This window comes from Sanguibacter sp. Leaf3 (assembly GCF_001425965.1).
Taxonomy (GTDB): domain Bacteria; phylum Actinomycetota; class Actinomycetes; order Actinomycetales; family Cellulomonadaceae; genus Sanguibacter; species Sanguibacter inulinus.
Genome location: NZ_LMRH01000001.1, coordinates 913425 through 1699778, shown reverse-complemented (window position 1 = coordinate 1699778; position 786354 = coordinate 913425). Strand labels below are relative to the sequence as shown.

The 786354-nt window shown below is 70.9% G+C and carries 680 protein-coding genes, 9 tRNA genes, 3 rRNA genes, 1 other RNA gene, 2 pseudogenes and 2 riboswitches (1 of these 697 cut by a window edge); of the genes and pseudogenes, 240 read left to right on the top strand and 455 right to left on the bottom strand.

Annotated elements, in window-relative coordinates; genetic code table 11:
- Positions 1 to 11: 11 nt before the first annotated feature.
- The 14 genes from rrf to argC all read right to left on the bottom strand — a co-directional run bounded on the left by rrf (position 12) and on the right by argC (position 17722).
- A 5S ribosomal RNA gene (gene rrf / locus ASG53_RS07355) occupies positions 12 to 128 on the bottom strand.
- A gap of 78 nt (positions 129 to 206) precedes the next feature.
- Positions 207 to 3318, bottom strand: a 23S ribosomal RNA gene (locus tag ASG53_RS07350).
- 404 nt (positions 3319 to 3722) lie between these two features.
- Positions 3723 to 5246, bottom strand: a 16S ribosomal RNA gene (locus ASG53_RS07345).
- Together the 16S, 23S and 5S rRNA genes form the textbook arrangement of a ribosomal RNA operon.
- Before the next feature lie 874 nt (positions 5247 to 6120).
- A complete protein-coding gene (tyrS, locus tag ASG53_RS07340) occupies positions 6121 to 7383 on the bottom strand; it encodes a tyrosine--tRNA ligase (RefSeq protein ID WP_056130345.1) in 1263 nt (420 codons plus the stop codon).
- A gap of 43 nt (positions 7384 to 7426) precedes the next feature.
- The gene (locus ASG53_RS07335) at positions 7427 to 8116 is read right to left on the bottom strand and encodes a DNA-3-methyladenine glycosylase (RefSeq protein WP_056130343.1); all 690 of its coding nucleotides are present in this window, start codon (positions 8114 to 8116) and stop codon (positions 7427 to 7429) included.
- Positions 8113 to 8700 (bottom strand): (d)CMP kinase, encoded by a 588-nt coding sequence (locus ASG53_RS07330; RefSeq protein ID WP_056130340.1) that lies wholly within the window; start codon positions 8698 to 8700, stop codon positions 8113 to 8115. The genes ASG53_RS07335 and ASG53_RS07330 overlap by 4 nt, the downstream gene beginning before the upstream one ends.
- 108 nt (positions 8701 to 8808) lie before the next feature.
- On the bottom strand, positions 8809 to 10308 hold the full coding sequence (argH, locus tag ASG53_RS07325; RefSeq protein ID WP_082543845.1) for an argininosuccinate lyase: 1500 nt from the start codon (positions 10306 to 10308) through the stop codon (positions 8809 to 8811).
- 1 nt (position 10309) lies between these two features.
- Positions 10310 to 11554 carry an argininosuccinate synthase gene (locus tag ASG53_RS07320; protein ID WP_056130337.1) on the bottom strand — a complete coding sequence of 415 codons (1245 nt, stop codon included), beginning with the start codon at positions 11552 to 11554 and terminating at the stop codon, positions 10310 to 10312.
- A 125-nt stretch (positions 11555 to 11679) separates the two neighbouring features.
- The gene (locus tag ASG53_RS07315; protein ID WP_056130335.1) at positions 11680 to 12207 is read right to left on the bottom strand and encodes an arginine repressor; all 528 of its coding nucleotides are present in this window, start codon (positions 12205 to 12207) and stop codon (positions 11680 to 11682) included.
- Entirely contained in the window at positions 12204 to 13148 is a 945-nt protein-coding gene (gene argF, locus ASG53_RS07310) for an ornithine carbamoyltransferase (RefSeq protein WP_056130332.1), read from the bottom strand. The genes ASG53_RS07315 and argF overlap by 4 nt, the downstream gene beginning before the upstream one ends.
- A 2-nt stretch (positions 13149 to 13150) precedes the next feature.
- Positions 13151 to 14446, bottom strand: a complete 1296-nt coding sequence (locus tag ASG53_RS07305) for an acetylornithine transaminase (protein ID WP_056130330.1) — start codon at positions 14444 to 14446, stop codon at positions 13151 to 13153.
- The gene (gene argB / locus ASG53_RS07300; protein ID WP_056130327.1) at positions 14443 to 15471 is read right to left on the bottom strand and encodes an acetylglutamate kinase; all 1029 of its coding nucleotides are present in this window, start codon (positions 15469 to 15471) and stop codon (positions 14443 to 14445) included. Before argB ends, ASG53_RS07305 begins: the two co-directional genes overlap by 4 nt.
- Positions 15468 to 16643, bottom strand: a complete 1176-nt coding sequence (gene argJ / locus ASG53_RS07295) for a bifunctional glutamate N-acetyltransferase/amino-acid acetyltransferase ArgJ (protein ID WP_056130324.1) — start codon at positions 16641 to 16643, stop codon at positions 15468 to 15470. Before argJ ends, argB begins: the two co-directional genes overlap by 4 nt.
- Entirely contained in the window at positions 16640 to 17722 is a 1083-nt protein-coding gene (gene argC, locus ASG53_RS07290) for an N-acetyl-gamma-glutamyl-phosphate reductase (protein WP_056130321.1), read from the bottom strand. The genes argJ and argC overlap by 4 nt, the downstream gene beginning before the upstream one ends.
- Positions 17723 to 17784: 62 nt before the next feature.
- Here argC and ASG53_RS07285 point away from each other — a divergent pair, with 62 nt between their 5' ends.
- The 3 genes from ASG53_RS07285 (at position 17785) to ASG53_RS07275 (ending at position 19958) form a co-directional block, all read left to right on the top strand.
- The gene (locus ASG53_RS07285) at positions 17785 to 18540 is read left to right on the top strand and encodes an alpha/beta hydrolase (RefSeq protein WP_056130318.1); all 756 of its coding nucleotides are present in this window, start codon (positions 17785 to 17787) and stop codon (positions 18538 to 18540) included.
- A 67-nt stretch (positions 18541 to 18607) separates the two neighbouring features.
- Positions 18608 to 19591, top strand: coding sequence for a quinone oxidoreductase family protein (locus tag ASG53_RS07280; RefSeq protein WP_056130931.1), 984 nt, complete (start codon positions 18608 to 18610; stop codon positions 19589 to 19591).
- A gap of 106 nt (positions 19592 to 19697) precedes the next feature.
- Positions 19698 to 19958, top strand: coding sequence for a hypothetical protein (locus ASG53_RS07275; RefSeq protein ID WP_056130316.1), 261 nt, complete (start codon positions 19698 to 19700; stop codon positions 19956 to 19958).
- A gap of 212 nt (positions 19959 to 20170) precedes the next feature.
- Here ASG53_RS07275 and pheT read toward each other — a convergent pair whose 3' ends face one another.
- From pheT to infC, 7 genes are all read right to left on the bottom strand, one after another.
- Complete coding sequence (gene pheT / locus ASG53_RS07270; protein WP_056130313.1) at positions 20171 to 22738, bottom strand: phenylalanine--tRNA ligase subunit beta; 2568 nt, start codon at positions 22736 to 22738, stop codon at positions 20171 to 20173.
- On the bottom strand, positions 22738 to 23838 hold the full coding sequence (gene pheS, locus ASG53_RS07265) for a phenylalanine--tRNA ligase subunit alpha (RefSeq protein ID WP_056130305.1): 1101 nt from the start codon (positions 23836 to 23838) through the stop codon (positions 22738 to 22740). Before pheS ends, pheT begins: the two co-directional genes overlap by 1 nt.
- Before the next feature lie 63 nt (positions 23839 to 23901).
- Positions 23902 to 25269: an amino acid permease gene (locus tag ASG53_RS07260; protein ID WP_056130303.1), complete on the bottom strand. Its 1368-nt coding sequence runs from the start codon at positions 25267 to 25269 to the stop codon at positions 23902 to 23904.
- 27 nt (positions 25270 to 25296) lie between these two features.
- Entirely contained in the window at positions 25297 to 26139 is an 843-nt protein-coding gene (locus ASG53_RS07255; RefSeq protein WP_056130300.1) for a TrmH family RNA methyltransferase, read from the bottom strand.
- Between the two features lie 64 nt (positions 26140 to 26203).
- Positions 26204 to 26590 carry a 50S ribosomal protein L20 gene (rplT, locus tag ASG53_RS07250; RefSeq protein ID WP_056130297.1) on the bottom strand — a complete coding sequence of 129 codons (387 nt, stop codon included), beginning with the start codon at positions 26588 to 26590 and terminating at the stop codon, positions 26204 to 26206.
- A 64-nt stretch (positions 26591 to 26654) separates the two neighbouring features.
- A complete protein-coding gene (gene rpmI / locus ASG53_RS07245) occupies positions 26655 to 26849 on the bottom strand; it encodes a 50S ribosomal protein L35 (protein ID WP_012867226.1) in 195 nt (64 codons plus the stop codon).
- A 132-nt stretch (positions 26850 to 26981) separates the two neighbouring features.
- Complete coding sequence (gene infC / locus ASG53_RS07240; RefSeq protein WP_056130293.1) at positions 26982 to 27968, bottom strand: translation initiation factor IF-3; 987 nt, start codon at positions 27966 to 27968, stop codon at positions 26982 to 26984.
- Positions 27969 to 28380: 412 nt separating this feature from the next.
- Here infC and ASG53_RS07235 point away from each other — a divergent pair, with 412 nt between their 5' ends.
- The 5 genes from ASG53_RS07235 (at position 28381) to ASG53_RS07215 (ending at position 32459) form a co-directional block, all read left to right on the top strand.
- On the top strand, positions 28381 to 28827 hold the full coding sequence (locus ASG53_RS07235; protein ID WP_056130927.1) for a Fur family transcriptional regulator: 447 nt from the start codon (positions 28381 to 28383) through the stop codon (positions 28825 to 28827).
- A 91-nt stretch (positions 28828 to 28918) separates the two neighbouring features.
- Complete coding sequence (locus ASG53_RS07230) at positions 28919 to 30418, top strand: catalase (protein ID WP_056130289.1); 1500 nt, start codon at positions 28919 to 28921, stop codon at positions 30416 to 30418.
- A 141-nt stretch (positions 30419 to 30559) separates the two neighbouring features.
- A complete protein-coding gene (locus tag ASG53_RS07225; RefSeq protein WP_056130286.1) occupies positions 30560 to 30934 on the top strand; it encodes a DUF1844 domain-containing protein in 375 nt (124 codons plus the stop codon).
- Positions 30931 to 31719, top strand: a complete 789-nt coding sequence (locus ASG53_RS07220) for a hypothetical protein (protein ID WP_056130283.1) — start codon at positions 30931 to 30933, stop codon at positions 31717 to 31719. Before ASG53_RS07225 ends, ASG53_RS07220 begins: the two co-directional genes overlap by 4 nt.
- Positions 31716 to 32459, top strand: coding sequence for a S1C family serine protease (locus ASG53_RS07215; protein ID WP_056130281.1), 744 nt, complete (start codon positions 31716 to 31718; stop codon positions 32457 to 32459). Before ASG53_RS07220 ends, ASG53_RS07215 begins: the two co-directional genes overlap by 4 nt.
- A gap of 49 nt (positions 32460 to 32508) precedes the next feature.
- Here ASG53_RS07215 and ASG53_RS07210 read toward each other — a convergent pair whose 3' ends face one another.
- The 6 genes from ASG53_RS07210 to ASG53_RS07185 all read right to left on the bottom strand — a co-directional run bounded on the left by ASG53_RS07210 (position 32509) and on the right by ASG53_RS07185 (position 37111).
- Positions 32509 to 33378 (bottom strand): SseB family protein, encoded by an 870-nt coding sequence (locus ASG53_RS07210; RefSeq protein WP_442983369.1) that lies wholly within the window; start codon positions 33376 to 33378, stop codon positions 32509 to 32511.
- The gene (gene priA, locus ASG53_RS07205; RefSeq protein ID WP_056130278.1) at positions 33375 to 34106 is read right to left on the bottom strand and encodes a bifunctional 1-(5-phosphoribosyl)-5-((5-phosphoribosylamino)methylideneamino)imidazole-4-carboxamide isomerase/phosphoribosylanthranilate isomerase PriA; all 732 of its coding nucleotides are present in this window, start codon (positions 34104 to 34106) and stop codon (positions 33375 to 33377) included. The genes ASG53_RS07210 and priA overlap by 4 nt, the downstream gene beginning before the upstream one ends.
- A gap of 153 nt (positions 34107 to 34259) precedes the next feature.
- Positions 34260 to 34907 (bottom strand): imidazole glycerol phosphate synthase subunit HisH, encoded by a 648-nt coding sequence (hisH, locus tag ASG53_RS07200; RefSeq protein ID WP_056130276.1) that lies wholly within the window; start codon positions 34905 to 34907, stop codon positions 34260 to 34262.
- Between the two features lies 1 nt (position 34908).
- Entirely contained in the window at positions 34909 to 35361 is a 453-nt protein-coding gene (locus ASG53_RS07195) for a hypothetical protein (protein WP_056130273.1), read from the bottom strand.
- Positions 35358 to 35972 (bottom strand): imidazoleglycerol-phosphate dehydratase HisB, encoded by a 615-nt coding sequence (gene hisB / locus ASG53_RS07190; protein ID WP_056130270.1) that lies wholly within the window; start codon positions 35970 to 35972, stop codon positions 35358 to 35360. The genes ASG53_RS07195 and hisB overlap by 4 nt, the downstream gene beginning before the upstream one ends.
- On the bottom strand, positions 35969 to 37111 hold the full coding sequence (locus ASG53_RS07185) for a histidinol-phosphate transaminase (RefSeq protein ID WP_056130267.1): 1143 nt from the start codon (positions 37109 to 37111) through the stop codon (positions 35969 to 35971). The genes hisB and ASG53_RS07185 overlap by 4 nt, the downstream gene beginning before the upstream one ends.
- Before the next feature lie 955 nt (positions 37112 to 38066).
- Here ASG53_RS07185 and ASG53_RS07180 point away from each other — a divergent pair.
- Positions 38067 to 40322, top strand: coding sequence for a RecQ family ATP-dependent DNA helicase (locus tag ASG53_RS07180; protein WP_082543899.1), 2256 nt, complete (start codon positions 38067 to 38069; stop codon positions 40320 to 40322).
- Between the two features lie 289 nt (positions 40323 to 40611).
- Positions 40612 to 41205: an acetate uptake transporter gene (locus ASG53_RS07175; RefSeq protein ID WP_056130263.1), complete on the top strand. Its 594-nt coding sequence runs from the start codon at positions 40612 to 40614 to the stop codon at positions 41203 to 41205.
- Between the two features lie 212 nt (positions 41206 to 41417).
- Here ASG53_RS07175 and ASG53_RS07170 read toward each other — a convergent pair whose 3' ends face one another.
- From ASG53_RS07170 to hisD, 9 genes are all read right to left on the bottom strand, one after another.
- Positions 41418 to 42434, bottom strand: a complete 1017-nt coding sequence (locus tag ASG53_RS07170) for a zinc-dependent alcohol dehydrogenase (RefSeq protein ID WP_200945475.1) — start codon at positions 42432 to 42434, stop codon at positions 41418 to 41420.
- Between the two features lie 177 nt (positions 42435 to 42611).
- On the bottom strand, positions 42612 to 44342 hold the full coding sequence (locus tag ASG53_RS07165) for a sensor histidine kinase (protein ID WP_056130256.1): 1731 nt from the start codon (positions 44340 to 44342) through the stop codon (positions 42612 to 42614).
- On the bottom strand, positions 44332 to 44721 hold the full coding sequence (locus ASG53_RS07160; RefSeq protein ID WP_056130254.1) for a response regulator: 390 nt from the start codon (positions 44719 to 44721) through the stop codon (positions 44332 to 44334). Before ASG53_RS07160 ends, ASG53_RS07165 begins: the two co-directional genes overlap by 11 nt.
- On the bottom strand, positions 44718 to 44858 hold the full coding sequence (locus ASG53_RS20095; protein WP_179913232.1) for a hypothetical protein: 141 nt from the start codon (positions 44856 to 44858) through the stop codon (positions 44718 to 44720). Before ASG53_RS20095 ends, ASG53_RS07160 begins: the two co-directional genes overlap by 4 nt.
- The gene (locus ASG53_RS07155; protein ID WP_056130251.1) at positions 44855 to 46330 is read right to left on the bottom strand and encodes a glycosyltransferase family 2 protein; all 1476 of its coding nucleotides are present in this window, start codon (positions 46328 to 46330) and stop codon (positions 44855 to 44857) included. Before ASG53_RS07155 ends, ASG53_RS20095 begins: the two co-directional genes overlap by 4 nt.
- Before the next feature lie 10 nt (positions 46331 to 46340).
- Complete coding sequence (locus ASG53_RS07150; RefSeq protein ID WP_200945474.1) at positions 46341 to 47165, bottom strand: PHP domain-containing protein; 825 nt, start codon at positions 47163 to 47165, stop codon at positions 46341 to 46343.
- A complete protein-coding gene (locus tag ASG53_RS07145; protein WP_056130248.1) occupies positions 47162 to 48163 on the bottom strand; it encodes an ATP-grasp domain-containing protein in 1002 nt (333 codons plus the stop codon). The genes ASG53_RS07150 and ASG53_RS07145 overlap by 4 nt, the downstream gene beginning before the upstream one ends.
- Complete coding sequence (locus ASG53_RS07140) at positions 48160 to 49233, bottom strand: response regulator (protein WP_056130246.1); 1074 nt, start codon at positions 49231 to 49233, stop codon at positions 48160 to 48162. The genes ASG53_RS07145 and ASG53_RS07140 overlap by 4 nt, the downstream gene beginning before the upstream one ends.
- Positions 49234 to 49447: 214 nt before the next feature.
- Complete coding sequence (gene hisD / locus ASG53_RS07135) at positions 49448 to 50770, bottom strand: histidinol dehydrogenase (protein ID WP_056130243.1); 1323 nt, start codon at positions 50768 to 50770, stop codon at positions 49448 to 49450.
- A 90-nt stretch (positions 50771 to 50860) separates the two neighbouring features.
- Here hisD and ASG53_RS07130 point away from each other — a divergent pair, with 90 nt between their 5' ends.
- Positions 50861 to 51079, top strand: coding sequence for an RNA-binding S4 domain-containing protein (locus ASG53_RS07130; RefSeq protein WP_056130241.1), 219 nt, complete (start codon positions 50861 to 50863; stop codon positions 51077 to 51079).
- 66 nt (positions 51080 to 51145) lie between these two features.
- Here ASG53_RS07130 and ASG53_RS07125 read toward each other — a convergent pair whose 3' ends face one another.
- From ASG53_RS07125 to ASG53_RS06995, 26 genes are all read right to left on the bottom strand, one after another.
- Positions 51146 to 51553 (bottom strand): PPOX class F420-dependent oxidoreductase, encoded by a 408-nt coding sequence (locus tag ASG53_RS07125; RefSeq protein ID WP_056130238.1) that lies wholly within the window; start codon positions 51551 to 51553, stop codon positions 51146 to 51148.
- Between the two features lie 138 nt (positions 51554 to 51691).
- Entirely contained in the window at positions 51692 to 55237 is a 3546-nt protein-coding gene (gene dnaE / locus ASG53_RS07120) for a DNA polymerase III subunit alpha (RefSeq protein WP_056130235.1), read from the bottom strand.
- 81 nt (positions 55238 to 55318) lie between these two features.
- Complete coding sequence (locus ASG53_RS07115) at positions 55319 to 55924, bottom strand: GNAT family N-acetyltransferase (RefSeq protein ID WP_082543843.1); 606 nt, start codon at positions 55922 to 55924, stop codon at positions 55319 to 55321.
- Positions 55921 to 56856: an RluA family pseudouridine synthase gene (locus ASG53_RS07110; protein WP_056130232.1), complete on the bottom strand. Its 936-nt coding sequence runs from the start codon at positions 56854 to 56856 to the stop codon at positions 55921 to 55923. Before ASG53_RS07110 ends, ASG53_RS07115 begins: the two co-directional genes overlap by 4 nt.
- The gene (locus ASG53_RS07105) at positions 56853 to 57488 is read right to left on the bottom strand and encodes a signal peptidase II (protein WP_056130229.1); all 636 of its coding nucleotides are present in this window, start codon (positions 57486 to 57488) and stop codon (positions 56853 to 56855) included. The genes ASG53_RS07110 and ASG53_RS07105 overlap by 4 nt, the downstream gene beginning before the upstream one ends.
- 46 nt (positions 57489 to 57534) lie before the next feature.
- A complete protein-coding gene (locus ASG53_RS07100; protein ID WP_056130226.1) occupies positions 57535 to 57996 on the bottom strand; it encodes a TraR/DksA family transcriptional regulator in 462 nt (153 codons plus the stop codon).
- 141 nt (positions 57997 to 58137) lie between these two features.
- Positions 58138 to 58791, bottom strand: a complete 654-nt coding sequence (locus tag ASG53_RS07095; protein ID WP_179913249.1) for a DivIVA domain-containing protein — start codon at positions 58789 to 58791, stop codon at positions 58138 to 58140.
- Positions 58792 to 58949: 158 nt separating this feature from the next.
- A complete protein-coding gene (locus tag ASG53_RS07090) occupies positions 58950 to 59237 on the bottom strand; it encodes a YggT family protein (RefSeq protein ID WP_056130220.1) in 288 nt (95 codons plus the stop codon).
- A gap of 3 nt (positions 59238 to 59240) precedes the next feature.
- On the bottom strand, positions 59241 to 59732 hold the full coding sequence (locus tag ASG53_RS07085; RefSeq protein WP_042439101.1) for a cell division protein SepF: 492 nt from the start codon (positions 59730 to 59732) through the stop codon (positions 59241 to 59243).
- A gap of 126 nt (positions 59733 to 59858) precedes the next feature.
- Positions 59859 to 60647 (bottom strand): peptidoglycan editing factor PgeF, encoded by a 789-nt coding sequence (pgeF, locus tag ASG53_RS07080; protein WP_056130217.1) that lies wholly within the window; start codon positions 60645 to 60647, stop codon positions 59859 to 59861.
- A 13-nt stretch (positions 60648 to 60660) separates the two neighbouring features.
- On the bottom strand, positions 60661 to 61992 hold the full coding sequence (gene ftsZ / locus ASG53_RS07075) for a cell division protein FtsZ (protein ID WP_056130213.1): 1332 nt from the start codon (positions 61990 to 61992) through the stop codon (positions 60661 to 60663).
- A gap of 231 nt (positions 61993 to 62223) precedes the next feature.
- Positions 62224 to 63075 carry a cell division protein FtsQ/DivIB gene (locus ASG53_RS07070; protein WP_056130212.1) on the bottom strand — a complete coding sequence of 284 codons (852 nt, stop codon included), beginning with the start codon at positions 63073 to 63075 and terminating at the stop codon, positions 62224 to 62226.
- 554 nt (positions 63076 to 63629) lie between these two features.
- Positions 63630 to 65138 (bottom strand): UDP-N-acetylmuramate--L-alanine ligase, encoded by a 1509-nt coding sequence (gene murC, locus ASG53_RS07060; protein WP_056130205.1) that lies wholly within the window; start codon positions 65136 to 65138, stop codon positions 63630 to 63632.
- Entirely contained in the window at positions 65135 to 66265 is a 1131-nt protein-coding gene (murG, locus tag ASG53_RS07055) for an undecaprenyldiphospho-muramoylpentapeptide beta-N-acetylglucosaminyltransferase (RefSeq protein WP_056130201.1), read from the bottom strand. Before murG ends, murC begins: the two co-directional genes overlap by 4 nt.
- 7 nt (positions 66266 to 66272) lie before the next feature.
- The gene (gene ftsW / locus ASG53_RS07050; protein ID WP_082543842.1) at positions 66273 to 67562 is read right to left on the bottom strand and encodes a putative lipid II flippase FtsW; all 1290 of its coding nucleotides are present in this window, start codon (positions 67560 to 67562) and stop codon (positions 66273 to 66275) included.
- Positions 67559 to 69013 carry a UDP-N-acetylmuramoyl-L-alanine--D-glutamate ligase gene (gene murD, locus ASG53_RS07045; RefSeq protein WP_056130198.1) on the bottom strand — a complete coding sequence of 485 codons (1455 nt, stop codon included), beginning with the start codon at positions 69011 to 69013 and terminating at the stop codon, positions 67559 to 67561. Before murD ends, ftsW begins: the two co-directional genes overlap by 4 nt.
- Entirely contained in the window at positions 69001 to 70092 is a 1092-nt protein-coding gene (gene mraY / locus ASG53_RS07040; protein ID WP_056130196.1) for a phospho-N-acetylmuramoyl-pentapeptide-transferase, read from the bottom strand. Before mraY ends, murD begins: the two co-directional genes overlap by 13 nt.
- Complete coding sequence (locus ASG53_RS07035; RefSeq protein WP_056130193.1) at positions 70089 to 71483, bottom strand: UDP-N-acetylmuramoyl-tripeptide--D-alanyl-D-alanine ligase; 1395 nt, start codon at positions 71481 to 71483, stop codon at positions 70089 to 70091. Before ASG53_RS07035 ends, mraY begins: the two co-directional genes overlap by 4 nt.
- Positions 71480 to 73102: a UDP-N-acetylmuramoyl-L-alanyl-D-glutamate--2,6-diaminopimelate ligase gene (locus ASG53_RS07030; protein ID WP_056130191.1), complete on the bottom strand. Its 1623-nt coding sequence runs from the start codon at positions 73100 to 73102 to the stop codon at positions 71480 to 71482. Before ASG53_RS07030 ends, ASG53_RS07035 begins: the two co-directional genes overlap by 4 nt.
- A gap of 62 nt (positions 73103 to 73164) precedes the next feature.
- Complete coding sequence (locus tag ASG53_RS07025; protein WP_156382688.1) at positions 73165 to 75084, bottom strand: peptidoglycan D,D-transpeptidase FtsI family protein; 1920 nt, start codon at positions 75082 to 75084, stop codon at positions 73165 to 73167.
- A 503-nt stretch (positions 75085 to 75587) separates the two neighbouring features.
- The gene (locus ASG53_RS07020; protein ID WP_056130188.1) at positions 75588 to 76007 is read right to left on the bottom strand and encodes a hypothetical protein; all 420 of its coding nucleotides are present in this window, start codon (positions 76005 to 76007) and stop codon (positions 75588 to 75590) included.
- A gap of 2 nt (positions 76008 to 76009) precedes the next feature.
- Positions 76010 to 77017: a 16S rRNA (cytosine(1402)-N(4))-methyltransferase RsmH gene (gene rsmH, locus ASG53_RS07015; RefSeq protein ID WP_056130904.1), complete on the bottom strand. Its 1008-nt coding sequence runs from the start codon at positions 77015 to 77017 to the stop codon at positions 76010 to 76012.
- A 274-nt stretch (positions 77018 to 77291) separates the two neighbouring features.
- Complete coding sequence (gene mraZ / locus ASG53_RS07010; protein WP_056130901.1) at positions 77292 to 77726, bottom strand: division/cell wall cluster transcriptional repressor MraZ; 435 nt, start codon at positions 77724 to 77726, stop codon at positions 77292 to 77294.
- A 542-nt stretch (positions 77727 to 78268) separates the two neighbouring features.
- Positions 78269 to 78676 carry a DUF3040 domain-containing protein gene (locus ASG53_RS07005; RefSeq protein WP_056130186.1) on the bottom strand — a complete coding sequence of 136 codons (408 nt, stop codon included), beginning with the start codon at positions 78674 to 78676 and terminating at the stop codon, positions 78269 to 78271.
- A gap of 38 nt (positions 78677 to 78714) precedes the next feature.
- On the bottom strand, positions 78715 to 79986 hold the full coding sequence (gene dinB / locus ASG53_RS07000; protein WP_056130181.1) for a DNA polymerase IV: 1272 nt from the start codon (positions 79984 to 79986) through the stop codon (positions 78715 to 78717).
- Positions 79983 to 80564 carry an SAV_6107 family HEPN domain-containing protein gene (locus ASG53_RS06995; protein WP_235533853.1) on the bottom strand — a complete coding sequence of 194 codons (582 nt, stop codon included), beginning with the start codon at positions 80562 to 80564 and terminating at the stop codon, positions 79983 to 79985. The genes dinB and ASG53_RS06995 overlap by 4 nt, the downstream gene beginning before the upstream one ends.
- Before the next feature lie 105 nt (positions 80565 to 80669).
- Here ASG53_RS06995 and ASG53_RS06990 point away from each other — a divergent pair, with 105 nt between their 5' ends.
- Positions 80670 to 81590 carry a spermidine synthase gene (locus ASG53_RS06990; RefSeq protein WP_056130178.1) on the top strand — a complete coding sequence of 307 codons (921 nt, stop codon included), beginning with the start codon at positions 80670 to 80672 and terminating at the stop codon, positions 81588 to 81590.
- A gap of 73 nt (positions 81591 to 81663) precedes the next feature.
- On the opposite strand, the gene ASG53_RS06985 is transcribed toward ASG53_RS06990, so the two are convergent.
- From ASG53_RS06985 to ASG53_RS06970, 4 genes are all read right to left on the bottom strand, one after another.
- Positions 81664 to 82602, bottom strand: coding sequence for a PAC2 family protein (locus ASG53_RS06985; protein ID WP_056130174.1), 939 nt, complete (start codon positions 82600 to 82602; stop codon positions 81664 to 81666).
- 164 nt (positions 82603 to 82766) lie between these two features.
- Positions 82767 to 83207, bottom strand: a complete 441-nt coding sequence (locus ASG53_RS06980) for a response regulator (RefSeq protein WP_012867279.1) — start codon at positions 83205 to 83207, stop codon at positions 82767 to 82769.
- Complete coding sequence (locus ASG53_RS06975) at positions 83204 to 84895, bottom strand: sensor histidine kinase (RefSeq protein WP_442983368.1); 1692 nt, start codon at positions 84893 to 84895, stop codon at positions 83204 to 83206. The genes ASG53_RS06980 and ASG53_RS06975 overlap by 4 nt, the downstream gene beginning before the upstream one ends.
- On the bottom strand, positions 84886 to 86157 hold the full coding sequence (locus ASG53_RS06970; RefSeq protein WP_056130168.1) for a PP2C family protein-serine/threonine phosphatase: 1272 nt from the start codon (positions 86155 to 86157) through the stop codon (positions 84886 to 84888). The genes ASG53_RS06975 and ASG53_RS06970 overlap by 10 nt, the downstream gene beginning before the upstream one ends.
- Positions 86158 to 86338: 181 nt before the next feature.
- Between ASG53_RS06970 and ASG53_RS06965 the strand changes: the two genes are divergently transcribed.
- Both ASG53_RS06965 and serA read left to right on the top strand, forming a co-directional pair.
- On the top strand, positions 86339 to 88549 hold the full coding sequence (locus ASG53_RS06965; protein WP_056130165.1) for a HelD family protein: 2211 nt from the start codon (positions 86339 to 86341) through the stop codon (positions 88547 to 88549).
- Between the two features lie 95 nt (positions 88550 to 88644).
- Complete coding sequence (gene serA, locus ASG53_RS06960; protein ID WP_056130162.1) at positions 88645 to 89856, top strand: phosphoglycerate dehydrogenase; 1212 nt, start codon at positions 88645 to 88647, stop codon at positions 89854 to 89856.
- A 206-nt stretch (positions 89857 to 90062) separates the two neighbouring features.
- Here serA and ASG53_RS06955 read toward each other — a convergent pair whose 3' ends face one another.
- Positions 90063 to 90251, bottom strand: coding sequence for a DUF5302 domain-containing protein (locus ASG53_RS06955; RefSeq protein ID WP_056130160.1), 189 nt, complete (start codon positions 90249 to 90251; stop codon positions 90063 to 90065).
- A 148-nt stretch (positions 90252 to 90399) separates the two neighbouring features.
- Between ASG53_RS06955 and ASG53_RS06950 the strand changes: the two genes are divergently transcribed.
- Positions 90400 to 91443: an aldo/keto reductase gene (locus ASG53_RS06950; protein ID WP_056130154.1), complete on the top strand. Its 1044-nt coding sequence runs from the start codon at positions 90400 to 90402 to the stop codon at positions 91441 to 91443.
- Positions 91444 to 91493: 50 nt separating this feature from the next.
- On the opposite strand, the gene nrdR is transcribed toward ASG53_RS06950, so the two are convergent.
- Positions 91494 to 91976: a transcriptional regulator NrdR gene (gene nrdR, locus ASG53_RS06945; protein ID WP_056130896.1), complete on the bottom strand. Its 483-nt coding sequence runs from the start codon at positions 91974 to 91976 to the stop codon at positions 91494 to 91496.
- Positions 91977 to 92327: 351 nt separating this feature from the next.
- The gene (locus ASG53_RS06940) at positions 92328 to 92726 is read right to left on the bottom strand and encodes a LysM peptidoglycan-binding domain-containing protein (RefSeq protein WP_056130151.1); all 399 of its coding nucleotides are present in this window, start codon (positions 92724 to 92726) and stop codon (positions 92328 to 92330) included.
- A gap of 302 nt (positions 92727 to 93028) precedes the next feature.
- Here ASG53_RS06940 and lexA point away from each other — a divergent pair, with 302 nt between their 5' ends.
- Positions 93029 to 93829, top strand: a complete 801-nt coding sequence (gene lexA / locus ASG53_RS06935) for a transcriptional repressor LexA (protein ID WP_082543840.1) — start codon at positions 93029 to 93031, stop codon at positions 93827 to 93829.
- Positions 93830 to 93937: 108 nt separating this feature from the next.
- On the opposite strand, the gene ASG53_RS06930 is transcribed toward lexA, so the two are convergent.
- From ASG53_RS06930 to hflX, 3 genes are read right to left on the bottom strand one after another with little or no spacing between them, the layout of a single operon-like run.
- Positions 93938 to 94933, bottom strand: coding sequence for an L-lactate dehydrogenase (locus ASG53_RS06930; RefSeq protein WP_056130148.1), 996 nt, complete (start codon positions 94931 to 94933; stop codon positions 93938 to 93940).
- Positions 94934 to 94976: 43 nt separating this feature from the next.
- Positions 94977 to 97055 (bottom strand): ATP-dependent DNA helicase, encoded by a 2079-nt coding sequence (locus tag ASG53_RS06925; RefSeq protein WP_056130145.1) that lies wholly within the window; start codon positions 97053 to 97055, stop codon positions 94977 to 94979.
- 58 nt (positions 97056 to 97113) lie between these two features.
- Complete coding sequence (hflX, locus tag ASG53_RS06920) at positions 97114 to 98661, bottom strand: GTPase HflX (RefSeq protein WP_056130142.1); 1548 nt, start codon at positions 98659 to 98661, stop codon at positions 97114 to 97116.
- 122 nt (positions 98662 to 98783) lie between these two features.
- Here hflX and ASG53_RS06915 point away from each other — a divergent pair, with 122 nt between their 5' ends.
- Positions 98784 to 99437: a class I SAM-dependent methyltransferase gene (locus ASG53_RS06915; RefSeq protein ID WP_056130140.1), complete on the top strand. Its 654-nt coding sequence runs from the start codon at positions 98784 to 98786 to the stop codon at positions 99435 to 99437.
- 21 nt (positions 99438 to 99458) lie between these two features.
- Here ASG53_RS06915 and dapF read toward each other — a convergent pair whose 3' ends face one another.
- A complete protein-coding gene (dapF, locus tag ASG53_RS06910) occupies positions 99459 to 100400 on the bottom strand; it encodes a diaminopimelate epimerase (RefSeq protein WP_056130137.1) in 942 nt (313 codons plus the stop codon).
- On the bottom strand, positions 100397 to 101371 hold the full coding sequence (gene miaA, locus ASG53_RS06905; RefSeq protein ID WP_056130135.1) for a tRNA (adenosine(37)-N6)-dimethylallyltransferase MiaA: 975 nt from the start codon (positions 101369 to 101371) through the stop codon (positions 100397 to 100399). The genes dapF and miaA overlap by 4 nt, the downstream gene beginning before the upstream one ends.
- Before the next feature lie 68 nt (positions 101372 to 101439).
- Here miaA and ASG53_RS06900 point away from each other — a divergent pair, with 68 nt between their 5' ends.
- Genes ASG53_RS06900 through ASG53_RS06890 form a run of 3 tightly spaced genes read left to right on the top strand, consistent with a single transcriptional unit; the run spans position 101440 to position 106188 of the window.
- Positions 101440 to 102099: a YbjN domain-containing protein gene (locus ASG53_RS06900; RefSeq protein WP_156382687.1), complete on the top strand. Its 660-nt coding sequence runs from the start codon at positions 101440 to 101442 to the stop codon at positions 102097 to 102099.
- A gap of 10 nt (positions 102100 to 102109) precedes the next feature.
- Positions 102110 to 104017, top strand: a complete 1908-nt coding sequence (locus ASG53_RS06895) for an HSP90 family protein (RefSeq protein WP_056130129.1) — start codon at positions 102110 to 102112, stop codon at positions 104015 to 104017.
- On the top strand, positions 104017 to 106188 hold the full coding sequence (locus ASG53_RS06890; protein WP_056130126.1) for a hypothetical protein: 2172 nt from the start codon (positions 104017 to 104019) through the stop codon (positions 106186 to 106188). The genes ASG53_RS06895 and ASG53_RS06890 overlap by 1 nt, the downstream gene beginning before the upstream one ends.
- Positions 106189 to 106286: 98 nt before the next feature.
- On the opposite strand, the gene ASG53_RS06885 is transcribed toward ASG53_RS06890, so the two are convergent.
- Positions 106287 to 106931, bottom strand: coding sequence for a hypothetical protein (locus ASG53_RS06885; RefSeq protein WP_156382686.1), 645 nt, complete (start codon positions 106929 to 106931; stop codon positions 106287 to 106289).
- Positions 106932 to 107009: 78 nt separating this feature from the next.
- On the opposite strand from ASG53_RS06885, the gene ASG53_RS06880 reads away from it, so the two are divergent.
- Both ASG53_RS06880 and ASG53_RS06875 read left to right on the top strand, forming a co-directional pair.
- Positions 107010 to 107621, top strand: a complete 612-nt coding sequence (locus ASG53_RS06880; protein WP_056130120.1) for a YbjN domain-containing protein — start codon at positions 107010 to 107012, stop codon at positions 107619 to 107621.
- Positions 107618 to 108208 (top strand): YbjN domain-containing protein, encoded by a 591-nt coding sequence (locus tag ASG53_RS06875; protein ID WP_056130118.1) that lies wholly within the window; start codon positions 107618 to 107620, stop codon positions 108206 to 108208. The genes ASG53_RS06880 and ASG53_RS06875 overlap by 4 nt, the downstream gene beginning before the upstream one ends.
- A 97-nt stretch (positions 108209 to 108305) precedes the next feature.
- On the opposite strand, the gene miaB is transcribed toward ASG53_RS06875, so the two are convergent.
- From miaB to ASG53_RS06850, 5 genes are all read right to left on the bottom strand, one after another.
- Positions 108306 to 109991 (bottom strand): tRNA (N6-isopentenyl adenosine(37)-C2)-methylthiotransferase MiaB, encoded by a 1686-nt coding sequence (miaB, locus tag ASG53_RS06870; protein ID WP_056130116.1) that lies wholly within the window; start codon positions 109989 to 109991, stop codon positions 108306 to 108308.
- An 85-nt stretch (positions 109992 to 110076) separates the two neighbouring features.
- Positions 110077 to 111543 carry an Rnase Y domain-containing protein gene (locus ASG53_RS06865; RefSeq protein ID WP_056130113.1) on the bottom strand — a complete coding sequence of 489 codons (1467 nt, stop codon included), beginning with the start codon at positions 111541 to 111543 and terminating at the stop codon, positions 110077 to 110079.
- Positions 111544 to 111612: 69 nt separating this feature from the next.
- Positions 111613 to 112140, bottom strand: a complete 528-nt coding sequence (locus ASG53_RS20090) for a regulatory protein RecX (protein ID WP_373367334.1) — start codon at positions 112138 to 112140, stop codon at positions 111613 to 111615.
- Positions 112141 to 112226: 86 nt separating this feature from the next.
- Positions 112227 to 113306, bottom strand: a complete 1080-nt coding sequence (gene recA, locus ASG53_RS06855; protein WP_056130109.1) for a recombinase RecA — start codon at positions 113304 to 113306, stop codon at positions 112227 to 112229.
- A 286-nt stretch (positions 113307 to 113592) separates the two neighbouring features.
- Positions 113593 to 113826 (bottom strand): DUF3046 domain-containing protein, encoded by a 234-nt coding sequence (locus ASG53_RS06850; RefSeq protein WP_056130105.1) that lies wholly within the window; start codon positions 113824 to 113826, stop codon positions 113593 to 113595.
- A 126-nt stretch (positions 113827 to 113952) separates the two neighbouring features.
- On the opposite strand from ASG53_RS06850, the gene ASG53_RS06845 reads away from it, so the two are divergent.
- Both ASG53_RS06845 and ASG53_RS06840 read left to right on the top strand, forming a co-directional pair.
- On the top strand, positions 113953 to 118926 hold the full coding sequence (locus tag ASG53_RS06845) for an Lhr family helicase (protein WP_056130890.1): 4974 nt from the start codon (positions 113953 to 113955) through the stop codon (positions 118924 to 118926).
- Positions 118919 to 119707 carry a DNA-formamidopyrimidine glycosylase family protein gene (locus ASG53_RS06840; RefSeq protein ID WP_056130102.1) on the top strand — a complete coding sequence of 263 codons (789 nt, stop codon included), beginning with the start codon at positions 118919 to 118921 and terminating at the stop codon, positions 119705 to 119707. The genes ASG53_RS06845 and ASG53_RS06840 overlap by 8 nt, the downstream gene beginning before the upstream one ends.
- A 131-nt stretch (positions 119708 to 119838) precedes the next feature.
- Here the strand turns inward: ASG53_RS06840 and ASG53_RS06835 are convergent, their stop codons facing one another.
- The 6 genes from ASG53_RS06835 to dapA form a co-directional block, all read right to left on the bottom strand.
- Positions 119839 to 120168 (bottom strand): helix-turn-helix domain-containing protein, encoded by a 330-nt coding sequence (locus ASG53_RS06835; protein ID WP_056130100.1) that lies wholly within the window; start codon positions 120166 to 120168, stop codon positions 119839 to 119841.
- A gap of 261 nt (positions 120169 to 120429) precedes the next feature.
- Positions 120430 to 120915: a CinA family protein gene (locus ASG53_RS06830; RefSeq protein WP_056130096.1), complete on the bottom strand. Its 486-nt coding sequence runs from the start codon at positions 120913 to 120915 to the stop codon at positions 120430 to 120432.
- Positions 120912 to 121547 (bottom strand): CDP-diacylglycerol--glycerol-3-phosphate 3-phosphatidyltransferase, encoded by a 636-nt coding sequence (gene pgsA / locus ASG53_RS06825; protein WP_082543837.1) that lies wholly within the window; start codon positions 121545 to 121547, stop codon positions 120912 to 120914. The genes ASG53_RS06830 and pgsA overlap by 4 nt, the downstream gene beginning before the upstream one ends.
- Positions 121548 to 121715: 168 nt before the next feature.
- Positions 121716 to 124541 carry an FtsK/SpoIIIE family DNA translocase gene (locus tag ASG53_RS06820; RefSeq protein ID WP_082543836.1) on the bottom strand — a complete coding sequence of 942 codons (2826 nt, stop codon included), beginning with the start codon at positions 124539 to 124541 and terminating at the stop codon, positions 121716 to 121718.
- A 113-nt stretch (positions 124542 to 124654) separates the two neighbouring features.
- On the bottom strand, positions 124655 to 125767 hold the full coding sequence (locus ASG53_RS06815; protein ID WP_056130091.1) for a hypothetical protein: 1113 nt from the start codon (positions 125765 to 125767) through the stop codon (positions 124655 to 124657).
- Positions 125768 to 125996: 229 nt separating this feature from the next.
- Positions 125997 to 126917, bottom strand: a complete 921-nt coding sequence (gene dapA, locus ASG53_RS06810; RefSeq protein ID WP_056130882.1) for a 4-hydroxy-tetrahydrodipicolinate synthase — start codon at positions 126915 to 126917, stop codon at positions 125997 to 125999.
- A gap of 139 nt (positions 126918 to 127056) precedes the next feature.
- On the opposite strand from dapA, the gene ASG53_RS06805 reads away from it, so the two are divergent.
- Positions 127057 to 127842 carry a polysaccharide deacetylase family protein gene (locus ASG53_RS06805; protein WP_082543834.1) on the top strand — a complete coding sequence of 262 codons (786 nt, stop codon included), beginning with the start codon at positions 127057 to 127059 and terminating at the stop codon, positions 127840 to 127842.
- A gap of 15 nt (positions 127843 to 127857) precedes the next feature.
- On the opposite strand, the gene ASG53_RS06800 is transcribed toward ASG53_RS06805, so the two are convergent.
- Positions 127858 to 128397 (bottom strand): dihydrofolate reductase, encoded by a 540-nt coding sequence (locus ASG53_RS06800; RefSeq protein WP_056130084.1) that lies wholly within the window; start codon positions 128395 to 128397, stop codon positions 127858 to 127860.
- Positions 128394 to 129224, bottom strand: a complete 831-nt coding sequence (locus tag ASG53_RS06795; protein ID WP_056130082.1) for a thymidylate synthase — start codon at positions 129222 to 129224, stop codon at positions 128394 to 128396. The genes ASG53_RS06800 and ASG53_RS06795 overlap by 4 nt, the downstream gene beginning before the upstream one ends.
- A 125-nt stretch (positions 129225 to 129349) precedes the next feature.
- Between ASG53_RS06795 and ASG53_RS06790 the strand changes: the two genes are divergently transcribed.
- Together ASG53_RS06790 and ASG53_RS06785 are read left to right on the top strand one after the other, a co-directional pair.
- Positions 129350 to 130822 carry an NAD-dependent succinate-semialdehyde dehydrogenase gene (locus ASG53_RS06790; protein ID WP_056130079.1) on the top strand — a complete coding sequence of 491 codons (1473 nt, stop codon included), beginning with the start codon at positions 129350 to 129352 and terminating at the stop codon, positions 130820 to 130822.
- Between the two features lie 58 nt (positions 130823 to 130880).
- Positions 130881 to 131396 carry a GNAT family N-acetyltransferase gene (locus ASG53_RS06785; RefSeq protein WP_056130075.1) on the top strand — a complete coding sequence of 172 codons (516 nt, stop codon included), beginning with the start codon at positions 130881 to 130883 and terminating at the stop codon, positions 131394 to 131396.
- 77 nt (positions 131397 to 131473) lie between these two features.
- On the opposite strand, the gene ASG53_RS06780 is transcribed toward ASG53_RS06785, so the two are convergent.
- Together ASG53_RS06780 and dapB are read right to left on the bottom strand one after the other, a co-directional pair.
- Positions 131474 to 131932, bottom strand: coding sequence for a hypothetical protein (locus tag ASG53_RS06780; protein ID WP_056130073.1), 459 nt, complete (start codon positions 131930 to 131932; stop codon positions 131474 to 131476).
- Positions 131929 to 132702: a 4-hydroxy-tetrahydrodipicolinate reductase gene (gene dapB, locus ASG53_RS06775; RefSeq protein ID WP_268793412.1), complete on the bottom strand. Its 774-nt coding sequence runs from the start codon at positions 132700 to 132702 to the stop codon at positions 131929 to 131931. The genes ASG53_RS06780 and dapB overlap by 4 nt, the downstream gene beginning before the upstream one ends.
- 172 nt (positions 132703 to 132874) lie before the next feature.
- On the opposite strand from dapB, the gene ASG53_RS06770 reads away from it, so the two are divergent.
- Positions 132875 to 133987 carry a hypothetical protein gene (locus tag ASG53_RS06770; RefSeq protein ID WP_156382685.1) on the top strand — a complete coding sequence of 371 codons (1113 nt, stop codon included), beginning with the start codon at positions 132875 to 132877 and terminating at the stop codon, positions 133985 to 133987.
- A gap of 96 nt (positions 133988 to 134083) precedes the next feature.
- On the opposite strand, the gene ASG53_RS06765 is transcribed toward ASG53_RS06770, so the two are convergent.
- From ASG53_RS06765 to rimP, 12 genes are all read right to left on the bottom strand, one after another.
- Complete coding sequence (locus ASG53_RS06765) at positions 134084 to 135409, bottom strand: M16 family metallopeptidase (RefSeq protein WP_056130067.1); 1326 nt, start codon at positions 135407 to 135409, stop codon at positions 134084 to 134086.
- A 1-nt stretch (position 135410) separates the two neighbouring features.
- Complete coding sequence (locus ASG53_RS06760; protein WP_056130064.1) at positions 135411 to 137624, bottom strand: polyribonucleotide nucleotidyltransferase; 2214 nt, start codon at positions 137622 to 137624, stop codon at positions 135411 to 135413.
- 221 nt (positions 137625 to 137845) lie between these two features.
- Positions 137846 to 138115 carry a 30S ribosomal protein S15 gene (rpsO, locus tag ASG53_RS06755; protein WP_056130060.1) on the bottom strand — a complete coding sequence of 90 codons (270 nt, stop codon included), beginning with the start codon at positions 138113 to 138115 and terminating at the stop codon, positions 137846 to 137848.
- A 224-nt stretch (positions 138116 to 138339) separates the two neighbouring features.
- Positions 138340 to 139917 carry a DUF6297 family protein gene (locus ASG53_RS06750; protein ID WP_156382684.1) on the bottom strand — a complete coding sequence of 526 codons (1578 nt, stop codon included), beginning with the start codon at positions 139915 to 139917 and terminating at the stop codon, positions 138340 to 138342.
- A 1-nt stretch (position 139918) separates the two neighbouring features.
- Positions 139919 to 140608 carry an ABC transporter ATP-binding protein gene (locus ASG53_RS06745; RefSeq protein ID WP_056130877.1) on the bottom strand — a complete coding sequence of 230 codons (690 nt, stop codon included), beginning with the start codon at positions 140606 to 140608 and terminating at the stop codon, positions 139919 to 139921.
- A gap of 36 nt (positions 140609 to 140644) precedes the next feature.
- Complete coding sequence (locus tag ASG53_RS06740) at positions 140645 to 141655, bottom strand: bifunctional riboflavin kinase/FAD synthetase (protein ID WP_056130055.1); 1011 nt, start codon at positions 141653 to 141655, stop codon at positions 140645 to 140647.
- Between the two features lie 157 nt (positions 141656 to 141812).
- On the bottom strand, positions 141813 to 142907 hold the full coding sequence (truB, locus tag ASG53_RS06735; RefSeq protein WP_056130873.1) for a tRNA pseudouridine(55) synthase TruB: 1095 nt from the start codon (positions 142905 to 142907) through the stop codon (positions 141813 to 141815).
- Between the two features lie 208 nt (positions 142908 to 143115).
- A complete protein-coding gene (gene rbfA, locus ASG53_RS06730) occupies positions 143116 to 143574 on the bottom strand; it encodes a 30S ribosome-binding factor RbfA (RefSeq protein ID WP_056130052.1) in 459 nt (152 codons plus the stop codon).
- A gap of 121 nt (positions 143575 to 143695) precedes the next feature.
- On the bottom strand, positions 143696 to 146569 hold the full coding sequence (infB, locus tag ASG53_RS06725) for a translation initiation factor IF-2 (protein WP_056130048.1): 2874 nt from the start codon (positions 146567 to 146569) through the stop codon (positions 143696 to 143698).
- 56 nt (positions 146570 to 146625) lie between these two features.
- On the bottom strand, positions 146626 to 146958 hold the full coding sequence (locus ASG53_RS20300) for a YlxR family protein (RefSeq protein WP_268793411.1): 333 nt from the start codon (positions 146956 to 146958) through the stop codon (positions 146626 to 146628).
- 121 nt (positions 146959 to 147079) lie between these two features.
- Positions 147080 to 148162 carry a transcription termination factor NusA gene (nusA, locus tag ASG53_RS06720; RefSeq protein ID WP_056130047.1) on the bottom strand — a complete coding sequence of 361 codons (1083 nt, stop codon included), beginning with the start codon at positions 148160 to 148162 and terminating at the stop codon, positions 147080 to 147082.
- 1 nt (position 148163) lies between these two features.
- Complete coding sequence (rimP, locus tag ASG53_RS06715) at positions 148164 to 148709, bottom strand: ribosome maturation factor RimP (protein WP_056130044.1); 546 nt, start codon at positions 148707 to 148709, stop codon at positions 148164 to 148166.
- 211 nt (positions 148710 to 148920) lie between these two features.
- Between rimP and ASG53_RS06710 the strand changes: the two genes are divergently transcribed.
- Positions 148921 to 150189 (top strand): ferritin-like domain-containing protein, encoded by a 1269-nt coding sequence (locus tag ASG53_RS06710; RefSeq protein WP_056130042.1) that lies wholly within the window; start codon positions 148921 to 148923, stop codon positions 150187 to 150189.
- Positions 150190 to 150417: 228 nt separating this feature from the next.
- On the opposite strand, the gene ASG53_RS06705 is transcribed toward ASG53_RS06710, so the two are convergent.
- From ASG53_RS06705 to rpsB, 12 genes are all read right to left on the bottom strand, one after another.
- Positions 150418 to 152193 carry a proline--tRNA ligase gene (locus ASG53_RS06705; protein ID WP_056130039.1) on the bottom strand — a complete coding sequence of 592 codons (1776 nt, stop codon included), beginning with the start codon at positions 152191 to 152193 and terminating at the stop codon, positions 150418 to 150420.
- 88 nt (positions 152194 to 152281) lie between these two features.
- Complete coding sequence (locus tag ASG53_RS06700) at positions 152282 to 153157, bottom strand: GNAT family N-acetyltransferase (protein WP_327286677.1); 876 nt, start codon at positions 153155 to 153157, stop codon at positions 152282 to 152284.
- Between the two features lie 68 nt (positions 153158 to 153225).
- A complete protein-coding gene (ispG, locus tag ASG53_RS06695; RefSeq protein WP_179912922.1) occupies positions 153226 to 154359 on the bottom strand; it encodes a flavodoxin-dependent (E)-4-hydroxy-3-methylbut-2-enyl-diphosphate synthase in 1134 nt (377 codons plus the stop codon).
- Between the two features lie 106 nt (positions 154360 to 154465).
- Complete coding sequence (locus tag ASG53_RS06690) at positions 154466 to 155782, bottom strand: M50 family metallopeptidase (protein ID WP_056130029.1); 1317 nt, start codon at positions 155780 to 155782, stop codon at positions 154466 to 154468.
- Between the two features lie 302 nt (positions 155783 to 156084).
- On the bottom strand, positions 156085 to 157278 hold the full coding sequence (gene dxr / locus ASG53_RS06685; RefSeq protein ID WP_056130026.1) for a 1-deoxy-D-xylulose-5-phosphate reductoisomerase: 1194 nt from the start codon (positions 157276 to 157278) through the stop codon (positions 156085 to 156087).
- Positions 157268 to 157819 (bottom strand): DivIVA domain-containing protein, encoded by a 552-nt coding sequence (locus tag ASG53_RS06680; RefSeq protein ID WP_056130022.1) that lies wholly within the window; start codon positions 157817 to 157819, stop codon positions 157268 to 157270. Before ASG53_RS06680 ends, dxr begins: the two co-directional genes overlap by 11 nt.
- Complete coding sequence (gene rlmN / locus ASG53_RS06675; protein ID WP_056130870.1) at positions 157816 to 158910, bottom strand: 23S rRNA (adenine(2503)-C(2))-methyltransferase RlmN; 1095 nt, start codon at positions 158908 to 158910, stop codon at positions 157816 to 157818. Before rlmN ends, ASG53_RS06680 begins: the two co-directional genes overlap by 4 nt.
- Before the next feature lie 266 nt (positions 158911 to 159176).
- Positions 159177 to 160031: a phosphatidate cytidylyltransferase gene (locus tag ASG53_RS06670; protein WP_056130020.1), complete on the bottom strand. Its 855-nt coding sequence runs from the start codon at positions 160029 to 160031 to the stop codon at positions 159177 to 159179.
- Positions 160031 to 160588 (bottom strand): ribosome recycling factor, encoded by a 558-nt coding sequence (frr, locus tag ASG53_RS06665; RefSeq protein WP_056130017.1) that lies wholly within the window; start codon positions 160586 to 160588, stop codon positions 160031 to 160033. The genes ASG53_RS06670 and frr overlap by 1 nt, the downstream gene beginning before the upstream one ends.
- 73 nt (positions 160589 to 160661) lie before the next feature.
- Complete coding sequence (gene pyrH, locus ASG53_RS06660) at positions 160662 to 161438, bottom strand: UMP kinase (RefSeq protein WP_156382683.1); 777 nt, start codon at positions 161436 to 161438, stop codon at positions 160662 to 160664.
- A gap of 79 nt (positions 161439 to 161517) precedes the next feature.
- The gene (gene tsf / locus ASG53_RS06655) at positions 161518 to 162357 is read right to left on the bottom strand and encodes a translation elongation factor Ts (protein WP_056130011.1); all 840 of its coding nucleotides are present in this window, start codon (positions 162355 to 162357) and stop codon (positions 161518 to 161520) included.
- 87 nt (positions 162358 to 162444) lie between these two features.
- Entirely contained in the window at positions 162445 to 163401 is a 957-nt protein-coding gene (rpsB, locus tag ASG53_RS06650) for a 30S ribosomal protein S2 (RefSeq protein WP_056130009.1), read from the bottom strand.
- 410 nt (positions 163402 to 163811) lie between these two features.
- Here rpsB and ASG53_RS20580 point away from each other — a divergent pair.
- Positions 163812 to 164483: pseudogene (locus ASG53_RS20580) on the top strand (M23 family metallopeptidase); the annotation flags it as partial.
- 63 nt (positions 164484 to 164546) lie between these two features.
- Here ASG53_RS20580 and ASG53_RS06640 read toward each other — a convergent pair.
- The 5 genes from ASG53_RS06640 to ASG53_RS06620 all read right to left on the bottom strand — a co-directional run bounded on the left by ASG53_RS06640 (position 164547) and on the right by ASG53_RS06620 (position 170436).
- A complete protein-coding gene (locus ASG53_RS06640) occupies positions 164547 to 165620 on the bottom strand; it encodes a FliA/WhiG family RNA polymerase sigma factor (RefSeq protein ID WP_228087201.1) in 1074 nt (357 codons plus the stop codon).
- Entirely contained in the window at positions 165617 to 166549 is a 933-nt protein-coding gene (locus tag ASG53_RS06635; RefSeq protein ID WP_056130002.1) for a tyrosine recombinase XerC, read from the bottom strand. Before ASG53_RS06635 ends, ASG53_RS06640 begins: the two co-directional genes overlap by 4 nt.
- Before the next feature lie 472 nt (positions 166550 to 167021).
- The gene (dprA, locus tag ASG53_RS06630) at positions 167022 to 168086 is read right to left on the bottom strand and encodes a DNA-processing protein DprA (protein WP_235533852.1); all 1065 of its coding nucleotides are present in this window, start codon (positions 168084 to 168086) and stop codon (positions 167022 to 167024) included.
- 428 nt (positions 168087 to 168514) lie between these two features.
- A complete protein-coding gene (locus tag ASG53_RS06625; protein ID WP_056129995.1) occupies positions 168515 to 170053 on the bottom strand; it encodes a YifB family Mg chelatase-like AAA ATPase in 1539 nt (512 codons plus the stop codon).
- Positions 170053 to 170436, bottom strand: a complete 384-nt coding sequence (locus ASG53_RS06620) for a YraN family protein (protein WP_056129992.1) — start codon at positions 170434 to 170436, stop codon at positions 170053 to 170055. Before ASG53_RS06620 ends, ASG53_RS06625 begins: the two co-directional genes overlap by 1 nt.
- 277 nt (positions 170437 to 170713) lie before the next feature.
- Between ASG53_RS06620 and ASG53_RS06615 the strand changes: the two genes are divergently transcribed.
- From ASG53_RS06615 to ASG53_RS06600, 4 genes are all read left to right on the top strand, one after another.
- Positions 170714 to 171466, top strand: coding sequence for a Crp/Fnr family transcriptional regulator (locus ASG53_RS06615; protein WP_056129989.1), 753 nt, complete (start codon positions 170714 to 170716; stop codon positions 171464 to 171466).
- Between the two features lie 74 nt (positions 171467 to 171540).
- On the top strand, positions 171541 to 171993 hold the full coding sequence (locus tag ASG53_RS06610) for an RpiB/LacA/LacB family sugar-phosphate isomerase (RefSeq protein WP_056129986.1): 453 nt from the start codon (positions 171541 to 171543) through the stop codon (positions 171991 to 171993).
- Between the two features lie 392 nt (positions 171994 to 172385).
- The gene (locus ASG53_RS06605) at positions 172386 to 173906 is read left to right on the top strand and encodes a molybdopterin-dependent oxidoreductase (RefSeq protein ID WP_056129974.1); all 1521 of its coding nucleotides are present in this window, start codon (positions 172386 to 172388) and stop codon (positions 173904 to 173906) included.
- A 19-nt stretch (positions 173907 to 173925) separates the two neighbouring features.
- Positions 173926 to 174150 (top strand): hypothetical protein, encoded by a 225-nt coding sequence (locus tag ASG53_RS06600; protein ID WP_056129972.1) that lies wholly within the window; start codon positions 173926 to 173928, stop codon positions 174148 to 174150.
- A 177-nt stretch (positions 174151 to 174327) separates the two neighbouring features.
- Here ASG53_RS06600 and fdxA (ASG53_RS06595) read toward each other — a convergent pair whose 3' ends face one another.
- From fdxA (ASG53_RS06595) to ASG53_RS19810, 3 genes are all read right to left on the bottom strand, one after another.
- On the bottom strand, positions 174328 to 174693 hold the full coding sequence (fdxA, locus tag ASG53_RS06595; protein WP_056129969.1) for a ferredoxin: 366 nt from the start codon (positions 174691 to 174693) through the stop codon (positions 174328 to 174330).
- A gap of 230 nt (positions 174694 to 174923) precedes the next feature.
- Positions 174924 to 176732, bottom strand: a complete 1809-nt coding sequence (locus ASG53_RS06590; RefSeq protein ID WP_056129964.1) for a cupredoxin domain-containing protein — start codon at positions 176730 to 176732, stop codon at positions 174924 to 174926.
- Positions 176733 to 176771: 39 nt separating this feature from the next.
- Positions 176772 to 176930 (bottom strand): hypothetical protein, encoded by a 159-nt coding sequence (locus ASG53_RS19810; protein WP_156382681.1) that lies wholly within the window; start codon positions 176928 to 176930, stop codon positions 176772 to 176774.
- A gap of 88 nt (positions 176931 to 177018) precedes the next feature.
- Between ASG53_RS19810 and ASG53_RS06585 the strand changes: the two genes are divergently transcribed.
- Complete coding sequence (locus ASG53_RS06585; RefSeq protein ID WP_200945452.1) at positions 177019 to 177747, top strand: helix-turn-helix transcriptional regulator; 729 nt, start codon at positions 177019 to 177021, stop codon at positions 177745 to 177747.
- A gap of 153 nt (positions 177748 to 177900) precedes the next feature.
- Here the strand turns inward: ASG53_RS06585 and ASG53_RS06580 are convergent, their stop codons facing one another.
- The 28 genes from ASG53_RS06580 to ASG53_RS06445 form a co-directional block, all read right to left on the bottom strand.
- Positions 177901 to 178248, bottom strand: a complete 348-nt coding sequence (locus ASG53_RS06580; protein ID WP_056130864.1) for a hypothetical protein — start codon at positions 178246 to 178248, stop codon at positions 177901 to 177903.
- Positions 178249 to 178539: 291 nt separating this feature from the next.
- Positions 178540 to 178839 (bottom strand): DUF2469 domain-containing protein, encoded by a 300-nt coding sequence (locus ASG53_RS06575; RefSeq protein ID WP_056129958.1) that lies wholly within the window; start codon positions 178837 to 178839, stop codon positions 178540 to 178542.
- Positions 178840 to 178846: 7 nt separating this feature from the next.
- A complete protein-coding gene (locus ASG53_RS06570; RefSeq protein WP_056129955.1) occupies positions 178847 to 179587 on the bottom strand; it encodes a ribonuclease HII in 741 nt (246 codons plus the stop codon).
- Entirely contained in the window at positions 179584 to 180318 is a 735-nt protein-coding gene (gene lepB / locus ASG53_RS06565) for a signal peptidase I (RefSeq protein ID WP_056129952.1), read from the bottom strand. Before lepB ends, ASG53_RS06570 begins: the two co-directional genes overlap by 4 nt.
- 165 nt (positions 180319 to 180483) lie before the next feature.
- Complete coding sequence (gene rplS / locus ASG53_RS06560; protein ID WP_056129949.1) at positions 180484 to 180840, bottom strand: 50S ribosomal protein L19; 357 nt, start codon at positions 180838 to 180840, stop codon at positions 180484 to 180486.
- Between the two features lie 276 nt (positions 180841 to 181116).
- Positions 181117 to 181893 (bottom strand): tRNA (guanosine(37)-N1)-methyltransferase TrmD, encoded by a 777-nt coding sequence (gene trmD / locus ASG53_RS06555; RefSeq protein ID WP_056130861.1) that lies wholly within the window; start codon positions 181891 to 181893, stop codon positions 181117 to 181119.
- 1 nt (position 181894) lies between these two features.
- A complete protein-coding gene (gene rimM / locus ASG53_RS06550) occupies positions 181895 to 182545 on the bottom strand; it encodes a ribosome maturation factor RimM (RefSeq protein WP_056129946.1) in 651 nt (216 codons plus the stop codon).
- A 109-nt stretch (positions 182546 to 182654) separates the two neighbouring features.
- The gene (locus ASG53_RS06545; protein ID WP_056129943.1) at positions 182655 to 182894 is read right to left on the bottom strand and encodes an RNA-binding protein; all 240 of its coding nucleotides are present in this window, start codon (positions 182892 to 182894) and stop codon (positions 182655 to 182657) included.
- Positions 182894 to 183343 carry a 30S ribosomal protein S16 gene (rpsP, locus tag ASG53_RS06540; RefSeq protein ID WP_056129940.1) on the bottom strand — a complete coding sequence of 150 codons (450 nt, stop codon included), beginning with the start codon at positions 183341 to 183343 and terminating at the stop codon, positions 182894 to 182896. The genes ASG53_RS06545 and rpsP overlap by 1 nt, the downstream gene beginning before the upstream one ends.
- Positions 183344 to 183554: 211 nt before the next feature.
- Complete coding sequence (locus tag ASG53_RS06535) at positions 183555 to 184700, bottom strand: amidohydrolase family protein (RefSeq protein ID WP_056129937.1); 1146 nt, start codon at positions 184698 to 184700, stop codon at positions 183555 to 183557.
- A 13-nt stretch (positions 184701 to 184713) separates the two neighbouring features.
- Positions 184714 to 186297 (bottom strand): signal recognition particle protein, encoded by a 1584-nt coding sequence (gene ffh, locus ASG53_RS06530; RefSeq protein ID WP_056129934.1) that lies wholly within the window; start codon positions 186295 to 186297, stop codon positions 184714 to 184716.
- 39 nt (positions 186298 to 186336) lie between these two features.
- Positions 186337 to 188259 (bottom strand): [protein-PII] uridylyltransferase, encoded by a 1923-nt coding sequence (locus ASG53_RS06525; RefSeq protein WP_056129932.1) that lies wholly within the window; start codon positions 188257 to 188259, stop codon positions 186337 to 186339.
- A 171-nt stretch (positions 188260 to 188430) separates the two neighbouring features.
- Positions 188431 to 188769, bottom strand: a complete 339-nt coding sequence (locus tag ASG53_RS06520) for a P-II family nitrogen regulator (RefSeq protein ID WP_012867362.1) — start codon at positions 188767 to 188769, stop codon at positions 188431 to 188433.
- Entirely contained in the window at positions 188766 to 190076 is a 1311-nt protein-coding gene (locus tag ASG53_RS06515) for an ammonium transporter (protein ID WP_056129929.1), read from the bottom strand. The genes ASG53_RS06520 and ASG53_RS06515 overlap by 4 nt, the downstream gene beginning before the upstream one ends.
- Before the next feature lie 179 nt (positions 190077 to 190255).
- Positions 190256 to 191470, bottom strand: a complete 1215-nt coding sequence (gene ftsY, locus ASG53_RS06510) for a signal recognition particle-docking protein FtsY (protein WP_056129927.1) — start codon at positions 191468 to 191470, stop codon at positions 190256 to 190258.
- Positions 191471 to 191553: 83 nt separating this feature from the next.
- Positions 191554 to 191982 (bottom strand): hypothetical protein, encoded by a 429-nt coding sequence (locus tag ASG53_RS06505; protein WP_156382680.1) that lies wholly within the window; start codon positions 191980 to 191982, stop codon positions 191554 to 191556.
- A 171-nt stretch (positions 191983 to 192153) separates the two neighbouring features.
- The gene (gene smc, locus ASG53_RS06500; RefSeq protein ID WP_056129922.1) at positions 192154 to 195891 is read right to left on the bottom strand and encodes a chromosome segregation protein SMC; all 3738 of its coding nucleotides are present in this window, start codon (positions 195889 to 195891) and stop codon (positions 192154 to 192156) included.
- Positions 195892 to 195956: 65 nt separating this feature from the next.
- On the bottom strand, positions 195957 to 196394 hold the full coding sequence (ndk, locus tag ASG53_RS06495) for a nucleoside-diphosphate kinase (protein WP_056129919.1): 438 nt from the start codon (positions 196392 to 196394) through the stop codon (positions 195957 to 195959).
- Between the two features lie 132 nt (positions 196395 to 196526).
- Entirely contained in the window at positions 196527 to 196988 is a 462-nt protein-coding gene (locus tag ASG53_RS06490) for a DUF4233 domain-containing protein (protein ID WP_308507510.1), read from the bottom strand.
- Between the two features lie 4 nt (positions 196989 to 196992).
- Entirely contained in the window at positions 196993 to 198744 is a 1752-nt protein-coding gene (locus tag ASG53_RS06485) for an MDR family MFS transporter (RefSeq protein WP_235533851.1), read from the bottom strand.
- Between the two features lie 32 nt (positions 198745 to 198776).
- Complete coding sequence (locus ASG53_RS06480; protein ID WP_056129917.1) at positions 198777 to 199403, bottom strand: TetR/AcrR family transcriptional regulator; 627 nt, start codon at positions 199401 to 199403, stop codon at positions 198777 to 198779.
- A gap of 75 nt (positions 199404 to 199478) precedes the next feature.
- Positions 199479 to 200174 carry a dihydroxyacetone kinase phosphoryl donor subunit DhaM gene (gene dhaM / locus ASG53_RS06475; RefSeq protein WP_056129914.1) on the bottom strand — a complete coding sequence of 232 codons (696 nt, stop codon included), beginning with the start codon at positions 200172 to 200174 and terminating at the stop codon, positions 199479 to 199481.
- Positions 200171 to 200845, bottom strand: coding sequence for a dihydroxyacetone kinase subunit DhaL (dhaL, locus tag ASG53_RS06470; RefSeq protein WP_056129911.1), 675 nt, complete (start codon positions 200843 to 200845; stop codon positions 200171 to 200173). Before dhaL ends, dhaM begins: the two co-directional genes overlap by 4 nt.
- 149 nt (positions 200846 to 200994) lie before the next feature.
- Positions 200995 to 201990 carry a dihydroxyacetone kinase subunit DhaK gene (gene dhaK, locus ASG53_RS06465; RefSeq protein WP_056129907.1) on the bottom strand — a complete coding sequence of 332 codons (996 nt, stop codon included), beginning with the start codon at positions 201988 to 201990 and terminating at the stop codon, positions 200995 to 200997.
- A gap of 220 nt (positions 201991 to 202210) precedes the next feature.
- Positions 202211 to 203611 carry a bifunctional folylpolyglutamate synthase/dihydrofolate synthase gene (locus tag ASG53_RS06460; RefSeq protein ID WP_056129904.1) on the bottom strand — a complete coding sequence of 467 codons (1401 nt, stop codon included), beginning with the start codon at positions 203609 to 203611 and terminating at the stop codon, positions 202211 to 202213.
- On the bottom strand, positions 203608 to 206994 hold the full coding sequence (gene ileS / locus ASG53_RS06455) for an isoleucine--tRNA ligase (protein ID WP_056129901.1): 3387 nt from the start codon (positions 206992 to 206994) through the stop codon (positions 203608 to 203610). The genes ASG53_RS06460 and ileS overlap by 4 nt, the downstream gene beginning before the upstream one ends.
- Before the next feature lie 286 nt (positions 206995 to 207280).
- Positions 207281 to 207565 (bottom strand): hypothetical protein, encoded by a 285-nt coding sequence (locus tag ASG53_RS06450; protein WP_056129897.1) that lies wholly within the window; start codon positions 207563 to 207565, stop codon positions 207281 to 207283.
- A 369-nt stretch (positions 207566 to 207934) separates the two neighbouring features.
- Positions 207935 to 208756: an SDR family oxidoreductase gene (locus ASG53_RS06445; protein WP_082543831.1), complete on the bottom strand. Its 822-nt coding sequence runs from the start codon at positions 208754 to 208756 to the stop codon at positions 207935 to 207937.
- A gap of 197 nt (positions 208757 to 208953) precedes the next feature.
- On the opposite strand from ASG53_RS06445, the gene proC reads away from it, so the two are divergent.
- From proC to ASG53_RS06420, 5 genes are all read left to right on the top strand, one after another.
- Positions 208954 to 209781, top strand: coding sequence for a pyrroline-5-carboxylate reductase (gene proC, locus ASG53_RS06440; RefSeq protein WP_056129894.1), 828 nt, complete (start codon positions 208954 to 208956; stop codon positions 209779 to 209781).
- 226 nt (positions 209782 to 210007) lie between these two features.
- A complete protein-coding gene (locus ASG53_RS06435) occupies positions 210008 to 211045 on the top strand; it encodes a putative F420-0 ABC transporter substrate-binding protein (protein WP_156382679.1) in 1038 nt (345 codons plus the stop codon).
- A gap of 238 nt (positions 211046 to 211283) precedes the next feature.
- Positions 211284 to 212291, top strand: a complete 1008-nt coding sequence (locus tag ASG53_RS06430; protein ID WP_056130849.1) for a putative F420-0 ABC transporter permease subunit — start codon at positions 211284 to 211286, stop codon at positions 212289 to 212291.
- A 155-nt stretch (positions 212292 to 212446) separates the two neighbouring features.
- Positions 212447 to 213301: a putative F420-0 ABC transporter ATP-binding protein gene (locus ASG53_RS06425; RefSeq protein ID WP_268793410.1), complete on the top strand. Its 855-nt coding sequence runs from the start codon at positions 212447 to 212449 to the stop codon at positions 213299 to 213301.
- A gap of 265 nt (positions 213302 to 213566) precedes the next feature.
- Positions 213567 to 215339 (top strand): HNH endonuclease signature motif containing protein, encoded by a 1773-nt coding sequence (locus ASG53_RS06420; RefSeq protein ID WP_082543891.1) that lies wholly within the window; start codon positions 213567 to 213569, stop codon positions 215337 to 215339.
- Between the two features lie 243 nt (positions 215340 to 215582).
- Here the strand turns inward: ASG53_RS06420 and ASG53_RS06415 are convergent, their stop codons facing one another.
- Positions 215583 to 216647 (bottom strand): glutathione S-transferase family protein, encoded by a 1065-nt coding sequence (locus tag ASG53_RS06415; RefSeq protein ID WP_056129885.1) that lies wholly within the window; start codon positions 216645 to 216647, stop codon positions 215583 to 215585.
- A 251-nt stretch (positions 216648 to 216898) separates the two neighbouring features.
- Between ASG53_RS06415 and ASG53_RS06410 the strand changes: the two genes are divergently transcribed.
- From ASG53_RS06410 to cofD, 3 genes are all read left to right on the top strand, one after another.
- A complete protein-coding gene (locus ASG53_RS06410; RefSeq protein WP_056129883.1) occupies positions 216899 to 217426 on the top strand; it encodes a hypothetical protein in 528 nt (175 codons plus the stop codon).
- A 171-nt stretch (positions 217427 to 217597) separates the two neighbouring features.
- Complete coding sequence (locus ASG53_RS06405) at positions 217598 to 218176, top strand: HhH-GPD-type base excision DNA repair protein (RefSeq protein WP_056129882.1); 579 nt, start codon at positions 217598 to 217600, stop codon at positions 218174 to 218176.
- 51 nt (positions 218177 to 218227) lie between these two features.
- Positions 218228 to 219286: a 2-phospho-L-lactate transferase gene (cofD, locus tag ASG53_RS06400; protein WP_056129880.1), complete on the top strand. Its 1059-nt coding sequence runs from the start codon at positions 218228 to 218230 to the stop codon at positions 219284 to 219286.
- 171 nt (positions 219287 to 219457) lie between these two features.
- On the opposite strand, the gene ASG53_RS06395 is transcribed toward cofD, so the two are convergent.
- Positions 219458 to 219913 (bottom strand): MerR family transcriptional regulator, encoded by a 456-nt coding sequence (locus ASG53_RS06395; protein ID WP_235533850.1) that lies wholly within the window; start codon positions 219911 to 219913, stop codon positions 219458 to 219460.
- 170 nt (positions 219914 to 220083) lie between these two features.
- Here ASG53_RS06395 and ASG53_RS06390 point away from each other — a divergent pair, with 170 nt between their 5' ends.
- Complete coding sequence (locus ASG53_RS06390; RefSeq protein ID WP_056129876.1) at positions 220084 to 221343, top strand: MFS transporter; 1260 nt, start codon at positions 220084 to 220086, stop codon at positions 221341 to 221343.
- Positions 221344 to 221352: 9 nt separating this feature from the next.
- Here the strand turns inward: ASG53_RS06390 and ASG53_RS06385 are convergent, their stop codons facing one another.
- The 12 genes from ASG53_RS06385 to ASG53_RS06330 all read right to left on the bottom strand — a co-directional run bounded on the left by ASG53_RS06385 (position 221353) and on the right by ASG53_RS06330 (position 234455).
- Positions 221353 to 222249 carry an NTP transferase domain-containing protein gene (locus ASG53_RS06385; RefSeq protein ID WP_056129874.1) on the bottom strand — a complete coding sequence of 299 codons (897 nt, stop codon included), beginning with the start codon at positions 222247 to 222249 and terminating at the stop codon, positions 221353 to 221355.
- Positions 222246 to 223082: a coenzyme F420-0:L-glutamate ligase gene (locus ASG53_RS06380; RefSeq protein ID WP_056129872.1), complete on the bottom strand. Its 837-nt coding sequence runs from the start codon at positions 223080 to 223082 to the stop codon at positions 222246 to 222248. Before ASG53_RS06380 ends, ASG53_RS06385 begins: the two co-directional genes overlap by 4 nt.
- Positions 223079 to 224077 (bottom strand): TIGR03557 family F420-dependent LLM class oxidoreductase, encoded by a 999-nt coding sequence (locus ASG53_RS06375; protein ID WP_056129870.1) that lies wholly within the window; start codon positions 224075 to 224077, stop codon positions 223079 to 223081. The genes ASG53_RS06380 and ASG53_RS06375 overlap by 4 nt, the downstream gene beginning before the upstream one ends.
- A gap of 9 nt (positions 224078 to 224086) precedes the next feature.
- Positions 224087 to 224887: an SDR family oxidoreductase gene (locus ASG53_RS06370; protein WP_056129867.1), complete on the bottom strand. Its 801-nt coding sequence runs from the start codon at positions 224885 to 224887 to the stop codon at positions 224087 to 224089.
- 172 nt (positions 224888 to 225059) lie between these two features.
- Positions 225060 to 226424, bottom strand: coding sequence for an aspartate aminotransferase family protein (locus tag ASG53_RS06365; RefSeq protein WP_056129864.1), 1365 nt, complete (start codon positions 226422 to 226424; stop codon positions 225060 to 225062).
- Positions 226425 to 226637: 213 nt separating this feature from the next.
- The gene (locus ASG53_RS06360) at positions 226638 to 227786 is read right to left on the bottom strand and encodes an ABC transporter substrate-binding protein (protein ID WP_056129861.1); all 1149 of its coding nucleotides are present in this window, start codon (positions 227784 to 227786) and stop codon (positions 226638 to 226640) included.
- A 145-nt stretch (positions 227787 to 227931) separates the two neighbouring features.
- Positions 227932 to 228813 (bottom strand): ABC transporter permease, encoded by an 882-nt coding sequence (locus ASG53_RS06355; protein ID WP_082543829.1) that lies wholly within the window; start codon positions 228811 to 228813, stop codon positions 227932 to 227934.
- Positions 228810 to 229799, bottom strand: coding sequence for an ABC transporter ATP-binding protein (locus ASG53_RS06350; RefSeq protein ID WP_056129860.1), 990 nt, complete (start codon positions 229797 to 229799; stop codon positions 228810 to 228812). Before ASG53_RS06350 ends, ASG53_RS06355 begins: the two co-directional genes overlap by 4 nt.
- Before the next feature lie 127 nt (positions 229800 to 229926).
- A complete protein-coding gene (locus tag ASG53_RS06345) occupies positions 229927 to 230916 on the bottom strand; it encodes an ABC transporter permease (RefSeq protein WP_235533849.1) in 990 nt (329 codons plus the stop codon).
- Positions 230913 to 231944 (bottom strand): TIGR03842 family LLM class F420-dependent oxidoreductase, encoded by a 1032-nt coding sequence (locus ASG53_RS06340; protein ID WP_056129855.1) that lies wholly within the window; start codon positions 231942 to 231944, stop codon positions 230913 to 230915. The genes ASG53_RS06345 and ASG53_RS06340 overlap by 4 nt, the downstream gene beginning before the upstream one ends.
- A gap of 64 nt (positions 231945 to 232008) precedes the next feature.
- Entirely contained in the window at positions 232009 to 233424 is a 1416-nt protein-coding gene (gene hydA, locus ASG53_RS06335; RefSeq protein WP_056129852.1) for a dihydropyrimidinase, read from the bottom strand.
- A gap of 182 nt (positions 233425 to 233606) precedes the next feature.
- Entirely contained in the window at positions 233607 to 234455 is an 849-nt protein-coding gene (locus ASG53_RS06330; RefSeq protein ID WP_056129849.1) for a nitrilase-related carbon-nitrogen hydrolase, read from the bottom strand.
- Positions 234456 to 234635: 180 nt separating this feature from the next.
- Between ASG53_RS06330 and ASG53_RS06325 the strand changes: the two genes are divergently transcribed.
- Positions 234636 to 236000, top strand: a complete 1365-nt coding sequence (locus ASG53_RS06325; protein WP_056129846.1) for an aminotransferase class I/II-fold pyridoxal phosphate-dependent enzyme — start codon at positions 234636 to 234638, stop codon at positions 235998 to 236000.
- Positions 236001 to 236178: 178 nt separating this feature from the next.
- Here the strand turns inward: ASG53_RS06325 and ASG53_RS06320 are convergent, their stop codons facing one another.
- The 4 genes from ASG53_RS06320 to ASG53_RS06305 form a co-directional block, all read right to left on the bottom strand.
- Positions 236179 to 237981: a dipeptide ABC transporter ATP-binding protein gene (locus ASG53_RS06320; protein WP_056129844.1), complete on the bottom strand. Its 1803-nt coding sequence runs from the start codon at positions 237979 to 237981 to the stop codon at positions 236179 to 236181.
- Complete coding sequence (locus tag ASG53_RS06315; RefSeq protein WP_056129842.1) at positions 237978 to 239702, bottom strand: ABC transporter substrate-binding protein; 1725 nt, start codon at positions 239700 to 239702, stop codon at positions 237978 to 237980. The genes ASG53_RS06320 and ASG53_RS06315 overlap by 4 nt, the downstream gene beginning before the upstream one ends.
- A 191-nt stretch (positions 239703 to 239893) precedes the next feature.
- The gene (locus ASG53_RS06310) at positions 239894 to 240976 is read right to left on the bottom strand and encodes an ABC transporter permease (RefSeq protein ID WP_200945451.1); all 1083 of its coding nucleotides are present in this window, start codon (positions 240974 to 240976) and stop codon (positions 239894 to 239896) included.
- A complete protein-coding gene (locus ASG53_RS06305; RefSeq protein ID WP_056129838.1) occupies positions 240973 to 241914 on the bottom strand; it encodes an ABC transporter permease in 942 nt (313 codons plus the stop codon). The genes ASG53_RS06310 and ASG53_RS06305 overlap by 4 nt, the downstream gene beginning before the upstream one ends.
- Before the next feature lie 415 nt (positions 241915 to 242329).
- On the opposite strand from ASG53_RS06305, the gene valS reads away from it, so the two are divergent.
- The 6 genes from valS (at position 242330) to ASG53_RS06275 (ending at position 250001) form a co-directional block, all read left to right on the top strand.
- Positions 242330 to 245053: a valine--tRNA ligase gene (gene valS, locus ASG53_RS06300; RefSeq protein ID WP_056130832.1), complete on the top strand. Its 2724-nt coding sequence runs from the start codon at positions 242330 to 242332 to the stop codon at positions 245051 to 245053.
- Positions 245054 to 245159: 106 nt separating this feature from the next.
- Positions 245160 to 246959 (top strand): AMP-dependent synthetase/ligase, encoded by a 1800-nt coding sequence (locus ASG53_RS06295; protein ID WP_056129835.1) that lies wholly within the window; start codon positions 245160 to 245162, stop codon positions 246957 to 246959.
- Positions 246960 to 247003: 44 nt separating this feature from the next.
- On the top strand, positions 247004 to 247459 hold the full coding sequence (locus ASG53_RS06290) for a hypothetical protein (RefSeq protein WP_056129833.1): 456 nt from the start codon (positions 247004 to 247006) through the stop codon (positions 247457 to 247459).
- A 75-nt stretch (positions 247460 to 247534) separates the two neighbouring features.
- A complete protein-coding gene (locus tag ASG53_RS06285) occupies positions 247535 to 248329 on the top strand; it encodes a transporter substrate-binding domain-containing protein (protein ID WP_056129830.1) in 795 nt (264 codons plus the stop codon).
- Positions 248330 to 248334: 5 nt separating this feature from the next.
- Positions 248335 to 249192 (top strand): amino acid ABC transporter permease, encoded by an 858-nt coding sequence (locus tag ASG53_RS06280; protein ID WP_200945450.1) that lies wholly within the window; start codon positions 248335 to 248337, stop codon positions 249190 to 249192.
- Complete coding sequence (locus ASG53_RS06275; protein WP_056129822.1) at positions 249189 to 250001, top strand: amino acid ABC transporter ATP-binding protein; 813 nt, start codon at positions 249189 to 249191, stop codon at positions 249999 to 250001. Before ASG53_RS06280 ends, ASG53_RS06275 begins: the two co-directional genes overlap by 4 nt.
- 187 nt (positions 250002 to 250188) lie before the next feature.
- Here ASG53_RS06275 and ASG53_RS06270 read toward each other — a convergent pair whose 3' ends face one another.
- The 7 genes from ASG53_RS06270 to ASG53_RS06240 all read right to left on the bottom strand — a co-directional run bounded on the left by ASG53_RS06270 (position 250189) and on the right by ASG53_RS06240 (position 256979).
- Positions 250189 to 251385: a baeRF2 domain-containing protein gene (locus tag ASG53_RS06270; RefSeq protein WP_056129820.1), complete on the bottom strand. Its 1197-nt coding sequence runs from the start codon at positions 251383 to 251385 to the stop codon at positions 250189 to 250191.
- Between the two features lie 354 nt (positions 251386 to 251739).
- Entirely contained in the window at positions 251740 to 252090 is a 351-nt protein-coding gene (locus ASG53_RS06265) for a chorismate mutase (protein WP_082543828.1), read from the bottom strand.
- Complete coding sequence (gene clpX / locus ASG53_RS06260; RefSeq protein ID WP_056129816.1) at positions 252087 to 253367, bottom strand: ATP-dependent Clp protease ATP-binding subunit ClpX; 1281 nt, start codon at positions 253365 to 253367, stop codon at positions 252087 to 252089. The genes ASG53_RS06265 and clpX overlap by 4 nt, the downstream gene beginning before the upstream one ends.
- A gap of 207 nt (positions 253368 to 253574) precedes the next feature.
- The gene (locus tag ASG53_RS06255) at positions 253575 to 254273 is read right to left on the bottom strand and encodes an ATP-dependent Clp protease proteolytic subunit (RefSeq protein ID WP_056129813.1); all 699 of its coding nucleotides are present in this window, start codon (positions 254271 to 254273) and stop codon (positions 253575 to 253577) included.
- Between the two features lie 45 nt (positions 254274 to 254318).
- Positions 254319 to 254942 (bottom strand): ATP-dependent Clp protease proteolytic subunit, encoded by a 624-nt coding sequence (locus tag ASG53_RS06250; protein WP_056129811.1) that lies wholly within the window; start codon positions 254940 to 254942, stop codon positions 254319 to 254321.
- 227 nt (positions 254943 to 255169) lie between these two features.
- Positions 255170 to 256570, bottom strand: a complete 1401-nt coding sequence (gene tig, locus ASG53_RS06245) for a trigger factor (RefSeq protein WP_056130826.1) — start codon at positions 256568 to 256570, stop codon at positions 255170 to 255172.
- 335 nt (positions 256571 to 256905) lie between these two features.
- Positions 256906 to 256979: transfer RNA gene (locus tag ASG53_RS06240), tRNA-Pro, on the bottom strand.
- 408 nt (positions 256980 to 257387) lie between these two features.
- On the opposite strand from ASG53_RS06240, the gene ASG53_RS06235 reads away from it, so the two are divergent.
- The 6 genes from ASG53_RS06235 to ASG53_RS06210 all read left to right on the top strand — a co-directional run bounded on the left by ASG53_RS06235 (position 257388) and on the right by ASG53_RS06210 (position 262510).
- Positions 257388 to 257458, top strand: a tRNA-Gly gene (locus tag ASG53_RS06235).
- A gap of 722 nt (positions 257459 to 258180) precedes the next feature.
- Positions 258181 to 259116: a cysteine synthase A gene (cysK, locus tag ASG53_RS06230; RefSeq protein ID WP_056129808.1), complete on the top strand. Its 936-nt coding sequence runs from the start codon at positions 258181 to 258183 to the stop codon at positions 259114 to 259116.
- A gap of 120 nt (positions 259117 to 259236) precedes the next feature.
- Positions 259237 to 259821 (top strand): serine O-acetyltransferase EpsC, encoded by a 585-nt coding sequence (gene epsC, locus ASG53_RS06225; RefSeq protein WP_056129807.1) that lies wholly within the window; start codon positions 259237 to 259239, stop codon positions 259819 to 259821.
- A 222-nt stretch (positions 259822 to 260043) separates the two neighbouring features.
- Positions 260044 to 260397 carry a GntR family transcriptional regulator gene (locus ASG53_RS06220; RefSeq protein ID WP_056129804.1) on the top strand — a complete coding sequence of 118 codons (354 nt, stop codon included), beginning with the start codon at positions 260044 to 260046 and terminating at the stop codon, positions 260395 to 260397.
- Positions 260394 to 261425, top strand: coding sequence for a DUF1648 domain-containing protein (locus tag ASG53_RS06215; RefSeq protein ID WP_056129802.1), 1032 nt, complete (start codon positions 260394 to 260396; stop codon positions 261423 to 261425). Before ASG53_RS06220 ends, ASG53_RS06215 begins: the two co-directional genes overlap by 4 nt.
- A 38-nt stretch (positions 261426 to 261463) precedes the next feature.
- Positions 261464 to 262510 carry an LLM class F420-dependent oxidoreductase gene (locus tag ASG53_RS06210; protein ID WP_056129798.1) on the top strand — a complete coding sequence of 349 codons (1047 nt, stop codon included), beginning with the start codon at positions 261464 to 261466 and terminating at the stop codon, positions 262508 to 262510.
- A 134-nt stretch (positions 262511 to 262644) separates the two neighbouring features.
- Here ASG53_RS06210 and ASG53_RS06205 read toward each other — a convergent pair whose 3' ends face one another.
- Positions 262645 to 262995 carry an MGMT family protein gene (locus tag ASG53_RS06205; RefSeq protein ID WP_235533848.1) on the bottom strand — a complete coding sequence of 117 codons (351 nt, stop codon included), beginning with the start codon at positions 262993 to 262995 and terminating at the stop codon, positions 262645 to 262647.
- A 62-nt stretch (positions 262996 to 263057) separates the two neighbouring features.
- On the opposite strand from ASG53_RS06205, the gene ASG53_RS06200 reads away from it, so the two are divergent.
- Positions 263058 to 264377 (top strand): GNAT family N-acetyltransferase, encoded by a 1320-nt coding sequence (locus tag ASG53_RS06200; RefSeq protein WP_056129792.1) that lies wholly within the window; start codon positions 263058 to 263060, stop codon positions 264375 to 264377.
- A gap of 136 nt (positions 264378 to 264513) precedes the next feature.
- Here the strand turns inward: ASG53_RS06200 and ASG53_RS06195 are convergent, their stop codons facing one another.
- The 3 genes from ASG53_RS06195 to ASG53_RS06185 all read right to left on the bottom strand — a co-directional run bounded on the left by ASG53_RS06195 (position 264514) and on the right by ASG53_RS06185 (position 266831).
- Positions 264514 to 265524, bottom strand: coding sequence for an Fpg/Nei family DNA glycosylase (locus ASG53_RS06195; protein ID WP_056129788.1), 1011 nt, complete (start codon positions 265522 to 265524; stop codon positions 264514 to 264516).
- 87 nt (positions 265525 to 265611) lie between these two features.
- On the bottom strand, positions 265612 to 266061 hold the full coding sequence (locus ASG53_RS06190; RefSeq protein ID WP_056130824.1) for a ribose-5-phosphate isomerase: 450 nt from the start codon (positions 266059 to 266061) through the stop codon (positions 265612 to 265614).
- Positions 266062 to 266081: 20 nt separating this feature from the next.
- Positions 266082 to 266831 (bottom strand): hypothetical protein, encoded by a 750-nt coding sequence (locus ASG53_RS06185; RefSeq protein WP_056129785.1) that lies wholly within the window; start codon positions 266829 to 266831, stop codon positions 266082 to 266084.
- Positions 266832 to 267063: 232 nt separating this feature from the next.
- Between ASG53_RS06185 and ASG53_RS06180 the strand changes: the two genes are divergently transcribed.
- Positions 267064 to 269085 (top strand): M13 family metallopeptidase, encoded by a 2022-nt coding sequence (locus ASG53_RS06180; RefSeq protein ID WP_056129782.1) that lies wholly within the window; start codon positions 267064 to 267066, stop codon positions 269083 to 269085.
- Positions 269086 to 269327: 242 nt separating this feature from the next.
- Here the strand turns inward: ASG53_RS06180 and ASG53_RS06175 are convergent, their stop codons facing one another.
- The 4 genes from ASG53_RS06175 to ASG53_RS06160 form a co-directional block, all read right to left on the bottom strand.
- The gene (locus tag ASG53_RS06175; RefSeq protein ID WP_056129780.1) at positions 269328 to 269936 is read right to left on the bottom strand and encodes a hypothetical protein; all 609 of its coding nucleotides are present in this window, start codon (positions 269934 to 269936) and stop codon (positions 269328 to 269330) included.
- Between the two features lie 137 nt (positions 269937 to 270073).
- Positions 270074 to 271411, bottom strand: a complete 1338-nt coding sequence (locus ASG53_RS06170; protein ID WP_056129778.1) for an alpha-amylase family protein — start codon at positions 271409 to 271411, stop codon at positions 270074 to 270076.
- Positions 271408 to 271992: a hypothetical protein gene (locus ASG53_RS06165; protein WP_056129775.1), complete on the bottom strand. Its 585-nt coding sequence runs from the start codon at positions 271990 to 271992 to the stop codon at positions 271408 to 271410. The genes ASG53_RS06170 and ASG53_RS06165 overlap by 4 nt, the downstream gene beginning before the upstream one ends.
- On the bottom strand, positions 271989 to 272606 hold the full coding sequence (locus ASG53_RS06160) for a mycothiol-dependent nitroreductase Rv2466c family protein (RefSeq protein ID WP_056130820.1): 618 nt from the start codon (positions 272604 to 272606) through the stop codon (positions 271989 to 271991). Before ASG53_RS06160 ends, ASG53_RS06165 begins: the two co-directional genes overlap by 4 nt.
- A gap of 406 nt (positions 272607 to 273012) precedes the next feature.
- Between ASG53_RS06160 and pepN the strand changes: the two genes are divergently transcribed.
- A complete protein-coding gene (gene pepN, locus ASG53_RS06155; protein ID WP_056129772.1) occupies positions 273013 to 275565 on the top strand; it encodes an aminopeptidase N in 2553 nt (850 codons plus the stop codon).
- A gap of 241 nt (positions 275566 to 275806) precedes the next feature.
- Here pepN and malQ read toward each other — a convergent pair whose 3' ends face one another.
- The gene (gene malQ, locus ASG53_RS06150; RefSeq protein ID WP_056129769.1) at positions 275807 to 277984 is read right to left on the bottom strand and encodes a 4-alpha-glucanotransferase; all 2178 of its coding nucleotides are present in this window, start codon (positions 277982 to 277984) and stop codon (positions 275807 to 275809) included.
- Positions 277985 to 278124: 140 nt separating this feature from the next.
- On the opposite strand from malQ, the gene ASG53_RS06145 reads away from it, so the two are divergent.
- A complete protein-coding gene (locus ASG53_RS06145; RefSeq protein ID WP_056129768.1) occupies positions 278125 to 279066 on the top strand; it encodes a mechanosensitive ion channel family protein in 942 nt (313 codons plus the stop codon).
- Positions 279067 to 279176: 110 nt separating this feature from the next.
- On the opposite strand, the gene ASG53_RS06140 is transcribed toward ASG53_RS06145, so the two are convergent.
- Together ASG53_RS06140 and ASG53_RS06135 are read right to left on the bottom strand one after the other, a co-directional pair.
- On the bottom strand, positions 279177 to 279689 hold the full coding sequence (locus ASG53_RS06140) for a PTS sugar transporter subunit IIA (RefSeq protein WP_082543827.1): 513 nt from the start codon (positions 279687 to 279689) through the stop codon (positions 279177 to 279179).
- 14 nt (positions 279690 to 279703) lie between these two features.
- Positions 279704 to 279934 (bottom strand): glucose PTS transporter subunit EIIB, encoded by a 231-nt coding sequence (locus ASG53_RS06135; protein ID WP_056129765.1) that lies wholly within the window; start codon positions 279932 to 279934, stop codon positions 279704 to 279706.
- Between the two features lie 132 nt (positions 279935 to 280066).
- Here ASG53_RS06135 and ptsP (ASG53_RS06130) point away from each other — a divergent pair, with 132 nt between their 5' ends.
- Together ptsP (ASG53_RS06130) and ASG53_RS06125 are read left to right on the top strand one after the other, a co-directional pair.
- Positions 280067 to 281770 carry a phosphoenolpyruvate--protein phosphotransferase gene (gene ptsP, locus ASG53_RS06130; RefSeq protein ID WP_056129761.1) on the top strand — a complete coding sequence of 568 codons (1704 nt, stop codon included), beginning with the start codon at positions 280067 to 280069 and terminating at the stop codon, positions 281768 to 281770.
- Positions 281771 to 281946: 176 nt separating this feature from the next.
- Positions 281947 to 282519: a GNAT family N-acetyltransferase gene (locus ASG53_RS06125; protein WP_056129758.1), complete on the top strand. Its 573-nt coding sequence runs from the start codon at positions 281947 to 281949 to the stop codon at positions 282517 to 282519.
- 26 nt (positions 282520 to 282545) lie between these two features.
- On the opposite strand, the gene ASG53_RS06120 is transcribed toward ASG53_RS06125, so the two are convergent.
- Positions 282546 to 284222 (bottom strand): MFS transporter, encoded by a 1677-nt coding sequence (locus ASG53_RS06120; RefSeq protein WP_056130813.1) that lies wholly within the window; start codon positions 284220 to 284222, stop codon positions 282546 to 282548.
- Positions 284223 to 284416: 194 nt separating this feature from the next.
- On the opposite strand from ASG53_RS06120, the gene ASG53_RS06115 reads away from it, so the two are divergent.
- The 3 genes from ASG53_RS06115 (at position 284417) to ASG53_RS06105 (ending at position 286935) form a co-directional block, all read left to right on the top strand.
- Positions 284417 to 284818: a globin gene (locus ASG53_RS06115; RefSeq protein WP_056129749.1), complete on the top strand. Its 402-nt coding sequence runs from the start codon at positions 284417 to 284419 to the stop codon at positions 284816 to 284818.
- Positions 284819 to 284827: 9 nt separating this feature from the next.
- Positions 284828 to 285742, top strand: coding sequence for an acyl-CoA thioesterase (locus ASG53_RS06110; protein WP_082543826.1), 915 nt, complete (start codon positions 284828 to 284830; stop codon positions 285740 to 285742).
- Positions 285743 to 285939: 197 nt separating this feature from the next.
- Positions 285940 to 286935 (top strand): DNA topoisomerase IB, encoded by a 996-nt coding sequence (locus ASG53_RS06105; RefSeq protein ID WP_056129744.1) that lies wholly within the window; start codon positions 285940 to 285942, stop codon positions 286933 to 286935.
- Here ASG53_RS06105 and ASG53_RS06100 read toward each other — a convergent pair.
- The 9 genes from ASG53_RS06100 to ASG53_RS06060 form a co-directional block, all read right to left on the bottom strand.
- On the bottom strand, positions 286910 to 287428 hold the full coding sequence (locus tag ASG53_RS06100; protein WP_056129741.1) for an acyl-CoA thioesterase: 519 nt from the start codon (positions 287426 to 287428) through the stop codon (positions 286910 to 286912). The two genes, ASG53_RS06105 and ASG53_RS06100, sit on opposite strands and share 26 nt — an antisense overlap.
- 80 nt (positions 287429 to 287508) lie before the next feature.
- Entirely contained in the window at positions 287509 to 289128 is a 1620-nt protein-coding gene (locus ASG53_RS06095) for a GTPase (RefSeq protein WP_056129739.1), read from the bottom strand.
- Complete coding sequence (locus ASG53_RS06090; RefSeq protein WP_082543825.1) at positions 289128 to 291599, bottom strand: dynamin family protein; 2472 nt, start codon at positions 291597 to 291599, stop codon at positions 289128 to 289130. The genes ASG53_RS06095 and ASG53_RS06090 overlap by 1 nt, the downstream gene beginning before the upstream one ends.
- A 49-nt stretch (positions 291600 to 291648) precedes the next feature.
- A complete protein-coding gene (ettA, locus tag ASG53_RS06085; protein WP_056129736.1) occupies positions 291649 to 293331 on the bottom strand; it encodes an energy-dependent translational throttle protein EttA in 1683 nt (560 codons plus the stop codon).
- Positions 293332 to 293508: 177 nt separating this feature from the next.
- On the bottom strand, positions 293509 to 294111 hold the full coding sequence (locus ASG53_RS06080) for a single-stranded DNA-binding protein (protein WP_056129731.1): 603 nt from the start codon (positions 294109 to 294111) through the stop codon (positions 293509 to 293511).
- Between the two features lie 233 nt (positions 294112 to 294344).
- A complete protein-coding gene (locus tag ASG53_RS06075; protein ID WP_156382678.1) occupies positions 294345 to 295934 on the bottom strand; it encodes a GTP-binding protein in 1590 nt (529 codons plus the stop codon).
- 1 nt (position 295935) lies between these two features.
- A complete protein-coding gene (locus tag ASG53_RS06070) occupies positions 295936 to 297591 on the bottom strand; it encodes a GTPase domain-containing protein (protein ID WP_235533847.1) in 1656 nt (551 codons plus the stop codon).
- 64 nt (positions 297592 to 297655) lie between these two features.
- Positions 297656 to 298573 (bottom strand): tyrosine-protein phosphatase, encoded by a 918-nt coding sequence (locus ASG53_RS06065; RefSeq protein WP_056129724.1) that lies wholly within the window; start codon positions 298571 to 298573, stop codon positions 297656 to 297658.
- Positions 298574 to 298902: 329 nt separating this feature from the next.
- The gene (locus tag ASG53_RS06060; RefSeq protein ID WP_156382677.1) at positions 298903 to 303444 is read right to left on the bottom strand and encodes a DUF7927 domain-containing protein; all 4542 of its coding nucleotides are present in this window, start codon (positions 303442 to 303444) and stop codon (positions 298903 to 298905) included.
- Positions 303445 to 303875: 431 nt separating this feature from the next.
- Here ASG53_RS06060 and ASG53_RS06055 point away from each other — a divergent pair, with 431 nt between their 5' ends.
- The 8 genes from ASG53_RS06055 to ASG53_RS06020 all read left to right on the top strand — a co-directional run bounded on the left by ASG53_RS06055 (position 303876) and on the right by ASG53_RS06020 (position 310860).
- Entirely contained in the window at positions 303876 to 304637 is a 762-nt protein-coding gene (locus ASG53_RS06055) for an AfsA-related hotdog domain-containing protein (protein WP_056129719.1), read from the top strand.
- Entirely contained in the window at positions 304630 to 305298 is a 669-nt protein-coding gene (locus tag ASG53_RS06050; protein WP_056129716.1) for an HAD family hydrolase, read from the top strand. Before ASG53_RS06055 ends, ASG53_RS06050 begins: the two co-directional genes overlap by 8 nt.
- A gap of 66 nt (positions 305299 to 305364) precedes the next feature.
- Complete coding sequence (locus ASG53_RS06045) at positions 305365 to 305985, top strand: hypothetical protein (protein WP_056129713.1); 621 nt, start codon at positions 305365 to 305367, stop codon at positions 305983 to 305985.
- Position 305986: 1 nt separating this feature from the next.
- Positions 305987 to 306769 carry an SDR family oxidoreductase gene (locus ASG53_RS06040; protein WP_056129710.1) on the top strand — a complete coding sequence of 261 codons (783 nt, stop codon included), beginning with the start codon at positions 305987 to 305989 and terminating at the stop codon, positions 306767 to 306769.
- A gap of 44 nt (positions 306770 to 306813) precedes the next feature.
- Positions 306814 to 307923 carry an MFS transporter gene (locus ASG53_RS06035; protein ID WP_162246134.1) on the top strand — a complete coding sequence of 370 codons (1110 nt, stop codon included), beginning with the start codon at positions 306814 to 306816 and terminating at the stop codon, positions 307921 to 307923.
- Complete coding sequence (locus tag ASG53_RS06030) at positions 307920 to 308741, top strand: hypothetical protein (protein WP_056129706.1); 822 nt, start codon at positions 307920 to 307922, stop codon at positions 308739 to 308741. The genes ASG53_RS06035 and ASG53_RS06030 overlap by 4 nt, the downstream gene beginning before the upstream one ends.
- 241 nt (positions 308742 to 308982) lie before the next feature.
- Positions 308983 to 309783: a carboxymuconolactone decarboxylase family protein gene (locus tag ASG53_RS06025; RefSeq protein WP_056129703.1), complete on the top strand. Its 801-nt coding sequence runs from the start codon at positions 308983 to 308985 to the stop codon at positions 309781 to 309783.
- 18 nt (positions 309784 to 309801) lie between these two features.
- The gene (locus ASG53_RS06020; RefSeq protein WP_082543822.1) at positions 309802 to 310860 is read left to right on the top strand and encodes a 3-oxoacyl-ACP synthase III family protein; all 1059 of its coding nucleotides are present in this window, start codon (positions 309802 to 309804) and stop codon (positions 310858 to 310860) included.
- A gap of 303 nt (positions 310861 to 311163) precedes the next feature.
- Here the strand turns inward: ASG53_RS06020 and ASG53_RS06015 are convergent, their stop codons facing one another.
- Both ASG53_RS06015 and ASG53_RS06010 read right to left on the bottom strand, forming a co-directional pair.
- The gene (locus ASG53_RS06015; RefSeq protein ID WP_056129700.1) at positions 311164 to 311616 is read right to left on the bottom strand and encodes an ATP-binding protein; all 453 of its coding nucleotides are present in this window, start codon (positions 311614 to 311616) and stop codon (positions 311164 to 311166) included.
- A gap of 385 nt (positions 311617 to 312001) precedes the next feature.
- A tRNA-Arg gene (locus tag ASG53_RS06010) sits at positions 312002 to 312077 on the bottom strand.
- A 143-nt stretch (positions 312078 to 312220) separates the two neighbouring features.
- On the opposite strand from ASG53_RS06010, the gene rnhA reads away from it, so the two are divergent.
- The gene (gene rnhA / locus ASG53_RS06005) at positions 312221 to 312709 is read left to right on the top strand and encodes a ribonuclease HI (protein ID WP_056129696.1); all 489 of its coding nucleotides are present in this window, start codon (positions 312221 to 312223) and stop codon (positions 312707 to 312709) included.
- A 36-nt stretch (positions 312710 to 312745) separates the two neighbouring features.
- On the top strand, positions 312746 to 313513 hold the full coding sequence (map, locus tag ASG53_RS06000) for a type I methionyl aminopeptidase (protein ID WP_056129693.1): 768 nt from the start codon (positions 312746 to 312748) through the stop codon (positions 313511 to 313513).
- Positions 313514 to 313659: 146 nt separating this feature from the next.
- Here map and ASG53_RS05995 read toward each other — a convergent pair whose 3' ends face one another.
- Entirely contained in the window at positions 313660 to 314478 is an 819-nt protein-coding gene (locus tag ASG53_RS05995) for a phosphatase PAP2 family protein (protein WP_082543821.1), read from the bottom strand.
- Positions 314479 to 314922: 444 nt separating this feature from the next.
- On the opposite strand from ASG53_RS05995, the gene orn reads away from it, so the two are divergent.
- Positions 314923 to 315591 carry an oligoribonuclease gene (gene orn / locus ASG53_RS05985; protein WP_156382676.1) on the top strand — a complete coding sequence of 223 codons (669 nt, stop codon included), beginning with the start codon at positions 314923 to 314925 and terminating at the stop codon, positions 315589 to 315591.
- Between the two features lie 295 nt (positions 315592 to 315886).
- A tRNA-His gene (locus tag ASG53_RS05980) sits at positions 315887 to 315962 on the top strand.
- Between the two features lie 139 nt (positions 315963 to 316101).
- On the opposite strand, the gene ASG53_RS05975 is transcribed toward ASG53_RS05980, so the two are convergent.
- The 3 genes from ASG53_RS05975 to ASG53_RS05965 form a co-directional block, all read right to left on the bottom strand.
- A complete protein-coding gene (locus ASG53_RS05975; protein ID WP_056129687.1) occupies positions 316102 to 317013 on the bottom strand; it encodes an ATP-grasp domain-containing protein in 912 nt (303 codons plus the stop codon).
- Between the two features lie 183 nt (positions 317014 to 317196).
- Positions 317197 to 317272: transfer RNA gene (locus ASG53_RS05970), tRNA-Lys, on the bottom strand.
- A 124-nt stretch (positions 317273 to 317396) separates the two neighbouring features.
- Positions 317397 to 317744: a hypothetical protein gene (locus tag ASG53_RS05965; protein ID WP_056129686.1), complete on the bottom strand. Its 348-nt coding sequence runs from the start codon at positions 317742 to 317744 to the stop codon at positions 317397 to 317399.
- A gap of 372 nt (positions 317745 to 318116) precedes the next feature.
- Here ASG53_RS05965 and bcp point away from each other — a divergent pair, with 372 nt between their 5' ends.
- The 3 genes from bcp (at position 318117) to trmB (ending at position 319679) form a co-directional block, all read left to right on the top strand.
- Positions 318117 to 318593 carry a thioredoxin-dependent thiol peroxidase gene (gene bcp / locus ASG53_RS05960; protein WP_056129683.1) on the top strand — a complete coding sequence of 159 codons (477 nt, stop codon included), beginning with the start codon at positions 318117 to 318119 and terminating at the stop codon, positions 318591 to 318593.
- Positions 318594 to 318696: 103 nt separating this feature from the next.
- Positions 318697 to 318778 (top strand) — tRNA-Leu (locus tag ASG53_RS05955).
- A gap of 16 nt (positions 318779 to 318794) precedes the next feature.
- The gene (gene trmB / locus ASG53_RS05950) at positions 318795 to 319679 is read left to right on the top strand and encodes a tRNA (guanosine(46)-N7)-methyltransferase TrmB (protein WP_235533846.1); all 885 of its coding nucleotides are present in this window, start codon (positions 318795 to 318797) and stop codon (positions 319677 to 319679) included.
- Positions 319680 to 319891: 212 nt separating this feature from the next.
- On the opposite strand, the gene trxA is transcribed toward trmB, so the two are convergent.
- Positions 319892 to 320272, bottom strand: a complete 381-nt coding sequence (gene trxA / locus ASG53_RS05945; RefSeq protein WP_056129681.1) for a thioredoxin — start codon at positions 320270 to 320272, stop codon at positions 319892 to 319894.
- A 179-nt stretch (positions 320273 to 320451) separates the two neighbouring features.
- Between trxA and ASG53_RS05940 the strand changes: the two genes are divergently transcribed.
- The 4 genes from ASG53_RS05940 (at position 320452) to ASG53_RS05925 (ending at position 322860) form a co-directional block, all read left to right on the top strand.
- Positions 320452 to 321021 (top strand): NUDIX hydrolase family protein, encoded by a 570-nt coding sequence (locus ASG53_RS05940; protein ID WP_056129678.1) that lies wholly within the window; start codon positions 320452 to 320454, stop codon positions 321019 to 321021.
- A gap of 233 nt (positions 321022 to 321254) precedes the next feature.
- Positions 321255 to 321497 (top strand): hypothetical protein, encoded by a 243-nt coding sequence (locus ASG53_RS05935; RefSeq protein WP_056129676.1) that lies wholly within the window; start codon positions 321255 to 321257, stop codon positions 321495 to 321497.
- On the top strand, positions 321497 to 321946 hold the full coding sequence (locus ASG53_RS05930; RefSeq protein WP_056129674.1) for a hypothetical protein: 450 nt from the start codon (positions 321497 to 321499) through the stop codon (positions 321944 to 321946). The genes ASG53_RS05935 and ASG53_RS05930 overlap by 1 nt, the downstream gene beginning before the upstream one ends.
- A complete protein-coding gene (locus tag ASG53_RS05925) occupies positions 321943 to 322860 on the top strand; it encodes a hypothetical protein (RefSeq protein ID WP_056129673.1) in 918 nt (305 codons plus the stop codon). Before ASG53_RS05930 ends, ASG53_RS05925 begins: the two co-directional genes overlap by 4 nt.
- A gap of 15 nt (positions 322861 to 322875) precedes the next feature.
- Here the strand turns inward: ASG53_RS05925 and ASG53_RS05920 are convergent, their stop codons facing one another.
- Positions 322876 to 324522: an ABC-F family ATP-binding cassette domain-containing protein gene (locus ASG53_RS05920; protein WP_056129669.1), complete on the bottom strand. Its 1647-nt coding sequence runs from the start codon at positions 324520 to 324522 to the stop codon at positions 322876 to 322878.
- A 33-nt stretch (positions 324523 to 324555) separates the two neighbouring features.
- Between ASG53_RS05920 and ASG53_RS05915 the strand changes: the two genes are divergently transcribed.
- The gene (locus ASG53_RS05915) at positions 324556 to 325038 is read left to right on the top strand and encodes a DUF3054 domain-containing protein (RefSeq protein WP_235533845.1); all 483 of its coding nucleotides are present in this window, start codon (positions 324556 to 324558) and stop codon (positions 325036 to 325038) included.
- Here ASG53_RS05915 and rdgB read toward each other — a convergent pair.
- From rdgB to clpS, 5 genes are all read right to left on the bottom strand, one after another.
- Entirely contained in the window at positions 324995 to 325618 is a 624-nt protein-coding gene (gene rdgB / locus ASG53_RS05910) for an RdgB/HAM1 family non-canonical purine NTP pyrophosphatase (RefSeq protein WP_056129650.1), read from the bottom strand. The genes ASG53_RS05915 and rdgB overlap by 44 nt on opposite strands.
- An 85-nt stretch (positions 325619 to 325703) precedes the next feature.
- On the bottom strand, positions 325704 to 326507 hold the full coding sequence (locus ASG53_RS05905) for an MBL fold metallo-hydrolase (protein ID WP_056129648.1): 804 nt from the start codon (positions 326505 to 326507) through the stop codon (positions 325704 to 325706).
- Complete coding sequence (gene murI, locus ASG53_RS05900) at positions 326504 to 327310, bottom strand: glutamate racemase (protein ID WP_056129646.1); 807 nt, start codon at positions 327308 to 327310, stop codon at positions 326504 to 326506. Before murI ends, ASG53_RS05905 begins: the two co-directional genes overlap by 4 nt.
- Positions 327311 to 327327: 17 nt before the next feature.
- The gene (locus ASG53_RS05895) at positions 327328 to 328260 is read right to left on the bottom strand and encodes a DUF2017 family protein (RefSeq protein ID WP_056129644.1); all 933 of its coding nucleotides are present in this window, start codon (positions 328258 to 328260) and stop codon (positions 327328 to 327330) included.
- A gap of 2 nt (positions 328261 to 328262) precedes the next feature.
- On the bottom strand, positions 328263 to 328556 hold the full coding sequence (gene clpS, locus ASG53_RS05890) for an ATP-dependent Clp protease adapter ClpS (RefSeq protein ID WP_056129637.1): 294 nt from the start codon (positions 328554 to 328556) through the stop codon (positions 328263 to 328265).
- Between the two features lie 73 nt (positions 328557 to 328629).
- Here clpS and ASG53_RS05885 point away from each other — a divergent pair, with 73 nt between their 5' ends.
- Positions 328630 to 329952, top strand: a complete 1323-nt coding sequence (locus ASG53_RS05885; protein WP_056130795.1) for a nicotinate phosphoribosyltransferase — start codon at positions 328630 to 328632, stop codon at positions 329950 to 329952.
- A gap of 146 nt (positions 329953 to 330098) precedes the next feature.
- On the opposite strand, the gene ASG53_RS05880 is transcribed toward ASG53_RS05885, so the two are convergent.
- Both ASG53_RS05880 and ASG53_RS05875 read right to left on the bottom strand, forming a co-directional pair.
- Positions 330099 to 331895, bottom strand: a complete 1797-nt coding sequence (locus ASG53_RS05880) for a DEAD/DEAH box helicase (RefSeq protein WP_056130793.1) — start codon at positions 331893 to 331895, stop codon at positions 330099 to 330101.
- 146 nt (positions 331896 to 332041) lie between these two features.
- Positions 332042 to 332359 (bottom strand): DUF3039 domain-containing protein, encoded by a 318-nt coding sequence (locus tag ASG53_RS05875; RefSeq protein ID WP_056130788.1) that lies wholly within the window; start codon positions 332357 to 332359, stop codon positions 332042 to 332044.
- Positions 332360 to 332868: 509 nt separating this feature from the next.
- On the opposite strand from ASG53_RS05875, the gene ASG53_RS05870 reads away from it, so the two are divergent.
- Together ASG53_RS05870 and ASG53_RS05865 are read left to right on the top strand one after the other, a co-directional pair.
- Positions 332869 to 336507: a S8 family serine peptidase gene (locus ASG53_RS05870; protein WP_056129635.1), complete on the top strand. Its 3639-nt coding sequence runs from the start codon at positions 332869 to 332871 to the stop codon at positions 336505 to 336507.
- Between the two features lie 214 nt (positions 336508 to 336721).
- The gene (locus tag ASG53_RS05865) at positions 336722 to 337084 is read left to right on the top strand and encodes a VOC family protein (RefSeq protein WP_056129632.1); all 363 of its coding nucleotides are present in this window, start codon (positions 336722 to 336724) and stop codon (positions 337082 to 337084) included.
- A gap of 184 nt (positions 337085 to 337268) precedes the next feature.
- On the opposite strand, the gene ssrA is transcribed toward ASG53_RS05865, so the two are convergent.
- From ssrA to prfB, 6 genes are all read right to left on the bottom strand, one after another.
- Positions 337269 to 337636: a transfer-messenger RNA gene (ssrA, locus tag ASG53_RS19425) on the bottom strand.
- A gap of 273 nt (positions 337637 to 337909) precedes the next feature.
- Positions 337910 to 338440 (bottom strand): SsrA-binding protein SmpB, encoded by a 531-nt coding sequence (gene smpB / locus ASG53_RS05860; protein ID WP_218928841.1) that lies wholly within the window; start codon positions 338438 to 338440, stop codon positions 337910 to 337912.
- 83 nt (positions 338441 to 338523) lie between these two features.
- On the bottom strand, positions 338524 to 339894 hold the full coding sequence (locus ASG53_RS05855; RefSeq protein ID WP_056129628.1) for a M23 family metallopeptidase: 1371 nt from the start codon (positions 339892 to 339894) through the stop codon (positions 338524 to 338526).
- Between the two features lie 3 nt (positions 339895 to 339897).
- Positions 339898 to 340812 (bottom strand): permease-like cell division protein FtsX, encoded by a 915-nt coding sequence (gene ftsX, locus ASG53_RS05850; RefSeq protein WP_056129625.1) that lies wholly within the window; start codon positions 340810 to 340812, stop codon positions 339898 to 339900.
- Positions 340813 to 340822: 10 nt separating this feature from the next.
- Complete coding sequence (gene ftsE, locus ASG53_RS05845) at positions 340823 to 341512, bottom strand: cell division ATP-binding protein FtsE (protein WP_056129621.1); 690 nt, start codon at positions 341510 to 341512, stop codon at positions 340823 to 340825.
- A 202-nt stretch (positions 341513 to 341714) separates the two neighbouring features.
- Positions 341715 to 342833 carry a peptide chain release factor 2 gene (gene prfB / locus ASG53_RS05840; RefSeq protein ID WP_056129618.1) on the bottom strand — a complete coding sequence of 373 codons (1119 nt, stop codon included), beginning with the start codon at positions 342831 to 342833 and terminating at the stop codon, positions 341715 to 341717.
- A gap of 243 nt (positions 342834 to 343076) precedes the next feature.
- On the opposite strand from prfB, the gene ASG53_RS20575 reads away from it, so the two are divergent.
- A complete protein-coding gene (locus tag ASG53_RS20575) occupies positions 343077 to 343478 on the top strand; it encodes a helix-turn-helix domain-containing protein (RefSeq protein WP_327286513.1) in 402 nt (133 codons plus the stop codon).
- A 96-nt stretch (positions 343479 to 343574) separates the two neighbouring features.
- Here the strand turns inward: ASG53_RS20575 and ASG53_RS05830 are convergent, their stop codons facing one another.
- The 3 genes from ASG53_RS05830 to ASG53_RS05820 all read right to left on the bottom strand — a co-directional run bounded on the left by ASG53_RS05830 (position 343575) and on the right by ASG53_RS05820 (position 345423).
- Entirely contained in the window at positions 343575 to 344189 is a 615-nt protein-coding gene (locus ASG53_RS05830) for a ClpP family protease (protein WP_056129617.1), read from the bottom strand.
- A complete protein-coding gene (locus ASG53_RS05825) occupies positions 344186 to 344824 on the bottom strand; it encodes a ClpP family protease (protein ID WP_056130781.1) in 639 nt (212 codons plus the stop codon). The genes ASG53_RS05830 and ASG53_RS05825 overlap by 4 nt, the downstream gene beginning before the upstream one ends.
- Positions 344825 to 344928: 104 nt before the next feature.
- Positions 344929 to 345423, bottom strand: a complete 495-nt coding sequence (locus ASG53_RS05820) for a MarR family winged helix-turn-helix transcriptional regulator (protein ID WP_056129614.1) — start codon at positions 345421 to 345423, stop codon at positions 344929 to 344931.
- Positions 345424 to 345500: 77 nt separating this feature from the next.
- Here ASG53_RS05820 and ASG53_RS05815 point away from each other — a divergent pair, with 77 nt between their 5' ends.
- Positions 345501 to 346472, top strand: a complete 972-nt coding sequence (locus ASG53_RS05815) for an EamA family transporter (protein ID WP_082543817.1) — start codon at positions 345501 to 345503, stop codon at positions 346470 to 346472.
- Between the two features lie 83 nt (positions 346473 to 346555).
- Here ASG53_RS05815 and ASG53_RS05810 read toward each other — a convergent pair whose 3' ends face one another.
- Both ASG53_RS05810 and ASG53_RS05805 read right to left on the bottom strand, forming a co-directional pair.
- Positions 346556 to 347254, bottom strand: coding sequence for a type 1 glutamine amidotransferase domain-containing protein (locus ASG53_RS05810; protein WP_056129612.1), 699 nt, complete (start codon positions 347252 to 347254; stop codon positions 346556 to 346558).
- Positions 347255 to 347310: 56 nt separating this feature from the next.
- Positions 347311 to 348330 carry an NADP-dependent oxidoreductase gene (locus ASG53_RS05805; protein ID WP_056129611.1) on the bottom strand — a complete coding sequence of 340 codons (1020 nt, stop codon included), beginning with the start codon at positions 348328 to 348330 and terminating at the stop codon, positions 347311 to 347313.
- A 164-nt stretch (positions 348331 to 348494) separates the two neighbouring features.
- Here ASG53_RS05805 and ASG53_RS05800 point away from each other — a divergent pair, with 164 nt between their 5' ends.
- Positions 348495 to 349079: a TetR/AcrR family transcriptional regulator gene (locus ASG53_RS05800; protein WP_056129608.1), complete on the top strand. Its 585-nt coding sequence runs from the start codon at positions 348495 to 348497 to the stop codon at positions 349077 to 349079.
- Between the two features lie 27 nt (positions 349080 to 349106).
- Entirely contained in the window at positions 349107 to 349541 is a 435-nt protein-coding gene (locus ASG53_RS05795) for a VOC family protein (RefSeq protein ID WP_056129605.1), read from the top strand.
- 66 nt (positions 349542 to 349607) lie between these two features.
- Here the strand turns inward: ASG53_RS05795 and ASG53_RS05790 are convergent, their stop codons facing one another.
- The gene (locus tag ASG53_RS05790) at positions 349608 to 350840 is read right to left on the bottom strand and encodes a multidrug effflux MFS transporter (RefSeq protein WP_056129602.1); all 1233 of its coding nucleotides are present in this window, start codon (positions 350838 to 350840) and stop codon (positions 349608 to 349610) included.
- Between the two features lie 126 nt (positions 350841 to 350966).
- On the bottom strand, positions 350967 to 351503 hold the full coding sequence (locus ASG53_RS05785; RefSeq protein WP_156382674.1) for a hypothetical protein: 537 nt from the start codon (positions 351501 to 351503) through the stop codon (positions 350967 to 350969).
- Positions 351504 to 351806: 303 nt separating this feature from the next.
- Between ASG53_RS05785 and ASG53_RS05780 the strand changes: the two genes are divergently transcribed.
- Complete coding sequence (locus tag ASG53_RS05780; RefSeq protein ID WP_082543816.1) at positions 351807 to 352688, top strand: SOS response-associated peptidase; 882 nt, start codon at positions 351807 to 351809, stop codon at positions 352686 to 352688.
- 95 nt (positions 352689 to 352783) lie between these two features.
- On the opposite strand, the gene ASG53_RS05775 is transcribed toward ASG53_RS05780, so the two are convergent.
- Entirely contained in the window at positions 352784 to 353863 is a 1080-nt protein-coding gene (locus ASG53_RS05775) for an adenylate/guanylate cyclase domain-containing protein (RefSeq protein WP_056129597.1), read from the bottom strand.
- 4 nt (positions 353864 to 353867) lie between these two features.
- Entirely contained in the window at positions 353868 to 354716 is an 849-nt protein-coding gene (locus tag ASG53_RS05770) for a biotin--[acetyl-CoA-carboxylase] ligase (RefSeq protein ID WP_056129595.1), read from the bottom strand.
- A gap of 157 nt (positions 354717 to 354873) precedes the next feature.
- On the opposite strand from ASG53_RS05770, the gene ASG53_RS05765 reads away from it, so the two are divergent.
- Genes ASG53_RS05765 through ASG53_RS05755 form a run of 3 tightly spaced genes read left to right on the top strand, consistent with a single transcriptional unit; the run spans position 354874 to position 357309 of the window.
- Positions 354874 to 356472, top strand: coding sequence for an acyl-CoA carboxylase subunit beta (locus tag ASG53_RS05765; protein WP_056129593.1), 1599 nt, complete (start codon positions 354874 to 354876; stop codon positions 356470 to 356472).
- Positions 356469 to 357059 carry a hypothetical protein gene (locus tag ASG53_RS05760; protein ID WP_056129591.1) on the top strand — a complete coding sequence of 197 codons (591 nt, stop codon included), beginning with the start codon at positions 356469 to 356471 and terminating at the stop codon, positions 357057 to 357059. Before ASG53_RS05765 ends, ASG53_RS05760 begins: the two co-directional genes overlap by 4 nt.
- A 13-nt stretch (positions 357060 to 357072) precedes the next feature.
- Positions 357073 to 357309 carry an acyl-CoA carboxylase epsilon subunit gene (locus ASG53_RS05755; RefSeq protein WP_235533844.1) on the top strand — a complete coding sequence of 79 codons (237 nt, stop codon included), beginning with the start codon at positions 357073 to 357075 and terminating at the stop codon, positions 357307 to 357309.
- A gap of 6 nt (positions 357310 to 357315) precedes the next feature.
- Here the strand turns inward: ASG53_RS05755 and ASG53_RS05750 are convergent, their stop codons facing one another.
- A complete protein-coding gene (locus ASG53_RS05750; RefSeq protein WP_082543815.1) occupies positions 357316 to 358095 on the bottom strand; it encodes a vitamin K epoxide reductase family protein in 780 nt (259 codons plus the stop codon).
- 129 nt (positions 358096 to 358224) lie between these two features.
- On the opposite strand from ASG53_RS05750, the gene ASG53_RS05745 reads away from it, so the two are divergent.
- The 9 genes from ASG53_RS05745 to ASG53_RS05705 all read left to right on the top strand — a co-directional run bounded on the left by ASG53_RS05745 (position 358225) and on the right by ASG53_RS05705 (position 370010).
- On the top strand, positions 358225 to 359949 hold the full coding sequence (locus tag ASG53_RS05745; RefSeq protein ID WP_056129588.1) for a DUF885 domain-containing protein: 1725 nt from the start codon (positions 358225 to 358227) through the stop codon (positions 359947 to 359949).
- Positions 359950 to 360234: 285 nt separating this feature from the next.
- Positions 360235 to 360927 carry a Maf family protein gene (locus ASG53_RS05740; RefSeq protein WP_056130772.1) on the top strand — a complete coding sequence of 231 codons (693 nt, stop codon included), beginning with the start codon at positions 360235 to 360237 and terminating at the stop codon, positions 360925 to 360927.
- A 164-nt stretch (positions 360928 to 361091) separates the two neighbouring features.
- Positions 361092 to 362873 (top strand): acetyl/propionyl/methylcrotonyl-CoA carboxylase subunit alpha, encoded by a 1782-nt coding sequence (locus ASG53_RS05735; RefSeq protein ID WP_056129586.1) that lies wholly within the window; start codon positions 361092 to 361094, stop codon positions 362871 to 362873.
- 15 nt (positions 362874 to 362888) lie between these two features.
- Positions 362889 to 363416 carry an NUDIX hydrolase gene (locus ASG53_RS05730; protein ID WP_056129582.1) on the top strand — a complete coding sequence of 176 codons (528 nt, stop codon included), beginning with the start codon at positions 362889 to 362891 and terminating at the stop codon, positions 363414 to 363416.
- Positions 363417 to 363652: 236 nt separating this feature from the next.
- On the top strand, positions 363653 to 364537 hold the full coding sequence (efeU, locus tag ASG53_RS05725) for an iron uptake transporter permease EfeU (RefSeq protein ID WP_056129580.1): 885 nt from the start codon (positions 363653 to 363655) through the stop codon (positions 364535 to 364537).
- Positions 364534 to 365760, top strand: coding sequence for an iron uptake system protein EfeO (efeO, locus tag ASG53_RS05720; protein WP_056129579.1), 1227 nt, complete (start codon positions 364534 to 364536; stop codon positions 365758 to 365760). Before efeU ends, efeO begins: the two co-directional genes overlap by 4 nt.
- Before the next feature lie 121 nt (positions 365761 to 365881).
- Positions 365882 to 367306, top strand: a complete 1425-nt coding sequence (efeB, locus tag ASG53_RS05715; protein WP_082543814.1) for an iron uptake transporter deferrochelatase/peroxidase subunit — start codon at positions 365882 to 365884, stop codon at positions 367304 to 367306.
- A gap of 56 nt (positions 367307 to 367362) precedes the next feature.
- Entirely contained in the window at positions 367363 to 369363 is a 2001-nt protein-coding gene (locus ASG53_RS05710) for an endonuclease/exonuclease/phosphatase family protein (protein ID WP_056129577.1), read from the top strand.
- Between the two features lie 149 nt (positions 369364 to 369512).
- Positions 369513 to 370010, top strand: a complete 498-nt coding sequence (locus tag ASG53_RS05705) for a hypothetical protein (RefSeq protein ID WP_056129575.1) — start codon at positions 369513 to 369515, stop codon at positions 370008 to 370010.
- A 91-nt stretch (positions 370011 to 370101) separates the two neighbouring features.
- Here ASG53_RS05705 and ASG53_RS05700 read toward each other — a convergent pair whose 3' ends face one another.
- A complete protein-coding gene (locus tag ASG53_RS05700; protein WP_442983367.1) occupies positions 370102 to 371589 on the bottom strand; it encodes an NAD(P)H-quinone dehydrogenase in 1488 nt (495 codons plus the stop codon).
- Positions 371590 to 371684: 95 nt separating this feature from the next.
- Here ASG53_RS05700 and ASG53_RS05695 point away from each other — a divergent pair, with 95 nt between their 5' ends.
- A complete protein-coding gene (locus tag ASG53_RS05695) occupies positions 371685 to 372521 on the top strand; it encodes a purine-nucleoside phosphorylase (RefSeq protein ID WP_056129571.1) in 837 nt (278 codons plus the stop codon).
- A 1-nt stretch (position 372522) separates the two neighbouring features.
- Positions 372523 to 374421, top strand: coding sequence for a phospho-sugar mutase (locus tag ASG53_RS05690; RefSeq protein ID WP_082543813.1), 1899 nt, complete (start codon positions 372523 to 372525; stop codon positions 374419 to 374421).
- Between the two features lie 173 nt (positions 374422 to 374594).
- Here the strand turns inward: ASG53_RS05690 and ASG53_RS05685 are convergent, their stop codons facing one another.
- The 19 genes and pseudogenes from ASG53_RS05685 to ASG53_RS05600 form a co-directional block, all read right to left on the bottom strand.
- Positions 374595 to 375506 (bottom strand): siderophore-interacting protein, encoded by a 912-nt coding sequence (locus tag ASG53_RS05685; protein ID WP_327286503.1) that lies wholly within the window; start codon positions 375504 to 375506, stop codon positions 374595 to 374597.
- A 148-nt stretch (positions 375507 to 375654) separates the two neighbouring features.
- Positions 375655 to 376491 (bottom strand): Ig-like domain-containing protein, encoded by an 837-nt coding sequence (locus ASG53_RS20290; RefSeq protein WP_327286668.1) that lies wholly within the window; start codon positions 376489 to 376491, stop codon positions 375655 to 375657.
- A 27-nt stretch (positions 376492 to 376518) separates the two neighbouring features.
- A pseudogene (locus ASG53_RS20570) lies at positions 376519 to 378888 on the bottom strand (rhamnogalacturonan lyase); the annotation flags it as partial.
- Positions 378889 to 379184: 296 nt separating this feature from the next.
- Positions 379185 to 379898, bottom strand: coding sequence for a deoxyribose-phosphate aldolase (gene deoC, locus ASG53_RS05675; RefSeq protein ID WP_056129568.1), 714 nt, complete (start codon positions 379896 to 379898; stop codon positions 379185 to 379187).
- A 127-nt stretch (positions 379899 to 380025) separates the two neighbouring features.
- A complete protein-coding gene (locus tag ASG53_RS05670; RefSeq protein WP_056130760.1) occupies positions 380026 to 381102 on the bottom strand; it encodes an adenosine deaminase in 1077 nt (358 codons plus the stop codon).
- A gap of 137 nt (positions 381103 to 381239) precedes the next feature.
- On the bottom strand, positions 381240 to 381965 hold the full coding sequence (locus tag ASG53_RS05665) for a hypothetical protein (RefSeq protein WP_056129566.1): 726 nt from the start codon (positions 381963 to 381965) through the stop codon (positions 381240 to 381242).
- Complete coding sequence (locus tag ASG53_RS05660; protein WP_056129564.1) at positions 381962 to 382321, bottom strand: hypothetical protein; 360 nt, start codon at positions 382319 to 382321, stop codon at positions 381962 to 381964. The genes ASG53_RS05665 and ASG53_RS05660 overlap by 4 nt, the downstream gene beginning before the upstream one ends.
- Entirely contained in the window at positions 382321 to 382875 is a 555-nt protein-coding gene (locus tag ASG53_RS20565) for a YidH family protein (RefSeq protein ID WP_327286500.1), read from the bottom strand. Before ASG53_RS20565 ends, ASG53_RS05660 begins: the two co-directional genes overlap by 1 nt.
- Positions 382876 to 382878: 3 nt before the next feature.
- Positions 382879 to 384219, bottom strand: coding sequence for a thymidine phosphorylase (locus ASG53_RS05650; RefSeq protein ID WP_056129562.1), 1341 nt, complete (start codon positions 384217 to 384219; stop codon positions 382879 to 382881).
- 182 nt (positions 384220 to 384401) lie between these two features.
- Complete coding sequence (locus tag ASG53_RS05645; RefSeq protein ID WP_056129561.1) at positions 384402 to 384839, bottom strand: cytidine deaminase; 438 nt, start codon at positions 384837 to 384839, stop codon at positions 384402 to 384404.
- 3 nt (positions 384840 to 384842) lie between these two features.
- Positions 384843 to 386120 carry an ABC transporter permease gene (locus tag ASG53_RS05640; RefSeq protein ID WP_056129559.1) on the bottom strand — a complete coding sequence of 426 codons (1278 nt, stop codon included), beginning with the start codon at positions 386118 to 386120 and terminating at the stop codon, positions 384843 to 384845.
- Positions 386117 to 387376, bottom strand: coding sequence for an ABC transporter permease (locus ASG53_RS05635; protein WP_056129558.1), 1260 nt, complete (start codon positions 387374 to 387376; stop codon positions 386117 to 386119). Before ASG53_RS05635 ends, ASG53_RS05640 begins: the two co-directional genes overlap by 4 nt.
- Entirely contained in the window at positions 387373 to 388938 is a 1566-nt protein-coding gene (locus tag ASG53_RS05630) for an ABC transporter ATP-binding protein (protein ID WP_056129556.1), read from the bottom strand. Before ASG53_RS05630 ends, ASG53_RS05635 begins: the two co-directional genes overlap by 4 nt.
- Positions 388939 to 389047: 109 nt before the next feature.
- A complete protein-coding gene (locus tag ASG53_RS05625) occupies positions 389048 to 390139 on the bottom strand; it encodes a BMP family lipoprotein (RefSeq protein ID WP_056129553.1) in 1092 nt (363 codons plus the stop codon).
- A 195-nt stretch (positions 390140 to 390334) separates the two neighbouring features.
- Positions 390335 to 391540 (bottom strand): amidohydrolase, encoded by a 1206-nt coding sequence (locus tag ASG53_RS05620; RefSeq protein ID WP_056129551.1) that lies wholly within the window; start codon positions 391538 to 391540, stop codon positions 390335 to 390337.
- 142 nt (positions 391541 to 391682) lie between these two features.
- On the bottom strand, positions 391683 to 392285 hold the full coding sequence (locus ASG53_RS05615) for an LppA family lipoprotein (protein ID WP_082543811.1): 603 nt from the start codon (positions 392283 to 392285) through the stop codon (positions 391683 to 391685).
- Positions 392282 to 393892, bottom strand: coding sequence for an alpha/beta hydrolase (locus ASG53_RS05610; RefSeq protein ID WP_056129546.1), 1611 nt, complete (start codon positions 393890 to 393892; stop codon positions 392282 to 392284). The genes ASG53_RS05615 and ASG53_RS05610 overlap by 4 nt, the downstream gene beginning before the upstream one ends.
- The gene (locus ASG53_RS05605) at positions 393889 to 394236 is read right to left on the bottom strand and encodes a DUF6507 family protein (protein ID WP_056129544.1); all 348 of its coding nucleotides are present in this window, start codon (positions 394234 to 394236) and stop codon (positions 393889 to 393891) included. Before ASG53_RS05605 ends, ASG53_RS05610 begins: the two co-directional genes overlap by 4 nt.
- A 106-nt stretch (positions 394237 to 394342) precedes the next feature.
- On the bottom strand, positions 394343 to 395467 hold the full coding sequence (locus tag ASG53_RS05600) for a mannose-1-phosphate guanylyltransferase (RefSeq protein WP_056129541.1): 1125 nt from the start codon (positions 395465 to 395467) through the stop codon (positions 394343 to 394345).
- A 285-nt stretch (positions 395468 to 395752) separates the two neighbouring features.
- On the opposite strand from ASG53_RS05600, the gene sdhC reads away from it, so the two are divergent.
- From sdhC to ASG53_RS05580, 4 genes are read left to right on the top strand one after another with little or no spacing between them, the layout of a single operon-like run.
- Entirely contained in the window at positions 395753 to 396133 is a 381-nt protein-coding gene (gene sdhC, locus ASG53_RS05595; RefSeq protein WP_082543810.1) for a succinate dehydrogenase, cytochrome b556 subunit, read from the top strand.
- Positions 396133 to 396585 carry a succinate dehydrogenase hydrophobic membrane anchor subunit gene (locus ASG53_RS05590; RefSeq protein WP_056129537.1) on the top strand — a complete coding sequence of 151 codons (453 nt, stop codon included), beginning with the start codon at positions 396133 to 396135 and terminating at the stop codon, positions 396583 to 396585. Before sdhC ends, ASG53_RS05590 begins: the two co-directional genes overlap by 1 nt.
- Before the next feature lie 40 nt (positions 396586 to 396625).
- Positions 396626 to 398464 (top strand): succinate dehydrogenase flavoprotein subunit, encoded by a 1839-nt coding sequence (gene sdhA, locus ASG53_RS05585; protein WP_056129535.1) that lies wholly within the window; start codon positions 396626 to 396628, stop codon positions 398462 to 398464.
- Positions 398464 to 399228: a succinate dehydrogenase iron-sulfur subunit gene (locus tag ASG53_RS05580; protein ID WP_056129534.1), complete on the top strand. Its 765-nt coding sequence runs from the start codon at positions 398464 to 398466 to the stop codon at positions 399226 to 399228. The genes sdhA and ASG53_RS05580 overlap by 1 nt, the downstream gene beginning before the upstream one ends.
- Positions 399229 to 399409: 181 nt before the next feature.
- Here the strand turns inward: ASG53_RS05580 and ASG53_RS05575 are convergent, their stop codons facing one another.
- The 7 genes from ASG53_RS05575 to sigE form a co-directional block, all read right to left on the bottom strand.
- Entirely contained in the window at positions 399410 to 400618 is a 1209-nt protein-coding gene (locus ASG53_RS05575) for a YihY/virulence factor BrkB family protein (protein WP_235533843.1), read from the bottom strand.
- 78 nt (positions 400619 to 400696) lie between these two features.
- Positions 400697 to 401239 carry a 2'-5' RNA ligase family protein gene (locus tag ASG53_RS05570; protein WP_056129532.1) on the bottom strand — a complete coding sequence of 181 codons (543 nt, stop codon included), beginning with the start codon at positions 401237 to 401239 and terminating at the stop codon, positions 400697 to 400699.
- Positions 401236 to 402264, bottom strand: coding sequence for a tryptophan--tRNA ligase (trpS, locus tag ASG53_RS05565; RefSeq protein WP_056129529.1), 1029 nt, complete (start codon positions 402262 to 402264; stop codon positions 401236 to 401238). The genes ASG53_RS05570 and trpS overlap by 4 nt, the downstream gene beginning before the upstream one ends.
- 42 nt (positions 402265 to 402306) lie before the next feature.
- Positions 402307 to 402849, bottom strand: coding sequence for a twin-arginine translocase TatA/TatE family subunit (locus tag ASG53_RS19805; protein WP_156382673.1), 543 nt, complete (start codon positions 402847 to 402849; stop codon positions 402307 to 402309).
- Position 402850: 1 nt separating this feature from the next.
- Entirely contained in the window at positions 402851 to 404512 is a 1662-nt protein-coding gene (locus ASG53_RS05555) for a S1C family serine protease (protein ID WP_082543809.1), read from the bottom strand.
- Positions 404509 to 405504 carry an anti-sigma factor gene (locus tag ASG53_RS05550; protein ID WP_056129526.1) on the bottom strand — a complete coding sequence of 332 codons (996 nt, stop codon included), beginning with the start codon at positions 405502 to 405504 and terminating at the stop codon, positions 404509 to 404511. Before ASG53_RS05550 ends, ASG53_RS05555 begins: the two co-directional genes overlap by 4 nt.
- Positions 405501 to 406163 carry an RNA polymerase sigma factor SigE gene (gene sigE / locus ASG53_RS05545; RefSeq protein ID WP_082543808.1) on the bottom strand — a complete coding sequence of 221 codons (663 nt, stop codon included), beginning with the start codon at positions 406161 to 406163 and terminating at the stop codon, positions 405501 to 405503. The genes ASG53_RS05550 and sigE overlap by 4 nt, the downstream gene beginning before the upstream one ends.
- 155 nt (positions 406164 to 406318) lie before the next feature.
- On the opposite strand from sigE, the gene ASG53_RS05540 reads away from it, so the two are divergent.
- Positions 406319 to 406963: an O-methyltransferase gene (locus ASG53_RS05540; RefSeq protein WP_056129521.1), complete on the top strand. Its 645-nt coding sequence runs from the start codon at positions 406319 to 406321 to the stop codon at positions 406961 to 406963.
- A gap of 172 nt (positions 406964 to 407135) precedes the next feature.
- Here ASG53_RS05540 and ASG53_RS05535 read toward each other — a convergent pair whose 3' ends face one another.
- The 5 genes from ASG53_RS05535 to dapE form a co-directional block, all read right to left on the bottom strand.
- Positions 407136 to 408659: a leucyl aminopeptidase family protein gene (locus ASG53_RS05535; protein ID WP_235533842.1), complete on the bottom strand. Its 1524-nt coding sequence runs from the start codon at positions 408657 to 408659 to the stop codon at positions 407136 to 407138.
- A 63-nt stretch (positions 408660 to 408722) separates the two neighbouring features.
- Positions 408723 to 408890, bottom strand: a complete 168-nt coding sequence (locus tag ASG53_RS19420; RefSeq protein WP_082543807.1) for a DUF3117 domain-containing protein — start codon at positions 408888 to 408890, stop codon at positions 408723 to 408725.
- 163 nt (positions 408891 to 409053) lie between these two features.
- Complete coding sequence (gene folP / locus ASG53_RS05530; RefSeq protein ID WP_056129514.1) at positions 409054 to 409986, bottom strand: dihydropteroate synthase; 933 nt, start codon at positions 409984 to 409986, stop codon at positions 409054 to 409056.
- Entirely contained in the window at positions 409983 to 410825 is an 843-nt protein-coding gene (locus ASG53_RS05525; protein ID WP_056129512.1) for a TIGR00730 family Rossman fold protein, read from the bottom strand. The genes folP and ASG53_RS05525 overlap by 4 nt, the downstream gene beginning before the upstream one ends.
- 125 nt (positions 410826 to 410950) lie before the next feature.
- Positions 410951 to 412063, bottom strand: coding sequence for a succinyl-diaminopimelate desuccinylase (dapE, locus tag ASG53_RS05520; protein WP_056129508.1), 1113 nt, complete (start codon positions 412061 to 412063; stop codon positions 410951 to 410953).
- 205 nt (positions 412064 to 412268) lie between these two features.
- On the opposite strand from dapE, the gene dapD reads away from it, so the two are divergent.
- Together dapD and ASG53_RS05510 are read left to right on the top strand one after the other, a co-directional pair.
- Positions 412269 to 413228 carry a 2,3,4,5-tetrahydropyridine-2,6-dicarboxylate N-succinyltransferase gene (dapD, locus tag ASG53_RS05515; protein ID WP_056129505.1) on the top strand — a complete coding sequence of 320 codons (960 nt, stop codon included), beginning with the start codon at positions 412269 to 412271 and terminating at the stop codon, positions 413226 to 413228.
- A 78-nt stretch (positions 413229 to 413306) separates the two neighbouring features.
- Positions 413307 to 414200, top strand: coding sequence for a hypothetical protein (locus tag ASG53_RS05510; RefSeq protein WP_235533841.1), 894 nt, complete (start codon positions 413307 to 413309; stop codon positions 414198 to 414200).
- Between the two features lie 84 nt (positions 414201 to 414284).
- Here ASG53_RS05510 and ASG53_RS05505 read toward each other — a convergent pair whose 3' ends face one another.
- From ASG53_RS05505 to fdxA (ASG53_RS05495), 3 genes are all read right to left on the bottom strand, one after another.
- Complete coding sequence (locus ASG53_RS05505) at positions 414285 to 415583, bottom strand: citrate synthase (protein ID WP_056129497.1); 1299 nt, start codon at positions 415581 to 415583, stop codon at positions 414285 to 414287.
- 310 nt (positions 415584 to 415893) lie between these two features.
- Positions 415894 to 417030: a succinyldiaminopimelate transaminase gene (gene dapC / locus ASG53_RS05500; RefSeq protein ID WP_056129495.1), complete on the bottom strand. Its 1137-nt coding sequence runs from the start codon at positions 417028 to 417030 to the stop codon at positions 415894 to 415896.
- Positions 417031 to 417039: 9 nt separating this feature from the next.
- Complete coding sequence (gene fdxA, locus ASG53_RS05495; RefSeq protein ID WP_056129490.1) at positions 417040 to 417357, bottom strand: ferredoxin; 318 nt, start codon at positions 417355 to 417357, stop codon at positions 417040 to 417042.
- Positions 417358 to 417476: 119 nt separating this feature from the next.
- Between fdxA (ASG53_RS05495) and ASG53_RS20280 the strand changes: the two genes are divergently transcribed.
- Entirely contained in the window at positions 417477 to 417968 is a 492-nt protein-coding gene (locus tag ASG53_RS20280; RefSeq protein ID WP_056129484.1) for a putative acetyltransferase, read from the top strand.
- A 67-nt stretch (positions 417969 to 418035) separates the two neighbouring features.
- On the opposite strand, the gene ASG53_RS05485 is transcribed toward ASG53_RS20280, so the two are convergent.
- The 19 genes from ASG53_RS05485 to ASG53_RS05395 form a co-directional block, all read right to left on the bottom strand.
- Positions 418036 to 419022 (bottom strand): prephenate dehydrogenase, encoded by a 987-nt coding sequence (locus tag ASG53_RS05485; RefSeq protein ID WP_056129483.1) that lies wholly within the window; start codon positions 419020 to 419022, stop codon positions 418036 to 418038.
- On the bottom strand, positions 419019 to 420116 hold the full coding sequence (locus ASG53_RS05480) for a prephenate dehydratase (protein ID WP_235533840.1): 1098 nt from the start codon (positions 420114 to 420116) through the stop codon (positions 419019 to 419021). Before ASG53_RS05480 ends, ASG53_RS05485 begins: the two co-directional genes overlap by 4 nt.
- Positions 420113 to 420979: a hypothetical protein gene (locus ASG53_RS05475; RefSeq protein ID WP_056129481.1), complete on the bottom strand. Its 867-nt coding sequence runs from the start codon at positions 420977 to 420979 to the stop codon at positions 420113 to 420115. The genes ASG53_RS05480 and ASG53_RS05475 overlap by 4 nt, the downstream gene beginning before the upstream one ends.
- A gap of 119 nt (positions 420980 to 421098) precedes the next feature.
- A complete protein-coding gene (locus ASG53_RS05470) occupies positions 421099 to 423531 on the bottom strand; it encodes a VanW family protein (RefSeq protein ID WP_056129479.1) in 2433 nt (810 codons plus the stop codon).
- A gap of 112 nt (positions 423532 to 423643) precedes the next feature.
- Complete coding sequence (locus ASG53_RS05465; RefSeq protein ID WP_056130748.1) at positions 423644 to 424021, bottom strand: DUF6113 family protein; 378 nt, start codon at positions 424019 to 424021, stop codon at positions 423644 to 423646.
- A gap of 10 nt (positions 424022 to 424031) precedes the next feature.
- The gene (locus ASG53_RS05460; protein ID WP_056129477.1) at positions 424032 to 425081 is read right to left on the bottom strand and encodes a PIG-L family deacetylase; all 1050 of its coding nucleotides are present in this window, start codon (positions 425079 to 425081) and stop codon (positions 424032 to 424034) included.
- Between the two features lie 157 nt (positions 425082 to 425238).
- Entirely contained in the window at positions 425239 to 427149 is a 1911-nt protein-coding gene (gene typA, locus ASG53_RS05455; protein ID WP_056129475.1) for a translational GTPase TypA, read from the bottom strand.
- Positions 427150 to 427348: 199 nt separating this feature from the next.
- A complete protein-coding gene (locus tag ASG53_RS05450) occupies positions 427349 to 428038 on the bottom strand; it encodes an ABC transporter ATP-binding protein (RefSeq protein WP_056129472.1) in 690 nt (229 codons plus the stop codon).
- A complete protein-coding gene (locus ASG53_RS05445; RefSeq protein WP_082543805.1) occupies positions 428035 to 429105 on the bottom strand; it encodes an ABC transporter ATP-binding protein in 1071 nt (356 codons plus the stop codon). Before ASG53_RS05445 ends, ASG53_RS05450 begins: the two co-directional genes overlap by 4 nt.
- A 5-nt stretch (positions 429106 to 429110) precedes the next feature.
- Positions 429111 to 431930: an FtsX-like permease family protein gene (locus ASG53_RS19800; protein WP_156382672.1), complete on the bottom strand. Its 2820-nt coding sequence runs from the start codon at positions 431928 to 431930 to the stop codon at positions 429111 to 429113.
- A complete protein-coding gene (locus tag ASG53_RS05435; RefSeq protein WP_056129464.1) occupies positions 431927 to 435238 on the bottom strand; it encodes a hypothetical protein in 3312 nt (1103 codons plus the stop codon). The genes ASG53_RS19800 and ASG53_RS05435 overlap by 4 nt, the downstream gene beginning before the upstream one ends.
- Positions 435239 to 435436: 198 nt before the next feature.
- Positions 435437 to 437434, bottom strand: coding sequence for a dipeptide ABC transporter ATP-binding protein (locus ASG53_RS05430; protein ID WP_056129462.1), 1998 nt, complete (start codon positions 437432 to 437434; stop codon positions 435437 to 435439).
- Positions 437431 to 438426, bottom strand: coding sequence for an ABC transporter permease (locus ASG53_RS05425; protein ID WP_056129459.1), 996 nt, complete (start codon positions 438424 to 438426; stop codon positions 437431 to 437433). Before ASG53_RS05425 ends, ASG53_RS05430 begins: the two co-directional genes overlap by 4 nt.
- Positions 438419 to 439345, bottom strand: a complete 927-nt coding sequence (locus ASG53_RS05420; protein ID WP_056129458.1) for an ABC transporter permease — start codon at positions 439343 to 439345, stop codon at positions 438419 to 438421. The genes ASG53_RS05425 and ASG53_RS05420 overlap by 8 nt, the downstream gene beginning before the upstream one ends.
- A gap of 172 nt (positions 439346 to 439517) precedes the next feature.
- Positions 439518 to 441134, bottom strand: a complete 1617-nt coding sequence (locus ASG53_RS05415; RefSeq protein WP_056129453.1) for an ABC transporter substrate-binding protein — start codon at positions 441132 to 441134, stop codon at positions 439518 to 439520.
- Between the two features lie 493 nt (positions 441135 to 441627).
- Positions 441628 to 443349: an ABC transporter ATP-binding protein gene (locus ASG53_RS05410; RefSeq protein ID WP_056129450.1), complete on the bottom strand. Its 1722-nt coding sequence runs from the start codon at positions 443347 to 443349 to the stop codon at positions 441628 to 441630.
- A complete protein-coding gene (locus ASG53_RS05405; protein ID WP_056129447.1) occupies positions 443349 to 444362 on the bottom strand; it encodes an ABC transporter permease in 1014 nt (337 codons plus the stop codon). The genes ASG53_RS05410 and ASG53_RS05405 overlap by 1 nt, the downstream gene beginning before the upstream one ends.
- A 66-nt stretch (positions 444363 to 444428) precedes the next feature.
- The gene (locus ASG53_RS05400; RefSeq protein WP_056129445.1) at positions 444429 to 445946 is read right to left on the bottom strand and encodes an ABC transporter permease; all 1518 of its coding nucleotides are present in this window, start codon (positions 445944 to 445946) and stop codon (positions 444429 to 444431) included.
- A 223-nt stretch (positions 445947 to 446169) separates the two neighbouring features.
- Positions 446170 to 447984, bottom strand: coding sequence for an ABC transporter family substrate-binding protein (locus ASG53_RS05395; RefSeq protein WP_056129441.1), 1815 nt, complete (start codon positions 447982 to 447984; stop codon positions 446170 to 446172).
- 556 nt (positions 447985 to 448540) lie between these two features.
- Between ASG53_RS05395 and ASG53_RS05390 the strand changes: the two genes are divergently transcribed.
- The gene (locus ASG53_RS05390) at positions 448541 to 449386 is read left to right on the top strand and encodes a GTP pyrophosphokinase (RefSeq protein ID WP_082543804.1); all 846 of its coding nucleotides are present in this window, start codon (positions 448541 to 448543) and stop codon (positions 449384 to 449386) included.
- Between the two features lie 64 nt (positions 449387 to 449450).
- Here ASG53_RS05390 and ASG53_RS05385 read toward each other — a convergent pair whose 3' ends face one another.
- The 6 genes from ASG53_RS05385 to ASG53_RS05360 form a co-directional block, all read right to left on the bottom strand.
- Complete coding sequence (locus ASG53_RS05385) at positions 449451 to 451238, bottom strand: cryptochrome/photolyase family protein (RefSeq protein ID WP_235533839.1); 1788 nt, start codon at positions 451236 to 451238, stop codon at positions 449451 to 449453.
- 5 nt (positions 451239 to 451243) lie between these two features.
- Positions 451244 to 452500 (bottom strand): flavin monoamine oxidase family protein, encoded by a 1257-nt coding sequence (locus tag ASG53_RS05380; RefSeq protein ID WP_056129438.1) that lies wholly within the window; start codon positions 452498 to 452500, stop codon positions 451244 to 451246.
- A gap of 147 nt (positions 452501 to 452647) precedes the next feature.
- The gene (locus tag ASG53_RS05375; RefSeq protein ID WP_056129436.1) at positions 452648 to 453739 is read right to left on the bottom strand and encodes a hypothetical protein; all 1092 of its coding nucleotides are present in this window, start codon (positions 453737 to 453739) and stop codon (positions 452648 to 452650) included.
- Positions 453740 to 453796: 57 nt separating this feature from the next.
- On the bottom strand, positions 453797 to 454420 hold the full coding sequence (locus ASG53_RS05370) for a hypothetical protein (protein ID WP_056129434.1): 624 nt from the start codon (positions 454418 to 454420) through the stop codon (positions 453797 to 453799).
- Positions 454421 to 454566: 146 nt separating this feature from the next.
- The gene (locus ASG53_RS05365; protein ID WP_082543803.1) at positions 454567 to 458514 is read right to left on the bottom strand and encodes a PQQ-dependent sugar dehydrogenase; all 3948 of its coding nucleotides are present in this window, start codon (positions 458512 to 458514) and stop codon (positions 454567 to 454569) included.
- Between the two features lie 214 nt (positions 458515 to 458728).
- Entirely contained in the window at positions 458729 to 459766 is a 1038-nt protein-coding gene (locus ASG53_RS05360; protein ID WP_056129432.1) for a LacI family DNA-binding transcriptional regulator, read from the bottom strand.
- A 184-nt stretch (positions 459767 to 459950) separates the two neighbouring features.
- Here ASG53_RS05360 and ASG53_RS05355 point away from each other — a divergent pair, with 184 nt between their 5' ends.
- From ASG53_RS05355 to ASG53_RS05335, 5 genes are read left to right on the top strand one after another with little or no spacing between them, the layout of a single operon-like run.
- Positions 459951 to 461192: an amino acid ABC transporter substrate-binding protein gene (locus ASG53_RS05355; protein WP_082543802.1), complete on the top strand. Its 1242-nt coding sequence runs from the start codon at positions 459951 to 459953 to the stop codon at positions 461190 to 461192.
- 7 nt (positions 461193 to 461199) lie between these two features.
- Complete coding sequence (locus tag ASG53_RS05350; protein ID WP_056129430.1) at positions 461200 to 462084, top strand: branched-chain amino acid ABC transporter permease; 885 nt, start codon at positions 461200 to 461202, stop codon at positions 462082 to 462084.
- Positions 462068 to 463264 (top strand): branched-chain amino acid ABC transporter permease, encoded by a 1197-nt coding sequence (locus ASG53_RS05345; RefSeq protein ID WP_235533838.1) that lies wholly within the window; start codon positions 462068 to 462070, stop codon positions 463262 to 463264. Before ASG53_RS05350 ends, ASG53_RS05345 begins: the two co-directional genes overlap by 17 nt.
- Positions 463261 to 464007 carry an ABC transporter ATP-binding protein gene (locus ASG53_RS05340; protein ID WP_056129429.1) on the top strand — a complete coding sequence of 249 codons (747 nt, stop codon included), beginning with the start codon at positions 463261 to 463263 and terminating at the stop codon, positions 464005 to 464007. The genes ASG53_RS05345 and ASG53_RS05340 overlap by 4 nt, the downstream gene beginning before the upstream one ends.
- Positions 463997 to 464779 (top strand): ABC transporter ATP-binding protein, encoded by a 783-nt coding sequence (locus ASG53_RS05335; RefSeq protein WP_056129427.1) that lies wholly within the window; start codon positions 463997 to 463999, stop codon positions 464777 to 464779. Before ASG53_RS05340 ends, ASG53_RS05335 begins: the two co-directional genes overlap by 11 nt.
- A gap of 72 nt (positions 464780 to 464851) precedes the next feature.
- On the opposite strand, the gene ASG53_RS05330 is transcribed toward ASG53_RS05335, so the two are convergent.
- From ASG53_RS05330 to ASG53_RS19795, 5 genes are all read right to left on the bottom strand, one after another.
- Positions 464852 to 465853, bottom strand: coding sequence for a D-glucuronyl C5-epimerase family protein (locus ASG53_RS05330; protein ID WP_162246133.1), 1002 nt, complete (start codon positions 465851 to 465853; stop codon positions 464852 to 464854).
- A 468-nt stretch (positions 465854 to 466321) separates the two neighbouring features.
- The gene (locus tag ASG53_RS05325; protein WP_056129423.1) at positions 466322 to 466723 is read right to left on the bottom strand and encodes a type II toxin-antitoxin system VapC family toxin; all 402 of its coding nucleotides are present in this window, start codon (positions 466721 to 466723) and stop codon (positions 466322 to 466324) included.
- Positions 466724 to 466726: 3 nt separating this feature from the next.
- Positions 466727 to 467005, bottom strand: a complete 279-nt coding sequence (locus tag ASG53_RS05320) for a type II toxin-antitoxin system Phd/YefM family antitoxin (RefSeq protein WP_056129418.1) — start codon at positions 467003 to 467005, stop codon at positions 466727 to 466729.
- A 117-nt stretch (positions 467006 to 467122) separates the two neighbouring features.
- Entirely contained in the window at positions 467123 to 467566 is a 444-nt protein-coding gene (locus ASG53_RS05315; RefSeq protein WP_056129414.1) for a PIN domain-containing protein, read from the bottom strand.
- A gap of 5 nt (positions 467567 to 467571) precedes the next feature.
- On the bottom strand, positions 467572 to 467724 hold the full coding sequence (locus ASG53_RS19795) for a hypothetical protein (protein WP_200945449.1): 153 nt from the start codon (positions 467722 to 467724) through the stop codon (positions 467572 to 467574).
- 15 nt (positions 467725 to 467739) lie between these two features.
- Here ASG53_RS19795 and ASG53_RS05310 point away from each other — a divergent pair, with 15 nt between their 5' ends.
- The 4 genes from ASG53_RS05310 to ASG53_RS05295 all read left to right on the top strand — a co-directional run bounded on the left by ASG53_RS05310 (position 467740) and on the right by ASG53_RS05295 (position 470446).
- On the top strand, positions 467740 to 468447 hold the full coding sequence (locus ASG53_RS05310) for a histidine phosphatase family protein (protein ID WP_056129411.1): 708 nt from the start codon (positions 467740 to 467742) through the stop codon (positions 468445 to 468447).
- A 9-nt stretch (positions 468448 to 468456) separates the two neighbouring features.
- A complete protein-coding gene (locus ASG53_RS05305) occupies positions 468457 to 469017 on the top strand; it encodes a DUF3090 domain-containing protein (RefSeq protein WP_056129407.1) in 561 nt (186 codons plus the stop codon).
- Positions 469017 to 469784, top strand: a complete 768-nt coding sequence (locus ASG53_RS05300; RefSeq protein WP_056129404.1) for an SCO1664 family protein — start codon at positions 469017 to 469019, stop codon at positions 469782 to 469784. Before ASG53_RS05305 ends, ASG53_RS05300 begins: the two co-directional genes overlap by 1 nt.
- Before the next feature lie 131 nt (positions 469785 to 469915).
- On the top strand, positions 469916 to 470446 hold the full coding sequence (locus tag ASG53_RS05295) for a hypothetical protein (protein ID WP_056129399.1): 531 nt from the start codon (positions 469916 to 469918) through the stop codon (positions 470444 to 470446).
- 9 nt (positions 470447 to 470455) lie between these two features.
- Here the strand turns inward: ASG53_RS05295 and ASG53_RS05290 are convergent, their stop codons facing one another.
- From ASG53_RS05290 to ychF, 4 genes are read right to left on the bottom strand one after another with little or no spacing between them, the layout of a single operon-like run.
- A complete protein-coding gene (locus tag ASG53_RS05290; protein WP_056129390.1) occupies positions 470456 to 471373 on the bottom strand; it encodes a hypothetical protein in 918 nt (305 codons plus the stop codon).
- 60 nt (positions 471374 to 471433) lie between these two features.
- Positions 471434 to 471754, bottom strand: a complete 321-nt coding sequence (locus tag ASG53_RS05285; RefSeq protein WP_056129388.1) for a HigA family addiction module antitoxin — start codon at positions 471752 to 471754, stop codon at positions 471434 to 471436.
- On the bottom strand, positions 471729 to 472010 hold the full coding sequence (locus ASG53_RS05280; RefSeq protein ID WP_056129386.1) for a type II toxin-antitoxin system RelE/ParE family toxin: 282 nt from the start codon (positions 472008 to 472010) through the stop codon (positions 471729 to 471731). The genes ASG53_RS05285 and ASG53_RS05280 overlap by 26 nt, the downstream gene beginning before the upstream one ends.
- 33 nt (positions 472011 to 472043) lie before the next feature.
- Entirely contained in the window at positions 472044 to 473129 is a 1086-nt protein-coding gene (gene ychF, locus ASG53_RS05275; protein WP_056129384.1) for a redox-regulated ATPase YchF, read from the bottom strand.
- Between the two features lie 239 nt (positions 473130 to 473368).
- On the opposite strand from ychF, the gene ASG53_RS05270 reads away from it, so the two are divergent.
- A complete protein-coding gene (locus tag ASG53_RS05270) occupies positions 473369 to 474922 on the top strand; it encodes an MFS transporter (RefSeq protein ID WP_056129382.1) in 1554 nt (517 codons plus the stop codon).
- 16 nt (positions 474923 to 474938) lie between these two features.
- Here ASG53_RS05270 and ASG53_RS05265 read toward each other — a convergent pair whose 3' ends face one another.
- Positions 474939 to 476687 (bottom strand): hypothetical protein, encoded by a 1749-nt coding sequence (locus tag ASG53_RS05265; protein WP_156382671.1) that lies wholly within the window; start codon positions 476685 to 476687, stop codon positions 474939 to 474941.
- A 125-nt stretch (positions 476688 to 476812) separates the two neighbouring features.
- Here ASG53_RS05265 and ASG53_RS05260 point away from each other — a divergent pair, with 125 nt between their 5' ends.
- Positions 476813 to 478120: a DNA recombination protein RmuC gene (locus tag ASG53_RS05260; protein WP_056129377.1), complete on the top strand. Its 1308-nt coding sequence runs from the start codon at positions 476813 to 476815 to the stop codon at positions 478118 to 478120.
- Here ASG53_RS05260 and ASG53_RS05255 read toward each other — a convergent pair.
- From ASG53_RS05255 to ASG53_RS19790, 7 genes are all read right to left on the bottom strand, one after another.
- Complete coding sequence (locus tag ASG53_RS05255) at positions 478107 to 479096, bottom strand: 4-hydroxy-3-methylbut-2-enyl diphosphate reductase (RefSeq protein WP_056130737.1); 990 nt, start codon at positions 479094 to 479096, stop codon at positions 478107 to 478109. The two genes, ASG53_RS05260 and ASG53_RS05255, sit on opposite strands and share 14 nt — an antisense overlap.
- A gap of 184 nt (positions 479097 to 479280) precedes the next feature.
- Positions 479281 to 479889 (bottom strand): LppA family lipoprotein, encoded by a 609-nt coding sequence (locus tag ASG53_RS05250; RefSeq protein WP_156382670.1) that lies wholly within the window; start codon positions 479887 to 479889, stop codon positions 479281 to 479283.
- 56 nt (positions 479890 to 479945) lie between these two features.
- Positions 479946 to 480650 (bottom strand): LppA family lipoprotein, encoded by a 705-nt coding sequence (locus tag ASG53_RS05245; RefSeq protein ID WP_082543799.1) that lies wholly within the window; start codon positions 480648 to 480650, stop codon positions 479946 to 479948.
- A 68-nt stretch (positions 480651 to 480718) separates the two neighbouring features.
- The gene (locus ASG53_RS05240; RefSeq protein WP_056129369.1) at positions 480719 to 481354 is read right to left on the bottom strand and encodes an LppA family lipoprotein; all 636 of its coding nucleotides are present in this window, start codon (positions 481352 to 481354) and stop codon (positions 480719 to 480721) included.
- A gap of 149 nt (positions 481355 to 481503) precedes the next feature.
- Complete coding sequence (locus ASG53_RS05235; protein ID WP_056129367.1) at positions 481504 to 482091, bottom strand: LppA family lipoprotein; 588 nt, start codon at positions 482089 to 482091, stop codon at positions 481504 to 481506.
- A gap of 128 nt (positions 482092 to 482219) precedes the next feature.
- Positions 482220 to 483977 (bottom strand): alpha/beta hydrolase, encoded by a 1758-nt coding sequence (locus ASG53_RS05230; RefSeq protein WP_056129364.1) that lies wholly within the window; start codon positions 483975 to 483977, stop codon positions 482220 to 482222.
- Positions 483974 to 484309: a DUF6507 family protein gene (locus tag ASG53_RS19790; RefSeq protein WP_156382668.1), complete on the bottom strand. Its 336-nt coding sequence runs from the start codon at positions 484307 to 484309 to the stop codon at positions 483974 to 483976. Before ASG53_RS19790 ends, ASG53_RS05230 begins: the two co-directional genes overlap by 4 nt.
- Positions 484310 to 484377: 68 nt before the next feature.
- On the opposite strand from ASG53_RS19790, the gene xseA reads away from it, so the two are divergent.
- From xseA to ASG53_RS05190, 7 genes are all read left to right on the top strand, one after another.
- Positions 484378 to 485658, top strand: coding sequence for an exodeoxyribonuclease VII large subunit (gene xseA, locus ASG53_RS05220; RefSeq protein WP_056129358.1), 1281 nt, complete (start codon positions 484378 to 484380; stop codon positions 485656 to 485658).
- 20 nt (positions 485659 to 485678) lie between these two features.
- A complete protein-coding gene (locus ASG53_RS05215) occupies positions 485679 to 485939 on the top strand; it encodes an exodeoxyribonuclease VII small subunit (protein WP_056129356.1) in 261 nt (86 codons plus the stop codon).
- Between the two features lie 9 nt (positions 485940 to 485948).
- Positions 485949 to 486899 carry a carbohydrate kinase family protein gene (locus ASG53_RS05210; RefSeq protein ID WP_056129353.1) on the top strand — a complete coding sequence of 317 codons (951 nt, stop codon included), beginning with the start codon at positions 485949 to 485951 and terminating at the stop codon, positions 486897 to 486899.
- Positions 486900 to 487000: 101 nt separating this feature from the next.
- Positions 487001 to 487651 (top strand): carbonic anhydrase, encoded by a 651-nt coding sequence (locus ASG53_RS05205; RefSeq protein ID WP_056129351.1) that lies wholly within the window; start codon positions 487001 to 487003, stop codon positions 487649 to 487651.
- Positions 487652 to 487725: 74 nt separating this feature from the next.
- On the top strand, positions 487726 to 489147 hold the full coding sequence (locus ASG53_RS05200) for a class II fumarate hydratase (RefSeq protein ID WP_056129348.1): 1422 nt from the start codon (positions 487726 to 487728) through the stop codon (positions 489145 to 489147).
- A 136-nt stretch (positions 489148 to 489283) separates the two neighbouring features.
- Positions 489284 to 489667, top strand: coding sequence for an RNA-binding S4 domain-containing protein (locus tag ASG53_RS05195; RefSeq protein WP_056129346.1), 384 nt, complete (start codon positions 489284 to 489286; stop codon positions 489665 to 489667).
- Between the two features lie 34 nt (positions 489668 to 489701).
- The gene (locus tag ASG53_RS05190; protein WP_056129343.1) at positions 489702 to 490664 is read left to right on the top strand and encodes a DUF4031 domain-containing protein; all 963 of its coding nucleotides are present in this window, start codon (positions 489702 to 489704) and stop codon (positions 490662 to 490664) included.
- Between the two features lie 216 nt (positions 490665 to 490880).
- On the opposite strand, the gene ASG53_RS05185 is transcribed toward ASG53_RS05190, so the two are convergent.
- On the bottom strand, positions 490881 to 493592 hold the full coding sequence (locus tag ASG53_RS05185) for a helix-turn-helix transcriptional regulator (RefSeq protein WP_056129341.1): 2712 nt from the start codon (positions 493590 to 493592) through the stop codon (positions 490881 to 490883).
- A gap of 332 nt (positions 493593 to 493924) precedes the next feature.
- Here ASG53_RS05185 and ASG53_RS05180 point away from each other — a divergent pair, with 332 nt between their 5' ends.
- From ASG53_RS05180 to ASG53_RS05130, 12 genes are all read left to right on the top strand, one after another.
- Positions 493925 to 495493 (top strand): phage tail sheath family protein, encoded by a 1569-nt coding sequence (locus tag ASG53_RS05180; RefSeq protein WP_056130734.1) that lies wholly within the window; start codon positions 493925 to 493927, stop codon positions 495491 to 495493.
- Positions 495494 to 495681: 188 nt separating this feature from the next.
- Positions 495682 to 496161: a phage tail protein gene (locus tag ASG53_RS05175; RefSeq protein ID WP_056129337.1), complete on the top strand. Its 480-nt coding sequence runs from the start codon at positions 495682 to 495684 to the stop codon at positions 496159 to 496161.
- Positions 496158 to 496688 carry a hypothetical protein gene (locus tag ASG53_RS05170; protein WP_056129334.1) on the top strand — a complete coding sequence of 177 codons (531 nt, stop codon included), beginning with the start codon at positions 496158 to 496160 and terminating at the stop codon, positions 496686 to 496688. The genes ASG53_RS05175 and ASG53_RS05170 overlap by 4 nt, the downstream gene beginning before the upstream one ends.
- Positions 496689 to 496693: 5 nt before the next feature.
- A complete protein-coding gene (locus ASG53_RS20080; RefSeq protein WP_012867628.1) occupies positions 496694 to 496867 on the top strand; it encodes a DUF6760 family protein in 174 nt (57 codons plus the stop codon).
- Positions 496854 to 497330, top strand: a complete 477-nt coding sequence (locus ASG53_RS05165; RefSeq protein WP_235533837.1) for a phage tail protein — start codon at positions 496854 to 496856, stop codon at positions 497328 to 497330. The genes ASG53_RS20080 and ASG53_RS05165 overlap by 14 nt, the downstream gene beginning before the upstream one ends.
- The gene (locus ASG53_RS19785; RefSeq protein WP_056129330.1) at positions 497327 to 500794 is read left to right on the top strand and encodes a hypothetical protein; all 3468 of its coding nucleotides are present in this window, start codon (positions 497327 to 497329) and stop codon (positions 500792 to 500794) included. The genes ASG53_RS05165 and ASG53_RS19785 overlap by 4 nt, the downstream gene beginning before the upstream one ends.
- Entirely contained in the window at positions 500794 to 501456 is a 663-nt protein-coding gene (locus ASG53_RS05155; RefSeq protein WP_056129329.1) for a CIS tube protein, read from the top strand. Before ASG53_RS19785 ends, ASG53_RS05155 begins: the two co-directional genes overlap by 1 nt.
- Positions 501453 to 503252 (top strand): phage baseplate assembly protein V, encoded by a 1800-nt coding sequence (locus ASG53_RS05150; RefSeq protein ID WP_056129326.1) that lies wholly within the window; start codon positions 501453 to 501455, stop codon positions 503250 to 503252. Before ASG53_RS05155 ends, ASG53_RS05150 begins: the two co-directional genes overlap by 4 nt.
- Before the next feature lie 8 nt (positions 503253 to 503260).
- Positions 503261 to 503677 (top strand): GPW/gp25 family protein, encoded by a 417-nt coding sequence (locus ASG53_RS05145; protein WP_056129323.1) that lies wholly within the window; start codon positions 503261 to 503263, stop codon positions 503675 to 503677.
- A complete protein-coding gene (locus ASG53_RS05140) occupies positions 503677 to 505626 on the top strand; it encodes a putative baseplate assembly protein (protein WP_056129320.1) in 1950 nt (649 codons plus the stop codon). The genes ASG53_RS05145 and ASG53_RS05140 overlap by 1 nt, the downstream gene beginning before the upstream one ends.
- A gap of 7 nt (positions 505627 to 505633) precedes the next feature.
- Entirely contained in the window at positions 505634 to 506203 is a 570-nt protein-coding gene (locus ASG53_RS05135; RefSeq protein ID WP_056129317.1) for a phage tail protein, read from the top strand.
- A gap of 6 nt (positions 506204 to 506209) precedes the next feature.
- A complete protein-coding gene (locus tag ASG53_RS05130; protein WP_056129315.1) occupies positions 506210 to 506650 on the top strand; it encodes a hypothetical protein in 441 nt (146 codons plus the stop codon).
- A gap of 82 nt (positions 506651 to 506732) precedes the next feature.
- Here ASG53_RS05130 and ASG53_RS05125 read toward each other — a convergent pair whose 3' ends face one another.
- From ASG53_RS05125 to ASG53_RS05095, 7 genes are all read right to left on the bottom strand, one after another.
- Positions 506733 to 513266, bottom strand: a complete 6534-nt coding sequence (locus tag ASG53_RS05125) for a carboxypeptidase regulatory-like domain-containing protein (protein ID WP_056129311.1) — start codon at positions 513264 to 513266, stop codon at positions 506733 to 506735.
- Positions 513263 to 515950 carry a carboxypeptidase-like regulatory domain-containing protein gene (locus tag ASG53_RS05120; RefSeq protein ID WP_056129308.1) on the bottom strand — a complete coding sequence of 896 codons (2688 nt, stop codon included), beginning with the start codon at positions 515948 to 515950 and terminating at the stop codon, positions 513263 to 513265. Before ASG53_RS05120 ends, ASG53_RS05125 begins: the two co-directional genes overlap by 4 nt.
- Positions 515951 to 518167 carry a carboxypeptidase-like regulatory domain-containing protein gene (locus tag ASG53_RS05115; RefSeq protein WP_056129305.1) on the bottom strand — a complete coding sequence of 739 codons (2217 nt, stop codon included), beginning with the start codon at positions 518165 to 518167 and terminating at the stop codon, positions 515951 to 515953. It abuts the gene before it with no gap.
- On the bottom strand, positions 518164 to 518769 hold the full coding sequence (locus ASG53_RS05110; RefSeq protein WP_056129302.1) for a DUF4255 domain-containing protein: 606 nt from the start codon (positions 518767 to 518769) through the stop codon (positions 518164 to 518166). The genes ASG53_RS05115 and ASG53_RS05110 overlap by 4 nt, the downstream gene beginning before the upstream one ends.
- Positions 518770 to 518935: 166 nt before the next feature.
- Positions 518936 to 519328 (bottom strand): DUF4280 domain-containing protein, encoded by a 393-nt coding sequence (locus tag ASG53_RS05105; protein ID WP_056129299.1) that lies wholly within the window; start codon positions 519326 to 519328, stop codon positions 518936 to 518938.
- 75 nt (positions 519329 to 519403) lie between these two features.
- A complete protein-coding gene (locus ASG53_RS05100; RefSeq protein WP_056129297.1) occupies positions 519404 to 519919 on the bottom strand; it encodes a septum formation family protein in 516 nt (171 codons plus the stop codon).
- A gap of 141 nt (positions 519920 to 520060) precedes the next feature.
- On the bottom strand, positions 520061 to 520549 hold the full coding sequence (locus tag ASG53_RS05095) for a MarR family winged helix-turn-helix transcriptional regulator (protein ID WP_056129294.1): 489 nt from the start codon (positions 520547 to 520549) through the stop codon (positions 520061 to 520063).
- 93 nt (positions 520550 to 520642) lie between these two features.
- On the opposite strand from ASG53_RS05095, the gene ASG53_RS05090 reads away from it, so the two are divergent.
- A complete protein-coding gene (locus ASG53_RS05090) occupies positions 520643 to 521929 on the top strand; it encodes an FUSC family protein (protein ID WP_056129291.1) in 1287 nt (428 codons plus the stop codon).
- Positions 521930 to 521988: 59 nt separating this feature from the next.
- Here the strand turns inward: ASG53_RS05090 and ASG53_RS05085 are convergent, their stop codons facing one another.
- The 6 genes from ASG53_RS05085 to ASG53_RS05060 all read right to left on the bottom strand — a co-directional run bounded on the left by ASG53_RS05085 (position 521989) and on the right by ASG53_RS05060 (position 528098).
- Positions 521989 to 522837: an RNA polymerase sigma factor gene (locus ASG53_RS05085; protein WP_156382667.1), complete on the bottom strand. Its 849-nt coding sequence runs from the start codon at positions 522835 to 522837 to the stop codon at positions 521989 to 521991.
- Between the two features lie 222 nt (positions 522838 to 523059).
- Positions 523060 to 525060, bottom strand: a complete 2001-nt coding sequence (locus ASG53_RS05080) for a sigma-70 family RNA polymerase sigma factor (RefSeq protein ID WP_056129284.1) — start codon at positions 525058 to 525060, stop codon at positions 523060 to 523062.
- 168 nt (positions 525061 to 525228) lie between these two features.
- Positions 525229 to 525426 carry a hypothetical protein gene (locus ASG53_RS05075; RefSeq protein ID WP_056129280.1) on the bottom strand — a complete coding sequence of 66 codons (198 nt, stop codon included), beginning with the start codon at positions 525424 to 525426 and terminating at the stop codon, positions 525229 to 525231.
- Positions 525423 to 525821 carry a hypothetical protein gene (locus tag ASG53_RS05070; RefSeq protein ID WP_156382666.1) on the bottom strand — a complete coding sequence of 133 codons (399 nt, stop codon included), beginning with the start codon at positions 525819 to 525821 and terminating at the stop codon, positions 525423 to 525425. Before ASG53_RS05070 ends, ASG53_RS05075 begins: the two co-directional genes overlap by 4 nt.
- Before the next feature lie 121 nt (positions 525822 to 525942).
- Positions 525943 to 527106: a GNAT family N-acetyltransferase gene (locus ASG53_RS05065; protein ID WP_082543880.1), complete on the bottom strand. Its 1164-nt coding sequence runs from the start codon at positions 527104 to 527106 to the stop codon at positions 525943 to 525945.
- Between the two features lie 164 nt (positions 527107 to 527270).
- Positions 527271 to 528098, bottom strand: coding sequence for a DUF4184 family protein (locus ASG53_RS05060; RefSeq protein ID WP_235533836.1), 828 nt, complete (start codon positions 528096 to 528098; stop codon positions 527271 to 527273).
- Between the two features lie 120 nt (positions 528099 to 528218).
- Here ASG53_RS05060 and ASG53_RS05055 point away from each other — a divergent pair, with 120 nt between their 5' ends.
- Positions 528219 to 528803: a siderophore-interacting protein gene (locus ASG53_RS05055; RefSeq protein WP_082543790.1), complete on the top strand. Its 585-nt coding sequence runs from the start codon at positions 528219 to 528221 to the stop codon at positions 528801 to 528803.
- 27 nt (positions 528804 to 528830) lie between these two features.
- Here the strand turns inward: ASG53_RS05055 and ASG53_RS05050 are convergent, their stop codons facing one another.
- Positions 528831 to 529421 (bottom strand): hypothetical protein, encoded by a 591-nt coding sequence (locus ASG53_RS05050; RefSeq protein WP_056129267.1) that lies wholly within the window; start codon positions 529419 to 529421, stop codon positions 528831 to 528833.
- Positions 529422 to 530163: 742 nt separating this feature from the next.
- On the opposite strand from ASG53_RS05050, the gene ASG53_RS05045 reads away from it, so the two are divergent.
- Positions 530164 to 530790 carry a GntR family transcriptional regulator gene (locus ASG53_RS05045; RefSeq protein WP_235533835.1) on the top strand — a complete coding sequence of 209 codons (627 nt, stop codon included), beginning with the start codon at positions 530164 to 530166 and terminating at the stop codon, positions 530788 to 530790.
- 13 nt (positions 530791 to 530803) lie between these two features.
- Here the strand turns inward: ASG53_RS05045 and ASG53_RS05040 are convergent, their stop codons facing one another.
- Positions 530804 to 531676 carry an alpha/beta fold hydrolase gene (locus tag ASG53_RS05040; RefSeq protein ID WP_056129261.1) on the bottom strand — a complete coding sequence of 291 codons (873 nt, stop codon included), beginning with the start codon at positions 531674 to 531676 and terminating at the stop codon, positions 530804 to 530806.
- A gap of 93 nt (positions 531677 to 531769) precedes the next feature.
- Between ASG53_RS05040 and ASG53_RS05035 the strand changes: the two genes are divergently transcribed.
- Entirely contained in the window at positions 531770 to 532303 is a 534-nt protein-coding gene (locus ASG53_RS05035) for a CGNR zinc finger domain-containing protein (RefSeq protein WP_056129258.1), read from the top strand.
- A gap of 112 nt (positions 532304 to 532415) precedes the next feature.
- A complete protein-coding gene (locus tag ASG53_RS05030) occupies positions 532416 to 533306 on the top strand; it encodes a MerR family transcriptional regulator (RefSeq protein WP_056130731.1) in 891 nt (296 codons plus the stop codon).
- A gap of 81 nt (positions 533307 to 533387) precedes the next feature.
- Here ASG53_RS05030 and ASG53_RS05025 read toward each other — a convergent pair whose 3' ends face one another.
- Positions 533388 to 533963, bottom strand: coding sequence for a TetR/AcrR family transcriptional regulator (locus ASG53_RS05025; protein ID WP_235533834.1), 576 nt, complete (start codon positions 533961 to 533963; stop codon positions 533388 to 533390).
- Between the two features lie 107 nt (positions 533964 to 534070).
- Between ASG53_RS05025 and ASG53_RS05020 the strand changes: the two genes are divergently transcribed.
- Entirely contained in the window at positions 534071 to 534736 is a 666-nt protein-coding gene (locus ASG53_RS05020; protein WP_056129252.1) for an SDR family NAD(P)-dependent oxidoreductase, read from the top strand.
- An 80-nt stretch (positions 534737 to 534816) separates the two neighbouring features.
- On the opposite strand, the gene ASG53_RS05015 is transcribed toward ASG53_RS05020, so the two are convergent.
- The 4 genes from ASG53_RS05015 to ASG53_RS04995 form a co-directional block, all read right to left on the bottom strand.
- On the bottom strand, positions 534817 to 536520 hold the full coding sequence (locus tag ASG53_RS05015) for an endo-1,4-beta-xylanase (RefSeq protein WP_056129249.1): 1704 nt from the start codon (positions 536518 to 536520) through the stop codon (positions 534817 to 534819).
- A gap of 184 nt (positions 536521 to 536704) precedes the next feature.
- Positions 536705 to 537781 (bottom strand): endonuclease/exonuclease/phosphatase family protein, encoded by a 1077-nt coding sequence (locus ASG53_RS05005; RefSeq protein ID WP_056129243.1) that lies wholly within the window; start codon positions 537779 to 537781, stop codon positions 536705 to 536707.
- A 15-nt stretch (positions 537782 to 537796) separates the two neighbouring features.
- A complete protein-coding gene (locus ASG53_RS05000; protein ID WP_056129241.1) occupies positions 537797 to 538903 on the bottom strand; it encodes a sensor histidine kinase in 1107 nt (368 codons plus the stop codon).
- Positions 538896 to 539579 carry a response regulator transcription factor gene (locus tag ASG53_RS04995; RefSeq protein ID WP_056129237.1) on the bottom strand — a complete coding sequence of 228 codons (684 nt, stop codon included), beginning with the start codon at positions 539577 to 539579 and terminating at the stop codon, positions 538896 to 538898. Before ASG53_RS04995 ends, ASG53_RS05000 begins: the two co-directional genes overlap by 8 nt.
- A gap of 87 nt (positions 539580 to 539666) precedes the next feature.
- Between ASG53_RS04995 and ASG53_RS04990 the strand changes: the two genes are divergently transcribed.
- Together ASG53_RS04990 and ASG53_RS04985 are read left to right on the top strand one after the other, a co-directional pair.
- A complete protein-coding gene (locus ASG53_RS04990; RefSeq protein WP_082543878.1) occupies positions 539667 to 540344 on the top strand; it encodes a M15 family metallopeptidase in 678 nt (225 codons plus the stop codon).
- A gap of 158 nt (positions 540345 to 540502) precedes the next feature.
- Complete coding sequence (locus ASG53_RS04985; RefSeq protein WP_056129231.1) at positions 540503 to 541108, top strand: class I SAM-dependent methyltransferase; 606 nt, start codon at positions 540503 to 540505, stop codon at positions 541106 to 541108.
- A gap of 63 nt (positions 541109 to 541171) precedes the next feature.
- Here ASG53_RS04985 and ASG53_RS04980 read toward each other — a convergent pair whose 3' ends face one another.
- Together ASG53_RS04980 and ASG53_RS04975 are read right to left on the bottom strand one after the other, a co-directional pair.
- Positions 541172 to 542467 (bottom strand): PhoH family protein, encoded by a 1296-nt coding sequence (locus tag ASG53_RS04980; protein ID WP_156382707.1) that lies wholly within the window; start codon positions 542465 to 542467, stop codon positions 541172 to 541174.
- A 397-nt stretch (positions 542468 to 542864) separates the two neighbouring features.
- Positions 542865 to 544469 carry an MFS transporter gene (locus ASG53_RS04975; RefSeq protein WP_082543787.1) on the bottom strand — a complete coding sequence of 535 codons (1605 nt, stop codon included), beginning with the start codon at positions 544467 to 544469 and terminating at the stop codon, positions 542865 to 542867.
- A gap of 151 nt (positions 544470 to 544620) precedes the next feature.
- Here ASG53_RS04975 and ASG53_RS04970 point away from each other — a divergent pair, with 151 nt between their 5' ends.
- Positions 544621 to 545193 carry a DUF1697 domain-containing protein gene (locus ASG53_RS04970; RefSeq protein ID WP_056129225.1) on the top strand — a complete coding sequence of 191 codons (573 nt, stop codon included), beginning with the start codon at positions 544621 to 544623 and terminating at the stop codon, positions 545191 to 545193.
- Positions 545194 to 545276: 83 nt separating this feature from the next.
- On the opposite strand, the gene ASG53_RS04965 is transcribed toward ASG53_RS04970, so the two are convergent.
- On the bottom strand, positions 545277 to 546077 hold the full coding sequence (locus ASG53_RS04965; RefSeq protein WP_082543786.1) for an RES domain-containing protein: 801 nt from the start codon (positions 546075 to 546077) through the stop codon (positions 545277 to 545279).
- Positions 546074 to 546448 carry a hypothetical protein gene (locus tag ASG53_RS04960; RefSeq protein ID WP_156382665.1) on the bottom strand — a complete coding sequence of 125 codons (375 nt, stop codon included), beginning with the start codon at positions 546446 to 546448 and terminating at the stop codon, positions 546074 to 546076. Before ASG53_RS04960 ends, ASG53_RS04965 begins: the two co-directional genes overlap by 4 nt.
- 225 nt (positions 546449 to 546673) lie before the next feature.
- Between ASG53_RS04960 and ASG53_RS04955 the strand changes: the two genes are divergently transcribed.
- Both ASG53_RS04955 and ASG53_RS04950 read left to right on the top strand, forming a co-directional pair.
- The gene (locus ASG53_RS04955; RefSeq protein ID WP_056129215.1) at positions 546674 to 547987 is read left to right on the top strand and encodes a sensor histidine kinase; all 1314 of its coding nucleotides are present in this window, start codon (positions 546674 to 546676) and stop codon (positions 547985 to 547987) included.
- Positions 547984 to 548727, top strand: coding sequence for a response regulator transcription factor (locus tag ASG53_RS04950; protein WP_056130725.1), 744 nt, complete (start codon positions 547984 to 547986; stop codon positions 548725 to 548727). The genes ASG53_RS04955 and ASG53_RS04950 overlap by 4 nt, the downstream gene beginning before the upstream one ends.
- A gap of 34 nt (positions 548728 to 548761) precedes the next feature.
- Here ASG53_RS04950 and ASG53_RS04945 read toward each other — a convergent pair whose 3' ends face one another.
- Positions 548762 to 549352 (bottom strand): GNAT family N-acetyltransferase, encoded by a 591-nt coding sequence (locus ASG53_RS04945; protein ID WP_056129213.1) that lies wholly within the window; start codon positions 549350 to 549352, stop codon positions 548762 to 548764.
- Positions 549353 to 549473: 121 nt separating this feature from the next.
- On the opposite strand from ASG53_RS04945, the gene ASG53_RS20505 reads away from it, so the two are divergent.
- The 10 genes from ASG53_RS20505 (at position 549474) to ASG53_RS04900 (ending at position 559615) form a co-directional block, all read left to right on the top strand.
- A complete protein-coding gene (locus tag ASG53_RS20505; RefSeq protein WP_268793409.1) occupies positions 549474 to 549608 on the top strand; it encodes a hypothetical protein in 135 nt (44 codons plus the stop codon).
- Between the two features lie 134 nt (positions 549609 to 549742).
- Positions 549743 to 552568: a DUF4040 family protein gene (locus tag ASG53_RS04940; protein WP_235533833.1), complete on the top strand. Its 2826-nt coding sequence runs from the start codon at positions 549743 to 549745 to the stop codon at positions 552566 to 552568.
- Positions 552565 to 552939: a cation:proton antiporter subunit C gene (locus ASG53_RS04935; RefSeq protein ID WP_056129207.1), complete on the top strand. Its 375-nt coding sequence runs from the start codon at positions 552565 to 552567 to the stop codon at positions 552937 to 552939. Before ASG53_RS04940 ends, ASG53_RS04935 begins: the two co-directional genes overlap by 4 nt.
- Positions 552936 to 554534, top strand: a complete 1599-nt coding sequence (locus ASG53_RS04930) for a monovalent cation/H+ antiporter subunit D family protein (protein WP_056129203.1) — start codon at positions 552936 to 552938, stop codon at positions 554532 to 554534. Before ASG53_RS04935 ends, ASG53_RS04930 begins: the two co-directional genes overlap by 4 nt.
- Entirely contained in the window at positions 554531 to 554896 is a 366-nt protein-coding gene (locus ASG53_RS04925; RefSeq protein ID WP_056129200.1) for a Na+/H+ antiporter subunit E, read from the top strand. The genes ASG53_RS04930 and ASG53_RS04925 overlap by 4 nt, the downstream gene beginning before the upstream one ends.
- Positions 554893 to 555150 (top strand): monovalent cation/H+ antiporter complex subunit F, encoded by a 258-nt coding sequence (locus ASG53_RS04920; RefSeq protein ID WP_056129197.1) that lies wholly within the window; start codon positions 554893 to 554895, stop codon positions 555148 to 555150. The genes ASG53_RS04925 and ASG53_RS04920 overlap by 4 nt, the downstream gene beginning before the upstream one ends.
- Positions 555147 to 555482, top strand: a complete 336-nt coding sequence (locus tag ASG53_RS04915; RefSeq protein WP_156382664.1) for a cation:proton antiporter — start codon at positions 555147 to 555149, stop codon at positions 555480 to 555482. The genes ASG53_RS04920 and ASG53_RS04915 overlap by 4 nt, the downstream gene beginning before the upstream one ends.
- Positions 555479 to 556234 carry a hypothetical protein gene (locus ASG53_RS04910; protein ID WP_056129195.1) on the top strand — a complete coding sequence of 252 codons (756 nt, stop codon included), beginning with the start codon at positions 555479 to 555481 and terminating at the stop codon, positions 556232 to 556234. The genes ASG53_RS04915 and ASG53_RS04910 overlap by 4 nt, the downstream gene beginning before the upstream one ends.
- A gap of 199 nt (positions 556235 to 556433) precedes the next feature.
- A complete protein-coding gene (gene nhaA / locus ASG53_RS04905) occupies positions 556434 to 557726 on the top strand; it encodes a Na+/H+ antiporter NhaA (RefSeq protein WP_056129192.1) in 1293 nt (430 codons plus the stop codon).
- A 71-nt stretch (positions 557727 to 557797) separates the two neighbouring features.
- Positions 557798 to 559615, top strand: coding sequence for an alpha/beta hydrolase (locus ASG53_RS04900; RefSeq protein WP_082543785.1), 1818 nt, complete (start codon positions 557798 to 557800; stop codon positions 559613 to 559615).
- Between the two features lie 9 nt (positions 559616 to 559624).
- On the opposite strand, the gene ASG53_RS04895 is transcribed toward ASG53_RS04900, so the two are convergent.
- Genes ASG53_RS04895 through ASG53_RS19780 form a run of 6 tightly spaced genes read right to left on the bottom strand, consistent with a single transcriptional unit; the run spans position 559625 to position 567692 of the window.
- The gene (locus tag ASG53_RS04895) at positions 559625 to 560347 is read right to left on the bottom strand and encodes a response regulator (RefSeq protein WP_056129189.1); all 723 of its coding nucleotides are present in this window, start codon (positions 560345 to 560347) and stop codon (positions 559625 to 559627) included.
- On the bottom strand, positions 560344 to 563001 hold the full coding sequence (locus tag ASG53_RS04890; protein WP_056129186.1) for a DUF4118 domain-containing protein: 2658 nt from the start codon (positions 562999 to 563001) through the stop codon (positions 560344 to 560346). Before ASG53_RS04890 ends, ASG53_RS04895 begins: the two co-directional genes overlap by 4 nt.
- 9 nt (positions 563002 to 563010) lie before the next feature.
- Entirely contained in the window at positions 563011 to 563679 is a 669-nt protein-coding gene (gene kdpC / locus ASG53_RS04885) for a potassium-transporting ATPase subunit KdpC (RefSeq protein WP_235533832.1), read from the bottom strand.
- Position 563680: 1 nt separating this feature from the next.
- Positions 563681 to 565936, bottom strand: a complete 2256-nt coding sequence (kdpB, locus tag ASG53_RS04880) for a potassium-transporting ATPase subunit KdpB (RefSeq protein WP_235533831.1) — start codon at positions 565934 to 565936, stop codon at positions 563681 to 563683.
- Entirely contained in the window at positions 565933 to 567603 is a 1671-nt protein-coding gene (kdpA, locus tag ASG53_RS04875) for a potassium-transporting ATPase subunit KdpA (protein WP_082543784.1), read from the bottom strand. Before kdpA ends, kdpB begins: the two co-directional genes overlap by 4 nt.
- On the bottom strand, positions 567600 to 567692 hold the full coding sequence (locus tag ASG53_RS19780; RefSeq protein WP_156382663.1) for a potassium-transporting ATPase subunit F: 93 nt from the start codon (positions 567690 to 567692) through the stop codon (positions 567600 to 567602). The genes kdpA and ASG53_RS19780 overlap by 4 nt, the downstream gene beginning before the upstream one ends.
- Before the next feature lie 508 nt (positions 567693 to 568200).
- Here ASG53_RS19780 and ASG53_RS04870 point away from each other — a divergent pair.
- Complete coding sequence (locus tag ASG53_RS04870) at positions 568201 to 569592, top strand: Ig-like domain-containing protein (RefSeq protein WP_056129180.1); 1392 nt, start codon at positions 568201 to 568203, stop codon at positions 569590 to 569592.
- A 22-nt stretch (positions 569593 to 569614) separates the two neighbouring features.
- On the opposite strand, the gene ASG53_RS04865 is transcribed toward ASG53_RS04870, so the two are convergent.
- The 9 genes from ASG53_RS04865 to ASG53_RS04830 form a co-directional block, all read right to left on the bottom strand.
- A complete protein-coding gene (locus ASG53_RS04865) occupies positions 569615 to 569956 on the bottom strand; it encodes a hypothetical protein (protein WP_156382662.1) in 342 nt (113 codons plus the stop codon).
- 127 nt (positions 569957 to 570083) lie between these two features.
- Positions 570084 to 570734: a hypothetical protein gene (locus ASG53_RS04860; protein WP_056129174.1), complete on the bottom strand. Its 651-nt coding sequence runs from the start codon at positions 570732 to 570734 to the stop codon at positions 570084 to 570086.
- The gene (locus tag ASG53_RS04855; RefSeq protein WP_056129169.1) at positions 570725 to 571369 is read right to left on the bottom strand and encodes an RNA polymerase sigma factor; all 645 of its coding nucleotides are present in this window, start codon (positions 571367 to 571369) and stop codon (positions 570725 to 570727) included. Before ASG53_RS04855 ends, ASG53_RS04860 begins: the two co-directional genes overlap by 10 nt.
- A gap of 84 nt (positions 571370 to 571453) precedes the next feature.
- On the bottom strand, positions 571454 to 571591 hold the full coding sequence (locus tag ASG53_RS19775) for a hypothetical protein (RefSeq protein WP_156382661.1): 138 nt from the start codon (positions 571589 to 571591) through the stop codon (positions 571454 to 571456).
- Between the two features lie 51 nt (positions 571592 to 571642).
- Positions 571643 to 572251, bottom strand: a complete 609-nt coding sequence (locus ASG53_RS04850; protein WP_056129167.1) for a hypothetical protein — start codon at positions 572249 to 572251, stop codon at positions 571643 to 571645.
- Positions 572251 to 572808, bottom strand: coding sequence for a DUF6286 domain-containing protein (locus ASG53_RS04845; protein ID WP_056129163.1), 558 nt, complete (start codon positions 572806 to 572808; stop codon positions 572251 to 572253). The genes ASG53_RS04850 and ASG53_RS04845 overlap by 1 nt, the downstream gene beginning before the upstream one ends.
- Positions 572805 to 573221 carry an Asp23/Gls24 family envelope stress response protein gene (locus tag ASG53_RS04840; protein ID WP_056129160.1) on the bottom strand — a complete coding sequence of 139 codons (417 nt, stop codon included), beginning with the start codon at positions 573219 to 573221 and terminating at the stop codon, positions 572805 to 572807. The genes ASG53_RS04845 and ASG53_RS04840 overlap by 4 nt, the downstream gene beginning before the upstream one ends.
- Positions 573218 to 573400 carry a hypothetical protein gene (locus ASG53_RS04835; RefSeq protein WP_056129157.1) on the bottom strand — a complete coding sequence of 61 codons (183 nt, stop codon included), beginning with the start codon at positions 573398 to 573400 and terminating at the stop codon, positions 573218 to 573220. The genes ASG53_RS04840 and ASG53_RS04835 overlap by 4 nt, the downstream gene beginning before the upstream one ends.
- 165 nt (positions 573401 to 573565) lie before the next feature.
- Positions 573566 to 574060, bottom strand: a complete 495-nt coding sequence (locus ASG53_RS04830; RefSeq protein WP_056129155.1) for an Asp23/Gls24 family envelope stress response protein — start codon at positions 574058 to 574060, stop codon at positions 573566 to 573568.
- Between the two features lie 210 nt (positions 574061 to 574270).
- On the opposite strand from ASG53_RS04830, the gene ASG53_RS20500 reads away from it, so the two are divergent.
- A complete protein-coding gene (locus tag ASG53_RS20500; protein ID WP_056129152.1) occupies positions 574271 to 575794 on the top strand; it encodes an Ig-like domain-containing protein in 1524 nt (507 codons plus the stop codon).
- A gap of 139 nt (positions 575795 to 575933) precedes the next feature.
- On the opposite strand, the gene ASG53_RS04820 is transcribed toward ASG53_RS20500, so the two are convergent.
- Together ASG53_RS04820 and eda are read right to left on the bottom strand one after the other, a co-directional pair.
- A complete protein-coding gene (locus tag ASG53_RS04820; protein WP_056129149.1) occupies positions 575934 to 577052 on the bottom strand; it encodes a sugar kinase in 1119 nt (372 codons plus the stop codon).
- A 1-nt stretch (position 577053) separates the two neighbouring features.
- Entirely contained in the window at positions 577054 to 577707 is a 654-nt protein-coding gene (gene eda / locus ASG53_RS04815; RefSeq protein ID WP_056129145.1) for a bifunctional 4-hydroxy-2-oxoglutarate aldolase/2-dehydro-3-deoxy-phosphogluconate aldolase, read from the bottom strand.
- 83 nt (positions 577708 to 577790) lie between these two features.
- Here eda and ASG53_RS04810 point away from each other — a divergent pair, with 83 nt between their 5' ends.
- The 3 genes from ASG53_RS04810 to ASG53_RS04800 all read left to right on the top strand — a co-directional run bounded on the left by ASG53_RS04810 (position 577791) and on the right by ASG53_RS04800 (position 581638).
- Complete coding sequence (locus ASG53_RS04810; RefSeq protein WP_056129142.1) at positions 577791 to 578591, top strand: IclR family transcriptional regulator; 801 nt, start codon at positions 577791 to 577793, stop codon at positions 578589 to 578591.
- 188 nt (positions 578592 to 578779) lie between these two features.
- The gene (locus tag ASG53_RS04805) at positions 578780 to 579157 is read left to right on the top strand and encodes a universal stress protein (protein ID WP_056129138.1); all 378 of its coding nucleotides are present in this window, start codon (positions 578780 to 578782) and stop codon (positions 579155 to 579157) included.
- 417 nt (positions 579158 to 579574) lie between these two features.
- On the top strand, positions 579575 to 581638 hold the full coding sequence (locus tag ASG53_RS04800) for a S8 family serine peptidase (RefSeq protein ID WP_056129135.1): 2064 nt from the start codon (positions 579575 to 579577) through the stop codon (positions 581636 to 581638).
- A 186-nt stretch (positions 581639 to 581824) separates the two neighbouring features.
- Here ASG53_RS04800 and ASG53_RS04795 read toward each other — a convergent pair whose 3' ends face one another.
- Together ASG53_RS04795 and ASG53_RS04790 are read right to left on the bottom strand one after the other, a co-directional pair.
- Positions 581825 to 582334, bottom strand: coding sequence for a DinB family protein (locus ASG53_RS04795; protein WP_056129133.1), 510 nt, complete (start codon positions 582332 to 582334; stop codon positions 581825 to 581827).
- A 192-nt stretch (positions 582335 to 582526) separates the two neighbouring features.
- The gene (locus ASG53_RS04790; RefSeq protein WP_056129130.1) at positions 582527 to 583378 is read right to left on the bottom strand and encodes an SDR family oxidoreductase; all 852 of its coding nucleotides are present in this window, start codon (positions 583376 to 583378) and stop codon (positions 582527 to 582529) included.
- A 142-nt stretch (positions 583379 to 583520) separates the two neighbouring features.
- Here ASG53_RS04790 and ASG53_RS04785 point away from each other — a divergent pair, with 142 nt between their 5' ends.
- Entirely contained in the window at positions 583521 to 583967 is a 447-nt protein-coding gene (locus ASG53_RS04785; RefSeq protein ID WP_056129125.1) for a winged helix-turn-helix transcriptional regulator, read from the top strand.
- Between the two features lie 22 nt (positions 583968 to 583989).
- On the opposite strand, the gene ASG53_RS04780 is transcribed toward ASG53_RS04785, so the two are convergent.
- The 4 genes from ASG53_RS04780 to ASG53_RS04765 form a co-directional block, all read right to left on the bottom strand.
- Positions 583990 to 585324 carry a carboxylesterase family protein gene (locus ASG53_RS04780; RefSeq protein ID WP_056129121.1) on the bottom strand — a complete coding sequence of 445 codons (1335 nt, stop codon included), beginning with the start codon at positions 585322 to 585324 and terminating at the stop codon, positions 583990 to 583992.
- A gap of 173 nt (positions 585325 to 585497) precedes the next feature.
- Positions 585498 to 586748: a N(5)-(carboxyethyl)ornithine synthase gene (locus ASG53_RS04775; RefSeq protein WP_082543781.1), complete on the bottom strand. Its 1251-nt coding sequence runs from the start codon at positions 586746 to 586748 to the stop codon at positions 585498 to 585500.
- A 208-nt stretch (positions 586749 to 586956) separates the two neighbouring features.
- Complete coding sequence (locus ASG53_RS04770; RefSeq protein WP_056129119.1) at positions 586957 to 587946, bottom strand: SDR family oxidoreductase; 990 nt, start codon at positions 587944 to 587946, stop codon at positions 586957 to 586959.
- A gap of 43 nt (positions 587947 to 587989) precedes the next feature.
- A complete protein-coding gene (locus ASG53_RS04765) occupies positions 587990 to 588748 on the bottom strand; it encodes a sensor domain-containing protein (RefSeq protein WP_056129114.1) in 759 nt (252 codons plus the stop codon).
- Between the two features lie 214 nt (positions 588749 to 588962).
- Between ASG53_RS04765 and ASG53_RS04760 the strand changes: the two genes are divergently transcribed.
- The 3 genes from ASG53_RS04760 (at position 588963) to ASG53_RS04750 (ending at position 590273) form a co-directional block, all read left to right on the top strand.
- Positions 588963 to 589667 (top strand): DUF429 domain-containing protein, encoded by a 705-nt coding sequence (locus tag ASG53_RS04760; RefSeq protein WP_056129111.1) that lies wholly within the window; start codon positions 588963 to 588965, stop codon positions 589665 to 589667.
- 79 nt (positions 589668 to 589746) lie between these two features.
- Complete coding sequence (locus ASG53_RS04755) at positions 589747 to 590013, top strand: type II toxin-antitoxin system Phd/YefM family antitoxin (protein ID WP_056130706.1); 267 nt, start codon at positions 589747 to 589749, stop codon at positions 590011 to 590013.
- The gene (locus ASG53_RS04750) at positions 590010 to 590273 is read left to right on the top strand and encodes a type II toxin-antitoxin system RelE family toxin (RefSeq protein ID WP_056129107.1); all 264 of its coding nucleotides are present in this window, start codon (positions 590010 to 590012) and stop codon (positions 590271 to 590273) included. The genes ASG53_RS04755 and ASG53_RS04750 overlap by 4 nt, the downstream gene beginning before the upstream one ends.
- A gap of 78 nt (positions 590274 to 590351) precedes the next feature.
- Here ASG53_RS04750 and ASG53_RS04745 read toward each other — a convergent pair.
- Positions 590352 to 590425 (bottom strand) — tRNA-Met (locus ASG53_RS04745).
- A 306-nt stretch (positions 590426 to 590731) separates the two neighbouring features.
- Here ASG53_RS04745 and ASG53_RS04740 point away from each other — a divergent pair.
- Both ASG53_RS04740 and ASG53_RS04735 read left to right on the top strand, forming a co-directional pair.
- Entirely contained in the window at positions 590732 to 592957 is a 2226-nt protein-coding gene (locus tag ASG53_RS04740) for an MMPL family transporter (RefSeq protein WP_056129105.1), read from the top strand.
- Between the two features lie 214 nt (positions 592958 to 593171).
- A complete protein-coding gene (locus tag ASG53_RS04735; protein WP_056129102.1) occupies positions 593172 to 594158 on the top strand; it encodes an aldo/keto reductase in 987 nt (328 codons plus the stop codon).
- Positions 594159 to 594224: 66 nt separating this feature from the next.
- Here ASG53_RS04735 and ASG53_RS04730 read toward each other — a convergent pair whose 3' ends face one another.
- The 4 genes from ASG53_RS04730 to ASG53_RS04715 all read right to left on the bottom strand — a co-directional run bounded on the left by ASG53_RS04730 (position 594225) and on the right by ASG53_RS04715 (position 597354).
- Positions 594225 to 596336 carry a S9 family peptidase gene (locus ASG53_RS04730; RefSeq protein WP_056129099.1) on the bottom strand — a complete coding sequence of 704 codons (2112 nt, stop codon included), beginning with the start codon at positions 596334 to 596336 and terminating at the stop codon, positions 594225 to 594227.
- A gap of 123 nt (positions 596337 to 596459) precedes the next feature.
- Positions 596460 to 596533: transfer RNA gene (locus ASG53_RS04725), tRNA-Met, on the bottom strand.
- Positions 596534 to 596594: 61 nt separating this feature from the next.
- Complete coding sequence (locus tag ASG53_RS20270) at positions 596595 to 597095, bottom strand: DUF2249 domain-containing protein (protein ID WP_235533830.1); 501 nt, start codon at positions 597093 to 597095, stop codon at positions 596595 to 596597.
- Positions 597085 to 597354 (bottom strand): DUF2249 domain-containing protein, encoded by a 270-nt coding sequence (locus tag ASG53_RS04715; protein ID WP_056129097.1) that lies wholly within the window; start codon positions 597352 to 597354, stop codon positions 597085 to 597087. The genes ASG53_RS20270 and ASG53_RS04715 overlap by 11 nt, the downstream gene beginning before the upstream one ends.
- Positions 597355 to 597535: 181 nt before the next feature.
- Here ASG53_RS04715 and ASG53_RS04710 point away from each other — a divergent pair, with 181 nt between their 5' ends.
- From ASG53_RS04710 to ASG53_RS04695, 4 genes are read left to right on the top strand one after another with little or no spacing between them, the layout of a single operon-like run.
- Positions 597536 to 597874, top strand: a complete 339-nt coding sequence (locus tag ASG53_RS04710; protein WP_235533829.1) for a metal-sulfur cluster assembly factor — start codon at positions 597536 to 597538, stop codon at positions 597872 to 597874.
- Positions 597868 to 599001 (top strand): hypothetical protein, encoded by a 1134-nt coding sequence (locus ASG53_RS04705; protein WP_056129094.1) that lies wholly within the window; start codon positions 597868 to 597870, stop codon positions 598999 to 599001. Before ASG53_RS04710 ends, ASG53_RS04705 begins: the two co-directional genes overlap by 7 nt.
- Positions 598998 to 600413: a multicopper oxidase domain-containing protein gene (locus ASG53_RS04700; RefSeq protein WP_200945448.1), complete on the top strand. Its 1416-nt coding sequence runs from the start codon at positions 598998 to 599000 to the stop codon at positions 600411 to 600413. Before ASG53_RS04705 ends, ASG53_RS04700 begins: the two co-directional genes overlap by 4 nt.
- Positions 600414 to 600854, top strand: coding sequence for a hypothetical protein (locus ASG53_RS04695; RefSeq protein ID WP_056129090.1), 441 nt, complete (start codon positions 600414 to 600416; stop codon positions 600852 to 600854).
- A gap of 2 nt (positions 600855 to 600856) precedes the next feature.
- Here the strand turns inward: ASG53_RS04695 and ASG53_RS04690 are convergent, their stop codons facing one another.
- The 4 genes from ASG53_RS04690 to ASG53_RS04675 form a co-directional block, all read right to left on the bottom strand.
- Positions 600857 to 601573 (bottom strand): helix-turn-helix transcriptional regulator, encoded by a 717-nt coding sequence (locus ASG53_RS04690; protein ID WP_056129088.1) that lies wholly within the window; start codon positions 601571 to 601573, stop codon positions 600857 to 600859.
- A gap of 144 nt (positions 601574 to 601717) precedes the next feature.
- Positions 601718 to 601791 (bottom strand) — tRNA-Met (locus ASG53_RS04685).
- A gap of 173 nt (positions 601792 to 601964) precedes the next feature.
- Positions 601965 to 602978 carry an aldose 1-epimerase gene (locus tag ASG53_RS04680; RefSeq protein WP_235533828.1) on the bottom strand — a complete coding sequence of 338 codons (1014 nt, stop codon included), beginning with the start codon at positions 602976 to 602978 and terminating at the stop codon, positions 601965 to 601967.
- Positions 602979 to 603194: 216 nt separating this feature from the next.
- On the bottom strand, positions 603195 to 606239 hold the full coding sequence (locus ASG53_RS04675) for a UPF0182 family membrane protein (RefSeq protein WP_056129081.1): 3045 nt from the start codon (positions 606237 to 606239) through the stop codon (positions 603195 to 603197).
- 229 nt (positions 606240 to 606468) lie between these two features.
- Here ASG53_RS04675 and ASG53_RS04670 point away from each other — a divergent pair, with 229 nt between their 5' ends.
- Complete coding sequence (locus ASG53_RS04670; protein ID WP_235533827.1) at positions 606469 to 607113, top strand: PPA1309 family protein; 645 nt, start codon at positions 606469 to 606471, stop codon at positions 607111 to 607113.
- Between the two features lie 93 nt (positions 607114 to 607206).
- On the opposite strand, the gene ASG53_RS04665 is transcribed toward ASG53_RS04670, so the two are convergent.
- Entirely contained in the window at positions 607207 to 608397 is a 1191-nt protein-coding gene (locus ASG53_RS04665) for a YlbL family protein (RefSeq protein ID WP_056129078.1), read from the bottom strand.
- Positions 608398 to 608498: 101 nt separating this feature from the next.
- Entirely contained in the window at positions 608499 to 609617 is a 1119-nt protein-coding gene (locus ASG53_RS04660) for a hypothetical protein (protein WP_056129075.1), read from the bottom strand.
- An 86-nt stretch (positions 609618 to 609703) separates the two neighbouring features.
- On the opposite strand from ASG53_RS04660, the gene ASG53_RS04655 reads away from it, so the two are divergent.
- A complete protein-coding gene (locus tag ASG53_RS04655) occupies positions 609704 to 611269 on the top strand; it encodes a zinc-dependent metalloprotease (RefSeq protein ID WP_082543779.1) in 1566 nt (521 codons plus the stop codon).
- A gap of 26 nt (positions 611270 to 611295) precedes the next feature.
- Here ASG53_RS04655 and ASG53_RS04650 read toward each other — a convergent pair whose 3' ends face one another.
- Positions 611296 to 611865, bottom strand: a complete 570-nt coding sequence (locus ASG53_RS04650) for a M48 family metallopeptidase (protein ID WP_056129072.1) — start codon at positions 611863 to 611865, stop codon at positions 611296 to 611298.
- 258 nt (positions 611866 to 612123) lie between these two features.
- Between ASG53_RS04650 and ASG53_RS04645 the strand changes: the two genes are divergently transcribed.
- The gene (locus ASG53_RS04645) at positions 612124 to 612963 is read left to right on the top strand and encodes a ThiF family adenylyltransferase (RefSeq protein WP_056129069.1); all 840 of its coding nucleotides are present in this window, start codon (positions 612124 to 612126) and stop codon (positions 612961 to 612963) included.
- 18 nt (positions 612964 to 612981) lie between these two features.
- Here the strand turns inward: ASG53_RS04645 and ASG53_RS20560 are convergent, their stop codons facing one another.
- The 3 genes from ASG53_RS20560 to ASG53_RS04635 all read right to left on the bottom strand — a co-directional run bounded on the left by ASG53_RS20560 (position 612982) and on the right by ASG53_RS04635 (position 615915).
- On the bottom strand, positions 612982 to 613386 hold the full coding sequence (locus ASG53_RS20560; RefSeq protein ID WP_056129067.1) for a WhiB family transcriptional regulator: 405 nt from the start codon (positions 613384 to 613386) through the stop codon (positions 612982 to 612984).
- 166 nt (positions 613387 to 613552) lie between these two features.
- Complete coding sequence (locus ASG53_RS19770; protein ID WP_156382660.1) at positions 613553 to 613711, bottom strand: hypothetical protein; 159 nt, start codon at positions 613709 to 613711, stop codon at positions 613553 to 613555.
- Between the two features lie 101 nt (positions 613712 to 613812).
- A complete protein-coding gene (locus ASG53_RS04635) occupies positions 613813 to 615915 on the bottom strand; it encodes an ATP-dependent DNA helicase UvrD2 (protein ID WP_082543777.1) in 2103 nt (700 codons plus the stop codon).
- 141 nt (positions 615916 to 616056) lie between these two features.
- On the opposite strand from ASG53_RS04635, the gene ASG53_RS04630 reads away from it, so the two are divergent.
- Positions 616057 to 616335, top strand: coding sequence for a mycoredoxin (locus tag ASG53_RS04630; RefSeq protein WP_056129062.1), 279 nt, complete (start codon positions 616057 to 616059; stop codon positions 616333 to 616335).
- A 151-nt stretch (positions 616336 to 616486) separates the two neighbouring features.
- Here ASG53_RS04630 and nudC read toward each other — a convergent pair whose 3' ends face one another.
- Positions 616487 to 617482, bottom strand: a complete 996-nt coding sequence (nudC, locus tag ASG53_RS04625; RefSeq protein ID WP_056129059.1) for an NAD(+) diphosphatase — start codon at positions 617480 to 617482, stop codon at positions 616487 to 616489.
- 127 nt (positions 617483 to 617609) lie between these two features.
- Between nudC and ASG53_RS19765 the strand changes: the two genes are divergently transcribed.
- Positions 617610 to 619232 (top strand): phosphotransferase, encoded by a 1623-nt coding sequence (locus ASG53_RS19765; protein WP_156382659.1) that lies wholly within the window; start codon positions 617610 to 617612, stop codon positions 619230 to 619232.
- Here ASG53_RS19765 and ASG53_RS04615 read toward each other — a convergent pair.
- From ASG53_RS04615 to ASG53_RS04605, 3 genes are all read right to left on the bottom strand, one after another.
- Complete coding sequence (locus tag ASG53_RS04615; protein ID WP_082543776.1) at positions 619168 to 622671, bottom strand: ATP-dependent DNA helicase; 3504 nt, start codon at positions 622669 to 622671, stop codon at positions 619168 to 619170. The genes ASG53_RS19765 and ASG53_RS04615 overlap by 65 nt on opposite strands.
- Positions 622668 to 626015 carry an ATP-dependent helicase gene (locus ASG53_RS04610; protein ID WP_056129056.1) on the bottom strand — a complete coding sequence of 1116 codons (3348 nt, stop codon included), beginning with the start codon at positions 626013 to 626015 and terminating at the stop codon, positions 622668 to 622670. Before ASG53_RS04610 ends, ASG53_RS04615 begins: the two co-directional genes overlap by 4 nt.
- 63 nt (positions 626016 to 626078) lie before the next feature.
- The gene (locus ASG53_RS04605) at positions 626079 to 627110 is read right to left on the bottom strand and encodes a DUF3152 domain-containing protein (protein ID WP_056129054.1); all 1032 of its coding nucleotides are present in this window, start codon (positions 627108 to 627110) and stop codon (positions 626079 to 626081) included.
- Positions 627111 to 627357: 247 nt separating this feature from the next.
- Here ASG53_RS04605 and ASG53_RS04600 point away from each other — a divergent pair, with 247 nt between their 5' ends.
- The 7 genes from ASG53_RS04600 (at position 627358) to ASG53_RS04570 (ending at position 635887) form a co-directional block, all read left to right on the top strand.
- A complete protein-coding gene (locus ASG53_RS04600; RefSeq protein WP_056129050.1) occupies positions 627358 to 628032 on the top strand; it encodes a TetR/AcrR family transcriptional regulator in 675 nt (224 codons plus the stop codon).
- Between the two features lie 65 nt (positions 628033 to 628097).
- On the top strand, positions 628098 to 628322 hold the full coding sequence (locus ASG53_RS04595) for a DUF3107 domain-containing protein (protein WP_056129045.1): 225 nt from the start codon (positions 628098 to 628100) through the stop codon (positions 628320 to 628322).
- Between the two features lie 220 nt (positions 628323 to 628542).
- Positions 628543 to 629838, top strand: a complete 1296-nt coding sequence (locus ASG53_RS04590) for an ABC transporter substrate-binding protein (RefSeq protein WP_056129042.1) — start codon at positions 628543 to 628545, stop codon at positions 629836 to 629838.
- An 8-nt stretch (positions 629839 to 629846) separates the two neighbouring features.
- Positions 629847 to 630806, top strand: a complete 960-nt coding sequence (locus ASG53_RS04585) for a carbohydrate ABC transporter permease (protein ID WP_082543774.1) — start codon at positions 629847 to 629849, stop codon at positions 630804 to 630806.
- Positions 630806 to 631735 (top strand): carbohydrate ABC transporter permease, encoded by a 930-nt coding sequence (locus ASG53_RS20070; protein ID WP_082543773.1) that lies wholly within the window; start codon positions 630806 to 630808, stop codon positions 631733 to 631735. The genes ASG53_RS04585 and ASG53_RS20070 overlap by 1 nt, the downstream gene beginning before the upstream one ends.
- A gap of 83 nt (positions 631736 to 631818) precedes the next feature.
- Positions 631819 to 634626: a beta-galactosidase gene (locus tag ASG53_RS04575; RefSeq protein WP_056129039.1), complete on the top strand. Its 2808-nt coding sequence runs from the start codon at positions 631819 to 631821 to the stop codon at positions 634624 to 634626.
- A gap of 22 nt (positions 634627 to 634648) precedes the next feature.
- Complete coding sequence (locus tag ASG53_RS04570; protein ID WP_056129036.1) at positions 634649 to 635887, top strand: ROK family transcriptional regulator; 1239 nt, start codon at positions 634649 to 634651, stop codon at positions 635885 to 635887.
- A 123-nt stretch (positions 635888 to 636010) separates the two neighbouring features.
- Here ASG53_RS04570 and ASG53_RS04565 read toward each other — a convergent pair whose 3' ends face one another.
- Entirely contained in the window at positions 636011 to 636745 is a 735-nt protein-coding gene (locus tag ASG53_RS04565) for a ferritin-like fold-containing protein (protein ID WP_056129033.1), read from the bottom strand.
- A gap of 309 nt (positions 636746 to 637054) precedes the next feature.
- Here ASG53_RS04565 and ASG53_RS04560 point away from each other — a divergent pair, with 309 nt between their 5' ends.
- Positions 637055 to 638836: a DEAD/DEAH box helicase gene (locus ASG53_RS04560; protein WP_056129030.1), complete on the top strand. Its 1782-nt coding sequence runs from the start codon at positions 637055 to 637057 to the stop codon at positions 638834 to 638836.
- Positions 638837 to 639040: 204 nt separating this feature from the next.
- Here ASG53_RS04560 and ASG53_RS04555 read toward each other — a convergent pair whose 3' ends face one another.
- Together ASG53_RS04555 and ASG53_RS04550 are read right to left on the bottom strand one after the other, a co-directional pair.
- On the bottom strand, positions 639041 to 639661 hold the full coding sequence (locus ASG53_RS04555; RefSeq protein ID WP_179912267.1) for a MarC family protein: 621 nt from the start codon (positions 639659 to 639661) through the stop codon (positions 639041 to 639043).
- A gap of 5 nt (positions 639662 to 639666) precedes the next feature.
- Complete coding sequence (locus ASG53_RS04550) at positions 639667 to 640521, bottom strand: PHP domain-containing protein (protein ID WP_082543771.1); 855 nt, start codon at positions 640519 to 640521, stop codon at positions 639667 to 639669.
- 131 nt (positions 640522 to 640652) lie between these two features.
- Between ASG53_RS04550 and ASG53_RS04545 the strand changes: the two genes are divergently transcribed.
- Complete coding sequence (locus ASG53_RS04545; RefSeq protein ID WP_056129027.1) at positions 640653 to 641537, top strand: alpha/beta fold hydrolase; 885 nt, start codon at positions 640653 to 640655, stop codon at positions 641535 to 641537.
- Between the two features lie 10 nt (positions 641538 to 641547).
- Positions 641548 to 643107, top strand: coding sequence for an aminopeptidase P family protein (locus ASG53_RS04540; protein WP_056129024.1), 1560 nt, complete (start codon positions 641548 to 641550; stop codon positions 643105 to 643107).
- Between the two features lie 149 nt (positions 643108 to 643256).
- On the opposite strand, the gene ASG53_RS04535 is transcribed toward ASG53_RS04540, so the two are convergent.
- On the bottom strand, positions 643257 to 644102 hold the full coding sequence (locus ASG53_RS04535) for a general stress protein (RefSeq protein WP_235533826.1): 846 nt from the start codon (positions 644100 to 644102) through the stop codon (positions 643257 to 643259).
- 146 nt (positions 644103 to 644248) lie between these two features.
- Here ASG53_RS04535 and ASG53_RS04530 point away from each other — a divergent pair, with 146 nt between their 5' ends.
- The 3 genes from ASG53_RS04530 (at position 644249) to ASG53_RS04520 (ending at position 647417) form a co-directional block, all read left to right on the top strand.
- Positions 644249 to 645532, top strand: a complete 1284-nt coding sequence (locus ASG53_RS04530) for a magnesium transporter MgtE N-terminal domain-containing protein (protein ID WP_056129021.1) — start codon at positions 644249 to 644251, stop codon at positions 645530 to 645532.
- The gene (locus ASG53_RS04525; RefSeq protein WP_056129018.1) at positions 645525 to 646100 is read left to right on the top strand and encodes a DUF1003 domain-containing protein; all 576 of its coding nucleotides are present in this window, start codon (positions 645525 to 645527) and stop codon (positions 646098 to 646100) included. Before ASG53_RS04530 ends, ASG53_RS04525 begins: the two co-directional genes overlap by 8 nt.
- Before the next feature lie 153 nt (positions 646101 to 646253).
- Positions 646254 to 647417 carry an Mrp/NBP35 family ATP-binding protein gene (locus ASG53_RS04520; protein WP_056129016.1) on the top strand — a complete coding sequence of 388 codons (1164 nt, stop codon included), beginning with the start codon at positions 646254 to 646256 and terminating at the stop codon, positions 647415 to 647417.
- 13 nt (positions 647418 to 647430) lie between these two features.
- On the opposite strand, the gene ASG53_RS04515 is transcribed toward ASG53_RS04520, so the two are convergent.
- From ASG53_RS04515 to ASG53_RS04500, 4 genes are all read right to left on the bottom strand, one after another.
- On the bottom strand, positions 647431 to 647733 hold the full coding sequence (locus tag ASG53_RS04515; protein ID WP_162246132.1) for a PTS transporter subunit EIIB: 303 nt from the start codon (positions 647731 to 647733) through the stop codon (positions 647431 to 647433).
- Between the two features lie 104 nt (positions 647734 to 647837).
- The gene (locus tag ASG53_RS04510) at positions 647838 to 648734 is read right to left on the bottom strand and encodes a PRD domain-containing protein (protein ID WP_082543769.1); all 897 of its coding nucleotides are present in this window, start codon (positions 648732 to 648734) and stop codon (positions 647838 to 647840) included.
- Positions 648735 to 648864: 130 nt separating this feature from the next.
- Positions 648865 to 650277, bottom strand: a complete 1413-nt coding sequence (locus tag ASG53_RS04505) for a glycoside hydrolase family 1 protein (protein ID WP_056129007.1) — start codon at positions 650275 to 650277, stop codon at positions 648865 to 648867.
- Positions 650278 to 650294: 17 nt separating this feature from the next.
- Positions 650295 to 652250 (bottom strand): beta-glucoside-specific PTS transporter subunit IIABC, encoded by a 1956-nt coding sequence (locus ASG53_RS04500; RefSeq protein ID WP_200945447.1) that lies wholly within the window; start codon positions 652248 to 652250, stop codon positions 650295 to 650297.
- Positions 652251 to 652560: 310 nt separating this feature from the next.
- Between ASG53_RS04500 and ASG53_RS04495 the strand changes: the two genes are divergently transcribed.
- The 6 genes from ASG53_RS04495 to ASG53_RS04470 all read left to right on the top strand — a co-directional run bounded on the left by ASG53_RS04495 (position 652561) and on the right by ASG53_RS04470 (position 658970).
- Positions 652561 to 653223: a histidine phosphatase family protein gene (locus tag ASG53_RS04495; RefSeq protein WP_056129000.1), complete on the top strand. Its 663-nt coding sequence runs from the start codon at positions 652561 to 652563 to the stop codon at positions 653221 to 653223.
- 270 nt (positions 653224 to 653493) lie between these two features.
- Positions 653494 to 653763 (top strand): HPr family phosphocarrier protein, encoded by a 270-nt coding sequence (locus ASG53_RS04490; RefSeq protein WP_056128997.1) that lies wholly within the window; start codon positions 653494 to 653496, stop codon positions 653761 to 653763.
- 284 nt (positions 653764 to 654047) lie between these two features.
- The gene (locus tag ASG53_RS04485; protein ID WP_056128994.1) at positions 654048 to 655073 is read left to right on the top strand and encodes a hypothetical protein; all 1026 of its coding nucleotides are present in this window, start codon (positions 654048 to 654050) and stop codon (positions 655071 to 655073) included.
- A gap of 74 nt (positions 655074 to 655147) precedes the next feature.
- On the top strand, positions 655148 to 656737 hold the full coding sequence (locus ASG53_RS04480; protein ID WP_056128992.1) for a hypothetical protein: 1590 nt from the start codon (positions 655148 to 655150) through the stop codon (positions 656735 to 656737).
- The gene (locus tag ASG53_RS04475; RefSeq protein ID WP_056128989.1) at positions 656734 to 657441 is read left to right on the top strand and encodes an ABC transporter ATP-binding protein; all 708 of its coding nucleotides are present in this window, start codon (positions 656734 to 656736) and stop codon (positions 657439 to 657441) included. The genes ASG53_RS04480 and ASG53_RS04475 overlap by 4 nt, the downstream gene beginning before the upstream one ends.
- A gap of 80 nt (positions 657442 to 657521) precedes the next feature.
- Positions 657522 to 658970 (top strand): ABC transporter permease, encoded by a 1449-nt coding sequence (locus tag ASG53_RS04470; protein WP_442983366.1) that lies wholly within the window; start codon positions 657522 to 657524, stop codon positions 658968 to 658970.
- Positions 658971 to 659065: 95 nt separating this feature from the next.
- Here the strand turns inward: ASG53_RS04470 and ASG53_RS04465 are convergent, their stop codons facing one another.
- On the bottom strand, positions 659066 to 659866 hold the full coding sequence (locus tag ASG53_RS04465; protein ID WP_056128986.1) for an exodeoxyribonuclease III: 801 nt from the start codon (positions 659864 to 659866) through the stop codon (positions 659066 to 659068).
- Between the two features lie 166 nt (positions 659867 to 660032).
- On the bottom strand, positions 660033 to 660620 hold the full coding sequence (locus tag ASG53_RS04460; protein ID WP_056128984.1) for a TetR/AcrR family transcriptional regulator: 588 nt from the start codon (positions 660618 to 660620) through the stop codon (positions 660033 to 660035).
- Between the two features lie 95 nt (positions 660621 to 660715).
- Here ASG53_RS04460 and ASG53_RS04455 point away from each other — a divergent pair, with 95 nt between their 5' ends.
- Positions 660716 to 661675: a zinc-dependent alcohol dehydrogenase family protein gene (locus ASG53_RS04455; RefSeq protein ID WP_056128980.1), complete on the top strand. Its 960-nt coding sequence runs from the start codon at positions 660716 to 660718 to the stop codon at positions 661673 to 661675.
- Positions 661676 to 661875: 200 nt separating this feature from the next.
- Here ASG53_RS04455 and ASG53_RS04450 read toward each other — a convergent pair whose 3' ends face one another.
- On the bottom strand, positions 661876 to 662763 hold the full coding sequence (locus ASG53_RS04450) for a bifunctional methylenetetrahydrofolate dehydrogenase/methenyltetrahydrofolate cyclohydrolase (protein ID WP_056128976.1): 888 nt from the start codon (positions 662761 to 662763) through the stop codon (positions 661876 to 661878).
- Positions 662764 to 662914: 151 nt separating this feature from the next.
- The gene (gene glyA / locus ASG53_RS04445) at positions 662915 to 664207 is read right to left on the bottom strand and encodes a serine hydroxymethyltransferase (RefSeq protein WP_056128973.1); all 1293 of its coding nucleotides are present in this window, start codon (positions 664205 to 664207) and stop codon (positions 662915 to 662917) included.
- 121 nt (positions 664208 to 664328) lie between these two features.
- Positions 664329 to 664468, bottom strand: a riboswitch (ZMP/ZTP riboswitch).
- Positions 664469 to 664833: 365 nt separating this feature from the next.
- On the opposite strand from glyA, the gene chvE reads away from it, so the two are divergent.
- From chvE to ASG53_RS04420, 5 genes are all read left to right on the top strand, one after another.
- Complete coding sequence (gene chvE / locus ASG53_RS04440) at positions 664834 to 665976, top strand: multiple monosaccharide ABC transporter substrate-binding protein (RefSeq protein WP_056128970.1); 1143 nt, start codon at positions 664834 to 664836, stop codon at positions 665974 to 665976.
- A 93-nt stretch (positions 665977 to 666069) separates the two neighbouring features.
- Complete coding sequence (gene mmsA / locus ASG53_RS04435) at positions 666070 to 667608, top strand: multiple monosaccharide ABC transporter ATP-binding protein (protein ID WP_056128966.1); 1539 nt, start codon at positions 666070 to 666072, stop codon at positions 667606 to 667608.
- Positions 667605 to 668786: a multiple monosaccharide ABC transporter permease gene (gene mmsB, locus ASG53_RS04430; protein WP_056128963.1), complete on the top strand. Its 1182-nt coding sequence runs from the start codon at positions 667605 to 667607 to the stop codon at positions 668784 to 668786. Before mmsA ends, mmsB begins: the two co-directional genes overlap by 4 nt.
- Positions 668787 to 668916: 130 nt before the next feature.
- Complete coding sequence (locus ASG53_RS04425) at positions 668917 to 670179, top strand: ROK family transcriptional regulator (RefSeq protein ID WP_235533825.1); 1263 nt, start codon at positions 668917 to 668919, stop codon at positions 670177 to 670179.
- The gene (locus tag ASG53_RS04420; protein WP_056128953.1) at positions 670176 to 670934 is read left to right on the top strand and encodes an ATP-binding cassette domain-containing protein; all 759 of its coding nucleotides are present in this window, start codon (positions 670176 to 670178) and stop codon (positions 670932 to 670934) included. Before ASG53_RS04425 ends, ASG53_RS04420 begins: the two co-directional genes overlap by 4 nt.
- Positions 670935 to 671052: 118 nt before the next feature.
- Here ASG53_RS04420 and ASG53_RS04415 read toward each other — a convergent pair whose 3' ends face one another.
- Positions 671053 to 671580 (bottom strand): GNAT family N-acetyltransferase, encoded by a 528-nt coding sequence (locus tag ASG53_RS04415; protein ID WP_056128952.1) that lies wholly within the window; start codon positions 671578 to 671580, stop codon positions 671053 to 671055.
- An 86-nt stretch (positions 671581 to 671666) separates the two neighbouring features.
- Positions 671667 to 672371: a GntR family transcriptional regulator gene (locus ASG53_RS04410; protein ID WP_235533824.1), complete on the bottom strand. Its 705-nt coding sequence runs from the start codon at positions 672369 to 672371 to the stop codon at positions 671667 to 671669.
- 132 nt (positions 672372 to 672503) lie between these two features.
- Here ASG53_RS04410 and ASG53_RS04405 point away from each other — a divergent pair, with 132 nt between their 5' ends.
- Together ASG53_RS04405 and purU are read left to right on the top strand one after the other, a co-directional pair.
- Positions 672504 to 673817, top strand: coding sequence for an amidohydrolase (locus ASG53_RS04405; RefSeq protein ID WP_056128950.1), 1314 nt, complete (start codon positions 672504 to 672506; stop codon positions 673815 to 673817).
- A gap of 83 nt (positions 673818 to 673900) precedes the next feature.
- Positions 673901 to 674794: a formyltetrahydrofolate deformylase gene (gene purU, locus ASG53_RS04400; protein WP_056128948.1), complete on the top strand. Its 894-nt coding sequence runs from the start codon at positions 673901 to 673903 to the stop codon at positions 674792 to 674794.
- Between the two features lie 70 nt (positions 674795 to 674864).
- Here the strand turns inward: purU and pulA are convergent, their stop codons facing one another.
- Both pulA and ASG53_RS04390 read right to left on the bottom strand, forming a co-directional pair.
- Positions 674865 to 681746 (bottom strand): pullulanase-type alpha-1,6-glucosidase, encoded by a 6882-nt coding sequence (pulA, locus tag ASG53_RS19380; RefSeq protein ID WP_082543765.1) that lies wholly within the window; start codon positions 681744 to 681746, stop codon positions 674865 to 674867.
- 420 nt (positions 681747 to 682166) lie between these two features.
- On the bottom strand, positions 682167 to 683156 hold the full coding sequence (locus ASG53_RS04390; RefSeq protein WP_056128946.1) for a malate dehydrogenase: 990 nt from the start codon (positions 683154 to 683156) through the stop codon (positions 682167 to 682169).
- Positions 683157 to 683559: 403 nt separating this feature from the next.
- Here ASG53_RS04390 and ASG53_RS04385 point away from each other — a divergent pair, with 403 nt between their 5' ends.
- Positions 683560 to 684849: an MIP/aquaporin family protein gene (locus tag ASG53_RS04385; protein ID WP_056128944.1), complete on the top strand. Its 1290-nt coding sequence runs from the start codon at positions 683560 to 683562 to the stop codon at positions 684847 to 684849.
- Positions 684850 to 684986: 137 nt separating this feature from the next.
- Here the strand turns inward: ASG53_RS04385 and ASG53_RS04380 are convergent, their stop codons facing one another.
- Entirely contained in the window at positions 684987 to 685454 is a 468-nt protein-coding gene (locus tag ASG53_RS04380; RefSeq protein WP_056128941.1) for a DUF3017 domain-containing protein, read from the bottom strand.
- 71 nt (positions 685455 to 685525) lie between these two features.
- Here ASG53_RS04380 and ASG53_RS04375 point away from each other — a divergent pair, with 71 nt between their 5' ends.
- Positions 685526 to 686926 carry an NAD(P)/FAD-dependent oxidoreductase gene (locus ASG53_RS04375; protein ID WP_082543764.1) on the top strand — a complete coding sequence of 467 codons (1401 nt, stop codon included), beginning with the start codon at positions 685526 to 685528 and terminating at the stop codon, positions 686924 to 686926.
- Between the two features lie 76 nt (positions 686927 to 687002).
- On the opposite strand, the gene purH is transcribed toward ASG53_RS04375, so the two are convergent.
- Positions 687003 to 688664, bottom strand: coding sequence for a bifunctional phosphoribosylaminoimidazolecarboxamide formyltransferase/IMP cyclohydrolase (purH, locus tag ASG53_RS04370; protein ID WP_056128939.1), 1662 nt, complete (start codon positions 688662 to 688664; stop codon positions 687003 to 687005).
- A gap of 68 nt (positions 688665 to 688732) precedes the next feature.
- Positions 688733 to 688822, bottom strand: a riboswitch (ZMP/ZTP riboswitch).
- A gap of 75 nt (positions 688823 to 688897) precedes the next feature.
- Complete coding sequence (gene purN, locus ASG53_RS04365; protein WP_082543763.1) at positions 688898 to 689584, bottom strand: phosphoribosylglycinamide formyltransferase; 687 nt, start codon at positions 689582 to 689584, stop codon at positions 688898 to 688900.
- 98 nt (positions 689585 to 689682) lie between these two features.
- Between purN and ASG53_RS04360 the strand changes: the two genes are divergently transcribed.
- Complete coding sequence (locus ASG53_RS04360) at positions 689683 to 690300, top strand: hypothetical protein (protein ID WP_056128934.1); 618 nt, start codon at positions 689683 to 689685, stop codon at positions 690298 to 690300.
- Here the strand turns inward: ASG53_RS04360 and ASG53_RS04355 are convergent.
- The 8 genes from ASG53_RS04355 to ASG53_RS04320 form a co-directional block, all read right to left on the bottom strand.
- Complete coding sequence (locus ASG53_RS04355) at positions 690276 to 691748, bottom strand: cell division protein PerM (protein WP_156382656.1); 1473 nt, start codon at positions 691746 to 691748, stop codon at positions 690276 to 690278. The two genes, ASG53_RS04360 and ASG53_RS04355, sit on opposite strands and share 25 nt — an antisense overlap.
- 255 nt (positions 691749 to 692003) lie before the next feature.
- A complete protein-coding gene (gene sucD / locus ASG53_RS04350) occupies positions 692004 to 692894 on the bottom strand; it encodes a succinate--CoA ligase subunit alpha (protein ID WP_056128929.1) in 891 nt (296 codons plus the stop codon).
- 33 nt (positions 692895 to 692927) lie between these two features.
- Positions 692928 to 694100 carry an ADP-forming succinate--CoA ligase subunit beta gene (gene sucC / locus ASG53_RS04345; RefSeq protein WP_056128925.1) on the bottom strand — a complete coding sequence of 391 codons (1173 nt, stop codon included), beginning with the start codon at positions 694098 to 694100 and terminating at the stop codon, positions 692928 to 692930.
- A 205-nt stretch (positions 694101 to 694305) separates the two neighbouring features.
- Positions 694306 to 695325 carry a magnesium and cobalt transport protein CorA gene (locus ASG53_RS04340; RefSeq protein WP_442983365.1) on the bottom strand — a complete coding sequence of 340 codons (1020 nt, stop codon included), beginning with the start codon at positions 695323 to 695325 and terminating at the stop codon, positions 694306 to 694308.
- 343 nt (positions 695326 to 695668) lie between these two features.
- Positions 695669 to 696178: a GNAT family N-acetyltransferase gene (locus tag ASG53_RS04335; protein WP_235533823.1), complete on the bottom strand. Its 510-nt coding sequence runs from the start codon at positions 696176 to 696178 to the stop codon at positions 695669 to 695671.
- 110 nt (positions 696179 to 696288) lie between these two features.
- Entirely contained in the window at positions 696289 to 696939 is a 651-nt protein-coding gene (locus ASG53_RS04330) for an AIM24 family protein (protein ID WP_056128922.1), read from the bottom strand.
- A 131-nt stretch (positions 696940 to 697070) separates the two neighbouring features.
- Positions 697071 to 699875 (bottom strand): DNA helicase PcrA, encoded by a 2805-nt coding sequence (pcrA, locus tag ASG53_RS04325; protein ID WP_056128920.1) that lies wholly within the window; start codon positions 699873 to 699875, stop codon positions 697071 to 697073.
- A 58-nt stretch (positions 699876 to 699933) separates the two neighbouring features.
- Positions 699934 to 700416, bottom strand: a complete 483-nt coding sequence (locus ASG53_RS04320) for a DUF456 domain-containing protein (protein ID WP_056130657.1) — start codon at positions 700414 to 700416, stop codon at positions 699934 to 699936.
- 46 nt (positions 700417 to 700462) lie between these two features.
- Between ASG53_RS04320 and ASG53_RS04315 the strand changes: the two genes are divergently transcribed.
- Together ASG53_RS04315 and ASG53_RS20265 are read left to right on the top strand one after the other, a co-directional pair.
- On the top strand, positions 700463 to 701680 hold the full coding sequence (locus ASG53_RS04315; protein WP_056128917.1) for a S66 family peptidase: 1218 nt from the start codon (positions 700463 to 700465) through the stop codon (positions 701678 to 701680).
- A 362-nt stretch (positions 701681 to 702042) separates the two neighbouring features.
- Positions 702043 to 704076 (top strand): HNH endonuclease signature motif containing protein, encoded by a 2034-nt coding sequence (locus ASG53_RS20265; protein WP_235533822.1) that lies wholly within the window; start codon positions 702043 to 702045, stop codon positions 704074 to 704076.
- A gap of 84 nt (positions 704077 to 704160) precedes the next feature.
- On the opposite strand, the gene ASG53_RS04305 is transcribed toward ASG53_RS20265, so the two are convergent.
- From ASG53_RS04305 to ASG53_RS04280, 6 genes are all read right to left on the bottom strand, one after another.
- Positions 704161 to 704709: an AAA family ATPase gene (locus tag ASG53_RS04305; RefSeq protein WP_056128911.1), complete on the bottom strand. Its 549-nt coding sequence runs from the start codon at positions 704707 to 704709 to the stop codon at positions 704161 to 704163.
- 144 nt (positions 704710 to 704853) lie between these two features.
- A complete protein-coding gene (locus ASG53_RS04300) occupies positions 704854 to 705201 on the bottom strand; it encodes a hypothetical protein (RefSeq protein WP_056128908.1) in 348 nt (115 codons plus the stop codon).
- 208 nt (positions 705202 to 705409) lie between these two features.
- Entirely contained in the window at positions 705410 to 705850 is a 441-nt protein-coding gene (gene arfB, locus ASG53_RS04295) for an alternative ribosome rescue aminoacyl-tRNA hydrolase ArfB (RefSeq protein ID WP_056128906.1), read from the bottom strand.
- Between the two features lie 240 nt (positions 705851 to 706090).
- Positions 706091 to 706891: a sirohydrochlorin chelatase gene (locus ASG53_RS04290; RefSeq protein ID WP_082543762.1), complete on the bottom strand. Its 801-nt coding sequence runs from the start codon at positions 706889 to 706891 to the stop codon at positions 706091 to 706093.
- A gap of 334 nt (positions 706892 to 707225) precedes the next feature.
- Complete coding sequence (locus ASG53_RS04285; protein WP_056128902.1) at positions 707226 to 707888, bottom strand: LuxR C-terminal-related transcriptional regulator; 663 nt, start codon at positions 707886 to 707888, stop codon at positions 707226 to 707228.
- Positions 707885 to 709336, bottom strand: coding sequence for an ATP-binding protein (locus tag ASG53_RS04280; protein WP_056130653.1), 1452 nt, complete (start codon positions 709334 to 709336; stop codon positions 707885 to 707887). The genes ASG53_RS04285 and ASG53_RS04280 overlap by 4 nt, the downstream gene beginning before the upstream one ends.
- Positions 709337 to 709667: 331 nt before the next feature.
- Here ASG53_RS04280 and ASG53_RS20495 point away from each other — a divergent pair, with 331 nt between their 5' ends.
- Positions 709668 to 711362, top strand: a complete 1695-nt coding sequence (locus ASG53_RS20495) for a PspC domain-containing protein (RefSeq protein ID WP_056128899.1) — start codon at positions 709668 to 709670, stop codon at positions 711360 to 711362.
- Entirely contained in the window at positions 711359 to 712285 is a 927-nt protein-coding gene (locus ASG53_RS04270) for a hypothetical protein (protein ID WP_056128897.1), read from the top strand. The genes ASG53_RS20495 and ASG53_RS04270 overlap by 4 nt, the downstream gene beginning before the upstream one ends.
- A 257-nt stretch (positions 712286 to 712542) precedes the next feature.
- Here ASG53_RS04270 and ASG53_RS20555 read toward each other — a convergent pair whose 3' ends face one another.
- From ASG53_RS20555 to ASG53_RS04250, 4 genes are all read right to left on the bottom strand, one after another.
- Positions 712543 to 713415, bottom strand: a complete 873-nt coding sequence (locus tag ASG53_RS20555; protein ID WP_327286390.1) for a hypothetical protein — start codon at positions 713413 to 713415, stop codon at positions 712543 to 712545.
- 195 nt (positions 713416 to 713610) lie between these two features.
- The gene (guaA, locus tag ASG53_RS04260) at positions 713611 to 715191 is read right to left on the bottom strand and encodes a glutamine-hydrolyzing GMP synthase (RefSeq protein ID WP_056128894.1); all 1581 of its coding nucleotides are present in this window, start codon (positions 715189 to 715191) and stop codon (positions 713611 to 713613) included.
- Positions 715192 to 715383: 192 nt separating this feature from the next.
- Complete coding sequence (locus ASG53_RS04255; protein WP_056128891.1) at positions 715384 to 716076, bottom strand: pyridoxine/pyridoxamine 5'-phosphate oxidase; 693 nt, start codon at positions 716074 to 716076, stop codon at positions 715384 to 715386.
- Positions 716077 to 716141: 65 nt separating this feature from the next.
- Positions 716142 to 716720, bottom strand: coding sequence for a TetR/AcrR family transcriptional regulator (locus tag ASG53_RS04250; protein WP_056128888.1), 579 nt, complete (start codon positions 716718 to 716720; stop codon positions 716142 to 716144).
- A gap of 95 nt (positions 716721 to 716815) precedes the next feature.
- On the opposite strand from ASG53_RS04250, the gene ASG53_RS04245 reads away from it, so the two are divergent.
- Positions 716816 to 717061: a hypothetical protein gene (locus ASG53_RS04245; RefSeq protein WP_056128885.1), complete on the top strand. Its 246-nt coding sequence runs from the start codon at positions 716816 to 716818 to the stop codon at positions 717059 to 717061.
- Positions 717058 to 718086 carry an SRPBCC family protein gene (locus ASG53_RS04240; protein ID WP_056128879.1) on the top strand — a complete coding sequence of 343 codons (1029 nt, stop codon included), beginning with the start codon at positions 717058 to 717060 and terminating at the stop codon, positions 718084 to 718086. Before ASG53_RS04245 ends, ASG53_RS04240 begins: the two co-directional genes overlap by 4 nt.
- Here ASG53_RS04240 and ASG53_RS04235 read toward each other — a convergent pair.
- Together ASG53_RS04235 and ASG53_RS04230 are read right to left on the bottom strand one after the other, a co-directional pair.
- Positions 718071 to 718676, bottom strand: a complete 606-nt coding sequence (locus tag ASG53_RS04235; RefSeq protein WP_056128876.1) for a hypothetical protein — start codon at positions 718674 to 718676, stop codon at positions 718071 to 718073. The two genes, ASG53_RS04240 and ASG53_RS04235, sit on opposite strands and share 16 nt — an antisense overlap.
- Before the next feature lie 85 nt (positions 718677 to 718761).
- Positions 718762 to 719172 carry a DUF3817 domain-containing protein gene (locus ASG53_RS04230; protein WP_056128872.1) on the bottom strand — a complete coding sequence of 137 codons (411 nt, stop codon included), beginning with the start codon at positions 719170 to 719172 and terminating at the stop codon, positions 718762 to 718764.
- A 54-nt stretch (positions 719173 to 719226) separates the two neighbouring features.
- Between ASG53_RS04230 and ASG53_RS04225 the strand changes: the two genes are divergently transcribed.
- The 3 genes from ASG53_RS04225 to ASG53_RS04215 all read left to right on the top strand — a co-directional run bounded on the left by ASG53_RS04225 (position 719227) and on the right by ASG53_RS04215 (position 723711).
- Entirely contained in the window at positions 719227 to 721065 is a 1839-nt protein-coding gene (locus tag ASG53_RS04225) for an ABC transporter ATP-binding protein (RefSeq protein WP_056128869.1), read from the top strand.
- On the top strand, positions 721062 to 722804 hold the full coding sequence (locus tag ASG53_RS04220; RefSeq protein WP_056128866.1) for an ABC transporter ATP-binding protein: 1743 nt from the start codon (positions 721062 to 721064) through the stop codon (positions 722802 to 722804). The genes ASG53_RS04225 and ASG53_RS04220 overlap by 4 nt, the downstream gene beginning before the upstream one ends.
- Positions 722805 to 723027: 223 nt before the next feature.
- Positions 723028 to 723711, top strand: a complete 684-nt coding sequence (locus tag ASG53_RS04215; RefSeq protein ID WP_056128864.1) for a YceI family protein — start codon at positions 723028 to 723030, stop codon at positions 723709 to 723711.
- A gap of 203 nt (positions 723712 to 723914) precedes the next feature.
- Here the strand turns inward: ASG53_RS04215 and ASG53_RS04210 are convergent, their stop codons facing one another.
- From ASG53_RS04210 to ASG53_RS04200, 3 genes are all read right to left on the bottom strand, one after another.
- Positions 723915 to 724796 (bottom strand): SURF1 family protein, encoded by an 882-nt coding sequence (locus tag ASG53_RS04210; RefSeq protein ID WP_235533821.1) that lies wholly within the window; start codon positions 724794 to 724796, stop codon positions 723915 to 723917.
- Between the two features lie 93 nt (positions 724797 to 724889).
- On the bottom strand, positions 724890 to 725627 hold the full coding sequence (locus ASG53_RS04205) for an ABC transporter permease (protein ID WP_056128862.1): 738 nt from the start codon (positions 725625 to 725627) through the stop codon (positions 724890 to 724892).
- On the bottom strand, positions 725624 to 726655 hold the full coding sequence (locus ASG53_RS04200) for an ABC transporter ATP-binding protein (protein WP_082543761.1): 1032 nt from the start codon (positions 726653 to 726655) through the stop codon (positions 725624 to 725626). The genes ASG53_RS04205 and ASG53_RS04200 overlap by 4 nt, the downstream gene beginning before the upstream one ends.
- 118 nt (positions 726656 to 726773) lie before the next feature.
- Here ASG53_RS04200 and ASG53_RS04195 point away from each other — a divergent pair, with 118 nt between their 5' ends.
- The 4 genes from ASG53_RS04195 to ASG53_RS04180 all read left to right on the top strand — a co-directional run bounded on the left by ASG53_RS04195 (position 726774) and on the right by ASG53_RS04180 (position 733796).
- Positions 726774 to 727754 (top strand): TetR/AcrR family transcriptional regulator, encoded by a 981-nt coding sequence (locus tag ASG53_RS04195; RefSeq protein WP_056128859.1) that lies wholly within the window; start codon positions 726774 to 726776, stop codon positions 727752 to 727754.
- Between the two features lie 101 nt (positions 727755 to 727855).
- Positions 727856 to 730372 carry a phosphoketolase family protein gene (locus ASG53_RS04190; protein WP_056130647.1) on the top strand — a complete coding sequence of 839 codons (2517 nt, stop codon included), beginning with the start codon at positions 727856 to 727858 and terminating at the stop codon, positions 730370 to 730372.
- The gene (gene pta / locus ASG53_RS04185) at positions 730369 to 732570 is read left to right on the top strand and encodes a phosphate acetyltransferase (RefSeq protein WP_056128857.1); all 2202 of its coding nucleotides are present in this window, start codon (positions 730369 to 730371) and stop codon (positions 732568 to 732570) included. The genes ASG53_RS04190 and pta overlap by 4 nt, the downstream gene beginning before the upstream one ends.
- Complete coding sequence (locus ASG53_RS04180; RefSeq protein WP_056128854.1) at positions 732567 to 733796, top strand: acetate/propionate family kinase; 1230 nt, start codon at positions 732567 to 732569, stop codon at positions 733794 to 733796. Before pta ends, ASG53_RS04180 begins: the two co-directional genes overlap by 4 nt.
- Before the next feature lie 197 nt (positions 733797 to 733993).
- Here the strand turns inward: ASG53_RS04180 and ASG53_RS04175 are convergent, their stop codons facing one another.
- From ASG53_RS04175 to ASG53_RS04115, 13 genes are all read right to left on the bottom strand, one after another.
- Entirely contained in the window at positions 733994 to 735439 is a 1446-nt protein-coding gene (locus ASG53_RS04175) for a UDP-glucose dehydrogenase family protein (RefSeq protein WP_056128850.1), read from the bottom strand.
- Positions 735440 to 735774: 335 nt separating this feature from the next.
- A complete protein-coding gene (locus tag ASG53_RS04170) occupies positions 735775 to 736875 on the bottom strand; it encodes a right-handed parallel beta-helix repeat-containing protein (RefSeq protein WP_056128847.1) in 1101 nt (366 codons plus the stop codon).
- Positions 736863 to 739277, bottom strand: coding sequence for a right-handed parallel beta-helix repeat-containing protein (locus ASG53_RS04165; RefSeq protein ID WP_056128845.1), 2415 nt, complete (start codon positions 739275 to 739277; stop codon positions 736863 to 736865). The genes ASG53_RS04170 and ASG53_RS04165 overlap by 13 nt, the downstream gene beginning before the upstream one ends.
- Positions 739274 to 740629, bottom strand: coding sequence for a glycosyltransferase (locus ASG53_RS04160; RefSeq protein WP_082543760.1), 1356 nt, complete (start codon positions 740627 to 740629; stop codon positions 739274 to 739276). The genes ASG53_RS04165 and ASG53_RS04160 overlap by 4 nt, the downstream gene beginning before the upstream one ends.
- A gap of 550 nt (positions 740630 to 741179) precedes the next feature.
- Positions 741180 to 742928 carry a succinic semialdehyde dehydrogenase gene (locus ASG53_RS04155; RefSeq protein WP_156382654.1) on the bottom strand — a complete coding sequence of 583 codons (1749 nt, stop codon included), beginning with the start codon at positions 742926 to 742928 and terminating at the stop codon, positions 741180 to 741182.
- Positions 742929 to 743035: 107 nt separating this feature from the next.
- Complete coding sequence (gene ptsP, locus ASG53_RS04150) at positions 743036 to 744706, bottom strand: phosphoenolpyruvate--protein phosphotransferase (protein ID WP_056128842.1); 1671 nt, start codon at positions 744704 to 744706, stop codon at positions 743036 to 743038.
- Complete coding sequence (locus tag ASG53_RS04145; RefSeq protein ID WP_056128838.1) at positions 744706 to 744978, bottom strand: HPr family phosphocarrier protein; 273 nt, start codon at positions 744976 to 744978, stop codon at positions 744706 to 744708. The genes ptsP (ASG53_RS04150) and ASG53_RS04145 overlap by 1 nt, the downstream gene beginning before the upstream one ends.
- A 126-nt stretch (positions 744979 to 745104) precedes the next feature.
- Positions 745105 to 746622 (bottom strand): PTS fructose transporter subunit IIC, encoded by a 1518-nt coding sequence (locus ASG53_RS04140; RefSeq protein ID WP_056128835.1) that lies wholly within the window; start codon positions 746620 to 746622, stop codon positions 745105 to 745107.
- Positions 746619 to 747083 (bottom strand): PTS sugar transporter subunit IIA, encoded by a 465-nt coding sequence (locus ASG53_RS04135; RefSeq protein ID WP_056128832.1) that lies wholly within the window; start codon positions 747081 to 747083, stop codon positions 746619 to 746621. Before ASG53_RS04135 ends, ASG53_RS04140 begins: the two co-directional genes overlap by 4 nt.
- 1 nt (position 747084) lies before the next feature.
- Complete coding sequence (locus ASG53_RS04130) at positions 747085 to 748083, bottom strand: 1-phosphofructokinase family hexose kinase (RefSeq protein ID WP_056128829.1); 999 nt, start codon at positions 748081 to 748083, stop codon at positions 747085 to 747087.
- Complete coding sequence (locus ASG53_RS04125; RefSeq protein WP_056128826.1) at positions 748080 to 748841, bottom strand: DeoR/GlpR family DNA-binding transcription regulator; 762 nt, start codon at positions 748839 to 748841, stop codon at positions 748080 to 748082. The genes ASG53_RS04130 and ASG53_RS04125 overlap by 4 nt, the downstream gene beginning before the upstream one ends.
- A gap of 376 nt (positions 748842 to 749217) precedes the next feature.
- A complete protein-coding gene (locus ASG53_RS04120; RefSeq protein ID WP_056128823.1) occupies positions 749218 to 749778 on the bottom strand; it encodes a GNAT family N-acetyltransferase in 561 nt (186 codons plus the stop codon).
- Positions 749779 to 749802: 24 nt separating this feature from the next.
- On the bottom strand, positions 749803 to 750927 hold the full coding sequence (locus ASG53_RS04115; RefSeq protein ID WP_056128819.1) for a GuaB3 family IMP dehydrogenase-related protein: 1125 nt from the start codon (positions 750925 to 750927) through the stop codon (positions 749803 to 749805).
- Positions 750928 to 751033: 106 nt separating this feature from the next.
- On the opposite strand from ASG53_RS04115, the gene ASG53_RS04110 reads away from it, so the two are divergent.
- On the top strand, positions 751034 to 751759 hold the full coding sequence (locus tag ASG53_RS04110) for an exonuclease domain-containing protein (protein WP_056128816.1): 726 nt from the start codon (positions 751034 to 751036) through the stop codon (positions 751757 to 751759).
- 21 nt (positions 751760 to 751780) lie between these two features.
- Here ASG53_RS04110 and ASG53_RS04105 read toward each other — a convergent pair whose 3' ends face one another.
- The 3 genes from ASG53_RS04105 to ASG53_RS20250 all read right to left on the bottom strand — a co-directional run bounded on the left by ASG53_RS04105 (position 751781) and on the right by ASG53_RS20250 (position 755706).
- Positions 751781 to 752668 (bottom strand): RluA family pseudouridine synthase, encoded by an 888-nt coding sequence (locus tag ASG53_RS04105; RefSeq protein ID WP_235533820.1) that lies wholly within the window; start codon positions 752666 to 752668, stop codon positions 751781 to 751783.
- A gap of 110 nt (positions 752669 to 752778) precedes the next feature.
- Positions 752779 to 754302 carry an IMP dehydrogenase gene (guaB, locus tag ASG53_RS04100; protein ID WP_056128814.1) on the bottom strand — a complete coding sequence of 508 codons (1524 nt, stop codon included), beginning with the start codon at positions 754300 to 754302 and terminating at the stop codon, positions 752779 to 752781.
- A 108-nt stretch (positions 754303 to 754410) separates the two neighbouring features.
- A complete protein-coding gene (locus ASG53_RS20250) occupies positions 754411 to 755706 on the bottom strand; it encodes a MerR family transcriptional regulator (RefSeq protein ID WP_082543759.1) in 1296 nt (431 codons plus the stop codon).
- A gap of 348 nt (positions 755707 to 756054) precedes the next feature.
- Here ASG53_RS20250 and ASG53_RS04090 point away from each other — a divergent pair, with 348 nt between their 5' ends.
- Complete coding sequence (locus ASG53_RS04090; protein WP_012867840.1) at positions 756055 to 756360, top strand: WhiB family transcriptional regulator; 306 nt, start codon at positions 756055 to 756057, stop codon at positions 756358 to 756360.
- 240 nt (positions 756361 to 756600) lie between these two features.
- On the opposite strand, the gene groES is transcribed toward ASG53_RS04090, so the two are convergent.
- Positions 756601 to 756894 (bottom strand): co-chaperone GroES, encoded by a 294-nt coding sequence (groES, locus tag ASG53_RS04085; RefSeq protein WP_056128811.1) that lies wholly within the window; start codon positions 756892 to 756894, stop codon positions 756601 to 756603.
- A gap of 365 nt (positions 756895 to 757259) precedes the next feature.
- On the opposite strand from groES, the gene ASG53_RS04080 reads away from it, so the two are divergent.
- The gene (locus ASG53_RS04080) at positions 757260 to 757646 is read left to right on the top strand and encodes a hypothetical protein (protein WP_056128809.1); all 387 of its coding nucleotides are present in this window, start codon (positions 757260 to 757262) and stop codon (positions 757644 to 757646) included.
- On the top strand, positions 757639 to 757803 hold the full coding sequence (locus ASG53_RS19750; RefSeq protein WP_156382653.1) for a hypothetical protein: 165 nt from the start codon (positions 757639 to 757641) through the stop codon (positions 757801 to 757803). Before ASG53_RS04080 ends, ASG53_RS19750 begins: the two co-directional genes overlap by 8 nt.
- A gap of 130 nt (positions 757804 to 757933) precedes the next feature.
- On the opposite strand, the gene ASG53_RS04075 is transcribed toward ASG53_RS19750, so the two are convergent.
- The 7 genes from ASG53_RS04075 to ASG53_RS04045 form a co-directional block, all read right to left on the bottom strand.
- Positions 757934 to 758581 (bottom strand): DUF1684 domain-containing protein, encoded by a 648-nt coding sequence (locus tag ASG53_RS04075; protein ID WP_082543758.1) that lies wholly within the window; start codon positions 758579 to 758581, stop codon positions 757934 to 757936.
- A 72-nt stretch (positions 758582 to 758653) separates the two neighbouring features.
- On the bottom strand, positions 758654 to 759637 hold the full coding sequence (locus tag ASG53_RS04070) for a MurR/RpiR family transcriptional regulator (protein ID WP_235533819.1): 984 nt from the start codon (positions 759635 to 759637) through the stop codon (positions 758654 to 758656).
- Positions 759634 to 760464 (bottom strand): phosphonate ABC transporter, permease protein PhnE, encoded by an 831-nt coding sequence (gene phnE, locus ASG53_RS04065; RefSeq protein ID WP_056128805.1) that lies wholly within the window; start codon positions 760462 to 760464, stop codon positions 759634 to 759636. The genes ASG53_RS04070 and phnE (ASG53_RS04065) overlap by 4 nt, the downstream gene beginning before the upstream one ends.
- Positions 760461 to 761342 (bottom strand): phosphonate ABC transporter, permease protein PhnE, encoded by an 882-nt coding sequence (phnE, locus tag ASG53_RS04060; RefSeq protein WP_235533818.1) that lies wholly within the window; start codon positions 761340 to 761342, stop codon positions 760461 to 760463. Before phnE (ASG53_RS04060) ends, phnE (ASG53_RS04065) begins: the two co-directional genes overlap by 4 nt.
- Positions 761339 to 762142, bottom strand: a complete 804-nt coding sequence (phnC, locus tag ASG53_RS04055; protein WP_056128803.1) for a phosphonate ABC transporter ATP-binding protein — start codon at positions 762140 to 762142, stop codon at positions 761339 to 761341. The genes phnE (ASG53_RS04060) and phnC overlap by 4 nt, the downstream gene beginning before the upstream one ends.
- On the bottom strand, positions 762139 to 763110 hold the full coding sequence (gene phnD, locus ASG53_RS04050) for a phosphate/phosphite/phosphonate ABC transporter substrate-binding protein (RefSeq protein ID WP_056128799.1): 972 nt from the start codon (positions 763108 to 763110) through the stop codon (positions 762139 to 762141). Before phnD ends, phnC begins: the two co-directional genes overlap by 4 nt.
- Positions 763107 to 763919: an HAD family hydrolase gene (locus ASG53_RS04045; RefSeq protein ID WP_200945446.1), complete on the bottom strand. Its 813-nt coding sequence runs from the start codon at positions 763917 to 763919 to the stop codon at positions 763107 to 763109. Before ASG53_RS04045 ends, phnD begins: the two co-directional genes overlap by 4 nt.
- Positions 763920 to 764111: 192 nt before the next feature.
- Between ASG53_RS04045 and ASG53_RS04040 the strand changes: the two genes are divergently transcribed.
- Together ASG53_RS04040 and ASG53_RS04035 are read left to right on the top strand one after the other, a co-directional pair.
- Complete coding sequence (locus tag ASG53_RS04040; RefSeq protein WP_056128793.1) at positions 764112 to 765419, top strand: class I SAM-dependent methyltransferase; 1308 nt, start codon at positions 764112 to 764114, stop codon at positions 765417 to 765419.
- A gap of 2 nt (positions 765420 to 765421) precedes the next feature.
- On the top strand, positions 765422 to 766558 hold the full coding sequence (locus ASG53_RS04035) for a glutamate--cysteine ligase (protein ID WP_056128790.1): 1137 nt from the start codon (positions 765422 to 765424) through the stop codon (positions 766556 to 766558).
- Positions 766559 to 766645: 87 nt separating this feature from the next.
- Here ASG53_RS04035 and tsaD read toward each other — a convergent pair whose 3' ends face one another.
- The 8 genes from tsaD to ASG53_RS03995 form a co-directional block, all read right to left on the bottom strand.
- On the bottom strand, positions 766646 to 767689 hold the full coding sequence (gene tsaD, locus ASG53_RS04030; RefSeq protein ID WP_056128787.1) for a tRNA (adenosine(37)-N6)-threonylcarbamoyltransferase complex transferase subunit TsaD: 1044 nt from the start codon (positions 767687 to 767689) through the stop codon (positions 766646 to 766648).
- A 98-nt stretch (positions 767690 to 767787) separates the two neighbouring features.
- On the bottom strand, positions 767788 to 768681 hold the full coding sequence (locus tag ASG53_RS04025) for a sulfurtransferase (RefSeq protein WP_056128784.1): 894 nt from the start codon (positions 768679 to 768681) through the stop codon (positions 767788 to 767790).
- Positions 768678 to 769322: a GNAT family N-acetyltransferase gene (locus ASG53_RS04020; RefSeq protein ID WP_056128779.1), complete on the bottom strand. Its 645-nt coding sequence runs from the start codon at positions 769320 to 769322 to the stop codon at positions 768678 to 768680. The genes ASG53_RS04025 and ASG53_RS04020 overlap by 4 nt, the downstream gene beginning before the upstream one ends.
- Positions 769322 to 770029 carry a tRNA (adenosine(37)-N6)-threonylcarbamoyltransferase complex dimerization subunit type 1 TsaB gene (gene tsaB / locus ASG53_RS04015; RefSeq protein ID WP_056128777.1) on the bottom strand — a complete coding sequence of 236 codons (708 nt, stop codon included), beginning with the start codon at positions 770027 to 770029 and terminating at the stop codon, positions 769322 to 769324. The genes ASG53_RS04020 and tsaB overlap by 1 nt, the downstream gene beginning before the upstream one ends.
- Positions 770030 to 770033: 4 nt before the next feature.
- Positions 770034 to 770624 carry a tRNA (adenosine(37)-N6)-threonylcarbamoyltransferase complex ATPase subunit type 1 TsaE gene (gene tsaE / locus ASG53_RS04010; protein ID WP_056128774.1) on the bottom strand — a complete coding sequence of 197 codons (591 nt, stop codon included), beginning with the start codon at positions 770622 to 770624 and terminating at the stop codon, positions 770034 to 770036.
- A gap of 19 nt (positions 770625 to 770643) precedes the next feature.
- Positions 770644 to 771864, bottom strand: coding sequence for an alanine racemase (alr, locus tag ASG53_RS04005; RefSeq protein WP_056128772.1), 1221 nt, complete (start codon positions 771862 to 771864; stop codon positions 770644 to 770646).
- Between the two features lie 45 nt (positions 771865 to 771909).
- Complete coding sequence (locus ASG53_RS04000) at positions 771910 to 772521, bottom strand: nucleoside/nucleotide kinase family protein (RefSeq protein WP_156382704.1); 612 nt, start codon at positions 772519 to 772521, stop codon at positions 771910 to 771912.
- Between the two features lie 47 nt (positions 772522 to 772568).
- Positions 772569 to 774221 carry a bifunctional ADP-dependent NAD(P)H-hydrate dehydratase/NAD(P)H-hydrate epimerase gene (locus ASG53_RS03995; RefSeq protein ID WP_056128766.1) on the bottom strand — a complete coding sequence of 551 codons (1653 nt, stop codon included), beginning with the start codon at positions 774219 to 774221 and terminating at the stop codon, positions 772569 to 772571.
- 84 nt (positions 774222 to 774305) lie between these two features.
- Between ASG53_RS03995 and ASG53_RS03990 the strand changes: the two genes are divergently transcribed.
- Positions 774306 to 775292, top strand: a complete 987-nt coding sequence (locus ASG53_RS03990) for an LLM class F420-dependent oxidoreductase (RefSeq protein ID WP_056128764.1) — start codon at positions 774306 to 774308, stop codon at positions 775290 to 775292.
- 307 nt (positions 775293 to 775599) lie between these two features.
- Here the strand turns inward: ASG53_RS03990 and ASG53_RS03985 are convergent, their stop codons facing one another.
- Together ASG53_RS03985 and glmS are read right to left on the bottom strand one after the other, a co-directional pair.
- Positions 775600 to 775950, bottom strand: a complete 351-nt coding sequence (locus ASG53_RS03985) for a holo-ACP synthase (protein ID WP_056128760.1) — start codon at positions 775948 to 775950, stop codon at positions 775600 to 775602.
- A 103-nt stretch (positions 775951 to 776053) separates the two neighbouring features.
- Positions 776054 to 777919, bottom strand: coding sequence for a glutamine--fructose-6-phosphate transaminase (isomerizing) (gene glmS, locus ASG53_RS03980; protein WP_056128758.1), 1866 nt, complete (start codon positions 777917 to 777919; stop codon positions 776054 to 776056).
- A 53-nt stretch (positions 777920 to 777972) separates the two neighbouring features.
- On the opposite strand from glmS, the gene coaA reads away from it, so the two are divergent.
- Entirely contained in the window at positions 777973 to 778923 is a 951-nt protein-coding gene (gene coaA / locus ASG53_RS03975; RefSeq protein ID WP_156382652.1) for a type I pantothenate kinase, read from the top strand.
- Between the two features lie 23 nt (positions 778924 to 778946).
- On the opposite strand, the gene ASG53_RS03970 is transcribed toward coaA, so the two are convergent.
- The 7 genes from ASG53_RS03970 to ASG53_RS03940 form a co-directional block, all read right to left on the bottom strand.
- Positions 778947 to 779702, bottom strand: a complete 756-nt coding sequence (locus ASG53_RS03970) for a DedA family protein (RefSeq protein ID WP_235533817.1) — start codon at positions 779700 to 779702, stop codon at positions 778947 to 778949.
- 218 nt (positions 779703 to 779920) lie between these two features.
- The gene (locus ASG53_RS03965; protein ID WP_056128752.1) at positions 779921 to 780556 is read right to left on the bottom strand and encodes a peptide deformylase; all 636 of its coding nucleotides are present in this window, start codon (positions 780554 to 780556) and stop codon (positions 779921 to 779923) included.
- 54 nt (positions 780557 to 780610) lie between these two features.
- Complete coding sequence (gene glmM, locus ASG53_RS03960) at positions 780611 to 781957, bottom strand: phosphoglucosamine mutase (RefSeq protein ID WP_056128748.1); 1347 nt, start codon at positions 781955 to 781957, stop codon at positions 780611 to 780613.
- Between the two features lie 120 nt (positions 781958 to 782077).
- Positions 782078 to 782566: a 30S ribosomal protein S9 gene (gene rpsI / locus ASG53_RS03955; protein WP_012867906.1), complete on the bottom strand. Its 489-nt coding sequence runs from the start codon at positions 782564 to 782566 to the stop codon at positions 782078 to 782080.
- 45 nt (positions 782567 to 782611) lie between these two features.
- Positions 782612 to 783055 (bottom strand): 50S ribosomal protein L13, encoded by a 444-nt coding sequence (gene rplM, locus ASG53_RS03950; protein ID WP_012867907.1) that lies wholly within the window; start codon positions 783053 to 783055, stop codon positions 782612 to 782614.
- A gap of 416 nt (positions 783056 to 783471) precedes the next feature.
- On the bottom strand, positions 783472 to 784401 hold the full coding sequence (gene trhO, locus ASG53_RS03945) for an oxygen-dependent tRNA uridine(34) hydroxylase TrhO (protein ID WP_056128744.1): 930 nt from the start codon (positions 784399 to 784401) through the stop codon (positions 783472 to 783474).
- 31 nt (positions 784402 to 784432) lie between these two features.
- Entirely contained in the window at positions 784433 to 786121 is a 1689-nt protein-coding gene (locus ASG53_RS03940) for an ABC-F family ATP-binding cassette domain-containing protein (RefSeq protein ID WP_056128740.1), read from the bottom strand.
- A gap of 145 nt (positions 786122 to 786266) precedes the next feature.
- Between ASG53_RS03940 and ASG53_RS03935 the strand changes: the two genes are divergently transcribed.
- Positions 786267 to 786354: the beginning of a DUF5709 domain-containing protein gene (locus ASG53_RS03935; protein WP_056128737.1), read on the top strand. It continues 314 nt past the right edge of the window; 88 of the gene's 402 nt are visible here — the first part of the coding sequence; the start codon lies at positions 786267 to 786269; its stop codon lies beyond the right edge, outside the window.

Here is a 786354-nt window from a genome sequence, read left to right as displayed (position 1 = left end):
GTTGAATGGTTGTCCGGCGGCGACCTACTCTCCCACACAGTCTCCCGTGCAGTACCATCGGCGCAGAGGGGCTTAGCTTCCGGGTTCGGAATGGGACCGGGCGTTTCCCCCTCGCTATGACCGCCGTAACTCTATTGGGTTGTCAACCGGTTCTCGGCCGTTACCCGAGAACCGCACAGTGGACGCGTAGCACACAAAATTTGAGTGTTATCAAGTTGTCGGCTTATTAGTACCGGTCAGCTCCGAGAGTCGTTAGTCCTCTCTTCCACATCCGGCCTATCTACCCAGTGGTCTGCTGGGAGCCTCTCGARGGTCAAGCCCTCATGGAAACCTCATCTTGAAGCAGGCTTCCCGCTTAGATGCTTTCAGCGGTTATCCCTTCCGAACGTAGCCAACCAGCCGTGCTCCTGGCGGAACAACTGGCACACCAGAGGTTCGTCCGTCCCGGTCCTCTCGTACTAGGGACAGCCCTTCTCAAGTTTCCTGCGCGCGCAGCGGATAGGGACCGAACTGTCTCACGACGTTCTAAACCCAGCTCGCGTACCGCTTTAATGGGCGAACAGCCCAACCCTTGGGACCTACTCCAGCCCCAGGATGCGACGAGCCGACATCGAGGTGCCAAACCATGCCGTCGATATGGACTCTTGGGCAAGATCAGCCTGTTATCCCCGGGGTACCTTTTATCCGTTGAGCGACGGCGCTTCCACAAGCCACCGCCGGATCACTAGTTCCGACTTTCGTCCCTGCTCGACCTGTCAGTCTCACAGTCAAGCTCCCTTGTGCACTTGCACTCGACACCTGATTGCCAACCAGGCTGAGGGAACCTTTGAGCGCCTCCGTTACATTTTAGGAGGCAACCGCCCCAGTTAAACTACCCATCAGGCACTGTCCCTGATCCGGATTACGGACCGAGGTTAGATGTCCAGAGCGACCAGAGTGGTATTTCAACGTTGACTCCACGAACACTGGCGTGCCCGCTTCACAGTCTCCCACCTATCCTACACAAGCCGCACCGAACACCAATACCAAACTATAGTAAAGGTCCCGGGGTCTTTCCGTCCTGCTGCGCGTAACGAGCATCTTTACTCGTAGTGCAATTTCGCCGAGTTCACGGTTGAGACAGCGGAGAAGTCGTTACGCCATTCGTGCAGGTCGGAACTTACCCGACAAGGAATTTCGCTACCTTAGGATGGTTATAGTTACCACCGCCGTTTACTGGGGCTTAAATTCTGAGCTTCGCCTTGCGGCTAACCCGTCCTCTTAACCTTCCAGCACCGGGCAGGCGTCAGTCCGTATACATCGTCTTGCGACTTCGCACGGACCTGTGTTTTTAGTAAACAGTCGCTTCTCCCTGGTCTCTGCGGCCCTTGCACGCTCCCCCAGCAAGTGGGWTCACGCTCCGGGCCCCCCTTCTCCCGAAGTTACGGGGGCATTTTGCCGAGTTCCTTAACCATGATTCTCTCGATCGCCTTAGTATTCTCTACCTGATCACCTGAGTCGGTTTAGGGTACGGGCGGCTTGAACCTCGCGTCGAAGCTTTTCTYGGCAGCATAGGATCACCAAATCCCCACCTAGGGTGGGTCCCGTCAGATCTCAGGCTATATGAACAGCGGATTTGCCTACTGTTCGCCCTACGTCCTTAGACCGAGACAACCGTCGCTCGGCTTGGCTACCTTCCTGCGTCACTCCTGTTAATACGCTTACCTACTACAAGTTCGGGTCCCGCGCTCCCCTGAGTCCTCAGCCCCGAAGGGCCTGTGGACCAGGCTTGGGCGGTTAGCATCACCTGGCTCGGTATGGGCGGTTCTTCGCCGGTAGGAGAATATCAACTCCTTGTCCATCGACTACGCCTGTCGGCCTCGCCTTAGGTCCCGACTTACCCAGGGCGGATTAGCCTGGCCCTGGAACCCTTGATCATTCGGCGGACGGGTTTCTCACCCGTCTTTCGCTACTCATGCCTGCATTCTCACTCGTGTAGGCTCCACCACTGGGTTACCCCGCAGCTTCACTGCCCACACGACGCTCCCCTACCCATCCACACACCTGGACCACGAAGGCCTGGTTATYATGTGAATGCCACAGCTTCGGCGGTGTACTTGAGCCCCGCTACATTGTCGGCGCGGAATCACTTGACCAGTGAGCTATTACGCACTCTTTCAAGGGTGGCTGCTTCTAAGCCAACCTCCTGGTTGTCTGTGCAACTCCACATCCTTTCCCACTTAGCACACGCTTAGGGGCCTTAGCTGGTGGTCTGGGCTGTTTCCCTCTCGACTATGGAGCTTATCCCCCACAGTCTCACTCCCGCGCTCTCACTTACCGGCATTCGGAGTTTGGCTAACGTCAGTAACCTTGTAGGGCCCATCGGCTATCCAGTAGCTCTACCTCCGGCAAGAAACACGCGAGGCTGCACCTAAATGCATTTCGGGGAGAACCAGCTATCACGAAGTTTGATTGGCCTTTCACCCCTACCCACAGGTCATCCCCCCAGTTTTCAACCTAGGTGGGTTCGGTCCTCCACGCGGTCTTACCCGCGCTTCAACCTGCCCATGGGTAGATCACTTCGCTTCGGGTCTAGACCCAGCGACTCATTCGCCCTATTAAGACTCGCTTTCGCTACGGCTTCCCCACACGGGTTAACCTCGCCACTGAGCACTAACTCGCAGGCTCATTCTTCAAAAGGCACGCTGTCACCCCTGCTAAGGAGGCTCCAACGGATTGTAGGCACACGGTTTCAGGTACTATTTCACTCCCCTCCCGGGGTACTTTTCACCTTTCCCTCACGGTACTTGTCCGCTATCGGTCACTAGGTAGTATTTAGGCTTATGAAGTGGTCTTCACGGATTCACACGGGATTTCTCGGGCCCCGTGCTACTTGGGATCCCCTTCGGGAGGTCACGTCATTTCGTCTACGGGGGTCACACCCTCTACGCCGGGCCTTTCAATGCCCTTCGACTATAACGAGACTTTCTGACTCCCTGACAAGCCGGCAGACTCATCTGAAAGGTCCCACAACCCCGCCCATGCAACCCCTGCCGGGTATCACACATGAACGGTTTGGCCTGTTCCGCTTTCGCTCGCCACTACTCACGGAATATCTCTTCCTGTCGGTACTGAGATGTTTCACTTCCCGACGTTCCCTCCACACACCCTATATATTCAGGTGCGGGTAACACGACATAACTCGTGCTGGGTTTCCCCATTCGGAAATCCTCGGATCACAGTTCGTTTGCCAACTCCCCGAGGCTTATCGCAGGCTACTACGTCCTTCATCGGCTCCTAGTGCCAAGGCATCCACCCTGTGCCCTTAAAAACTTGACAACAAAAAATTGCAAAGAACCAAAGATAAATCTTTGATCTTACAAAGATGCTCGCGTCCACTGTGCAGTTCTCAAGCTACGGACGATCCCACCCAACACCACCGCCTACCCCCGAGCAAAGCTCAAGAGCGGTTCAACTGGTTCAGGGTGACCCGTGTCGTGGCAACACACCATGCTGACAAGACGCCCGTGCCTTCAGGACCCAACAGTGTGCTCATGTCCCCASCCCTTGAACCGATCCGTTCCAACCAGACGAAGCTGGTGTACTTGCATCGACCCTCAAGCTGAGTCCTAGTCAATGTTCCACCCGTGAGCAACCACCCACACCCTCATTCGGAGTGTGGAAGTGGCCACCTGAACCCKRCCGGGGTAGTCCCCGRMWCRAGCCAGTGTGTAGCTCCTTAGAAAGGAGGTGATCCAGCCGCACCTTCCGGTACGGCTACCTTGTTACGACTTAGTCCCAATCGCCAATCCCACCTTCGACGGCTCCATCCCACAAGGGGTTAGGCCACCGGCTTCGGGTGTTACCGACTTTCGTGACTTGACGGGCGGTGTGTACAAGGCCCGGGAACGTATTCACCGCAGCGTTGCTGATCTGCGATTACTAGCGACTCCGACTTCATGGGGTCGAGTTGCAGACCCCAATCCGAACTGAGACCGGCTTTTTGGGATTCGCTCCACCTCGCGGTATCGCAGCCCTTTGTACCGGCCATTGTAGCATGCGTGAAGCCCAAGACATAAGGGGCATGATGATTTGACGTCATCCCCACCTTCCTCCGAGTTGACCCCGGCAGTCTCCTATGAGTCCCCACCATAACGTGCTGGCAACATAGGACGAGGGTTGCGCTCGTTGCGGGACTTAACCCAACATCTCACGACACGAGCTGACGACAACCATGCACCACCTGTACACCAGTCCGAAGACGCACACATCTCTGCATGATTCCGGTGTATGTCAAGCCTTGGTAAGGTTCTTCGCGTTGCATCGAATTAATCCGCATGCTCCGCCGCTTGTGCGGGCCCCCGTCAATTCCTTTGAGTTTTAGCCTTGCGGCCGTACTCCCCAGGCGGGGCACTTAATGCGTTAGCTGCGGCGCGGAACTCGTGGAATGAGCCCCACACCTAGTGCCCAACGTTTACGGCATGGACTACCAGGGTATCTAATCCTGTTCGCTCCCCATGCTTTCGCTCCTCAGCGTCAGTAGTGGCCCAGTGACCTGCCTTCGCCATCGGTGTTCCTCCTGATATCTGCGCATTCCACCGCTACACCAGGAATTCCAGTCACCCCTACCACACTCTAGTCTGCCCGTACCCGATGCAAGCTCAAGGTTGAGCCTTGAGTTTTCACACCAGACGCGACAAACCGCCTACGAGCTCTTTACGCCCAATAATTCCGGACAACGCTTGCGCCCTACGTATTACCGCGGCTGCTGGCACGTAGTTAGCCGGCGCTTCTTCTGCAGGTACCGTCACTTTCGCTTCTTCCCTACTGAAAGAGGTTTACAACCCGAAGGCCTTCATCCCTCACGCGGCGTCGCTGCATCAGGCTTTCGCCCATTGTGCAATATTCCCCACTGCTGCCTCCCGTAGGAGTCTGGGCCGTGTCTCAGTCCCAGTGTGGCCGGTCGCCCTCTCAGGCCGGCTACCCGTCGACGCCTTGGTGAGCCATTACCTCACCAACAAGCTGATAGGCCGCGAGTCCATCCTTGACCGAAAAACTTTCCAGACGCCGACCATGCGGTCGCGTCTCGTATCCGGTATTAGCCCCGGTTTCCCGGAGTTATCCCAGAGTCAAGGGCAGGTTACTCACGTGTTACTCACCCGTTCGCCACTGATCAACCAGAGCAAGCTCTGATGTCACCGTTCGACTTGCATGTGTTAAGCACGCCGCCAGCGTTCGTCCTGAGCCAGGATCAAACTCTCCGTAAATGTTTGCTATCAACCCGAAACCAGTTAACAACCATACGAAGCAAGCCTCCCTGCAAAGAGAGAACTTGATTAATCAAGGCTACAAACCGAAAACTTGCGTTTTCAATTCATACCAAATAAACCTTGCCACCAGACCAGCCCCGACCGAAAAGCCGAGCACCAATCCAAGACAAGGGGTCTTGGCATTGACTATTAAGCACACTGTTGAGTTCTCAAGGAGCGGACGCGCATCACCCGTTCACTCATTACTGAGCGTCTGGCGTGAGGTGAGTTCTCAAGGAGCGGACGCGCATCACCCGTTCACTCATTACTGAGCGTCTGGCGTGAGGCAACCGTTCAAACTTACCCGACTCGCTTCCCTGCGTCAACTCGCCGTTTCCAGCGCGYTAACCCGGTCAAGCGGGCCTGGTGAAGACTACCTGATCTTCGCGGCCCCTCGAACCACTCTTCCGAGCTGTCCGAACCGCAGCCAGACAGTGTCACCACCGTCCGAACCAGGCCCTCCACACTACCAGGCGCAGGCGAACCTGCGAAGCCTTCATGCAGAGGATGCCGAACCCCGGGACCAGCCACTTCGCGCCGGCTCCGAAGAGCTTCGCAGTGGTGTCTGTGTCTCCCAGTCGGGCTGACGTCNGCCTTCATGCAGAGGATGCCGAACCCCGGGACCAGCCACTTCGCGCCGGCTCCGAAGAGCTTCGCAGTGGTGTCTGTGTCTCCCAGTCGGGCTGACGTCCAGAACATTACGGTGGTGTGAACACGAGCGTCAAGCCCGCTCCCGGTGACCGCAGTCACTCTCCGGTCTGCCGCACACTACCTAGACGCAGATCGGCCCCCGTCCGGGCAGGACGGGGGCCGACGGCACGACATGGTCAGGTCAGGCGCGCGCCTTGACGACCCCGAGCGTCTTCTTCCCGCGGCGCAGCACAGCGGCGCGACCGTGCAGGAGGTCCGACCCGGACAGCACGGCGTCGTCTCCGACGACCTTCGTGTTGTTGACGTAGACCCCGCCCTCCGCGACGGCCCGACGAGCGGCGCCCTTCGAGGCGACCAGACCAGCCGCGACCACCAGGTCGACGATCAGGTCCCCGGGCGCCCCGTCGGTCTCGGGCAGCTCGGCGACCGCCGCCACGAGGGTCTGCTCGTCGAGGCTCGACAGCTCCCCACGTCCGAAGAGCGCCTGGCTCGCCGCGATCGCAGCCTCGGTCGCGCCAGCACCGTGGACCAGTGTGGTGACGTCGCCGGCCAGTGCACGCTGAGCCTCACGGGCCGCAGGCCGCTCGGCGACGGCGGCCGCGAGCTCGTCGATCTCCTCAGCCGTACGGAACGTGAAGATCTTCAAGAACCGCACCACGTCGGCGTCGTCCGAGTTGAGCCAGAACTGGTAGAAGGCGTACGGGCTCATCATCTCCGGGTCGAGCCACACGGCCCCGCCCTCGGACTTGCCGAACTTCGTGCCGTCGGCCTTGGTGATGAGCGGCGTCGTGAGCGCGTGGACCGAGCGCTGCTCGGACTTGCGGATGAGCTCGACCCCCGACAGCAGGTTGCCCCACTGGTCGTTGCCGCCGGTCTGCAGCGTGCAGCCGTGACGACGGTTGAGCTCGAGGTAGTCGATCCCCTGGAGGATCTGGTAGCTGAACTCCGTGAAGGACAGACCCTCGCTGCTCTCGAGCCGGCGCGCGACGGTGTCCTTGGCCAGCATCGTGCCCAGCCTGTAGTGCTTGCCGATGTCCCGCAGGAAGTCGATCGCTGTCAGCTCACCCGTCCAGTCGAGGTTGTTGACCATCTGCGCGGGGTTGTCACCGTCGAAGTCGAGGAATCGCGAGATCTGCGAGCGCAGACGCTCGACCCACTCGGCGACGATCTCCCGGGAGTTGAGGACCCGCTCCCCCGACATCCGCGGGTCGCCGATCAGTCCGGTCGCCCCGCCCACGAGCGCGATGGGGCTGTGCCCGGCGAGCTGCAGGTGGCGGAGCAGGAGGAGCTGGACGAGGTGTCCGTGGTGCAGGCTCGGTGCTGTCGGGTCGAAGCCGCAGTAATACGTGACCGGGCCGCCGTCGAGCGCTTCGCGGAGCGCGTCCATGTCGGTGGTCTGGCTGATCAGCCCACGCCAGGTGAGCTCATCGAGAACGTTGGTCACTGCTGCTCCTCGTCTAGGGGTTGGCCCGACCATTCTGCCCTCTTCAGCGTCGGCGCGGGGACACGGCCCTGTAGGCGGAGACCGTCGGCTCCCCGGCGAGCCAGAGCCTCCAGGGGAAGAGCTCTCCGTCTCCCCCCGGACCGCTGACGCCGACCCGGGGACCTCGCACGACAGCACCAGGCTGGACAGCGGATGTGCCGACCGATGCCACAGTCGGCTGCGACGTAGAGACAGAGAGCGTGAGACACCCTCCGGGCTCGAGCAGGTCCGCCCCGTCATGGTCGACCCCGACCCCCAGCGCGACCGCGAGCCGGGCCGGACCGCGGGCCAGGTCGCGCGCAGTCTTGGCGACTCCGCGCTCTGTCCGTCGGGCCAGTGCGAGCGGCTCCCCGTCGATCACCTCGGCTCCCCGCAGGAGCACCGCAGACGGAGAGCCCTCAGGTCCCGCGACGACGTTGAGGCAGGTGTGCAGCCCCAGGTGCCTGTAGGCGTAGAGGTGCCCGCCCGGCAGGGCCATCGACCGGTTCCGCAGGGTCACACCACGCGCCGCGTGCGAGCCCGGGTCGTCGAGGCCGCCGTACGCCTCGACCTCGGTCAGCCGGAGCGTCACAGACCCCTCGGGCGTGCTGTGCGTGAGGTGTGCGCCGAGCAGGCCTGCTGCGACGTCGAGGACAGGTCGTGCGAACCACGCGCGACCTGGATCGTGCTGTGCCGGGGAGACCGCGGCGCTCACGCAGTCTCCGTCGGTCCGAGCCCGGTGATGTTCCCGGAACCGTCGAGCCGGACGTGGCTCCGCTCGGCCGTCCGGTGCTCCGCGTAGAGACGGCGTTCTTCGACCATCCAGGTGGTCCACTGGTCCCGCGCGCCGTCACCGTCGCGGAGCATGCCGCGCTCGAGCCGCACGTCGTCCTCCGCCTCGACCCAGATGATCACCGGCGAGTAGGGCGCGGTCGTGAGTGCTGCCGAGTTGCAGCCCTCGACCACGAGGGTGTCCGCGAGCGGCACGGTGTGCCGCTCGGCATAGAGGCCCAGCGGCCAGTCGTACCTGCGGTACCGACCCGGGACCCCGTGGGCCAGCGGCTCGAGGACCCACTCGTGCAGCTTCTGGGCGCCCTCGGCGAGCCCGGTCCACCCTGGGTAGAGGTCGTCCATGTGGATGACCTGGGCGGGCAGCGCCCGGCCGAGCTGGTCCGCGAGGGTCGTCTTGCCGGAGCCTGCAGGCCCGTCGACGCAGACCAGGCGCATGCCGCCCAGACCTGCCGGGGCCTCGGCGACGACCTCGAGGATCAGGTCCAGGACGTCGGCGGGGACGGTCATGAGCCGTGTCCGTCGTTCGTGCTCATGCCGTCCCCGTCCATCGTGCCTGTCGTGCTCTTCGTGCGTGCCGTGCTGGTGCTGCTCGCTGCGTCCTCCCAGGAGGACTGCTCAGCCGTTGACCCAGAACCTGTACTCGGCGATCTGGACCTTCGCCGCCTCGAGCTGCTCCGCCACGCGGACCGGAGCGGTCCCGCCCGCGGCGTCGCGCGAGCGCAAGGAGCCCTCGACCGTCAGCACCTCGCGGACACCTGGCGTCAGGTGCTCGGAGATCTCCGCCAGGTTGGCGTCGCTGAGGTCCCACAGCTCGATCCCGCGGTCTTCGCACACCCGGACGCAGGCACCCGCGACCTCGTGGGCCACCCGGAACGGGACACCCTGGCGGACGAGCCACTCGGCGATGTCTGTCGCGAGCGAGAAGCCCTGCGGGGCGAGCTCGGCCATGCGACCGGTGTCGAAGGTGAGCGTCGAGACCATCCCGGCGAAGGCCGGCAGGAGCACCGTGAGGGTGTCGACCTGGTCGAACACCGGCTCCTTGTCCTCCTGCAGGTCGCGGTTGTACGCGAGCGGCAGGCCCTTGAGGGTCGTCAGCAGCCCCGTGAGGTCACCGACCAGACGCCCGGCCTTGCCGCGCGCGAGCTCGGCGATGTCCGGGTTCTTCTTCTGCGGCATGATGCTGGACCCGGTCGAGTAGGCGTCGTCCAGACGGACGAAGCCGAACTCCTTGGTGTTCCAGACGATGATCTCCTCGGCGAACCTCGAGAGGTCGATGCCGAGCATCGCCGAGACGAAGGCGAACTCGGCGACGACGTCGCGGCTCGCGGTCCCGTCGATCGAGTTCTCGACCGCTCCGTCGAAGCCGAGGTCGGCGGCGACGGCCTCGGGGTCGAGCCCGAGGGACGACCCGGCCAGGGCACCCGACCCGTAGGGCGAGCGCGCAGCACGGACGTCCCAGTCGATGAACCTGTCGACGTCGCGCAGCAAGGGCCACACGTGCGCGAGCAGGTGGTGCGCGAGCAGCACAGGCTGAGCGTGCTGGAGGTGCGTGCGACCGGGCATCGCGGCGTCCGGGTGCGCAGCAGCCTGCTCGACGAGGGCGTCGGCGACGTCGAGCACCAGCCCGCCGATGACCTTGCCCTCCTCGCGCAGGTACATGCGCACGAGCGTCGCGATCTGGTCGTTGCGCGACCGGCCGGCGCGCAGCTTGCCCCCGAGCTCGCTGCCGGCTCGCTCGATGAGACCGCGCTCGAGCGCGGTGTGCACGTCTTCGTCGGCGAGCAGCGGGAGGAAGTCCCCCGACGCCACGTCGGCCGAGAGGACGTCGAGCGCCTCGAGCATCGCCGTGAGCTCGTCCTCGGACAGCAGACCTGCCGAGTGCAGGACCCGCGCGTGAGCCCTCGAGCCCTCGATGTCGTGCTGGGCGAGCCGCCAGTCGAAGTGCGTCGACTGCGAGAGCGCGGCGAGGGCCTGGGAGGGGCCGCCGGCGAACCGGCCGCCCCACAGGCTCACGGGTGCCGCACCGGTCGCACCGACCTGCGTGCCCGCAGCCGCCTCGACGGCTGCGGGCTCAGTCGGGGTCGACGAGGGGTCCGACGGAGTGAGGTCCGTCATCTCAGGCCTTCGACCCGGGGAGGTCGGCACCGGTGAGGTCCACGCCGTTGCCGAACTTCACGTCGCGGGCTGCCGAGAGCTTGGCGGTGAGGCCGAAGATCTCGATGAAGCCACGAGCCTGCGACTGGTCGAAGGAGTCGCCCTCGTCGTAGGTGGCGAGGTTGAAGTCGTAGAGGCTCGCCTCGGAGCGGCGGCCGGTGACCGTCGCGCGGCCACCGTGCAGGACCATGCGGATGTCGCCCGACACGTAGCGCTGGGTGTCGTCGATGAAGGTCTCGAGGGACTTCTTGAGCGGCGAGAACCACATGCCGTCGTAGACCAGCTCGGTCCAGCGCTGCTCGACGGTCCGCTTGAAGCGGGCCTGCTCGCGCTCGACGGTGACGTTCTCGAGCTCCTGGTGCGCGGCGATGAGGGCCATCGCGCCGGGGGCCTCGTAGATCTCACGAGACTTGATGCCCACGAGACGGTCTTCGACGATGTCGATGCGGCCCACGCCCTGGGCGCCGGCGCGACGGTTCATCTCCTGGATCGCCTGGAGCGGCGTCACGGCGACACCGTCGAGGGCCACGGGGATGCCCTGGTCGAAGGTGATGACGACCTCGTCGGCGACCGGCGGGAAGGTCGGGTCGTCCGTGTAGCTGTAGACGTCCTTGGTCGGACCGTTCCAGATGTCCTCGAGGAACCCGGTCTCGACGGCGCGGCCCCACACGTTCTGGTCGATCGAGAAGGGGTTGTGCTTGGTCGTCGCGATCGGGAGCTTGTGCTGCTCCGCGTAGGCGATGGCCTTCTCGCGGGTCAGCGCGAGGTCACGGACCGGTGCGAGGCACTTGAGGTCCGGGGCGAGCGAGGTGATGCCGACCTCGAAGCGGACCTGGTCGTTGCCCTTGCCCGTGCAGCCGTGGGCGACGGTCTGCGCGTCGAACTGACGGGCGGCACGCACGAGGTGCTTGACGATGATCGGGCGGGAGATCGCCGAGACCAGCGGGTAGCGGTCGAGGTACAGGCCGTTGGCGCGCAGCGCCGGCATGCAGTACTCCTCGGCGAACTCGTCACGGGCGTCCGCGACGTACGCCTCGACGGCGCCGCAGTCGAGGGCTCGCTGACGGATGACCTCGAGGTCTTCACCGCCCTGGCCGACGTCGACGGCCACCGCGATGACCTCGGCTCCTGTGCGCTCGGCGATCCAGCCGATGGCGACGGAGGTGTCCAGGCCGCCGGAATAGGCGAGCACGACGCGTTCTGTCATGGCACTTCACTTTCTCAAGATGGTGAGGGACAAAGTCTGTCATCCGTCGAGGCCACCGCTGGTCGGGTGGTCGTCTGGCGGACGGCGGGCTCGGCCGGAGGTCCGGTCGAGCCGTGGTCTCGGGGTCAGGTGCTGTCGCTCGCGAGCCCGACGAAGCGGGCGGCGAGCTCGTCGCCGCCGCTCACGTCACGGGCGATCACGAGGACCGTGTCGTCTCCGGCGATCGTGCCGAGCACACCTGTGAACACCGAGTGGTCGATCGCCGAGGCGAGGTACTGGGCGGCGCCGGGCGGGGTGCGCAGCACCACGAGGTTCCCGGACGCCTCGGCCGAGACGAGGAGCTCTCCGCAGAGCCTGGAGAGCCTGGCGGCGAGGAACTCGGCGTCGGCCGTGGTCTGCACGGTACGGTCGCCACCCTCGCCGGGGATCGCGTAGACGAGCACCCCGGACGAGGTGCGCACCTTCTCGGCCCGCAGCTCGATGAGGTCGCGCGAGAGCGTCGCCTGCGTCACGTGCAGGCCGTCGGCGGCGAGCGCCTTGGCGAGCTCCGCCTGGGAGTGGATCTGCTCGCGGGCGAGCAGGTGCACGATGCGCGCGTGCCGTGCCGCCTTGGTGGCCGGCACGCTCCCGACCGGGACGGCGGCGAAGGTCATGACTGCCCCAGGAGCCACGTCATGAGCGCCTTCTGCGCGTGCAGCCGGTTCTCCGCCTCGTCCCAGACGACCGACTGCGGCCCGTCGATCACCTCGGCGGTGATCTCCTTGCCGCGGTAGGCCGGGAGGCAGTGCAGGACGAGCGCGTCGGGCGCCGCGTGGGCGAGCAGCGCGGCGTCGAGCCTGTAGGGCACGAAGGGCTCGGCGCGCTCGGCGGCAGTGGCCTCGTCGCCCATCGAGACCCAGGTGTCGGTCGCCACGGCGTCAGCGCCGGCGACGGCTGCGGCCGCGTCGGAGGTGACGGTGACGGACCCGCCTGTCTGCTCGGCGATCGCCGCCGCGGCCGCGAGGATCTCGGCGTCAGGCAGGTACCCCTCGGGTGTGCCGACCCGCACGTGCATGCCGGCTGTGACTCCTCCGAGGAGGTAGGAGTGCGCCATGTTGTTCGCGCCGTCGCCGACGTAGGCGAGGGTCTGACCGGCCAGGGCCGCGACCCCGCCGCGATGCTGGGCGATCGTCACGAGGTCGGCGAGGATCTGGCACGGGTGGAAGTCGTCGGTGAGCGCATTGACCACGGGGACCCCGGCGACCGCTGCCATCTCGTCGATGCGCGACTGCGCGTGGGTGCGCCACACGATCATCGAGACCTGGCGTCCTAGGACGCGGGCGGTGTCGGAGATCGACTCCCGCACACCGATCTGCGCGAGGTTGCCGTCGAGGACGAGAGGGTAGCCCCCGAGCTCGGCGATGCCTGTCGCGAAGGAGACCTGGGTGCGCAGCGTGGGCTTGTCGAAGATCACCGCGACGGCCTGCGGGCCCGCGAGGGGCTTCTCGAGGTGCCTGTCGGCGCGCAGCCGCAGCGCGAGCTCGAGGACCTCGGCCTGCTCGGCAGGGCTGAGGTCGTCGTCGCGCAGCATGTGGCGGATCGTCTGGGCGGTCATCGTCAGGCCTCCGTGGTGAGGTCGGCGGGGTCGGTGGGCAGGGCGAGCTCAGCAGGCAGCCCTTCGAGGAAGGCGACGAAGTCGTCCACCTGCTCGCGGGTGAGGATCAGCGGGGGCGCCAGGCGCAGCGCCGTCGGCGTGACAGGGTTGACGATGAAGCCCGCGTCGAGGGCGCGGGAGGCCACGTCGGCCGACACCGGCGCCGCGAGCTCGATGCCGACGAGCAGGCCTTCGCCGCGCGTCCCGACCACGAGCGGGTGCCCGGTCTCGGCGAGCCGGCTCCGCAGGTGGTCGCCGACAGCCGTGACCGAGGCGAGCAGGCCGTCACGCTCGATCACGCCGATGGTCGCGAGTGCCGCGGCGGACGCGACAGGGTTGCCGCCGAAGGTCGTCCCGTGCTGGCCGCGTCCGAGCAGCGCCGCTGGTCCGTGACCGTAGGCGACGACGGCACCGATCGGGAACCCTCCGCCGAGACCCTTGGCGAGCGTGACGACGTCGGGGACGATCCCGCCGCCGAGCTGCGGGAGCTGGTGGGCGAGCCACGAGCCTGTCCGGCCCATGCCGGTCTGCACCTCGTCGAGGATCATCAGCGCTCCGTGCTCACGGGTGAGCTCGCGGGCGCGCTGCAGGTAGGACGCGGAGACCGGCCGGACACCGGCCTCGCCCTGGATCGGCTCGAGGAACAGCGCGGCGACGTCGCTCGTGGCGGGGTCGCCGGCGAAGGCCGCCTCGAGGGCGTCGAGGTCACCGAAGGGCAAGAACTCGACCCCGCCGGGCAAGGGCTCGAAGGGCTCGCGGTACGCGGCCTTCGACGTGAGGGCGAGCGCCCCCATGCTGCGACCGTGGAAAGACCCCTCGAGCGCGAGGATCCGCGGGCGCCCCGTGCGGCGGGCCATCTTGAAGGCCGCCTCGTTCGCCTCCGTCCCCGAGTTGGAGAAGAAGACGCGCGAGCCTTCGGGCGCCGCAGCGAGCTCGAGCAGCCGTTCCGCGAGCGCGATCTGGGTCGGGGTCCCGAAGAAGTTCGAGACGTGGCCGATCGTGCCGAGCTGTGCGCTGATCGCCGCGGTGAGCGTCGGGTGCGCGTGGCCGAGGGAGTTCACGGCGATCCCGCCGAGGAGGTCGAGGTACCGGCGACCGTCGGCGTCCCACACGTAGGCGCCCTCACCACGGACCAGCACGCGCTGGGGCGGGCCGAAGGTGTCCATGACGGCCCCCGAGTAGCGAGACGTCCACTCGGCACCGCTGCCGGGACCTGCGAGGTCTGCGGTCGTGTCGCTGCGGGGGTCGAGGGCGCTCACTGCGGGTCTCCGTCGGTCGTGGGGGTGGTGGTGCCGGAGCTGATGGCCGGCGCCGAGATGGTCGGCGGGTTGAGCCTGCCGTCGCTGTCGGGGACGACCATGGTGCCGATCCCGCGGGTGGTGAAGACCTCCATGAGGACCGAGTGCGCGACCCGCCCGTCGATCACGTGGGCCTCGCGCACTCCCCCGCGGACGGCACGCAGGCAGGCTTCCATCTTCGGCACCATGCCCGACTCGAGAGACGGCAGCAGGGTGTCGAGCGCGGAGGCCGTGATCTGGCTGACGAGGGACGTGCGGTCAGGCCACGAGGTGTAGAGGCCCTCGACGTCGGTCAGCACGATGAGCTTGCGGGCGCGCAGTGCGACCGCGAGCGCGGCGGCGGCCGTGTCCGCGTTGACGTTGAGCACCTGGGTGGGGTCGAGGATGTCGGGGGCGACCGTCGAGACCACCGGGATGCGCCCGGCGTCGAGGAGGTCCTGGACGGCGCGCGGGTCCACGTCGACGACGTCCCCGACGAGCCCGACGTCGACGGCCTCGCCGTCGACTGTCGCGTGGCGGCGGCGGGCACGGAGCAGTCCGCCGTCTTCACCGGAGAGCCCGACGGCGTGCGGGCCGTGGGCGTTGAGCAGCCCGACGAGCTCGCGGGAGACCTTGCCGGTGAGCACCATGCGGACGACGTCCATGGCCTCGGGCGTGGTGACGCGCAGCCCGCCGCGGAACTCGCTCTCGATGCCCAGGCGTCCGAGCATCTCGGAGATCTGCGGTCCGCCGCCGTGGACGATGACCGGCCGCAGGCCGACCTGGCGCAGGAAGACCATGTCTTCGGCGAAGGCCGCCTTGAGCGTGTCGTCGATCATGGCGTTGCCGCCGTACTTGACCACGACGAGGGCGCCGTGGAACTGGCGGAGCCACGGGAGGGCCTCGAGGAGGACCTCGGCCTTCTGGGAGGGGCTGAGGTCTTCGCCGACGTCGATCCCGCTGAGGTCGAGCGGGGCGTCGGGTGCGCTGGGGGTCTGGTCGCTCATGAGGAGTACGCGCTGTTCTCGTGGACGTAGTCGTGCGTGAGGTCGTTGGTCCAGACCGTGGCCGTGGCGTCGCCTGCGTGCAGGTCGACGAGCACCCGGACCTCGCGCTGGGCGGCGAGGTCGACGAGGTCGCGGTCCTCGCCCACTCCCCCGGCGCGGCACACCTGGACGCCGTTGATCGACACGTCGAGGGTCGTGGCGTCGAAGCTGGCGACAGACTCGGGGACGGTGCCGACGGCCGAGAGGACGCGGCCCCAGTTGGGGTCGTTGCCGAAGACAGCTGCCTTGAAGAGGTTGGAGCGGGTCACGGCCCGGGCCACCGCGACGGCGGCGTCCTCGGAGTGCGCGCCGACGACCTCGACGGCGATGTCGTGGCTGGCGCCCTCGGCGTCGGCGACGAGCTGGCGGGACAGCGAGGCGCTCACCTCGGTGACGGCTGCGGCGAGCTCGTCGAGGGTCGGCGTCTGCCCGCTGGCACCCGAGGCGAGCAGCACGACGGTGTCGTTGGTCGACATGCAGCCGTCGGAGTCGACGCGGTCGAAGGTCGCCGTGGTCGCGGCGCGCAGGGCGGCGTCGGCCGTCGCGGCGTCGACGACGGCGTCGGTCGTGATGACCGAGAGCATGGTCGCCAGGCCGGGTGCGAGCATCCCGGCCCCCTTGGCCATCCCGCCGACGGTCCAGGTCCCTGTCGTGGTCTCGACGGTGACGACGGCGGTCTTGGCGACGGTGTCTGTCGTCATGATCGCGTGCGCGGCGTCGGTCCCGCCGTCGGTGCTGAGCGCGGTGACTGCGGCGTCGACGCCCGGGAGCAGCTTGTCCATGGGCAGGCGGACACCGATGAGTCCTGTCGAGCAGACGATCGTGTCCCCCGCGGAGACGCCGAGGGCGTCAGCGGTGTGCTCGGCGGTGCGGTGCGTGTCGAGGAAGCCCTCGGGTCCTGTGCACGCGTTCGCGCCGCCCGAGTTGAGGACGACGGCGCTCGCGCGGCCGTCGGCGACGACCTGGCGGGACCAGGTGACAGGGGCGGCGACCACGCGGTTGGAGGTGAAGACCGCGGCCGCGACGTCGAGTGGGCCGTCGTTGACGACGAGGGCGACGTCGGGCTTGCCCGTCGACTTGAGGCCGGCGGCGGTCCCTGCGGCCCGGAAGCCCTGTGCTGCGGTGACGCTCACGGTGCGACTCCTTCGGTGGTCAGGCCCAGGACCTGCGGGAGGCCGAGCGCTGTGTTGATCGACTGGACGGCGCCGCCTGCGGTGCCCTTGACGAGGTTGTCGATCGAGGTCACGGTCACGACGCGGCCGGCGCGCCGGTCGAGGGCCACCTGCACGAGGGCTGTGTTCGACCCGGCCGTCATGGCTGTCGTGGGCCACTGCCCCTCGGGGAGCAGCTCGACGAAGGGCTCACCCTCGTAGGCGTCGGACCACGCGGACCGCAGCTGCTCGAGGGTGGTGCCCTCGGCGCCGCCGGCGAGGCGGGCGGTGGCTGTCGCGAGGATGCCACGGGACATGGGCACGAGGACCGGCGTGAAGGAGATCGTCACGTCGCCGGCCCCGGCGACCTGGAGGTTCTGCACGATCTCCGGGATGTGCCGGTGCGTGCCGCCGACGGCGTAGGGCTGCGCAGACCCGAGGGCCTCGGAGGCGAGCAGGTGCGTCTTGAGGCTCTTCCCGGCGCCCGAGTACCCGACCGCGAGGACGGCGACGAGGTCGTCGGTGCTCAGCAGGCCTGCGGCGACCCCAGGCTGGAGGCCGAGCGTCACGGCGGTGACGTTGCACCCCGGGACGGCGATCCGCCGGGTGGAGGCGAGCAGCTCTCGCTGCTTGGTGTACTCGACCTGGCTGTCCACGGTCGAGACGCGCAGCAGCTCGGGGAGCCCGTAGGTCCACGTGCCTGCGTGCTCGGAGCCGTAGAACTCCTGCCAGGCGGCGGGGTCCACGAGGCGGTGGTCTGCGCCGAGGTCGACGACGAGCACGTCGTCAGGCAGCTGGGCGGCGATCGCGCCGGAGGCGCCGTGCGGGAGGGCGAGGACGACGACGTCGTGGCCCAGCAGGTGCTCGACGGCCGTCGGCAGCAGCTCGCGGTGCGCGAGGGAGCGCAGGTGCGGGTGGTGGGCACCGAGCAGGGTGCCCGCGTTGGAGTGGGCGGTGACCGCCCCGACGGTGAGCTCAGGGTGCCCGGCGAGGAGACGGAGCGTCTCGCCTCCGGCATACCCGCTGGCTCCGGCAACTGCCACGGTGAACGTCATGTGCATAACAATACACAAGACTGTGAGTTGATACAGCCGCCCTCGGTACAGACCTCTACGCTGGGACGATGACTGCCGCACCCCTCACCCTCGCACCCCGCCCCGACGTCGACCACCGAGGTTTTGTCCTCGTCCTGGCCGGGGGCGGCTACGCCCACCGCGCCGAGCACGAGTCCGTCGACGTCGTCGCGTGGCTCTCCAGCCACGGAGTCGCGAGCGGCTATCTCGACTACGCGATCGCCCCCGAGCGCTATCCGACAGCCCTCGACCAGGTGCTCACCGCCCTCGCCGAGCTCCGCGCCGGCGTGCACGGCGAGATCACCGGTCCTGTCGCCGTCCTCGGCTTCAGCGCCGGCGGGCACCTCGCAGGCACCGTGCTCACCGCGACCGACGACGACGTCGCCCGCGTCCAGGCTGCCGCCGCACCAGGACTGACCGTCTCCCGCCCCGACGCCGCGGTCCTGTGCTACCCGGTGACCTCGCTCGTGCGGACCCCGCACGTCGGCTCCCGCGAGAACCTGCTGGGCGAGCACGCCGACGACGCCGGGCTCGCGAGCGCCCTGAGCACCGAAGAGCGCGTCGACGCCTCGACGGGGCCAGCATTCCTGTGGCACACCGCGGACGACGAGACCGTGCCGGTCAGCCACAGCCTCGGCCTCGCCGCAGCCCTCGGCGAGCACGGCGTGCCGTACGAGCTGCACGTCTACCCGACAGGTCGTCACGGCCTCGGCCTCGCGCCGGGCAGCGGTACGGTCGAAGAGTGGACCACCGCCGCGCTGCGCTGGCTCCACGAGCAGGGCATCGGCCCGGTCCAGGACGCCTGACGCGCAGCCACACCCGATCCGAGCGAGGAGCACCATGACGCCCGAGCAGCACCCCGAGAACCAGACCATGCACGCCGTCGTCGCGACCGCCGCCGGCGGGCCCGAGGTCCTGCGTCACGACACCGTGGACGTCCCGTCCCCGGGACCTCACGACGTCCTCGTCCGGGTGGCCGCTGCGGGCGTGAACTTCATCGACACCTACAGGCGCTCGGGCGTCTACAGCATCGACTACCCGAGCATCCTCGGGTCCGAGGGGTCCGGCGTCGTCGAGGCCGTCGGGTCAGAGGTCTCCGACGTCGCCGTGGGCGACCACGTCGCCTGGTCCGACGCGCCCTCGTCCTACGCCGAGCTGGTCGTCGTCCCGGCGGCCCGGACGCTGCACGTCCCCGGCGACGTCGACCTCCAGGTCGCCGCAGCCCTCCCCCTGCAGGGCATGACCGCCCACTACCTGGCGACCTCGACGTACCCGCTCGGCCCGGGCGACACCGCCCTCGTCCATGCCGGAGCCGGCGGGGTCGGCCTGCTCCTCACCCAGCTCGCGGCAGCCCGCGGGGCGCGTGTCCTCACGACGGTCTCGACCGAGGAGAAGGCTGCGCTGTCACGGGCCGCCGGGGCGAGCGAGGTCGTCAACTACCGCGAGATGACCGACCTCACGACCGAGCTGCCGGCCCGTGTCCGCGAGCTCACAGGCGGTGCGGGCGTCCACGTCGTCTACGACTCCGTCGGCAAGGACACCTTCGACGCCTCGCTCGCCTCGCTGCGCCGACGCGGCATGCTCGTGCTCTTCGGCGGGTCCTCGGGCCAGGTGCCGCCCGTCGACCTCCAGCGGCTCAACGCAGGCGGCTCGCTCTTCGTCACCCGCCCGACCCTCGGCGACTACGTCGCGACCCGTGAGGAGCTCGTGCTCCGTGCCGGCGAGCTCTTCGACGCCGTGCGGGCCGGGACCCTCGACGTGCGGGTCGAGCACACGTACCCGCTCGCCGAGGCGGCCGAGGCACACCGTGCGCTCGAGGGCCGACGCACGACGGGGAAGGTGCTGCTGGTCCCGTGACCAGCGCGAGCCGTCTCCACGGCAGCCACCGCGACCCCGACACCCACGGACGAGCGACAGCCGGGTCGGGCCGAGCGTGCTCCGAGCGCCCGGCTAGGCTCGTCGCATGAACCATTCCTGGGCCGACGGCGGCTACGAGAGATCCGAGCCCGGTCCGTCGCGCGGAGCACGGATCGCCCTCACAGTCCTCGTCGTCCTGAGCACGGCGGTCGGCGCCGCGTGGTACGCCAAGGTCGGCATGGACCAGTCGAAGCAGGAGTGCTACGCGCAGCGCCCCGCGGGCATCAGCATCTCCGAGGTGACGACCACCTTCCGCTGGCTCCCGCCGGGCTACGACTGCAGCTACGTGCAGGACGGGACAGTCTGAGCCTGCTGTAGCCAGTCACGGACCGAGGTCTCGCCCGCGACTGAGCCACCCACACCTGGCGCACGACTCACGCCCCAGCCTTGTCAGACCACGCACGAGGGCCGGTACCCCAGGATCGCTCCTGAGGTACCGGCCCTCGTGTCGTCACCGGCCGCGTGCGGGGTCAGCCCTCGTACATGGTCGGCTCTCGTGCGTGGTGGGCAGAGCCGCTGTCAGGCGCGCAGCTCGGCCCCGACCCGTGCGGCGGCCGACGCGACAGCCGCCTCACGGACGGCGACGGCGTCCTGCGCCGTGAGCGTGCGGTCCTGCGCACGCAGCCGCAGCGAGAAGGCGAGGGACTTCTTGCCCTCCCCGAGCTGGTCACCTGTGAACACGTCGAAGAGACGCAGGTCTTCGAGGAGCTCTCCAGCACCGTCGCGCACGGCGTCGAAGACGTCCTGCGCCGGCACCTTGGCGTCGACCACGAGCGCGAGGTCTTCCTTGGCGAGCGGGAAGGTCGAGACCGGGGCCGCCTGGCGGGGCTCGGTCGGCGCTGCCGCGACGAGCGCGTCGAGGTCGAGCTCGAAGGCGACGGTCCTGGCGGGCAGCGACAGCTGCTCGAGGACCTTCGGGTGCAGCTCACCGGCATAGCCGACGACTGCCCCGTCCGCGAGGGTCACCGCTGCGCACCGACCCGGATGCCAGGGTGCCCGGTCGTTCGTCGAGACGAGGTCGACGTGGGCGCCCACCCGGTCCGCGACGAGCCGGACCGCCGCGACGGCGTCGGTCCAGTCGGCTGCCCGGCCTGCACCCCACCAGCCCGAGAGCTCGATGGAGCCGGCCAGCACACCGGCGACGAACCGGGGCTGGGCGGGGACGGCCGCAGCGACCGCTGCCAGCTCCTCGTCGCTCGGACGCTGCCCGACGGGGAGCGCCGGAGCAGCCGGGGCCCCGACCACGGGGAGCGTGACGAGCCCGAGCTCGAAGAGCGCGAGGTCGGTGCGCCCGCGGGCGACGTTCCGTCGCGCGGTGTCGAGCAGGGTCACCAGCAGCGACGACCGCATCTGCCCCTTCTCGGCCGACATCGGGTTGACCAGGGTCAGCATGGTGCGACGCTCGTCGTCAGCGGCGAGACCGAGCTCGTCGAGCTGGTTCTGCCCGACGAAGGGATAGCTGAGCACCTCGACGAGACCGCTCTCGGCGAGCCCGCGCGCCACCGAGCGGCGCGCGCGCTGACCGCGGGTGAGACCACGACCGGCCGGGGCGACGGGGAGGATCGACGGGATCTGGTCGTAGCCGACCAGGCGCGCGACCTCTTCGACGAGCTCGGCGGCACCGACGAGGTCGGGCCGCCAGGACGGCACCTCGACGGAGAGCAGACCTGCCGCTGCGTCGACCTCGGTCACCGTGCACCCGATCTGCTCGAGGGTGCCGACCACCTGGTCACGCGTGTAGGGCACGCCGACGAGGCGCTCAGGCTCTGACAGGAGCATCTGGAGCGCCGGACGGGGGGCCACGACGTCGAGGTCGCTGACGGCCGGGTCGGCCGTGCCACCCCCGTGCTCGACGAGGAGGTCGACGACCCGCTGGGCCGCCACGTCCGCGAGCCTCGGGTCCACGCCGCGCTCGAAACGCTTCGCGGCCTCGCTCGGCAGCCTGTGCCGACGTGCTGTGCGGGCGACCGAGACCTGGTCGAAGTGCGCAGCCTCGACGAGCACGTCGGTCGTCGTGTCGGAGACCTCGGTCTCCGCCCCGCCCATGACACCCGCGAGACCGAGGACGCGCGCCCCACGACCCCCGGCGCTGTCGGTGATGAGGAGGTCTTCGACGTCGAGCACGCGGTCCGTGCCGTCGAGGGTCACAAGCCGCTCCCCCGCGGTAGCCCTGCGCACCACGACGGGCGCGACCAGGGTCGAGAGGTCGTAGGCGTGCAGGGGCTGGCCGAGGTCGAGCATGACGTAGTTGGTCACGTCGACAGCGAGCGAGATGGGTCGCATGCCCGCCTGCGTGAGCCGGCGCTGCATCCAGGCCGGAGACGGCGCCGTCGGGTCGATCCCGCGCACGACGCGCGTGACGAAACGGTCGCAGCCCGGGACACCGTGGACCGGGGCGTCGTCCTCGACGACCACCTCGAACCCGTCGGCGGTCGCGGCGGGCAGCTCTGCGGTCGCCAGACCCGGGTCGCTGAAGGCGGCTCCCGTCGAGTGCGCGTACTCCCGGGCGACACCGCGCATCGAGAAGCAGTAGCCGCGGTCGGGGGTCACGTTGATCTCGAGGACCTCGTCCCCGAGACCGAGCAGCGCGACGGCGTCGGTCCCCGGCTCGACGTCAGGGTGCACGGCCGGGTCGAGGACGATGATCCCGTCACCGCCCTCCCCGAGACCGAGCTCGCTCGTCGAGCAGATCATGCCGTCGGACACATGGCCGTAGGTCTTGCGGGCCGCGATCGGGAACGGGCCAGGAAGGACGGTCCCGGGCAGCGCAGCGACGACGAGGTCACCCTCGACGAAGTTGTGCGCACCGCAGATGATCCCGCGCGGGACCGTGGGCTGACCGTCGTCGTCGAGGGTGTTGTGCGCCCCGACGTCGACCTGGCACCAGTTGATCACCTTGCCGTTCTTCTGAGGCTCCTTGACGAGCGAGAGCACCCGTCCGACGACCAGGGGCCCGGTCACCGCCGCGCCGTGGACCTCTTCTTCTTCGAGCCCGACGCGCACGAGGTCGGCCGCGAGCTGCTCAGCCGTCAGACCGGCGGGCAGCTCGACGTGCTCACCGAGCCAGGACAGGGGGATCAGGGGCATCAGAGGTCCATTCCGAAGTGCTGGGAGAAGCGGACGTCGCCCTCCACCATGTCGTGCATGTCGGCGATGCCGTGACGGAGCATGAGCGTGCGCTCGATGCCCATGCCGAAGGCGAAGCCTGTGTACTCCTGCGGGTCGATGCCCGCCGCGAGGAGCACGTTGGGGTTGACCATGCCGCAGCCGCCCCACTCAATCCAGCCTGCGCCGCCCTTCTTCTGCGGGAACCACAGGTCCATCTCGGCGCTCGGCTCGGTGAAGGGGAAGAACGAAGGACGCAGACGCGTCTTGGCGTCAGGTCCGAACATCGCCTTCGCGAAGTGGTCGAGCGTGCCGAGCAGGTGCGCCATCGTCAGGCCCTTGTCGACGGCAAGCCCCTCGACCTGGTGGAAGACCGGCGTGTGCGTCGCGTCGAGCTCGTCGGTGCGGAACACCTTCCCGGGGCACGCGATGTACAGCGGGAGCTCGCGCTCGAGCAGCGTGCGGGCCTGGACCGGCGAGGTGTGGGTGCGCAGCACGAGACCAGAGTCGCCGTCCTCGACCCCGGGGGTCCGGGCGAAGAAGGTGTCCTGCATCTGGCGGGCCGGGTGGTCCGGGCCGAAGTTGAGGGCGTCGAAGTTGAACCACTCGGCCTCGACCTCGGGCCCCTCGGCGATCTCCCACCCCATGGAGACGAAGAAGTCGGCGACGCGCTCCTGGATGAGCTCGAGGGGGTGGCGAGCACCCTCCAGACGACGGTCGACGGGGAGCGTCACGTCGACGGCCTCCTCGACGAGCACCCGGGCGTCACGCTCGGCCTCGAGCTCGACCTGGCGGGCGGACAGCGCCTGGTTGATCCGGCCGCGGGCCGGGCCGAGGATCTTGCCGGCGGTCGCCTTGTCGGGGCCCTGGAGGCCGCCGATCTCACGGTTGGCCAGGGCGATCGGGCTGCGGTCGCCGGTCACGGCTGTGCGCACGGCGCGCAACGCGTCGAGGCTGTCCGCGCCGGCCACGGCCTGCAGGGCTGCGTCGACGGCAGCCGAGACGGCGTCGGCGTCGAGCGGTGAGATGGCCGTGGTGCTCGCCGTGGGTGCAGCCTGCGCTGCGGGGTCAGGGGTGGACATACGTGCCTTCCGGGCTCGGTCGTACGGTCGTCGCGGTCGGGTGGACCCGCGTCGATCTTAGTCTCAGGCGTCTGCGCCGCGGCGGCGGCGGACCTGCTCACGGACGAGGTACACGCCCACGACGAGCAGGAACAGCCCAGAGGTGGCCAGGAGCTGCTGGCGGGCGGTGTCGTCGAAGAGCATGAGCACCACGATCGCGGCCAGCGCAGCGAGGGTCACCCAGGTGAGGAACGGGAAGGCCCACATCTTCAGGGTCAGGGTGCCCTCGCGCTCGAGCCGTGGCCGCAGCCGCAGCTGGGAGACGGCGATGAAGGCCCAGATCCCGAGCAGGGTCGCGCCGACGGCGTTGAGCAGGATGCCGAGGATCTGGTCGGGCAGCCACGCGTTGAGGCCGACCGAGACGAGACCGAAGACGATCGAGGTCCAGACGGCGCGGTTCGGCACACCCCGTCGGCTGACGCCCGTGAAGTACCGAGGGCCGTCGCCGCGCTGCGACAGCGAGAAGACCATGCGAGACGTGCCGTAGACGTTGGCGTTGAAGGCCGAGAGCAGCGCGATGACCACGACCGCCTCCATCACCCTGCCCGCGCCGGGCACGCCGGCGATGTCGAGGACCGAGACGAAGGGACCGGCGACGAGCTCGGGCGAGCTCCACGGCATGACGAGGATCATCACCGTGACGGAGCCGATGTAGAAGAAGAGGATGCGCCACACGACGCTCGCGGCTGCGCGGGCGATCGACCGGGCCGGGTCCTCGGACTCCGCGGCGGCGATCGTGACGATCTCGATCCCGCCGAAGGCGAAGAGCACCGCGAGCAGACCTGCCGCGATGCCTGCGACGCCGTTGGGCGCGAAGCCGCCGTCGCTGAGCATCGCCTGGATTCCCACGGGCTGACCGACGTCGATCACGCCGGTGAGGACGAGCGCCCCCACGACGAGGAAGCCGATGATCGCGACGACCTTGATGGTCGCGAACCAGAACTCGAACTCTCCGAAGCGCCGGACCCCCGAGAGGTTCACGACCGCGAAGAAGGTCACGAAGACGAGCGCCACGACCCACTGCGGGATGCCCGGGAACCACCCGGAGACGATCTGGGACGCACCGGTGATCTCGACACCCAGGACCATGACGAGCATGAACCAGTACACCCAGCCGACGGTGAAGCCGGCCCACCGGCCGATGCCGACCTCCGCGTACGTCGAGAACGCCCCGCTCGACGGGACGGCCGAGGCCATCTCCGCGAGCATGCGCATGAGCAGCACGACGAGCGCACCGGCCACGACGTACGACACCAGGACCGCGGGCCCGGCAGCGGCGATCCCGACGCCCGTCCCGAGGAACAGCCCGGCACCGATCGCCGAGCCGAGGCCCATCATGGTGAGGTGGCGGACACGGAGACCGTGCCCGAGGGGAGCCTGGACGGCCGGCATGGGATTCCTAGCGTTGGGACGCGAGGGCTAGCGCTGGGCGCGCGAGCTCGCGTACAGACAGACGGTCGCGGCGGTCGCCAGGTTGAGCGACTCGGCGCGACCCCGGATGGGGACACGCACCACGGCGTCGGCGAGGCCACGCTCGGCCTCGGTCAGACCCCAGGCCTCGTTGCCGAAGATCCAGGCAGAGGGTGCGCGCAGGTCGGGGACACCCTCGGGGGCGTCCCCTGCGACGTCGAGCAGGTCGTCGAGGTCGTGGGTGCCGACGCCGTCGGCGGCGAGGGTCTGCAGACCCCCGAGGCCGAGCGCCGCGACGGCCTCGTCGAGCGGGACGCCCGTGACGACGGGGAGGTGGAAGAGCGACCCGGCGGTCGAGCGGACCACCTTGGGGCTGTGGATGTCGACGCTGTTCGTGGTGAGGACCACGAGGTCGGCTCCGGCAGCGTCGGCCGCGCGGATGACCGCTCCGGCGTTGCCGGGGTCACGCACGTTCGAGAGCACGGCGACCAGCCGCGGGCTCTGCGCGAGCGCCAGCTCGAGCGCGGCCGCAGGGCCGTCACCCGGGTCGGGGAGGTCGAGGACCGCCAGGACGCCCTGGGCGTCCGGGCTCATGGCCTCGAGCACCTCGGGCGTCGTGACGTGGAAGTACACGCGCGCCGCCTCGGCGTCGGCCACGATCTCGCGGTACCTGTCGCGCGACTCTGCCGTGAGGTAGACGTCGCGGACGGACTGCGGGCTGTAGCGGACGGCCTCGCGGACACCCTGCGGTCCCTCGACCAGGAACCGTCCGGTGCGTGAACGCGCAGAACGCCCAGACAAGGACCGGACCATCTTCACCCGATCGCTGCGGGTGCTGGAGATCTCGGTCATCGTCTGGGCGTCTGAGGTGTCTGTGAGGCGCCGTGCAGCAGCACGGCGCCAATCACGACAGGCGTCAGGCCGCGACCTTGGGCGCGTTGACGTCGGCCGGCAGAGCGGCCTTGGCGAGCTTGACGAGCGCGTTGAACGCGGCGACGTCGGAGACGGCGAGCTCAGCGAGGACGCGACGGTCCACGAGGATCTCAGCAGCCTTGAGGCCCTGGATGAAACGGTTGTACGTCATGCCCTCGGCGCGGGCCGCAGCGTTGATGCGCTGGATCCAGAGACGACGGAAGTCGCCCTTGCGCTTCTTGCGGTCGCGGTAGGAGTAGGTGAGGGAGTGGGTGACCTGCTCCTTCGCCTTCCTGTAGAGACGTGAGCGCTGGCCGCGGTAACCGCTGGCGCGCTCGAGAATTGTCCGACGCTTCTTGTGGGCGTTGACCGCCCGCTTCACGCGTGCCACGTGATGCTCCTTGCAGTTGGGTGCTGGAAATGAGGTCTGTCAGCGAGCCTGGGCCCGCCGGAGGTCACTTGCCGAGCAGCTTCTTGATCTTCTTGACGTCGGCGGCGCTGACGACCAGGTCGCCAGACAGGCGGCGCTTGCGTCGGCTCGACTTGTGCTCGAGCAGGTGGCGCTTGTTGGCCTGCTCGCGCATGACCTTTCCACTACCGGTGATGCGGAACCGCTTCTTCGCGCCGGAGTGCGTCTTGTTCTTCGGCATGGCTGCCGTTTCTCCTCGGGTCTGGTCAGGTGTCAGGTTCAACACTCGACGTCGGTCTGGTCAGAGCCGGTGGGCTCCGCCTCGGTCAGGTCCTGGACAGCGTCCGGGACCAGGCCAGGTGGTCGTGCAGCGTCACTCGCTCTTCTGAGGAGCAGGCTTGGCGCTCGGCCTGGGTGCTGCCGGCCGAGCCGCAGGCGGCTTCGGCGTGGCGGGCTTGGCCACAGGCTTCGGGGTGGCTGCAGGCTTGGGGGCTGCAGCAGGCTTGGCGGCCGCGGCGGGCTTCGGGGCTGCGGCAGGCTTGGACTCCGCTGCAGGCTTCGCAGCCGGAGCAGCCTTGGCCGGAGCCGGTGCTGCGGCGGCGGGAGCCTGTGCAGGAGCCGGGGCCTGGACCGGAGCAGCCTTCGGTGCGGCGGCGACAGCCTCGGTGGCTGCTGCGACCTGCGCCTCGAAGTCTTCGGAGGCCGACGGGTCGGCAGGCTCCTCGACGCGGGCAGGACGGGCCGCACGAGGCGACTCTTCCTCGGCGCGCCGACGCTGCTCGTTCTTGGCCTCGGCCTTCTTCTTGGTCGGCCCGAGCACCATGATCATGTTGCGACCATCCTGCTTGGGCATGCTCTCGATGAAGCCGAGCTCCTGGACGTCTTCTGCCAGGCGCTGGAGCAGACGGACACCCATCTCAGGGCGAGACTGCTCACGACCGCGGAACATGATCATGACCTTGACCTTGTCGCCCGCAGAGAGGAAGCGCTCGACGTGGCCCTTCTTGGTGCCGTAGTCGTGCGGGTCGATCTTCAGGCGGAAACGGATCTCCTTGAGAACCGTGTTGGCCTGGTTCCGGCGAGCCTCACGAGCCTTCATGTCCGACTCGTACTTGAACTTGCCGTAGTCCATGAGCTTGCACACCGGCGGGCGTGCGTCGGGGGCGACCTCGACGAGGTCCAGGTCAGCGTCCTGTGCAAGGCTCAGGGCGACCTCAATGCGTACGACCCCGACCTGCTCTCCACCTGGGCCGACGAGTCGGACCTCGGGGACGCGGATCCGGTCGTTGATGCGAGGCTCGCTGATGTGATGCTCCTTGAAACTTGTCGGAAGCTCGTCAGGAACGGGAAAGGCCCCCATCCCTGAGCACAGGGTGGAGGCCTGGACGTCCGGGTCGCACGGTCCGTCGAGAGACGGTCGGGCGACGCTACGGCGTGCTGCACCGAGGTGCTGCTCGCCGTTCGGACCAGAACCCGGAATCTGTCGCTGCGATCGTGCTGGGCACGATCCGGTCTGTCGAGACTCAGGTGGGAGTGGCTCCACTTGTGCACCGGGCGCCCGTCGTGCGGATCTCTGAGTGCTCTGAGCGAGACTCTGAGACCGTTCGACACTCGTCCGGTCGGTCAGCGGCCAACACTACCACCAGGTCGCCCGTCATGGAACCACCGCGGGAAACCTCTGCGCAGGGTCACGCAGAGCCGATCTGCACCGAGCGAACCTGGAGACGATCCAGTACTGGAATCATTCCAGAAAACCTGCTTTCATGGAACCCATGACGATCTCCGAGCTCACGACCGAGGGTGACCAGCTGCTGCGCAGCCACGGTCTGCGTGTCACGGCGACACGTCTCGCGGTGCTCGACGCCGTCGCGCAGGCACCTCACTCGACCACCGACGCGATCTTGGCCCGGGTCCGCGCGACCCTCGGCACAGCCTCCACGCAGGCCGTGTACGACGTCCTCGCGGCGCTCACCTCAGCCGGTCTGCTCCACAGGATCGAGCCGGCAGGCCACCCCGCGCGCTACGAGCGGCGGGTTGGTGACAACCACCACCACGTGGTCTGCCGCAGCTGCGGCAGCGTGGCGGACGTCGACTGCTCGGTCGGCCACGCGCCGTGCCTGGTGCCCTCGAACGACCACGGCTTCGTCATCGACGAGGCAGAGGTCGTGTTCTGGGGCACCTGCGGAGACTGCCTGCGCAGCCCCGCGTCTCCCGCCTGACCCCGTCTGACCCGCTGGTCGACGATCCCCAGCCGGTCCCCCACACCTCCTGACGCACGACTCGCCGCACCCCGAAGAGAAGGAAGCCCCCATGACAGACCGCTTCACCACCTCCCAGACCGGAACCCCGATCGCCAGCGACGAGCACTCGCTCACCGCAGGGCCCGACGGCGCAGCCGTCCTGCACGACCGCTACCTCGTCGAGAAGCTCGCGCAGTTCAACCGCGAGCGCATCCCGGAGCGCATCGTCCACGCCAAGGGCGGCGGCGCCTTCGGCACCTTCGAGGTCACCGGTGACGTGTCGGCGTACACCTCGGCTGCCGTGTTCCAGCCCGGCACCGTGACCGAGACGCTCCAGCGCTTCTCGAGCGTGGCCGGCGAGCAGGGCAGCCCCGACACGTGGCGCGACGTCCGCGGGTTCTCGGTGAAGTTCTACACCTCCGAGGGCAACTACGACATCGTCGGCAACAACACCCCGGTGTTCTTCATCCGCGACGGCATCAAGTTCCCGGACTTCATCCACTCGCAGAAGCGCCTCCCCGGCTCTGGCCTGCGCGACGGCGACATGCAGTGGGACTTCTGGACCCTCTCCCCCGAGTCTGCGCACCAGGTCACCTACCTCATGGGCGACCGCGGCCTCCCCCGCTCCTGGCGCGAGATGCCCGGCTTCGGCTCGCACACCTACCAGTGGATCAACGCCGCCGGTGAGCGGTTCTGGGTCAAGTACCACTTCACCTCGAACCAGGGGAACATCGAGATGGAGAGCGCGGAGGCCGAGCAGATCGCCGGGGCCGACGCCGACTACTACCGCCGCGACCTCTACGAGGCCATCGAGGCCGGGAACCACCCGTCCTGGGACGTCCACGTCCAGGTCATGCCGTACGAGGACGCCAAGACGTACCGCTTCAACCCCTTCGACCTCACGAAGGTCTGGCCGCACGCGGACTACCCGCTCATCAAGGTCGGGACCCACACGCTGAACCGCAACCCGGAGAACTTCTTCGCGGAGATCGAGCAAGCGGCATTCTCCCCCGCGAACACTGTCCCCGGCATCGACATCAGCCCGGACAAGATGCTCATGGCCCGCGTGTTCTCCTACCCGGACGCCCAGCGGTACAGGGTCGGGACGAACTACAACCAGATCCCGGTCAACGCCCCGAAGGCTCCTGTGCACAACTACTCGCAGGACGGGTCGCAGCGCCACGGCTTCAAGGCCGCGTCCGACCCGGTCTACGCGCCGAACTCCTTCGGCGGCCCTGTGGCCGACCCCGCCCGCGCCGCGACAGGGTCGTGGGAGAGCGACGGCGAGCTCGTCCGCTCCGCAGCCACCCTGCACAGCGAGGACGACGACTTCGGTCAGGCCGGGACGCTCTACCGCCACGTCTTCGACGACGCGGCGAAGGCTCGCTTCGTCGAGACCCTCGTCGGGCAGGGTTCTGGCATCACTGTCGACCGCGTCCGTGAGCGCTTCTTCTGGTACTGGACCAACGTCGACGCCGCCCTCGGCGCCACGCTCCGTGAGAAGGTCGGCTCGATCGAGTCGGCCAACGAGTCGGCCGAGCCGATCGGCATCGGCGCCGACCACGCCTGACGCCGTCCCGGTGGCAGCACGCTGACACCGGCCCCGACGGCTCGACCACGGGCCCAGGACCTCACGGTCCTGGGCCCGTGGTGCGTCTCGTGGCGACCAGGCAGGTCGCCAGCCGGGCCCGACCTCGTGGACACTAGTCACATGACCGACGAGCACACCCACGAAGCACACTCCGTCGACGACCTCGCGCCTCAGGCCACGAGAGACATCGCCGACGTCGCCGCCGTCGAGGTGATCACCACCGCCGCCGTCCACCTCATGAGCGCTGCCGCCGTGAAGTGCGGGCTCGCCGCCGAGCCTGGTGCCGCCGACCACCTCGACCTCGACGAGGCCCGCAAGCTCATCAACGCCCTGGCCGCGCTCGTCACCACAGCCGCCCCCGACATCGGGAACCAGCACGCCAGATCGCTGCGCGACGGGCTCCGCAGCCTCCAGCTCGCCTTCCGCGAGGCCTCCGTCTACCCGGACGCCCCGGGCGAGGGACCGGGTGAGAGCTTCACCGGGGCGGTCAGTTGACCGGCAGCCCGGGCGGACCCGAGGACGGCGCCGTCCCGCCGTCCTTCCCGCCCGCCGTCCGGTGGCCCTCCCCCACGGCACCGACCAGCACCGGCGACGCCGACCATGACGACACGGACGCCACGGACGACACCCCGACCCCCCTCGCGAGCACCGCAGGCGCGAGCCGTGGTGGGGCGGACGCCGGTGATCCGACCTCTCCCGAGGACAAGACCGCAGAGCGCAAGGATCCCGGGCACGAGCACGGCCACCACCTCGACCGCAGAGACCGCCGACGCCGCCGAGGCCGCGTCGCGATCGTGCTGCTCTCGGTCGCGCTCGTCGCCGCGCTCGCCGGTGGCGGATATCTCGCCGTGCTGTCGAACCAGTGGAGCGAACGCTCCGGTGAGTGGGAGGCGCAGTCGCGCGACCTCGGCCAGCAGGTCGCAGACCTCACGACAGACCTCGAGGGCATCACCAGCGACCTCACGAGCACTCGCGACCAGCTGACGACGGCGCAGCAGCGCATCACCGAGCTCGCCGACGAGAAGGCACAGGTCGGCGACGACCGCGAGACGCAGCGCATCATCGCCTCCGACATCCAGGCCGTGGCCGAGGCCGCCGTCGACGTGTCGTCGAAGATGGGCGACTGCGTAACAGCGCAGAGCACCCTGCTCGGCTATCTCGCCGCGCCAGACTCGACGACGCCGGAGATCCTGCAGCAGGCGACCGACGACACCAACAGCATCTGCACGACCGCCGTCGACAGCTACACGGCGCTCCAGCAGGACCTGTCACAGCCGTGACGCGCCGATCAGCGACGCGCCGTGCGCTCGTGACAGGGGTCCTCTGCGGCTTCTTGGTGGCCGGCTGCGGGACCGTGCCCGAGCTCCCCGGCCCCATGCCCGAGTCTGTCGTCCCGACGCGCGGCGCCGGCAGCCTCCCGGACGAGACAGGCTTCTTGTCCCCCGACGGGTTCGACGCCGCTCAGCGCATGGCGGTCCGGGTCCGCAACGTCGGGTGCGAGGGCGTGATCCGCGGGACAGGGTTCGCGATCGACGAGCGTGTGCTCATCACGAACAAGCACGTGGTGGAGGGCAACCAGGACCTCCAGCTGAGCACCTACGACGGACGAGACGTCAGCGTCACGGCGTCGCAGAGCGCGGCGCTGGCCGACCTCGCGGTCATCAGGACCGCCGAAGACCTCGCGACCTACCCGGCCCTCGCGCCGACAGACCCCGAGCCTGGGGACGCCGTGACAGTGGTCGGCTACCCCAACGGCGGCGCGCTCACCGTCACCAAGGGCACGGTGATCGAGTACACCTCCGACCCGCTCAACGTCACGCTCGGGCAGGTGCTCCTGACCGACGCGAGCGTCGAGCCGGGCAGCTCCGGGTCGGCCGCCCTCGACTCCGAGGGCAAGGTGATCGGCATCGTCTACGCCAAGAGCAGCGACGGCCTGAGCTACCTGGTACCCGTCAGCACCCTGCAGGACCTCCTCGCTGACGACAGCGGCTTCGAGGCCCAAGAACCGCTGGCCTGCTGACCTCGAACGCTGCAGGCCCGTGAGCTGCTGGTCTGCTGCGCACACAGGTTCAGGAGGCGCGACCGATCCGCAGCTCGAGGGAGTCGACCCGCTCTCCGACGGTCTCGTCGGCCCCGAGCGCGGCGTTGACCTGCGCGAGCACGGCGTCGAGCTGAGCACGGGTCAGGCCTGGGTCGATCGCGAGGACGACAGCCACCTCCTTGGACCGGCCCGGCTCTGCCCGGACCCGGACGACCGAGGGAATCCCTTCGAGGGCACCCGTGATCGCCTGCGCCACGAGCGGGTCGACGACCCCGTCGACGACGGCGGGCTCCCAGACCTGCCCCCGCGCGACGGCCCAGACGGCCGGGCGTGGGACGAGGGCGCTCGCCGGGCCTGCGGGGTCGACCACGAGGAGAGCCCACTCCTCGCTGACAGCCGAGAGCGCGGCACGGACGGCGTCGGCGGGCACGGGGCGGGCACGCGGGTGCCAGGCGGCCATCGCCGCGACCGAGGAGAACACGGGGAGCGCGCGACGCCCGTCGGGCGACTGGAGCGCGACGACACCTGCCGAGGCTTCTTTGTCGACCTTCAGACCGTCGGCCGTGGTGCCCTCGGCGTCGACCTCGGCCATGATCGGGATGAGCACCCGGACCTGGGCGAGGCGAGCCACGACTGCGGTCAGCGGAGCCCGTCCCTCAGTGTGCTCGACGAGCAGCCTCGCGAGCTCGGGGTCGGCTGTGCCGTCGTCCCCGGCGAAGGGCGAGGCACCGGGCAGCGCCCGCCCTGCGCCCTCGGATGCTCCGTGCTGCTCGGTCGCTCCGTGGCCCTCGTGGGCAGTCGCACCGTGGCCCTCGTGGGCAGTCGTGGCGTCGTGCTCGTGGCGCGCGTGCCCGTCACGGCCCCCGTCGTGGGCCGGTCCGGGGACGGGAGTGGTCACGGACGGCCTGCGACGTCGAGCGCCTGCGGCAGCGTGAACGCACCCGCGTACAGTGCCTTGCCGACGATCGTGCCCTCGACGCCCGAGCCGACGAGCTCGCGGAGCGCGACCAGGTCGTCGAGGCTCGAGATGCCGCCGGAGGCGACGACGGGGGCCGACGTCCGGGCGGCGACGTCGCGCAGCAGCTCGAGGTTCGGTCCGCGCAGCGTCCCGTCCTTGGTCACGTCGGTCACCACGTAGCGTGCGCAGCCAGCCTCGTCGAGGCGGGCCAGGACCTCCCAGAGGTCGCCGCCCTCCTGCGTCCAGCCACGCGCGGCGAGCGTGGTGCCGCGCACGTCGAGACCGACAGCGATCGCGTCGCCGTGCTCGGCGATCACCCGGGCGGTCCACTCGGGGTTCTCGAGCGCAGCCGTCCCGAGGTTGACGCGGGAGCAGCCTGTCGCGAGTGCGCGCTCGAGCGAGGCGTCGTCGCGGATGCCTCCCGAGAGCTCGACCTTGATGTCGAGGCGCCCCACGACGTCGGCGAGGAGCTCGGCGTTCGAGCCGCGCCCGAAGGCCGCGTCGAGGTCGACGAGGTGCACCCACTCGGCGCCACCGGACTGCCAGTCGAGCGCAGCCGTCAGCGGGTCGCCGTAGGACGTCTCCGACCCGGCCTCCCCCTGGACGAGCCTGACGGCCTGCCCCTCGGCGACGTCGACGGCGGGCAGGAGTACGAGACGGTCAGTCATGGTTGAGATCCTCTCGGGACCGGTGGTCGTGGATGCTTCAGGGGTGTGCAGGGCGCGGTACCACCGCACAGACGGTGTTGGCGCCAGGTTGACGCGGCGACCGCCCCGCGGGTGCAGAGACCGTCGAGCGACGTCTGCGGGCGGCCGAGCAGGTCAGAGCGAGCCGAGCCAGTTGCGCAGCAGCTGCGCCCCGGCGTCGCCCGACTTCTCGGGGTGGAACTGGGTGGCCGAGAGCGGTCCGTTCTCGACCGCGGCGACGAACCTGCCACCGTGGTCGGACCAGGTGACCTGCGGCGGCTTGAAGCGGGCGTCGACGGGCTCGCCTGCACCGAGGTCGAAGCTCCGGGCGGCGTAGGAGTGGACGAAGTAGAAGCGTTCGTCCTCGATACCGTCGAAGAGCACCGAGCCTGCGGGGGGCTCGACGGTGTCCCACCCCATGTGCGGGACCACGGGCGCCTCGAGCCTGTCGACGACGCCGGGCCACTGCGCGAGGCCCTCGGTGTGCTCACCGTGCTCGTCGCCCGCGTCGAACATGATCTGCATCCCGACGCAGATGCCCAGCACCGGGCGCCCTCCAGAGAGACGACGCTCGACGATCTGCCCTCCGCGGACCTTGGCGAGGCCGTCCATGACAGCTGCGAAGGCACCGACCCCGGGGACGACGAGGCCGTCGGCGACCGAGGCGACCTTCGGGTCGGCGGTGAGCTCGACGGCTGCGCCGACCCGCTCGAGGGCGCGGACGGCCGAACGGACGTTGCCGAAGCCGTAGTCGAGGACGACGACCGTAGGTCTGCCAGCCATCTCAGCGCCTCCCGCGGGCTCGGCCCGTCGCGGCGAGGCTGCGGGCAGCCTTCCACCGCGAGATGCCCTTGCTGGACACCGCGCCCTCCACGTCTGCGGCCGCGACCGCCCCGAGGAGGACGTCTTCGAACTCGTGGGGTGCACCGTCGAGCACGAGGGCTGCCGGGAGGTCTTCTCCACGGACGCCGGCCTGCCACTGGCTCGCGGCGATGTGCCCGTCGGTGACCTCGAAGAGGATGAGCGGGACTGTCTTGACGAGACCTGAGACCGAGCGCGCGAGCTCTGCCGGACGGTCGCCCGACGGGTCGCGCAGGACCGCGTAGGCGCCGATGGGCGACGGGACGGCGTCGACGACGTGCTTGCCCATCGCGCAGGCCGCAGCGAGCGCGTCGGCTGTCGCGACCTGCGTGAGGATGGCGGCGACGCTCACGGCGCGCTGGTCGGGGCTGCTCACAGTGCTCCCTTGGTCGACGGGATGCCCTCGACGCGCGGGTCCGGCTCGACGGCTGCGCGCAGGGCTCGGGCGAGTGCCTTGAACTGCGCCTCGACGATGTGGTGCGGGTCGCGGCCGGCGAGGACCCGCATGTGGATGCAGATCCCGGCGTGGTGCGCGATCGACTCGAGCACGTGACGGGTCAGCGAGCCCGTGAAGTGCCCGCCGATGAGGTGGTACTCCTGCCCTGCAGGCTCCCCCGTGTGCACGAGGTACGGGCGACCGGAGACGTCGACGACAGCCTGGGCGAGCGCCTCGTCGAGCGGCACGAGGGCGTCGCCGAAGCGGCCGATGCCGGACTTGTCACCGAGGGCGATCCGGAGCGCCTCACCGAAGGCGATCGCGGTGTCTTCGACGGTGTGGTGGGCGTCGATGTGGGTGTCACCGGTCGCCTTGACCGTGAGGTCGATGAGCGAGTGCTTGCCGAGCGCCGTGAGCATGTGGTCGTAGAAGGGCACCGACGTCGAGATGTCGGTGCGGCCCGTACCGTCGAGGTCGATCTCGACGAGGACGCTCGACTCGCTCGTGGTCCGTTCGACGCGTCCACGACGCGTCCCCTGTGCAGCGTTCACAGCCCTGCCACCTCCACCAGTGCGTCCTTGAACGCGATCATGTCCTGCGGTGTGCCGATCGACACCCGGAGCCAGCCCTCGGGCCCGGTCTCCCGGATGAGGACGCCTCGGTCGAGAAGACCCTGCCACACGGCGTGCCGGTCGTCGAACGTGCCGAAGAGCACGAAGTTCGAGTCCGACTCGGCGGCCTGGAGAGGCCGCCCGTCGAGGGTCTGAGCACGCAACCACGCGACCGTGGCGTCACGCTCGGTCCTGAGCGAATCTACCTGGGCGAGCAGCGCTGGCGCGTGCGCGAGGGCGGCGCGGGCCGTGGCCTGCGTCACTGCTGACAGGTGGTAGGGCAGCCGGACGATGCGCAGGGCGTCGACGAGGTCGGTCGAGCCGGCCAGGTATCCGACCCGTGCCCCTGCCAGGGCGAAGGCCTTGGACATGGTGCGGCTCACGGCGAGGTTGGGGTAGCGCTCGAGCAGCTCGAGGGCCGAGGGCACACCGGCCCGGCGGAACTCCGCGTACGCCTCGTCGACCACGACCACGGCGGGCGAGCCGTCCACGTCGAGCTCGAGCGCAGCCTCGCAGACCGCCTCGATGGTCGAGAAGGGCATCGCGGTGCCCGTCGGGTTGTTCGGGCTGGTGAGGATCACGATCGAGGGCGTGTGCTCGCGCAGTGTGGCGACCGCGACCTCGGGGTCGAGCGTGAAGTCTTCTTCTCGACGTCCGGCGACCCAGCGGGTGTGGGTGTCGCGCGCGTACTCGGGGTACATGGAATAGGTGGGCGCGAAGGACAGCGCGGTGCGCCCTGGACCGCCGAAGGCCTGCATGAGGTGCAGCATGACCTCGTTCGAGCCGTTCGCGGCCCAGACCTGCTCGGGGGCGACGCGCACGCCGGACTCCTGCGCCAGGTAGTCCGCGAGGTCGGACCGCAGCGCCGGGAAGTCCCGGTCCGGGTAGCGGTTGAGCGTCGACGCCGCAGCAGACACGTACTCCGCGAGCGTCGCGACGACCTGCGGACCGGGCGGGTAGGGGTTCTCGTTGACGTTGAGCAGGTGCGGGACGTCGATCTGGGGCGCGCCGTAGGGCACCTCGCCGGCGAGGTCGGGGCGCAGAGGCAACGTGATCGGGGTGTCGGCTCGTGGAGTCACAGGACCATTCTAGGAAGGATCACGGGACTCAGACGCCGGTGTCCACAGGGGGCACCTCTTCCGTCTCCGACGCACCGGGTCGTCCACAGGACCACGCGAGGTCGACCTGTCCACAGCGCCGCTCTCGGCTGTCACACGCTCGCGCAGAAGTCCTTAGGCTTGCTGCATGACCTCCGACGGCGACACCACCCCGGCCGACGACAGCCCGGACCTCGTCTCGATGCCCGAGAGCGGCATCCCGGCGTCGTCTCCCCTGCCCTTCAAGCCCAAGGGCCCCAAGCGCTGGGGGGTCGAGCCCGACTGGTCCAAGCTGCCGTCGACGCCCCGCCGCCGTGTCGTCGTCGACGACGGCCCGGCGTGGGGCACGTCCTCGATGGACGCCCGCCGTCTGGTCTCGGGCACCCCGGACGACGTCGCGCCGGCAGCACAGCCGACCACGACGGCAGAGCCGGCCCCGGCGTGGCAGACGCCGGGGTTCGCCCCCGAGCCCGACGAGGACGAGACCTTCACCGGACAGCCCGCGGAGCCGGACGCAGTGCCGCTCCTCGAGGACGACGAAGGCGACGAGATGTTCGACGAGGACGAGGACGACGAGGAGATGCAGCCTGCTCCCGAGACGGTCACCGCCCCCGAACCGGAGACCGACACAGCGCCCGTCACCGCACCCGTCACCGAGCCGGCACCCGTGCACGGCTCGCCGTCCGAGCCTGGGCTCGCACAGACCCGGTCCGCAGAGCAGCGCTCGACCGAAGAGCACAGCCCGCACACCCCGACCGACGCGAGAGAGACGACAGACCACCCCATGGCCGACCGCAGGACCTTAGGCACCGACGAGGCGACGGCCACCACGCAGGCTGCACCCGCGGCACGCACGAACCACGACCCCTACGGCGAGGACCCTTACAAGGACGTCCCCTTCTTCGACGAGCCTGTCGACGACGCCTGGGGCGAAGAGATGGCCGCGGCCGCGGCCGGACGTGTCGACCCGGTGGACGGACGCCGGACGTCGGGGGCGCGTGGCGAGCGCGTGGCGGCCCCGGCAGCACCAGCCCGCCCCGCCGCAGTCCGGGTCCGCCCGGGGGCCGACGAGGACCTGCGCCCCGAGGCCGAGGCTGCGCTGCGCCGCCTCGTGGGCCGCGACGACGCTGTCCTGCGCGACGACCAGTGGACGGCGATCCACGCTCTCGTAGCCGAGCAGCGCCGAGCCCTCGTGGTGCAGCGCACCGGGTGGGGAAAGTCCGCGGTGTACTTCGTCGCGACGTCCCTGCTCCGCGCACGAGGTTCAGGGCCGACCATCATCATCTCGCCGCTGCTGGCACTCATGCGTGACCAGATTGCCGCGGCCGGGCGCGCCGGTGTCCGTGCGGCGACCATCAACTCGGCCAACGTCACCGAGTGGGACCAGATCCACGAGCAGATCAGCAACGGAGACATCGACGTCCTTCTCTGCTCGCCCGAGCGGCTCAACAACCCGGGCTTCCGTGACGAGGTGCTCCCCCGCCTTGCTGCGGACGCAGGTCTCGTGGTCATCGACGAGGCTCACTGCGTCTCCGACTGGGGTCACGACTTCCGACCTGACTACCGCCGCATCCGGACACTGCTCGCCGAGCTCCCCGAGGGCATCCCCGTGCTCGCCACGACGGCCACGGCCAACGCACGCGTGACCCAGGACGTCGCCGAACAGCTCGAGATCACCGGAGAGGGTGCGGGCCGCAGCGAGGTCCTCGTGCTCCGCGGCGGTCTGGACCGCGAGTCCCTGCACCTCAACGTGCTCCGCCTCGGCGACCAGCCGACCCGTGTCGCGTGGCTCCTCGAGGCCCTGCGCTCGACCGAGGGCTCCGGCATCGTCTACTGCCTCACCGTGTCGGTCGCCGAGCAGGTCGCCGCACAGCTCAAGGCTGCGGGCCTGCCCGTCGCGGCCTACACGGGACGCACCGACCCGACCGAGCGGGAGTCCCTCGAGGCGGACCTCAAGGCCAACCGCGTCAAGGCCCTCGTCGCGACCTCAGCCCTGGGCATGGGCTTCGACAAGCCCGACCTCGGCTTCGTCGTGCACCTCGGCGCCCCCAGCTCGCCGATCGCCTACTACCAGCAGGTCGGTCGAGCCGGCCGTGGGGTCGACAGCGCGCTCGTCGTGCTCCTGCCCGGTGAAGAAGACCAGCGGATCTGGGAGTACTTCGGCTCGCTGGCCTTCCCCCGCGAAGACCAGGTCCGTGCAACGCTCGACGCCCTGTCCCACGGGGGCACCCAGTCGGCGCAGGCCCTCGAGACACAGGTCGACCTCACACGGTCGCGTCTGGAGATGATGCTCAAGGTCCTCGACGTCGACGGAGCAGTCAAGCGGGTCAAGGGTGGGTGGGAGTCCACGGGCCAGGGCTGGACCTACGAGGCTGACCGCTACGCCCGCGTCGAGCAGGCCCGCCTCGCCGAGCAGCGCACCATGCTCGACTACGAGTCGACCGACGGCTGCCGGATGGCCTTCCTGCGCCGCACCCTCGACGACCCAGACCTCCGCCCCGACGAGCGGTGCGGTCGCTGCGACAACTGCGGTGGCTCGACGCTGCCCGCCGCACCGACGACCGAGCACGTGGCACAGGCCCGCAAGGCCATGGACGTCCCTGGGGTCGTCGTCGAGCCCCGCAGCATGTGGCCCACAGGGATGGCGACCCTCGGCATAGACCTCAAGGGCAAGATCTCCCCCGCCGAGAAGACCGAGCCTGGCCGGGCGGTGGCGCGCCTCGACGGGCTCGGCTGGTCGCAGCCCCTCCGGGAGCTCTTCGCGTCCACGACCCCGGACGGCGAGGTCCCCGTCCACCTCCGACGCGCCGCGGCGCAGGTCCTCGACGCGTGGGACGGGCTCCGGGTCGACGGGGTCGTCTGCGTGCGGTCGACGACGCGACCCGTGCTCGTCGAGCACCTCGCCCGCGGGCTCGCGAAGTACCTGGACAAGCCCTTCGTCGGATTCGTGGGACCTCTCGGCGGCCACGAAGCCCCACCCCGCCACGACGTGAACTCCGCCATGCGCCTCGCCGGGGTGGCGCAGCGCCTCGGCCTCGACCTGACACCCGCAGCGAGCGCAGGCCTGGCAGGACGGTCGATCCTGCTCGTCGACGACCGTGTCGCCTCCGGGTGGACGCTGGCCGTGGCTGGCCGTCTGCTGCGCCAGGCCGGCGCAGGTGCGGTCCTGCCCTTCGTCCTCGCCCAGCAGTAGCCCGGCGACGACCAGCCCCGCCCGCACCCACCCGACCGGGCAGGTGCGGGCGGGATGGATGCGTGCACGAATCTCGTCCAGGCGGGGTTCGACCGGCCAGGCCCACCGAGTGCGTCGTCCGTCACGAACAGCCCTCCGAGGACCGATCCTGTGACCTTAGTCCTAGGTCCGTGCGGCACCTGACCTGGAAACTTGCGACGCCCTGTCTCGGACAGGCCGTCCCTCCGGTCCGTCCCGACCGCGCCACCACCACACCCGGTCTCCGCGACCGGGCCTGGAGAAGATCTTCATGACGTCCTCGACGCCCACCCCTGCCCTGCGTCTGATCGCCGACCCGGGGCCGCTCGGTCTCGCCGGCTTCGCGCTCACCACCTTCGTGCTCTCGATCTTCAACGCCGGGCTCCTCGACTCGAGCCTCGAGCCTGTCGTCCTGCCTCTCGCGCTCTTCTACGGCGGGCTCGTCCAGCTGCTCGCCGGCATGTGGGAGCTCGTCAAGAACAACACCTTCGGCGCCCTGGCGTTCTCCTCCTACGGAGCGTTCTGGATGTCCTTCGCGGCCTACGTGAAGTTCGTCGTCCCGGGCCTCCCGGCAGACACGGCCCACCAGGCCACAGGAGTGTTCCTCCTCGCCTGGACGATCTTTACCCTCTACATGACCGTCGTGACGCTGAAGATCTCGGTCGGGCTCATGAGCGTGTTCGTGCCCCTGTCGATCACCTTCGCGCTGCTCACGGTCGGCGCCTTCGCCCAGGCCGAGAGCGTGACGCACGTCGCCGGCTTCTTCGGTCTGCTGACCGCCGGGACGGCCTGGTACAACTCCTTCGCCGGGGTCCTCAACCAGACGTGGAAGCGGGACGTGCTCCCGCTCGGCGTCCGCAGCTGAACCACCCACGTGCGGCTGGACCACCCGCTCGTCCCTGAACCAACCGCTCGCCTGGCCCCGGACGCTGTCGCCGGCCCCTGAGAGGGCAGTCTGGCCGCTGCTCGAGCGGCTGCCAGAGGAGCACCGTCAGAAGAGCACCGTGAGACGAGCACCGAGACGCCCGGCCAGGATCTGCTGGCCGGGCGTCTCTGCGTCGTACCCGAGCGACCAGGTCACAGACTCATGTCCAGCACGACGCGCCCGTCGATCGCGCCCGTCGTCATCCTGGCGAAGATGTCGTTGATCGCGTCCATCGGCTGACGCTCGAAGGTCGTCGAGACGACGCCCCGGCTGAAGAAGTCGACGGCCTCGAGCATGTCGAGCCGCGTGCCGACGATCGAGCCGCGGACCGTCAGACCGCGCAGGACGGTGTCGAAGATCGACAGCGGGAAGTCGCCCGGCGGGAGCCCGACCAGCGACACCGTGCCACCGCGCCGCAGCATGGACAGCGCCTGCGGGAAGGTCCTCTCGCTCACGGCCGTGACCAGAGCCGCCTGAGCACCGCCGACGAGGTCCTGCACAGCCTCCCCAGGGTCGCCGTCGCGGTAGTTGACGACCAGCTCGGCCCCGTACGCGAGAGCGCGCTGGCGCTTCGCCTCGGTCCCGGTCACCGCGATCACGCGGAACCCCATGGCGGCCGCGTACTGGATCGCCATGTGCCCGAGCCCGCCGATGCCCGACACCACCACCCAGTCCCCCGGCCGCGCGCCGGTGACCTTGAGACCCTTGTACACGGTGACACCGGCACAGAGCACCGCGGTGATGCCTGCGGCGTCCGCGCCCTCAGGGATGCGCGGCGCGTAGCGCGTGTCGACGATCATGTACTCCGCGAAGGACCCGTCGACGGAGTAGCCCGAGTTCTGCTGGCTGGCGCAGAGCGACTCCCAGCCCCCCAGGCAGTCCCGGCAGACGCCGCAGGCTGTCGCCAGCCAGGCGTTGCCGATGCGGTCACCGACACGGACACCCGCCGCCGACGGCCCCAGCTCGACCACGCGGCCCGAACCCTCGTGACCCGGGATGAAGGGCGGTACCGGCTTCACAGGCCAGTCGCCACGGGCTGCGTGCAGGTCGGTGTGGCACACCCCGCTGTAGTCGACCTGGACGAGGGCCTCGAAGGGCCCGGGGACCGGGATGGGCACCTCCTCCACGACGAGCGGTGCTCCCAGCTGACGGACCACAGCTGCCTTCATCGTCTCGGGCACGTCCAGGCTCCTTCGGTGAGGTGCCCGACGTGGCTCCAGGCAAGCCCACGAGCGGCGTCCCGACCTGCACCCCGAAGCACGGTGTGACTCAGACCACGAGCCTAGGTGGACTCGTCGCCCTCCGGTCGGGACCTTCATCCCGTCACCGAGAGCCGGGCCGGGTGCCTACTCGTCGACCGTGGGCAGGTCGACCGTGAACGCCGTCCCGATGCCGACCTCGCTCGTCACGTCGAGCCGCCCGCGGTGCGCGACGACGATCGCCTTGGTGATCGCGAGCCCGAGACCGATCCCAGGGACCGAGGCCGACGTCGCCGTCGAGGCTCGGAAGAACCGCGTCGAGAGCTGGTCCAGCTCGGTGTCGGGGATGCCGATGCCCGTGTCGCGCACGGTGATGGTCGCCCGCTGGTCGTGGACGACGAGCGAGAGCGTCACCAGACCGCCCGCCGGGGAGAACTTCACGGCGTTCGAGAGCAGGTTGTCGACGGCCTGCCCGAGCCTGGTCGCGTCTCCGCGGACCACCGTGCTCGCCGACTCGTCCATCACCACCCGCATCTGCACCGAGGCAGCCGCGGCGACAGGCTCGAAGGTCTGGGCCGCGGCTCGCAGCACAGCCTCGAGCTCGGTGCTCTGGTTGATGATCGGGAACCGGCCAGCCTCGACCTGAGCCGTGAACAGCAGGTCTCCGACCAGGCGCAGGAGCCGCTGCGCGTTGCGCTCGGCGACGTCCAGGTACTGCGTCTGCTCGGGGGTGAGCGGACCGTCTTCTTCGTCGCGCAGCAGCTCGAGGTACCCCAAGATCGAGCTGAGCGGGGTGCGCAGCTCGTGCGAGATCATGCCGACGAACTCGTCCTTGAGACGCTCGAACTCACGAGCCTTGGTCATGTCGGTCGCCACGAAGAGATAGCCGACGACGTCGTCGTCGTCCCCGATCCGTTGCGTCGCCGCGACCTGGACGGGCAGCTGAGACCCGTCGGGCCTGACGTAGGTCCACTCCCGCACGTCGGCTGACCCCGTCCCCACGTCGCGGACGAGGACCGCGAAGGCAGCCTCGTCCTCGAGAGGCGTCGCGTCCCCGACCGTGGCGACCTGCTCGCGGAGCTCGTCTGCGACGTGCACGTCGGTGATGACCAGACCGGCCTCGAGGGCCTCGTGCTGCGCGACCCCGAGCATCTTGCAGGCTCCGGGATTCCACGAGTCGATGCGGCCGGTCAGGTCGGTCCCGATGATCGCCTGCTCGGTGACGGCGTCCCAGAGCCCGGAGAGCTGGCGGCTGACCGCGTTGGCTCGGGTCTCGTTCGTGCGGGCCTCCTGCGAGGCGCGCACGGCGTCGACGAGCAGAGAGTCCCGTTGCGCCACGGTCGCCCGCGCGTCGTCGAGCTGGAGCCGCAACCTGCGGGCGACCTCGTTGATGACGAGGGCGACCAGGCCGTAGACGACGGGCGAGAAGAGCACCCGGACGACGTCGGCGCTCTGCTGGAAGTCGGTCAGCAGCAGGGCCGGCCCCTGAGAGGTGGCGACGAGGGTGAGGGCCGCGAGGATCGCACTGCCCCGCCCGGCCGCCAGCGCGATCCACACGAAGGGCACGAAGAGCATCGCCGAGTACGGCGAGCCGACCCCACCTGTCCCGTACCGCACGAGGCCGAGGCCCACGAGCGAGACGATGGGGATGAGGACGGCGAGACGGTCGTCGTAGGTCTTCCACGGCAGCACCACGGCCGCCACGGAGATGGCCACGACCACGAGGACCCCGGAGACCACCATGGTGGTGTCGGAGAGGGCTCCCGAGAGCGGGAGCGTCACCAGTGCGAGCGCGAGCGCCGCCAACGTCGGGAGCTGGTAGAGGAGCAGACCTGATCGACCAGCCGAGGCCCGTCCGAAGAGCGGGTCAAGCGTCACCTGGTGCTCCGATCATGGACCGGATGATCTCGGACAGCGTCCGCGGGCTGAAGGGCTTGCGCACGAAGGTGTCGGCGCCGGTCAGGACCGCGGACTGGCGTTCGAGCAGGTACACGGAGGCCGAGACCATGATGATCCGGACCTGGGACAAGGAGGCGTCGGCGCGGATGCGCTCGGCCACCTCGACCCCGGTCAGCCCCGGCATCGAGATGTCGAGGACGGCCAGGTCGACGTCACCCTGCGCGATCCGCTGCCAGGCGTCGTCGCCGTTGTCGAAGGACCCGACGATCTCGACGCCCGCGCGCCGAGCGGCGATGGACACCAGACCGAGGATGTCGGCGTCGTCGTCGGCGATCACCACACGTGCTGGAGCACTCATACGAAGAACACCTCTCGGACGACCATGATCACGGCGATCACCGCGACGGCGAGCAGGGCGTACGGGACCATCATGCGCTCTGCGCGGCGGTCCCGGTCGATCTCTCGCTGGAGCTCTTCTCGGGTCGAGCGGTTCATGCGAGGATCCGTCCTGTCTTCTCGGTCTTGTCCCACGACGCGTCGGCGTGCCGGAGCTCCTTGACGTACGAGTCGACGGTGATCGCGCACAAGATCGGACCATACCCCACCAGGTAGACCAGGACGGGCGACACGAACCGCCCGGCCCGGGTCCCGTCGACGACCTTGATCAGCCAGGCCCCGAGCATCGACAGCGTGATCCACGAGTAGACGAACAGCGTCCAGGCCCGCAGGCTCCCCTCGCTCACCTCGACACCGAAGAGCGCCGGGACGTCGTCTTCGAGGAGTCCCGGGAAGAAGGTCGCGACGGTGATGACCACCGAGACCAGACCTGGGAAGAAGATCGCCTCACGCAGGGTCTTGCGGCCTGTCACCGGGTCGAGCGCGATGGTCACCACCATCGTGAAGATGTAGGTGCACGCCGCCAGCGCCCAGAAGGTGCGGAACACCTGCGCGGACACGGGGCTCTCGAGGAAGTACAGACCGACGAGCCCGACCGAGGACAGCACCATGGCGACGGGCTGGAAGGCCACGCCGAACCAGACGAGACCGAAGTCGAGGCTGCCGAGGCGGTTGCCCTCCTGCTTGCGGAACCAGAGCTTGCGGTACATGCGGGTGATGTGGACGTTGCCCCTGCCCCAGCGCAGACGCTGCTTCCAGAGCGCGGCGACAGCCTGCGGCTCCTCGGCGAGCACGACGGCGTGCGGCTCGAAGACCACCGTGCGACCGGCCAGCTGGGTCTTGAAGGTCGTCACGGTGTCCTCGGCGAGGGAGCTCGTGTCGATACGACCACCGAGCTCCTCGAGGTTCGCCCGCGAGTGCAGCTGGGCGCCGCCCGCGAGGCAGGCCACGGCCCCCATGACGTTCTGGGCGCGACGGGAGGCAGCCTGCGAGAGCGCGTACTCGAGGGCGATGAACCGGGTGAGGTAGTTCTTCTTCAGGCTGCCCTCGCGGATGTACGCCGTCACGGCGCCGACCTTCTCGTCGGCGAGGTGACGGGTCATCTTGCGCAGGGAGTCCGGGAGGTAGACGACGTCGGCGTCCATGATGAGCAACGCCTCCATCCAGTCGTCCTCGAGGATGATCGCGATGCCATGGTTGAGCGTGTGGGCCTTGCCCTCGCCGCCCTTCGCACGGCGCAGGTGGAACACCTGACCGGGGTACTGCCTGGCCTTGGCCAGGACGACGTCGGGGGTGTCGTCGGTGCTCGCGTCGTCGACCACGTAGACGCGGAGCGCGTCGGCGGGGTACTCGAGGGCCATGAGGTTGTCGATCGACGTGCCCACGACAGCGCCCTCGTTCCAGGCGGGGATGACCACCGCGACGCGCGGCAGGTACGGCGCGGCCTTCGCGTAGTGGTTGCGGAAGGCGTGGAAGGGGATGAGCACGAACTGGTACCCCATCGCGATGATGGGCAGGGCGCCGAGGGCGACGAGGACGAGCAGCACGTAGGTCAGGGTCGTCCCTGCCACGCTCGAAGAGTCAAGCACGAGGGCCTGCCGTCCCGGGGGTCTGGTGCGACGGCACAGCCGACGGCTCGGTGGCAGGCAGGGTCTCGCCCGAGACCGCGGCCTCGAGGATCGACGGGACACGGACGTACCGTCCGACGTCGCGGGCGTCGTGGCTGTCGGTCGCGACGACCAGCCGGGCTCCGGCGTCGAGGGCGGCACGCACCGCGCGCGGGCCCGGGCAGGCCCACTTCTCGTTGACCTCGATCGTGCTGCCCGTCTCGCGCGCGGCGGCGGCCCAGGCGCGCAGGTGCTCGTCGCTGAGGTCGGACTCGTCGAGCCCCACCTTCGGCAGGATCGAGAACCAGTGCGCGAGCTGGATGCCTGGCTGGGCCGTCATCGCGGCGATGCTCGCCTCGACGAGCAGGGAGACGGCGTCGGCGGGGCTCAGGCCGTCCGCGATCCGCTCTCGGGTCTGGGTGGGCGACCACGGGCCGTCGGTCCCGGGGAACTGGTGGTCGCCGACCAGCACGACGTCGAGAGCCCCGCGGCCCACGACGGCGTCGGTGGGAAGGTCGAGCCGGCCTGTCACGTCGAGCAGCTTGGTCTCGACCCCGCACCGGACCACGAGGCCGTCAGGCACGTCGAGGGCGCGGACGGCTGCGACCATCTCGGGGACCCAGCCGGTCGACGACCTCACGTGGTCGACGAAGGTCACCTCGGTGAGCCCGACCGTCAGCGCGGCCGCGAGGTTCTCGTGGACCGTGCTCACGGCGTCGTCGGAGAAGGTCGAGTGGACGTGCCCGTCGACAGTGGTCGAGGGCAGGGGGCTGCGTGCTGCTGCGGGGCCGTCGGTCACTGCTCCGCCCACGCCTCGTCACGCCCGGTGACGGCGGAGGAGACGATCTCGTCGACGGGGAGGAACACGTCCTCGAGGAAGCGCACGTTGGCGAGCTCGACGAAGTCGACGTGCTCGGGCACAGGGTTGCCGAGCAGCAGGTCGAGGTACAGCGAGGGCATGTCGACGCCAGCCGCGATGGTCAGCGGCATCGCCCCGGGGAACCGAGGGTTGATCTCGAGCAGGGCGGGCACGCCGTCCTTGTCCCGACGCAGCTGGACGTTGGCGACGCCGACGAGACCGACGGCGCGTGCGGCGGCCGAGGCTGCCTCGACGAGCTCGGGGTCGCGGACGGTCCGCCCGGCGATCGAGACACCGGAGTCCACCCGCTCACGGGTGCGCGGGACCGCGGCGACCACGTGGCCGTCGGGCGCGGCCAGCACGTCGACCGAGTACTCGGCTCCGGGCAGGTGCTCCTGGATGATGAGGTCGGAGCCTGTGCCGATGTCCTCGAGCTCGTCGCGGTCGTCGACGAGGCGCACCCCGCGGGAGCCAGCACCACGACGGGGCTTGACGATGACCGGGAAGTCCCAGGGTGCTGCGACGCCGTCGGCGTCGAGGAGCTCGGTCGCCGGGACGCGCAGGGCACCCTCGCAGGCGATCGCCAAGGCGTGCTTGTCGAGAGTGCTGGCGAGCGTCTCGGAGCTCGGCGCAGCGATCTGGATCCCGTGCGCCGCGAACTCGGTGCGGCGGGCGGCGAGGCCCTCGAGCTCGACGTCGACTGTCGGGAACAGCACGGTGATGCCGTCGTCACGGCACATCCCCAGGACGGTGTCGACGAAGTCCGCCGCCGCTCCGCGCGGCACGATGCGGCGGTGGTCGGCGTCGACGAGGTACAGACCGCTCGCCCACCCGTCCATGTCGGCCGAGAAGACCTCGACGTCGCTGCGGCGCAGCAGAGAGCGCACGACGGCGACCCCTGCGGGCCCGCCGGTTCCGGTGACGAGTACTCGGGTCATGTGTCGGTCCGTCCTGCGTGAGAGTCGGACAGCCGCGTCGCAGCGGTCCTGGAGAGCGGGGAGATGTCGGCCGTGTCGTGCACGACCTCGAGGGGCTCGCAGTAGTCGCCGCCGCCGAACCTCGACCAGTAGCGCGCCGTCGCGATGACGAAGCCCGGCTCGAGGTAGCCGCGGATGTCGACCTGGGAGCCGTAGCTGGCGAGCAGCGCGAGCTTTGCGTCGGTGAAGCCGTCGATCGGCACGAAGCGGGTCGGTCTGAAGTCGATGGTCGCCGACGGCGACTGGAAGCAGCAGACCGTGCGCACGCTTCGGGTGGCGACGACGGCCGCCGAGTGCACGGCACGGTGGTCTTGATGCCTGTCGTTGATGCTGTGCGTGTAGACGATGTCCGGTCTGACCTCGGCGACGACCCTCTCGATGATCCCCACCGTCGGGTCGGCTGCGCTGATCCGGGTGTCTTCGAGGTCTTCGAGGAAGAGGCGGGCTCCGAGCCGCTCGGCTGCCAGGAGCGACTCGTCCTGGCGGTCGCTGACCTCGCCGCCACGAGACCCGCGGGACAGCGTCAGCACCACGACGGTGTCGCCGGCTGCCCGGTGCGCCGAGAGGATGCCTCCTACCCCGATCTCGACGTCGTCCGGGTGGGCCCCGATCGCGAGCACGACGGTGGGCCGCTGAGCGGCACGTCGGACCCGGCTCGCCTCGACGATGCGGGTGACGACCTCGACGAGGTGCGCGGCCGAGATCGGCTTGGTGAGGAACTCGTCGGCGTCGTTGCGCAGCGCTGTCACCGCGTAGTCGACCGAGGCGTGGGCCGTCATGACGACGACGGGGACGTCCGGGGACTCGGCACGGAACCTGGCGAGCAGCTCGAGACCGCTCACCCCGGGCAGCTCGATGTCGGTCAGGACGAGGTCGGGGTCGAAGTCGTCGAGCCTGGCAGGGAGGTCGCGAGGGTCGGCGATCGCGAGCACCGTCGCACCGGCGCGCTTCTCGAGGACCGTGGTGAGGAAGAGGAGGACGTCGGGGTCGTCCTCGATCACGCAGACCCTGTACTGGCCTGTTGTGCCCATGTCAGGACAGCCCTTCGTTCGTCGTACCTGCCTGCAGGACGTCCTGCCTGGCCGTTCGGTCGGCAAGGTCGTGCACGTCAGGGTACGGAACGCCCCACGCCGGACTGTGCACGGCGCACGACATTGTCCACGGTACGTCCCAGACCGCGCGACGGAGCGTCGCCTCGCGGATGAAATCACCCGGTCCAGATGTGACGTCCGCCCCTCTGGTCTTTCAGAACCTCACCTGGACGGCCTCACCGTGGGCCGGGAGGTCTTCGGCGTTGGCGAAGGCGACGATCTTCGAGGAGATCTGCCCGAGCGCCTGCTCGGTGTACTCGACCACCTGGACGGCCTTGACGAAGCTGTGCACCCCGAGCCCGCTCGCGAAGTGGGCGCACCCACCCGTGGGGAGGACGTGGTTCGAGCCCGCCATGTAGTCGCCGAGGGCGACCGGGGAGTACGCACCGACGAAGATCGCGCCGGCGTTCGAGATGCGCTCCGCGACAGCAGCCGCGTCGGCCGTCTGGATCTCGAGGTGCTCGGCCCCGTAGGCGTCGACCACCTCGATCCCCTGCTCGACCGAGTCGACGAGGACGATGGCGGACTGCGGACCGGCGAGGGCCTGCAGGACACGGTCGGAGTGCCGGGTGCCCTCAGCGCGGTCCTTGAGGCGGGCCTCGACAGCGCCCGCGAGCTCGACCGAGGACGTGACGAGGACCGAGGCGGCGGCGGGGTCGTGCTCGGCCTGGCTGATGAGGTCGGCCGCGACGTGGTCCGGGTGCGCCGTGCTGTCGGCGAGGATCGCGATCTCGGTCGTGCCGGCCTCGGCGTCGATCCCGACGACCCCGCGGACGAGCCGCTTGGCGGCCGCGACGTAGACGTTGCCGGGCCCGGTGACCACGTTGACGGGCTCGCAGAGGGTCGCGCCGTCCTGCTCCTCGGTGCCACGCGCGCCGTAGGCGAACATCGCGACAGCCTGCGCGCCACCCACGGCGTAGACCTCGTCGACGCCGAGCAGCGCGCAGGCCGCGAGGATCGTGGGGTGGGGCAGTCCGTCGTTCTCGCGCTGGGGCGGGCTCGCGACGGCGAGCGACGGGACACCGGCCTCCTGCGCGGCCACGACGTTCATGATGACCGACGACGGGTACACGGCGAGCCCACCGGGGACGTAGAGGCCCACCCGGCCCACGGGCACCCAGCGCTGGCGGACCTGTGCGCCGGGCGCGAGGTCGACGACGAAGCCCTGGGGGCGCTGGGCGCGGTGGACCGTGCGCACGCGCGAGATCGTCTCTTCGATCGCCTCGCGGACCAGCGGGTCGAGCCCGGCGAGCGCGCTCTCGAAGGCTGCGGCCGGGACACGCAGGTGGTGCGGGCGCACGCCGTCGAAGCGCTCGGCGAGGTCGCGGAGCTCGTCGGCGCCGCGGCTGCGCACAGCAGCGATGATCGGGGCCACACGCTCTGCGGCGTCTTCGACCCGGACCTCGGCACGGGGCAGAGCCTCGACGAGCTCACGGGCGGAGAGGGAACGACCACGCAGGTCGAGTCTGTTGATCACCCGACCATCCTAGGCTGGTCTGCTGCGCGCTGACAGACGCGGTCACCGGCTGTGGTGCGCCGCCCGGCCTGGTCGCGAGAAGATGGACCCATGGACCACGTAGAGATCAGCGACGACGTCATCCGCCTCGGGCAGTTCCTCAAGCTGGCGAACCTCGCCGAGTCGGGCGCGCAGGCGCGCGAGCTCGTCGCCGACGGAGAGGTCTCGGTCAACGGCGAGGTCGACACCCGCCGAGGACGCCAGCTGCACAAGGGCGACGTCGTGGTCGTCGACTCCCCCACAGGCCGTGCGAGCGCGACCGTCGCCTGAGGCGACCGGGCGCTCGAGGCCGCGTGAGGCGACCGGCGCTCGGGCTGCAGCCGGTCTCCGGTGCGCTCAGCGCGCCATGTAGCTCGAGCTCATGACCCGGTCCGGCGTGATGACGACGACCACGCGGGCCGGGTTCTCCCGCGGGACCTTGTAACGGCGGGCGTAGCGCTGCTCGGCCTCGAGGACCTCCTCGGGCTCGGTGAGCACGGAGGCTGGGCCCTCGAGGGTGATCCACCGGCCACCCTCGACCTGGCAGACCACGGCGCGTGACGGTCGGCCGTCGGCGGCGGGCCGCCCGGCGTTCTTCGCCTTGACGGTGGTCCCGCTCGTGATGATCCGGACCACGCCGGCATCGGGGTCCCAGGTGAAGCCCACAGGGACGACGTGGGGCGAGCCGTCGGCCCGCAGGGTGGTCAGGGTGGCGAGGTGCCGCTCGGTCACGAACACGTGCTGCTCAGGAGTCAGGTGGATCACCTGGCGAGTCTAGGCACGCCCGGGGCCCAGCGCCCGGTCGGCGACCGACGTCACACCGACCTCACACCGCAGGGCCGACGTCGTCGCCGACCCCTGGCCTCGCGGCCGCCCTCTCTCGCTCGGGGCGGCCGCCTCCACCTACACCGTGAGGCAGGCCGGCCCGAGCAGCGCCTTCAGCTCACCCGACAGCGCCGAGGACTTCGCGACCCTGTACTGGTCGTGCGCCTGGACCACGGTCGTCTTGCCGGGCTCGGTCACGTGGATCCGCACCTGGGCGTCACCCGGGTGCGTCTTGAGGGCGTCGCGCAGCTTGACCACGATCTGCTCGAGGCAGCGGTTGCGCGGGATCGTGATGATCAGCGGAGAGTCTGACCCCGTCGAGATGTCCGGCAGCGAGACCTCCATGGCCTGGAGCTGCATCGTGTCGTCCCGGCGGCGCACCCGGCCGCGGAGCACCACGACCTGGTCCTCGGCCAAGATCGTCGAGTAGGCCATGTAGGTCTCGCCGAAGAACATCACCTCGACACCACCGTCGAGGTCTTCGATCGTCACGGCGGCCCACGGGTTGCCCTGCTTGGACATCTTGCGCTGGAGCGAGGTGATGAGCCCGGCGATGACGACGGTCGACCCGTCCGGGCGGTCTTCGTCGGTCAGCAGCTTGGCGATCGACACCTCGGCCGCCTGCTGGAGCACGTGCTCGAGCCCGGACAGCGGGTGGTCCGAGACGTAGAGACCGAGCATCTCGCGCTCGAAGGCGAGCAGCTGCTTCTTCTCCCAGTCGGGCAGGTCGGGGATGTCGACGCTGAACGACATCCCGTCGTCGCCCTCGTCGCCGAAGCCTGCGAAGAGGTCGAACTGTCCCTCGGCCTCCTTGCGCTTGACCCCGATCACGGAGTCGACGGCCTGCTCGTGGACCACCTGGAGCGCCCGGCGGGGGTGGTTGAGGGAGTCGAAGGCCCCGGCCTTGATGAGCGACTCGATGGTCCGCTTGTTGCAGACGACCGCAGGCACCTTGTCGAGGAAGTCGGTGAAGGAGGTGAAGGCCTCCTTCTGCTCCCGGGTGGCCACGATCGCGTCGACGACGTTCGCGCCGACGTTGCGCACAGCGGTCAGCCCGAAGCGGATGTCCTTGCCGACGGCTGTGAAGTTGGCGGACGACGAGTTGACGTCCGGCGGCAGCACGGTGATCCCCATGCGACGGCACTCGTTGAGGTACAGCGCCGACTTGTCCTTGTCGTCGCGGACGCTGGTCAGCAGGGCGGCCATGTACTCGGTCGGGTAGTTGGCCTTGAGGTAGGCCGTCCAGTAGGAGACCACGCCGTAGGCGGCCGAGTGGGCCTTGTTGAAGGCGTAGTCGGAGAACGGCAGCAGGATGTCCCACAGCGCCTTGACTGCGGCCATCGAGTAGCCGCGCTCGATCATGCCGCCCGAGAAGCCCTCGAACTGCTTGTCCAGCTCGGACTTCTTCTTCTTGCCCATCGCACGACGCAGGATGTCTGCCTGGCCGAGCGAGAAGCCTGCGACGATCTGCGCGATCGACATGACCTGCTCCTGGTACACGATGAGCCCGTGCGTGGTCCCGAGGACCTCGGCGAGCGGCTCTTCGAGCTCAGGGTGGATCGGCACGACCTCTTGCAGGCCGTTCTTGCGCAGGGCGTAGTTGGTGTGCGAGTTCGCACCCATCGGACCCGGGCGGTAGAGCGCACCGACAGCCGAGATGTCCTCGAAGTTGTCAGGACGCATGAGCTTGAGCAGCGTGCGCATGCCGCCGCCGTCGAGCTGGAACACCCCGAGCGTGTCACCGCGGGACAGCAGCGCGTAGGTGTTCGGGTCGTCGAGGGTCAGCGCCTCGAGGTCGACGGGGTCCTTGCCGTTCATCACGATGTTCTCGAGCGCGTCGTCGAGGATCGTGAGGTTGCGCAGACCCAGGAAGTCCATCTTGATGAGCCCGAGCTCTTCGCACTTCGGGTAGTCGAACTGCGTGATCACGGCGCCGTCCTGCAGGCGCCGCATGATCGGGATGATGTCGATGAGCGGCTCGCTCGACATGATGACACCGGCTGCGTGGACGCCCCACTGGCGCTTCAGGCCCTCGATGCCCTTGGCCAGCTCGACCACGCGCTGGGCCTCGGGGTCGGCGGCGTGCACCTGGCGGAACTCTTCGGCCTCGTTGTACCGCTTGTCGGCCGGGTCGAAGATCCCGGTGAGGCTGATGTCCTTGCCCATGATCGCGGGCGGCATCGCCTTGGTGAGCTTGTCGCCCATGGCGTAGGGCAGACCGAGCAGACGGCTCGAGTCCTTGAGCGCCTGCTTGGCCTTGATGGTGCCGTAGGTGACGATCTGCGCGACGCGGTCTTCGCCGTACTTCTCCGTGACGTACCGGATGACCTCACCGCGACGACGCTCGTCGAAGTCGACGTCGAAGTCGGGCATGGACACACGGTCCGGGTTGAGGAAGCGCTCGAAGATCAGCCCGTGCACGAGGGGGTCGAGGTCGGTGATGCGCATGGCGTAGGCGACCATCGAACCCGCACCCGAACCACGACCGGGTCCGACACGGATGTTGTTGTTCTTGGACCAGTTGATGAAGTCGGCGACCACGAGGAAGTACCCCGGGAAGCCCATCTGGGTGATGACTTTGGTCTCGAAGTCAGCACGCTCGCGCACCTCGGTCGGGATGCCGTCCGGGTAGCGGTACTGCAGCCCGGTCTCGACCTCCTTGATGAACCACGAGGTCTCGTCCTCGCCCTCGGGGGCGGGGAAGTTCGGCATGTAGTTCGCCGCGGTGTTGAAGGAGACCTCGCACTGCTCGGCGATGACGAGGGTGTTGTCGCAGGCCTCGGGCAGCTCTTTCCAGAGTCTGCGCATCTCGGCAGCAGACTTGACGTAGTAGCCGTCGCCGTCGAACTTGAAGCGGTCCGGGTCTGTCAGGGTCGAGCCCGAGTTGATGGCGAGCAGCGCCTCCTGGGAGCCGCTGTCCTCCTGGCGGACGTAGTGCAGGTCGTTCGTCGCGACGATCGGCGCCCCGATGTCCTTGGCGAGGCGCAGCAGGTCCTTGAACACACGGGTCTCGATGTCGAGCCCGTGGTCCATGAGCTCGACGTAGAAGTACTCCTTGCCGAAGATGTCCTGGAGCTCGCCTGCGGCCTTGACGGCCTCGTCGTAGTGCCCCAGGCGCAGACGCGTCTGGACCTCGCCCGAGGGGCAGCCTGTCGACGCGATCATCCCGGCGCTGTAGCGCTCGAGGAGGTCGCGGTCCATGCGGGGCCACTTGCCCATCTGGCCCTCGAGCGAGGCGAGGGAGCTCGCCCTGAAGAGGTTGTGCATGCCCTCGTTGTTCCGGGCCCACATCGTCAGGTGGGTGTACGCACCGCGAGCCGACACGTCGTCGCTCGCCTGGCTCGCGTCGCCCCACCGCACACGGGTGTTGTCGAAGCGCGAGGTGCCGGGAGTCACGTAGGCCTCGACGCCGATGATGGGCTTCACGCCGGCGTCGGTCGCCTGCTTCCAGAAGTCGTAGGCCCCGAAGAGGTATCCGTGGTCTGTCGTCGCGATCGCGCTCTGCCCGACCCGCTTGGTCTCCTCGAAGAGGTCTCCGAGGCGGGCTGCCCCGTCGAGCATCGAGTACTCGGTGTGCACGTGGAGGTGGACGAAGTCCTCAGAACGAGGTGGCGCAGACGACATGCGACGAGTCTAGATCGCCTCGGCGGACGACTCGCCGGAGGCCGGTGTGGGACTTCTCCCACGTCCGGGGGCTGGACAGGATCAGGCTGTGCCGTCGACGGTCTTGACGGCGTCGCGGTGCCAGATGTTCTCGTCGAGATAGCGGTGCGAGTCGTCGACGACGTAGCCCTGCCGCTGGTAGAAGCCGATGGCCTGCTCCTGCGCGCTGAGCTCGACCCGCACCTGCGAACCCCGAGGGGTCCGCTCGGCGGCGAGGGTCTCGAGGGCACGCATGAGCACAGCACCGACCCCCGAGGAGCGCCACGGTGCACGCACCGCGAGACGGCCGATGTGGAGGGCGTCAGGGTGCTCGGCGTCGGTCAGGAGCCGGCCGGTGCCCACGGGCTCGGGCGGCTCGACGCTCGTGTCCACGACGATCACGTGCTGGGTGGTCGGCGCGCGGTCGGCCACGTCGAGCTCGGAGTCGGCTGACACGCCCTGCTCCTCCACGAAGACCTCGAAGCGGATCGAGAAGGCGGCCTGGAGCTGCTCCTCGGACGACACCGTGAGCACGCGCAGCGCGCTGCGGTCTCGCGTCGCTCCGCCGCCGGCGGTCTGCCTGGCTGCGGACCTGTCGCTCTGCACCTGGTCGCCGGCGGGCCGGTCGGCAGGAGTCTGGGCGTCGGGGGTCTGGTCGGCGGCGGTCATCGGTACGCCCCGCGGACGACCTCGAGGGCTGCGGCCAGGTCGTCCGGGTACTCGCTGACGACCTCGACCCACTCCCCCGTCGACGGGTGCTCGAAGCCCAGCCGCTTCGCGTGCAGCCACTGGCGTGTCAACGAGACCTTCTCCGCGAGGCGCGGGTCGGCGCCGTAGGTGAGGTCGCCGACGCAGGGGTGGCGCAACGCAGAGAAGTGCACCCGGATCTGGTGGGTGCGGCCGGTCTCGAGGTGCACCTCGACGAGGGAGGCGGCCGAGAGCATCTCGAGCACCTCGTAGTGGGTCACCGAGGGCTTGCCGTCGGCGACGACCGCGAACTTGTAGTCGTGGTTCGGGTGGCGCCCGATCGGGGCGTCGATGGTCCCTGTGGTCGGCTCGGGGTGTCCCTGGACCAGCGCGTGGTAGACCTTCTCGACGGTGCGCTCCTTGAAGGCGCGCTTCATCACCGAGTACGCGTGCTCGCTCTTCGCGACGACCATGAGACCTGAGGTCCCCACGTCCAGGCGGTGGACGATGCCCTGGCGCTCCGCGGCACCTGACGTGGCGATCGTGTATCCGGCCGCTATCAGCGCACCCACCACGGTGGGCCCTGTCCAGCCGACCGACGGGTGCGCGGCGACACCGACGGGCTTGTCAATGACCACCACGTCGTCGTCGTCGTACATGATCTTCATGCCGGGGACCGGCTCGGCGACGACCACGGGACCGGCCTGAGCCGGCGTGTCCGGGAGGTCCACCTCGATCCACGCGTCCGGGGTGAGCCTGTCGGACTTGCCGACCTGACGACCGTCGACGCGGACGCCGCCGTCTGCGGCGATCTGGGCAGCGACGGTCCTCGACAGACCGAGCATCCGCGCGAGGGCGGCGTCGACCCGCTCGCCGACCAGACCGTCCGGGACGGGCAGGGTGCGCGTGGTCATCGTTCGTCCCCCGGCTCTGTCGGGGTCACCGGCGTGTCCGTCTTCTCGGCGACCACGTCCTCGTCCCCGCGCCGTCCGTCCGGGCCGATGCCGCGCAGCGCCAGGTAGCCGATGAGGACCGCAGCGACGACGATCGCGATGTCTGCGACGTTCCCGATGAAGGGCCCGTAGTCGATGAAGTCGACGACGTGCCCCGTGAGGAAGCCGGGCTCGCGGAACAAGCGGTCCCCGAGGTTGCCGAGCGCGCCTCCCAGGACCAGCCCGAGCGCGAGGGCCCAGGCTGTCGAGCGGATCTTGCGGGCCGTGACGATCACGAACACGACCACGCCTGCGGAGAGCAGGCTGAGGATCCACGTCTGACCGCTCGCGATCGAGAGCGCTGCGCCGGGGTTGTAGATCAACCTCAGCTGGATCAGCTCGCCGATGAGCGGCTTCGGCATGGCGCCGACCTCGAGGGCCGACTGCGCCCACATCTTGGTGAGCTGGTCGACGAGCAGCACGACCGCGGCGAGACCGAGGATCCCTGCGAGGACCCTGCCTGTCCGGTGGGTCGCGGGCGCTGGTGCGGCCTCAGCCGCACCCCCCGACGAGATGCTGTCGTCTGGTCCGGTGTTGTCGTCCTGATCGATCACCCGTGAAGTCTCCCACGGGCACAGACCGTGCGAAGAGCCGTCCCGCTCAACGGCGCTCTTCGCGCTGCTTGCAGGTGACGCAGAGGGTGGCACGGGGGAAGGCCTGCAGACGAGCCTTGCCGATCGCCTCGCCGCACGACTCGCAGGCACCGTAGGTCCCCGCGCCGATACGGGCGAGCGCACGGGCGTTCTGCGCGAGCAGGTCGCGGGTGTTGTTGACGAGGGTGAGCTCCTGCTCACGCTCGAGGGCCGACGAGCCAGAGTCGGCCTGGTCGTCCCCGGCACCGTCACCGGAGTTGCGCAGCAGCTCGGAGAGCTCCTGGTCCGCTGCCGTGAGCTCGGCGCTCAGGCGCACGTTCTCGGCGATGAGGTCGTCAGCGAGCGTCTCGACCTCGGCGCCGGTCCAGGGCTCCTCACCCTCACGGACAGGGAAGGACTTGACGTCCTCGGAGAGGGTCGGGAACTGGTCCTTGGCGGGGGCGTTGCTGATTGCGTCTCGGATCGACATCACGGCCTCTTTCGTAGAAGTGAGCCGAGGTTAATCGGCACAGCCGGTGCACGCAATCCACCACGCCGCATTGCGCGGAGAGGTGAATCGCGGGCACCGGCTGGGGGCCGTGCGGTCGTGCAGGCGCGGAGCGCAGGGGCGTCAGATGCCCTGCTTGTCCTGACCAGAGGGGCCGCCGCTCGGGAGCGCGCTGCCACGGTTGTCGAGGTCGCCGAGCAGGTTCTGCAAGTAACTCTTGAGACGGGTGCGGTAGTCGCGCTCGAAGATCCGCAGCTCGTCGATCTTGCGCTCGAGGAGCGAACGCTCCTGCTCGAGCTGGGACAGCGTGCGAGAGGAGGTCTCCTCGGCCTCGCGGACGATGCGGTTGCCCTCGCTCTTCGCCTCGGCGATGAGTCGGTCACCCTCCTCCTGGCCGGCACGGACGTGGTCGTCGTGCAGCTTCTGGGCCATCTGGATGATCCCGGTGGCCATCTCGGGCTCGCGGGGCGCCAGGGCCGGGGCGGCGACAGGGGCGGGCTCGGCCGCCGGTGCCGGCTTGGGCTCCTCGGGAACCTTCTCGACCGAGACCGGGCGAGGCTCGGAGGCCTGCTGCGCGTTCGCGCGGCTGAGCTCCGCGACGCGCCGCTCGGACGCCTCGAGCTTGGCCTTGAGGTCGTCGTTCTCTGCGTACAGCTCGCGGAGCGTCGTGAGGACCTCGTCGAGGAAGTCGTCGACCTCGACGACGTCGTACCCCTCTCGGAACTTCGTCGCCGGGAACTTCTTCGTCAGGACGTCATCTGCAGTGAGCAGTGCCACCATCGTCATCACCTCTAGTACTCGCGCTGGTCTTTTCGGTCAATCCACCGACCGCCACAGGTCACGCTAGCGGACGATTGCTCGTGCGCGCGCCCTGCGACCCTCTCCGGTGGGGTGGAGCAGTTACGAAGTCGTCGTCCTCCTCGGGGCAGATCCCCTCATCTCGCCCCCAGGACGAGCAAGAGCTGCAAGAGGAAGGAGACCCCGAAGAAGAGGATCAGCATGCCGACGTCGAGCCGGATCTGGCCGATCGTGAGCGGCGGGATGTACCGTCGCAAGAAGCGCAGGGGCGGGTCGGTGAGGCTGAACACCACCTCCGCCAGGACCAGCACGACCCCTCGGGGGCGCCAGTCACGGGAGAACACCTGCACCCACGAGAAGATGACCCGTCCGAAGAGGGTCAGCAGGTACAGGAAGCACACGAGCGCCAGCAGGTTGAAGATCACGTGCTAGCTCTGGTTGTAGAAGGCTGGGCCGGAGGTCTTCTCCTGCGCCTGCTCCTGGCCAGCCGACACCTCGACGTGCTCGGGCGAGAGCAGGAAGACCTTGCTGGTCACCCGCTCGATCGCGCCGCGCAGCCCGAAGATCAGACCTGCCGAGAAGTCCACGAGGCGCTTGGCGTCCGCGTCGTCCATGTCGGAGAGGTTGATGATCACCGGGGTGCCGGAGCGGAAGGCCTCGCCGATCACGCGCGCGTCGTTGTAGGAGCGGGGGTGCACGGTCGTGATGCGACGGAGCTCGGACGAGGCGACGGCCTGCACGTGGCTCTCCCGTCGTGCGACGGAACGGTTGATCGGGGTCACCTGGGCCTCGTACTCCTCAGCCACGTCCGCACCTACCTCGTCGTAGTCGTCGTACTCGTCGTAGTGCTCCTGCTCGACCTCGCCTCGATCGTCTGCGAGGCCTAGGTACAGCATCGTCTTGCGCAGCGCTCCAGCCATCGCCATCTCTCCGTTCCGCGTCAGTCCGATCAGCCCTTCTCCGGGACTCCCGGATGCTGACGGTGGAATCACGCTATCCCAGCGCTCGGGAGCCGCGTCCGCGACACGCCCGACGACAGACCACATTCAGGTCTGTGACCTGCGGGCTCCGACGACACCTGCGAAGCGGCCTGTCACCAGGCCGTCTGCGCTCGCCCGGCGGTGCGAGAAGAACGCGTCGTCCGTGCGGGTGCAACGTTCCACGTGCACCACCTGCGTGACACCGGCGTCGGCGAGCTGGGCCAGGACCCCGCGCGGCAGGTCGAGCCCCGGGGTGCCCCAGCTCGTGGTCGCCCCCGTGGCGGGCACCGCCGCCGCGACGCGCTCCCGCAGGTCGGCAGGCACCTCGTAGCAGCGGCCGCACACCGACGGACCGACCGCCGCACAGATCGAGGCGATGTCGGCCCCGGTGGCGACCATCGCCCGGACAGCCTCACCGACCACACCGAGCTCGACCCCCGGCCGGCCCGCGTGGACCGCCGCCACGACGCCCGACGAGGGGTCTGCCAGCAGGACGGGCACACAGTCGGCGACGTAGACGCCGACAGGGGCGTCGACGGCCCTCGACACGAGGGCGTCGGCCTCGGTCGACGCTCCGAGGGCCGGAGCAGACGGGACGCCTGGGCTGCCGCTCCCTGGCAGGACGGCGACAGCCCGCCCGTGGACCTGCGAGACGAAGGTCACGCGGGCTCCCGCGGCCTGGTCGACCAGCTCCCTGTTGCGGCTCACGTGCGCAGGGTCGTCCCCCACAGACGTGCCGACGTTGAGGGACGCCCAGGGTGCTCTCGACACTCCCCCGGCCCGTGTGGTGAAGAACGCACGGATCCCGGGCCCGAGGTCGACCTCGAGCACCGGGATCTGTGGTGCGTGCTGCATGGGGTGCGGTGTGCTACTTGAGGAAGTCCGGCACGTCGAGGTCGTCGACGCGGCGACGCGGCGGCTCCTCCTCGAAGATCCGGGGGACCTCGAGCTGACCGGTGCGCTGCACGGCGTCAGGGTCGGTCGACATGTAGGCCGGGACCGGTCCCGTCGCCCCGGGCTCGGGCTGCCAGGCCGGGGCCGCAGCGGCGGGGCGCTGCTGCTGCGAGGGGTCCACGGGCGCAGCGTCCGAGGAGTCGAAGCCGGAGTCGAGCGGCACCACGGGGCGCGCGAGCGCGTGCACACCCGTCGTCGTGGGCACGGGCTCGGCAGCCGCGGGCGCAGCCTGCGACGGAGCGTGCTGCTGGGCAGCAGGCTGGCCCTGGGCCTGACGCACGTCCTTGCGGGCGTGCGGCGAGCCGCCGTCGAAGCCTGCGGCGATCACCGTGACGCGGACCTCGTCACCGAGGGCGTCGTCGATGACCGTACCGAAGATGATGTTCGCCTCGGGGTGCGCGGCCTCGTGCACCAGTCGGGCGGCCTCGTTGATCTCGAAGAGGCCGAGGTCGGAACCACCCTGGATGCTCAGCAGCACGCCGTGCGCACCGTCGATGCTGGCCTCGAGGAGCGGCGAGGAGATCGCGAGCTCCGCAGCCTGGACCGCGCGGTCGTCGCCGCGTGCCGAGCCGATGCCCATGAGAGCGCTGCCCGCGCCCTGCATGACCGACTTCACGTCGGCGAAGTCGAGGTTGATCAGACCCGGTGTGGTGATGAGGTCGGTGATGCCCTGGACACCCGAGAGCAAGACCTGGTCGGCCGAGTGGAAGGCGTCGAGCGCCGACACGTTGCGGTCCGACATGGAGAGCAGGCGGTCGTTCGGGATGACGATGAGCGTGTCGACCTCGGCGCGGAGCGCGTCGATGCCGGACTCCGCCTGGGTCGCGCGGCGGCGTCCCTCGAAGGTGAACGGGCGCGTCACGACACCGACGGTCAGCGCGCCGAGCGAGCGGGCGATCCGGGCGACGACGGGTGCGCCACCCGTCCCGGTGCCACCACCCTCGCCCGCCGTCACGAACACCATGTCGGCGCCGCGCAGGACGTCCTCGATCTCTTCTTCGTGGTCTTCGGCAGCCTTCTTGCCGACCTCGGGGTCGGCTCCGGCGCCGAGCCCACGGGTGAGCTCGCGGCCGACGTCGAGCTTGACGTCCGCGTCGGACATCAGCAGCGCCTGTGCGTCGGTGTTGATGGCGATGAACTCGACACCCTTGAGCCCGACCTCGATCATCCGGTTCACGGCGTTCACTCCGCCGCCGCCGATGCCGACCACCTTGATCACTGCTAGGTAGTTTTGCGGAGTTGTCACGTCCGTGCCTCTCGATCTGTGAACCCTAAACCTTCACCCTCAAGTAGAGGGTTATAGTTATGTCAGGTTGTGCTAGGCGTGACGCTATGCGGGCGGCACGCTCGGAATCAACGACCCACCCCGCGTGTCGGGCAGATACTTTCTCTCTTCGGCCGCGGCGACCCGTTCATGAGCAGCCGCGGTCCTGTCCTGCGCTGTCCTGGCACGGCTCGCCTCGCGTGCGGACCCACCTCACCGGGTGATCGGGAAGGTCGGTGCCGACACGTCGAACACCTGGGACCCCGCGCTCACCTCGTTGCCGCGCAGCGTCGCGAGCACCTGCACCTTGAGCGCCGAGTCCGACGACGCACCCCACTCCACGACCACGCCGCTGCGCAGCGTGAGCGTCACGGCGTCCTGGGTCTGGGCGGCGATCGAGCCGACCTCGGCCGAGAGCTCGGGCGGCAAGGACTCGAGGACGGCCAGCGCGGCGTCGAGGGTGCGCGTGTCGTCACCCGTGAGCGGGATGGTGATGACGGGCAGCTCGGCAGGCGCCTCGGGCACCGTCGAGACCGTCACCGCGTCACGGTCCAGCAGCGCGAACCCGCCCTCGACGGGCACCGACGCGACAGGCTCACGAGCCACCACCCGGACCGACAGGCCGCTCGGCCACTGGCGCACGACGGATACGTCACGGATGTTCTGGACGCCCATGACCTCGTCGTGCACGTCGGAGGTGCTCAGCAGCGCGAGCGAGGTGCCCTCGTGCTGGGCGACCACGGCCACGACAGCCGCCATGTCCACTGTCGTGCCGCTCCCCTCGACCACGAGATGGTCCGGGTCGAAGGCGAACAACGACGACGCGAAGAGGACCCAGGACCCACCGAGGAGCAGCGCGACACCGACGGTCCACGCGGCGACCTTGCGGACGAGCCTGTGCCGTCGCATCGACTTCTGCTCGGCGAGGCGCTCGGCCATCCCGGTCGAGAGGACGGCGACCTTGGGGGCGCCGACGACCGGTGAGGGGCGGGAGACCGGTGCGGCGATCTGAGAGCCGGTCTCCGGGCGTGCGCCCCGGGAACCTGCCCGGCGGCCCGTGGGCACCAGGGTGCGTCCGGTCGACGGTCCTCCGCCGGTCGAGGGCGGAGGGGGTACAGGGCCCGGGCGCGTCGTCGAGCCGTCTGTCGACGGTCGCGGGCGGGGAGTCGACGAGACCGAACGGCCTGTGGGCTGCGGTGCGGGCTGGCGCGACGTACCCGCACCTGACGCCGGTGCCGAGGTCCGAGGGGTCCGGCCTGTCGCCGGTCGAGCAGACGACGGTCGACCAGAGGTCGGCTGACCTGATGCCGCCCGCACCGACCCTGTCCGGGCCTGGGTCTGGGAGCCTGTGCCGGAGGCACCGGGAGCCGCGGGGCGCCGTCGCGGAGCGCGCCCCTGCGCCGGGCCGTCGTGACTCTGCCCGCGCTGCTGGGACTGCGCCTCGGGTCCGCCAGCCTTCGGGGGACGCTTCTCGCTCCCCTGCGCCGCGCGGCCGGAGGTCGGGCGGCTGGTCACGGGGCGGCCCTGTGCTCCCCGGTCTCCCACGCTGCCGGCCGGTGCGCCGCGGTCGGGCTCCTCACCGGCTGCCCGGGGACGCGGACGCGGTGCCGACGGTGGTCTCACACCGCTCCCTCGGCCGGGCGCGCGCCCTGCGCGGGGCCCTCCGCCGGGAGCGAGCCCTGCTCGACCCGGGTCCGCAGCACGTCGAGCACCACGGCACCCATCTCCGTGACGTCACCGGCACCGACCGTCAGCACGAGGTCCCCCGGCTGCGCCCGTCCGGCGAGCGTCGCGGCGCCCTCGGTGCGGTCGGCGACGACAGAACCGGTCCCGGTCATCCGCTCGACGAGCAGCCCGGGCCCGACGGCGGGGTCAGGGTCTTCCCGGGCGGCATAGATGTCGCAGACGACCACGTCGTCGGCGAGGTCGAGGGCCTCGGCGAACTCCTGGGCGAAGATCCGTGTCCGGGAGAACAGGTGCGGCTGGAACAGCACGCGCAGCCGTCCGTCCCCCACGAGGGCGCGAGCAGCGCGGAGCAGCGCGGCGACCTCTGTCGGGTGGTGCGCGTAGTCGTCTACCACGTGGACGCCGCCGACGGTGCCACGGGACTCGTAGCGGCGGCCTGTGCCACGGAAGGCCCACAGCCCGGCAGCAGCTGCCGCCGGGTCGACACCCAGGCGGACCGCGACGAGCAGCGCCGCCGTGGCGTTGAGCGCGTTGTGAAGACCCGGCGCGCGGAGGCGGACCGTGAGCGAGGCAGCCCCGGTCGCGGCGGCGGCGTCGGCCGCCCTCCCGGCGAGCGTCACCTCGAAGGAGCTCGTCCCGTCGTCTTCGACCCTGTACCCGGAGACGAGGGCGTCCGAGCCTGCAGAGGTCCCGTACGTGACGACGGCTCCGCCTGCGGCGCCGTGGCGTCGCGCGAGCTCGGCAGCGCCGGCGTCGTCGGCGCAGGCCACGAGGACACCACCGGGCACGACGTGCGCGGCGAACTCGACGAAGGCCTGCTCGAAGGCCTCGCGCGTCCCGTAGTGGTCGAGGTGGTCGGGCTCGACGTTGGTCACCACGGCGACCGTGGGCCTGTAGGCCAAGAAGGAGCCGTCGGACTCGTCGGCCTCGGCGACGAGGACGTCCCCGGAACCCGAGTGCCCACCCGGGACAGCGCCGGTCTCGGTCAGCACCGAGCCGCCGATCGCGAAGGAGGGGTCGAGACCAGCCTCCCGCAGGACGACGGCGGTCATCGCGGAGGTGGTCGTCTTGCCGTGCGCCCCTGCGACCGCGACGGCGCGGGACCCTGACATGAGGATCGCGAGGGCCTGCGACCTGTGCAGCACCCTCAGGCCTGCAGCGTGTGCAGCGACCAGCTCGGGGTTCTCGGGGCGGACCGCGCTCGAGAGCACCAGGGTCTGCGCCCCTGCGACGTGCGCTGCGTCGTGGCCGACCCACACCTGGATGCCTGAGGCCACGAGGGCGTCGGTGACAGCGCTGCGGCGGGCGTCGGTCCCCTGCACGCGCGCGCCGCGGGCGGCGAGGAGCTGCGCGACGACCGACATGCCGGCCCCGCCGATCCCGACGAGGTGCACTGTCCCGAGGTCGGCGACGGTCAGACCCTCTGTGCTCGACGTACTCATCGTCCACCCTCCTCGGCAGCGCGCTCGACGAGGGCGACGACGGCCGCCGCGGCATCCGGGACGCCCACACCGGCCGCGGCTGCGGCCATCCGCGACAGGGCGGCGGGATCGGCCACGAGCGGCAGCACCTCGGCGCGGACCCACGGCGCCGTGAGGTCGGCGTCGGCGACCAGCAGCCCTCCTCCGGCCTCGACGACGGCGGCTGCGTTGAGCCGCTGCTCCCCGTTGCCGACGGGGAGCGGGACATAGACGGCCGGCAGACCGAGCGCGGCGAGCTCGCAGACGGTCCCGGCGCCCGAGCGGCAGACCACGAGGTCCGCGACGGCATAGGCCAGGTGCATCTCGTCGAGGTACTCCCGGACCAGGTAGCGGGGCACCCCGTCGACGGCGAGGCCGGCGACCGCCGCCTCGACGGGCTCGGACTTGCCTCGCCCCGTCAGGTGGAGCACCTGGACACCGGCCGACGTGATCTCGGCCGCGAGGGCAGAGATGGTCTCGTTGAGGCGCTGCGCGCCGAGGGACCCGCCCGTGACCACCAGGACCGGCATGCTCGGGTCGAGGCCGAGTCGCTCGGCCGCGGAGCGGCGCGAGGCTGCGGCGTCGGCCGCCCGCTCCTCGACCAGGGCGGCGATCTCGCGGCGCAGCGGCAGCCCGGTGACGACGGCGCCCTGGAGCGCAGTCGAGGGGAAGGTCACAGCCACCGCGCGTGCCCAGCGAGCACCGAGGCGGTTCGCGAGGCCGGGACGGGCGTTCTGCTCGTGGATCACCACGGGCACGCCACGACGCCGAGCAGCCAGGTAGGCCGGGGTCGAGACGTAGCCCCCGAAGCCGACGACCACCTGCGCGCCGCTCGAGTCGATCGCGTCGCCAGCAGCCTTGACGGCCGCGCGCAGACGTCCGGGCAGCCGGAACCATGCCGCGCTCGGGCGGCGGGGCAGCGGGACCTTCGGGACGACCGCGAGCGGGTAGCCGCGGCTCGGGACCAGCTCGGCCTCGAGGCCCTCACGGGTGCCGAGCACGGTGATGGAGACCCCGGGGCTCGTGCGCGCGACCTCGTCGGCCACGGCGAGCAACGGGTTGACATGGCCGGCGGTTCCGCCGCCGGCCAGCAGGACAGACTTCAGCACGTGCTTCTCACTTGTCGTCAGAGGTGGTCGGTCGTCCGCCGCGGCGCCAGGTGGCTCCGCCCACGACGGCGATCGAGCGGCGGACGACGCTCGACCTGGCGGCGAGAGCCTCACGGGCACCGGGCTCGTCGCGCGCGAAGGAGATGACGATGCCGAGGGCCAGCATCGTGGCGATCAGGGCCGAACCACCGGCCGAGACCAGCGGCAGCGGGACCCCGATCACCGGGACGAGCCCGATGACCACGCCGATGTTGATGAGGGCCTGGCCGATGATCCAGCAGCCGATGGCAGCGGTGGTGATCTTGACCATCGGTTCGGGGTGGCGACGGATGATGCGCACCATCGCGATCCCGAGGATCGCGAAGAGCAGCAGCACCAGCAGGGTCCCGAGCAGACCGAGCTCTTCGCCGATCACCGCGAAGATGAAGTCGTTGTGCGCCTCAGGCAGGTACGACCACTTCTCGCGGCTCGCGCCGAGGCCGACCCCGGCGAAGCCGCCCGAGCCGAGCGCCTCGAGGCCGCGCTGGGTCTGGTAGCCGATGCCCGAGGGGTCGGCCGTCTCCCCGCCGAAGATCGCGAAGATGCGCCCCGCGCGGTTGCTCGTGCTCGCCGCGATCGCGACCAGGCCAGCCGTGGCGACGGCGAGGACTGTGAAGATCCGCATCGGCACGCCCGCGACGAACAGGGCTCCCGCGACGAGCAGGACGAAGATGAGGGCTGTCCCGAGGTCCTTGCCGACCATCACGAGACCGACGACGACACCCACGGCCGGTCCGGCCGGGATCGCCACGTGCTTCCAGTCGTGCAGCAGGTCCTGCTTGCGTGCCAGCACCACACCGAGCCACACGGCGAGGGCCACCTTGGAGAACTCTGAGGGCTGGATGGTCAGGCCCGGGCCGAGGCTGATCCAGTTGAGGTTTCCCTTGGTGCCGACCGCGAGCGGCGTGAAGATCAGCAGCTGGAGGAAGATCGCCACAGCCAGCGCCGGCCACGCGATCCGGCGGTAGCCGCCGGGACGGATCCGCGAGGCGACGATCATCAGCGGCAGGCCCATGAGCGCGAACTGCGCCTGGTTGAGGAACACCTTGTACGGGGAGTCCCCGGCCGCGAGCGAGTCGACGGACGAGCTCGAGAGCACCATGACCAGACCGAGCACGAGCAGCAGGGCGCTCGCGCCGACCATGAGGTAATAGCTCGTGACCGCGCTGTCCCAGTGGGAGGCCCACGAGTCTCGCAGGGTCTGACGAGGGACCGCCGAGGCGGTCTGGCCCTTGCGCTCGATGCTCGGGCTGGTCATCGCCCGTCTCCGACCCGCCCGAGGAGGAGCCGGGTCTGCTCGGCGAAGGCGTCGCCGCGCGCGGCGTAGGACGCGAACTGGTCCATCGAGGCGCAGGCAGGGGCGAGCAGCACCGTGTCACCCGGCCGGGCCAGTCCGTGAGCGGTCTCTACCGCGCGCTGCATCACCGTCCCAGTGTCACCAGGATCGACCTCGACCACGGGGACGTCGCCCGCGTGTCGACCGAGCGCGTCGAGGAGGGCGCTCCTGTCGGCGCCGATGAGCACGACAGCACGGAGCCTGTCGGCACGTGTGCGGACGAGCTCGTCGAAGGTCGCCCCCTTGGCCAGACCACCGGCGACCCACACGACGGTCCCGGGCGCGAAGCCGCCGAGGGAGGCCGAGGCGGCGTGGGCGTTGGTGGCCTTGGAGTCGTCCACGAAGGCCACGGTCCCGGCGCCGCCCGCGGCGGGGACCTGCGCGACCGTCGCGATGCGGTGCGCGCCCGGCCTGAAGCCTCGCAGCCCCTCCCGGACCGAGCCCGCGTCGACACCGTAGGCGCGTGCCAGCGCCGCGGCGGCGAGGGCGTCGAAGACGACGTGGGAGGGCACAGCCCCGTCGGGACCGGCCAGGTGCGCGAGGTCGTCGAGCGACCCGAGCTCGGCGGCGCTGTCGTGGCGACGCGGGTCGTCCGCGGGGACGTGGAAGGCCCTGTCGCACAGCACGCCCTCGACGAGACCGACCCCGGAGCGCCCCGGGGCGCCGACGGTCACACCGACGGCGCGCGCTCCCTCGACGACGTCGGCGTCGCGCACGAGCTGCTCGGTGAGGGGGTCCTCGACGTTGTAGACGCAGGCGACCTGGGCCTGGTGGTAGACCTTGCCCTTCGCCGCGGCATACTCCTCGAAGGTCCCGTGCCAGTCCAGGTGGTCGGGTGCGACGTTGAGCACCGCGCCGGCCAGCGGCGACATGGACGTGGTGAAGTGGAGCTGGAAGCTCGAGAGCTCGATCGCGAGGACCTCGAGCGACGGGTCGACCACGGCCTCGACGAGCGGGCGTCCGACGTTGCCGACGGCTGCCGCCGCGCGGCCGTCGGCCTCGAGGATCGAGAGCAGCATCTCGACGGTGGTCGTCTTGCCGTTGGTGCCGGTGAGGGCGAGCCACGGCGCGGGCTCGCCGGTCGCCGCGGACGGCACGCGCAGGCGCCAGGCCAGCTCGACCTCGCTCCAGACCGGGACACCCGCCGCAGCGGCGTCGACGAAGACCTGCGAGGTCGGGCGCCACCCGGGCGACGCGACGACGACGTCGAAGGTCGCGACCTCCTCGGCACCGATGGATGCGAGGTCGGCCTCGGGGTCCCCTGCGTCGAGCGTGACCACCCGCGCGGCGCGCGTGCGCAGCACCGAGGCCACGGCCCGGCCGGTGACGCCGTGCCCGGCGACGAGGACCGCGAGCTCGGTCAGCGGACCCAACCCACGACCCACTCTGCGTAGAAGATCCCGAGGCCGAGGGCGGTGAAGAGCGCGGCGATGATCCAGAACCTGATGACGATCGTCACCTCACCCCACCCCGACAGCTCGAAGTGGTGATGGAGCGGAGCCATCTTGAAGACCCGCTTCCCGGTCATCTTGAAGAACCCGATCTGGATCACGTCCGAGAGGACGACGAGCACGAAGAGGCCACCCATGATGATCGCGAGCAGCTCGGTGCGCGAGAGGATCGACAGACCGGCGAGCGCACCACCGAGGGCGAGTGAGCCCGTGTCGCCCATGAAGATCTGGGCTGGCGACGCGTTCCACCAGAGGAAGCCGAAGCACGCACCCATGATCGCGGCCGCGACGATCGCGAGGTCGAGGGGGTCACGGACCTCGTAGCAGCGTGGGCCGACCGAGCCCGCGAACTGGCAGTTCTGGTTGAGCTGCCAGATCGAGACGATGACGTAGCCGCCGAAGACGATGAGCGAGACGCCCGTCGCGAGGCCGTCGAGACCGTCGGTGAGGTTCACGGCGTTGGACCACGCGGTGATGATGAGGTTGGCCCAGAGCACGAAGAGGATGAGGCCGAGGGTCACCCCCGCGAAGGCGAGGTCGATGTTCGTGTCACGGATGAACGACACGCTCGTGGACGCCGGGGTCCGCAGGTTCGCGTTGGGGAACTGCAGGGCCAGCACGGCGAAGGTGATCCCGACGATCCCCTGACCGACGATCTTCCACCGCGCGGACAGACCGAGGCTGCGCTGACGGGAGATCTTGATGTAGTCGTCGAGGAAGCCGACGAGCCCAAGGCCCGTCATGAGGAAGATCACCAGGACCGAGGAGACCGAGGGCAGACGTCCTGAGACGATCGACGCCGCGGCCCAGCCGGCGAGCGTCGCGCCGATGATCACGACACCGCCCATGGTGGGCGTCCCGCGCTTGGTGAAGTGGGCTGTGGGCCCGTCCTGACGGATGAACTGGCCGTAGTTGCGCTTGACGAGCAGCTTGATGAACAGTGGGGTCCCGAGCAGCGCGACGAGCAGCGAGACGGAGACGGAGGCGAGGACGGCGATCATGCTGTCACCGCCGTGAGGGAGTCACCCAGGCGCCACAGACCAGAGCCGTTGGACGACTTCACGAGGACCACGTCACCGGAGCGGAGCTCGTCGGCAAGGAAGCGCTCGGCGGCGGCGACGTCCTCGACCTCGACGACCTCCTTGCCCCACGAGCCTTCCTGGGTCGCTCCGTCGGCGAGGCCCGAGGCGCCGGCTCCGACGACCACGAGCAGCTTGATGTTGAGGCGGACGACGAGGCGCCCGATCTCGTCGTGCTGGTCACGCGAGTCAGGTCCGAGCTCGAGCATCTCGCCGAGCACGGCGACCGAACGACGGTCGCGCCCGGCCACGACGGCGAGGGCCTTGAGAGCCGCGCGCATCGAGTCCGGGTTCGCGTTGTAGGAGTCGTCGATGATCGTCACGCCGTCGGCGCGGTCGGTCACGGCCATCCGGTGCGGGCTCGCCGGGTCGGACGAGCCGACCAGCGCGGCGGCCTCGGTGAGGTCGACCCCGAGCTCGACGGCCGCGGCGAGGGTCGCGAGGGCGTTGGTGAGGTGGTGCTCGCCGACCAGGCGCAGGGAGAGATGCTCGGTCCGCTCCCCCGCGGCGACTGTGCACGAGACACGGCCGAGCCTGTCGATGGTCACGTCGGTCGCGCGCAGGTCGGCGTCGCGGACGGTGCCGAAGGTGACGACCCGCCCTGGGGCGAGGTCGCGCATGGCGACCACGCGCAGGTCGTCGGCGTTGAGCACGGCGACGCCTCCGGGGGCGAGCCCGGTGACGATCTCGGACTTCGCCCTCGCGACGCCCTCGATCCCGCCGAAGCCGCCGAGGTGCGCCGAGCCGACCGCGAGCACGATCGAGACGTCGGGCGGTGCGATGCCGGTGAGGTAGGTGAGGTCCCCGGGGGCGGAGGCGCCCATCTCGAGGACCAGGTAGCGGGTCTGCGCGTCGGCCTGGAGGACCGTCAGCGGCAGGCCGATCTCGTTGTTGAACGAGGCGCGGGGCATGACCGTCGGCCCGCTCGCCGACAGGACGTGCCCGAGGAGGTCTTTGGTGGTCGTCTTGCCGACCGAGCCTGTCACGGCGACGACCTGGAGCGCCCCGTCCGCCCGCAGGCGACGCAGGTGCTCCGCAGCCAGCAGACCGAGTGCCCGTGGCACGTCGTCGACGACGACGGACGGCACGCCGTCGAGCTCACGGCTGGCGAGGACCAGCGCGGCACCGTCGGCGACCGCCCCGGCGGCGTGGTCGTGCCCGTCGGAGGTGTCTCCGGCGAGAGCGACGAAGAGCGCACCTGCGGACACCGTGCGCGAGTCGATGACGGTAGGGCCGTCGACCCGCGTCGTGGGCGGGGCGGCGAGCCTCCCTCCCGTGAGGTCCGCGACCTCTGCGGCAGTCAGATCGATCACTCGCTGTGCTCCTTCGTCGTTCGCTGCGCGCGGTCGGCGACCGCTGCGCGTGCTTCCACCCTGTCGTCGAGCGGGTGGTCCACCCCGTCGATCTCCTGCCACACCTCGTGGCCTCGCCCGGCGACCAGGACCGTGTCCTCGTCGTCAGCAGCCAGGACTGCGGCACGGATCGCGAGGGCGCGCGGGGCCGCCTCGAGGACGTCGACGTCGCGGCCCGGGAGGGCAGCGGCGGCGGCCTCGCGGGCACCGTCGAGCACCTGCGTCCGGATCCCGGCGGGCTCTTCGGCGTGAGGATCGTCGTCGGTCACGACGACCACGTCAGCACCCTCGACCGCGATCCGTCCCATGACGGGACGCTTGGTCGTGTCCCGCTCCCCCGTGGCTCCGAACACGACCACCAGACGGCCGGCCGTCGTGGGCCGGAGCGCCTCGAGGGCGAGCGCGAGAGCATCAGGGTTGTGGGCGAAGTCGACGACCACACGGGGGCGGTCGGCAACCTGCTCCATCCTGCCAGGGACGGCCGGGGACATCCCCCCGGCGGCCTCCAGGGCGGCTGTGACAGTGCCCACGTCGACGCCGGACTCGACCACCATGACGAGGGCGAGAGCGGCGTTGGCGATGTTGAAGGACCCGGGCAGCGTCGTGCGCACGCGCATGCTGCGTCCGTCGCTGTGGGCGACGGTGAAGGTCGTACCCGCAGGGCCCTCCTGGACGTCCCGGACCGACCAGTCCCCCACGGGGGTCCCGCGCCGTCCGACGCTCAGGGTCACCACGGGGATGTCTGCGGTGGCAGCCAGCCGCTGGCCCCACTCGTCGTCGACCACCACGACACCACGACGCGCGCGCTCGGCCGTGAAGAGCTCGGCCTTCGCCGCGAAGTACCTGTCGAGGTCGCCGTGGAAGTCGAGGTGGTCCTGGCTGAGGTTGGTGAAGCCGACGACGTCGAAGTGCAGGCCGTCGACCCGGCGCTGGCTGATCGAGTGCGAGGAGACCTCCATCGCGAGGACGTCGACCCCGTCTTCGCGCATGGTCGCGAGCACAGCCTGCAGGCTCGCGGCGTCGGGTGTGGTCAGGCGGCTGGGGAGCACCCGAGAACCGGAGCGGGTCTCGACGGTCCCGACCAGCCCGACGGTGCGCCCGAGCGCCGTCAGGAGGTGGTCGAGCAGGTAGGTCGTGGTGGTCTTCCCGTTCGTCCCGGTCACGCCGAAGCTCGTGAGCGCCGTGGAGGGGTGGTCGTAGAAGAAGGCCGCCGCCGCTCCCGCTGCCCGCTGCGGGTCGCTGCCCGCCGGGAGGAGGACGACAGGCACGGGGCGCTGGTGCGAGGGCTCCCCGACGGCGGTCTGCTCGGCGCGGAGGATGTCCAGGCCTGCTGCGTCGGTCAGCACCGCGACGGCACCGGCGTCGAGCGCCGCCTGCGCGTACCGGGCACCGTGCGACCGGGCTCCGGGGACCGCGACGAAGAGGTCGCCAGGCTGGGCCTCGACGCTGCCGAGGACCACGCCGGTGACGGGGAGGTCGCGGTCGGCCGGGTCGACCGAGCCCGAGACGGCGACGGCGAGGTCGCCGAGAGTTCGCGGCTGCACGGAGGCAGGCCGCAGCGATCCGGGGGCGGAAGTCATGGGGGCCAATCTATCGCGGGAACCTTCCGGGCACCGGGGCGGTCTGCCTCGGTGCCCACGGTTCACCAGGTGGTGGGGTAGAGCTCGGGCGTCGAGCCCGAGGGCACCACGCCGAGCTGCTGCAGCGCGAAGGACGTGACGTCGGAGAACACCGGGGCGGCGGACACCCCGCCGAACTTCGCGTACTCCGTGGCCGTCGGGTTCTCGATGAACACCCCGACGGCGAGGCGTGGGTCGTCGACGGGCGCGACGCCGACGAAGGAGGCGAGGTAGGCGTCGAGCTTTCCGTCGGCGCCGGGGATCTGGGCTGTCCCGGTCTTCCCGGCCACCCTGTAGCCGGCGATCTCTGCGTTCTCGCCCGTGCCCTCGAGGACAGCGGACTCCATCATCTTCAGCACGGTGCCGGCAGTCTCGGGCGAGACGGCCTGGACCGGGTCGGCCAGCGGGCTCGGCGTGTAGACGCCGTCGGCGCCCGTGGTCCCTGCCACCAGGTGCGGGGTGTTGCGGACCCCGCCGTTGGCCATGGTCGCGAAGACGTTGGTGGCCTGCAGGGCTGTCGCTGCCATGCCCTGCCCGAAGAGGACGGTGTACTGCGTCCTCCCGTCCCACGCGTCGGCGTCGGCGAGCAGCCCGCGCTCTTCGCCGGCGAGCTCGATGCCGGTCTTCTCTCCGAAGCCGAACTTGGTGAGGTAGTCGTGGCGGACCTGCTTCGGGATCTGCTCGCCCACCATCACGGTGCCGGTGTTCGACGACTCCGCGAGGATGCCCGTGAGGGTCCAGGGCTCGTCGCCGTGCTCGTGGGAGTCCTTGAAGGTCTGCCCGTTGGAGGTCGTGTAGTTGTACGGCACGGTGTACTGGCTGGTCGGCGTGGCGACCCCCGTCTCGAGGGCCGCAGCCATCGTGACGATCTTGGCCGTCGAGCCCGGGTCGAAGATCGTCGAGATCGCCTTGCTGCCACCGAAGCCCGTCGGCTTGTTGGGGTCCATCGCGCCCGAGTCTGCGAGGGCGTAGATCTCTCCGGTCTTGACGTCCATCACGACGACGAAGCCACCGCTCGCGCCCATCTTGGCGACCTGCGCGTCGATCGCGGCCTGGGCCTTCCACTGGAGGTCCATCCGCAGGGTCGTCCGCACGTCGGTCCCGGGGACAGCAGCCTTGGAGGACTGGACCCCTGTCGGGATCGCGTGCCCACCGAGCCCACGCTCGTAGGTCCGGCTGCCCGCGACGCCGGCGAGCTGCTCGTCGAGCGCGTACTCCAGGCCAGCCATGCCTGTGCCCTCGGCACCGACAAAACCGATGAGGTTGCCACCCGTCGTGCCCGCCGGGTAGGACCGGCGCGGAGCCTGCTCTGCGAACATGCCCGAGATGCCGAGCTCTTTGATGGCGTCCCAGGTCTCGGGAGCCATGTCACGCTCGAGCATCTTGTACTTGCTCGTGCCTGAGAGCTTGGCGGCGAGCTCGGCCTCGGGCTCTCCGAAGATCGGTGCGAGCAGCCGGGCAGCCTCGACGGGTCCGCCGACCCTCGCGCCGTCGACGGTGTGGGTCCAGTCGGCGATGAGGACCTGGTCGGCGAACACGTCGTAGCGCGTGACCGAGGTGGCGAGCACGTTGCCGTCGGCGTCCGTGATCTCACCACGGACGGCCGGGATGGTCGTCGTGTTCATGCGCCCCTCGAGGGCCTGCGCCGCAAGAGTCTCCCCCTGGTACGCCTGGACGTAGACGAGACGACCGGAGAAGAGCGCGAGCGTCGCGATCACGGCGATCGACAGCACCCGCACCCGCGTCAGCGGGTTGCCGACACGCGCCTGGCTGAGCCTGCGCTGCGTGACGGCGTCGAGCCTGCCGCCGACCCGAGGTCGGGCAGGGCTGCGGTCGGCGCCGATCCGAGCGCGGGCACCGCGTGGGGTGCGTGCGGGTGCTGCAGCACGAGCCGGGCGACCGGCGGACGCAGAGGTCCGGGCCGCAGGCGCAGCGGCGCGCACCGGGCGGCTCGCTCCTGCGCTGCGCGGAGCGCTGTCGGACGACCTCGCCGGGCGCGGCGTGCCCGAGCCAGCCGCCTGAGCGGCCGGGCGGGCACCGCGGACGGGTCGTGCGGCGGGACGGTCAGCGGAGGTGGCCTTGGCCGAACCGTCAGCCTGACCTGAGTCCTTGGCACTGCGGCTGGCACCGGGAGAGGTGGGGCGTGCGGTCGGACGGCCTGCTGCGCCCTGCGGACGGCCCGCGCCTGCTGGCGTGCGACCCGTGCCTGCCTGCGTCCGGCCGGTCGTGGCGTCCCGACCGGTGCGCGCCGCCCCGCGGGAGGTCGCCCCCGCGGCACGCGGAGTCTTCTCGGTGTCTGCGCCGGACCGGGGAGACCTCGGTGCTGACGAGCGTGGTGCCGACGAGCGTGGCGAAGCCGAGCGTGGTGCAGCACCAGACCTGGAGGTCGGTCGGGCGGCGCGAGAGCCCTGCGGCTCGTCGCGCCCGTCAGAGTCCTTCGACCGCGTCACTGCGCTGCTCCTGCGCCGCTCGCACCACCGAAGATCATGAGGTCGGAGAGCCGCAGCACACCCGGGTTGGGGCTCTGGACCATGCCCAGCTCGGTCGCACGGGCGGCCAGGGCCTGGGGCGAGGACAGCGCGTCGATCTGCTCGCCGAGCTGGTCGGCGATCTCCGCCTCCCGGGCGATCTCGATCTGGATGTCCCGGGCTGCGTAGGCCTCGTTGTTCATGACGGTGTTCATCACGAGGGTGCCCAGCAGCGCCGCCGCGAGGAGCCCGATGCAGAGCAGGACGAAGGGTGCGCGGCTGCGCGTCTGGGCAGGTGCCTGGACGAGCCTCAGACGCTCGGAGGGCCTCGGCAGAGACGGTGCCGGGAGATCCCGTGCCGGGAGGGCGCGTGCCGCCCCAGACTGTGCAGTGCTCATGGTCAGCGCTCCGTCCTGGTCTTCATGTGAGGGGGTGTCGGCCGGAGCCGTTCTGCGGCGCGCAGCCGCACCGAGGCAGACCGCGGGTTGCGCTCGAGCTCGGCCTCGTCGGCCTCCTCGGCGCCACGGGTGAGCAGCGAGAGGTAAGGCTTGTGAGACTCAGGCTCGACCGGGAGGTCGTGTGGCGCGCTCGAGACAGCGCCACGGCCGAGCTCCCGCTTCGTCAGCCGGTCTTCGAGCGAGTGGTAGGACTCGACGACGATCCGTCCGCCGACGGCAAGAGCCTCGACAGCGGCCGGCAGAGCGCGCTCGAGGACCTCTAGCTCGCCGTTCACCTCGATGCGCAGCGCCTGGAACGTGCGCTTGGCCGGGTTGCCCTGGCCCTTGCGCGTCGCCGCCGGGATGCACGCGCGGACGAGGTCGACCAGGTCCGCCGAGCGCTCCCACGGCTTCGCGTCACGCTTGGCGACGATCGACCGGGCGATCTTCGAGGCGAACCGCTCTTCGCCGTACTCCCGCAAGATCCGGGTGAGGTCACGCTCGCTGTAGGTGTTGAGGACGTCGGCTGCCGTGAGCGAGGCCGTCGAGTCCATCCGCATGTCGAGCGGGGCGTCCTGGGCGTAGGAGAAGCCGCGCTCCCGCTCGTCGATCTGCAGGGAGGAGACACCCAGGTCCATGAGGATCCCCTGCACCCCGGTGAGCCCCTGGGCGGCGATCACCTCGCCGATCTCGTCGTACACCGCGTGGACCCCGGTGAACCTGTCACCGAAGCGAGCGAGCCGCGCACCGGCGAGCTCGAGCGCCTGCGGGTCGCGGTCGATGCCGATGATCCGGACCTCGGGGAGCCTCTCGAGGATCGCCTCGGTGTGACCGCCCATCCCGAGCGTGCAGTCGACATAGACGGCCCCCGGGGCCGACAGTGCCGGAGCGAGGAGCTCCACGCACCTGTCGAGCAGGACCGGGAGGTGACGGTCCGAGGTCTCACGCGCCTCAGCTCCCCCGGCAGCCAGGTCGGAGGGGGAGGTCTCGATGTCGGTGGTCTCTGAGAGAGTCGTCTCGTCGCGGTCGACGGGGTCGCCCGGAGCGGGGGCGTCGGTGTCGTGATCGCTCACCCTGCGACCTCCTGTCCTGAGTCGTGCTCGACCTGTCCGGCGCGCCCGGCGTCCGCCGGTCGTGATGTGCTGCTGTGCCCACCTGCTGGATCAGGTCTCCCTCCGCGACCGTCTGACACCGGGGAAGTGCGTCAGACCGGGCGGGAGGAGGCCTCATCCAGCGGTGGTGCGTCTAGAACCTCAGGCCTGGCACGACCTCTTCGGCCGTGTCGGAGTACCCGGCGACCTGCTCTGCCAGATACGTGTCCCACGCGGCTGCGTCCCAGATCTCGACGCGAGTACCTGCGCCGATCACCGCGACCTCCCGGTCGAGCCCTGCATACTCGCGCAGCGCCGCCGGGATCGAGATCCTGCCCTGCTTGTCCGGCATCTCGTCGCTGGCTCCGGAGAGGAAGACACGCAGGTAGTCGCGCGCCTGCTTGCTCGTCACCGGGGCCTGTCGGATCTGCTCGTACATGCGACGGAACTCGTCCATCGGCAAGAGGAACAGGCAACGCTCCTGTCCACGCGTCATGACCAGCCCTGGGGCGAGCTGACCGCGGAACTTCGCGGGGAGGAGCAACCGTCCCTTGTCGTCCAGACGAGGGGTGTACGTCCCGAGGAGCAGTGTGGACGACGCGCCGAACAGTTCAGTCACTGCGACGCCTCCCCCGGCTGCTCCAAGTGGCTCCACCGTACTCCACTTCCCTCCACCACGCGGCGGCAATCACAGAAAATTCACCCTTGACGCGGCATCAGCACAGGTCACAGCGGTGGAGGGATGTGGAGGGCGCGGCGCGCGCGGGTGCGCCGGTGGCGCGTCCAGCGGCATTCAAGCGCCGCGACCACCGAGCAAAGTAGTGCAGAGCGGGCGAATCGACCTGGATCAGGGGGCGAGAAGGCATCGGCGGCGTCGCCGAGGCCATCTGGGCGTCAGGGTGGAGCGAAGTGGGGGGCCGCTGGGGAGCGAGGTGGAGGAGCGCCCGGCGATGATCACCGACGCGTGTCGCTCGACACCCCAGTGCGCTCCGGGAGCACGACAGCGCGGGCTGGGCGTATGAACGCCCAGCCCGCGCTGGAGAAGATCTCTAGGTACTGACTGTGGAGAGCTAGATCATCGGAGCGAAGAGATCTGCCGACCTACGATCTAGGCCGCGGTGCCTTTGAGCGTCACTGCTCGTCGCGGCGCTTGTCCCATCGCTCTTCCATGCGCTGCATGAAGGGCGCCTTGCCGGCCTTGCCTCCGCGCTTGGTCTTCTGCTGCTTCGCGGCCGGTCTCACGGTCCCGTCGGGCGAGACCACGCCGACCGGGCCGTTGGACTTCGACGGCTGGGCGAAGGCGTAGGCGACGGCGGCGAACATCACCGCGAAGCCGACCACTCCCACGACGGGCACAGACTGTGCCACACCGATCACCAGCGCGAGGAGACCGAGGATCAGCCCTACCCCCGCGATCACATAGCGGACCGAAGACCGCTGGGACGTCGTCTTCATACTTGTCGCAAGGCGCGGATCATCAGACGTGAGCTCTCGCTCCATCTGCTCCAGAACACGCTGCTCGTATTCGGACAGAGGCATCGCAACCCCCGCACTGTTCGATCGGACCTTGTCAGAGTTCAGGATAGTTCGACATCCGGCACAACGGTAGTCGAGCGCTGTGAGGAAGTCGTGGCGACCGCCGCCTGCCGGATGGCCGAACGGCCGAAGCGCAGACGCACCTGGTCGATCGCGGCGTCAGCCAGTCGCTGCTGCTCGGTGTCACCCGCGACGGCGTCTTCGAGGGTGAGCTGCAGAGCGGCGCTCCCCCGCGCCTCGAGACCTTCGCCCCGGACCCCCACGAGCCGGACCGGCAGGCCCTTGAGGTCGACCGAGGAGACGAGCTCGCGGGCGACCGCGTAGATCTCACGGACGCTGTCCGTCGGCGAGACGAGAGACCTCGAACGGCTCAGGGTGCGGAAGTCGCTCGAGCGCACCTTCACGCTTATGGTCCGCGCGAGGTACCCCTGGGCCCGCAGCCTGTCTGCACACCGGTCAGAGAGCTCGAGGAGCTTGGACTCGACGACGCTGAGGTCGGTCACGTCGTGCCCGAAGGTCGTCTCGGCCCCGATGCTCCGCTCGCGACGCGTCGGCTCGACAGGCCTCGGGTCACGTCCCCACGACAGGTCGAACAGGTGGGCGGCAGCAGCAGTGCCGACGGCCTGACGCAGCACGAGCGGATCAGTCCTGGCGAGCTGCTCGACCGTCGTGATGCCCCACGCGGCGAGGTTCTTCTCGGTCTTCTCCCCCACGCCCCACAGCGCACCCACGGGCAGGGAGTGCAAGAACCGGACCGTCGACTCGCGCGGGACGAGCATCATGCCGTCAGGCTTCGCGTGGGTCGACGCCAGCTTCGCGACGAACTTGGTCGAGGCCACGCCGACGGAGCAGGTCAGACCCAGCTCGCGGTAGACCCTCGCTCTGATCTTCCGGGCGATCTCGCTCGACGAGCCCAGTCGACGTCGGGCACCCTCGACGTCGAGGAAGGCCTCGTCGATGCTGACGGGCTCGACGAGGGTCGTGACCTCGCCGAGGATCTCCATGACAGCCGTCGAGGCGTCGTGGTACGCCGTCCTGTCGGGCTGGATGAAGACAGCCTGCGGGCAGAGGCGACGTGCTGTGGCCGCGGGCATGGCCGAGTGCACGCCGAAGGCTCGCGCCTCGTAGGTCGCAGCCAGGACTACGGACCGGTCCGAGCCACCGACGATCACCGGGCGCCCCTTGAGCTCAGGCCGACGAGCCACCTCGACCGAGGCGAAGAACGCATCCATGTCGACGTGGAGGATCGAGCAGTCCGAGTCTTTCTCGCCGAGGTCACGCGGGACTGTCGTCGACCGCGGACCCTTGCTCATGCGCTCACCGGACCGTCGACGAGCATGCCGCTGCGCGCGAGCGGGACCTCGGCGTCGTCGACCCAGGCGCCGACCTCGTCGCGGAAGTCCTCCGCGGCGGCGACCCAGCGAGCAGCCCCCTCTTCGTCGACGGCGTCGAACCGGCCGGCGTCGATCGAGGAGCGCAGGTGCGCCCCGGAGGCGAAGAACGACGCCCACGGGACGAAGTCGTCGGAGGCCGCCGAGAGACGCTCCCACGCGCTGCGCGTGCGTCCGCGCGGCGGCCGGGTGCCGAGGACCGCGAGGACGGCACCCGAGACCCTCAGCGCCGCCATGTGCGCGTGGGTGAACCGCTCAGCGGCATCGGTGGCCAGCTGTGCGGCCACGAGCTCGGCGTCAGCACGGTCCAAGAGGTCGCTGGCAGCCTGGCGACGCAGAGCCGAGGTCAGACCCGCAGCCTCAGCGGAGACAGGTGCTGCCGAGACGGCGTGCGGAGCTCGGGTGGGCCGACCGTGGCGTGCTGATCGCGACGCGCCCGCTGAAGCCGTCCCCAGAGCGCGTGCTCCTGATGTCGCTGCGGTCATCCGTGTCGCTGCCATGTCGAACCTCCTTGCTCAAGTATCGAACACCTGTTCGAACGAAGTCAAGAGGTGGTCGCCTCTCGGTGCTCCGCCGGTCCCCTCCCGCCCGCCTAGGCTTGCGGGATGGCACGCCGAACCTCACGCCGCTCATCCTCCTCCGGACCACTGACACAGACCGGGCAGCCTGACCTGCCCGCAGGGCCCGTCGAGACGTCCTCGGGAACCGTCGAGCTCGTCCTCGACCGCGACGACCACAGGTCCATCACCGTCATGCTCAACGGCGTCCCGAGCTCCTTCATCGATCTCGACGACCCGACCAACGTGGGCTTCGAGTACATGGAGATCATGTCGGCGGTCCTCGACGACAGGACCGAGGGGCCGCTCGACGTGGTCCACCTCGGGGCCGCAGGCTGCGCGATGGCCCGGTCGGTCGACGCCCGCCGGCCCGGTTCACGCCAGATCGGCATCGACATCGACGCCCGGCTGCTGGAGCTCGCGCGGTCGTGGTTCGACCTCCCCCGCTCACCCCGTCTGCGCCTGCGCGCCGGCGACGCCCGGGAGCAGCTGGCCACGCTCGCGACCTCGAGCGTCGACGTCGTCGTCCGAGACGTGTTCGCCGGCGACAGCACGCCGGGTCACCTGCTGACCGTCGAGTTCGTCGTCGACGTGCTGCGCGTCCTGCGTCCAGGAGGCCTGTACCTCGTGAACTGCGCCGACAAGCCTCCGCTGTCCACAGCCCGTGCCGAGGTCGCCACGATCCGTGCGGCGCTGGACAGCGTCGCGACGGACAGCGTCCCCCGCACCGACGACGACCTCGCCCTGATCACCGAGCCCGCGGTGCTCAAGGCGCGCCGGTACGGCAACATCGTGCTCGCCGCGACGGCTCCGGGCGGCCCTCGCGACGGGGACGGCCTCGCCAGCGCGGGCCTTGCGCGTGCACTGCGCAGTCTTGCGGTCCCGGCGCACATCCTCTGCGGCCCGGACGAGGTGTCACGCTTCGCGGGGACAGCGGTCCCTCTCATCGACCCCGCACCGCCCGCCTGACGCAGCACGGCCCGGTCGCCATCCCCTCCAGAGGTGATGGCGACCGGGCCGTGCTGGTGGTGCCGGGCTCAGGTCAGGACGACTGCCCGTCGGGACCCTGCTGGGCGAGGAAGCGCTCTAGCTCTTCGCCGATCTCGTCGGCGGTCGGGATCTCTGCGGTGTCGGCGAGCAGGCTCTGGCGCTCGGCCGAGATGGTGAAGGCGTCGTACTGCTCCTCGAGCCCTCGGACGACCTCCGCGATCTCGGGGGACTCGGCGACCTGACGCACGACCTCGGCACGAGCCTCGGTCGCCGCCTCCTCGAGGGTCTCGAGGTCCAGGTCCAGCCCGGTCGCGGACTCGAGCTTGTCGAGGGCCACCAGGGCTGCGGGCGGGTAGGTGGACTGGGCCAGGTAGTGCGGCACGTGGACGGCGTAGCCCACGGTGTCGTGGCCGCGCTCCGAGAGCCTGAGCTCGAGCAGGTTCGCCGCGGTCGCCGGGACTGTGACGCGCCCGAACCACGGCGAGGCGTCGGGGATCAGCTCGTCGCGCGAGGCGTGCGGTGTCGCGGACAGCAGACGGGTGTGCGGGATGCCCATCGGGATGCCGTACGTGCCCACGGTCAGCGAGACCCGGAACCTGTCGACGAGGGACAGGACGGCCTCGACGAAGCGTTCCCACTGGACGTCGGGCTCGTTGCCGTGGAGCACGAGGAAGGTCGTCCCCTCGCGGTCTCGTGCGACGTCGATCGCGATGCTCGGGCCCGAGTACTCGGTCCAGCGCTGGGTGTCGAAGACGATGGTGGGCCGCTTCGACCTGTAGTCGACCAGCTGGTCCGCGTCGAAGGTGACCAGGCGGGTCGTCTCGCCGAGGTCGAGGATGTGCTCGAGCGTGATCTGCCCGACGTGCCCGGCGTCGACGAACCCGCGCAGCGCGTTGACGAGCACGGGCCCGGTCCCCGCCTCGTCCGGCGAGAGCCGGAGGGCGGACTCGACTGTGGCGTCGACCGTGTAGAGCTCCTGCGGATCGAGCATGGTGGGCCTCCTGTCAGCCTCGACGCACCACCAGGCTCAGGCCTGACCGGTGACGTCACGAACGTCGTCTGAGGACCAGAACACCGCCGCGCCGGAGTTTCTTCCCGCAGGCCAGACCACGACCTCCGGTCGTCGGTGCAGCTCTCCGCAGGGTCCGGGACCGATCAGCGCGAGGGCAGCCTGACGACGGTCACGAAGAAGTCGTCGATCTGCCGGACGACCTCGATGAACCTCTCGAAGTCGACGGGCTTGGTGACGAAGGCGTTGGCGTAGAGCGAATAGCTGCGCGCGACGTCTTCCTCGGCCTCGGAGGTCGTGAGCACGACGACGGGGATGCGGCGGAGCTCGGGGTCTTCCTTGAGCTCGGCGAGGACCTCTCGGCCGTCCATGCGCGGCAGGTTGAGGTCGAGCAGGATGAGGTCGGGCGTCACGGCGTCCGCGTACTCACCGCGCTTGCGCAAGAAGTCCATCGCGGTGACGCCGTCGTTGACGACTGAGAGCCGGTTGGCCACCTTGTTGTGCTCGAAGGCCTCGCGCGTCATGAGGACGTCGCCCGGGTCGTCTTCGACCAGCAGGACCTCGATCACTCCGGGTGCCACGGTCATGAGCTCTCCTCGTCGTGCTGTCCTGGTCCGGGCAGGTCGCCCGTCCCTGCGGTCGTCGTCGCGGGCGTGGTGCCGTCAGCACCCTCGGCCTGGGACTGGTCCTCGGGCCCCGCAGAGCCTACCTCGCGGGGGTCTGGCAGCGTCCAGCGGATCGTCGTGCCCTGCGAGACGTCGGTGTCGAGCCAGATCTCACCGCCGTGGAACTCGACGATCTTCTTGCACAGCGCGAGGCCGATGCCCGTGCCCTCGTAGGCGTCCTTGGCGTGCAGCCGCTGGAAGATCACGAAGACCCTGTCGGCATACTGCTGGTCGATCCCGATGCCGTTGTCGGAGCACCACAGCTCCCAGGCGTCCTCGCGGCGCACAGCCCCGAGGATGACGTGGGGCGTCCTGTCGGGGTGCCTGAACTTCAGCGCGTTGCCGACGAGGTTCTGGAAGAGCTGGACGAGGAGCGTCTGCTGCCCGAGGACCACGGGGAGGTCGCCGACCTCGACCTGGCCGCCCGACTCCTCGACGGCGGCGTCCAAGGTCGTGACCGCCGTCGCGCAGGCCTCGACGAGGTCGACCTCGACGGCCTCGCCCGCCGACCGCCCGACGCGCGAGAAGCCGAGCAGGTCCTGGATGAGTCGTTGCATCCGCTTGGCACCGTCGACCGCGAACTCGATGTACTGGTCTGCGCGCTCGTCGAGCTCACCGCCGTAGCGCTTCTGCAGCAGCTGGGTGAAGCTCGCGACCTTGCGCAGCGGCTCCTGGAGGTCGTGCGAGGCGACGTAGGCGAACTGCTCGAGGTCCCGGTTCGAGCGTCGGAGCTCTTCGGCCTGCTCGAGCACCTGCTCGTGCGCCTCGGCGATCTCGGCCCGGGAGCGGGCCTCGGAGGCCATCCGTGCCACGAGCTCGACCCGCATCGCGTCGACGGCGTGCGCGAGGGAGGCGATCTCGCCAGGCCCTTCGGTCCGCACCGGCAGGTCGAGCTCGCCGGTGCTCACCGCCTCCGCCTTGGCCGCGAGGTCGGCGAGAGGCTCGAGGACCCGTCGGCGCAGCGTCCGCCACGTCCCGACAGCCACGACCACGGCTGCACCCGCGAGCACGACGACGGCGAGGAAGAGGTTGCGCGTCCAGGCAGCGAGGGCGTCGGAGGCCTCCTCGCGGCCCGTCTCGAGGACGGTCTCGAGGTCGAGGGCCGCGTCGCGGGCGTCGGCGAGCAGCCGCTCGCCGCGTTCGACCGTCGCGTCGCTGACGGCGCCGGGTCCTTCGACCGAGACCTCGGCGACGGCAGGGTCCGCGAACTGAGAGCGCCAGGTCGCGACGAGGCCGAGCGTCCTGTCGAGCGCGACGACCACCTCAGAGTCGGGGCCGTAGTCCTCGAGGAACGCCGTCCGGATGGCTCGGGCAGCCTCGGTGTCGGCGGTCCTGTAGGAGCCGAGCGCCGAGTCGACACCCGACTGCAGGTAGGCGTCGACGGCCGAGCCGATGTCACCGATCCGTGAGGTGAGCCCGTCGGAGTAGGAGATCGCGCTCGCGTAGATGTCGGTGACCCTGTTCTGGTAGTGGACCACCTGGAGCAGGGAGTAGACGGCGTACAGCAGGATCACCAGCAAGACCGCGCCGGCACTGACGACGGTCACGCCGAGCTGACGGCGCAGCGTCGATCCTGCCCGCCGCTCAGGGGTGCGACGCCTCAACTCCACTCCTCCGAGTCGGCCAGGGTCGCGGACCGCTGCCCGTGCCCGGCGTCGCAGCCGGGCCAGCCGAGGATCAGCACGGCCGCGTCGTCGACGAGGCGTCCACCGTGCACGGCATGGACGGTGCGCAAGATGCGCTCGACGAGCTCCTCTGTGCCGTCGCGGAACTCGGCGCTCACGGCGGCGAGGAGCCCGTCGATGCCGATCCGCGAGCGCCCGCCGCGGTCTCGGCGGTCGGCGTCGTGGGGACGGTCCTGGTCGTCGCCGGGGTCGCGGACCGTGGCCTCGAGCAGACCGTCGGTGTAGAGCATGAGCCACCAGCTGCCGGCGAGCTCGAGCCGCTGGGACTTCCAGGGCGAGTCGACAGGGATGCCGAGGGCACGGCCGCGGTGGGTCGGCTCGATGGCACGGGACTGCTCGGAGACGAGGATGGGCGCGTGGTGACCGGCGAGGTAGAGCTCGGCCGACGACCTGTCGGCCGAGATGACCAGCTGGCAGAGCGTCGTGAAGGTCTCGGGCCGCGAGCGCTCGTCGAGCATGACGCGCTCGAGCAGCGGGAGGATGCGCTCGGGGTCGATCTCGGCCAGGACGAGGGTCCGCCAGGCGGTGCGCAGGGTGGCTCCGAGGGCAGCCTCGTCGGGTCCGTGGCCGGCGACGTCGCCGATGATGCAGGCGAGCGTGCCGTCGGCGCGCTCGACGACGTCGTAGAAGTCACCTCCGAGCAGGCCGTCTCCCCCGGGCAGGTAGCCGACGAGGACGGAGAGCCGTGGGTCGACGATCGAGGGTGTGGGCAGCAGCGCACGCTCGAGGCGGGCGGTCTCGCGGGCCCGGACCGAGCTCTTGTAGATCGTCCGTGCCTGCTCGTCGGAGAGCCGGCGCTGGACGGCGTAGCGGACCGACCTGGCGAGGAGGTCGGGGTCGACCTCGTGCTTGACGAGGTAGTCCTGGGCCCCTGCTGCGACGGCGTCGACACCGAGGTCAGAGCTGGTCATGCCGGTGAGGACCACGAGCGCTGCGCTGGTCCCCGTCGCGTTGATGCGCTCGACGCCCGAGAGGCCTGTCGCGTCGGGGAGGCCCAGGTCGAGGAGGACGCAGTCGACGTCGAGCCGACCGAGGGCCTCGTCGATCGATCGCGCGCGGTCGAGGGTCACCTCGAGGGCGCTGTCGGCGAAGAGCTCTTCGACCAGCATCGCGTCGCCGTCGTCGTCGTCGACGATGAGCACCCGGACCGGGGCGGTCTCGCCGGTCGACCCGTCTCTCACGCTCACCGCACTCCTCCCCCCAGACGAATATCCGCTGATCTTAGTCGCCACGGCCCTCCCGGCCCATCTGCGCGGCGCGTCGGGGTGCCACGATCAGCAATAATGGACGGTCGCGAACGTGGGACTGCGGCACCAGCAGCCTCCAGTCGCCATCTCATCTCCGTACCCCCGCGAGGGAAGGACCAGCGTGACCGAGCAGCCCGACGAGATCAGGGTCGAGCAGGACACCCTCGACGTCCTCTACGCACGGCTGGACGAGCTGCGCGCCGTCACGCGCGAGCGCCTCGCCGAGGTGCGCCGGTCCGGACCGAGCGGGTCCCCCCAGAACCGCAGCGAGCGCGACGCCTTCGCGACGCTCTACGAAGACCGGGCCGCGCTGCTGGACGCCGTCGAGGACAGGCTGTGCTTCGGCCGGCTCGACTTCGACGACGAGACCACCCGGTACATCGGGCGCATCGGGCTGACCGACGAGCAGCACTCCTCGATCCTCACGGACTGGCGTGCCCCTGCGGCCCAGGCCTTCTACAGGGCGACGGCGGCCCAGCGCGACGGTGTGCTGCGCCGCCGGCACCTCGTGACGTCGGGTCGTCGCGTCACGGGTCTCGAGGACGAGGTCCTCGACCTCTCGGGTGACGCCGCCTCGGACCTCAACCTCTCGGGCGAGGGCGCGCTGCTCGCGGCACTGTCTGCGGGGCGCACAGGGCGCATGGGCGACATCGTCGCGACCATCCAGGCCGAGCAGGACACCATCATCCGCTCCGACCTGCAGGGTGCCCTCGTGGTCCAGGGTGGCCCCGGCACGGGGAAGACCGCTGTCGCCCTGCACCGCGCGGCCTACCTGCTCTACGCCCACCGTCGTCTGCTCGAGCGCTCGGGTGTGCTGCTCGTCGGCCCGAGCCAGTCGTTCTTGCGGTACATCGACCAGGTGCTCCCCTCGCTCGGCGAGACCGGGGTCGTGAGCACGACGATCGCCGACATCCTGCCCGGGATCGAGGCGCGCGGGACCGAGGACCCGAAGGTCGCCGAGATCAAGGGACGCTCGGTCTTCGGCGCGATCGTCAGGCGCGCGGTGAGCGCACGCGAGCGCGTCCCCGCGCAGGACACCAGGGTGCGCGTCGACGGATACGACCTCGTGATCCGGCGGCGCGACATCCGTGACGCCATCGCGAAGGCGCGGCGTCACCGCAAGCCGCACAACCTCGCGCGGGTGACCTTCGTCCGCGAGATGCTCAACCGTCTCGCGGCGCAGTACACCGAGCAGCTGAGCTATTCGGTCGAGTCGGACGAGCGCGGCGAGATCCTGGAAGAGCTGCGCAGCACGAAGGAGATCCGGGTCGCGCTCAACCTCGCGTGGATGCCGATGTCGCCCCAGAAGCTGGTCGAGGACCTCTACGCCAAGCCGCACAGGCTCGCCGAGGCCGCCCCCGAGCTCTCAGCAGCCGACAGGGCCGCACTCGTGCGGGCCCCGGGCTCGCCGTGGACCGAGGCCGACGTGCCGATCCTCGACGAGGCTGCCGAGCTGCTCGGCGAGGACGACCAGGTGGCCCGGGCGCAGGCGCGCCAGGACGCGGAGCAGCGTGAGGAGCGGCTCGAGTACGCCCGTCAGGTGCTCGAGGGCTCGGGCGGGAACGGCATGGTGAGCGCCGAGGCTCTCGCCGACAGGTTCGCGACCTCTGGTCCCTACCTGACGACCGCAGAGCGTGCGGAGAAGGACCGCAGCTGGACCTTCGCGCACCTGGTCGTCGACGAGGCCCAAGAGCTGTCTGCGATGGCCTGGCGGATGCTGGTGCGCCGCTGCCCGACGCGGTCGATGACCATCGTCGGAGACGTGGCCCAGACGTCCTCGCCCGCTGGGGCCCGCTCGTGGGACGCGACGCTCACGCCGCTGCTGCGCGACTCCTGGCGCCTGACCGAGCTCACCGTCAACTACCGCACGCCCGAGGAGATCGCGTCGGCCGCGCAGCGCATGGCCGTCGAGGCCGGGCTGCCCGTCTCGAGGCTCACGTCCGCGCGCGAGGTCCCGGCCGCCCTCACGGTCCACAGGCTCGCGGCAGACGAGGTGCGTGCGCACACCGTGGAGATCGCTGTCGGGCTGCTCGCCGACATCCGCTCGGGCGGCGCGGGACAGGTCGCGGTCGTCGTGCCGGCCGCGGAGGTGGCCGACGTCGAGAAGATGCTCCGGGAGATCCCCGCGGCTGAGTCCGCAGGTGACGGTCTGGTGGTCGCCTCCGCCCGCGAGGTCAAGGGGCTCGAGTTCGACGCCGTCGTGCTCGAAGAACCGGCTGCCCTCGTCGACGGGCCCGGCGGCGCGTCAGACCTGTACGTCGCGATGACCCGGCCGACCCGCTATCTGCACGTCACGCACTCCCGGGACCTCCCTGCGGGCCTCGTCGGCTGACCCCCGTGGGCGGCCTCGCCCCGGGGCGCCAGAGCCATCCGTCCACGTGCCAAGACCGTTTTGGTCGCAGCGCGCGGGGGGAGGACGATGGCTGCGTGCTGAAGGCCCTCCTCCTTGAAAATGTCCACCCGCTCACCGTCGAGATCTTGGCCGCCCACGGCGTCGAGGTCGAGGTCCGGTCTGGCGCCCTGGACGAGTCCGAGCTGATCCACGCCCTCGAGGGCGTCCACATCCTCGGTATCCGTTCCAAGACGCAGGTGACCGACGCGGTGATCGCAGCCTCTCCGGAGCTCCTGACGATCGGTGCGTTCTGCATCGGGACCAACCAGATCGACCTCAGGTCGGCTGCGAGCCACGGGGTCGCGGTCTTCAACGCGCCGTTCTCGAACACCCGGTCCGTCGTCGAGATCGCGCTCGCCGAGATCATCTCGCTCACCCGTCGCCTCACGGAGCGCGACAAAGCGCTCCACGCCGGGGTGTGGGACAAGTCGGCCGAAGGCTCGCACGAGGTCCGTGGGCGCACGCTCGGCATCATCGGCTACGGCAACATCGGCACCCAGCTGTCGGTGCTCGCCGAGAACCTCGGCATGTCCGTCGTCTTCTACGACACCTCGGAGAAGCTGGCGCTCGGCAACGCGCGTCGCCTCGGGTCTCTCGACGAGCTGCTCGCCGTCGCCGACGTCGTCACGCTCCACGTCGACGGCCGCAGCGGCAACGCGGGTCTCTTCGGCGCCCAGCAGTTCTCGCAGATGAAGCCCGGTGCGATCTTCCTCAACCTCTCGCGTGGCTTCGTGGTGGACACCCACGCCCTGCGCGAGGCGATCTTGTCCCACCACCTCGCGGGTGCGGCGATCGACGTGTTCCCCGAAGAGCCGAAGAAGCGCGGCGACGCCTTCGAGTCTGAGCTCCGTGGCCTGCCCAACGTCATCCTCACCCCGCACATCGGTGGTTCGACGCTCGAGGCGCAGGAGGCGATCGGCGTCTTCGTGGCGAACAAGATCCGCGACTACGTCCGCTCGGGCTCGACGACCCTGAGCGTCAACCTGCCGAACCTGGCTCTCGAGAGCTCGACAGGTGTCGCTCGCGTGGCTCACCTGCACCGCAACACACCGGGCGTCCTCGCCGAGGTCAACCGCACGCTCGCCGAGCACGGCACCAACATCGAGGGTCAGCTGCTCGCGACCCGCGGTGAGGTCGGCTACGTGGTGACCGACGCCGGCTCGAGCGTCGAGGCTGCTGTCGTCGAGGCGCTGCGGGCGATGGGCCAGACGATCAAGCTGCGGGTGCTCACCGACATCAAGGGCTGAGCCGCTCCGGCCGGGCCGCATCCCCCGGAGGGACGCCCGCAGGGGGCCCGCTCAGCACGGTGGCGTCGCCGCTCCGCGGGGCGGACGCCGCCCAGTATCCGGCAGACAGCAGACAGCAGACAGCAGACAGCGAGGGTGGTACGGGAAGATCCCGTACCACCCTCGCTGTCTGCTCTAGGCCCGGCTGCTGCCGGGCGCACGCCTGGTCACCCAGACTTGCGGCGGAAGGTGCGCTGCGTCTTGCCGATCGGCTCGGAGCCGTGGACGCTGCCGGTGTTCGTGTCACCCTCGGAGGTCAGGTGCCGAGCCGCGTTCTTGCGGTCGAGCGCCTCTTTGAACTTCGCCTTCGTGTCCGCGCTGATCGCGGTCTCGGGAACTTCTCGGTCCTGAGTCATCTGCTCCGGCCTCCTCGTCTCGATGTCTGCCGATGCAGACCAACCCTCCCGCAGCCCGGCGTAGGACGCCAGGCATTTCTCTCGCCGACGTGGTCGCCACGAGAGACAGGGACGGCAGCCTCGAGTATCGCAGCGGTACCGTACAGTCATGCGCTCCCCCGCCGACGACCGTCACGACAGCCTCCCCGTCCGCCGTGTCGGTCGCTCTGGTCTCGGCGTCTCCGCGCTGAGCCTGGGGCTCTGGCAGAACTTCGGCGACGCCGCACCCGCCGACGACCAGCGGTCCCTCGTGCTGCACGCCGTCGACTCAGGGGTCGTGCACTTCGACCTCGCGAACAACTACGGCCCACCACCGGGGTCGGCCGAGACGGGCTTCGGCCGGATCCTGAGGCGCGACCTCGCCGCGCACCGGCACGAGCTGAGCATCAGCACCAAGGCCGGGTACAGGCAGTGGCCCGGCCCACGCGGTGAGGGCGGCTCCCGCGGATATCTGCTCGCCTCGCTCGACCAGTCGCTGCGCAGGCTCGGCATCGACGAGGTCGACATCTTCTACAGCCACAGGTTCGACCCGAGCACCCCGCTCGAGGAGACGATCGGTGCGCTCGACACTGCCGTGCGGTCCGGCCGAGCCCTCTACGCGGGCATCTCCTCGTACTCGGCGACCCGGACGCTCCAGGCGCTCGAGATCGCCGACGCCCTCGGGCTGCGGCTCACCGTGCACCAGCCGTCGTACTCGCTCCTCAACCGGTGGATCGAGGTCCCGGACGACTCAGGTCGCTCGCTCGTCGAGGTCGCGGCCGCGGCGGGCACGGGCCTCGTGACCTTCTCTCCCCTGGCCCAAGGACTCCTGACCGACCGGTACCTGGACGGCGTGCCGGCAGACTCGCGCGCCGCGAAGGGGACGTCCTTCCAGCGGCAGTACCTGTCGGAGCAGAACCTCGCCTCGGTGCGCAGCCTGCGGGACATCGCCCTGCGACGTGGTCAGACCCTCGCGCAGATGGCCCTCGCGTGGTGCCTGCGGGACGAGCGGGTGAGCGCGGTCCTCGTCGGCGCCCGCACGACCGCGCAGCTCGACGAGAACCTGGCAGCGCTCGAGGCACCCCCGTTCTCGGCCGAGGAGCTCGACGCCATCGACGCGGCTGCGGTCGAGGGCGGGCTCAACCTGTGGGCGTCCCGCTCGAGCGAGCTCTGAACGGTCCAGCCCTCAGGCCACGCTGCAGGTGAGACCGGGTCGACCGACGATCAGTCCTGCGAGGACGCTGCGTCGCGGTCGTTCTGCTCGTGCTCGGCACGCAGCAGGTTGATCGCCGCCTCGAAGTCTTCGAGGGAGTCGAAGGCCTGGTACACGGAGGCGAACCGCAGATAGGCGACCTCGTCGAGCTCACGGAGCGGCCCGAGGATCGTCAGACCGATCTCGTAGGCGTCGAGCTCGGCGATGCCGGTGGCCCGCACGCTCTCCTCGACACGCTGGGCGAGCAGAGCGAGGTCGTCTTCGCTCACGGGTCGACCCTGGCACGCCTTGCGCACCCCGTTGACGACCTTCTCGCGGCTGAACGGCTCTGTGACACCAGAACGCTTGACGACAGAGAGGCTCGCGGTCTCGAGCGTGGTGAAGCGCCGAGAGCACGCAGGGCACTGCCGGCGGCGACGGATCGACGCGCCGTCGTCCGAGGTTCGCGAGTCGACGACCCGGGAGTCCGCGTGGCGGCAGAACGGGCAGTGCACAGTGGCCTCCATCTGGACGTGCTCGGATGCCACGGCTCCGCGGCACTCGCAAGGGTACGCGCGTCTCCGAGACCTGCGCACATACCCCACCAGCCGGCGCCTGGAGACAGAGACGGAGGTGGTCGTGGTCGACCACCTCCGTCCGGGACGCCCCCGTCCCCACAGTGCCTGGACGACTCGCCTCGTCATGACACCGGCGTGCTGTCGGAGTACCTGGTGATGACCACCCGTGCACCCCGCCTCACAACCCGGCCCCCAGCCGGTTGATGAGGTAGTCCTAACTTAGGGCGACCTAAGAGGGCGAGCAACTCTCCTCAGCTGCCTTCTCACATGTCGAGACGATGTCGCGGGTCACCGAGCCGGGACCAGGATGCGCTCGCCCACCTCGAGGGAGGCCGTCGACCGACCGTTGAGCTCGACGAGCATGTCGACCACGTCGCGGCGGTCTTCGCCAGGGAGCGCGACGGCGCCGGCGATCTGCCACAGCGTCTCCCCCGGGGCCACGAAATGGTCAGCCACGGCGACGGGCTCGGCCGGGGCGCTCGCGAAGGCGCGGTCGCCGAGGAACATGCCGACAGCGACGAGCGCGACAGCGAGAGCCGACAGCACCCACCACCCGCGCCGGGTCAGGCGGAGGTCGCGGAGCGAACCCTCGCGAGAGGCCGTCGCGGCGGACGAGCGCCGCCCGTCACCGTCTCGCACCAGGCGCAGCTCTGGCCGGGGTGTCAGCACCTGTGCGGTGTGGGCCATGTCGACTCCTCTCCTGATCGTCGTCGGTCGGGGTGACCGGGCGACGCGTTCGAACATGTGTACGTCGTACAACTGTACGAAGGATCGAGAATATTGCAAGGGGTCTGGCGCGACACGCTCGAACAGGTGTTTGAAGTCGTGGGGGCCGGGCCCTACTGTTGAACCACCAGCAAGGACACTCGACCACGGGCCACCGACATTGCTGCCGCTGCTGCTGGCTCCGCCTCAGCGCCGGCGCGACGACGACCACCCGGGGCAGGGACGACCAGACCGCAGCACGCAGCACCGACCGGAGGCCCGACGTGAAGACGCAGGACAGCACGCCGTCAGGAGCGACCACGACCGAGGGCGACGGCGTGAGCGCTGCTGCCACGGACCCTGTGTCGGTGATCGGCGCGGCGGACGGTCTGACCCCGCGGCAGCGCGGCGTGCTGGACACGATCCGCACGTCGGTCGAGACGCGCGGCTACGCGCCGAGCATGCGCGAGATCGGTGAGGCCGTCGGGCTGACCAGCCCGTCGAGCGTCAAGCACCAGCTGACCACCCTCGAGCGCAAGGGCTACCTGCGTCGCGACCCGAACCGGCCGCGCGCGATGGAGCTCGTCACCCAGGGGCCCGCCGCCGACTCCAGCACGACCGAGCTGACCGGGCGCACCACCGGACGCACGCTGCGCTCGGTCCCCCTGCCAGTGCGTGCGTCGACCGACGAGGACCAGGACAACCACCCGTCGCCGTCCTACGTGCCTGTCGTCGGCCGCATCGCCGCGGGTGGTCCGATCCTCGCGGAGCAGATGGTCGAAGACGTCTTCCCCCTCCCCCGTCAGCTGGTGGGAGACGGCGAGCTGTTCCTGCTCAAGGTCTCCGGCGAGTCGATGATCGACGCCGCGATCTGCGACGGCGACTGGGTCGTGGTGCGCCGTCAGCCCGTGGCGGAGAACGGTGAGATCGTCGCCGCGATGATCGACGGCGAGGCGACCGTGAAGACCTTCAAGCGCATCGACGGGCACGTGTGGCTCATGCCTCACAACGACGCGTTCTCACCCATCCTCGGCGACGAGGCGACCATCCTCGGCCGCATCGTCACGGTCCTGCGCAGCCTCTGACAGGGACGCGCGGGCCGTGGCCCGGCTGGCCAGCCAGCTCCCCAGCACGCAGCAGAGCGCCGCACCCCACGAGGGGTGCGGCGCTCTGCTGCGTGCTGGGGGTGCGGGTCAGACGCCGAAGCGGCGAGCGACCTCCTTGAGGGAGGTCGCCGAATGCTGGAGCCCACGGATCTCGACCGGGGAGAGCGGGACCTGCAGCTTGTCGGTCACGCCGTGCCGTCCGACGATCGAGGGGACCGAGAGGCAGATGTCGCTGATGCCGTAGTAGTCGTCGAGCAGCGTCGAGACGGGCAGCACGCGGTGCTCGTCGTTGAGGACGGCCTCGATGATCCTGGACCCGGCGAGCGCGACGGCGTAGTTGGTCGCCCCCTTGCCCTCGATGATGCGGTAGGCGGAGTTGATGACCTCGTGGGCGATCTCGTCGCGGACCTGGGCAGTGAGGGGCTCGCGGCCGTCGATCGCGTCCCACTCGAGCAGGGGCACCCCACCGATGGTGGCCGAGCTCCACAGCGGGATCTCGCTGTCCCCGTGCTCGCCGGCCATGTACGCGTGGACGTTCTGGACGGCGACCCCGCAGTGCTGGGCGATGAGGAACCGCAGGCGGGACGAGTCGAGCACGGTGCCCGAGCCGAAGAGCTGCGTGGGGGGCAGGCCTGAGATCTTGAGCGCCGCGTAGGTGACGATGTCGACGGGGTTGGTCACCATGACGTAGGTGGCGTCGGGGGCGACCGCGAGGAGCTCGGGGAGGATCTTCGACACCAGGCTGATGGTCGCCTCGGCGAGGTCGAGCCGGGTCTGGCCAGGCTTCTGCTTGGCACCGGCCGTCACCATGATGATGTCGGCGTCGGCGCAGACCGCGACGTCGTCAGAGCCCACGACCTCGGCCATCGGCATGAACTGGATGCCGTGGGACAGGTCGAGCGCCTCTGCCTCGACCTTGGCCCGGTTGATGTCGTAGAGGGCGATGTGACGGGCGGAGCCGCGCATGAGCGCGGCGTAGGCCATCGTCGAGCCGACGGCGCCGGCTCCGACGACCGCCACCTTCGTGGTCTTGCGCGTGCGGGGCGTCTCGTCGGGTGCTCGGTGGGTCTCAGGCTGGCTCATCGGTCCTCCATGAAGTCGGGCGCTGGTGAGAGGCGCGCTGGGATCAGCCTAGAGCCGAGAGGCGCTCGAGCGCAGAAGTGGCGACCTGTCGGTCGGTCGTCCGCCAGAAGTCGGGCAGCGAGCTGACCAGGAACTTCCCGTAGCGAGCCGTGACTAGGCGGGGGTCCAAGATCGCCACCACCCCCTTGTCCTCGACAGTGCGCACGAGCCGCCCCGCGCCCTGGGCGAGCAGGAGCGCCGCGTGGGTGGCCGCGACCTGCATGAACCCGTTGCCGCCGTGGCTCTCGACGTAGCGGGCGCGTGCCGCCTTGACGGGGTCGTCGGGCCGAGGGAACGGGATCCGGTCGATCATCACCAGGCGGCAGGACGGACCCGGGACGTCGACCCCCTGCCAGAGCGAGAGGGTGCCGAACAGGCACGTGGCCTCGTCAGCAGCGAACTGCTTGACGAGGGTGGGCAGCTGGTCGTCACCCTGGCAGAGGATCGGCACGTCCAGGCGCTCCCGCAACAGCTCGGCCGCGCGCTCCGCGGCCCGGCGCGAGGAGAACAGCCCGAGCGTCCGCCCGCCGGCCGCGGTGATGAGCGCAGCCATCTCGTCGACCTGGTCGTCGGTCGTGCTCTGCTGCCCCGGGGTCGGCAGGCTCTTCGCGACGTAGAGGATGCCCTGGCGCGGGTAGTCGAAGGGGCTGCCGACGTCGAGCCCGCGCCACCGCGGCGCAGGCCCGCTCGACTCCGTGCCGTCAGCCTCGGTCGCCGCACGCTCGAGGCCGACCGAGCGGGCGACGGGGTCGAAGGAGTCCCCGAGCGCGAGAGTCGCGGAGGTCAGCACGCCGACTTTCTCGCTCCACAGGTTCGTCCGGAGCAGCCCGGACACCCCGAGCGGGGCGGCGTGCAGCTTGGACATCCCGGCACCGAAGCCGCCCTCGGCACCTCGTGAGCACCAGAGCACGTCGAAGCCCGTGGCCTCACCGGTCATCCGCTCGGCGATCTCGAAGATCTGCAGCATGCTCGACTGGGCCATCTTGAGGCCCGAGTCGGCTCCGCCCTCACCGCCCCCAGCCCGCGGTTCGGGCTTGAGCTCGCTCAGCACGCCGCGGGCGGCGTCGCGGACGCCCGCGACCGCGAGACGGGCCCCCTCGGGGAGCCCGTCGGGGAAACGCTCCGCGGGCAGCCCGGCGACGAGAGAGCCGAAGTCCGAGGTGGCCGCGTCCAGGTCGGTGGTCAGCACACCGCCGTGGCGGCGAGCCTGGCGCGCTGCGTGCTCGATCGAGGCGACCGAGAGCTCGACTGTCGCCGCGGCGGTGACCCTGTCGGCCAGCTCGTGCGCCTCGTCGGCCACGACGACCGAGTGCTCGGGCAGGACGTTGGGCGAGCCCGTCGCCGCGATGCCGAGCATCGCGTGGTTGGTCACCACGACGTCGGCCTCGCGGGCCAGGGCCCTGGCCTGCTCCGGGAAGCACTCCTCGATGAGCGGGCAGCGCTGGCCCAGGCACTCGAGCGAGGTCACCGAGACCTGGCGCCACGCACGGTCCGGGACGCCGGGGACGAGGTCGTCCCGGTCACCGGTGTCGGTCGTCCGTGCCCACTCGCGGAGCCTGACGACCTGCTGCCCGAGGCTCGCGGCCTCCGCCGCCGGGACGGCCTCGCCGCCGGTGAGCGGCTCTGCAGGGCCCTCGGAGCGGGGCATGTCGAAGAGCGTGCCCGCGTCGTCGGCCGGGTAGCCGCCGTCGATCTTGTGCAGGCAGGCGTAGTTGTGCCAGCCCTTGAGCAGGGCGAGCGTGGGACGGCGGGGCAGGTGGTCCGCGAGAGCCTCGGCGACCAGGGGGAGGTCGCGGGACATGATCTGGCGCTGGAGCGCGAGGGTCGCGGTCGAGACGATCACGCGCTCGCCGGCGTTGACGGCGTGGTGGACGGCCGGCACGAGATAGCCGAGCGACTTGCCGGTGCCGGTCCCGGCCTGGACCAGCAGGTGCTCGCCCGAGGTCATGGCGGTCGACACGGCCTCGGCCATGTCGTGCTGCCCGTCGCGGCGGCCGCCGCCGAGTGCGCCGACGGCGAGGTCGAGCAGCGTGTGCACCTCGTCGGCCGAGCCTGTGGTCGTGGCGTGCGGGGTGTCCTTCACCCGAGGAGTCTACGGTCCGGGGAAGGCCTCATCGAGACCGGCCCCGGACCGTGGGTGCTCAGGAGCGGACGGCCACGGCGGCGAGCTCTGCTGCGAGCTCGTCGTCCACCCGACCACGCAGCAGGGTGCCCTCGCCGACGTGCTCGAGGTGGTCGATCTCACCCTCGAGGTGCACGCGGTTGACGAGGTCTCCCCGGCTGTACGGGACGATCAGGTCGACCGTCACCCCGGGGTGCGGGAGCGCCGCCGAGATGAAGTCGAGCAGCTCGGTGATGCCCTCCCCCGTGTGCGCAGACACCACGAGGGTCGTGCGCTCCCGGCTGCGCAGCCGGGCGATGGTGTCGGGGTCGGCGAGGTCGGCCTTGTTGAGCACGATGACCTCGGGGACGTCGAGCGCCCCGGGGATCCCCTCGAGCACGTGCCTCACGGCAGCGATCTGACCTTCGGGGTCGGGGTGCGAGGCGTCGACCACGTGCAGCAGGAGGTCGGAGTCGGCGACCTCTTCGAGGGTCGACCTGAAGGCCTCGACGAGCTGGTGCGGCAGCGACCTGACAAACCCGACGGTGTCCGCGAGCGTGTACACCCGCCCGTCAGGGGTCTTGGTGCGTCGCACCGTCGGGTCGAGGGTCGCGAAGAGCGCGTTCTCGACGAGCACACCGGCACCCGTCAGGGCGTTGAGCAGGCTCGACTTGCCGGCGTTGGTGTAGCCGGCGATCGCGACCGACGGGATCGCGTTGCGCTTGCGCGAGGACCGCTTGGTCTCGCGGGAGGGCGCCATCGCGGCGATCTCCCGGCGCAGCTTGGCCATGCGGTTGCGGATGCGACGACGGTCGAGCTCGATCTTCGTCTCACCCGGTCCGCGCGAGCCCATGCCTGCCCCGGCGCCACCGACCTGGCCACCGGCCTGGCGGGACATCGACTCTCCCCAGCCTCGCAGGCGCGGGAGGAGGTACTCGAGCTGGGCGAGCTCGACCTGGGCCTTGCCCTCTCGGGACTTCGCGTGCTGGGCGAAGATGTCGAGGATCAGCGCTGTCCGGTCGACGACCTTGACCTTGATGATGTCCTCGAGCGCACGACGCTGGGACGGGGCGAGGTCGCCGTCGACGATCACGGTGTCGGCGGCGGTCCCGGCGACGACGGCCGCGAGCTCGGCGGCCTTGCCCGAGCCGAGGTAGGTCCCCGGGTCGGGGGTCTGGCGGCGCTGCAGGAGGCCGTCGAGCACCTGGGACCCTGCGGTCTCGGCGAGCGCCGCGAGCTCGCGGAGCGAGACCTCGGCGTCGGCCGCGTCGCGGGCCCAGAGCCCGACGAGGACGACCTTCTCGAGGCGCAGCTGGCGGTACTCGACCTCGGTGACGTCCTCGAGCTCGGTCGAGAGGTTCGCGACACGTCGCAGCGCAGACCGCTCGGCGAGGTCGAGCTGGTCGCCGTCGTGGGCGGAGTGCTGGGTCCCGCCGTCTGCTCGTGCCGTCCCCGCCCGCGCGAGGACACGGGCGACGACGTCGCTCGCGATGTCCCGCGCCGACGGTGCCGCGACGCCGACGTGCTGGTCTGTCGTCGGCGACGGACCCTGAGCAGGTTCGGGGCGCGGTTCGTGGCTGTTCGTCATGCACGTCCTTCGTGGATGGTGGTGTTCGTGTCCCTCTAGGTTCCCACGAGGGCCGCCTGCGCCGAAGACTTTTTGCGCACAGATGAACTGCTGCGGCCCGGCTGGGCCTACGATGACGCGTTGTGAGCGATCAGACCCAAGACCACTACTTCACCGCTGAGCCGGCCTCCTCTGCCGAGCGCCGGGCACTCACCGTCGTCCTCGACGGCACGAGCGTGGACGTCGAGACCGCAGGGGGCATCTTCTCGCCCGGCCGGCTGGACCTCGGCACCCAGGTGCTCCTGCGCACGGTGTCCGGCCCGCCGACGGGCGACGTGCTCGACCTCGGGTGCGGCTGGGGGCCCGTGGCGCTGACCATGGCGATGCAGAACCCGCAGGCGCGGGTGTGGGCCGTCGACGTCAACGAGCGCTCGCTCGACCTCACGCGCCGCAACGCGTCACGGCTCGGCCTCGACGGGATCACGGCGTGCACGCCCGACGACGTCCCGGCGGACGTCCGTCTCGCCCAGATCTGGTCCAACCCGCCGATCCGGGTCGGCAAGGAGATGCTGCACTCGATGCTCGACAGGTGGCTGCCGCGCCTCGTGCCCGGCGGGTCCGCCTACCTGGTGGTGCAGCGCAACCTCGGCGCGGACTCGCTCATGGGGTGGATGAACGACCGCTACGACGGGACGACCGAGGAGGTCCGGACGCCCGAGGGCGCTCCCTTCGAGGCCGTGGCGACCAAGCTCGCGTCGGCCAAGGGCTTCCGGGTGATCGAGGTCGTCGCGGGCTGAGGCCCGCTGCTGCGCGGGCGGTCAGTCCCGGCGCACCGTGCCCTCGGCCACGAGCACCGCGGGTCCGGCGAGCTCGACGTGCCCGTCGTCGAGCAGGGTGACCCGCACGGTCCCGCCGGGCACGTCGACGAGCCAGACGTCGGGTGCCTGCGGTCCGGCCCACGCGCGGACCGCGAGCGCCGCCGCGCAGGCACCGGTCCCGCACGAGCGGGTCTCCCCCACGCCGCGCTCGTGGACGCGCATGCGGACCCTGCCGACGACGGTGCCGTCGACGCTGGTCTCCTCGCCGAGAGGGACCACGAGCTCGACGTTGGTCCCATCGGCGGGCAGCGGGAGCACGTCGGGCGCTGTCGTGAGGTCGGCGCGCTCGAGGTCGTCGAGGCTCGCGAGCGCGACGACGGTGTGCGGGTTGCCGAGGTCGACGCTCAGTGCGGGTCTGGGGACCTGGGCGTCGGCAGGCTCGAGCCCGGCGACGGTCACCTCGGCGTCGAAGCCGTCGCTGACCGCGGAGTCTCCCCCGGGGAAGGACCAGACGCCCATGTCGACCGCGTACCAGCCGCTGTCTTCCTTGCGGACCCGCCGAGCTCCGGCGCGCGTGCCCAGGACGAGGTCGCGCCCGTCGGCGAAGGTCGCCAGGCCGAGCTCTTCGAGGTAGGCGGCGAAGACGCGGACGCCGTTCCCGCACATCTGGGCGACGGACCCGTCGGCGTTGCGGTAGTCCATGAACCAGTGGGCTGCGGGCTCGTGGGCGAGCACAGCCTGTCCCTCGGGCAGGGCCGACGAGGGGACCACCCGGATGACGCCGTCTGCGCCGATCCCGGCGCGGCGGTCTGCGAGCGCCCGCACGAGCGCCGGCGTGAGGTCGAGGAGCGCCTCGCGGTCGTCGAGCAGCACGAAGTCGTTCTCGGTGCCGTGGCCCTTGGTGAAGGGCAGGGGCGTCGTGGGGATCGTTCCTGGCGTCATGAGCCCAGACTACGGCGCACGGGTCCGTCCGCGGGCGGGGGCGGTGTCCCGCGGTCGGCCGACGCGACGACGGCGAGGGCCTCCTCGACGAGGGTGGGCGACTCGGCCCGCAGCCAGTGCACGCGCGGGTCGCGGCCGAACCACCCCATCTGCTTGCGGGCGAGCCGTCGGGTGTTCGCGACGATGTCCGCCCTGGCCTGGTCGAGCGTGGTCTCCCCCGCGAGGTGGCGCAGGATCTCGGCGTAGCCGACGGCGCGCGACGCCGTAGTGCCCAGGCCGCGGTCCGCGAGCGCGACGACCTCGTCGACGAGGCCGCGCTCCCACATGGCGTCCACGCGTGCCTGCGCGCGGTCGTCGAGGAGACCGCGGTCGATGTCGAGGCCGATCTGCACGGCAGGCCTGACGTACTCCTGGCGTGGGAGGTTCGCGGAGTACGGGGCCCCGGTCAGCTCGATGACCTCGAGAGCGCGGACGATCCGGCGGGTGTTGCGGGGCTCGACGGCCGCAGCGGCAGCGGGGTCGCGCTCGGCGAGCTCGTCGTAGAGACGGCGGGTGCCCTCGGCCTCCGCACGTGCCTCGAGAGCAGCACGGACCTGCGGGTCGGTCCCCGGGAAGCGCATGTCGTCGAGGAGGGCTCGGAGGTAGAGGCCCGAACCTCCCACGACGAGGGGACGTGCGCCCCGGGACTCGATCGCGGCGAGGTCTGCGCGCGCCTGGGTCTGGTACGTGGCCACGGACGCGTCGTCCTGGACGTCAAGGACGTCGAGCTGGTGGTGGACCACGCCGCGGCGCTCGTCGACGGGCACCTTCGCCGTCCCTACGTCCATGCCGCGGTAGAGCTGGTAGGCGTCGGCGTTGACGATCTCCGGTGGGGAGAAGTCCCCGCCCGCGCCTTGGAGAGCCTCGGCGAGATCGAGGGCGAGGTCCGATTTTCCGGTGGCCGTGGGGCCTACCACTGCGACGATCAGCACACCGAGACGGTACAGGCTCGCCGGGCCGGGCCCGAAGCCCTTGGTGCTTGTCGCCGTGTGGACCTAGGGTGAACGGGAATCAGCAGACGGCCGCGGCGTCCTCGACCGCGGCACCCTCGCCAGCACCGCCCGACCCCGCTCCCGGGGCCGACAGCGGCGCCCGCCCCGCCGAGGGGCCGACGGCACCGCCTGGCACCACCAGGAGCACGGCGCCGTGGCACCAGCACGCACCGACACCACCCCAGGAGAACGACACGATGGGCTTCTTCAACAAGCCGGAGACTGCTCCGGCACTCGCCGCCTCCGGCGACAACGCACCGCTCACCCGGGCGCGCATCGAGTCCTTCCTCACCGAGCAGGGCTGGAACTTCGGGATCGACCCTGACGGCGACGTCGGGGGCCAGTGGGACGACAACGTCTTCTACTTCTTCCTCATGGGCGAGTCCCAGGAGGTGCTGCAGGTGCGCGGGCGGTGGAAGCACTCCTTCCCGGTCGCCCGCGAGGCGGAGTTCGCCCTCCTGCTCAACGAGTACAACCGCGACCTCATCTGGCCCAAGCTCTACGTCAGGGCCGAGGACGACGAGATCGGCGTGTACGCCGAGGTCTCGACGGACCTCGAGCACGGTGTGAGCGACGCGCAGCTGGGCCAGCTCATCTCCTGCGGCCTCTTCACGGGTCTGCGCTCCTTCGAGCGGCTGGCCGAGCGCCTCGGCATCCCCGAGGAGTGACGGCCCGCGCATGAGCCAGACCTTCCAGGTCGACCTCGGCGGGATCGTCGACCTCCTCGCCCGCCACCTCTACAGCAGCCCTCGGGTGTACCTCAGGGAGCTCTTGCAGAACGGGACCGACGCCATCACGGCGCTGGCCGAGGTGGGTGCCTCGTCCCCCGGCGTCTCGTCCCCTGGAGACCCGTCGTCGGCGGGTCCGGGGGCGACCACCCCCCGGGTCACCCTGCGCTGCCGTCCCGACGGCAGCCTCGAGGTGACCGACACCGGTGTGGGGCTGACCTTGGCCGAGGCCGAAGAGCTCCTCGCGACCATCGGGCGCAGCTCCAAGCGCGACCTGGAGATGGGCACGGGCCGCGAGCAGTTCTTGGGGCAGTTCGGCATCGGGCTGCTGTCGGCCTTCATGGTCGCCGACGAGATCGAGCTCGTCTCGCACTCGGCCCGTCACCCCCAGGCCCCGGCCGTGCGGTGGACAGGTCACGCGGACGGGCGGTACACGCTGGTCGAGCTCTCCGACGACGACCCGAGGAGACCTGAGCAGCCGGGCAGCACGGTGCGTCTCGCGCCGCGCCGAGACCTCGAGCACTGGCTCGAGCCCGAGACCGTGGCGGCCCTCGCCGCCGACTACGGCTCGCTCCTGCCCGTCGAGCTGCTGCTCGAGGTCGAGGGCGCTGACGGCTCGGTCCGGTCCCGCTCCCTCAGCGAGCCCGTGCTCCCGTGGGAGCAGACCTACGAGACCCCCCGAGCGCGGGAGCTCGCCCTGAGGTCGTACTGCGAGTCGGCCCTCGGGTTCACGCCGCTCGCCTCGATCGACCTCGACCTGCCGCTCGCCGGGCTGAGCGGCGTGGCCTTCGTGCTGCCGACGGCGGTGTCCCCCACGACGAGCAGCGCCCACAGGGTCTACCTCAAGCGGATGCTGCTGGGCACCAAGGTCGACGAGCTGCTGCCGCCGTGGGCCTTCTTCGTGCGCTGCGTCGTCAACACCACCGCGGTGCGCCCGACAGCCTCGCGGGAGGGCCTGTACGAGGACGACGTGCTGCTCGCCACCCGTGACGCTCTCGGCGCCCGGATCCGCCGGTGGACCCTCGAGACCCTCGCGCTGCGCGACGCGGGCTCGGCCCAGCTCCTCGCCGTGCACCACCTCGCGGTGCGCGCCCTGGCCCTCGTCGACGACGACATGCTCGACCTGGCCGTCGAGGTGCTGCCCTTCGAGTGCACGACGGGCCAGGCGACCCTCGCCGAGATCCACGAGCGCTACGGCCAGATCCACTTCACACCGACGGTCGAGGGATACCGGCGGATCGCGCCTGTCGCGCACGCCCAGGACCTCCCCGTCGTCAACGCCGGGTACGTCTACGACGCCGACCTCCTCGAGCGCGTGCGCACCCGCAGGCCGTCGTGGACCGTCATGCCGGTCTCGGCCTCGGACGTCTCCCAGGTGCTGCTCCCCCTCGAGCCGCTGCGTGCCCTCGAGACGACCGACGCTCTCGTGAGCATCCGTGAGGTCCTCGCAGCAGGCGGGTGCGACGTGGACCTGCGGACCTTCGAGCCTGCGCAGATCCCGTCGATGCTCCTCGACGACCGCGACGCAGACCACGAGCAGGAGGTCACCTCGACGGTGTCCGAGGCTGCCGACCTGTGGGGCGGCGTCCTCGGGCAGTTCTCCAAGCCGCAGCACCGACGCCGGCTCGTGCTCAACGACGCCAACCCTGCCGTGCGCGACGTGCTCGACGTCGCTGACCGGGTGGTCCGCGAGGCTGGTGCCCAGGCGCTGTACGTCACGGCGCTGCTGCAGTCCGGCCGCCCGCTGCCCGCCCACGAGGCGAACCTCATGACCGATGCGCTCTCGACCCTGATGCGCAGCGCCGCCGCGCCGCGAGACCCGGAGCGCCACGACCACCTGGACGGGGGCGCAGCCTGATGGCACGCCAGCTCGACGACATGAACCGCGCGATCATGAAGGCCCGTGACCTGCCCTTCGGCTCGGCTCGCAACGAGGTGGCCGCGGCGCTCGTCCGCGAGGTCACCACCGAGGGCCCGCAGGAGGCACGCGCCTTCGCGCTGTTCGCCCTCACCGAGTCCTACGCCTTCTCCGACGAGGTCGAGAAGGCGTACCTCCCGTTCACCCAGTCCGTGAGGCTGTGGGACGAGCACCCCGAGCTGTTCGACCAGCACGACGTGCACTCCCTGTTCTGGTCGTTCAAGTGGATGGTCGGCAACCTCATGGAGTTCCCGGCCATCCCGGCCGCGCAGATCACCTCGACGCTCGACGACATGCGTCGCCGCTACCAGCTGGCGGGCAACGGGATGAGCGCCGTCAACCACCTCACCTTCCAGTGGCACCACCTGCTCGGCGACGACGAGCTGCCGGCCGCCTACGAGCGGTGGATCACGACCGAGCGTGACGACTTCTCGCAGTGCCCGGCCTGCGAGCCGGGCGACCGCACCGCCTACCTCTTCGAGGCTGGCCGCTACGAGGAGGGCATCCGCCTGCTGGAGTCCGCCGAGGCCACGTCGGCCTCGTGCCACTCCGAGCCGGCGGACAGGCTCTCCCAGCTCCAGCTCGCCTATCTCGAGGTCGGGGACGCCGAGGGCGCGGCCAGGGCGCACCGGCACGGCCTGCAGAGCCTGCCGACGAGCGGTGAGCTTGCGGGGGCGCAGGGGCGACACGTCCAGCTCCTCGCACGGTCGGGCAACCACTCTGCGGCCTGGAGATTCCTCGACAGGTCCGCCGGGCTGCTCACGAAGGCCGAGACCCCAGCCGACAGGCTCTCGTTCTTGCTGCACGCCGGGACCGGGGTCAGCGTCCTGCGACGGCACCACCCGCTGCGGGCCGTCTCGTACCCAGGGGTCCCGGCGACGACAGTCGCCGAGCTCGACGACTGGATGCACGGAGAAGCCCTCGCGCTCGCCGCCGCCTTCGACAGGCGGGGTGGCACCAGCGCCTCGACCGAGCGTGTGCTGCGCGCCTGGTCGGGTGAGCACAGCGAGCTCCGCGTCGACCTCAGCGTGCTCACAGGCCACGGCGCGGACCTGCCCGCGGGACGGGGCGGCGACCTGCCTGCTGGACGGGACGAGGTCGCAGGCTCCGGTGCGCCTGACACGCCCGCGGGCTCCGCGGCCGCTGCCGCACCGACGGGGTCGACAGGGTCGCCCGTGGGCGCAGACCATGGCACAGGTGCGGGCGACGTGCCCGGATACCTGCTGGACGAGACCGAGCACGACGGAGCGCCTGCAGGCGCTCCGTCCACCGTGCCATCGGCTGAGCCGTCGCGAGACCAGACCGCTGGCCGCGCCGGTGTCGGACCCGACGCGCTGGTCTCGGCCGCCGAGAGCTCGACAGCGCGGGGCGAGACCGTCAGCGCCGCGCGGCTGTACGCGCAGGCGGCTGAGATGTTCGAGGCGATCGACGAGCCGGAGGCTGCCGGGTTCGCCCTGGCCGAGGCAGCAGCCCTGGCCAGCTCGCTCGGAGACGACGAGGGGGCCGAGTCCTCGTTCCGCGAGGCCCTCGCGCTGCTCGCCCGCGCCGAGACGGGCATCGAGTACACAGGACCTGTCGCCAGGGCCTACGCACGGGTCTGCGTGTCTGTCGGCGCCGTGCCGACGGCCGTGTCCGTCCTCGGGCCGCTCGTGGCTGCCGCAGAGATCGAGACGGCTGCGGCGCGCGGAGCGGTCCAGGCCGTCGCGGGGGCCGCGGAGGCCGAGATGGCCGACGAGGCCACGACCCGAGCGCGTCGCGCGACGGTCCTCGCGGCGGAGCACGCCCAGCTGCTCGACACCCTCGCTCGTGCGCAGGCCTCCGCAGGCCAGACCGACGAGGCCACGGCAGCAGCCAGGACCGCTGCCGAGGCCTTCGCCGAGCTCGGGATGGTCGAGGACGCCGCCCACGCCTTCTGGCTCGCCGGTCGGCTCGACCGCGCCGAGGGCCGCCTCGAGGACGCCGTCTGGCTCCTCGAGTCAGCAGCGGAGGGCTTCGCCATGGTGCGGTCGACAGCGCCCCGTGCTGAGGTCACGGGCGAGCTGGTCGAGGTGCTGACAGCACTGGGCCGGACGTCCGAGGCCGAGGACCTGGTCCGACGCCTGTCGCTCTGAGCAGCCGCTCAGAGACTCGAGGGAAGCCTGCGTGCCGCTGGGCGCAGGGGCGCTGGGCGCTGGGCGCTGGGCGCTGGGCGCTGGGCGCTGGAACAGGCTCAGTCGACCAGAGCGTCCGTGCTGACCCGCGCGACACCCAGCCGGTCGCCCAGCGTGCGGACCCTCGCGTGCGCTGCGGCGAGCGCGGGTCGCGCACCGGCGGGCAGCTCGGCCTCGTCCGACCCCGTCGCGAGCAGCACCAGCCTGCGCCCTGGGAGCCTTGCCGACACCACGGCCTCGAGAGCGTCGAGGGCACCGTCCGCACCGTCGTCGGCGGACCCGGCGACCTCGATGGTCTCGACGGCCCCGTGCCAGCCCGCCAGCCTCAGCAGCGTGACGGCGACGGTCGCGGTCACGTCGAGGGTCGGCCTCACGTCGACGGTCGGCCTCACGTCGAGGGCCGGCGAACCACCGCCGACGCCGGAGCCTGGCCCGCCGGGAGCGCTGGAGGTCTCGAGCCCGAGAGCGCCGAAGTCGGGCTGTGCGTCGACAGCGATCATCGGCCGACGGGCAGGCGCGACGACGAGCACGTGGGGGTGGTCGGCCTCCGCGCCCGCCCCGAGCCTGCTGAGTCCTGCCTCCTCGAGCAGCGAGGTGATCCGGGCGACGACGACCGCGCGAGCCCGCGCGGACACGTCCGTGCGTCCTGACGCACCGGGGAGCAGCACCGGAGACAGCGTGAGACGAGCGAGGATGGCGTGCATCGTGTCACCGTACGTCAACCACCTGACCGTAGGCCGCCGAGCGGACGCGGGTCCCAGGACCGGCTGTAGGCTGGACCGATGGGGCTCTTCAAGGACCGGCGTCACCGCAGGACGGGTGGCCTCTCCGGCACGCACGCCTCTCACGAGGCCCAGGCCGCCGTCGGCGGGGCTGACAGGGACGACGAGCAGCTGCGTCTCGACGTCGAAGCGGTCATCGCCCGCGAGCTCGGTGCAGCGACAGGTCTCGACCAGGTCCACGGCGTCCGCCCTGTCACACGGGCACGCGTCATCGAGTGGATCAGCGACTACGGCTATTCGTACTTCATCGACTCGGACGGGGACGTCGGAGGGCTGTGGCACTCTCGGCTCTTCTACTTCCTCATCTTCGGGTCCCGCTCCGAGATCCTCCAGGTCCGTGGCCAGTGGAACCGTGAGATCAGCATCGAGCGGATCGAAGAGGTCCTCGACCTCTGCAACGAGTGGAACACCGACCGCATCTGGCCCAAGGCGTACTTCCGGGTGCGCGACAACGGCATGATCCAGGTCTACGCCGAGATGTCGGTCGACCTCGAGCACGGTGCGACCGACGAACAGCTCGACAGGCTGCTCAGCTGCGGGCTCAGCACGGCCGCGATGCTCTTCGACTCCCTCGACGCCCACTACCCCGACCCTGCGAAGGCGGCCCCATGAGCACCCCTGCGCCGCGTCGCGCGTGGCTGTCGAGGCTGCTGTCCGTGCTGCCCGACGCCGTCCCGCGCCAACGGACCGGCCCGCTCCCCGCCGAAGAGACCAGCGCGAACCTGCTCGACGTCCCGACGACGGTCACCCGCGACAGGCTGGCGTCGTACCTCGGGTCGCGCGGGTACACCTTCCGGCTCGACGAAGACGGTGACATCACCGGGACGTGGGACGGCAACCGCTTCTGGTTCATGCTCCTGGGCGTCGACAAGGACATCATCCAGGTGCGCGGCCGCTGGCACCGCCCTCTCGCCGAGTCGAACCGGGTGGCCACGCTGCAGATCGTCAACGACTGGAACAGGGACAGGATCTGGCCGAAGGCCTACGTGCGCCGTGAGAACGGAGCCCTGTCGCTGTACACCGAGCACTCGGTCGACTTCGGCCCTGGAGCGACGCAGGACCAGATCGACGAGACCCTCGCAGGTGGCCTCGGGAACTCTCTCCAGCTGTTCGCCTCGGTCGCCGCATCGCTCAGGCCGCAGGTCTACGAGGACGACGGCGACATGGACGACAACGACGGCCCCGTCGACGACGACTGAGCACGACGACGGCTGAGCACGTCAACCACCGAGCTCGCGAACGACGGAGCATGACAGCGGTCGACCCGCTGACGTGCACGGTGCCGGTCGGACCGCGTCAGCTGCGGCGCAGGACGGGCATCCCGAGGACCACGGGCCCACCTGCCGGTGCGGCCGCGTCGCCGTGCGAGTGCGCGTCGTCTCCGAGCCCGGCCCTGGCTCGCTCGCGAGCCGCCCACGCGTCGCCAGACCGGGTGCGACGGACCGCGTAGACCCGGCCACCGGCCGAGGTCACCCCGTCGTGCCCGACGGGCTGCTCTCCAGCGAGGACCGAGTCGGCGACCAGGTGGTAGGGCGCAGACCCCGTGACCTGGACGGTGACGACGTCGCCGGGACGAGGAAGCTCCGGATCGATGCTCTCGCTCAGGCGCGGGTCGTCGACCGGCGCTGTCGGTCCGTCCCGCAGGGCGTGGGTCAGGTGAGCGGGGACGGCGAGGTGCACGAGGCGGTTGTCCTGGGCACGCCCGGTGAGCCTGTGCGTCGCGCCGTCCTTGCGTCCCGCACCCTCGGCGACCAGGACCTCGACGGTGCGGCCCACCTGCCGCGCGCTCTCGCTCGCGGAGACCGAGTCCTGGAGCGCCATGAGCCTCTCGTAGCGCTCCTGGACGACCTCCTTCGGCACCTGGTCCTCGAGCGTCGCGGCGGGGGTACCGGGGCGCGGTGAGTACTGGAAGGTGAAGGCCGAGGCAAAACGGCTCGCCTCGACCACACGCAGCGTCTCGCGGAAGTCCTCTTCGGTCTCCCCCGGGAAGCCGACGATGAGGTCTGTCGTGATCGCCGCCTCAGGCATCGCGGCACGGACGCGGTCCAAGATCCCGAGGAACTTGTCGGACCTGTACGAACGGCGCATGGCGCGCAAGATCCTGTCGGACCCGGCCTGGAGGGGCATGTGCAGCTGCGGCATGACGTTCGGCGTCTGCGCCATCGCCTCGATGACGTCGTCGGTGAAGGCCGCGGGGTGCGGGGAGGTGAAGCGCACCCGCTCGAGACCGTCGATCTGCCCGCACGCCCGCAGCAGGTGCGCGAACGCGCCGCGGTCTCCGAACTCGACGCCGTAGCTGTTGACGTTCTGGCCCAGCAGCGTCACCTCGATGGCGCCCTGCGCGACGAGCGCCTCGACCTCGGCGAGCACCTGGCCCGGACGCCTGTCCCGCTCCTTGCCCCGCAGGTGGGGCACGATGCAGAAGGTGCAGGTGTTGTTGCAGCCGACGGAGATCGACACCCATCCCGCGTACACGGACTCTCGGCGGGTGGGCAGCGTGGACGGGAACACCTGGAGCGACTCGGCGATCTCGACCTGCGCGGCCTCGTTGTGCCGAGCCCTCTCGAGGAGCACCGGCAACGCATCGAGGTTGTGGGTGCCGAAGACGACGTCGACCCACGGAGCACGCTCGACGATCGTGGACCGGTCTTTCTGCGCGAGGCAGCCGCCCACGGCGATCTGCATCCCAGGACGCCTGCTCTTGACCCCTGCCAGCTGGCCGAGGTTGCCGTAGAGGCGGGTCGCGGCGTTCTCGCGGACCGCGCAGGTGTTGATGACGACGACGTCGGCCTCGTCCCGGGACGCCGCCTCGGGGGTCGCGCGGCTGTAGCCGGCCTGCTCGAGCATGCCGGACATGTGCTCGGAGTCGTGGACGTTCATCTGGCACCCGAGGGTACGGACGACGTAGGTCCGGGGGGTCTCGTGGCCGGTGTCCGACGGGGTCTGGGTCAGCGCGTCGAGCGGCAGGGTGTTCGATGACATCGGCCCCAGTTTACGACCCGCGCGAGGCATCGGCTGACGACTCTGGAGCCCCTGACAGGCCGTGCCCAAGGTCGGCGGGCTGGGATCAGCCGGCGGTCGCGTGCGCGCGGAGCTCACGGACCACGGTGATCGAGATCTCCCCGGGGAAGCTCAGCGCAGCCTCGATGTCTCGGGCGATCTCGCGGGCCAGGCCGGGCAGGTCGGCGTCGGGGACGGCTGCCGGCTCGACGACCACCCTGAGCTCGTGGCCGCTCGCCAGGGCGAGGGCGCGCACGACCCCGTGGTGCGCTGCGGCGAGACCCTCGAGCCGCTCCATCCGTTCGACGTACCGTTCGAGCTCGTCACGGCGTGCACCGGGCCGCGCCGCCGAGCTCGCGTCGGCCGCCTGGACCAGGACGGCCTCGACGGTCTCGGCAGCGACCTCGCCGTGGTGGGCGGCGACAGCGTTGACCACCTCGGCGGACTCCCCCGCATCACGCAGCAGGTCCGCACCCGCAGCCGCGTGGGTACCGCCAGCCGTGAGGCTGCGGGCCTTGCCGATGTCGTGGAGGAACGCGGCGCGCCGCGCGACCTCGACGTCCGCCCCGAGCTCGGCCGCCAGGGCAGCCGCGACGAGAGCAGCCTCGACGCTGTGCTCGAGGACGTCCTGGCCGTAGGAGGTCCGGAGCCGGAGCGCACCGACGACGACCACGAGGTCGTGGGGCAGGCGTAGCACCCCGGCGCGCTCGGCGGCGTCGTGCCCGGCCGCGACAGCGCGGTCGTCGCTCCCGGCGAGGGCGAGGGCGTAGGCGGACTCGATGCGCTGCGGGTGGATCCGCCCGTCGTCGAAGAGCATCTGGAGGGTCGCGTGCGCGACCTCTCTGCGCTCGGGGTCGAAGGACGAGAGCTGGACTGTGGACGAGTCGTCGTCGACGAGGAGGTTGACCCCGGTGACAGCCTCGAAGGTCCGGATGTTGCGTCCTTCCCGTCCGATGATCCGACCGCGGAGGTCGTCCGAGGGCAGCGGGACGAGGGTCACCGCGACTGCCGAGCTGGTGGGGACGCTCAGGCGTTGCACGGCAGCGGCGACGATGCGTCGCGCGGTCTGGTCCGCCGTGCGCCGCGCCGAGGCCTCCGCCGTGCGGACGGTCGCCTCCGCCTGGCGGGTGGCCTGCGTCCGGAGTACGTCGGTGAGCCTGGCGAGCGCGTCCTCCCGGCTCAGGCCAGCAGCGCTCTCGAGCTCTCGCTCGACCTCGGCCTGACGACCGGCGAGCTCCTCCGAGGCGAGCCGGGCCGCTCCGGCGGCGGAGAGGACCTGGTCCTGGTGCCGCGCCTCGGCAGCCTCGAGCCGTGCACGGCGAGCAACGAGGTCCTTCTCGAGTGCTCGGACCTCGTCGACCCGCGCCCTGGACTCTTCGTCCCTGCGGCGGCTGTCGGCACGCAGGTCCGCGACGTCGTCAGCTGCCCGGGCACGGACCGCCGCTGCCTCGCGACGGGCGGTCTGGACGAGCAGGAGCGCGACCAGGCAGGTGAGGAGCAGCGCGAGGACGACTCCGAGCTCTGCACCGGTCACGGCGGGGCACTCCTTCGAGGTTGGGCGGGCACCTCGGACGGGCGCGGGTCCCATCATCACCGACCGCCGCTAGATCCAGTCGTCTCCAGGGCCCGTGTCGCCGAGATCGTCCTCCGTCGACCCGCCGTCGTCCGGGATCGCCGGCTCCTCGGCGAGCACGCTCTGGATCGCCTGCATCGCGACACCTGAGGAGTAGCCCTTGCGTCCGAGGGCTCCGAGAGCCCGACGGATACGCACAGGGCGGTCGAGCGACGCGGTCTGCCGGAGCTTCTTGCGGGCGACCTCGACGGCTGCACCGGCCTCGTCGGCGTCGTCCACCTGCGCGAGAGCCTCCTCGGCGACCTCCCCGTCGATCCCCTTGCGGCGGAGCTCCTGGGCGATAGCACGCCGCGTCTGGCCACGCTCGGAGAACCGCGTCCGGACGATCATGGCCGCCAGCTGGGCGTCGTCGAGGAGCCCGACGTTCTCGAGCCTGTCGAGCAGCTCGGTGACGATCTCAGGTTCTTCCCCGGCCTTCAGCAGCCGCTCTTCGAGCTGGTGCCTGCTCTTGGCCGTGGCGGTGAGGATCTTGAGCGCACGGTTGCGAGCGCTCTCGATCTTCTCGGCGTGGGACAGCGCAGAGACCGCAGCCCTCTCCTCTTCCCCAGGAGCGGTCTGCGGCCTCTGCGAGCCTGTCGAGCGACTCAGGAGTCGCTCTTCTTCCCCTTGGCAGCAGCCTTGGCGGGCGCTGCGTCGATCGGCGCTGGGACGGCCGGGGCGTCGACCTGAGCGCCCACGCCGAGCTTCTCCTTGATGCGCTTCTCGAGCTCGTTGGCGAGGTCGGGGTTGTCCTTGAGGAAGGTGCGGGCGTTCTCCTTGCCCTGCCCGAGCTGGTCGCCGTCGTAGGTGAACCACGAGCCGGACTTGCGGACGAAGCCGTGCTCGACACCCATGTCGATCAGCCCACCCTCGCGGGAGATGCCGTGACCGTAGAGGATGTCGAACTCAGCCTGCTTGAACGGCGGGGCCATCTTGTTCTTGACGACCTTGACGCGGGTCCTGTTGCCGACGGGCTCGGTGCCCTCCTTGAGGGTCTCGATGCGTCGGATGTCCAGGCGGACCGAGGCGTAGAACTTCAGCGCCTTTCCACCTGTGGTCGTCTCGGGCGAGCCGAACATCACGCCGATCTTCTCGCGCAGCTGGTTGATGAACACCGCGGTGGTCCCTGAGGAGCTGAGCGCACCGGTGATCTTGCGGAGCGCCTGCGACATGAGGCGAGCCTGCAGACCGACGTGGCTGTCACCCATCTCGCCCTCGATCTCAGCCTTGGGCACGAGGGCCGCGACAGAGTCGATGACGATGATGTCGATCGCACCGGAGCGGATCAGCATGTCGGCGATCTCGAGGGCCTGCTCTCCGGTGTCCGGCTGCGAGACCAGCAGCGCGTCGGTGTCGACGCCGAGCTTCTTCGCGTAGTCGGGGTCAAGAGCGTGCTCGGCGTCGATGAAGGCGGCGATGCCACCGTTGCGCTGGGCGCTCGCGACGGCGTGGAGGGCGACCGTCGTCTTACCGCTCGACTCGGGGCCGTAGATCTCCACGACGCGGCCGCGCGGGAGCCCACCGATGCCGAGTGCGATGTCCAGCGCGATCGAGCCGGTCGGGATGACCTCGACGGGGGCGCGGCCTTCTTCGCCGAGCCGCATGATCGAGCCCTTGCCGAAGTTCCGGTCGATCTGTGCGAGCGCCGCCTCGAGGGCCTTCTCGCGGTCTGCTGGTGCGGGCATGTCTGCCGCCTCTCCGTCTGTGAGCGGTAGCCCGCTCGGTGTGGTGCCTGTCGTTGGTGAGGACGCTACGTCCACCCACTGACAACGACCTCTCGGCCGTGCGGACCTGTGGACGACGCATCAGAAGAGGCGCCCTGCGGACAACGATAACCGAACATCTGTTCGAAGATCCAGTGCGGCCCCGGCGTGTCTGCGGATGCTGACCGACGGCGCCCGTCAGCGCCCGTCAGCGCGGCGGCGGTGCCGTCAGCGCCCGTCGGCGACCGTCAGCGCCCGTCGGGACCTGTCAGCGCGGCGGCGGTGCCTGCCGGAACCTGTCGTGCCCCCAGCGGCGCTCGTCGGGCACGTCCATGGCGTCGCACAGCGCGTGCCACACCACCCGCGGCTCGACACCGGCCTCGATCGCCTGGGCCGCTGTGCGGTCTCCGAGGGCGGTGAGCATCTGGTCGTCAGCCAGCGTCCGCCCGTACCCACGGCCGAACACCTCGTCCACCAGGTCCCAGAACTCTCTGTTTCGCACACCAGTAGGGTGCCACGTCCGTCGTGTGTCGGCGGGACCAGACACAATGTCAGGGTGGCCACACCAGAGCAGGACGAGACGTCGAGCGGCACCCGCCCTCCCGCAGGGAGCGCCCGCACGACCCCTCTGAGCGGCTTGCGTCGCTTCAGCCCCGCCACGCAGGACTGGTTCGACGGCGCCTTCCACGCGCCGACCGCCGCACAGACCGGCACCTGGGACGCCGTCGCGGTCGGCCACCACGCCCTCGTCGTCGCACCGACAGGCTCGGGCAAGACGCTGGCCGCCTTCTTGTGGGCGCTCGACGGGCTCCTGGACGCCTCAGGTCCCGAGCCCGACCCTGCTGCTCGGTGCCGCGTGCTCTACGTCTCACCCCTCAAGGCCCTGGCCGCCGACGTCGAGCGGAACCTGCGGTCTCCGCTCGCCGGGGTCCGGCAGGCCGCAGCGCGCCGCGGCGAGAGCATCCGTGAGGTCCGTGTCGGCACCCGCACCGGGGACACCCCGGCGAGCGAGCGCCGCGCCTTCGCGACCACTCCCCCCGACATCCTCATCACGACACCGGAGTCGTTGTTCCTCATCCTCACCTCAGGGGCCAGAGAAGGCCTCCGAGGTGTCACCACGGTGATCCTCGACGAGATCCACGCCGTCGCCGGCACCAAGCGCGGTGCCCACCTCGCCGTCTCGCTCGAGCGGCTGGACGCCCTCGTCGAGGCTCCGGTCCAGCGGATCGGGCTCTCGGCGACAGTCACCCCGGTGGCGGCCGTGGCAGCGTTCCTCGCAGGGGGCAGGACTCCGTCCGAGGGTGGTCGACCTGTCGACGTGGTCCAGCCGCCGGCGTCGAAGACGATCGAGGTCGACGTCGTGGTGCCGGTCCCCGACCTCGCCGACCTGCGGTCGGCGCCGACGGTCGGAGGTGGACCTGAGCAGACCGGCCCGGTCGCCTCTGCAGTGAAGCCAGACCCGCAGGGCCTCGACGCCTCAGGCACCTCACCCGCAGCCGGAGCACCCGCCGCGAGCACCGACAGGTCGGGCACGTCCCATCCTGCCCCGGGCGTGCCGGACCTCTCCGGCGCTGCCGCAGGGCCTCGGGCCCGACCCTCGGTCTGGCCCCACATCGAAGAACGCGTGGTCGACCTCGTCGCGGCTCACCGTTCGACGCTCGTGTTCACCAACTCCCGGCGCGGCGCCGAGCGGCTCACCTCTCGCATGAACGAGGTGTGGGCCGAGCGTCAGGGTGAGGGAACCGTCGACCACGGCGAGGTGCACCCAGCGCTCGTCTCAGGTCAGTCTGGTGCCTCGACCGGGGCACCGGGCGTCCTCGCCCGCGCCCACCACGGCTCGATGAGCCGCGCCGAGCGCACCCACACCGAGACCGAGCTCAAAGAAGGGCGGCTGCCCGCTGTCGTCTCGACCTCGTCTCTCGAGCTCGGCATCGACATGGGTGCCATCGACCTCGTCGTCCAGATCGGCTCGCCCCCGTCCGTCGCGAGCGGGCTCCAGCGGATCGGGCGCGCAGGGCACCAGGTGGGCGCTGTCTCGCACGGCGTCGTCTTCCCGATGCACCGAGGTGACCTCGTCCCGTCGACAGTCATCGCCGGGCGCATGCGGACCGGGAGCATCGAACCCGTGCACGTGCTGCGCAACCCCCTCGACGTCCTGGCGCAGCAGATCGTCGCGATGGTGGCGACCGAAGACTGGCACCTCGACGAGCTCGCGACGGTCCTGCGCCGCTCGGACCCGTACACCACCCTGGGCGACCGCACGCTGCGGGCCGTCCTCGACATGCTCGCCGGCCGGTACCCGAGCGAAGACTTCGGCGAGCTCCGCGCGCGCATCGTGTGGGACCGCGTGACGGACACCCTCTCTGCGCGGCCCGGCGCGCTACGGCTCGCTGTCACGAGCGGCGGGACGATCCCCGACCGCGGGCTCTACGGGGTGTTCCTCGCCTCCGGCGCGACCGACGCGACAGGCGACTCCGGGGCACCACGAGGTGGCAAACGGGTCGGCGAGCTCGACGAGGAGATGGTCTACGAGTCACGCGTCGGGGACACCTTCACCCTCGGCTCGAGCACGTGGCGGATCGAGGACATCACTCCCGACCAGGTGCTCGTCAGCCCGGCGCCCGGTGTGCCGGGCCGGTTGCCGTTCTGGAAGGGCGACTCCCCTGGACGGCCTGCCGAGCTCGGCCGCGCCATCGGCGCCTGGGTCCGCGAGGCGACAGGACCCGCCGGAGCCGCCGGACCCGCCCGAGGGCCCGGAGCTTCCGCGGGGGCCGAGGCGTCACGTGCGGACGACAGCCCCTGGGCAGGGCTCGACCCCTGGGCGACCGACAACCTCCGCGCCTACCTCGACGAGCAGCGCGAGGCCACGGGTGTCGTCCCCGACGACAAGACGCTGCTGGTCGAGAGGTTCCGCGACGAGCTCGGAGACTGGCGTGTGGTCATCCACTCCCCCTACGGCGCGAAGGTCCATGCCCCCTGGGCGCTGGTGCTCGCCGCGCGGATCAGGGAACGCTTCGGCATCGACGCCGCGGCCATGCACTCCGACGACGGCATCGTGCTGCGCATGCCGGACGTCTCCGACCCCTTCGCCGAGCTCCCCGACGGCACGAGCACCGACGGGTCGCGGGACCAGGTCGACCTCGCCGAGCTGTTGCTCGACCCCGAGGCCGTCGAGACGGCTGTGCGCACCGAGCTCAGCGGCTCCAACCTGTTCGGCGCACGGTTCCGCGAGGCCGCCGCACGAGCCCTCCTGCTCCCCCGGCGCCGGCCCGACAGACGCCAGCCGCTCTGGCAGCAACGCCACAGGTCGGCCCAGCTGCTGAGCGTCGCCTCGGGGTTCCCTGACTTCCCGATCGTCCTCGAGGCGATCCGCGAGTGCCTGCAGGACGACTTCGACGTCGCGTCCCTCGTCTCCCTCATGCGAGACGTCGAGAACGGCACCGTGCGCGTCGTCGAGGTGACCACGCGGACACCGTCGCCCTTCGCCCAGTCCTTGCTGTTCGGGTACACGGCTCAGTTCCTCTACGACGGAGACGCCCCGCTCGCCGAGCGCCGCGCGGCCGCGCTGACCCTCGACCCGGACCTGCTCGCCGAGCTGCTCGGCAGCGACGGCAGCTCGCAGATCGCCGACCTGCTCGACCCCGACGCCGTGGTCCGCACCGAGCAAGAGCTCAGCGGGCTCGCGCCCGAGCGGCACGCCCGCCACGGCGAAGACGTGTGGGACCTGCTCCGTCGCACCGGACCGCTGACCACCGCCGAGGTGGTCGAGCGCACCCGCGAGGACGTCAGGTCCGAGGCGCCGGCGTGGCTCGACGCGCTGGCCGCGAGCCGGCGGGTCATCCAGGTGAGGATCGCAGGGGTCGACCCCGCAGAGCGGTGGGCCGTCGCCGAGGACGCCGGACGTCTGCGCGACGCCCTCGGTGTCGCGCTGCCCGTCGGGCTGCCCGAGAGCGTCACGGAGCTCGTGCCCGACCCGCTCGGTGACCTCGTGAGGCGGTACTCCCGCACGCACGGCCCCTTCGCAGCACGCGACCTCGCGGCACGGTACGGGCTCGGGGTGGCTGTCGTCGCAGACGTCCTGCGACGCCACGTGCAGGCGGGGCAGCTCGTCACGGGACGCCTCCGGCCCGACGTCCTCGGCGGGACGGGCGAGGAGTACTGCGACGCCGACGTCCTGCGCACCCTGCGCCGCAGGTCTCTCGCTGCCCTGCGCGCCGAGGTCGAGCCCGTCCAGCACCCGGCCCTCGGTGTCTTCTTGCCCCGCTGGCAGTCTGTCGGCGGCCTGCGAGGCGTCGACGGGCTCTACAGGGTCGTCGAACAGCTCTCAGGTGCACCCGTGCCGGTCTCCGCCCTCGAGTCCCAGATCCTCCCCGCCCGTGTCGTCGACTACAGACCCTCGATGCTCGACGAGCTCACCACCTCGGGCGAGGTCGTCTGGTGCGGCCACCACGAGCTCCCGGGCGGTCGGGGTACGGCGGACGCCATGGTCAGCCTGCACCTCGCCGAGTCGGCCCACCTGACGCTGCGCCCCGTGGAGACCGACGACGCACCTCTGACCGAGCTGCAGGCGGCTGTCCTCGGGCTCCTCGAGGCAGCGGGCGGGTTCTTCTACCCTCGGCTCGCCTCGTCGCTCGAGCACCCCGGCCCCGACGTGCTCGCGGCGCTCTGGGAGCTCGTCTGGTCCGGCCAGGTCACCAACGACACCCTCGGCCCCCTGCGCGGCCGGCTGAGCGGTCGCCGAGCGGCGAGCAGGTCCACCCCGGCGGCCAGGCCGCGACCGCTGAGCCGTCGTCCGCGCTTCTCCTCGCTCGGAGCCACCGCCTCGTCGCTCCGAGAGGCAGCCGCCGACCCGTCAGGTGGCGGGAGATGGTCTGCCCTCCCGGTGCGCGACGTCGACACGACCCGTCGCGCCCATGCGCTCGCGACGGTCCTGCTGGACCGGCACGGTGTGCTCACCCGGGCCGTCACCGGCGCCGAGCAGGTGACCTCGGAGTACAGGGGGGTCTACAAGGTGCTCGGCGCCCTCGAGTCGGCCGGTCAGGTCCGTCGCGGGTACTTCGTCGAGCATCTCGGGGGGTCGCAGTTCGCGCTCCCCGGCGCTGTCGACCGGCTCCGCACGGCCGAGAACGACAGGCTCCGAGAGGCCGAGCGGACCGATCCGCCGACAGCCCTGTGCCTGGCCGCGACCGACCCCGCGCAGCCCTACGGCGCGGCGCTCGCCTGGCCTGCCTCGCCGGGGGCTGACGAGGCAGGGCGTTCGGGGCACCGACCGGGACGCAAGGCTGGGGCGCACGTCGTCGTGGTCCGCGGTGAGCTCGCCCTGTACCTCGAGCGCGGGGGGCGCAGCCTCCTGACCTTCAGCGACGACCCTGTCGTGCTCGACGCGGCCGCCCGAGCGCTCGCACGCGCCGTCTCCGACGGCAGGCTCGGCAAGGTGACGCTCCGCAGGGTCGACGGCGACGAGTCGCTGACTGTCGGCGGTTCGAGCCGCACCGCTGGCGTGGCTGCCCTCGTCGGAGCGGGCTTCGGCCCAACGCCCTCCGGCCTGCGGCTCTCCGGTCTGCCAGCAGGCCGTCCTGCGTCAGGAGCGGCCCGTGCCTGAGGGGGACACCGTCTACCTGACGGCCCGCCGGCTGGACGAGGCGCTCAGCGGCACGGTCCTCACCTGGGCCGAGCTCCGGTGGCCGAACCTGGACCCGACCGCTCTGTCCGGAGCCACGGTGCTGCGCTCTCGCGCCTACGGCAAGCACGTCCTGACGACCGTCGACACCGGGTGGACGCTCCACACCCACCTGCGGATGGACGGCACGTGGCGGGTGCACAGGACAGACCCCGCCGCGCGCCTGGCCCGGAGCCCGACGGTCCGCGCCGTGCTCGCCAACGAGACCTGGACCTGCGTCGGCGACAGGCTCGGCATGCTCGACCTGGTGAGGACCCGAGACGAGCACACGCTGCTCGACCATCTCGGCCCGGACATCCTCGCGCCAGACTTCGCCAGCTCGCCCGACGGGCTCACCGCGGTGATCCGCAGCTATCAGGAGCAGGGGGCCCGACCCGTCGGAGACTGCCTGCTCGACCAGACGCTCATGGTCGGTGTCGGCACCCTCTTCGCGGCCGAAGGCCTCTTCGACCAGAAGATCTGGCCGTGGACCCCTGCGGCCGAGGTCGACCTGCGCCCGCTCCTGGGCAGCATCCGGCGCAACCTCGGACGAGGGATCGCTCGACCTGTCGACGGTCGGATCGTGCACGTGCACTCGAGGTCAGGCTCTCCGTGCCACCGCTGCGGCACCACGATCGTCCGCGGTCTCGCGGGGGTCGCCCCGATGGAGCGCCCGATGTTCTACTGCCCGACGTGCCAGCCTCCGCCGCCCGGCCGGGCCTGAACGAGCGCGGGCTCCCGCGGACCTGAGCAGGGACTCGAGACAGAAGACGATCAGGCCGCGCACCCTGGGGTACGCGGCCTGATCGAGGTCGTGCGTGCGGTCTGACCGCGGGGCCCCGGAGGGCCGAGCCGTCAACCGATCGGCTGGAGGTCCTTCACGGGACGCCCGAGCTGGTCCCGACCCATGGCGGCAAGGTCTGCCGGGACGGTGTCGGGGATGAGCAGACCCTCGGCGACCGCGATGCGGTCGCTGACCTCTCGCAGGATCGAGGAGAGGGGGATGTCGAGAGCCTCGCAGATCGAACCGAGGAGCTCCGACGATGCTTCCTTCTGGCCTCGCTCGACCTCGCTGAGGTACCCGAGCGACACCCGTGCTGCCGAGGACACCTCGCGGAGCGTGCGTCCTTGAAGCTGGCGAGCATCTCGCAGTACGTCACCGATCTCGCGGCGTAGTACGACCATCTGACGTCCTCCTCTCGTGTCCGGTGCTGGCTGTGGTCTCATGATGACGCTCCGTCGTCCGTCCGGTCGTGCGGACGTCGACGCTGCGTCTGTTCTACCGTACCCTGATCGACCGACAGGCTGCCCTGCGAGGGGAACACCGACGCCAGATCTCGACGGTCTCGTCACATCGGTCCGGCGGTCACCACGATTTGTCATCACGCCCTGTCCAACGCGACGGGCTGCCCCGTTGTTCCCGCGCTGCACCAGGTGGGACAGGGTTCACCCCGCAGACAGCACCTCGTCGAGCAGACCGAGCGCAGCCTCCACGCTCGCGGCCCGGACCACATCGCGCGGTCCCTCGACCTGGAGCCGGCGGACGCGAGGTTCACCCGTCCCGTCGTCGACGGCGACGTACACGGTGCCCGGGGCGACGCCGTCCTGGGGGTCGGGGCCCGCGACACCTGTCGTCGACACGCCGACGTCAGCGCCCAGACGCGCGCGGACCCCGGCCGCCATCGCGAGAGCCACGTCGGGGTCGACAGCGCCGCGGCGCGCGAGCAGGTCCGGGTCGACGTCGAGAAGCCGTGCCTTGAGCTCGGTCGCGTAGGCGACCACGCCACCTCGGAAGACCGCCGACGCCCCAGGGACGTCGACCACGCGCGCGGCGAGCGCCCCTCCGGTCAGCGACTCAGCCGTGGCGAGCGTCCGCCCGGACGCCGCCAGCAGACCGACCAGCCGGGTGGGGCTGGCCGCAGGGATGCTCACGGCTGCTGCGAGCCGTGCCGCACGGTCTCGGTGCCGTCGGCACCCGAGAGCCGCTGCTCTGCCCTGTGCTCGCGGACGACGCGCCATCCCTGGAGGGCGTAGTCGACACCCGTCGCGATCGTGACGACGAAGGCAGCCCCCATCGCCAGGTTGCCGACCCACCCGACGAAGGCGGGGAGGTGGTCGAGCGGGAGCAGCAAGATGGGGATCGCCACGGACTGCAGGACGGTCTTGAGCTTGCCCCCGCGCGAGGCCGGCATGACGACGTAGCGCAGGATGACCATCCGCATGAGGGTGATGCCCAGCTCACGGACCAAGATCGCGATCGTAACCCACCACCAGAGCTCTCCGAGGACGGAGAGCAGGACGAGCGCCGTCCCGATGAGGACCTTGTCGGCGATCGGGTCGAGGATCTTGCCGAGGTCTGTCACCAGGTCGTTCTTGCGGGCGAGGTAGCCGTCGAGCCTGTCGGTGATCGCCGCGACCCCGAAGATCACGACGGCCACGAGCCGCCAGGTGACGTCGTCGCCGCCCTCCTGCATCAACGCCCACCCGAAGACGGGGACGAGGGCGATGCGCACCATCGTGATGATGTTCGCGATGTTCCACGGCGACGCTGTCTGGGTACTCACCCGACCAGCGTAGGCGCTCGTGAGTCAGCCTGCGCCACCCCACGGCGACAGCCAGTCCGCGGCTCCTCCGTCAGGCCGCACGATCGGGCGCGTCCCTCGCGACGCCAGACCCGCCGTAGAGGACCTCCCCGCGCGGGCCTCGCCCGGCCAGCACTGAGCACACCGACCTCACCGGACCGGGCCGCTCCAGCCGTCGTCCTCGGTGTCGGCGCTGTCGTGGTAGTCCACGGCCGTCGGTGGCATGTTCGCGCTGAGGTCTTCGTAGTGCGAGGCCGGCGGCTCGTCGGCCTGGGCGTCGAAGGGTGCACCTGGCCCCTGGGACGCGCCGCCAGCGGCCCCGCCGTCTCCGCGGAGCATCGCGAGGGTGGCCGGGAGGTCGTCGGGCTGGACCATGACGTCGCGCGCCTTGGACCCCTCCGACGGGCCGACGATCTCACGGGACTCGAGCAGGTCCATGAGGCGCCCAGCCTTGGCGAAGCCGACCCGCAGCTTGCGCTGCAGCATCGACGTCGACCCGAACTGGGTGGTCACGACGAGCTCGGCGGCCTGCAGCAGCAGGTCGAGGTCGTCGCCGATGTCTTCGTCGACCTGCTTCTTGGTCGCCGTGACGGCGACGTCGGCCCTGTAGACGGGCTTGAGCTGGGCCTTGACGTGCTCGACGACGGCGTGGACCTCGCTCTCCCCCACCCACGCGCCCTGGACACGGATCGGCTTGGACGCACCCATCGGCAGGAACAGGGCGTCACCCTGTCCGACGAGCTTCTCCGCCCCGGGCTGGTCGAGCACGACGCGCGAGTCGGCGAGCGACGACGTCGCGAAGGCGAGCCGCGACGGGACGTTGGCCTTGATGAGCCCGGTGACCACGTCGACGCTCGGACGCTGCGTGGCGAGCACGAGGTGGATGCCTGCCGCGCGGGCGAGCTGGGTGATCCGCTGGATCGACGCCTCGACGTCGCGGGGGGCGACCATCATGAGGTCGGCGAGCTCGTCGACGACGATCAGCAGGTAGGGGTACGGCGCGATCTTGCGCTCGGAGCCGGGCAGCGGCTTGACCTTGCCGGAGCGGACCGCGGCGTTGAAGTCGTCGATGTGCTTGTACCCGAACATCGCGAGGTCGTCGTAGCGGGCGTCCATCTCGCGGACGACCCACTCGAGGGCCTCGGCAGCCTTCTTCGGGTTGGTGATGATCGGGGTGATGAGGTGCGGGATGCCCTCGTAGATCGTCAGCTCGACACGCTTGGGGTCGACGAGCACCATGCGCACCTCGTCAGGGGTCGCGCGCATGAGGATCGAGGTGATCATCGAGTTGACGAAGCTGGACTTACCGGCTCCGGTCGCCCCGGCCACGAGGATGTGCGGCATCTTGGCGAGGTTCGCGACGACGTAGCCACCCTCGACGTCTTTGCCGACACCCATGATCATCGGGTGCTCGGACCGCCGCGCGACGGCTGAGCGCAGCACGTCTCCGAGCACGACGGTCTCACGGTCGGTGTTCGGGATCTCGATGCCGATCGCGGACTTGCCGGGGATCGGGGAGAGGATGCGGACGTCGGCCGAGGCGACCGCGTAGGCGATGTTCTTGCTGAGCGCGGTGACGCGCTCGACCTTGAGGCCAGGACCGACCTCGACCTCGTACCGGGTGACCGTCGGGCCGCGCGTGAAGCCGGTGACCTTCGCGGCGATGTCGAACTGCTCGAAGACCGTCGTGAGGGCCTCGACGACCCTGTCGTTCGCCGCGGAGCGGACCTTGTGCGGCGCGCCCTTGACCAGGGTGTCCTCGTCGGGGAGCACGTACACGGTGTCGCCGTCGAGCATGGGCTGCTCGCCGGGGGGCACGGCGGTCGTCGGAGGTGCGTCGAAGACCCGGGCGGTGCGGTCTTCGACGACCGTCGCGATCGCCGCGGTCGGGGCGTCCGAGGGTGCCGCCGGGCGTGAGGCGTCGGAGGGGTCGTCCTCCCCGTACACGACGGCGGCCGCGAGCATCTCGGTCTCGGGGTCGGCGTACACGTCTCCCCCGTCGGCGGCGGCGTTCTCCAGCAGCTCGCGCTCGAGGGCTGCGGCGCGCTCGAAGGCCTCGTCGCCCACGTAGCCCCCGGGGAGCACCGTCGTGGAGTCGTCGGCGGTCTGCTCGCGCGACTTTCGCGAGCCGCGGACCCGTCGCGGCTTCGCAGCCGGCGCGGGCTCGGGGTCGGTGCCGTCGTGGCGCGAGACGCCCTCGGCGAGGTGGAGGTCGTCGTCGTCGTGCTCGACGTCGGCTGCGTCGCGGCCGAGGCCGTGCTGGTCGTTGCCGGTGAGCCTGTCGTACACGCCGCGCAGCCGCGTCGGGATGGCGTGCACGGGTGTCGCGGTGACCACGAGGACGCCGAAGAAGGCGAGCAGCAGCAGGATCGGCACGGCGACCCAGGTGCTCAGCCCTGCGGAGAGGGGGTGCCCGACCGCGTAGCCGACGATCCCGCCGGCCTCGCGCAGCTGCTCGAAGCCTTCTGCGGGGACGGGCCGTCCAGATCCGATGTGCACCACGCCGCAGACCGCGACGGTGATGGCGCACAGCCCGATGGTCATGCGGGAGTTGGCCTGCTCGCGGTCCGGGTGGCGCATGATGCGCACAGCCATGCCGAGCAGCACGACGGGCAGCGCGATGGCCACGACGCCGAGCGTGCCGGCGACCAGGACGTGCAGACCCTCGGCGACCGACCCTTCGACGCCCCACCACTCACGGGCGGCGACGACGAGGGCGAAGGCCAGGAGGACGAAGGCCAGCCCGTCGCGCCTGTGGGCCGGGTCGAGGTCACGTGCTCCGCGGCCGACCCTGCGGGCCGTGCCTCCGAAGAGGTGGGCGATGCCCATGAAGAAACCACGCACCGCCCGGACGAACCACGGGGGGCGGGTCTCGACGACGGGTGCCTTCTTGGCAGCGGTCCGGGGGGCGGCTGTCTTGCCGCCCCTCGCGCCACCCGAGGTCGAGCGAGGGGTGGGGGTAGTCCGCGTAGCCATAGGCGCCAATCTATCCGTGCTCAGGCCGCGAACGACGGAGCCAGGCGGTGCGTGTCCACCACCTGGCTCCGTCAGGGCACGGGACCGTCGGCGCGAGCCGAGGTCCCGTCAGGTCACTTGAGGCCGAAGTACGCCTCGGTGTCCTTGTTGACACGGTCCCAGCCGCTCATGCGCCAGACACCGCCGTCGATCTTGTCGGTCGGGACGGTGATGCAGACGTTGCCCGTCACCGACGCGTCGGTGTAGAGCTCCTGGCCGGTGTCGAGCTCGTTCGGGAGCGGTGCGTAGCCGCACTTGTCCTTGTAGGTGACGCCGTCGGCCGAGACGAAGACGTACTCCAGCATGTACAGCGGCTCGCTGCCCTCACCCAGGAAGGTGACGGTCACGGGCGCCATGAGGAAGCTGTTCCCGTCGGTCGGCGCGTAGTAGTCCGACACGTCGCCCGACGCAGAGATCTCGGTCCAGGCATCGGTGTTCGTCGCCGCGAAGGAGGTGGTCCACTCGCCGAGCGGGGCGGTCTCGCCGGGAGCGAGCGGAGAGGTGCGCGAGCCACCGTCTCCGGTCACCGGGGCGGACGCCTCGTCGGTCGGCTCGACCGTCGGCTCGTCGGTGGCGTCGTCGGTCGTCGGCTCGTCGGTCGGCTCGTCCGTCGCGTCGTCGGTCGTCGGCTCGTCGGTGGGGTCCTCGGTCTCGGCGGCCGTGGAGGACGTGGTCGGCTTGGGCTCCGGGTCGTCGCTCCCGCCGAGCACGCCCGTCGCGAAGAGGACGGCGATGATGGCACCGATCGCGACGATCGCGATGATCACGGGGATGAGCCACTGCTTACCGCCCGATCGCGACGGTCCGGAGCCGTCAGGACCACCGGCGCCGGGGCCGCCGGGACCTGCCGGACCCTGCTGCCACGACGGAGCCGAGCCCTGCGCCGACCACGGCGCCGGAGGCGCCGTGGGGACAGAGCCGCTCGGCGGGACAGCGCCCGGCTGAGGGGCTCCGGGGGCCTGGTAGGTCGGCATGACCGACGTCGCGGCGGACTGGGCGTCAGGCTTGGAGAACCGTGACACGTCGTCGGAGGCCCCGGCCGGGCCACCGTCGGCGCCGTCCTCGACCCAGAGCTGCCAGCCCGGGGGCGGCGACGGCCACGAGGGGTCCGGGCTCCAGCCGGGCGGGGGCGTCCAGCCTGCAGGGGCAGGGGGCCAACCCGGAGGGGGGTTGAAGCGTGAGGTCATGGGGGGTCCTCCCAGGTGGTGGAGCTCGGCATGCTTCGCGGAATCGCTGTCAGGGTATACGCGCGACAGCGCCGCGTCAGGTCAGCGGGGAGAGGTCCCCACCTCCCGCGACGACAACGCGTCGAACATCACCCGCGAAACAGGCCCCGGTGGCGGTGCACGCCCACCCCGGTCAGCCCGTCACAAGGCCTCCCGCAGGGATGGAAGACCCCCCGCTGCCAGAAGCCGTCTACAGCGAGGCAGAGCCGTCGAGCAGCCCGACGGCGCGCAGCGCAGCGCGCACGGCCTCAGCCTCGGCCTGCGTCGCCCCGACCTGCGGGAGCCTGAGGTGCCCGTCAGGGATGAGTCCGAGGTCGACGAGCGCCGACTTGATCATCACCACGCCGAAGCCGCCGCCCATCACCGCATCGATGACCGGCACGATGCTGACGAACAGCGACGTGGCCCGCGCGTGGTCCCCCGCCTGGAAGGCCTGCCCGATCTCGACGAGCTCGCGACCCACGACGTGCCCCACGACGCTCACGAGACCCACGGCGCCGTGGGCCAGGAAGGGCAGGTAGAGGGCGTCGTCGCCGCTGTACCAGGCGAGACCCGTGCGGGCGATGTTCTGCGCGGCGGCGTAGACGTCACCGGTCGCGTCCTTCACGGCCACGATCTTGTCGTGCCCCGCGAGCCGCTCGTAGGTCTCAGACGTGAGGCGCACACCGGAGCGGCCCGGGATGTCGTAGACCATGACGGGCAGGTCGGTCGAGTCGGCGATCGCCGTGGTGTGCTGGACGATGCCCTCCTGCGAGGGGCGGGAGTAGTAGGGCGAGACGACGAGCAGCCCGTGCGCGCCGGCGGCCGCCGACTGCTCGGCCATGCGGATCGAGTGGTCGGTGTCGTTCGAGCCGGCCCCCGCGACGACCACAGCGCGGTCTCCGACGGCGTCGACGACGGCGCGGACCAGGTCGGCCTTCTCGGGAGCGTGGGTCGTCGGGGACTCTCCGGTCGTCCCGTTGAGCACCAGGCCGTCGTGCCCACCGTCGACCAGGTGCCTCGCGAGAGCGACGGCGGCGTCGAGGTCGACAGCACCGTCGGGACTGAAGGGGGTCACCATCGCGGTGAGCATCGTGCCGAAGGGACGGGTGCTGGAGGTCGGGAGCGCCATGGTCATAACCTACCCGTCGCGGCCCCCGTGCCGGGACCCGGAGACCCGCTGCTCGCGGCTACGCCGAGGCTCCTCGCTGGTCCGGTAGGGTCTTGGCGCGCGGCCGAGGGCCGCATCACGTCCAGCAGGGGGCCACCGTATGAGCACGACCATGTCCAGACGCCGCATGATGGGCGCGTCCGCGCTGACGATGGCGGGGACCGTCGGCGCCGTCCTCACAGCTGAGGCCCTGACGGGGATCGCGCCGCACCGCGGCCTGTCCCCCACCGACCGTGTCGCGCCGCGCCCCCAAGACTCGACGGTCGCGTGCCGCACCGAGGTCTTCTGGCGGGCCCACCCTGCCGAGAGGCTCGTCTCGCTCACCTTCGACGACGGACCCGACCCGCGCTGGACCCCGCAGGTCCTCGACGCGCTCGCCGTGCACGACGCCCGGGCGACGTTCTTCCAGATGGGCGACGCCGTCGTCGAGCACCCCGAGATCACCCGGGACGTCCACGACGCCGGTCACGAGATCGCCAGCCACGGGTCTGGGCACCTCGACCTCAGCACGATGAGCGTCGACGCGATCCGCGAGAACCTCGGCTCGACGCACGACGCGATCGCCGAGACGACCGGGACCGCACCCACGCTCGTGCGGCCGCCCTGGGGACGGATCGACGCACCGGGCCTGCTCGTAGCCTCAGAGCTCGGGTACGACGTGGCGCTGTGGTCGCACCACCTGCCGACCGAGAAGGCGGAGAAGGTGGTCGACACCGACGTCGCGACGGCGAGCCCGGGCATGGTCGTGCTCTGCCACGACGGCCGCGGGACCCCCGCCGACTCGTTGTACGTCGCAGTGCGCAGGCTGCTCGCCGAGCTGACCGACGAGGGCTACACCTTCGTCTCCGTGTCCGAGCTGCGCTCGGCGGAGCAGGTCGCGGCCTGAGGGAGGTCGGGCGCCTCAGCCGAGCGGCGCTGCCCGGCGGTGCTCGACGAACCTGAACCGGAGCCCTGTGCGGGACTGCGTCCAGCCGTCAGGACCGCTCTCGTCTCCGACGACAGGCTCGGCCACCCAGCCGTCACCGATCTCTGGCGCGTACGTGTCCCCGTCGACCTGCGTGTCGATCTCGGTCACCACGAGGAGGTCGGCGACAGCGAGCGCCTGCCTGTAGACCTCGCCGCCGCCCATCACCCAGACCCGAGCTGGCGAGCGGTCGGCCGCGACGGCGAGCGCCTCCTCGAGCGACCCGACGACCTCGGCCCCTTCGAGGGCGAGCCCTGGTGCGCGGGTGAGCACGATGTTCGTACGGCCGGGCAGCGGGCGGAACCGGCTCGGGAGCGAGTCCCACGTGGCGCGCCCCATGACGACGACCGACCCCGCGGTCGTCCGGCGGAAGTGTGCGCCGTCCTCGGGCAGGTGCCAGGGCATCGTCCCCCCGGCGCCGATGACCCCGCCGCGCGCCTGGGCCCAGACGAGGCCCACCTGCTGCGCCGGGCTCATACCGCGACCGGGGCCGAGATCGTCGGGTGGTGCTGATAGCCCTCGACGACCACGTCGTCGAAGGTGTAGTCGAAGAGCGACGACGCCTTGCGCAGGGCGAGGGTCGGGAAGGCGTAGGGGGTCCGGGTCAGCTGCTCGGTGACCTGCTCGACGTGGTTGTCGTAGACGTGGCAGTCCCCGCCGGTCCAGACGAAGTCACCGACCTCGAGCCCGACCTGCTGGGCGACCATGTGCGTGAGGAGCGCGTAGCTCGCGACGTTGAAGGGCACCCCGAGGAACAGGTCGGCCGAGCGCTGGTACAGCTGGCACGAGAGCCTGCCGTCCGCGACGTAGAACTGGAAGAAGGCGTGGCACGGCATGAGCGCCATCTCGTCGAGGTCTGCGACGTTCCAGGCCGAGACGATCATCCGTCGGGAGTCGGGGTTCGTACGCAGGGTCTCGAGGACCTGGGAGACCTGGTCGACGTGCCGGCCGTCGGGTGTGGGCCACGAGCGCCACTGGACGCCGTAGACCGGGCCGAGCTCGCCGTCCTCGTCAGCCCACTCGTTCCAGATCCGCACGCCGTTGTCCTGGAGCCAGCGGACGTTGGAGTCGCCACGCAAGAACCACAGGAGCTCGCCGACGATCGATCGCAGGTGGACGCGCTTGGTCGTCACGAGCGGGAAGCCCTCGGAGAGGTCGAAGCGCATCTGGTGCCCGAACACGCTGCGGGTCCCCGTCCCTGTGCGGTCTGCCTTGCGGGTCCCGTGCTCCATGACGTGGCGCAGCAGGTCTTCGTACTGCGTCGGGACAGCGGGCGAAGGGAGCTGCAGAGGCGAAGACGTCATGGCGTCCAGTCTAGGCCCGGGCTGGTGGGTGACCTGGGGCACGTCGCTCCCGCGCAGCCCGGGCAGACGACGTCTCCTCTGCGTCTCCTCGGGCGACCGTGGCACCCCCGTGCCCATACTGAGGGATGAGCACCTCACCCCTGTCCCCCTCCGTCGCAGCCCACCTCCCCACGTCGATGCTCGTCGACGGCCGCTGGCAGCCCTCGAGCACCGGCGCGACCTTCGAGGTCTGGGACCCGGCGACCGAAGAGTCGCTCTTCGACGTGGCCGACGGCTCGCCCGACGACGGCCTGCGGGCCCTCGACGCCGCGCACGAGCACGCCGAGGTCTGGCGTCGCACGTCACCGAGGACCCGTTCCGACGTGCTCCGCGACGTGTTCGACGCCCTGACCCGCAACGCCGACGACGTCGCCGCGCTCATCACCGCCGAGTGCGGCAAGCCACTCGCCGAGTCGCGGGCCGAGGTCACCTACGGTGCTGAGTTCGTCAGGTGGTACTCCGAGCAGGCGGTCCGGGTACCCGGCCTCGTGCGCACCTCCCCCGCCGGCGGTGGCACGCAGATGATCCACCGCAGGCCCGTCGGCCCGGCGCTCCTCATCACGCCCTGGAACTTCCCGCTGGCCATGCTCACCCGCAAGATCGCACCTGCGCTCGCCGCGGGCTGCTCGGTCGTCGTCAAGCCTGCCCGGCTGACTCCTCTCACCACGCTCTACGTGGCCGAGCTCGTGCGCGCCGCGCTCGTGGCGCACGGGCTGCCCGGCGGGATCCTCAACGTCGTCCCGACGTCGTCCTCGCGGGACGTCACAGGTCCGCTGCTCGCCGACCCTCGCCTGCGCAAGCTCTCCTTCACTGGGTCGACCCCTGTCGGACGCTCGCTGCTCGAGAGCGCCGCGGGCGGCATCCTCAAGACGTCGATGGAGCTCGGCGGGAACGCCCCGTTCCTCGTCTTCGCCGACGCTGACCTCGACGCTGCGGTCGAGGGCGCCATGATCGCGAAGATGCGCAACTCCGGGCAGACCTGCGTCGCAGCCAACAGGTTCCTCGTGCAGGAGTCTGTGGCTGCCGAGTTCACGGACAGGCTCACCGCGGCCTTCGACGACCTGGTGGTCGGCCCCGGGAGCCGGGACGGCGTCACCGTCGGCCCGCTCATCGAGGCCGCAGCCGTGGAGTCTGTCGGCTCGGTCGTCCAGTCGGCGGTCGACGCCGGAGCCCGCGTGCGCACAGGCGGGTCAGCGCCCTCGGGGCGCGGGCACTTCTACCTGCCCACGGTCCTCGACCGTGTCCCCCGTGACCACGCCGTCGTCACGGAGGAGACCTTCGGCCCCGTCGCCCCCGTCGTCACCTTCGGCTCGGACGACGACGGGATCGAGCTCGCGAACGGCACCGAGTACGGCCTGGTGGCCTATGCGTACACCCGTGACCTCGGCCGCGCCCTGCACCTGTCCGACTCGCTCGAGGCCGGGATGATCGGCATCAACCGTGGTCTCGTCTCCGACGCGAGCGCCCCCTTCGGAGGGCTCAAGCAGTCGGGGCTCGGCCGAGAGGGCGGGGAGGCTGGCCTCGACGAGTACCTCGAGACCGTCTACGTCGCGATGTGAGCACCTCGGGTCCGGCTCCGGGCGGTCGCTGACGAGACGCAGCCGGTAGGGTCGCGCCATGGCACTGTTCACCGAGTCCGCAGACGTCTCCGTCCGCCCGTCCCTGCCCGAGGACGCCGACCACGTCGTCCGCATCCAGGTCGAGGCCTGGCGGGCCGCGCACGGGAGCGCTCTCGGCGACGAGGCGCTCGCGGACCTGGACGTCGCCCAGATGCGAGAGCGCTGGGAGACGGCGATCACCTCTCCGCCCGGCCGGGACTTCGCTGTCCTCGTGGCCTGCGAGCGGGCTGACGTCGTCGGCTTCGTGGCGGTCGCGCCAGGTCAGGTCGTCGCGCTCGAGGTGCTGCCGACCGCCCAGCGCTCCGGGCACGGATCTCGGCTGCTGTCTGCTGCCGTGGACAGGCTCCGTGCCGACGGGGCCGAGGACCTGAGCACCTGGGTGCTCGAGGGCGACACGGCGCGCGAGGCCTTCTTCGCAGGGGCTGGGCTGGCCGAGGACGGCCGGACCCGCGTCCTCGACGTGGCGGGGCGTCCCGTCGCAGAACGACGGTGGTCGGCGTCCCTCGACCGCTAGCCTGACGCGTCCCTCGCCTGTCCGCCGCCGCTGCGCCGAGCAGGTGGCGCGCGCATGCTCCGGCTCAGGGTCGCATGTCAGCGGGTGCGCTGCTCCGCGCGGAAGAACCCTGCCGCCGTGCGCAGCGACGACCTGGCGCGCTTACGGTCCCCCGAGGCGTCGTAGGCGAAGGCCAGCAGGTACCACGCACGCCAGCTCTCCGGCTCGGCCTCGACCCGCGCCCTGTACGCGCCGAACTGCTCGTCGGCCGCGGACCTGTCGATCCGGCCGCCTGGGGAGCGCGGGAGCGTGTCGACAGGCAGCTCGCCGTCCGCGGCGAGACGGTCCGCCATGCGCTGGACGACCACGCCGGTCCACCACTCGCGGGCCACGAGCGCGACCACGAGCACCGGGACCACGGCCACACCGAGGCCGAAGACCACCGCGACGGGCTCACCCGTCTGCACGAGGGCCACAACCCTGCCGAAGACCGCGACGACGTACAGGGCCAAGAGCGCCGTGACGGCGACGGCGCCGAGGAGCGGGCGGATCTTCACGAGAGGTCGAGGACGTTCTCCAGGCCGACCGTGAGGCCGGGCCGGCTGACGACCTCGCGGATCGCGAGGAGCACGCCGGGCATGAAGGACTTCCTGTCGAAGGAGTCTTGGCGGATGACGAGCTGCTCCCCCTCGTTGCCGAGCAGGATCTCCTCGTGCGCGACGAGACCGCGCAGCCGGACGGCGTGCACGCGGACGCCGTCGACGTCGGCGCCACGCGCGTCGAAGCCTGTCTCGGTCGCGTCGGGGCTCGGCGCGACTCCGGCTTCCCGGCGTGCTGCGGCGATCGCGGCGGCGGTGTGCCGGGCGGTGCCGCTCGGCGCGTCGATCTTGTCCGGGTGGTGGAGCTCGACGACCTCGACCGACTCGAAGAACCTGGCGGCCTTCGCGGCGAAGGTCATGGCGAGCACAGCACTGAGCCCGAAGTTCGGAGCGATGAGCACCCCGACCTCGGACCCGTGGTCGGCCCGCGCAGCCAGCTGGTCGCTGATGCGCCCACGGCTCTCGTCGGTCCAGCCTGTCGTCCCGACGACGGCATGCACACCAGCATCGACGAGGGTGCGCACGTTGGCCTCGGTCACCGAGGGCACCGTGAAGTCGACCGCGACGTCGACGCCGTCGAGGCTCGCCGCCAGGTCGTCACCGGCGCGCACCTGCGCCACGAGCTCGAGGTCGGGTGCTGCGTCGACGGCGGCGCAGACCGCACGTCCCATGCGGCCGTCGGCGCCGAGCACCGCGACCCTGATCGTCTGAGAGGGCTGTCCAGTCACGGGCGTCAGCCTATAGGCCCTGGCTCAAGCCCGACGTCCCGGGTGTCGATGCTCCGGTGTGAGATCTCTCAGAAGTCTTCTGTGGTCCGCGTGCGCTGCGGCAGCCACTGTCTGCGCAGCAGCAGCAACGCAGTCGCTCGCCTCGTGGTCCGTGTTCTTCGCGGAGCCTGTCGTGGACACGCTCGTCCGCGCCGGGTCAGATGCTCTGCTCACCCCGTACACCGGATGGACGACCAGCACGTCGCTCGTCGTGACCGTGCTGTCGTGGGCCGTCTCGAACCGCGACGGCGCTCGGTGGTGGTGGCCGAGCGCGACGGGTTCCGGGCTCCTCGCCGTCTGGACCGCGGCGGCCTGGCTGGACGGGGTCCACAGCACCCGCGCCCTGCGCGACGGGCTGCCGTCGCAGACCTGGTTCGCCTGGCCCGGGGACGGCACCCCGCTCCACCAGGGAGACCTCATCGCCACACCCACGTGGTCGCTCGACCTGCTCTCCGCGACCGGACCTGCCATCGTCGCGGTTGCGCTCTGGGTCGGTCCTCTGCTGCTCCGCACCTTCGAGTCGCCTGCGTGGGCAGGTCGTCCCCGGGTGGGCCTGCGGGAACCGTCTCACGACGGTCGCCTCGGCGCGGACGCGATCGGAGTCCACCCTCGAGCCGTTCTCTCTGGCTCAGCCGTCGTCCCGACCGCACAGTGGACGAGCACACCCTCTCCGCGCTCGGTCCTCGCCCGCGAGGTCGACCGGGCGACGCACGTGGCGGCTGCTGTCGTCGTGCTCCTCTGCGGTGGAGCGGTGCTGCTCCAGGCGGCAGGCGGGATCTTCTTCGTCTCCTCCTCCCTCGGAGCGACGGGGTGGCCTGTGCTCCTCGACCCCGGGTTCCTCGTGGTCGCCGCCACCCTGGTCGCTGCCTGGGTCCTCGGCTCACCCCCGGCGCTCTCGAGCGGCGTCTCGTCGGCCTGGAAGGGCGCGGTCGCGGTCCTCCTGCTCGCCGTCGCCGTCGCCTCTCTCCTGGTGCGCCTCGACGCCGACCTGCTCGTCCTGGTCGCCGGAGCGTGCGGGGTGCTCGTGGCCTCGACACGGACCATCGGCTCGGCGCGCGCGCTCCACCTCCTGGTAGGAGGCGACATCGGTTCAGCGGACTTCTGCGGAGACCAAGACCAGCACCTCGCCCTCGGAGACAGCCCCGCTGCCGGCCCGCTGATCAGCGAGACCGGCGTCGCGCACGTCGCCGCGCCAGACTCTGCGACCCCCACGACGAAGCCGCCGTCAGAGAGCGTCGCTCCCTGAGGAGCGAGGCTGCCTGACGGCGGCTTCGTCGTGCTGCTGCTGCTGTGCGGTGACGTGTCGTGACGTCGTCTCGGGCCAGATGACGGGCCCCGAGAGTCAGTCCCCGAAGGGCCCCACGCGCACGGTGGACCGCGGTCGTGCCGCGAGGTCCTTGGCGAGCGCCTGGACGTCTTCGGCGGTCACGGTGCGGATCCGCTCGAGCGACTCGGCGACGCTCAGCAGCTCCCCGGTGACGAGGTCTGCCTTGCCGAGCCTGCTCATACGTGAACCCGTGTCCTCGAGCCCGAGGACCAGACCGCCCGAGAGCTGCCCGATGCTCCGCGCGAGCTCGGAGGCGGTGATCCCGGAGTCGGCGAGCTTCTCGAGCTCGAGGACCATGAGCTCGCTCACCTCGTCGATCTTCGCCGGGGCACAGCCGGCGTAGAGACCGAAGGTCCCGATGCCGCCGTGCCCTGAGGCGAAGGAGTAGGTCGAGTACGCGAGGCCGCGCTTCTCACGGATCTCCTGGAAGAGCCGCGACGACATCCCGCCGCCGAGGACCGCGGAGAGCACCGACATGATGAACCGGCGGTCGTCGGTCGCAGAGATCCCTGTCGAGCCGATGATCACGTTCCCCTGCTCGACCGCCCGACGGACGGTGAGCTCGGTGCCGACCTCGCCGACACCTGTGAGGTCGGCGCTGTCGCGCCGCGCACGCGGTGTGGCACCTGCAGCCAGGTCCCAGCCACCGTCGGTCAGCGCCTGCGACACCTGGTCGCAGAGCGCGTCGTGGTCGACGCCGCCAGCAGCCGAGACCACGAGGGTCTCGGGCCTGTAGTGCCACTGGTAGTGCTCCCACACGGCAGCGCGCGGGACGGCGCGGATCGTGTCGGGGGTCCCGCCGATCGGCCGACCGAGCGGGTGCCCGGCGAGCACCGCGGCGGCGAACTCTTCGTGGACGACGTCCGACGGGTCGTCGTCGTTCATGGCGAGCTCTTCGAGGATCACGCCGCGCTCGGTCTCGAGCTCGTCCTCGTCGAGGCGGGCCGAGGTGACCATGTCGGTGATGACGTCGACAGCCATCGGCAGGTCGGAGTCGAGCACCCGGGCGTAGTAGACCGTGTGCTCTTTGCCGGTGCCGGCGTTGGCCTCGCCGCCGACGGCGTCGAAGGCCTCGGCGATGTCCATCGCCGTGCGGCGCTGGGTCCCCTTGAACAGCAGGTGCTCGAGGAAGTGTGTCGAGCCGAAGTGGCCGCTCGTCTCGTCGCGCGAGCCGACGCCCACCCAGGCACCGATGGTGGCTGACCGCAGGCCCGGCATGTGCTCGGTGAGCACCCGGACCCCGCCGGGCAGGACAGAGCGACGGATCGTCGCCCCGTCCTGCCCGGCGGTCAGCTCGTTCGCCGGCGAGCCGGCGGGGTCGAGCGGAAGGTTCCAGGGCACGTCAGGCGTCTGCCTGACCAGCCTCGGCCTCGGTCTCGTCGACCACGGCGTGGAGCGAGAGCTTCCCGCGGGGGTCGACCTCACCGATCTCGACCTGGACCTTCTGGCCGATGCTCAGCACGTCCTCGACGTTCTCGACGCGCTTGCCACCGACGAGCTTGCGGATCTGGCTGATGTGGAGCAGCCCGTCCTTGCCCGGCGAGAGCGAGATGAACGCACCGAAGGGAGCGATCTTGACGACAGTCCCGACGAAACGCTCGCCGATCTCGGGCACGTGCGGGTTGGCGATCGCGTTGATCGCCGCGCGGGCGGCCTCTGCGGAGGGGCCGTCGGTGGCACCGATGTAGACGGTGCCGTCGTCCTCGATGGAGATGTCCGCGCCCGTCTCCTCCTGGATCTGGTTGATCATCTTGCCCTTCGGGCCGATGACCTCGCCGATCTTGTCCACGGGGACCTTGACCGCGATGACGCGAGGAGCGTGCGGGCTCATCTCGTCGGGCACGTCGATGGCCTCGGCGAGCACGTCGAGGATCGCGAAGCGCGCGTCACGGGCCTGGGTCAGCGCACCGCCGAGGACCGAGGCGGGGATGCCGTCGAGCTTCGTGTCGAGCTGGATGGCCGTGACGAACTCACGGGTACCGGCGACCTTGAAGTCCATGTCGCCGAAGGCGTCTTCGGCTCCGAGGATGTCGGTGAGCGCCGCGTAGCGGGGCTGGCCGTCCACGGTGTCGGAGATGAGACCCATCGCGATGCCCGCGACGGCTGCGCGCAGCGGCACACCGGCGTTGAGCAGCGAGAGGGTCGAGGCGCAGACGGAACCCATCGAGGTGGACCCGTTGGAGCTGAGCGCCTCGGAGACCTGGCGGATCGCGTAGGGGAACTCTTCGCGGGTCGGCAGGACGGGGACGAGGGCGCGCTCGGCGAGTGCACCGTGCCCGATCTCACGACGCTTGGGGCTTCCCACACGGCCGGTCTCACCGGTCGAGTACGGCGGGAAGTTGTAGTTGTGCATGTAGCGCTTGCGCGTCTCCGGACCGAGCGAGTCGATCTGCTGCTCCATGCGGAGCATGTTGAGGGTGGTGATGCCCATGATCTGGGTCTCGCCACGCTCGAAGATCGCGGAACCGTGCACGCGGGGGACGACCTCGACCTCGGCCGAGAGCGTGCGGATGTCGGCGAGCCCACGACCGTCGATGCGGACACCGTCGGTGAGGACGCGCTGGCGGATGAGCTTCTTGGTCACGGAGCGGACGGCTGCGGACAGCTCCTTCTCGCGTCCCTCGAACTGGTCGGCGAGGGCTGTGAGCGCCTCGGCCTTGACCTCGTCGAGGCGGGCCTCGCGGTCCTGCTTGTCCGCGATGGTGAGCGCCTGGCCGAGCGGCGTGGCGACCTGCGCCTCGATCGCGGCGTAGGCGTCGTCCTGGTAGTCCAGGAAGAGCGGGAACTCACGGACCGGCTTCGCAGCGCGGGCGGCGAGCGCGGCCTGGGCCTCGCAGAGCTGGCGGATGAAGACCTTCGAGGCCTCGAGGCCCTCGGCCACGACCTCTTCGGTCGGGGCAGCGACGCCCTCGTCCTTGATGAGGTTCCAGGAGTTGTCGGTGGCCTCGGCCTCGACCATCATGATCGCGACGTCGTCCCCGGCGACACGACCGGCGACGACCATGTCGAAGACGGCCTTCTCCTTGTCGGAGTACTTCGGGAAGGCGACCCACTGGCCGTCGACGAGCGCGATGCGGACAGCACCGACCGGGCCGGAGAACGGCAGGCCGGAGAGCTGGGTGGACAGCGACGCGACGTTGATCGCGAGGGTGTCGTAGGCGTCGTCGGGGTGGGCGGCGAGGACGGTCACGACGACCTGGACCTCGTTGCGCAGGCCCTTGACGAAGGTCGGGCGGAGCGGGCGGTCGATGAGACGGCACGTGAGGATGGCCTCGGTGCTGGGGCGTCCCTCGCGACGGAAGAACGAGCCGGGGATGCGGCCCGCGGCGTACATGCGCTCTTCGACGTCGACCGTCAGCGGGAAGAAGTCGAACTGGTCCTTGGGGTGCTTGCCGACCGTGGTGGCCGACAGCAGCATCGTCTCGCCGTCGAGGTACGCGACTGCCGACCCGGCAGCCTGGCGGGCCAGGCGGCCCGTCTCGAAACGGACGGTGCGGGTGCCGAAGCGCCCGTTGTCGATGACTGTTTCTTCGAACTCGATCTCGGGACCCTCCACGGGTGCCCTCCTGTTCTGCGAGTGTCCGCGGCGCACACCGCACGGCGGTCTTCGATCGAGGCCTACGGACGTCTCGCGCGCGTGCGCGGGTCCGGGGGCCACTACCGAGGACCGGACGATGCGGTCGGAAGCGGACGGTGGGTGATGAGTGTGCAGCGATTCCTCAGTGATACCGAACTAGCCCGGCCCCAGAGAATGGGACCGGGCTAGATATCACGCTATCAGCGACGGAGGCCGAGGCGCTCGATGAGGCTGCGGTAGCGGTTGATGTCGACCTTCTGGAGGTATCCGAGGAGGCGACGACGCTTTCCGACGAGGAGGAGCAGACCACGACGGCTGTGGTGGTCGTGCTTGTGCTCCTTGAGGTGGTCGGTGAGGTCGAGGATGCGCTGCGTGAGCATCGCGACCTGGACCTCGGGGGAACCGGTGTCGCCCTCGGTGGTGGCGTACTCGGTCATGATGCGCTGCTTCGTGGCGTTGTCGAGGGGCACGGCTCTCCTAGTGTGTTCTCGTTGCGCGGTGCTCCGGGGCATGTCCACCCGAGCTCTCTGGTTCCGCGGCCGATCTAACGGCTGTGCAAGTCTAGCAGGGCCGGGAGGGAGGGCCTGACACCCCTCCCCCGCCCCCCGTGCGCCCCGCGCGACCTCCTGCGCGTGGATGCAGCCCTGTCGAGATGCCCCGCCGAGAGCACCACGTACCGGGGACCCTGGACCGGTCATCCGTGGTCCGGCGCCGGCACCCACGAGGCGACGACCACGGCACCGACGGCCACGACAGCCTGCGCGACGACGAGTCCCCACGACGCAGCCCCCACGACGACCGCCACGGCGAGCGGCACGACGACGACCAGAGCGAGATCGGGTCCGCGCAGCGCCGACGACACCGCCCCCGTCGGCAGGGCGCCGGCCGGGGTCGCGAGCAGCGGGGCGGACCAGTCGGGCGGCCTGCGGTACGCACCCCGGACAGCAGCAGCCCCGAAGCCCGCACCCGCGAACAGGAGGAGCAGCACCCACGGACCGAGCGGTGCGCCGGCCTCGACGACAACGGGCGCGAGGGCAGCGAGCAGCACCACGCCCGAGACCACAGCGGGGAAGACCGTCCGCAGCACCCGGGTGGTCCGTGACCCGAGGGGCAGCATCGCGTCGAGCGCGGGTGACACGTCAGCCTCGCTGGCCCCGCGCGCACCCGTCTGCGCGGCGCGGAGCCCGACGACAGCCGTCACCACGACGAGACCGGCCCCGTCCCGCAGGGCGGGGACCTGCTGCGCGACGACCGCAGAGCAGGCCAGGGCAGGTACCGCGAGCAGCAGACCCGGGGTGCGGGTCAGCGCGAGGGCCTCGGCGACGAGCAGAGCTGTGCGAGGCCCACGGACGACGCGCAGCCGCCGAGACGGTCGGCGGGTGCGTCCGGCCCGGCCCCGACCGAGAGCACGCGCCAGCTCGCGGGTGTCGAGGGAGAGCGTCGCGGCTCCGGCGTGCTGCGCGGTCCCAGCACGCTCGGCGAGCACCGACGCGCTCAGCCGACCGAGCGACCGTCGCCAGACGAGCACGACGACCAGCGCTGCGGCGGCGAGCACGACGGCGACGAGCCACAGACCCGAGGTCGGCGCCGGACCGGCGACGCCTCCGTCGTCCGACCCCGACCACGGGCCGCTGCCGACGAGGATCCACAGGACACCGAGCACGGGGACCAGGGCGACCACGCCATCAGCGGCACGCCGGGCGGACCCGGCGATCCCGCGAGCCTGCAGGAGCCCGACCGCGGCGACGAGGAGCGCGCCGGCCCCCGCGCCGACCAGCGCGACGCCCCCGAGCGCAGCTGCCGTCACCGGGACGCCTGTGACACCGGCGACTGTCGTCGCCGCGACCGACGTGCCGACGGTCCAGGTCGCGAGAGTGCTCCACCAGCTGCCGACGAGCAGGCCAGACCTGTCGACCCCCGTCGGCACCCACCACCGCACACCGGCGTCCGAGACGCCGACGGGTCCGAGCCGGGCTGCCAGGCTGACAGAGAGCGCACCGACGACGGTCCAGAGCATCGCCCGGACGGCGTCGAGGGAGAGCACCATGTCAGGATCCTGCGCATCCGACGAGAGCGTCACGACGCCGCGCACGGCGTCGGCGATCCCGACGACCAGCCCGACGGTGACCGCGACGCACACGACCGCGTAGGCGACAGAGCTGAGGACCTCGACGGCACCGCGGCCCGAGCGGGCAGCGGCGGCGCGAGCTGTGAGCCTGCGGATCTCTCGCCCGGTGAGCTGCTCCTCGGGGTCTGCCGTGAGGGTGCGCATCTCAGAGCCCGGCGGCGAGGAGGTCGGCCGCCTCACCGGGCGCGACCAGCCGGCTCACGCCGTCTCCGACGAGCAGCGCCGGGCTCCCTGTCTCCCGGAGCAGCGTCTCGTCGTGCGTGGCGTAGAGGACGGCCCCGCCCCGGGCGGTCTCCTCACGCAGCAGGCCGGCGAGGTCTCGCCGCATCCGGACGTCCAGGCGCTGCTCGGGCTCGTCGAGGACGAGCAGCTCTCGCGGTCTGACGAACCCGGCTGCGAGCAGCAGGCGCCTGCGCTGCCCGGACGACAGCGCCTCGGGCACGGTGTCGGACTGGTGGGAGATCCCGAAGACCTCGAGCACCTCGTCGACCACGCGACCTGCCTCCGGGACCCCGAACCCGCGCGCCGTGAGCACCAGGTGCTCACGCGTGGTCAGACCGGGGAAGTAGGCGTCCGCGTCGAGGACCCCCGCCACTCCTGCCCGGAAGCGTCGGTCGCGCTCGTCGACAGCGCGACCGAGCACCTCGACCCGCCCTGACACGGGCGCGAGCAGACCCAGGACCGTCCGCAGGACAGTGGACTTGCCGGACCCGTTGGACCCGATGACGGCGAGGCTCTGCCCGGGCCGCAGCGAGAGGTCGACGGGCGCGCAGACCTGGACGTCCCCGTAGCCGACGACCAGAGAGGTCGCCGCGACGACCGCCGGGCCCGCCACGCTCCCCTGCGGCTGGGTGCCCTCACCCGCCACCCTCTACAGCCCCGAGGCGCCAGGCTGGTCTGCGGCGTCGGCACCGTCCGCGGTCTGTCCGCGACGAGGCTCTGCGCCCAAGATGTCGCGCGCCTGCACGACGTCGGCGGCCATCTGCTCGACGAGCGCGTCGAGGGAGTCGAACTTCAGGGTCGGCCGGAGCCTCTCGACGAGCTCGACGAGGATCTCCTCGCCGTAGAGGTCGAGGTCTGTCCGGTCGAGCACGTAGGCCTCGACACGGCGCTGGAGCCCGTCGAAAGTCGGGTTGGTGCCGATCGACACGGCTGCGGGCAGCGGGGTCTGGTCGCCGGAGGACGGGCGGACGACCCAGCCGGCGTACACGCCGTCGGCAGGGACGATGCCCTGCGCGTCCTGGCTCAGGTTGGCCGTCGGGTACCCGAGGTCCCGTCCGCGCGCGTCACCGTGCACGACCTCGCCGCGGAGCCTGTGCGGGCGCCCGAGCATCTGACCGGCGGCCCGGACGTCTCCGGCGAGCAAGAGCTCGCGCACGGCGCTCGAGGACCAGCGCGGCGCCGGGCCGTCGCCGACGTCGTCGATCACGTCGACGACGAAGCCGAGCCTCTCGCCGATCTCGACCATCGTGTCCAACGAACCAGAGTTGCCGAGCCCGAAGCGGACGTCACGGCCCACGGCCACGCAGACGGCTCCGAGCGCGTCGACGATGTAGCGCGACACGAACTCTTCGGGCGTCAGCCCGGCCAGCGACAGCGAGTACGGCAGGACGAGGACGGCGTCGATGCCGGTCTCCTCGAGGAGCAGCAGCCTGTCCTGGAGACCGGTGATGAGCGGTGGCGCCTCGTCAGGCCTGTGCACCTGGGCCGGGTGCGGGTCGAAGGTGATGGCCACGGAGATCGCGTCGAGCTCGGCGGCGCGCTGGACCAGACGGCCGAGGACCTGCACGTGCCCCGCGTGGACGCCGTCGAAGTTGCCGATCGTCACGACGGACGGTCCGACCCCTGCGGGGATCTGGTCCAGGTCGGTCCACAGCTGCACTGAAGGCTCCTCGGGCGATGTCCGGGTCAGGTCGCCTGAGCCGGTGACGGGCTGGTCGACGTGCGTGGCACGACTGGACAAGGGTGCCACGCCCGACGGGGCAGGACGCAATCCGGTGACGGTCCGGGGACCAGGTGGCGGTGCGCAGGGCAGTGTCCTAGGTGGTCGTGCCCTTCGAGGTCTCACCCTGGGAGGGCGCGAAGACGATCACCGGCTTGGCCTTCTCGTGGCCGCTGCGGGTCACGTCCTCGACGAGGGCTACGAGCTCCCCCGAGGGTGCGACCGCCGCGGTGGTCCCCGCTGTCCCCGAGGCCTCGAGCCACTGGCCGTAGGACAGCGCGACGACCTCCTCGGCCGTGAGGTCACGGACCGGGAAGGTGGCGCGCGCTGCGTCGGCGAGCGGGATCGTCGCGAGGACCCCGTCCGCGTCCGTCTGCGACTCGAGGGCTTCGAAGGAGCGGGCTGCCTCGATGGTGTAGCCGCCGACGCGCGTACGTCGCAGCGCCGTGAGGTGCCCGCCGCAGCCGAGGTCGGCGCCGAGGTCGCGTGCCAGCGCACGGATGTACGTGCCCGAGGAGCAGACGACGGTCACGTCCACGTCTACGACGGTCACGCCGGTCCCCCCGACCGGTGCGTCCGCGCCGTCCACGAACTCCGAGGCGTCCGAGACCTCCGAGGCGCCCTGCCCCTGCGCGAGGTCCACCTCGACCTCGCGCAGCGCGTGGACGTCGAAGCGGCTGATCGTCACGGCCCGTGCGTCGAGCGTGACCTCTTCGCCCGACCGCACGAGAGCGTAGGCCCGCTTGCCGTCGACCTTGATCGCGCTCACCGAGCTGGGGATCTGCTGGATCTCCCCCGTGAGCCGCGCGACCCCCGCCGCGACAGACTCCGCCGTGACGCCTGCCGCGCCGGGCGTGGAGGTCACCTCCCCCTCGGCGTCGTCCGTCGAGGTCGTCTGGCCGAGCCGGATGGTCGCCGTGTACTCCTTGTCCGCACCGACCACGTAGGTGAGCAGCCGGGTCGCACGGCCGATGCCGAGGACCAGGACGCCTGTCGCCATCGGGTCGAGGGTCCCGGCGTGACCGACCTTGCGGGTGCCGGCGAGACCGCGGGTCCGTGCCACGACGTCGTGGCTGGTCCAGCCGGCGGGCTTGTCGACCAGCACGAGGCCGTCAGGAGCCGTCGGGCGGCGAGGACGGGCAGGGCGGTCGGCGCGGGTGCGTCGCGCGCCAGGCGTGGGTTCTTCAGACATCGCGTCGTTCCTCTCGCGCGCCACGGGCGGTCTCGCTCCGGGGTCGTGCCACCCGCGCAGGCCCGGGGGCCGGCGGGTGGCGGGGCGTCTCACCGCACGACGGTGGCAGCCGGGCGGATCTCGTCCGCCCGGCTGCCAGCCACGTCGCCCGGTCTTCGCTGACCTCGGTCAGCGGCGGTCTCTGGGCGTCCCGCCCAGGGAGACCACGTCAGGCCGTCGGGGTGGGCGTGCTCTCGTCGTCGTCTTCGTCGTCCCCGTGCTTGTACGGGTCTTCGTCCCCCGCGTACGTCGCGTTGGCGCGCAGGGCGGCGAGCTCGGCGTCGCGGCGACGGGCCTCGAGGAGGGCCTCGCCGAACTTCTCGGCGATCTCGGGGACCGAGTCGAGGTGGAACTCGAGCGTGGGGGTCAGCCGGATCCCGGTCTGCTTGCCGACCTCGGAGCGGATCATGCCCTTGGCGCTCTCGAGGGCTGCGGCCGTGCCGGTCCGTGCCTCTTCGTCGCCCATGACTGTGTAGAACACCGCGGCGTTCTGGAGGTCACCGGTCACGCGGACGTCCGTCACCGTCACGAAGCCCAGACGCGGGTCCTTGATCCGGGTGTCGAGCATCTGGGCGACGATGACCTGGATGCGGTCGGCGAGCTTGCGTGCCCTGGGGTGGTCGACCATGACAGTTCCTTTCGTCCTGCAGCCGCGCGGGGCGCTGCATCGTGCACTGCTGGTGAGATGAAGATGCCGGTCCCGCCGCCGCACCACGAGGGCGCGACGGCGGGACCGGCAGGGTGAGGCCTTACGAGCGCGGCTTCTCGCGCATCTCGAAGGTCTCGATGACGTCGTCCACGCGCAGGTCGTTGAAGGACCCGAGGCCGATACCGCACTCGTAGCCCTCGCGGACCTCGGTGGCGTCGTCCTTGAAGCGCTTGAGCGACTCGACCGAGAGGTTGTCCTCGACGACGGTCCCACCACGGAGCACGCGCGCCTTGGTGTTGCGTCGGATCGTGCCGGAGCGGACGAGGCAACCCGCGATGTTCCCGAACTTGGAAGAACGGAAGATCTCGCGGACCTCGGCGGTGCCGAGCTGAGCCTCTTCGTACTCGGGCTTGAGCATGCCCTTGAGCGCTGCCTCGACGTCGTCGATCGCCTGGTAGATGACGGAGTAGAACTTGATGTCCACTCCCTCACGGTCGGCGAGCTCGGCCACGCGCTCACCGGTCTTCACGTTGAAGCCGATGATGACGGCGTTGTCGACCGTCGCGAGGTTGACGTCGTTTTGCGTGATCGCACCGACACCGCGGTGGATGACGCGCAGGTCGACCTCGTCACCGACGTCGATCTTGAGCAGAGCGTCCTCGAGCGCCTCGACGGCACCGGAGACGTCACCCTTGAGGACCAGGTTGAGGGTCTCGACCTTGCCCTGCTGGAGCGCCTGCGTGAAGTCCTCGAGGCTGATGCGCTTGCGACGCTTGGCCAGGAGGGCTGCACGCTCGGCTGCCTCACGCTTCTCGGCGATCTGACGAGCCGTGCGGTCGTCCGGAGCCACGAGGAACGTGTCACCGGCGCGGGGCACCGAGGTCAGACCGAGGACCATGACCGGACGTGCCGGCGTGGCTGCCTCGACGGGCACACCGTGCTCGTCGAACATCGCACGGACGCGGCCGTAAGCCGTACCGGCGACGATCGAGTCGCCGACGTGCAGCGTCCCCGACTGGACGAGGACCGTCGCGACGGCTCCGCGGCCCTTGTCGAGGTTGGCCTCGATCGCGACACCGCGTGCGTCCTTGTCCGGGTTGGCCCGGAGGTCGAGCGCAGCGTCGGCGGTGAGGATGACGGCGTCGAGCAGGTCGTCGATGTGCAGACCCTCGCGGGCAGACACGTTGACGAACATGGTGTCGCCGCCGTACTCCTCAGCCACGAGGTTGTACTCGGTGAGCTGCTGGCGGATCTTGTCGGGGTTGGCCGACTCCTTGTCGATCTTGTTGACCGCGACCACGATCGGCACACCGGCGGCCTGGGCGTGGTTGAGCGCCTCGACCGTCTGGGGCATGACGCCGTCGTCGGCTGCGACCACGAGGATCGCGATGTCGGTCACCTGGGCACCACGAGCACGCATGGCGGTGAACGCCTCGTGACCCGGGGTGTCGATGAAGGTGAGCGCGCGGTCGACGCCCTCGTGCTCGTGGTGGACCTGGTAGGCACCGATGTGCTGGGTGATGCCACCGGCCTCGCCCGAGACGACGTCCGTCTTGCGGATGGCGTCGAGGAGGCGGGTCTTACCGTGGTCGACGTGACCCATGACGGTCACGACGGGCGGACGAGCCTCGAGCTCGTCGTCGCCCTCGGCGTCCAGCTCGGCGTCGAGGTCGATGTCGAAGCCGCCGAGCAGCTCGCGGTCCTCTTCCTCGGCCGAGACCATCTCGATGACGTAGCCGAGCTCCGCGGCGAGAGACCCGAAGGTGTCCTCGTCGAGGGACTGCGTCGCCGTGGCCATCTCACCGAGGTGGAACAGCACGGTGACGAGGCTGGCCGGGTTGGCGTCGATCTTGTCGGCGAAGTCGTTGAGCGACGAGCCGTGACGCAGACGGACGACGGTGCTGCCGTTCCCGCGAGGGACCTGCACACCACCGAGCGACGGAGCCTGCATCTGCTCGAACTCTTGACGCTTCGCGCGCTTCGACTTCCGCCCACGGACGGGACGACCACCGGCACGGCCGAAGGCACCCTGGGTGCTGCCGCGACCGGCACCACCAGGACGACCGCCACCACCGGGACGACCTGCAAACCCACCGGGTGCTCCACCCGGAGCGCCGCCGGGACCACCGGTGCCGCCACCGGGACGACCCTGGTAGCCACCACGGGCACCGCCCGGAGCGCCACCGGGACGGCCACCGCCGCCGCCGGCACGCTCGCCGGGACGACCCACGGCCGCGCTGCGGCCGGGCATCATGCCCGGGTTCGGTCGCGGTGCGCCGGGGCGAGGCGCGGGGGGACGAGGTCCGCCCGAGCGCTCACCGGTGTTCGCGGCCGGGGCCGACGGGTTGACGTTCTCCGTGCGCTCTGTGCGCTCGGGACGCTGTCCGGGCCGGGGCATGCCCTGGCTCGTCGCGAAGGGGTTGTTCCCCGGGCGCGGCGTGCCGGAACGCGGCTTGTCAGAGCGCGGCATCCCCTGGCTCGTCGCGAAGGGGTTGTTGCCGGGACGGGGCGTACCGGGACGCGGGGCGGGCGTGCCGCTCTGCGCCGCCGGGCGCGGGGTCTCCGACGGAGCCGGGGCGGCAGGCTTCTCAGCCGCTGCGGCGGGGGCTGCAGGCTTCTCGGCTGCCGGGGCAGCAGGAGCCGCCGGGGCGGGCGTCGGGGCCGGAGCCGGGACGGGTGCCGACGGTGCTGCGGGCGCAGCAGCAGCGGGGGCCTGCTCGGCCGGTGCGCTCGGGGCGGGCGCGGCCGGAGCCGGCTTGCCGGGGCGCGGGCCGGACGGCTTGCTCGCCGCTGGCTTCGCTGCACCGTCCTGCTGCTGCGCCGGGAAGGCGTCGCGCAGCTTGCGAACCACGGGGGGTTCGATGGTCGATGACGCTGAACGGACGAACTCACCGAGCTCGGTGAGCTTCGTCATGATGGTCTTGCTCTCCACCCCGAGCTCTTTTGCGAGCTCGTAGACGCGGACCTTAGCCACAACTCTCCTGTCTTGGTCCACCCAAGGCAGGGAGGACCGTCGTTAGTGCTGGGAACTCATCGCTGAGTACTCATCGGGTGCCCATCGGCTTCTAACCCGCTTCCTTGTCGACGTGTCGTGCTCGCGGAGGACAGGGGCCCTGCCGCGATGGTCAAGCCGTTGATGGTGATGTCGTGCGGGACGCGAAGTGCACGCTGGAACGCCTTCCGGGCGATCGCTCGCTCGGCGCACCCGGCATCGTCGTGCAGCCAGGCACCGCGTCCAGGTCGTACCTGCCGGGGGTCTGCGACCACGCCAGGGCTGGCGCCGTCCTCGTCTCCTCGGCTCATCACGAACCGGATCATCTGCGACTGGGCATCTCGCTGCCGGCAACCGACGCACGTACGCACCGGTCCGACGGGCTCCGAACCGAGGTTCTGGGGCTCAGCAGACCGAGCAGGTACACGCGAGGAGGCCGGGCGGGGTGACCCAGACCTGTCCAGTCTAGCGTGCTGTCCCACGTCTGCTGACCTACCGGGCGTCCGGAGCCTGCGCCGGGGCCTCGTCTGCGCCGCCGCCGTCGGACCGGATGTCGATGCGCCAGCCCGTGAGCTTGGCGGCGAGACGGGCGTTCTGCCCCTCCTTGCCGATCGCGAGCGAGAGCTGGAAGTCCGGGACGATCACACGAGCAGCACGAGCGTCTGCGTCGACGACAGTCACCGAGATCACAGTCGCCGGCGACAGCGCGCTGGCCACGAAGGCAGCAGGGTCGTCGTTCCAGTCGACGATGTCGATCTTCTCGTCGTGGAGCTCGGCCATCACGGCGCGCACGCGCGAGCCCATCGGGCCGATGCACGCACCCTTGGCGTTGAGGCCGGAGACGCGGGCACGCACGGCCATCTTGGTGCGGTGACCGGCCTCGCGGGCGATCGCGACGATCTCGACGGAGCCGTCGGCGACCTCGGGGACCTCCATCTCGAAGAGCTTGCGCACGAGGTTGGGGTGCGTGCGGCTCAGCGAGATCTGCGGGCCCTTCATGCCGCGCGACACGTCGAGGACGTAGGAGCGCAGACGCTCGCCGTGGACGTACTTCTCGGTCGGCACCTGCTCGTGCGCGCCGAGGATCGCCTCGGTGCCGCCGACGTCCACGAGCACGACGCGCGGGTCACGGCCCTGCTGGATGATGCCCGAGACGAGCTCGCCCTCCTTGTCGCGGAACTGCCCGAGCACCTGGTCGTCCTCGGCGTCGCGCAGGCGCTGCATGATCACCTGGCGGGCCGTCGAGGTCGCGATGCGGCCGAAGTCGGACGGTGTGTCGTCGAACTCGGGGCCGAGCGTGCGGACGATCCGCGTCGTGGGCTGAGCCTCGTCGCTGTCGTCGTCCTCGTCGAGGTCGTCGCGCAGCGCGACGGGCTCTTCGGTCTCGATGTCCTCACGCGCCCAGACGGTCACGTGACCTGACTTCCGGTCGATCTCGACCCGCGCGGTGCGCTGAGCGCCCGGGGTCCGCTGGTACGCCAGCGCCAGCGCCTGCTCGATCGCGGAGACCAGCACGTCGAGGCTGATCTCCCGCTCGCGCTCGAGGAGGCGCAGCGCGCTCATGTCGATGTCCATCTCAACCCTCACCATCTGTGCGGTCGGTGTCTTCCGAACCGTCGAAGTCTTCGAAGTCGCTCTCGTCGACGGCCGCTGCCCGCTTGAGCTCGACCTCGACCTGCCCGCTGCGCACGTCCGCGAACGGCACCTCGTGCGCGGCGCCGTCGGCGGCCTCGAACACGAGGACCTCGCCCTCGACGGCGGTGAGGCGCTCGGTGAACGACTCCCCCTCGACGAGGTCGACGGCGACGAGGCGGGTGCGTGCGCGCTTGAAGTGGCGCAGCTCGGTCAGCGGGCGGCTCGTGCCGGGGGACGTCACCTCGAGCGTGAACTTGCCGGGGAGCGCAGGAAGGGTGTCGAGCGTGTCGGAGATGACCCGCGAGACCTCGGCGACCTGGTCGAGCCCGAGGGCTCCGGTCTGGTCTTCCGTGAGGTCCAGGACCACCCTGACAACTGTGCGCGCGCCCGCGGGCGCGACCTGCACGTCTTCGAGGACGAGGCCTGCGCTCTCGACTCCTGGTCGGACCGCGTCCGCCACCTGCTCAGCGATCGGCGATGCTGCCATGTCTTCACTCCCTGTCGGCTCCACAGCCCACCAGGCATGGATCAGACCGGTGTGCTGTTGTTCTCAGGGCAAGCGTACCGAGTCCGTCGGCGGGTACCGGACGACGGCACCGGCTCGCGCGCCGACAGGCCCTCCCTGGCGGCGGACGGACGGCAGGACGGACGGCAGGGCAGACCGGTGGTCTGCGACGGTCGTGGCATCATCAGGGGCGATGAACACCGCCGCAGAGCCCCAGTCCTCGCCCGTCTGCGGCGCGCCGTCCGCGCACCGACGGCCGGCCCAGCCCCGCCCGGAGCGCCAGCGCCGCCAGACCCGCCAGGGGCGGTGGTCCGCAGCGACCGTGATGATCAGCACAGTCCTCGCGCTCGTCACGATCACGGGCTGCGGCATCCGCCTCGAGTCCGCGGCGCCGCAGGCGCTGGTCCCCGACTCCGACGAGATCTCCCGGCAGGCTGCGGTCGCCGATGCGCTCCTCGTCCAGGAGGAGGCCGGGGCGACGCTCACGACGGTCGAGCAGGGCTCCCCCGTCGCCGTGGTGCTCACCGACATCGAGCTGCTCGCCGGCGAGCACGTCGAGGCCCTGGGCGGGGAGTACGTGTCCGGTCTCGGCGACGAGCCGACCGACGCCGCCACGGCCGTGCCGCAGGACCCGACCGACGGGCAGACCGAGCTGCCCCCGGAGTCCGTGACCGACGACCAGGGCACGATCGACCCCTCGATCGCCGCGAGCCCTGCAGAGACCGACGGTACCGACGGCCCTGAGGGCACTGACGGCACTGACGGCACCGACCCTGGAGGAGCGCCCGCCGACGGGAGCACGACAGAGCCCCCGTCCGTCGAGCGACTCGTGCTGCTGCTGACCCAGTCCGCCGACAGGTCGCGGGCCGCTCTCGGCACGCCGAAGGACCCGGCGCTCGCCAGGCTCTTCGCGTCGGTCGCGGCAGCCCACCTCGACCAGGCCCGCACTCTCGCAGCCACCGCCGGCATCGAGGTGCCCGCGACCGAGTCCTTCACCACCGTGATGCCCTCGGCGCTCCCGAAGAACCTCGCAGCGGCCGACCTCTCCACGCTCGTCCAGGCTGAGGACTCGGCGGGCTTCGCCTACGAGGCGATGGCCGCGCGGCTGACCGCGGACGACCGGGCGACCGCGCGCAGCCGTGCCGCTGTGCACCGTGCCCGGGCGCAGACCTGGGCCGAGCTCGCATCCCTCGACGCCACGGCCACAGACCCACGTGCTGTCGCCTACGACCTCCCCGATGCGGCCGACGGCAGCCCTGCCCTGACGAGCCGGGAGACCATGGCCGCGCTCGCCGCGACCATGGAGTCCTCGCTCGCCGACTCCTACGGGACCTTCGTGGGGCAGGTGGACGCCGAGGCACGGGCGTCGATGCTCGACCTCCTGGTGGACTCCCACACTGCCGCGAGGGCCTGGGGAGCACCTGCGGTCGCGTTCCCCGGGATGCCCGAGCTCGCAGGCTGAAGCGGCCGCAGGTCACCGGAGGGCACTCCGGTGCCACGCACGACAGGGAACGCGCTGCAAGGCCACGCACGAGAGCGAACGCACCTCAGTCCCGAGAGCGAAGGCACTTCGATCCACCCGCGAGAGCGGACGCACCGCGAGGACCACGCGCGAGAGGCCGGCCATGTCGTCACGACATGACCGGCCTCTCGTGTGCTCAGGCGTGTGGGAGCGGAGCCCTCCGACTGGTCAGAGCGCCTCGACCATCGCGATGATGCGCTCGGGCGCCTCGGCGACCGGCACGGAGACGGCCTCGCCGCCGACGCGCGGACGGACCTCGACGACACCGTCGGCCAGCCCGCGGCCCACGACCACGACGAGCGGGACACCCAAGAGCTCGGCGTCGGCGAACTTCACACCGGGCGACACCTTGGGACGATCGTCGTAGAGCACCTCGACACGCTGCGCGGACAGGGCCTGGGCGATGGTCTCGGCGGCCTCGAAGACCGCCGGGTCCTTGCCTGTCGCGACGACGTGCACGTGCGCCGGTGCCACGTGAGCGGGCCAGGCGAGGCCCTTCTCGTCGTGGTTCGCCTCGGCCAGCGCGGCGAGGGCGCGCGTGACGCCGATGCCGTAGGAGCCCATCGTCACGGTGACCTGCTTGCCGTTGACGTCGAGGACCTTGAGGCCGAGCGCGTCGGCGTACTTGCGGCCGAGCTGGAAGATGTGACCGATCTCGATGCCGCGGGCGAGCTCGAGCGGACCCGAGCCGTCCGGTGCGGGGTCGCCGGCCTTGACCTCGGCGCACTCGATGGTGCCGTCGGCGACGAAGTCGCGCCCGGCGACGAGGTCGAAGACGTGCTTGCCCTGCTCGTTCGCGCCAGTGATCCAGCTCGAGCCCGTGACGACCCGCGGGTCGACGAGATAGCGGATCGCGGTGTCGTCGCCCGTGTGGGCGCGACCGAGGACCTGCGGGCCGATGTAGCCCTTGACGAGCACAGGGTTCTTGGCGAAGTCGCCGTCACCGGCGGGCTCGGCCTCGGCCGGGGCGAGCGCGGCCTCGAGACGCTTGAGGTCGACCTCGCGGTCGCCGGGGAGACCGACGACGAGGAGCTCACGGGTCCCGTCCGGGTGGACGACCGAGAGCACCACGTTCTTCAGGGTGTCCGCGGCGGTCCACTCGCGCCCGTCGGCACGCGGGTGCTCGGCGTTGGCGAGCGCGACGAGAGACTCGATGGTCGGGGTGTCGGGGGTCGCCTCGACGTGGGCCGCCGGGGCTCCGGTGGCGTCGATCTCGGCGGGGGCTGTCGTGGTGACGGCCTCGACGTTGGCTGCGTAGCCTCCGGGCGAGCGGACGAAGGTGTCTTCACCGATCGCTGTGGGGTGCAGGAACTCTTCGCTGCGCGAGCCGCCCATGGCGCCCGACGTGGCGGCGACGATGACGTACTCGAGACCCAGACGCGTGAAGATGCGCTCGTAGGCACCACGCTGGGCGAGGTAGGACGCCTCGAGGCCCGCGTCGTCGATGTCGAAGGAGTACGCGTCCTTCATGACGAACTCGCGACCGCGGATGAGACCCGCGCGGGGGCGAGCCTCGTCGCGGTACTTGGTCTGGACCTGGAACAGCGTGACCGGGAGGTCCTTGTACGAGGAGTACAGGTCCTTGACGAGGAGCGTGAACATCTCTTCGTGGGTGGGGGCCAGCAGGTAGTCGTTGTCGCGACGGTCCTTGAGACGGAAGAGGTTGGGTCCGTACTCGGTCCACCGGTTCGTCGCCTCGTAGGGCTCGCGCGGCAGCAGCGCCGGGAAGTGCACCTCCTGGGCGCCGACGGCCTGCATCTCCTCACGGACCACGGCCTCGACCTTCGCCAGGACGCGCAGCCCGAGCGGCAGCCAGGTGTAGATGCCTGGCGCGGCACGGCGGATGTAGCCAGCGCGCACGAGCAGGCGGTGGCTGGCGACCTCGGCGTCAGCCGGGTCCTCGCGGAGGGTACGGACGAACAGGTTCGACAGGCGGAGCAGCATGCCACGAGCCTAGTGCGTGCACGCGACAGGTCTGAACATCTTTCTCGGCCCTGTGGGCGGTGCCGCGTCCAGCCTGTCTGGTGACGGGCTAGAACAGCACCGTCGCGTAGGTGCCGACCTGCTCGAAGCCGACGCGGCGGTACGTGGCGAGGGCGCGCTCGTTGAAGCTGTTGACGTAGAGCGACACCAGCCGCGCAGAGTCGGCGAGCGTCGACTGGACCACGGCAGCCATCCCGGGCGCCGCCCGGCCGGTACCACGGTCGAGAGGGTCGACCCACACGCCCTGGATCTGCGCGACGTCACGGGTCAGCGCACCGATCTCGGCCTTGAAGACGATCCGGCCGTCAGGCTCTGCGGTCCGCGAGAGGAAAGAGCGGCGCTCGGCGACGAGCATCGAGACGCGCTCTTCGTAGGCGCGCCCGGAATAGGTCATGGGCGAGTAGCCGACCTCTTCCTCGAACATCCGCACGCAGGCTGGCAGGAGGTCGGGGAGGTCCGCCGCGACGGACCTGCGGACGTCGGGGTCTGGCTCGACGAGCGGAGGGCCCTGGATCACCATGGACGGCTGCTCGGTGCGCACCGACCGGGCGGGACCCCAGTAGTCCTCGAGACGCCGCCACAGGCCGAGGGCCGCGACGGCTGGCCCGACGATCGAGGAGCAGCGGCGGCCCTGGGCGCGGGCCTGCGCGGCGAAGGCGTCCAGCACCTCGGCGCTCGGTTCGGGGACCACGGGGACGAGGTTCGCCCCGGACCAGCAGGCCGCCGTGATCGGGCCCTCGGCCGGGAACCCCCACGCCTTGCCCCCTGTCCGGGCGAGCCCGCTGACTAGCGCGGTCTCGACCCGGGTCGCCGCCAGGACGGAGGCGACAGGGTCGACGGCGCAGAGCGCCGCGAGCTCGGGGAGGTCGCCGTCGCCGAGCTCACGGACGAGCGGGAGGCCCGGAGCAGGTCGGTGAGTCCTCACAGCTGTCAACGCGACCTCCTCCGGGCCGGGCCGCGCGCGGCGCGCGTCCCCGGGCTTCGTGCTGGGTGTCAGCCGACCGAGACCACCGGGGCGCCGCCCTCGGCGGGACGCTCCATGGTCTCGGCGATCCGCATGGCCTCTTCGATGAGGGTCTCGACGATCAGCGCCTCGGGGACGGTCTTGACGACCTCTCCCTTGACGAAGATCTGGCCCTTGCCGTTGCCCGAGGCGACACCGAGGTCGGCCTCACGGGCCTCACCGGGTCCGTTGACGACGCAGCCCATGACCGCGACGCGGAGCGGGACCTCCATGCCCTCGAGGCCGGCGGTCACCTTCTCGGCGAGCGTGTAGACGTCGACCTGAGCGCGACCGCACGACGGGCACGAGACGATCTCGAGCTTGCGGGGGCGCAGGTTGAGGGACTGGAGGATCTGGATCCCGACCTTGACCTCTTCGACAGGCGGTGCGGAGAGAGAGACACGGATCGTGTCGCCGATCCCCTGCGAGAGCAGCGCACCGAAGGCCGTCGCGGACTTGATGGTGCCCTGGAACGCCGGGCCGGCCTCGGTGACGCCGAGGTGCAGCGGCCAGTCGCCAGCCTGCGAGAGCAGCTCGTAGGCACGCACCATGACGACGGGGTCGTTGTGCTTGACCGAGATCTTGAAGTCGTGGAAGTCGTGCTCCTCGAAGAGCGACGCCTCCCACATGGCCGACTCGACGAGCGCCTCGGGCGTCGCCTTGCCGTACTTGGCCATGATGCGGGGGTCGAGCGACCCGGCGTTGACGCCGATGCGGATCGAGACGCCCGCGTCGCGCGCCGCGTTCGCGATCTGCTTGACCTGGTCGTCGAACTTTCGGATGTTGCCCGGGTTCACGCGGACGGCCGCGCACCCGGCGTCGATCGCCGCGTAGACGTACTTCGGCTGGAAGTGGATGTCGGCGATCACGGGGATCTGCGACTTCTTCGCGATCGCCGGGAGGGCGAGCGCGTCGTCCTGGCTCGGCACGGCGACACGGACGATGTCGCAGCCCGACGCTGTCAGCTCGGCGATCTGCTGGAGGGTCGCGTTGATGTCTGTCGTCGGCGTGGTGCACATGGACTGGACGCTCACCGGGGCGTCGCCCCCGACGTCAACCTTGCCCACCTTGATCTTGCGGGTGGGTCGTCGCGGAGCGAGGACGGGTGGAGGCGCTTCTGGCATACCAAGGCTGATCGGGAGGCTCACCTCCTCAGTATCCCCCGTCGCGCCCGTCCAGGACACCCGGGCGACGGATGTTCGTCCGATATCACACGGTCGTACGAACACCTCACATGAGCTGGACGGGCCTGACGATGTCGACGTACGCGATGATCGCGCCCATCGCCGCCATGACGACGAAGACGCCGTAGGCGAGGGGCATCATTCGGGCGGTGTCTGCAGGCGCGGGGCGAGGCCTCCCGCGCACCCTGGCCACCTGCCGTCTCGCACCCTCGTAGAGCGCGCCGACGACGTGACCGCCGTCGAGGGGCAGCAGCGGGACGAGGTTGAAGGCGAAGAGCGCGATGTTGAGCCCGGCGACCATCATCAGCAGGTCGGCCGTGCGCAGCGCCGTGTCGTAGCCGTCGATCTGGGCCGAGGCGATCTCGCCCGCAAAACGCCCCACGCCGACAGGGCCGACGACCGAGGTCGGGTCGCGTTCCTCGAGACCGAGAGCGACCTGGGCGATGTCGACCATCCGCGCTGGCAGCGTGACGATCACCTGGGCGGTCTGCGCGAGCCTGTCGGCCAGCATCCCCGGGACCACGGTGACCGACTCGGGCTGCAGGCCCTGCGTCGGGCCGATCCCCAGGAACCCGACGCTGCGCGTCTGCGGCTCGCCGTCGCTGCCGAGCACCGGGGCTCCCGACTCGTCGAGCACGGGACGGTCCGCGACCACGGGGGTCACGACGGACTCGACACGCTGGCCGTCACGCTCGACCACGACGTCGGTCGGGGTGCCTCCTGCGGCGCTGATGAGCGCGGCGAGCTCGTCCCAGTCTGTCGTGGCCTGCCCGCCGAACTCGACGATCGTGTCACCCGGGAGCAGGCCTGCTGCGGCAGCGGGGGCGAGCTCGGAGCCTTCTGTGCACTCTGCGTCGCTCGGGGCCCCGACGGGCAGCACGCACTGCGAGACCGAGGCGAGGGTGGTGGTCGGCCCGAAGGTGCCGAAGCCGACGACCACGGCCGTGAAGAGCACGGCGGCGATCACGAGGTTCATGAAGGGGCCGCCGAGCATGACGACCAGCTTCTTGGGAGCCGAGAGGTTGTAGAAGGCGCGGTGCTCCTCCCCCGGCACGATCTCCTCGGTGCTCGCGTCGCGGGCAGACTGGATCAGCTCGGCGATGCGCCCGGTCTTGCGCTCGGCCCGCGGGTCTCCCGGCGGGTACATGCCGACGAGCCTGACGTAGCCGCCGAGCGGGATGGCCTTGAGGCCGTACTCGGTCTCCCCCCGGGTCCGTGACCACAGCGTCGGACCGAAGCCGACCATGTACTGGCTGACCCTGACGCCGAACTTCTTGGCCGGGACCATGTGCCCGACCTCGTGCAGGGCGATCGAGACGAGCAGCCCGCCGAGGATGACGAGCACGCCCACGAGGTAGGACATCTGGACTCCTGACGGATCGGCTCTGTGCTGTACATGCGGCGCGGTCACGCAGTGCTGCGTGCGTGCGGCGCTCGTGGAAGGGTACCGCGCACAAGGTCGCGGTCTCGGTGCGGCATGCGTGGCCCGGCCGCCATGATCACCCGGTCACCTGGGAGCGGCCTGCACGTCGAGAGCCAGGCCTAGACCCGGTGCCGCCCGGGCGTGCGCGCAGGCCACCGGTTCCCGTCCGATCAAGGACAGGGGCTGAGCGCCCAGACATCTGCGACCACCTACTGGCGGCCCGGCACGGAGCTCTCGGTCGCTCAACGTTCCGCGAGGACCTCGCGTGCGCGGCCGCGTGCCCACGCCTCGGCCGACAGGACGTCGTCGAGGGAGAGCTCACCCCCGTCGGCCTGGTGCTCGCCGACCACACGCTCGACGGTCTCGACGATCTCGAGGAAGCCGATGCGACCACCGAGGAAGGCAGCGACGCACTCCTCGTTCGCAGCGTTGAAGACCGCGGGGTGCGTCGCTCCAGCAGCAGCCACCTGGCGGGCGAGCCGGACAGCACCGAAGAGCGTCTCGTCGAGCGGCTCGAAGGTCCACGCGACAGGGCTCGACCAGTCGCAGGGTGTCGCGACGTCGTCGAGGCGCTCGGGCCAGCTGAGGCCCAGGGCGATCGGCAGGCGCATGTCGGGCGGGGAGGCCTGCGCGATGGTCGATCCGTCGCGGAACTCGACCATCGAGTGCACGACAGACTGCGGGTGGACGACCACGGTGATGTCCTCGACGGCGACGTCGAAGAGCAGGTGGGCCTCGATGAGCTCGAGCCCCTTGTTCATGAGCGTCGCCGAGTTGATCGTGACGACGGGGCCCATCGACCACGTCGGGTGCGCGAGCGCCTGGTCGACCGAGACCGCCTTGACGTCGTCCCGGTGCCACCCGCGGAAGGGTCCGCCGGAGGCCGTGAGGATCAGCCTGCGGACCTCGTGGTGGGAGCCGGAGCGCAGGCTCTGGGCCATCGCCGAGTGCTCGGAGTCCACAGGGACGATCTGGTCGGGACGCACCCGTGCGGCACGGACCAGCGGACCACCCACGACGAGGGACTCCTTGTTCGCCAGCGCCAGGGTCGAGCCGGAGCTCAGCGCGGCGAGCGTCGGACCGAGGCCGACAGAGCCGGTGATGCCGTTGAGCACGACGTCGGCTCCCGAGCCGGCCACGGTCGAGGCCGCGTCGGGGCCGGAGAGGATCTCGACCTGCGAGGCACCGCCGGGCCGACCGGCGGACAGCCGGTCCAGGTGCTCGCGGAGCGCAGGCACCGCTCCCTCGTCGGAGACGGCGACGACCTCGACACCGAGGTCGAGAGCCTGCTGGGCGAGCAGCTCCGGCTGTCCTCCCCCGGCTGTCAGCGCCGTGACGCGGTACCTGTCGCGGTGCCGTGAGATGACGTCGACGGCCTGCGTGCCGATCGAGCCTGTCGACCCGAGGAGGGCGACGGTGCGCACGTCACTCGACACCGAGCAGCACCTCGACAGCGCGAGAGAAGAAGGCGTCGACGGGGGCCTCGGCGTAACCGCGCCTGCCGGTGCGGCGGCGGAACCTGGCGCGGCGGATCTCGTCGGCCGTGATCGGCTCCGTCTTGTCGAAGTACTCGACGAGGCGGTCGCAGAGCTCGTCGACGTCGTCGCGGTCGTAGGCGGGCTCGCCCCGGCGGGCAGGCTCGAAGCGCTCGCCGTCCGGACGCCCGAGACGGCCGTAGAGCGACCTGGCGCTCTCGGCGAGGTCCTCCATCCAGCCGGCTGACCCGCGGGTCACCAGGACCTCCTGGCGCGCCCGGGCGACGAAGGCGCTCTCGAGCCTGTCGAGGGCAGCATCGACCTCGTCGGTGTCGTAGCCGCCGCGTGCCAGGTCAAAACCAGCCGACCGGATCTCGCGGCTGGTGAGGTCCTCGTCGCTCTCGCCCTCGTAGACGGCACGGGCGTGGTCGAAGAACTCGTCGACGTCCTCCTGCTCGTAGCCGAGCTTGAACCGAGAGACCGTCGAGAACATCTTCGTCATGCTGACTCCTCCGCTGCGAGCTGCCCGCAGGCGCCGTCGATGTCACTTCCCCGGGTGTCACGGATGGTGGTCGGGATGCCGTGACCGCGCAGGCGCGCGACGAACTCGTCCTCGACGTGCTGCTCGCTCGCGGTCCAGATCGAGCCCGGGGTCGGGTTGAGCGGGATCGGGTTGACGTGCACCCAGCCCTGGCCGCGGGCCGTGAGCTTCTCGCCGAGCAGGTCGGCGCGCCAGGCGTGGTCGTTCATGTCCTTGATGAGCGCGTACTCGATGCTCACGCGGCGACCTGTCGCGTCGAAGTAGCCGCGTGCGGCGTCGAGGACCTCGTCGACGGACCAGCGGGTGTTGATCGGGACGAGGTCGCTGCGGAGCTCGTCGTCCGGTGCGTGCAGCGACAGCGCGAGCGTGACCGGGATGCCCTCCTTGGCGAGCTTGTTCATCGCCGGGACCAGGCCCACAGTCGAGACGGTGATGTTGCGCGCGGACATGCCGAGACCGTCAGGGGCAGGAGCCACAGCCTGGCGGACTGTGCCGATGACAGCCTTGTAGTTCGCGAGCGGCTCACCCATCCCCATGAACACGAGGTTGTTCAGGCGGGTCGGGCCACCGGGGATCTCGCCGTCGGCGAGCGACTTGGCGGCCTGACGGATCTGCTCGACGATCTCGGCTGTCGAGAGGTTGCGGGTCAGTCCGAGCTGGCCTGTCGCGCAGAACGGGCAGGCCATGCCGCAGCCCGCCTGGCTCGACACGCACAGCGTGGTGCGGCTCGTGTACCGCATGAGCACCGACTCGACCTTGACCTGGTCGTAGAGGTGCCACAGGGTCTTGACGGTCGTGCCGCCGTCGGCCTCCATCGTGCGGACCTTGGTCAGCAGCGGCGGGAACAGCGCGTCGGTGAGGACGTCACGGCTCCCGGCCGGCAGGTCGGTCATGTCCTGGGGGTCGGCCGTGAGGTGCGAGAAGTAGTGCGTCGCGAGCTGCTTGGCGCGGAACGGCTTCTCGCCGAGCTCGGTCACGGCGGCGACGCGCTCCTCGGGCGAGAGGTCGGCGAAGTGGCGCGGGGGCTTCCCGCGGCGGGGCGGGGCGGCCATCTGGAGCGTCAGCGGGGTCTTGAGGCCAGCCTGCTGGGCTGCGCTCAGTCCGGTCGGGCGCTCGGTGGTTGAGCGTTGAACAGCCATGGTCACAGATCCAGTCGGTTGGTGATGAGTGGTGCGGTCGTGCAGGTGGTGCTGCAGTGCAGGTCGTGCGTGTGCGGGTCGTGCGGTCGTGCGGGTGCTGCTGCCGTGCCGGTGGTGCGGAGCCACGGCAGGAGCGCCACGTCCAGTCTGCCGTGGTTCCGGCAGGCCGTCACCTGTCGTCAGGCGGCGAGCTCAGGCCCTACGGAGAGCAGCAGGTAGACGAAGGGCGCCGTGAGGAGCATCGAGTCGAGCCTGTCGAGCACTCCCCCGTGCCCTGGGAGCAGCGAACCCATGTCCTTCAATTCTAGGTCGCGCTTGATCATCGACTCGGCGAGGTCTCCGAGCGTCGCGGTCAGAGGTGTCAGCAGACCGAGCGCCAGACCGATGACGGGGTTGTGGTCGAGCAGCAGCACCGCACCCACGAGACCGACCGCCATCGCGAGGACGAAGGACCCCGCGAGCCCTTCCCAGCTCTTCTTGGGACTGACCGACGGCGCCAACGGGTGCTTGCCGAAGAGCACACCCGCCACGAAGCCGCCCACGTCGTTCGCGACCGCGAGCAAGATGAACACGAGCACCTGCCAGTGCCCGTCGTCCGCTGCGAGCATGAGCATGACGAAGCCGCCCATGAGCGGGAGGTAGGTCGCTGCGAAGATCCCCGCAGCCGCGTCCCGCACGGCTCCGGTCCCCCCACCGTCGACCACGCGCCACACGACCAGGCCCGCCGCCGTGAGGACGAACGAGACCATGAGGGCCTCGGACCCCGCCCTGTAGGTCGAGACGAGCATCCCCGCAGACCCGACCCACAGCGGGAGCAGCGGGATGTGGATCCCGCGGCGTCCGAAGGCGTGCGAGAGCTCCCAGAGCGCTGCGCCGATCGCGACCAGCGCGAAGACGATGAAGACCTCTTTGCGGATGAACAGCGACCCGAAGACGACGAGGAGCAGGCCGACGCCGACTCCGATCGCGACCGGGAGGTTGCGACCTGTGCGAGGTGCTCGCACGACGGCGTCGGAGAGTGGAGAGTCGACCATCAGACTTCGAGCAGCTCAGCTTCCTTGGAGGCGAGGAGCGCGTCGACGATGTCGACGTGACGCTTGGTGATCGCCTCGAGCTCCTTCTCCGCGCGCACGCCCTCGTCCTCGCCCGCGTCGCCGTCCTTGACGAGCTTGTCGAGCGTGTCCTTGGCCTTGCGACGGACAGCGCGCACCGAGACGCGGGCATCTTCTGCCTGGGTCTTGGCAAGCTTGACGTACTCCTTGCGACGCTCGGCCGTCAGGACCGGGAGGACGATCCGGATGACGTTGCCGTCGTTGCTCGGGTTGACGCCGAGGTCGGAGTCGCGGAGCGCGCGCTCGATGGCCGGAAGCGCCGTCTTGTCGAAGGGCACCACGAGGATGGTGCGCGCCTCAGGGGTGTTGAAGGACGCGAGCTGCTGGAGCGGAGTCTGGGCGCCGTAGTACTCGACGGTGATCCGCGAGAACATCGCGGAGTTCGCGCGCCCCGTCCGGATGCTCGCGAAGCCGTTCTTGGCGACCTCGATCGCCTTGTCCATCTTGTCCTCAGCCTCGAGGAGGGTGTCGTCGATCACCGGTACTCCTTCATCACGATCTCGGCGCCACGCTCACCGCATGGCAGGGCTCTGTGCACAGGTCGGCAGGCTCTCAGCCTGCGGTGACCAGCGTGCCGATCTTCTCACCCAGCAGCGCGCGGGTGACGTTTCCGGGCTCGTCCATGCCGAACACCCGCATGTGCACGTCGTTGTCGCGGCACAGGCTCAGGGCCGTGGCGTCCATGACGGCGAGGTCGTTGACGAGCGCATCGGTGTAGGTCAGGGAGTCGAGCTTGACCGCGTCGGGGTCCTTGCGCGGGTCGGCAGAGTAGACGCCGTCGACGCCGTTCTTGCCCATGAGGACCTCGTGGCAGTGCGTCTCGAGGGCCCGCTGGGCTGCGACGGTGTCGGTCGAGAAGTAGGGCATGCCCGCGCCGGCGCCGAAGATCACGACGCGGCCCTTCTCGAGGTGGCGGATGGCGCGCAGCGGGATGTACGGCTCGGCGACCTGACCCATCGCGATGGCGGTCTGCACGCGCGTGCTCACCCCGGCCTGCTCGAGGAAGTCCTGGAGGGCGAGGCAGTTCATGACGGTGCCGAGCATGCCCATGTAGTCGGCCCGCGAGCGGTCGAGACCCTGCTGCGAGAGCTCGGCGCCGCGGAAGAAGTTCCCGCCGCCGACCACGATCGCGACCTGGACGCCCTCGGCGACAGCGTCGGCGATCTCTGCGGCGACCCTGCGGACGACCGCGGACGCGAGCCCGATCTGGCCACCGCCGAAGGCTTCGCCCGAGAGCTTGAGGAGGACCCTGCGAGCTCCGCCGGTGCCCGTCCTGGGGTCGTGGCTGCCGTGGTAGTCCGTCGAGGCGTTCGTCACTTCTGTTCCCATCGTCAGGTCACTTCTCCCACCGTGTGCGCGATGCCCGGCCCGCGAGGTCGCGGGCCGGGCATCGGCGTCGTTCAGTCGATCAGGAGCCGACGCGGAAGCGCACGAACGCCGTCGCGGTGCCGCCGACCTCTTCGAGGGTCTTCGCGACCGACTTCTTCGGGTCCTTGGCAAGGGGCTGGTCCAGGAGGACGACGTCCTTGAAGAACCCGCCGAGGCGGCCTTCGATGATCTTCGGCAGAGCAGCCTCGGGCTTGCCCTCGTTGCGCGAGGTCTCCTCGGCGATACGACGCTCGTTGGCGACGGTCTCGGCGGGGACGTCCTCGCGGCTGAGGAAGCTCGGGGCGATCGCGGCGATGTGCTGCGCGATGTCCTTGCCCACGACAGCCCCGGCCTCGTCGGTGCCGACGAGGACACCGATCGACGGGGGGAGGTCCTTGCTCGTGCGGTGCAGGTAGCTGGTCACCTTGGGAGCAGAGACGCGAGCGACGCGGCGCAGCACGATCTTCTCTCCGAGGGTCGCAGCGGTCGACGCGACGAGCTCGGCGACGGTCTCGCCATCGACGTCGGCGGCCAGGGCGGCCTCGACGTCGGTGGCACCCGACGCGGCGACGGCCGCGAGGACGCGGTCGGCCAGCGCGATGAACGCGTCGGACTTCGCGACGAAGTCGGTCTCGGAGTTGAGCTCGACGACGGTGCCGACCTCTCCACCGTCGGTGGGCTCGACGACCAGGGCGACGAGGCCCTCGGACGTGGCGTTGCCCTCACGCTTCGAGACGCCCTTGAGCCCCTTGATGCGGATGATCTCGAGAGCCTTCTCGGCGTTGCCGTCAGCCTCGTCGAGCGCCTTCTTGACGTCGAGCATGCCTGCACCTGTGCGCTCGCGGAGCGCCTTGATGTCAGCGGCGGTGTAGTTCGCCATAAGTTGTGTCCTTCGGGTCTAGGAGCTGGATCAGGGTGCGGGTGGACGGCCGGGACGAGCCCGGCCGTCCACCCGGGACGCTGTCTACTACTTGGACTCTGCCTCGGCGGCCGGGGCCTCGACCTCGGCAGCAGCCTCGGCGGCGGGCGCCTCAGCAGCAGGTGCCTCGGCGGCGGGCGCCTCAGCAGCGGGAGCCTCGGCGGCCGGGGTCTCGGCTGCAGCGTCGGCCGCGGGGGCCTCGGCGGCCGGAGCCTCGGTCGCGGCAGCGTCCTTGGACGCACCCTCGAGGAGCTCGCGCTCCCAGGCGGCGAGAGGCTCGGCCTCGGTCGCCTCGGCGCCACCGGACTTGCCGGCGTGACGGGCGATGAGGCCCTCGGCGACGGCGTCGGCGATGACTCGCGTCAGCAGCGCGACGGCGCGGATGGCGTCGTCGTTGCCCGGGATCTTGTAGTCGACGACGTCGGGGTCGCAGTTGGTGTCGAGGATCGCGACGATCGGGATGTGCAGCTTGCGCGCCTCGTCGACAGCGAGGTGCTCCTTGTTGGTGTCCACGATCCACACGGCGGAGGGGATCTTCGCCATGTCGCGGATGCCGCCGAGGGTGCGGGCGAGCTTGTCACGCTCGCGGCGCATGATGAGCAGCTCCTTCTTGGTGAAGGCGCTCCCTGCGACGTCGTCGAAGTCGACCTGCTCGAGCTCCTTGAGGCGCTGCAGACGCTTGTTGACGGTCTGGAAGTTGGTGAGCATGCCACCGAGCCAGCGGTGGTTCACGTAGGGCATGCCGACACGAGCAGCCTGCTCGGCGACGGGCTCCTGCGCCTGCTTCTTGGTGCCGACGAAGAGGATCGACCCACCGTGGGCGACCGTCTCCTTGACGAACTCGTAGGCGCGGTCGATGTACGACAGCGACTGCTGGAGGTCGACGATGTAGATGCCGTTGCGCTCCGTGAAGATGAAACGCTTCATCTTCGGGTTCCAACGACGGGTCTGGTGTCCGAAGTGGACACCGCTCTCGAGGAGCTGGCGCATGGTCACGACGGCCATGGCACTTCCTTTCGGCACGACCGGGATCATCCCAGCATCGTGCACAGTCTTCTGCGGCACGAGGCCGCGTTCCGGTTGTCGGCGAGCACCCCGGTGGGTGACGCCCCTAGCACCTCAGACCTGGGCACCGGGTTCTCCCCGGACCGCGCCCACGTCTGGCGACCGGCGGGGCCGGTCGGTCAGGTGCGTGAAGTCGATCTCCGGCTCGTCCGGCTCTGCACGGTCCGTCGTGCCTCGGTGCGGGTCCTCTCAGACCAGCGTCCCGGGCCACGACGGCTACCTGCAGGCAGCACGAACACGGCGGTCGCACCGTGAAGTCTACCGGACATCCACCCTGTGGAGGGCCACGCTCGTCCACCGCTCCCCTGACGGGCCTGGCCCGCCGGGGACGGGTCCAGCACCCTCGACGCATGACACGAACTCGCACCACCGCACCGGAGCGCTCGAGACGTGCACGGATCGCCAGGGCCATCGTGCTCGTCCTCGTCTGCGCCAGTGCCAGTGCCAGTGCCAGTGCACCGTCATCGGCCGCAGCGGCCTCAAGTGCGTCAGTTTCGTCAGTTGCGTCAGGCAAGTCAGTTGCGTCAGGCGCGTCAGGCGCGTCAGGCGCGTCAGGCGCGTCAGGCGCGTCAGGTGCGTCAGGTGCGTCATCGTCTGGCACGACCCCGGCTGACAGCGAGCCCACGTCGTCCGGAATGGTCCTGCCGGTCGGGACCATGCCCCCGGGCCCGGTCGACCGGGCCGCTCTCGTGTCGTCAGGTCTCCTCGTCTCCGACGTCGACCTGCCCGACGCACCGTGGGAGGCCGGGCACCGCGGCGTCGACCTCGCTGCCGCCTCTGGGGCGACTGTCGTGGCCCCAGCCGCCGGTGTGGTCACCTTCGCGGGGGTCGTGGTCAGCAGGCCTCTGGTGGTCGTGACACACCCAGACGGTCTGCGGTCCACGCTCGAGCCGGTCGACCCGAGACTCGCTGTCGGCACCTCGGTCACCGCGGGAGAGCCTGTCGGCACTCTCGGCGACGGGGCGTCGTCGCACTGCGCACCTGCGGCGTGCCTGCACTGGGGCGTGCGACGCGGAGACGTCTACCTCGACCCGCTGGTCCTGCTGGGAATCGTCGAGCCGGTGGTCCTGCTCCCTGTCAGGGACTCAGGCCCCCTCGCTGCGGGACAGCTTCTCCCGCAGCCTGCCCATCGCGGCGGTGTGCATCTGCGAGATGCGCGACTCGGTCACACCGAGGACCTTGCCGATCTCGGCGAGGGTCATGCCCTCGTAGTAGTAGAGGACGAGCATGATCTTCTCGCGCTCGCCGAGCTGGTCCATCGCCTGGGAGAGCAGGAACTTCGTCTCCTTGGACTCGAAGGACCGGGCCGGGTCTGTGGCGCGCGAACCCTGGGCGACGTCCAGGTGCCCGACGGGCTCGAGCTGCTCGCTGGCCCCGAACACCTCGTCGAGCGCGACGAGGTTCACCGTCGAGACGAGGTGGCGGATCGACCGGAGCTCGCTCGCCGGGATCTGCATGTGCTCGGCGATCTCGGTGTCGGTCGGCGCCCTGTGCAGCGTCCCCTCGAGCTCCGCGTGGGCGCGGTCGACAGCGCGCGCCTTGGAGCGGACAGAACGCGGGACCCAGTCGGAGGCACGGAGCTCGTCGAGGATCGCGCCCCGGATGCGAGACGTGGCGTAGGTCTCGAACTTGATCTCGCGGTCGAGCTCGAACTTCTCGATCGCGTCGATCAGCCCGAACATCCCGTAGGAGACGAGATCTGCGTGCTCCACGGTGCTCGGGAGCTTCATCCCGACGCGGGACGCGACCGAGGTCACGAGCGGAGCGTAGTGGAGGATCAGCTGCTCACGGAGCATCGCGTCGGCGCAGCCCTTGTACCGCTGCCAGACCCCGGCGATCTCGCGAGCGGCTGCTGACGCGGCAGCGGTGGCGGCATCGACGGCGACGCTGGACGCGACGACCACGGTCCGGCGGGCGTCCCTGTCGAGACGCTCGTGGAGCATGCCGGACCGCGCGGGTCGTGAGGACGTGTCATGGCTGGGTTCAGCAGCACGAGCGAGGACGGACACCTGAGCGGCGGTGTCGACGGCGTCGGAGACGGCCGTGGTGGAGCTGTCGCGCGAGGTCGGCTCCGCGAGCAGCGTCGCACCCTGGGGCGAGACGTGCTCGTCGAGCGTGACAGGGCTCGGTGCGGTCATGAGGTTCTCTGCTTCGATCATGCGCGAGGGTGCGCCAGCTGGTAGGACGACCTGAGACGTTCGGCCGAGACGTGCGTGTAGCGCTGCGTGGTCGAGAGGGTCGAGTGACCGAGGACCTCTTGGACGGTCCTGAGGTCAGAACCACCGTGCAGCAGATGAGTGGCAGCGCTGTGGCGCAGGTCGTGAGGCGCGACGTCGTCGACGGCCGCAAGAGCCGCGAGCCTGTGGACAGCCTCACGGATCTGCCGTTGGCCCCAGCGCTGGCCCCGCTGACCGAGGAAGACCGCCGTGGCACCGCTCCCACCAGCGAGGGTGGGGCGCCCGTCCTCCAGCCACGACCGCAGAGCATCTGCTGCAGGGACACCGAAGGGTACGACGCGCTCGCGGTCTCCCTTGCCGATCACCCGGAGCGAGCGCGCATCGAGGTCGACGTCCTGGAGGTCGAGAGAGACGAGCTCTCCGACACGGGCCCCGGTGGCGTAGAGCAGCTCGACGCAGGCCCAGGCCCGAAGATCGGCAGGGCTGCCGTCGACGGCGAGCTCACGGGCGGTCTCCATGAGCGTGGCGGCTCCGGTGACTGCGAGGACGGTCGGCAACGACCGGGCGACCTTCGGGCTGCCCAGACGCACGGAGGGGTCTGTACCGACGCGGCCGGTGCGCTCGGCCCAGGCGTAGAACGACCTGACGGCAGCACCACGACGAGCCACCGTCGACCGTGACAGGCTCCGCCCAGCCATCTGCGCCAGCCAGCCACGCAGCGTCGCGAGGTCGACGCCTGCGAGGCCTTCGGCCCCTGACTCCTGCGCGAAGGTCGAGAGCTGTGCGACGTCCGAGAGATAGGCCCGGACCGTGTGGTCGGACAGGCCCCGCTGAGACGTCAGGTGTGCGGCGAAGTCCTCGAGGACACTGTCGTCGTCGAGGCTCGGTGCTCCGCCGGCGCTCTGCTGCATGGGCAATACGGTGGACTGTCCGGGCGTCGCGTTCAAGGACCCACACGGATGGAGTTTGAGACGGCTGTCACCATTCCTTGGAAAACCGAGGAAATCAGACGCCGGTCGTGGTGCGGCCGGAGGAACTTCACCCTGCCCGCATCCCTTACCATGCGGTCGGTCCACCCGCGCCGGTCGACACCTCAGGCTCTGAGGGCGTCGCTGCACTCCCCTGACCAGGGCGAGGACCGCGCCGGGCCAGGCGCCGAAGAGTCAGCTCGTCTCACACCCCCTGACCAGTTCGAGGACCACCCTCGGGCCGAGCGCCAGGGCGGCGGCGCTCCTCCTCGTCGGGGCGCCTCCGAGCCGTGATCCGACTGGCGGGATGCTGCGGACGCGTCGTCACGGCGACCAGGCGACCAGGCGTCCACGCCCACGCCCACGCCCACGGTGGTCACAGCAGACCGCCCGGTCGCTCCTGGTCGCCGCGCAGTCATCGACCACGGCCCGCGCGCCTCCAGCCCGCCTCGCTCCGGGCAGCCTGCCCTCTGAGCTCGAGGACCCCCAGGGCAGACATGACCTCGTGGGGTGCCAGCCCCGAGGACCGCGCCAGCGCCTCGACCGTCGCGGGCCTGCGGACAGGGAGGGCGTCGAGCGTCGCGATGGCACCGTCGTCGAGACCGTCGTCGGGACGAGCACCGCTCTCGTCCCGACGCGCCTCCTGCTCTGCGAGCTCGGCTACCCCGTCACCCGCCGCACCTGTGAGCTCGAGGACCTCTGCGACGTCCGTCACGCACACGGCGACACCCTCCCGCATCAGGCGGTGGGACCCAGCCGAGGCAGCCGAGGTGACGGGGCCAGGGACGGCTCCGACGGGTCGACCGAGCCCGGCGGCGAGCCGAGCCGTCACCAGCGACCCTGACCGCCACGCCGCCTCGACGACGACGGTCGAGCGCCCGGCCGCTGCGATCAGCCGGTTACGCCTGAGGAACCTCACCCGGCTCGGGACCGCGCCGGGCGGCACCTCGCTCAGCAGCAGACCGCCCCGGTCGACGACTGCCCGCAAGAGGGCTGTGTTCCCCGCTGGGTAGAGGCGGTCGACACCGCCTGCCAGGACGGCGACGGTCACCCCGCCCACGGCGAGCGTCGCCCTGTGCACCGCTGCATCGATCCCGTACGCACCTCCGGAGACCGTGCCGCGGCGAGCGTCGACAAGACCCGCAGCCATCTCTGCCGCGATCCGCTCGCCGTAGTCGGTGCTGGCCCGCGCGCCGACGATCGAGACCGCCTCCGCGAGCGCCTCGTCGACCCTGACCGTTCCCCGTACCCAGAGGCAGAAGGGCGTCTCGTCACCCAGGTCGTCGATCTGCACCGGCCACTCGCGGTCACCCGGGACGACCAGACGTCCACCGAGCCGTCCGAGGTTCGTGAGGTCGACCTCCGGGTGGACCCGGCCCACGCGCAGCGCCCACCGCCCGGCTGCCGACAACAGCCGTCGCTGCGCGGCCGGGTCGTCGACGCCGAGGACCTCGCACAGACCGACGACCCCGCGTCGCACCGATGCTGGGGACCCGAGCACGTCGTCCCGCGACGGCTGACCAGTCGCTCCACCCTGCTGATGACGAGTGCCGGTCGGAGCTGGTGCTGCTGACCCTGCCGGTCCCGCGAGGGCGGCACCCACTCTCACGGTCGGGCCGACCTCGCCCCGTCCGGCCGGCGTCACCGGGGCCGCGGACGGGGGTGGCTGGCCCTGGGCCACAGTCGCCCTGGTCAGCGAGGCCCGAGTGGTCGAGACCTCTCCAGCAGGCGACCAGGTCGGCCCGCCGACTGCCAGGCTCTCCACCCACCGGAGGGCGTCGACGGGCCCCACCGCACGCACCAGCGCCCCGGCGGTGCTGTCCGCCGGCTCGGCGATCCGGCTCCAGGCCGCCCGCGCCAGCCGCTCCTCGTCGTCGGCACTCCCCACCCCCGCGCTGCTCCCCGCGCTCACAGCCCGTGCCCCCGCGTCCGGAGCATCAGGGCACGTCCGATGTCGTCAGGCTCGGGGCTCAGACGGCCGGCGAGGTCAGCCAGCGTCCACGCGACCCGCAGCACCCTGTCGGCGCCCCGCAGGCTCAGCGTCCCCCTGTCGAGCGCCGCGTCGAGATCCCGGAGGAGCACGCGCCCGTTCCCGATCTTGTCTCGCAACCAGGTACCCGGCACCTCGCTGTTCGTGGTCCACCCCGCGGGGCGCAGCCGCTCACGAGCAGCCTCACGCGCCTGGAGCACCCGCCGCGCCACGACGTCCGTCCCCTCGCGGACCGTCTCGTCCATCGCATCGAGCCGGGTCACGGGGTGCACCTCCACCTGCAGGTCGACCCTGTCGAGCAAGGGGCCGGACAGCCTCGCGAAATACCGCCGCCGGGCCATCGGCGTGCAGGAGCACTCGAGCCCCTTCCCGATGGACAGCCCGCACGGGCAGGGGTTCGCGGCGAGGACGAGCTGGAACCTGGCGGGATACCGTGCGCTCCCAGCCGCCCGCTGGATCACGAGCTCACCGTGCTCGAGAGGCTGCCGGAGCGTCTGCAGGACCCGTGGGGAGAACTCAGGTGCCTCGTCCATGAACAAGATGCCGCGGTGCGCCCTCGAGGCTGCACCTGGTCTGGGTGTGCCGCTGCCACCGCCCACCACGGCTGCCGGCGTCGCGGTGTGGTGGGGGTCTTCGAAGGGCGGCCTGTCCAGCAGGCCTCGGGACGCGTCGAAGGTCCCCGCCACAGAGTGCACAGAGGTCACCTCGATCGCCTCCGACTCCGTGAGCGCCGGGAGCAGGCCCGGCAGCCGCTGAGCCAGCATCGTCTTGCCGGTGCCCGGCGGTCCGACCATGAGGAGGTGGTGCCCACCGGCGGCGGCGACCTCGAGCGCGGCACGGGCGGACGCCTGCCCCACCACGTCGCTCAGGTCGCCGAGGTCGGTCCTGACCTGAGCCGTGACGAGACCTCCCGGCCGGACCCCGACGTCGGGCGGGACGACGACGTCCGCCCCGTAGCGTGCGACGACCTCTGCGAGCCTGTGCGCACCGTAGACCTCCATGCCCGGCACCAGACCTGCCTCGGCGGCGTTCGCCGCTGGGACGACCACCCGGGTGACACCCGCCGCCGCTGCCGCCGCGACTGCGGGCAGGACCCCACGGACCGGGTGGACCCGTCCGTCGAGCCCGAGCTCACCGAGGTGGACGGTCCGGGCCAGGCCCTCGTGGCGGACGAGACCCGCCCCCGCGAGCATCGCCACGGCGATCGCGAGGTCGTAGCCCGACCCGGACTTCGGCAGCGAGGCAGGTGACAGGTTGACCGTCACCTTCCGCTGGGGCAGCACAAGACCCGTCGAGGCGACGGCGGCGCGCACGCGGTCACGCGACTCGGCCAAGGAGGTGTCGGGCAGGCCGACGAGCGTGAAGCCCGGCACCGACGCTGCGAGATGGGCCTCGACCTCGACGAGATGCCCCGTCATCCCGACGAGGCAGACTGCGAGCGTCACCCCGAGCCCCATCAGACGACCCCGACCAGGTGCTCGAGCCGCGCGGGCTCGTCACGCACCAGCAGGACCGCGACGACGTCGATCCGCACCGAGAGCGGCCGCTCGGCGAGGGTCTGGACGACCCGCCCGGCCAGCCACTCCCCCGCCAGACGACGCAGCCTGGCGAGCTTGACTGGCGTCACCGCCTCGGCTGGATGGCCGTACCCGAGACCCGTGCGGGTCTTCACCTCGACGACCACCAGCTCACGCCCCTCGAGGGCCACGATGTCGATCTCGCCACGGGTGCCTCGCCAGTTGCGCTCGACGACCACCCATCCCGCAGCGACGAGCATCTGCGCCGCGAGATCTTCGCCGTAGCGGCCCACTGCAGCCCGGTCTGTCCTGTCCACGTCCATGTCGTACCTCCGAGACAGACCATGCGCCGGAGACCGTCACCCAGGCGACGAGACACTGTCGACCTGTGGACGACGGGTCACGATCACCATCTGTGGACGGACGGCGGAGGAGGACGCAGATGTGGAGCACTGTCATAAGCCTACAGAAAGCCCTATAGTCACTTTTGACTCAAAGATGAGATGGCTGGCATTCGCGCTGGGCCCAGAGCCCTGGCTCGGGCTGGCCGCGCGCAGTGGCTCTGAGGCTCTAGACGCGCGCCGAGACACGGAGGGCACGATGACCACCCGGGAGACACTCCTTCTCACCCCACCTGCAGCACCAGGGTCAGGCCGTGACCGCTCGCTCGGCAGGCGTCTGGAGATCCTGAGCCGCATGCCGTGGCTCGCGAAGGCAGCACCTGGAGACATCCGGGCCGTCGAACCGTTCGTCCGATCGCGCCGATACCGGCCCGGAGAGCTCGTCTACGGTGTCGGCATCCCGGCAGACCACCTCTTCTGCGTGGTCTCGGGTGCCGTGAGGTTGGTCCGGACCTCGACCCACGGGCGGGATGTGGTCACAGACATCCTCGGCCCCGGAGACAGCTTCGGAGGACCGGGTCTGCTGGGCCACCTCCTGTACCCAGACAGTGCCCAGGCGATGGCCAGGACACAGGTCTTGACTATCCCTGCCGACAGGCTCGTCGAGATGATGGACCGGCGGCCCGGGCTCGCACGGGCCGCCCTCGAGGAAGCCCTCCACCGCGTGGAGCAGACGCGTCAGACGATCCGCCGGCTGTCTGCGGACAACCCTCAGCAGCGCGTCGCGGCGGTCCTGATGCTGCTCGCCGACAAGTTCGGGACCGAGCAGGACGGTGCGCTCGTCCTCGCGCCCTCCCTCACCCGGGTCGAGATGGCGGCATCGACGGGGCTGAGCGCGGAGACCGTGAGCCGGGTGATGAGCCTGCTCCGCGACGACGGGATCATCGGCACGGGCCGCCACTGGACGTCCGTCCTCGACAGGGGCCGGCTCGCCGAGATCGCAGAGGGGTGAGAGCCGGTCACGCGGCACCGCAGGACGAAGCCCAGCACTCGACGCAGGAACACCGACGACAGGAGACGACAGACATGCGCATCGTGATCGGAGCCCCAGCCAACGGGGCAGCACTGCGAGACACCCTGAAGGCCTACCTCGGAGCAGACCACCGGGTCGGCGAGGTCGTCGACGTGTCCCGGGCGGACTCAACCTATCCAGCCGTGTCCTTCGCCGCAGGGAAGGCGATCGCCGAGGGGCGCGCCGACCGCGGGATCCTGGTCTGCGGGACCGGGGTAGGGACCGCGATCGCCGCGAGCAAGGTACCGGGTGTCCGCGCGGCGACAGCCCACGACCTGACGACGGTACGAGGTTCTGTCGAGAACTACGACGCCCAGGTGCTGTGCATGGGGCAGGACGTCATCGCCGCAGCCGCAGCCGTCTCGCTCGTCGACCTCTGGCTCGACCTGAGGCACGACCCAGCGAGCAGCTACGCCACGAGACTCGTCGAGATCACGGACTTCGAGGCGTCGACGACGCAGTCCTGACCAGCGCAGCAGGGACGACCAGGATCTCCGGCCTCGCGAACCTGGTCGTCCCCGCCTCCTCCGACCACCATCGAGCAGTACGTGATCTGGATCATGTACCGCAGGCAGACGCCTCGATACGTTCATCTGGTTGACGAGCATTCTTGGCCGGTCTGCCTCGAGGACGAGACGGACGGGGCAGCGGGACGATCCCCCGGCTGAGGGGTCCGTGACGGCACAGGCGCCGGACGGCATCCTCGGCCACCTCAGAGCACGCAGCGCCACGACGCGGTCGACATCCTGAAGATCACCGGCTCCATCGCGGGCGCGGGGGTCTCACGAGCATCGCTGGACGTCGGCCCAGGCGCATCATCTGCCGGGTCGCCGAGCAGCCCTGAGCAACGGAGAGAGCAGTGGACGACCCGAACTTTCCCCTGTGGCTGCAAGCCACTCACCTGATCAACTTCGTGCTGATCGGCATCCTTCTGCGCAGCGGGTGGGAGATGCTCACCTCGCTGCCTAGGCTGTGGTGGCGCAACGACAGCAAGCCCGGCACCGAGTGGCTGAAGTTCACCCGCCGTGAGCTGCCTCAAGAAGAAGGCGTGTACACCTCGCTGATGGACGAGCGGAGCGCGAGCCCGGTCTTCACGCTCCCCGGTCGCAAGAACATCGGACTGGCACGCCACTTCCACGGGCTCGGCGTGATGCTGTGGATGCTCAACGGGATCGTCTACGTCGCCCTGCTCTTCGGCACAGGCCTCTGGCGACGGATCGTCCCGACCGAATGGTCGGTCTTCCCCGAGGCCTGGGCCTCCCTGAAGATCTACGCGGGGCTCGGCACGCCGGGCATCGAGCACTTCCAGCCCTACGACGCGCTCCAGATGCTCGCGTACACGGGCGTCCTCTTCGTGCTGGCTCCTCTGCTCATCGTCACGGGGCTGGCGATGGCACCAGCGGTCAGGTCGAGGTTCCCGCGGTTCGTGAAGCTCCTCGGCGGGCACCAGGGCGCACGGTCGCTGCACTTCATCGCGATGGTCCTCATGACGCTGTTCATCGTCATGCACGTCGGCCTGGTCTTCCTCGTCCACGCCGAGTACAACCTGCCGCACATGATCTTCGGGGTCACAGACACCGCCAGGTACGCCCAGGCCTTCACGATCGCGATCCTCACGATCGTGGTGGTCTTCGCCTTCTGGATCGGGCTGAGCTACGCGTCGCTCCTCGATCGCCCGCGCACCCAGAAGATCCTCGTCGCACTGACCGAGCCGGCACGCAGGTTCGGGCTCGGATGGATGCGGCCACGGATGCAGGACCAGACCGTGTACACCGAGAAGGACCTGTCCGAGTTCCACTGGACGAACGGGCTGCCACCCACGCAGGACGAGTCGCCCGAGTGGCTGGCGCTCCGGGACGGCGGATGGTCGGACTGGCGCCTCGAGATCGGCAGCACCCTCGACGGCAGCTCCGTCACGGTGTCGCTCGACGACCTCAAGGCGATGCCGAAGACGGAGTACATCGCGGTCCACACGTGCATGCAGGGCTGGTCGGCGACCTCCCGATGGACGGGGGTGCGACTGGCGGAGGTCCTCGACCTCCTCGGCCCACGCCCTGAGGGTGCGAGGTACGTGATGATCACCTCGCACGGCCTCGCCCAGGAGATGTGGGACCACCGACCGCGGGAGCCGTTCTACACCGTCCTCGACCTCAAGATGGTCGCAGAGGCCGACACGATCCTTGCCTACGAGCGCAACGACCGTCCCCTGGACATCCACCTCGGCGCACCGCTTCGACTGCGGGTGGAGTCGAACCACGGCTACAAGATGGTCAAGTGGGTCAGGTCCGTCGAGTGGATCCGCGACTACGCCGACTACGGTGACGGCCGCGGAGGCACTCGTGAAGATGGCGCCATGCAGGCCTTCAACGGCGTGATCTGAACCAGGAGGCGACGAGGTGATGAGCACGATCTTCCCCGTCGCGGGGATGACGACCCACCGCGACGTGCTCAGGGTCCGTGCCGCGATGTACGCACTTGCCGGCGTCGGGGGCTTCTCCGCTGAGCTCACAGGCACCGGTGCTCGCATCATCCTCAAGCACACGGACGACGTCGTGCTCGACGCTGACGTGGTCGACCGAGCGCTGCGCACGGCGGGCAGGTACTCGGTCGCCGCTCCGGCATGACCTGTGGACCGAGACGGTCTCGCCCCCGCCGCGCGGGGGCGAGACTCTCTGGGCGCTCCGCGCCTGGAGGGACGTCAGAGGTCAGGCCGCACCCCAGCCGTCGCCCCACCCCTGCTCGCACTGGGACTCGGGGAGCGCCTCAGCACGAGACGTCCCCGACGCACTGCCGCGCACACGTCACGCGGACTCTCCTGCGCCTGGTGGGACGCGAGCGGGGAAGCTCGCGACGAGCTCGGTGTCCGCACCGACCACACCGAGGGCGGCCGCGCCGCCCGGGTTCTCCAACGGTCCGCTCCTCCCGTCGAGGGTGACGGCGAAGAAGTCCGCGTTGTCAGCCAGGAAGGGCTCCAGGTCCGGCGGCAGGTCGTCTTCGTAGAAGATCGCCTCGACCGGGCAGACGGGCTCGCAGGCCCCGCAGTCGATGCACTCTGACGGGTTGATGTAGAGGGACCGTTCACCCTCGTAGATGCAGTCGACGGGACATTCTTCGACACACGCCCTGTCCAGGACATCGATGCAGGGTTCGCCGATCACATACGTCATCTGTCTCAGCTCTCTCGTCGTCTCTCGATGGACCTCGATCACGGTGATCGAGGGTGGGCCAGGCCTCGGTGCCACCTCCGCAGACCTCGCGGGTAGGCGTTCTTGGCACTCGAGGCACGGACCTCGGAAATACGCTCAGATCTGCGCTCTGCTCTCCTCTCTGGTTCAGTCCGGGTCCTCTTTCTCCTGCCGTGCCCGGCAGGACGTGGACCGGCAGGACGGTCGTCTCGTCACCCGGCGACCTCGAGGATCCCGTGCGCTCCGCGCTCGGCGTCGACCATGCGGAGCGAGACGAAGGGGTAGTGCCCGGCCTCGGCCGGGACCAGCTCGACGAACCCGCCCTGCGCGGGTCGCAGTCCTAGGGTCTGCGCTCCGCCGGTCGCCCCGCCGGAGCTGTCAGCCCCCACGACGCGCACGTCGAAGACCATGCCCATCTGCCGGTGACCGGCGACGGAGCACCATCCCGACAGGTCGTCTCCGACGACCCCGACCTCGACGCGCGCGGACTCCTGCGGCGCGAGCCGCCCCGAGCTCGCCCCCGTCTCGAGGACGAGGTCGTGGACGCTGTCGTCGGTGTTGGTCACGACGAGGACCAGCTCGTCACCGGCCCGGACGTCGACCGACGACGGCTCGAACCGCATGTCGCCGAGCTCGACCGCGACCTGGACCACAGCGCCGGTGGGTGGCACACCAGTGGCAGCCGCTCCGGCGCCGAGCCGCTCAGGGTCTGCCGCGATCCCCACCACGACGACGAGCGTCAGGACGGCACCAGCCGCGAGGACCTGCCCGCGCTGCCCCCGGAGCCTCGAGGGGACACGCACAGCACCGCCCAGGCCGGGAAGACCGCTAGACGTCACGATCGAGACGGTCGGCTGCCGCCGCGCCCGTCGGGCGAGGACCGCGACACGGACGAGGAGGACAGGTGTCCAGACCAGCGCGGCCACGACGACTGCCGATGCTGAGACCACGAGCAGACGCGGACCGGGGAGCAGGCTCAGGGCGAGGCCGCCGTTGACCAGGACGAGCCTCACGGTCCCCCAGCTGTCGGCGACGGCGTTGGTGACCCTGACCACAGCGGGACCTCCGCCCAAGATCATGGGGACGAGATAGCTCGACGCGCCGAGGAGCACCTGGACCGCGAAACCCACGACGACGAGGGCGAGCAGTTCCCCCACCCGCACCTCGACCTCGGGCCATCCTGCTGCGAAGACCAGCACGACCAGCCACGCGAGGACAGAACCGCACCACCACAGCGACGCTGCGGCCACCGACCGGGTCGCGAAGGAGCCGGGCCTGCGCCGCCTGGCCTCGTCGACCAGCGGCACGGCGCTGCGGACGAGCCCCGCGAGATAGGCACCGAGACCGACCGCTGCGAGCCACCGCAGACCGAGCACGGCGCCTGTCACCACCAGGACGAGACCGAGCACCAGGGCGACGAACCCCTGGCGGGCCGGGCGCGCGCCGCCGGGCTGCATCCGGACCCTGAGCATCGTCGGCCAGAGGGTCACGAGGGTCCCCACGACCGTCAGGCCGACCCATCCGAGCAGCATCGCCCCCACGTGGGCGACGTAGAGGCGGGAGTGGGCCTCCCCTGACGCCCGGCCCAGCAGGACACCGAGGGCGATCCCGACCGGCAGGCTCGCAGCGGCGACGACGAAGAACCAGGTCGTCCACCCCAGCATCGATGTCAGCGCGCGACGGCTCTGGTCCCACAGGACGACGCCGTGCCAGACGGCGACGAGCCCCACGAGCACAGCGCCTGCCACGACCACGGCCAGGCTGCCGACGACCGTACCGACGACCGTCGTCGTCGCACCGACGGTGTGCGTGACGAGCCGGATCGCCTGGTCGCGGTGCCCACCGCGCAGCGCCCGTCGCCTCACTGCCTCGGCGAAGTGCGCGCTCCAGATGAGGATGGCTGTGCTGACGGCCCCCAGGAGCAGCGTGTGCACGACAATCCACCGAGCCTCCGGGACACCGCTGTGCACGAGGGCGACCAGCGCAGCGGCGACCAGCCATCCGAGGACGAGGGCATTCACCCGGAGGTGCCAGCGAGATCTCACAGAGGCGTCCGCGGGTCAGACCGCGACAGGAGGGACGAGGCTGAGGTGCCAGGCCGAGAGGCCAGGCTCGGCGTGGCTCGCGACGAACCCGGCGGGCCAGCAGACCTCGGCCGGCCGGAGCCTCCGAGAGGGGTCGCGCTCGGCCTCGTCCACGGTGATCAGGACCTCGTTCACGGGATACCTCCAGCTGCGGGCCGCGACTGCCCGTCCGAGATCCCCCGGAGACTGGCGGCGTCAGTCATATATTCTTACACTGATCTCCGTGGATATTGATCGGACCGCGAAGACTCTTCCTCACGACGGCCTGGGCCCAGCACCCGTGCCCGAGGCAGCGATGTCGACATCAGCGATGTCGACGTCTCGACGAGCGCTGCTGGCCGCGCTCAGGTCGCAGTCGCAGCCGACCACCCTCGTCGCCCTGGGCGGCGCCACAGGCCTGCACGTCAACACGGTCCGGGAGCACCTCGCGGCCCTCGTCGACGCCGGCCTGGCCGTCCGCGGCAGCAGCGTGCCGGACGGACGCGGAAGACCAGCCGCGACCTACGTCGCGACGGGCGCTGAGCATGCTCTGGTGAGCTCGGAGTACACAGGTCTCGCTGCAGCGCTGGCCTCGACGATCCGGCGCACGAGCAGCACACCGGACCGCGATGCCGCGGTCGCGGGCGCCGAGTGGGGTCGCGACCTCGTGCGCAGGTCGCCGCCAGCACCCGAGCACGACGCGGACCCGCGCAGGCACGTGGTCACGCTGCTCGCTCAGCTCGGCTTCGCGCCGCAACCCGGCGGGCAGCCGTCGACCACCCTGCTCACCCGCTGCCCGCTGCTGACCACAGCCCAGGCCTACCCCGACGTGGTCTGCGCCGTGCACCTCGGCATCGTGCAGGGGGTGCTCGACGCTGACAGAGCCGACGACGTGAGCGCCGAGCTCTTCCCGTTCTCCGACCCTGGGGCGTGCAGGCTCGAGCTCAGCAGGGGCGACGGAGCCCACGGGTGACGTCGGACGCTCCGACCACCGCAGGCCCACCCCCGCCACCAGAGCAGGCCTGCGGGCCGAGGCACCACCCCCGCCGCGACCCGCCCGGCGACGCAGCCGCGTCATCGCGCGCGGCGAGGCAGCAGCGTCATCGCGCCCGAAGAGGCCGCAAGATCATCGCGCCCGGAGAGGCTGATCAGACGGTTCGACACCCGTGACTGTCGTCAGCAGGAAGACGGAGTCTTCTTCGGCCAGCACTGCGTGCCGCAGGTGGGTCAGCACCGCGATCTCCCCAGCCGCCATGGCCTCAGCCTGCCCGCCCGTGACGCGCACGCGACCGAGGAGCACCTGCAGGCTCGCAGCGTTCGGCGAGTTGTGCTCCGCGAGCTCGGTCCCCGCCGCGAGGGCGATGAGCGTCTGCCGCAACGGCCCGTCGTGCAGCAAGAGCTCGGCACTGCGGCCATGGTCGGCAGCACGTGCCGCCTCGAGGTGGGACTGGGCAAGACGTCCGAGATGAGCCATGGTTCCCTCTGGGTGCAGATCGCAGGCGAACCTGCCCGGCACAGTCGCCGCCGCAGGGTGCGCTGGCGAGCTCCAGGCCGACGGTCCGCGCCCCGCGTCAGGACGGGCGGCACGACCGGCGTGAGCATCACGCACGAAAGAAGCATACCGGACACCTCGCCCTTCACGGACGTCGTCCAACCATCGGGTGTCGCGCAGGACGCCGACGCCGACGCCGACGACCATCGGTCCAGACGACCCGGTCGGTCCCGGGTCCGCCGCCGGACCCGACGACGCCCCGGCATCCGTCCGCTACAGGTCGAGCTCTGCCTGGGCCAGCTCTTCGACGTTGACGTCCTTGAACGTCACCACGCGCACAGACTTCACGAACCGCTTCGAGCGGTACACGTCCCACACCCAGGCGTCGTTGAGCCTCAGCTCGAAGTACACCTCTCCGGCAGCGGACCGCACCTGCAGGTCGACGCTGTTGGCGAGGTAGAACCGCCGTTCGGTCTCCACGACGTAGGCGAAGAGCCGCACCACGTCGCGGTACTCGCGGTACAGCGCGAGCTCCATGTCGGTCTCGTAGTTCTCCAGGTCCTCAGCACTCACTGGACCATCATGGACCATCCGGGGCGGCGCCCGCCGCCGCAGCCACCCCTGGGAGACGCCAGCTGACCCTGTGGAACGGGCTCGGGCCGTGCTCCGACAGTGCTGCGACGTGCTGGGCGGAGCCGTAGCCCTTGTTCCCGATCCAGCCGTAGTGCGGGTGCTCCTTCGCCAGCTGGACCATCGCCGCGTCGCGTTCGCACTTGGCGACGACGCTCGCCGCGGCGACCGACGCGCACGAGAGGTCGGCCTTGACCCGCGTGTGGACTGTCGGAGGCAGATACCCCGCAGGTGCGGCGACCTCCTCCCCCTCGAGCATCGTCAAGAGGTCCGGCTCGGGCTCGGTCAACCAGTCGTGCGAGCCGTCGAGCAGCACGAGGTCGACGGGACCCGAGATCTCGGAGACCGCGACGAGGGCACGCTGACCGGCGAGGCGCAGGGCACGGATGATGCCCATCGCGTCGATCTCCGCGGCGCTCGCGGACCCGACAGCCGTGGCGACGGCCCACTCGTCGATGAGCGGCAGGTACTCGGTACGAGCCCGGGCTGTCAGCACCTTGGAGTCGGTGAGGCCGACAGGGCAGGGCCCTGTCACCCGGTCCACCACGCACACACCCACGCTCACAGGACCAGCGAGAGCTCCGCGGCCGACCTCGTCCATCCCGGCGAGCCGCGCCGTCCCGGAGGCGAGCAGCGTCGACTCGACCGCGAGGTCGGCGAAGACCGGTGGGACTGCGGTGCGCGTGCTCACGGTGCCGGGACGTCCTCGAAGGTCTCTCCGGGGTTGCGCAGCCAGCCGAGGTGGTCGAAGGGCCAGACCTTGACGAAGGCCGTGCCGACGACGTTGTCGACGGGGACGAACCCGCCGCCGGGGCTGCCGGCGTTGTAGCGGGAGTCGCTCGAGTGGGCACGGTTGTCACCCATGACCCACAGGAAGCCCTCGGGGACCGTCTGGTCGAACTCGAGCAGCGACGGCGCGGAGCCCGGCTTGATGTACGGCTCGTCGATCGACTGCCCGTTGACCGCGACACGACCCTCGGAGTCGCAGCAGGTGACGTGGTCGCCCTCGACCCCGATCACACGCTTGACGAGGTGCTCGCCCGAGTCCTGCGGGAGCAGCCCGACGAAGGTCAGCACGTCCGTGACGCCCTGCTGGAAGGCGTTGCGCTGCGGCTGAGGCGTCCCGGCGAGCCAGGTACCCGGGTCCTTGAAGACCACGACGTCGCCACGGTGGACGTCGAAGACCCCGGGGACCATCTTGGACACGAGGATGCGGTCGCCCTCGACGAGCGTGTCCTCCATCGACGAGCTGGGGATGAAGAAGGCCTGGACGAAGAACGACTTGATGACCCACGAGAGCACGAGAGCGCTCACGACGATGATCGCGACCTCGCGCAGGAACGAACCCTTGCGCTTCTCGGCGGTCGCTGCACCCGCGTCGGTCGAGCCGTCAGGGTGCGCTGCGTCAGGAGTCACTCGCATACTGTCCCACTTCCTGGAGGTGATCATCGAATGCTCTCGGTCCGCGAGTCGCGGCGTGGGCCCACGCCACCCTCGGCGGGCACGCACGAGGGCGGCCACCTCGGTGGCCGCCCTCGTGTGAGAACCGTGCTGCTCCTGCGGCTCGTCAGACGAGCCGCACGAGGATCACTTGGAGACGAAGTCGCGCTTCTCCTTGATCTTCGCCTTCTTGCCGCGAAGCTTGCGGAGGTAGTACAGCTTGGCGCGACGCACGTCACCGCGGGTGATGACCTCGACCGACTCGATCGACGGTGCGTTGGCGGGGAACGTACGCTCCACCCCGACACCGAAGCTGATCTTGCGGACCGTGAAGGTCTCGCGGACGCCGCCGCCGACGCGGGCGATGACAACACCCTGGAACGCCTGGACACGCGAGCGCGTGCCCTCGACGACCTTGACGTTGACCTTGACCGTGTCGCCGGAGCGGAAGGCCGGGATGTCGGTACGCAGCGATGCTGCGTCGACGCTGTCGAGCGTGTTCATGTTCTCTCCCCGTCCTGCCACAGGTCAGGTACGTCTCGTGGGTCCGGCTGCGCGAGGCTGCCGTGCCCATGGTGATGAGTGGATGTGGTGCCTCACCGGTCGCAGGACCGGCATCCCGTGAGGGTTGCCGTGCGACGATCGATCAGAGCAGTGAAACAGCTGTGTTGGACGCCCCTGTGGCAGTGTCCGGTCCAGCGTGCACCAAGGGTTGATTCTGCCACAGCCCGACAGGTGAGCACTACCCGCCCGCCGAGCGGCCCGATCACGCCCCGCCTGTCAGGCCTGGTGGAACCGGCCGTCCTCGCCGGGGAGCCAGCCGTGCCCGGTCAGCAGCGCGCGGTCGGCCTTGTCGAGCATGCTCGGGTCGAGCGCCTCGATCATGTCCGGACGCCGCGCGATCGTGCGCTCGATGGCCCTGTCACGGCGCCAGCGGGCGATCTTCGCGTGGTGGCCGCTGAGCAGCACCTCAGGGACGTCGAGGCCCTGCCAGCTCGGCGGCTTGGTGTAGACGGGGTACTCCAGGAGCCCGGCCTCGCCGTGCGACTCCTCGACGAGGGACTCGGGGTTGCCGATCACGCCGGGCAGGAGACGCGCGACGGCCTCGATCATGACGAGCGAGGCGACCTCGCCGCCGTTGAGGACGTAGTCCCCGATCGACAGCTCGCGGACGGTCCCGCCGGCCGCCCGGTGGTGCTCGGCGACGCGGGCGTCGATCCCCTCGTAGCGCCCGCAGGCGAAGACGAGCGCGGGCTCGAGGGCCAGCTGCTCGGCGACGCGCTGCGTGAAAGTCTCCCCCGACGGCGTGGGGACGACGAGGGTGGCGTCGGGCGTGAGGACGTCGGCCAGGGCCGCGCCCCACACGTCCGGGCGCATGACCATCCCGGCACCGCCGCCGAAGGGCGTGTCGTCGACGGTGCGGTGGCGGTCTGTCGCCCAGGACCGCAGGTCGTGGACCGTGAGGTCGAGCAGACCTGACTGCGCGGCCTTGCCGACGAGCGAGAGCTCGAGCGGGGCGAGATAGTCCGGGAAGATCGAGACGACGTCGATGCGCAACTCAGCGACCACCCTCGGACGCGTCGGTGCTGTCGGCGCCGTCAGTGCCCTCAGTCCCCTCGGTGCTGGGCTCCTGAGCATCTTCAGCCTCGGCGGCGTCTGCGGCTGCTGCCGACCCCTCCTCGGGGATCGCCACCTCGAGGTTCGCGGCGTCGCGGGCGAGCAGCCCGCCGGGCGGGTCGAGCACGACGCGTCCACCGGCCACGTCGACGACCGGGACCATGACGCGGACGAAGGGCACGAGCGTGCGGGTGCCGTCGGTCTCGCGCAGGACGAGCATGTCGTGGGCCGGGAGGTGGTCGAGGCCGACGACCTCCCCGACGACGGTCCCGTCCAGGAGCTCGGCGCGCAGACCGGCCAGCTCGTGCGGGTACCAGGCGTCTTCTTCGTCCGAGGAGTCGACGTCGACGACGAGCTCGATGCCGCGCGCCTGCTCGGCCGCAGTGCGTCCCGAGATCTCCGCGAAGGCGACGTGCCAGCGGCCGTTCTGCACACGGGAGGACACCACCGTGAGCGGTCCCGCCGAGGCGGGGATCGTGCGGAGCACCTGACCGTCGGCCAGGCGGAGCTCGGGGTCGTCGGTGCGCAGGTCGAGCGCGACCTCTCCGCGCAGACCGTGAGCCCGGCCGATCGTGGCGACTGTCAGTTCCATTCCCACTCCTCCATCGCGCCCCGGGTGCGGGGCTCCAGACGCACCGAGGCCCGGCTCACCAGTGGTGGCCGGGCCTCGGTCTACAGACTTGTCTGACTGCCTGAGGCAGTCAGCGACGATCTACGTCGACGACGTCTACGCGCACTGAGGAGTCCCCAGCGAGCGCGCCGATGACGGTTCGCAGCGCACGAGCGGTGCGACCCCCACGGCCGATCACCCGTCCGAGGTCGTCGGGATGGACCCGGACCTCGAGGAGCTCGCCACGGCGCAAGGCCTTGGCGTTCACCTGCACGTCATCGGGGTTGTCCACGATTCCGCGCACCAGGTGCTCGAGAGCGTCGGCGAGCATCAGGCCTGCTCCTCCGCGGAGGCGTCAGCCTCAGGGGCAGCGTCAGCCGATGCGGCGGCGGCTGCAGCAGCCTTCGCCTCGGACGCCTTCGCCTTGGACTTCTCGGCGTCGGCCGCAGCAGTGGCGACAGCCTCTGCGACGGACTCGGCCGACGGCTTCTCCTTGGTGCGGAGGGTACCCTCTGCGCCCGGGAGGCCCTTGAACTTCTGCCAGTCACCGGTGATCTTGAGGAGCGCGGCGACCTGCTCGGTCGGCTGTGCGCCGACTCCGAGCCAGTACTGTGCGCGGTCCGACGTGATCTCGATGAGCGACGGCTCCTCGGTCGGGTGGTACTTGCCGATCTCCTCGATCACACGACCGTCGCGCTTGGTGCGCGAGTCGGCGACGACGATGCGGTAGTACGGAGCCCGGATCTTGCCGAGGCGCTTGAGACGAATCTTGGTGGCCACTGTGGTGGTCTCTCCTGGTTCTGAAGGTGGTGGACTGCTCACCGCTCCGGCGGGGTGCGGTGTGATGAGCTGGTCCGAGACACGACACTGTCCGGAGAGAGGGGCCGGGCATGCCGAGTACGCGGCTGATTATGCCAGACCGGCAAGAGTGCCCGCCACCTCCTGGGAGGGCGGGTTCACGGTCGGCTGCGTCACCCTCCTGGCCGATCGCTCACGTGGCTCGTGCAGCACGCTCACCGGGCGCCACGAGAGCGCCTCTCACCACGACCGCCAAGGGCGCCGCGAGCACCGTGACGTCGTGCCGCGGGTGCGACGGATAGACGACGAGGTCGGCCGACGGCGCGTCGAGCAGGCCCGGCATCCCCAGGTACTCCCGGGTGCGCCAGCTCGCCGCAGCGAGGACCTCCGGGGCGGGCACGCCGGCCCGCACGAGCTCGGCGCACTCCTGCGCGACCAGCCCGTGCCCGAGGGTCCCGCCCGCGTCGGTCCCGACGAGCAGCCTGACACCGGCCTCGTGGAGCGCGGCGACGTGCTCGTACCGCCGGGCGTGCATCCGCCGCATGCGGGCCGCGTAGACCGGGAACTTCGTGGCTCCTTGAGCAGCGATCTCCTCGAAGCGCGCGACCTGGAGCAGCGTGGGCGTCACCGCGACACCGCGACGGACGACCTCGGCGACCTGGTCGTCGGTCAGCCCGGTCCCGTGCTCGAGGCAGTCGACCCCGGCGGCCAGCAGGTCGTCGAGTGCTTCGGTCGAGAAGGTGTGGGCCGTGACGCGGGCTCCACGGGAGTGGGTGACGGCGACGGCCTCGGCGAGCAGGTCGGCGGGCCACAGCGGGGTGAGGTCGCCGACCTCGCGGTCGATCCAGTCGGCGACGATCTTGACCCAGCCGTCCCCGCGGTCGGCCTCCTGGGCGACAGCGTCCGGGAGATCCGCGACGTCGTCGAGCTCGCGTCCGTAGCCGCGCAGGTACCTCTTGGGACGGGCGAGGTGGTGACCAGCCCGGATCAACCTCGGCAGGTCGTCCCGCTCGTCGATCCACCGGGTGTCAGCAGGCGACCCGGCGTCGCGCACGAGCAGGACCCCGGAGTCGCGGTCGGCGACAGCCTGGGCCTCGGCCTCGTCGCGGCCGACCGCGCCGTCGGGGCCGAGGCCGACGTGGCAGTGCACGTCGACCAGACCGGGGACGGCGACCCCGTCGATCCGGACGGTCTCCCGGCCCTGGGCAGACGGGCCTGCAGGCCGCTCGAGCGTCAGCCGCCCGTCGACCACCCACGCGTCGCCGACCTCGTGATCGTCACCGAGCACGACGGTCCCGTGCAGGTGGATCGTCGGGAGGTCGACCGTCCGGCTGCTCATCGCAGAGGTCTGCTCAGCGGCCGAGGAACTTCTCGAGGCCCGGGGGCAGCTCGAGGGGGGCCTCGTCCTTCGCAGCCCCACCCATGCCGAAGGCCGAACCTGTGGGCGTCGAGGGCCCGGCGGTCAGTCCCTGCTGCTCGGCGACGCGCTTGGCGGGGTTGCCCGAGCGGCCCTTCTTGTTCTTCTTCGCCGGTGCCTGACGACCACGCTGCTTCTTGCCGCCCATGCCGGGCAGGTTCCCCATGCCGGGCATCCCCGGCATGCCGCCGCCGCGGCTCATCTGCTTCATCATCTTCTGCGCGCCGGCGAAGCGCTCGAGCAGCTGGTTGACGTCGGTCGTGGTGACGCCCGAGCCCTTGGCGATGCGCGCGCGGCGCGATCCGTTGATGATCTTCGGGTTCTCGCGCTCGCCCGGGGTCATGGACCGCACGATCGCCTCGACGCGGTCGACCTCGCGCTCGTCGAAGTTGTCGAGGGCCTCGCGCATCTGCCCCATGCCCGGGAGCATGCCGAGCATCTTCTTCATCGAGCCCATGTTGCGCATCTGCTGCATCTGGACGAGGAAGTCGGCGAGCGTGAAGTCCTTGCCCGACGCGAGCTTGTCGGCCATGTCCTGCGCCTGGTCGGCGTCGAAGGCCTTCTCGGCCTGCTCGATGAGGGTGAGGACGTCACCCATGTCGAGGATGCGCGAGGCCATGCGGTCGGGGTGGAACACCTCGAAGTCGGTGAGCTTCTCACCTGTCGAGGCGAAGAGGATCGGCTGGCCGGTGACGCGGGCCACCGAGAGGGCCGCGCCACCGCGGGCATCACCGTCGAGCTTGGACAGCACGACACCCGTGAAGCTCACGCCCTCGGCGAAGGCCTGGGCCGTCGCGACGGCGTCCTGGCCGATCATCGCGTCGATGACGAAGAGGATCTCGTCCGGGTTCGTCGCGTCGCGGATGTCAGCGGCCTGCTGCATGAGGTCCGCGTCGACACCCAGGCGACCGGCGGTGTCGATGATGACGACGTCGTGCTGGCGGGACCGTGCGGTCTCGACACCGGCGCGCGCGACGGTGACGGGGTCACCCGTCGAGACGCCCGACTGGCCCTCGGCGCCCTGGTTGCCCGGGTCGGGCGCGTAGACCGGGACCCCGGCCCGCTCGCCGACGACCTTGAGCTGGGTCACGGCGTTGGGGCGCTGGAGGTCGGCTGCGACGAGCAGCGGCGTGTGGCCCTGCTCGCGGAGGTTGAGCGCGAGCTTTCCGGCGAGGGTCGTCTTACCGGCACCCTGGAGGCCGGCGAGCATGATGACCGTCGGCGGGTTCTTCGCGAGGTTGAGGCCGCGGCTCTCGCCGCCGAGGATCGCGACGAGCTCCTCGTTGACGATCTTGACGACCTGCTGGGCCGGGTTGAGCGCCCCGGAGACCTCGGCGGAGAGGGCGCGCTCGCGCACGGTCCCGGTGAACTCACGGACGACCGAGACCGCGACGTCGGCGTCGAGCAGGGCACGGCGGATCTCCCGGACCGTGGCGTCGATGTCGGCCTCGGACAGTCGTCCCTTGGTCCGCAGGTTCTTGAACGTCGACGTCAGTCGATCTGACAGGGTGGCGAACACCGTTGCAATCCTCACCGTTCGCTGGAAGTGGCTGAAGGGTCAGACTACCGGGTGATCCTCCTGCGCGGCTGCACCCGGGCTCCCGGTCCCCGCAGGACGGTCCCCCGTCTGGGCGCCACCGTCGGGCACGCCGAGCGCGACCGCAGCCCGCCTGTAGAGATCGTCGACCAGGCGGGCGCGCCACGTCGTCCAGCCGTTGGGGCCCAGGGACGAGGAGTCTGCCTCGGTGAGCCCGCGCAGCACCTCGAGGAGGTCGGCGCGGTGGTCGACCGCCTCGAGCAGCTCGTCGAGGGTGGCCGGGTCGTCGGGGTCGCTGCTCACGGCGAGCCTGGAGAGGGTCAGGTGGTGGGCGACCATCCGCTGGACGTCGGCCACGACGGCGTCGTCGAAGCCCATGCGCCCGACCACGTCGGGGATCAGCCGCGCCCCGGTGACCGAGTGGTCCTGCGCACCGGCCCGCTTGCCGATGTCGTGCAGCAGCGCCGAGAGCAGCAGGACCTCAGGCAGCGCGACGGTCTTGCGCCAGCCGCGGGCCCGCGCGGCCACCTCGATGAGGTGGCGGTCGACGGTGTGCCTGTGCACGGCGGCGCGCTGGGGCCGGTTCCGCACGCCGACCCACTCCGGGATCCAGGACGTGACCACCCCGGCCCTGTCGAGCGCCTCCCAGACCGGCACCTGCGCGGCTCCCGACCCGAGCAGGGTGAGCAGGGAGGCGCGGGCCTGCCGCGGCCACGGCCGTGGCAGCGGAGGGCACTGGGCCAGGCTCGACGCCGAGACGGGCGAGAGCGCCAGGCCTGTGCGCGCGGCTGTCGCGGCGGCGCGCAGGGCGAGCAGCGGGTCGGCGGCCGGGGCGGCGTCGACGGCGAGGACGAGCTCGCCGTCGTGCTCGACGAGCCCGTCGCCGACAGAGCGCAGCCGTGGGGCGGCACGACGTCCACGGATGAGGAACGGTCGCGAGACGAGCGGTCGCTGGAGCGCCTGGCGGGCGCGCCGCAGCGTGGTGTCGAGGCCGTAGGAGATCTCGCGGCCGGCGTCGGCGAGGCTCGCGAGGAAGTCGTCGGGGTCGGAGTACCCGCAGAGCACGGCGACCTCGTCGAGGTCGGCGAGCCCGAGCCGGTTCGTGTGGCGCCGGGTGGTCAGCTGGAGGGCGTCGCGGGCGTCGAGCAGGTGCGAGTACGCACGGTCGACGGCGCCGTGGGGCCTGTCGGTGAGCCACGTGGCTGCGAGGGCCGTGAGGATCACGGCGTCGCGGATGCCGCCGCGGGCCTCTTTGAGGTCGGGCTCGATGAGGTAGGCGAGCTCGCCGTGGCGGGTCGCGCGAGTCTTGGTCGACGCGACGAGCTCGGGGAGCCTGCGCCGGGCGGCCGCGCGCCAGTCTTCCAGGACGGCGGACGAGGCCCTGTGGGCCACGACCGAGTCGCCGGCGATGGGACGCACGTCGAGCATTCCCATGGCCGCGGGGAGGTCTTTCGAGGCGATCTGGCGGCACTGGGCCAGGGTGCGGACCGAGTGGTCGAGCTCGAGGCTCGCGTCCCAGATCGGGTACCACAGGGCCTCGGCGAGCTCTTGGACGGTCTGCGCGGAGTGCGAGCGTCCGTCGTGGACGAGGACGAGGTCGAGGTCGGAGACCGGGCCGAGATCACCCCGCCCGAGGCTGCCGACCGCGGCGAGCGCGATGCCCGCAGTGTCGATCTCGGCTGTCGCGGTGTCCCAGAGCTCGGCGAGGCGGGTGCTCGTGAGCTCGACGAGGGCCGCGCGACGGGCCCTTCCCTGCTCGGCCGGGACCGGCCGGAGGGCGGCGGTCATCGCCTCGGTCGCCGCTGTCCCACGAGCCGGCGCTGTCGCCGGGCCCGCGGGCCCGCTGAGGGACATCGCGAGGTCGATCATCTCGGACCTGAGGTCCCGCACCCCGGCGGGGTGCGGGACCTCAGGTGAGCCGTGCTGGCTGGGCTGGTCCGACATGGTGCTCCTCGTCCAGCCGAGCCGAGCGGGGCCGTGGCCCCGTTGCGCTGCTGCGTGTGCGTGATGGTGCGGGAGATGCTCCGACGCCGCTGCGGACGGCGGTCGTGCCTGCCGTGCGCCGCCCTGAGCCTGTGGCCAGGCCTGTGGTCAGGGCGGCGCAGCGGCCGTGGGTCACAGCGCTGTCGCGCCGTGCTCCCCGGTGCGCACCCGGGCGACGTCGTCGACCGGGACGGTCCAGACCTTGCCGTCACCGATCTTGCCGGTCTGCGCGGCCTGGACGATCACCCCGGTGACGACAGGGGCGTCGTCGTCCTCGACGAGGACCTCGATGCGGACCTTCGGGACCAGGTCGACCGTGTACTCGGCGCCGCGGTAGACCTCGGTGTGGCCCTTCTGGCGGCCGTAGCCGCTGGCCTCGCTGACGGTCATGCCGCGCACGCCTGCTGCCTCGAGTGCCGACTTCACGTCGTCGAGACGGTGGGGCTGGATGATTCCTGTGACGAGCTTCATGACCTGACCTCCTTGATGACCCGGCCGCCGCCGAGGGTCTCGTATGCCGACTCTCCGTGGACCGCGAGGTCGATGCCGCCGACCTCCTGGTCTTCGGTGATGCGCCAGCCGAGCGTCGCCTTGATGGCGAGGCCGACGACGAGGGTGACGACACCGGAGAAGATCACCGCGAAGAGTGCGACGACGACCTGGATGACGAGCAGCTTGCCACCGTCACCGTAGAACAGGCCGCCCTCGGTCGCGAGGAATCCGATGCCGATGGTGCCCACGAGCCCACCGACGAGGTGGACGCCGACGACGTCGAGCGAGTCGTCGTAGCCGAAGCGGTACTTGAGGCCGACCGCCAGGGCGCAGAGCGCACCGGCGACAGCACCGAGGATGATCGCGCCGACGGGGCTGAGCGCTCCGGCGGCCGGGGTGATCGCGACGAGACCGGCGACGACACCCGAGGCGGCACCGAGCGAGGTGGCGTGGCCGTCACGGATCTTCTCGGTGACGAGCCAGCCGAGGATCGCGGCCGCTGCTGCCGAGGTGGTGTTGACCCAGGCGAGGCCCGCGGTCTCGTTGGCACCGAAGGCGGAACCGGCGTTGAACCCGAACCAGCCGAACCAGAGGAGCGCCGCACCCAGCATGACGAAGGGGAGGTTGTGGGGGCGCATCGGCTCCTTGCCGAAGCCCTTGCGTGCACCGATGAGGAGCACGAGCACGAGGCCCGCGACACCGGCGTTGATGTGCACCACGGTCCCACCGGCGAAGTCGATCGGGGCGACTGTGGCCGCGCCGTCGGTGACGCCGAAGATCTTCGCGGCGAGGCCGTCCTCAGAGCCGCTGAGGAATCCGCCGCCCCACACCATGTGGGCGAGCGGGAAGTAGGCGAGGGTCACCCAGATGCCCGTGAAGACGAGCCAGCTGCCGTACTTCACGCGGTCGGCGATCGCACCGCTGATGAGCGCCGTGGTGATGATCGCGAAGGTCACCTGGAAGGCGACGTCGACCACCTGCGGGTAGTTGCCGAGCGTGCTGGAGACAGCCGCTCCGGACTCGTCGAAGATCGTGCCCGAGAGGCCGAACTGGTCGAAGGGGTTGCCGATGATGCCACCGATGTCGCTGCCGTAGGACATCGACCATCCCCACAGGACGTAGACGACGCCGATGATCCCCATCGCGCCGAACGACATCATCATCATGTTGAGCACTGACTTGGCTCGCACCATGCCGCCGTAGAAGAAGGCCAGCCCTGGCGTCATGAGGAGCACGAGAGATGCTGAGACCAGCATCCACGCGGTAGCTCCGGTATCCCATTCCATCGGATCATCTCCCATCCCGGCCCGGCGGCCGGTCAACGACAACTGTCGAGGTCTGCCGTTTCGGGGAACCCGCCGCTGCGTTACGCCGAGGTGACAGGAACGCCCCGCACGTAAACATCGTGTTTCGTGCGGGGCGTCCGGGACGATCTGTCAGTGTCCGAGGAGTGGATCGGGGCGTCTCAGCCCTGGAGGATCCCGTCGACGAACTCTTCGGGGTCGAAGGGCGCGAGGTCGTCCGGGCCCTCGCCGAGACCGACCAGCTTGACCGGGACACCGAGCTCGCGCTGCACGGCCACGACGATCCCGCCCTTGGCGGTCCCGTCGAGCTTCGTCAGGACGATGCCTGTCACACCGGCGACCTCGGCGAAGACGCGCGCCTGGTTGAGGCCGTTCTGACCGGTCGTCGCGTCGAGCACGAGGAGCACCTCGGTGAGCGGGGCCTCCTTGGTGATGACCCGTGAGATCTTGCCGAGCTCGTCCATCAGCCCGGCCTTGTTCTGCAGACGTCCGGCGGTGTCGACGAGCACGACGTCCACGCCGCGCTCCTTGCCGGTCTTCACGGCGTCGAAGGCGACGGCCGCGGGGTCGGCCCCGTCTTTGAAGGACCTGACGGTCTCGACACCGACACGCTCGCCCCAGGTGGTCAGCTGGTCGGCCGCCGCGGCGCGGAAGGTGTCGGCAGCCCCGAGGATCACCTCGTTGCCGTCGGCGACGAGGACGCGGGTGAGCTTGCCGACAGTCGTCGTCTTCCCGGTGCCGTTGACACCGACGACGAGGACCACCGCGGGCACCTTGACGCCGTCGGTCGTGGTGGCGCTCGTGCTCAGGCTGCGGTCGAGCGTCGGGTCGACGAGCTCGACGAGAGCGCTGCGCAGCATCGCGCGGACGCTCGCGGGGTCTTTGACACCCTGCACGCGGACCTGGGTCCGCAGGGTGTCGATGAGCTCGGTCGCAGGCCCTGCGCCGACGTCGGCGAGGAGGAGGGTCTCCTCGAGCTCGTCCCAGTCGTCCTCGGTGAGGTTGTCGCGCGAGAGCACCGCGAGCAGCCGTGCGCCGAGCGGAGAGCCGGAACGGGCGAGGCGCTCGCGCAGCCTGACGAGGCGTCCGGCGGGCGGCTCGGGGACGTCGACGACGACCCCGGGCACGGCGACGTCAGGGTCGACCCCGACCTCGGTCTCCGTCGGCGGGAGGTCGAGCACGTCCGTGGCGCTGGCCGGGCGCGTCGCGGCGTCGTCGTCGGTCCGGTCGTCGTCGGTCCGGGCGTCCTCGATCTCGGCGCGGCGCTCGGCCGGCGGCAGAGTCTTCGAGCGTCGGGACGCCGAGACGCCCACGAAGCCGAGGCCCGCGAGGAGGAGGACGGCGAGAGATATCCAGAGTGGCAGCAGATCGTTCACCCGAGCAGTCTCTCAGGTGGTGGCGCCGGTCGGCACCAGGAGGGCGTCGACACGATGCCCTGCCTCACCGGCTGCCCCGCCAGTCAGCGCCTCTCGGCCCCCGACCGCACCTGTGCACCTGATCGCACCTGTGCACCTGACCGAACCTGGGCACCCGGCCGAAGCTGGGAACCTGGCCGCAGCTGCTGGATGATCTCCTGGATCTCGTCGGCGTCGACGTACGCGCGCTGCTCGGTCCGGGTCGCCTCGAAGAACTCGTCGACGGTGGTCGTCGACCCGCTGCTGCCCGTGAGGTCGTCACGCGAGGACGCGCTGTCGCCGTCGCGGTCCAGGAGGGAGCGTGCGCCTGCGCGCGCGTCGGAGACCAGGCGGGTCAGGACGGCCCAGGGGCTGCGGTCGGCAGGTGCTGTGCGCTCCCGGGCGTCGGACTCGTCGGCCGCGATGGTGCCGGCGACGACGAGGACCACGGCGGCGATGACGATCGCGACCAGGAGCCAGAGGTACACATTCATCATGAGACAGTCGTACCACCAGGAGCGGGCGCAGGTCGGACCTCAGGGTGTGATGTCGGGCGAGTCGGGCGACCCTCACCCAACCTCTACACAGAGCGCGCTCCGCGCACTCTCCCTGAGCCCCCGCAACCGCTCTGCGGAGCCGGAGAACACCTGCCTCGGACGGCCGCCCTACTGCTCGACGACCTCGCGGATGCGCTGGCTGATGACGGTGGTGACGCCGTCCCCGCGCATGGTCACGCCGTAGAGGGCGTCGGCGATCTCCATGGTGCGCTTCTGGTGCGTGATGACGATGAGCTGGCTGTCGCGCTGCAGCTCGACGAAGATCTCGAGGAGCCGGCCGAGGTTCGTGTCGTCGAGGGCGGCCTCGACCTCGTCCATGACGTAGAAGGGGCTCGGACGGGCCTTGAAGATCGACACGAGGAGCGCGACAGCGGTGAGCGACCGCTCCCCGCCCGACAGCAGCGAGAGCCGCTTGACCTTCTTGCCGGCGGGGCGGGCCTCGACCTCGATGCCCGTGGTGAGCATGTTCGCGGGGTCGGTGAGCACCAGCCGACCCTCGCCGCCCGGGAACAGCCGCGGGAAGACCTCGTCGAACTGCGCGCTCGTGTCGTGGAAGGCCTCGGTGAACACGCGCTCGACGCGCTCGTCGATCTCCTTGACGATCTCGAGGAGGTCGGCGCGGGACCGCTTGAGGTCGGCGAGCTGCTCCGTGAGGAAGGTGTGGCGCTCCTCGAGCGCGGCGAACTCTTCGAGCGCGAGAGGGTTGACCCGTCCCAGCTGGGCCATCGCCCGCTCGGCCGACCGCAGACGCTTCTCCTGCTCGGCACGGACGTAGGGCCGTCCGACGGGCACGTCGCCCTCGTCCGAGGCACGCGCCTGGGCCCGGGGGGCGGGCGCGGGCCGACCGTCGGTGTTGTCGGTGGCGGCGGCGGGCTCGTCGTCGGCCGCGCCGCGCCCGTCGGCCGTGCTGACCTCGTCGCGCGCGTCCTGCTGCGCGTCGAGCACCGCGCGCTGCTGCATCGCGGTCTCGGCGTCGATCACGAGCCTGTGCGGACCGAACTCCTCGACGAGGACGTCGGGGTCGGTCCCGAGCTCGTCGACGGCGCGCTGCCGCAGCGCCTCGACCCTCAGCTGCTGCTGGGCGCGCGCGACCTCGTCGCGGTGCGCGACGTCGGTGATCGACCTCAGCTCTTCGGCGAGGCCTTCGGTGCGCTGACGGCACGCGACGACCTCGGCGTCCCGGGTCCGCCGCTCTGCCTCGGCCTCGTCGCGCCGCTCGGTCGCGAGCGCGACCGACACCGCGCAGTGCCCGAGCGCGCGGGTGGCGCCGTCCCGCACGGCCTCGGCGACCACGACCTGGCGCCTGCGCGCGGCCTCCCGGCGCTCTGCCTGAGCCCTCGCCTCGCGCTCGGCACGGGCCGCACGCTCGAGGGACTGCGCACGGCCGGACAAGGCTCTGGCCCGCTCTTCGCTCGTGCGCAGACCCAGGCGTGCCTCGGTCTCGGCCGCGCGGGCGGCTGTCGCGGCGGCTGCGGCCTCGTCCCGTGCCTGTGTGGCGGCGGCGATGGCGTCTTCTGCCTCCTGCGGGTCGAGCTCGGCGGCCTCGAGGCGCTCGACGAGCTCGACGAGCTGCGTCTCGTCCTCTTCGAGGGTGCGGGCGGCGGCCTCGATGCGCTCACGGGTGCGGTGGGCCTCGGCGGCCGCAGAGCGGGCTGCAGCTCCGAGCTGTCCGAGACGCTCGGCCGCTGCCGAGTGCGCAGCGTCGGAGGCGTGCAGACGGTCTAGTGCGAGGTCGGCGCGTTCCTGGGCCGCGCGGACCTCGTCCTCGACGACGGCACGGAGCTCGGTGGCCTCGGTCGCACGCCGGGACGCGTCCGCCTCGGCGGCCCGCGCCTCGTCGAGCGCCGCCTGGAGGTGCAGGAGGCTCGGGGCGGCGGCTGACCCGCCCCAGGCCCTGTCGGCGGCGAGCAGGTCGCCGGCGCGGGTCACGACGGTCCACGAGGGGTCGACCTCGAGGACCCGACGGGCCTGGACGAGGTCGTCGACCACGACGACACCGTCGAGGGCTGAGACGAGGCCGGGACCGACGGCGGTCGACACCGAGACCACCGACGAGGCCAGCACGGCACCGTCGGGGACGGCGCGGGGGTGGCTCGTGGCGCCGGTCGTGTCCTGAGCGGTCGGAGCAGCCTCTCCTCCACCCAGCACGAGGCTCGCGCGCCCGGCATCTTCGGTGCGCAGGTAGCGGATCACCTCGACGGCGGCGTCGGTCGAGTCGACGGCGACGGCGTCGGCGAGCTGTCCGAGGGCCGCCACGACGGCGTCGGCGTACCCGGGCTCGATCGTCAGCAGCGCGGCGACCGAGCCGACGACGCCGTCGAGAGCGTCTGCGGCAAGGACTGCGCCTGCTCCGTCCTTGCGGGTGAGGCTGAGGTCGAGGGTCTCGCTGCGGGCAGCCCACGTGGACCTGTCCTGCTCGGCCTGCGCCGCCTCGGCCTCGAGGGCACGGAGCCGCGCGAGGGCGGCGTCGAGGGCCTCGACGGCTTCTTCGTGCTCCGCGTCGAGGCCTTCTTGGCCGTGCTCGACGTCGGTCACCTCGGCCTCGAGGGCCTCGAGCTCGCTGGTCGCGCCGGTCTCCCGGGTGGACACCTCGGCGAGGGAGTCCTCGAGGCGGGCGATCTCGGCACGGGTCGCGTCCACCCGTGACTGCTTTGCGGCGACCTGCCCGGCGAGCCGCGCGAGTCCCTCGCGGCGGTCTGCCGCGCCACGGACGAGCGCAGCGAGCTCACGCTCACGAGCCGCCGCGTCCGCCTCGGCCTCCGCGCGCTCCTCGGCGCTGCTGGCGAGCGCGTCCTGGTGGTCTTCGACCTCCGCAGCCAGCTCGTCCTCGGTCTCGCGGGCCCGCTCGGCCTGCGCGTCGAGCTCGTCAGGGTCCTGGCCCTGCCGGTGCGCGACAGGGACGGAGAGCAGCCTGACCCGTTCGGCCGCGAGGGTCCGGGTGCCCTCGAGCCTGTCGCGCACCGATCCGAGGGCGTACCAGGTCGCGCTCGCCTCCGCGGCGGCCGGGCCTGCAGCGGCGAGACCAGCCTCTGCGGTGCGCAGCGCGGTCCGGGCCGCCTCGAGCGCGCTCTCGGCCTCCGCCTGCCTCAGCCGCAGGGCGCTCTCGTCAGCCATCTCCTGCTCGAGGGACGCCGTGAGCTGGGCGAGGTCGTCGGCCAGCAGGCGCGACTTCGCGTCGCGCAGGTCGGCCTGGACCGTCGCTGCCCGGCGGGCTGCCTCAGCCTGACGGCCGAGCGGGCCCAGCTGGCGGCGGATCTCCGCCGTGAGGTCGGTCAGGCGCAGCAGGTTCCCCTGCATCGCGTCGAGCTTGCGGAGCGCCTTCTCCTTGCGCTTGCGGTGCTTGAGCACCCCGGCGGCCTCTTCGATGAAGCCGCGGCGCTCTTCGGGCGTCGCACGGAGCACGGCGTCGAGCTGCCCCTGCCCGACGATCACGTGCATCTCCCGGCCGAGGCCGGAGTCGGAGAGCAGCTCTTGGATGTCGAGCAGGCGGCACGAGGATCCGTTGATCGCGTACTCGGAGCCACCGTTGCGGAACAGCGTCCGGCTGATCGTCACCTCGGCGTACTCGATGGGCAGGGCGCCGTCGGTGTTGTCGATCGTCAAGGACACCTCGGCCCGGCCGAGCGGCGGGCGGCCTGAGGTCCCGGCGAAGATGACGTCTTCCATCTTGCCGCCGCGCAGGGTCTTGGCGCCCTGCTCCCCCATCACCCAGGCGAGGGCGTCGACGACGTTCGACTTGCCCGAGCCGTTCGGGCCGACGACGCAGGTCACGCCGGGCTCGAGGTTCAGCGTCGTCGCCGAGGCGAACGACTTGAACCCGCGCAGGGTGAGGGTCTTCAGGTGCACGCCCCTGAGACTAGTACGGGCCCGCCCACACGATGGTGGGCAGGCCCGTCAGGGAGCGGCTCGGGTCAGAGGGCCGGGAACCAGAGAGCGATCTCGCGTGCTGCGGACTCCTCGGAGTCCGAGCCGTGCACGAGGTTCTGGGTCACCTTGAGGCCCCAGTCGCGGCCGAGGTCGCCGCGGACGGTGCCGGGCGCTGCGGCGGTCGGGTCGGTGGCGCCGGCGAGCGACCTGAAGCCGGGGATGACACCGTGCCCCTCGGCCACGACGGCGAGCACCGGGCCGGAGAGCATGAACTCGACGAGAGGCTCGAAGAACGGCTTGCCCTCGTGCTCGGCGTAGTGCTCGGCGAGCAGCTCACGCGTGGGGTGGACGAGCTGGACGGCTGCGAAGGTGTAGCCCTTCGCCTCGATGCGTCGCAGGATCTCCCCCGACAGCCCACGACGGACACCGTCGGGCTTGACGAGGACGAGCGTGCGGGAGACAGCAGGTGCGTTCGTGGTCATGCGCACACCCTATCGTCGGAGGTCGCGCAGGCTAGGTCGAGGACTCGCAGCCCGCCGACGCCTGGCCTGCCCAGGGCTCTGCCGTCCGACCAGATCACCGGTCACCGTCTGTGCCGCTCGAGTGCATGCCTCTCAGACGTTCGGCGCCTCGTCAGGGTGCGCGGCGTCGTACTCGGCGCGCTCGCGGTCGATCTTCGCCCCGAGCCAGAGCGAGACGACCCAGAGGGCGATGAAGACGACGGCCACCGGGATCATCAGCGGGATGACGATGCTGATCGCGAGGACGGGCAGCTGCACGAGCGACCCGGCGATGTAGCCGCCCGGTGCCGCGACGGTGCGCGACAAGATCACCAGGACGAGGGCGAGGACCCCGCCGACGATCCACACGGTGCTGGCCGGGACGTCGATGAGCCGCGAGGCCGTCAGCGTCGCGAAGAGCACGACGAAGGCCTCGAGGACGAGCATCGTCGAGGTGAACTGCGGCTTGGCAGCCTTCTTCGGGACGATCCTGGGGACGCTGGGCTGCTGCGCAGCCCCCTCCCCTCCGGGGGTGCCGGAGGGGTCGGGGGCTGCGGAGGACGGAGTTGAGCTCACCCGGTCAGGATACCGACGGTCGGGCCTGTGCCGTGTCGTCGGTGGTGCGCTCACCCGAGGCTGCGGAGCCGTCGGCCGGGTGGCCGTCCGCGTCGAGGAGCACGGGCTCGCGCTCGTCGTCCGACGCCGGGGTCACGTCGTCGGTGCTGGGGTCGACTGCAGGGACCGGGGCGCCGCCTGCTGCCACGGCCTCGCCGCGAGCGACCATGCCGGCCTCGTTCGACAGCTTGACCTCCTTGAGGAACAGCGTGAGCAGGAAGCCGATGACCAGCAGCGGCACGAGGTACCAGAAGGCCGGCGCGAGCGAGTCGGCGAAGGCGTCGATGACGCCCTGCTTGAGCGGCTCGGGCAGGACGGCGACACCCGCAGGGGTGACACCCGTCGGGTCGAGCTGAGCAGCCTGCTCGGGCGGGACCGACGCGGCGACCTCGACGAGGTTGTCGCCCAGGCGTCCTGTGAAGATGGTCGAGAAGACCGCGACGCCGACGGCGGCACCGATCTCGCGGAAGAAGTTGTTCGAGCTCGTGGCCGTCCCGATCTCCTTCGGGTCGACCGCGTTCTGGACCGCGAGGACGATCGTCTGCATGACCAGGCCGAGGCCGGCCCCGAGCACGAAGAGCATGAGGCCGAAGACGACCATCGACGTGCTGCCCGAGATCTGGGTGAGCATGACCAGGCCGATCGTGGCGATCGCCATGCCCGCGACGGGGTACTTCTTGTACCGGCCCGTCTTGGTGATGAGGATTCCCGAGGTGATCGCCGTGAGCATGAGCCCGGCCATCATCGGCAGCATGAGGAACCCGGACCCGGTGACCGAGACCCCTGCGGACATCTGCAGGAAGGTCGGGAGGAAGCTCAGCGCGGCGAACATGCCCATGCCGATGACCAGGCCGACGCTCGTCGCGATGGTGAAGGTCGGGTTCTTGAAGAGGTGCAGCGGGATGAGCGGCTCTTCGGCGCGGTGCTCGACGATGATGAAGAGCGCCGTCGAGGCTGCGAAGGTGAAGGACAGGGCGAGCAGGCCGCCGTGCGACCAGTCGTAGCTGTCCTGGCCGCTCCAGCTCTGCCAGCTGGTGACGAGCACGAGGCTCGAGGTCGCGAGCACCATGAAGAGGATGCCGAGCACGTCGATCTTCTTGGTCGAGCGGTGCGTCGGGAGCTTGAGCGTGCGCCACGCGACGATCATCGCGGCGAGACCGATCGGGATGTTGATCCAGAAGCACCAGCGCCAGTTGGCGTGGTCGGTGAAGAGACCGCCGAGCAGCGGGCCGATGACCGCGGAGATGCCGAAGAGTGCGCCCATCGGTCCCATGTACTTGCCACGCTCGCGCGCGGGGACGATGTCGGCGATGATCGCCTGCGACAGGATCATCAGCCCACCACCGCCGAGGCCCTGGATGCCGCGCCAGGCGACGAGCTCGCCGAAGCTCTGGGCGAAGCCGGCACCGGCCGAGGCGGCGGTGAAGAGCCCGATCGCGATGATGAAGGGCCAGCGACGACCCCAGAGGTCGCCGAACTTGCCGTAGAGCGGCATGACGATCGCGATCGCGAGGATGTAGGCGGTCATGAGCCAGCCCTGGTGCTCGACGCCGTTGAGCTCGCCGACGATGGTCGGCATCGCTGTGCCGAGGATCGACTGGTCGAGGGACGACATGAACATCGAGGCGAGCAGCGCGCCGAAGATGGTCCAGACTGTGCGCTGATCGAGGACGACCAGCGGCTTGTCCCCTGCGGGGGCGGGTGGTGCGGAGGCCATGAGGAACCTGGTTTCTGGGCGGGGTGAGACGTCTAGGAGTCTGACGGGGCGAGCAGCGTGCGGAGCTCGGCGGTGACGTGGGGAAGGTGGCTGGAGGGCTCGCCGACGCTGCCGTCGAGCTCCCAGCGGGTGAGGGTGGACCTGACGAGGAGGATCAGCAGCGAGCTGATCATCTTCTCGGTCGCCCCGGGGTGCGCGGCACCCGTGCGGCGGGCTGCGAGGACGGCGAGCTCGGTCGTGCGCTCCTCGAACCAGGCGATCTGGCGGACGAGGAGCGCTGGCTCGCGCTGGGAGAGCTCCATGACGAGAGCCATCCTGTCGAGGTCGACCGGAGAGCTGTCGAGCATGTCCCCGACGACGGCGGCGCAGTCGTCGAGGAGGTTCCCGGTGGGCCCGCCGGCGGCGAAGACCTCGGCGGACCCCGAGGAGAGCGGAGTCTCCTGGATGCCGAGGACGGCGTCGACCTTCGAGGCGAAATAGTTGAAGAAGGTCCGGGGCGAGACCCCGACCTGCTCGCAGATCATCTCGACGGTGACGGCGTCCAGACCGAGACGCCCGACGAGCTCGTGAGAGGCGGCGACCAGCGCCTCGCGGCGCGCCGCCTTCTTGCGCTCGCGCAGGCCAAGGGCCGGCGTCGGGTCGGTCGAAGAGGTGAGCACGCAAACACGTTACACAGGCTGCACTTTTGCAGTCAATGCAAGAAAGGCGCCGACCTGGTGGCGTCGGTCACGTGGTCAGACCTCGCCGAACCCACCCTCGATGGCCGTCGCGACCACGTCGATCGCCTGCTCGGCAGCCGGTCCTGTCGCGCTGAGCACGAGGCCCTGCCCGCCCGTCGCGCCCAGCTTCATGATCTCCAGGACGCTCGCACCGTTGGCACCGTTGATGGTGACGGCTGCGTCGAGGCCGGCGATCAGCCGTGCCAGGACGGCTGCGGGTCGGGCGTGCAGACCGAGGGGGTTGCGGACCACGACGGTCCGCTGGGCGACGTCGCCCGCGTCGTCGACGGGCGAGTGGGGCGCCTTGGGCTCACGGACGGCGAAGGTGCCACCCGCGTGCTCGGCCGAGTCGAGGACCTCGGCGACGGTCCCGGAGCCGTGCGCCGTGACGGCGGCGGCGACGGCGCCCTCGACGAAGGGCGCGTCCGCGAGGACGACCTTCTCGGGGCCTTCCTCGAGGACCTCGAGGACCGACTCGACGGTGAGGATCGCCGAGCCGAGGTCGGCGAGCACGACCACTCCCCCTGCTGCCGACAGTCCTGCCGTGACGGCCTCGAGGACCCTGTCGTAGCTCGTCCCGAGCTCGCCGGAGTCCGTGCCGCCGGCGGCGAAGATCCGGACACCCGGAGCCATCTGCGCGGCGAGCTCGGCCACGCCGTCGGCGAGCTGGCGCGAGTGCGAGACGAGGACCAGTGCGACCCGGGCGCTCATGCGACGCCCCCGGTCGTGGTGCTGGAGTCCGTGCCGGCGCCTCGAGCGGCCGTGACCGCAGCCTGCAGGATCAGCGCCGACGACGCCGCACCGGGGTCTTCGTGCCCGATGCTCCGCTCGCCGAGGTACGACGCCCTGCCCTTGGTCGCCACGAGGTCTGTCGTCTGGGTCGCGCCGGCCGACGCCGCCCTGGCCGCGGCCTCGAGCACCTCGACGGGGCTCGCGCCGGCGTCTGCGGCGGCGACGGCCGCGTCGACCGCCGGACCCCAGGCGTCGACCATCGTCTTCTCGCCCGGCGCGGCCTTGCCACGGGCCGTGATGCCCTCGAGGGCGCCCTCGAGGAGCGCGACGACGGCGTGCGCGTCGAGGGTCGCCAGACCGCTGACCTTCGCGGCCCGCAAGAACGCCGTGCCGTAGAGCGGACCGGAGGCCCCACCGACCGACGACATGAGGGTCGTCGCGACGGTCTTGAGCACGTCGGAGACGAGCTCGGGTGCCACGTCGATCGAGTCGAGCTTGGCGACGACGGCCTGGAAGCCTCGCTTGAGGTTCTCCCCGTGGTCGCCGTCACCGATCTGCCGGTCCAGCTCGACCAGCTCGTCACGCGCCGCCGTGATGGCCGCTGCGCTCTCTCGTGCCCATCGCTGTGCCCACGCCACGTCCAACGTCATGCTTCCCTCAAGCTCTCTCTCGACTGCTCCGGTGCACCCCTCGGGGCGCACCGTGTCCTGCTGACCATGCTGGATCTCTGCTCTGCCCTGACCTGGACACCCAACGCCGCACCGGGTGCGGCTCGGTCGCTCGTACCCGTCGCCTGTGCTCACCAGTGCAGCGCAGCGGTCCGCACAGGGGCGTCCCACAGCTGGGTGAGCTCGTCGTCGAGCCGGAGCACCGTCACCGACGCGCCCTGCATCTCGAGCGACGTGACATAGCTGCCGACGAGAGACCGCGCGACCGTGACACCTCGTCCTTCGAGGAGCCGGCGAGCCTGACGATAGACCACGTAGAGCTCCGACTGCGGCGTACCGCCCATTCCGTTAACGAACAGCAACACGGACTCCCCCGACCCCAGGCCGAGGTCGTCGACGACGGGGTCGAGCAGCATCTGCGCGATCTCGTCGGCCGACGCGGCGGGGATGCGGTGACGGCCGGGCTCCCCGTGGATGCCGATGCCGATCTCGACCTCGTCGTCCGCGAGGTCGAAGCTGGGCCGCCCCACGTGCGGGACCGTCGGCGCGGCGAGGGCGACGCCCATCGAGCGGACCTGGGAGCACACACGCTCGGCGATCGCCGTCACGGTGTCGAGGTCGTCACCGCGAGCAGCACTCGCCCCGGCGATCTTCTCGACGGCGAGGGTGCCCGCCACGCCGCGGCGGCCGGCTGTGTAGAGCGAGTCTTCGACGGCGACGTCGTCGGTCACGACGACAGTGCGCACGCTCGTGCCCTCGTCCTCGGCGAGCTCGACGGCAGTCTCGAAGTTGAGGACGTCGCCCGTGTAGTTCTTGACGATCGCGAGGACCCCGCGCCCGCCGTCGGCGGCCGCGAGGGCAGGCTGGATCTGGTCGGGCGTCGGGGAGGTGAAGACGGCCCCGGGGACCGCGGCCGTCAGCATTCCCTCGCCGACGAAGCCCGCGTGCAGCGGCTCGTGGCCGGCACCGCCGCCCGAGACGAGACCGACCTGCCCCTGGACGGCACCTCCCTTGCGGAGGACGAAGAGGGGGTCGGTGCGGATCTCCACGATGTCGTCGTGGGCCCACCCAAATCCTTCGACAGACTCTGCGACGACGTTCTCCGGGTCGTTGATGAGCTTCTTCACGGCACTGCTCCTCGTCGCGCAAGTGGTGGACCTGTCAACAGCATTCAAGCACCGTCGAGCCACGAGCGCGTCGTCCGGGACGGAACCTCACCTGATGCTCACCCTGAGACGAGCCGAGCACCCACCCCGGTCGGGGCAGGTGCTCGGCTCGTCGGGTGGGTCCTGGACCAGACCAGGACCCGGGCCAGCCAGCCTCAGGTGAGCCCGGGGACCGCCAGTCTCAGGTGAGCCCGAGGAGCGTCCGGGCCTCGGCCGCGAGGATCACCGAGCCGGTGACGAGCACGCCCGTCCCCGTCCCGACCCCGATGAGGTCTTCGCTCTCGGCGCGGCCCGCAGCCACGTCGATCGCCTCGTCGAGACGCCCTGCGGACCTGACACGGTCCTCACCGAAGATGTCGACCGCGATCTCCTCGAGGTCGTCGACGTCGTGCGAGCGCATCGAGCTCGACTGGGTGACCACGACCTCGGCGAGCACGGGCTCGAGGAGAGAGAGGATCGTCTCGGCGTCCTTGTCGGCCAAGATCCCGACGACACCGACGAGCCGCGTGAAGTCGAAGGACTCTTCGATGGCGTCGACGAGAGCGCGCGCTCCGGCCGCGTTGTGCGCGGCGTCGACGAGGATCGTCGGGCTGCGCCGCACGACCTCGAGGCGTCCGGGCGAGTCGACGCCCTGGAAGGCTGCGCCGACGACGTCACCGTCGAGAGCCCCGCCGCCCGAGACGAGAGCCTCGGTCGCGGTGAGCGCGAGCAGCGCGTTGTGCGCCTGGTGCGCCCCGTAGACCGGCATGAAGATCTCGGTGTAGAGACCTGCCGGGGTGCGCAGGCTCATGAGCTGGCCGCCGACGGCCGCGAAGCGCTCGGCCACCTCGATGTCGGTCCCCTCGCGGACGATGTGCGCGCCCCGGGCCGAGGCGATCTCGACGATGACGTCCTCGGCGAGAGGGTCCTGCTGGGCGAGCACGAGGGTCGCACCGTCCTTGACGATCCCGGCCTTCTGCGCGGCGATCTCCTCGACGGTCTCGCCGAGCCACTGCTGGTGGTCGAGGGCGACCGGCGCGATGATCGCGATCTCCGCGTCGACGACGTTGGTCGAGTCCCACAGCCCGCCGAGACCGACCTCGATGATCGCGACGTCGACAGGGGCGTCGGCGAAGGCCGCGAAGGCCATCACGGTGAGCACCTCGAAGAAGGACAGCTTCGGGCCGCCCGCCGCCTGCGACGAGGTGTCGACCATCTCGACGTAGGGCTGGACGTCTTTCCACACCTCGATGAAGCGCTCCGCGCTCAGCGGCTCGCCGTCGATCGCGATGCGCTCGGTCACCGAGGTGAGGTGCGGGCTGGTGAAGCGCCCCGTGCGCAGGCCGTGCTCGCGGACCAGCCTCTCGGTCATGCGCGACGTCGAGGTCTTGCCGTTGGTGCCGGTGATGTGGATGGTCCGGAACGCCTTCTGCGGGTCGCCGAGGAGCTCGCACACCTGCGCGACGCGGTCGAGCGTCGGGTCGATGTCGTGCTCCGGGGCGCGCGAGATGATGCTGCGGTAGACCGCGTCGAGCTCGGCCTGGACCTCGGCCGAGACCTCGGGTCCGGTCGGGCGGCGTCGGCCGTTCTGGCGGGTGCTCATGCGGGGGTGTCTCCTGTCGACGGCACTGCGGGTGCTGCGTGTCCTGCGGCCGGGGCGACCGCGACGTGGCGCTCCTGGTCGGGCGACGTCTCGACGGTGATCTCGACCGCGAGGGTCTCCTTGGCGATCAGCTCGCGGTGCGCGGCGACGGCGTCGAGCCGGTCCGCGGGGACCTCGAGCGTCAGCACGATCCTGTCGCCGACGGTGAGGTCGGCGGCCTTGCGGGCGTCCTGGACGTCACGGACCACGTCACGGGCGTAGCCCTCGGCGAGCAGCGCGTCGTCGAGCGCGAGGTCGAGCACCACGAAGCCACCGCTCGGCAAGACCGCTGCGGCGACCGTCGACGGGGCGTCGGAGTCGGTGCCGACGACCGTGACGAGCTCGTACTCGCCCTCGACGAGCGGGACGTCGCCGTCAGGCGTCGTCACGACGACCTCGTCGCCGTCGAGGCGCCAGGCGCCGGACTTCGCAGCCTTGATGGCCGCCTGGACACCCTTGCCGAGGCGCGGGCCGGCCGCACGGGCGTTGACGTTCAGGCGCTGGGAGATGCCGAAGCTCTCGGCCGCCCCCTCGTCGAGCGGGCGCAGGTCGACAGCCTTGACGTTGAGCTCCCCGGCGAGCAGCTCGCTGTAGGGCGCGAGCGCCGACGGGTCGTCGACGACGACGGTGAGCGTGGCGAGCGGCTGGCGCACGCGCAGCTGGTTCGCCTTGCGCAGGCCGAGGCTGAGCGAGACGACCGAGCGGACGCGGTCCATCGACGCGACGAGCGCGTCGTCGACCGCGAGCACCTGACCGTGCTCGGTGCGCGCACCTGACGGGTCGACCAGGGTCGGCCAGTCGGTGAGGTGCACCGAGCGACCGCCCGTGAGCCCGCGCCACACCTCTTCGGTGAGCAGCGGGGCGAGCGGCGCCATGACACGGGACAGCGTCTCGAGGGCGGTCCACAGGGTGTTGAACGCGTCGGCGTCCTCTCCCCAGAACCTGTCGCGCTGCGTGCGGACGTACCAGTTGGTGAGCACGTCGAGGTACTGGCGCACGGACTCGCAGGCACCCGAGACGTCGAAGGCGTCGAGCTGGGCCTGGACGTCGGTCACGAGGTTGCCGGTCAGCGCGAGCAGGTACCGGTCCATGTCGACCAGACCGGAGACCTCCTCGGGCTCGACGCGGCGCGCCGTGAGGCCCTCACCGCCGTTCGCGGCGCCCGCGTACAGCGTGAAGAAGTAGTACGTGCTCCACACCGGCAGCAGCACCTGACGGACCGAGTCGCGGATGCCCTCCTCCGTGACGACCAGGTTGCCGCCGCGCAGGATCGGCGAGCTCATGAGGAACCAGCGCATGGCGTCGGAGCCGTCGCGGTCGAGGACCTCGGAGACGTCCGGGTAGTTGCGCAGCGACTTGCTCATCTTGCGGCCGTCGGAGCCCAGCACGATGCCGTGCGAGACGGCGTTGCGGAAGGCCGGACGGTCGAAGAGCGCCGTCGCGAGCACGTGGAGCGTGTAGAACCAGCCGCGGGTCTGCCCGATGTACTCGACGATGAAGTCGCCCGGGTAGTGGTGCTCGAACCACTCGGTGTTCTCGAAGGGATAGTGCACCTGGGCGAAGGGCATCGAGCCGGAGTCGAACCACACGTCGAGGACGTCGGGGATGCGTCGCATGGTCGAGGCGCCCGTGGGGTCGTCAGGGTTGGGCCGGGTGAGCTCGTCGATGTACGGGCGGTGCAGGTCGGTGACGGGCACGCCGAAGTCTGCCTCGAGCTCGGCGAGCGAGCCGTAGACGTCAGTGCGGGGGTACGCGGGGTCGTCCGAGACCCACACGGGGATGGGCGTGCCCCAGTAGCGGTTGCGGGAGATCGACCAGTCGCGGGCGTTCGCGAGCCACTTGCCGAACTGCCCGTCCTTGATGTGCTCAGGCGTCCAGGTGATGTCCTGGTTGAGCTCGACCATGCGGTCGCGGAACTCCGTGACGCGCACGAACCAGCTCGAGACGGCCTTGTAGATCAGCGGGTTCCGGCAGCGCCAGCAGTGCGGGTAGGAGTGCTGGTACGTCTCGTGGCGCAGCACGACGGCGCGGCTGGCGGCGTCGGTCCGGGCGAGCGGCCCGGTGCCGTCCTTGAGGTCTTTGATGACGTGGGGGTTCGCGTCGAAGACCTGCTGGCCGGCGTACTCGGGGACCTGCGTGGTGAAGCGGCCGCGCCCGTCGACCGGGACGACGGTCTGGATGCCCGCGTCGAGGCAGACCGCCATGTCGTCCTCGCCGAAGGCGGGGGCGAGGTGCACGAGGCCCGTACCGTCGTCGACCGTGACGAAGTCTGCCGCGAGGATCTGGTGCGCGTGCGGGTTCTCCGCGTCGTCGGCGAAGTAGTCGAAGGCCGGGACGTAGCGCGTGCCGGCGAGCTCGGAGCCCTTGACGGTCCGCAGGACGTGGGCCGAGTGGTCGTCGCCGAGGTCGAGCTCCTTGGCGTAGGCACCCAGGCGCGCGGCACCGAGGACGACCTCGTCCCCTGCGAGGACCGAGCCCTCGCCCGGGCGCACGACGACGTAGTCGACGTCGGGACCGACGGCGACGGCGAGGTTGGACGGCAGGGTCCACGGCGTGGTCGTCCAGATGACGAGGCGCTGGGCTGTCGGCGCGCCCTCGGCGTCGAGCAGGCGCAGGGCGACCGTGAGGGCCGGGTCCTGACGCGACTGGTAGACGTCGTCGTCCATGCGGAGCTCGTGGTTGGACAGCGGGGTCTCGTCGCGCCAGCAGTACGGCAGCACGCGGTAGCCCTCGTAGGCGAGGCCCTTGGTGTGCAGCTGCTTGAAGGCCCAGATGACCGACTCCATGAAGGTGACGTCGAGGGTCTTGTAGTCGTGCTCGAAGTCGACCCAGCGCGCCTGGCGGGTGACGTACTGCTTCCACTCCTCCGAGTACTTCATGACCGAGGTGCGGCACGCCTCGTTGAAGACGTCGATGCCCATGGCCTCGATCTGGCTCTTGTCGGTGATCCCGAGGATCCGCTCGGCCTCGAGCTCGGCCGGCAGCCCGTGGGTGTCCCAGCCGAAGCGACGCTCGACACGCTCGCCGCGCATGGTGCGGTAGCGCGGGACGACGTCCTTGGCGTAGCCGGTGAGCAGGTGGCCGTAGTGCGGCAGACCGTTGGCGAAGGGCGGGCCGTCGTAGAAGACGAACTCGTTGTCACCGTCGGCGCCTGCGGGCCGGGCGTCGATCGAGGCCTGGAAGGTGCCGTCCTGCTTCCAGTACGCGAGCACCTGCTCCTCGAGCGCGGGGAGGTTCGGGGAGGCCGGCACCCCCGACTGCTCGGGGCGGTGCTGCGGGTAGGACGACGGCTGCGACGCGGTGACGGTGCCGTCAGCGTCGTGGGTGTCCGGGTGGCTCGACATGGCGGGGCTCCTGGGTGGTCCGGGTGTTCACGTGCCGTGCGAGGACGACGTGCGCCTGCGCGCCTGCCGCGGTACCACCCCGCTTGCCGTCCGCGAGGGACGACCGCTCTGCCGGCGCCCCGCGAGGGGCGACCACCGTGCTGGCTGTGACGGGCCGTCCCCGTCCGGTTCTACTGGGGTCTCGCTCTCTGACCTCGGGACCGAGCAGGGCTCGGGCACGAGACGAGGCCGCGAGGCCTGTTCTTCCGGAGGCTCGCCGGTGATGGCCGGGTCGACGCCTGTCCGGTCAGTGTACCTGGGCCAGGCGGCGGGCTGAAGGGGCGCGGTGCGCGTGGGCTGGCACCGGGGCAGTCACCGGGACGGGCGCCAGGGTGGGCGCCGGCGTGGTTGCCGCCGCAGCGAGGACGAGCGGCACGGCGGCCACGGGCTGCTCCCCCGGGACGGTGGCGGCTCGGCTCGACGAGGCCTGCGTGCTGCCGCCGCGCAGGCGACGCAGCGAGAAGGCCGAGATGTCCTGGGCGACGAGGGACTCGATGGTGACGACGGAGAGGTCGAGGGCTGTGACAGACATGTGAGGTCCTTGGGGGTGCGTGGCTGGACGCATCCCGGACCAGGGGCAGGTACGACGGTCCTCAGACGACTGAGGGGACCTGCGGGTGGTCGACGGGATGCACTGCGGAGGAGGTCAGAGCCTCAACAACACACAGCAGCTGCGCACAGCGCACCGCAGACCGGCGCGTGCAGGGCACGCGCGGCGGAGGTCTGGGTGGTGGTCACCAGAGCATGGTGCCAGGGGCACGGTCCGGTGCGCAAGGGGTGGGACGGCCGGACCCAGGACGAGAGGCAGCGCCGTCTGGCCCAGGCCGTTCCACGCGGACGACCTGCGGCCTGAGGGAGGGTGCGGTGCTGCCTCACCCTCCCCCGGCCACCGGAGGCCCTCTCAGCTCTTCCGAGCGACCAGCGTGTTCGAGGCCTGCGCACGCGGACGGATCATCAGGTGGTCGATGTTCACGTGGTGCGGGCGGGTGAGCGTCCAGGTGATGGCGTCGGCGACGTCGTCGGCGGTCAGCGGCTCCTCGACCCCGGCGTAGACCGCGTCGGCCTTGGCCTGGTCGCCGTCGAAGCGGGTGAGCGAGAACTCTTCGGTGCGGACCATACCCGGTGCGATCTCGATGACGCGGACCGGCTCCCCCACGAGCTCGAGGCGCAGGGTGTCGGCGATGACCCGCTCCCCGTGCTTGGCGGCCACGTAGCCGGCACCACCCGGGTAGGTCCCGTGCGCGGCGGTCGAGGTGAGGACGACGACGTCGCCGCGCCCTGAGTCCCGGAGCGCCGGGAGCAGCGCCATGGTGACCTGGAGGGTGCCGAGGACGTTGATCTCGTACATGCGGCGCCAGCGCTCGACGTCCGAGGCCTCGACCCTGTCGGTGCCGAGCGCTCCCCCGGCGTTGTTGACGAGCGCGTGGACAGGACCTCCGGCGGTGACCTCGGCGGCGAGCCGGGCGACGTCGTCGGCCACGGTGAGGTCGGCGACGACCACCTGCGCACCGGTCTCCTCCGCGAGTGCGGCGAGCCGGTCCGCCCGCCGGGCGACGGCGACGACGTCCCACCCTGCGCGGCGCAGGTGGCGGACCGTCGCAGCACCGATGCCTGAGGAGGCTCCGGTGACGACAGCGCGGAGAGGCGTCGAGCGGGCGACCTGCGTGCCTGCGGGATCGCCAGACGGGACGGGCTGGGACGGGTCGGTCTGCTGCTGGGGCACGGGTTCTCCTCGAGGACGAGCGGGTACCGTACTGGTCTAGCACGTCGGTGCTGGCCGGGGCTGTACGTGCTCGCCACCGCCCCAGCGCGGTCGGCTCGTACTGACCCGCGTCGCACGGCGGCGTCGGGTGCACCCGCTGCACCTTCGCCGCTCTCGTCTCCCGTTCGTCTCACCCCCGTCAGGAAGGTCCACAGCTCATGACCGTCGGATTCATCGGCACCGGGAACATGGCGAACGCGATCGTCCGCGGGATGGTGGGGTCGGGCGGCTTCCCCGCCGACGAGGTGGTGGTCTTCGACCGCAACGCCGACAAGCGCGAGCTGCTCGGCGCCGACCTCGGCGTGCGAGTGGCCGGCTCGGCCGAGGAGCTCGTGGACGCCTCGGACGTCGTCGTCGTCGCGGTCAAGCCGCAGGGGATCCCCGCGCTGCTCGAAGGTCTCGCCGGGCGGATCGCGGAGCGGCGACGGGTCGTCGTGTCCATCGCCGCGGGCACACCGCTCGCCAGGCTCGAGTCCTTCCTGACGACCGACGCTGCGCCCGGGTCGGACTCTGCTGTCGTGCGCGTCATGCCGAACGTCAACGCGATGATCGGCGCTGGCATGTCCGCTGTCACCGGCAACGCTGCGGCGACAGCCGACGACGTGGCCACGGTCGTCGCGATCTTCCAGGCTGTCGGCGAGGTCGTCGAGATCCCCGAGTCGCAGTTCTCCACCTACACGGCCATCGCGGGTTCGTCCCCGGCCTTCACCTACCTGTTCATCGACGCGCTCTCCAGGGCTGCCGTCGCGGGTGGCATGCCCAAGGCGCAGGCCACCCAGATCGCCGCCCAGGCTGTGCTGGGCTCGGCGAAGATGGTCCGCGAGTCCCCGAAGAGCCCGTGGGACCTCATCGACACCGTCTGCTCCCCCGGCGGGACGACCGTCGCCGGACTGCTCGCGCTCGAGGACCGCGGGTTCTTGTCGACAGTCGCGCACGGAGTGAAGGCGACCATCGACCGCGACAGGGAGATGAACGCGGGCGGCTGACCTGCAGTCCGGCTCTCCTGGTGGGGCCGCGGGTAGGGTATCCCCAGATCCCGGACCTGATTTGGCCTGGTGGCGTGCCCGCTCGATGGGGTGCTGATCGTCGGTACGCAGTAGCCGTGCCTCCCGCTGACCACACCTCATCAGGAGTCTCCTCGTGCTGCCCAGCCGTCCCCGTGCACACCGCCGCCCTCTCGTCCCTCTTGCGTCTCTCGCCCCTCTCGCGCTCGTGACAGTCGCGGCGTTCACGTTGGCAGCCTGCTCGGCGAGCAGCGCACCGGCCACGGGGAACGCTGCGGACAGCTCGTCCTCGGGCGGGGCGACAGCCTCGTCGGGGACCAGCACGTCGGCCACGACGTATCCGTTGACCCTCGACAGCTGTGGCTTCGAGGTGACAGTGGACTCCGCGCCGCAGCGGGTCCTGACGATCAAGTCGTCGACCACCGAGATGCTGCTCGCCCTCGGGCTGTCCGACAGGATCGCCGCGACGGCCTTCCTCGACGGCCCCGTCCCCGAGTGGTTGTCCGACGCCGCGGAGGGCAACGACGCCGTGACCTCGCCGCTCTCGACCCAGGCGCCCGGTGCCGAGGCCGTCACCGAGGTGGAGCCCGACCTGGTCTACGCCGGGTGGGAGTCGAACCTCACCGCCGAGAGCGCCGGCGACCGCGGGACCCTCGCGACGCTCGGCGTCGCCAGCTACGTCTCACCGTCGGCGTGCAAGGGAGAGGCGTACATGCCCGACCCGTTGACCTTCGACGACGTGTTCGTGGACATCACCGAGGTCGGGACGATCTTCGACGTACAGGCCTCCGCCGCCGAGCTGGTGGCCCAGCAGCGCGCCGAGCTCGAGGCCGTCGTCCCCGACGAGCGGGGCCTCACAGCACTCTGGTACTCCTCCGGGACCGACATCCCCTACGTCGGGGCGGGCATCGGGGCGCCGCAGATGATCATGGAGGCCGCCGGTCTGACGAACGTGGCTGCCGACGTCCACGACACCTGGACCCCCTTCGGCTGGGAGGACGTCGTCGCGGCCGACCCCGACGTCATCGTGCTCGTCGACGCCGCGTGGAACACCGCGGACAGCAAGATCGCGATGCTCGAGGAGAACCCGGCGACAGCCAACCTGAACGCTGTGCAGGAGCAGCGGTACGTGGTGATCCCCTTCGCCGCGACCGAGGCGGGGGTGCGCAACGTCTCCGCGGTGTCTGACGTCGTCAAGCAGGTCGGGGCTCTGACCGTCGGCACCGACGACAGCGCTGCTGGCTGAGATGGGCCGGACGGGGCGGGTCGAGGCTGTGTCGAGCCATGGGGTGCCGGTCGCGGAGGGGTCGAGCGCGGCGAGGTCGAGCGCTGAGGTGCTGAGCGCGGGCGTGTCGAGCGCGGGCGTACCGAGCGCGGGCATCTCGAGCGTGTCGAGCTCGAGCTCGTCCGCTCCGGGCGGTCCTCTGCCGGGACCCAGCGAGCACGCACACGCCCCCAGGTCCCGTCCCCGCCCCCTCCCCTGGCTGACCGGCGCCACCACTGTGCTCGTGGCGACCGTGCTCCTCGCCGTGACGATCGGCTCGGCCGATCTCGGCGTCGGCGAGGTGTGGCGATCCGTCGCCTGGCACCTGACTCGCGGGCTCGGCCTCGACCACGTGGTGGGCGTCGAGCCGCTGAGCGTCCTGCGGGACGGCATCGTGTGGCAGCTGCGGCTCCCCAGGGTGCTCACGGCAGCCGCCGTCGGCGCTGGCCTCGCGCTCTGCGGTGTCGTCATGCAGTCCCTCACCCGAAACCCGCTCGCCGACCCCTACCTGCTCGGTCTGTCCTCGGGCGCGTCCCTCGGCGCGGTCTTGGTCCTCGTGCTCGGTCTGGGCGTGCTGCTGCCGGTCGCGGCCTTCGCGGGTGCTGTGTTGGCGCTCGCCGCTGCTCTCGGGCTCGCCGGTGCACTCGGCGCGATCACGCCGACGCGGACGGTCTTGTCGGGCCTCGCTGTCAGCCAGCTCTGCGCGGCGGCGACGTCTTTTGTCATCTTCTGGTCCGCGACGGGCGACTCCTACCGGGAGATCTTGTCGTGGCTCATGGGCTCGGTCGCCGCTGCCACGTGGGGATCGGTCGCGATCGCGGGGATCGCCGTGCTCGTCCTCGGGTCGCTCTTGGCGCTGTCGGGGTCGGTCCTGGACGCCTTCACCTTCGGCGACTCCTCGGCGGCCGCGCTCGGGATCTCGGTCGAGCGGACCAGGTGGCTGCTGCTCGTCGGCGTCGCGCTGCTCACGGGGGCGCTCGTGTCGGTCTCGGGAGCTGTCGGCTTCGTCGGGCTGATCCTGCCGCACGCCGTGCGGCTGCTCACCGGGGCGCGGCACAGGCTGCTGCTGCCGCTCTCCGCGCTCACGGGAGCGTCGTTCCTCGTGTGGGCCGACACGCTCGCGCGGACGGTCTTCGCCCCGCGGGAGGTGCCTGTCGGGATCATCACGGCGGCTGTCGGCGCCCCGGTGTTCGCCGCGCTGCTGTGGCGTGGGCGGAGGCTCGCGTGACACGGGCGCCGGGGCGGGGTCCTGGAGCCGGGAGGCGCGGTCCTGGTGCCGCGAGGGGCGGGCCTGATGCCGCGAGGGGCGGGCCTGGTGCAGCGGGGCGCGAGCCTGGTGCAGCGGGGCGCGAGCCTGGTGCAGCGGGGCGCGAGCCTCGTGGCATGGGGCTCGGGTCTGGTACCGCAGTCCGCGAGTCTGGTACCGCAGTCCGCGAGCCCGGTACCGCGGCGCGCGAGCCTCGGGACGGGCTCAGCGCCTCCAGGATGACGTGGTCCGTCGACGGCCGGACGATCGTCGACGGCGTCGACTGCACGGCTCCCGTCGGGGCGCTGACCGGTCTGGTGGGTCCGAACGGGTCCGGCAAGTCGACCCTCTTGCGCCTGCTGACCGGTGTGCTCGGAGCCGATGCTGGCGAGGTCGGCTTCGGTGGCGTAGACCTCCTGGGCCTCAGGCGTCGGGAGCGCGCGCGGCAGCTGGCCGTGGTCGAGCAGGACGCCTCGGCCGAGCTCCCGCTCACCGTGCGCGATGCTGTGCTGCTGGGTCGGATCCCGCACCGTTCGCTGCTGGCAGGCGACAGCGCCACCGACCACGCCATCGCCGACGACGCTCTGGCGCGCACCAGGATGACGGCCTTCGCGGACCGGGCCCTCGCCTCCTTGTCCGGGGGCGAGCGACAGCGTGTGCACATGGCCCGGGCGCTCGCTCAGCAGCCCCGTCTCCTCCTGCTCGACGAGCCCACCAACCATCTCGACATCAGCGCGCAGCTCGAGACAGTCGCGCTGCTCCGAGAGCTCGCCGACGAAGGCGTCACGGTGCTCGCGGCACTGCACGACCTGACGCTCGCGGCGAGCGTCTGCGACCACGTGGTGGTCCTCGCCGGAGGTCGGGTCGTGGCTGCTGGGCCTGTCGAGGAGGTGCTCGTGCCCGAGGTGCTCGACGAGGTGTACGGCGTCCGGTGCACGGTGCTGACCCACCCGGAGACGGGGAGACCTGTGCTGTCCTTCGCGCTGGCCTGAGGGACGGTGGGTCGGGAGAGCATCGTCGGCGCGTGTCAGTGGTGATCCGTAGAATTGGGACATGTCGACGGAACTGCTGATACCTCACGAAGTGCACGGTGCTGTTCGCGCCATGCCGTCAGGTCTCGCATCGCTGGCGTCTTCTCCCTTGCTCCCATCACCTACCTCGCCAGCATCTCTTGCGCCGCCTTCCGCGCCCGACGCGTCCCTTGTGTCGCTCGAGTCGCTCGAGCCCGACGATGCGGGGGCTGAGGACATCGACTCGATGACCCTCGCTCAGGTGAACGATCGCCAGGGCGAGCTGGTCGACGCGGTGGTCGCGGGGTTCGCCGAGGTTGCCGCTGCACAGGCTCGGTGCGCTGAGCGTGTCGAGGCGCTGCGCCGCTGGTCTCGCGACGCTGCCGACGCAGCCGCCCGGCGCCGGGGCCTGGAGCACGCCAGCGGCCTGGACCGCGGTCTGGCCGAGCGGTCGGTGACCGCCGAGCTCGCCTGCGCGCTGCGCCTGCCCGAGGGGTCGGCGTCCGCGCTGCTCGTCGAGTCGCAGTCCCTGGTCCACGAGCACCCCGCGACGATGGCCGCCCTGCGTTCGGGCGAGGTCTCCTACAGGCACGCGCTCGCAGTGCTCGACGCGACCACAGGTCTGGACGAGACATCGGTCCTCGAGCTGGACGTGCTCCTGGCCGACAGGGCTCGCAGCACCACGGTCTCCCGGCTCAAGCGCGTCGCCCGGCGCGAGCGTGAGCACCGCGACCCCCGCCCGATGTCGGTTCGCCACCGGCTCGCCGCCCAGGACCGCCACGTCGAGCTGCAACCGTGCGAGGACGGCATGGCGTGGTTGCACCACCTGCTGCCCGCAGTCCAGGCCACGGCGATCTTCCACCGCCTCACCGACATCGCCGCAGCCGTCCAAGGCCACGACGATCCTCGCACCCTGGCGCAGCTGCGCGCCGACGCCAGCATCGACCTGCTGCTCGACGACGACGCCCGCGCGGTGCTCGCGGCCTCGACCGCCGACGCCGAGCTGCCCGCACCTCACATCCCCTCGGCGGGCCCTTCAAGCCCCGAGGGAGGCGGCAGGTCCGGGGCGACCGACCGTCAACCTCTCCGCCTCAGCGCTACCCGCACCCACTCCCGCAGGACGAGTGGGCCCGGGAACGAGGCTGCGAGCGGGCACAGGAACGGGACGGCGAGCGAGGACGGGAACGACGCCGAGGATGCGGGCGCAGCTGTCCTGACCACCACCACAGGCGACGACGGACCCGCTCACTCGATCGCGGGCGTCGCCGACCGCGTCTCCCTCGGGGACATCAAGCCCCAGGTCGCCGTCACCGTCCCCGTCATGACTCTCCTCGGCCACTCCGACGAGCCTGGCGACCTCGCCGGCCACGGACCTATCGACGCCGACACCGCCCGCCGTCTGGCAGCCCAGGCGCCCAGCTTCCTGAGGATCCTCACCCACCCCGAGACAGGCACCATCTTGTCCGTGGGGCGTGACCGCTACGCCGTACCGGCAGACCTCAGGTCCTGGCTCCGGCTCCGCGACGAGACCTGCCGATTCCCCGGATGCTCACGCCGAGCTCAACGCTGCGACATCGACCATGTGACGGACTGGGCCCACGGAGGAGCTACCGACCACCACAACCTCATCCACCTGTGCCGGAAGCACCACCGGTTGAAGCACACCACCGGCTGGACCGTCAGCACCGAGTCCCCCGGCAGGGTCGGTCACGGGGACGAGTGCGCCCGCCCTCAGCCCGAGCGTCCTCTCGCAGGCACCATGGACAGACCCGCCACCCGCTCTCAGGATCGCACCGGCGCTGAGAGCGACACCAGCCCTGAGGTCAGCAGCGACTCCGCACGTCACGCAGCATCGCGGACCAGCGCTGACGTCGTGTACTGGACCACGCCATCAGGCCGCACGTACCTCGACCGCGCTGCCGTCGAGATCTCACGCGTCCACGACCAGAGGCGCGACGAACCTGGTACCGCGACCGCTGATCACGGCCCGGCCCCCTGGTCCGACGAGCCGCCGTTCTGACCCGGAGCGCTCGTGAGGACCACTGCGCCGGGCATGCTGGTCGCAGTCACGACGACCCCCGGGTGTCGCGACCATCGCGCCCGGCACTCCAGGTCCGACGTGCAGCCGACCAGCCCCGCAGGGGACGCAGAGGACTCAGCCGCGCCTCGCCGCGCCTCCGCAGTGTTCAGCCGCGCACCGCCCGGCAGTCTCCAGCCGCGCACCGCCCCGCAGACTTGAGCCGCGCACCGCCCCCAGCGATATTCAGCCGCGCATCGCCTCCGCGGAGTGCTGAGGGTCGACCTCCTCGCCGGGACGGACAGGGCCGGGCGCGGTGCCGTCGCCGAAGGGGCGACCACCGAGCGCGGCACGGTCGTGCGGCGCGAGCCACCCGCTGAGGTCCGGCCCCTTCGGCACGATGCTCGTGGGGTTGATGTCGGTGTGCACCACGTAGTAGTGCTGCTTGATGTGCTCGAAGTCGATCGTGTCGCCGAAGCCTGGCGTCTGGAAGAGGTCGCGGGCGTAGTCCCACAGCACAGGCATCTCGGTGAGCTTCGAGCGGTTGCACTTGAAGTGCCCGTGGTAGACGGCGTCGAAGCGGACCAGCGTGGTGAAGAGCCGCACGTCGGCCTCGGTGATCGTGTCGCCGACGAGGTAGCGCTGCGTCGACAGGCGCTCCGACAGCCAGTCGAGGCGGTCGAAGAGCCTGTCGTAGGCCTTGTCGTACGCCTCCTGCGATCCCGCGAAGCCGCACCTGTACACACCGTTGTTGACGTCCTTGAAGACCGCGAGCGCGACCTCGTCGATCTCGGCCCGCAGCGCCTCGGGGTAGAGGTCCGGCGCGCCCTCACGGTGGTGCGCGGTCCACTCGGTCGACATGTCGAGGGTCATCTGCGCGTAGTCGTTGGTGACGACCTGGCCTGTCGTCTCGTCGACGAAGGCCGGGACCGTGATGCCACGCTCGTAGTCGGGAAACCGGGCGAAGAAAGCGTCCTGCAGGCGCGGGATCCCCAGGACCGGGTCGACGCCGCCCGGGTCGAGGTCGAAGGTCCAGGAGCGGGCGTCGTGCGTGGGGCCTGCGACGCCCATCGAGATGGCGTCTTCGAGGCCCAGGAGCCTGCGGACGATGATCGCGCGGTTGGCCCACGGGCACGCCCTCGACACGACGAGCCTGTAGCGGCCTGCCTCGACCGGGTAGCCGTCGCGGCCGTCGGCGGTGATCCGGGTCGCGATGTAGCGCGCGTCGCGGGTGAACTCGGTGCCGGGGGTCACGTAGGAGCCCGCCGTGCTCTGGTCGTCTGCGGTCGTGGGGTTCGCATCGTCAGCCATAGTGCAATCTTGCATTACTTTGGCGGGCGCGGCAGGACCAGTGCGCAGATCCGGCCTCCGTCCTGGTGGACAGGCCTCCCGCCCGACGCCACCAGCCCTGAGCTGGACCGTGGTCGGGCCGAGCGGTGTGCAACCGTGGGGCTGAGAAGCCGGAGGAGGCGAGCGGCCGCAGCCGGCGCTGGAGGAAGATCACCCCCTCCGGACGGGCTCGGGCGGCCGGTCCCTCGCCCCGGAGCCGCTAGCGTTCCTGCGTGCTCGGACGTCGAGCACCGGAGCGAGGCATCGTCGAGGCCTCCTCCGTCGACATGCCTGGCACGGTCGTGAGGAGAGTCGTCGTGGGTGAGCTCATCGCCGAGGTGGTCGGGTGGATCGCCGACTCCCTCATAGGAGACGCGCTCGAACGCCGCCGACAGCGTCGTGCACGACGACGGCTCGACGAGGGCTTCCTGCGCTGCGAGGTCACGATGGTGTCCGGAAAGATCGGCGGACTGACCCGCGAGGGCGCGGCCGTCGAGCTCGAGCTTCTCGAGGGGGCCGTGGTGTGTCGACGCCGAGACGACCGTACGCGGGCGATCCACCTGCGTGACGTGACGCTGGACCCGACGTCGGCCCGTTCCTTCCACTCGGGAGATCCCGTGACGAGCGCGGACGACGACAAGCCGGTCAGGTGGCGGCTCAGCACCCCCACAGCGACGCTCCAGGTCGTGGCAGCGGGGGCGCTCCTGCGTGGCGCCTACGCGCGGGTCCACCCGGAACAGCCTGCTGTCCGGCTCGGCTGACCCGGCGCCGCGGCGCACCCACGTTCGCGTGGTCTGCCGCCCGAGCATCCTGGTGCCTGCGGACCGACCTGGTCCGGGCCGGCGCACCGGCCTGACGGCACGGCGTCCAGCCCGACCGGACCTGAGATCACTGCGCGGGCTCCGCTCGCCCCCCGGTGCCATGATGAGCAGATGACTCGTGACCTGTGGCTCACCGGTGACCCGGAAGCCGACCAGCTGCTCTCGGAAGACCCCTTCGCGCTGCTGATCGGCATGCTCCTCGACCAGCAGGTCACGATGGAGTCCGCCTTCGCGGGCCCGCAGAAGATCGCCGAGCGGATGGGCGGCCTGGACGTGCGGAAGATCGCCGAGGCCGACCCCGACGAGTTCTCCGAGCTCTGCGCCACGAAGCCTGCGGTCCACAGGTACCCCGGGTCCATGGCGGGGCGCATCCAGGCTGTCGCCCAGGAGGTCCAGGCGACGTACGGCGGCGACGTGACGCGTCTATGGACGGACGACTCCCCCGACGGCCCCACCGTCTTGCGTCGGCTCAAGGCTCTCCCGGGCTTCGGTGCACAGAAGGCGTCGATCTTCCTCGCGCTGCTCGGCAAGCAGTACGGCGTCCACCCTGACGGTTGGCGCGAGGCCGCAGGGGCCTACGGGGACGCCGACGCACGACGGTCGATCGCCGACGTCACCGACGAGACGAGCCTCGACGAGGTCCGTACGACGAAGAAGGCGATGAAGGCCGCTGCGAAGAAGAAGGGCTGACGGCAGGAGCACGTGACAGGACGCAGCCCGTCCTTGACTAGGCTCGTCACCATGAAGATCACTCTCCTCGCCGGCGGTGTCGGTGGCGCCCGCTTCACCCGTGGCCTGCTGCACCTGCTCGCCGAGCGCTACCCCGACGGCGCGGACGGCACCACGGCTCAGGTCACCGTCATCGCGAACACCGGCGACGACATGTGGCTGCACGGGGTCCGCGTCTGCCCTGACCTCGACACCGTGATGTACACCCTCGGCGGGGCGATCCACGAGGGGCAGGGCTGGGGACGGCAGGACGAGTCGAGCCGTGTGTCGGCCGACCTCGCCGCCTACGACCTGGGCTGGGAGTGGTTCACCCTCGGCGACCTCGACCTCGCCACCCACCTGGCCCGCACCGAGCTGCTGCGCGCCGGGAAGACCCTCACCGAGGTGACAGCCCACTTGTGCCGCCGGTGGGCGCCTGGCGTGACGCTGCTGCCGATGAGCGACCAGCCTGTCGAGACGCACGTCGTGGTCGGAGAGGGCACTCCGGAGGACCCGGAGCGGCTCATCCACTTCGAAGAGTGGTGGGTGCGGCACCGCGCAGGAATCTCCGCCCGTCGGTTCGAGCAGGTCGGGGTCGACTCCGCATCGGCGACACCCGAGGTCCTCGACGCGATCATGACGGCCGACCTGGTGCTGCTCCCGCCGTCCAACCCTGTCGTCTCGGTCGGGACGATCCTCGGTGTGCCTCGCATCCGCGAGGCGTTGCACGCGACCCCCGCCCCTGTCGTCGGCATCTCGCCGATCGTCGGCGGCGCTGCCGTGCGCGGCATGGCGGACGCCTGCCTGACCGCCATCGGCGTCGAGACGAGCGCCCTGGCGGTCGGGCTGCACTACGGCGCGCGCGAAGGCCTCGACGGTGACGACCTCCTCGAGGGCGACGGCCAGACCGAGGCTGCGGCGGGACGACTCGGGGTCATCGACGGGTGGCTCGTCGACGACAGCGACCACGAGGCCGTCTCGGGGCTCGAGGCTGCCGGGATCCGCTCACGTGCCGTGCCGCTGCTCATGACGGACGATGCGGCGACTGCGCAGATCGCCGCGGCCGCCCTCGACCTCGCCGGGTTCCGCTGAGGCGTGGTCGTCGTGGGGCTGTCAGCCGGTGACCCGTTCTCGTCGATGTCAGCTGCGCTGATCGCCGAGACTGTGGATCGACCGAAGCTCACGCCCGGCCGCCAGCATCAGCGCCCGGCCGCTAGACAGCCCGCAAGCATCAGCGTCCCGCAGCTAGACAGCCCGCAAGCGTCAGCGCCCGGCCGCGGTCACCGCGCCGAGGTACATCGCGATCGCGTCACGGTTCTTCGTGAGGCACTCGATCCGGCTGTCCATCCGGGCGAGCTCTTCCTCGAGGAGGGCCACGGTCTCCGGAGCCACGTCGTCGACGAAGATGCTGTCGGGCCGGTTGAGGCACGGCAGGATCAGATGGATGAGCCGGGTCGACATCCCCGCGCCCAGCAGACCGCGGATGTGCTCGACGCGTCCGACCAGACGCTCGTCGTAGTCGCGGTAACCGTTCGGCTCCCTGCTGGGAGTGATGAGGCCCTGCTCCTCGTAGTAGCGCAGCAGCCGTGGGGTCGTCCCGGTCCGGCAGGCCAGCTCACCGATGCGCACGGTCACCACTCTGCGCTCGGTCACTCCTGTGCGCACCGTCATCCCTGTGCGCACGGTCATCCCTGCGGTCGAGAGGTCGTCGGAGGTCAAGAGGTCGTCGGAGGGCCTCGGTCCCAGGGCGAGAGGAGATCTCCGCGTCAGGCAGTGGTCCTCGGAAGGTCTGAGGTCGTCGCACGATCACGGGGTGCACAACGTCACAGCCAGCAGAGATAGTCCCGGCTTGACCCTGACACTGGTGAGAAGGTCCGACGATCTCTCCTGTGACCACCGAACCGCACGACACCACAGCCCTCGCCCGTCAGACGCGCCCGTCCGACGCTGAGACCCCCGCGATCCGACCCGACCCGACACCCACCCGCCTCCCCCTGGCTTCCCTGCTCGCCCTCGCCGTGACCTGCTTCGTCACCCTGCTGAGCGAGACCCTCCCTGCGGGGCTCCTGCTCCAGATGAGCGACGACCTCGGGATCAGCACCTCGACCGCCGGGCAGACCGTCACCGTCTTCGCCGTCGGCTGCCTCGTCGGCGCCATCCCGCTCACCTCCCTCACCGCCTCGCTCCCCCGACGCGCCGTCGTCGTCGGGATGCTGCTCGGCTTTGTCGTGGTCAACACCGCGACGGCCCTCGCACCCTCCCTACCGGTCCTGCTCGCGACGCGGTTCCTCGCCGGTCTCGGCGCCGGGATGACCTGGGCCCTGATCCCCAGCTATGCCCGCAGGCTCTCACCCCCGCACCTGGCGGGCAGGGCCATCGCCCTCACCGCGCTGGGCAGCACGCTCGCGCTCGCCGTCGGCGTCCCGGCCGGGACCGCGCTCGGCGAGGTCGTCGGATGGCGGTGGACCTTCGGGGTGCTGTCGGTCGTCGCGCTCGGGCTGGTCGCGTGGGTGCGGCTCGGGACCGCGGACGTCCCCGGGACGCCCCGGTCAGGCTCGGGTGGCATCCCTGCGGCGCTGCGGGTCCCCGGTGTCCGGGCGATCATCGTCACCACCGCAGCGGTGATCGTCGCCCACAACCTGCTCTACACCTACGTGGCGCCGTACCTCGTGGACGTCGGGCTCGGGGAGAGCCTCGGGCAGTCGTTGCTGGTCTTCGGTGCAGGGTCGATCGTCGGCGCGATCCTCGTGGGCATCTTCGGAGACAGTCACCTCCGCCAGCTCGCCGTCGGGGGCACGGCGGCGCTCGTCGCCTCCCTCATGCTGCTCGGGACGGTTCGCGAGCCCGTTGTCCTGCTCGTCACGGTCGCCGTGTGGGGAGCCGTCTTCGGGAGCATCGCCCCCGTGCTGCAGACGGCCTCGGCGCGGGCTGCGGGCGCCTCGGCCGATGCCGCGCAGTCTGTCGTCGTGACGGTGTGGAACCTCGCGATCGCCCTCGGTGGGGCGGTCGGCGGGGTGGGGCTCGCCGTGGCGGGGGCCGGTGCGCTCCCGCTCCTGAGCCTGCCGCTCGCCATCGTCTCGCTCGTGATCGTCGTGGGCGGGCGCCGCTACGCCTTCCCACCGGGACGCGGGACTTCGAGCCCCGCGTAGGGCTGGACGCTACGCGACGGCCGCGGTCTCGTCGGTGCAGGGCATCTGGTCCAGCGCCGGGGGCCGCGGCCGCTCGACGTCCACAGGCGGTCCCGTACCGCTCTGCGCACGGCGGGCGAGGACCTGCGACGTCGCACGGCCGGCGCCGAGCTCCGCGACGGCGGCGAGGTCGCCGAGCCTGTCGACGTCCTGACGCAGACCCGACAGGTCAGGGACGTCGAGCGCGACGTGCCCACGCCGGACGTGCTCGGCGGCCGATCCTGCACCAAAAGCCGGGTCGAGAGGGACCCCTGCAGACGCCGTCAGCAACGTGGTGCCTGTGCCCTCGGCGTCGACGACGACGGCTCGCGGGAAGGCCGACGCCGCGGCGAGGGCGTCCTCGAGATCGGCGGGGCGCAGGGCCGGAAGGTCTCCGAGGAGGACGGCGACCGGACCGGCGCGGAGCCCGACGCCGGGCGCAGCCCCACCGGTGTCACCACTCGGGGCGGCCACCTCACCTCGTGCGATGGCGTCACCTGGTGCTGCTGCGGTCTCGCCGGCGGTAAGGCCTCCTGCTTCGGCGTCACCTCGTGCCGCGGCGACGCCCGCACGGATGGCCGCGTTGAGGCCGGCGGCCGGGACGGGCTCCGGCACGACCACGACAGGAGCCCACCCCGGTGGACGCACGCCTCGCAGGTCAGCGACCACGTCGTCGTCGTCCGTGACGACCACCACCTGCCCCACAGCGCGGGCGGCCCGAGCAGCAGCCACGGTGTCGGCGACCATCGCCCGAGCGAGCTCTGCGCGCTCCTGCGGGCTCAGGTCGCCGGACAACCTCGTCTTGGCCTGGGCGATGAGCTTGACGGGCACGATGACCGACCACTGCGCGGCCGGCGCCGTGGGCTGACCCGACGCCTGACGGGTCATCTCGACGGCTCGGCCGGCGCCTGGGCCGTCCCGCCGACGGCGTCCTTCCAGCCCTGCTCGTAGGCCTCGGCGCTGCCCTGGGCGAACATGTCGGCAGGACCGAGCCGCACGAGCGCACGAGCCCCGGGGCCGTCGTCGTCGATCGTCAGGTGCGCAAGACCGCGCACGACCGCGACAGGCCGCCCGCTGGTCTTGCCCTTGACGAGCTCGGCCGCAGCAGCGATCTCGTCGGCGACAGCCGCCACCGTGACCGTGAGTTCTCGGCCCTGGGCGTCAGTCTGGCCACGGAGGTCCTCCATGACCTGCACACCGGCTGCGCCGATCGCGATGTCCGTCTGGCCGGCACGCCAGGGGCGTCCGGCGGTGTCGGTCACGACGATGCCCACCCGGGCACCGAGGCGCTCCGCGAGCCCGGCCCGGAGCCTGCGCGCAGACTCGTCAGGGTCGAGCGGCAGCAGCAGCACGGTCCCGTCCGGGGTGTTGCTCGCGTCGACGCCGGCTGCGGCCATGACCAGACCGAGCCGGTTCTCCACGATCCGCGTGACCCCTCCCGGGTGCACGCGGGAGGCGACGACCCGCACGGTCTCGTCGGTGATCGCCTGCTCACGGTCCTGGGCCGAGACCACGCGACCCTCGGCCTTGGAGACGATCTTGCTCGTCACCACGACCACGTCGCCGGGCTCGAGCGGACGACCAGACGCGCTGACAGCACGCTCGACGAGATCGACGAGGTCGTCGCCGGGGCTGACTTCAGGGATCCCGTCGAGGGCCCAGACGCGCAGCTCGGGGGCCGGGGCTCCAGCCGCGGCCCCCTGAGTCGTGCTCTCGGTCATCGGACCAGCTTGGGCAGCACGTCGCGGCCGAAGACGTCGATCCACTCGCGCTGGTTGCGGCCCACGTTGTGCAGGTAGATGCGGTCGAAGCCGAGGTCGACGTACTTCTGGATGTTCGCGCGGTGCACGTCGGGGTCGGAGGAGATGACCATCCGGCCCTCGAAGTCTTCCGGGCGCACCAGCTTGGCGATCTGCTCGAACTCGAAGGGCGAGCGGATGTCGGCCTTCGGGAACTTCATGCCGCCGTTGGGCCACTCGGTCATCGCGTTGGCGAGGGCTTCTTCGTCGGTCTCGGCCCACGACAGGTGGATCTGGAGGACCTTGGGCATGCCCTCGGGGTCGCGACCGACCTCCCGGGCGCCGTCGTCGAACTTGCCGAAGAGCATCGAGATCTTCTCGAGGGGGGCTCCGACAGTGATGAGTCCGTCTGCGTGCTTGCCGGCGCGCTTGGCAGTGACAGGTCCCGCAGTTGCGACGAGGATCTCGGGGGCGACCTCGGGCATGGTCCACAGACGGGTCGACTCGAGCTTGTAAAAGGGCCCGGAGTGCTTGACGTCCTTGCCGGCGAGAGACGCCGTGAAGAGCTTCTTGATGACGTCGATGGCCTCGAACATGCGGTTGATGCGCTCGGGTGCCTCGGGCCAGTACTGCCCGATGATGTGCTCGTTGAGCGCCTCGCCCGAGCCGAGACCGAGCCAGTGACGGCCCGGGTACATGGCAGCGAGCGTGGCCGAGGCCTGCGCGACCATCGCGGGGTGCCAGCGGAAGGTCGGGGCGGTCACGCCGGGGCCGATGTCGCCGCGGGTGCGCTCGCCCAGGGACGAGAGCACGTTCCAGACGAAGGCGCTCTGCCCCTGCTGCGGGACCCAGGGCTGGAAGTGGTCCGCGGCCATCACACCGGAGAACCCGTGCTGCTCCGCGTACTCGGAATAGCTGATGATGTCTGTCGGGTGAAACTGCTCGAGCATGGCGGCGTAGCCGATGGTCAGGTCCATGAGTCCACCCTATCCCTGCGACCCGGACGGCACCCGGTGCGTCTTGGTGTAGGCCGCCTGGGCCCGCGGGCGCAAGATGAGGGTGTCGATGTTGACGTGCGGCGGCTGCGCGAGGGACCAGCGCACAGCCTCCGCGACGTCGCCCGCCTGCAGCGGACCGGGCACCCCGTCGTACACCGCGGCAGCCTTGGCGGTGTCCCCTGCGAAGCGGGTAAGGGAGAACTCTTCGGTGTGCACCATGCCCGGGGCGATCTCGACCACGCGGACCGGCTCGCCGACGAGCTCGAGGCGCAGCGTCCGCGTCGCGACCCGCTCGGCGAACTTCGCGGCCACGTACCCTCCACCGCCCTCGTAGGGCTCGTGCGCGGCGGTCGACGTGATGACGACGATGTCGCCCTCGGCCTCGCGCAGCGCCGGCAGGAGCGCGTTGACCACCCGGAAGGTGCCGATGACGTTGAGCTCGTACATGCGGCGCCAGAGCTCGAGGTCGGCCGCACCGACGGGGTCCGCGCCGAGCGCACCGCCCGCGTTGTTGACGACGGCGTCGACAGGGCCCACGGCCGTGACCTCGGCGACGAGGCGGGCGACGTCCTCGTCGGAGGTGATGTCGGCGACGACGTAGGTCGCGCCCGTACGCTCCGCGACCTCCGCGAGGCGGTCTTCGCGGCGGGCGACGGCGACCACGTCGTGGCCCTCGGCGCGGAGCAGCTCGACGGTCGCTGCGCCGATGCCCGACGAGGCGCCGGTGACGACGATGCGGCGCGGGACGGCAGGGGCTGGCTCAGACGGACGGACAGGGAGGTCAGACATGCAGGGTCTCCTAGAGATGGGTCGGACGGGGCACGGTGGGGGTCTCAGGTCGAGACTGGTCGGGAGAGAGGTGAGCAGAGCCTGGTCGAGAGGCCTCTGGTCGGACCCGGACGACCCGACGCCGCTGGCCAGCCGCGAACCGAGGGGGCGCGATGGCCGGCGGCCGGGGCGCTCAGAGCGCCGCCTCGGCCTCGGTGAGCACCTCGTCGTAGACCGCGAGCGCTCGGTCCACCTCGGCGGGTGTGACGACGCACGGCGGCACGACGTGCAGCCGGTTGTCGGCGACGAAGGGCAGCAGCCCTCGGTCGAGGCAGCCCTGCTTGACGGCTCCCACGACCGCGGGGGCGACGGGGGCACGGGTCTCCTGGTCGGCGACGAGCTCGAGGGCCCAGAAGACACCGCTCCCCCGGACCTCGCCGATGACCGGGTGCGCGGCGGCGAGGGCCTGCAGGCCGGGGCCGATGTGCTCGGCGCCGACGGTGCGGGCGTTCTCGACGATCTTCTCGTCGGCCATCGCCTCGAGGGTCCCGACGATCGCGGCCATCGCGAGCGGGTGGCCGGAGTAGGTGAGCCCGCCGGGGAAGACCCGGTCGTCGAAGGTCGCCGCGACGGGGGCGTCGATGATCACTCCCCCGGCCGGGACGTAGCCGGAGTTGACGCCCTTGGCGAAGGTCACGAGGTCGGGGCGGACGTCGTGGGCGTCGAAGGCGAACCAGTGTCCAGTCCGGCCGAAGCCGGCCATGACCTCGTCGAGGATCAGCAGGATGCCGTGCTTGTCGGCGATCTCGCGCACCCCGGCGAGATAGCCCGGGGGTGGGGTGAGGACCCCTGCGGTCCCCGGCACGGTCTCGAGGAGGATCGCGGCGATCGACGCCGGACCTTCGCACTCGACGACGCGGGCCAGGTGCTCGAGGGCTCGGGCGCACTCCTCCTCGGGGGTCGAGGCCCAGAAGTCGGAGCGGAACAGGTACGGCGTGAAGAAGTGCGCGTGACCGTGGGCGAACTCGTTGGGGATGCGCCGCCAGTCGCCCGTCGCGACGACGGCCGAGCCCGTGTTGCCGTGGTACGACCTGTACGCCGAGAGGATCTTGCTGCGTCCTGTGTGCAGGCGGGCCATCCGCATCGCGTTCTCGTTGGCGTCGGCGCCGCCGTTGGTGAAGAAGACCTTGTCCAGGCCGTCGGGGGCGCGCTCGGTGATGAGCTGGGCGGCGCGGCCCCTCGTGAGGTTCGCATGGGCCGGCGAGATCGTGGTCAGCACCTGGGCCTGCTCGGCGATCGCTGCGACCACCCGGGGGTGCTGGTGCCCGATGTTGATGTTGACGAGCTGGGAGGAGAAGTCGAGGTAGTGGCGGCCCTCGTCGTCCCAGACCTCGCAGCCGAGGCCTCCGGCGATCGTCAGCGGCTGGAGGGATCCCTGGGCGGACCAGGAGTGGAAGACGTGGGCGCGGTCGAGCTCGAGGGCTGTGCCGGGGGGCGCCTGAGAGACCGGGCTACGGACAGCCCCAGGTGACGGGGCGGCCGGGGTGGGCACGTTCATGGGACTCCTCGGGCTGGTGGTGGGGTGGGGTGGGAGGCGAGGCGAGGCGACCAGGATGGTCAGAGCCAGCGCGGCGGCTGACAGGAGGGGATCCTGGCGGGTCGGGGCTGCGGGGCTACGCGGCGTGCGCGAGCTGCAGGGCACGCGGGCTGCGGGAGTGCGGGCTGCGGGGGTGCGGCGCCGGCTCCCGGCGAGCCGCACCCCCGCGCTCCGTCAGTTGCCGCCCTCGGCGAGGGTGACGTCGATCGGCGCGTAGTCGGTGCCGACCACGTCGACGCCCTCCTCGGTCAGCGCATCGATGGCCTGCTGCACGTACTCCGAGATGTACGCCGACTCGGGCGGCGCCTCGGTGATGATCGTCGAGCCGGTCTCGTTCTCGGTCGACATCGCGAGCTCGACGGTCTTGTCCCACGCTGCGGGGTCGACGAGGCCGATGCCGCCCGTGGTGCTGGGCCAGATGAGCTTGTTGACCTCGTTGGCCATCCACAGCTGGTGGCTCGTCCCGAGGGTCGAGCCGGCGGCTGTGACGATGTCAGCGGCCTCCTGGGGGTTGTCGCGGGCGTAGGCCCAGCCCTTGAGGGTCGCGGTGAGGAACTTGACGGTGGTCTCCTCGTAGGCCGGGTCGGACTCGAGGCGTTCGGTGTCGGCCCAGACGGCGTCCTGGAGCATCGCGACACCCTCGTCGTTCCAGTCGATGACCGAGAAGTCGTCGGGCGTGTAGAGCTCACCCGTGTCCGGGTCCACGGTCTCGAGCAGCTGCGCGTACTCGTTGTACGTCATGGCCTGCGCGGCGTCGATGTCTCCGTTGAGCAGCCCGAGCATGTCGAAGGCCTGGGTGACGAGCGTGAAGTCGGTGACCCCCGCCTCCCCCAGCCCTGCGAAGAGCTCCCACTCGTTGCCGTAGCCCCACGAGCCGACGTTCTTGCCCGCGAGGTCCTCGACCGAGTCGATGCCCGCGTCGGCGAAGGAGACCTGGAGGGTCGCCGAGCGCTCGAAGATCTGCGCGACGTTGGTGATGTTCGCGCCCTGCTCGATCGACCCGAGCACCTTGGGCACCCAGGCGACCGCGTAGTCGACCTCCCCCTGGGCGAGGGCGTCCTGCGGCACGATGTCGCCGCCCGACGGGATGATCTCGACGTCGAGGCCCTGCTCTTCGTAGTAGCCCTGGTCGAGCGCGGCGTAGTAGCCGGAGAACTGGGCCTGGGTGAGCCACTGCAGCTGCAGCTTCACCGGCGTGAGATCTTCTCCGGTGCCGCCTGTGGCCGCGTCGGCGTCCTCGTCCGAGCTCGAGCATCCTGTGAGCACGAGCCCTGCGGCGACTGTCGCCGCAGCGGCCGCCCTCCAACGTGTGGTGGTCCTCATGTCTTCTCCCTGTGTCGGTCGGCCCCGGAGGCCGACGCGTGGGTGGACTGGTCCTTCTCGTGCGAGGCAGGCCGGCGGCTCGTCTCGCGACTGCCTGGCAGCCGTTGGCAGGTGGACATCGTTGGGGTTGGGTGCTCCTCGCCGACTACACAGGTCTCCTCCGGGTCGCGAGGTGCTCCGCGAACGCCGTCACCGTGAAGAACACGAGCCCGACGACGATCCCGCCGAGCACGTAGGCCCAGGCCCGCGCATAGTTGGAGCCCGACGCGGCCGTCGTGATGAAGGACCCGATGCCCGAGCGCGGACCGCCGAAGTACTCGGCGACGATCGCGGAGATCACCGCGAGGGACGAGGCGATGCGCAGCCCTGTGAAGACGAAGGGCACGGCGGTCGGGACCGTCACGGTGAGTGCCACCTGCCGGGGTGAGGCGGCGAGCGCCCGCATGAGGTCGCGGTGCACCGAGGTGACCTGCCGCAGACCGCGCAGCGTGTTGACGTACACCGGCACGAACACCGCGAGACCGGCGACGATCACGCGGGCCTGCTCGGAGGCTGCGCCGTACATCGAGTACAGGACCGGGGCGAGCGCCACGACGGGGACCACGGAGAGCGCGGTGACCACCGGCTCGCCGAGCCTGTCGACGATCTTCGCCGAGGACGCGACGACGGCGAGCACGATCCCCAGGACTGCCCCCACGACCAGCCCGACGAGGGCGTTGCGTCCGGTGACCAGAGCAGCTGAGGCGATAGGACCGGCGAGGTCGCGGAGCTCGTCGAGGATGGCTGACGGGCCCGGGAGCACGAAGGCTGGGACGTCTCCCAACGTCACGGCCGCCTGCCATGCGGCGAGGATCGCGGCGAGCAGGACCACCGGCGGTGCGACGGCCGCGAGCGCTGAGGCTCCGGAGCGCATGAGGCGGCGGTCTGACCAGGCGACGGATGCCCCGGAGGTCGACGTGTCCGCGGCACCCCCGGACGACTCGGGGGCTGAGGTGGTCGGGCCACCGACGGGCCGGGTGGTCGTCATCGCTGGTCCACCCCGGCGGGGCGCGCCGTGCGGCTCTCCCCAGCCGCACCGCCCGGACGTCCCGCCGAGGCCAGGTCGCCGTGCAGGGCGGTCCGGACCCTGGCGACGGCGTTGACGAAGGCGTCTGCCGTGCGCAGGTCGTCTCCGACGGCGTCCTCGGCCGCTGTGCTCACGGCTGTCGCTGGGGCGATGCCCGCGCGGTCGAGCCCGACGGGGACGATCTCCCGGATGCGGCCAGGTCGCGGCGACATGACGACCACGGTGTCCGAGAGGAACACGGCCTCGGGGATGGAGTGGGTGACGAACACGACGGCGGCCCGGGTCTCGGCGCAGATCCGCAGCAGCTGGGTCTGCAGGTGCTCGCGGGTCATCTCGTCGAGGGCACCGAAGGGTTCGTCCATGAGCAGCAGGCTCGGTTCCTCCGCGAGGGACCGGGCGATCGCGACGCGCTGCTGCATGCCGCCCGAGAGCTGGTCAGGAAAGCTGTCGGCGAAGTCGGCGAGCCCGACGAGGTCGAGCAGGTGGTCGACCCGCTCTCTCCGGGCTCCTCGGCCGGTCCCGGACAGCGCGAGCGGGAGCTCGACGTTCGCCCGGACGGTCCGCCACGGCAGCAGGCCGGCCTGCTGGAAGGCGATGCCGTACTCCCGGGACAGCCGCGCCTGGCGTGCGGGCCGCCCGAAGACCTCGACCGTGCCCGAGGTCGGCTGGTCGAGGTCGGCGACGAGGCGCAGCAGCGTCGACTTGCCGCAGCCCGAGGGACCGATCAGGGAGACGAACTCTCCAGGTGCGACCGTGAGGCTCACGTCGTCGAGGGCGACGACCTGGCTGGCCCCGCGGCCGAAGACGCGCGTGACGGAGTCGACGTGGACGGCCGAGGCCTGGGCACCTTGGGATGCGTGCGACGCCTGGGACGCCAGGGGCGTGGGCACCGTGCTGGCGGGTTCAGACGTCGAGAGGGGCGGGGACTGCGGGTCGGGCTGAGACATCAGAGCGCTCCTCGGGTCGGTCGGGCGTGAGCACGAGCAGGGGCTGGGCCAGGGGCGCGGGCGTCGGCGGGGGCAGCTGCAGCGGCAGTGGCGCGGGCAGGGGCAGAGAGACCGTCGGCAGCCGCGCTCATGCGACCACCTCGCCCCGACGGAACCGGCCGAGGGACCGGCCGAGGAGCGTCACGAGCCCGGCCGCGACGAGACCGAGGACCACGGCGCCGAAGATCGGTGCCCAGGGCTTGGCGGGGTCGCTCGACGCGAAGTTCGCGAACTCGAGGATCATCCGGCCGATCCCACCGGGCAGGCCCGTCGCGACCTCGGCCACGACGGTCCCGATGACGGCGTTGGCAGCCGCGAGGCGCAGGGCGGGCAGCAGGTGCGGGACGGCGGCCGGCAGACGGAGCCTGACGAGGGTCGCGAACCACCCGGCCGCGTAGGCGGTCATGAGCTCGACATGGATCGTGTCGGGCGACTGCAGCCCGCGGAGCATCCCGACGGCCACGGGGAAGAAGGCGAGATAGGAGGCGATCACGGCGACGGACATCCACGGTTCCCACGCGAGGCTGCCGATCTCGAGCTTCGCTCCCCACGACCGCACGAGCGGGGCGAGGGCGATGAGCGGGACGGTCTGAGACAGCACCACGAGCGGCAGGACAGCCCGCTCGACGACCCGCAGCCGCTGCATGGCGAGCGCCAGCAGCATCCCGACGGTCACGCCGACGACCCAGCCGACCACGGCGATCCCGAGGCTCAGCGCGCCGGCCTCGAGGACGGCCCGCCACAGGACCGGGGCGTCACGCGCCCCCGACACGGGGTCGAAGAGCCGCGCGACCATCTCCCAGGTGTGCGGCATGGCGAGGTCGGTCGTGCGTGGCAGCAGCCGGGTCTCACCGAGAGACCAGCCGTCGGCCGGCCCGAGTGCCTTGTAGAGCTCCCACACCGAGCCGAGGACGACGACGGCGAAGACCGCGACGACGGGCTTGGAGCCCAGGACACGGGCTGGCAGCGAGGTCGAGCCCGCACGCGGCGCCGACCTAGGTGCACGGACCGGCGCACCGGGCACTTCCGCCCGCTCCCCGGGTGAGGCGCTTGTAGCCACCACGGCAGGGCTCGTCATGCCTTGGCCGTCACGTGCTCGGCCATCGCCGGGATCACCCGCTCGCCGTACAGCCGCAGGGTCTCCTCCTTGTTGTCGTGCTGGAGGTACCCGGCGAACTGGTGGACCCCGAGGTCTTGCAGCGCCTGGAGCTTCTCGACGTGCTCCCGCGGGGAGCCGAGCAGGCAGAACCTCTCGACGATCTCGTCGGGCACGAAGCTCGTGTGCGAGTTCCCGACCAGGCCGTGCTCGTTGTAGTCGTAGCCCTGCCGGCCCTCGATGTAGTCGGTGAGCGCCTTGGGGACCGAGGAGTCCGCCCCGTACTTCGAGACGATGTCGGCCACGTGGTTGCCGACCATCCCCCCGAACCAGCGGCACTGCTCGCGCATGTGCGCCCGCTCGGCCGGCGAGTCGCCGTCGCCCACGTACATGGGGGCTGCGACGCAGAACGTGATGGCCTCGGGGTCCCGTCCGGCCTTCTCGGCCGCCTCCTTGACCACCTTGATCATCCAGGCGGCGATGTCCGGGTCGGCGAGCTGGAGGATGAAGCCGTCCCCCACCTCGCCGGTGAGCTTGAGCGCGAGCGGGCCGTAGGCCGCGACCCACATCTCGAGCTCAGAGTCCTTGGACCACGGGAACTGCAGCGTGGACCCGTTGAGCTCGACGCTGCGGCTGTTCGCCAGCTCGCGGATCACGTGGATGGACTCGCGCAGCGCCTTGAGCGTCGACGGGCGTCCGTTGAGCACCCGGACCGCCGAGTCCCCGCGGCCGATGCCGCAGACCGTGCGGTTGCCGAACATGTCGTTGAGCGTCGCGAACAGCGACGCCAGCACGGTCCAGTCGCGCGTCGACGGGTTGGTGACCATCGGGCCGACCTTGATCTTGCGGGTCGCGGCGAGCATCTGCGGGTACACGACGAAGGGCTCCTGCCACAGCAGCGGCGAGTCGAAGGTCCACGCGTAGGAGAACCCGTAGGTCTCGGCCAGGCGCGTGAGCTCGACGACGCGTGACGCCGGCGGGTGGTTCTGGAGGACGACACCGAAGTCCATGAGCGGTGTCCTTTCTGTCAGGGCTGGGGTTGCTGGGGAGGGAGGCTCGGGGACGCACGACCCCTCAGATGAGGTACTGCGACAGCCCCCGCTTGACGTACCGCCCGTGCCCGGGGCGACCGTGGTACTCGCCGTCGGCGACGAGGACCTTCCCGCGGGACAGCACCACGTCCACGTGCCCGTCGACCTCGAAGCCCTCCCACGCGGAGTAGTCGAGGTTCATGTGGTGCGACTCGACCGAGATGCTCGTGTGCCCCGCCGGGTCGTACACGACCACGTCGGCGTCGGCCCCGGGCTGGATGACACCCTTCGTGCCGTACAGCCCGAACATCCGGGCCGGCGTGGTGCAGCAGATCTCGACCCAGCGCTCGAGCGAGATCTTGCCCGTGACCACGCCCTGGTAGATGAGGTCGAGCCTGTGCTCGACCGAGCCGATCCCGTTCGGGATCTTCGTGAAGTCACCGACACCCATCTCCTTCTGCCCCTTCATGCAGAAGGGACAGTGGTCGGTGCTCACGAGCTGCAGGTCGTTGGTGCGCAGCGAGCGCCACATGTGCTCCTGGTGGCCGTCGGACCGCGAGCGCAACGGCGTCGAGCACACCCACTTGGACCCCTCGAAGCCCGGGGCGCCGAGCTGCTCCTCGAGGGAGAGCCACAGGTACTGCGGGCAGGTCTCGCCGAAGACGTTCTGCCCGGTGTCGCGGGCCTCGGCGATCCGCTGCGCGGCCTGCTTCGCCGAGACGTGCACGACGTAGAGGGGCGCCCCGGTGAGCTCGGCCAGCCGGATCGCGCGGTACGTGGCCTCCTCCTCCGTCTGCCACGGGCGGGTGAGCCCGTGGTGGATCGGGTCGGTGTCCCCGCGCTGGAGGGCCTGCTGCTGGAGCAGGTCGATGACCGACCCGTTCTCCGCGTGCATCATCAGCAGCCCGCCGTTGTTCGACACCCGCTGCATGGCCTGGACGATCTGTCCGTCGTCGGAGAGGAACACGCCCTTGTAGGCCATGAAGAGCTTGAAGCTCGACACTCCCTCGTCGATGAGCGTGTCCATCGCCGCGAGGGAGACGTCGTCGACCCCGCCGATGATCTGGTGGAAGGCGTAGTCGACCGCGCACCTCCCGGCGGCCTTCTCGTGCCACGCGGCGAACTGCGTGAGCACGTCCTGGCCGGCGTACTGGACCGAGAAGTCGATGATCGTCGTGGTGCCGCCCCAGGCAGCGGCCCGGGTCCCCGTCTCGAAGCTGTCCGAGGCGAAGGACCCGCCGAAGGGCATCTCCATGTGCGTGTGGGCGTCGATCCCGCCCGGGATCACGTACTTGCCTGTCGCGTCGATCCTGCGGTCGACCCCGGCGAGGAAGGTCTCGCCGAGGACGGCCGAGCCAGGTTCGAGGACGGCGACGATCGTCTCGTCCTCGACGAGGACGTCGGCCAGCCCCGTCCCTGTCGCGTTGACGACGGTCCCGCCGGTGATGAGCGTGTACATGGGTCTCCTGGGGGGTCGGAGGAGGTCGGAGGAGGTCGGAGTGCTGGGGCTGAGCGGGGCGCAGACACGGGGCCGGGCGCGCGGTCCAGGTCGGACGGAGCCGGGCCGGACGGGACCGGGCGGCGCCACGCCGTAGGCCAGGCCGGGCCGGTCGGGACCGGGCCGCGCCGGGCCTGCCTAGGTCACGGCGCGACGAGCGCCTCGTACGCGTCCGGGCGGCGGTCGCGGAAGAACTGCCAGCGCTCGCGCACCTCACGGACCTTGTCCAGGTCGATGTCGCGGATCAGCAGCTCGGGCTCGGTCGACGAGCCCATCTCACCGACCAGGGCGCCGTCGGGGCCGACCACGTAGGAGGAGCCGTAGAAGTTCACGGCCTCGTCCCCGAACTCGTCGTCCTCGAGCCCGACCCGGTTGGTCGCCACCACGAACATCCCGTTGGCGACGGCGGCAGCCGGCTGCTCGATCTCCCACAGCCGGTTCGAGATGCCGGGTGCCGTGGCGTTGGGGTTGAACACGATCTCCGCGCCGCCCAGGGCCAGAGCACGCCATCCCTCGGGGAAGTGACGGTCGTAGCAGATGTTGACGCCGATCGTCCCGACGGCCGTGTCGAAGACCGGGTACCCGAGGTTGCCGGGACGGAAGTAGAACTTCTCCCAGAACTTCGGCAGGTGCGGGATGTGGTGCTTGCGGTACTTGCCGAGGTAGCTGCCGTCCGAGTCGATCACCGCAGCCGTGTTGTAGAGGACGCCAGGCTGGTCTTCCTCGTACACCGGGAGCACGATGACGATGTCCAGCTCCTTGGCGAGCGCCTGGAAGCGCTCGGTGATCGGGCCCGGGACCGACTCCGCGTACTCGTAGTACTTCGTGTCCTGGACGATCCCGAAGTACGGGCCGTAGAAGAGCTCCTGGTAGCAGATGATCTTCGCGCCCTGGGCCGCCGCGTCACGGGTGAACTGCTCGTGCTTGGCGAGCATGGACTCCTTGTCGCCGGTCCACGTCGCCTGGGTCAGTGCTGTCCTCACGATCGTCACGCGGACACCTCGCCTCTCCTCGTCGCCGCCTCCACCTGGCGGGCTGATGGGTGTGACTCTCGGCCTTGAACATTTCCGCGGCGTGTCCCCACGTAACGTCCCTGAGAACGCTCGTGTCGGTCGTGTTAACTCTCCGGCCAGGCGCTCCGTCCCCGGTCGCGGGCACCACAAGATCAGGGCATGGACCTCGCCGAGCTCGTGACAGACCGCACGCCCGCAGGGATCGCCGCGACCCTCGCGCGGCTCATCAGGTCCGGTGAGATCGCGGCCGACGAGCGCATGCCGACGGTCCGGGACGTCGCTGCCCAGCTCCGGGTGAGCCCGGGGACCGTCTCCGGGGCGTGGCACGCCCTCGCCGAGGCTGGCCTGGTCCGCACGCGCGGGCGGGCCGGCACCTTCGTGCTGAGCCAACGCTCCACGTGGCTGCCGCCGCGGTACAGGGACCTCGCCGCGGGCGACCAGGTCCCGTACCGGATCGACCTGTCGTCGGGCACCCCCGACCCCCAGCTCCTTCCCCCGCTCGGCGTCGCCTTCGCCAGGCTGGCCCGGCGCACGCAGGGGGCGACCACGTCGAGCTATCTCGGGCCCGCGCTCATCGCGCCGCTCGAACGACGCCTGCGGGCCGACTGGCCCTTCGTGCCCGAGGCACTCACGGTCGTCGACGGTGCGATGGACGGGCTCAGCCGGGTGCTCGAGCTCCGCGTGAGTCTCGGGTCGCGCGTCGCGGTCGAGAACCCGTCCTTCCCACCCTTCTACGACCTGCTCGACCACCTCGGTGCGCAGACCCTCGGGGTCGACGTCGACGAGCACGGCATGAGGCCCGACGGTCTCGCGCGGGTCCTCGACGACGGGCCGGGCGTCGTGCTGCTCCAGCCGCGTGCGCACAACCCGACGGGGGCGTCGCTCACCGCTGCGCGGGCCGCCGAGCTCGCCGACGTGCTGCGCCGCCACCCGCGGGGCCGCGACGTGCTGGTCGTCGAGGACGACCACTCCGGGAGCATCTGCCAGGCGCCTGACGTGAGCCTCGGGACGCACCTACCAGGCCAGGTCGTGCACGTGCGGTCCTTCTCGAAGTCCCACGGACCTGACCTGCGCATCGCCGCGATGTCAGCGCCGGCCGACCTCATGCGCGACGTCGTCGCCCGGCGGATGCTCGGCCCCGGGTGGACCAGCCGCATGTTGCAGGAGGTCCTGCTCGAGCTGCTCACGGACTCGACGGTCCGGGAGAGCGTCGCCCAGGCCCGCAGCGCCTACGCTCTGCGGCAGCGTGAGGTCTCCCGCGCTGTGCGTGCGACCGGCGCGGAGCTGCGGGCCGGCGACGGGATCAACATGTGGCTGCCGGTCACCGACGAGCGCGCCGCGACAGTGCACCTCGCGGCGCTCGGCATCCGGTGCGCCCCCGGGGCGCCCTTCACCACGAGCGTCACGAGCACCACGAGCACCCCGAAGCGACCCGGCGGTCACCTGCGGATCTCGCTCGGGCAGGTGCGGCACGGGTACGAAGAGGTCGGGACGGCGCTGGGGGTCGCGGCGCAGCAGCGGTGAGCGGTACGACAGTAAGTCAGTCAGTCAGGAGCAGCGCGGCAGTCATGAGCGGCGCAGCGGCCGTGAGCAGCGCGCGGTTCAGCGGGTGAGCGGCGCGAGGTTCACGCACGCGAACATCGCGCGACTCAGCGCATGAGCAGCGCGCGGTTCAGCACCCGCGCATCACACCGCTCAGCGCTCACCGCGTGAGCGTCAGCCAGTGCGCGCGACGCTCCGCCTGGACCGTGGGGTCCGCCACGGGCGCGGCCGCGAGCAGCCGCTGCGTGTACGGGTCCTGCGGGGAGCCCAGGACGTCGCGCGTCGGTCCCTGCTCGACGATCCGCCCCTGGTGCATCACCGCGACGCGACCCGTGACCCGCTCGACGACAGCCAGGTTGTGCGAGATGAACAGGCACGAGAAGCCGAGCCGCTGCTGCAGGTCCGCGAACACCTCGAGGATGCGCTGCTGGACCGACACGTCGAGGGCGCTCGTCGGCTCGTCGGCGATGAGCACGTCAGGGTCGAGAGCCACAGCCCGCGCGATCGACACTCGCTGACGCTGCCCGCCCGACAGCTCGTGCGAGAACCTGTCGGCGAGGTCTGGCGAGAGCTGGACGATCTCGAGCAGGTGCGCGACGCGGTCGCGGAGCTCAGACCCGCGCAGCGAGGTGTGCAGACCGAGGGGCTCACCGATCGCCTGCGCGATGGTCCAGCGGGGGTTGAGGGTCGAGGCGGGGTCCTGGAACACCACACCGACGCGCTTGCGCACGGCCAGCTGCTCTTTGCGGGACGCCTCGCGCAGGTCCACGTCGCAGACCCGCACCGAGCCGGAGGTCGCCGGCACCAGACCGGCGAGCACCTGGCCCACGGTCGACTTGCCGGAGCCGGACTCCCCCACCAGGCCGAGCATCTCCCCGCGGTCGATGCGCAGCGTCACACCGTCAGCAGCGTGCACGGGCGCCGAGCGGCGAGCGCCCGGGTAGACGACGTGGAGGTCGCGGAGGTCGACGGGCGGTGCTGCAGGTGCAGGCGACGGAGCCGCAGCGGCCCGCGTGTCGCTGGCGGTCGTGGTGGTGGAGCGACGGACCGGCGTCTCTGGGTCTGCTGCGTCGAGCACCTCCGCCTCGGGCAGCGCGCCGAGCCGAGGCACGGCGTCGAGCAGCTCTCGGGTGTACGCGTCCTGGGGGTCTGAGAACAGCGTCGCAGCCGGTGCCTTCTCGACGACCAGCCCGCGGCGCATCACCACGACGTCGTCGGCGAGGTCGGCGACCACGCCCATGTCGTGGGTGATGAGCAGGATCGCCATGCCGCGCGAGTCCCGCAAGGACCGCAGCAGCTCGAGGATCCCGGCCTGGACCGTCACGTCGAGCGCCGTGGTGGGTTCGTCGGCGATGAGCGCGACGGGGTCGGCGCTCAGTGCCATCGCGATGAGCGCGCGCTGGAGCTGTCCGCCCGAGAGCTGGTGCGGGTACGAGCGGGCGACCCGCTCAGGGTCGGTCAGCCCGACCTCGTGGAGCAGCTGGAGCAGGCGCTCGCGCGCCTGGGCGCGCGAGATCTTGGCGTGGGTGCGGACGGCCTCGATGATCTGCCACCCGATCGTCAGCACGGGGTTCCAGGCGTTCATCGGCTCCTGGGACACGAGCCCGACGACACCGCCCCGGACACCCCGCAGGGTGTCCGAGGATGCGTCGACGAGCTCGACGGGTCCGCCGTGGCGGGCACCGTCGTGCGCGGGCTCGCTACCGAGGTGCTCGGCGTCGAGCCGGATGCTGCCGGCGACAGTCGCCGTCGCCGGCAGCAGCCCGAGCACAGAGAACGCCGTGACGCTCTTGCCCGAGCCGGACTCGCCCACGAGGGCGAGCACCTGCCCGCGCTCGAGCGTCCAGGAGACCCCACCGACGGCGGGAGTGTCCTGGCCTTCGAACCGGACGGTCAGCCCGTCCACGGTGAGGAGGGGCACCGTGCTCTCGGCGTTCTTGGCGTTCTCTGTGGTCGTGGTCACTGGCTCAGCGATGCCTTGAGGTAGTTCGGGTAGGCCGGGAAGGCGGGGATGTAGAAGTTCTGCACGTTCGAGCCGTGCAGGAACGAGTTCCGCGTGTAGATGAGCGGGACGACGGGCGACTGCTCCATGATCGCGCGGTCGGCCTGGGCCCAGAGGGCGCCGGCCTTCTCGACGTCGATCTCGGCGGTCGCCTGGGCGATGAGCTCGTCGACGGCCGGGTCGGAGAAGCGGGCCAGGTTGTAGCCGCCGTTGCCGATCTGGCTCGAGTCGAACAGCGGCTGGATGTTGCCGTTCGCGCTCGGGAAGTCCGGCTGCCACGAGCTGATCGTCAGGTCGTACTCACCCGTGCCCTGCGTGAGGGTCTGGACCGCGGCGAGCTGCGCCTCAGGCTTGATGGTCACCTGGAAACCAGCACGCTCGAGCCCCTGCTCGACGGCCTGCGCCTGCGAGAGCGACACGGAGTCGTCCTCGGAGAGCAGCACGAGCTCACGGCTGGTCGGGTCCCAGCCGGACTCCGTGAGGAGCTCCTTGGCCTTGTCGACGTCACCGGCCGCGTCGGCCTCGTAGAGGTTGAAGTCTTCACGGCCCTCGATGCCCGGGGTGATGAGCGTCGTGGCCAGAGCCCCGCCGGTCTCTCCGCCGGAGGCGACCTGGAAGGCCTGCTTGTCGACCGCGTACTGGATCGCCTGACGGACCTGGACGTTGTCGAGGCCCTCCCGCTCGGTGTTGATCGCGAGGTAGGCGAGCGCCCCCGCGTCGGAGGTCACCAGACGCTCCTTGGCGGAGGGGTTGTTCGCGACCTGCGCGAGCTGGGCCGGCGGGACGAAGCTCGCACCGAAGGCGTTCTTGTCGTCGCCCGCGTCGGCGATGAGGCGCTGCGCGGTGACAGTCGCGTCCTGCCCGAGGGAGAACACGATCGAGTCGGGTCCGGCCGTGCGGACATCGTCGCTCTCCTCGGTCCACTTGTCGTTGCGCTCGAGGGTGACCGAGACGCCCTGCTTCGTGTCGACGACCTTGTAGGGGCCCGACGCGACAGGCTGCTGCGTGTAGGTCGCGATGTCGTCCTGCGCCTCGGGGACCGGTGCGAAGGCCGGCTGCGAGACGATCCACGGCCAGTCGCCGTAGGCGGACTTCAGACGGAAGATGATCGTCTTGTCGTCCGGGGTCTCGATCGACGGGAGGTCGCCGCCCGTGTAGGGGCCCGCGTACTCGTCGCCGCCCTCGAGCAGGCTCTTGTGGTAGCTCAGACCGCCCGAGAGCTCAGGCGCGAAGGACCGCTCGATGCCGTACTTGATGTCGGCCGACGTGATCGGCGTGCCGTCCTCGAAGAAGATGTCGTCCTTGAGGGTGTAGGTCCACGTCTTGCCGTCGTCGGAGACGGTGCCCGTGTCGGTCGCGAGGTCAGGGACCACGACGCCGGGCTTGCCGGGCTCGACGCCCCAGGTGGTGAGGCGTCGCTCGACGAGGCCGAGGGTCGTGATCGCGAGGTTCTGGCTCTTGGCCGGGTCCCAGTTGATCTCGGTGGCCGACGTGAGGATGGTCATGGTGCCACCCTTCTCCGTCGTGCCCGTCGAGCCCTGGGTGCTCGGGGCGGTCGCGTCGTCGTCGCCACCGTTCGCGTTGCAGGCGGTGAGGGTGAGCGCGAGGACTGCGGTCGCGGCTGCGGCCTTGAGGAGGGTCGGGCGCGCAGCGCGGGTGCTGCGAGGTCGTGATGCGTTCATCGGGGGTCGTGCCTCTCGAGGAGCTGGTGCTTCGGGGTGCGCTCGCGCGGTGTCGCGCGGCGCCAGGTCACGGGGCGCGCTGAGTCAGCGCTGTGTACATCGCTGCATGACCAGCGACCTGAGCACGGCGGGACCAGACGTCCCAGACTTCCCAGACGTCCCAGTGCGTCGCACGACCACCTGGGCGCGGCTCATGAGCGCGCCCTCGGGTCGAGGACGCCGTAGACGAGGTCGACGACGAAGTTCGCCACGATGATGATCGCGGCCGAGAAGAGCGTGACGCCGACGAGGATCGGCAGGTCGAAGTTGCCGACGGCGTCGAGCAGCAGCGAGCCGAGACCGGGCATCGAGAACACCCGCTCGGTGATGACCGCGCCGCCGAGCAGCGACCCGAGGTCCAGGCCGAACAGCGTGATGACAGGGATCATCACGTTGCGCAGCGCGTGCCGGGTGATGACCCGACCCTCGGTGAGCCCCTTGGCGCGGGCCGTCCGGATGAAGTCCTGTCCCATGACGTCGAGCATCTGGGCGCGGGTGAGCCGGGCGTAGACGGCTGCCGAGAGCAGCGCGAGCACGGTCCACGGCAGCACCAGGTGCCACGCCCAGTCGAGGGGGCTCTCGGTGAAGGGCACGTAGCCGGACACCGGGACCATGTCGAGGGTGAAGCCGAACAGCAGGATCGCGAGCAGACCCACGAGGTAGCTGGGGGCAGACACACCAGCGATCGCGCCGAGGATGATCAGACGGTCGACGGCGGTCCCGCGCTTGATCGCCGCGACCACCCCGGACACCACACCGACCAGCAGCCACAGCACGGCGGCGCCCACGGCGATCGAGACCGTGACGGGCAGGCGGCTGATGATGAGGTCGGTCACCGACTCGTTGAGCCTGAAGGAGTACCCGAGGCACGGTGTCGCGCACTCGATGGCTGTCGCGCCGGCCCCGAAGGTCCGCCCCGCGAAGATCCCGCCGAGGAACAGCAGGTACTGCTTCCACGGCGGCTCGTCGAGGCCCATGTACCCGCGGGCTGCCTCGAGGCGCTCCGGCGTGCACGGACGACCGCAGGCGAGCTGGGCCGGGTCTGCCGGGAGCAGGACGAAGACGGCGTAGGTGAGCGCCGAGACGATGAGCAGCACGACGACCATGCCGCTCGCCTTGCCGAGCACGAAGCGTGCCGTACGCGCCGCGCTCGTGCCGATGCCCGCCGTCCGGGCGGCTGCGGTGCTGCCGGGGCCCTCGACGACAGGTGTGCTGGAGTGCTGGTGGTCGCTCATGAGCGGACCCCCCTCGAGCGCGGGTCGAGGGCGTCGCGGAGGCCGTCGCCGAAGACGTTGAAGGCCAGGGTGATGAAGAACAAGGCCGCTCCGGGGAAGACGAGGTACATCGGCGTGACCGAGAACCAGGTGACGGCGTCACCGATCGACCGGCCCCACGACGGGGTCGGCGGGGCGACACCCACACCGAGGAAGGACAGCGCCGCCTCGGAGCCGATCGTGGCCGGGATGGTGATCGTCGAGAACACGACGATGGTCGCGCTGAGGTTCGGCAGGATCTGCTTGAACAAGATGTGGCTGTGCCGGGCGCCGAGGGCTGTCGAGGCGCGGACGTAGCCCTGCTTGCGCAGCGAGAGCACCTGACCGCGGACCACCCGGGCGATCGACGCCCACCCGAAGAACCCGATGATGAGCACGAGCAGCAGCACCCTGGGGAAGGACACCGGGACGATCGCGCCGAGGGCGATCATGAAGATGAGGCTCGGGAACCCGAACATCACGTCGATGACGCGGCTCGCGAGGGTGTCGACCCACCCTCCGAAGTACCCCGCGACGAGCCCGACGACAGTCCCGAGGAGCATCGCGACGACCGTCGCACCGAGCCCGACCACGAGCGACGTCCGCGAGCCGTGCACGACGATCGAGAAGAGGTCGCGGCCCGTCAGCGGCTCGACGCCGAACCAGTGCTCGGCGCTGATGCCGCCGCCGAAGCCGGCCGGCGCACCTGACGCGTCGAGCGCGTCGAGGTGGTACGTGTACGGGTCGTTGCCCGACAGCGAGGAGAGCAGCGGCGCGAAGATCGCGACGAGCAGGAAGAAGACGATCGTGACGAGACCGGCGACGGCGAGGCGGTCGCGGCGCAGACGCGCCCACAGCGAGACGCTGCGAGAGGTCTTGGCGGTCGTCACGGGCCCGATGATGTCGCGGTCGATCGACATGGGCGGTGGGTTCCTTACAGGGTCGGCGGAAGAGAGTGGCGGCGGCTGAACCGACAACACATCTCGTTCACGATTGCTTCCCTGGTCTGCGGAGGCCGGTGGTCCGGCGTGCTCTCGACGACCCGTCGAGAGGTGGAGCGTGACTGAGTGCGCTCGGCGCACTCCGTCCCCACACGATACGTCACGGGACCGCCTGTCCTGCCAGACGTGACGCGGTTCTCACCCGGTGAGACGACGGGGCGACCACGGGCGCAGGATCCCCGTTCTCCTCCCTCGGACAGCGCGTCCACCCTGCGGGACGGCCCCGGTCTGGCCGCTGACGAGCCGGACGCCACGGGACGCGGGAGACGTCCTGGCCGTCCACAGGCCGCGCCGGAATCCCAGAACCTCCTGCGCATCTGGAAAGATGGCCCCCATGAGCTCACCCGACGTCTCCGCACCTGTCCCCGAAGCGCCCGACACCCGACCCGTGGTCGCGACGGTCAAGCAGGTACCCGAGAAGGTCAGCCTCGACGGTCTCGAGGGTCGCTGGGACTCCGCCTGGGCCACCGAGGGCACCTACACCTTCGACCGCAGCGCCGAGCGCGCCGACGTCTACTCGATCGACACCCCTCCGCCGACAGTCTCCGGGTCGCTGCACGTCGGGCACGTCTTCAGCTACACCCACACCGACGTCGTCGCCCGCTTCCAGCGGATGCGCGGCAAGTCCGTGTTCTACCCGATGGGCTGGGACGACAATGGCCTGCCGACCGAGCGCCGCGTGCAGAACTACTACGGCGTCCGCTGCGACACCTCGCTCCCCTACGTCGAGGGCTACGAGCCCCCGCTGCAAGGAGCCGAGGGCAAGAGCGTCAAGGCGGCCGACCAGCAGCCGATCAGCCGCAAGAACTTCATCGAGCTGTGCGAGCGCCTCACCGCCGAGGACGAGCAGCAGTTCGAGGCACTGTGGCGCTACCTCGGCCTGAGCGTCGACTGGGCGCACCACTACCAGACCATCGGGCAGCCGGCCCAGGCGGTCGCGCAGACGGCCTTCTTGCGCAACCTCGCCCGCGGCGAGGCCTACCAGGCCGAGGCCCCAGGTCTGTGGGACGTGACCTTCCAGACCGCCGTGGCCCAGGCCGAGCTCGAGGCGCGCGACTACCCCGGGCACTTCCACAAGATCGCCTTCCACGCGGCCGACGGCTCCGAGGTGGTCATCGAGACCACCCGCCCCGAGCTGCTCCCCGCCTGCGTCGCCCTCATCGCGCACCCTGACGACGAGCGCTACCAGCACCTCTTCGGCACCACGGTCACCTCGCCGCTCTTCGGTGTCGAGGTGCCCGTCCTCGCCCACACGCTCGCCGAGCGCGACAAGGGCGCGGGCATCGCGATGTGCTGCACCTTCGGCGACCTCACCGACGTGCAGTGGTGGCGCGAGCTGCAGCTGCCGACCCGGTCGGTCCTCGTCCGCGACGGCCGCATCACCCGCGAGCTCCCCGAGTGGATCACGAGCGAGCAGGGCACGGCGCTGTTCTCCGAGATGCTCGGCAAGACGACGTTCTCCGCACGCACCGTGGTCGTCGACGCGCTCCGCGAGTCGGGCGACCTCAAGGGCGAGCCCGTCGCGACCCAGCGCAAGGCCAACTTCTTCGAGAAGGGCGACAAGCCCCTCGAGATCGTCACGAGCCGCCAGTGGTACATCCGCAACGGCGGGCGCGAGATGCCCGGCCGCGACCTGCGTGCCGAGCTGCTCGCCCGGGGCGCCGAGCTCAACTTCCACCCCGAGTTCATGCAGGTCCGCTACGAGAACTGGGTCGGTGGCCTCAACGGTGACTGGCTCGTCTCCCGCCAGCGCTTCTTCGGTGTGCCGATCCCGGTCTGGTACCCCGTCGACGAGCACGGCGAGCCGCAGTGGGACTCGCCCATCGTCCCCGACGAGGCGATCCTGCCGATCGACCCGTCCTCCGACGTCCCGGCCGGCTACACGGCCGAGCAGCGCGGCCAGGCCGGCGGCTTCGTCGGCGACCCCGACATCATGGACACCTGGGCCACGTCGTCCCTCACCCCGCAGATCGCCGGCGGCTGGCTGAGCGACCCCGACCTCTTCTCCCGCGTGTTCCCGATGGACCTGCGCCCCCAGGGCCAGGACATCATCCGCACGTGGCTCTTCTCGACGGTCGTCCGCTCGCACCTCGAGCACGGCTCGCTGCCGTGGACCGACGCCGGGATCTCCGGCTGGATCCTCGACCCGGACCGCAAGAAGATGAGCAAGTCCAAGGGCAACGTGGTCACGCCGATGGGTCTGCTCGAGGAGCACGGCTCCGACGCCGTCCGCTACTGGGCCGCCTCGGCACGCCTGGGTACCGACGCCGCCTTCGAGGTCGGGCAGATGAAGATCGGTCGCCGCCTGGCGATCAAGGTCCTCAACGCGAGCAAGTTCGCGCTGTCCTTCGCCGGCGAGGACGACCTAGTGCTCGACCCGGCGCTCGTCACCGAGCCGATCGACCGGGCGATGCTCGCCGGTCTGGCCGACGTCGTCGACCGTGCCACGGCCGCGCTCGAGGGCTACGACCACACCAAGGCCCTCGAGGTCTCCGAGACCTTCTTCTGGACCTTCTGCGACGACTACCTCGAGCTCGTCAAGGACCGCGCCTACGGTGCCGGTGCCGAGGCCACCGACGTGACCGCCGAGACGCTGTCCGCCCGGACCGGTCTCGCGATCGCCCTGGACACGCTCCTGCGTCTCTTCGCCCCCGTGCTGCCCTTCGCGACCGAAGAGGTCTGGTCCTGGTGGCGCGAGGGATCGGTCCACCAGGCCGCCTGGCCCACCTCGGACGGCCTGCGCACAGCCGCTGCCGGCACGGACCTCTCGGTCCTGACGGCCTCGGGTCACGCCCTCGCGACGCTGCGCAAGATCAAGTCCGAGGCGAAGGTCTCGATGCGCACGCCGATCCTGCTCGCCGAGCTCGCCGTGCCGCGGGCCTCGCTCCACGCGATCGAGTCGTCGATGGTCGACCTGCGCGGAGCCGGCCGGGTCACCGGCGAGCTCCGCCTGGACATCGCCGCAGACGGCCAGGGTGACCCGGCCGTGCAGGGCGGGATCGTCGTCGTGCGCTCCGAGCTCGGCGAGGCCGAGGCCAAGAAGCCTCGCGGAGCCTGACCTTCTCGACAGCCCGGGGGCGGGCAGCAGCGTCCGCCCCCGGACTTCAGCACCACCCGGACGTCAGCACCACCCGCCCTGCCCGATCGCCAGCAAGGATGCCCGCATGATCGAGTTCTCCTCCCCCAGCCTGACCGACGCACCGCACAGCTCGTCGATCAACACCCTGCTCGCCGACCGTGTGCGCAGGGACGGGGGCGGCGTGCTCATCGAGCGCAAGACGCACCTCGGTGACGCCTGGCAGCCCGTGACGGCCCAGCAGTTCGCCGACCAGGTGCTCGCCACGGCCAAGGGGCTGCTCGCGCGCGGCATCGAGGTCGGCGACAGGGTCGCGATCATGTCGCGCACGCGCTACGAGTGGACCCTGCTGGACTTCGCGGTGTGGGCCGTGGGTGCCGTCCCGGTGCCTGTGTACGAGACCAGCTCGGCCGACCAGATCCGCTGGATCTGCGGAGACGCCGGTGTGCGCCTGGCCCTCGTCGAGACCTCGACCCACGCCTCGCTCGTCGAGGAGGCCCGCACGACCCTCCCCGAGCTCACCGACGTCCTGGTCATCGACGACGACGCCGTCGACCAGCTGCGGCTCTCGGGAAGCAGCGTCGACACGGCCGAGGTCACCGCGCGCAGCGAGGCCGTCGTGGGCAGCGACCTCGCGACCATCATCTACACCTCGGGCACGACAGGACGCCCCAAGGGCGCGGAGCTCACCCACCGCAACTTCGTGTTCCTCACCCGCAACGGCGTCGAGGGTCTCGGCGACATCTGCGCGGTGCCCGGGGCACGGTCGCTGCTGTTCATGCCGCTCGCCCACGTCTTCGCCCGCTTCGTCCAGGTCTTGTGCGTGACGTCGGGCGCCGTCATGGGACACACCCCTGACACCCGCAACCTGCTGCCCGACCTCGCGACCTTCCAGCCGACCTTCTTGCTGGCCGTGCCGCGCGTCTTCGAGAAGGTCTACAACTCCTCCGAGCAGAAGGCCGGCAGCGGCGCGAAGCTGCGGCTCTTCCGCTGGGCCGCCAAGGTGTCGATCGCGATGTCCGAGGCGACCTCTGGAGGACCTGGTCCCTCGGCCGCCCTCAAGGCGCAGCACGCCCTCGCGAGCGCGCTCGTGTACTCCAAGCTGCGGTCTGCCCTCGGCGGCAAGGCGCAGTACGCGATCTCGGGCGGGGCCCCGCTCGGCGAGCGGCTCGGCCACTTCTACCGTGGGATCGGTCTGACGATCCTCGAGGGCTACGGCCTCACCGAGACCACCGCGCCCACGGCCGTGAACCGCCCCGGGCTCATCAAGATCGGCACGGTCGGCCCGTCCTTCCCCGGCACGAGCACCAAGATCGACGACGACGGCGAGATCCTCATCGGTGGCGAGCACGTGTTCCGCGGGTACCGCAACAACCCCGAGGCCACAGCCGAGGCCCTCGTCGACGGCTGGTTCCGGACCGGCGACCTCGGGTCCCTCGACGACGACGGGTACCTGCGCATCACCGGCCGCAAGAAGGAGATCATCGTGACGGCGGGGGGCAAGAACGTCGCCCCCGCGATGCTCGAAGACCGCTTCCGCGGGCACCCTCTCGTCAGCCAGTGCGTGGTCGTGGGCGACCAGAAGCCGTTCATCGCCGCGCTCGTGACCCTCGACGCCGAGATGCTCCCCGGGTGGCTGCGCAGCAAGGGCCTGCCGTCGATGGACGTCGTGGCTGCCGGCAAGCACCCGGCCGTCCTCGAGGCGCTCCAGCGTGCCGTCGACAGGACCAACGAGGCTGTGTCCCGCGCCGAGTCGATCCGCAAGATCCACGTGCTCAGCACAGACTTCACCGAGGCGAACGGCTACCTCACCCCGTCGCTCAAGGTGAAGCGTGCCAAGGTCCTCGCCGACTTCAGCGACGAGATCGCCGCGATCTACGCGGGGTGAGGGCAGGGTGACTGACGATCAGACCTGATGACGAGACCGCGAGCATGACCAGCGACCCGCGGGACCGCTTCGACGTGTCGATCGACAGGGTCGTCGCGGGTCCTGACGACCTCGCGGTCCAGCTGCCTCTCGTCGCGCGCGTGCTGCGGACCGTGCCTGGCCCCGACCGACCGGACTACAGCATCGCGGCGCTGCGGCGACCGCTGCGGCTGCGCAGCACCGTCGACCTGCTCACCGCTGCGGGGGTCGACCTCTCCGGAGCCGACCCTCGCACGACGAGCGTCCTCGACGACGGCTCGGTCGTCGGGCAGGTCTACGGCCTGGTCTTCGCCCCGCGCACAGCGGGTGTCGTGCTCGCCGAGGTCGCGCGGTGGGGAGGGAGCGTCGAGGTCGCCACGGCGCTCGTGCTGGACCCGAGCCAGATGTCCGACAGGTCACTGAGGCTCGAGAAGATCTTTTACGCGGCTGTCACGTCGGTCACTGTGGGCTCTGCGGCCTGAGTCCTCGCACAGCAGCCCGAGTGAATATGTATCATGGGACATGAATACTCAACCACTCGGCCTCTGAGGTGTCCCATGAACACAGCACGTAGCGCAGCAGCCCTCGTCGCCCTCGGCGGCCTCCTCCTCGCAGGATGCTCGTCCTCCGACGACGCCAGCTCCGACGGCACCGCCGCAGACGGGTCGATCGCGACCATCGCGTCGGGCAAGCTCACGGTCTGCACCAACCCGCCCTTCGAGCCCTTCGAGCTCGAGAAGGACGGCGAGATCGTCGGTTTCGACATGGCCCTCGTCGGCGAGGTCGCAGCAGACCTCGACCTCGAGCTCGCGCCGCTCGCGACAGGCTTCGACGGCATCGAGTCTGGTGCGGCCCTCAACGCCGGCCAGTGCGACATCGTGGCCTCGGGGATCACCATCACGGACGAGCGCAAGGCCAACATGGACTTCTCGGAGCCGTACTTCGACGCCGACCAGGGTCTCCTCGTCGCCGAGGGCTCCGACCTCTCGACCCTCGAGTCCCTCGAGGGCAAGACCATCGCCGTCCAGGTCGCCACGACAGGCGCCGCCTGGGCCGAGGAGAACGGCCTGCAGAGCGTCGTCTTCGACGACCTCGGTGCGCAGGTCCAGGCCCTCCAGACCGGCCAGGTCGACGCCGTCGTCAACGACGTCGCGACGCTCTCCCCCTTCATCAGCGACGGCTTCGAGGTCGCTGCGAACTTCTCGACGGGTGAGCAGTACGGCTTCGGCGTGAAGAAGGGCAACACCGCCCTGGTCAACGCCATCAACACGACGCTCGTCCGCCTCGAGACCGCCGGCACCTACGACGAGCTGTACACCGAGTGGATCGGGACCGCGCCCGCCGAGGGCTGAGACTCATGACGACACCCGAATCAGCGCCCTCCACCGTCGCGCCCCGCGCGACGGTGGAGGCTCGTACCCGGATGAGCCCGCGCAAGCGTGCGCGCATCTCCCGCGGCATCCAGTACGGCCTCCTCGTGGTCGCCGTCGTCGTCCTCGCGGTCTCGATCGACTGGGGCCGCGTCGGCGACCAGATCTTCAACGTCGAGGCAGCCCAGGACCTCTTCCCGAAGATCCCCCGGGCCTTCCTCAACACCCTGATGTACACGGCCGCGGCCTTCGCCGTCGGGCTGAGCCTGGGGACTGTGCTCGCCCTGATGAAGCTCTCGTCGGTCGGCGTCTACCGCTGGCTCGCGACGATCTACATCGAGTTCTTCCGCGGCATCCCCGCGCTGCTCGTCGTGATCGCCTTCGCCTACGCCGTGCCGATCGCGCTCGGGGTGTCGATCTCCTCGCTCACCCTCAAGGCTGCGCTCGCCCTCGGCATGGTGTCCGCCGCGTACATCGCCGAGACCCTGCGCGCCGGGATCGAGGCTGTCCCCCGCGGTCAGATCGAGGCGGCCCGGTCTCTGGGCATGTCCCACGGACGCACGCTGCTGACCGTCGTCATCCCGCAGGCCTTCAGGATCGTCCTGCCCCCCATGACCAACGAGATCATCCTGCTCACCAAGGACACCTCGCTGATCTACCTCATGGGTCTGCTCCCGACCCAGTTCGACCTCACCAAGATCGGCCGCGACGCGCTCTCGAGCGGTTCAGGCGGTGGGCTGACCGGTCTGTTCGTCGCCGGCATCGGCTATCTCTGCATCACGATCCCGCTCGGCCTGCTGGCCCGCTGGCTCGAGAAGCGCACCGGGAAGGGATCGCGCTCATGACCCTCACACCTCCAGCGGCGGCCGAGGGGTCCGCGGCTGATGCTGCGCCCGTGGTCCAGGTCCGCGACCTCCACAAGAGTTTCGGCGACAACCTGGTGCTCCGCGGCATCGAGCTCGACGTCACCCCCGGTGAGGTCGTCTGCGTGATCGGCCCCTCGGGCTCGGGCAAGTCGACGCTGCTGCGCTGCGTCAACCAGCTCGAGAGCGCGACGTCGGGGACCATCACGGTGCTGGGCACCGAGATCACCGACCCGGACATCAACATCGACGCCGTGCGCCAGCACGTCGGCATGGTGTTCCAGCAGTTCAACCTGTTCACGCACCAGACCGTTCTCGAGAACTGCACTGTTGCGCAGCGCAAGGTCCTCAAGCGCTCGAAGGCCGAGGCGACGAAGGTCGCGCTCCACAACCTCGAGCGGGTCGGTCTGGCCGACCGCGGCAGCGCGCACCCGACGCAGCTCTCGGGCGGTCAGCAGCAGCGCGTCGCGATCGCCCGGGCGCTGAGCATGGACCCGTCGATCATGCTCTTCGACGAGCCCACCTCGGCGCTCGACCCCGAGCTCGTCGGCGACGTGCTCTCGGTCATGCGCGACCTCGCGCAGCAGGGCATGACCATGATCGTGGTGACGCACGAGATGGCCTTCGCCCGGGAGGTCGCCGACCGCGTCGTGTTCATGGACGGCGGCGTGGTCGTCGAGTCCGGGCCGCCCGCACAGGTGATCGGCGACCCGCAGGAGCCGCGCACCCGCGCCTTCCTCGACAGGGTGCTCAACCCGACGCACACGGACGAGGGGCCGTCTGCGGCGTAGAAGACCTAGCCAGCGCAGGCGCAACTGCTGCCTGACGGACGCCAGCACGAGAGAGAGCGGCGGTGACCACCAAGGTGGTCACCGCCGCTCTCTCTCGTGCTGTGTCGTGCTGTGTCGTGCTGTGTCGTGCTCGTCAGCGTCAGCGTCAGCGTCAGCGTCAGCGTCAGCGTCAGCGTCAGCGTCAGCGTCAGCCGAGATTCTCGATGCGGCCTCCGTCAGAGGACATGCTCGGGGCGAGCTCGTCCCCGGGTGTCCCGCTGTCGTGCCAGCGGAGCAGCGCGCCGACACCGTCGACGAGCGACAGCGACTCTGCCGGGACGAAGGTCAGGCCGGAGTCCTGACCGAGAGCAGCACGGACCAGCGCGATCGTCGCCGGCAGCTCGTGCTCGTCCGTCACGGCCCCGAGGTCCGCCAGGTCGTCGCGCGAGGCGGCGATCTCCAAGGGCTCGGCACCGACCCACACCGAGCGGCCGTCCAGCTCGGAGCCTGGCCCGTACTCGTCCGAGAGCAGCAGCTCCTTCACCTGGCCGCGTGCGAGGACCGCGATGACGTCGGCGAGACCGGTGACTCCCCCGGTGCTGCGACCGTGCTCGAGCCGGAACTCGTCGAGAACCTTCTCCCGGCGTTGGACGCGGAAGGCCTCCAGAGCCTCGGTGATGTTGGCCTCGAAGGCATCTTCGTTGACCCCGTGCCCGCGGGACCCGCCAGCGACGTCGACGACCAGCTCGGCCGTCTTCTTCTGGAGCGCTCCCTTGAGCAGTGCGACCGCTCGGACGTCTCCGCTGAGCAGCAGGACCTCCGGGCGGTGCGCAGCCACCTGACGGTCGACCTCGGCGGCGACGGCCTCGGCGTTGCGCTCCCAGGAGTCTTCCGCACGGGACTCGATGCGCTTGTGCGACAGCCCTCCCGAGCTCGCCTTGTTGACGACGTCGTGCCCGCCCTCGACAGACTCGTGCTCGGCGTACGGCAGATGTCCCCCGGCCTCGGACCACGTGAGGTCCGCACCGAGGCGGTCGACGACGATCCTCAGGTAGTCGACGGACTCGTCAGCGGCTCCTGCAGCCTGCAGCAGCGCAGGGAAAGGGCCGTAGGTGCCCTTCTGGACCGCGGGAGGCGTCTTGGTGACCCTGTCGACCAGCAGACCTGTCTCGTCGGCGACGACGACCCGGCCGTGCGGACCACCGACCCGGGTCGGCCGGACGATCTCCTCGCCGATCGTGTCGAGCACGGGCGCCGTCGCACCGTCCTTCTCGAGCGATCTGCGGACGCTCTTCCACCTGTTCTCGACCTCGCGGTCGCCTTCGCCTGACCTCGTCGCGTCGATGTACACGGTGACGAACGGTCCGGGTGCGCCCAGCAGGGGCTTGAGCCAGTCGATCTTCATCCAGAGTCCTCGCAGCTGTCTCGTCGGGACGGACAGCCGCGGTCCGGGCTGCCCGGACGACCCAGTCTGTCGCACCTCACCCGGTCACGCCAGTGGCCAGGGGTGAGCACCAGACATGCACCGGTGGGCGGCCCGACACCCCCACGTCGAGACGTCCAGCAGGTGGGCACGGCAGCCACCAGGCACAGCGCGCAGCGGCACGCAGCCTGTCTGGGGCGCGCAGCGGCACGCAGCCTTCCTGGGTCGCGCCGCGAGACGCGGAGCCCTGACCGCACTGCTCGGACCAAACCGCGGGCCAACCAGGACCAGAGAACCCAGCCAGAACCGGGGCGGGCCAGCCGCGGTCAGGTCAGGTCAGGAGAACGTGTCGAGCACAGTGTCCTGACCGCGCTCGGCGGCGATCGCAGCGTGCCGCCGGACGACCTCGCTGACGATGAAGGACCGGAACTCCTCGGCAAAACGCTGGTCGAGCCCAGCCTCCGCAGCGATCCGCCCGAGCCGCTCGATCTGCTGGCTCTCGCGCAGCGGGTCGGCGGGGGCGACCCCGCCCTGCGCCTTGAGCTCACCGACGCGCTCGGTGCACTTGAAGCGCTCCGCGAGCAGGTACATCAGCGACGCGTCGATGTTGTCGATGCTCCCCCGCAGCCGCAGGATCTCCGTGCGGATGCTCGGGTCCTGCGTGGGGTCGCTCGGCTGCTCGGTCACGCGCTCTTCTCGCGCGGGGCGTTCTTGCCTAGGTCGGAGCGTGGCACGAGCGTCGGGTAGACGTTCTCGAGGACGGCCTCACCGGTGACGACCACACGCTCGACGTCGTCGCGGCTGGGGACCTCGAACATCACCTGCTGGAGGACCTCTTCCATGATCGCGCGCAGACCTCGTGCACCGGTCCCCCGGAGCAGGGCCTGGTCGGCGATCGCGGCCACGGCGTCGTCGGTGAACTCGAGCTCGACCCCGTCGATCTCGAACATCCGCTGGTACTGCTTGACCAGTGCGTTGCGCGGCTCGGTGAGGATCCGCACGAGCGACGTCTGGTCGAGCGGGGTGACCGTCGTGATGACCGGCACGCGCCCGATGAACTCGGGGATGAGCCCGAACTTCAGCAGGTCCTCGGGCATGACGTCACCGAAGGCATCTGTCGCATCCGCGGTGTGCAGGGGTGCGCCGAAACCGATGCCGTGCTTGCCGGCCCGGGACGAGATGATCTCGTCGAGTCCTGCGAAGGCACCGGCGACGATGAACAGCACGTTCGTCGTGTCGATCTGGATGAACTCCTGGTGCGGGTGCTTGCGTCCGCCCTGCGGCGGGACCGAGGCCGTCGTGCCCTCGAGGATCTTCAGCAGCGCCTGCTGGACGCCCTCGCCCGAGACGTCACGGGTGATCGACGGGTTCTCCGACTTCCGGGCGATCTTGTCGACCTCGTCGATGTAGATGATGCCTGTCTCGGCCTTCTTGACGTCGTAGTCCGCAGCCTGGATGAGCTTGAGCAGGATGTTCTCGACGTCTTCGCCGACGTAGCCGGCCTCGGTCAGCGCTGTCGCGTCGGCGATCGCGAAGGGGACGTTGAGCATCTTCGCGAGGGTCTGCGCGAGATACGTCTTGCCACAGCCCGTCGGGCCGATGAGCAAGATGTTGGACTTCGCGATGTCGACCTGGGCCGCGTCGTCGCCGACAGAACGCGCTCCCTCGCCCGCCTGGATCCGCTTGTAGTGGTTGTAGACGGCCACAGCGAGCGACCGCTTCGCGCCCTCCTGGCCGATGATGTACTGCTCGAGGAAGTCGAAGATCGCCCGCGGCTTGGGGAGCTCGACCATGCCGACCTCGGCCGCCTCGGTGAGCTCTTCTTCGATGATCTCGTTGCAGAGGTCGATGCACTCGTCGCAGATGTAGACCCCAGGGCCTGCGATGAGCTTCTTGACCTGCTTCTGGGACTTCCCGCAGAAGGAGCACTTCAGCAGGTCAGCGCCGTCGCCGATGCGTGTCACGCCGTCTCCTCCCGGGACCGCCCCGGTCGGGTGCGGATCATGGCATCCAGCCCGCCCCGCTCACGTCCTCGGGACTGCTGGTCGAACATCTTCCATTGCACACCATCGGAGCGCCAAAGTCAGCATGGCGCTCCGACGGGTGCACGGTATCTCACCCCCGGTCGCTGCCGGGGTCACGCTCTCAGGGCTGGTCGGCCCTCGTCGTGGTCAGCCCTTGTTCTGGATCGCCGACTTGCGGCTCTCCAGGATGCTGTCGACCAGGCCGTAGTCGACGGCCTGCTGGGCCGAGAGGATCTTGTCGCGCTCGATGTCCTTGCGGACCTGCTCGACGTCCCGCCCGGAGTGCAGTGCCAGGGTGCCCTCGAGCCACTCGCGCATGCGGATGATCTCGTTGGCCTGGATCTCGATGTCCGAGGCCTGGGCGTAGCCGCCACCCTCCATCGCGGGCTGGTGGATCAGCACGCGAGCGTTGGGGAGGGCCAGGCGCTTGCCCGGGGTTCCCGCGGCGAGCAGCACGGCGGCAGCCGAGGCGGCCTGCCCGAGGCAGACCGTCTGCACCTGGGAGGTGATGTACTGCATCGTGTCGTAGATCGCCGTCATCGCGGTGAAGGAACCACCGGGTGAGTTGATGTACAGGATGATGTCGCGGTTCGGCTCCTGGCTCTCCAGGACGAGCAGCTGCGCCATGACGTCGTCCGCCGAGGCGTCGTCGACCTGGACACCCAGGAAGATGATGCGGTCCTCGAAGAGCTTGCTGTACGGGTCCTGGCGCTTGATGCCGTAGGCCGTGCGCTCTTCGAACTGCGGGAAGATGTACCGCGACGACGGCGAGCCGTACGGCATCGCCACGCCGCCCGCACCAGCGAGACGCTGCGCGGTGCTGATGAACTGAGACTCGGTGCTCATGGGTCTACTCCTCAAAGGTCTTCAAGTGATGGGGGCGGAGCCGGCTCAGGAGCCGGTCGTGCCGCCGCCGCCGGCGACAGACCCGGCGTGGGTCACGACGTGGTCGATGAACCCGTACTCGAGCGCCTCAGGAGCGGTGAACCAGCGGTCGCGGTCGGAGTCGGTGTGGATCTGCTCGGTGCTCTTGCCCGTCTGCTCGGCGATCAGCTCGGCCAGCACGCGCTTCATGTGGAGGATGAGCTCCGCGTTGATGCGCACGTCCGTGGCCGTACCGCCGATGCCGCCCGAGGGCTGGTGCATCATGACGCGGGCGTGGGGCGTCGCGTAGCGCTTGCCCTTGGTGCCCGAGGAGAGCAGGAACTGCCCCATCGAGGCGGCCATGCCCATCGCGACCGTCGCGACGTCAGGCTGGATGAACTGCATGGTGTCGTAGATCGCCATGCCCGCGGTGATCGACCCACCGGGAGAGTTGATGTACAGGAAGATGTCCTTCTCGGGGTCTTCCGCTGCCAGGAGCATCATCTGGGCGCAGATGGCGTTCGCGTTGTCGTCGCGCACCTCCGAGCCGAGCCAGATGATCCGCTCCTTGAGAAGGCGGTTGTAGATGCTGTCGTTCAGGCCCAGGCCTGCCACGTCTCCGCGGGCTGCCACTGGCATCTGCTCGTTCACGCGAACTCCTTCTTCGTGCTGCTGACCCTTGCTTGTTGTGACCCTAACGCGAGCCCCACCCGTGTTTCGTCCCGCACCGGGTCTGTTTCGCTTTGGGCGCACAGTGCTCGGTGCGTGCGGGGCTGCTGGTGGGCGAGCTCTCGCGGGGGCCGAGAGAGACGACAGGGCCCCGTCTCGCACGGAGACGGGGCCCTGCGGCCGGACCCTGTCAGGGGCCCTGAGGTGTGTCAGGCCTTGTCGGTCTCGACAGCGTCGGACTCTGCTGCCTCGGACTCTGCGGCGTCGGGCTCGACGACCTCGGAGTCGGCGCCCTCGACGGCGGCGGTGCCAGCGGCCTCGACCGCGGCGTCGTCCTCGTCAGAACCGATGAACTCGGAGAGGTCGACAGCCTTGCCCTCACCGTCCACGACCTCGACCTGGCGCAGCGCCACGGCGAGAGCCTTCGAGCGAGCGACCTCGCCGACCATGGCCGGGATCTGGCCGTTCTCGTCGATGGTCTTGATGAAGGTGTTCGGGTCCATGCCGTACTGACGGCTCGCGTTGACGAGGTAGTCGAGGAGCTCGTTCTGAGCGACCTTGATCTCGAGCTTCTCGGCGAGGATGTCCAGGACGATCTGGTTCTTCAGGGCGACCTGCGTCTGCTCGGTCACCTCGGCGCGGTGCTCGTCGTCCTCGAGGCGGCCTTCGCCCTCGAGGTGACGGACGACCTCGGCCTCGATGACGCCTGCGGGCAGCGGCACCTCGGCCTTGGTGAGCTCCTCGAGGAGGAGGTCACGGGCCTGGACGGCCTGGTTGGACTGCTTCACGCCGGCGGCCTGCTCGCGCAGGTCGGCCTTGAGCTCGTCGATCGTGTCGAACTCGCTCGCGAGCTGCGCGAAGTCGTCGTCGATCTCGGGGAGGTCGCGCTGCTTCACAGCGGTCGCGACGACGGTGATGCTGGCGTCCTGGCCCTCGTGCTCGCCACCGGCGAGCGGTGCGACGAAGGTGGTGGTCTCGCCGGCCGAGAGACCCGTGAGCGCCTCGTCGAGGCCCTCGAGCATGTTGCCCGAGCCGATCTGGTACGACACGCCGGAGACGTTGTCGACCTCGTCGTCGCCGACGGTGGCCTTGAGGTCGATGACGACGAAGTCGCCCTCGGCTGCGGGACGGTCGACACCGACGAGGGTGCCGAAGCGCTCACGGAGCGAGTCCAGGCGACCGTCGACGTCGTCGTCGGTGACCTCGACGTCGTCGACCGCGACCTTGATGGACGACAGCTCGGGGAGCTCGACCTCGGGGCGGACCTCGACCTCGGCGGTGAAGTGGAGCTCTCCACCCTCGGTCTCGAGCTCGGGGACCTTCACGACCTGCACGTCGGGCTGGCCGAGCGGACGGATGTCCGTCTCCGACACGGCCTGGCGGTAGAAGCCGGACAGCGACTCGTTGATCGCGTGCTCAAGCACGGCCCCGCGGCCGACGCGCTGGTCGATGATGCGTGCAGGCACCTTGCCCTTGCGGAATCCGGGGACGGAGACCTGCTCGGCGATGTGCTTGTACGCGTGATCGATGCTCGGCTTGAGCTCGTCGTACTCCACCTCGACGGTCAGCTTGACCTTGGTCGGGTCCAGGGTCTCGACGGCGCTCTTCACTTCGATGATCTCCAACTGCTCGATGGCATGCCGATAGCCCGGCACGAACGTTACTGAGGTTCTCGTGCGTCCTCGCGGCCAACCGCTCGGCGACAGGCTGGGCCGTCACCGCAGAGGGACCGCGTCTCGCGAGCCATACTCGCCCACGAGCAACCTGAAGATCGTACGCCACGGACGGCGCGAGGACATAGCAGAGGTCCTAGAGGGGCCCGTGGGCGCGGAGCCGGGCCGCGGAGGATCACGGCAGGGACGGCGGCGGGGAGGCGGCACGTCGATCGCGACGGAGGACCGCGGCACGAGTCGAGTTCTCCAGCGCCGGGGTCCTCCGCTGCGAGTCGGGGTGACAGGATTCGAACCTGCGACCTTCCGGTCCCAAACCGGACGCGCTACCAACCTGCGCCACACCCCGCGGGCACCGCTGGGCGGCGCACGCTCGGCCAAGCATAGACGGCGTCGGGAGTGGTCGGCACACCGGCAGCGCGACGCCTTCGCCGAGCCGGGACCGACGCTGGTCCAGAGGCCGTGCGACCTCGGCGCTCGTCGTCCGAGCCGTCGTGCGCAGCATCCGCAGCACTCCGCGGCAGACGAGCGAGGGCGCCTTCAGGAGGAGCCCACCGACCTGTCCGACCGAGCGCGACCAGGGTGTCGTCTGTCTCAGCGGCGTGGGCCCTGCCGCGTGCGATCCACCCCTGATCCTTTGCTAGGGTGTCTGTCGCAGGTTCGTTCCGGACCGCTCAGTTCTTCCGTGCAGACGTTGGACCTCTCCGTGAGGATCAGCCGGCCGAGCGGTCGAGCAAGGAGCCCGGATCAGAACCGTGCGGGCGTAGCTTAGTGGTAAAGCCTCAGTCTTCCAAACTGATGATGCGAGTTCGATTCTCGTCGCCCGCTCCGACAGCACGATCCTCATCAGCATGATGAAGCCCCCGCCCTCTCTCTGAGGGCGGGGGCTTCGTGCGTCTGGCGAGCCATCGAGCCGGTGACACGACAGCTCGTCGGCCCGAGGCCAGACCCTCCTGCACCCGTGATCCCGTGATCCCGTGATCCCGTGATCCCGCAGTGAGAGAACCGCACCCTTTCACCCGCCCCTCGTCAGACCACCGGGCGGCACACCGTTGCACCCCACCTGCACTGTCGATACAGTCGCTCGGGCAGGCCAGGGTCGGCTGGCGTCCTCGACGTCAGCGCCGCACAGGCCGCTCAGGGACGACGAGGGGGAGGCACGGTGCGCGAGCGCAGCACGACGAGCCTCCGGACCCTGACGTCCGAGCCTGCCGCGCACCCGCGGCTCCGCGGTCACGGCGCGCACTGCGGCCGGGCGGTCTCCTCCCCCTGCTGTCTGCAGTGTCTCTAGAGCGCTGATCCCTGCCCACAGCCGGGCTGATCACCGCTCGTCTCCCGTGCCCCTGTCCATCCTGCCGGCGGTCCACCCGCACGAGGCACCCCGCGCCTCCCACGCCGCGGCGGGCCGTGACCCGGGTCCCCCGACCGCTCGACCTGGGGTCCACCAGGGCCACCCGGTAGCCGATATCCAGGCAGCACCTCTGCACCTTCAGAACCTCCCGTACCCCACCCGCAGCTCCGCCCCGGCGGACCGTTCAGAAGAGGACCTCATGGCACGCATCTACGACGACGTCACCCAGCTCATCGGCAACACCCCGCTCGTCCGCCTCAACAGGCTCACCGAGGGCGTCGGCGCGACCGTCGTCGCCAAGCTCGAGTACTACAACCCCGCGAACTCGGTCAAGGACCGCATCGGTGTCTCGATCATCGACGCTGCCGAGGCGTCGGGGGCGCTCAAGCCTGGTGGGACCATCGTCGAGGCCACCTCGGGCAACACCGGCATCGCGCTCGCCTTCGTCGGCGCGGCCCGCGGCTACGACGTCGTCCTCACCATGCCGGAGAGCATGTCGAAGGAGCGTCGCGCCCTGCTGCGCGCCTACGGCGCCGAGCTCATCCTCACCCCTGCGGCCGAGGGCATGAAGGGCGCGGTCAACAAGGCCAACGAGATCGCTGCCGAGCGTCCCGGGTCGATCCTCGCGAGCCAGTTCGCCAACGAGGCCAACCCGGCCATCCACCGTGCGACCACGGCCGAGGAGATCTGGGCCGACACCGACGGCGAGATCGACATCTTCGTGGCCGGCATCGGCACGGGTGGCACCATCACCGGCGTCGGGCAGGTGCTCAAGGAGCGCAAGCCCGAGGTCAAGATCATCGCCGTCGAGCCCGCCGAGTCGCCGATCCTCAACGGCGGGCAGCCCGGGCCTCACAAGATCCAGGGCATCGGGGCCAACTTCGTCCCCGACATCCTCGACACGACCGTCTACGACGAGGTCTTCGACGTCGACGCCGAGACCTCGGTCGCCGTCGCCCGCCGTGCCGCGAAGGAAGAGGGGCTCCTCGTGGGCATCTCCTCCGGCGCTGCGATCCACGCCGCGCTCGAGATCGGCAAGCGACCGGAGAACGACGGCAAGCTCATCGTCGTGATCGTGCCGTCCTTCGGCGAGCGCTACCTCACGTCGATCCTCTACGCGGACCTGCTCGACTGAGCCCAGCCCGCCCGGCCTGCTGCGTCCTCGGACTGACGCGGCAGGCCTGCTGCACCAGGTCCCGTGCACGCCCGTCGGCGCGCACGGGACCTCTTCGCCTCTGACGACCCAAGGACTCTCATGTCACGCCTCATCGCCGCCTGGACGCTGCTCCGCGAAGACCTCCAGGTCGCACGCGACCGCGACCCGGCCGCCCGCAGCTCGATCGAGGTCGCCCTGGCCTACCCCGGGGTCCACGCCGTCTGGGCGCACAGGGTGACCCACCGGATGTGGCGCAACCCGGCACTGCGCCTGCCGGCCCGGCTGCTCTCGCAGGCGACGCGCTCGGCGACAGGCATCGAGATCCACCCGGCGGCGACCATCGGCCGTCGGCTGTTCATCGACCACGGCATGGGTGTCGTCGTCGGTGAGACGGCGGTCGTCGGTGACGACGTCACCCTCTTCCACGGCACCACCCTCGGCGGACGCTCGATGACCCACGGCAAGCGGCACCCCACGATCGGCGACAGGGTGGTCGTCGGCGCCGGGGCGAAGGTGCTCGGAGCCGTCACGGTCGGTCACGACGCGCAGATCGGCGCGAACGCCGTGGTCGTCAAAGACGTCCCGGACGGCACCGTCGCCGTCGGCGTCCCGGCGGTCGTCAGGGGGCGCCCCGCGGCGTCCCCGGGGGTCGACTACTGCGAAGACCCTGCGATCTTCATCTGAGACAAGGGCGGCGAGCGGGACCGCGAGGTCCTCGAGCCGTGCAGGATCATGTCCTCCGGTCAAGCGGTCCACCAGCACGCCGGTGCACGAGTTCGCGGGTCGCGGGTCCACCGCGCCGCCCGCCAGACCTCCAGACCTCCAGACCTCCAGACGTACGGTCAGCCAGGCGGACGCCACACATCTCACTTGTGCTAGTTGCGATAGAACAACTACTGTTGCGTCATGCTCTTCCGCATCGACCCGACAGCCGGCGAGCCGCTGTTCGCCCAGCTCGCGACCCAGGTGCGCCTCGGGGTCGCACGCGGCGACCTCGCCGTCGGCGAGAGGCTGCCCTCGGCCCGTGAGCTCGCCACCTCGCTCGACCTCAACGTCCACACGGTCCTGCGCGCCTACCAGGATCTGCGCGACGACGGGCTGATCGACCTGCGTCGCGGACGCGGGGCCGTCGTGACAGAGCGCGCCGGCGCCGACTTCGCGACGCTCCGCGACGCCGTCGCCGCCGTCGCCGCCGAGTCGCGCGCCCTCAACCTCTCACCCGAGACCACGCTCGCCCTGCTCAAGGAGGCCCTCTCATGACCACCGCCCGCAGCACCCGACCAGGGCCCGTCCAGCACCGGGGGTCGACCACGCTCCTCGGGCTGGTCCTGCCTCTCGCCATCCTCGCAGCAGGCGCGGGCGTCGCAGCATCCTGGCGTGACGAGCTGCCCGCACGCGTCGCGACCCACTGGGGCAGCGACGGTCCTGACGGCTTCAGCTCGCTGACCGCGCTGCTCGTCGGCACCGTCGCAGGGTGCGCAGTCCTGGTCGCCGCGTTCTGGGCCTTCGCCTTCTGGGCCGGGCGCGTCCGCAACCTCCGACAGCTCGCGGTCGGTCTGAACGTCGGGGTCGCCACACTCGTCGCCGCCCTCACCGTCGGCACCCTCGCCCCGCAACGAGGCCTGACCGACGGGTCTGAGGTCGGGGGCGTCGGACTCGCCATCACCGTGGCAGTCTTCGGTGCTCTCGCGCTCGGGCTGCTCGTCGCGCTCACCCTCCCCCGTGACGAGCCCTCCCCAGAGACCGACAGACCTCGCGACGACGTCCCGCGCATCCCTCTCACCGCAGACGAGCGGGCCGTGTGGGTCCGCAAGACCTCGAGCTCGACAGGGATGGTCATCACGCTGCTCGCCGCCGTGCTCGTCGCAGCAGCCGTCACGACAGCAGGGACCTGGGGCCTGCTGGCCGTCCCGGTCGCCCTGGTGCTGCTGAGCCTGGCGATGTTCTCGTGGATCGTGACAGTCGACGTCACCGGGCTCACCGTCCGCTCGACCCTCGGTGTGCCGCGCAAGCACCTGCCCGTCGACGAGATCGTGGACGCGACGGTCGACGACGTGGTCCCGCTGCGCGACTTCGGCGGCTACGGGTGGCGGACGTCGACCGACGGACGGACCGGCGTGGTCATCCGCGGGGGCGAGACCCTCGAGGTGCGGTCGACCGGTGGCCGCCGCTTCGTCGTCACGGTCGACGACGCCGCGACCGCAGCGGCGCTGCTCAACGCCTTCGCCGACAGGCACCGCGCGGCCCGTCCGGCCGGGACTCCTGAGAGCACCGCCGAAGAGAGCTAGGCTCGCTGGGTCCTACCCCCTCACCGTCGAGGAGACGCATGCGCATCGGACTGCACACCGGATACTGGTCGGCCGGCCCCCCTGAGGGCATGGCCGAGGCCGTGGTCGAGGCAGACGCCCTCGGCGTCGACTCCGTCTGGACCGCCGAGGCCTACGGCTCGGACGCCCTCACCCCGCTCGCCTGGTGGGGTTCGAGGACGGAGCGGATCCGGCTCGGTACGGCCGTCGCGCAGATCTCGGCCCGGACCCCGACGGCCACGGCGATGGCCGCACTGACCCTCGACCACCTCAGCGGCGGTCGCTTCGTGCTCGGTCTCGGCGTCTCCGGCCCGCAGGTCGTCGAGGGCTGGTACGGCCAGCCCTACCCGCGTCCGCTGGCCCGGGCCCGCGAGTACGTGGACATCGTGCGTCAGGTGCTGCGTCGCGAGGCCCCGGTCACGGCCCCTGGCCCGACCTACCCGCTCCCCCTCGACGAGAGCACGGCCGGCGGGCGCCCCGTCACAGGCTTCGGCAAGGCGCTCCGCTCGACGGTCCGTCCGCTGCGCGCCGACCTGCCGATCCACCTCGCCGCAGAAGGCCCCAAGAACATCGCGCTCGCCGCGGAGATCGCCGACGGGTGGCTCCCGCTGTTCTACGCCCCACGCCTCGACCACGAGTTCCGTGAGCTCCTCGACGACGGCTTCGCGCGGCGCGGACCCGGGCTGAGGCCTGCGGCGGACTTCGAGGTCTCGGCGACGGTGCCTGTCGTCGTGCACGACGACCCGGAGCAGGCTGCCGACCAGGTCCGGCCCTTCATCGCGCTCTACGTCGGCGGCATGGGGGCGAAGGGCGCCAACTACCACCGCAACGCTGTCGACAGGCTCGGCTACAGCGAGGCGGCGGACGAGATCCAGGCGCACTACCTCGCGGGCGACCGCGAGCGCGCCGCAGCAGCCGTGCCGCGCGAGCTGGTGGACGACATCGCGCTGGTCGGCTCGTCCGAGAGGATCCGCGAGCGGCTGGCGCTGTGGGAGCAGACCGCGGTGACGACTGTCGTGGTCCAGGGCGACGCCGCGGCGCTGCGGGCGGTCATGGCTGCTGCCTGAGGGGCTCAGAGCGACCAGGCCGGCTGGTTCTGGCGCCGCCGGGCCCGTCGGGGTGGCGACGTCTGACCGCTTCTGCCAGGCACAGTGCCGTCGTAGCAGACTCGAGCCGCGCGCAGGTCTCGGGCGGTCCGGTGTCAGACGGACTCGGACCCCGATCCCGCACTCAGGTCCATCTGCTCGTCCCAGTCCACCCGGGCGGCTCGGAGGTCGACGCGCGAGCCGTCGGGGACGAGAGGGCACCCCTCGTCGCGCAGCAGGTCTAGCGCACGCGTGACGTGGTGGGCCGGTGGCCTCCCCTGCGCGTTGACCACGCGCCACCACGGGACCGCCCCGCCGGAATCGCGCAGCGCAGCGCCGACCTGGCGAGGTCCGCCGCGGCCGAGCCGTCGCCCGACGACCTCGGCCACGTCGCCGTAGGTCGTCGCCGACCCGCGCGGGACCGTCTCGACGACGTCGAGCACGCTCTCCAGGTACTCCTCGTCCACCCGCACAGACTACGCACCGTAAAACCCTGGCCCCTGTCGGTGGCCGCTGGCAGAGTCGAGGCATGGCACTCCCCGACGGCTACACCCAGATCCAGCTGCCCGAGTCACGACGCGACGAGCTCATCGAGCTCGACCACTGGACCTTCCCGTCCCCGGTCGACCCCGCAGAGTCCAAGAAGCTGCCGCTGCCGCTGACCTGGGAGCGGACCCGTGGGGTGATCGTCGAGACCCCCGACCCTGACGCCGTCCCCATCGACGGGGCCGTCCCGGTCCGGCAGAGCCTCGCGGCCATCCACTCGTCGTACCCCTTCAGCAGGTTCCCCGTCCCGGGCGCCGAGATCCCTGTCGCCGGTCTCACCTGGGTGGGCGTCCACCCTCAGCACCGTCGCCGCGGCATCCTCTCGGCGATGATCGACCAGCACTTCGCCGACTGCGTGGAGCGGGGTGAGACTGTCTCGGCTCTCTTCGCCGCCGAGGCCGCGATCTACGGCCGCTTCGGCTACGGCCTGGCCGCCCAGGACCTGCGGCTCACCGTCCCCCGCGGGGCGACGCTCCGTCCTGTCGCGGGCTCGGAGGACCTCACCGTGAGGATCGAGACGCTCGACCCCGCCGTCCACGGCGAGCTCGTGAGCGACCTGCACGCCCGCGCCGGACGGCAGCCCACCCCGGCGTCGGGCATCAACAGGCCCGGGTGGGCGACCCGCGAGACCGACGAGCTGAAGACCGTCCACCTGGACGACCCCGCAGCCTTCCGCAACGGGCGTGAGCCGCGCCGCATCGTCGTCGTCGAGTCGGACGGTGAGCCCCGGGGCTACACGACCTTCCGACGCAAGGTCGACTGGGGTCACACCGGTCCCCGCGGGACGGTCTCGACGGGTGAGGTCGTCGGGCTCGACCCTGCGGCCACGCACAGGCTGTGGTCGACGATCCTCGACCTCGACCTCACGCACGAGATCGAGCCGTTCATGATCCCCCTCGACGACCCGATCGCCTCGCTGCTCGTCGACCCTCGGGCGGCAGCACCGAAGATCGCCGACAACGTCTGGGTGAGGATCGTCGACGTCCCCGGTGCGCTCGCCGCACGGACGTACACGACCGACCTCGACCTCGTCCTGCACGTCGCCGATCCGCGACTGCCGACCAACGAGGGGGCCTGGCGGCTCACCGCGACAGCCTTCGGTCCCGCGACGGTGGTGCGGACCGACGACGCACCCGACCTCAGCCTGTCGGTGACAGAGCTGGGCGCTGCGTATCTGGGTGGCACGTCGCTCGCCGCCCTGGCGAGCGCTGGCCGCGTCGAAGAGCACACGGACGGATCCCTGCTCCGCGCGGCGTCGGGCTTCGGGTGGCCCGTGGCACCCGTCTGCAGCTGGGTTTTCTGAGCGGAGCTCTCACCGGGTCACCGGGTCACCGGGTCACCGGGTCACCGGTCACCGGGTCACCGGGTCACCGGGTCACCGGGTCACCGGGTCACCGGGTCACCGGGTCACCGGGTCACCGGGTCACCGGGTCACCGGGTCACCGGCGATCGTCGCGCTGACAGCTGGGGCACCAGAACAGGTTGCGGCCTGCCATCTCTGATCGCGCGATCTCGGTCCCGCAGACCCGGCACGGCAGCCCGTCGCGCTGGTACACGTAGAAGGACTCGTCGCGCGGCACGGCGCCAGGGGCGGTGTCCGTGTTCTGGCGCACCGCCCGGCGGCCTCGCGGCGGCGGAGCAGCTGCTCCGTCGCCGCGGTGCTCAGGGCGTGTCGTGACGATCGCGCCGATCGCAGCGCCGTCGGCCATGAGCACGACGAGGTCGTCCCAGATCTCGTGGAGCACGTCGCTCGGCACGTCTCGCCCCGGGGTCGTCGGCGACTGACCGGCTCTGAACAGGGCCTCGGCGCGGTAGATGTTGCCGACGCCGGCCACGACGTCCTGGTTCATCAGCAGGAGACCTACGGCCGACCGCGACCTGCGGACCGCCGAGACGAACCGTTCCGGGTCGGCGTCGCTGCGCAGAGGGTCGGGCCCCAGACGCCTCTGGACCGCGAGCGCCGCCTCCGGGGAGATGACCTCGCAGGCTGTCGGACCGGTCAGGTCGGCGACGGCGTGGGCCGAGAGGATCCGCACGCGGACTGCTCCGCGAGGGTCGGGTGGCTCCCACGCGGCGAGCACGCTCTCCTCAGGAGCCGCGGCGGCGAGCACGGTCTCGCGCTCCCCCACCCTCTTGCGCGGGGCACCGATGGCATGAGAGACCTCGGTGCTGCCGTCGCTCGCGAAGGTCCACGACCCGTAGAGCCCTAGGTGCACGCGCACCCACCGGAGGTCGTCTGCGAGGCCAGGGGCGCTCGGGCTGTGGTCGGCCGGCCCGAGCCCGAGGAACATCTGCTTGCCGACGGCCTCGGCCGCGTGCAGCACGAGGCCGTCGACGAGCGCGGCACCGGCGGCGAACCTGCCCTGAGGGCTGGACACCTCGACAGCCTGGCCACCGAAGACCTCACCGAAGGTGCGGGCGAGCCTGTGGACCGTGTGCCCCTCAGGCACGAGAGCCCCCGGTCGCCGAAGACCGCCGACCTCGTGAGCTCACGAGCAGTCGGCGGCCCGGTCCGGCGGTGCAGTCCCCCACCAGGATCAGCGTGCGGCCTCGTAGGCGGCGAGCTGGTCGATCCGGCGCTGGTGGCGCGGGTCGCCGCTGAAGGGCTCCGCGAGGAAGGCGTCGACGAAGGACGCCGCCTCGGCCACGGTGTGCTGGCGCCCGCCGACGGCGACGACGTTCGCGTCGTTGTGCTGGCGGCCGAGCCGAGCAGTGTCGAGGTTCCAGGCGAGCGCAGCCCGGACCCCGGGCACCTTGTTGGCCGCGATCTGCTCTCCGTTGCCGGAGCCGCCGATCACGACGCCGAGGCTGCCCGGGTCGGCCACGACGGCCTCGCCGGCCGCGAAGCAGAAGGACGGGTAGTCGTCGAGGGCGTCGTACTCGTGGGCACCGTGGTCGACGACGTCATGACCGGCGGTCGTCAGGTGCTCGACGAGGAAGCTCTTGAGCTCGTAGCCGGCATGGTCTGAAGCGATGTGAACGCGCATGCTCACATCATGCCGCAACTTCAGCTCCAGCCCTCGACCTTGGACAGGTTGACGATGTACGCACGGGTGCTGCGCTCGCCGGGCACGACGGCGCGGACCGTCTCCGCGCCGACGGCGTCGGGTGCGTGGACGAGGAGCGCGAAGGGCGGCGAGCCGGGGAAGACCGTCTCGGCAGGGATGGCGACCTCGGGCTTGGACAGCTTGGAGACGAGAGTCTTCGTCAGCTGCTTGGACCCCGCCTTGTCGAGGGTGCTGACCTGCTGCGCGACGCCCGCCATCCAGCGTGAGACCTCCTCGGACCCGAGGTGCGCCGGCACGATGACCTGGGGCACGACCTGGGAGTTGTTGGCCGCGAAGCGGAACGGCAGACCGAGGGCCTTGGCGACGTAGCCGTCGCGGGAGTACGCGGCGAAGGCGGCCTCGGTCCGCTTGCCGCGGGTCAGCTTGGAGACGACGAGCATGATGATCGCGAGCGGGATGAGGATGATCGGTCCCCACACGTAGGCGACGAGCATCGGGTCGGTGCTGAAGTTCTCCCCCGTCGTGGAGAAGAACACCTCGAAGAACCTGTCGCCGCCCGCGTCGTACTCGCTCATGGTGCGGAACACGCTGACCAGGTTGTAGGCGAGCAGGGCGAGGCCGATGACGAGCAAGACGCCGAAGGCCTTCGCTGCGGCGCTCGACGGCGCCACGGCCTTCTGGAACCCCTGCGCGTCCGAGAGCTGACGGACGACGGGGTCGGGTGCGGTCCAGGGGGTGAGGGTCTGCATGAGATGTCCTTCGTGAGTCGGGGGGAGGTGTCCAGCGAGCGCCGATGAGCACCTCGCAGGATCAGAGGACCACAGGTGGGGTGCGTCGCGCTGCGATCTGGGCCCCCGGACCGTGGGCACCTCTCCCCATCCCCATGCGGCGCGGCCCCGACGGCGCGGCCCTGACGACGCCCTGCGCGAACGTCGAGGCGCCTGAGGGGTCGAGCGGGTCGGCGACGGATAGCCTGGACCGATGACGACGAACGAGCACACACCAGCCCAGGAGCAGGACCTGCGACCTCCGGCGACGTCCGGGATCGACGTGACAGCCCTGGACCCCGAGGTCCGCCCGCAGGACGACCTGTACAGGCACGTCAACGGCCGCTGGATCGCCAGCCACGAGATCCCCGCCGACCGCGCCTCGGACGGTGCGTTCCGCCAGCTGCACGACGAGGCCGAGGCCCACGTGCGGCAGATCATCGAAGAGCTCGGCGGACGTGACGACCTGAGCGGCGAAGAGGCCCAGATCGGTGCGCTGTACGCGAGCTTCATGGACACCGCGACGGTCGAGGCAGCCGGGGTCGACCCGCTCCAGCAGGACCTCGCGCTCGTCCGCGGCGCGACCAGCCAGCCCGAGCTGACCGGGACCCTGGGTGCGCTCCAGCGCACAGGTGGCGCCGGGGCCTTCGGGTTCTGGGTCGACAACGACGCCAAGGACCCCGAGAAGTACGTCGTGTACCTGTACCAGGCGGGCCTCGGCCTCCCGGACGAGTCGTACTACCGCGAGGAGAAGTACGCCGAGACGCGTGAGGCCTACCGCAGCCACGTCGCGCGCATGCTCGCGCTCTCGGGCGCGTACACCGCCGACGCTGCGCCCACCGCCGCCGACACCGTGCTCGCCCTCGAGACGAAGCTCGCCGGGCACCACTGGGACGTGGTCCGCGACCGCGACTCCGAGCTCACGTACAACCCCACCACGCTCGCCGCCCTCGCCGAGTCCGCCCCCGGGTTCGACTGGCGCGCCTGGGCCCTCGCCGTGGGGGCCCCTGAGGGTTCGCTCGACCAGGTCGTCGTGCGCGAGCCCGACTTCTTCACGGGCTTCGCCGGGCTGTGGGCCACCGAGCCCGTCGAGGACTGGAAGGCGTGGATCGTCTACCACCTCGTCAGCGCCCGCGCCCCGTACCTGACCGACGAGCTCGTCGAGGCGAACTTCGACTTCTACGGCCGGACGCTCTCCGGAGCCCAGGAAGTCCGCGAGCGGTGGAAGCGTGGTGTGTCCCTCGTCGAGGGCGCCCTCGGCGAGGCCGTCGGCAAGGTCTACGTCGACAGGCACTTCCCGCCGACGCACAAGAGCCGCATGGACGTGCTCGTCGCGAACCTCATCGAGGCGTACCGCCAGTCGATCACCCAGCTCGACTGGATGGGCCAGGAGACCAAGGCGAAGGCTCTGGCCAAGCTCTCGGCCTTCACCCCGAAGGTCGGCTACCCCGTCCGCTGGCGCGACTACTCGGCGCTCGTCGTCGACCCGGCCGACCTCGTCGGCAACGTGCGGCGCTCCAACGCTGTCGACCTCGACCGCGAGCTCGCCAAGATCGGGAAGCCGATCGACCGCGACGAGTGGCACATGACCCCGCAGACGGTCAACGCGTACTACAACCCGTCGATGAACGAGATCGTCTTCCCGGCCGCGATCCTGCGCCCGCCGTTCTTCGACCCCGAGGCCGAGGATGCCGCTAACTACGGCGGCATCGGCGCGGTGATCGGTCACGAGATCGGGCACGGCTTCGACGACCAGGGGTCCAAGTACGACGGCTCGGGCCGCCTCGAGGACTGGTGGACGGGCTCTGACCGTGCCGAGTTCGAGAAGCGGACCGCTGCTCTCGTCGAGCAGTACGACGCCTTCCACCCCGCCCAGCTCGACGCCGACCGCACGGTCAACGGCGCGCTGACCATCGGTGAGAACATCGGCGACCTCGGCGGGCTGTCCATCGCGCTCAAGGCCTACGAGATCTCCCTCGGGACCGAGCTGTCGGGCGCGCCCGTCGTCGACGGGCTCTCGGGTGCCGAGAGGGTGTTCTTGTCCTGGGCGCAGGTGTGGCAGACGACGATGCGCGACGAGGCGATGATCCAGCGTCTCGCGACCGACCCGCACTCCCCTGCCGAGTTCCGCTGCAACGGCGTCGTGAGCAACCTCGACGAGTTCCACACGACGTACAACGTGCAGCCTGGCGACGCGCTGTACCTCGCCCCCGAGGACCGCGTCCGCATCTGGTGACCTTGAGCGCACCGCTGCCCCTCGCAGCGGTGCGCCGCCCCAGCAGCAGCCCGAGCACCAGCAGCAGTAGCAGCACGAGGAGAGCCCTCACCGCAGCCCGTCGAGACGGGTCGTGGTGAGGGCTCTCCTCGTGCGTGCGTCTGCGTGCTGCGTGCGTGCTTGCGTCCGGCGCGGGGCCCTGGGGGTCAGCCCCTGAGACGCGGGTCCCTGTGGTCAGGCCCCTGGAACGCGGCTCCCTGGGGTCAGGCCCCTGAGACGCCCGCGCGGGCCAGCACGAAGCCGTCCCCGGTCGTGGAGTCCGTGCAGCGCATCCCGGACTCGGTGCTCTCGCAGACGAAGTTGTTGACCTCGCTCGTCGCACCGTAGTCGAGCACGGCGACGTCGGGCCCGGCCTCGGTGGGCTTCTCGGCATCGGGGACGCACGGGGTCGAGACACCTGCCGAGGTGAGCTCGACCACGTGACCGACTGTGCCCTCGCACCCGGCGACGGGTGCGGGCTCGGCCGCGAGAGAGGCGATGCCGCAGCGCACGCCCTCGGGGACGATCGAGCAGGTGATGTTGCCGGTCGGGGACGCGATCACGGTCGCCTCGGCGGGGTCGATCTCGAGGGTGGGTGACGGGTCCGGCTCGGCCGGGTCCGCAGGGGCGTCGGTGGCCCCAGCAGAGGCTTCCGACGTAGGCGCCGACGAGGCGCCGTCGTCGGCGTCCGAGCCGGACGACCCGCCCAGGAGGAGCCAGGCGGCCCCCGCGACGAGCAGGACGTCGAACGCGATGAACACGACGAGCCAGGGTGGCAGCCTGCGCTTCCCCGGGGTGCTCCGCGGGGCGGAGGTCGGCGTGGTTCCTGCCATTCGATGGTCTCCTCACGTGTGGTCTGCGGGAGCGACGGACCGTCCCCGCACAGGGCAGCATGTCACGTCACCCTGGGGATGTCCCGCCCCCGGAGCCCGCAGCGCAGGACCCCGAGGGCCGCCCCGACGAGCGCAGATCAGGCTCGTGCGAGGCGCTCCAGGCAGGCCCACCCGTGGGGCTCGAGACGCAGCGTGACCCCGTCAGAGGCCAGGTCACCCGCGCCTGCCAGCCAGGTCACCGGCACGTCGAGCACGATCTCGACAGGCGCGTCGTCGGTGCTCAGCGCAATCTCGAGGGCGTCCTCTCCCGACGACGACACGGAGGTCATCACCGTGTCGGAGATCACGCGCACCTCGGTCCGCGCCCTGTGCAACCACGGGTGCCGTCGGCGGATCCCCACGAGCTCACGGTGCAGCGCGAAGGCCGGGTTCGCGTCGAGCTCGGCGTCGCTCGGCGGAGAGGCCGCGAGCTCGGGGCGGACCGCGTCGTCGCCCCCTGCGCGGTCTTCCTTGACGCCTTCGAGCCCCAGCTCGTCGCCCGCGTAGACCGTCGGAGTCCCGGCGACGGTGAACAGGACGACCAGCGCGTGCGCCAGGTGCCGGGGGTCGTCGAGGCGGCTGGCGATCCTCGTCGTGTCGTGGTTGCCCACGAAGGTCGCCGGGGCGAAGGTCTCGGCGAAGCCGGAGTGGCGGCGCAGCGCGTGGTCGAGCTCGTAGGCGTTGCGGTCGTTGAGGGAGCTCCAGACCGCCTTCCACAGCTCGTACTGCGTGACCGAGTCCATGCCGGACTCGGCGACCACGGCCGGGTAGTCGCCGTGGATCACCTCGCCCAGCACGTAGGTGCCTGGGTGGCGCCTGCGCACCTCGGTGAGCACGGGAGCCCAGAAGGCCGGGGGCACGGCGTACGCGGCGTCGAGCCGCCAGCCGTCGACACCGCGGTCGCCCCAGTAGCCCATCACCTCGACGACGTGCTCGGCGACGGCCGGGTTCGAGTGGTCGAGAGCGACGAGGGCCGAGTGCCCCTCGAAGTCGTCGTGCGTCGGAGCACCGCCGTCGTCGAGCCAGCGGAGCCTGAACCAGGCTGCCGACTCCGAGCCGGGACCGCTCGCCAGCGCATCCTGGAACCTCGCGAAGTCTTGCCCGACGTGGTTGAACACCCCGTCCAGCACGACCCTGAGACCGCGTGCGTGGGCCGCGTCGACGAGCGCCACCAGATCGGCCTCGTCACCCAGGCGTGGGTCGACCCGGAAGTGGTCGACGGTGTCGTAGCCGTGCGTCGAGGACGCGAAGACCGGGCCGAGCAGGATCCCCGAGGCGCCGAGGACGACGGCGTGGTCGAGCCACGGCACGAGCCTGTCGAGCCTGTGCTGGACGGCCTCGCCCGCCTCGGCAGCCGTGGGCTCGGCGCCGACGGCACCGAGCGGGTACACGTGCCAGAAGATCGCGTGCTCGACCCAGTCCGGAGGGCGGGTCATCGCAGGTCCTCGGCCGCATCCGCAGGTGCGGCCGCCTGGACCGCCGGGCCGTCGAGAGGCGGAACCTCGGGCGCGACCCACCGGGTCACCGTGATCTCGCCGGTCTCCTGGTCCCGGACCGACAGCTGGAGCGACTCGAGGAGCACGAGGACGTCGACGGCGTCGCGCCCGTGCGGGCGCAGCTCGCCGTCAGCCCCGACCAGCCCGGTGACCCGGCCGGTGATCTTCACGTCCCCGACCATCGACCCGTCCCCGGGGTTGGAGTGGATGACGCAGCGCGGGTCACCGGCGAGGTCAGCGCCCTTGGGCGAGCGCAGGACGACCGGGACGAGCAGCTCGCCGTGACGGATCTGCACAGCGGACCCGCTGACGCGGGGTGCACCGCTCACGGTCATGGTCGCCAGGACGTGCCGCTCGCTCGCGGCGAAGCGCCCGGCGACCGCTGCGGCCAGGTCGGGCGCGTCGCTCGCGAGGGTCGACCACGGGGCTGCCGGGACCTCGCGCAGACGCGCGGAGGCCCGGCCGCCCCCGCCCAGGGAGGCACGGGGAGCCGGGAGACCGAGGTGGACTGCGGGGCTCAATCGAAGACCGGTCCCTGCGTCCGGGTGCGCTTGAGCTCGAAGAAGCCCGGCGTCCCGGCCACGAGCACGCAGCCGTCCCACAGGCGACCGGCGGCCTCGCCCTTCGGTGCCGGGGTCACGACGGGACCGAAGAACGCGACGTCTCCGAAGGCGACCACAGGCGTGCCGACGTCTTCGCCGACCCTGTCGATGCCCTCCTTGTGGGAGGCCCGCAGCTCGGTGTCGTAGCGGTCCGACGTGGCGGCCTCGGCGAGCGACGCCGGGAGCCCGACCTCGTCGAGCGCCTCGAGGATCACGGCCTCGAAGTCTTCACGGGCACCCGGGTGCAGGCGCGTGCCGATCGCGTCGTAGAGCGGCTTGACGAACTGCTCGCCGTGCTCGATGCGCGCCGCGGTGACCACGCGCACGGGGCCCCAGCCCTTGGACATGAGCTCGGCGTACTTCTCGGGCAGGTCCCGCCCCTCGTTGAGGACCGACAGGCTCATCACGTGCCACCGGACGGTGATGTCGCGGACCTTCTCGACCTCGCCGATCCAGCGAGACGTCATCCACGCCCAGGGGCACAACGGGTCGAACCAGAAGTCGGCGGTCTGGGTGGTGGTCTGCTCGGTCATGTCGCTCCGGTTCGTCGGGGTGGGCACCGTGGCCGGTGCCGCCTGCGGGTTGCGGTCGTGCGTGCTGGGCTCGTACGGGCTGCGGTCGTGCGTGCTGCGGTCGTGCTGACGGCTCGGGACGCCGCCCGGACCGACGGTCGGCGGGCACCGGCGGAGACCGGGCCCACGTGTCGTCGACCAGTGACAACGTCTGCGACGAGCCGTCGATTCCCGCTCGAGCCGTACCCAGGTCTGGCTCTCGACGGTACCGACACCTGACGCGTCTGTCGCCTGCGACGCGGGCCCCTGGCGTGACATGATCGTCCTTGGCCGCATCAGGCCCACCCACCAGGTGCCCGGACCTGCCTCGGCGCGCTCACCAGCCCCTCCGCAGCCCGCCGGCACCGCATCCCCCGAGGAGGCGTCCGTGCCCGGACAGAACCTGACCCGCGTCGAAGCGACCACCCGCGCCGGCATCGTCGCGGTCGACTCGTACGTGATCGACCTGGACCTCACGACCGGTCCCGAGACCTTCCGGTCGACCACCGAGGTCCGGTTCACCGCGCAGGCCGGCTCGGCCACCTTCATCGACCTGGTCGCCCCGACGGTCCACGAGGTCACCCTCAACGGGCAGAGCCTCGACCCCGCGGTCGTCTTCGCCGACTCCCGGATCCAGCTCGACGGGCTCGACGCGGAGAACACGCTGCGCGTGGTCGCCGACGCCGCGTACACGAACTCGGGCGAGGGTCTGCACCGCTTCGTCGACCCCGTCGACGGCGAGGTCTACCTCTACACGCAGTTCGAGGTCCCCGACGCCCGCCGCGTCTTCGCGGCCTTCGAGCAGCCGGACCTCAAGGCCACCTTCCAGTTCACGGTCACCGCGCCCTCGGCGTGGGAGGTCGTCTCCAACTCCCCCACGCCCGAGCCCGTCCCGGCCGGCGAGGGCACCTCCACGTGGTCCTTCGAGCCGACCCAGCGCATCTCGACGTACATCACCGCGATCGTCGCCGGTCCCTACGTGGTCCAGCGCTCCGAGCTCACCAGCAGCGACGGCCGGGTCATCCCGCTCGGTGTGTTCTGCAGGGCCTCGCTCGCCGAGCACATGGACGCGGACTACGTGTTCGAGAAGACGCGCCAGGGCTTCGCCTTCTACGAGGAGAAGTTCCAGTACCCCTACCCCTTCCCCAAGTACGACCAGCTGTTCGTCCCCGAGTTCAACGCCGGGGCCATGGAGAACGCCGGCTGCGTGACCTTCACCGAGACCTACGTGTTCAGGTCTAAGGTGACCGACGCGATCAAGGAGCGCCGGGTCGTCACGATCCTGCACGAGCTCGCGCACATGTGGTTCGGCGACCTCGTCACCATGAAGTGGTGGAACGACCTGTGGCTCAACGAGTCCTTCGCGGAGTGGGCCTCGACCCTCGCGACAGCCGAGGCCACCGAGTGGACGCAGGCGTGGACCACCTTCGCCGCGATGGAGAAGTCCTGGGCCTACCGCCAGGACCAGCTGCCCTCGACGCACCCGATCGTGGCGACCATCAACGACCTCGAAGACGTCCAGGTGAACTTCGACGGCATCACGTACGCCAAGGGTGGCTCCGTCCTCAAACAGCTCGTCGCGTGGGTCGGCATCGACGCCTTCATGGCCGGTGTCGCGAGGTACTTCGCCAAGCACGAGTACGGCAACACCGAGCTCGTCGACCTCCTCACCGAGCTCGAGACCACGAGCGGCCGTGAGCTCGGCTCGTGGTCCGCGCTGTGGCTCGAGACCGCGGGCGTGAACACGCTGCGTCCCGAGATCACCGTCGACGAGGCGGGCGTCGTCACGTCCTTCGCCGTCCTGCAGTCCGCCCCGGCCGACTACCCGACGATCCGCCCGCACCGTCTCGCGATCGGGTACTACGACATCGACGCCTCGGGCGCGCTCGTGCGCACCCACCGTGTCGAGCTCGACGTCGACGGCGAGCGCACCGAGGTGCCCGAGCTCGTCGGCCGCGCGCGCCCCGACCTCGTCCTCCTCAACGACGACGACCTCGCCTACGCCAAGATCCGCCTCGACGAGGCCTCGCTGGCCGTCGCGATCGCGCACCTCGCGAAGATCCAGGACCCGCTCGCACGCTCCCTCGTCTGGGGCTCGGTCTGGGACGCGACCCGCGATGGCGAGACCCCTGCGAGCGACTACGTGGACCTCGTGCTCGGCAACATCGCGACCGAGACCGAGTCGACGACCATCCGCACGACCCTCGCCCAGCTCGCGCTCGCCGCGCGCAGCTACGTCGCACCCTCGACCCGTCCGCAGACGGTCGAGACCGTCGGCAACAGGCTGTGGATCCTCGCGCAGGCCGCCGAGGCTGGCTCGGACGCCCAGTTCCAGTTCGTCAAGTACTTCGCGGCCGTCGCCAGCTCGGCAACCCACACGACGACGCTGCGGGGGCTCCTCGACGGATCGGTCACCCTCGACGGTCTGACGATCGACACCGACCTGCGCTGGGAGATCCTCGACGGGCTGGTCCTCTCCGGGGCCGCCACGGCCGACGAGATCGACGCGACGCTCGCCGAGGACAACACCTCGAACGGCCAGCAGTCGGCAGCGCGGGCCCGCGCGACGATCCCGACGGTCGAGGGCAAGCGTGCCGCCTTCGACTCTCTCGTCGAGTCCGACACCACGCCGAACGCGATCGTCCGCTCGACCACGATCGGCTTCGGCCACGTGAACGACCCCGAGGTCCTCGCGTCGGTCGTCGAGCCGTACTTCGCGGCGATCGAGGGGCTGTGGGAGAGCCGCAGCTACCACATCGCCGAGACGCTCGTCGAAGGGCTCTACCCGGCGGCCCTCGCCGACGAGCGCCTGCGCGACGCGACCCAGGCGTGGCTCGCAGCGCACCCCGACGCCGCTCCCGCGCTGCGTCGTCTCGTGGACGAGTCCCTCGCCGGGGTCGAGCGCGCACTGCGCGCCCAGGCTGTCGACGCGGCTCGCTGACGAATGCGGGGCTGACCAGCCCCGCGGACACAGAGGCCCGCCCTGGTGCTCGTGCACCAGGGCGGGTCTCTGTCGTCGTCCGCAGGATCAGCGTCCGCAGGGTCGCCGTCCGCAGGGTCGACGACAGTCTGTCGTCGGCTGCTGCTATCTGACGGCTGGTACCGGTGTCAGCCGGCTGTGCAGTCGGAGAGCGGCCTTCAGCCCGTCGTCGGCTGGGGCTCCTCGGCTGGTGGTGCTCGTGTCAGCCGGCTGAGCGGTCAGAGCCCTCTGGGCCCTCGCCCTGGCTCCGCCCGGTCCCCTCGTTCATCACCGCGGCGAGCGAGCGCAGACGCGCGTTGTGCGCCAGGTCGTCCACGAGCACCACGCTGCCGCTGGAGTCTCCGAGCGGGACCTTCCAGTTCGGGTACTCCTGGTCGGTGCCCGGCTGGTTCTGCGCGCGGCGCTCCCCCACGGCGTCGGCCAGGGAGACACCGAGCAGCGCGGCCGGGGTCTGACGGATGTACCTGTGGAGAGCCTCGACGAGCTCGCGCTCCGACGGCTCGTCACCGACGAGCCCGCGGCTGGCCAGCGCGAGCACCATCTGCTCGCGCTCCTTGCGGGCCTCCTGACGGACCTGGTGCACGGGCTCGGTGAGGAGCCCGAGCCGCTCGCGCAGCTCGACGTGCTCCCCGGCCAGGTATCCGGCGGTTGGCGGGAGGTCGTGGGTCGTGACAGTCGTCAGCGACAGCGGACGGTAGGCCTCAGGAGCCAACGGCCGTCCGTCCTCGTCCTTCTCGAACCACAGGACCGAGGTGCTGAGCACGCCGCGGTCGTTGAGGTAGCCGCGGACCCAGGGCTCGACGACGCCGAGGTCCTCGCCGATGACCACGCCACCCGCGCGGTGCGCCTCGAGGCAGAGGATCCCGATGAGCGCCTCGTGGTCGTAGCGCACGTAGGCACCCTCGTCGGCCGGGGTGCCGGCCGGGATCCACCAGAGCCTGAACAGCCCGATGACGTGGTCGATGCGCAGCGCGCCGGCGTGACGGAACACCGTCCGGATGAGGTCGCGATACGGCGCGTACCCGGCACGGGCGAGCTCGCGCGGGTGCCACGGCGGCTGCGACCAGTTCTGCCCCTGCTGGTTGTACATGTCCGGCGGCGCGCCCACCTCCATGCCGCGTGCCATCACCGAGGCCAGAGCCCAGGCGTCGGCGCCCTCGGGGTGCACGCCGACGGCGAGGTCGTGCATGATGCCGATCCCCATGCCGCTCTCGCGCGCAGCGCGCTGCGCCTGCTCGAGCTGGACGTCGGCGACCCACTGGAGCCACGAGTAGAAGTCGACCTCGTCGGCGAGCTCTTCGCGCAGACGCGCCACGGCCTCGGACCCCGGGGTGCGGTACTCCTCGGGCCACTCGCCCGAGCCGAGGTGGTCGGTGAAGGCGCACCACGTGGCAAAGCTCTCGAGCCCGCTGCCCTGCGACAGGCAGAAGTCCACGAAGGCCTTCTGGCGCGCAGCCGAGCGCGGCGCCTCGAAGACGACCCGGAGCGCGCTCTTCTTCGCGTCCCAGACCGCGTCGCGGTCGATCGGGCCCGGGTCTGTGCTCAGCTCGCGGACGTCGTCCGCGGCCCACTCGACCAGAGACCTGTCGGCGGCCGAGAGATAGGCGGTCTCGCGGATGTCTTCGACCCGCAGGTAGATGGGGTTGACGAAGCGTCGGCTCACCGGCAGGTAGGGCGACGGCGTCATGGGGGTGGTCGGCTCTGCGGCGGCCACGGGGTTGACGAGCAAGAAGTCGGCGCCGAGCTGCTGGCCGCCGATCCACGCGATGTCGGCGAGGTCCGCGAAGTCGCCGATGCCCCACGACTGCCGGGAGCGGACCGAGTAGAACTGGGCCATGAGGCCCCAGTGCTGGCCGTCCGCGAGGTGCGCGGGCAGCTCGAGCCTGTCGGGTGTCACCGCGAGCACAGCACGCGACTGGCCGTCGCGGGTGCGGGCACGGAGCTCGTGCCAGCCGAGCGGGAGGTCGGCCGGTAGCTCGAAGGTCGCCCGGCCGATGGTCCGGCCGTCCACGGTCCGCGGCTCGACGTAGTCGTCGACCTGCGACAGCGCCACGTGCGTGCCGTCCTCGAGCTCGGCCCAGACCTCGACGTCCACGCCGTCGGTCACGTGCACGGGAACCTTGTAGGCCACGCCGCGGCGGGTCACGACGGTCGGCGGGAGCATCCGGCGCCACTCGTCGTCGACGACCGTCGCCAGGGCCACGTCGATGTTCTCGGGCGACGTCGCGTCGACTCCCAGCGCCCCGAGGATCGCGACGAGCGTCGAGGCGGGTGCGCTCTTCTTCTCGCCGTGGAATCCCCAGTGGTCGGGGGAGATCCCGTGAGCCTCGGCGAGGTCGACAAGTGCAGGTGAGAGGGTCGCGCGCTCAGTGGGGTCCACGTGTGAATCCTGCCAGAGACTCGCGGGTTGGGCATCACAGCGCGGGCGGTGTGGCGCAGCGCACCCTGTCGAGGTGCTGACTCACGCACGTCTGCGGGACGGGACCACGGGCGCGCCGGGGTCTCGGTAGCGTGGACCCCATGGCTCTCTCCTCCACCCTCAGCACCGTCAGCGCCGCGGCAGGCACCGAGCCCTTCGACGCCTCGAGCCTGAGCTCGTGGGGCGACTGGTTCGTCGGGACACCGTTGCGCCTGGTGCTCACGGCGCTCGTCGGCCTGGTCGTGCTCGTGGTGCTGCGCCGGATGATCAAGTCCGTCACCGACCACCTGGCGAGCGGTTCGCTCATGGACCGGCGTGGGCTGCGCAACCTCGCCGCGACAGGCGTCGGCACGGCGGTGCTGCAGACCAACCCGCTCGCGGCGGCCCGGCGGGCGCAGCGCGCCCGCACGATCGGGTCGGTGCTGCGCTCGACGGCGACCCTCGTGGTCGGGGCCATCGTCGTGCTGATGATGCTCGACGAGGTCGGCGTCAACATCATGCCGCTCGTGGCGTCAGCCGGGGTCGCCGGCGTGGCCCTCGGCTTCGGCGCGCAGAGCCTGGTCAAGGACTTCTTGTCGGGCATGTTCATGCTCTTCGAGGACCAGTACGGGGTCGGCGACACGATCACCGTCGGCGACGTCTCCGGGACCGTCGAGGCCGTCGCTCTGCGCATCACCAAGGTCCGCGACTCCTCGGGCACGCTCTGGTACGTGCGCAACGGCGAGATCCTGCGCGTCGGCAACCGCACCCAGGGCTGGGCCCGGGCGACGGTCGAGGTGGGGCTGGCCGTCGACGCCGACCTCGAGCAGGCGCGCGCCGCCCTCACCCGGGCCGGCGCCCGCCTGACCGCCGACCCTGTGCTCAGCACCTATCTGCAGGAGACACCCCGTGTGGTGGGCATCGAGACCCTCAGCGCTGCGGGCGTGACCCTCAACATCGAGGTGCGGACCAACCCGTCGATGCAGTGGGACGTCGCCCGCGCGCTGCGCGAGGCCGTGCGCACGGAGCTGTCCGAGGCAGGTCTGGCTCTCGCGGCCGAGTGAGCGGCCCGGTCGCCCGCCTACCGCGCTCAGGTGCGGAGTGCGGGGAATCCGTGCGACGCGGTCACGAGGCTCCGCGCACAGTCAGGACGGGGTGGTGCGCGGTCGTCTGCTCAGCGCCAGCGGGCGATCTCGTCGCCGCGGCTGACCTGCTGGCCCGGCTCGGCGACCCTGTCGACGTCTGCGGGGTCGCCCTGCAGGGCGATGACCACGCACACCGTGGACATCCCCGCAGCCGCGACGGCGTCGGGGTCCCAGGTGATGAGGTGCTGCCCGGCCGTGACCTGGTCGCCCGAGGCGACGTGCAGCTCGAATCCCTCGCCGCGCAGCGTCACCGTGTCGATGCCGAGGTGGACGAGGACAGTGCGCTCGTCGTCGGTCTCGATCGCGAAGGCGTGCGGGTAGAGCGAGCCGATCGTCCCGTCGACAGGGGCCTGGACGACGGTGTCCGTGCCTCCCGTGGCCGAGCGCGGCTCGATGGCCAGGCCGGGCCCGACGATCTCTTCTGCGAAGACCTGGTCGGGGACGTCCGCCAGCGCGACGACCTCACCCGACACGGGCGCGACCAGCCGCACCGGAGCGGGTGCTGGCTGGTCGGTCACGGCTGCGGCGTCCCCGAGGTCCACTTGTGACGCTCCGGTCAGCGGAGGCCGTCGAGCTCGGCGGCCAGGTTGTCGGCCTCCGGGCCGACGATGACCTGGACGATGCGGCCCGAGCGCACGACGCCGAAGGCGCCTGTCGCCTTGAGGTCCGTCTCGCTGATGAGGTCCGGGTTCGCGACCTCGACACGCAGTCGCGTGATGCACGGCTCCAGGTCGACGACGTTGGCCTGTCCGCCCAGTGCGGCGAGGATCTGCTGTGCCTTGCTCATGAAAGAACTCCTGATAGATCGTGGTCTGCGGATCGATGCCGGCCGTGCTCATCGACTCTGGTCCAAGAGTAGTCGCCTCGACGCGTTTTTACTGCGAGACTGCCTGGAGACTGCGCTGATCAGGAGGTACGGATGGACACCACTGCACCCCGCCCGTCGACGAGGACGGTCTCGGGGATCGGAGTCTGCGCCGGCCTGGTGGCCGGCCCCGTGGTGCACATGCCCCTGCCGATCGCCGAGCCCTCCCCCGGGCTCAGGCTCTCGCCGCGGGAAGACCACCACGCCCGTGCCGCGGCGATCCAGGAGGCGAGCGACCAGGTCACCGCCGACCTCGACGCCGACGCCGCCCGAGCCACGGGCGAGGCCCGCGGCATCCTCGAGGCCACAGCCGCGATCGCCGCGGACCCGACGCTCGTCGCCGACGCCCAGCGCCGGGTCCTCGACGACTACCTGGTCCCCGAGCGCGCCGTGTGGGAGGCCGCGTCCGACGTCGCCGAGCAGTTCGAGGCGCTCGGCGGGTACTTCGCCGAGCGGGTCAGCGACGTGCACGACATCCGCGACAGGCTGGTCGCCCATCTGACCGGGCGGCCCAAGCCCGGCCTGCCGAGCTGCGACACGCCCTTCGTGCTCGTGGCGCTCGACCTCGCCCCGTCCGTCACAGCCTCTCTCGACCCTGCTCAGGTCGTCGCGATCGTCACCGACGGCGCTGGACCGACGTCGCACACCGCGATCGTCGCCAACGCCAAGGGCATCCCGGCGGTGGTCGCCGCCCAGGGTGCTCACGACCTCCTCCGCGACGGGCACTTCGCGCTCGTCAACGGCTCGACGGGCCTCGTGGTCGCCGACCCGACCGCAGACGAGCTCGCGACGGTCCGCGCCGTCGCCGCGAGGTCACGCACCTTCGACGGCGAGGGCCGGACGAAGGACGGGCACAGGGTCCAGCTGCTCGCGAACATCGGTGACCCGTCCGACGCCGAGCCGGCCGCCCGCGCCGGGGCCGAGGGTGTCGGGCTGTTCCGCTCCGAGTTCTGCTTCCTCGACCGTGAGCAGCCGCCGACGGTCGACGAGCAGGTCACCGCGTACAGGCGCGTGTTCAGCGCCTTCGCCGGCCGCAAGGTGGTCATCCGCACCCTCGACTCCGGGGCGGACAAGCCGCTCGCCTTCCTCACCTCCGACGACGAGGAGAACCCGGCGCTCGGCGTCCGCGGGCTACGGACCGCCCTGCGCTCCCCCGAGCTGCTCGACCAGCAGCTCGAGGCGATCGCCCGGGCTGCCGCCGCGGAGACCGCGCAGGTGTGGGTGATGGCCCCGATGGTCTCCACGGTCACCGAGACCGAGCAGTTCGTCGCCGCGTGCACAGCCCACGGGCTCGACGTCCCGGGCGTGATGGTCGAGGTGCCCTCCGCCGCGCTGCTCGCCGGTCCCATCCTCGCCCGGGCCAGCTTCGCGTCGATCGGCACCAACGACCTCACGCAGTACACGATGGCCGCCGACAGGCTGCTCGGGTCGCTCGCCGAGCTGTCCGACCCGTGGCAGCCCGCAGTGCTCCAGCTCGTCGCCACCACCTGCGCCGGTGGCGCGCAGCAGGGACGGCCCGTCGGGGTCTGCGGGGAGGCCGCGTCGAACCCTGTGCTCGCCGTCGTGCTCGTCGGGCTCGGCATCACGTCCTTGTCGATGACCGCACGCGCGATCCCCGACGTCGCCGCCGTGCTCGCCGAGGTGACGGTCGAGGAGTGCCGCGAGCTCGCGCTGCTGGCCACGTCGGCCGAGACCGCGCAAGACGCGAAGGCACGGGTGCGGTCGCGGCTGCCGGTGCTGGACCAGCTGGGGTTGTGAGTCTGAGGCGCTCTGAGTCTGTGAGTCTCTGACCCTCAGTCGCTCTTGTCCTCTCGGGCTCTGGGGCTCTGGGGCTCTGGGGCTCTGCCATCTGGTTCTCCGGGGCTGTGTCGCTGTGGTCCCTGGCCTGGTCCTCGCGAAACACTCCTGTCATCTTCGGGCGGCACCATGTCCCGGTGACTCTCGAGATCTCCCGCGCCGACCTGGCCGACCCGCACCTGCACACGTTCCTGGCCGCGCACCTGGCCGACATGGCACCGACCGCCCCTCCCGAGAGCCAGCACGCTCTCGACCTCGACGGCCTGTCGCGGCAGGGCGTCCGGGTCTGGGTCGCGCGCCTCGACGGCGTCCTCGTCGGGACCGGCGCGCTCGCCGACCTGCCCTCTGACCTCGGCGACCACGACGGCGACGACGACGGCAACGACGAGGACGAAGAGCGCGGCGACCGCAGCAGCCGAGGCGGCAGCGGCCACGACGGGCACCGTGCACCGGAGAGCTCCCACGCCGAGCTCAAGAGCATGCGCACCGACCCAGCCCGTCGCGGCGAGGGGATCGCCTCCCAGATGCTCGCGCACCTCGTCGAGGACGCGCGCAGCCGAGGGGTTCGCCGGATCTCCCTCGAGACCGGCAGCATGGAGTTCTTCGCCCCAGCCCGCCGGTTCTACGCCGCGGCCGGATTTGCGGAGTGCCCGCCCTTCGGGAGCTACGTGGACGACCCGCACAGCGTGTTCATGACCCTCGAGCTCTGAGACCGAGGTGCGACCGAGAGCCCCTCTCAGCCACGCTCCGGGCTCGTGGCCGTCTCGTCGTCGATCGCGTCAGGGTCGTCGGGCTCGAGGACCTCGGGAAGGTCCCCCGGACGGACCCTGGGCATCCGACCGGCCGGGACGATCGCGAGCGTCGCGATGCCCGCGAGCGCGAGCAACGAGATCTGGAGCGCCCGCAGCCGCGCCTCGCTGTTGACCTCGATCGCCGCGGCCAGCTCGACAGGGTTGGCTGTCGTGCGCGCCAGGACCTCGGCGACCTGGGCGTTGCTGAGGAAGTTCACGTCGTCCAGGTCGACCTGCGCGACGAGGCCGGGTGGGATCTCGGGGTGCTGGGCGGCGGCGCTCGCCACGGTCGAGGCGAGCACACCGACCGCGAAGGCGCTCGCGACAGCGATGCCGACGCTCCCCGACAGGTTGTGCACCAGCCCTCGCCACGCCCCGACGTCACCGGCGAGCTCGCGCGGCGCCGAGGACAGCAGGGTGTTGAACACCAGGGCGACGATCGCCCCCTGCCCCAGGCCCAGCAGGACCAGGCCGAGCACGACGAGCACCTGGCCCCAGTCGTTCTTGATGGTGAAGGCGAGCAGCACTAGGGCGAGGGCGACGACGACGAACCCGCAGCGGGCCAGCAGGCTCGGCGAGTACCGCGCGTAGAGGTACGCGACGAAGGTGCTGGCGAGGAATATCGACAACGTGTACGGGATGATCGAGAACGACGTCTGGATGCTGGAGCGCCCCTGCACCACCTGGATGTACAGCGGGATGAGGAAGTTCGCCGCTGTCCCGACGAACAGCATGATGGCCATGCACGCCGTGACGGCCTTCTCCGAGCCCGTCGCGAGGACCCGCAGGTCGAAGATCCGCGACTGCCTGGCGTCCTGGCGTCGGCGCACCCAGCGGAAGAAGACCTGCCCGAGCACAGCCCCCACGATCACGAGCACGAAGGCAGGCGAGAGGCCGAGGACCTCGACGGGGGCCTGCGGGGTGGCGAGGACGACGCCCCACGAGCCCAGGCCGCTGAAGCCGAAGCTCAGCGCGATGATCGCGGCGGCGGCGATCCCGGCTCCGACCCAGTCGATCGACAGCCCTGGCTGCGGGGGCACAGGCTTCAGCCTGAAGCTCAGCGCGAGGTTCACGGCGCCGAGGGCCACCATGAGCGCGAAGGAGTACCGCCAGCCGATGGTCGTCGCGAAGGTCCCCGCCACGAGCAGCGCGAGGACCCCGGCTGCGGGGATCGCAGCGGCCAGCAGGCCGATCGCCTTGGCCTGCTGCGGACCGTGATAGCTGGTCGCGATGAACACCGTGAGGGCCGGGGCGATGAGGGCGATGACCGCGCCCGAGGACGCCTGGGCGACGAAGAGCATCGCGGGGCTCTGGCTGAGCGCGACGCCTGCCATCGCGAGCGCGTGGATCGCGACGGCGACCTGGAAGACCGTGCGCGACCCGTACCTGGCACCGACCTTGGCACCGAGCAGGATGAAGGCGGCCATCGCGAAGGTGCCGGCGGTGATCGCCGTGCCGACCGACGTCGCGGGGGTGCTCAGGTCTGTGGTGATCCCCTCCATCGAGACCGTGAGCGCGTTGACGGCGAAGGACGCCTGGATCTGGGTGAGGACGACGACGACCAGCGGCAGCCACGGTGCGGCCTGCGTCGTGTGCGTGGTCTGGGACGGTGAGGTACTCATCTGGACCCTCCGATCAGGGAGGACGCGCACGCGGTCTCCTGGCTCGAACGTAGGAGCACAGGGGGTCCACTGGCAAGCATCTGGTGAGGTGGGTCACAAGGAGGCCTGCGGACCACCCCGAGCGCGACGGCCCCAGGCGCCTCGACCCGGGTGAGCGTGCGCGGGCCGGCCGGGAACTTTGCGATGATGGCTGGGTGAGCGACCAGACCCCCGGACAGACCGACGTCTTCTACGACCAGGTCGGCGGCCACGAGACCTTCGTCAGGCTCGTCGACGCCTTCTACGAGGGCGTGGCCGAGGACGAGATCTTGCGTCCCATGTACCCCGAGGCAGACCTCGGGCCCGCCAAGGAACGCATGACGCTGTTCCTCGAGCAGTACTGGGGCGGTCCGACGACCTACTCCGACACCCGCGGGCACCCGCGGCTGCGGATGCGGCACGCGCCCTTCAAGGTCAACCCGGAGGCTCGTGACCACTGGTTGCTGCACATGCGCAGCGCCGTCGACTCTCTCGACCTCGCGCCGCTGCACCGCGCCACCCTGTGGGACTACCTGGACCGGGCTGCCCACTCACTCATCAACACCTTCGACGAGTAGGAGCTCCGCGTGACCGACCAGACCGAGGCCACAGTGCAGACCGTCTCGCCCGACCAGACGGCCCCGCACGACCCGCTCGCTCATCTGCTGTCCGTCCTCGACCTGCAGTACCTCGGGGCCGAGACCGGAGAAGACGTCTACTCCGGCGCGAGCGTGCACCAGCCCAACGGTCGTGTCTACGGAGGTCAGGTCCTCGCCCAGGCACTCCTCGCCGCCGGGGCGACCGTGGACCGCGGTCGTCTCCCCCACTCGCTGCACGGATACTTCCTGCGGGCCGGAGACATCCAGCAGCCCGTGGACTTCGCCGTCGAGCGCCTGCGGGACGGCCGCTCCTTCAGCGCCCGCCGGACGCACGCGTACCAGAGCGGCAGCGCGATCCTCTCGATGATCGCCTCCTTCCAGGAGCTCCAGGAGGGCGTCGAGCACTCCTCCGCCATGCCTGACGTCCCGGCCCCCGACGAGGTCCGCTCCGCTCAGGAGGAGCTGGGCGCCATCGACCACCCTGTCGCGGACTTCTGGTCGCGGCAGAGCGCCTTCGACGTCCGTCACGTGGACGGCTCCCTGTACCTCGGCCCGCGCGGCGAGCAGACCGACCGTCAGTGCGTGTGGATGCGGGCCCGCGGAGAGGTCCCGGCCGACCAGCTGATGCACCGCGCGCTCCTCATGTACGCGTGCGACCAGATCATGCTCGAGCCCGTCCTGCGCAAGGGTGGCAACAGCTGGATGACACCGGGCCTGAGCGTCGCGAGCCTGGACCACGCCATGTGGTGGCACCGCGACGTGCAGGTCGACGAGTGGTTGCTGTTCGTCCAGGGGTCACCCTCGGCCCAGGGTGGCCGAGGGCTCGGGACGGCCGAGGTGTTCACGCAGGAAGGTGTGCTCGTCGCGAGCGTGGCCCAGGAGGGCATGGTCCGCGTCCCGTAGGCTGCGCGGCGCTGGGGCCGGGTCACGCGCTGGCTCTTGCGCCGGGTCCCGCTCTGGCCCGGGCTCTGAACTGGTTCCGGGCGCGCACCCGCTCTGGCTCGGGTTGTGGTTCTGCACAGGCTCCGGCTCCGGCTCTGGCTCTGGCTCTGCACAGGCTTCAGGATGCTGCGCCGCTCGGGCGGGGTCAGAATCGTCCCATGCCTCGCCTCCGCCGTGTCACCGTCTCCCAGCCTGGCATCTCCCGCCGGCGCAGCAGGAGCGGCTTCAGCTATGTCGACCCCTCGGGTCAGCGCGTCGAGGACCCCGAGGTGCTCGAGCGCTGCCGTGACCTCGTGGTGCCGCCAGCCTGGGAGCAGGTGTGGATCTGCCCGTACCCCAACGGGCACGTGCAGGCCTACGGGATCGACGCTGCCGGGCGCGGCCAGTACATCTACCACCCGCAGTGGCGCGAGCGCCGCGACAGGGCGAAGCACGACCACGCCCTCGAGGTCGGGTCGAGGCTCCCGGGGGCGCGGGGGCGGGTCACCCGCGACCTCCAGCTGCCCGGCATGCCGCGCGACAAGGCCCTCGCCGCCGTCTTCAGGCTGCTCGACGTCGGGCTCTTCCGCCTCGGCGGCGAGTCCTACGCCGCGAAGAACGACAGCCACGGCGTCTCGACCCTGCTGCGGTCCCACGTCACCGCCCGACGTGACGGGACGGTGCGGTTCCAGTTCCCGGCGAAGTCCGGCAAGGACCAGGACATCACGATCGAGGACCCCGACGTCCACGCGGCCGTCCGGACCTTCCTGCGTCGTCGCGACCCCTCCGACAGGTTGGTCGCCTGGCGCAAGCCCGGCAGCCCCGCGACGTGGCACACAGTCTCGTCTGCCGACGTCTCCGGCTACGTCAAAGAGCGCCTCGGCTCCGACGCGAGCGCGAAGGTGTTCAGGACCTGGCACGCCACCGTCCTCGCGGCCCAGCTGCTCGAGGCAGCCGGTCCCGCGCCCTCGTCCGACCGCAAGCGCAAGACTGTCGTCACCGGCGTGGTCCGCACAGTCGCCGGCGAGCTCGGGAACACCCCGACGGTCGCCCGCGCGTCCTACATCGACCCGCGCCTGTTCGACCTGTGGGAGCGTGGCTCGACCATCCCGCCGTGCAGCACCCGCTCGGCCGCCGAGGCTGCGGTGATCAGGCTCCTCGGCGACGGAAGCTGACGGGCTCCCCGACGAAGGGCTCCCACGCAGCGCGCTCGTGAGGAGCGATGCGGCGCGGTGAACCCGTCGCGGCCGAGACGAGGACGATCGTGGTGACGGCCCGCGCGACGGGTCGTGCGGTCGACCCCGGGCCCGATCGCCCGGTCGGGCTCGCGTCGTCGTGCACCTCGTAGCAGACGTCGAGGCTCGCGCCGCCCATGTGCCCGATCCACATCTCGACCCGCACAGGTGTCCTGGCGAAGCCGAGCGGCCGCAGGTACTCGATCTCCTGACGGGCCACGAAGGTGTGGGAGGAGGCACCGGGACCAGAGTCGAGGACGGCTGTCGGCCAGGCGTCGTGCGCGGCGGCCGGTGACGCCTCCTCTGCAGGATGCGCCCAGAAGGCCGTGATCCGCGCCTCTTCGAGGATGCGGAACATCTCGACGTTGTTGACGTGGCCGTAGGCGTCGAGGTCGGACCACCTGAGCTGGACGGGGACGAAGAGACGAGTCACCCGACAAGTTCAGCACACCTCGGGTGGGACCTCGCGACGCTGCCCAGCGCCAGCCGACCCCCGGACGGATGCTGGTCCGGTCAGCGGGCAGCGAGGGCCGCAGCCGCTCGGCACTCGTCCAGGAGGTGCCGCTGGGCCTCGACAGGCTCGACGACCGACAGGCTCGCGACCGCCGAGACCTGGACCCGCAGCCGCCGTTCTGCGCGCCTGGCCGCCCTGTTCGCGCCGATGTAGGACAGCAGACGTGCGATGAGAGCGAGGATCACGCCGAGCAGCAGCCCGACGACCACCAGCAGCGTCGGGATGGGGTATCCCTCGATGTCCGGCGAGCTCGCCACGGGCAGCTGGATGAAGGAGAGCACCGCCAGGCCCGCGAGCCAGAGCACCCCGACGAGCAGCACGGCCACCGCGGCCCACTGCACGGCCGACGCGACCGACCACCAGCGGGGACGCCGCTCACCGTCGAGCTCGGTCCGTGCGACAGCCTGGTCGAGGGCGTCGGGCAGCCCGTCGTCCCGGACGAGTGCGCGTGTGGCCAGCACCCACGGGCCCGGCGCTCCGGCCGAGGCACCGTCGACGTACTCCCGGACGGCTGTGTGGGTCTTGGCAGCCATCGCCGCGTCCATGGGCGGCAGAGACGTGCGGCTCAGCTCGGTCCGCACGTCCCGGCGCAGCAGGTTGAGCCGCCGCAGAGGGTCGGAGCGCAACCGTCCGACCCACCGTGTCAACGGCCACCCCGTGGCAGCCCGGGCACGCAGCAAGGACGACGCACGGACCGCGTCGACCACCACGTCAGCACGTGCCGCGTGCAGCAGCGCCGTCGTCAGCTCGCCTCGCGCTGCGGCCCGGTTGCGCATCTCGCGCGCGGGGCCGCACTCCTGCGAGACACGCTCGGCAGCGGCCCGCACGTCGGCGAGCAGTCGTGAGGTCGCGGCCTCGCGGGCGGCTGCGGCCGAGGCCACGAGCGAGCGCAGCTCGCCCACGCCTTGTCCGGTGACAGCGGAGAGACCGATGACGGGGCACGACCCGAGCCCGTCCTGGGCGGCGAGCCTCCGCAGGTCCGCCAGGCACTGGAGCTGGTCGACGTGCGAGAGCCTGTCGATCTGGTTGAGCACCAGGACGACGACGCCGGCATGACCGGCAAGTGGGCGCAGGTACTGCTCGTGGAGGACAGCGTCGGCGTACTTCTGCGGGTCGACCACCCAGACCAGCAGGTCGGCACGGTCCACGAGGAGGTCGGAGCGCACCCGGTGCTCGACGACCACGGAGTCGTGGTCTGGCAGGTCGAGGAGGACCAGACCCTGGTTGTCGGCTCCGGGCTCGAGAAAGGTCCGCAACGGGACGTCGAGCCAGTCGAGCAGCCGGGACGCTGCCTGCGCACCCTGCGGGTCTGCCTCCCAGACTGCCGCCATCGCCCGCGAGGTGGTCGGCCGGCGGACCCCCGGGGTCGCCAGGTCGTGCCCGGCGAGCACGTTGAAGATGGAGGACTTTCCCGACCCCGTCGAGCCTGCCAGCGCGACGACAGTGTGGTCGACCGACTGGTCCAGCCTCGCACGGGCGTGCGCAGCGACCTGCTCACCGCGCTCGACCGTGGGTCCGTCGAGCCATCCGCGCCCGGCCTCGAGAGCACTCTCGAGCGCCTGGACGCGCAGGGTCAGCGCCTCGCTCCGGCGGCGGCCAGAGGTCGCGAGAGCCCGCATCAGCGCGGACCTTCCCGGTCGTCTGGTGCTGGTGCTGGTGCTGGTGCTGGTGCTGGTGCTGGTGCTGGTGCTGGTGCTGGTGCTGGTGCTGGTGCTCGGAGAGTATCGTCCCGTCGGGGCGCGTCTGTGCCGTCGACGTCGCCTGAGCGGGTCTCGACGACGGTCGGACCGTTGGCCGGTGAGCCTGCCTCCGGCCAGCCGTTCGGAGCCGGCGGGACCGGGGGCTGCCCGGCGTCCTGACGGTCCGCCCGACGGTGCCAGAACCTGCTGAGCATGCCGCGACGTGCGGGAGGCGACGGCGGTGGTGGTGGCACCGGAGCAGCGTACGGGCTCTCGACGATCTCGAGGTCGGCCCCACGCAGACGTCCGACCCGCACCCGCTCGTCCGCCTCGAGCGTCCCACCTGCGCCGGCGCTCGCGCCGACGACGTGGCCGCCCGTGACGGCTCCGTCGAGCGGCACCGTCGTCGGGTGCAGCGACGGGGTCGCCCGACCGGTCCGTCCCTGGGCTGCAGCGCGCTGGACGGCGTACGCCCGGGCCCTCAGCTCCGGGCCCGCACCTCGACCCAGGCCCTCTGTCGAGCTGGCCCGGTCTGTCGAGCTGGCCCGGTCCGTCGAGCTGGTTGGGTCCGTCGTGGTGTCACTCCCAGGGCGGGTGGTGGACCCTGACACCTGTCCACCACCGTCGGACGTCCCGCCCTGACCGGTCGGGGTGCCGCTCTCCCCGGCACCGAAGGCCTCGTCGATCCGGGAGGTGAACCGTGCGGCCTCGGCGTCGAGGAGCACACGGACGCGCCGGGTGAGCAGCCCGTGCGCGTCGCGCGCGAGCGAGCGCACGGCGTCGTCCCCGAACACACCTTCGAGGAGACGCTGGGCGAGGAGCACCGACCCGCCCGCGATCCCGACCTCGGCGCCGGTGAGCCCTCCGGTCGAGGCGAAGACCACGATCATGAGTGCTGCGCCGATCCCGTTGACCCCGACGGCCAGGACCCGTGCCCGTCCGCGCTTGGAGGCACCGCGCTCGGACACGAGGGCGAGCACGTCACCCTGCCAGCCGCGGACCTGCTCCGCGAGGTCCTGGCGCAGCGTGCCCGAGGCCCTCGAGAGGTCGAGAGAGGGGCCCAGCGCGGCACCGGCGGTGTCGTCCTGCCACGCCGAGTAGGACCGTTCTGCCGCTCGGTCCGCGGCGTCGAAGACGATCGCCTCGAGGTTGCTGCTGATCGCGACCGCAACCTTGGGCGCGCTCCCTGGGCGGCCGCGGAAGAACCCGCTGACAGCGTCACGGACGCGGCCGATCCGCTCTTCGACCCCGCGCATGAACTCACCGGTCCCGACGAAGTCCTGCCAGCGTGAGAGCACCTCACCACGCAGCATGGACCCGTCGGAGGTCGACGTGCTGATCTCGCGCGCCGCCTCGTCGTATGCCCGCTCGACGGTCCGCCGCAGGGCAGAGGCCACGGCGTCCTGGGCGTCGGCAGCGTCGGCGAGCACGAGCGCCCGGCCGACGAGGTCGTCCACGACCCCGTCCCGGGTCGCGGCCACGACGGCGTCGCGGGCTGTCGCGTCGCTCCCGACAGCAGTCAGCCAGCGCGACACCGGCGCGACGAGGCTGACGGGGAGCAGACCGTCCACGAGGGACGTCTCCCGGATCACGAAGACCGGGGCGTGACCGAGCCCGCGCGCGGCGAGCATCTCGCGGAGGTGGTCGGCGACGACCTCCGCCCCGGGGTCGATCCTGTCGACGACGATCGCGACCTGCGCGCGTCGGGAGGCGCCCTCGTCGAGGAGCTCCCACGGGACGGCGTCGGCGTAGCGGGCGGCCGTGGTGACGAAGAGCCAGAGGTCGGCCGCGGCCAGCAGCTGAGCGGCGAGCTCTCGGTTGCCGGCGACGACCGAGTCGACGTCGGGGGCGTCGAGGATCGCGAGACCGCGCGGCAGCGCCTCGGACGGGACGAGGCGCAGAGAGCGCGAGGGCCTGTCGTCACCGTGCGGGCGACGGTCCGGGCTGCGACCGGGCCCCGACGCGCCGTGCGGGGGTGGGGGCGGCACGCTGGACGGGGTCCCGCCCGTCTCGCGAGCGAGGTGAGGGAAGATGCGGTCGCTCGTGAACCCCTCAGTGTCGAGCGGGTGGTGGACGAGGACCGGCGACCGGGTCGTCGGGCGCAGCGCTCCGGGTGCGGTGACCCGCTCTCCGAGGATCGAGTTGACGAGTGTCGACTTGCCGGCGCCTGTCGACCCGCCGACGACGACGAGCATCGGTGCGTCCTGCGACCTGAGCCGCGGGAGCAGATAGTCGTCGAGCTGGTCGAGGGCCTTGGTCCGCTCAGCCCGCGCCCTCGGAGCGGTGACCGTCTCGAGCGGGAAACCCGCCCTGTGGATCGCGGACCGCAGGTCCGTCAGAGACGACACCAGGTCGACGACGACACGATCGTCGTCGTCGACCTGGTCCGCGTGCGGCGATCCGTCTGTCATGGATGCAGTCTGCCGGAGTTTCCCCTGGTCCACACCCGTGGCGGACAGATCAGTCGCGGGTGAGCTTGCGGTGCGTGACGCGGTGCGGACGTGCGGCGTCGTCACCGAGGCGCGCGACCTTGTTCTCCTCGTACGAGGCGAAGTTCCCCTCGAACCAGTACCAGGACGCGGGGTTCTCCTCGGTGCCCTCGTAGGCGAGGATGTGGGTCGCGACCCTGTCGAGGAACCAGCGGTCGTGAGAGACCACGACGGCGCAGCCCGGGAACTCCAGCAGAGCGTTCTCGAGCGAGCCGAGGGTCTCCACATCGAGGTCGTTGGTGGGCTCGTCGAGCAGCAGGAGGTTCCCGCCCTGCTTGAGGGTGAGCGCCAGGTTCAGACGGTTGCGCTCTCCACCGGAGAGCACGCCTGCGGCCTTCTGCTGGTCCGGGCCCTTGAAGCCGAAGGCGGCCACGTAGGCCCGCGACGGCATCTCGACGTTGCCGACCTTGATGTAGTCGTTGCCGTCGGAGACGACCTCCCAGAGCGACTTCTTCGGGTCGATGCCACCACGCGACTGGTCGACGTAGGAGATCGAGACCGTCTCACCGATCTTCAGCTCGCCGCCGTCGAGTGGCTCGAGGCCGACGATCGTCTTGAAGAGCGTCGTCTTACCCACACCGTTCGGGCCGATGACACCCACGATGCCGTTGCGCGGCAGCGTGAAGGAGAGCCCGTCGATGAGGGTGCGACCGTCGAAGCCCTTGTTGAGGTCGTTGGCCTCGATGACCACGCTGCCCAGACGCGGGCCCGGCGGGATCTGGATCTCTTCGAAGTCCAGCTTGCGGGTGCGGTCTGCCTCGGCAGCCATCTCTTCGTAGCGCGCCAGACGAGCCTTGGACTTGGTCTGGCGGCCCTTGGCGTTCATCCGGACCCACTCGAGCTCGTCGGCGAGACGCTTGGCGAGTTTGAGGTCCTTCTTGCCCTGGACCTTGAGGCGCTCGCCCTTCTTCTCGAGGTAGGTCGAGTAGTTGCCCTCGTAGGGGTACAGGCGTCCGCGGTCGACCTCGCAGATCCACTCCGCGACGTGGTCGAGGAAGTACCTGTCGTGGGTCACGGCGAGGATCGCACCGGCGTAGGAGGACAGGTGCTGCTCGAGCCAGAGGACCGACTCGGCGTCGAGGTGGTTGGTGGGCTCGTCGAGGAGCAGCAGGTCGGGCTTCTCGAGGAGGAGCTTGCAGAGCGCCACGCGGCGGCGCTCACCACCGGAGAGGACCTTGACGTCGGCGTCCGGCGGCGGGCACCGCAGCGCGTCCATCGCCTGCTCGAGCTGCGCGTCGAGGTCCCACGCGTCGGCGTGGTCGAGCGCCTCCTGGAGCTCTCCCATCTCGGCGAGGAGGGTGTCGAAGTCGGCGTCGGGCTCAGCCATGAGGGCCGAGATCTCGTTGAAGCGATCCAGCTTGCCCTTGATCTCTGCGACGCCCTCTTCGACGTTGCCCAGGACGGTCTTCTCCTCGTTGAGCGGCGGCTCCTGCAGGAGGATGCCGACGGAGAAGCCTGGAGACAGGCGTGCCTCGCCGTTGGAGGGCTGCTCGAGCCCCGCCATGATCTTGAGGATGGTCGACTTGCCGGCACCGTTGGGGCCGACGACCCCGATCTTCGCTCCGGGGAGGAAGTTCAGCGTCACGTCATCGAGGATGACCTTGTCGCCGTGCGCCTTGCGCGTCTTGTACATGGAGTAGATGAACTCAGCCACTGGCTCTCTGTCCGCCTCATGCTCGTCGGGCGCAGGAGCGGGTTCGCTCGCGCGCAGTTCTAGGGGATGCCCGCCGCTCGCCGCACGACCGCAGCCCCGACGACGACGCACGACTGGTGCGAGGTCGAGAGGAGACCACGGGGCCGAGCGACCCGGCGGGATGCTCGACCCCCCAGCCTACGCGCTCATGGCCGGGGCCGTCTCGGAGGGCTCCGACGCCGACCTGTCGACCTGCGCACGGCTCCCGTCGACGAGCCACGGGTCCTCCGCGGACGCGTCGAGAGGTGCGGCGTCAAGAGGTGCGGCATCAAGAGCGTCGAGAGGTGAGGTGAGGAGAGGGTCGAGCGGTGAGCCGCCGGACGGCGTCGAGGTGCTCACCTCGGCGCCGGTCTGGGTGACGGCCTCTCCCCCGGCCTGGTGGACCGTGTGCCGGAACGTGGCCTGACCCCGGGTGAGGTCCGGGCCGAGCGCATCAGCCTCGATCACCAGCGTCGTCCGGGGCCCGTCGGGCGACTCCCACACCTCGGTCGACAGGGCACCGTGGACGACCACGGGGTCGGACCTCCGCAGGGACTCAGCGACGTTGACAGCAGCGCTGCGCCACGTCTTGACCGTGAACCAGGTCGTCGCGCCGTCGACCCAGCTCTCCTGGGACCTGTCGAAGTAGCGCTTCGTGCTGCCGAGACGGAACACCGTGAACGACGTGCCGTTCTGCGTGACGACGTGGCGTGGCTGGGTCCCGACCCAGCCGGAGACGGTGATCTTGCTGTCGATGCTCATAGGTCCTCCACGACTGCGGACGTCCTGGTCGGACGTCGAGAAGACCGAGCATCGCGCGACCTGGTTGCGCCCGACGAGGAGTCTGCGGGGCACTGTGGACGACGGCTGTCTAGACGCCCCTGGGGACGAGCCACAAGCCCAGAGCAGGCACCGACGAGGGCACCGGTCCTCGAGCGTCCAGGCCCGTGGAGCACAGCTCCACGACGGCCTGACGACGAGATCTCGACGAGGAGCTAGCGCTGCGCGAGGCCCGTCCCGGCGGCCGCAGCCGACCCGCTGTCCCGGACCGAGAGCGCCGACTCGCGCACTGTGCGGTGCTCGTCGAGCACTGTCTGCGCCGGTCGCGCGAGCGTGGTCTCCACCGTCGACCGCAAGGCGTCGAGTGCTGCGGTCTTGACCTTCTCCGCGCGCTCGTCGGCCGCAGCCGCGCGCGTCCGTGACCCGACGATCAGCAGGACGACAGCCACGAGGACTGCGGCGCCTGCCGCAGCCCCTGCCACCGCACCGAAGGCAGCCTCCACGTCGACGACCCCCGCGACCACGAGGATCGCGGCGACCGCGAGCACCACGGCCACGCCGAAGACCCACCACGCAGCCTTGCGCAGGCTCGTCGCCCTCGCAGATGGCGAGGCGTCGACAGGGACGGCCTCGAGGGCCCCGAGCAGCGCCGCGGAGATCGCGTCCTGCTCCGGGACGGCCTCGTCGAGAGACTGGGCCCAGGCAGGCTTCATGCCGTCTGCCACCTTGCTGACCCACCGGCTGCGGATCACCCGGACGGCAGACTCTTGCGGGCTGCGGAACTCCGGTGCCCGGGTCGCGGTCCGACCCGAGCGGACGCTCGCGCGGACGTCGTCGACGACAGCCTGCACGCCGACCGCGACGGCGACGCGGTCGACCTCGCCCGGCACCAGCGGACCGACCTGCTCGAGGACGGACGCGGGGACCTCCTCGGCGATCCGGCGGCCTTCTCGGTCGAGCTCGTCGGCGAGACGGCGCGCCGCGACGCTGCGGCGGCTGACAGCCTCGCGCAAGGTCTCCCGGAGCTCGTCGATCCCCTCACCGGTGCGCGCAGACACCGCACGCACGTCGACCCCGACCAGACCGTCTTCGCGCAGGAGACGCGAGACGTCGGCGACGAGGGCGTCACGGCCAGCAGCCGCGACGGTGTCGATCTGGTTGAGCACCACGATCATCGACGCCTCGGCACCGACGAAGGACTGCAGGTACCCGGCGTGCAGCGCCTCGTCGGCGTACTTCTGCGGGTCGACGACCCAGATGAGCAGGTCGACGAGAGGCAAGATCCTGTCGACGATCTCCCGGTGCGCGGAGGCGATCGAGTCGTGGTCGGGCAGGTCGAGGAGGATCAGCCCCGCGAGGGACTCCTCCTCGGCACCGTCGAGCTCGGTGCCGCGGCTGATGCGGCGCTCGGTGTCCACCTCGAGCCAGTCGAGCAGCGGGGTCGCGTCGTCGCTCCAGGCGCAGGCCGTCACCCGGGCCGTCGTGGGGCGGCGCACCCCGACGTCGGCGAAGGTGAGCCTGGAGATCGCGTTGAAGGTGCTCGACTTTCCCGAGCCTGTGCCCCCGGCGAGCGCGACGATCGTGTGGTCGACACCGAGGGCGAGCCGCTCGTCGGCCCCGGCGAGGACAGAGCGTGCATGGGCGGCGACCTGCGGGTCGAGCCTGTCTCCGGCGACCTCGAGGGCGTGCCGCAGGTTGGCGACGTGCTCGGAGTAGCGCGCTCCGTCCGTCGACGCGGTCTCGGCCGTACGGCGGGCGGGGCGGGTGTCGGACGGGGTCACGGTGCGCTCCTGTGGAGTGGTCATGTCAGGTCAGCTGGGCGAGCTCTGCGAGGCGGACCCGCAGGCCGATCGCCGCGTCGTCGGCCAGCGCGGGGTGGTCGAGCGCGGTCTGGACGGGGACACCCTGCGCGAGCACCGCGGCCTCGGCGGCGTCTGCGAGCCTGCTCGTCACCTCAGGGCTGAGGTCACGTCCGGCGTTGCCGAGCAGGCGTCCCAGCAGGTCTTCGGCGGCGGCCAGCCCGACCGCCGAGGCGAGCAGCAGGGCGGTGAGGCCGTCCCGCCCGAAGGCGCGGACCGCCGCGGCGTTCTGCTTGCCCTCGGACTCGTCGATGCGCTCGATGTCGGCGCGTGCTGCGGCGACCCAGGCGTCGACGGCCTCGAGCGCGGCCGCGTCGTCCTGGGCCTCCGTGACCTCGGGGACCAGACCTGCACCACCCGGGAGCGGCTCGAGGGCGTCCCGAAGGGCGGCGCGGGCGTCAGCCGTGGCGACCGTGAGGATCGCCGTGGCAGCCTCACGGACCGTCTCGGTGAGGGCCTCGAGGTGCTCGTCGCGCGAACGACCGCGGCGGGCCGAGCCACGCGCGAGGCCCGAGCGCGAGATCGCCTTGTCGAGCCTGGCGGGAGCCGTGAGCTGCGACCACCGGGTCTCGACGGCGCCGAGCGAGAGGCGACCGGACTCGACCACGAGGCGGGTCGCCTGCGCGACGGGCGGCAGGGCGGCGTCGGCGGCCCGGCGCAGCCGGACGGCGGCCGCGTGCTGGGCCTCGACGTGGCCGCTGAGCTCGTCGACCCACGGCGGGAGCGCCGCGAGCGAGCCGCGCAGCGTGCGCAAGATGACAGAGCGGGCCCTGTCGGCGCCGCCGAGCGTGCGCAGCCAGCGTTCGATCGGGGCGACCGACGACGCGTCGAGCAGTCCTTCGTGGGGACCGGCGTCAGGGACCACGAACAGCGGTGCGCTCTCCATCCGGTGCTCGCGCAGCCTGTTGAGGAGGTCACCGCGGACCGTGGTGAGCGAGGCCTTGGGCGCGCGGTTGAGCACCATCGCGACTGTCGCACCGCGCTCGACGGCACCTTCGAGGGTCCGCCAGGGCAGGGCGTCACCGTAGCGGGCCGCCGTGGTGACGAAGAGCCAGAGGTCAGCGCCCTCGAGGAGCCGGCTGGCCGTCTCGCGGTTCTCGTCGAGGACGGAGTCGAGGTCCGGTGCGTCGAGCAGGGCGATGCCCCGCGGGACGTTCACGTTGGCGACAGACCGCACGGCACCCACGAGCGGGGTGCCCTCGATGACCTCGGCGTCCTGCGGGTTGTAGACGACGACGGGCTCGCGGGTGGTCGGGCGGATCACCGACGCCTCGGAGACCTCTTCGTGGAGCAAGGAGTTGAGCAGGGTCGACTTGCCGGCCCCTGTCGAGCCGGCGATGACCACGACGGCCGGGCTGGAGAGCTCTTTGAGCCGTGGGAGCAGGTGGTCGTCGAGCTGGTCGACAAGACGCGAGCGTTGACCTGCCGCCACGTCTGATCCCTCGATCGACAGCGGGAGCTCGACCGCGGCGACGTCACGGCGCAGGTCTGTCACCACGTCGAAGACCGTGACGTGCGGCTCGGCGACGTCGGCGCTCGACCCAGACGGCTGCGACGACGGACCTGCCGACCCCTGGGACTGACGACCGCTGCTGATGCTCACCCGACGATTCTCGCCCGCAACGGTGGTCAGGCCAAACGCGCGCGCCGGGTGAGGCCTGCCGATCTCACCCGGTCTGGCCGGCATGCTGGACGAGGCGTGCCCGCACGGCGGCCAGGACGTCCGGGGTGACGCCTGCTGCCTCGGCGTACGCCTCGAGGGAGCCGTAGGTGTCCTCGACGGCGTCGAGGGCGGTCCGGAGGTACGAGGGGCGGACTGTCGTGAACGCTGCCCAGAACGCCGGGGGCACCCCGGGGACGTCCGGGAGCGTGGCCGCGAGCGTCGGGGCTGACGAGGCCGACCTCAGGTACTCCTCGAGCACGTCGTCCCGCGAGACCCCGCAGAGCAGCTGGACGACGGCGACGACCCAGCCCGTGCGGTCCTTGCCTGCCGAGCAGTGCACCAGGACGGCTCCGGGCTCGGAGGCGAGGACCTCGAAGGCTCCCACGACGGCCTCGAGCGCGGCAGGATCTTCGGCGAAGCCTGCGTAGAGGCGGTGCATGAGGTTCTCCCCCGCCGCAGCGGGGTCGTCGCTGCTCGCGAGGCGCGCGAGCATCTCGCGCGGGTCGGCCGGAGCTCCCTGGGCCCCGGCGCCCTCGGGCTCGGCGTGCGAGCGGCCGAGGTCGCCGAAGGGCAGCCGGACCTGGCGGGTCCCGGCAGGCAGCACGTCGGCCCCGTCGCGCTCGACCTCGTGGTCGCCCCGCAGGTCCAGGACCGCAGAGACACCGAGGCGCTCGAGCGTCGCGACACCCTCGCGAGCGAGAGTGCTGAGCGAGGCAGAGCGGAGCAGCACCCCGCCGCGCAGCACCGGCCCTGGTCCTGCGTCACCCGCGGAGCTGCCGGCGCTGCTTCCCCCAGGCTCGCCAGGTGCGGACGGACGACCGACGTCACGGGCGTTCCACGTCCCGGCGAGGTCGAGCACCGGGTGGTCGTGCGTCACGGTTCCTGCGGTCGGGGTCGCGCTCGCCTGTGCTGCCTGGTCCATGCGTCTGCCTCTCGTCGGCCGGTCGGTCGTCCTGAGACCACCCTGGCACGCTCCGGGCACTCGCGAGCGGTGAGGGCCGACGACCACGGGGCTGGACCTCGCCGTCCGGGTGCGCCCACGGGGCGTCCCAGGAGCCGAGCCGCCCGACCGGGTGCTCCGAGACAGGTACCGCGCGCACGACGACCGAGGCGCACCTGCGCAGGCATGCACCGCGGCACCTGCGCGGGCGCGCACCGGTGGCGGGGACCCAGGTGCTCGTGGGGCCCCGCCACCGGTGGTCGGGCTGCGTCCGCAGCCCGACCCTCACCGCTCCGGCACGCCGCCGGCCGCTACAGCCTCCCGTCCCGCGTCAGCCCGTCACGCCTGCGGCGGCTCCCGACGAGCATCGCCCCCAGGGCGAGCAGACCGGTGCCCAGCAGGGCCGCCGCGCCGATCTCGGCCCCGGTGCGAGGCAGGTACGACGGCGAGGAGACGACACCTCGACCACCGCGGGGCACCGCGCCGGACGCCGGGGCCACCGTGGGCGGGTCGACGACCGGTGGGTTGGCGTCGCAGTCCGGGGTCGCCGGCGGGTAGACGAGGGTCGACCCTGTCGACGGGTTCACCCGGACCTCCACGACGGTCTCGCCGCGCAGCTCGTAGAACGGGGCTGCAGGGTCGAGGAACCATGTGCCGTCTGCCCTCTGCGTCCAGCCGGGCCAGGCGACGGGATCACCGTCGGCGTCGACAGCAGCACCGGGCCACAGCTGTTCGCCCGTGATGGTGTCACCCTGGACCCAGCCGTCGGGCAGCGTGACCCGGTCGACCTGCGAGGCGCCGTCGGCGAGGAGCGCTGCGGTGTCGGCAGCACCGATCGTCACGTCCCGGGCCTCGTAGGCCGCTGCGGTCCACCAGATCAGGGCGACGACAGGGTCTCCCACGACGTTCGACGGCGTGACCTCGTACGAGACGTACGGCGTGTCGTTCACGCAGACCGCGAGCGCCGTGACGGCCACGGACTTCACGGGGACCGTGTCGGTCGCGCAGTTGTCTGCGAGGTCGGCGTCGAGCCCTGCCGAGGAGACGCAGGCGGTGTTGACGATGTCGTCGTGGGCGCCGCCCGGGACGGCCCGCGGGACGTCACCGACCAGGACCGCGTAGGTGAAGGTCGCGACCTCCCCGGCGGCGAGGTCGCCGTCGGAGCTGGCTGTGAGCAGCCCGTCGACGATCTGCGCCGTCCAGCCTGCGGGTACGACCAGCGTGCCCTCGACATAGTCGACCGAGTCCGGCAGCGGGTCGGTGACGACCACGTCGGCGGCGGGGTCGACGCCGACGTTCGTGACCTCGACCGTGTAGTCCAGGCGCTGGCCCGAGCCGGAGTCGACGGCGTCGTCGACCACAGCCGCGTGGGTCTTGGCGACCGACAGGTCGACCTCCCCCGTCGGGTGGTCTGTCTCGCAGCCGTTCTCGACGAGGGCCTGGACGGCTCCCGCCAAGAAGGTCGCGGCGGCGAGCTCACGTCCCACGGGCGGCAGCTCGGCCGGGCAGCGCCCACCGGGTGTACCGGCGGTCACGACGTTGTGGAGCGTCCCCGCGGTCTCGACCTCGGAGACGACGACCGCGTACTGCACGGTCACCTCGTCGCTTCCGACGACCAGGTCGGGAAGCTGCCAGGTGAGCAGCCCGGTCTCGGCGTCGAGGGTGAGGCTCGGGTCGAGGGGCTCGACGAGCGTCGCGTCGTCGAGCACGTCGGTGAGGTCGTCGACAGCTGTGGCTCCGAGGACGTCGACCTGCCCGTCGTTGACGGCGTGCAGGGTGTAGGTGACGGTCTGGCCCTCGGTGACGACGGTGCCGTCGGCGGGGTCGCTCGTCTTGGACAGCAGCCACGAGGGCGGCGGGGGGACGTCGTCGTTGACGAAGACGCAGGTCACCGAGTCGAGCGCGGCCAGGTTGACCGAGGTCGCGGGGACGAAGGTGTCCCCTGGGCCTGTGCTGCACTCGAGGGAGGCGAGCGCGTAGCCCTCGGGTCCGGACTCGGTCAGGTCGTAGACGGTCCCGGGTCGGACCTGGACCGTCACACCCTCGGTCGAGCCGGTGACGCTCTCGGCGACGACGTCGTCAGGGACGTCGCCCGTGGGGGTCGCTGTGAGCGACCAGTCGGCGGGCTCGGCGGTCCCGGTGTCGTCGTTGACGACCTCCTTGACCAGGGTGAGCGTGGCCGACTGGTTCACCGAGGTGCACCGGACCCGGAACCCGAGCGGGACGGTGACACCGCCGTTGATCCCGTCGTTGAAGCCTGGGACCACTGTGCCGTCTTCGGTGACCTGCTCGCACTGCCACGACCCTGTCGAGGGTGGGACGAGCACGGCGCCGGGCCGGATCGTCTGCACGTAGCGTCCGTCTCCGGACTCCACGAGCGGGTAGCGCACGCCCGGGGTGACCAGGGCTGTCGCGCCGGGAGTTCCCGTCGCACCGGACGGGCCGGGGAGGGACCCGTCCGGTGCGACGGCGTCTAGGGCCCAGTCGGTGGGCTGAGCCGGTCCGCCGGCCACCTGCTTGACGAGCGTGAGCTCTGCCTCGCAGGTGACGGTGTTGGTGACCGTGAGGCGGTTGCCGTCTCCGGCCTCGAGGGTGATGGTCGACGGGACGGGGAGGTCGACCGTCTGGCCGTCCTGCTCGGTGATCCGCGAGCCGGTGACCTCGCAGAGGTCGCGACCGGTGATCGCGGTGGTCTCGGCGACCTCGACCTGCGCCCCCTCGACGAAGCCGTCGCGCGGGGAGGACCAGGGCTGCGGGGTCTCGTCGACCGTGAGCTGGGCGGCGAGGCCGATCGGCTGGTTGCCCTCGGTGTAGGTGGTCCCGTTGACCACCCACTCCTTGTCGACGGTCAGGCTCGCCTGCGGCTGCGGTGCCCTGTTGTAGACGGTGCAGGTGATCGCGGCCGTCGCCGGTGCGTCGACGCTGAAGCCGAGCGCGTCGTCGGGGTCGTTGGTGACCTCGACGGGGTCGCCCGTGGCGATGTCCGTGCACACAGCCCGTTTCGAGGCCTGCGTGACGAGGGTGAAGCCGTCCTTCTGCTGCTCGGTCACGGTGACCGTCGCCGTCGACGACCCGCCCGCGTACTCGAGCGGGAAGTTCACGGCCCCCGTCCCGGAGACCGTGGTGCCCGACTGCTCGGACGGTGTGACGCCGGGGCTCGAGGTGCTCGCCTCGAAGGTCCAGCCGCCCGAGGGGGTCGCCCCCGTGACGGTCTCGCCTGTGGTGGAGGACGGGACGACCTGCTTGACGACGCTCACCGACCCGTTGCACGTGCCGAGCGCGAGGTCGCGCAGGGCCTCTCCCGCCTCGGCGTAGTCGTCGGTCTGGTAGTAGTCCGACCCGGCGGCAGGACCGGAGATCGCGCGCAGGTTGTCGGGGGCACCCCCGAGCCCGTCGCCGACACCGACGGCGATGATCCTGGTGCCCTCGGCCTTGACGGCGTTGGCGGAGAAGATGCCGTTCTCGACCTCGCGGAAGCGGGTGAGGTCACCCGGGCCCTCGTGGGCCGCGTACACCGTGGGGTTCCCGTCGGTGAGGACCACCGCGACGTCGAAGGCCGTCGACGAGGCCGCCACCTGGTAGAGGCCACGGTCCCAGTTGGTGTCAAAACCAGCGGTGTAGCTCGCGATGCGGTTCTTGACGGTCTGCGCACCCGCGGGGGTCGAGACCGGGGTCAGCCCGAGGTTCGCGCCTGTCGCCGCCGGGGCGTTGTCGGCGAAGGTGAAGAGGGCGACCGAGCTCGGCGTCCCCGTGAGCGAGTCGACGAAGGTCGAGGCTGCACCGCGCATCTCGGTGATGTACCGGCCGACGGACCCGGAGAGGTCGACGACCAGCGCGACACGCAGCCCGCACTGGGCCGGGAGGCCCGGGTCGGCGAGCGAGCTCTGCCAGATGCCACCCGAGGCCGTGAACCCGCGTCCCGAGCTCACCATGAAGTCGGTGGTCGAGGTGTAGGTGGTGCCGCCGCGGAGCTGGAGGCCTGTGCGGAACTGGTAGGTCTGCGACGTCGTGTCGCCGCCGACAGCCAGAGTCGCGTTCGCGAAGTAGCCGCTCGGCGCGGCGCCGGCCTGCTTGACCCAGAACCTCGCGTCACGGTTCACGCCGCCGTCACCGGTCTCGGGGACGACAAAGCTGCAGTCGCCGGTCGCGTCAGAGACGCAGGTCGCCCACGGCTCGAGCCTCGGGGTCGTCGCGCCAGCGGTCCCCCCGTCGAAGAGCTGGAGCGTCACGCCGGCGAGCGGGGACACCTGGGTCAGGGTCGTGCGGATGCCGCCGACCTTGACGGTCACGACCGACTGGGTGGTCGTGGGGTCGGGCACCACGGCAGGGACGACCTCGTCGTCGACCGCTGCCGCGGCGTCTGGGACGCCGGGCTGCGGGGCAGCCGAGCGGGACTGGGGCGCAGGAGCCGGGGACGTCGGTGTCGCGGGCTCGTCGGTCGCCGGGTCAGGGACCGTCGGCTCAGGCGTGGTAGGTCCGGGGGCTGCCGGTCCGACAGGCACCGGGTCGACGGGTGCGGGCTCGGCAGCCGGCGGTGCGGGGTCGACGGGCTCTGGAGGTGCGGGTTCCTCCACGACCGGCGGCACAGGCTCCGGCTCGACGACAGGAGCCGGGTCCGGCACCGTCGTCTGCGCGGGGTCGACCGCAGCGAGGTCGTCGGGGCTCGGAGCGCTCGCGGCGGTGCGAGGGGTCTCGACGAGCTCCTCGGACGCCGCCGCAGGTGCCGGGGGGAGAGCAGCGCCGCTCACCACACCCCCGAGCACGAGCGACGGGACCACGACGACGGCGAAGCGTGCTCTGCCGGCGAGGGACCGTAGTCCTCCCCCGGCCAGACTTCCTGCTCTTCTCTTCATGATCGACCTTCCAGCGACAGTGACTCCGAGACGTCTTGCCTGTCGCCGACGCTAGGCCCGGGACCGCCCTCGGACAGGGGCGACGAGGGCAACCACCCCCCTCCTCACCCGGATTGCACCCGGAGCGATCCCGGAGGGGTAAGAGGCGTCACCCTCCCCTCACCCCATCGCCGTGCGGCGCGGCCGTCGCCGACCGTCGATGGGTGGACGAGCGCCACCCGCGCGGCACCCTGCGGTCACCCCGGTCCCGTCCCGGCCTCACCCGTCTGGGCGGTTCTGCGCCCGGCGGGTCACCCCCGAACATGGTTGACACCGGAGACAGATCGGACGTATCGTCCATATAGCATCCAACCAGTTGGTTACTTCGGTTCGACCGCGACCTCTCGCGGTTGCAGCCGAGGTTGAAGGTCCGGCAGAGAGGCAGGTTCACGATGACGCCGAGAGGCGCAGAAGTCGTCGCGGTCGTCGGGGACAGGTTCGAGGGCATCGCTCGGCTCGACGGCGTCCTGACGCTGACCGAACTGTTGAGGCTCGCAGAGGACGAGCCTGAGGTCCTCCCCCGCACGATCGTCATCGGTCAGGGCGTGAACGGCTCAGACCTCGCAGAGCTCAGCACGGTGATCGAGGAGTCCGGTCACGTGCCGCGCCCCGAGATACGCCACCAGCCGCTGAACCTCGTGTCGCGGTCGGCCAGCCACAAACGTCGGTCTCAGAACGTCCTGGTCGCCAACCTCAGGTCAGCAGGGACGTTGACGACCACGGCCGACCTTCGTCTCGAGAACGACAACGAGCTGCTCCTGGACCACCAGACGGGTCAGCACGTCCAGGGCATGGTCGTGGTCGAGGCATCCCGGCAGATGTTCCTGGCCTCGACGCACTGCCTGCGGTTGATCGACGGTCTTCAGGACCCGTACTTCGTCATCGCGTCCATGGCCACCGAGTTCCACTCCTTCCTCTTCCCCCTCCCGGCCTCGCTCCGCTTCGAGACCACCGAGCCGGACCGGTCACGGCCGGAGTCAGCCGGCTTCGTCGCTGTCATCGAGATCGAGCAGAACGGCGTGAGCGTCAGCACCACACGGGTGGGCTACACAGTGTTCGCCGGTGCACGCATCCACCAGATCGAGAGCAAGAAGGCCGAGGGTGCCGTGAACGCACAGATCCCTCGTCGAGCAGCCGGAGCGGATCGTGCCTAGGCCGCTCCTCGCCTTCTTCGACGTCGACGAGACGCTGATCCGACCGAAGAGCATGTTCTCCTTCCTGGACAGGGTGCTGCTCCAGCAGGGGTGGTCGTCCGACGACCGCAGCCATGCCGTGAGCCGCTTCAGCAGGCTCGCCGAGACCGGGGCACCGCGCGAGCAGGTCAACGCCGCCTATTACAAGGCCCTTGCCGGGCTCAGCCACAGCTGGGTGCTCGAGCTCGGGAGGACCTGGTTCTTCGACGAGGTCGCCAGCGGCAGCTTCTTCCACGAGCCCGTCCTCGACGAGCTCATGGGCCTTCGCGCTGACGGGGCCGCCGTCGCTCTCGTCTCGGGGTCCTTCGAGGCCTGCCTCGCTCCGGTCGCTCGTGCTGTCGATGCCGAGCACGTCTTGGGTTCGGAGCCTGCGACGGCAGACGGCGTCTACACGGGCGAGATCGCGGTGCCGATGATCGGGGCCGCAAAAGCCGACGCCGCTCAGCAACTGATCGAGGCACTCGGCATCGACCGTCGACGAGTGCGCGCCTACGGTGACCACCTCAGCGATGCGCCGCTGCTCCGTCGTGCTGGTGAAGGCGTCGTCGTGGGATCGCAGCCCGACATGCGCCGACTCGCAGCCATCGAGGGCTGGAGACACCTCCCGCTCGAGAAACCCTGAACTCCCGAAGTCCGCTCGATCTCCATCGTCCGCCAGTTCCACCATTCTCCCCAGAAGGGCACAGAGATGTCAGCTTCGACCATCCAGATCACCGAGCTCCCCCTCGTCGAGGGCACGCTCCCCGCAGCGAGGTCCGCATGGAAGGGCCTGCTAGCGGGGTCCCCCGACGACGTGAGGCTCTACGAGCGAGAAGACGGGACGACGCTCCTGGAGATCCGGGCCTACGAGACCTGGCCCGACCTCGGCGCTACGGGGCTCGAACGCCAAGACCTGTGGGACGCGTTGGCAACGTGGGCCGCCGGCGACTTCCGCCGCGAGATCCTGACCCGGATCGAGGAGCCGAAGCCGACGGCTGGCCCACTGCCTGAGACCGAGCACCTCGAGCTGCGCTACGTCGAGGTACGCCCGCCGAGGTACGAAGACTACAGGGCGTGGCGAGACGAGACGATCTTCGACGTCGTCCGCACCTCCCCGGAGATCTCGACCTTCTCCGCCTATCACACGGTCATGACGACCCGGCCAGGAGTGCTCTTCCTCTCGGGCTTCGACGGAGACCCAGGGGTCTACCGCTCAGTGTTCTCCTCGGACCGCTACAAGGAGATCGTCCAGGCTGCGGGTGACAACTACATCACCGGTGGCAACCACGGGCTCGCCACGAGGATCTACACCCGGGTCGGGGGGATCTGACGTGCCCGGACCCGTCATCATCTCCGGAGCCACGGGCGGGATCGGCAGCGCCGTCGCATCGACCTTCGTCGCCCTGGGCACCCCGGTCGTGCTGCTCGGCCGTCGGCAGGCGACGCTCGAGGCTCTCGCGAGACGGCTCCAGGTCGACGCCGCCCCAGGTGCTTGGATCGAGACGCACGAGGCCGACATCAACGACTCCCGCTCGGTCGACGCCACTGCCGCCACGATCGTCGGACGCCACGGCGCCCCGGGGACCCTGGTGCACGCTGCCGGAGACCATCCGGTCCGCCGCCTCGGCGAGTCGACCGACGCGGAGTGGCTCGAGGCGATCCAGGGCAAGCTCCTCGGGGCGGTCCGTCTGATGAGGGCTTTCGAACCCTCGATGCGCTCGGCAGGCCGCGGCTCCGTCGTCCTGGTCCCGGGACTCTTCAGGTCAGAGCCGTCCCCCCTCTTCCCCATAGGGAGTGCCCTCAACGCGGCGCTCGGTGCTGTTGCCAATCCGGCGTCGAGAGGCCTCGCCCCAGACGGCGTCAGGGTGAACCTCGTCGACCCGGGCCCGGTGTCGACAGCACGGTGGTTGCAGACGTGCGCGGAGCTGGCTGAGCACAGCAGCTCGACCGCCGAGGAGATCGATGCGAGCGCCAGGTCCGGGATCCCGATGGGGCGCCTTGCGAGCCCCGAGGACATCGCCGGCATGGCGCGATTCTTGTCCTCCGACGACGCCTCGTACATCACCGGCGGGTCTTTCGTCGTGGACGGCGGACTGTCAGCGGGGCTCGTATGAGACCGTCCCATGTCGTCGTGGCCGCCGACGCCACCGCAGTGTCCGTGGCAATCGTCTACGTCCCCCAGACGATCTTCCCCGAGTTCGCCAGCGACCTGGAGATCTCCGAGGTCGCGGCCCGTGATGCGTTCACGGCATCGGCCCTGAGCTATGCGCTGGCGTTCTTCGCCTTCGGACCGCTGTCCGACGTCTACTCTGCTCGTGCGCTGGCCTCGTCCGGAGCCGTCGCCACGGCTCTCGCCGGCGGGTTGACCGCACTCACCACCAGCTTCCCGATGTTCGTCGTGGCAGCCGCGGCGACAGGGGTCTGCGCAGCGAGCGTGCCCTCGGCGATGCTCGCGCTCGCGGCTCGCGCCGGCAACGGACGGACCGGGCGGTCCTTCGGGGTGATCCTCGCAGCAACCGTCGCAGGGATCACCCTCGGTCGAGGTGTCGGGGCACTCCTCGCAGGGTCTGTCGGCTGGCGGTGGACCTACGTCGTTCTCGCGAGCGCGATCCTTGTCGCGGGCCTCTCCAGCCTCGCGCTGCCCCGTACGACCAGCCGCAGCCAGAGCGTCGTCAGGGCCTATGCCGCTGCTCTGACGATGATTGCTCGGCCCGACGTGCTCCGCTTCTTAGGAGTCGGAGGGTCTCTCTTCTTCGGCTATCTCGGACTGACCACGGTCCTCACCCTCCGCCTGAGCGACCCGCCCCTGTCGTTGGGTCCCAGCGCGATCGGTGCGATCAACCTGAGTGGGCTGATCGCGCTGGCAGGGGCACCGCTCGCAGGTGCCCTGGTCCCGAGGCTCGGGGCGAAGAAGGTCTCGCTCCTCGGGCTCTGCCTCTGCCTCGCCGGGACGGTCGCCGTCAGGCTCGCCACCGACGCCGTCGGCGCGACGCTCGGGCTGCTGATCCTCTACCTCGGGGTCTTCGCAGCACAGCCAGGGCTCATGGTCCGTCTCACCCAGCTGGTGGGGGTCGACCAGAAGGGGTCTGCCTCGGCGTCGTACTTCCTCGTGTGCCTGCTGGCCGGGAGCTTCCTCGGGTGGCTGTGGCAGGACCACGGATGGGCACTCGTCGTCGTCGCCTCCGCAGCAGCAGTCGTCCTGACGCTGGTCTTGGCCAGCACGACGAGCGATACCAGGGCCCTCCGAGCACGAGGAGCAACACGATGAAGACCCGCGACTTCGAGCTGACCGCCACGACCCAGGGTCCCCTCTACCCTCCGAGCGAGGCGATGGACCAGCACGGGAACTTCGTCGTGGTGGGGAAGGTCAACCGACCTGGTGCGCTCGGGGCAGACGCTCGCTGGGGTGCCGCCATCGTCGCAGCAGACCCTGCACCAGACTTCGGCACCCACCGACCGCACAGGGTGCTCGAAGAGCTCGACCTCGGGGACGACGCCCGAACAGGTGAGATCGTCCTCCACACGCTGCCGCTGCCACTGCCCTCCAACAACTACGCGATGCTCTTCGCACCCGAGCAGAGGCTCGATGCGCACACGGTCCACAGGCCGAGCGTCCCGCTCCACGCTGTGCGCTACCCAGACGAGCGCCTGTCCGACGGACCCAGACGCCTGCCACCTATCACCCTCCGGACCTGGTTGCAGGCTCGAGGGACGGTGACGGTCCGATGGGTACCGAGCGACCCGGCGGCCGAGTTCGAGCTCACCATGTCGGGACTCCTCCCGGACAGCCTCTACACGGTGATGACCCTCAAGGCCTGGGACCTCAGAACGGAGAACCCGACAAGACCGGGTCCGCTCGGAATCCCGAACGTCTTCATCACCGACCGCCACGGCTCCGGGCACTACGTCGCCAGGCTCCCCGCCCCCTTCCCGAACCAGGGGAACCGGGTCATCAACGTGGTCGTCCTCTGGATGTCCGAGCAACGCAGCCACGCCGGTGCCATCGGGCAGTTCGGGCTCGGAGGCGATGTCCACGCGCAGCTCAAGCTCGCAGACAACACCTTCTTCGACATCCACCCCACCTGAGACAGGACATCCATGCCGATCATCTGCCTCACCACCTGGGACGGTCAGACCGACGAACAGGCACGCGCCCTCATGACAGCTCAGACCGCGACCACCAAGGAAGTCACCGGGGCCCCCTGGACAGGATCAGCGTCTACATCCAGGAGATCCCACGCGACCGGTGGGCCGAGTCCGGGAGCCTCGGATCCGATCCGGACTTTCCCTCAGCATCACGACAGCACTAGCAGGAAGGACGACGACGATGATCACAGACGAGAGGTACCTGCGCGGCAAGCGTGTTCTTGCCGAGGTCGAGAAGAGCGCCGAGGGATCAGTCCTCGACACCGTCAGAGGATTCAGCCCGGACCTCGAGAGACTTGTCGTCGAGTTCGGCTACGCCGACGTGTTCGACAGACCAGGGTTGTCTCGCTCCAGACGTCAGCTGGCGACGGTCGGGGCTCTGGCCGCGCTGGGGAACGCGCCCAGCCAGCTCGGGTTCCACGTCGGCGGAGCGTTGAACGTCGGCTGCACGCCTGAGGAGATCGTCGAGGCCCTCGTCCACGTGTCGATCTACGCGGGCTTCCCAGCGACCCTCAACGCCGTCACGACAGCACGGGAGGTCTTCGCCGCACGGGGTGTCGAGCTCTCGACCACACCGCACCAGACCGCCCCTGCGGAGCGGTTCGCAACCGGTTCGAGGCTCCTCGAGCAGATCGACGGGGCGGGCGGTGCGGCAGTGGTCGACGCACTGGCCGACATCGCACCAGACCTCGCACGCTTCATCGTCGAGTACTCCTTCGGAGACGTGTACGCCAGGCCGGGACTCTCCCTCCAGGAGCGTGAGCTCGTCACGGTCGCGGCGTGCATCGCGCTGGGCACCTGCGTGCCCCAGCTGTGCCTGCACATGCATGGGTACCTCAATGTCGGCGGGACAGCCGACGAGCTGATCGAGGTCGTCATCCAGATGACCGTCTACGCAGGCTTCCCAGCAGCGCTGAACGGCCTGAACCATCTCCGAGGAGTTCTCACCGAACGTGAGTCCTCCGCCACCACCGCAGAGTGAGGCCCGCACGTGAAGACGATGCACCGCCCAGACGGCCACGGCCCGCTGCTCGCTGAGCGCGGCCTGACCCTAGAATTCGCACCGACCTCCGTCCCGCCGCAGGCCGTGAGCATCATCGGCACAGGCTCGTACGTCCCCGAGCGTGCCGTCTCGAACGACGAGGTGGGCGGCCCTGCGGGTGTCGACGACGCCTGGATCCGGCGCAAGACGGGGATCGCCTCGCGACGCTGGGCGGATCCGTCTTCCGCGACGAGCGACCTCGCCGCCCGGGCGGCCACCGCAGCGCTGAGAGACTCCGGAGTCGACCCGTCGGAGATCAAGCTCCTCGTGGTCGCCACGTCGACGCCGGACCACTCACAGCCGCCCACGGCGGCGATACTCCAGGACATGATCGGCGCGGAGAACGCTGCCGCGTACGACCTCAACTCCGTCTGCAGCGGTTTCGAGTTTGCGCTCAACTCAGTCACCCAGCTGATCGCTACGACCGGTGGTTACGCCCTCGTGGTGGGCGCAGACCTGTACTCGCGCATCCTCAACCCGACCGACCGGAGGACTGTCGTCCTGTTCGGCGACGGTGCGGGCGCGGTCGTCCTAGGTCTCTCTTCGGAATCGCCGGGGCCCACGGTCGTCGCCGGCAAGATGTGCACCTACGGGCACCTCTCGGACGTCATCCAGGTACCGATGGGGGGTTCTCGCCTCCCCTTCGCCGGAGATCCGACCGACGAGCTCCGTTACTTCCAGATGGCTGGGCGGGACGTCCGGAGCTTCGTCACCACGACGCTCCCCGGAGTGATCCGCGCTTTCCTCTCGGAGGTGGGAGTCGACCCCAGAGAGGTCCGTCACCTCATCCCCCACCAGGCGAACGGTGTCATGCTCGACGAGCTCGTGACGGCGATGGGGTTCCCCGACCTCACGCATCACCTGGTCGTCGAGAGGTATGCCAACACCGGGTCGGCATCCATCCCGCTCACCCTGGACATCGTCCGCCGAGAGAGCCGGGTCACCGAGGGCGACCTCGTCCTCATGGCGGGGTTCGGCGGTGGCATGTCTGTCGGCCTGACGCTCCTTCGCTGGTAAGCCGGCTGCCGGGACCGCAGACCCACCCATGACCGAGGGCTGCGGCTCGGGCGACCACAGCCTGGTGCTCCCGACAGGACTCTGACATGCGCCCCCAGCGAGAGGGCTCTTGCTCTCGCCACCGACCGACGGGGCGTCCGGGGCCGATGTCAGACCTGCTCCGCCAGAGCACCTTGCGCGCAGCGCGGGGTGCTCTAGGCATCGAACACCCTCTGATCGTCCTCCGAGCGAACCCTTCGTCGACAGCCTCGTCGGGCATGGTGGGGAGTCGACGCGGCGCCGGTCTGCGCCGACGAAGCTGCGTCAGGCGTCGGAGCCGTCGTCGCGCCGCTCGTCGACCGGGAACGACGCCCAGATGTGCTTGGTCTCGTCCCCCGAGTACCAGCCGACCCGGGCTGCGAGCATGTCGGCGAGGACCAGCCCGAAGCCCCCCTCCCCAGCGCCTCGCCCGCGAGCGATGGCCGGGATGCTGACGGGGTCGTGGTCCATCACGTCGAGGACGTAGACGCCGTCGCTCAGCAGCCTGACGACTGTCGGCGGACGACCGTGCTTGATCGCGTTCGTCGCGAGCTCGCTGCAGACCAGGACCATGCCCTCCGTCAGCTCGCCGTGCGCGGCCGCCTGCTCAGGGTGGGACTCGAGGAGCGCCTCCGACAGCTCTCGCCGGAGCCTCCCGAGCTCTGAGACCGAGTCGAGCGTCCAGGTCTGGACGGTCTCGAGGTGCTGCGGCAGCGGGGCGAGCGGGATCGACGGCATGCACTCTCCAGGGTCTGACGAACCCTGCGCGTCGCGTGGAGCCCCCAGACAGGACCTCGGGGCGGCGCGCAGGCGTGGACGTGGGCCGAGGGCGGAACCCGCTCGAGGGCCCGAGCGGGTCGGCTGGCGGTGTCTCGTCGGCACGAGGCGTGGCACCGCGCACGAAGACCTCGGCTCTCGCCGAGATCGCCTCGCGCTCGCCCCGCCGTCGTCGGCGAGGTCTGCGCGTCCGTCCTCGTGAGCTAGGCGACCTCCGCGGTCGGTCACCTGGAGACATCGTCCGACGAGATCGTCACCCGCGCACGCCGGGTAACTGTGCACAGCCGGGGAGTCGAGCTCACGCACGGCTGGCGACGGTAGGCCGCAACCGACCCACCCGACGACCTGGTGCCCCCGACAGGACTCGAACCTGCGACCTAGAGATTAGAAGGCTCTTGCTCTATCCACTGAGCTACGGAGGCACGTCGATCCTATGCGAGACCTGCGGCGTCGAGCACGTGGCGAGGGCGCGCGGTCGCTGCACGATGCCGACAGGTCCGCTCAGGACAGGTGGACGGCCCCCGCCTGGGCCTCGACCACACCCTCGCCCTGAGAGGATGTGTGCATGACGCAGCCCTCCCCCGCACCGACCGACCCGCCCTCCGAGCAGGACGACACCGTCGAGATCTGGACCGACGGCGCGTGCAAGGGCAACCCGGGCGTCGGCGGCTGGGGCGCGTGGCTCAAGGCCGGCGGGCACGAGCGCGAGCTCTTCGGCGGCGAGGCCGTGACCACCAACAACCGGATGGAGCTCACGGCCGTCATCGAGGCGCTCCGAGCTCTCAAGAGGCCGTGCGTGGTCAACCTGCACGTCGACTCGACCTACGTGATGAACGGCATGTCGAAGTGGATCGCAGGCTGGAAGCGCAACGGCTGGCGCACCGGTGACAAGAAGCCCGTCAAGAACGTCGACCTCTGGCAGGCCCTCGACGAGCAGGTCGCACGGCACACCATCACGTGGACGTGGGTCAAGGGGCACTCGGGCGACGTCGGCAACGAGAAGGCCGACGAGCTCGCGAACCGCGGCGTCGACGAGGTCCGCGCCCGCGGCTGACACCGTCGCATCACCCCCGGGCAGTAGGCTCGGGACGTGATCGAGATGAAGACCCCCGCCCAGATCGTCAAGATGCGTGAGGCCGGCCGCGTGGTCGCCCGCGCACTCCAGGCCATGCAGGACGCCGCAGCGGTCGGCGTGACGCTCAAGGAGATCGACAGCGTCGCCGCGCGTGTCCTCGCCGACGCCGGCGCGACCTCGCCCTTCCTCGACTACCACCCCGACTGGGCACCCGTCCCCTTCCCCGGGGTCATCTGCGCGTCCGTCAACGACGCGATCGTGCACGGCATCCCGACGGACTACGCCCTCCAGGACGGCGACCTCGTGAGCATCGACTTCGGGGCTGTCCTCGACGGCTGGTGCGGCGACTCCGCCCGCAGCTTCATCGTCGGGACGCCGCGGGCCGAGGACCAGCGCCTGGTCGACGTCACCAAGGCCGCGCTCGACGCCGGCATCGCCGCAGCACAGGTGGGCAGCACGATCGGCGACATCGGCCACGCCGTGTCCAGGGTCGCCCGCAAGGCACGCTTCGGGAACCTCGAGGACCACGGCGGGCACGGCATCGGCACCGAGATGCACATGGACCCCTTCGTCCCCAACGAGGGCCGCCGCGGCAAGGGACTCAAGCTGACGCCCGGCCTCGTCATCGCGATCGAGCCGATGTTCATCGCCGACGGTCACGGAGACTACGTGCAGGACGACGACGGCTGGACGCTGCGCTCACCGCGCGGTGCACGCGCCGCCCACTGGGAGCACACCATCGCGATCACCGACGACGGGCCGATGATCCTCACTGCTCTCTGAGGAGAGAGAGACACGCCCCCCGGGGCCCTTCGAGCCCTGAGGTGCTGCGGTCAGCGCCCAGGCGCTGTCACTCCTCGGCACCCCGCGGAATGTCAGCGAGCCTGCCGGCCTCGTCTCCGCTCAGCACCTCTCGACCCCTCCGACCGTCAGCGGTCGGAGGGGTCGTCTGCTGTCCTGGGGTCCTGCGGCGCCTGCCTGGCGGAAGGGGTGGGGCTCGCCGCGGTAGGGCCAGCGGCTCCGGAGCCGAGCCTGGCGTCCTCCTCGCGCGCCGCAAGCGTGATCTCCTCGCCGTGGGTCGCTCCGACCGACGCACCGCGCCAGCGGTCGATCCCGACGACCACCCCGAGGGTGACGACAGCCAGGCACACCCCCGCGAGCACGTCGGTGATGAAGTGGTAGCCGAGGTACAGCCGGCTCGCTGCGACCACCAGCACCACCACGACGCTCACGACGGTCCACTCGACGAAGGCGCTCCGGGTGCGCGCCTCGCGCCACAGCAGGTACCCGCCGACGAGGACGAGGGTCGCCGCGCCGATCGTGTGGCCGGACGGGAAGGAGAAGGAGGACTCCACGCCCGGGACGGTCTGGAGATCTCCCGCGGGCCGAGGACGAGCCACGAGCGCCTTGACCACGGTCGAGACGATCGTGGAGAAGACCATCGCGCCGACGAGCATCACCGGGTCGCGCCAGCGGTGCGTCCGCCAGCCCCAGATCCCGCAGCCGACGGCGACGATCACCGGCAGGACGTAGGGGCCGAAGACCGTGGTGATCGTCGTGAACACCGTGGTGAGCCAGCCTGTCCTGTGGTCCGCCAGCCACTCGAGCGCAGGCTGGTCGAGGCCTGCCAGGTCGTCGCGCTCGAGGACGGCGTCGAGCAGGACCGCGAAGCCCGACGCCCCGAGGATCACGAGCAGCAGCCCGGGCAGGAGCGCTGGGACGCGACGGGTGGTCTCTCGTGAGGGCATCAGCCGACACTACCCTCGCCCCGACGGCTCGGCAGCGGGAGGTGTGCGGGCGGTATGCGAGGTGTCTGTGGGAGCTCTGCAGCGGAAATAAGGGTGCGCGGCAGAGCAGCCAGGTGGTTGGCTCGTGCCACACCGCGGTGACGTCATGGGACCTCAGGAGTCGACACCTGAGCCCGCACACCTGACAGTCACGGAGCACCACACCATGCACCCCCTGAACCCCCACGGCGACCTCGCGCTCTTCGAGCTCGAACGCCATCGGCTCGTGCAAGAGATCGCACGAGCCCGCCGAGCCCCGCACACCCGGTCTCTCGCAGCCCGGCTCTGGGCTCGGATCGCACACCTCCTCCACCGCGACGCGTGAGCGCCGCCACCGAGCCCCGTCGCCGGGGTCAGCACCCTCCCGGCGACGGGGCTCTCTCGTGCACGCCGTAGGCTGAGCCCGTGGCACGAACACAGAGCAAGAACGACCGCATCGTCTGGATCGACTGCGAGATGACAGGCCTGGACCTGGGCGCCGACGCCCTCGTCGAGGTCGCCGCAGTGGTCACCGACTCCGAGCTGAACGTCCTGGGTGACGGGATCGACGTCATCGTCCGGCCACCCGACGAGGCGCTCGAGCAGATGAACGACTTCGTGCGCGACATGCACACGAGCTCCGGGCTCATCGACGAGCTCGCGGGCGGCACAACCCTGGCCGATGCCGAGGCGCAGGTGCTCGACTATCTGCGCGGCTTCGTCCCGGAGCCCGGCAAGGCTCCCCTGGCCGGCAACTCGGTCGGGACCGACAAGATGTTCCTCGACCGCGACATGCAGGACCTCGTCGCCCACCTGCACTACAGGATCATCGACGTCTCCTCGATCAAAGAGCTCGCCCGACGCTGGTACCCGCGCGTGTACTTCGCCTCGCCCACCAAGAACGGCGGGCACCGCGCCCTGGCCGACATCCTGGAGAGCATCGACGAGCTGCGCTACTACAGGTCGGCGCTCTTCGTCCCCCAGCCCGGCCCGGACACGGCCACCGCCCGTGCGCTCGCCACGAGCATCGCCCAGGACTCCGTCTCGGGCACGCTCTCCGTCCCGGAGGCCTTCGGCACCGCCGGAGGCCGCTGACCTGCAGATGTCCCGTCGCCGGGATGCCGCTGACCTGCCGCTGACCTGCACCGAGAGGCCCGGCGACGTCCCGACGGTCCTGGCGGGAGTTTGACCTGCGTCACATGCCGACAGGTAGAACCGCGAGATCTCGCGGTTCCGGATGTCCTGTCCGGGGGTGCAGCAGCCCAGCTCGTCGTCCGGGCCGACACAGTGTCGCCGAGCACCTGAAACACCAGGTAGGATTCTCAACGGTTCGGTACGCCGGACCACGTGATCTCGTTCGGCCCGGAGACGGACCGGATGCAGACGCATGGTGGGTATAGCTCAGCTGGCAGAGCACCTGGTTGTGGTCCAGGGGGTCGCGGGTTCAAGTCCCGTTACTCACCCCATGCAGAAGGCCCCTCGCGGAAGCGGGGGGCCTTCGTCGTACTCCAGGAGAGCGCCCTACGCTCCCCAGAGACGACGAACGCGCCAGCACCCCTGGAAAGGGCTGCCGGCGCGTCCTGCGTCCGTGAGGTGGCTCCTGCGTCAGGACCTCGTCGCGCGCGCCGCGATCGCATCGGCGAAGCGCTCGAGGGCTCCGGGCGACTTCGCGAGGAACAGCGACGGCTCGGTGAACTCGAGCTCGAGCAGGACAGGCTCGCCGTCGTCTCCGGGGAGCATGTCGATGCGGGCGTAGAGCATGTCTGCCGCAGGGTCCCCGAGCACCTCACGGGCAGCCTCGAGGGCACGGTGGGCCAGCGCGAGCTGAGGCTCGGTGGCCTCCGTCGCACGCATGATCTCTTCCTGGTAGAGCCCCTGGGTCGGGCGGTGACCCCGCGAGAGCATCGCGTTCTTGCGGACGGCGTGCGAGAACTCGCCGCCCACGAAGATCAGACCGGTCTCACCCGCGACGTCGACCTGGTTCTGGTACGGCTGGACCATGACGTGACGCCCCGAGCGGAGCAGCTCGCGGGCGTGCAGGATCGCCTGGCCGCGGGCCTCGGCGGTGTTCTCCTGGTAGCGCGCGGTGTCGCGGGCTCCAGCGCTGACTGTCGGCTTGATGACGTAGTCACCGTGCGCGGGCAGGCGCGTGTGGATCGCCTGGGAAGTGAGGTGACGGTCAGGGTCGAGCCACAGCGTGCGGACGATGGGGATGCCCATCTCGCCCATGGTCTTGAGGTAGTACTTGTCGGTGTTCCAGGCGAGCACCTCGGCGTCGTTGGCCAGGCGCGGGACCTTGCGGGCCCACTCGATGAACTCGTCCTGACGCTGGGAGTAGTCCCAGGTGGACCGGACCACGACGAGGTCGAAGGAGTCCCAGTCGACCTCGGGGTCGTCCCACACCGCGGCGACGGCGTCGATGCCGCGCTCCGCGAGCGCACCCAGCAGCGGGGTGTCGTCAGGGTCCAGGTCAGGGAGGACGGAACAGGTCGCGAGAGCTACACGGGTTGTCGGCACCAGCCCAGGATAGCGAGCGCGGCGCACGAGGGCGCAGGGGCGCGTGCAGAAGAGTCGCGACTCACAGCGAGAGGCCGGATCTACGGTCGGCGCGCTCGTCTCCGACGACGACTCATCACGGCTCCCCCGGGCGACCTCCGAGAACGACGAAGGCCCGGGATCGTGATGATCCCGGGCCTTCTGTGGTGCGCCATCCTGGACTCGAACCAGGAACCCGCTGATTAAGAGTCAGCTGCTCTGCCAATTGAGCTAATGGCGCGCGGAGAAAACTTTAGCAGCCTCTGACGCCGGAGCGCCAATCGGATCTGCTTGATGTCTGCGCAGTGAAAAACCAAGGACCAGAGCCCTTGGTTGATGTTCACCGCTCGACTTCGGTGATAACTCTACCCCACGTCAGAAGGTGCTCTGTCCACCTCGTCGTCGACCACCGGGGCGGCCGGGTTCACGAGGTCGATGAGCAGGGCCATGGGGATCCGCTCGTCGACGAGACGCGCGAGGAGGCTGCTGACGTCCGGGAGGTCGGGGAGCCCCGAGAGGTCGATCTCAGGCGACGCAGTGTCGTCGACGTCGAGGTCTGCCGCGGGGCGCTCGCGCAGGTCGGACGGGACCGCCGAGGCGACGACAGGCGCGACGACCTCGGTCTCGCGCTGGCTGGCACCCGGGACACGACGCGGGAGCGCTGCACCCTGGCCGGAGTCCACCTCGGTCGATCGAGAACGGCTCGTCAGCATCACAGCCACCTTTCCCACGTGGAGTTCCCCATCAGCCCACTCAACACCAGGAGTGAGCCGGACCACAATGGAGAGATGTGCCCATGTGGTGAGGGGGCCGCACAGGTGCGGCCATCTCCATCATCCACGCCCTCCCTGGATCTCGCCTGGACGACTCGCGCGCACCCGACGTGCCGCGCAGCACACCTGTCCGCCTCACGGTCCAGGTCGGTCGCGGCGCGTAGTCTGAGCCGCGGGCGGCGCGGCACGGTGCGCTCTCGCACGGGCAGTGCGAGCAGCGACCTGGGCGCACGAGCCGCCCAGCACCTCCAGCACCTCCAGCTCTTACCAGCCTTCTTCACAGCACCGTCTCCCACAGACACGAGGAGCCCCATGACGACCCGCCTCTCCCCCACGGACCTCGCCCCCGAATTCTCGCTGCCCGTCGCGGGCGGCGGCACGATCTCGTCGGCCGACCTCTCCGGCAAGCGGGCGATCGTCTACTTCTACCCCGCTGCGAGCACCCCGGGCTGCACCACCCAGGCCTGCGACTTCCGCGACTCTCTCGCCTCGCTCCAGGGCGCCGGGTTCACGGTCGTCGGGATCTCCCCGGACCCTGTGTCCAAGCTGGAGAGCTTCGTCACGTCGGAGCACCTGACCTTCCCGCTCGCCTCCGACGAGGACAAGTCCGTCGCGACGGCCTTCGGCGCGTACGGCGAGAAGAAGCTCTACGGCAAGGTCGTCACCGGCATCATCCGGTCGACCTTCGTCATCGACGCCGAGGGGCGCATCGAGCTGGCGCAGTACAACGTGCGCGCGACCGGCCACGTCGCGAAGCTGCGCCGCGACCTCGGCATCGACGCGGCCTGATCTCCGTCCGGCGTGGCTGGTCTGCCGACCAGCCACGCCGTCGACCGAGCACGACGGTCTGCGGCACGGTCACCGACCAGCAGCCGCGTAGACTGCACGGCGAGCGCGAGTGGCGTAATTGGCAGCCGCGCCAGGTTTAGGTCCTGGTGTCTTCGGACGTAGGGGTTCGAGTCCCCTCTCGCGCACTGGCAGACTTTTCGCATGACCTCCCCCCGACCTCTGGCAGACGACGCAGCCGCTGCGCACGACGACGCAGCTCTGAGCCCCGGGCCCGACGTCCTTGACGTCGCCGGGACCTCCTCGCCTGAAGAGGCTCCCCGGTCCGCTGCTGCATCCTCCGTGCACGACGGAGAGACCGAGGTCGACCCAGAGCACCAGATGCCGAGCGGCCGGTACAGGGCTCGCACGGTGTCCTTCGTCCAGCGCAGCGGTCGCCTCAAAGACCGCCAGCAGCGGACCTGGGACGAGCTCGCACCGCGCTTCGTGGTCGAGCCGCCCCGCGCCGTCGGACGGACGTCTGTCGACCCCGACTTCGTGCTCGACCCGGAGGCCGTCTTCGGGCGCACGGGCCGGCTCGTCGTCGAGGTCGGGTCTGGCCAGGGCGAAGCTGTCGCGCACGCCGCGGTCGAGTCCCCGGAGACCAGCTTTCTCGCGGTCGAGGTGTACAGGCCAGGTGTCGCGCAGACCTTGCAGCGACTGCGGGCCACGGGTTCGACGAACGTCCGCCTCATGCAGGTCGACGCGGCCGTGCTGCTCGGGTCGACGATCGCCCCGGGGAGCGTCGACGAGCTCTGGCTGTTCTTCCCCGACCCCTGGCACAAGGCCAAGCACACCAAGCGCCGTCTGGTCACCCCAGGCTTCGCCGACCTCGTGGCTCGCGCGCTGCGCCCGGGTGGCGTCTGGCGCCTCGCGACAGACTGGGCCGACTACGCCCGGCAGATGCGTGAGGTGCTGGGAGCGTCCGAGCACTTCGACGTCGACCTCGACGCTCCCCGCTTCGCAGGCCGTCCGGTGACGAGCTTCGAGCGCAAGGGCACCGAGAAGGGCCGGGAGATCGTCGACATCACGGCCGTCCGCCGAGGCTGAGCCCACGGCTTCACCCCGCTGGCTTCCCAGACCTCGCTGACTTCCCGGGCCTCGCGCACCTCGGCAGCCCCCTGAGGCCTGCGGCGCGGACCAGTGCGACCTCGTCCAGACGCACGACGACCGGCCCAGGATCTCCTGGACCGGTCGTGGTCTGCCGACTCACCGCACACAGCGGTGGGTCGGGTCGTGCTGGGGTCGTCAGACCCGTGCGGTCAGACTGCGGTGCCGCCGCCTGCGCCCTGCGCGGCGATCTGCGAGCGGACCTCGTCCATGTCGAGCGCCTTCACGGCGTCGACGACCTGCGCGAGAGCCGGCGCGGGGAGCGCTCCGGGCTGCGAGAAGACGAGGACGCCCTCACGGAAGGCCATCAGCGTCGGGATCGACGTGATGTTCGCAGCGGCCGCCAGGCTCTGCTGAGCCTCGGTGTCGATCTTGCCGTGCACGATGTCCGTGTTGGTCTCGGAGGAGGCCTCGAAGACTGGGGCGAACTGGCGGCACGGGCCGCACCAGGACGCCCAGAAGTCCACCAGGACGATGTCGTTGTCCTTGATGGTCTGCTCGAAAGATTCCTGCGTGAGTTCCTGGGTTGCCATGGGGTTCCTTCCACCGGTCGGTATGCCTCTTAGGACAATAGTGGGGGGCGATCTATTCCCCGCGCGCGTCGAGAGCCCACCGCCGAGCACCTGGGACCGCTGTTCGCCCTCAGACGATCGTCGCCTCGACGCCGTGCCCCCGCTGGCTCTGGGCCGAGGTCGCGGGGTACAACTGCTGGGTGACTGACACCGCGGACTTCCCCCACGACCCGTTCGAACCCGAGGACTCGACGCCGGCCGGCTGGCTGAGCGAGCAGGACCTGACGGGCGCCCGCGCGCACCTGCCCCTGGTCTACGTCGACGCCGTCCCCGTGCGGGTCGACGACTCCGGCGACGTGGTCGCAGTGGGCCTGCTGCTCCGCGTGTCCCGCACCGGTGCGATGACCCGCGCACTCGTCTCGGGTCGCGTGCTCTACCACGAGAGGCTCCGCGACGCCCTGCTGCGGCACATCGAGAAGGACCTCGGCCCGGTCGCCCTCCCGCAGATCCCTCCGTCGCCGCAGCCCTTCACCGTCGCCGAGTACTTCCCGACCCCCGGTGTCACCGCGTACTACGACGCCCGTCAGCACGCCGTCTCGATGGCCTACGTCGTCCCGGTCAACGGCGACTGCCAGCCTCAGCAGCACGCCCTCGACCTCGCCTGGCTCACCCCGGAGCAGGCGTGCAGCGAAGAGGTCCAGGCCGAGATGTACGGCGGCCAGGGCGTCCTGCTCAAGCAGGCCATGGCGCACGTCGGGCGCCTGAGCTGAACGCCGAGGGAGTGACGTCGGTGCTGACCGCTGCACCAAGCGTCCGCAGAGCGATGCCGTAGAGCACCTCGACGCTCCCACCAGCCCCAAGACCACCCTCCACGGAACGGACATCTATCCACAAACAGTTGAAAACTCTTGATCTACGTCGAAACTCCCGATAAGTTGACACTCGACATTCAGCATAGATGCTTTTTGTCAAGCAAGAGTGACAACTAGAACAAGGAGTGACGATGCGACAGATCTTCGGCAGACGTCTGGTAGCAGCGATCATGGGTGTGTCTCTGCTTGGCGGAGGTCTGGTCGCGATGGCCCCGACCGCCACCGCAGACTCGCGATGCAACAGGGCAAACCACACGCACGGAGCCCTCACGTGGAAGAGGACCGATCACTTCCTCGGCAAGTACGCGAGCCCATACCTCACGGGAATCACGGTCTACAGCCACACCAACTCCAACCCGGTGAACTGCAGCTGATGCGCGCGGCGACCAGCGGGGGACAGATCACGCTCGCGGCCACCTGCGCTCTGCTGGTCGCCTGCGCCAGCACCTCCGGCACGAGCCCGGAGACTGACACCCTGACGAGCTCCCCCGCTGACGAAGCGCCCCTGATCGCCTTCAGCACCGAAGAGCACGAAGCACTCCGCACCTGCGCGTCTTCAAAGCTGGGGCTGGACTTCGACGTGGACCTGCTGGCGGAGCGCTACGCGGCCCCCGAGAACACTGAGCCGGAGACCGCATGGGAGACCGAGCGATGGGCCCGATCCTACGAGCAGTGCCTCTTCGAGCTGTTCGAGGACAGGATCCTCCCCGAAGATCCCCACTGGGAGATGACTTTCCGACACGCCTATGCCCTCGACCCCGACGGAAACCCGGTCATGGACGACCCGCTGGCACTCTGGACCGACCAGGAGCCGTCCGAATGACCGCCGAACCCCTCCGACGGCCAGCGCTCCATGGGCTCGTCGCAACCGTGGTCACTCTGACTCTCCTGGCGAGCTGCGGCTCTCCGGACGACGACTCGCGTGCAGCCCCGTCTCCCACCCAGCACACCGCCAGCCCGCTCGCGCCTTACATGTCACTGCTGGCCCTTGACTCTGCCGAGCAGCTACGGCTCGATCTTGAGGGTGAGCGTCTCATCGCCGCCTGCCTCAAAGAGCAGGGCTTCGACTACGACCAGCCGTACGTCGCCGACGACGTCGTCCTCGACAGCTCGATCGACCCCGCCGAGTGGGCTGCGACATTCGGCTATGGCGTGACGACACTCTCCCAGGACGCCTCGACCGGGCAAACCCAGTCAAGGTCCGGTGCTGAGCAAGCCGCCTACGACCTGGCGCTCTTCGGGACAGGGACCGATCCTGACTCTGGGGTCGCGTACGACTGGGAGCAGGAGGGGTGCCTGGGGAGCGCCTACCACGAGGCATCCGACGGGATGGACGACGTCATGCGTGACGAGCAGTTCGCAGCCTTCTTCACGGCACACGCGGCAGTCCAGGAGGGCGTCGCCGCATCAGAGCCCGCCGCCGATCTCGCACGTGAATGGTCTGACTGCATGGCAGACGCGGGACACGCTGGCATAGCGAGCCCCGCCGATGCCAAGCTCACGATCCAGCAGGATCTCGCAGCCGCCCTCTCCGTAGCCTCCGACCAAACCCTGCCGAGCAGCGAGATCGCGGACCTGCGCAGCGCCGAGATCACCCTGGCGAGCACTGACCTCGCCTGCCAGGACGCGGTCGACTACGCCGCTCGGTACGACCAGGTCTTGTGGTCTGCCGAAGCCTCCCTGCTCGAGGACTTCCGCACCGACCTCGAAGCCCTCGCGATCGCGACGGGACGCTGACTCCAGCTCGCACAGCTAGAGGTCGAGGCGGGGCCAGTCGTGCAGGTCGTCCTGCATGCGCCTGTCGTGGGTCGCGACGACCACGGCCGCCGAGGTACTGCGCAGCGCCTGGGTGAGGTCGTCGACGAGGTCGATCGACAGGTGGTTGGTCGGCTCGTCGAGGAGCAGCACGTGCGGTGCGGCGAGCAGCGCGCACGCCAGGTCGAAGCGGCGGCGCTGCCCGACGGACAGCTCGGAGACGGGCCGGTCCAGGTCCTCCTCCGAGAGCACGCCGAGCATCGCGACAGGGACGACGTAGCTGGGGTCGAGCGCGCCCGTCGCGAGCAGGTCGAGGGCGAGGGCCGCGTACTCGTCGAAGCCCGTCGGCACGTGGCCGTCCTCGGTCGGTGACCCTGTGCGGTGGACGCCCTCCTGCGAGACGACACCGAGGCGTGCCCGCGACAGTGCAGTGCGGTAGCCGCGGTCGAGCGGGACGGTCCCGGCGAGCGCTCCGAGGAGCGTGGACTTACCGGCACCGTTCGCACCGGTCACCAGCAGGCGCCCGGCGGCGGGGACGACGATGCGCTGCCCCGGCAGGTCGAGGCGCGGCGGCCTGCCGTCGTCGCCGTCGACCCGCGGGTTGCGCACCTCGACGACGGGGTCGCCCGCCCCCCAGGTGGGCTCCATCGAGGGCAGGTCGGGGAAGTGCAGGGTCGGCGGGGGCGGCGGGATCTCGACGGCCTCGGCCTCGAGCTTCTCGACGAGTCTGTCGGCGGCCTTGACGTGGATCCGTGCCCGGGTGCCTCGCCGGTGCTTGTTCGAGCCCTTGGGAGGGCGCCACTCGTCGGAGAGCCCCTCGTAGGACTGGTCCAGACGCTCGGCGAGCTGCGCGGCGCGCTTGCGCTCGGCCCTGTAGCGCTGGCGCCACCTGTGCAGCGCCTGGTTCTTGGCGAACCTGTAGGACAGGTAGCCGGGTTGACCGTAGAGCACCGGGCGACCGTCGATCGACGGGTCGAGGTCGAGGATCGCTGTCGCGACGTCGTCGAGCAGCTGCCTGTCGTGGGTCACGATGACGACCCCACCACCCCACTCGACGAGCTCGCGGGTGAGGAAGGCGATGCCCTCCCGGTCGAGGTGGTTGGTCGGCTCGTCGAGCAGCAGCAGGTCGGCACGTCCCGCGAGCCGGCAGGCCAGGCGCACCCTGAAGCGCTCGCCGACCGACAGGGTCTCGAGAGGTCTGGTCAGGTCGCGGCAGGCCCCCAGGCGGGTGAGCGCGACGTCGGCTCGACGTTCGGCGTCCCACGCCGCCAGGTGCTCGACGCGGGCCATGATCTCGGCGAGCTCACCGAGCCGGGCGCCCTCGTGGTCGAACTCGGCGCTCGCCCGGTCGAGCTCGTCGGCCGTGCGACGGACGTCGGCGAGTGCTTCGTCCACGAGGTCACCGACGGTCTGCCCGGGGAGGACGACGAGCTCCTGCGCCACGACAGCGACGGTCCCGACGCGCCGGACCTCACCGCCGCTCGGGTCGATCTCGCCTGCGAGCAGCCTGAGCAGGGTCGTCTTGCCCGAGCCGTTCTCACCCACCACCGCGAGTCGCTGCCGGGCGCTCACCCGCAGGGAGACGTCAGAGAGGACAGGCCTGCCGGGATAGCCGAACGAGAGGTTGTCGGAGACGAGATGCACCCGGCCACGATACGTCGCGGGTACCGTTCCTCTGTGCTCAATTCTGAGAACGGCCCCGTGACCCGTCCCACGCGAGGGGTCCGCGTGCCCCTCGCCGTCGCTGCGGCGGCCGACGTGCTGTGCGTCGTGGTCTTCGCCGCAGGTGGCCGCTCCTCGCACGACGAGCAGGGTGGTCTTGTCGGCCTGCTGACGACGGCCTGGCCCTTCCTCGCCGGGGCGGCGCTCGGCTGGGCGCTCGTCGCGCTCGTGCCGGCGCTGTCAGGACGAGGCGCAGCGCGGGGTTCGGCGAGCGCCCGGCTCGCGGGTGTCTCAGACCTCGCCCCGGCAGGCCTGGTCGTCGCAGGTGCCGCATGGGCAGGCGGCATGCTGCTGCGCCTCGCGACAGGTCAGGGTGTCTCCGGAGCCTTCCCGCTCGTCGCACTCGGCTTCCTGGCGCTCACCCTGCTCGGGTGGCGCGGTGTGGTGGCGCTCGTCAGCCGCGCAGCACGTCGGCGATCGTCGGCGCCAAGGCCCTGAACGCCTGGCCGCGGTGGCTGATGGCGTTCTTCTCCTCGGGGCTGAGCTCGGCGCAGGACCTGTCGTAGCCCTCGGGCTGCAGGATCGGGTCGTAGCCGAAGCCGCCGTCGCCGCGCGGAGCCGTGAGCAGCGTCCCGACCAGCTCGCCGCGGACCACGTGCTCGACGCCCTCGGGCGTCACGAGCGCTGCTGCGCAGACGAAGCGTGCGCGCCTGTGCTCGGGAGCGATGTCCCCCAGCTGGGCGAGCAGCAGGTCGAGGTTGGCGCGGTCGTCACCATGACGGCCGGCCCAGCGGGCCGAGAAGATGCCGGGCGCCCCGCCGAGGACGTCGACAGCGAGTCCCGAGTCGTCGGCGACGGAGGGCAGCCCCGACTCGGCGGCGAGCGCCCGGGCCTTGATGAGCGCGTTGGCCTCGAAGGTCACACCGTCTTCGACAGGCTGGACGTCCGTGAAGCGGGCCGCCCCGACGACCTCGTCGGGCAGCAGACCGGGGACGGTCCCGGCGGCGAGCAGGATCGCTCGCAGCTCACCGACCTTGTGGTCGTTGTGCGTGGCGAGGACGAGACGTGGGTCGGTCACGGCGGTGCTCCCTGGGGACGAGGGTGTGGCGGGACGGGCTGCGGGTTGGTGTGCAGGTCGACGGGGCTCCTGCGCGCCCAGGCGCTCAGACCAGGTAGCTCGCCCCGGGTGCGACGACCTCGACGGGTCCGCTGAAGCTGGACCTCGCCTCGGCGACCGTGACCTCGGGGTCGTTCCACGACGGGATGTGGGTGAGCAGGAGACGCGCAGCGCCGGCCTGCGTGGCGGCCTCACCAGCCCGGAGCCCGGTGAGGTGGACGCCGCGGACGCTGTCGCGTCCCTCGACGAAGGCCGCCTCGGCGAGCAGCAGGTCGACCGACCGCGCCAGCTCGACGAGACCGTCGCACGAGTCGGTGTCTCCCGTGTAGGCGAGGGTGGCGCGCTCACCGGGGCGAGTCGAGCTCGGCCCGGTCACCCGGACCCCGTAGGCCGGGATCGGGTGGTCGACCGCGACGGGCTCGATCTCGAAGGGACCGACGGTCGTCGTGGTGCCCGGCTCCCAGGCGCGGAAGTCCAGCTGACCGCTCATGGACTCGTGCGCCTCGAGACCGTAGGCCTCGGCGAGCCGCTGCTCGGCCACAGCCGGCGCGTAGACAGGGGTCGCAGGACGCCCGGTCCCCCGCTCCGACCCGCACACCGGGTGGTACTTGAGATACACGTAGAAGCCGCAGAGATCTGCGAAGTGGTCGGGGTGGAGGTGCGAGATCGCGACAGCGTCCACCTCGAAGGGGTTGACCTCACGCTGGAGGGCACCGAGAGCACCGCTGCCCAGGTCCATGAGCAAGGACCACGTGCGGCCGTCCGCGTCCGTGGTCTGCACCAGGTACGAGGACGCCGGGGACTCCGGCGACGGGAAGGAACCTGCCATCCCGAGGATCGTCAGCTTCATGCGACCGATTCCACCATGACTACCTCAGGACCGAGGAATCGTCGGGCGAGGACCGAGAACGACGTGGTGTCCCCCGTCGACTGGAACCTGTGGGTCGGTGGCCCCGCGTTCTCGTCCCTGGCGAGGTCGTGGGCGACCAGCGTGCGGTAGACGTCCTTGGCCGTCTCCTCGGCACTTGAGACCAACGTCACGTCGTCGCCCATGACGTAGGAGATCGCGCCGGTGAGCAGCGGGTAGTGCGTGCACCCCAGGATCAGGGTGTCGACCCCGGCCTCGCGGACCGGGTCGAGGTACCGGTGCGACACCTCGAGGACCGCCGGGCCCGAGGTCACCCCGGACTCGACGAGGGACACGAAGTCGGGGCAGGCCTGCGGGGTGACTGTGATCCCTGTCGCGACGGCGAGCGCGTCTTCGTAGGCGCGCGACTCGATCGTCGCGCGCGTCCCGATCACCCCGACCCGACCCGTGCGGGTCGCTGCGACCGCGCGTCGCGCCGCGGGCAGGATCACCTCGACCACCGGGATGCCGTGCCGCACCGTGTAGCGCTCGCGCGCGTCCCGCAAGACCGCGGCCGAGGCCGAGTTGCACGCGATGACCAGCATCTTCACGCCCTCGTCGACGAGGCTGTCCATGACGTCGAGGGCGAGCGCCCGGACCGTCGCGAGCGGCTTGGGCCCGTAGGGCGAGTTCCGGGTGTCGCCGATGTAGTGGATGGACTCGTGGGGCAGCTGGTCCAGGATGGAGCGGGCGACCGTCAAGCCCCCCACACCGGAGTCGAAGATCCCGATCGGGGCGTTGTTCACCCCTCGAGGATAGTCCGTCAGGACGCCCGGCCTGCCCGGCGGTGGTGCTCGAGCAGGCAGTCGGTCAAGGACTCCTGCAGGTAGCCGGTCAGCAAGAACACCGACCCGAGGAACAGCTCGGGGCCGCTGAGCGCCTCACCCGCGTGGCCTCGCGCAGACTCCTGCCCGGTCTCGGGCCCGTCACCCTCGTCCTCTTCCCAGGTCGCCGAGACGGACCTGTACAGCGCGTCGGTGTCGGCGTCGGTCTGCAGCCCAAGCCTCGAGCCGATCACCTGGCGGACGTCGCCGAGCGCACCGGCGATCTCGGCACCCTCCTCCCGACCGACGACAAGGGGCAGCTGCTCGTCCTCGTCAGCCGACGGTGAGGCCTCGAGCAGCAGGTCCGCGAAGAGCAGCAGCCGGTCGACCTTGCGCTGACGCAGGTCGTCGTCGGTCAGGCGGCGGAACTCGTGCGCGACCTCGGGGTCGTCCGAGGCGTCGGGCAGCAGCCTGCGCACCGCAGGGTCCGCTGGGGCGACGACGACGTCGGCATCGATGCCGTCGAGGATCTGGCGGAGGTGGTCGTCGGGGTCGGCGTCCTGGGCGCCGGGTCCGAGGCTGTCTCCGGCTGTCGCCGGGGTGCGAGCCGAGGCACCCGCGTCGTCCGGCGCGTCATGAGGCACGGCGCCGTCGAGAGGCTTGGCGCCGTCGAGAGGGGCGGTGTGGCTCTCGGTGGGCGGGGCCCCCTGGTCCAGCGGGGTGGCACCGATCTCCACGCCGTCCTCGGTGTCCTCACGGTCGACACGGTCGACGTCGGCCTCGCCGTCGGCCTCGTCGAGGTCCACGTCGGTGTCCTCACCGCCGAGGAGCTCGACCACGTCGCCGGTCACCTGGGCCAGCACGAGGCGTTCCGGGGTCGACAGCGCGGCGACGTACGCCGTTCCCTCGTCCGAGATCTCAAAAGGCCGCACGACTACTCCCCGCTCCGCTGCATGGTGGCCCAGAGGCCGAAGGAGTGCATGGCCTGGACGTCCATCTCGACCTTCTCCCGCCCGCCCGTCGACACGACGGCCTTGCCCTCCGAGTGCACCTGCATCATCAGACGGTGCGCCTTGCGCTCGGAGAAGCCGAAATAGCTCTCGAAGACGTAGACGACGTAGTTCATGGTGGTCACCGGGTCGTTCCAGACCAGGGTGACCCAGGGCTCACCGACCGAGGCACCTGTGTCCTGGCGCACTTCCTGGCCGGGGATGGTCTTGACGTTCACGGGTCAACTCTAGGTGCAGGTCCTGAAGCTCGTGCTCAGGTGCGCGTCCGCCCAGGTGACCTACGGTTGTGCCATGGGAACCGCGCTGCTCACCGACCGATACGAGCTCACGATGCTGCAGGGGGCGCTCGCCGACGGGACCGCCGACCGTCGCTGCGTCTTCGAGGTCTTCACCCGGCGCCTGCCGTCCTGGCGCCGCTACGGAGTGCTGGCCGGCACAGGACGCGTGCTCGACGCGATCGAGAAGTTCCGCTTCGACGAGGACGAGCTCGCGTGGCTCGAGCGAGAGTCTGTCGTCGATGCCCGCACCCTCGACTTCCTCTCGACGTACAGGTTCACCGGAGACGTGCGCGGTTACGCCGAGGGCGAGGTGTTCTTCCCGTCGAGCCCGGTGATGGTCGTCGAGGGCAGCTTCGCCGAGGCTGTCCTGCTCGAGACCGTCATCTTGTCGATCCTCAACTACGACTCGGCCGTCGCGTCGGCAGCCTCGCGCATGACGAGCGCGGCCGTCGGTCGTCCGTGCCTCGAGATGGGCTCGCGCCGCGCGCACGAAGAGGCCGCAGTCGCAGCAGCCCGTGCAGCAGTCGTCGCTGGCTTCGCCGGGACGTCGAACCTCGAGGCGGGCCGCCGCTACGGCGTGAAGACCATCGGCACGGCGGCGCACGCCTTCACCCTGCTGCACGACGACGAAGAAGAGGCCTTCCGGGCGCAGATCGCGTCGTCGGGCACCGGGACCACGCTGCTCGTCGACACCTACGACGTGACCCGCGGCGTCGAGCTCGCCGTCAAGGTCGCGGGCACCGGGCTCGGCGGCGTGCGTCTCGACTCGGGCGACCTCGGTGTGCAGGCCGTCGAGGTGCGCAAGCAGCTCGACGGCCTGGGCGCCACGGGCACGTCGATCACCGTGACCTCGGACCTCGACGAGTACGCGATCGCCTCGCTCGCCGCGGTCCCCGTCGACTCCTACGGGGTCGGGACCAAGCTGGTCGTCGGCTCCGGCGCACCGACCTGCGGCATGGTCTACAAGCTGGTCGCCCGCGAAGACTCCTCAGGGACCCTCGCCCCCGTCGCCAAGGCCTCGACGTCGAAGACGAGCGTGGGTGGCCGCAAGACTGCCGCGCGTCAGCTCGACGAGGACGGACGGGCGATCGCCGAGGTGGTCGTCACAGGCCGGGACGAGGCCGTCGCCGCGTGGGCACCGACGAGCGAGACGATGCGCCCGCTGCTCGTCGACCTCGTGACGGCTGGCGAGGTCCTGCCGGGGTGGACCGGCGCCGAGGGCGTCGTCACCGCTGCGGCGAGGCACGAGGCCTCGCGCGACGAGCTGCCGCGCGGAGCCCGCAGGCTGTCGACGGGCGAGGTCGCCGTTCCGACGACCTCGCTCGTGCTCGACTGAGACGAGCGCCAGGGACGCACCCAGGCGGCCCGCGCCTCGCACGTCTCGCGCCTCGACGCCCGTGGCGAGCAGCGCTGCGCGGCCTGCCCCGCCTCCAGCAGGCCGGCCGCCCGGCCACCCACGCCTTCAGCGGGCCGGCCGCCCGGCTATTTCTTCCCGACGAACCAGCCCCGCACGACCTCGACCCGCTGGGTCAGCTGGTCGATCGAGGCGAGCGGCACCTCGGGCCCACCGCTGCGACGCCGGAGCTCGTTGTGGACCGAGCCGTGCGGCTGGCCCGAGCGCCGGGCCCAGGCGGACACCAGCTGGGAGAGCTCTTTGCGCAGGTCTGCGGCACGACGGTGCTCGAGCTCGCTGCGCTCGGCGGCCTGCTGCGCCGCCTTGCCCTTGCCGCTCAGCTGGCTCGCCTGACGCTGCTTGAGCAGCGTGGTCACCTGGTCGGCGTCGAGCAGACCGGGCAGCCCGAGGAAGTCGAGCTCCTCGTCGGAGCCGACGTCTCCCCCGGTGCCGAACTCGCCGCCGTCGAAGAGCACCCTGTCGAAGGAGGCCTGCGACTCGAGCATCTCGAAGGACCCCTGGTCCGCGAGACCGTCGGAGGCCTTCTCCTCCCGGTTGGCGGCCGCCATGAGGGCGTCCTCCGGGTTGTACATGTCGCCCTGCTCCTCAGACGTGAGGGGCCTGTCGAGAGCGTGGTCACGCTCGAGCTCGAGGGTGTTCGCGAGGTCGAGCAGCGGGCCGACGCTCGGCAAGAACACCGACGCCGTCTCACCGCGGCGCCGGGCTCGCACAAAACGACCGACGGCCTGGGCGAAGAACAGCGGCGTCGACGTGGACGTGGCATAGACACCGACGGCGAGGCGCGGCACGTCGACACCCTCGGAGACCATGCGGACGGCGACCATCCAGCGGTCGTCCCCGTCGGAGAACTCGTCGATGCGCTTGCTGGCGCCGTCGTCGTCGGAGAGCACGACGACTGGAGACTGACCGGTGATCCGCGCGAGGTGCCCGGCGTACGCCCGTGCGTCCGTCTGGTCTGTCGCGATGACCAGACCACCGGCATCGGGGACGGCCCGACGGACCTCGCTGAGCCGCTTGTCGGCGGCAGCGAGCACCGACGGCACCCACTCGCCGTTCGGGTCGAGGGCGCTGCGCCAGGCCTGGGCCGTCATGTCCTTGGTCATCGCCTCGCCGAGACGTGCGCTGACCTCGTCCCCGGCCTTGGTCCGCCAACGCATCTGTCCGGAGTAGGTGAGGAAGATGACCGGGCGCACGACACCGTCGCGCAGCGCGTCGCCGTAGCCGTAGGTGTAGTCGGCCGAGGATCGGCGGATGCCGTCCATACCGCGGTCGTAGACCACGAAGGGGATGGGCGCGGTGTCCGAGCGGAAGGGCGTCCCGGTGAGGGCGAGACGGCGGGTGGCGCCCTCGAAGGCCTCCCGGATGGCCTCCCCCCACGAGAGCGCGTCGCCGCCGTGGTGGACCTCGTCGAGGATCACGAGAGTGCGAGCCGCCTCGGTGCGCGCCATGTGCAGCGCGGGGTTGGCCGCCACCTGGGCATAGGTGAGCGCGACGCCGTCGTACTGCGCGCCGTGACGTCCCTGGCTGTTCTTGAAGTTGGGGTCCAGACGGACACCCACGCGGGCGGCCGCGTCGGCCCACTGGTGCTTGAGGTGCTCGGTCGGGGCGACCACGGTGATGCGCCGGACCGTGCCCTGCTCGAGCAGCTCGGTCGCGATGCGCAGCGCGAAGGTCGTCTTGCCTGCGCCCGGGGTCGCGACAGCCAAGAAGTCGCGCGGGCTGCGGGCACGGTAGGTCTCGAGAGCCTCGGCCTGCCAGGCACGCAGCTTGGACGCCGTGCCCCAGGGGGCGCGGCGCGGGAAGCTCGGCGACAGGTGCGAGGCTGCTGCCGACGACGCAGCCTGCGGGACCGGGGTCGCCGGCAGCGGGAGCGGTGCACCGGCCGGAAGGCTGGTGTGGGCGTGACCGCTGTCGTGGTCCTGCGCCTCGCCACCCGTGGCAGGCTCAGGCTCAGGTGCGCTCAGTGCGCTGAGGTCGAAGGGTTCGCTCGTGTGCTCGGAGGACGCAGCACTCACTTGCCGGAGTCACCCGAGCCCGAGTCGCCGTCCTGCGGGTCGCGCAGACCCTCGTAGATCTCCTTGCAGATGGGGCACACCGGGAACTTCTTCGGGTCGCGACCGGGGATCCACACCTTGCCGCAGAGCGCGATGACGGACTTCCCGCTGAGCGCGGAGTCGAGGATCTTCTCCTTGCGCACGTAGTGCGCGAAGCGCTCGTGGTCGCCGGGCTCGACCTCCTCGCGCGTCTCGGTGTGCTCGAGGACGCTCGTCGACGTCCCGCCTCCGGGCCCGCCGGGGGCCGTGGGCGCGTTGAAGGGGTCCTGGGACATCTGGACCGGCTGGATCCGCTCAGGACCTGTGCTCGTCGACGGCTGCTCGCTCATGGGGGCGAGTCTACGTGGGAGCCCTGACAGCCGACGAGCGTCCTCAGCGCGTCGTGCGTCACGGCCGGCCCACGTCGACCTCTGACCAGCGCTTCTCTCCCTACTGATCGACCCCGGACCGTTAGCACAAGAATCTGAACAGACGTGGGACGAATGGTCACGAGGACCAGACCGCTCGGAGCCCCGATTCATGGAATGGGGAGAACTCCCCATCACCAAGACCAGCGGGATCTCTCTCAAAAACATGCCCTGACCTGGGCAGACATCGCCGTGTTAACGCCTCGTAACTTCTGCACAAGACTCTTACATCCGGCTGCTACCCGTTGGTAACGTCGCTCGAGTTCACCCCCCGGTTCACCCGGCCTCCTGCTGCCCGTCACCCGACGGACGGCCCACGAGGCTGCGCGCGCCACAGTCGTCGTCGACGACAGAGCTCCCACCTCCAAGGAGAATTCGTGACCGTTCACCGACACACGTCGGGTGCCAGAAGCCTCGGCGCAGCTGCCGTCGGGCTGGCCCTCGCGGCGGGGCTCGTCGCCCCGGCCGCCAGCGCAGACCCCACCACCCCCCTCACCGGGAGAGGGGCGGACGACACCTCCGGCCTCGACCCGGCAGTCGTCTCTCCGTCGCTCTCGGGGCGCGACGGACGCGTCTCCGTGTTCGTCCAGACGTCCGGCGCCGGAGCCCTCGAGGTGCAGAGCACCTCACGCTCGGCGGGCTCGGTCCAGCAGCGTGTCGACGAGATCGACGCGACCGCCGCCACGGTCGAGGCGCAGGCCACGGCGGTCGACGCCGACTCCGAGGTCCTCTACGTCACCCGGTACACGGTGCCGGGTGTCGCGCTCAACCTCGACGCCTCGGGCATCGACACGATCGCTGCCATGGACGACGTCGTCAAGATCTCGGCGATCCGCTCGCAGACCGTGGACCTGCCGACGGTGTCCGACCCGACCAACGTGAACTCCGACGCTCTCGTGAGCGCCTTCGAGGCGTGGAGCGGTGGCGGGACGACAGGCGCAGGTGTCAACATCGCCGTCGTCGACACCGGGATCGACTACACGCACGCGGCCTTCGGCGGACCGGGGACCACGGACGCGTACGCGACGGCCCTCGCCTCGACAGCGGCACCGGACCCGGCGTGGTACGACGCGACCAAGTATCTCGGCGGCGCCGACTTCGCGGGTCCGACCTACAACGCGGACCCGACCGACCCGGCCACCTACCAGCCCGTCCCCGCCCCCGACGAGAACCCGATCGACGGTCTCGGTGGCAGCCACGGCACGCACGTGGCTGGCACAGCCGGTGGCTACGGCGTCGGCGCCGACGGCCTCACCTTCGGCGAGGCGCCGGACGGAACCCGCCTCCCGGACGCCTACGCCGCGGTCGACGAGTCGACAGACTTCGAGATCGGCCCGGGCTCTGCGCCTGACGCCGGCCTCTACTCCCTCAAGGTCTTCGGCGACGCCGGCGGCAGCACCGACCTCACCGGTGCGGCGATCGACTGGGTGGGCGCGGCGATCGCCGACGGCCAGCAGATCGACGTCGTCAACCTCTCTCTCGGCAGCGACTTCGGGGCCGCTGACGACCCCGAGAACGCGATGCTCGCGGCCCTCATGGACCAGGGCGTCCTGCCCGTCGTCGCCTCGGGCAACGCCGGAGACGTCACGGACATCGCCGGGACCCCCAGCAACACCGCGCGGACGCTCGCCGTGGCCGCCTCGGCCTCGGGGCGTGGGCTCCAGGACTCGGTCACCGACGCGACGACCGAGCAGGCCTACGGCGCCCAGTACTCGCAGAACTTCGTCGGCCCCTTCACCCTGGAGGCGCCGGTCGTCCCGCTGACCGACCCGGCCAACCTCGAAGGGTGCCTGCCTTACTCGGCGACCGACGCAGCAGCCGTGGCGGGCAAGATCGTCCTGGTGGAGTGGAACGACGACGTCGCCCTCCCCTGCGGCTCGGCAGCCCGATTCAACAATGCCGCCACCGCTGGTGCGACCGGTGTGCTCCTCACCTCGACGGTCAACAGCTTCGAGTCCGGGATCGCCGGCAACGCCACCATCCCGGGTGCGCAGGTCACGGCCGACGCCTCGGCCGTGCTCCGACCGCTCGCGGCCGCCGGCACGCTGACCCTCGAGCTCTCCTCGGACCAGCTCGGCGTCTTCGACTTCTACGACCCGACCAAGACCGACACGATCGCCAGCTTCAGCTCGCGCGGCGAGCACGGCTCGTACAACGACATCGTCAAGCCCGACGTCTCGGCACCCGGTGTCGGGATCATCTCGGCGGCCTCGGGCTCGGGTAACGACCGCTCCGTCAAGAGCGGCACCTCGATGGCCACCCCGCTCACGGCCGGCGTCGCCGCGCTCGTCTACGAGTCGCACCCTGACTGGTCCGCGGACAGGGTCAAGGCGCAGATCATCAACACCGCGACGCACGACATCGTCGTGAGCGGTGACGACCCGACGGCCTACGCCCCGGCCCGTGCTGGCACAGGACGGATCGACGCCCTCGCCGCCGTCACCAACCAGGTCACCGCGGCGACCGACGACGTCGGCGGCCTCGTCACGGCCTCCTTCGGGATCGTCGAGGTCCCCGCCGCCGGGTACACCGAGACCCGCACCATCACGCTCACCAACGACGGCCCTGACACCGCGACCTACACGCCCACGTACGAGGCACGCACCACGGTCCCCGGCGTCGAGTACTCGGTCTCCCCTGCGACGGTCTCCGTCCCGGCGGGCGGAACGGCGACAGCCACCGTCACGCTGACCATCACCGACCCGAGCGCCCTGCGCAGGACGCTCGACCCGACGATGGAAGCCGTCCAGGGCGGCCTCGCCCGCCAGTTCGTCTCCGACGCCTCGGGAGTGCTCGAGCTCGTCCCGACCGACGACGCGCGCGGGACGCTGCGGGTGGCGGTCTTCTCCGCACCGAAGCCTGTGAGCGACGTCCACGCCGCCCCGGTGGTCCTCACGGACCCCGCAGCGACCACGGGCCAGCTCACGCTCGCCGGGCCTGGCCTGGCACAGGGCGAGGGCTCCGAGGCGTACGCCTCGACAGGCGTGCCTCTCCAGCTCGGCGTCGAAGACGCTGTCGAGGAGTTCCCGGCCGACTCGGCCTCCAAGACCCTCTCGTCCCTCGACGTGGTCGCGGTCGGTGCCTCGAGCACAGCGCCGCAGCTGGACGACCCGTCCGCAGGCGTCCTCACCTTCGGTATCGCGATGGACGGCGACTGGGGCCGCATGCAGTCCCGCAGCTACCCCGTCGTCTCGATCGACACCGACAACGACGGGACCGAGGACTACTACACCTACGCCACGATCTACGACGACACGATCGACCTCATGGTCGCCGTGACGGTCGACGTCGCCGCAGATGCCGTGGTCAGCGTCCTGCCGATCAACCTCGCCGAGGGTGACGTCGACACGAACCAGTTCGACAGCAACGTCCTGACGATGTCGGTCCCGCTCGCCGACCTGGGGTACACCGCCGACTCGGCTGGCACGACGATCAGCTATCACGTGGAGACCTACTCCGAGTACGCACCTCGCTCGGCTGAAGACCCCACGAGCTCGCTCGTCGACTCGACCGGCACGGCGACCTTCGACGTCTTCGCACCGGCCGTCTGGTTCGGGGCGAACGGCGCCGAGGAGATCTTCTACGAGGACGCCGAGGGCTTCATCCCGGTGAACCTCACCCCGGCACCGGCACCTGCAGGCGCTGTCCCGGCAGCCCTCGAGCCCGTCGCCGGCGCACCGCGGATCCTCATGCTCCACCTCAACAACGGCGACGGCGCCCGGGCCGACATCGTGGACATCCTCGCGGACGTCCCCGTCGCCCCGGAGCCCACGGACCCGCCGGTCACCGAGCCTCCGGCCCCGACCGACCCTCCGGGTCCGACGGGCGAGCCGACGGCGATCCCGACGGACCCGACCCGGACCGAGCCGACATCTGCGGGCGGACCAGGGCGGCTGAGCAACACCGGTGCTGACGGCATCACGACGGCCCTGGTCGTGGCCGGTCTGCTCGTGGTCGCCGGCGGCACGACTCTGGCCGTCCGTCGCCGCCGGACCGGAGGTGACGCGGGGTCCTGACCCTGCCCACCGCCGCAGCCAGCGGCACCACAGCACTGCAGCGCAGCACCCCGTCGGTCGTCGACCGGCGGGGTGCTGCGCTGTCCGGGACGAGGGGCCCTCGCGAGGTGGGGAACAGGCGGGCGACGACGGTGGGGGCGAGGACACGCGTCAGGCTCTGCCCGCCTCCGCGGGCGCGGTGGTGGGTGTCAGAGCCCGGTGCCATGATCGTGAGATGGACATCACACGGCGCATCACCGTCTTCGACACCGACGACCTCGAGAGCGAGAGCACCTTCTGGGCGGCTCTGCTCGGTGGCACTGTCGAGAAGGAGGACGACTGGCACAGCCTGGTCGTCGACGGCTCCTCGCAGATGGGGTTCCAGCTCGCCCCGGACCACCGTCGCCCCGAGTGGCCAGGTGGCACACCGCAGCAGATCCACCTCGACCTCTACGTCCCGGACATCGCAGCAGCGCACACCGAGGCCCTCGCGCTCGGTGCCACGCTGCTCAAGGCCGCCGACAACACCTCGGCCGCCGAGGGCTTCCAGGTGTACGCGGACCCGGCCGGGCACCCGTTCTGCCTCTGCTGGGGCTGAACCTCGCACGGCCAGTGTCCGGACGCGGCCAGCGTCCGGGAGGGTGTGACTGGACGCAGCCGCCTCGGGCGACGTCCGTCGCACAGCCCTCGTTCCTCGCTCCGTCACGCAGAAGAGGCGGCCACCCTGTCGGGTGGCCGCCTCTTCTGCGTGCTGCACGGTCTGCTCGCGCAGACCTGGGGTGTGGTGGAGGTGCGGGGAATCGAACCCCGGTCCGGTGACGCAAATCCAGGACTTCTCCGGGCGCAGTCTGCTGTGGATTTTCTCGGCCTCAGCACTCGCGCAGACACGTAGCTGACAGGCCCAGTCGTCTTAGAGTCCCTGCAACGTCAACGACGAACGTTACAAGCAGTGGCTCCCTAGATGACGCAAGGAACCGGAGCGGAAGCTACCCCGGGCTTACGGACTTCAGGACTCGCTCAGGCGGCGAGTGCGAAGTCGGTGCGCTTGGAATCGGCACCTATTGTTTTGCAGACATCGTTTACGAGATAAGTCTGCATCCTCGGCCCGCTTCTCCTCGAAACACGACCACCGTCGAAACCGATCACCCCCGTGTGCAGTTTTCAAGCACCGTGCCCGGTCGAGTACCCCGCGCAGCGATGACTCCAGTCTACGCGACCAGGAGGCCCGGGCGCACGGGATTATCGTGCGCCTGGGGCGAACACCGGCGCGATGCGGACACTGGGGCGACCCGGACACCGCTCGGTAGACCGCGCCCCGCCCACTGGCGCTCCGCGGGCCCCGCGACAGGCCCCGGGGCTCTTCACCGCCCAGGGTGGGAGCGGTGTCCACGGCTGACGAGTCGCCGACAGCGACCGAGACCTCTCAGCGCAGCTCGCGCTGACGGATCGCGCGGTGCGCCTCGCGGTTGTCCTGCTGCTCGCGCAGCGTCTGACGCTTGTCGAACTCCTTCTTGCCTCGCGCGAGCGCGATCTCGACCTTGGCCCGCCCGTCGAGGAAGTACATCTGGAGCGGGACGATCGTGAAGCCCTTCTCCCGCGTGCCTTGCGCGAGGCGTTCGATCTCCGAGCGGTGCAGCAGCAGCTTGCGCTTGCGACGAGGCGCGTGGTTCGTCCACGTCCCGTGGGCGTACTCCGAGATGTGCGCTCCCTCGAGCCACGCCTCGTTGCCCTCGATGTTCACGTAGCCGTCGACGAGCGACGCACGGCCTGCACGCAGCGCCTTGACCTCGGTGCCGGACAGGACCATGCCGGCCTCGAAGACGTCTTCGATGGCGAAGTCGTGGCGCGCCTTCTTGTTGCTCGCGATGAGCGAGCGGACAGGTCCCGAGGAGGCTGGGGCCTTCTTGCCCTGCTTCGATCCGTCGGGGATCTGGTACATCTTCGCCTTGGCCATGACACCTCCTGCTCGTCCGACCCGTGGTCGACGGGCCTCACCAGGGTAGATCACCCGGGCAGGGGGGACGAGCTGTTTTGCTCTCAGCCCAGCATCGTCATGGGGTCGACGGTCCCGCCGTTGACGTACACCTCGAAGTGCAGGTGGCAGGCGGTCCCCAGACCCGTGTTGCCCGAGTACCCGACGAGGTCTCCGGTCGAGACGCTCTGGCCGCCCGAGACGGCAAAGCTCGTCAGGTGGTTGTAGCTCGTCATGAGGCTGGCGCCGTTCCGGCTGCCGTTGTCGAGGAGAACCTGGTTGCCGAAGCCGTTCTTCCAGGTGGCCCACTGGACCGTGCCGCTCGCCGCCGCGTAGATCGGCGTACCGCAGTAGGCGCGGAAGTCGGTGCCTGCGTGGAGCCTGTAGTAGCCGAGCACGGGGTGCAGGCGCCAGCCGTAGCTCGACGTGATGTGCGGGACAGCGGTCGGGTACGAGAGCGAGCCACCTGACGGCGGCGCCGGGGCCGGCGCAGGAGCCGGCGCGGGTGCGGGTGCGGCGCCTCCGGTCGAGGGCGCGGGGCGCGCGGCCTCGGCGGCCTTGCGCTGCGCCTCCTGCTCGGCGGCGATGCGGGCACGCTCGGCCTCCTGGAGGCCGATGATGTCCTGGATCTCCGACGTGAGGTCGTCGCTCTGCGTGGTGAGCTCGGCCTGCCGGGCCTCTTCGGTCTTCTTGCGTTCTTCGATGGTCGTCTTCTTGGACGCCTGCTCGGTGATGAGCCGCTCGACCTCGGTCTTCGCGTCAGCAGCGCTGGTCTTCGCCGCGTCGGCCTCGACGAGCTTGGCGTCGGCGTCGGTCTTGAGGGTGCTGATCGCGTCCTTGACGGCGTCGAGACGCACCTGGGTGTTGCTCGTGACAGCCTGCGTCTGGCGGAGGTCCTCGAGCGAGGAGTTCTGCGTCCGCAGCGCCGTGGTCGACATGTTGTACTGCGTGACGAACTCGTCGGTCGTCTTGGCACCCACCACGAACTCGAGGCTCGAGATCCCCAGGTCGCCGCGAGCGGCCTGCCGGGCCATCTCTGCGACGGCGTTGTGCGCGTCGGTCGACGCGGTCTCGTTCTCGGCGATGGTGTCGACGAGCGTGGTCTCTTCGGCCTCGGCGTCGGTGAGCCGCTGCGCGAGGCTGTCGGCCTCGCGCTGCGCGGTCTCGTACGCAGCGTTCGCCTTGTCGAGGGTCGCCTGCGCGACCGGGAGCTCGGCCTCGATCGTCTGCAGGTCGATGTACGCCTGGGCGAGGGCCTCGTCGGTCTCGGCGAGGTCGTCGCTCACGGCGGTGAGCGCCGAGCTCGCAGCGTCCTTCTTCGCCTGTGCGTCCGCGAGGCGGTCGTCCAGGTCGTCGGCGGAGGCGGGCATCACGCTCAGGCCGACCAGCAGGGCGACCGAGAGCAGTGCGGCGGAGAGAGACCTCAGGCGAGTCATGTGTCAGACCTTCGTGTAGCGGCTCAGGGTGACGATCGACGAGATGGCAGCCAGCAGGAACGCGACACCGATGAGCAGCGGCGCGATCACCCACACGTCGCTGGTCGTGACGTACGGGATCCACTGCATGGACTGGCCGAGCCAGTCCTCGACCAGATACTTGACGCCGAGCCAGAGCCCGCCGACGGCCATGAGGGCACCGACCGTCGCGGCGATCGCCCCCTCGAGCATGAAGGGCAGCTGGATGAAGAAGTTGGACGCCCCGACCAGGCGCATGATGCCCGTCTCGCGCTTGCGGCTGAGCGCGGAGAGCCGGATGGTCGTCGTGATGAGCAGGACCGCGGCGAGCAGCATGACACCAGCCAGTCCCGCGGAGAGCAGCGTCGCCCGGTTGAGCACGAGGAACAGCGGCTCGAAGATGCTCCGCTGGTCGCTAACGGTCTCGACACCGGGTCTGCCGGTGAGGACGTCGTTGATCACCTGGTACTGCTCGGGGTCGACGAGCTTGATGCGGAACGACGCGTTCATGTCGTCCTCGCTCACGGTGTTGAACCACCAGCGGTCGTCGAACTGCTCCGAGAACGTCACCCAGGCCTCGGCCTTGCTCTCGAAGGTCACGCTGTCGATCTCAGCAGCGACGTCGGGCTGGTCGAGGACCGCGCGGACCGAGTCGATCTGCTCGTTGGTGGCCTCACCGCCCGCACAGGTCGGCTGGCTCGAGCCGGGCGGGCAGAGGAAGACGCTGATCTCGACCTTGTCGTACCACTCGCCCTTGAACTTGCCGATCTGCGACTGCAGCAGGACGGCGGCACCCACGAAGGTCAGGGACACGAAGGTCACGAGGACGACCGAGATGGTCATCGACAGGTTGCGCCGGAGACCGATCCCGATCTCGGAAAGAATGAACTGGAAACGCACCGATATCCCCTCAGCGGGCAGAGCCGTAGACGCCACGGGACTGGTCGCGGACCAGCTCACCCGTGGACAGTTCGATGACGCGCTTGCGCATCTGGTCGACGATCTCGTCGTCGTGCGTGGCCATGACCACGGTCGTGCCCGTGCGGTTGATCCTGTCGAGCAGGCGCATGATGCCCAGCGACGTGGTCGGGTCGAGGTTTCCTGTCGGCTCGTCGCAGAGCAGGATCGAGGGCCGGTTCACGAAGGCGCGGGCGATCGCCACGCGCTGCTGCTCACCACCGGAGAGCTCGTGCGGACGGCGCTTCTCCTTGCCCGCGAGCCCGACCATGTCGAGGGTCTCGGGGACCGTGGTCATGATGTGGTGCCGCGGCTTGCCGATCACCTGGAGCGCGAAGGCGACATTCTCGAAGACCGTCTTGTTGGGCAGCAGGCGGAAGTCCTGGAACACCGCACCGATCTGGCGGCGCAGCGTCGGGACCTTCCAGTTGGAGAGGGTCTGCATGTTGCGGCCGGCGACGAAGACCTCGCCCGAGGTCGCGCGCTCTTCGCGCAGCACGAGGCGCAGGAAGGTCGACTTCCCCGAGCCGGACGCACCGACGAGGAACACGAACTCTCCGCGCTCCACCTCGAGGGAGACGTCGTCGAGCGCAGGCCGCGCACCACGCGCGTACACCTTGCTGACGTTCTCAAAACGAATCACAACTGGGCCCAGGCTTCCGTTCGGTGGGGCGAGCACGGCTGCCCGCACGGCGGGCAGACCGGTTCGAGAGTATGCACCCCTGCACAGGACCTCACGCCCGACACGCCGCCCGGCGGCGAGCCTGGGAGCAGTCTGGACACGGCCCGACGGCCCGGGCCTCGGATCACGCTCGGCTGACGGGCGGCTGCCGATCAGCTCTCGGTCAGCTGTCGGACTTCGACCGGCGCCAGCGGATGCCGGCCTCGATGAAGTCGTCGATCTCGCCGTCGAAGACCGCCGAGGTGTTGCCGACCTCGTGCTCGGTCCGCAGGTCCTTGACCATCTGGTACGGCTGGAGGACGTAGGAGCGCATCTGGTCGCCCCAGCTGGCCTTGACGTCCCCGGCCATCTCCTTCTTCATGGCCTTCTCCTGCGCCTGGCGCTCGAGGAGCAGCCTGGACTGGAGCACGCGCATGGCAGCGGCACGGTTCTGGATCTGCGACTTCTCGTTCTGCATCGACACGACGATCCCTGTCGGGATGTGCGTGAGGCGCACAGCGGAGTCTGTCGTGTTGACCGACTGCCCGCCCGGGCCGGACGAGCGGAACACGTCGACGCGGATCTCGTTGTCCGGGATGTCGACGTGGTCGGTCGACTCGATGAGCGGGATGACCTCGACAGCGGCGAAGGAGGTCTGGCGGCGGCCCTGGTTGTCGAAGGGCGAGATGCGCACGAGGCGGTGCGTGCCGGCCTCGACGGAGAGGTTGCCGAAGGCGTACGGGGCCTTGACCTCGAAGGTCGCGGACTTGAGGCCGGCCTCCTCGGCGTAGGAGGTGTCGAGGACGGCGGTCGGGTAGCCGTGGCGCTCGGCCCAGCGCAGGTACATGCGCATGAGCATCTCGGCGAAGTCCGCGGCGTCGACGCCACCGGCTCCTGCGCGGATGCTCACGACGGCCTCGCGGGCGTCCCACTCCCCCGACAGCAGGGTGCGGACCTCGAGGTCGCCGAGGTCGCGGCGGATGCCGTCGAGGTCCTTCTGCGCCTCTTCGAGGGTCTCGACGTCGTCGGCACCCTCACCCTCGGTCGCCATCTCGACGAGCACCTCGAGGTCGTCGATGCGCGACTCCATGTTCACGATGCGGTCGAGCTCGGTCTGCGCCTGGGACAGGGCTGTCGTCACCTTCTGCGCTGCCTCGGTGTCGTCCCAGAGGTCAGGCGCCGAGGCCTGGTCCGAGAGCTCGGCGATGCGGATCTTCAGCGCCTCCGGGTCGGTCACGGCGCTGATGGTCGCGAGGGTGCCGCGCAGGGCGCTGATCTCTGATGCGAAGTCGGTGGTAGCCACGATCGTCAAGGTTACGCGACTCCGGCCGGAGCGGGGGGACGCACGGTTCCGGTCACCCCGCTGGCGGGCCGGGGGGCGCGCGGGGAGACGTCAGCGGAGACGGAGCCGGGTCCTCTCGATGCGTCCCTCCGTGGCGCAGTTCACCACGGGCGGACGCCCACCTGAGTCGTCGCGGCGTACCGGCACCCTAGGCTCGGACCAGGACGCACAGAGCCGGACCGAACCGCACGACGAGGAGACCCCGTGGGAACTCTGATCCACTTCCCCGTCCGTCCTGCCACGGAGCAGGGGCGGACGACGCCGGGCGCGGCGGGCGCACGTCCGACCCCGGTCCGCGATGCCGAACACACCTCGCTCGCGGCTCCCCGTGCCTACGGCCCCTCGCTCCTGTGGCGCGAGGCCGTCGGTCACGAGCTGCGCGGCGAGCGCACGACCCAGGCACGCACGCTCGCCGACGTCGCCCGTCGTGCTGGGGTCTCGACCCAGTACCTCTCCGAGATCGAGCGCGGCCGCAAGGAGCCGTCCTCTGAGGTGCTCGAGGCTGTCGGGTCCGCGCTGTCCCTCACGCTGCTCGACCTGACCTCGCGGGTCTCAGGTGCGCTCGCGCGGGGCGCGGGCGACGGTGCCCGACTCCTGGCCGCCTGACCGCCCGTCCGAGGTCGAGCCGGCCGCCTGGTGGTCAGCCGCGCTCCCCGACGACGTCGGCGGGCTCTCACCTCAGAGCCAACCGCCGAACGCGCGTCACCGCACGCCCGCGCGGACCTTTCGGCTCGCTACGACCTCGTCGACGAGCCCGTAGGCGACAGCCTGACCGGCTGTGAAGATCCGGTCCCTCGACGTGTCGGCCCGCAGCACGGCGAGGTCTTGTCCCGTGTGCTCGGCGAGGATGTGGTCGACCTCGTCGCGGATCCGCTGGATCTCCTTGGCCTGGATCTCCAGGTCGGGCAGCGCTCCACGACCGCTGCTGACCGACGGCGGGTGCAGCAGGACGCGGGCGTGGGGCAGGATGCCGCGTCGCCCCGGTTCGCCCGCGGCGAGCAGCACCGCGGCCGACGACGCCGCCTGCCCGACGCACACCGTGCCGACAGGGGCGCGCAGGTACTGGATGGTGTCGTAGATCGCGAGCATGGCACTGACCGAGCCGCCTGGAGAGTTGATGTAGAGCTCGATGGGCAGGTCGGGCGCAGCAGACTCCAGGTGGATGAGCTGGGCGACGACCACGTTCGCGACGCCGTCGTCGATCTCGGTGCCCAGGAACACGATCCTGTCGGAGAGCAGGCGGCTGTAGACATCGGCCGCCCGCTCCCCCGTCGTCGTCTTCTCGATCACGCTCGGGATCGTGTACTGCCCGCTCATCGGGCACCTGCCAGGCCGGCGGGACGCTGGCCCTGGGCTGGGAGCACCTGCGCGAGGTCTGTCGCGACGGCGTCGACGAAGCCGTAGTCGAGCGCCTCCTGGGCGGTGAACCACCTGTCTCGGTCCGAGTCTCGCTCGACCCTGTCGTAGGGCTGCCCCGTGTGCTCGGCGATCAGCGTGAGCATGACCTTCTTGGTGTGCTCGAGGTTCTCGGCCTGGATCGCGATGTCCACGGCGGTGCCCTGGAGCCCGGCCGACCCCTGATGCATGAGGATGCGGGCGTGCGGCAGGGCGAAGCGCTTGCCACGGGTGCCTGCGGAGAGCAAGAACTGCCCCATGCTCGCGGCGGTGCCGAGCGCGACGGTGCTCACGTCGTTCGGGATCAGCCGCATGACGTCGTACATGGCGAGCCCGGCCGACACCGAGCCGCCGGGCGAGGCGATGAGCAGGACGATGTCTGCGTGGGGGTCTTCGGCGGAGAGCAGCAGGAGCTGGCTGCAGACACGGGCGGCGAGGTCGTCGTCGACCTCTTGGCCGATCACGACGACGCGGCGGAACATCAGGCCGCTGGTGAGCCTGTCCGCGAGCGCGCCGCCGCCGGACGGTGGGCTGTCGTGGGTGCTGGTGAGGTGCACGGGGTCCTCCTCGGTGGTGGGTGTGCACCCCACGGTGTCTCATCGGTCGCGGCTGCGGGGCCGGATCGTCTCGAGGCAGATCTGCTGTGAGCAGCAGCCGAGTGCTAGGCCTCGTCGCCGAGGTGCTCGAGGAGGGTCCGCAGCGTGCTGGCGAGCAGCTCGCGCTGCTCGGCGTCGAGCCCGGCGAGCAGCCGATCCTCTGTCGCGACATGGTCCGGCAGCGTCTCGTCGACGAGGGCGCGACCCGCCTCGGTGAGCTGGACGAGGACGCTGCGTCTGTCGGCGTCGGAGGGTGAGCGCTGCACCAGCCCGCGCTCTTCGAGCCTGTCGAGACGCTGCGTGATCGCTCCTGACGTGACCATCGCCGACCGCATGAGGGCGGCGGGGGTCAGCCCGCCCGCGGCTGCGTTGCGTCGCAGCGTCGCGAGGACGTCGAAGGAGGACGCGTCGAGGTCGTGGGCGGCGAAGGTCGTCCGCAGCTCGGCCTCGACGAGGCGCTGGACGCGGGCGAGGCGCCCGACGACCCCCATCGCGGAGACGTCGAGGTCGGGGCGCTCGACGGCCCACTGGGCGAGCAGGTGGTCGACGTGGTCAGGCACGCGCTCAACCTACCAGCGCCAGCCCAGATGCCTTAGCACTGTGATACTTTCTCTTAGTGCTAAGCAAACGACATCGCATGCTGCTCGCGACCTCCGTCGCCCCTGCCGTCTGGGCCACCACCTATCTCGTCACCTCCGAGCTGCTCCCCCCGGACCGGCCGTTCCTCGCCGGCGCGATCCGTGCCCTCCCGGCGGGTCTGCTGCTCGTCGCCGTCACCCGGCAGCTCCCCCACGGCGCGTGGTGGTGGAGGTCGCTCGTGCTCGGCTCGCTCAACATCGGCGGCTTCTTCGCGCTGCTCTTCGTCGCCGCGTACAGGCTCCCGGGCGGCGTCGCGTCGGCGGTCGGCGCGCTCCAGCCACTGATCGTCGCCCTGCTCGCGGTGGTCGTGCTGGGCCAGCGGCTCACCGCCCGGACCCTCGTCGCGGCAGTCCTCGGCGTGGTCGGCGTCAGCCTGCTCGTGCTGCGCGGCGAGACCGACCTCGACGCGGTCGGCGTCGTCGCCGCGGCGGGTGCGGCCGTGTCGATGTCTGTCGGTGTGATCCTCGCCAAGCGGTGGGTCTCCCCGGCGTCGTCGCTCGCCACGACGGGGTGGCAGCTCACCGCGGGCGGTCTCGTGCTCCTCCCGCTCGCCCTCGTCGTCGAGGGGCTGCCGTCGCACCTCACGAGCGAGAACGTCGCCGGCTACGCCTATCTCGCGCTCGTCGGATCCGTCCTCGGGTACGCCCTGTGGTTCCGCGGGCTGCGAGCGCTGCCACCGACCGACGTGACCTTCCTCGGCCTGCTCAACCCTGTGGTCGCGACGGTGCTCGGCTGGGCTGTGCTCGACCAGAGGCTCACCGCGCTCCAGCTGCTCGGGGGCGGGGTCGTGCTCGCCTCGCTCGTGCTCGCCCAGCTCCGGCCCCGCAAGGCTGCACCCGAGGGACCGGAGGCGTCGGGGCGGCCGGAGGGCCTCCGAGCGGCGCAGGGTGTCGCGCAGCCGCCAGAGGTCGCAGAGCCGCCGGAGGAGCCCGACCTCACCCGACGCAGAGACCGCGCCTCCCCCTCGTGAGGGGAGACGCGGTCGTGGCCTGCGACAGGCGGGGGACGTGCTGGTGAGAGCCGTGGTCAGAGCGGCTCTGCCGAGCGGAGCTCTCAGGCCACCGACTCGATGAGCGTCCGGGCCAGCAGCACCGAGGACGACGGGTTCTGCCCGGTGTACAGGCCGCGGTCCTGCTGCACGTTCGGCTCGAAGGGCGCCCCGCCGACGAAGTCAGCGCCGCGACCCCTGAGCTCGGTCTCGACGAGCCAGCGCGCCTTGTCGGCGAGCCCGCCGATCCGCTCCTCCTCGTCGGTGAAGGAGGTCATGCGGTACCCGGCGAAGGGCCACGACCCGTCCTGGCGGCGCGCGGCGAGCAGAGCGGCCGGTGCGTGGCAGAGCACCCCGAGCGGGATGCCCTCGTCGAGAGCCGTGGTGAGGAGGGCTCCGGAGGTCGTGTCGACAGCGAGGTCTTCCATCGGGGCGTGGCCGCCGGGGTAGAACACGACGTCGTGGTCGGTCGCGCTGACCGACTCGAGGTCGACGACCGACGCGAGCCGGTCGTCGATCGAGGCGAGGTAGGCCTCGAGCTCGGCGGAGCGTTCCTCGCCGCCGGTCGCCTGGGGCGCGAGGCTCCCGGCGTCGACGGTCGGCTTCACGGCGCCGGGCGTCGCGATCGTGATGTCCCAGCCCGCCTCGGTGAACAGGCGGTGCGGCTCGGCGAGCTCTTCGGCCCAGAAACCTGTCGGGTGGACCGTGCCGTCGGCGAGGGTCCATCCCTGCGCGGCACTGACGACGAACAAGACGCTGCTCATGACGTTCTCCTTCTCGGTGGTCGATCGGGTGATGCCTGTGCTGGCGCTCGGGGCGCTCAGCGTGCGGTCTTGACGACCATCTTGCCCACGTTCTCGCCGCGCATCATGCCGAGGAACGCGTCGACGGCGTGGTCCAGGCCCTCGACCACGGTCTCGTCGAAGACGACGTCGCCGGCGGTCACCCACGCGGTCATGTCGGCCATGAAGGCCGGGAAGTGCTGCGTGTAGTTGCCGACGGTGAAGCCCTGGAGCATCAGCCCGCGGGTGACGATGTTCGCCATGTTGCGCGGGCCTGTGGCCTCGCCCGTGGTGTTGTACTGCGAGATCGCACCGCAGAGCGCGGCGCGCCCGCCGTCCTTGAAGGCACCGAGGGCAGCCTCGAGGTGCTCGCCGCCGACATTGTCGAAGTACACGTCGATGCCGTCGGGGGCGGCGGCGGCGAGCTGACCTGCGACGTCGCCGTCCTTGTAGTTGAAGGCGGCGTCGAAGCCGTAGCGCTCGGTGAGGAGCGCGACCTTCTCAGCGGACCCGGCCGAGCCGACGACGCGGGCAGCACCCTTGAGGCGGGCGATCTGCCCGACCATGCTGCCCACGGCCCCAGCAGCGCCGGAGACGAAGACGGTGTCGCCCTCACGCAGGTGGGCGATCTCGAGGAGGCCGACGTAGGCGGTCAGGGCTGTCATGCCGAGCACGCTGAGGTACGCCGAGCTGGGGATGCCGTCGACCTCGGGGACGACGCGCACACCTGCCGCCGGGCCCTGGGCGACGTCGCGCCAGCCGAGCTGGTGCACCACGACAGACCCGACGGGGACGTCGTCCGACGTCGAGGCGACCACGCGGCCGACAGCGCCACCGGTCATGGTCTCGCCGAGGGCGAAGGGGGGCGTGTAGGACTTCACGTCGTTCATGCGACCACGCATGTACGGGTCGACCGACATGAACTCGTTCTCGATGCGGACCTCGCCCGCAGCGAGCTCGGGGAGCTCGACGGTGACGGTGCGGAAGTTCTCAGCCGTCGGCCAGCCCTCTGGGCGGGAGACGAGCTGGATCTGGGTGCTGGTGACGGGCTGCGTCATGATGAACGTCCTCTGCTATTGTGAACCGATCGTTCCACTATAGGGCAGGGTCCAGCTCGCCGCAGACGCGACGGCCGTCACACCACCAGCTCCGAGCATCACCCAGACCGTCGCCGCCCGCGACGCGGGGACAGGCAGCACCGAGCACGAGAAGAGAGACCGTCATGGGTCGCACGCAGAGCTTCGACACGACCACAGCCGTCCGCGCCGCCCGCGACGTGTTCTGGCAGCACGGCTACGACGGCGCCTCGCTCTCCGAGCTCGAGGCGAGCACAGGCCTCAACAGGTCGAGCCTCTACCACGCCTTCGGCAGCAAGCGCGGGCTCTTCGACGCAGCCGTCGAGGACTACCTCACGACGGTCATCCGCCCACGGCTCGCCCCGCTCGTGGCACCGAGCACCGGCACCGCGGCGCTGCTCGGCTATTTCACCTCGCTGCACGCCGCCGTGGCCGCGCTCCCCGACGACTCGCCGCGCCGCGGGTGCCTGCTCGTTAACAGCACCGCCGGTCTCGCCGCCCAGGACCCCGCCGCCCGCGACGTCGTCGACGGCTACCGCTCCGAGCTGACCGCCGCACTGCGGACGGCGCTCGCCGCCGGGCACCCAGGGCTGAGCGAGCCCGAGCTCGACAGCACAGCCCGGGTGCTGGCATCGCTGAGCATCGGCGCGATGGTCGTCGCACGCATCAACCAGCCCGAGGCTCTCGCGCTGCTCGAGACCGCCGGAGAGGTCGTCCGAGCCCTGTCCTGACGCACCCCACCGGAGTAGCGTCCCCCCATGAGCTATTCCTTCCAGGTCACCGTCGACTGCGCAGCTCCCCACCCCCTCGCGGACTGGTGGGCACAGACCCTCGGGTGGACCGTCGAGCCGAGCGACGAGGCCTTCATCCGCTCGATGATCGACCAGGGCCACGCGTCCCTCGACGACACGACCACGCACCACGGCGTGCTCGTCTGGGCCGAGGGAGCAGCCATCCGGCTCGTCAACGGGCCGCCCGGGACCCCGCGCGTGCTGTTCCAGCGGGTCCCCGAGGCGAAGACCGTGAAGAACCGCATGCACCTCGACGTCAGGATCGGCGACGACGACCTCGAGACCGTCCGCGCAGCCCTCGAGGCCCGCGGCGCGACCTACCTGCACACGGCGTCGCAGGGGCCGCACTCGTGGATCACCATGACCGACCCCGAGGGCAACGAGTTCTGCGTCAGCCGCTGAGCCCGGCAGGTCCGACGCCACGCTCGGGCGTCGGACCGCGCCGGCCAGTCAGACACTGCCCACCCGTCAGATCGTGTGCCAGCCGCCCTTGCGGTAGGCCGGGGTCGCGGTCGCGAGCACCACGAGGCTGATGACGATCACGCTGATGATCACCGTCGTCATGGCCAGCGAGTCACCGCCGAGCACCCCGACCATCGGGCTGACGACCCCGGCGATACCCGCCTGCATCGAGCCGATGAGCGCAGCAGCCGTCCCGGCCATGTGCCCGTAGCCACCGAGCGCGAGGACCGACGCGTTCGCCGGGATGAGCCCCTGCATGCCGAGCACCAGCCACAGCGCGACGAGGACCCCGACCACTCCCCCGACCCCGGTGAGTACGACCACCAGCAGGACGAGCGAGAGCAGCAGCTGGACGACGATCGCCACCCGCAAGATCCTGATCGGGGCCACCCGCCGCACGAGGCTGGCGTTGAGCTGCGCCGAGAGGACCAGCGCGACACCGTTGACCGCGAAGAGCAGCGAGAACTGCGTCGGGCTCAGCCCGTACTCCTGCTGGAACACGAAGGGCGAGCCGACGACGTAGCTCATGATCACGGCCATGCCGAGGCCCGGGAGCACCGCGAGGGCCAAGAAGCGCCTGTCCCGCAGGAGCGCCGCGTAGGACCGCAGCGCTCCCTGGGACCCTGCCACCCGGCGGCGCTCCTGCGGCAGCGTCTCCGGCATCCAGAACCAGACGATGACCACGAGCAGCGCACCGATGAGTGCGAGCGCCAGGAACACCGCTCGCCAGGTGAAGGTCCCGGCGATCGCCTGGCCGATGCTCGGGGCCAGCAGCGGCGCGACCCCGATGACCAGCATGAGCCTCGACAGCAGCCTCGCCGCCTCAGACCCCGTGAACCTGTCACGGATCACCGCGATGGCGACGACCGACGCCGCAGCGTTGAAGAACCCCTGGAGCACCCGCAGCGCGACCAGCGCGCCGATGTTCGGCGCGATCGCGCACAGCAACGAGGTGACCACGTGCAGGGTGATGCCGATGAGCAGCGGCAGCCGTCGCCCGAACCTGTCGGAGAACGGACCGATGACCAGCTGACCCACAGCGCCGCCGATGAGCATCCCGGACATCGTGAACTGCACGGCGGTGTCGGTCGTGCCGAGGTCCTGGACCACCGTCGGCAAGGACGGCAGGTACATGTCGGTCGTCACCGCGGGCAGCGCCGCGAGCGCACCGAGCATGAGGACGTACTTGGCGTTGGGGGTGTACTGGGGCTTGTCGTTCGCGCTGGACGGGTCTGTCACCCGTCGATCATAACGATTCGACCAGGCACGAGAGAGACCGGCGGGTGAACCGCAGGGGTCGGAGCATCCTCGCTACGCCATGACCCAGGCGCGGGCCGGGGGCGACGACGGGTCAGACCGAGACGATCACTCGTCGACGATGAGCTCGAAGGCCTCGGGGTCCTTCTGCGCGTCGATCCACTCCGTGACACGGCTCACCAAGACGTCTTCCTCGGAGGCGACGAAGGGAGCCCGGCCAGGGATCTCGGTGTGCGTCCACGTGGTCGAGCGACCGTCGACGGTCTTCTCCTGGAACACCAGCACGACCGTGCGTCCTGTCTCCTCGCCGACCTGGTCCGCGAGCGCCTGGGCGTCAGCGCGGGAGGTGTGCACGTCGGAGGGCGTCACGACGTCGGTCGCGGAGAGCTCGGAGCCAGTGGCCTCGACGGTCGCGTCAGGGTCGACGGTCACCGTCGAGGGAGAGGGTTCCTTCGCCTCGGCCGAGGGCTCGATGGGCTCGGGCGTCGCGGTGACGGTCTCGTCGACCTGGACCGTGGTCTCGGTGTCTGCGCTCCGTGCGAGGCTCGCCACGGCACCTCCGGAGGTGATCGACGCGAGGCCCACCACGAGGGCCGCCGACACGATGGCAGCGACCACCATCGATGCGTCCCTGGGGCTCTTCACCGCCGACCTCCTGTGCTCTGCGCGGTGCGGACTGCCCGTCCGGTCCACCGCTGCTCGACCGTCCTGAACGATCATGCCCTGTCAGACCTCCAGAGGCGAGCATCTGGGCGGGTGTCATGTGGTGAAGGGTTCGGGAGTCACCCGGTCGGCCCTGGGAGAGAGTGTGAAGGGGACGGCGGGCAGGTGGCCGACAGTGGTGGTTGGGCGCTGCGGCGAGCCGGAGACGAGACCTGACGAGGACGAGTCAAGCGCTCGAGGCACGCGGCGCTCCCACCTGGCAGCCAGGGGTGCGATCCTGGTGCGATGTGCGGACGCTACGCCTCGTTCCGGCAGGCCCAGGACCTCGCCGACGCCTTTGCCGTGCACGGGGTGATCCAGGGGGTCCTGCTCGGCGAGCCGATCACGACGCTGCCACCGTCGTGGAACGTGGCGCCGACCGATGCCGTCCGCATCGTGGTCGACCGCGCCCGGGAGTCGTCCGTCCCCGGCAGCCCCCGGAAGAGCGTCGAGCGGTCGCTCCGGCTGGCGCGGTGGGGACTGGTGCCGTCGTGGTCCAGCGACCCGAGGAGTGGCGCGAAGATGATCAACGCGCGGTCGGAGAGCGTCGCCGAGAAGCCTGCCTTCCGCGAGGCGCTCGTGTCACGGCGGTGCCTGGTCCCGGCAGACGGCTACTACGAGTGGCTGCCGACGGGTCCGACGGCACGAGGTGCAGGACGCGCCCCGAAGCAGCCCGTCTACATCCACCCGGCCGACGGCGCCGTGCTGGCCTTCGCAGGGCTCTACGAGTTCTGGCGCGACCCCACCCGCTCGCCCGACGACCCCGACAGGTGGTTGACGACGACGACCATCGTCACGGCCGCGGCGACGGGTGGTCTCGCAGAGATCCACGAGCGACGGCCTGTCGCCCTGCGTCCCGAGCACTGGGACGCCTGGCTGGACCCCGTGGCGGGCATGGGCGTCGCGCTCGACGTGCTGGGCACAGCGCCCCCGGCGATGGCTCACCATCGCGTGAGCACGGCGGTCAACCGGGTCGCCGCGCACGGCCCCGAGCTGCTCGCCCCTGTCGCCGCGGGCGCGAGCGACCCTGGCAGCGCAGGCGGTGCAGCCGGTGCAGCCGGTGCGAGCAGTGCAGGCGGCGGGACCCCGACCGATGCCTGGGACACAGTCCCCGACGCGCTGTTCTAGCGCTCGCCCGGCAGATCCGGCGCCCGCCCGACGCCTGTCCGCTCATGGTCAGTCGTCGGTGCGGGGTCCGCACGCGCCGTCGGCGGACCGCCCGCTCAAGATCCTGGTGAGTACGCCCGCTGGAGGCGCACGGGGGCGATCTGCCCGAGCCCCTGCACCTCGCGCGGCGGCTTCTCGGTCAGCGCGAAGTCGGCGTCCCCGGCGAGCAGCGCGGCTGTCGCGGGGTCGAGCAGCACGGTGCCCGGGTCTGCCTCGGCCGTGAGCCGGGCCGCCAGGTTGACCGACGGCCCGAAGACGTCGCCGAAGCGGGAGAGCACCCGGCCCCAGACGAGCGAGACCCGGACCGGCGGGACGTTCTCGAGCTCGCCGTCGCGGCCTGCGCGGGCGAGGCCGAGCGCTACCTGCGCACCTGTCCGCACGTCGTCGGCGATGAACAGGACCGCGTCACCGATCGTCTTCACCACGCGCCCCCCGGCAGCGGTGATGACGTCGCGGGCCCCGGCCTCGAAGTCCGAGACGAAGTCCGACAGCTCGGAGGAGCGCAGCCTGGCGGTCCTGGTGGTGAAGGAGACGATGTCGGCGAAGCCGACGGCGCGCGGGAGTGGCAGCTCCCCAGCCCCGGTCTCGTCGACAGCCCGCGCGTCGGAGAACTCGACCGACCAGCGGCCGGCCAGCGCGGCGACCTGGCGTCGCCAGGCGTGGACGAGCTGGGCCTCGAGGACCGGCGCGAGGCTCGGCAGCCTCTCGAGGACGAGCAGACGTGCTGACGTGTCGTCGAGCTCGTAGCGCGAGGCCATGTGCTCGACGAGGGCCTCGGCCTGCCACAGAGCGAGGCGCTCGGTCGTGTGGCCGACAGACCTCACGAGCGTCGTCAGCGAGCGTGTCGAGAGCTGCTCGGTCTCGGCGATCGCGGCGATGTCACGCAGCGCCTGGGCGTCGTCCTCGGTGAAGGAGGCCTGCTCGGGTCCGAGGATCGGCAGACCGAGGGCCTGCCAGTAGGTCTTGAGGAAGTCGTGGCTGAGATGGGTCTTCTCGGCGAGCTCGTCGATCGTGAGCGTCCGGGGACCGCCCAGGAGGGCGGTGTCGAGGGCTCGACCGTGGTCGGTCAGCACGCGGGACGGAGCGCCCGGCGCGGCTGGGGAAGGTGCGGGGGGTGTGGGCTGATCAGTTGACACCGGGTCAGTTTAGGCGAAGGTGATACACGTCACCGGTGTGCACGGTACGGACAGTCCCCGAGGCGTCCTCGACGAGGAGCGCGCCGTCTGCCGCGAGCCCCGTCGCGGTACCGCGCAGCTCTGTGCCGTCGGCGAGCTCGACCCGGACCGAGGCACCGACCGTGGCCGAGACCGCCGCGACCTCCTCGGCCAGCCCGGAGGCGTGCACGTCTCCGCCAGCCTCGGTCCACCGACCCAGCACCGAGACCGACGCCTCGGCGAGGGCCGTGAGGATGACCGTCCTGTCGATGCTCGCCCCGCCCACCTGGGCGACCGAGACGGCTGTCGGCACGGGCAGCTCCTCACGGGTCTGCGACACGTTGAGCCCAACACCGATCACCACACCGTCGGGGAGGACCTCGGTGAGGATCCCGGCGATCTTGCGCAGCCGGCCCCAGCCCTCGATCTCGGGTTCGTCGGTGAGGACGAGCACGTCGTTCGGCCACTTCGCGACGGCCTGCACCCCGAGCGTCGAGCGCAGCGCGGTGACCGTCGCGAGCCCGGCGAGCAGGGGCAACCAGCCGAGGCGCTCGCGCGGCACCTGCGGGCGCACGAGCAGCGAGGCCGTGAGCGCCGCGCGGGCCGGGGTCGCCCAGCTCCGCCCGGCACGGCCGCGACCGGCCACCTGGTGCTCGGCGACCAGCAGCGCGGGCGCGGGCCAGGCCGCAGGGTCGGCGGCGACGCCGGCCGCCAGCTCGGTGTTCGTGGACTCCGAGGTCTCGACCACGTCCAGCCTGCGCAGCGGCCCGTGCGGCTCGCAGAGGAGGTCTCGCAGGAGCGCAGTGTCGAGCGGTGCGCGCACGTCTGGATCCATGCGCCCATCATGCACCAGCGTCCTGGGCGCAGCCTGTCGCGGCAGACCCGGCACTGCGGTGAGGCACGCGTGTTGGAGGTTCCCTCCAAGACTCACGGGGCAACGAGTCCGCCCCGGCTACATGAACCGTGGGCTCCCACCAACTACGCTCGACCGTGTGACTGACGCAACGACACCCCCGGCCTCCGGCACGGCAGGCAAGATCGCCGACCTCGCGCGCCGCTACGAGGACGCCGTCGAGACCCCCGAGACCGCCGCCGCCGAGAAGCAGCACGCCCGCTCCAAGAAGACCGCCCGCGAGCGCATCGAGGCGCTCCTGGACCCGGGCAGCTTTGTCGAGCTGGACGCCTTCGCGAAGCACCGCTCGGTGAACTTCGGGCTCGAGAAGCGGCGGATCGCCGGAGACGGCGTGGTCGTCGGCCACGGCACGGTCGACGGTCGCCAGATCTGCATCTACTCCCAGGACTTCACGGTCTTCGGCGGCAGCCTCGGCGAGGTCCACGGGCAGAAGATCACCAAGGTCATGGACCTCGCGCTGCGCACGGGCGTCCCCCTCGTCGGGATCTCCGACGGCGGTGGCGCGCGCATCCAGGAGGGTGTCGCAGCGCTCACGCAGTTCGCCGAGATCTTCCGCCGCAACGTCGCCGCCTCGGGCGTCATCCCGCAGATCTCGCTCATCCTCGGCCCGAGCGCCGGCGGGGCCGTGTACTCCCCCGCGCTCACGGACTTCATCGTCATGGCTGACGGCACGTCCAACATGTTCATCACGGGCCCGGACGTCATCCGCGCGGTGACCGGCGAAGACGTCGGCTTCGAGGAGCTCGGTGGTGCGCAGACGCACAACGAGCGCTCCGGGGTCGCGCACTACATGGGCGCAGACGAGGACGACGCGATCGACTACGTCCGCAACCTCCTGGACTACCTGCCGCAGAACAACCTCTCGGACGCCCCGACCTTCGCACCCGAGCACACCGAGCTCGAGGTCACCGACGCCGACCTGGAGCTCGACGCGCTGGTCCCCGACTCGGACTCCCAGCCCTACGACATGCGCACGGTGATCGAGCACGTGGTCGACGACGGCGTGTTCCTCGAGGTCCAGCCGCTCTACGCGCGCAACATCCTTGTCGGCTTCGCCCACGTGGAGGGCCAGTCTGTCGGCATCGTGGCGAACCAGCCGCTGTCGATGGCCGGCACGCTCGACATCAACGCCGCCGAGAAGGCCGCTCGTTTCGTGCGGACCTGCGACGCCTTCAACATCCCCGTCGTGACCCTCGTCGACGTCCCCGGGTTCCTCCCCGGGACCGACCAGGAGTGGAACGGCATCATCCGCCGCGGCGCCAAGCTCATCTACGCCTACGCCGAGGCGACGGTCCCCCTGGTCACGCTCATCACGCGCAAGGCCTACGGCGGTGCGTACATCGTCATGGGCTCCAAGCAGCTGGGCGCGGACATCAACCTCGCGTGGCCGACAGCGCAGATCGCCGTGATGGGCGCAGGCGGCGCCGTGAACATCCTGCAGCGCGGCGCGCTCAAGGCGGCTGCGGCCGAGGGGCTCGACGTCGACGCCGAGCGCAAGCGGCTGGTCGACGAGTACGACGAGGCCATCGTGAACCCGTGGGACGCGGCCGAGCGCGGCTACGTCGATGCCGTGATCGCGCCCCACGACACCAGGATCCAGATCGTCCGCGCCCTGCGGGCGCTGCGTACCAAGCGGGCGTCTCTGCCCCCCAAGAAGCACGGGAACATCCCCCTATGAGCGACGAGTTCGACGCGACAGAGCCCTTCGGCGACGACCACGAGGGGCACGACGACCACCACGGCCACGACGGTCACGACCACGAGGCGCACGGGCCGGACCCGTTGCCTGGTGTGGACGCGACCGACCTGCACGCCGCGGTCGACGAGATCGCCGCAGCGCTGCACGCCTACGTCGACTCCGCGACGGGGGTGCGCGCCGAGTTCGGCGCGCACGAGGCCGACGAGGACCCGCGGGTCCTCGCGGTCGAGTCACGGCTGTCGACCCTCAACGCGGCGCTCTACGACCTCGTGCACGAGCGTCTGGGCATGCACTCCGACCTCACGGGGCTCTCGTGGGACGACGACACCGCCGACGACCACGGCGACGACACGTCGTCCGCCGAGCCCGACACCTTCCACCTCGGCTTCCTCGTGTGGCCGCCGGAGGGCCCGTCGGACGAGTCGATGGACTCGGTCCTCGGGATGATCGACGCGGGCGGTGAGGCGATCACGCAGCGGCTCACCGACGCGGGCTTCCAGGTGTCGGAGTGGGGCGCATCCAGGTCGGTGCCTGTCCTCTTCGACGACACGGAGGACGACGAGTGAGCGGGGACGGGCTGTGAGCGAGGCGGGCGTCGAGGACGTCCTGCGCGCTGCGGCGCAGATGCGTGTGGTCCGCGGGGCGCCCGACGACGTCGAGGTGGCTGCGCTCGTCGCGAGCCTCGCCGCCGTCGCGTCGCGCGACGTGGAGCCTGCGACCGAGGCCGCACCGCGGTCCGAGTGGGCCCGGCCGCTCCGCGCGGTCCACGCGACCCGGGCCGCCGGTGCCGACGCGTGGCGGTGGAGCCTGCGCTGAGCTGTCTCAGCTGAACAGGACGGTGCCGTGCTGGACCAGCACGAGGGTCGCGAGCAGCACGACGAAGGCGATCCCTGCGTACAGGTCGTAGTCTTCGCGCACCCAGGACCGCACCCTGCGCTGCGCGGCGGGCGGCAGGTAGAGGTTGTTCTCGCGGATGTTGTAGTGCAGCAGCGTGAGGAAGACGAGCGACGTCGACACGGTGATGAGCATGCACCAGGGGCACAGCGCGCCGATGACCCACATCGACTGGCTGAAGAGCCAGAGCGCGAAGGCCAGACCGAAGGCGTAGACGACCTGCGCCGTGAACATGAACCAGCGCGGGAACCGCACGCCCGAGAGCGCCGCCACGGCGATGGTGATGACGACAGGCTCGGTGACCATGCCGAGGAAGGCGTTGGGGAAGCCGAAGAGGCTGGCCTGCCAGGAGAGCGCCACGGTCCCGCAGCTGATGACGGAGTTGATGTCGCAGCTCAGCACGGCTGTCGGGTTCGCCGCGAGCTCGACGGCGTCGTAGGAGAGCACGAAGGCCGCGATCAGGCTGAGGGTCGCGGAGAAGAGCATCGTCCCGAAGATCCAGCGGTCCGAGTGGCGGAAGCCGACGATCGCGTCGGCTGCGGCGGCGAGCCGCTCGTCGGAGAGCTCGTCGTCGGTGAGGTCGTCGACGTCTGCCGACAGCAGCTCGGCCTCGTCGGCTCCTGAGCGCCGGGCACCTGCGGCACCGCCTGCCCTGCTGCCCTCGCCTGCACCGCGGCTGTGTGCCGCTGCACCTGTGCTCGTCACCATGCGCGCTCGTCCCCTCAGACCCGTGCAGCGTCCAGGCAGCGCCCGGCTCTGGGCTCCATCGTGGTGCACAGGCCTCGCCGGTCTCCGGGACGATCGTCCTGGCAGAGACGATCCGGGTAGCGTCTACCCATGACCACAGACTCCGCCCACCAGGGCGCACCCGCACGTCCCACCTCGGAGATCGACCTCGTCGCCAACCGCTACGTCCAGGACGCCGCCAGGCTGGACCCCTTCGCCGCGACGGCGATCGGGATCCCCGGCTACGACGACAAGGCCACCGACTACTCCCCCGCAGCCGTCGACGAGCGCGCGGCGCTCGCCCGCGACGTGCTCGCCCAGGTCCGCTCGATCGCACCCGCCGACGACGTCGACGTCGTCACCCAGGCCGCGATGACCGAGCGCCTCGGGCTGACCGTCGAGCTCCACGAGGCCGGCGAGGACTACGCGCCGCTCAACGTCATCGCGAGCCCGCTCCAGGAGATGCGCGACGTCTTCGACATCACCGGGACGGACACCGTCGAGCACTGGCAGGCCATCGCGGCACGCCTGGCCGCGCTGCCCGGGTCGGTCTCCTCCTACGTCGAGTCCCTGCGCCACCGGGCGTCGTCAGGCGAGGTCGCCGCAGTCCTGCAGGTGACCGAGGGGATCAAGCAGGCTGCCGAGCTCGCCGACCCGTCGACCTCGTTCTTCACCTCCTTCGTCACCGGGCCGGCTGCTCGCGCAGCGCTCGGCGGGGACAGCGCCGGGACCGCGCTCCAGGCCGACCTCGAGCGCGGTGCCCGAGCGGCGTGCGAGGCCTACGGCTCGCTCGCGACCTTCCTCCAGGACGAGCTCGCACCCCAGGCGCCCACCCAGGACGCCGTGGGCCGGGACCGCTACGCGCTCCAGTCCAGGTTCTTCCTCGGCGCGACGGTCGACCTCGACGAGACCTACGAGTGGGGCATCGAGGAGCTCGCGCGCGTGATCGCCGAGCAGGAGAGCATCGCCCGGGAGATCGCCGGTCCCGGTGCGAGCGTCGAGGACGCCGTCGCGAGGCTCGACGCCGACCCCGCGCGCACCCTGCACGGCACGGCAGCCCTGCAGGAATGGATGCAGAAGACCTCCGACGAGGCCGTCCGCGCCCTCGACGGCGTGCACTTCGACATCCCCGAGCCCGTGCTCGCCCTCGAGTGCATGATCGCCCCGACGCAGAACGGCGGCATCTACTACACCCCGCCCAGCGACGACTTCTCGCGCCCCGGACGCATGTGGTGGTCCGTGCCGCCCGAGGTGACCGAGTTCAACACCTGGCGCGAGAAGACGACGGTGTTCCACGAGGGCGTGCCGGGTCACCACCTCCAGTGCGGTCAGGCCGTCTACGAGCGTGCGACGCTCAACGACTGGCGCCGGCTCGCCTGCTGGGTCTCCGGCCACGGAGAAGGCTGGGCGCTCTACGCCGAGCGCCTGATGGCCGACCTCGGGTTCCTCGACGACCCGGGTGACAGGCTCGGCATGCTCGACGCGCAGCGCATGCGCGCGGCGCGCGTGGTCCTCGACATCGGGGTCCACCTCGGCAAGCCGGCCCCGCAGGTGTGGGGCGGCGGCACCTGGGACTCGGCCAAGGCCTGGGACTTCCTGCGCGCCAACGTCAACATGCCCGAGGCCTTCGTGCGCTTCGAGCTCAACCGCTACCTCGGCTGGCCCGGGCAGGCACCGTCGTACAAGGTCGGGCAGCGGCTGTGGGAGCAGACCCGCGACGCCGCGTCGGCCTCGGCCGCCGCACACGGCGAGACCTTCGACATCCGGGCCTTCCACGCCCGCGCCCTGAGCCTGGGCTCGGTCGGGCTCGACGTGCTCAAGGACGCCCTGTCCTGAGACTGCACGACCCCGGCTCGGGTGCTCCGGCTCCTGCACCGTGGAGGGGCCCACGGTCCTGAGCAGGCCTCGTCGCCTGCTCAGGACCGGGGCGTCGCGGGCGCTGGAGCAGCACCGGTCCCCTCAGGCCCCGCGGACGAGGCGTCGGAGGGCCTCGCGTCGCTGAGGGGTTGACGATCGAGGCACCTCCGACACACATCGATCATCCCCCGCGCGAATGGCCACAGAACAGGACGAAGGTCCATCGACGAGGACCACCCGACCGCGCGCCCGTAGGCTGTGCGCGTGACCACGCTGCTCCTCGCCTCCGCGTCCCCCGCCCGCCTCAGCACCCTGCGCTCCGCGGGGCTCGACCCGCAGGTCCGGGTCTCCTCGGTCGACGAGGACGCTGTGCTCGCCGAGGGCCGCGAACGATTTGGTGCGCTCGAGCCCGCCGACGCGGTCCTGCTGCTCGCCCAGGCGAAGGCCGAGGACGTCACCCGTGCGCTCGAGCAGACGCCTGCCGAGGCTACGATCTCGGCCGAGGCTCACCAGGAGCCTTCCGACGTCGCCGCGCTCCCCGACCTCGTCGTCGGCTGCGACTCGATGCTCGAGCTCGACGGCGAAATCTTCGGCAAGCCCGCCGACGCCGAGACCGCTGTCGCCCGCTGGCGCACCATGCGCGGGCGCTCCGGCGTCCTGCACACAGGACACTGGGTGGTCGACCTGCGTGACCCCGAGGACGGCGGCACCGGCGGCACCCTGGGCGCGACCAGCTCGACGACCGTGCACTTCGCGCAGGTGAGCGACGAGGAGATCGAGGCCTACGTCGCGACGGGCGAGCCGCTCGCGGTCGCCGGCGCCTTCACGCTCGACGGGCGAGGCGGTGCCTTCGTCTCAGGGGTCGAGGGTGACCACCACGGCGTGGTCGGGATCAGCCTCCCGCTGCTGCGCGAGCTGCTCGACCAGGTGGGTGTCCGCTGGACCGACCTGTGGTGACCAGCCAACGACGAGCGCCGCACGAGGCCTCGGACCTCCCCTGAGGCACGCCTCCATAGAGGAACCCTACAAACGCCCCTGAGAGGGCTTGGACCTCTCCCCAATCTTCGCGGCGTCAGTGCGTCCAGCCGTGGACGAGGGGCGCCGCCGGGTTACCGTGAGCCGTGCCCCTCATCTCCAAGGTCCTCATCGCCAACCGCGGCGAGATCGCCGTCCGCATCGCTCGCGCGTGCGCCGACGCCTCGATCTCCTCCGTCGCCGTCTACGCCGACCCGGACCGCGAAGCCCTGCACGTGCGTCTCGCCGACGAGGCCTACTCCCTCGACGGCATGCGCGCCGCCGACACCTACCTCGACATGAGCAAGCTGCTCGACGTCGCCCGACGGGCCGGCGCCGACGCCGTGCACCCCGGGTACGGCTTCCTCGCCGAGAACGCCGACTTCGCGCGCGCCGTGATCGCCGCTGGTCTCACCTGGATCGGCCCGCCGCCCTCGGCGATCGACGCCCTCGGCGACAAGGTGAGCGCGCGGCACATCGCCCAGCGCGCCGGCGCGCCGCTCGTCCCGGGGACGGCTGACCCCGTCGCCGACGCGAGCGAGGTGCACGCCTTCGCGGCCGAGCACGGTCTGCCCGTCGCCATCAAGGCGGCCTTCGGCGGCGGTGGTCGCGGCATGCGCGTCGCGCGCACCGCCGACGAGATCGACGAGATGTACAACGCGGCCGTCCGCGAGGCCGTCGGCGCCTTCGGGCGCGGCGAGTGCTTCGTGGAGCGCTACCTCGACACCCCTCGGCACGTGGAGACCCAGTGCCTCGCCGACGAGCACGGCACCGTCGTGGTCGTCTCGACCCGCGACTGCTCGCTCCAGCGCCGCCACCAGAAGCTCGTCGAAGAGGCACCCGCACCGTTCCTGTCCCAGCAGCAGGTCGACGCGCTCTACGCGTCCTCCGAGGCGATCCTGCGCGAGGCCGGGTACGTCGGCGCCGGCACCTGCGAGTTCCTCGTGGGTGCGGACGGCACGCTCTCCTTCCTCGAGGTCAACACCCGCCTGCAGGTCGAGCACCCCGTGAGCGAAGAGGTCACCGGGATCGACCTGGTCCGCGAGCAGCTGCGCATCGCGTCAGGGGAGCCGCTCGGCTATTCCTCGGTCGAGGTCCGCGGCCACTCGATCGAGTTCCGCATCAACGGCGAAGACCCGGCTGCGGGCTTCCTGCCCTCCCCCGGCAAGATCACCGGTCTGCGCCTGCCGACGGGGCCGGGCGTCCGCGTCGACAGCGGCGTCGTCGAGGGCGACACCATCTCCGGTGCCTTCGACTCTCTGCTCGCCAAGGTGATCGTCACCGGCGCGACCCGGCGCCAGGCCGTCGAGCGCGCCCGCCGTGCGCTGCGCGAGCTCGAGATCGAGGGCATCCCGACAGTCGTCCCGTTCCACCGCGCCGTCCTCGACACCGAGGCCTTCGTGCCCTCGGGCGAGGGGCCCTTCAGCGTCTACACCCGCTGGATCGAGACCGAGTTCGCCGACGAGTGCGCTGCGCTCGGCGGCACCACCCCCGCACCCACCCCCGCGGAGGAGGACGAGCCGACGGGCGCGACCGAGCGTGTGGTCGTCGAGGTGGGCGGCAAGCGGCTCGAGGTCGTCATCCCGGCTGGCCTGGGGATCAGCGGTCGCGCGCGGGCCGGTGCCGCCAGGCGTCCCGCACGCCGCGCCGCGACGAAGACGGCGTCTGCGTCAGGCTCGACCCTCACCTCGCCGATGCAGGGCACGATCGTCAAGGTCGCGGTCGAAGACGGGGCGACCGTCGCCGAGGGTGACCTCGTCGTGGTGCTCGAGGCCATGAAGATGGAGCAGCCGCTGCTCGCGCACCGTGCCGGGACCGTCAGCGGGCTCACCGCTGCTGTCGGCGGCGGCGTCAGCGCCGGCACCGCGATCTGCGAGATCCTCGCCTGACGTGCCTGGGCTGACATGACCGAGGTCCCCGGGTTCTTCCGGCACCCTGGCGACGGCTGGGTGGAGTGCGCCTGCGGGCGGCGCCACTGGGGCCTCGTCGGTGCGGCCGGGCTGCTGCTCGTCCGCCGGGACGCCAAGGGCCTCGTCACGCACGTCGTGCTGCAGCACAGGTCGCTCGAGAGCCACCAGGGCGGGACGTGGGGGGTGCCCGGCGGGGCGATCGTCCCCGGCGAGACCGCCGTCGAGGGTGCGCTGCGCGAGTCGCAGGAGGAGGCCGGGATCGCGCCCGGTGCCGTCCGCGTGCTCGGTGAGCACGTGCTCGACCACGGACCCTGGAGCTACACGACAGTCCTGGCCGAAGAAGCCCCGGGCCACGTGATCGACGTCCGCCCGACCGACACCGAGAGCCTCGACGTCGTGTGGGTGCCTGCCGACGAGGTGACCGACCGAGAGCTGCTGCCCGCCTTCGCAGCCGCGTGGCCCGGGCTGCGCGCCCGGATCGACGCGCTCGGGACGAGCGCCCCTGACGACGCCGCCTCCTAGCGGCGCCACCTCTCGCCGTCTCCTAGCACCACCGCCTCTCGCCGCCTCCTAGCGGCGCCACCTCTTGGCGCCATGACGGACGTCCCGGGCTCTCCAGAAGTTCCCAGGATCGCTGAGACGTGCACCACGTCGGCCCGGATCGCTCCCCTCAGGCCCTGGACGGGAGTACATTCGTCTCGGCTCGTCATGAGGCAAGCCTTACCTCAGGTCTGGCGACCTGGCTCGAAGGGTCTGTCGTGCTCCCCAACTTCCTCATCGGCCTGCGTGAAGGGCTCGAGGCGGCACTCGTCGTCGGGATCCTCGTGGCGTACCTCGTCAAGACCGGACGGCGGGACCTGCTCCCCCAGCTCTGGGCCGGCGTCACCCTCGCCGTCGTCGTGTCGCTCGCCTTCGGGGCGCTGCTGACCTTCGGCCCCCGAGGCCTGACCTTCGAGGCGCAGGAGGCGATCGGCGGGACCCTCTCGATCGTCGCTGTCGGGCTCATCACCTGGATGATCTTCTGGATGGGCAAGACGGCCCGCCACCTCAAGAGCGACCTGCACGGCAAGCTCGACGAGGCCGTCGCCGCCGGACGCTGGGCCGTGCTCGTCATGGCCGTCCTCGCCGTCGGCCGTGAAGGCCTCGAGACGGCCCTGTTCCTCTGGGCCGGAGCACAGGCGACGGGCCAGACCGCCGAGCCGCTCGTCGGCGCGCTCCTGGGCATCCTCGTCGCGGTCGCCCTCGGCTGGGCGGTCTACAAGGGTGCGGTCCGTCTGAACCTGCGCGTCTTCTTCGCGTGGACAGGTCTGCTGCTGATCGTCATCGCTGCCGGGGTGCTCTCCTACGGGGTCCACGACCTCCAGGAGGCGGGCATCCTCCCTGGTCTGCACAACCTCGCCTTCGACGTGTCCGCACAGGTCCCGCCGTCGAGCTGGTACGGCACCCTCCTCAAGGGCACCGTCAACTTCTCCCCCGCGACCACGTGGCTCGAAGCCCTCGCGTGGACCGCGTACATCGTCCCCGTCATGACCGTCTACGTCCGCACAGTCTGGTCCGGCTCGCCCCGCACCCCGACGACGTCGAGCACCGAGACGGCACCCGCCGCCGGCGCCGCCGCTCCCACCACCGGAGGAACACCTTGAGCCCGACCACCCAGCGCCCGCGCGCTGCGCGCACCCTGACCCTCACGGCCGCCGCGCTCGCCACGACCCTCGCCCTCGCGGCCTGCACGGACAACTCCGCGCCGGCCGACGAGGCCGACGGCAGCGGGCCCGCGACGCTCACCGTCACCTCGACCGCCGACGAGTGCACGGTCTCGGCCCCCGAGGCCCCGTCAGGCAACGTGGTCTTCTCCGTGACGAACGCGGGCGACGACGTCACCGAGTTCTACCTGCTCGCCGAGGACGGCCTGCGGATCGTCTCCGAGGTCGAGAACATCGGCCCCGGACTGACCCGTGACCTGGTGCTGACGGCCAAGCCCGGCAGCTATGTCACCGCCTGCAAGCCGGGGATGGTCGGCGACGGCATCCGGGCAGACTTCACGGTCACCGACTCAGGCTCCGACGTCGCGCCGACAGGCGAGCTCGCCGACCAGATCACCACGGCGACGACCAACTACGTCGGGTACGTCAAGGACCAGACGGAGCAGCTGCTCGCGGGGACCCAGGAGTTCGTCGACGCCTACGCGGCCGGCGACGACGACACCGCGCGTGCGCTCTACGCCTCGACCCGCGTCCACTGGGAGCGCATCGAGCCCGTCGCCGAGTCCTTCGGCGACCTCGACCCCCGCATGGACCTGCGCGAGGCCGACCTCGAAGAGGGCCAGGAGTGGACGGGCTGGCACCTCCTCGAGAAGGACCTGTGGCAGCCCACCGCCGAGGCGAACGGTGGCATCGAGTACGTGCCGCTGACCGCTGAGCAGCGCACGCAGTACGCCGACCAGCTGCTCGCGGACACGACCGAGCTCGACACCCGCGTGCACACCGCGGAGTTCGCCGAGGGGATCGACGCGGCGAGCATCGGCAACGGTGCCAAGGGCCTGCTCGACGAGGTCGCGACGGGCAAGGTCACCGGCGAAGAAGAGATCTGGTCGCACACCGACCTCTGGGACTTCCAGGCCAACGTCGACGGCGCGAAGGTCGCCTACGACGGGCTCCGTGACGTCGTGCTCGCCCAGGACGCCGACCTCGCCGACGACCTCGACACGCAGTTCGCCGAGATCCAGACGCTCCTCGACGCCCAGCGCTCGGGTGACGGCTTCGTGCTCTACACCGACCTCACCCCCGAACAGGTGAAAGAGCTCGCCGACGCCGTCAACGCGCTCGGCGAGCCGCTCTCGAGGTTGACCGCAGCCGTCGTCCTCTGACGCACCCCACCCGGTCGACCAGACGTCGGCCACGGGTCGCCGGGAGGCGACCAGCAGCAGATCCGCGAGCCCGGCCGACCAGGACACCTGGTCGGCCGGGCACCACCACCCGAGGTCCCCGATGCCGACGCCACCCCGCACCCCCGCCGCTGAGCAGCCCGCTGCCGGCTCCACCGCCGGAGCCGACCAGGCTGTCGGTGCCGACAGCACCGACGGTGCTGCGAGCGCCACGACGGGGCAGGCGGCTGCCCGCCCCGTGTCCAGGCGCGGTCTGCTCGGCATCGCCGGGGCCGGGCTCGTGGCCCTCGGGGCCTCTGCGGCGACGGGCTACGCCGTCGGGCGGCCCGCAGCCGAGCCCGCTCCGGCGTCGCGGTCCTACCCGATCACCGGGGCGCACCAGGCGGGCATCAGCACGCCCGCCCAGGACCGTCTGCACTTCGCGACCTTCGACCTGCTCACCGAGGACCGCGACGACCTCGTCGAGCTGCTGCGGACCTGGACGGCCGCCGCAGACCGCATGATGCGCGGTCTACCCGCCGGAGAGCTCGGCCCGTCGTCGGGTCCCTACGACGCACCGCCGGACGACACCGGCGAGACCGAAGACCTCGACGCCTCGCACCTGACGATCACCTTCGGCTTCGGACCCTCGTTCTTCGAGGGCGCCGACGGCGCAGCGCGCTTCGGCCTCGATGGCCGCAAGCCTGCGCTCCTCGCCGACCTGCCGCACTTCCCCGCAGACGCTCTCGAAGACGCGCGCTGCGGCGGTGACATCGCGGTCCAGGCCTGCGCCGACGACCCCCAGGTCGCCGTCCACGCGATCCGCAACCTCGCCAGGCTCGCCTTCGGCACGGCCTCGGTGCGCTGGAGCCAGCTCGGCTACGGACGCACCTCGACCACGTCGACGAGCCAGTCGACCCCCCGGAACCTCTTCGGCTTCAAGGACGGCACAGCCAACATCAAGGCCGAGGAGCCCGCGGCCCTCGAGGACCACGTCTGGGTCCAGCCCGAGGACTCGGCCTCCGAGCCCGGCGCGGCGTGGCTCGCCGGAGGCTCGTACCTCGTCGCCCGTCGCATCCGCATGACCATCGAGACGTGGGACCGCTCGTCCCTGCGCGAGCAGGAGACGATCACGGGGCGGACCAAGGGCAGCGGGGCACCGCTGTCCGGGGGCGACGAGCACACCGAGCCCGACTTCACGGTGACAGGACGCGGCGACGTCCCGCTCATCGACCCCGCCTCGCACGTCGCGCTCGCGCACCCGAGCGCGAACGGCGGTGCCCGCATGCTGCGCCGCGGCTACAACTACACCGACGGCTCCGACGGTCTGGGCCGCCTCGACGCCGGGCTGTTCTTCCTCTGCTACGTCCGCGACCCCGCCACCCAGTACATCCCGCTGCAGAACACCCTCGCCCGCGACGACCTCTTGAGCGAGTACCTGCGGCACACAGGGTCAGGGCTCTGGGCCGTCCCACCGGGCCTGCCCGAAGGGTCCACGACGGGTGGCACCGACGGCGCCTACGTCGGCCAGACGCTGTTCGAGGCGTGAACCGCGACCCCCGGGCGCGCAGCACACCAGGGGCCCGGGCGCTGTAGCGTCGGGGCATGACCGACATCTCGCCGCCCGTCGCCGCGCGGACCTCTGCGCGCCTCGTGCTGCTGCTCGCTGTCGTCACCGCCCTCACCGCAGACCTCGTCCGCACCAGCGGGCCGCTGATCGACCAGGCCTTCACAGCGGGGGTCGTGCAGGCCGGGGTGACGGCCGTCGGCACCTACGCCGCAGCCGGGGCCCTCGTCGTCCTCGTGTGCCTGCGGCGCCAGGTCGCAGGCCCGGCCCTGCTCACCGGCGTCGTGTCCCTCGTCGTGCTCAGGCTCGCCCTCCAGGCGACGCAGGGGTCCGCGCGGTTCGTGGTCGGGCTCGTCGCCGTCGCGCTCGCCGTCGCGGTCCTGGTGGTCACCGCGGCTGTGGCCGCTCGCGTCTCCGGGCGCGTCGTGGCCGCCGGTGTCTCGGGCGGGCTGGCCCTCTCCGCCGCGCTGACGCTCGCGTGGAGCACCTGGGACCCCGTCTGGCGTCCAGGCGTCGTCGCCTGGGTGACGCCCGTGCTGCTCGGCGGGGTCGCGGTCCTGCTCGCACGGGGGCTGCGGAGGCTGCCCGCAGCACCCGCGGTCCGCGGTCTCTGGCTCCTCGGGCCCTTCGTCGGCCTCGCCGTCATGACCGTCGCGAACCCCGCCTTCCTCGCCTCCCAGACGGGGCTGCCTCTCTGGGTCACAGGTCCTCTGCTGCTGGTCCCCGCTGTCCTCGTCGCGGTCGTGCTCGTGCTGCCGGTCGCCCGGACCCCGCGGACGCCCGCGTGGATCGACGGACTGCTGGTCGTGGTCCTCGGCAGCGCGTCGGCCGGCGTCTTCGCTGCTGCGACGTGGCCGCACGACCCCGGGGCCTGGCGGACCGTCCTCGTCTGCCTCTCGCTGCTGGTCCTCGCTGTCGGCGCTCCCCTCGCGCTCGCCCGAGCCCTGACCCGCCCCGTCCACGACCAGTCCTCGGCGAGGCTCGCCGGTGCTGCGGCCTGCGCGGGCCTCGGGGTGATCGTCCCGCTGCTCGTCTACCAGCTGGACTACGACGTCCCGCTCGGCGTCCCCAACGCTGTCGTCCCCGTGCTGGTCGCGGTGCTGCTCTCGATCATGGCGGCGCGAGCCCGCTCGAGGGCCCGTGCATCCGAGCGGGACGCTGTCGGGACCGACGGCACCGACGGCACCGTCGAGCTGTCGACCGTCGGCGCTCCGCTGCGGGCCCAGCTCGTCCTCGTGACGCTCACCTGCGCGCTGCTGGTCGTGGGGACCGCCGTGGTGCTGCCGAGCAGCGGGACCGGCACACCGGCCGACGAGCGTCCTCCCGTCGCCGACGGCACGCTCCAGATGCTCGACTGGAACCTGCACTACGGGGTGAGCACCGGACCCGGCGTCGAGCTCGACGAGATGGTCGACGTGATCGCCGGCTCGGGTGCCCAGCTGGTCACGCTCCAGGAGGTCTCGCGCGGCTGGGTGATGGGCGGCGGGTCCGACATGGCCACATACCTCGAGCAGCGGCTCGGGATGCACTCTGCCTTCGTCCCGGCCGCCGACAGGCAGTTCGGCAACATGGTCCTGTGGGACGAGTCCCTCGGCGACGGGACGGACGTCGACCCGACGGCTCTGCCGTACGGCGCCGGACCTCAGCGCCGCAGCGCCGTGAGCGTCACGCTCGACGTCGACGGCACGCCGCTGCGGGTCACGTCGGTGCACCTCCAGCACCGGATGGGCAACATCGACACCCGGCTCGACCAGATCGCCGCGCTCCTCGACGCCGAGCCGGTCGTCGGGGCGCGTCTGGTCGCCGGAGACCTCAACGCCGAGCCCGGGTGGCCCGAGGTCGCGCTCTTCGAGGCTGCCGGTCTCACGAGCGCTGTCGACGAGGCGGGCGACCCGCTGTCCTCGACCTTCCCGAGCGACGCATCGTCCTCGCGGATCGACTGGATCTTCGGGGCAGGCGTGAGCTTCTCCGACGTCGAGGTGCTCGACGTCCGCCAGAGCGACCACCGACCGCTCGTCGCGACGGTGAGCCTCCCGTGACGCCCGGCTGAGCGCACGCCGCACGAGAAGAGCCGGCCCAGCCCGTGAGGGCTCTGCCCTCCGCCGCCACGTCCTCGGCGTCCCCACGCCCCTCTCGCATCCCGACCCCTGACAGACCGCAGACCATCCGCAGCCCTAGGAGACCCACCGTGCAGATCTCGCTCCCCCTCGACGAGGCCCTCGCTCTCGCTCTCGCGGCAGCCAAGAAGCCCCTGCCACCCTTCGTCCGCTCGTTGCGCTGCGAGGGCTCGACCATCGTCGTCGAGGTCGACCTGAGGCTCGTACCAGACGGCGGGACCGCGCTGAGGCTCGCCGCAGCCGCTGTCGGGACAGTGACCGCGACCGCGGTGCTGACCGGCTACGCGGGCGGTGTCGCGACCTTCGAGGTCACGGCCCAGGCCCGCTCGATCCCCGCGCACAAGCTGCTCAACCACCTCACCGGCCCGGTCAACACTGCGCTGGCCCGTCAGGGTCTGCCCGAGGGGCTCGTCGAGATCCGCAAGGGCGACGGCGACCCTGTCGTGGCGGTCCGCGTCCAGGAGGCCGTCGCCACCAAGGTCACCGGGGTGACGCTGACAGACCTCGCCGTCCACGACGGCGCCGTGCACGTGAGCGCGCGGATCGAGAAGGTCACGCTGCTCGACTGAGCGGCGCCCGGTCGCTTGGACACCTGGTCGCCCGGTCGCTCACGGCGGCACGACCGGGCCGTCCGCCGGTCGGCCCGACGGGCGCAGCACGTCACTCGCCGCGGTGGTGCCCCATCCGCGCGACCTCGGCGATCGACCCCGACAACGACGGGTACACCGTGAAGGCCTCGGCGACGGCGTCGGCGGTGAGCCTGTGCGCGACGGCGAGGGTGATCGGGAAGATCAGCTCGCTCGCCCGCGGCGCCACGACCACGCCGCCGAGCACGACGCCGGCCTCGGGGTGCGAGAACATCTTGACGAAGCCGTCGCGCATGCCGAGCATCTTGGCCCGCGGGTTGCGGCTCAGCGGCAAGATCGTCGTGACGTACTTCGAGCCCTGCTCGACGAGCTTCTTCTCGGAGTACCCGACGGTCGCGATCTCCGGTGCCGTGAAGATGTTGGCCGCGACGGTCCGCAGCCGGATGGGCTGGACGGCGTCACCGAGGGCGTGCGACATCGCGACACGTCCCTGCATCGCCGCGACGCTCGCGAGCGGGAAGACACCTGTGCAGTCCCCCGCCGCGTAGACGCCGCGAGCGCTCGTGCGCGAGACCTTGTCGACCTCGATGTGGCCCGACGGCGTGAGGCGCACCCCGGCCTCCTCGAGCCCGAGGCCCTCGGTGCTGGGGGTCGACCCGACAGCCATGAGCAGGTGCGAACCCGTGACGACTGTGCCGTCGGACAGGGTGACCTCGACGTGCTTGTCGTCGCCCTCCGCCACGACGACGGCCGACTCGGCGCGGCTGCGACCCATGACAGTCATGCCACGACCGCGGAACACCTCTTCGATGAGGTTGGCGGCGTCGGCGTCCTCGCCCGGGAGGACCCTGTCGCGGCTCGAGATCAGCACGACGTCGCAGCCGAGGGCGTTGTACGCGCCTGCGAACTCTGCGCCGGTGACCCCGGAGCCGACGACGATGAGCTTCTCGGGCAGGGAGGTCAGGTTGTACACCTGCGTCCACGTGAAGATGCGCTCGCCGTCGGGGACGGCCGTCGGCAGGACGCGGGGCGTCGCGCCCGTCGAGACGAGGACCACGTCGGCGTCGAGCTCGACCTGCGGCTGCCCGTCGGCGGTGTCGACCACCACGCGGGACGGGCCGTCGAGGCGTCCTCGTCCCATGACGATGCGGATGTCCTCGCGCTCGAGCCGCGCGCGGATGTCGGCCGACTGGGCGGCTGCGAGCGCCATCACGCGGGTGTTGACGGCGGCGAGGTCGACGTGGTGCTTCTGGCTGGTCGACCCGGCGGCCCCGTCGACCCGGATGCCGAGCTCGGCTGCGGTGTCCGCGATGGTCATCCACTCGGCTGTCGCGATGAGGGTCTTCGAGGGCACGACGTCGGTGAGGACCGCGGCGCCGCCGAGCCCGTGGAGCTCGACGACCGTGACGTCCGCGCCGAGCCGGCGGGCGACGAGGGCCGCCTCGTAGCCGCCGGGCCCTCCGCCGAGGATGACGATGCGGGTCGCCTGGAGGTCGCTCGACCCGGGGGTGTGGGCTGGGGCGTCGGGCTGGGAGGGAGTCACGGGGGGTGTCTGAGTCACGGCACCACTATCCCAGGTGCACCCGTGCCGGTCGGCGACCCCGGCACGGCGAGTGTCCTCTCGTCGCAGGCCCGCGGTACGGATAACCTCAGTCCATGACGACTTCTCCTGTCCCCCACCAGCCCGGCGCCGACGCCGACCCCTTCGAGAACGCCCGCGAGGCAGCGGCGTACATCGCGCGCGCGACCGGCATCGAGTCGCACGACATCGCCCTCGTCCTCGGCTCTGGCTGGGGCGGCGCGGCGGACCTGCTCGGCGAGACCGTCGCCGAGCTCTCGAGCGACGAGGTCCCTGGCTTCGGCAAGCCTGCCGTCGCAGGCCACGTCGGCACGCTGCGCTCGATCCGCATCGAGGCCACCGGCAAGCACGCACTGGTCCTCGGCTCGCGCACGCACCTCTACGAGGGCAAGGGCGTGCGCGCCGTCGTGCACGGCATGCGCACAGCAGCGGCTGCCGGCGCGAAGACCGCGATCCTCACCAACGGCTGCGGCGGTCTGAACACCGACTGGACGCCCGGCACCCCGGTGCTCATCGACGACCACATCAACCTCACGGCGACGTCGCCGCTCGAGGGTGCGACCTTCGTCGACCTCACCGACCTGTACTCGAGCCGCCTGCGCGGGCTCGCCCACGAGGTCGACCCGACGCTGCCCGAGGGCACCTACGTCCAGTTCCCCGGCCCGCACTACGAGACCCCTGCCGAGGTCCGCATGGCCGGGATCATGGGTGGATCGCTCGTGGGCATGTCGACGACGCTCGAGGCCATCGCCGCCCGTCAGGTCGGCATGGAGGTCCTCGGGATCTCGCTCGTCACCAACCTCGCCGCCGGCATCAGCCCTGTGCCGTTGTCGCACGCCGAGGTCATCGAAGCCGGCCAGGCCGCGGGTCCGCGCATCAGCGCGCTGCTGGCCGAGATCGTGAAGAAGATCTGACATGACGAGCACCGACAGCACAGACAGCATCGACAGCACGAGCGGCGCGACGGGCGCGGACGCCGTCGCCGGCGCTGAAGACGTCGCCTCGCTCACCCGCCGGGTCGAGGCGTGGATCGCTGACGACCCCGACGCGTTCTCGCGCAACGAGCTCACAGCGGTCCTCCAGACCATCCGCTCCGAGGACGAGACCGTCCGCGAGGCGGCCCTGGAGGACCTGCGCGACAGGTTCTCCGGGTCGTTGCAGTTCGGCACCGCCGGGCTGCGCGGTGCGATGCAGGCCGGGCCCAACCGCATGAACCGTGCCGTGATCCTGCGCGCTGCCGCAGGCCTGGCCGCCTACCTCGTCGACTCGCTCGGCGCGCAGGACGCCCAGCCCGAGCACAAGCACGGTCTGCTGCACCGTCACGAGCCTGCGGCTCCGGCACGACCGAAGATCGTCGTCGGCTACGACGCGCGCCACAACTCCCACACCTACGCCCTCGACAGCGCCGCGGTGTTCACGGCGGCCGGTCTCGACGTGGTGCTGCTGCCCTCGGCACTGCCCACGCCTGTCCTCGCCTTCGCGGTGCGTCACCTCGACGCGGACGCCGGCGTGATGGTCACCGCGAGCCACAACCCGCCTGCGGACAACGGCTACAAGGTGTACCTCGGCGGGCGCGCCGTCACGGGCTCGGGCCAGGGCGCGCAGATCGTGCCGCCCTTCGACGCGCTCATCGCGGCGAAGATCGCCGCAGCTCCGCCGGCCGTCCAGGTCCCCCGGGCCGAGGAGGGCTGGAGCATCGCCGGCCCTGAGGTCCTCACGGCCTACCTCGACGCCGTCGGCGCCCTCGCGGACGACACCGCCCCGCGTGACCTGAGCATCGTCGTCACGCCGCTGCACGGTGTCGGTGGTGCTGTCGTCGACCACGTCCTGCGGGCAGCCGGGTACCAGGACGTGTTCCTCGTGCCCGAGCAGGCCGACCCGGACCCGGCCTTCCCGACCGTCGCCTTCCCGAACCCCGAAGAGCCTGGTGCGATCGACCTGTCGCTCGCCTACGCGCAGACCCTCGGGGCAGACCTCGTGATCGCGAACGACCCCGACGCCGACAGGTGCGCCGTGGCGGTCAAGGACCACCGTGCCGAGCAGGACTTCGCCACGAACTCCGGCGGTGACACAGGTCCTCGCGAGGGCTGGCGGATGCTGCACGGCGACGAGGTCGGGGCGCTCCTCGGGGAGCTCGTCGCCTCGCGGGAGACGAGCGGGCTGCTCGCCAGCTCGATCGTCTCCTCGCGCCTGCTCGGCCGGATCGCGGCTGCGCACGGTCTCGACCACGCGTCGACCCTCACGGGCTTCAAGTGGATCTCACGCGTGGACGGTCTCGTCTTCGGCTACGAAGAGGCCCTCGGCTACTGCGTCGACCCGGGCACCGTGCGGGACAAGGACGGCATCAGCGCTGCCCTGCTCATGGTCCAGCTCGCCGACAGGCTCAAGGCGCAGGGTCGCACCCTCGTCGACGCCCTCGACGACCTGGCCCGTGCGCACGGGCTGCACCTGACCGACCAGCTGTCGGCCCGGTTCACGGACCTCGCGCAGATCCCGCTCACCATGCAGCGTCTGCGGACGGCCCCGCCTGCAAGCCTGGCTGGTTCTGCTGTCGTCGAGACCGTCGACCTCGCCGACGGGGTCGACGGGCTGCCGCCGACCGACGGTCTGCGGCTCGTCGCCGAGGACGGCTCACGCGTCATCGTGCGCCCCAGCGGCACCGAGCCCAAGGTCAAGTGCTACCTCGAGGTGATCGTCCCGGTCGCCTCCGACGCGAGCGTCGACGAGGTCACCGAGGCACGGCACACCGCAGCCGGACGACTCCAGGCGATCCGCGCCGACATGTCGTCGGCGCTCGGGATCTCTCCGGCCTGACGCCAGGCCGCGGTACTCACGCCGGCCGCTCGCTCTGAGCCAGCAGAAGGTGGGAGAGGATCTCCTCTCCCACCTTCTGGTGATCGGCAACATCGTGCACCTGTCGCCGGACGTGCTCCTGGTCACCTGTCGGGTCGACGCTGCCCGTGACGTGATGAAGCGGTCCAGGAGCCTCAGCCCGCGAGCGCGGCGTCGTCGGAGTCGACGTCGGCCTTCCACGCTGCCTTGTCGCTGCGCCAGCCTTCTTCGGTGCGGCCGCGCCGCCAGTAGCCCGAGGCGGAGAGCGCCGAGAGGGGTACGTCGCGCTCACCGCGGAGGAACCTGCGGATGTCTCTGACGAAGCCGGCGTCGCCGTGCAGGAACACCTGCGGGACGCCGGCCGGGAACTCCCACCCCGTCACGGCCTCGACGAGGGGTGAGTCCTCGGCGCCGGCCACCGCGTGACCGGCGACGCCTCGGTGCACCCAGGTGACGAGCGGTCCACCGTCGACGCTGGCCGCTGGCGACGTGAGCGGCAGCTCGCCGTCGGGTCCGTCGACCTCGAGGAACACCTTGACGCGGGCTCCCGCAGGCATGGCCTCGAGGGCCGAGGCGATGGCGGGCAGAGCGCTCTCGTCCCCGACGAGCAGGTGCCAGTCGGCGTCGGCCGCCGGGGCGTAGGCGCCACCCGGACCGAGCAGCGGCATCGGGTCGCCCGCCTGGGCCGAGGCCGCCCACGGTCCGGCGAGCCCGGTGTCGCCGTGCACCACGAAGTCGATCGCGAGCTCGCCCGCGGCGGCGTCGTACCAGCGGACCGTGTACGTGCGCTGCCTGTCCCGCTGCCCCTCGACCTCGGGCGGGAAGCAGAGCTTGACGTAGCGGTCGGTGAACTCTGTCGGGTCGAAGCCCGCCAGTCCTGGACCACCGAGCACGACGCGCACCATGTGCGGGGTGAGGCGCTCGGTGCGGACCACGACGGTCTGGGTCGGGACGCGGACCGGCCGACCCTCACGGACCGGAGGCGCCACGGGCGCGTCGGTGGCCGTGACCGGCACCTGCGGCTCGCCGGATCTCGGCTGGCCCGACAGGGATGACTCTGCTGACACGGTGATGCCTCCATCAGTTGACTAAGGCAACCCTAACCCTGGAATCGCTCTCGGGGTGCAGCGATCTCGCTCACGTGGCTGCGCGCCCCGAGCTGTGCACCCAGGCTGTGCACCCCGGGCGGGAGGCCCGGGGTGCACGGCGGCGTGGTCAGACCTCGCGTCGGCGACGGGCAGCACGCAGCGCCAGCCACCCGGCCGCAGCGAGCAGCAGCGCGGCGACACCGAGGGAGGCGACCTCGGTCCCCGTGACGGCGAGCCCGCTGCTCTGCTGCCCAGCACCGGAACCGGTCTGGGGCGCCTCGGTCGGGGCCGGGTCCGCCCCGGGAACCGGGTCGGTCCCCGGTGCCGGGTCCGTCGGGACCGGGAGGACGGTCCCGTCCTGCGCGACGGTGACGATCACCGGGGCTGACTGCGCGCCCTCGAACGCCGGGTCGCCGGAGTAGCCGACCAGGAGCGTCCGCTCCCCAGCCGGCAGGTCTGCCAACGACAGCACCGCTGTCCCGTCGGCGAGCTCGAGGACGAGTCCCGAGGGCACGCCGTCGACGGTCGCCTCGACGGTGCCTGTCGGCACACCTGTCGCCGGGGCCTGCGGGACGACCGAGACGGACACGGTCCCGGGCTCGACAGCCTGCGCGAGCGCGCGTGCCTGGTCGTCCTGCGCCGTCGACACGGCCGGTCCTCCGGCTGTCGTGAGGACGACGTCGACAGCGCCCCGGGTGATCGCGAGCGGCAGGGTGCCGCTCTCGACGGCGGTGTAGCGCTGGTCCCCCAGGTAACGGACGGTGAGGCTGTGGTCACCGACGGCGAGCACCGGGACGTCGACGCGCACAGCACCGTCGACCAGGTCGAGCGGCGCACCGCTCACGGCTCCGTCCACCACGAGCTCGACCTGCCCTGTGGGCACCGCGGGGTACCCGGAGCCGAGCCTGACGTCGAGCGCGACGGCCTCACCCGAGACCGCCGAGGTCGCGGTCGCGTCGACCACGAGGCTCGGCTCGGTGACGACTGTCGGGACCGGGACCCGAGACCAGTCCTGCGCGGTCATGCCCGACGCGAGGTAGAAGCCCACGTACGAGGGCTGGTTGTACGTCGTCTGCTGCCGGGCGACCTCTGCCCTGTACTGCGGGTCGTGCATGAGCGTGTACATCTTGGTCTGGGAGACCGTGGCGCTCGTGTAGATGCGGATCGCCGACGAGTCTGCGGTGCGCACCAAGAGCTCTTCGCGCCAGTCGCCGAGGATGTCCGCCACGAGGGACGGTGTGCCCTTGGTGCCGTTGTTCGTCAGCGTGCCCGTCGCTGTGAGGACGGCCTCGCCGGTGGCCCAGTCGCGGACGACGGGGGTCTGCGTCCCCGACCCCTCGACGACCTGCCGCGTGAGGTCGGGCTGCCAGAGGATGCTCATGTTCGTGCCTGGAGCAGCGTCGCCGAGCGCCGTGCCGTCGGCCGCCTGCAGCCCGAGGGTCTCCCCGACAGGGCTGCCGGCCCAGACCTCGACGCCGCGGGCGCCGGGCTCGACGTCACCGATCATGCCGCGTCCGGTGTCGACGCCCGAGTACTCGCCGAAGAGCACCTCGCCGGTCGACGCGTCGCGCAGCGCGTAGCCGTAGGGGGCGTAGGCGCCACCCTCGTGGACCGTGAAGATCTCGAGCCCTGGGCGGTCCGGGTCGATGTCTGTCACGTGCATCGCGTCGCCGTGGCCCAGCTTGGCCAGGGCACCCGGGTCTGCGCTGCCCGGCGGGAGCACGTCATAGCTGCTGTAGAGCAGGGACTGCCCGTCGTCATCGATCGTCGCCGAGCCGTAGACGATCTCCTGCCTGCCGTCTCCGTCCACGTCGGCCGAGCTCAGCGAGTGGAATCCTTGGGTGGTGAGGGTGCCGAACTCTGGGTCTGTGCCCTCGACCCCGTGGGGCGAGTCGTTGAAGGGGTTGCTTATGGGCGTCCAGCCGCTGTCGACGTCCCAGCGCTGGGTGAGGTGCTCGCCGTCCCAGTCGTAGGCCACCAGGGTCGACCGCGTGTAGTAGCCACGGGCGAACACGCCGCTCGGGCGCTCGCCGTCGAGGTAGGCCACCGTCGCGAGGAACCTGTCGACCCTGTTGCCCGGCTCGATGCGTGACATCGCGTAGTCGCCCCACAGGAGCCCGTCGTCGGTGCGTCCCGGTGCGTAGGGCACGGTCTCGAGCTCGGACCCCGTCGCACCGTCGAAGACCGTCAGGTACTCAGGCCCGTCGAGGACGAAGCCCTCGAAGTCACGGAGCACGTTGCGTGAGCTGCGGGCCGGCGCGAAGTCGTCGATGAGGTGGTCGGCCACGACCTCGGCGTCCTGGCGGCTCAGCGGATAGTCCATGGCGGGGAGCGGTTCGACCCCGTCGAGGGCGAGAGCCTCCTGGAGGGTGGCCGGCCAGGCCCCGGCGACGACCTCCGGGTGCTCGCTCCACCCTTGGAAGACGTCGACCAGGTGCTCGCGGTAGTCGGCTGCGCTCATGCGGTAGTCGTCGTCGTGCGTGTAGCCCGCGTCGACGTCGGCCTGCGGCATCGTCACGTAGGACTCGGCTGTCACAGCCCCGGTGCTGTCGTAGGTGGTCGTGCGCGTGCCGGGCGCGGTCTTGAGCATCATCTCGGCACGACCGTCGCCGTCGAGGTCGTAGACGAGGAACTGGGTGTAGTGGGCACCCGCGCGGATGTTGACGCCGAGGTCGACACGGTGCAGCAGGGTACCGTCCGTGCGGTAGGTGTCGATGAAGACCGGGCCTGTGTAGCCGCGCTGCGAGACGTCTTTCGCGTTGGAGGGGTCCCACTTGACGACGAGCTCATAGGTGCCGTCGCCGTCCACGTCGCCGACACTCATGTCGTTGGCCGCGTAGGTGTAGGCCTCACCGGCGGGGGTGACCCCGTCGGCCGGACGGTCGAGCGGGACGTCGGTGAAGGTGTCCGCCCACGGCGTCACCTCGTCGCTCGGCTGCTGCTCGACCTCGTCGACCAGCGCTGCGACGGAGTAGACGGAGCCAGCTGCCCCGGCTGGGTCGAGGTAGCTCGTGCTGTCGGTCACCGTGTCGAGCGCGACGCCGTCTCGGTAGACGACGAAGTCCGAGCCTGTGAGCCCTGCCTCCGAGGAGCCGGTGACCTCTTGGGCGAGCAGACGCCAGCTGAGGAACACCCCACCGTCCGTGCGCGCGGCCACCAGCCCGCGGTCGAGGTCTTCGAGCCTGGGGGTGCCCTCGCTGCCGGGGGCGGCGGTTGCCAGGCTGCTCTGGCTCCCCGGCAGGGTGGGCGTCGTGGCGGCTGCCAGAGAGGTCGCGCCGGCTGCGGAGCCTGTGAGCACGAGCGCCGAGGCGACGGCGGCCGCGAGCACCCCGCTCGCGGTCCGTCGGTGGTCGAGATTCATCGTTGAATCCTTTCAATACTGCCGGCAGCGACGGTCGCCGCATGCTCGGTGGTGATTCGACGCCCAGATCTCCCGCACGGTCCTCGATGACCTGCGCGGCTCGGGAGAGCGCTTCCCGACAGTCGAGTATCAGCAGTCCTGCGGGTTCGTGTCAATCGCTGGGCGTCGTGCCGGCACGTGCGCCCGGCCGCCGGAGCGTGCCCTGAGCGGGGCCAGAGACAGCACGAGACCCGCACGACCGAGGTCGTGCGGGTCTCGCGGTGGGTCGGTCCTGCCCGGCTACCCGGTTGGCAGTGTCAGTAACCCGTCGCCTGCTCTGTGGAGACGGAACCGGCGGGCGCGTCGAGCCCGTCGAGGACGGCTGCGGTCCCCGAGAGTCCGAGGCGCGTCGCACCGGCCTCGATCATCGCGAGGGCGTCAGCGGCAGTGCGGACCCCACCGCTGGCCTTGACGCCGAGGCGCCCGCCGACGGTCTTGGCCATGAGCTCGACGGCGTGGACGCTCGCCCCACCGGCCGGGTGGAAGCCCGTCGACGTCTTGACGAAGTCGGCCCCGGCGGCCTCGCTCGCCTCGCAGGCCTTGACGATCTCGTCATCGGTCAGGGCTGCCGACTCGATGATCACCTTGAGGACCGTCGGGTGCGTGGCCGCAGCCCGGACCGCAGCGATGTCAGCCTGGACCTGGTCCCAGTCGCCGGCCTTCGCCGCACCCAGGTTGATCACCATGTCGACCTCGTGGGCACCGTCGAGGACTGCGTGCGCAGCCTCTGCGGCCTTGACCTCGGGCTGGTGGGCGCCGGAGGGGAACCCGCACACCGTGGCGATCTTGACGGTGCTGCCTGCGGGCAGGGCGATCGGCAGCTTCGACGGCGAGATGCAGATCGAGTAGGTGCCGAGCGATGTCGCCTCCTCGGCGAGCGCGGCGACGTCAGCCTGGGTCGACTCGGGCTTGAGGAGCGTGTGGTCGACGTACTGTGCGAGCTCGTCGCGGGTGAGGGTCTCGTGGCTCATCGTTCTCTCCGTGGTTCGGGACTGTCCCCGCGGGTCGGGTCGACCGTGACGGGGATCTGAGGTGTGACTGTGAAGGCGAGGCGTGCGCCGCTCTCGCGGCCCTGCTGAGCGGTCGGGTCGACCGCTGTCACTGCTCCGCGACGGCTGCGTAGCCGGCGAGGATCTGCTCGCCCAGGGCGTGCCGCTCGTCGTGGTGGATGAAGGCGCTCCAGGCGGCGGCGAGCGTCGCGTCGCGCAGGTCGTCGAGGGTCCAGCCGGCCTCGTCGACGAGCAGCGTCATCTCGCGGGTCATGGAGGTCGCCGACATGAGGCGGTTGTCGGTGTTGACCGTCACCGCGAAGTCGAGGTCGCGCAGGGCGGAGATCGGGTGCTCGGCGATGGTGGCAGCGATGCCGGTCTGCAGGTTGGACGAGGGGCAGAGCTCGAGCGGGATCTGGTTGTCGCGGACCCAGTGCGCGACACGACCGAAGCGCGGAGCGTCGGTGCCCAGGTCTTCGATGTCTTCGACGATGCGGGCGCCGTGCCCGATCCGGCTGGCCTGACCGAGGTGCACTGCCTCGGAGATGGACTCGACCCCGTCGGCCTCGCCCGCGTGGATGGTCGTGGGGAACCCGGCGTCGTTGAGGGTGCGCCACGCCTGCGGGAAGCGGGAGGGCGGGAACCCGGCCTCGGCCCCGGCGATGTCGAAGCCGACCACCCCGCGGTCCCGGTTGGCCAGAGCGAGCTCGACGATCTCTTCCCAGCGGTCCGCGTGGCGCATCGCGGTGATGAGCTGACCGACCCGGATGGTGCGACCGGCGGCAGCGGCCTCGGCGACACCCTGCTCGATGCCCTCCTGGACCGCGTCGACGGCGTCCTGCAGGCTCAGGCCCGCGGTGAGGTGCTGCTCGGGTGCCCAGCGCTGCTCGGCGTAGACGACACCGTCGGCGGCGAGGTCGACGACGGCCTCCCGTGCGACGCGTGCGAGGCCCTCACGCGTCTGCATGACCGCGATCGTGTGGTCGAAGGTCTCGAGGTAGCGCACGAGGGTGCCCGAGTCGGCCGCCTCGAAGAACCAGCGGCGGAGCTCGTCGGGGTCCGTGGTGGGCAGCGTGTGACCCACCTCGGCGGCGAGCTCGACGATGGTCTCCGGGCGCAGACCACCGTCGAGGTGGTCGTGCAGCAGGACCTTGGGCAGGGCGGCGATCGGCAGGGCGGAAGTCATGCCCCCACGGTACCGTCGCGGGGCTGGTCGTAGGGCGTCGTCCACAGCGGCGAGCCGCGCAGGTTCGATCAGCGGCGAGCCGCGCAAGTCGATCGACGGCGAGCCGCGCGAGTCCGACTGGACACGCGTCTCGCTCGTCAGCCCCGCGCCCCCTGCGGGCCGGCAGGCAGCAGGACCCACGTGATGTGCGACCACCCCCCGTAGGCGGGTCGCCGCCCGCCTCCGGTGCGCAGGCCGTCCTCGTCGACAGGGTGGAGCCGCCCTGAGCTGGGCTCGTAGACCTCGAGGGCGTGACCGTCCGGGCTGGTGAGCACCACGACGTGCCGGGGCACGGCAGTCGCGAGGCCCGTGGTGGTGTCGCCCCCTGTGTACAGCGGGACGGGCACACCCGAGCGCGCCCAGGCCACGGCGAGGTCGATCAGCGGCAGGCTCTGCGACGGGCGGCTGTCGACGACGAGCCTGTGCGTGTACGTGAGGTCCCCGTACCGGGCGACCTGCGCGGCTGACCACGGCGGGGTGCCGAGCGCACCGGGCCACCTCAGACCAGCGAGCGCCCGCCGGGTGCTGGCCGCCTTCACGGCGAGCTGGGCGAGGTCGAAGGCACCGGGGCTCGTGAGGCGACGTGCGAGGTCGTGGTCACCTGCTGCTGCGGTGACGACGAGGGCAGCCGATCCGCAGGTCGTGCCGTCGACCTGGACGGCTCCCCGGGGCCCGAACGAGGAGACGACGGCACGCACGCGGCCCTGACGGTCGTCCCGGGTGACGGAGCCCTGGGGACCGGCGGGCAGCGCGGCCCTGCCGCCGCCGAAGAGGTAGAGCAGCTCGGAGAGCTGCCGTCCCGTGCGCGGTCGTCCGCTGCTCACAGCGCACCGAAGGCACGAGAGAGCGCGAGCGTCACGCCGAGCGTGCCGAGCAGCGACACCGCCACGACGAGCCTCAGGAGACCCCCGGCCGGCACAGGACGTGCCGAGGCGTCACCCTCGTGCCGCGGCCGCGCCACGCTCAGGCGAGCCGGACCGCGCACGAGCAACCACCACCCGACGGCCGTGGTGAGCGCGGCTCCGAGGATCACGAGCACCCACGCCTGCTCACGCACGGCGGTCAGGGTCAGCAGCACCGAACCGAGCTGCACGCTGAGCAGAGACCGCTGCCAGGCGAGGGCCGTCCGTTCGGGCTGTGCGCCGTAGAGGTCGGGCCGGGCGCTGTGCGGCGCCGGCATCAGACGACCGACACCACGGCGTAGCCCGCGAGGACGAGGGCCATCAGCACGACCCCGCCGGCGAGCACAGGGAGCGCCGTCGGGGCCGGGAGCGGCGCCCCTGTCCGCAGCGCGATCTCGTTGCGTCGCCACGTCCGCCACCCGTAGCCGGCGACGGCCGCCCCGGCGAGGCAGGCGACGGCGGCGATCACGTCGAGGAGCACGGTGAGCTCGGCGAAGGTCGCGAGCGAGGTCAGCGCGACCCCGCCCGCGACGAGCCCGAGCCCCGTCCGCACCCACGCGAGCGCTGTCCGCTCGTTCGCGAGGGAGAACCTGGCGTCAGGCTCGTCACCGACCCCGTACACCGCGCGCGGACGGCGGGAGTCGTCCGCGGCGAACGGCTCGCTAGCAGCGACCGGCTCGCCCGCGGAGACCGGCTCGCCCGGAGCGACCGGTTCGCCTGCGGAGACCTGCTCGCCCAGAGCGACCGGTTCGCCCGCGGAGACCGGCTCGCCCAGAGCGCCCGACCGCTCAGGCGGTCGGGTCTGCTCAGGCTCGTCGGGCCGCTGCGGCACGGCTCAGTCGATCCTGGCGATGATGAGGTCCTGGTGGACATCACCGCGGGGCTCGGCCTCGACAGTGATCGAGTGACGGGCGATCTCGAGAGCACGGTCGAAGCGCTCGGGGGTGTCGGTGTGCAGCGTGAGGATCGGCTGGCCCGCGACCACACGGTCGCCCGGCTTGGCGTGGATCTCGACTCCGGCACCTGCCTGGACGGCGTCCTCGCGGCGCGCACGGCCAGCACCGAGGCGCCACGCCGCGATGCCGACGTCGAGGGCGTCGAGCCCGGTGAGCACACCGTCGCTCTCGGCGAGGATCTGCTGGTTCTCGGTCGCGACGGGGAGCGTCGCGTCGACGTCGCCGCCCTGGGCGCTGATCATCGCGCGCCAGCGGTCCATCGCCCGGCCGTCGGACAGCGCGGCACGGACCTCGTCGGCCGCGACCTCGCGGCCTGCGCCGGCGAGCATCTCGACGGCGAGGGCGACGGTGAGGTCGACCACGTCGGAGGGGCCACCACCGGCGAGCACCTCGACCGACTCGCGGACCTCGAGGGCGTTGCCCGCGGTGAGGCCGAGCGGGGTCGACATGTTGGTGAGCAGCGCGACGGTGCGGACACCGGCGTCGGTGCCGAGGTCGACCATGGTCCGGGCGAGCTCGCGTGCGGAGGCCTCGTCCTTCATGAAGGCGCCTGTCCCGACCTTGACGTCGAGGACGAGGGCGCCGGTGCCCTCGGCGATCTTCTTGCTCATGATCGAGGACGCGATGAGCGGGATGGCCTCGACGGTCCCCGTGACGTCACGGAGCGCGTAGAGCTTGCGGTCGGCCGGTGCGAGGCCCGAGCCGGCCTGGCAGATGACGGCGCCGACGTCTTCGAGCTGGCGCATCATCTCCTCGTTGGTCAGCGCCGCGCGCCACCCGGGGATCGACTCGAGCTTGTCGAGCGTGCCGCCGGTGTGCCCGAGACCGCGGCCCGAGAGCTGCGGGACCGCCACGCCGAAGACCGCGACCAGCGGTGCGAGCGGGAGCGTGATCTTGTCGCCGACACCACCCGTCGAGTGCTTGTCGGAGGTCGGGTGCGACAGCGCGGAGAAGTCCATGCGCTCGCCCGAGGCGATCATGGCGGCGGTCCAGCGGGAGATCTCCTCGCGGTCCATGCCGTTGAGCAGGATCGCCATGTTGAGGGCTGCCATCTGCTCTTCGGCGATCACGCCGCGGGTGTACGCGTCGATGACCCAGTCGATCTGCTCGGGGCTCAGCGTGCCCTTGTCGCGCTTGACGCGGATGACGTCGACGGCGTCGAAGGCCTCGGCCTTGCGCTGGGTGTCCTCGGTGAGTGGCACGTGGGTGGCTCCGTTCATCGGTCGGGCTGTCCGCCGGTGGGCGGGACGACCCTGTGTGGCGCAGGTCAGGCGCTGCGTGTTCGTGGTGCTGGTCGTGCTCGTGGTCCAGTCGTGCTGGTCGTGCGGTCGCGCTGGTCGTGGGGTCCGTCCCGGGGGACGGGTGCGGGCGGCGTCCAGGCTGGACGCCGCCCGCAGCGTGCTCAGGCGTCGGCGGCCCGGGTGACGAGGTCGTCAGGTCCGAAGGCGTCGGGCAGCACCTCGCTCATGGGGATGATGCCGCGCATCGTCTCGACGAGCAGCGACGGTCCGCCGTGCTCCCACAGGAGCTGGCGGCACCGGCCGCAGGGCATGAGGGTGTTCCCGTGCCCGTCGACGCAGGTGAAGGCGACGAGGCGCCCTCCGCCCGAGGCGACGAGCGAGGAGACGAGCCCGCACTCTGCGCAGAGCACGACGCCGTAGGCGGCGTTCTCCACGTTGCAGCCCGTGACGACGCGTCCGTCGTCCACCAGTGCGGCAGCGCCGACGGGGAACTTCGAGTAGGGCGCGTAGGCCTTGGCCATGATGTCGCGGGCAGCCCCGCGCAGGGACTCCCAGTCGATCTCTCGGCTCGTGGTCGAGCCAGCGGTCTCGGTGGTCATGTCTCAGCCCTTCACGTAGGGCTCGCCGGCCGCAGCCGGGCCCCGCACACGGCCGACGAGGCCGGCGACCGCGAAGATGGTCACGATGTACGGGAGCATGAGCATGAACTGGTTGGGGATCGGCGTCTCGAGGACACCGAGCACCTGCTGCAGCTTGTCGGCGAAGCCGAACAGCAGCGCGGCGCCGAGGGCGCCGACCGGGGACCAGCGGCCGAGGATCATCGCGGCGAGCGCGATGTAGCCCTTGCCCGCCGTCATCTCCTGGCCGAAGGCACCGACCGAGCCGAGGGTGAAGAACGCCCCACCGAGGCCGGCGACGGCCGAGCCGAGAAGCACGTTGCCCCAACGCATCTTGTTGACGTTGATGCCGACGGTGTCAGCAGCCTGGGGGTACTCCCCCACGGCGCGGACACGCAGACCCCAGCGGGTGCGGAACAGCGCGACCGCGATGACCGCGACGGCGATGTACAGCAGGTAGACGATGATCGACTGGCGGAACAGCACCGGGCCGAGGATCGGGATCTCGGACAGCAGCGGGATCGGCAGCGACGGCAGACGCGGCGGCGAGTTGAGGGTCGCCGCGTTCTCCTTGAGGACCGAGCTGAACAAGAAGCTCGTCAGACCCACCGCGAAGACGTTGAGCACCACACCGACGATGATCTGGTTGACCGAGTACTTGACGGTGAAGAGCGCGAGCATCGAGCCGATGAGCAGACCTGCGACAGGTGCCGCGACGAGCCCGAGGTACGCGTTGCCGGTGACGGAACCGAGCACCGCGGCACCGAAGGCGCCTGTGAGGAGCTGTCCCTCGATCGCGATGTTGACCACGCCGGCACGCTCGTTGAGCAGACCGCCGAGCGCACCGAAGGCGAGCGGCACGGCGAGCAGGAGCGAGCCCTGCAGCAGGCTGACGAGGGAGGTGCTCTTGTCGGCCACAGCCCACACCAGGAAGGTGAGGACCCAGAGGACCCCGAACAGCCCCGTCACCCAGGTGCCGACCTTGAGGCCCTGACGGACCCGCAGGTAGGAGTACGCGGCGAGCAGCAGCGCGACGACCGAGAGGATCACGGCGGTGGTGCGGGTGGGCAGCTCGACGGGGTCGAAGGTCACGAAGTCCGTCGAGGTCGACAGACCGAAGGTGGTCGTCGCGCCGGCGGGCCCGAGGAGACCGAAGACGACGAGCGACAGGAGGCCGAAGGCCCCGAGCACGATGGGCAGCCTGTAGGCGCGCTTCGCACTCACGGTCGACACGTCGCCGACCAGGACGTCGGTGGCGGTCATGCGCTGGCACCCTTCGTGAGAGCAGGCTGGATCGGGAGCCGGAAGATCGAACGGATCAGCGGCGGCGCCGCGATGAAGAGGACGACGAGGGACTGGATGACGAGGACGATGTTGATCGACGTGCCCGTCGCACCCTCCATCGCCCGGCCACCGACGTTGAGGCCCGCGTAGAGCAGACCTGCGAAGAAGATGCCGAGAGGCTTGGAGCGGCCGAGGAGCGCGACGGTGATCGCGTCGAAGCCGATCGACCCGGCGATGCCGCCGGTGAGAGCCTTCTCGGTCCCGAGGACCTGGACGGCCCCGGCGAGGCCTGTGAGGGCACCCGAGACGACCATGACGAGGACGAAGGACGACGAGACCGCCATGCCGGCAGTCCGCGCGGCGCTCGGGTTGGACCCGACGGCGCGGAAGCGGAAGCCCCACGTCGAACGCGTCATGAGCCACCACACGAAGACCGCGGCGAGGATCGCGACGAGGAACCCGGCGTGCAGGCGGAACTGGTCGCCGAGCAGCAGCGGCAGCTGGGCGTTCTCCCGGATACCGGGGCTCTTGGGCTGGTTGGAGCCCTCACGCGTGAAGGACGACGTGGTGAGCAGGTAGGCCACCAGGTACAGCGCGATGTAGTTGAGCATGATCGTGACGATCACCTCGTGCGCACCGGTCCGGGCCTTGAGGAACCCGGCCACACCAGCCCACACACCACCGGCGAGGATTCCGCCGATGATCGCGAGCAGCAGGTGCAGGACGGGCGGGAGCGACCAGGTGAAGCCGATGTAGCCACCGATGGCCGCGCCCATGAGGACCTGCCCCTGGGCGCCGATGTTGAACAGGCCGGCGCGGAAGCCGACAGCCACGCCGAGCGCGGCGATGATGAGCGGCGTCGCGACGGTCATGGTCTCGGTGAGCGGGCGCAGGGCGCGCGCAGCCGAGGGGGCGTCATAGTTGAAGACGGCCCCGCGGAACATCGCGGTGTAGGCGTCGCTGACCGAAGACCACGCGGCGCCGAAGAAGTCGGCGGGCCGGGCGAAGATGTAGCTCGCCGTGTCGTTCACGTCGGGGTCGACGGCGATGATGAGGAGTCCGCCGATGACGAGGGCCAGCACGAAGGCCAGGACTGTCACCCCGAACCCACCGGTGGTCACCTCGCGCAGGACCTGGGCGGCGCGGCCTCCGGTCGCAGCGGTCGGCTGCTCGACGTCCTTCGCCGGGAGAGCGGGAGGGACGCTCTTCTCGGGATCGGTGCGCTGGTCGTTCACTGGGTCTTCCCTGTCTGGTCGTCTCGAGGCGCCGGCGTGGCTGTGGCCTGGGCGAGCGCCTCGTCGTGCGGGACGCCGGCCATCATGAGGCCGAGGACGTCGCGGGGGGTGGTGGAGGGGACGATGCCGATGATCCTGCCGCGGTACATGACGGCGATGCGGTCGGCGAGCTCGACGACCTCGTCGAGCTCGGTCGACACGATGATCACCGGGGTGCCGTTGTCGCGCTCCTGGACGATCCTGCGGTGCAGGAACTCGATCGAGCCGACGTCGACACCGCGGGTCGGCTGGCTCGCGATGAACAGCTTGAGCGGACGGGAGAGCTCGCGGGCGAGCACGACCTTCTGCTGGTTGCCGCCCGAGAGGCGTCCGACGTGCTCACCGGGACCCTGCGTGCGGATGTCGAACTCGTCGATGCGCTTCTCGGCGTTCTTGCGGATCGCCGTGAGGTCGAGTGCGATGCCCTTGGCGTAGGGCGCCTTGTCGTAGAGGTCGAGCACGAGGTTCTCGGCGACGGAGAAGTCGAGGACGAGCCCGTCGACCTTGCGGTCCTCGGGGACGAAGCCGACACCGGCGTGCAGCACCTTGTCAGGGCTCAGCCCGGTGATGTCGCGGCCGTCGAGGGTGATGCTCCCGGCGGCGCTGGGATGCAGCCCGAGGATCGACTCGGACAGCTCGGTCTGGCCGTTGCCCTGGACACCGGCGATCGCGACGATCTCGCCCTGCGCGACGTCGAAGGACACGTCGTCGACGACGGCCTGACCTGTCGCGGACAGCACGGTGAGGTGGTCGACGACGAAGGTGCGCTCCCCCGGCGTCGCGGGAGCCTTGTCGAGACCGAGGGACACGGCGCGGCCGACCATGAGCGAGGCGAGCTCGCCCTCGGAGGCTGTCGGCTCGGCGGAGCCCACGACCTTGCCGCGGCGGATGACCGTGATGACGTCGGCGACAGCCTTGACCTCACGGAGCTTGTGGGTGATGAAGACGAGGGACGTGCCGGCAGCCTTGAGCTGACGCATGATCTCGATGAGCTCGTCGGTCTCCTGCGGGGTGAGCACCGCGGTGGGCTCGTCCAGGATGAGCACCTTGGCCTCACGGGCCAGGGCCTTGACGATCTCGACACGCTGCTGGACTCCGACAGGGAGGTCCTCGACGACGGCGTCGGGGTCCAGGCCGAAGCCGAACCTGTCGGACAGCTCGCGCACCCGACGGCGTGCGGACTCGAGGTCGAGGAATCCCCCGGCCTTCGTGTCTTCGCTGCCGAGCATGACGTTCTCGGCGACGGTGAACACGGGCACCAGCATGAAGTGCTGGTGCACCATGCCGATCCCTGCGCGCAGCGCGTCGCCCGGTCCTCGGAAGTCGACAGGGGTGTCGTCGACGACGATCTCGCCCGAGTCGGCCTGGTACAGGCCGAACAGGACGTTCATGAGTGTGCTCTTGCCGGCACCGTTCTCCCCGAGGAGGGCGTGGACCTGCCCTTCTTCGACGACCAGGTCGATGTGGTCGTTCGCGACGAGCGGACCGAAGGACTTGGTGATCCCTCGCAGTTCCAACTTCACGTGCGTTCTCCTTCAAGCGCGCCGACAACCTGCCAGCGACAGTAGACCAGAAGAGGCCAAGCCGGCCCGACGTGCGTCGGGCCGGCTTGGCCGGTCGTTCAGGGGTACGTCACGGGGCGCTCGGGGACTCCACCACGATCGTCCCGTTGATGATGTTCTCGCGGAGCGCGTCGACCTGGTCCTTGAGCTCCTGCGGGACCTTGCTGTCGAACTCGTGGAACTCGGAGATGTCCACGCCACCGTTCTCGAGCGTGCCGACGTACGGCTCGGGCGAGAAGGAGGACTCGGAGGCAGCGGTGATGACGTCCTCGACCGAGGTGCCGATCTGCTTGAGCACCGAGGTGAGGATGACGTCAGCCGAGTCGGGGTTCACGAGAGCACCGTCGGAGTCGACCCAGATGATCGAGACGCCCTCGGCGTCCTTCGCAGCGGCGAGCGAGCCCGCGCCGACCGGTCCGGCCACGGGCATGATGATGTCCGCGCCCTGAGAGATGAAGGTCTGCGTGAGCTGCTGGCCCTTCGACTGGTCCTCGAAGTCACCGGTGAAGGAGCCGTTCTGCGCGTCCTTGTCCCAGCCGAGGGTCTTGACGTCGGTGCCGTTGTCCTCGTTGTACTTGGCGACGCCGTCGACGAAGCCGTCCATGAAGATCGAGACCGTCGGGATCTGGATGCCGCCGTAGGTGGCGACGGTGCCCGTCTCGGACATGCCTGCTGCGACGTAGCCCGCGAGGTACGCAGCCTCGGCGGTGTTGAAGCTCAGCGGCTTGACGTTGGGGAGCTCGATCGGAGCGCCGTCGGCGTCTGCGGCGGTCGAGTCGACGATCGCGAACTCGGTGTCCGGGTTGGCCTTGGCGGCGTCACCCGTCGCGGTGCTCAGCAGGAAGCCGACCGTGACGACGATGTTGCAGTTGCCGGTGATGAGGTTGTCGATGTTCGGCGCGAAGTCGGACTCGCTCTGCGACTCCTGGGTCGCGACCTCGATGCCGAGCGCGTCGCGCGCGGCGGCCAGGCCGTTGAAGCCCGACTCGTTGAAGGACTTGTCGTCGAAGCCACCGGAGTCGGAGACCATGCAGGCCTTGAAGTCCGAGCCACCCTCGGCTGCGGCGCCGCTGGTCGCGTCGTCCTCGGGTGCGTCACCGCAGGCGGACAGGACCAGAGCAGCGGCGGCCGTGACCGCTGCGAGCTGAACAACTCTCTTCACGTGGAACTCCTGGTGTTCTTGTCGAGGAGCCGTTCCGGACGGGTCCACCTACATGGGCGCCGTTGCAGCACGCAGGTGGGCCCGGACGACCCTTGGTGACACGCACACTAGTGGTCGATCGGTTAACAGAGTGTTACCGGGAGGTCACACCGACCCTTCGTTACCAAACTGCAAACCAGTCCGCATCCCGAACGCTCAGGCTCGGCCGGTCAGCGCCACCCGGGCGAGCATCGCGACGCCGTGCGAGATGGCCCCTTCGTCCACCTGCATGTCGCCCTGGTGGATGTCGTAGGTGTGGCCTCCGGGCGTGCGTGTCCCGAGCCGCGCGAGTGCTCCAGGGATCTTGGTGAGGTACCAGGCGAAGTCTTCGCCGCCGAGGGACTGCTCGGTGAGCTGGACGGACTGCGGGCCGATCATCTCGCGGGCCGCGGCCTCGAGAGCGGTCGTGCAGCGCTCGTCGTTCTCGACAGGCGGCACGCCGCGCTGGTGCACCACGTCGACGTCGACACCGTATGGAGCGCAGATCTGCTCGAGGGCGTCGTGCATGACCTGAGCCGCGTGCTCCCACGCACGTCCGTCGAGGCAGCGCAGCGTGCCGCGGACGGTGCCGGTCGTCGGGATCGCGTTGTGTGCCTGGCCCGCGTGCACGGCACCCCAGGTGAGGTTGACCCCTGAGCGCGGGTCGAGCCTGCGCCCGAGAACAGCGGGCGCCTGGGTGATGACCTGCCCGAGGGCGAAGACCACGTCACCGGTGAGGTGCGGGCGCGACGTGTGCCCACCGCTCGACGACAGCGTCACGGTGACCTCGTCGGAGGCCGAGGTGATCGGGCCGATGCGCGAGCCGATGGTCCCGAGGTCGATCTTCGGGTCGCAGTGCACAGCGTAGATCTCCTCGACGCCCTCGAGGACACCCTGCTCGAGCAGGTCGAGCGCTCCCCCGGGCTGGACCTCCTCGGCGGGCTGGAAGATCAGACGGACGGGTCGCTCGAGCTGCCCGGCCTCGTGGAGCGCGGCGAGGACGAGCCCAGCGCCGAGGACGACAGTCGTGTGGACGTCGTGCCCACAGGCGTGCGCGACCCCGTGGGTGGTCGAGGCGAAGGTCAGACCTGTCGTCTCGACGAGGGGCAGCGCGTCGATGTCGGCGCGCAGAGCCAGGCGACGGCGCCCGCTCTCAGCCGGCGTCGGACCGATGTCGCAGGTGAGGCCGGTGCCCGTGAGCATCCGCGGTTCGAGGCCGGCGGCCCGCAGCCGCTCGGCGATCACCGCCGTCGTGCGGGTCTCGGTGCGCGCGACCTCAGGGTGCGCGTGGATGTCCCGCCGGATCGCCACGAGCTCGTAGTGCAGCCCCTGGGTCAGGGCAGCGATGCGGTCGGCAGACACGAGGGTTCCAGAGGTGCTCACCGGTCGAGGTTATCCCCGACGGAGGTCGGAGCGATGGCGACGACCGCTCTGCGGTCCTGCACGTCGACCGCAGCCTCTTCAGTGAGCCTTCCCACGGTGCCCGCTCTCTGTTGGCGCCCCGGAAGGCTCAGGTCCAAGCACATCAGTCGTCGCTCTGCAGCTCTGCGAGGCGCTCAGCAGTAAGGAAGCAGTCCGTGGATACGGAGATCCCGATGGGGTCTCCAGTCACCAAGGTGACACGCCCGCCGCGCTCCGTGGCCAGATCGATGTACTGGGTGCCCGACACCGCCGTCTTCCGCACGCTGCGGGTGTATCCGTTCCGCCGGGCGATTGAGGAGACGATCTCGATCGCCCGTTTGGTCTGAGCCGCATCCAAAGACAGGAAGCCGAAGGATCTCGATTGCTCGGACCGCGCACCGAGGTTCTCGCTCTCGGCATTCGTGCACCCCAATATGTCATAGTCCACGGCGTCGTGCTCCCATATGATCGGACCAAAATCCCCCTCGAGGCCCGCCCTAATCTCAGTCAGAACAACTGAGGTCACCCCTTGCATCTCTTCGAAAGAGGCCCGAGCCCTCATCTCTATCAGAGCCTCCTCAATCTCCTGTGCCGATGGATTTCCATAGCCCTGCATGTCACGCACAACTTTCACGACCTCGACCACTCCCCAGATCAGAAGAACACAGAGCGCTCCCGCCACGACACCAGCCCACGGGCGACGACGTCGGCCCGTCGTCTCCCTCATCGCAGAACCATCTCCTCAGGACAGCCCATGACCACAGCTGCGATGTTGTGCAGCGTCGTGGTGCCCCTATCGAGATAGTCGTGCCCCACACCTTCGGCAAGCTTGATCCCATTTATTTCTGCCGACGCGGTCCCGAGCTCGACCCACCCGTCAGCCGCACTCGGCTGGTATTTGTACCACCCTAGGTTCACTGCTGCTCGGATCGGGTCGTTGTCATTTCTCATCCAATAGCGGGCGACATCGTCCGGCAGTGTCTTCGCGATTCCAGGCGATCCGTAGGCGACGATGCTGTCGACCTTCCCGTCATCGACCTGAGTGGCGAGCGTCCCGACGAGCGTGCCGTAAGAGTGCACCCCCAGGGTCACTCTCACCCCGTCGGGAGGATTCTTGCTCGACACACTCAGCCCCTCAGTGAAAGACCGGAGGCCCGCCTGTCCTGCTCTCGCAAACGCAGGATTTGCGGAGTCGGGAAACTCGGGCGGAGCGGCGTAGCCAAGCCAAGATACAGTTGCCACGTCAGACCCTCTCACCTTTCCGACAGACCTCGACATCTCCCGCAGACGCAGCGCTCCAGAATCCATCTTCGCCAGACCACTCTCCACATTTGTCGTCAGCCCACCGACCAGAATCCCGACGTACCTCGCCTTGTCGACGTCGCCGATGGCGACAGCTGCCAGCACCTCCGGACCAGTGATGTCGAAGTGCAGCAGCTGGCGGCCCCCGCGATCGAGCACAGCTCTGACAGAAGCGATCGCGTCGATTCGCTCGTTGAGCTCGTCGCTGCGTCTGCGGTCCCACACGTTGCGTTCGAAGAACCCCATCGCGTCACGCTCCGCCGTCAGGCGAGCAAGCTCGCGATCGAGCCTCGAACGGTTGGCCGAGTCGCGGACGGCGGCAGGTATACCGTCGAGCCCGCCGATCATCTGCGGCGAGGTCGTGAGGTACGTCGCCTGCGCCGCTGGCGACAAGCCGGTCCACCACGCGTTCACCTCGGCAGGCGACATGGCGTCGAGCGACGAGCTCGTGAACAGGTGCCGAGGATCCCACCAACCGTCTCCCGGCCTACCCTCGCCCTCTGGGACTCGCCCCGGGCTCGCGAAAGAGCCCGTCGTCTGGACGGCCGGAGCCACGATCCCGTCGAGCACCGCGACGCATTGCTGTCGCGCGTCGTCGAAGTCGCTCTCCAAGGTTGCCACAGACCGCTGCAGCGACGACTGCTGAGCGCGGAGCGTGGGCTCGATCCGCCAGTCGGGGCTGGCGGCTGCCGCTCGCGCGAAGACTCCCGCGTCGACGGCGACAGAGCGGTGCCTGGCCTGCAGCGAGCTGATGGCTCGGGCGTAGTCGTCGAGCGCGACGGTGGCCGTCTGCATCGCCCCGGACATCTCAGAGGCCACCTGCCCGACGGGCTCCATCGCCGTGACGAGCCCCGGTGCGGCCGGCGACTGGTAGACGTCCGTCAGAGCTCTCCAGCCGTTCGACACCTGTGCGCCGTCATCACCGACGCGTCCAGCGGCTCGGCGCAGGTCCACGGATCCGTCGGAGATCGCCGACGCGTCCAGGGCCAAGAAACCACCCTCCCGCAGACCCACGAGAGAGGCCCTGGTCACTGCGTGATCCTTGGGGCAAAGCGGCTGCCGGTAGCCTCATCGCCCCCCAGCTCGCGACGGAAGCTGCCCGCCATCTCCTCGTCCGTCGAGAGATGGTCTCGGACCACGGTCCGCGCCGTCTCGACCACGGCGACGGTCCTGCGATCGACAGCCTCAGCCGACTCGTGCCACCGCTCCTCGAATCGCCGGAGCGCGGCACCGACCACGTCGTCCAGCTGTCCGATCACCTGCTCGAGGGTCGCTGCGACCGTCCCGAGCTCGCTGCTCAGCGACCTGGCGTCGGCGTCGGTGCGCGCGATCACCTCGTCTACGCCCGCGCTGTCGATCCGCCATCCCACACCCATGCCGCCCCCTGATCCCGAATGTCCGTTTGAGGGACCTTAGCAGGATTCGGACATTTAGGTAGTCAGGGTGTGGATGACCGACCATGGCCCCCTCGCGGCCAGTCCGTCACAGCAGCTCGTCGAGCCCTCGGTCGTGCAGCTCGGTGACGATCTCCTTGACCTGCTGCGCGCGGGCACGCGTGGTGACGAGGAGTGCGTCGGGAGTGTCGACGACGACCACGTCGTCGAGCCCGAGCACAGTCACGACGCGCTTGCCGCCAGGCACGACGACAGACCCGGCGCTCTGCACGCGGATCACCAGGCCCGGGTCGCCCAGGACCTTCGAGCCCGACCCGTCCTCGGACGGGAGCAGAGCGGCGAGGGAGTTGAAGTCGCCGACGTCGTCCCAGCCGAAGGTCCCGGGCACCACGACCACGCCACCCTTGGCGGCGACAGGCTCGGCGACGGCGTGGTCGATCGCGATCTTCTCGAGGCCGGGCCACACCTCGGCGACGACAGCGTCACGCGCAGGGGTGTCCCAGGCCGCGGCGATGGTCCGCAGGCCGTCGTGGAGCTCGGGACGCTGCTCGGCGAGGTGCGCGAGCAGCACAGACGAGCGCGTGATGAACATGCCCGCGTTCCAGCGGTACTCACCGGTCGCGAGATAGCGCTTGGCCGTCAGGGCGTCAGGCTTCTCGGTGAAACCGAGCACGTGACGCGCGCTCGGCGCACCGGCGAGCCCGAGGGCCTCTCCCCCGTGGATGTATCCGAAGGCCGTCGACGGCCGGGAGGCGGCGATCCCGATGGTCACCACGTAGCCCTCTTCTGCTGCCGCGATGCCCTCGCGGACGGCCTGCTCGAAGGCGTCCCGTCCGGCGATCACCTGGTCGGCGGCGAAGGACCCGAGCACCACGTCGCCGTGGCGCTCCTGCAGCACGGCGGCCGCGAGGCCGATCGCCGCCATGGAGTCGCGCGGAGAGGTCTCGGTGAGGATGTTCTCGGCCGGGAGGTCGGGCAGCTGGGCCGCGATCTTCGGGGCGTGGGCTGTGCCGGTCACGACGACGATGCCGTCCCGGACAGTCAGCGGGGCGACCCTGTCGACCGTCGCCTGGATGAGCGAACGGCCGGACCCTGTGAGGTCGTGCAGGAACTTCGGCTCGTCGGCCCTGGACAGCGGCCAGAGCCGGGTCCCGGCTCCGCCTGCGGGGATCACGGCGTAGAACGGGGTGCTGGAGCTCGACGGAGATGACATGGTCCGAGCATAGTGACCCGCGTCGCACCTCGACGGCGCTGCGAGCGGGACCCGCAGTCGTCAGCGCAGTTCTCCACGGGGCCCTCGACCGGCTCGTCTCGCAGAGAGAGATAGATCACATTCGGAGCACCAGTGCTCCGTGCGGGGGCGCGACGGACCGCACCACCACAGTTCTTTCACTAGAGTGGACAGCGACAGACGGCGCCAGGTAACGATGCCCGGCACCACAACGGGAGCCCCGGACTCGCCAGTTCCGCCCCCCTGACTCGCCACAGGAGGCGCTCAGTGCCCAGTGCACCTGCCGGCACGTTGTACCGCGGCCGCGAAGGCATGTGGTCGTGGGTCGCGCATCGCGTGACCGGCGTGCTGATCTTCTTCTTCCTGCTCGTCCACATCCTCGACACGGCCCTCGTCCGTGTGTCCCCCGAGGCTTACAACGCCGTGATCGGGACGTACCAGACGCCCATCATGGGTCTCGGCGAGGCCGGCCTCGTGGCCGCCATCGTCTTCCACGCCTTCAACGGTATCCGCATCATCCTGGTGGACTTCTGGGTCAAGGGTCCCAAGTACCAGCGCGTGATGCTGTGGGTCGTCATCGGTCTGTTCGTCGTGACCATGGCAGGATTCCTGCCCCGTCACCTCATGCACGTCTTCGGGGGTAACTGATGAGCTCCGCACCGGCCATCGCCGACCCGCGCGACAGCTACAAGCGTCAGAAGTCGACGCGCTCGAACTTCGAGCTCTACGGCTGGGTGTTCATGCGCGGATCGGGCGTCGTCCTGCTCGTGCTGATCTTCGGGCACCTCTTCGTCAACCTCATGGTGGGCGACGGCGTCAACGCCATCGACTTCGCCTTCGTGGGTGGCAAGTGGGCCTCGCCCTTCTGGCAGATCTGGGACCTGCTCATGCTGTGGCTGGGGATGATGCACGGCACCAACGGTGTCCGCACGATCATCAACGACTACGCCGAGCGCCCCCTCGTCCGGATGTGGCTCAAGATCGCCCTCTACACAGCCTTCGTGGCCACGACCGTGCTCGGCACGCTCGTCATCTTCACCTTCGAACCGTGCCCGGCCGGCGCCCCCGCCGACCTCGTCGCGTCGTTCTGCAGCAAGTAGCACCCCACCTCACACTCGCCTCGAGGAGGCATCGACCCCGATGCAGACCCATCAGTACGACGTCGTGATCGTCGGCGCCGGCGGCGCAGGCATGCGCGCGGCCCTGGAGGCATCCGGCGAAGTCCGAACTGCCGTGATCTCCAAGCTCTACCCCACCCGCTCGCACACCGGTGCGGCGCAGGGCGGCATGTGTGCCGCCCTCGCCAACGTCGAGGAGGACAACTGGGAGTGGCACACCTTCGACACGGTCAAGGGTGGTGACTACCTGGTCGACCAGGACGCCGCCGAGATCATGGCGAAGGAGGCCATCGACGCGGTACTCGACCTCGAGCGGATGGGTCTGCCCTTCAACAGGACCCCCGAGGGCAAGATCGACCAGCGGCGCTTCGGCGGCCACACGCGCAACCACGGCGAGGCCGCGGTCCGCCGCTCCTGCTACGCCGCCGACCGCACCGGTCACATGATCCTGCAGACGCTGTACCAGAACTGCGTCAAGCAGGACGTGGAGTTCTTCAACGAGTTCTACGTCCTCGACCTCATCGTCGACCACGACCTCTCGGCCGGGCACGTCCCGGACGGCGAAGAGGTCAACGCGACAGGCGTGGTCGCCTACGACCTGGCCACGGGCGAGATCCACATCTTCCAGGCCAAGGCGATCATCTTCGCGACCGGCGGCGCCGGGAAGATCTACAAGACGACCTCGAACGCCCACACCCTCACCGGTGACGGCATGGCCCTCGCGCTGCGCCGCGGGTTCCCCCTCGAGGACATGGAGTTCTTCCAGTTCCACCCGACAGGTCTGGCCGGCCTGGGCATCCTCCTCTCGGAGGCCGCCCGCGGCGAGGGCGGGATCCTGCGCAACGGGGACGGCGAACGCTTCATGGAGCGTTACGCCCCGACCATCAAGGACCTCGCACCACGTGACATCGTCGCCCGGTCGATGGCCAACGAGGTCCGTGAGGGCCGTGGTGCCGGGCCGAACAAGGACTATGTCCTGCTCGACCTCACCCACCTCGAGCCCGCGCACATCGACGCGAAGCTCCCGGACATCACCGAGTTCGCCCGGACCTACCTCGGCATCGAGCCCTACACTGAGCCCGTGCCGGTCTACCCGACCGCGCACTACGCCATGGGCGGCATCCCGACCAACGTCGACGCCGAGGTCCTGCGCAACAACACCGACGTCGTCCGCGGTCTCTACGCGGCCGGCGAGGTCGCCTGCGTGTCCGTGCACGGCTCCAACCGTCTGGGCACCAACTCGCTCCTCGACATCAACGTCTTCGGCAAGCGCGCCGGCCGCACGGCCGCCGCCTACGCCAAGACCGCGACCTTCCGCGACCTCCCCGAGGACGCTGCCGACTCGGTGATCGCGACCCTCGACGAGATGCGCGGCCGTCCCAGCGGCGAGCGGGTCTCCGACATCCGTCGCGAGCTGCAGGAGACGATGGACGCGAACGCCCAGGTGTTCCGCACCGAAGACTCGCTGCGCACCTGCCTGGCGGACATCCGCACCCTCCAGGACCGCTACAAGAACGTCTCGGTCCAGGACAAGGGCCGCCTGTTCAACACCGACCTGCTCGAGGCCCTCGAGCTCGGCTTCCTCCTCGACATCGCCGAGGTCGTCGTCATCGGGGCCCTCAACCGGAAGGAGTCCCGCGGCGGTCACTTCCGCGAGGACTTCCCCGACCGTGACGACGAGAAGTTCATGCTGCACACGATGGCGTACAGGCGCCCGCTCGACGACTCGGCCACGGTCGAGAGCGTCGACGGCACCGAGGGCGTCTTCTCGGAGCAGAGCGTCTTCGACACCTACAAGGTCATGCTCGGCGGCAAGTCCGTCGTCCAGACCAGGTACGAGCCCATGGAGCGTAAGTACTGATGACTGCCACCATCGACGAGGCCCCCGCCTCCGCGGTCCCGGAGATCCCCAGCTTCGAGGTGACCCTCAAGGTCCGCCGCTACTCCCCCGAGTCCGAGCACGGCGAGGAGGCGTACTGGGACGAGTTCACAGTCACCGCGCACGGCACCGACCGTGTCCTCGACGCCCTCCACAAGATCAAGTGGGAGCACGACGGGTCGGTCACCTTCCGCCGCTCGTGCGCCCACGGGATCTGCGGCTCTGACGCCATGCGCATCAACGGGCGCAACCGTCTGGCCTGCAAGACGCTCCTCAAGGACGTCAACCCCGACAAGCCGATCCTCGTCGAGCCCATCAAGGGCCTGCCGGTGATCAAGGACCTCGTGGTCGACATGGAGCCGTTCTTCGCCTCCTACCGCGAGATCATGCCCTTCCTCATCACCACGGGGAACCAGCCCTCGGGCGAGCGTCGCCAGTCCGCCGAGCAGCGCGAGCGCTTCGACGACACCACCAAGTGCATCCTGTGCGCAGCGTGCACGTCGTCCTGCCCGGTGTTCTGGACCGACGGCCAGTACTTCGGCCCCGCGGCGATCGTCAACGCGCACCGCTTCATCTTCGACTCGCGTGACGAGGGTGCCGAGCAGCGCCTCGAGATCCTCAACGACAAGGAAGGCGTGTGGCGCTGCCGCACGACCTTCAACTGCACCGAGGCCTGCCCCCGTGGCATCGAGGTCACGAAGGCGATCCAGGAGGTCAAGCGGGCGATGATCACCCGCGCCTTCTAAGGACCTGCCCGCGCGCAGCGCGTCAGAGCACGCAGAAGAGGTCGGCACCCACGGTGCCGACCTCTTCTGCGTCTGAGTGCTCTCGTGGCCGTCCCCGGTCGCTGGACCGGGCGTGCCTTCCACCCCGGGGCGGACCCTGCCCCGGAACCATGGAGCCTGCCAAGCCCAGCCGCTGGGCTGCTCAGCCGCGGCGGCGCCCGATCAGGTACCCGCCGACACCGGCGGCAGCGAGGGTCACGAGGCGGCGCCTGACGGTCACCGACGCAGCCTGCACCTCCGCTCGCCGCTCCTCGGCAGCCGACACCGGCTCCGTCTCACCGCTCCTGGCCCGCTCGATGGCCTCCTCGGCGGCCTCGACGTCCGAGACCTTCTCGAGGAGCTCGAGCGGTAGATCGGCGCTGATCGCCGCGGCCGTCAGCAGGATCCTCGCGGACAAGTTGATCCAGATGAGCAGCGTGACGATCGCTGCGAAGGACGCCAGGACCGGGTTGGTGCTCGCGCTGCTCGCGACGACCGACGTCCCCAGGAACCTGATGACACCGAAGCCCACAGCAGCCACCACGGCGCCCAGCAGCAGGTCGCGGCGTGGGGGGTGCACAGCAGACAGCAGGCGGACGATGAGCACGAAGGTGGCGACGTCCACGAGGAAGGCGACCGCGAGCCCGACGAGGGGCAGGAAGAAGCGACCGGTGCCCTCCAGACCGAGGAGGTCGAGGACCCAGGTGCTCACCGAGCCGACCACGATGCCGATCACGGCCGAGGCCAGGACCGCGATCCCGATGACCACGAAGCCGCCCAGCTGACGCAGCTTGACCAGCACCGGGTTGCCTACCCCGGGCGGCAGGCCGAACATCGCGCGGACCGACACCTGGACGGCGCCCATGCACGAGATCGCGGAGACGAGCAGCACGACGACCGAGACGATGCTCGCCACGCTCAGCGAGGTCGAGGTGACGAGGGAGTCTGGGCTGATCAGGCCTGTCGTCTCGTCGCCGGGAGTCGTCTGCAGCATGCCGGGCAGCGCGGAGTTCACCGACTCGATGACCGAGTCGAGCAGCTCGTCGTTCGAGCCGAGGACGCTCATGAACACCGTGAACCCGATGGTCAGCCCCGCGAAGACGGAGAAGATGGCCGAATAGGCGATCCCGCCGCAGAGCAGCGCACCGTTGACCTGCCCGTAGCGGGCCAGAGCACGCGCGAGGCGGGTGGTCTTCCACCAGGCGAGGAGCGCCTGCACACGCTCCATGAGGCTGGGGCTCTGCGCGGAGGCGTCGCGCTCGTCCTCACTGTCCGCGCGCCGGTCCGTGCCGGACGCTTCGAGGTCCTGCTCCGTCGGCTCCGCCGTCGCGACCTCCCCCGGTCGTCTGATGTCCTTCGAGGTGGTGGTCACCAGCAGAGCCTATGAGGTCGGCTGCCCAGCGGCATCCGGAGGCAGCGCGGTCGGGCCCTCGCGAGGTCCTGCGAGGTCCTAGGCGGTGCCGAGCGGGAAGGCGCGCACAGGACGCCAGACGCTGTCGTCGCCGTGCTCGAACAGCGAGACGGCGTCGACTGTGAAGGTCGCCTCGTAGCCCGCCATCGCCTCGAAGGCCGCGTCGAGGGCCTCGTCGGGCACCTCGTGCGCGACGGTGACGTGCGGGTGGTAGTTGAAACGGAGGTCCTGGGCGAGCGGCCCCGACCGGACACGCGACTCGAGAGACTCGCACTCGGCGATCCCCTGGGCCACCTGGACGAAGACCACGGGAGACACCGGACGGAAGGTCCCGCTGCCGCGCAGCCTGACGACGAAGGGCTCCGCGGCCGCCGCGACAGCCGCGAGGTGGGCGTCGACAGCAGGCATGAGGCCCGGGTCGAGGACCGTCGGGCCGAGGATCGTGATGTGCGGCGGGATGAGGTCGGCGAGCGGGTCACCAGCCCTGCGGCGAGCCTCCTGGAGCTGCGCCCCGAAGGGCGCAGGGATCTCGATCGAGACGCCGATACGTCGCTGGTCACCCAGCCGCTCGGGCAGGTTCACGACCGCGACCCCGAAGCGGGGAGCAGCCCGACCCTGTCGTAGACGCGGGCGAGCGTCGTGCTCGCGATCTCGCGGGCCTTCTGCGCCCCGGCAGCGAGCACCCTGTCGAGCTCGGCGGGGTCCGACAGGTACGAGTCCACGCGCTCCTGGAACGGCGTGAGGAACTCGACGACGGCCTCGGCCAGGTCGACCTTGAGGTGCCCGTACTGCTTGTCCGCGTACTCGGTCTCGAGCTCGGCGACGGTGCGGCCCGTGAGCGCCGAGAAGATCGTCAGCAGGTTGGAGACCCCGGGCTTGGTGGCCGGGTCGTAGCGGACCACGGCCTCGTCGTCCGTGACGGCCGACTTGATGCGCTTGGCCGAGACCTTCGGGTCGTCCAGCAGCCAGATGGTGCCCTTGCCCGTGGCCGACTTGCTCATCTTCGAGGTGGGCTCTTGCAGGTCGTAGATCTTCGCGACGGCCTTGACGATGTGCGGCTCGGGGACCACGACGGTGTCGTGCCCGAAACGCGTGTTGAGACGCTCGGCGATGTCCCGGGTGATCTCGAGGTGCTGACGCTGGTCTTCGCCGACGGGGACCCGCTCCGCGTCGTAGAGCAGGATGTCGGCCGCCATGAGGACCGGGTAGGTGAAGAGGCCGACGGTCGTGCCGTCGGTGCCCTGCTTCGCAGCCTTGTCCTTGAACTGCGTCATGCGGCTGGCCTCGCCGAAGCCCGTCTGGCACGACAGGATCCACGCGAGCTCGGCGTGCTCGGGGACGTGCGACTGGACGAAGAGCGTCGAGCGCTCCGGGTCCACCCCGCCCGCGAGGTACTGGGCGAGGGTGCGGCGCGTGCGCTCACGCAGCCGTGCGGGCTCCGGGTTCACCGTGAGGGCGTGGAGGTCCGCCATCATGTAGAGCGTGTCGTACGAGTCCTGGAGAGCCACCCACTGCGTCAGGGCACCGATGTAGTTGCCGAGGGTGAGCGAGTCGTCCGTAGGTTGCATGCCCGACAGGATCCGGGGGCGCTGCACGTCGTTGGCCATCTGCTCATTCTGGCAGGAAGCACGGCCTTTACCGAATCGCGATCAGGTCGCCTCGGTGTCGAAGGGTGCGGCCTCCCCGGCAGCCAGGACGGGCTGCGGCTCGGGCCACCGGGCGGCTCCAGCCTGGGCCGTCTGGGCGTCGGACGGACGCTCCGAACGGACTGCTGCGCTCGCCACCGCGGCAGCAGCGGTCGCCGCGCCGACAGCCGTCTCGGCGGCCTGGGTGCCTGCGCTCTCCGAGCCCGCGCCGCCAGCAGGTGCCGGCGTACCGGGGGCCTTCGTGGGGTTCGAGGTCTTCGACATCTTCGGCGGTGTCTTGGGCGTGGGGGGTGTGTCGTCGAGGAGCGCGTCACGGACGATCCGGCGCGGGTCGTAACGACGGGGGTCGAGCTGGGCCCAGTCGACGTCGGTGATCTCGGGTCCGAGCTCTTCGCTGACCTTTTCCTTGGCGTCCGCCATGAGCACCCGGGCGCGCTTGACGAGCCCCGCGAGCTGCTCGGCGTACTTGGGCAGGCGCTCCGGCCCGATCACCAGGATGGCGACCACCAAGATGATGATGGCCTCTCCGCCGTTGATTCCGAACACGTCAGCCCTCGCCGCTCGTCGCCTTGTCGAGCACTATCGACACGTCTCGCTCGTCATCGCCCGAGCGTACCTTCAGCACGACGGTGTCTCCAGGGGCCTTCGCACGGATCGCGACGATGAGCTCGTCGGACTGGGTCACCGGGCGTCCGTCGACCGAGAGGATCACGTCGCCGGGCGCGAGCCCTGCGGCCTCGGCCGGGCCGCCCGGGGTGACAGGTTCCTGCCCGCCCTGGGCGTCCTGGACCACCTGCACGCCCTCACCGTCGTAGGAGGAGTCGAGCAGCACACCGATGATCGGATAGCTGGCAGACCCCGTGTCGATGATCTCCTGGGCCGTGCGTCGCGCCTGGTTGGAGCCGATGGCAAAACCGAGACCGATGTTCCCCGCGCTCGTGAGGGTGCCCGGCGGCTGGGCGATCGCGGAGTTGATGCCGATCACCTGACCCGAGGCGTCCACGAGCGGACCACCCGAGTTGCCCGGGTTGATCGCTGCGTCTGTCTGGAGCGCATTGATGAAGGCCTGGTCTGTCACGTCGCCCGCAGACACCGGTCGGTTGAGGGCGCTGATGATGCCCGTGGTCACGGTGCCGTCCAGCCCGAGCGGTGCGCCGATCGCGATGACGGGGTCGCCGACGGCCACGGCCTCGGAGTCTCCGAGCACCAGCGGGACCAGGTCTTCGCGGTCGACCCTGACGACCGCCAGGTCGTAGTCGGCCGTGCGCCCGATGAGGGTCGCGGTCGACTCAGAGCCGTCGACGAAGGTCACCCGGATCTCGCCGTTCCCGACCGCACCCGCGATCACGTGGTTGTTGGTGAGGATGTAGCCGTCCTCCCGGATGACAAAGCCCGAGCCTGTCGACTGACCGTCGGGTCCAGACACGTAGAGGGAGACCACGCTCGGCGCGACAGTCGCCGCGATGTCCGCGATCGACCCGTCGGGCCTGGTGATGCTCGGGTCCGCCGAGACCGTGGGCAGCGGCTGGGACGACGGTCCGGAGACCGAGTCCCACACGCGCTCTCCGACGATCCCGCCGACGGCGCCCAGCAGCAGCGCACCGACGAGGAGCCCCGTCACCGCAGCCGCGCCGAGGCCTCGTCGACGACCGTGCGGCTCGTCGGTGGCCGGCCATCCCGAGACCGCCGAGGCCTCAGCAGACTTCTCGTGGCCGGCCTGGTCGGCCCGTGCCTGGTCGAACCAGTGGGCGCTCGGGGTCGCACCCGGAGCGTAGGAGGGCGGACCGAGCGGGTCTGTCGCCGGAGCAGGTGCCGGCACGGACGGCTGCCCCTCGAGGCCCGCCCCGGACGCAGCCGGGGCCCCCGGGCCCTCGCTGCCCGCGGGTGCCTCGGAGGACACCGCCGCGCGGTCGGCCTCACGGGCGCGGTCGTCCGCGGAAGCCTGGGGCTGCTGAGCTGCACCGGCTGCGGCTGTCGACGCAGCCCCCGGTGGTGCATAGCGCGAGTGGTCGAGCGGGGCCTGGGCACCCTCCTGACCAGGGGTGTACGAGGGAGCGGCGTGCGCGGGGGGCAGCGGGACCGGCGGGACAGCCCGGGTCGGGGCGGCCGCCTCGTCGGTGCTGCGCGTGCCTGCGCCGTGGCCGTCCGCGCGGTCGTCGTCTGCGCCGTGGTCGTGGCTGCCGTGGTCGTCTGTGCTCGGACCTGTCACGAGAGCACTCCTGTCAGTGTCGTCCACCCACGCCCGACGCGCGCCTGGAATCCCTCGTCGTACTCGTCGACCGGGAAGGTCGACACAAGTTGTAGCACGTCGTCGAGAGAGCCGGGCGCCACGAGGTCGACCACGGTGTCCGACGACTGCCACACGAGGTGCAGAGGCGACTCCGAGACCACGTAGACCGGGGCCCCACCTGCGTCGAGGGTCCTGAGGTCTGAGACCTTGTCCTGGTCGAGCCGGCCGTGCTGCTCACGGACCACCACGTCGCCGAAAGGCGTCTCGAGGTCGACCTCGAGCACGTCCTCGTCGGCTCCCGTGAAGCGCAGCGCCTGGACTGTCACGGCGTCCGGCAGGCTCTCTGGTCGTGGCCAGCCCTGCTGCGACATCCACTCGAGGACCTCGTGGTCGTCCGCGCCCGAGCCCGGGCTGTCAGCCAGGACGCCAGAGGCCGTGTCGAGCACGAGGTCGTCGGAGGTGCGGAGCTGGGCAGCTGCTGCGAGCGCCGAGAGCGCGTCGTTCTGCTGTCGGTCGGGTGCCACGACTGGCCGGTCGCCCAGCGTGAAGAGGCTGACGGCCACCATGCTGCTGCCGAGGATCAGCGCGACGACCGCACGTCCGCGTCGCGCTCCCCTCGGCTCGACGTCACCGCACAGCGCACGCCAGCGGGGTGGGAGCGGCTCGTGCGGGACCAGGCTGGACGCGTCGGAGGACCGCTGCTCGACGGCACCTGCCGTGGCGAAGCCGACCTCCTCGCCGGCCGTGGGCGCGGCGGGCTCCGACATGGCCAGCAGGCGGCTCATGAAGTCTGGGGCGGGCTCGACGTCGGCGATGCCGAGGGAGAGCGTGCGGCGCGCGCTCCGCGCCTCGTCGACCTCACGAGCACACTGCGGGCAGGCTGCCACGTGCGCGAGGCACCGCTCGCGGTCGGCGAGGCCGAGCTGGTTGTCGACGAGGGCGCTCACCCACTCGCCGAGGTGCGCGCTCACGCAGCTCCGCCTGCTGCCCTCGCACCGCCGTGCAGCACGAAGGTGCCGTCAGCAGGGGTCGTGTCCTCACCAGCGACGACGTGCCGGTGCGGGGCACGGTCAGCGAGGGCCAGCCGCAGCTGGGACCTGGCGCGGTGGATGCGCGAGCGGACCGTCCCGAGCTTGATGCCCAGGGTGACCGCGATCTCCTCGTAGGAGAGGCCTTCGATGTCGCACAGCACGACGGCGGCACGGTACTCGGGGGCGAGCGCGTCGAGGGCGCGCTGCACGTCGTGGTCGAGGTTGGCGTGCTCGTAGCCGCGGACGGGGTCGTAGAGCTCCCCGCGCGCGGGGTACGTCGAGGAGTCGTCGCCCATCGAGTCCATGCGGATGCGCTGGCGGCGTCGCGCCTGGTCGAGGAACAGGTTGGTCGTGATGCGGTGCAACCAGCCCTCGAAGGTCCCTGGCGTGTAGCTGCTCAGCGACCTGAACACCCTGATGAAGACCTCCTGCGTGAGGTCCTCGGCATCGTGCTGGTTGCCCGTCAGCCTGTACGCGAGCCTGTAGACGCGCGCTGAGTGGTCGCGCACGACAGACTCCCAGCTGGGCGGCTGCCAGCCCGGGTCGACTGCTGCGGTGCCCGTGGCCTCGGGCGTGGGATGGTCGTGGGGTTCGTGCACCCCTCTAGTGTCCCAGGGCGGAGCCCGCGTGTCGCACCGGTGCATGAACCTTCACCTGCTTCGCACAGGAGACGGCGCGCTCACGGCACGGCGTCCTGTCTCGACGGTACGATCTGAGACGTCACACCACCGGCCACGACAACCCTGGAGGCATCATCTCCGCCGACCGAGCTCAGAGCTGGGCCTACGCCGAGGACTTCGTCGCTGAGGACGAGGTCCTGCTGCGCGCCCGTGGACGCGCAGCCCAGCTCGGGTGCCACAGCATGCTCCCGGGCTCGTGCGCGACCCTCACCGTCCTGGCGGCCGCTCTCGGCGCGCGCTCGGCCGTCGAGGTCGGGACCGGCACGGGTGTCGCGAGCCTCGCGCTGCTCCGCGGGATGCTCCCCGACGGTGTCCTCACCACGATCGACGTGGAGGTCGAGCACCAGAGAGCGGCGAAGGCCGCCTTCGCCGAGGCCGGGATCCGGGCCACCCGCGCCCGGGCGATCTCTGGTCGCGCGCTGGACGTCCTGCCGCGCCTGACCGACGGCGCCTACGACCTCGTGCTGGTCAGCGCCGCCGAGACCAGCTGCGCGCTGTACGTCGAGCAGGCCCGGCGGTTGCTGCGCAAGGGCGGGATGCTCGTGGTCGACAACGCCCTCTGGGGCGGCAGCGTGGCCGACCCCGCCCGACGGGACGAGGTCACCACGGCGATCCGCGACGTGGGCCGAGCGGTCCGGGACGACGAGCACATGCTCTCGACGCTGCTGCCCGTCGGCGACGGGCTGCTCGTCTCCGTGAAGCGGTCGACGAGAGCCTGACCTGAGGCGACCCCGATCTAGGACGGCCCTGGTCTGAGACGACCCGGACCTCAGACGACCTCACCTCAGGACGACCAAGAGCGCCCCCGCCGAGCTCGGCAGGGGCGCTCTTGCGCTGCGGGGATCCTGCATCCGCAGGGCTGGTGAGCCGGGATGCCGGGGTGCCAGCCCGTCAGTCCAGGGTCTCGAGCAGCCGCAGCACGAGGCGGGCGCCGTACCCCGTGGCTCCGGCCGAGACCTCGTGCTTGCGGGCAGCAGCCCGCGAGGGGCCCGCGATGTCCAGGTGCACCCAGCGACACTCCCCGACGAAGGAGCGCAAGAACAGCGCTGCGGTGACCGCTCCCCCGCCCGGAGGGTCGGCCGGGACGTGGCGGAGGTCGGCGACGGTCGAGGCGACAGCGGGTGCGTAGTCCTCGACGAGCGGCATGTGCCAGACGGGCTCCCCGGTCTCGCGACCCGCAGCCTCGAGCGCTGCGACGAGAGCGTCGTCGGCGCTGAAGAGGGCTGCGTGACCGCGCCCCAGCCCGACGCTCGCCGCACCTGTCAGTGTCGCGACGTCGACCAGGACGTCAGGGTCGAGGGTCGCGTCGGCGAAGGCGAGAGCGTCGGCGAGAACCAGACGCCCCTCGGCATCGGTGTTCGCGATCTCGACAGTCGTGCCGCCGAAGAGCCGGAGCACGTCACCAGGCCTGTACGAGCCAGCCCCGACGTGGTTCTCGGCGAGCGGCAGGACGGCTGTCACAGAGTGAGGGCTGCCCGAGCGCGAGGCTCCCAGCACGGCGGCGAGAGCGACGGCCGCCCCGGCCATGTCGGTCTTCATGGGGACCATCGCCTCGCGCGGCTTGATGGACAGACCACCGGTGTCGTAGGTGATGCCCTTGCCGACCACGACCACGTGCTGACCGCTGCCGCCGTCGACAGGGGCATAGGTGACGGTCACGAGGCGGGGCGGGCGCGACGAGCCGCGGCCGACGGCGAGGATCCCGCCGAAGCCCTGCGCCTCGAGAGCCGGGACGTCGAGGACCGTCGTGGTGAGTCCCTCGGCGGTCGCCAGGTCGACCGCGCGGTCGGCGAACCACTCCGGTGACTTGATGTTGGAGGGGACCGTCGCGAGGTCCCGGACCAACCAGGTGGCCCAGGCGCTCTGGACGGCGCTGTCGAGGGCCGACTGGTCGCCGTCCCCGATGAGCACGAGCTCGCGCGCCGGCCCGTCAGCCGGTGCCTCGGCCGAGAGCTTGACGGGCACGTACGCACCGAGGAGATACCCCTCGACGAAGGCACGGGTCGCGGACCCGTGAGGCGTCGCGGCGAGCGGCGTGAGGACACGACCGAGTCCCCGGGCAGCCCGGGCCAGCGCCGCGCCGGCGCGCCGGAGGTCGCTCGTCGTCTCGCGGCCCACCCCGACGAACACGATGCGGTGCGGGAGACCGGCCCACGGGAGCGACGCGGCGGAGCCGACGTGGACCCGTGGCAGGTCGATGGTGTGGGTCGTGCCGGCAGCACCGGAGAACGCGGCGCGCTCGGCCAGCTCGGCAAGGTCGATGCCGTAGAGCAGGGAGGCGTCGACCGTGCCGGCGCGCGGCTGGAGCTCGTCGTCGCCGTCGACAGGTGAGCCGACGGCGACGGCTACGGCCTCGACGTCGTCGAGGAAGGTGCAGCTCGTGAGGGTCCCCTCGGCGAGGACGACCTCAGGCACTGCTCGTCCGACGCCCTCACGGGCCAGGGACGCAGCAGAGAACGTAGAGCGAGGAGCCAAGAGTCAGCCCACTACTGCCTTCAGGGCCTCGCCCAGCTCGCTCGCCTCGACGGCGTTGAGCTCGACCACGAGGCGGCCTCCGCCTTCGAGAGGCACGCGCATGACGATCCCGCGGCCTTCTTTCGTGACCTCGAGGGGGCCGTCACCCGTACGGGGCTTCATCGCAGCCATTGGTGGCTCTCCATTTCCGTCGATACCGCCGTGTGTCTCAGAGCCATATTCTAGTTCACGCCGGGTGTGACCTGCGCCCTCGTGCCCCCACGCCACGCCGCGACACGCAGGTCGACCGCGGGTGGAGCCGTCTGGACGGCTGCTACGGAGCCGCGCCCGCGTCTCAGCCGAGCCCGCGGACGACGCGGGCCGGGGGCAGGTCGCCGCGGACCGCGGCCGTCATGTCGAGAGCCCTGCGGGTCGCACGGACGTCGTGGGCCCTGAACACCGTGGCGCCCATCCAGGCTGCGAGCGCTGTCGCGGCGAGGGTCCCCTCGAGCCGCTCCTCGGCGGGGAGGTCGAGGGTCTCCCCCACGAAGTCCTTGCGGGAGAGAGCCATGAGGACGGGGAATCCCAGCCCTGTCAGGCGGCCTGTGCTGCGCAGCAGGTGCAGGGAGTGCCAGGTGCTCTTGCCGAAGTCGTGGGTCGGGTCGACGAGCACAGACTCGCGGGGCACACCGCAGGCCACGGCCCGCCGCGCGGCGGCCGCGAGCGTCGAGAGGACGTCGTGGACGACGCCGTCCCGGGGGTCGGCGTCGTCGGGGGCGTCGTGCGGCAGCGGGTAGGCCACCTGGAACGGGTCGGTCCGCGGGACGGCCCCGCCGGTGTGCGAGCAGACGATCCCGGCGCCGAGCGCCCCGGCGACCTCCACCAGGTGCGGGTCGTGCCCGGCCCAGGTGTCGTTGACGAGGTCCGCCCCGGCTCCGACCGCCTCGCGCGCCACCTCGGCGCGCCAGGTGTCGACGCTGACGAGCATGTCGGGGAACTCCGCACGGACGCGCGCCACGAAGGGGACGGTGCGGCGGATCTCCTCCTCGACCGTGACCTCGGGCCCGGTGCCGGCCCGCACCCCGCCGACGTCGACGATCTGGGCGCCCTCGGTGCTCGCACGCTCGACGGCCCGCAGGGCGTCGACGTCGTCAGCCTGCCGGGCGCCGGAGTAGAACGAGTCGGTCGTCCGGTTGACGATGGCCATGATCGCGGCCGCCTCGCCGCCGACCTCGCGGCCCCGCAGCACGAGGGTCGCGGCGCGCGGCGGGACCGTCGCGCCGGTCACCCCGCCGCCGGGCGCGCGGCCTCGTCAGCGGACTCGTCGCTCGACTCCGCAGCAGCGGCCTCGTCGGCAGCTGCCTGCTCACGGGCCCGGAGCTCTTCGTTGCGGTCGCAGACGATCCGCACGGCCTCGTCGGCGTCGTCGACGATCGAGAAGAGCGCGAGGTCCTTCGCGTGGATCATGCCGCGGTCCAGGACAGCTGTGCTCAGCCAGTCGAACAGACCGGACCAGTAGTCCGAGCCCACGAGGACGATCGGGAACTCGGTCACCTTGTGCGTCTGGACGAGGGTGAGTGCCTCGAACATCTCGTCGAGCGTGCCGAAGCCGCCGGGAAGCACCACGAAGCCCGAGGCGTACTTGACGAACATCGTCTTGCGGGCGAAGAAGTAGCGGAAGTTCACACCGAGGTCGACGTACTCGTTCATCCCCTGCTCGAAGGGCAGCTCGATGCCGAGCCCCACGGAGAGGCCGCCCGCCTCGCGGGCACCCTTGTTGGCGGCCTCCATGATGCCCGGGCCACCACCGGTGATGACCGCGTAGCCACGGTCGACGAGCCCGCGGCCCACCTGGACGCCGAGCTCGTAGTCCGGGTGGTCGACGGGCGTGCGTGCCGAGCCGAAGACGCTGACGGCCTGGCCGACCTCGGCGAGGGCACCGAAGCCCTCGACGAACTCGCTCTGGATGCGCATGACCCGCCACGGGTCGGAGTGCACCCACTCGGTGTCGTGCTGCCTGTCGAGCAGGCGCTGGTCTGTCGTCTCTGCGGGGATCTGCTCGCCCCGCAGGATCACCGGACCCTTCCGGTAACCCTTCCCGGTCTGTGCCAGTCCTTCGTCAGTCATGCTCCGAGCCTACGTGCTGACGCGTGCCTCACCAGGCGTGACGCCGCTGCCCGCGGATGAGCGTCGGGTGACGATCGCGCAGACACGTCGTGAACGCATCGCGGGCCCGGCCCGGGTCCCTGGGGTCAGCGCACCAACCAGGTCCGCAGGGCCTCGTAGCAGAGCTGGATCTGCGAGACCGGGCAGTGCTCGTCGTCCTTGTGGGCGAGGACGGGGTCCCCCGGGCCGAAGTTGACCGCCGGGACACCGAGGGCCGAGAACCTGGCGACGTCGGTCCAGCCGTACTTGGGGGCTGGTGCTCCCCCGGTGACCTCGAGGACCGCCTCGGTGAAGTCGACGGCGAGCGGCGCGTCGAGCCCGGGACGGGCACCGGCCGCGGCGTCGGTGACGGTCACCTGGAAGCCCTCGAAGAGGTCGCGGGTGTGCTGCTCGGCCTCCTCGAGGCTGCGCGAGGGCGCGAAGCGGAAGTTGACGGTGACCACGCACTCGTCGGGGATCACGTTCCCGGCGATCCCCCCGCGGATGCCGACGGCGTTCATGCCCTCGCGGAAGACGAGCCCTTCGACCTCGGTCGAGGCGGGCTCGTAGGCGGCCAGGCGCGCGAGCACCTCGGAGGCACCGTGGATCGCGTTCGTGCCCATCCAGGAGCGGGCAGAGTGGGCTGCCTCCCCAGGGACACGGACCTCGACGCGCAGCGTCCCGTTGCACCCGCCCTCGATGCCCGCGGCCGTCGGCTCGCAGAGCACGGCGAAGTCACCGGCGAGCAGCTCGGGGCGGGTCCGGGCGATCCTGCCGAGACCGTTGAGGGCCGAGTCGACCTCTTCGTGGTCGTAGAACACCCAGGTGATGTCGCGGGTCGGGGCCTCGAGCTCGGCGGCCAGGGCGAGCTGGACGGCGACCCCACCCTTCATGTCGACGGTCCCGCGTCCCCAGAGCTCGGCGTGCAGCCCCTCGCCCACCACGCGGACCGGGAGGTTGTCGGCGACCGGCACCGTGTCCAGGTGGCCGGCGATCACGACGCGCTCGTCGCGCCCCAGCTGCGTGCGTGCCACGACGGCGTCTCCGTCGCGGACCACCTCGAGGTGCGGGTAGGCGCGCAGAGCCTGCTCGACGGCGTCGGCGATCGCGCGCTCGTCACCGCTGACCGACGGGATGTCGCAGATCGTGCGGGTCAGCTCGACGACACCGGAGCCGAGGTCGAGCGCAGGGCGCAGGGCCGGGGCGCTGTCGGCGGGCACGGGGGCTGGGGGCTGCGGGGTCTCGTGGCTCACCCGCCCGACCCTAGCGCGCCGGGCAGGGGCCGTGCAGACCCGCGCCGGCCCGTCGCCAGGCTCCGGCTCCGTGCCGGGACTCGGCTCCCCCGGCCAGCATCAGAGCCTCACCGGGTCTCGTCGGCCGGATCCTGCACACCGTCTCCACCTGCCGACGCATAGGCTGGGCACCATGACTTCTTCGACCTCACGCTCCGCCTGGGGCCACGGCCTGGCCACCGTCACGACAGCAGGGGTCGTCCTCGACGTCTGGTACCCGAGCCCCGCGCTCGGCACAGCTCCCGAGGACGCCGCCGAGCCCGCAGAGCTCGCCGCCCTCGTCGGGCGCGACGAGGCCCGCGACGTCGACCTGGTCCTCGTCACCGTCGAGATCGACCTCGACGAGGCGCCGACCGACGCCCCGGACGCCTACCTGCGCCTGCACCTGCTGTCCCACAGGCTCGTCGCGCCGCACGGGCAGAACCTCGACGGGCTCTTCGGGGTCCTGGCCAACGTCGTCTGGACCAACCACGGCCCGTGCACCGTCGAGGGCTTCGACACCACCCGGGCACGCCTGCGCGCCCGCGGGCCCGTCACCGTGCTGAGCGTCGACAAGTTCCCCCGAATGGTCGACTACGTGGTCCCGACGGGCGTCCGCGTCGCCGACGCAGACCGCGTCCGCCTCGGCGCCCACCTCGCCTCGGGCACGACCGTGATGCACGAGGGCTTCGTCAACTTCAACGCGGGAACTCTCGGCACCTCGATGGTCGAGGGCCGGATCTCGGCCGGGGTGGTCGTCGGTGACGGCAGCGACATCGGCGGTGGCGCCTCGATCATGGGCACCCTGTCGGGTGGTGGCAAGGAGGTCGTCTCGATCGGTCGCCGCTCGCTCCTCGGCGCCAACGCCGGTCTGGGCATCGCGCTCGGGGACGACTGCGTCGTCGAGTCCGGGCTGTACCTCACCGCCGGCAGCAAGGTCGCCCTCGTCGGGACGACGACAGGCGCCGACGGCGGCCCGCAGGTCGTCAAGGCCCGTGACCTCTCGGGCCACGACAACCTGCTGTTCCGCCGCAACTCGCTGACCGGCGCGATCGAGGCGGTGTCCCGTGACGGCGTGGGCATCGAGCTCAACGCCGCGCTGCACGCCAACTGATCCGTGCCGCCCCAGGTCCCGTCGTCACGCCGCACGTCTGCGCGCTCGCAGCGTGCGGCGCGGACGCGTCGCGCCTCCGTGCGACGCGCTGTCGTCACGACGGTCTCCGTGCTCGCCGTCGGTGCTCTTGCCGTCGGTGGCGTGGTCGTCCTGCTCGACAGGACCCAGCCGCAGGTGGCCGACAGGCAAGGCTGCGTCGCGGTCCTGGACGGCTCGGACTGGCGGATGTCGGTCGACCAGGCCGACAACGCCGCTCTCATCGCGAGCATGTCTCTGCGGAGGCAGATGCCGGCGCGCGCCGCGACGATCGGGCTGGCCACAGCGCTGCAGGAGTCGCGCCTGGAGAACATCGACTACGGCGACCGAGACTCCGTCGGGCTGTTCCAGCAGCGCCCGTCCCAGGGCTGGGGATCGGTCGAGCAGATCATGGACCCCGTCTACTCGGCGACCAAGTTCTACGACGGGCTCGACACCATCTCGGGGTACCTCGACCTCCCGGTGACCGAGGCCGCGCAGGCTGTCCAGCGGTCCGGCTTCCCTGACGCCTACGCCCAGCACGAGCCCAGGTCGCGCGCCTGGGCCGCCGCACTGAGGGGCCAGACACCGGCTGGGATCACCTGCACGCTGCCTGACGCCCCGCTCGTCGAGGCTGGGAACCCCACGAGCGTCGAGACTGCGCTGGCAGCGGTCGAGGCCCGCGCGACCCGAGACCTCGGCGAAGGGGTCAGCACCCGGGGCGACGGGCTCCAGATCGTGCTCCAGGCCGCACCGCTCACCGAGCGTGACCCCCTCGACGTGGTGACCTGGGCCCTCGGCAGCTGGTCGGTCGCGACGGCCTCGGCCACCGGGATCGAGACCGTCGCGGTCGCCGACCAGGTCTGGTCGAGGAGCACGCGAGAGTGGGCGCCTGTCGACGCGGCCGCCGCTGTCCCTGCGGGTCAGGTGCGGCTGACGCTGCCCGCGGCCGGCTGACCCCTCCCGGGCCCCCTGGCCCCGAGCACGACAGAGCCCGCCCTGCTCGTCGCAGGGCGGGCTCTGTCGCGTGCTCGGGGGGCGTCAGCGCTCGTCGACCGGGACGTACGGCCGCTCGGTCGCACCCGTGTAGATCTGGCGCGGACGGCCGATCTTCGTCTGCGGGTCCTTCATCATCTCGCGCCACTGCGCGATCCAGCCGGGCATGCGCCCCAGGGCGAAGAGCGGCGTGAACATCGCCGGCTCGAAACCCATGGCCTTGTAGATCAGGCCCGTGTAGAAGTCGACGTTGGGGTAGAGCTTGCGCTCGATGAAGTAGTCGTCGTTGAGGGCGATCTCCTCGAGCTGCAGCGCGATGTCGAGGAGCTCGTCACGCTTGCCGAGCGTCGAGAGCACGGCGTCGGCGCTCTTCTTGACGATCGCGGCACGCGGGTCGTAGTTCTTGTAGACCCTGTGGCCGAAGCCCATGAGGCGGACGCCGTCCTCCCTGTTCTTCACCTTCGCCATGAAGGTGTCGACGTCGTAGTCGGAGGACTGGATCGACTGGAGCATCTTGAGGACCGACTCGTTGGCACCACCGTGGAGCGGGCCGGAGAGCGCGTTGATCCCGGCGGCCACGGAGGCGTAGAGGTTCGCGTGGCTCGAGCCGACGATGCGGACCGTCGACGTCGAGCAGTTCTGCTCGTGGTCGGCGTGCAGGATGAGCAGCTTGTCGAGGGCGTCGACGACCGTGGGGTCGGAGTCGTACTGCTGGTACGGGACCGCGAAGGTCATGCGGAGGAAGTCGTCGACGTAGCCGCGCGAGTAGTCCGGGTACAGCAGCGGCTCGCCGACGCGGCGGCGGTGCAGGTACGAGGTGATGGTCCGCGACTTGGCGAGCAGCAGGACCGTCGCGAGCTCGATCGTCTCGTCGTCGAAGGGGTCGAGGGACTCCGGGTAGAACGTCGACAGCGCGTTGATCGCCGAGGACATCACGGCCATCGGGTGCCCGTTGCGCGGGAAGGTCCCCATGAAGGTGCGGAAGTCCTCGTGCACGAGCGTGTGGCGGTTCACGCGCTCGACGAAGGCCTCGCCCTCGCTCTTGCTCGGGAGCTCTCCGTGGATGAGCAGGTAGGCGACCTCGAGGAAGGTCGACTTCTCGGCGAGCTGGTCGATCGGGTACCCGCGGTAGCGCAGGATCCCCGCGTCGCCGTCGATGTAGGTGATCTCCGACTCGCACGAGGCGGTGTTCATGAACCCGGGGTCCACGGTGACCATGCCTGTCTCGCGCAGCAGCGACGACACGACGATCCCGTCGTTCCCGTCTGTCGCCGGGACGACCGGCAGCACCTGTGACCGTCCGTCGACGTCGAGGGTGACGGTAGGTGTCTGAGTGTCCGACATAGCTTCCTTCCTGCGCACGCGACGCCACCCTGTCGGGCAGAGCGGTGCTCCTCCTGCTCGACGCCGGAGGGCGCCGCTGACTGCCGGCGTCGACCTGGGTGAGGACGACACTGGCCCACTGCGACCGTACCTGGCACCTGAGGGATGTGCCCAATCAGTGAAGGGCCCAAAGACCCATATGTAGAGTGAGACAGGTCACACTCCGGAGGTGCAGCACCCTTGTCGATGAGACGACTCCGACTTCACCAGAGCACGGTCAGGCAAGTGTCTGGCCTGCACCACAACTGAGTCAAATCGACACCAAGACGGGTCAACCGGAGATGAGCCTCGCAGCAGCCTCGTCGATGCGCTCGTCTGTCGCCGTGAGAGCCACCCGTACGTGAGCGGCTCCCGCCGACCCGTAGAAGGTGCCAGGTGCCACGAGGATCCCCAGACCTGCCAGGGCGTCGACGGTCTGCCACGCGACGGGGTCGCCAGGCGCGGCACCGGCGGGACGGCTCCAGAGGTACAGACCGGCGTGAGAGCCGTCGATCTCGAGGCCGTAGGACCGCAGCGCCGGGAGCAGAACGTCGCGGCGGCGACGGTAGACCTCGCGCTGGTCGGCCACGTGGGTGTCGTCGGCGAGAGCTGCGGCGGTCGCGGCCTGGACCGGTGCCGGGACGATCATGCCCATGTGCTTGCGGAGCTCGAGCAGGCGGGCGACGAGAGCCGGGTCGCCCGCGACGAAGGCCGACCTGTAGCCCGCGAGGTTGGACTGCTTGGAGAGCGAGTACGCGGCGAGCAGACCCTCGTGGGAACCGCCGTTGACCCGAGGGTCGAGGATGCTCGGCACCCCGCCGGTGCTCCATGGCTCGTCCCAGGCGAGCTCGGCGTAGCACTCGTCGCTGACCACCACGGCGCCGACGGCCCGTGCAGCACGGACCACCCGGGCCAGCTCCTCGACCGAGAGCACCTCACCCGTCGGGTTGCCAGGCGAGTTCACCCAGACGAGGCGGACGTCGTGGCGTCCCTCCCAGTCGGAGACGTCGGACGTGGCGAGGGCCGTGGCACCCGCCAGGCGCGCCCCGACGTCGTAGGTCGGGTACGCCGCAGCAGGGTGCACGACGACGTCACCTGCGCCGAGCGAGAGCAAGGACGGGAGCAGCGCGACGATCTCCTTGGAGCCGATCGTCGGCAGCACGGCGGCAGGGTCGAGACCGTCGACGCCGCGGCGGCGCGCGAACCACGCGGAGACGGCCTCGCGCAGCACTGGCGTGCCGTGGGTCGTCGGGTAGCCGTGGGCGTCACCCGCGCCAGCGAGGGCGTCCTGGACCAGTGCGGGGGTCGGGTCGACCGGGGTGCCGACCGACAGGTCGACGATGCCGCGGGGGTGCGACCTGGCGCGGGTCGCGGCCGGGACCAGGGTGTCCCACGGGAACGGGAGGTCGCTGAGGTCGGCGAGACCCACGGGCGCGCCTCAGGCCTGCGGGGGCAGAGCGAGGATGACGGGGTGGTCCTTGTCGATCTCGCCCATCTTGGCGGCACCGCCAGGAGAGCCGAGGTCGTCGAAGAACTCGACGTTCGCCTTGTAGTACTCCGACCACTCGTCGGGCACGTCGTCTTCGTAGTAGATGGCCTCGACTGGGCACACGGGCTCGCAGGCACCGCAGTCGACGCACTCGTCCGGGTGGATGTAGAGCGACCGTTTGCCTTCGTAGATGCAGTCCACGGGGCACTCTTCGATGCACGCCTTGTCCTTGACGTCGACACAGGGCTGCGCGATCACGTAGGTCACTTCGATGTCCTTCCCGAGGGCGAGTCCAGACGTGGGAGCGTCTGGACAGCGACGTTCTAGTATCGCCTAGATCCGCACCTGCCGTCTCCGGTGCCCGTCCTCCGACTCCTCGAGGTCCTGTGACTTTCCCGACACACCGCACGCCCGACGACCACGGCCCTGGGGCGCCTGCCAGCGACGACACTGCGGCGGCGCTCCCGACCGTCGACATGCCGGACCCGTCAGCGGGCCCGACAGAGCAGGGCGGCGGGCTGACCGGACAGCGCGGCGGCCCCGCGGGGCAGAGGCCCAGCCCCGCAGGGTTGAGCGGCAGCCCGGCTGCGCAGAGCGGCAGCCCGGCTGGGCAGACCGGCAGGTCGGCTGGGCAGACCGGCACGCCCGGGCGTCCGTGGGAGAGCTGGGAGCCCGGCGTCCGAGTGATGGTCCGCACCCGGCTCCCCGAGGGATCGAGCCACCTCTACACCGACGTGCTCGGGACGATCACGGACCGCAGCGACGAGGCACTGACGATCGAGACCCGGACGGGGACTGTCGAGGTCCAGCTCGACTCCGTCGCGACGGGGAAGATCGTGCCACCGGCACCTCCGCGCCGCCGGCCCCGCGAGGGCTGAGCGGCAGGCAGGCGGGCAGGCGGGCAGGCGGGTCAGCCTGCGGGCCGTGCGCCGTCGGGCCGGTCGGTCAGCCGGCCTGTGGCTCGCTGAGCTCCACGCTCGCAGCAGCCGGGTCGACCGCGAGGACCTGCGCGCCCTGGCGACCACGCTCGGTGAGGTCCGTCTGCCACCCGTCGGCGCCGATCTGGAGAGACCGGGTCGACCGGTCTGGCGCTGGCGCGCCACGGAGCGGGTCGGCGCGGTCGAAGAACTCGTCGACCTGAGCGCCCTCCTCGAGCCGAGAAGCCAGCACCTCGAGGTCGCGGGCCGCCAGCCGGAGGGCCGCAGCCACCCAGCCCGCGTTGTCAGTCACCATCGCCTGGGTCCTGCGCGGGGTCGTCCGAGCCACCCGCGTGCCGTCGCGGAAGCTGCCCGCCGCGAGCCCCTGCGCGACCTCGCTCACCGGTGAGCCGACGACGAGGTTGAGGAGCTCGGTCGCCACGACGTGCGGCACGTGGCTGACGAGCGCCACGGCCGCGTCGTGCACGTCGTCGGAGAGCGGGTGCACGGCGCTCGCGAAGGGACCCGTGATCATCTCGGCGACCGTGAGGAACGCGTCGAGGTTCGTCGTCTCGTCGAGGGTGACCGCCCAGCGGACCTCGCGGAGCAGATCCGGGTCGGCCGCGGCAAAACCGCTGTGCTCGGTGCCCGCCATCGGGTGGGCACCGACGTAGCGGTCGCCGAGCCCTGCAGCCTGCACGGCATCGCGGACCGGGCCCTTGACGCTCGCCACGTCTGTGAGGACCGTCGAGGCGGGCAACGACGCGGCGAGCCTCTCGACAGTCGCCCGGACCGCACGGAGCGGGACCGCCACCACGACGAGCGGGGCTCCTGAGGCGGCGAGCTCCTCGAGGGTCGCGACGACCTCCACACCTGCCGCGCCCGCGAGCTCGCGGGTCGATGCGTCGGGGTCCCAGCCCGTGACCCGGCGCCCGTCGGCGACGAGGGTCTGCGCGACAGAGCCGCCGATGAGGCCCAGACCGACGACGGCGACGTGCTGGGCGTGCTGGCTCATGACGCGTCGGCCTCTCCACCGCGGGTCTCTCTGACGGCCTCGTCCCCGCGGAGCTCCGCCCCACGGGACGCCCCAGCTCGGGGCTCTCCCGCGCGGTCGGCCTCACGTCCCTCGTCGCCCCACAGGAGTCCTCGGTCGAGCTCTGCGGCGGTCGAGCCCGAACGCACGCTGCCTGCGGGCACCCTGTCGATGTCGACGGTGCGGTCGAGCTCTCCGCGGGACGGGAAGACGCCGAGGGTCTTGACCGAGTCCCCGGCGTCGAGCAGACCGCGCAGGACCTCGTGGAGGTCACCAGACCACGGTGCTGCGTCGACGGTGAGGATGAAGACGTAGCGTCCCTCGAGAGCCTTGACAGGGCGCGTGATGAGGCTCGAGAGGTTCACCCCGCGCGCGCCGAAGGCCGCCGTGATGCGGGCCAGCACCCCAGGACCTGTCAGGTGCGGGGTCACGGCGAGCATCGACCGCCAGGTCGCGGCCACCTCGTCCTGGCACGGCGACAGGGCATCACGACGGGTGAGGAGCAAGAAGCGTGTGCGAGCGCCCGCAAAGTCCTCGACCCCCTGCTCCCACGTGGTGAGTCCGTAGAGCTCTCCGCACAGGGGCGGGCCGAGCGCGACCTGGCCGGGCTGGATGTCGCGGCAGGCTGCGGCGTTCGACGACGCCGGGACGGGCAGCAGGCCGTGACTGTCGACGAAGCCCTGGCACTGGGCGAGACCGTGCGGGTGCGCCGTCGCCTGCTGGGGCGGCGCGTCGCTGCCCGGCAGCACGAAGGCGTCGAAGGTGATCGAGACGAAGGCCTCGTCGACCGCGACGACCTCCGGCGCGGAGACGATCGCGTCGAGGGACGGGACCACATAGCCCTCGACCGAGCTCTCGATGGCGACAACGCCGTGGCTGGCCTCCCCGGAGGCCACGGCGGCGAAGACCTCGGGCACGGTCCGGAGCGGGACGAGGGTCGTCTCGGCAGAGGACCAGCCCGTCGCTGCCTGGTGGGTGAAGCTGCCCTCGGGCCCGAGGTAGGCGAGCTTCGTCACGGGGCCACCGCCGACCGTCGGCGCCGGTGCCGGCGCCGCAGCGGGCACCGGCGCGCTCACGGCGCGGAGACCTCGACGTCGGACCAGACCGGGGTGAGCGCGTCAGGGCCGGGCAAGAACTGCTGGCCGGTGAGCACGGCCAGGACGCGGTTCTCCACGCCCCGGGCACCGAACTCGGCGACCACGTGGGCCAGCACGTCCGAGCTCTCGCAGGTGAAGGACGTGAGGAAGACGTGCGGCCCGGCCTGCGACCGCTGGCTGCGCAGGTGCTGCAGGTCGATCTCGGCGGCGGCGAACACCCCGAGCGACTGCTGCAGCGACCCACGGTGGTCGTCACGCGGCCCGAAGGCCAACCACACCTGGGCGGGCGTGTCGAAGACGACCGGGGCGTCCGGGGTCTCGAGCAGGCCGTACCAGAGGAGCGGGACGGCCTGCAGGCCGGCGCTCCCGGGGAGCTCCTGGAACCCTGCGGGGATGGCAGAGCGCTCGACGACGAGCGTCCCGTGGTCCCCGGCGAGCTGGATGCGCTCCGCGACCGACGTCGTGGTCGGGACGAGGTGCGGGCTCACGCCCATGGTGCGGAGCGCGTGACGGCAGTCGCGCATGCCGGACTCGTCGACGATCGCGACCCCCGTCGCGTCGGCGGTCCGCCCGACCCACACCCACTCGGAGGGCACGGCGACGGCTGCGGTGAGCATGAGCGACCTGTCGCTCGACAGCAGGTTCCGCTCGAGCTCGGGGGTCGGCTGCGCAGGGTGACCGAGGTGCACGACTGCTGCGAGGTTCTCGAGGTTCGCGACGGTCGACAGCGTCGCCGTGGTCGACCCGAGGTCCAGCAGCTCCGCGTCGACGTCAGACCATCCGCCGAGCGTGGCGGCCCGTCGCGCGTGCGGACCGGACTCGCGTGCACTCTTGCCGAGCATGTTCTCTTCCTCGCCTGTTGCGGGCCGACCGTGCGTGACGGTCGTCGGCCGACATCGCTGTCGCCGCGACCGTCACGACGGCCGAGCCTGTGGGGTGGAGCCTGTCGGGCAGGGGCCTGTCAGCCCGCTGGAGGAGCGTCGCAGACGACGCCGTTCTGCGGCTTGTAGCGCCACGAGTTGGACTCGTCGATGACGACCTCGCCCGTCGCGGCGACGGCGACCTTGCGGGAGACCGTCACCGAGAAGCCGGGGTTCCCTCGGCTCTGCGGGAGGCAGCCAGCCCCCGACTTGTGCTCGATGGTCGCGGCCACGACGTCGGAGCGTGCGCTCGTGCTGTCGGTCACCGTGTAGTACTTCGTGCTCCAGGCGACCACGTGCAGGCGTCCGCCGGCGATGTACGACTGCATGAGCACGCCGTGCGGCGAGTCGTTGCGCCAGCGCATGTTGATCTGCCCGACCGCCAGGGTGGACTCACGACCCTCCGGGTAGCGGTCGAACCAGTAGCTGTGCGGCCTGTGCTCGAGGTCGACCATGCCCGCGTAGAAACCGGCGTTGTACGTGGTCGTGGACATCTGCGAGAGGCCTCCGCCGACCCCGTCGACGATCTGCCCGTTCGAGATGATGTGGGCTTCCTGGTAGCCGTTGGCCTTCGTGATCGGGCCGATGACCTCGGTCAGGTCGAAGACCTCACCCGGGAGCACGAGCGTGCCGGTGACCTTCTCGGCGGCGATCCGCAGGTTCTCGGTGCGCACGGGCTCGTTGGTCAGCGGGGTCGAGAACTCTGACACGACCTCGTTGATGCCCAGGGCCTGGAGGGCCTCGGTCGACTGCGCGGGGTCGCTCTCGACCAGCTCGACAGGTGCTGTCCTGTCGTCACCGGTCGCAGCGGTCTGCACGGCGGCGGCGAGGGCCGCCGGGTCGAGCGTCGTACCGGGCAGCCCGGCCTCGATCTGCGGGGTGCCGTCGACGAAGACGAACTTCGCGTCGGCGGCGTCGGAGAGCAGGTCGGTGGTGCGGTCGACGACGTCCTGCACCAAGAGCTCGCCGTCGAAGGCCAGCTGGAGGGTGCCGTCGACTGGAGTCATGGACGCGGCAGCCGCGACCGTCTCGGCGGGGATCTCGGCGCTCTGGTCGGCGACAGTGACGGTCACCGGCGCAGAGGCGACCTTCTCCGCGACAGCGAGGGCCTCGTCGGTCTCGGCCTGGGTGATCTCGGGCTCGACGGCCTCGGTCGGCACGACGAGTGGGCGGGCTGCGGTCAACCACGACGTGCGGACCAGCTCGGTCGCCGCCTCGGCGTCGACGGCGCTGCCCTCGACAGCCTCGGTCGCGACGGCTGCACCGTCGACGAAGCTCACGGTGCCGCTCGTCGGCTCGACCTGGAGGTCGGCCGACATGGTGGCGACAGCGGCGTCGAGCGCCGCGTCGTCGACCACCGTGACCGGCTCGACGGCGTCCCCGCCGGAGATCTGCGAGAGCAGCCGGGACGGCGACAGCGAGAAGGCTGTGAGGCCCTCGACGGTGGCCCGCGCGTCGAAGGTGAGCCCGGCGGCTGCGGGGTCGACCGTGGTGGTCGACTCCCCCGCCGTCACCGGGAGGGGCTCGGCGGCGATACCACCGAGCTCGGACTCCAGACGCTCGATCGCGGCGTCGTTCGACAGACCGCCGATGTCGATGCCGGCGACAGTCGTCTCGCGCGGGATGCGGTCGGCGAAGTACCACTGCGCACCGACGTAGGCGCCGGCGAGCACGAGCACGCCGCACGCGGTCCAGAGGAGGTTGCGGGGCCAGCGTCGGGACTTCTCGTCGCGGTCGAAGTCGCTCAGGACAGAATCCTCCGATGGGTCGGACGTGCTCGCGGCGTCGGTCGACGTCTGGGGTGCGGACTGTGCTGACGTGCTCGCAGCCGGGCCGGCGGACGCCGGGCTGGTTGCTGCTGCGCTGGCGGGGGATCCTGCAGGCTCGGCGGCTGTCGACTGCGCGGGTTCAGGGTCGGTCGCCGCTGCGGTCGCGACGGGCACAGTCGCCTGGACCGCCGGGAAGACCTCGGTCCGGTCCCCTGAACGGACGACCACGGTGTCGTCGTCGTCGAGGTCTGAGTCGTCGAGGTCTGAGTCGTCGAGGTCTGAGTCGTCGAGGTCTGAGTCGTCGAGGTCTGAGTCGTCGAGGTCTGAGTCGTCGAGGTCTGCCTCGTCAAGATCTGCCTCGTCGCCGTCAGGCGCGGCGCCGTGAGACGCGTCGTCGGTCGCCTCGTCAGCCGCAGAGGGCGGCGTCGCAGCAGCGAACGTCGCGGGGTCGGACGGCTCGCGCTCTGTCGTCGGCTCGCTCTCGGTCGACGGCTCGCTCTCGGCCGCCGACGCGTCCTCGACAGGGGGGCGGTCGAGCACCGGGTACGCCGGGAGCGTGCTCTCGCTGCTCTCGGTCGCCTCGGGCGTCGTCTCAGCCTCTGCGTCGTCGCGAGGGACGGCTGGGCCGGTCCCCTCGGTCGGCTCCGGGACAGGACCTGTCGGCGGTCCGGACGTGGTGTCCGTGCCGTCGGGACTGCTGCTCATGACGCTCGCTCCACTCGCGACGGTTCAGGGGCATGACCCCGTGGACTGGCGTGGGATGCTCTCCCCCTGCCGGACCAGTGTACGGGGCGGGTCCCCTGCGGGTGACGGGATGTCAGTCGGTGAACCAGCGCCGCGGCGCGAAGGCCGCCACGCCGATCATCAGCATGCCGCCACCCATCCACACGTAGCTCCACGGGTCGCCCGGGAGCAGCACGTCTCCCCCGGGGCCGGCGGTCGCGGCGACCTGGACCAGGGCGAGCCACCCGAGGCCGTAGGCGACGAGCCCTCCGCCGCCGACCCAGGCACGGACCATCACCGCTGCGGCCAGGACCGCGAGGAGGCAGAGCACGAGGACCCAGGGCAGCCACTGCCTGTGCGCGACTGTGCCGACCAGGCCGACGAGCGCGCCGAGCAGGAGAGCGACGACGTAGCCGAGGACCACGGAGGACCGGCTGCGCACCGGGGCGGCTGCGGGCGGGAGACCAGACATGCGGGACACGCTACCGGCCTTCGCTGACCGCGCGCTGGACGTCGGGCTGCTCGGCCTGCGGCTCTGCGGCCGCGTAGTACTCGTGCGCCAGCCACGGGACGAGCACGTCGTTGCTCAGCGCGTACCAGCCGAGGACCTCGTCGGCCGCGGGCAGGACTGTCGCGGTGGGCCGTCCTCCCGGGGTGCCCGACGGGTCGGCGGACTCGACCCAGTGGACCTGCGTCGCGTGCGCGCGCAGCGCCCCCTCGACCTGCTCGACGACAGGGCGGACGTCGATCGTCGCCACGACCTCGCGCGCAGGCTCGGCGACAGCCGGCAAGGGTCCCTGCGGGAGCGCGGCCGAGGGGTGGGTCTGCAGCAGGGCCTGGAACCACGGGTCGTCCTCGGCGCGGCGGGCGAGGCTCGCGCGCGCGTCGGACAGCACCTGCGGCGGCACGACGTTCCACCAGACGTGGTCGGGCACGTGCGCCGCGTGCGCACCGTCAGCCTCGGCCGCGAGGGCCAGAGCCCGCGTGGTGATCTGGTGCGCCCGGACGTGGTCCGGGTGCCCGTAGCCGCCGCCGGGCTCGTAGGTGACGACGACGGCAGGGCGGCGGTCACGCAGCAGCACGGCGAGACGCTCGGCGCACTCCTCGAGCGAGGCACGCACGAGCGCCCGCTCGGGCACGTCGGTGGCCGCACCGGCCTGGCTGCTGGCCCCGGGGGCTCCGTCGCCCACCCAGGCCATGCCGGAGTCCTCGAGACGCTGACCCTGCGCGAGCGCACCCGGCTGACCGGGGAGCGCGTCGAGGAACACGTGGTCCTCGACGCCGAGCGCACGGAGCGCCTCGGCGAGCTCGGCCTCGCGGTGCTCGGCGAGCGCCGGACCGTCGCCCTCGAGGTGCGCGAGCGCTGTGCCGATGACCTCGCCGCGCTCGCCGCGCGTGCAGGTCACGAGGGTCACGGGTCGTCCCGCCGCCGCCCAGGTCGCGAGCAGCCCGCCCGTCGCGAGCGTCTCGTCGTCGGGGTGAGCGTGCACGACGAGCAGGGGGCCGTCGGGCAGGGTCGTCTCGGTGATCATGGAAGTCCTTCGTCCGCGGAAGTGCTGCACGCCCCCGTGCTGCGCGGTACCTGACCGCGCGTGCTCGCCTGGGAAAAGCCGATGGCTGCCGGGTCGGTGGACCTGGCAGCCATCGGCACAGGACCCGCGCGCCGTGAGGGCGCGGGTCGTGGGTGGATCAGCCGTTCTTGTTGCGCGAGTAGGCGCGCGAGCGCTCGTTCTGGTCGAGGATGACCTTGCGGATGCGCACGACCTCGGGGGTGACCTCGACGCACTCGTCCTCGCGGGCGAACTCGAGGGACTCCTCGAGCGTGAGGTGCTTCGGCGGGGTCAGGTTCTCGAAGGTGTCAGAAGACGCCGCACGCATGTTGGTGAGCTTCTTCTCCTTCGTGATGTTGACGTCCATGTCCTCGTTGCGGGAGTTCTCGCCGACGATCATGCCCTCGTAGACCTCCTGCGTGGGGTCGACGAAGAAGGAGCCGCGCTCCTGCAGGTTGATCATCGCGAACGGTGTCACGACACCCGAGCGGTCGGCGACGAGCGAGCCGTTGACACGGGTCTCGATCGGGCCGGCCCACGGCTCGTAGCCCTCGGCGATCGACGAGGCGATGCCGGTGCCGCGCGTGTCGGTGAGGAAGCGCGTGCGGAAGCCGATGAGGCCACGGGCGGGGACCACGAACTCCATGCGGACCCAGCCGGTGCCGTGGTTCGACATGGTCTCCATGCGGCCCTTGCGCTGGGCGAGGAGCTGCGTGACGGCGCCGAGGTACTCCTCGGGGACGTCGATGGTCATGCGCTCCATCGGCTCGTGGCGCTTGCCGTCGATGGTGCGCGTGACCACCTGCGGCTTGCCGACGGTGAGCTCGAAGCCCTCGCGGCGCATCTGCTCGACGAGGATCGCGAGAGCGAGCTCTCCACGGCCCTGGACCTCCCAGGCGTCAGGACGCTCGGTCGGCAGGACGCGGAGCGACACGTTGCCGATGAGCTCCTTGTCGAGGCGGTCCTTGACCTGGCGGGCGGTGACCTTGTGGCCCTTGCCACCCTTGCCCGCGAGCGGGGAGGTGTTGATACCGATGGTCATCGAGATGGCCGGGTCGTCGACCGTGATGAGCGGCAGCGGACGCGGGTCGTCGGGGTCCGTGAGGGTCTCACCGATGGTGATGTCCTCGATGCCGGCGACGGCGACGATCTCACCGGGGCCTGCGGAGTCCGTGGGGACGCGCGAGAGCGCCTTGGTCTCGAGGAGCTCGGTGATCTTGACGTTCTGCATCGTGCCGTCGGCGCGGGCCCAGGCCACGGTCTGGCCCTTGTTGATCGTGCCGTTGAAGATGCGGAGCAGCGCGAGGCGGCCGAGGAACGGCGAGGCGTCGAGGTTGGTGACGTGAGCCTGGAGCGGCGCGCCCTCCTCGTACGTCGGGGCCGGGATCTTGTCGAGGATGACCTTGAAGAGCGGCTCGAGGTCCGGGTTCTCGGGAGCGGTGCCGTCGGCGGGCTGCTCGGTCGACGCGCGGCCGACCTTGGCTGCCGCGTAGACGACGGGCATGTCGAGGATCGCGTCGAGGTCGAGGTCGGGGACCTCGTCCGCGAGGTCGCTCGCGAGACCGAGCAGGAGGTCGGTCGCCTCGGCGACGACCTCTTCGATGCGCGAGTCGGGGCGGTCGGTCTTGTTGACCACGAGGATCACGGGGAGCTTGGCGACGAGCGCCTTGCGCAGCACGAAGCGCGTCTGGGGCAGGGGGCCCTCGGACGCGTCGACGAGGAGGACGACACCGTCGACCATGGACAGGCCGCGCTCGACCTCACCACCGAAGTCGGCGTGGCCCGGGGTGTCGATCACGTTGATGGTGATGCCGTCGGGCTGGCCGGCGGCGATCGCGGCAGGACCGGCGTAGTGGACGGCGGTGTTCTTCGCGAGGATCGTGATGCCCTTCTCGCGCTCGAGGTCACCGGAGTCCATGGCGCGCTCGTCGACGTGCGCGTGGGATCCGAACGCGCCGGACTGGTGCAGCATCGCGTCGACGAGGGTGGTCTTACCGTGGTCGACGTGGGCGACGATCGCGACGTTACGCAGGTCGGAGCGCACAGACATAGAGAAACTCATTTCACCGTGTGGAAGGAACGGGGCAGCGCACAGGTGCGCCGCTGGGTACCCGAGGAGGCCACGCGTCAGCGGTTCGACAGCGGCCCGGATGCTGGCGTGTGCCGCACCTGGGAAGCGCTCGTCGACGAAGAGACGACGTTGACCTATGCAACTGTACCCGGAGCGCAGAGGGCCACGCGAGAGTGTGTCAGGAGACACGTCCGTCGTGGAGGGTGATCACCCTGTCCGCCCTGGCGGCGAGCAGGGGGTCGTGGGTCGAGACCACCGCTGCGACACCTTCCTGGTGCACGAGGTCGTGCAGCAGGTCCATCACCGTAGCCGCTGTCGCGGAGTCCAGCTGACCTGTGGGTTCGTCGGCGAGCAGGATCGACGGCCTGGCGACGATCGCCCGGGCGATCCCGACACGCTGCTGCTGCCCGCCGGACAGCTCGTAGGGACGCTGGTGGCCGTGCCGCTCGAGGCCGACCGTCGCGAGCACCTCGCGGACCCTGGCGTCGCGCTCCCGCGGCTCGGTGCGCAGCAGCCGGAGCGGGATCTCGACGTTCTCGGCGGCCGAGAGCACCGGGACCAGGCCGAAGGACTGCAGCACGTACCCGACGCCGGTGGTCCGCAGCCGGAGCCGCCCAGCGGTGTCCAGGCTGTCGAGCCGCTCGCCGTCGACCTCGACGTGGCCCGATGTCGGCTCGTCGATGCCACCGAGCAGGTGGAGCAGGGTCGACTTTCCCGAGCCCGAGGTGCCACGCAGCACGACGAGCTCGCCGCGGCCGACCTCGAGGGAGACGTCGGAGACGGCGTGCACGTCGCCCGCAGGGGTCGAGAAGGTCCGGCTGACAGCGTCCGCCCGGAGCGCAGGGCCGGTCTGCTGCGTCGCGCTCATCGCTGCTCCCCCGTCTCGTCGGTCGTACCGTCTGCAGTGGCGGCGGGCGCGCCGCCAGGCATGCCGTCAGCCACCGCGTGCCGAGGTGCGGGACCTGGACGGTGGCGTCCGGCTCCAGCGGCCGGTCCGACGGGACCCGGCACCGGGACCGACCCGTCGGGCCACACACCCACGTGGTCAGGCTCGAGCGACAGCCTCACGCGGTCGCGGAGGTCCAGGCTCTCGACGAAGTCGGGCGGCAGCTGGAACCTGCCGACCCTGTCGAGGACCGCGAACTCCTCGGCGACGTGCCGCTCGGTGCCGTGCTCGTCGGTCTCGGTGCGGCGCAGCACCTCGGTCGAGGTCCGGCCGTCGCGGATCTGCACGGTGCGGGCCACGTGCTCGGAGACCGTCGGGTCGTGCGTGACGATCAGCGTGGTCACACCGGTCTCCGCGTTGACCGCGCGGAGCATCTCGAGGACCTCGGCCGAGGTCGCCTCGTCGAGCTCGCCCGTGGGCTCGTCGGCCAGCAGCACCCGCGGCGAGTTGGCCACGGCGACGGCGATCGCGACACGCTGCTGCTGACCACCCGACATCTGGGAGGGCAGGCGGTCCTGGCAGTGCGCGACGCCGAGCAGGTCGAGCAGCTCGAGAGCCCTCCCCCGACGGTCTGGTGCCCGGGTGATGGTCAGCGGCAGCGCGACGTTCTGCGCAGCCGTCAGGTACGGCAGGAGGTTGCGGGCCGCCTGCTGCCACACGAAGCCCACGGTCTGACGCTGGTACCTCACGCGGTCCCGGCGGCCGAGGGTCAGAAGGTCGGCGCCTGCAACCTCCGCCGTCCCACCTGTCGGCCTGTCCAGACCCGAGAGGATCGACAGCAGGGTGGACTTCCCCGAGCCCGACGCTCCGACGAGAGCGACGATCTCACCGGCCTCGACCCGGAGGTTGAGGCCCTGCAGGGCCTGCACCTCGATCCCCTCGGTGACGAAGATGCGCACGAGGTCACGGCACAAGATGTCCGGCGACGCCGGTCTCGGTGCTGCGCTGGCGGAGGCGTGCCGGCCGACGGCCGGGGGCTGGGTGGTCATGTCTCTCACTCCTGTACCGACCGCAGCGTCGCCGCGGAGCTGACCCGTCGTCCGAGGGCCGCTGAGACGAGGCAGCAGACCCCCACGACGACGACGAAGACCCCGAGGACGCCGAGCAGCGCGGCAGGGTCGTAGACGAGCGGCGGTGCGGTCGCACCGCCGGTGAAGGCGCGCAGGTCGACAGTCCGGGCGACGAGCACGGGCAGCGCCAGCCCGAGGGCCAACCCTGCGACGAGGGAGGGGACAGCCCAGGAGGCGATCTCCCAGGTGGTGATGACCCGAGGCCCGCGCGCGGACATCCCGAGGATCTTCAGCACAGCGACGAGCCTCTCGCGTCGACCCGTCGCCATGACCTCGCCGAGCACGATCGTCGAGGCGCCCACGACGAGCGCCACGAGGGTCCCGACGAGGAGCGCGCCCTGCAGCCCGGCGAGCGTCGGGTCGTCGAGGCGGAGCCCGACGGCATCGGCCTGGACCTCGACGGCGCTCGGCCCGGTGATCTCACCGACCCTCGCGACGACGACAGCCCGGTCCGCGTCCTCGACCGTGGGGTCGAGGCGGACCAGCAGGGTCCGCGGCAGGTAGGTGGTCCCGGTCAGGTCGGCGAGGCTCGACCTGTCGAGCAGCACCCAGCCCGACGTGGTCGAGACGCCCGGGACCTCGGGGCGCTGCTCGACGACGTCGAGCACGACGACCTGCCCGTCGACCGTGACGGTCGCCCCGCCCTCGAGCGCGAAGCGGCTCGACACGACAGCCGGCAGCGGACCGCCGTCCGTCGGGGCGGCCAGGTCAGGGACGGTCCAGCCCGGGACGTCCTGCTGGACCTGCGCGAGGTCGGCCGGGTCCACGAGCAGCACCCGCGCCTGGAGCCTGTCGTCACCTGTCGAGAGCGCCGCGGGGCTCACCTCGGTCGCGGTGGTGGCCGCCGCGACCCCTGGCACCTCGCGGACCAGGGCGAGGGTGTCCTCGTCGACGATCGGCCCCGTCGAGCGCAGGTCGGCCCCGATCGCGTCCCAGGTCTGGGTCTCGAGCCCGGTGCGCACCGTGGTCAGCAGGACCGTGGAGAGCACCGCGACGGTCACGGCCACCACGAGCCCGACGAGCGGGGCCAGCTGACCACGACGGTCCCGGGTCGCCGAGGCCGCCCCGAGGAAGGACAGCGCGCCGCGCCGCGAGCGGGCCAGCCGGACGACAGGGGTGAGGAGCAGCGGCGCGATCCGTGCGACCACCACGGCCGTCGCGACCGCCAGCAGGGCTGGCGTCGCGGCGAGCAGGGGGTCCGCACCGCTCCCGGTGTCCTCGGCACCCCGGCGCAGCACGAGGACTGTCGCGGTCGCGGCGACCGCCAGGACGAGCACCTCCCAGACTCCCCGGAGCCAGCTCGTCGACCGGGCCGCAGAGTCCTGACGGACACCGCGCAGCCCTGCAGGAGGTGCGCTCGCCGCGAGCATCACGGCGGGGGCGAGCGCCGCCACCAGCGGTCCGACGAGGACGGCGGGCGCGAAGGCCGTCGGGACGAGCAGCACGGCTCCGAGCAGGCCGAGCCCTCCTCCGGCGATCCCGAGCAGCAGGCCCTCGACGGCCAGGAGGCCGCGGACCTGCAGACCGGAGGCCCCGCGGGCCCGGGCCAGGGCGAGCGCGGTGCGGCGTCGCGAGGCGATGACCCTGACAGCCGCGAGCAGCAGCAGCCCGAGACCCGCGACGGGCCCGGCGGCGAGCAGGGCGACGACAGTCGTCGTCGCGGAGATGTCACGCTCGATCGTGTCGAGGGTCCCGGGGAGCTCCGAGGAGAGCTTGAGGGTCCCGTCGGGCTGGTCGACGCCGTAGGACAGCGGAGCCGCCGTGAAGCCGCGGAGCTGGGAGGAGATGTCGGACAGCTGGTCCGAGGTGTAGGGCGAGGGGTCGACGTCGAACCACACGTCGAGCCTGTCGAGGAACGGGTCGATCCCCGGTCCGCGGTACGCGGCGGCCGTGAGCACGACGCCGACGTTGATGCTGTCGACGATGGCGGGCTCCGCCGCAGACGGGGTGTGGTACCAGTAGTCCTCGTCGGGGTCGTCTGCGGTGTAGGTCCCGAGCAGGACGAAGTCTCCACGGCCGAAGGCCTGGCGGGTCTGGCCGACGTCCCAGGCGAGCCTCTCGGCGGCAGCGGCGGAGAGGGCGATCCCGACGGGCTGCGGTGTCCGCTCGACAGGCCCTTCCGCGAGGGCCAGCGGCGAGTCGTCGATGGTCGGCCAGCGCCCCTCCGTGAGGGTCACGTGCTCTGCGAGGTAGGGGTCCTGGGTCTCGCGGAGGTTGATGGTGGCGACGTCCGAGCGCTCTGAGGTCTCGATCACGACGTCCCCTCGCGCCGAGGTCCGCATGCGCGGGTCGAGGACCCCGGCGCGCAGCGGGTCGGGCAGGGCGTCGTGAGCCTGCCGCAGACCGCCGTCGAGCAACCCGAAGGTGGTCTCCCACTCGTCGGGGACCGCCGACGGCGCTGTCCCCCGCGAGGCGCCGTAGTACGGGGTCTGGTTGCTCGACGAGATGTCCCGGGTGATCGGCGTGGTCGCGGCGAGCCTGTGGCTCGTGATGTCGTCCGAGACCACCTGGACCGCCCGCGGCCACACGGCGAGCAGCAGCGCGGCGACGACCGTCACCAGGAGCACGACAGTCCCGGCCCGGAGGTCGTCGGCGAGCACCCGCCGGACCACCGGGACCCGTCGCTCGGCGCGCGTGGTCCTGCGCGCGGCGAGCGCAGGGCCAGGCACCGCCGGAGTCCGCGGCGAGCTAGACCTGGGTGCGTAGGAGCCTCCGGGGCTGCCGGCTGCGCTCGTGCGGCTCATCGGGCGTCCTCCCGGTGGTCGAGGTCGAGGGCCTGCCTGCGCACGGTCCGGGCCTGGTCCGCGACGAGCAGGCCGGCGCCGACCACGAGGGCGAGCAGCAGCACGACCATCGGGACGACTGAGGGGTGCACACCCGAGGCGATGCCTGCGAAGGCCTCGGGCACGGTGACGCGGGCGAAGAGCCCGGCGACCGCCAGCGTCACCAGCGCACCGGAGACGAGCCCGGCGACGACAGCGCAGCCGAGCACGATGAGGAGCTCAGAGGTCCGAGAGCGTGCCTGCGCGCCCCCGCTCACCCCGACAGCACGCAGCGCGACGACCTCGCCGCGCCGCGCACGGCCCAGGGCTCCGAGGACCGACCACGTCCCCGCGAGGGACAGGGCGACGGCCCCGGCTGCGGCGATCCAGAAGGCCGACCCGATCGAGGGGGCCGGGACCGCGGCGGCGGTACCGGCGCTCGTGACGGTCCACGCAGGCGGGACCTGCGTCTCGACAGCCTCGACGAGCACACCGACCTCCGAGGGGTCCTGGGCCGCCACCCAGATCTCGTCGGCCGCGGCCGGGGCCCGCGCCGTGCGCAGACCGAAGGCCTGCAGCGCGTCGAGGTCGAGCATGAGTGCGGGACCGCCGAGACCGCCGGGCAGCGCGGGCACCGAACCGACGATCTCGAGCGTCACGCGCTGACCGACGACCGTCGCGTCGAGCGTGTCACCGACTGCGGCGTCGAGACGAGCCAAGAGCTCCGGGACGACGACGGCGGGGACCGCCGGCGCGAGATCGGTTGCCCCCGGGTCGAGGCTGGGGTCGGCTCCGGGGGGCATGAAGCGGAGCCGCACCTGGACCGCCGCGGCCTCGAGCACGCCGCTGACCGCGGGCAGCACGGCGTCAGGCGGGCTCGTCAGCGACAGGCTCCCGTCGTACCCGGTGCCCGAGGCCCCGACCAGCGCGTCGAGCAGGCTCCAGGTCCCCTTCGCCCCGGCGAGGTCTGTCGGTTCCGACGTCCCGTCGTCAGCGGCGTCTCCGGAGGCCGCGAGGGTCCCGACGCTCGTGACCGCGAGGTCGAGGGCCACGGGCCCGCGCCGGGGGTCGGCGCGCAGCTCGATGGAGACCACCCGCCAGCGGCTGGTCGTGTCTGGGACAGCGATCTCGACCTCGACGTCGGTGCGTGCGCCGTCGTCGCCGGCGAGGACCGGGAACGAGACGGGATCGGCGCTGGTCTGCACGATGCCGCCGTGCTCGTCGGCCAGCCACACGACCGTGGTGACCGGGACCGGCGGTCCGCCGAAGGCCGGCATCGGTGCCCGGATCCTGCCGGAGAAGCGTGTCTCGTCGATCTCCGCCTCGACAGCCTGGCCTGCGAGGTCCAGGCGCAGCGCGCTGGTCCCCTCGGGCAGAGCCAGGCCAGGCAGCGCCGGGCGGGGAGCCACGACGACGAGCGACGACGCGTCGACGGCAGGTGTCCGCGAGAGCAGCGGCGCGATCTGCTCGCCAGGCACCGCGAGGACCCGGACAGGTCCGTCACCGACAGTGCCCTCGACGTCGAGCACGAGCGACGAGGCCGCGGCAACCCCGGCGTCGACGTCGAGCGCCGGGACCGTGGTGAGCGGCGTGACCACGCCGGTGGTCGTGGTCTGCACCCGGACGTCGCTGCCTGTCGCGAGCCCGCCGACCTGACCGCGCAGGTGGTCCACCGTGCCGCTGTAGCCGCTCGCGAGCAGGACGGAGCCTGTCGCGAGAGCCACGAGCACGGCGGGGACCGTGAAGGCCACGAGCCTGCGGGAGACCTGGCGCGCCGCGTAGACCGGTGCCAGCCCCGGTCTACGGCGGGCGCGACGCTCGACGAGGCGCAGCGTCGGCGCGAGCAGCACGAGGACGACGAGCACGAGGGCGAGCAGCAGGACTCCCGGGGCGGCGACCACGAGGGCCTCCGCCTCGGGGACCGCGAGCCCGCGGGCCCGCCACAGCCGCCAGCCGAGCAGCACGGAGACCGCGCCCAGCAGCACGACGGCGACGACTCCGACCGCGGTCCGGGCCCGGCCCGACGCGTCGACCGCCCGCACCCGGGCGAGGGACCTCGCGTCGACAGCTGTCACCACCACGAAGACCACGGCGACGAGGGCTGCCACACCGGCAGCCGACCCGACGATCCAGGCAGCACCGAGAGTCGTCCACCCCCCGACAGGACCGACGAGGGCCAACGCAGCCCACGCCCCAGCACCACCGAGCAGCGCGCCGCCCACAGCAGCCGGGAGCACCTCGACGAGCCCCAGCCGCCCGAGCTGAGCCGCCGACGCCCCGCGGGCGACGAGGATCTGGCTCTCCCTGGCCCGCACGGCCACGAGCATCCTCGCGAGCTCGACGAGCGACACGAGGCTCACCACGAGCAGCAGCACCACGGGTGCCGTCGTCACGGCACGGGCCGTCGACGCCTGCGCGTCGAGGGCCGCGACAGTCGCCGTGAGCGTGCCGGTCTCGACGACACCACGGACGTCGGCAGAGCCCGCCGTCACGGCGCCGCGCACCCCCGGGAGCCCGGCGGCGAGGGTGGCGACGTCGTCGACGGTGAGCAGCGGGGTGCGAGTCGAGAGCGTCCAGCCGACGAAGGGGTCGTCCTGGACGGCGAGCAGCGTCTGCTCGTCGACGAGGACAGGGCCGTACGGGGGCTCACCCGAGCCGGAGGTCTCGTCGAGGGCGGACCCGGGCACGCCTGGGCCCGGCTCCCAGAGCCCGACGACCACGAGCGGGACGTCGGCGACCACGACGGTGTCGCCGACCTCGAGGCCCAGCGGCTCGGCGGCAGAGGTCGGCAGGAGTGCCTCGCCGGGGCCGGGGACCGTGCTGCCGGCTGCGGCGGTCCGGGCGCTCAGGACGACCTGCTCGAGGGGTGTGCCGTCGGCGGCGCTCGCCGAGCGGGCCTCGGTCGTCAGGGAGCGAGAGACGTCCACGGGGGTCTCACCCGTCGCGGACGCGAAGATCTGGCGCACGGTGCCGTCCTGCGCGGCGGGGTCTGGCGCCAGCCGGGTGGTGACCCGCAGGACAGCACCAGGTCCCGTCAGCAGGTCGGGTGCGGTCCGGACGGCCTGGGTGCTGCTCTGCTCGACGAAGGCGAAGGTCCCGCCGACCGTCCCGGCGACGAGCAGGGTGACGGCGGTCAGGCCGAGGAGCGCCGCCCTGGACGCACGGAGGCGGGCCCGGACGAGGCCTGCGAGCCCTGTCGAGGGTGTCCCGGTCGGGCTGGTACCGGCCCGCGCCCGCTCTGGGGCACGCGCCGGGGCGGCACCAGGTGCCGTCGTGGTCTTCGTCCCCATCGTCCGGGCCCCCTCCGGTCGAGCGTCGCGTCGTCGCGTCGTCCCCCGGCCGTGCTGGACGGCCACGGGGCGTGGGTCGCGCGCGGGCAGCTGTGCCGCCCGCGCGCGACCTGTCGTGCTGGTTGTGCTGGTCTTACGTGGTGCTGGACATTCTGGACATGCTGGTCGTGCGTGGTGCTGGTCTGGCTCAGGTCGTGCTCAGCGCAGGTCGAGGTCTTCCGGACCGCTCGGCACCACGTCGAGACGTGATCCCGGGATGGCTCCGAGCAGCTCGCGCGTGTACTCCTCGCGCGGGCTGTCGAAGACCTCGTCGGTCGTCGCGGACTCGATGATGCGACCGTTCTTCATGACGCACACCTGGTCGGCGATCTGGCGGACCACCGCGAGGTCGTGCGTGATGAACAGGTAGCTCAGGTCGAGCTCGGACTGCAGGTCGTTGAGCAGCTCGAGGACCTGCGCCTGGACGAGCACGTCGAGGGCCGAGACGGCCTCGTCGCACACGATGACCTCCGGGCGCAGGGCGAGGGCACGCGCGATCGCGATGCGCTGACGCTGCCCTCCCGAGAGCTCGTTGGGGAAGCGGCGCATCGTCGACTGCGGCAGGGCCACCATGTCGAGGACCTCACGGACCCGCGCCTCGCGCTCCTTCTTGCTGCCGACCTTGTGGATGCGCAGCGGCTCTTCGATGGTGCGGAAGATCGAGTACATCGGGTCGAGCGAGCCGTAGGGGTTCTGGAAGATCGGCTGCACCCGGCGACGGAAGTCGAACAGCTCCGAGGAGCCGAGCGTCGACAGGTCCACGCCGTCGAAGTAGATCTTGCCCTCGGTCGGGTCGAGCAGGTTGAGCATGATGTTCGCGACGGTGGACTTGCCGGAGCCCGACTCCCCCACGAGCGCGACTGTCGTGCCCTTCTTGATCGAGAACGACACGTCGTCCACGGCCTTGAAGTCCTGGTGCTTGCCGGACCCACGGATCTGGAACACCTTGGTGAGGTTCTCGACCACCACGACGTCGTCGCGGCTGCTGCTGACACCGTCACCAGCGGTCGCGGCAAGGAGGTCCTGAGACTGCTCGCCGCGTGCCTTGGCCGACTGGATGCGACGCGAGGCGAGCGACGGGGCCGCCGCCACGAGGCGCTGGGTGTACGGGTGCTGCGGGTTGGCGAGGATCTCCCGCGACGGGCCGGACTCGACGACACGCCCGCGGTACATGACCACGAGGTGCTCGGCCCGCTCGGCCGCGAGGCCGAGGTCGTGGGTGATGAACAGGACCGCTGTGCCGAGCTCGCGCGTGAGTCCCTCGAGGTGGTCGAGGATCGTCCGCTGCACGGTGACGTCGAGCGCCGACGTGGGCTCGTCCGCGATGAGCAGCTTCGGCCGCGAGGCCAGGCCGATCGCGATGAGCGCGCGCTGGCGCATGCCACCCGAGAACTCGTGCGGGTACTGCTTGGCGCGGCGGACCGCGTCCGGCAGACCAGCCTCGGCGAGCAGACCGGCGACGCGGTCGTCGACGTTCGCCGTCGTGGTCTCGGCCTCGACGACCGAGCGCGCCGAGGCGAGCCCGACCTCTTCGAGGATGCTCACGGCCGCGGCCTTGGTCGTGGACCCCACGACGATCCGCTGGTCGGCCGTGGCGACAGCAGCCTCGACGGCTGGGCCGTCGACGCCGGGCTGCTCGGTGAGCGAGGTGCGCAGCACCCCGAGCAGCGAGGCCTTGCCCTTGCGCCCGATGAGCAGGTCACCACCGGTGACACCGCCCTCGGACGAGCCGATCGCCTCGGCGAGACCCTTGCGGGTGCCGCGGGAGACGTCGATGTTGTTGGCGGCCAGCGCCTCCTTGACCTGGAAGCCGATGCTCCAGACAGGGTTGAGGTTCGACATCGGGTCCTGAGGGACCAGGCCGATCTGGTCGCCGCGCATCGCGACGATCTCCTTCTTCGAGGCCGTGGTGATCTCGCGGCCGTCGAAGCGGATCGAGCCGCCCGTGACCTTGCCGGTCCCGGGGAGCAGGCTGATGATCGCGTGCGCCGTCGTGGACTTGCCCGAGCCGGACTCGCCGACGATCGCGACGGACTGGCCGGGGTAGATCGTGAGGTTGGCGCCGCGGACCGCGGGCACCTCCCCGTTGATGGTCGTGAACGTGACGTCGAGGTCACGGATCTCCAGGAGGGGCTCCTGGCCTGCTGTCGCGCTCATCGCTTCCGCGCCTTCGGGTCGAGGGCGTCACGCACGGCGTCGCCCATCATGATGAAGCTGAGGACCGTGAGGGCGAGCGCTACCGAGGGGTAGAGCAGCACGCTCGGGTTGGTCCGCAGCGACGACTGCGCGGTCGCGATGTCGTGGCCCCAGGACAGGACGTTCTGAGGCAGGCCCAGACCGAGGAACGACAGGGTCGCCTCGGCGACGATGAAGGTGCCGAGGGAGACCGTGGCGACGACGATGATCGGCGCAGCCGCGTTCGGGATCACGTGGCGTCCGAGGATGCTCAGGCGCGAGGCGCCGAGGGCCTTGGAGGCCGTCACGTAGTCGTTGTTCTTGACGCTCATGACAGCACCGCGGGTGATGCGGGCGACCTGGGGCCAGCCGAAGACCGTGAGGACCGCGACGACGTTGAGGACCGTGCGGCCCTCGGAGAAGACCTGGCCGAGGACGATCGCGGCGAGCACGAGCGGGATCGCGAAGAAGATGTCCGTGATCCTCGACAGGATCGTGTCGAACCAGCGGCCGTAGAAGCCCGCGAGGGCCCCCATGAGGCCACCGAGGAGCACGACGCCGATGGTCGTCAGGACACCGACGGACACCGACGCGCGTGCACCGTAGATGACACGGGAGTAGACGTCGCAGCCCTGGCGGTCGAAGCCGAAGGGGTGACCGGACTGGGGGTTGCCCAGGGAGTTGCGGAGCTCGCAGAAGCGCGGGTCGACCGACGTGAAAAGGCCGGGGAACAGCGCGACGAGGAGGACCGCGAGGATGAGCGCGGCGGACACCCAGAAGAGCACGCGGTGGCGCAGGTCGCGCCAGGCGTCGCGCCACAGGCTCGAGGCCGGTGCGCTCTCGTCGACCTTGTCGACGACGGCCACGGGGGTCTGCGAGACGTCGGCGACGAAGTGGGTCTGGCCGGGGCGGGGGGTGCTCGCCGTGGCGTCCTCGGAGGGCCGGCTGTGAGCCGGCGTGGTGCCATCAGGCATAACGGATCCTTGGGTCCAGGACTGCGTAGAGCAGGTCGACGAGCAGGTTCGCGATGATGTAGACGACCACGAGGATCGTCACGAAGGTGACGACTGTGGACGGCTCGCCGCGGATGATGGCCTGGTACAAGGTCCCACCCACACCTGCGATGTTGAAGATGCCCTCGGTGACGATGGCGCCGCCCATGAGCGCGCCGAGGTCGGCCCCGAGGAAGGTGATCACGGGGATGAGGGAGTTGCGCAGCACGTGCACGTTGACGACGCGCCCGCGAGACAGGCCCTTGGCCGTCGCGGTGCGGACGTAGTCGGCCGAGAGGTTCTCGGCGACCGAGGTCCGGGTCAGTCGCAGCACGTACGCGAAGGAGACGGCGCCGAGCACGATCGCGGGCATGAGCAAGGACTTCAGGCTCACGTCTCCGCCGACCGTGGGTGGCAGCCAGCCGGCCTTCACGCCGATGAAGAACTGCAGCACAAAACCGATGACGAAGGTCGGCACGGCGATGACCACGAGGCTGACGAGCAGCACTGTGCCGTCGAAGATCCCGCCCTTGCGCAGACCGGCGATGAAACCGATGCCGACGCCGAGCACGGCCTCGATGACCAGGGCCATGAGCGCGAGCTTGATGGTGACCGGGAAGGCCCGGGCGACCACGTCGAAGATCGGCTGGCCCGAGAACGAGTTCCCGAGGTCGAAGGTGAAGATGCCCTTGAGGAAGAGCAGGTACTGGACGATGAGTGGCTTGTCCAGGTTGAACTGCGACCGGATCTGGTCGGCGACTGCAGGCGAGAGCCCGCGGTCTCCGCCGAGCGCCTGGATCGGGTCACCCGGGAGCGCGAAGACCATGAGGTAGATGAGCAGCGTTGCGCCGATGAACACCGGGATCATCTGCAACAGCCTGCGTCCGATATATCGGACCATGGAGCCAATCCTTCCTGCGGGCGGGCAGCTCCTTCGTGAGGAGCGCGCCCGCCACTGTACTGGACGTCGTGTCAGGCGTCAGACACGACGCAGGTGGGGTGGAGGACCGTCTGGCCCTCCACCCCACCTGGTGCACGGTGTGCGGTACTACGGGTCTGGCGTCAGTGAGATGTCACCACTGGCTGATCTCGTCAGCCTGTGCCCACAGCTCCTTCGCCTTCTCCGGGTTGTAGACGAGCGCGTCGACACCGGCGAGGGTGTCGCTCCAGCCGTCGATCACCGGGGAGGTGAAGTCGGCGGCGGGGGTGCGGGTGCCCTCGAAGATGGTGTCGGTGATCGCCTCGCGGTCGATGGCCATCGAGATGGCCTGACGGCGGAGCTTGCCCTCTTCACCCTCGAAGTGCTCGAGGTTCTGGGCGATGGTGAAGGACTGGAACACGGCGGCGGGCTGGTTGACCGCACGGTCGCCGAGGTCGTCCTGGAACGTGCCGAACGCGCTGTCGGGGATGCCGTCGAACACGTCGAGGTTGTTGGCCAGGAGGTCGTTGTACGCCGAGTCGAAGGAGTCGTAGAACACGAAGCTCACACCGGTGTTGGCGGGGGTGCGCGGGCCCGAGTAGTCGGGGTTCACGACGAGGTCGACGGCCTCGTTGTGGCGCCATGCACCGTTCATCATGTACGGCCCGTTGCCGATCGGCGCCTCGCCGAAGGCAGCCATGTCCGCGTACGCGGCGGACGGCAGCGGCAGGTACGCGCTGTAGCCCAGGCGGAGCGGGAAGTCGGCCTCAGGCTGGTTGAGCTTGACCGTGAAGGTGGTGTCGTCGACGACCGCGAGGCCGGTGAGCGGCGAGTCGGCGTCGGCCGAGTAGCCCTCGATGCCCTCGAAGAAGTACGAGGAGAGCTGGGCGTTGCTGAGCAGCGCGCCGTAGTTCCACGCGTCGACGAAGGACTTCGCGGTGACGGCCTCACCGTTGGTGAAGGTCGTGCCGCCCTTGATCTTGATGGTCCAGGTCTGCTGGTCGTCGCTCGTGATCGACTCGGCGAGCTCGTTGACCGGCGCACCCGACTCGTCGTAGGACACGAGGCCCTGGAAGAGCGCGTCGATGATGCGACCGCCGCCGACCTCGTTGGTGTTGGTCGGGACGAGCGGGTTCTGGGGCTCGGTGCCGTTGGCACGGACGGGGGTGCCGTCCTCCTTCGTCACGGCGTAGTACAGCGGGACGCTGTTCCAGCCGAAGGCGACGTTGTCGACGGCCTCGGAGGAGCCACCGGTGACGTTGGCGTACCACAGCGGGATCGCGGGGAGGTCGGCGAGGAGGATCTCCTGAGCCTGGTCGAAGAAGCCGTTGGCCTCGTCGATGCTCTTCGCGCCCTGACCCTGCGTCAGCAGGTCGTCGAACTCGGGGTTCGAGTACTCGCCGTCGTTCGAGCCGGCACCGGTGCCGTAGAGCGGGCCGAGGAAGTTGTAGAGGCTGGGGTAGTCAGCCTGCCACCCGGTGCGGAACGCGCCGGTCATCTTGCGCTCGGTGACGTCGGTGCGGAGCTCGGCGAAGGTCGCGTACGGCTTGCCCTCCGCCTCGATGCCCAGCGTGTTCTTGATGCTGTTCGCCGTGGCGTCGACCCAGGCCTGGTGGCCACCGTCAGCGTTGTAGGCGATGGTGAAGACGTTGTCCGAGGTGGACCCCGAACCCTCTCCGCTGCCGCCGTTGTCGTCGCTGCCGCACGCCGAGAGGGCGAGCACGCTGGCAGCCGTGACGGCTGCGACAGCGCTGAGCTTCCTGATCTTCAATGTTCCTCCTGGAAGGACTGGGGGCCCCCGCACCGGGTGCGTCCCGCTCGAGGGGCCCGGGAAAGATCCGGGCGCGCGAGAGGGAGAGAGACCGTCGTATGTAGAGGAAACTATCGGCTCTCCGGGGCACCTCTGACCATCGGGGGGTTCAGGGTGGTGATCGTTACCGAAGTGATACTGGTCAGTAACACTGGAGACACAGTGTTCACATGCTGGACATGCGACGAGAAGATCGTTGCGATCATTGACCTGTCAGCCCCTCTGAACTGGGACGTTAGCGCACGTACATCGGGCGTCCGACCGCCTGCGAGCACGGTCCGAGATCACCCTCGTCGGCGTGGTCCCGCCGCAGCAGGCCGTCGGCGCTCCCCCGGTTGCGGTCGGCCGCGACGTGCGGCAGAGGTCCCGGCGGCACCAGACGCACGAGAGGCGCCCACCCGTTCCAGCCGGGTGGGCGCCTCTGCGTGAGCCGTGCGCAGGTTCTGCAGACCTCTCAGGTGCGCAGCTCGGTGACCTCGTCGCCCAGCTGGGCGAGCAGGGCGTGGCGTGCGTCGCGGCGACGACGCTGCTCCCCGGGCTCGGGGACCGGCGCTGCGGCGAGCAGGCGACGCGTGTACTCCTGCGTCGGGTTGAGGAGCACCTCTTCCCGGGTGCCCTGCTCGACGATCTTGCCGTCCTGCAGCACGACCACGCGGTGCGCGAGCATGTCGATGACCGCGAGGTCGTGCGAGACGAAGACGCAGCCGAAGCGGTAGCGCTCCTGGAGGGCCGTGAACATCGCCAGGACGCTCGCCTGGACCGAGACGTCCAGGGCCGAGGTGGGCTCGTCAGCGACGAGCAGCTCAGGGTCGAGCGTGAGGGCGCGGGCGATGCTCACGCGCTGGCGCTGACCGCCGGAGAGCTCGTGCGGGTACCGGTTGATGACGTCGCGGGGCAGCTCGACGGCGTCGAGGAGCTCGTAGACCTTGGCGAGCCTGGACTTCTTGTCGCCGATCTTGTGGACCACGAGGGGCTCGGCGATGCAGTCACCGATCGGGAAGCGCGGGTTGAGCGACGAGGCCGGGTCCTGGAACACGACACCGATCCGCTTGCGGAGCGCCTTGGACTGCTTGTGGTTCATCGCAGCGAAGCTCGTGCCGAAGATCGACACGGAGCCGCTGACCGCCGGGATGAGCCCGAGGGCGCAGCGCGCGATCGTCGACTTGCCCGAGCCCGACTCCCCCACGAGCCCGACGATCTCGCCCGAGCCGACGGTGAAGGTCACGTCGTCGACAGCGCGGAAGGGCGTCTTGCCCACGCGCTGGTACTCGATGACGAGGTTCTTCAGCTCGAGCGCCGGCTTGTCGCCCTCGGGGGCCTCGGCCACCTCGGTGACGACGGTGCCGAGCTGACCCGGCCCGGACCCGAGGTGCGGGACCGAGGCGAGCAGCTTCTTGGTGTAGTCGTGCTGCGGGTGGTTGAGCACCTCGTCGGCCGTGCCGGTCTCGACGATGGTGCCCTTGAGCATCACGGCCACCCGGTCGGCCATGTCTGCCACGACACCCATGTTGTGGGTGATGAGCAGGATGCCGGTGTTGAGCTTGTCCTTGAGCGAGCGCAGCAGGTCGAGGATGTCGGCCTGGACCGTGACGTCGAGGGCCGTGGTCGGCTCGTCGGCGATGATCACCTTCGGGTCGCAGCTGATGGCCATCGCGATGACCACACGCTGACGCTGCCCGCCTGAGAGCTCGTGCGGGTACTGCTTGACGCGGCGCTCGGGCTCCGGGATGCCGACCATGCGCAGCAGCTCGACGGCGCGGGCCACGGCCTGCTTGCCGTAGGCGATGCCGTGCAGCTCGAGGGCCTCGGTGAGCTGCGTGCCGATGGTGAGCACGGGGTTGAGCGCTGTCATGGGCTCCTGGAAGACCATGGCCACGTCGTTGCCGCGCATGCGGCGCAGCCCCTTGTCGTCGAGCTCGCCGACGACGGTGTCGCCGACAGTGATGCGCCCACCGACGCGAGCGTTCTTCGGGAGCAGACCGAGCGCCGTCATCGAGGTGACGGACTTTCCCGAGCCGGACTCGCCGACGAGCGCGAGGACCTCGCCCGGCTGGACCGCCAGGGAGATTCCCTTGACGGCGTGGACCGTGCCGAACTCGGTGCCGAACTTGACGTCGAGGTCGGTGAAGGACAGGACTGCTGTGCTGTCCGCTGGAGCGGGAGTCGTGGTGCTCATCAGTCCTTGTTCCTGTTCTGACGGGGGTCGAAGGCGTCACGGAGGCCGTCACCGATGAAGTTCACGGTGAGCGCGATGGCCAGGATGAACAGACCGGGGAACCAGAAGAGCCACGGTCGGTTGGTGAACGCGTTCTGGTAGTCGCTGATGAGCAGCCCGAGCGAGACGTCGGGCGGCTTGACCCCGAAGCCGAGGAAGCTCAGCGCGGTCTCGAGCAGGATCGCCGAGGCGATCGACAGGGTTGCCGAGACGATGATGACGCCGATCGTGTTCGGCAGGATGTGCTTGACGACGATCCGGGCCGAACCCGTGCCGATGGCCCGGGCCGAGGCGACGAACTCGCGCTCACGGAGCGAGAGGACCTCTCCGCGGACGAGCCTGGCGAGGCCGGTCCAGGTGACGAGGCCGAGCATGATCGCGAGCCCGAACACACCCCACGAGGACGCGATCTGTCCGAGCACCGCAGCCAGGACCAGGAGCGGGATGACGATGACAAGGTCGGTGAGACGCATGAGGAGTGTCTCGAGCCAGCCGCGGAAGTACCCCGCGAGACCGCCGATGACGGTCCCGAGGATGGTCGCGAGGATCCCGACGGTGAAGGCGACGATGAGCGAGACCTGCGTCCCCTTCATCACGAGGGCGAAGTAGTCCTTGCCCGTCGAGTCCTGCCCGAAGGGGTGCTCGCCGAGCGTGAACGGGAAGGAGTAGGTCGGGCGTCCGCCGTTGATGACGTCCGCGGCCTTGGTGTAGTCCTTGCCCCACCAGCCGGGGATCGGGCCGATGCCGATCGAGGTGAAGGCGAGCAGCGTGATGAGCACCAGGATGACGAGGGAGACCATCGCGCCCTTGTGGCGCAGGAACCGACGCACGACGAGCTGGCCCTGGCTGTAGGACTTCTGCTCGGTCTTCGACGGGCCGGGCGCGTCGTGCATGTGGGACGCGACCGGGTCGATGCCGCCGTCTGCTGGAGTCGGGATGCGCTCCGGGTTCACGGGCTTGTTGGGGTCAGTCATTGCGCTCTCCGGGAGTCATGGAGCCGGTCGCAGGCAGGGTGGAGACGGTCGTGCTGGTCATGGCCGTCACCTCCTGATCCGCGGGTCGAGGGCCGCGTACGCAAGGTCGGCGACGAGGTTCATGACGATCGCCGCGGTGCCCGTCACGAGGAAGAAAGCCATGACAGGGGCCGGGTCGACGTTGGACAGGCCGGTCTGGAACAGCTCACCCATGCCCTTCCAGCCGAAGACCTTCTCGGTGATGACGGCGCCGCCGATGAGACCTGCGAAGTCGAAGGCCACGATGGTCGTGATCGGGATGAGCGCGTTGCGGAAGGCGTGCTTGACGATGACCACCCGCTCGGAGAGCCCCTTGGACCGTGCTGTGCGGACGTAGTCCTGGTTCATCACCTCGAGCATCGAGGAGCGCGTGTAGCGGGTGTACGACGCGACCGAGATGAGGGTGAGGACGATGGTCGGCAGGATGAGCTGCGTCCCCTGGTCGAGGAACGTGTCCCAGAACGACCCCACGAGGTTGGGGGTCTCGGAGCCGATGGTCGAGATCGGGCGCGGCTTGAGCTTGAGCAGGCCGCTCCAGTTCGAGATCGCGTGGTCGGCGATCGTGAGGATGCCCATCATCACGGCTGTCGAGATCGAGACCGTCATCGCGAGACGACGCGACTCTCCGCCCCAGAACCAGCCGACGGCTGCGCCCACCACGACGGTGACAAGACCGAGGACCGCGATGATCCCCCACGAGGGGTCTTCGAGGATCGGCATGGTGACGAAGTAGCTGACGAGGCCCGCACCGACGGTGGTGAGACCCGCGTAGAGCACCCGGCGGTTGCTGAGCCCGACGATCAGGACCGTGAGGCCGACCGCGAAGGCCGCCGCGACGAGGACGACCACGCCGACGCCGAGGGCCGGGCGGCGGAACCACTCGACTGCGCTGAAGTAGAACATCGCGGCCGCGACGAAGACGATCGCGGTGCCTGCGGTCAGCAGGCGCCGCTTGCGGTCACCACCGAGGATCCCCTGCAGCGCGAAGCCTATGACCAGCGCGGTGATGATGATCTGCACGGGTGAGAAGGTCGGTTCGACGATCCAGTCGTTGAACCTGATCGCGCCGTACTCCTTGAGCAGGACCGCGACCCAGAACACGGGGAGGGAGTAGAAGAGGAAGGCCATGAAGGTCACGACGTAGTCGAAGCCCGAGTACTGGCGGATGGCCGTCATGATCCCGACGAGCACACCGATGATGATCGCGAGCACCGTTGCGAGGATCACGAGTCGGAGGGTCGAGGCGACGGCGTTGCCGAGGAGGGCTGTGACGTCTGTGCCGGAACGGTTGGTCCCGAGGTCGCAGTTGAGCGTGAAGCACTTGGACACACCGCGGAGCCAGTCCCAGTACCGCGCGTACCAGGGCTCGTCGAGCCCCATGAACGAGGTGCGCTGCTGGATGAGGTACTCGCGGTTCTTCGCGTTGCTCTCGCGGAGGTCCTTGAGGGGGTCTCCCGAGTTGATCACCAGGACGTAGAGCAACAGTGAGCCGCCGAGCAGGACGAGGAGTGACTGTCCTAGTCGACGCAGGATGAACTTGGTCACGAACTAACCCTTCAAGTTCCATTGGGAGCGGTGACCTGGGCGCGCGCACCGCACGCGTCGAGCCACAAAACTCCTTCATAGTGCCATGACCGAGAGGCTTCTGGCTCACAAAAAGCTGGGGTGGAGGCGGTGAGCCCCCACCCCAGCCGGTGCGGTGGTCAGGCGCTCGTAGCGCCTGACCACCGGGACCTCACCGAGGTCAGGTCCCTGTGGTGCTGCGGTCTCAGGACGCGCGGACCCACTGCTCGGCGTTCCACGCGACGGTGTTCTGCGTCGCCGTGCGGCGGACGTTCGAGAGCGTCGAGTCGAAGGCGCTCACACCGGGGTGCGCGAAGACCGGGATGCCGTACAGGTTGTCCCAGAGCAGCTTCTCGATGGTCTGGATCTGGGTGAACTGCTCGTCCTCGTCGAGGGTGGTCGCGAGGGCCTCCCACGCTGCGTCGACCTCGGCGTTGGAGAACCCGCCGTAGTTCTGAGCGCCTGTCGAGGAGTAGATGTTCTGACCCGAGACGATCTGGCCCGATCCGGCCCAGGCGAAGAGGGCGACCTCGTAGTCACCGCGCTCGAGCGTGCCGCCGGGTGCGAAGAAGTCCTCGTTGCCCGCGTCGGTCACGTTGAAGCCGGCCTCGTCGCAGCTGGACTTGATGAGGGCGACCTGCTCGGTGCGGCGCTGGTTCGGAGCGGAGTAGCCGATGCGGACGTCGATCGGTCCGGTCACGCCGGCCTCTTCGATCTTGGCCTTGGCACCGTCGATGTCGACCTCGTCGTAGCGACCGTCGTAGGAGGTCTCGAGGAGCTCGGAGTAGCGCTCCTGGAACGGGAAGACCTCGCGGGCGTTCATGACGACAGCCTCAGGGTCGACAGGCTTGACCAGGTTGTCGACGATCTGCTGGCGCGGCACGCACATGGCGAAGGCCTCACGGAGCGCGAGGTTGTCGGCGAAGACACCGTTGTTGAAGTTGAAGTCCAGGTGCTCCCACGTGAGGGACTGCCCGGTCTCGAGGGTGACGGAGTCGCCGATGCCCTCGAGCTGGGCGACGGTGTCGACCGTGGCCTGCGGCTCGATGACGTTGAGGTCACCGTTCTGCAGGGCCTGCACCATGGCCTCAGGGGCCACGAAGCGGTAGACGAGCGTCTTGGTCGCGGGCGGGGTACCCCAGTAGTTCTCGTTGGCCTCGAGGGTGATCGACTCGCCCGCGGTCCAGGAGGACAGCTTGTACGGGCCGGAGGACGGACGGATCGCCTCGTCGGGCAGCTCGCCCGGCGTCGGGGAGAGCCATCCGGTGTTCCAGAACTCGGCCACGGGGCGGAGCGTCTCGACGTCCTTGGCCTTGATGGCCTCGACGAGCTGCTCGACCGTGAGGCCACCCTGCTCGGCGGCGATGTGCGCGGGGAAGGCGCTGGTCACCTGGAGCTGGTAGTCGGGGTACGGGCTCTCGTAGTCGTACGTGAAGGTCTTGCCGCCGATCTCACCCTGCGGGCCCTCGAGCACGCGGCCGCCGAACTCGAGGCCGGAGACGCTGTTGAACAGCGGGACGGGGTTGCCCTCGTCGTCGACGCCGTCCGTCATGGACTGGGCGGCCCAGTCGAGGAGGTAGTCCTCGTACGCGATGGGCGTGCCGTCAGACCAGACCGCCGCGTCGTTGAGGGTGTACTCGACCGACATCGGGTCTTCGGACGTCAGCTTGAAGGTGCCGTAGTCCTCGTCCTGGTAGATGGCGCCGTCGGTGCCGAAGTACATGAAGCTGCCGAAGATGCGGTCGTTGACCACAGAGTTGTAGGTCGAGTACGTCTCCGGCGTGTTGCCGTTGTACCCGAGCCACTCCTCACCACCGAGGCTGTAGGAGATCGAGTCGTCAGCCGTGACGACCTCGCCGAGGTCTTCCTTGCCGGTGCTGGTCGGCTCGGCAGAGCCACCGGTGCTCGACGACGACGCGCTGGGGGCGTCGTCAGAGTCGTCGGACGACGTGCAGCCGGCGAGCACGAGAGCGCCCGTGGCCAGCATCGCGACCGTGGCGTGAGTGCGCCTGATCTTCAATGTTCCTCCTCGAAGGATGCGAGATACCCGTGGGCCTGCGACACGTCTCACCCCTGCCGGGACGACCGGGGGGATGCGGCTGGTCTGGGGATCGTGTGTACGAGAAAGTTACCTACGTGATGTCGACCACTCGAACGAATCTCACCCATAAAGGCTGATCGTTACCGAGTTGATACTGCTCGGTAACATTGGTCATCTGCCGTTCACAATGTGGACCGTGGACGCTGTGCACGTTGGTATCTCAACGTTTTCAGAGACACTGAACCGGGACCCAAGCACCACTACAGCCCTCACGAGCGTTCCCGCATGCCTTTTTAAGGTGACAAGAGCGCTGAAATCGTGTCAACCGCGCGAGACGACACGATCTGGTCATTGCTCACCCGTCGACGACGCCGCTCCTCGCACCCCCGATCTGCAGGGTCGTCCTACGTCCTCCACACAGTCGTCACGAGCGGTCCCACGCCCAGCGCCGGGCGACGACTAGTCTCGGGAGGTGCCGGGACATCTCGACCGACGAGGTCGCCCCGACCTCGGACCGACAGGAGCACGACGACAGATGAGCGCCGACGCGCACGAGGCCGATCGCCTCTCCCCAGGGTTCCCCCCGCCGACGGTCGGCAGCGGCCCCCTCGCCGAGCCGGTCGCGCAGTCCTTCGCACGGCTCTCGCCGGACCAGCGCGGCGCCCTGGTCGCCGCGCGCGACGAGCTGACCCGCTTCGTCATGGCGTACCAGTTCGGCCTCGAGGAGATGCTCACCAAGGTGAACATCCTCAAGGACGAGTTCAGCTACGTGCACGACTACAACCCGATCGAGCACGTGAGCTCTCGGCTGAAGTCCCCCGAGGGCATCCTCGCCAAGGCGGTCCGCAAGGGCTGCCCGCTGCGCGTCGACGCGATCCGCGAGCAGATCTTCGACATCGCCGGGATCCGGATCACGTGCAGCTTCATCGCCGACACGTACACGATCCGCGACATGCTCATGTCGCAGGAGGACGTCACAGTCGTCGAGGTCAAGGACTACATCGCCCACCCGAAGGAGAACGGCTACAAGAGCCTGCACCTGATCGTCCAGGTGCCCGTGTTCTTGTCGGACCGGGTCGAGCACGTCAAGGTCGAGATCCAGATCCGCACCATCGCGATGGACTTCTGGGCGAGCCTCGAGCACAAGATCTACTACAAGTACGACGGCGACGTGCCGCAGACCCTGCTCGACGAGCTGCGCGACGCGGCGACTGTCGCGAACCGGCTCGACGTCAAGATGGAACGCCTGCACCAGGAGGTCAGCCGCCTCCCGCACACGAGCGCCGCCGAGACGTCAGAACCGTCCAGCGCGCTCGAGGCTGTTCCCGCCGAGCTGCTCCAGACGCTGTTCCAGCAGATCGGGCGCGAGACGGGGACGTAGCCCGAAGGCGCCGTAGCCGGCGAGCCTCACCGTGGCGCGGGGCCGCTGGCCCAGTCGGCCAGGCTCATCCTGAGGACGGGTCAGGTGGCTGAGTCCGGAGCAGCCGGGACGCCCCGGCTGCCGGCTCGAGCAGAGCGCCCGCACGCCGTCGGTGCTCGCGGAGGGTCGTCGGGGCCATCCTGTCGAGGAGGGCGACGACCACCGTCGCGCGGTGGTTGGCCTCGAAGACCGGGCGGTGGTCCTCGACGAAGGCCCAGTAGAGCCCGTCCCAGTCCGCCCGCCACTCCCCCGGCGGCAGGTCTGACATCTTCCGCAGATAGCTGCTGCCCGAGACGTAGGGCTTGGTGGTGATCGCCGTCCCGGCCGCGAACTGGCTCATCGCGTAGACGTTGGGGACCATCACCCAGTCATAGGCGTCGATGAACATCTCCATGAACCACAGGTAGACCTCGTCAGGGTCGACCCGCAGGAGCGACATGGCGTTGCCCAGCACCATGAGCCGCTCGATGTGGTGGGCGTAGCCCGTCGCGAGGACCCTGGAGATCACCAGGTCCACGGGTTCCAGGCCCGTCGTGGCGTCCCACCAGCCGTCGCCGAGGGCGTGGGTGTGGCCGAGGTGGTTGGACGTCCGCATGCGGCGGCCGTAGACGCGGTACGTCGCCCGCATGTACTCGCGCCACCCGATGAGCTGCCTGACGAATCCTTCGACCGAGGCGAGCGGCGTGCTCTCGTCGGCGCCGTCGAGCACCGCCTGCAGGACGTCGCGAGGGTCGAGCAGACCGATGTTGAGCGACGCGGTCAGCAGGCTGTGCGCGATGAAGGGGTGCTCGGTCGAGATCGCGTCTTCGTAGGGGCCGAAGTCGTGCAGACGCTCGCGGACGAACTCGTCCAGGTGTGCGCGTGCCTCGTCGGCGCTCGTGGGCCAGGCGAAGAGCTGTGGGTCGCCCGGGGCGTCGGGGAACTCTGCGGCCACCCAGGCGATCGCGTCGTCGACCTCCTGGGGTCGCGTGGCACCGTCGCGACCGCTGCCATCTCGGGAGCTGCGACCGTGACGGTGATCGCCGTCGTGGCCGCCAGCAGGGTCGACGGCCGGGTCGACGGCCGGGTCGACGGCTGGGTCGTCGGCTGCGTCGTCGGCTGGGTCGTCGAAGAGCGACTCGAGGTCGAAGGTGCCTTCGTCGCGCAGGACGGGATGGCGTGCGAAGCGGCCGACCGCGTGGGGCACGTAGCCGCGCGGGAGCTTCTTGCGGTTGTCGGCGTCGAAGGACCACCTGCCGCCGACGGGATGGTCGCCGTCGAGCAGGACGTCGAGCCTGCGGCGCTGCCACACGTAGAAGTCCTGCATGCGCGGGGCGTTGCCTGCGAACCACGTGTCGACCTGGGCGCGGTCGGTGAGGAAGCTCGGGGTCTCGAGCACGTCGTCGGTATGGAGCGTGTACCCGCCGTCCGCGAGCGCGGACCGGAGGTCACGCTCCATCCAGTCGTCGACCACGTCGAAGAAGGTCACCTGGATCGGGGACAGGTCACGCACGAGGGCGCAGAGCTGGTCATGGGAGCTCCGACCGGCGTCGCTGCGCAGCGTGCGGACCTCGTGGCCGCGCGCCCGCAGGCGTGCCGCGAAGCGCTCCGTCGACGCGCGGTGCAGCACCAGCTTGTGGGAGTGGAACCTGTACTGCCTGAAGAGCAGGTCGTGCTCGACCACCACGAAGACCGTGCCTGGACCGGCGTCGAGGTGCTCGTCGAAGAGCTGGTGCGGCAGGACGAGACGCAGGTGCGGCAGTGGCGCCGGCTTCAGAGGTGGCTTCTGGGCCGGGCGCGGCGTCGGGTTCGGGTGCGGTGTCGGGGGTGGCACCGCGGTCACGGGCGCAGTCGGCTCGCGACAGCGTGGCCGGCGCGGTCGCCCGAGAGCAGCGCCCCTTGGATCGACCCTGTGGCCTGGTGGTCGCCGGCGACCAGCACGCGGTCTCCCGTCCAGCGTGGGCGTCGGTCTCGCAGCGGCGGCGGCTGCGCGGGCAGCGTGTGCTCGACGACGTGGTGGACCAGCACCTCCCACCCTTCGGTCGACGTCCCGTAGATCCGCGCGAGGTCGCGGAGGACGTCGGCCTCGCTCGCGCGGCCGTCGGGTCGGTCGAGCAGCGTGGTCGCCTGGACCAGGTGCTCACCGGGCGGCGCGTGCGACGGGGCGGCCTCGGAGACCACAGCGGTGTTCCAGACCGGGCCGGCCGGTCCCCCGCCGGGGCGCGAGGCGTCGAGGACGATGAAGGGGCTGGCCCGCGGGACCTCGGGCGTGCGGAACCACCAGGTGGTCAGCCCGTGCGTGACGGGGGCTGGGACGTCCACCAGAGAGGCGACGTCCTGCGGACCGACCGCGACGACCGCTGCACGGGCGCGGAGCGTCCCCTGGTCTGTCGAGACGGCGACCCCGTCCGAGGTCTCCCGCAGCTCGCGGGCCGGGGTGCCGAGCCGGACCGGCTCGCTGAGCCAGGTGGCCATCTGCTCGGGCATCGCCTGCATGCCCTCGCGCGGGAGGCCGGGGGCAGCGAGGACGAAGGAGCGCATGAGCAGCCTGACGAAGCCTGCGGACGTGCTGCCGGTGCTGTCGGCGAGGACCCCGGCGAGGAAGGTGTCGAGGACGTCGCGGCGCAGGCGGCCGGTGAGACCGACCTCGTCGAAGGACTCCCGGAGCGGCAGGTCCGGTGTCGAGCGGAAGGCAGCCCTGGCGTGCAGGAGCGTGGGTCCGAGCCACCGGGCGAGCGCGACGAGGTCCGAGACCGGCGTGAGATCGCTGAGCACGGTCCCGAGGGCGTGCTGCGGGTGCCGGAGCGGGTGGGCGAGGGTCGTCCTGGTCTCACCTGTGCGCACCACGACGCCGACACCGAAAGTCTGGAGCGCGAGGGACGAGACGTCGATCCAGTCCCGCACGGCCGGGTAGGAGGGGTTGAGCACCTGGAAGCCACGGTCGCAGAGGAACCCGTCGACCCTGTCGGTGCGGACCCTGCCGCCGACGGCGTCACCGGCCTCGAGGACCGTCACCCGCAGACCGAGCCGCTCCAGGCGTCGGGCGCTCTGGAGACCTGCGAGACCTGCGCCGACGACGACGACATCCGTGTCCATAGGGTTCCCTCCTGATGAGGGGCAAGTCTCGCCCGGGCCTGTCGGTAGGGCAACCGGGACGTGCGCCGCGACCGAGGTCGGGAGGGAGGCGAGAGGGCGACGGCGCAGGACGCCGACGGCTGGGTGCCCAGGTGCCCAGGTGCCGTCTCAGGCGTCTCCGACCGCGCCGTGACGCCCGGCGGCCTCGGCGATCCCCGCCTGCTTCGCCTCGGCGATCAGGAGGGCCAGCCGACGGCGTCGACCGCGGACTGCTGACCGCAGCGCGAGCACCACCACGAGCGCGCCGAGCCCCACGAGGAGCTGGGGCACGGGGAGCGCCCAGGTGGTGAAGGTCTGCACGACAGGGGCGATGTCATCTGCACCTGCAGCGACCTCGGTGTCTGCTGCAGGGTGCAACGCGACCGTCGTCCGCAGCGGGCCGAGGGGCCAGACCCTCTCGGTGGTGACGACGACAGGCGTCTGCGCGCCTGGCGACAGGTCGGGCGTCTGCGTGGCGACGCTCAGGGCGGACCCAGTCCACGGGGCGATGCTCGAGCTGACCTCGCTGCGCAGCCTGACGTTGCCGGTGTTGGCCACGGTCGACGAGACCGTCACCGTACCCGGGGCGAAGGGGTTCCAGGACTGCACGTAGTGCGCCTCGAGGTCGTCGAGCGCGAGCGCCGGGGCGAGGTCGCCAGCGACCCTGACGTCCACCCGTACACCGACACGGTGCTCGGTCGAGACGAGGCCGTCGGCGCTCGTGACCACGCTGGCCGCGACACCCGCCGAGTAGTCCCCCGGGGTCGCGTCGGCGGGGACCTGGAGCAGGACGGGGACGACAGCACTGGCGCCGGCCTCGAGCTCGAGGGTGCTCACCACGTCGACCCACGCACCGGCCTCGACCGGGGCGTGGGACCTGGGCCGCATGTCGAATCGTCCCGAGGCTGTGAGATAGCCGTCGTTGGCGGTGATGTCGAAGGTCACCGCGTGCTCGCTGAGGTTGCGCACCAGGACGTGCTCCTGGACTGACCCGCCCGGGGGCACGGCGACGTCGATGGTCCGGCGCCCGTCAGGTCCCTCGGCGCTGGCCGGCGAGACAGACCAGGAGACCTGCGAGGCGGGGTCCGGGGCCGACGCCCCCGCAGGTGGCACCGGACCGAGAGCTGCGGTCACGATCACCAGGGTGAGGACGGCGAGCAGCCGGGCGACGGCAGCGCGCAGCCGCACGGCGTCGGTGCGGGAGCCGGGGGACGCGGTCACGGGACCTCCTTCGGGAGCAGTGGGCGGGGCGCCGTCGGCAGCCCCGCCCACGGTCGGTCAGCCTTCGAAGAGCGAGAGGGTCAGCGTCGCGCTGTAGGAGCCTGGGGGCGCCTCGACGACGGGGACCCTCAGGGCGAGGTCGGCCGACGCCTCCCACGACGCCCCGAACTCGCGGGCGTCGGAGGAGTCGAAGGTCGACACCAGGAGGTCGTAGCCGCCGACCACACCCGTGCCGTCGTCGGCCTCGGAGGCCACCGGAACACCCTCGACCACCGACCCGTCGTCGTCAGGCGGGGTGCTCACCAGGCGTGGCGCCCACCCGAGGTACGTCCCGGAGATCACCGAGCCGGAGTCGACGGCCTCGAAGTCGGAGGTGTCCCCCACGACAGCCCAGGCGACACCCTCCTCGCTCGTGGTGCGGGTGTCGGTCACGGTGACTGTCGGCAGGACACCTGTGAACTGCCGGACGTCGCTGTCCGAGCCCGACTCGGTCAGCGCGACAGGGCTGGTGTCGACGGTCATGGCCAGGGCGCCCTGGTCGGTGACCTCGACCAGCAGCGGCACGCCGCCCTCGTCGACGGGTCCGGGGGCGGGGTCAGGGGCGGCGACGGCTGTCGACGCCAGGAGGAGGGATGCTGAGCCGAGCGCTGCGATCGCGCCGGCGCGAGAGAGACGAGACATGGGTCTGCTTCCTGTCGGAGGTGTCGGTCGAGAGAGTGCAGGAGGCGGAGGAAGGCCTGTGGCGCGACAAGGCATCTGGGCGGCCTCCCTCGGCAGGGCTGGGTCCCGCTGGGCCCGGCCGGCGGCACCGGCCGGGCCCAGCGGTCCTAGCAGGTGATCGCGTCGTAGGGAACGGACTCCTCTGACGTGATCTCGTGACCGTCGACGACGGCCGTGGCCGTCACCGTCGCCGTCCCGGCCGGGAGCGACGAGCCTCGGACGGCGAAGGAGGTGTAGGCCCGCCTGCCGACCTCGAGGGACGCGAACTCTCGAGTCCCCGAGGGGGTCGCCAGGGTCACCACTCCGAAGGGCACGACGTCGGCGTTGGTCGCCGACACCGCGACGACCGCAGAGGCTCCGAGGCACCTCGGGACCGCCTCGACGGCGATCTCGAGCTCACGCTCGGCGACGGGGGTGCCCGTCACCGTGAGGCCACGCATCCGGCCGACGTTGTCGAAGGACCCGAAGCCCACACGCCCCGAGGTGAAGGTCGTGTCGGTCGCCGTGAGCAACGGCCTCTCGAGACCGTCGAGGTAGACGGCCATCTCCCCGGTGTCCGCGCAGTGCACCACCCGGACCGCGTGGAACTCGTCGTCGGTCACCGCCGGGGGTGCACCGACCGCGCCGTCCCACTGGTCGTCGATGCGTTCGCGGTCCTTGCCGTCGACCTTGAAGATCCCGTTGTGCGGGTAGATCGTGTTGTCCTGCGACAGGTGCGCGTAGTAGTACTGCGTGTCCGAGGTGTAGCCGAAGACCACGATCACGTCCCGGTTGTTGACGGAGACGGGCTCGTCGAGCCTGACCTCCGCCTGGATGTCGACCGACCCGAGGACGGGGCCCTCGGTGAGGACCGCGTACTCGAAGGGTCGGCGGATGCCGTCGTCCGGGTTGGTCCCCGCCTCGGCGAGGATGATCTCCTCGCCCGGGAGCTGCCACTTCGACGGCGTGCGCGGCGTCCAGCTCTCGGCCCCCATGACGTCGGTCAGGACGACACCGGCCGGGGTGCAGGACGGCGGCGGGACGCTGACGACGGGTTCTGCTGCGTACCTGTCGAACTGCGCCGCGACCTGGTCGGCCGACACCGCGGAGTCGAGGAACATCAGGTCGTCCATCCGGCAGTCGCAGGGGTTGGACTCCCGGGTGTTCTGCGGGAAGCTGCCGCCGATCTTGATGCCGCGCGGGTCGGACTCCGAGGCGCTGCCCGGGCCCCACGGGTTGGTCGCCGAGGTGTACGTCCCCTCGAGCGGCTGACCGTTCATGTACAACGCCATCGACCCGTTCACGAAGTCGAAGGTCGCCGTGAGGTGCACCCACTCCCCCCGCTCCAGGATCTCGTCCCAGGGCAGGTTCGCCGCGTAGGTCCACGAGGCGCCGGTGTCGACCCGGCGGGCCAGGCCGACGACCTTCGGCTCGCCGTTCACGTTGATGACCTCGAGCAGCGTGCGGACCGCGTGCCCGTCGGAGGTCCCTGTGAGGATGCCTGCCAGACCGATCGCGTTGTAGCGGTCGGCCGGGTCGGCGGTGCTCGAGTTGAGCGCGGGCATCTCGCCCGTGGGCTTGAACCAGCCCATGATCGTGGTCTCGTCGGCCCCGGCAAAGGGCCGCAGCGTGTCGACACCCTCAGGGTCGTAGACCCCTGCCTTCCAGTCGTCGTTGGACGCAGCCGTCGCGCTGAGCTGCTGCGTCTGGAGCGCACGGCCTGCGCCCGGGTAGGCGCGGTCGGTCACCCGCATCTCTCGGCCTCCGTTGACCAGGTCGATCGTGGTACCGGAGAAGCCCTGGTCGAGCTCCTTCGTCAGGTCGCCCTCGACAGGGTGGTCGAAGGTGTAGTGGGCCACGAGGCTCGGGGCGAGCTCGGGCAGCACGGAGGGCTGGACCGGCACCGGGTCGCCCGTGCGGGCTCCCGTCACGGTCCAGACCCGGCCGTCGGCCTTGGAGACGAGATAGAGCTCGCCGTCGGCGTCGGACCCGAAGCGCAGGTCGACCCGGGTGTCACCGACGAGGTCGGCGAAGGTCGTCTCGACGCCGTCGACGAAGACCTTGAGCTGGGAGATCTCGGCAAGACCTGCAGGGTCGCCGTCGCCCCGGACCATCTCGTCCTCCTCGGTCGACAGCACCCAGCCGCGCACCAGGTCGGTGAAGAGGTACTTGCCCTGGAGCTCGGGGATCGCCCCGCGGTAGACGAAACCACCGTTGAGGGCGACACCCGCGTCCCCGGTCTGGCCGGGATCACGGTTGTGGTCGTATGCCGCGACGGGGTAGGTGAAGTCGTGCTGCTCGGCGTCGTCGGCCGGGAGCGGGAAGATCTGACGGTTCTCGGCCACGAAGGGCCCCTCACGGTCCGACCAGCCGAAGTTGTCGCCCGCCTCGACGGCGTAGACCGACTCGACCTGCCACTCGCCGATGTGCCCGAGGTACATCGTGTGCTCGCCGCCGGTGTCCCAGCTGATCCTGTGCGGGTCGCGCATGCCGACGGCGTAGATCTCGCCGAGAGCGCCGGCGGTCCCTACGAAGGGGTTGTCCGCGGGGATCCCGTACTGCCCGTTGGCGCTGTCGTCGCCGAGAGGGTCGATGCGCAAGATCGTGCCCTGGGGTGTCGCGAGGTCCTGCGGGTTGTCGTTGCCGACCCCGTTGCCGCCGTCACCGACGAGGACGTAGAGCTTCCCGTAGTCGGCGTCGCCGGGGGCGACAGTCGGGTTGAAGGCCAGCTGCTGGACCGTGTGCACGCGGCCGTTGAAGGGCACCCGCATCACCTCGCGGCTGGTGCCCGCGAAGGTCGTCGCCGCCGGGTCGTCGGCCGTCCACTCGGTGATGACGCTGTGGAAGTTGGTCGCCCCGAACCCTGGGAAGTCCGGCGTGTCCTGGGTGAGCGCGGCCCCTGCCTCGGTGTGGACCGTGTAGAAGATGCCGTTGGTGGCGTAGTCCGGGTGGTGCTCGACAAAACCGAGCCCTGTGCCCAGGCCTGCGTGGTTGTGGAAGGTGTCGAGGAACTGCGCACGGACGTCGAGATAGGGCACGTACTCCCCCGTCTCCTTGTCGACCATGTAGAGCACGGCGTTCATGTCCGGCACGGCGAGGCGGCCCGAGCCGTCGGGGACCTCGTCGAGGTGCGTGATCCGGTTGTGCCGGATCAGCCGCGGGTCGCTCGCTGCCGGGGTGGTCGAGGAGGCCGGGAGCTGGACGAGCTCTTCGACCTCGATCCCCAGCTCGGAGGGCGTCGGGTCGGGCAGAGGGTTGAGGAGCGGCTCTGAGGGCACCTCGCCGACCTCGCAGTCCGCAGGGTTGCCGCTCGGGACGGCGAGGTTCGCACCGGCGGTGTCGACCGCGACGTCGTCGAGGTACTGCGTCCCCGGGTTGGGCGTCCCGTTGACCCAGTAGAACCTGTCGAGGGAACCGCTCACGGCCTGCCGGAACCCGAGCTGGGTCTCGGAGCCGGCGGGGAGGCGGGTCTGCTCGGCGTAGGGGCCACCCTGGCTGTAGACGGCGACGGTGTCGGTCGCGTTGTCCGCCACGATCCACACGCACTGCCAGACGTCGGGCGACCAGCTGCCCGCGGTGGCGAAGGCTCCGCCGTCGCGGACGCGCAGCACGTCGTCGTTCTGGTGGTTGACGTAGGCGCGGCTGTGGCTGGTGGTGCTCGGCGCGTCGACGTCGGTGAGCCCGAAGGAGGTGTCGACCTTGCCACTGCGGAGCATGCGGAAGAACAGCGTGCCGGTCTCGCCGTCAGCGATCGCCGGGACCTCGCGGAAGGCCCGGATGCTGGGGCCGCTCTGGGTGAGCACGAAGTTGTTGCCGTTGAGCGGGTCGGGCACGACGGCCGTCGCCGGGCTGGCGGTCCAGCCGTCCTGCCCGTCGAGCGCACCGGGGGTGTACTGCTCGAAGTCCAGGTGCTCGGTGAATCCTGCGGAGGTCGTCGGTGGCGGTGGGCCACCGGGGTCGTCGGGGGCCGGTGCGGCACCGGCCGGGGCTGCCAGGGGCAGAGCCCCGAGGACCGCTGAGAGAAGGATGGCGACGGCCGCTCTGCGGCGCGCCGATCGGGTGCGTGCTGACGTCATTGTCTGGCTCCTCGTCATTGGGAAGCGCTTTCAGGCATGCTCACCCTGGCACGCACCCAGGCACGTGGCAATGGTCTGAGCACAATTGGGGGAAACGCTTTCCACATTGGCCGAGAGCGCCTGCGCTCTGACGAGCCGACAGCCCTCACGGCGCTACGGGACGTCCGTGCACGTCAGAGCACCTGTGCGTCCTCGGGTCGTGAGCCCGGCTCGGTCAGGCAGGTGGCGGCGCCGTCGAGGCACGGACGACCAGCTCGAACCCGACCTCGACCACCTGCGCCGCGTCTCGCTCGGCGCGCAGCGCGAGCCCCGCGGCCTGCCGGCCCATGCTCGCCATGGGCAGCCGGACCGTCGTCAGCGCGGGTGCGAGGTCCTGCGCCACCTGGACGTCGTCGACCCCCGTCACCGACACGGCATGCGGCACCGCGACCCCACGCTCGCGCAGGACCGACAGAGCCCCGATCGCCATGGTGTCGTTGAGCGCGATGATCGCCGTGAGGTCGTTGCGTGCCTCGAGCAGCCGGGTCGTCGCCGCCCGTCCGCCGTCACGGGTGAAGGCCGCGTGCTCCCAGGCCACGTCGTCGATCCCCGCGGCCGCCGCGACCTCCGCGATCCCGCGGCTGCGGTCCTGGACCGTGGTCATCCGCTCCGGGCCGGCCACGACACCGATGCGCCGGTGCCCGAGCGCCACGAGGTGCTCGGCGACGGCACGCCCCGCACCGACGTTGTCGGGCAGCACGGCGTGGCAGTCGAGGTCGCGGTGACCGATCGCGACGAGCCGCCCTCCCGACGCCGCGTAGGCCTCGAGCTCGGCGTTGAGCATGGTGTTCATGGCCGCGTCCCTGTAGCCGGACCCGGCGATGACGATCGCACCGACGCGCTGACCCCGCAGCAGCCGGGCTCCGGCCAGGTCGCTCGCAGGCGTGCGGTCCTGATGGCTCACCTGCACGCTCCACCCCTGCTCGGCCGCCCCGGCGATCACACCGCCGGCGATCTCGGCGAAGTACGGGTCGTCGATCTCGTAGACCATCAGACCCAGGACGGCCGTCAGACCTCCGGCGAGCGACCGGGCGTGCGGGTTCACGGTGTAGGCGAGCGCGTCGGCGGCCTCCAGCACGCGCCGGCCGAGCTCTGGGGTGACGGCCCGCGCCCCGGACAGGGCCCGCGAGGCCGTCGCGATCGACACCCCCGCGAGCCGTGCGACGTCGGAGAGCCGGGGCTCGCCGGGGACGTGCTGCGCTCTGACCGACATCGATGGCCCCCTTGCCATGTCCGGGACTTTGTACCCTCGCCCGGGTCTTGCGCTGATGATATCCGGGAGCATAGTGTGCGGTAACCGCTTTCCACCGGATGTTCGACGACGAGCCTCCGCAGGTGCGGTGATCCCCATTGGATGACCTTCTTACGACGAAGTAGGAGAAACACCCGTGGCACACATGACCAGCCGCTCACGCGGCACCAGCGCACGAGGCCGCGTTCTCATCGCGGCCGCGAGCGCCACAGCGCTCCTCACCGTCGCCGCCTGCGGAGGCTCGAGCGGCGGGTCCGACGGCGGGGGCGACGACCCTATCGTCATCGGCATCTCCCTCCCGCTCACCGGCGACTTCTCCGAGCCCGGCAAGGGCGTCCAGCGCGGCTACGAGGCCTGGGCCCAGATCGTCAACGAAGACGGTGGGCTCCTCGGCCGGCAGGTCGAGCTGAAGATCCTCGACGACCAGTCCAACGCCGACCGCGTCGTCGCCGACTACGAGGTCCTCATCGCCCAGGACGAGGTCGACCTCGTCTTCGGTCCGTTCTCGACCCGCCTGGTGGTCCCCTCGGCGCGCATCGCGCAGGAGTACGGGATGCTCTTCGTCGAGCCGGCCGGGGCCGCGGCCGAGGTGTTCGAGCAGGGCTTCGACAACCTCTTCTACGCAGCCCCCGCGATCGCGGACGACCACTACAACAACCTCGCCGACTACATCCTCGCGCTGCCCGAGGCCGAGCGGCCCGAGACCGTGGCCGTCGCGGCCATGGACGACCCCTTCGCGCAGGGCACCGCCTACGGCCTGCGCGACAAGCTGGCCGAGGGCGGGCTCGAGGTCCTCGTTGACGAGGTCTACCCGCCCAACACGACAGACTTCTCGCCGATCGCCGCGAAGATCGCCGACTCGGGGGCCGACGTGGTCATCGGCGGCACCCAGTACCAGGACGCCGTGAACCTCATCGTGGCCCTGCAGCAGCTCGGCTACCAGCCCGAGCTCGCCGCGTTCTCGACAGCCCCGACGAACCCGGAGTTCTCCGCGGCGATCGGCGCGAAGACCGAGGGGATCCTCTCCCCGACCGGTTACACCCCTGACGCGGCATGGCCCTCCAACGCCGACTTCGTCGAGCGCTACACCGAGATCCACGGCAACCCGCCCGGTGAGGACGAGGCCAACGCCTACACCACGGGCCAGGTCGTGGCCGCTGCCGTCGAGGCCGTCGGCTGCGCCGAGCAGGGCGACTGCCAGCAGCAGCTGGTCGACTGGCTGCACGAGAACGAGGTCGACACCGTCGTCGGGCCCCTCACCTGGGACGCGACGGGCAAGCCGCAGGGCGCGCACCTGATCCAGCAGTACGTCGACGGCGAGATCACGATCGTCCTGCCCGAGGACACCGCCGAGGCCGCGCCCATCTTCCCCAAGCCCGAGTGGTGACGGCTCCGTGACCGGTTCCCTCCTCGTCCAGAGCCTCATCCTCGGCGTGCTGCTCGGCGGGCTCTACGCCCTCCTCGCAGCCGGCCTGACGCTGTACTTCGGTGTCATGCGCGTCGTCATGATCGCCCACTCGGCCTTCCTCATCCTGGCCGCCTACCTCGCGTGGTACGCGAACTCTCGGCTCGGCATCGACCCCCTGCTGACCCTCGTGGTCACGGTCCCGCTGTTCTTCGGGGTCGGCGTGGTCATGCAGCGTCTGCTCATCCGGCGGCTGCGGCCCGCGACGCTCACCATGATGTCGGTCCTGCTGACCTTCGCCATCGCGCTGTTCATCGAAGGCCTCATCGGTTTTGTGTGGGGCGGGACCCAGCGCCGCACCCAGCTGCCCTACTCCTCGTCGAGCCTCGAGATCTTCGGCGCCCGCATCGCCGTGGTCAAGCTCATCGCCTTCGGGCTCGCGGCGCTCTCGCTGCTCGCCCTGTACCTGCTGATGAAGCACACGCGGTTCGGGCAGGCGCTGCGCGCCACGATCCAGCACCCCGAGGCCGCCCAGCTGGTCGGCATCAAGACCGACCGTGTCGCGGGCCTCGGCTTCGGGCTCGGCCTGGCGACTGCGGCCCTCGGCGGGACCGCGCTCTCGCTCGACGCCACCATCTACCCGTCGCTGCACTGGCACTGGATCGGACCGCTGATGGCGATCATCGTCGTCGGAGGTCTCGGCTCGATCCCCGGCGCTGCCATCGCCGCCCTCGTCCTGGGAGTGGGCCAGAGCCTGCTGCAGGTCCCGCTCGGGACCACGTGGGCGCAGACCATCTTTTACGTCGCCCTGTTCGTGACGCTCATGGTGCGTCCGCAGGGGTTCTTCGGAGGTCGCCTTGCCCAACGCTTCTAGCACCCTGGCCGCACCGTCCCGCGAGACCACGACCCGACCGCCCACCTCACGCCGCACCCGCCGCATCGCCGCGGCGCTCGCGCTCGTGGTCGGTGCGCTCGTGGTCGCGCTCTTCCCGTCCATGGCCCCGAACGCCTACATCCTCTCGGCCGGCGTCGTCGTCCTGTCCTACGCCTGCACAGCCACCTCGTGGAACTTCATGGGCGGCTTCACCGGCTACATCTCCCTCGGGCACGCCGCCTACTTCGGTCTCGGCGCCTACGGCACCGGCATCATCATCCGGGAGCTCGAGCTGCCGTCCTTCGTCGCGTGGGCCCTGGCCGGGGTGGTCGTCGCGATCATCACCGTGCCGATCGGCATCGCGGCGCTGCGCGTGCGCGGGGCGTCCTTCGTCATCGTCTCGATCTCCTTCGTGCTCATCCTGCTGCTCGTGTTCCAGGGCTGGGGATCCTTCACAGGCGGGTCCAACGGCCTCGTCGTCCCGCGCCCCTTCCCGGACCTCATGCGTCCTGAGCACCACCGCGTGTTCTTCTACCTCTTCGCGGCGCTCCTCGCCGTGATGCTCGTGCTGTGGTGGGCGATCGACCGCTCACGCTTCGGCATCGGCCTCAAGGCGATCCGCGAGGACGAGGACAAGGCCGAGGCCCTGGGAATCCCCACCCGCAACTACAAGCTCGTCGCCTACGTCGTCTCGGCCACGCTCACAGGCCTGGCCGGCGGCATGTACGCGCTGTGGTTCGGAGACCTCGACCCGATCTTCCAGTTCTCGATCCTGCTCGGGTCGTACATGGTCCTCATGGCGCTCCTGGGCGGCATCCGCAACCTCTTCGGGCCTCTCGTCGGGGCCGTGATCGTCGGGGTCGCGCTCGAGGTGTTCAAGCTCGAGTTCGGCGACACGCAGTTCCACCTCGTCGCGACGGGCCTGCTGCTCGGGCTGGTCGTGCTGTTCATGCCCGACGGGATCATCCCCGCGGTCCAGGCCGGGCTGCGGCGCCTCGGCCCGCAGTCGTCCTCGATCCGCGAGATGACCGCGAGCGAGCTCGCCGAGCGCAACGCCGCCGCCGGCATCAACGGCGACTCGGTGTTCTCCGGCGGGCCGGCCGCCCCCGAGCAGTCCCCCGACCCCGCCGTCGCCCGGCACGCCGGCGGACCCACCCCTGCCCCCGAGGAGGAGCGATGAGCGAGACGACAGGGTCCAACCTCAGCACCCGAGGCCTGACCAAGGTCTTCGGCGGCGTGCGCGCGGTCGACGGCGCCGACGTCACCTTCCACGACGGGAAGATCAACGCGCTCATCGGGCCCAACGGCTCCGGCAAGACGACGTTCTTCAACTGCGTCACCGGGATGATCAAGCCCGACTCCGGCACCGTCACCTTCCGCGGGCGCACCATCACCGGGCGGTCGCCGCACGTGATCGCGCACGCGGGGATCGGGCGCAGCTTCCAGCTGTGCCGGATCTTCCCCCGCATGACGGTCCTGGACAACGTGCTCGTCGCCGTCCGTCGCACGCGCATCCGCGATCTGCTCGCCCCCGCCCGCACAGACGAAGAGGTGGCCAAGGCACGCCAGCTCCTCGTGCGCGTGGGGATCGACCACCTCGAGGACAGCGAGGCACGCGACCTGTCCTACGGGCAGCAGAAGCTCCTCGAGCTCGCCGGGGTGCTCATGGGCGACCCCGACACGATCATGCTCGACGAGCCCGCGGGCGGCGTGAACCCGTCGCTCATCGGCCGGATCGGTTCTCTCGTCAAAGAGCTCAACGCGGAGGGCACCACCTTCCTCATCGTCGAGCACAACATGGACCTCGTGATGAGCCTGTCCCACCACGTCGTCGTCTTCGACCGCGGCAGGCCGATCGCCGAGGGCACACCCGACATCGTCCAGTCCGACCCCCGAGTCCTGGAGGCCTACCTTGGCGTCTGACCTCACACCCCAGACACCGTCGAGCCCGGGCGGCGACCTGCTCGTCCTCGACGACATCCAGGCTGGCTACGGCCGGGCGGCCATGGTGCTGCGCGGGCTCACCATCCGCGTGCCGGCCTCGACCGTCGTGTGCCTCGTCGGGCCCAACGGCGCCGGCAAGTCCACCGTGCTCAAGGTCGCGAGCGGGCTGCTCAAGCCCGCCTCGGGCCGGATCGTGGTCGACGGCACCGACGTCACCGGCCAGGGACCGCAGGAGATGTTGACCTCGGGCCTGGCCCACGTGCTCCAGGGGCACAGCGTCTTCCGCGAGATGACGGTCGCCGAGAACGTGCTGCTCGGCGCGTACACGATGCGCGACAGCGCGCAGATCAAGGAACGGGTCGAGTTCGTGCAGAACCTCTTCCCGATCGTCGGCGAGCGGTGGAAGCAGCTGGCCGGTCTGCTCTCGGGCGGCCAGCAGAAGCAGGTCGAGTTCGCCCGGTCGCTCATGGTCAGCCCGAAGGTGGTCCTGCTCGACGAGCCGTCGATGGGCCTCGACCCGAAGACGACCACCAAGGTGTTCGAGCAGATCGTGCGCATGCGCGACGCCGGCGTGGCGGTGCTGCTCGTCGAGCAGAACGCCCGCCGGGCGCTCGAGACCGCCGACATCGGCTGCGTGCTCGACCTCGGCCGGGTGCACATCACCGGGCCCGCGCGCGAGCTGCTCGCCGACCCGCAGCTGTCCGACCTGTACCTGGGCGGACGGCCCGGGGAGAACAAGAGCGCTGTGTAGGGCTGGGGTGATCGACGAGGGGGACCGTGCCACCGGCACGGTCCCCCTCGTCGTCTCGAGTCCCGCGCACCGTCAGTCGGTCGAGCCCGACTCGGAGTAGTCCGTGCGCAAGACCGTGGCACGGTCGAGGAACGCGGCGTCGGAGGTGATGAGGGCGAGCGTCTCCACCTGGCGCACGACCCCCCGGTGATAGCTCCCGGGCTGCCACTCCTGGTCCTTGCAGTACTGACCCGCGCAGTAGTACGAGACGTCGCCGGGAGCGCGGTAGGCACCGAAGGCCTGGAGCACCGTCGTGGCCGCACCGTCGAAGAGCTCGACCGCTGCCTCGTCCGACGTGAGGCGCGCGTAGTCGTAGAGACCGAAGGTCGCGTAGATGTGCCCGTTGACCACCTGGACGGGTTCGACCGACCCGACGTACTCCTCGAACCACAGGCACCCGGCCTCGTCGACGTGAGCGAACCACGGGGCTGAGTCGTCGTCGGACGGGCGCTCGACGCCGAAGGTGCGGAAGGTCTGCTCGGCCGCCCCCACCCACACCGGGTCTCCGGTCTGCGCTGCCAGCCGGGTGAAGAGGGAGAGTCCCTGGCCCTGAGCCATCCCGGAGTACCAGGGTGCCTCGAGAGTCATCGCCTCGTCCCCGTGCATCGAGTACTCGAAGGGGTAGGCGAACCACAGCGCGCCGTCCTCCGACACCGTCGCACCCTCGAGGAGACGGGTCGCGGTCGCGAGCGCACGACGCAGGTACTCGGGATCGCGGGTGAGCTCGTAGGAGCCGAGGGTGGCCAGCCCGTACTGCGCGAGTGCGACCGGGTGGTAGTCAGGGCCTCGGCCGTGGGTCGCCTCGCTCACCAGGGCCCCGTCCGCGTCGACGACGGGGTCGTCGAGGTCGACGAGGGTCCGCTCGGTGACCGCGTAGTAGTCGCGGGTGACAGGGCCCGGTCGCAGGCCGCTCACCCCGAAGCCGGCCACGGTCCCCGCAGCACCGGCGGCCGGTGCGAGACCAGGGCCGTCCAGGCACGAGACCTCCACGGGTACCGCGGGCTCGGCGGCGCACGAGGTCAGGGACGTGACCACGAGCCCGAGCACGACGGCCGCGCTGCCGAGCCTGACGGCACGGGCCGCCCGGCTCGCTGGCGCCTGCGCGAGATCGCTCGCCGGTCTGCGGTGTCGCTCGGTCGATGGTCGGACGGGTCGTCGACGACGGTTCACTGGTGCCCCCCGGCTTGTGCACACCCGAGGAGTCGAGCGGCAGGAGTCGCCCCTGTGCGCATCCTCGCGAGCAGGCGGGCGCGGTGCCCTGACCTGGGTGTATGCCCGCGACGCTAGCAAGGAGGAACGCCGAGGCCATCCACCCGTGGGCCTACGGGGACGTCTCGCGGGCGGCCGCACCTCCCCCTGCAGGTGGAGGGCCACGGGCATCACGGCACCAGGCTCGGCGAGTCGGTGGTGGTCGAGCAGCGTCCTCGCGGCGCACTGGCCAGGTCCCGCGCTGCTGGTCAGGTCATCCAGCGCTCTCGGATCACGAGAGTGTTCGAGGAGCCCTCATGCAGAGCTCACAGGATCGGTGACCGACAGCCCCAGGTGCACAGCGACGGTCTTCATCGTCGAGTCGTGGGTCGCGATCGTCACCGGCTCGCCGACGAGGAGCGCGGTCGCCAGGTGCAGAGCGTCAAGAGTCTTGATGTGCCGTTCGATCGACTCGGCGACGGAATGTGTCTCTCGGGTGATGTCGAGCATGCCGACACGGTCGAGCAGCGGCGCCGCGTCGGAGAGCGGGCGGCCATCGCGCCGCAAGACCCGCACCACCTCGGTCCGGAGGAGGCGTGAGGAGACGTAGGTCGTCCCGGGAGCCTGCATCCACTCCTGGAGGCTCGACCGCTCGGGGACGTCCAGGATGGTCCGGAGAGCCACCGAAGAGTCGAGGTAGACGATGCGCGATGCCACGGGTCAGTGGTCCCCGCGCATCTCGTCGAGCATGACATCGACCTGGGCGTCCGTGTACGCCGGGCCACCTGGGCTCTCGGGCCAGGGGACGGGCGAGACGGCGGGCGGGGTGTACCGCCCCTCACGCTCTAGCCGGACGAGAGGCGTGTCCTGCTCCCCGACGGGGCTGAGACGCCACCGTGGCGTCCCCCGCTCGGTCACCACGACGTCCTCGGTCGAGGTGACCCGGTCGAGGACGGCCGCCGTGTGCTGGTTGAGCTCGCGCTTGGTCACGGTCTGCATGAGCCGATTGTACTACTCATGTCTGACATTCATCCGACGGAGTGTCGACCGACATGCTGCACATCGCAGCGGAGCGCCGTGGCACCGTCGCCGCGCACGACCTCGTCCGGGATCGGCTCACCCGGGGAGGAGGTGATGCCGCCAACTCAGAGGATCTGGGGCCACGTACTCGTGCTGGAGGTCCACGACCCGCGCGATGTGCTCGAAGTCGTAATCCGCTGCCAGCACCGTCGCGTCGTTGACCATGGCATAGCCCGCGATCACGATGTCGATCGCACCAGCGGCCCAGACCAGGCCCGCATCCCAGAGCGCGCTCTGGATCTCGAGGACCAGCGACTCGTCCGGAGCACGCTCGAGCGGGAACCCCAGAGAGAGCTGGTCACGGAACGCACGGTGCGAGACCGGGGTGCGCGCGCTGTGACAGTGCTCGAGAACCTGCGGGGCACACGTGACGAACAGGTCCGCCGGAGCCTTCTCGATGCGGCGCAGGCGATCGGTGATCCCTCGGTCACCGCTGGCCAACCGGGCCCACACCGAGTTGTCGACGAGATAGTCGGTCACCTCCGTCAGGCCTCGGCGGGAGGCACCACGGGGGCACCGAGACCCGACTCGAGGTCGGCCTGCCCGGCGATGCCGTCGACCATGGCCCCCTCCTGCTTGGAGGCGATGAGTCGCCGCAGAGCAAGATCGACACCGGGGACGGCGAGAGCTGTCGGCATGGTTAGGCTGGCCAGATGGCGACAGTCCTCCTCGTGCGGCACGGCCGCACCACAGCGAACGCGTCCGGGGTGCTGGCCGGCAGGGCCGTCGGCGTCGCCCTCGACCAGATCGGCCGCGATCAGGCGACTCTCACCGGGGACCGGCTCGCAGCCGTCCCCCTGGTCCAGGTGGTGACGAGCCCTCTCGAACGCTGCCAGCAGACCGCGCAGCACATCCTCGACCGACAGACCGGCTCGCCCGGTCTCACGGTCGAGGCTGATCTCACCGAGTGCGACTACGGGCAGTGGCAGGGCCGGACGCTGGCCGAGCTCGCGACCGAGGCACTCTGGCCGACCGTGCAGGCGCAGCCCTCAGCGGTCGTCTTCCCCGGTGGGGAGTCGATGGCCGGGATGCAGGCCCGGGCTGTCGCAGCGATACGCCGCCACGACGCGGCCGTCGAGGCCGAGCACGGCCCTGGGGCCGTGTGGGCGGCCGTGAGCCACGGCGACATCATCAAGTCCATCCTCGCGGACGCCCTCGGCACGCACCTCGACCTGTTCCAGCGCATCGACGTCGGTCCCGCCTCGGTGTCGATCGTCCGCTACGGCGCGAGCAGGCCGACGGTCCACGCGACCAACACCGATGCCGGCGACCTCTCGTGGTTGTCGCAGGGCCGCGCGTCGGGAGATGCACCGGTGGGTGGCGGCGCCGGGCACACGGCACCGTCCGGCACCGGCGTTTAGAGTACTTGCATGCCTACACGCGTCCACGACTTCGACTGGCCTGACCGGATCGTCGTCGGCACCATCGGTCGTCCCGGGGAGCGCACGTTCTACCTCCAGGTCCGTTCCGGGACCCGGACGGTGAGCATCGCCCTCGAGAAGCAGCAGTCAGCCCTGCTCGCGGAGAAGATCGACGAGATCCTCGACCAGCTCCTCACGGTCGAGGGCAACCCCTTCAGCGTCCCGACAGGCACACCCCCCGAGCTCGTCGACAACGACCCTCTCGACACCGTCGAGGAGGACTTCCGCGCCGGCACCATGAGCCTGGGCTGGGACCCGACCACCGCGCAGGTGGTCATCGAGGCCTACCCCCTCGCCGAGGACGACGCAGACGACATCGACGACGTGGCCCCGGTGTCCGACCCCGACGACGTCGACTCCGAGATGCTGCTCGTGCGCATCCCCGTCGGGACCGCGCGCGCCTTCGCCAAGCGCACCCGCGAGGTCGTGGGCGCGGGGCGCCCGGCGTGCCCGCTCTGCGGGTACCCGGTCGACCCCGACGGGCACACCTGCACCCTCCCCGAGGTCTGATGCCTGCAGAAGACCTGGTGACCGGCGAGCTCACGGTCACCGGCCGCATCAGGACGGCCTCCAACGCGACGTTCTTAGGTTCCATCGGCGACGTGGTCGTCGTCTACAAACCGGTCGCCGGGGAGAGCCCGCTGTGGGACTTCCCCGACGGCACCCTGGCTCAGCGCGAGGTGGCCGCCTACAGGGTCTCGGAGACCCTCGGCTGGGGTGTCGTCCCCCAGACCTGGTTGCGCGACGGTCCCTTCGGCGAGGGGATGGTCCAGCTCTGGAAGGAGCCCGACCCCGAGCACAGCGCCGTCGACCTCGTCCCGAGCGACGAGGTGCCCTCGGAGGGCTGGAAGCAGGTCCTCCAGGGAGAGGGCGCGGACGGCCGGCTCGTCACCCTCGTCCACGAAGACACCCCGGCGCTGCGGCGCATGGCCGTGCTCGACCTGCTCGTCAACAACGCCGATCGCAAGGGCAACCACGTCCTGGCGATGACCGACGGCCACAGGTACGGCGTCGACCACGGGCTCACCTTCCACAGCGAGCACAAGCTGCGCACGGTCCTGTGGGGATGGGTCGACGACACGCTGACCGCTGACGAGCTCGACGGCGTCGAGCGGGTCCTCGCAGGTCTGGACGGCGACCTGGGCGCAGAGCTGGCCGAGCTGCTCAGCGCCGACGAGATCGCTTCGCTCGCGGCTCGCTGCTCTGAGGTTCGCTCCACGGGGCTGTTCCCGGGCCCCTCCGGTGAGATGCCTGCGGTCCCCTGGCCGCTGTTCTGACGGAGCTGCCGTCGACCGCTCGACGCAGAGGTCGCGTGCTCTCCCGGCGCCCTCGATACGCTGGTCAGATGACTCGCTCCCCCAGTCGTCGCCCGTCCCGGTCATCGCTCACTACCCTTGCCGTCGCCACCGTGCTCGGGCTCTCTGCCTGTGCGACGACGGACACGACGCCGCAGGACGAGACGTCGGGCGAAGGCCAGACGCTGGCTGAGCTCACCCAGACCCTCGACGGCATCGAAGGCCTGACGTTCTCCCGTGTCGACGGCTCAGACCGCAACATCAAGGGCAACAGCGGGTTCACCGTCGACGTGACCCTCGACCCCGGGTACCAGCTCGACGACCCCGAGGCCCTCGTCACCTACCTCGTCGAAGCAGCCTGGTCGGTCGAGGACAGGACCATGCCGAGCACGACGGTCGAGATCGGCTACCAGGGCATCGTCGGCGACGGGATCGACCTGGGCGAGGCTGCGAAGCAGTCCGGGTGGGTCTCGAGCGAGGCGCGGACCGGTGATGTCTCCCCCCAGGGGTTCTCCAGGGTGTCGATCCCCGTGGCCGACTACGCCGTCGACAACGGCGTGCCGGAGACCGTCGACAGGCTCGGGGAGTGGCCCGGCGAACCGCCCGCAGTCCCCGCCGGGCTCACCTCGCCCCGCGAGGGCTGAGCCGGCGGCTCAGGGATTCAGGTTGCAGGCCCAGTCCTGGGCGTCCCGCAGCTGCATCCTGGCGGAGGCACGCTCGACGCCTGCTGCGGTCATCTGGTCGACCAGCGTGGTGCAGAGCCCGCTCTGCCCGGCGTCGGCGAAGCCCGCGACCACGACGCTCGTCCCGGAGTCGATCACGGTGAGCCTGGCCGCACCGGCCCCGACCGCTGTGGTCATGGCGTCGACCAGGACCTGCTGGCGACCGTCGACCGGTCCCGCGTCGAGCCTGAGCAGCGCCTCGGAGGTGGACCGGCGCTGGATCGACACCTCCCAGGTGGTGGCGTCGACCCCCGCGATGCCGGTCCCGAGGCCGGTGACCTCGTCGTAGCTGCCCGCCAGCCCCACAACGTCCTTGGCCTCCACCGAACACCGCAGGTCGAGGATCGCCCGCTCCCCCGAGCCGTCACCGGTGTCCCGGCGCGCGAGGTTCGCCGAGTGGCAGGCAGTCCCGTCGACAGCCTCGAGCATGCCGGCGAGCACCTCGGTGCCGGGGTCGTAGCCGGTCTGGATGCCGGAGAACCCGCCATCTGGCCGAGTCGTGCTCAGGACGATCTGCGTCGCCTCCGGTCGCCTGTCGGGGAGCTCGTCGATCCGCCTGTCGACCTCCGTGAAGGCCGCCAGCTGATCCGCAGCGCTCGGCACGTCGTCCCAGAAGAGCTGGATGGTCAGCGTCGAGCCCTGGCCCATGTCCACCTGGAAGGACGCGCTGTCGACGAGGCCCTCGTCGATGACGGCCCGCTCGAGCTCGCTCAGGTTCGTCGGGTCGGCGACGGCGGTCGGCGTCGGTGACGACACCGACGGACCGGGGTCCGGCGAGCCGGTGCACGCCGCCAGGGCGAGGACGGCTGCGATGGACAGGGCCACGGAGGTCGAGACTCGGGTGCGCACGTCACGAGTCTAGGCACGGCGTCGACCGCTGCCGCGGTAGGCGGTAGCACTCAGGGCCGCTCAGGCAACCGCCAACGGCGTGATCGCTGCGACCTTGTCCCGCAGCGCCCGTCGTTCGAGCCGCAGCTCATAGCTCGACTGCAGATTCATCCAGAGCTCCTCGGAGGTCCCGAAGTAGCGCGCTAGACGGATCGCGGTATCGGCCGTGATACCCCGCTTGCCGTGCACGATCTCGTTGATCCGACGCGGCGGCACGCCGATAGCGACCGCGAGCTTGTTCTGCGTGATCCCGAACCCGTTGATGAAGTCCTCCATGAGGATCTCTCCAGGGTGGATCGGGTCGATCAGGTCGGTCTCAGTGGTAGTCGACGAGCTCGACATCTTCCGCACCTCCATCTCTCCAGACGAAGCAGAGACGCCACTGCGCCTTCACACGGATGCTGTGCTGTCCGCGGCGGTCGCCGACCAGACGCTCCAAGCGGTTCCCTGGCGGGACCCGAAGTTCGTCGACATCCTTCGCCGCGTGGATCAGCTCAAGCTTCCGCAACGTCACCCGCTGAACCGCCCGGTCGACGCGCTTGGCGTACTGCTCATTCCAGAGGCGCTCGGCGTCCTTGCTGCCGAACGATCTGATCACGGGACCAGCGCATGACGGGCACCGTCATTGACGCTAGACGTTAAAGCGGAACTCCACGACGTCGCCGTCCTGCATGACGTAGTCCTTGCCCTCGATGCGGGCCTTGCCCGCCGAGCGTGCAGCGGCCACGGAACCGGCCTCGATCAGGTCGTCGAAGGAGATGACCTCGGCCTTGATGAAGCCGCGCTCGAAGTCGGTGTGGATCACGCCGGCGGCCTGCGGGGCCGTCCAACCCTTGTGGATGGTCCAGGCGCGGGCTTCCTTCGGACCTGCCGTGAGGTAGGTCTGCAGACCGAGGGTCTCGAAGCCGACACGGGCCAGCTGGTCGAGGCCGGGCTCGGCCTGGCCGGAGTCGGCGAGCATCTCAGCGGCCTCGTCGGGCTCGAGCTCGACGAGCTCGGACTCGAACTTCGCGTCGAGGAAGATCGCCTGGGCGGGCGCGACGAGCGCACGGAGCTCGTCCTGGAACGCCTGGTCGGCGAGGCCTGCGTCGTCGGTGTTGAAGACGTAGATGAAGGGCTTGGCCGTCATGAGCTGCAGACCGGCGAGCTGCTCGAGGTCGAGCTTGGCCTTGGCGGCCCCGGAGAACAGTGTGGTGCCCTCCTCGAGGACCTTCTGCGCGTCCTGGGCCGCGGTCAGCAGGGCGGCGTCGCCCTTCTTGATCTTGACCTCCTTCTCGAGGCGCGGGATCGTCTTCTCGAGAGTCTGGAGGTCGGCGAGGATCAGCTCGGTGTTGATCGTCTCGATGTCGTCCTTGGGCGAGACCTTGCCGTCGACGTGCACGACGTCGGGGTCGGCGAAGGCGCGGGTCACCTGGCAGATCGCCTCGGCCTCGCGGATGTTGGCGAGGAACTTGTTGCCCAGGCCCTCACCCTCGCTCGCACCGCGGACGATCCCGGCGATGTCGACGAAGGACACCGTCGCGGGGAGGATGCGCTCGGAGCCGAAGACCTCGGCGAGCTTCCCCAGGCGGGCGTCCGGCAACGGCACCACGCCGACGTTGGGCTCGATCGTGGCGAACGGGTAGTTCGCCGCGAGCACCTGCGCACGGGTGAGAGCGTTGAAGAGGGTCGACTTGCCGACGTTGGGGAGTCCGGCGATCCCGATAGTGAGGGCCACGGGAGAAGAGTCTACGGGGCTGGCGGCCCTCGATGCCCCGGACGGCCCCGGTGGCGCCCCAGACCAGACCCGATGTGATCTTCGCCCGACCTGGTACGCACGTCTCGGATCGCCCTCCGCCGTCGGCGATAGTGGTCTGAGCGCACTCGCTCCCCCGCCGACGTCTCCCACCACCGACCGTCGGCCAGCAGCACCGTCCACGGCCCACAGCCGCCAGGGCGCACGACCACGAGGACTCCATGACGACCGCACCACCCGCCCCCGGTTCGACGACAGCCGAGGGCACAGCCGCAAGCACGGGCACCACCAGACCAGGCGCTGCCGGACCGCGTACCGCGGGACGAGGCGCCTCGCAGTCCGGCGAGCAGACCGCTCGCGGCAGCGGACCGGACCGACGCCGTGTCGCCACCTCGCCGATGTTCGTCGGCATGATCGCCCTGGTCTCGCTCGGAGCCTTCGAGTCGCTCGCCGTCTCGACAGCGATGCCCGTGATCGCCGCGTCCCTCGACGGTCTGGCCCTGTACGCGCCGGCCTTCGCGCTGACCATCGCGACCTCGGTCATGGGCATGGTGCTCGCGGGACGCTCGACCGACCGTGGGACCGTCGGCCCGTCGCTGCTCGGCGGGGTGGGCGTCTTCGTCCTCGGTCTGCTCCTCGCCGGGCTCGCCCCGTCGATGGGTGTCCTGCTCGTAGGACGCGCGCTCCAGGGGCTCGGGTCGGGGGCGTACATCGTCGCGCTCTACATGATCGTCGCGCGCCAGTACTCGGGGGCGGCGCGGGCCAAGGTGCTCGCGGCCTTCTCGACCGCCTGGGTGGTGCCGTCCCTCGTCGGGCCGCTCCTCGCCGGGATCGTCGTGTCGCACCTCGGGTGGCGGTGGGTGTTCCTCTCGGTCGCGATCCTCGCCGTCCCGGCCGTCCTCATGCTGGTCTCCGCAGTCCGGGACAGCGCCAGGACCGCCACGACCGCGGGCGACGACCCTGCTGCTCCGCCCGCGACAGGCCCGGCCTCACGCCGGGGGGCGCTCTGGTGGGCTGCCGCGGCGAGCGCAGGCGTCGCGCTGATGTCGCTCGGGACCGAGAACCACAGCGCCCCGGGCTACACGATGATCGCGGTCGGCGCCGTCGTGGTCCTCGCGGTCGCCCCACGACTGCTGCCCCGGGGCACGCTGCGTGCGGGGCGCGGGCTGCCGACGGTCATCGCGCTCCGCGGGCTCGTCGCCTCGTCCTTCTACGCCGCCGAGGTGTTCTTGCCGCTGATCCTCCAGCAGGAGCGGGGCTTCAGCCCGGCCCGATCGGGCATCGTCCTCACAGCCGGCGCCGTGACGTGGGCCCTCGGCTCGCTCATGCGCAGCAGGCTCACGTGGTCCTCGGCAGCGTTCTTGCGGCTGGGCACCTGGCTCGTCGTCGTGGCGATCGCCGGGGTGGCGCTGCTCGTGATCCCGTCGGTCCCGGCCGAGCTCACCTACGTGGCGTGGGCGGCCGGCGGCCTCGGGCTCGGCATGGTGTTCCCGACGCTCGCGATCCTCGTCTTCGACCTCTCCCCCACCCACGAGCAGGGGTCGAACACGTCGTCGTTGCAGGTCGCGGACGCCCTGAGCAGCGCGTTCTTGCTGGCCCTCGCCGGGATCGCCATCGCGTGGCTGGTCCCGAGCGTCGGCGGGGTGGGGTACCTGGGTGCCTTCGTGCTCGCCGGGCTGGTCGCCGTCGTGGCAGCAGTGGTCGCACCTCGTGCGACGACGGACGCTCCGGCGACGGCGGACGCGACGACGACGACGGCTGGCGCGGCAGGCTGAGCGCGGACCGCTCGCGTCATCGGCTCGCGACCACCTGCTGCAGGAGCTCCGGGGCGCGATGGTCGTAGACCGCCGCGCCGATCCGCACACCGGCGACCCACCAGAACCCTCCGAGACCTACACCGAGCCCGAGGGCGAGCCAGCCGAGCCCTGGGCTGCTCGAGACGACGGCCACGACCCCGACGGCGACCTCCGGCAGCGCGAGCAGCGCCAGGACGGCCCAACCACCGGCCTGCGTGGCGAGGTCGGCCACCGCCGACCCCTGGGGAGAGGAGAACGGCCCGTCCCCAGGACGAGGCACCGGGTAGACGAAGCGCGCCGACACGACGCTCGAGATCCCGAGGGCTGTGAGCAGGATGCCCACGGAGATCCCCGCGACCGCGGCGAGGTCCTGCCACCGACCGGTGCTCGCCACGACCCCGAGCACCACGGCCGCGATCACCGGGAGACCGACGAGCGTCGCTGCGACAGCGCGTCCTAGTCTGTCGGCGCGGCCCGGCAGCCCGGCTCCGAGGTGCGCCCAGAAGGCTGAGTGGTCGTAGGCCACGTCGGCCGAGATCGTCCAGCCGACGAGGAAGGCCGCCAGCGGGCAGGCGACGAGGACGAGTCCGCCGTCGCCGCGGTCGAGCAGCGCGAGCACGAGCGGCAAGAACGGGACCACTGCGAGGGCCCCGAGATAGCGCGGGTCTCTGCGCCAGTAGGTGAGACACCTGGCGGCGACGGCCGAGGCCTGCACTCCCAGGACGCGGTCGAGCAGCCGCTCGACAGGCCGGCCGAGCATGCCTCGTCCTCCGAGCAGCCCTCCGCCTCGGCGTGCCGTCGAGCCGTGCGCCCCAGGGTGGCGGGCTGTCGACGGCGCAGGTCCGACTGCTGCTCTGGCGAGGCCGCGGAGCCACAGGCCGACGAGGACCGCGAGGACGGCGACAGCGATGCCCGCCCGTGCCGCAGCACCGGCGAGGTCATCGGTCGCGACAGCCGCGGGGACTGCCCACGCGGCTCCGAGGGGTGTCCACCCGGCGAGCTCGGCAAGCCTCTCGACCTGGACCGTCCCGGTCGAGCGCGGGACGAGCCATCCGGCTGCAGGGACCGCGACAGCAGTCAGGACGAGCAGGACGAAGACCCCGGAGTCCCGGAACCTGCGCGCCGAGCGGGCCGGCGCCAGCAGGGTCGTCCACGTACGGGACCCGACGACGCACGTCGCCACGGCCAGCACAGCAGCCGGGAGCGCGGCGACGAGCGCCGCCGGTTCCGCCCGCCAGACGACAGTCGAACCTGCGACCAGGAGGACGGTGAGGACGCCTGGCGCTCCGACAAGACCCGCCGCACCCAGCCCGAGGACGAGGTCGCGACGCCGGAGCCCGAAGAGCCGCAGGCGCTCGGCCGAGAGCGTGGAGTCGACCCCGAAGGCCACGAGCGGGACCACCCACCAGGCCGCGACGAGCGCTGCACCTGCGACCACGACCCAGGACGCGGCGAGGGCGGGATCACGTCGCGCGAGGACAGCCAGCGCGACGAGCAGCAGACCGACCACAGCGAGGCCGTAGACGAAGGACAGGACCAGCGCGATCATCTGCCAGACGCTGCGCGTGAGCGCGTTGACGAGCAGCCTGACCTTGAGCGCGACGACATGCCTGGCGACGGGCCGTGAGGGCGGTCGTGCTCCCGGGTCGAAGGCTGGGGGCACAGCCGGGACGTGACCGTCCGCGGGTTCGGCGCCCGGCCCGAGGCCACCCGCCGTCCGGTCCCGCAGCTGTCCCGCCGTCATCGCCCCACGGTAGACGCGGACGCCGACAGCGGCGCGGCGAGGGAGATGACGGGGCGGTCTCCCTGCGGTGCCGTCCGTACCGACCAGCAGGCTCGCGTGTCGGAGGCTGCGGGCACGCTGTCCCCATGACGACCTTCTTCTGGTGCGCGCTCACCACCCTGCTCGGTGCGGTCTTCGGCTATGTGCTCGCCGTGGTGCGTTCTGGTGCCCGCGTCCGCCACAGCGAGGTCGCGGTCGCCCGCGCGGAGGCCGAGCTCGCGGCCGAGCGGCGGGGGGCCGGTGAGCGGCTCCTCGCGATGCAGCACGACCAGGACAGGCTCTCGGACCAGTTCCGCGCTCTCGCCGCGGATGCCCTGGCGTCCAACAACGAGCAGTTCCTCGGTCTCGCGGAGCAGCGGCTCCGGGCGACCCAGGTGGCCGGCCAGGCCGACCTCGCCTCGCGGACCGAAGCCGTCCAACAGCTCGTCGCGCCGCTGACCCGCTCACTGAGCGACGTCCGTCAGCAGATGCAGGTCGCCGAAGAGGCACGGATCGCGAGCACGTCGGCGCTCGCCGAGCAGGTCCGCGGGATGCGTGAGGCGTCAGAGCTGCTGCGCACCCAGACCGGATCTCTCGTCTCTGCCCTGCGCACCTCGGACATCCGCGGCGCCTGGGGCGAGATGCAGCTGCGCCGGGTGGTCGAGGTGGCAGGGATGCTCAACAGGGTGGACTTCGTCGAGCAGAGCCACGTCTCGACCGACGACGGGGCGCTGCGCCCCGACATGGTCGTGCACCTCGCCGGCGGCAAGAACATCGTGGTCGACTCGAAGGTCGCCTTCCTCGGCTACCTCGACGCCCAGCAGGCCACCGACCCGGCGTACCGGGCTGAGCGGCTCGCGGCCCACGCCCGGCACGTGCGCAAGCACATCGACGACCTGGGCTCGAAGCGGTACTGGGACCAGTTCGCCCCGTCGCCGGAGTTCGTGGTGATGTTCATCCCGGCCGAGCCGTTCCTCGCCGCGGCTGTGGAGGAGGATCCGTCGTTGCTGGAGTACGCCTTCGGCCGCAACGTCGTCATCGTCACGCCGATGACGCTCATGGCCCTGCTGCGCACGGTGTCCTACGCGTGGCGTCAGGAGGCCCTCGCGGAGAACGCGCAGAAGGTCCTCGAGGTGGGCAAAGAGCTGCACGGTCGCCTCGCGACGATGGGCAGCCACCTCACCCGCCTCGGCCGGCAGATCCAGGGTGCGGCCGACGCCTACAACAAGACCGTCGCCTCGCTCGAGACACGGGTCCTCGTCAGCGCCCGCAGGTTCGCGGAGCTCGACGTGGTCGACACCGACCTGGAGACCCCTCCCCCGGTCAGCCCGCACCTCGGGGTCGTGAGCGCACCCGAGCTGCTGGCCTCGGCCGACGAGTCGCTCGTCGACCTGGACGACCTCAGACGGGGTTGACCGTCAGCGAGCGGCGGTTGCCGCGCTTCGGGTGAGTCTCCTCGCCGGCCTTCTTCAGGTCGGCGCGGAGCTCACGAGGCAGCGAGAACATGAGGTCTTCGGTGGCGGTGCGCACCTCTTCGACCTGGCCGTAGCCGCGCTCGGCGAGGTAGGCGAGCACCTCGTCGACGAGGATCTCGGGGACCGAGGCGCCCGAGCTCACACCGACGGTGCGGACACCGTCGAGCCAGGACTCGTCGATCTCCTTGGCGTAGTCCACGAGGTACGACGCGCGGGCACCGGCGTTGAGCGCGACCTCGACGAGGCGCACGGAGTTGGAGGAGTTGGTCGAGCCGACGACGATCACGAGGTCGCACTCGGGGGCCAGCTTCTTCACGGCGACCTGGCGGTTCTGCGTCGCGTAGCAGATGTCGTCGCTGGGCGGGTCCTGCAGGGTCGGGAAGCGCTCGCGCAGACGTCGCACGGTCTCCATCGTCTCGTCGACCGAGAGCGTGGTCTGCGAGATCCAGATGACCTTGTCGGGGTCGCGGACGGTGACCTTGTCGACCTCGTCGGGCGAGTTGACGATCTGGATGTGCTCGGGGGCCTCACCAGCCGTGCCCTCGACCTCTTCGTGGCCGTCGTGGCCGATGAGCAAGATGTCGTAGTCGTCAGAGGCGAAGCGGACAGCCTCCTTGTGGACCTTTGTCACCAGGGGGCACGTCGCGTCGATCGTCTGGAGCGAGCGAGCCTCGGCGGCTGCGACGACTGCCGGCGAGACGCCGTGCGCGGAGAACACGACGCGGGCACCCTCGGGCACCTCGTCGGTCTCGTCCACGAAGATCGCACCGCGGTCGCTGAGCGTCTCGACGACAAACTTGTTGTGGACGATCTCCTTGCGCACGTAGATCGGCGCACCGTGCAGCGCGAGCGCCTTCTCGACGGCGATGACAGCGCGGTCCACGCCGGCGCAGTACCCGCGCGGGGCGGCGAGCAGGACGCGTCCGGGCGCCTGGGCGGTGCCGTCGGCGCTGGCGTCGGCGGACGTGCGAGCAGTCGCGAGAGGAAGAGTTGTCACGTCGTCGAGTCTAGGCGACAGGCCCTGCGCGCCCCAGCCCTGCGGCCGCTTCCGAGGGGTGGGGCACGACACCCTCACATCTGGGAATGAATTGGGCGGGGACTCAGGGCTCGGTGGGGATGGCTGTGGAGTCGGGGTAGAGACGGGCCCAGCGGCCCGGGTCGGGAACCCCGAACTCTTCGATCGCGGCGCGCGTGTCGTCCGTGAGGTAGCACCCAGATTCGACAGTTACACCGAGTGATACCTCCGAGCCGAACCGGATGACACTGCCCCGGTCGCCGAAGATCTCGAGCTGGTGGAGGCCCGGCCCCTCTGCGAGCATCAGCGGGTCGTCGAACCCGTGGTCGGCTGCCACGGCGGAGATGACGTCGACCGCCTCCGCCCAGTCCTCGTGGTCGAGAGCCTGGTCCTCGGCGAACGCTGTGACGTAGACCGACCGACCATCGAGCACGTCGTAGGTCCCACCGCAGACGGTCCCCCTGCTGAAGCGGCTCTCCACCACCCAGCCTGTCGACCCGAATCTCTCGTCGAGAGCATCACGAAGCTCGATGCTGAGTCCCTCGGAGCCAGACCTAGCGTCCTCGGCGCTCGGCAGCGCCATCAGCTCGTCGATCGCCGCGAGAGTGATCGCCGCGTCGGTCTCCTGCTCCGTGGACATCGTGTCGCTGTCGTCGACGCAGCCCGTCAACAAGCCACCCACAAGAGCGAACAACGAGATGACAGTGACCTTCCGCGCTCTGAGAGCTCCTGGTCGAGACACGATCAACGTCAGCTCACTCTCTCGGCCGGGACGACCGTCGAGTCGGGATAGAGGAGGCGCCAGTGCTCCGGGTCCGGGACACCGAACTGCTCGATCGCCGATCGGTCGGACTCTCTGAGATAGCACCCCGACTCGACGGTCACTCCGAACGACGTGTTGGAGTACATGCGGACGACACTGTCTCGAGCGCCGAAGATCTCCGTCTGGTGCGAACCTGGCTGATCTGCCACGACAAATTCTTGGGTGAAGCCTTCAGGACCGACGACTCCCGTGACGACGTCGACGGCGCGCGTCCAGTCATCGCCCTCGAGCGGGCGGTCAAAGGTGCGGCTCATGATCGACACCGACCGTCCCTCCAGCCTCTGGAACCGGCCACTGCACACTGGCCCTGTCGCCAGGCCGCCCTCGACGTCCCAGTCGCTCGACCCGAACTCGTCATCGAGCGCCTGCCGGATCACCTGGGCGAGATCGTCATAGGTCGGTTCGACGAGCTCCACGCTAGGCAGAGCCATCAGCTCGTCGATCGCGGCAAGAGTGATCGCCTCGTCGGAGTAGTTCTCTGTGGGCGTCATGGCCCCATCGTCGACACAGCTGGTCAGGAGACCGCATGCCAGAGCCACCAGCGGGAAGATGCTGGCTCTCCGTGCTCTGGAGACACCTGGACGAGGCAAGGCAACAGGCAGGTCACTCTCTCGTCGTTGTCGGGTCATCATGTCAGCGAGGTCGAGCTCGCTACGCCCTCTCCGGTCGACCGAACATCAGGGAATGAACCAAGCAGCGCTCAGCGCTCGGTGGGGATCGCTGTGGAGTCGGGATAGAGGAGGCGCCAGTAGTCCGGGTCGGGGACGCCGAACTGCTCGACCGCGTCACGGCCCACCTGGGTCAGATAGCACCCCGAGTCGATCGCCACACCGAGGGAGGTGTGGGAGTACAAGCGGACGACGCTGTCGCGATCGCCGTAGAACTCGATCTGACGTGAGCTGCTCCCGTCGGACACGACGAACTCGTCGTCGTACCCGCTCGCCGCGACGACGTCCGACACGACATCCACTGCGCGAGCCCAGTCGTCACCGTCGATGATCTGATCCTGGGCCCGGGCCGAGACGTAGACCGCCTGGCCCTCGAGCATGTCATAACGCCCCCCACACACCGAGCCGGACCCGAAGCTGCTCTCGACGTCCCAGGTGAACGCGCCGAACTCGTCGTCGAGAGCAATGCGGATCTCATCTCCGAGCTCGTCGAAGGTAGCCTGCGCGGCCTCGGCGCTCGGCTGCGCCATCAGCTCGTCGATCGCCGCGAGAGTGGTTGCCTGGTCGGTGTACTGCTGCGTAGGCAGCGTTCCTCTCTCGTCGGCGCAGCCCGTCAAAGAAGCGCACGCCAGGGCGAACAACGAGATGAGACCGACTCTCCGTGCCATGGAAGCCCTTGGCCGAGGCGGCGTCACCGTCAACTCACTCTCTCGTGGTCGACGGCCATGATGTTCCCAAGATCGACCACCTCCGTGACCGTGAACGGACGCAGAGGTGATCTGTCGGAACCCCAGGCACATCGTGCACAGGATGCTTGTCAACCGTTGGCACGCGTCGGCCGGCCCGGGTCAGACGGGACCAGAGACGAGTTCGGGTACTTCCTCGACCACCTCTCGGGGTCCGGGACGCCGTGCAACTCAATCGCGTCGCGGTCACTGTTCGTCAGATAGCAACCTGACTGGATCGTCACTCCGAACGAGGAGTGAGAGTAGACGCGTACGAAGGCTCCGCGGTCTCCTGCGAACTCGACCTCGTGCGCCCCCTCCTCGTCGATGACGAGCGTCTCGACGGTGAACCCGTGCGTCTTCGCGGCTCGCCGGACGGCATCCTCAGCGCGATCCCAGCTCTCGCCTTCGAGAGGAGGACCGTCGACGGTGCTCCGCACAGCGACCGACCTGCCCTCCAGCTGCTCGTAGGGGCCGTTGCACACGGGCCCGGTCCGCAAGACTGGCTCTTCGGTCTCCCACTGGAAGGCTCCGAGGTCGTCATCGACCGCGCCACGGACGTCCGCACCGATCTCGCGGTACGGAGAGAGCATGTCCTCGGCGCTGGGCAGGGACATGAGGTCATCGATGGTGGCGAGAACCTCTTCCTCGTCCGACGGGCCGGTCTGGGTGGTAGGCATCACGTCTCCTCCTTGACAAGCTCCGACGAGCGCACCACTGAGCACCACGACGACGAAGCAGGAAATGGACAGACTCGCCTGGCGCCGTCTGACCGTTCGGTGCGGACCAGGTCTTTGCCTACGCTGCCTCATGGGCCTGCCACCGCTCGCTCCGGATTGCCCATGATGACCTGCACCATATTGAACTGGCTGCGGGTGCCATCGAACAGGTACTCGGAATGGCCTGAGCTGCCTTCCAGGCCCTCACCGCCAGGGCCCAAGCCAGCGACGACCGGAAGCTCGATCCAGCCGTTGGAAGGAACAGTGACCGGCCCTTGTTGCGGCAAGTTGACGACTCGACCGTAGGGAACTTCCCCGAGCTGTCCGGTAGGCGCCAAGAACTGGTGGTAGTCCTTGATCGGATCGTTGTTGGACAGCATCGAGTAACGACCCACACCCGGCGCAGGCGCGGCACCTGCGCCAGGAGCGCCGAAGGCGACCACGTCGTCGATCTTGGAACCGAAGACCGCAGCTGCATCGCCCGAGACGACAGCGCCATACGAGTGACCCAGAACCGAGATGTGGGGGTTGGTACGGCTCACACCGGCACCACCGTTGGTCGAGGCAAGGCCCGTGGTGAACTGAGCCAACTCGCGGGCGCCTTGGGCGGCCGGCTCTCGGCTCGTCGCCTCGAGCAGGCTCTGTGGGGCTTCGTAGTCCATCCACGAGATCACCGCGGGAGGTTGTGCCCCGGCTCGTGCCGAATCTCCAGCTCGGTCGCGCAGGGCCTCGGCATCTCGGTCCAGCGTAATGAGCTTCCCTGAGACCGTAGAGCCGGTCCCAGGGACGAGGACCCCGATGTGCTCCGCCTCATCCGGGTTACCGACGGAGACGGCAGACTTTGGCATGCCAGAGGCCATGTCCAGGACGAGGAGATAGCGCGAGTCTCGGCCGATGACCTGGTCGATGCTGTCCAGAGCATCTAGACGGTCTCTCGCTGCACCCCACATCGTCGATGCCTCCTCGTCCCAGTCTGGGTTCATGATCCAGAACTCCTCACCTTCGGGAAGCCCTATGTCCCTCTCAACGAGCATGAATTCCGGATTCAGTGCCGCCCTCGCAGCCCAGTACGCCTCGTCACCCACCAAGGGCTCGCGGAGTCCAGACAAGCGCACCCGGTTGGCCGCATCTCGAGCGACCGCAGGGATGCCGTCCCTGTTGCCGATAAGCCCTGGGAGCGCGGCGATGAAGAATGCCTGCGCCTCAGCGCTGAGGTCGTCCCACCAGGCCGTGACGTCTTCAGGTGTCTTCCCGAGGAAGAACAACGGGTTGAGCGCTACCTCGACCACCCCGTCGGGGTAACCCCACGTGCCGGTGCTGACCAGCGGTGCGCCAGCACCGGGCGTCCCGGAGGTAGAGACCGGCGCCGGCGCGTCGACTGGGATTGCCGCGATCGCTCGCGCACAGGCCTCCTCCGCCTCGCAGAGCTCTCGCTCGGCTGCGGCCGCCTCAGCCGTCAGACGCGTGTTCTGTGCGACAAGCGCGGGGTCGTCCTGCCACGAGTCGCTGCTCGTGGCGGCGGCTCGGAATGACGAGATGGCACTCGTGGCCCGGACCTGCTTAGCCTGTGCCGCCTCTGCCTCGAGGGCGAAGGTCGTCAGTGCGCGGGCGATCGCCTGCGCGGCTCCCGCGAAGCCGTCGGTCGCCGTACGGACGGGGCTCATCGCCGACATGAGCTGCTGGCTCTCGGGGGCGGAGTACCCGTCACCGACGCGCAACCACGAGACCGACGCGTCGGCTCCGGTCGACGCGTGCGTCTCGGCCGCGCTGCTGACCGCCCGGGCGGCATCGAAGATGCTCTCCGTGTCGATTCGCGCCCCGGGTGCGGGAGCCACCAGCCGCCTCACCAGGCGATCCTGGGCGCGAAACGCTCGTTCTCGGCGCGCCCACGCTGGGTGTTGGCTGCCATGTCGACTTGCGCGTCGCCGTAGGCCTGCACGGCCAGTTCAGTCTTGTCCGCGACGGCGTGCGCACGCTCGGCGGACCACAGGGCCAATGGCGTGGCCCTAGCCGCGAACTCGTCTAGAGCCGCTTGCACGATGGCGCTGCCCCCTCCTCCGCGCACGACAGCAGCGATGGTGTCGTTCCCCGAGTCCGCGAGCCGTTGTGCGGCTCGCCTGGTCTCGGACGTGACGTCAAGAACTGATGCTGGGCTGATCGCCCATCCCCCCACAGGCATGCGTCGAGAGTACACAGCCTGGTCACAGGCTTGTACCCGGTGTCGGCGGCATAGGGCACTCTAGACAGGTGGCACATCCCGACAGCACCGCACCCGAGACCGCCTCGACCGACGCCGCTGCTGCGCGTCAGCCGCTCGCGGCGAAGGCGGCCGACACCACGGCCGAGAACCCGTGGCCCGTCAGGCTGCTCTCGGCCAAGATCAGCGACTACATCGACCGGATGGCTCCGCTGTGGGTCGAGGGGCAGGTCGTACAGCTCAACCGGAGGCCCGGCGCGGGCATGGCGTTCTTGACGCTCCGCGACACCGATGCCGACATGTCACTGCCCGTCTCCGTGTACGCGAAGGTCCTGGACGCCGTCACCGCGCCGATCGACGAGGGCGCGCACGTCGTGGTCCGCGCCAAGCCCACGTTCTGGACCAAGCGCGGCTCCTTCCAGCTGCAGGCCGACCAGCTCAAGCCTGTCGGCGTCGGCGAGCTGCTCGCCCGCATCGAGCACCTCAAGCGGGTGCTCGCCGCCGAGGGGCTCTTCGACCTCGGCCGCAAGAAGCCGCTGCCCTTCCTGCCGCGCGTCGTCGGGCTGGTGTGCGGGCGCGAGTCCAAGGCCGAGCACGACGTGGTCGTCAACGCCCGCGCCCGCTGGCCGCAGGTGCGGTTCGAGATCCGCGAGGTCGCCGTCCAGGGGGTCTCCGCGGTCCCGCAGGTGAGCGCAGCGATCGCCGAGCTCGACGCGAACCCCGATGTCGAGGTGATCGTCGTGGCCCGGGGCGGCGGCGCCGTCGAAGACCTCCTTCCCTTCAGCAACGAGGCGCTCGTCCGCGCCGCGTCCGCGTGCCGGACGCCGCTCGTCAGCGCGATCGGCCACGAGACGGACGCCCCCCTGCTCGACCTCGTCGCCGACTACCGCGCCTCCACACCGACCGACGCTGCCAAGCGGATCGTGCCGGACGTCAGCGAAGAACGGGCACGCCTCACACAGGCGCTGAGCCGGATGCGCTCGGCGGTCACCCACCGCGTCCGCCAAGAGCAGGCCGGGCTCGACGCGACCCGGTCACGCCCCGTGCTGGCCTCCCCGCACACGATGATCGAGACCCGTGAGCGCGACGTCGAGGCCGCTGTCCGTGCTGGGCGTTCGGCTCTCGACAGGCTGCTGAGCAGCGCGTCGTCGACAGTCGACCGCCTCGCGGCCCAGGTCCGCGCGCTGTCCCCCGCCGCCACCCTCGACCGCGGCTATGCGGTCGTCCAAGGACCCGACGGCGGGGTGGTCCGCTCGCCCGACGACGTCGCGACAGGCGACGCCCTGCGCATCCGCCTCGCCTCCGGCGAGATCACCGCCGCCACCCGCTAGAGATTTGGTGTACTTCTCCCATGACTGCTGACAGCACCACCTCCCACGGCGCCGCAGACGACCTGTCTGCGCTCAGCTACGAGCAGGCGCGCGACGAGCTCGTCCAGGTCGTCGCCCGCCTCGAGGCCGGCGGGGAACCGCTCGAGGCCTCGCTCGCTCTCTGGGAGCGCGGCGAGGCTCTCGCGGCGCGCTGCCAGGAGTGGCTCGACGGAGCCCGCAAGAAGCTCGACGCCGCCCGTACCGACGCGGGTGGCAGCACGACCGATCTCGACGACGAGTAAGGACCCTCGATGACCCCGCCCAGCCCCCAGCAGCCCGCCGAACCGCTCGCCCTCGTGGTGGGCGAGGCGCTCATCGACGTGGTGCACCGCGCCGACGGGACCGTCGACGAGCACCCGGGCGGCAGCCCGGCGAACGTCGCGCTGACCCTCGGACGGCTCGACCGCCGCGCCCAGCTTCTCGCGTGGATCGGGACGGACAGCTACGGCGACAGGATCCGCGGCTGGCTCTCGGGCTCTCACGTGGAGCTGGCGCCCGGCAGCGACGGTGCAGCGTCCACGTCGATCGCCACAGCCCACCTCGGTGCCGACGGTGGTGCAACGTATGACTTCGACCTCACCTGGGCTCTGCCCGCCGACGTCGTGATCCCTGACGAGACCGTCGTGGTGCACACGGGCTCGATCGCCGCGGTCCTCGAGCCCGGTGCGGCAGGGGTCCGTCGGGTGCTCGCCGCAGCACGTCCGCGGGCGACGGTCACCTACGACCCGAACATCCGTCCCACGCTCATGGGGCAGCCAGGAGACGTCCGCCCCGTCGTCGAGTCCCTCGTGGCCAGCGCCGACGTCGTCAAGGTGAGCGACGAAGACCTGCACTGGCTCTACCCCGGCGCGGACCTCGACGTCGTCGCGACGCGCTGGCAGCGCAGCGGGCCGGCCGTCGTCGTGGTGACCTACGGCGGTGACGGCGCCGTCGCGGTGACCGCGGACCACAGGCTCGAGGTGGCTGCGCCGCGCGTCGAGGTCGCCGACACCGTCGGCGCGGGTGACTCCTTCATGGGGGCGCTCCTGCACGGTCTGTGGTCGGCCGGGCTGCTCGGTGCCGCCCACCGCGCGCAGCTCGCCGCGATCGACGAGGCAACCCTGACAGCGGTCCTCGAGCAGTGCGTCAAGGTCGCCGCGATCACCGTGTCCCGTGCCGGTGCCAACCCGCCCAGGCTCCGCGAGCTGACGCCGACCGTCTGATCTGACGAGACGGACGAGCGCCACGGCCGGGCGGAGGCGCATCATCAAGACGGTGCGCCTCCGCCCTGCTCCGCGCACCGACGGACGAGAGAAGGATCTTCATGCCTCACCACGACACCCCCGCGGCCGCCTGGGCCGAGCTCCGCGCAGGCAACACGCGGTTCATCGAGGACAAGATGGAGCACCCGTCGCAGGGGTTCGACAGGCGTGAGCAGCTCAAGGTCGCCCAGCACCCCTTCGCCGTCGTCTTCGGCTGCTCAGACTCACGCGTCGCGGCCGAGATCATCTTCGACCAGGGCCTCGGTGACGTCTTCGTGGTCCGCACCGCCGGGCACGTCGTCGACACCACGGTGATCGGCTCGATCGAGTACGGCGTCGACGTCCTCGACACCCGCCTCGTGGTCGTCCTCGGGCACGACAGCTGTGGCGCGGTCGCAGCCGCTGCGCACGCCCTCGCGACGGGCGAGCAGCCGACGGGCTTCGTCAGGGCTGTCGTCGACCGCGTGATCCCGTCGATCGTCGGCATCACCGCTGCCAACGGTGGCGGCTTCGAGACTGTGTCGGCCGATGTTCTGCGCCGCGAGCACGTGCGCCACACGGTGTCGATGCTGCACTCCTACTCCGCAGGCCTGGCCAAGGCCGTCGAAGAGGGTCGCTGCGCGATCGTCGGCGTCGAGTACGACCTCGCCGACGGCCACGCCCGACTCATCGAGGCCATCGGCGACATCGGCGACGCCGAGTTCGACGTCTGACCCGGACGGCCCGGGCACCCTGGGTGCCCGGGCCCGGCTCGTGCTGACCAGGGCTGGTGCGGCACGATGGTCCTATGACTACTGCACCTGACACCGACGTCACCGGCGAGTTCCGCATCGAGCACGACACGATGGGCGAGGTCCGCGTCCCCGCGGCCGCCCTCTACCGTGCGCAGACCCAGCGTGCCGTCGAGAACTTCCCGATCTCCGGGACCCCCCTCGAACGCAGCCACATCGAGGCCCTCGCCCGCGTCAAGAAGGCCGCCGCACAGGCCAACGCCGAGCTCGGCGTCCTCGAGGCGGACCTCGCCCAGGCCATCGTCGACGCCGCCGAGGCCGTCGCGCAGGGCGGGTACGACGAGCACTTCCCCCTCGACGTCTTCCAGACCGGCTCCGGCACGTCGTCGAACATGAACACCAACGAGGTCATCGCCGAGCTCGCGACCCGTGCCCTGGGCCGCGCGGTGCACCCGAACGACCACGTCAACGCGTCGCAGTCCTCCAACGACGTGTTCCCGACCTCGGTCCACGTCGCCGCGACAGCCGGCGTCGTCCGTACGCTCATCCCCGCGCTCGACCACCTCGCGACGTCGCTCGAGGCCAAGGCCACCGAGTTCGCGACCGTCGTGAAGTCCGGTCGCACGCACCTCATGGACGCGACGCCAGTCACCCTCGGCCAGGAGTTCGGCGGGTATGCCGCCGCCGTCCGCTACAGCATCGAGCGACTCGAGTCCGCGCTCCCCCGCGCCGCCGAGGTCCCCCTCGGCGGGACCGCCGTCGGCACCGGGATCAACACCCCGGCCGGGTTCCCGCAGCGGGTCATCGCGCTCCTCGTCGAAGACACCGGTCTTCCGCTCACCGAGGCACGCGACCACTTCGAGGCGCAGTCGGGCCGCGACGGCCTCGTCGAGCTCTCGGGCGCGCTGCGCAGCATCGCCGTGAGCATCACGAAGATCTGCAACGACCTGCGCTGGATGGGCTCGGGTCCCAACACGGGTCTCGGCGAGATCGCGATCCCCGACCTCCAGCCCGGCTCGTCGATCATGCCGGGCAAGGTCAACCCGGTCATCCCGGAGGCCGTGCTCATGGTCGCCGCCCGCGTGATCGGCAACGACGCGACCGTTGCCTGGGCCGGTGCGAGCGGCTCCTTCGAGCTCAACGTGCAGATCCCCGTGATCGCGCTCGGTGTGCTCGAGTCGATCCGCCTGCTGTCGAACGCCTCAGTGCTGCTCGCCGACAAGACCGTCGACGGCATCACCGCGAACGTCGAGCGGGCCCGTGCTCTCGCCGAGTCGTCGCCGTCGATCGTCACACCGCTCAACCGGGTGATCGGCTACGAGGCTGCTGCGAAGGTGGCCAAGCACTCCGTGAAGAACGGTCTGACGGTGCGCGAGGCCGTGATCGACCTCGGCTTCGTCGAGCGTGGAGAGGTCACCGAGGCCCAGCTCGACTCGGCCCTCGACGTGCTCGCCATGACGCGCCCGCCGCAGGCCTGACTCCTACGGCTGCACAGCTGGCCTCGCAGCGCCGAGTCCCTCCCGGGTCTCGGCGCTGCGTCGTCTGCGCTCCGCGCACCGAGGACCCCGCCCTCGCCTACTCTGGAGCAGGACCGTCCGAAGGAGCTGACCGACCATGACCGAGCCGGGTGCACGCGCACGGGTAGACACGTGGGTGTGGTGCGTCCGCCTGTTCCGTACCCGCACGCTCGCCGCGGCGGCGTGCCGCGCGGGGCACGTGCGCGTCAACGGTGACCGGGCAAAACCTGCGACCCCCGTCGGTCCGGGCGACGAGGTACGGGTCCGGGTCGAGGGTCTCGAGCGGATCGTCGTCGTGACCAAGCCGATCACCCGGCGGGTGGGCGCCGCCGTGGTCCCCGACTGCCTGGTCGACCACTCTCCGCCGCCCCCGACGAAGCTCGACACCCCCGCCGTCCCGGTCCGCGACCGTGGCGCCGGACGCCCGACCAAGCGCGAGCGCCGGGAGATCGACGCGCTGCGCGGGCGCGCTCTCGACTGACGGCAGCGGCCCGTCCGGCGGTAGTGTCGCGCGGGTGACCGTGCTCATCGACGCCCCGCTGTGGCCCGCCCACGGCACCCTGTGGTCCCACCTCGTCTCGGACCTCTCCCTCGACGAGCTGCACGACTTCGCAGCGCGCGCGGGGATCGCCAGGAGGGCCTTCGACCTCGACCACTACGACGTGCCCGAGGCCAGGTTCGCCGAGCTCGTCGCCCTCGGGGCCGTCCCCACAGACCGCCGCGAGCTGGTGCGCAGGCTCGCGGCGGCAGGGCTGCGGGTCGCCGGCCACGCGCGGGGTGCCGCGAAGCGGGCTGCTCTCCAGGCACGCTGGGACGCACTGCTGCCCGGGACACCGACGGTCGGGTCGGAGCTCCTCGACCGCTGGTACGAGCCTCACCGCACCTATCACGGGCCCGCGCACCTGACCCATGTGCTCGACTCCCTCGTGGTCCTCGACCCGGACCGGACAGCACCGCGGGCCGTCGCCCTCGCGCTCTGGTTCCACGACGCCGTGCACGTCGGCGCGGCGGGCGCTGACGAGGCAGCGTCGGCTGCCCTCGCGGGCGAGATGCTCGGAGCCCTGGGAGCCAGGAGCACCGCAGTCGGCACCGCAGAGGCCCAGGGCACCCAGGGCGTGAAGGGCGCGGCCGGGGTCGAGAGCACCGAGGTCGCCGAGGTGCAGCGTCTCGTCCTGCTCACCACGCTCCACGACCCCGCCCCCGACGACTACGCGGGCGCGCTCGTGGGCGACGCGGACCTCGCGATCCTCGGCAGCGCGCCGGACCGCTACACCCGCTACACCGAGCAGGTCCGCCGGGAGTACGCGCACGTGCCCGACGAGGTCTTCGCCCCGGCACGCGCGGAGATCTTGGAGCGGCTGCTCGACACCGGACCTTTCTTCAGGACGGCTGTGGGGTCAGAGCGCTGGGAGGCGGCGGCGCGGCGCAACGTCTCCGACGAGATCGTGCGGCTGCGCTCCCACGGCGCGAGTCGCTGACGTCGCGTGGGTGCGTGAGGACGCCCGCCCTCGCCAGACGCGCGCCGTCGCCAGCCGCTCGGCCGAGCTGACACGGGGCAGACCTCGCGGGCGTGGCCTGTCCCGTGACCTCGGGTCGCGTCAGAGCGAGCTGCGCGGGCGTGGCGTGTCCCGTGACCTCGGGTCGCGTCAGAGCGAGCTGCGCGGGCGTGGCGTATCCCGCAACCTCGAGTCGGGTCAGAGCGAGCCGCGCAGCGCGGCACCGAGCTCGCGGCGGTTCTTCACACCGGCCTTGGCGAACACCCTGGAGAGGTGCGAGTCCACGGTCCGCACCGAGAGCACGAGGCGCTCGGCGATCTCGCGGCTGCTGAGGCCACCGGCAGCCAGGCCGGCGATCTGCTGCTCGCGACGGGTCAGCGTGACCGAGCGCTGGGTCGGGGGCAGCCACACACCGCACTGGCCGAGCTCGTGGGAGGCGACGAGCATCAGCTGCGGGTCGCCCGAGGCCATCGCCTCGGCGTGCGCCGCGAGGGCCTGGGCCCGGCGTCCGTCCACCCGCGAGGCGAGGGCACGGGCCCTCTCGACGAGCTCCCCGGCGCGTGCGACCCGACCGTCGCCGTAGAGGGCGAAGACCGCACGGTGCACGGCGTCGAGCTCGACCCGGGCGAGATCACGGACAGCAGCCCAGTCGGCCAGCTCGAGCGCCTGCTCGGCGAAGGTCGGCTCGCGCAGCCACGCCGAGGCGTCGAGCCGCACCAGCCGGATCTCGGCCTCCGTGTAGGAGCCGTAGAGGCGTGACGGCACGTGCTTGGCGCGCTCGAGCAGCTCACGCCCACCCGAGGTGTCCCCCGAGGCGAGAGCCATCACGGCCTCGGAGACGAGCGACATGGCGGAGAGCCCGATGACGTCGGAGATCGCCAGCTGGCCGTTGGCGGCGTGGATCTCGTCACGGGCGTGCGACCACCGTCCGCGCAGCGCCGCGATGCCGCCGCGCAGCAGCCGGGTCGCCGTGGGGTCCACGTTGAAGGGGACGTCCGGCTCGTCGAGAGCCGCGACGATCGACTCGGCGAGGGCGACCTCTCCGAGGCCGACGACCGTGAAGTAGCCGACGCTGAAGATCTCCGCGACAGACCACGGCCGGGTGTCCGAGTGGGCCTGCGCGACGCCGTAGAACCGCTGCGCGAGCGACTGCGCTGCGAAGAGCCTGCCGCGCTGGGTGAGGTCGAGCAGCAGGAGCGGGACGAGCGGCAGCACGTCCGGAGAGTAGGCGGCCGGGCCCTCGAGGATCGCGGCGCACTCGTCGCGGCACTCGTCGAAGCGCAGCGCGCTGGCGAGCACCGTGATGCGGGCGACCTGCAGGCGCAGCGCGACCCGGGCAGGCAGCTCGCCGTCGTAGAGAGCCTCGAGCTGGCCGCGGAGCCGCTCGACCTCGGCCAGGGCCGCGGCGTCATCTCCGTGCTGGTGCTGCTCGATGCCGATGACGATGTCGCTCACGTCGGCGAGGATCGCGGCGCGGTCGTCGAGGGGAAGATCTGTGCGCACGACGTCGTCGAGGAGCTCGTCGAGGTCACGCTTGGCCCGGGCGCTCTGGTCCAGGTAGTACCAGGCCAGCGCCCGGCCGTGCAGGAGGCGCAACCTCTGGGGGTCCCGCGGCTCGCTGACGCGCAGCGCGTTGGTCGCGATGCGCACAGCGCTCTCGCACCGACCGGACATGAGGGCGCCCTGGAGCGCGCCGAGGACCCTGTCGGGGGTCTCGCGCACACCGCAGGCGAGCGCGGTGTCGACCGAGTCGACCAGGACCGGGCCGCTCTGCTGCTGGAGGTCGTCCTGGACACCGCGCAGCAGCTCGAGGTCGAGCCTGCGCCGAGAGGTCGAGGTCGTGGCCCGCAGGACCTGGCCGTAGACGATCGCGCAGCCGAGGTACGCCGCGCGGGAGCCCACGCTCGCGCCTCCCTGACGCTGCGAGGACACGAGCCCCTCGGCGACGAGGTGGTCGACGGCTGCGGCGGGGACGAGACGCTCGAGGGAGTCGCGGTCGACGGTCCCCGAGGTCGCCACGAGGCGCAGCGCCTGGCGCTCCACGGGGCTCAGACCAGCCAGGTCGTGCTCGACGAGGTGGCTCAGCCTGTCGCTCACGGGAGCCTCCCCCGACCACACCCAGACGTCGCCGTCGCGGCGCACGGTGCCGTCGACGAAGGCCTCGACGGTCGTCTCGACGAGCAGCAGGGGGTTGCCACGGGTGGCCTCCCACACGTGGTGGAGCACCCGCTCGGACACGGGTCCGGCCAGTGCCTTGCGCAACCAGCCCTCGACCTGCGGCTTGGTGGCTCCGCGCAGGTCGATGCGGTCGACGGCCCCGTCGCGCCACATCTCGAGCCACGGGCTCTGCGAGGCACGGTGACCGCGCATGGTCGCGACGAGCTGGATCTCGTCCTGACGGGCCAGGCCCGCCAGGACGCGGGCGCTGAGGTCGTCGAGGAGGTGGGCGTCGTCGAGCCTGACCACGACGCGGCGGCCGGCGGACATCGCGCGCAGCGCGTCGAGGACCACCCGGCGGACCACGCCGACCCCCGCGGCGACGGGGACGTCGATGTCGGGGAGCACCGCGAGCAGCGCCCCGAGGGGCACCTCGGAGTCGGCGCGGTTGGCGCCGACGCTGACCCACACGGGGCTGCCGGGGGTCTCGGTCGCAGCACGACGGCTCCCGGGTGCCGGGGGCGCGACGGCGTAGAACGCGTCGGACTGGGTGAAGCCGTCGAGGAGACGGGTCTTGCCGACACCCGGCTCTCCGCAGAGGAAGACGCTGCGGCCGGCGACGACGGCGGCCTCGAGCTGGGCACCCTCGTCGTCGCGCGCGAGGGGCGTGCGACGGATCGCCGCAGCCGTGAGGTCCAGACGGGACGTGGAGGGGGTGCGCGTCCATCCGGTGGCTAGTACAGGTGACGGCACAGGTCCAACCTCCGGTGTGGGCCGAGGAGGCCCGATGGTTCGCTGCACAGACTTTAACGGGCGGCAATGGGTACTTGGTCCCATGCACCGGAACTTCACCCGCTCCGACTGCGACCGCGAGATGACCCGTGACCAGCACCTCTGCTACACGCGAGCCGAGGTCGACCGGGCGAAGTCCGGGTGCGCACCACAACTACGTAGCGACTACCGATGCCCCTGCGTGGTCACGACTCCTAGCGTTGCCGCGAAGCGTGCCCCAGTCACGTGCCGGCGACCTGGTCGACCTGTGCGAGCGGCGGGCGGTCCATCACACGAGGAAGAGGAAGAGCTCCGTGCCTACCTACACCGCGCCCGGCGTCTACATCGAAGAAGTCCCGTCGTCACAGAAGGTCCTCGCGTCGGCGCCCACAGCCGTCGCCGCCTTCGTCGGCTTCACCGAGCGCGCCCCGCTCGACGACCCGAGCGACCCCGAGGGTCTCGCCCCGAGGCTCGTCACCAGCTGGACCCAGTTCGAGAAGCTCTACGGCGGGTTCGTCGAGGGCGCCGTGCTGCCCCTCTCCGTCTACGGGTTCTTCCTCAACGGCGGCAGCCTCGCGTACGTCGTGCGCATCCCCAACGTCCAGCCCGCCGGCGAGCCCGCCCGCCGCGGTCTGCCCGCCGTCGACCGCGCCCTCGGCCTGCCGGTCTCGGTCGAGAGCATCGAGCCCGACGCGAACATCTCCGTCGCGGTCGAGACCGTCGAGGTGGACGACGACCTCGACGGCCCGTCGGCCTTCACCATCCACATCCTCCAGGGCGACGAGGTCGTCGAGAGCTACCCCGACCTGACCATCGGCGGGGCTGCCGACGCAGCGACTGTCATCAACAAGACGTCGACACGCGTCAAGGTCGAGGTCACCCTCGAGGCCAAGACCGACCTGTCGAGCCAGCTCGAGATCCTCAAGCCCGGCGTCTACCCGCTCGAGAAGGCCGCCCCCGTCGCGGTCCCCGTCTCCGGGCGCAAGTTCGCGGGCTCCGAGAACGCCCGCACGGGCATCAACGGTCTCGCGATCGCCGAGGACGTGACGATGGTCGCCGTCCCCGACCTCGTGACAGCCGCGACCCGCGAGGACGGCACCCTCGACCTCGATCTGTGGAAGGCCGTGCAGACCGCGCTCATCGCGCACTGCGAGCTGCACCCCAACCGCATGGCGATCCTCGACGCGCCTCCCGGGTTCGGTCCCCAGCAGGTCAAGGAGTGGCGCTCGGACGTCGCCCAGTACGACTCCGCCTTCGCGGCGCTCTACTACCCGTGGATCAAGGTCGAGAACCCGCTCCCGGGCGCGACCCAGGCGGACATCCTCATCCCGCCGTCCGGCCACGTCGCCGGCGTGTGGGCCCGCACGGACGACACCCGCGGGGTGTGGAAGGCCCCGGCCAACGACACCATCCGCGGCGTCCTGGACGTCGAGCGCTCGATCACCCAGAACGAGCAGTCGCTGCTCAACCCGCTCGGCATCAACGCGATCCGCCCCTTCGGCACGCGTGGCATCCGCATCTGGGGTGCCCGCACCCTCGCCTCGGACACCGACTGGCAGTACATCAACGTCCGCCGCCTGTTCAACATGATCGAGTCGACGATCCTCGAGGGCACCCAGTGGGCAGTCTTCGAGCCGAACGACGTGACCCTGTGGGAGGGCGTCAAGCGCACGCTCACCGGCTACCTGCACGGCCTGTGGCAGTCGGGCGCGCTCTTCGGCACGAGCGCCGAGCAGGCGTTCTTCGTCAACTGCGACGCGACGATCAACACCCCGGAGTCGATCGACGCCGGAAAGCTCGTCGTCGAGGTCGGCATCGCGCCGGTCAAGCCCGCCGAGTTCGTGATCTTCCGCATCAGCCAGAACAAGCAGACCGGCAGCTGAGCCGCAGCACCGTCGCCGCGGTCTCACCTCAGGGTGCAGATCGCGGCGACGGTGCCGGAAGGTGCCAGCAGGTGCCGACAGGTGCCACCCCCCGTCGCCGCAGAGCGACCCCCGCACAGCGCACGTCCCCGCACGACCGTCCCGGCGCAGCACCGCCGGGACGCCACACACCGAGCTGAGGAGCCACCGTGGCCGCAGGCCTGTTCACCAACGACCCGATCATCGCGCAGAACTTCTTCCTGGAGATCGACGGCGCCGTCATCTCCTCCCTCACCTCCGTCACGGGCCTCGACATCGAGGTCGCCGTGTCGACGACCCGCCAGGCCGGCGCCGGCGGCGTGGCCGAGGCCATCAAGGCCATGGGCACCCGGACCCTCGCCCCCGAGATCACGCTCGTGCGCGTGGCCCCGCTCGACTCCCCGAGCGACAAGATGTGGAAGTGGTTCAACGACGTCCGCGGGACCGGCCTCAAGGCCACGGACCGTGCCGGCATGCGCAAGAACGGCTCGATCGTCCTCTACGACTCCGCGAAGACCGAGGTCGCCCGTTTCAACTTCTTCAGCGCGTGGCCCTCGCGAATCGCGACCGATGGTCTGTCCGTCGACTCGAGCGAGGTCGTCAAGGAGAGCATCACGCTCCAGTGCGAGCGTCTCGAGCGCGTCAAGTGACCCTCCAGACCCGGTTCTCCTTCACCCTGCCGCGCGGCTACGTCGACGACCACGGCACGCTCCACCGCGAGGGCGTCATGCGCCTGGCGACGGCCCGTGACGAGCTCGAGCCGCTGCGCGACCCCTCGGTCGACGGACCCGACGACCCCCGCCTCACCGTCGTCGTCCTCGCCCGCGTGATCGAGTCGCTCGGCTCCCTCGAGCTCGTGACGACGCACGAGGTCGAGAACCTCTTCGCGGCGGACCTCGCGTTCCTGCAGGACTTCTACGGCGTCATCAACTTCGGCTCGCAGGAGGAGTACGAAGAGCTGCTCGCGCTCCAGCGCGACGCTCTCGCACCGATCCGCCAGGCCCCCGCGACGCCCACGGCTGCCAGCACGGTCGAGGCCGCCCCCGCGGCTCCGGCTGCCGCTGCTGCTGACGAGCAGGGCGTGCCCGCCCCGGTCCAGCACCAGCCGGCGGTCTCGGCCTCGGTGACGTACGCCCGCCGGACCGCCGTCGAAGAGATCCCGCAGGACGTGCGATAGCCACGATGCTCCGTTATCCGGCAGAAGCCCTGTGGCAGGAGATCGCGTACCTCGCGTACCACCTGCACTGGACCGTCGACGACCTCCTCGACCTCGAGCACCTCGACAGGGTCAGGATGATCCGCGCGGTGTCCTCGTTGAACGAACGTGCATGGGAGGCCGTCCGTGAGAGCGTCTGAGATGGAAGCCCTCGGGGGTGAGCCGACCACTGTCGGGCTGTTCCTCTTCGAGGTCGACGGCGTGCCCATCGGGACCTTCCGCGAGGTCAGCGGGCTGCGCCTGACGGTGTCGGTGACGGAGCACGTGGAGGGTGGCCAGAACGGCTACACCCACAAGCTGCCCGGGGTGCTGCGGTGGCCCAACCTCGTGTTCACGCGGGGCCTGGTCGAGTCCGACGCGCTCTTCACCTGGGTGACCCGGTCCTCGGGCGAGGGCTTCGCGTCCAACGACAGCACGCTCACCCGGTCGACGGGTGCTGTCACAGCGCTCAACCACTCGGGCGACAGGCTGCGCTCGTGGGACCTCGACGGCGTCTTCGCGGTCGGGTGGGAGGGGCCGAGCTTCAGCGTCGACTCCGAGACCCAGCCGACCGAGCGCCTGGAGATCGCCCACAACGGCTTCCGCGCCAGGACGCCGTCATGAGCGCGGCACAGGGTGTGCCGGGCGGAGCGGGTCCTGCTGGCGAGGCGGCTCAGAGCGCTGCGCGCGAGGTCGGCCTCGTCGGCGACGCGCCGACGATCGACGCCAGCGACGTCACCGCCGCCGCACCTGCCGCAGCACGAGCTCTGCTGACCCGTCCGAGCTCCTTCGACGCCCGTTTCCGGACGGGTTTTGTCGGTCGGACCGGGACCGACGCGATCCTCTTCGTCCGGGCCGTCGCCCGACCGGGGACCCTGCGCAGGGTCGGGCGGACAGCACCGCTCGCACGCCGCACGGCGCCCGTGTCCGTGCATCCGGTCCGTCCTGGGAGCGTCGCCGCACCGCGGTGGTGGAGCCCGGGCCTGCGCTCTGCCCAGACTGCGGCCGGACCGTCGGCGACCTCGCAGCAGGCCCCCGCCCGGGCACCGGGCTCGACGACCTCGTCCGCGAGCGCGGGGACGCTGACCACCCCGAGCCAGCGGCTCGTCCCGTCGGCGACCGGTCCGGCAGCAGTGCCGGGTGCCGGAGCACCCGCGACGAGTCGGCCCGCAGGCTCCCTGACGCAGGGTGCTGCTCTCCCCGCGACCTCGGGTCAGCCGTCGCCCGGTGCGTCCTCGTCCCGCGCCGGGACGACCGGGACGGCCGGCTACGTCCGCCCTGTGCTCCCCGGACGCACGAGCATCGCGGCGCCGCTCCCGGCACGCGGCCTGCCGAGGGTCGTGCGCCAGGTCCCTGACGAGAAGACGTGGAACCCGGGGACCTTCTCCCGCTCGACGGTCCCTCAGGCTGTGCCGATGCGTCTGCCCGACGAGGTCCGGGCGGCCGGGTCGATGGTGCTGCCGCACGACCGTCGTCGTCGCGGCCTGCCGCGGCAGGCCGAGACCACCCGCTCGGAGCCTGCTCCGGGGAACGCACCGAGAGCCGGATCCACGCCGCCCGCTGCGGGGACGCGGGCGGCAGCCGACTCTCGCGGCCGAGTGACCCTCCCCGCACGCTCGAGCGCGCTGGCTGTCCTCAGCGCGCGGGCACCCCGCGCGGCCCGGGAGCAGCAGGCTCCGGTGGCTGGCCGGAGCACGGGCGTCCTCGACGCCCGAACCGGTCGACCCGTCCGGCAGCCTCAGCCCCACCAGTCGTCTCAGAGGTCTGAGCCAACCCTGTCGGCCCAGCAGGCCCGACGCTCTGGGCACGCATCGCCGCCGTCGCACGCGCCGCAGGCGTCGTGGGGTCAGCAGCCGCAGCGGTCGTCGACCCTCGCACGCTCGGCCTCGGCAGGTGTCGCGCTCGCCGGCGCTGCGCTCCTCACCCGAGGCGCCGTCGCAGCAGGGTCGACGCCGTCGGCGAGCCCGCTCGCGGCCCGGCGTGCCCTGGCCGCACGCGAGGCCGCGAACCGCTTCGCCGAGCACCGGCGCGAGTCGCGCGAGCGTCTGCTGCGCCACCGTGCGGAGGCTGCAGCAGCCGCCGAGAGCCCGCAGGACGAGCGCCGTCGCCGCACGCGTGGGGCTCTGCTGGTCGCCCGCGGCCCGGCGAGCCGCACAGCTGCGGTCCTGGCTGTGCCCGTCGTCGCCGTCGCTGTCGCGGCCGCCCTGCGCTCGTCGCGGACACCTGCGGCACCAGAGAAGGCCGTCCCGGAGCGAGCGCGTCGGCGACGGGTGCGCCCAGTGGTCGTCCCCGTCCTGCTGCGCCCGGCCCGGGCCGCGCAGCCCCGCCAGGAGGCGCAGCCGCGCGCGCTGCGTCCTGCTGTCGCCCGGCGCACCGCACTCGTCCCCAGGCCTCTGCCGGTCCCGCGTCCTGTGCCCGTGGCGCGTCAGGTGCCAGCCCGACGCCCGGTCACCCCGATGCTGCACCGTCCTCGTCCTGTCGTGCCTCCGGTGCCTGCCGCGCGAGCCGAGGCACCGCGCTCCCTCGTGCCCGCCGCCGCCGGGCGTCTCGTCCCAGCGGCACGCCGCCTCGTCCCCGTGCCGCTGCCGGTGGCCGCGGCGACAGCACGACCCGTCTCGGTCGGGCCGGCTCCGGTCGTCGCCGCACGGGTGCTGCCCGCCGCGGCGGCCCTCGCGAGCACGAGGCGCGCTCCGCTGTCCGCTGCTCGCCTCGCGCCGTCCCGTCCGACGGGTCGCCCGGCACCGGCACGTCTGGTGCCTGTGCGCAGCGCCGCGCTGCCGACCGTGGTGGTCCCGCGGCACGCTCCGCGTCCTGCGGCTGTCGTCACCGTCCCCCCGGCGGCACGCCAGACGCTCGCGCCAGCTGCTCGGCTCACGCCTGCCCGTCGCGTGCTGACCCCGGTCCCGCTGCCTCTCCGGCCCGCCCCGCGAGCGGTCCTGACCCCGGTCGCGCTGCCTGCACGGAGGGCCTCGGCCACCTCGGTGGCCCCTCGACTCGTGCCGACCCGGCGCACCCTGGCACCCGTGCCCCTGCCGAGCCGCCCTGCGCCCCGGCCCGTGGCAGCACCCGTGGTGCTCCCCGCCCGGCGACCGTCGGCAGTCCTGGGTGCGCCGCGGCTGGTCCCGACGCGGCACACCCTGGCACCGGTCTCGCTGCCCACCCGCCCGGCCGCCCGGGCCGTGCCGCAGGCCCCGGTCTTCCCGGCTCGTCGACCGTCGGCGACCCTCGGCGCACCGCGGCTCGTCCCCACGCGTCGCACCGTCGCGCCCGTCCCGCTCCCGCTCCCAGCACGCCGGACCCCAGCCCCGGGCGCACCACGCCTCGTCCCGACGAGGCGTGCGCTCGTCCCGGTGGCGGTGCCGCTGGTCCAGCGCGCTGTGCCTCGCACACGCCCGGACTCCCCCGGCCGGCTCGTCCCCGCGGCACGCGCTCAGGCGCCTGTCGCCCCGGTCGTCCCGCTCCGCGGCCGCCGCACCCCGGTGACCCCTAGCGCACCGACGGCACCGTCGGTCGCGCTCGTCCCGCGTCCTCGCACGGCACCCACGACGATCCCGAGGATCGTCCAGGCACGGACCTCGACGCGTCCTGCTGTCGTCGTCCCTGTCGCCGCGCGGCTGCTCGGCGTCACCGCGCCGACCGCAGCACGGGCCGGTGCGACAGCGGCCGTGGTCAGACCGGCGGTCGCGGCCCGGAAGAGCCCGGCTGCGACGGCGCCGCCCGTACCGGCGTCCGCTCGGAGCGGCAGAGCCTCAGCGGCTCAGGCGACCTCGACGGCAGACCAGCTGGAGATCTTGCGCAAGATCACCGGCAGACCGCTCGGAGCCCCGACCGAGCCGTCCCCCTCGCAGACTGCCCGGCAGACCCCGGACGTGGCACCCGTCGCGTCCCAGCAGCCCGAACCCACCCCGGCGATCGACCAGGCGGCTCTCGTCACCGAGATCCTCGCCCGGCTCGACTCGCGGATCACCGCGCGGCTCGACGACGCGCTCGTGCGGACCCTCGAAGACCGTGTCCTGCGCAAGGTCGAAGACCGCCTGCTCGACGAGGCGTCCCGCCACAGCTCGTCCTTCACGACTGGAGTGTTCTGATGTCTGCACCGGAGAAGGCCTTCCTCGAGATCGAGGGGGGCGCGCGCGTCCCCTGCCTGTTCAACCCGGCGCAGCTCACCATCAGCCGGCGCAACCGCTGGACCGGCACCCCCGTCGCCGGACGGGGCGTGCCGACCCTGCGGTACGCAGGCGCCATGCCCGGCAGCCTCTCGGTCGACCTGTTCTTCGACACCACGGCGACAGGGACGTCGGTGGCCGAGCACACCGGCAAGATCCTCGCGATGATGGACATCGACACGTCGCTGCCCGGGACCGACGAGTCGACCAACAACGCGCGGCCCCCGTACCTCACCTTCCACTGGGGTGACACGCACTCCTTCAAGGCCGTCGTCGCCGACCTCGCACTCACCTACACCTACTTCTCGACGACGGGCATGCCGCTGCGCGCCTCGCTCGCCCTCGTGCTCCAGCAGTACGAGGCAGCCGACTCCTACGGTCCGCAGAACCCGACGTCGGGCACGCCGCAGCCGCACCGGGTGCACCGCGTCCTCGCGGGCGAGACCCTCGACAGGATCGCTGCCCGCTACTACGGCGACTCGACCCGCTGGCGCACCCTCGCCTCGGCGAACACCGTCTCAGACCCCCTGTCGCTGCGGCCTGGGTCCTTGCTGTCCGTGCCTCGGCTCGAGGACGTCGGATGACGCCCGCCGCAGCCGCGCCGCCGCGCCCGACAGGCGTCCACCTGCGTCCCACGGTCACGCTCGACGGACGCCCCCTGTCGATGCGCCTGCAGGAGGCGCTCACCGAGGTGCGCATCAGCACGGCCGTACGGACCGTCGGCGTGTGCGTGCTGCGCCTCGCCGACCCCGACTACGAGGTCGCCCGGACCGGTGCGCTCGTCATCGGCCGCACGGTCACGGTCTCGGGTCGGCGCGACACCGCGCAGGCCCGCGCCGCACAGCTGTTCACGGGGGACATCACCGGCGTCGCGCTCGAGAACGACGGACGCGGGCGGTCCGAGCTGCTCGTGACCGTCGCCGACCGCGCGCACAGGCTCGGACGCGCGAGCCGCACGACGGCCTACCTCGAGTCCAGCTACCAGGACATCGTCGGGCAGGCCTGCCGGCGCAGCGGGCTCGGGACAGGCTCCCTGGGGACCGGGGCGGTCCGCCCCTACGTGCTGCAGGCAGGGACAGACCTCGACCTCGTCAACGAGCTCAGCGGACGGCTCGGCCACGACTGGGTGGTCGAGGGCACAGACCTGAGCATGTGGGACCCCCAGACCCGCCTCGCAGGACCTCCCGCGGCCGCCCTGACGGTCGGGACCGACATCTCCGAGCTGTCCGTCAGGCTCACGTCGTCGGCGACCGAGAAGGTCACCGTCCGCGGCAGGGACCCCAAGCTCGCCGAGGTCGTCTCGGCCAACCGGACCCGCACGAGCCACGCCCCGGCCGAGCTCGCCCGGTTGTTCTCGTCGCTGTCGCTCGGCTCGGTCACGACCCTCGACACGGCGAGCAGCCCGATCTCGTCCCAGGAGGCCGACGAGCTCGCAGCAGCCGTGCTCTCGACCGACGGAGACGTGGTGCTGCGCGGCCGGCTGCGCTTCGAGCCGGACCTGCGACCGGGCAGGACCGTGGCGATCACCGGCGCCGGACCGAGCGACGGCACGTACTACGTCCGCGAGGTGGTGCACACCTTCACCGAGTCCGAGGCCCGCACGCAGGTCGTCGCGGGCGACAACCCGCGCACGAGCCTGCGCGACGCCCTCGGTGGCCGGGGCCGCGCACCGTCGGGCTTCACCCACGACGGCCTCGTCATCGGCACGGTCTCGGACGTCGACGACACCGAGAACCTCGGCCGGGTGAAGGTGACCTTCCAGATCCTCTCCTCCGAGGTGACCTCCGACTGGGCACGTGTCGCCTCGGTCGGGGCCGGCGCGGGCCGCGGCATGCTCTCGCTCCCCGAGATCGGCGACGAGGTGCTCCTCGGCTTCGAGGGTGCCGACGTCCGGCGACCCGTCGTGCTCTCAGGTCTGTACGGTCCGAAGTCGCCTCCGCCGGGGGCCACCGAGGCCCAGCAGAAGGGCAGCGTCCTCAACCGGGCGATCACCTCGCGGCTCGGCCACGTCGTCGAGCTCGGCGACGGGACCGCCGCGGCGGACCAGCACGTGCTGCTCGCCCTCGCCGGGCGCACCCACAGGCTCCGCCTGGGCAAGGACCGCGCCGAGATGACCGTCCCGGACGGCGTCCCGCTGACCATCACCTCGGGGGCCTCGACCATCTCGATCGACGCCTCGGGCGCGGTGAGCATCACGGGCACGACCGTGACGGTCGCCGCCGACAGCAAGCTCTCCCTCAAGGCCGCCGAGATCGAGATCGCGGCCTCGGCCAAGGTCAGCGTCTCGGGGCAGGTCGCCGAGCTCGTCGGGCAGGCCACCGCCACCGTCAAGGCCTCGGGGACCACCTCGGTCAGCGGCGGGCTGGTGATGATCAATTGAGCCAGGGCATGCAGGGCACGCACGACGTCCCGTCGTTCATCGGCCGCGGCTTCTCGTGGCCGCTCTCGGTCGACCACACGGGGTCTATCCGGCTGACCGACGGCGCCGACGACCTCGACAGGTCTATCCAGGTGGTGCTGCTCACGGCCCCCGGGGAGCGGCTCATGCGCCCGGAGTTCGGCTGCCGCATCTGGGACCTGCTGTTCGAGCCCGTCAACGCGAACCTGCTCGGTCTCGTGTCGCAGGCCGTCCGCGAGGCCCTCGCCCAGTGGGAGCCGCGGATCGCCGTCGAGGAGGTGCGCCCTGTCCAGGACCGCGCAGACTCCGCGCTCGTCCACATCGAGATCGTCTACAGGGTGCGGGTCACCAACGACCGCCGCAACCTCGTCTACCCCTTCTACGTGATCCCCCGCGAGGACTCCTGATGCCGATCCCCCCTCCCAACCTCGACGACAGGTCCTTCCAGGACATCGTCGACGAGACCAAGCGCCTCATCCCGCGCTTCACCCCGGAGTGGACCAACCACAACGTCTCCGACCCCGGCGTCGCGCTCATCGAGCTCTTCGCGTGGATGAGCGAGATGGTGCTGTTCCGCGTCAACCAGGTACCCGAACGGTTGTACGTGCACTTCCTCAACCTCGTGGGCATCGAGCCCTTCCCGCCGTCGGTCGCCCGCACCGCGGTGACCTTCTGGCTCTCCGGCACCACCGACCGTGAGGTCCCCGTCCCCGCCGGGACCGAGGTCTCGACGGCCCCGACGGCCGAGGGCGCCGCGGTCGTCTTCTCGACCACCGAGCCGGGCCTCGTCGTGCCGCCGGTGCTCCGCCACGTCCTCACGGGCCGGGCCGGGGAGGAGACCCTCCAGGACGGCTGGGACGACCTCGTCTACCCCGGGACCTCGCTCACCTGCTTCACGTCCACGCCGCTCGCCCAGGACGACGCGCTGTACCTCGGCTTCTCGACGACCATCGCCGCGCACGTGCTCCGCATCACCGTGCGCGCGCACGCCGAGGGGATCGGCGTCGACCCGCGCAACCCGCCGCTCGTGTGGGAGACGTGGGACGGCGAGGTCTGGGTCCCGGCGACGGTCCACGACGACACGACGGGCGGGCTCAACCGCGACGGCACCGTGCTGCTGGTCGTCCCGGCCGAGGCCCAGCCGCTCACCCTCTCCGGTGCGTCGGCGAGCTGGCTGCGGGCCCGGCTCGTGCGGCCGCTGCCTGGTCAGCCCACGTACCAGGCGTCGCCCCAGCTCGACGAGCTCACAGTCGCCGCGGCGGGCATCACGGTGCTCGCCGAGCACGCGTCGGCTGCCCCTGCCGAGATCCTCGGCCGCTCGACGGGCGTCCCCGGGCAGACCTTCGTCGTCGCGCACTCCCCCGTCGCCAGGCGACGCGGCGAGGAGCAGGTGCGGGTCGTCGGGCACGAGACCTCCGAGGCGTGGACCGAGGTGACCGACTTCTCGGCCTCCGGCCCGACCGACAAGCACGTCGTGTGGGACTCGATCACCGGAGCGGTCCGCTTCGGGCCGACCATCCGCTACCCCGACGGCGCCCGCGTGCAGCACGGCGCCGTCCCGCCCGACGGCGCGCAGGTCCAGGTGACCGGCTACCGCCACGGCGGCGGCGCGTCGGGGAACGTCGGCCCGGGCACCCTCACGTCCCTGCGTGCCACGGTGCCCTTCGTCGCCCGCGCCACCAACCTCACCCCCGCGAGCGGTGGCGTCGACGCGGAGACCGTCGAGGAGGCGAAGGTCCGCGGACCACTCACCCTGCGGACCGGCGAGCGTGCCGTGACGGCCGGTGACTTCGAGCGCATCACCCGGGAGGCCTCGGTCGAGGTGGCCCGCGCCGTCTGCCTGCCCCGCACCGACGGCGCCCCCGGGGCTGTGAGGATGCTCGTCGTGCCCCAGGTCCGCAAAGACCCGCGCGACCACAGGCTCGACGACTTCGCGCTGTCGGCCCCCCTCGTCGAGACCGTCGCCCACGCGATCGAGACCCGCCGGCTCGTCGGCGCCTCGGTCGAGGTCGGCACCCCGTACTACCAGGGTGTCAGCGTCGCCGTCCTGGTCCGCGCGCTGCCCGGCCGCTCTGCCCCGCTGCTGCGTCAACGGGTGCTCGACACCATCACCCGGTACGTCAACCCGCTGCACGGCGGGCCCGAGGGCACAGGGTGGCAGCTCGACACCGACCTCACGTCGGCCGCGATCGCCCAGCTCGTCGAGCCCATCGAGGGCGTCGAGCGGATCGACGAGGTCGTGCTGTTCGACTACGACCTGCGCAACGGCACCCGTGTCGGCGCGGGCCGGGACACCCTGCGACTGGCCGCCGACGCGCTGTTCTTGTCGGCCGAGCACCGCGTCGTGGTCCGGTGAGCCCCCGATGAGGCGACCGGACTGGCTCGTCGGCCAGCTGCCGCCGGCGATGCTGCAGGAAGACTTCTTCAGGCGCTTCGTCGAGATGTTCCAGGCGCAGGCCGACACCCTCATGGCGCACGCCGACGACCTCGAGCACCTCGCCGACCCCGACCTCGCACCGCCGACCCTGCTGCCGTGGCTCGCCTCGTGGATCGGCCTCGAGTCCGTCGACGGCGCGGGCCCGCCCGAGATGCAGCGCGAGGTCCTGCGCACGGCCGCACGGACGCTCGCCTGGCGTGGCACCCCGGCGGGGCTGCTGTCGATGCTCGAGCTGTTCAGCGGCGCGCCGGCCGTGGTCGAGGACGGCGGCGGCGTGTGGCGCGAGGGCGAGAGCCCCGCGGACACCGCCTGGGTGGTCATGCGGGTCGCCTCGACCGGCAACCTCACCGAGCGGGCCTTCGCAGACCTCGTCGCGGACGAGGTACCCGCGCACGTGCGCGCCGAGCTCTGGGTCGACGGCAGGCTCGCCTGGCCACGCCGGAACGTCCCTACCACAGCGGCGCTGTCCGTACCGCAGCCCCCGACGGAGACCTGAGCACCGATGCCCACCACCACCGTGACGTGCCCCGAGTGCGGGACCACGGCGCTCATCACCGACGGGCGCCGCGACGCGAGCGACTTCTGCGCCGCGTGCGACTTCCCCCTGTTCTGGTCCAGGACGACGACCGAGGTCCGCGGGGACCTCGTCGACACCGACGACGCGCTGCGCCGCCTGCCGGGGACCGACGGGCGCGGGCTCGCCTACTCGGTGCCGTGCCCGACCTGCGGCGAGCTCAACCTCGCCACGGCCCGCACGTGCCTGCGCTGCACGGGGAGCATGGTGCCCCCGCCGCCGCCCGTGCCGGTCCCGCTCCCCCAGCCCCAGCCCATGGTGGTCGTCGAGCCGGAGCCTGAGACGACCCCGTGGTGGCTCTGGTGGGCTGTCGCGGGGACCGTCGTCCTCGTGACGACGGCCGTCGCGGTGTACGTGGCGCTGCGCTGAGACCCGGACGAGCAGGCACGACCGGCACGACGAGAACCGTACCCCGCAGGGTCCGGCTATCGCCCGTCGCGGCCTCACCCTGTCAGGGGGCCCCGTCGGCGGGCGCCGTCACCGTCACCTGGACCGCGGCGGCGTCCGACGACGTCCACGACGTCGTCCCGCCGTACGTCGCGACCACCCTGTAGGTGGCCGCCGCCGCTCCTGCCAGGTCGCAGCTCGCGGTGCCGTCGGCGTCGACCTGGACAGCCCCGCACGCGACCCCCGGGGCCGTGGAGAAGGTGACGGTCCCACCGAAGGGCGAGGCCTCGGTCGCGCCGGCCCGGGTGACCGTCGCGGTGACCACGGTGCCTGTCCGGCTCGCCGTGGTCGTCGTCGCCCCGGGCGTGACGGTCAGTGTCCTCGCAGCGCTCGTCGACGGGGCGAGCGATGCTGTCCCGAGGTAGCGGGCGGTGAGCTGACGCCCCGCGGCTGTGCCCGGCACACCGGCCGGCGTGTAGGACACCGTCGCTGTCCCACCGGTGTCGACGGCCCCCGTCCCGACGACCACGCCACCGACGGAGAACTCGACCTGCCCTCCGGACGCCGCGCCCCCCGACGAGCGGGTCACGGTGGCCGAGAGCGTCGACGCCACCCCGACGGTGACGCTCGTCGGCTGCGCGGCGAGCGCCGTGGTCGTGGCCGCCGCCACGACGGTCACCGGGACGGACGCCTGTGCTGCCGAGAGCGCCGGCGACCCGCCGTAGGAGGCCGTGAGGGTCGACGGGCCCGCCGCGGTGCCCGGCGGCAGCGTGACGGGGATCTGCGCCCGTCCGTCCGACCCGACGTCGGCAGACCCGATCTCGGTCCCGCCGAGGGTGAAGGTCACGGTGCCTGCGGCGGGGCTTCCCTGCGGCCCGGAGACCCGCGCCACGAGGGTCTTCTCCGTCCCGGACGTCCACGGCCCGGGGTCGGTGAGGACCACCGACGCCTGGCCCTTGACGGCGAAGGACACGATGCGGTCCCGCTCGGCCGGTGCGACCGTCACGGTCGACGGGGAGACCGTCGCCCCGCCGGCGTCGCCGGGGGTCACCGTGTAGCTCCCGGCGAGCAGGAACAGCGTCTCTGCCGGACCGCCGACGCGGACCGTGCGGTCCTCGGTGACCTCCGTGGTCGTCCCGGCCGCGGAGCCCGAGACCGTGACCTGGAGGTCGACGCTCGTGTCGGGGCCCGTCGCCGCGAGGCGCAGCCGGACCTCGGTGATGGTGGTCGTCAGGGTCGTCGCCCCGGCGTCGAGCCGCGCCGTCGTGGTCCACGGGTGCCCGGCGGCTCCTGTGAAGGTCGCCGTCCACGCACCCTCGGGCACCTGGTTGAAGACCGTCGTGTAAGTGCCAGACGCGGAGCGGACCAGCGGCTGGCCCGCGAGGGCTGCCGGAGAGGTCGCCGGGTCGTCGGCCGCGAGCGCGACGAGCGCACCCGTGAGGTCCGAGGGCGAGCTCACGGTCACCGTGACCGAGCGGGTCACCTGGAAGAGCGTGAGGTCGACGAAGGCTGCCTGCCCGCCGGTGACGTTGACGGTCCTGCTCACCGGGGCGTAGCCGCCCTTGGTGGCCGTGACGACATAGGCACCGTCGGACAGGTCGGAGAACAGGTACGAGCCGTCAGGCTCGGTCGTCGCGGTCAGCGGGTCCGTGCCCTCGTGCGTGAGGGTCACGGTCGCACCGGGCAGCAGCGCGGGCGTCTCGGCTCCCCGCTGCCCGGAGACCAGGCCGCCGATCGCGTTGCTCGTCGCGACGAGGGGCACGGTGATGGTCGAGCTCGTCTGGCCCACGGGTGGTGTGACGCTCAGCTGGAGCGGGCGGTAGTCGGCCCCCGAGATCGTGAGGACAGACTGGACGGGCAGGACGTCCTCGAACTGGTACTGCCCCTCCGTCAGCGCCTCACAACCGGGCCTGCCGAACACGCAGGTCGGCTCCGGGGAGCTGGTCGCGTTCTGCAGCCGGACCGTGAGACCGGGGACCTCGACGGAGTCGGCGAGGTCGTCGACCACGAGCACCGTGAAGGTCACCGGGACCAGGCGCAGGTCGATGTCGCGCAGGGTGTCGCGGCCGGGCGTCACGGCGACGGGGGCAGACGCCTCAGGGCTGAGCTGGGCGTAGCCGGCGAGCGTGGCCGTGACGGTCCAGTCGCCGTCGGTGAGCCCCTCTGACCTCGCGGTGCCGGTGATCCTGTAGCGCCCGTCGGGGCCGCTGACTGCTGAGAAGGAGACGCTGCCCTTGGTCGCCGTGACGAGGACCCCGGGCAGGGCGCGGACGATGTCGCCCGGGCCCTGCGCGCCCACGGTCTGAGCGGTCGTGGACCGGACGGTCCCGGTGAGCGTTCCCAGACGGGTCATCGACACGACCTCGGGCTTGTCCACGGTGCGTCCTGCGGCGACGGTCACCGGGACCTCGAGCCGCGCGTAGCCCTCTGCACGCACGACGACCGTGTACTCCCCCGAGGGCAGCGCTGTGAAGTCGACGGTGCTGCGGTCGCCCTCGGCGACGGCTGACCGCTCGGTGCCGCTCCCCGTGAGGGTGACCTCGGCACCGTTCACCGCCGTGCAGGTGCCGGTGCCGCAGTCCTGCGCGCTGACGCGCAGTGTCGCGAGGCGCTTGAGGGTGAGGGTGAGCGGAGGCTCGGCAGGCTTGCCGCCGAGCGCGACCGAGAAGGTCGCCTCGCCGGGCTCGAACCCCGCCAGGCTCGCACGGACCGTGTACGTCCCCGGGCGTGCGAGGGTGCCCGACGGGTCGATCGTCGGCTGGGCCACGTCGTCCCAGGTGAGCGGATGGACGCTCGCGCCCGCCGCGACGGTCCCGGCTCCCGCGGTGAGGCTCGCACCTGTCACGCCGGGTGGGCTCGAGACGACCTCGAGGGTCGCCTGCTGCCCGAGCGAGCCGTCGGTCCCGATGCCCTCGAGCTGCAGCGAGCCGGCGAAGGGCTGCCCGAGAGGTTCGAGCTCGACGACGGTCTGGGCGTTCGTCGAGAAGTCGAGCCCGGTGAGCGACCGGGCCTTGAAAGCCGTCGACCTGGGGACGACGACGTCGACCTTGTCCGAGACGAGGTCGAGCCGTCCGACGCTCGACGTGACGGCAGCCGGGTTCGTCGTGGTCCCGAAGGTTCCGTCGGAGGCCGTCGTGACCGTGACCGTGGTCCGGACGGGGACGACGCCGTCGTACCCGGTGATGCCCGAGATCTCGACGGTCTGCTTGTCGGCGCGAGTCTGCTCACCGGCGCTCAGCTGCGTCACGAGGATCGCCGAGAAGGCCCGTGCGGCCCGGGTCAGCACGAGCTGGGTGGTCCGCTCCTGGTTGAGGGAGAGCTCGAGGCCGGAGATCGTCCCGCTGAGCGGCGCGGTCCCGTCGTTCCAGGCGACGTCGATCCTGTACTCGCCCGCGACCAGGTGCGTCAGCTGCGCGACGCCGTCGGTCCCCGCGACGACCTGCACGTCGGGCACGGCCGGGGCGTCCGGCTCCGCAGGGTCGGCGACGTGGACCGCGGTGACGGTCGCCCGGCCTGCCGGGGTGATCGCCCCGGTACCGCGGTCGACCAGGACCGAGACCGAGAGCCGTGCGAGCCTGTCGAGCGTGGCGTCGACCCTGCGGACGTCGCCGGGCACGAGCGTCACCTGCGTGGGAGCCCCGGACACCTGGTACTCGGCGTCACCGGGCAGGACCGTCACCGTGTAGGTGCCCGACGGGAGGTTGTCGATCGAGTACCCACCATTGACGCCCGTGAAGGCGCACGCAGCGCCGCTGATCGTGCAGCCGTCGCCCGCTGCCGGGGCGCACGGACCCGTCGGGTCGGGCTGCCCCGCGAGGACCGCGACGACGCAGGTCTTGTCGGGGACGGTCCCGATCCGGGCCAGCACGGTGCCGGTGAGCGACGGAGAGGGGAACAGCGCGACCTGCCCTGCGGAGACGGTCTGGCCCATCGGCACGTTGACCTTGACCGTCGACGACTCGTAGCCGGGGGCCGACACCGTCAGCTCGTAGAGGCCGGGCAGCAGACCTGTGTCGTCAGCACCCGGGACCAGGTACTCGAGCGCGGGCTCGGTGGTCACGCGGACCTGGCGCTGCGTCCCGTCGGCCGCCTGCGCGGTGAGGGAGACCGTGACCAGGCACTCCTGGCCCGCCGGGAGCGGACCGCAGTCGATCTGGCCGTTGGTCCGGGCGTCGCTCGCCCGGCCGCGGATCCGGGAGGTCGAGACGAGGCCGTCCCCCTCGACCGCCGTGAGCACGAGGTCGGAGGCGACGGTCCCGCCGGGGATGACGCTGACGATGGTCGAGGCGGTGAGATGGCCGAAGAGCTCGGCCGAGAGCACGTAGTCGCCGGGGACGATCCCGTTGAACCTGAAGGAGCCGGAGCCGTCCGAGGTGGACATCGTCTTGTACGCGTCGGTCCCGTTGCTCAGCGTGAGGCCGGCGCCGGCGAGCGCACGGCCCGCGGTGTCGCGGACCGTCCCCTGCGAGACGCCGCTCGACGAGCCGAGCAGGACGTCGGCCGGGACCGCGGAGGACTCGGCGCCGAGGTCGAGGCGGAGGGTCTGGGTGGCGTAGCCAGGAGCCTCGACCATCAAGGTGTAGGTGGCCGGGACGGGCAGGTCGACGAGGCTGTACGCCCCCGGGCGCCCCGTGGTCAGCGTCGACGCCGTGCGGACGACGTCCGCGCCTGTCGCGGTGACCGTCGCCCCGCCCACGCCCGAGACGGCTCCGAGGGCGTCGGGGCCCGTGACGGTGCCGGAGAGCGTGGCGACACCTGCCTCGAGGGCGAGGGGAACCGTCGCGGAGCCTCCGGCGGCCAGCGTGACGAGCGTCGACTGCGCACCGAGCCCCGCGCCCTGGGCGGTCACGAGGTAGGTGCTCGGGGTCGAGAGGCCGTCGACGGCCCACGAGCCGACAGAGCCGCTCGTCTCGGTCGTCGTGGTGATGGTCGTCGTGCCGTCGGTGATCACGACCTCGACACCTCCGACCACGACGCCGTCAGGGCCTGTGACGACCCCCGAGAGGCTGCCGTCGCCCGCGACGAGCGTGACGTCGAGGGCCGCTGCGGCTGCCTCTGCCCCCGAGACGACGTGCCTGATGGTCTGGTAGCCGGGCTTGGAGACCGTCACGAGGTAGTTGAGCGTCGGGGCGAGCCCCGCGAAGGCCCAGGCACCGTCGTCACCGGTCTGTGTGCTGCGGGTCGCCGCGACGGCCGAGGTCGGCTGGGTGGTACCTGTCGCCCCAGGCTGACCCGTCGACGCCGCAGCGCCGTTCGCCGTGAGCGCGCCGAGCGGCAGGCCGAGGCCCGAGGTCTTGGTGATCGCGCGTGAGCTGTCGTCGCCCTGCCCCGAGCCGCCCGCGCTGGACGATGCCGCGAGCTGAGCGGTGGCCGGGGCTGCTCCCCCGCCCCCGCCACCCGAGGCCGGCGCCGCGGTGCCGGAGGCTCCGGCCCCGGCACCCGACGACGCGGGGATGATGCTGGCCGGGGCGATCTGCACCCGGACACCGGACGGGTCGTCGGCCGTGACCACCCCGCCGACGCGGACTCCCGAGTCGCCCAGGCTCCCGTCACCGGGCGCACCCGTGCCGTCGGGTCCGGAACCGTCGCCGGGGGTGCCGTCTGTCCCAGCGCCACCCGGACCCGTGCCGTCGCCCGCGTCCGCCGCAGCCGTCGGGGCCGGTTGCGCCACGGTCTGCTGGTCCGCCCTGTCGGTGAACCACGGGAGCGCGACGAGCAGACCGCCGCCCCACAGCACCACGACCATGAGGAGCGCGACGACGCGGAGCAGCCCCGAGCCGACGAGCGGCCTCGCGGTGACGGTGCCGTGGAAGGTCGCCGGTGCCTGCCGCCCCTGCGCGACGACGGAGAAGGTCCGGCGGTCGAGGTGCCCCAGGACCTGCGGGCGCATGTTCCGGGCCGTGGCCGTGAGCCGGATCGTCTGGCGTCCGGGGACGGTCAGACGGCTCGCGGAGAGGTCGAGGCCGAGCCCGCGCGACGTGCGGGTCTCGACGGAGAGGTCGACGGGCTCGACGCCCGTGTTGGACACCACCACGGCGAGGCGGCGGCGCAGCCGGATGCGGGAGTCGGCAGGCTCGACGGTGAGCAGCACCTCGCTCGGGGCGTCGACGGTCAGCACGCTCTCGACCACGCTCGTGGTCGTCGACCCTGTCGCGCGGGCGGCCGGTCCCCTGCTCGCCGCACCGCTCGCGCCACTGCTCGCGCCACTGCTCGCCCCGCTGCTCGGCCCAGCGGTCGCGCCGACCCACCCGTCAGGCCGGCTAGTCGCCTGCGCGCCCGGGAGCCCACCCGGCAGCACGGCCTGGACCACGACGACGAAGGGATAGTCACCCGCCATCGCCCCGGTCACCGGTGCGAGCAGGACGTCGGTCGAGACCGTCGCGTCGGCCTCGACCGCCGCGAGGAGCACGGGCTCCGGGGCCCAGCCGTCGTCGAGCCCCAGGACGGTGACCGTGACGTCGCGCAGGTCGTCGGCGAGGTTGCGGACGTGGACCCGCAGCGTGGCCGCCGTGCCGGCCGTGGCGTGCGCGCCGGGCTCGACGAGGACGCTCGGTGCACCGAGCTTGGTCTGCGGGGTGGGGGTGATCTGCTCGGTCATGAGAGAGAGTCCAGACTGAAGTCGTACGTCAGGGCGTCGCTCTGGCCGATGGTCAGCGCGGGTGAGGTCGCGAGGGCTGCGGTGCCCGTCGCCGACCGCAGCTCGATCACGTAGTGGGCTGGTGCGTCCACGTCGGGGAACAGGTAGGTGCCGTCGGCGCCGCTCGTGACGACGGCGCGGGCCGGGGCCGCGGTGCCGAACTCCTCGGCGACGAAGAGCCTCAGCTCGAGCCCGGCGACCGGCTGCCCGGCGGCCCGGACGGTCCCAGAGATCGAGGCCGGCGAGACGAGCTGCGGGTTGAGCTCGACGGTCTGCCCGGCCACGACCGTGACGAGGCTCGACGTGGGACGGGTGCCCTTGCGCGAGAAGGTCACCGTGTAGGTCCCGGGCGGCACGTTCTCGAGCACGAAGGCGCCGCGGTCCTGGGGTGTCGACGCGCTCGTCACCGAGAGCGTCGACGACCCCGAGGCTGCCGTGACCTGGACGTTGGCCGCTGGGCTCGACGCCGTCGACCCCGTCGCGGTCTGCGTGACGACCCCGGTGATCCGTCCTGTCGCGGCCCGCATCGTCACGTCGACAGGGCCTGTGCTGACAGCGCCGTTGCCGTCGACGGTCACCGAGACCACCTGCGACTCGAGGTCGGCGCGCGAGAAGGTCACGGTGTACGTGGCCGGGAGCGGCAGCCCGCCGATCGACCACGACCCTGCAGGCTCGCTCGACCGGGTCACGGTCTGCCGGGTGACGGCACCGTCGCTCACCGTCACCGCGACCCCGGCGGCGCTCGTGCCGGCGGGCACCGTCACCTGCCCCGAGAGGTTCCCGGCGGACTGGCCGAGCACGACCGAGAGACCTGTGAGCTCTTGGGCCTCGGCGAGGTTCACGCTGAGCGTCGCGGAGGCGTAGCCGGGGGCGCTCACCACGACGGTGAAGGTCGCGGGGGTCTGCAGGCCGCGCAGCACGAAGGACCCGATCTCGTCCTGGGTGAGGCTGACCGTCTGGACCACGCCCTGGCCGTAGGTCGCCACGACGGTGGCCCCCGGCACGGGGCCGGAGGCTGAGGTGACGACCCCGGAGATCGAGCCGTCGCCCTCGAGCAGGCTGACCTCGATGTCGGAGCGGTCTTCGCCGGCGGCGACGTCGATGCGGTGCACCTGGGTGGAGAACCCCGGCTTGGACACCACGAGGTCGTAGACCGCCGGCGAGGGCACGGCTGCAAAGGAGAAGGTCCCGTCGCCGCCGACGGGCGCCGTGCGGACCACGGCACCGTCCCCGAGGGCCGGTGGCGTGGCGGCACCTGTCAGGGGGTCGACGAGCCCGGCCAGGACAGCCGAGTCGAGCGGGATCTGCAGCTCGGCGACAGCGCCCGCGGCGTCGTCGCCGAGGACGGTCCCGGAGACCGTCGCGGGGACCCCGCCGAGCAGCACGCTCAGGCCCGTCACCTGCTGCCCGGAGCTGAGGCTGACGACCTCGGCCTCGGCGTCCGTCGCACCGGCCGGGTACCAGACCTCGGCGAAGCCGGCCCCCCGCAGCCGCATCTTGTAGTCGCCGGCCGGGAGGCTGTCGACGGCGAACTCGCCGGTGTCGCTCGTCGCGGCGGTCGCCACGACCGCCGTGGTGTCGGAGGCCTCGAAGATCTCGACAGCGACACCCGGCACGGGCTGACCGTCGGAGATGAGCGTCACCGCACCCGCGACCCCGGCCGTCCCTGTCGCCGCGGAGCTGTCGAACCGGGCCTGGGCCACCTGCAGGGCGAGGTCGCGGTCGGCGGCGGAGCGTGCGAGCACGCTCGAGAGCCCGACAGCGATGACGACCGCGAAGACCGTCACGGCGACGAGCAGACCGAGGAGGGAGAGCAGTCCGCGGGCGAAGAGCGGCTTCTGGACGAAGACGCCCTGGGCGACAGGGCGCGGTGCGTCGGCCCCGGGGGCTGTCCCCGCGCCGACGACGGGCGGGGCGAGGGTCTTGGTGCCTGCAGCAGCGGCGGGCACCGGGCTCGCGACGCCCTGCCCCACCGCGCCGGGGACGACCGGGGCGCCCGGGGCGACCGGGGCCGCACCGACAGGTGCCGTCGTCGACGCCGAGAGCGGTGCTCGGCGCACCCCGTCGTCGACGAAGAGGCTGAAGGGTCGCACAGCGAGCGACCCGAAGACGGGCCGTTTCGCCCTGGTCCGCAGCCGTCCGGTGACGGACTCCCCAGGCGCGAGGCTGTACCCGGGCGGTGTGAAGGTGAAGGTGATCTTCTGCTCGGGGTCTTCCGCGCGCAGCCGGCCCTCGAGGACGGTGTTGCCGTTGTTCTCGACGACCACCCCGAAGTCGGCGCGGCGCCCTGCGGTGACGGTCACGGGGTCGAGGCGCACGTCGAGGCCGGGCTGGTCCGGGACCGTGACGACGATCTCCTCGATCGCGACGGCCTGCTCGTCGGTCAGCTCGCGGACCTGGACCGCCATCCGGCGAGGACCGGCAGGCACACCGACGGGCAGCGTGAGGAGCAGGCGGACCTGCGCGCTCGCGTCGGGGAAGAGGCTCAGCTCAGGCTGGTCGACCTCGACCCAGTCGGGGTCGGCGCCCAGGACCCGGACCGTGCACCCGGCGATGATCTCGCTCGTGTTGGTGATCGTCACGACCACGGGCGCCGGGACACCCGGGACGACGGAGAACCTGCGTGCGGGGAGGTCGACCCTCATTCAGCCCACCGCCGTCACGTCGAGGTCGCGCGTGGTGGTCGACCCTGCGGTGACCCGGGCGAGCCCTGTCGCCGTGACGGCCCCGGCGCTGCTCACGGTCACGGTGTACGTGCCGGGGGCAAGTCCTGAGAAGGAATAGGCACCCGGTACGTCGCCGCCGCTCTCCGCGACCGTCGTCCAGGTCTTCACGCCGTCGGTCACGACCACCTCGGCCCCGGCGACGGGAGCGCCGCCCGAGGTCACCCGCCCGGTGATCGCTCCGAGGGCGGCCGACATGGTCACCTGGACCGGCTCGGCCTGGGTGCCGGCCGTGAGCTCGAGGGGGATGCTCTGGTCGCCGAAGCCGGGGAGCGAGAAGCTCACGGTGTACGAGCCGGGGACGGCGAGCCCGGTGAGCGTGAACGCACCGACCTCGCCGCTGGTGAGCGTCGTGGCGGTCACGGGCGTCACCGACCCGCCGACCGTCACGGTCGCACCGCCGAGGCCGCGACCCTCGGTGTCGACGAGCCGACCCGTCAGGGTCCCGACGCCGTCTCCGAGGACGACCTGCAGGTCGTCCCGCGACTGGCCGGCTGTCAGGTCGACCACGACGGTGCTCTCGCCGAAGCCCTCGCGGCGGAAGGTCACGACGTAGGTGCCGGGCGTCGCGAGGCCGGGGATCACGAAGGTCCCGACAGCCCCGAGGGTCGGCGTGCCGACCACGACGGGCACTCCGTCGAGGATGGTGGAGACCTCGACGCCGCCGAGGGGGCTCTGGCCGTCGGTGACCAAGCCGGAGATCTGCCCGCTCGTCGAGCCGAGCGTCACGTCGGAGGCGAAGCGGGTCTGGCCGCCCGCGAGGCTCTCGGTCGTGGTGAGCGGCTGGTACCCCTCAGCCGTGAAGCTCAGCTCGTAGGTCCCCGGGGCTGGCAGGTCCGTGAAGGAGAACGTGCCGTCGGCCGCGGTCGCGGTCGTGTACTCGGTGCCCTCGGGCGCACCGGCCCACGTCGGGCGCGCGACGACCGTCGTGACGACGGGGTCACGGACGTCGCCGACCTGCACGGTGCCGGAGAGCGTCGCGGGCTGCCCGACGATCACGAGGTCGGTGCTGTCGGTGACCTCTTGGGCGCCGGCCCGCACGGTCGACCCGGCCGTGCGGGTCTCGGCGGCAGGGAACCAGATCTCGTCGTAGCCGTCGGCCGAGGCACGGAGGTAGTACTGGCCGGGGAACAGCCCGGCGATCGTGTACGTGCCGTCGGCCTGGGTCGCGGCCGACCCGACGACCACCAGGCCCGCGCGGGACTCACGCAGCGCGTCGACGGTGATCCGCCCGACACCGAGACCGTCGTTGAGCGAGACGACAGTGCCCGTGACGGTCCCGCCGACCCCGGCCTCGACCAGACCGTCCTTGGACAGAGCACCTGCCGGCGCTGCACCGTCGGCTCCGACCGGGGCTCCAGCCTCTGCCGTGGCCGCGAAGAACGACGCCGGGGCCACCTTGGTCACGGGGTCGCCGCCGAGGACCCCGCGGATCCCCAGGAGGAAGATCGCCGCCCACACGGCGACGACGGCGAGCAGCACGAAGACCGTGAGCAGGCCCCGGCTGACGAGAGGCCGCTGGCGGAGCATGAGCGAGAGGCTCTCGGCCTGCTCGCCCGCGACGGCGTCGATGCGAAGCGGCCTGTCCCGCTCCGAGCCGAACAGCTGACGGGGCCCCGTCGCGACGACCTCGGAGACGAAGGACTCCCCGGGGCCGACGGTCCGTGTCGAGGGGGTCACCGTGGTGGTGAGCGTGCGGTCGGCGTCGCGTGCGCGCAGGGAGACGTCGAGCGGGACGTTGCCCCGGTTGATGCTCTCGACCGAGAACGTGCCCTTGCGGCGCGCGCGGACGACGCTCGGCGAGGCCTGGAGCGCGAGGCGTGGCGTCGCGGTGACGACGAGCTCGAGGTCGTGGTGGACGGGACGGGCGCCCGGGGCGCTGCCCTGGACCGCGACGGTCACGGGGTGGCGGCCGGCGGGGAAGGTCACCGGGACGGCGAAGAGCACGGCGAGCTCGCCCTGCGCGTCGGGGAACAGCGCGAGGGAGGCGGGCTCGGTGCGGACGATCTCGGCGGGCACCCCGTAGACCGTGGCGCCGATGCCCTCGATGACCGTCTCGGTGTTGACGACGTCGAGGCGGATCTCGGCGGTCTCCCCCGGGGCGACGGTGAGCCTGTCGACCGTGGTGAGGATCCTCATCCCTGACCGGTCCTCCACGCGCCGCCGGGCTCGGCAGGGTCTTGCCGCGGCAGGACGGAGGCCGAGGCCGCCACCTCGGTCACGCTCGTCGCCGCGGCCTCCCAGTCGTAGGCGTCGGAGGCGACGGTCACCTCGAGCACGAAGGAGGCCTTGTGCCCGGTCCCGAGGCTCTGCCAGAGCAGCGCGACGCTCTGCGCGTCGTCAGCCGCGAGCGCGACCTGCACGGAGGAGTTGAGCTGGGCCTCGACGGCCCAGGTGGGAAGCACCTGGACGGACATGAGGCGGGTGAGGGTGTCACCGAGCAGGCTGTGCTCGGCGCGCGGGCTGTCGGCCCAGGCACTCACGAGGTAGCCGAGGCGGACGAGCGGGAGCGGTGCCCGTCGCTCGACGCGTCCGCCGTCGGTGGTCCGCGGCGCGGAGGCACGGGGCGGCTGGGGGCTGCGGGTGATCGAGTACAGGAAGGCGTCGACCACAGGGGTGGTGAGCTGCTCGGCCCAGGTGGGGGTGGGCGCCTCGAAGCTGATGTCGCCCTGGTCTGCGGTGAGCGGGAGGGTCTGGCGGAGGTAGGCGGCGAGAGCGTCCTCGACGGCGGGGATCAGCACGCGTCGTCCCACCTCCTCTCACCGTTCGTCGACCTGGGCGGCTCCGGGAGGGCGCCGCGTGTGCCCCACCACGCCGCGCACGCCTCACCGTACGGAGACGGGGCACGGCTGAGCATCGGTAATCGCTACCGAAGTTCGGTCTCGGTGCCTGCTGCGAGGTGCTGGTTCAGCCGATCATCGTCTTGGTGGCACCCGGGACGACCACCTGGACCACGCCTCCGTAGGCGCACTGGCAGGTGCTGCTCTGCAAGGTCGCGGGTGCGCCACCGACGAGTGTCTTGGCGGACCCGGGGAGCCACGGCGCGCTCAGCACGGGGACGCACGGCATCGGCACGAGGACGCCGAGGGCTGCAGCCGTGGCCGCGGCGACCGTGGGGTTGGCGGGCGACATGCACATGCCGAAGGTCGCGATGTTGAGCAAGGGGATCATGTCGCGGACCGTCGCGACGGGGCGGCCCTCGACGAGGACGCGGCTGGTCGGCAGGACCGTGAGGGTGGCCGGGGCTGCGCCCATCGGGCAGGTGACGACGGCCGAGGTGACGACTGCGGGGCTTCCCATCGGGGTGGTCCTCTCAGCGGGTGCGGTTCGGGTCTAGGTGGTGCTGGGTGGTGCTGGGTGGTGCTGGGCCGTCCTCTAGGTCGCCGACCCCTTGACCGAGGAGGTGAGCGTGGACCCCGTCGTGGTGATCAGGCACAGGACGTCGCGGTCCGGCCCCTGGTCCCAGCCGCGGGCTGACGGGAGCAGATAGGTGAAGTAGAGGGTCGAGTCGCGGTAGTCCACACCCACGTAGCCCTCGAAGGCCTCGGCGCAGGCACCGTCAGCGAAGGTGAGGAGGGTCGCATCTCCGGGGAAGTCGCCCACGGTGCCGTCGGGGGCTGTGTAGGGGACCTTGGCGTAGACCTCTTGCTGGTGCGCGACGTCGCAGGGGACTGTCGTGAGGGACTCGACCTCGGTCGTCACCTCGGCCTGCGCGAGCATGCAGGCACCGGGTTCGAGGTCGAGCACGGAGACACCCTCGCCCTCGTCGTCCGAGCCTGAGCAGGCGCCGAGCAGCAGGGTCGCAGCCGTGAGCGCCAGCGGCACGAGGCTGCGGGCAGCGCGGGTCGGGCCCGGGCGTCGCGCGCCGGGTCGACGTCCTGCTGCGTCCACGCCTGCTCCAGTCTCTCGCCGCCGCTCGGGCGCACCGTGGCCTGCTCGCGGGGGCGGGGAGGTCCGCGTCTATCGTCCGCGAGCGCTCGGGCGGGCCACCAGCGCAATCACTACTGAACTTGAGGCTGGGCTGTGCCGCGCTCAGAGCGCCGGGGCCTCGACCGTGCGGAGCATCCGGGCGAGCAGACCTTCGAGCACCGCGATCTCGTCGGCGTCGAGCCCGGCGAGCACCCCGGCGTCTCGCTCGAGCTGGCGGGGGAAGAGCCTGTCGACGGTCTCGACGCCCGCAGGCGTCAGGGTGACGAGCACCACGCGCCGGTCCCGCTCGGTCCCCGTGCGCTCTACCAGCCCCTCGTCGGCGAGGCGGTCGAGGCGCTTGGTGATCGCCGCTGCCGAGGCCCGGGTGACCGTCGTGATCTCGCTCGGTCGCAGCGCCCGACCAGCCCGCCGCAGAGCTGTGAGCAGGTCGAACTCCCCGCGGGTAAGACCTTCGGGGGCGAGATTGGTATCGCTCGCGGCGGTCAGCGCTGCGGCGATCCGCATGACCCGTCCGACGACGAGCACGGGTGAGACGTCGAGGTCGGGTCGCTGCTCGGCCCACTGCGCGACGACCTGCTCCGTGAAGTCCATCTCAGCCCCCAACTATTTTCTCAGTAAAATACTTGTGAAACACTTGTCGTGAGACTACAGCTTCCCCCCCCCCTGAGAGGACACCACTCCCCCGTGCCCACCACGACGACCCCGCCCGGACCACCTGCGACGCGACGCGCTGCGGCGCGCGGGCTGCTCTCGACGAGCCACCTCGCCGCCGCACTCACCATGCAGCCGGCCGACGCGACGGTCGCCGCCGCGCTGCGTGCCGGGTTCGCCGTCGGGGCCGCACTCGTCCTCGGGCACCTGTCCGGGCTCCCGGGTGCTGCTGGTTGTGCCGCACTGGGCGCCCTCGCGTCGGTCTACGTGAGGTGGGCTCCCTACAGGCGCCGGGCCGAGCTCGTCGGGATCGCCGGGCTGATGATCACCGGGGCCGTCGCCGTCGCGTCGCTCACCGCCCTCGCCGGGTGGCCCGCGCCTGTCGAGATGCTCGTCGTGGCGCTCGTCGCCGCGGGGACCAGCCTGCTCACCCTCGCCGTCCGGACAGGTCCGCCCGGACCGGTCATGGCGATCTTCGCCGCCGGGGCAGCCGTCGCCGGAGACCCGAGCCTCACGGACGTCGGCGTCCGGACCGGGGCGACCCTCGGGGGTGCTGTGCTCGCGTGGCTCGTCTGCCTCTCCGGGTACGTCCTGCGCCCGAGCGAGCCCGCCGGACTCGCCGTGCGGCGCGCGCTGCGCACCGAGCCTCTCGACCCGACCCGGCTCGCCCAGGCCCGCGAGGTCCTCGCCGACGACCTCAGCCACCGTCGCACCGCCCCGGCGGCCCGTGACCTCGCGCTGCTGCTCGTCGAGGTAGAAGACGGCGAGAGCGCGTCGGTCACCGTCGACTCCGACCTGCGGGTCCCCGAGCGCCGCTCCCTGCTCCAGGTAGCGCGGGAGACCGTGCGCTCGGGCGAGGTGACAGTCCCCGTCCTGCGGATCGGCATCGGCGCGCTCCTCGCCTCGCTCGCCGCACTGGCCCTCGGCTGGGGTCACACGGCCTGGGCGGCGGTCGGAGCGGCGGCAGCGCTCCAGGGCCGGCACATCCACACCAACACCCCGCGCGCCCTCCAGCGTGCCGTCGGCACAGCGGTCGGCGCACTCCTCGCCTGGCCGCTGCTCGAGGCGCACCTCGGGTTCTGGGTGGTCGTCGGGGTGGTCGTCGTGATGCAGGTCGTCACGGAGCTGCTCGTGCTGCGCAACTACGCCGTCGCGATGCTCGTCATCACGCCGATGGCACTGATGATGACGTCGCTCGGGGCTCCGGCAGACGGGTCGCTGGCTCTCGACCGGGCCCTGACGACAGTGCTGGGTGCGGCGGTCGGGGTGCTCATGACTGTCGTGGTGCACGACAGGTGGGAGCAGACAGCAGGGCGATAGCGCGCGCCCAGGCCTGGGGCCGGCCGGGACCACGAGCAGCCTGACGCTCTCCTGGCAGACTACGAGCGCCCCACGCTCGAGACGCCCGCAGAGGCCGGGGCCGAGATCTCCTGGGACGAGGTCCTCGACCGCGGTGGGCTCTGACGGTCTTCTGGGCGCGGAGCGACGTCGAACACCAGGCGGGCCTCGTGGGCGAGCACAGAGGCTGGTGACCTGAGTGCCTCGGCGAGCTCCTGGCACCACGTGCAGCCGCGCAGGTGCCGGTCGTAGCGCCTGGCCGCCGACCACGAGAGCCACCCAGCAGCCCGTGACCCGGTGCGCCGCAGGTTCCACACGCACCCGTCGGGGACCGTCTCGTCTTCCAGCAGGTCCATGACCCACTCAGCACGCAAGGTGGTGTGGGCCAGCCTGTACGCAGTGCGCACCTCGGCGGGCCCTTCGCCGACGAGCCTCTCGACCTCGCCCCACCCCATCTCCTCGACGTCGACGTACCACACGACCGACTGCATCCGAGGTGGCAGTCTGTGCAGCGCTCGCAGGACCGGGGCTGATGACCTGCCACCGGGGCGAGGGTGGCCGAGGAGGTCGGCGACAGCCGTGTAGACAGAGAGCCTGAACGGCTCCAGACCTACCCGGTCGTGGGCGTAGCGGTCCTGGGCGATGTCGATCATGACGACCGCGAACGCGTCGTTGACCACGGAGGAGACCGCGCTCTCGTCCGCGACGAGCCGCCGGGCCAGACGCGCCACAGCCTCGACGTGGCGGGTCCAGAGCTCGAGGAACGCGTCGGGGTCGCCCGTACGGGTCGCCTCGACGAGAGCGATGTCGCTGTCACCGAGCGCGCGCACCTGCGCCCTCGTGCCGACCGTGGGAACCACGAGAGAGCTGGACGGGGTCTCGAGTCCCACGGACGCCTCCGATCTCGACCGGGCGCGGCCTGGTGCCACGCCCTCTCATCAGAGAGACTCGGCCGAGGGGCGAGCATGACGCGAGAGTGCCACCGTCTTCTCTCCGGCCTCCACGGATCGTCGGACCACGGTTCTGCGGCTTGCGCCGGGACGCTCCGCAGACCACCACCGGGAGCCTCCGGCGCACAGCAGTCCTGGCCTCGGCTCCGCTGCTCCGCTCGCCTACCCTGCCGCAGGCTCGACCGTGACCGTCATGGTCCGGACCGGGCCGAAGGCCGTCGGGGCTGCGCCGGTCCCCTCGCCCGCGACAGTCACGTACCTCACGCCCACGGTGTGCGACCCCGCTGCGGCGTCCCGCCACACGAGCACCCCCGACTGCGGCAACAGGTGATATCGACCTGTCGGGGTGCCGTCGATGATCACCTGGACGACCTGACCCGCTGATCCGGCCAGCTCGACAGGGATGTCCCCGCTGACGAACGGCCCCCCTGCGGGGTTCGACAGCACGACCGTCGGCCTCTCGAAGGTCCAGCTGAGGGCTCCAGACGGTTCTGAGACCAGACCCGTGCGCTCGTCGAGGACGCGGGCCACGACCGCCAGAGACTCTCCGTCGGCCGAGCACACGGAGGACTCGCCGACCGCGCCCGTGCACACGAGGGCAGACCACGTCCCGCGGGCATCAGCGCGGGCAGCAGCCAGCTTGTCGCCCGCGACGGTCGAGATCACCACCAACGAGTCCGGAGCCGCGACACCCGAGAGACCTGGGAAGACCGTCAGCGGCTCCTCTGCGGGAGGACCGGTGAGCGTCGGGGCACCGGGGCGGTCGTCGGTCCCCAGGATGCTCGGACCGTCAGGGGTGCCCGGCTCTTCGGGCAGGATCGGCTGAGCCGGCTCGTGCAGGCCCGGGCTGTCCTCGCTCCCGCTCGTCGCCCCCGGGACCCCACCGGGTGGGGTCGGTGTCTGGGTGGTCGTCGTCGACCCCGTCCGCTCACCTCCGGAGACCAAGGGCTCGGCCGGGTCCGCAGGGGGCAGCAGCGGGGCACCGTCGACGGCGCCCAGGTCGACGGGGGCCGACGGCTCGTCGAGCGTGCCGGGCTCCGCTGGCTCGTCGCTGCGCGCAGGGTCGGGGACAGGGGCGGCAGATGCTGTCCTGCCAGCGCCTCCGGATCCTTCCGCAGTCGTGTCGCGGAGCACCCCCCAGGCCAGCACCACGGCCGCCGAGATCGTCACGAGGACCGCGACGAGCACGGTGAGCGCTCGCACGGACACGCGGGAGCCGCTCTGCACGCCCGACGAGAACGCCGACCACCGACCGACCCGACCGCCTGGAGGTGGGGCTGAGGACCCCGTCACCACCCCGACCGCAGGCACAGCGGTGGCCCCCTGAAGGGTCGACCAGGGGACTCCCACGAGGATCGGGACGAGCACCAGGCCCAGACGCCGAGAGGCCTCGTCGACCTCGTCGAGCGTGAGGGTGCACCGAGAGCACCCCTCCAGGTGGCGGTCGAAACGCTCTCTGTTCGTGGGGCTCAGCGCATCACGGTTGGCCTCTCCCATCCGCTCGGCGGACCATCGGCACTCCTCGGGCAAGGCCGTCGAGCTCACGTGCGCCTGCAACCAGGCTCGCCGCAAGCCCTCTCGGGCCCTGTAGGACAGGGCCGAGACGGCACCCGGCCTGATCCCGAGCAACGGCGCGATGTCGGCTGCCTCGAGGCCCTCGACCTCGGTGTACCAGAGGATCTCTTGCCAGCGGACGGGCAGAGAGCGGAACGCGGTGGCGGTCATGGTCCCCTCGAGGACCGACTCGGAGAGGTCGGTGCCGTCGCTGAGGTCTGCCAGCAGCTCGATGCTCGACGTCTGCTGGCGCGACCAGGTGATCGCGATGTTCCTGATGGTCTGGTAGAGGTACGGCCTGAACGGCCCGTCTGGACCTCGTCCGCGTCCCAGAGAGGAGAAGATGCGCAGATAGGCCTCCTGGACGATGTCGTCGGGGTCGCTGGCAGCCGTGAAACGGCTCGCGACCCTGCGACCGGCATCGGCATGACGTCGCCAGAGCATCTCGAACGGCACGGGGTCACCGGCCCTGGCGCGACCTGCGAGCTCTTCGTCGCTCAGCCTCTCGAGGTCTGCCCCGTGCGGCGCCTCGAGGTCCCCGCGTCCTTGCACGCCGGACCGAGCGACCGCCCTGTCACCAGGCGACCAGTCGACCGGTGTCTGCTCCACAGCTCCCCCTCCCTCGTGCCGCCTCGGAGGACGGCACTCGTGATGGTGCACGGCCGACGGCATCCCTCTGAAGTGCAAGACACCTCTGGGCCGCTCGCATGACGCCATCATACGGAGCAAAGTTGTGATGTACGCCACATCGATCGCGTCTCTGTCAGCACGTCGGCCCTACCCACGGGCCTTCCCCAGCAGCTCAGCGCGACCTCGAGACCTCGAGACCTCGGAAGAGATCACCCCGGAGACGTCGTCGTGCGAGGACACCTCGTCGACGACAGTCCCGGTCGCCTGACCGAGGGCTTCGGCGTCGACCCCCGAGACCCTCGGGCTCGGGTTGGTGATGCCTCCGGACGTGAGAAGCAGCTTCACGATGCACCTCCCTCACGGCGACCGAGCCCAGCGCTCGACGGCCCTGCGGGGTCCTGCTCGAGCGCTCGAGCCCCCGACAGGCGCATCATCGACCGGAGGAGGTCGAGCTGCTGCTGGGCGATCGTCCGCACACCGACCAGGACCAGCCCGGCGAGCAGGAACCCCACCCCGACCCCGAAGATCACCAGACCCACCACGGCCTGGTTCTGGGCGTTGTCGAAGTACCCGCGAGGCCCCGTGGCCATGAAGTGGACGGCACCGAAGAAGAGGAACACCGGGGAGATCACCAAGAGGGCCGTCGCGACGCCGGGGAGCCGCACCCGGGGAGAGGCCTCACCAGCGGCCTCTGCAGCTGATGGCGTGCGATCGTCGGGGGCAGCAGATGGGATCGTCATGCCCGGAGCGTAGCCACTCCCGCCCGGCCCCGCGTATGGGGACTGGTTCCCCACTGGCCACGCACATCGCAGGTGCGACGACGGCGTCGACCCGAAGGTCGACGCCGTCAGCCCTCCGTCGTCAGGCCACGCGCTTCTGCCAGAGCGCGACGACGCCGGTCGGGGCGAAGCCGAGCGCCTCGTTGATCGAGAGCATGTGCCGGTTCTCCTCGGCGTTCCACGTGTGCAGGCGCTCGAGCTCAGGGCGCAGGGTGCGCAGTGCCACGAGGTTCTGCGCCTTGAGGAGCATGCCCAGGCGGTGCCCGCGGTGCGCGGGTGCGACGAGGGTGTCGTCCTGGAAGGCGAGGAAGCCGTAGGAGGACGGCATCTGGATCTCGCTGTAGCCGACGAGCTCACCGGACGGACGGTGGCGGACAGCCGTCGTCATGACGTCGTTCCCCGAGTCCCGCGCGGTCTGCTCCGTCTGACGGACCTCCTCGACGGTCACCACGTGCTCGACGAGGTCGAGGCCCGCGACCGGGACCGCAGTCGACATGAGGGTCGAGAGCGCCGCGTACTGCTCGACCAGCTCGTCAGGGCAGCGGTCGTACCACGTGACGGCCTCGTAGTCCGGGCCTGCCGCGGCGAGGGACTCGGCGAGGAACCTGTCGACGACCCCGTCGTCGGCCAGCGGGAAGTGCAGCACGCTGTACCGCTCGCCCTGCTCGAGCACGTACCCGCGACCGCGGGCGAAGGCCACACCGGGCGCGTCCCCGGCGATGCGCCCTGCACCTGTCGGCGGGGTCACGACGTCCTCGGCGTCGGCCGGCGGCTCGCCGGCGTGCCCGACGTCCAGGACCAGGGTCGTGCGGCCGCGCTCGGCGGCGATCGCCTCGACGGCGTCGGCCAGCGCCGTGCCCACGCCCGAGCGCAGCGTGTCGGGGCGGACGTTGACGTCGAAGGTCGCCAGGTGCGTGTTGCCGGTCAGCTCCATCGCGAGGAAGGCCGCGCCGACGACGTCTTCTCGTGCCGGCTCGCCCTCGATGTCGACACGGGTCGCCACGAGAGCCAGACGCTCGGTCGTGCTCGCGTCGCGCATGATCGCCAGACGCATCTCGGGGGGCAGGTACAGGTCGCCGTGACCCCAGGTCGCTGTCTCGACAGCGTGCTGGACGTCGCAGGCGCCGAGGAAGGGCTCGGCGCCCTGGCTCTCGAGGGACTCGGGGAGGGCGACGACGGACACGGTCCATCGGTCGCTCGGGGTGGGCAAGGTGCGGTCGGGGTTCGTCCCCTGGGTGGTGCTCATGGCGACCATGGTTGTTCCCGCAGGTCAGGCGGTCAACGGAAATAGTCGTCGCCGGTGGCACTGCACCGGGACGCTGACAGACAGCTGACGCAGCGAGACGGAGGCGGCTCTGCGCGCCTTCCACGACCACGTCGCGCACTGCTAGGCCCGACGACCGAACCCGCTCATCCCACCGCAGACGATCGTCCTCGGGGCGGCTGCTGAGGTGCGTGCGCCTGGCTCGCCGGTCGACGGTCAGGTCGGATCGTCCACCACGCGACGACCACCATGGCACCACTGCCGGCTGCACCGAGACCGGCGCCGATGGCGGCGTCAGAGAGCAGGTGCTCGACGCCTGCACCAGCCTCGTACCGCACGAGAGCTGCGGTGATCAGGCCGACGACAGCCGAGGCGACGAGGACGGCCGTCATGCGCAGGAACCGCGTGCGGCGAGCGGTGTCGATGGTGGTGAGCCAGGCATCACGGTGGCGCACGGCGAACACCACGATCGCGAGCAGGCCGAGAGCGGTGCTCAGATGCTGGAGCAGCCGAGCCCAGGTGAGGGAACCGATCACCTCGGTGCTGAGCGCGGCGACGTTCTCCACGATCCACCCATCACTGTGGGTGAAGGAGTCCCAGGCCACGTGGGTGAGCACACCGAGCGCGAGCGAGACCACGACGCGCAGCAGCCACACAGGGACAGGCGCCCTCATGATGCTCTCTGGCCCAGAGCTCGCGGGCAGCACCCAGCGGGCAGGTCGCTGGCACAGGGCGAGCGCGAGGTAGAGCACCAGGGCCAGGGGCATGGCGACGGTGAGGATCCCGGGCCAGCTGTGCGTGGTGGTGGCGTTGAGGAAGGGCTCCCACCACGACTGCGCACTGACGGGGATGGGCAGAGCCCGCAGGAAGTACGGGATGTCCGGTGCGAGCGCCCCCGCTACGAGGGCCGCGCCGACGAGAGGGCCACGCATGAGTGGCAGGACGGCGGCGGGGTGGACGAAGGTCAAGGGCATGGACTACCTCGAGGAGTGTGCACGGGGAGAAGGCTGACCTCGACCAGGTGCGAGCCACCGGTCCTGAGGGGCTGGAAGAACCATAGAGCGACTCTCGGGTGAGTCACGTCCACCCGTGGGATGAGTGGCCAGACCTTGTCGCGCCCAAGCCACTGCGCCGGTGTCCGGGTGCACGCCATCGCCGAGGTCGCGCACTCGGATCACATCCTCGAGCACGCAGAGGACGCTGCCGTGACGATCGGCTGGATGGTCGCGGGCAACGGCCGCTCGGCCTCCCTCATGGCGGAGGCCGCGACCTCCTACGAGACACCGCCCGGAGACGGCTACGTGTGGTTCGCCGGCGAGGCCTCCGTCGGCCGGAGCCTGCGCAAGCACTTCCGCGGCCAGCAGCAGATGGACGCACACCGTCTGGCGCTCGTCGGGTACTGGCGAGACGACAAGGAACGCTGGCTGACCCGGTACCACGAGCGGTCAGACGCTCTCCTGGCGGACTACGAGCGCGCCACGCTCGGAGCCCGTACAGAGGCCGAGGCGGAGATCTACTGGGACGAGATCCTCGAGCGCGCGGGGCTCTGGGGTCTCTCAGAGCGATGGGCCTGGTCCTCGCGGGCCCGGCACTGGACGAATGGCGGGTGCGAGACCCGCGACGTCCAGGATGCAGGTCCGAGCGGACCCCAGAAGCGCGCCGTCTGCGTGCACCGCTGAGCGTGGTGACCAGACCACTCATTGGCCTCACGGGCTCCTGCGGGGAGCTTCTGCGGCGCGCGGAAGACCGAGCAGCGCGTCGAGCAGGTCGTCGATCAGACCGTCGATCTCTCCTTCGCCGTCACGGCACGCACGATCGACCTGACCGGCGTCGGCGAGATGGAGGAGCCATCTGACATGCAGGCGCGTGGTCGCTGCACGGAGCCGCTCAGGCACGTCGTCTGGTGAGATCGACCCCAGCAGCGCCAGCTCGATGCGCGGCGCACGGTCGACCAGCGATGCCCACAAGATCAGCTGATCGAGCCTGGTGAGGTCGACGAAAGCGCGTGCTATCGGCGGCGCGGTGGTGTCGAGGCTTCCGAGGCTCGCGTCGAGCAGCATCGTCGTGCGCAGGTACGTGCCGAAGGTCGCCAGCGGGTCGGTCTCGTCACGGATCTCCCCGAGCACTCGCGCGAAGGTCCCCCGGATCGAGCGATCGACAGCTGCCGAGTCGTCCAGGACCGCGGACACAGCCGCCCGGCAGTCCTCGATGTGACGCCTCCACAAGACGAGGCCGGCGTCGAGGTTGCCCACACGAACCTCTTCGACGAGCACCTCGTCGGCGAACGACTCCAGCACGCCTACCTCCGAGCCTTCATCGCTCCGCGCACGCACCGCCGGCCGTCAGCCCTGGTGCCGTCAGCGGAGTCAGTGTGTGCACGGGCAGGCGACATCAGCCGCCGTCTGAGCCCTGGGCACCGACCTCGGTAGTTCGTCGGGACGCGCCGAGCGCGTCTCGTGCGGACTGGCCCCTGGAGCCGACACCACAGAGCACCGGCGACCACGACGGTCACGAGGGTCGTCGCGAGCAAGACCAGAGCGAGCGCGTCTGGGGCGGGGGCCCTCGAGCCACGGTTCTCGTAGACGTCCACCGACCGTGCAGGACCTGGCGTCCACGAGGCGGATGGATGACCGCTCGACGAGGGGAGACTCGCGGCAGCGGGCCGAGACGCCTCAGCCTGCGAGATCGTCGAGGAGAGCACGCCGTGACCCAGCGAGGGGAGAAGCAGCCCTCCGACCAAGCACACGCCGATCAACAGGTGGAGAGGAGGGGGTACGTGCATGGTGCATCTCTCGTCAGCAGGGGCGGGGGTGCTCCCCTCACCGGCGAGGTGAACCACTACTGCAAAGATACTAAGTATCCTAGTTGGCGGTCTGGGTTCTTGGTCCCACGCCACCACCCCTCGGACGAGCCACCGAACGACAGATCGATCACGCACCCACCTGGATGACGGTCCCATCAAGGCCACCTGTCGCCGCCGCTACGATGGGCGCTGACCATCGCACCCCACGGAAGGCCTGCTACGTGCCAGTCCCGTCGGTGAACCGGAAGGACCCCCGGCTGCCGTCGGCTCGCGAGAGAGCCGCAGAGACGATCCGGGCAGCGATCCTCGACGGCACGCTTCAGCCTGGCGAGAGGCTCAACGACACCGAGCTGCTGGAATGGCTGGGGGTCTCGAGGGTGCCACTCCGGGCAGCCATCCACGACCTGGTCGAAGAAGGCCTGGTCGAGACCCGGGCGCAGAGCCACACACGGGTCGCCATGCCCGACCCGACCCGCCTGACCAAGTACACCCAGACGATCGGTGCGCTGCTGGGCGGTATCGCGCGGATCACCGTCCCGACGCTCGATGACGAGCACGCAGCCCGGCTCAGCGAGTGCGCCAGCCAGGTGCAGGCATCCTGGAGGGAGAACGATGCCCTCTCCATCTCCGATGCACACCTGCCGCTCTTGCACGCCTTCCTCGACGCGTGCTCCAACGAGGTGCTCACCACCGCCACGCGATCGGTCCTCGAGGCCGCGCACTTCCACGCCTCCCGCTCGTTCTCCCCCGAAGACTTCGACCCCGTCTCCTTGGCACGAGACATGGACGACCTGAAGGCTGCGATCGCCGCCCACGACGGGGTGCGCGCCGAGCTCGCGATCGAGAGCTTCTACAACCTCTGACGGCCGAGCACAGCTAGGCTCCGGCGACCCTCGATCCGAGGAAGCCGCGGATGAGGTCGGCCACCTCGTGGACGGCGCTCTCGAGCAGGAAGTGCCCGCCGGGGACCAGATGGACCTCGGCGTCGGGCAGGTCCCGGCTGAAGGCGCGCGCACCGTCGGGTCCGAAGATCTCGTCGCCCTCGCCCCAGACTGCCAGCAGGGGCACCTGGCTGGTGCGGAAGTATTCGTGGACCTGGGGGTATAGGGCCACGTTGGTCGCATAGTCGCGGAAGAGCGCGAGCTGGACGAGGTCGTTGCCGGGGCGCGAGACCAGGGCGTGGTCGTGGACCCATGCCTCCGGGTCGACGAGCGTGGTGTCGGCAACTCCGTGCACGTACTGCCAGCGGATCGCGTCGAGGCTCAGCGCCCCGCGGATCGCCGCCTCCGTCGTGGCGTCCTGCGAGCGCTGGTACGCGAGCACGGGCTCCCAGAAGTCCTCGACGAAGCCCTCGTCGTAGGCGTTGCCGCTCTGGGTGACGATCGCCGTGATCGCCTCGGGCCTCCGCAGGGCGAGCCGCCAGCCGACGGGTGCGCCGTAGTCCTGGACGTAGATCGCGTAGCGATCCACCCCGAGGTCGGCGAGCAGTCCCTCGGTGATCTCGGCCAGCAGGTCGAAGCTGTAGTCGACCTCGCTCGTGCTCGGTGCGTCAGAGAGCCCGAAGCCGAGGTGGTCGGGAGCCACGACGTGGAAGCTGTCGGCGAGCAGCGGGATCAGGTGCCGGAACATGAACGAGCTCGTCGGGTACCCGTGGAGGAGCACGAGGGTCGGGGCGGCCGGGTCGCCCGCCTCGCGGTAGAAGATCTGGTGCCCGTCGACGGTGCGCTCACGGTGGTGGACCTGGACCATATCTAACTCCTTCAATCGTCTTGTGTGGTTAGACACAACGTAGGTGGCAATCTCTAACCTGTCAATCGGCGACCATGGGGTTAGACTGAGCTCATGGCTGACGTGTCCTCGAACGAAGTCCTCCTGCTCGACCTGCTCAACTCCACCCCGGTGGTGGGCGAGAAGATCGTCGACGCCCTGAGCGACGACGCGACCGCCGCCGCCTGGACGTCGGAGCGTGGCGGCACCGGGACACCCCACGAGGTGGCGCTGGTGCGCGAGGTCCGCGAGCTGCTCCAAGGGGTGGTCCGCGGAGACGCCGAACCCCAGTCGCTCGCCCCGTTCCTCCGAGACGTCACCCAGGTGCCGACGATCAGCTCCGGCACCCTGCAGTGGCAGCTGCAGGCTCCCGACGACAGCCTCCTAGCCGCCCGCGCCGTCATCGCGTGGAGCGAGCTCGAGCAGACCCGACCGGGCAGGCTCCGCTCGTGCGGCAACCCCGACTGCCGCCTGTTCCTCATCGACCGCAGCCACGGCAACCGCGCACAGTGGTGCTCGATGGCCGTCTGCGGGAACCGCATGAAAGCCCGTCGGCACTACGACCGGAAGCGAGAAGCCACCGGCGTCACCCCGACGGCCTCTACGTAACCGGTGAGGGTGACGGGGCCGGGGCGGCGTCCTACGTCAGGCCACCTTGCTCCTGCCGCAGCGTCATGTGGTCTGCTCGAAGCACGTCCAGTCCCGCTCCGAGAGGTCGACCATGCCCCTGTTCCCGCCCCCGCCCCGTGAGGTCCTGATCGGCGACGCCGCGGCGTTCGTCGGCATCACTCCCCGGACGATCCGCCACTACCACCAGGTCGGACTGCTCCCGGAGCGCGAGCGGGGCAGCGACGGCCGCCGCCGGTACGGCTACGAGGAGATCATCCGCCTGCTCTGGGTCCGACGCATGGCTGACGCCGGGATCGCCCTCGAGGACATCCGCGACGCCTTCGCCGGCGCTGCACCCGACGGTCACGGCGACGAGGGCGAGGTCGACGATGTTCTGGCCCGGCTCGAGGACACCCTCGCAGCGCAGGAGGCCGAGCTGCAGCGCAGGCGCGCCACCGTGCAGCGGATGCGGGCCCTCGGCAGCCGGCAGGGGCTGCTCGACGACCTCGTCTCGGGTCGCCTCGCGGCTGCGCCCGAGGGCTCGCTGCGCCAGGAGGACCTCGACACCCTGCTGGTCACCGAACGAGTCTTCGGTCCGCTCGGCGCCGTCATGCAGGCGGGCCGCTTCCTCGCCCTGGCCCTCGATCCAGAGCTGCGCGCCGAGGCCGACCGCGTGGACGCCGCCGAGGCGGCGCTCGACGACACGGTCGCCGTCGACGACCCCCGGGTGGCGCAGGTGGCGGCCGAGCGGGCCGCCTTCGAGACCGAGCTGATGCGCGTCATCGAGGAGTCCGGTCAGCTGGCGGAGGACGACGCGATCTTCGAGGCATGGGACGAGCGGCATCCGCCCGAGGACGGCGACACGATGCCCGACCCCGACCCGGCAGACGGCTCCCGCGCCAAGAGCGTGGCCGACGTCATCTGGAGCATGCCGTACGACGTCTCCCCGGCCCGCGTGCGCTGCATGGAGCTGGCGGTACAGCTCGGGGCGTCGGCGCCCTAGAGCCGACGGTCTCCGGGCAGATGTGCCTGCCCGGAGACGACAGTCCCGGGTCAGCCGCACGGTCCTGGGCCTGGAACGCCGTCACGCGATCCAGGCGGACGCGATGCTGCGGTCGACGACCCGACGCCAGCCCTCGGGGGCGGCCGGGTCCTTGCTCGCCGTCCCTGCCATCCACAGCACGGCCATGAGGTCGTCGGCCGTGAAGTCCCGGGAGAGAACTCCCGCGGCATGGGCTTCGTCGACGAGCTCCTTCCCGAGCGCAGTCGACCGGTCGCACGCATTGATGAGCGCGGTGGCGTCCGGGAAGAGCCGGAGCATGGCGTCGTTCAGCACCGGGTCGCTGAGCTGCAGGTCGATCATCTCGGAGATGAACGTCTCCAGCCTCGCGCGGGGGGAGGTGCGGCTCAGCGTCTGCTCCGTGAGCGCCTTGAGCTTCTCCCCCGCCACGGCTGGGACCACGGCGTCGATGAGAGCCTCTCGTGACCCCATGCGGTTGTAGAGCGTCCCGATGCTCACCCCGGCCTCCCGGGCGATGTCGTCCAGCGGGGCCGACAGCCCTTTGCGTGAGAACACCGCCAGGGCAGCCGCGTGCAGCTTCTCGACGTTGGCCTGGGCGTCTCGACGGAGACCCGGGGTGCGCGGCATGTCGACTCCCATAGACATTGAGGGTGGCCTCAACATAAGGTGGCCACAGCTGAGGACGCCCTCAACTTATCCCACGAGCACGCCGACCCGCACCACGCCGGGCCGCAGAAGGACGCACCATGCCGCTCATCACCATCATCGGAGCAGGCCCGGGCCTGGGTCTCGAGATCGCCCGCACCTTCGGCCGGAAGGGCTTCGACGTCGCTCTCGTGGCGCGCGACCAGACCAAGCTCGACGCCCTCGCCCAGACCCTGGCAGACGAGGGTGTCCACGCACGGGGGTTCACCGCCGACGTCAGTCAGCCCGAGACGGTCGTCAGCGCTCTCCGCTCGATCAAGGACGAGCTCGGACCGATCGACGTCCTGGAGTTCTCACCCGCAGACCCGACCCTGACGCCGGTCGACGTCTTGAAGGTGACGATGGAGAACCTGCAGCCGCAGATCGACTTCTACCTCGGCGGTGCCCTCAGCGCCGTCGGAGCCGTCCTGCCGGACATGATCGCCGCCGGCACCGGTACCGTCCTCATCACCACGGGCGGCGGCTCCATCAACCCCACGGCCTTCCTCGGCAACGTCAACATCGCCGCAGCAGGTCTTCGGAACTGGGCCTTGAACCTGCACGACGCCCTGCGGGACCACGGGGTCTACGTCGCTCACGTGGGCATCAGGGCTCTCATCGGCGGCGGTCACCCCGACGCGGAGCCCTCCGTCATCGCCACGGCGTACGGCGCGCTCTACGACGAGCGCCAGGAGGCAGAGCTGCACTACGTCGCCTACGACGGCTGACCGCGGCGCGGAGTGCACCGCTCGCCGTGCAAGCGCTGTGATCCGCAGCTGACCTCGGCGCCTGGCTGGCCCAGAGCTCGTCAGCCCCCGAGGACCTCGCTCAGCGCGTCGTACGCAGGCGTCGGCTCTCCGTCGTCGAACAGGAGGTCGTGGCCCTGCTGGAGCGCTCCGTCGTCGTCGACCCACCAGTCGAAGGTGTCGTCCACGCCCCATGTCGTGTACGAGACGCAGGCGGTCGACGCGACGCATGCCGCGAGCACCGTGGCGTACTGCTCCGCCTGGGTGGCCTGACCCTCGCTGTCCGTGACGTCGTTCTCGGAGATCCGGGCGAGCAGCCCGGCGTCCCCGACGCTGGCGAAGGTCGTCGCGAGATCGTCGGCTGAGAGGGCATCGGTGTCGAGGTCGTACACATGAGCCTGGAGACCCACACCGTCGATGTGCCCACCCTGCGCGTTCGTGTCGAGGGCGAGCTGGAGCAGGGCGTCCTGACGGGGACCCGGCACGTCGGCACCGTTCTCGTTGATGAACTGCCTGACGTCCGGGTCTGCGTCGTGGACAGCCTGCGAGACGACCACCGGGTAGGTCGGCCCGAAGACACGGAACCAGACGTTCTCCTGCAGGCTGGTCCCCTGCTCGAGGTCGAAGGGTTCGTTGACGACGTCGAGCGAGTCGAGACGCCCCCGGAAGTGCGTGACGACGGTGGTCACGTAGTCGAGCAGGACCTCGGCGCTCTCCTGGCGCTCCTCCTCGGAGCCCGTGGGGAGCTCACGCATCCAGCGCGGCATCGCCTCGGTGAAGGCGATGGTGTGACCGTGCACGGCCATCCCCGCGCTCGCCGCGACGTCGAGGAGGGCGTCAGCCTCCTCGAAGGTGTACTCCCCCTGCCGCGGGGAGAGCGCCTGCGGCTTCATCGCGTTCTCCGGTGTGAGCACGCCGAAGCTGCCCACGACGGCGTCCGCATACTGCGCGTCCGAGACGAGCGGGCCGAGGGCCACCGCCGCGCCGACCAGGAAGTCCGGCCGGGAGCCTGCGGCCAGAGCCTGAAGACCGTCCGGAGACGGTTCAGCGTCGGCCACGGCGGGCCCGGCAGCGGCCAGGTGAGCACCGCTCGGCGCAGCGGCATCGAGCGCGCTGACCGTGAAGGCTCCCTCCTCGCTCGACAACCCCAGCCAGAGCTCGCCGGAGCCGAAGACGTCGCCGACGGGCAGGGAGGACAGCGTCTCACCGTCGCTCGCGATCTCGAGCCGATCACCAGAACTGTGCACAGACAGCTCCGCCGCGGGGTCGAGGAGCGTGACGTGGTCCTCGTGCGCCGACTGAGGGTCGGTCACGTCCTGCGGGTGCGAGCCGTCGAAGACAGCGATCCGGAGGTCGTCGCCGCGGAGCGTCAGCTGGACACCCGCGGGCTCGATCCGGAACTCGTCGGCGATCACCGGCGGGCTGTCGTAGACGGCCAAGGTGGCGTCGGCTGTCACGTCAGTGAACGTCGCCCGGAGCGTGAAGTCTTCTGGGGCCACCAGGTGCGTCCCCGCGAGGTTGACCGCCGGGTCCGGCTGTCCTCCCCCGCCGTCCTGCTCGACGATGCTCCGCCCGGTCGCCGTCACCCGCAGACCTGCGCCGTCCACGACGACCCCGGGTACGTGCCCCCAGTCCTGCTCCAGCAGGTCGACGACGGTGCCCTGCTCGGACGGGGAGGCCGTCGAGCTGCAGCCTGCCAGCGCAAGGAGGGTGCTGGCGACCGCCACGCTCACCGTGCGCCGTCGCCGGGCGGTCAGGGCCGCCACGAGCAACCGTCGTCCGAGGGAGCCAGCCGGTCGTCGAGGTCGGTGGTGAGCACCGGCGCGTGCGTCGAGAGGTGGCTCATGAGATGAAAGGTAGCAAGACCTGTCCGGACGATCTCGGACGTCTGGTGGCGTCCGTGGACCGTCCTGACGATCAGCGGGCAGGTTCTGTCGACCACCCGGTGACTCACCTGGGCGCGACCCGGACCACGACGGCACGGTGGTCGGTGCCGGGGACGTCGACGACCGCACCCGCGCGGACGGCGAACCGTCCCCGGTCGACGAGCACGTGGTCGATAGCCGTGCCGAGCACACCGGGCAGGGAGCTGGGGAACGTGCCGTACCCGCCGATCCCGACGGCTGATCCGGCGTCGACGTAGGTGCCGGTCTCGCGCAGCTGCTCGTGGTCGAGCGTGGCATTCATGTCTCCGGCCACGATGCCGCCCGTCATGGTCTGGAAGAGCTCCTGCACCTGAGAGCCTTCGCTGCGCCACGCCCCCAGGTCGTCGGTCGGGTCCGGGGGCAACGAGGTCGGGTGCACGGCGGCGATCGGTGGGCCGTCGCCGTCGACAGGCTCGACCCGGACCCCGCCGACGGGCCCGTCGACCTCGCGGTAGGCCCCCAGCGACTCCGCGACCAGCAGGGCTGTGCCCCGGTTGGGGCCGGCGCCGAAGGCGGGGAAGACCTGGAAGGACTCACCGCGGGCGGTGAGCTGCGCGACCACCTCGCCGACGACAGGCTGCCCCTCGGGGAGGGCGACGACATCGGCTCCGCTGCTGATGACACGATCGACGACGGCCGAGACGGCCTCCTCCCCTGCCCGTTCGCCCCGGACGTTGGCCGTGAGCACGGTGATGTCGCCGTCTCGCTCGTCGCTGGCGAGCACGGGGGCGCCGGCGTCCAGACCGCGGGCGTCGAGCACGAGCAGGTGCGACCCTGCCGCGAGCACGCAGACGACGGCGACGGCCGTCGTGCGGACCGGGCGCCGTCCTCGGGAGCCGATCCCGACTGCGGCGAGCAGCGACACCGCAGCGATCCCGGCGAAGCCCCACAGGAGCCAGGTGCGCAGCGCGACGGCCTGCGCGATCCCCTTCTCGGTCGACCAGCCGAGCGTCCCGGGGGCGATCGACAGGACCGCTGCCGTCGCGATGACCACGACGGCGATCCAGCCGAGCACGCTGGTGCGCTCCAGCCTGCCGCTCGGCGCCGTGGTCGTCGACCGTCCCGCTGCAGACCGCGAGCGCGGTCTGTCGTCCTGTCCCATCACTGTGACTTCTCTCTACGACGCAGGGATCTGCGCCCGCACGGTGAGGCCACCACCGGCACGGGGCACCACGGTGATGCGCCCGGAGTGGGCACGCACGACCGAGGCGACGATCGACAGACCGAGCCCTGCGCCGACGTGCGACGGGTCGCGCGGTCGCGTCCTGCCCGCTGCGCGGACGAAGGGTTCGGTGAGGGTGGCCGCGACCTCGTCGCTGACGACCGGACCGGTGTTGGCCACCTCGACGAGGGCGTCGCCGTGCTCGTCCGTCCATGTGGCGACCAGCACCTGCCCACCGGGGTGGTTGTGCACCACGGCGTTCTGGACGAGGTTGGTCACGAGCCGTGCGAGCAGCCCGGGGTGGCCGGTGGTCGCTGCAGCGAGGAGGTCGCAGGTGACGACGACGTCTCGGCTGGCAGCAGCGGCACTCAGGTCCTCGGCGGCGGTGGCCGCCAGCGCCGCGAGGTCGACCGGCTCGCGTTCCTGCGCGGCACTGTCCGCCTGGGCGAGGGAGAGCAAGGCCTCGGTGAGCGCGATGGAACGTTCGTTGACGATCTCCAGACGTCCGAGCAGCTGCTCCACGTCACGGTCGGGGTCCGCACGGGCGACCTCGAGCATCGTGCGGATCACCGCGTGCGGTGTCCGGAGCTCGTGGGAGGCGTTCGCCGCGAACCGTCGGTGCTCGTCGACGGAGGCCTGGACACGGTCCAGCATGTCGTCGAAGGTGTCGGCGAGCCCGGACAGCTCGTCGGAGCGACCCACCATGTCGATCCGGTGGTCCAGGTCACCGGCTCTGACCTGCTCGGCCGTGCCGGTGATCAGGCGCAGGCGCCGCAGCAGGCGCCCGGCGAGCAACCATCCACCACCGAGGCCGATCGTGGCGAGGAAGACCAGCCCGGCGGAGGCGTACCTGACGAAGACCGGCATGAGGTCGGAACGGGACGGTGCGAACCCACCGCCGAACGACACGAGGTTGCCCTCGGGGACGAACCGCAGCAGCAGGACACCGACGGCGATCAGCACGACGCCGACCACGACGACGAAGGCGGCGTAGCTCAGGGTCAGCTGCCACCGCAGCGACAGCCCGCGCGGGCGCGAGGAGCCTGGGCGCGTCCTAGGCATCGTGGTCGACGTCCGTCGCGTCGTCGATCTGGTAGCCCACGCCCGTCACGGTGCGGATGAGCGCCGGCTCTCCGAGGCGCTTGCGCAGCGCGGAGATGGTGATGCGGACCGCGTTCGTCAGCTGGTCGGCGTTCTCGTCCCAGGCACGCTCGAGCAGCTGCTCGGCGCTCACCACGCCACCCTCGGCGTTGAGCAGCACCTGCAGCACCGCGAACTGCTTGCGGGTCAGCGCGACGTACCGGCCGTCCCTGAACACCTCTCGCCGGAACGGGTCGAGGCGAAGACCGGCCGACCGCACGACCGGGGGTCGACCGACGTCTCTCCTGCGCTCGAGCGCCCGCAGCCGCAAGACCAGCTCGCGCATCACGAAGGGCTTGGTGAGGTAGTCGTCGGCGCCGCTGCCGAACCCGGCCTGCTTGTCGTCGATCCGGCTCGCGGCCGTCACCATGATGATCCGAGGCCCACCGGGCTCCTGGGAGACGATCCTCGCGATCTCGTCGCCGTCCGGGCCCGGGACGTCACGGTCCAGGACGAGCACGTCGTACTCGTTCACCGCGAGCATCTCCAGGGCTGTGTCGCCGTCCCCGGCGATGTCGGCGGCGATCGCCTCGAGCCGCAACCCGTCACGGACGGCCTCGGCCATGAAGGCCTCGTCTTCGACGATCAGTACTCGCATCCGCTCACCCTAGGATGCACGACATGTCGGGAGCGTATGCGCCCGGCCATACGTCCTGGCAACATCCGCCGAGGTCGCATGGTCACCATGCAGATCACGAACAGCACCGCACCCCGCCCGACCCGACCCGTCCGTTCCGGGATCCTCACCCTGCTGGCGATCCTCCTCGGGACCGTGCTCGCAGCAGCCCTGGTGGGACTGGTCCTGCTCAGCGTGACGGGGTGGCTCCGGAGCCCTGACGAGACAGCGTCGGCGCATACGTCGTCCGTCTCCGTCGGCTCCGACGTCACGTCCGACGAGCCGCCCCAGACCGGACCGCTCACCGAGGCCGACGGCCTGATCCCCGCCGGGACCGACATCACCGCGGGAGCGGACCTGCCCGCCGTGACGAGGCTCGACCCGGCGCTACGCGCCGCCGTCGAGGCCGCGACCGCGGAGGCGACCCTGGACGACCAGCCCCTCTACGTCACGACAGGCTGGCGCAGCGCCCGCTATCAGGGACAGCTCTACGACGAGGCGCTGGCCACCTACGGCAGCGAGGAGGACGCCCGCGAGTTCGTCGCCACCCCCGAGACGTCCACCCACGTCACCGGCACAGCCGTCGACATCGGTCCGCTGGACGCGATGTACTGGCTGCTGGAGCACGGACCCGACTACGGGTTGTGCCAGACCTACGCCAACGAGATCTGGCACTTCGAGCTCGCGACGACCCCGGGCGGCACGTGCCCCGAGATGCTCCCGGACGCGTCCCACCTCGGTGGGTGAGGGACGTCGAGGGGCAGCCCCGAGCCGTGCGCCGGCGACGCTCAGCACCCGAGTCATACGGCCGCGACGCTCAGTACCCGAGACGAGCGGAGGCGGTTGTCGTCCGCACGGCGCGGATCGCCCTCTGCGACTCCGTCGCCCCCGGGTACCGTCGAGGCGTGACAGAGACGACTGCCGCCTACACGGACCCAGCGACCGAGTACACAGCTCTTCTGGGTTCTATGTCAGCGGTGCATCCCTCGGACCGCCAGATCGTCGAGTCGTGGGCTGGACGCGTGAGCGGCCCCGTCCTCGACGCGGGCTGCGGCCCAGGGCACTGGACGAACCATCTGGCGGAGCTCGGGCTCGACGCCCGCGGGATCGACGTGGTGCCCGAGTTCGTCGGGCACGCCCGGTCGACCTATCCCGGCATCCGCTTCGACCTCGAGAGCATCGACCGGACCGACGCCCCCGACGCCTCCCTGGGTGGCGTCCTGTCCTGGTTCTCGACGATCCACCACGACCCGACGACCATCGGCACGCCGATCGCCGAGTTCGCCCGGATCCTGCGGACCGGCGGCGAGCTCGTCCTCGGCTATTTCGACGGCGCCTCGTGCGAAGCCTTCGAGCACGCTGTCCTGCGTGCCTACAGGTGGCCGGCCGACGACCTGCACGGGCTGCTCGACGCAGCGGGCTTCGACGTGGTCGAGACCCACCGCAGGGCCACCCGCGGGCAGCGACCCGTGGGGACGATCGTGTGCGAACGGCGTGCCGCAGCCCGATGACGTGCCGCCGGGCGTGGACCGGCGCGTCCGACGACGCGACCTAGACGGCCCACGCCCACACCCTCACACCTCGATGCGCTCCATCATGTCCGTGACCAGCGCCGCTACGGCAGACCGCTCGGACCGGGTCAGCGTCACGTGCGCGAAGAGCGGGTGCCCCTTGAGCGCCTCGATCACCGCGGCCACGCCGTCGTGGCGCCCGACGAGCAGGTTGTCGCGCTGGGCGACGTCGTGGGTGAGCACCACCCGCGACGACTGCCCGATCCGCGAGAGCACCGTGAGCAGCACGTTGCGCTCGAGGGACTGGGCCTCGTCGACGATCACGAAGGCGTCGTGGAGGGACCGTCCACGGATGTGGGTCAGCGGCAGGACCTCGAGGATCTCGCGGTCGATCACCTCGTCGATCACGTCTTTGCTGACGAGCGCACCGAGGGTGTCGAAGACGGCCTGGGCCCACGGGCTCATCTTCTCGGCCTCGGAGCCCGGCAGGTAGCCGAGCTCCTGCCCTCCCACGGCGTAGAGCGGCCGGAACACCATGATCTTGCGGTGCTGGCGTCGTTCGAGCACGGCCTCGAGGCCCGCGCAGAGCGCGAGGGCCGACTTGCCGGTCCCGGCGCGGCCACCGAGGGAGACGATGCCGATCGCGTCGTCGAGCAGCAGGTCGATCGCGATGCGCTGCTCGGCCGAGCGCCCCCGGACCCCGAAGACCTCGCGGTCGCCGCGGATCAGCTGAAGGTGCTTGTCAGGCGTGACCCGGGCGAGCGCCGACCCGCGGGTCGAGTGCAGCACGAGACCCTTGTGGCAGAGCAGCGGCTCTGCGGCGGTCACCGACGCCGCGTCGACGGCGGCGAGCTCCATCGACTCGTGCTCCCACAGCTCGGCCATCTGGTCTTCGGCGAGGTCGAGCTCGCCCATCCCCGTCCAGCCGGAGTCGACCGCGAGCTCGGCACGGTACTCGTCGGCGCTCAGCCCGACGGCCGACGCCTTGACGCGCATCGGGAGGTCTTTGGAGACCACGGTGACGTCGGCGCCCTCAGCCGCGAGGTTCGCTGCGACCGCGAGGATGCGGGTGTCGTTGTCGCCGAGCCGGAACCCGTCAGGCAGCGCGGAGGGGTCGGTGTGGTTGAGCTCGACGCGCAGCGACCCGCCGTCGCCGACGGGGATCGGGTGGTCGAGCCCGCCGTGCTTGACGCGGAGGTCGTCGAGCATGCGCAGGGCGCTCCGGGCGAAGTACCCGAGCTCGGGGTGGTGGCGCTTGGCCTCGAGCTCGGTGATGACGACGATCGGCAGGACCACGTCGTGCTCGGCGAACCTCACGAGCGCCTTCGGGTCGGAGAGCAAGACAGACGTGTCGAGCACGAAGGTCTTGCGGCCTTCCGTCCCGACAGCCTCGTCACTCCCTGACGTGTTGGTCCCGACGACCGTCCCAGCAGTCTTCCCAGCTACCACAGACTTCTCAGCAACCACGACGAGCTCCCTCCGGCGCACTGTGTGCGCCTGCCGTCCGGGCGGTGCGTGCGGGGCACGTCACCGTCGGGCGAGTGGGTCTGGCGGTCCGCCGGTCCACGCAGGGGCGTGGCCGCGGACGGCCGTCCTGCTCGGAGCTGATGCTCCATGGGCTGGCCTCCCGGAGGACGACGGGTGTCGTCCGTCTCCTGCAAACTACGCCCGTGTGATTCAGAGCACATCCCTCGTGGGGCAGATGTCGCGAGATGTCACCCAGTGTTCACACGGGCGACGGCGGGGGGCGTGCTCGTCAGACGTGCCCGGACTCCCGGCGCATCAGCACCCCCGACACCAGCCCGACGACGAGAACGCCCGCAACGAGCAGCATCGTGTCTCCGGCAGCCTGGGCGAACCCCGTCCCGAAGGCCGCAGACCCCGCCGAGGAGATCGCGTCGGCCACGTCGGCCGGGACGCCGTCGGGCACGGGCACCGACCCGCCAGCCCCGCTGAAGGAACCGCCCATCGACGCGAAGCCGTCGACGAAGGACTGCCGGTACTGCTCCGGCAGAGCCCTTGCGGCATCCTGCGCCGCTGCGGGAAGCGTCACGGCGAGGCGGGTCTGGAGCATCGCGATGATCGCAGCCGAGCCGATGACCCCGCCGACCTGACGCGTCGTGTTGAAGGCCCCGGCCCCGGCGCCGGCGGTCGACTGGTCGAGCCCTGCCGTCGCCAGGCTCGCCATGGGCGAGAACACACAGCCCGTGCCGAGCCCGAAGAACAGCATCGGCACGACGATCGTCCACGCCGAGATCCCGGGGGCGATGACGAGATCGAGCCACACCGTCGCGACGGCGAGCGACGCGAAGCCGGTGACCATCACCCACTTGGCCGGGACCCTGTCGGAGAGCCGACCCGCGAAGGGCGCGACGACTCCCGAGACCACAGAGCTCGGCAGGCTCACGAGCGCGGCGTGCAGGGGCGAGAGCCCGAGGGTCGTCTGCAAGAACAAGGTGAGCGGGAAGAAGATCCCGATCATCGCGAAGGACACCGTCATGCCCGAGACGTTCGCGAGCGAGAAGTTGCGGTGGTGGAACAGGCTCAGCGGCAGCAGCGCGTCCGGCCCGAGCCGTCGCTGCCACAGCACGAAGGCGACGATCACCACGACGCCGACCCCGAGGATCAGCGGGATCGACACCGGCCCCCACACCTGACCCCAGTCGTAGGTCTCCCCCTCCTGCACGCCGAAGACGAGCGCACCGAGCCCGACGACCGACAGCACCACGCCCAGCACGTCGAAGGACTTCTTGTCCGTGGCGAGCGCCGGCAGCGCCCGGAACGAGAAGAACAGCGCCACGAGGCCGACCGGCACGTTGATGAAGAAGATCCACTCCCAGCCGAGGGTCTCGACGAACAGGCCGCCGAGCACAGGCCCGGTGATGGTCGCGATCCCCGCGACCGACCCCCACACACCCATCGCGGCGCCGCGCTTCTGCGGCGGGAACACCCGGGTGATGATCGCCATCGTCTGGGGTGTCATGAGCGCCGCACCGACCCCCTGCACGGCCCGCGCGGTGATGAGCATGCCGATGCTCCCCGAGAACCCGCACCACAGGGAGGACAGCGTGAAGACGACCAGACCCGCGACGAAGATGTTCTTCGGCCCGAACCTGTCCCCCAGCCGCCCGGTGACGAGCAGCAGCACGGCGTAGGTGAGCAGGTAGGCGCTCGTCACCCACCCGACGGCCGAGAGCCCCACGTCGAAGCTGTCGACGAGGGTCGGCACCGCGATGTTCACGATGGTCGTGTCGACCATGATCATGAAGAACCCGAGCAGCAGCGGTGGCAGAACGCTCCACGGGCTGCGTCCGCCGAGGTCGACCTGCGCCGACGGTCCTGTCGAGCTGGGAGCGCTCATCGTGTGTCCTCGCTGGTCGAGCTGACGTGCCCGAGGCGCAGGGATGCAGGCCTGGGCCGTGCGCGTCCCAGCGCAGTCTCGGGTGGCGGCACCTGACCGCCCGCTCAGTCTGCTCCCGGCCACCGACACCCACCACCGCTAGTCTCGACCCGTGACCCTCACCACAGCAGTCGTCCTGCTCCGCGGCGTCAACGTCGGCGGGCACCGCAAGGTCCCCTCGGCCGACCTGCGTGCGATCGGCGAGACGGCCGGCTGGACGCGAGCGACGACGATCCTCGCGAGCGGCAACCTCGTGGTCTCAGCCCCCGCCCCTGGCAGCGCAGCGGCTGCCTGCACCACCGAGGCAGAGGTCGGTGCCCTCGTGCACGCCGGGCTGCTGAACCGCCTCGGCCTCGACGTCGACATCGTCGTGGTCTCCCCCGAGACCCTGAGTGCCGTCGTCGAGCACAACCCGTTCCCCGCCGAGGCGGAGGCAGCTCCGTCCAAGCTGCTCGTCACCTTCTACGCGACCCCGCCGACAGCCGACGCCGTGGCCGGGCTCGACCTGACGCCGCACCCCGAGCAGATGGCGTGGCACGAGGGGACCTCCTACACGGTCTACCCCGAGGGCGCCGGGACCACCCGCCTCACCCCCGCACTGCTCCGCCGCACCCTCGGCGTCGACGGCACGGCGCGGAACTGGACCACGGTGCTGAGGCTCCACGACCTCGCCGCGGCGGGGTGACAGAGTCCGAGCACGCTGTGCCACGACACGTGCAAGGGACGGCCTGACAGGTCCGTCGACAGGCGGACGGACTCGGCCCGCCTCTAGATGCGCCGTCGTCCAGGCAGCACCGGGATCCCGAGCCTGCTCGCCACGTCGAACAGCTCCGGGATCCCGACGTTCTCCGAGGAGACGAGGTGAGCGTCGTCGGGCCCAGGGGCTATCCCGTCGTCGTTGCGTCGGTCCCACCAGGCATAGCAGCGTCCCTCGAGCGTGCGAGACGCGAACTCGATGCCGAGAGGTCGCGTCCCGTCGTCGAGGATCACATCTCGCACGTACCTGGCGATCGCCGTCGTCAGTGAACGATCTGCGCCTTCGAGATCCGAGGACCACAGAGGCGGGCTGACACTTCCGCCGTCGAGGTCCACGAGCACGCCGTGCAGGTCACCGAGTGCTGCGAGGGTGTCGGCGTGGTCGATCCGGACCCACGAACCCGCCTCAGGAAGCTGCACCGTGTAGATCGAACGCGCCATCTGCCAGTCCGCCGAGACCGCCCAGGGATGGTCGAGACCGTTCTCGACCGCCTGCTCGGTCACCAGGGCGACATAGTCCGCAAGCGTCTCGCCAGTCGTTTCCGCGTCGGGTCCCAGGGCCGCTCGAGCCTGCTTGAAGCCGTTGAGGACCTCCGCGAAGGCGCACCTCTTGCTGTCGGCGAAGTAGAGCGTGGTCCCGACCGTGTCGAACCTGTTGGCCGTGGCCACGGCCCCCGGGTGGACGTGACGAGGCTGTGCGCTCAGACCTCCGTACTTGTCCCGGGAGACTCGGAAGCCACGTCCCGGCGTCGCGGAGAGCAGGCGTAGTCCCGTAGCCGAGCATGTCCGCTCGGTCGGATCGTCCGGGCTCATGCGACGTGGGCGTCCTCGACGAAGCTCGACGCAGCGGCCATGACCTCGTCGGCGCGCTGCTCGCGGATCGCCGTCACCGGGGTTCCCTCGCCGAGCCTGGGGTTGGCCCCGACCAGCCACGCCAGCGCGACGCTCGGTCCGTCGCTGGCCTCGACCGTGCGCCACGCCCGATACCCCAGTCGCAGGCGCTGCTCGATCTCGGGACGCGGGTCGACCGCCCTTGCCCACTCGCGCGGCCGGTTACGGTCTTTGGTGCCCGTCATGGCCTGGACGACCGTGGTGCCGACGCTCTCGTTGAGCCGTGCCACCAGCTCATGGATGTCCATGCGCGTGGCCTCGGAGTGGATGCGGTTCACCACGGAGGTAGTCATGCTTCAACCATAGCGTCGACCATGCCATAGAACCAGCAGAAAACTTGCACTGTCGGGGCGGCGGGAAAGAGCTCGACGTTCTTCCGAGCGGGCTCGGGATAGACGAGATGCTGGGCGCAGACCCACCTCACCTCGGTCGATCGGCAGAGCCCTGCTCCCCTCCAGCAGCGAAGATCGGCCCATCGACCGTCGCGCCCCCGTCCGCGCGCGCCGTAGGGTCGTCGCATGCGAGTCTCGGACAGCCCTGTGGTCGACGCGCGCTGGGCGCTGCCCGGGCTCCTCGCCGGTGCGGCGCAGAACGGTTCGACGCGGCGCGTCCCCCGCCGGACCGCCCGCGACTGGGCGATCGACAGCATCGCCTTCCTCGTCTCGCTCGGCTTCGTGGCGCTCACGGCTCTCGCCCAGGCGCCCGACCCGAGCACGGGCGAGATGTCCTTCGGACTCGACGGTCCCCGGGAGCTCCCGCTCGTCGACGGCGTCCTCGACCCCGTCCTCGGGGTGCTGCTGTGCCTCTCGCTCTGGTGGCGTCGCCGGTTTCCGCTGGCCCTGAGCCTCGTCGCTCTCGTGCTGTCGACCTTCACCCTGAGCACCGGTGCAGCGACCGTGATCTTGCTGTTCACCCTCGCTGTGCACAGGCCGTGGCCGGTGTCTGTCCCCGTGAACCTGCTGCAGATCCCCGTCTCGTTCCTGCACCTCCGGATCACCGACGGGGGTGCCGGCGACTGGGGATCGCTGATCTTCGGCGCGCTCATCGGCATGATGGTCCTCGCTTGGGGCATCGCGGTCCGGGCCCGCCGCCAGCTCGTGCTGAGCCTGCGGGAGAGCGCTGAGCAGGAGCGCAGCCAGCAAGAGCTGCGCCTCGTCGACGCGCGCCGCGGTGAACGCTCGAGCATCGCCCGTGAGATGCACGACGTCCTCGCGCACCGCATCTCGCTGCTCTCTGTGCACGCCGGGGCGCTCGAGTACCGGACGCGTCAGGCGGAGAGCGGCAGTGCCGCCCCGCTCACCGCGACCGAGGTGCACGACGCCGTCACCGTGATCCGCGAGAACGCCCACCAGGCCCTCGAAGAGCTCCGTGAGGTACTCACAGTGCTGCGCACCGACACCTCGGACGACCACGACGACGAGACCGGCACGGCCGCGCCGCAGGCGGCGATCGGCGACCTCGCGGCACTGGTCGAGGAAGCCCGCGCGGCGGGCCAGCAGATCCACGTGACGGCCGACGTCCCCGGGCTCGACGAGGCCCGCCCGCAGCTCCAGCGCACGGTGTTCCGAGTGGTCCAGGAGGGCCTGACGAACGCCCGCAAGCACGCTCCCGAGGTCCCCGTGAACGTCCTGCTGCGCGGCACCGCGGGCGACGAGGTGGTCGTCGAGGTCACCAACGTCACGCAGATCTCCACACCTCGCTCGACCATCCCGGGCGCGGGCGCCGGGCTCACCGGGCTCACGGAGCGCGTCCTGCTCGAGGGCGGCACGCTCGAGGCCGGGTCGAGCGGGGGCGCCTTCAGGCTCAAGGTCCGGCTACCGTGGCGCTCATGATCAGAACCCTCATCGTCGACGACGACGCCCTCGTGCGTGCCGGGCTCCGGCTGATGCTCGCCGGGGCACCCGACATCGAGGTCGTCGGGGAGGTCGTGGACGGCTCCCTCGTCGCAGACGCCGTCGCCGAGCACAGGCCTGACGTCGTCCTCATGGACATCCGCATGCCCGTCATGGACGGGATCGCCGCGACGCGCGCCCTGCGCGGGGGCACGCAGACGAGCGCGCAGCCGGGCGAGCCGGCGGGCGCAGATGCTGACTCGGGTGCCGCGCCCGAGGTCGAGGCACCGCAGGTCATCGTCCTGACGACCTTCGGCGGAGACGAGACCATCCTCGGGGCCCTCCAGGCCGGTGCGTCGGGCTACCTGCTCAAGCACACCCCGCCCGAGGAGATCGTCGACGCCGTGCGCCGGACCGCGCACGGCGACCCCGTGCTCTCCCCCGACGTCATGAAGGTGCTCATCGACCGGGCGACCGCTGAGTCCGTGCCCGGCGCTGCCGCGGCTGCGCCGGTGGGCTCGTCCCGGGCGGACCAGGCGGTCGCCCGGCTGTCGGTCTTGAGCAACCGCGAGCGCGACGTCGCGAGCGCCGTCGCGCAGGGACTGTCGAACACGGAGATCGCCGAGCAGATGTACCTGTCGATGGGCACCGTGAAGTCGCACATCTCGAGCGCGCTCACCAAGCTCGACTTCACCAACCGCATCCAGCTGGCGCTGCTCGCCTACGAGGCAGAGCGCTGACGGGCCAGCCCGGCGCGGGCCGCGCACGGGCAGGTCACGCCCTGGCGGCCCACTCCTGCGCGAGGAGCGCGTAGCCGACGGAGTCCACCCACCCGAGGTCACGGTGGAGGGCGTCGGCCACGGCGTGGTGCTCTCGGCGCATCCCGACGCGCTCGGCCAGACGCACCGACGGCGTGTTGTCGGCGAAGGCCTCGGCGACAACCCGTCGGACGCCCAGGTCTTCGAAGCACATCCGCAGGACCTCACGGACAGCCTCGGTCGCATAGCCCTGGCCTGCGACCTCGGGGTGGATCGTCCACCCGAGCTCGGCCTGCTGGTCCTTCGCGTCCTCGGCCACCTCGCGCTGCGCCCAGGCGTCCTCGACACGGACCATGAGGTCCCCGACCACCCGGCCGTCGAGCTCGATCACGAGCTGGTCGCGAAGGCGCCTGCCGAGGATCTCGTGCCAGTCCGCCCTGTCGGTCGGGAGCCACGAACCCCACCGGCTGACCTCGTCCAGGCGGCGGTACTCCCAGATCGCGGCCTCGTCGGCCATGGTCACGCGGCGCAGGCTCAGACGCTCGGTCCTGCGGGGCCAGACGAGGCGGTCGAGCGGGGCAGGAGCGGTCTGGTCGTCGTCGGTCATCAGGCCAGCATGCCAGGCCGAAGGTCAGCAGACGGCCAGGATCGGAAGTCCTGCCGAAGGCCCTCGGAGGCCACATCGGACCGGTTGCCGTGCTCGATCTCCGTGCCTTAGGGTGGTCGCCATGTCCTCCCCCTCCGTGTTCGCGCCTGCCCTCAGGCTCGAGAACCACGTCGAGACGCCTCCCGGCACGAACGGGTACGTGTCCACCTGGGGTGAGCTGCTGGCTGGTTGCCAGCCCGTGCACGACGTCGCCTAGACGTCGGCCCTGAAGGCTCGTCCCCGACGAGCCTCGTCCCGGTCCGACAGTGTCCTTGACCTGCCGAACGAGAGATTCTCGTGCTTCTCCTGTGCCTCGCTGCTGCCTGCGCAGCGGCTCTTCTCGCGCCCTCTTTGGGGCGTCGTCTCGGCCGCGCTGCGGGCTGGCCGATCTCCGCCGCGCTCCTCGGCGTCGGCCTCCTCGTCGTCCACGCCTCCCAGCCGGAGGCTGTCACGGCCGCGGTCCCCTGGATGCCGACGCTCGGAGTCGAGCTGGCCCTGCGGCTCGACGGTCTGTCGTTGCTCTTCTCGCTCCTGGTGCTCGGTGTCGGCGCGCTCGTCATGGCCTACTCGGCTCGATATCTGCCCCCCGGACGGCACGGCAGCTTCTACGGGCTGATGACCCTCTTCGCCGCCGCGATGCTCGCCCTCGTCCTCGCCGACGACGTCGTGCTGCTCTTCGTCGCCTGGGAGGCGACGACGCTGTGCTCCTTCTTCCTCATCTCGCGCTCAGGGGCCGGCGCGCGGGAGCCCGCCATCCGGACGCTGCTCGTGACGGCAGCCGGCGGTCTGGCGCTGCTGAGCGCCGTCGTCGTCATGGTCGCCCAGGTGGGCTCGACGCGGCTGAGCGTCATCCTCGCCGATCCTGTGTGGTCCGAGGACGGTGGCTTCACCACCGCCGTCGCCGTCCTGGTCGCTGTCGCCGCCTTCACCAAGTCCGCGCAGCTGCCCTTCCAGGCGTGGCTGCCCGACTCGATGGTCGCCATCACCCCCGTGAGCGCGTACCTGCACGCCGCGGCGATGGTCAAGGCCGGCATCTACCTGCTGCTGCGGTTCTCCCCCGTGATGGCCGACGTCCCGGTGTGGCGCGTGCTGCTCATCGGCTGCGGGCTGACGACTGCGCTCGTCGGGGCTCTCGCCGCCGTCCGCCGGTACGACCTCAAAGAGCTGCTCGCCTACTCGACCATGAGCCAGCTCGGGCTGCTGGTCGCGACGATCGGCATCGGCACCCCGGCCGCCCTGACCGCCGCCGTGGTGCACACCGCGGCGCACGCCCTCTTCAAGTCGGCGCTGTTCATGCTCGTCGGGGTCGTCGACCACCAGGCGGGCACCCGGGACATGCGCCGCCTCTCCGGCCTGCGCCGGACGATGCCGGTCACCTGCGTGGCCATGACCGTCGCAGCCGCGTCGATGGCCGGTGTCCCTCCCCTGCTCGGCTTCGTCAGCAAGGAGAGCATGCTCGACGCGTTCTGGGAGGTCCCCGGTGCTGGTCCTGTCCTCGCGGTGACCGTCGCTCTCGTGGCGGTGCTGACCTTCGCGTACTCTGCACGGCTCGTCATCGGTGCCTTCGGCGACCAGACCGGGGACCGCGCCGCAGCGGCGGTCACTCCCGCAGGAGCCACGGCTGACGAGACGGCGACGGCTCCAGGGTCGTCCGGACCGACTGTGGTCACCGAGGTCGCCGAGGCCCGACCGGCCTTCTGGGTGCCAGCGGTGATCCTCGCCGTCGCCGGGGTGGTCCTGGGTCTCGCGCCGTGGCTGCTCGACAGGCTGGTCGGCGACGCCGCCTCCGCTGCCTCGGGCAGCACCACGCAGACCCACCTGACCCTCTGGCACGGTGTCACCCCGGCACTGGTGCTCTCGGTGTGCATCATCGCCCTGGGCACTGCCGCAGTGCTGGCTCGCGCCCGGCTCGAGCCCGTCGTCCAGCGTCTGCGGTCTCCAGTCTCGGGCCTCGCGGTCGTCGACGGGCTCCGCGCGCGGACCATCTCGGCTGGCCAGCGCGTCGGTCACCTCACGAGCACCTCGGCGCCCCGTCGTCACCTCATGGTCCCGGTGGTCTGCCTGGTCGCCCTGGCGGCCGTCGCCGCCGCAGGGGTCCGCGGGCTCCCTGACGTGGTCGGCGCTCGTGACCTCCCGCTCGACTGGGGGCTGCTCGCGCTCCTCGCCGTCGGGACCCTCGCGGCTGTCGTGGCCAGGTCGCGTGTCGCGGCGATCGTCGTCCTCGGGGTCGTGGGCTTCACCATGACGGTCTGGTTCTTCTCCCTCGGGGCCGCCGACGTGGCGCTCACCCAGCTGCTGGTCGAGATCCTCACCGTCGTGGTGATGATGCTGCTGCTGCGCAGGCTCCCCGCCACCTTCCGCGCGGACCCCAAGAGGTCGACAGTCCTGCCTGCGGTGCTGGCGCTGGGTGCGGGTGCCGCGACGACCCTCGCGGTCCTGGCCCTGACCGGCCGGCGCGAGATGTCCCCTGCGGGCGAGTACTACGTGCGAGAGGGCGAGGCCGTCACCGGCGGCGCGAACGTCGTCAACACGATCCTCGTCGACTTCCGGGCCTTCGACACGCTCGGCGAGCTCACCGTCCTCGGGGTCGCCGGCCTGACGATCGTCGTCCTGCTCCGGTCACGCCAGCTGCTGCCGATCGGTCCGCTCGACACCTCCAGGGCGGCCACCTCGCCGCTTGCCGACGCCCGCGCGAGCTCGGTGTTCAACCGCGTGCTGACGCGGCTCGTCGGTCCGTTGACCGTGGTCGTCTCGCTGCTGCTGTTCCTCCGCGGGCACCAGGAGCCTGGTGGCGGGTTCATCGCCGCGCTGGTCGGCGGTGCGGGCTTCGCGCTGGCCTACCTCTCCGCCCCCTCCGACGCTGCGGCCCGGGTCCGGTGGCCCTACCTGCTGCTCATCGGTCTCGGCGTCGCGACCGGGACGCTCACAGGGTTCCTCGGGTACGTGGACGGGTCCTTCCTCACCCCGCTGCACGCCGACCTGCTCGGTGTGCACCTCACGTCGGCGCTGCTCTTCGACGTCGGCGTGTACCTCGCGGTGGTCGGGGTGGTGCTGACGACGCTCAACCTGCTGGGTCGGCCACGTCCGTCGGCGCACCGAGCACCACCAGACGTCCCGACCGAGGACCAGCCCCCGACAGCCGACCACGCCCGAACAGAAGAGGTGGAGCACGCATGACTCTCGCCCTCGCAGCCGGCGTCCTCGTCGCCGGCGCCGTCTACCTGTTCTCCCGCCGCGAGATGCTGCGGGTCGTCCTCGGCTTCGTGCTGCTCGGTCACGCCGTGAACCTCGTGCTCATGGCTGCCGGTGGCACGAGCCGCCGCGCCGAGCCGATCGGCTCCGACCTCGACCCGACCGTGGTCGCCGACCCGCTGCCGCAGGCCTTCGTGCTGACCGCGATCGTCATCGCGTTCTCCATCACGATCGTCATGCTCGTCCTCGCGGTCACCGGCCGCGGCGACGACGACACCGCAGACGTCCCCGACGACGACCGCGCCGAGCCGGACCTCGAACCCGCTCGCCCCACCCGGACGGAGGTCGGCGCATGACCCCCGCCGCACTGCCGCTCTTCGTGGCCGTCCCGCTCCTGACGGCCGCCGCCCTAGTCCTGCTGCGCGGACGCCCACGTCTCGACGCCGTCGTGCTCGGCGCCGTCCTGCTCGCCTCGACAACCGGGGGCGTGGTGCTCGTCGCGGGAGCGCGCGACGGCTCGGTCCTCGCCCACGGGGTCGGTCTGTGGCCGGTCGGCATCGCGATCCCCTTCGCCGCCGACATGCTCACGGCCCTCATGCTCACGGTGACAGGGCTGCTCAGCGCGACCTGCGCCGCCTTCGCCGTGGCGACCGGTCACGCGGCCAGGCCGTTCTTCGCACCTCTCGTCCTCGTGCTCACCGCCGGGGTCAACGGCGCGCTGCTCACGGCGGACCTGTTCAACCTCTTCGTGTTCATCGAGGTCATGCTGCTGCCCTCGTACGCGCTCTTCGTGCTGGCGGGCCCCGGGAAGGGCCGTCTGCGCCAGGTCGCCGGGGCCAGGCTCTACGTCACCGTCAACCTGCTGACCTCGACGGTGTTCCTGGCCGGAGTGGCCTTCGTCTACGGCGTCGCCGGGACGGTGAACCTCGCCGAGCTGGCCGGCGCAGCGCGCGACTCCGACGCCGTCGCAGCAGCCGTCGCGGTGTGCCTGTTCGCGCTGGGGATCAAGGCCGCGGTCGTCCCGGTCCACGGGTGGCTGGCCCGGGCTTACCCGGCCACGTCTCCGGCCGTGACCGCCCTGTTCTCCGGGCTGCACACCAAGGTGGCCATCTACGCGATCTACAGGGTCTACGCGGTCGTCTTCGACGGCGACGAGCGCTACCTGTGGGTCGGGGTCGTGGTGTTCAGCCTGACGATGGTCGTCGGTGTGCTGGGCGCCGTCGGCGAGACGACCACCCGGTCGATCCTCGCCTTCCACATGGTCAGCCAGATCGGCTACATCTTGCTCGGTGTCGCCCTGTTCACGCTCGCCGGGCTCACGGCAGGGATCTTCTACCTGCTCCACCACATGATCGTGAAGGCGTCGCTGTTCTTGTCGACAGGCGCCGTCGAAGAGCGCTACGGCACTGGCCGGCTCGACCGTCTGGGCGGTCTGGCACGGCGCGAGCCGTGGGTCGCGGTGGCCTTCTTCGCCGCGGCACTGTCCCTCGCGGGGCTGCCGCCGTCCTCAGGCTTCGTCGCCAAGCTCAGCCTGCTCGTGGCGGCCCAGGACGCCGGGCAGACCGCCGCCGTGGTCGTCATGGTGCTGGTCAGCCTCGTGACGCTGCTCTCGATGCTCAAGATCTGGTCGGGGGTGTTCTGGGGGTCCCCGACGCCACCCGAGACCGACGACCCAGACCTGGCCCAGCACTCGGGCGGGATCGACCCGAGCGGGGGCTCCGGCAGCCCGGCCGGCAACCCGTCGCCGGTGGGCACACTGACCGTCCCGGCCCAGGCGACAGCCGTGCCCCAGCGCCGGATCGGCGCGGCGCTCGTCGCCCCCGGGCTGGTCCTCGCCGTCGTCACCCTCGGGCTGGGGCTCGGCGCCGAGCTGCTGCTCGGCCTCGCCGAGACAGCAGCCGCGGGCCTGCTCGACCCGAGCGCCTTCGTCGAGGCGGTGACGGGCTCATGACCACGTTCACCTGGCCGCTGCGCCTGGGCTGGTTCGTGCTGTGGTTCGTCAAGGAGGTCGTCGTCTCCAACGTCACGGTCCTGCGGGACAACCTCACGAGCGGCCAGGACGGTACGCCCGGCATCGCGGCCTTCCCGACGAGGTGCCGGACCGACACCGAGCTCACGCTCCTGGCGGCGCTGATCACCCTCACCCCGGGGACGCTCACCCTCGGCACCGCCCCGGACGAAGGGCCCGAGACCCCCCGGATGCTCTACGTGCACGGCATCTACCACCAGGACGCACACGCGCTCCGCGCCGACCTGGCGGACCTGGAGACCCGGCTGCTGCACGCCCTCCGACGCGAAGGAGTCGCGCGATGACAGGCATCGACCTCGGTCTCGCCCTGCTGGTCCTGGCCTGCCTGGCCAGCACCTACCGCATGATCGTGGGCCCCACCGAGGCCGACAGGGTGGTCGCAGCCGACCTGCTGCTCTTCGGCATGGTCGGGATCATCGCCCTCGTCGGGGTCAAGGCCTCCTCGGCCGCGACCTTCGACATCGTCCTGGTGGCGAGCATGACCGCCTTCCTCGGCGCCCTCTCGCTGGCCCGCACGCTCACCCGGGGCAACCGGTGAACGGGCTGGACGTCGCAGGGCAGGTCCTCGTCGTGCTCGGTGCGCTCGTCTTCGTGACCGCAGCGCTGGGGGTCGTGAGGTTCCCCGACGCGTACACGCGGATCTCGGCTGTCGGCACGGCAGGTGGGGCGGGCATCGTCCTCGTGGTCGTCGGCGCGCTCCTCCTGCAGCCGGGGGTCTCGGCGACGATCAAGGTCGCCGTGATCGTCACCCTCCAGCTGGCGACCTCGTCGATCGGCACCATGGCCGTCGCGCGGTCCGCCTATCTCGCCGGCACACCGCTGCGCCAGACCCGGTACGACGACCTCGACACCGAAGGAGCACCACGATGACCCGGACGACCGCGCAGCAGGCGCTCCACGAGCGGTGCGACGCCCTGACCCCGACGGCCCCGACCGGAGAGGGTCACCTCACCGTCGCGGGGCTCGCGACGCGCGGGCTGTGGGTCGCCCTGCACGCCGAGGTGCTCGCGCACGACGAGGGCACCGTCCGGTCGGTCCTCGACGCTGTCCTCGACCTGGCGGGCATCGAGAAGGCTCACGCCCCTCTGGCCGCCGTGGTGACGGGCGGCGACGACCCTGTGGTCGACCTCGACAGGCCGATCCTGTGCGCCTCGCTCGAGCTCATGGAAGAACCAACCCCCGGGGGCATCACCCTGGAGGACGTCTCGCAGCGGGCGCACGTCTCCCTGGGCAGCCTCAGCAGCACCTTCGGGGACGTCGACCAGCTCCTCGCCGACCAGATCGCCTTCGTCGCCGACGATGCGGCGGTCGACGCCCTGCCCCCGGACCTGCCTGTCGCGACGGCCCGGGTGCTGGACCAGGTCAACGCCTTCCACAGCGGACCGCGGGCCACCGCGACTTTCCGTCTGCTGACCCTGACAGGTCTGACCCGTGCGACCGCCCGGACGACTGCGGACCTGCGCCTCCACAGGCTGCTCGACGGCCACGGGAGTCACTCGCAGGTCGCCCCGCAGCGCGTCGCGCTGCTCGCCCTCGACGCGCTGGCCCTCTCGGGCCAGACCGCGCTCGACGGTGACGCGTGCTCGACGCTGCGCGCGCTCGCCGAGCAGCCACCCGCCTGACCGACCCGGGCCGCAGAGCTGTCAGCAGGGGCACGGCTGGTCCCGGTGGGTCTGGGAAGGGCAGCGGGCGTATCCTCGTCTGGAACTTCCGCCGTCACCCTGCCGCAGACCGTGCCGCACCGGCTCGCCGCAATCTCGAGCGGCACCCGTGTGCCCGACCTCCAGGCTCGACGGCGTCCGCCGACCGAGAACGGGCCTCATGACGTCTCAGACCCCCGCAGCCGAACCGCTGCCCCAGCCGACCGCCAGCCGCACCGACAGGCTCCGGACGTGGGTGTCGCGCGAGACGACAGGAGGCGTCCTGCTCCTCGGCGCGGCTCTCGTGGCCATCCTCTTCGCGAACTCCCCCTGGCGAGACGCGTACACGACCCTCTCCGAGACGCGCGTGGGTCCCGCAGCCCTGCACCTCGACCTCACCCTGGCCCACTGGGCCTCGGACGGGCTGCTCGCCATCTTCTTCTTCGTGGTCGGTCTCGAGCTCAAGCGAGAGCTCGTCACCGGGTCCCTGCGCCACCCGCGCGAGGCCGCGGTGCCGATGCTCGCCGCCGTCGGCGGGATGCTGGTGCCCGCCGCCTTCTACACAGCGCTCGTCCTGCTCACCCGGGACACCACCGCGCTGTCCGGGTGGGCGATCCCGACGGCGACCGACATCGCCTTCGCGCTCGCCGTGCTCGCGGTCTTCGGTCGAGGGCTGCCGACAGCGGTGCGGACCTTCCTGCTGACGCTCGCCGTGGTCGACGACCTCCTGGCGATCGTCGTCATCGCGATCTTCTACACCGAGACAGTCTCGTGGGGACCGCTCGGGCTCGCCGTCGTCGGCCTCGTCCTGTTCCGGCTGCTCGTGCGGGCACGACGTGTCCTGTGGTGGGTGCTGCTCCCGCTCGCCGTCGTCATCTGGGCCCTCGTGCACGCCTCGGGGATCCACGCCACGGTGGCGGGCGTGATGATGGGCTTCCTCGTCCCCGCGCTGCTCGTCCACGGCGAGCCGGAGAGCCGGACGCACCGCTTCGAGAACGTGTGGAACCCCCTGTCCTCGGGCATCGCCCTGCCGGTCTTCGCCTTCTTCGCCGCAGGGGTGACGGTCGTCGGGATCCCGCTCGCCGACGTCTTCGTCCAGGGTGCGACGCTCGGGGTCCTCGCCGGGCTGATCATCGGCAAGTGCATCGGCGTGCTGGGGACCACCTGGCTGGTCACCCGCCTCACCCCGCTGCGGCTGGCCCAGGGCATCGGCATCCGTGACCTGCTGCCCGTCGGGCTGCTCGCGGGGATCGGCTTCACGGTCTCGCTGCTGATCGTCGAGCTGTCCTTCGACCCCGGCAGCGAGCACGGCACCGGGGCCAAGATCGCCGTGCTCCTCGGGTCGGTGGTCTCCGCTGTCGCGGGCGCCCTGGCGCTGCGCCACGACGCGCGCCGCACGGACCGGACGAACGACATGAACCTCGACGGGATCCCGGACGACATCACCGACCACATCGGCGACAAGAAGTCCTGACGCCCCCGGGCTGACGAGACCGCGGGAACCACCCTGCCGCGACCAGGGCGGTTCCCGCTAGAGTCACGCACATGGAGCCCTCGGCAGGTCGTCCGCAGCACGGTGAAGATCCCGCTGAGCGTCCGGAGCAGGGTGAGAGTCCAGGCCGGCGCCAGCAGCACGGCGAGAGCGCGGCCGCGGACCAGCAGCACGACGAGCGCCCGCGAGGCCTGAGGCTCCGGCTGGAGTCCTTCGCCCGGCGGTTCTCCCCCACAGGGCTCGTGCTCGCCCTCACCTGCTACTGCATCTCCATGACGCCGTCGCTCATCCCCCGCGGCTGGTTGTTCCAGGGGCTGCTCACCGGGCTGTCGATGATCGCAGGCTACGCGGCCGGCGCCTTCCTCGGCTGGGCGACCCGGCGGCTCGGCTTCCACGCGCGGTGGGACGCGGGCACCACCCGGACGCTCTGGTTCGTGCTCGCCGGGCTCACCGCGGTCCTGGTGCCGTGGTTCCTCGTCCTCGCGTCCCGCTGGCAGGGCGACCTGCGCGCACTCTTCGGCATCGAGGCGACCCCCGAGTCGCACGTCATGCTCGTGGTGCTCCTCGGCGTCGGGCTCGCGCTCGTGCTGCTGCTGGTCGCCCGCGGGCTGCGCTGGTGCAGCCGGCGCGCCGGAGACCTCCTCGGCCGGTGGGTCCCGGCCCGCGTCGCACGGCTCGTCGGGGCGGTCGCGGTCACGGTGGTCGCCGTGCTGCTCGTCAACGGGACCCTGATCAACGGGGCGATGACCGCCCTGAAGAACATCAGCGCCGCGACCGACGCGGGCACCCCCGACGGTGCTGTCGAGCCGACGTCACCGCTGCGGTCCGGGTCGCCCGAGTCCGTGGTCGACTGGGACGACCTCGGGTTCCAGGGACGCGGCTTCGTCAGCTCTGGGCCGAGCGTCGAGCAGATCGCCGACTTCGCGGCGGGCGGCGACGTCGTGGCAGCCGATGACGTGGTCGAGCCGATCCGCGTCTACGCAGGGCTCCAGTCCGCCGAGGACATCGACGCCGTGGCCGCGCTGGTCGTCGACGAGCTCGACAGGACCGACGCGTGGGACCGCGAGATCCTCGTCGTCGCGACGACCACCGGGACCGGGTGGGTCGACCCGTCGATGTCCCAGACCCTGGAGTACATGCACGGTGGTGACACGGCGATCGCCGCCATGCAGTACTCCTACCTGCCGAGCTGGGTGAGCTTCCTCTCCGACCGCGACACCCCGCCCGCCGCCGGCAAGGCGCTCTACGAGGCCGTGTACGACGCGTGGCTCGAGCAGCCCGAGGACTCCCGGCCCTTCCTCGTCGCCTACGGTCTCTCGCTCGGCAGCTTCGGCGCGCAGGGTGCCTTCAGCGGTCTGCAGGACATGACCGAGCGGACCCAGGGGGCGCTGTTCGTCGGCACGCCGAGCTTCACGCCCAACTGGGCGTACTTCACCAAGAACCGCGACGCCGGCAGCCTCGAGTACAGCCCTGTCTACGAGGGCGGGCGCCAGGTCCGCTTCGGCACCGAGCCCGGCAGCGGGGCGGACGTGTGGGACATCCCCGGGACGTGGGAAGAACCCCGGGTGGTCTACCTGCAGCACGCCTCCGACGCCGTGATCTGGTGGTCCCTCGACGTGCTCTGGCGCGAGCCCGACTGGGTGTCAGAACCCGGGCCCGACCGTCTCGAGATGACCTGGGTCCCCGTCGTGACCTTCTGGCAGGTCACCTTCGACATGTTCGTCGCCGGCAACGTGCCCCAGGGCCACGGCCACTCCTACCACCTGGCGTACTCCGACGGCCTCGCGGCGCTCGGCGCACCAGAGGGCTGGGACGACGCTGACACGGCCCGGCTCAAAGAGCTCATGTCCGGAGTCCCAGACGAGAGCTGACGCCCCCGCTCACACCTCGAAGACGTAGCCCATGCCCGGCTGCGTGATGATGTGGCGCGGCGCCGAGGGGTCAGCCTCGAGCTTGCGGCGGAGCTGGGCTGTGTAGACGCGCAGGTAGTTGGTCTCGGCGGAGTACGACGGGCCCCACACCTCGTGGAGCAGCTGCACGCGGCCGACCATCTTGCCGCGGTTGCGGACCAGCACCTCCAGGAGCGACCACTCCGTCGGGCTGAGCCTGACGTCCTCCCCGGCGCGCTGGACCTTGCGGCGTGCGAGGTCGATCACCAGGTCACCAGCCTCGACCACGGGGGTCTGCACCTCGTCGACGGGCGCGGCCCGCCGCACAGCAGCGCGCAGCCGGGCGAGCAGCTCGTTCATCGCGAAGGGCTTGGTCACGTAGTCGTCGGCGCCCGCGTCGAGGGCGTCGACCTTGTCGTCACCGAGCTGGCGGGCCGAGAGCACGACGATCGGCACCCGGCTCCACCCGCGGATCCCGGCGATGACGTCGAGGCCGCTCATGTCCGGCAGGCCGAGGTCGAGGAGCACCACGTCGGGCTGGCTGCTCGCCGCCGCGTCGAGGGCCTCGGCGCCGTTCGTCGCGGTCGTGACGACCCAGCCGTGGGTCCGGAGGTTGATGGCGAGGGCACGCACGAGACCGGCGTCGTCGTCGACGACGAGGACTGCGGTGCCGGGGACCGCAGCCGAGGCTCCAGCTGCACCCGCGGCCGTCACAGCGAGCCGCCGTCGCCGGAGAGTGCCGAGCCACCAGACCCGGCGTCACCGGACCGCGCGACCTCGGACTGCCGGGGCGAGACCGTCCCGACCGACACGTCAGACGTCTCGGCACGGTCCAGGTCGTCAGCTCTGGCGACGGCGTCAGCAGTACCCTCCGCAGTCGGCACCGTCAGCACCATCGTCAGCCCACCTCCCGGGGTGTCGTCGACGACCAAGGTAGCCCCGACAGCCCGCACCAGGCCCTGCGCCACGGCGAGGCCGAGGCCGAGGCCGTCGGGCGAGGTGTCCCCCAGCCGCTGGAACGGCTCGAACATGCGGTCCTTGCGCTCGTCGTCGAGACCGGGCCCGCGGTCGACCACCCGGATCTCGACCTCGCCCGGCCGTGCCGAGGCCGTGACGAGAACGGGCACCCCGGCCGGGGAGAAGCGCACAGCGTTGGCGACCACGTTCGCGACGGCGCGCTCGAGCAGCCCGGCGTCGGTGAGCACGAGCGGCAGGTTGTCCGGGACTGCGAGGTCGACAGCCCCCGCACCGAGCCCCTCGACCGCTACGGGGACGATCTCGTCGACAGACCTCGCCTGGAGCACGGCCCGCACACTGCCGGTCTGGATGCGGGACAGGTCGAGCAGGTTCGCGATGAGCGCCTCGAGACGCGCGGTCGACCCGCCGATGGTGTCGAGAAGCGCCTCTTCATCCTCGGGGGCGAGCGCCACGTCGTGTGCACTGAGCCCGTCGATCGCCGCCCGGATCGAGGCGAGCGGTGTCCGCAGGTCGTGGGACACAGCGGCGAGCAGCGCCGTGCGGGTCGCGTCGGCCTGCTCGAGCACGGCAGCCTGCGACGCGGCCTCGCGCAGCCGCCTGTACTCCAGGACGATGCCCGCCTGGGCCGCGAAGGCTTCGAGGACCTGCTGGTCGCTCGCCGGGAGCGTCCGCCCGACGACCACCAGACGGCGGTCGTCGTCGATGCGCACCGTCGACGTCGAGGCGTCCTCACCGCCGCGCTGCCCGGCACGGTAGGTGCAGGCGACCGTCTCCCACGGAGCCTTCGCCCCCGCGCGTTCCTCGAGCCGGACCTCGGACACCGCGAAGGTCTCCGCCAGCCTGGACACCACGGCGTCGGCCGAGTCGTCCCCAGACAGCACCGAGCGGGACAGCGCCGCGAGCGTCGAGGCCTCCGCCCGCGCCCTGTACGCCTGGGCGGTCCGGCGCGCCGCGAGGTCCACGACCGAGGCGACCGACACCGCGACCACCACGAACACGACGAGGGCGAGGGCGTTCTCCGGGCTGGAGACCGTGAGCATCCCCGTCGGCGGGGTGAAGAACCAGTTGACGCAGACGAAGGACAGCAGCGCCGCGGCCACGGCCGGCCACAGCCCGCCGACCAGCGCGACCCCGACGGTCCCGGCGAGGAACAGCATGAGCTCGGTGGTCAGCGACACATCGCCGCGGAACCACCACACGAGCCCCGTGAGGAGTGCCGGCAGCACGACCGCGAGCGCCCACCCCGACACCTGCCGGGCCCAGGACAGCGCAGACCACCGTCGGCGCAGCGGCGACCCGGACCGTGCCTGCTCGTGCGTGACCAGGTGCACGTCGATGCTCCCGGCGAGCTGGGCGGTCTGGGTGCTCGACGAGCCGAGCAGCGCCTCGCGCACACGCGAGTGCCTGGACACGCCGACGACGATCATGGTGGCGTTGACGCCCCGCGCGAAGTCGACGACGGCCGACGGGACGTCTTCACCGACGACCGTGTGGAAGGTCCCGCCCAGGGCCAGGGTGAGCTCGCGGTCGGCGGCGATCGCTGCGGGTGGCGCCGACGGCAGGCCGTCGGTCGCCAGGACGTGCACGGCGAGCAGCTCGGACCCGGCGGTCCGCTGGGCGATGCGCGCCCCACGGCGCAGCAGCGTCTCCCCCTCGGGTCCGCCGGTGACGGCGACGACGATGCGCTCGCGGGCCGGCCACGTCCCGTCGATCGCGTGGTCGGAGCGGTAGCGGGTGAGGGCGTCGTCGACGCTGTCGGCGAGCCACAGCAGCGCGAGCTCGCGCAGGGCGGTGAGGTTGCCGACGCGGAAGTACGAGGACAGCGACGCGTCGATCTGCTCGGCGCGGTACACGTTGCCGTGCGCGAGCCGGCGGCGCAGGGCGTCGGGCGACAGGTCGACGAGCTGGATCTGGTCGGCGGCCCGGACCACGTGGTCGGGCACGGTCTCGCGCTGGCGGACGCCGGTGATGGCGTGCACGTCGTCACCGAGGGACTCCAGGTGCTGCACGTTGACCGTCGTCACCACGTCGATCCCGGCCTCGAGGAGGTCGGTGACGTCCTGCCAGCGCTTGGGGTGCGTCGACCCCGGCGCGTTGCTGTGCGCGAGCTCGTCGACGAGCACCACCTGGGGTGCGCGGGCCAGCACGGCGGCGACGTCGAGCTCCCCGAGCTCGGTCCCCCTGTAGGAGATCACCGCACGTGGCAGCACCTCGAGGTCGCCGACCTGCTCGGCCGTCGCCTGCCGTCCGTGGGTCTCGACGAGCCCGACCACCACGTCGGTGCCGCGGTCGCGGCGGCGTCGGGCCTCGTCGAGCATCGCGAAGGTCTTGCCCACGCCGGGGGCGGCCCCCAGGTACACCGTGAGCCGCCCCGTGCGTGTGTCACCCATCGTTCGACCTCATGAGGACATCATGCCCAGCGCGAGGTTGAGCTCGAGCACGGAGACCCGCGGCTCGCCGAGGAACCCGAGGTCGCGGCCCTGGGTGTGCTCGGCCACGAGCGCCCGGACCGTCGCCTCGTCGAGGCCGCGGGCCTGCGCGACGCGCGCCACCTGCTGCTCGGCGTACTCGGGCGAGACGTGCGGGTCGAGCCCCGAGGCCGACGCCGTGAGCGCGTCGGCGGGCACGGCGGCCGGGTCGGTGCCGTCCTGTGCTGCCACGGCTGCTCGGCGCTCCTCGATCGACGCGACCAGGTCGGGGTTGAGCGGTCCGAGGTTCGAGCCCGCCGATGCGAGGGTGTCGTACCCGTCGCCAGCAGCCGAGGGACGCGGCTGGAAGTACTCGTCCCCGGTGAAGGCCTGCCCGACCAGCGCCGAGCCGACGGCGTCGGAGCGCGACGTGGTCCGATCCCCCGAGGCCGTGAGCAGCGAGCCCTCGGCCTGCCAGCGGAAGGCCACCTGCCCGACCCCCCACACCGCCAGGGGGTAGACGACCCCGAGCAGGACCGTGAGGACCACGAGCACCCGGAGCCCCGCGAGGCTCTGCCGGGCAAGAGATACCGCACCGCGGCGGGTGCTCAACGAGCGAGCCCCTGCGGGCTGGCGTGCGGAGAAGTTGTCGTGTGCCATGTCAGCCGATCCCAGGGAGAAGCGAGGCGAGCAGGTCGATGAGCTTGATGCCGAGGAACGGGGCGACCAGGCCGCCCAGCCCGTAGACGAGGAGGTTGCGACGCAGCATGGTCGACGCCGACGCCGGTCTGTAGGCGACCCCGCGCAGCGAGAGCGGGATGAGCACCACGATGATCAGCGCGTTGAAGATCACCGCGGAGACGATCGCGGACTCCGGGCTCGAGAGCCGCATGATGTTGAGCACCTCGAGCTGGGGGAAGACCACCATGAACATCGCCGGGAGGATCGCGAAGTACTTCGCGATGTCGTTGGCGATCGAGAAGGTGGTCAGCGCCCCGCGCGTGATGAGCAGCTGCTTGCCGATCTGCACCACCTCGATGAGCTTGGTCGGGTCCGAGTCGAGGTCGACCATGTTCCCGGCCTCCTTGGCCGCGGAGGTCCCGGTGTTCATCGCGACACCCACGTCGGCCTGCGCGAGGGCCGGGGCGTCGTTCGTCCCGTCCCCGCACATGGCCACGAGGTGACCGCCCTCCTGCTCCCGCCGGATCAGCGCGAGCTTGTCCTCCGGCGTGGCCTCCGCGAGGACGTCGTCCACCCCGGCCTCCTCAGCGATCGCCCGGGCGGTGATCGCGTTGTCACCGGTCACCATGACGGTGCGGATGCCCATGGCACGCAGCTCGTCGAAGCGTTCGCGCAGGCCCGTCTTGACGACGTCCTTGAGGTGGATCACCCCGAGCACCTGCGCGGGTCCGGCACCCGTCTGCCGGGCCACCACCAACGGTGTCCCGCCCGACGCGCTCACCCCGTCGACCAGGGTCTGCACCTGGTCGGGTGTGTGCCCCCCGGTCGAGTGCACCCAGGCGTGGACCGCGCTCGCGGCCCCCTTGCGGATGCTGGTCCGCGGGGTGGAGGCCGTGCCCGTACGCTCGGCCGGGCTCACGTCGATGCCGCTCATCCGGGTGGTCGCGCTGAAGGGGACGAGCTCGACCACAGCCCCGTCGTCCTGCGTGGTCGCCGCGACGTGCTCGGCGTACCCGGCGTCGACGAGCGTGACGACGCTGCGTCCCTCGGGCGTCTCGTCGGCGAGCGACGCGAGCCGGGCAGCAGAGGCGAGGTCGGCGATCGTGGCTCCGGGGGCGACGAGCAGGTCGCTCGCCTGGCGGTTGCCGTAGGTGATCGTCCCGGTCTTGTCGAGGAGGAGCACGTCGACGTCACCGGCGGCCTCGACGGCCCGGCCCGACATCGCGAGGACGTTGCGCTGCACGAGACGGTCCATCCCGGCGATGCCGATGGCCGAGAGCAGCGCACCGATGGTCGTCGGGATGAGGCAGACGAGCAGGGCCGTGAGGACGAGCAGCGACTGGCGCGACCCGGAGTACACGGCGAAGGGCTGGAGGGTGACGACAGCCAGCAGGAAGATGATCGTCAGCGACGTGAGCAGGATGTTGAGCGCGATCTCGTTGGGGGTGCGCTGACGCTCCGACCCCTCGACGAGGGCGATCATGCGGTCCACGAAGGTGGACCCTGCGGCCGCGGTGATGCGCACGACGATCGTGTCGGAGAGCACCACGGTGCCGCCGGTCACGGCCGAGCGGTCGCCGCCGGACTCGCGGATGACCGGCGCGGACTCCCCCGTGATGGCCGACTCGTCGACCGACGCGGCGCCCTCGATCACGTCTCCGTCACCGGGGATCACCTCGCCGGCCCGCACGACGACCACGTCGCCGACGGAGAGCGAGGACGACGCGACGTCGACGGTCGGCAGCGCGAGCAGGTTGCCCGTGTACCGGGTCGTGTCGACAGGGGCGTCGACGCGGCGGGCCGTCGTCTGGGTCTGGGTGGCGCGCAGCGACGAGGCCTGCGCCTTGCCGCGGCTCTCGGCGATGGACTCGGCGAGGGTCGCGAACAGCACGGTGGCCCACAGCCACACGACGATGGTCACGGCGAAGACCGACGGGTCCGCGACGGCCAGGACCGTCGAGGCGACGGCGCCGATCTCGACGATCAGCAGGACCGGCGAGTCGAGCAGCTCGCGCGGGTCGAGCTTGCGGAAGGCGCCGGGCAGGGCGGAGCGCACCTGCGGCCAGGACAGGCTCGACGCGCGGCGTCCGGAGGTCGCTGCCGCGGATCCGCCAGGCTGCGCTGCGACGTCGGCGCCTGGCGCGACGGGGTCGGTGGTCGAGCCTGCGGGAGGTTGCTCCGCGTGCTGGTCGGTCGGCTGCTGTGCGGCCGGGTGACGGGTGGCTGGGCGGTTCATGAGAGCGACTCCACGATCGGACCGAGGGACAGGACGGGGATGAAGGTGAGACCGACGACGACCAGCGCGACAGACCCGAGCAGCCCCGCGAAGAGCGGCTGGTGCGTGGGCAGGGTGCCTGCGGTCGCAGGGACGGTCTTCTGGCTGGCGAACCTGCCCGCGAGCGCCAGCACGAGGGCGATCGGCACGAAGCGCCCGACGAGCATGAGGACGCCGAGCAGCGTGTTGTAGAACGGCGTCGCGACGGTGAGACCTGCGAAGGCTGATCCGTTGTTGTTCGCTGCCGAGGTCATTGCGTAGAGCACCTCGGAGAGACCGTGCGGGCCGGCCTCCTGGATGCCGGCCTGGCCTGCGGGCAACGAGATCGCCAGGGCCGTGCCGACGAGGACGAGCAGCGGGACGGTGAGGATGTACAGCGCCACGAGGGTGATCTCCTGGCGGCCGATCTTCTTGCCGAGGTACTCAGGTGTCCGTCCGACCATGAGACCGGCGATGAACACCGCGACGATCGCGAGGACGAGCATGCCGTAGAGGCCGGACCCGACACCGCCGGGGGCGATCTCGCCGAGCAGCATGTTGAAGACGGCGACACCGCCGCCGGGTGCTGTGAGCGAGTCGTGCATCGAGTTGACCGCACCTGTCGAGGTACCTGTCGTCGCGGCGGCGAAGAGCGCCGAGCCAGCGGTGCCGAAGCGCAGCTCTTTGCCCTCGAGCGCACCGCCTGCGGCCTGGGCCGCGAGGCCTGGGCCGGACATCTCGGCCCAGGTGAGCAGGGCCGCCCCGGCGAGGAACAGCGAGCCCATGACCGAGACGATCGCGAAGCCCTGGCGGGTGTCGCGCACCATGAGGCCGAAGGCCCTCGGGAGCGTGAAGGGGATGACGAGCAGCAGGAAGATCTCGAGCAGGTTGCTCACCGGCGTGGGGTTCTCGAGCGGGTGGGCGGAGTTCGCGTTGAAGAACCCGCCGCCGTTGGTGCCGAGCTCCTTGATGGCCTCCTGCGAGGCGACGGGTCCGCCGAGCATCGACTGCGTGCCGCCCGAGAGGGTCTGGACCGTGCTGTGCGGGTCGAAGCTCTGGATGACGCCTGTCGCGAGGAGCGCGACCGCGGCGAGCAGAGCCATCGGCAGCAGCACCCGGACGCAGGTGCGCGTGAGGTCGGACCAGAAGTTCCCGACGCGCCCGTCCGTGCCGGACCGCGCGAAGCCGCGGACCAGGGCGATGGCCACCGAGATGCCGACAGCAGCAGAGACGAAGTTCTGCACGGCGAGCCCGACCATCTGGTAGACGTGACCGGCTGCGGCCTCACCCGAGTACCACTGCCAGTTGGTGTTCGACACGAAGGACACCGCGGTGTTCCACGCCCCCGCGGGGTCGAAGGCGCTCACGCCGAGGTTCATCGGCAGGTGCTCCTGCAGGCGGCCCAGCGCGTACAGGGCCAGCAGAGACACGAGAGAGAAGCCCAGCAGGGAGAAGAGGTACGAGGTCCAGCGCTGCTCGGCGTCGGCGTCGACGCGCATGAGGCGGTAGCCGAGACGCTCGACCTTCAGGTGGCGCGGGGAGGTGTACACGTGGGCCAGGTAGGCACCGAGCGGCAGGTGCACAGCGGCGAGGGCCGCGACGAGCAGGGAGATCTGCCCGACGGCTGTCCAGGTCTCACTCATGGTCATCGCCCCCGACCGGCGCGCAGCAGCACCGTGAAGAGGTACCCGAGCACCACGACGGAGACCGCGAGGGCCACCCAGTCGGCGGCGCTCATGACGCGTCCCTGTCGCCGGAGCGACGGGCGACGAGGGCGACGGTCGCGAAGAACGCGACCGTCAGGAGGATGTAGGCCAGGTCGGCCATGTCTGTCACGCCTTCGGACGTCAGGACGACCGCGGGTCCGGCGGTCGGCGCACACGAGAGGTGCACACCACCGGTCTATCCGGGCTGGAGGGTCCCGGACGTCGGCGTTGACGGTTCCTTGACGTGCGGTGACAGGTCCCTGACGGGTCTCTGACGTCAGAGACCGAGACTCCCCCTCTCGGGCGTCGTCGCCGGTGTCGTGCCAGTCCGTGCACCATCCCGCCACCGGACCGGCCGGTGCGTGGGCTCTCCTTCTGGAGCGACACCGGCACCACGCCCACCGGGTGAAAGAACACCCCGCCGCGTCATGCGGCCTGGGCTCGCGGGTCTCCACTCATGACGCACCAGCCGTCGCTCGACAGCCGAGAGCCCGCAGCACCTGTCACGGGCACTGTCCACAGCAAGGAGCACCGAGTCTCATGCACCCCCCGATCTCGAGCCCAGAGGCCCGCACCGGCAGACCCGCCGCAGCACCAGCCCGCACCGGCTCTGCCGCCCCGGCCCTCCGGGCCGTCCACCGTCCCCGTGGCGTCCGCAGGGTCGTCGGTGCGCGCGCGGTGCGCCGAGCCTCCGTGACCGCGCTGATCGCCGGTCTGCTGCTCGCCCCCACGGCCAGTCTCGCCTCGGCCGCAGAGCTGCCGCCGGCTGTCACGGCGGCGACCTTGTCGACCACGACCTTCGGCCCGTGGGACGGCGTGCGGCTCGACGTCGAGTGGGCTGTCCCCGACTCGGCCCAGCCCGGTGACACCTTCACAGTCGACCTGCCGCCCGAGCTCGTGCCGGTCTCGACAGTCCCCTTCGACCTGCTCGGGCCTGACGGGGTCGTGGTCGCACGTGCCGTCTGGCAGGGCAGCACCGCAGTCGTGACACTGACCGACTACGTCGACGGACGGACCGGGGTGGGTGGCACAGGCTTCTTCGAGGTCCAGTGGAACACCGAGCTCTTGGGCACCGACCCCGTGACCACCGTCGTCACGATCGCCGGGCGGTCGGTCACCGTGACCATGACGGGGCCGGGCACAGGCCCACCCAGCCCGACCGCCGCGAAGTGGGCGTACTGGAACCGCCCCGACCAGGGCACCACGGAGCCCGGCGAGGCCCTCACGTGGGAGGTCCGGCTGCCCGCGTCCGACGCCGGTTCGGGCGGCCCTGTCACCGTGACCGACGACCTCGGTCCCGGGCAGGCGATGGTGTGCGGGACAGTCCAGGTCCGAGCCGTCTCGAGCGCACCAGAGTCACCCGTCACGTGGTTCGGCGAAGACTCGCCCGAGCGCATCGTCGACCTCGACTGCGGGCCCAGCGGCCTGACACTCGTCCTCGACGAGATCCGCGCCGACGAGTTCGTCACCCTCTCCTACGCCGTCGACCTCACAGACCCGTCTCTCGGCGAGTACACCAACGTCGCAGAGATCAGCACCACGACGGACAGCACCGTCGTCGGCGCCGAGAAGCAGCGCGCCGCCGCTGGCGGCGACGGCTCGGGCATCACCGAGGAGACCCCGGGGCCCGAGCCGACAGACCCCGAGCCCACGACCAGCGCGCCGACCGACCCTGCACCGACCACCCCGCCAGCGCCCGAGACCGTCGCACCTCCGGCGCCAGCGGACCCCCAGGCCCCCGGGACGCCCGTCCCCACCCATCCTGGTGTCGCACGCGTGACCTCGCGGCCGACGGCCGGGACCTCTGACCTGGCATCGACAGGCAGCTCGGCTGCCACCCTGGTCCCCGCGGCAGCAGCGCTGCTCGGAGCCGGAGTCGCATCGGTCTGGTCGGTCCGCCGCCGCCGAGGACATGTCCGTCACGAACGCTGACAGGACCGTTACGCCCGACGGCTCAGCGGGTGACCTCTGCGGAAGTCACCGGCTCGACCGTCAGGACGCTCACCTCGACCGAGCCCGGCTCGAGGCCGTGCTCGACGAGCAGCTCCCGGACGACCTCGCGGACCCTGTGCGCGACAAGACGCGCCTCGTCTCCCTGCACGGCGAGGTGCACGGCCACGTCGACGGTCCCGCCTGTCGGCGTGAGGCGGACGAGGTCTTCCGGGTCGGGAGCCGTCGACCACGAGCGGACCACGGTCGCCAGCGTCGGCTCGACCCGGAGCACCCCGGGGTCGGCGAGGATCGCCTGCGCGATCTCGCGGCGCACCGCGTCGGTGCCGGCCCGACCTGTCGTCACCGGTCGACCTGTCGTCTCCGGACGACGCGTCGTCACCCGGCCGCCGGGTGTCGTCGGCACACCAGGGGTCACCGGAACCCCCGGCACCAGGTGCGGCGCTCCGGGCATCCTCTGGCTGGGGTTCGTCTCAGACATCGCGCGTGTCCCTCACCTCGATGTCGACGCGGACCACGTCGACTCCCACCTCGCTGCTCACTCTTCTCCTCACGCTGCTGCGGACCTCGGCCGCGACCGCCGGGATCGAGGCCGACACGGGCACGGTGATCTGCAGGGTCGCCTCGACCCTGGACGGCCGGGCACGGCCGTAGCTGTCGGGCCCCTGCCGCAGGTCCAGGACGCCGGCGGGGCTGGCCTGCCACGGTCCACGACCGTCGACGACGAGCGAGACCACGCAGCGCTCGACCTCGACACCCGGGACCGCGTCGCCGGCTCGCCGGGCGCTCGCCGAGACCGCCTGCTCGCTCACGGTCAGCTCCGGGGCCGGCTCGCTGACCTCGGGCTCGTCGAGCGGGAACCGGCGACCACGGCGCACCTCTGCGCGGGCCACGTCCATGATCCGGCCGAGCACGGCGGGATCCGGCTCGAGACCGGGTGCGGTCCGCTCGGCCTCGCGCTCGAGCGCGGTCAGGCTCGCGAGCTCGCCGAGGTCTCGGCGGGCCTGCTCGCAGTGCGGGCAGCCTCGCTCGTGCTCGTCGGGGGGTGACCCGATCCTGTCCCAGACCGCGTCCATGTCGCGGCCGCAGGCCAGGCGGGAGGACGGACGCTCGCTCATCGCCATGCTTCCATTCCTTTCGCCAGGTTCTGCCGGGCCCGTGCGATCCGACCGCGCACCGTCGACAGGGGCAGGCCGGTCGCTGCGGCGATCTCGGGGTACGAGAGCTCGTGCAGCTCCCGGAGCACCCAGCATGACCGCTGCTCGTCCGTGAGCCTGCCGAGCTCGACGTTCAGCCGTCGGAGCTGCTCGGCGTGCTCGGTCGCGGCCACGGGGTCTGCTGACCCCGTCCCTGCGGCGAGCCTGCCACGAGAGCCGGCCTCGAACACCGTGTCGTCCCCGGCCGGCTCCGTGCTGCGACGGGCTCTGGTCCTCAGCACCGACATGCACCGTCGGGTCATGATCTGGTAGACCCAGCCGTGGAACGCTGGCAGGTCTGTCAAGGACGGCAGCTTGCGCCAGACCGAGACCATCGTGTCCTGGAGAGCGTCCTCGGCCTCGCCCCGGTCGCCCAGCAGCCGCACCGCGAGCCTGAAGAGCGGGCCCTGGTACCGACGGCTCAGCTCTTCGAAGGCCGCGAGGTCCCCGGACTGCGCACGTCCGACGATGGTCGCCTCGGACGGTCCGTGGGCCCCGCCGTCAGGTGGGGACGTCACGACGTCCCGGGCCGGGGACCGGTGGTCTCCGTGCGGACCGCTCACCCTCGCTCACCTCCTCGTCGTCGCTCCTACCTTCTCCGCAGATGCGTCCCTCGGCACCTCGAGACGGGTGCTGGGGCGCAGGTCTCACCCGCCGTCCGGCGTGCGCCTCGGCTGGTCCGGACGGCGCTCGGTCTTGCGGACCAGGTGGCCGGCACGGTTGATCACGGTGCCGAGGCCACGCAGGCCCCAGCTCACGACTCGGGTCATCACGCTGGCGATCATGGGGTTCTCCTGAGGTGTGCGGGGTGGGGGGAAGGGGCTTCAGACGGACGGTCAGACCGTGATCTGACCGTGCGTGCGCCGGGTGCGCTGGACGTCGACGAGCACGCCCAGGCGCGCGAGCCGCGTGTCCAGGGCCGTGGCGACCGATGCCGCCACGACAGTGTCGACCTCGCGCAGGACCTCGCCGAGGTCGGCGCGGTCGTCGACCACGAGGCGCAGCGTGAGGTCCGGGGTGCGGGCGCTTCCGCGGAGCACGGCGCTGGCGCCGCTGACACCGGCGAGCGACCTCGCCTGCTCCTCCACGGCGTCGGTGAGGACCGACGGCGCGCACGCCGTGAGGCCCGTCACGGACGACGACTGGAGGCGGAGGTCCTTGGCCTCGTGCTTGCGCGGGACCTGCGCGACCAGCCAGGCCGCGCTCGCGAGGGCGAGGACGAGCGCCACGACCCCCACGACGACGGGGAACCAGGACTGGTCCCCCACGGTCGTGCCCGAGATCAGGTCGGCGTCGCGCCCGGGGAGCCGCTCGGCGAGGTCGGCGGGCAGCACAGAGCTCCACGCCCCCGTCGCGATGCCCGTGACGAGCGCACCGAGGACCAGCAGGACCAGCCCGGTGATGCCGAGCCAGGTCCGGTTGAGACGAGAGGGTGCGTGGTGCATCAGGACTCCTTCACACGGACACGGGACTGGACGGGGCGGACCGGGCCGGTCCCGAGGACGTCGAGACGCGACCGGACGGCCTCTTCCACGGCGCTACGGACCGTGTCGGCATCGTCGAGCGACGACGTCACGGCCAGGACCCGCACCGCGGTGCTGGAGGCCCTGACGTCGACGTGCTCGACACCGTCGACCTCGTCGGCGGCAGCTGCGGCGAGCCGGGCGAGACCGCGCTGGGTGAGCACCACCTCGGACTGCTCGGCGTTCTCGACCTCCAGCGCGATCGCAGCGCCGCTGCGCCTGCCGGGGACGACTGCTGCCAGGAGCAGCACGACACCGAGGACGAGGACGACCGCACCGGTCGCGAGGACCGTGGTTGACCCCCAGGTCTGCTGCCCCAGGGACGACGCAGGGTCGACGAACCACGTCGGCCAGGTGCCGTCGACGAGGCGCGACACGCTCGCGACCGTGAGGACCACGGCGCCCGCGAGGACGACGAGCGCCACGACCGAGGCGGTCAGGGAACGGCTCGGTCGAGGCCTGAGCTGGACCTGGTTCATCGCAGTCTCTCCTTCCTGGTGCGTGCGCCGGCCGGTGCCGGCTGGAGCCCGTCGATGCGGACGTCCACGCGCCGGACCTGGACACCGGTCAGCGCGGTGACCCGCTGCTGCACCCGGTCCCTGATGGTGTCTGCGGCCGACCGCAGCGACACGGGGTAGGCGAGCCCGACGGTGACCCGCAGGTCGGCGAAGCCGCTGTGGAGGTCCACCTCGACCGTGGGCCGGGTCCGACCTCCGACCCGCTCGCGCCAGCCCAGCAGCCCGCGTGACGTGCTGTACGTCTCGCTGACCTCGTCGACGACCTGCGAGGCGATCTTCTCCACCACGCCGTCGGAGAGCGTCAGGGTCCCGCGAGCACGCGGCTCGTCCGCCTGACCGGACCCGACGCCGGTGGTGGGCGTCGAGGCGCTCATCGCTTCTCGGACGCTCGGCCCAGGATGCCCTGGACGTCGATGCGGCCGTCGAGCGCCAGACCGACGACCAGCCCGATGCTGCCGAAGGCGAGGACGGTGATGAAGGCGGCGAACGAGCCGAAGGCGGCCGTGAGCCCGAGGACGAGCCCGACGGCGAGGCCGATCATGGTGCGCGACATGAGAGTTCCTTCTGTTGGCATGAGGGTGGTGGCCAGAGCGTGGGGGTCAGCGGTGCGGGTGCCAGAGGGGGGTCAGGCACCCGCACCGCCGTCATGGGGCGACGCTTCAGCGCGCGTCGGTCAGCGCAGGGTGTGGCAGCGCAGGGTGGGGCAGCGCCGGGTCGGTCAGCGCAGCTCGGCCGACTCGAACGAGGAGGACGTGTCCTCTGCGTCGTCGTCCGGCAGGTGCACGTCGGTGACGTTGATGTTCACCGCGACGACCTCGAGGCCGGTGCCGTACTCGACGGCCTGGATGACGTTCTCGCGGATCTGCTCGCTGACCTGGACGACCGACTCGCCGTAGTCCAGGACGATCGCGATCTCGATCGCGGTCTGGGTCTCGCCCTTCTCCACGGAGACGCCGCCGGTGACGTTGGTCTGGCTGCCAGGGATGCGCTGCGCGAGGGCGTTCACGGCACGACGCGCGGCGTTGCCCATCGCGTAGACGCCAGGGACCTCGCGGGTGGCCATCCCGGCGATCTTGGCGACGACGCTCTCGGCGACGGTCGTGTCGCCGTGCTCGGTGTGCAGGGCGTCGAGCTCGCGCTGCTGGGTCTCGTCCTGCGCGGCCTCCCGGACGCGACGTTCTTCGCCGGTGGCGGGGATCTGGTCCTGCGACATGGTGAGCTCTCCTTCGTGGTGCTCTGTGAAACACGGTCACAGGTAAGGACGCCACGACCTCACGGATCGTCACGGACGAGTTCTCGGAGGCCGGGTGAAACCGCGACGAGCGGTCGCGCCGCCCCGCGCGACGGGTGACGATCCTCCTCGTCCCGACGCCGCTGCGGCGGCGTCTCGTCCTCCCCCTTCCCCCCCCCGGAACGAGCACGCATGTCCCGATCCCCCAACCCCCGCAGGCGGCCCCAGCCTCGCGTCCGCCGACCTCGTATCTCTGCGCGCGGTGCTGCGGTCCTCTGCCTCGCCAGCCTGAGCCTCGGCCCGGCGGTCCTCTCCGCCCCGCCCGCCGTCGCGGCCGAGCTGACGTCTGCCGTCACCTCGGCGACCCTCGCCTCGACCACCTTCTGGGCGTGGGAGGCCGTCCGGCTGGACGTCGCCTGGGCTGTGCCGGACGGTGCACGAGGCGGCGACACGTTCACGATCTCGCTGCCCGACGAGCTGCGGCCCTTCTCGACGGTCGGCTTCGACCTGCTCAGCCCGGACGGTGACCGGGTCGCCTCTGCCGTGTGGGAGGGGCGGACGGCTGTCGTCACCCTCAGCGACTACGTCGACGAGAGGTCCGGTGTCACCGGCCACGTGTTCTTCGACGTCGCGTGGCACGGCGCCCGCTTCGGCACCGCACCGCAGCAGCGGGTCCTCGACCTCGCCGGTACGCCCGTCCCCGTGACGATGCTCGGCGACGCCGAGGACGTCGTCCCCGACGGCTACGCCGGGACCTGGGGATTCTGGCAGCACACCGACCAGGGGACGACGCAGGCACAGGCGGCCGTCGGCTGGGAAATCCGCCTGCCGTCTCGGGCCGAGGGCTTCGACGGGCCCGTCACGGTGACGGAGTCTCTGGACCCGGGGCAGGTCCTCGACTGCGACTCGTTCTCGCTCAGCGGGCAGGTCGGCGCAGGCCGCGGCACCCCTGTGTACTCGGTCCTCGAATCGGCCCCCGAGCGCGTGCTCGCCTTCGAGTGCAACCCGGGCGGTTTCACCCTGACCCTCGACGAGATCCGGCCCGGCGAGATCATGGTCGGACGCTTCGGTGCCGATCTGGTCGAGCTCGGGCACGAGCCGTCGAGCACTGTGACCCTCAGCCACGCCGGTGGCACGCAGGTGCTGACGGCACGTCTCGTCAGGACAGTCTCGGGCGGGGCTGGGTCGGGGTCCGGGACTCCTGCTCCGGTGCCGGTGCCTGGTCCGACTCCTGCTCCCGAGCCCGCGCCGGACCCCGTCCCGTCTCCAGCGCCGGACCCAGCTCCCGCCCCGGGGCCCGACCCGACCAGGCCCACCGAGCCCACGCCGGACAGCCCCTCGGACCCACCGACCCCTCAGCCCTCCGGACCCGCTGCACCCGACGACTCCCCTGCCGTCCCCGGGCCGCCCCGTGAGCCGGGCGGGCAGGACCAGACCACCTCAGTCCTGCGTCCCGGACCGTTCGATGCAGGTGCGGGTGGTGGATCTGCCGCCCCTCGGCAGCACTCCGCGACGGCGACAGACGTCTCGTCCACGTCAGCGCCCTCCGACGCCGCAGTCGAGTCCCGAGCCCTTGCCGTGACAGGCCCCGGGTCGGCGCCGGCTGTCGCCGCGTCGGTCGGCGCGCTGCTCACCGCCGGAGCCACCCTGCTCCGCGCCGCCCGCACGACCCGACGACCACTGACCCGCCGGGCACACAGCCGCCGGTCTTGTTGACAGGTCTCCCGGCGATGCCACCCGCCAGCTCCAGGTGGCCCCGGAGCGCAGCTGACCCGCTCGACGGCGTGAGCGCGACCGTCGGACGACAGCGCAGAGGGCCCGAGCCACGGTCGGCTCGGGCCCTCTGCGCGAGCAGCTACCGCTGGACGCGGGCGGAGCCTCCACCGGCGAGCTTGGCGACCTCGGCGAGGCTCGCCGTCGAGGTGTCGCCCGGGGTCGTCATGGCGATCGCGCCGTGAGCCGCGCCGTACTCGACGGCCGACTGGATGTCGCCGATCTCCATGAGCCCGTAGGCGAGGCCGGAGGCGAAGGAGTCGCCGCCACCCACGCGGTCGAGGATCTCGAGGTTCGGGCGGTGCGTCGCCTCGGCGAAGCCCTGCTCACGGCTCCAAGCGATCGCACCCCAGTCGTTGTCGGACGCCGAGTGCACGCCGCGCATGGTCGTGGCGATGACCTGGAAGTTCGGGTACGCCGCGGCCGCGGTCTCGATCATCGCGCGGAAGGCACCGGTGTCGAGGTCGGTGAGGTTCTCGTCGACGCCCTCGACCTCGAAGCCGAGGCTGGCCGTGAAGTCTTCTTCGTTGCCGATCATCACGTCGACGTACTGCGCGAGCCGCGTGTTGACCTCCTGGGCTCGGGCCGAGCCGCCGATGCCCTTCCACAGGGAGGGACGGAAGTTGAGGTCGTAGGACACGATCGTCCCGTGCTCGCGGGCCGAGCGCATGGCCGCCTCGGCGACGTCTGCCGAGGACTCGGAGAGCGCCGCGAAGATGCCGCCTGTGTGCAGCCAGCGGACGCCACGACGGCCGAAGAGGTCGTCCCAGTCGACATCGCCGGGCTGCATCTGCGAGATGGCGGTGTTGCCACGGTCCGAGACGCCGACGGCCCCGCGCACGCCGAAGCCGCGCTCGGTGAAGTTGATGCCGTTGCGGACCGAGCGGCCGATACCGTCGTAGTCGACCCAGCGGATGTAGCTCGTGTCGATGCCGCCGGTGAGGATGAAGTCCTCGACCAGACGGCCGACCTCGTTGTCCGCGAGGGCGGTGACGACAGCTCCGCGCAGGCCGAAGCATCGGCGCAGGCCGCGGGCGACGTTGTACTCGCCGCCACCCTCCCACGCGTCGAAGCTGCGGGCGGTCTTGATGCGGCGCTCGCCCGGGTCGAGGCGGAGCATGACCTCGCCGAGGGACACGACGTCGAAGTCGCAGTCTGCGGCGGGGCGGACGGTCAGGGCGGGGCTGGTGGTCTCAGGCATGTCAGGCTCCGATCGTGGCGGGGGTCTGGGCGGCCAGCTCGACGGCCTCGGCGGTGCGGCGGGTGATCTCGGCCCAGTCCTCGGCCTCGATGAGGCTGCGCTCGACCATCCAGGAGCCGCCTGCGGCGATGACGGACGGGAGGGCGAGGTAGTCACCGACGGTCGCGGCGGAGATACCACCGGTCGGGACGAAGCGCAGACCCGGGAACGGTGCCGAGAAGGCCTTGATCGCCGAGGGCCCGCCGAGGGTCGCCGCGGGGAAGAGCTTGACGATGTCGAGGCCGAGCGCGAGGGCGGCCATGATGTCGCTCGGTGTGGCGACACCGGGCAGGATCGGCACACCCACAGCCTGCGCGCGCTCGACGACAGCAGCGCTGAGCCCGGGCGAGACGAGGAACTGCGCACCGGCCTCGACGGCGCTGTCGACCTGCTCGGGACGCACCACGGTGCCGGCTCCGACGACGAGCTCGGGGAGGGCTTTGAGCGCTGTGAGCGCGGCCTGCGCTCCGGCTGTGCGGTAGGTGACCTCGATGACGTCGAGCCCGCCGTCGAGGAGAGCCTTGCCGAGCGGGACGGCGTGGTCGGGGTTGTCGATGACGACGACGGGGACGATCCGTGCCGCCGCGAGGGATTCGGTGATGGTCTTCTCTGACATGTCCGCGTGAACCTCTGCTATCGTTTCGTATGGGCAAACGGTCGTTGCCGGTTGCGAAATCAGGATAACAAAGGAGCGGGACCATGGACAGAGCGGGTCACGACGGCACAGACCGCCCAGGCAGCTCCCCCGACGCGACCTCCCCGATGGGCAGCGTCGACAAGGCGCTCCTCGCCCTCCAAGAGCTCAGTGCCGCCGGGACGGGCGGTCTGCCGCTCGCCGACCTCGCGCAGCGGCTCGGCCTCAACAAGACCTCCTTGCACCGCACGCTCGCAGCCCTGAGGTTCCGCGGCTTCGCCGACCAGGACGCAGCAACCGGGCACTACGTCCTCGGCCCCGCAGCCACAGCCCTCGCCTCGTCGTACCTCTCCGAGGAGAACCTGCCGAGCCTGCTGCAGAACGCCCTCACCTCGCTGTGCGCCCAGACCGACGAGCTCGTGCACCTCGGGGTGCTCTCGGGCGCGGAGATCCTCTACCTCGACAAGGTCGAACCGGCCCGTCCGGTCCGCGTGTGGTCGGCCGTCGGCCGCCGCCAGCCCGCTGCGACCACAGGCCTCGGCCGCGCGATCCTCTCGCGCAGGTCCGTCGACCCGGCCTCGCTCGCGTGGTTCGCCGGCGACAGGCTGCCCGCCGAGCGGCTCGCCCAGATCCTCGACCTCTCGCGGTCGCGGGGGTACGCGACCGAGACCGAGGAGAACGAGGTGGGCATCAGCTGCCTCGCCGTGCCGCTGCTGCGCGACGGCGCAGCGATCGCGGCGATGTCGATCACGGCCCCGTCCGAGCGCATGACGGATGCCCGCAGGACCGAGCTCGCGACGACCATCGCGCGGGAGATCCCCCCGCTCCTCCCGGCCGGGATGAGCCTGCCGGCTGAGCTCGGCTGACACAGACAGGGCGTCCGGACGACCAGACGGGCCGCTTGGCCCTAGGCTGTGACCAGCGGCCCGACCTCCCGGTGACGGGAACGGGTCGTGTGCTCGGCCTGCGTGCGTCCCGACCATCGGAGTCCGGGCACCGGTAGGCCTGCGCACGCACGGCTCGACACTTCGCACTGACACAGGAGTTCTGCGACATGACCGTTCTGGTGGCCTACAACGAGACCCCTCAGGGTGAGGCAGCCTTCGCGGCGGCCGTGGCCGAGGCGGCCCGCCGCACGACGACGGTCACGGTGCTCGTCCTGACCCCGCAGCCCGATGCCGCGCCCGTCCCCCCGCACCTCGCCCACCTGCTCGAGACCGTCGCAGGAGAGAAGGTCGAGGTCGCGTTCCGCCTCGACAGCATCGACGTCGCCGACGCGATCCTCGACCACGCCGAGCGCTCCGGGGCCGAGGTCATCGTCATCGGCTCGCGCAAGCGCTCGAGCGTCGGCAAGTTCCTCCTCGGCAGCACCACGCAGCGCGTGCTGCTCGACTCGGCCGTCCCGGTGCTCGTCATCAAGGCGACGCACTGACGCTCGCCGTCGAGACGCACCTCTGACCCATGCCCTCAGGGCGCTCCTGTGACGCACGCTGTCGGGTGCTCCTCTGACCCGTGCCCTCGGGACGCTCCTCTGACGCTCGCCGCCAGGGCGAACCACCGACGCGGCAGCCCCGCTCGGCGTGTCTCTCGTCACACTGCGCCCAGAAATTCGTTGAGGATTCAACGATCCTGCTCTCCGCACCTGCGACGACGTCCGACAGTGCCCATCCCCGTCGCTCCTGACGTCGAACTTGTCACGCTCCACCGTGGGTGGAATCTAGTTGAATGCTTAACCGCGCCGAACGTCACGCCGATGAGCACATAGATCAGCAGCCGGCACCGTGCCGCTGCGGCGGACACGGAAGGCACGAGCATGACGAGCACGAGACCCGGCTTGAGAAGCCTTGTCGTGGCACTGGTGACAGCAGCCCTGGCGACGGGGACCATCGCCGCTGGCGCACTCCCGGCAACCGCGGCCGACCCTGCCGCAGAGCCGACCACCTGGCTGGTCCAGGTCGACGGCGACCCAGCCGCCGTGACCGCGGACCTCGCCGAGCAGGGTGTCACCACGGTCCAGGAGTACGACGCCGCCCTCGACGGCTACGTCGTCGAGGCGACACCCGAGCAGATCGACGCGATCTCCCAGACCGAGGGCGTCGCCGAGGTCGAGCCCGACCTCGACGTGAGCATCACCGAGAGCTCGAGCCAGAGCGGCGCCCCCTGGGACCTCGACAGGCTCGACCAGGTGGCCCTCCCCCTCGACAAGACCTACACCTACCCGAGCTCGGCCGGCGCGGGCGTGCGCGTCTACGTCCTCGACACCGGCGTGGACTCGGCGATCCCCGAGCTCGGCGGACGGGTCGCCCCGGGGTTCTCCGCCTTCGCGGACACGACCGGGACAGCCGACTGCCACGGCCACGGCACCCACGTCGCCGGCACTGTCGCCTCGCGCACCTACGGTGTCGCGAAGTCTGCGACCGTCGTCCCGGTCCGTGTCCTCGGGTGCTCCGGGTCGGGCAAGATGTCCGACGTCATCAGCGGTCTCGACTGGGTGGTCAAGAACCACCCGGCCGGCACGCCCGGGGTCGTCAACATGTCCCTGTCGGGGGCACGCAGCGACATCATGGGTCGGGCCGTCGACGCCGCGACAGCAGCGGGCCTCCTCGTCGTCGTCGCCGCAGGCAACACGAACACCGACGCCTGCCAGGCCTCCCCGTCGGACGTGCCCTCGGCACTGACCGTCGGAGCCAGCACGATCACCGACTCCCGCGCGACCTTCTCGAGCTGGGGCACCTGCGTCGACGGCTTCGCCCCCGGTGAGCGCATCGTCTCGACAGCCCCCGGCGGCACGACGGCGACCCGTTCCGGCACGTCGATGGCAGCCCCGCACGTCGCCGGGCTCGCAGCGCTCCTGCTCGCCGACTCCCCGCGGCTGACCCCCAAGGACGTCACCGACAGGCTCGTCAGCTCGAGCCGGACGGGTGTCACCGACCGCAGCGCGGGCAGCCCGGACCGACTCTTCGGCCTCACGCTGGCCACAGCCCCGGTCACGGCGCCCGCTCCAGCTCCGGCTCCGGCGCCCGCTCCGGCACCGGCACCGGCACCGAAGCCGACCCCGGCGCCTGCTCCGGTCGCGCCCGCTGCTCCGACGAAGCTCGGGGTCTCTGCAGTCACCACCATCGCGGCCACGCTCTCCTGGACGCCCGCTGCGGGCACCCCAGCCACGAGCTGGACGGTCCAGCGCTCAACCGACGGGAAGACCTGGACACCGGTCGCTGCCCAGGGCACGACGGCCAGGCTCACCGGGCTCGCCCCCGCCACGAAGTACCAGGTCCGGGTGGCAGCGAACGCTGCTGCAGGCCGGAGCCCGTGGGCGACGGTCACCGTCACGACCGCCGCACGACCCTCGGGGATCCGCACGCCCACCGTCACGTCGAGGGCCCCGTCCACCGCGGCGCTGACCTGGACCGCTCCCGCGACCTCGGGCACGCTCATCACGGACTACAGAGTCGAGCTGTCACGAGACGGCAAGAAGTGGTCGACCTTCGCCGACGGCGTCAGCACGGCGCCGAAGGTCCAGCTCACGGGTCTCGCCCCGTCGGCGACCTACAGCGTGCGCATCACCCCTGTCGCCGACGGCACGACGACAGGCGCGCAGGCCGTCGTCAAGGTGACGACCCTCGCGGCGCCCTCCGCACCCCGAGCCATGAAGGTGACCGCGAGCACTGCCACCACGCTCTCCCTCGCCTGGACGGCGCCGGCGACGTCTGGCCCTCAGGTCACCGACTACAAGGTCCAGGTCACGCGCGACCGCAAGACCTGGACGACCGTCAAGGACGGCGTGAGCCCCAAGACCTCGGTGCAGATCACCGGCCTCGCGAAGAACACGGCGTACACGGTCCGGGTCACGGCGATCTCCGGGACCGCCTCGAGCACCTCCTACGCCGAGATCAAGGCCTCGACCCGCAAGTGACCTACGGCAAGCCCTGAGGCCACGCTCCTCCGTCACGGGCAGATCGACGCGAGGCATGTCCTCCCGGTCCTCCGGGAAGACGACACGCACAGCGAAGGGGCACCAGCATCGCTGGTGCCCCTTTCTCTGCGTGCAGGCCGCTCTCGGCCTCGCGGGTCCTCGTGCCGGCGACGACCGGTCGCCCGGTCACTCTCCCGTGGTGCCGTCGAGCAGCTCGCGGAGGATGTCGACGTGCCCGAGGTGCCGGGCGGTCTCTTCGATGACGTGCACGAGGACCCAGCGGAGCGACGGGTACTCGGGGTTGTCGGGCGCCTCGTCGAGGTCGTGCCGGGCGAGCACCTCGTCAGCCTCCGCCCATGACGCCCTGTAGTCGTCGATGATCTCCGCCAGGGAGTCCTGAGCGGTCACGCGGAACTCACCGTCCGGGTCCTCGTCGCTGCCGAAGCGGCGGTCGTAGGGGCGCTGCTCGACGGCCTCGACGAACCACGACCGCTCGACGTCGGCCAGGTGGCGGATGATCCCCGACACCGTGGTGAGGCTGGGCAGCAGACGCCGCGCGGCGTCCTCGTCACTGAGACCCTGCGCCTTGATGACGACGGTCTCGCGGTTGAGCATCAAGAAGCCCATGAGGGTGCTCTTCTCGTCACCGCGTCCGGGAGGCTGGGTCCGGGGAGTGTCCTGCGTCACATCGCTCATGATCCCGAGTGTAAGAGGACCAAGGGGCGGCGTGAAGGCCCGCAGCGGGCTGGGTGCGCAGAGGCCGGGGGTGCCGTCCTGGCACCCCCGGCCTCTGCGTCGATCACCTCAGGTCGCGCGGACCCTCCGGCCGGCAGGAATCCCGCACAGCAGGGCAGGGGCCGCCCGCTGTCACCGCGTCCGCTGTCACCGTCAGAGCGCTGCGCGCAGCGCCTCGACGAGCCCGGTGGTCGGACGGCCGAGGAGCGTGCTCAGGTCGCTCGTGACCGTCGCGAGCTCACCGTCGCGGATGTTGCCGTCGAGAGCGACGACAAAGCCGACGGTCCCCTCGTCGAGGCCGAAGCCTGCGAGGACAGCGGCGTGCTCCTCGGGCGAGACGCGGTGGTACGAGACCTCGCGGCCGAGCACCTCGCCGGCAGCGGCGGCGAGCTCGTCGTGCGTCCAGGCGACGTCACCCGAGAGCTCGTAGACCTTGCCCGCGTGCGAGTCGTCGACGAGGACTACGGCAGCGGCCTCGGCGAAGTCCGAGCGGGGCGCCGAGGCGACCTTGCCGTCTCCGACGCTCGCGAGGATCTCGCCCGAGTCCTTGGCCTGCTGGACGGGCTGGAGGTAGTTCTCGGTGTACCAGTTGTTGCGCAGGATGGTCGTGGCCAGGCCCGACTGCGCGAGGTACTCCTCGGTCGCCTTGTGGTCGGGGGCGAGCACGAGGGTCGAGGTGTCGGCCTGCGGTGCGCTCGTGTAGACGACGCGGCCGACGCCCGCAGCCTTCGCGGCGTCGATCACCGCGATGTGCTGAGGGACGCGCTGGCCGACCTCGGAGGAGGAGACGAGCAGCAGGGTGTCGACACCCTCGAAGGCCGCCGCGAGAGTCTCGGGGCGCGAGTAGTCGGCCTCGCGGACCAGGACGCCGCGGGCGGCGAGGTCAGCGGCCTTGGCCGGGGTGCGCACAGCGGCGACGACCTGGTCGGCGGGGGTGCCGCGCTCGAGCAGGGACTCGACGACGAGGCGTCCGAGGTGTCCGGTGGCTCCGGTGACAGCGATCATGGCGTGCTCCTTGTGAGATGGCCGCGCAGACAGGTCCCGCGGCGACGATTCGGCAACACGACGAGCATGGCACTAACTTTTCGAAAGTGCAATCCTTTCCGCAGCACTATCGGTTCCTGATGCACGGTCGTATACTCGAGACATGGCCAGGACCGAGAACGTCGAGACCCACGACCCCGCCGCACCGCGCGAGGTCGGGACCGACGACCTCGAAGACTTCTCAGAGTTCGCCCCCGACGTCTTCCAGCGCGGCTGCAGCTCACGGCAGACCCTCGAGATCGTCGCGGCGAAGTGGGGCGTCCTCGCGCTCGCGGCCCTGCGCGACGGGTCCGTGCGCTTCAACGCGCTGCGCCGCAAGATCGACGGCGTGAGCGAGAAGATGCTGTCCCAGACCCTCCAGGCCCTCGAGCGCGACGGGCTGGTGGTCCGCGAGGTCCGCGAGACGATCCCGCCGCACGTCGAGTACAGCCTTACTGCGCTCGGCACCCAGGTGTCCGACAGCCTCGCCTCGCTCATCCGCGTCATCGAGGACGCCGTCCCCGAGGTGGTCGAGGCCCGCGAGGCCTACGACTCCCGCAAGCCCGCCTGAGCAGCGCAGGGCCGTCGACAGGTCATCGCACCGCTGTGCACCTGAGGACACCCGGGACCGACGCGTCGCGCCCCAGGTCGTCACCCCGGGCGAAGGCGCCCCACACAGCACGGACCGCTCGTGCCGCCTCCTGGACCTGGTCCCACGACGCCCCCTCGACCAGCTCGGCTCGCGCCCAGGTCTTCTCGTCGCCGAAGAGCATCGGCAGGTCGACAGTGTGCGCAGCACCCCACGGGTTCCCGGGCGCGGACCACGACAGCACGTACCTGTGCACCTGCCCACCTGCTCGCGCGTGCCGACGGGCGAAGCGCCGCGCCGACCGCCCGTAGACGACCTCGGTGAGAGCAGCGACGAGGGCACGGCGCACGAGCGGCCCGACGACGGGCAGCGCGATCACCCGCTGGACCACGGGAACCTCGCGGACGAAGAGCCGAGCCTCTTCGGAGGTGCAGCCGATGAGCAGGTCGACCTCCTCGGCCACGGCGTCCCAGGCGTCGTCGACGGCGTCTTCGGGCGGGAGCGGGTCGAAGCCGTACTGGGTGCCGAAGGGCATCGCAGCACGCAGCCCCGAACCCTTCGCGGTCTTCGCGACAGCAGACTGCCGGGCGACGACCTCGTCGACCGGGGTCTGCGCGGTGATGCCCTCGGCGGCCTCGAGCATCGCCGCGTTCATCGCGCTCCTCCCACGGGAGATGCCGAGCGGGGCGCTCTGGACGATCGCGCGGGAGAACAACGACGCAGCCCCAGCCACCGCCATGAGGTGCGCGACGGCATCCCCGCCCGCCGACTGCCCGAAGACCGTCACCCGCGCAGGATCTCCCCCGAAGGCCTCGACGTTGCGCTGGACCCATCGCAGTGCCTCCACCTGGTCGAGCAGCCCGAGGTTCGCGGGGCGCCCGGCGCGCCCTCCGAGGTACCCGAAGATCCCGAGCCTGTAGGTGACGGTCACCGCGACGACCCGCTGCTCGGCGACCAGGGGTGCCGGATCCATCACCGGGACGTCCCCGGCACCCGAGGTGTACGAGCCACCGTGGATCCAGACCATCACCGGGAGCCGCTCCCCGGCCTGGACGTCACGCGGCACCGTGACCGAGAGGTTCTGGCAGCTCTCGTCCGTCGCGAGCGAGCTGAAGTCACCGCCGAGCACCCGTTCGAGGAAGACCACCGGTGCCTGCGGGCACGCTGGCGCCCATCCTGTCGCCTCGAGCACCTCGGTCCTGTCGGCAGCCGGGACCGGCTCCTCGAACCGGCCCGCCGTGGCGTAGGGGATCCCCGTGGCGCGCAGCACGCCGGCGTCGGTGTCGACCCAGCCCACGACGGTCCCCGACGGCGGGTTGAAGGTCGGTCGCTCGGTCATGGTGCCCCTCTCGGTGGTCCTCGCTCGGGCAGCATCAAGGGTATCGACCACCTCGGTCCCTGGCTCGCCCTGCACGCCGCGGTGCTCCGCCCTGACCCGGTCGCGCGAGGTGCGTCTACGTCGACCACCGTCTGAGCGGCCTGCGGGTCGCGGACCTCAGCCCTGCGGGACCGTCAGGCCTCCTGGGCGTGCGGGTACGCCTCGGCCCGGTGCTGGAACCTGAGGATCGCCGGGTTCTCGACGACCCCGTCACGAATCTCGATCGCACGCGCGACGGTCTCGTCGGACGCCCAGCCCGACGGTCCGCTCATGACCGAGCGCAGGAAGGGCAGCACGGCGTCGCTGATCTCCCAGGTCGCCGAGTTCCACAGGTACGAGGGGCTGTGGTCGACGGCGTAGTAGAGGATGTGGTCGCCCACCTCGAAGGTCGGCTCCGGGAAGGTCGTCGGCCGCGCCCAGGAGAACCCCATCCCCTCGTCGCACGACACGTCGACCACGAGGCTCCCCGGCCTGAACGCACCGAGGTCGTCCTCGCAGAGGTAGGTCAGCGGGGCGTCGGTGTCCTGCAGCGTGCAGTTCACGACGATGTCGAACTCCGCCAGGTAGGGGGCGAGCGGGACGCGCCCCTCCTCGGTCAGCACGTGGCTGAGGTTCGGGGCCGTCTCGTCGTGGTCCAGCTGGACGATGCGCGCCGAGTGGATCGGCGAGCCGACGGCTGCCACGTCGCGGTTGGTGAGCACGTGGACGTCGTGGACGCCGTGCGCCCTCAGCGCTGTCACGGCGCCACGCGCCGTCGCCCCGAAGCCGATGACGATCGCGTTGAGGCGGCGTCCGTAGTCCCCCGTCGACCCGGCGAGCTGGAGGGCGTGCAGGACCGAGCAGTACCCGGCGATCTCGTTGTTCTTGTGGAACACGTGCAGCGCGAACCGCCCGTCCCCCGTCCAGTGGTTCATGGCCTCGAAGGCCACGAGGGTGAGGCGACGGTCGATCGCCTGCTGGGTCATCTCGACGTCCTGCACGCAGTGCGGCCACCCCCACAGCACCTGCCCCTCGCGCAGCTCCGCGAGCTCGTGCGCCTGCGGCTTGGGCAGGAGGACGACGTCCGACCTCTCGAGGAGCGCAGCGCGCGGCAGGACCTGACCGACCAGCCCGGCCAGGCGCTCGTCCGTCATGCCGAAGGCCGAGCCGTAGCCGGTCTCGACGATCATCCGCTCGCGCAGGTCTGCGTCGATGCGGTCGAGGTGCGAGGGGTGGATGGGCAGTCGACGCTCGTCGGTCTTCTGCGAGGTCGCGAGCACCCCGAGGGTGAGCAGCTCTCCGGGGACCTCGTGCGCCGGGACGTGCGCGGGCTCGTGCCCCGCCTCGAGGACAGCCTCGTCGCGCGGTTCGTGCTTCGGACCGGACTGCTCTGACCTGTCGGTCATCGTCGCTCCCTCACGGTCACCGCCATGGTGAACCGTTCCAAGAGTACGTCCGCACAGCGTCAAGAGCAGACCAAAGATCTCTCCATGACGGTCGTCAGGAGGTCCCGCTGGCCTCCACGGGACCTCCTGGCGCGCCCTCGGAGCAGAGCCGGACGACAACCGCTCAGCAGCGCCGCGGCCCGGCGAGCGACACAGAGGTGTCTCCGGGTCAGACGCGGAACCGCTCCACCAGGTCGTCCATCAGGGCATCCATCCGTGCGTCGACCTGGCGCCGGGCCGGGTCCGCGTCGTGCCACGCGACGATCTCGCGCGCACCCTGCTCGAAGGTCGTGCGCGGCACGAACCCCGGGGCGATGCTGCGGATCTTGGCGTTGTCGAAGACCATCGAGTGCGCCTTGTCTCCGAGCAGCCCGGCACCCCACCCAGGGTCGACGGCCGCGATCGCGTCCGACGGCACATGGACGATCTTCGCCTCGACCCCTGCTGCGCGCGCGAGCGACTGGGTGATGCGGTCCCACGTCAGCGCCTCGTCCGAGGTGATGTGGAAGGTGTCGCCGACCACCCTCGGGTTGGCGAGCAGAGGGACGAAGCCGAGCGCGAAGTCGTCGGTGTGCGTGATCGTCCACAGCGACGTGCCGTCACCGTGCACGACGACCTCCTTGCCGGCGCGCATCCGCTCGACCGCGGTCCACCCGCCGTCGAGCGGGACGGAGGTCTGGTCGTAGGTGTGCGACGGCCGGACGATCGTTGCGGGGAAGCCGCTGTCACGGTACGCGGCGACGAGCAGGTCTTCGCAGGCGATCTTGTCCTGGGAATAGCCCCAGTACGGGTTACGCAACGGCGTGGACTCGAGCACCGGGCTTCGGGCGGGCGGCGTCTGGTACGCCGAGGCGGAGCTGATGAAGACGTACTGCCCGGTCCTGCCGGTGAAGAGGTCGACGTCCTGCTGCACGTGGCCCGGGGTGAAGGCCACCCAGTCCACGACAGCGTCGAAGTCACTCCCGCCGAGCGCCTCCCGCACCGACCCTGGGTCTCGGACGTCGGCGCGCAACGAGCGCACCTCGGCCGGGAGAGGACGGGTCGTCGACGACCCGCGGTTGAGGACGGTGACGTCGTAGCCGCGCTCGACCGCGAGCCGCACGCTCGCGGAGCTGATGACGCCGCTGCCACCGATGAACAGAACTGTGGGTGCACTCATCGTCTGACGATATCGGCGCGACGGCGATCACGCCCGGAGATGGTCAGCGCGCGAGGGTCCGAGGCTCGTCGAGCAGCGTCCGCGCGAACCCTGCCTGCAGGCGAGCCATCGCCCGGGTCATCGGCAGCAGGGTCAGCAGGAAGAAGATCCCTGCGGCGAGCTTGAAGCCTGTCGAGTTGAGCATGTCGAGGGCGTCACGGGCGGCGCCGCTGAGATCCTCGTTCCCGGTGTTCTCCGGGAGGAACCGCACCCAGGCGTAGACGGTCGTCCCCGCGACAGCCCCGACCCACCAGGTGACCGTGACGGTGAAGGTGACGATCGACAGGATCCAGGACGTCAGCGCGTGCACGGTCTCCCGCCAGCCCTGCGGGTCGCGCAGCGACGCGAGGACACGGCGCGGCAGCGAGGGACGCGCCTCGCCGACAGGTGCACCCCGGCCGTGCGCTGCCGCCCGACGAGGCTCCGCGAGGGGCAGGTCTCCGGCGAGCACGGCACGATGCACCGTCCTGCTCCGCTCGACCGAGGCGAACCACCGCGCGACGACCAGCACACCCGCCGCGATCGGCAGCCCCACCCACAGGACCATCAGCGGCACGGCGACGGCGAGACCCGTGAAGACCACGACGAAGGCGACCAAGGACCACGGGAGCGTCTCCAGCACGTACGCCGTATCGGCGCCGAGGCTGCGGATCCGGCGCACGACGGCGGTCCACGGCGTGCTCGCCTCCGTCTGCCACGGCTGCTCGGCCGGGTCCGGAACACTGTCTGCGCGGTGCGGGAGGCGCGCGGTCGTCTCGATCATGAGTCCATCCTCCTCGCCACTGCGTCCCGCGACCATCAGGTCAGCCACCCAGTCTTGAGGTAGGGCTGTCCCTACCAGCCACAGCGCCTCGCGCTCCTCGCCCCCCCTCGCCCCCGGGAGCACTGGCTCGTTCTCCTCCCTCCTCAGGCGGCTCTGGGCTGTCGGCCCTGTCCCCAGCCCGCGTTCTCAGCACGCACCTGGTACTCCTAGACCCATGACCAAGACGACCCGGGTGCTCGGGGTGGATGCGTGCCGGGCCGGCTGGGTCGGCGTGGTGTGGGACGGCGACAGCTCGGCGGCGATCGCCGCCCAGGACATCGGCTCGCTCGTCGCTGCTGCCGAGCTCGGCGGTCGTGTCTCGGTCGTAGCGATCGACATCCCGATCGGCCTCCCCGACACCGGCCGACGCCAAGCCGACGTCCTGGCGAAGCTGGAGATCGGACGGTTGCGCTCGTCGGTCTTCATGACCCCGGTCCGCCCCGCCCTCGAGGCGGACGACCACCCGAGCGCCGTGGTCCTGAACCGCGAGCTCGCCGGCGAGGGCGTCTCGATCCAGGCCTTCGGGCTGCGGTCGAAGGTGTTCGAGGTGGAACGGTTCGTCCGCGGCCCGGCGTGCGAGGACCGCACCGTCCTCGAGGTGCACCCCGAGGTGTGCTTCGCCCGGATGAACGGCGCCCCGCTGACCGACCGCAAGAAGACCTGGGCGGGTGCCGAGGCCCGCAGGGCGCTGCTCGCCGAGCACGGCCTGGCCCTGGCGGGGGCGGGTGGGCTGTCCGGTGTCGACGTGGGGGTCGACGACGTCCTCGACGCCGCTGCGACGACCTGGACCGCGCGTCGTCACACCCGCGGCCAGTCCGAGGCGCTCCCTGCGACCCCCGAGATCTTCAGCGACGGCTGGCCCGCCGCGATCTGGGTGTAGGCGGGCCTGCGTCGTCGGGGTCGTCCACAGGCACATCGCCTTGCTGACATCGACCCACGCGGTGACTAGGATCATGGTCATGACAACCACCTCGCTGGCCACCGTGAAGGCCCGGCTCTCGTCGTACGTCGACTCCGTCCACGACACGCACGAGCGTGTGGTGATCACCCGCCACGGCGAACCTGCTGCGGTGCTCATCTCTCCCGACGACCTCGCCTCTCTCGAGGAGACCATCGCTGTGCTCTCCGATCCCGCAGCCATGGCAGAGCTCGCCGAGGCACAGGCCGCTGTGACCGCAGGCGACGTCGTGCCGCTCGACCAGGTGACGATGCGACAGACCTCGTGACGTATCGGGTCCTCCTCGCCCCTCCAGCCCGACGAGCCCTGGAGACGACCCTGCCCGAGGCGGTCGCAGCAGCCGCCTGGGAGTTCATCCGAGGCCCCCTCGCAGAAGCGCCTCTGCGCGTCGGCAAGCCCCTCCAGGGCGAGCTCACCGGGATGTGGTCGGCGCGCCGTGGCGAGTACCGGATCGTCTACACGGTCCAAGGAGACGTGGTCACGATCACCGTCCTGAGGATCTCTCACCACAGGGACGCCTACCGCTGAGCTGCAGAGCTACACGTCCGCCGTCTAGGCTGCAACGCAGAACGGCCCCCGATCGATGATCGAGGGCCGTTCTTCTTGTAGCGGGGACAGGATTTGAACCTGCGACCTCTGGGTTATGAGCCCAGCGAGCTACCGAGCTGCTCCACCCCGCGTCGGTGATCCCTACTCTACGCCATCCGGGCCCGAGGTCCAACCAGACCTCCCCCGGGGGCCTCGGCACCCTCACCGGCGCCTCCGACCAGCCCCGGCAGCCCTCAGCGCCGGCGAGCGCCGCGGGCCCCCTCTCCGCGTCCCCCCCTCCCGGCACCCTGCGCTGTCGACCGAACCGCACGGGTCGACCGACCGCGCCCTGCTACCGCGCCTGCGGTACCGACGATCAACCACCTGCCGGATTCGCCGAGGACCCGCCACGAGCAGGATCGGAAGCGATCGCAACCCCCCTGCCCCAAGGAGTGCCCATGTCCACGTTCCTCTCTCGTCTCGGGCGCTCGAGCGCCCGGCACCGGCTGGTGGTGGTCGGCGTCTGGCTGGCCGTCTTCGCCGGGCTCGCCGGGATCCTCGGGGTCAACGGCTCCGGCGACAGCGCCCCGCAGACCATCCCCGGGTCGCGCGCCTCGCAGGCCCTGGAGGTCATGAACCGGGAGTTCCCGGCTGCGCAGGCCCCACCCGAGAACACCCTCCAGCTGGTCTTCGCGCCCCAAGACGCCGAGGTCACCGACCCGGGCATCTCGTCGCAGATCGACAGCGTGCTGGCCGAGGCGGCCTCGCTGCCCGGTGTCGAGTCGGTCTCGGGCCCCTTCGCCCCCGACGCGCCCTACACCTCCCCAGACGGCACCCTGGCGGTGGCGACCCTGATCTACGGCGACCTCTCCGACGACGCCCAGGTCACCTCCTACGACGCGGCCCTCGCCCTCCAGGAGTCCGCACCGGCCGACCTCGGGCTCGAGCTCGGAGGCAACCTCGTCCCGCTCGGGGCGGAGTCCGGCCCCGGCGAGGTCGTGGGAGTCCTCATCGCCTTCCTGGTCCTGGTCCTGACCTTCGGCTCGATGCGGGCCGCGGGGGCGAACCTGCTCATCGCGGTCTTCGGCGTGGGTGTCGGGCTCGTCGGCGTGCTGGCCTACGGCTCGATCACCCCGATCGGGGAGAACTCGATCATCCTCGCCTCGATGCTCGGCCTGGCCGTCGGCATCGACTACTCCCTGTTCATCCTGTCCAGGTTCCGCACCGAGCTGCGCTCGGGCCGCTCGGTCGAGGACTCGATCGCCCGCGCCACAGGAACCGCCGGCACAGCCGTCGTCTTCGCAGGCCTGACAGTCATCGTCGCCCTCGCCGCGCTCATGGTCGCGGGAATCGACTTCGTCACCGAGATGGGCATGGCCGGAGCCTTCGGCGTCCTGGTCGCCGTCCTGCTCTCCCTGACTCTGCTGCCGGTCTTCATGAAGACGCTCGGGGTCAAGGCACTGTCCAAGAAGCACCGGAAGGACCTGGCCGCCGGAGTGGTCTTCGACGAGGACACCACCCCGAAGCACGGCTTCGTGCGGCGCTGGGGGCAGGCCGTCGTGCGCCGCCCCGTGGTCTCGCTGGTCACCGGAGTGCTGGTGCTGGTCGTGGTCGCCCTGCCGATGCTCTCCATGAAGACCGCCTTCAACGTCCCCGGCGGCACCGACCCCGAGTCGACCGAGCGCGCCGCCTACACCCTCATCCTCGACGAGCTCGGCGGCGTCCAGAGCCCGTTGATCGTCCTGGCCGAGGGCGACGACGTCGCCTCGAGCACCACCGCCCTCGAAGACCAGCTCACCGGCATGGCCGGCGTGGCTCAGGTGACCCCGGCCGAGGTCAGCGCCGACGGCCAGACCGCCCGCATCACCGTCATCCCCACAGGCGGTCCCATCGACGACTCGACCAAGGACCTCGTCCACCAGCTGCGCGAGGACGCCGACTCGATCTCCGGCATCCACCTCGAGGTCACGGGCGAGACAGCCATCGGCATCGACCAGGACGCCGCACTGTCCGACGCCCTGGTCACGTACCTCGTCGTCATCGTGCTCATCTCCCTCGCCCTGCTGGTCCTGCTGTTCCGCTCCCTGCTCATCCCCCTCGTGGCCACCCTCGGCTTCCTGCTCTCCGTCGGAGCCTCCTTCGGCGCTTCCGTCGCGGTCTTCCAGTGGGGCTGGCTGCCCGCCCTGGTCAACGCACCCCAGGGCGACCCGATGCTCTCCCTCCTGCCGATCCTGCTCGTCGGGGTGCTCTTCGGTCTCGCGATGGACTACCAGGTCTTCCTCGTCTCACGCATCAAGGAGATGCACGACCGCGGCCTCACCCCCAAGGACGCCGTCGTCGAGGGATTCTCGCGCTCGGCCCCGGTGCTCGTGGCAGCCGCCACGATCATGACGGTCGTCTTCGCAGGATTCGCGACAAGCACCTTCTCAGTCGCCGCGTCGATCGCCTTCGGCCTCATGGTCGGCGTCCTGGCCGACGCCTTCATCGTCCGCCTCGTCCTCATGCCAGCCCTGCTCTCCCTCCTGGGCAAGAGCGCCTGGTACATGCCCCGCTGGCTCGACAAGATCCTCCCCAGCGTCGACGTGGAGGGGCACGCGGTCGAGCACGCCTCGGCGCCGATCGCAGGCGACGACGAGCCGTCGCAGACAGGCGACAGGGACAGCCTGCAGGGCACGCACGTCTGACCTGGGGTCCTGACCTGCAGGTGCGACCTGCCCTCTCACGAGCGGTCTGGGGCCACGGCCCCAGACCGCTCGTGCGCAGCTCGTGTCATTGGACGGGCCCTGGAGGCAGGTGCTGGGCAACGGGGTACCAGCAGCCCCTGCCTCTCCGCCCAGACCCGTCCTAGCGTGGTCCAGGTCAGCACCACGAGCACCACCGACCACCACGGAGGACCAGATGCACACTCGAACTCTCGGCCAGGGCCTGCAGGTCTCCGCGGTCGGCCTGGGCGCGATGGGCATGTCGATGAGCTACGGGCCGAACCCTGGCACGCGCGACGAGATGATCGCCGTGCTGCGCGGGGCTGTCGACCGCGGCGTGACCTTCTTCGACACCGCGGAGGTCTACGGCCCCTACGTCAACGAGGAGCTGGTCGGCGAGGCTCTCGCACCGGTCCGCGACGACGTGGTGATCGCCACGAAGTTCGGCTGGCACATCGAGGACGGGCACATGGTCGGTCTCGACAGCCGCCCCGAGCAGATCCGCCGGGTCGCCGACGCCTCGCTGCGCAGGCTCCGGACCGACACGATCGACCTGTTCTACCAGCACCGCGTGGATCCCGACGTCCCCGTCGAAGAGGTCGCGGGGGCCGTGGCCGAGCTCGTCCAGGCGGGCAAGGTCCGCCACCTCGGGCTCTCCGAGGCGGGCGCCGGGACGATCCGCCGCGCCCATGCCGTCCACCCCGTCACCGCCGTCCAGAGCGAGTACTCGTTGTGGACCCGTGACCCTGAGCCCGAGGTCCTGCCCACGCTCGCCGAGCTCGGGATCGGGTTCGTCCCCTTCAGCCCGCTCGGCAAGGGGTTCCTCACGGGCTCGGTCGACACCTCGACCACCTTCAGCGAGGGCGACATCCGCAACCGCGTGCCGCGCTTCACTGCCGAGAACCTCGCCGCGAACCAGGCGCTGGTCGACCACGTCCGCGCCCTCGCGACGACCAAGGGCAGCACGCCGGGGCAGGTCGCGCTCGCGTGGCTGCTCGCCCAGCAGCCGTGGATCGTCCCGATCCCCGGCACCCGCCGGATCGAGCGCGTCGAGGAGAACGCCGGCGCGACCACCCTCGCGCTCTCGGCCGACGAGGTCGCCGACCTCGACGCCCTCACCCGGACCGTCCCGGTGAGCGGCAACCGCTACGACGACTCCGGCATGGCGATGGTCGGCCTGTAGGGAGCCCGCGCGACGATGGCTGAGGGGCCGCACCCGACCTGGGTGCAGCCCCTCGCTCGTCGTTGCTCAGACGCCGTCGACCATCGGGCTCACGGGCAGGTGCTGCGCCCACCACGCCAGCACGTGCTCGAGCCGCTGGAGCCTGTGCTGCGGGCGGCCGGACCGGGTGAGCTCGTGCCCCTCCCCCGGGAACAGCAGCAGCTCGGACTCGACACCGCGCCGCTTGAGCTCGACGAACCACCGCTGCCCCTGCTCTACGGGGCAGCGCCAGTCCTGCTCGGAGTGGATCACGAGGGTCGGTGTGGTCACCTTCGCCACGTGCGCCATCGGAGACTGCGCGGCGACACGGGCTCGGGCCTCGTCGGTGTCCCCGTCGCCCAGGTACTCGAGCCCGAAGAACCAGCCGATGTCGCTCGACCCGACAAAGCTCACAGGGTCGAGGAAACCGCGCTCGACGATGGCTGCTTCAAAACGGTCGGTCCGGGTGGTGAGCCACGCCGTGAGGTACCCGCCGTAGGAGCCACCCATGACGCCGACCCTGTCCGCGTCGAGGGCGGGATCGGTCAGAGCGGCGTCGAGCAACGCGAGCACGTCCTCGGTGTCGACGGTGCCGAAGGCGTGGCGGATGGCCGAGCCGTGCGCGGAGCCGTAGCCGGCCGCGCCGCGCGGGTTGCCGTAGACCACGGCGTAGCCGGCCTCGGCGAGGGTCTGCACCTCGTCGAAGAGCGCGACCGTGTACTGCGCAAAGGGCCCTCCGTGGATCATGAGGATCGTCGGGTGCGGCCCTGCGCCGAATCGCTCGGGGTCCGGGGTGACCACCCAGCCGTGGACGGGGTAGCCGTCAGGCGCCGTGCTGGTCACCTCGACGGGCTCGCGCACGCGCCCCGTGGCACGCAGCGGCGCGGACCAGTCGGTCAGCGTGCGCGTGGCCCCGGTCTGCAGGTCGACCACGTGCACGTCGCCCGACGTCGCTGGGCTGGCGACAGTCGCGACGGCGAGTGCTGAGCCCGCTCCAGGCTCCGCTCCCGCCACGTGTGACGCACCGGTTCCGCCGGGCGAGCTCGCCGCCGGCGCCCTCGTCGCGGCACCGTGCACGACCACGTCCCCGCCGAGGAGCTCGCGTGCCGCGCCGTCGACCTGCAGCTCGTGGAGCACCACGGTCCCACGGCGGAGCTCACCGACCAGGACGCCGTGGGCTGTGGCGGCGAAGGTTGCCGGGTCGAGGTCCACGGCTTCCTCGTCGGTCACCCGGGCCGGCACGCCCACGGGAGCCGGCGCGCCGTCCTGCGTGGTCAGCGGCAGGTGGAACAGGCCGGTCTGGCGCGCCACGAAGTCTCGTCCCGACGGCCCCATGTCCTGGGCCAGGAGCCAGAGGGCCGAGCCGTCGGCCGACGGGAGCGCAGCGGCGACGGCGAGGGTCGACCCAGAGTCGGCATCCGTCAGCGGTCGCAGCGTCGGGTCCCCCTCGGGTGCGGTGTCGACGACCACGGCGTCCGAGCGCCGGTCCTGGTGCCGAGCGGTGTGCCTCGCCCCGACCGCGACGACGTGCCGGCCGTCGGGCAGCCAGGCGATGCTCGTGAGGTCGACGTCACCGTCGGTCACCTGCCGTGCGGTCGGCCCTGCGTCCTGCGCTGCGGGCACCGCCGTCCGGGAGGCCGGGTCGACCGGGACGTCGACGACGAACAGCTGGCGGCGCTTGTCGTGCGTGAATCCGACGCCGTCGTGACGGTACGTGAGCTCGGTGATGTGGCGCGGAGGCTCCGCACCGGGGTTGCCGCCGGGGACGTAGCGCCCCTCGTCGGGGACCCGTGCCAGGAAGGCGAGCATCGACCCGTCCGGGCTGAGCTGCGGGCCGCCCGCGCCGAGAGGCAGGTCGGTCAGCCGGACGGGCTCGCCCCCGGACGCCTCGACCACGTGCACCTGGGGCCGCCCCTCGGGCTCGGCGCGCAGGAAGGCCACCCACCGCCCGTCGGGCGAGACCTGCGGCTCGGTGTCCCGGTGCCCTCGCGTGAGTCGCACGGGCGGCGTCGAGCCGTCGACGGCGATCCTCCAGAGCTGGCCGACGTACTCGTCGAGGTCCAGGTCTGGAGCGGTCCTGGCCACGACGACGAAGGTGCCGTCAGGGGCGAGTGCCGGAGTTCCGGGGGCGTGCAGCAGGGAGAGGTCGGCGGGGATCATGGATCGACCGTAGTACGACCTCCCGACGTCGAGCGATCGGTCCTGACGAGGACGGACACCTCCCAGGGAACGAGAGAGGCCCTCCTGGTCGGAACCAGGAAGGCCTCTCTCGCACTGCATCTGTAGCGGGGACAGGATTTGAACCTGCGACCTCTGGGTTATGAGCCCAGCGAGCTACCGAGCTGCTCCACCCCGCGTCGGTACTCACCATCCTACGCCACCGCGGGGTGCAGCTCAGCCATCAGGACCTGCGGGCGGCTACGCCGCCGCGATCCGTCCGATGCGGACCCGCCAGACCTCAGGCCCCTCCTCGAGATACTCCCAGGTGAACGCGTCGGGGCTCTCGGCCGCGAGCTGGTAGTACAGCGGCTTCGGGTCGTGGTCGTTGACGAGGACGAAGCCCGTGCCGACGGGCAGCTGGTCGAAGGTCGTGAAGATCAGCGCGTGGCGGGTGCGCGGGATCTCGGTACGGACGTCGACGATGCGGTCTGGTGCCAGGGTCATCAGTGGTTCCTCCGGTGCGTGGGCGAGGTCCGCGAGCCGTTGCTCGACGCGGGCGACGTGGTGCATGGTGCCGTCCAGGCGCAGCGCCTGGTCCGGGTGACGGTGCCGGAGCAGGACCCAGCCGTCGGCAGCCAGCCGCCCGGCATCCTGCGGGCGACCTGCCTCGGCGAGCGCACGGCACGCGCGGGCGAGCGTCCGGGCGAGCCCGTCGACGACGTCGACGGCCGGCGCGGTCGACGAGCCGTCAGTCGGCACGGGTGATCGCGACACGCCACTGGAGGGGCCCGGCCTCGAGATAGGTCCACTCGAAGGCACCGGGCCAGAGGGCCTCGGTCTGGTAGCGCAGCGGCTTGGGGTCGTGGTCGTTGCGGATGACGAAGGTCTCGCCGTCCGCGAGCGCCTGCAGACGGGCGAAGATCACGTCGTGCCGTGCGCCGTGCGGCAGCGTCCGCACGTCGAGGTCGAGCGACCCGCTGTCGTCGACGGGGTCTGGCAGTGCGGCTTCAGATGACATCGGAGCTCCTCGGGGTGGCGGACGAACTAGCACATCTTGTTTTTACTACTCGACTAGTGAAAACTACACCCATGTCAGGTGCCCACCGCAAGCCCGCCGTGCCAGAGACCGTCCCGACCACCACGCCAGGCGCGTCCCCTGGCTCGCCCGCCACGCTCGGCTCCCCACGCCCTGATGCCACGTGAGCCGCGACCTGCTCTCCGTCACCCGGTTCCTCGCACCCGGGACCGAGACCGCCCAGCTCCGGGAGGAGCTGCGCTCGGTCATCGACCCTGAGCTGGGGATCGACATCGTCTCGCTGGGGCTCGTGTACGGGGTGGAGCTCAACGGCAGGGTGGCTGCCGTCGTGATGACCACCACCACCCCTGCCTGCCCCCTGGGTGAGTACCTGACCGACGAGGTGCGCAGGGTCCTCGTGGAGAGCGGCGCCGTGGACCGTGTGGAGGTCGTCATCACCCACGCACCTGCGTGGTCTGCCGACATGATGAGCGCCGAGACCAAGCAGGCCTTCGGATGGTGACCGCGACCACGCCCGCCGTCGCCCGGCCCGACGGCCAGCAGCGCACGGCGCGCCGCATCCCGATCTTCGTGGCTGCCCTGCTCTGCCTGCTCGCAGCCCTGTGGGGAGGCCTTCTCCTCCTCGGGCTCCCGCTGCCGACCCTCGCGAGCAGCACAGCCTCCGACCACGGGCCGCTCATCACCCTCGGCTTCCTCGGGACCGTCATCTCGCTCGAGCGTGCCGTCGCGCTCGGCAGGTCCTGGGGCTTCCTCGCCCCCGCCGTCTCAGGGGCCGGAGGCCTCGCCCTGCTCGTCGGTCAGCCGCTCGCCGGACGCCTGCTCCTCTGCCTCGCGTCCGTCCTCCTCTGCATGATCTACCTCGTCGTGCACAGGATCCAGCCAGCCTTCCACCTGCGCGTGATGGCTCTGGGAGCACTCTGCTGGTACGTCGCGACAGTGCTGTGGCTCGCCGGGTGGACAGTGCCCCGCATGGTCCCGTGGCTCGCGGGCTTCCTGGTCCTGACGATCCTCGGCGAACGTCTCGAGCTGGCACGGGTGGGCATGCTCCGCCCGTCGGCGGTGCGCCAGCTCGCCGCCGCGGGCGCACTGTTCCTCGTCGGCCTCCTGGTCGCCACCGTGTTCCCCGAGACGTCGACGGGGACCCGTCTCGCCGGCGCCGGGATGCTCGCCCTGGCCCTGTGGGGAGCAGCGCACGACGTCGCCCGCCGCACCGTCCGCGTGCCGGGAGTCACGCGGTTCATGGCGGTGTGCCTGCTGGCCGGGTACGTGTGGCTCGCGGTCGGCGGGACGATCTGGCTCGTCGCGGGCGACCTCGGCTCGAGCCTCGCCGTCTACGACTCCGGGCTCCACGCAGTCTTCCTCGGCTTCGTCATGTCGATGATCTTCGGGCACGCGCCCGTGATCGTCCCGGCGGTCCTGCGGGTGCGCCTGCCGTTCCACCCCTCCTTCTACGCGCACGTCGTCCTGCTGCACACGGCTCTCGCCGCCCGACTCGTCGGCGGGGACGCGCTCGGGTCGAACCCGTGGTGGACAGGCGGCGGGATCGCGACCGAGGTTGCCGTCGTCCTCTTCCTCGTCGCCTCGGCCACCGCGGTCGTCAGGGCACGTCGCACGGGACGGACAGCGTGAGCACCACGACGGCGGAACCCGGACCTGCACCCGCCACCCAGCCGGCCGCCGACCGCAGAGGGCTGCTCGGAGGGCTCGCCCTCGGTGCGCTCATGGTCGTCGTCGCCCTGGTGGTCGCGCTCACCGGACCCGGGGTCCCCAGCTCTCGGTCTGCCACCGTCACCGGTGCCGCAGGGACGCAGACCATCCAGGTGACCCTGGCCGGGATGCGCGTCTCCCCGGCGGTGATCAAGATCGCGGCCGGGACCCACGTCGTCCTCGAGGTCACGAACACCGACGGCATGCGGCACGACCTCGCACTCGCCACCGGGCAGCAGACACCCATGCTCGCCACCGGAGAGTCCGCGACCCTCGACCTCGGCGTCGTCGACGCCGACACCGAGGGGTGGTGCACAGTCCCCGGTCACCGGGCGGCAGGCATGACCCTCGACATCCTCACGACTGGGGCCTCGGCCGCGCCGGACGACGGCGCCAGCACCGACGACGGCCACGACATGGCAGCCATGCCCAGCGCAGGTACCGAGACGGACGACTCCGTCACGGTCGACCCGCAGGCAGTCCCCGGACCCGACTGGCAGCCCTTCGACCCGGAGCTCGCACCCCTGCCCGGCGGCACCGAGCACGCTGTGCGGATGGTGGTCACCGACACCGTGACCGAGGTCGCCCCGGGCGTCCGACAGACCCTGTGGACCTTCGACGGGTCGGCACCCGGTCCCACGCTCCACGGCTCCGTCGGCGACCTCTTCACAGTCACGTTCGTCAACGAGGCGAGCATGGGCCACAGCATCGACTTCCACGCCGGCACGCTCGCCCCCGACGAACCGATGCGGACGATCGACCCGGGCCAAGAGCTGACCTACCAGTTCGTCGCGGCAGGTTCGGGTGCCTGGCTCTACCACTGCAGCACCGCGCCGATGTCGCTGCACATCGCCAACGGGATGTACGGGGCTGTCATCATCGAGCCGCCGGGCCTCCCCCCGGTCGACACCGAGCTCGTGCTCGTCCAGTCCGAGCTCTACCTCGGCCCCCAGGACGGCACAGCCGACGAGGCTGCGATCGCTGCGGAGGCCCCGACTGCCGTCGTGTTCAACGGATACGTCGACCAGTACGTGCACGCCCCGATCGCCGTCCGCGCGGGTGAGCGCATCCGCATCTGGGTCGTCGACGCCGGACCGCAGGGAGCCACAGCCTTCCACGTCGTCGGCGGTCAGCTCGACACCGTCTTCAAAGAAGGCGCCTATCTGCTGCGGCCCGGGAACGCCGAGCAGGGCCGCGCCCAGGTGCTCGACCTCGCCCCCGCCCAGGGCGGCTTCGTCGAGCTCGTGCTGCCCGAGCCCGGGCACTACACCTTCGTGGACCACGCGATGGTCGACGCCGAGCGTGGAGCCCGCGGGATCCTGGAGGCGTCGTAGGTGCTCACCGTCTGGTCGCTCGTGCGGTTCCTGCACGTCCTCGGCGCCGTCCTCTGGGTGGGTGGTCAGCTCACCGTCTCGGCTCTCGTCCTGCCCGTCGCGCGCAGGCGTCTCGGTGAGGAGCAGCGCGCGGCCCTCATGCGGAGCCTGGGCATGCGCCTCGGCATCGTGACGGTGGTCGCCTTCATCCCGCTGCAGGTGACCACCGGCGTCCTCCTCGCAGCGCACAAGGGCGTGACGATCGCCTCGCTCGCAGAGCCGGGCTACGGACGGATGCTCGCCGGCAAGCTCACGGCCTTCGTGCTCGTCATGCTCGCCGCAGCCCTGCACGGCTGGGCCACCGGGGCCGGGCGGCGGACGCTCGCCCGCGCGCTCGCAGTATCGACCCTGGTCGGCTCGGTCGGTGTGGTCCTGCTGGCCACGGCCCTGCCGATCACCTGAGCTCAGCCCTCGTCGCCCCGGTCGTCCACCTCGGGATCGCGCGACGAGGTCGTCGCACTCCTCTCGATCCGTGCGACGCACAGCGTCGGTTCGACGAAGGGGTCCAGACCGGTCGCCTGCCACGGCGAGCGGAGCTCGGCGAGGGCTCCCTGCATGAGTCCGAGGTGGAGCGCGCACACGACGTCGGTGTGCCGGACCGCCACGTCCCGGAACGGGCAGTGACGGAGGTTGACGACAGCGACAGGACCGTCCTGCAGGGTCTCGGGGGCGAAGCCGACGTCGTCGAGGACTCGCTCCAGACGCGTGAGGCTCTCCTCGTCCGAGGCCCGCTGCGAGGGCAGGTCGCTCTCGACCAGATGGCGACCCCAGTCGCGTCCGGCCTCGGCGGCCTGTGCCCGCCCACCGCCCATCGTCACGACAAGACCGGTGAGCATCTCCGCGAGGAGTCCGTAGCTCGTCGGCCCGGACGCCTCGCCACGCGCGGCGTAGAGGACGCGCCGCCGACCGGGTGTCGTGCGTTCCTCGGTCTCCCGCGTCGCCAACCCGTCGTCGACGAGCCCGTCGAGGTGGAACCGTGCGGTGTTCGGGTGCAGACCTGTCGCCGCGGCGAGGTCGAGGACACCGAGCGGTCCGCGAGCGGCCCGGAGCCTGTCGAGCACCTCCGCGCGCCGCGACCCGAGGGGCTGGCCGGACGGCGCGTCCGTGAGGCTTCCGGGCATCGCCAGCGCCTCCCCCAGCCATGAAAAAACGACGGTCGTCGGGTCAAAGCCTACAGCGCTGACGCCACCCGACAGCGACGAAGACCCTGCCTCTCGAGGGAGACAGGGTCTTCGTGTCGTACATCGTGCGGTTCACTTCACAAGTAGCGGGGACAGGATTTGAACCTGCGACCTCTGGGTTATGAGCCCAGCGAGCTACCGAGCTGCTCCACCCCGCGTCGGTGAAGACAACGTTACGTCGCGTGGGCCGGGAGTCCAAGTCGATCGTGCCCGTAGAGCGTGTGACTCCGCTCTCAACCCCGGCCGGGATCGTCGACATGACCCGGTGAGGTCGACCGTCCCCAGCCCGGACGGGGTCGGAGACGGACGCTCTCACCGCTCGACGCGGACGTCAGCCCTGCTGGCCGCGCACCACGTGCACACCGAGCTCGAAGGTCTTCGCCTGCCCGACGGCGACCCGCACCTCGTCGGCCCTGTCGGGGCGGTTGAAGGCGTCGGTCGTCGTCTCGAGCGACTCGATGGCCACGGACTCGCGCTTGCGCTCGAGGGCGTCGCTCGTGAAGACGAGGAGCGTCCCGGACTTCTGCCACACCGCGAGGCCGTCGCCTGTCGCCGGGTCGGTCAGCAGCGTGCGGACCACACCGTCGGCGTCGGGCACCAGACGGTCCCAGGCGTCGTCGTACTCGACGCCCTCGAGAGTCTCGTGGACGAGGTCGGCGTCCATCGGGGCGTAGGCGGCGTCGCCCGGCAGCGGGATGAGGTCGGCGTCGTTGACGATCTGCGCACGGGCGGGGACGCGCAGGGACAGGCCGTCGATGGTGTCGTGCCCGGGCAGCGTGAAGTACGGGTGCCATCCCGCAGCGACCGGGGCGTCGGTCTCGCCGACGTTGCGGTACGTGAGCGTCAGGTCGAGCGACGTCGCGGTGAGGTCGAAGCGGACCGTCGCGTCGAGAGCGAAGGGGTAGCCCTCGACGTCGCCCGGACGGACCTCGAAGGCGAAGGTGATGCTCACGGCGTCGGCGGCAGGGTCGACGTCCTCGGCGACGACGGTCCAGTCGTGACCGCGCGCGTGCCCGTGGATGACCTCCTTGTCGACGGGGAACTGGAGCCCCATCTCGTGGGTGGCACCGTCGAAGGTGTAGCGGTCGTCCTTGAGCCGGTTGGCGAAGGGGAAAAGGATCGCGCTGCGGCCACCGTGCTGCAGCTGGAAGTCGGCCTCGTCGCTGTAGCCGTCGATGTACCCGGCCCAGCCGTCACGCCAGGGAGCGGTCCACGACAGCACCGTCGCGCCGCGGACCAAGATCTCTGCCCGGGCACCGCTCGCGTGCTGGAGGATCTTCGTGGGGAGCGAGCCGAACGACCCGTCCGTGATCGCGTGCTGTCCCGTGGTGTTCATCGTTGTCATGGCGCAATGGTCGTCCGTGGGAGCACCGTGAGGCAAACCACGTCCAGCCACGGGGCACGCCTCTCCGCACCAGGAGCTCACCCAGCCCGTCCGCAGCGCACCGGGCACCGGGCACCGGGACAGTCATCAGCGGGACGAGACCACGACGGCGGCCCCCTCTGGTGCCAGAGGAGACCGCCGTCGTCGGTCGAGCAGGTGGTGCGTGGGAGCGCCGGATCAGTTCCCGAGCGCCTCGTCGGCCGCGAGGGCTGCCTCGAGGGCGAGCTGCAGACGGTCCTGAGCCTCGCCGTAGGCGGCGAAGTCACCGTCGGTCAGCGCGGACTGGCTGTCGTCGAGCGCCTTCTTGGCATCTGCCAGCGCCTCGTTCAGCTGCGTCCGTGCGTCACCCGCGGGGACGTCGGTCGTCGGGGCGTCCGTCGGGTCTGTCGTCGGCTCGGCGGTCGGGGTGTCGGTCGCCCCGTCCGTCGGTGCCGACGGGTCGGTCGGGGCGTCTGTCGGGTCGTCGACAGGCACCTCGCCCTCGTCGGGGGTCTCCGCGTCACCGGCTGTCGCACCGGAATCACCGGCGAACACCTGGTCGAGAGCCTCGTCGAGGGTGTTGGCGAAGCCGACCTCGTCACCGAAGGCCACGAGCACCTTGCGCAGCAGCGGGAAGACCGTGCCGCTCGACGACTGGACGTACACAGGCTGCACGTACAGCAGGCCGCCACCCATGGGCAGGGTGAGCAGGTTGCCGTTGATGACCGTCGAGTTTCCCTGCCGCAGCAGGTTGAGGTCCTGGGCGATCTCCGAGTCGGAGTTGAAGTTGTTCTGCACCTGGCCGGGGCCGGGCACCGTCGAACCTCGCGGCAGCTCGAGGAGCCGCAGCTTGCCGTAGCCCTCGGCGACCTCTCCAGCCGTGTTGCCGGCCTCGGCGTCGACCGCGAGGTACCCGGTCATGACGTTGCGGTCGCTCGTACCACCGGTGATGAACGACGAGGACAGCGAGAAGGACGGAGCGTCCTGGCCCGGCATCTGGAGCGTCTGGTAGTACGGCGGCTGGAGCGTCGTGTTCGAGGTCCCACCGGTCGGGTCTGTCGGGCTGCGCCAGAAGTCCTGACCTGAGAAGAACTCGCTCGCCGTGTCCACGTGGTAGCGCGTGAGGAGCGCCCGCTGGACCTTGAACATGTCCTCCGGGTAGCGCATGTGGCTCATGAGGTCGCCGGAGATCTCGGAGATCGGCTGGATCATGTTCGGGAACACACCCTGCCAGGCCTGCAGGACCGGGTCCTCGGTGTCCCACGCATAGAGGGTGACCGAGCCGTCGTAGGCGTCGACCGTGGCCTTGACCGAGTTGCGGATGTAGTTGACCTGCTGCGGCGCGAGCGCCTGGATCGAGGTCGACGTCGCCGTGAGCGAGTCGGCCGTGACGTCCTCGAGGGACTCCGAGGCCGAGTACGGGTACTCGTTCGAGGTGGTGTATCCGTCGATGATCCACTTGACGCGGCCGTCCACCACAGCCGGGTACACACGCCCGTCGAGGGTCAGGTACGGAGCGACCTTCTCGACGCGGGCCCGCGGGTCGCGGTCGTAGACGATCTGCGACTCGGAGGTCACACGGTCGGAGAAGAGGATCTCCTCGGACTGGAACTTGAGCGCGTAGAGCAGCTTGTTCATGAAGGAGCCGAGGTCCGGGCCGATGGCCGTGTCGGCGGTCGGGAAGGTCGTGTTGACCTGCCCGCCCTCCTCGTCCGTCGGGTAGTCGAGCTCCCACGGGTCCGTGCCCTCGGGGGCACCGACGATGGAATAGCTCGGGGACTTCGGGCTGAAGTAGATCCGCGGCTCGTAGCCGTTGTCGGTCTCCTCGGTCAGCGCGCCGACCGACGGGATGCCGCCCTCGTAGAAGGCCGGACGGCCGTCCGGGCCGATCTGGTTGCCGTAGGCGGCGACCACACCGAAGCCGTGGGTGTAGACCGTGTGGTCGTTGACCCAGTTGCGCTGGTCGCCGCCGAGGCCGTTGAGGTCGAGCTCGCGCACGGCGATGACCGTGTCCCTGCTCTCCCCCTCGATCTCGTAGCGGTCGACGGACAGCGTGTCGGCGAAGTTGTAGTAGCCACGGTTCTGCTGCAGCTGACGGAACGACGGGCTGACGATCGTCGGGTCGAGCAGACGGATCGACTGCGTGGTCTGGGCGTCCTCGCGGAGCGCACCGGCCTCGGCGGTCGTCTTGGCGTTGTACGACTCGGTCTCGATCTCGTCGAGGCCGAAGGCCGTCCGCGTCGCGTCGATGTTGCGCTGGATGAAGTCGGCCTCGAGCTCCTGGGCGTTCGGGGTGACCTGGAAGCGCTGGACGATCGCCGGGTAGATGCCACCGACGGCGATCGCGGCGACGACCATGAGGCCGACACCGATCGCCGGCAGACGCCAGTTGCCACGGACTGCGGTGATGACGAACAGGACCGCGACGAGCAGTGCGACCCCGGCGAGGATCGCCTTGGCCGGGATGACGGCGTTGACGTCGGCGAAGGACGCGCCTGCGAAGCGGTCGTTCTCCGTCTTGAGGATCGAGTAGCGGTCCAGCCAGTAGTTGACGCCGAGCAGGACCATAATGACCGCGGCCGTCGTCGCGAGCTGGATGCGCGCGGCACCCGTCGTCCGGACGCCACCGTCACCCAGGCGCACACCCCCGTAGAGGTACAGGGTCGCGATCGCACCGATGCCGGAGATGATCGCGACAGCCATGAGGAAGCTCACCACGAAGCGCAGCACGGGCAGCGTGAAGATGAAGAACGACAGGTCCATGCCGTACTGCGGGTCGGTCGTGCCGAAGGGCACAGAGTTCAGCGCGAGCAGCACGGTCGTCCACTGCGAGGACGCGGCGATGCCGGCGAACAGCCCGACGAGCAGCGGAGCGGCGACCATCACCAGACGGCGCAGCGGCTCGATGGCCTCGCGGTACTGGTCGAGGGTCGCCTGCTCGGGCGTCGACGGCGCATAGATGGGGCGCTTGCGGTACGCGATCTGCAGGCTCACGTAGACCGCCGCCGCCATCACGAGGAACCCGGCGACGAACAGGGCGGCACGCGTGCCCCACTGTGTCCACAGGACCTTCTCGTACCCGAGCTGGTCGAACCACATCACCTCCGTCCAGAACTGCGCGAGCAGGAAGAGGGCCACCACGACGACGCCGACTGCGGCGACGGTGATGACGAGCGGACTCGGCCTACGGCGACCCGGTCCCCGTGCGGGGGCTGGTCGACGAGGGGGCGCTGCTGAAGACACGGCGTGGGATCCTCGCTGTTGGTGACACTCGTGCACGAGCACCCCGAGGGAGCACTCACACAGTGAACGCGTGCGGTCTCCTCAAGGTTCCCACAGTTCGCGGGGGTATCGCCTGCTCCGGTGGGCCTCCCGACCGGCACGACGGCTCGGGGCGCTGGCGGCGCACCCGCCCGACGCGCTGCGCCCGGCTGCCTGCCGTCCCGGCGAGAGGTCTGCGAGACTTGTCCGCATGACTGACGCACCTGCCACGCCGACCGACCCGACCGGCGACGCCCACGACTCGACCGGGACCCCGGACCGCCAGACGGCGCAGGCCGCACCCGCGCATCAGCAGGCTCCGTCGATGGCCGAGATCTTCCTCGCGGAGGCCGTCGTCGACGTCGAGGCCCACGTCGCCTCGACAGGGTGGGACGCCCCGCTGCGGGTCTTCGCGCTCGTCTCGACGCAGGCCGCCCTCGAGGCCGAGCCCGAGCTCGCGAAGATGCTCCCCGCCGAGACCGTCGAGGCTGCGCGGGACAACCCGCTGCACCTGACCTCGGTCGAGCAGGACGGTGTGCCGGACTCGGTCGAGCTCGACGACCTGCTCGCGTCGATCACCTGGCCCGAGGCCGTGACGGGCGCCGCGCTGGTCGTCGAGCGGATCATCCTGCCGCCGACGGCCGAGGAGGGCATCCCCGAGGACCCGTCGGCCGCGCTCGCGTACCTGTCCGAGCACCCGGACCGTCAGGACGTCCGGATGGCCGTCGGCGTGCTGCGCGACGGGACCTCGTGGTGCGCGCTGCGCTCACGGTCCAACGACTCGGCCGCCGAGGTCGCCGGCGGACCGGCACTCGTCCCCGGTCTCGTCGAGGCGCTCCGCGCGACCTTCGACTGAGCGGGCCGACCCTGCCGGCCCTGCCGACCCTGTCGGCTCGAGCAGCGAGAGCCGCCTGAGCACCGACGGCCCTCTCGGGGTCTGCCGCTTGCGTCAGCCGGCGGTGCAGGTGTCGAGCGTGCTGCCCTCGCCCGCGCCGATCGCGACCATCGCGGCCCGCGCCTCGGCCAGCGTCGCCACCTTCGCGACCTGCAGACCCTCCGGCACGTGGCCGACGACCTCGTCGCAGTTGGCTGCGGGGGCGAGGAACCAGGTGGCCCCGTCGCGCACGGCGCCGTCGAGCTTCTGGCGGATGCCGCCGATGGGTCCCACCTGCCCTGCGAGGTCCATGGTCCCGGTCCCGGCGATCACCTGACCGTTCGCCTCGTCCTCGGGCGTCAGCCTGTCGATGATCCCGAGCGCGAACATGGTCCCGGCGCTCGGTCCGCCGATGTTCTCGATCTGGATGCTCACGTCGACGGGGAAGTCGAAGCTGCTCTGCACCACGACACCCAGGCGTGAGCCGTCCTGTCCCTCGACGGCCCCCGTGGTCACGGTGAGGTCGGTCGGGGTCCCGTCGCGGACCACACCGAGCGTCACGTCGGTCCCAGGGTCGATCGTCGTCAGACGCTCGAGCAGGTCCTCGGAGGATGCCAGCGGCTCCCCGTCGAGAGAGGCGATCACGTCGCCCGGCTCGACGACACCGCTAGCCCCGGAGTCTGCTGCGGTCTCGACGGCCGAGAGCGTCACCGGCACGTCGTAGCCGAGCTCGGTGAGCGCCGCGTACGTCGCCATCTCCTGCGAGGAGGTCATCTCGGCCGAGCTCTGCGCGTCGAGCTCCTCGCGCGAGACGGACTTCGGGAACACTGTCTCGACGGGTGCCACGACCCGCGTCGGGTCGACCCACCCCTGGACCACCTGGGCGAGGTTCACGGGGAAGCCCGGGCCGCCGCTGACCCCGACTGTCGTCAGGCGCAGCTCGCCCGTGGACTCGTAGGTCGGGGCGCCGGTGATCTCGATGAGCGGCGTGCCGTCCTCCTCGCCGAGGGTGTCGCGGGTCGGCCCCGGAGAGCGCACAGCGTACGGCGACGGGAGGATCGCCAGGCCGGAGAGCAGCAGCACCGTCGCCATGAACGAGATGCCGAGCGTGATCGAGCGCGCCGACGGGCGCTCGCGTCCGGGCAGCGCGTACGGCTCGCGGAGGTTGCGCTCGAGAGCGCTCTCCCGGCCAGCCTCCGGAGCCGCAGAGGGCTGGTCGGACGACTGGTCTACGGGGGGCTGGGTCGACATCTTCTTGCGGCGCACCGACCCATCATCCCCGAGAAGTCTGGCAGCGTGCTGAGCGACGGGTCGGTTCCTGTCGACCGTCCGGTGCTGGGCCGGTGCTGGGCTGGCGCAGCACCGGTTCAGCGGCGGCCGCGGGCCTGCCTCCAGACTGCGGCTGTCCCGAGCAGGGCGACAGCTGCTCCAGCCGCACCGAGGGCCGCCGCGTCACGGCGCGCGACCCGTCGACCACCCACGCCCAGACGTCCGCGGGCCTGGTCCACCAGCAGCTCGAGGCACGAGCGGCTGGACCACCCCGGCACCCAGCCGGCCGCCGTCAGACGGCGTGCCGACACGGTCCAGGGGTAGACCGTGCACGCGAGGTCCGACGCGGGAGCGGGCAGCGCGCCGACCCTGTGCAGCCGCTCGGCGGCGGCGAAGGCGACCGCGGCCGGGAGGTCGACGGTCCGCAGACCGGTGATCGCGACGACCTCGTCAGGGTCGAGGACGTCCGGCGCGCCGTCACGCACCGCGCCGACGGTGAGCGCACCTGTGAGGCCATGCTCCACGCAGACGGCCACAGCCGACGCCAGGTCGTCGACGTGCACGAGCTGCCAGTCGCGGCGCGTCCCCCGGACGGTGAGGATCCGCGGTGCCTCGAAGTGCCGGGTGAGGAGCGTGTCGACGCCGGGGCCGACGAGGACCGCAGGCCGCAGCACTGTCAGCCTCGGGACCTGGTGCACGGCCGCCGCCTCGCGCAGCGCAGCCTCGAAGGCCCGCAGGTCGCCCGCAGCGCCCTCGTCAGGCTCGTCGGGTTCGAGGCCGGAGTCGGGGGCTGTGCTGCCTGTGCCGTCTGTGCCGTGGCCGTCGTCACTGTCGTCGCCATCGTCGATGAGCGCCCGACCGGGCGTGGCTCCCTCGACCATCGCCGAGCTGATGCCGACCACGTGGACCACCCCGGCGGCCACGGCCGCCGCGACCGCGGCGTGCACCCGCTCCGCGGTCTCCGCCCGGCGCTCAGCCGTGCGGCGGGCGACGACAGACTCGAAGTCGCCCGTCTGACCGACGATAATGACAGCCTCCGCGCCGTCGAGCCCGGCGGACCCGTCGTCCGAGGCAGGGTGCTCAGAGATGGCTGCTCCCGCGTCGCCACCGCCACCTGGCGCGTGCAGGCGCACGCCGAGCGCCTCCCGCAGGCCGCGGGCGACCGGGGAGTCGCCGACGACGACGGTGCGCCCTGAGCGAACCAGGTGTGGTGTCATGGTGAATCTGGCCTCTCGCAGTACGTCTGTGTGGTTACCGTAGTCAGAACGAAGCCCGGTCCGAGTCATCGCCCCAGGAGATCCTCATGAGCAGCGACCCGTTCGACCCCAGCGGTGCGCCGCGCGAGCCCGACCCGAACCAGTGGGAAGAGCTCCTGCGGTCCATGTTCGGGGCGGACGCCGACGAGGCCATGGCCGAGCTCAAGTCCCGGGGCCTCGACCCCGAGCTGCTCGCCGCAGGCTCGGCGCTGCAGAACGACCCCGCGATGCTCCGTCAGGTCCTCGACCAGGTCAAGCAGATGCTCACGGCGACAGGCACAGGCCCGGTCAACGCGGACGTCGCGCACGACGTCGCTCGTCAGGCTGCTGTCGCCGAGGGCGACCCGTCGCTGTCCGCACGGGACACCCGCGTCGCGACCGAGGCGCTGTCTGTCGCCGAGCTCTGGCTCGACGCCGCGACCGAGCTGCCGCCGGGTGGCGGACGGTCGCTCGCGTGGAGCCGGTCCGAGTGGGTCGAGCACACGCTCCCCGCCTGGAGCGCGCTCGCCCAGCCCGTCGCCGCCTCGGTGGCCGACGCCCTCGGTGCCGTCCTGCGCGACCAGCTGCCCGAAGACCTCAGCGAGCTCGGCGGCCCCGACTCGGGGATCCCCGGCATGGCCGGGCTGTCGAGCTTCTTCGGCGGGACAGACGGATTCGACCCCGCCCAGATGATGCGACAGATCGGCTCGGCCGTCTTCGGCATGCAGGTCGGTACGGCCGCCGGGACGCTGTCCCGTGAGGTCTTCGGTGCGACAGACATCGGCGTCCCGCTGCTCAGCGAGCCCGCGACGGTCCTGGTCCCCTCGAACGTCAAGGCCTTCGCCGAGGGGCTCGACGCCCCCGAGGACGAGGTCCGCCTGTTCCTCGCGCTCCGCGAGGTCGCGCACGCCCGCCTCTTCACGCACGTCTCCTGGCTCCGAGGTCACCTGCTCGGGCTCGTCGAGGCCTACGCCCAGGGCATCACGATCGACATGTCGGCCCTCGAGTCCTCCATGCGCGAGATCGACCCGACCGACACCGAGGCGCTGCGCGGTGCGCTCTCCGGCGGCGTGTTCGGCCTGCAGTCGACCCCCGAGCAGGAGGCCACCCTGCTGCGCCTCGAGACCGTCCTGGCCCTCGTCGAGGGCTGGGTCGACGAGGTCGTGGCGCGCGCCGCGCTCCCCCACCTGCCGCACTCCGTAGCGCTGCGCGAGATGATCCGTCGCCGCCGCGCAGCCGGCGGACCTGCCGAGCAGACCTTCGCCTCCCTCGTCGGGCTCGAGCTGCGTCCACGACGCTCGCGAGACGCCGCCACCCTCTGGGCGACTATCGACGCGCAGGTGGGGTCCGAGGCCCGCGACGCGGTCTGGGACCACCCGGACCTGCTGCCCGGGACCGAAGACCTCGACGACCCGGCCGGCTACTTCAGCCGTCGCGAGCAGGTCACCGCCGAGCAGTCGGACGTCGACAAGGCTCTCGCCGAGATCTTCGGGGACGACACGGCAGGAGAGCCTTCCGCTGCTGGCAGCGACGAGGGCAGCGTCCAGACCGACGGTCCGACGAGCGCCGGCTCACCCGACGACGACACGTCCGGTGACGAGCCTGACGGCCAGGGGTCGGCTCCCCGCTCCTGAGACTCCGCTCCTCAGGCAGGCTCGGCTCAGGCGGGGTCGTCGTCCTCGTCGTCCTGGGGTGGCATCTCGTCAGCCCCCGTGTCGCAGGCGAAGGAGAACCCCTCGAGGAACCCCCGGGCCCGCTCGGTCCGGGGGTAGGCGTCGAGCAGCGCCCAGAACTCCGGCCCGTGGCCGGCGTGCAGCGTGTGGGCGAGCTCGTGCAGCAGCACGTAGTCGAGCACCCACGAGGGCATCCCGCGCACCCGCGTCGAGATGCGGATGGACCTGTCGGGCAGGGTGCACGACCCCCAGCGTCGTCCTTGGCGGCTGGACCACCGCACGGACGAGGGCCGGGCACGGCCGTCGAGGTACTTCTCGGAGAGGACCGCCGCCCGCGTCGCGAGCCCCTCGTCGGAGGGTCTGCGGCGCTGCTCCTTGTCCGCGAGGCGCGCCACCATCCGCGCGACCCACTCTGCCTCCTGGGCGCGCGAGAACCGTGCAGGGATGGAGACGATCGTCCGGTCCCCGTCGCGGTACGCGCTCACCGTGCTCTTGCGTCGACGGCTGCGTCGGACCTCGACCTGGGGGACTGGCACTCCGTCGACGGTGTCGGGCACAGACGAACCGTAGCGTCTCGACGGCTGATCACGAAGCATCTCACCGGGGCGGTGCGTCCTTTCGCCCGGTCCCCGGCATCCGCCGGGTGATCGAGACGGCTCCTGTGGAGAACGCCCGCAGGCTCCCAGGTCACGAGACGATGGACCTCCGCGACCAGACCGGCAGCCGTCGTCCAGGTGCACGCCCCTGCCGACAGCACCCCCAGGACGGAGACCACAGTGCGGAGGACCTCTAGCCCGGGCGCGCGCGGTCGAGGGGTGGGCGCTGCCTCGCAGACGTCCGCGACCGCCCCTGTCCAGGTCCCGGCGGCGCTGCTCGACGACGCCGCCGCGGTCGAGGCACGATCACGGTCCCAGGGGACGACGGGAGGAGCTGTCGTGGCAGCCCGAGCCCGGCGGGTCGTGGCGGTCGTCGGGACAGGTCGTCTCGGAGCCGTGGCTGTCGACGTCCTGACCGCGAGCGGCATCGGCACGCTGCTGCTCGTCGACCCGCGGGAGGTCCGACCGTCCGACGTCGGCGTGGGAGGCCTGCGCGAGCACCACGTCGGCCGGCGCTGGGACGACGCGCTGCGCGACCTGGTCGTCCTGGCCCGGCGCGGGACGCGGGTCGGCGACGCTGAGCACGACTCCCCTGACGTCGTCGTCCTCGTCGTCGAGGCGGGGGTCGGGGTGCTGCGGACGGCACGGCTCGTGGCTGAGGGAGTCCCGCACCTGGTCGTGACGGTGACGGCGTGGGGAGCCGTGGTGGGGCCCTTCGTGCTGCCTGGTCAGACAGCGTGCGTGCGCTGTGTCGTGCTCCAGGTCGAATCCCTGGGCGAGCACGCGGACGAGGATGCTCTGCATCGTGCAGGGCCGTTGGCGCCGGCGGCGCTCGGTGCCGCGCCTGGCGGACGGCTGCCGCAGTCGTCCGCGGTCGCGGCGACGGCGGGGGCGCTCGTCGCGGCGGAGGTGGTGGCCTACCTCGACGGGCGGCGGCCCGCGACAGCCGGGGCGAGCATCGACGTCGAGACGCTCGATGCCATGCCCCGGCTGCGGGGCTGGTCGGTGCACCCGCGCTGCGGGTGCACCGAGATGGGTGTCATGTCACCCGGGTGCTGACGAGGGACTGACGTCATGTCATGCCACCTCGGTCTTGCGGGGGCGACCCCGCCCTCTCTTCTTCGCGACGACGACGCCGTCGACGAAGACCTCTCCACCCCACACGCCCCACGGCTCGGCGCGGTCGACCGCACCGGTGAGGCAGGCTGCCGCGAGCGGGCACTCCTTGCAGAGGGCCTTGGCCTGCTCGACCTGGGCCGACTGCTCGGCGAACCAGAGCTCGGGATCGTTGTTGCGGCAGGGCACGAGGCCCGCGACGAGCTCGTCGAACTCCCGGCCCTCGAGCTGGGTGAGTGTTGCTGCAGGTCGAGCGTCCCTGCGGACTGTCGCCTGGTCGTGCGTCGGCTCCTGGGTGGTGCTGGGTCGAGCCCAAGCCCCGGAGCCGCCCTGTGACATCGTGTCGAGCAGCGTTGTAGGCCGCACGGTGTCCTCCTTGTATCCCGTTTTCTCACATGGTCTGGCTGTGAGGGATGCGCGGAGCCTGAGTACGACGAGCCGACCCCCGCAGATGCGGAGACAGGCTGGTGGTACGAAGAAGGCCGCGGATCCCTGAGGACTCCGCGGCCTGGACGGCACGTCTGAACAGTCGTCAGACGGTGTGTGCCCTGGGTGCGGAGACGTGGGTGCGGTCGATGCCGGCGAACCGACGACGAGTGGAGACAGCGGTCGCGGCTGAGCCGACCTTCGCTGGGTAGCTCGCAGCGTCGCGGCTTCCGATGACCGTTGCGGTCATGATGTTGATCTCCATCTAGCACCCACCTCCTCTCGTCTCGGGCTCAGACCTCTCGGTCGTCGCCGCTCCTTCTTCGGACTCTTGAACCTTAGGGCTGGCGGTTCTCGACCTGCAAGTTAATTACCGAGTTTCTTTTCGACATGTGCTCGGACCACCCCGAGGACCTCTGCCCCGTAGGTCTCGACCTTGCCCGGGCCGACCCCGTCGATCCGCACCAGGTCAGCGTTCGTGGTGGGTGCGAGCTCGGCCATGGCGCGCAGGATCGAGTCCGAGAACACGACGAACTTCGGCCTGTCGATCGCCTCGGCGCGGGCGGTCCGCCAGTCCTTGAGCGCCTCGTAGAGCTCGGCGTCGTACTCCCCCGTGACGACGACCGCGGTCCGGCCGCCGACGTCTCGGGGCGCGCGCCGGATCCCGGCTGCCGGGTTGTCGCTCGGCCAGAGCCCGTCGAGGAACCGTGTGCGTCGCCGTCCGGCGCGTCCTCCGGGGTTGCGCGCCCGGGCGAAGGAGAGGTCGAGGTGCTCCCGGGCACGGGTGATGCCGACGTAGAGCAGGCGCCGCTCTTCGGCGATGGCCTCGTCGGTCTCCGCGAGAGAGATGGGCATGAGCCCCTCGCTCATCCCAGCGAGGAACACCGCGTCCCACTCGAGTCCCTTGGCCGCGTGCAGCGAGGCGAGGGTGACACCCTCGACAGTCGGTGCGTGCTGAGCCGATGCGCGCTCTTCGAGGTCCTGGATGAGGTCGGGCAGCGAGGCTCGACGCTTGTCCCAGAGGTCGTCAGCGAGCCCGACCAGGGCCTGCATGGACTCCCACCGCTCACGGGCGGCGCCGCGGGTCGCGGGCGGCACGGCCGACCAGCCCGCCGAGGTGAGCACGTCGCGGACCGTCGTCGGCATCGGGATGTCAGGCTCGGCGGAGCGCGCGGCACCTCGGAGCAGGACGATCGCGTCGCGCACCTCGCGGCGGACGAAGAACCTCTCCCCTCCCCTGACCAGGTAGGCGATCCCAGCGTCGGCGAGCGCGGCCTCGAAGCCTTCGGACTGGGCGTTGGTGCGGTACAGGACGGCGATCTCCGAGGGAGCGGTCCCGGCGGCGATGAGCCGTCCCACCTTGGTCGCGATGCCCTTGGCCTCGGCCTCGTCGTCGTCGTAGGTCGTGTACGCGACGGGCGGGCCCGAGGGACGCTGCGCGACGAGCTCGAGCGCCGGGTGGCTGCCCGAGCGGCGCACGCCCTTGGTGGCGAGCAGCTTGTTCGCGAGGCCGACGACCTGGGGCGTGGACCTGTAGTCGCGGACCAGCCGGACGACCTGGGCGTCGGGGTGGGTCTTCTTGAAGCTCAGCAGGTGGTGGGGCGTCGCACCCGTGAAGGAGTAGATGGTCTGGCTCGGGTCCCCGACGACGCAGAGCTCTTCACGCCCGCCGAGCCACTGGTCGAGGACGAACTGCTGGAGCGGGGAGACGTCCTGGTACTCGTCGACCACGAAGTGCCTGTACTGGCTGCGGACCGTCTCGGCGATGGTGTGGTTCGAGGCGAGCATGTCCCCCAGCATGAGCAGGACGTCTTCGAAGTCGATGACCGACCGCTCCGTCTTGACCTCTTCGTAGGCGGTGATGAGGCGGGCGACTGTGCGGTGGTCGAAGCCGGCGGGAGCAGGTCGACCCTTCGCGACGCAGGCGCGCTCGTAGTCTTCGGCCGTGACGAGCGAGACCTTCGCCCACTCCACCTCGGAGGAGAGGTCGCGCACGGCGACGCGGTCGACGCTGAGGCTGAGCCTGCGGGCGGCCTCGCCGACCGCGGGGGCCTTGTGCTCCAGGATGCGGGGCGGTGGGCCGCCGACGACCTGCGGCCAGAAGAAGCTCAGCTGGCGCAGCGCGGCGGCGTGGAAGGTCCGGGCCTGGACCCCGCTCACGCCGAGGTCGCGCAGCCGGGTCCGCATCTCGCCCGCGGCGCGCGCTGTGAAGGTCACGGCGAGGACCGTCGTCGGCTTGTACATGCCTGTCCGGACGCCGTAGGCGATCCGGTGCGTGATGGCGCGCGTCTTGCCGGTCCCCGCGCCGGCGAGGACGCAGACCGGGCCGGTCAGCGCCTCGGCGACGGCTCGCTGGTCCGGGTCGAGGGCCTCGAGGATCGCCTCGGGAGTCCGCGGGACGCTCGAGACGAGCGCACCGGTCGGCTGTGACGGCAGGGAAGGCTGGGAGGAAGACGTCGGTGCAGGCATGAGGACTCCATCTTCCCAGCCCGCACCGACACGTCGGGACGAAAGACGGGAATACTGGTGGTCGACCTCACGGTTGTCCACGACGAGGCGCCGCCCGCCGGGCAGCATGCCGCACATCTCTCGAGAGGAGAGTCTCCCGCCATGAGCGAGACCACCGCCACCTCCCCCACGCTCCCCCCTGCCGGCGAGGTCGTGATGTACACGACGTCCTGGTGCGGCTACTGCCGCCGCCTGAAGACGCAGATGGACTCGGCCGGGATCGGCTACACCGAGGTCAACATCGAAGAGGTCCCCGGGACCGCCGAGTACGTCGAGCAGGTCAACGGCGGCAACCAGACCGTCCCGACGCTGGTGTTCCCGGACGGGTCGTCGGCGACCAACCCGTCGCTCGCCGACGTCAAGGCGCGCCTCGCGGCCTGACGCAGCGACGCACGGCGCGGCGGCTCACCGAGCCGTGAGGCGCACGCAGCACACGAGAGACCGTCTGGGCCGCAGCCCGACGGTCTCTTGTCGTGTGCAGACCGTGGCCTGCCCGCCGCCCCTCCTCGTCAGACGAGCCCGAGCGTGCCGCTCAGGCTCCCGGCAGCTCGCCGCCGTACCAGTCCTCGATGAGGGCGCGGGCGATCGAGGCCCGGCTCGGGAGGCCGAGCTCTCCTGACTCGACGGCCCGGAGCATCTCCGTCCGCGTGAACCAGCGGGCCTCGGTCACCTCGACACCGTCGACCTGGATGTCGCGCGTCTGGGCGTGGGCGACGAAGCCGAGCATGAGGGAGGCAGGGAAGGGCCAGGGCTGGCTGCCGCGGTACTCGACGCCTCCGACGACGATGCCGACCTCTTCGAGCACCTCGCGGCGGACGGCCGCCTCGAGGGGCTCACCGGGCTCGACGTAGCCGGCGAGGGTCGAGAACCGGTTCGCGGGCCACTGCGCGGCGTGACCGAGCAGCATCCTGTCGTCCTCGTCGAGCACCGCCATGATCACCGCAGGGTCGGTGCGTGGGTAGTGGTCGGACCCGTCGTTGCTGCAGCGCCGCACCCAGCCGCCGTCGACAGGCTCGGTCGGCTCGCCGCAGCGTGGGCAGCGCGGGTGGGCGGCGTGCCAGGCCGCGAGGGCTACGGCCTCGGTCGCGAGCCCGACGTCACGGGTGGTGAGCTGGGCACCGAGCTCACGCAGAGACCCCCACGTGTGACGGGCGACGACCGCGTCGGCCGCGCTCACCGGGGCGACGCCTTCGAGGCCGAGCTCGTCCGCGCCAGCGGCATCGGGGAGGATGCACGCGACGTAGGCGCGGTCGTCGTCTGCCCCGAGGTACAGCCAGGTGGGACGCGTCTCGGGTGAGTGCGCCGCAGCGTCGGCGACGTCGACGACCTCAGCGGCCGGGACGAGCGCGAGGAGGCGCTCGGGACCGTCACCAGGGACGACGGCGAGCCGCTTGCGGTGCACGAGCAGCACGAGAGTCCCCGGCTCGGCGAGCACCGTCCTGACGATCTCGGGCTCGGTGCGGCGCTCGGCGCGGCGTGCTGTGGTGGCTCGTGAGAGCGGTAGCTGGTCCCAGTCGACATGTCCCATGCCTCCACCGTACGACGATCCTGCAGCCCGGGCGGCCCGGGCCGGGCCGAGCGCTCGACCCACCCGCACCCCGCCGGTGCGGGGTGCCTCCAGGCCGTGGGACACCCTTTGCGTCTACCGTGGGGAGGTGCCACGTTCACCGCTCGCTCTCGCAGCCCTCTCCACCCTGGCCGTGCCCGGACTCGACGTGCACGCCGTCCAGCCGTGCTCTGCGCCCGACGGCTTCGACGCCGCGACCGCGATCGACTCCGAGCAGCGCCGCTGGGTCGTCCGCGCGCCCGCGACTCTCGCGGCCGGCGCCGCGCTCGAGGCCGAGGTTGCCTTCCTCGCCGCCCTCGAGGGCTACGTCGACGACGGTCGACTGCCCTTCGAGGTCCCGCGCGCTGCCGGGTTCGCCCCGCTCCCCGAGGGCGGACGGGCTGTCGTCTACCCCGACCTGCCGGGACACCCGCTGCGGGTCGAGCGGATCGTCCCCGGACCTGGTCTGAGCGCGAGCCTGGGACGGTCGGTGGGCGCGCTGCACGAGCTCCCCGTGTCCATCGTCGAGCGGGCCGGGCTGCCCGTGTACTCCGCGCAGGAGTACCGCGAGCGTCGGCTCTCCGAGGTCGACGCCGCAGCGTCGACCGGGCGGGTGCCTGTCGGCCTGCTGCGCCGCTGGGAGCGCGCGCTCGAAGACGTGGCCATGTGGCGGTTCAGCCCCACGATCACGCACACAGCGCTCTCGGCCGAGACCTTCCTCGTGCGGTCGGGGCAGGTGAGCGCCATCAGCGACTTCGCCGAGGTCCAGGTCGGCGACCCCGCCGACGACCTCGCGTGGCTGCTCGTCACAGCGCCCCACGACGCTGTCGACTCGATCCTCGAGGCCTACCAGCTGCGCCGGACCGAGCTGACCGACGCGCACCTCGTCGACAGGGCGCTGCTCGCCTCGGAGCTCGCCCTCGCCCGCTGGTTGCTGCACGGGGTGCGGACCAAGGACGACGAGATCGTCGAAGACGCCGTCGGCATGCTGGCCGACCTCGAGCGCGCCTCGACCGAGGTCGGGGCCTTCTCGGTCGCGAGCGGTCAGAGCTCTGGTGGCACCGGGACCCCGGGGTCGGTGCCCACGCCACGGGCGACGTCGGTCCACGCTCAGGCGCAGGACGAGGCGATCGACCGCGCCCGGGCCTCGCGCTCGACAGGCTCGACGCCTGTGGCGCGGGAGGCCGGTGGGGGATCTTCGGCCGGGACGGGGTCTGGGGCGAGCGCTGGAGCAGGTCATGCACCGTCGGCCGGATCGACGTCATCGTCAGGTGCCTCGCCGTCGACAGCTGCTGCACCCTCGTCGGGCTCCGCCTCGCAGGCGGACGCGGGCGGGGACGACACCATCGGAGACGACGAGATCCGGCTGCCCGACTACGGCAAGGTCGAGCCACGCCCGCACCAGGACGTCGCGACAGCAGCGTTCACCGCCCCCGTGCGGGTGGTCGGATCCGACGCTGTCGCCGCTCCGTCCGGACCGCGCACGAGCGGGACACCGCGCACTGGTGAGACTCCGAGCTCTGATCAGACACGGCGCACCGATGAGACACCGAGCTCTGATCAGACACGGCGCACCGATGAGACACCGAGCTCTGATCAGACACCGCGCGCTGACGGGATGAAGACCTCAGGCCCTGGCGCCGTGCCGCCTCCGCCGACCGAGGCTGTCACGACCGCGGAGCCCGATCACCCACGCGGAGACCCCGACGACGGCTCGGCGTCCGAGCGCTGACCGTCCCTCGGACGAGGGCCTCGAGCTCGGCGAGCCCGGCGAGGCGTCCTGGGCGGACCGTCGTGTCGTCGGCGACGTAGTAGAACGCCGCCGAGACGTCCTCGAGCGGTGTGCCTGACCACTGCGACCAGGCGAGCCTGTAGACGGCGAGCTGGACCTCACGGGCACGGGCAGCCTCGGGGTCGCGCGGCACACGACCGGTCTTCCAGTCGACGACGACCACACCCGGCGCTCGGCCGTCCGCGCCGGGCCTCGCGGGATCGACGAACACGGCGTCGATCCGCGTGCGGGTGATGACCCCCGCGATCATGGTGTCGATGCCCACCTCGACGGCGAGCGGGGTCAGCTCGGCCCACTCGGACGCCTCGAAGGTCCGTTGGAGGTCGGACAGGGCGGTGTCCTCGTCGACGAGGTCGTCGTCGGCCCCCGGCATGTCGTCGAGGTCGAAGAGCGAGGTGGCGCCGTAGCGACGCTCGACCCACAGGTGGAAGGCCGTCCCTCGGCGGGAGTGCACCGAGGGCTGCCGCGGGACGGGGCGGCGCAGGGCGAGAGCGTAGGCCCCGCGGTCCTTGGCGATCTCGACGAGTCCCGACGCGGAGACGTGCGCGGGGAAGTCCATGGCTGTCGCGGCGCTGCGCCGGGTCATCCGTTCGGCGAGCAGGATCTCGCTCAGCTCGGTGAGGTCGGTGCCGTCGCGGCCGATCACGGGCTCGACGCTCGCGGGGGCAGGCTCGTGCGTGACGTCGACGAGGGCGTCGAGCACGTGGTCGCGGGCGTTCCGGAGCACCTCGAGCGGGTCCGTCTGGGGTCCGGCACCGCCAGACGGCGCTCCCTGCCCGGCGAGCGGGCTCTGGGCCAGGTCGCCGTGACGTGCCTCGTCGGCCTCGAGCGGGGGCCACACGGCGTCGTTGGTCAGCTCTTCACGGGGGTTCGTCGCAGACGGCTCGGGCTGCTCGGCGACCGTGAACTCGGCGAGCACCCCGGCCTCGTGGAGCTCTGCGAGGAAGATCGACGGGGTCGCCGGCTTGCTCGCGCTGCGCCACCACGCACCGGTGAGGAGCAGGTCGCTGCGCGCACGGGTGAAGGCGACGTAGGCGAGTCGGCGCTCTTCGGCGACCTCGTGCTCGCCGCAGCGCGCTCTGAAGTCGACCAGACGCGCATTGAGCTCGGCCGAGTCCTCAGCGCCGGCGAGGGACAGCTCAGGCAGGTCCTGGGCGTCTCCGCGCAGCGGGAAAGGGAGCTCCCCGAGGCCAGTCAGCCACCCTGAGGAGGTCGGGCCCTTGTCCGTGCTCGCTCGGGTCGACGGGAAGGCACCGTCGACGAGCCCGGGGACCGCCACGACGTCCCACTCGAGGCCCTTGGACGCGTGCACGGTGATCAGCTGGACGGCCTCCGGGTCGGGGGTCCCCGCCGGACGGTCGAGTCCGCGCTCGCGCTTCTCGGCAGTCGCGAGCCAGGCGAGGAAGGCACCGAGCGTCGCGAGCTGGGAGGTGTCGGAGAAGGTCGCCGCGACGTCACGGAAGGCGTCGAGGTGGGCACGCCCCCGCGGGTCGGCGGTCGGTCTGCCGGCTCGTGCGTCGTCCCGGCTGCGCGCGGCGACCAGGGCCATCTCGATGTCGAGCCCGAGGGCACGCTCGGCTCGGTCGACCAGCTCGGGCAGGGAGAGATAGGTGAGGGCCCGGAGCTCACGCAGCATCGCGGCGAGCGAGCGCAGACGGGTCCATCCCGCTGTGGTGAAGGACCTCCCGTCGGGCCCGGTCCAGCCTTCGGGGGGCAGGTCGTCGAGGGCGTCGACGATCGACCTGTCGTCGGAGATGTCTCCCTCGACAGGCCTGTCCGCCCGGGTCCGTCGTCCGAGCTCGGCCGAGCGGCTCGCGAGGGCGTGCAGGTCTGACGCGCCGAGGTTGAGCCTGGGGCCTGTGAGCAGACGCATGAGCGAGTCCCCGCGCGACGGGTCGTGGACCACCTCGAGCAGCGCGACGAGGTCGACCACCTCGGGGGTGGTGAGCAGCCCGCCGAGGCCGACCACCTCGACGGGCAGACCGCGCCCGCGCAGCGCTGCCTCGATCGCCGGGAACTGGCTGCGCGCCCGGCACAGGACAGCGGCTGTCGTCTGGCCGGGTGCCCAGCGCTTGGCGACGAACTCGGCGATCGCCGACGCCTCTTCTTCGATCGTCGCGGCGTACACGCCGTGGACCGAGCCCAGGCCCGCTGTCGGACGAGGGTCGAGGGAGGGCAGGGAGTTGTCCGGGTCTGCGAGGTAGAGCGGACGCGACGTGGTGTTGGCGACGTCGAGGATCGCGAGGTCGTTGCGCCACGAGGTGCTCAGCCTGTGCACCACTGCGGGACGGCCGTCGGCGTCGCGGAACTGCCCGGGGAACCTGGCGGGACCCGAGGCGCTGGCCCCGCGCCAGCCGTAGATCGACTGGTTGGGGTCGCCGACAGCGGTGACGGGGTGACCGTCGCCGAAGAGTGCGCTCAGCAGGCGGATCTGCGCGTACGAGGTGTCCTGGTACTCGTCGAGCAGCACCACGGAGTAGCGGGCGCGCTCCCCCGCCGCGACGGCGTCGACCTCGAGGGCGAGCTGCGCGGCGAGGGACACCTGGTCGCCGAAGTCCACTGCGTCCATCGTGCGCTTGCGCCGCTGAAAGGCGTCGACGACCTCGAGGAGCGCGTGCCGCTCGCCGAGGGACCGCGCGAGCTTGCCGAGGTCGGCGTGCAGCGAGCGGCGCTTGCCCCCGAAGGGCGTCGTGACGATCTGGTCGACGAGCGTCTCGATCTGGTCCCGGGCCTCGGTGACGGTGAGCAGGTGCTCGCTCAGCGCGTTCGACAGGTCGAGGACGGCCGAGACGACGGTCGACACCGCGGCGTCGGTCCCGAGGTCTCCGTGCCAGCTCTCGACGACGTCGCTCGCGACCTGCCAGCTCGACGCCTCGGAGAGCAGACGGGCGCCGGGCTCGCGGCCGATCCGCAGTCCGTGGTCCTTGACGAGCGAGGCGGCGTAGGAGTTGTAGGTCGAGATGGTGGGGCGGTCGAGCGCGTCGAGGGCGGACCCTCCCGACCCGGCGCGGCTGCGTCGGAGCTGGCGCAGGCGGCGTCCCACCCTGTCGGAGAGCTCGCCGGCAGCCTTGCGCGTGAAGGTCAGCCCGAGGACCTCCTGCGGCTCGACGAAGCCGTTGGCGATGAGCCACACGACTCGGGCCGACATCGTCTCGGTCTTGCCCGAGCCTGCCCCGGCGACGACGAGCATCGGTGCCATGGGCGCCTCGATGACAGCGGCCTGCTCCTCGGTCGGCCGGTGCTGCCCGAGCAGGTCGGCGATGTCAGCGGCGCTGAGTGTCGGGCGGTGGCCCGCGCTGCGGTCCAGGCGCTCGCCCGCGTTCAGGCTCGGGCGGTCGCCCGCGTTCAGGTCCGGGCGGTCGCCTGCGGGGACGGTCATCTCTGCTCCTCCGGGAGGACGGCCGGTATGCCGAGGTCGACGACGTGCCGCCCTTCGGACTGGACGGGGCAGGCGCGGCGCACGCTGCAGGTAGGGCACAGGGAGTTCTCGACGGCTCTGAACCTCGCGCCAGCCATGGTCTCGGCGGCCTCGGTCACGAGGGTCTGCGCCCAGCTGCCCTCGGCCTCCCCGAGGGCTTCCTGCGTGCGCCGGGTGGCTCGCACACCCTCCCCCACGAACACGAGCTGGGCACCGACGCTGTGCACGTCCGGGCCGAGCTCGGGGAAGGCTCCGGACTCGACGGCGAGCTGGTACGCACCGAGCTGGGCGTTGGTCGACGCCTCGGCGACGCTCGGGATGCCCCGGCCTGTCTTGAGGTCGGTCACCCTCACGCCGTCGTCGCCGCTGCGCTCGAGCCTGTCGACCGAGCCACGCAGCACGGCGCGCCCGACCTGCACCTCGAAGGACTCTTCGACGAGCACAGGGCCGGAGATCTCGGTGTAGTACTCGGCCAGCCGCCGGATCATCGCGTCGGCCCGGCGGCGCGTCTGGGTCGCGGGCCAGCCGTCGGGCATGCCGAGCTCGTGCCAGCGGCGGTCGAGCTCGGAGGCGAGCTCGGCGTGCCCTGCGGCGGGGAGCTCGCGGGCGATGTCGTGGACGAGGTTGCCGACAGACTGCGAGAGGGCGCTGCCGGCGGTCCCGCCCGCGCTCTCGAGCGCCCAGCGGAGTGCGCAGCGGTGCACCTGCTCGACCTTCGACGGCGACACGGGGACGGTCTCGTCGGGTGCGCGCAGGGCAGCCGAGCTGGAGAGCTCGGCCGAGCCGTACCAGCTGGTCGGGTCAGCCTCGGCGACTCCCGACACCGTGAGCCTGGCGAGCAGACCAGCGACAGACCGGGCCCGCGCCGCACCGGCGCCGGTCCCCTCGGCCAGGGCAGCCGCGAGCTCGGAGCGCAGCGTCGCCACGACACCGCGCAGGTCGAGCGGGGCGGCGAAGACGTCCGGCGGTTCGCTGTCGCTGCCGTCCGCGTCCGGCGAGACGAGGTCGACGAAGACCGACGGCTCGGAGTCGACGTCGCGCACGGCGGTGACGACGAGTCGGCGGGTCGGCCGGGAGACAGCCACGGCGAAAGCGCGGAGCTCGTCGGCGAGGACAGCCCGCCGCGCGTCACGCCCTGTGCCGGAGGCGTCCTGGGACCGTCCGGAGAGGATGTCGACGAGGGCCTGCGAGCCGAGCATCGAGTCGCGCAGGCGGAGGTCGGGCCAGGTGCCGTCCTGCACACCGGCGACGACCACGACCTCCCACTCGCCCCCGGCGGCACCTGCCGGTGTGAGCAGCTGGACGGTGTCTGCGGCGGCGGCACGGGCCGCCAGGTTGTCGGCAGGGAGGTCTTGGGACTCCACGTGGTCGACGAAGGCGAGGGCTGTCGCCTGCGGGACACGCTCGACGAAGGTCTCCGCGGCGCGGAACACGGCCATCACGGAGTCGAGGTCACGGTCAGCGCGGGCCGCCCCGGGTCCACCGTTGACGGCGATCGACCGCCAGGTCTCCGCGACACCTGCGGCGTCCCACAGCGCCCACAGGACGGTCTGCGCGTTCGCGCCCGGAGCGTCGAGCGCAGTCCGCCCTGCGGCGAGCATCTGTGCGACACGCCGCGGACCACGGATGACGTCCGAGGGCAGCGTGACGACCCGGACGGGGTCGCCGAGAGCCTCGACCAGCAGCGCGTCGGAGGTGCGCCCACCACCACCCTCGAGCTCTTCGGCACGCAGGGCGCGACGCAGCCGGCGCAGACCCACGGCGTCGATCCCACCGAGCGGAGACGTGAGGAGCTCGACGGCGACCTCCGGCTCGAGCTCTCCTGTCGCGGCAGCCCGTAGGGCGCGCAGCAGCGGCCGGACCGCGGGCTCGTCACGCAGCGCGACATCGGTCCCGACGACCGCGACGGGCACACCGGCCCCGCCGAGGGCACGGCGCAGGCGCACGAGCTCGGACCCGGAGCGGGCCACCACGGCCATCTGCGACCAGGCGGTCCCGGCGACGAGGTGCTCGGCGCGCAGGGTCTTGGCGACGTGCGCCTCTTCGAGCGCAGGGCTCGGGAGCACAGCGGTCTCGACAGTGCCGTCGTGGTCCTCACGGAGATCGACGTCGTGCTCGGACCCGGCCTCGTCCTCGCGGGACAGCCCGAGAACTACGGACCGCGCGGGAGCCCGCCGGTGCTCGACCGCCCCGACCGACCCGATCTCCTGCGTGACAGATCGCACGGCCTCGCGCAGCCGCGCGCCGTGCCGCCAGACCGTCCCGAGGGCCAGCACCTGGGCGCCAAGCTCACCGACGGCCCCAGGGGCCTGGTCGAGCGACCGGCTCGACGGCGGCGAGCCCGCCGGCGCCCGGCCGACGAGCGCCGGGGTCGCACCGCGGAAGGCCTGCGCGGAGGTATCGGGGTCCGCGAGCAGCACGAGGCGGGCTCCGTCGCCGGCGAGGACGTGGCAGAGGCGGGCGGTGGCTGCCGTGGCCTCTTGGTAGTCGTCGACCACGACGAGGTCCCAGCGCGGCCTGTCGTCGTCCTGCCAGGTCTCGAGGGTGCGCGCGGCCTCGTCGACGATCCCGGCCGGGTCGTAGCGCTCCCCCGAGTCGGGCGTCAGCTGACGCAGCGCCATCACCGAGAGGTATTCGTCGTAGAGGCGCCCCGCAGCAGCCCACTCGGGGCGCTCGTGCCGGTGGCCGAGCGTCACGAGGTCAGCGGGCCCGAGGCCGCGCTCGGCCGAGCGCATGAGGAGGTCGCGGAGCTCTTCGCGGAATCCCCGCAGCTCGAGCGTCTCCTCAGGGAAGGTCGAGGGCCACCCGACGTCGGCGCCCTCGCCCGCTGCGTGCCCGGCGAGGAGCTCGGCGAGGACGAGGTCCTGCTCCGGCCCTGTGACCAGTGTCGGCGCGGGCTCTCCGAGAGCCTGCGCGCGAGCGGTGAGGATCGTGAAGGCAGCCGACGGTGCCGTCCGCACGACAGCACCGCGGACGGTGAGCCCGAGGCGCGCGGCGAGGGTGTCACGGAGGTGCCCCGCGCCGCGGCGGGTCGCCCCGAGCACGAGGATCTTGTCGGGCGAGGTGCCGTGCTGCTCGACGGCTGCGGCTGCGACCTCGAGCGCGAGAGTCGTCTTCCCTGACCCCGGGGCGCCGAGGACCAGGCTCACAGGCTGCTCGAAGACAGCACCGAGCGCGTGCGCCTGCGACTCGTCGAGCCGCGGTGCCAGGGGCCTGGGGACGGGTCGCTCATCAGACCCGTCGACGGCGTCGAGCACGTCGAGGGCCCCGGCAGCGACAGGCGGTCTGAGTTCCACAGACCGCATCCCATCACGAGCCACCGACACCTGGAGAACCGGACCACCGGCAGTCGTCCGGGCTGCGGCAGGCTACGGCCTCGGCCACCCGTTCGGCACGCAGCGGATGGTCGCGCCGCTCTGCTGGACCATCACGGGCGCGAGGGAGCCTGTCGCCCCGCACTGCTCGTGCCTGTGCCCGAGGACGTGGCCGACCTCGTGGTTGATGAGGTACTGGCGGTAGGCCGCCATGTCCTCGCCGTAGTTGGGTGAGCCTTCGACCCAGCGGAGGTAGTTGAGCACGGCGTGGTCGGTCACGCCGCAGGACCACAGCCCGCCGGTGTCGAGCGGCGCGCAGAGCCTGTCGACGGTGCTCGGGCTGGCGAGGGTCACGGTGAAGGTGGCGTCGGCGGCGTCGGTCCGGGCGAAGGTGCGGGACCCGTCACCGCCCCAGCTGCGAGGGTCGTTGAGGGTGGTCAGCACGAGGTCGGCGACCTTGGTGCCGTCCACGTCGAGACCCTGCTCGACCTGGATGCGGACCGTGGAGACCTCTCCAGCACCCGGGGCCGGGCTCGAGCCGGGGACCACGTCGAGGCCACCGGTCCCGGACTCGGGGACGTCTGCCGAGAGGATGCCTGCGGCGAAGTCGACCTCGTCGACACCCTCGGGCAGCACAGGCGCGACAGCCTCGCTCGCCCCGAGCTCGGCCACCTGGGCGGGATCGTCTGCCGCGAGGCCAGCAGCGTCACCCGCCCCGGAGGTCGAGGTGTCGCCAGCCTGCGGACGGGCTGCAGCGATGTCGGGGAGCGCCTCGATGTCGAGGGGGTTGAGGGAGAGCACGCTGCCGGAGCCCGCTGCGCTGTCGGAGCCGGACCCGGACACCGCGGTGGGACTGACCCCCGAGCCGTCTCCGGCGGCGGCCTCAGAGGTCGGCTCGGCGAGGACGTCGCGCTCGTCGTCCCGGCTGGCCCGGTCGTCGACCCGGGGCTGCGCTCCCGCGGCCGTCCCGGCAGGTGAGATCAGTGCATCCGACTGCTGGTTGCCCAGAGCCGTCCACACGGCTCCGGCCCCCGTGCCCGCCAGCACGCCCGCGAGGACCACGGCGACGGCGGGTCGCACGCGCATCCCAGAACGGCGAGAAACCCGGGTTGACGTGCGGATCTGCCCGCCCGACCGCTCGGCCCGCAGCTGGCTCCGGGTGAGCCCCGACGAGTCTCCCGACTGCGGCGAGCGCGAGGCGTCGCGGGCGTCTGGGAGGGGTCGGGGGGTGGGCACGGCTCCCATGGTGCCAGAGATGATAGGCCGAAGGACCTAGTCTGGGGCTGTGGTCAACCACCCTGCACCCGATCCTCACAGACGGGCCAAGCCCCGCATGCCGAAGAACGAGCGGCAGGCGCAGATCCTCACGATCGCGCAGGACCTCTTCGCGGCCCAGGGCTTCCACCACATCTCGATGGACGACATCGCCGACAGGGCCGAGGTGTCCAAGCCGATCCTCTATCGCCACTTCCCGTCCAAGCTCGACCTCTACCTCGCCGTCATCGACGAGCGCGGGCAGGCTCTGGTGGACGCCGTAGCCCTCGCCCTGGTGCCCGTCCGCGAGGCTGTCGCCGCCGCGGCGGCGTCGGGCGCCGACGACGCGAGCGTCGACGGCTACGACGTGGTGCACGCCGTCGTCCGGGCCTACGTGGACTTCGCCGAGGGCTGCGGCGTCGCAGCCTCGCTGCTCTTCGAGTCCGACGTCACCCGTGACGACCTGGTCCGCGAGCGCGTAGAAGACCCGAACCGGCGCAACGCCGAGCTGTTCGCCGGGGTCCTCGAGTCGATCACCGACCTCACACCGGCCCAGACGCTGACCATCGCCCGGACGGCGACGGCGATGGCGCGGGTCGCCGCCTCCGACGCCCTGCGGGGTGAGCGTGCGGCCGATGCGGCCCGCCGCCCCGAGGACGCGGCGGAGATGGACACCCCTGAGCTCATCGCACAGTTCGCTTGGCGCGGAATTCACGGGATGGTGCGACGCGAAGTGCCCTCCGAGGGGCGATGATCGTCGGGAGACATCACGAGCACGGCTGACCGGCGGCGCTCACGACCTGAGGAGAGTGGGACTTCGTGGAGATCACGATCGGTGTTCAGAACCTGGCGCGCGAGATCGTCGTCGAGACCGACGCGACCGCGGACGACGTCGCCGCACGCGTGAGCGCGGCGCTCAAGGACGGCACCGTCCTGGAGCTCACCGACGCCAAGGGGCGCCGGGTGCTCGTCCCGGCCGCGACCATCGGCTACGTGGAGCTCGGCTCCGAGGAGCAGCGCAAGGTGGGCTTCGGCGCCATCTGAGGCGTCCAGACCAGCGCACCGCACGACCCGAAGGCTCCCCAGGCGCTCGCCGCCCGGGGAGCCTTCGTGCGTCCCGGCATGGGCCGCATCCTCGGAAAGCGCATGCCGCACCCTGGACACCAGTTCTTCTAAGGGTTAATTTAACCCTGCGAGGGAACGGGCGACGACGCTCGGGGGCGACGGTGCCCGGCTCGCGACGATCGCAAGGAGGCGACCCACGATGGGCATCATGGACAAGGACTTCTCTCGACGCGGATTCCTGACGAGCACGCTCGTGGCGGCGGCCGGTGTCATCACGCTGACCGCCTGCGGCTCGGACAGCGGAGGCGGTGGGGGTGACGGCAGGCTCGTCATGACGGTCTGGGGCGGGGAGGTCGACAAGGCTGCCTACCAGGCGCGCATCGACGCCCTCGTCGAGGCGTACCCCGAGATGAGCGTGACGCTCCAGCTGATCCTCTCCGACAGCTACGCGCAGAAGGTCCAGACGATGATCGCCGGAGGCTCCGGCCCGGACATCATGCAGGTCGCCGAGAACGTCAACGTCTACTCGAGCAAGAACCAGCTGCTGCCCCTCGACGAGCACATCGCGACGGCCAAGCTCGACCTCGACTCGCGCTTCGGCCCCGTCGGCTCGGTCTACTCCTACGAGGACAAGGTCTACGCGATCCCCGACCGCTCGGGCGCGGCCATCCTCTACTACAACAAGGGGCTCTTCGAGTCGGCCGGGATCTCGGCACCGACAGCGGACTGGACCTGGGACGACATGCTCTCGGCAGCCCAGGAGCTCACGGTCCCTGGCGAGCGCTGGGGCTACGCAGGCGCGGGCTGGTGGCCGCTGTGGTGGAGCTTCGCCCACCAGAACGGCGGGGCCATCATCGACGAGGCAGGCCGTCCGACCGCCGACTCCGACGCCGTGGTCGAGGCGCTGCAGTACTGCGGCGACCTCGTGTTCAAGCACAAGGTGGTCCCCTCGACGATCGACTACGCCAACATGGGCACAGACATGGGCGGTGACCCCGCCTTCGCCGCCGGTCTCGTCGCGATGAACACCACGGGATTCTGGAACGTCGGCTCCCTCGCGGAGCAGGACACCGTCGAGTGGGACATCGCCCCGATGTGGCGCGGCAAGGAGCAGGCCGTCGCGACCTTCGGCTCCGGCCTGGCGATCTCCCGGACCGCCAAGGACCCTGCGCTCGCCTTCAAGGCCATCGACTTCCTCACGAGCGACAAGGCCCAGCCCCTGGTCATCTCGATGAAGCAGGACGTCCCGGCGAACGTCGAGGTGCAGCAGTCGGACGCGTTCCTCTCGCCGTCCTGGATGACCGACCCCGTCAACATGCAGGCCTTCCCCGAGTCGTCGTCCTTCGCCTTCAAGTCGACGTTCATCCCGCAGTGGAACGAGATGCAGCAGGCCTTCACCGACGGTCTCGCGGACTTCTGGCTCGGCAAGCAGGAGGCGGCGCCCGCGCTCGCGACCATCCAGGAGCGCCTCGAGTCGATCATCCCGGCGAAGTAGGCCCTCCCATGGCCACCTCGCTCAGCCCCTCGGCGACGAAGCCGACGGAGCCACCAGCACCCGCAGCCCCCGTGCGACGGATGTCCACGAGCCGCAAGCGGGAGGCGCGGTACTTCTACCTGTTCATCTCGCCGTGGATCGTCGGGTTCCTCGCCTTCATGCTCGGCCCGATGATCGCCTCGGTCTACTACTCCCTGACCGACTGGGACACCTTCACGCCACCGACCTTCGTCGGGATCGACAACTACGTGCGGCTCTTCACCGAGGACCCGATCTTCTGGAAGGCCCTCGGCAACACCTTCTACTACGCAGCGATCTCCGTGCCGCTCGGGCTGGTCCTCGGGCTGTGGCTCGCGCACCTGCTCAACAAGCAGGTCCGGGCCCGCAAGCTGTTCCGCACCCTCATCTACCTGCCGACGCTCGTCCCGCTCGTCGCGACGGCCATGATCTTCCAGATGGTCCTCGCCCCGGACGGCCCGCTCAACGGTCTGCTCGGGTGGTTCGGGATCGACGGACCGGCCTGGCTGCTCGACCCAGACTGGGTCAAGCCGGCGCTCATCCTGCTCTCGGCCTGGGGGGCAGGCGGCGCCACGGTGCTCCTGCTCGCCACGATGAAGGGCATCCCGAACGAGTTCTACGAGGCCGCCGAGATCGACGGGGCGGGATCGGCCCGGCAGTTCTGGTCGATCACCTTCCCGCAGGTCACCCCGATCATCTTCTTCAACCTCATCATGGGGCTGATCGGCGCGTTCCAGATCTTCTCGCAGGTGTACATCCTCACCTCGGGCGGTCCGAACAACGCGAGCCAGATGGTCGTCCCGCTGCTCTTCAACGAGGCCTTCTCCTACTACCGGATGGGCTACGCCTCGGCGATCTCGTGGGTCCTGTTCGTCATCATCCTGCTGTTCACCCTCGTCGCCTTCCGCACCTCGCGACGCTGGGTCTTCTACGAGACGGAGATGCGCTGATGGCCATCACGACCACACCGGCGGCGGTCACGGCGCAGACCACGCGGGCGCCGCGCGACGAGCCCGAGGGCCGCGGCCGCACGCTGCGGGCCTTCAAGGCCTCCCCCGCGACCTACGCCGTCCTGCTGATCGTCTCCGCGATCCTCTTCGTGCCCTTCGTGTTCGTCGTCTCGATCGCCCTGTCGAGCGACCAGACCGTCAACACCAACAGCTTCACGGTGATCCCCCGGGAGTTCGAGTGGGGCAACTTCGTCAGGGTCTTCACCTCAGACCTGCCGATGGGGCGCTTCGTCGTGAACTCATGTGTCATCGCGTTCTTCGCGGTGATCGGTCAGGTGATCTCGAGCTCGCTCGTCGGGTACGCCTTCGCCAGGCTGCGAGCGCCCGGCAAGAACGCGGTGTTCCTCGTGGTCCTGGCGACCATGATGATCCCCGCGCAGATCACGATGATCCCGCAGTTCATCCTCTTCAAAGAGCTCGGCTGGGTGAACACCTTCTTGCCGCTCATCGTGCCGAACTTCTTCTCGAACGCCTTCAACATCTTCCTCGTGCGCCAGTTCGTCTCGCGGATGTCCTCGGAGGTCGACGAGGCCGCGATGATGGACGGTCTGGGGTTCTTCGGCATCTACCGCCGCATGATCCTGCCGATGATGTTCCCGATCCTCGTGGCGATCGGCATCTTCACGCTCACCGCCACGTGGGGCGATTTCATGGGCCCGCTGATCTACCTCAACGACGAGTCGAAGATGCCGCTCGCCCTCGGCGTCCAGTACATCGCGAGCACCGGGCAGGCGCTGCAGGCACCACCGTGGAACTTCGTCATGGTCGGCTCGCTGCTGCTCACCGTGCCGATGATCTGCGTCTACTACCTCGGCCAGAAGTACCTCTACGAGATGAACCTCAGCGGCGGAAGTGCAGGTGTGAAGTGATGACCCCTCCTCAGGAACCTGGAGGCACGGCCCTTCTCCCCCACAGCCCTCGCGAGCAGACGGGCCCACGGCACAGACCCGGCGTGACCCTGACCGACGGGCTCCTCGTGATCGACGGCGAGCCACGCGTCGTGCTCTGCGCGTCGTTGTTCTACTTCCGCATCCCGCGGTCGCAGTGGCGCGAGAGGCTCGAGCAGGTGCGCACCTCGGGGTACACCGCCGTCGACGTGTACCTGCCGTGGAACTTCCACGAGATCACCCCGGGCGTGTGGGACTTCACCGGGGAGCGCGACGTCGCGGCCTTCCTCGACCTCGCGGCCGAGGTCGGTCTGCTCGTGGTCGCCCGACCGGGGCCGTACATCTGCTCCGAGTGGGACGGCGGGGCTCTACCCGCATGGCTCACCCTCGACCCTGACCTACGGGTGCGTCAGCACGAGCCGAGGTTCCTCGAGCAGGTCGCGCGGTGGTTCGACCAGGTGGTCCCGATCCTCGCGGTCCGCCAGCTCGGCGACCCGCTGGGCACCCAGACGACCGGCACCGGGGCGGGCGGGACCGTCGTGCTCGTGCAGGCGGAGAACGAGCTCGACTTCTTCGACTGCCACGACAGGACCGGCTACGTGGGCGCGCTGCGCGACCTGCTCGTCGGGCACGGCATCAGCGTGCCTGTCGTGGCGTGCAGCGGGCAGGGCGACCTGCACGGGGCGACAGGCGACGCGCAGGGTGTGGCCCCGGCCTGCAACTTCTACCCCGACGACACGTCCCCCGCCGTCGAGTCCGAGGTGCTCCGCTACACGGCTGAGCTCGCTGCCCGCGGGCTGCCGCTGCTGGTCACCGAGACGAACCGTCTGCACACGACGCTGCGCAGGCTGCTCGTCTCCGGGGCACGGCTGCTCGCGCCGTACCTGCAGGCCTCCGGCTACAACTTCGGGGCGACCCCCTCGGTCGGCAACTGGGGCGACCCGGGCAGCTTCATGGCTCACGACTACGACTTCGCGGGGTACGTGACCCCCGAGGGCACAGAGCGGCACGGCTTCCTCGAGGCGCAGCTGCTGGCCCGCGTCGTCGCGACGCTCGGTCCGCGGCTCGCCGCGAGCACCCCCGCCACAGGGGCTGCGACCGAGGTCGAGCACGTCGGCTTCCCGACGAGCGACCACCTCGCCGCACTCGACCTGGCGGGCGACGGCAGGCTCGTCGGACTGCCCAACCTCTCGACCGAGAGCGGCACCGCGGTGCTGCGCGCCGCCGACGGCCCCGTCGACGTCGAGGTCGCGGGCATGCAGTGCGCCCTCGTCCTGGTCGACCTGCCGCTCGCCGGCTGGGGACGGCCGGAGACGCTGGCGCTCGCGAGCGCGGACCTCGTCGGTGTGCGCGAGGGCGTCACGGGACTGCAGGTGGAACTGGTGTCCGACAGCGCCACCACCGTGGTGCTGTCCGGCTGCGGCGACGATGCGACGGTCGACGGGGGACCTGCCGGTGACGTGGTCCGCCTGACGCTGGACGCCACCCGGCCCTCGGCCCTGGTGACCACCGCGGCGGGGCGCATCGTCGTCTCGCTGTCGACAGTCGCCGACGCGACCCGGCACACCGCGCCGGTCGACGCGCGGAGGTCACGCCACGAGGCCGCAGAGCCTTCCGCTGCAGAGCCTGGAGAGACCGGTGGCACAGCCCTCGGGCTGGTCCCCCTCCCCGCCGCGCGCACCACCCCCGCGCATCTCTACGACGACGTGGCACCGTCGACGCACGGCGACCGTGCACCGACGCTCGAGTCCCTCGGCGTCTACCGCGGTCGCGGTCGGTACAGGACGACGATCGACGCGAGCGCGGCCGAGGCCGTGCTCCTCGTCGGGGCGAGCGACATCGTCGACCTGCGCCTGAGCGGCGCTGCCCTTGGCACCACCGACGAGGTCCTGCCCTCCGTCGCGCGCTTCGGAGCGGCGCACCTGGTCGACCTGGGCCACCGCCACGGCGAGGTCGACCTCACCGCAGACGTGGAGATCTGGGGGCACGCCAACTTCGACGACCACAGGCTCCCGGCGCTGCGGCTCGGATCGCTGCGCGGGGTCGGCGAGGCCTACGCCGTCGAGTCGGTCATCGACGTCACGGCGGGATGGGAGGTCGCGACAGCTGACGCCGAGGGCCTCTCGGGTGATCTTGCGGGTGACGTCTCGGCGCCCTCAGCCCCCTCCTGGCCGGGTCGCGGACCGCGGCCGCTCCGCACGCTCGGCGGGTGGTCGAGCACACGGCTCGGCGCCCCGCTCGCCTACGCGCGGTCTGTCGTCGTCCCGCACGGCACCCGGGCGGCGCTGCGGCTGCACGGCCAGACCCGCCCCGTCCACGTCGCCGTCGACGGGCAGCCACCCGTCCTCGTGCACCCCGTCGACCCGTGGCTCGTGCTCCCCGATGCTCCGGCGGCGAACGGCTCAGGAGCCCAGCACCACCTCGCGATCACCTGGCCCCACGACCCGTCGCAGCCCGGGATGCGGGCCGAGATCCTTGCGCTCAGGCCGCTGACGACGTGGGAGGTCGCTCCTCTCACCGAGCACAGCCTCGACGAGCAGGCCGCCGCGCGCCGGTCGGGGACTGTCGTCGACCTGCCCGTCGAGCTCGCCGCGGGCGACGACCTGTGGCTCGACCTCGACGTGCCCGCGAGCCCGACGGGGCTGCGGCTGCAGCCGGCCGGGCACCAGGTCCGGGTGACGGCCTGGCTGGGCGGCCGCAGCCTCGGGCGTGTGTGGCTCGGCGACCAGGCCCGACCCGTCGTGAGCGGCGGCGACCCGGAGTCGCTGTGGACCCCCGACGTCCCGACCGGATCTGTCCTCACCCTGCTGGTCCACGGGACCGCGGGCGACCTCCCGCCGAGGCTCGACAGCGTGGCACTATCAGCACCATGAACCCAGCAGGTGGCGGTGCGCCATGAGCAGACGGACCGCTCGCGACCTGCGCTCCGAGAGCCGGATGGCGGTGCTCCGGGCGTTCTTCACGCTCCGCACCGCCACCCGGCAGGAGCTGTCCCAGCACACAGGCCTGAGCGTCGCGACGGTCTCGACGCTGGTCAAGGAGTTCCTCTCCGCAGGTGTCGTGCAGATCGAGGCCATGGTGTCGACAGGGGTCGGCCGTCCCCTCGAGCTGCTGCGTCTCGACCCGGGGCGCGGCTACCTCGTAGGGGTCGACGTCGCCGAGACCTACGTCGAGACGACGGTCTTCGACCTCAGCCTCGAGCCCCGCGGGACGGTCTCTGTCCCGCTCGACGAGCACCTCAACTCCCCCCAGTACGTGGTCGACGGGATCCGTCTCGCCGTCCACGGCGTGCTCGCCCTCGCGTCGATCGAGGCGTCCTCCGTGGTCGGGGTCGGCGTGAGCCTGCCTGGGCAGGTCCAGCCCGACCTCGGCGTCTCGGTCTTCGCGCCGAACTGGGACTGGCACGACGTCCGCATCAAAGACCTGCTGACCGACGACCTCGGCATGCACGTGCACGTCGACAACCCGCTCAAGGCCATCACCGTCGCCGAGCTCTGGTTCGGGGCCGGCCGCGAGCACCGCGACCTGGCGATCGTCAACCTCGGGACCGGCGTGGGCTCGGGCTTCGCGCTCAACGGCGAGCTCGTGCGCGGGGTGAGCAACAACGCGGGCGAGTGGGGTCACACGCTCCTCGTCTTCGAGGGGCGGCTGTGCAGGTGCGGTCGGCGCGGCTGCGTGGAGGCCTACGTCGGGGTCGGCGGGCTGATGGCGACCCTCGCCGAGATCCAGCCTGCGCACCCCGCGCTGCGGATCACGCAGCAGAAGCCTTTTGTCGACGCCGTGCAGTCGGGGCTCGTCTCGGGCGACGGGGCGATGGTCGAGCTCGTCGACAGGACGGCCCGGTACCTGGCGGCGAGCCTGGGCGACCTCGTCAACATGATCAACCCCGAGCACGTGGTGCTCACGGGCTGGACCGTCGCCCGCCTCGGAGACTGGCTCATCCCCCTCGTCCGCGAGAAGATCCAGCCGGCCGCCCTGGCGAGCAGCCTGGCCGTGCTGACCATCAGCGCGTCGGCCCTGTCGTCGAGCACCGTCGCCCTCGGGATGAGCACGCTGACCCTCGAGCACTTCCTCGCGGCTGTCGGTCTGCCCAGCAGCGCCGGGACCACCGGGAGCAGCACCGCCGCAGGCTGAGCGCCCGGAGCCCGTCCGAGGTCTACGCCCAGGCGTGGGACCTCGGACGCACGGTCGACCTCAGGCTGGGGGTACGCAGGTCGGCCTGCGCAGGTCGGGCCGAGCAGGGAGGGCGAGCCGCCCTCAGGCCGTGAGCCCGATGCGCCCCATCCGGCGGGAGTGCGCCGCCGTGAGGTGCGAGAACAGCTTGGCGCCCGAGGTCGACTGCTCGGCCGGGTCGACGGGCTCGCAGGCGAGCACGCGGACGAGGCCCGGTCGTGCGCTGAGCAGGTCGTTGACGAAGCCGAGGGCCTCGCCGACCAGGCGGCGCCCCCACAGGGCGAGCCTGGACCCGAGGACCTCGTCAGCGGCTGCGGCTGCAGCGAGCTGCTCGGCCGCGAGCGCGTCGGGCGCGAAGGACTCGAGCGCCGCGTCGATGACGGCCCGGCTGGGTCCGTCGAACCGCTCGGCGAGGACCTGGAGGAAGTCGTGGGCGACCCCGAAGCCCACGTAGCCCTTGAGCAGGCCTTCCCACCAGGTGCTGGGCGCTGTGCGGTCGACGAAGTTGTCGAAGCTGCCGACGAAGGACTCGAGCCGGGCTGTGGCGTCCTCGCCGAGGGTCGTGATGCGGTCGAGGACCTCGCCCTGCCCCGCGAGGGCCGCGGAGGCGAGGTGGGCGAGCTGGAGGCAGGTGTCGAAGTCTTCGGCGTGGCGGGAGTCGCCGGCGAGCTGGGTGAAGGCGGCGAGCTGGCCGTAGGCGACGAGGCCGAGGAGCTCGCACTCGTCGGCGACGCTCGGCGGGGTGCGCAGACCTGGGCTGACCTGCGACGTCGCAGGCGCTGTGGGCGCCGGGTGGACCGGTGCGTGTGCTTCGCTCATCCGACCAGGATAGGCCGGTCGGTGGCGCCCTCGGCTCGGGGCGTGCACGGAGACCGTCGCCAGCGGCAGGAACCTGCCCGTCGTGGGCGTCGTCGGCTAGACTGCACCCTGTACAACGGTTGCCCGGTCGTCTCGACCCTCGTCGTGCGCTACGCCCCGCTGCGTGGATGCCGCCCGACACCGCCTATCTACGATCGGCTGCCGGCCACAGGCGAGCTTGCCCGTCCTGACACCGGAACGTCGTAGACCTGTCTGCGCCGTGGCCCCTGCAGCGACGTGTGGCGCCGCCCAGACATCACATGAGGCAACGTGACCAGCTCTACTTCCAGCAGCGTGCAGGCTGCAGACGTGACATTCGGCGACTTCGGTGTCCGCCCCGAGATCGTCCAGGCCCTCGCCGACGCAGGCATCGTGGCTCCCTTCCCCATCCAGGCGATGACGCTGCCGGTGGCGATGGCGGGGCACGACATCATCGGCCAGGCCAAGACAGGAACCGGCAAGACCCTCGGCTTCGGCGTGCCGCTCCTCCACCGCGTCGTCGCACCGGGTGAGCCCGGGTACGACGAGCTGCCCGCACCGGGCAAGCCGCAGGCTCTTGTCATCGTCCCCACGCGCGAGCTCGCCGTGCAGGTCGCCAAAGACCTCGACGCGGCGTCGACCAAGCGGTCGGTCCGCATCGTCCAGCTCTACGGCGGCCGTGCCTACGAGCCGCAGGTCAAGGCGCTCGAGCAGGGCGTCGAGGTCGTCGTCGGCACCCCGGGACGCATGATCGACCTGCTCAAGCAGGGCTTCCTCGACCTCACCCGCGCCCAGTGCGTGGTGCTCGACGAGGCCGACGAGATGCTCGACCTCGGATTCCTCCCCGACGTCGAGAAGCTGCTCTCCCGCACCCCGGCCGTGCGCCACACGATGCTGTTCTCGGCGACCATGCCGGGTGCTGTCGTCGCGATGGCCCGCCGGTACATGAAGCAGCCGACGCACATCCGCGCGAACGACCCCGACGACGGCGGCCAGACCGTCAAGAACATCAAGCAGGTCGTCTACCGCGCCCACGCCCTCGACAAGGTCGAGGTGCTCGCCAGGATCCTGCAGTCCGAGGGCCGTGGCCTCTCGATCGTCTTCGCACGGACCAAGCGCACGGCCGCGAAGGTCGCCGACGAGCTCGCCGACCGCGGTTTTGCCTCCGGTGCGATCCACGGAGACCTCGGCCAGGGTGCCCGCGAGCAGGCGCTGCGCGCCTTCCGCTCGGGCAAGATCGACGTCCTCGTCGCGACCGACGTCGCCGCCCGTGGCATCGACGTGGACGAGGTGACCCACGTGGTCAACTACCAGTGCCCCGAGGACGAGAAGACGTACCTGCACCGCACAGGCCGCACGGGCCGCGCCGGGCACAAGGGCACCGCGGTGACCTTCGTCGACTGGGACGACCTGCCCCGCTGGTCGCTCATCAACAAGGCGCTCGACCTCGGCATCCCCGAGCCCGTCGAGACCTACTCGACGTCCCCGCACCTCTACACGGACCTCAACATCCCCGAGGGCACCAAGGGCCGTCTGCCGAAGTCGGCCCAGACGCGTGCCGGCCTCGACGCGGAGACCCTCGAAGACCTCGGCGAGACCGGTAAGCGCGGGGCGGCCCGCCCGGCGCAGGCCGGCGGTCGTGGCGACTCGGCTCGCGGTGACTCGAGCCGGTCCGACGCTGGCCGTGGCGGTCGCTCGGGCGAGCGCTCCGGCGGTCAGGGCGGACGCAGCCACGGCGGTCGCGACAGCGCACGTCGCGACGACGCCCCCCGTGACAGCGCCCCGCGTCAGGCTGAGTCGACTCCTCGTGCTGAGCGTGCCGCCGAGGCTCCTGCAGCAGGCGAGGCGCCGGCTGAGGGCACCCGTCGTCCGCGGACCCGTCAGCGCACCCGCACCACGGGGACGGCCGCGAGCAGCACGGGCTCGACGGATGCTCCCGCCTCCGCCCCGTCCGAGCAGCCCTCGAGCACGCCGAGCACCGACGGCGAGGGCACCCGCCCGCGCCGTCGTCGTCGCCGCCCGGCTGGCACCTCGGAGCAGGGCCGCAGCCCGGAGGCCCCGGTCTCTGCCTGACGGTACGAACCCCAGCAGCACCCAGCTGCAGGCAGCAGAACCCTGCAGCACCTAGCAGCACAGCGAGAGCGGCGGTCCCCGACGGGGCCGCCGCTCTCGGCGTCTGCGGGTGTACCCGGTCAGACGACGAAGAGGCCTGCACCCGCCGTCAGACGGGTGCAGGCCTCGCACGCTGAGCGGCCTCTTCGAGGCCGCCGTCGCACGCTAAGCGGTCTGGACGAAGGCGATGACGGCGTCGGCGATGAGCTGCACGGCGATGGCCGCGAGCAGCAGACCGGCGATCCGGGTGACGAGCAGCGTGCCGCCCTCGCCCAGCAGCCTGTGCACGACGCTCGCGAAGCGCATCGCGGCCCACAGGCACACGCACACGAGGACGAAGCCGACGAAGATCGAGGTGAGGTCGCGGACGTCGCCGTCGGCGCGCTGCACGAACAGCATCGAGGCGACGATCGCACCTGGGCCGGCGAGCAGCGGGGTACCCAGCGGGACGAGGGCGACGTTGACGTTCTTCGAGCTGGCGGTCGGCTCTTCCATCTTGCCGGTGAGCAGCTCCATCGAGATGAGGAACAGCAGCACACCGCCCGAGGCCTGGAGCGCGGGGATCGAGATGTGCATGTAGGTGAGCAGCTGCTGCCCGAAGACTGCGAAGGCGAGGATGACACCGGCGGCGACGAAGATCGCGGTCCGGGCGGCCTTGGCGCGCTGCTTGTGCGTCATGGCGCTGGTGAGCCCGAGGAAGATCGGCACCGTCCCCGGGGGGTCCATGATGACGAACAGGGTGATGAAGACCTCGATGAACAGACGAGCGTCGAACACGGCGTCCAAGGCGCTCACGGGCGGATCACGTCACTACGACCTATCTCTTCGATCTGGGCGAGCACCTCGGGGTGTGTGGTGTTCTCGCCGAGCCGGTTGGGTTTTCCGGCTCCGTGGTAGTCGCTCGAGCCGGTCACGAAGAGACCGAGGGACCGGGCAATCATAGTGAGTCGACGCTGCTGGTCCGGACCGTTGTCGCGGTGGCGCACCTCGAGCCCGGCGAGCCCGGCGGCGGCCATCTCCTCGATGACGGCGTCGCCGACCACCCGGCCCCGCAGGTCTGCCCCGGGGTGCGCGAAGACGGGCACACCACCGGCCGCCCGCACGGCCCGGATCGCGTCGATCGCGTCGGGGGCGTAGTGCGGCACGTAGTAGTCGGAGCCTGTGCGCAAGATCGTGGCGAAGGCCGCAGACCTGTCGGGGGCGTAGCCGGCGTGCACGAGGGCATCGGCCAGGTGCGGTCGCCCGATCGTCGTGCCCGGCTCGGTCTGGGCCAGGATGTCGTCCCACGTGAGGTCGAAGTCTCGGCTCAGCAGCTCGACCATCGTCCGCGCCCGTTCGGACCGCGCCCGGCGCACCTCGTCGTTCTGCGCCACGAGGACCGGGTGCTCAGGGTCGTGGAGATAGCTGAGCAGGTGGACGCTGATGCCCTCGGACCTGGCCGACACCTCGGTGCCGCGGACCAGCGCGACCCCCGTCCGCAGCGACGCCTCGGCGGCCTCGGCCCAGCCCGACGTCGTGTCGTGGTCGGTGAGCGCGACGACGTCCAGACCTGCGGCTGCCGCAGACTCCACGACACCGCCGGGACTCTCCGTGCCGTCCGAGGCGTTGGAGTGGGTGTGGAGGTCGATCAGGAGGTCGCTGGGCACTCGCACACTCTACTTTCACGGCACGTGCCCGGGCCGCGCGCCACGTGCGCAGCCCCCGGTGCGATCCTGGTCGGCGGCCCTCGCTGGTCCTCGACCAGTACCTACCCGACCGAGAGAACAGGTGGAACACCGTGCAGCGACCGGCGATCGTCTTCATCCACGGCGTGCGCAGCTCGAGCGCGCTCTGGGAGCCCCAGCTCGAGGCCGTGCGGGCCGAGGGCTACGAGGCCGTCGCCGTCGACCTGCCCGGGCACGGCTCCCGACGTGACGAGCGCTTCACCCTCGAGGGCGCGCTCGACGTGGTCGACGCAGACGTCGCCTCGGTCGGCGGGGGAACGGGCCCCGTGGTCGTGGCGGGCCTCTCGCTCGGTGGCTACGTCACCCTCGAGTACGCGGCGCGTCGCCCTGCACGGCTCGTCGGCGCTGTCGCGTCGGCCTGCACCTGCGACCCGCACGGCAAGCCCGTGCTGCTCTACAGGGACGCGGCGCACCACGTCGCGCAGACCCTGACGTCGGTGCGTGCGCACCTGCCCGTGCTGCCGCGACGACCGCGCGTGTCAGCGGTGGGGCGGGCCGCGGGGCTCCCCGTCACGGCAGCTGCCGCGGAGCACGCCGGCGGCCCGGTGCGGCTGGACGGCGCCACAGCCTTCAGGCCCGGCTGGGACGTGGTCACCGACATGCTCGGACAGCTCGCCGGGCGGTCCGCCGTCGAGAGCGCCTCGAAGATCGACGTCCCCCTGTGGTTCGTCAACGGCAAGCGGGACCACATGCGCCTCGAGGAGAAGAAGTACCTCGCCGCCGCGCCGCACGCCCGGCTGGTCGTGATCCCCGGCGCCGGCCACGACGTGAGCTCGGAGGCCCCGGACGAGTACACGGCGGTCCTGCTCGGGGCCCTCGCGGACCTCGAGGCAGGCCGGGCCCGCACCCCGGCGCAGGCCCCGGCTCCCGCGGGCTCCCACCAGCGCACCCACCACCAGGGACCATCGGTGGCTGTGCCGGACGCCTCCGTGGTGTGAAGATGGTGGGATGAGCTCGGACACCACTGACACCAGCACCCTCGGCGCCGACAGCACCCCTGACGCCCCCGAGGGAACCGCCCAGGCACTCGAGGACCGCAACGAGAACCGCTCGCAGCGCCCCTCGTCTGCTGCCTTCCGCGACTTCATCACGAGCGGCTGGGGGCCGCGCGTCGACCTGGGCGTCGTCCCGGGCGCGGCTGCGCCCTACACCGCAGCCCGACGCGACGCGGTGTCGGCCGCCTTCCCCGGCGAGCGCCTCGTGGTGCCAGCCGGGACGCTCAAGCAGCGCTCCAACGACACGGACTACAGGTTCCGTCCGCACTCGGCCTTCGCGCACCTGACAGGTTTCGGCTCTGACCAGGAGCCCGACGCCGTCCTCGTCTTCCACCCGCTCGGCGACGAGGGCCACGAGGCTGTCCTCTACGTCCGCCCGCTCGCCCCGCGCGACACCGAGGAGTTCTACGCCGACTCCCGCTACGGCGAGTTCTGGGTCGGGGCCCGCCCGTCGCTCGACGACGTCACGACCTCGACGGGCATCCGTGCCGCGCACATCGACGAGCTCCCCGACGCGCTCGCGAAGGACACCGGCGAGGGTGGCGTGCGCCTGCGCGTCGTGCCCGGCGCGGACGAGTCCACGTCGATCCTCGTCGAGTCGCTGCGTCACCTCGCGGGCGAGGTCGACGACGCCGAGACCGCCGAGGTCGACGCCCAGCTCGCCGAGATGCTCTCCGAGCTGCGCCTGATCAAGGACGAGCACGAGATCGGCCAGATGCGCGAGGCCGTCGACCAGACGATCGCCGGATTCGAGAAGGTCGTGCGCGCCCTGCCCCGCGCGACCGCGCACGCACGCGGCGAGCGGGTCGTCGAGACCACCTTCGACGGGCACGCCCGCCTCGAGGGCAACACCGTCGGCTACGAGACCATCGCCGCAGCGGGCGAGCACGCGACCACGCTGCACTGGATCCGCAACGACGGCCAGGTCCGCTCGGGCGAGCTGATCCTGGTCGACGCCGGGGTCGAGGTCGAGTCGCTCTACACGGCCGACGTGACCCGCACCCTCCCTGTCGACGGCACCTACACAGACGTCCAGCGCCGCGTCTACACGGCTGTGCTCGACGCGGCCGATGCCGCCTTCGCCGTCGCGAAGCCCGGGACGAAGTTCGCCGACATCCACGCCGCGGCGATGGTCGTCATCGCGGAGCGCCTCGGTGAGTGGGGCCTGCTGCCCGGGACCGCCGAGGAGTCCCTCGACCCCGAGGGTCAGTTCCACCGTCGCTGGATGGTGCACGGCACCAGCCACCACCTCGGCATGGACGTGCACGACTGCGCCCAGGCCCGCCGCGAGATGTACCTCGACGCCGTGCTCGAGCCCGGCATGGTGTTCACCATCGAGCCCGGTCTGTACTTCAAGAGCGACGACCTGTCGGTCCCCGAGGAGTACCGCGGGATCGGCGTGCGCATCGAGGACGACGTCCTCATCACGGCCGACGGCCACGAGAACCTCTCCGCAGCGCTCCCCCGCCGTCCCGAAGAGGTCGAGGCCTGGATGGCGTCGCTGCGCGACTGACCGCCAGACCGCACCGCCAGACCGCAGGGCGACCTCGCCCTGAGCACGACGCAGCCCACCTGGTCTCCGGACCAGGTGGGCTGCGTCGTGCTCGAGGTCAGACGTCCGTCCGCGGCTGCAGAGCGGAGGGCTGACGGCTCGTGCTCAGCTCACACGTCTGCCGGCGGCTGCGGGGCGGCGGGCTGCTGTGTCGGCGCCTGCTGCGTCGGTGGCTGCGGGGTCTGCGTGGCGGGCGGCTGCTGGACCGGGGGCTCCTGGACCGGCGGGACGGGAGCCTGCTGCTGCGGGCTGCCCGGGTACTGCGGCTTGCCGTCGACCACCCGGACGCCGTAGCGGGGTTCTCCGCTCGGGGTGACGTGCTGGGGCGACGGTGCGGGAGCTGTCGGTGCCTGTGGCGCCGCAGGTGCTGCGGGCGGTGTCGGCGCGCCGTAGGACTGGCCGTAGGCGGGCGGCTGGACAGGCTGCGCGGAGGCGAGCGGGTGGGCGGCCTGCGCTGGGGCGGGACGCCCGAGGAGGTTCGCCTCGCGCAGGATCTGCGTGGCCTGCCCGGCGGTCTCCCGCTCGCAGAGCACGGCGTAGGACGACGCCACGATCTGGCTGGACGACGTGAAGTCGCGCTTGCCGCGCGTCAGCGAGAAGGACAAGACCGAGAACAGCAGACCGAAGCCTGCACCGATCCCGATCGCCGCGACGATCGAGTAGACCGAGCCCTCGGGCGAGAACATCGTCAGCAGCAGCCCGACGAAGAGGCCGAACCACGCTCCGGAGGCCATGCCGGCGACGGCGACGCGCGGGTAGGTCAGCCGGCCCGTGACCCGCTCGACCATCTTGAGGTCGGTGCCGACGATCGTCACCTGCTGGACTGGGAAGCCCTTGTCCGACAGAGCCTCGACAGCCTTCTGGGCGTCGAGGTAGGTCGAGTGGACGGCGATCTGCTCACCCTGGGGCAGGGTCGGCAGCTTGGGTGCGACGGAGTTCTGGCGAGGCATGCTCATGCCTCATTCTTGCGCAGAGTCCACCCGCCTGCCAGGGACGTCCTCTCACCGCTGAAAAGCGCTCTCGCGCCTCTGGTCAGGAGCATCACAGCCGGACCGGCCGGCGGGCGCATGCCAGACCTCGACGGGGTGCGTAGTCTTACCGCGTGAGCAGCGCCGGAACTCAGGTCTTTGTCGCGCGCCTCGCCGGAACCACGGTCTTCGATCCGCTCGGAGACCAGGTCGGCCGGGTGCGCGACGTCGTCGTCCTCGTCCGCTCCAAAGGTGCGCCGCGCGCCGTCGGGCTCGTCGTCGAGGTCCCGGGCCGCCGCCGCGTCTTCTTGCCGCTCACGCGCGTCACGAGCATCGACGCCGGACAGGTGATCTCGACGGGGCTGCTCAACATGCGCAGGTTCGAGCAGCGCGCCATGGAGACCCTCGCCGTCGCCGAGCTCTTCGACCGCACGGTCGAGATGGTCGACGGCTCAGGGCCGGTCACCATCGAAGACGTCTCGATCGAGAAGCAGCGCACAGGAGACTGGCGAGTCAACAAGCTCTTCGTCCGCCGTGCGGGCTCGGGCAAGGGGGCGCTCGGTCTGCGTCGCCGCGGGCACACGCAGGTCGTCGACGTCGAGGCCGTGACCGGTCTCGCGGACGTCTCGGCGGCCCAGGGCGCTGCCCTGCTGCTCGAGGCCTACGACGCCCTCAAGCCAGCCGCCCTCGCCGACGTGCTCCACGACCTCGGCGAGAACCGCCGCATCGAGGTGGCCGGGGCCCTCGACAACGACCGCCTCGCCGACGTCCTCGAAGAGCTCCCGGGCGACGACCAGGTCTCGATCTTGTCCTCCCTCGACACGGGTCGTGCCGCCGACGTCCTCGAGGCCATGCAGCCCGACGACGCCGCCGACCTGCTGCACGAGCTCCCCGACGCCCAGGCCGCCGAGCTGCTCGGCCTCATGGAGCCCGACGAGGCCAAAGACGTCCGCCGACTGCTCGCCTACGACGAGAACACCGCCGGCGGCATGATGACCACCGAGCCCGTCATCCTCTCCCCCGAGACCTCGATCGCCGCGGCGATGGCGCACATCCGCCGCGCCGACCTGTCACCGGCTCTCGCGTCGATGGTCTTCGTGGTGCGCCCGCCGCTCGAGACCCCGACAGGGCGGTTCCTCGGAGTGGTGCACTTCCAGAAGATGCTCCGCGAGCCCCCGCACGAACCCCTCGGGTCGGTCCTGGACACCGATGTCGAGCACGTGCAGACCGACGCGCCGCTCGGGCAGGTGGCCAGGATCCTCGCCGCGTACAACCTGCTGGCCCTCCCCGTGCTCGACAGCGAGCGACGGCTGCTCGGTGTGGTCTCGGTCGACGACGCGCTCGACCACATGCTCCCGGCCGACTGGCGCGAGAGCGACGACACCGAGAGCACCAGGAACGAGGTGACCCGTGGCTGAGCGCCTCGACACGCCGAAGGAGTCACGCCGGAGCCTGATCCCACGGGTGCGGGTGGAGCAGGACGCCTTCGGTCGCGCCTCCGAGGGGATCGCGCGGTTCATGGGGACGCCCAGGTTCCTCGTCTACATGACGGCCTTCTGCATCGCGTGGCTGGCCTGGAACGTCTGGGGCCCGGAGAACCTGCAGTTCGACTCTGCGGCGCTCGGCTTCACGGCGCTCACGCTCATGCTCTCCCTGCAGGCGTCGTACTCCGCGCCGCTGATCCTCCTCGCGCAGAACCGTCAGACCGACCGCGACAGGGTCACGGCCGAGCAGGACCGCCAGCGCGGCGAGCGCAACCTCGCCGACACCGAGTACCTCGCCCGCGAGATGGCTGCGCTGCGCATCGCCCTGAGCGAGGTCGCGACCCGTGACTTCGTGAGGTCGGAGATCCGCAACCTCCTCGAGGAGATCGCGGTGAAGGACTCTGCCCGTGACGCGGAGCGGGAGGCAGAACGCGACGCCGAGCGCGAGGCGGACCGGGAGGCTGAACGTGAAGCAGGCCGGGAGGCCGAGCGACAGGACTGAGGACCGCGGCGCTCGCTCGAGCGCAGGGCCTCGCCCTGCGTCGCGGTCCCGGTCACGGTTACGGTTACGGTCACGGTGAGGGCGCCTCTCGTGCGGGTGACCAGGGCCTCTCGTCCCGGGAAGGCCACCCGGCCGCCCGCGTAGGATCGAGGTATGGCTGACTCTCTCCTCCCGGCAGACCTGAGTGCTCTCGAGACCGCAGTCCGCGAGGCGATGGGCCGGGTGATCGACCCGGAGATCCGACGTCCGATCGCCGACCTGGGGATGATCCGTTCGATCGAGGTGCGCCCTCTCGCCGGGGGCGGCGCGCAGGCAGTCGTCGGCGTCGACCTGACGACGGCCGGTTGCCCCATGAAGAGCACGTTGTCCAAGGACTCGACCGCGGCCGCGCTGAGCGTCGAGGGCATCGACGAGGTGGCCGTCGAGCTCGGGGTCATGAGCACCGAGCAGCGCGCAGGCCTGCGCTCGATGCTCCGCGGCGGTGAGGACGCGCCGCGCATCCCCTTCGCGGAGCCGGGGTCGCTGACCCGCGTGTACGCGATCGCCTCCGGGAAGGGTGGTGTCGGGAAGTCCTCCGTGACTGCCAACCTCGCGGCCGCGATGGCACGGGACGGCCTCTCGGTGGGTGTCATCGACGCCGACATCTACGGTTTCTCGATCCCCCGGCTGCTGGGCGTGACGCAGCAGCCGACGAAGGTCGACAGCATGCTCCTCCCGCCGATCGCGCACGAGATCAAGGTGGTCTCGATCGGCATGTTCGTGCCGGCCGGTCAGCCTGTCGTGTGGCGCGGGCCGATGCTGCACAGGGCTCTCGAGCAGTTCCTCAGCGACGTGTTCTGGGGTGACCTCGACGTCCTGCTGCTCGACCTCCCGCCCGGCACAGGCGACATCGCGATCTCGGTCGCGCAGCTGGTGCCATCGAGCGAGATCGTCGTGGTCACCACGCCGCAGGTCGCTGCTGCTGAGGTGGCCGAGCGCGCTGGGTCGGTCGCGCTGCAGACCAACCAGTCTGTGGTCGGCGTCGTCGAGAACATGTCGTGGCTCGAGCAGCCTGACGGCAGCCGCCTCGAGATCTTCGGCGCGGGAGGTGGCGAGCGGGTCGCGGCGAACCTCACCGAGATGACGGGTGGGCCTGTGCCGCTCCTCGGACAGGTGCCGCTCGACGTGGTGCTCCGCGAGTCCGGTGATGACGGGGTCCCCGTGGTGCTGAGCCACCCGGAGTCACCTGCGGCTGTGGCTCTCACAGAGGTCGCGCGGGCGCTCACGGTCCGCAGCCGAGGACTCGCTGGGCGCAGCCTCGGGATCTCACCGCTCTGACCCCGAGCTGCGATCAGTCTCCGGCGGAGGACGTCAGCTGCAGCCTGAGGGCTTCGAAGACCTCCACGAGCCCCTGGCTCAAGGCGACCTGAAGCTCTCCACCCTGGAAGACGACGACAGCCACCGTCCTGAGACGTCCGAGAATCTCTAGGTCAGCGCACGCTGGGTCCGCCAGGACGAACCGCAAGCGAGACCAGCACCGGGTGAGCCTGACGACGTTCGCAGCACCGCCGACGGCGGACAGGACCTCTACGGCTGCCGCGATGCTGGTCACGCCCTCGCTCTCGCCCACGCCCACTCCCGCGTCCTCGCTCACGCTCACGCTCTCGTCCACGCCCACTCCCTCGTCCACGCCCACTCCCACGCCCTCGCCGTCACTCGCACCCGCACCCGCACCCGCACCCGCACCCGCACCCGCCATCATGCGAGCAGCGGGCGGTCGGTGGTGGGTGCGGCGGGCCCGGTCAGTGCTGCCGTCCGCGTCGGCTCGTCGGTGAGCCGAGCGACGTGGAGGCACAAGAACAGGACCTCATCCTCGTCGACGCTCCAGCCGAAGCGCTCGTCGAGCAGAGCGGCGATCCGCAGCGCGGACCCGTACTCGCGAGGCCGGGCCGCGCGGACGGCCTCAGAGAGCTGGAGCCCCGGACGGTTCGTGCTCCGGCCGGCCCGTTCACGGGCGAAGAGGTAGCGCAGGTGGGTCACGAACCTGGCGACCTCGACTGAGTCCTCGTCGATCTCGGTACCGTGCTCGTCCCGGATGATCGAGAGGACCTCAGAGAGCATCTCCGTCATGCGCACCGTGGTCCCGATGTCGACCGTGCCGAACTGCGTGGTGACCAGGTGCAGGGCGATGGGCACAGCCTCGAGGTCAGGGAGCCGGACCCCCCTGCGCTGCTCGATGATCTCGAGCGCTGTCCGCCCCACGGCCACCTCCGCAGGGTAGAGGGTGGCGATCTCCCAGCTCAGCGGGTACTCGATCGAGATGCCCTCGGCTGCCCGCCGCAGCGCAAAGCTGATGTGGTCGGCGAGCGGGACCAGCACGTGACGGGTCACGTGGTCGCCCAGCGCGGCGCGGGCGAGAGCCACGATCTCTTCTGTCAGGACGATGTCGTCGAGCGGGATCTCGTCGACGAAGGCCGCCAGCCGTTCAGCCGTCGTGCCGGCCGAGGGGACGAAGGCCTTCTCGACCAGCAGCGGGTCGATCGGGTCGCCTGGACGCGCCTGGAACCCGATGCCTCGGCCGAGGACGACCGACTCGGCCCCGTGCTCGTCGAGCCCGAGCACGACGTTGTTGTTGAACACCTTGGCCACTCTCACGTGATTCTCCTCCGGAGCGGTCTGGACGGCCGTCGCGGGACGGCCTGGAGCGACGAAGACCCGACCTGCAGACAGGCGTCATCCGTGCGTCGTCGGCTCAGACGACGCCTGCCTGCACGGGCCCTGCAGGTCAGGCCTGCTCGCCGTTCGTCTCGATGAGGGCCTTGTACCAGCCGAAGCTGTCCTTGCGGATCCGCCTGAGGTCTCTGAGGTCGGTCTCGTCGCGGTCCACGTAGACGAAGCCGTAACGCTTGCGCACCCCCTGGTGGGTGGACACGAGGTCGATCGCCGACCACGGGCAGAAGCCGATCACCTCGACGCCGTCGGTCAGCGCCAGCTGCATCTGCTCGACGTGCTGGGAGAGGTACTCGATGCGGTAGGGGTCGTGGACCGTGCCGTCCTCCTCGAGGACGTCGAAGGCTCCGAGACCGTTCTCGGTCACCATGAGCGGGAGGTGGTACCGGTCGTAGATCTCACGGAACGTCGTCCGGAAACCGACGGGGTCGACCTCCCACCCGAACTCGTTCTTGGTGAGATACGGGTTCGGTGCCGTCCTGTACACCCCCTCCTCGCCGAGGACGATGTGCTGGTCTCCCGTGTCGCCGGCATCCGTGCCATCACCGAGAGGAGCAGCGACGGTGTGGGTCGTGTAGTAGTTGAAGGCGATGAAGTCAGGGTGGCCCGCAGCCAGCATCTCCATGTCGCCGTGGTCGACCCGGGGAGCCCAGCCCCGCTCGACGAGGTAGGCCCAGGCCGTCGCGCTGTACCGACCGTGGACGGCCACGTCCAGGTAGAGCCAGTTGCGGATGGCGCTGAAGGTGGTGGCCGCCACGACGTCCTCGGGGGCCGGGCTGGCCGGGTAGACCGAGGAGATGTTCGGCGCCGGCCCGATCTTCGCCGCGGGGAGGACCTCGTGAGCGAGCGCCATCGCCCGGGCCTGCGCGACCAGCATGTGGTGGTTCTGCTGGTACGCCTCCCGGGCGGGGTCGTCGGTCCCCGGCGGCAGGATCCCGAGAGCAGCCCCGTGCATCACCATCATGTTCTGCTCGTTGATCGTCAACCAGTAGGTGACCTTGTCACCGAACTCCTCGAAGAGGATGCCGGCGTACCTGACGAAGGCGTCCACGGTGCTCCGCTCGGACCACCCGCCCTTCTCCTGCAGGGCCTGCGGCAGGTCGAAGTGGTACATGGTCAGCACGGGTTCGATCCCGGCCGCACGGAGCTCGTCGATGAGCCGGTGGTAGAAGTCGATGCCGGCGGGGTTCACCTCGCCGTCGCCGTCAGGGACGATCCGGCTCCAGGCGACAGAGAACCTGTAGGCGGTCAGACCGAGCTCGGCGAAGAGCGCCACGTCGTCGGTGACGCGGTGGTAGTGGTCGCTCGCGACCGTGTAGTCGCTGGTCCCGGCAGGATAGGACTCACGAGCGTCGATGACGCTCGGACCCTTGCCGTCTTCGTCCCAGGCCCCCTCGACCTGGTAGGCAGAGGTCGACGCTCCCCAGAGGAACCCCGGTGGGAACGCAGCGAGACTCTCGTACTTCATGGTGGTGCTCCTTCTGCTCAGCGGACCACGGTGAGGACCGTGGAGGTCAGGTCGACGTCGCCCGGCCGTGCGGCGAGGACGTCATGGCGTGGACGGGCGTCGAGGACCAGGACGACGGTGACGGGGTCGAATCCCTCGGCGGTCACGCCCGCGAGGTCGACGAGGGCGAGCAGGTCGCCGCGCACCACGTGCTGACCCTTCTCGACACGCGTGACGAAGTGGCGTCCTTCGAGCCGGACCGTGTCGATACCGACGTGGACGAGCACCTCGACACCGTCGACGGACCTCACCCCGTAGGCATGAGGCATGACGCTCACGACCTCGCCGTCGAAGGGGGCGTGGATGCTCCCTCCGCTCGGGACCACGCCGAGGCCGTAGCCCAGGGCGCCCGACGAGAAGACACGGTCTGGGACAGCCGCGAGCGGGACTGCCCTCCCGACGACCGGAGAGCTGACTGTGGTCACCGAGGTGAGGGTCGCGGTCCGACCTCCCGGAGCCGCTGCGGGAGGGCTGGTCGGTGCGGGTGCAGGCACTCCGGTCGCCCCGCCGGGACCGCCACCGACCCCGGTCGTGCTGGCGTCACCGGCCGCTCCGGCTGCCCGTCCTGGGGCACCGGGCGAGACTGTCTCGGGTGGGTCCTCGAAACCGAGGAAGATCGTCAGCAAGAACGCAAGGACGATGGCGATGCCGCTCCCGACCACCTGGAGCGTGAAGTTCCCGATGTTCATGTACGCACTCAGCGACACGAGGCCGGGGAGGGCGAAGACGTCGGCCGCTGACCCTCCGGCCGACGCGATCCCTCCGCCGACCCCTCCGGCGATGCAGGCGTAGACGAACGGCTTCTTCAGCCGGAGGGTCACACCGTAGATCGCCGGCTCGGTCACCCCGGCCAGCAACCCTGACACAGCCGCAGGCCCGGCGATCAGCCGCAGGTCCCGGTTGCGCGTCTTGACGAAGACCGCGATGCACGCCGCCGCCTGCGCCATCACCGCGGCGACGAGCGGACCGCTCAGCACGGAGAAGCCGTTGGTCGCGAGGTCGTTGATCATCACCGGCACGAATCCCCAGTGCACACCGAAGATCACGAAGACCTGCCAGAAGGCTCCGAGCAGCGCGCCGCCGACCGCAGGGCTGAGGGTCCAGAGCCAGGTGATGGCGTCGGACAGACCGCTGCCGAGAGCGCTGGTGACAGGTCCGATCGTCAGGAGCGTGACAGGTACCAGGACGGCGACGACGAAGAACGGCGTGAGGAAGTTCCGCAGGGACGAGGGGAGCACCTTGTCGAGCAGCTTCTCCAGATGGCTCTGCACCCACACGGCCACGATGATCGGGATCACCGACGAGACGTAGCTGACCATGACGACGGGCAGGCCGAAGAAGTGCACGGGGGTGCCTGCAGTGTCGAGCGCGATGATCGACGGGTGGACGAGGGCTGCTGCGACCGCCATGGCGACGAAGGGGTTCGCACCGAAACGCCTCGCAGAGGTCACCGCGAGCAGGACCGGCAAGAAGGTGAACAGCCCGTCTCCGGCCGCGTTGAGGATGACGTAGCTCTGCGACTGCGTGTCGAGCCACCCGAGCGTCCCGACGAGCGCCAGCAGGGCCTTGAGCAGCCCGGTCCCGGCCAGCGCCCACAGGAGCGGGCTGAAGATGGTCGACACCAGGTCGATGAAGCCGCTCAGCAGGCTCCGGCGACCGCCCGCGCGCCCGCCTGCCTGCTCTCCCCCGAGGTTCATGATCTTGCCGAGCTCCGCGTAGGCCTGCGGCACGTCGTTGCCGACGACCACCTGCAGCTGCCCGCCGCTCGTGACGACCGCGATGACGCCCGCAGTGGCCTCGAGAGCAGCCGTGTCGGCCTTCGACTCGTCGTTCAACCTGAAGCGCAGGCGTGTCGCGCAGTGGACGACCGAGGCGACGTTGACCTCGCCTCCGACGTGCTCGAGGACGCTCTGCGCCATCTCGTCGTATCTCACGCTGATTCCTCTCTGAACCATTCCGACAAAAGGGATGTCGCAGGGGACAAAAAAGACCCAAGCCCGGGTCGAGTCGCGCGAGGGGCACGAGTCGAGCCACAGCTTGGGTCTTGCCTTGAGGTAAGTAACAATCCCAGATCTGAGACGGACGACGGGTCGTCCGCAGCTCGAACATAACCCAGGGGGCAGAGCGTGTCCAGGACGAGCCCTCCCGCCGTCGCCAGGCTGTGGACGACGCTGCTCGCCCGGGTCTGCCGGCCGCGCTCCGCACCCCAGACGGAGCCCGGCGCAGGCGGTAGCATCCCCTGGCATGCTGACCCTGCACCTCGTCCGGCACGGACGCACAGTCTTCAACACCGAGCGCCGGCTGCAAGGCTGGTGCGACTCTCCGCTCACCGCGGACGGGCTCGTCGGGGTGCGGTCGACTGCCTCCCACCTGGCCACCACCCGTCTCGACGCGGCATACACCAGCCCGTCGGGACGCACCCGCACGACTGCCGCAGAGATCCTCGCCCACCACCCCGGCACACCCCTCGTCGCAGTGGACGGGCTGAAGGAGATGAGCTTCGGCGACCTCGAGGCATCCCCCGAGGACGAGCTCTTCCGCGAGATCGACGCCCGGGAGCTCTTCGGCTCGGTGCTCGCCGGGACCCACCCGGGCTTCCCCGGGGGCGAACCGGCGCACGAGTACATCGAGCGTGTCGTCGCAGCCTTCGAGACGATCGAGCGCGCGCACCTCGACGACGAGCACGTCCTCGTCGTCAGCCACGGGGTGACGCTCGCGGTCTACCTGCGGCTCGTCGTCGGGGGCGACCTCGAGCCGCTCGCGAACGCCAGCGTCTCGACGGTCTCGGTCGACCGTGCGGGACACCGGAGCGCGCTCAACGTCGGGTTCGACCCCTCGGGCCAGGGGGTCTCGGCAGGATTCGAACCCGCAGAGGACACGACGGTCGTCGAGACCCCGAAGCCCTGACCCAGGCCGGGACCCGCTACCAGGCATGCGGTCCACGAGACAGCCCTGCACCTGGGGACCGACGCCCTCAGAAGCGGAGCTGAGGCTTGACGTGCTGATCAGCAGGGACGTATAACGGTTCCCACCCGAGGATTGTCACTGACCCGATCAGGCAAGACCTGGACCCAGCCCCCGTCTCACGACGGTGTCGCCGGCGTCCAGGTCTTTTTTTGTCTGCACGGGCGTGCACCACCCCGGGCCTCCACCTACCGAGCACCCGAGGAGCACCCAGTGCCACGACGTCTGGTCACCATCGCCTCAGCCTCCGGTCTGCACGCCCGGCCGGCCTCGCTGTTCACCCGGGCAGCCGCTGCCACAGGGCACGAGATCACGATCGGGCGCCCCGACGAAGAACCTGTCGATGCGTCGAGCATCTTGCTCGTCATGTCGCTGGGCCTGTCCCGGGACGAAGACGTCGTCCTCGAGTCCCGCGCCCTCGAGGCCGAGACTGCTCTCGACGACCTCGCAGCCCTGCTCAGGACCGACCTCGACGCCGCCTGAGGCCGCCGACCGCGCGCAGCACCCGGTCCCACCGCTGACGGAGGTCACCGCCCCTCGGGGCGCTCGGGCACAGCCGTCCGGATCGCGCGAGGCGACGCTCGTGCGCACAGAACCCGAGGTCAGCGCCGCGACGACCACCTCCGGAAGAAGTAACCCTCGGTCTCTTCGATATCCACCTCTGGGTGGATACCCAGGTGACTCCCAGCGGTCTAGGGTCGTGCCGTCACCGTCCGGTGACCAAGTACATGCGTGATCTTTAAACTACTTTGCCGAGGAGCCTCTCGATGATGACCCGCCCCGCACACCGGCTCGCCGCTGGCCTCGCCGTCATCGGGCTCCTCGCCCTGACCGGCTGCTCAGACGACGCGGAAGGGGGCGGTTCCGAGTCGAGCAGCGCCGCCACGAGCCCTCTCACGGCGTACTTCGCCGACGTCGACCAGGAGTTCGACCAGGAGGAGAGCGACCGCCAGCAGGTCGAGATCGAGAACCTCGTCGCCGAGTGCATGGCTGACGCCGGTTTTGAGTACATCCCCCAGGACAACACTGGGAGCACCGTCGTCATGGACGAGACGGACATGGAGGAGCAGAACACCGAGGAGTGGATCTCCAAGAACGGCTACGGCATGTGGTCGTACAACGAGGAGCCGACCGACGAGGCCGACGAGGAGGTCGAGGAGTGGGTCGACCCCAACGCCGACTACGTCGCCTCGCTCTCGGAGTCCGCAGCCGCCGCCTACTACGAGACCCTCAACGGCCCGGACATCTGGTCCGACATGACCGAAGAGGAGATGGAGACCTACGAGTACGACTGGGAGCAGGCGGGCTGCTACGGCTGGGCCAGCAACGAGGTCTACCCCGACATGGCCGGAGCGGACTCCGAGTTCGAGCCTCTCTTCGACGCGATGAACGCCATGTACGAAGAGCAGATGTCCTCCCCCGACCTCAAGACCCTCCAGTCTGAGTGGTCCGCCTGCATGGCTGACGCCGGGTACCCCGACCTCGCGACTCCCGAAGACGCGATGAACTCGGTCAACGAGCAGCAGAACGCACTCTGGGAGAACCTCCCGCAGCCCGAGAACCCGGACGACCCTGACGCTGTCTGGCCTGAGCCCTCCGCCGAGGACCTCAAGGCCGTGAAGGAGAACGACATCGAGACGGCTCTTGCCGACTTCCGGTGCAAGGAGTCCGTGAAGTGGACCGAGCGTGAGCAGAAGGTCACCTTCGCTCTCGAAGAGCAGTTCATCAAGGACCACAAGGCCGAGCTCGACGCCTACAAGGCCTCGATGGTCGAAGACGCCGCCGCGTCCTGACGGACCGCTCTCGCTCCCACCACCTCTCTCGCCGCGCCCGTACGCGGCCTTTCTCACAGGAGAACGGTTCAGTCATGACAGCAGCGAAGCCTCTCTCGAGGTTCTTCAGCGGCAACCGCGTCATCTGGCTGCTCGCAGCCGTGGCCGTCGTGTTCCTCACCGCCGGGATCGTCATCGCACGGTTCATCGAGTCCCCGGCTGACGCCGCGGCGAAGGTAGCCCCGCCCGAGGCCGGGCTCATCACCGTGCCCGTCGAGAACCGCGTCATCGCCAACGACGTCAGCCTGCGCGCCGACGTGCTCTACGACGAGTCCGTCGCAGTCGCGATCGACACGACAGACATCTCGGGGCCCCCTGTCGTCACAGGCCAGGTCCCCGAGGTGGGCACCACGATCGACGCCGCCTCGGTAGTCCTCGAGGTGGCCGGTCGGCCTGTCATCGCGCTGCCCGGTGAGCTGCCGGCGTACCGCACGCTCCGCGTCGGGGTCTCCGGCCCTGACGTCCTCCAGCTCAAGCAGGCCCTCGCATCCCTCGGGATCAACCCGGGGAACGTCGAGTCCGACGTCTACGACGCGGCGACGGTCGCAGCCGTCGACCAGCTGTACGTGGCGGCGGGCTACCCGTCCCCAGCGGCGAGCGACGAAGACGCCGCGGCGCTGCAGTCCGCCCGCGACGGGCTGCGGTCCGCGAAGGACATGCTGTCTGAGGCGGAGACTGCTCTCACGACAGCGGCCGGTGGTGCACCTCAGTCGGTGCGGATGGAGGCACAGCGGGTCGTCAACGACGCGCAGCGTGCGCTCAACCAGGCCGTCGCGACCCGGGACACACCGCAGCCCGCTGCACTCGAGGGCGAAGCACCTGTCTCTCCGCAGAGCCTGCAGGACGCCGTCGACAGCGCACAGGAAGCCCTCGACATCGCCATCGCTGCACGCGACGAGGCGAACGCCGGCACAGGCACCTCGAGCGAGGTCACGGCGCGCGACAACGCCCGCGCCGCCGTCGAGCAGGCTCAGGCAGACCTCGACACGGCGCTCGAGAGCACCATGACAGCACTCCCGGCAGCCGAGGTCGTGTACTTCTCGAACCTGCCGCGCCGCGTGGACCAGGTGCAGACCAAGCGAGGCACCACACTCTCGGGGTCGACGCCGTTCATGAGCGTCTCTGGCGCCGACGTGGTCGTCGAGGGCTCGCTCGCGGCCTCCGACGCCGAGCTGCTCGAGGTCGGCATGACCGGCACGTTCCCCGTCCCTGACGGCGGTGGGACCATCACCGGCACGGTCTCGGAGATCGTCGCGGCCACCGAGTCGGAAGCGCCCGAGGGGGAGGACGGCGGTGAGGGTGAAGGCGGAGACAGCGCCACGTCGTCGCGCTTCACGGTGACCTTCGTGCCCGAAGGGCTCACCGAGGAGCAGATCGCCGTGCTGCTCGGCCAGAACATCAAGATCACCGTCCCTGTGAGCTCGACGGGTGAAGAGGTGCTGGCCGTCCCGGCAGCGGCGCTCACCGCTGGCTCGGGCGGCGAGTCGCGCATCGAGCGGGCCGCCTCCGACGGGACGACAGCGCTCGTGACGGTCGAGACGGGCCTGGCAGCCGACGGCTTCGTGCAGATCGTGTCGTCCGAGCAGCCGCTCTCGGCCTCCGACCAGGTCGTGGTCGGCAAGTGACCGCTGTCGACGAGCAGACCGTCGAGGTCGCGGTCCGGCAACCAGTCGTCGAGCTGGTCGACCTCACACGCACCTTCCCCGGGCCTGTGAACGCCCTGACCGACGTGAACCTCACGGTGCGGTCCGGTGACTACCTGTCGATCATCGGGCCGTCGGGGTCTGGCAAGTCGACCCTGCTGCACATCCTGGGTCTGCTCGACCGTCCGACCAGCGGTGAGTACAGGCTCGACGGTCTGCCCACAGGCACCGCGTCCGAGTCGGACCGTGCAGCGCTGCGCGGTGGGCGGATCGGTTTTGTGTTCCAGTCCTTCCACCTCCTGCCGCACCGCACGGTCCTCGACAACGTCCTGCTCGCGACGCTCTACTCGGGCGTCCCGCGCGGCGAGCGGGAGCAGCGGGCTCGCACAGCGCTCGAGCGCGTGGGCCTCGACCACCGTGTCGACTTCACGCCCTCGACCCTCTCGGGCGGTGAGCGCCAGCGCGTCGCGATCGCCCGCTCGGTGGTCGCCGACCCCAAGCTGTTGCTCGCGGACGAACCCACCGGGAACCTCGACACCAAGAACTCGGCAGGCATCATGGATCTCTTCGACGAGCTCCACGCCGACGGTCTGACCCTCGTGGTCATCACCCACGACCTCGCGGTCTCAGCCCGAGCTGAGCGCCGGGTCCGCATCTCCGACGGCCGTCTGCAGGAGCTCGCATGATCTTCCGACGTCCCCGACGAGAGGGAGCCGCGCCCCCTGCCACCGGACCTGCCTACAGTTCTGGAGGCGGCACGTCCGTCGTGACAGACGATGCTCCGGCACCCCCCGAGACCCAGGGACCCCAGTCCGACGACCACCAGCCCGACGGTCCGTCCGACCCGGAGAAGGACGGGCTCGCCGACCTCCTGGACGGCGCGGCCGCAGAGCCGACGTGGTCCGAACGCCTGCGTCGCACGGCTGGCCGCCTCGTGTTCTGGCGCTCCGGACGCACCCGCCTCGACCGCTCCGAGATCCACCTCGGTGCACGCCGGGACAGGTTCTCGCTGCGCGACCTCTTCGCCGAGGCTGCGCACGGGATCGGCGCCAAGCCGGGCCGTCTCGTGCTGACGATCTTGGGCACGGTGCTCGGCATCGGATCTGTCGTGGTCACCGTGGGCCTGGCCCAGACCGCCGCAGGCCAGATCAGTGCACAGTTCGACGCGGTCTCTGCCACGCAGGCTCTCGTGCAGCCTGGGACGACGGGATCGTCGTGGAGCGGGAACGCCCGCCCCAAGACGTCGCTGCCGTGGGACGCACCGGAACGGGTGCTGCGGCTCAACGGCGTCGAGGGGGCCGGCATGCTGGGGACAGTCGACATCAAGGACGCCGCTGTCACAGCCGTCCCCGTCAACGATCCTTCAGCCCCCAAGGTCGTGTCTCCGAGTGTCGTGGCCGCCTCAGGCGGGCTGCTCGACGCGGTCCGCGGAGAGGTCGTCACCGGCCGGTTCTTCGACGACGGTCACAGCGAGCGGGCCGACAGGGTCGTGGTTCTGGGTCAGCGGGCCGCCGACCAGCTCGGGCTGAGTCGCGTCGAGAGCCAGCCGTCGATCTTCATCGGCGACGACAGCTACACGGTCGTCGGGATCGTCGACGCGATGCAACGCCGCCCGGACCTGCTGGACTCCGTGATCTTGCCTCTCGGCACTGCGCGGGCAGACTTCGGCCTCACGTCAGCCGAGGAGATGCACCTGCGGATCGCGACGGGATCGGGCCCGCTGATCAGCCAGCAGGTGCCGATCGCGCTCGACCCGAACACTCCCGAGAACTTCGAGGTGAAGGCTCCTGCCCAGGCCTCGGAGCTGCGTCAGGCCGTCCAGGCCGACATCAACGCGATCTTCCTCGCGCTCGGCGGGGTCGCGCTGCTCGTCGGAGGACTCGGGATCGCCAACGTCACGCTGCTCTCCGTCATGGAGCGCCGGGGTGAGATCGGTCTGCGACGGGCGCTCGGGGCGTCGAAGAAGAACATCGCCGGGCAGTTCGTGGTCGAGTCTGTGGTCATCGGGATGCTCGGCGGGCTCATCGGCGCGGCGATCGGCGTGTTCGTCGTGGTGGGGGTGTCGATCCTCAAAGACTGGACGGCGATCCTCGACGTCCGGATGGCGCTCGGTGCCGCAGCGATGGGCGGGGTGATCGGCCTCGTCGCCGGTCTGTACCCCGCCATGAAGGCCTCGGCGATCGAACCGATCACCGCGCTGCGCGGAGGAATCTGAGCCGACAGGCCAGCACCGGCACACAGCGAGACGACGACGGGCCCGGCACCTCTTCGCGAGGTCCCGGGCCCGTGGTCGACTGTGTGCTGGGGCTGTCAGAGCGCGTAGTCCGCGAGGAGCGGGGCGTGGTCGCTCCAGCGCGCCTCGTAGGAGTCGGCACGGTCGACGTGGACGTTCGACGCGAGCTCGGCCAGGGCCGGCGAGACGAGCTGGTAGTCGATGCGCCACCCTGCGTCGTTGGCGAAGGACTGACCGCGGTTGGACCACCACGTGTACGGTCCTGGGCCCTCGCCGCCGTGGCGACGACCGAGGTCGACCCAGCCGGCCTCGAACCAGCGGTCGAGGTAGGCGCGCTCTTCGGGCAGGAAGCCTGCCGACTTGAGGTTGCCCTTCCAGTTCTTGATGTCGACGTTCTGGTGGGCGATGTTGACGTCCCCGCCGACGACCACGTGGGCGCCGCTCTCGAGGAGCTCGCGCATGCGCGCGTCGACCTTCTCGAGGTGCGCGAACTTCTGGTCCATCTTCGGCGTGCCGGCGGTGCCCGAGTGGATGTAGACGGAGACGACCGTCACGGTCTCCCCCGTCGGGAGCTCGATGTCGGCCTCGACCCAGCGACCGGTGTCGACGGGGACCTCCGGCTCGCCGTTGCCGAGCCCGACACGCACAGCCTTGAACGGGAGGGTCGTGGCGATGGCGACGCCCGCACGACCCTTGATGTCGCAGGCCTGGTGGACACTGTTCCAGCCTTCGCCGAGCAGACCCTCGAGGATCTCGTCGGTCGCGCGGACCTCTTGGAGCAGCAGGATCTCGGGGCTTCGCTGGGCGAGCCACTCCCCCATCCCGTTGCGGTACGCGGCACGGATGCCGTTGACGTTGGCTGTAGCGATGGTGACCATGCGCCTATCCAACCTCATCCCACCGACAGGGCGTGAACCGCCGAGGCCGTCCCCGCCGGGCCGGCGGCGGGCAGGACGCCCACCGCCGAGGCCGTGCGCACCGGGCCGGCGGCGGGCAGACGCCGGGGCCCGAGTCCCGGCCGCGAGCCGGTCGGCAGACCAGATGTCAGGCCGGGCGGTCCGCAGGCGGGTCCTCCGGAGCTCGGAGCGCGTCGACAGCAAGGACCGCGAGACGTCGGGCGGCCGTGTCACGTGCCGCGGGGGCGAGCGCGCTGAGCCCTCGGACTGCGAGCAGGACGAGGACGAGGTCGTCGATCTCGAAGTCCGAGCGCAGCCTCCCCTGCGCCTGGGCGCGCCGAGCCAGGCCCGTGAGCCGCCGGAGAATCTCACGCCTCTCTGCCGAGATCACCTGGTCCGGCGGGTCTGCCGAGAGGAAGGCGTCCATGAAGCCCCGGTTGTGGATGTTGGCCGTCACGAGACTCGTCACCACCGAGGTCAGCCCGCGCCACGCGTCGGGGTCTGCGCACCCGTCCTCGACGGTGTCCTTGCACGACCGGATCTCGACGGCGAAGGCCTCCGCGACGAGATCCTGCCTGCTCGGGAAGCGACGGTAGAGGGTCGCGGGCCCGACCTCAGCCTTGCGAGCGATCTCGCGCATCCCCACATCGAGGCCCGACTCGGCGAAGAGCTCACGCGCCGCGGCGAGGATGCGGTCGCGGTTGTCGCGTGCGTCGGACCGCAGCTTCTGAGTCACCTGCTGACCAACCTCTCTCACTTCGGCGATGTGGACGGGTGCGTCCGTTAGCGTCCCGAGAGTACAGCCCCAGGCCACCATCGAGGAGAGAACCAGTGCGCGCAGTGATGATCCAGCAGTTCGGAGACCCGAGCGGGATGGCGGTGGTCGAGCTGCCCCCGCCCGTCCCGCGGTCAGCTCATCTCGTGGTGAAGACGGAGGCGATCGGGGTCGGCGGGGTCGACGCCGTCGTCCGGAGAGGCACCCTCGGGCCGGCGTTCTCCGAGGGCATGATCCTCGGCAGCGAGGTCGCGGGCACGGTGTCCGCGGTCGGAGCCGGGGTCGACCCGGCGTGGGTCGGCCGCCGCGTGTGGGCCTTCACGGGGACGAGCGGCGGCTACGCGGAGCAGGCCGTCGCGCGGGTCGACGACGTCGTGGAGCTGCCCGACCGGCTGTCCTCGGTCGACGCGGTGACTGTCGGAGGAGCGGCCACGGTCGCCCAGCTCGCTCTGACCCACGCGCACCTGCGTGCGGGCGAGTCGCTCTTGGTCCGTGGGGCTTCCGGGAGCATCGGGATCGCGGCCGTCGAGCTCGGGGTCCGTGCCGGGGCGAGCATCGTGGCCGTCACGACGTCGTCCCAGGAGCGGGGTGACCGGCTGCGCGCGCTCGGCGCGACGCACGTGCTCGACCGGGACGGCCGGGCCGAGGACGGTGGCTCGGCCACCTTCGACGTCATCGTCGACATCGCGGGCGGCGCTGCGCTGCCCGACTTCGTCGACAGGCTCGCGCCGAACGGGCGCATGGTGCTGCTCGGCGTGGTGGCCGGCTTCCCGCCGGCGGACTTCGGCGCACGGCTCCTGTCCACGTTCCAGCAGTCGCGGTCGTTCGCGACCTTCAGCCTCGACTCGGTCCCGGCCTCCGTGCGCGACCCTGTCCGTGCCGCGCAGCTCGCCGCGGCGTCCCGTGGGGAGCTGCACGCCGTGGTGGACGAGGTCCTGCCGCTCGCGCAGGCGGCCGACGCTCACCGGCGGATGGACCTCGGCACTGTCTTCGGGCGGATCGTGCTGGTGCCCTGAGGGCCGACCTTCAGACGCAGGTCAGAGGCAGGTCGAGCGAGACGAGGCCACCGGACCGTGCACCGACGGCCTCGTCGCGCCCGAGGCTAGGAGCCTCGCGAGAGGCCGGGCTCGGCTCCTCGCGAGAGGCCGGGCTCGGCTCCTCGCGAGAGGCCGGGCTCGGCTCCTCACGGGAGGCCGTGCTCGGCTCCTCGCGAGGATCAGCGCGCCACGAGCTCGCGCTCTGCGGTGTCGACGACGTTGGCGAGGAGCATCGCGCGCGTCATCGGACCGACCCCGCCGGGGTTCGGCGAGATCCACGCGGCGACCTCGGCGACAGCCGGGTCGACGTCCCCGACGACCTTGCTCTTGCCGGTCTCCGGGTCCGTCGTCCTGCTGACGCCGACGTCGATGACGACCGCGCCGGCCTTGACGTCTTCAGCCTTGACGATCCCGGGCACCCCGGCGGCGGCGACGATCACGTCGGCGCTGCGCAGGTGCGAGGAGAGGTCGACGGTCCCGGTGTGCGTGAGCGTCACCGTGGCGTTGACCGCGCGCCGCGTGAGCAGCAGCCCGATCGAACGCCCCACGGTGGTCCCGCGACCGACGACGACCACGTGCTTGCCCGCCAGGGAGATCCCGTTGCGCTCGACGAGGTCGATGATGCCTGCGGGCGTGCAGGGCAGCGACGACTCGATCGGCTCGTTCGTGCGCAGCACCAGCCGCCCGAGGTTGGTCGGGTGCAGGCCGTCGGCGTCCTTGGCGGGGTCGACGAGCTCGAGCACCCGGTTGGTGTCGATGCCTTTCGGCAGCGGCAGCTGGACGATGTAGCCGGTGCAGCGCGGGTCGTCGTTGAGGCGACGCACGGCCGCCTCGATCTCCTCCTGCGTGGCCTCCTCAGGGAGGTCTTCGCGGATGGACTCGATGCCCACCTCGGCGCAGTCGCGGTGCTTGCCCGCGACGTACCACTGCGAGCCGGGGTCGCTGCCGACGAGCAGCGTGCCCAGCCCGGGTGTCACGCCCGCGGCGCGGAGCGTCGCGACGCGGGTGGTCAGCTCGTCCTTGATCTGACGGGACGCGGCCTTGCCGTCGAGGATCTGTGCGGTCATGGGTGTCTCCTCAAGATTCTGTGCTCAGGTGCGCCCGGTCGGGGCGGCTGGGCGCGGGTGCCAGGTGCGGCCGGCGGCTCGTGGCCAGTCGCCCGTGGAGCAGGGCAGCAGCCCGGCACGGACGGTGCCGGGCTGCTGCCCAGGGGACGGCTCAGTACTGCTGGAGCCCGGGGTACAGCGGGAAGTCGCCCGTGAGCTTGTCCACGCGCGCCTTGAGGGACTCGACGTCGGTCGCGGCGCCAGCCTTGAGCGCCTCCGCGATGATGTCGGCGACCTCGGTGAACTCTTCGTCGCCGAAGCCGCGGGCGGCGAGCGCCGGCGTGCCGATGCGCAGGCCCGAGGTGACGCGCGGGGGGCGCGGGTCGAAGGGCACGGCGTTGCGGTTCACGGTGATGCCCACGGCGTGCAGGAGGTCTTCGGCCTGCTGGCCGTCGAGGTCGGAGTGGCGCAGGTCGACGAGCACGAGGTGCACGTCGGTGCCTCCGGTGAGGACGGAGACGCCTGCCTCGGTGACGTCGGCCGCGGTGAGGCGGTCGGCGATGATCTTGGCGCCGCGCAGCACGCGGTGCTGACGCTCGGCGAACTCCTCGGAGGCGGCGATCTTGAAGGCGACGGCCTTGGCGGCCACCACGTGCATGAGCGGTCCACCCTGCTGACCTGGGAACACGGCCGAGTCGATCTTCTTGGCGTACTCCTCGCGGGACAGGATGAAGCCGGAGCGGGGTCCGCCGATCGTCTTGTGGACGGTCGACGAGACGACGTCGGCGTGCTCGACAGGGTTGGGGTGCAGACCGGCGGCGACGAGACCCGCGAAGTGCGCCATGTCGACCCAGAGCTTCGCGCCGACCTCGTCGGCGATCGACCTGAAGGCCGCGAAGTCGAGGTGGCGCGGGTAGGCGGACCAGCCGCCGATGATCACGTCGGGGCGCTCGGCGAGCGCGGTCTCGCGGACCTTGTCCATGTCGACGAGGTGGGTCTCGGGGTCGACGCCGTACGCGGCGACCTCGTAGAGGCGGCCGGAGAAGTTGATCTTCATGCCGTGCGTGAGGTGACCGCCGTGCGCGAGCTCGAGGCCGAGGATCTTGTCGCCCTTGTTGATGAGGGCGTGCAGGACAGCGGCGTTGGCCGTCGCACCCGAGTGCGGCTGGACGTTCGCGTGCTCGGCGCCGTAGAGGGCCTTGACCCGCTGGATGGCGAGGGTCTCGGCGATGTCGACCTGCTCGCAGCCGCCGTAGTAGCGCTTGCCGGGGTAGCCCTCGGCGTACTTGTTGGTGAGCACGGAGCCCTGGGCCTCGAGCACGGCCCGCGGGACGAAGTTCTCGGAGGCGATCATCTCGAGGGTGTCGCGCTGACGCGCGAGCTCGCCGTCGAGGACTGCCGCGATCTCGGGGTCGACCTGGGCGATGCCCTGGTTCATGACGGTGTTCTCGTTCAGAGCGGTCATGTTCTCTCCTTGCAGCGGGGGTCGGTCGGCCTGCCCCGTGCGGGACCGGCTGGCGTACCTGCTGCGTGAGCACGGCCCGGGACTCGTCGTCCGGGCACGCGCACACGCACCGTGTACGGGTGACCGGGGCCCAGGCGGACGACCCGAAGTCGAGTGGTGCACGTCGCTCCCCGGTGGTGGTCCACCATCCTGTGCTGGTCCCCCGGGGCCTCTCGGACACCTCGGGCGACGTGGGCACAGACGCCAGTCACGACGTGGAGATCGTAGCCCACGGTCGCCGGACGACGCCAGGGTCGTCCACACCCACGACGACGTCCCGGGCACGCCCGGGACGACAGCTCGCTGAGGGTCAAGCGCGAGCGTTCGACACCCTTGGGTTCACGTCCCAAAATCACCCACAGCCCATTTTCACGGCCTAGACGCGAAAGAAGGGCACTTAGTCCCAGTATGGCGTGACCAAACTGTGATCACAGCGAACCCGTTCCGCAATCATTTCCACCTTGACTTCGGGACTCGAAGTCATAGAGTGGTCCCATCGCTCAGACAGAGATGTCCGGGCCTCCAGAACGACAACGGCCCCGACGACGGGGCCGACCACCTCTCAAGGACGACGAGGAGCACTCACCATGCGTGGAATCAAGTTTGCGGCGATGGGCGCGGTCCTGGCCTTCGGCCTCGCCGCGTGCAGCGGCGACGGAGCGGGCAGCAGCTCGGGCGAGTCGGGCGCGGCAGAAGAGGGCACCGGCGTCATCGGTGTCGCGATGCCGACCCAGACGTCTGAGCGCTGGATCGCTGACGGCGACGCCGTGAAGTCCGGGCTCGAGGCAGCCGGCTACGAGGTCGACCTGCAGTTCGGCAACGACGACATCCCCACCCAGCAGCAGCAGATCGACCAGATGATCAACAAGGACGTCGACCTCCTCATCATCGCCTCGATCGACGGCACGGCGCTCGCGACGCAGCTCCAGGCCGCGGCCGACGCCGACATCCCCGTCATCGCGTACGACCGCCTCATCCGCGACAGCGAGAACGTCGACTTCTACGTGACCTTCGACAACGAGAACGTCGGCGTCCAGCAGGCCACCTCGCTGCTCGTCGGTCTCGGCCTCCTCAACGAGGACGGCTCCAAGGGCGACGCGACAGGACCGTTCAACATCGAGCTGTTCGCCGGGTCGCTCGACGACAACAACGCCACGTTCTTCTTCAACGGCGCGATGAAGACCCTCCAGCCGTACATCGACGAGGGCTCGATCGTCGTCAAGTCCGGCCAGACGAGCATCGAGCAGGTCGCGACGCTCCGCTGGCTCCAGGAGACCGCGCAGAAGCGCATGGAGGACCTCCTGACCTCGACGTACGGCGGCGGCTCTGAGCAGCTCGACGGCGTCCTGTCCCCGTACGACGGCATCTCCCGCGGCATCATCACCGCGCTGCAGAACGCCGGCTACGGCACCACCATCGCCGACGGTCTCCCCGTCGTCACCGGCCAGGACGCGGAGATCGCGTCGGTCAAGCTCATCGCCGACGGGACGCAGTTCGCGACGATCTTCAAGGACACCCGCAAGCTCGCCGACCAGGCCGTCACCGCGGCCGACTCGTTCCTCAAGGGCGAAGAGCCCGAGGCGAACGACACCGAGTCCTACGACAACGGTGTGAAGGTCGTCCCGTCCTACCTCCTCGAGTCGGACATCGTCTACACGGACAACATCACCGAGCTTCTCGTCGACTCCGGCTACTGGACCGCCGAGCAGGTCAAGTCCGGTCAGGCCTGACACACCTCTCACCGCTCGGTCGGCGCGGCGCTGCGTCGCGCCGACCGAGCACCCCCCATCCACGCTCCACCACGGAAGGACGGCTGAGGACGGATGTCTAGCCCGATTCTGGAGATGCGCTCCATCACCAAGACCTTTCCCGGGGTCAAGGCCCTGCAAGACGTCACCCTCGAGGTCGCCAGCGGCGAGATCCACGCCATCTGCGGCGAGAACGGTGCCGGCAAGTCCACCCTCATGAAGGTGCTCTCCGGGGTCTACCCGCACGGCAGCTACACGGGCGAGATCCTCTTCGACGGTGAGGAGGTGCGCTTCGGATCGATCAACGACTCCGAGGACAAGGGCATCGTCATCATCCACCAGGAGCTCGCCCTGGTCCCCTACCTCTCGATCGCCGAGAACATCTTCCTCGGCAACGAGCGCAGGCGCGGCGGGCTCATCGACTGGAACCAGACCAACGCGGACGCCGCCGAGCTCATGGCGCAGGTCGGCCTGGACGAGCTCCCGGTCACCCCTGTCGGCGCCCTCGGCGTCGGCAAGCAGCAACTGGTCGAGATCGCCAAGGCACTGTCCAAGAAGGTCCGTCTGCTGATCCTCGACGAGCCGACCGCAGCCCTCAACGACTCCGACTCCGAGCACCTGCTCGGTCTGCTGCGCGACCTCAAGGCCCGCGGCATCACGTCGATCATGATCTCGCACAAGCTCAACGAGATCGCGAGCATTGCGGACTCCACGACGATCATCCGCGACGGCCAGACCATCGAGAAGCTCGACATGCGCTCGGGTGAGGTCACCCAGGACCGCATCATCCGCGGGATGGTCGGCCGTGACCTCGAGCACCGCTACCCCGAGCACGAGGCCACCCTCGGTGCCGAGGTGCTGCGGGTCGAGGACTGGACCGTGTACCACCCGACAGAGCCGGGCCGTGTCGTGGTCGACAAGGCCAACCTCACAGTCCGCGCCGGGGAGATCGTCGGCATCGCCGGCCTCATGGGCGCAGGGCGCACCGAGCTCGCGATGAGCATCTTCGGGCGCTCCTACGGCAGCAAGGCGACGGGCAAGGTCTTCCTGCACGGCAAGGAGATCAGCACCAAGACCGTCAGCGAGGCGATCTCGCACGGTCTCGCCTACGCGACCGAGGACCGCAAGAAGTACGGCCTCAACCTCATCGAGGACGTCCGCAGCAACATCTCCGCGGCGAGCCTGGGCAAGCTGTCCAAGGGCGGCTGGGTCAACGGCAACGAAGAGATCCAGGTCGCCGAGGGCTACCGCAAGAGCATGAACATCAAGACCTCGACGGTCATGGCCCTCACCGGGAAGCTCTCGGGAGGTAACCAGCAGAAGGTCGTCCTCAGCAAGTGGATCTACACAGACCCTGAGGTCCTCATCCTCGACGAGCCCACCCGTGGCATCGACGTCGGCGCGAAGTACGAGATCTACACGATCATCAACGCGCTGGCCGACGCCGGGAAGGCCGTCATCCTCATCTCGTCCGAGCTGCCCGAGGTCCTCGGGATCTGCGACCGGATCTACACCCTCGCGTTCGGACGGATCACCGGTCAGGTCGACCGTGCCGGCGCCACCCAAGAAAGCCTCATGGAGCTCATGACACAGGAGAAGGAGCCGGTTCGATGACCGCCGTCGCAGGACTCAAGGAGATCTTCACCAAGAATCTCCGCACGAGCGGGATCTACATCGCGTTCGTCGCCATCATCGGTCTCTTCACGGTGCTCACGGACGGGATGCTGCTCAGCCCGGGCAACCTCACGAACATCGTCCTGCAGTACTCGTACATCCTGATCCTCGCGATCGGCATGGTCATCGTCATCATCGGCGGGCACATCGACCTGTCGGTCGGCTCGGTGGTCGCGCTGACCGGTGCGACCTCGGCGATCATCGTCATCAAGCACGGGCAGCCCTGGTGGGTCGGCATCCTCGCCGCCCTCGCGGTCGGCCTCGTGGTCGGTGCGTGGCAGGGCTTCTGGGTCGCGTACATCGGGATCCCGGCGTTCATCGTCACCCTGGCCGGCATGCTCCTGTTCCGCGGGATGACGCTCCAGGTCCTCGACAACATCTCGCTCTCGCCGTTCCCGGCCGAGTACCAGAAGGTCGCCGGCGGGTTCCTCAACGGGTTCCTCGGCGGCAACGGCTTCGACGTGTTCACGCTCGTCATCGCAGCCATCGCCCTCGTCGGCTTCGCCGTCAGCCAGTTCCGCACCCGCCAGGGACGCATCCACTACAAGCAGGCCGTCGAGGCCATGCCGCTGTTCGTCCTGCGCCTGGTGCTCGTCTCGGCTGTGGTGATGGCCTTCGCCTACCAGCTCTCGAAGAGCCGTGGTCTGCCGATCGTGCTCATCATCCTCGGCGTGCTCATCATGATCTACACGATCGTCACGACGAAGACGGTCTTCGGCCGCCACGTCTACGCGATCGGTGGCAACCTCTCGGCCGCCCAGCTCTCGGGTGTCAAGGTCAAGCAGGTCAACTTCTGGATCTTCGTCAACATGGGCTTCCTGTCGGCCGTCGCCGGAGTCGTCTACTCCTCGCGGTCCAACGGTGCCCAGCCCTCCGCCGGCAACATGTTCGAGCTCGACGCGATCGCCGCGGCCTTCATCGGTGGTGCGTCGACGACAGGTGGTGTCGGGCGTGTGACCGGTGCCATGGTCGGTGCGCTCATCATGGCCGTGATGACCAACGGCATGTCCATCATGGGGATCGACCAGTCGGTCCAGCAGATGGTCAAGGGCCTCGTGCTCCTGCTCGCCGTCGCCTTCGACATCTTCAACAAGCGACGCGCCGGCGCTGGCCGCTGAGCATCGCCTGAGCGCTGGCCTGGTGCGGACCGACTCTCGGTCCGCACCAGGCCAGCGTCGTCCGTGGACCCCGTCCTCCAGGGGGCGGAACACCCCCGAGAGCACACGACGACGAAGGTAGGCTGAGCCCGTGAGAGGTCGAGTGGCGATCAGCGGCTCCCAGTCTTCGCTCCGCGAAGCCAACCGGGCCCTCATCGTCGACACCATCAAGCGCTACGGCGGCCTCACCCAGGTCGAGCTCGTCGCGGCGACGGGCCTCTCCCCCGCGACCATCTCGACCATCGTCAAAGAGCTGCTCGGCGGCGGGATCGTCGACACGCAGAACACCACGCGCAGCGGCCGGCGCGCGCAGATGGTCACCCTCGCCCGCCGCGTCGGGCTCGTCGCCGGCGTGCAGTTCGGCCACCGCCACCTCAAGGTGGCCCTCGGCGACTTCGGGCGTACCGTCGTCGCCGAGCAGCAGATGCCGTTGCCTGTCGACCACCGCTCGGACACCGGCCTCGACAGGGCGGCGCTGCTCGTCGTCGAGCTGCTCGAGAGCGTCGGGGCCCCGATCGAGGAGCTCCTCACCATCGGCCTCGCGGTCCCGGCCCCCGTCGACGTGTCGACGGGCGAGATCTCCGTGCACGGGATCATGCGCGGCTGGGACGGCCAACAGCTCGGGCAGGTGATGTCCGAACGCCTCGCCCGCCCTGTCGTCGTCGACAACGACGCGAACGTCGCGGCCCTCGCCGAGCACGAGCTCGGCGCAGCACGCGGCTTCCAGGACGTCGTCTACGTCAGGGCCTCGTACTCGACGGGTGCGGGGATCATCCTCAACGGGCACCTGCACAGGGGTTTTGCCGGGACCGCCGGGGAGATCGGCCACGTGCAGGTCGACCCGAGCGGGAGCATCTGCCGCTGCGGCAACCGTGGGTGCCTCGACACCGTCGTCTCGTCGACGGCGCTGCTCGACCTGCTCCGCGGCTCGCACGGCGACCTCACGCTCCGCGACCTCGTGGCCAAGGGGATCGCCGGGGACCTCGGCTGCCGCCGGGTCCTCGCCGACGCGGGTGACCGCATCGGCTCCGTGGTCGCGATGCTCGCCGGGACCCTCAACCCTCAGCTCGTCGTGGTCGGCGGAGAGCTGGCCGCCGCCGGCGAGCTGGTGGTCGGACCGCTCCGGCAGGCCGTGCTGCGGCACATCGCCCCGAACACCGTCGCACCGCTCCAGGTGGTGGCCGGCGAGCTCGGCGAAGAGGCTGAGGTGACAGGCGCGCTGCTCCTCGCGCTCCGGTCGACCGAGGTCGCGACAGACTACGAGACGATCAGCACGACGCCCGAAGGCTCCGACGGCACCGCCGCCGCGGAGGACCTCAGCCTGACCCGACGCACCGAAGGGGACCTGACGTGACGACAGCCCGCCCGACCCCCGCGCTCTCGCTCCGAGGGATCGACAAGTCCTTCGGCGCCGTCAAGGCGCTCTCCAGCATCGACCTCGACATCCACAGCGGCGAGGTCGTCGCGCTCGTCGGCGACAACGCCGCCGGCAAGTCGACCATCGCGAAGGTGATCGCCGGGGTGATCACGCCCGACGCCGGGATCATCGAGTCCGACGGCGTGCCCGTGACCATCCCGACGCCGACGAGCGCCCACGCCCTCGGGATCACCACGGTGTTCCAGGAGCTCGCCCTCGCCGAGAACCTCGACATCGTCTCGAACCTGTACCTCGGGCGCGAGCTGCACAAGGGCAACCTGCTGCTCGAGTCCGAGATGGAAGACGTCGCACGCCAGATCTTGCGGGACCTGAGGATCCGGGTGCCGTCCGTCCGCACTCTCGTGGCAGACCTCTCTGGCGGGCAGCGGCAGGCCGTCGCGATCGCCCGGACGCTGCTCGGCAAGCCGCGGATCGTCATCCTCGACGAGCCGACGGCCTCGCTGTCCGTGTCGAGCACAGCAGAGGTGCTCACGCTCATCGAGCGGCTGCGCGACCTCGGGCACGGCGTGGTGCTCATCAGCCACAACATGGGTGACGTCCGGGCCGTGGCAGACCGCATCGAGGTGCTGCGGCACGGCCGCAACAACGGCAGCTTCGCGGCACGGACCGTGAGCTACGAAGACATCATCGCGGCGATCACCGGGGCTGTGGACTTCTCGACCCGGCGGTGAGGCCGGTCGGGCACCGAGCACGACGCAGCCCGCGTGCCGGACCTGCCTCGGTCTGGCACGCGGGCTGCGTGCTCTGCTCTGCGCTGCTCTGCGCTGTGACGCTGGTCGTGCGTCGTTCTCAGGCGTTCTGGACCGGCTCCGCGTCGGAGTGCACGTCGGTGTCGTCCATCTCGCCGAGGATGCGGCGCAGGTACGCGTAGGTGAGGTCGCCGGCGACCTGGTCGTGCTGGTGCTCGTAGCCGGCCTTCTGGTACATCGCGAGGTTCTGCTTGGAGTCCTTGCCCGTGAAGACCCAGATCTCGGTGGTCTCCTCCGGCAGGTGCGGCAGGACCGCGAACATCATCTGCGTACCGATGCCCTTGCCCTGGAGGTCGGGGGCGACGGCGAGACGGCCGAGGGTCGCCTTGTCGTCCTCGATCTCGACACGGACCGAGCCGACGAGGCGGTGCCCGGACCAGGCACCGAGCGTGACGACGCCCTCGGCGACGAGGTCGGCGCGCAGCTCGGAGAGGGTCTGGGTCAGCGGCGGGATGTTCGGGTCGCCGTAGACCTGGGCCTCGGTGACGAAGGCAGCACGGCGCAGGGTGAGCAGCTCGCCCGCGTGCTCGTCGGTCACCAGTGAGATCGTGATGTCTAGGTCGCTCATGTGTCCATCGTCTCAGACTTCCGGGCACCTGACCGGCCCATCCACCAGGTGTTCACCTCGGAGGTGCTGCTCCTGCGCGGGCTGCCTCAGCTGCTCGCTCGGTCTTGCCGGGCGCGCGCCGAGGCGAGGCTCGACCGCAGGTGGTCGCGCGTCAACCTGTCGGCCTCCTCGACGTCGCCGGCGCGGATCGCGTCGAGCAGCGCCGCGTGCTCGGAGACCATCACGCCGAGGTCGTCGTGCTGGCCGAGCATCCAGCGCATGCGGCTCGCCGTGAGCGCGGAGATCTCGTCGAGCACGGCGTTGCCGGCCATCGCCGACACGGCCTCGTGGAAGTCGGCGGCCGCACGCCGCGCTGTCGTCGCGTCACCGTCGCGCGCTCCCCCAGCCTCGCGGTCGAGCGCAGCGGCGGCCGCGTCGAGCTGCTCGGCGGTGCGCCGCTCGGCCGCGAGCCGGACGGTGAGCACCTCGATCGCGGAGCGCACCTCGACGAGGTCGAGCAGGTCACGGTCGGTGAAGGTCCGCACCACGGCCCAGCTCCGCGGGCGCGGCGTGACCAGGCCTTCGGAGGCGAGGGTCTGGAGGGCCTCGCGCACGGGGACGCGGCTCACGTCGAGGGATGCGGCGAGCTCACGCTCGACCAGCCGGCTGCCCGGGGTACGGACGCCGTCGACGATCTGGTCGCGCAGCAGGCGGGTGACGCGCTCAGTCTCTGAGAGGGCCGGGCGGGTGACCCGCTCGGTCTCCGAGGGAGCGGGGCGGGTCAGGTCGGGCTCGGCGGGGGCGCTGCTCACGGAGCCATCCTCCCAGGTGCAGGTGGGACGCAGGGTTGCGCCCACGGCTCCTCGGACCCGGGATGCCGCGCACCACAAATGGTATACCGTTTACTCTCGGGTCTGTGTGGGCCCCGCACCGAGAGGATCGACATGACCGGAACCCAGAGCACCACCGTCTCCGTCCTGCGCGACGTCCGCCCCTGGGGCGGCCCGTCGGTCGACCTCACGATCTCGGACGGCATCATCACAGCGATCGACGCACACGTCGCCAGCCCGAGCGCTCCGGTCCAGCAGCCGACCGCGAGCGCAGCAGCTGCCTCGAGCGCGGGGACCGGCGCTGGGGTTGGCACCGCCGGCACTGCTGGCACTGCTGGCACCGCCGGCACTGCTGGCACCGTCGTCGACGGCCGCGGACTCCTCGCCCTCCCTGGCTTCGTCAACGCGCACGCGCACGTCGACAAGAGCTGGTGGGGCAAGCCGTGGGTCAGCTACGGCGGCGAGGCGACGACGCAGGGCCGCATCGCCCACGAGCGCGCGCACCGCGACGAGCTGGGCATCCCTGGGACCAACGTGACGCTGCGGGTCCTGCGCGAGCTGCTGCGGCACGGCACCACCGCGATCCGCACGCACGTCGACGTCGACCTCGGTCTGGGCACGCGGGGGATCGACGTCGTCCGCGAGGCCCTCGCCGAGCTGGGCGGCGCGATCACCGCGGAGATCGTCGCCTTCCCGCAGGACGGCGTGCTGCGCCGACCCGGCGTGATCGACCTGCTCGACCAGGCCGCGGCGGCTGGAGCCGAGCACATCGGCGGGCTCGACCCGGCGTCGATCGACCGTGACCCCGTCGGGCAGCTCGACGCGCTCTTCGACGTCGCGGACCGTCACGGCGTGGGCATCGACCTGCACCTGCACGACGGCGGCGCGCTCGGGGCCTTCCAGATCGAGCTGATCGTCGAGCGCACGCTGCGGACGGGTCTGCAGGGCAAGGTCAACGTCGCGCACGGTTTCGCGGTCGGCGAGCTGCCTGCCACCCAGCAGCGCGATCTGGTCGCGGCGATGGGCGAGGCGGGCGTGAGCATGACGACCGTCGCGCCGATCGGGGCGGCCCCTCTGCCTGTCGCCCTCCTCGAAGAGCACGGTGTCGCTGTCGGCCTCGGGACCGACGGCATCCGTGACCTGTGGAGCCCCTACGGCACGGGCGACCTGCTCGCCCTCACCACGCGCCTCGCCCAGCAGACCCGGCTGCGCTACGACGAGGAGCTCGTGCACGCTGCGCGGATCGCCACGAGCGCGGCGGCGTCCTTCGTCGGGCGCGAGACGCACGACCTCGTCGTGGGTGCGCGGGCTGACGTCGTGCTGGTCGACGCTGAGAACGTCCCCGACGCCGTCGTGCGCGCCCCGCGCCGCGAGCTCGTGGTCGCCGGCGGCCGGGTCGTCGTCCGCGACGGCGAGGTGCTGATCTGACCTTCCCGCCCACGGCTCTCCCGCGGGGAACCGGCACTCGGACAGGCGTCCGGGCTGCGGGCGCGACGAACTACGCTGGCCCGGTGACCACGACAGCCCCCTCCGCGCCCGCCGGCAGCACGCAGCCCGGCACCCCCGAGCACTGGGTGCTCACGCTCTCCTGCCCCGACAGGGCGGGCATCGTGCACGCCGTCGCGGGTGCGCTCGCCGAGCACGGCGGCAACATCACGGAGTCCCAGCAGTTCGGCGACGCGGAGACGCAGCTGTTCTTCATGCGGGTGCAGGTGGAGTCGACGGCCTCGCGCGAGGAGCTCGTCTCGGCTCTCGAGCCGCTCGCGGAGACCTTCTCGATGTCGTGGCGCCTCGACGTGGTCGGGCGCCCGGTGCGCACCCTCGTGCTGGTGAGCACCGCGGCGCACTGCCTCAACGACCTGCTGTTCCGGCAGCGCTCGGAGAACCTGCCGATCGACATCGTCGGGGTGGTCGGCAACCACCGGGACCTCGAGCCGCTGACCGAGTTCTACGGCAAGGAGTTCCACCACATCCCTGTCACCAAGGACACCAAGGCCGAGGCCGAGGCGCGGCTGCTCGCGCTGGTGCGTGAGCTCGACGTCGAGCTCGTGGTGCTCGCCCGGTACATGCAGATCCTCTCGGACGACCTGTGCCGCGAGCTCGAGGGCCAGGTCATCAACATCCACCACTCGTTCTTGCCGAGCTTCAAGGGTGCGAAGCCGTACCACCAGGCGCACGACCGTGGCGTCAAGCTCATCGGTGCGACGTCTCACTTCGTCACGGGCGACCTCGACGAGGGACCGATCATCGAGCAGGACGTCGAGCGTGTGGACCACACCCGCACCGTCGAAGACCTCGTCGCCCTCGGCCAGGACGTCGAGCGCCGCGTGCTGGCCCGCGCCGTGAGGTGGCACGCGGAGCACCGGGTGCTGCTCAACGGGCACAGGACGGTCATCTTCCGCTGACGCTGGGTCCTAAGACGACGACGGGCCGCACGGAGATCCGTGCGGCCCGTCGTCGTCTCTGTACCTCTCGCTAGCCGGCGTCGTCCCGGCGGCGGCGGGCGGTGATCGTCGCTGCACCCGCGACGAGCAGCACGAGGGCGAGGACGGCTGCCGCGGACGGAGCGGCGCCGGTGAGGCTCAGCCCGCCGCCCGGTCCTGACGCCCCTGCACCGCTGCCGTCGACAGCGAGCACGGTGAGCGCTGCTGACCCCTCGGTGCCCGACGCGAGCCCGACAGCCCGGATGGTGTGCGCACCGGGCTCGGTGGCGAGCGGCACGGTCACCCGGACCGACAGCGCGCCATCGTCCCCGGCTGCCCGGGCGACGAGCAGCTGCGGCTCCGAGTTGAGCCACACCTGGACGGTCTCCCCCGGCGCGAAGCCGGAGGCGTCGACCGTCAGGCTCTCGCCTGCGCGGACAGTGCTGGCGGAGAGCGTGACGACCGCGCCGTCGACGCCGTCGGTCGGGCCGTCGGTCGGTCCACCCGTCGGGCCATCTGTCGGTCCAGCCGTCGGCTCCTCCGTCGGCGGTTCGGTCGGCTCGGTCGGCCCGGCGACCTGGGTCTCCGTGAGCACGGCCACGGTCCGTGCGGGCACCGTCACCTGACCCGTCGCAGCGTCCCAGGTGGTCTCGCGCACCACGGCGTCCGACCCGTCGGCCTGCACGGACGAGAGCGCGAGCTCACGCCCGACAAGACCGTCGACGGTCTGGGTGACAGACTCCGGGCTCGCGTTGAACACCACGAGCAGCCCGTCGAGCGCCGGGTCGACGTCGGCGCCCACGGTGTCGTCGACGTGCATGACGATCACGCCGGGTGCCGCGTCGGCGCCCGACCCCGGGAAGGTGACCTTCTCGGTGATGAGCCCTGCCTCGCCGAGCCTGAACAGCGGGGTCGAGAACCGCAGGCGCATCAGGTCGGAGGCGGCTGCCTGGGCTGTCGCCATGTCGGCAGGGGCAGGCTTGAGCGCCGGGTCGGCGAGCAGCGGGCGCATGTAGTCCCACTTGTCGCCGTTCTTCTCCTCGGGAGGCAGACCGGACCCGAAGGTGTTCTCCTGGCCTGTCCAGTCGATCTCGTTGAAGTGGTCTCCCGAGTTGTAGCTGTCGCGGTCGAGCGACTTGCTGCGCAGCAGGTCCGTCCCGGCGTGCCAGAAGGACGGGGTCTGCGACAGGGTCGTCGTGGCGAGGGACAGCGTGTTCATCCGGACCCTGTCGGCCATCGAGGTCTCGACGGGCAGCTTGAGGGTGAGGATGTCGAAGAGCGTCTCGTTGTCGTGGGCATCCACGTAGGTGACGACCTCTTCAGGTGAGTCGGCGTAGCCGGCAGGCTGGCCGTTGTAGTCGATCTCGTCGCCGCGCTGGACCGTGCCCGCCGACGTCTCGAAGCTGAAGGCCCGCAGGTTCCCGGCGAGGCCGAGACGCAGGAGGTCTGTGCTGTGCGCGAGGGCCGCGAGCTCTTCGGGTGAGCCGTCGTTGAGCGTGGCGGGGTCGCTCGTGCTCGTCGGGCGACCGTTGGGGTCGGTCCCGAGCCCCGTGCCGAAGCCCTGCTGGAAGATGCTGTCACCCGAGACCGGGCTGCCTCCGTGCACGGCGTCGCGCAGGCGGTCGGAGAAGGTCCCGATGCCCGTGCCGCCGAGCTGGCCCTGGGTGGCCTGCTCGAAGAGCGCGTTGTCGGCGACCTCCCCGAAGTTCCAGCCCTCGCCGTAGAGGTAGACCGACGAGCCGTCGACCCCGTCCCTCTCGAGGGTCAGGGCGTCGAGACCAGCGCGCACGGCGAGCATGGTGTCGCGGGAGTGGTGGCCCATGAGGTCGAAGCGGAAGCCGTCGACCTTGTAGTCCCGCGCCCACGTGACGACGGAGTCGACCATGAGCCGCTCGGCCATCGCGTTCTCGGTCGCGACGTTCTCGCAGCACGTCGAGGTCTCGACGGCCCCTGTCGCGCTGAGGCGCTGGTAGTAGCCGGGAACCACACGGTCGAGCACAGACTTCTCGGACTGGCCGCTCGCCGCGGTGTGGTTGAACACCTGGTCGAGGACCACCTGGAGGTCGCTCGCGTGCAGGCCGCCGACCATGGAGCGGAACTCGGCGACGCGTGCCCCGCCGTCCTGGTTGCCCTCGGTCGCGTACGACCCCTCGGGCGCCGTGAAGTGCAGCGGGTCGTAGCCCCAGTTGAAGGCGTCGGTGCTCGCGACAGCGCCGACGGCCGCCTGCTGCTCGGTCGAGTCGGGGGCGAAGCCGCTGAGGTCGCCGGTGGTCTCCTGCAGGGCCCGGTCTTCTTCGATCGTGGCGATGTCGAAGGTCGGCAGCAGGTGCACGGTGTTGAGCCCTGCGGCCGCGAGAGACCTCAGGTGCTTCATGCCGTCGGAGTCACGGGTGAAGGCCTTGTAGGTCCCCCGCTCTGCCTCGGGGACAGACTCGTCGGAGATCGAGAAGTCGCGCACGTGCAGCTCGTAGATGCTGCGGTCGACGTCGCGCTCGACCACAGGCTGCGGGGTGTCGGCCCAGAGAGCCGGCTGGTAGGTCGGGTCCGCGAGGTCGACGAGGACGGACTGCGCGGAGTTGAGCGTGAGCGCGACGGACGAGGGGTCTGTCACGACGTTGTGCTCGACGGCGCCTGTCGAGTGGACGTAGACCTCGACGTCGTAGACGTACGCGGCGTCCTTCCATGACGCGGCACCCTGGGTGACCCAGGTCCCGTCGGCCTGCCGGACAGCAGGTACGTCGGTCGGGGTGCCCGCGGCGAGGCCGTCACCGTCGAGCCACACCCGGGTCGTCACGGACTTCGCCGTCGGCGCCCAGAGGGTCAGCGTCGGGACGTCGCCGTCCCACGTCGCACCGAGCGGGGTGTCGGCGGCGACGGTGAAGAGGTCGTCGACGACCCCGGAGACCTGCACGCCTGTCGAGTACTCGAGCCCGGCAGGGCCGGCCTGGGTGAGGCGCAGCTCTCCGGTGAGCAGACCGGCGACCTGCTCGTCGGTCACACCCGCGTCGAGGGCGAGCGCGAGGTACCCGCTGGCGAGAGGGTGCCGGGTGCGCAGGTCCTCAGGCACGCCGTCGGGCAGCAGCGTCAGCGGGAGGTCGGTGCCGTCAGGCGTCGTGACGACACCGTCCTGCACGGTGATCCCGCCGGCCGGGGCGCCGTGCAGCGTCCAGGTCCGTGCGGCGGGGTCGCCGCCCTCGGGGACGGCTGCTGTCGGGAGCGCGAGCGTCCGCGCGTCGAGCCAGAAGGCCCGCGCACCGGCACCCGGCACGCTCTGGTCTGCCTGCACTGTCATCTCCCCCGTGGTCGAGTCGAGGCGGAACATCATGGTGACCCAGTCGGACGGGACGTCGAAGACGACGTTCTCGGCCGGGAGCGCGTCGTCCCAGTCTCCCTCGAAGACCGTCTTGGTCTCGTAGGTCCCGGCCTCGAGCCGGTCTGTGGTCAAGCTGTAGACGACACCGTCTGTCGTGGACATCCACGACGCGAGGCAGGTCGCGTCCCAGTCGGCAGCGCAGCCGAGCTCGGACTGGAAGTCGCCCGCGGCGACGGCGAGGCGACCGTCCGGGCTCCCCTCGAAGAAGTGCATGACCGTGTGCGAGACGTCGTCGTAGACGAAGGTGACGTCCTGGTCGGCGGGCAGGGTGAAGGTGACGTTCCCGCCGTCTCGGCCGTAGCTCTCGCTCCAGGCGTGGTCGATCACGGCCTTGTACTCGTGCGTCCCGGCGGTGAGCGGGAAGGTCTTGGAGTACACGGATCCCGCACGCTCGGTGAGCTCGGCGGAGACGCAGGTCTGCTGCCACGCACCCGTGCAGCCCATCGCGGCGTTCATGGTGCCGGCGATCGACACGGTGACGTCACGCAGGGGGGTGGGCCCCTCGGGCTCTTCGGGGGCGGCCGCGGCGGCGACGGTCAGCACGCCTGCCGCACGGTCGAAGCTGAAGGTCGCCGTCGGCGCCTCGGCAGTCACCGTGAAGACGACGTCGCCGCCGTCCGCTCCCCCGTGGCTGGTGTCCCAGGAGAACCCCTCGACCACCTTCGCCTTGTAGGTGCCCGGGGTCAGCGCGTCGGTCGTGAAGGTGTAGGTCGTACCATCAGCACCGGCGACCAGCTGACCGCCGACGCAGGCGTCGGAGAAGTCCGCCGCGCAGCCGAGCTGGGTCTGGAAGTCGCCCGCGACCGTGAAGACAGGCTCGCCGGCCGGGCTGCTGGTGCCGAGCTTCGTGGCGGGGTCGAACCAGAAGGTCCGCGGTCCACCCGGGTGGGTGTACGAGTAGTTGCCCTCGGCGGAGTTGTGCACCCCGCCGACGCCGTAGCTGTCGGCCCAGTCCGCACCGAAGGCGTACTTGTGCTGGTACGTACCGGCCGGGATGTCGAAGGTCCCGGAGTAGAGACCGTCTTCGCCGAGCGTGAGGGCCGAGCCCTCGCAGCCCGGGGCCCAGTCGGAGCAGCCCATGGACGCGCCGTGGCTGCCGGGGACGGTGAGCCTGTCGCTCGGGTCCACGACGACCGGGGTGCCCGTGCCGTGGTCGTCGCCGATGCTCGCGGTGACGACGGTCTGGGTCAGCCTGTCGTCGGCGTCGCGCACGACGGCCCTGTACTCGACGACGGTGCCCGGCGCGAGCGCCGAGACGTCCTGGTAGACGCGCGGCGAGCCGTCGTCGACCGTGCCGAGCAGCTCCCAGTCCTGCGCACCGGCGACGCGGTACGAGAGGGTCGTCTCGGCGTAGCGCTCGGTGCCGAGGTCGACGGAGATCTCCTGCAGCCCGGCGAGGCCCTGCCCGAGCGTCGGGGTGGTGAAGGTCGCCTCGACAGGTGCAGCGTCTGCCGTGAGCGGGGCCTGCGCCTCGTACACGACGGCCGAGAGGGCGGGCACGGTGACCGAGACGGTCCCGTCGGCGCCCGACGAGACGGGCGCGGTCGTGCCGTAGAGCGGCGCGAAGGCCGCGTCGGTGGTCAGCGCTGTGAGCTCGACCGTCGACTCGGTCGTCGCGTTGTTCACGGCGACGAGGATCTCGGCCGGGTCGCTCGCCTCGGTGTCGACACGCGAGAAGGCGTAGACACCGGCCCCCGAGGCGACGTGCTGCTCGATCTGCGCGCCGTCGGACAGCGCCGGGTGGGCCGTCCGCAGGGCGGCGAGCTCGGCGATGTGCGTGTACAGCGGGGCGTCGGTGCCGTAGTGGTCACCCGCGCCCGACGACCCGTCGAGGAGCGCCTGGTCCCGGAACTCGGGGACCTGGGAGTCGAAGAGCGACTGGCGGGCGTTCTTGTCCTTGCCGTCACCGACGCTGCCGACGAAGCCCTGCTCGTCGCCGTAGTAGACGACAGGCTGCCCGCGGGTCAGGTACATGAGGGAGTGCGCGAGCTCGGAGCGGGCCAGCGGGTCGTCGGAGTCCTTGACCACGTAGCCGATGCGGCCCATGTCGTGATTGCCGAGGAAGGTCGGCAGCGCGTGCGCGTTCTTGGTCGCGGTCGTGTACCTGTCGTCACCGTCGAAGAGCAGCTGGAGCCCGCGGGCGCTGTTGCCGTTGGCGTAGGACGACGCGGCCGACTGGTACGTGAAGTCGAGGACCGAGTCCATGTCGGTGTCGCGCACGTAGGGCGAGAGCTTGACGGGGTCGGCGTCGTAGACCTCGCCGAACATGAAGAACTCGGGGTTGCCCGAGGCCGCCTTGACCGCGGTGGTCCACTCCTCCCAGAACGAGAAGTCGACGTGCTTGACGGTGTCGATGCGGAAGCCGTCGATGCCGGACTGCGCCCAGTGCGAGTAGATGTCGACGAAGCCCTGGACCACCTCGGGCTGGGAGGTGTCGAGGTCGTCGAGGCCGTCGAAGTCGCCGAGGACGACAGACTCGCCCTCCCAGGTGGAGTTGCCGCGGTTGTTGTACCGGGCCGGGTCGTTGAGCCAGGACGGCGTCTTGGCGTCTTCGAGCCCGATCGGCAGGAAGGGTGTGTACGGCTCCTGCGACGTCGGGCGGTAGGTGTACTGGCCCTCTTCGTAGTCGATGATGTCGGCCGTGTGGTTGGTGATGATGTCGAAGTAGACCTTGATGCCGCGCGCGTGGGCCTCGTCGATGAGCGCGTCGAGCTCTTCGTTGGTGCCCAGGTGCGGGTCGATGGTCGTGAAGTCGGTGATCCAGTAGCCGTGGTAGCCGGCCGAGGCGTCCGCCCCGGTGCCCTGGACCGGCTGGTTCTTGAAGGAGGGTGTCAGCCAGATCGCCGTGGTGCCGAGTCCGTCGATGTAGTCGAGGTTGTCGCGCAGGCCCTGGATGTCGCCGCCGTGGTAGAACCCCTTGTCGGTCGGGTCGAAGCCCGTGTCGAGGCGGTCCGTGGCCGGCACGCCGTCGACGAGCACTCCCCCGGTGTCGTTCGAGGGGTCGCCGTTGGCGAAGCGGTCTGTGAGGACGAAGTACATCTGCTCGTCGCCCCCGGGCTGGCGGACCGGGGCGGGAGCGTCGGCGTCGGTCGGCTCGGGGACCTCAGCCGTCGGGACGAAGCTCGTGCGGCCTGACGCGGTGTCGAAGACGACCTGCAGCTCGACCTCGCCCGCGGTGCTCAGCCGGATGTTCTCGGCGCCCGAGCCTGTGGTCCCGGAACGACCCCAGGACGGGTCGTCCCAGGTGTCGCCCGCGAGCACCTTGAGCTCGTAGTCGCCGCCGGGGACTGTGACGGTGGTCGAGTAGACCCCGTCGGTCGCCGTCGGGGCGAGCAGACCCGCCTCGCAGGCGGGCTCCCAGTCGGTGGCGCAGCCGATCTCGGACTGGAGGCTGCCCACCAGGCGCGGCGCTCCGGGTGCTGCGGTGGCCGGGGCTGCGCTCACGGTGCCGGCGACACCGGCGAGGCTCGCTCCGAGCAGGGCGACCGCAGCCAGGGCTGCGGGGTATCTCCGAGACGGGCCTCGGAGCAGGGGGAACTGACGTGATCCTGCGTGGATCATCCACGACTCCTTCGTCGAGGGCGCGCGACGGTGCGCACCCAGGTCTGATGGGCAGGACTGTACGCGTTGCTGAAACTTGCAGCAAGGGTGCGGGTGAAGGTTGCAGCGTGGCGTCAGGACGCGGCTTTTCTCCTAGACGAATGAGGGCGAGACGGGCGCGATTCTTGCAGAGATTCATCCCAGGACCGAGCGTCTGGGAGCGCTCACCGATCACCGCGGCGGCGCGGAGGCGCAGAGGCGCGGAGGCGCGGAGGCATGGAGGCGCACGACCTCGGGGCCATCCCGGATGCACGAAGACCCGGCCGCGCAGGCGACCGGGTCTTCGTGCTGTCGTGCGGTGTCAGAGCGGTGCAGCGCCCGAGCGGTTCGGTATCAGAGCGGTGCAGCGTCAGAGTGGTGCCACATCAGAGCAGCGAAGCGTCAGACCAGCCCGAGGCTGCGGACCGCGTCGCGCTCCTCGACCAGCTCGCGCACCGACGCATCGATCCGCTCGCGGGAGAAGTCGCCGATCTCGAGGCCCTGGACGATCTCCCACCGGCCGTCGCGCGAGACGACGGGGAAGGACGACACGAGCCCCTCGGGGACACCGTAGGAGCCGTCGGAGACCAGACCCGCCGACGTCCAGTCGCCCTCGGGCGTCCCGTGCACCCAGTCGTGGACGTGGTCGACGGCGGCGTTGGCAGCCGACGCGGCCGACGACGCACCGCGTGCCTCGATGATCGCGGCCCCGCGGGTCGCGACCGTCGGGATGAAGTCGTCGGTCAGCCACGACGTGTCGTCGGTCAGGGCCGTCGCGGGAGCACCGGCGATCTCGGCGTGGAAGAGGTCCGGGTACTGCGTGGCGGAGTGGTTGCCCCAGATCGTCAGGCGGCGGACCTCGGCGACCGAGACGCCGGCCTTGGTCGCCGCCTGGCTCAGCGCACGGTTGTGGTCCAGCCGCGTCATCGCCGTGAAGCGGTCGGCAGGGACGTCGGGGGCGTGCGACGAGGCGATGAGCGCGTTGGTGTTCGCGGGGTTGCCGACCACGAGGATCCGCACGTCGTCCGCAGCACCCGCGTTGATCGCGGCGCCCTGCGGCCCGAAGATGCCGCCGTTGGCCTCGAGCAGGTCACCGCGCTCCATGCCCTTGGTGCGCGGGCGCGCACCGACGAGCAGACCGATGTTCGTGCCCTCGAAGCCCTCGGTCGGGTTGTCGAAGATGTCGATGCCCGCGAGCAGCGGGAAGGCGCAGTCGTCAAGCTCCATGGCCGTGCCCTCGGCAGCCTTGACCCCCTGCGGGATCTCGAGGAGGCGCAGCCGGACGGGCGTGTCGGGCCCGAGCAGCTGGCCCGAGGCGATGCGGAACAGCAGCGCGTAGCCGATCTGGCCGGCGGCTCCTGTCACGGTGACGTTGACGGGGGTAGGGCTCATGTCACAACTCCTTCGTTCGGCACGGTCCTGGGGTGCACACACCTGCCGGACCCTGGAGGTGCGTCGACTGCACGACCTGGAGGAGCCGGACCACTCTCGATCCTGCCCTACACGGCTCGTGCACGACACTCGTACCTCGACGGGGGTTGCGCGGGGACGGACCTCGGCGACCGCGTCTCGGGTGCGTCAACGCTACTAGACTTCTCGACGTCAAGATACTTTTGGCAGAGTCCTCACCAGGAGGGATACCGTCAGACGCGGGCGACGCACAGCGTCTCGTCAGGCCGCTCCCAGGTGCGTCTGCCACCATGCTCGACGTAGACCTGCAGCCAGGGGGCCCGCGGTCACGCATCTCGTGCCGGGCAGCCCCGCGCTCACCACACCGACTCTCGACAGGACTCTCATGTCACACGACGCCCACGCACCGACGACGATCACGGAGACCGTGACCGTCCAGACCGCGGTCGACGACCCGACGACGGTCGCCGCACCGAAGCCGACCTCGCTCGCTGCGGTCGCCGGCGCAGAGCTCTTCGGCTCCTTCCTGTTCGTCTTCGTCGGTCTCGGTGCGGCGCTGTACGCGACGACCCAGGGCCTGAGCACCTTCGAGGTGGCCCTCGCCTACGGCATCGCGCTCATGGGTGCGCTCGCCGCCGTCGGGCACGTCTCGGGCGGTCACTTCAACCCGGCTGTCACGCTCGGCGCGACCCTCGCCGGGCGCACCTCGTGGCGCAGGCTCCCCGTCTACTGGGTCTCGCAGGTCGTCGGCGCCGTCGCCGGCGCCGCAGCACTCTTCGCGGCCCTGCCCGCCAGCTTCGCCTCCGAGTCCTCGGCCTACGCGACCCTGCGCGACTTCTTCTCGACGACGGCCAACGGCTACGGCGTCCACTCGGCCGCCTACCGCGCCGCCGAGACGGCCTTCTACACCCCGTACCTCGCCCAGGGCGCGACCCGTGCCCAGGTCGACGAGGCCATCACCGCGGGTCAGCTCGCAGCCCCGACCCTGCCGTCCTTCGGGACCGTCGAGGTCGTCATCTTCGAGGTCGTCCTCACGGCGCTGTTCGTCGGCATCTTCCTCGCCGTGACCGACCGCCGCGTGCGCTCACGCATGGTGCCCGTCGTCCTCGGCCTGAGCTTCGCCGCTCTGCTCGTCGTCGCGTCCCCGATGTCGAACGGCTCGCTCAACCCGGCACGCTCGATCGCCGCCGCGGTGTTCTCCGACGGCTGGGCCTTCAGCCAGCTCTGGGTGTTCCTCGTCGCACCGCTCGCCGGTGCGGCGATCGCCGCGCTCTTCTACCGCGGCTTCGCCTCGGGCCCGACCGCGCTCAGCGCTGCCGTCGCGACGGGCATGCGTGACGAGATCGCCGTCGAGGAAGAGGCCGCCGACGCGCAGGCGCGCGACTCGCTCTTCGACCGCCCGGCCACGACAGACGAGCACGACGCTGCTGACGCTGAAGCGGCTGTGACGGCCGTCGTCGTCGAGAAGACCGTCGTGGTCGAGAAGGTGGACGGAGCTGCGAAGACCGACGCTGCTCCGAAGGTCGACGGCGCTGTGAAGGGTGCCGCTGCCGAGAAGGCCGCCGGCGCCGACGGCGTCGTGACTGAGAAGACCTCGACCGGCACGAAGACTCCGACCGAGACCCCGGGGTCCCACGAGCCGACGGCCGACGAGTCCTCGACCGATAAGGCCTGACCCGATCACGCACCACACCCGCGCTGCCCCGGACCTCTCAGAGGTCCGGGGCAGCGTGCGTCAAGGGGTACGTGTCGTCGTCTCAGGTGTCCGTGCCAGCGCGCGCCATCGACGACGAGGTGCTCGGCGTCCTCGCCTCAGAGGTTCGGGGCGGTCTGCGCGAGGAAGGCCATCGCAGCGGCCAGCAGGAGGTAGAACACCACGTCGGCAGTCCGCGAGCGCACAGCGAGACCGACGACGTCTCCGGGGAGCACAGCCCGGCAGATCCCGGCGGTCACCAGCACCGCTGCGAGCGCGAGGGCGCCGGCCGAGGCACTGACGGTGACCACGAGCACGAGGACGACCACGAGCGCCCCCATGACGGCCCAGATCGCAGGGCTGCGACGCGGCTGGGCAGGCATCGGGTGCAGGCTCTGCGCGACGACGTGCTCGTGGGGCTCATCGGGCTCGTGGGGCTCTTCTGCCTCACCGCGCTCGCCTGGCGGGGCGGTCGCAGCAGCGCTGCTGAGCGCAGCGTCGTGCGCCTGCGCACCGTCGGCCAGGGGCACCGGCCCGAGGGGTCGGCCGGTCGAGTCCTGACCGGCCGTCACGTCGTCCACCGTCATCCCGCCTGCCGCTGTCGGTCTGCTCACCACTGTCACGAGCGCATCACCCGACCGAGACTACCGTTGGCTGCATGCATCGAACGCCTTCCCCCGCCGCGCCGTCGTCTGTGGACCACCCTGCGGACACCGTGACGGAGCCGTCTGCCGCTCGACCGGTCGCACCGCCGGCTCCAGAGGACCTGTCGGTCCTCGTCGTCGGGGCCGGTCTGGCGGGCGCGCAGACCGCCGCGGCGCTGCGGTCCCACGGCGCCACCGGACGCATCACCGTGCTGGGCGCCGAGGGGATCGCCCCCTACGACAGGCCGCCGCTGTCGAAAGAGCTCTTCACCCGCACGTCGCCGGCCTGGCTGGTCGACGAGACCGGTGCCGACCTCGACGTGCTGGCCGACGAGACCGTCCTCGACGACCCGGCCGTCGCGCTGACCCTGGGCGCAGACGGTGGGCCGAGCGTCGTCACGACGGCGTCAGGTCGCACCATCGCGGCCGACGTCGTGGTCCTGGCCTGCGGCTCGGAACCGGTCCGCCCGGTCGGGTGGGACAGCGCCACGACCCTGCACACCGCAGCGGACGCCGAGGCGCTGCGGGCGTCCCTGTCGCCAGGCCGTCGTCTCGTCTGCGTGGGGGCCGGCTGGATCGGGGCCGAGGTGGCCGGTGCTGCTGCCGCCCAGGGGGTCGAGGTGACCGTCGTCGAGGCTGCGCCCGTCGCGCTCCACCGCCAGCTCGGTGCGCAGGTCGGCGCGCTGCTCGCCGGCTGGTACGAGAAGGCCGGTGTCACGCTGGTCACCGGTGTGACCGTGACGTCTGTCGGCCCCGAGGGTGTGCACGTCGACCACGGGACGCACCGGGAGATGATCGGCGCCGACGTGGTGCTCGCCGCCGTCGGTGCCCGCCCGGCGACGGGGTGGTTGGCGGGCACCGTGCCGACAGGGCCACGCGGAGACGTGCAGACCGACATCCACGGCCGTGTGCTCGCGGGACCAGGGTCTGCATCCGGTGAGAGCGCAGCCCCGGAGACTGCCGCCTCCCAGCCTGCGGTCTGGGCCGTCGGCGACTGCGCCACGCGCGCGGACGACGTGTGGGGCCAGGTGCACGGAGGCCACTGGTCTGCGGCGCTGCTGGACCCCGGCACCGTCGCACGCTCGATCCTCGGCCTCGAGACCCCGCCGGTCCCGGCGCCCTACGTGTTCTCGACCCAGCTAGGTCACGACCTCGCCCTCTTCGGCCTGCCGGACCCGACTGCGGACAGCGTCGTGCTGCGCGGCGACCCGTCGACCCCGGGGACCGGCTGGGTGGCGTGCTACGTCGGCGGGTCCGGGACCGTCACGGGGATCTTGGCGGTCGACTCTCCGCGCGACGTCGCCGCGGCACGACGCCTGATGGCTCAGGGCCCCGCGCTCCTGGACCTCGACAAGGTGGCCGATCCCACGGTCCCGCTCAAGGCGACGGCAGCTGCCACGCCCAGCTCGGCCTGACCTGGAAGACGCGATCACCCCCAGAACCGGAGAGCCCGGCCTGACCATGAGGAGGTCAGGCCGGGCTCGTCCCGTCTCAGTGTGCGAAGTGGCGCGTCCCCGTGAGGTACAGCGTGACCCCGGCGGCCTCGGCCGCGGCGATCACCTCGGCGTCGCGGACCGAGCCGCCCGGCTGGACCACGGCACGGACACCCGCGTCGAGCAGCACCTGGAGCCCGTCGGCGAAGGGGAAGAAGGCGTCGGAGGCCGCGACGGCCCCGCGAGCGCGCTCGACGTCACCGGAGTTGGCGCGCTCGACCGCGAGGCGGCACGAGTCGACCCGGTTGACCTGTCCCATGCCGACCCCCACGGAGGCCCCGCCGTCGGCGAGCAGGATCGCGTTGGACTTCACGGCGCGCACGGCACGCCACGCGAACTCGAGGTCGGCGAGGGTCTGGGCGTCAGCGGCCTCACCTGTCGCGAGGGTCCAGCTCTCGGGCGAGTCGCCACCGGTCTCGGAGGCGGCGTCGACGCGGTCGACCTCCTGGACGAGCAGGCCGCCGCTGATCGGACGGGTCTCGACGGTCGCGGACGGCGCGCCGTCGACCTGGAGCAGGCGGATGTTCTTCTTGGCGCTGAGGATCTCGACGGCCTCGGGCTCGAAGCCTGGCGCGACGACGACCTCGGTGAAGATCGGGGCGATCTGCTCCGCGGCGGCCTTGGTGATGATGCCGTTGGCCGCGATGACGCCGCCGAAGGCGCTCAGCGGGTCGCAGGCGTGGGCCTTGGCGTGCGCGTCGGCGATGTCGTCGCCGACCGCGATGCCGCAGGGGTTGGCGTGCTTGATGATCGCGACCGTCGCGCCCTCGTGGTCGTGGGCGGCGCGCCACGCGGCGTCGGCGTCGACGTAGTTGTTGTAGCTCATCGCCTTGCCGTGCAGCTGGACGGCCTGGGCGAGGCCGCCCGTCGCACCCTCGGCCACGTAGATCGCAGCACCCTGGTGCGGGTTCTCGCCGTAGCGGAGCACGTCCGAGCGTGTCCAGGTGGCACCGCGCCAGGACGGGAAGCCCGTCGAGACGCCCAGACCGTCGGGGCCGTCGGTCAGCACGACGTCCGTCGGCGAGACGACCTCGCTCATCCACGTGGCGACGGCGACGTCGTAGCTCGCGGTGTGCACGAAGGCCTGCGCGGCGAGCGCCTTGCGGTGCGCGTAGGTGAACCCGCCACCCTGGACCGCGGCGACGACCTCGGGGTACGCGGCGGGGTCGACGACGACGGCGACGCTCGGGTGGTTCTTCGCGGCGGCGCGGACCATAGACGGACCACCGATGTCGATCTGCTCGACGCACTCGTCAGGCGTCGCGCCCGAGGCGACTGTCGCCGTGAACGGGTAGAGGTTGACGATCACGAGCTCGAAGGGCGTGACGCCGAGCTCGTCGAGCTGCGCGAGGTGGTCGGCCTTGCGGGTGTCGGCGAGGATGCCGGCGTGCACGCGCGGGTGCAGGGTCTTGACGCGTCCCTCGAGGCACTCGGGGAAGCCCGTGAGCTCTTCGACCCCGGTGACGGGCACACCCGCGGCGGCGATGGTCGACGCGGTCGACCCTGTCGAGACGATCTCGACGCCGGCTGCGTGCAGCGCCTGGGCGAGCTCGGCGAGGCCGGTCTTGTCGTAGACGCTGACGAGGGCGCGTCGGACGGGGCGCTGCGAGTCGTCGGCGAGCTGGGCGACGGGCTCAGCGGACGGGTGTGCTGCGGACATCAGGGGTCTCCTCCGGGCTGCGGTTCTCGTGAGACCGCCCGTCCAGGTGCGACGAGCGGTGACGTGGACCCAGGCGCCCAGGCGGGCGGCGCAGCTGCGGGGGCGTTCCGGTCGCTCCCCGGTGGTGAACCCCACCCTCGCCAGTCGCGACCGAGATCCAGCCTAACCGAGATCGGACGCAGCCTGAAGGGGATGTGGCTGACGGGAGACCAGCCCAGGGGTCGTCCCTGCCGTCAGACCTCAGGCGTCCCGACGACGACCCTGCGGCCCTCGACGCTCAGGCCGCCACGGGCGATCTTGCCGACCCACTCCACGAGCAGCGCACGCTCGACGGCCTTGATGCGCTCGTGGAGCGTCGGCTCGTCGTCACCGTCCTCGACGGCCACGGCTGCCTGCGCGACGATCGGGCCCGTGTCGACCCCCTCGTCGATGAGGTGCACTGTGCAGCCGGTGATCCGCACCCCGTGCGCGAGGGCGTCCCGGACGCCGTGCGCGCCGGGGAAGGCCGGGAGCAGCGCAGGGTGGGTGTTGAGGGTGCGTCCGCCGAAGGACGTGAGGAAGCTGCGGCCCAAGATCCTCATGAAGCCCGCGCTGACGACGTAGTCCGCGTGGAAGACCGCGACGGTCTCGGCGAGAGCACGGTCCCAGTCCTCGCGGGACGCGAAGTCGGAGGGCTCGACGACAGCGCACGCGACACCTGCCGCGCGGGCGTGGTCGAGGGCTCCGGCCCCGGGCTTGTCGGTCACGACGGCGACGACCCGGGCGCCGTAGGCCGGGTCTGCCTGGGCGTCGAGCAGGGCCGCGAGGTTGCTGCCCGCTCCCGAGGCGAGGACGACCACCCGAGCGGGCGATCCCTCGGTGCGCCCCACGACGGGGACGACGTGGCCGGACGGGGTACGGACGGGGTCACCAGGAGTCACGGTCGGAAGACTAGCCTGCCGACGCGCAGCCGCGCCGGACGGCTCCACAGGCCGGGCCGTCTGCACCACGGCCCGCTGCGGTACGGGATGATGGGCTCATGGGAAACCCGTACGCGCCCAAGCCCCCGGGCAGCACCCCGCACCGCCCGGTCGCGACCGGATCTCCGCAGGACGAGCAGGACGGCGGGCTCCCGCCGCAGCACCTCGCTCCGCAGCCTCTCCCGGGCCAGCCGGTCACGCCTGCTCCGGGCGACCACGGCCAGCCGGGACCGGGTGGCGCACCGGGCGGCTGGGACGGGCGTGGGGCACCGCGCGCGCCGCGCCCGCCGGTCGACCCCGAGAAGGCTCGCCTCGCGACCCGGGGAGTGATGATCTTCGGGCTCTACATGCTGGCCTCGCTGCTCCTCAGCTCGGTCGCGCTGCCCTGGCGGATGCTCAGCGTCGCCGTCGGTGTCGCTGCGCTGGTGGTCGGCGTCCGGGCCCTGCGGACCGTGTGGCGCGCAGGCCTGCGCGGTGGGCTCGTCGTGGTGCTGTCGGCCGGCATGCTCATGACCGTGGTCCTCGGGCTCTCGACCCTCGCGGTGATCCCGGTCTGGGGCATCGAGACAGACCGTCAGAGCTGCCTCGACCAGGCCATCACCGTCACGGCCCAGACGTCCTGCCAGACCACGTACGAGACGGCGATCGACGACTACAGGTCCTCGCTGACCGACTGAGGCGGGGTCGTCGGAGCAGGCGCAGCGGTCGAGGTCGACGTGGTCGTCGACGCGCCCTTCGTCGGTGCAGCTCCCGCTGTCTCCTCGCCAGGTGCTTCCGTCCCGGAACCTTCCCCCGTGCTGGAACCTGCGCCACCGGCTCCGGGATCCACCTCAGCGTCGCCGCCCGCGCTCCCCCGCCCGCGCACAGACCGCCACGCGGCCGCCACGGCGGCGTGCACCTCTGCGCGGGTGGCCAGCAGCACCAGCAGCGCGCCGAGACCGGTCTGCGCGGCCACGCACCCGCCGAGGTAGACGGGCGAGGCCCCGACGTCGGCGAGCCTGCCGGGACCGGCGACCCCCGAGGCGAGGCCCACCATGATCGCGGTGACCAGCCCGCTCCCCACGCCGACGAGCCCGGCGAGGGGGACGACGTGCCACCACACGAGGCTGTCGGTGCGGCGGGTCGCGGCCCACCCGCCGCAGATCCCGGCGACGACGACGAGCACAGGTGCCCAGAGCGCGATGCCACCCCCGGTGCTCGGAGCCGGCAGCGCGCCGAGGAGCGGGATGGCGGGCAGCGGCCCTGACGTGACGAAGTCAGGCCCGAAGTGCGTCCCGGAGCCGACGGAGAACCCCGGGCCGGCCAACCAGGTCACGGCGAGCACCGCAAGGTTGGGCAGCACGGCAAGCTGGGCGATCCCGAGGGAGATGGTGCTCGCGGCGTCGAGGCTCAGGTCGCTCAGCACGTCTGCGACGGTCGACCAGCCCATGAGCACCCAGAAGAGCGTGAGGAGACCGGCGAGCACGCCGAGGACAGCCGCGGCCGAGAGCGCGCCACGCACACCGACCCGCAGCAGCTGCGGAACCCGCGCGACGAGCGCACGAGCCTGCGCCACGAGCGGTCCGGGCTCCGGGCCTGTGAGCAGCCCCCAGCCGAGACCCAGGAGGGCGACCACCAGACCACCGACCACCGACGAGGCGAGCTGGAGCCCGTCGGTCGACCCTGTCGCGAGCGCCACGAGCAGGACGCCGACGACGTAGGTCGCGACCGCCGTCCACAGCGCGGACCGCGTCGCGACGATCGTGCGCCGCGCCGAGACCAGGACCGCGAAGACGGCGACGGCCGTGATGCCGAGCGGCACGAGGGTCACCGTCGCGGCGCCTGTGTGCAGGGGCGCCCCGTGCCCGAGCAGCCAGAGTCGGGCGGCGACAGGGACTGCGGCAGTCCAGCCCGAGGTCACGGCGCTCAGCTGGGCGTTGGCGGCCACGGCCATCGCGATGGCGGGGACGACGACCACGGCGAGCGAGAAGACGAGGGCCTGCACGGCCCCGAGGACCCCGGACACCCACGGGGCGCCGAGGTCGAGGCTGGGCCACCGGCGGGTCTTCTCGGGCTGCTCGAGCGTCCGTCGCACGGCACCGGGGCGGGTGCTGGTCGGGTCGTCGCTGCGAGGTCCTCGGTTCACACCGATCATGGTCTCCCCTCGTGGCCTCCGGGCGAGGGAGGCCGGACGGTGAGCCGGGCGACACCGGGCGTGAAAGTTCTGCGGAGACGTGGGGCCCGCGGCGACGGACGTCGCGAGGGGCCGCCTGCCCTGGCAACGGCCGCGATGAACCCATCAGGTGTGGCCCAGGGGCGAAGACCGCAGGCCCGCCCCGGACGTACCGGGACGGGCCTACGGGCCGTGCTGGCGGCCAGCAGGCCGCCGCTGAGCAGCTGCTCAGGCGGAGAGGATCTCCCGCATGAGCGCGGCGGTCTCGGACGGCGTCTTGCCGACCTTGACGCCGGCGGCCTCGAGGGCCTCCTTCTTGGCCTGCGCGGTGCCCGACGAGCCGGAGACGATGGCGCCGGCGTGGCCCATGGTCTTGCCCTCGGGAGCCGTGAAGCCTGCGACGTAGCCGACGACGGGCTTCGTCACGTGCTCGGCGATGTACGCCGCGGCACGCTCCTCGGCGTCGCCACCGATCTCACCGATCATGACGATCGCGGCGGTCTCGGGGTCGGCCTCGAAGGCCTCGAGGGCGTCGATGTGCGTCGTCCCGATGATCGGGTCTCCGCCGATGCCGATCGCGGTCGAGAAGCCGAAGTCACGGAGCTCGTACATCATCTGGTACGTGAGCGTGCCCGACTTGGACACGAGCCCGATCTTGCCGGCACCCGTGATGTTCGCGGGGATGATGCCGACGTTCGACAGCCCGGGGCTGATGAGCCCGGGGCAGTTCGGGCCGATGAGCCGCACGCCGCGCTCCTGAGCGAGCGTGAAGAACTCGGCGGTGTCCTTGACGGGGACACCCTCGGTGATGATGACCACGAGCGGGATACCTGCCTCGATGGCCTCGACGACGGCGGCCTTGGTGAAGGCCGGCGGCACGAAGATCACGGACACGTCAGCGCCGGTCTCGGTCATCGCGTCGGCGACAGAGCCGAACACGGGGACGTCGACGCTCGACTCGCCCTTCGGGAAGGTGACGGAGGTGCCGGCCTTGCGCGGGTTCACGCCGCCGACGATGTTCGTGCCCGAGGCGAGCATGCGCGTGGTGTGCTTCTGCCCCTCGGATCCGGTCATGCCCTGAACGATGACCTTGGAGTCCTCAGTGATGAAGATTGCCATTGTTGTGTCGCTTCTTCTCTCGTTCGGGTGCGGTCAGACCGACGCGTGGGCGAGCTCGGCAGCCTTGTCGGCGCCGCCGTCCATGGTGTCGGCGAGGGTCACGAGCGGGTGCGCAGCCTCGATGAGGATCGCGCGTCCCTCCTCGACGTTGTTGCCGTCGAGACGGACGACGAGAGGCTTGGTCGCGGCATCGCCGAGCACCTTGAGGGCGCCGACGATGCCGTTCGCGACAGCGTCGCACGCGGTGATGCCGCCGAAGACGTTGACGAAGACGCTCTTGACCTGCTCGTCACCGAGGATGACGTCGAGACCCGCGGCCATGACCTCGGCCGAGGCGCCACCACCGATGTCGAGGAAGTTGGCGGGCTTGACCCCGCCGTGCGCCTCGCCGGCGTACGCGACGACGTCGAGGGTGCTCATGACGAGCCCAGCGCCGTTGCCGATGATGCCGACCTCACCGTCGAGCTTGACGTAGTTGAGGTCGTTCTCCTTGGCCTTGGCCTCGAGAGGGTCGGCCGCAGCCTTGTCCTCGAGCTCGGCGTGCTCCGCGTGGCGGAACCCGGCGTTCTCGTCGAGGGTGACCTTGCCGTCGAGGGCGACGATCGAGCCGTCCTCGGTGCGGACGAGGGGGTTGACCTCGACGAGCGTCGCGTCCTCTTCCTTGTAGACGGTCCACAGCTTCTGGAACGCGTCGACGACCTGGGCCTTGATGTCGTCGGCGAAGCCGGCGGCCTCGGCGATCTCGATAGCCTTGGCCTCGTCGATCCCGACGATCGGGTCCACGGCGACCTTGGCGAGAGCCTCGGGGCGCTCGACCGCGAGCTGCTCGATCTCCATGCCACCCTCGACGCTCGCCATGGCGAGGTACGAGCGGTTGGCCCGGTCGAGGAGCACCGAGAAGTAGAACTCCTCGGCGATCTTCGCGCCGGCCGCGATCATGACGCGGTGGACGGTGTGTCCCTTGATGTCCATGCCGAGGATCTCTTCGGCCCTGGCGGCTGCCTCGTCGGGGGTGTGGGCGAGCTTGACGCCGCCCGCCTTCCCGCGGCCTCCGACCTTGACCTGCGCCTTGACGACGACAGTTCCTCCGCCGAGCTCTTCTGCGCCTGAGCGAGCCTCTTCAGGAGTGGTCGCGACCACTCCACCCAGCACGGGAACGCCGTGCTTCTCGAAGATGTCGCGCGCCTGGTATTCGAACAGGTCCACCCTGCTGCGTCCTTCCGTCGACCGGTACACAGATGTCTCGACATCGAGACACTTCTGGACAGCGTAGTGCCGATCACCCGATCGGCGCTCCTGACACTGTGTCAGGTAGGCCACAGTGCGAAGGGGCTTGCGGGTGGGCAGGCGCGAGCCTGCACGGCTGACCTGCGGACTTGCAGACCCGCAGGCTCGCGGATCTGCGAGCGGGCTACATCCACTTCTTCCGCTTGAAGACGACGTACAACCCGACACCGAGCACGACCATCGCGGTGACGGCCATCGGATAGCCGAGGGCCCAGTGGAGCTCGGGCATGCTGTCGAAGTTCATGCCGTAGATCGCACCGATGAGCGTCGGCGCGAAGAGGATCGCGGCCCACCCGGAGATCTTCTTCATGTCCTCGTTCTGGCGCTGGCTGACCAGGGTCGCGTTGACCGTGAGGATCTGCGCGAGAGCGTCGCGGAGCTCGGCGACCCGCGTGTCGACCCGCAGCAGGTGGTCGGAGACGTCCTGCAGGTAGGTGCGCAGCGCGTCGGGGATCCCGTACCTGTCGAAGCCCTTGCCGAGGGCGTCGAGCACATCGGTCAGCGACGAGGTCGCGTGCTGGAGGTCGATGACCTCCTGGCTCAGGCGGTAGATGCGCTCGGTGACGGCTGCGTCGCCGCTGAAGACCTGGCGCTCGATCTGCTCCTTGTCGACCGCGAGGCCGCGCAGGACCGGCAGGTAGCCGTCGACGATCGCGTCGAGCAGCCTGTAGAGGACAGCCTCCGGACCGAGGGCGAGCAGCCTGTCGTCGTCCAGCAGGGTGTGGTCGGCGATCTCGGTCGAGCTGCCCGGCATGGTCGTGTCGTCCGAGCCGTCGATCCACCGTCCGTCCTGGCAGAGCACCGCGATGGCGTGCGGTCGCACGAGCACGTGGAACTCCGAGAAGTCGACGTCTTCGATGTCGTCGAGGTAGCGCGCCGAGCGCACGACGAGGAACAGGACGTCGCCGTAGCGCTCGAGCTTGGGACGCTGACCGGCGTGGTGCAGGTCTTCGACGAGCACGGGGTGCAGGTCCCACGCGTGCGCGAGCTCGTCGACGTCGTCCGCGGTCGGCGTCGGGAAGAGGCTGAGCGTCATCGTGCCGGGCTCGTCCTGGGCGAAGCGCAGGGCCTCCGCGATGCTCACCTCGTGCGGCGCCGCGGTGAGGTGACCGTCGACGACGTACCGGGTGCGCCGGGTCGACACCGTCGTCTCGGGGGCCCCAGGGCCGGAAGCAGCCTGTGAGGACCGCCAGAACCGACTGCCCCGACGCGGACCCGCTGCGTCACTCTGCCTGTGCATCACTCGCACTCTCTTCCTCGGTGGCCCGTGGGCCTGCGGTCGTGGCGGCACGCGTCGCCCCACCGAGGGTACGGGGGCGCGGCTGGCCGGGCCGACCGACGGCGGAGCGCGTCGGTCGGGCGGGCGGCGGCCGTGGTCGGCTGGGCCGTGGTTGGCTGGGCCCTTGCGGGCGGTCGAGACCGGTGGCCTTCGCCCAGCCCGATCGCCTCTCAGCCTGACCGCAGCCCCGCCCGACCGCGACCAACCGTCAGAGCGTTCGGCTCATCTCGACCTCGAGCTCGTCGGGGGCGAGCGGGTACGGGACAGTGCGACCCGACGCGACGAAGCCGCGGCGCTCGTAGAACGCGCGAGCACGGGCGTTCTCCTCGTGGACGTGGAGCGTCAACCGGTCGCTCTCGGTCCGCGCCCAGTCTTCGATCGTCGTGAGCAGGGCGTCTGCCAGGCCGACCTCCCGGCCGCGGACGCCTGGCGCGACGTAGACACCGACGAGCAGCGGTCCCGTCGAGGCGTCGGGCACGAAGCCGCCCATGGTCGCGACCCAGCGTCCTGACGCGTCGATCGCGGCGATCGCGATGCCGTGCTCCGCGCTGCCTCGGGCGCCGCGCATGCGCCACTCTGCCTCGTCGTGGGACTGAGCGGTCTCGAGCGTCTCGACGTACGCCTTCGGGGTGTCGCGGATCATCTCGAGACGCAGCGCGCGGACCTCGCGCCAGTCGTCTGCGGTCGTCCGTCTGATGGTGAGCTCGTGTGCTGTCACCGGCCACAGCCTAGGACCGGCGGGCGGATCGATCCAGCCTGGCGGGTCTGGCGAGCAGACGGTCGACGTCTCAACCAGAGGCCCAGTCAGACGTCCAGTCAGAGGCTTAGTCAGACGGTCTCGGACGGCTGGACCACCACGAAGCCCGGACCGTGGAAGGAGTACTGGATCGCCTCGCCGGAGCCGCGGCCGATGAAGGACATCGCGCTCATCGAGCTGACGATGGTCGGGGCGATGCTCGCCGACCAGCACACGGCTGCGTCGGTGTCGACGAAGACCGGGCGCTGCGAGCAGTCGAGGATCAGCGGCGGGCCGTCAGAGGTGAGCGCAACAGTCCCGTGGCCGCCGATGACGGTGTTGAACAGGCCGGCTCCGACCATCCCGGCACCGCTCGTGCGGTGCACGTCCCACTGGAGGTTCGCGTCGAAGGCGAGGAGAGAGTGGCCGCCGACACTGATGCCCTCCCCCTCGAGCAGCATGGTGAAGACGTTCGCCGCTCGGCGGGCGAGGTACACCTCGCCCTGACCGCTCATGCGCATGAGCGGCTGGTCCTCGGCGGTGAGCACCCGCTTCATCACCTTGGCGACCGAGCCGGCGCCCTCGTGCTTGAACTGGACCTGGCCGGTGTACGCGACCATGACGCCCTTGGCGGCGATGACGTCGGGACCGAGGGACACCCGCAGCATCTTGGGGCTCTGCAGGGTGTACCGCTCGCCGGTGTGGACCTCGTTGTGGGCCTGGTTGAAGAGCTCGCTTCGCATGGCACGAGTATGCCCTGCGAGGTGGGCGTGTGGCAGGATGCCCGGCCGCTGAACCGGCACGCCGGACACCCGGTTGCCCGCTGTCTGGCTGCTGTCTGCCTGCTGGGCCTGCTTGTCCGGCAGGCCCAGCCTCAGAGCTTGGTGACCGGGGCGAACCTCAGCAGCAGCCGCTTGGTGCCGTCCCCGCCGAAGTCGATCTTCGCGACGGCCTTGGTGCCGACACCCTCGACGGCCAGCACGGTCCCGAGACCGAAGGAGTCGTGCGTGACCCTGTCGCCGACGGCGAGCGACGGGATGTCGCCCTCGGCCTTGCCTCCGCCTGAGCCGAAGCTGGGCGCCGCGGGCTCGGCCTGCTTCTTCCACGCCGGGATGGTCGTCGTCTTCGAGCTGCGGTAGCCGCTGCCGCCGATGGGCGGGGCGAAGTCGTCGTCGTCTGAGGACCGCCGTCGCTGTCCGGATCCGTAGCCACCCGACCCGTACCCGCCGGAGTAGCCGCCCGGGCCGCGGAGCGCGGACATGCTCGACTCACGACGACGCCAGTCCCAGAGCTCTTCGGGGACCTCGTCGAGGAACCGGCTCGCCGGGAACTCGTTGGCCATGCCCCACGCGGACCGCACGGCCGACCGCGAGATGTACAGCCGTTCACGCGCTCGGGTGATGCCGACGTAGGCGAGGCGGCGCTCTTCGGCGAGCTCGACCTCGTCGTGCAGCGACCGCATGTGCGGGAAGGTCCCGTCTTCCATGCCGGTGAGGAACACGACGGGGAACTCGAGGCCCTTGGCCGTGTGCAACGTCATGAGCGTGACGACCCCGGGGTCGACCACTGGGACACCCTCGTGACCGGAGTCGTCGGCGCTGGGGATCTGGTCGGAGTCGGCCACGAGCGAGACGCGCTCGAGGAAGTCTGCGAGCGTGCCCTCGGGCTCGGACTCCTCGAACTCGCTCGCGACGGCGTGGAGCTCGGCGAGGTTCTCCACGCGCGACTCGTCCTGCGGGTCGTCGCTCGCGCGGAGGTCTTTGAGGTACCCGGTGCGGTCGAGGACCTCGCCGATGATCTCGGCCGGCCCAGCGCCACCCTCGGCGAGCTCGCGGAGCCCGTCCATGAGGTCGCGGAAGGCCTTGAGCGGCGTCCGGGTGCGGGTCGTGAGCCCAGGGATCTCGTCGAGCCTGTCGAGCGCCTCGCCGAAGGACGACCTGTCACGCTCTGCCTGGGCGACGACCATCGACTCGGCCCTGTCCCCCAGCCCGCGCTTGGGCACGTTGAGGATGCGGCGCATGTTGACGTCGTCGTCAGGGTTGGCGACGGCGCGCAGGTAGGCGATGACGTCCTTGATCTCGCGGCGCTCGTAGAAGCGCGTGCCGCCGACCACCTTGTAGGGCAGGCCGACGCGGATCAGGACCTCTTCGAGCGCACGGGACTGCGCGTTGGTGCGGTAGAAGATCGCGACGTCGCCTGGGCGCACCTTCTCGGTGTCGCCGAGGCGGTCAATCTCCTGGGCGATGAACCGGGCCTCTTCGTGCTCGTTGTCGGCGACGTAGCCGATGATCTTCGCGCCCTCGCCCGCGTCGGTCCACAGGCGCTTGGGCTTGCGGTCGGTGTTGCGCGAGATCACGGCGTTCGCGGCCGAGAGGATGTTCTGGGTCGAGCGGTAGTTCTGCTCGAGGAGGATGGTCCGCGCGTCAGGGTAGTCGGCCTCGAACTCGAGGATGTTGCGGATCGTCGCACCACGGAAGGCGTAGATCGACTGGTCGGCGTCACCGACGACGGTCAGCTCGCCGGGCGGGAGCGCACCGGGCTGGCTGGCGTGCCGGCTGGTCTGCTGGCCCTGCCCCTGCGCCAGGTGGTCGCTGTCGTCCTGGGCACCCGTGCCGCCGGGGTGGTCCGACTCGTCGGGAGCCTGCTCGTCTGCGGTGCCAGACGTGCCGCCGTCGCGCCGGGGCGCCGAGCCGGCGAGCTCCCGGACGAGGATGTACTGCGCGTGGTTGGTGTCCTGGTACTCGTCGACGAGGATGTGGCGGAACCTGCGCCTGTAGTGCTCTGCGACGGCCGGGTGCTCCTGCAGCAGCGTGACCGTGGACATGATGAGGTCGTCGAAGTCGAGGGCGTGCGCCTGCCGCAGCCTCGTCTGGTACCGGGTGTAGACGTCGGAGAGCACCTGGTCGACCTCGTTGGCGGTCGACCCCGAGGGCGACGACGCGCCCGACTCAGCGGCGTAGCGCTCCGGGGTGACCAGCTCGTCCTTGAGGGAGGAGATCTTGTTCTGCAGCTGCTTCGCGGGGAACTTCTTGGGGTCCAGGTCGAGCTCGCGCAGCACCATGGTGAGCAGCCGCTGAGAGTCGGCGGAGTCGTAGATCGAGAAGCTCTGGCGCAGCCCGAGGGACTTGGCCTCACGGCGCAGGATCCGCACGCAGGCCGAGTGGAAGGTCGAGACCCACATCCGCCCGGCCGCTGGCCCCACGAGCGCGGCGACGCGTTCACGCATCTCCGCAGCGGCCTTGTTGGTGAAGGTGATCGCGAGGATCTCCGACGGCCTCGCCCGACCCGTCGCGAGCAGGTGCGCGATGCGGTGGGTGAGCACCCGGGTCTTCCCCGACCCGGCGCCCGCGACGATGAGGAGCGGGCTCCCGCCGTGCTCGACAGCCTCGCGCTGCTGCGGGTTCAGGCCTTCGACGAGCTCGGCGGCGACCTTGGACGCACGGTCACGGGCCTGCTCTGCGGACGCCTCCCAGTCCTGCGGGTGCGCGGCTGCGACACGCGCGAGGGCGTCGCTCGCGGGACCCGCAGAGGAGGAGCCCGCTGCGTGGGCGTCGGACCCGCCGGGTGCGCTCGCGCCGGACGCAGGCCCGGAGGCCTCGCCTGCGGCGGCCGCCTGCGCGGGGGCGCGACCGAGGCCTGCGTCGTCGAAACCTGGGAGGTGATCAAAGAGAGAAGTCATAGCGGACCCAGCCTAAGCGTCAGGACCGACACGAGGGACCGCCGGTGACACTCCCCAGTCACGTGGCGATCAGCCCGACCACCCACGCCCCGACGGCGACGAGCGAGCCCGCCAGCTCGATGAGCACCGTGAGCGCTGTCGCCGTGAGAGCGGCCTTCGTGGCCGACCACGCGAGCGCCGCGTCGCGACGCCGCGAGAGCTCGCAGAGGAAGATCCCGCCGACGAACCCGACGAAGAGCCCGACCACGGGGATGACGAAGAACAGGACGATCCCCGCGACCGCGCCGACCACGACGGTCGAGCCCGGGACCTGAGCGCGTGTCATGTGCCGCCCCGCGACGAGGTACTTGACCACGGCCGAGGCGGCCACGGCGACGACCGCAACGACGAAGACCGCCCACGCGACGGCACCGCCGGTCATGATCGTCCACACCAGCAGCGCGGCGAGGATCACGAGCCCACCGGGGATGATCTGCGTGGTCCCGCCCACCAGCCCGACGAGCATGACGAGGCCCACGACGACTTCCAAGATTCCTGACATGCGGGTCACCCTAGGCCCCCGGAGCCGCTGTGCGAGGGTTGTGCTCATGCAGATCAGGTACCCGCGCCCCCTCCGCCCCGGCGACACCATCGGGGTGACCGCACCGTCGAGCGGCGTCGGCGACGCGGTCCGCGGCAGGTTCGACCACGCCGTGTCCTGGCTCCGTGAGCGCGGCTACGAGGTCCAGCTGGGAGAGTGCCTGGACGGCACGACGCACGTGAGTGCGCCTGTGCTCGAGCGGGCCGCGGAGCTGCAGCGGATGCTCACCGATCCCGAGGTCCGGGCAGTGATCCCGCCGTGGGGCGGCGAGACCGCGATCGACCTGCTCCCGCACCTCGACATGGCGGCCGTCGCCGCCGCCGAGCCGACGTGGATGGTCGGCTTCTCCGACATCTCGACGATCCTCACGCCTTTGACGCTGCTCACCGGGTGGGCGACGCTGCACGGCACCAACCTCATGGACACCCCGTACGAGGTCCCGGCCCCGCTGCTCTCGTGGTTGGACGTCGCGACGGCCGCCCCGGGGGCCACGCTGCGCCAGGCGAGCCCGGGGGTGCACCGCGCCTCCGGCTGGGACGACTGGGGTGTCGACCCGACAGTCTCCCAGCACACGTGGGACGGGACCGGTGGGTGGCGCAGGATCGACCGCTCAGACGACGTCGACGGCACTGGCGGGCTGGTCCTGGAGGGGCGGGTCGTCGGAGGCTGCATCGAGACGCAGTCGGGGATCGCCGGGACGCCTTTCGGGCGGACGGCGGCGCTGCGCGGCGGCTCTGGGGCTGACGAATCTGCGGGGGTTGGTTCGGCGGGTGTCGGTTCGGCGGGTGTCGGTTCGGCGGGTGTTAGTTCTACGGATGTCGGTTCTGCAACTTTCGGTTCTGCGGATGTCGGATCTGCGTCTGACGACTCTGCGTCTGGCAGGTCTGGGATCCTCGATGCCAGGCCTGGGGCCGGGCCGCTGATCGTCTACGTCGAGGCCGCCGGTGAGGACGCGCTGTCGATCTGCCGCAGGCTGCACAGCATGCGCCTGGCCGGGTACTTCGACGGGGCGGTCGCGGTGCTCGTCGGGCGGACGTCGGCACCCGACTCCCCCACGATGACGCAGGACGAGGCCGTCCTCGACGCCCTGGGGAGCCTCGGGGTCCCGATCGTCGCGGACGTCGAGTGCGGTCACGTCCCGCCCTACCTGCTGATGGTCAACGGGTCGTGGGGACGGCTCGTGTGGACCGAGGAAGAGCAGTACCTGGAGCAGTCGCTGGTCTGAGGGTGCGGGAGTGGGCGGGACCCCGTCTGCTCGTGGGAGAGGGTGGAGCCCGGTCAGCGTGCGGACGAGGGCAGAGCCCGGCTGAGTGTCTGGAAGAGGGCGGGGCCCGGTCCGAGTGTCTCTACGAGGGCGGAGCCCGGGCTGACTGGGCAACAGTCAGCTGGGCCCGGTCCGAGTGTCTCTACGAGGGCGGAGCCCGGGCTGACTGGGCAACAGTCATGACGGATGCAGGCACCTATCGCTCGCGGGCATCCCGGTGGGCCCTCAGACTGCGCCCTCGGGTCACAGCCTCTCCGCGTAGCGCTGACGACCACGACCACGCTGCCGCGGCTCGTGTCAGTGGGTATCCGTAGAATTGCCGCATGACGACGATAGCGGTGATACCTCGCGATACGGTCGGGCGGCGCCCCACCGTCTCTGCGCTCGCGCGGCGCGATGCCGTCGGCGTTCGGCACTCTCGCGACACGGTCAGGACAGGGCCAGCCGAGGCGACACAGCGTCCTGCTCCTGCTCCTGCTCCTGCTCCTGCTCCTGCTCCTGCTCCTGCTCCTGCTCCTGCTCCGACCAGCCTGACCTCCCTCTGGACCCGACCGCCACCGACCTCCTACGCCGAGGCCGACGAGGCCCTGGGGGTCCTGCTCGACGCCGTGGTGGCTGCTGATCGTGAGCTGGCCGTGGTGGCTGCCCGCCGGGCAGATCTGATCGACCAGGTACGACGGTGGTCGCGGTTCTCCGTCGACGCGCTGGCACAGGCGCGGGGTCAGGAGCGCGGGTCGATCGAAGACCATCGCATCGCTTCGCGGTCCACGACCGCCGAGCTGGCGTGCAGCCTGCGGGTCCCCGAAGGATCGGCGATGGTCCTCCTCGACGAGGCCCAGGCACTGGTCCACGAGCTGCCCGCGACGATGACCGCACTCGGTGAGGGGACGCTGTCCTACAGGCACGCCCAGGTGGTCATGTCGGCCACAGCCGCTCTCGACGAGGGCCCGACGCTGGCGTTGGACGTGATGCTGGCCGAGCGGGCGAAGACCACCACGGTGGCGAACCTGGGTCGGGTAGCGCGGCGCGCCCGTGAACGTCATGACCCGCGCCCACTGGTCGAGCGTCACACGGTCGCCCTGGTCGAGCGCCGGGTCGAGCTCGAGCCCGGGCGAGACGGCATGTCCTGGCTGCACCAGCTCATGCCTGCAGTGCACGCCGCAGCGATCTTCAACCGGCTCTCCGACATCGCCATCTCCTGCCAAGGCCCTGAGGAGACCCGAACGCTGGCGCAGCTGCGTGCCGACGCGTGCATCGAGCTGCTCCTGGACGACGACGCGCGGGCAGCAGCGGACGGCGGGTCTGCCTGGACTGCGCCGCATGGTACGGACTCACAACACTTCTCGAGCTCCCAGCCCGGCTCGGACTCACAACACTTCTCGAGCTCACAGCCCGGCTCGGACTCACTGCCCGGCTCAGACCCACGGCGCGGCTCAACCTCACAGCCCGCCTCGGACTCACAGCACTTCTCGAGCTCACAGCCCGGCTCGAGCCCGCAGCCCGGCTCAGGTAGAGCCTCCAGCTCATCAGGCGAGCTCGACCCGTCCGCACAAGAGCCGAGCACTCCTCAGCACCTCCGATCTCGAGTGACCTCGACCTCGCCGACTCTGAGCACGAGCGGTGGCCCCACCTCACCCGCCGCCCTCGAACACCCCTCGACCAGGGCGCCCGGGAGCACCCTGCCCGTCTCGGTACGGGGCATCCGTCCCGTCGTGGCCGTCACCGTGCCCGTCATGACGCTGCTCGGACACTCTGAGGAACCGGGCGACCTCGCCGGCTACGGGCCCATCGACGCCGCGACAGCACGCGAGCTCGCAGCCCACGCCACCAGCTTCATCCGGCTCCTGACCCACCCGGAGACCGGGACGGTCCTCTCCGTAGGCAGAGACAGGTATGCCGTCCCCGCGGACCTGCGTACGTGGCTCCAGATCCGTGACGAGACCTGCCGGTTCCCCGGGTGCTCACGACGAGCCGCCCGATGCGACGTCGACCACATCACCGACTGGGCCCGAGGAGGCACCACCAGCCACAGCAACCTCATCCACCTGTGCAGGAAGCACCACCGCCTCAAGCACACCACCCGATGGACCCCACGGATGGCCAGCACCATCACCGAGGGCACCTCCCAGAGCCCTGCCGAGGAGACCGCGAGCCACACCGACGACTCCGTCGTGCACTGGGACGCGCCGTCGGGGCGCACCCATCTCGATCATCCTGCAGTCCAGCTCTCCGACCCTGTCGGCAGGTCCGGACACGTTGCCGTCACGCCCAAGACGCCGGCCCGTGGCACGCCGATCCGGACCGGGCTTCCGGAGGGAAGGACTGACCATGACCTCGGCGACCACCCGCCCTTCTGACCGGGACAAGCAGCCGGGGCAACTCTTGCTCCGCGGATTCCCGGGGCACGCTCCCGAGAACCGTGACCGGCCGGCCCGTAGGCATCACCAGCCCGTGGCGTCGAGCACCTCGAGAGCGACGTCCTCGACTGCGCGACCGTCGGTGGAGATCACGACGACAGACTTCGACGCGCGCTGCTGCAGCAGCATCGCGGCACGGAGGCTGCGATCGATGTGCAGGTCCACCCGATCACCAGTCTCGCGCCGCGCAAGACGCTGAGCGACGGTCCTGGCACCAGCGACGAGGACCACGCTGGTGAACTCGACCTCGGACGACACCACACCTCCGGCAGACGATGCGCGGACCGCCCGCCGGATCATCTCTTCTTCGAGAACACTCACGGTGTTGGTGTAGATCAGCCGCGTCTGACCGACCTCGGCAAACCCAGACCACACACTCGCAAGATTCCTCTCGACGATCCCCGATCGTGAAGGGTCTCCTGGCGGCGCCGGGAAGATGTGCCCGAGTGTGTCGCCGTCGATCACACAGTGATCCACGCCGCGGTGCTCGAGGATCGCGGAAAGCTCCCATCCGACAGTCGTCTTGCCTGTCCCTGAAGCACCGCCGAGCAGGAGGATGTGGATCGTGGTCATCGCGCACGACGCTAACCCTCGAGCCCCAGGGCTCGCGAGAGTTTTTGTGGCTGGCCGCGGTGACGCGGTAACGCGGAGAACGCGCTCACTCCCCCGAGGGATCGCTCCACCTCGACTCCGAGAGCGAGGATCAGCTGGCACGCCTCAGACGAAGACAGCGATCACGACGTTGACCAGGGTCAGTCCGCCGATCGTGTGCTTGACCGCAGGGGCTACGGCGTCGCCTCTCTTCTTCGCGACGAGTGCGAGCACGGTGACGACCAGGGCGATGACGAGCTTGATCCCGATCTTGACCATCGACGGGTCTTTGTCGAGCGAGTCGACCGACTCGGCCAGACCGACCATGAGGACGCCGGTGACGAGCGCCGTCGCAGCGCCGTGGAAAGTACCGCGGTAGACCCCTGGCTGACGGATCGTGGCGATGTACCCACCGAGCACGATGGCCCAACCGACGAGATGGAGGACGAGGAGGAGGTTGTAGAGGAAGTCCATGCTCAGATCTTAATGACTCGTCGTCAGAAAATCACCTCTCGTACTGGTCGTGTGACGACGATCCGCGACCACACGGTGGATCAGAGTGCGACTGGGACGCGAGCCGCCTGACCACGCAATGTGTCACTGCAGATTTCCATGCATCCCCTGCAGGCGGATCAGTCCGCCCGCCCTCGTGACAACTCAGTCCGCACACCCTCGTGACGGATCAGTCCGCGTGCCCACGTGAAGACCGGCCCGCCTTGATCGAGCCACGGTTCTTCTTCGCGGTCAGTCTGCGCTCGACGGATCCACGCGTAGGTCGGGTCGCCCGACGCGACCGCGGCGGAGCCGCGAGGGCCTCGCGCACGGTCTGTGCCAGGCGATCTCGTGCAGTTGCCCGATTTCTCAGCTGAGCACGGTTCTCGGACGAGACGATGACGAGGGCCCCGTTCACCAGGGAACCCCGCAGCCGCGTCATGAGCCGTTCCTGCAGCACCTGCGGCAACGCCTCGACCGCGGCAGAGGTCGCGGGCTCCCACAGGAGCTCGACACGGCTGTCCGCGGTGTTGACTCCCTGACCGCCGGGTCCCGAAGACCGCGAGAACCGCCACGAGAGCTCGCTCGCGGGGATGCTCAGTGCGTCGGTGACGCGGACGGGGGTATCCATGACCCAAGCATGCCCGCACCACCCCCGGCTGACGCAAGGCGATACAACGTCCAGGGGAGAGAGCGTCAGATCACCCGCTCGTTGACGTCTCGACGTCTCGACGTCTCAGCCACTCACCCGTGACCTGCGTCCGTCGCCAGGCTCGACCTCTCAACCACTCACCCGTGACCCGCGCCCGTCCACAGGCTCGACCTCTCAACTACGCACTCACGACGTGCGTGCGCGTCCGCGAGCTCGACCTCAGACCGTCAACCGGCTCCGCAGCGTCTCGAGAGCAGCCTCGTAACGGTCGACGACGATCTGGGCGACGAGAGGGTGCGCTCCGATGGGCTCGGCGACGATCTCCGCGCCAGCCTTCGCGAGCCGACGCTGGAAGAAGCCAGGCGCGAGCAGGTACGAGGCGAGGACCACACGACCATGCTCCGGTCCCCCCAGTGACGCACGAGCAAGGTCAGCGGCGACGTCGACGCGAGGCGCAGCCGCCGAGCAGTAGCCGACAGTCACCGGACCGTCCCAGGCCGCGGCGACGTCGGCCGCGACGGCGTCCACGTCGAGGGTCGCGGCCGCGACGCTCGACCCCGCAGCTGCGACCACCACCGAGTCCCCTGCCAGCGCACCTGCCTCGTCGAGCCTGTCGACGAGGATCGTCGCGAGCCGAGGGTCTGGGCCGAGGGCACCGGCGGAGATGGTCGGTGAGCCTGCGGCGACCCGCGCCTCGACAGCCTGACGGATGTCGACGGTGACGTGGAACCCTCCGGACAGCAGGAGCGGAACGATGACCACCGGTCGTGACGGGGAGATCGACGCGACGACCTCGTCGACCTGCGGGTACTGGACGTCGACGTAGGTCTCGAGCACGTCGACGTCGGGGAGCAGCGTCCGGACCTGCCCCACGAGGTGTGCGATGACCGCCCGACCGTAGGGGTCGTCGGTCCCGTGCGAGCAGGCGACGAGGACAGGTCGCGCGTCGTCAGGGTCCACCGGGAGGCCGTCGGCGAGGTCGGTTCCGTCGAGGTCTTCAGGTGGGGTGGCACGCGTCATCGGACCATCGTGCACGACGTGGCCCCCGTCGCGCACCTTGCGGTGCCACCCAGACCCGGTGGTCTCGCCGTCGGGAGCGGGACCTGCGACGCGGATCGTCGAGCGTCCCCGCCCACCTGGTCCATGCCGTCACGGAGGCCGACGGCAGCCGAGCGGCAGCGCGGGAAATCCTCGCTCGCGGGTGCAGCTTTCTCACCGGACCGGCCGGAGCGACTGTCGCGCGGCGACCGGGCCGGTCAGAGCAACCGCCGCGCGGCAGCCTGGACAGTCAGAGCAGCAGACGCACCACCCACCACGACAGGCCGAGCAGCGGCGGCGATAGCCCACCGACCACTCAGAGCAGCCGGCGCGCCGCAGCCCAACGGGTCAGCTCGTGCCGCGACGACAGCTGCAGCTTGCGCAGCACTGCCGAGACATGGGTCTCGACAGTCTTGATGGAGATGAACAGCTCGCTCGCGACCTCGCGGTAGGAGTACCCGCGGGCGATCAGGCGCATGACCTCCTGCTCACGGGCCGACAGCCTGTCGAGCTCGTCGTCAGCGACAGCGACGTCGGCTGCCTGCGTCCCGAAGGAGTCGAGGACGAAGCCCGCGAGGCGTGGTGAGAAGACGGCGTCCCCTCCGGAGACCCTGTCGATGGCGTCGCTCAGCTCCGGTCCAGAGATGGCCTTCGTCACGTAACCCCGCGCCCCGGCACGGATGACGGCAACCACGTCTTCTGCGGCGTCCGAGACAGACAGCGCGAGGAAGCGGGTCCCCGCGAGCAGGTCCGCGCAGCGTGTGATGACCTCGGCTCCGCCCCCACCCCCACCACCGGGCAGGTGGACGTCGAGCAGCACGACTGTCGGCATGGTCGCCCGGATCACCGCCACGGCCGCATCGACGTCCGCCGCCTCACCGACGACCTCGACGTGGACGTCGAGGCTGGCACGCACACCCGCACGGAACATGTCGTGATCGTCGACGAGGACGGCTCGGGTCGGGTGGTCGGCGCTCATGTGCTGGTCTCCTGCGAGGTCGAGGGTGCTGATGGGGATGCGGCCGGGTAGGTCGCCGGGGGCAACGGTGGGGCTCCAGCCGGAGGCGATGCTGGGCCCGCCGCCGGGTGGGACGCCGGACCTCCAGCCTGGCGCGACACAGGGGTCGCGTCCGGACGCGATCCGGGGGTCGCTGCCTGAGTCGCACCCTGGACAGCCGCCGGGTGCGACGCCTCGGCACTGTGCTCGACGAGCGGGACCTTCAGACGGACCTCCGTGCCCCCACCAGGCCCCGAGCGCACGCTCGCCTGGCCGCCGCGTCTCTGCACCCGCCCGAGGATCGACTCCCGCACCCCGAACCTGTCGTGCGGGATCGCCTCGACGTCAAAGCCCTCCCCGCGGTCCCGGATGAACACCTCGGCCGCAGCCTCGCTCACCTCGAGATAGACGGAGACTGGCGGGCGTCCGTGCACGACAGCGTTGACTGTCGCCTCTCGTGCAGCCTGGAGCAGTGCCCTGGTCGCGTCGTTGGGCGGGCAGTCACCCACCACCACGACGTCGACCGACACGGCCTCGTCGCCTCCCAGCCGCTCGCTCATGCGGTTCTCGACGTCGGCGACGAGACCCCGGAGGTCGGCGGCGAGGGATGTCCCCTCCGCGGGCCTGTCGTCGTACAGCCACTCCCGGAGCTCGCGCTCCTGGTTGCGGGCGAGCCGGGTGACCTCACCGGGCCTGTCGGCGCTGCGCTGGATGAGCGCGAGGGTCTGCAGGACGGAGTCGTGCAGGTGGGCGGCGATGTCGGCACGCTCGTTGGCCCGCTCGCGTGCCGCGCGCTCCTCGCCGAGCTCACGCAGGAGCCGCAGCCACCAGGGCGCGAGGACCAGGGCGGCTCCGGCGAGGACCGCGAGCGCGGCGACGACTGCAGGGAGCATCGCGCTGGACGGCATGTCCTGGCTGACCAGGGCCAGCACGCCGACGAGCGCCAGGACGAGTCCTCCCACCAGCCGCAGGACACCGTTGGGCGTCCGACCGCCGGCACGGTTCAGCAGGTCGCCGCGCTGGCTGGCGTCGAGCTGGCTCCACGCCAGCCCGGTGCCGCCGAGGGCGATGACGACAGGCAGCACCCACGACCACTCGATCGTCACGCCGAACCGGCTCGCGACGAGGGCGCTCGCGCCGGCGAGGAGCAGAGACCCCACGAGGATGTCGCGGACGGGGAGGCGGCTGAGCAACCGGCTCATCGGGCTCGCTGCGTCGAGGCCCGGAGCCTGGTCGGTGCGGGGAGCGAGGCGTGCGAGCGCCGGGTCGCGCAGGTCGGCAGCGGCCCGGGCGGGGTCACCGACCGGGACCGTCGTCCAGAGGAACACGTAGGCGAAGATGCCCGCTCCCCCGACGAGGCTGAGCAGCAGCATGAGGATGCGGACGGTCTTGACGGGCACGTCGAGGTGTGCGGCGACGCCGAGGCACACCCCGCCGAGGATCCGGCCTCCGCGCGGTCTGCGCAGCGGGAGCCGCGGGGCCGTCCGGGGCGGCACGCCGGTCTGGTCGGCGGGCGGCGTGGGAGCGCTCGTCGACGTCTCGGGTCCGGGATCGGTCACGGTGGGGGTCACCCTCTGATCGTGGCACGGTGCGCCGCCGACCGGCGCCTCGCGACCACTCTAGAGGGGAGGACAGGGGGAAAGATCAGGGCTGTGGACGACTTGGAGGCCACGATCCCCTGACCGGCCCCGACGAGGATCAGGGTCGGATCAGGGACACACCCGATGGTCGACGGCGCACCCGGCGGGCCAGGATCGAGGCATGAGCACATCAGACCCTTCAGACCAGGGGCCTCAGGCGCCAGGTTCGCCGGCTGGACCGCCGGCGCCAGGCCCCGGAGGCCCGACGCCCACCCCCGGCCCGGGCACCGGTGGTCCGGCCCCGACCTCAGGTCCCGAGCCGACGCCCGGCTCGACCGACCACGTCGCGAGCTTCTTCGCCTCGGTCCGTCGCACCGGGCTGGTGCGCACGCCCGACCGCTGGATCGGTGGTGTCGCGTCAGGTCTCGCGCTGAGGCTCGGCGTCGACGCCCTGCTGGTCCGGGCCGCCTTCGGGGTGCTCGCCCTCATCTCCGGCGCGGGCCTCGTCCTCTACGCGCTCGCCTGGGCGCTGCTGCCCGAGCAGTCGGACGGGCGCATCCACCTCGAGGAGACGATCCGCGGTCGCTTCGACGCGGCGATCGCCGGAGCCGGGCTGCTGCTCGTCGTCGGCCTCAGCTGGGACCCGGGCCGGTTCGGCTGGTGGGGCCCCTGGGGCTTCGGCTGGCTCGACGACCTCTTCGGCATCGCCCTGGTGGCCTTCGTCGTCTCGGTCTTCGTCACAGCGCGGCGGCGCCGTCGCGACGGGGCTGGTGCCAGCGGCGCTGGCGCACAGTGGTCGTACCCCGGCACCCCGGGGGCCGGATCACCTCCGGCCTACCCAGGCGCAGCTCCCGGGTCAGCGGGATCACCCGCTTCAGCCACGAGCCCGCCCTGGCCGGGTGCCACCGACGCGACGACTGCCGGACCTGGATCGAGCACGACCGCGTACACCGGACCCAGCCTGGACAAGCGTCCGACGGGCGCCCCCACGCAGCCGCCTCATAGCTCCTCCGGGCCTCTGCCAGGGTCCTACGGACCACCCGCCGGGGCCACGGCTCCCTGGGCACGGTCTACCGCACCCGCTCCGTCTCCCACAGGTCCCACAGGTCCCACACCTCCCCCAGCTCCCCCAGCTCCCCCAGCTCCCCCAGCTCCTGCGGCACCCACAGTCATCGGGTGGTCCTCGGAGCAGAAGGCCGAGAAGAAGGTCAGCGGCCCCGGCCGCGCGTCAGTCGGCCTGGTCGCCGGCCTCGCCCTCCTGGTCTTCGCGGGACTGCTCGTGGCGGACCGCTCGGAGTCCTTCGACGGGAACGTCGGAGTCACCACGTTCGGGGTGCTCGCGGTCTTGGCAGGGGTAGGCATCGCTGTCGCCGGCCTGCGTGGACGCCGGTCCGGGACCCTCGGGTTCTTCGCGATCGTGGCCATCGTCCTCGCGAGCCCGCTCGTCGCGCTCCAGGGCGTCGGCTCCGGCCTGGGGGCCGGCTTCGACGCAGGGTCGACGACCTTCATGGGCGACAGCACCTACCGCCCGACCTCGAGCGAGGTCGCCACCGACGGGTTCGCCGTCGGGCTCGGGTCGACCACGGTCGACCTCACGGGCATCGACCTGCCACGCGGCGAGACCATCGAGGTCCCCGTCCACGTGGGCGCCGGGGACCTCACCGTCCTCGTCCCGGCAGACACCCCCGTCTCCGCGCAGGTGGACGTCGGCGCAGGCAGCATCGAGTGGCGCCTCGACGACGACTGGTCGACCGAGTCCGGCGTCGGACGGTCGACCAGCTTCGAGAACCAGGCTGTTCGCGACGGCGAGACCGCCCGCATCCACGTCACCGTCGCCGCAGGCGCAGGCAAGATCACGATCGAGGAGACCTCATGACCACCCCGTACCCGACCGAGGACGACCCCGCACGCGACGCCGACACCGCAGGTCCCGTGAGCAACCAGCCCGACCACGTCGCGCGTGACGACACGACCGCCACAGCTTCCGGCGTCACTGGGCAGTGGCCGGAGAGCACGGAGCCTGAGACTGAGAGCGGGGCTGCGACTGAGGCTGCGACTGAGGCTGCGGCTGCACCTGCACCTGCACCTGCACCTGCACCTGCACCTGCACCTGGCGAGGCTGTCACCGAGCACATCGCTGTCAGCGCCGCGCAGTCCCCGGGCTCTGAGACCGCGGAGACCATCAGGATCGACGGCGTCGCCGTCACCGAGCGTCTCGGAGCCAGCAGCACAGCTCGGCTCGAGACCCGAGACGTCCACGAGACCGCAGAGTTCGGAGAGCCTGGAGAGCCTGGAGAGACCGGAGACATCCGCGAGTCTGGAAAGACCTGGGAGACCTGGGAGACCTGGGAGACCAAGGAGACCGGAGGGACCCGGGAGGCCGGAGACACCCGGGAGACCGGAGAGATCCGAGAGACGACGAGGTTCGACGCGGACGGTTCTGGGTACGCAGACCACGACAGGAGTGGTGCCCCACGCGCAGAGGAGCAGACCTCGGCTGCCCCGACGACGTCGTACCCGGCCGTCACAGCCCAGGGCGCGGCACCCGAAGCAGCGCCCGCCACAGGCACAGGCACAGCCCCGAGCGTCGCCAGCCCGGCCCACGAGTCGCCCCGACGTCGCGGGGCCCGCATGGGAACCGTCGTCTGGGGCATCTTGCTCGCCGCGATCGGTGCCGGCATCGTCGCGCGAGGGCTCGGGGTCGACTTCGACGTCGAGCTCGCCCTGATCATCGTGCTCAGCGTCATGGGCGGCGCGCTGCTCGTCGGCTCGGTCGTCGCGGGCATCCGCAGGACCTGAGACGAGCTCGGGACCGTCCGGGCCCGGACGAGCAGGACGGGGCACAGCACGGCGCCACGTGGACGGACCCGTCACAGACGCACGTCGCAGAGAGCCGTCACAGAGACTCGTCACAGACGCCCGTCAAGGACGCACGTCAAAGGCGCCGTCATGGATGCACGTCACAGAGAAGAGGCGGGACCCCTCAGGGGGCCCCGCCTCTTCTCTGCTCAGCGGACCTCAGACGTGTCGTCTGAGCTCAGCCCCGCCGGTCGACGTCACGCCTTGTCGTTGGTCCCATCCGTCGGCTCGCCCGGAGCTGTCCGGTCGGCAGGGGGTGTCACCCGGTCGGCGGGCGACGCCCAGCCGCCGAGCCTGTCGTCCTTGGCCGGTCCGGCCGTCCCGGTCTCGCCGGAGGTGACGACGGGGGTCGTCCCCGTGGTGGGCCGCTCCCCGGCGGGGGCGGGCGACGGGGTCGCGGCGCGGTCGGAGCGGCTGACCCTCACCGGCTCCTGGGTCGCAGTCGTGGACGTCGCGGACGGCGTCGTGACGGGAGCAGCGGTCGCCGGGCTCGTCGTCTCGGGGACGACGGTGGTCGCGGTGTCCTTCTCGTGCTTGTCGTTCTTGTCGCGGGTGGAGCGTCGCGTCTGCACCTCGTCCGCGGACGCCTGGTGCGAGCCCACGGTCCGGCTGCCGCTCGACGTCTCGACGACGACGGGCGGACCGCCAGCGACCCTGCGCAGCGCCCAGCCGACGAGGATGAACAGCACACCGAGGCCCGCGACGAGCGCCGCGATGCCGAAGGACACCACAGACGTGAACAGCGAGGCCCGCAGGAACGACGCGTTCATCACCGTCTCGCGGCGCGGGTCGTCCTGGTCGAGCTGCGCGTAGGTCTGCCCGTCGGACATCTCGAGCGCGTGCTTGTTGATGACCTCAGCCTGCGCGAAGGCCGAGAACGGGTCGTTGACCTTCTTGCCGGCGAGGAACGACGCGTCCTCGGACACCACGATCCCCTCCTGCGACAGCTTGTCGGCGACCGCCCACCACGTGACTCCCCCGGCGATGATCATCAGGACACCAGCGATGATGCTGATGAGACCGACGACCCCGACTCCTCGACTCTGCCTGATCGTGACTGTGCTCGACATCAGAATCTCCCTCAAGATTGGCCCTGCAAGACTGCACTGCTGGGATCACCGTAGCCAAGGTCGGGCCTGCTCGCAGGGACGTCGCCCCGCCCGGGGGCGGCGCACGACGCGCTCGCCCCACCGCCCGACGCACGACGGGCGGTGACGGGATGTCCCGTCACCGCCCGTCCGACGCTCTCGGCTGCAGCCGGAGCGTCACTCCCACTCGATGGTGCCCGGCGGCTTCGAGGTGACGTCGAGGACCACGCGGTTGACCTCGCGCACCTCGTTCGTGATGCGGGTCGAGATGATCGACAGGACGTCGTAGGGCAGGCGCGTCCAGTCAGCCGTCATGGCGTCCTCGGACGACACGGGGCGCAGCACGATCGGGTGACCGTAGGTGCGACCGTCGCCCTGCACGCCGACAGAGCGGACGTCGGCGAGCAGCACGACGGGGCACTGCCAGATCTCGCGGTCGAGACCCGCCTTGCTGAGCTCCTCACGGGCGATCGCGTCGGCTGCGCGCAGGATCTCGAGGCGCTCGGCGGTGACGTCACCGACGATGCGGATGCCCAGGCCCGGTCCGGGGAAGGGCTGGCGCCAGACGATGACCTCGGGGACGCCGAGCTCGAGGCCGACGGCGCGGACCTCGTCCTTGAACAGGGTGCGCAGCGGCTCGACGAGCGAGAACTGCAGGTCGTCGGGCAGGCCGCCCACGTTGTGGTGGCTCTTGATGTTGGCCGCACCCTCGCCACCGCCGGACTCGACGACGTCGGGGTAGAGCGTGCCCTGCACGAGGAACTTGACCTCGGAGCCGGACTCGCCGGCCTCCTCGACGACCTCGCGCGCAGCGTCCTCGAAGACCCTGATGAACTCGCGGCCGATGATCTTGCGCTTGGTCTCGGGGTCGCTCACGCCGGCGAGCGCCGTGAGGAACCGCTCGCGTGCGTCGACGACCTTGAGCTGGACGCCCGTGGACTCGACGAAGTCGACCTCGACCTGCTCGGCCTCGCCCTCGCGGAGCAGACCGTGGTCGACGAACACGCAGGTGAGCTGCGACCCGACGGCCTTCTGCACGAGCGCCGCGGCGACCGAGGAGTCGACACCACCGGAGAGCCCGCAGATGACGCGCGCGTCGCCGACCTGCTCGCGGATGATCGCGACCTGGTCGTCGATGACGTTCGCCGGCGTCCAGGTCGGCTCGAGCCCGGCGCCGACGTAGAGGAAGTTCTCGAGGGCCTGCTGGCCCAGCGGGGAGTGCTTGACCTCGGGGTGCCACTGCACGCCGTACAGACGGCGCTCGGTGTTCTCGAAGGCCGCGACGGGCGAGCCGGCCGAGGTCGCGAGGACCTCGAAGCCCTCGGGGGCCGAGTGCACGGCGTCCCCGTGGCTCATCCAGGTGGTCTGCTGCTCGGGCGAGCCGTGCAGCAGGGCCCCGGCCTGGCACACGTCGACGGCCGTGCCGCCGTACTCGGACACACCGGTCTGCGCGACCTCGCCGCCGAGGGCCTTGGCCATCGCCTGGAAGCCGTAGCAGATGCCGAAGACCGGGACCCCGGCCTCGAACAGCGCGGGGTCCACGAAGGGGGCGCCGTGGGCGTAGACCGACGAGGGCCCGCCCGAGAGGATGATCGCCGCGGGGTCCTTGGCGAGCATCTGCTCGACCGTCGCGGTGTGCGGGACGATCTCGGAGTAGACCTTGGCCTCACGGACGCGGCGGGCGATCAGCTGCGCGTACTGCGCACCGAAGTCGACGACCAGGACCGGGCGGGGCAGAGAGGTGGGGGTGTGCGTCACGCGAACCAGGATAGTCGTCCCGCAGTCCGGCTGGGGTCACCGTCCGCGGTACAGCACTGACCAGACCAGTGTGCAGACCTGACCAGACCAGCACTCAGACCGGGCCGAGGCTGCGTGCACGCCTGGCTCAGACCTGAGTGCCTGTGCGAGCGCAGACCTCACCGCAGGCGAGCCAGTGCCTGACACTGCTGCTCAGGGCCACAGCCTGTCGGTCGACCACTCCCCCGCGACGTCGCTCGGCCGGTACCTCAGCCGCACGTGAGCCCTGCTGTGGTCCGCCTGCCAGAACTCGACGGATGCCGGCCGCACCGACCACAGCGTCCACCCGGGCGACGCGTCGTCAGGGTGCGCAGCCGCCTCGACCTCAGCGGCGGCGAGCGCCTCGGAGAGGTCGTCGGACGGGGCCATCGGTGCGCTCTGCTCCCCCGCGAGGTACGCGGCGCGGGCCGCCGGCGGACGCGCGAGGAAGTCGGCGGCGGCCTCGTCGGCGGGACGGCGCACGACGTCACCGACCACCCGGACCTGCCGCCCGACGGCAGGCCAGAAGAAGGTCAGCGCAGCACGCGGGTTCTCGTCGAGGTCGCGGCCCTTGGGGCTCGTCGCCTGCCCGGCGAACACCCAGCCCTCGTCCGACACGTCCTTGAGGATCACGACGCGGGCCGAGACCTCCCCCGAGGCCGCGGCGGTCGAGACGGTCACCGCGTGCGGGGCGAGCACCCCGGCGTCGACGGCGTGCTCGAGCCACTCGAGGAACAGCGCCTCGGGGACGGCGGGCGCGGCGGCGACGTCGAAGGTCGGGAGCTCTGCCCCGAAGCTGGGGAGGCCACGCAGGCGCTCACGGACAGCGCCGGGAGCGACGGGTGAGGCGGTGGGGTGTGTCGGCACGACGGGACCTCCGGGAGACGTGTGGGCTGAGGGAGAGGTGGGCGCGGCGCCATCCGGACGACCGGTCACGACTCCTCCAGACCGCAGAGCGTCCGCGCTCCGCGCAGCGCGCGCTCGAGGGCTGTGTCGTCGCCGAGCGCCCGGGCCAGGACGTAGCCGCCCTGGACCGTCGCGACGACGGTCATCGCACGGTCGTGCGCCTCGGTCTCGGAGAACCCCTGCTCCCACAGGGCGAGCGTCACGAGGTCGAGCAGACCCGTGAAGTACTCCTCGAGCGGTGCACGCAGCGTCGGGTCGGCCATGACGACGGGGTCGCTGGTCATCCGCCCGACGGCGCTGCCGGCGAGCGCGTCGCGCGGGGCGCCGAGGTACGCGCGCAGCCGTCCGCTCGAGCTCCCGCCACCGGCGAGCGTCCCACGGGCCCTGTCGAGGGACTCCTCGGTGGTGCGGACCAGAGCCGTGCGTGCGAGGTCCGTCTTGCTCGGGAAGTGGTGGTAGAGGCTGCCCTGGCCCACCCCGCTGCGCTCGAGGACCTGGCGCGGCGTGGTCGCGTCGACCCCCTGCTCCCCGTAGAGCTCCTGGGCTGCACGGACGAGCCGTTCGCGAGCCGTGAGGACGTCGGCGGCTGGCGCGGTCGTGGTCATGCCTGGACCGTAGCAGCCCTACCCGCAGGTATGCAGCGCGGGACAGAAAGCAACCTTGGTTGACAACCTGCCCACTAGCAACTTAGGTTGACGATATGCCGACTCCCGACGTCGCCGCCACAGCGGCTGACACCTCTGATCCCCGCGCAGGTCTGCGAGCCGTCGCGTCGCTGCGCGTCCTCGCCGACTCGCTCGAGCTGCGTCAGGTCGAGGCAGCCTTGCGGGCGGGGATGAGCTGGCAGGCCGTCGCGGACGCCCTCGGGGTCTCCCGGCAGGCCGTCCACAAGAAGTACTCGAAGCGCATCGACCCCACGATCCCGGTCCCCAGGAGGAACGCATGAGCAAGCTCAGCCGCGCTGCCGCAACGAGCCAGACCCTGTCCCTCGTCGCGATGGAGGAGGCCTCCAGGCTCGGCCTGCGGGAGGCCGACCTCGAGCACCTGCTGCTGGCCCTCGTGGTCAGCGACCAGCCTGCTGGCGTCGCGCTGCGCTCGACGGGCATCACGCTCGCTGACGCACGCACCGCCGTCGAGTCGCTCCACAGCGAGCAGCTCGCCTCGCTCGGGATCAGCACAGGGCTGCCCGACGCTGGACGCATCGTGTTCCACGAGACCGGTGGCTACGAGTGGACCCGGCGGGCGAGCGACCTCATCGGGCGCGCCGCCGGGCGGGGACGAGCCGGTGACGCTGCCGCGGTCCTGCGCGAGCTGCTCGCCGAGCCCAGCGGGCTGGTCACCGACCTGCTCGAGCGCCTGGGGACCACACCGCAGCAGGTCCTCGCGGAGCTCGCCCGGGTCGAGGCCGAACCCCGACCCCGACAGGCACGACCTCGGGCACCCGGTGTCGCGACGGGATCGGCCGAGACCTTCGTCCCTGCCTCGGTCGACGAGGTCTGGGCGCTCGTGTCAGCCCCCGGGCGGGTCCCGGAGTGGTATCCGAGCATCGCCTCCGTCGAGACGACCGGGTCCGGCGAGGAGACCACCTGGGCCGCCAGGACGAGCACCACCGACTCCTCGGGCAAGCCCGTGCGCGTCCGACCCGACCGCCTCCGGTGCCAGGTGGAGCTGGTCGACTCCTCGCCCCGGACCCGGGTCCGGTGGCGGTTCGTCTACCCCGACGCGGCTGTGCGCCGACCCGTCGTCGTCGAGATCGCGCTCGCCCCGACCGCCGGCGGGACACAGGTCTCGGTCGTGCAGACATGGGTGCGCTCGACAGGGTGGCAGGCCGTCGTGGCCGCGCCGCTGCGGCCGCTCCAGCGGGTGCTGCTCTGGCTCGCCGTGTTCCAGACGGGCAGCGCGATCAGCCGTGCCTTCCGTCAGCCGCGTCTCCCGTCAGACCGAGACAGCGCGAGCTACCCGCAGGAGTAACCGCCCGCGACGAGACCCGCCTGCTGCTCGAAGTAGTTGCCGCAGGGGTCGACCCCCTCGGCGAGGTACATCAGCGAGAAGTCGGGGCCGAAGAGGCGCCACTGGCGCACGTGCTCCGACTCGTGGGCGACGAGGTCTGCCCCGAGGTCTCGCTGCCCGTCCGGGCTGAGGAAGGTGTCACCGTAGGTCGTGCCACCACGCTGGACCAGGAACGACCGCACGTCGAAGCAGACCCACAGCCCGGCCTGCCGCTCGCAGGTCGCACCAGCCTCGACGGCACGGTCCCGGTGGCCGGCGCCCTGGGTCGTCGCGAGGAGAGACCGGCCGAGAGAGCACGCGACGCCCGAGGCGGGCGTGGTCGGGCAGAGCCTGTCCGCGTAGGGGCCCGAGGAGTAGTCGATGTGCTCTCCGGCGACCACCAGGTGACCGGCGGCACGGTCTGGCGCCGGACGGACTGCGGCGTGGTCGCTCACGGCGTGGCCGACCACGGAGCTGTCTGCTCCGGCGCGGCCCACGACCAAACCTGCCGCCATCGCCCCGCCCGAGGTTGCGGCGACGAGGGCGCACGCCACGACCCCTGCGCCCAGCACTCGTGAGACGGCGTGTGCATTCTCGACCGCACGGAGACGACGCCGGTCAGCCCTCACGAGGAGCCCTTCCCGCCCGCCGGGTCCGTCAGACCGTCCGGGCCTGGGCGACCCGCGCCTCGGCGTCGGCGTGCACGCGCTTCTCGACGAGGAAGGACATCACAGGCACCACGCCTCCCAGGACCATGACTACGAGCCGCCCGACGGTCCAGCGCATCTTCGACCAGAGGTCGACCACGGTGACCAGGTACACGACGTAGACCCAGCCGTGCGCGTACGGGATCCAGGTCACGTACCGCATGATGTCGTCGTCGACCTTGAACACGTATTTCATGGCCATCTCGACGACGAGCACGAGCAGCATCACACCGGTCACGTAGGCCATCACGCGGTACCGCTTGAGGGCGCCCTGAGCAGCGCGGATGATCTTCTCGCGTGCCGCGACGGCTGCCTCGGTGGGGGCCGCCGAGCCTGCGGTCGGGTCTGAGGGGGACGTCATCTGAAACCTTCCGGTTATTCTCTGGCCCGCTGTCGGTGCCAGACCCTAATGTTAATGACCGTGCGTTCCCTTCCCCTCACCGACCTCGGCCGACCTCCGCTCACCTCACCCGGCGCCTTCCTCGCATGGCAGTCCCGCCGCCAGATCGACGTGCTCTCCATGTCGGTCTTCCTCGGGATCCTCACCTTCCTGTCGCAGGCGGTGACACCCTTCGTCCTCGGGCGAGCCCTCGACGAGGGGTTGCAGCAGGGCCTGAGCACGGCGCTGCTCGGATGGGCCGCGATCATGCTCGGCGCCGGTGTCGTCCAGGTGGTCGCCGGAGGCATCGGGCACCGCTACGACGTGCAGAACTGGCTCCGCGCAGCCTTCGCCGTCTCCCAGCTCGTGGGCGACAAGATCAGCCGCAGCGGCGACGCCGTCACCGAGGACATCCCCACGGGTGAGGTCGTCTCGACCGTCGCGACAGACTCCGGCCGGGTGGGCGAGTTCTACTTCAACCTCGCGCGCTTCGTCGGGTCGGTCGTCGCGTACGCGGTCGTCGCCGTCCTCATGCTCACGACCTCGCTCCAGCTGGGGCTGGTCGTGGTCGTCGGGCTGCCTGCTGTCGCCGCGATCCTCGGGCTCCTGGTCAAGCCGCTCCAGGCCCGCCAGGCTGCCCAGCGCGAGGCCTCGGGCCGGCTCACCACCCTCGGTGCGGACACAGTCTCGGGTCTGCGCATCCTGCGCGGCATCGGCGGCGAGGGCGCCTTCACCGACAGGTACCGCGCCCAGTCCCAGCGGGTCCGCCAGACCGCGGTCCGCGTCGCCACGACGCAGTCCTACCTCGATGCGCTCCAGGTGCTGCTGCCCGGCCTCTTCGTCGCGCTCGTGCTGTGGCTCAGCGCCACGAAGGCCATCGAGGGCGAGATCACCGCAGGGCAGCTCGTGACCTTCTACGGCTACGCGGCCTTCCTCACGTGGCCGATGCAGAACCTCACGCAGACCCTGCAGATCACCACCCGGGCCTTCGTGTCGGTCCGCAAGATCATCACGGTGCTCAAGGTCGAGGCGGCCGCGGGCGCTGGCACAGCGACTGACGAGGCACCCGCTACGACCGAGCCTCTGCACGACGTCACGACAGGCGTCACGCTCGAGCCTGGACGAATCGTCGCGCTCGTCAGTGCCGACCCCGACGACTCGGCGAAGGTCGCGACCCGCATGGGCCGCTTCAACGACGACCTCGAGGCCGGCACGCCGGTGCTCCTCGGCGACGTGCCCCTGCGCGACGTCGACAAGACGGCCCTGCGCGACCGCGTGGTCGTCGCCGAGGCCACGTCCCACCTGTTCTCCGGTGTGCTGCGCGACGAGCTCGACGTGCGGGACCGCGCGACCGACGACGAGATCTACGCGGCGCTCACGGTCGCCGACGCGCACGACGTCCTCGAGTCCACACCGGGTGGCCTCACGGGCGAGCTCCCCGAGAAGGGCCGCTCGCTCTCCGGCGGGCAGCGTCAGCGTGTCGCGCTGGCCCGTGCCCTGCTCACCGAGGCCGAGTACCTGCTGCTCGTCGAGCCGACGAGCGCCGTCGACGCGCACACCGAGGCGCGCATCGCCGAGCGGCTCGTCGCCGCCCGGGCAGGCCGCTCGACCCTCGTGGTCACCGCCAGCCCGCTCGTACTCGACCACGTCGACGAGATCCTCGTCCTGCACGAGGACGAGGTGATCGTCCGCGGCTCGCACCGTGAGCTGCTCGACGGCGTCGGCCCCGAGTATGACCACTACAGGTCGGTCGTGGGACGGTCGCTGGCCGAAGAGCCCGCGTCCGAGGAACCCGCAGCCGGCGACGCCTCACGGATCGACAGCACGTCCACCAGCACGACCACCGACGACTCCACCCAGGAGGTGACCCGATGACCAGCACGACGCTCCCGATCGCCGACGGCACGACAGTCCGGCGGCACACCGCGATGCTGCTGCGCCAGAACAAGGGCCCCCTCGCCGGGGTCGTCAGCCTGCACACCGTCGCGGCCCTCGTCGGCCTCGTCGGTCCGCTGCTCCTCGGACGGCTGGTCGACGAGGTCACGAACGGCGCGACGCAGTCTTTCGTCAACAACACCGTCCTGTTCCTCGTGGTCGCCGTCGTCGCGCAGAGCGTCGTCATCCGCTTCGCCCAGCGCAACGCGATGATCTTCGGCGAGACCGTGTTCGCCGACCTCCGCGAAGACTTCCTCGCGACGGTCACCGAGCTCCCGCTCTCGACCGTCGAGCGCTCCGGCACGGGTGACCTCGTCGGTCGTACGACCAACGACGTCGACCGCATCCAGCACTCGGTCCGCTTCGGCGTGCCGCGGATCCTCGTGGCGAGCGTGACGATCCTCCTGACGATCGTCGCGGCCTTCGTCACGGCGCCGCTCGTGGCGATCGCGATGCTCGTCGGCTTCCCGATCATCTTCTTCATCGGTCGCTGGTACCTCGCCCGCGCGACCCCCGCCTACCAGCGAGAGTCGGCCGCGTACGCGACCCTCAACGGCACCATCACGGAGTCGGTCGAGGGCACCCGGACCGTGGACGCGCTCGGCCTCGGCCAGCGTCGCCGCGACAAGGTCCGCAAGGACCTCCAGGAGGCCTTCGCCGCCGAGAAGAAGACCCTGAACCTGCGCACCGTGCTCATCCCGGGCATGGACGCCGCCTTCGTCATCGGGCCGATCGCCGTGCTCCTGTGGGGCGCGTACCTGCTCGAGCAGGGTCACGTCACCCTCGGTGCCGTCACCACGGTCGTCCTCTACTCGACCCAGCTGGTCGGCCCCGTGTGGGAGCTCATCTTCTGGCTCGACGAGATCCAGGTCGCGGCGGCCTCCCTCGCCCGCATCATCGGGGTCGGGCTCGTCGAGCGCGACCGTGAGCAGGGCGAGCGCGTGCCGACCGACGAGCACATCGTCGCGACAGGTGTCGAGTACGCGTACAGGCCAGGGCACAACGTGCTGCACGGGATCGACCTCGACCTCGCCGTCGGCGAGCGGCTCGCCGTCGTCGGCCCGTCGGGTGCCGGCAAGTCGACCCTCGGCCGCATGCTCGCCGGCATCCACCCTCCCACCGGGGGATCGGTGCGGGTCGGTGGGGTGCCGCTCGTGGAGCTGCCGCTCGAAGACCTGCGCAGCCACGTCGCGCTCGTCACCCAGGAGCACCACGTGTTCGTCGGGACCCTCGCCGAGAACCTGCGGCTGGCCGACGCCGGCGCGGACGACGCGAAGCTCCTCGAGGCGCTCGCCGCCGTCGACGCGAAGTCGTGGGTCGAGGCCCTCGACCTCGGGCTCGAGACGGAGGTCGGCTCGGGCGGTCACGTGCTCACCCCCGCCCAGGCGCAGCAGGTCGCGCTCGCGCGGCTCGTGCTGCTCGACCCGCACACGCTGATCCTCGACGAGGCGACCAGCCTGCTCGACCCACGGGCAGCCCGGCACCTCGAGCGCTCGCTCAACGCCGTGCTGACAGGCCGGACCGTCGTCGCGATCGCCCACCGCCTGCACACCGCGCACGACGCCGACAGGGTCGCCGTGGTCGACGGCGGGCTCATCACCGAGATCGGGCCGCACGACGAGCTCGTCGCGGCCGACGGCGAGTACGCACGGCTCTGGCACAGCTGGCAGCAGGCGTAGCGGCGAGGACGACGAGCACTGCTCGCTGGTCCGAGCGGAGGGTTGGCCACGGGTACTCGCGGCAGCAGCCCGAGCACGAGCAGCAGCAGCAGCAGCACGATCAGCATGGTCTGAGGGCCGTCCCGGGGAATCCTGGGGCGGCCCTCAGGGCTTTCCCAGGGTCGTCTGGGTTACTTGAAGGGTCAGTCATTTCCGCCGCACCCCTCACGACGGGACTCCCCCCATGAAGAAGAAGCTCATCATCGCGGTCATCGCCCTGGTCGTGGTCGTCGCCGCAGTCGTCGGCGGCACCGCGCTCTACGCCAAAATCGAGAACGACAAGGCCCCCGAAGAGCTCGGCCTCTCGACCCCGACGGCCTCGGCCAGCACCGGGACAGGCGAGACCGCCGACCCGGCCGACCTCGCGGGAGACTGGACCATCGCGGACGGCTCGCAGGCCGGCTACCGCGTGGACGAGGTCCTCAACGGTCAGGACGTCACAGTCGTCGGACGCACCGAAGACGTCGACGGCACCCTCACCATCGACGGCACCGAGCTCAGCGCCGCCGACATCACCGTCTCCATGACCACCGTCGCGACCGACAACAGCAACCGCGACAGCCAGTTCCTGGACATCCTCAAGACCGCCGAGAACCCCACCTCGACCTTCACGCTGACCGAGCCCGTCGACATCTCGGCAGTGAGCTCGGGCGTCGCGTCGGTCCAGGCCGTCGGTGACCTCACGATCGCCGGCGTCACCAAGAGCGTCACGGTCGCCCTCGAGGCACAGACCACCGCCGACGGCGTCGAGGTCTCGGGCACCATCCCGGTCACCTTCTCCGACTTCGGCGTCGACGCCCCCGACCTCGGGTTCGTCAAGGTCGAGGACAGCGGGACCGTCGAGATGCTGCTGCAGCTCACGAAGTAGCAGGTCACAGAGCAGCGGCTCACGAGGTAGCAACCCGACGGACGACGGCCCGGCTCTGGCGCACAGCGCCGACCCGGGCCGTCGTGCGCGGAGGGACACCTTCTCTGACTGCGGCAGGGCAGGCTTTCGTCCGCGTCGGACTTGCGTCCGCTTCAGGCTCTCGTCCGCGTCAGGCGTCCACCGACATCAGGCTGCTGGCTAGGTCAGGCTTCTGCCTCGGCGCGGGCGAGCGCGCCGAAGGGGTCTTCGTCTGCGCTCTTCTCCTCACCACGGGTCTCGTCCCGGACCAGCCGCAACCAGAGCAGCACGGCGAACCCGCCGAAGATCCACCACTGCAGGGCGTAGAACAGGTTCTGCAGGTTCAGCCCGTCGCCGCCCTCGATGCTGGGCCTGTCCAGCAGGACGATCGCATCGGCCTGAGACGGCTGCGAGGACGACACCACGAGATACCCGGAGTAGATCGGTCCGCCCCAGACGTTGGCGAGCGAGGCCGAGCTGATCGAGTCGGTCCGGCCAGGCACCGAGGACCCCTGCCCGAGGGCCTCGGAGGCCTGCAGGTACCCCACGAGCCGGACCGTGCCGGCTGGCTCGGCGAGGACCGACGCGTCAACGTCGGGGTCGCTGCCGTCGGTGCTCGCCGGGACCCAGCCCCGGACCACGGGCAGGACCGGAGCACCGGAGAGGTCCGCCCACGAGGCGCCACCGGTCCCGTCCTCGGAGACCCGCATCGCCGTGAGCACCAAGAACCCGGGCTCGCCGTCGTGCGCGCGACCCTCGACGAGCATCTGCGTGCCGGGCACGTACTCACCCTCGACCCACGCCTGGCGACCCACGAGGTCGCCGGGGAAGGTCGACTGCGGCTCGAGGAGCGCCCCGAGCCCTTCGGGCCCCTGGTTCTGCGCCTCGGCCGCGGCCTGCCTGTCGGCGAGGTCGCCGCGCTCGTGCGCCCGGTCCAGCTGCCACACGCCGAGGCGTGCGCAGACCGCTGCAGCGAGCAGGAAGAGGAGGAGCAGCCCGATCATCCGCGGTCGCAGCGCGACCGAGACCATCGAGGGTCGCACAGGGGGGTCGGACGGGTTCGGCACGCGCCCAGGCTACCTCGCGCCCCTGGGAGGGCTGAGCCGGTCGGCTCGCCCCGTGAGGGGCGAGCCGACCGACCGCTCCCCTGCAGAGCGCAGCTACCCCCGGCGCCGCAGCGCTGCCCCGGCGAGCGCGACGCAGCCCGCGCACCAGGCGATCAGCACGAGCAGCGGACCTGTCTCGATCGTGAAGCTCGACCCGGCCAGCCCAGCCCTGATCAGCTGGGCCATCGGCTCGATCGGCAGCACGGCGTGGACCGACGCGAGCCAGGACGGGAACTGCTCTGCCGGGACGGAGACCGGCGAGAAGAGCAGGATGACGAAGACGACGAGCTGGGTGAACAGCATCGCGAGCGACGGCGGCAGCAGCGCTGCGACCGTGTAGCCGATGGCGGCCGCCGTGAGCGAGACGAGCAGGGCCGCAGGCAGCACCCACCACGAGACGTCGAGCGAGATGTCGTAGCGCAGCACCCCGACGAAGACCGCGAGCACGGTGCCGGGCAGCGCCACGAGGGTCCACACGGTGAGGTCGGCCGCGAGGAAGACGAGCCGCGGGACCGGGAGCGTCATGAGCCACTGCGCACTACCCTCGGTCTTGGCCTGCGCGAGCATCTGCGGCGCCATGACCAGACCGATGACGATCAGCGTGATGGTCGGCGCCCCGGTGGCGAGGTAGAGCGCCGCATCACCCTCGAGGTCGCCCATGAGGATGCCGAAGCCGAGCACGGTCCCCACGGCGAGGGCTCCTTGCACGACGACGAGGAGCGGCAGGTAGACAGACTGGCGTCGGAGCTGCCACTGGGTGAGCAGACCGTACTGCTGCAGGACGGTGGTCATCGGAGGGTTCCTTCGGTGGTGTCGGCATCGTGCCCGGCAGGGACGGGTGCGTGGGTCTCGGCGGCGTCCGCGTGGGTCCCGCCGGGTGAGCCGGTCTCGCCGGCAGCGCCGACGAGCTCGACGTAGACGTCTTCGAGCGACGCCGGGGTGACCGAGTAGCGGTCGAGGTCACCGCGGTCGACGGCGTCCTGCGCCCAGGCGACGGCCTCTGCGGCGCGCGCCGCAGGCACAGACGCACGGGCACGCAGCCCGTCGTGGCCCGTCTCGGTCGCGCACGGCGGCCACGCCACGGCCCGCCCCGGTGGGAGGTCGACGTCGAGCTGGAGCGTGGAGCGCAACGGGTGGGTCAGCTCGGCGACGGTCCCGTGGGCGATCACGCGTCCCCGGTCGAGGATGACGAGGTCGTCGACCGCGTGCTCGGCCTCGCGCACGTTGTGGGTCACGAGCAGGACCCCGGCGCCGTCGTCGGCCAGTGCCTTGATCTGGGTCCACAGGAGGCGACGCCGGACGGGGTCCACGTCGTTGGTGGGCTCGTCGAGGATCACCAGACGCCCGGGGACGACGGCCGTCATCGCGAAGGCGGTGAGCCTGGCGACTCCCCCGGAGACCTTGTGCGCCGGGGTCGAGGCCCACTGACCGAGGTCGAGCGCCTCGATGAGACCGTCCGTCCGCCGGGCGACGTCGCGTCTGGCACCGCCCCGGATCCGGCCGACCAGCTCGATCGCCGTGCGCGGGGTGAGCCCGGTGATGGGGACGTTGGCCTGAGCCTGGACGCTGATCTCCCGGCGGGTGCGCTCGGGGTGCGCGACGACGTCGTGACCGACCACCCGGAGCGAGCCGGAGTCGGGCAGCAGGAGCCCTGCCACCTGGTTCACCAGGGTGGTCTTGCCTGCGCCGTTGTGGCCGAGCAGACCGACGACGGCACCCTCGGGCACGGTCAGGCTGACGCCGTCGTTGGCGCGCAGGGGCCGCCTGCCTCCGAAGGTCTTGGTGACGTCGGCGACGTCGAGTGCGGGTACCGCGGTCATGATCGTCCTCTCGTGGGGATCCAGGTCGAATACCTTTCAGTATCCGGAATACCGATGGGTATGTACCGGACCGTATCAGAGTCGGGTACTGCTGGGTATCTCTCTGTAGACTCATCAGATGGCATCCCACGAGACCCCGCGCAGGCGCACGTCCCAGCGTTCGCCCTCCGACGGCGACGCAGGCGGGCGCACAGGCAAGGGCAAGGGGAAGAAGGCTCCCGCCGACGACTCCTCCTCGAGGTCAGGCAGCCAGAACCCAGCGGTCGCCCTCGCCGCACAGGCTCTCGCCGAGGCCACGGCAGCCCTCGGCGAGGCGCTCCGCTCGGCGACCTCCGACGCCGTCGGGGCCGTCGAGGGCGACCTCGCGCAGACCCTGCGCTCAGCCGCCGCGAACGTCGAGAACGTCGCGTCGAAGTTCACCCGACGCTCGAACCGGTCCGACCGCACCCGGGCCGACCTACTCGCGGCAGCCGTCGACCTCTTCGCGAGCCGGGGCTACGGGGCCACGTCGGTCGAAGACGTCGCAGCAGCCGCCGGCTACACCAAGGGAGCCGTCTACTCCCGCTTCCCGTCGAAGTCCGACCTCTTCCTCGGGATCTTCCGGGAGCACCTCGACCGCGCACCGGGCGACCCGGGTCCCCTCGACATGCCCGCCCAGGCCCCGAGCAGCGAGGAGCACCTCGCGCTGCTGCGCGAGTCACGGACGGACCCGCGCCTCACGCTCAGCTCCGAGCTGGCGACCTTCGGGCTGCGCAACCCCGAGCACCGGGCCGAGGCAGGCGCGCTCTACGCGCGCCTGCTCGACGAGTCGGTCGACGCGCTGCTGGCCGAAGAGGCCAGGCTCGCCGACGAGGCCGGAGCCCCCCGACCTGCCGGCACGCCCGAGGAGCGCAGGGCAGCCCGCGAGCGCCTGCTGGTCGCGAGCGCGGTCACCCATCACCTGAGCATGCTCAACGCGCTCGGTGTCGCGGGTGTCGACGACGAGACCTGGTTGCGCCTGGTCCGTGCGGTGTGGCCCGTGCAGGGACCAAGGTCCGGTACCGAGAACACCGGCGGGACCTCCGGTGACGGAACTCACGGCACAGACGAAAGCCGCTAGCACGGACCGAACTCCCGATCTCACACCAAAGACCTAGTGCGCGCAGACCGCGGATGCGGTTACATGAAAGCGTTCACCCATCACTTCGGTTGGAGATCGTCATGACACGTTCTGCTCTTGGTGGTACACCCCACGCAGAGGTCCGGTCCTCCTCGTCCGACGCCTGGCGCGCGCGACCCGACACGCCTCTCGACGACGAGACGCTCGAGCGCATCCACGGGTGGTGGCGTGCCGCCAACTACCTGTCGATCGGTCAGATCTACCTGCTGTCCAACCCCCTCATGCGCACCGAGCTGACCCGCGACGACGTCAAGCCGCGCCTCCTCGGCCACTGGGGCACGACCCCCGGTCTGAACTTCCTCTACGCCCACCTCAACCGGGCGATCGCCGAGCGCAACCTGTCGACGATGTACGTGACCGGCCCGGGCCACGGCGGTCCGGGGCTCGTCGCGAACTCCTACCTCGAGGGCACGTACACCGAGACGTACCCCGACATCACCCAGGACGACGAGGGTCTGCGCAGGCTGTTCCGCCAGTTCTCCTTCCCGGGTGGGATCCCCAGCCACGTGGCCCCCGAGACCCCCGGGTCGATCCACGAGGGTGGCGAGCTCGGCTACGCGCTGTCGCACGCCTACGGCGCGGCCTTCGACAACCCCGACCTGCTGGTCGCAGCCGTGGTCGGCGACGGCGAGGCCGAGACCGGTCCGCTCGCGACCAGCTGGCACTCCAACAAGTTCGTCAACCCGGCCCAGGACGGTGTCGTCCTGCCGATCCTGCACCTCAACGGCTACAAGATCGCCAACCCGACGGTGCTCGCCCGCATCTCCGACGACGAGCTCGAGTCGCTCATGGTCGGCTACGGGCACAAGCCCTACGTCTTCGTCGGAGGCTTCGACGACGAAGACCCGGTGTCGATCCACCGTCGGTTCGCCGAGCTGCTGGACGAGGCCCTCGACGACATCGTCGAGATCAAGGCCCGTGCGGCGGGTGGGGACACCGCCCGTCCGATGTGGCCGATGATCGTCTTCCGCACCCCCAAGGGCTGGACCTGCCCGCCCGAGATCGACGGCAAGAAGACCGAGGGCTCGTGGCGCGCTCACCAGGTGCCGCTCGCCTCGGCCCGGGACACGCCCGAGCACCTCGAGGTGCTGCGTGGCTGGCTCGAGTCCTACAAGGCCGACGAGCTCTTCGACGACAGCGGCCGCCTCGTCGCGGACGTCGCCTCGCTCGCCCCCGAGGGCGAGCTGCGGATGAGCGCGAACCCGCACACCAACGGCGGTCTGCTGCTCAAGGACCTCCGGCTGCCCGACTTCCGGGACTTCGCGGTCGACGTGCCCACCCCGGGTGGCTCCATCAGCGAGGCGACCCGTGTGCTCGGCGCCTGGCTGACCGAGGTGGTCCGCCTCAACCCCGAGAACTTCCGCATCTTCGGTCCGGACGAGACGGCGTCGAACAGGCTGCAGCCCGTCTTCGACGTGACCGACAAGCAGTGGAACGCGGCGACGATCCCCGACGACCTCGACGACCACCTCGCCCGCGCCGGCCGCGTCATGGAGATGCTCTCCGAGCACCAGTGCCAGGGCTGGCTCGAGGGATACCTGCTCACGGGCCGCCACGGGCTGTTCAACTGCTACGAGGCGTTCATCCACATCATCGACTCGATGTTCAACCAGCACGCCAAGTGGTTGAAGATCACCCGCGAGATCCCGTGGCGCCAGCCGATGGCCTCGCTCAACTACCTGCTGTCGAGCCACGTGTGGCGCCAGGACCACAACGGCTTCTCGCACCAGGACCCGGGCTTCATCGACCACGTCGTGAACAAGAAGGCCGAGGTCGTCCGCGTCTACCTGCCGCCGGACGCCAACACCCTGCTCTCGACCTACGACCACTGCCTGCGCAGCCGCGACTACGTCAACGTGGTCGTGGCGGGCAAGCAGCCGGCCCCGAACTTCCTCTCGATGGACGAGGCCGTGGCGCACTGCACGCGTGGCCTGGGCATCTGGGACTGGGCCGGCAGCGAGGTCGCCGGGGAGGACCCCGACGTCGTGCTCGGCTGCGCGGGCGACGTCCCGACCCTCGAGGTCCTCGCGGCGGCGGACCTGCTCCGCCAGCACCTGCCTGAGCTCAAGGTCCGCGTGGTCAACGTCGTCGACCTCATGCGTCTGCAGGACGAGAAGGAGCACCCGCACGGGCTCTCCGACCGCGACTTCGACACCCTCTTCACGACCACCAGGCCTGTCGTGTTCGCCTACCACGGCTACCCGTGGCTCATCCACCGCCTCACCTACCGCCGCGCCGGGCACAACAACATCCACGTGCGCGGCTACAAGGAAGAGGGCACCACGACCACACCGTTCGACATGGTCATGCTCAACGACCTCGACCGGTTCCACCTCGTCATGGACGTCATCGACCAGGTCCCGCACCTGGGCAGCCGGGCCGCCGTGCTCCGGCAGGAGATGTCCGACGCGCGCCTGCGGGCGCGGCAGTACACCCGAGACCACGGGGAAGACCTCCCCGAGGTCCGCGACTGGGTGTGGCCCGACGCGGGCGACACCGCGACCCAGGTGGGCGGGCCACAGGCCGCCACCGTTTCCACTGGAGGCGACAACGAGTGAGCTCCTCCGCTCGCAGCATCTTCATCACGTCCCCCGAGGGTGAGACCGGCAAGTCCACGGTCGCCCTCGGGGTTCTCGACCTCCTCACGCGCCGCGTGCAGCGGGTCGGTGTGTTCCGTCCGGTCACCCGGACGGGGCACACCGCCCGCGGCGCGGCCGCGTCGGCCGAGGGGGCAGAGCGCGACTACGTCGTCGAGCTGCTCCTGGCCCACGACGGCGTCGACCTCACCTACGAGGAGTGCGTCGGCGTCACGTACGACGACCTGCACGACGACCCCGAGGCGGCGCTGTCGCAGATCGTCACGAAGTACCACGAGGTCGAGAAGAAGTGCGACCTCGTGGTGATCGTCGGGACCGACTACACCGACGTCACCGGGCCGACCGAGCTGGCCTTCAACGCCCGGATCGCCGCCAACCTCGGCGCCCCCGTGCTGCTCGTGCTCTCGGGCAAGGACCGCTCCCCCGCCGGGATCCGGCAGATGAGCGAGGTCTCGGTCTCCGAGCTCCAGTCCAACCACGCGCAGGTCATCGGTGTGGTCGCGAACCGTTGCTTCCCCGACGACCTCGAGGCCATCCGCGCCGAGTTCGCCGGCGAGACGCTGCCCGTCTGGACCATGCCGGACGACCCCTTCCTCGTCGCACCGACAGTCGGACAGCTCATGGGAGCCGTCGGCGGTCGCCTGCTCCTGGGCGAGGAGGCTCTCCTCGGCCGCGAGGTGCTCGACGTCCTCGTCGGCGCCATGAACTTCGAGAACCTGCTCGACAGGCTCGCCGACGGCGCCGTGGTCATCACCCCCGGTGACCGCACCGACGTTCTGCTCGGCCTCCTCACCGCGCAGACCGCCAAGAACTTCCCGTCGCTCGCCGGCATCATCCTCAACGGCGGCTTCCTGCCGCCCGACGCCGTGAGCCGCCTCATCGCGGACCTCGACCCGAGCGTCCCGATCATCCAGACGGACCTCGGGACCTTCCGCTCGGCGAGCGCCGCCGCGTCTGCCCGCGGTCGCGTCACCAAGGACTCCCAGCGCAAGGTCGACACGGCCCTCGCCCTCTTCGAGCAGAACGTCGACGCGGCCTCGCTGCTCGCGAGCCTCGACGTCGAGCGTCCCGAGGTCGTCACCCCGCTGATGTTCGAGTACGAGCTGCTCAACAGGGCCCGCGCCGACCGCAAGCACATCGTGCTGCCCGAGGGCACCGACGACCGCATCCTGCGGGCGGCCTCGACGCTGCTGCAGCGCCAGGTCGCGCACCTGACGATCCTCGGCGACGAGGAGTCGATCCGGGCCCGCGCCGTCGAGCTCGGCCTCGACATCTCCGAGGCGAAGGTCATCGACCCGCACACGGGCGACCTGCACGAAGAGTTCGCGCAGGCCTACACGGTCATGCGCGCCCACAAGGGCATGACAGTCGACCGTGCCCGCGAGATCGTCAGCTCGGTCTCGTACTTCGGCACCATGATGGTCCAGCTCGGCTACGCCGACGGCATGGTGTCGGGCGCTGCCCACACGACAGCGCACACCATCCGCCCGGCCTTCGAGATCATCAAGACCGTCCCGAACGTCTCGGTCGTCTCGTCGGTGTTCATCATGTGCCTCGAAGACCGCGTCCTCGTCTACGGCGACTGCGCCGTCAACCCGGACCCGACGGCGGAGCAGCTCGCCGACATCGCGATCTCCTCGGCTGCGACGGCCGTGCAGTTCGGGGTCGAGCCCCGCATCGCGATGCTCTCCTACTCGACGGGCGAGTCCGGCTCGGGCGCGGACGTCGACAAGGTGCGCGCCGCCACGGCCCTCGTCCGCGAGCGCCGCCCGGACCTCTTCGTCGAGGGCCCGATCCAGTACGACGCGGCGGTCGACGCCTCCGTCGCCGCCTCGAAGATGCCCGACTCGGCCGTCGCCGGCCGCGCGACCGTCTTCGTGTTCCCGGACCTCAACACCGGGAACAACACGTACAAGGCCGTGCAGCGCTCGGCCGGGGCGATCGCCGTCGGACCTGTCCTGCAGGGCCTGCGGATGCCCGTCAACGACCTGTCCCGCGGGGCGCTCGTGCAGGACATCGTCAACACCGTCGCGATCACCGCGATCCAGGCGCAGGCGCTCTCGGCCGAGAAGGCCCGCGCCGCCGAGGAGGCGGCAGCCGCCGCACCGACCACCGAGCCCACCCCGGGCTCCCACGAGGCTGGAGCACCCACAGCATGAACCCGACGTCAGACGAGCGCCCCCGCGCCACCTCGAGCGTCCTCGTCATCAACGCCGGCTCCTCGTCGGTGAAGTACCAGCTGGTCGACCCCACCGGCGGCGAGGCGATCGCCTCGGGCATCGTCGAGAAGATCGGCTCGTCCGAGGGCTCGGTCTCGCACAAGTTCGAGGGCACCAAGACCCAGCGCACGGTCGACGTGCCCGACCACGGTGCCGCGCTGCGCGTCGTGCTCGACCTCTTCTCCGAGATCGGCCCGAGCCTGGCCGACGCGAACGTCGTCGCTGTCGGGCACCGTGTCGTCCAGGGCGGCAGCCTGTTCTCGGGCCCCGTCGTGATCGACGACGCGATCGTCGAGGACATCCGCGGTCTCATCCCGCTCGCGCCCCTGCACAACCCTGGGCACGTGCGCGGCATCGAGGTCGCCCGGGCGCTGTTCCCGGACGTCCCGCACGTGGCCGTCTTCGACACCGCGTTCTTCCAGACGCTCCCCGAGGCTGCGTACACCTACGCGATCGACGCCGAGGTGGCCCGCGCGCACGGTGTGCGCCGCTACGGCTTCCACGGCACCAGCCACGAGTACGTGTCCAAGGAGGTCGCGCGGGTCCTCGACCGTCCGCTCGAAGACCTCAACACCATCGTGCTGCACCTCGGCAACGGCGCGTCGGCGTCGGCCGTGCGCGGCGGGGTGGCCGTCGAGACCTCGATGGGTCTTACGCCCCTCGAGGGCCTGGTCATGGGCACCCGCTCGGGAGACATCGACCCGGCGATCGTCTTCCACCTGCACCGCAACGCCGGCATGTCGATCGACGAGATCGACGACCTGCTCAACAAGCGCTCGGGCATCCTCGGTCTCGCCGGGGACAACGACTTCCGCACCCTGCACGAGCTCGTCGCGGCAGGTCACGAGGGCGCTCGCCTGGCCCTCGACGTGTACGTGCACAGGCTGAAGAAGTACATCGGCTCGTACCTCGCGGTCCTCGGCCGCGTCGACGTCATCGCCTTCACCGCCGGCGTCGGCGAGAACGACGAGATCGTGCGTCGCCTCGTGATGCGTGGTCTCACAGACCTCGGCATCGAGATCGACGAGGTCGTCAACGACGTCCGCTCCCCCGAGGCACGGACCATCTCGCCCGAGGGTACGAAGATCCGCGTGATGATCGTCCCGACGAACGAAGAGCTCGCGATCGCCCGCCAGAGCCTCGAGATCGTCGGCGCGCAGGGCTGAGCACGGGCCTGGGCACGGTCCTGGGCACGAGCACGAGCACGAGCACGACGACAAGACGTCAGGTGCGCACCTTCTCGGGGGTGCGCACCTGACGTCGTCCTGGGGGTAGACCCTGCTCAGGCTGTCAGCACGACGGATCGTCAGTACTCAGGACCGTCAGCGCAGGGGCTCGAGGCGGCCGTGACCGGACCTCGTCGTCAGCAGGGCAGGTCGGCCGACTTGTCGACGACACGGCCGGCAGCCTGCGACCGGTTGCTTGCCACGACCGGGACGGGCACCGGTGCGGTGTGCGGACGTCCGAGCGCCCAGTAGTCCCAGCCGGCCGCCCGGAACCTGTCGGCGTCGAGGGCGTTGCGGGTGTCGACGACGGTCCGGGTCCGGACCTGCTCCCCCATCTGCGCGGGGTCCGCGGTCCGGAACTCCTGCCACTCGGTCAGCAGGACCGTGACCTCCGCGCCTGCGAGCGCCTGGTCGAGGCTCGCCGCGTACTCCAGGTCGGGATACACACGGTGCGCGTTGACCGACGCCTCGGGGTCGTAGACCGAGACGATCGCGCCCTCGAGGTAGAGCATCCGGGCGACGTCGAGCGCCGGCGCGTCGCGGACGTCGTCGGAGTCGGGCTTGAAGGCCGCACCGAGGGCTGCGACCCTCACCCCCATGAGGTCTCCGCCGGCTACCTGCCGGATGAGTGCGACGGTCCGCAGGCGCCTGCGGACGTTGATCGCGTCGACCTCACCGAGGAAGGCGACGGCCTCGCCGATCCCGAGCTCTTCAGCACGGTGCTTGAAGGAGCGGATGTCCTTGGGCAGGCACCCTCCGCCAAAACCGAGGCCGGGCTTGAGGAACTTGGAGCCGATGCGCTCGTCGAGACCCAGTGCCTCCGCCAGCCGGATGACGTCGGCCCCCGTGGCCTCGCACACCTCGGACATCGCGTTGATGTACGAGATCTTCGTGGCGAGGAAGGAGTTGGCTGCCGACTTCACGAGCTCGGCTGTCGCGAGGTCCGTGACGATGAGCGGCGTGCCCTCGGCGAGGATCGGCTCGAAGGCGGCCCGCAGACGGTCTTCGGCCCACGCAGACGTGACGCCGAAGACGAGCCTGTCCGGGTGCAGGGTGTCCTGGACCGCGAAGCCCTCGCGCAGGAACTCGGGGTTCCAGGCGACCTCGAGCTCGGCCCCCAGGGGCGAGATCTCCTGGACCAGGGTGGTGAGGCGCTCAGCCGTGCCGATCGGCACCGTCGACTTCCCGACGAGCAGCACCTTGCGGGTGATGCGGCGGGCGAGCTCGGTGAAGGCCGAGTCGACGAACCGCAGGTCCGCCGCCTCCGAGCCCATCTGCTGGGGTGTGCCGACGCACACGAAGTGCACGTCGCCGAACTCCGCGGCCTCGTCGAGGTCTGTCGTGAAGCGCAGCCGTCCGCTCGCGAGAGCCTCGTCGAGCTTCTCGGGCAGGCCAGGCTCGAAGAACGGCACCGTGCCCTCGTTGAGCAGGTCGACCTTGCGCTGGTCGATGTCGACTCCGAGGACCTCGAAGCCGAGGTAGGCCATGGCGACGGCGTGGGTGGCACCGAGATATCCCGTACCGATGACGGTGAGGCGGGGGGCACGCTCGGGGCTGGGTGAGGCAGGGGGGAGGGTAGACATGATGAGCTCCGATTTCTGTGGGCACCGCTGACTGCTGGGGAGGGTGGGACGGGCTCAGGGACGGCGGGCGGCTTCTCTCTGCGGGCACCGCATCTCTGCGGTGGCGCTGGCTGGGACTGGTCAGGCTGACCTGAGCACGCCGATGGCGGCGTACCAGGGCGCAGCCAGCCCGTGCCCGTCGCTGCGGGCACCGAGGGCACTGCTGGCTGCTGGGGGGAGGGAGAGAGATCTGGGGTCGGCGGAGCTGCCGGGAGGAGGGAGAGGGTCTGTGGTCGGGACAGATCAGTGGTCGGGCAGGGAGGTGGTCGGGACAGGGAGGTGCGCCGCGAGCAGGGTCAGCCCGCGCCGCACTCCACGTTGCTGAGACCTTCGCCGGCGCCGGTCGCCGTGTTGTCGCACTCGACGACGTTGGAGAGCTCAGGGGTGAGCGAGAAGCCGAAGCCTGTGCCGTCGACGGTCGCGACGTTCCCGCGGAAGACGTTGTGGTCGCCCCAGCCCTCGAGGATCTCGTGGGTCTGGAAGCCGTCGGTCGGCGACGAGGTCCCGGTGTTGCCCTGGACGAGCCACCCGTTGCCCTTGACGTCGACCCACGAGTCGGCTGCGGAGATCGACGACCCGTCGAAGGTGTTGCCACGGACGATCCCGTCCGAGGTCCCCTCCTTGATGTCGATGCTCTCCGAGGTCGTCCCGCTGATCGTGTTGTCCTCGATGACGTTGCGGTCGGAGGGGTCGGGCTCACAGGCCGTGATGTCGCACCAGTTGCTCTCGGCCGTCCCGACGTACACACCCTCGCCGAACTTCGGCTTGCGCAGCCCGGTGTCGCTGATGACGTTGCCCGACACCACGTTGTCCGTGCTGGCCTTGCGGAGGTGGATCGCCTCGTCGCCGATCGACGTGACCGTGAGGCCCGAGATCACCGAGCCGACCGTTCCGTCGGCCATCACGCCCTTCTGACCGTCGGTGACAGTGAACCCGCCGAGGCGCCAGTGGCTCGCCCCGTCGAGGTGCATCACGTACCCGCCCTCGGGCCCACCACCGTCGAGCACGGCGTCGGCCGGTCCGCAGAGCGTGATCGGCTCGTCAGCGGTCCCTGACGTCGTGGCCACGAACAACCCGTCGTAGGTCCCCGGAGCCAGGACGATCACCTCTCCGGGCTCGACCTCCGCGAGGCTCTCGGTGAGCTCGTCGGCGGTCGAGACCGTGGGCTCGGCCGGGCAGTCGACGGTGCTGTCCGGGACTGCGGCACCAGGAGAGTCCGCCGTGGCTGACGGGGACGGTTCCGGGCTCGAGGTCGACCCTGTCGGGTCGGACGAGGGTTCTGGGGTGCCGGGCGACGGGCTGCCTGGTGCTGTGCACCCCGCGAGGATCAGGCCACCGACCACGACCTCGCGGGCACGTCGGCCGAGAGTCCTCAGGACGCCGGTCACGGTGCGCACCGCAGGTCCCTCGGGCGGCGGCCGGGTGCCCGTCCACCGGGCTCCGCGACCTGTGCGGGCGGCTGGCCTGGCTGCTGGCCCGGCTGCCGAGTGTCCTGCAGGCTCTGCTGCAGGGTCTCTCGTCGGCCTTGCTGCCGCGCTGGGGCGGGCACGTCGTCCCCGGGGTTCCCGTCGTCGTGCAGCTCGAGATCGGCTGGGGCCTCACGGACCAGCAGGTCCCCCGCCGACCTGTCGGCGCGACGGGCTCGGGAGGGCTGCGGGCGGAGCAGCGTCGGTGCGAGGATCCCGGGACCATGCGGCTGCTCGTCCCGGGCTCCGCCCTGGGACTGGTCCTGGGTCTGATTCTGGGCCCGGTCCTGAGACTGGCCCTGCGCCGGCCCGAAGATCTCGCTCGGGTCGACCACGCCGCGGGTGAGCGAGGTGAGCGGGGCCCGGTTCGCGTACGGGTGCCGGACACCCGCGTTGCGGTGCCGGATGCTCGTCAGCGCGGTGACGAGCACCAGCAGGGCGAGCAGCAGCCAGACGACGGTGAGCGGCTGGAAGATCTGCCGCAGGACCGTCGAGAGGGGCTTGGTGCTGTCCCAGTCCTCCGTCGAGTTGTCCGACACCGCGACCCCCGTCGTGCGGGCCACGTCGATCGCGCTCGGACCACGTCCGCCGACGCTGTTGTCCGAGACGACCGAACCACCGGTCGCACCGACCAGCGTGATCGCGTGGCTGGTCACGTCGTCGACGGTGTTGCGCTCGAAGGTCCCGCCCGCGTCACGGGCGTAGATGCCGATCTCACCACCGAGCACGGTGTTGCCTGTTACCACGGTGTCCGTGCCGGCCGACCTCAGCGAGATCCCCTGCTGGTCCGCGCCCTCGACGGTGTTGTCCGTGAGCTCGACAGCCGTCGCGCCCTCGCTCACCACGATGCCCGCGGGGTTGTCTGTCACGGTGTTCGCGTCGACCTCGATGGTCGTCCCGCCGACCACGTCGATCCCGTACCGGCCGTTACTCGTCACGGTGCTCTCCGAGACGCTGTTGGCGCCGGACATCTCCGTGCCCGTGCCTGTCGCGCTCGGGCCGTCGGCGAGCGGCGTCCCCTCGATCGAGATGCCGTTGCGACCGTTGCCCGTCGAGGTCAGCCGCTCGAGGACGATGCCGCTCGTCGAGCGGGCCAGCCTGAAGCCGTCGACGGCGTTGCCCGTCGACGTGGTCGCCACGACTGTGCTCGCAGTGACGTCTCGGTGCATCACCAGACCGTCGACGAGGGAGTCCTCGATCCGCGACCCGCTCACCACGACACCCTCGGCGTTCATGACGAACAGCCCGAAGGCGTTGTCGGAGAACGTCACGTCCTGGATCTGCGCTGACACGAAGCTGTATCCGCTGAGGTCCGCACCCAGCCCGAGGGTCGGGGCACCTGCCCCTGTGGGCAAGAGCTCGGTCCCGAAGACCTTGGCTGAGGGCGGTGAGACGACAGTGCTCGTGGTGCCGGTCTCGGTGGGGGCACCTGCGCTCGTCGTGGAGGTGGTGGTCCCGTCGGACGCTGCTCCCGGGTCCGCTGCGTCACCTGTCGCGACGGCGCCGGCCGTCCCGTCGGTCCCGGCTGTCCCGTCGGGCACCGGCGGCTCGTCGGCTGCGGGGATCTCCCCCGCCGCGAGGTCCTGCGAGCCGGGCGCTGTGTGCGGCAGGTCGGTCCCGGTGAGGGAGACTCCCCCGGTGGTCCCGCTCCAGAAGCCGAGGTGGTCGAAGGTCGCGTGCCGGAAGTCCGCATAGCCACCGACCACCCGCACGTAGGCCCGCCCGTCGGAGGTGTCGTCGTCCACGGTGCCGGTCCGTGGGTCCCAGGCGCTCACCACGGTCGGGTTCTCGGCCGTGCCGGCGACCGTCAGGTCTCCGCCGAGCGTGACGATCGAGACGAAGGCGTCGTCGGTCGACGTGAGGTTGAGACGCAGCCCGTCGTCGCTCGTGAGGTCGAGGGTCGCGCCCTCCTCCACAACGATGTTCTCGCCGAGGAGGTACGAGCCGTCGGGCTGGCGCACGAGGGTCTGCGGGGCGAGCTCGAGCAGGTCGTCGAAGCTGTAGGGCGCCTCGCGCTCGACGAGCACGAGCGTGTACGTCGTCCCCGTCTCGAGCCTGTACGGCCGCCACTGCGACGCGCCCGTCCACTGTGCACCGTTGGCGATCGACCGCACCTCGACGAGGCGGCGGTCTTCGGCCGCGACGAGCGCGGCCTCGGCGTCAGGGTCACCCGGGTAGGCGACGGGTGCGGGCGTGGGCACCGCGGTCGACGCGGCGCGCACCTGCACAGGCTGGAGGACCGGGGTCGCGGCAGCCATGCCCCCGGTCACGAGGACCGTGCACCCGACGGCTGTGGCGACGGCTGCGGCGCGGGTCGCCCGACGCGCGCTCATCGTGCAGCCTCCGGCGTCCGGGCCGCCGAGGCGTAGACCGCGGGAGAGACAGAGGTGGTCTGAGGTGCAGGCACGACCTCCTCGACAGGGTCGAGGCTCCGGGCGGTCTGCCCGTCGCCGCCGACCTGGTCGGCGTGGCGGGTCAGCCAGCCCTGCTTGTTCATCGTGACGAAGGCGTACAGCTTGATCGGCAGGGCGACCATGATCACCACGGCGGCGAGCAGCGGCAGCAAGAACACCTCCTGCGGGTGGCGCCGCAGGTGCGAGAATCCGCGGATGCCACGGCCGAGGAGCAGCCATCCCACGGCGGCCGCGATGCCCAGGGTGGTGAGCTCGAGCCTCGACGCCACCAGGTACCAGAGCGTCAAGCCCATCGTGAGCGGCGTGAGGAGGATCTGCAGCACGGTCACCTTGGTGACGAAGGGCGTCCGCCACAGCCAGCCCTTCGACACGGCCGTGAGGTAGCACCTGTAGGAGTTGCGGCTCCAGCGCACCCGCTGCTTGACGAAGGCGCTGAAGGTGTCGGGGAACATCGAGATCGCCCGGGCCGAGGACTGGTGAACGGTCTTGTAGCCCGAGGCGAGCACGAGCCAGGTGAGCCTGCCGTCGTCCCCCGCGATGCAGCGGCGGCCGAGGAAGAACTCGTTCTCGAGGTCGTCGAGGACCGGGACGACGGCGTCACGCCTGTAGGCCGCGGTCCGACCGGACAGGCACGGCACAGCGCCCGCGCTGCCCATCGCCGGGACGTAGTCGTAGTAGCGCAGGTTGACGAGCCAGTCGGCGATGCGCCGCCAGACGCTCGACGTCCGCTGGTACACGTTCTGCTGCGTCCCCACACCACCCACGAGCGGGTCGGCGAAGGGCATCTGCACGGCCTCGAGCAGGCCCGGCTCCCACGACGTGTCGGAGTCGGTCAGCACGAGGACCTCGTAGCGCGCGGCCCGGATGCCGGCGCCGAGCGCCGAGCGCTTGCCCGCGTGGTGGAACAAGACCGGACGCACCCTGGCGTCCCCACGGGCCACGATCCGGGTGTAGGCCTCGAGGTCGGCGACGTCCAGCACGACGATGATCTCGGTCGGGTCCTGCGCCAGCCAGGAGTCCAGGCACCGCAGGAGGATGTCCGGGTCTTCGTGGAAGGACGGCACGACGACCGAGGTGGTCGAGCGGTGGTCGGTGACGATCGGGCGGGCCCTGCGGGACAGGACGACGCGGTAGATCCAGAGGGACCAGACGATGATGCCGGCGACGGCGAGCGGGAAGAGGTGGACGACCTGGTCGACCAGGTCACCGACGTCCACCTGTCCGACCGAGAGGGCCGAGGCTGGGGACGCCACGAGGATCGATGAAGGCATGGGGCACTCTCCGGAGTCGGAAGAAGGCGCGCAGAAGTGGATCAGGAGGGGAGGGGGACGTCATCGTCCGGTTGACGCACGAGCGTCGTTCTGTCCAGCGTCCTAGGGCCACCGAGGGGGGAGGGGGGAGGGTGGCGGCCCGAGTGAGGCTCAAGGTATTCGGCAGGTTCTGCGACCGTCAATGGACCTCGGTGCGGGCGGGCTGCCCGGGGCCCGGAGGTCACACGATCGAAACTCCGTGAAGAACGGACGTTCCGGTGGGGTGCTGCCGGTGGTGCCCGCCTCCCGGTGACCGGCCGCGGACCCACCACCTGGGGAGACGTCCGCGCGTGGGACGGGACCTCTTGAGGGGCCGCGCCGGGTCCCTGCGAGCGCCAGGACCCTCTCGTCCCACTTGGTGGACGTCAACTTTCACCCGTCGGAAATCCTCATGGACCCGGGTCGACGGTCGACGCACGGTCGGACGCGGGACCTGAGACTGGTCCACGGGTACGCGCGCGGGCCACAGCCCGACCACCGGCGTCCCGCGACCCCGTCGCCACGTCTGTCCTCAGCGCACCCCGAGCGCGCGCAGCACCCGCAGACCGGTCGTCAGCAGCCGCTGCCCCTGCCCGTCGGGGAGTGCGAAGAGCTCGTCGAGAGATGCCCCGCTCATGACTCCGCGCTGGACCGAGACCGTCTGCGCCTCGGTGTACTGCTCGATGCCCTCACGTCCGTGGCGGCGTCCCTGACCCGAGGCGCCGAAGCCGCCCATCGGCGCCTCGACAGAACCCCAGGCAGCCGCATAGCCGTCGTTGATGTTCACGGTGCCCGCGCGGACGCGCCCCGCGAGCACGCGGGCGCGGCGGGTGTCTGCGCTCCAGATGCTCGCGTTGAGCCCGAACTCCGTCTCGTTCATCACCGCGACGGCCTCGTCGTCGGAGGCGACCCGCACGACGCTGACCACCGGGCCGAAGGTCTCCTCCTGGGCGCAGAGCGCGTGGGGTGGGACGTCGGCGAGCACCGTCGGGGCGTAGAAGAGCGGCCCCACGTCAGTCCTGTGCACTCCCCCGGCGAGGATCCGCGCCCCCCGGGCGAGGGCGTCGTGCACGTGCCCCTCGACCCTCTCGAGCTGAGCAGCCGAGGTGAGCGACCCGACGTCGGCCGTGTAGTCGAGGGCTGCCGACAGGCGCAGGCTCGAGACCCTCTCGAGGAAGAGGTCGAGGAACGCGTCCGCGACGTCCTCGTGGAGCACGAGCCTCTCGATCGACATGCACAGCTGGCCGCTGTTCGAGAAGCACGCCCGCACGGCGCCGAGCGCCGCGACGTCGAGATCGGCATCAGCCGCGACGTAGAGCGGGTTCTTCCCGCCGAGCTCGAGGGTCGCGCCGATGAGCCGCTCCCCCGCGCGACCGGCGATGATCCTCCCTGTCGCCGTCGACCCTGTGAAGGCGATGTGGTCCACCTCCTCGACGAGCGCAGCGCCCACGTCTCCCCCGCCCGCGACGACCTGGAGCACGTCGGCCGGCAGGCCGCACTCTTCGAGGGCAGCGGCAGCCCACAGCGCTGTGAGCGTGGTCTGCGGGTCGGGCTTGAGGACGACGGCGTTGCCCGCCACGAGCGCGGGCAGCACGTCGGCCAGGGCGAGGGTCAACGGATAGTTCCAGGGCGAGATCACCCCGACGACGCCGACGGGGATCCGGGCGACAGTCGTCCGGGTGAGGACAGGGAGCATCCCGCGGACCGTGCGCGGCGCGAGGTACGCACCAGCCCGGCGACCGTAGTGCCGCGAGACCTGGGCGACGTCGGCGACCTCCTCGAAGGCGCTCCCCCGGGACTTGCCGGACTCGTGCTGGACGAGGTCCAAGACCTCCGACTGCCGGTCGAGCACGAGGTCGTGCAGACGGAGCAGGACGGCGGCACGCTCGCGGACGTCTGTCGCTGCCCAGGCTGGCTGGGCGTCCCGCGCCCTGTCGACTGCTCGGGTCACGTCGTCGGGGCCGGACAGCGGGAGGTCGACGAGCACGTGCCCCGTCGCAGGGGCGACGACGCGGCGGGTGCCGGCCTCGTGGGTGGTGGCGACGCGGGCGAGCAGCGGGGCGAGGTCCTCGGGCTCGAGCAGGTAGGTCGCGCTCGCGTCGACCTCGGGGTCGAGCGGGCCCTCGCCGCCACCCGTGTGCTGGTCGCGCGAGCCCGGGGTGTGCTGGCCGCGCGAGACCGGCACGCCGTCTTCACGCCACTGCTCGTGGGCGCCTGGCCCGCCCTCTCCGTGCTGCTGCTCAGGACCGGGGACGGCGTCTGCACCAGGATCGTTCGGCATGGACCGAGCCTACGCCGCAGGAGGTGCGGGAGAGGAGGAAGCACCTGAGCTCCGAGACGACGCTGCCCCGCACCCCTCGTGGGGTGCGGGGCAGGTCTGCCCGTCTGTCAGGCGCCGAGGAGCGCCGCGACCTCAGGTGAGAGGGCCGCGACAGCAGCCGCGCGAGCATCCGTGGCCGAGCGGGCACCGAGCGCCGCGGCAGCGACGGCGCGGGCCTGCTCCTGCGTGTGCCTGGACACCGCGAAGCGGACCGCGGGCACAGACCCCGAGGACATCGACAGGGACGTCACGCCGAGCCCGACGAGCACGACAGCCATGACGGGGTCACCGGCGGACTCGCCGCAGACCCCGGCGGGCTTCCCGGCCTGCTGGCCGGCCCGTGCCGTCGCGGCCACGAGGTCGAGGACGGCCGGCTGCCACATCGAGATGAGGTCGCTCAGCTCGCCGCGCAGGCGGTCCGAGGCCATGACGTACTGGGCGAGGTCGTTCGTGCCCATCGAGACGAAGTCCACCTCGGCGAGGATCGCCTCCGCCCGCAGGGCGGCGGCGGGGACCTCGACCATGACACCGACGGTCGTCAGGCCGTGGGCACGTGCCGAGGCAGCGAAGTCGCGCGCCTCGTCGGGGGTCGAGATCATCGGGGCCATCACCCACGGCTCGATCCCGGTCTCGCGCTGCGCGTCGGCGAGGGCCGCGAGCTGCGTCTCGAGCAGCTCAGGAGCCGTGCGGACGAGCCTGTAGCCACGGACACCGAGGGCAGGGTTCTCCTCGTCGGGCTGCGTCGCGAAGGCGAGCGGCTTGTCGGCGCCCGCGTCGAGCGTCCGGACGACGACCTTGCGTCCGCCGAGGCTCCGCAAGACCTCTGCGTAGACGGCGGCCTGCTCTTCGCGGGTCGGCTCAGTGGTCCGCTCGAGGAAGAGCACCTCGGTGCGGAACAGTCCGACACCCTCGACCGCCGTGCCGGCGGCACGCTCGGCGTCGGCCGCCGTGCCGATGTTGGCGAGCAGACCGACGGGGACGCCGTCGGCCGTGGCACCCGCAGAGGTGTCCTCGGCGAGCTGCGCGGCGAGGCGCGCGCGCTCGGCGAAGGCCTCGGCGACCTCCGGGCCTGGGTCGACCTCGACGGTCCCCGACGCGGCGTCCACGGCCACGACGGTCCCGGGCTCGAGGTCGAGCGCCCCGGTCACGCGGACGACGCAGGGGATGCTGCGCTGCCCCGCGATGATCGCGGTGTGGCTCGTGGTGCCGCCCTGCTCGGTGACGATCGCGACGACGTGGCGCAGGTCGAGAGCGGCGGTGTCGGCCGGTGCGAGGTCTTCGGCGACGACGACCGCAGGACCTGTCAGCTGCGGGACGCCAGGGACGGGCACACCGAGGAGGTGCGCCGCGACCCTGTCACGGACGCTGCGCAGGTCGGTGACCCGCTCGAGCAGCATCCCGCCGGCGGCCGTGAACATGTCGACGAAGGTCTTCACTACGGCGTCGAGGGCTGCGACGGGCGGCTCGCCGTCGGCGATCCGGGCCAGCACCTTCGTGCGCAGCGCACGGTCCTGAGCCATCTGGGCCGTGGCCTGGAGGACGGCGACAGCCGCCCCCTCGGCACCGTCGGCCTGAGCACGCAGCGCAGCCGCGACGTCGTCGAAGGCCGCTGTGGCCCGCGCGGCTGTGGCCTCGCGGTCAGCCGGGGCCTGCTCGTCCGTGGGAGCGACCGGTGCCGGGCTGACCCGGACGACAGGTCCGATCCCGGCACCCCGGCCGACGCCCGCACCGGTGAGCATCAGTGCTCCTCGTCCAGGTCCGTCGCGAGCAGCGTGACGAGCTCGTCGAGGATCCTGTCGGCGTCCTCGCCCTCGGCTGCGAGGGTCACCTCGTCGCCGTGCGGGACACCGAGCGACATGACGAGCAGGATGCTCGCCGCGTCGACGGGCTCGCCCTCGCCGTGCGCGATGGTCACGTCGAGGCCGCTGTCGGCCGCAGCCTGGGTGAACAGGGACGCGGGACGGGCGTGCAGGCCGGATCGCGAGGCGACGGCCACGGTACGTGCGGGCATTGTTCTCTCCTTCGAGGGCCGTGGTCCGCACCGCTGCGAGCGGTGCGGACCCTGGCGGGTGGTGGTCTGCGCCGAGGTGCGGCGCAGACCGGGACGGGCGTGCGTGGGTCGGTCCGACCCGCCCGGTCAGGCTGTGGGCTGCGCCGCGGTGCTGGGGGCGCTGGCCGCGGCGGCGGCGTCTGCCGCCTGCTCGGCCTCGAGGGCCGGGTTGGAGCCCAGTCCCTTGAAGATGATCACCAGGACCGCAGAGATCACCGTGCCGATCGCGACGGCCAGCAGGAACAGCAGCCAGTTGTCGACGAGCGGGAGGACCCAGACGCCACCGTGCGGGGCACGCTGCGAGGCGTCGAAGGCCATGATGAGCCCGCCGGTCACGCTCGAGCCGACGACCGAGGCACCGAGCACGCGGAGCGGGTCGGCAGCCGCGAACGGGATGGCACCCTCGGAGATGAACGAGAGACCGAGCAGCCAGGCTGCCTTGCCGTTCTCGCGCTCGGCCCTGGTGAACAGGCGCTTGCGGACCGTCGTGGCCAGGGCCATCGCGAGCGGGGCGACCATCCCGGCACCCATGACCGTGGCCATGACGCGGAACTGCGTGGCGCCGTCCGTGAGGCCGGCTGTCGAGAGCCCCGTGACGGCGAAGGTGTAGGCCACCTTGTTGACCGGACCACCGAGGTCGATGCCCATCATCGCGCCCAGGATCAGGCCGAGGAGGATGAGGTTGGAGCCGCTCAGGCCGCTGAGCCAGTCGGACAGCCCGTCCATGAGTGCGGCGAGCGGACGCCCGAGCACCACGAACATCAGCAGGCCTGTGACGAAGGTCGACAGCAGCGGGATCACCACGACGGGCATGATGCCGCGGACCCCCTTGGGGACCTTCCAGCGGCTGATCCACAGCGCGAGGAACCCGGCGACGAAGCCGGAGACCAGACCACCGAGGAAACCGGCGCCGACGGCGACGGAGATCGAGCCACCGACGAAGCCGGGCACGAGTCCGGGCCTGTCGGCGATCGCGAAGGCGATGAACCCGGAGAGCACAGCCACGAGGAACCCGAAGGCGACACCGCCGGTGAGGTTCATCAGCGCGGCCCAGCTGGTCTTCGACAGCACGTCGAAGTTGTTGATGACCTCGTCGGCCTTCACGTTCACGATCTCGTAGCCGCCGATCATGAAGCTCAGCGCGATGAGGATGCCACCTGCGGCGACGAACGGGATCATGTACGAGACGCCGGTCATGAGGTACTGGCGGACGCGCGTCCCCACGCTCGAGCTGCGGTCGATCGTCGTCGCGGGGTCCTTCGACCCGCCACCGGCTGTCGCGGCGGGCGTCGAGACACCGGCCTCGACGGCGGCGATCGCCTGGTTGAGGACACCTGGGGCGTCGTGGACGGCCTTCTTGACGCCGACGTCGATCGTCGGCTTGCCCGCGAATCGCTCCTTGTCGCGGACCTCGAGGTCTGCGGCGAAGATGACGCCGTCAGCGGCCTCGATGATCGCGGGGTCGAGGGGCGTCGAGCCGGCCGAGCCCTGGGTCTCGACCTGGACCTCGTGCCCGGCGGCCTTGCCAGCCTGCTCGAGCGCCTCTGCTGCCATGTAGGTGTGCGCGATGCCCGTGGGGCACGACGTCACGGCGACGAACTTCATGAGGGGTTGACCTCTCGGGTGACGATCTCGGCGACGGTCGCGGCGTCGGGGGCCTCGCGCAGGGAGGTGCGGAAGGACTCGTGGACGAGACGGCGGGCGAGCGACGCGAGGATCTTGAGGTGGTCGCTGTCGCCGCTGGCCGGCGCCGCGATGAGGAAGATCAGCGTCGCGGGGCCGTCCGGGGCACCGAAGTCGACACCGGCGGGCACACGGGCGACGGCGAGCGTCGGGACCGTGACGTGCTCGGAGCGGGCGTGCGGCAGACCGACGCCTCCGGGCATGCCCGTCGCCATCTGCGCCTCGCGGGCACGGACGTCGGCGTGGAAGCCGTCGGCGTCCGTCACGCGGCCAGCGGCTGCGAGCAGGTCGATGAGGACACGGGTGGCCTCGTCACGGTCGGCTGCGACGACGTCGAGGGCGACGAGGTCGGCGGTGATCAGGGGGGTGAGGGAAGTGCTCACTTCACAGCTCCTTCAGTGCGATGTGGCGGGATGGGTCGGTGAGGGTCTCGACGTCGTCGAGGTGGATGTCGTGGGGTGCAGGGACTGCAGAGCCTGGGAGGAGGACCGCGGCGCGGCCCCATGCGACGGCGCGGCGCAACGCGTCCGCCGAGATCTCGGGGTCGACCGAGGCCGGTCCGTGGGGTGCGTCGACGAGGGCGCTGAGGAAGCCGGCGAGGGTCACGTCGCCCGCGCCCACCGTCGAGGCCGGGACGAGGGCCGGGCCACCGGCCCAGAGCACGCTGCCGGGTGCGACGAGCAGCGCGCCGTGCGCCCCGAGGGACACCAGGACGGCGGTGACGCCGGACTCCATCACCTGGTGCGCAGCGTCGACGACGGCCCCGACAGTGGTCAGCGGACGGCCGACGAGCTCAGCGAGCTCGTCTTCGTTCGGCTTGACGAGCGTCAGACCGCCTGCAGCGACCGCCGCACGGAGCGGTGCGCCCGAGGTGTCGAGGACCGTGGGGACCCCTGAGCGTGCCGCGACCTGCGCGACCCTGACGTAGAAGTCGTCACCTGCACCAGCCGGCAGGCTGCCCGCGCCGACGACCAGGACGTGCTCCCCGGCGTCGACCGCGAGCCGGACCTCGTCCGCGAGGGCGTCGAGGAGGGCCTGGACGGCAGCCTCCGTCATGGGGGCGCCCGGCGCGTTGATCTTGGTCGTCGAACCACGGCCGTCGACCACGGTGATGTTGCTGCGGGTGTCGGTCCCGGTCTCGACAGGGCGGGCCACGACTCCCCCGTCGCGGAGCTCGGCGACCAGGCGGGCGCCGTCAGAGCCTCCCGACGGGAAGATCGCGACCGAGGAGAACCCGTCGGCCGACAGGGCACGGGTGACGTTGATGCCCTTGCCCCCGGCGTCGACCCGCGTCGCGTGCGCGCGGTTCACCTCGCCAGGCTCGAGGACCTGGACCTCGAGGGTCCGGTCCAGGCTCGGGTTGGGGGTGATCGTGATGATCATGCTTGCACCACCGTGAGGTCGACCGACTCGAGCTCCGCCGCGAGGTCCGCGTCGATCCCTGAGTCGGTGATGAAGAGGTCGACGTCGTCGAGACCGACGATCCGGGCGAAGTCTGAGCGTCCGACCTTCGTGTGGTCGGCGAGCAGCACGACCCGCCGCGCCGCCCGGGCGAGCGCCCGCTTGACCGCGGCCTCGCCGAGGTCGGGTGTGGTCGCGCCGTGGTCGGGGGTGATGCCGTTGGCACCGAGGAAGACGATGTCGGCGTGGATGTCGGCGAGGGCCCGCTCGGCCCAGGGACCGACCGAGGCGAGCGTCCGGCCGCGGACCGCACCGCCGACGAAGTGCACGGTGACCGTCGGGCGCTCGGCGAGCAGCGCGGCGATCGGCAGCGAGTTCGTGACCACCTGGAGCTCGCGGTCCGTCGGGAGGATCTCAGCCAGGCGCAGGGTCGTGGTGCCGGCATCGAGGACGATCGTCCCCGCGTCCGGGATCTCACGCAGCGCCGCGGCGGCGATGCGGCGCTTCTCGTCGGAGAGCATGCCCTCACGGACGGCGACGGCAGGCTCCGACCGCAGACGCTCGACGGGGATCGCACCCCCGTGGACCCTGCGCACCAGACCGTGGCGCTCGAGCACCGACAGGTCGCGCCGGATGGTCTCGGGGGTGACGTCGAAGGTCCGGGCCAGGCCTGCGACCTCTGCGCGCCCCTCGGCGCGTGCAGTCGCCAGGATCGCCTGGTGTCTCTCGGGTGCGTACACGTCAACTCCATCGTCGCTCGCGTCGCCGACGACGCGGATATCTGTATTCACTTGTATACGCCCGTTTATGTTGGAGTGCAAGCCTCGATGTGTGTGTGCTGGTCAGGCGCGCGCGCTGCGCGGCACGCGAAGGCCCCGTAATAGCTGTGCGGAGGACGGAAGACCCAGGACACGGCAGTGCGCGGCCTGGATCCAGACACAATCGGACATGAGGTGTCGGTGCCGGTCGTGCGTGCGTGCGGGCGCCGTGGCCAGCCCTGCGCGATGATCCACCGGGCGCGGTCGCAGGTCGTCAGAGCCCAGAGGGAGGGAACGCGGCTGCGGGCGCGGCGATCAGCTGGGCTCGAGAACTGAGGGTCTGGAGGACTGGGCCCGCTCAGTCGGTCCGGCGGCCCAGCACGACGCAGGACTGGTCGGTGTAGCCGAGCGCGGCGTAGAAGCCGAGCACGGCGGTGTTGGTCGTGCGGACCATGAGCTGCACCTTGGGTGCCCCCTGGGAGACGAGCCACGCCTCGGCCGCGACCATGAGCGCCCGACCGAGACCGGTCCCGCGCTGCGCCTCGTCGACCGCGAGGTAGTACACCCATCCCCGGTGCCCGTCGTAGCCGACCATCACGGTCCCGACCAGCGAGCTGTTGGGCAGAGCACTGTCGGGTACAGCGCCGTCGGGTACAGCGCCGTCGGGCAGAGTTCCGTCGGGCAGAGTTCCGTCGAGCAGAGTTCCGTCGAGCAGAGCGACGTCGTGCAGGCGCGCCCCGAGCACAGTCGACGTCGGGGTCTCGAGCGCAGACCGCAGGTCGGCCGCAGGGTCGTTCCAGGGGCGGGTGAGCCCTGCTGCCTCCCACAACGCCACGACGGCACGTTCGTCGTCCCAGGTCACCGGGGAGATGGTGGTCTCCTGGGTGGCAGGGGCGGCGGACGTGCCGTCGTGGGTCATCGAGAGTCTCGGGTCAGGCGCGGGTCAGCGCGGCTGGTAGGGCGAGACCACGACCTCGACCCGCTGGAACTCCTTGAGGTCGGAGTACCCGGTCGTAGCCATGGCGCGCTTGAGCGCACCGACGAGGTTGAGCGTGCCGTCGGCCTGGCGGCCCGGGCCGAAGAGGATCTCGGCGAGCGACCCGGCGGTGCCGACGCTCACCCGCTCTCCACGGGGGAGCTCGGGGTGGTGCGCCTCGGAGCCCCAGTGCCAGCCCTGGCCCGGCGCCTCCTCGGCCCGCGCGAGCGCGGCACCGACCATCACGGCGTCAGCACCGCAGGCGACGGCCTTGACGAGGTCCCCGGCGCGTCCCACACCACCGTCGGCGATCACGTGGACGTAGCGGCCCCCGGACTCGTCGAGGTAGTCGCGGCGCGCAGCGGCCACGTCGGCCACGGCTGTGGCCATCGGGGCGTGGATGCCGAGCGAGACGCGGGTGGTGTGCGCAGCGCCGCCGCCGAAGCCGACGAGGACGCCGGCCGCACCGGTCCGCATGAGGTGCAGCGCCGCGGTGTAGGTCGAGGCACCGCCGACGATCACGGGGACGTCGAGCTCGTAGATGAAGCGCTTGAGGTTGAGCGGCTCGGCGTTGCCCGAGACGTGCTCGGCCGACACCGTCGTGCCACGGATGACGAAGAGGTCGACACCCGCGTCGATCACAGTCTGGTAGAACTCCTGGGTCCGCTGCGGCGAGAGCGCACCGGCGACGGTGACGCCCGCGGCGCGGATCTCCTTGAGACGCTGCGTGATGAGCTCGGGCTGGATCGGCGCGGAGTAGATCTCCTGCATGCGCCGGGTCGCCTGGGTCGGCTCGAGCTGCGCGATCTCGGAGAGCAGCGCTGTCGGGTCCTCGTAGCGCGTCCACAGACCTTCGAGGTCCAGGACACCGAGGCCCCCGTGCTGCCCGAGCGCGACGGCCGTCGCGGGGCTCATCACCGAGTCCATCGGTGCAGCCACGATCGGCAGGTCGAAGTGGTACGCGTCGATCTGCCACCCGACAGACACGTCTTCTGGGTCGCGCGTACGGCGTGACGGCACCACCGCGATGTCGTCGAAGGAGAAGGCGCGCCGTCCGCGCTTGCCTCGGCCGATCTCGATCTCGTTGCTCACCCGACCAGGTTACCGTCCCGAGACGCCTGGACCGCGCGGCGGTCCACGTCCGTGTCGGTGGCGGCTGGGATGCTGGCCGCACACGACGACCTCGAGGAGACACCCCATGACCTGGACCGCAGGCCCCCTGCTCGGATTCGACACCGAGACGACGGGTGTCGACGTGAGCCAGGACCGGATCGTCTCCGCGGCCCTCGTGCGCCGCGACTCCGTGACGACCGACGTCCGCACCTGGCTGCTCGACCCGGGTGTGCCGATCCCGCCGGAGGCCTCAGCCATCCACGGCATCACCACGGAGGTCGCCCGGGCGGAGGGCCAAGACCCTGCAGGCGCGATCGACGAGATCGCGAAAGAGCTCGCCGGGGCGCTCTCGAGCGGCATCCCCGTGGTCGCCTTCAACGCGACCTTCGACCTGTGCATCCTGCAGGCCGAGCTCGACCGCTACGGCCTGCCGAGCCTCGAAGACCGGATCGACGGGCAGGTGGCCCCGGTCATCGACCCGCTCGTCCTCGACAGGGCTCTCGACCGCTACCGCCGCGGGCCACGCAAGCTCGTCGACCTCTGCGGGGTGTACGCGGTCGTCGGTGACGGCGAGCTGCACACGGCCGACGTCGACGTCATCGCGACCCTCGACGTGCTCCACGCGATGCTCGCGCGCTACCCCGAGCTCGCCGAGCGCGAGCTCGACGCCCTGCACCTGTACCAGGCCGACGAGCACCGTCGGTGGGCGGAGAGCTTCAACTCCTGGCGTGAGCGCAAGGGGCTCACGGGCCCGGGGGCCGAGCTCACCTGGCTGCGAGACCACCGCCAGACTGGGCAGCGCACGCTCTGAGAGGACCAGGGGCTCCGGGGCTCACCCGGTCGACACCTCCGACGCCACCGATGTCACGGACGGCACCGACGCCTCCGACGGCTCGGACGCCTCGGCCCACACCTCGAGGCTCCGCCGGCTCGTGAAGCTGCGCGGCGCACCGCTCAGCGGGTCCGTGAACTCGATAGACCGTGCCAGCAGCTGGAGCGGGGCCGAGTAGTCGTCGGGGGCCACGTCGTAGAACTCCGGGTAGAAGTTGTCGTTGACGATCGGCAGCCCGAGCGAGGCCATGTGCAGCCGCAGCTGGTGGGTCTTTCCCGTGTGCGGCTCGAGGACGTAGCGCCCCAGCATCTCGCCGCCGTCCCGGGCGACTGTGTCGACGAGGGTCACGCGGCTCTCGGCGTTCGGCTCCCCCGGGACCTCCTGGGCGACGAGGGTCCCGTGCTCCTTGACGATCCTGCTGCGCACCGTGCAGGGCAGGTCGAGCGCGGGGTCGACGGGGGCGACGGCCTCATAGGTCTTGCGGATCGTCCGGCTCGCGAAGAGCTGCTGGTATGCGCCGCGGACCTCGCGACGCGTGGTCAGCACGAGCACGCCCGCCGTGATCCTGTCGAGCCTGTGCGCAGGGCTGATCTCGGGCAGGCCGAGGTCCCGGCGCAGCCGCACGACGGCCGACTCGACCACGTACGCCCCGCGGGGCGTGCTGGCCAAGAAGTGCGGCTTGTCGATCACGAGGAGGTCGTCGTCGTGGTGCAGCACGTCGATCTCGAAGGGCACCCGGGGCTCGGGCGCGGCGTCCCTGTAGAGGTACACGAGCGTCCCGGCGACGTACGGGGCGTCCGGGCCGAGCGGGCGCCCGATCTCGTCGACGACCTCCCCCGCCGCGACCTTCTCGCGCATCCGGGCCTCGTCGTGGGGGAACCTCGCCACGAGGTGCTCCACCACGGTCGCCGCGTCAGCGCCGTGCGGCAGCTGGAGGCGGACAGGGTTGAGGCCGTCCCGGACCGGAAGCGGTACGGGACGGCCTCGACGAGACCTGCTCAGCGGCCCGTGTAGTTCGGGGCCTCGACGGTCATCTGGATGTCGTGAGGGTGCGACTCCTTCAGACCGGCCGGGGTGATGCGGACGAAGTTGCCACGCTCCTGCAGCTGCGGGATCGTGTGCGCACCGACGTAGAACATCGACTGGTGCAGACCGCCGACGAGCTGGTGCGCGACGGCACCGAGCGGGCCGCGGTACGGCACCTGGCCCTCGATGCCCTCGGGCACGATCTTGTCGTCGCTGGCCACGTCCGCCTGGAAGTACCGGTCCTTGGAGTACGAGGCCTTCTTGCCGCGCGAGGCCATCGCACCGATCGAGCCCATGCCGCGGTACAGCTTGTACTGCTTGCCGTTGACGAAGACGAGGTCCCCCGGGCTCTCGTCGCAGCCGGCGAGGAGCGAGCCGAGCATGACGGTGTCGGCCCCGGCGACGAGAGCCTTCGCGATGTCGCCCGAGTACTGCAGGCCACCGTCGCCGATGACCGGGACGCCGGCCGGCTTGCAGGCGAGCGACGCCTCGTAGATCGCGGTGATCTGCGGGACGCCGACCCCGGCGACCACGCGGGTGGTGCAGATCGAGCCCGGTCCGACCCCGACCTTGACGGCGTCGACGCCCGCGTCGACGAGGGCCTGCGCGCCAGCACGGGTCGCGACGTTGCCGCCGATGATCTGGACGTCCTTGAAGAACGGGTCTGCCTTGAGCTTGCGGATCATGTCGAGCAGCAGGCGCGCGTGCCCGTTCGCGGTGTCGGCGACGAGCACGTCGACACCAGCCTCGGCGAGAGTCGTCGCGCGCTCCCACGCGTCTCCGAAGAACCCGATCGCGGCACCCACGACGAGGCGACCCTCGCCGTCCTTGGTCGCGTCGGGATACTGCTCGGACTTGACGAAGTCCTTGACCGTGATGAGGCCCTGGAGGCGACCGGCGTCGTCGACCAGGGGGAGCTTCTCGATGCGGTGCGTGCCGAGCAGCGCCGCGGCGTCGTCGCGCGAGATGCCGACAGGGCCGGTGATGAGCGGCATCTTGGTCATGACCTCGTGGACCTTGCGGTGCGCGAAGTCGCCCGGGGAGACGAACCGCAGGTCGCGGTTGGTGATGATGCCGACGAGCAGGCCGTCGGGGTCGACGACCGGCAGGCCGGAGACGCGGTACTGGCCGCACAGGGCGTCGAGCTCGGCGAGCGTCGCGTCGGGGTGCACGGTCACCGGGTCGGTGATCATCCCGGACTCGGAGCGCTTGACCAGGTCGACCTCTTTGGCCTGCGCCTCGATCGAGAGGTTGCGGTGGATGATGCCGATGCCGCCCTGGCGCGCCATGGCGATGGCCATGCGCGACTCGGTGACGGTGTCCATCGCTGCGGAGAGCATCGGGATCGACACCGAGATCTCTCGCGTCAGCCGCGCGGTCGTGTCGACCTGGCTGGGGATGACGTCTGTCTCTCCGGGGAGGAGGAGCACGTCGTCGTAGGTGAGTCCGATGAATCCGAAGGGGTCGTGGGGCTGCGCGCTGCTCGACGAGTTCATGTCAGGAGTCTACGCACCGCCGACGGAGCACCCGGTGTCTGTCCGCTCACAGGACCGGTCCTGCCATCGCGCTCCCCCGGCACCCTCACGCCGGCGCCCAGGGCGACGTCAGACCGCGACGGCGAGGACCTCGTGGAGCAGACCCTGGAAGCTGCGGACCCTGCTGACGAACCGCGACTGCGGGAGGTCGGCAGCCGCGTCGTCGCTGCTCAGGCCGACGAACACCGAGAGCTCGGGGTGGGTCTCGTGCAGGGCGTGTACGATCCCGAGCTCGGGGCGCGAGAGCGAGGTGACCAGGACCGTGGCGACGGGTCGCACCATGGTCACGAGCTCGAGGGCCCGGTGCGCGTTCGCAGGTCCGGTGACGATCCGGGCCGTCACGCCCTGCGAGACGAGGGCCGCAGCGAGGGCGTGCATCGCGAGCGGCTGCGCGTCGTCGGCCGCGGCGAAGAGCAGCACGATCTTCTTCATCTGGCTGGGGTGGGGCGACCTGACCCCGGTCTCCTGCGCGGTCTTCTCCTCGCGGGCCCGGATGAAGTCCGCGATCACCTTGAGGGTCGCCGAGGCGAGCAGCATCTCGGGCGCCTCGCCGGGCTTGGCCAGGACGGTCCGGGCTGCGAGCTTGCGCAGGGTCGGCTCGACCAGCGTCAGCCACCACTGGGCAGGGTCTTCGTCGACGTCGAGCGCGAGCAGGCGCTCCGTCGCGGCGACGTTGCCGCGCAGGACCGCGTCGATGACGTCGATCGAGGTGACGGTCGAGTCGACCGGGGCCGCCAGGCGCAGGGCTGGGCGCTGCTGGCCGGGGTCGGTGTCGGGGGCCTCGGGCTCGGCGCCGCGGAGAGAGCGGGGACCTGTCGGGAGGGAGGACACCTGCGCCGCTGCAGCACCGGCCGAGGTGTCGGCGTCGCCCTCGACCGTGGGGCGGGGCGCGAGGGAACCCTCACCCTGGGAGTCTCCGTCGAGACCGACGAGGCGTCGCGGTGCCTCAGCGAGCGGGAGATCGCCGCGGCGACCGTGGCGCTGGCTCTCCTCGTCGACGTGGGCGATGGTCTCGCGCAGCTCGTCCTCGAGCTGTTCGCTGCTGGTGGTCGTGAGGTCGACGGCCAGTGCTGCCCGCGCGGCGTCGACGGGGGCGACGCCCTCGAGCGCGAGCCTGCGCATGACCATGAGCCGGGCGACGTCGTCGCTCGAGTACCGGCGGTGGGCGCCTGCGGAGTGCTCCGAGGGGCCCAGGCCGTAGCGACGGTCCCAGGTGCGCAACGTCGCCGGAGCCACCCCGAGCCTGCGTGCCACGGCTGCCACGGCGAGGCCGGGTTCGTTGACCTGGTCCGTGATCTCGTCGGGCGTCGTGCCGTCGGCAGGGTCGCCGCCGGTCGCTCCCTGTGCCGGTCGACCTGTGCTCATGAGTCGATTGTGCCGAGATCTGAGAGGTCGTGCCACCTGGCACCCCTCCGCGAGACGCCTGAAGTTGTTCGCTAGTTGTTCATCTCACGTCGAGCCGCGTGGACCGGGGACCTGCAGAGACGCCGAGGATGGCGGGTTTCCGCAGTTCCCAGAGCGGCTCGTCAGTGGTACTAGACCAGAACATGGGCAACGGATGGCACGGTGAATCGTTTCTCATCCGGTCAGCGACTTGAACAACTGCTGGATCGGTTCTAAGTTAGTCACAGATCACCCGGGACCGAGGTCCTGGGCAGATGCACCGACCGGGGTCTATCGCCCCTCATCGACACTCAGAAGGACGGTACGACCATGACTGAGCTCTCTCGCCTCCCCGGCCCCGTGATGGACCTCTGGGAGTGGCAGTACCAGGGTTCGTGCCGCGACGTCGACGACACGCTGTTCTTCCACCCGGAGGGCGAGCGCGGCGCCGCACGCCGCCGCCGCGCCGAGGCCGCCAAGGCCATCTGCCACGGGTGCCCGGTCATGATGGAGTGCCGCGAGGCCTCGCTCCGAGTCCGTGAGCCCTACGGCGTCTGGGGCGGCCTCAGCGAAGACGAGCGCACAGCCGCGCTCGCCGCGATGCCCGCCTCGACCACCACACGCCGGGTCGGCTGACCCGAGCAGACCTCCAGCTCACGCTGAGTCGGTCAGCGCGAGCACCCAGAGCTCAGGCGTTCCCGAAGGGCCCCACGACTGCGGTCGTGGGGCCCTTCACGTCGTGGGGTCTTTCTGGTCGTCGGGCCCGACTCTCGTCGTCCGGCCCTCTCCAGGTCGCTGAAGCCGGGGCCCGTCCCGGCATGCAGAAGGGCCCCACGACCATCGGTCGTGGGGCCCTTCGTCACGCGTGGTGCGTGATCAGCCGATCACTGCGAGCACGTCGCGGGCGGAGAGGATGAGGAACTCCTCGCCGTCGTACTTGACCTCGGTGCCGCCGTACTTGCTGTAGATGACCTTGTCACCGACAGAGACGTCGAGCGGGACGCGGTTGCCGTTGTCGTCGATACGACCGGGGCCGACTGCCAGGACCTCGCCCTCCTGGGGCTTCTCCTTGGCGGTGTCAGGGATAACGAGACCGGAGGGCGTGGTCAGCTCGACTTCGAGAGTCTTGACGACGATCCGGTCCTCGAGCGGCTTGATGGAGACCGACACGCGGACCTCCCCTTTCGCAGAGAAATGAGGGACAGTTCATGGCCGCCACGCTCGCACCGGGCCGCCGTCGCGGGGGTCGGCCAGGAGCTACGTGGAACCACGAGCAAATCTATGCCGGAGTTAGCACTCGGTCAAGGCGAGTGCCAGATCGGGCGCGGCACCAGGTGCGGACGAGGTCGAGGGCGACCGGCCGTTGAAGCCCGTCCGGCCGTCGACGGCTTGGCCGCAGCGGGCCGGCCCGCTGCGGGCCGCTCCTTGCGACAGGACTCGCGCAGAACTCGTCCACAGGCCGGGGGCTGAACAGCTTGCCCCCAGGCGCACCGGAGAGCATTCCCTAGGGCGAGCCCGCTGACTACCGTCACGGGATGCCGACATCGATCGGGGTGGCCGTCGCGATCGCCACCCCAGCCCTCTCGTTCCTCGCTGTCCTGCTGGGGCAGTGGTTGACACGACGGAGCGCCCACGAGCTCGACGTCTGGCGTCGGAGAGAGGAGACGATGCGGATGCTGCGGTGGTCGGCAGAGGCCGCGGCATCAGAGCGTCCGGCGCTCAGCCGCACGGGTGTGGCGGTCCTCGAAGGGCTCGGCGAGTCTGAGCTGCTGCAGGACGAAGACCGCCCGCTCGTGCACACGGTCGCACGGATCACAGCACGACTGGCCTTGGCGGGCAGAAGATCCGAAACGTACGATATCGGAGGCGTCGTGGTCGAAGACGCCGAGCTGAGGACTACGGAGGGAGACGCTCATGACTGACCGGCGCGAACCAGAGGTGGAGGCTGCACCCAGCCCGATCCGCGTCACCCTGCTTCAGGTCGAGGCCGCACGGGTAGCGGTCAAGGCGAACGCCAGGCTCGGGCTGCCGTCGAGCCCGGGACTCATCAAGATCGCCGAGGCGGGGCGCGCGACCTGAGGCACCCGGCCACGGGGTAGGGGCACCTGTCCGCGGAGCACCTCTCCACCGTCTGCACGGTCTCCGGGCTGCCCACCCTGCGGACCATCGCGCCCTACAGCTCCCCACGTCCGACCGGGCCGCAGACGGGTCAGAGCTCCGCGACGAGCTCCTTGCTCGGCGCGCGCTCGCCCACGGGCAGAGGTACCGCGAGGGTGTTGTCCGGCGGGGCGAGCGGGCAGGCCCACGCCGGGTCGTAGGCGCACGACGGGTTGTAGGCGAAGTTGAGGTCGACCACGAGCCGCCCGCCGGAACCCTGGCCGAGGTCTGCACCCTTGATCGTGTCGAGCAGATAGCGTCCGCCGCCGTAGGTGCCGCCGTCCTGCCCGGCGCTCGAGTCCTTGAGCGGCACGAAGATCCCGCCGCCGTAGGAGCGCAGCGCCCAGAGCGACAGCGTCCCCAGACCGTCGAGCTCGAGGAGCCCGACCCGTTCGAAGGGCACCACGCCGTCCGTCCCCGTGGCGACGTCCATCCGACCCTCGGGTGCATCCTGGACCTCGACCTCGAAGCGGTACGCCGGGTCGTAGGGGGCGACGTCGAGGCCGGTGAACTCTGCCTTGGCCTCGGGACCGAGGGCCGAGGCCGGGTGCGAGGCGAACATCTCGTCGCGGGCACGGACCCACAGCGCGTGGGCGGCCGCCGGGTCCTCGGCCGCGGCGGACCGGACCTGGGCGTAGATCGCCGCCGTCTTGCGTCGCCAGTCGGCGACGGCGAGCACGCTCTGCGCTGCGGGTGTCATCAGGTTCCTCCGTGGTCGGGACCGTCCCATGATTCCCGAGGCAGGCCGTGGCCGCGACCGGGTGGGGCGCACTCAGTCCGAGAGGTTGGTGCTCAGCACGTCGAGCACCCGCGAGCGCACCTGCCGGGACCGCTCCCCCAGCCTGTCGGCGACGACCTCGACGAAGGCCTCGAGGACGATCGCGTGCGGGACGCGCGACGTGTGCTCGAGCTCGGCACGGAACGAGCCTGCGGCCGGGCCGACGACCAGGGCGACGTCGGCGAGGGCTGTGAGCGGCGACTCGACGAAGCTCGTGAGCACCACCACGGGCACACCCGCGGCACGCCCGGCACGCGCGACCCGCAGGCTCGACTCGCTGGCGCCCGACCCGGAGACCACGAGGCACAGGTCCGCAGGGGTGAGCTGGGCGGCGGCGATCTGCTGGCCGATCGGGTCGGCCACGCACTCGGTCGGTCGCCCGACGGCCGTGAGCCGCAGGGCGAGGTCGGCGGCGAGCGGAGACGACAGCCCGTTGCCCGTCGCGAGGACCCGCCCGGCTCCGACGCAGAGGGCGACGGCTCGTTCGACGTGCTCGTCGGACAGCACGCTGGTGATCTGCTGGAGGGTCGCGGCGAGGGACTCGACGTGCGTCCTCACGCGGCCGAGGGCCGTGTCGGGGTGGGCCGGGGGCTCGGCGCCCAGCGCGAGCTCGCGGGCGAGCGCCACCCGCAGCTGCGGATACCCGCGATAACCGAGCCGCTGGCACGTGCGGATGACCGACGACCGCGCCACCCCCGCCCTGTCGGCGATCTCCTGCGCCGTCGCCTCGACGGCCGCCGCGACGTCGTCGAGGACGAGGTCGACCACGCGTCGTTCGGTCGGCTGGAGGGCGTTGCGGACCGTCGCGATCCGGACCGAGGGCCAGACGTCGGGCCCGGGGTCGGCGTCGGTCGAGCTGCTGGTCGTGCCCGGGGCAGGCATTGAGCCGCTGCTCGTGCTGGCGGCAGGCTCGACGCCGTCGGCGGTGACCGTCGGGCGGTCTGCGCCGGGACCCGTGGCGGGCAGGGTAGCGCTCATCGTCCTGTGCTCCCGTCGGTGAGGCGGCGTCGCACCGCGGCGGAGACCGAGTCGATCGCCATCGTCACGACCACGACGACGATCAGCAGCACCCCGACGGTGGACCACTCACGGTACTGGGTGTACGAGGTGAGCATGTCGCCGATCCCACCCACGCCGATGAGCCCGAGGACGGCCGAGGCGCGCACGTTGATCTCGAACCTGTAGAGCCAGAACGAGAAGAAGTCTGTCGCCGCGCTCGGCCACACGCCCCAGCGGAGCGCCTCGACCGTCGAGCCACCTGCGGCCCGCGCGGCTTCGACAGGACCGTGGTCGACGCCTTCGACGGACTCGTAGCCCCACTTGCCGAGCGTCCCGACGCTGTTGACCGCGAGCGCGAGCGCCCCGGTGAGCGGGGTCAGCCCGGTGACCGACAAGATGATGATGGCGATGATGATCTCGGGGACTGCCCGGATGAGCGAGAAGAGACCGCGGAGCGCGCCTCTCACAGGTGCGGGTCCGTAGCCGCGTGCGGCGAGGAAGCTCAGCGGGAAGGACACGACGATGCCGAGCACCGTCCCCAGCCAGGCCATCTCGACCGAGCGCAGGGTCTGCCGCAGGGCCTCGGGGAGCTTGTCCCACGACGGCGCGGAGAACATGAGGTCGAGGTAGTGGACCACCTGGCCGGGCAGGCTGGCGAGCCGCGACCACTGGATGTCGATCGACCAGAAGGCGACGAGGGCTGTCGCCGTGGCGACGGTGAGGGCCACGGCGCGCAGGACTCGCACGGGCCGGCGAGGTGCGGTGACCGCGGCCGGTTCTGTGCGCGTGGGGGCGAGGGTGGTCATACGAGCCTCCGGCGGACGATCGAGCTGACGAGGTCGATGACGAGCACGGCCACCAGGATCTCGAGGATGATGAGCGAGAGCTGGTCGTACCTGTAGTACGTGCGCACGGCGTCGACGAGGAGACCGAGACCTCCGGCACCGACGAGTCCCAGGACGCTCGACGCACGCACGTTGAGCTCGAGGACGTAGAGCGTCTGGTTGACGAAGCTCGGCAGCATGTCCGGCAGGGCGATCGTCCGGTTGATCTGGGTCTGGGTACCGCCTGCTGCGCGACCGGCCTCGAGGGGGCCGCGGTCTGAGCCGTCGATGGTCTCGGAGACCATCTTGACGATGATCCCGACGTTGAACAGCACGAGGGCGATGACGCCGGGGAGCGCACCGACACCGACCATCGCGACGAGCACGGCGGCGTAGAGCAGCTCGGGGACGGCCCGGACGACGTTGAGCACGAGGCGCACGGCGCCTCGGGTCCAGCGGTCCGGGTTCGTGGGCCGCGCAGCCCACATGCTCACGGGCAGGGCGACTGCCGCCCCGACGACAGTCGCGACGACGGCCATCTGGAGGGTCTCGAGCATCGGCTCGACGGTCCGCGGGAAGAAGGACCAGTCGGGGCTGAACAGCCTGACGATCCTGTCGGCACCGTTGCGCCAGTTCCGCGCGATGGCGTCGGCGTCGAAGCCGATGGCCCACGGGCTGAGGGTCGCTGCGGTGAGGAGCAGGACGACGGCGAGCGCGGCCCACGGCTTCCAGCGTCCCGCCGGACGGGGCGGCACGGCGAGCGTGGGGCGTCGGGACGTGAGGTCACCTGCCGCCGGCGACCCTCCCGCTGCCTGTGCCCATCCTGCGGTCCCAGGTCGGGAGGTCTGTGTCGTCTTCATCCGCCGAGCACGTCCTGCTGGCGGATGCTGCGCCCGTAGATCTCCTCGAAGACGGCGTCGCTCGCGGTCGCCGCCGGACCGTCGTAGACGACCTTGCCTGCGCGCAGGCCGATCATCCGGGTGCCGTACTCGCGGGCGAGGTCGAGCAGGTGCAGGTTGGTGAGCACCGTGATGCCGAGCTCGGTGTTGATGCGGCGCAGGTCCCCCATGACGGCGTGGGCGCTCGGCGGGTCGAGGCTCGCGACAGGCTCGTCCGCGAGGACGATCCGTGGCTGCTGCGTGAGGGCCCGGGCGATCGCGACGCGCTGCTGCTGCCCGCCCGAGAGGTTGCTGGCCCGCTGCCACGTCTTGTCGAGGATGCCGACGCTGTCGAGCGCCTCGAAGGCCAGCTGCTTGTCGGCTGCCGTGTAGGCACCGAGCAGGGTGCGCCAGGTCGGGGTGTGCGCGAGGCGTCCGACGAGCACGTTGTTGAGGACCGTCGTGCGCCTGGCGAGGTTGAAGCTCTGGAAGATCATCCCGATGCTGCCGCGCACGGCACGGGCCTGGCGCCCGGAGAGCCTGCCGAGGGTGTGCTCGCCGACGGTGACCTCGCCCGAGGTCACCGGGACCAGTCCGTTGATGGTGCGGATGAGCGTGGACTTCCCCGAGCCGGAGAGGCCGACGACCGAGACCATCTCACCGGCCTCGATGTCGAGGGTCACGCCGTCGAGGGCGGTCACGCCGCCGGGGTAGCGCACGGTGACGTCCCGCACCCGGACCGGCCAGGAGCGGGACGTCACCTGCTGGGGAGCGAGCGTCACTGGAGACCGAGCTTCTCGGCGGCCTGCGCCACGACGTCGAGCGTGCTCGGGTCGGCCGGGGCCAGCTTGCTGATGGAGTAGATGTCCGTGAGGATCTTCGACCCCTCAGGGGTGCTCGAGTAGTCCGCGAGCGCCGTGGTGATCTTGTCCTGCAGCTCGGGCGAGAGGTCGGCCGAGAGCGCGACGCCGTCGTTGGGGATCTCGTCGGTCAGCGCGAAGACGACGACCTTCTGGCCGACGTCGGGGACGTCCTTGGCGACGATGTCGCGGGCGTCCCAGAAGCTGAAGCCGACCTCGGCGTCGCCGTTGTAGACGGCCAGGACGCTCGCGTCGTTGGTGGTGACGGGGATCTGCTCGATCCCGGTGTCGGTGTCGATGCCCGCGTTCTTCAGCGCGAGGACCGGGTAGATGTAGCCGGCCGGGGACCCGGGGCCGAGGAGCGCGACCTTCGCACCCTCGACCTTGGTGATCGAGTCGAGACCGGCCGGTCCCACGAGGGCGTCGGCGCCGTTGCAGAACAGCTTGCCGTCGCGCTCGACGGGGGTGTCCTCGCAGTACTTGTCGGGGTTGTTCGTCATGAGCTGGGCCGGGTAGGAGATGTTCCCGTTGCGCTCGGTCTGCAGGACGACCGAGGCGTCGTACATGTCCGAGGCCTGCCACAGCTGGAGCGAGGGCAGGAACCCGATCTGCGCCTGTCCTGCGCCCATGGCCTCGACGGCGGCCTGGTAGTCCTTGGACACCACACCGGTGACCTCGATGCCGAGCTCGTCGGTGAGGAAGTCGGTGAGCGGCTTCGCGGTGTCGACGAGACCACCCTGGTCCTGCGAGGGCACGAGGGCGAGGGTGAGCGACGTCGGGTCGGCGGCGGGGCTGCCGTCGGTGCTGCCCGACGCGTCCGAGCTGCAGGCGGCGAGGGAGCCGAGGGTGAGGAGTGCGACGGAGGTGAGTGCCAGCTTCGTGAGCTTCACAGGTCTGCCTTTGCGGTGGTTGCGGTGGTGAGGTGGTGGACAGGACGTGCAGGTGGCGGCTGGTGCAGATGGTGGGGCTCGAGGTCGGCTGCGGCCCAGGCGGTGATGCCGGGGACGAGGCCGCCGAGGGTGTCGGCGCTGTAGGTCGCCCGGACGTCGCCGACGCCGCCTCGGGTCAGGAGCGCTGTCGCGGCGCCGCGGGCCCACACGGGCTCGAGGTCGTTGTGCCACACGTCGCCGACGCTCAGGACGGGGCCGCGGGCGAGCATCTCGTCGGCGAGGGCGTGCATCCCGGTGGGCTTGCCGACCGAGGTGCGGACCTCGTCGAAGGCGTCGGTGACCCCGAGGACCGCCAGCGCCCTGTCGAGCCCTGTGGCCGGGGCGTTGGTGGCGAGCACCAGGTAGGCCTGCGTGCTGAGCCTGCGCAGCCACGAGGCGAGGTCGTCGCGCCCTGCGGTGGTCGTGCCTGCCGACCGGGTGATGACCGGGGCCGAGATCACGGCGTGCTCTGTCGCGAGCAGCTCCCGGCTGGCCAGGTAGGCCGCCGAGAGCACCGCAGAGTCTGCGCCGTGGACGAGGGCGACCTGGCGGACCAGGTCGTAGTCGTCGACCGGGGCGGCTGCCGGCGAGCCGGTCAGCCCTGTGCGGCCGTGCAGACCTGCGGTGACGGCTGCCCGGAAGCCGTCGGCGAGACCAGGTGCGAGACGGACCGCGACCTGCTCTGCGTAGGCGAGCACGGGGCCGTCCCCGACGGTGATGGTGCCGTCGAAGTCGAAGATGATCACGCGGTCGCGTGCCGTTCTCGTCACGTGCCCTCCGGAGCCGGTGCTGTGCGCACCACGGCTGTGGACGCGATGTCCACACTAGGAGGACCGCATGGACGCTTTGGCTACGGCGCGGTGAACACTGCGTGACGTTCGCGGGACGGTCCGGGGTGGTGGTCCGTCCTGCACCAGGCCCACCTCGCAGCGCACCCGCCGCAGTCGTGAAAAGATCACCGCATGGAACCGTCCGCGCTCGCCAAGCTGCTCGACCAGGAGGCGTGGGCTCTGCTCAACGCTCTCCCGCCCTACGAGGAGAAGCTCGCGATGGTCCTGTCCGAGCGGCTGCGCGCCAAGGGCTTCGACCCCGAGGTCGTCGCGCTCGTCCTCACCCAGTCGCGACTGCGCGCCAAGGCCGAGGCCAAGTTCGGGCCCTTCGCCGAGGGGATGCTCTTCACCCCCGCCGGCCTCGAGCAGGCGACCCGCCTCGTCGTCGCCGCCCACCACGCGCAGCGGTACCTCGCCGCGGGCGTGACCACCGTCGCCGACCTCACCTGCGGGATCGGCGCCGACTCCATGGCCTTCGCAGGTGTCGGCCTCAAGGTCGTCGCGACAGACCTCGACGAGGCGACAGCCGCCGTGGCGACAGTGAACCTGCGGGCCTTCCCCGAGGCCGTGGTCCGCCACGCCGACGGTCTCGCGCTCGACCTCGCCGCCGAGGGCCTCACCGACGGCACCGGCGGCATCTACGCCGACCCCGCCCGCCGCACCCGCTCGGGCAAGCGGATCTTCGACCCCAAGGCCTACGCCCCCGCCCTCGACGACGTGTGGGCGCTGCGCTCGCAGGTCCCGGCCGTCGGCATTAAGGTCGGCCCCGGGATCCCCCACGAGGGGCTGCCCGCAGACTGCGAGGCGCAGTGGGTCTCGGTCGACGGGGACGTCGTCGAGGCCGGTCTGTGGTTCGGGCCTCTCGCCCCGGACGGCCCTGGGCGCTCCGCGCTCCTGCTGCGCACCGAGGGTGGCCAGACCCTCGCACGCACCTACCGTGGCGACGGGATCGCCACCGGGACCGGCGAGGGCGAGTCCCTGCCTGAGGCCGTTGACGATGCCGAGGGCGTCGGCCGCTATCTCTACGAGCCTGACGGAGCCGTCATCCGCGCTGGCCTGGTCGCCGACGTCTCGCGCGTGCTCCGCGGCCGACTGCTCGACCGCACCATCGCGTACGTCACGACGGACGAGAGGCTCGACGACGGCGAGCAGGTCCCGCTCGCGACCGGGTACAGGGTGCTCGACACCATGCCCTTCGGCGTCAAGCGGCTCAAGAGCTATCTCCGCGCCCGCGACGTGGGACGCGTGACCATCAAGAAGCGTGGCACCGCTGTCACCCCCGAGTCGCTGCGCGCCCAGCTCGCGCTCAAGGGCTCGGCCGAGGCTACGCTCGTCCTCACCCGCGTCGCCGGTGCCCAGCACATCCTGGTCGTCGAGCCCCTCGGCCACCCCGGGCAGCCTGTCGCGCCGCTCACCTCTCCCCCGTCAGACTCGGAGTGACCATGCACCTGCCCTTCGCCACGTCAGAGCGGTCGACCGTCGGGATCGAGTGGGAGCTCGCCCTCGTCGACAAGGACTCCGGCGACCTGCGCCAGGTCGCCCAGCACGTCCTGGACGCCGTGACCCCGGCCGACGGCTCGCAGCACCCGCACATCCGGCAAGAGCTGCTGCTCAACACCGTCGAGGTCGTCTCGGGCGTCTCGCGCACGGTCCGCCAGGCTGGCGACGACCTCGAGCGCAGCATGGACGAGATCCGCGAGCTGACCGATCCCCTGCGGGTCGAGCTCATGTGCGCCGGCACGCACCCCTTCGCCCGGTGGGCCCAGCAGAAGGTCACCGACAAGGAGCGCTACGCCACCCTCATCGACCGCACCCAGTGGTGGGGCCGCCAGATGCTCATCTACGGCGTGCACGTGCACGTCGGCATCGAAGACCGCGACAAGGTCCTGCCCATCTCACGCGCGATGCTCGGGTACTTCGGCCTGTTCCAGTCGCTGTCCGCCTCCAGCCCGTTCTGGGGCGGCAAGGACACCGGCTACGCGTCCAACCGGGCGCTGATGTTCCAGCAGCTGCCGACGGCCGGTCTCGGCTTCCAGTTCGAGGAGTGGGAGCAGCTCGAGGGCTACGTCGCCGACATGATGCACACGGGAGTCATCGACCAGTTCGACGAGGTCCGCTGGGACCTGCGCCCCTCTCCCCGGTTCGGGACCCTCGAGACGCGCATCTGCGACGGCGCCTCGAACATCACCGAGGTGCTCGCCTTCGCGGCCCTCAACCACTGCCTGGTCGAGCACCTGTCGACGATGCTCGACGAGGGCAAGGAGCTCCCGACCATCCAGCCGTGGTTCGCGCAGGAGAACAAGTGGCGCTCGGCCCGCTACGGCATGGACGCGATCCTCATCCTCGACAGGGCCGGCAACGAAGAGCTCGTCACGGACGCGATCTCGAGGTTGCTCGTCGAGCTCGAGCCTGTCGCCCAGCGTCTGGGCTGCCTCGACGAGCTCGACGGCATCCGGACGATCATGCGCAAGGGTGCCGGCTACCAGCGCCAGCGCGCCGTCGCCCGCCGCAACGGCGGAGAGCTCGACGCCGTGGTGGCCTCGCTCGTCGCCGAGATGCGGGCTGGCAAGCCGTTGTGAGGCTCGGGGGCCCGGGATCCCGCTGAGGAGCCCCGGGACGCCTTCCCGAGGAGCCTGGGCTCAGGGCTCGGCCCCAGACGGTTCGCCTCAGACGCTCACCGTCGTGAGCGGCATCGACGAGTCGACGGGGATGTCCAGGCTCGAGGGCGCGACACCTGCGCGCACCACCGCTGAACCGAGGGCAGCGATCATCGCACCGTTGTCCGTGCAGTAGCGGATCGGCGGGATGCGCAGGGTGATGCCAGCCTGCGCGCACCGCTCGGCGGCGAGATCACGGAGCTGAGAGTTCGCCGAGAATCCCCCACCGATGACGAGGGTGTCGACGCCGTTGCGCTCGCACGCCGCGATCGTCTTGGCGGTGAGCACATCGGCGACGGCTGCCGCGAAGGACGCGGCGACGTCAGCCGTCGGCAGCGGCGCTCCGCTGTCGGTGTGCGCCTCGACCCACCGCGCCACGGCCGTCTTGAGACCGGAGAACGAGAAGTCGTACATGTGCTTGGCCTGGTCCTTCGCCGCGGTCAGACCGCGCGGGAACCTGATCGCCGTCGGGTCACCCTCGCGAGCGAGCCTGTCGACGTGCGGGCCGCCCGGGTAGGGCAGACCGAGCAGGCGGCCGACCTTGTCGAAGGCCTCACCGGCGGCGTCGTCGAGGGTCGACCCGAGCTCGGTCACGTCGGTCGCGATGTCGTCGACCAGCAGCAGCGAGGAGTGCCCGCCCGAGACGACCAACGCCATGAACCGCTCGGGGAACTCCCCGTGCACCAGCTGGTCGACGGCTGCGTGCCCGACGACGTGGTTGACGCCGTACAAGGGCTTGCCGAGCGCGACCGCAAGAGCCTTCGCGGCTGAGGCGCCGACTGTCAGCGGGCCGACGAGCCCAGGCCCAGCCGTGACGGCGATCGCGTCGACGTCGGACAGCCTGACGTCGGCCTCGGCGAGCGCGCGCTCGAGCGTAGGGACCATGGCTTCGAGGTGCGCACGCGAGGCGACCTCCGGGATGATGCCGCCGAAGCGGGCGTGCTCGTCGACCGAGCTGGCGACGGCGTCGACCAGCAGGTCGTTCCCGCGGACGAGCGCGACACCGGTCTCGTCGCACGAGCTCTCGATGCCGAGGATGAGGGGCGCAGACATGCTCCCCAGCCTAGGACACCTCAGGGCTCTGTCCGGTACCGGTCCAGCCGTGACGCTGACCTCGTCGGGAGGCGGCTGGCGCTCAGGACCTCGCCGTCTCAGGCGCCGACGGCCGCCGGACGCTCCGGGTCGTTCGACCACTGCGACCACGAGCCCGGGTACAGCGCCGCGTCGATGCCGAGGCTCGCGAGGACGGCGACCTGGTGCGAGGCCGTGACACCCGACCCGCAGTAGACCGCGAGCTGCTGGTCCTCCCCTGCCGCCAGGTGCGGTGCGCCGCTCAGCACGCCGGCAGCGACGAACCTGTCGAGCAGGGCCTCCGGCGCGAGCGTGCGGCCCGTGGCGTCGAGGTTGCCGGCCGTCGGCAGGCTGACCGCACCAGGGATGTGGCCGGCCCGGGGGTCGACGGGCTCGACCTCTCCGCGGAACCTCTCGCCGGCACGCGCGTCGAGGAGGACACCTGTCGTCGCGACCCGCTGCGCCTCGTCGGCGTCGACCACGGGCAGGTGGCCCGGGGTCAGGACGATCGAGCTCTCGGGGACGACGACGTCGCCGCTCTCGACAGCGCCACCGCGAGCGCGCCAGGCGCTCAGACCACCGTCGAGGATGCGCACGTCGTCGACACCGGCCCAGCGGAGCAGCCACCAGGCCCGCGCGGCCGACATGCCGGACACGTCGTCGTAGACGACGACGGGGACGCCGCGCCGCACACCCCAGCTGCGGGCAGAGTCTTGGAGGGCCTCGAGCCCGGGCAGCGGGTGCCGACCGGCTGCGGGCGACGCTGGGCCTGCGAGCTCGGTCTCCAGGTCGACGAAGACCGCGCCGGGGACGTGAGCAGACTCGTACTGCGCGCGGCCGTCGCTGCGGCCGAGAGCCCACCGCACGTCGAGGACCGTGAGCGGCTTGCCTGAGTCGAGCAGCCCCTGCAGGCCTGCGGGCCCGACGACGACGCGGGCTCGCCGCTCGTCGAGGTCGACGGTGTGGTCGCTCATGCTGTGCCCGCCCGGGCGGCGGCTGCCGCTGCGGCCGCTGCGCCTGCGGGGTCGGAGACCACCGAGGGGCTCGGTGCGGACGTGGGGTTCGGCAAAGAGGTGGTCTCAGGAGCACCGCCCGAGTCCGCCGCTGCGGAGAGGTCGAGTCGCATCGTCCACGCGTCGACGTCTTCGGGCTGGTAGTAGCGCTTGCGCAGGCCGAGCCTGACAAATCCGAACTTCTCGTACATGGTGATCGCGGCGGCGTTGTTCACGGCCACCTCGAGCAGGACGCCTGTCGCGCCGATCTCGCGGGACCTCTCGACGAGGGCTGTGAGCAGCTGCGAGCCGATCCCGCAGTGCTGGGCGCGGGTCGCGACCCCGAGGGTCATCACCTGGGTGATCTCGCCGTCGAACCACAGTCCCGCGTAACCGACCAGGTCGCCGGGACCTGCCCGGTCCAGGCGGACCTCTTCGGCTGCGACGTACCAGCGTCCGAGGCCGCCGAGCTCTTCGGCGAGCATGCCGTGGCTCCACGCGCCACGGCCGAAGAGCTCGACCTCGAGCTCGACCACCCGCGGCAGGTCGCTCGCCCGCAGGGGTCGGACCCTGGCGACGGTCCGTCCCCCGTCGAGGGTCGACGACCCGTCGGAGCCTGGCATCAGGTCGCCCGCTTCGGGGCGGCGGGCTCCTGCGCGTCCGGGCGCCGGAGGTAGAGGGGCTCGCTCGAGAGCTCTTCGCCCTGCGACACCCGGGCCAGGGCGAGGCGCGCCAGGTACGCGGGGTCGGGCAGGCACGGCGCACCGTCACGGGTGCTCGTGCCCTCGAAGGCCTCGGGGTACAGCTCGGTACCCTGCCCGACGACCACGGCACCCTCGGCGAGGCCCGCGGCGACGACGTCGGCCGCCGTGCCGACCTCGGGTCCTGCCGTGGTGTGCACGGCGCGGGCACCGAGCACCCCGACCTCGTCGACCGTGTAGCGGGCGTAGTAGACCTCCCGGCGCCGGGCGTCGGCGGCCACGAGGACGTGGGCGTCGTGCGGGAGGTCGAAGACCTCGGCCGTCTCGGAGGCGATCGCGTCGAGGCTCGAGATGCCGAAGACCGGGATCTCGAGAGCCCGGGCCATCGTGCGTGCGGTGACCAGCCCGACGCGCAGCCCTGTGAAGGGTGCCGGGCCTGTGCCGACCACGACCGCCTTGAGGTCGCCGGGGGTGATCCCGGCCTCCGCGAGGACCTCTTCGATCATCGGGGCGAGGAGCTCGGCGTGGCGGCGCTGCTCGACGACCCGGCGTGCAGCGAGCTGCGTGCCGAGGTTGTCGAGGAGAGCGACGGCCACCGCCGCTGACGTGTCGAGCGCTAGAACTGCCACGACCTCAGCCTACTGACTCGTGGCGGTCGGTGGGAGCCGCGGGGTCCTGGGCCGCATCGTCTGCGTCGATCGCACCCGGGAGCTCGAGACCGGCCCACCGCTCGCCGAAGCCCTCGACGGTGAGGCGGCGCGTGCCGGACTCGGCGTCGTCGAGGATCGCGGCGAGCTCGTCCTGCGTCGCGCCGGCGGCCCCGCGCGGGCGGCTGAGCGTGAGCTCGAGCCGGTCCCGGGCGATCGACTCGACGAGGCCGCGGCCCCACTCGACGACAGTCACCGACTCGTCGAGGCTCGCGTCGAGGTCGAGAGCGTCGACCTCGTCGAGGGACCCGAGCCTGTAGGCGTCGACGTGGACGAGGGCGGGCCCGTCGCCGAGCGGCGGGTGGACCCGCGCGATGACGAAGGTCGGCGAGGCCACCTGCCCGCGGACGTCGAGGCCTGCCCCGATGCCCTGCGTGAGCGTGGTCTTCCCTGCGCCGAGGTCACCGGTGAGCATGACGAGGTCGCCGGCCCGCAGCAGGTCTGCGAGCGCGCGGCCGAGCGCACGGGTCGCGTCGGCGTCGGGCAGGTCGATCGTGAGATGAGAGGTGCGAGTCACCCCACCAGTATCTCCGGCGTCAGACCGCAGGACCACCCTGCCCGGCCTCGGGCAGGTCGACGTCGCCGACGTACTCCCGCGGGACCCGGGTGCCGAGGCGGGTGACGATCTCGTAGCTGATGGTCTCGGCGGCGTCGGCCCAGTCCTGCGCCGTGGGTCCTCCGTCGGTCCCCGGGCCGAAGAGCACGACGGTGTCTCCGGCCTGCTCGGCCGCGTCGGGCCCGAGGTCGACGACCACCTGGTCCATGCAGACCCGGCCGGCCACGGCGAGCGTCCGGCCGCTCGCGCCCGAGCCGACCCGGACAGGCCCTCCGGGCCGCCGGGGCAGGTCGCCCGAGGCGTGCCGCGGCACCCCGTCGCCGTAGCCCAGCGGGACGACGCCGAGGGTCGTCCGCTCCGTCGTCGTGTACTGGTGGCCGTAGGACACTCCGCTCCCCGCGGGCACCTCCTTGACCGTCGCGAGGCGTGCCTCGAGGGTCATCGCCGGGACGAGCCCGTAGTCGGCGGCGCTGCCCAGGTCCGGGACCGGGGTGAGCCCGTAGACGGCGAGGCCCGGGCGGACCAGGTCGTAGTGCAGACGAGGATTCGTGAGGGTCGCCGCCGAGTTCGCCAGGTGCCGCACCTCGAGGTGGGCCCCGGCCTGCTCGGCGCGACGGACGGCGTCGTCGAAGACTGCCGCCTGCGCGAGCACCGTGGGGTGGGCCGGGTCGTCTGCGAGCGCGAGGTGCGACCAGATGCCGACGACCTCGACGAGCCCGTCGGACTGGGCTGCGACAGCGGAGGCGAGGACGGTGCCGAGCTCGTCCGGCATGATCCCGTTGCGCCCGAGCCCGGTGTCGACCTTGAGGTGGATGCGGGCCGTCCGACCCGTCTCCCGTGCCGCTGCGAGCACGGCGTCGAGGGCCCAGGACGCGGAGACCGCGACGTCGACGTCTGCGCGGAGGAGGTCTGCGAGGGGCGCACCGGGGGCGTACAACCAGGTGAGGATCCGCGAGGAGATGCCTGCTGCGCGCAGCGCGAGGGCCTCGCCGAGCTGGGCGGTCCCGAGCCAGGTCGCCCCGCCGGCGAGCGCAGCCCGGGCGGCCGGGACGAGCCCGTGGCCGTAACCGTCGGCCTTGACGACAGCGAGGACCTGGGCACCGCTCCCGGCTGACGGCGAGGCGTGGCGGAGGAGCGAGCCGACGTTGTCCCGGATGGCCCCGAGGTCCACGACAGCGCGCGCGGGGTAGTAGCTGGTCATGCCCCCACGATCTCACGCACGACCCGCAAGCAGCGGCGAGCGGGGTCAGCGACGCACGATCCTGTCGGCGCGAGACCTCCCCGGTGCGACGAGCCGGGCGTTGCGCTCGTCGGGCCCGCTCGCCCACGCGCGGGCGTCGTCGGGGCTGCGGCCGTGGCGCTCGAGCCGCGCGACGAGCCTCTCGACCCGGGTCGTCTGCGGGAGGTCCAGGTACCAGACCGTGTCGAGCAGCCCGCGCACCTGGTCCCACCCGTGGTCGTCGTGCAGCAGGTAGTTCCCCTCGGTCACCACGACCCTGGCGTCCGGGCCGACCGCGACGGCCCCGGCGACAGGTTCCTCGATCTCACGACGGAACTCTGGGGCGTAGACCGTACGACCACCGGGGGCCCGCAGCCGCGCCAGGAGCGCGACGTACCCGTCCACGTCGAAGGTGTCCGGCGCTCCCTTGCGGTCAGCGCGGCCGAGCCGCTCGAGCTCGCGCTGGGCCAGGTGGAAACCGTCCATCGGCACGAGGACGGCCGTGGTCCCGGCCGCGAGCAGGGCGTCGACCAGCTCGGACGCGAGCGTGGACTTGCCGGCACCGGGCTGGCCGGCGATCCCGAGGAGCAGACGCGGGCGGGCGAGGTCGGCGAGCACCTCGTCGGCCAGCTCGGACACCGAGTAGGACCTGTCGCCGGTCGCGTCCTCGGTCTGAGCGGCTCGCGTCACAGGTCGCCGCGCAGCAGGGCGGCGACAGTCCCGGGGACGGCCTCGGCCACGTCGAGCGCCGAGACCGGACCACCAGGGTTGGCCCTGTGGGCTGCTCGGCCGTGCAGCAGAGCCGCGCTGGCCGCGAGGAGGGCAGGCAGGCCCGGGTCACGCACAGCATCCTCCGAGCGGGCGGCGAGCAGCGACCCGAGGATCCCTGCGAGCACGTCGCCGGCACCCGCCGTCGCGAGCCACGACGGTCCGTCCGCCTGGGCGTAGGCACCCGAGGGTCCCACGACGACGGTCACCTCTCCCTTGAGCAAGACCGTGGCACCGGTCAGGTCGCGGGCCCGGCGGGCCCAGCGCAGCGGCTCGGCCTCGACGTCGGACCTCTCGACGTCGTCGCCGCGCGACCTGAGCAGCGTCGCGAGCTCGCCGGCGTGCGGGGTGAGGACGACCCAGGGCGGGCAGCGGTCGGGCAGCAGCGGCAGCGCGCCTGCGTCGACGACCACGGGGACGGCGTCACCGACGACGTCGGAGGACAGCTCGCCTGTCGCCTGGGCGAGGGCGTGCCGCACCCGGGTGCGCTGCGACCTGGCGGCGTCACCGTTCCCTGAGTGCCCTGACTGCCCTGCGGGTGCTGCGGGTGCTGCAGGGAGGCCGGGTCCCACGGCCCAGGCCTGGACCCGGCCTGCGGCGGGGACCACCTCGGGGCGCGCGGCGAGGACAGCGGCCGTGACCGACGGGTCTCCCAGGTAGCGGACCATGCCGACCCCCGTGCGGACCGCGCCCGAGACCGTGAGCACTGCAGCCCCCGGGAAGTCTTCGGTCCCGGCCACGACACCCAGCACACCCCGGCTGTACTTGTGCGCAGTCCCTGTCGGCGCGGCGAGCGCCCCCTGGTCCACGAGGTCCTGGGGTGCCAGCCTGCGGACGGCTCCGGGATGCCAGGTGCGGTCGTCGTCGAGACCCAGCCCGATGTCGACCACCTCGACCTCTCCGGCGAGGGCCGCAGCCGGAGGCAGCAGCAGACCGGGCTTCGCGGCGCCGAAGGTCACCGTGCGGTCGGCGCGCAGCACGACGGGGTCGCTCGGCTGCTGCGCCCCGCGGCTCCCGCTCCGTGCGGGGTCTGGTCGCGGCAACGACCCGTCGTCGACCCCGATGCCGCTCGGGACGTCGACCGCGACGACGAGCGGCCTCCGCGGGGCAGTCTCGAGACGCCGGACGACAGCCCGCACGACGTCGCCCGCGAGCCCGCGCAGCCCTCCCGAGGCGCCGATGCCGAGGATCCCGTCGAGCACGACGTCCGCCTCGACGACGTGCCGCGCGACGTCGTCGAAGGTCCGCCCCGCGGCGTGCGTCACGATCCCGCCGGCGGCGCGCAGGGCAGCCAGTCCGTCACGGTGGACCCTGTCGTCGAGGAGCACAGCGCTCACGCGCACGCCACGACCGGCGAGCCGCGCCCCGGCGAAGAGCGTGTCTCCCCCGTTGTTGCCCGAGCCCACGAGCAGGCAGACGTGCGCCCCCCGGACAGCGCCTCGGGCCGTCCGCAGCTCGCGGAGCACCGCCCCGGCCAGCGCCCACGACGCGCGCTGCATGAGCGGCTCTCCTCGCGCGAGCAGAGGGTCTTCGGCCGCACGCACGGCCCGGGCGTCGTGTGCCTGGATCATCTGGCCATCATGCCGCAGTCGACAGGCCTCGCACCTGGGCCGACACCGGTGCGCGGCAGCACACCCGAACGTAAGGTGGGTCACATGCGATTCGGACTCTTCATCCCCCAGGGCTGGCGCCAGGACCTCACAGGCATCGCGCCGGCCGACCAGTGGTCTGTCATGGACGGCCTCGCCCAGCACGCCGACACAGGCTCTGCCTTCGACTCCGTGTGGGTCTACGACCACTTCCACACCGTGCCCGAGCCGACCGAGGAGGCCACGCACGAGGCCTGGTCGCTCATGGCCGCCTTCGCCGCGTCGACCTCACGGGTCAAGCTCGGTCAGATGTGCACCTGCATGGCCTACCGCAACCCCGCGTATCTCGCGAAGGTCGCCACGACGGTCGACGTCATCAGCGGCGGCCGTGCCCAGATGGGGATCGGTGCCGGCTGGTACGAGCACGAGTGGCGTGCCTACGGCTACGGCTTCCCGAGGGCCGGCGAGCGCCTCGACATGCTCGACGAGGGCGTGCAGATCATGCGGCAGATGTGGACCGAGGGCACAGCGACCCTCGACGGGAAGCACTACCAGGTCGACGGGGCCCGCAACTACCCCCTGCCCCTCCAGGAGGGCGGCATCCCGCTGTGGATCGCCGGCGGCGGTGAGAAGAAGACGCTGCGCATCGCCGCGCAGCACGCCGACTACACCAACTTCGACGGCACGGCCGAGACCTTCACGGCCAAGTCGGAGATCCTCCGCGGCCACTGCGAGACCGTGGGCCGCGACTTCGCGGAGATCACCCGCTCGGCCAACTACAACGTGATCATCGGCGAGACCGCCCAGGACGTCGAGGACCGGCTCGCCTGGCTCGGGGAGCACTACGCCAAGACCGTCCCCAGCAAGGCCGCCGAGACCGTCGAGTCCCTCCGCCAGGGCCCCTTGGTCGGCACCCCCGAGCAGATCGTCGAAGAGCTCACCCGCCTCGAGCAGCTCGGCATGACCTACGCGATCACCTATTTCGCCGAGGCTGCGTACGACCGCTCAGGCATCGAGCTCTTCGAGTCCCAGGTGGTCCCCGAGCTCAGCTGACCCCCCGGGCCCCCTGAGAAGGCTCGCTGCAGGCAGACAGAACAGTCACGACCCGCCGCAACGAGCCTTCTCCAGCCGTCTCCGCCGACACTCGTCGAGCCCCCACCCGCGATGCGCAGCGAGCCCGACCCCGTCAGGCGATGCGCAGCGAGCCGTCCTCGGCAGCGAAGCGACCCGAGCAGATGCTCCCCACGAGGAGCGAGGCGCAGCGAGCGTGCGCGCGATCGTGGTGGGCCTGGCACGGCGTGCCCAGGCACGCCGCGGAGATCGCGCGCACGCTCGCGGAGCCTCGCGGACCCCCAAGACATCAGCTCTCAGCCACCACCATGGCAGTAGCGATCCCCCCGTCGTGCGACAACGACAGGTGGAAGTACGCCACCCCCAGCTCCGCAGCCCGCGCAGCGACAGTCCCGCGCACCTCGACGACAGGCGCCCCGCCCCGGACCCGCGGGATCGTGCAGTCGTGCCACAGCAGGTTCCCCGGAGCGCCGAGCGCCTTGGCGAGGGCCTCCTTGGCGGCGAACCTGGCCGCGAGCGACGAGGGCGCAAGGTCGCGCTCGGGAGGGGTGAAGAGCTTCTCCCGCAGTCTCGGTGCCCGTTCGAGGGTCGCCATGAACCGTGCGATGTCGACGACGTCGACCCCCACCCCGACGATCATCGGGCAGCCCGGTGTCGCGGTGCGCGGCCCTGCAGGACCCCAGGCACGCGGACGGCCGCCGCCACCGAGGTGACGACGGCCGGTCCGTGCGAGGGCGTCGGGGTCATTCGACCGTGACGGACTTCGCGAGGTTGCGCGGCTGGTCGACGTCGAGCCCACGGGCTGTCGCGAGCTCGCAGGCGAAGATCTGCAGCGGGACGACGGTGAGCAGCGGCGCGAGGAGCGTCGGGGCCTGCGGGACCCAGAACACCTCGTCGGCGTAGGGCAGCACGGCCTCGTCGCCGTCTTCGGCGAGCACGAGGGTACGAGCCCCACGGGCGCGGATCTCCTGGATGTTGGAGATCACCTTGGAGTGCAGCGAGTGACGTCCGCGAGGCGACGGCACGATGACGAAGACCGCCTGGCCGGGCTCGATGAGCGCGATCGGTCCGTGCTTGAGCTCACCGGCGGCGAAGCCCTCGGCGTGGATGTAGGCCAGCTCCTTGAGCTTGAGCGCGCCCTCCATCGCGACGGGGAAACCGACGTGGCGGCCCAGGAACAGCACGGACGACGTGTCGGCCATCCATCGGGCGATCTCTCGCACGCGGGTCCCGCGGTCGATGACCTCCTGGATCTTGCCGGGCATCTCGCGGAGCTCGTCGTAGATCTTCGCGATCTCGTCGGGGAACATGTTGCCGCGCAGCTGGGCGAGGTACAGGCCGAGCAGGTAGGCCGCGGTGATCTGCGAGAGGAAAGCCTTGGTCGAGGCGACGGCGATCTCGGGCCCGGCGTGCGTGTAGAGCACGGCGTCGGACTCGCGCGGGATGGTCGACCCGTGCGTGTTGACGATCGAGATGACCTTGGCGCCCTGCTCGCGGGCGTGGCGCACGGCCATGAGCGTGTCCATGGTCTCGCCCGACTGGGTGATGGCCACGACGAGGGTCTTCTCGTTGACGACGGGGTCGCGGTAGCGGAACTCGTGGGCGAGCTCTACCTCGACGGGGATGCGGCACCAGTGCTCGATCGCGTACTTGGCGACGTGCCCGGCGTAGGCGGCTGTCCCGCAGGCGATCACGACGATCTTGTCGACGGTGCGGAGCACGGACTCGTCGATGCGCAGGTCGTCGAGGACGAGACGCCCCTCGAGGTCGGTGCGTCCGAGGAGGGTGTCGCCGACGGCCTGGGGCTGGTCGTGGATCTCCTTGTCCATGAAGGACGCGAAGCCGCCCTTCTCGGCGGCCTCGGCGTCCCAGTCGACCGTGAAGCGGCGCGGCTCGACGACAGTGCCCTCGAAGTCGATGACGGAGACGGCGTCGGGGGTGATCGTCGCGATCTGGTCCTGCCCGAGCTCGAGAGCCTCGCGGGTGAAGGCGATGAAGGCGGCGACGTCGGAGCCGAGGAAGTTCTCGCCGTCTCCGAGCCCGACGACGAGCGGAGAGTCGTGACGGGCGCCCACGACGGTGTCGGGGCGGTCGGCGTGGACGGCGAGGAGCGTGAAGGTGCCCTCGAGCCTGACGGCCGTGCGGCGCATCGCCTCGGTGAGGTCTCCAGTCTCGGCGAGCTCCTTGGCCAGGAGGTGGGCGGCGACCTCGGTGTCCGTCTCGGACAGGAAGGTGACACCGTCGCCGGCGAGCTCGAGGCGCAGCGCTGCGAAGTTCTCGACGATCCCGTTGTGGATCACGGCGAGGCGTCCGCCGTCCGCGAGGTGCGGGTGGGCGTTGAGGTCGTTGGGTGCGCCGTGGGTGGCCCAGCGGGTGTGCCCGATGGACGCGGTGGCGTCAGCCAGCGGGTGGGCCTCGAGCTCTGCCGTGAGGTTCAACAGCTTCCCGGCCTTCTTGGCCGAGACGACACGGTCGACCCCGGGGGCGACGAGCGCCACACCTGCGGAGTCGTAGCCGCGGTACTCGAGCCGCTTGAGGCCGTTGAGCGCTACCTCGAGGGGGCGCGAGGAGGGGACTTGGGATCCGACGTAACCAACGATTCCGCACATGGTCCCAGAGTCTAGACGACGCACGGCTCTGATCGATCAGGCAGAATCGTCGGGTGGTAGCCCAGAACATCGTCCCCGCGACGCCCTACGTCGATCTCGACAGGGCGGCGTGGTACCGGCTCTCCGAGTCGACCCCCCTCCCGCTGACCGACGCCGACGTCGCCAGGCTCCGTGGTCTCGGCGACCCCGTCGACCTGGCCGAGGTCGACACTGTCTACAGGCCGCTCTCGCGCCTGCTCAACCTCTACGTCGCGACGGCGGGCAGCCTGCACCAGGCGACGTCGACCTTCTTGCGGGAGGACTCGGGCCGGACGCCCTACGTGATCGGGGTCGCCGGCTCGGTGGCCGTCGGGAAGTCCACGACGGCCCGCGTGCTGCGCGAGATGATGGCCCGCTGGCCGGACACGCCCCGTGTGGAGCTGGTGACGACCGACGGCTTCCTCTACCCCAACGCCGAGCTCGAGCGCCGCGGCCTCATGGAGCGCAAGGGGTTCCCCGAGTCCTACGACCGTCGGTCGCTCATCAGGTTCTTGTCGAAGGTCAAGGCCGGGCGCCCCGAGGTCCGTGCGCCCGTGTACGACCACCTCACCTACGACATCGTCCCCGGGGCCGAGACCGTGGTGCACAGACCTGACGTGCTGATCGTCGAGGGCCTCAACGTCCTCCAGCCCGGACGCGCCACGCAGTCGGGGTCAGACCTGTCGGTCAGCGACTTCTTCGACTTCTCGATCTACGTCGACGCCCGGACGGCGGACGTGCGCCAGTGGTACGTCGACAGGTTCTTGTCCTTGCGCTCTACGGCGTTCTCCCGCCCCGAGTCGTACTTCCACAGGTACGCGGGGCTCTCGGACGACGAGGCTGTCGCCCGTGCCGAGCACATCTGGGACACGATCAACGAGCCGAACCTGCTGCAGAACGTCGCCCCGACCCGGAGCCGGGCGACGCTCGTGCTGCACAAGGGCCGCGACCACTCGGTCGAGCGGGTGCGGCTCCGCAAGATCTGAGGGCCGCTGGCGACCGGGCTGGCTCAGGCCGCAGAGGCACCCACGGTGGCCGCCTCACGGACCGCCGGCACGGCTGGGTCGGCCGCCTCGTCGGCTGCCGCTCCCGCGACGTCAGCGCCGCTGCGCCCGAGCAGGCGTCCGACGACGAGGTCGACCACATAGCCGAGGGCGATGCCGCCGACCACCCCGACGGCCATCGCGACGAGCGGCCTGTCACCGAGCCACATCCCTGACCCGATGCCGATGAGGGTCGAGTAGCCCGCCCACGTGACCCCGCCGACTGTCGCGAGAGCCACGAACCGTGGCGCCGGCATCTTGATGGCCCCCGCGGTCATGTTCACGGCGACCCGCCCGACGGGCACGTACCGCGCCGAGACGATGAACCTCGCCGGGCGGGCAGCCAGTGCGCCCTCGGCCCAGTCGAAGGCGGCCTGGAGACGACGTGCGTGCATGACCCGCCACGCACGGATGTGCAGATGACGACCCAGCAGGTAGGCGATCGAGTCCCCCAGCACAGCACCCACGGCTGCGGCCGCGACGATCGCCCAGAGGGGTGGTCCTCCTGTCGACACCGCGTACGCGGCGACCGCGATGACGAGGGTCTCGCTCGGCACCGGCGGGAAGAACGCGTCGACCACCACGAAGAGCACGAGGACAGCGAAGACCCAGGGTGACGCGGCGAGGCCCACGGCCCAGGCCTCGACGGAGTGCAGCACGTTCTCGATGATCTCCAGCACGTGCGTCGTCCCCTCCTCGGCCCGGACGTCCCGGTGTCCCACCAGCGTAGAAATCCGACGTGGCAGGCACCATCGGGTATCTCCCCGATGTGTCCCTGACAGTTCAGCACGCAGCCTCAGGGGTGGGCATCGGCCGCACGGATGATCGCAGGACGCACGAGGCCCACCTCAGGGACGAGCCGAGGTGGGCCAGAAGGTGCAGACGGCGTGCCACACGGGCCGTGGCAGCCGCGCTCTCGCGGGGTGGGTCAGGCAGTCAGTCAGGCAGTCGGGAAGCGGAGAGCCTGAGCGGCCTCGGCCGGGCCCTCGTGCCCACCCCAGAGCGTGGCGAGGTTGTCGTTCGAGGTGAGCGAGCGGATCTCGGCGTGGTCGAGGTACAGCTGGCCTCGAAGGTGGTCCGTCTCGTGCTGGACGATCCGCGCCGGCCAGCCCGTGAGCTCTTCGTCGAGCTGGCGCCCCGTCTCGTCCTGACCTGTCAGACGGACGGTGCGGAACCGCGCCACGACGGCCTGGTAGCCCTCGACGCTGAGGCAGCCCTCGAAGAACGAGCGTCGCTCGTCGCCGACGCCCTCGTAGGACGGGTTCACGAGCACCCTGTGCTCGAGCGGGGTCCGCTCGCGCGGGTCCTGGGCGTCGGGGGCCCCGGCGTCGTGCACCACGGCGATCTGCAGACCGATGCCGATCTGCGGAGCCGCGAGACCCACCCCGGGGGCGTCGACCATCGTCAGGCGCATCGCGTCGAGGAGGGCGGGCAGCAGGTCGCCGAGCTGACCGTCGTAGGCCGCCGCCGGCTGGCGGAGCACAGGGTGCCCCGCCTGCACGATCGGCAGCACACCACGGTCGAAGGTGTCGAGGTAGCGCTCGACAGCGTCACGGAACGACGGCTGGAGTGTCATGTCACGGGCTCCTGGGGCGACGGCGGCTCGAGGGACGAGCGCTCGGGGTGAGGGTCAGAGGGCGAGGCGCACGCGGACGACGTCCGCGAGAGACTCTGCGACGGTGTCAGCCTGCTCCTGGGTCGCGGCCTCGACCATGACCCGGACGAGCGACTCAGTGCCCGAGGGGCGCAGCAGGACGCGTCCGGTCTCGCCCAGCAGGACCTCGGCCTCGGCGACGGCCGCGAGGACGTCGCTGTCGCTGCTCGCACGGCTCTTGTCCACGCCCTTGACGTTGACCAGAGACTGCGGCAGACGTCCGATGGCCGAGGCGAGCTCCGACATCGTCTTCTTGGTCTCCGCCAGACGGCTCAGCAGGTGCAGCGCCGTGAGCGTGCCGTCACCCGTGGTCGCGTAGTCCGTGAGGAGGACGTGACCTGACTGCTCGCCGCCGACGGAGTAGCCGCTGCGGCGCATCTCCTCGAGGACGTACCTGTCCCCCACGGCCGTCTCGACGGTCCTGATGCCCGACTTCTGCATCGCGAGCTTGAGCCCGAGGTTCGACATGACCGTCGTCACGAGGGTGCCGTTGGTCAACGTGCCGCGCTCGGCGTGAGCCTGCGCGAGGATCCCCATGATCTGGTCGCCGTCGACGATGTTGCCGTCTTCGTCGGCCGCGATGCAGCGGTCGGCGTCACCGTCGAAGGACACACCCGCGTGGGCCCAGTGGCCGACTGTCGCCGCCGCCATGCGGCGGGGGTGGGTGGCGCCGTAGCCGGAGTTGATGTTGATGCCGTCGGGGTAGGACCCGATGACCACGACCTCCGCGCCAGCGCGGCGCAGGGCCTCGGGGCCCACCTCGCTCGCGGCACCGTTGGCCGAGTCCACGACGACCTTGAGCCCGTCGAGACGGTAGGGCACGGTCGAGACGAGGAAGTCGACGTAGCGCCACACGGCTGTGTAGTCCTGCGTCATGCGACCCACGTCGGCACCTGTCGGACGGTCCCAGTCAGCGCGCAGACGCGCCTCGATCTGGTCTTCGACCTCGTCGGCGAGCTTGTACCCCGACCTGTCGAAGAACTTGATGCCGTTGTCTTCCATCGGGTTGTGCGAGGCCGAGAGCATGACGCCGAGGTCCACGTCCATGCTGTGGGTCAGGTACGCGACGGCAGGGGTGGGGACGACACCGACGTCGATGACGTCGACGCCAGCGCTCGCGAGGCCGGCGCAGACGGCGGCCGAGAGGAACTCGCCCGAGGCGCGGGGGTCACGGCCCACGACGGCCTTCGGGCGGTGGCCCGAGAACACACCGCGCTGCCCGAGCACGTGCGCTGCTGCGACCGCGAGGTCGAGAGCGATCTCGGCCGTGACGTCACGGTTCGCGAGCCCGCGCACACCGTCTGTTCCGAAGATACGAGCCATCTGCTGGTACACCCCTGTGAGAAGAGAGAGATCACGGCAGCGGGACTCCGCAGCCCGCCGGTCGAACGGCGAACGGCCCCGATGGGGTCACCATCGGGGCCGTCGCAGAGCGCGAAAGAATCAGCGCTTGGAGTACTGAGGAGCCTTGCGGGCCTTCTTGAGACCAGCCTTCTTGCGCTCGACGACGCGTGCGTCGCGAGTGAGGAAGCCAGCCTTCTTCAGCGTCGCGCGGTTGTGCTCCTCGTCGATCTCATTGAGGGCACGGGCGATGCCGAGGCGCAGCGCGCCGGCCTGGCCGGAGGTGCCGCCACCGACGATGCGGGCGATGACGTCGAAGCGACCCTCGACGTCGACCAGCTTCAGCGGGGAGTTCACGAGCTGCTGGTGGACCTTGTTCGGGAAGTAGCCCTCGAGCGTGCGCCCGTTGATCTTCCACTGTCCGGTGCCGGGGACGAGACGCACACGTGCGACCGCCTCCTTGCGACGACCCAGAGCCTGGGCCGGCGCGGTGATGCTCTGGCCACGGCCCGCGGGGGCGGTGGTCTCAGAGGTGTAGGTGCTGGGTGCTTCTTCGTCCAGCGCGTCGATGTCGACGGTGGTCTCCGCCACGGTGATGTCCTCGCGTCCTTGGTATGTCAGCTGAGCAGGCGGGGCCTACTGAGCGACCTGGGTGATCTCGAACGGCTTCGGCTGCTGCGCAGCGTGGGGGTGCTCAGTGCCACGGTAGACCTTGAGCTTGCCCAGCTGGTTGCGACCGAGGGTGGTCTTGGGGAGCATGCCGCGGACGGCCTTCTCCACTGCGCGCTCCGGGTGCTTCTCGAGCAGGTCGGAGTACGCGACAGCACGCAGACCACCCGGGTAGCCGGAGTGGGTGTAGGCCAGCTTCTGCTCGCGCTTGTTGCCGGTCAGGGCGACCTTGTCCGCGTTGATGACGATGACGAAGTCACCGCCGTCGACGTGCGGAGCGAAGGTGGCCTTGTGCTTGCCACGGAGCAGAGTCGCCACGTGGGTAGCGAGGCGGCCCAGGACGACATCGGTCGCGTCGATGACGTACCAGTCACTCTGGACGTCGCCGGGCTTCGGGGTGTACGTACGCACGGTCGTAGCCTTCGTTTCGTATCGTGTCTTGCCAGACGCAGAGTTCTGCGGCCGGCGAGGTCGGCGAGCGCTCCGTCTCAGACCTAGCGAGTGGGCGCACCGGTCACGTATGGAAGCACAACGACTAGTCACACTATCTGCTCCACGGGTCGCCGGTCAAAACCGACTGCGTCACAACAGACCTCGGGAGGAGGTCGTCCGCGGCCCCTCGGGGCCGGGCCCCGGCGTCAGAGCCGAGGAGGACGGTGGTAGAAGCACGGAGCACTGTGATCCAGCCGCAGCAGATACTACCCGAGAGCCGCGCCGGCCACGTCATGGGTGCGCTGTCCGGGTAGAGGAGTCGGCACCGGAGCCGGGGACCACGATCACCGGCAGGGGGTCCACGAGGGGCAGGGCGATCGCGCCGACGCCGTAGGTCAGGCCGAGACCCTGTCCCCCACCTGGTGAGACGCCTGCCCGGCCTCAGCCGCCGCGCAGGTCGGGCAGGTCTGGGACCGCGCCTGCTCCGAGCAGCCTGCGCACACCACCCGCAGGGTCGTGCACGCCGTGGACGCGCAGTTCTCGTACGAGGCCGTCACGGCCGAGCAGAGCACGCAGGTACCGAGCGGGACGGTCTCCGGGTCGAAGTCGACGTGCATCCGCTCGTCGAAGACGTACAGCGACCCCTCCCACAGGCTCGACGTCCCGAGCTCCTCGCCGTAGCGGACGATCCCGCCGTCGATCTGGTAGACCTCCTCGAAGCCGCGGGCCGTCATGAGCGCCGAGAGCACCTCGCAGCGCACGCCGCCCGTGCAGTAGGTGACGACGGGCCGACCCTTGAGGTCGTCGTACCGGCCCGAGTCGAGCTCGGCCACGAAGTCGCGGGTGGTCCGCACGTCGGGAACGACAGCGCCCCGGAACCTGCCGATCTGAGCCTCGAAGGCATTGCGTCCGTCGAAGAACACGACCTCGTCCCCGCGCTCGGCGACGAGCGCGTCGACCTCCTTCGGGCTGAGGTGGGTGCCACCGCCCACGACCCCGTCGGCGTCGACCTCGAGCTCGTCCGGCGCGCCGAAGCTCACGAGCTCGGGACGCACCTTGACGCTCAGCCGCGGGAAGTCGGCGCCTGTGCCATCGGACCACTTGACGTCCATGGAGGCGAAACCCGGGTACTGGCGCGTCGTCTTCACGTACTGCTTGAGATCCTCGACCGTGCCGCCGAGGGTCGCGTTGATGCCGTGCTCCGACACGATCACCCGCCCCCTGAGGTTCCAGCGCTCGGCGAGCGCCGACTGCCACAGGCGCAGGGCGAGCGGGTCGGGGACCGGGGTGAAGGCGTAGAAGAGGACGATCTTGTGGACAGCCATGCCCCCAGGATAGGTGGCTCAGCCGTCGGGCTCACCGCTCCCGGCGGACCCGCTCCACGTCCCAGACGGGCTCCTGGGTGGCCCGGACCGTGCCGTCGCCCCCGAAGACGAGGAACCTCTCGAAGCCGCGGGCGAACCAGCGGTCGTGGGTCACGGCGACGACGGTCCCCTCGAACTGGGCGAGCCCGGCCTCGAGAGCCTCGGCCGAGTGCAGGTCCAGGTTGTCCGTCGGCTCGTCGAGCAGCAGCAGGGTCGCTCCGCCGAGCTCGAGCAGCAAGATCTGGAAGCGTGCCTGCTGACCACCGGACAAGGTCTCGAACTTCTGCTCCGCCTGCCCGGCGAGCTCGTACCTGTCGAGCGCCTTGCTCGCGGGCTCCCGGCTCATGCCGTCCCGGCTGCCCTCACCGCGGTGCAGGATGTCGAGGAGCGTGCGCCCGTCCCACTCGGGGTGGACGTGGTTCTGGGCGAACCACCCTGGGCGCACCCGCGAACCGAGCGTGACGACCCCTGTGTGCTTGACAGGCTCCTGCGAGGCGGGCATGCCCTCGACCACCGGGGCGTGGTCCGCGGGGTCGGAGCCGCCTGCTGCCAGCAGTCGCATGAAGTGCGACTTGCCCGAGCCGTTCGACCCCAGCACGGCGACCCTGTCGCCGAACCAGATCTCGGTGTCGAAGGGCTTCATGAGGCCTGTGAGCTCGAGCTTCTCGGCCACGACGGCACGCTTGGCCGTCCGACCGCCGGTCAGGCGCACGCGGACGTTCTGCTCCCGCGCGACGACCTCGGGCGGCCCGGCCTCCTCGAACTTGCGCAGGCGGGTCTGGGCCGCCTGGTAGCGGCTCGCCAGACCGTCGTTGAAGGCAGCCCGCGTCTTGAGGCCGTTGACCAGGTCTTTGAGCTTCGTGTGCTCTTCGTCCCAGCGGCGGCGCAGCTCTTCGAGACGGCTCATCCGGTCTTCGCGAGCGGCGGCGTAGGTGTCGAAGCCTTGTCCGTGGACCCAGACCGACGACCCCGACGCACCCGGCTCGAGCGAGGCCACCTGGGTCGCCGTGCGCGAGAGCAGCTCACGGTCGTGGCTGATGAACAGGACGGTCTTGCGGCTCGCGGCGAGCTGCTGCTCGAGCCAGCGCTTGGTCGGGACGTCGAGGAAGTTGTCCGGCTCGTCGAGCAGGAGCACCTCGTCGGGGCCGCGGAGCAGGGAGGTGAGCACGAGGCGCTTCTGCTCACCTCCGGACAGGGTCCGCATCGCGCGGTGCTGCGCCGAGTCGAAGGGGATCGAGAGGACCTCGTCGGTCACGTGGTCCCAGTCGTTCTCGGCGTCGTAGCCGCCGGCGTCGGCCCAGTCGGCGATCGCCTGGGCGTAGCGCATCTGGGTCGGCTCGTCGTCCGTGGTCATCATCGCGATCTCGGAGTCCGCGAGCTCGACGCCCGCCGCCCTGACGGCAGGGTTCGCGAGGTCGACCAGGACGTCGCGGATGGTCCTGTCGTCGTCGATCCGTCCGACGAGCTGACGCATGACGCCGAGCCCGCCGCTGCGGTTCACCCGGCCGCCGTGAGCCTCGAGGTCGCCCGAGACGATGCGCATGAGCGTGGTCTTGCCAGCGCCGTTGGGGCCCACCAGGGCCACCTTCGCGCCGTCGCCGACACGCAGGTCGACCCCCGACAGCAACGGACGCCCGTCGGGGAGGAAATAGCTGACGTCGTTGATGTCGATGTGTCCCACGGGGCTAGTGTGCCGTCTCGGCAGGGCTGGGAGCGAGCTCAATACCCGTCGGCGCCTGCGGCGACGTCCAGGCTCGCCGCCTGCACGAGGGTCCGGGCGCTCCCCTCGACGTGCGGACCGTGCTGCGCGGTGACACCGTGGAGGGATGAGCGAAGACACACCGGCAACCAGCACCGACGCCGCGCTGAACAGCGAGGGCGACACCGACCAGCTGCCCAAGGAGGACACCCTCA

What these genes read in the sequence shown, in the direction of transcription:
- miaB (WP_056130116.1), bottom strand. Translation starts at nt 109,991, where the DNA reads ATGTCATCGAACACCCTGCCGCTCGACGCGCTGACCCAGACCCCGTCG.
- ASG53_RS04655 (WP_082543779.1), top strand. Translation starts at nt 609,704, where the DNA reads ATGAGCAGCGACCCGTTCGACCCCAGCGGTGCGCCGCGCGAGCCCGAC.
- ASG53_RS05460 (WP_056129477.1), bottom strand. Translation starts at nt 425,081, where the DNA reads ATGATCACCGAGACGACCCTGCCCGACGGCCCCCTGCTCGTCGTGCAC.
- ASG53_RS04960 (WP_156382665.1), bottom strand. Translation starts at nt 546,448, where the DNA reads ATGACTACCTCCGTGGTGAACCGCATCCACTCCGAGGCCACGCGCATG.
- dhaL (WP_056129911.1), bottom strand. Translation starts at nt 200,845, where the DNA reads ATGACGTTGGACGTGGCGTGGGCACAGCGATGGGCACGAGAGAGCGCA.
- ASG53_RS07285 (WP_056130318.1), top strand. Translation starts at nt 17,785, where the DNA reads ATGACTGCCGCACCCCTCACCCTCGCACCCCGCCCCGACGTCGACCAC.
- ASG53_RS04845 (WP_056129163.1), bottom strand. Translation starts at nt 572,808, where the DNA reads ATGAACCAGGTCCAGCTCAGGCCTCGACCGAGCCGTTCCCTGACCGCC.
- ASG53_RS20265 (WP_235533822.1), top strand. Translation starts at nt 702,043, where the DNA reads ATGACGACGATAGCGGTGATACCTCGCGATACGGTCGGGCGGCGCCCC.
- ASG53_RS19790 (WP_156382668.1), bottom strand. Translation starts at nt 484,309, where the DNA reads ATGCCTGTGGGGGGATGGGCGATCAGCCCAGCATCAGTTCTTGACGTC.
- ASG53_RS06705 (WP_056130039.1), bottom strand. Translation starts at nt 152,193, where the DNA reads ATGCTGCTCCGCCTGTCGAACCTGTTCGTCCGTACCCTCCGCGAGGAC.
- ASG53_RS06180 (WP_056129782.1), top strand. Translation starts at nt 267,064, where the DNA reads ATGACGACGAACGAGCACACACCAGCCCAGGAGCAGGACCTGCGACCT.
- ASG53_RS05030 (WP_056130731.1), top strand. Translation starts at nt 532,416, where the DNA reads ATGCCCCTGTTCCCGCCCCCGCCCCGTGAGGTCCTGATCGGCGACGCC.
- ASG53_RS07115 (WP_082543843.1), bottom strand. Translation starts at nt 55,924, where the DNA reads ATGACCGCCGCCGACCAGACCCCCGACGCCCAGACTCCTGCCGACCGG.
- ASG53_RS06420 (WP_082543891.1), top strand. Translation starts at nt 213,567, where the DNA reads ATGACCCTCGCTCAGGTGAACGATCGCCAGGGCGAGCTGGTCGACGCG.
- ASG53_RS05885 (WP_056130795.1), top strand. Translation starts at nt 328,630, where the DNA reads ATGGGAACCGCGCTGCTCACCGACCGATACGAGCTCACGATGCTGCAG.
- ASG53_RS06520 (WP_012867362.1), bottom strand. Translation starts at nt 188,769, where the DNA reads ATGAAGCTCGTCACAGGAATCATCCAGCCCCACCGTCTCGACGACGTG.
- ASG53_RS06095 (WP_056129739.1), bottom strand. Translation starts at nt 289,128, where the DNA reads ATGCGGGCTCTCGCGACCTCTGGCCGCCGCCGGAGCGAGGCGCTGACC.
- ASG53_RS06485 (WP_235533851.1), bottom strand. Translation starts at nt 198,744, where the DNA reads ATGGCCTCCGCACCACCCGCCCCCGCAGGGGACAAGCCGCTGGTCGTC.
- ASG53_RS06640 (WP_228087201.1), bottom strand. Translation starts at nt 165,620, where the DNA reads ATGATCGAAGCAGAGAACCTCATGACCGCACCGAGCCCTGTCACGCTC.
- ASG53_RS07315 (WP_056130335.1), bottom strand. Translation starts at nt 12,207, where the DNA reads ATGACCTTCGCCGCCGTCCCGGTCGGGAGCGTGCCGGCCACCAAGGCG.
- ASG53_RS06885 (WP_156382686.1), bottom strand. Translation starts at nt 106,931, where the DNA reads ATGCACGCCATCCTCGCTCGTCTCACGCTGTCTCCGGTGCTGCTCCCC.
- ASG53_RS07130 (WP_056130241.1), top strand. Translation starts at nt 50,861, where the DNA reads ATGGACCACGTAGAGATCAGCGACGACGTCATCCGCCTCGGGCAGTTC.
- ASG53_RS04540 (WP_056129024.1), top strand. Translation starts at nt 641,548, where the DNA reads ATGAGCTCGGACACCACTGACACCAGCACCCTCGGCGCCGACAGCACC.
- ASG53_RS06295 (WP_056129835.1), top strand. Translation starts at nt 245,160, where the DNA reads ATGATCGAGTTCTCCTCCCCCAGCCTGACCGACGCACCGCACAGCTCG.
- ASG53_RS06080 (WP_056129731.1), bottom strand. Translation starts at nt 294,111, where the DNA reads ATGAGCATCGACAGCAAGATCACCGTCTCCGGCTGGGTCGGGACCCAG.
- ASG53_RS05805 (WP_056129611.1), bottom strand. Translation starts at nt 348,330, where the DNA reads ATGACGCAGCCCGTCACCAGCACCCAGATCCAGCTCGTCTCCCGCCCA.
- ASG53_RS19420 (WP_082543807.1), bottom strand. Translation starts at nt 408,890, where the DNA reads ATGGCTGCGATGAAGCCCCGTACGGGTGACGGCCCCCTCGAGGTCACG.
- ASG53_RS19800 (WP_156382672.1), bottom strand. Translation starts at nt 431,930, where the DNA reads ATGAGCCGCACGAGCGCAGCCGGCAGCCCCGGAGGCTCCTACGCACCC.
- ASG53_RS05065 (WP_082543880.1), bottom strand. Translation starts at nt 527,106, where the DNA reads ATGAGCACCACCCAGGGGACGAACCCCGACCGCACCTTGCCCACCCCG.
- ASG53_RS06305 (WP_056129838.1), bottom strand. Translation starts at nt 241,914, where the DNA reads ATGTCGATCGACCGCGACATCATCGGGCCCGTGACGACCGCCAAGACC.
- ASG53_RS05830 (WP_056129617.1), bottom strand. Translation starts at nt 344,189, where the DNA reads ATGAGCGGGCAGTACACGATCCCGAGCGTGATCGAGAAGACGACGACG.
- ASG53_RS06090 (WP_082543825.1), bottom strand. Translation starts at nt 291,599, where the DNA reads ATGACAGACGGATCGCCGCACGCGGACCAGGTCGACGACGACGATCGT.
- ASG53_RS06750 (WP_156382684.1), bottom strand. Translation starts at nt 139,917, where the DNA reads ATGCGCACCCTCACGGCAGACCCCGAGGAGCAGCTCACCGGGCGAGAG.
- ASG53_RS04930 (WP_056129203.1), top strand. Translation starts at nt 552,936, where the DNA reads ATGACCCCCGCCGCACTGCCGCTCTTCGTGGCCGTCCCGCTCCTGACG.
- ASG53_RS04955 (WP_056129215.1), top strand. Translation starts at nt 546,674, where the DNA reads ATGCGAGTCTCGGACAGCCCTGTGGTCGACGCGCGCTGGGCGCTGCCC.
- tsf (WP_056130011.1), bottom strand. Translation starts at nt 162,357, where the DNA reads ATGGCGAACTACACCGCCGCTGACATCAAGGCGCTCCGCGAGCGCACA.
- sucD (WP_056128929.1), bottom strand. Translation starts at nt 692,894, where the DNA reads ATGGCAATCTTCATCACTGAGGACTCCAAGGTCATCGTTCAGGGCATG.
- ASG53_RS05260 (WP_056129377.1), top strand. Translation starts at nt 476,813, where the DNA reads ATGACGACCTTCTTCTGGTGCGCGCTCACCACCCTGCTCGGTGCGGTC.
- ASG53_RS05930 (WP_056129674.1), top strand. Translation starts at nt 321,497, where the DNA reads ATGCGCGCGGCGACCAGCGGGGGACAGATCACGCTCGCGGCCACCTGC.
- ptsP (WP_056128842.1), bottom strand. Translation starts at nt 744,706, where the DNA reads ATGCTCACCGGTGCGGGCGTCGGCCGGGGTGCCGGGATCGGACCTGTC.
- ASG53_RS05865 (WP_056129632.1), top strand. Translation starts at nt 336,722, where the DNA reads ATGGACATCACACGGCGCATCACCGTCTTCGACACCGACGACCTCGAG.
- ASG53_RS06175 (WP_056129780.1), bottom strand. Translation starts at nt 269,936, where the DNA reads ATGGCAGGAACCACGCCGACCTCCGCCCCGCGGAGCACCCCGGGGAAG.
- ASG53_RS04890 (WP_056129186.1), bottom strand. Translation starts at nt 563,001, where the DNA reads ATGGGTGACACACGCACGGGGCGGCTCACGGTGTACCTGGGGGCCGCC.
- ASG53_RS07330 (WP_056130340.1), bottom strand. Translation starts at nt 8,700, where the DNA reads ATGACCGTCCCCGCCGACGTCCTGGACCTGATCCTCGAGGTCGTCGCC.
- hisH (WP_056130276.1), bottom strand. Translation starts at nt 34,907, where the DNA reads ATGGCTGGCAGACCTACGGTCGTCGTCCTCGACTACGGCTTCGGCAAC.
- ASG53_RS06380 (WP_056129872.1), bottom strand. Translation starts at nt 223,082, where the DNA reads ATGACCGAGAGCACGACTCAGGGGGCCGCGGCTGGAGCCCCGGCCCCC.
- ASG53_RS05035 (WP_056129258.1), top strand. Translation starts at nt 531,770, where the DNA reads ATGGCTGACGTGTCCTCGAACGAAGTCCTCCTGCTCGACCTGCTCAAC.
- ASG53_RS06135 (WP_056129765.1), bottom strand. Translation starts at nt 279,934, where the DNA reads ATGAGCAAGGCACAGCAGATCCTCGCCGCACTGGGCGGACAGGCCAAC.
- ASG53_RS06405 (WP_056129882.1), top strand. Translation starts at nt 217,598, where the DNA reads ATGACTCGTGACCTGTGGCTCACCGGTGACCCGGAAGCCGACCAGCTG.
- ASG53_RS07225 (WP_056130286.1), top strand. Translation starts at nt 30,560, where the DNA reads ATGACCGACGAGCACACCCACGAAGCACACTCCGTCGACGACCTCGCG.
- ASG53_RS04860 (WP_056129174.1), bottom strand. Translation starts at nt 570,734, where the DNA reads ATGGCGATGAGCGAGCGTCCGTCCTCCCGCCTGGCCTGCGGCCGCGAC.
- ASG53_RS04740 (WP_056129105.1), top strand. Translation starts at nt 590,732, where the DNA reads ATGTCCACGTTCCTCTCTCGTCTCGGGCGCTCGAGCGCCCGGCACCGG.
- ASG53_RS04975 (WP_082543787.1), bottom strand. Translation starts at nt 544,469, where the DNA reads ATGAGCGCTCCCAGCTCGACAGGACCGTCGGCGCAGGTCGACCTCGGC.
- ASG53_RS05150 (WP_056129326.1), top strand. Translation starts at nt 501,453, where the DNA reads ATGACGCCCGCCGCAGCCGCGCCGCCGCGCCCGACAGGCGTCCACCTG.
- ASG53_RS05070 (WP_156382666.1), bottom strand. Translation starts at nt 525,821, where the DNA reads ATGACGATCCCATCTGCTGCCCCCGACGATCGCACGCCATCAGCTGCA.
- kdpA (WP_082543784.1), bottom strand. Translation starts at nt 567,603, where the DNA reads ATGACCATGAGTGAGACCTGGACAGCCGTCGGGCAGATCTCCCTGCTC.
- ASG53_RS20080 (WP_012867628.1), top strand. Translation starts at nt 496,694, where the DNA reads ATGCTCCGTTATCCGGCAGAAGCCCTGTGGCAGGAGATCGCGTACCTC.
- ASG53_RS04805 (WP_056129138.1), top strand. Translation starts at nt 578,780, where the DNA reads ATGACCGTTCTGGTGGCCTACAACGAGACCCCTCAGGGTGAGGCAGCC.
- ASG53_RS04090 (WP_012867840.1), top strand. Translation starts at nt 756,055, where the DNA reads ATGACTGAGCTCTCTCGCCTCCCCGGCCCCGTGATGGACCTCTGGGAG.
- ASG53_RS05995 (WP_082543821.1), bottom strand. Translation starts at nt 314,478, where the DNA reads ATGCCCTCACGAGAGACCACCCGTCGCGTCCCAGCGCTCCTGCCCGGG.
- ASG53_RS05590 (WP_056129537.1), top strand. Translation starts at nt 396,133, where the DNA reads ATGAGCTCCGCACCGGCCATCGCCGACCCGCGCGACAGCTACAAGCGT.
- ASG53_RS05710 (WP_056129577.1), top strand. Translation starts at nt 367,363, where the DNA reads ATGACCGACATCTCGCCGCCCGTCGCCGCGCGGACCTCTGCGCGCCTC.
- ASG53_RS07140 (WP_056130246.1), bottom strand. Translation starts at nt 49,233, where the DNA reads ATGGGCACAACAGGCCAGTACAGGGTCTGCGTGATCGAGGACGACCCC.
- ASG53_RS05965 (WP_056129686.1), bottom strand. Translation starts at nt 317,744, where the DNA reads ATGCTGACGAGCCGTTCTCGATCGACCGAGGTGGACTCCGGCCAGGGT.
- ASG53_RS06105 (WP_056129744.1), top strand. Translation starts at nt 285,940, where the DNA reads ATGCCTCGCCTCCGCCGTGTCACCGTCTCCCAGCCTGGCATCTCCCGC.
- ASG53_RS06355 (WP_082543829.1), bottom strand. Translation starts at nt 228,813, where the DNA reads ATGACGACCACCCGGCCCGTCGGTGGCCCGACCACCTCAGCCCCCGAG.
- ASG53_RS20495 (WP_056128899.1), top strand. Translation starts at nt 709,668, where the DNA reads ATGAGCACATCAGACCCTTCAGACCAGGGGCCTCAGGCGCCAGGTTCG.
- ASG53_RS06325 (WP_056129846.1), top strand. Translation starts at nt 234,636, where the DNA reads ATGGACCTCGCCGAGCTCGTGACAGACCGCACGCCCGCAGGGATCGCC.
- ASG53_RS05640 (WP_056129559.1), bottom strand. Translation starts at nt 386,120, where the DNA reads ATGACCGCCACCGACGTCCTGGTCGGCGACGTGTCGACCGTGAGTGCG.
- ASG53_RS06290 (WP_056129833.1), top strand. Translation starts at nt 247,004, where the DNA reads ATGACCAGCGACCCGCGGGACCGCTTCGACGTGTCGATCGACAGGGTC.
- ASG53_RS04760 (WP_056129111.1), top strand. Translation starts at nt 588,963, where the DNA reads ATGACCAAGACGACCCGGGTGCTCGGGGTGGATGCGTGCCGGGCCGGC.
- ASG53_RS05355 (WP_082543802.1), top strand. Translation starts at nt 459,951, where the DNA reads ATGACCAGCCGCTCACGCGGCACCAGCGCACGAGGCCGCGTTCTCATC.
- ASG53_RS06285 (WP_056129830.1), top strand. Translation starts at nt 247,535, where the DNA reads ATGAACACAGCACGTAGCGCAGCAGCCCTCGTCGCCCTCGGCGGCCTC.
- ASG53_RS04755 (WP_056130706.1), top strand. Translation starts at nt 589,747, where the DNA reads ATGACAACCACCTCGCTGGCCACCGTGAAGGCCCGGCTCTCGTCGTAC.
- priA (WP_056130278.1), bottom strand. Translation starts at nt 34,106, where the DNA reads ATGACTGACCGTCTCGTACTCCTGCCCGCCGTCGACGTCGCCGAGGGG.
- ASG53_RS05195 (WP_056129346.1), top strand. Translation starts at nt 489,284, where the DNA reads ATGACCGAGCCGGGTGCACGCGCACGGGTAGACACGTGGGTGTGGTGC.
- rimP (WP_056130044.1), bottom strand. Translation starts at nt 148,709, where the DNA reads ATGGCAGCATCGCCGATCGCTGAGCAGGTGGCGGACGCGGTCCGACCA.
- ASG53_RS06940 (WP_056130151.1), bottom strand. Translation starts at nt 92,726, where the DNA reads ATGGCCCACACCGCACAGGTGCTGACACCCCGGCCAGAGCTGCGCCTG.
- ASG53_RS06310 (WP_200945451.1), bottom strand. Translation starts at nt 240,976, where the DNA reads ATGAGCGACCACCAGCACTCCAGCACACCTGTCGTCGAGGGCCCCGGC.
- ASG53_RS05770 (WP_056129595.1), bottom strand. Translation starts at nt 354,716, where the DNA reads ATGGATCCAGACGTGCGCGCACCGCTCGACACTGCGCTCCTGCGAGAC.
- ASG53_RS20095 (WP_179913232.1), bottom strand. Translation starts at nt 44,858, where the DNA reads ATGAACCGCTCGACCCGAGAAGAGCTCCAGCGAGAGATCGACCGGGAC.
- ASG53_RS06045 (WP_056129713.1), top strand. Translation starts at nt 305,365, where the DNA reads ATGTCAGCTTCGACCATCCAGATCACCGAGCTCCCCCTCGTCGAGGGC.
- ASG53_RS06145 (WP_056129768.1), top strand. Translation starts at nt 278,125, where the DNA reads ATGGCTCTCTCCTCCACCCTCAGCACCGTCAGCGCCGCGGCAGGCACC.
- dinB (WP_056130181.1), bottom strand. Translation starts at nt 79,986, where the DNA reads ATGAGCAAGGGTCCGCGGTCGACGACAGTCCCGCGTGACCTCGGCGAG.
- ASG53_RS04775 (WP_082543781.1), bottom strand. Translation starts at nt 586,748, where the DNA reads ATGACCGACAGGTCAGAGCAGTCCGGTCCGAAGCACGAACCGCGCGAC.
- mmsA (WP_056128966.1), top strand. Translation starts at nt 666,070, where the DNA reads ATGTCTAGCCCGATTCTGGAGATGCGCTCCATCACCAAGACCTTTCCC.
- phnE (WP_056128805.1), bottom strand. Translation starts at nt 760,464, where the DNA reads ATGACCACCCTCGCCCCCACGCGCACAGAACCGGCCGCGGTCACCGCA.
- ASG53_RS04415 (WP_056128952.1), bottom strand. Translation starts at nt 671,580, where the DNA reads ATGAGCGACCTAGACATCACGATCTCACTGGTGACCGACGAGCACGCG.
- ASG53_RS05795 (WP_056129605.1), top strand. Translation starts at nt 349,107, where the DNA reads ATGAGCTATTCCTTCCAGGTCACCGTCGACTGCGCAGCTCCCCACCCC.
- ASG53_RS04850 (WP_056129167.1), bottom strand. Translation starts at nt 572,251, where the DNA reads ATGCACCACGCACCCTCTCGTCTCAACCGGACCTGGCTCGGCATCACC.
- ASG53_RS07110 (WP_056130232.1), bottom strand. Translation starts at nt 56,856, where the DNA reads ATGACCACGCGCACCCTGCCCGTCCCGGACGGTCTGGTCGGCGAGCGG.
- ASG53_RS04780 (WP_056129121.1), bottom strand. Translation starts at nt 585,324, where the DNA reads ATGACCGAGCGACCGACCTTCAACCCGCCGTCGGGGACCGTCGTGGGC.
- ASG53_RS06995 (WP_235533853.1), bottom strand. Translation starts at nt 80,564, where the DNA reads ATGGCAGCGACACGGATGACCGCAGCGACATCAGGAGCACGCGCTCTG.
- ASG53_RS05265 (WP_156382671.1), bottom strand. Translation starts at nt 476,687, where the DNA reads ATGACGGCGGGACAGCTGCGGGACCGGACGGCGGGTGGCCTCGGGCCG.
- ASG53_RS04315 (WP_056128917.1), top strand. Translation starts at nt 700,463, where the DNA reads ATGCAGATCAGGTACCCGCGCCCCCTCCGCCCCGGCGACACCATCGGG.
- kdpB (WP_235533831.1), bottom strand. Translation starts at nt 565,936, where the DNA reads ATGAACCGCCCAGCCACCCGTCACCCGGCCGCACAGCAGCCGACCGAC.
- ASG53_RS04520 (WP_056129016.1), top strand. Translation starts at nt 646,254, where the DNA reads ATGGCTGACTCTCTCCTCCCGGCAGACCTGAGTGCTCTCGAGACCGCA.
- ASG53_RS06820 (WP_082543836.1), bottom strand. Translation starts at nt 124,541, where the DNA reads ATGGCTACGCGGACTACCCCCACCCCTCGCTCGACCTCGGGTGGCGCG.
- ASG53_RS07145 (WP_056130248.1), bottom strand. Translation starts at nt 48,163, where the DNA reads ATGACCCGAGTACTCGTCACCGGAACCGGCGGGCCCGCAGGGGTCGCC.
- ASG53_RS06370 (WP_056129867.1), bottom strand. Translation starts at nt 224,887, where the DNA reads ATGTCTGACCTCCCTGTCCGTCCGTCTGAGCCAGCCCCTGCCGTCCCG.
- ASG53_RS04230 (WP_056128872.1), bottom strand. Translation starts at nt 719,172, where the DNA reads ATGACGTCCCCCTCAGACCCGACCGCAGGCTCGGCGGCCCCCACCGAG.
- ASG53_RS04870 (WP_056129180.1), top strand. Translation starts at nt 568,201, where the DNA reads ATGCACCCCCCGATCTCGAGCCCAGAGGCCCGCACCGGCAGACCCGCC.
- ASG53_RS06955 (WP_056130160.1), bottom strand. Translation starts at nt 90,251, where the DNA reads ATGACTCAGGACCGAGAAGTTCCCGAGACCGCGATCAGCGCGGACACG.
- ASG53_RS04175 (WP_056128850.1), bottom strand. Translation starts at nt 735,439, where the DNA reads ATGTCTACCCTCCCCCCTGCCTCACCCAGCCCCGAGCGTGCCCCCCGC.
- argF (WP_056130332.1), bottom strand. Translation starts at nt 13,148, where the DNA reads ATGACCGCCCAGACGATCCGCCACATGCTGCGCGACGACGACCTCAGC.
- ASG53_RS05605 (WP_056129544.1), bottom strand. Translation starts at nt 394,236, where the DNA reads ATGGGTGTGGGATGGCGGATCGACAGCGCGGGCGTAGACGAGGTGATC.
- ASG53_RS04810 (WP_056129142.1), top strand. Translation starts at nt 577,791, where the DNA reads ATGGACAGAGCGGGTCACGACGGCACAGACCGCCCAGGCAGCTCCCCC.
- ASG53_RS06055 (WP_056129719.1), top strand. Translation starts at nt 303,876, where the DNA reads ATGACGCCGAGAGGCGCAGAAGTCGTCGCGGTCGTCGGGGACAGGTTC.
- nusA (WP_056130047.1), bottom strand. Translation starts at nt 148,162, where the DNA reads ATGGACATCGACATGAGCGCGCTGCGCCTCCTCGAGCGCGAGCGGGAG.
- alr (WP_056128772.1), bottom strand. Translation starts at nt 771,864, where the DNA reads ATGACCAGCTACTACCCCGCGCGCGCTGTCGTGGACCTCGGGGCCATC.
- ASG53_RS05135 (WP_056129317.1), top strand. Translation starts at nt 505,634, where the DNA reads ATGAGGCGACCGGACTGGCTCGTCGGCCAGCTGCCGCCGGCGATGCTG.
- ASG53_RS04160 (WP_082543760.1), bottom strand. Translation starts at nt 740,629, where the DNA reads ATGCCTTCATCGATCCTCGTGGCGTCCCCAGCCTCGGCCCTCTCGGTC.
- ASG53_RS04790 (WP_056129130.1), bottom strand. Translation starts at nt 583,378, where the DNA reads ATGATCGCTGTCACCGGAGCCACCGGACACCTCGGACGCCTCGTCGTC.
- ASG53_RS04220 (WP_056128866.1), top strand. Translation starts at nt 721,062, where the DNA reads ATGACCAGCACGACGCTCCCGATCGCCGACGGCACGACAGTCCGGCGG.
- ASG53_RS05810 (WP_056129612.1), bottom strand. Translation starts at nt 347,254, where the DNA reads ATGAGCAGCGTCTTGTTCGTCGTCAGTGCCGCGCAGGGATGGACCCTC.
- ASG53_RS04305 (WP_056128911.1), bottom strand. Translation starts at nt 704,709, where the DNA reads ATGACCACGATCCACATCCTCCTGCTCGGCGGTGCTTCAGGGACAGGC.
- efeB (WP_082543814.1), top strand. Translation starts at nt 365,882, where the DNA reads ATGCCGACGCCACCCCGCACCCCCGCCGCTGAGCAGCCCGCTGCCGGC.
- ASG53_RS04705 (WP_056129094.1), top strand. Translation starts at nt 597,868, where the DNA reads ATGGTGACCGCGACCACGCCCGCCGTCGCCCGGCCCGACGGCCAGCAG.
- ASG53_RS06600 (WP_056129972.1), top strand. Translation starts at nt 173,926, where the DNA reads ATGAGCACGATCTTCCCCGTCGCGGGGATGACGACCCACCGCGACGTG.
- mmsB (WP_056128963.1), top strand. Translation starts at nt 667,605, where the DNA reads ATGACCGCCGTCGCAGGACTCAAGGAGATCTTCACCAAGAATCTCCGC.
- ASG53_RS07005 (WP_056130186.1), bottom strand. Translation starts at nt 78,676, where the DNA reads ATGCCTCTGTCCGAATACGAGCAGCGTGTTCTGGAGCAGATGGAGCGA.
- dhaM (WP_056129914.1), bottom strand. Translation starts at nt 200,174, where the DNA reads ATGAGCGCCCGGGTCGCACTGGTCCTCGTCTCGCACTCGCGCCAGCTC.
- ASG53_RS06710 (WP_056130042.1), top strand. Translation starts at nt 148,921, where the DNA reads ATGAACACCGCCGCAGAGCCCCAGTCCTCGCCCGTCTGCGGCGCGCCG.
- ASG53_RS05310 (WP_056129411.1), top strand. Translation starts at nt 467,740, where the DNA reads ATGGCGACAGTCCTCCTCGTGCGGCACGGCCGCACCACAGCGAACGCG.
- ASG53_RS04590 (WP_056129042.1), top strand. Translation starts at nt 628,543, where the DNA reads ATGGGCATCATGGACAAGGACTTCTCTCGACGCGGATTCCTGACGAGC.
- ASG53_RS04245 (WP_056128885.1), top strand. Translation starts at nt 716,816, where the DNA reads ATGCCGACTCCCGACGTCGCCGCCACAGCGGCTGACACCTCTGATCCC.
- truB (WP_056130873.1), bottom strand. Translation starts at nt 142,907, where the DNA reads ATGTCTGAAGAACCCACGCCTGGCGCGCGACGCACCCGCGCCGACCGC.
- ASG53_RS05300 (WP_056129404.1), top strand. Translation starts at nt 469,017, where the DNA reads ATGCCTGCAGAAGACCTGGTGACCGGCGAGCTCACGGTCACCGGCCGC.
- ASG53_RS04320 (WP_056130657.1), bottom strand. Translation starts at nt 700,416, where the DNA reads ATGTCAGGAATCTTGGAAGTCGTCGTGGGCCTCGTCATGCTCGTCGGG.
- ASG53_RS19785 (WP_056129330.1), top strand. Translation starts at nt 497,327, where the DNA reads ATGAGCGCGGCACAGGGTGTGCCGGGCGGAGCGGGTCCTGCTGGCGAG.
- pheT (WP_056130313.1), bottom strand. Translation starts at nt 22,738, where the DNA reads ATGCCCCTGATCCCCCTGTCCTGGCTCGGTGAGCACGTCGAGCTGCCC.
- hflX (WP_056130142.1), bottom strand. Translation starts at nt 98,661, where the DNA reads ATGACGAACAGCCACGAACCGCGCCCCGAACCTGCTCAGGGTCCGTCG.
- ASG53_RS05210 (WP_056129353.1), top strand. Translation starts at nt 485,949, where the DNA reads ATGACCCCGCCCAGCCCCCAGCAGCCCGCCGAACCGCTCGCCCTCGTG.
- ASG53_RS07260 (WP_056130303.1), bottom strand. Translation starts at nt 25,269, where the DNA reads ATGCCGGCCGTCCAGGCTCCCCTCGGGCACGGTCTCCGTGTCCGCCAC.
- ASG53_RS05140 (WP_056129320.1), top strand. Translation starts at nt 503,677, where the DNA reads ATGCCGATCCCCCCTCCCAACCTCGACGACAGGTCCTTCCAGGACATC.
- ASG53_RS06880 (WP_056130120.1), top strand. Translation starts at nt 107,010, where the DNA reads ATGGGGCTCTTCAAGGACCGGCGTCACCGCAGGACGGGTGGCCTCTCC.
- ASG53_RS06315 (WP_056129842.1), bottom strand. Translation starts at nt 239,702, where the DNA reads ATGAACGCATCACGACCTCGCAGCACCCGCGCTGCGCGCCCGACCCTC.
- ASG53_RS06350 (WP_056129860.1), bottom strand. Translation starts at nt 229,799, where the DNA reads ATGTCTCAGCCCGACCCGCAGTCCCCGCCCCTCTCGACGTCTGAACCC.
- ASG53_RS04495 (WP_056129000.1), top strand. Translation starts at nt 652,561, where the DNA reads ATGCTGACCCTGCACCTCGTCCGGCACGGACGCACAGTCTTCAACACC.
- ASG53_RS05745 (WP_056129588.1), top strand. Translation starts at nt 358,225, where the DNA reads ATGACCACAGACTCCGCCCACCAGGGCGCACCCGCACGTCCCACCTCG.
- ASG53_RS06625 (WP_056129995.1), bottom strand. Translation starts at nt 170,053, where the DNA reads ATGGGGCTCGGGGTGACGCTCGCAGTCTGCCTCGTCGGGATGACGGGG.
- lepB (WP_056129952.1), bottom strand. Translation starts at nt 180,318, where the DNA reads ATGCGAGTGACTCCTGACGCAGCGCACCCTGACGGCTCGACCGACGCG.
- ASG53_RS04145 (WP_056128838.1), bottom strand. Translation starts at nt 744,978, where the DNA reads ATGCCCGCACGTACCGTGGCCGTCGCCTCGCGATCCGGCCTGCACGCC.
- pgeF (WP_056130217.1), bottom strand. Translation starts at nt 60,647, where the DNA reads ATGCAGCACGCACCACAGATCCCGGTGCTCGAGGTCGACCTCGGGCCC.
- ASG53_RS06515 (WP_056129929.1), bottom strand. Translation starts at nt 190,076, where the DNA reads ATGGAATGGGATACCGGAGCTACCGCGTGGATGCTGGTCTCAGCATCT.
- ASG53_RS04690 (WP_056129088.1), bottom strand. Translation starts at nt 601,573, where the DNA reads ATGCCCGGAAGCCTCACGGACGCGCCGTCCGGCCAGCCCCTCGGGTCG.
- ASG53_RS05025 (WP_235533834.1), bottom strand. Translation starts at nt 533,963, where the DNA reads ATGGGAGTCGACATGCCGCGCACCCCGGGTCTCCGTCGAGACGCCCAG.
- ASG53_RS06360 (WP_056129861.1), bottom strand. Translation starts at nt 227,786, where the DNA reads ATGAGGACCACCACACGTTGGAGGGCGGCCGCTGCGGCGACAGTCGCC.
- ASG53_RS04450 (WP_056128976.1), bottom strand. Translation starts at nt 662,763, where the DNA reads ATGACCGCACAGATCCTCGACGGCAAGGCCGCGTCCCGTCAGATCAAG.
- mraY (WP_056130196.1), bottom strand. Translation starts at nt 70,092, where the DNA reads ATGATCGCCGTCCTCGCCTCCGTCTCCGTCTCGCTGCTCGTCGCGCTG.
- ASG53_RS04965 (WP_082543786.1), bottom strand. Translation starts at nt 546,077, where the DNA reads ATGAGCCCGGACGATCCGACCGAGCGGACATGCTCGGCTACGGGACTA.
- ASG53_RS05750 (WP_082543815.1), bottom strand. Translation starts at nt 358,095, where the DNA reads ATGGTGACGAGCACAGGTGCAGCGGCACACAGCCGCGGTGCAGGCGAG.
- ASG53_RS04635 (WP_082543777.1), bottom strand. Translation starts at nt 615,915, where the DNA reads ATGCCTGCACCGACGTCTTCCTCCCAGCCTTCCCTGCCGTCACAGCCG.
- ASG53_RS06365 (WP_056129864.1), bottom strand. Translation starts at nt 226,424, where the DNA reads ATGAACGTGCCCACCCCGGCCGCCCCGTCACCTGGGGCTGTCCGTAGC.
- ASG53_RS05215 (WP_056129356.1), top strand. Translation starts at nt 485,679, where the DNA reads ATGACTGCTGACAGCACCACCTCCCACGGCGCCGCAGACGACCTGTCT.
- ASG53_RS04615 (WP_082543776.1), bottom strand. Translation starts at nt 622,671, where the DNA reads ATGACCGTCCCCGCAGGCGACCGCCCGGACCTGAACGCGGGCGACCGC.
- ASG53_RS05120 (WP_056129308.1), bottom strand. Translation starts at nt 515,950, where the DNA reads ATGAGGGTCGACCTCCCCGCACGCAGGTTCTCCGTCGTCCCGGGTGTC.
- trhO (WP_056128744.1), bottom strand. Translation starts at nt 784,401, where the DNA reads ATGGCTGTCCACAAGATCGTCCTCTTCTACGCCTTCACCCCGGTCCCC.
- ASG53_RS06615 (WP_056129989.1), top strand. Translation starts at nt 170,714, where the DNA reads ATGACCACCCGGGAGACACTCCTTCTCACCCCACCTGCAGCACCAGGG.
- ASG53_RS04920 (WP_056129197.1), top strand. Translation starts at nt 554,893, where the DNA reads ATGACAGGCATCGACCTCGGTCTCGCCCTGCTGGTCCTGGCCTGCCTG.
- arfB (WP_056128906.1), bottom strand. Translation starts at nt 705,850, where the DNA reads ATGGATACCCCCGTCCGCGTCACCGACGCACTGAGCATCCCCGCGAGC.
- ASG53_RS06415 (WP_056129885.1), bottom strand. Translation starts at nt 216,647, where the DNA reads ATGGCTGACGATGCGAACCCCACGACCGCAGACGACCAGAGCACGGCG.
- ASG53_RS04180 (WP_056128854.1), top strand. Translation starts at nt 732,567, where the DNA reads ATGAACCCGACGTCAGACGAGCGCCCCCGCGCCACCTCGAGCGTCCTC.
- ASG53_RS05760 (WP_056129591.1), top strand. Translation starts at nt 356,469, where the DNA reads ATGAGCGACGAGTTCGACGCGACAGAGCCCTTCGGCGACGACCACGAG.
- ASG53_RS05020 (WP_056129252.1), top strand. Translation starts at nt 534,071, where the DNA reads ATGCCGCTCATCACCATCATCGGAGCAGGCCCGGGCCTGGGTCTCGAG.
- ASG53_RS06170 (WP_056129778.1), bottom strand. Translation starts at nt 271,411, where the DNA reads ATGACCCGCCCTCCGGACTGGGTCGAGCACGCGATCTTCTGGCACGTG.
- ASG53_RS04165 (WP_056128845.1), bottom strand. Translation starts at nt 739,277, where the DNA reads ATGAGCGCGCGTCGGGCGACCCGCGCCGCAGCCGTCGCCACAGCCGTC.
- dapF (WP_056130137.1), bottom strand. Translation starts at nt 100,400, where the DNA reads ATGACGCCAGGAACGATCCCCACGACGCCCCTGCCCTTCACCAAGGGC.
- ASG53_RS06215 (WP_056129802.1), top strand. Translation starts at nt 260,394, where the DNA reads ATGACCACCGCCCGCAGCACCCGACCAGGGCCCGTCCAGCACCGGGGG.
- dapD (WP_056129505.1), top strand. Translation starts at nt 412,269, where the DNA reads ATGACTTCTTCGACCTCACGCTCCGCCTGGGGCCACGGCCTGGCCACC.
- ASG53_RS06535 (WP_056129937.1), bottom strand. Translation starts at nt 184,700, where the DNA reads ATGAGCAGCCGGACGGTCGACCTCCCGACGATCCACCTGCACGGGACC.
- ASG53_RS04840 (WP_056129160.1), bottom strand. Translation starts at nt 573,221, where the DNA reads ATGAGCGCCTCGACGCCCACCACCGGCGTCGGGTCCGGTCAGGCGGAC.
- ASG53_RS04935 (WP_056129207.1), top strand. Translation starts at nt 552,565, where the DNA reads ATGACTCTCGCCCTCGCAGCCGGCGTCCTCGTCGCCGGCGCCGTCTAC.
- ASG53_RS04270 (WP_056128897.1), top strand. Translation starts at nt 711,359, where the DNA reads ATGACCACCCCGTACCCGACCGAGGACGACCCCGCACGCGACGCCGAC.
- ASG53_RS04155 (WP_156382654.1), bottom strand. Translation starts at nt 742,928, where the DNA reads ATGCCGAACGATCCTGGTGCAGACGCCGTCCCCGGTCCTGAGCAGCAG.
- ASG53_RS05800 (WP_056129608.1), top strand. Translation starts at nt 348,495, where the DNA reads ATGGGTCGCACGCAGAGCTTCGACACGACCACAGCCGTCCGCGCCGCC.
- ASG53_RS07160 (WP_056130254.1), bottom strand. Translation starts at nt 44,721, where the DNA reads ATGAGTGCTCCAGCACGTGTGGTGATCGCCGACGACGACGCCGACATC.
- ASG53_RS04730 (WP_056129099.1), bottom strand. Translation starts at nt 596,336, where the DNA reads ATGATCCCCGCCGACCTCTCCCTGCTGCACGCCCCCGGAACTCCGGCA.
- ASG53_RS05420 (WP_056129458.1), bottom strand. Translation starts at nt 439,345, where the DNA reads ATGGTCCGATATATCGGACGCAGGCTGTTGCAGATGATCCCGGTGTTC.
- ASG53_RS05505 (WP_056129497.1), bottom strand. Translation starts at nt 415,583, where the DNA reads ATGTCGGACACTCAGACACCTACCGTCACCCTCGACGTCGACGGACGG.
- ASG53_RS05105 (WP_056129299.1), bottom strand. Translation starts at nt 519,328, where the DNA reads ATGGGAAGCCCCGCAGTCGTCACCTCGGCCGTCGTCACCTGCCCGATG.
- ASG53_RS04070 (WP_235533819.1), bottom strand. Translation starts at nt 759,637, where the DNA reads ATGAGCGCTACCCTGCCCGCCACGGGTCCCGGCGCAGACCGCCCGACG.
- ASG53_RS04630 (WP_056129062.1), top strand. Translation starts at nt 616,057, where the DNA reads ATGAGCGAGACCACCGCCACCTCCCCCACGCTCCCCCCTGCCGGCGAG.
- ASG53_RS06785 (WP_056130075.1), top strand. Translation starts at nt 130,881, where the DNA reads ATGGCACTGTTCACCGAGTCCGCAGACGTCTCCGTCCGCCCGTCCCTG.
- ASG53_RS04120 (WP_056128823.1), bottom strand. Translation starts at nt 749,778, where the DNA reads ATGACCCACGACGGCACGTCCGCCGCCCCTGCCACCCAGGAGACCACC.
- ASG53_RS04240 (WP_056128879.1), top strand. Translation starts at nt 717,058, where the DNA reads ATGAGCAAGCTCAGCCGCGCTGCCGCAACGAGCCAGACCCTGTCCCTC.
- ASG53_RS06345 (WP_235533849.1), bottom strand. Translation starts at nt 230,916, where the DNA reads ATGACGAGCCCTGCCGTGGTGGCTACAAGCGCCTCACCCGGGGAGCGG.
- trpS (WP_056129529.1), bottom strand. Translation starts at nt 402,264, where the DNA reads ATGGCCAACGACGTGCAGCGCCCCCGGATCCTGTCGGGCATGCAACCT.
- ASG53_RS04200 (WP_082543761.1), bottom strand. Translation starts at nt 726,655, where the DNA reads ATGACCGCGGTACCCGCACTCGACGTCGCCGACGTCACCAAGACCTTC.
- ASG53_RS05470 (WP_056129479.1), bottom strand. Translation starts at nt 423,531, where the DNA reads ATGAGCAGCAGTCCCGACGGCACGGACACCACGTCCGGACCGCCGACA.
- pheS (WP_056130305.1), bottom strand. Translation starts at nt 23,838, where the DNA reads ATGTCCACCCCTGACCCCGCAGCGCAGGCTGCACCCACGGCGAGCACC.
- ASG53_RS06950 (WP_056130154.1), top strand. Translation starts at nt 90,400, where the DNA reads ATGCGCTCCCCCGCCGACGACCGTCACGACAGCCTCCCCGTCCGCCGT.
- ASG53_RS04900 (WP_082543785.1), top strand. Translation starts at nt 557,798, where the DNA reads ATGGAGCCCTCGGCAGGTCGTCCGCAGCACGGTGAAGATCCCGCTGAG.
- ASG53_RS05055 (WP_082543790.1), top strand. Translation starts at nt 528,219, where the DNA reads ATGAGTGGCCAGACCTTGTCGCGCCCAAGCCACTGCGCCGGTGTCCGG.
- ASG53_RS05305 (WP_056129407.1), top strand. Translation starts at nt 468,457, where the DNA reads ATGCCTACACGCGTCCACGACTTCGACTGGCCTGACCGGATCGTCGTC.
- ASG53_RS05005 (WP_056129243.1), bottom strand. Translation starts at nt 537,781, where the DNA reads ATGGGACAGGACGACAGACCGCGCTCGCGGTCTGCAGCGGGACGGTCG.
- ASG53_RS05445 (WP_082543805.1), bottom strand. Translation starts at nt 429,105, where the DNA reads ATGACCACCCAGCCCCCGGCCGTCGGCCGGCACGCCTCCGCCAGCGCA.
- proC (WP_056129894.1), top strand. Translation starts at nt 208,954, where the DNA reads ATGACCGTCGGATTCATCGGCACCGGGAACATGGCGAACGCGATCGTC.
- ASG53_RS05430 (WP_056129462.1), bottom strand. Translation starts at nt 437,434, where the DNA reads ATGAGCGCGACAGCAGGCCAGGAGCCCCTCCTGGAGATCCGTGACCTC.
- ASG53_RS04300 (WP_056128908.1), bottom strand. Translation starts at nt 705,201, where the DNA reads ATGGACTTCCTCTACAACCTCCTCCTCGTCCTCCATCTCGTCGGTTGG.
- ftsW (WP_082543842.1), bottom strand. Translation starts at nt 67,562, where the DNA reads ATGACCAGCCCGAGCATCGAGCGCAAGGGCCAGACCGCCTCGGCGGTC.
- argC (WP_056130321.1), bottom strand. Translation starts at nt 17,722, where the DNA reads ATGCACATGACGTTCACCGTGGCAGTTGCCGGAGCCAGCGGGTATGCC.
- ASG53_RS06505 (WP_156382680.1), bottom strand. Translation starts at nt 191,982, where the DNA reads ATGAATGTGTACCTCTGGCTCCTGGTCGCGATCGTCATCGCCGCCGTG.
- ASG53_RS04565 (WP_056129033.1), bottom strand. Translation starts at nt 636,745, where the DNA reads ATGAGCGAAGCACACGCACCGGTCCACCCGGCGCCCACAGCGCCTGCG.
- ASG53_RS04995 (WP_056129237.1), bottom strand. Translation starts at nt 539,579, where the DNA reads ATGCGAGTACTGATCGTCGAAGACGAGGCCTTCATGGCCGAGGCCGTC.
- ASG53_RS07230 (WP_056130289.1), top strand. Translation starts at nt 28,919, where the DNA reads ATGACAGACCGCTTCACCACCTCCCAGACCGGAACCCCGATCGCCAGC.
- ASG53_RS06275 (WP_056129822.1), top strand. Translation starts at nt 249,189, where the DNA reads ATGACCCTCACACCTCCAGCGGCGGCCGAGGGGTCCGCGGCTGATGCT.
- glmS (WP_056128758.1), bottom strand. Translation starts at nt 777,919, where the DNA reads ATGTGCGGAATCGTTGGTTACGTCGGATCCCAAGTCCCCTCCTCGCGC.
- tsaD (WP_056128787.1), bottom strand. Translation starts at nt 767,689, where the DNA reads ATGTCTGCGCCCCTCATCCTCGGCATCGAGAGCTCGTGCGACGAGACC.
- recA (WP_056130109.1), bottom strand. Translation starts at nt 113,306, where the DNA reads ATGCCCGCACCAGCAGACCGCGAGAAGGCCCTCGAGGCGGCGCTCGCA.
- ASG53_RS06385 (WP_056129874.1), bottom strand. Translation starts at nt 222,249, where the DNA reads ATGACCCGTCAGGCGTCGGGTCAGCCCACGGCGCCGGCCGCGCAGTGG.
- ASG53_RS04570 (WP_056129036.1), top strand. Translation starts at nt 634,649, where the DNA reads ATGAGCAGACGGACCGCTCGCGACCTGCGCTCCGAGAGCCGGATGGCG.
- ASG53_RS05875 (WP_056130788.1), bottom strand. Translation starts at nt 332,359, where the DNA reads ATGTCCCAGGACCCCTTCAACGCGCCCACGGCCCCCGGCGGGCCCGGA.
- ASG53_RS04585 (WP_082543774.1), top strand. Translation starts at nt 629,847, where the DNA reads ATGGCCACCTCGCTCAGCCCCTCGGCGACGAAGCCGACGGAGCCACCA.
- ASG53_RS04835 (WP_056129157.1), bottom strand. Translation starts at nt 573,400, where the DNA reads ATGTCGCGCACCATGATCGGCCTCGCCGTCGGGCTCGTCCTCGGGCTC.
- ASG53_RS05380 (WP_056129438.1), bottom strand. Translation starts at nt 452,500, where the DNA reads ATGGACACGGATGTCGTCGTCGTCGGCGCAGGTCTCGCAGGTCTCCAG.
- ASG53_RS20070 (WP_082543773.1), top strand. Translation starts at nt 630,806, where the DNA reads ATGGCCATCACGACCACACCGGCGGCGGTCACGGCGCAGACCACGCGG.
- guaB (WP_056128814.1), bottom strand. Translation starts at nt 754,302, where the DNA reads ATGAACTCGTCGAGCAGCGCGCAGCCCCACGACCCCTTCGGATTCATC.
- nudC (WP_056129059.1), bottom strand. Translation starts at nt 617,482, where the DNA reads ATGGGACATGTCGACTGGGACCAGCTACCGCTCTCACGAGCCACCACA.
- ASG53_RS04610 (WP_056129056.1), bottom strand. Translation starts at nt 626,015, where the DNA reads ATGCGGTCTGTGGAACTCAGACCGCCTGTCGCTGCCGGGGCCCTCGAC.
- ASG53_RS05580 (WP_056129534.1), top strand. Translation starts at nt 398,464, where the DNA reads ATGACTGCCACCATCGACGAGGCCCCCGCCTCCGCGGTCCCGGAGATC.
- ASG53_RS06375 (WP_056129870.1), bottom strand. Translation starts at nt 224,077, where the DNA reads ATGGACCTGACCATCGGCTACGCCGCCATGCTCGAGCAGTTTCACCCG.
- ASG53_RS04925 (WP_056129200.1), top strand. Translation starts at nt 554,531, where the DNA reads ATGACCACGTTCACCTGGCCGCTGCGCCTGGGCTGGTTCGTGCTGTGG.
- ASG53_RS05000 (WP_056129241.1), bottom strand. Translation starts at nt 538,903, where the DNA reads ATGCCTAGGACGCGCCCAGGCTCCTCGCGCCCGCGCGGGCTGTCGCTG.
- typA (WP_056129475.1), bottom strand. Translation starts at nt 427,149, where the DNA reads ATGTCTGTGCGCTCCGACCTGCGTAACGTCGCGATCGTCGCCCACGTC.
- ASG53_RS06680 (WP_056130022.1), bottom strand. Translation starts at nt 157,819, where the DNA reads ATGACGAAGATGTTCTCGACGGTCTCTCGGTTCAAGCTCGGCTACGAG.
- ASG53_RS05390 (WP_082543804.1), top strand. Translation starts at nt 448,541, where the DNA reads ATGAGCGCCGACGCGCACGAGGCCGATCGCCTCTCCCCAGGGTTCCCC.
- ASG53_RS04535 (WP_235533826.1), bottom strand. Translation starts at nt 644,102, where the DNA reads ATGAGCATGCCTCGCCAGAACTCCGTCGCACCCAAGCTGCCGACCCTG.
- ASG53_RS04990 (WP_082543878.1), top strand. Translation starts at nt 539,667, where the DNA reads ATGCAGATCACGAACAGCACCGCACCCCGCCCGACCCGACCCGTCCGT.
- ASG53_RS05155 (WP_056129329.1), top strand. Translation starts at nt 500,794, where the DNA reads ATGTCTGCACCGGAGAAGGCCTTCCTCGAGATCGAGGGGGGCGCGCGC.
- ASG53_RS04765 (WP_056129114.1), bottom strand. Translation starts at nt 588,748, where the DNA reads ATGATCGAGACGACCGCGCGCCTCCCGCACCGCGCAGACAGTGTTCCG.
- pulA (WP_082543765.1), bottom strand. Translation starts at nt 681,746, where the DNA reads ATGATCCACGCAGGATCACGTCAGTTCCCCCTGCTCCGAGGCCCGTCT.
- ASG53_RS05670 (WP_056130760.1), bottom strand. Translation starts at nt 381,102, where the DNA reads ATGACTTCCGCCCTGCCGATCGCCGCCCTGCCCAAGGTCCTGCTGCAC.
- ASG53_RS07100 (WP_056130226.1), bottom strand. Translation starts at nt 57,996, where the DNA reads ATGTCGATCCGAGACGCAATCAGCAACGCCCCCGCCAAGGACCAGTTC.
- ASG53_RS07235 (WP_056130927.1), top strand. Translation starts at nt 28,381, where the DNA reads ATGACGATCTCCGAGCTCACGACCGAGGGTGACCAGCTGCTGCGCAGC.
- nhaA (WP_056129192.1), top strand. Translation starts at nt 556,434, where the DNA reads ATGACGTCTCAGACCCCCGCAGCCGAACCGCTGCCCCAGCCGACCGCC.
- ASG53_RS05435 (WP_056129464.1), bottom strand. Translation starts at nt 435,238, where the DNA reads ATGGGGACGAAGACCACGACGGCACCTGGTGCCGCCCCGGCGCGTGCC.
- ASG53_RS04110 (WP_056128816.1), top strand. Translation starts at nt 751,034, where the DNA reads ATGACCTGGACCGCAGGCCCCCTGCTCGGATTCGACACCGAGACGACG.
- ASG53_RS04820 (WP_056129149.1), bottom strand. Translation starts at nt 577,052, where the DNA reads ATGCCTGAGACCACCAGCCCCGCCCTGACCGTCCGCCCCGCCGCAGAC.
- ASG53_RS04390 (WP_056128946.1), bottom strand. Translation starts at nt 683,156, where the DNA reads ATGAGCCCTACCCCCGTCAACGTCACCGTGACAGGAGCCGCCGGCCAG.
- ASG53_RS04910 (WP_056129195.1), top strand. Translation starts at nt 555,479, where the DNA reads ATGACCCGGACGACCGCGCAGCAGGCGCTCCACGAGCGGTGCGACGCC.
- ASG53_RS04035 (WP_056128790.1), top strand. Translation starts at nt 765,422, where the DNA reads ATGCACCTGCCCTTCGCCACGTCAGAGCGGTCGACCGTCGGGATCGAG.
- ASG53_RS04715 (WP_056129097.1), bottom strand. Translation starts at nt 597,354, where the DNA reads ATGTCATCTGAAGCCGCACTGCCAGACCCCGTCGACGACAGCGGGTCG.
- ASG53_RS06890 (WP_056130126.1), top strand. Translation starts at nt 104,017, where the DNA reads ATGGCACGCCAGCTCGACGACATGAACCGCGCGATCATGAAGGCCCGT.
- ASG53_RS20505 (WP_268793409.1), top strand. Translation starts at nt 549,474, where the DNA reads ATGTCCTCCCCCTCCGTGTTCGCGCCTGCCCTCAGGCTCGAGAACCAC.
- rpsB (WP_056130009.1), bottom strand. Translation starts at nt 163,401, where the DNA reads ATGGCCGTCGTGACCATGCGCCAGCTCCTCGAGAGCGGTGTCCACTTC.
- ASG53_RS05115 (WP_056129305.1), bottom strand. Translation starts at nt 518,167, where the DNA reads ATGAGGATCCTCACCACGGTCGACAGGCTCACCGTCGCCCCGGGGGAG.
- ASG53_RS04465 (WP_056128986.1), bottom strand. Translation starts at nt 659,866, where the DNA reads ATGGTCACCATCGCTACAGCCAACGTCAACGGCATCCGTGCCGCGTAC.
- ASG53_RS06020 (WP_082543822.1), top strand. Translation starts at nt 309,802, where the DNA reads ATGCACCGCCCAGACGGCCACGGCCCGCTGCTCGCTGAGCGCGGCCTG.
- chvE (WP_056128970.1), top strand. Translation starts at nt 664,834, where the DNA reads ATGCGTGGAATCAAGTTTGCGGCGATGGGCGCGGTCCTGGCCTTCGGC.
- ASG53_RS19770 (WP_156382660.1), bottom strand. Translation starts at nt 613,711, where the DNA reads ATGGAGATCAACATCATGACCGCAACGGTCATCGGAAGCCGCGACGCT.
- rlmN (WP_056130870.1), bottom strand. Translation starts at nt 158,910, where the DNA reads ATGGCCGCCCCGCCCCGCCGCGGGAAGCCCCCGCGCCACTTCGCCGAC.
- ASG53_RS04795 (WP_056129133.1), bottom strand. Translation starts at nt 582,334, where the DNA reads ATGAGCGATGTGACGCAGGACACTCCCCGGACCCAGCCTCCCGGACGC.
- ASG53_RS06450 (WP_056129897.1), bottom strand. Translation starts at nt 207,565, where the DNA reads ATGTCTGTCACAGCCCTCGACCTCTCCGTCGTCACCATCGAGTCCCTC.
- smpB (WP_218928841.1), bottom strand. Translation starts at nt 338,440, where the DNA reads ATGGCCAAGGCGAAGATGTACCAGATCCCCGACGGATCGAAGCAGGGC.
- argH (WP_082543845.1), bottom strand. Translation starts at nt 10,308, where the DNA reads ATGACGGACCTCACTCCGTCGGACCCCTCGTCGACCCCGACTGAGCCC.
- glmM (WP_056128748.1), bottom strand. Translation starts at nt 781,957, where the DNA reads ATGGCTCGTATCTTCGGAACAGACGGTGTGCGCGGGCTCGCGAACCGT.
- ASG53_RS04330 (WP_056128922.1), bottom strand. Translation starts at nt 696,939, where the DNA reads ATGCGAAGCGAGCTCTTCAACCAGGCCCACAACGAGGTCCACACCGGC.
- ASG53_RS06030 (WP_056129706.1), top strand. Translation starts at nt 307,920, where the DNA reads ATGAAGACCCGCGACTTCGAGCTGACCGCCACGACCCAGGGTCCCCTC.
- ASG53_RS05650 (WP_056129562.1), bottom strand. Translation starts at nt 384,219, where the DNA reads ATGAACGGAGCCACCCACGTGCCACTCACCGAGGACACCCAGCGCAAG.
- ASG53_RS04225 (WP_056128869.1), top strand. Translation starts at nt 719,227, where the DNA reads ATGACCGTGCGTTCCCTTCCCCTCACCGACCTCGGCCGACCTCCGCTC.
- ASG53_RS05525 (WP_056129512.1), bottom strand. Translation starts at nt 410,825, where the DNA reads ATGACTGACGAAGGACTGGCACAGACCGGGAAGGGTTACCGGAAGGGT.
- ASG53_RS05465 (WP_056130748.1), bottom strand. Translation starts at nt 424,021, where the DNA reads ATGTCTGGTCTCCCGCCCGCAGCCGCCCCGGTGCGCAGCCGGTCCTCC.
- ASG53_RS07170 (WP_200945475.1), bottom strand. Translation starts at nt 42,434, where the DNA reads ATGAAGGCAGCTGTGGTCCGTCAGCTGGGAGCACCGCTCGTCGTGGAG.
- rnhA (WP_056129696.1), top strand. Translation starts at nt 312,221, where the DNA reads ATGACGCAGCCCTCCCCCGCACCGACCGACCCGCCCTCCGAGCAGGAC.
- ASG53_RS06610 (WP_056129986.1), top strand. Translation starts at nt 171,541, where the DNA reads ATGCGCATCGTGATCGGAGCCCCAGCCAACGGGGCAGCACTGCGAGAC.
- ASG53_RS06185 (WP_056129785.1), bottom strand. Translation starts at nt 266,831, where the DNA reads ATGCAGACCCTCACCCCCTGGACCGCACCCGACCCCGTCGTCCGTCAG.
- ASG53_RS06525 (WP_056129932.1), bottom strand. Translation starts at nt 188,259, where the DNA reads ATGTCGGACCAGCCCAGCCAGCACGGCTCACCTGAGGTCCCGCACCCC.
- ASG53_RS05240 (WP_056129369.1), bottom strand. Translation starts at nt 481,354, where the DNA reads ATGGCACGGAGAGTCGGTCTCATCTCGTTGTTCGCCCTGGCGTGCGCT.
- ASG53_RS06990 (WP_056130178.1), top strand. Translation starts at nt 80,670, where the DNA reads ATGGCACGCCGAACCTCACGCCGCTCATCCTCCTCCGGACCACTGACA.
- ASG53_RS05205 (WP_056129351.1), top strand. Translation starts at nt 487,001, where the DNA reads ATGCCTCACCACGACACCCCCGCGGCCGCCTGGGCCGAGCTCCGCGCA.
- ASG53_RS04285 (WP_056128902.1), bottom strand. Translation starts at nt 707,888, where the DNA reads ATGAGCGCCGACCACCCGACCCGAGCCGTCCTCGTCGACGATCACGAC.
- ASG53_RS04075 (WP_082543758.1), bottom strand. Translation starts at nt 758,581, where the DNA reads ATGACACCCGCAGCGCAGAGCGTGCTCGCCGTCGCCGACTGGCGACGC.
- ASG53_RS19750 (WP_156382653.1), top strand. Translation starts at nt 757,639, where the DNA reads ATGACTGACCGGCGCGAACCAGAGGTGGAGGCTGCACCCAGCCCGATC.
- ASG53_RS05360 (WP_056129432.1), bottom strand. Translation starts at nt 459,766, where the DNA reads ATGTCGGTCAGAGCGCAGCACGTCCCCGGCGAGCCCCGGCTCTCCGAC.
- ASG53_RS04130 (WP_056128829.1), bottom strand. Translation starts at nt 748,083, where the DNA reads ATGATCATCACGATCACCCCCAACCCGAGCCTGGACCGGACCCTCGAG.
- ASG53_RS05780 (WP_082543816.1), top strand. Translation starts at nt 351,807, where the DNA reads ATGTGCGGACGCTACGCCTCGTTCCGGCAGGCCCAGGACCTCGCCGAC.
- ASG53_RS04215 (WP_056128864.1), top strand. Translation starts at nt 723,028, where the DNA reads ATGAAGAAGAAGCTCATCATCGCGGTCATCGCCCTGGTCGTGGTCGTC.
- ASG53_RS06425 (WP_268793410.1), top strand. Translation starts at nt 212,447, where the DNA reads ATGGGGCTCGGGTCTGGTACCGCAGTCCGCGAGTCTGGTACCGCAGTC.
- ASG53_RS04190 (WP_056130647.1), top strand. Translation starts at nt 727,856, where the DNA reads ATGACACGTTCTGCTCTTGGTGGTACACCCCACGCAGAGGTCCGGTCC.
- ASG53_RS06060 (WP_156382677.1), bottom strand. Translation starts at nt 303,444, where the DNA reads ATGAAGAGAAGAGCAGGAAGTCTGGCCGGGGGAGGACTACGGTCCCTC.
- ASG53_RS05410 (WP_056129450.1), bottom strand. Translation starts at nt 443,349, where the DNA reads ATGAGCACCACGACTCCCGCTCCAGCGGACAGCACAGCAGTCCTGTCC.
- dapA (WP_056130882.1), bottom strand. Translation starts at nt 126,917, where the DNA reads ATGGCGCTCCCGACCTCCAGCACCCGTCCCTTCGGCACGATGCTCACC.
- ASG53_RS05660 (WP_056129564.1), bottom strand. Translation starts at nt 382,321, where the DNA reads ATGCCGGCGCCGCACAGCGCCCGGCCCGACCTCTACGGCGCACAGCCC.
- infC (WP_056130293.1), bottom strand. Translation starts at nt 27,968, where the DNA reads ATGGGGGCCTTTCCCGTTCCTGACGAGCTTCCGACAAGTTTCAAGGAG.
- glyA (WP_056128973.1), bottom strand. Translation starts at nt 664,207, where the DNA reads ATGACCGCTCTGAACGAGAACACCGTCATGAACCAGGGCATCGCCCAG.
- ASG53_RS05615 (WP_082543811.1), bottom strand. Translation starts at nt 392,285, where the DNA reads ATGAGGGAGACGACGGGCCGACGTCGTCGCCCGTGGGCTGGTGTCGTG.
- rbfA (WP_056130052.1), bottom strand. Translation starts at nt 143,574, where the DNA reads ATGGTCGACCACCCCAGGGCACGCAAGCTCGCCGACCGCATCCAGGTC.
- bcp (WP_056129683.1), top strand. Translation starts at nt 318,117, where the DNA reads ATGACGACCCGCCTCTCCCCCACGGACCTCGCCCCCGAATTCTCGCTG.
- ASG53_RS07020 (WP_056130188.1), bottom strand. Translation starts at nt 76,007, where the DNA reads ATGAGCACTGCACAGTCTGGGGCGGCACGCGCCCTCCCGGCACGGGAT.
- ASG53_RS03985 (WP_056128760.1), bottom strand. Translation starts at nt 775,950, where the DNA reads ATGATCGTCGGGGTGGGGGTCGACGTCGTCGACATCGCACGGTTCATG.
- fdxA (WP_056129969.1), bottom strand. Translation starts at nt 174,693, where the DNA reads ATGACGTATGTGATCGGCGAACCCTGCATCGATGTCCTGGACAGGGCG.
- eda (WP_056129145.1), bottom strand. Translation starts at nt 577,707, where the DNA reads ATGTCAGAGAAGACCATCACCGAATCCCTCGCGGCGGCACGGATCGTC.
- ASG53_RS04950 (WP_056130725.1), top strand. Translation starts at nt 547,984, where the DNA reads ATGATCAGAACCCTCATCGTCGACGACGACGCCCTCGTGCGTGCCGGG.
- ASG53_RS03965 (WP_056128752.1), bottom strand. Translation starts at nt 780,556, where the DNA reads ATGACACTCCAGCCGTCGTTCCGTGACGCTGTCGAGCGCTACCTCGAC.
- ASG53_RS07175 (WP_056130263.1), top strand. Translation starts at nt 40,612, where the DNA reads ATGACGTCCTCGACGCCCACCCCTGCCCTGCGTCTGATCGCCGACCCG.
- trmB (WP_235533846.1), top strand. Translation starts at nt 318,795, where the DNA reads ATGACCTCCCCCCGACCTCTGGCAGACGACGCAGCCGCTGCGCACGAC.
- pyrH (WP_156382683.1), bottom strand. Translation starts at nt 161,438, where the DNA reads ATGGGAACAGAAGTGACGAACGCCTCGACGGACTACCACGGCAGCCAC.
- ASG53_RS05645 (WP_056129561.1), bottom strand. Translation starts at nt 384,839, where the DNA reads ATGACCACCGAGACCGCTGGCTCGACCACGAGCCGAGAGATCGACTGG.
- ASG53_RS06280 (WP_200945450.1), top strand. Translation starts at nt 248,335, where the DNA reads ATGACGACACCCGAATCAGCGCCCTCCACCGTCGCGCCCCGCGCGACG.
- ASG53_RS04020 (WP_056128779.1), bottom strand. Translation starts at nt 769,322, where the DNA reads ATGCCAGGCTCCGACGGGTCGTCGACCCTCGACGGGGGACGGACCGTC.
- ASG53_RS04405 (WP_056128950.1), top strand. Translation starts at nt 672,504, where the DNA reads ATGACCGGAACCCAGAGCACCACCGTCTCCGTCCTGCGCGACGTCCGC.
- ASG53_RS05485 (WP_056129483.1), bottom strand. Translation starts at nt 419,022, where the DNA reads ATGAGCCAGCACGCCCAGCACGTCGCCGTCGTCGGTCTGGGCCTCATC.
- ASG53_RS06120 (WP_056130813.1), bottom strand. Translation starts at nt 284,222, where the DNA reads ATGAGTACCTCACCGTCCCAGACCACGCACACGACGCAGGCCGCACCG.
- ispG (WP_179912922.1), bottom strand. Translation starts at nt 154,359, where the DNA reads ATGCCAGAAGCGCCTCCACCCGTCCTCGCTCCGCGACGACCCACCCGC.
- ASG53_RS04735 (WP_056129102.1), top strand. Translation starts at nt 593,172, where the DNA reads ATGCACACTCGAACTCTCGGCCAGGGCCTGCAGGTCTCCGCGGTCGGC.
- ASG53_RS04480 (WP_056128992.1), top strand. Translation starts at nt 655,148, where the DNA reads ATGACAGCAGCGAAGCCTCTCTCGAGGTTCTTCAGCGGCAACCGCGTC.
- ASG53_RS05925 (WP_056129673.1), top strand. Translation starts at nt 321,943, where the DNA reads ATGACCGCCGAACCCCTCCGACGGCCAGCGCTCCATGGGCTCGTCGCA.
- ASG53_RS05320 (WP_056129418.1), bottom strand. Translation starts at nt 467,005, where the DNA reads ATGCAGACCGTGACCAAGCGCGAGCTCAACCAGCACACGGCGGCCGTC.
- ASG53_RS07030 (WP_056130191.1), bottom strand. Translation starts at nt 73,102, where the DNA reads ATGACTTCCGCCCCCGGATCGCTGCGGCCTGCCTCCGTGCAGCCGCGA.
- ASG53_RS05730 (WP_056129582.1), top strand. Translation starts at nt 362,889, where the DNA reads ATGACCGAGGTCCCCGGGTTCTTCCGGCACCCTGGCGACGGCTGGGTG.
- ASG53_RS04025 (WP_056128784.1), bottom strand. Translation starts at nt 768,681, where the DNA reads ATGAGCGACCACACCGTCGACCTCGACGAGCGGCGAGCCCGCGTCGTC.
- ASG53_RS07255 (WP_056130300.1), bottom strand. Translation starts at nt 26,139, where the DNA reads ATGACCGAGATCTCCAGCACCCGCAGCGATCGGGTGAAGATGGTCCGG.
- ASG53_RS06795 (WP_056130082.1), bottom strand. Translation starts at nt 129,224, where the DNA reads ATGACGTCTTCGCCTCTGCAGCTCCCTTCGCCCGCTGTCCCGACGCAG.
- ASG53_RS05235 (WP_056129367.1), bottom strand. Translation starts at nt 482,091, where the DNA reads ATGCCTACCACCCAGACCGGCCCGTCGGACGAGGAAGAGGTTCTCGCC.
- ASG53_RS04830 (WP_056129155.1), bottom strand. Translation starts at nt 574,060, where the DNA reads ATGTCGCAGGACCAGATCCCCGCCACCGGCGAAGAACGTCGCGTCCGG.
- ASG53_RS05040 (WP_056129261.1), bottom strand. Translation starts at nt 531,676, where the DNA reads ATGGTCCAGGTCCACCACCGTGAGCGCACCGTCGACGGGCACCAGATC.
- ASG53_RS06835 (WP_056130100.1), bottom strand. Translation starts at nt 120,168, where the DNA reads ATGGTCGTACTACGCCGCGAGATCGGTGACGTACTGCGAGATGCTCGC.
- ASG53_RS04605 (WP_056129054.1), bottom strand. Translation starts at nt 627,110, where the DNA reads ATGCGCGTGCGACCCGCCGTCGCCGTGGTCCTCGCGGGCGTGCTGGCG.
- phnE (WP_235533818.1), bottom strand. Translation starts at nt 761,342, where the DNA reads ATGAAGACGACACAGACCTCCCGACCTGGGACCGCAGGATGGGCACAG.
- ASG53_RS19795 (WP_200945449.1), bottom strand. Translation starts at nt 467,724, where the DNA reads ATGCCGACAGCTCTCGCCGTCCCCGGTGTCGATCTTGCTCTGCGGCGA.
- ASG53_RS05450 (WP_056129472.1), bottom strand. Translation starts at nt 428,038, where the DNA reads ATGAGCGCGACGCAGCAGACCGGCCCTGCGCTCCGGGCGGACGCTGTC.
- ASG53_RS05125 (WP_056129311.1), bottom strand. Translation starts at nt 513,266, where the DNA reads ATGACCGAGCAGATCACCCCCACCCCGCAGACCAAGCTCGGTGCACCG.
- ASG53_RS05370 (WP_056129434.1), bottom strand. Translation starts at nt 454,420, where the DNA reads ATGTCTCGTCTCTCTCGCGCCGGCGCGATCGCAGCGCTCGGCTCAGCA.
- ASG53_RS06340 (WP_056129855.1), bottom strand. Translation starts at nt 231,944, where the DNA reads ATGGACTTCGGTGTCGTCCTCCAGAACCACCCGCCGGCGTCACGCGTC.
- ASG53_RS20555 (WP_327286390.1), bottom strand. Translation starts at nt 713,415, where the DNA reads ATGTCGAGCACAGTCACGATCAGGCAGAGTCGAGGAGTCGGGGTCGTC.
- ndk (WP_056129919.1), bottom strand. Translation starts at nt 196,394, where the DNA reads ATGACCACGAACGCACCTGCTGTCTCCCGCACGCTCGTCCTCGTCAAG.
- rpmI (WP_012867226.1), bottom strand. Translation starts at nt 26,849, where the DNA reads ATGCCGAAGAACAAGACGCACTCCGGCGCGAAGAAGCGGTTCCGCATC.
- ASG53_RS06545 (WP_056129943.1), bottom strand. Translation starts at nt 182,894, where the DNA reads ATGCTCGCCGACGCTCTCGAGCACCTGGTGCGCGGAATCGTGGACAAC.
- ASG53_RS05145 (WP_056129323.1), top strand. Translation starts at nt 503,261, where the DNA reads ATGCAGGGCACGCACGACGTCCCGTCGTTCATCGGCCGCGGCTTCTCG.
- ASG53_RS04375 (WP_082543764.1), top strand. Translation starts at nt 685,526, where the DNA reads ATGCATCGAACGCCTTCCCCCGCCGCGCCGTCGTCTGTGGACCACCCT.
- ASG53_RS05365 (WP_082543803.1), bottom strand. Translation starts at nt 458,514, where the DNA reads ATGACGTCAGCACGCACCCGATCGGCGCGCCGCAGAGCGGCCGTCGCC.
- ASG53_RS04680 (WP_235533828.1), bottom strand. Translation starts at nt 602,978, where the DNA reads ATGACAACGATGAACACCACGGGACAGCACGCGATCACGGACGGGTCG.
- ASG53_RS04945 (WP_056129213.1), bottom strand. Translation starts at nt 549,352, where the DNA reads ATGACCGACGACGACCAGACCGCTCCTGCCCCGCTCGACCGCCTCGTC.
- ASG53_RS06790 (WP_056130079.1), top strand. Translation starts at nt 129,350, where the DNA reads ATGAGCACCTCACCCCTGTCCCCCTCCGTCGCAGCCCACCTCCCCACG.
- ASG53_RS20500 (WP_056129152.1), top strand. Translation starts at nt 574,271, where the DNA reads ATGTCCCGATCCCCCAACCCCCGCAGGCGGCCCCAGCCTCGCGTCCGC.
- ASG53_RS04600 (WP_056129050.1), top strand. Translation starts at nt 627,358, where the DNA reads ATGCCGAAGAACGAGCGGCAGGCGCAGATCCTCACGATCGCGCAGGAC.
- ASG53_RS05690 (WP_082543813.1), top strand. Translation starts at nt 372,523, where the DNA reads ATGACGAGCACCGACAGCACAGACAGCATCGACAGCACGAGCGGCGCG.
- ASG53_RS19775 (WP_156382661.1), bottom strand. Translation starts at nt 571,591, where the DNA reads ATGATCGCCAGCGTGATGACCCGAGTCGTGAGCTGGGGCCTGCGTGGC.
- ASG53_RS04140 (WP_056128835.1), bottom strand. Translation starts at nt 746,622, where the DNA reads ATGAAGTTCGTCGCCGTGACGTCGTGCCCCACGGGCATCGCGCACACC.
- ASG53_RS04250 (WP_056128888.1), bottom strand. Translation starts at nt 716,720, where the DNA reads ATGACCACGACCGCGCCAGCCGCCGACGTCCTCACGGCTCGCGAACGG.
- ASG53_RS07180 (WP_082543899.1), top strand. Translation starts at nt 38,067, where the DNA reads ATGGCCGCGGCCGCGGCCGGACGTGTCGACCCGGTGGACGGACGCCGG.
- ASG53_RS06075 (WP_156382678.1), bottom strand. Translation starts at nt 295,934, where the DNA reads ATGACCACTCCACAGGAGCGCACCGTGACCCCGTCCGACACCCGCCCC.
- epsC (WP_056129807.1), top strand. Translation starts at nt 259,237, where the DNA reads ATGTCACGCCTCATCGCCGCCTGGACGCTGCTCCGCGAAGACCTCCAG.
- ASG53_RS05060 (WP_235533836.1), bottom strand. Translation starts at nt 528,098, where the DNA reads ATGCCCTTGACCTTCGTCCACCCCGCCGCCGTCCTGCCACTCATGCGT.
- trxA (WP_056129681.1), bottom strand. Translation starts at nt 320,272, where the DNA reads ATGGCAACCCAGGAACTCACGCAGGAATCTTTCGAGCAGACCATCAAG.
- ASG53_RS04290 (WP_082543762.1), bottom strand. Translation starts at nt 706,891, where the DNA reads ATGACGCGTGCCACCCCACCTGAAGACCTCGACGGAACCGACCTCGCC.
- ASG53_RS05340 (WP_056129429.1), top strand. Translation starts at nt 463,261, where the DNA reads ATGAGCGAGACGACAGGGTCCAACCTCAGCACCCGAGGCCTGACCAAG.
- ASG53_RS05935 (WP_056129676.1), top strand. Translation starts at nt 321,255, where the DNA reads ATGCGACAGATCTTCGGCAGACGTCTGGTAGCAGCGATCATGGGTGTG.
- ASG53_RS06620 (WP_056129992.1), bottom strand. Translation starts at nt 170,436, where the DNA reads ATGGACGTGGACAGGACAGACCGGGCTGCAGTGGGCCGCTACGGCGAA.
- ASG53_RS06220 (WP_056129804.1), top strand. Translation starts at nt 260,044, where the DNA reads ATGCTCTTCCGCATCGACCCGACAGCCGGCGAGCCGCTGTTCGCCCAG.
- ASG53_RS06160 (WP_056130820.1), bottom strand. Translation starts at nt 272,606, where the DNA reads ATGACCGAGCAGACCACCACCCAGACCGCCGACTTCTGGTTCGACCCG.
- ASG53_RS05425 (WP_056129459.1), bottom strand. Translation starts at nt 438,426, where the DNA reads ATGCCTGATGGCACCACGCCGGCTCACAGCCGGCCCTCCGAGGACGCC.
- ASG53_RS07320 (WP_056130337.1), bottom strand. Translation starts at nt 11,554, where the DNA reads ATGACAGAACGCGTCGTGCTCGCCTATTCCGGCGGCCTGGACACCTCC.
- ASG53_RS05270 (WP_056129382.1), top strand. Translation starts at nt 473,369, where the DNA reads ATGACGACCGCACCACCCGCCCCCGGTTCGACGACAGCCGAGGGCACA.
- ASG53_RS06930 (WP_056130148.1), bottom strand. Translation starts at nt 94,933, where the DNA reads ATGAGCCAGCCTGAGACCCACCGAGCACCCGACGAGACGCCCCGCACG.
- ASG53_RS05095 (WP_056129294.1), bottom strand. Translation starts at nt 520,549, where the DNA reads ATGGACTTCACGGAGCAGGTCGTCGCGCAGTGGGCCGAGCAGCGACCC.
- ASG53_RS06805 (WP_082543834.1), top strand. Translation starts at nt 127,057, where the DNA reads ATGAGCACGACCATGTCCAGACGCCGCATGATGGGCGCGTCCGCGCTG.
- ASG53_RS06200 (WP_056129792.1), top strand. Translation starts at nt 263,058, where the DNA reads ATGGCACTCCCCGACGGCTACACCCAGATCCAGCTGCCCGAGTCACGA.
- ASG53_RS05695 (WP_056129571.1), top strand. Translation starts at nt 371,685, where the DNA reads ATGACGACTTCTCCTGTCCCCCACCAGCCCGGCGCCGACGCCGACCCC.
- ASG53_RS07280 (WP_056130931.1), top strand. Translation starts at nt 18,608, where the DNA reads ATGCACGCCGTCGTCGCGACCGCCGCCGGCGGGCCCGAGGTCCTGCGT.
- ASG53_RS04770 (WP_056129119.1), bottom strand. Translation starts at nt 587,946, where the DNA reads ATGAGTGCACCCACAGTTCTGTTCATCGGTGGCAGCGGCGTCATCAGC.
- murC (WP_056130205.1), bottom strand. Translation starts at nt 65,138, where the DNA reads ATGAGTACGTCGAGCACAGAGGGTCTGACCGTCGCCGACCTCGGGACA.
- ASG53_RS04670 (WP_235533827.1), top strand. Translation starts at nt 606,469, where the DNA reads ATGACTGACGCACCTGCCACGCCGACCGACCCGACCGGCGACGCCCAC.
- purH (WP_056128939.1), bottom strand. Translation starts at nt 688,664, where the DNA reads ATGTCCGCAGCACACCCGTCCGCTGAGCCCGTCGCCCAGCTCGCCGAC.
- deoC (WP_056129568.1), bottom strand. Translation starts at nt 379,898, where the DNA reads ATGAGCCACGAGACCCTCACCCGCGACGAGCTCGCACAGTACGTCGAC.
- ASG53_RS05855 (WP_056129628.1), bottom strand. Translation starts at nt 339,894, where the DNA reads ATGACTCGCCTGAGGTCTCTCTCCGCCGCACTGCTCTCGGTCGCCCTG.
- ASG53_RS06985 (WP_056130174.1), bottom strand. Translation starts at nt 82,602, where the DNA reads ATGCTCGATCCGCAGGAGCTCTACACGGTCGACGCCACAGTCGAGTCC.
- ASG53_RS06815 (WP_056130091.1), bottom strand. Translation starts at nt 125,767, where the DNA reads ATGACCTCACGCTTCAACCCCCCTCCGGGTTGGCCCCCTGCCCCTGCA.
- ASG53_RS06800 (WP_056130084.1), bottom strand. Translation starts at nt 128,397, where the DNA reads ATGAGCCCGGCGCAGCAGGTGGGCCTCGTCTGGGCCCAGGCGCGCGGC.
- pcrA (WP_056128920.1), bottom strand. Translation starts at nt 699,875, where the DNA reads ATGACTTCTCTCTTTGATCACCTCCCAGGTTTCGACGACGCAGGCCTC.
- ASG53_RS04380 (WP_056128941.1), bottom strand. Translation starts at nt 685,454, where the DNA reads ATGACGGTGGACGACGTGACGGCCGGTCAGGACTCGACCGGCCGACCC.
- sdhA (WP_056129535.1), top strand. Translation starts at nt 396,626, where the DNA reads ATGCAGACCCATCAGTACGACGTCGTGATCGTCGGCGCCGGCGGCGCA.
- ASG53_RS07085 (WP_042439101.1), bottom strand. Translation starts at nt 59,732, where the DNA reads ATGGCTGGAGCGCTGCGCAAGACGATGCTGTACCTAGGCCTCGCAGAC.
- ASG53_RS04785 (WP_056129125.1), top strand. Translation starts at nt 583,521, where the DNA reads ATGGCCAGGACCGAGAACGTCGAGACCCACGACCCCGCCGCACCGCGC.
- ptsP (WP_056129761.1), top strand. Translation starts at nt 280,067, where the DNA reads ATGGACACCACTGCACCCCGCCCGTCGACGAGGACGGTCTCGGGGATC.
- ASG53_RS06210 (WP_056129798.1), top strand. Translation starts at nt 261,464, where the DNA reads ATGCGCATCGGACTGCACACCGGATACTGGTCGGCCGGCCCCCCTGAG.
- ASG53_RS05130 (WP_056129315.1), top strand. Translation starts at nt 506,210, where the DNA reads ATGCCCACCACCACCGTGACGTGCCCCGAGTGCGGGACCACGGCGCTC.
- ASG53_RS04195 (WP_056128859.1), top strand. Translation starts at nt 726,774, where the DNA reads ATGGCATCCCACGAGACCCCGCGCAGGCGCACGTCCCAGCGTTCGCCC.
- ASG53_RS19780 (WP_156382663.1), bottom strand. Translation starts at nt 567,692, where the DNA reads ATGAGCGCCGCCGACTGGGTGGCCCTCGCGGTCTCCGTCGTGGTGCTC.
- ASG53_RS06190 (WP_056130824.1), bottom strand. Translation starts at nt 266,061, where the DNA reads ATGCGCGTTCACATCGCTTCAGACCATGCCGGCTACGAGCTCAAGAGC.
- ileS (WP_056129901.1), bottom strand. Translation starts at nt 206,994, where the DNA reads ATGTCGAGCCACCCGGACACCCACGACGCTGACGGCACCGTCACCGCG.
- ASG53_RS04505 (WP_056129007.1), bottom strand. Translation starts at nt 650,277, where the DNA reads ATGAAGTACGAGAGTCTCGCTGCGTTCCCACCGGGGTTCCTCTGGGGA.
- ASG53_RS04485 (WP_056128994.1), top strand. Translation starts at nt 654,048, where the DNA reads ATGATGACCCGCCCCGCACACCGGCTCGCCGCTGGCCTCGCCGTCATC.
- ASG53_RS06980 (WP_012867279.1), bottom strand. Translation starts at nt 83,207, where the DNA reads ATGACCGTGGCACCCGGAGTGATCGAGGTCCTGCTGGTCGAAGACGAC.
- ASG53_RS06690 (WP_056130029.1), bottom strand. Translation starts at nt 155,782, where the DNA reads ATGTCCTACCTCGTGGGCGTGCTCGTCATCCTCGGCGGGCTGCTCGTC.
- ASG53_RS06670 (WP_056130020.1), bottom strand. Translation starts at nt 160,031, where the DNA reads ATGGTCGACTCTCCACTCTCCGACGCCGTCGTGCGAGCACCTCGCACA.
- ASG53_RS03990 (WP_056128764.1), top strand. Translation starts at nt 774,306, where the DNA reads ATGCGATTCGGACTCTTCATCCCCCAGGGCTGGCGCCAGGACCTCACA.
- ASG53_RS04040 (WP_056128793.1), top strand. Translation starts at nt 764,112, where the DNA reads ATGGAACCGTCCGCGCTCGCCAAGCTGCTCGACCAGGAGGCGTGGGCT.
- ASG53_RS04080 (WP_056128809.1), top strand. Translation starts at nt 757,260, where the DNA reads ATGCCGACATCGATCGGGGTGGCCGTCGCGATCGCCACCCCAGCCCTC.
- ASG53_RS04205 (WP_056128862.1), bottom strand. Translation starts at nt 725,627, where the DNA reads ATGACCACCGTCCTGCAGCAGTACGGTCTGCTCACCCAGTGGCAGCTC.
- dnaE (WP_056130235.1), bottom strand. Translation starts at nt 55,237, where the DNA reads ATGTCGTCTGCGCCACCTCGTTCTGAGGACTTCGTCCACCTCCACGTG.
- ASG53_RS05285 (WP_056129388.1), bottom strand. Translation starts at nt 471,754, where the DNA reads ATGTCGAGCTCGTCGACTACCACTGAGACCGACCTGATCGACCCGATC.
- ASG53_RS05815 (WP_082543817.1), top strand. Translation starts at nt 345,501, where the DNA reads ATGCTGCTCGCGACCTCCGTCGCCCCTGCCGTCTGGGCCACCACCTAT.
- ASG53_RS04660 (WP_056129075.1), bottom strand. Translation starts at nt 609,617, where the DNA reads ATGACACCACACCTGGTTCGCTCAGGGCGCACCGTCGTCGTCGGCGAC.
- hydA (WP_056129852.1), bottom strand. Translation starts at nt 233,424, where the DNA reads ATGTACACGCTCATCACCGGCGGGACCGTCGTCAACGCGACAGGGACG.
- rimM (WP_056129946.1), bottom strand. Translation starts at nt 182,545, where the DNA reads ATGGAACTGACAGTCGCCACGATCGGCCGGGCTCACGGTCTGCGCGGA.
- argB (WP_056130327.1), bottom strand. Translation starts at nt 15,471, where the DNA reads ATGAGCGACCAGACCCCCAGCGCACCCGACGCCCCGCTCGACCTCAGC.
- ASG53_RS05600 (WP_056129541.1), bottom strand. Translation starts at nt 395,467, where the DNA reads ATGTCATCTCCGTCGAGCTCCAGCACCCCGTTCTACGCCGTGATCCCC.
- rplS (WP_056129949.1), bottom strand. Translation starts at nt 180,840, where the DNA reads ATGAACACGCTCGACAGCGTCGACGCAGCATCGCTGCGTACCGACATC.
- ASG53_RS06270 (WP_056129820.1), bottom strand. Translation starts at nt 251,385, where the DNA reads ATGAAGATCGACTGGCTCAAGCCCCTGCTGGGCGCACCCGGACCGTTC.
- ASG53_RS05475 (WP_056129481.1), bottom strand. Translation starts at nt 420,979, where the DNA reads ATGCTCGGCAAGAGTGCACGCGAGTCCGGTCCGCACGCGCGACGGGCC.
- ASG53_RS04385 (WP_056128944.1), top strand. Translation starts at nt 683,560, where the DNA reads ATGTCACACGACGCCCACGCACCGACGACGATCACGGAGACCGTGACC.
- ASG53_RS06635 (WP_056130002.1), bottom strand. Translation starts at nt 166,549, where the DNA reads ATGCAGCAGAGCGCCGGCGGAGCACCGAGCCTCGACGACGACAGTGTC.
- ASG53_RS20250 (WP_082543759.1), bottom strand. Translation starts at nt 755,706, where the DNA reads ATGAGCACAGGTCGACCGGCACAGGGAGCGACCGGCGGCGACCCTGCC.
- ASG53_RS03995 (WP_056128766.1), bottom strand. Translation starts at nt 774,221, where the DNA reads ATGATCCAGGCACACGACGCCCGGGCCGTGCGTGCGGCCGAAGACCCT.
- kdpC (WP_235533832.1), bottom strand. Translation starts at nt 563,679, where the DNA reads ATGGCACACGACAACTTCTCCGCACGCCAGCCCGCAGGGGCTCGCTCG.
- ASG53_RS06895 (WP_056130129.1), top strand. Translation starts at nt 102,110, where the DNA reads ATGAGCCAGACCTTCCAGGTCGACCTCGGCGGGATCGTCGACCTCCTC.
- ASG53_RS06065 (WP_056129724.1), bottom strand. Translation starts at nt 298,573, where the DNA reads ATGGACCAGGCAGCACAGGCGAGCGCGACCCCGACCGCAGGAACCGTG.
- cysK (WP_056129808.1), top strand. Translation starts at nt 258,181, where the DNA reads ATGGCACGCATCTACGACGACGTCACCCAGCTCATCGGCAACACCCCG.
- ASG53_RS06255 (WP_056129813.1), bottom strand. Translation starts at nt 254,273, where the DNA reads ATGAGCACCGAGTCTCAGTTCATCAGCACCGCGCAGCGTCTCGCTGGT.
- ASG53_RS07275 (WP_056130316.1), top strand. Translation starts at nt 19,698, where the DNA reads ATGAACCATTCCTGGGCCGACGGCGGCTACGAGAGATCCGAGCCCGGT.
- ASG53_RS06580 (WP_056130864.1), bottom strand. Translation starts at nt 178,248, where the DNA reads ATGGCTCATCTCGGACGTCTTGCCCAGTCCCACCTCGAGGCGGCACGT.
- ASG53_RS05245 (WP_082543799.1), bottom strand. Translation starts at nt 480,650, where the DNA reads ATGATGACCCGACAACGACGAGAGAGTGACCTGCCTGTTGCCTTGCCT.
- cofD (WP_056129880.1), top strand. Translation starts at nt 218,228, where the DNA reads ATGAAGATCACTCTCCTCGCCGGCGGTGTCGGTGGCGCCCGCTTCACC.
- ASG53_RS06875 (WP_056130118.1), top strand. Translation starts at nt 107,618, where the DNA reads ATGAGCACCCCTGCGCCGCGTCGCGCGTGGCTGTCGAGGCTGCTGTCC.
- ASG53_RS05200 (WP_056129348.1), top strand. Translation starts at nt 487,726, where the DNA reads ATGACTACTGCACCTGACACCGACGTCACCGGCGAGTTCCGCATCGAG.
- ASG53_RS05905 (WP_056129648.1), bottom strand. Translation starts at nt 326,507, where the DNA reads ATGAAGCTGACGATCCTCGGGATGGCAGGTTCCTTCCCGTCGCCGGAG.
- ASG53_RS04360 (WP_056128934.1), top strand. Translation starts at nt 689,683, where the DNA reads ATGGGAAACCCGTACGCGCCCAAGCCCCCGGGCAGCACCCCGCACCGC.
- ASG53_RS06015 (WP_056129700.1), bottom strand. Translation starts at nt 311,616, where the DNA reads ATGCCGTCGATCCCGCTCGCCCCGCTGCCGCAGCACCTCGAGACCGTC.
- ASG53_RS06460 (WP_056129904.1), bottom strand. Translation starts at nt 203,611, where the DNA reads ATGAGCACCCGCCAGAACGGCCGACGCCGCCCGACCGGACCCGAGGTC.
- valS (WP_056130832.1), top strand. Translation starts at nt 242,330, where the DNA reads ATGAGCTCACCCGACGTCTCCGCACCTGTCCCCGAAGCGCCCGACACC.
- ASG53_RS05405 (WP_056129447.1), bottom strand. Translation starts at nt 444,362, where the DNA reads ATGACTGACCCCAACAAGCCCGTGAACCCGGAGCGCATCCCGACTCCA.
- ASG53_RS06025 (WP_056129703.1), top strand. Translation starts at nt 308,983, where the DNA reads ATGATCACAGACGAGAGGTACCTGCGCGGCAAGCGTGTTCTTGCCGAG.